Origin of the sequence: Aurantiacibacter rhizosphaerae, assembly GCF_009807005.1 — a bacterium.
Lineage (GTDB): Bacteria > Pseudomonadota > Alphaproteobacteria > Sphingomonadales > Sphingomonadaceae > Alteraurantiacibacter > Alteraurantiacibacter rhizosphaerae.
The window spans coordinates 114421-997227 of the sequence record NZ_WUBR01000002.1; the positions used below are offsets into that span (position 1 = coordinate 114421).

Consider the following 882807-nt stretch of genomic DNA (forward strand, 5'->3'; position numbering starts at 1 on the left):
ATGAGAGCATCCTAAAGTTCACCGGCCCCGCACGCGTTTATGAAAGCCAGGACGATGCCGTCTCCGGCATTCTGGGTGACGAGGTGAAGGCGGGCGATGTCGTGGTCATTCGCTACGAAGGACCGAAGGGCGGGCCGGGCATGCAGGAAATGCTCTACCCCACCAGCTATCTGAAATCGAAGGGGCTCGGCGCGCAATGTGCATTGCTGACCGATGGCCGTTTCTCTGGCGGCACATCGGGCCTGTCCATCGGCCATGCATCACCCGAAGCGGGTGAGGGCGGCGCGATTGCCCTTGTCGAAACCGGCGACGTGATCGAGATCGATATTCCGAACCGCACCATCAACCTGGATGTCAGTGAAGAGCAGCTAGCCCATCGCCGCGCCGCGATGGAAGCCAAGGGCGATGACGCATGGCAGCCTGTTAAGCCGCGCGCGCGCCGCATCACGCCCGCGCTTCAGGCCTATGCGACGATGACAACCAGCGCCGCCAAGGGCGCCGTGCGCGATGTCAGCCAGGTTACCAAGGGTATCAAATAGTGAAGCCAGCGCTGCTTTCCTGCATACTCACGCTGATGGCGACCGCCGCCTGTGATGAGGGCCAGCAGGCAACAGCGCAGGCGAGCACCGGCGGCACGATGATCGACTGCTCGCTGAACGGCGCAGGCGGATTTGGCCGCGATTGCACTATGGAGCTGGTTGAGCAGGATGGTGCTGATTTTGTCATCGTGCGACACCCCGATGGTGCATTTCGCCGGTTTGAACTGGGCGTGCCCGGTCGCGGCCTGATTACCGCCGCGGGGGCGCAGCAGGCCGAGGTTACTCCGCGTGGCGGCTATATCGAAGTGCGAGTGAGTTCTGACAGATACCACTTGCCCGTTGCCGAATGAAAGCCGCCGCGCCCCAGCAGATCCTGACCGCAGATCAGATGCGCGCATCAGAACAGCGGTTGATCGATCAGGGCGAAACGGTTGAAAGCCTGATGGAACGCGCCGGTGCTGGCGCCGCCGACTGGGTCTGGCGCCTGTCCGCCGGAAGGCCGGTCACCGTGCTGTGCGGCTCCGGCAATAACGGCGGCGATGGTTATGTCATCGCGCGGCTTCTGGAACAGCGCGGTGTTGCTGTGTCGGTGGTCGCGCCGATGGGGCCGAAAACCGATGCTGCCGTTACGGCGCGCAAGCGCTGGGCGGGCACGCCGGTGGATTTCGCCAGCGGCGAGGTCTTCGTGGATTGCCTGTTTGGCACCGGCCTTGCTCGGCCCCTGTCGGATGATCTGCTGGCGAAACTGACGCAGCTTTCGGATGCACACGCCTTGTCTGTCGCCATAGATCTGCCGAGCGGCGTGGACAGCGACACCGGCGAATGTCTGAATGACGAACTTCCGCATTACGCCCTTACCGTGGCGCTCGGCGCGTGGAAGCGGGCGCATTGGCTGATGCCTGCCTGCGCGGCCATGGGATCGCGCCACCTCTTCGATATTGGCGTTGGCGCAGTCGAAAACGCGGTGCAACTGACGCAGCGGCCCTGCCTATCCGCACCTGCGCGAGACGCGCACAAATATTCGCGCGGGCTTGTCACCATCATCGGCGGCGAAATGCCCGGCGCGGCGATATTGGCCGCCAAGGCTGCGCAACATGCGGGTGCGGGATATGTGAAGCTGCTGGCGCCACATTCCCATCCCGATCTGCCCGCCGATATCGTGCTGGACGAGAACGAGGATATGAGCCCGGCGCTGGATGACAAAAGACTGGGCGCTCTACTGATCGGCCCCGGCCTTGGCCGCAGCGAAAAGGCGCGGCAAAAGCTGCGGCAGGCGCTGGCGTCCTCCGCGCCGCTTGTGCTGGATGCCGATGCGCTCACCTTGCTCTCGCCCGATATGTTGGGAGACGGCGCGGCAGCGCATCTGGCAACGCCGCACGAAGGAGAGCTGGCGAGCCTGTGTGAGGCATTTGGAATTTCCGCCAACGGCAAGCTGGAAGAGGCGAGGGCGCTTCACGAAGCCACTGGCCTGACGGTGCTGGCAAAGGGGTCGGACAATATCCTTGTGGGCAGCAGCGGTATTCGGTTTTTCCCACCAACGTCCCCATGGCTTTCCACCGCTGGAACGGGCGATGTACTGGCCGGTATCGCGGCAAGCCGCGTGGCCAGCGGATGCACGCCGTTCCTTGCAGCGCAGCAGGCCGTGCAAATTCACGCCGAGGCCGCACGTATTGCGGGGCCGGTATTTTCCGCCAGTGACCTTGTTGATGCGCTGCCAAGGGCCTACGCGGCCTTCCTGTGACGCAAGCCAGCAAAATCATCCGCATCGCTGCCAAGGGCGATGGCGTAACCGCCAATGGGCAACATGCCCCCATGGCCGCACCCGGCGATCTGTTATTGCCGGATGGCTCGCTGGAGCATGGCCCCCATCACGTGAGCCCCCCGTGCCGCCATTTCGGCACCTGCGGCGCATGCCAGTTGCAGCATTGCGACGAGGGCGCGCTGGCGGATTTTGTGCGCAATCGCGTGGTTTACGCAGCGCAGTCACAGGGGATGGAGCCAGAGACCGTTACCGCGCCTGCCATGTCCCCGCCATTCTCCCGCCGCCGGGCCAGCCTGCGGGCTATCAATGGCGGTGGCCGCCCGCTAATCGGCTTTACGCAGGCGGGATCGCACAAGGTCGTCGACATGCAGGAATGTCACGTCCTGCACCCACGCCTGTTTGCCGTCGTCAACAGCCTGCGCGGCTACCTTGGCCGGATCAAGGGCCGCTATGCCATCGGTATCGAGATGACGCTGGTGGATCAGGGCGTGGACCTGAATATCAGCGGCTTCACTCCTGAAGGGCTGGAGCAGACAGAAAACCTGCTGGATTTCTGCCGGGAACATGGACTTGCGCGCGTGACGCTGGATCACGGTTACGGCGCGGAAAGCTTCTGGGAGCCGGAGCCTGTTACCATCACGCTGGGCGGGGTGCCCGTGGCATTTCCGCCGGGAGCCTTCCTTCAGGCGACCGCCGATGGCGAAGCCAGTCTGGTGGCGGCGTGCCAAGAGTGGCTGAAAGGTTCGGCAAAGATCGCGGATCTGTTCGCCGGGCTGGGCACATTCGCGCTGTCATTGTCCGGGGTGTCCCATGTGCTGGCAGCAGAAGCTGACATGGCGGCGATATCCGCGCTGCGCAGCGTCGCCAATCGCATGCAGCAACGCATCGAATGCGCGCACCGAGACCTGTTCAGAAATCCGCTGCGGGCAGAGGAGCTGGCCGAATTTGACGCGGTAATTCTCGATCCGCCGCGCGCCGGTGCACGCTCTCAAGTGGAGCAAATCGCCAAGAGCGGGATCGAGCGGGTGGTGTATATCAGCTGCAACCCGTCAAGCTGGGCGCGTGATGCGGCGCAGCTGAAAGAAGCGGGCTACACTCTGGCAGAGCTACGACCCGTGGGGCAGTTTCGCTGGTCCACCCATGTGGAACTTGCCAGCCTGTTTGTCCGCTAGGCCAGCGATTTCATCATCGAGACAATCTGGTCCTCAAGCCATTCATGGTCGGATGGCTCGCTGAAACCGTGGTCAGCTCCCTCGCGAACCGTGACGACCTCTTTGCCGATGGGATAATTCGTGTGGAAGGCCTGCGCGGTGCGGTCTCGCCCGGCCAGCATGATCTGCACATCGCCATGGAATGCCGAAATGCCGTCTGCCAGCGCCTGCCCGAGTTGTGACGTGGTGCTTTTCCCGGCGATGATTTGCCTCACGCCCCCGGCAACGCCTGCGATCGAGATCTTGCCGGTCAGCAATCGTGCCACCTCGCGCGGATTGCGCAGCTTTTGCAGATAGCGCGCCTTGATCGCATCAGGCGGAGCATCCTGCGATTGCGCGTCATCGAAAGTCCAGGGATTTGCCAGCGCCAGCGCATCAACGCCGAAACCTTCGCCCAGCATGAGGGCGGCTGCACCGTCGCAGTTGCCATAGGCCACGATGCGGCGAACAGCAGGAAATTCCCCGCGAAAGCAGGCGAGGGCGGCCCTTATATCCTGCTGCGACTGTCTGAAGCCAGCGTCTGTCCCGCTGCTGTCACCCACCCCGCGCCTGTCAAACCGGAACACGGGGAAACCACGCGCTGCGATGCGGGAGGCCAGGCTGGCGTGCCCGCCAAACGCGCCACTTCGCGGTTCACTGCCACCGCTGACGATCAGCAGGCCCACCTCGCCATCGGCGGTGTCGAGCGTGCCAACCAGCGTCTCTCCCTCGCATGAAAATGTGACGTGGTGCCGCTTCATCGCAGGCGCTCCATAATGATATCGGCCAGTCTTTGCGCCTGTGCAGGATCGTGGCCGGGTTCTGCACGAAGCCACAGCCCGCCGCCGCCCACATCGCCCTGTGCAATCTGCTCGGCATCCTGAGCGGGCTTGGCCGCTTCCAGCTCGCCGATCATCTGCGGGCCGATATCATATCCGCCCAGGCGCAGCCCTTCCGCCAATCCGCTCGCCAACAGGCCATCGCGCGTTTCCGTACGCCCCTGTTCGCTGGCGATCATCACCTGCGCGCGCAGCATCGCTCGCAGCAGGCCGGAGCCTGCAACGGGCGCGTAATGCATGGCAGACAGATGGGCCGGCGCGACCAAAGCGCCGCCGCGCATGGTGAGCACATGGGTCGCGCCAAAATGGTGGGCCGCAGCATCAATGGCTGCGCGCCAGCTATCAAGCGACTGACGCTCCAGGTCCTCAAGGCTTTCATTCGTGCCTGGCAGATCGGGCAGGAAGCAATCGATGTCGCCTGCATCCAGCCTGCGCATAAGCTCCACCGTGAAATGGCGCAGCTTGTTGCCTTCTTCGAACAGGGCAGGGATCACGAGTACCCGTTTTTCGCGCTGCCTGTCGAAAGACAGCGCATATTCACTGGAACCTGAAGGGGAGGGCCAGAGACCCGTCAGCATGGCTGATCAGCCGTTGCCGCGCTTTTCGTTGAGGAAGGCCCGCAGGGAGCCAAAGGTTTCCAGCATCTCTCCGTCCACATCGTCATCCTCGATAATAATGTCGAGGCGATCTTCCAGCTCTGTAAGAAGGCCTGCCACGGCCATCGAATCGAGTTCGGGAAGATGGCCAAACAGGCCGGATTCGTCGCCAAGCTCTGCAATACGCTCTGCCGATAGGCCCAGCACATCGGCCAGAACCTGTCGCAGGAGGAGATCGGTCTCCTCGTTCTGCTCAGTAGGGGCGGGAAGATTGGACGCCATAACATCTGCGGCACTAGACACCGTTTGATCGAGAAACAAGCTTTCGGATCTCGGCCTTGGCAATATATGGCCAGTTCAATGGCGATCCGGCGCGCAGGCAGGTCAGCCGCCACCGCGTGCGCACCTGCTCCATCCAGTCACGCTTGTATGGATCGTCCCCCGTTCCAAAATCCACCCATTCCACGCCGTCGGTATCGATCACCCGCTGAAACAGGGCGGCCGTCAGCGTAGTGCCGGGGGAAAGCTTTTGCGCATCCGTGCGATGGGCCAGCTTGTGGATGTAGGCCGTGCCGCCATCCACGGTCCAGAACTGGGCAGCCACGGGCGCGCCATCGTGATGGGCAATGGCAAAGCGATATCGCCCCGCCTCACTTTCATTGATGGCGAAATTGCGCAGCAATACCGGATCGCCTTCCTCCGGCTTCCAGCTCTCGGCATAGATTGCCTCATACTCGACCCACTGCCCTGCATCGAACTGCGTGGACAGGGTTACGTCCACCTTCTTTGCCTTGCGTTTCAACGTGTTGCGCAATGCTCCGGGACGATCGGCAAAGAATTCGGCGTAGCTGCGGCCCGCAACGTGCAGCACGTGATTGGTATCGCAAGGCTCCACAATCACGCGCCAACCGGTGTGGTGGAAGGCGTGGCTCAGCCGATCCAGCGTGCCATCCTCTGCTGGCAGCTTGGTAAAGGTTACGCGATGGGTATGCGTGGCAAGATCTTCGGCCAGTTCTTCCAGCAGGGTGTGATTGGCAAGGCCATTGGTTTGCAGCTCTCTCCAGGTGAAAGCGTACCAGTTGGTCAGTGCTTCCAGCCCGTCCTTTCCCTTTCGCAAGGGGAGCGCGATGCCTGCCCTGCCTTCCTGCGCCATCGCCAGCAGCGGCTTCAGCCCGCTGTTTTCCAGCAGCGCAAACCATTCCACACGCGCAAACGGATGTGCGCCAGACCAATCCAGGCCTTGCAGATCGTTAACCGTGTGGTGATAGCTGATGGCCGTCACGAAAAAGCTTGCTCCAGGAATTCAATGCCAATTGCGCCCGACCCCACACCCCGCCCGCTCGATCACCTCGCCATGCGGGGAAATGATGCGGACACAGCGCTGGTCTTGCGCGGGCACACGCTTAACTGGAATGGTTTAAGAACCCGTATCGCCCAGCTTGCAGGCTGGCTGGCAAAGCAGGTCCCCACAAAGGGTGCGAGGGTGGCGACATGGGCGGCCAAGGGCGAACTCACGTGCCTGATGCCGCTTGCCGCAGCGCGCGCAGGCATGGTGCATGTGCCCATCAATCCACTGCTGAAACGCGCGCAGGTTAAGCATATTCTTAACGATTGCGGCGCCAGCCTGCTGATCGGGAATGCCGCGCGTCTTGCCGCTTTGGAAGATGGCGACATCCCGCCTTCCTGCACTTCCCTGGAAGATATGCTGGTGCTGGACGCCAGCAAGGATGCGGCACCGCTGTCAGACCCCTCGGATGCCGATCCCGATGATCTTGCCGCCATTCTCTACACCAGCGGCTCTACCGGGCGGCCCAAGGGCGTGATGCTGAGCCACGCGAACCTGTGGCTGGGCGCGGTTAGCGTGGCGCATTACCTGGAAATGGCGCGCGATGATGTGACGCTGGCGGTCCTGCCGCTCAGCTTCGATTATGGGCAGAACCAGCTGCTTTCCACATGGTATGCAGGCGGCAGCGTGGTGCCGCTGGATTACCTCACCCCGCGTGACGTCATCAAGGCATGCGGCCGCCATGGCATCACCACGCTGGCCGCGGTTCCGCCCTTGTGGATACAGTTGCTGGGGCAGGATTGGCCGGAAGACGCGGTGACGCCAATGCGGCGGCTTACCAACAGCGGCGGAGCCCTCACCACGGATCTGGTGCGCGGCCTGCGTCAGCTTTTCCCGCAAGCGCGGCTGTACCCGATGTACGGATTGACCGAGGCATTTCGATCCACCTATCTCGATCCCGATCTGGTGGACGATCATCCCACATCCATGGGCCGCGCCATTCCCTTTGCGGAAATTCTGGTGGTGGACGATGCGGGCGAAATCGCCAGCGAGGGGGAGCTGGTGCACTGCGGGCCGTTGGTGGCGCAGGGCTATTGGCAGGATGCAGAACGAACGGCACAGCGTTTCAAACCGGTGCCGCGCGGATCGCAATATGGCGGCATGGCCGTGTGGTCTGGCGATAATGTTCGCCGGGCAGACGATGGCTTGCTGTATTTTATCGGGCGTGATGATGCGATGATCAAAAGCGCAGGCAACAGGATCAGCCCGCAGGAAATAGAGGAGGCCGCCATCGCCACGCCATTTGTTGAAGAGGCGGTTGCCTTGGGCATCCCGGATGAAAAGCTGGGCCATGCCATTCACCTGGTTGTGCGCGGTGACGGGGATGATGATGGCTTGCGGGGTGCATTGCGCCGGGAACTGCCCAATTTCATGCAGCCATCGGTGATCCGCTGGCTGGATGCCATGCCGCTAAATCCCAATGGCAAGATAGATCGCGCCCGTTTGGCGAGGGAAGCAGCGTGAAGGCGTTAGGACCAATTCCCGTAGGATATGCAGCAAAAGATGGCGAGCTGGCCATTGGCGGACGCACGGCCAGCGCGCTGGTGAAAGAGGCTGGCGATACACCGCTGTTCGTTTATTCGCGCGATCTGATCCGGCAGCATATGGCTGATCTTCGCGCCGCCATGCCTGACCGGCTGAATATACATTATGCCATGAAAGCAAACCCATACGGGCCCTTGCTGGAATTTATCGCAGATCTGGTGGACGGGCTGGATATCGCCTCCGCTGGCGAATTGCAGCAGGCTCGCGAAGCAGGGTATACCCCCCGCGAAATCAGCTTTGCAGGTCCCGGCAAGCGTGACCGGGAACTGTTCGCCGCGATCAGGGCGGGCGTTACGCTCAACGTTGAATCGGAGAACGAGGCGGATCGCGCTCTGCAGATCGGCAGGGATCTGAAAGTTGCTCCGCGTCTGGCCATCCGCGTCAATCCCAGTTTCGAATTGCGCGGATCGGGCATGAAGATGGGCGGCGGGGCAAAGCCGTTTGGCGTGGATACTGCGCTTGTTCCGGCGCTGGCCCGCAAAATCGTGGATGCAGGGGCGAACTGGCGCGGCTTTCACATCTATTCCGGTAGTCAAGCGCTGGATGCGGATGCCATTATCGAAAGCCAGGGCCACGTGCTGGATGTCGCTGCCGAACTGGCGGGCGAAGCGGGCGTTACCGTGCCGCATTTGAACATGGGTGGCGGCTTTGGCATTCCCTATTTTGACAAGGACACCCCGCTGGATATCGCCGCGGTGGGCGCCGCGCTGGAACAGCGGCTTGGCGACCTGCCGCAAATCCTTTCCGAAACGCAGTTCGCAATCGAGCTTGGCCGGTATCTGGTTGGCGAGGCGGGCGTCTATCTTACCCGCATCGTGGACCGGAAGGTGAGCCATGACACAACCTATCTGATCACCGATGGCGGCCTGCATCACCAGCTTGCCGCCTCCGGCAATTTCGGCACTGTGGTGCGGCGCAACTATCCCGTGGCCATCGCCAATCGCTTTGATGCAGAGGCGCAGGAAGTGGTCAACGTGGTGGGCTGCCTGTGTACGCCGCTGGACCGGTTGGCCGATGCCGCCAGCCTTCCGCGCGCCGAAGTGGGCGATCTGGTCGCCGTCTTCTGCGCCGGAGCATATGGGGCAAGCGCCAGCCCGGCAACCTTCCTTGGGCAAGGGCCGGCGCAGGAAATGCTCGTCTGACGCGAGCTTCCAAACCCGTCCCACTTTAGGACAGGTCTTCTCAAAACCCGCCTCCAGCGCGGTTTTGGGGCTGAAGGCTAACGCAATGTTCACCCTTTTTGGCGAGAACCCCCATCGGATCCCAGGGGTGGATTGTCTGTGCAGCCTGACCGGGCTGTTTCAGCCGCCCACCAAATATTCGCGAAGGACGCATCTATGCGCACGAAAAAGCCCGTCTGTCTCCTCCTTGCTTCGGCAAGCCTCGCTATTGGCCTTTCCGGCTGTAGCACGGGCGCTGCCGGACCGGAGCTGGAGCCTGCGCGCTTTGTGGCCATGCAGGAGGGGCCGGGCGAGGAATACGTCATCGGCCCGCTCGATCAGCTGACCATCCACGTGTGGCGCAACGATGAACTGGGCGCGGAAGTACAGGTGCGCCCCGATGGCCGCATCACCACGCCGCTGGTGGCGGATATGCCCGCCGTGGGCAAGACGCCCACCATGCTGGCAGAGGACATTCGCCTGCAGCTTTCGCAATATATCGAAGAGCCGCTGGTGACCGTTATCGTCAACGAATTTGCGGGCACTTTCAGCCAGCAGGTGCGCATAGTGGGCGCCACGGCGCAGCCCGCATCGCTGCCCTATCGCGCCAATATGACGCTGCTGGATGCGATGATCTCCGTCGGCGGGCTTTCGGAATATGCGGCAGGCAATCGCGCCAAGCTGATCCGGTTTGACCGGCAGAGCGGACAGCAGCGCGAATTTTCGTTGCGCCTGTCCGATCTGCTGCGCCGCGGCGATAGCGAGGCGAACGTGATGCTGCGCCCCGGCGACGTGATCATCATTCCAGAGAGCATGTTCTAGGGAAGGGATGCAGCTTTGAACCAGCTTCTCGAAGAATTGCGTGCAGGCATGTGGGCGATCTGGAATCGCCGCTGGCTGGCGCTTGGCATTGCCTGGGGCGTCTGCCTGCTGGGTTGGCTGGTGGTTGCGCTGATACCCAACAGCTATGAAAGCGAGACGCGCATTTTCGTGCAGCTTGACGATGTGCTGGCCGAACAGATCGGCATCGGCGCAGGCAGCCGCGCGCGGGATATTGATCGCATCCGTCAGACATTGGTGAGTTCGGTAAACCTGGAAAAGGTAGTCCGCTCCACCCGCCTTGGCGACAGTGTGACATCGCCCACCGAAATGGAACGCGCGATCGAGGGGCTCACCAAAGATATCGAAGTGGTGAGCGAAGGCGAGAACATCTTCGAAATCTCCGCCGTCAGCGGCAGGTCCGACCTGTCCGACGCCGAGAACGCAGAGCTGGCGCAAGTGATCGCGCAGCGCATGATCGATATCTTCCGCGAGGAGAACCTGGGCGGTGCGCGCGGCGAAATGCGCGATTCGATCGAATTTCTGAACCAGCAGCTTGCCCAGCGCGAGGCTGAGCTTGAGGCCGCCGAGGAGCGCCGCCTGGCGTTCGAATCCGCCAATCCAGACCTGATCGGCGGCGCGCAGGCCATTGCCAACCAGCTTACAGCCACGCGCGCGGCATTGCGCTCCGTGGAATCGGATCTTGCCGCATCGCAAGGCGCGCTTGCCGCATTGGAAGGCCAGATCGCCAGCACGCCGCAGACTATCATCACTCCCGGATCGGGCGGCCCGCAGGCATCGCTGGCGCAGGCCCAGGCAAACCTTGCCGCGATGGAAGCGCGCGGTTTGACCGATGAGCATCCCGATATCGTCGCGGCGCGCCGCACCGTTGCGTCCTTGCGCGAGCAGGCGAAATCCGCCGGACCTGCCGGTGGCACCACCAATCCTGCCTACAGCACGCTGCAATCCATGCGGGTGGAGCGCATGTCCAATGTGCAATCCCTGCAATCGCGCGCTGCTGCCTTGCGAGCCGAAATCGCCTCCATCACTGCTAGCCAGATGCGTGAACCCGGCGCCGCGGCGGAAGCCCAGCGCATCAGCCGCGATTACGATGTGCTGCGCGAACAATATGACCAGCTTCTGCAAGATCGCGAAGAACTGCGCCTGCGCGGGCAGGTGGAGAACGAGCGTAGCGCCGTGCAGTTCGAAGTCGTCGATCCGCCCACCACGCCGCGCCTTCCGGCTGCGCCGAACCGCCCGCTATTGCTACTGGGCGTGCTGATCGTAGGCTTGGGGGCGGGCGCGGGCACTGCATTTGCATTGAGCAAGCTTGGCTCCACCTTCGCCACGGCCAGCCAGCTGGAGCGTAGCTTCGGCCTGCCTGTCATCGGCACGATCTCACACACTTTCACAGAGGCTGGCCGCGAGTTGCGAGCCAAGCGCCTCAAGTATTTCGCCGCCGGGGTCAGTGGCCTGGGCGTCTTGTTCGTCGTGCTGATGGGCGTTGAATTCGTCCAGCGCGGCATGGTGGCGTGAAGGACAGCGCGATGACAGAACACCGCAAATTGCCCGATCCTCCCAAGACGCTGCTAGAACGTGCGGAAAGCATGTTCGGCCTTGGTGGATATACGCCTGCTGCTGTTCCCAAGGAACTGAAGAAGCCTGTCAATCGGCGCCCGAAGCGCGCCACGCCCAAGGCGCGCGAAGCGGTAATCCCTGCGCAGGACGCAGCGGCACCGCCAACGCAACCTGTCCCTCAGGCCGCGCCTGCGCCGCTTGCCACGCCGCAGCCGGAACCGGTTTATGAGGATGTGGAGTTCTCCACCACCGTGCATCCCATCGATCGCGATTGCCTGATGCGCCACGGCCTGATTCAGCCGGAGGGGCAGGTGACAGAGCTTCTGGAAGAATTCCGCATCGTGAAACGCCAGGTGCTGCAATCTGTGCGCAAGGCGCGCGAAACAGGCTCCGGCGCACTGGCGCAGCGGGTTCTGGTCTGCTCCCCCCATCCTGATGAGGGCAAAAGCTATTGCGCGGCCAATCTCGCCATCGCCCTGGCGGCTGAAAAGGACAGCGAAGTCCTGCTGGTTGATGCGGATTTTGCCAAGCCATCGCTGCTGAAAATGCTTGGCCTGCCCAAGGGGCCGGGCTTCATGGATATCCTGGCGCGCGAGGACATGAAGGTGGAGGACTGCGTTCTTGCCACCGATATCGCCGGGCTGCACGTTTTGCCCGCGGGTAATCACACGACATCGGATAGCGAGTACCTTGCCAGCCACCGCACGGCAGAGGTGCTGGACCGGCTGACCCGTGCCGCGCCCAATCGCATCGTGATCTTTGACAGCCCACCGGCATTGGCCGCATCGCAAGCGGCGGAACTGGCCGATCACGTGGGCCAGGCCATCGTCGTGGCGCGCGCGGATCGCACCGGGCAAAGCGCGCTGGAAGATGCGCTGACGCTGCTTTCGTCCTGTCCCGATCTCAAATTGCTTCTGAATGCCGCGCATTTCAGCCCCAGCGGTCGCCGCTTTGGTGCCTATTACGGCGAGGACGCCTGATATTTCATGGCCAAGAGCACGATCTTTTCAATCAGTCTTGCACTGGCGCTGGCCTGGGTGCCGCACGCGGCACTGGCGCAGGATACGCCGGGCCCAACTGCCGCCATGCCGGATCAGGCCGAATTGGGTGAGCGCGAACAGCGCACCTCGCGGGTGGACATCGTCCCCTATATCGAGGCGTCACAGGTTATCACCGCGCAGTTGCAGCCGGGCAGCGATGTGCTCACCTACACACAGCTTGCCGCTGGCGTGGATGCCGCCGTTGCAGGCCGCAATTCCAATGCCTCCGCTTCCCTCCGGTATGAGCGCGAGATCGGCTATGGCAATGCTGCCGACAGCGACACGATTTCAGGTATTGCCCGCGCATCCGTGGGCCTTGTGCGCCGTGGCATAACACTGGAAGCGGGCGGACTTGCATCTCGTACGCGGCTTGAAAGCAACGGCTTCTCTTCCATCGGTGCCATCGGTGGAAACAATGATGCCACCAGCCAGATCTATTCAGTCTATGCCGGCCCCACCATCCAGACGCGGTCCGGCCCGCTGGAAATCAGCGGTGCCTATCGCCTTGGCTATACCCGCGTGGAAACATCGGATGTGGCGATTGCCGCGCCGGGTGGCCAGCAGGTCGATATCTTCGATGACAGTGTGACCCATAATGCCAACATCCGCTTCGGCGTGGCACCCTATACCGTCGCGCCCGTGGGGCTGGGGATTGGTGGCGGATGGAACCGGCAGGATATCTCCAACCTCGATCAGCGCATTGATGATCGCTATGTGCGCGCCGACGTCATCTATCCCGTGTCGCCCAATGTCGCCTTGGTTGGCGGCGTGGGGTATGAGGATGTGGAGGTTTCCAGCCGCGATGCCCTGCGCGATGCCAACGGCGCGCCGGTGATCGGCAATGACGGACGTTTGGTGACGGATGAGAGCGAACCGCGCCGCATCGCCTATGAGACAGATGGGCTGATCTGGGACGTGGGCGTCATGTGGCGCCCCAGCATCCGTACCTCGCTGGAGGCGCATGTTGGCCGCCGCTATGGCTCCACCACATATTACGGCTCTCTGTCATATGTGCCGAGCGTGAATTCCAGCGTGAATGTGTCTGTCTATGACAACATCACCGGCTTCGGCGGCCAGTTGACCGATGCCCTTGATATGCTGGGTTCCGATTTCCAGGCAGCGCGCAACCCGATCTCTGGCGATCTTGGCGGCTGCGTGATCGGCGCAGAGGGTAACAATTGCGCACTGGCACAGCTCAATTCGCTGCGGTCCTCCGTATTTCGTAACCGAGGTATAGCCGCAAGCTATTCCGTATCGGGCAGGCGCACGTCTTTTGGCGTGGGCGCTGGCTATGATCGCCGCAGCTTCATCGGCGGGCAGGATACGGTGCTGGCCAGCGTCGATGGTGTGATCGACGAAAGCTATTACATCGCTGCCAACGCTTCCCGCCAACTGGATCGCAAGTCCGGTCTTTCCGCCGGAGCTTATATCAGCTGGTTCAATGGCGGCTCCGGCACCCTTGGCGATGGCATGGGTTATTCCGCATCGCTCGCTTACAACCGCGATATCTGGCGCGGCCTCACCGGCGTTGCCGCCATCGGTATCGACGGTGTCAGCCGCGACAATCTTCCCGACTTTACTGCCGCATCCGCCCTGTTGGGCCTGCGCTACACATTTGACTGATCGGTCCAGCAAGGAGACCAGAGCCATGTTCGATAACTTCTACGGCCTCACCGGCAAGCCATTCCAGCTTACGCCCGATCCGGAATTCTATTTCCGCTCCGTCACGCATCGCAAGGCGCTGTCATACCTCGGCTATGGCCTTGCGCAGGGGGAGGGCTTCATCGTCATCACAGGCGAGGTCGGCTCCGGCAAATCGACGCTGGTGGCGCACATGATGGAAAGCCTGGACGAAAGCCAGGTTACCGTGGCGCAGATCGTCACCAGCAAGCTGGACGGCGAGGAAATCGTCCACGTCGTGGCGCGCAGCTTCGGCCTCGATATCGAAGGGCACGACAAGGCAACCGCGCTGACGGAGATCGAAAGCTTCCTGCACGAGGAAGCCCGCGAAGGCCGCCGCTGCCTGCTGGTGCTGGACGAATCGCAGAACCTCACCGTGTCCGCGCTGGAAGAATTGCGGATGCTCTCGAACTTCCAGCTGGGCAACCATCCCCTGCTGCAAACCCTGCTGCTGGGTCAGCCTGAATTCCGCGTCACCATCCAGAGCGATCCGGGACTGGAGCAGCTTCGTCAGCGCGTGATCGCAGCGCACCATCTGGAGCCGATGCAGAAGGGCGAGATAGAGCCGTACATTTTCCACCGCCTGAAAAAGGTGGGCTGGGACGGCAATCCCACCTTCGATCAGCGCGTGTTCTCCGAACTTTATGAGGCGAGCGGCGGCATTCCGCGCCGGGTGAACCAGATTGCCAATCGCCTGCTGCTGCTGGGCGCAGTGGAAGAGCGTGGCCGGATCGATGCGGCCATGCTGCAAAATGTGCTGGGCGAGATGGAGGCAGAGCGCGCCTTCCCGGAAGCAGCACCATCGCCCATGCCAGAGGCGGAAAAGGTGTTCGAGCCGGTCAAGGCCATGCCCACCACGCCGCGCGTCGACAAGGAGATGCTGGAAGAATACCTGGCAGAACGTGACGCGCAGATCGCCGAATTGCAGCAAGCCATCGTGGAGATGGCAGAGCAGCGCGACAGCGCCATCGCCGATGTCGTGAACCCGGAGGTGGAAACACTGCGCGAACAGATCGCGCGCGTCGAAGCCCGGTGCTTCGAACAGGAACGCACCATCCGCCAGACGCTGACCATGCTGATCGACTGGATCGAGAGCGAAATGGATTCGAGCAAGGCCGCTTGAACGCCTGGCCAAGGAGCTGAAACCCCGTGAACGCGCTCAATTTCGATCATGTGCCGGCAAAGCCTGACGCCATTATCAATGGTTTGTCAGTCGATGTGGAGGACTGGTTTCAGGTCGGCGCGTTCGAAGATGTGATCGAGCGGGATCAGTGGGCATCCCTGGATGACAGGGTGGACCGCAATGTTCGCCAGATACTGGACCTGTTCGATACCGTGCAGGCCAAGGGCACGTTTTTCACGCTGGGCTGGGTGGCGCAGCGCCATGGCCAATTGCTGCACGAAATCGCCAATCGCGGGCATGAAATCGCCAGCCACGGGTGGGATCACCAGCGTGTGTTCCGGCTGGACCCGGCAAGCTTCGCAACGGACATTGCGCGCACCCGCAAGGTGCTTGAGGACGCCAGCGGCACTCACGTAGTGGGCTATCGCGCGCCCAGTTTCTCCATCGATGCGCGAACGCCATGGGCCTTCGATGTGCTGGCGGAAGAGGGCTATACCTACTCGTCCAGCGTCGCGCCGATAGAGCATGATCACTATGGCTGGCCGGAGGCACCGCGCTTCGCATTCAAGCCTGTTTCGGGAAGCAATTTCGTGGAGTTGCCCGTCACCACGGCAATGTTTCGCGGCAAGCGACTGGCGGCGGGCGGCGGCGGATTTTTCCGCGTGCTACCCTATTCTTTCAGCCGATGGGCCATCCGGCAGGTGAATCGTACGGAGGGCCGGCCCGCCGTCTTCTATTTCCATCCGTGGGAAATCGATCCCGGTCAGCCCCGCGTCGCGGGCGCTCCGCTGCGCTCTCGCCTGCGGCACTACACCAATCTTGACCGGATGGCCGTGAAGCTGGAACATCTGGTGCAGGAATTCCAGTGGGGCCGGATGGACGCCATCGCCAAGCGCGAAAATCTGCGTCTCCGCCTGGAAAGAGCGGTGCAGCAATGAACGCGCCTTTCGTCCATACCCGCACAACCTTGCGCCCGGCTAACCTGCGCCAGCCAGACGAACTCGCGCTGCTGGAGGGGTTCGTGGCCGAGCTAGGCGGATCGGTATTTCACCGGCCGGCATGGCTTCTTGCTGTGCAAGAGGGGGCGGGCCAGCGAGCGCTCGGCCTGGTGGCGGAATGCGCGGGCAGGCTAACAGGATGGCTGCCATTGACGGAAGTTCACTCGCCTATCTTCGGCAGGGCGCTGACATCCTCCGGCTTCGCTGTCGAAGGCGGCGTGCTTGCCGAAGATGCCGAGACAGCGCGCAAGCTTTGCGATGCGGTGCAGGAATATGCGCTGCGCCTGTCCTGCCCGACGGTGGAACTGCGCGGGCCGGCGTATGGTGACGATTGGCAAATGCGCGAAGACAGTCATTGCGGTTTCATCGCGCCGCTGGCCGATGATGATGATGAGCAATTGAAGGCCATTCCGCGAAAGCAGCGTGCAGAGGTGCGCAAGGGGCTGCGCAATGATCTGCGCGTGACCATGGGCAATGCTGCGCTGGACAGGGCCGCTCATTACGCCGTCTATGCGGAAAGCGTGCGCAATCTGGGAACGCCAGTCTTTCCCAAAAGCCTGTTTGCCGCAGTTCTCGATAATCTCGATGCCGATATCCTCACCGCGTGGGACGGCGGCAAACCTGTGTCCAGCGTGCTTTCGCTTTATCACGATGGCGCGGTCATGCCGTATTGGGGCGGGGGAACACACGCGGCGCGGCACCTGCGCGCGAATGATCGCATGTATTACGAACTGATGCTGCACGCCCGCAGGCGCGGATGCGATCGGTTTGATTTCGGACGCAGCAAGACAGGCAGCGGTGCATACAACTTCAAGAAGAACTGGGGCTTCGATCCGCAACCGCTGTCCTACGCCAGTTGGACGGCCCCCGGCCATGAAACGCGCGATGCCGATCCCACCAGTGCTCAACACCAATCGCGTATCGCGCTGTGGAAGAAGCTGCCGCTTGCGCTGGCCAACAGGCTTGGTCCGCTGATCGCAAGGGGGCTGGGGTGAGCGGTGAAATTCTCTTCCTTGCCCATCGCCTGCCTTTTCCGCCTGATCGCGGCGACAAGATTCGATCCCACCATATACTGAAGGCTCTGGCGCAGATCGCGCCTGTGCATGTGGGCTGCCTGGCGGAAACCGATGCCGATGTGGCGAACGAGGGTATGCTGTCGGAAGTGGCGACAAGCTGGTGCATGCCGCGCCGCACCAAGAGCCTGCCACTGGCCGGGATAGAATCTCTTCTGCGCCGCGAGCCTGTCAGCCTTTCCGCCTTCCGCTCCTCCGCGCTGAGCCACTGGGTCGGAGAGGTGCTGCGGCAACGCGACATTCGGGCCATCTACGTCTTTTCCGGACAAATGGGGCAGTATGTTCCTGCTAGCTGGAAAGGCCGCCTGGTGGTGGACCTGGTGGATGTCGATTCGGCAAAGTTCGAGGCGTATGGCGTAGCGGGCAAAGGACCGCGGAGCTGGATCGATTGGCGCGAGGGCCGCTTGCTCTCGCGGGTAGAGGCGGACCTTGTATCACGGGCGGACACCACATTGCTGGTGAGCGAAGCGGAGGCTGAATTCCTGCGCAGCCGGACGCCGGGCGGTCATGACATCCGGTCGCTTGGCAACGGAATTGATTGCGCGGCCTTTGATCCGGCTGCCGTGGCCCCTGAACCATCGTTAAAAAGTGATGGCCCGCATTTCGTCTTCACCGGCCAGATGGATTACGCCCCCAACATCGCAGCGGTAACTCGCATGGCACAGCAGATCATGTCGCTAGTGCAACAGACGCTTCCCTCGGCACAGTTCCACATCGTGGGCCGCGCCCCTACGAAAGAGGTGCTGGCGCTACACGGCGCCAACGGCACGCATGTGGTGGGGGAGGTGTCCGATACGCGCCCCTGGCTCGCGGGTGCAGATGCCGTGGTCGCTCCGCTCACCATCGCGCGCGGCGTGCAGAACAAGGTGCTGGAAGCGATGGCGATGGCCCGTCCCGTGGTCGTCTCTCCCGATGCGGCGACGGGGATCGACGCGAGGCCCGACCAGCATTTCATCATTACGCAGGACGATGCCGATTTCGCCGCTGCCCTGCTGCGCCTCTGGCAGCAAAAGGACCAAGCCCGATCGATGGGCGAGGAAGCGCGCCGTTTTGTGCTGAATAATATGAGCTGGCCCGCCACTTTGGCAGACCTTTCCAATATGCTTGGCATAGCACCGCGGACGCAGCGCGATGCCGCTTGAGGCAATATCCCCGCGCCGCGCACTGCTGGCAGAGCGTGTCGAGAGTAGCTGGCGTCAGCCATTACTGCGGCTCGCGCTTGCCTGGTCGGTCCTGTTTGCGCTTTTCGCCTCGGACTGGGCGGAAATGGCGCGGCTGTATTGGGATATTTCCACCTATAATCACATCCTGCTGGTGCCGGTGATCATTGCCTGGCTCGTGTGGCAAAGGGCTCCCCAATTGGCGAAGCTGGCGCCACAAGCATGGTGGCCCGGTGTGGCGCTGGTTGCCGGATCGCTGTTCATCTGGCTGCTGGGCGATATCTCCGGCACAGCGACGCTGAGCCATGTAGGCATCGTAACCGCGATGCAATTTTGCGTGGTCACGCTGCTTGGCCCGCGTGTCGCCTGGGCGCTGCTGTTTCCTCTGGCATTCGGCCTGTTCCTGATCCCGATCGGGGAAGAACTGGTGCCCGCCCTGCAGATGATCACCGCGCACATCACCATCGCGCTGACCCATGCGAGCGGCATTCCGGCGGTGATTGACGGCGTATTCATCGATACGCCTGCAGGGCTGTTCGAAGTGGCGGAGGCCTGTTCCGGCGTCAAATTCCTGATCGCGATGATCGCGCTGGGAACGCTCGTCTCGCATGTCTGCTTTCGCTCTTGGCCAAGACGCGCGGTGTTCATGCTGGCCGCAGTGCTGCTGCCAATCCTCGCCAATGGCGTGCGGGCATGGGGCACGATCTATATCGCGCAGTCGGAGGGCATCAGCTTTGCTGCGGGCTTCGATCACATATTCTATGGCTGGATATTCTTCGCCCTCGTCATGGCGGCGTTGATCGCCATGGGCTGGCGCTTTTTCGATCGGCAGGTGGACGATCCGTTCATCGATACAGGGCGGGTGATCAACGCCGGATGGCCAGACAGGCTGGAACGCTTCAACGGAAATGGCTGGAGCATTACTGCGGCCGTGGCCGGCGTGGCGCTGGTGATGCTGATGTGGTCCACACAGGCGCGCAGCGTGGAGGCGGAGCTGCCCGCTCGCATCGAACTTCCCGAAATCGAGGGCTGGACCAGAAGCGCGGTCAGCCACGGATACCCGTGGGAAGCGCGCGCTGGCGGCGCCGATCACAAGCTGGTGGGGACATATCGCGATAGACAGGGGCGGACGGTGGACGTAATCTACGCCCTGTATGCTGCGCAGGAGGACGGGCGCGAGGCCGGTGCGTTTGGCGAAGGGGCTCTGCCGCCCGATGGCGAATGGCGCTGGCTCGCATCGGCAGACGCTCCACGTGGTGCCACGGGGGACAGGCTTCAGGCGCTGGGTCTGCACCAGCGGGTGGCCTACACCTGGTATCGCCATGGCGATTGGACGGGCAGCAGCCGATTACAGCTGAAGCTGTCAAACATGCAGGACCGGCTAATCGCAGCGCCCCAGCCAACGATCATGCTTATCCTGTCCGCAGAGGACACTGCATCGCAGAATGCCGAGGAAACCATGGGCGCATTCATCAAATCCACGTCCCCGCTGCCTGAATGGATGGACGCTGTGGCCGGGCTGGACTAATCCGCCGTCATGTGCGGGATCGCGGGCCTCTTTCATTGCGGAACAATCAAACCGGTAGACCCCGCGCGGGTTGAACGGATGACGGATGTGCTGGCCCATCGCGGGCCGGATGGTTCGGGCATCTGGACGGCGCCCGGCGTGGGGCTGGGCCATCGCCGCCTCTCCATCATCGATGTCGAGGGTTCGCCGCAGCCGATGCATTCCGCCAGCGAGCGCCTGGTGATTAGTTTCAACGGCGAGATCTACAACTTCCGCGAACTGCGCAAAGAACTGATCGCCCGCGATGTAACCTTCCAGACAGATGGTGACACCGAGGTGATCCTCGCCGCGTATGAGCAGTGGGGTGCCGATTGCGTGAAGCATCTGTACGGCATGTTCGCCTTCGCCATCTACGATCGCAAACGTCGGGAATTATTTCTCGCCCGCGATCGCTTTGGCGTAAAGCCGCTGTTCTACACCCAGCTTTCCGATGGATCGGTAGCCTTCGCCTCGGAGCTTAAAGGCCTGCTGGCGCACCCATTGATGCGCCGCGAGATCGATCCGCGCGCAATCGAGGATTACATGGCGTGGGGCTATGTGCCCGATCACCGCTCCATCCTGCATGGCGTGCACAAGCTTCCCGCCGGTCACACCCTGCTGTTGCAGCATGACAGCGCCGTGGCCACGCCTTGCCAATATTGGGACATCAGCTTTGCCCAGCGGCACAGGGGCAAGGCGAAGGACCTGGAAGCGGAATTGCTGCATCACCTGCAACAGGGCGTTACCAGCAGGATGGTGTCCGATGTGCCGCTGGGCGCGTTCCTTTCGGGCGGGGTGGACAGCTCCAGCGTGGTGGCCTTCATGGCTGAGGCAAGCCGGCAGCCGGTGAAGACCTGCTCCATAGGGTTTGACGTCGCCAGCGCTGATGAAACTAGCCACGCCGAAAAGGTGGCCCGCCTGTTCGCCACCGATCATCAGGCGCGCACGGTAAGTGCGGACCAGTTCGACGCGATTGACGCGATTGCCGGCATGTTCGACGAGCCTTTCGCCGATGCCTCTGCCTTGCCTACGTGGCGGGTGTGCCAACTGGCGAAGGAGAATGTCACCGTCGCGCTGTCCGGGGATGGCGCGGACGAGGCGCTGGCGGGTTATCGCAGGCAGGTGTTCCACGCACATGAAGAGCGGCTGCGCAAGCTGTTGCCAGAGGCCGTGCGAACGAAGGTGCTGGGCCCACTGGGCCGCATGTATCCCAAGGCCGACTGGGCACCGCGCCCCCTGCGGGCGAAGACCACTCTGCTGTCATTGGCCGGATCGGGAGAGAGCGGATACGCCCGCGCCCTGAGCGTGCTGCCGCCGGAAAGCCGCTTTGCCCTCTACTCACCCGAACTGCTTACCAAGCTGGGCGATTACCGGGCGGAGCAACCGCTGCTGGACCTGATGGACACAGCCCCGGCGCGCAGCAGGCTGGACGTGGCGCAATATGCCGATCTGAAATTCTGGCTGCCCGGCGATATCCTCACCAAGGTGGACCGCACCAGCATGGCGACCAGCCTTGAAGCGCGAGAGCCACTGCTGGACCATCGCCTTGTCGAATTCGCCGCTGGCCTGCCCGATGGGCTGCGGGTGAAGGGGCGGCAGGGCAAATGGTTGCTGAAAAAGGCGATGGAGCGATACCTGCCTGACGATATTCTGTACCGTCCCAAGCAAGGCTTCGTCACCCCGATTGCAGAATGGCTGCGCGGTCCGCTGGCGGGCAAGGCGCGCGGCATTGCCAAGAGTGCAATGCTGGCGCGAACGGGCTGGTTCGACAACAATCGCCTGTCCCTGATAGCGGAGGAGCATATCGCAGGACGGGCGGACCATTCGCGCGTGTTGTGGCAACTCATCATGCTAGACCGCTCTTTGGCGCGCCTGGGTATTACCTAATCAGCAACACCGTGGCCGAGCGCCATGTATTCCTCGCTCTGCATTTCCTTCAGGCGGCTGACGGTGCGCTGGAACTCAAATGCGCCGTCACCGGCGGGATACAGGTTTTCCGGCTCTGCGGCGGCCGTGGCGAACAGCTTCACGCGGTTTTCGTACAGCGCATCGATCAGGGTAACGAAGCGGCTTGCCTCGTTCCGCATATCCTTGTCCATCTGGGGAATGCCAACGATGATCACCGTGTGATAAGCCTGGGCGATAGCCAGATAATCGGGTGCGCCGCGCGGCTGCTGGCACAGGCGTTTGAAACTGAAGACGGCAACCCCCTTCAGCGCCTTTGGCACGTGCAACATACGGCCGCCGCCAAGGTCCAGATCGGTGCTGGGGACATGCTCTGCATCTTCTGGCGGATAGTCGGTAAGGCGGAAAAATGCCTCTCGCACCTTGGCCGTTGCCGCATCCCCCAGCGGCGTATGCCAGGTGTCCAGCCCGCCGATCCGCTCCATCCGGTAATCGGTCGGCCCGTCCAGAGCAATCACGTCGAGCTCGCTCTGGATAAGGTCGATGAAAGGGAGGAAATGCTCCCTGTTCAGCCCGTCCTTGTAAAGCTCATCAGGATGGCGGTTGCTGGTGGTGACGATGGCGACGTTCTGCTCACATATGAGGTGGGTGAACAGCCGGCTCATGATCATGGCATCGGCGGAGTTGTTCACCACCATTTCGTCAAAGGCCAGAACCTTCAGATCTTGCGCCAGCGCCCGCGCCACGGGAGGAATGGGATCGCCGCTCTCGCTCTTGCGGGCTTCCCTTAGCGCGGCGTGCACTTCCTGCATGAAGGCGTGGAAATGGACGCGGCGCTTCTCGGCGATGTCCAGCGAGGAATGGAACAGGTCCATCAGCATGGATTTACCGCGGCCGACGCCGCCGACCATGTAGACGCCTTGCGGCCGCGCTTTCTTGCGAGAGAACAGCTGGCCCAGCAGGCCGCCCGACTGTTCCGCCTCCAGCTCTTTCTGCAATTGATCAAGCCGCACTGCCGCGCGGCGTTGATCTTCATCGGGACGCAGTTCTTCGGCAGCGATAAGCTGCTCGTAACGAGAAAGCATCCCGCTCATCGTTCGCGCGGTTGCATGGCCTCGAACTGGGGAAGGGCGGGATCGAAGAAATCCCACTTCGGCGCGTCTTTCACATAGATCACGCTTTCAGGAGAGACGATATTGGGATCATCGAGCGAGCCTGCCTGCAGGATCGCCATTTCGTCTCCCGGCAAATCTCCGGTGGTGAACAGACGCCCGCCGCAATTGCCACAGAAATGGCGCGTTACCTTGCCACCGGTGTCGCCATCATTGGTGTAGGTCTTGGGTTCGCCGCGCAGTTCAAGCTGGGCGCGGCGCAGGCCCACGATGGTGGTGTGGCCCGTGCCGGTTGCCTTCTGGCAATCCTTGCAGCAGCATTGAGAGGTGAACAGTTCCGACCCGGTGACGGTATAGCGGATCGCGCCGCACAGGCAGCCACCTTCAGCCGTTTGTCCCTCTGCAATGCCCATCGTCAAATGTGCTTCTCTGCCTGCATCTTCTTGATTTCCGCAATGGCCTTTGCCGGGGAAAGACCCTTCGGGCAGACATTCGCGCAGTTCATGATCGTGTGGCAGCGATAGAGGCGGAAGGGATCTTCCAGCTCTTCCAGTCGCTCTCCGGTCATTTCATCGCGGCTGTCCGCCAGCCAGCGATAGGCCTGCAACAGAATGGCCGGGCCCAGGAACTTGTCACTGTTCCACCAATAGCTGGGGCAGGCGGTGGAGCAGCACGCGCACAGGATGCATTCGTAAAGGCCATCCAGGTCTTCACGCTGTTCCGGTGTCTGCAAACGTTCCTTACCGGAAGGCGTGGTGGAAACGGTTTGAAGCCAGGGACGGATGGATGCGTATTGCGCGTAAAAGTGGGTGAAATCGGGCACCAAATCCTTCACCACTTCCATATGCGGCAGCGGGGTGATGCGGATATCGCCCTTCACATCCTCGATCGCGGTGGTGCAGGCCAGGCCGTTCTTGCCGTTCATGTTCATCGCGCACGAACCGCAGATGCCTTCACGGCAGGAGCGGCGGAAGGTGAGCGTAGGATCGATCTCGTTCTTGATCTTGAACAGGGCATCCAGAACCATCGGGCCGCATTCGTCCAGATCGACCTCGAACGTATCGTAGCTGGGGTTTTTGCCGCTGTCGGGATCGTAGCGATAGATGCGGAATTTCTTGATCTTGCCGCCGCTGGTCGCCGTGTGGACCTCGCCATCCTTGCGGATCTTGCTGTTCTTGGGGAGAGTGAAGGTGGCCATGAAATAATCGTCCCTAAAGCGTTTGACCGCCTATCTAACCAAACAGCGGGCGAGGGCAAGGCGAAGCTTTGCAAATATGCCCGTATCGTGCCGATTTTCCAACTAACGTGGAACACATGGAACAGTGTCCAGAGCGGAAAAACGTTCTCTCTATATGGGCGGTGCTGAACGCGGTGCAAATACGGGCTTGAGCGGGTGTTTCGTTAGCCATGCGGCGGGCTTATGGCGAAGGGCAATTGTAGGAAAGGAAGCGCATGATCTGGCAACGGGCGGCAATCTTCGGAAGCAGCGGCGGAATCGGCCGTGCGCTGGTTGAAACGCTGGCCCGGCGCGGCATCCCCGTGCTGGCTGGTTCGCGCGCGAGGGAGGGGCCGGACATTGACGGCGTTACCCCCTTTTCTTTCGATCTTGATGACGAGGCCAGTATCGCGAGCGCGGTGGCCGCATGGGGAACGCCCGCGCCCGATCTGGTTATCGTGGCCACAGGCTTGCTGACACTGGCGAACGGCACCGGGCCGGAGCGCACATTAAAGCAGTTGGACAGCGCCGCAATGGCGCGCGTGATGCACCTCAACACCATCGGCCCCGCGTTGATCGCAAAGCATGTGCTGCCGCTCTTCCCCCGAACAGAGCCTGCCAGCTTTGCCGCCATTTCGGCGCGCGTTGGCTCCATCGGGGATAACCGCATCGGGGGCTGGCACAGTTACCGCGCCAGCAAGGCTGCGCTGAACATGCTGATACGCAATTTCGCCATAGAGCTGGGCCGCACGCATAAGCAGGCCATCATCGTGGGCCTTCACCCCGGCACCGTAGACACGCAGCTTTCCGAGCCCTTCCAGAACAATCTGCCGGAAGGGCAACTGACCGCGCCAGAGGACAGCGCCGCAAACCTGCTTTCCGTGCTGGAGGGATTAACGCCTGAAGACAGCGGCGACGTGTTCGATTGGAAGGGTGAGCGCATCGAACCATAGGGCGCCGCTACGTCCTGCAACGCATGCGCCTTGCGCAAAGCCGCGCCCGGTGGCAGCGGGCCTCGCGTGCGCATCGCAATCTACGATCTTGACCGGACGCTGACGCAGCGCGCCACTTTCACGCCCTTCCTGATGTTCTGCGCGCGCCGCACTGCGCCATGGCGATTGCTCGCCTTGCCGATTTGGATAGTGGCTATGCTTGGCTATCGTGCAGGGCTGTATTCCCGCACCGCGCTGAAGCGCTTCGGCCTTCGGTTGATGACCGGTTCGGCCAGCCCCGATCGTTTGCGTAGCGTTGGCGAAGCTTTCGCAAGCCGTTTCATCGCCAATCCCGGCCTGATGCCGAAAACCATGGCAGAACTAAAGCAGGATCGCAGGGCTGGCGCCCGACTGGTGATCGCGACCGCGGCATTCGAATTTTACGCAACCGCATTTGCCGCGGCGCTAGGCTTCGATGCAGTGATTGCCACGCAATGGGACGGCGACGCTATTCCCGGCGGCAATTGCTATGGAGCTAGCAAGAAGGCGCGCGTTCTCGCATGGCTGGAAGGCGAGGGCATACCAAGGGATCGGGCCAGTATCCGCTTTGCGTCAGACAGTTTCGCCGATGCCCCGCTGCTGGATTGGGCGGACGAGCCGATCTTCGTGACCAGCTCCGCATCGCAGGCGCGACGGGCGAGGGTGCGCGGATGGCGGGTTATCGATCCGCTCGAGACCTGATCGCCTCTGCAATGGCATTGGCCGCGCGCGTGCTGGGCGGTGTATCGGTGATATCGATGGTGTATCGGAATATCTCTTCCTGCCGCGCCCTGTAATGCGCTCCGATCCGCGCGTGATCGGGCAGCAGTTTCATCAGCTGGGCGCAATCATGCACAACCGGTCCTGCATCCCAGAACAGGTGCCACTCGTCATCCTGCGCCTTTCGCTGTTTGCGGGAATCGATGAAAAACGCAGGGCGCGGGTGGACCAGAAATTCGTAAATCTGGCTTGAGACATCGCCGATATAGGCATCGGCTGACAGCGTGTAGCTCATATCGAACAGGCGCGGGCCATCCAGATCGACAAGGATATTGTCCGCCGCCAGCGCCTCTGCCGGAATATCCGGCCGAAGGTGCGCGATACGGTATTCCGGCGAGACATGCAGCCGTTTGCGAAACAGCATCACATGCGGCGCGAAGATCAGGTTGAAGCGCCGTCCCTCCGGCCCCGCAAACCAGCGCAGCAGATCGGGGCCGCTGGAATACCAGCTGGAAAGGTTGGGATCGAAATGCGGATTATAGACGAAGGTGGGGCGGCCATTGCCGAAGAAATCGGTTGCTCCATCCAGGTCCACCCCCTCGAACTTCGGATAGCCGACGATCACCAGGCGATCCCGCTCCACGCCGTGAGCCACCAGCTGATCCACCACCTTGGGCCCGGCAACGAAGCTGCGATCGAAGCGGCGATAATCCGGGTGATAGGCCACGCTGCGATCACCCGCGCCATGGGGCACCTTGGCGAACAATGGCATGCGCGACTGTGGCAGATCCTTCTTCAGCCGCAGGCAGGTGCGCTCTGTCGAAATGATCATATCTGCCGAGCCGAACAGCTGCCGATGCGCACGCAGCCGCCACAGGCGACTTGCCGGAAATACCCGGTCGAACGGGCGCGCCACTGCGGCCTGTAGCGGGCTTAGCGACAGGTCTTCCCAGCGGATCAAGGCGGCATCTTCGGGCGCGATCAGGCTATCCAGCCTGGCCTTTATCGATGGCGTGGCAAATGCGGCCACCGTCTCGATATCCGGGTGCAGCCGAGCCGTGGCAGCCGCGATCCCCGCCAGATGGGCAACCTGATGACCGGCATCGTGATTGAACAGGAACAGGGCACGCATGGCGGGAGGGGCATAGGAGTGAGTTGGAGGCACGAAAAGCATTGAATTGCGCAGAGGCCCGATTTCGTTCAAAGCACCGCGCGATGACGCCGGATACAGAACAAGCCCCCCGCAGAGACGGGCTGTCCAATATCCTGCGCAATCTGGCCTGGATTTTGGGCGGCAAGGGCTTTGGCGCCATTTGCAGCTTTTTCTACCTGGCAATCCTCGCCCGTTCGCTGGGCATGAAGGATTTCGGCCATTTCTCGCTCATCTTCGGCACGGCGCAGGCACTTGTGGCGGTGGCCGGGTTTCAAACCTGGCAAACCCTTGTGCGCTATGGCGCGCGGCACGTGGTGGATCGCCATGACAGTCGCTTTGGCAGACTCATCTGGTTCTGCGCCTCCGCCGATATTCTGGGCGCCATCACCGGCTGCCTGGTGGCCGCCATCCTCTATTTCGGCTTTTCCAGCGCGCTTGAACTGAACCCGGCCTATGTCGTGCCCGGTTTCCTGTTCGCCTGCGCGCTGATGTGGTCACGGCTGACCACGCCCAGCGGCATCGTGCGCGTCTTGGATCGCTTTGACGTGGGCATGTATATCGAGGCTATCATCCCCACGGGTCGCCTGATCGCCAGCGGCATTATCCTGGCGACCGGCGCCAGCGTGGTGAAATTCCTGTTTGCTTGGGCCTTTTTCGATCTGCTGTCGGGCCTGCTGTACTGGATCGTGGCCGCGCGTCTTGCACCCGATGCATTTCACTGGCGCAATTTCGGGCAATTTCGGCAGATGCTGGACGAGAACACCGGGGTTCGCGGATTTTTTGGCGTGACCTACATGGCCACCACGCTGGATGCTGTCGTCCGCCAAGGGCCGCTGCTGGCCGTGGGCTTCTTCCTCGGCACCAGCGCTGCTGGCCTCTACCGGCTGGCCGATCAGTTGGCGGTGGGGGCGAAGCAGTTCACCGTTTTGGTGGCGCGCGCCGTACTGCCCGAATTTGCCATGTCGCGCATGTCCGATGCTGCCCATGATTTCACCAAGCTTGTTCGCCGGATCTCCGCAATCGCGGCCCTGGCTGGCGTATCGGTGCTGCTGCTGGCCATCTTCGCTGGTGAGCCGCTGCTGGTGCTGATCGGCGGCAGCGATTATGCGCGCGGTGCTGTGGTGCTGGTGCCGCTGGCCGTGGGCGCGGGCTTTGAACTGGCCAGCGTCGCCTATGAACCCATGCTCTATTCCACTGGCCATGCGCGTTATGCGCTGCTGGCGCGGCTCTTGTCCGTGGCGGCACTTGCCATCGCAGTGCCCGCTTTCGTCTTCGCCGGACCGACCGGGGTGGGCTGGGCCGTGGCGGTGGCGATGGGCATTTTCTATCTGGCGATGAGCGTGATCGTGTGGATCATCCTGCGCAAGCTTCGCACGCAAGGAGACACCGCTTGATCTTTTCCGCCGTGGTGCTTGCCGGCACGCGTCCGGGTGGTGATCCGCTGGCCAAGGCACAGGGCACATCGCACAAGGCACTGATAGAGATCGAAGGCCGTCCGTTGCTGGAACGGGTGCTGACCGCTCTGCAAAAAAGCGGGGCGCAGCCCATCGGTGTTTCCTGCGATGACCCTGCGGTGATGGCCCTGGCAACGCAGCTCGGCGCGCAGGTTCTGCCAACAGGGCGCGGGCCAAGCGATAGCACCGCAATAGCATTTGAACGTTTCGGCGGCCCCATGGTGGTGACCACGGCAGACCACGCGCTGCTGGAAAGCGAATGGGTGAGGCAACTTGTGGCCGATACCCCCGATGATGCCGATATTGGCATCATGCTGGCCCGGCGCGAGCAGATTGAGGCTACACTGCCCGGCAGCCGCCGCACCTATATGCGGTTTGCCGACGGGCAATGGTCCGGCTGCAACCTGTTTTTCCTGAAGACGCCGAAGGCGCGCGCGGCCATCGATAGCTGGCAAGCGGTGGAGGCGGACCGGAAGCGGCCATGGCGCATCGCCCGGCGGCTTGGCATTGGCACCCTGCTTACCTACGCGCTGGGTCGGCTGAAGCTGGCGCAGGGCATCATCAAGCTTGGCAGGAGGTTGGGGATAGAGGCGAGGCTGGTGCAGGCCGAAAGCGGGCTGGCCGCGGTGGATGCGGACAAGCCCAGCGATCTGGAGGATATTCGCAGCCTGCTGAGCCCGCGATAAACGATCGGACTGAAGCGTCCGGTCTCAACGCAGAGCCTTTTCGGACCCCGGATCGCTCAAACCCAGGCTTCAATCTCCGGCTTGGGAATTTCCATGCCAAGTCGTTGGCCCAGTACCCATTCGCAAATCGCGTAGGTACGCCAATTATCGACGTCGATGGCCAGCGCGCCGTCATCGAACACCACTGCATCCAGCTTCGCGCCAAAGCGCTTGCCAACCCGTTTCAAGCTGTCGCGCATGGTGACAAGGCCAAATCGCATCATCACGATATTGAGCAATCCGAACGCGCGGACCATGCGGCCCTTGTTCGCCTGAAACTGCCCGCCTTCGCGGAACACGTCAGCCGCTTTCAAGCCCTTGTCATTGGCCAGGCCATAGAGATTGCAATTGGCGTAGCCCGCATCCTTGAAGTCGTAAAATCCGCGCTGGCCGCGTTCGTGAACGGCTTGCACGCGTTCGCGCGTGGTGATGCCGATCACGGCGTCCGCACCGTGCAAGGCACTGCGCACTTTTTCAAAGCCGTCATGCGTTAACAATACATTGTCCGCGGTGGTGACGATGAAAGGTCCATCTTCACCCTTGGCGGCGGCCAGCACGCTTTCCACGATATTGGGATCGCTATCGACAATGGTGATGGGCGTTCCGCGAGGGCGGAAGGTTTCCAGCACCTTGTCTACTTCGGCCTGACCGTCCGGTTCCAGCACCACGCGGATCTCGCGAATGCCCGGAAGCGTGGTTAGCGCTTCCAGGACATGCGAGATCAGCGGGCTTTCGCAGATCGGGGCAAGGCATTTGTGGCTGACGCCAGCGCGCTCGGCAATCGGATTGATGACGCCCGTGCGCTGGGCCGCCAGCATGATGACTGTGACCGGGAGTTTCTCCATGGATAGCTTCCTGTCTTGCCGAGATTAATTACCGAACGTGCGTTGCCACCATCCGCGACGGGGAGACCCGTCTTCGTTCACGCCATCATCGCCATCGGACTGGTCAGCATTATCCGCCTTCGCATCCTTATCGGCGAGCGGCGCTACGTCACCAGTTAAAACCTCTGAGATCACAGGCTTGTCACCACCGTCCAGCTTTGGCTTGGCTTCCGCTTTCTCAGGTTGAGCTTCCTCAGCCTTTGCAGGCGTATCCGCCTTCTTGCGACGGGTGCGCTTGGGCTTCGGCTTTTCCTCGGCCGGTGCGTCTTCCGTTACGGTTTCGGCGATTGCCGCAGCTTCGCTTTCCGCGGCAGGCTCCGCCTTCTTGCGCCGCGTGCGCTTGGGCTTGGGCTTGGCTTCGGCCTCAGTCTCCGCAGCCTCATCAGTCTTGGCTGTGGTTGCTGCCCCTGCCTCTGTTTCTGCGGGAGCTTCTGCATCGGCCTTCTTGCGGCGTGTGCGCCGCGGCTTTGGCTTGGGCTCTTCCTCGGCTGCTTCGACTTTGGCGTCCTCTACCGGGGTATCGGACTGGCCAGCTTCTGCATCGCTCTTTTCTGCAGCAGGTGCTTCGGCCGTATCAGCTTCGGCATCTGATCCCGCCGTGTCATCGTCATTCGATGATGCGTCACCATCCTGGCGCTTGCGATTGCGACCGCGACCACCCCGGCGACCGCGACGGCGACGTGGCTTGTTCTCGCCGTCATTGCCGTCATTGTCTTCAGAGGCATTCTCGCCGTCGTTTCCATCGTCGTCGCCATCATCGGAATCGTCGGAATTGTCCTTTTGATCCTCGTCCTGCGAACGACCCTTGTTACGACCGCGTCCACCACGACGGCGGCGGCGTTTCCTGCCACTGCCATCATTGTCGTCATTGTCGCTGTCTTCGGTGTCGTCGTCACCGTCATCATCGCCATCGCTGCCGATGTCGTCATCATCGTCATCATCAATGATCGGCTCGAACTTCGGTGCTTCGGCGGGGCGGGGGCCGGATGAAACGACACGCATCTTGGCGCCTTCATCCTCGCCTTCCGGCTTCACTTCCACGATCACGCCATAACGCTGTTCGATCTCTGCCAGATCGGCGCGCTTGGCATTCAGCAGGTACACCGCAGCTTCCGTGGAAGCGTGCAGGGTGATCACCGTGCCTTTGCCCTTGGCGGCCTCATCCTCGATCAGGCGCAGCGCGGAAAGTCCGGCGGAGCTGGCGGTGCGGACAAGCCCCGTGCCGTCGCAATGCGGACATTCGCGCGTGGTCGCTTCCAGCACGCCGGTGCGCAGGCGCTGGCGGCTCATTTCCATCAGGCCAAAGCCGGAAATGCGGCCCACCTGGATGCGTGCACGATCGTTCTTCAGTGCATCCTTCATGCACCGCTCAACCTTGCGCACATTTCCGGTGCGTTCCATGTCGATGAAGTCGATCACCACCAGGCCGGCCATGTCGCGCAGGCGCAGCTGGCGCGCGATTTCCTTCGCCGCTTCCAGATTGGTGTGCAGCGCGGTCTGTTCGATGCCGTGTTCCTTGGTGGAACGGCCAGAGTTGATGTCGATGGACACCAGCGCCTCGGTCGGGTTGATGATCAAATAGCCGCCCGATTTCAGCTGCACCATCGGATCATACATCGCCGATAGCTGATCCTCCGCGCCATAGCGCTGGAACAGCGGCACGGGATCATTATAGCTTTTCACCCGCCGGGCGTGGCTGGGCATCAATAGCTTCATGAAAGCCTTGGCAGCCTTGTAACCGCCTTCGCCCTCCACGATCACTTCCTCGATCTCTCGATTGTAGATGTCGCGAATGGCGCGCTTGATCAGGTCTGAATCGGAATGGATCTGGCTGGGCGCGGCGGAGCCGAGCGTGCGCTCACGAATCTCGTCCCACAGGCGGGCGAGGTAATCGAAATCACGCTTGATTTCTGTCTTGGTGCGCGACAGTCCGGCGGTGCGTACGATCAGGCCCATGGTGCGCGGCAGGCTGAGATCGCTGACGATGCTCTTCAGGCGCTTGCGATCTCCGCCGTTGGAAATCTTGCGCGAGATCCCGCCGCCGTGGCTGGAATTGGGCATAAGCACGCAATAGCGGCCCGCCAGCGAGAGATAGGTGGTGAGCGCTGCACCCTTGTTGCCGCGCTCTTCCTTGGCGACCTGCACCAGCAACACCTGGCGGCGCTGGATAACGTCCTGGATCTTGTAACGGCGACGCAGCGCTTGGCGCTTTGCGCGCGCCTCATCAATTTCCTTCGCACGGCTGCCACCGCGACGGTTCTGCTGACGGCGACCCTTCGGCCCACCGCGACCACGGCCACGGCGCTGATTACGGCCATTGCCGCTATCGTCCGAATCATCGTCCTCATCGTCACTGTCGTCAGAGGAATCGTCTTCCCCGTGCTCTACGTGACCGTCCTCGATGGTGGAGACGTCGTCCTTCTCGCTGGTGTCGATTTCCTCGAGACCGCCTTCATCGTCGTCATCTTCATCGTCACCATCATCGGTGGCGACGCCATCTTCTTCATCCTCTTCGGCACGAAGCTGGGCTTCTTCTTCCGCAGCAGCATGCTCCTCCGCCAACAGGGCCTCTCGGTCCTGAGCGGGGATCTGGTAATAATCGGGATGAATTTCGCTGAAGGCGAGAAAGCCGTGGCGATTGCCGCCAAAATCGACGAACGCCGCTTGCAGCGACGGTTCAACCCTGGTGACTTTTGCTAGATATATATTGCCCTTTATCTGCTTGTGTTCGGCAGATTCGAAATCGAATTCCTCAATTCGGTTTCCCTTGAGCACCGCCACCCGTGTTTCTTCCGGGTGGCGCGCATCGATAAGCATGCGCGTTGCCATGTATTATTCTCCGGGCAATCGCCCCTGCGCCTGCCGGAGGGCGTAAAGCCGAACCGGGGGGAGGGGATTGCCGATATGTGTGAACCCCGCCAGAAATGCGGGAAAAGGAAATCATCACCCTGTCGGCCCGGCGATTTGCCGGGTGGCGAACAAGGGTGCGAAACGTGTCTGTCGCGATGATAAGGCGCAGGGTTTGCATCTGCGCTGGAAGCCTTGCAGCCATAATGCGACCGATCGGTAGCATCTTGGCTTGCTGGCTTTTACTTTGCATCGCGGCATCAACCTGTAAGCATTGCCGGCAGGTGTAAATTCAACCTGTCCGGGACTGCCGGCTTGCAATATTGCACCGGCTGTGGATTTGCTAGCATCCGGGGAAAGCCACGGCAACCTTGTTGCGCGTTCACGCATAATTCTCTTGAGGTTGCAGACAGTTTACTGCGCCTTCGCGTGCCGGCTCGGATGAGGCCAGCGCGACGCCAGGCAGAAAGGGCATATCGCCAAACGTATGTCGTATCGCGTGCAGATCGGCCTGCTATTCGCTCTTCCGGTTCTGCTGGTCGGGGCGCTGTATGCCGTTGGCGCATCGATACCCGTGCCGGTGATGGGACGTGACTATGTGGTGCGGGTGGCCCTGCCGGATGGCTCTGCCACAATTGGCCTTCCCGAAATCAGCGGCCCCAGCGATCCAACGCGCCCGTTGATCGTGATCGATGCCGGGCATGGCGGCCCTGATCTGGGTGCGGTCAACGAGAACTACCGGGAAAAGACCATTGTCCTTGGCCTGGCGCAGGCCTTGCGCGATCGCCTGTTGGAAGAGGGCGGCATCCGCGTGGCCATGACGCGCGATGATGACAGTTTCATCGTTTTGGAAGAACGCGCCGAAATTGCGCGGGCCATGGGGGCGGACCTGTTTCTTTCCATCCATGCCGATTCTGCCGGAGATTCAGAAGGCGTGACCGGCGCGACCATCTATACCCTGTCCGAAACCGCATCGTCCGAAGCTGCCGCCCGCTTTGCCGAGCGGGAGAACAATGCCGACGTCCTCAACGGTGTCGATCTTTCGGGCCAGGATATGGCCGTCAACGCGATACTGGTGGAACTTTCCCAGCGCCGCACATCGGATCGATCCGGCCAGTTCGCACGGTTGATAGAGCGTGAAGGGCAGGGCACTTTGCAATTCCGCCCCGAACCGCGCCGCTCCGCATCGCTCGCCGTATTGCGCGCACCCGATGTGCCGGGCGTGCTGTACGAATCGGGATACATCACAAACCTGGAAGACGCGCAGCGGCTTGCCTCCCCCGCCGGGCGTGAACGCTTTGCCGATGTGATGGCCCGCGCCATCCGTATCTATTTCGCCCGCCAGTCCCTGGAAAGCTGATGGCTATTCATTCTGGCGCCATCATCGCTTGGCATGTAAGGCGCTTGGCTGCCCTATGATGAACGAATCCACATCTGCCCCCGGCAACGCTTTCCAGCGTTTGCGTGAATCCACCCACGGCTTAGGCGCGCTCTGGCGTGAAAAGAGCCTGCTGCGTTATGCCGTCTATGCGGTACTGGCCGCAGTACTGGCATGCATCATCGGCTGGTTCTGGCTGTCGCGCGATCTGCCCGATGCCGAAACCTTGCTGGATTACGAACCCAACCTTCCATCCGTGGTGCGCGGCATCGATGGAGAGATCGTGCATCGGTATGAGCGGGAACGGCGCGTGGAACTGCAATTCCGCGATCTGCCGCCGCAGTTGATGAATGCATATATCTCTGCCGAGGATGAAACCTTCTGGAGCCACGGCGGCATCGATGCCGGTGGCTTCGTGGGCGCCGTTATCGATTATGTTTCGAAGATCGGTTCGGGCGAGCGGGCCGTGGGTGGCTCCACCATCACCCAGCAGGTGGCCAAGAACATCCTTGTCGGCAATGAATATTCGGTCACGCGCAAGCTGAAGGAAATGATCCTCGCCACGCGCATCGAAGGCGTGCTTTCAAAACAGCAGATCATCACCCTTTACCTCAACGAAATCCCGCTGGGCCGCCGCAGTTATGGCGTGCAGGCCGCGGCGCGTGCCTATTTTGACAAGGATGTGGACGATCTGGAACTGCAGGAAATGGCCTATCTGGCCATCCTGCCCCGCGCGCCTGAAGTTTACAGCCGCTCCGCCAATTACGATACCGCGCGCGAGCGCCGCAATATGGTGCTGGCGCAGATGGAGGACAATGGCTTCATCACGCAGGCGGAAATGGCGGCCGCGCAGGCAAAGCCGCTTGGCATCGTGCAGGGACAGCGCACGGAACGATCAGCCGATGCCGGCTATTTCCTTGAGGAAGTACGCCGCGAACTGATCGATCGCTTCGGTGAAGAGGCAGAGGACAGCCGCAACAGCGTGTATGCAGGCGGCCTGTGGGTGCGCACATCGCTCGACATGGAATTGCAGGATGCGGCGCGCAACTCGCTGCGCGATGCCATGCTGCGCTTTCACGGCAATCGCGGATGGTCTGGCCCGATTGCCACGATCAATCCTGAAAATGGTGACCTGACCTCTCAACTGCGAAGCTCCTACCTTTCCATCAATTATAAGGATTGGCGCGTCGGCGTGGTGACCGAACGCAGCGGCGGCTCCGCCACCATCGGTTTTGCCGATGGGGAGCAGGCTTCGCTCACCAATCTGGCGAATGACCTTGGGGTGGGGGACGTTGTCGTCGCCTCTCCCAGCGGCAACAGCTGGCGATTGCAGACCATCCCGACCGTTTCCGGCGGGTTCCTGGCCATCGCGCCCGATACGGGCCGCGTGCTGGCGATGCAGGGCGGGTTCGATTCGCGCCTCGGCAGCTTCAACCGCGCCACGCAGGCCAATCGGCAGCCCGGTTCCACCATCAAGCCCTTCGTCTATGCCACTGGCCTGGACAACGGCATGACCCCGGCAACCTTGGTGCCGGACTCGCAATATTGCTACTACCAGGGCTCCAACCTGGGTGAGAAATGCTTCACCAATTTTGGCGGCAGCCGCGGTGGTGGTGAATATCCGATGCGTTACGGGCTGGAGCAATCCAAGAACCTGATGACCGTCCATATCGCCATGGATTCGGGCATGGAAAACGTGATCGACATGTTCGAGAAAGCAGGCATCGCCGAAAAGGACGCTTACGAGCCATTCCCCGCCTTCGCTCTTGGCGCTGGCGATACCACGGTCGAACGCATGGCCGCCGCCTATGCGATGCTGGTGAACCATGGCCGGCTGAATGATCCCACCGTGATCGATTACGTGCAGGATCGCGATGGCAAGGTTATCTACCGCGCCGACAATCGCGAATGCACCAATTGCAATATGTCCGAATGGGATGGCGGGCCCATGCCGCGATTTGGCCGCAGCGGAAAACAGGTGATGGATGCGCGCACCGCGTTCCAGACCGTGAACATGCTGACCGGCGTTGTGCAGCGCGGCACCGCCACGCGCCTGCGCGATCTGGACATTCCGCTGTTCGGCAAGACCGGCACCAGCTCCGGCCCCACGAATGCGTGGTTCGTCGGCGGTTCGCCCGATATCGTGGGCGCCACATACCTCGGCTATGATCAGCCCCGAAACATGGGCGGCTGGATTCAGGGCGGCAACACCGCCGCGCCGATCTTCAAGCAGTTCGTGCAGGAAACGCGCGATCACTGGTCTGGCAGGCCGTTCCTTGCGCCCACGGGTGTAAGGATGGTGCGCGTGGATCGCCGCACGGGCCGCCGCGTGTTCGACGGATGGCCTTCTGACGAGCCGACGTCTGCCATCATCTGGGAGGCCTTCAAGCCGGATACGGAACCGCGCCGCAGCCAGCGGCAGGACGAGGTGAGCGCAATGCGCGAGCTGATCCTAACGCAGCTACGCCGTCAGCAGCAAGGCAGCAGCACCCGCCGCCAGACCCAGCAACGTGAAGACTTTGTGGAAGAGCAGGGCGGGATCTACTGATCCGCCCACTTCCGACGCCCCACTTCCAACGCCCCACTTCCAACGCAGGGCGCCCCCTGCTAGGCGCGCCTTTCATATCTGGAGTTTAAGCCTATGCGTGCCGAAGGGCAGGCCCATATTGATCGGATCGAAGCCGCGCTGGCGCTGGTGCGAAAATCGCTGGATTGGGAGCACGCGCTGCGCCGTCTGGACGAGTTGGAAGCGCGCGTGCAGGATCCCGATCTGTGGAATGATCCCAAGAAAGCACAGGCTATCAGCCGAGAGCACAAGCTGCTGAAAGACGCCATCGGCACGGTAAATGAAATCAGCTCCGAAATGTCTGACGCCACGGAATTCGTCGAAATGGGCGATGCCGAGGGTGATGATGACGTGGTGGCAGAGGGTCTTGCCAGCCTTGCTGCACTGGCCAAACGGGCTGACCGCGACAAGGTGAATGCCCTGCTGTCGGGCGAGGCGGATGGTTACGACACCTATCTGCAGATCAACGCCGGCGCGGGCGGCACGGAAAGCCAGGACTGGGCCGAGATGCTGATGCGCATGTACGCCCGCTGGGCAGAGCGGCGCGGCTTCAAGGTGGAAACGGTGGAATATGCCGCCGGCGATCAGGCCGGGATCAAGTCCGCCACGCTGCTTATCAAGGGCGAGAACGCCTATGGCTATGCCAAGACGGAAAGCGGCGTGCATCGTCTGGTGCGGATCAGCCCGTATGACAGTTCTGCCCGCCGCCACACCAGCTTTTCCAGCGTGTGGGTCTATCCGGTGATCGACGATGATATCGATATCGAAATCAACGAAGGCGACCTGAAGATCGACACCTACCGCGCATCGGGCGCTGGTGGGCAGCATGTGAACACCACCGATTCCGCCGTGCGTATCACGCATAAACCGACCGGCGTGGTGGTGGCGAGCCAGAACGATCGCAGCCAGCACAAGAACCGTGCCACCGCCATGAACATGCTGAAGGCACGGCTATACGAGCGCGAGCTTGCCGAGCGTGAGGCAGTGGCTGCCGGTGAATATGCCGAGAAGACCGAGATCGGCTGGGGCCACCAGATCCGATCCTACGTGCTTCAGCCATATCAGATGGTGAAGGATCTTCGCACAGGCACCACCTCCACCGCTCCGGGTGACGTGCTGGACGGCGATATCGACGATTTCATCGCCGCGGCCTTGGCACAGCGCGTAACGGGTGAAACGGTTGAGGTGGAAGACGTGGAGTAATCCATCTGGTTTGCCACCCATGCGCGATCCGTCTGTGCGATGAGTGCACCGAGGGCCGCGGCATCCGTCCAGCGTGAACCTGCAACAGACGGTGCAATAACCGCCGCCATCATTCGCAATCGGTGATCGGGATTGTTATAGGCTTCAAAGTTGGAAGCGTAACGCATCCAGGTAAAGCGGGCCAGATTAGGCACATGAGACAGGTTCAAGAAACGTCGGATTTGCTGGATGATCTGACCGACAAGCAGCGTGAAGTGCTTGATCTGCTGGTGCAGCACATGACCTCCAAGCAGATTGCGCGCGAGCTGGGAATTTCTCCGCATACCGTAGATCAACGCATTGTTTCTGCTCGTAGAAAGTTCGGTGTGGAAACTCGCAACGAACTTGCCGCTGCGTATATGGCGGCGCTGCCCAGCAACGCTCCGGCGATATACGATAAATCCGTATATCAATCCTCGCAGGTCGAAAACGACGGCCAACCCGCTGATAACAATGGCGGGTTAGACGCGGTTTTAGACGAAAGCGAGGTGCTCGCCCCCCCCGGCGAACCTCCCGTAAGCACCAAGCCGTACATCTATTACCGCGTCGTCCCGGAGTCTTTTGAGGGTCGCAGTGGGTATTTCTGGCGTCTAATCGCTATAGTCGGAATTACCCTTGGCCTGCTGATTGCGACTTTGGTGGGATTGGCGATTTTCGCCGCACTGTCCGAGTTGCTGCGGTAGTCCGCCTCTAGGCTCCTGTTGACGATCACAGGTCGAATGACCGGAACGGAGTTTTCGATATGGGCATGTCTCCCAACGTTGCGCAGATGCGCATTATCCGCGAGTTGCGTGAAGCAGAAGCAGCACTGGATACAGCGCTGCTTCGCCAAAGCAGCCTGCTTTCCACTTTGCTGGAGGCGCGCCGGGATACCGATGCCGGTCCATTCGTCGGCCAGGAAGCGATGATGCGGCTTACAAAATCGCATCAAACTCTGATCAGCGCCGGAAGCGATCTGGCCCGTGTGCATTCCAACCTGCTGAAGGTGCAGGAAGATGTGCTGGGCTATGAAGATTGCCCACCTAACGAGCCGATGGCCGAACAACCGGTCTTGCGCGAAGTATCCTAGGCGAGACTTTCTCGAGCTATGTCTCTCGCACATGCAGTTGTACTTGGGATCACCCTCCTCGTGGCCGCGTATTCCGTGGCACGGGGAGGGCAACCCGAAAAATGGTGCGCTGCGATCATCGGCGGCGAGGTTCTGGTCGATCTGCTGATCCTGCTGGTGGCGGGACCCCGGTCCTTCGGGCAGTTCCAGTTTAGCCGCATCCTGCTTGACGCGGTGGCCTGCGCCCTGCTGATCGCCGTCGCCATGCGGGCCAACCGGATGTACCCGCTGGCCCTTGCCGCGGCGCAGATCGTGGCCCTGATCGGCAGTATTGCCGCTTTGCTTGCCAGCGAAGGGATGGCCCAGGCATTCTGGGCCATGACCCAGGCACCGCTGTTCATCCAGCTTGCCCTGCTGGCACTGGGAACGTTGGCCCATGGTATGCGGGTGGCCCGCATCGGCCCCTACAACTGCTGGTCCCCGCCAGTGGCGCGGCATAGCCAGCCCGGCTGATCGGCAAGCACCGACAGAATTTCGCGCGCCGGCGGCGCTATCATCCTCAGCCTGACCTTGTTTGCAATATCGTGCTTTGCGTTCCGCCGTGGCAATCGCTAGGGCCGGTGCCATGGAGAGCGGGGTTTTCATCCGGATTCTGGCGGGCGCCGCTGCGTGCCTTTGCGTAACCGCCTGCGATGTGGCCGAGCAGGACAGGCCGGATACATCGCGCGATTTTCCAAGACCATACAGGCCGGTGTCTGCGCTGGGTTCCAACGCCTTTTCCACGGAGCAGATCCGTGATGACAGGCAGGAAGCGCAAACGGTGATGGATCAGGCCGATCTGACGCGCGGCATGACGGTGGCCGATATCGGCGCTGGCGAGGGGTATTACACAGTCCGCCTGGCTGCCCGCGTGGGCGAGAACGGGCGTGTGCTGGCGCAGGATATCGATGAAGATGCGCTGCGCCGCCTGGGCAACCGGGTGGAGCGTGAACGGCTGGACAATGTCTCCATCGCATTGGGCGAAACGGATGATCCCAAATTGCCGGACAACAGTTTCGACCGGATCTTCATGGTCCATATGTATCATGAGATCCGGGAGCCATATGCGCTGCTCTGGCGGCTGAGGCCGTCCCTGCGGTCCGGTGGCCAGGTCATCGTGGTGGACACCGATCGGCCGGCCGATCAGCATGGGATCAACCCGCAACTTCTGTTTTGTGAATTCGAACGCGTCGGCTATCGGCTCGTCGAGTATGTGCGTAAACCGCAGATCGCTGGCTATTACGCGCAGTTCGAAGTGGTGGGCGATCGGCCCGAACCGCGCGATATCGAACCCTGCGTTCAGCCAGGCGACACTTCCACCGAGTTCTCTTTAACCGAAGAGGACACTTCTGGGGATAATGATGAGTTTCAAGGGTCTTAAGCCGATTTCCTATGGTGGCCGCGAGGTCTGGCCGCTGATCGAAGGTGGCAAGGGTGTGTCCGCCACCAACGGCGAGAGCAGTGGCGCATGGGCTGCTGCCGGCGGCATCGGCACTGTCAGCGCAGTGAACGCAGACAGTTATGACGAGGATGGCAACCCCATCCCGCAGGTGTATCCGCAGGCGACCCGTGTCGAACGGTTCGAGCAGCTGGTTCGCTATGCCATCGATGGCGCCACCACGCAGGTGAAGCGCGCGCATGAAATCTCCGGCGGCAAGGGCGCGATCAATATCAACGTGCTGTGGGAAATGGGCGGCGCGCAGCAGGTGCTGGAAGGCGTGCTGGAAAACTGCCCCGGCCTGATCACAGGCGTAACCTGTGGCGCGGGCATGCCCTACAAGCTTGCCGAAATCGCGGCCAAGCATAACGTCTATTACCTGCCGATCATCTCCTCCGCCCGCGCGTTTCGCGCATTGTGGAAGCGCAGCTATTCCAAGGTGCCGGATCTGATGGCCGCGGTGGTTTATGAGGACCCATGGTTGGCGGGCGGGCACAATGGCCTGTCCAACGCAGAAGATCCAAAGGTGCCGGAAGATCCCTATCCCCGCGTTGCCGCCCTGCGCGAAACGATGCGCAAGGAAGGCGTTTCGGAGGAGACTGCCATCGTCATGGCCGGCGGTGTGTGGTTCCTGCGCGAATGGGAGAACTGGATCGACAATCCGGAACTGGGCAAGATCGCCTTCCAGTTCGGCACGCGCCCCTTGCTGACGGAGGAAAGCCCGATCCCGCAGGTGTGGAAGGAAATGCTGCGCACGGTGGAGCCGGGCGATGTGCTGCTGCACAAGTTCTCTCCCACGGGCTTTTATTCCAGTGCCGTGAAAACCCCGTTCCTCTACGATCTGATGCACCGCAGCGAGCGGCAGATCCCGATCTTCAAGCGGGACGAGGAAGAAGGCACCATTCCGTTGTTGGATCATGGCAAGGCCAAGTATTTCTTCGTGCATCCCGGCGATCAGCGCAAGGCGCAGTCCTGGATCGGCGAGGGCTTTTCCGAGGTGTTGAAGACGCCCGATAACACCGTCGTCTTCGTGACGCCGGAAAGCGCGGAAAAAATCCGCACCGATCAGCAGGAGTGTATGGGCTGCCTGTCACATTGCGGCTTTTCCAGCTGGAAGGATCATGACACCCACACCACCGGGCGTCTGGCCGATCCGCGCAGCTTCTGCATCCAGAAAACCCTGCAGGATATCGCCCACGGCGGCGATCCGGATAACAATCTGGCCTTCGCTGGCCACGCTGCATATCGCTTCAAGCAGGACCCGTTTTATTCGAACAATTTCACCCCGTCGGTGAAGCAATTGGTCGACCGCATTCTGACCGGCGACTGACGCTGGCGCAGGGTCGGGAAACACCGCCGCCCTTGCGCAACACCTTGCGAGAGGGGCTGGCGATCCCTCGCGTATTGCTGAACCCGTTTCGCCTGCCCAAAAGCGGAAAGGCTTTTGGTCTGGGCAGGGCGGCGCTGGTTATCCCCGGCCTGACCACGGGCGACATTTCCACCACTCTGCTGCGCCGCACGTTGCGCCAGCGCGGCTTTCTGCCCGAAGGATGGCGGCAGGGCATCAACATCGGTGCCGATGCCGCCAAGCTGAAGAAGCTGGAAACCCGCATCGCGCAAATGCGCCGGGAGACGGGAAAGAAGGTGGTGCTGATCGGGTGGAGCCTTGGTGGACTATACGCCCGCGTGCTGGCCCATCGCTGTGCCGAGGATGTGGACATGGTGGTGACGGTTGCCAGCCCGTTCTCGGGTGATCGGCATGCGAACCGCGCGTGGAAGCTTTACGAAGCGATCAACGATCACACGGTGGACAATCCGCCCTTTCCGGAACTGGTATCGGCAAAGCCACCGGTGCCGACAATCGCCGTCTGGTCTGCCACCGACGGCATCGTCTCGCCCCAAAGTTCCCGCGGCAAAGAGGGCGAGGCTGACCATACATTGCGGATCGACGCGCCGCATTTCACCCTTGGCACATCGTCCACCTGTATCGACAAGATCCTGGCGAAGATGGCAGAGGTGGACGCAGCGCGAGAGTAGCAGAGCGCCGCTGGCATAGGGTCAATCGAACTGCCAGCTATGCTCCCCGTGGCTGGTCACGTCGAGGCCCTGGACCTCTTCCTCCTCGCTCACGCGCATTGGGATGAACAGCGATACGCCAAGGGCGATTACCGCCGTCATCACGGCGGAGAATATCGCCACGGCCACGATGCCAAAGGCTTGGATGCCTACCATGCCGCCCATCGAAACGCCCTCGGCATAGCCGGTTCCGCCCAGGTCGGAAGACAGGAACACGCCCAGCAGCAGGCTGCCCAGCATCCCGCCCACGCCGTGAACCGCGAAAACGTCCAGCGAATCGTCGATGCGCATTTTGTTCTTCACCAGCTGTATCGCGTAATAGCAGACGATCGATGCCAGTATGCCGAACAGGATCGCCGCGCCGGGAGAGATGAATCCAGCAGCAGGCGTCACCGTGGCAAGGCCTGCGATTGCGCCCGTGGCAAAGCCGACAGTCGTTGCCTTGCCGAATGCGATTTTCTCCACCAGCACCCATGTCAGCGCAGCTGTGGCGGCGGCAACATGCGTGTTGATGATCGCCATGGATGCATCATCCGTGGCCGAAAGGGCGCTGCCGCCGTTGAAGCCGAACCAGCCAACCCACAGCAACATCGCGCCCAGCATCGTCATCCCCGGTGCATGGGGCAGCAGGGTGGAGCCGGGAAAACCCTGCCGCCTGCCGATCAACAGGGCGACGACCAGCGCCGAGACACCCGCCGTGGTGTGAACCACGATGCCGCCGGCAAAATCCAGCACGCCCAGATCGCCCATCCATCCGCCGCCCCAGATCCAGTGCGCAACGGGCGCATAGACCAGCAGGCCCCAGATCGCGGTGAATGCAACCACCCAGCCAAACCGCGCACGATCAACCCATGCGCCCACCATCAGCGCAGGCGTGATGGCCGCAAAGGTCAGCTGGAACATCGCGAAAGTGCTTTCAGGCAATGTCGTTGCAATGGGGCTGAGGTTGCCGAGATCGATCATCATCCAGCGGCTGCCATCGCCGATCCATCCGCCAGTGGTGTTGCCGAAGGCCAGCGTATAGCCAACGGCCACCCACAGGACCGAGGCGATCCCCGCAACCGCGCCAACCTGCACCAGCACTGACAGGAAGTTCTTCGCCCGCACCAGTCCGCCGTAAAACAGCGCCAGGCCGGGCAGGGTCATCAGCAATACAAGCGCCGAGGCTGTCAGGATCCAGGCGGTATCGCCGGAATCGTTCTGCGCGATATTGGTCAATTCCTGTGCCTGCGCGACATACGGCATGGCCACCAAAGCCAGAACGGCTGCAAGTTTGCGAAACATATACGATTTCCCCCACGCCCGTTCTGATGACGGGATTGCGTCCGGACGGCGTGTTAGGACAGAATGTTCCAGATGGGCAAGTGATGTGTTGTGTGTTGCGGCTTGCCCGTGAGGAGCGCTATTTGCTGACCATGCGCCATTTCATCCGACTCGCCCTCATTTCGATTGGCATCGCGGCCGCCGCGCCCGCTGCCGCGCAGGATGTGGAGCTGCCCTACTGGGCCAGCATCGATGCCGAGGAAGCATATATGCGCGCAGGTGCAGGCATGCAGTTTCCGATTGAATGGGTGTACCGGCGTGAGGGGCTGCCGGTGAGGGTTGTGCGCCTGATCCAGGGTTGGCGCTATGTCGAGGAACCCGATGGCACCATGGGCTGGATCTCCAGTGGCCTGCTCAGCCGTCGCCGCACGGCAATCGTCATCGGGGATGAACTGGCGGCGATGCGCGCCGCGCCATCGGCGGATGCTGATCTGCGCTGGCAGGTGGAAGCGGGCGTCGTTGGCAACCTAGGCGAATGCAGCGATGGCTGGTGCGAGCTGGATGTGGAAAACCACAAGGGCTGGATCCGCGAAAACAGCCTTTGGGGGGCAGGGGAGCCATAGCGGCTCACTAGCGAGGCAGGGCTAATAACACAGGCCCAAAAGAAGGGCGGCCCGTCAGGACCGCCCTTTTTGCTTAACAGCAGAAGCTGTAATCAGCTTTCGTAGCTGTAGCTCATGGTGTCACCATTGGAATCGGTCACATCCATCATACCAGCTTCGGTGCCCGGCTGAATGTTCCAGCAGTCTTCACCGTCGCCGCCCTCTGCGGTGAGGCAGGTGCCGCGAATGTTATCTTCCCAGGTGCCGCTCTCCACCTGCTCACCACCCTGCATGACAGAGTAGGTGCCGTCCTCGGCCAGCGTCAGCGAAACTTCGCTGCCGTCTTCACTGGTGGAGGTGTAGGTGCCGGCGGTGTTGCTGGGGATCACATCCGTAGTGACGGTTTCATCAATCTGCGCTTCGTTCGCATCATCGGCCCCGCCACCGCATGCGGCGAGAGAGACCAAGGCGGCAACTGCGATAAGTTTCTTCATAAACAACTTCCTGTTGGTGGTTTGTGTATTCGGGTGATCAAGGCAGATCTGCCTTATTGATCATCTCCCACGTGATCATCAAGCGTTCCGTTCACGGGCATGACGCTGGAAACATCGCCGGCAGACGATGTTGTCTCCATGCTGCCATCTGCCTGTTTCGGACCGTCGGAGAAACAGTTTTCTTCCTCGTCACCCTCGACGAGGAAACAGGTTTCGCCGTCTTTCATGAAAATGACGCCGCCCGATGCTTCCCCATCGGCATCGACGCGGGAAAAGGTCATGCCCGGATGGATCTCGATATAATCAACTACATCGCCCGGACGTGTGACCTTGTATGTGCCTGGTGCCAGCGCTTCGAACCCTGGCGCATCGCCTGACAGCATGGAGTTATCGTCCGTGGCTGCCGTTTCGTTTTCGGTGACTGTGTCCGTTTCGGCCTGCGTGTCATCAGCGCTGTTACAGGCTGCAAGTGCAAGAATTGCGCCGATTACGACAAGTTTCTTCATGGATTTTTCCTCATTTCCATCCCCATCGTTGACATTGTCCCACGGAAATCGAGGCTTGCCAAGGGCGGACATTGCTGTCCGCCCTCAACAATTCAGGCTCAGGCCAGTTCCACCGCCACGGCGGTCGCTTCGCCGCCGCCGATGCAGAGGCTGGCGATTCCGCGCTTCTTGCCCTGCTGCTTCAGCGCGTTCAGCAGGGTGACGATGATACGGGTGCCACTGGCGCCGATGGGGTGACCCAGCGCCGTGCCGCCACCGTTGACGTTGATCTTGTCGTGATCGATGCCGATGTCGCGCATGGCGAACATGGCGACGCAGGCGAAGGCTTCGTTCACTTCCCACAGGTCCACATCGTCCACGCTCCAGCCCGTGGTTTCCAGCAGCTTTTCGATCGCGCCGACAGGGGCGATGGTGAATTCTTCCGGCGCCTGTGCGTGGGCGGTGAGGCCGGTGATCGTGGCGACGGGGGTAAGGCCCTTGGCGTCGGCCACGCTCTTGCGCGTCAGCACCACGGCAGCTGCACCGTCGGAGATGGAGGAGGAGGTTGCTGCCGTGATCGTGCCATCCTTGGCAAAGGCGGGGCGCAGCGTCGGGATCTTGTCCGGGCGACCCTTGCCGGGTGCCTCATCCTTGTCGACGGTTACCTCTCCCTTGCGGGTCTTTATGGTGACGGACACGACCTCATCGGCAAATGCGCCGCTTTCGATGGCCTTGTTCGCCCGGTCGAGCGAGGCGATGGAATATTCGTCCATCTGCTCGCGGGTCAGCTGGTACTTGTCGGCCATGTCCTGCGCGAAGGTGCCCATGGCGCGGCCTTCTTCATAGGCGTCTTCAAGGCCGTCCAGGAACATGTGGTCATAGGCCATGTCATGCCCGATACGTGCGCCGCTGCGGTGCTTTTTCAGGAGGTAGGGCGCATTGGTCATGCTTTCCATGCCGCCCGCCACGATGTAATCCACACTGCCGGTGGCGAGCGCTTCTGCGCCCATGATCACCGTCTGCATGCCGCTGCCGCAGACCTTGTTCACGGTGGTGGCCTGCGCGCTGAGCGGCAGGCCGGACTTGATCGCAACCTGGCGGGCAGGGGCCTGGCCGAGGCCGGCGGGCAGAACGCAGCCCATATACACGCGGTTGATATCCTCGCCCGCAACGCCGGCACGATCCATCGCTGCCTTCACGGCGGTCGCGCCAAGGTCGGTGGCGCTGACATCGGCCAGTGCTCCTTGCATCGCACCCATCGGGGTGCGCGCGTAGGAGAGAATGACGATGGGATCGGATTCGTTGAAAGTAGCCATTAAGTGGTTGCCTCAATTACACGGGTTGAAAAACGGATTTGGCGGACTGTCTAGAAGGGGATTGTGTCATACGCAAGATTGTGCACTGCAACATGATTTCGGCCATGGTTTCTACGGTGGCAGCTTTCGCCTTGGCTGGGTGCGTAACGCCTGTTTCCGGCGAAGGCTCCCGAAGCGCGCCGTCCTTGGCTTGGCACCCGGTTGATGCGTCGACCGCAGCCATTACCGATATTGCCGAACTGGAGTCTCTGGCGGAGGCCTTTCCCAATTCATCTTCGGTGCGCCTGCGCCTTCTCAATGCCCTTGTCGAAGCGGAGGACGCTTCGCAGGCGTTGATCGTGGCAGAGGCGCTGGATCGGGATGGCTATGCTTTCTCGCCCGGCGCAAGAAGCTTGCTGGAAAGTCTGGCTCCAGCGGGAGAAGCACCCGGCTGGATTTCCGGAAATGTTGGCCGCGCGGCTGCGATTGCAAGCAGCGAACACGTGGCGACAATCCCGAGCGAGGCGCAACTGCCGGAAGGCTTGGCAATGATGGGTGACGGCATTTTTGCGGTGACCGCGCTCATCTCCCGCGAAGTCTGGTTTGGCGCAGATGATGACTGGACATCTGTGCCTGTTCCCGGAGTCGGCAACATCAGCGGGATCGACTCCAGCAGCAACGACATAGTGGTAGCCTCCGCCGATCTTGGAATGACTGATCCCAGTTCCGAACCATTCTCGGGCCTGATAGCCATTCAGGATTCCAATCACCCGATCGCGGCCCCGTCACCGGACGGCGCACAGATTTCAGACATCGCATTTTTCCGCGATCAGGTACTTTACGCGAGCGATCCTATCGGTGGAGGCGTTTACCGGTCGGATAGCGTTGGCGGCCCGATCATGCAGTTGGTTCCGCCCGGCCTCCTGCGTTCGCCGCAGGGCATCGCGCCAAGCGAGGATGGCTCACGCCTTTATGTCAGCGATTATCGCTATGGCCTTGCCATTGTGGATACAGCATCCGGTGCGGTTTCTCGTCTTGCTGCTGACGAGCCTATGCTGCTCGACGGCATCGATGGGCTCTGGCTCCACCAGGGCGAGTTGATCGCCGTGCAGAACGGTTTGTCCCCAAGGCGCATCATCACGCTGGCCCTGTCCGATGATGGCAATCGCATCACGTCCTTGCGCGTGCTGGAGCAGGCCAATCCCGAATGGACGGAGCCGTTGGGCGGCGATATCCATGAAAGTACGCTATATTACATTGGCAATGGCAGCTGGGACCTTTTCGAGGAGGGCGGCACCTTGCGTCAGGGTGCACAATTGCGCGCCACGCACATCCGGCGGCTTGATCTATCCGGGAATCCCACGAATTAGGCGTGATTAGGCCATCGGACTGCCTTGCATCGCGGCATGGCATTGCCTAGACGCGCCCTCGAACCCCGCAGCAATCCACCGAGTCTGTTTTGGTCGATCTCGAACAATATTTTCCGATCCTGCTCTTCCTCGCCATTGCGGCGGGGCTTTCGGCAGCATTCGTTTTCCTGCCGATGGGCGTCTCGCGCCTGACAGGGGCACACAATCCGCAGGCAGAGAAGCTGACGGAATATGAGTGCGGCTTCCCCGCGTTCGAGGATCCGCGCAGCCAGTTTGACGTGCGGTTCTACCTCGTGGCGATCCTGTTTATCGTCTTCGATCTTGAAGCTGCGTTCCTGTTTCCCTGGGCCGTTAGCCTGGATCTCACCGGCTGGCCGGGCTGGATCACCATGATGATCTTCCTCGGGGAACTGGCCATCGGCCTCGCTTATGCATGGAAGAAGGGAGCTCTGGAATGGGAGTGACCGAAAAGCCCGAACCCGCATTGTACCCGCCTTTCCAGGACGGTGCGGCAGATTCGTCCAACCCCGCGCTGGCAACTGCGCCCACTGCCCAGGGCGGTGAGGTGAAGCAGCCCGATGCGGACTATTTCAACGCGATGCAGACAGAGGTGAACGACAAGGGTTTCCTCGTCACCAGCACCGAAGACCTGTTCCAGTGGGCACGCACGGGCTCGCTGTGGTGGATGACCTTTGGTCTCGCCTGCTGCGCGGTGGAGATGATCCACGTCAACATGCCGCGTTATGATATGGAGCGTTTCGGCGTCGCCCCACGCGCCAGCCCGCGCCAGTCGGACGTGATGATCGTGGCCGGCACGCTATGCAACAAGATGGCCCCGGCACTGCGCCGCGTTTACGACCAGATGTCGGAACCGAAATACGTGATTTCGATGGGCAGCTGCGCAAATGGCGGCGGCTACTATCACTACAGCTATTCCGTGGTGCGTGGCTGCGATCGCATCGTTCCGGTGGATATCTACATCCCCGGCTGCCCTCCCACGGCAGAGGCGCTGCTGTACGGCGTGATGCAATTGCAGCGCAAAATCCGCCGCGTCGGCACGATTGAGCGTTGAGGAGCGAATAGCTGATGGCAAAAGTCCTGCATTCCGCTCCGCGTTACGCAACCAATGATGGCGTGCGCGATACGCTTGTCTCCGCCCTGGGCGACATTGCTGTCGACGCGCGCGAGGAATTTGGTGAGATCTCGATCACGGTAAAGCGCGAAGGCATCGAGGATGCCCTGCGCCTGCTGCGTGATGAGCATGATTACCAGCAGCTGATGGAAATCGCCGGTGCCGATTATCCAAGCCGTCCAGAGCGGTTTGAAGTCGTGTACATGCTGCTGAGCCTCACGAAGAACCACCGCATCATGGTGAAGCTTTCGACGGATGAGGCGACGCCCGTTCCCACGGTCACCACATTGTGGCCCGTGGCTGGCTGGCTGGAACGCGAAGTTTTCGACATGTATGGCGTTACCTTCGACGGCAACACCGATCTTCGCCGCATCCTGACCGATTACGGTTTTGAAGGGCATCCCTTCCGCAAGGATTTCCCGCTGACGGGCTATACAGAGCTGCGCTATTCAGAAGAGGAAAAGCGCGTTGTGTATGAGCCGGTGGAACTGGCGCAGGATTTCCGCAGCTTCGATTTTACCTCGCCTTGGGAAGGCGCGGATTACGTGCTGCCGGGTGATGAGAAGGCCGATGCTCCGCCCGTGGACGAGCCCAAGACCACCGGAAGCCCCAAGCAGACCGGCGCAGGCGCGAAGGCCGATGAGAAGGCGGCAAAGACCGTGAGCGCAGGCTCCCCTGCCGAGAAAGAAACCGGCACGAAGGACGCAGGCGCACCCGAAGCCACGGAGAACCAGCCCGACCGCGAGCCGAGCAAGGGCGACGTGCATGACACCAAAGGCGCGACAGAGCCGGAGGACAAGGAATGAGCGGCCTCACATACGAGCAATCCCCCACCACAGACGGTGAGGAGATCTCCAACTACACGATCAACTTCGGCCCGCAGCACCCTGCCGCGCACGGCGTTCTGCGCATGGTGATGGAGCTGGACGGCGAGATCATCGAACGTATCGATCCGCACGTCGGCCTGCTGCATCGCGGCACCGAGAAGCTGATCGAATACAAGACCTATCTGCAGGCGCTGCCGTATTTCGACCGACTCGATTACTGTTCCCCGCTGGCGCAGGAGTATTCCTACGTTCTCGCCATCGAGAAGCTGCTGAATGTGGAAGTGCCGGAGCGCGCGCAATATCTGCGCGTGCTGTTCGCGGAGCTGACCCGCATCTGCAACCACATGCTGAACATTGGTGCGCATGTGATGGACGTGGGCGCGATGACGCCAAACCTCTGGGTGTTCGAGCTGCGCGAAGACTGCATGAACTTCTTCGAGCGTGCCTCCGGCGCGCGCATGCATGCCGCATGGTTCCGCCCCGGCGGTGTGCATCAGGATGTGCCGCTGAAGCTGCTGACCGACATTGGTGACTGGGTGGACGGACGTCTGCCAGAACTGTTCGGCGATGCGATGAGCCTGGTTCTCGACAATCGCATCTTCAAGCAGCGCAATGTGGATATCGCGCATGTCAGCAAGGAAGATGCCATTGCGTGGGGCTTCTCCGGCCCGATGATCCGCGCCGCCGGCGTTCCGTGGGATCTGCGCAAGTCGCAGCCCTATGACGTGTACGACCGGATGAATTTCGAGATTCCCATCGGCACCAATTCCGATTGCTACGATCGCTTCATGGTGCGCGTGAAGGAAGTTTACGAAAGCGCGAAGATCATCAAGCAATGCCTGGCAGAGATGCCCGAAGGCCCGATCGCCTCCGAAGATCGCAAGGTCGCGCCGCCAAAACGTGCCGAGATGAAGCAGTCGATGGAAGCGCTGATCCATCACTTCAAGCTCTACACCGAAGGCTTCCACGTGCCTGCTGGCGAAGTCTATGTCGCGACCGAAAGCCCCAAGGGCGAATTCGGCGTCTACCTGGTCAGCGACGGATCGAACAAACCCTATCGCTGCAAGATCCGCCCCACGGCGTTCTCGCACCTCCAGGCAATGGACTTCATGTGCAAGGGCCACATGCTGCCCGATGCAACCGCCATCCTCGGCGCGATCGACGTGGTGTTCGGGGAGTGTGACCGGTGATCCTGCGCGAAGTGTTTATCCTTGTTGCAGCCTTCGCCGCCTTCGCATCGGCAATCGCAGCATATCTCGCTGCGTTTCATGGCGAGGTGACGGTGAAAGAAGTGCTTTCTACCGCCTTTGCCGCGGTGATCGGCCTGTATGTGGGCCGCTATATCGAACGGAGGCTGGCTGATGGCCGCGCGTAATATCGCCCCCGATACGCCCGAACTGCGCGCGCAGTACGATGGCTGGAGCTTCACGGACGCAAACCGTGAAAAGGCCGACTGGCATATCAAAAAATATCCCGAAGGCCGCCAGAAAAGCGCGGTTATGCCGCTGCTGGATCTGGCGCAGCGCCAGGTGGGTGCGGAAACCAATACGCAGGGCTGGTTGCCGCTGCCGGTGATGGAATACATCGCCGATTATCTCGACATGCCGGTGATCCGCGTGCTGGAGGTGGCCACCTTCTACACCATGTATAACCTAGAACCGGTGGGCAAATTCCACGTTCAGGTATGCGGCACCACGCCCTGCATGCTGCGCGGTTCGGATGATCTGATCGCCGCGTGCAAGCAGCGCGGGATGAAGGCCGGTCACGTTTCCGACGAGGGCCTGTGGTCCTTCACCGAGGTGGAGTGCATGGGCAATTGCGCCACGGCGCCGATGGTGCAGATCAACGATGACAATTTCGAGGATCTGACGGCAGAGCGTCTGGACGCGGTTCTGGATGCGCTTGCCGCGGGCGAGCAGCCCAAGGCCGGCACACAGGAGCCGGGCCGCCATACGTCGGAGCCTTCGGGCGGACCGACGACATTGAAGGAAATGGTCGACGCCAATCACGACTATCGGGGTGAATGGTAGTGGATCAGGTCATCCCCATCCTGATCGCCGTCGTGCTGATCTTCATCGCGTGGAAGGTGCTGAAAGGCATCGTGAAAACCGTTGCGCTGGTGGTGATCCTGGCCGTGGTGGCGTTCTGGGTGTTTGGAGGGATGATGGCATGATCGACAAGCTTGTCCTGCGCCAGATTGCCCGTGTCGGCCTTGCCGTTGCAAGCCTCAGCTTCATCGGCGGCGGCGTGCTGATCTTCCTTGGTGCGGACAGGATTGGCGACGGATTGATGATTTTTGGCGGAGTGGCACTGCTGATCTTCGCCCTATTGCTGGCGAGAACGCCGACAGGAGACAAAGATGCTGGCTGACAAGGATCGCATCTTCACCAATCTTTACGGGTTCCAGGATTGGGGCCTGAAAGCTGCGCAACAGCGCGGTGATTGGGACAATACCAAGGATTTGATCGCGCGCGGCAATGATTCCATCATTGACGAGATGAAGGCATCCGGCCTGCGCGGCCGCGGTGGCGCGGGCTTCCCCACCGGCATGAAATGGTCTTTCATGCCCAAGGAAAGCAAGGATGGCCGTCCGTCCTTCCTAGTGATCAATGCCGACGAATCGGAGCCTGGCAGCTGCAAGGATCGCGAGATCATTCGCCACGATCCGCACAAGCTGATCGAAGGCGCCCTGATCGCCGGTTTCGCCATGCGGGCAAGGGCGGCCTACATATACATCCGCGGTGAATATATCCGCGAAGCCGAGGTTCTGCAGGCCGCCATCGAGGAGGCGTACGACGCTGGCCTGATCGGCAAGAACGCCAGCGGCAGCGGCTATGATTTCGACGTCTTTATGCACCGCGGGGCAGGCGCCTATATTTGCGGTGAAGAAACCGCGATGATCGAGAGCCTTGAAGGCAAGAAGGGCCAGCCCCGCCTGAAGCCGCCGTTCCCCGCAGGTGCCGGTCTCTATGGCTGCCCCACCACGGTGAACAATGTGGAAAGCATCGCCGTGGTGCCCACGATCCTACGCCGCGGCGGCGCATGGTTCGCCAGCTTCGGCCGTGAAGGCAATGCGGGCACCAAGCTGTTCCAGATCAGCGGCCATGTGGAAAAGCCCTGCGTGGTGGAGGAGGCGATGAGCATCCCCTTCCGCGAACTGATCGAAAAGCACGCAGGCGGCATTCGCGGCGGATGGGACAATTTGCTGGCCGTAATCCCCGGCGGTTCCTCCGTTCCGCTGGTGCCGGCAGAGCAGATCATGGACGCCCCGATGGATTTCGACGGGCTGAAGGAAGTGGGTTCTGGCCTCGGCACGGCCGCCGTTATCGTGATGGACAAGTCCACTGATATCGTGCGCGCCATCAGCCGCATCTCCTATTTCTACAAGCACGAAAGTTGCGGCCAGTGCACGCCATGCCGCGAAGGCACGGGCTGGATGTGGCGCGTGATGGAACGGCTGCGCGTGGGCGAAAGCAGCTCCAGAGAAATCGACATGCTGTATGAAGTCACCAAGCAGGTGGAAGGCCACACGATCTGCGCGCTGGGCGATGCCGCCGCATGGCCGATCCAGGGCCTGCTCAAGCATTTCCGGCCTGAACTCGAACGCCGCATTGAAGAGCGTGAGAATGCCATGCCGGAGGCGGCGGAATGATCCGTTCAACTTGTCTTGCAGCGGCTGCTACCCTTGCCCTGTCCAGTGTTCCCGCGCAGGCGCAGGACGCTCGCGAAAACAACAACGGCTTGCAGACCGGCACCCGTTTTGAGCGTGAGCCGGAAACCCCCGATGCTGCCAAGGGGCGCTGGATGCAGAAACGCGTGGCAAATTGCGTGTTTAATCGCGACAAGGATGCGGTGCGCGAAATCCTGGCGAACAGTGATTTCTACTCGATCCAGTTCGACAGCATCGACTCCGATCCTGAAACCCTGTTTGACGATCTGAATGTGGAACACTGCATCGGTCGCCTGATGCGCGGGGCCGACAACAGGGTCTATCATACATACATGCAAATCCAGTATTCGACATTGCGCAATCTGCTTGCCGAAGAAGCCTATCTGCAGGATTTCGATGGGCCGCCGGCTGTCGGTGCCGACACAGCGCAGCACATTGCCGAACGTTTTGACGGCCGCGCCGTCCATCCGCAAATTTCCACGATGGCATCAATGGTCGATTGCATGACCTATCGCGCCGGTGCGCAAACCCATGCACTGCTGCGGGCGCGGCCGGGCTCCGACGATGAAGAAGAGGCGATCAATGCCCTTGGTCCGGTAATCGTGTCTTGCGCCAACACCAACGAGGATCAGTTGCAAATTCCAACCTCGCTCATTCGCCAGATGGCCGCTGACGGTCTCTGGTCGCGTAGCTACTACGGCTCCACCGCCGCAGGAGAGGGCTAATGCCGACAGTCAAAGTAGACGGACAGGAAATCGCGGTTCCGGACGGCGCCACCGTGCTCCAGGCTTGCGAGCTTGCAGGCAAGGAAATCCCGCGTTTCTGCTATCACGAGCGCCTGAGCATCGCTGGCAACTGCCGCATGTGCCTGGTGGAAGTGAAGCCCGGCCCGCCCAAGCCGCAGGCGAGCTGCGCGCTGCCCGCGACAGAGGGGCAGGAAATCCGCACCGACAGCGAGATGGTGAAGACCGCGCGCGAAGGCGTGATGGAATTCCTGCTGATCAACCACCCGCTCGATTGCCCGATCTGCGATCAGGGCGGCGAGTGTGATCTGCAGGACCAGAGCCTGATGTATGGCCGCGGTGCCACGCGCTATCACGAGAACAAGCGCGCCGTGACCGAGAAGTTCATGGGTCCGCTGATCAAGACGGTGATGACCCGCTGCATCCATTGCACCCGCTGCGTCCGCTTCTCCGAGGAGATCGCCGGCGTGGACGAAATCGGCGCGCTATATCGCGGCGAGGACATGCAGATCACAACTTATCTGGAGCAGGCGGCCAAGCACGAGCTTTCCGCCAATGTGATCGACCTTTGCCCGGTCGGCGCGCTCACCAGCGGCCCATATGCGTACGAATCGCGTCCATGGGAGCTGAAGAAGACCATGGGCATCGACGTGTCCGATGCGGTTGGCTCCAACATTCGGATCGACAGCCGCGGACGCGAAGTGCTGCGTGTGTTGCCGCGCATCAATGATGACGTGAACGAGGAATGGATCTCGGACAAGGCGCGCTACCAGGTCGATGGCCTGACGCGCCGCCGTCTCGACAAGGTCTGGATCCGCAAGCGTGGCAAGCTGGAACAGGCCAGCTGGGACGAGGCCTTCAAGGCCATCGCCAAGGCAAAGCCGGGCAAAGGCATTGCTGCCATCGCTGGCGATCTGGTGGATTGCGAAACGATGTTTGCGGCCAAGGCGCTGCTGAAGGCGGCGGGCTCCAAACTGTTCGAAAGCCGTCAGACGGGGATGGACTATGATGTGTCCAACCTGGCGGCCGTCAATTTCAACAGCACCTTTGCCGGTATAGAGGAGGCACAGGCCATCCTTATCGTCGGCAGCCAAATACGCTGGGAAGCGCCGCTGATCAATGTTCGCCTGCGCAAGGCGGTGAAGCGCGGGGCCAAGGTGTTCGTAGTTGGTCCTGAGTGGGATACGACTTATCCTGCTGAATTCCTTGGCGAAGATGTTCGAGTATTGGGCAATCTGCCCGCGCATGTGAGCGACGCGTTCAATGATGCGGAGAATTCCGCCGTCATTCTGGGCGCAGGTGGCTTTGCCGCCGGGGCGCACGGTGCGGCGATGGCTGCGGCCAGCACGCTGGGCGCAACCTTCAACGCCCTGCACACAGCAGCAGCGCGCATGGGCGCTCTGATGCTGGGCTTTGCCAGCAAGGGCGGAATTGCTGATATCGTGGCCGCCAAGCCGAAGGTCGTGCTGGCCCTGGGCGCGGATGAAGTGGACTGGAGCCAGTTTGCAGACAGTCTGAAGGTCTTCATCGGCCATCACGGGGACAAGGGTGCGCATGCCGCAGACATCATTCTGCCGGCCTCCGCCTACACCGAAAAGGCTGGCACTTACGTCAACACCGAGGGCCGCGTGCAGTTTGCCGACAAGGCGATCTTCGCCCCCGGCGATGCTCGCGAAGACTGGACAATCCTGCGCGCGCTGGCCGATGCGCTGGGTGTGAACGTCGGTTTCGACAGTTTTGACCAGCTGCGCGCTGCGATGGTGAAGGACGTGCCCGCATTGGGTGAGGAAGGGCTGGCCGATTATGGCGCCATGCCATCCGCCCCGGCAGGCGCCTCTGCATCGGGCTCGCTCGGCTATCCCATCAAGGATTTCTACCTCACCAATTCCATCGCCCGCGCCAGCGTGGTGATGCAGCGGTGCTCGGATGAATTGATCCATGGCGATACGATGAAGGAGGCCGCGGAATGACCGAGTTCTTCATCTCGCTTGGCATGGATGCGACCTGGGCAATCGTCGTCGCGTCTATCTGTGGCATCCTGCTGATCGCATTGCCGCTGATGCTGGCCGTGGCCATGATCATCTACGTGGATCGCAAGGTGTGGGCGGCGATCAACCTGCGCCGTGGACCCAATGTGGTCGGCCCGTTCGGGCTGCTGCAAAGTTTTGCCGATGGTCTGAAGGTGTTCCTGCAGGAAACCATCATTCCCAGCGCCTCCAACAAGGGTATCTTCCTGCTTGCGCCGATCATCACCTTCACGGTGGCGCTGGTGGCATGGGCGGTGATCCCCTTTGATGCTGGCGTGGTACTGGCGGATATCAATGTCGGCCTGCTCTATATTCTCGCGATCAGTTCGCTGTCGGTTTACGGCGTGACGATGGCGGGCTGGGCGTCCAACTCCAAATACCCGTTCTTCTCGGCCATGCGTGCCGCTGCGCAGATGATTTCCTATGAAGTCTCCATCGGCTTCATCCTCGTCTGCGTGGTGCTGTATGCAGGCACCTTCAACCTCTCGGCTATCGTGGAGATGCAACGCGGCCACGGGTTCGGCTTCGTCAACGGCTATTGGTTCAACCTGTTGCTGTTCCCGATGTGGGTGGTGTTCTTCATCTCCAGCCTGGCCGAAACGCAGCGCGTTCCCTTCGACCTTACCGAGGCGGAGAGCGAGTTGGTGGCTGGCTATCAGACCGAATATTCCTCCATGGCCTTCGCACTCTTCTGGCTGGGTGAATATGCCAACATCCTGCTGATGTGCGCGCTCAACACGCTGCTGTTCTTCGGTGGCTGGCTGCCTCCTGTGGAAATCGAATTCCTCTACTGGGTGCCGGGTATCGTCTGGTTTCTGCTGAAAACCTTCTTCTTCTTCTTCATGTTCAGCTGGGTGATGGCGACCGTACCGCGCTATCGCTATGACCAGTTGATGCGACTTGGCTGGAAGGTGTTCCTGCCGATGAGCCTCATCTTCGTGGTCGTGATCTCCGGCTGGCTGATGCTAACACGTTATGGAGGTGCGGCATGACCGTCGCCCATCTGATAAAATCGTTCACCCTATGGGAATTCCTGAAGGCGCACGCCCTCACGCTGAAGTATTTCTTCAAGCCCAAGGTGACGATCAACTATCCGTTCGAAAAGAACCCGCTTTCCCCACGTTTCCGCGGTGAGCATGCGCTGCGTCGCTATCCCAACGGGGAAGAGCGCTGCATTGCCTGCAAGCTGTGCGAGGCGGTATGCCCGGCGCAGGCGATCACCATCGAGAGTGAGCCGCGCAGCGACGGCAGCCGCCGCACGACGCGCTATGACATCGACATGACCAAGTGCATCTATTGCGGCTTCTGCCAGGAAGCTTGTCCGGTGGATGCCGTGGTGGAAGGGCCGAACTTCGAATACGCGACCGAAACGCGCGAAGAACTGCTTTACGACAAGGCAAAACTGCTGGCGAACGGGGACAAGTGGGAGCGGGCAATCGCCGCGAACCTTGAAGCCGACGCGCCCTACCGCTAACCGCGCCGCAAGACTCGACACGCGATGATATCTAGGGGTTCATTTTGACCGTCTTCGCTTTCTATCTGTTTGCCGCATTGATGCTCGCTTCCGGCGCGCTCACTATCTTTGCGCGCAACCCGGTGCATTCCGTGCTCTGGCTCATCCTCGCCTTCTTCAACGCGGCGGGCCTGATGGTGCTCGTCGGGGCTGAATTCCTGGCGATGCTGCTGGTGGTGGTCTACGTGGGCGCCGTCGCCGTGCTGTTCCTGTTCGTGGTGATGATGCTGAACATCGATTTTGCCGAAATGCGCGCAGGCTTCATGAAGAACGCGCCGCTGGGCGTGGCCATCGCGGTGATCCTGCTGGCAGAGCTGGTGCTGGGCATCGGTGCCTATCGCGCCGGCAAGATTGCCCTTGGCACGCCCGATGGCAGCGCTGCGCCGCTGGTGGGTGAAAGCAATGTCGAAAACCTGGGAGCGCTGCTTTACGGCAATTACCTGTTCCTGTTCGAAACCGCCGGCATCATCCTGCTGGTGGCCATGGTGGGTGCCATCGTGCTGACCCACCGTGAACAGCGCAGCACGCGCGGCCATCAGGACATTGCAAAGCAGAACGCGCGCAACCCCAATGAGGCGACGCGCAATGTCAGTCCCGAAGTGGGCAAGGGGGTCGAGCTATGATCGGCATCGAACATTATCTCGTGGTGAGTTCTATCCTGTTCGTCATCGGCGTGCTGGGTATCTTCCTCAACCGCAAGAACATCATCATCATCCTGATGGCGATTGAACTGATCCTGCTGTCGGTGAATTTGAACCTCGTCGCTTTCAGTGCCTATCTGAACGATCTGACCGGGCAGGTCTTCGCCATGTTCGTACTCACCGTGGCAGCGGCAGAAGCTGCCATCGGCCTCGCCATTCTCGTGACCTATTTCCGTAACCGCGGCACCATCGCGGTGGACGACGTAAACCGGATGAAGGGATAGACCTTGAACTCGATCCTTATCATCGTTTTCGCGCCGCTTCTGGCCGCGATCATCGCCGGGCTGGGTGGCCGCCTGATGGGCCACACCGCCGCCAAGGTGTTGACCACGGGCGCGCTGTTCCTGGCTTGTGGCCTTAGCTGGCCGATCTTCCTGTCGTTTATCGGTGGCGATGCGCAGGCCAGCGTCACGCCCGTGCTGACGTGGGTGCAATCGGGTGACATGTCATTCGACTGGGCGCTGCGTGTCGATACGCTGACGGCTATTATGCTGGTGGTAATCACCACCGTTTCCGCGCTCGTCCACCTCTATAGCTGGGGCTATATGGAGGAAGATCCGGACCAGAGCCGCTTCTTCGCCTATCTCTCGCTGTTCACCTTCGCCATGCTGATGCTGGTGACGGCTAACAATTTGGTACAGATGTTCTTCGGGTGGGAAGGCGTGGGCCTTGCCAGCTATCTGCTGATCGGCTTCTGGTACAAGAAGCCTTCCGCCAATGCCGCCGCAATCAAGGCTTTCGTGGTGAACCGCGTGGGCGACCTTGGCTTCATGCTCGGCATCTTCGGCACATTCCTGGTGTTCCAGACCACCAGCATTCCCGAAATTCTTGCCGCAGCCTCTGCGATGCAGGGCAGCACCATCACCTTCATGGGCGCTCGCTGGGATACGATGACAATCATCTGCCTGCTGCTGTTCGTGGGTGCGATGGGCAAATCCGCGCAGTTGGGCCTGCACACCTGGCTACCGGACGCGATGGAAGGCCCGACGCCTGTTTCCGCCCTGATCCATGCCGCCACCATGGTGACCGCGGGCGTATTCATGGTGTGCCGTCTTTCGCCGATGTTCGAAGCTGCGCCGGATGCGCTGGCCGTCGTCACAGTGGTTGGCGCTGCCACCTGCTTCTTTGCTGCAACGATCGGCACCACGCAGTGGGATATCAAGCGCGTGATCGCCTATTCCACCTGTTCGCAGCTTGGCTACATGTTCTTTGCCGCAGGCGTGGGTGCCTATGGTGCGGCCATGTTCCACCTGTTCACGCACGCCTTCTTCAAGGCCCTGCTGTTCCTTGGTGCAGGCTCGGTCATCCATGCCATGCATCATGAGCAGGACATGCGGTATTACGGCGGCCTGCGGAAGCAGATCCCCGTCACCTTCTGGGCGATGATGTTCGGCACGCTGGCGATTACCGGCGTGGGTGTTTACCACCTCGGCGCAGGCTTTGCTGGGTTCTGGTCGAAGGATGCCATCCTCGAAGTCGCATATGCATCGGCGGGTGAATATTCATCGCTGGCCTTCTGGCTTGGCACGATCGCCGCGCTGCTCACCAGTTTCTACAGCTGGCGCCTGATGTTCCTCACCTTCTGGGGCAAGCCGCGCTGGATCGAGAGCGAGCATATCCAGCACGCCGTCCACCACGGGCATGACGAGCCGGACGAGGCGAACCCCGCTTCTCAGGAAGATGCAGGCCATGACGTGACGCATGCCGTGCCGGATCCAAAGCATGGTGACGGAACCGGCGGATACCATCCGCATGAAAGCCCGATTGCCATGCTCATTCCGCTATTGGTGCTCAGCATCGGTGCAATCTTTGCAGGACAGGTGTTCCACGATGCCTTCCTCGATCAGCCCGGCTTCTGGAACGGCTCCATCGCCTATAATGAGCACCTGATGCACGCCATGCACGAGGTTCCGACGCTGGTGAAATATGCCGCGCTTATCGTGATGGTGCTGGGCTTTGTCGGCGCCTGGTATGCATACATCCGCAACACAAGCGTTCCGCGCCAGACAGCGGAGCAGCTTGGCCCGGTCTATCGCTTCGTTCTGAACAAGTGGTATTTCGACGAGCTTTACAACTTCATCTTCGTGAAGCCTGCCTTCTGGCTCGGCCGCATCTTCTGGAAGAAGGGTGACGAGGGCACGATCGATCGCTTCGGCCCCAACGGCGTCGCCTGGGTCGTGTCGCAGGGCAGCGGTTTTGCGAAGAAAGTCCAGTCCGGTTATCTTACGAGTTACGCCCTGATCATGCTGCTTGGCCTTGTCGCCGCTATCACCTGGGTGCTGTTCTGATGGGCGGCTTTCCTATCCTCTCCGTCATGATGCTGGTGCCCCTGCTGGGGGCCATCGCCTGCCTGTTCATGGACGCAAAGCCCGCGCGCATGGTGGCGCTGCTGGCCACGCTGATCGATCTGGCGCTGGGCATCGTGCTTTGGGCCAATTACGATATCGGCGGCGCGCAGTGGCAGTTTACTGAAAGCGCGGGCCTGTTCGCAGGGTTCGAATATGCGCTCGGCATTGATGGCATTGCCCTGATGCTGATCATGCTCAGCGTTTTCCTGATGCCCATCTGCATCGGCGCAAGCTGGGAAGCCATTACCAAGCGCGTGGGAGAATACATGGCGGCCTTCCTGCTGATGGAAGTGCTGATGATCGGCGTGTTCGCCGCGCAGGATATCTTCCTGTTCTACATCTTCTTCGAAGCTGGCCTGATCCCGATGTATCTGATCATCGGCGTGTGGGGCGGCCAGAACCGTATTTACGCGGCCTACAAGTTCTTCCTCTACACCCTGCTGGGATCGGTACTGATGCTGATCGCCATGCTGTGGATGGTGAACGAGGCCGGCACCAGTTCCGTCCCCGTGCTGATGGAATATGATTTCGCGCCCGAAGCGCAAACCTGGCTGTGGCTCGCATTCTTCGCCAGTTTCGCGGTGAAGATGCCCATGTGGCCGGTGCATACCTGGCTGCCCGATGCCCACGTGCAGGCGCCTACTGCGGGCTCCGTCATCCTGGCAGGCGTGTTGCTGAAACTGGGGGGCTACGGCTTCATCCGTTTCAGTCTGCCGATGTTCCCTGATGCCAGCGCACAGTTCGCCTGGCTGGTGTGGGGCCTTTCCATGATTGCCGTGGTACTCACCAGCCTCATCGCGCTGGTGCAGGCTGACATGAAGAAGCTAATCGCCTACTCGTCGGTTGCCCATATGGCCATCGTGACCGTCGGCCTGTTCGCATTCAACGTGCAGGGCCTGGAAGGCGCGATGATGATCATGCTGGGCCATGGCCTGGTATCCGGCGCATTGTTCCTGTGCGTGGGCGTGATTTACGATCGCCTGCATACGCGTGAGATCGATCGTTACGGCGGCCTTGCCATTAACATGCCGGCCTATGCGGTGTTGTTCATGCTGTTCACCATGGCCAGCGTTGGCCTGCCGGGCACCAGCAACTTCGTGGGTGAGTTCCTTGCACTGGCCGGCATCTATCAGGCCAACAGCTGGGTAGCTTTTGTATGCACCACTGGCATCATCCTTGGTGCGGCATACATGCTGTACCTCTATCGCCGCGTCGTCTTCGGCATTCAGAAGAATGCAGACGCCGCTGCCATGCCCGATCTTTCCGTCCGCGAATATCTGCTGCTTGGCCCGATTGCCGCAGCCGTGTTGTGGATGGGCGTTTATCCTGAAAGCTTCCTTGCTCCCATGCGTGCCGATATCGAACTTCTCGACACCCGTCTTGCTGCGTCCGCCCCTGAGGGCGATGCGCATCTGGCCATCGGGGAAGGCGCACCGCCTGCAGAAGAGCATGCCGAAGGGGGAGCGCACTGATGGACTATTCACAATCACTCGCGCTGGTCCTGCCAGAGATCATTCTCTCGATCTCGGGCCTCATCCTGCTGCTGCTGGCGGCATGGGGCGGTGACAAGGGTGCACGCGTCATTTCCATCGCTTCCGCCGTCGCGCTGGGCGGTGCCTTCGCGCTGGTTGCCGTCGCCGTGTGCAGCGGCGCAGCCGGGCCGGACACCATTGCCTTTGGCGGCCAGTTCCGTGCCGATGCCTTTGCTGGCCTTGCCAAGCTGATGATCTTCGCAGCCAGCGGCGCAGCGCTGGTGGTGGCACCGCGCTATTTTGAGCGGGCAGGGGACATGCGCGCCGAGTTCCCCGTACTGGTGCTGTTTGCCGCACTTGGCATGAGCATTATGGTTTCCGCCGCAGACCTGATGACGCTGTATATCGGTCTGGAGCTGAACTCGCTTTCTGCCTACGTGCTCGCATCCATCCTGCGCGATGATGAGCGTAGCGCTGAGGCGGGCCTGAAATACTTCGTGCTGGGCGGCCTTGCATCCGGCATCCTGCTGTTCGGCATGAGCCTGACCTATGGCTTTGCCGGCACGACAAATTTCAGTGGCATCGCCGTGGCAGTGTCCGATGGGCTTTCCACCGGTCAACTGTTTGGCCTGACCTTCGTAATGGCAGGCCTCGCCTTCAAGATCAGCGCCGCGCCTTTCCATATGTGGACGCCGGACGTTTACGAAGGCGCGCCGACGCCCGTCACCATGTTCTTCGCCAGCGCGCCCAAGGTGGCGGCTGTCGCACTGCTTGCCCGCGTATCGCTGGAAGCCTTTGGCACGCAAGCCGATGCATGGCGCCAGATCGTGATATTCGCTGCGCTGCTTTCCATCGTAATCGGTGCTCTTGGCGCGATCGGACAGCAGAACGTGAAGCGGCTGTTGGCCTATTCCTCGATCAACAACGTGGGCTTCATCCTGATCGGCCTTGCCGCAGGGACGCTGGCGGGTGCCAGTGCGATGATGGTCTACCTCGCCATCTATGTGGTGATGACGATCGGCAGCTTCGTTGCGGTGCTGCTAATGCGCGATGCCAATGGTAACCAGGTGGAGAATATCTCCGACCTGGCAGGACTTTCCACCACCCGTCCGGCGCTGGCGTGGTGCCTGCTGGCGCTGATGTTCAGCCTGGCCGGCATTCCGCCGCTGTTCGGCTTCTGGGGCAAGTTCGTGGTGTTCCAGGCCGTGGTGGAGGCAGACCTTCTCGCCATCGCGGCAATTGGTATTGCCGCCTCGGTTATCGGCGCTTTCTACTACATCAAGATCGTGAAAGTGATGTTCTTCGATGAAGCGGTCGACACGATAAAGGGCGAAAGCGACACCCCGCATTGGGCATTGCTGATCATCTGCGCGGTGCTGATTTCGCCGCTGGGCTATCTGTTGATCGGTCCGCTGGGCAATCTGGCAGACAGGGCCGCAGCCTCGCTGGCCGTCGCGTTCTGATTTGACCCCCTCGATAGAGTACGTATCCGAAACCGGCAGCACCAATGCCGATATGGTCGCGCGCCTGGCACAGGGTGAGCGCATGCCGGATGGGCACTGGCTGGTGGCAAACCGTCAGACAGGCGGGCGAGGGCGGCAGGGCCGCAGCTGGATCGATGCGCCGGGCAATTTCATGGGGTCCACCGCGGTGCAGTTGCACGATCGGGACCCCGCGCCAGCCACGCTCAGCTTCGTCGCCGCGCTGGCCGTGTATGAAACTGTGCTCCCCATGCTGGCCAATCCATCAGCCCTCATGCTGAAATGGCCGAACGATGTGCTGTTCGAAGGGGCAAAGTTCTGTGGCCTGTTGCTGGAACGTGAGGCCGGCCATGCGGTGATCGGCATTGGCGTGAACCTGAAGGCCGCGCCCGCCATTGAAGACCGCAAGGTAAAGGCATTGTCGGACACAGGTCCGGCACCCGAACGCGATGCATTCGCCCAGGCGCTCGCCAATCAGATGGCGCTGGAATTTCAGCGCTGGCGCGAGTTCGGCGCCGAGCCGATCATCAACAGGTGGAAGGCCGCCGCGCACAAGCCGGGCACCGCGCTGTGCGTGCATAACTCTGATGGTTCGCGCATATCGGGCACATTTGATGGCCTCGATCAGCATGGCGCGCTACGCTTGCGCCTGCCCGATGGCACCACACATATGGTGCACGCAGGCGATGTTTTGCTGGAGGAACGCTGATGCTGCTCGCAGTCGATGTCGGCAATACCAATGTTGTTTTCGCCCTGTTCGACGGTACGGAAATCCGCGCCCGCTGGCGCATCGCCACGGACGGGCGGCGTACGGGCGATGAATATGCCACGTGGCTGCTGCAACTTCTCGCCATTGAGGGGATAGAGCGTAGCGCCGTCACCAGCATCATCTTCGGATCGGTGGTGCCACGCGCGGATCACAATCTTTCCGTGCTGGCTAACAAGTATTTCGGCATCGAACCGCTGATCGCGGGCGAGGGCAAGACTGCCTGGGGCTTTGAAATCGATGTGGAGCAGCCCAACACGCTGGGCGCGGATCGCGCGCTGAATTGCATCGCGGCGCATAAATTGGTGGGCGGAGACATGATCGTGGTGGATTTCGGCACCGCGACCAAGTTCGAAGCTGTCGATTATAACGGTGCCTACAAGGGCGGCATCATCGCGCCGGGCATCAATCTTTCGCTGGATGCGCTGGTGGGCAAGACGGCCAAGCTGCCGCGCATTGCCATCGAAGCGCCCGAAACCGGCAATGTTATCGGACGCAACACCGAAGACCAGATGTTGATAGGGGTCTTTTGGGGGTATGTAGCGATGATGGAAGGCTTGATAGAGCGCATGAAGGCGCAGATCGGTCGCCCCGTAACGGTGGTGGCCACAGGCGGGCTAGCCATCCTGTTTGACCAGAAGACCGATATTTTCGACCGAATAGACGCCGACCTTACCATCCGCGGCCTGCAGATCCTGGCCCAGCGCGCAGGAGCGACATGAAAAAAGATTTCACCCCGCAGGACGAATTGCTTTTCCTGGCACTGGGAGGATCCGGAGAGATTGGCATGAACGTCAATCTTTATGGCTGCCAGGGCAAGTGGCTGATGGTGGACCTGGGGATGAGCTTCGGCTCCAACGAATATCCCGGTACCGAGCTGATGTTTGCCGATCCCGAATTTATCGAGGAGCGAGCCCGCGATTTGCTGGGCATCGTGCTGACCCACGCGCACGAGGACCATATCGGCGCGATCCCCTATTTCGCGGCGGATCTGGGCGTGCCGCTCTATGCCACGCCCTTCACGGCAGACCTGATCCGGCGCAAGCTGGACGAGGCGGGCCTGACGCGCGAGATCAAACTCAACGTGATCGAGGAGGATCACGGCCAAATCGACATCGGTCCGTTCACCGTCACCTATATCCCGCTGGCCCACTCCATCGCAGAGGGCAACGCGCTGCTAATCGATACGCCATATGGCCGTATCTTCCACACCGGCGACTGGAAGCTGGATGATGAGCCGCAGATCGGCACGCCCGCTACTGAGGAGGAGCTTTCCGAAATCGGTGACGAAGGCGTGCTGGCGATGGTGTGCGATTCCACCAATGTCTTCAATCCCGTACCTTCAGGAAGCGAAGGGGCCGTATTCCGCGGACTACTGGAGGAAACGCAGAAACATTCCGGCAGGCGGGTGCTGGTGTCCACTTTCGCATCCAACGTCGCCCGGCTGAAGACGCTTGGCGAAGTGGCCCGGCAAACCAATCGCCAGCTTTGCGTTGCCGGGCGATCGCTTGACCGCATGATCGAAGTGGCCAGCGCAAATGGCTATCTGGATGATTTTCCCGATACGATGGATTTCGACACCGCAATGGGCCTGCCGCGCGGCGAGGTGATGATCATCGCCACGGGCGGGCAGGGCGAGCCCCGCGCCGCGCTTTCGCGCATTGCCGATGGCAACCACCCGCTCAGCCTGGATGAAGGCGATGTGATCCTGTTCTCTAGCCGCGTCATCCCCGGCAATGACATTGCGATTGGCCGCGTGCAGAACCAACTGGCTGAACGCGGCATTGTGATGGTGACCGACAGGCAGAGCGAAATCCACGTATCGGGCCATCCCGGTCGGCCGGAGCTTGAAGCGCTTTATGGCTGGCTGCGTCCGGAGATACTCGTGCCGGTTCATGGGGAAATCCGCCATATGCAGGAGCAGGCAAGGGTAGGGCGCGCTGCCGGTATCGCCCATGCCGTGTTCCAGAAGAACGGCGACATCGTGCGTCTTGCGCCCGGCAGCCCCGGCAAGATCGCCGAAGTGCATACCGGCAGGCTGGTGCTGGACGGTGATATCATCGTGCCTTCCGATGGCGACGCCATCACCATGCGCCGTCGGCTTTCGCGCGATGGCTTGCTGATCGTGGTGCTGGATCAGGCGGGCGGTGTGCAGATCGAAGGGATCGGCCTGCCGCTGGATGAGGATTACGATGACTTCGTTGAAGAGGCAGAAAATGATGTTCGCACGTCGCTGGGCAAACTGAAAGGCAAGCGCGGGCAGGATCGTGACGCGGTGATGGAAGCTGCACGCCTCGCCGCGCGCCGGGCTGCTCAGCGCTGGTCTGGAAAGAAGCCGCAGACGCGCGTGATCATGGCAGGCGAGTAAGGACACCGCCCGACATGCAGATTACCTCCATCATCGCCATTTATGCCCTGTTCTGGGTGATGTGCGCATTCCTGCTGTTGCCGTTCGGTGTGAAAACGCATGACGAGGCGGGTATCGCCAAGGTGCCAGGCCAGGCAGACAGTGCCCCAGCCAATTTCCGGCCGGGCAGAGTCGCCTTCCGGGCCACATTGCTTGCGGCCTGCCTGACGGCGCTGTTCGTCGCCAATTATTCGCAGCAGTGGATCACCGTTGAAGACGTAGATCTACTTGGCCAGATGGGCCCCAGCTAAAGCGCAATTCCATGCGGCTAAGCTTGGGTCATACAACCTAGTCGCGCAGCCGGTCTATCGCTTGCGCCATCGCCACGTACAGTTTGCCCATGTCGCTGGATAGCAGGGTCACCGCCATGGCGTGCCCATCGCGCGTCGCCAGTATGTTGCGCAACATGGCCTCGAAGTCGTGAATGTAGCGGTTCACCGTCTCACGGAACTCGGCATCTTCGGAGTAGATCGCGCTGACCTGGCGGGCGTCGTGCTTGTCCAGAAGGCGCACGGCACGGCGGGTGAAAATGCCGCGATCACCGCGCAGGTAATGCGCCCATTGCGTGTCGCCGATGTCGTTATCGAATGCCTTGGCAATATCGATTGAGCTGGAATTCAGCGCCTCTGTAATCAGGGCCATGCGCCGGGCGAAATCACTATCGACGTTCTCTTCGGCCTTCTCGCGGGCGTATTCCACGCGTTGTTCCAGATTGGCCGCAAGATCATTGATGCGGGAAAGTTGCTCCCGCAGCAGCTGCGCAGTTTCGCGTCCAGCCTCATCCGCGCGGTTTGTCGCCTGCTCCAGCTCTGCGATCGTCTCCTTCGCATGGCGGCGCATGGCTTTGGCCAACTGATCGCGGCTAGCCTCGGCAACCTGATCGGCCAATGCGTTGACGGCCTCGGTCTGCTCTTCACGCAGGTTTTCGAGGACAGAGGCAGAGGCCGCGCTCAGCATGTCGATCGCGCTGCGCAGTTCTTGAGAGGTGCGCTCTGCAACACGTTCCGTCTCGGTAGCGACGGCAGAGAGCTGGTCTTCCAGCTCCTTCATTTGATCCAGCGAAGCTGTGCCGGATTCGCGCGATTTATCCAACTGGCCGGCAAGATTGCTGCCGCGCGTCTCTGCATCTTCGATCAGCCTGTGCAGTTCGCGAGCGGTCGTGCCGAAAGAATTGAGGCGCGTTTCAGCGCCCGCCACTGCATCTGACAGCGCCCCTTCGGAATGATCCGCGCTGGAGCGGATGATTTCGAGCAGGCGCACGCTGTCATCCGTCATGCGGCCCAGGAAGGTGGCGCTTTCGTTCAGCACGTTCCGGTTCTGCGCCAGGCGATCAGACAGTGTCCCCGCAGCGTCCGCCACTTTGGTGCCGGTTTCATCGGCCTGCGTGCCAAGCTGCGCGATCTCCGTGTCGATGGCAGAGAGGCGTCCGGCAAGGGCTTCACCTTGCTCTGCCAGACCCGCGACATGTGCCAGATGCTCTTTCTGGCGATCGGCAATACGCTGATCGAATTCCAGAATGCGCTGCTCAAGCGCGGCAAGCGCGTCATGCTGGCTTTCCTCGCTGGCCTGACGCCTGCGGGCGAAATCGTCGTCAAAGGCGGCCATGCTGCTGGCGAGCCGTTGGTCCACCCTGCTGGCCTCGTCATTCAGGGCGACAAGCCGCATCCGGGCATTGGTCATCGCCGATTCGTCCAGCTTCACGACACCGTCGAGAACTTCCTTCATCCGGTCTTCCAGCGCGGTGATCGCCTTAGACCAACGCTCGGCCGCCTCTGCCTGTCCGCCATCCATGGTCTCGACCAGCTCTTCACCCTCGATACGCAGGGCCGAGAGGCGCTCGCGCATAGCCGTTGCCGCCGCGGCTTCCCTTGCATGCAAGGCTTCGGCGTCATCGCGCATCTGGCGGGCCAGCCCCTCCGATCGGGAGGCAATGGCGTCAAAGGCGCGCTCTTCGGCTGCCTCCAGCTCCCGGCGGAATTCATCGCTGTTGACCCGCAGACGTTCAAAGCGTTGCCCGGCAAGATCGCCCAGTGCGACAATCTGTTTTTCGAAGGATGCAAGCGTGGCGTCCACCTTCTCGCCAATCTGTGCGACATGCGCTTCGCCGGTCTCGTTGAAACCGTTCAGCCGTTCGAAGGCAGATGCAAGCTTGTCCACCCGATCCTGTGCGGACTGGCCGGTGCCGCCAAGCTGGTTGTTCATATCGCGCGCGGCGTTGGTCAGCACGGGCAGCTGATCTCGCAGCCGCTCCATATTCCCCACGGCCGTTTCGCTGACATGGCCGATGCTTTCCACCTGGGCGGAATTGTCACGGACAAGATCCTGCAATCGATCCGCATTGGTGGAAATACGCTCCACCGCGACACGGCCAAGAGACTCCAGATCGCGGGATTGGGATTCGATAAAGTCCCGCGCCAGGGCAAGTTCGCGGTTCACGGCGTGGAGTCGGCTTTCCAGCTGCGTAGATTCATGCGCCAGGGCGCGCGCTGCATCGGTGAAGCGATTGGCTTCGCGCCGGCTGTTGCGCATGGCGATCAGGTAGATGCCCATCAGAAGGATCAGCGGCACGGACCACTGCACGATCCAGTCTATCCACTGGCTGGCAGACGCGCCGGCGGCCATCGCCGGAAATTGCGCCCAGACAAAGAATATCGTCCAGGCAACAGCTGCAGCTACAGCCAATGCAGGGGCGATCCAGGTACCGCGCGGCCTCTCCGGCTCGTCCTCCCACACATCCTCTTCATACACCTCGTCAACGGAGGTTTCGTAGACTTCGTCCTCACTCACATCGAAGGCGGAATCCTCGATGGGATCGGCGGCAGTATCGTCCTGCGAAGGGACCAGGTTTTTCCAGCGGCTCATGATTCTTTCTTAACACACGCCAAAGGCCATGGAACCAGCCCAAAGGTTAAAACCCACTGTGTAGCCGATGATACCGACAGTTTATCTGTTTCGCCTTCAGTCCGCCTTGGCAGCGGCTCCGTCCGTCCTTAGCTAGGCATGGATGCACCAGTGGAATTTCTTGCCATGCGCGCCGCGCTGATCTCTCTCCCGCAGCCGGGTGAAGGGGATTTGCCATCGATCGCTGGCAAATCGCTGGCGCAGCGGCAATTGATGTTCGCGCGCGAGGCAGGGTGCGACTGCATAATCGCGCATGGAGGCGGGGCATCGCAGGATGGGATCGCCTTGCGCCATGCGGCAGAAAAGCTGGGGTTGAAATTCCAGGTTATCACCAGTGGCCATGCCTTGCCCGGCATTATCGGGGATGCTGACAGCCTGATGGTGCTGCAACCCGGCCTGCTGCCCGAATCGCCCACCGCACTGGACCTGCTTCGTGCCGAAGGGGACCGTATCCTGATGGTTTCCGCCGGTCCGGGGGCCAGCGCCGGGCTGGAGCGGATTGATCTTGATCGCGCGTGGGCGGGGGCGCTTACGATGCCGGGCCGCTGGCTGGGCAAGCTTGCCGATTTGCCGGAGGATATTGCACCTCACGGTGCCCTGCTGCGCATAGCCTTGCAGCAACGCCTGCCCGAAGCGCGCCTTGCCGATAGCATGCTGGATGATGGCAGGTGGACGCTGATCGCCTCCGACGATGCGGCGAGCGCCGTGGCAAGCGACTGGCAGCGCAGCCATCTGGGCGAAGTGGCGCCTGGCGCAGTTTCGCGCTGGCTGGGCAATGCGCTGGTGCGGGCTGCGGGCACGCGCATGCTCGACACGCCCTATGCGCGGCCCGCCTTGCTGTTGCTTTGCGCAATTCTGCTGGGCGGCGGCGTTGCAGCGGGGCTTTTCGAACGTCCGGTTCTCGGCTTTTTCCTCATTGCGCTTAGCGTGCCCGTGCTGGAAGCTTTTTTGGCCCTGTCACGCCTGTTGGTGGCCCCTTTTGGCCGGATCAGGCGCTTGCCCTGGCTGCGCATGGGGATCGACGCGGCGCTGCTGGCCGTTGGTATCATGGCAATCGACAGCCTGTTTCATCGCAGCATCTTTCCGCCCGTGGTTCTGGTCGCATCGCTGTTCCTGCTGGATCGTCGCACCGTGCCGGAATGGCTGGAACCCTTGCGCGACAGGATGCTGATCGCTGGCGTTATCGGCTTGCTGGCGCTGTTCATCACGCCGGAACTGGCGATAATGCTGGTGGGTCTGCTGGTGCTTGCGGCCAATATCATGCTGCCACGCAGATAACGCGCGTTTAACCAAGTTGCGCTATCGGCTGAAGAATGAACGACACGAACACCACCGGGCAATCTGCCACCAATGTTGAGGACATGTTGCGCGGTGAGCTGGCGCAGGGTGATGTCATCCTGTCGACCGCGCGCCCGATATTGCGTCATCTGCTGGCGAATGATGACCATGCGCTGTTCAATGACGAGGTTATTGCCAAGATACGCGGCATGATGGGCCACCTTGCCCGCCAACTGCTTTTCAAGCTGGCGGAAGTGGTTGCGAAAGAAGCGCAGAGCGAATTCGTGGACGCGCGGCAGGATCAGCTCGCTACCCTGTTGCTGGAAGACACCGCGTTCCTTGGCCACGCCCATGCGCTCTCGATCGAGGCTCAGCTTGCCGATCGCCTGAACTCTCGCAGCGGGATTGACCCGGTGCTGTCCCCGCTGTTGCAGGAACTGGCCGCATCGAAGGATGAGATGCAGGCAGCGGCGGCCATGCGCGTGGTTGCGGCGCAGGCGCGCTTCATGCAGCACCAGCGACGGATGGAACTGCCTCTGGCAGAACTGCCCGCCGAATTGTTTCATGCCGCTACCAAGGCCTTGAAAAACAGCCAGACCGATTATTCGGCAGAAGCGCAATCCGTGTGTGATCGGCTGCGTAGCGAATATAGCGAAAGCGATCGCCGCGTCGGGCAGATTACGCGCCTGGTGATGGCCATGGGCAGCACCGCCACCCGCGCCCTGGCCGTGGACCATGCCGGCCTTTCCGTATTCCTGACGGCGCTCTACATGGCATCGGAGCAGGATCGGGATGTGGTCGTCCTCTCCCTTGGAGAAAACCAGTGTGCACGCCTCGCACTATCCCTGCGCGCAGCGGGGCTGGGGCAGAGCGCCGTGGAGGAGCAATTTCTTTACCTTCATCCCGACATCACTCTGCCAGAAGGTTTCGACATGCTGCGTGCAGACCGTGCCGCTGCCTTGCTGACCTCTGCCGCGCCGGGACTGGCAGGCTGAGATGATGTCAGCCCCTGCATCCATCATCGCGCGCGCGCGTACCGACGCGCAGGATCGCCTTGTCGAGGCCGATGAGCCGCTGGCAGGCTTTCACCTGCGCGCGGGCGGTGAATTGCCCGGCCCGCTGGTAACGCCTGCGCTGATTGAACTGGTGCGCAAGACGCGCGTCTATGGCCTGCGCATGGCGCGGGTCATCCATGCGCAGGACGAGAGCGAACAGATCACGGCCTGGGTGGAGGTGGAGCCGGCCGGTAAGGGCGTGTCCATCGCCATCGCCGATTGGCAGACCGAAGCGATCAGGGCACCCTCCAAGGCTGACGCATCACGCGACAGGCTGGCACTGGTGCGGCAAATCGCCGGATTGAGTGCGCGGCTTGGCCCGTCGCAGGAGTTGCTGGCGGTTGATTGTGATAGCGATGATCTTTCCGAACTTGCCTCAAAGATGCAGGCAGGAATTGGCGAAGCGTGGACCAGCTTCATCACACCCGGCGGCGGCAAGAGCCACAAACCCCTGCACAAACCCATGCACTGGCGCCTGCTGGACGGCGCAACAGTCGATATCCCTGGCTCTGCGCGGAGTTGGACCGTCAGCCTTGTGCCACTGGGCAAGCCGCAGCCGGGCAGCGACGGCTTCGAACTTTACCTTTCACCGCAGCAACCGCTGCCTGGCGCCGCGCCGAGCAAAAGCGGGGAGGGTGACCGGACAAGCGGCATCGGCCGCGATATCGCGCCTGTGTTGCGTCAGCCCGTCAGCCGCATCATTGCCAATGCGGAAACCATCCGCACACAGTTGGCCGGACCGCTGGCCGATGAATACAGCAACTATGCGGCCGATATTGCCACGGCGGGCGAACACCTGCTGGCGCTGATCGACGATCTTACCACGCTGGATCTGGTGGAGGATGATCAGTTTGTCACTGCGCCCGACATGATCGATCTTGGCGATGTCGCCCGCCGTGCCGTGGGCATCCTTGGCGTGCGTGCGGGAGAGCGGGGCATCGTGCTTGACGCTCCCAAATCGGCGGACAGCGTGCCCGCGATTGGAGAATTCCGGCGTGTTCTGCAAATCCTGCTGAATCTTGTCGGAAACGCCATTCGCCACTCTCCGGAAGGCGGCCAGGTGTGGATCAGAACGGAAACTGACGGCGAATCGGCCCAGATCACCGTGGCCGATCAGGGTGAAGGCCTGGACGATTCGCAGCAGGAAAAAGTGTTCAACAAGTTCGAACGACTTGGCCGCAGCGGCGATGGAGGATCAGGCCTTGGCCTGTATATTTCTCGCCGTTTGGCGGAAGCGATGGATGGCACGTTGACGGTGGAGAGCGCCAAAGGGCACGGCGCACGCTTCACGCTGCAACTGCCCAGCTTCGCAGAGCGGCGCAAGCAGCCGCGCTGATCTGCGCCAGATACGAAAACGCCCGGCCGTTCGACCGGGCGTCTCCTGATTAGCGATGGCTCTTAACGCTTGTCGAGCGGCACGTAATCGCGCTGCGTCGGGCCGGTGTACAACTGGCGCGGACGGCCGATGACCTGGCCGGGATCGGAGATCATCTCGTTCCACTGCGCCACCCAGCCAACTGTGCGGGCAAGCGCGAAAAGCGCGGTGAACATCGTGGTCGGGAAACCGATCGCGGAAAGGATCACGCCGGAATAGAAGTCCACGTTGGGGAACAGCTTCTTTTCCTGGAAATACGGATCGTTAAGGGCCATTTCTTCCAGCTGCAGAGCGGTTTCGAACACGGGGTCCTTCACCTTCAGCGCGTCAAACACCTCGCGCACGGTCTTCTGCATCACCGTGGCACGCGGGTCGTAATTCTTGTAAACGCGGTGACCGAAACCCATCAGGCGGAACGGGTCATTCTTGTCCTTCGCACGCTCGATATAGTGCGGGATGCGATCCGGCGTGCCGATTTCACGCAGCATGTTGAGCGCGGCCTCATTAGCGCCGCCATGCGCGGGGCCCCACAGGCAGGCAATGCCGGCAGAGATACAAGCGAAGGGATTGGCACCCGAAGAACCGGCAAGGCGCACGGTGGATGTGGATGCGTTCTGCTCATGATCGGCATGCAGGATGAAGATGCGGTCCATCGCCTTTTCAACAGCGGGGACAACCTCGTATTCCTCTGCCGGAACGCCGAATGTCATACGCAGGAAATTGCCCGTGTAGCTGAGCGAATTGTCCGGCTGCATGAAGGGCTGACCCACGGCATATTTGTATGCCCAGGCAGCGATCGTCGGCATCTTGGCGATCAGGCGATGGCTGGAGATCTTGCGATGCTCCGGGTCAGAGATATCGGTGCTGTCGTGGTAGAAGGACGACAGAGCACCCACCACGCCGCACATGATGGCCATGGGGTGCGCATCGCGGCGGAAACCCTGGTAAAACTGCCGCATCTGATCATGCAGCATGGTGTGATAGGTGATCGTATTGGTGAAATCGGCGTATTCGTCCTGATCAGGCAGTTCGCCGTTCAGCAGCAGATAGGCCACTTCCATGAAGCTGGAATTTTCCGCCAGCTGGCCGATGGGATAGCCGCGGTGCAGCAGTACACCCTCGTCGCCATCAATGAATGTCAGCGCACTTTCGCATGATGCAGTCGACTTGTAGCCAGGGTCGAACGTGAACTTGTCGGTCTTGCCGTAAAGCTTGCGGATATCGATCACGTCAGGACCGCAGCTGCCTTTCAGGGTGGGGAATTCGTAGTTTTCGCCATCTACCGTCAATTCCGCTTGCTTGTCAGCCAAAGCCGTTCTCCTTCAAATGTTTGTTCTCGATGATTGAGAGGTTGTCTCAGCCACCGGTTTGATCATCAATCCGCGCCAGGCTTTCTTCTTTCCCAAGAAGCACCAGCACGTCGAAAATTCCGGGCGATGTGGTTTGCCCTGTAAGCGCCGCACGAAGCGGCTGCGCAAGTTTGCCCAAGCCAAGCTCAAGCTCTTCCGCATAGGCCTTCAAATTGGCCTCCAGCGCATCGATTGTCCAGTCCGTTTCCGCATGCAACCGTTTGGAAATCGCTGCAAGACGCTCACGCGCTTCGTCATCCAGCAGGGCGCTCGCCTTGTCCGTCATGGCGAGGGGGCGCTTGCTGAAAAGGAAGGCCGATCCCTCGGCCAGTTCGTTGAGATCGCGCGCGCGCATCTTCAGCACGGGCATGGCCTCGGTCAACAGGGCGACATCAGCTTCCGGCCCCACCAGCGGAGCCACGAGGCCGGCAAGCCGTGCATCGTCCGCCACGCGGATGTAATTGCCGTTCATGTTCAGCAGCTTTTTCATGTCAAAGCGGCTGGGACCCTTGTTCACCGCACTGATATCGAACAGCGAAATCGCCTCTTCCCGGCTGAATTCTTCCTGGTCGCCATGCCCCCATCCAAGGCGGAGAAGATAGTTGAACAGCGTTTCGGGAAGGATGCCCATGTCGCGATAATCGCGCACTCCCAGCGCGCCGTGACGCTTGGAAAGCTTTGCGCCATCATTGCCGTGGATCAGCGGAACATGGGCGTAGGTCGGTTCTTCCCAGCCATCCTCGATCGGATCGCCACCATTTGCGCCGTTCATCGCGCGAATGACCTGGATCTGGCGGAAGGCGTTATTCAGGTGATCGTCACCGCGAATGATGTGGGTGCAGCCCATATCCATATCGTCCACCACCACGGCCAGCATATAGGTGGGCGAACCATCGGCGCGCAGCAGGATGAAATCGTCGATCTCGCGGTTATCCACCTTCACGCGGCCCTGCACCGCATCTTCGATAATTGTTTCCCCGCCTTCCGGCGTCTTGATACGAACCGTGAAGGGCGCACCCTCGGGCGCCTCTGACGGATCGCGATCGCGCCAGCGGCCATCGTAGCGAAGGGGCTGCTTTGCGGCCCTCTGCTGCTCTCGCATTTCAGTCAGTTCTTCAGGCGTTGCAAAACACTTGTACGCGCGGCCTGCCTCCAGCAATTTCATCGCGACATCGGCATGACGCTGCGCCTGCTGGGTCTGATAAACCGGCTCATTATCGAATTCGAGGCCGAGCCAGTCGAGCCCTTCGAGGATCACGTCGATGGCTTCCTGCGTGGAGCGTTTCTTGTCCGTATCCTCGATCCGCAGCAGCGCCTGTCCGCCGTGATGCCGGGCGTACAGCCAGGAGAACAGACCGGTGCGGGCGTTGCCGATGTGAAGGAAGCCGGTTGGACTGGGCGCAAAGCGCGTCACCACCGGACGCTTGTCTGCACCATTACCACCAGAACTTGCCATATCTGCTTGTTTCCTGTCCTATAATTTGATGGCTACAAAGCATCCGCCACTGGTACCAATGGGTGAGGAACCGGGCGATGCTGCGCCGCAGCACACGCATTGGCGAAAGCTGCGTGATTTGTCCAGCGTGGCGGAGATTGCAGAGCGTTTCCTGGCGCAATCGGGCTTTGACCGGGGGCCGTGGATGGCGGTCGCGCTGGCGGCGGGAATCGGCCTGTGGTTCGTGCTCGATTCGCCAGTATATTGGGTTTTCGCCATCGCCACCGGGCTGATGACCGCCATCGGCGCCGTAGCCCTGTGGAAGGGCCGCGACGATCGCACGCATCTGGTCAGCGCACTGGTCGCCTGCGGGCTGCTGCTGGCATTTGGCACAGGGCTGGCGTGGTCTCGATCGGAGATGGTGGGCGCGCAGCCATTCGATCGGCCGGTTTACGACACCTTCCAGGGGCGCGTGCTGGAACGGATCGAGCAACCTTCAAGAGAGCGCACCCGGCTGGTGCTGGCGACGCGCCACCCTGAGACGGGCGAGCCTGTCAAAATCCGCATCAACGTGCCGCTGGAGGCCGATAGTCCCGGTCTGGATGAAGGCGCGCTGGTGGAGGCGCAGGCGAGACTGATGCCGCCTGCATCCCCCATGTTGCCCGGCGGATATGATTTCGCCCGCACCGCATGGTTCGCAGGATTGGCGGCTACCGGCAGCGCCCAGGGGGAGATGCGCGTGCTGGAACCTGCCGAGGGAGGGGCGGACCCCATCGCATCCTTGCAGCGGCGCCTTTCTGCCCGTGTTCGTGAAAACCTTGGCGGATCGCCGGGCAGCATCGCCGCCGCTTTCGCCAGCGGAGACAGGGGCGCGATCAGCGAGGCGGACGAGGACGCCATGCGCGACGCGGGCCTGACGCACCTTCTGTCCATCAGCGGATTGCACGTGAGCGCGGTGATCGCTGGCACATATCTGGTGGCAATCAGCCTGCTGGCGCTGTGGCCATGGCTGGTTCTGCGTGTACGCCTGCCGGTGGCCGCGGCAGGCGTGGCCGCGCTGGCCGGCATCGGCTACACTTTACTGACAGGAGCGCAGGTGCCGACAGTGCGCAGCTGCATCGCGGCCCTGCTGGTGCTGGGCGCGCTTTCCATCGGGCGCGAACCGCTGTCGCTGCGAATGGTGGCGGTGGCGGCGGTTGCCGTTCTGCTGTTGTGGCCGGAAAGCCTAGTTGGCCCAAGCTTCCAGATGAGTTTCTCCGCTGTCATCGCCATTGTCGCGCTGCATAATTCGGAGCCTGTGAAGCGCTTCCTCGCCCCTAGGGAGGAGGGCCGCCTTGCCGTGATCGGGCGCAGAACGGTGATGCTGCTGATCACCGGCATGGTGATCGAGATTGCCTTGATGCCGATCGTGTTGTTCCACTTCCACCGGGCAGGCGTCTATGGCGCGCTGGCCAATGTCATCGCCATTCCGCTGGTCACTTTCATATCCATGCCGCTGATTGCGCTGGCTCTGGCTCTGGACATCGTGGGCGCCGGCGCGCCAGCCTGGTGGCTGGTGGGCAAATCGCTGGATCTCCTGATCGGGATTGCTCACTTCACATCCAGCCAACCCGGCGCAGTAAAGCTTATTCCGCAGGTGAGCGGACTTGCCTTCGCCATGTTCGTGGCAGGCGGTTTGTGGCTAGCCCTGTGGCGGGGCAGGGGGCGATTACTGGGCTTCATCCCTGCCGCCGTCGCCACCGTGATGGTGATAGCCTCACCAATTCCCGATGTGCTGGTTTCCAGCGACGGAAGACATGTGGGCATCACCGGGGAAGATGCTCGCCTGCTGGTGCTGCGCGATACGCGGAGCGATTATACCCGCGATAACATGCTGGAACTGGCGGGCGTGGAAGGCGAAACGGCGCCGATGGAGAACTGGCCGGGGGCGCAATGCAGCGCCGATTTCTGCGTGGTGACCATTCAACGCGGCGCGAGGGACTGGGATATCCTGATGAGCCGCAGCCGCAACATCGTGGGCGAACGCGCCCTTGCTGCCGCTTGCGAGCGCTCAGACATCGTCATTTCGGATCGCTGGCTGCCCGACAGTTGTTCACCGCGTTGGCTGAAGGCCGACAGGCAGATGCTCTCGCGCACGGGGGGATTGTCGATCACATTGGCCGATGAGCCCGAAATTCGCACCGTTGCAGAATCGCAAGGCGAACATGGCTGGTGGCGCGGGCGCACCGAAGATTGAATTGGTGCATATGGAAAGGGCGGCACCCTCGCGGATGCCGCCCTGACAATTCAAAATTCAAACGCAGCCTAGTGATAGCGCCGGAGAAGACCTGCCAGTTTTCCCTGAACCTGCACCTGGCGATCCTCGTAAATCTGGGGATCATAGGCAGCGTTTGCGGGATCGAGGCGGATCTTGCCGCCATCGTGGTAAAGGTATTTCAGCGTAGCTTCCTCGTCATTGACGAGAGCGACCACGATATCACCATCGCGCGCGGTGTCTGCCTTCTTCACCAGCGCAAAATCGCCGTCAAAGATGCCGGCTTCCACCATTGAATCGCCGGATACTTCCAAGGCATAATGCTCACCCGAACCGAGCAGGGCCGCAGGGACGGGCAAGGTCTGACTGTCTTCCAGCGCCTCTATCGGCACGCCTGCAGCGATGCGGCCATGCAAGGGTATCTGGATCACGTCATTGGCAGGCTCTGGCTGACTGGCAGGCGGGGTGGTCACCTTTGCGACAGCCTCCATCCCTTTGCTGCCAAGGTTCTCCGGCATCTTGACCACTTCCAGAGCGCGCGCACGGTTGGGCAGACGACGGATGAAGCCGCGTTCTTCCAGCGCAGAAATCAGGCGATGAACGCCGGATTTGCTTTTCAGATCGAGCGCGTCCTTCATCTCCTCAAAACTGGGAGAGATACCGCTGTCTTCCAGACGGCGGTTAATGAACAGCAGCAGTTCGTGTTGCTTGGCAGTCAGCATGGGCAAGCCCCTTATCAATGTTCCACTTTAGGAACGAATAAGGAACAATTAAGAAACAGATTTGCGCAAGTCAAGCGATACCGCCATTTTGGATGCGATAGCACGGCACCATGTCATTCGCCTTGGTGGCGGGCGTTTCAATGTCCCGGCGGATCAGCACATCGGCAGCGGCGAGAGCGCGTAGCGCGCTGCTGTCCTGCTCGTCAATCACGGCCACTCCGCCAGCCACGAAATGACCGCGCAGGAACTCCGTCCGCGTACCCCCTGCCGGTAAGGGATCAACGCAGGGCAGCGGCGTTGCGTAGGGCAGGCTCTCACTCGCGCCCGCCATGGTGCGCAGCAAAGGCAGCAGGAAAAGATAGGCGGTCACGAAACTGGAAACGGGATTGCCGGGCAGCCCCAGGATCACCTGCTCACCGCGGCGCGCCACCATCAGCGGCTTTCCCGGCTTCATCGCGACGCGCCAGAAATCGATCTCGGCTCCCCATTTCTCCAGAGCAGGGCGAACGAGATCGTGATCGCCCACCGATGCGCCGCCGCTGGTGACAATGACATCGGCGACAGAGGCCCGTTCAAGCCCCTCCATCATGGCCTCCATCGTGTCGCGGACCGGGCCGATGCGATGCACCTGCGAAACGAAGGGCTGGGCAAGGGCGGCAATCGCCGGTCCGTTGCTGGCCGGGATCTGATGCGGACCGCAATTGGCGGGATCGGCGCCTAGTTCGTCACCACTGTCGAGAACCGCGAGCGAGGGACGTCGGCGCATGGGGAGCGTGCCATGGCCACCGGAAATCGCGAGGGCAAGCTGTGCAGGCCCGATCACAGTGCCCTGATTCAGCAGCACGTCGCCCGTGGCAAAATCGAACCCCGCGCGGCGAATGTGGCGGGGCGTAGGCTCTCCCTCGCCGTTCAGCGAAAGCGCGGTGCCATCGCGCGTCGCGTTCTCCTGAAGCAAAACAGCGCCCGCGCCATCTGGCATGATAGCCCCAGTGGAAATCCGCGCGGCTTCTCCCTTTGACAGGGTGCCAGCGTAGGGATGCCCAGCGGCGCTTTCGCCCGTTACGCGCCATGGCCCACCAAGATCTTCTGACATTACCGCATAGCCATCCATTGCAGACAGATCCGCCATCGGCTGCGTGCGCCGCGCCAGTATATCCTGCGCGAGGTAGCGGCCTATGGCATCGGCAGATTTGACCTGCTCGATAGGAAATGGAGAGGCGAGGGCGCAAATCCGCTCTTGCGCCTGCTCCAGCGGAATCGGTTTGGGCGGTGCCATCGCAGCGTTATTCCGCGCGCCAGTCGCCGCTTTTTCCGCCGGTCTTCTCCAGCAGGCGCACGTGTTCGATCACCATGCCCTTTTCCAGGGCCTTTGCCATATCATACAGGGTGAGAAGCGCGATTGAGGCGGCAGTCAGCGCTTCCATTTCAACGCCGGTCTTGCCCGTAAGGGCGGCGCGCGCGGTGACCTCCACCGCATCATCCTGAAAAGTGAAGTCCACGCTGACGGTATTCAGTGCCAGGGGGTGGCACAGGGGGATAAGATCACCCGTCTTCTTGGCCGCCATGATCCCGGCGATTCGCGCTGCCGAAAGCACATCGCCCTTGGGCCCGCTGCCCTCTTTTACCGCCTTAAGCGTTGCGGGCGCCATGCGGATGCGTCCACCGGCGGTTGCGCTGCGCACGGTTTCAGCCTTGCCGCCCACGTCCACCATGCGCGCGGCGCCCTTGTCATCAAGATGTGTAAGTTCACTCATCCGGGCGACCTATCGCAGATCGCCCGGACCGAGCAATAATTACTGGGCAATGATTACCGGGCAATAATCAGCTGCGCAGGCTTTGCGGAACCTTGCCGCCATTTTCGGCCAGCTTGTCCATGACATGCCGATGCAGCGCGATGTTCTCTTGCGCTGTGCCCGAATAATCATTGTCACCCATCTCGTGCGCCAGTTCCTTGCGGTTCTCATAGCTGGGATCGAGGCCCACCAGCTTCATGAGATCCACGATCGAGGTGCGCCAGTTCAGCTTGTCCGCACCGTCCATGGCATCGAGGCGAGCTTCAACGTCGACTTCGCTGATGGCCTCGCCCTTTTCCTGCGCACGGCCAAAGCCGCCTGCGCCCGGAGTGGATGTGGTTTTCGGCGCTTCCTGAGCCTTTGCTTCCTTGCCGAAAATGGCTTCCTTCATGGAGCTGAAAATTCCCATTGGTATCCCCTTCATTAGGTTTGCACGACGGTCATCGTCGCATACCGGGCCAGCATGCGGCGCATTCGGATTGGGAGCAAGTCTAACCTTGCAACAATTTGCGCGTCGCCAACTCTACATCTGCCTGACGCATAAGGCTTTCCCCCACCAGGAAGCAGCGCACGCCGGACTCTGCGAGGCGCTGGCAGTCATCATGCGTGTTGATCCCGCTTTCGCCCACCAGCAGGGCACCTTCCGGAGCCAGCGGGGCAAGCCGCGCGGTGGTGGCAATATCGGTGCTGAAAGTCTTGAGATCGCGGTTGTTCACGCCAAGCAAGCGGGACGACAGCTTCGTGGCCGCACGTTCCAGCTCACGCTCATCATGCACCTCCACCAGCACATCCATGCCAAGATCGATCGCCGCCGCTTCGATCTCTGCCATCAGAGCATCGTCCAGTGCCGCAACGATCACCAGGATTGCATCGGCGCCCAGCGCGCGGCTTTCTGCCACTTGCCATGGATCGACCATGAAATCCTTGCGCAAGACGGGCAGGGCGCATGATGCGCGCGCATCCGTCAGGTAATCCTCATGCCCCTGAAAATAGGGGGCATCGGTGAGGACGGAGAGGCATGCAGCGCCGCCCTTGGCATAATCCATTGCGTGCTGGTGCGGGCGAAAATCTTCTCTTATCAACCCCTTGGACGGCGAAGCTTTCTTGATTTCGGCGATCAGGCCGAAACCCTCCGCCGCCTTTTCCTCCAGCGCGCGGCGAAACCCGCGCGGGGCGGATGCGGCTGCAGCAAGCGCCTCCAGATCAGCAAGCGTCTTGCCACCCTTGCGCGCGCGCACTTCCTCGCGCTTCGTCGCGCAGATTTCATCGAGCTTGTTCATTTCGCCGCCGCAATCCAGCAATCGAGAAGCGCCTTGGCCAGCCCCTTGTCCAGAGCTTCCGCTGCCTCTTCCACGCCGTCCTCCCAGTTCTCAACCTCGCCAGCCACCATGAGCGATGCTGCCGCGTTGAACAGCACGGCGTCGCGATAGGGGCCGGGCGCGCCCATCAGCAATGCCTCCAGCGCCTTTGCATTATGCACGGCATCGCCGCCACGGATAGCTTCGACAGGGGCATGGGCAAGTCCTGCATCTTCGGCGCGCACGCGCCGCATCAACACTTCGCGGCCCTGCACATCGGCAACCTCGTTGCCTTCGTCCAGGCTCAGTTCGTCCAGCCCCTCATCCCCGGAAACGATGAAGGTGCGTTCCGTGCCCAGCCGCGCCATCGCATCGGCATAAATGGGAACATAGGCCGGCCGCGCGATGCCGATCAGTTGACGGCGCACACGTGCGGGGTTCGCAAGCGGGCCCATGAGGTTGAATATAGTGCGCTTTGCCAGCTTTGTGCGAATGGGCTGGATACGCGCCATGGCGGGATGATGATTCTTGGCAAACAGGAAGCATATGCCGATTTCGCGCAACGTATGCTCGGCAGTCCTGCCCGCGGCATCCATGTCCAGGCCCAGCGCCTCCAGCGTATCTGCCGCACCCGCCTTTGAACTTGCCGCGCGATTGCCGTGCTTTGCCACAGGTACACCGCAGGCAGCCACCACAAGCGATACCGCGGTGGAAACGTTCAGCGTGTGATGCCCGTCACCGCCCGTGCCGCACACGTCGATCGCATTATCAGGCGCGGTGATCGGGATGATCCGTTCGCGCATGGCGCGGGCCGCCCCTGCAATCTCTTCCGCATGTTCGCCGCGATCGGACAGATCGGAAAGGAACCGGGTGATCTCCTCCTCGCCGGGCTTGCCGTCCAGCATGTCGCCAAAGGCGGCTTCCGCTTCCTCTTCGGTGAGAGGGTGTTCGACCGATGGCAGCACGCTCATGCCGGCACCTTCGCGTCGATGCCGCAGATGCTGCAGAAATTGGCCAGCAGATCGTGCCCGTACTGCGTCGCGATGCTTTCTGGATGGAACTGCACGCCGTGAATGGGCAGCTCTGCATGGCGAAAGCCCATGACAGCCGTTCCATCAAGGCCCGGCGTTTCGCTGGTGGCGTTTACGATCAACGTGTTCGGAATGTCCTCCACGATCAGCGAGTGATAACGCGTTGCCGTGAAGGGCGAGGGCAAGCCTTCAAAGACGCCGCTGTTGTCATGCTCCACAGGAGAGGTCTTCCCGTGCATCAGCCCGCCGCGCGTGACAGTGCCGCCGAAATACTGGCCGATCGACTGGTGCCCCAGGCAAACGCCCAGTAGGGGGCGCCGCTCATCGGCGCACGCGGCTACCAGATCGAGACTGATGCCAGCTTCGTTCGGTGTGCAGGGGCCGGGAGAGATCAGAATGCCCGCGGCCCCGGTTTTCAGCGCTTCGCGCGCGGTGATGGCATCGTTGCGCACCACGTCCACCTTTGCACCCAGTTCCATCAGGTAATGAACCAGGTTGAAAGTGAAGCTGTCGTAATTGTCGACGACGAGAATATCCGGCGTTTCGCTCATGCCCCTGCCTTTGCCTTTCGCGACCGCGCGATCAAGCGGATTTGCCCGCAAGTTGATCGGTTGCGCGCACAAGCCCGTCGATAATTCCGGGCTCGGACGCACTATGGCCGGCATCGTGAACGATGCGCAGGTCCGCTTCGGGCCAGGCCTTTCGCAATTCCCAAGCGGAGGTGGGCGGTGTGCAGATGTCATGGCGGCCCTGCACGATAATGCCCGGTATCGTGCGGATCGCGTCGGCGTTGGTCAGCAGCTGGCCTTCCTGCAGAAAAAAATCCTTCAGGAAGAAACGCGCGCAGATCCTTGCGAAAGGAACGGCCTTGGCGGGATCGGCAAAGCTGTCCAGCAGATCATCATTCGGCAATAGCGTGGCGACATTGCCTTCCCACAGGGACCATTCGCGCGCGGCGGCAAGGCGCGTCTCTTCATCCTCGCTGGTCAGGCGATCATGATAGGCTTGCACCAGATTGCCGCGCTCTTCTTCCGGGATGAGGCCAGTGAAGGCGTCCCATTGCTCCGCCATGATTTCGCTGGCGCCATATTCGTACAGCCAGGATTTCTCTTTCTGCCGGCCCAGGAAGACGCCGCGCAGCACCAGTTCGCTGGTGCGATCAGGATGGGTCTGAGCATAGGCGAGGGCGAGTGTTGCGCCCCAGCTACCGCCGAATACCTGCCACTTTTCAAAGCCGCACATTGCGCGCAGCCGTTCCATATCGGCAACGATGCGCCAGGTGTCGTTGTTCTCTATCTCTGCAAAGGGCAGGGATTTGCCGCAACCGCGCTGATCGAACAGCAGCACATCGTAAAGTTCCGGGTCCCACTGGCGGCGATGATCGGGGCTGATCCCGCCACCGGGGCCGCCGTGCAGCATTACGGCGGGCTTCGCACCCTTCGTGCCCACGCGCTCCCAATACAGCGAATGCCCTTCGCCAACATCCAGCATACCGCTGTCGAAGGGCTCAATTTCGGGATAAAGGCCGCGATATTGTGTCATTCTGCGCTTTCCGTGTCGGTTACGAGGATAATTGGCCCGATGGATGGGCCGGTATCAAGACGGCCTTTGGCCGGGTCCCAGATTTGTGAAACGCTGCCATCCAGGAACAAAGCGTTGTTCACCTTCAGCACGTCTCGATACAATCGCGCCAGTTTGCCGAAACTGACGGGTGCCTCCGTGATGATGAAGTGCGCTCTGCCTGCGGCATCCACGCCCACGGCATTACGGATCTTGCGGCTGCTGCCATCTGTATCGAAGGCCGGATGCAGTTCCCCGTCGATGACAAGCATGGGGCCCGATTGCGTGGCGAACTGCGGCCTTTCCTCGATATCGTCTGCGAAGCGCTGGGTATCCCAAACCCTCCACGGGCCGCTGGCAGTTTCCCCGAAGAAAACGCCATTGGGCAAAAGGTGGAAATTGCCCGGACCATCGTTCTGGTTGAGCATGCCGAGGCGCTTACCGTCCTCGACATAATAGCCGATAGGATTTCCATCGGCATCGTACATGCCGCCGTTCATGGCCAGCGCCAGACCGGCAGATTGATCGCCAAGCGCATCGGACAGCGCGCCAAGCGATCGATAGGGCCGATCGCTGTCTTCAGGCGATAGCGCCATGGCAATGTCATGCTTACCCGGCTGCGCGGTGCAATGGGTGAAGGGAGAATCTTCGAAGACGATCGGCTCACAGATAGAAACGCGCTGTTCCTGATCTTCGGCATCGGTGCGAATGGAGCAGGCAGCCGTCGCTATCAGGAGAAGACCAGCGAAGGCACGCCTCACTGGCCGAACCCCGGCTCGCTCGCCACCTCCACCGCCTCACGCGCGGCGGCGATCAGTGCGCCGGCCTTGTGGCGGCATTCCGCCGCTTCGTATTCGGGAACGCTGTCTGCCACGATGCCTGCGCCAGCTTGCACATGCATCGTGCCATCCTTCACCACGGCGGTGCGCAAAACGATGCAGCTGTCTACCGATCCATCGGGCGCGAAATAGCCCACGCCGCCCGCATAGGGGCCGCGCGTTTCCGGCTCAAGCTCGGCGATGATCTCGCAGGCGCGGATCTTGGGCGCCCCGCTGACGGTGCCTGCGGGGAAGCCCGCAAACAACGCATCGAGAGCATCCTTGTCATCCGCCAGCCTACCCACGACATTGCTGACGATGTGCATCACGTGGCTGTAGCGTTCGATGCTGAAACTGTCCGTCACGGTCACACTGTCCGCGCCCGAAACACGGCCCACGTCATTGCGGCCAAGGTCCAGCAGCATCAGGTGCTCTGCACATTCCTTCGGATCGGCGAGAAGGCTGATCTCGTTCGCCTTGTCCTCACTCTCCGTCGCGCCGCGCGGGCGGGTTCCGGCGATGGGGCGCAATGTCACCTCGCCATCGCGCACACGCACCAATATCTCCGGACTGGAACCGACGACGGCAAAACCGGGCAGATCGAGGAAATACAGGAATGGTGACGGGTTCACCCGGCGCAGCGCACGATACAGCGCGATGGGCGGCAGCGGGAACGGGCAGGTGAAACGCTGCGCCAGCACCACCTGGAAAATGTCGCCCGCAGTGATGTAGTCCTTCGCCCGCAGGACGATGTCCTTGTAATCTTCGGGGTCCACCACGGCTTCAAGATCGAGGTTCGGCATTTCTGCCAGTCGATCCGCTTCGGGCACGGCTTCGCCAAGCTTGCGAAGCGTTTCCTCGATACGTTCATTGGCGCGCTCTATCCGTGCTTCGGTATCGATGTCGCCATTGCCCGCATCCGCCCACAATGGCGCGATGACATAAAGACTGTCACTCAGCCGATCGAACACCAGCACCAGCGCGGGCCGGGAAAACAGCATGTCCGGCAGATCAAGCTCGCTTTGCGGGGCGCGCGGCAGGGTTTCTACAAGGCCAATCGTTTCGTATCCGAAATAGCCGACAAGACAGGCGAGGGCAGGCGGCAGGCCTTCGGGCATGTCTATGCGGCAGGCGTTGGCCAAAACGCGCAGTTCGGCCATGCTGTCCCCGTCGAGATCATCGAAAGCTTCGCGATCCCGGCGCCATTGTCGATTGATCTGCGCGGTCGCCCCGGTCGCCCGGAACACCAGGTCAGGATCCAGGCCGAGCAGGCTGTAGCGGCCGCGTATCTCTCCGCCCTCTACCGATTCAAGCAGGAAATCGCCGCGCCCCGGCTCAATCAGTTTCAGCGCAGCGCCGATGGGCGTTTCGGTATCGGCGACAACGCGCCGCCAGACGAGCGTGTTTTGCCCGCCGGACAGTGCGCTTTTTGCAGCTTCGGCATTGAGAGGCGATGCAGACAAGCTGAGTAGCCTCTAGTTGGCCGAGCCGCTGAGCTGCGTGCGCACCGCATCGATCGCAGCATCATTCAGTTCAACATCATAGGATGCTTCGGCCGCTTCGAGGAACTGCTCCAGATATTCCGAACCCGCGGCCTCTCCCAGCTGCTGCTGGATTGAGGCGAAGAGCGGGCCGTCCTCGGCAATGTCCGGCGTTTCGATTTCATCCAGCTCTATCACCAGCCATGCGCTCGTCTCTTCCTGGCGCACGCGCTTCACCGTGCCTTCGGCCATGGAGAAGAACAGCAGGCTTGCCCGTGTAACCTGACCCTGTTGGGCCACCTGCTGACGGTTCAGGCGCAGCGGCTGCGGGGCGGGCAGTGCCACGTCTTCGGCTGCAACTGCCTCTGCCAGGGAAGCGCCACCGGCAACGCGCTTTTGGATACGGGCAGAGGCGGCATTGGCGGCAGCCATGCCTTCTGCGCGGCGCCATGCCAGTGTCACTTCCGGTTTGATCTCCGCCAGCGGGGCCGTGGCGCTGGGAGTAATTTCCGGCACATCGAATACAAGAAACTGCTCGCCCGCCACGATCTCGGTCAGCTCAGGATCGCTGGCTTCCGGCTTTTCGAAGGCGAAGGACAGCACGCGCGCCAGCTCCTGCGGCGCGGTTTCCTGCGTGCCGTAGATGCGACCATCCGCGGTGAGCGGCGGCGTGGTCTGGATTTCCAGCCCCAGTTCCTGCGCCGCTTCGGAAAGACTGCGGCCATCGCGGAATTCATCCTCCAGCCTGGCAGTCAGCTCGTTCAGCGCCAGCCTGCGGCGCTCTTCCTCCAGCTGATCTCGGATAGATGCGCTGGCTTGCTCCACGCTCTGGCCGCTGATCCGGTTCACATTGTCCACCCTCAGGACATACCAGCCAAGATCACCGCGTACGGGGCCGACAAGCGCACCCTGACTGCCATCGAAACCTGCCGCGGCAACCTGCGCGGAAGATTGCGATTGCAGCGTTCCGCGATCCACATCCGTCAGGTCAGTCGTGCTCAATCCCTTGGACTGGGCCGATGCCTCCAGCGAGACGCCGCCAGCAACCTCGTCAATCACCGCCTGTGCGGCAGCCTCTGTAGGGACAACAAGCTGGGTAAAGCTGCGCTGCTCGGTGGGTTGGTAAACCTCGGCGTCGCGCTGGTATCGGCGGGCAATCTGTTCCTGCGTCACCGGCTCAAGATCCCCGACTGCGCCGATATCGAAGGTGGCATAGCGTATTACGCGGCGTTCCGGCCGGACATAGTCCGAACGATTGGCGTCATAATATTCCTGCAGCACCGCGTCGCTGGGCTCTCCTTCGGGTGCGAAGGCAGCGGCGGGGATGTTGGCCGCGCTGCCCACGCGGGTATCGTTACGCAGCTGTGCATAACGGCGCACGAAACTGTCCGGCAACTGGGAGCCGTGGCCAATCGGCAGGACCAGCTGGCGCGCATAAAGGCCCATCGCCAGATCATCACGCACGGTGGATTCGGTCAGGTTAAGGCGGCGCAGTGCAGCGCGGAAGGTATCTGGATCAAACGTGCCATCAAAGCCTTGGAAAGCGGGGATTGCGATGATCTCGCTATCCACCAGCCTGTCGCTCACCCGCAGGCCAAGTTCCTTGCCATATTCCGCGACGGCCGAACGGCTCACCATCTGTTCCAGCACATCATCCAGGCCGCCTTGCGCGATGAATTCAGCCATCGTCAGCGTGGGATTATTGGCCCGCGCCTGTTGCAGGGCGTTGTTCGCATTGGTGTTCAGCTCGGCTGTGGAAATGCGCCGATCGCCCACCACTGCCACGCGATCGCCGCCTGTCACGCTGCCGAACATGCCGCTGTTGGCCACATCGGAACTGGCAAACGCCACGGCGATCAGGCCGAGGAATGCCAGCGTCACGACGACGCCCACTTTGGACTGGAAGAACCTGCGGAAAAAAGTGATCATCGGTGGTGTCGTTTTCTATGCTGCGGCGCGAGCGGAGGGATAACGCGCCATGTTTCGCGCCCGCTTTATCCGCCCTGCGACTCTCCCGCAACAGGCAGAGGCAGCTTTCCCGCAAAGTGGAAAACCGGCTTTGACAAGATCGTGACGCCAGACTAGCGCGCAGCTATACCAATTCGAGATCATGGCGCTTTCGCGTCGCTCGCCTGAATGAAAATCACGGAAAAATAATCAAATGTCCAATCGACCCTACATCGTCGGCAACTGGAAAATGCACGGCACGCGGGCCATGCTGGCCGAAGCGCGCGCGATCGATCGCGCCGCGGAGCGGTTGTTGAAAGTGGAAGTTGCCCTGGCTCCGCCGTTCACGCTGATTCACGCGACGCGCAAGGAAGCCAACCTGATCGGCATCGGTGCGCAAGATGTGCACCCAGCAGATGGCGGCGCGCACACCGGTGATATTTCTGCCGCCATGGTGAAGGATGCCGGCGCCGGGTTCACGATTGTTGGCCATTCGGAACGCCGCGCCAATCACGGCGAAACCAATGCGCTGGTCAAGGAAAAGGCCGACGCAGTAATCGCAGCGGGCATGAGCGTGATCGTATGCGTTGGCGAGACTGAGGCAGAGCGCGATTCGGGCAAGGCCGAAGGTGTCGTGGGCGATCAGCTTATGGCATCGATGCCCACGGGCGAGGGTGTGGCCGAAAAGGTCACCGTCGCATATGAACCAGTCTGGGCCATCGGCACCGGCCGCACGCCCACCGTTGAAGATATCGGCGCCATGCATCGGCATATCCGCAAGATCCTCGGTTCCCTGTACGGAGAAGAAGGCGCGGAAGTGCGCATTCTCTATGGCGGCTCCGTAAAGCCTGAAAACGCATCGGAATTGCTGGCGGCAGACGATGTTGGCGGCGCCTTGGTGGGCGGTGCCAGCCTTACTGCGGAAAGCTTCCTCGGTATTATCATGGCGGCTACTGAAACGCAGGATGACAAGTTCTGATCGTTCCTGCCTGAGAGCCGTGCCTAAAAGCCCTGACTGAGGCCCGCCTCTTGTGACTATCGATAGAGGGGCCTACATGCTGCCCTGACAAGCTGCCTGTTCCCCCAGAAGAATTGCCAGAAAACCGACATGACCCTGTTTATCTTCCTCACCGTAATCCAGGCATTCGTTGCCGCTGGCCTCGTGATCCTCGTGCTCATGCAACGCTCTGAAGGTGGCGGGCTTGGCATTGGCGGTGGCGGCAGCCCCGGCGGCCTCATGTCGGCACGCGGCGCGGCGGATTTCCTGACCCGCGCAACAAAGTGGTTTGCAATTCTTTTCGTGGCCCTCGCCATCGTGCTTGCCGCCGTTGCCGTTGATGCATCGGGTCAGCGCGATTTCGATGACAGCCTCGATCGCACCACGTCGCAGGGTGCGCAGGGTATCGGCACGCAGGGCACCACCAATGACGATCCCGTACCCGGTGATCCCGGCCTTGATGGCGAAGCTCCTGTCAGCAATGTGCCTTCAGCTGATGACGATCCGCTGGCCGATATCGCCCAATAGGATTTTTCTGCGGGCAAATTGCCCATAATCGTCGAAACACTGACCAAACTGCTTGCGCCGAATCCGAGTGTGAGCTTAAGGCCCGACTCCCATGGCGCGGTACATTTTCATAACCGGCGGCGTGGTCTCCTCGCTTGGCAAAGGTCTCATGGCAGCCTCTCTGGCTGCTCTCCTCCAGGCGCGTGGCTACAAGGTCCGGATTCGCAAGTTCGATCCCTATCTGAACGTAGATCCCGGGACGATGAGCCCCTATCAGCACGGTGAGGTTTACGTCACCGATGACGGGGCAGAGACCGATCTCGATCTTGGTCACTACGAACGCTTCACCGGCGTATCGGCGCACCAGAACGACAATATCACCTCTGGCCGCGTCTATCGCGATATCATCGCCAAGGAACGGCGCGGAGACTATCTGGGCGCCACCGTCCAGGTGATCCCCCATGTGACCGACGCGATCAAGGAATTCGCGCTGGCGGACCAGGGCGATCATGATTTCATCCTGTGCGAGATCGGCGGCACGGTGGGCGATATCGAAAGCCTGCCGTTCATGGAGGCGATCCGTCAGCTGCGTAACGAGCTGGAGCCTGACCAGACTGTTTCCGTGCATGTCACCCTGGTGCCCTACATCGCAGCAGCTGGAGAGCTGAAGACGAAGCCCACGCAGCACTCTGTGCGCGAACTTGCGTCCCTTGGCATCAAGCCCGACGTATTGCTGTGCCGCTGCGAACATCCCTTGCCGGAAAGCGAGCGGCGCAAGATCGCGCAATTCTGCAATGTGCGCCCGAATTCCGTCATCCCGGCGCTGGACGCCACCAGCATCTATGCCGTGCCCCAGCAATATCATGGAGAAGGGCTGGATACCGAGGTTCTTCGCCACTTCGCCATGCTGGGCACATCCAATCCGCCCACGATGTCCCGCTGGGAAGACGTGGTTGATCGGTACGAACATCCCGAAGGCGAGGTGACGATTGGCGTGGTTGGCAAATATGTCGGCCTTCCGGATGCCTACAAGTCCTTGAACGAGGCGCTAGTGCATGGCGGCATGGCCAATCGCACCAAGGTCAACATCCGCTGGATCGATGCCGAGGTGTTCGAGCAGGACGATAGCGAAATCGTCAGCGCGCTGGAGCCGTTGCACGGCATCTTGGTGCCAGGCGGGTTCGGAGAGCGCGGGTCCGAAGGCAAGATTGCCTCGGTTCGCTTTGCCAGAGAGCGCAAGGTGCCATTCTTCGGCATTTGCCTGGGAATGCAGATGGCCTGCATTGAAGCGGCGCGTAACACCGCCAGCATCGATGCCGCTTCATCCACAGAGTTTGGCGAGACGAGCGAGCCCGTGGTTGGTATCATCACCGAGTGGATGAGCAAGGAAGGCTTACAGAAACGCTCTGCCGACACAGACCTTGGCGGCACGATGCGGCTGGGCGCATATGAGGCGAAACTGGCCGAAAACAGCCATGTTTCGGAAATCTATGGCGGCGCGACAACGATCAGCGAACGTCATCGCCATCGTTACGAGGTGAACTCGCACTACATGGAACAGCTGGAAGCCGGCGGGCTGATCTTCTCCGGCATGTCACCCGATGGCCTGCTTCCCGAAATCGTGGAGCGGCCGGACCATCCATGGTTTGTTGGCGTGCAGTTCCATCCAGAATTGAAAAGCCGCCCGTTCGATCCGCATCCCTTGTTCAGTGGATTTATTGCAGCGGCATTGGCACAGTCACGATTGGTTTAAATAAGCCACTGATATACTGCGCGGTTATTTCCGGCCTTTGATTATCCTCAAAAAAATCTTGCATGTTATACGATTGAAGGCGTAACGGATTATCAAGGGCGCGAAGGAATACGTGCGCAGACGGGGTTAGCTGCACATTCCTTTAAGAATATGTTAAAGTTTAGATCGACCCAGCGCGGGCAACAGGGGTTACTCGCGCGCTGTCGGTTCGATCTTGCTCTGTGGAAGAAGGCTGTCTCTTGCGACCCGGACAGCTTTTTACCAGGGGCGAGTCGGCGCCTAAAGCGTCGAGGGGGCGGAGCTTTAGCGGGCTCCGCCCCCAACTCATTCTACAAGATGGTTATCCGATGCCTCAGGCTGCGTCAGCCTGACCGTCACCGGTTTCCTTGTTTTCGACCACCTTCAGCGTGCTGCCGCCGATGGAGATCTTCTTGGGCTTCATCGCTTCGGGCACTTCGCGCACAAGGTCGATCACCAGAAGGCCATCGGCAAGATCGGCGTTGTCCACGCGGACGTAGTCAGCCAGTTCGAAGCGGCGTTCAAAACCGCGGTTTGCGATGCCGACATGCAGCATCTCTCCATTGGCCTCTTCATCACGCTTGCGGCCCTGTACCGTCAGCAGGTTCTGCTGAGCGGTGATATCGAGGTCTTCGGACCGGAAGCCGGCCACGGCAATGGTGATGCGATAGGCATCTTCATCGCGCCGCTCGATATTGAAGGGGGGATAGTTGTCGCCGCTGTTGCGGGTGTTGTTCTCCAACAGGTCGAACAGGCGATCGAACCCGACGGTTGAACGGCGATAGGGGGTAAAGTCTGTACGATTCATTTGAAACAAATCCTCTTCTGAGCAATTTGAAGGTTATACGGACCCGCTTTCGGCATCCGTGTGTTTCAGATAGGGAAGCTGTCCAGGCTTTCAAGAACACTGGCTCCACACCTTGCAGGGGAATCTCGTGAGTACGCCCAAAGTCGAAATCTATACGAAAATGTACTGCGGCTACTGCCACCGTGCCAAGCAATTGCTGGATTCCAAGGGCGTGGAGTATGAGGAATACGATATCTCCCTTGGCGGTCCAAAGCGGCAGGAAATGGTTGATCGTAAACCCGATGCGCGCACCGTGCCGCAGATTTTCATCGACGATAAACCCATCGGCGGATCGGATGAGCTCGCCGCGCTGGAACGCGAAGGTCGGCTGGATACGCTACTGGGACTTTGAGGCGCGGCACGATGCCAAAAATCGCGCTGTTGCAGATGACATCGGGCATTGACCCGATCGCGAATGCCAATGCCATAGCCGATGCGGCAAATCGCGCGGCGGGGGAGGGGGCGCAGATGCTCTTCACCCCGGAGATGGCAGGACTGCTGGATCGCAAGCGCAGCCGCGCGGCGGAGAATATCGTCGCGGAATCCGCCAGCCCGATCGTCGAAATCGTGGCGCGCGCTGCCGCAGACGCCTCGATCTGGATCGCCCTCGGCCTACCCGTGGCGCGCGATGACGGGCGCTGGACCAATCGTACGATATTGTTTGATCACAAGGGCGACGTGGCCGCGCGATATGACAAGATCCATATGTTCGATGTGGAACTGGATACGGGCGAAAGCTGGCGCGAATCCGCGGCCTATGCACCTGGAGAACAGGTCGTGACGGTGGATGACACGCCGCTTGGACGCCTTGGCCTGGCAACGTGTTATGACATCCGGTTCCCCGCTCTGTTTGATGAGCTGGGCAGGCGTCGCTGCGATGCCATTGCCATACCCGCGGCATTCACCGTGCCGACGGGCAAGGCGCACTGGCACCTGCTGCAGCGCGCCCGCGCGGTGGAGGCGAGCGCCTTCGTAATCGCGGCGGCGCAAGTGGGCGATCATGAAGACGGGCGATCAACCTATGGCCATTCGCTCGTCGTCGGGCCATGGGGCGTCGTGCAGCTAGATCTGGGCGGAGATGCCGCCGGGATGCAGATCTGCGACGTCGATCTTAACCGGATTGCAGAGGTGCGCAAACAGCTGCCTTGCCTTGCCAACAAGCGCAATATCCCTAAATCACCCAGCAGATGATCGTATTCGACCTCTCGTGTGATCAGGGCCACCGGTTTGAAGGGTGGTTCGGCTCCTCCGATGATTTCGCTTCGCAGTGCGAGCGTGGACTTGTCGCCTGTCCGCAATGCGGATCGGAGGAGATCAGCAAGGCACCCATGGCACCGTCGGTCGGCAAGAAAGGCAACCAGCAGGTCGTGCAGACCTCAACCCGCTCTCGGTCCGAGAAGGAGCTGTCCAACACGCCGATGTCACCCGAAGTGGCGCAGGCGCTTGGCAAGCTGGCAGAAGCGCAGGCAAAGGCGCTGAAGGACAGCACATGGGTGGGCAAGGACTTTGTCGAGCAGACCCGTGCCATGCATTATGGGGAGCGTGATCACGCACCCATTCATGGCGAGGCCAGCATACAGGAAGCCAGAGAATTGCTGGACGAGGGCGTGCCTGTTGCGCCCCTACCACTGCCAGTCGCCCCGCCGGAAGACGTCAACTAAACCAGTTTTACGGGTGGTTGGTGCGCCCGACAGGATTCGAACCTGTGGCCCCCGGATTAGGAATCCGATGCTCTATCCGACTGAGCTACGGGCGCGCCGCCTAGCCGTTTAGTCGCGGCGTTGGTCTGGCACAACCACCAAGAAGACGTAAAAAAAGGGCCACTCCCGAAGGAGCGGCCCTTTCTTTAGGCTGGTTCGAATTTCCGCAATCAGAAGCGGAAGTTCGCACCGAAGTAGAAACGACGCCCGTTGGTGTCGTAATACAGGTTGTTGTAGCTACCACCCGAAAGCTGACCAAGGGCCGGATCGGCTGCGGTGTTAACCTCGCCGAGCGGCGGACGCTCATTCAGGAGGTTATCCACGCCGAAACGGAAGTTGATCGTTTCATTCACAGCATAGGAACCGTTCAGGTTGAACAGGTTGTAGCTCGGATAGCCCGTGGTCGGCGTCGGAGCACCGATCAGAGCTTCCGTCGCATCCTCGATTGAGGGCAGGTGCTGCCACTGGATGCCGAGATAAGCCGGACCCCAGTTGTAGCCGAGCGTCGTGAATACGCGATACTCGTAATTGCCACCGTTCAGGCCATTCTCTCCGGTGCCCAGCGTGCCGACATAATCGACCTGATCGAGGATACCGGTCAGCGCCGTCGATTTGAACTCAATGGCGTAGGTGCCCAGAACATTCAGGTTCACGGTACCCGGACCGGCTTCGAGAGCGAGATCCAAAGCAACGTCGATACCCGAAAGATCGAACGAACCGTTGTTCACATAGGTGCGCTGCACATTGCCAAGAGCACCGGTCGCATTACGCGGCACGAGCTGACAGAACTGCGAATTCGCCACTTCCTGAGGTGAGCCACCGAAAGCGGGGTTCAGCAGCGGATCATAGCAGGACCGCAGGGCAATACCCACAGTCTGCAGACCGATCGCATCGTCCACGCTGATCTTGTAGTAATCCACCGTCAGACGGGCACGAGAGATCGAGCCTCCGAAGTTCGGCTGAACCACTGCACCAACCGTCCAGGTATCGGCCTTTTCCGGAACCAGGTTCGGGTTGCCGACACTGGTCGGGAAGGCAAAGCCACCCGTCGCGCTGCTCTGCACGCCCGAATAGTACTGTTCATCCGCATCGGGATTGCCGCTGGCTTCCATCTGGATACGGCAGATCGCTTCGACCTTCGCACCATTGGCCGTGCCACCGGCAAACTGGTCACCCGGCTGGTTGGCCGAGAAGTCCAGTGGGTTTGCCAGCGAGCAGGGATCGCCCACGGTGTTGCCGCCAAATGTCTGCTGCGCCTGCAGGAACAATTCACCGATGTTCGGCGCACGTTCTGCACGGTTGTAGCCGCCGCGGAAACGCAGCCAGTCGGTTACCTCCCAGTCACCCAGGATCTTGTAGGTGTAGCTGGTGCCCGTCGTCGAATAGTCGGAAATACGACCGCCGAGTTCCAGGTTGAACTGCTGGATGAACGGAACGTCACGAACCAGCGGGATCAGTAGCTCACCATATATCTCGTGCACATCATACTGTGCATCGACATTGCCGCTGGGATAGATGCCCTGCGCCTGATCGAGGAACGAGCGGCCCTGTGTGGTGAGCGTGTCGTTGTCGAACTCGAACTGCACCTCGCGATAGCTGGCACCGATTGCCGCGCCGACTTCACCGGCCCACAGTTCGAACAGTCCGCCCGAGATGTTGGCTTCAGCGATGGTCTGCGTCACTTCAGAACGGTTCTTCAGGTCGGCACGAATGGCTTCAAGGCAATCTTCCGAAAACCCGCCTTCAGGCGGATTGTAGAGATTGAGGCCCGAAGTACAGGTCGCGCTGGAAGCACCGAAACCGAAGTTGGGCGGTCCCTGGTTACCCGTAGCGGAGAAGCCGCGACCGAAGTTGGGCGCGCTGAGCACTGTCTGGAAACGGGTCAGCGAGTTCACGCCGGTCTGCTTGGCATAGGTTGACGAGATGCCATGGCTGACGAAGGTTTCCCAAGCCAGCGAGGTGCCGGGGATGTAGCCTTCAAGGCCTGCCGTCAGATTGTAAGTCGTGACATCGGTGAAGGTTTCACGATCATCGAACAGCAGCGACTGGAACTGGAACGGCGCATCGGGGTCCGGACGGCTGTCGAGCAGCGTCTGCAGGTCGGCCGGAAGTTCACCCGGATCGAGCTGCGTGGGATCGATGTTCACGGTCCAGCCACCCACGGCCGGTGACGGCTCGTTACGGGTGAAGGTTTCGGTGTGGGCGAACAATGCCTGACCGAACACGCCGACCCAATCATTGATCTCATAGTTACCGCGGGCAAACGCATTGTAACGCGTAAGCGGCAGGATCAAATATAGGCTGGTGTTGTTCGAGCTGATCGCTCCGTTGATCGTCTGCTTGAAGGGCAGGCCGTCGAGCGGCAGATCGAAGGCGCCATTGCCGAAGTTGGAGGGCGTTCCGTTTGCACCGGTGGTGAAGGCATTGCCGCTTTCCGGATTCACGAAAACCGTCACACCGGGAAGGCCATTGGGGCCGCCGGGAAACACGGTGCCGTAATCGGGCTGGTTCGGACCGAAGCCGAAGTTGATGCCCGGTGCCGGGATGAAGAACTGCCCACCACCGATGTTCGGATCGGAATAGAGATCGGTATACCAGTCACGATCACGCTGGAAGTTGGCTTCACGCGTGTTAAGCGCCATTGCCAGTGACACGTTGCCGCGGCCATCGGCAAAGTCGGTGCCCATGATGCCGGAGAGCTGGTATTCGAAATTGTCGCCTTCCTGCGTGATTCCCACCTGAGCATCGAGTTCGAGGCCTTCAAAATTGTCCTTCAGGACAAAGTTGGTCACACCAGCCACGGCGTCGGCGCCATAAACTGCCGAGGCACCGCCCGAGATGGTTTCGATGCGCTGTACTGCGGCTGCGGGGATGGTATTAATATCCACCGTCAACGATGCGTTGCCTGGCGTTGCGCGACGACCGTCGATCAGCACGAGGTTACGGTTGGTGCCAATGCCGCGCAGCGAGATCGTGGCAGCGCCAGGCGTGTTGGTCGCCGTTGGCTGAATGTCCTGGCCCTGCGTCGGGGTCTGCGCCGGAACGAACTGCGGCAGCTTGTTGAGGTTGGATTCGATGGCCGCGGTGGCGGACTGTTTCAGCAGTCCTTCGTCCACGGTCACGATCGGGCTGTTCGAGCTGTAATCCTGCGTCGCAATGCGCGAGCCGGTGACCACGATACGTTCTTGCGGAACGCTTTCCTCGCCAACCTGAGAATCATCGCCGACGGTGGCATCCTGCGCCATGGCCGGTGCGGCGAAAAGAATGGTGCTGGCCCCTCCGGCCAGCAGTGCAGCCCTGAAGAACTGCTTGTTGTTAAAGGTTTTCACTTTGTGCTCCCTTCACAGTGATGGCGAGGCAGCGGATTGCGCCCCCCAGTAGTCATCGTCACACGAAATTGCCCGCGTCGATCTGCGGCAAGCGTTTTGATTGCCGGTGTGATCGCGCGGAAATGGCGTGTCTGATGGAATGAAACGGGCGCTGGAGACGCAGGCAAGCGTTCCGGCTTAACCGGTCCGCCAAGCGCGCTAAGTTGCGCTAAATACATGCAAACTCCCTCCCCCGGTCGTCCAGAAATTGATTCAGTCTGGTACTTACCGGCTTCGAGGCATATTCCCGCTTGTTGATTATGTCTAGTATGCCGGAATGCGGTTCGCGCGCCGTTCGGGGAAAAACGGGGAGATATCCCCAAAATTGTTGGGGAATCAACGTTATCCTTCACATTCGTGAAATTTTAATAACTCGCGAATTCAGACGTTTACGACGTATTTTCGCGTCTCACCGCGTTATCGCGCAATAAAGTGTTGCAGTCATGCATCGCATTTCAAGATCATGGTTATTGTCCAATGTTGATCGTGTCCGTGGCGCAGGAAAATGATGATTGAACATGTCTCTCGCGTGTTGTTCGGAGGCATATGGTAAGGCCCGCTGTTCAAATCCGAAAAACTTACCTATGGGACAATTTTACGCGGCAGAATACGAAACAATATGAACAAGGCCCGCGAGGGGAAAATGATGAAAGGCAAGTCGGGCGAAATCCCGCAATGGCGCAGCCTGCTGTCTGAACATGCGAAATCTGTCTATGCAGATGGCGCGGGCGTGAAGACATCCTCCAGCGATTACGAAGATCTCGTCCATCTGATGGGCCCGATGGCTGAAGAGGCGCTGCGGATCATGGAGGCTTTCGCAAGTGGTGCGCGCAGCGCCGACGGCGTGACTGGCACAGGCAATGAAGTCCCCCCAGAGTTCGACACGCGAATAGCCATTATTCTCAACGGTCTGGCCCCCGAAACGGAAACCCATCGCAAGGGCGATGCGGAAGCCACATCCGTTATCCAGCAGGAACTTTGGCAATTGCTATACAAGGTCCGCGAGAGCGCGGAGCTTTCCTACGCCCGCGAAATGGAACTGGTGGAGCTGGACCGCCGCATCCTGTTCCTGCTGCGAAGCCAGGGTGCGCTGGTTCCTGCCGATATCTCTGGCTCTGTCGGAGTGGACAAGGCGCAGGTCAGCCGATCTGTCAAACGCCTGCTGGAGCTGAAGATGGTGGAGCGCGATCAGATCCGCGCGCCAGTAAGCCTGACGCGCAAGGGCACCAATCTGGCGGACAGGTTGCTGCGGCTTGCAGAACTGCGCAATCGAGAGCTCACCTTCGATATCGGCGATGAGGAGCTGGCGGCTTTCTTCGCAGTGATCGAGAAGCTGCTGCGCCGCGCCGTCATGCTGTACGAGCAGGAACGCTCTCTCAATCAGAACGACGTGAAATCCTTGAACCCGTTCAAGATGGATCCGGATTACGATCCCGATGCCGGTTCGCCGATCGTCATAGAGCGCAGCCGTATTCTGGCGCCCCTGATGACGCTTTCGGCCTACATCAGTCGCAGTGGAGCTTTGACCTTCAAGCGACTGACAAACCTATCTAATTTCGAAACATGGGTGTTGAACGAGATCGCTCTTGATACCCCGATCGACTGGAACACGCTGGTGTCACGGCTGGACCGTGATCACAGCCAGGCAGGCCGTACGGTTTCCGCCCTGGTGGAACGTGGCCTGGTGGAACGCAGCGGAAAGCCCGGTCGGCGTCACGGCAGGTTCCGGCCGACGGAGGAGGGGCAGCGCCTGATCGAGATCATTCAGGAAGCGAGCCGCCAACGCGGCGCGTTCCTGACTGCGCCGCTTTCCGTGCCGGAGCGCGATCAATTTGCCGGCACCTTCGAAAAGGTTCGCCGCAATGCTGTTGTGCAGCTGGAACGCGAGCGCACGTTCGACGAACTGGAACAGGGCAGAAGCTGAGGTTGCCGGAGGGAAGGGCGGCGAGCCCATGCTCGCCAGCCCCTCTTGTTACCTGACGCGTTCTACCCTCACGGACCGCTGGCTATCGTAAGTCATCAGGAAACTGCCGAGAGCGGCGCGATCGATTTCCACCTGATCGCCGGGTTTGGGCGGCCGATAGGCAAAGGGCACGCTTTCCGTGAACACCCACTGCGCACCGTCATCCAGCGTGAAAAGATAAACACCGCGCTGCCGCTCTGACACGGCGCGCACGCGGGCGCGCAGTTCGTCAATCTGGCCGGCGGGCGCTTCGAAGCGATCCGCGGTACGGACATTTTCGCTACCGAAACCCGATGGACCAGAATTTGAGAGAGGAGCGCCGCGGCCAGCCTGCGGCGCAGGCATTTCGCCCGGCACCGCGCTGCGCGCTTGTCCGCCTGCTGCACGGATGTTGTTGTCATAACAGGCAAGGCGCGCAGTCGCATCGTCAATCTGGGCGCAGTTGCGCAGGATATTGAGCACGATAGCATCGTCCACCTGCGCCGCAGCCGGGCTGGAAAGCAGCGCCAGGGAAAGGCTGGCGGCCGTGATGGACAAAGTGGTCTTGTGGGCGCGAAACGCGATCATGGTGTGGGGAAACTCCTCTCGTCAGCCGTTGTGATGGCGCGGAAGGCGTCACGGCGCAAGGGGGTTGCGAACCATCGCAAGCACTTGCCGCGCTTATCCCCCGGCGTCCCTAAACGCTTTTGGCGTCGCTGGCCTCCAGCACGCCGCGCCGAATCTGGTCCCGCTCCATGCTTTCGAACAGGGCCTTGAAGTTTCCTTCGCCGAACCCTTCATCACCCTTGCGCTGAATAAATTCGAAGAACACCGGCCCAACCTGCGCCTCTGCAAAAATCTGCAGCAGCAGGCGAGGGGAGCCGCCTTCGGTAGTGCCGTCCAGCAGGATGCCGCGCATTTTCAACTGGTCCACGTCTTCGCCATGATCGGGGAGGCGTTCGTCCAGCATCTCGTAATAGGTTTCCGGCGGCGCTGTCATGAAGGGCACGCCGAACTCTCTCAACCTGTCCCAAGCGGTGAGAAGATCGTCGCAAATCAGTGCGATATGCTGGATACCTTCACCGTTGAATTCGCGCAGGAACTCCTCGATCTGACCTTTCCCGCCTTCGCCTTCCTCGTTCAAAGGGATGCGGATCTTGCCGTCGGGCGCAGTAAGGGCCTTCGATGTCAGCCCCGTATATTCGCCCTTGATGTCGAAGAAACGGATTTCGCGGAAGTTGAACAGCGTTTCGTAGTAATCGGCCCAATAGGCCATCCGTCCGCCGTATACGTTGTGCGTCAGGTGATCGATCACGTCGAAGCCGGCACCGGCAGGGTGGGGGTCGACACCGTCGAGATATTCGAAATCGATGTCGTATATCGAGAGGCCATTACCGTCTTCATCCGCATAGCGATCGATCAGGTAGACAATCGCGCCGCCGATGCCGCGAATGGCGGGGATACGCAGTTCCATCGGGCCCGTCTCGACTTCGACCGGTTCTGCGCCGCGTGACAGCAATTCCTCATACGCCTTTGCGGCATTCTTCACACGGAAGCCCATGCCACAAGCAGATGCGCCGTGTTCGCGGGCGAAGAACCAGGCGGCGCTGCGCGGTTCGTAATTCAGGATTAGGTTGATCTGGCCCTGCCGCCAAAGCTGCACATCCTTGGACCGGTGCGAGGCGACATGCTTAAAGCCCATCGCCCTGAACACAGGTTCTATCTTGCCTTTTTCAGGAGCGCAGAATTCGACAAATTCAAAGCCATCAAGGCCGATTGGATTTTCAAAGAGATCAGTCATAGTTTCATATGTAACCTGATTTACGGCCGTGCGCAATATGCAATCAATTCGTCAAACAATCCGCAAGTTCCGGCACAACACGCTTGAATCCGTGAGGTGTTTGTGATTCAAGCTGACCCATGAACCGGCCCCGCAAGGATATAGTCAGAGAGCGCGTCATGAACGCTGCCGCATTGCTTGTCCTGATGCTGGTGGGCGGGCTTGCGCTGATCGGTCCGTCTGGCCTTCTTACCTGGGGGGAGCAGGCGTCTCGCCTGAGCGATCATGAAAAGCGCATTGCTCAGTTGCAGGAACGCGGCGCTGAGCTGGAAAACCGTGTTGCGCTGCTGGACCCGAACAATGTCGATCCGGATTTTGCATCCGAACTGGTTCGCGGCAATCTGAACGTGGTTCATCCTGACGAATACGTTGTCGAGCTGGAGCCGATTGAGTAGCAAATGCTGCTTTTGGCACGCGGCCAAAACAATTTTCACCAGATAGGTTATTTTCTGAGGTGCGGCGTTGCCAGTGGAACGCAAGCGCGCTTATAGACTTTGGTTATGAACAACCGGCGCCAATAAATGGCGCGAACCAGGGGATTGCAACTTGGCCAAAGCCTCCGCTTCCGGGAACGGAAAAAGCAACAAAGCTCCAGCACCCAGCGCTGCATCAGAAAATCCGGATAGCGAAGAAAACTTCGCGCTGAGGACGTTGCAGGAATCGCTGGACAAGCAGAAACGCTTTGAGGCCAGCCAAGAGCAGTTGATGCATTTTTACGAGCAGATGCTGCTGATCCGCCGGTTCGAGGAAAAGGCCGGACAGCTTTACGGGCTGGGCCTGATCGGTGGTTTCTGTCACCTGTATATCGGCCAGGAAGCCGTCGCCATCGGCTTGCAAAGCGCGCTGGATAATGATCGCGACAGCGTGATCACCGGGTATAGAGATCATGGCCACATGCTGGCCTATGGCATTGATCCCAAAGTAATTATGGCCGAATTGACGGGCCGGGCTGCAGGCATTTCCAAGGGCAAGGGCGGCTCCATGCACATGTTCAGCACGGAGCATAAGTTCTATGGCGGGCACGGCATCGTGGGCGCGCAGGTATCGTTGGGCGGCGGCCTGGCCTTTGCTCACAAATACAATGAAGACGGCGGCCTGTGCCTTGCCTATTTCGGTGATGGCGCGGCCAACCAGGGCCAGGTTTACGAAACCATGAACATGGCCGCCCTGTGGAACCTGCCAATCGTTTTCGTCGTGGAGAACAATCAATACGCCATGGGCACCGCGGTGAAACGCTCCAGCGCAGAAACCGAATTCTATCGCCGCGGCACGGCATTTCGTATTCCCGGAATGGAAGTGAACGGCATGGATGTGCTGGAAGTGCGCCAAGCGGCAGAGATCGCCTTTGCCCATGTGCGCGAAGGCAACGGCCCGGTGCTGATGGAGTGCAACACATACCGCTATCGCGGCCATTCCATGTCGGACCCGGCAAAATATCGCACGCGTGAAGAGGTGCAGGACCAGCGCGAGCATAACGACCCCATCGAACGCATGAAAAAGCTTCTGGCTGAAAACGGTGTTGCAGAGGACAAGTTGAAAGAGATCGACAAGGGCATTCGCGCCACCGTTTCCGAGGCAGCCGATTTTGCAGAAAGCTCTCCCGAGCCGGAGCCAGGCGAACTCTACACCGATGTTCTGGTAGGGGAGTACTGAGGCATGCCAATCGAACTCAAGATGCCCGCCCTTTCGCCCACCATGGAAGAGGGCACGCTGGCCAAATGGATGGTGAAGGAAGGTGACACGGTTTCCGCCGGTGACGTTCTGGCCGAGATCGAGACGGACAAGGCCACGATGGAATTCGAATCCATCGACGAAGGCACCGTTGGCAAGATCCTGGTGGCCGAAGGTACGGAAGAAGTGAAAGTCGGCACCGTCATCGCCATTCTGGCGGCTGAGGGTGAGGACGCTTCCGATATCGAAGCGCCTTCTGGTGATGCCTCTGCGGATGATGCGTCTGCGGCGTCTGATGAGGTTGAAGACGTGCCCGGTGAGGGCAAGGACGTGGGCCGCGAAGGCAACCCGCTGGATATCGACAAGCCCGCTGCCAAACCGCGCGCAGACGATCCGGAAATCCCCGCTGGCACCAATATGGTGAAGCTGACCGTCCGCGAAGCCTTGCGCGATGCCATGGCCGAGGAAATGCGGTTGGACGATCGCATCTTCGTGATGGGCGAAGAAGTCGCCGAGTATCAGGGCGCCTACAAGGTTACGCAGGGCCTGCTGGACGAATTCGGTCCCAAGCGCGTGATCGATACGCCGATCACCGAATATGGTTTTGCCGGCATCGGCACGGGCGCCGCGATGGGCGGCCTGCGCCCTGTGGTTGAGTTCATGACGTTCAACTTCGCCATGCAAGCCATTGATCACATTATCAATTCTGCTGCGAAGACCAATTACATGTCGGGCGGCCAGATGCGTTGCCCGGTCGTGTTCCGTGGCCCGAACGGCGCGGCCAGCCGCGTGGGCGCGCAGCACAGCCAGAACTATGGCCCCTGGTATGCCAGCGTACCGGGCCTCATTGTGATTGCGCCTTATGACGCATCGGATGCCAAGGGTTTGCTGAAAGCCGCCATCCGCAGTGACGATCCGGTGGTCTTCCTGGAAAACGAACTGGTCTATGGCCAGAATTTTGAGGTTGCCCAGTTGGACGATCACGTCCTGCCGATCGGCAAGGCGCGGATCATGCGTGAGGGTAGCGATGTGACGATCGTGTCTTACTCAATCGCCGTGGGCGTTGCGCTGGAGGCGGCAAAGGAATTGGCAGAGCAGGGCATCGATGCCGAGGTGATCGATCTTCGCACGCTGCGTCCGCTGGATACCGAAACCATTCTTGAAAGCCTGGCGAAAACCAATCGCGTGGTGATTGCCGAAGAGGGATGGCCCACCTGTTCCATCGCTTCCGAAGTTGTCGCGGTTTGCATGGAGCAGGGCTTTGACAACCTCGATGCACCGGTGCTGCGCGTGTGTAACGAGGATGTGCCGCTGCCTTATGCCGCGAATCTGGAAAAGCTGGCTCTGATTGACAAGGACCGCGTCGTGGCGGCCTGCAAGAAGGTCACCTACTCCGAATAAGCCAACATGCAGATACGGCTGCCTTGCTGAAGGTGGCCGTATCAGCTGGCCGTGGTGTAGCTGATACCCTGATATGCGTCGCAGGCTGCAACCGGATCGGCAGGGCCCGATGTGGGCTGATATACCTTCGACAGATCCCGGTCAGCGCGCACGGAGAAGCTGGCAACGGCATTCACCGTGCCGGACCCAAAGGCGAAGGGCTCACCAATAATCGCCTGATAATCGTAGCTAATCTCTACGAACATGACGGCATCATCTTCAAAAGCGATAACCTCTTCGCCGGCAGGCCCCATGCCGGGAAAATCATTCGCGCTTTTGCCGTCCCCTGTCAGGCCATAGGAGCTCGTGTGGTTCTTCATGCCCACGCAGCGTTGCCAGTGGATGTACTGCTGATCCGCCGTGCCGGGCACAACTTCCAGGCTGCTGAGGATCACGCGGCCGTGTTCGAACAGATCGATGGCTTCGCCCCCCTGAAGATGGGCGCCGAAAAACAGATCGTTGATGTCCGCCTCATAAATCTTGCGATTTTCCAGCATTGATTGATCGCCTATGCGCGATGCATTGTCCGCAATCAGATTGGCCAGCTGCGTCACCTTCATCTGCACCAGCACGCGGTTGGAAACTTCCAAGCCCATCAGGCCCACCGATAACAGGAAAGGGAATACGAGCGCGAATTCCGTCATCGCGACCCCGGCGGTATCGCGGCGTAAACGTGCGGCAAGGCGGGCGATCATACGCAATTCCTCGTCACCACTTTGTTTTCCTGCAAACGGAAGGGCTGGTTGCGCAGCAGCGTTTTGGCCTTCACCGTGACATCCTGATCCAGATTGATCAGGCGGGCGAGGGGGAAGGCGCGATCATATGTCGCGGACACTTCATACAACACCGCATCGCGCGCACCGCTGCTGTTGTTTTGCGAGCGGTCGGAATCCCAGTGGCCATTGCCGTTCACATCAACGAACACCTCGTTGTTGTTGCACGCGCCGTCGCCATTGGTGTCTGTAAACTCCTCAGCCTGCCCCACATCGGTGTAATTCGTGTAGGCGCTGCGCTTGAAGACCATGGTGGCGCCGGGCACCACATCGTGCACCATTGATTTAACGCGCTTATCCAGCGCGGCGGGATTGTTCACGAAAGCCTCGGTGGTCGAATCGCGAGCGGCACTCAGCACCGCGCCTTCGATGATGTTCTTTGCATACATATTGTACGACAGATCGAAGAGGCCCATCAGCGTCAGCGCGAGGGCAGGGGCGATCAAGGCGAATTCCGTCACGGTAACGCCGCGCTCGTCATGCCAAAGGGAGGTGAGCCAAAGGGAGGGGAGGGTGCAGCGCATCACTGGGTGATCCGCAATTCGCTCATTGCGCGGGCGATGGCTTCGAAGGCATCGTTCAACTCTTCGGCATTCGATGCCTCGAAGGATCGGCCGGGGCCTGCGCATTGTGTCATCAAATCGGTGAGGCCCGTGCCGAATGCCACCACCCACACTGTGATGTTGCGGTTCTTCACCTGCTCGCATGCGACGCCAAAACGGTTTTCCACCACCTGCGCCAATGTATCGCTGGAGGTGTCGGGATCCCAGCGGCGCCGGTCCAGCCCGTCTACGCCGTAAACACCATAGGCAAGGTCATAGGGTTCGGTCTGCCCGTCGGTCAGCCAGATCATGTGGCGCGCACGTTGCTGGCCGTCAGGATCGGCGTTTTCACCGGCAAAGATGCCCGTGGGCGACAGCAGGCGTCCACCCCAGATCATGCCGATATCGTGATAGGTCGCGCCGAAGGGTTCGAGCGTGTCGAGGTAGTTATTCAGCTCATCGCTGCTCATTTCCTGCAACTTCTGCGCGCGCGCCGGACAGTCGGAGAACCACCAGGTGCCAGTATCGACATACTCGTCGATCGTGCGCACTTTTTTCGTTTCGAAAACTCCGCTGTCGTCGTGCTTGATTTTACGCACGTAGATTTCCTCAGGATAGCGCGGGCGCCACTGGGTGGAGGGGTTGCCGGCGCTGGGCACCAGATCGATATCGAGATCCAGCGCACGGCTGAAATCGACATTGTCGTAATCCGCGATCTGGTAGGTATCGCGTTCCTCGATGCATCCTTCGGTTTCAGTGCGCCAATTGCTGACGCTGCGCGTGATCGGTCCGTAGAGCCACTGCGTGTTGTCGAAGGCCGGAACTTCGGTCACTTCCTCGAATGTCTGTATGTAATTCGTATCGCTGGCCGACTGTACTTCGCAGGTCGTGCCGTTCCTGACCGTGCGATAGCGCGTTCCGTTCTGAACCCGCCTTTTGCCTTGAATATACAGAACTGCGGGGGGACTTTCCTGAAGCTGGGTATAGGGAAGGCCGTTATTGGTATCGGTATATGTCCAGGTGTTTTCGGGTTGGCTGCCGTTGCATTCATAGCTGGATCCGTCCAAAAACCCGAAAAAGTTGAAACTCGCTTTGTAGGTACTGACCGTAGTCCAAGGGGTGCGGCTTCCGCCGACAGATGTCCAGTTCCGGTTGTAGGTCACCCCGGCCGATCCATTGGGAATGAGAACCCCGGTTTTTTCGCGCCCCTGATAGGTCCACTCGTTTACTACCCAGTCATCCTTCAGCAGGTGGCCGACGTTCACATTGGTGGCGTAGGGCACGAAACCGTATCGGACCTGGGTGCTGGGCGCCTTGCCGCCTTCTACCTGGGCGTGAAAGTTGCGGATGGTCTGCTTGAGCGAGTCAAGACGTGACAGGCTGTCTCCCGGATTGGTGTGCCGCATGGAGCCTGTGGTATCGACCACCATCATCACATCCAGATTGCTGAAATTGAGGACCGCCTCGCAATCGACGGAAATGTCCATCTTGGAATGGCCGAACACCTTCATCAGCGTGGTGGGAACGTCCACCGATGCCTTGCCCGAAATTGCGTAATCATTCTCCAGCGTCATGGAGAACTTGCGGCTTTTCGTGCCGTAGGTACCGTCGCGAAAATTGATGTTGAAGAAGCGCTGTCCCGTGCTGGCCACATCGCTGGGTACGGAATTGTCCACCACAGCGCTGGCGCCCAGCCTTTGCCGCGCCGCCAGCACGCCGGCATCGCAGGCCTGCTGCAACCGCACCTGCGCCAGATAGCCGCGCCCCATGTCCACGCCGCCCCCGATCAGGGCCAGCAGGGGAAACAGCGCTGCCGCCAGCATCACCGCGACATTGCCGCCGGTATCACGGGCAAGGCGGGAGAGGAACGGCGCACCATGGTGCTGGGGAGGGCGGGAGGATGTCATCACAGACCTCACCACTAGGGCACAACCCTGATGCCAGCGTTGATGACCATGGTTAAGATATTCATGATCTGGCTTGGCAATCGCGCATCGCGCGGGCTGCAGCCCCGGATCAGTTGTCCATCAGGAAGATGGGCCGGGTGTAGGTGACGAAGGGAAATTCAATGCCTGCAAATCCCAGGAAGCTGTCCAGCTGATAGGACATGACAACCTGCAGCTCCGTTGCTCCCGTCACGCGTTGCGTGCTGGCCGTCGTGATGGTGGCATTGATACGGTTCTGATCCAGCAAATAGGGCGCGCCCAGAGACTGATTTTCTGCCCAGGTCTCCAGCTGGGAATTCGATAACTCGTTGCCCGTCTGGTACTGCACCATCGCATAGCGTGCCACATCGGCGGAAACACCGCGCAGGGCATTGTAGTTCTGCATTGCCATGCCAACCTGCAAGACACCCACCAGCAGCAGCAGGAAAATCGGCGCGAGCAGCGCAAACTCCACGATCATTGCGCCGCTCTCGTCACGCCTGATGCGAAGGAACATGGATTTGCTGATCATGGGATTTATCCAACCTGCACGGTGCGATTGACGTCATAAGAAACGGCTGAACCAACGCCCCACTCCGCCCAGATGGGAGAGTAGGTATCGGTGATATCGATCTTGATGAACTTGTACCTGGTTCCGCTGCCGCAACCATCGGCATTGGTGATGTAATCGGTGGCAGTGCCGCAGCGATAAATGGGATCGACGTCGACAGTCACCGTGCCGCATCTCGCCTTGCCGTCCGATACGGTGGGCGTCGTCTTCCCGCACAGCGATGTCGCCACGATATCGCGCACGGTGTTGCGCGCAGCGGCATCCTCTGGCGCAACCGCGCGAACGACGGCGGCGGCTTCGGCCGCGGCGCTCTGCAGTTCGGTCTGGCGGGCAACCATCGCGCTCGCCTCAAAACCGCCCAGCGCCATCACCAGCAGCACCGGCGCGACGAAGGCAGTCTCGATCGCCATGGAGCCGTCTTCGTCCATGCGAATGCGGGCGATGCGGGCAAGGGCGTTCATCATGCTACCAGCCTCACTTTGGATTCCGTGCTGACGACAGTTGTGTCCTCGGTCGAGTCCGACGGGCAGAAAGTCTGCATGTCAGTCGTACCAGTGATGGTGATATTGTTGGCAGCGATCATCAGGCACATGCTGGTGACGCTTGCAGTCCCGGCGAAGAACACCTCGCTCTTCGGAAAATACATCGTCCCGTTCAGCACTGTGGCCGCATTGCCGTTGAAGCTTTGCCCGTTGTTGCCGGCACCCGGCCCCTCACGATCCTCGAACACCAGCATGCCTGCCAGATCGTTGGCATCTTCCGGGGAAACGCCGACGTTCATCAGGTCTGATGCAGTCATGGCAGTAAGGTTGATGTCCGCGCCGCCATTGATCGAGATCGAGGCACCATTGTAAAGCACGAACATCACGCCAGCGCCGTTCACTTCGTGCTGCCCATTGATCCTGAGTGAGCCGCCATTGATGTTGTAGACGCCGGGCGCAAAAGCCGTGTCGCACCCGATATGGATGTTGGTATAGGTACCTGGCCGCACGTTACCGGCCTGACCGCCCTCGACAATTACGACATTGCGATAGGTGGTGGTGCGATCGTAATCGCGACGTTCCCACTTTTTATTCTGGCCATTTCCGCCAAGATCACGCCAGACGACCTCATCTTCTTCAACGGTCCCTTCTTCGGTACCATTGGGCACGATGATGCCTTCATCTTCATTATAGACGTTGGAGCTTTCCCGTCCGCTCTCGTTCTCCCACGGCTCGAGGTTGTTCCTGTTCGGCCCCTGCCAGTACGAGTATTGCGTAATTGTGCGGATCGCCACGTCAGCGAAGGTTGTGTCGTTTGCTGCCGAGCAGCTGTATGTACGAGAAATCCGCGATTCCGTTGGATTGGGTGGGCTAAGCTCCGAAAAGGGATCGTAAAGCCCTTCCATATATTCCATGATAACGTCATCGGTGTTGGTCTTCAGCCATTCATCCACACCGCCGGCGGACAGGATCCAGCCTGCCTCCACTTCGGGATTGCCATCAACCTTGATGGAAAGGGCGTCGGTGGAAAGCGCGGCCATGCCGCAACTGGCGGTGAGAACCGCGCTGCCGCCGATGGTGACGGCGCCTTCGTCTTCCTCGTCCAGCGCGATCAGGCAGCTGGTGAAGGTCACGCCTTCCTCGAAGCTCGCCTGCGCATATGCGGAAATAGTGGCCGCCTTGCCGGTGAGGAAGCCCGTGAACGGCAATTCCTTCGTGGCTGTCGCAGATACGGCAACGGAATTATCCGTGCCCCCGGCATAATCGGCCAATTGGATAACAGGGTCCGCGTGAAAATCGTCGGTCACAGAGAGGTTGGCCAGGAATTCCTGACTTGCACGCTGGGAGTAGGTGCCCTCCGTCTCGGTTTCAGCAGCGGCCCAGGCGCCCGCAACTGCGGCCTGGTCTACCGCGAATTGCAGCTCCCTTTTCCACATGTACCACTGGGTGACATCCACCCCCATACCGGCACCGCCGATCAGCACTGGCATGCCAAGCGCCACCAGCATGGTCGCATTGCCGCTGCGGCAGGAAGAAATATTCTTGACAGTCTCGCGCATGAACTTGAGGATCATGGGGTACACCTTTGGATAAACCAGCTAACCCTGTGCCAATAGAGGCTGTGTGGTTTCACCGATGTAACCGAACAGGGTTAACAAGATCTTCGCCCTGATAGGCTGGGCATGCCGCCTGACATCGTCCTTTGACACACCGCCCGGTTTCGGGTGAAGGGCGTGCAGCATGTCCACCGACCTCATTGAAACACTGCCGCTGCCACAAAGGCTGGCGCTATCATACGCGCCGCGCAGCGCGCATGCGCCGACTTGCGCAGTCCTGGCGCTCGACACGCGGCTGGCCGGCATCATCCGTACAGGGGGAGAGCCGGTGATCGCGCAGATGAAACTGGCGTGGTGGCGGGAACGGCTGGCGCAAGATCCTGCACAGTGGCCATTGGGAGAGCCGTTGCTGGCCCTGCTGCAACAATCCGGGCTAGACTGCGCGCAGCTTTCGCCGCTGGTTGATGGCTGGGAAATCCTGCTGGCGGACAGTCTTAACAAGGATGAAATCGCCACCTTCGCGCAAGGCCGCGCGAAGGCATGGGGCGCGGTGGCGGATGCAGCCAGCGCCGCCGGATCACGCGCAGCGGTTGAGCAGGCGGGCCGCACCTGGGCCCTTGCCGACCTTTCCCTGAACCTTGGCACGCAGGAAGAAACTGCAAGAGTACGCACCGCGGCGCATGACGAGGCCGCGCAACAGGCCAGTCTTCCAGCGCAGCTTCGCCCGCTAGCCGTGCTGCGCGGTCTGGCCGTGCGGGCGATGAAGCGGAACGCCCAGGAATTGCTGGATGGGCCGGGAGCCATGGCATTGGCCTTGCGCCTTGGTATTTTAGGGCGCTAACGTAAATACCCGTATCCTTAGGGGAAATTGCGCATGAATCGAGTTATCCTTGGTGCCTTCGGGGCCTTGCTGCTGGTGGGCCTGGGGCTCTTCTGGATGCAGGGCAGGGCACAGGTGGAGCAGGGCGCGCCTCCGCCGGATATGACATCGCTGGAGGAACCAGCGCAGGATCCAGACGCGCTGCCATTTGCCGATGGTGCCGACATGACGGGGCCAGCGCCGCCAGAGGCCAGCGAGCTGACGAAGGAACAGCGCCGCTTCTTTCGCTATGATCGCAATCGCGACCTGAAGATAACCCGCAACGAAATGCTGTCCACCCGCACCGATGCGTTTCGCAAGCTGGACGTGGACGGCAACAATCTGCTGGATTTCGAGGAGTGGGCCGTCACCACGGCGTCGCGCTTTGCAGAGATGGACGGCAATGGCGACAAGGAGCTGACGCAGGCAGAATTCGCCACCAGCGCGCCAAAGCCCCGCGCCACCTCTCGCCCGCGCTGCAACTGCTGACAAATTGAGTTGGTGACGAGCTAGGCGGGCACGCCTTCCATCTGCGCCAGCCATTCACCGAAATCGGCCTTGGCGCGGTCGGTATAGGCTTCCTTGCGCTCTTTCTTCTTCACCTCGTGCAGCGGTGGAAAGAGACCGAAATTGACGTTCATCGGCTGAAAATGCGCGGCATCGGCATCGCCTGTGATGTGGCTGAGCAGGGCACCCATCGCGCTGGTTGCGGGGGGAGGGGCCCATTCCTCTCCGGCGATCTCGCTCGCCGTCATCATTCCTGCGAGCAGTCCGACCGCGCTGCTTTCCACGTAACCTTCGCAGCCCGTCACTTGCCCGGCAAAACGGATATGCGGGGCAGATTTAAGACGCAGCTGGCGGTCCAGCAGCTCGGGCGAATTGATGAATGTGTTGCGGTGCATCCCGCCAAGCCGCGCGAATTCGGCGTTCTCCAGACCCGGAATTGTGCGGAACAGCTCAACCTGCGCGCCATATTTCATCTTGGTCTGGAAGCCGACCATGTTCCACAGCGTGCCCAGCTTGTTGTCCTGCCGCAACTGCACCACGGCATAGGGCCACTTGCCCTGCGGATGCTCTTCACTGGTGTCGCGCGGGTTATCAAGGCCAACGCCCTTCATTGGGCCATATCGCAGCGTTTCGATGCCGCGCTCTGCCATCACCTCTATGGGCATGCAGCCATCGAAATAGGGGGTGTCGGCCTCCCACTCCTTGAAGTCGCCCTTCTCGGCATCGATCAGGCCTTGCACGAAGGTTTCGTATTGCTCGCGCGTCATGGGGCAATTGATGTAATCGCCATCTTCGTTGGAGGCTGCCGTCGTCTTGTTCCAGCGTGACTGGATCCATGCCTTGTCCATGTCGATACTGTCGCGATACACGATCGGCGCGATGGCATCGAAAAAGGCAAGCCGGTCCGATCCGGTGGCGCTGACGATGCTTTCGGCAAGGCTTGCCGCGGTGAGCGGGCCGGTGGCGACAATGGTGTGGCCCTCGGCAGGTAGCTGGTCGATCTTCTCTCGCACCACTTCGATATTGGGATGCTGCTCCAGCCGTTTCTGCACTTCAGCGCTGAACACGTCGCGGTCCACCGCCATTGCGCTGCCTGCGGGAACACGCGACATTTCGCCTGCTGCCATGATGATGCTGTCCAGCCGCCGCATCTCGTGATGCAGCAGGCCCACGGCATTCTTCGCATCGTCATCGCTGCGGAATGAATTGGAGCATACCAGCTCGGCCAGGCCATCGGTGTGATGCGCAGCGGTTTCTCCGCCGCCGCCGCGCATTTCGGACAGGCGCACCTGCACCCCGCGCTGTGCCAGTTGCCACGCCGCCTCGCTTCCCGCCAGACCGCCTCCGATAATATGGACCTGATGTGTCATGGGGCGCAGATAAGGCTTCGCGGGCGCTGGCGCAAACGAAGAGGCGCGGCTAGGGCGGATCTTATGCCCAAACGTGCCTTGGTCGATAAACGTCCGTTTCTGCTGTTCAGCGTGATTGCCGCGCTGGCGTTCTTCTATTTACAGGCCACAGACCTGCCTGGCCTTTATCTCATCCCGATAAAGGGTTTCGCGGTCGGCTTCCTGGCCGTTTACGCCTATCTGCGCCACAACAGCGCCGATGCCCATCGCCTGGCGCTGGCCCTGCTGGTGGCGGCGCTGGCGGATATGGCGATCGAGATCGATCTGCGCGTGGGCGCGGCGGTGTTCTTCGTGTTTCACATGCTGGCGGTGTCTGTCTTCATGAAGCACTCGCGCGGCAAATTGCACGGCGGCGATCAGGCTGCATTTTTGGCAATCCTTATCCTGCCGCCGCTGCTCGGCTATTTCCTGCCTTATGACCGCATGATTGCATGGGCTGTGGCCATCTATGCCGTGGCTTTAAGCCTGATGGCCGCGAGCGCATGGATGAGCGATTTTCCAAGGATGCGCGTGGCTGCGGGCGCGCTGCTGTTCGTATTGTCCGACCTGTTGATTTTCGCAGAGCTTGGCCCCTTGTCCGGCAGCGCGGTGCCGGAATATCTGGTGTGGCCGATCTATTACCTCGGCCAGTTCCTGATCACGATTGGCGTGATAACAACATTGCGAAAGCGCAATCCGGAATTGCGGATGGTGCATAACCGTCAGGATTAGGAAAACACACGGCTACAATATTTAAGTTGTTCGGCTATAGTCATTACACATATGGGTCCGGGGGGAACCGAGTTCGTCATGACGGTGCTGTCAATAATACTGATCGCGATCACATTTCTTGCGTCTATTCTGGCATTTGCCATCGCATTGGCAGTCTGGCTGGCGGGCGACGCTCCCCATGACGATACCGGTAAGGTCACCCGCGGCCTGATCAGCAGAATGCGTCTCTGGTTCACGATGAAACCGCCCAAGCTGACGTACCGCCGGGATCAGAACGGCCGCTTCCGAAAGACGCGCAGGGGCTGAAGGCGGAAGAAATACCGATCCCCGCACGCCGAAGCCTGTCAGTCCCGCTTGCGCGCCGGTGGATTATTCCGCCTCGTCACCTTCGATATTGTCATCGCGATCCAGTGTGGTGTGCGGCTCTGTCTCGTCCCCGCCACCGCGACGTTCCACCATTTCCTCGACCACGGCTTCTTCGGCCTCGTTCTCCGGGCTTTCATCCTCATCGATGCGCGCTGCGCCGACGATGGTTTCACCCTTGGAGACATTGAAGATGCGAACGCCGGATGAACTGCGGCCGATGATGGAGAAGCCATCGTGGTTCTCGAACCCGCCCTCGGTAAGATGGCGGAACTTGATCGGCAAGCGGATCAGCTTCGCCCGGTCCGTCACCAGCATCAATTGCATGCCGTGGCGCACGGGGAAACTGGCGACGACGGGGCCGTTGCGCTCCGGATCGCTGCCGGGGGTGCCGATATTGGTCAAACCCTGACCGCCGCGGCCAATCGTACGATATTCGTAAGCGCTGGAGATCTTGCCATAGCCATTGGCGGTGATGGTGAGCAGGAACTCTTCCTCCTCCGCCATCTTCTCCACCTGATCTGCAGGCAGGGTCGCTTCCGCATCGTTGTTTTTCCAAGCGGCCGCGCGCAAATATGCCTCGCGCGTTTCCATGTCGGCATCCAGGCGATCCAGCACGGCCAGCGAAACGACCTTGGCATCATCCTTCAGCGTCATGCCGCGCACGCCGATGCCCGTCCGGCTCTTCGTTTCGCGCGCGTCGGTGGCGGGGAAGCGGATGGCCTTGCCGGAATCGGAAGCGAGGAAGATCTCCTGCGCCTCGTTCAGCAGCCGCACGCCGATCAGGCGATCGCCGCTGCCTTCCACAAAGCCCATCGCATATTTGCCTGCGGTGGGCACATTGGTGAAGGCATCCATAGAATTGCGGCGCACCATGCCCTGTTCAGTGGCGAACACGATATTGAGCGCATCCCAATCGTTCTCATCCTCTGGCAGAGGCAACACATTGGTGACGCGTTCATCATTACCCAGCGGCAGCAGGTTCACCATCGGGCGACCCTTCGTCTGCGGGCCACCTTCGGGCAGCTTCCACACCTTCAGGCGATACACGCGGCCAGTGTTGGTGAAGAACAGCACGGGGTTGTGCGTGCTGGTGACGAACATTTCGACAACGGCGTCCTCGTCCTTCGTCGCCATGCCGCTGCGGCCCTTGCCGCCGTGGCGCTGGGCCCGGAAGGCCTCCAGCGGGGTGCGCTTGATATAGCCGCCGTGGGTTACGGTGACGACCATCTCCTCACGCTCAATCAGATCTTCATCGTCGATCCCGTCCCACGCGGGCGCGATTTCGGATACGCGCGGAGTGGCGAACTGATCGCGCACGTCCTGCAATTCCTCTCGCATCACGCCATACAGCTTCACGCGGTCAGCCAGTAGCGACAGGAAGTATTCGATCTTGTCGGCAAGCTCCTGAAGTTCCTCACCGATCTCGTCACGGCCCAGCGCGGTGAGGCGGTGGAGGCGCAGATCGAGGATGGCCTTCACCTGCCGCTCGGAAAGCTGATAGGTGCCCTCGCTCTCATCGGCGGACGGCTCAATCGCTTCCACCAGGCGGATGTATTGCGCGATGTCGCCAATCGGCCATTCCTTGGCCAGCAGCTTTGCCCGGGCGATCTGCGGGTTGGACGATCCACGGATCATCGCCACCACTTCATCAAGGTTGGACACGGCGACCACCAGGCCCAGCAAGATATGCGCACGATCACGCGCCTTGTTCAGCTCATACTTGGTGCGCCGGGTGATGACCTGTTCGCGGAAGCTAATGAAGCTGGAAATGAACTCGCGCAGCTCCAGCGTTTCCGGCCTGCCGCCACGGATTGCCAGCATGTTTGCAGGGAAGCTGGATTGCGCGGGCGTGTGCCGCCAGATCTGGTTCAGCACGACATCCGCCGTGGCATCACGCTTCAATTCGATCACCACGCGCACACCGGCGCGGCTGGATTCGTCGCGAATGTCGGCGATGCCCTCGATCCGCTTTTCCTTGGCGGCGTCAGCGATCTTCTCCACCAGACCGGCCTTGCCGACCTGATAGGGGATCGAGGTGAGCACGATGCTCTCGCGATCATTCTTGCCGACTTCCACCTCGTGCCGGCTGCGCATCAGCACGCTGCCACGACCGGTGGTGTAGGCTGAACGCGCGCCGGATTTGCCCAGGATCAGCGGGGCGGTGGGAAAATCGGGGCCGGGAATGATCTCGTGCAGCTGCTCCGACGTGATGCCGGGATCGTCCATATAGGCGAAACAGCCATCGATCACTTCGCCAAGGTTATGCGGCGGGATGTTGGTGGCCATGCCCACGGCAATGCCGCCTGCGCCATTGACCAGCAGATTGGGATAGCGGGCGGGAAGGACCGAAGGCTCTTTCTCGGAGCCGTCGTAGTTGTCGACGAAATCGACGGTGTCCTTGTCGAGATCGGTCAGCAGCGAATCCGCCGCCTTTGCCAGGCGGCTTTCGGTGTAACGCATTGCCGCCGGGGGATCGGGGTCCATGCTGCCGAAGTTGCCCTGGCCATCGATCAGCGGCAGGCGCATCGACCACGGTTGCACCATGCGGGCCAGCGCATCATAGATCGCACTGTCGCCATGGGGGTGATAGGAACCCATCACCTCACCAACGATCTTTGCCGATTTGCGATAGGGCTTTGTAGAAGTGTAGCCGCCGACCTGCGCGGCATAGAGAATACGGCGGTGGACCGGTTTCAAACCGTCACGAACATCCGGAAGCGCGCGGCTGACGATCACGCTCATCGCGTAATCGAGATAGCTCGTCTTCATCTCATCGACGATGTCGATGCGTTCAAATTCGCCCGGATTATCAGGGGCGCTGAGAGTTTCGGTCTCGTCGCTCACTAAACTGGTATTCCATTATGGTTCTGGTTGACCATCAATGTAGGGGTAGGGGAACCAAGGCACCATAGGAGAGGGGGCGAATCCCCCATGAAAGCCGCCCTTTTCCACATTTCCGGCGGCCCAATCTGAATTTGAACGACTTATCCCGTTAAAACGCCGTTCAGCGCGCGCTTGGTAGGTCTTATTTGCAATCTCGGCAGCCCATGTGCATGAGGCCCGACCGGGAACGACAGCCAGTTCTAGTTAGTTTGATGGCTGAAAGATTTTTCAGGAGAGATAACCAATATGCTTCGCGTTTTCCGTCCCACTCGCTCCAAATCCATTCGTGGAACCGTTGCCGGTTTTGCTCTCGCCGTTGCCCTTGCGGGCGGCGCTGCGATGGGTTCTGCCGCTGTAACCTCCTCCGCCGCTTTTGCGCAGGAAAACTCCCGCGGGTTTGTTGAGGCCTATCAGCCGCTGGCTGAAATGGTGAATGCCGAGACGCCGAACAACGAAGGCGCGAAGGCTGGGTTGACGTCGCTTTACCAGACGATCGAGACCGAAGCGGATCGCCAGCTTGCCGGCAATCTCACGCTGAATATCGGTATCGCCATGTCGGACTCTGCCTTGCAGCGTCGCGGTCTTGAGATGATGCTTGAAAGCGGGCTCGTCGCCCCGGAAAGCATTGGCCAGTTTAACTGGTTCGTGGGCAGCATCGCCTACCAGGCCGAAGACTATGCCGCGGCACGTAACGCGTTCATGGCGGCAAAGGCAGCGGGCTACACCGATGATGAGGCTGACCTGACACTGCTGATCGCGGATACCTATGGCCGTGAAGGCAATTCGCAGGCGTCGCTAGATTACATCATGCAGGCCGTGAGCGAGGCGGAAGCCGCTGGCGCCACTCCGACAGAGCGCTGGTTGCTGCGCGGGCTTCAGTCCACTTACGACAACGAAATGCCTGCCCAGGCTCTGACGGTGTCTGAATCCCTGCTGCGCCACTATCCCACGCAAAAGAACTGGGTGAACACCCTGCAGGTGATCAATGCGCTGAACGAGTATGATCCGGGTGCCCGTGTCGATCTCTATCGCCTGATGCTGGCGGCAGACGCCCTGACGCAGCGCAGCGAGTTTGTCCGTTACATCGAGGATCTCGATCCGCGCGTTATGGCGAATGAAGTGCAGGACGTTCTTGCCAAGGGCTTGAGCATCGGTGAATTTACCGCAGGTGACGAATATTACACCGAGGTGAAGGGCATTGCCGATACGCGTGCGTCGCAGGATCGCAGCGGCATCGAAGGCATCGTGTCCGAAGGCAAATCGGGCGACTCGCTTGACGCGATGAGCGCTGGCGATGTGCTGTACTCGCTGGGCGATTTCACCCGGGCCGAGAGCCTCTATCGTACCGCACTTGAAAAGGGTGCCGATGCCAATGTGGCCAACACCCGCATCGGTATCGCGCAGGCAAAACAGGGCAACTATGCGGCCGCTGTCGAAACTTTCGGCACGGTTCAGGGCGCGCGCAATGCGATTGCCCGCATGTGGTCGGCCTACGCTTCTGCCCAGATGTAAGCTTTAAATATAGCGAACACGAAAACGGCGCGGGAACCTCGGTTCTCGCGCCGTTTCTTTTTTTCGCCGGTTAGGGAAGTTCTTGCTCAGACGTTGAATTTGAACAGCAGGATATCGCCATCCTGCACGACATATTCCTTGCCTTCCTGGCGCAGCTTGCCCGCCTCACGCGCGGGGCTTTCGCCGCCCAGTTCCACGTAATCGTCAAACGCGATGGTTTCGGCGCGGATGAAACCCTTTTCGAAATCGGTGTGGATTTCACCTGCCGCCTGCGGGGCCTTGGCCTCGGCAGGCGTGGTCCAGGCGCGGGCTTCCTTCGGTCCGCAGGTGAAGAAGGTTTTCAGGCTCAACAGCTGGTAACCGGCGCGGATCACGCGGGCGAGGCCGCTTTCTTCAAGCCCGAGTTCCGCCAGATATTCCGTGCGCTCTTCGGCATCCATGCCCACCAGCTCTGATTCGATAGCGGCGGAGACGACGACGGCCTGCGCCCCTTCGGCCTCGGCCTTTTCGAAAACCTTGGCTGACAATGCATTGCCGGTGGCAGCGTCTTCCTCCGCCACGTTGCACACATACAGCACGGGCTTGGCCGTTAGCAGCTGGGCCTGTTCGAATAGGCGCTCCTCCTCGTCGTCCTGCGGCACGGTTAGGCGCGCGGGCTTGCCGTCCCGCAGCAGTTCCAGCGCCTGGCCCAATACGCTGGTCAGCGCCTTGGCTTCCTTGTCACCCCCGGTGGCGCGGCGCCTTGCGTTTTCCACGCGCTTTTCCAGGCTTTCCAGATCGGACAGCATCAGCTCGGTTTCCACCACCTCTGCATCGGCCAGCGGATCAACCTTGTTCGCCACATGCTGGATATCGTCATCCTCGAAACAGCGCAGCACGTGGACGATGGCGTCCACCTCGCGAATATTACCGAGGAACTGGTTGCCCAATCCTTCGCCCGCGCTCGCACCTTTGACGAGGCCCGCGATATCCACGAATGACAATTGCGTGTGGATGATCTTTGCGCTGCCCGCGATGGCGGCGATTTTCTCAAGCCGCGGATCGGGCACGGCAACCTGCCCGACATTCGGCTCAATGGTGCAGAACGGATAGTTCGCGGCCTGTGCGGCCTGCGTCTCTGTCAGAGCGTTGAAAAGGGTCGACTTGCCAACATTGGGCAGGCCCACGATCCCGCAGCGGAATCCCATAATTACGTGCCTTCATGCGATTGGATTGGATGTTGCGCCGCGCCTTATACCCACAGGAAGCGGAAAGCCAGCGCAGAGCCTTTGCCGATTGCAGTTGGTAAGCGAATGTTTGCGCTTTGCCGCTAGATACGCGCGCATGAATCTCGCCCGTATCCTCCTGATCGGCAGCATGGCGTGCAGCCTCGCTTCCTGCGCGCTGTTGAGCGGTGATCCGGTGGAAGAAGCGCAGGCGCATTATGACGCGCAGGATTATGTCTCCGCGCGCGGTGCTGTGCAGGATATTCTCGCCCGCGCCCCGAACAATATCCCGGCGCTGGAACTGCTGGCGCGCATCCAGCTGGCCATGGGGCAGGGCAGCGAAGTGTCCGCCACGCTGGACAGGCTGGAAAAGGCAGGTGGAGAGCCTGACGACGCAAATTTGCTGGCAGCGGAAGGATTGCTGCAATCGGGGGAGGCTCAGGCAGCGCTGGCGCTGATCGGCAATCGAACCGATGCAGAAGCCTGGCGATTGCGCGCATTGTCAGCGGCCATGAAGGGCGACAATGCGCAGGCCACCGAAGCCTTTCGGCAGGGAGGTGATGCCAACGGCGACAAGGCGAAGCTGTTTGCCGCAGAAGCCAGCTATTATCTCAGCAAGGCTGACTGGCCCGCCGCCGCACGCGCGGTGGCCCTGGCGCAAAAGGCGGCACCGAAACGAATAGAAACGCTGTTCGTGGCCGCCCGGCTGGCAGAGGTGCAGGATGATCACGTGCTGGCGCTATCCAATTTCCTGCGCATCATAGAGATCGCGCCGCTGGATCGGCCTGCCCTGATCGGAGCCATAAGCGCTGCGGAACGGGCCGAGAAGCCGGGCGTGGCACGCCATTTGATCGCCTATGGCGCGCAGACCCGCCCGCAGGACCGCGAATTCGTTTACCAGGAAGCGCGCGTGTTGGCATGGGATGGCAAGTGGGAGGGGGTTCGCGCCATGCTGCAACAGCATGAAGCAGAGATCGCCGATCACGATGCGGCCCGCCTGCTTTACGCAGAGTCGCTGTTGCAACTGGGGCAGGTGGAAACCGCGCGGGCAATTGCGGCGCCTGTTCTGGCAAGAAGCCCGCAGAATGCAGAGGCGATGCGGGTCGAAGCTGCCATTGCCGCCGCCAGCCAAGGCTAAGCGCACGTCTGGCCATCAATCCTGCATTTTCAGCGCATATTCGCTCATGAAGCGCGGATCGTCGCCCGCCGCCAGCCATTCGGCACATCCGCCGATTGCGCCCAGCATCTGGATAAGGTCGTCCATCTCAGCCTTGGCATAATTGCCCAGCACATGGCCGTGGACGCGATCCTTGTGGCCGGGATGGCCGATGCCGATGCGCACGCGGCGAAAATCGGGGCCAAGATGCGCGTCGATAGAGCGCAGGCCATTGTGACCCGCATGGCCGCCGCCCTGTTTCACCTTCACCTTGAATGGCGCCAGGTCCAGCTCGTCATGGAAGACGGTGATTGCTTCTGTCGGCAATTTGTAGAAGCGCGCCGCCTCTCCAACGCTGCGACCGCTTTCGTTCATGAAGGTGCCCGGCTTCAGCAGCAGGATCTTCTGTCCGCCGATCCGGCCTTCCTGCAGCCAGCCTTGGAATTTCTTCTGCACCGGCGCGAAGTCATACATATCGGCCAGCACATCACAGGCCATGAAGCCCACGTTGTGGCGATGCATGGCATATCGCGGACCGGGATTGCCCAGACCTACCCAGAGCTGCATGGGGATCCCCCCTTAACGCTGGCCCTGCTGCGGAGCGCCGGTTTGCGGTGCGCGCTGCTGCGGGTTGGTTGCCTGGATGCTGGTATTGCCCAGCAACTCCATGACGGAGAGGTAGAAGTTCGCGCAAGTGTTGGCGAATGCGTCTAGCTGCTGGCGATTGGAATTGCCAATCAAGGTGGCAGCTGCCCTGAACTGGGACCCTGCTTCAGCCGAGGAATAATGGCTGAGGCGACCGGCATAGAACGCCGAAATGATGGTGAGATTGTTCAGGATCTCGACGCGCTGTTCGGCAGTCAGGCTAGGGGCGTTGGCCACCTGCGTGCGCCGCTGCTGCATCAGTGTGAAGCACTGGAAATCCTGCGGTTCGGCCGGCAGGAACGCGGCACTTTGGGCGAGGGCGGGAGCCGGCACATTGGCCAGCCCCGCACCCAGCGCAAGCGCGGCAAGAGTTGCGCGCATACGCATTATTCGCTCTTTTCTTCCTGCTCCTCGGCAGCATCCGCATCGGGACCCTGTTCGGTAGCAGCCACGCCATCTGCGGGGATATCTTCCTCTTCGTCGCCTTCTTCGCCATCGGAGCGCTTGAGAGCGGAGGGAGCCACGACAGTAGCAATGGTGAAGTCACGATCGGTGATCGCGCTTTCCGAACCTTCGGGAAGGGTCAGTGCGCTGATGTGAATCGAATCGCCGACTTCGAGGCCGGTGACGTCGATTTCGATCTCGCCAGGAATCTTGTCGCCTTCGCATACCAGTTCTAGTTCGTGACGAACAACGTTCAGCACGCCGCCCTTCTTCAGGCCGGGGCTTTCTTCTTCGTTCACGAATACCACCGGCACGTTGACCTCGATCTTCGAGCCCTTGGTCAGGCGCAGGAAGTCAGCGTGGATGGGACGGTCGGTGACGGGATCCAGCGCCACATCCTTGGGAAGTGTGCGGGTTTCCTTGCCATCCACCTTTACCATTACGATGGAGTTCATGAAGTGACCGGTCATCAATTGCTTGACCAGTTCCTTCTCTTCCACGTGGATGGGAGTGGGTTCTTCCTTGCCGCCATAGATAACGGCGGGTACGCGGCCTTCGCGACGCAGCGCACGGGAGGCTCCCTTGCCAGCCCGTTCACGCATCTCAGCCGGCAGTTTCAGAGCGTCGCTCATCATTAAAGCCTTTCGATTGCAAATACATATTCCGCCGCGCCTCCAGGGATGACATCAACGGAAGGCGCGCGTCTAGCAGGAACGGGTGCAAAAGCAACTACTGGATGCGCCGCGCAGCAAAGCTGCGCTGTTCCAGCAAAGCCACCAGCCCGTCTTCCCCGATAACATGTCCTGCGCCCACCGCGACGAAGGGTTTGCGCCCACCTTCGATCTTTGCGGCGATGCGCGGGGTCCAGCGCTCATTCCGATCGGTGAGCAAAACCCGCCGCAGTTCGGGCGAAAGTTGCAGGGTGTCGTTCACATGGCCTGCCAGCTCATCCTCCTGCCCCGCGATCCACGCCAGCAGCATACCATCACCCGAATCCGCCTGGTGCGAACGCGCCACGCCAAACAGCAGGTCACTCTGGGCTTCGGATGAAAGGGTATCGAACATTGTCAGCTGTTCGACATAGGTTTCCAGCCCCACGACAGTATCTGCTTCATCGATCAAGGCCCGGTCCACGCCATTGGTGGGGTCTCCGGTGCGTACCTTGCCGGACAGCATCATGGCCGCGGCCCAGCTTTCGATACGGCTGAAGTCATCGTCCTCCATGCCCGCATCGTCCAGCAATTGCCGCAGGGCATCACGCTCGTCCGGGTCAACGCGGCGGGTGAGGGCGGGCTGCCCCGGCGTTTCGGAAAGATCGGCATAGAGGCTGGCACCTGCCGGATCATCAAGATTGGCGACTTCCACCACCAGCACGCCTGCCTGCGCGAATTTCTCGTCCAGCAAAGGGGTGTGCCAGTCCACATCATCGGGCAGGGCATGGACCGTGCCGAATATCCAGCCCACCTCTCCTGAAGGAGCGGTAATCTCCCACATCGCGGGAGACGCATCGGGCCAGTCTCGATCAGGCTCTGAAAGGGCGCCGCAGCCTGCCAGCCAAAGCGCCCCTGCAATCATCAAGGATTTGCAAATCCGTGCGATCAATGCGCCACGCGTTCCACGCTGTAGCCGCGTTCTGCCAGAATATCCTGCACGCTGCCCGTGCCCGCGAGATGGCCTGCCCCCACGGCGATGAAGACGGTGCCGGGCTGTTCAAGCCGTGTCTCGATCCAGTCGACCCAGTTGCGGTTACGGTCCAGCAGCAGGCGCTGATAAAGCTCCGGATTATCAAGTTCGTCATTCATCAGCGCGCCCAGTTCCTCGGCATCGCCTCCAAGCCATTCGGCCTTCATCGTTTCGATAGAAGTCACGACATCGTCGATCCCCTCGACAGTTGCGTCCAGCATCGCCAGCTGGGCATCCATCAGCAGCGTGTCGAACAGCGAAATCTGTTCGTCCATCGTCTCCAGCGCGGTGCGCGTCTTGTCTTCCCCACGCTCGCGCAAGACCATTTCGACACCCTGATCCGGCTGATATCCGGCCTGCAGCAGGGGCACCATGCCAAGCGTTATCGTGGCCACCCATGGTTCCACCGGATCAAGCGCCTCGGCAGGAATGCCGATGCCCTGAAGCGCAGCCTCATACTGCGCTAGGTCTTCCTCATTCATCAGGCTGCGCAGGGTCTGCCCTTCCGGCAGTGCGGCCCTGGCGGCCATTTCCACGCCTGCGCTTTCCATGTCATCCATGTCCACTTCGAACACCAGTTCTTCAGAAGCATCGAAGGCGGAGGAAATGCGATCATCATACCAGGTCTCACCCTCTGGCAGGATGTGGATGGTACCAAACAGGTAGATGGTCGTGTCATCATCGGAAAGCTGCCACAGGGCAGGACCGGTGCCTTCGCTCTTGTGGTCTTCGGCATGGTCTTCGGCAAGGGCAGGAGCGGACAGCACGCCTGCCGAGAGGGCAAGGGCGGAGGCTGTCTTGATTAGCGAGCGTAGCATTGGGAAACTCCTGTAACGGGCCCTGATTTTCAGGCGCCCCGCGCGGTTGAACTTGCGCAAGGCCATAAGATATTAGCGTTAAAGCAAAATTGGCAAGCGCCATCGCAATGCCGGGCGCGCAAAATCCGCCCTAATTGATACGCTCTGCCTTAAGCCCGCGTTGTTTCAGCCACACCAGCAAAGAATCCGGCCCCTCGAAATGACCGGCCCCTACTGCGAGCAGAGCGGTGCCGGGCTGATCCAGCCGTTCTTCCAGCCATCCGGCCCAGCGCCGGTTGCGCCGGTTAAGAAGGATTTCGCGGAATGCCTTTCCGATCCTGCCATCGCCAAAGCCCAGATCGAAATCATCACTCACTTCGCCGCGAGCCCACGCATGCTCCATGGCCCAGTAGTCATCGCCCACCAGGTCATCCTGCGCTGCGCCGTACAACCCGCGGTTGGGTTCCCTGCTCCATTTGCGAAGGTGAAGGTCCAGCTCTTTCACCATCTCTGCGTCATTGGCGTGGTACAGGCTGTAGAGAACGCGGCCGAAATCCTCGATCGATTCAATCGGGCGTTCGCTTTCGATAAATTCCCGCTCCAGCACGGCTTCCACGCCGTAATCGTAACTTGAAAGCTCGCTGCCGGGGCCAGTCGGGCCAAAACCCATCAATGCCACCATCACCGGCATGGCATCGACATATGCAAAAGGCTGGCCGGATTGCGCCACCAGTTCGCGCCATCGCGCCTTGGCCGGGGCTGATAACTGCTGCGAGGTGGGCGTGCGGTTTTGAAGGAGGTGAGCGATTTTCGGGGCGACCACATCCAGCGAGCCGCTGCCGTCAAAATCGTTGCTCTCCACCACCAGCACATCTGCTGCATCTATGATGGCGTCCAGATCGGGATTGCGCCAGCGGAACCCTTTGGGCAGCAGGTGGATCGTGCCCAGCATGTAGATGGTGGTATCCTCGTCGGATAAGCGCCACAGGGCAGGGGCGGGCTCATAATCCTGCGTAAAGGCATAGCGCGCCTCGTCCTCCGCTATCGCAGGTGCTGCACAAAGCGTGGCAATTGCAGCGAAACCGGCGAGCAGGGCCTTGATCTGGCGCGTTATCATGGCTTGCACCTCAGACCTTTGGGCCTGCAACTGTCAAGCCACCTTCGCACCTGCGGCATTGACGCTGTGCAGGGCATAAGCCAAAGCGCGCAGCGAAATGACCAAACCAGTTTGGGACACGATGCAGCGCAATCCGCAAACCTCTTTTCAGGACATGATCCTTGCCCTCCACGATTTTTGGAGCGCGCATGGCTGCCTGATACTGCAACCTTATGACATGCGCATGGGCGCAGGCACATTCCACACCGCCACCACGCTGCGCGCGCTGGGGCCGGAGCCGTGGAACGCTGCCTTCGTGCAGCCGTGCCGCCGCCCAACCGATGGGCGCTATGGCGAAAACCCCAATCGCCTGCAGCATTATTACCAGTACCAGGTCATCCTGAAGCCGAGCCCGGCCGACATTCAGGACCTCTACCTTGAAAGCCTGAAGGTCATCGGCATCGATCCGCTGAAGCACGATATCCGCTTTGTGGAAGATGACTGGGAATCGCCCACGCTGGGCGCGTGGGGCCTTGGCTGGGAAGTGTGGTGTGACGGGATGGAAGTCACCCAGTTCACCTATTTTCAGCAGATGGGCGGGTTCGATTGCAAACCCGTGGCGGGAGAGCTGACCTACGGGCTGGAGCGCCTCGCCATGTATATCCAGGGCGTGGACAATGTGTACGACCTGAATTTCAACGGCCAGGGCGTTTCCTATGGAGAGGTGTTCCTGGAAAACGAAAAGCAGATGTCGAAGTGGAATTTCGAGGTCGCCGAAACAGATGCCCTGTTCGATCTGTTCAACAAGGCAGAGGCAGAGTGCCAGAACGCCCTGAACGCCGATGTGCCCATCGCCGCCTATGAGCAGGCCGTGGAAGCCAGCCACATCTTCAACCTGTTGCAGGCGCGCGGCGTGATCAGCGTGCAGGAACGCGCCAGTTATATGGCCCGCGTGCGCGATCTGGCGCGTGGATCTTGTGAGAAATATGCTCAGACCATGGCGCCCCAATGGCAAGCCAAATATCCGGAGTGGTCGCTATGAGTGATTTCCTCCTCGAACTGCGCTGCGAAGAAATTCCCGCCCGTATGCAGGCGGGCGCACGCGCAGAACTGGAAAAGCTGTTCCGCCGCGAAATGGACGCCGCTGGCGTTGGCGTTGACGACGTTACCGTCTGGTCCACACCGCGCCGCCTTGCACTGATCGCACGCGGCCTGCCCGATGCCACCAAGGCGGTGAGTGAAGAGGCCAAGGGCCCTCCTGTCGGCGCGCCGGATCAGGCCGTGGACGGTTTCTGCCGCAAGAACGGCGTCTCGCGAGACGATCTGGAAGTGCGCGATGTAAAGGGGCGTGAGACTTACTTCGCCGTAAAGAACATTCCCGGCCGCGCCACCAGCGATCTGCTGGCAGAGGCGATCCCTGCGATCATCCGCGACTTCTCCTGGCCCAAGTCCATGCGCTGGGGCGAGGCGTCGCTCTCGACCGAAAGTTTGCGCTGGGTTCGTCCGCTCTCCGGCATCGTAGCCCTGCTGGGTGACGAAGTTGTCGCGTGCGAGGTGCACGGCGTCACCTCCGGCGCGGTGACACTAGGCCACCGTTTTCATCACAGCGGCGATATCACCATCGGTAATGCCGACGATTACGCGATGAAACTGCGCGCAGGCCATGTGATTGTTGATCATGAAGAACGTCAAAACCTGATCCGCGAAGGCGCGGCCAGGGTTGCATCCGAAGCCGGCCTTTCGCTGGTGGAGGATGAGGGGCTGGTGATCGAGAACGCCGGCCTGACCGAATGGCCCGTGCCGCTGCTGGGCCGCTTCGACGAGGATTTCCTCGACGTGCCGCCCGAAGTCATCCAGCTCACCGCGCGGGTGAACCAGAAGTATTTCGTGTGCGAGAGCAAAGACGGCAAACTCGCCAACGCCTTCATTTGCACCGCCAATATCGAGGCGGAAGACGGCGGCGCAGCCATCGTGGACGGCAACCGCAAGGTGCTCGCCGCACGGTTGAGCGATGCGCGCTTCTTCTGGGAACTGGACCAGAAAACACCGCTGCGCGAACATGCGAAGAAGCTGGAGCGCATCACCTTCCACGAGAAGCTGGGTAGCGTTGCCGACAAGGTGGAGCGGGTGGCGAAACTGGCCGCGTGGCTGACATCTGACGCCCGCGCGCCAAATGGTGACCACAATGCAGCCCGGCAGGCAGCCGAACTCAGCAAGTCCGATCTCGTCACTGAAATGGTGGGAGAATTCCCTGAGCTTCAAGGGCTTATGGGCGGATATTACGCTGAAAAGGAAGGTCTGCCGCAGGACGTGGCCAACGCCATTCGCGATCATTACAAGCCCGTGGGCCAGGATGACGAAGTGCCCACGGCTCCGATAACGGTCGCGGTCAGCCTTGCCGATAAGCTCGATAATCTGTTCAGTTTCTTCAACATCGATATCCTGCCCACAGGGTCCAAGGATCCGTTCGCCCTTCGCCGCGCGGCGCTGGGCTATCTGCGGCTTGTACAGGCCAATAAGCTGGAGCTTTCGCTGGAACAGGCAGCGCAGGCCTGGGGCGGACTTGGACAGGCAAAGCTCGGCACGCGTGTTGCAGAGTTCCTTTCCGACAGGCTTGCCGTGCAAATGCGGGAAGAGGGCGTTCGACACGATTACATCGCCGCTTCGCGCGAATGGCATGGACATACGGATGCCCGCACCGACCGCATCGAAGCACGCGCGCGCGCTCTTGCAGAGTTTCTCAAGACCGAAAACGGCATCAACCTCCTCGCCGGATACAAGCGCGCTGCCAACATCCTCAAGAAGGAAGACTGGCACGGCGCAGAAGGCGAAATCGCGCGCACGGGTGAGGAAGACCCGCTGGCGCTGGTGGACGATCCCGACATGAAAGCCGTGATCGACGCCAAGATGGAAGAGCGCCACAACCGCGAAATCGCCTATACACCCGAACCTGCCGAGAAGGCGCTGATCGATGCTCTCGACACAGCAGAGCCGCAGGCGGCAAAGGCTATCGAGGCAGAGGATTTCGAGGGGGCCATGTCCGCCCTTGCATCACTGCGCGCGCCAATTGACGCGTTCTTTGAGGATGTGACGGTAAATGACCCGGATGAGGACAAACGCGCCGCAAGGCTTGACCTGCTTGCACGTTTTCGTGCTGCAGTGCACAACGTAGCCGATTTCTCGAAGATCGAAGGCTAAGGCAGGGCTTGATCCAGCGATGCACCAGCTTCGAGACTCGAGGCTAAACGTATAATATCAGTATGGTGGTGGGATAAGTTGAGAAGGCGGGGCACATGCTTCGCCATCTTGATAATTCAGGAAAACAGGATTGATGATGAAGACAGTCTACACTTTCGGCGGCGATGCACCGCATGATGATCCTCGCCAGCGCGACAAGACTGTTACCGGCGGCAAAGGCGCCAACCTTGCCGAAATGGCAAGCATCGGCCTGCCGGTCCCTCCCGGTTTCACCATCACGACAGAGGAATCGGTCGGCTATCTGAACCGCGGCGAAGCTTTTTCGGACAAGCTGAGGGACGATGTTGCAGAGGCGCTGGCGCATATCGAGAAAAGCGTGGGCAAGAAATTTGGCGACAAGGCCGATCCGCTGCTCGTTTCCGTCCGCTCCGGCGCGCGCGTATCCATGCCCGGCATGATGGACACGGTGCTGAACCTTGGCCTGAATGACGAGACCGTGGAAGGCCTTGCCAGCGCATCGGGCGATGATCGCTTCGCCTGGGACAGCTATCGCCGCTTCATCCAGATGTATTCCGACGTTGTCCTTGGCCTGGACCATGGTGCATTCGAGGAAGCGCTGGAGATCGCCAAGGAAGATCGCGGCTATTTCACCGATACCGAAATGACAGCGGATGATTGGCGCGAACTGGTTGGCCAGTTCAAGCAGATCGTTAAGGCAGAGCAGGGCAAGCCGTTCCCGCTGGATGTGAATGAGCAATTGTGGGGCGCCATCGCTGCCGTGTTTGAAAGCTGGGATGCAGAGCGCGCGAAGGTCTATCGCCGCCTCAACGGCATTCCCGGTGACTGGGGCACGGCGGTAAACGTGCAGGCCATGGTGTTCGGCAACATGGGCGAAACCAGCGCCACCGGCGTTGCCTTCACCCGCGATCCCTCCACTGGTGAACGCAGTTATTACGGCGAATGGCTGGTGAACGCGCAGGGTGAGGACGTGGTGGCCGGCATCCGCACGCCGCAATACCTCACCAAGGCCCGCCGAGAAGCCGCAGGCGCGGAATTGCCCAGCATGGAAGAAGCCATGCCCGCCGCCTACGAGGAACTGGCGCGCGTGTTCGACCTGCTGGAAAACCATTACAAGGACATGCAGGATATCGAGTTCACCGTGCAGGAAGGCGTGCTGTGGATGCTGCAGACCCGCAGCGGCAAGCGCACTGCAAAGGCGGCCCTCAAGATGGCCGTGGAAATGGTGGATGAAGGCCTGATCGACGAGAAAACCGCGATCCTGCGGGTCGATCCCATGGCGCTGGACCAGCTGCTCCACCCCACGCTGGACCCCGATGCCCCGCGCGATGAACTGGCCACCGGCCTTCCCGCATCGCCCGGCGCGGCTTCGGGCAAAATCGTGCTGGATGCCGATACGGCCGAACTCTGGTCAAACCGGGAGGAGGACGTGATCCTCGTCCGCGTGGAAACCAGCCCGGAGGATATCCACGGCATGCACGCAGCGCGCGGCATCCTGACAGCGCGCGGCGGGATGACCAGCCACGCCGCCGTGGTGGCGCGCGGCATGGGCCGCCCCTGCGTTTCGGGCGCGTCCGCCGTGTCCATCAACATGGAAACCCGCACCCTGCGCATCGGCAGCAGAGAGCTTAAGGAAGGCGATGTCCTCACGCTGGACGGCGCAACCGGACAGATCATGGCCGGACGCGTCTCTACCATAGAGCCAGAGCTTGCCGGCGATTTCGGCGTGCTGATGGAATGGGCAGACAAGCACCGCCGCATGGGCGTGCGCACCAATGCGGAGACGCCCGAAGATTGCAAGACCGCGCGCGGTTTCGGCGCGGAAGGCATCGGCCTTTGCCGTACGGAACACATGTTCTTCGACGCGGGCCGGATCAGCGCCGTACGCGCCATGATCCTGGCCGATGACGAGAAGGGCCGCCGGACCGCACTGGAGCGACTGCTGCCCGAACAGCGCAGCGATTTTGCGGAAATCTTCCGCACCATGCATGGGCTTCCCTGCACCATCCGCCTGTTGGATCCGCCGCTGCATGAATTCATGCCGACGCGTGACGAAGAGTTTCAGGAGCTGTCTGACAGTCTGAATGTCAGCATGGATCACCTGAAGCGTCGCGCAGGCGAATTGCATGAATTCAACCCCATGCTGGGCCATCGTGGCTGCCGCCTCGGCATCACTTTCCCGGAAATCTACGAAATGCAGGCCCGCGCCATTTTCGAGGCGGCCTGCGATGTTACCGCAGAAGGCGGCGATCCCGTGGTGCCCGAAGTGATGATCCCGCTGGTCGCTACGCGCAAGGAACTGCAGATCCTGCGCAAGCTGGTGATCGATACGGCAGACCAGGTGTTTGCCGAACGGGGCGCATCGGTGGAATATCTGGTCGGCACCATGATCGAATTGCCACGTGCCGCGCTGATGGCTGGTGAAATTGCCGAGGAAGCGCGCTTCTTCAGCTTCGGCACCAATGATCTGACGCAGACGGCGCTGGGCGTATCTCGCGACGATGCGGGGCGCTTCCTTTCCCCCTATGTGGAGAAGGGCATCTATGCCCGCGATCCCTTCGTCAGCCTGGATGTGGACGGCGTTGGCCAGCTGGTGGAAATTGCCGTGGAGCGCGGCAGGGCCACGCGCGGCGATATCAAGCTGGGCATTTGCGGAGAGCATGGCGGCGATCCGGAAAGCATCGCCTTCTGCGAAAAGGTCGGCCTCGATTACGTCTCCGCCTCTCCGTACCGCGTGCCAATCGCGCGGCTGGCGGCAGCGCAGGCGGCCTTACGTTCCGGCGAGTGATCTGCGCCCGCTGAGGGTGAGGATGGAAAAGGTCTCCGTCACCCGGCCATCTTCATCCGCCTGATCCAGAAATGCAGCCCGCGCCCGGTCGATGCCGGCACAGGTCAGGGGAGGGGCGGCAGAGGACAGGACATTGCCCAGTCCCTGCTCTCGCAAATCGGCAACAAGCCTGTCGAGCGAGCCATAGCGCACGTTGAGATCATGCGAATCGACGACCGGGTCTTTCCACCCGGCGCGCTGCAAAAGATCCGCTGCGGCGCGCGTGTCGACCAGCGGGTGCATCCGGGCTGCCGGCCTGTCCGGTTCTGCCGCATAAATCGCCTTGCGCAATTTTGGCAGCGATCCGGCGCCGGGAAACATCGCGATCACAAGACCGCCGGGCGCGAGAGCCTGTCGCAGATGGATCAGCGCGCCGGGCAAATCATTCACCGTGTCCAGCAGGCCGAGGACGGCGATGAAATCGTGCCCTCCAGCGGGGTGGGGTTGCTGCAAATCGATCACGTGGTTGCCCACGATATCCGCCTCTTGAATATCCTGCGCTTTGCCCAGGCTGTGCCGGGCGAGGTTGCCCGAATAATCACCGATCACCAGCGCCCTTGCCGGATCATGCCGGACAAATGCGAGGCGTTCGGCGATGTCTTCAACCATGTCATCAAGCACGAAGCGCGCGGCATCCTGCTCACGCTCTTGCAAACCAAGCATGCGTAAACGACTGGATTTGCGGCGTTGTTCGGAAAAGATTCTCGGAGGTGTCGTAGCCATGCCGCTTGCCTAGCGACACGCGCGCAGGCAGCATAGCCCGCATGGCCGTGAAAGACGCATTCGCCCCACTGGTGGACCTGATCTACCCGCCGCGATGCCCGCTTTGCGGAGACGCCATCGCCGCGCAGAGCGGGCTTTGCACGCCATGCTGGTCCACGCTGGAAATCCCGGCACAGGATTCGGCACAGGACAGCGACGGTGTTGCCGCCGCCACCATCTACAATGATACGGCTCGCCAGCTGGTGCTGAATTTCAAACATGGGCGAAAGATCGCGCTCGCCCCGATGATGGCGCGCCAGATCGCATCGCGCCTGGGAGAGCTGGAGGGTGAGTGGCTGGCCGTACCGGTGCCGCTTCACCGCATTCGCCTGTGGCAGCGCGGCTTCAACCAGTCCGCATTGATCGCGCGGGAATTGTGCAAGGTGACCAAGGCCAGACTGCTGGTGGATGCGCTGCTGCGGCCGCGACGGACGCCGAGCCTAGGCGGGCTGGGAAGGGCGGAGCGGGCCAGGGTACTGGACGGCGCGATCGTTCCCAATCCTGCGCGAATCAAGCGGCTGGCGGGCGCGCGTATCCTGCTGGTGGATGATGTGCTGACAAGTGGCGCCACGACAGACGCGTGCAAGGTGGCGCTGAGGCAAGCGGGCGCTGCGCAAATCCGCATTGCCTGTTTCTCAAGGGTTGGGGAGGGGCATCAGTAAAGCATGGCCGCAACGCAAAACGCCCGGGCGTTACACCCGGGCGTTCGCGTGACGAAAAATGCTGAAACTTCGCGCGAGCCCCCCAGCCTGCGCGTCCATTTCAAACCCTCATGAACCCGATACTCCTGATGGTTCAGGTAGTATCAAGACCCCCCACACCCTGACCGGTATGGCAGGCGGCCCGCCCAGCCGCGGTTGCATTCATCCCACCGAAAGGTTCAAAGACAAACAGCAAACTCCAACCTTGATAGTTTTCGCTGCGACTATGTGTTTATCTTGCAACAAATGAGTACATAGAGTGAAACCTACTATTCGAATCCTACTGGGAAACGCGAAAGGACCAAGACGATTTCCAACGAGGTAAAAGACCGCGAAACAGGTAACGCTTTCCTCCCCAAATTCGATGCTGCCGGTCTGCTGACGGCCGTTGTGCAGCACGTGGACACGGGCGAAATCCTGATGCTGGCCTTCATGGACCAGGAAGCGCTGGACGCCACGCGCAAGACAGGAATAGCGCATTTCCATTCGCGCAGCCGTGGCAAGCTGTGGATGAAGGGAGAAAGCTCCGGCAATACGCTCAACGTGATCGAAATACGCGTCGATTGCGATCAGGACGCGCTGATCCTGAAGGCGCAGCCCGCCGGGCCTGCCTGCCACACCGGCGCGCGCAGCTGCTTTTATCGCAAGCTTACCGGAAACCGGCTGGAAACCGTAGGAGACAAGGCATGAGCGGATGGACCGCACCCACGCGCGATACGCTTTTCGTGCTCAACGATGTTCTCAACATCACCGATTGTGATCTGCCGGGATACGAATCGCTGGACGAGGAAACGGTGCAGGCCGTGGTGGAAGGCATGGGCAAATTTTGCGCCGATGTGCTCGCCCCGCTCAATCCCGTGGCCGATGCGCAAGGCTGCACGCGGCACGATGATGGCAGCGTCACTACGCCGGACGGGTTCAGGGACGCCTACGACCAGTTGGTGGAGTCGGGATGGAATACGCTCGCCTCTCCCGAAGAATATGGCGGGCAGGGCATGGGCCATGTGCTGGGCACCGTGCTGGAAGAATATATGAACTCCGCATGCGCGGGCTTCATGATGTATCCCGGCATCGTGGGCGGCGCGACGTCCACCATCATCTCGGCCGGCAGCGATGAATTGAAGTCCACCTATGTCGAGAAGATCGTAAGCGGGGAATGGCTGGCCACGATGGCGCTGACGGAAGGGCATGCAGGCACCGACCTTGGCCTGATGCGCACGAAGGCACAGCCGCAGGACGATGGATCCTACAGCATTTCCGGAGAGAAGATCTTCATCTCCGGCGGCGAGCATGACCTTACCGAGAATATCATTCATCTGGTGCTGGCGCGGGTTCCCGATGCGCCCGTCGGTTCACGGGGCATATCGCTGTTTCTGGTGCCCAAGATCCTGCCGGATGGGACACGCAATTCACTGTCCTGCGCATCTATCGAGCACAAGATGGGCCTGAACGGCAGCGCCACCTGCGTGATGAATTTCGATGGTGCGAAGGGTTGGCTGCTGGGCGAGGAAAATGGCGGACTGGCGGCCATGTTCATCATGATGAATGCCGCGCGGCTGGCCGTTGGCGTGCAGGGGCTGGCCCATGCCGAACATTCTTATCAGCGGGCCGCAAACTATGCGCTGGAACGCAAGCAGGGCAGGGGCATGGGCAAGCGAGCCAATCCCGATGATGCAGCAGACAGTCTGCTGGTGCATCCCGATGTGCGCCGCATGCTGATGGATGGGCGCGCCTTTGCCGAAGGGTTTCGTGCGCTGGTGCTGTGGACCGCCCTTCAGATCGACCGCGCGCATGGTGCGGCAACCCAGGAAGAGCGAAAGGAAACCGATGCTCTTGTGTCGTTCCTGACACCCGTCATCAAGGCCTATGGCAGCGACCGTGGATTCGAAACCGCGGTGGAGATGCAGCAGGTGCTGGGCGGGCATGGCTATGTGAAGGAATGGGGCATGGAGCAGATCGTGCGCGATGCCCGCATTGCCATGATCTATGAAGGCGCCAACGGCGTTCAGGCGATGGACCTTGCCGGGCGGAAACTGGCGAAAGATGGCGGAAAGGTCGCGATGCGCTTCGCCGCGATGGTGGAAGACGATCTTGGCGCTGCGCCGGAATGGCTTGCCGGGCCCATGCACGCTGCGCTGAAGGATACCACCGCTGCCGCGCAGTGGATGCTGGAGAATGCGGCGCAGGACCCGGATAATTTGGGCGCAGCGTCCTATGCCTTCATGCAGATGATCGGCGTGGTGGCCGTGGGCTGGATGTGGGTGCGCATGGTGCAGGCCGTGGACGGGCGGGAGGATGAATTTGCCACGGCAAAGCGCATTACCGCGCGCCATTATGCCCAACGCACGCTACCGCAGACAAGCGCCTTGCGCGCCCGCGTGGAAGCCGGTGCGGAAAACCTGATGGCCTTGCCGGAAGACGCGTTCGCGCGCGCCTAGCTTTCCAGCAATTCGGCGAACAGGGACATCATGGCCGCCCAGCTTTGCCGATCCGCGCTGGCGTCGTAGTCGGTCGCCGGATTGTCATTGGGGGCAGGGTTGGTGAAACCGTGCTTCACGCCTGCGTAGGAATGGAAATGCCAGTTCGCCCCGGCATGATCCATCTCCTGCCAGAAATTCATCACCTGCCCGCGCGGCACCATGGGATCGGCATCGCCGTGGCACACCAGGATGCGGGCCGAGACCTTGCCGGGCTCGGCAGGCATCTGCGTGTCGAGCAGGCCGTGAAAGCTGACGGCGGCCGCTACCGGGGCACCTTCCCGCGCCAGTTCCAGCGCGGCTTGCCCGCCCATGCAGAAGCCGATGATGAAGATCGGCAGACCCTGCGAGCCGTCCACGCCGACCAACGCGCGCAGGGAAGCGCGAAGGCGCTGTCGATATAGCTCCGGCGTCTCACGGATTTCGCTGGCGAACAGGCGAGACTGGTCAAAACTTTCCGGCGTCTTGCCGTAGAAATCGCCGATCATGGCAAGATAGCCAGCCTGTGCCAGCTTGAATGCCTTTGCTTCCACCGCAGGGGTGGGGTTCATGATCGTGGGGAACACCAGCACCGCAGCGCGCGGCGGGCCTTGCGGCCGCACCACGTGCCCGGTCAGCTGCGTACCGGCATCGTCATACTCTACCGGTTCGAAAGTGCTCATTTTTCCGGCCAGAAATCCGGCACGGAGAAGTAGCGCTCTCCTGTGTCATAGTTGAAGCCGAGCACGCGCGTGCTTGCGTCCAGCTCTGCCAACTTTTGATCAATCGCCGCCAGCGTGGCGCCCGAACTGATACCTACCAGCAGGCCCTCTTCCTTTGCGCAGCGGCGGGCCATTTCCTTCGCCGCCTCTGCATCCACCTTGATCGCGCCGTCGATGGCGTTGGTGTGCAAATTGCCGGGGATGAATCCTGCGCCAATGCCCTGGATGGGGTGCGGGCCGGGCTGGCCGCCGGAGATTACGGGCGATGCTTCGGGCTCAACCGCATAGGCCTTCATCTCGGGCCACTCCTTCTTCAGCGCCTCTGCGCAGCCGGTCAGATGTCCGCCAGTGCCGACGCCGGTGATCAGATAGGCAGGCGGTGCATACCTAAAATCTTCGAGGATTTCGCGCGAGGTTGTACGTGCGTGGATCTCGACATTGGCAGGGTTTTCAAACTGTTGCGGCATCCAGGCGTTGTCTGTCTGCTCCACCAGTTCGGCGGCGCGTTCCAGCGCGCCCTTCATGCCCTTTTCCTTGGGCGTCAGATCGAAACTGGCGCCATAGGCCAGCATCAGGCGGCGGCGCTCTATGCTCATGCTCTCCGGCATCACGAGGACGAGCTTGTAGCCCTTGACGGCGGCCACCATGGCCAGGCCGATGCCGGTGTTGCCGCTGGTCGGTTCAATGATGGTGCCGCCGGGCTTCAGCGCACCGGATTTCTCCGCGTCTTCCACCATCGCCAGCGCAATGCGATCCTTGATGGAGCCGCCGGGATTGGCGCGCTCGCTCTTCACCCAAACCTCGTGATCGGGGAACAGGCGCGACAGGCGGATATGCGGCGTGTTGCCGATGGTTTGCAGGACATTGTCGAATTTCATGGGTCAGGCTCCCTTTTTAGCCGGGTCGTGCGCAGTATTGCCGACCGGCGTGTCATCTGTCTCTACCAATTCATCAGGCGGGTCGAAGGTCCGGGTTGTTCGCAAAACAGGGAATAACACGGCCCACAGCCCCACGGTAATGATCGCGCCAACTCCGCCCAGCGCCACGGCGGCCACAGGCCCGATCAGGAAGGCGAGGCTGCCGGAGAAGAAATCGCCAAATTCGTTCGATGCGCTGATGGTGAGCTGCGACACCGCCGACACCCGCCCGCGCTTGTCATCCGGCGTGTGCAGCTGGATCAGCGACTGGCGGATGTAGACGCTGAACATGTCGGCTGCGCCAACGATGAAAAGCATCGCCAGGCTCAGCGGCATGGATGTGGAGAAGGCGAAGATCACTGTCGCCCCGCCAAAGGCCGCCACGGCCAGCAGCATCTTTGGCCCGACGCCCGACTTCAGGGGCCGGAAAGAGAAATACAGCGCCGTCAACGCCGCGCCGATGGCAGGCGCCATGGCCAGCTGGCTGAGGCCGGTTGCGCCCACTTGCAGAATGTCGCGCGCATAGACCGGGAACAGCGCCGTCGCGCCCGCCAGGAACACGGCGAACAGGTCCAGCGTGATGGAGCCCAGCACCATTTTGTTGTGCCAGACATAGTCCAGCCCTTCGCGGATCTGCTTTATCGGGCGTGCCGGCCCCTTCGGCTTTCCGCGCGGCACGTGGCCGATGAAGGAAAGCGCGATTGCCGCCACCACGAACAGCACCACCGACGCTGCATAGGGAAGGGCAGGGGTTATATCGTATAACACGCCGCCCACTGCCGGGCCGACTATCATCCCTGTCTGCCACGCAATGGAAGACAGCGCGATGGCGCTTGGCAGGATCTTTGGCGGCACCAGGTTGGGCGCCAGCGCCGAAAGCGCAGGGCCCGCAAAGGCGCGCACGATGCCCAGCACCACGGCAACGCAGTAGAGCACATACAGCGTGATCCCGTCGTGCCAGGTGAAGACGGCCAGCACCACGGCGCACACCAGTTGCAGCATCACCATCCACCGGCCAAGATTGCGGCGGTCAAAACGGTCTGCGGCAAGGCCGGTAAATGGCGTGAGCAGGAACAGCGGCACGAATTGCAGCAGGCCGATCAGGGCCAGTTGGCCCGAAGCCTCTCCTACACTCATCCCGCTGTCACGCGCGAGGTTGTAGGTTTGCCACCCGATGATCAGCATCATAGCGTATTGCGCCAGCGTCATCGTCATCCGCGCAACCCAGAAGGCGCGGAAATTGGCTATGCGAAAGGGGGAGGGTTCGGTACTCACACGCGCGCAATGGCAGCGCGATCTGCGCTTGCCAAGCTAATCGAAATTGGGACGTCTAAAGCAGGAGGCCGCGTCTACAGTTCAGCTACGGCGACGAAGCGCGGGATTGGGCTGCATTTCCGAAATCATGCTTTCGAAGGAATCGAGACGGATGATGCGTTCGAACTGGAAGCCCGCACGGTCTTCCGTCGTCCAGATGCAATAGGCTTCGATGCGGCCGACGGAGGGCAGGCGGATGATCATGCGATCTCCGCGATCGACGCCTTCCACCCGGCTCACCATGAAGCCGTGCGCTGAAATATTCGAAATCTGCAGCTTCATATCGCCGTGCTGCAGATGTTCCGCTATTACCGAAAAGTCGACCGGATGCCGCGTGGAACGCCGCATATCGGTGACGGATAGCTGTGCCCCGCCTGCCATGACCTGTCATTTCCCTTCGATTTGTGTGACCCGAAACCGGTTTGTCAGGAAATGGTGGACTTTTGGTAAAGCTACCCCCTTGTAAGGATCGCGTGCCGCTTCTTGCCAAGGCTCAATTGCAGCTCGGCGCCCTCTTCCAGTTCAATAAGATAACCGGGATCGGAGATGGTCTCGTCCTCCAGCTTCACTGCACCTTCCGCCACCTTGCGCTTCGCTTCTCCATTGGATTTGGTGAAACCCAGCTCGGTCAGCGCGGCACCCACGCGGATGCCCTCTGCTGGCACGGAGAGGGTGGGAAGATCATCCCCCTTGCCGCCGCCGGAGAATGTCTGCTGCGCCGTGGCGCGTGCCGATACGGCGGCATCCTCGCCCCGCACAAGCTTCGTCACCTCGTCTGCCAGCACGATCTTCGCCTCGTTGATATCGCTGCCTTCCAGGGCTTCGAGGCGGGCGATTTCGTCCAGTGGCAGATCGGTAAACAGCTTCAGGAATTTGCCCACGTCGCGATCATCGGTGTTGCGCCAGAATTGCCAGAAATCATAGCTCGGCAATTGCGCTTCATTCAGCCACACGGCGCCCGATGCTGTCTTGCCCATCTTGCCGCCATCGGCAGTGGTCAACAGCGGCGTGGTGAGGCCGAACAGCTCCACCCCGTCCATCCGGCGGCCAAGTTCCAGGCCGTTGACGATATTGCCCCACTGGTCACTGCCGCCCATTTGCAGCCGCGCGCCCATGGTTTGCGCCAGATGGCGGAAATCATAGCCCTGCAGAATCATGTAATTGAATTCGAGGAACGTCATCGGCTGTTCGCGATCAAGCCGCAGCTTTACAGAATCGAACGACAGCATGCGATTGATGGTGAAATGCGTGCCCACCTCGCGCAGCATTTCGATATAGCCGATGCTGCCCAGCCAATCGTAATTGTCCACCATCACGGCATCTGTCGGTCCGTCGCCAAAGGTCAGCACACGCTCAAACACGGTGCGGATGGAGGCGATGTTTTCGGCGATGGTATCTTCCGACAACATCTTGCGGCTTTCATCCCGCCCGGTGGGATCGCCGATGCGCGTGGTGGCCCCGCCCATCAGGACGATCGGCTTGTGCCCGGTCTGCTGCAAACGGCGCAGCATCATGATTTGAACCAACGATCCAACGTGCAGGGAGGGCGCCGTGGCGTCAAAACCGATATAACCGGGAACGGTCTGTCGCACGGCAAGGGCATCCAGTCCCTCTGCATCGGTCAACTGGTGGACATAGCCGCGCTCATTAAGCACTTGCAGGAGATCGGAATCGTAAGTGGTCATCTCGGGGGATTTGGCTGCTTAATTGTTGGAACTTGGGGGCGCCTAGCACGGGGTTACTTGCTTGCAAACGTATGATCTGGTCGCACATGCAACCACACCACCACTCGCCGTTCGACGGGTAGAGGCGAGGGTACTTTCCTTGACAGATAACTGGGTCCGCGTTCGCTGGCGGATCGATGGGCCAAGCAAGCTTGTGCTGCCGCCTTTTGCAGGGCGCGGCAGGGCGGACAATCTGTGGGAAAGCACCTGCTTTGAACTGTTCATGATGGAGAAGGACGGCACCAATTCCTATTCGGAATTCAACCTGTCGCCATCGGAACGCTGGGCCGCATACGACTTCACCGATTATCGGGAAGGCATGACGGAGAGGCATTTCGCACGCGAACCCGATTGCGCCATGCGCATGGGCACGGCCATGGCAATCTTCGATGCCGCACTGCCGCGCGCACAAATGCCGGAGCCGCCTGCATCCATCGGCCTGGCCGCCGTGATCGAGGAAGAGGGCGGCGTGAAAAGCTACTGGGCCATCTCTCACCACAAGGAAAAGCCCGATTTTCACGATCCCGCTTGCTTCGCAGGGAGTATTGCGCGAACCCGCGCTGCATGAAATTCGGAATAGACCGGCTGCTTGCCGAAGCGGACCTTAGAGCACCACTGGATGGCAAGCGCGTGGCGCTGGTTGCCCATCCTGCATCCGTCACTGCGGATCTGACGCACAGCCTGGATGCGCTAATCGGCGCTGGTGTTAACATCACCAGCGCCTTTGGCCCGCAGCACGGGCTGAAAGGCGACAAGCAGGATAACATGGTGGAGACCGAGGACGAGGTGGATGCCACTTACGGCATTCCCGTGTTCTCGCTGTACGGAGAGGTGCGCCGCCCGACGGCACAGATGATGTCCAGCGCGGACGTCTTCCTGTTCGATCTGCAGGATCTTGGCTGCCGCATCTACACCTTCGTCACCACGCTGCTGTATCTGCTGGAAGAGGCGGAGAAGCACGGCAAATCCGTGTGGGTACTGGACAGGCCCAACCCCGCCGGAAGGCCGGTGGAAGGCACGCGGCTGATCCCCGGTCATGAAAGCTTCGTGGGCGCAGGCCCCATGCCGATGCGCCACGGGCTGACGCTGGGTGAGATGGGCCAGTGGTTTATCCGCCACTTTGGCCTCGATGTGGATTACCGCGTCATCGCCATGCATGACTGGTTGCCAGAGGCAGCGCCGGGCTTTGGCTGGCCGGAAAGCCGCATCTGGATCAATCCCAGCCCCAATGCCGCCAGCCTCAACATGGCGCGTGGCTATGCCGGCACGGTAATGATCGAGGGCGCGACATTGAGCGAGGGCAGGGGCACCACGCGCCCGCTGGAGGTGCTGTTCGGCGCGCCCGACATCGATGCCAAGGCCGTGATGGCCGAAATGCATCGTTTCGCGCCCGAATGGATGGCCGGCTGCGCTTTACGCGACTGCTGGTTCGAGCCGACCTTTCACAAGCATTCCGGCCAGTTGTGCAATGCCCTGATGATCCATGCTGAGGGCGAATTCTACGATCACGCCGCCTTCAGGCCATGGCGTTTGCAGGCACTGGCGTTCAAGGCGATCCGTACCCTTTACCCCGATTACCCGATCTGGCGCGGTACGGATTTCAAATATGAATACACCGACGATGTGCTCGCCATCGATGTGATCAACGGCGGGCCCGCGCTGCGCGAATGGGTGGATGATGCAGGCTCAACGCCGGACGATCTGGACGCCATCGCCGCCGCTGATGAGCAAAGCTGGCACGAAGAAGTGGCAGACTTGCTGCTTTACTGAGCAGGCATGAACGAAACGGGCTGTTCCTCATCCTGCTGCGGAGGGCGCATCAGGCTGCCGTCCGTCATCACCAGCAGGCTGCACCCGTCAACTTCGTAGCCAACGGCATGCATTGGCTGCAAGGTATCGGGCCGCGCCGGGTCACGGAACAATTGCGCGTCCCCCTCGGCGCCTTGCACAAGCTGCGGATCATTGTCGCAGGCGGTGTCCACGTCGGGATCGAACACCGGCGTTTCCACATCAACCGCGGGCGGCGTTTCTGATTTTGATGCGTTGTCCTGGCCTGCCGCTTGGGTGGTCGCGGTAAGGATGATCAGGGCGGATGCTATTTTCAGCATGTCTTACCTCCATGTTCGCAATCGAATTTATCATATTTAGCGCCAGTCTTCAAAACCGCCATTTGCGCTCAGCGGCGATCTGCGCAAATGTGCGGCCATGATGGCGCAAGACATAGACCATCGGGGAGAAGGCATTGCTGACACTCTACAGTTTCGGACCGGGCGCAAATTCACTGAAGCCCACGCTGGCGCTTTATGAAAAGGGGCTGGAGTTCAAACACCGGCTGCTGAACCCGGCTCAGTTCGAACATCATCAGGATTGGTACAAGGCTATAAATCCGCGCGGGCAAGTCCCGGCGCTGGACGATGATGGCAAGATCATCACCGAAAGCACGGTGATCTGCGAATATCTGGAGGATGCGCATCCCACCGATGTACGCCTGCGCCCGGAAAGCCATTTCGACACGGCGCAGATGCGGGTGTGGACGAAGTGGGTGGATGAATATTTCTGCTGGTGCGTCTCCACCATCGGCTGGCACCGCCACGTCAGCCAGATGGTGAAGGGCCTCTCGGACGATGAGTTCGAAAAGGTCGTCGCCCGCATTCCGATCCCGGAACAGCAGGTGAAATGGCGCCGCGCCCGCGAAGGCTTCCCGCAGGACATGCTGGACGAGGAAATGCGCAAGATCGCCGTCAGTGTGAAACGGCTGGACGATCACCTGCGCGATAATGAATGGCTGGCGGGCGGCATCTACTCGCTGGCCGACATCTGCAATTTCGCCATCGCCAACGGCATGGAGAAAGGCTTTGCGGAACTGGTGAACCCGGATGATACGCCGGGGCTGGTGCGCTGGATACAGCAGATCAACGATCGCCCTGCGGTAAAGGCCATGTTCGCTGCCGTGCCGAGAGAATTCTAGCCGCGTCTATCCCTGCTTGCGGCTGAGCGCCCGCATCGCGTCATCCAGCCCGTCCAGCGTCAGCGGATACATGCGATCGCCCATGATCTGGCGGATCATCTGTGTCGACTGCGTATATTGCCACGTGCGCTGTGCCTTGGGGTTCAGCCATGCGACGGCGGGGTAGGTATCCACCACGCGCTTCAGCCAGGTCTCGCCCGTCTCCTCGTTCATATGCTCCACGCTGCCGCCTTCCCAAGCGATTTCGTAGGGGCTCATGGCGGCATCGCCGACGAAGATGATCTTGTAGTCGTGGCCGTACTTATGCAGCAGATCCCAGGTCGGGATGCGCTCGCTCCAGCGGCGGGAATTGTCTTTCCACACGCTTTCGTAAAGGCAGTTGTGAAAGTAGTAGAATTCCATGTTCTTGAATTCGCTGGTGGCCGCGCTGAAAAGCTCCTCGGTCACCTTTACATGGTCATCCATCGATCCGCCGACATCCAGGAACAGCAGCAGTTTCACAGCATTGTGCCGCTCCGGCCGCATGCGGATATCGAGCCATCCCTGCTTTGCCGTACCGCGAATGGTTGCATCGAGATCAAGCTCGTCGGCAGCACCCTCGCGGGCGAAACGGCGCAGGCGGCGCAGCGCCACCTTGATGTTGCGGGTGCCCAGATCGCGCGTGCTGTCCAAATTGGCGAATTCGCGCTTCTCCCACACCTTGATCGCGCGGCGGTCACGGCTTTCACCGCCGATGCGCACGCCCGCCGGGTTGTAGCCTGAATGGCCGAAGGGGCTGGTGCCGCCCGTCCCGATCCACTTGTTGCCGCCTTCGTGGCGCCCCTCCTGTTCTTCCAGACGCTTCTTCAGCGTCTCCATGATCTCGTCCCAGTCGCCCAATTCCTCGATCTTGGCGCGCTCTTCCTCGGTCAGGAATTTCTCGGTGACGGCGCGCAGCCATTCTTCCGGAATGCTGGCCTGCTCCTCCCCCAGTTCGGAGAAGACGCCGTTGAAGACCTTGTGAAAAACCTGGTCGAAGCGGTCCAGCAGCCCCTCGTCCTTCACATATGTCGCGCGGGCGAGATAGTAGAAATCCTCGGGCCGCCGTTCGATCACGTCGCTGTCCAGCGCCTCCAGCAGGGTGAGGTGTTCCTTCAGGCTGGCTCGGATGCCCGCACTGCGCAATTCGTCGAGGAAATTGAGAAGCACGCGCCCGCCTTCAGCGGTTTTCGCGCCGGGCCATGAAAGCGAGCCGTTCCAGCAGCATCACGTCAGCCTCGTTCTTCAGCAGCGCGCCGTGCAACGGCGGAATGGCCTTGCTGGGGTCCTTGTTCTGCAACACTTCCAGCGGCATGTCTTCCACCAGCAGCAGCTTTAGCCAGTCCAGCAGTTCGGAAGTGGAAGGCTTCTTCTTCAGGCCCGGCACTTCGCGGATCTTGTAGAACATCTCCAGCGCCTCGCTCACCAGGCGCTTCTGAATATCGGGGAAGTGCACATCGATGATTTCGCGCATCGTGTCGCCATCGGGAAACTTGATGTAGTGGAAAAAACAGCGGCGCAGGAATGCGTCGGGCAATTCCTTCTCGTTGTTGGAGGTGATGACGACGATGGGGCGCTCCTTTGCGGCCACGCGCTCGCCCGTTTCGTAAACGTCGAATTCCATGCGATCGAGTTCCTGCAACAGGTCGTTCGGAAACTCGATATCGGCCTTGTCGATCTCGTCGATCAGCAGCACGGGCAATTGCGGGGAAGTGAAAGCCTCCCACAGCTTGCCCTTGCGGATGTAGTTGGAGATGTCGTGAACGCGCTCGTCACCCAGTTGCCCATCGCGCAGGCGTGCCACGGCATCATATTCGTAAAGCCCCTGCTGCGCCTTGGTGGTGCTTTTCACGCCCCATTCGATCAGCGGCGCATCGATTGCCTTCGCGATTTCATGCGCCAGTACCGTCTTGCCAGTGCCCGGCTCACCCTTCACCAGCAGTGGCCGCCGCAGGGTAACGGCGGCGTTCACCGCCACCTTCAGATCGTCTGTCGCAACGTAGTTTTCGGTGCCGGAGAAGCGCTGGGTCATTATCTCGCCTGAATTGCCTGTGCTTGCCTCTAGCTAGATATTGCGATGCAACATCGCAAGGCGAAGCTAGTTTCCAGCGGCGAGGGCGATGGCGCGCATGGCCAGCAATTCGAACGCGCTTTGATCCACCGGCGCTTCGCTATCGTTCCAGCTCATGCTGACGACCTGCCAGGTGCCCGCCGCATCGCGCAGCAACCAGCTGAGGTTGAGGACGCCGGGCTCCGATCCGCCCTTGTACCCCACGTAATCCCAGCTATCGCGCATGGCGCCGGACATGGATGGATTGACCGCCAGAATGTCCAGCGCGGTCTGGTCCTCCAGCTGCGTGATGCGGGAAAACAGGCTTGCGATATCGCTGACGGACGCAAGCCATTCGACATCAATGGCCACGGGTCCACCGGCAAAGGCGGCCTGTATGTCTTCCGAGCCGCGATCAAGCTGCGCCAGTTCCTGCAACAAAGCGAGCCGCTCCGCAGTCCCAGCGGCGGCGTATTTTCCCAGGTTCTCGATCCCGTCCGACTTCAGCAGGAACAGCTCTCTGGTGGTGAGGAAGGGGAACATGCCCTCCGGCGCGGAATGGCCGGCGGCGATAACTTCCGCCTCCACTGCATCACGCCCAAGCTCGGTGATCAATTGATCCGTGGCGGTATTGTCGCTGTTTGAAATCATCAGCGTGGCCAGCGTGTGCAAGGTGACAGGCGCGCCTTCCGGCCAGTTCTGCAACTGACCACTGGGATAGCTGCGCTGCGAAAGGCGCACCACGTCAGACCAGTTTCGCTCCCCTTGCGCGATGGAGTGGGCAAGCGCGGACAGCACGTAAAGCTTGAAGGTGGAGCCGATAGCAAATTGCTGGTCCGCATTGTGGGACATCATCGGCTCACCGCCGCCAAGCGGTGCAACCAGCACGGCTGTTTCGCCGGGCAGGGCCTGAATCGCGCTGAGCAATTGGCCAGTATTGTCTCCAATCGGGCGGACATCGTTCAGCACGAAGCCGTTGATCTCGTACGGTTCTGCCGTTTCCAGATTGAAGGAACCGTTGGCCAGACCCCGTTCGAACCGGATGGCGATAGTGGCACCATTGGCAGACACGGGGTCCAGCATTTCAATACCCACAAGCGGGCCGAACTGCGTTTCCAGCTGCTGCTTGATTGCCAGAAACCTGTCCTGCGGAACGGCATTCACAAAGGCATCGGCAAACACGCTATCGTAACTGGCGTCGCCGCGCATGGCGGCGATGATGTCGTCTCCGCGCTCTTCCAGCCGCGCGCTCTCCTCCGCATTCTGGGCCTGCGCGGGGGCGGGGGCGTAAAACGACGCAGCAAGTGCCGCAAGCGATGCAAGGAAAGGGCGTTTCATCCCCGCACCTTGGCGCACAATCACGCGTCGATCAAATCGCGATCGATCTCGCCCGCGCGGTTCTGGATGAAGTTAAAGCGATGTTCCGGGTTGCGACCCATCAGTTGGTCCACCAGTTCCTTTACCGCGAAACGCTGTTCGTTCTGTTCGGGCAGGGTGATGCGGATCAGGGAGCGGGTCTCTGGCGCCATTGTGGTTTCGCGCAATTGCTGCGGGTTCATTTCGCCAAGGCCCTTGAACCGGCCCACGTCCACCTTCTTGCCCTTGAACACCGTTGCTTCCAGCTCGGCACGATGCTCGTCGTCGCGGGCGTAGCGGCTCTCCTTGCCCGCGGTCAGCCGATAGAGCGGCGGCTGGGCGAGATAGAGGTGCCCCTTGCGCACCAGATCGGGCATTTCCTGGAAGAAGAACGTCATCAGCAAGGTGGCGATATGCGCGCCGTCCACGTCGGCATCGGTCATGATCACCACGCGGTCGTACCGTAGCGCCTCGGCATCGCAATCCTTGCGCATGCCGCAGCCCAGCGCCAGCGCGAGGTCGGCGATTTCGGAGTTAGCGCGGATCTTGTCTGCCGTGGCGCTGGCGACGTTCAGGATCTTGCCGCGAATGGGCAGGATCGCCTGCGTCTTGCGATTGCGCGCCTGCTTTGCGCTGCCGCCTGCGGAGTCGCCTTCCACGATGAACAGCTCGGTCTCGCCATCAGTTTCGCCGCTGCAATCGGTCAGCTTGCCGGGCAGGCGCAGCTTCTTGGCGTTGGTGGCCGTCTTGCGCTTGATCTCGCGTTCCTGCTTGCGCTTCAGCCGCTCTTCCATCCGCTCCATCACGGAGCCAAGCAGCGCCTTGCCGCGTTCCATATTGTCGGACAGGAAATGGTCGAAATGGTCGCGCACGGCATTTTCCACCAGCCGCGCGGCTTCGGGAGAGGTGAGGCGGTCCTTCGTCTGGCTCTGGAACTGTGGATCGCGGATGAAGACGGACAGCATGATCTCCGCGCCCGTCATCACATCGTCAGCGGTCAGGTCCTTGGCCTTCTTGGTGCCGGTCAGATCACCGAAAGCGCGCAGGCCCTTGGTGAGAGCGGCGCGTACACCCGCTTCGTGCGTGCCGCCATCGGGCGTGGGCACGGTGTTGCAATACCAGCTGGTGGAGCCATCGGACCATAGCGGCCAGGCGACGGCCCATTCCACGCTGCCCATCTGCTGGCCTTCGTCATTCTCGGCAAAATCCTGCTTGCCGGCGAAGAAATCGGTAGTGACGCATTCGCGGTCGCCCACTTCTTCCTTCAGGTGATCGGCAAGCCCACCGGGGAACTGGAATGTCGCTTCCTGCGGCACATCTTCGCTGGCGAGTGAGGGCGCGCATTTCCAGCGGATTTCAACGCCTGCAAAAAGATAAGCCTTGGATCGGGCCAGCTTGAACAACCGCTTCGGGTTGAACTTGCGATCGCCGAAAATCTCCGTGTCGGGCACGAAGGTTACGCTGGTGCCGCGACGGTTGGGTGTATCGCCTACCTTGGCGATCTTGCCCTGCGGCAGGCCTTGCGAAAATTCCTGCGCGTAAACTTCCTTGTTGCGCGCAACCTCCACCCGCGTGTGGCTGGAAAGGGCGTTCACGACAGAAACACCCACGCCGTGCAAGCCGCCGCTGGTGGCATAGGCCTTGCCGGAGAACTTGCCGCCCGAATGCAGCGTGGTCATGATCACTTCCAGCGTGGACTTGCCCGGAAACTTCGGATGCTCGTCCACCGGCATGCCGCGGCCGTTATCGGTAATGGTCAGCCGGTTGCCTTCTTCCAGCACCATCTCGATGCGGTTGGCATGGCCTGCCACCGCTTCGTCCATCGAATTGTCGAGCACTTCGGCGGCGAGGTGGTGCAGCGCGCGGTCATCCGTGCCGCCGATATACATGCCGGGGCGGCGGCGGACGGGCTCCAGCCCTTCCAGCACCTCGATGGAAGAGGAATCGTAATCGCCGCCACCGGCGGGCATTTTTTCAAACAGATCGTCGCTCATGCCATAGATATAGGCACGGGGAATCCCCGCCCACAAGCGGCGGGGTGCAACTTATCCGGCAGTTAGAAGCCCGTGGGCGCAGGATCGACGATGGTGAAGACGCCATTGCCCACCTGCCGTACTTCCATCGCGCGCTGGCCGATGCCGTTGCTGTTGAAGCGGATCGCCCCGTCCAGGCCCAAAAAGCCGCCATCGTCCAGCAGCAGGCCTGCGGGAAGATCGGTGCCGGGCCGCCAGTCCCGCGTCAGCCGCAAGGTCAGCAGCACCGCATCGTAGCCCAGAGTGGCAATGCGATAGGGTGCCTCGCCAAAGCGCGACTGATAGCTGGTGGCGAACTGGCGATAGCGATCATCCGGCACGGCGGAGAACCACGCGCCGCGCATCGTGCCATCGCTCAGCAACGAATCCTGCCTGCTCCACAATTCGGTGCCGATGATGGAGGGCAGGGCATCGCCTGCGTCCTTCAGGCGCGGTGCGGCCATTGCGGCAAGGCGCGCGTTGTCCGCGATCAGGACGGTGTCGAAACTGCTGCCTGCGGCCAACCGCTCTGCCGCGCTGATGATGGAGGTGTTGCCGCGATCATAGCGCTGCACGCCCACAACAGTGCCGCCGCGCGCCATGATCGCCTGCTCTGCCGCGGCAGTGGTGCGATTGCCGTAATCACCACGCGGGGCCAGAATGGCAAAGCGGCTTGCGCCCTGCTTTGCCGCGAATTCCACGGTGCGTTCCACCGATTGTTCCGGAATATGGCCCATCACGAACACATCGGCGCGGGCGACGGTTGTATCGTTGGAGAAGGTGATCAGCGGCACATCGCTGGGCCGGGCCTGTGCCAGCACAGCGCCCACATTGTCACGCTGCAGCGGGCCAAGGATCAGGCGATTTCCATCACTGATGGCGCGGCTTGCCGCAGCACCGGCACCCGCACTGGTATCGTAAGTGGTGATGCGCAGGTTTTCAGCGCCTGTATCCAGCAGGGCCATGGTGGTGGCATTGGCGATGGACTGGCCAACCTCTGCATTGGAACCGCTCATCGGCACCAGCAGAGCCACGCGGTGACGGCCTTCGTCTTCGGGCAGCACGGCGCGATCGGGCGCGGTTGGCTGATCGACAATGGGGCCGCCGCGATCCGGGGTTGGGCTTTCTCCGCCCGGAATAACCTGACAACCGGCCAGCAACAGGCTGCCCATGCCAACTGCCAGAATGCGCTTCAAATTACCCAACATGCTTGCTTGCTCCGCTGAACATGGTTCATGGCCGCTGCTGTGAACGAACCTGTCGAACCCTTATCTCCCGGCCTCTATATCGTGGCGACGCCGATTGGCAATCTTGGCGATATCACCGTGCGAGCGAGCCAGGTGCTGGCCCAGTGCCATGGCATCGCCTGCGAGGATACCCGCGTAACGCAGAAACTTATCAGGCACTTGGGGATATCAAAGCCGCTGTGGCGGTATGACGATCACTCCGCACCCAACGATCGTGCCCGCCTGATCGAATCGATGCGGACCCGCGCCGTGGCTTTGGTGAGCGATGCGGGAATGCCGCTGATATCGGACCCCGGCTTTCGCCTGGTTAAAGATGCGCGAGAGGCCGGCATCCCGATCACCGCCTTGCCGGGCGCCAATGCTCCCCTGACAGCGCTGGCCCTGTCCGGCCTGCCCAATGATCGCTTCCTGTTTGCAGGCTTCCTGCCGTCAAAGGAAAAGGCACGGGCCGAGGTGCTGAAGGAACTGGGCGCGGTGCAATCCACACTGATCTTCTTCGAAACCGCGCCGCGCCTTGGCAAAAGCCTGACGGCCATCGAACAGGTGCTGCCAGGGCGGGAAGTGGCCGTTGGCAGAGAATTGACCAAGTTTTACGAGGAATGCCGCACTGGCTCTGCTCGCGAACTGCTGGACCATTATCAGGCGCACCCGCCCAAGGGAGAGATCGTGCTGCTAGTCGGTCCGCCGCCGGAAGTGGAGCATGATGCGGCAGATGCGGACGACATGCTGCGCGAATTGCTGGAAACAGAAAAGCCATCACAGGCCGCCGCACAGGTTGCCAAGGTGACCGGGCTGGACCGCAAGGCGCTGTACGCCCGCGCGATGGAACTGAAATCGCAGTGAAGCGCCAGCTTGCCGAACAACGCGGCCGCAAGGCGGAGGACGAGGCCGCGCGCTGGCTGGAGGGGCAGGGGTGGACCATCCTCGCCCGCCGCCGCAAGACCAAGGTGGGCGAGATCGACCTTGTGGCGAAGCGCGAGGGGCTGATCGCCTTTGTCGAGGTAAAGTGGCGCCAGCGCATCGCCGATCTGGATTTGGCTATCGACGAACACCGCCTGTCGCGCGTGGCCGCCGCAGCGGAGAGCGTGGCGCACGAATATGCGACCGGCGGCGAGGATATGCGGATCGACGTAATCCTCCTTGCACCGGGCGTGACCCCACGCCACATCGAAAACGCCTGGATGCCCTGATGCGGGTTGCCCTGATGAGGAATGTGAAATGAGCCTGAGAGTCGCTGTCCAGATGGACCCGATCGAATCGATCAAGATCGCGGGCGATTCCAGCTTTGCCCTGATGCTGGAGGCGCAGGCGCGCGGGCATTCGCTGTGGCACTATGACGTCACGACGCTCGCGTGGGAAGAAGGCCGCATCACCGCATGGGCCAAGCCTGTTACCGTGCAGCGCGTGGAGGGCGATCATTTCAGCGCCGGAGCATTGGCAAAGATCGACCTGGCAGACGATATCGATGTCATCCTGATGCGGCAGGATCCGCCCTTCGATCTTGGCTATATCAGCGCTGCCCTGCTGCTGGACCGGCTGAAGGGCAGGACGCTGGTGAGCAACGATCCGCGCGAAGTTATCAATGCGCCGGAAAAGATGTTCGTGCTGAATTACGCGGAGTTCATGCCGCCCACGCTGATCGCGCGCAAGCTGGAGGATGTGCAGGAATTCCAGCGCAAGCACGGCGCCGTGGTGGTAAAACCGCTGCACGGCAATGGCGGCAAGGCGATCTTCAAGATCGATGCCGATGGCACCAACACGTCCGCCCTGTTCGAGGTTTTCAACCAGACCTGGCCCGAACCGCACATGGTGCAGCCCTTCCTGCCCAGCGTGGCAGAGGGCGACAAGCGCATCGTGCTGGTGGATGGAGAGGTGGCGGGCGCCATCAACCGCAAGCCGGGGGAGGGGGAGTTCCGGTCCAACCTGGCGCAGGGCGGCTCTGCCGAGGCCAGCCAGCTGACGGATCGCGAGAAGGAAATCTGCGCCGCCATGGGGCCAGAGCTGAAGCGCCGCGGCCTCACCTTCGTTGGCATAGACGTGATAGGCGGAGAGTGGCTGACCGAGATCAACGTCACCAGTCCTACCGGCATCGTGGCTATCGACAATTACAATGGCACCAACACGGCAGGCATGATCTGGGATGCGCTGGAGCGTCGCCACGCTGAAATGTAGTCCAAAAAGGACCGATTGCGCCGTCTGGTAGTTAGATGCGCATGGACACACTGATCATCGATGTGATCGAGGCGGGCGGATATTTCGGTATCTTCCTGCTGATGGCGCTGGAAAACATCATCCCGCCCGTACCCAGCGAAGTAATCATGGGTATCGGCGGTTTGCTGGTGCAGCGCGGATCGATGGATTTCTGGCCGCTGCTGCTGATCGGCACGCTGGGCACTGTGGCGGGCAATTACTTCTGGTACTGGATTGGCGCCAAGTGGGGCTACAAGCGGCTGGAGCCCTTCGTGAACAATTGGGGCCGCTGGCTGACGGTGGATTGGGAGCATATCGAGAACGCCCAGCGCTTCTTCGTGCGGCACGGGCACTGGGTTGTTTTCTTCCTGCGCTTTTCGCCGTTCCTGCGCACGATCATCTCCTTGCCAGCCGGGCTGGCGCGCATGCCGCTGGCGCGCTTTTTCGGCTATACCTTTGCAGGTTCGCTGGTGTGGAATGCGCTGCTGATCAAGGGCGGCCAATGGCTGGGCCACTGGCTGGAGGATTCGCAGCATATTCTGGGCTACATCATCATCGGCCTGATCGCGTTGACGATTGTCGGCTACATCTGGCGGCTGATCACCTGGACCCCGCGCGCGGAGCGTGAGGAAAGCTAATCATCCTCGCGCGGATGGGCGGATCGATAGGCGTCCAGCATCCGGGCAGCATCCACCTGAGTATAGATCTGCGTTGAGCCAAGGCTGGCGTGGCCCAGCAATTCCTGCAGGCTGCGAAGGTCTGCCCCGGCTCCCAGCAGATGCGTGGCAAAGCTGTGGCGCAGGGCATGCGGCGTTGCGGAGGCAGGCAGGCCCAACGCGGTGCGAGCCCGCGCCATCGCCTTTTGCACCATGCCCGGCGACAGCGGGCGGCCCTGTGCACCTTTGAAAAGGGCGTCAGAGCCGTTCAGCGGGTGGGGGCAGGCCTTGGCATAGGCAGCCACGGCTTCCCTCACCACCGGGATCAGCGGCACGACGCGCTGCTTGTTACCCTTGCCCGTCACCACCAAAGTCTCCCCCAGCGGAAGATCACTCGCGGTCAATGAAAGAGCCTCCGCGATGCGCAGCCCGGCGCCATACATCAGCAACAAGACGGCGGCATCGCGCTGGCCGATCCAGTCTTCGCGGGCAGTGGACTCAACCATGGCGGCAAGGCCCGTCGCTTCATCCGGGGTGACGGGGCGGGGCAGGCCCTTCTTCACACGCGGCCCCCGCATGCGCGGTGCGGTGCCGGGTTCCGCGCCAACCTGTTCGCGCGCAAATCCGATAAAGCTTTTCAGCGCCGAGAGTTCTCGCGCGGCAGAGACATTCACGATGCCTTCCGCCCGGCGCGATGCCAGATGGCCGCGCAGATCGCGCGTGGAGATACCGGCAACGCCCTGCCAATCTGTCAGCCCAAGCGCCAGCAGCAGCCTCTCCGCCGTGCTGACATAGGCGCGCACGGTGTGCGGACTGCGCCGCTGGGCCACGCTCAGATAATCCTGCCACTGGTCCAGAAGGGCAGAGGCGCTCATGCCGATACCAGATCGTCCGCCACCAGTTCAGGCAGCAGGGCGTCCAGCAGCGGCATGCCATCGGGCGATACGCCAATGCGCGGCCCATCGACCCATGTCAGGCCGATATCAGCATATTGGGCCAGCTTGGCAGTATTGATCAGATCGCCGGGTTTCAGATACATGCGAGAGGCGAGGCGATCCAGATCCACGCCCTCTGCCAGCCGCAGGCCCATCAGCAGCGCTTCCGATGCCTGTTCGGCCATGCCTAGCGCGCGCTCTTCCTTCAGGCCGTGACCGTTGCGCGCCACGGCATCCAGCCAGTTCTCCGGCTTCTTGTGCCGCATGGTCGCCATACCGCCGCGCCGCCCGTGTGCGCCGGGGCCGATACCGGCGTAATCCTCATATCGCCAGTAGGTGAGATTGTGGCGGCTTTCCTCCCCGGCGCGCGCGTGATTGCTGATTTCATAGGGAGGCAGGCCGGCCGCCGCAGTCAATTCTCGCGTCACGGCGAAGAGATCGGCCGCATCGTCATCATCCAGCGGGGTGAAACCGCCGCGCCGCACATCGGTGGCAAAGCGCGTGCCCGGCTCTATCGTCAGCTGATACAGCGAGAGATGGCCCGTGCCGAAGCTGAGCGCGCGCGACAGCTGATCGTGCCAATGGCGCTGCGTCTGGCCGGGCAGGGCGTAGATCAGGTCAAACGATACGCGTTCGAACTCGCTTTGCGCCGTCTCCAGCGCGTTCAGACCCTCTGTCGCATTATGCAGGCGGCCAAGGAATTGCAGTGCTGCATCATCCAGCGATTGCAGGCCAAGCGATACGCGGTTCACCCCCGCCGTGGCCAATGCCGCAAAATTGGCAGCTTCTACCGAGGACGGGTTTGCCTCCAGCGTGATTTCGATACCGGGCGCAAAGCCCCACAGTCTCTCAGCCTCCCGCAGCAACGCCTCCACCAGAGATGGCGGCATGAGGGACGGCGTGCCCCCTCCAAAGAAGATCGACGACAGCGTCTCTCCGCCAGCCACCTCAGCCTCGTGCCGCAGGTCAGCCAGCAGCGCGGACTGCCACGCGTCCACATCCACGCTGTCGCGCACATGCGAGTTGAAGTCGCAATAGGGACATTTGGCGAGGCAGAAGGGCCAATGGATATAAAGTGCGCGAGCCATGCCCATGTTTCAGCATGCGTTAACCGGCACAAGTCAAGTTCAGTCTCATGAAAAAGGGACGCGTCATTTGCGCCGCGCTGGCGGCATTGGGATCAATTTGCGCCATCGCCGCGCCTCTTTCCGCACAACATCGCGAAAGGATCAATCCCTTCGCGATGGATCTGCTGGAAGAGCACAACCGCGCCCGCGCACAGGTGGGCGTGCCGCGCCTGCAATGGAGCATTCGCCTTGCCCGCGAGGCGAATGAATGGGCGCAGCATCTGGCGCAGCAAGGCCGCATGATTCACGCAACGCGCGATCAGCGCGCCGGCAGCGGTGAGAACCTGTGGATGGGTCACGCCGGATATTACGGCGCGGATACTATGGTGGGCGGCTTCGTGGCGGAGAGGCAGCATTTCCGCAACGGGGAGTTTCCCAAGGTATCATCCACCGGCAACTGGCGCGATGTGGGCCATTACACGCAAGTCATCTGGCGCGGCACGCGCGAGGTGGGCTGCGCCGTGGCGCGCGGCAGGCAGAATGATTTCCTGGTCTGCCGGTATTTCCCCGCAGGCAATGTGTATAACCAGCGCGTGTTCTAAGCGCCGAACTGGTCTGCCTTCATCTTGGCAAAGGCATCGGCCCGGTGGCTGATGGCGTGCTTTTCCTGCGGGTCCAGCTCAGCAAAGGTCTGCTCGCGGCCAACGGGCACGAACACCGGATCGTAGCCAAAGCCCATCGTGCCGCGCGGCGGCCATGTCAGCGTGCCATCGGCGCGGCCTTCGTAAACGGTGTGTTCTCCATCCGGCCAGGCGAGGGCGAGGACGCAGGAAAACCAGCAATCGCGGGGCGTATCCGGCCCCATGCCCTGCAACAGGCCTTCCACCTTGCCCATGGCCATATACCAGTCGCGGCCCGGCTCCCCTTCGAACCATTGCCGTTCTGCCCAGTCCGCGGTGTAAACGCCGGGGCGGCCGTCCAGCGCGGCGACTGACAGGCCGCTATCGTCGGCGAGGGCGGGGAGGCCCGAAGCCTCCGCCGCCGCACGCGCCTTTATCAAGGCGTTCTCGACAAAGGTCTTGCCGGTTTCGGGCGGTTCGGGAAGGCCAAGCGATCCCGCCGATATGCAATCGAGCCCGTAAGGCTCCATCAGCCTGGCGATTTCTTTCAGCTTGCCCGCATTATGCGTGGCAATCACCAGCTTTCCCGATCCCAGCTTCCGGCTCATTTCACCGCTTCATCCTGTGCCTTGAAGATTTCCGCACAGCCCATCTGTGCAAGACGCAGCAGGCGCAGCAGGCCTTCCTCGTCATAGGTGGCGCCTTCTGCCGTGGCCTGCACCTCGGCAATCTGGCCGCCTTCGATCAGCACGAAATTGGCATCGGCATCGGCATTCGAATCCTCGATATAATCGAGGTCCAGCACCGGCGTGCCCTGATGGATGCCGCAGGAAATTGCAGCGATCTTGGCAGTCAGCGGATCGTTCTTGATCGCGCCTTCCGCCATCAGCTTGTTCACGGCAAGGCGAAGTGCCACCCACGCGCCGGAGATCGACGCGGTACGGGTGCCGCCATCGGCCTGGATCACGTCGCAATCCAGCGTGATCTGACGCTCGCCCAGCTTTTCCATATCGCAGACAGCGCGCAAGGATCGGCCGATAAGGCGCTGAATTTCCTGCGTGCGGCCGCTCTGCTTGCCCTTGGCCGCTTCACGGCTGCCGCGGGTGTGCGTGGCGCGGGGCAGCATCGAATATTCACCGGTGACCCAGCCCTGGCCCTTGCCGCGTAGCCACGGCGGAATGCGTTCTTCCACGCTGGCGGTGCACAGCACGCGGGTATCGCCAAAGCTGATCAGGCAGCTGCCCTCTGCATGCTTCGTAAAGCCGGTTTCGATGGTAATGGCGCGCATTTCGTCAGGCGCACGGCCGGAAGGTCGCATTGTTTTCTCCGATGGGATGTTTGCGCGAATGGCCCTAGCGACTAGATAGAGCCCTGTCATGGCTTCTCCACCGATCAATGAACTGACCAATCGCGCACGCGAGATTTTCCGCCTGGTGGTGGAGGATTACCTCGCCAGCGGGCAGCCCGTTGGTTCCAAGACCATCGCCCGGCGTGGGGAGGTGAACCTGTCGCCAGCCTCGATCCGATCGGTGTTGAGCGAGCTGGAAGGCTTCGGCCTGCTGGCAGCGCCGCACACCAGCGCGGGGCGACTGCCCACCGATCTTGGGCTGCGCCTGTTCGTGGACGGTATCATGCAGGTGGCGGAACCCACGCAGGCCGAACGCGCAGCAATAGAGGCGCAGCTGGGCCAGCCCGGCCCGATAGAGGAGGCGCTGGCCAACACCAGTTCGCTCCTGTCCAACCTCTCGGGCGCGGCGGGCATGGTGATGGTGCCCCAGCGAGAAGCACAGCTTGCGCAGGTCAATCTGGTTCCGCTGGACGATCGCCGCGCGCTGGCCGTCTTGGTGGGGGAAGATGGTCACGTGGAAAATCGCGTGCTGGATCTGGATGGTCCGGTGGCGCCCGGCACCTTGCAGGAAGCGGGCAATTACATCACCGCCCGCCTGCGCGGCCGCACGCTGGCGGATGCTGCAAAAGCGATGCAAGCCGAAATCCGATCCGGCAAAAGCGAGCTGGACGAAGCGAGCCAGCGGCTGGTGGAAGCTGGCATCGCCACGTGGAGCGAGGATGCGACCAAGCGCCCCGTCCTGATCGTGCGCGGCGCATCCAACCTGATTGACGAAAGTGTTGCGACAGACCTTGAACGTGTGCGTCAATTGCTGGACGACCTTGAAAACAAGCAGTCGGTAGCGCAATTGCTCGACAACGCGCGGCAGGCAGAATCGACCCGCATCTTCATCGGTGCAGAAAATCGCCTGTTCGCGTTATCCGGTTCGTCCGTCATTGCCGCGCCCTATCGTGATCGGGAGGGCAAGGTGGTTGGCGTGCTGGGTGTGATCGGGCCGACGCGGTTGAATTACGCGCGCGTCGTTCCCATGGTGGACTTCACCGCCCAATCCCTGGGCAAGAGATTTGGTTAGCGAGACAGATGATCGATAATGAACAGAACCGCGACGAAGCGGTGGAAAACGAACTTGAAGGCGTGCCGGAGGAGTTCCTCCAGGATGACGAAGAGGGCGAAGGCGAGGGCCAGGATTTCGAAACGGAACTGGCGCAGCTGCGAGACGATCTGGAAGCCGCCAAGCAGGAAACGCTGTATGCCAAGGCAGAAGCGCAGAACCAGCGCCGCCGCCTTGAGAAAGAGGTTCAGGACGCGCGCGCCTATGCCTCAACGGGCTTTGCACGCGATATCCTGAGCGTGGCAGACAATCTGGCCCGCGGCATCGATGCCATTCCGGAGGATCTTCGAGAAGACAGCAAGTTCAAGGGCCTCGTCGCCGGCATCCAGGCTACCCAGCGGGAGCTGGACAAGGTGTTCACGCAGCATGGCATCACGCGCATCGCGGCCATGGGCCTGCCGCTGGACCCCAATCAGCACCAGGCGATGATGGAAGTTCCCACCAATGATGCAGAGCCCGGCACGGTCGTGCAGGAAATGCAGGCAGGCTACATGATCAAGGATCGACTGCTGCGCGCCAGCATGGTGGGCGTGGCAAAGAAACCCGACTAAGTCCCTGATTTCCGCAGAACCCGGAACCAGCAGGCCCGTTTGACCGTAACCCCTTGGATACAGGGGTTAAGGAGATCGAACATGAATAAGCTGTTGTTTGCGCCTGCACTGGTCGCGTCCACTCTTGGACTTGGCGCTTGTGCTGAAAATTATGCTGTTGAAGGCGGCCTTGCCGGGGCTGCTGCCGGTGCCGGTGCCGCTGCCCTTCTGGGTGGCGATATCGAGACCTATGCACTGGCAGGCGCTGCGATCGGCGGCGTGGTCGGTTATGCGGTCGACAAGAATGACCAGTGCGATGGCTATTACGGCGATGGTCGCTACGTCGATGACGATTGCCGTTATGACGATGATTACCGCCGCTATTTCTAAGGGCGGATGAAATTGCAGGGCGTCGTCACCGTGGGTGTCGGCGCCCTCATTCTTTTGACAGCAATCCTTCGATTTCATCGACCGTGCGCAGATCGGCAAAGATCAACGCCATCGAATCCAGCGTGCCACCATGCGCCTCCTCGCTTAACGCGGCGCAGGCATCCACGGCCATCACCACACGGTAGTTCAGCTGCATGGCATCGCGCGCGGTGCTCTCGCAGCAGCAATTGGTCAGCGTGCCGGAGATGATAAGGTTCTCCATGCCATGCTGGCGCAGCACATCGTGCAGATCGCTGGTGCCGGGCGTAAATCCGCTGAACCGATGCTTGTCCACCAGCAGGTCCTCTCCTTCGTTCTCAATCTCCGGCCACATCTGCCAGTAATCCGCGCCGGGCGTGAAAGCCTCCCGATGCGCGGCGATTCCGTCCAGCATCCGCTCCGCAAACACCGGCCAGGCGGCGGGGCCGTCAGGGTCGGGCGTAGTGAAGCGCAGGAAGATGTTTTTCCCGCCAGCCGACCTGATTGTGCGGCTGAGGCGGTTGATCTTTTCCACCACATTGCGCGCCATCGGCACTTCGACAGGCGCGCCTTCCGCCACGAAGCCATTTTGCATATCCACCACCAGATGCGCGGTTTTCGCAGGGTCCAGCTTTTGCCAGATATTGCCAACCTCTCCGCGCACCTGGGCATGGGCTGCAAGAATGGCGGCGTGATCGACGTGGTGGGACATGGCGATTTCCTTGGCTCGTATCAGGTGGCACGCGTGTTAGGGCTGGTCGCTCCTGCAAAATTCACCAGTACATCATAGGCTGCAGGATCGGCGACTCCTGCCAGCTTGAACCCGTTTCGCAGCAGGAAAGCATGCTCCACGATCCGGGCCTGCTGTTCGATGCCATATCTGGTCAGCGGCCAGCCGGGTTTCAGCGTGTAGTCATAGCTGGCCCACGGCATGCGATTGAGCACAAGATACCATTCGCCGCGCGTCTGCGTTTGCCAGACATGCGTCATCTCGTGGATGAAGAGTGCCTGGCGACGCACGGGCGCAGTGGCGAAGTCCTCGCAATAGGCCTGGCCCAGCGGGTGGAAATGGATGTGCCCGCGCGGGGCCATGGTGATGCGCCTGGGCTGGAAAAAGGCCCATTTCCTGCGCCTTATGCGAACCTTCGCATAATCGATGGCATCGCCAAACATGCTGCGGGCAAGCGCGATTTCCCCGTCGCTCAACGGCCGTTCGCCGCCGATCGGGCAGGCAGTCGCGCTTGCCTCGCTCACATTGTCCTCATGCCAGCTGGCATTATTCCGCGTGATCCATACCATCGTGCTCGCCTTCGGCATGGTTCATCGGCTCGTCTCCCGCGGCGCGAACTTCCACGGGGAAGCTGCACTTGTCGCCGCCAACAAAGGTCAGCGTGGTTTCTGTCTCTGATCCGACTTCCAGCGGTTCCTGCGGCTCCATCGCCATCACGTGCAAGGAGCCGGGCTCGAATTTCACGGTTTCCCCGGCGGGCACATCCAGCTGCATCAGCTCATCCATGGAAGGCTGCAGGTTCCATTCGCCCATCTGGTGCAATTGTGCGCTGCCAAAGCCCATTACGCTGGCGGAGCGTATCATGCGGCTGGTGGCGCCGGTGTTCTCCAGATCGAAATAGACCGCTGCCGGATTGCCTTCCACCGCGCCAAGCGCCAGCCAGCCGTTCGTTACCGCCACGCCGGGCGCACAGTCCGTATCTGCCGTGGCTTGCGTATCCTGCGGCGCTTCCTGCGTCGCCTCCCCACCGCAGGCCGTAAGAACGAGCGCGAGGCCCAGCGACATCATGCTTGCCGAAATGCTCTTGGTAATCATCATAAACCCTTCCGAAAGAATGCGTCGATTTCTAGAGAGCGCAGTCCCTTGTGCCAAGCGAAAGCGCACCTATATCCGCCCTCGATACACAGCTTTTATCGAGTTGCGGCATGGGTCTTGCCGGTATCGGGAGGCCGAACACGCAACGTCCAACACTGAAAGAGATGGGGAATTATGAGTAAGATTATCGGTATCGACCTTGGCACCACCAACAGCTGCGTCGCCGTGATGGAAGGCGGCAAGGCCAAGGTTATCGAAAATTCCGAAGGCGCGCGCACCACGCCGTCTATCGTGGCATTCACCAAGGATGACGAGCGCCTGATCGGCCAGCCGGCAAAGCGCCAGGCCGTCACCAATCCGGACAACACCCTGTTCGCTATCAAGCGCCTGATCGGTCGTCCGTTCAACGATCCGACCACCAAGAAGGACATGGATCTTGTTCCCTATGACATCGTCAAGGGCAAGAACGGCGATGCATGGGTGGAAGCTGGCGGACAGGAATATTCGCCCAGCCAGATTTCCGCCTTCATCCTGCAGAAGATGAAGGAAACCGCCGAGAGCTATCTTGGCGAGACGGTTACCAAGGCCGTGATCACCGTTCCTGCATACTTCAACGATGCGCAGCGCCAGGCGACCAAGGACGCCGGCCAGATCGCCGGTCTTGAAGTAGAGCGCATCATCAATGAGCCGACTGCGGCTGCGCTGGCCTATGGCATGGACAAGGACGACGGCAAGACCATCGCCGTTTATGACCTTGGCGGCGGTACGTTCGACGTTTCCGTCCTCGAAATCGGTGACGGCGTGTTCGAAGTGAAGTCGACCAATGGCGATACTTTCCTGGGCGGCGAAGATTTCGACAACGTGATCGTCGATTACTTGGCAGAGCAGTTCAAATCGAAGGAAAACATGGACCTGAAGACCGACAAGCTCGCTCTTCAGCGCCTGAAGGAAGCTGCCGAAAAGGCCAAGATCGAGCTTTCCAGCTCGCAGACCACGGAAGTGAACCTGCCCTTCATCACTGCGCGCATGGAAGGTGGCTCGTCCACGCCATTGCACCTGGTGGAAACCATCAGCCGTTCCAAGCTGGAGCAGCTGGTTGGTGATCTGATCAAGCGTACGCTGGAGCCGTGCAAAAAGGCACTGGCCGATGCCGGTGTCGACAAGAGCGGCATCGATGAAGTGATCCTGGTGGGCGGTATGACCCGCATGCCCAAGGTTCGCGAGATCGTGGAAGAGTTCTTCGGGTCCAAGCCGCACACCGGCGTGAACCCCGATGAAGTCGTGGCCATGGGCGCTGCCATTCAGGCCGGCGTTCTGCAGGGCGACGTGAAGGATGTTCTGCTGCTGGACGTTACCCCGCTGTCGCTGGGTATCGAAACGCTGGGCGGCGTGTTCACCCGCATGATCGACCGCAACACCACCATCCCCACCAAGAAGGCGCAGGTCTACTCGACTGCCGAGGATAACCAGGGCGCCGTGACGATCCGCGTGTTCCAGGGTGAGCGTGAGATGGCGGCCGACAACAAGATGCTGGGCCAGTTCGATCTGGTGGGCATCCCGTCCGCTCCGCGCGGCGTTCCGCAGATCGAGGTTACCTTCGATATCGACGCCAACGGCATCGTGAACGTGTCCGCCAAGGACAAGGGCACGGGCAAGGAACAGCAGATCCGCATCCAGGCATCGGGCGGTCTTTCGGACTCCGATATCGACCAGATGGTGCAGGATGCCGAAAAGTTCGCCGAAGAGGACAAGAAGCGCCGCGAGGCTGCCGAAGTCCGCAACAATCTCGATAGCATGGTCCACGCGACCGAGAAGCAGCTGGAAGAGAATGGCGACAAGGTTGACGCAAGCCTGAAGGGCGAAGTCGAGACCGCCGTTTCCGAAGCGAAGGAAGCTCTGGAAGGCGACGATCTGGATGCCATGAAGGCCAAGAGCGATGCCCTGACGCAGGCCGCCATGAAAATGGGCCAGGCCATCTACGAGACGGATCAGGCATCCGGCGCAGATGCCGCTGCCGACGCCGCGGCATCCGAAGACACCGCTTCTCCCGCCGAGGAAGAAGAGGTTGTCGATGCCGAGTTCACCGAAGTGGACGAAGACAACAAGTCCTGAGTGGTGTAATAATGGACAAACCAGCCGCCATCGACGCAACATGCGCCGGTGGCGGTGCGGTTTGGGGGTTCACGAATGTCTGCGACTGAAGTCGATTTCTACGAATTGCTGGGTGTTACCCGGAACGCCGATGGCGCGACGGTAAAATCCGCCTATCGCAAGATGGCGATGAAGTATCACCCGGATCGCAATCCCGGAGATGCTGAGGCGGAGGCCAGGTTCAAGGCCTGCAGCGCCGCCTACGAAGTGCTGAAAGACCCGCAAAAACGCGCAGCCTATGATCGTTATGGCCATGATGCATTCCAGCAGGGCATGGGTGGCGGCGGCGGCCAGGGCGGCGCGGAATTCAGCGATATCGGCGATATCTTCGAAACCATCTTCGGCAGCGCCTTTGGCGGCGGAAATGGCGGCGGACATGCCCGCGCACGGCGCGGCGCGGATCTTCGCTACGATATGCAGATCAGCATGGAGGATGCCTTCCACGGCAAGTCTTCCGAAATCACTGTTGAAGTGGCGCGCACATGCGACACCTGCGAAGGCTCCGGCGCGGAACCGGGCACCGGCAAGCGCCGTTGTGATCTGTGCCACGGCCACGGCAAGGTCCGTGCGCAACAAGGCCTCTTCGTAGTCGAACGCCCATGCCCCAACTGCAGCGGGCGTGGTGAGGTTCTGGAACAGGCTTGTTCAAACTGCCGCGGCGAAGGCCGGGTTGATCGGGAGCAGGTTCTCGAAGTCGAGATTCCGCCGGGCGTCGACAATGGCACGCGCATTCGCCTTTCCGGCAAGGGCGAGGCTGGCCCTATGGGCGCGCCTCCGGGCGATCTCTACATCTTCGTCCATATCAAGGAACATCGCGTGTTCCAGCGTGAAGGCACGGCGCTGTTCACGCGCGTTCCGATCAGCTTCACGGCTGCTGCGCTTGGCGACACGATCGAAATTCCGGGCCTCGATGGCGAATCCCACGCTATTGAAATTCCCGCAGGCATCCAGTCCGGCAAGCAGTTGCGCAAGCGCGGTGCGGGCATGCCTGTGCTGCAAGGGCGCGGGCGCGGCGATCTGGTGGTGGAACTGATGGTGGAAACGCCCACCAAGCTATCTGCGCGCCAAAAGGAAATCCTGCGGGAATTCCGTGAAACGGAAACCGGCGATGAATGCCCGGAAAGCCGCGGCTTCTTCAACAAGCTGAAGGATGTGCTGGGAAGCTAGGCCTCAGCCTTCGCCCAGTTTGCGGATAATTTCTTCGCGCAGGGATGAGACCAGTGCCGGCTTGCAATTGTCGCGCTGGTCTTCCTCGTCGCAGATCGCCAGAAACGCGTCGCGCTTTATGGCGAGGCACTCCGCCTGGTCAAAGCCGCCGGGCACCGTGGAGCAGACAAGATCCACCATCCGCTCCGCCCCGTGCAGGCGGCCCCACAGGTAATCGTTCTCACGATAGGCGCGGCTGAAGAATGCGCCGAAGTTGAAGAACTCCGTTCCCCGCAGTGTCGCCGCCGTGCCGCCATCGCGGATGGCCGTGGCGTCTTCGGGACTGATGCGATCAACCTTTACCGGGTCAAACTCCGTCAAGCCTTCGTTGCGTAGCAGGGGCAGGGTGGAAACGTCGTAAAACGGGAAGCCGAGGTAAGCGAGCAGCACCCTGCGGCGCAGATCCTTCGGCATGGCAGCCAGGGCTTCGCACAAGACTTCTTCCGCCGCCTCGTCCGTTTCACGCAGTGCGCGCCGCTGCGCCAGCGTATCGAGAAACACGCCCGGCTGCGCCACGACATCTGCCGCAATTTCGGCAAAGTCTGCGCCAAGATTGTCCGGGTCTTCCTTTGCAAAATACAGGGTGAGGGCGCGATAAACCGCATCGCGCGCATCCTGCAGCCCTTCATCGGGGATATCGGGGTCAAGCTCCCAATCGCGGGACAAGCGGCGCGCCAAGAGGCGCAGGCGGCGGATGCGAAACGCCAGATCGTGATCACGGAAAAAGGTGATCGCCAGATCGCTTGCGCCACCGCCCTTGGCCGCGCTCAGGCTGGCCATATCGCGCGCGTCGATTTCTTCCCGCAGGCTGGAGGCGATTTCCGGCGCGCTGGGCATGCCGGCACGGCCTGCCGCCTTGCGCGCCAGATCCGCCAGCCTGTCCAATATACCGCTCAGTTTCGCCTGTGCGTAGGAATGGAAGGCATAGCCCGCGCTTTCAGCAGCTGCCTGCTGCGCCCGCCCGCGCCAGGCCGCCAGACGTTTTCTGGTGGGCCGATCCAGAAACAATGTTCGCCCGAACAGCTTGTCTACCGCGCCTTCCACTTCGGGACGCAGGGCCGCCACCATCTTGCGCAGCTTTTCCGCCTCGCGGGTCTGCTGCTCCAGCACTTCCAGATTGTCCCTGATCGGTTGCTCTCGCGGAATCGCGGACAGCGAACCGGCAATCGCGCCAAAGAAGCTGACCGGCTTGGGCGTTTCACTTTCCTCCAGTCGCGGGCGTCGCGGGGATGGGTCGATATAGACGAACCGCCGGTCCACTTCGCGCTGGGCGGGGCGCACTGTCAGCGCCCTGATCGCGCCTTCGAAGGGGGCATTGTTGAGCACTGATCCATCCACCAGCGCCACGTGGTCCATCGTGCCGCGCTCTACATGCGTGGGCATCACGCGGCGCAGGAACTGATCCTTGCCCTGCCAATCGCCACCGCAAACCGCGTCAATCTCTGCAATGCGAAGGGGAGGGAAAGCGCCGGGAAAGCTGGCCGTGGCACGCGCTGCCAAAGTCAATTCGCACAATTGCGCCAAATCATGCCCACCCTCGCGCGGCGTGTTCGCGCGGAAACCGATTGGCATGCGGTGCTCTGTTTCCTCCACCTGCGACGGGCTGTTGAGCCGCAGGGTTTCCAGCCTTCCGCGAAAATCCGTCGCCGTCACCATTAGATCCAGCGGATGCCGGGAGGGAAGCAGCGGTTCCTCGGCCCCACCTTCGGACATCGCCATCAGTGCGCGGTGGATCAGGCGGCTGAAGCCGGAGCCGGAGAAAGGCGGCTCAAACCAGCGTCCGCGCACCAGGCTGGAAATCTTGGCGCGCACTTCGGTGCGGGTTTCGGCGGCGACCGTTTCGGAAACCGTGTTGCCCGGTGCCCGCGTCAGATACCAGACGATGGGCCGCATGTAGACGCGCGCTGCCGGAGACCATGGGCGCGCCTCTGGCTCCACCAGCTTTTCCACATCGGCATTGTTCAGCCACAATTCCGTCAGCGGCTCCAGACTGCGGCCAGAATGCACCGCCTGCGCCAGGAACACGGCGTTGATCCCGCCCGCGCTGGCACCGGTGATGATATCGGGCAGCACGCGCAGGCGGATGCCCCGCTCAGCCTCGATCCGCTCCAGCAGGGAGAGATACACCGCCTCGACCCCGTCCACGCTTTCTTGCCCGGCCGCGTGGAATGCGCGGCTGGCGCGGGCCAGCTTCCATACCTCCTTGGTGACGCCGTGCATGTATACCGCCAGGCTGACACCGCCATAGCAGACCAATGCAATCCTGAGTTCTTTCTGCTGCATCACACATGCTGATGGCAGAACCGCGCGGCTCTGGCCAGATGCGCTGTCAGCAGCGCTTGCGTTCCGCTTTCGTTCCGGTTAGCAGTTGACGCATGGCAAAGCCGAAAAAGCGTTTCATCTGCACCGAATGCGGCAGTGTGTCCTCTCGTTGGCAGGGGCAATGCGGCGATTGTTCCCAGTGGAACACGCTGGAGGAAGATGTTCCCGAAACAGCCTTTGCCGCCAAGCATCACCTGGCAAGCGGGGGCAGGGCCATCGCGTTTGAATCGCTGGACGCGCCGACCAAGCCGCTGGAGCGCCGGACGACCGGCATTGCCGAATTTGATCGCGCGCTGGGCGGCGGACTGGTGCCTGGCGCGGCGATTTTGATGGGCGGCGAACCGGGCATCGGCAAATCCACGCTGCTGTTGCAGGCTGCGGCCAAGATTTCGCAGGCAGGCGGAACAGCCGTGTATGTCAGCGGGGAAGAGGCGACCGGACAGGTGCGCATGCGCGCCGCGCGGCTGGGCCTTTCCAAGGCGCCGCTGAAACTGGCGGCAGCGACTTCGGTTCGCGATATTCTCACGACTTTGGGGCAGGGCGATCCGCCCGATTTGCTGGTGGTGGATTCCATCCAGACCATGCATTCCGACATGATCGAAGGCGCGCCCGGCACCGTCAGCCAGGTGCGCGCATCGGCCTTTGAACTGATCCGCTTTGCCAAGGAACGCGGCACCGCGCTGGTGCTGGTTGGCCATGTGACAAAGGATGGAAACATCGCCGGCCCGCGCGTGCTGGAGCATATGGTGGATACGGTGATGAGCTTCGAGGGGGAACGCAGCCACCAGTATCGCATCCTGCGCTGCCTGAAGAACCGCTTTGGCGCGGTGGACGAAATCGGCGTTTTCGCGATGGAAGGGCATGGGCTGGACGAGGTGGGCAATCCTTCCTCGCTGTTCCTTTCCGGCAGGGATGAACCCATTGCCGGGGCCGCCGTTTTCCCCGCACTGGAGGGCACGCGCCCCGTTCTGGTAGAGATACAAGCGCTGATCGTGCGCCTGCAATCGGGCGCTACCCCGCGCCGTGCGGTGGTGGGATGGGACAGCGGACGTCTGGCGATGTTGCTGGCGGTGATGGAATCGCGCTGCGGCCTCAGCTTTTCGACGGCGGAGGTCTATCTGAACGTTGCAGGGGGATATCGGCTGTCCGATCCGGCGGCGGACCTTGCCGTGGCTGCCGCGCTGATCAGCGCGTTGGCCGACAAGCCGCTGGCCGCCAATGCCGTGTGGTTCGGCGAAGTCGCCCTTTCCGGAGAAATTCGCCCCGTCGCGCATGGCAATCTGCGCCAGAAAGAGGCGGCAAAACTGGGCTTTGGCAAGGCTTTCGGGCCCGCAGACGGAGGGCAAAACGTGCCTGGCTTGCGATACGCAGATGTGGGCGCCGTGACGTCACTCGTTGACCGTGTGATGTCATCGGCATAAATCCATCGGCAGATGACGGGATTTGATCTCATTGTGCTGCTGATCGTGGGGGTCGGCGCAATCGGGGGGTTTCTGCGCGGTTTCGTGCAGGAGGTGCTTTCCGTTGCCGCATGGATACTGGCCATCTTCGCCATCCGGTTCCTGCATACAGACCTTACGGCAGCCATCCTGGATTTCATGGGTTCGCCCATCACGGCATCGATACTGGCCTTCGCCCTGCTGCTGCTGATCCCATATGCCGCCATGAAACTGATCTCCAGCATTGCCGGACGCACCAGCCGCAATTCTGTGCTTGGCCCGGTTGATCGTGTGCTGGGCTTTGCCTTCGGGGCGTTGAAAGGCATGCTGATCGTAGTGGTGGCGTTCTCCCTGCTGGTTCTGGGGTATGACACCGTCTGGGGATCGAAAGGGCGTCCGGTTTGGATCGCCGAGGCGCGGACATACCAACTGGTGGATGCCGGTTCACGCGCCATGGTGCAGATCATAGAGGAGCGCCGCGCGCGCCTTCTTGAAGAAGAGGCGGAATGAGCGCGGAACGGCTTTACACGCCGCAAATGCTTTCCGCTGCCGTGGAACTGGCCAATTTCCCGCCGCTGCAAACCGCACGATTGCACGGGTCCGCACGCGCACCCGCATGCGGTTCCACGCTGGAGATGGGCCTTGATCTGGACGAGGGCGGCGCGATTGCCGCCATCGGCATGAAGGTGCGCGCCTGTGCGGTGGGGCAGGCAGCCGCCGCCATCTTCGCGCGCCACGCCGCCGGGCGAACCGCGCAGGAAATCGGCGAAACTCTCGATGGCCTGACGGCGTGGCTGGAACAGTACGGCGCCATGCCCGCCTGGCCGGACCTAAGCCTGATAGCGCCCGCGCGCGATTATCGCGGGCGGCACGGTGCCATGCTTCTGCCGTGGAATGCCGCGGCGGCGGCTCTTTCCAGCACGGCAAACGCACGCTAACGAACGACTTTGGCCAGTTGGGGGGGGGAGCACATGACGACAGCGGCGGCAAACACCGTTCACGAACCGAGCAAGAAAGAGATCCGCCTCGTCATCGCGGCGAGCTCCGCAGGCACGATTTTCGAATGGTATGACTTCTTCATCTACGGCACCCTTGCCAGCCTGATCGGCGCGGCGTTCTTTCCCAGCGGCAATGAAACCCTGCAAACGCTGCTGGTGTGGGCAGGCTTTGCCGTGGGCTTCGGCTTTCGTCCGCTGGGCGCGATCCTGTTCGGTTTCCTGGGCGATCGGCTGGGGCGCAAATATACCTTTCTTGTCACGGTAACATTGATGGGCATTGCCACAGCCGGCGTCGGACTGATCCCCACGGCGGCCACCATCGGCATCGCGGCCCCCATCATCGTGCTGCTGTTCCGCATCCTGCAGGGCCTTGCACTGGGCGGAGAATATGGCGGCGCTGCGATCTACGTGGCCGAACACGCGCCTCCCGAAAAGCGCGGCTTTTACACCAGTTTCATCCAGGCCAGCGTGGTGGGCGGCTTCGTCTTGTCGATCATCGTCGTGCTGGCCTGCCGCGCGATTATCCCGCCGGAAGAATTTGCCGCCTGGGGCTGGCGCGTGCCGTTCCTGCTGTCACTGATCCTGCTCGCCATCTCTTTATGGATGCGCTTCAAACTGTCGGAAAGCCCGGTGTTCAAGGCGATGAAGGAAGCGGGCGAAACCGCTGGCAATCCTTTCGTCGAAAGCTTCACCTATCCGGGCAACAAGAAGCGCATCTTCGTGGCGCTATTCGGCATCACCGGCGTTTTGACAACGATCTGGTACACGGCCTTCTTCTCTGGCCTGTCCTTCCTGCGCGGCCCCATGCGGGTGGACGAGCAGGTGGTGGAATTCATCATGCTGCTGGCAGGGGCCATCGCCATGGGCTTTTACCTGGTGGTGGGCCGTTGGTCTGACAGGGTCGGCCGCAAGAAGCCGATCATCATCGGCGCGCTGGCCACGCTGCTGCTGATCTTTCCGCTGTTCTGGGCGATGGGCAGCCTCGCCAACCCAGGTTTGCAGCGCAGCGCCGAAGAGGCACCCGTGGTGGTCAGCGGCGCAGATTGCAGCTTCGATCCCTTCGCGGAGGAGCAGGCGACGGCGTGCGGCCGCGTGTTGCAGGATCTTACCGCGCTTGGCGTGCCCTATGATCTGGATGGCGGGGCACAGCAGCAGGCCGTTTCCATCGGCACTGCCAGCGTGGATTACTCTGGTCTCACCGCCAGCAATCGCCGCGCGGAAATCCAAAGCGCGCTGGAAGATCAGGGCTATGACTTCTCCGTCCAGACGCCGCCGCTGATGAACCTTATCGGCATTGTTGCCATGTTGCTGGTGTTTGGCGCGCTATCCGCTCTTACCTATGGGTCCGTGGCGGCGCTGCTGTCGGAAATGTTTCCGCCAAAGATCCGCTATTCCTCTCTTTCGATCCCCTATCATATCGGCGCGGGCTACCTTGGTGGTTTCCTGCCGCTGATCGCGGGATATATCGTTGCGCGCACGGGCGATGTTTATGCAGGCCTCTGGTACACTTGGGTCGTCGTCGCCTTTGGCCTCGTGGTAGCGTGGTGGGGCATCCCCAATGGACCACCACGAGATTTTCAAGATGACCCTGCCTGATCCGCCGCCTGCTACACTGCGTTTGCGGATAGATACTGATGCGCTGGCCGCCAATTGGCGGGCGCTGGATCGTTTGTCGGGCAGCGCGGAAGCGGGCGCGGCGGTGAAGGCGGATGGCTATGGCCTTGGCATCGATCATGTCATGCCAGCTCTGCTGTCTGCCGGGGCGCGTCATTTCTTCGTGGCGCATTGGAGCGAGGTTCCCGATGTGCTGCGCCATACCGACGGCGCCACCATCGCCGTGCTGCACGGGGTAACGAACGAGAGCGAAGCGAATTACGCCAAGGCAACGGGTGCAATTCCGGTGCTGAATTCGCTGCATCAGGCGCAGATCTGGCTGGAGAGCGGCGGCGGACCGTGCCACCTGATGGTGGATAGCGGCATCAATCGCCTGGGGGTGGAGCCGGATCAGCTTGGCAACCCGCTGCTGCAGCGGCTGGAAATCGATACGCTGTTATCGCACCTCGCCTCCGCGGATGAGGACAGCGAACAGAATGCCCGCCAGCAGGGCATATTCCGTCAGGCGATACCCCAATTCAACACCCGCAAACTCAGCCTTGCGAACAGTGCCGGCATTGCTCTTGGCAGCGATTATCACTTCGACATCACGCGGCCCGGCCTTTCGCTATACGGCGGCGTGCCAAGGGCAGAGCTTTCCGAACATATTCAGCAGGTCGCGTATCTGGAAGCAGCGGTGCTGCAACTGCGAGATCTCTCGGCAGGCGATGCGGTTGGCTACAACGCAACCTGGCGCGCGGAACGTTCCACGCGCGTGGCGGTGCTTTCCCTGGGCTATGCCGATGGCTTCCTGCGGAGTTGGGGCGCGGAAGGTGCGCTGCAACATAACGGGCAGCGCTTGCCGATCCTGGGCCGTGTTTCGATGGACATGGTAATCGTCGATTGCAGCGATGTAGAGGTGCAGGAAGGCGATTTCTGTCAAGTTATCTACGGTTTACCGCAAGCTTCTAAAATCGCGGAACTGTCCCAATATGAACTGCTCACCGTGCTTGGCAGCAGATTCGATAGAGTTTCCTGATCGCCCGGATTGCAAACGCCATGCTGCGAGTGCTAAGACACGGGTTAACACAAGTCGGGAAAATCGCAGCATGGCTGATAAGAAATCTTCAGATGGTGAGCCGGTCATCATCAAAAAATACGCAAACCGTCGCCTGTATAACACCCAGTCATCCAGCTATATCACGCTGGACGATCTGGCACGGATGGTTCGCACAGGGGTGGATTTCAAGGTTCTGGACGCCAAGTCCGGCGGGGACATTACCCATGCCATCCTGACGCAGATCATCATGGAAGAAGAAACGCATGGGGAGCAGATGCTGCCCGTCAGCTTCCTGCGCGATCTGATTTCGATGTACGGCAATTCCATGCAATCCATGATGCCGTCCTATCTCGAAGCGACGATGGACAATTTCCGCACCAATCAGGCGAAACTGCGCGAAGCGTTTCAGCCCAGCATTGGGGCAGGCGCGTTCTCGAAGATTGCGGAGCAGAACATGGCCATGTTCGAAGCTGCTGCGGGCGCATTCATTCCGGGCGGCAGTGTGGGCACGGATTCGGCAGCTGAGAAACCGGCATCCAAGCCAGCTTCGAAGCCGGACGATATCGATGCTCTGAAATCGCAGATGGCCGAAATGCAGCGCAAGCTGGATCAGCTGGGTAAATAACCCGCCTCTTTTCTCAAGACATCAAGCAGACACTCGAAGCAGACACTCGACATGGCCACCGTGCGGCGTCATGGGGGCAGTTGTGTCTGTCTGATCCACGGAAAAACTTGCCATGCCTGCCATTCGTCATGCCCTTAACACCAAGCGCGAAGATGATTTTGCCGCCTGGTATCAGGAAGTCATCTCTGCCGCGGACATGGCCGAGGAATCGGGCGTGCGCGGCTGCATGGTGATCAAGCCGTGGGGCTACGGCATCTGGGAACGCATGCAGCGCCTGCTGGATGACCGGATCAAGGCCGCCGGTGTGCAGAACGCCTATTTCCCGCTGTTCATTCCGCTGAAGAATTTTGAACGGGAGGCAGAGCACGTGGATGGCTTTGCCAAGGAAATGGCCGTTGTTACCCACCACCGCCTGATCGCGGATGGGGAGGGCGGACTGATCCCCGATCCCGACGCCAAGCTGGAAGAACCGCTGGTGGTGCGCCCCACGTCGGAAACCATCATCGGCGACGCGATGAGCCGCTGGGTGCAAAGCTGGCGCGATCTGCCGCTGCGCCTCAACCAGTGGGCCAATGTGGTGCGCTGGGAAATGCGCACCCGCATGTTCCTGCGCACCAGTGAGTTTCTCTGGCAGGAAGGGCACTCCGCCCATTCCTCGACCGAGGAAGCGCAGGCCGAAACGATGATGGCGCTGGAAATGTACCGCGCCTTTGCCGAGGAGGATGCCGCACTTCCCGTGATCGCCGGAGAGAAGCCGGAGAATGAGCGTTTTCCGGGCGCAATGGAGACCTGGTCGATCGAGGCGATGATGCAGGATGGCAAGGCGCTGCAGGCCGGCACCAGCCATTATCTGGGCACCAATTTCGCCTTTGCGGCCAACATCCGCTATCAGAACAAGGAAGGCCGGGAAACGCTGTGCCACACGGTCAGCTGGGGCATGTCCACCCGCATGGTGGGCGGGCTGATCATGACCCATGGCGATGATGACGGTCTGCGCGTGCCGCCCGCGCTGGCACCTTTCCAGGTGGTGATCCTGCCCATGCTGCGGGACAAGCCTGAAGACGATGCTCTGCTGGATTATTGCGAGAACCTGCGCGCTGCCATCGCCGGGCAGAACGCATTGGGAGAACCCGTGCGCGTGCTGCTGGACAAGCGGCCTGGCAAAGCTGCGGCAAAGCGTTGGGACTGGGTGCGCAAGGGTGCGCCGCTGATCCTGGAAGTCGGCAGCCGCGATATGGAAAATGGCGTTGTCAGCCTGCTGCGCCGCGATGCCCTGTGGGACATGGAAACCGGCAAGCCCGCTTTCCAGAACCCCACCCGCGATCTGTGTGCGCAAAGCGTGCCCACGATCCTTGGCGATATGCAGAACGGCCTGCTTGTGGAGGCGCGCGAAAGGCGCGATGCCAATATCCGCCGCGACATCACCGATATGGACGCGCTGGCCCACCATTTCAGCCGCGAAGCGAAATATCCCGGTTGGGTGGAAGTCCAGTGGGCCAAGCCGACCGGCGCTGCGCTGGAAAAGGTGGTGGAGACGTTGAAGGAACTGCGCCTGACGCTGCGCAATGTCCCGATGAACGCGACACCTGCTGATGGCACCTGCATCTTTACCGGAGAGCAGGCCGTGGAACGGGTCTTCGTCGCGCGCGCCTATTGAGCAAGTTCAGGCCGCCGCTGCTATCCACCGCGGCGGCCCCATTCAATTTCAATCTTCAGGCAGGCCTTTTTCCAGATCGCGCTGAAACGCGTCGAAAGAAATGTCGCGGCCCACGAAATCTCGCACCAGCTCTGCTGCGGGGCGCGATCCGCCCGGCTCCAGCACCAGGCGGCGGTAGTCCGCTGCCGTTTCCGGATTGGTTAGCCCTTCTTCCACGAAGCGGCTGAACATGTCTGCCGCAATAACGCGAGACCAGCCGTAGGTGTAATAGGCCGCGCCATAACCATCCAGATGGTTGAATGCCGCCTGCATTTCAGATGTCGGGGAGATTGGCACGAGCGAATAGGCTTTTTGCCACTCGCGCGTTGCCTCGCCCAGATTATCTGGCGTGGGCTGGGTGTAGAGATTGTAGGAAGTCGCCGTCAGACCAAGCTGGCGCATCTCGGACATGCCCTGGTTGAAATGGCGAACGGCATTCATTCGCTCAACCAGATCGCGCGGGATCGTCTCCCCTTCCGCATTCACCGCAAAAGTCGAAAGCGTGTCGTAATCGTAGACCCAGTTTTCCAGAATCTGGGATGGTGCCTCGATGAAATCCCATTCCACGTTGATCACGCTGGTACCCGCCATTTCGTGACGGCTGCCGAAGATATAGTGCAGAATGTGGCCGAATTCATGCAGGAAAGTCGTTACCTGCCTGTGCTCCATCAGCCCTTCCGGCATGTTCTGCACCAGTGCGGCGACAGGCACCTGGCCGGGTTCGGGAGAGCCGCTGTACAGCGGCACGACATTGGCGTGGGTGTATTTTCCGGGACGGGGATGGGAATCGAGATAGAAGCGCCCGATCACTTCGCCATCCTCGACAAGTTCATAAGCGCCTACGCTCTCGTGCCAGACAGGCGTGTCCCATGCGCGCACTTCCACGCCAAAAAGGTTCTGCGTCAGCTCGAATATGCCGTCACGCACGTTGTCGTGCTGGAAATACTCGCGCGCTTCCTGCGGATCGTAGGCGTAATTGGCCTGCTGAACCTTGGGCGAAAGCCAACCGAGCTGATAGGATTCGATACGCTCCGCATCTGGGCGCAGCTGCTGCAATACCGCCAGCGCCTGATCGTAATCCGCCTGAGCCACGGGCCGCGCCGCGGCATCGGTTTGCCTAATCAGGTCTTCCACCTTCTGCGGCGTGTTCAACATCCGGTCGGAGAACTGCAGCGCGGCATAATTCTCGAAGCCGGTCAGTTCGGCCAGTTCGGCGCGCAGGGCAAAAATCTGGCGCAGCACCTCGTCATTGGCGGGGTAGGCTCGTTGGCCAAAAACTTGGGCGTACCGCTTTCGCAGCTCGTCGCTATCGGCATAGGTCATCACCGGGACGTAATCGGTCGTCGCGGTGGTGAGCGTGATCATGCCGCTCTCGCCCACCTCTCGCGCGTCGATGTAGTCCTGCGGCACGCCTGCCAGTTCTTCCGGCCTCACCTCGATAGTGCGCACGTCCTCGGCGATGTTGCGCGAAAATTCCGTGCTGAGCGCGGCCAATGCGTCGTTGATTTCCTGCACGCGGGCACGCTTTTCATCGTCCAGCGAAACGCCGGCGCGGCGAAAGCCATCCATCGTTTCGGCGTAATAGTTCTGTATCAACGTGTCCGCACTCGAAACGTCGAGCGCGGAGAGGCGATCATAGATCGGACGAGAAAGGGTCATCTCGCTCGTCAGGCCGGTAAGGCGTGCAGAGCAGGCACCGCCCGCATCGCGCTGTTCGGGCGTCAGCAGAACCTGCTGATACAAGTTCGCTTCGTAAGTTCCGGAGTACAGCAGCGCTGCAAGAGCATCATACCGCTTCAGTGTGTTTTCGACTGTCGGGACCTCGCTGTCGCCCAGCAGTGCGTCGCGGCGCAGATCCACCTGTCCGGCATAGAAATCGCAGCGCGCTTTGATTTCTTCAACGCTGGGATCGGTCATTACCGGGCCGAGAATCCGATATACCTCGCTGGCATGTGAAGGCGCGGTAATTGCGGTGGTGGCAGCGAGTGCCAGCGCGATCGTCTTCATTGTGCATATTCCCTGTTGCGTACCCGAATGTCGGTTCGCATTGGGATACCCTCAACTGGTTACACCTGCAATTGGCCATCTTGCATTGCACCCTCGGATCGGCGATCACCTTGCAAATGCGCACATTTATCCTGCCCGCGACGCTGTTCGCCGCCTTCGCCACCACCGCCAACGCACATGATCCCGCCAGCGATCCGGCAACTCCGGTCTTTGTCGAGCGGTTGCAGACCGATGTGGAAACGATGGTGTCCTTCGGCACGCGGCATACGCTTTCCAGCCTTGACGATCCTGAACGCGGCATCGGCGCGGCGCTGGATTGGGGCAGGGCGGAATTCGAAGAGACCAGCGCGGCCTGTGGCGGATGCCTGGACGTAAGCTTTGTAGAGCGTGAGATGAGCGGACGGCGCATTCCGGAGCCTGTCATGATCCGCAATGCCATCGCCATCCAGCGCGGCAGCGAGCGGCCGAACGAGGTCGTCATAATCCAGGGCCATATCGACAGCCGCGCGTCGGACGTAATGGATGCCTCCAGCGAAGCACCCGGCGCGAATGACAATGCCAGCGGCAGCGCGCTGGTGCTGGAAGCGGCCCGCGCGCTGAGCCAGAAGCAATATCCCACCACCATCGTCTACGCCCTTCTGATGGGGGAGGAGCAGGGCCTCTACGGCGGGAACCTGCTGGCCGACTATGCGATGGAGCAGGGCTGGACCGTGAAGGCCGTGCTCAACAATGATGTGGTGGGCGGCTCCTGCGGCAGTGACGGCGTGTGCGATGCAGAGCATGTGCGCGTATTCTCCGAAGGCGTGCGCGCGGATGCCAGCGATGAATGGCGCGCCCGGATGCGCAGCCTTGGCGGCGCAAACGACAGCCCCAGCCGCAATCTCTCCCGCTTTCTCGACAAGCTGGCCGAGGGTGAACCCACCGGCCTAGACGTGCGGCAGACCTGGCGCAGTGACCGGATGGGCCGGGGCGGGGACCATCTGCCGTTTCTCGACCGTGGCTATCCGGCCATCCGTTTCAGCGTGGCAATCGAGGATTACGAGCATCAGCATCAGGATCTGCGCGTGGAAGACGGCGTGACCTATGGCGACACGATCGACGAGATGGATTTCGATTTCCTCGCCGACGTTACCCGCCTGAATGTGCGCGCCGCCGATGTGCTGGCCCGCACACCCATGCCGCCGGTGGTGCAAAGCGACGGCATCGTTCGCCCCGACGTTTTGCTGGAGTGGGAGCCTGTGGCAGGCGCCGTGCGCTACAACATCTGGCGCCGCCGCACGGATGAGCGGGACTGGAGCCTTCGCAGCACGCTGCGCGCCGATCCTGCGGCAGACCTCAATTCCGTGGTGCTGGCGCCTGATCGCGGCGACGACTGGATCTTCGGCGTCAGCTCCGTGGCGGCGGACGGGGCGGAAAGCCCTGTCTCCAGCGCGGTACCCGGCGGACAGTTTTATCCGCTACCCGTCGACAGCGGGGAGTAGCGCCCCCATATGGCGGGGCACATGAACAAACCGAAAAACACAAAGAAGTTCGAAGGCCTGCCCAACAAGGATCAGGTCATGGAATTCATTCGCGGCTCCGACACGCGTGTCGGCAAGCGCGAAATCGCCAAGCATTTCCGCCTCAAGGGGCAGGAAAAAATCGCGCTGAAGGCGCTGCTGAAGGACATGGCCGAGGAAGGCCTGATCGACGGCAAGTCCAGCGCATACCACCGCATGGGCGGCGTGCCGCGCGTCACCGTGCTGAAGATCGTCGAGATTGACGATGGTGAACCTATCGGCGTGCCCGAAAGCTGGGACCCCGACGAAGGCACCGCTCCGCCGCGCCTGCGCGTGATGGAGAAGAAGAAGCAACTCGCACTGCGCACCGGCGACCGCATCCTTGCCCGCACCGAGGAAAAGGGCAGCGGCTGGCTGGCGCACCCGATGAAGAAGCTGGCCGTGGCCGAAGACCAGATGCTGGGCGTGATCGAGATCGACGGCGGCGGCAAGGCATGGCTGGCGCCGGTCGACAAGCGCATCCGCAATTCCTTCGCCGTGTCCGATCAGGGCGAAGCGGAAGAGGGCCAGTTGGTCGTGGCAGAGCCCACCGGGCGCGGGCGCAATGCCAGCGTGAAGGTGACGGACGTGCTGGGCGATCCGCTCGCCCCGCGCAGCTATAGCCTTATCGCCATTCACAAGTTCGGCATTCCCAACGTGTTCTCGCAAGAGGTGCTGGACGAGGCCGAGAAGGCCGCCAAGCTGCCGCTCAGCGAAGAGGACCGCGAAGACCTGCGCGACCTGCCCATCATCGCCATCGACCCTGCCGACGCGCGCGACCATGACGACGCGATCTGGGCCGAGAGCGACGGGGAGGGCGGCTTCCGCGCTCTCGTCGCCATTGCCGATGTTTCCTATTACGTGCGGCCCGACAGCGCGCTGGACAAGGAAGCGCGCAAGCGCGGCAACTCCGTTTATTTCCCGGACCGCGTCGTGCCGATGCTGCCCGAAGTGCTGTCTGCCGATGTCTGCTCTTTGCGCGAAGGCGAGGACCGCGCGGCCATGGCCTGCCACCTCACCATCGATGCAGACGGCAAGGTTACCAACTGGCGCTTCACCCGCGCCATCGTGCGCATTCACCAGGTGATCGCCTATGAAGATGCGCAGGCGCAGATCGACGAAGGCAATGCCACCGGCCCCATCAATGCATTGTGGGCCTGCTGGAATTCGCTGGCATCGGCGCGCGCTGATCGTGACCCCCTCAACCTGGATCTGCCCGAACGGCGCGTGGAACTGGGCGAGGATGGCAAGGTGAAGGGTATCGCCGTGCGCGAACGGCTGGATGCTCACCGCGTGGTGGAAGACTTCATGATCGCGGCCAATGTGGCGGCGGCAAAGGCTTTGGAGAGCAAGGCCAGCCCGGTCGTCTACCGCGTGCACGAACCGCCGACCCGAGAAAAGCTGATCGCGCTGCGCGAATATTTCGAAAGCATCGGCAAGAACCTGGCGCTGGGCCAGGTCATCACGCCCGGCCTCTTCAACCGCATGATTAAGGATGTGGCCGACGAGGGCGAGAAGGCGCTGGTGATGGAAGCCGTGTTGCGCAGCCAGACGCAGGCCTATTATGGCCCCAAGAACGCTGGCCACTTCGGCCTTGCGCTGGGTTCCTACGCCCATTTCACATCGCCCATTCGCCGCTATGCCGACCTGCTGCTGCACCGCGCATTGGTGGATGCCTTCAAGCTGGAACAGCCCAAGCCGAAGGACCGCGCAATCCCCGCCCATTCGGGCCTGTCAGACCGTGACCGGGACGATCTGGGCAAGATCACAGAGGCCATCAGCATCACCGAGCGCCGCGCGATGGAGGCAGAGCGCGACACCGTGGATCGCTATGTCGCCGCGTGGCTTTCGGGCCGCGTGGACGAGGTGTTCCCCACCCGTATCACCGGCGTGCAGAAGTTCGGTTTCTTCGCCACCATCGTGGGGCTGGGCGGCGACGGGCTGGTGCCTGTCAGCACGCTGGGCCGCGAATATTTCACCTATGACGAAGGCGCGCATTCACTGGTGGGCGAGAGTACCGGCACCAGCTTCACCGTGGGGGACAAGCTGGACCTGCGGCTGGCGGAAGCCAATCCGCTAACAGGCGCGCTGAAGTTCGAGCTGCCCGATAGCGAAGGCGGCCACAAGGTGGAGCCGCGCGGCAAAAGGCCGGAGAAGAAACACCGCAAGGGTGGCCCGCAGAATGGCGGCGCGGGCAAGCGTGCGCCGCGCAAGGATGCCAAGGGCAAGCACACCGTGGGCAAGCGTGGCCGGCCCGGTAACATCCGGCACCAAGGGCGCAAGAAGAAGTAGCGGAACGGGCAGGGAGCCGAGGTCGTTGGTTGGGCAAAGGAGAATTCAATGCTCAAGCCCGAACAGACCGCCCCCGACCTCGATCTACCGCTGACCATCGATGCGCGTTTCGTATTGTCGGACCAGACGCCGGACAATTTCACCATGCTGGTGTTCTATCGCGGCAAGCATTGCCCGATCTGCAAGCGCTATCTGGAGGAACTGGGCGGCCGCCTGTCCGATTTCACGAATCGCGGGATTAACGTGTTCGCGATCAGCATGGATAGCGAAGAGCGCGCCATGGTTTCTGACAAGGAGTGGGCGACCCACGATCTGCCGCTGGCGCATAGCCTGACAGAAGAGCAGGCGCGCGAGTGGGGCCTCTATATCTCGGAAAAGCGTGAAGGCAGCGAGGAGCCGGACGTTTTCAGCGAACCCGGCCTGTTCCTGCTGCGCCCTGATCGATCACTTTATTTTGCTGTCACCCAGAACGCACCCTTCACGCGCCCATCGCTGGACGAGCTGATCAAGGGAATCGATATCGTGCTGGAGAAGGATTATCCCACGCGCGGCACGTTAACTTAACGCGTCGATCTCTTCACTGGTCAAGCTGCCCGGCACAATGAACAGCGGGCAGTGCAGGCTGCCGACATGGGTGGAAAAGTGGGTAACCAGCGGACCCGGCGCACCTTCGGCAGCCGCACTGAGCACAAGAGCCGCGACTTCAGGATGTTCCAGCAGATATTCCGCCACCACGGTTTTCGCGTCCCCAACGCGCACCGCGATCTGCGGCATCTTGCCCGATTCATACATCAGTTCGCCCGCGGCGGAATTGGCCAGAACCTCCGCCCGGTCGCGCGCCTCTTCCTCGATGGTGGCCTGGACGCCGCCAAAGGCGTTGAACGTCTGGCGCGGCACCAGCGCCAGCAGGTGCACCATCCCGCCCGTCTTCGCCGCACGACGCGCCGCGAAACGCAGCGCCGTGCGCGCTTCTTCCGTCTCGTCGACAATGGTGAGATAGACGCGCATATTACATTCTCCCGGCGATGTCGTATCGGGGGAAACAACGAAAACCGCAAGATGCCTTGCCCCGCGCCGCCAAATTGGCCAGAGAGCGAGGCACGCGAAAACACGCTTTCAGGGAGCTAAGCGCCTCTATGCCGATTGCCATCAAGATGCCCGCCCTTTCACCGACCATGGAGGAAGGCACCCTCGCCAAATGGCTGGTCAAGGTGGGTGACACGGTTTCCTCTGGCGACATCATGGCCGAGATCGAAACGGACAAGGCCACGATGGAGTTCGAAGCCGTGGACGAGGGCACGATTGCCCATATCCAGGTGGATGAGGGAACAGAGGGTGTGCAGGTCGGCACGATCATCGCGACCCTCGCAGAAGATGGCGAGGATGTGGGCGATGTAGAGCCGATGGGCGATGGCGCGCCTGCCCCTTCACCAACGCCCGCAGCCAAGGAGAAGGAGGAACCTGCTCCCACACCCGCTCCGGCGGCGAAGGAAAACGCGGCACCCGCGCCTACTCCCAGCCCATCGCCTGCTCCGGCCTCTTCGGGTGATCGCGTCATCGCATCCCCGCTGGCCCGCCGTATTGCGGAGCAAAAGGGTCTCGATCTTTCGCAGGTGAAAGGCAGCGGCCCCAACGGCCGCATCGTCAAGGCTGACGTCGAGAATGCCAAGCCCGGCAAGGCCGCCGATGCCGCTCCGGCTCCAGCCGCCAGCGCGCCTGCGCCCACCCCGGCACCCGCTGCCGCGCCAACGGGCGCACAGGATTTCGGCATTCCGCACGACGTCGAAAAGCTGTCCTCCATGCGCAAGGTGATCGCCAAACGCCTGACCGAGAGCAAGCAGACCGTGCCGCATATCTACCTCACCGTGGATATCCGCCTCGATGCCCTGCTGAAGCTGCGCAGCGAACTGAACGCCGCGCTGGAACCTCAGGGCGTGAAGCTGTCGGTCAACGACATGCTGATCAAGGCGCTGGCCAAATCGCTGGAGCAGGTGCCCGCTTGCAATGTGCAATTCGCCGGTGACACCATGCTGCAATTCAAGCGCGCCGATATCTCCGTCGCCGTGTCCATCCCCAATGGCCTGATCACCCCCATTGTGAAGGATGCAGGGGCCAAGGCGATGAGCAAGATCAGCACCGAGATGAAGGATCTCGGCAGCCGCGCGAAGGAAGGCAAGCTGGCCCCGGAAGAATTCCAGGGCGGAACCGCCAGCCTTTCCAACATGGGCATGTTCGGCATCAAGCAGTTCGAAGCCGTCATCAACCCGCCGCAGGGCATGATCATGGCCATCGGCGCTGGCGAGAAGCGGCCTTACGTCATCGACGATTCGCTTCAGATCGCCACCGTGATGAGCGCAACCGGCAGCTTCGACCACCGCGCCATCGACGGTGCGGACGGCGCGCAGCTGATGAAAGCCTTCAAGGAACTGTGCGAGGCGCCGCTGGGACTGGTAGCCTGAGGCGCCAGTTTTTCACACCGACACCATTTAGCGGGGACAGATTGAGTGTGCTGAGAATAGCAGAGAGGTTTTGTCTTCCGCATGCCTGATCGCGACCCCGCCATCCGCGTCACCGCGATGCCTGCCGATGCCAATGCCTATGGCGATATCTTCGGCGGCTGGTTGATGAGCCTGATGGATTCCGGCGCGGGACTCACCGCCTCGCGCCATGCCAAGGGCAGGGCAGTGACCGTGGCGATTGACGCAGTTGAATTCCTCAGCCCGGTAAAGGTGGGGGACGAGGTCTCCATCTACTCCAAGATCATCAGAACGGGCCGCACCAGCATCGCGATTGATATCGAGGCATGGCGTCGTCACCGCGAATCGGAAGAGGAAGTGATGGTGACGCGGGCAACCTTCACCTTCGTCGCCGTGGATGATGCCGGCAAGCCGCGCCCACTTGAAAGCCGTGCTGCATGATCGGGCGTGTTGCCGCTGTTGCCGTTATCGGCCTGGCATCGGCATGCGCCCCCGGTGGCGAAATCGGAGATCGCATGATGACCAGCCATCCCAGCGCCGATCAACATTATTACCCCTCCGCTACAGATGGTGAAGGGCAGGGGAACCCATGGATCGTCATCCTGCCCGGCGGCGGCGGGATCGAGGTATTCGGCGACACCGAATTCTATTTCGACGTGGCCCGGCATTGGAACAGCCGCGGCCTCGATGCACTCGTGGTCCACTACCAGGAGGCCGCCCCCATCCTCGGTATCGAGAGCGAAGGCATCCCCGGCCCGATGGAAGCGAAGGTGGTGCGCGATGCGCTGGCCTCTGCCGAGCGCGAGGGCTGGCTGGACCTGCAATGCCCCGGCTTCGTGATCGGATTTTCCGCTGGTGGTTCCGGCGTGCTGTCGCTGGTGAATGATCCGGTGCCGAACCTTGTGGGTGCCATTGGCTATTATCCGCTGGTACTCGGTCAGCCCGAAGACTTCACCGCGCAGGTGCCGATGCTGGTGCTGCAGGGCGAGGCCGACGACCTCACTACTCCAGAAGCGCTGGACAGTTTCCTCCAGACGGCCACGCCGCAGGAGAACTTCATCGTGCACCGCTACGAGGGGGCAGAGCATGGGTTCGACATTCCCTCACTTGCCAAACCGGTTGAATACAACGGCGGTGTATTTCTCTATGAGGAGGAAGCCGCAAAAGCCGCAGGACGCGAAGCTAATGCCTTCGTTGCCCACTTGCTGGCTGACCGGGGCACGCCCGATTGTGGAGGCAGCTAGTCCATGCGCCACCCACTTCCCGACTTCACGGCCGCATCGGCCACCATCCGCCACACACACTTGCTTGCAGGATAGATCATGAGCAATTCCTACGACGTCATCGTTCTCGGTTCCGGCCCCGGCGGCTATGTCGCCGCCATTCGCTGTGCGCAGCTTGGCCTGAAAACCGCCATCGTCGAACGCGAGAACCTGGGCGGCATCTGCCTCAACTGGGGCTGTATCCCCACCAAGGCGCTGCTGCGCTCCGCAGAGATCCTGCATTATGCGCAGCACGCCAAGGATTACGGTTTGAAAATCGCGGGCGAGATCGAGGCTGATCTGGACGCAGTGGTGAAGCGCAGCCGCGGCGTGGCCAAGCAGCTGAACCAAGGCGTGACGCACCTGATGAAGAAGAACAAGATCACCGTCCATATGGGGGAGGGCACGCTGACCGGGCCTACCTCGCTGACGGTGAAGGGCGAGAAGGGCGAAGAAAAGCTCACCGCCAAGCATGTGATCGTCGCCACCGGTGCCCGCGCGCGTGACCTGCCTTTCGCCAAGGCCGACGGAAAGCGCATCTGGACCTATCGCCACGCGATGACCCCGTCCGAAATGCCGAAGAAGCTGCTGGTGATCGGCAGCGGTGCAATCGGCATCGAATTTGCCAGCTTCTACAATGACATGGGCGCAGATGTTACCGTGGTCGAAATGCTGGACCGCGTCGTGCCCGTGGAAGATGCGGACGTGTCCGGCTTCCTCCAGAAAGCGCTCACCAAGCAGGGCATGACGATCATGACCGGCGCGGGTGTCGAGGATATCAAGGCCGACGACAAGGGTGTGAAAGCCAAGATCAAGGGCAAGGACGGCAAGGTTGCCGATCACGAATTCAGCCACTGCATCGTCGCCATCGGCATCATGCCCAACACGGAAAACGTAGGGCTGGAAAAGCTGGCAGAGATGGACCGCGGCTTCATCCAGATCGACGATTACGGGCGGACCAAGTCAAAGGGGCTGTGGGCCATCGGTGATTGCACGCCGGGGCCGTGGCTGGCGCACAAGGCCAGCCACGAAGGCGTGACCACCGCAGAAGCGATTGCGCAGGAACTGGGCAACAAGGATGTGCATCCGCACCCGCTTAACCGCGATGCCATTCCGGGCTGCACCTATTGCCACCCGCAGATCGCCAGCGTTGGCATGACGGAGGCAAAGGCCAAGGAAGCCGGTTACGAGGTGAAAGTCGGCATGTTCCCCTTCATCGGCAATGGCAAGGCCATCGCATTGGGAGAGGCAGAGGGTTTCACCAAGACGGTGTTCGATGCCAAGACCGGTGAACTGCTGGGCGCACATATGATCGGCGCGGAAGTGACCGAAATGATCCAGGGCTATGTCGTCGGCAAGACATTGGAGACGACCGAAGCGGAGTTGATGCAGACGGTGTTCCCGCATCCCACCATCTCTGAATCCATGCACGAAAGCGTGCTGGCCGCCTATGGCCGGGCGATCCATATCTGATGGCTTAATTTGCGACGAACCGCTGGTCGCAAATACCGGAAAACATTCACCTCTCGCGCGTTTGTAGTGCGAGAGGTGAACATCATGGAATACGAAATTTCAGATCAGCCGCAGGATCAATACCGCCCGGAACGCAAGGCCATGCAGCCGGAAGTTCTCGATCAGGATGCGGACCTTTTGGAAGAAGATCGGCAATTGTCCTGACACCAGGTCGTGACAGCGCGGAAAAATCGCGCTAGCGGGCATCGCGCTGCGCTGGACAGGTGGCAGAGCGGTTGAATGCACTGGTCTTGAAAACCAGCAAGGGTGCAAGCCCTTCGTGGGTTCGAATCCCACCCTGTCCGCCAGCAAACTTCTCTTACCCACTTTCCTCATTCACCTAGGTGACAGCCAAGAGCGGCCACGCTAGAAATCGGATGAAGTCAATTTGCCGGACCAACCGGCATGATCGTTCGAGAGGATCGCCTGATATGAACCGCAAGCTTTGCGCTGCCCTTGCCGCCACCGCTGCTGCCGCCACAATCGCCACTGCCGCGCCCGCACAGGCCCAGGGCGCCTGCGATCGCGAAATGCTGCAAGGCATCGCCAATGATTGGGTTTCCGCGCTCGAGAAGGGCACGATGATGACCATGAACCTAGGCGAATGGGTCGAATATAACGAGAATTTCCAGCGCGGTTCGCTTGGCGGGTTCCTTACCCCGGCACGGGAAGTGGACTGGCACCTTGCCCTGCTGGACACCACGACATGCCAGGTGTTTGTCGAGGCCGTTATGCTGGACGAGGAAAATCCCATCGTCAGCGCAACGCAGATCAGCAACGGCTTCTTCGGTGTTGGGCCCTTCGATAATATCGTGACCGACAAGGGTGACTGGCTGTTCGATCCGCAAGCCACCTATGAATATGCCCGGCGCGAGGACTGGGGCGATATTCCGGAAGGTGAGCATGCCACGCGCGAGGAACTGATCGCCGCTGCCGATGCTTATCTGGACCTGTTCAACGATCCCGGCGTCGAAGTGCCATGGGGTGAGCCTTGTGCGCGGCTGGAAGGCGGCGTCTACACCGGTCGTGGAGAGCCGACCGACACCTGCAACGTGGGCGTTCCCGAAGGTGTTGAGCTGAAGAACCGCCGCTACGTGGTCGACGAAGTGAAAGGCGCGGTGAACGTCATTCTGGAATTCGGTGACAACGCCTTGCCCGACAGCCACACGTTCCGCATGGAAGATGGCAAACTGCGTTACATTCACACCGTAACTGCCTGTGAAACCGAGAATTGCGGCTTCAAGCCCTTTGCCGAAATGCTGGCCGAGAACCCCGATATGCAGCCGCCGTACGCGCCTCTTGACGAGTAGGCGCAGCACAGCGGCAACTCGTCGCATTGCGAAAATGAGGGATTCCATCGCGGCGATGCGTGCAGTAGTCAGGATAGCATGACATTTCAGACCCTGCGCCGCGCCGGCGCCTTCGCTGCTGCACTGATGCTGAGCTCCTCTCCCGCCACCGCGCAAGGGGAATCCTTCAGCAGCTATCTCGATACCGTGGCCGCCCATGCCCGCGCAGAAGGGGTTAGCCAGCGCACCATCGATCGCGTGTTTTCCGGCCTTACACCCAATGACAGGGTGCTGGCGCTGGACCGGGACAATGTCTCCTCTGGCGGCTCCACCACCAGCACGGGATTTCCCTCCATGGCGGGCTATCTCAACCGTCATAACACGTCGGCCCGCATCAGCGGCGGCGTGCGCAAGCTTGCCGAAACACGCTCTATCGGTGCTGATATTGAGCGCAAATATGGTGTGCCCGCCGAAATAGTTATCGCGATCTGGGGGCATGAAACCGCCTATGGCGCGGTGATGGGCAGCTTCGATCTGCCGCGTTCGCTCGCCACGCTGGCGTGGGATGGCCGCCGCCGCACGCTGTTCGAACGTGAATTAATCGATGTGCTCAAGATGGTGGATCAGGGCGTGTCCCGCTCTCAGCTGGTGGGCAGCTGGGCAGGGGCGTTTGGCAACGGACAGTTCCTGCCAAGCGTCTATCTGCGCCTTGCCGTGGATGGCGATGGCGATGGTGACCGCGATATCTGGAACTCCGATGTCGACACCATGCATTCCATTGCGAATTATTTTCGCGATGCCGGATGGCGCACGGGAGAACCCTGGGCCGTGCGCGCCTACGTGCCCAACTCGGCAGACCGATCCGGCATTGAAAATCGCGTGACTTCGCCGGTTTGCCCGCGTGTTCACGAACGTCACAGCCGCTGGATGACCGTGCGCGAATGGCGAGAACGGGGCATTACGCCGCGCGCGCCCATAGGTGATGACGTGATGGCATCGCTGTTTGAACCCGATGGCCCGGCAGCACCCGGCTATCTCTTAACCCAGAATTATAGGGTTATACTCGAATATAACTGCTCGAATTACTACGCGATGAGTGTGGGATTGCTTGCAGATGAGATTAGTCGATAACCTGAAGACCACTGCCGGTGCACGCGCACTGGTAACCATTTTCGTTGCCTCTGGACTGGCTGCCTGTGGAACCACGGGCAGCGCAGACCTGGCACCCGTTTCCGCCATGCCCGGCAATGGACCGCAGGCGGATTATCCGATCCTGGTGGGCGAACCTTACGAGATCGCGGGCACGCTTCACACGCCCGCCGACGTCTTGAATTATGACGAGGTGGGCTACCTCACGCTAGACCCGGACACCGCCGGCTTTTCCGGCGCGCATCACAGCCTTCCCGTGCCCAGCTATGCGGAGGTGACTTCGCTGGAAACGGGTCGCACCGTGCTGGTGCGGCTGGAACGGCGCGGCCCGATGACGACGAACCATCTCATCGCCCTGTCCCCGGCCGCGATGGCGCAGCTTGGTGGCAGCGTGGAAATGCCGGTCCGCGTTCGCCGGGTGAACCCGCCAGAGGTTCAGCGTGCCATGCTGCGCGCAGGGGAGGCGGCGCCGCTGCGGATGGATACGCCCACGTCATTGCTTACTGTGCTGCAACGTCGCCTGCCGAGCAGCGGCTCTGCATCGCTTGCCACCAAAGCGGAGGCTCCAACCGCGATTGAGACAGTGGAGCTTGCCGCATCGAGCGCCGCTTCTTCGGAGGCGGAAGTGTCGCCAGCGCCTGCGCCTGATGCTGCGACGCCTGAAGAGGTGGAAGTCGTGGCAGTAGCCAGCGCGGTTGAGACCGAAGAGCTGGCCAGCGTGGAGCCAGCAGCGCAGGAGCAAGCCAACCAATTCGCCGCAGCCTTCGAAAGCGCGAGTGCCGAACCGTCCGCCGATCCCGCAGCCGAGCCTGAACAGGCAGCATCGCCAGCCCCAGACGCCGAAGGCAGCTTCCTCGTTCAGGCGGCGGCCTTTGCGAGCCAGGACAACGCCCGCCGTGCCGCAAAGTCGCTTGGCGGTGCAATCAGCCAGTCTGGCCGGTATTACCAGGTGCGCACGGGGCCGTTCATGACCCGTGGAGAAGCCGAGGCCTCGCTCGCCAATGTGCATCGTGCGGGCTATAGCGATGCTCGAATCCTGACCAGCGGCTGAGCCTTGCTTCTCTGCCGCGATTGAGCGGTGGAGATTATGTGCACAAGCTGAAGGCCTCGGTAAAAACTGCGCTGTTGGCGTCGGCCATCGCGCTTGGGGCAAACCCGGCCATGCCTGCCACGGTGCCTGCTCCGGTGCCGGAAGAAATTCCCATCGGCCTGCTGGTGGATATCTCCAACGGGCAGACGCTGTTTTCGCGTGAGGAGCACAGGCGCTTCGTCCCGGCGTCCGTTACAAAGGTGATGACGGCCTACACCGCCTTCAAACTGATCGATGAAGGCAAGCTGCGGCCCGATGCCCGCTTTGCCTATTCGCAGGAATTGGAGGATGCCTGGTACAACGAAGGCTCCAACATGTTCCTGCGCGCGGGAGAGCAGCCGACCATCGGTCAATTGCTGTTGGGCATCACCACCGTCTCCGGCAATGACGCCAGCGTCGCCATTGCCGTGGCGGCGACAGGTTCGCTGGATAGCTGGCTGGAATTGATGAATGCCAATGCCACCCAGCTTGGCATGCGCGATACGCATTTCGGTTCTCCAAACGGATTTCCCGATGGCGGGCAAACCTACACATCGGCGCGCGATCTGGCCCTGTTGGGAGAGGCGATTACACAGCGATACCCATCGCTCTATCACCGGTATTTCGGCCATCGCACCCTGCGCTGGCGTGATATCACGCAGGCAAACCATGATCCGGTAACGGGCCGCGTGGACGGTGCCGATGGGCTGAAAACCGGATATACCAGGGAGGCTGGCTTCACCTTCCTCGGCTCTGCCAAGCGTGATGGCCAGAGGCTCGTCATGGTGCTGGCCGGATCGCCCGATGGCGGATTGCGCGATCGCACGGCGCGCGCGCTGCTGAACTGGGGTTTTGACGAGTTTGAGCGGGAAACGGTCATCCCCGGCGGAGCGAAGGTGGGCGATGCCCTTGTGCAGGATGGCACCAGTGAGAGCGTCACACTGGAAACCGGAAAACCCGTCGTCGTTAACCTTGCGCGCGGGCAGGAGGACAAACGCATAGACATGGAAATCAGATATCGCGGTCCGGTGCAGGCACCGATTGCTGCCGGCGCTGAAATCGCCCGCCTCCGCCTCACCCTGAATGGGGAGCTGGCGATGGAAGTGCCGCTGGTGGCCGGCGCCGATGTGCCCAAGGCAAATGCCTTGCAAAGGGTAGTAAACGCCTGGAAAAAATGGCTGGCATGACAATCGGCAGGTTCATCACTTTCGAAGGCGGCGAAGGCGTGGGCAAATCCACGCAGGCGCAGATGCTGGTCGAAGCCTTGCGATTGCGCGGCCTTGGCGTCGTGCAGACAAGAGAGCCGGGCGGCACACCGGGGGCAGAGGCCATTCGCAGCCTGTTGCTGGACAACAGCCATGACTGGGGCACACGGGCTGAGGCGCTGCTGTTCGCGGCCGCCCGTTCCGATCACGTGGAAGGCCTGATTGGCCCGGCCCTGGATCGCGGTGACTGGGTGGTGTGTGACAGGTTCATCGATTCATCGCGCGCCTATCAGGCCGGGGGAGGGGAGTGGTCCGACGATGCGATCCTGTCCCTACATACGCTGGGCTCGCACGCGTTGATGCCCGATATCACCTTCCTGCTGCAGGCCCCGATCAAGGAGGTGGCCGAACGGTTGCACCGCCGCGATGGCGACAATTCCGATCGCATCGGCGGGAAGCCTGCCGATTATCACGCCCGCGTTGCCGAATATTTCCGGCAGATGGCGTTGAGCGATGCCGAACGCTTCGTACTGATCGACGCCAGCGGCAATCCGGAAGAGGTTCACATGCGCGTGATGCGCGCCATGGCCCCCTTCATCGGGGAGGGCGGGTGAGCAATTACATCGGCCATGATGATGCCTGGGCAGACTGGCGCCGCACCATGGCGGGTGATCGCATGCATCACGGCTGGATCCTGTCGGGCCGCAAGGGGGTTGGCAAATCGGCTTTCGCTATGGCCGCAGCGCGAGAGCTGGTGGCGGAGGATGGCGTGCCGCAGCCAACCGGCCAGCATCCCGATATCCGCTATCTCAGCCACCCGCCGCGAAACGATACCGAAGCGCGCAAGCGAGACGATGGCAAACCGTTCGAACTGGCGCGCAATATCAAGGTGGATCAGATCCGCGAATTGCAGCGCCGCCTGAATACCCGGCCCACTTTGGGCAGCCGCCGCGCGGTGATCATCGATCCTGCGGATGACATGGAAACCAGCGCGGCCAATGCCCTGCTCAAAAGCTTGGAGGAGCCACCCGCAGGCACCTTTTTCCTGCTGATCGCGCATCGCATGGGGCGGCTGCTGCCCACTATCCGGTCCCGCTGCCGGATCCTCACCTTCCCGCGCATTTCGGATCTCGATATGGACGCCATCCTTGCGCGCGAAAGCCCGCAGGCGAGTGCGCAAGAACGCTCTGCCGCGATTGCTGCGGCCAGCGGATCACCCGGCGCGGCGATTGATTTTGTGGAGCTGGATCTCGGCAAGATCCATGCCCTGATGCAGCAGGTGGCAGATCAGGGCGATCCGGACTTTGTCCTGCGCGGACGCCTGGCCGGGGCCATCGGCGCTCGCCCCAGTCGGGAGAAACAGCTTGCCGCGATTGAACTGGCGCGCGCTGTGGTGGCAGACAAGATGCACGGCATTGGCCAACATCAGATCCCGGCGATGGTGGAAACACATGGCGAACTGGTGCGGCTTGCCGGGCAGGCGCCAACCTATAATTTCGATCCGGGACTGCTGGTGATGGAAATCGGCACCTTGCTCGCCAACCTTGCGGCTTCTAGGACGCCCGCCAATGGCTGACACATTCTATCTCACAACCGCGATTCACTATCCCAACGGCAGGCCGCATATCGGCCATGCCTATGAAACAATCGCTGCCGATGTCCTCGCCCGGTTTCACCGGCAAATGGGGCGCGAAGTCCGCTTCCAGACAGGGACGGACGAACACGGTCTGAAAATGGCGCAAAAGGCCCGCGATCTGGGCCAGACACCGCGTGAACTGGCGGACGAAATGTCTGGCTATTTCCGCACCTTGTTCGATTCTCTTGATATTTCCTATGATCGTTTCATCCGCACGACGGACGATGATCACTACCGCGCCAGCAGGGCCATCTGGAAGGCGATGGAGGCGAATGGCGACCTTTATCTGGATCGCTACGAGGGATGGTACTCCGTTCGGGACGAAGCCTATTACGACGAAAGTGAGCTGACAGAGGGCGAGGGGGGCGAGAAGCTTTCCCCGCAAGGCACACCCGTTGAATGGACCGCGGAAGAAACCTGGTTCTTCAAGCTGTCCGCCTATGGCGACAAGCTGTTGCAGCTTTACAAGGACAATCCCGATTTCATCCGCCCGGATAGCCGCCGCAATGAGGTGATGCGCTTTGTCGAGGGTGGTCTGCGCGATCTCTCCGTCAGCCGCACCAGCTTTGACTGGGGCGTGCCGGTGCCGGGTTCCGATGGGCATGTGATGTATGTCTGGGTCGATGCGCTGACCAATTACCTCACCGGCCTCGGCTATCCAGACGATACGGAGGACATGGGCAAGTTCTGGCCCGCCGATCTGCACCTCGTGGGCAAGGACATCACGCGGTTTCACACAGTGTACTGGCCTGCCTTCCTGATGAGCGCCGGGATTGCCGTTCCAAAACAGGTCTATGCCCACGGCTTCTTGCTGAACAAGGGGCTGAAGGAATCCAAGTCCCTTGGCAATGTCACCGATCCATCCGATCTGGCGAATGCCTATGGCGTTGATGTGCTGCGCTACTTCCTGCTGCGCGAATTTTCCTTCGGACAAGACGGCAGCTATTCTCCAGAAGCCATTGTAAGCAGGTCAAATTCTGAACTGGCAAACAGCTTTGGCAATCTGGCGCAGCGCACCCTCTCGCTGATTTTCAAGAATTGCGAAGGCGTGCTGCCGCAGCTGGCTGGCCACACCGATGATGATGAGGCTCTATTCGCCCATGTCTCGCGCGTGATCCACCAGGATATGCCCGCCGCTTACACAGACCTGGCCTTTGCGCAGGCGCTGGAGGCGTGGATGGGCGCGGTTTTCGCCTGCAATGCTTATGTCGATGCGCAGGCGCCATGGGCGCTGAAGAAAACCGATCCGGAACGCATGAAGGTCGTTCTGGCCACGCTTTACATCTGCATCGCGCAACTGGCCGTCGCCGTAATTCCGGTGATGCCGGGATCAATGGGCAAGCTGCTGGATGCCATGGGCATCGCGCCCGAATTGCGCAATTTCGATGCCATCCGATCCGATTGGTATTCGACCCTGGCGCAATCGGATTTCAGGCTGGATAAGCCGGAAGGGCTTTTCCCCCGTCTCGATATGCCGGCGGCGGAGGCGGTGGAATGACCGTGACAACTCTCGCAAATGACGGCGCGACGCTCAATCAACCGCTGATCGACAGTCATTGCCACCTCAATTACAAGGGCCTGATCGAGCGGCAGAACGAGGTGCTGAACAATGCGCGCGAAGCTGGCGTTACCGGCTTCCTCAACATCTCCACCCGCGAAAGCGAATGGCGCGATGTGGTCGCCACCGCAGAGCGCGAGAACGACGTCTGGGCCACCGTCGGCATCCATCCGCATGAGGCTGACAAACACGCCGATCTCGGCCGGCAGGTGCTGCGCGATGCGACGGATCATCCGCGTGTCATCGGCATCGGCGAGAGCGGGCTGGACTATTATTACGACAAGTCCGACCGCGCGGTGCAGCGCGATCTTTTCCGAATGCATATCGATGTGGCGCGCGAAACGGGGCTTCCGATCGTAATCCACACCCGCGATGCGGAAGATGACACGGCCGAAATTCTTGCCGATGAAATGGGGAAGGGCGCCTTTCCGGCGCTGATCCATTGTTTCACCGCCAGCGCCGATTTCGGGCGCAAGGTCCTCGACCTCGGCCTCACGATCTCAATCTCCGGCATCGTGACCTTCAAAAATGCGAAGGACCTGCAGGATTTCGCCAAGGAGATTCCTAAGGACAGGTTGCTGGTGGAAACGGACAGCCCATTTCTGGCGCCGGTGCCGCATCGCGGGAAGACCTGTGAGCCTGCATTCGTGCGCCACACGGCGCAATTCGTGGCGGATCTGCGCGGCGAGGACGTTTCAGAACTGGCCGCAACCACATCGCGCAACTTCTTCAATTTGTTCACGAAAGCAGGAGCGCATTCGTGAGATTGCTGGTTCTTGGCTGCGGCACGTCCACGGGCGTTCCGCGCATCGGCAATGATTGGGGGGAATGCGATCCGGCAGAACCCAAAAATCGCCGCAGCCGCGTGTCGATCATTGTCGAAAGCAATGAGGGAAAGCGCCTGTTGGTCGATACGTCTCCGGATCTGCGCAACCAGTTGCTCAGCAACAATATCGGCAGTGTCGACGGCATTTTCTGGACGCATGACCATGCCGATCACTGCCACGGCATAGACGATCTGCGACCCATGCGATTTGGCCGTGCCGGGCCGATCGCAGGCTTTGCATCTGCTGAGACCTGCCGCCGCCTGCGCAATCGCTTCGGCTATGTCTTTGCAGGCCAGTATGGCTATCACACGATTGTGGAACTCAGCACGCTGGACACGCTGCGTATGCATGCAGGCTTTGGCGTGGACACTGTGGAAATGCCGCACGGCCCGATCCACACGACAGCTTACGTTTTCGAAGCCGACGGAAAATCAATAGGTTACGCCACGGATTTCGCAGAGATAACCGAAGACATGATCGACCTGTTCGATGGCGTGGACATTCTGGTGACTGACTGCCTGCGCCGCAACAAACATCCAACGCACGCCAATCTTGAAATGGCGCTGGAGCTGGCGAAACGCACCGGCGCTGGAACGACAGTGCTATCGCATCTCGATAAAAGCATGGATTATGCAACCTTGAGCGCTGAAGTGCCGGACAATGTACTCGTCGGGTTTGATGGGATGGAGCTTGTTGCATGAATGATGCATCGCTGGTTTCGATTGTCGCGCTGGTTGGCTGGCTTGTGCTGGCACTGGGAGCATATCGCTCGCACCAGGTAAACATGTCTAAGACGATCCGGCTTGCGTTGATATGGGGCTGCATCTTCACCGGATTGGCGTTTTTCTTCAGCATCGTGATGTGACGCTGCGAGTGGCCTGTCACCCTCTCGACCTATCCGCTATTTAACATAATATATATTATCATCCTTTTATCATAGAGAAAGAGGTCTTGTCCATGTCCGACCAATTGACCCGCCTCCTCTCCATAATGGCGCGATTGCGTGATCCCGATTGCGGTTGCGAATGGGATGTTGCGCAGACCTTTGAAACGATCGCGCCATATACGATCGAGGAAGCCTATGAAGTTGCCGACGCGATCGAGCGCGACGATATGGCAGACCTTCGCGGTGAGCTTGGCGATTTGCTGCTGCAGGTCGTATTCCATGCCCGGATGGCTGAAGAAGCCGGCCACTTCGCGTTTGAGGACGTAGCGCGCGCCATATCGGACAAGATGGAAGCACGGCACCCGCACATATTCGGCGATGAAACCGGTGTGATGGATGGCAAACGCTGGGAAGACATCAAGGCTGCAGAGCGCAAGCAAAGTGGATCGACCAGCACGATGGACGGCGTGGCCCGCGCCTTGCCCGCATTGCTGCGCGCTGAAAAGTTGCAAAAACGCGCCGCGCGCGATGGCTTCGATTGGCCGGATCACGATGGGCCTGCCGCAAAGCTGGCGGAAGAGATGCAGGAATTGCGCGAAGCGAACGATGCAGACCGCGCCGAAGAGGCTGGCGATCTCCTGTTTGCGGCGGTCAATCTGGTGCGGTCATACGGCATCGGCGCAGAAGATGCGCTGAAAGCGGCTAACGCAAAGTTCGAACGTCGATATCGCGCAATGGAAGCGCTGGCAGACGGCGATTTCGCAAGCCGCGATCTGGATGCGCAAGAAGCGCTGTGGCAGGATGTGAAACGAGCCGAGCGCGAAGGTTAGGAACGGGGCTAAAGCGCCTCGAAACGTCCCCATTCCTTTTCGGTCAGCCGCACTTCGATATGCCGCATCGGGCCATCGGGCCCCTCGCCGCCATCATTATCGGCCATCACCTCCCCATGTGCATGGAGCCACGCAATGCGGGCGCCATCGGACGCCGGAATCATGAAAGAGTGACGGCGTGCGCCTTCTGTCAGCACCGCGCCCAGTTTTTCGCGTAGTTTCTCAATACCTTGGCCGGTGATTGCAGAAATGGTGATAACGTCGTCATCATGCGCGGCCACCTCTGCCAGTTCATCGCGCAAGTCATCACCCAGCAGATCCCACTTGTTCCAAACTTCCAGGATCGGAGTGGGCTCCCCTTCCCCTTCCTCCTCGATCACGCCGAGATCGGTCAGCACTTGCAACACCTGCTTTTTCTGCGAAGCCGTATCGGGATTGGCGATATCGCGCACATGCAGCACGATGTCAGCTGCGGTCACTTCTTCCAGAGTTGCGCGAAAGGCCGCCACAAGCTGCGTCGGCAGGTCCGAGATGAAGCCCACGGTATCTGACAGGATCGCCTTCTCCACACCGGGCAGCGTTATGGCGCGCATGGTGGGATCGAGCGTGGCGAAGAGCAGGTCTTCCGCCATAACCTCTGCGCCGGTCATGTGATTGAAAAGCGTCGATTTTCCCGCGTTAGTGTAGCCCACCAGAGCAACCACAGGCCAAGGCGCCCTGCCCCGCCGCTTCCGATGCAATTCGCGCGTTTTACGAACCTGTTCCAGCTCGCGGCGCAGCTTTGCCATGCGATCGCGGATCATGCGGCGGTCGGCCTCAATCTGGGTTTCGCCCGGCCCGCCTAGGAACCCGAAGCCACCGCGCTGACGTTCAAGGTGGGTCCAGCTGCGCACCAAGCGGCTCGCCTGATAATCCAGATGCGCGAGCTCAACCTGCAAACGCCCTTCGGCGGTGGCGGCGCGCTCTCCGAAAATCTCAAGGATAAGGCCGGTGCGGTCGATCACCTTGCGGCCGATCTTGTCTTCCAGATTGCGCTGCTGGATCGGCGAGAGTGCGCCATCCACGATCACCAGTTCCGCCTCGTGCAGCTCGCAATCTGTGGCGATGCGTTGCACCTGCCCTTCACCAAACAGCGTGTTTGGCTTTACCTCACGAACGGGCAGGATGAATGCCTCTGCCACCACGATACCGATGGCCAGAGCCAAGCCCTTGGCCTCCTCCAGACGTGCATCGGGATCATCATCGCGGCGCTGGCTGCGGATGTCCGGGCAAACGACGAGAGCACGCGCACCGCGCGTGACCTCGCCTTCGATATCGTCATCAATGATCAGTCGTTGTCGCCCTGGCTGGGTTCATCATTCAGATCGTCATCGGTCAAATCGACCGGACGATCAGGCTGGATCGTTGACACCGCGTGCTTGTAGGCAAGCTGAACGAAGCCGTCGCGTTCCAGCAGCATGCAGAACAGGTCAAAGCTGGCGATCCTGCCCTGCAGCATCACGCCATTCACCAGGAACATGGTGACAGCCACGCCGGCATCACGCACGCGGGTGAGGAAGATATCCTGCAGCTGACGCATCTTGCGAGAGCCATTGGGTCCGGTGCCGAACTGCTCTGCATCAACAGGTTGGCCCGGCATGATGGTGGAAATAGCGTGCTTGTACACAAGCTGCGATTGCCCATCACGGCGCAGCAGGATGGAGAAATTGTCAAACCAGGTCACGATGCCTTGCAGCTTCACGCCCTTCACCAGGAACATGGTGACGGGCGTCTTTTCGCGACGCAGATGATTGAGGAATACGTCCTGCAAATTGGCGTTCTTTGCGCCCGATGCAGGCGCAGGCTTCGCGGCGCGCGTTTCAGCAACTTCTTCTTCGGCTGCCGGTCTTGCGCGTGCGGTGAGTGTGCCCTTGGCCATTGTTTGACTCCATCGTTCTTGGCGGGCGGTAACCCGCAATCTGGTGGCATTCAGTTACAAACCGAAGACTCACCGACTGCAATATTGTGCAATGCAGCGATATATTAGCAAAAAGCCGTAGAACGCAAATTGTTCCTTAAAGAAGCTCAGTCCGCGTCGCCGTCTTCACCGCCGTTGCGATCGTTCATGCCCAGCAGTTTCAGCTTTCTGTGCAGGGCAGAACGTTCCATCCCGATAAAGCCTGCCGTCTTAGAGATATTTCCGGAGAAACGGCGGATCTGGATGCGCAGATACTCCCGCTCGAAACTCTCTCGCGCCTCTCGCAAAGGCACGCCCATCAGCGTGGACATGCCGCTGCCATCCGCGCCGGAGCCTCCGGTCAATTCAGAAGGCAGCATATCGGGCGAAATGGCTTTGAAGTTCTCTCGCGGCGCCAGGATCACCGTGCGCTCCACCACATTGCGCAACTGCCGCACATTGCCGGGCCAGTCATAGGCTTGCATCGCGGCGAGAGCTTCTGGCGCGATGCTGGGCGGCTCGACGCCCTGTTCACGCGCGTAGCGGGTGAAGAAATGGTCTGCCAGCGCAGGAATATCATCGCGGCGATCCGACAATGGCGGAATTTCTATCGGCACCACGTTGAGGCGATAGAACAGGTCTTCGCGGAACCGTTTTTCCTCGATTTCCACCAGCAGATCTTTCGCGGTGGACGATACCACGCGTACATCCACGCCAACTTGCCGATTGCCGCCAACGCGAACAAAGCTTTGATCGGTCAACACCCGCAGGATGCGCGCCTGCGTGCTTGCGGGCATATCCGCCACTTCATCCAGATACAGCGTACCGCCATCTGCCAGCTCCAGCAAACCGGCGCGAACCAGCTTTCCGTCCGCCTCTTCTCCGAACAGCTCATGCTCGAACCGCTCCGGCGTGATGCGCGCGGAATTGACGGTGACGAATGCCTTGTCGGCGCGCGGGCTCCATGCGTGCAGCAGGCGGGCCGCAACCTCCTTGCCCGCACCTGCAGGGCCGCTCACCAGAACGCGGCTGCCGGTGTTGGCGACCCGTTTCAGCGTGGCGCGGACGGTGTTGATGACGCTGGAATTGCCAGTAAACTCGTCGAATGACGCCATGCCTTCGCGAAGCCGCTCGTTCTCCCGGCGCAGACGCTCCGTCTCTGTCGCGCGGGCAACAAGGTGCAGCAGCTTTTCCGCCTCGAACGGCTTTTCGATGAAATCCATCGCGCCGCGGCTGACGGCGGATACGGCGGTGTCGACATTGCCGTGGCCGGAAAAGATAATGACGGGGAGGTTCGGCTCTCGCGCCTTGATCGCGTCCAGCACTTCCAGCCCGTCCATCGGACTGCCATGCAGCCATACATCCAGCAGCACCAGGCTGGGACGGCGTTCGTCGATCATGGCCAGCGCGCTGTCGCTGTCACCAGCGGTGCGGCAGTCATAACCCTCGTCACTCAGGACTCCGGCCACGAGATCGCGGATATCGCGTTCGTCATCGACCACTAGGATATCGAGTGCCATTCAGTGCTCTCCTGTCAAAATCATTCGGCCGCCTCGCTGTTTTCATCCAGATCGCCGGGGTGGATGGCAAAGCGCAATGTCGCGCGTGTGCCGCCTTCGGGTAGCGAGGCAAATTCCAGATCGCCGGCGTGCTCCTCGACGATCTTCTTCACAATCGCCAGGCCAAGACCGGTGCCCTTCTCTCGCGTGGTGACATAGGGCTCGATCACGTTTTCGCCACCCTTGGGCAAGCCAACGCCATTGTCGCTGACGGTAATCTCGATCTGGTCCTGATGTCGCGACATCGCCACGTCGATCCGCCCACGCCAATCAGCCGGAGCATCAGGGAGGCAGGCCTCCACGGCTTCCGCGGCGTTCTTCAGCACATTGGTCATCGCCTGGCCCACCTGATGGCGGTCACACTCTATCGGCGGGATGTCCCTTGCGGCGCTGAAGGCATAGGTGATCTGCGGATGCGCAACTTCCTGAAGGAACAGCGATTGGCGCACCAGATCGACTGCATCTTCCGTTCGAAACACGGGCTTTGGCAGACGGGCGAAGCTGGAGAATTCGTCCACCATCTTGCGCAGATCGCCCACCTGCCGGATGATAGTGCCGGTCAGTTCATCGAACAGTTCGCGATCCTGCAATATCTGCTTGGAATAGCGGCGCTGCAGCCGTTCTGTCGCCAGCTGGATCGGCGTGAGCGGGTTCTTGATTTCATGCGCGATGCGGCGTGCCACGTCAGACCATGCTGCCTGGCGTTGATCCAGCAACTGGCGGGTAATATCCTCGAACGTGATAACGTGCCCCTGCGTTGCCGGGGATAGCTGCACGGCCAGGGTCAGCAATTCTCCGCCCCGGCTGATCTGGATGATCTCGCTGCGCGCATCATCCTTTATCAGCTGCGCCAGCTGCGGCGCGACATCGTCCAGCGGTTGATCCACCGGCATAGGGCCATCGCTATCCAACAGCAATTGCTGGGCCGAATTGTTCATCAGCAGGATGCGGCCATCGGCATCCAGCGAGATGATCCCCGCGCGGATCGATTGCAAAACCGCCTCGATAAAGGCGCGGCGTTCCGCCAGCTGGTGATTTGCGCCCAGCAAGGCGTCGGTCTGGCGACCGATCTGTTCACTCATGCGGTTGAAGGCGCGGTTCAGCAGACCGATCTCATCCTGCCCGGTGCGCCCTGTTACGCGCATGGCGTAATTGCCCGCCCCGATCTCCTGCGCGGCCTCGGCCAGTTCGGCCAGCGGCTTTACCTGACGATCAGCAAAGCGCAGCGCGGCCCAGACCGCCAGCGCCACCAGCGCCAGCGAGACGCCAAACAAGGCGAAGTTGAACTGCAATTGCAATACGCGCGCCTGCTCTGTCAGCTCGGCATAGCTTTGCGCCACATTCTGCGCGCGGCGATATTGCGACAGCGCCCTCGCATCGGCACGGCGCGCGGCGTAAAGATAGATGCCCAGTTCCCGGTCCAGCGGAACCACGGCCTCCGTGCGCTCTTCGGTTACGCGCAGCACCACGGATTCGCCGCTGCGAAAACGCTCCAGCTCTTCCTGGCTGATGCGCTGGCGCTGGGTGTCCTCGTCCGGATCGACGATTGCGATCACGCGAAAACCGCCGTCCTGCGCCTCTTGCAGAATGGCGCTTTCACTCAGTTCGCGGTTGAGAACCTGGAGGGAATATTGCTGCTGGAAATCCAGGCTCGTCATGCTCATGATCGACAGGAAGAAGCGCAGATCGCTGGCCATGGCCTGCGTGTTATCGCCCACCGCGCGCTGGTTCTCATCATAGAAACCGCGCGCCAGTTCATTGGCATTATCCAGGATGCCGCGCGAATCGTCGCTGAACCAGAATTGCACGCCGGACTGGAACAGGATCGATGCAAACACGGCGACGAACAGCGTCGGGATTGCCGCCAGCAGGGAGAAGAAGAACACCAGGTTCACATGCAGGCGTCCGGTGGTGCCCCCTGCCCTACGCTTGGCAATGCGCCGCCCCCACAGGACGACGAGGCCAAGAGCCGGCAGCAAGGTGCCAACCAGCAGCGCAGCTGCCTGCCATGATGGCACGGGCTCCCCGAAATTGGGCCGACCGGACAAGGTTACCCACACCGTCGTCAGCATCACGACCAGCGCGGCGTAACAGGCGATTTCAAGCCAGAGGAACAGATTCAACCGGCGCGAGGCGACCGCTGCCCGGCGCAAGAAGCGCAAGCGTTTCGAGATCGCGGCATCCGGTTCGGGGTGTGGCTCTTGTGTCACGTTGCAGGCATACAACAACGCTGTTGCAGCTTTGCAAGTTAAAAGCGTCGTAACCCTCTATCCGCGCGAGAACTTGTCCAGTTCGATTTCCAGATCGGACAGACGCTTGCGCAAGGTGTTGCGATTGATACCAAGCATTTGCGCGGCCTTCAGCTGGTTTCCGCCGGTCTTGGCCAGGGCATGCCGGAACACGGGCCGTTCCAGTTCGGCAAGCGCTTCCTGATACAGCGTGCCGTCAGAAAAATCAGAACGCTCCAGCCATTCCCCGATTACCGCGCCGATATCGCGATTGCCGCCATCTGCGATATCGCGCGGTGAATCGTCCAGGATGGCCCTGATCGTCTCTGCATCGATGACGTCCTTGCGGGCCAGCAGGACGGCGCGATACACCAGGTTCTGCAACTCGCGAACATTGCCGCGCCATGGCTGCTGCGACAGCAGATGCGCGGCCTCGTCACTCAGCGATTTCTGCGGCAGCCCCTCATTCGCCGCGCGGGTGAGGAAATGCATCGCCAGCGGCGCCACGTCATCCGCCCGGTCACGCAGGGGCGGCAGCTTTATCGGCACCACATTGAGGCGATAATACAGGTCCTCGCGGAAGCTGCCGTTCTCGATCAGCGGCAGCAGGTCGCGATTGGTGGCGGCAACGATGCGCACGTCCACGGCGATTTCCTCGCTGCCGCCCACGCGGCGAATGCGGCCCGATTGCAGCGCGCGCAGCAGGCGGGTCTGCGCTTCGGCAGGCATGTCGCCAATTTCATCCAGGAACAGCGTGCCGCCATGCGCCTGTTCAAACTTGCCGATATTGCGGGCAATTGCACCTGTGAAAGCGCCTTTCTCATGCCCGAACAGCTCGCTTTCGATAAGTTCGCGCGGGATCGCGGCGGTGTTGACCGGTACGAACGGCCCGGCCTTGCGCTCACCAAGGTTGTGAATAGCCTCCGCCACCAGTTCCTTGCCCGTGCCGCTTTCGCCCAGAATAAGCACGGTGAGATCGTTCTTCAGCACGCGGGTAATCAGGCGATAGACATCCTGCATCGCCTGGCTGCGACCGATCAGGGGCAAGCCGTCACCGGGGGCATCCACATTCGCCACAGAGGACTTGCGGCTTTCCACTGCCTGCCGCGTGGCGCGCACCAGCTCGTCCAGATCGAAGGGCTTGGGAAAATATTCAAACGCGCCGCGATCCGTGGCGCGCACCGCCGTATCCAGCGTGTTCTGGGCGGAAAGGATGATCACCGGCATATCCGGATAGGTTTCGCGCACTGCGCCAAGCGTTTCTATCCCGTCACCGTCCAGCAGCATCACGTCCGTCAGCATGACGCCATACTGGTTGCGCGAAAGCGCGGCATCGCGGCCCGCCACGGTGTCGGAGGTATCGACGATAAATCCCTCGTCCTCCAGCGCGGTGCGGATTACCATCGCGATGGCGTTATCGTCTTCTACCAGCAAGGCGCGGTGTGCCATGCATGTTCCCCCTAAAATTTGCCCGTCTCAGCGGGCCATCGGCAGGTGGATGCGGAAATGCGTCCACCCTCCGCTCTCATCGCGTTCATGGCTGACGCGTCCGTCCATGTCGCGCACCAGTTTCTGCACCAATGCGAGGCCCAGGCCCTGCCCATTGGTCTTGCTGGTGACGAATGGTTCGAAAATATCATCCCTGATGGCAGGATCGATGCCCGGCCCGTTGTCACTTATCTGAATTTCGATGGGCAATTTCACCGGCCGCCCCAGCCGTATTACGTTCATTACGATCCCGCTGACGAAGCGCGTTCGCACGATCAGTTGCGGCGCAACCACAGTGCTGCAGGCATCGCGGGCATTCACCATCAGGTTCACCAGCACTTGCACCAGCGCCCCCTCATTGGCGAGGACGGGCGGCAGCGAAGGATCGAATTCCTCGCGCCAAGCGACGCTGGGGTCGCTGGAAATGCGCACCGTTTCAAAAGCGCGGTGAATGGCTGAATGCAGGTTGGTCGGGCCAACCGGCTCTGCCCGTTCACGGCCCAGCCGCTGCATCCGGTCTATCAGTTGGGCAATCCGATCCACCTCGTCAGCGATCAGTCCGGTAAGGGCCTTCTCCCCCTCCCCCACCTTGCGCGCCAGCAATTGCGCCGCGCCGCGAATGGCGGCCAGCGGGTTCTTTATTTCATGCGACAGCACTGCCGGTCCGCGCAGCTGTCCGCGTCGTTCGTGATCCTCAAACCGTTCGCCCTGGCTGGCATCCGACAGCGTGGCCATGCGCCAGCCGGGATGGTTCGCCAGCGTGGAAAGCGTGATGTTGACGCGTAGGTCTCGGTTCCCAACACGCACATCTACGCCGCGCGCAATCAGCTGAGTCTCTGTATCGGCAAGGCGATCCGTCAGGTCCGGCCGGGCAAAATTGACGATATCCAGAAAGGATTTGCCGGAAAGCCTGCTGCTGCTTCTGCCAAGCAGGCTTTCCGCCGCCGGATTGGCCTGCATGATGATATGATCGGGTGATAGCAACAGCATGCCAAAGCTCAGGCCGTTGATCTGTTCACGCGCGGCGGGCGGCGCGGGATCGCTCTCGCTCACGCGGCGCGGCGCCGCAGGAACGGCTCGTAAAAACGCTCCAGCTCACCCAGCACCTGCGCGCTGTCGTCGATGAAGTTCACCTTGTTGCGGAAATCGGCGCTGCCATGCATCCCCTTGGTATACCAGCCAAGATGCTTGCGCGCGATTTTCACACCCACGTCATCGCCGTAATGCGCCAGCATGGCGTTGTAATGTTCGGTGACGTTTTCGTACTGTTCGTCAAACGATGGCGTTTCCAGCAGTTCGCCGGTCTGCCACCAGTGCATCACCTGGCCCAGCAGCCACGGCCTGCCATAGGCGCCGCGCCCAATCATCAGCCCGTCCGCGCCCGATTGTTCCAGCGCGGTGGCAGCATCGTGGACGGAGCATATATCGCCGTTCACGATCACCGGGATGGACACCGCATCCTTCACCGTGCGGATGAAGGACCAGTCCGCGCTGCCCTTGTACATCTGGTTGCGCGTGCGGCCGTGGACGGTGATCATCTTCACGCCCAGGTCTTCTGCAATGCGGCTGAGTTCCGGCGCGTTCAGGCTGGCATGATCCCAGCCCATGCGCATCTTCACGGTCACCGGAACGGACACGGCCTTCACCGTGGCTTCCATCAGTTTCGTCGCCAGGCCCACTTCGCGCATCAGCGCGCTGCCGGCTAGCTGGCCCACCACCTTGCGAACGGGGCAACCGAAATTGATATCGATCACCGCCGCGCCGTTATCTTCCTGCATCCTGGCAGCCTCGGCCATGGAAGCAGGATCGCAGCCGACAAGCTGCATGGACACAGGATCCTCGATCGGGGCCCATGCTGCCTTCTGGATCGACTGGCGCGATTCGCGGATGGCGGCCTCGCTCGCGATCATTTCCGTTACGTTGAGGCCGGAGCCATAGCGGCGCACCAGCGTGCGGAACGGCAGGTCTGTCACCCCCGTCATCGGAGCGAGCACCACGGGGCATTCGATCCGCACAGGGCCGATATCAATGGGCGTAACCGCCGGGGGGGAAGGTAGCTGTGTCTTGGTCATCGTGGCAGTTGCCTAAAATATAGGCAGTCGCATAGTGGATTGCGACCCAAGCCTCAAGCGGCTAGCGCGCCGCTGTGAATATGAGCGCTGCCTCTATGTCCTACCCAGCCCGGCTGGCTGCCATCATCGTGGCCGCTGGCAAGGGGCTGCGCGCTGGTCAGCCGGTGCCAAAGCAGTTTGCGCCCTATCGCGGCTCCAGCGTGCTGCGCCACGCGGCGATGGCTTTGATCGAGGGCGGCATTGCGCAATTGGCGGTGGTCATTCCGGAGGGCGCGGACGAGGTTGCGCGCGATTGCCTTGCCGGATTGGAAGGCGTGACCCTCGTAACGGGCGGACAAACGCGGCAGGAAAGCGTGGCGCGCGGATTGGAAGCGCTGACGGCAGAAGCACCGGACATCGTGCTGATCCACGATGCAGCCCGGCCCGATTGCCCGCCGCACGTCATCGCCAGCCTGTGCGATGCGCTGCAACATCATCCCGGTGCGATCCCGGTTCTGCCCGTCGTCGATTCCATGGTGGTGGCGGCCGATGGCCTGATGGCAGCGGATGCGAAAAGGGAAAGCCTGCGCCGCGTGCAAACGCCGCAGGCCTTTCGCTTTGACGCGATCCTTGCAGCCCATCACGAATGGGCAGGCGCGCGCAATGCAGGTGACGATGCGCAGGTTCTGCGCGCCGCCGGCGGCGATATTGCGCTGGTGGCGGGGGACGAGCGGCTCAAAAAACTCACCTTTTCGGAGGATTTCATGAACGACACTGCAACCGCGCTGCCCATCAGGGTAGGCTCCGGCTACGATGTTCACCGCCTAGTTGCGGGAGAGGAATTGTGGCTGTGCGGCATCAAGGTGGATCACGAGAAGGGCCTGTCCGGACATTCCGATGCCGATGTGGGCCTGCATGCCGTGGTGGATGCGATTCTGGGCGCAGTGGCGCAGGGCGATATCGGCCAGCACTTCCCGCCCAGCGATCCGCAATGGAAGGGCGCAACATCATCGCGGTTCGTGGAACACGCCGTAAAGCTGGCAGCGGCGGAGGGATACGGCGTGGGCAACATCGATCTCACCCTGATATGCGAGGCACCCAAAATCGGCCCCCACCGCGATGCGATGCGGGCGCGGCTGGCGGAACTTCTGGGAGTGACGGAAGGTTGTGTGAGTGTGAAGGCAACAACGACAGAAAAGCTCGGCTTTACCGGGCGCGGTGAAGGCATTGCCGCGCAGGCCATCGCAACGATGGTGGCGCGCGCATGACGGATTCGCTGCTCCCCAAGGAAATCGTCGATCTCGCCCGCCGGGTGGTGGAAGAGAACGCAGCGGCCGGACGCACGGTGGTGCTGGCAGAGAGCTGCACGGGCGGTCTTGTTGCCGCAGCCCTCACCGAAATTGCCGGCAGCTCTGCCGTGCTTGATCGCAGCTTCGTCACCTATTCCAACGCCGCGAAGCAGAGCGAACTGGGCGTTGCCAGCGACATTATAGAGGCGTTTGGCGCGGTGTCCGTCGCCTGCGTCTATGCGATGGCGCGTGGCGCACTGGATCGAAGCGATGCGGATATCGCCGTCGCCGTCAGCGGGATCGCCGGGCCGGGCGGTGGAACCGATGGTAAGCCGGTGGGAACCGTGGTGTTCGCACGGCTTGAAAAAGGGCAGGAGCAGCCCGAAGCGGAAGAGCGATTTTTCGAGGACACCGGACGATCCGGCGTGCGCTCTCAGGCTACGCTTTGTGCGCTGGAATTGCTGCTACCGTAAAGCTCTGCCGCGCGCGCTTCGAACGCGGTCACCATCTTGCGAAAGGCGCGGTCGATATACTGGCCTGCCAGGGTTTCGAACATGATGTTCTTGAAACTGAAATCCACGGCGAAGTCGATCTCGCAGCAGTTCTCTCCGCAGTTGCGGAACGTCCAGTTGTTATCCAGATCGCGCAACGGCCCGTCGACATAATGCACGTTGATGGTGTGCGGGCGATCCTTCACCACTTTGGAGGTGAACTTTTCGCGCAAGGCCTTGAAGCCCACCAGCATATCGGCGGTCATCTCGGTATCGCTATCCTGTCGCACGCGGGTGGCCACCACCCAGGGCAGGAACTCCGGGTATTTGTCGACATCGGCGACAAGGTCGAACATCTGCTCTGCCGTGTAGGGCAGGCGGTGCGTCTCACGTATCGAAGGCATCAGGCTTTACGCCCTTCTTTCGCCGCCTGCCTTCTCGCATTCTGGGCCAGCTTAGCCTCGCGCGCGGCGCGCATCTGGGCGAAATCGTCGCCCGCGTGATAGCTGGACCGTGTCAGCGGCGTTGCGGCCACCTGCAGGAAGCCCTTGGCCCGCGCGATGGAGCCGAAGGCGTCGAACGTCTTGGGCGGCACGAAATCCTCAACCTTGGCATGCTTTGGCGTGGGCTGAAGATACTGGCCTATAGTGATGAAATCGACGTCCGCACTGCGCATGTCGTCCATCACCTGGTGCACTTCCAGCCGCTGCTCTCCCAGGCCCAGCATGATACCGGACTTGGTGAAAATCATCGGATCGTGGCTCTTCACCTCTTCCAGCAATCTGAGCGAGGCATAATAGCGCGCGCCCGGGCGGATGGTGGGGTAAAGACGCGGCACGGTTTCCAGATTATGGTTATACACATCCGGCCCGGCCTCGCAGATCGCCTCCACCGCCGCGCGCATCTTGCCGCGGAAATCGGGCGTCAGAATTTCAATCGTCGTATTCGGCGTCTCGCGGCGCAGCGCCTTGATCACCTTAACGAACTGCCCTGCCCCGCCATCGGGCAGATCATCACGGTCCACGCTGGTGATTACGATATGCTCCAGCCCCATCTTGGCAGCTGCAATCGCCGTGTTGTCCGGCTCCATCGGATCAACCATGCGCGGCATGCCCGTCTTCACATTGCAGAAGGCGCAGGCGCGTGTGCACACATCGCCAAGGATCATCACCGTGGCGTGCTTTTTCTCCCAGCATTCCCCGATGTTGGGGCACGCCGCTTCCTCACACACCGTGTTAAGGTTGAGGTCGCGCATCAGCTTGCGAGTTTCGTGAAAGCCCTTGCTGGTGGGTGCCTTTACGCGAATCCAGTCTGGCTTGCGCTGGCGGGCCGGGCGTTCACCTTCCGGCTCTGGTGCGGTGGAGAGATCGTTCATATCGATGCTCACTTAGGTGACAGCCCCCCTTGGGGCAACCCGGCATTGCGCCCTTCTCGATGCAGCCCTCTTGCCTAAACTGAAAAATCGCGGCAGCGGTGACGGCATGAAAAGCTTTGACGAACTGCTCGACGGCTACAGCCGCTTCCGTGACGGCGATTGGCAAGTGCAACATGATCGCTGGGAACAGCTGAAAGTGGGCCAGGCGCCCAAGGTCATGGTGATCGCATGTTCGGACAGCCGCGTTGACCCCGCACAAATTTTCGACGTGTCACCCGGAGAGATCTTCGTCGTGCGCAACGTCGCGGCGCTGGTGCCACCTTTCGAGACCACGCCCGGCCAGCACGGTGTATCCGCCGCGCTGGAATTTGCGGTGCAGTTCCTGAAAATCAGTTCCGTCGTGGTGATGGGCCACGGCATGTGCGGGGGGTGCCAGGCGGCGCTGACGCAGGATTTGCATGGCAACCAGCTTGGCGAAGGGGGGTTTGTCGCCAACTGGATCAATATGCTGGACGATGTGCGCGAACCCATTGCCGCCGATCTTGGCACCACCGGCCGCGATGCCGAACGCGCGATGGAACTGGCGGCTGTGAAGGTGAGCATCAACAACCTGCGCACATTCCCATGCGTGAAGGAAAAGGAAGCCTCAGGCGAACTGACCGTGCGCGGCGCCTATTTCGCGATTTCGGACGGCATCCTGCATCTGCTGGACGAGGAAAGCGGAGAGTTCCGCGCGGCCTGACGCCCGGCGGGAATTGGGTCGGCAAAGTCGCTTATCGAAGAGAAGCGCGCCGCAGCACTGTAATTGCCAAGAAAGCGATTGGCATGGCGCCAATTGCGGCCAATTTTACTGTTGGCTTGGAGGAAAGAAAACCGCTGCGCGTCTCGCACGCATACCAGTCTTCCAGATCATCGGGTTGTCCGTATGTCATGCAACACTGGTAGCGCTGACAGATTGCCATTTTATTGCAGAAATCAGGTTAATTTTCGACCTTTGTACATCTGTTACACCAGCAGATATCGCCCGCTCTTGCCTTCCACCGCCCTCCCCTTCATGTAGCGCGCCATGCCAGAAGCCGAACTCAAGAATATCGCCCTGCTTATCGATGCCGATAATGCCAGCCATCACGGTATCGATCCGGTCCTCACCGTTCTGGCGGAGCTGGGGCAGGTCAACATTCGCCGCGCCTATGGCAATTGGGCCAAGCCCGCGCTTTCCAACTGGAACAAGATTTCGCACCGCTTCGGCCTGCAGCCGGTGCAGCAATTTGACCTCACCAAGGGCAAAAACGCCACCGATATCGCCATGACGATCGACGCCATCGATCTCCTGAACGCAGGTAAGGTGGATGGTTTTGGCATCATGAGCAGCGACAGCGATTTTACGCCGCTCGTCACCCGGCTGCGGCAGGATGGGCTGGTGGTCTATGGCTTCGGCAGCGAGAAGGCGCCGCAGGCATTCCGCACGGCCTGCACCCGATACATCGATATCGATCAGTTGATCCGCACGAACTCCGCCGATGACAAGAACGGCTCTGCCACAGTGCTGGACAAGGATCTGGTGGACCTGCTGGGCGATGCGTGGAAAGCGGCCAGCCGCGATGATGAAGGATATGCACGCCTTCAGGAAGTGGGTCAGATTGCCGGCAACCGTTCCAGCTTCGATGTGCGCAACCACGGCTTCAAGCGCCTGTCGGACCTGATGCGGGCAGCCAGCGACAACTTCAAGATGGAACGCCGCGACGACAAGCAGCTGTATGTAAAGCGCCTGCGCTAAACCTGCGCCTGCACTTTCCTACGCTGCCGGGCGGGTTGCATCGCGCGGCCCATGCTTATTACCTGCGCCATATCGCTGAACCGGCGGAAAACGGGGATCGCCACCCCTTTTGCAAGGCACGCCTGTCCCGGTAGCTTTTCTCGCTCAGGACCGTGTTCCATGCGTTCCACATTAACCCACGATTACCCATCTTGGCACGATTTCACGCTTCGTCCGTTGCTGGGGAAACATTATAATGGAGACACGAGGGAAATGGTCGACAAATCCGAGAAGTTCAATTGGCTGGTGCGCGTTGGCTATTTCAGCCGCGCGATCCTCTATTCGGTGCTGGGCCTGATCGCCCTCACCAGCGCGCAACAGATTGCACAGGGCACGAATGGCATTTTTCGCGCGATCGAGAACTATCCGGCAGGGACTCTCATCCTGTGGATCATGGTGATCGGCCTCACGGCTTACGCTCTCTTCCGTTTCTGCTCGCTGCTGTTCGATATTGAGAACAACGGGTCAGACAAGAAGGGTTGGGCCAAGCGGATCGGCCACGCCGGTAGCGGCATCGGTCACCTTGCCCTCGCCTATTCTGCGTATAAATTCGCCAGCAATGACGGTTCCGGCTCCTCCTCCGGCGGAGGTTCCGGCGGCGGCGCGCAGGAAGCGGCCTCGGGTCTCCTTTCCATGGAATTCGGCGGCGGCGTGATCGGCATTCTTGGCCTGATCTTCTTCATCGTTGCCATTTTCCAGGCGAAAAAGGGCATCACGGGTGAGTTCATGCATCGCATCAGCGGACAGGCACCGTCAGCCACGCGCTGGCTGGGCGGCGCTGGCTTCCTGGCACGCGGCGTGGTTTATGCAGTGATCGGCTGGTCGCTGTTCAAGGCTGGCTTCATGTCGGCTGGTGCGGAGCAGATCAAGACGCTGGGCGATGCAGTTGCCAGCCTTGCTGGTGAAGGATTCATCTTCACGCTCACCGCAATCGGTCTTCTTCTCTTCGGCCTGTTCAGCCTTATCCTTGCCCGCTACCGGATCATTCCGGAACTGGACAAGAGCGCCGGAGTACCCAGCTTCCGGGCATGATTTCAGGCATGAATTCCGAACACTCTTTCAGAGATACGAAGGCGCGCGGGTCCAAACTCGCGCGCCTTCATCGCATGGTGATGGACAAACACGTTTGCCCCTATGGCCTGAAAGCGAAATGGCTGTTGAAGCGCAATGGTTACGAGGTTGAAGATCACCACCTGACAACGCGCGAGGAAACCGACGCGTTCAAGGCGAAATATGACGTCAAGACGACGCCGCAGGTCTTCATCGGTGAAGAGCGTATCGGCGGCTATGACGCTCTGCGCGCTCATTTCGGGAATGCTCCACGCGACAAGAGTGAGACGAGTTACACACCCGTTCTGGCGGTGTTCGCCGTGGGCCTTGGCCTCGCGCTATCATTGAGCTGGTGGAGCTTTGGAACGCCGCTCACCATCCGCGCAGGTGAGTGGTTCGTCGCGTTCTCAATGGCTATGCTGGCCATGCTGAAATTGCAGGATGTGGAGCAGTTCTCCACCATGTTCCTCGGCTATGATCTGCTGGCAAAGCGCTGGCTGCCCTATGCCTATCTCTATCCGTTCCTGGAAGCGGGCACGGCCATTCTGATGGCAGGCAGATTGCTGCCGTGGCTATCCATACCGATCGCCCTGATCATCGGAACAATCGGCGCCGCAAGCGTGATTTATGCGGTCTATATCCAGAAGCGGGACATCAAATGCGCGTGCGTCGGCGGCAGTGCCAATGTTCCGCTGGGCTTTGTCTCGCTGACGGAAAACCTTGCGATGGTCGGCATGGGTATTTGGATGCTGTTGCGTCCTGCTGTGATGTGAAGGTCAGGCCCCGCAGCTGACGGGGCCGGTGCCCTGATAGATCACCCGGTCCCAGCGATCGCGCAGCCATACCGTGCCTTCGTACATGACGGTTCCACCATCGCCGACCTGTTCGCCCGCTTTCTGATCATCGATCTCCAGCCGCATGGAATATTTGCGCCCGTTATAGAAGGACCGCGTATTGGCCGGTAGCTCCCGCGAACCGGGGTCTGCCGCAAAGCGCAGCAGGTCACCATCGACCTTCATATAGGCATCCACCTCCCGCGCGATCACCCGCGCACCCATGCTGGTTCCCGGAGCATAGGAGCAGGAGAGGCCATAGAGATCATTCGCCTCTATATCGGGATAGAGGATCGGTTCGGGCACGACCTCGATCACCGGCGGCGGAGTGTCGTTTGCACTGCGCACGCTCTCCACCACCGCGCGATCTTTCTCCTCCCGCTCGGCATCGCTAATTTCTTCTCCGCAGGATGCTATCGCAAATCCCGCCAGGATGACGACCATCAGCCTCATCAATGCCTCCCGAACAATTTCTCTACGTCCTCCATGGACAGTTTAATCCAGGTTGGACGGCCATGATTGCACTGCCCTGAACGCGGAGTTGCCTCCATCTCGCGCAGCAAGGCATTCATCTCTGCCACGTTCAACGTGCGCCCAGCGCGAACGGACCCGTGACAGGCCATTGTGGCAAGTACATGTTCAATTTTTTCGCCCAGCAACAATGATGCGCCGTGCTTGGCCAGATCATCGGCCAGATCAACCAGAAGTTTCGCAGGATCGGCGCGCTTCAGCGTGCCCGGCAGGGCGCGTACCAGCATTGCGCCCGGGCCGAACCGTTCAATCACCAGGCCAAGAGTGGCGAAATGATCGATCTGTTCTTCCAGCCTGTCGCAGGCAGGTTCGTCCATTTCCACCACTTCCGGCATCAACAGGGCCTGGCTGGCGGCGACCTTGTCCCCTGCCCCCGCCGCGCGCAGGCGTTCGAGCACGATCCGCTCATGCGCGGCATGCTGGTCCACCAGCACCAGCCCATCGGCTGATTCGGCAACGATATAGGTGTTGGCCACTTGTCCGCGCGCGATGCCAAGCGGGTACTGCTCGGCATTTTCCGGCAGGGCCTCTGCCGCCTCTGCCCGCCCGTACGGCGCTGCCATCGTGTCAGCATCGTGGCCCCATGGCGCGCGCGGCTCTGCCACATGCGATGCGGAAGGCGCAGTCCAGTCGCGCCCTGCGAATATGGAACGCAGCGCCGGGGCCGCTTCCTCTTGCATGGGCTCTGCCTGCCAGCGCCCCATGGCGCCTGTATCCGGTGCCTGCGCACTCCGCCTGTCGCCCGTGGAAAGCGCCTGGCGCAGGCCGGACACGATGAAACCGCGCACCGCTGCTGCATCGCGAAAGCGCACTTCGGTCTTCGCCGGGTGGACGTTCACGTCGACTTCGCCAAAGGGAATGTCGAGGAACAGGGCCAGCACGGCATGGCGATCGCGCGCCAGCATATCCGCATAGGCCCCGCGCACCGCCCCTGTCAGCAGGCGATCCTTCACGGGCCGCCCGTTGACGAACAGATATTGATGATCGGCAATCCCGCGATTGTAGGTTGGCAGGCCGGCCACCCCGGTAAGGCGCATGATGCCTTCACCTGCCGGCCGTTCCAGCTCGATGGAAACCCCGTTATCGGCCAGTTCCCGCGCAACGATCTGCGCCACGCGCGATTCGGTGCTTTCGCCGGCCTGCACAGCGAAAATACGCCGTCCGCCGTGTTCAAACGTGAAGCCGATATCGGGCCGCGCCATGGCGAGGCGTTTCACCACGTCCTGACACGCGGCATATTCACTGCGCGGTGTGCGCAGAAACTTGCGGCGTGCAGGGATCTTCGCGAAAAGGTTTTCCACCCGAACGCGGGTGCCGGGTGGCAAGGCCGCTGGCCCTTCCTCCACTATCACGCCGTGATCAACCACGCGGCGCCATCCCTGCTCTGCATCTTTCGGGCGGCTTTCCACGGTCAGGCGCGATACGCTGCCGATGGATGGCAGCGCCTCCCCCCTGAAACCCAGCGTGCTGACCTGCTCAATCGCTTCGTCCGGCAATTTCGATGTTGCGTGCCGTTCAAGCGCCAGCGTCATTTCATCCGGCGTCATCCCGCAACCATCATCGGTGATCTGGACCGATTCGAGGCCGCCTTCGACAATCGAAACCAGAATCCGTGATGCGCCGGAATCTATGGCGTTCTCCAGCAATTCCTTGAGTGCGGACGCCGGACGTTCTACAACTTCACCAGCAGCGATGCGGTTTACGAGCGTTTCAGGAAGTCGGCGAATTTTAGGCATTTGGGCACCTTATCGGCCACTCGCCGCATTTTCGAGGCGAACCGCTACAAAACTGTGGCTTTGTCGACAAAATTTTTGGCCTTTGTGGTTACAAGGCGCTAAAGACGCGCCTCATTTTCGAACACCAGATTGCCGACGTGCGGAATCCCTCCGTGACGAAGCTCACCTAAAAATACGGATTTCTCGATGAGTTCATTCTTTTCCAATCTCTTCAAGTTCGGCTCTCAGAACATGGCCATCGATCTGGGCACGGCCAATACGCTGGTCTACGTGCAGGATCGCGGCATCGTGCTGAACGAACCGTCCGTCGTCGCCATCGAGACGCTGAATGGCGTCAAGCGCGTGAAGGCGGTTGGCGAAGATGCGAAGATGATGATGGGCAAGACGCCGGACAGCATCGAGGCCATTCGCCCGCTGCGCGACGGTGTGATCGCCGACATCGAGATTGCGGAAGAGATGATCAAGCACTTTATCCGTAAGGTGCACAACAAGCGCACCCTGCTGCGCTATCCCGAAATCGTGATCTGCGTGCCGTCAGGATCCACATCGGTTGAACGCCGCGCCATTCGCGATGCCGCCAGCAATGCCGGCGCATCGGAAGTCTTCCTGATCCTTGAACCGATGGCTGCTGCAATCGGCGCCGATATGCCGGTGACTGAGCCTGTCGGCTCCATGGTCGTCGACATCGGCGGCGGCACCACAGAGGTCGCCGTGCTCTCCTTGCGCGGGCTGGCCTACACCACATCGGTGCGCACCGGCGGTGACAAGATGGACGAGGCGATCGTGTCCTACGTGCGTCGCCATCACAACCTGCTGATCGGTGATGCCACGGCAGAGCGTATCAAGAAGGATTACGGCATTGCCACCGTTCCCGAGGATGGCGTTGGCGAAAGCATCATCATCAAGGGCCGCGATCTTGTGAACGGCGTGCCCAAGGAAATCACCATCAACCAGGCGCATATCGCAGAAGCTTTGTCCGAGCCTATCGGTGCGATCGTTGAGGGTGTTCGCATCGCGCTTGAAAACACCGCGCCTGAACTGGCTGCCGACATCGTTGACCAGGGTATCGTGCTGACCGGCGGCGGCGCCCTGATTCGCGGCCTTGACGATCACATCAAGGAAGAAACCGGCCTGCCCGTCAGCATTGCCGAAGATCCGCTCACCTGCGTGGCCGTGGGTACGGGCAAGGCCATGGAAGACCCGATTTATCGCGGCGTCTTGATGACCGCTTGATCGGTAACGAATTCGGGAGGTAACGGCGGTTATGGCGCCGCCATCGGCAAACAGATCGGGTTCTAACAAGAGAGCGCAGCTAGGGCTGTTCGCTGGCTATCTGGCTGCGGGCCTTGGCATGGCGCTGGGCATCCTGCTGCTGGCTATATCCCTTTGGCGGCCAGAGACGTTCAACGGCCTTCGTTCTATGGCCAGCGACGCTGCTGCACCTGTTGGTGAAGTGGGTGCCGCAGGCCGCGTGGGATCGCGCAATTTCTTCGAAGCTATCGCCGGATATTACGACGCTGGCAGCAAGAATGCGGAGCTGGAAGAAGAGATCAAGATCGCCCGCGTAAAACTGGCTGAGGCTCGCGCCCTCGCCCAGGAAAACGAGCGCCTGAAAGCTGTGCTCTCTCTTTCGGATGGCGATGTGTCGCCGATCACCACGGCCAGGTTGATCGGTTCGACGTCCACCAGCACGCGGCGCTTTGCCTATCTGTCGGCAGGCCGCCGGGAAGGTGTCGAACCCGGCATGCCGGTCACCTCGCCGCTCGGCCTTGTCGGCCGTGTGCTGGAAGCAGGTGCCAACACTTCACGCGTCCTTCTGCTCACAGATACGGACAGCGTCGTTCCCGTGCGCCGCGCCACCGATAACACGGTTGCGTTTGCAGAGGGGCGCGCGGACGGTTCGCTGCGCATCCGCCTGATCAACCTGGGCATCAACCCTCTGAAAGTTGGCGACATATTCGTCACGTCCGGCGCGGGCGGCATGTTCCATCCGGGTACGGCAGTCGCCATGGTCAGTGAAATCACCGATGACGGAGCGATCGGGCAATTGCTCAGCAATCCGGCTGCCACCGATGTCGTGATCGTGAAGCCGGTGTGGCAGGGCGAACTGATCGATACGATGGGAGACCCCCTCGCCAATGATTCCGAAGGCGCGCCCGAACCTGAGGCCGAGCCGGATCAAGCTGAAGAATAATGGAAAGGCTGGCACCCAGCGCACGGCGTGATGCCTATGGCAGCAAGATCAACCGGGCGCATTCCCCGGTGCTGGCCTATGGCGTGCCGTGGGTCACCACGATGCTTGGCTCGCTCACGCCAATGCTGCCGATTATCGCGCCAGCGCCGATCCTTCCGCCCCTCGGCTATCTGATGCTGCTGGCCTGGCGCCTGGCACGGCCCGGCGTCCTGCCGATGTGGGCCGGTTTCCCTCTCGGCCTGTTCAATGATCTGTATTCCGGCCAACCCATCGGCAGCAGTATCTTACTGTTTTCACTCACGATGATCGCGCTGGAACTGATTGAGCTACGCTTCCCATGGCGCAGTTTCTGGCAGGACTGGCTGATCGCGGCGCTGTTTATTCCGCTCTACCTGATGGGTAGCGCGTTGTTTTCAGGGGCGGAAATCAGTCTGGACCGCTTGCCGCTTCTGATCCCGCAGATCTTGCTTTCCGTCATCGCGTTTCCAATTATAGCAAAGATGATCTCCTTGCTCGACAATTTGCGACTGACGCGCGTTAGGCGGATACGCTGAGTATGGACCGCAAGCTCACCTCCAATTCGCTGAAGGAAACGTTCGACCGGCGCAGCTTTGTCGTCGGATCGGTACAGGGCGGGATCGGCCTGCTGCTGGCCGCGCGCATGGGCTATATCGCCGTGGCCGAGAACGAGAAGTACGAGATGGAGGCGGAGAGTAACCGCGTCAATCTCAGCCTGATCCCGCCACGCCGCGGGTGGATCCTTGATCGCAACGGCTCCCCCCTCGCCTCCAACCGCGCGGATTTTCGCGTCGACATCATACCCGAACGCCTGGAAGACCGCGATTTTACGGTAAATGTCCTTGGCGACCTCCTCGAATTTACCGAGGCGGAAAAGGCTGACCTTCACGACAGGCTGGAGGAATCCGCAGGATTTGCAGCGGTGCCCGTGGCCAATGGCCTGGATTTCGAGAAATTCGCCGCGATCAGCGTGCGCATCCCGGAATTGCCCGGCGTCATTCCGCAGCGCGGTTTCTCTCGCTTCTATCCCACCGGGGCCTCCGTCGGCCACCTGATCGGCTACGTCGGCTCCCCCAGCCGCGAGGAATATGAGGAGGAGCCACAGCCGCTGCTGCTTACCCCCGGTTTCAAGCTCGGCAAAGACGGCATCGAAAAGCAGTTCGAGCAACGGCTGAGAGGTGAGCCGGGTGCTCGGCGCGTGGAGGTTACCGCATCGGGCCGGATCGTGCGCGATCTGGAAACACGTGATGACGTTCAGGGTGATGCTGTGCAGCTCACCATCGATGGCCCCTTGCAGGATTACGCCGCGCGTCGGATTGGCCTGGAATCCGGTTCCGTCGTGGTGATGGATTGCCAAAGCGGCGATCTTTTGTGCATGGCATCCATGCCCAGCTTCGATCCTAACAGCTTCTCCGACGGTATTGGCCGGGTGGAATTCGGCATGTTGCAGGAGAACGATCGTGTTCCCTTGCGCAACAAGACGCTGAAAGGCCTTTATCCGCCCGGTTCCACCATCAAACCCATGCATTCCATGGCCTTCATGCATGAAGGCGTCTCGCCTGATGAGGCGATCATCTGCGGTGGCGGACGGCGCATCGGCAACAGGTTCTTCAACTGCTGGAGCAACCATGGCCGCGTGGACATGGCAAAGGCCATCTATCAAAGCTGCGACAGCTATTTCTATCACTTCGCCCAGCAGGTGGGTTTCGACAAGGTGGCCGATTACGCCCGCCAATTCGGGCTTGGGCAGCAGTTCGATCTTCCGGTCGCCAGCCAGTTCTACGGCACCGTCCCCGATCCTGCGTGGAAGCTGGAGAAATATGGCCAGGAGTGGCAGCCATATGACACGGTGAACGCCTCGATCGGGCAGGGCTATTATCTCGCCAGCCCGCTACAGCTGGCGGTAATGTCCGCCCGCATCGCCACTGGCCAGAAAATCACGCCCTCGCTTGCCAAGCTGGACAAGCGCGCACCGTTTCAATCCCTCGACTTCAAGCCTGACGAGATTGCCTACATCCGCCAGGCGATGAGCGATGTGGTCAACGGCCCCGGCACCGCCGGTCGTGCGCGTTTGCCTATCGAAAACGTGCTGATGGCGGGCAAGACGGGAACTGCGCAGGTCGTCAGCCTCAGCGTGTCGAACGGCAAGACCGGTCCTTGGAAATATCGCGACCACGGCCTGTTCGTGTTCTTCGCTCCCTTTGACAATCCACGCTACGCAGGTGCTGTGGTGATCGAGCATGGCGGCGGCTCCGGCGCGGCATATCCGGTGGCGCGCGATGTGATGACCTTCCTGCTGGACCCGCAGACTGCTCTCGATTCCCTGCACAAGCTGGAGGAACAGTGGGGCGGCACGGCGCAGCAGCGTCTTGATGCGCAATACAAAAGCTATGCAACGGCAGCCGGGGTGAACCTTCCGCCCGCGCCGCCGCCCATGAAGCTTGCGGAACAGGTGGATGCCGAAGCGCGCGCCGCCTATTCTGCGCCGGAAGTTGCGGATGACCGGGTGTTCTCCCCCCGCGACGAAGCTAATCCGAGAGCCGATGAGACCAGCACATGAGGGGTGAGATCACCCTTCCCGCCCCTATTGCGGAATTTCCCTGGCGCGTCGTCATTCCCCTTACGCTGCTCGTCGCCTTTGGAGCTGCGGTGCTGCACTCTGCTGCAGGCGGATCGATGGAACCCTATGCCGGTTCGCACCTCATCCGCTTCGGGGTCTTCCTGGTGGTGGCGCTGGTGATGTCCTATTTCCCGGAGGACTGGACGAAGCTTGTGGCGATACCGGCCTATGCGGTCACGCTGCTGCTTCTTGTTGCCGTGGAAACCGTCGGCCAGCTTGGCGGTGGTAGCCAGCGGTGGCTGGAACTTGGCTTTATGCGGCTGCAGCCCTCAGAAATCATGAAGCCGGGCATCGTCCTGATTATTGCTGCGTTTTATTCCACGCTACCTGTGGGCATGATTGGCAGTTGGCGCGCACTGCTGGTTCCCCTCGGCCTGATCCTGCTGCCCGTGGGGCTTGTGCTGCTGCAACCCGATCTTGGCACTTCGCTGGCAATTGCATTTGGCGGCATTGTGGTGATGTTCCTGGCGGCAATCCCGCAGAAATGGTTTATCGGCGGCGGTATTGCCGGCATTATTGCCGCTCCGATCGCCTATTTCTTCGGGCTTCAGCCCTATCAGCAGCAACGGGTGCTGACCTTCCTTGATCCGGCCAGCGATCCGCAGGGCAGCGGCTATCATATCATCCAGTCCAAGATCGCCATCGGTTCCGGCGGACTTTCCGGCAAGGGATTCGGCGATGGTTCGCAAAGCCAGCTCGATTATCTGCCTGAACCGCATACAGACTTCGTTTTCGCTACCATGGCTGAGGAATGGGGCCTGATCGGCGGATTGTTCGTGCTGCTGGTCTTCGGCATCGTGCTGCGCTGGGGCCTGCTTGTCGCGCGCGAGGCGCAAACGCGCTTTGCTCGGTTGCTGGCAGGAGGCATGACCGCCACGATATTCTTCTATGTCGCGGTCAATCTGATGATGGTGATGGGCCTCGCGCCAGTGGTGGGTATTCCCCTGCCATTCATGAGCCACGGCGGGTCTTCGATGATGACCAACATGATCTGCGTTGGCGCGCTGATGATGGTGGAACGGTGGAACCGCCGCACGTCCTGACGAATAAGTTTAGGCGATTGTGACGCAGCCCCTTTTCACAGCTGAAACAACCGCTATATGAGCGCCTCCCAGCGATTCGCAGATGCGAATCAAAGGGCGCCAGCGACACATCGCCGGTATGGACGCATAGCTCAGTTGGTAGAGCAGCTGACTCTTAATCAGCGGGTCCTAGGTTCGAGCCCTAGTGCGTCCACCATCCTCCTTCATTTGTTGACTTCGCCCTCATTCATTCGGCAACAGTCGATTGAAATGGGAGAGAAACGACTATGAGCATTTTGCAGGGCCGCGTCGCGGTGGTTACGGGCGCGAGTTCGGGAATTGGCGAAGCTTGCGCCATAGAATTCGTGAACAAGGGCGCGAAGGTTGTGCTGGCCGCCCGGCGGCAGGAGCGGCTGGACACGCTGGTCAAGAAAATCGAGGGCATGGGCGGCGAAGCGATGGCTGTCGTCACCGATGTGACTGACGAGGCCGATATCGAGAATTTGATGGCCAGCGGGGCAGAGCAATTCGGCTCTATCGACGTGCTGATCAACAATGCCGGGATTGCCGAAAACACGCCTGTCGCCGAAACTTCCCTGGAACATTGGCACAAGGTCATCGACACCAACCTGACCAGCGCATTCCTGTGCGCAAAGCACGCCTGGCCGCACTTCATGAACGGTGGGCACGGGAGGATCGTGAACATCGGATCTATCTCCGCCAAGGTGCCGCGCAGCGAGTGTCCAAGCTACACCGCCAGCAAGTTTGGCCTTCAGGGGCTGACCCATGCGCTGGCCGTGGACGGGCGCGATCACAACATCGCGGTTTCGATCTTCCATCCGGGCATCGTCGCCACCGAAATCATGCCCGGATCGGTGAAACTGCCCGACAATTTCGCCGCGTCCCCCGAAGAGATAGCTGAAGTGATCGTGCACATGTGCGACATGCCCGATTACCTGAATTTCTACGAGGCGCTGGTTGTGCAGAACAAACTCCCGTTTCTTGGTCGCGGATAGTGACCGACACTTTGAATTGCTGGAATATTGCCGACCTAGCTGGACAGGCGCGGGCACGCCTGCCGCGCGGGGTGTGGGAATATCTGGAACGCGGCGTGGAAGATGAAACGGGCATGTCGCGCAATCGGCAGGCTTTTGATCGGATAGCGTTCCGTCCACGCGTGCTGCGCAATGTCGATAAGATCGACCTCAGCACCACGATCCTGGGAAAGCCAAGCGCCCTGCCCTTCGCGATCGGCCCCACCGGCGCGGCAGGCATGATGTGGTATCGCGGTGACCTGGCCCTGGCGAACGCCGCCACCAAGGCTGGCATTCCCTTCTCCATCTCCAGCGCCAGCACGCTGAATGTGGAGGAGTTTGCCGAGATCGACGGGCGGAGGTGGTTCCAGCTTTACATGTGGCAGGACCGCGAACTGTCTTACAACGTGGTGCGCAGCGCCCATGCCACGGGGTGCGATACACTGCTGGTTACGCTGGATCTGCCCGTGCCGCCAAATCGCGAGTATCTGCAACGCAACGGCTTTGGAATGCCGTTTCAGCTCAACCGGCACAACATCCCCGATATCCTCTCCCACCCGCGCTGGCTGACCGGCGTTATCGGGCGATATCTTCTGGACGGCGGCCTGCCCCAGCAGGCTAACCTGCCGAAAGGCCTTAAAAGCTCCATCGTTCGCGGATCGAAGCCGGGCGCGATTTTCAAGCAAAGCGATCTGGATTGGGACGGCGTGAAGAAGCTGCGCGACATCTGGCCCGGCAATTTCGTTCTCAAGGGCGTGCTGCACCCGGACGATGCGCGCTTGGCGATGGAGATGGGGGCCGATGGCGTAATTGTGTCCAACCACGGCGCACGCTCTCTCGATCACTCCATCGCCGCGATTGACGCCCTGCCCGATATCGTGGCCGCCGTGGGTGGCCGGATGTCGGTATTGCTGGACAGCGGCATCAGGCGCGGCAGTGATATCGTAAAGGCGCTGGCCCTGGGCGCGGATGGTACACTGATTGGCCGGGCCACGCTTTATGGCCTGTCCGCTGCGGGAGAACGAGGCGTGGCGCGCGCGATCGAGCTGCTGCAGAATGAGGTTTCAACCACCATGGCCATGCTGGGGCTGTCCTCGATTGACGAGATCGATGGCAGTGCGCTTGCCTGAAATCTGCTAACGCCCAACCATGCGTAAGCTGATCGCCCTTCTCTGCGCCATGATGTGGCTGGCGCTGGCAACGGGCGCCCAAGCGCAGAATGCTGATCTTGCTGCACAAGATTTGCGCCTAGCGCGCATTGCCGATGCGATGTTGGTCTCGAATGTAAAACTCTGCCGGGAAACGATGCCTGTAACCGGCATGATACTGCACAGCGCGGATCAATACGGCAATGCAGCGCCGTCCCTGTTCCGCAACGGCTCGCTGGCGATTGCAGCCGTGGTGCCCGGCTCCACGGCGGAACGAGCCGGGCTGAAAAGTGGAGACGGTATCGCCGCCGTCAACGGCGTGTCAGTCAACAGCATGGTGCCAACGGGCAAGGATCATCTGCGAGAGGTCGCCTTCTTCCAGCTTGCGGGCTTAGCGCCGGAGGCTTCTGTCGAACTCACGATATTGCGCGATGGAGAGACGCGCTCGGTGGGGTTCGATGCTCCGCAGGGTTGTCAGTCTTTGGTCGAGGTTTTGCCATCGGGCGATTTCAGTGCGCGATCAAACGGGCGCGTGATCCAGGTGCAATATGATTTCCTTCTCAGCCTTTCAGACGATCAGCTTGCCGTGATCCTTGCCCATGAACTGTCACACAGCGTGTTGGAGCACCGCCGCCGCAAGGTGGAGGCGGGCATCGATAATGCCAGCATCATGCGCCACCTTGGCCGCAACCAGCAGGTGAACCGCCAGGCCGAGATCGAGGCGGACAGGCTTTCCGTGCACATCCTTGCCAATGCCGGATATGACGCGGCGATTGCCCCGGCCTTCTGGCGATCCGAGCAAGGACTGGTTGCCGGCGGCGGAGCCATTCCCAGCTTCATCTATCCCACGCAATCTGCACGGGCCGCGATGATCGAACAGGAAATCGCCCGCTATCTGCCCCTCGGCCACGGGCCCAGCTGGCCGGGGCATCTGCTGCGCTTGAGAGACGCGAGCTTTGCTGGCGATCAGGCCTTCTGACCGGACCGCCGCGATGCCTCGCTGATGTCGATGTAATTGCGATCGAAATAGGTCAGCGGGGTAGCATCCTGACGATGCTTGGCTGCCAGCAATTCACCGATAAAGATCGTGTGCGTGCCAAATTCATGACGGTGGACCGTGCGGCAAACAAGGCTGGATTGCGCTGTGCTCAGAATTGGCGTGCCCTCCACTTCCAGCCAGTCCCCCACGGCAAAACGATCCGCATCGGGCCGCATGAAATGATTCGCAACATCCCGATTGCCAAGGCCGAGGATATTCACGCAAAACCTCTCCGCCCGTTCCAGCGGATCATGCAGAGATGCCGTGCGATTGACGCACACCAGCAGGGATGGTGGCTCAAAACTCAGCGAACTCACGGCCGTTGCGAGGATGCCGTAACGCTGGCCATTGTCTATCGTGGTGACGGCGTAAACTGTCGCGGCCACGTGACGCATTGAATCGCGGAAAGCTTCAACCAGCGCTTCGTGGCTCTGTCCTACATCGCTCATTTATGCTCCTTGCGATTTCGCTGGTCGCGGCGCAAGTGCGAATATCCGCAGCCAATGTGATGCGTGAGACTTGCCATCACATTGCAATGTGATAAGCGCATGATATGAGCGACATTATCATAAACCGAGTCCGCGAGATTATCGCCGACGGAAAGATGACCCGCGCTGGCCTCGCCCGTGCTGCCGGTCTCCATGCAAACACCCTGCGCGATTGCGGCGAAGACGGCTGGAACCCCACCACCGACACGCTGAACAAGCTCGACAATTTCCTCACCGATAATGACGAAACGCCCGTCCTTGTAGGGATCGAGGAGATTATCGAGGAAGCGCGCAACGGCAGGATGTATATTCTGGTGGATGACGAAGATCGCGAGAATGAGGGTGATCTGATCATTCCGGGCCAGATGGCCACGCCCAATGCCATCAACTTCATGGCCACCCATGGCCGCGGCCTGATCTGCCTTTCGCTTACCTCACGCCGCGGCAAGGAGCTGGGCCTGGAGATGATGAGCAACCGTAACCGCGAAAGCCAGCAGACTGCCTTCACCGTCGCCATCGAGGCGCGCGAGGGTGTCACCACCGGTATCAGCGCGGCAGACAGGGCGCGCACGGTTTCCGTCGCCATCGATTCCTCCAAAGGTCCGGACGATATCGTCACCCCCGGTCATGTTTTCCCGCTGATCGCCCGCGATGGCGGCGTGCTGGTGCGCGCCGGGCATACGGAAGCTGCGGTGGACATCTCGCGCCTTGCCGGCCTCAACCCCAGCGGCGTGATCTGCGAGATCATGAATGAAGATGGCACCATGGCGAGGCTGGAAAACCTCATCGGCTTTGCCCGCAAGCACGGCATGAAGATCGGCACCATCCGCGATCTGATCGAATACCGGATGCGCAACGATCATCTGGTCAAGCGCACCAACGAAAGCACCTTCAGCTCTGATTACGGTGGGGACTGGCGCGTGGCCAGCTATCGCAACACGGTGGATGGCTCTGTCAATCTGGTGCTGCAGAAAGGCCATGTCGTACCCGGCAAGCCGATCCTGACCCGCATGCACGCCATCTCCATCTTCGATGATGTGCTGGGCCGCAGCGGCGAACAAAAGCGCGTCCTGCAACGATCGATGGCCGCCATCGGGGAGGAAGGCGAAGGCGTGATCGTGGTGCTGATGCCATCGAAATCGGCGTCTCTGGAAAGCGAGATCGGCACCGCCCCGCAAGCCAAGAGCGAGCTGCGCGAATATGGCATCGGGGCGCAGATCCTGGCCGATCTTGGCGTCACCGACATGATCCTGCTGTCCAATTCGCACCATAATGTTGTTGGCCTTGAAGGCTATGGCATTACGGTGGCCGAGACCCGCCCTATTCCGGAGTAATCAATGGCCAAGTTCCTTATCGTCGAAGCGCGTTTTTACGCCCATCTCAATGACATGCTGATCGAAGGGGCGAAGGCTGCGCTGGAATCGGCCGGGCACGAGGCGCAGGTGATCACCGTGCCCGGCGCGCTGGAAGTTCCTGGCGCTATCGCGCTGGCGGCTGAAAGCGACCAGTACGATGGTTTTATCGCCATCGGCGTGGTTATCCGCGGGGAGACGTATCACTTCGAAATCGTGGCCGGGGAAAGCGCCCGCGCGATCATGGCGCTGACGATGGACGGCATCCCCATCGGCAATGGCATCCTGACCACGGAGAACGAGGAGCAGGCGCTGGTGCGCGCCGATCCCGCGCAGAAGAACAAGGGCGGTGAAGCGGCACAGGCTGCGATCCGCATGCTGGAACTGGCCGAGAAATTCTCTTGAGCGGGCACCACGCCATCGCCGGCATTCCACTGGTTCTGGGCGGCAATGTGTTCGGCTGGACTGCGACTGGCGAGGAAGGTTTCGCCGTGCTCGATGCCTTTTACGAGGCGGGCGGCAGGATGATCGACACCGCCGATGTCTATTCAGCTTGGGTGCCGGGAAATTCCGGCGGCGATTCAGAGGCGTTTCTGGGGCAGTGGCTCACCCGCAGCGGTGTGCGTGAAGAGATGCGCATCCACACCAAAACCGGCATGTGGAGTGACCGGCAGCAAAACTCTCCCGGCTCGATGGGCGATCCCGGCCTTTACGAGCCTCAGCGAGTGCTTGCCCACCTCGATGCAACACTGGAGCGGCTGCAGATCGACAAGATCGATTTGTACTATGCTCACCGCGATTTTGAGGAGCTGGAGGTTTCGCAAATCGTCGACGCGTTTGAGGGCGCGATGCAGACCGGCAAGATCGGTGAGCTTGGCGCGTCCAACTTCACGGCGGACCGTCTGAAGGCCGCACTGGATTATGCAGAGAGCGCGGGCGCCACGCCTTTCACGGTCTTGCAGAACCAGCACAATCTTGTGGCGCGAGACGATTATGGGCCGGACCTGCAGGCGCTTTGCACGCAGCGCGATATCGCGATGCTGCCGTTTTTCGGCCTTGCCGCGGGTTATCTGACAGGCAAATATCGCAAGCCAGAGGATTTCGAACAGGGCAGCCGCGCCTACCGTGTGAAGGATTACGCGGAGAGCGGCCCGCCCGTTCTTGCGGTAATGGATGACATCGCCGCCGAAACCGGCGCAAGCCTGCCGGCCATTGCGCTGGCGTGGCTGGTGAGCCAGCCCGGCATCCCTGCCCCCATCGCCAGCGCGCGGAATGTGGAGCAGCTGGAAACGCTGCTGGAATTTACCCGGCTTGAGCTGACGGATGAACAATTGGCCCGGCTGACGAACGCTCTGTGAGCATCACACCCGATCACATTGCAGTGTGATGCCGCCGAGAAACGCAGCATCAGGGGCCAAATTCGTCACCAGAAATTGGGTACAGCAAGGGACAGGGAACGGCCACTAACGGCCGCATCTCTCCCTGAGACGCTGGAAAAGCGGGATTTGTGGGAAGGGAGGCAATCGCAGTTGCGACACCGCCCTTTCCCAACACATCGTTACGATGATTTGCCGACCATCACAGCCGCGATCCCATCACCGCGCAAGGCGGCCGAAGCAGCCGCGACCGGCGTAGACTGCGGAATCGCCCAGCTCTTCCTCAATGCGGATAAGCTGGTTGTATTTCGCCAGCCTGTCCGACCGGGCGAGCGAGCCTGTCTTGATCTGGCCGCAATTGGTGGCAACCGCGAGATCGGCGATTGTCGCATCTTCGGTTTCGCCGGAGCGGTGGCTCATCACCGAAGTGAAGCCAGCGCGGGTTGCCATGTCTACCGCGGTCAACGTTTCTGTCAGCGTGCCGATCTGGTTGACCTTCACCAGAAGCGAGTTGGCCAGGCCCTTGTCGATGCCCATCTTCAGGCGTTCCGGATTGGTGACGAACAGATCGTCGCCCACCAGTTGAACGCGATCACCGATCATGTCGGTCAGCGCTTTCCAGCCGTCGAAATCGTCTTCGCCCATGCCATCCTCGATGGAGAGGATCGGGTAATCATCGCACAGCTTGGCGAGATAGGCGGCCATTTCGTCACCCGTCAGCGAGAGCTTCTCGCCGGAAATCTCGTACTTGCCGTCACTATAGAATTCGGTGGAGGCGCAATCCAGCGCCAGCACCACGTCGTCTCCCGGTGTGAAGCCGGCCTTTTCGATGCTGGTCATTATAAAATCCAGCGCATCGCGCGTGCTGGCAAGATTGGGCGCAAAGCCGCCCTCATCACCCACGGATGTTGCCAGGCCCTTTTCCGAAAGGCCCTTCTTCAGCGTGTGGAAAATCTCGCTGCCCCAGCGCACGGCCTCTGCAATGGAATCGGCGCCGACGGGCATCACCATGAATTCCTGCACGTCGATAGGATTGTCGGCATGCTCGCCGCCGTTCACGATGTTCATCATCGGCACCGGCAGGACATGGGCAGACACGCCGCCGACATAGGCCCACAGCGGCAGGCCGCGCGAATTGGCCGCCGCCTTGGCCACGGCCATGCTGACGCCCAGGATCGCATTGGCGCCCAGCTTGCTCTTGTTGGCGCTGCCATCAAGATCGATCAGCGCCATATCGATGTCGCGCTGGTTTTCCGCATCCGGGCCCAGCAGCAGCAGTTCAGAAATCGGGCCATTCACCGCTTCAACGGCCTTCGTCACGCCCTTGCCGAAATAGCGATCCTTGTCGCCATCGCGCAATTCCACCGCTTCATGCGCGCCGGTGGAGGCGCCAGACGGGACTGCGGCCCGGCCAAAGCTGCCATCTTCCAGCAGAATGTCGACCTCGACCGTGGGATTGCCCCTGGAATCGAGAATTTCGCGCCCGTGGATGTCGATGATTGCGGTCATTAAAGTAAGCTCCTGCTGCCGTCCCCTTTGCGGGTGTCCCGCGCCTCCTATCCTCCGGAACTTTGCACTGCAACATGCGTTGATCCTTTGAACCGGGGTGTCTTATCCCCATAATACAATACTGAGGGACACCAGGCGTGTACCAAGGAAGGAAACCAACAATGGCCAAGCAGCCCACCGCAAACACCTCCACAGTCGCCGCAACGCCCACAGCGACCGAGACCGTAGCAGCCCCCACGACCACGACGACCACCACCAACCCCAATACTGCCGAGGCAAAGTCGCGCTTCAATGCAGCGCTTGACGAAGCAAAGGCCGGTGCAGCCGCGCTGGGTGACGAAGCCAAGCTGCGCGCCAGCGGCTATCGTGAAGAAGCCAAGGCCCGCGGCGGCGAATGGTCCACTGATGCGAAATCCAAGGCTGGCGAACTCGCCGTTGAAGGAAAGCACAAGGCCAGCGAAGCACTGACCGGCCTTTCCCGTGTGATTGACGACAACGTCACCACGCTGGACGAAAAGCTCGGCCCGAAATACGGCGATTATGCGCGCTCCGCCTCGCAGACCCTGCAGGACAATGCACGCAAGCTGGACGAAAAGAGCCTGGACGAACTGGCCAACGAATCGCGTGAAGCCATCCGCAAGAGCCCGGCAACCGCTGTCGGCCTTGCCGCAGTCGTCGGCTTCTTCTTCGCCCGCCTGTTCCGCTAAGAGACTGTGCAGGTCAGACACGACAGCGGCATCGAACCACTGCAACCCAGCGACGCCGCGCACGCAGCGAATTTTCCGCAGGACGGATTGGCGCACCCCGTCGATCCGCCTGCGGAAACGCGCTCTCTTGCAGATGATCTAGGGGATCTTTTCGAGGACGCCCGAACCTATTTCGATGCCGAAATGTCTTATCAGAAGTCCCGCGCGGGCTTCGTTGCCAATCGGCTGAAAAAGACAATCGCGTTCGGTGCGGTCGCCGCCTATCTGGCGGTTCTCGCCACGATCGGTCTCACCGTGGGCCTGATCATCGCACTCACCCCGCTCATCACCGCGTGGGGCGCCACTGCATTGGTGGTACTGGTGATACTTCTGGTGGCCTATCTGCTGGTCCGCAAGGCTGCAAGCGCATGGGCAGACATCAGGGCCGCTATGGCAAGTGACGAGGAGCCTGGCGACCATGACTGATCTGCAAACCCAGATGCATGAAGACCGCATGTTGCGAGACGCGGCAAAGCGTATGGTTAAGTCCGACGTTGCCTATGTAAAAGGCGATATGTCATGCAAGGGCCTGGGTGGCCGCTTCGTCGACAGGATCAAGGACGGTGCATCGGAACTTTCCGATAACACGCACGAATATGCCGATACGCACCGCGCACAAGTGGGAACCGGCATCGCAGTCGCCGTGGCCGCCTTCTTTGGCTGGAAATACCGCGAGCAACTGGCGGACGCCGTCTACGATCTTTTTCACGAGAAGACCCCGGTGGAAAAGGTGAGCGAGAAGGCGGAACAACTGGCGCGTGATGCCCGTTCCTATTTTGATTGAAACATAATTTTCCCGGAGAATCCCGATGAACGACCCGAAACGCGCCGAAATCAAGGCCCGCATCGCTGCCGCACAGGCACGCGAAGATGCAAAGGCACAGCAATCCACCACGCAGCGCATGGCTGACAAGGCCTCCGACGCCGGTGATGCGTTCACCAGCTTTGTGAAGGAACACCCCCTCGCCGCCGCAGCCGGCGGCGTTGCATTGGGCATACTGGTTGCCGGCATGTTCAAGGGCCCGCGCCGCGCAGCCGCCACCGGCGGTGCCAAGGCAGTTGGCCTGGCCGCTATCGGTGCCGAAATCGCCTCCGCATTCGCCAGCGAACTGCTGGACGATGCAAAGGATATCGGCCGCGCCGGTGCACGCCGTGCAGGCGATGTGGGCGATGCCATCGGCGATCGCGCCCGTTCCGTGCGCCGCGATGCGAGCTACAATGCCGATCGCGCCGGTGATGCAGCACGCATTTCCGCACGCGAAACCGGCAAGCGTATCGCCCGCGCATTCGGCCAGCGTTGATCACAACGCCGCATCTAATTTTTACAGTTCGAGTCCCCTTGCGCTCCGTGTCCTTTGGATTAGAGCGCGAGGGGATTTTTGTTTTCAGCCGTAACTGAAGGGCCATCGCATGTCAGAAGAGCACGACCACCAGCTTCTCCATCTCGTAATGGGTGGCCGCGTCACAGATCCACGCGGAGCGGAATTCCAGGATCTGAAGGATATTCACGTCGTCGGCTTCTTCGCCGATTTCGAAAGCGCGGAAGAGGCATGGCGCGGCTGGGCACAGCGCACTGTGGACGATGCGGAAATGAAATACGTGATCGTCCACCTGCACAAGCTGCTGGAGCCGGACCTTCCCGGCAAATAACCGCAGATGCAAAAAAGCCCCGCTTCGGCGGGGGGATAAGGTGATTGTTCGGCCTGGTCCATCATTTGACCACACTCGGTGATTTCACGTTTTCATTCGCCATAACCACAAGGCGAGCCGACTGGATGCTTTTGGCAGATTTGCCATGAACTCGGAACGTCCGAAAAGGGTGGGTAGCTGCCGTCAAGCTTCACCCCAATACGACTTAAAATCGGGGTGATCGCGAAACAATTCTTCGAAGCTCGGCTCCTGAATACCGAGAATATGGACCTCTCGCTCATCGAGCCCAGGCCAATCCTGTATAGAGATTGCTTGGCTTATCAGAGCCACCCCGTCCGCCAATTCCATCCGAAGGTTTTCACTGCGGTCCTCGATGTAATCGCCATCAACGACATTCGCGTGAAGATTCGGGCTGTATGTTGGAAAAGGTATGAATTTCGCCATGGCAACACCCATCGGCGGGTCTAGCGCGAATATGTCTGCTTCACCGATTGGCGAAGTCGCATCGTAAATAGTCACCTTCATTGTGGCTATGTGCACGAATTCACCAGTGTCCGCTATCGCGTCGTTAGCGGCTGGTCCGGTTTTCAGCCCGAACAGAGCGGAGCTGCCGGTCCGCTTGTGGAGTGACCACCGCATGGCGTGAGCGTCTGCAATTGGGGTGGAAAGCGGAAATCAATCTTTCGGTATAAGCGAGATGCCCAGTAGGCCGAGAATGAGGAAGACGCCGCCAATCGATAGGAAGAACCGAACGAGCTCCCAGACCTCTTCTTCTGTCAGATTGCGACCTTCATTTGTATAATGGATCGGCTCGCCTCCGAGGAAGTTCATGGCGGCAACAAGAGCGACGAAACTGGCCACTAACAAGCCAAGGACGAGCCATCGCCAAGCGATCCAGCGAAGCAGTGCGGCGCTTGGCTTCGGTGGCTTCTCGAATAACCTGAAATCGGAAATGATGCGCAACCTGATACCTTCCTCTCAACTCCAGGATACCGATAGTTGGCATGTCCGCAATCAGGTCGTTAGCTGTCAGGCGGCTTTCGGCTCCGAACGTGGCAAAGCTGCCAGTCCGCTCCTAGGCGTGTCGTCCCCGTCATCGAACGGCTGTTTGTGGGGTGGGAAGTAGACTGTCCGCTAGCCGCAGATTTCAGCACTAGCTGCCTAACGATTTCGCGGGTCAGCCAAGGCGATTGCCTCACCAGTTAGACACCCGTCCAACGCCTCCACTTCTCGTTGGCTGAAAGGCTCTCCGCGCCTTGAATACGCCCGCATCATGCGGGACGATCCATTATCGTGAACGTCAACCAGATAGTGTCGAACTGGATTGTCGAACCGGACAGCCTGATCCGACGGCGCTTTTCGATGCCGTAAAGTTAATCGCCCGCCCCAGTTTTGGCCGAGGCACATTCCGACCCAGTCGAGTGATTTAGCAGTCTTGCCTTGGAACGCGAGTCGGTCCGGAGATGGCTCATCTGTTTTGAATGGTAGGACAAAAAGGGCCACGAACAGCATAAGTCCAACTACGACTAGCCAAGGCATAGGTTGATTAAGCGAAACGCGTCGCATCCTTCCACTTATGCGATTTGGTTCGCTTTTGCGACCAGTAACATCAACTCGCTCGGTCCGATATCGGGTCGTTAGCGGAAAGCCCGCTTTCGGCTCAAAGCGTGGCAAAGCTGCCAGTCCGCTGTTTGGCGGAAAACCCGCGCTATCGAATGTCTGCTATTGGGGTGGGAAGCGGACGTTGCATTCAGGTCGGAAAGACATCACACCGCAAGCCATGTCCCTCTACAATAAATCATGGCTGTTCATGGCTTGGGTCCTCGTTGTCTTCTTCACGTTCCCAGTCTGGATGCCAGCACTTCATCGAACTTTGGGCGATCTTGGCATGCTGCTGGGACTAGCTTTCTGGCTCGGCCATGGAGTGGTGGCGCTGCTCGTATTCCGGTGTCCCGATTGCGGCCTCTCCCCATTCCAAAGCAACAAGGGCTTTTTCGCGTGGTCCACACCGTGGCCGAGGAAGACATGCGGTCACTGTGGTCGTAGCCATCGTGATGGATCTAATGACGGCTAAGGGGTCGTTAGCCGACAGACTGCTTTTGGCCCAGATTTGCCTATATCAGACCTGCCAGGTTTCGCGCCAATTGCGGCGATAGTCTGCAAACCCCATCTTTCCGCAATATAAAGTCCGCACCAGAGAACGTCTGTTTCCGGGCGAAAGCAAGAACGGCAGCATCGACCTTCGGCCTTTCCGGTTCAATAAGATCATATGCGAAAGCTGGAATTTCGCGGCGGTAATGATGCATTATTCCTCCAAAAGGATCGTAGCCATCACTCACCGCTTGAACCTGCAATTGCGCTAATCGCACGGTATAAGCGTAATTGAGCATGGCGTTGATTGGATGCGACGCTTTCCAATTTCGAGCTTTGCGACCGGTGAGAATTGAGCTGCGCGCCTGGTATTTCCGCCATGTGTCGGGAATTGGATAGCGGCTCTCTGCCTTCCACCTCAATTCAACTGCTTTCCAAGCCGCAAAATAGCGTGCTGCACATTCAGCTTCGACATTGCGAAGCTCATTCATTTCACCGAATTGCCGCTTTGGGAGATTGACCAACGTCTCATTGGCTTTGGCAATTGCCTTTTCCCGATATGAACTATCTGGGACATGCTTTCGCAGAGTTGTAAGGCTGTTACGGACTTTGTCGCAAATCAGCGTTCGGGCGAATTCCAAGCGCAATTGCTCATCGGATTGGGTCTTGTATTGCCATTGCAGATTTTCGGGATTGCCGATGAAGCCTGCGCCAGATGCATAGACTACCGGATCACCACTCCATTGAACTCTGGCGAGTGCAACGCCTTGCTCGCCAAGCCAACCTAGCACATCGAATGAAATTGAGCCGCTTCCATCCAATAGCAGGATCAATCTCGGCAATTGCAAATCGCCTTTGAAATAGCGGAATTGTTCTGCCTTTTGCGGGTAATGGCTAAAGCCTTGCCTGATCAGCAATGATCCTTGTTCAATTCGCAAGGAAGAACCGTGTCCGGTTAGAATTAGAGGCTGGGAAGTGCGCTCTCGCCGTCGCCGTTTTCGTTTCGACTTCGCAATGTTGCGAACCCAGAATTCGGATCTTTCGGCCCATTCGGAATGGTTTTCGATTGCGCGGAATTGCGAAGTTTCGAGCATTTACGGAAACTAGCAGAATTGCTGCTAATTGTCGTACAGATTAACGGTTAATGGCGGCTATTTTGGCATCGAATAGAGCAAGAGAGGCTTGGGAAAAAGGCACCGGGCTTGGCAACGCGTGGCTGCGCTTTGCTCCAGAGAATTTGGCGTCCGAATATGAGCGCGCTCCTGGCTTTTTTGAGAGCCTAGATCTCAATTCAAAGCCAGATAGCGGTTGGGAAATTCTGAAATCACTTTCGGATGGGCTATCTAAATCTCAATATCGGACAGAGCTCGAAAAGGAGATCAAGGAGCATCTCTTGGACGAGCTCTTCAACGACCAGCTCATCGCGACTGGATACCGCGAGCTTCCCTCTCCGGGTCAAAGCCCGGTTGTTATCAATCCAGCGAGATTTGAAACCGACGATCCTGATTGGCGTGAAGGAACTCTAGAGGCGCACGGATTCCGCTACGGACGAATTAGGATTACCGATCCAGCAGTGATGATAAACGGACTAAATTCAAAACCGAAGGGCGGCTCGAATTCAGCAATCGACAATGCAATCGCCCAATTGCTCAAAACCAATCCGGAATTTGCCGATTTACCTCGTAAAACGTCCTGTGATTTGGTTCGAAATTATCTCGGCGCTGCATATAAGCCAGGCAATGGCTTGAGTGATCAAAACATTTCAAAAGCAATTGTGCGCTTATGCAAACGAAAGCGAATTAATCGGAATTCCAATTAATTACCTCGGTACGTGAGCATAAGAGGATTCGCTCGAATCACCGTCTCTAGAGATTCTTTGACCGGTCAGCAGCAATCCAGCTGCGGGCAAGTCAAAGGAAATCCACGTGGCCCGCCAACGCGACTACAAAGCTGAGTATCAGCGCCGGATCGCCAATGCTGCCAAACGCGGTCTAAGCAAGTCTCAGGCACGAGGTCACGCCCGGCCCGGTGAAAAGCCTATTCGTGGATCGAACGTTGCTCGTGGCGACACGAAGCTCGAAGCGGCTCTCACAGCCCTCAGACAGTCTGGAACGCAGGTTGCAGCGGCTAAAGAGGCTGGAGTGTCCGTCGAGCGCTTCCGGCGCTTTCTTCGCGAAAACCAGCTTGCCGAGAGGCAGGGCCGCACTTGGCTAATCGATGATCGCGCCCCTCGTGAAATGCTTGTCCTGTCAAACGGCCAGGCGATGCAAATGCGGCTTGATGGATACGAACAAGCCTCGCTCAACGGGCGATATTTGTCAGCCTTCAAGAGTTTCATAAGCACCAACGACAGTGAGTTTCTGTCTGACTTTGTCGGGCTGTCCGTTCGCGACGCCAAAGGCAAACTCCACCCCTTCGAAACAGACGAGAACGCTCTCTATCGCCTTGCCGCATCGGGCAGCGAGATTTTTGAAGACATTTACCGGCTCATCACAATCTGAAGAAAGGAAATTGAGCAATGAAGCGCAACGATAAGGAGCGCCGCAAGCAGCAGCGGCTCGTAAAGCTTGGTAGCAATAATCCCATTTGCGGAATTTGCGGGGAAACGGATTGGCGGTGCTTGGACGCACATCACGTTGCGGATCATGGGCGCGATGATGTTACCGTCGCAATCTGCGCAAGCTGCCACCGGAAAGTCACCGATGATCAAAAGGATCATCCGGCCTTCGACGCAGGCGCTGATCCTACCTTGGACCGCATTGGCCATTTTCTAATTGGCCTTGCCGATTTGCTTTCAATCATTGTCGAAAAGCTTTTGGAATTTGCTCATATCCTCATTGAACTGGCAAAGCCGAGCGCAATTGCCGGGGACGCGCAATGAGCTCGCCGCCCATCACAGACCGCTTGCCCATTTCCATCCGCGCTTTTGCCGTGCCCGATGCCATTACGACTGGAAAAGCGAGAAAACGAACGCCCCGCTCAATTGCTTTGGCTGCGTCGAATTGGACTCTAATTTTCGACTGCGAGACATTTGCAGATGAGACCCAGTCATTGCGGTTTGGCACTTACCAAACTCGCAATGAGGGCGCATTGATGGAAAGCGGCATCTTCTATTCGCCGGAAAATCTGAGTGATGACGAGTTTGCGGTCTTGCGAAATTACGCTTCATCGCACGGCCTTGAATTGCTGACACATGGCGAGTTTGTCGAACACGTGTTTTTCCCCATCGGCTATGATTATCGCGGCACGATTGTAGGCTTCAATCTCCCATTCGACATTGCCCGCATTGCTCTCAGTGCGGACTCAGCTCGTGGCAAAATGAAGGGTGGTTTTACTTTTGGCCTGACGGAAAACAAAAAGCGTCCACGCATCCAAATCAAACATCTGTCTGCCAGAGCAGCGTTCATACAATTCGCAGCTCCGGGGAAAAACCGGTCGAACCACAGCGTGCTCAAGCGCGGCAAAACCGAACCAATCCAGCGCGGTCACTTTGTCGATTGCAAGACGCTATCAAGCGCATTGTTGGCCAAATCATTTTCTCTTGCGAGCTTGTGCGATACTTTGGGTGTGCAAAGTGCAAAGTTGAAATTCGAAGATTTCAACGCCCCTATCACACCTGAGTTTGTCGAATACGCGGTGCGTGACACACAAGCCACGTGGGAATGCTACTGCGCCCTGATCGATAAGTTCGACAAGCTAGGATTAGACGGCACAAGGCCGGAAAAAATCTATAGCGAGGCGAGCCTGGGCAAAGCCTGCCTGAAAGCCATGGGCGTCAAACCATGGCGGGAATGCCAGCCTGATTTCGATCCAGAGACAATCGGTAAGATTATGTCGACCTACTATGGCGGACGTGCTGAAATCGGCATCCGGCGCGAACAACGCCAAGTCATGCTTTGCGATTTCCTGTCAATGTATCCGACAGTCGGCACACTGATGAACCTTTGGCGTTATGTGATCGCGACAGGCATCAGGACTAACGACGCCACGAAAGATGCGCAGTCGACCTTGGATGCAGTGACATTGGACAACCTTGGCTCAACACGCTTTTGGCGAAAGCTATCGATGCTGGTTCGCATCAAGCCCCATGCCGACATAGTGCCAGTCCGGGCGCATTACGCCGATGCAGTACAAGCTACCATTGGCCTTAATTACTTCACCAACAAAAGTCCGCAATGGTTCACGCTTGCCGATTGCATTGCATCCAAATTGCTTACTGGAAAGGCGCCCGAGATTTTCGAGGCCATTGCGTTTGAACCGATGCGAAAACAGCGAGGATTGCGGGAATTTGAGATCAATGGCGAAGCTGACTTTGCAATCGACCCTGCCAATGATGATTTCTACAAGCGGCTAATCGAACTCAGGCAAGCCACCAAGATTAAGCGCCAAAGTGCGAAGGGCGCAATAAGAGAAGCCTTAGATACGCAGCAGAATGCGATTAAGATCATGGCCAGTGCGACGACCTACGGCATCTTTGTCGAGATGAATGTCGAGGATGTTATCACGGGCGCAATGGCCGAGCTTTTTGCAGGCCATGACGACAGCTTCACCGTGAAGCCTTCGAAGACCGAAAAGCCGGGAAGTTTCTTTCATCCATTGCTCGCCACGCTCATCACAGGCGCTGCGCGATTGATGCTGGCGATAACCGAGAAACTGGCGAGCGACCGTGGGCTTGATTGGTCATTCTGCGATACAGACAGTTTCGCCCTGGCTAAGCCTGAATTGATGGATGGGTCTGAGTTTACCGTTCATGTGCAAAGCGTGATCGATTGGTTTGGTCAACTCAATCCATACGACTTTGAAGGCTCGATCTTGAAAGGCGAGGATGTGAATTTCTCGCAGTCAGGAAATGGAAAGCTGGAGCCGCTCTATTGCTTTGCCATTTCAGCTAAACGCTATGCGCTGTATAATCTGGACAATGGTGGCAGGCCGATAATCCGCAAAGCGTCGGCGCATGGCTTAGGACATTTGCGAGCGCCATATAACGCGAACAATCCAGCCCCTTCAATCCCAAAGCCGCAAATCGATTTGGCAAAAGCGGGTTTGGCACTTTGGCAGCATGATATTTGGCTCAAGATCATTGAGGCCAGTTACACCGACAAACCGCACATGGTTGATTTGAGCTATCCCCCGGCACTCCAATTGCCAGCTATCAGCAGATACACCGCGACTTCGCCTGATTTGCTGCGTTGGTTCAAGCAATACAATGAAGGCAAACCCTACGCTGATCAGGTAAAACCCTTTGGCTTTCTGACCGGGCTAATGACCCACAGTATTGATTGCGAGCCTCGCGTAGTTGGCAGGCCGTCGATGCGTATAGGTTCGAGAAGCAATCTGAAGCCAATTTCTCCCTTTGAAACCGATCCGGCCAAGGCTGCGGAAAAAGCGTTTGATCGCAATACTGGATTGCCGGTGCCAATTGAAAAACTCAAAACATACGCTCAGGCCATCGCGCAGTATCATCTACAGCCAGAAAACAAGTTTCTGAATGGCGAACATAGCGATACCGGGAAGACGCAACGGCGGCACGTCCTGGCCACTTGCATGGCCCACATCGGCAAAGAGGCCAATGAACTGGATAAGCAGAGCACCTTAGGTTTTGATCCAGACGCTCAACCTTCATATGGCTACAGTCCAGCTGACATTGCAGAGCTGCAATCGGAACTGGCTAGACTATGCGAAGTTTTCAGCACTTATCAGATTGCTCGGCATGGCCGGATGAAATCGAAGCGGCTTTCCAATCTCCTCGGCGCGGACAGCAAATCGAACCTAGCCTCTATCGGCGCAGAGAAAATGCGAGCCCTTGTGAGGCACTTCGGTCACCGTGAACTTGCAGAGCGAGTTGAACTTGATGCGCTGGATCAGCTCGTTTCCGAAGGCGGATTGCGGATGACGGCGAGGGAATTAATGGTAGATCCTTCGAACTTGCGTAGAAGCATCAGGAGACAGGAGCGAAGGCTGCGTTCTTAAAAAGGCTCTCAAAATCGCACATGATTTCAATTGAGCGAAATTGGTGAAAAATGACCCATTCAGCTTCAATATCATGTCTTTAAGAAATCCCCGCTATTGACCCAGAAGCTACGTTAGGCTCTGCTATGAGAGCTCAACTGTAGCATGATGAACTCAGTTCTTAATAATGACCTCATTAAAAGGTGGCCGGTCTTTAATAACGGACTAGCGAACAATACATTTGCTGGTAGCGATGGGCTTTTCAGACAGTAAAGGGCATTGATAATTTGAATTATGTTTGATTCCACTTTGCACGCGAAGACACTCGCTAGGCAGATTCGCGCAACCGACTTTCACAGCCATCTTTGGTCTTTCTCGACGGCTGACCGAGAACCAATTGTTGATGCCGCCGTTCAACTCGTTAACAGCGGCTTCGCGCAAGTGGCATTACGACGTGAATTTCTAGGTGGTAAGTCCATCTATCAGCAGACATCGCTTGCTGAGACGTTAATAATTCGACAAATTTCCGAGGGCATTCGGCGTGTGACTAATGTCAAACAATCCGATCGTCAGTCGATCGTTAAATCCATCATCGCCCTTTCGCGTGAAGGAATACCATTTCACATTCTAAAATTCGACGTAAAATCTTTTTACGAAACTATAAACACGAACGCAATAATATCGACCTTGAGAGAGGACGCTGTGTTTTCTCGACAGTCAGTTAACGTGCTTAGCTCATTCTTCGACGCATTGCAGAATCAAGGAATTGATGGGTTGCCACGCGGGTTGGGGGTAAGCGCCACGTTGTCTGAATTTGCTATGCGCAATTATGATCGCCAGATGTCAAGCTTGTCAGGTGTTAGATTTTACAACCGCTTTGTAGACGACATTATTGTCGTCGCATTGGATGGAGCGGATCTAGAAACGATCAGCTTGAAGGCACGGTCCTGGCTTCCCGATGGCCTTGATCTAAACCGTTCGAAATCAGTTGAGTTCAATTTCAAGGCTCACGAGCGTGGCGCAACGCACGCGACCGAGCACCAGCTGTCTTTCCTAGGATACAGGCTGGATATCGGTGTCGCAGTAAGAGCCGAGAACGCGATTGAACGGAAGGTGGTTGTCGATATTGCCGACAGGAAAGTCGCCCGCCTAAAGAGACGTATCGCGAAAGCGATAATACAATTTAACGCCGATGGAAACTTCGCGGATCTTCACGGACGGGTGAAGTTGCTCACAAGTAACTACGGTTTTGCTGACCCTTCTTCAGGTCAACAGCGGTACTCTGGCTTAAGATACAACTACAGCTTGATCAATTCAATCCTGGCAACATCGCTGGACGAGTTAGACAGATTTCTAGTCAACGCAATAACGTCTCGACATCCGCAAAACAGACTGCGCCCAACTTTAACGACCGCTCAGCGGCGCAGTCTGCTCGGCTTTGGATTTCGAAGCGGGTTTGTCTCAAATCGCTTTTTTTCCTTTACGTACTCTGAGGTTCGCCACCTGACGAAATGCTGGTCACATGCGTAAGAAGCTCGTTGCAAAAGGTAATGTTCGGCGCGGTGATTTCATTCGCGTAGTTTTAACTGAAACACTCCCAGAGGAAGTACCACTAATATTCTCCAACGACGGATTTTATAGAAATCAAGCTACGATCACCAACATGACGAGCCAAGCGTTAGAATTCTTTGAGGTGCTTCTAAGCTCAGAAAGGCGTTACACTAAACCATATCGATTTAGTGTTCTCCGAGATAATTTTACAGCCCGCCGCCTGAGCCTTGTCCATCCGTCGGCCCAGTTAGCGGTTGCCAAATTCTATAAGGATTATGACAGTTTAATATGTCATTTTTCTTCAAAATCCCCGGCATCTCTGCGTGCGCCTGTCAAAGTCGGGGCATCGTTTTTCGTCCGTGGGACCCAGAGTGAGGTTAACCGCTTCAAAGCCGCAGGTATTGATACAGTCACGCTAGAGACAACCACTTCCAACCCAGCCTCATATTTTGCATATAATATGATCAACAGAGCGCACGAATTCTTCAATTCAAACGATTACATTCACCTTGAGAAAAAATTCGAGCTCTTTCGCACTCTAGACGTTAGCAAATGTTTCAATAGTATCTACACCCATTCTCTCTTTTGGGCAGTCGCCGACGTGGAAACCGCGAAGGATAATACCCAAGCTGTCGGGTTTGCCAATGATTTTGATCGCTTGATGCAGTCAATGAATTACAACGAGACGAATGGAATTTGCATCGGGCCAGAAGTATCAAGAGTGTTCGCGGAAATAATATTTTCTGAGATAGATAAGCGTATTATAGACTGTCTTTCTGATAAAGGATTAGTTTTTAGGTCTGATTATGAGTTCCGTAGATATGTTGACGATTTCTATATATTCGCGAAGAATTACGTCATCTTGGATAAAGTTTCTTCAATCGTGCAGACTACCCTTGGAGATTTTAATCTACATCTGAACTCGGGGAAAGCAGTGACAGTCGCCCGACCATTTGCGACATCGAAGTCGATAATAATCAAGGAAGTTAACGACGCCCTAAACGCGTTTCTGAAAAAAGTAATTTCCTATAGAGTTCAGGGTACTGATCGGCACGCAGTTTCACTACGTATTTGGCGCTCTGATGCAATAATTCGGTCTTTCATCAGCCAAGTGAAAGCGACGTGCACGATGCACAATACAGGTTACGAGACTGTATCTGACTATATTGTCTCTGCACTCAGCAAGCGGGTCGTGGAGCTTGCAGATGGCTATTCATCGGAAGGGGCCGAGCGCACCGAGGCCGCCCGAGAATGTATGATCGACGTCAATTTGGTTCTAATCGAACTCTGCTATTTCTTTTATACCGTGAACCCTACAGTCCGAGCTTCGCTACACGTTGCAAGAGCTGTGATCACCGCAACGCGGATTTTTAAAAACCATTTTCAGGATCGTTTGCCACATTTGTCGGAAAGCGTAATGCGCTGGACGCTAGACGTAGCTAAATCGGTTGCTCGTGGCGGCCGGCATCGTGAGTTAACTGCGGTACCCTTGGAGGTTTTGAACATACTAATTCCCATGAGTGAGGTCGTAGCAAACGAACCCCTCGTAGAGGACCTTATTGAGGAATCTTGCTGCGACGTAAGTAATTTCGAATACTTCGAAATTGTCACCTTCCTTTTTTTGACTGGCGGGCGACCAAGGCATCGCGATCTCATAGGCCGGTTGTTCACTCACGCTCGCAAGATCATCGACTCCGGTCCTGGTCTCTCTATCGATTCTCAATCGATCCATCTTTGTTCTGACCTATTGACCTGTCCCTTTTTGCCTCTGCCGAAGCGAGCCTCGTGGTTTAACCGGCTCAGAGGTAAAGTCGGCCTGCAGAAACTTTCTGTCGCTGATTCACAAGCGGCCGTTCGATCAATGGAAAACTTCCCTTGGTTTATCAAATGGGATGGCGTCGACTTGCTCAAATTATTGCGGAAAAAAGAGTTGAGTGCCATTTATTAAGTGATTAGATGGCTTTGGGCATCGTTTGCGCACTTGACGGCCCTGCCGTTTATTCTCCCGCTCGAAGGCTACCCCTTAGCACGTGGTAGCTGGGCAGCGACGATGAGCCATTGCGCACACACCAAATGTGCGCCGACGATGCCCACCCCACGAACGTTACCCATTCTAGATTGGTTCCGTGCGCTGTTAGCTAGCGCCATACTGATACCCTGAGAGATAGCCAGGTGTGGTCAATCCATCGCTCCCGCAGACCTATCACCTTATCCCCCCGCTTCGGCGGGGCTTTTCGTATCGGCTGTGGATGCGCGATTATTTGAATTCGATCTTGTCGATCAGGTAGAACTTCTCACCAGAAGGCACGGTCACCTCCACCTCGTCACCCACGCTCTTGCCGATCAGCGCGCGCGCAAGCGGGCTTTCGTAGGATACGCGGCCGACTTTCGCGTCGCTCTCCGCCTGGCCAACGATCTGGTAGGTCAGCGGCTTGTCATCCTCGTCCAACACGGTGACGGTTGCGCCGAACACCACCTTGTCTCCCGATAGCGTGGCGGGATCGATGATCTGGGCGCGGCTGGTCTTGTCCTCCAGATCGGAAATCTGCGCTTCCACCTGGCCCTGCCGTTCCTTGGCAGCGTGGTATTCGGCATTCTCCGACAGATCGCCATGCGCACGCGCTTCCTCGATCGCGTCCACGATCTTCGGGCGTTCCTGGCGCAATGCCTTGAGATCTGCGGTCAGCTTTTCATAGCCCTCCGCGAGCATCGGCACTTTCTGCATTGTAATCCCTGCTTTCTATGACTCTCGTCAATACGGATCTGACCCGCCCTTGTGGGCGGCTCCAGGAGCCGGATTGGAGGGAGAGCTGGTGTCTAGTTCCTATCCATAATAGTCTTGCAGTGATCGCACTTCAAGCTCGTCTGCATTTACGAGCGCAATCGCCAGCGCCGCCGCGGCCGATGCGGCGGCGGTGGTGTAGTAGGGAACTTTCATTTCCAGTGCCGATGCGCGGATGGACTGGCTGTCCTTGTGGCTCTGCCAGCCTTCGGTGGTGTTGAACACCAGCGCCACTTCGCCATCGCTGATCTTGTCGACGATATGGGGGCGCCCTTCGGCCACCTTGTTCACCCGTTCCACCGGCAATCCCTGCTCGGCAAGATAGGTTGCGGTGCCGCCGGTGGCGATCACTTTCATGCCCATCTCCACCAGCTGTTTTACCGGCTCCACGATCTGCGGCTTGTCGCTATCCTTCACAGAGACGAACACCGTGCCGGACTTGGGCAACAGGCTGCCTTCCCCGATCTGTGCCTTGGTGTATGCCTTGGCGAAGGTGCTATCTATGCCCATCACTTCGCCGGTGGATTTCATTTCCGGCGTCAGTACCGGGTCCGATCCGGGGAAGCGGGCGAAGGGGAATACGGCTTCCTTCACTGCCACCCAATCCAGCTCGCGCCGGATCTTGGGCAGATCTGCCAGCATTTCGCCCGCCATCACGCGCGCGGCGATCTTGGCGATCTGCGATCCGCTGGCCTTGGCGACGAATGGCACGGTGCGGCTGGCGCGCGGGTTCACCTCGATCAGGTAGACCTCGCCATCCTTCACCGCGAACTGGATGTTCATCAAGCCGCGCACTTTCAGAGCGCGGGCCAGCGCGTCTGCCTGGCGTTCCATCTCGTCGATGATGTCCTGCGGCAGGCTGTAGGGCGGAAGGGAGCATGCGCTGTCGCCCGAATGGACGCCCGCTTCCTCGATATGCTGCATGACGCCGGCGATCACCACGTCCTCACCATCGCACAGCGCATCGACATCGCATTCCACCGCATCGCGCAGATACTGGTCCACCAGCACGGGGCTGTCGCCCGACACTTCCACGGCGGTGTTGATGTAGTTGATAAGCTGCGCATCGCCATCCACGATTTCCATCGCGCGGCCGCCCAGCACGTAGGACGGGCGCAGCAGCACCGGGTAACCGATGCGGTGCGCCACGGCCAATGCCTCGTCACCCGAATAGGCAATGCCGTTTTCGGGCTGCTTCAGCTTCAGCTTGTTCACCAGCTTGGCAAAGCGTTCGCGGTCTTCGGCAAGGTCGATCGCGTCCGGGCTGGTGCCCAGGATCGGGATGCCTGCCTCTTCCAGCGCGCTGGCGAGTTTCAGCGGGGTTTGCCCGCCAAATTGCACGATCACGCCTTTCAGCGTGCCGCGCGAATGTTCCACGCGCAGGATTTCCAGCACGTCTTCCGCCGTCAGGGGTTCGAAATACAAGCGATCCGAGGTGTCGTAATCGGTGGAGACGGTTTCCGGGTTGCAGTTGACCATGATGGTTTCATAGCCCGCCTCCGCCAGCGCAAAGCAGGCGTGGACGCAGCAATAATCGAACTCGATACCCTGCCCGATGCGGTTGGGCCCGCCGCCAAGGATCACCACCTTCTCACGGTCGGATGGCCATGCCTCGTTCTCCGGCTCGCCAAAGCTTGGCGCTTCGTAGGTGGAGTACATGTAGGGCGTGATCGCCTCGAACTCGGCGGCGCAGCTGTCGATGCGCTTGTACACGGGCAGCACGCCCAGCTTCTGGCGCAGCTTGCGCACCTCTTCCTCGCTGGTAGCGCCGGCCATGGCGCGCAGGGCATCGTGCAGCAGGCCCGAACGCTTGGCCTGCGTCTCGCCCATGCCGCCTGCCACGCCGACAGAGCGCACGGCCAGCGTGGCCAGCCGCTTGTCAGAGAAGCCCATCGCCTTCAGGCGGCGCAGGTCATAGGCGTTGTTGGGAAGGCCTTCCGCGCCGATCATCCGCTCTTCGTAGATGATTTCCTCGATATGGCGCAAGAACCACGGATCGTAGAAGGTGATCGCCTGCACCTCTTCCACGGTGAAGCCTTCGCGGAAGGCCTGCGCGATGTTGAGGATTCGTTCGGGCGTCGCCTGCGACAGTGCAGCGGTGATGATCTCGCGGCTCTTGCCTTCCAGCTCCGGCACGCGGTTGAAACCGTCGAGGCCGGTTTCCAGGCCGCGCAGCGCCTTCTGCATCGATTCCTTGATGTTGCGCCCGATGGCCATCACCTCGCCCACGGATTTCATCGCGGTGGAGAGGTGATTGTCCGCGCCCTTGAACTTTTCAAAGGCGAAGCGCGGGATCTTGGTGACGACGTAGTCGATCGTCGGCTCGAACGAAGCGGGCGTTGCGCCGGTGATCTCGTTGGTGATCTCGTCCAGCGTGTAGCCCACGGCCAGCTTCGCCGCGACGCGCGCGATGGGGAAGCCAGTGGCCTTGGATGCCAGTGCGGATGAGCGCGAGACGCGCGGGTTCATCTCGATCACGATCAGGCGGCCATCCTTGGGATTCACCGCGAACTGCACGTTCGATCCGCCGGTTTCCACGCCAATCTCGCGCAGGCACGCGATGCTGGCGTTGCGCATGATCTGGTATTCCTTGTCCGTCAGCGTGAGAGCTGGCGCGACGGTGATGGAATCGCCGGTGTGCACGCCCATCGGATCGACGTTTTCGATGGAGCAGATGATGATGCAATTGTCCGCCTTGTCGCGGACGACTTCCATCTCGTATTCCTTCCAGCCGAGCAGGCTTTCCTCGATCAGCACCTCTGTCGTGGGGCTGGCGTCGAGGCCGCTTTTCACGATCCGCTCGAACTCGGCCTTGTTATAGGCCACGCCGCCGCCGGTGCCGCCCATGGTGAAGCTGGGACGGATGATGGAGGGAAGGCCCGTACGCTCAAGGATTTCGTAAGCCTCGGCCATGGTATGCGCCACGCCGCTGCGCGCGCTTTCCAGGCCGATGCCATCCATCGCCTCTCGAAAGCGCATGCGGTTCTCGGCCTTGTCGATCACGTCGGCCTTGGCCCCGATCATCTCGACGCCGTATTTCTCCAGCGTGCCATCGGCATCCAGCGCCAGCGCGCAGTTCAGCGCGGTCTGCCCGCCCATGGTGGGCAGCAGCGCGTCGGGCCGTTCCTTGGCGATGATCTTGGCGACAATCGCGGGCGTGATCGGCTCAATGTAAGTCGCGTCGGCAAATTCCGGGTCGGTCATGATGGTGGCCGGGTTGGAATTGACCAGGATGACGCGATAGCCATCCTCCTTCAGCGCCTTGATCGCCTGTGTGCCGGAATAATCGAACTCGCAAGCCTGCCCGATGATGATCGGACCAGCGCCAATGACGAGGATGGAGGAGATGTCAGTTCTTTTGGGCATTACAAATCTATACCAATCTGATCTTTGACGATGCGTTTTATAAGATCTACAATGAGCCCGACGCCCACCGCTTTTCCGATTTCACGAAATGCTTCCTGTGTCTCTTCGAGCGCCTGAATCACGCCAACCTTTACTTGAATGACTTTCAATTCGGCGCTCTTCCAAAGCGCTTGCGCTGCTTCCAGAGAATTTAGTAGCCGCTCTCTTTCTGCGGGAGTTGAACCAAATTCGTTGTCAGAGCGTGCAGTTTGAAATATCTCATCGAGCTTGCTGGAAACCTCCTTGTGCTCAGGCGAATTGTGATTGAGAGTGACTAAGCGATCAGCGGCTGGCACGATTTCTGCGACCACTTCATCGGACAAAATGCCAATAGCCGAGGGCCCTGAGCTCTCTTCTCTCGCGGCGCCTGCAGCATCCGGGTCGTCAACTTCGATACCCCTATGTATCGTCGCGAATACATCGGGATAATACCTGCGCCCAATCTCGCTGGCGATCCTGTGCGTTGGACTTTCATGAAGAAAAATAGGACGGAAATTCGCAAATTTTTTTTGATTGAATTTAAAGTAGTCCCCTGAAAGAGGCGTCTCTTTCTTCGTTATAACTCCCGATTCTTCTAACAAATCAAATATAAAATCCACAATTTCTTCGACATCTACTAAGTTTTCAGCCTTTTCCTTCGCCAAATTGCGAACGACATAATCTTTTATACAAGAGAGCAATTCCTCCTGTCGGAGAAAACTTTCGGCAATCTTGGGTTCACCATCAGCGGCCAACACAAAATTCAATCCGTGCTCCTCTGCAGAGTGAAGCCTCACCCCAACATCCCCACAAACTTCTCGAACAGATAGAAGCTATCCTGCGGGCCTGGCGATGCCTCGGGGTGATACTGCACCCCAAACGCCTTCTTGCCGCTAACCGCGATGCCGCAGTTGGAGCCGTCGAACAGCGACACATGCGTTTGCTCCACGCCGTCCGGCAGGGTGTCGCCATCCACTGCGAAGCCGTGGTTCATCGAGGTAATTTCCACGAGGTCGCGGGTTTCGCCCCAGCTTTCGCCTACGCGCTGAACCGGGTGGTTCGCGCCGCGGTGGCCCTGGTGCATCTTGGTGGTTTTCGCGCCTGCTGCCAGAGCCAGCATCTGGTGACCAAGGCAGATGCCGAACAGCGGCATGTCCTTCTCCAGCAGCGCCTTGATAACCGGCACCGCATATTCCCCCGTCGCCGCCGGATCGCCGGGGCCGTTGGAGAGGAACACGCCATCGGGGGCAAGCGCCATGATATCATCCAGCGAAGTCTTGGCGGGCACCACCGTGACGCGCGCACCGGCCTTCACCAGATTACGGAAGATGTTGTCCTTGCTGCCGAAATCCATCGCCACGACATGCGGTTTGCCCTCACGCTCCGCCGCGTCATAGCCATGGCCCAGCCGCCAATAGCCGCCGTCCCAGTCTTCCTGGTGTTCGCGGCTCACGCTCTGGGCAAGGTCCATGCCTTCCAGCCCCGGCCATTCCTGCGCGCGCCCAAGCAGCGCGTCCAAATCAAACTTGCCGCGCGGATCGTGCGCGATCACGGCGTTGGGCGCGCCTGTCAGGCGGATGCGGCGGGTCAGCGCGCGGGTGTCCACGCCGGAAATGCCGATCTTGCCCTGCTTTGCCATCCACTCGACGAATTCCGCCTGGCTGCGGAAGTTGGATTGCAGCGTCACGTCCTCGCGCACAACGCAGCCCACGGCTCCTTCCACGCGGCTTTCGAAATCCTCGTCATTCGTGCCGACATTGCCGATGTGGGGGAAGGTGAAGGTAACGATCTGCGCAGCGTAGCTGGGATCGGTCATCACCTCCTGATACCCCGTCATCGCGGTGTTGAAGCAGACTTCGCCAACCGCGCTGCCAGTGGCACCAAAGCCCCTGCCCCAGACGATGGTTCCATCGGCCAGGACGAGGACGCCCGTGGCCCCTTGAGGTTGCGCGCGCGAAGAGGCGAGAAAGGCCATGGTGGCTCCCGTTGGATAGTTGGACCGGCAATGTGTGCTAAGTCCCAGCGGCTAGAGACGGGCTTGCCTCCCGTCAAGCACAAGACTTGGCTTTATCGCGCTTCGCATTAGATGAGAGGCCATTGATCCACAGGAAAGAATTGATCCCATGCTGAGAGACGACATCAAGGCCGAAACCATCACCGCCATGAAGGCAAAGGATAAAGAGCGCACCGCCGCCCTGCGCCTGATCTCTGCCAAGATAAAGGATCGTGATATCGAGATGCGCGGCAAGGATGCAGGCGATGATGATGCCATGGTGATCGACGTGCTGCAAAAGATGGCAAAGCAGCGCCGCGAATCGATTACGATGTATGAAGAAGGCGGCCGCACCGAACTGGCAGAGCAGGAAAAGACCGAGCTGGCCGTGATCGAGGAATTCCTGCCGCAGCAGATGGACGAGGCCGAAACGAAGGCCGCCATCGAAAAGATCAAGGCCGAAACAGGCGCCGAGGGCATGAAGGACATGGGCAAGGTGATGGGCGAGCTGAAGGCCCGCCACGGCACCCAGCTGGACATGGGCCGCGCAAGTGGCTGGGTGAAGGAGTCACTGTCGTGAGGCGCATCGCCCTGCCCCTGCCGCTGATCATCGCGCCGTGCCTGGCGCTGGCGGCCTGCGGTTCCGAAACGACGCCCGCGCCCACGCCGACGCCCAGCGAAACCGTCGCTGGCCCTCGCACGCTGGTGGCGGCAGGCTTTGCCGACACTAAGCTGGGTCCCAGAATCGTCGGCCCGGAAGGGGACGAGGTTGCGGGAGAGCTGGTGCGCGAAGGGCAGAAAATCGCTGATATCGTCAGCTACGTCGCCTGTCCTGCCCCCAAGAAGGATGAGGTGGCCGCAGAGGAATGCGTGCCCGCCGATCAGCCAGAGGGCGCCGTCTACACCTATGTCCACCGGGTAACCCCGGTTGACCTGGCGGACGAGCTGGACACGCCGCTGCTGTTCCGCACCACCAAGGCCGCACATGGCTTTGCCAACAACATCGGGTTTGACCGCGATCAGGCGGAGGCCGTGCTGGGCGAAGGCTATTCCATCCGCGTGCAGGAAGATAACGGCGCATTGCTGTGGCGCGTGGAGATCAGCAATGGCTGGCATTCAGGCGAGGAGCTCACCTTCTTCTGGCAATCCACCCTGCCGCCCGAAGGCCCGCAAAAGGCCTATGCCGTTGGCACCGAAAACGGGCGCGCCGAAGGTAATGGCCCCTTCCCAGCCGAAGAAGCGCCGGTGGATGAGGATGCAGCAGGCGCCGACCCCGCCGACTGATCGCGAAACGCAAAATCCTGCCACCGCATTAACTATCAAAATGTGGTGGCAGCGGAACCTCCACCCGAATTTGTAAGTTTTTCGGGCCAAGAGAGGCGCACCCATGTCGCGTCTGCCAAGGAGGCCTTCGATGCTGAAACACCATTTCGCCCTGCCCATCGCGCTTTTCGTCACCACCGCACTGTCCGCCTGCTCGGCAGAGCCGGAGGTCGATAATGACACCGATCTGGCAGCAGAAGACGAAGAAGCCGAGATCGCGCGCGAATCGCTGAACGCTGGCGATTTTGCTGATCTGCAACTTGGCGCGAAGATCGTCGGGCCGCAGGGCGAGGAGGTCAAAGGGCGACTGACGAACGAAACGGGTGCCTTTGCCGATATCACCTCCTTCGTCGCCTGCCCTGCCGGAATGGACGAATGCGACCCCGCCACCGCGCCCGAAGGCACGATCTACACCTATGTTCACACCGTCTATCCGGGGGAGGACAATGATCCCTCCACCGGCAGCGGCGATGGCAATGATGCCTCCAACGTGGAGACGACCGAAGCCTTCCGCATGACCATGCCGAGCCACGGCTTCACCGGATCTGCCGGATTTTCATACGCCGAGGCCGCCAATGCCATCACCGACCGGATGCTGATCGTGGCCACCTGCCATGAACAGGGCATCGCCTGGACCGTGGAAGAAGGTGACGGAGGTGACCAGTGGGGACAGGGCGAACCGATCACCTTTTACTGGCAGAGCACCCTTCCCCCCGCCGGTCCTGCCGATGCATATGAAGTGTTCGCCAATTACACCGCTGCCAGCGGCCCCGGCCCCTACCCTGCGGCAAGCGACACGGCGACCAACGCCTGCGTCAATTCAGCCGTCACCAATGCGCAAGGCGGTTGAATTAAGGGCCATTGAGTCGCATTGGTGAGGCATGGCGCTCTCACCTCAATGGCTGGATGAACTGAAAGGCCGGATCACGCTATCCGCGCTGATCCAGCGCACGGTGAAACTGACACGGGCAGGACGCGAATGGAAAGCGTGCTGCCCGTTCCATTCCGAGAAGACGCCCAGCTTCTACGTCAACGATCAAAAGGGCTTCTACCACTGCTTCGGCTGCCAGCAGCACGGCGGCGCCATCGACTGGATGATGGAGCAGCACGGGCTGGAATTCATGGACGCGGTGAAGGAGCTTGCCTCCGAAGCCGGGATGGACGTGCCCGCACCCGATCCGCGCGCCGCGCGGCAGGCGGAACAACGCGCCACCCTGCATGACGTGATGGCCGCCGCGCAGGAATGGTTCGTGGCGCAGTTACATGCCCCCGCCGGTGAACAGGCGCGCGGCTATCTTGAGCGGCGCGGACTGGATGAACACACCATCCGCCGCTTCGGCTTTGGCTGGGCCCCGGATGACAAACAGTCCCTGAAAACGGCGCTTTCCTCTTTTGACGAGCGGCTGCTGATCGAGGCGGGCCTGCTTATCGAAGTCGAAGAGAAAATCCCCTATTCGCGCTTTAGGGGCCGCGTGATGCTGCCCATCCAGGACTCGCGCGAGCGGGTGATCGCCTTTGGCGGCCGCATCCTCGCCGATCGCGACGGCGTGGCGAAATATCTCAACAGCCCGGACACACCGCTTTTCGACAAGGGCCGCACGCTTTACAACCTGCACCGCGCCGCCGCCGCATCGCGCAAGACGAACCGCGTGATCGTGGCCGAAGGCTATATGGATGTGATCGCGCTGGCGGCGGCTGGCATAGACGATGTCGTCGCCCCCATGGGCACTGCCGTTACCGAACAGCAGATCGAACTGCTGTGGCGCATGGCAGATAAGCCCGTGCTGTGCCTTGACGGAGACAGCGCAGGCAAGCGCGCCGCCATGCGCGCGGCGGAGCGTGCATTGCCATTGCTGCGCCCCGGCCATTCGCTGCAAGTCGTCCAACTGCCCGCCGGGCTGGACCCGGACGACCTGCTGAAACGCGACGGGCGCAAGGCCATGGACGCGCTGCTGGAACAACCAAAATCGCTGCTGGACCTGATCTGGGAGCATGAGCGCGATGCTTCCCCCCTCGCTTCCCCGGAAGACAAGGCAGGATTGAAGGCGCGCGTGCTGGAACAGGTGGACGCGATCCAGCATCCCGATATCCGATCACTCTACCGGCGCGAATTGATGGATCGCTACGGCGCATTCGCCTTCCCGCCGCGGGAATTCCAGAAAGGCGGCAGTTTCCGCAAGGATGGCCCCTACCGCAAGGACGCGCCAGCGCGCACATCGCCGCAGGTCACCCAGCGATTGCAGCGCGCCACCACGGGCGCGTTTCGCGATGCGCTTACCGCAGCGGTTCTCAACGGGTTTGCCCGGCATGCGGGCGAAATTCACCGCCATGCCGATGCCCTGCTCAGCCTGGAAAAAGGCGATGCACAATTGGCGCAGGCCGTAAATTTCCTGCTCGATCACGCAGAAGAGCTTGAAGCTTCGGTCAATTCGCCCATATCGGGTCAAGACATCTTGCCGCCTGCACCGGATAACACCCGATTTTCCTTCCTGATGGAAGGCTCCGATCCGGACGAGGCGAAGGAAGATTTGGCCGAAGCCGTTGCCCTGCTGGTCGAAAGACCTGCACTCGAGGCGGCAATTGTTGCGGCCACCCGTCGCTTCGATACAGATCCGGAAGGTGCGTTTGCTGAGCAACAACGCTTGCGCAAACGAAAACTGGAAATCGACGTGCGACTCGGGCAAATGACCAGAAAGCGCGCCGCTTCGCAGGCGTTCGATAAACAAGCTCCGGAGGCCGCCAAAAGGCAGGTCGCCGAACAGGAAACGGACTGACGCAACACTATGGCATCCGACGCCAAGACAAAGCAGAATGACGACGCTCCTCTGATCGACCTCAACGAGGCGTCGCTCAAGAAGATGATCGCCAAGGCCAAGCGCAAGGGCTACATCACCTATGATGAGCTGAACGAGGCGCTGCCTTCGGGCGAGATGAGTTCTGACCAGATCGAGGATGTCCAGTCGGCATTGTCGGACATGGGCGTGCAGATCGTGGAAAGCGCGGAAGAGGCTGACGAGGACGAAGGTCCGGAAGAGATCGCCCCGACCGGCTCCGAATCGCAGGCAGAGCCCAAGCAGAACGTTCCTGAAAAGAAGAAGTCCGTCGCCGGTGAAGGCCGCACGGATGACCCTGTGCGCATGTATCTGCGCGAGATGGGCGCGGTGGAACTGCTCAGCCGCGAGGGCGAAATCGCCATCGCCAAGCGCATCGAATCAGGCCGCGACACGATGATCATGGGCCTGTGCGAAAGCCCGATCACCTTCCACGCCATCATCATGTGGTCCGAAGCCCTCAACAACGAGGAAATGCAGCTGCGCGAGATCCTCGATCTCGACGCCATGCTTTCCAAGGAACCTCCCGTCGACAAGATGGAAGAGGAAAATGAAGACGACGACGGCGAGATTTCGGAAGAAACCGCCGGCCCCACCATCCGCGACGACGATGAAGACGACGACGATGATGAAGAGGGCGAAGACGGCGAGGACGGCGAAGGCCGCAAGCGTGACGATGAAGAGGAAGAGGACAACACCATGTCCCTCGCCCAGATGGAAGCGGCGCTGAAGCCCGATGCCATCGAACGCTTCGCGCGCATCACCGATCTGTTCAAGAAGTTCGAGAAGCTGCAGGCAGAGCGCGTCGATATCCTGGGCGCGGGCAATGAATTCCCGGCTGCCAAGGAAAACAAGTACGAGAAGCTGCGCGAAGAGCTGACCGCAGAGGTCGAGTCCGTGCAGTTCCACGCGACGAAGATCGAATATCTCGTCGACAATCTTTACGCCTTCAACCGCCGCCTCACCGCGCTGGGCGGCCAGATGCTGCGCCTTGCCGAACGCCACAAGGTGAAGCGTATCGACTTCCTCAATGTCTATGTCGGCAATGAACTGGACGATACCTGGCTGAAGGAAAAGGCGAAGAAGGACAAGAAATGGGCCGCCTTCGCCGAGAAGGAAGGCGACGCTGTTGAGCGCATTCGCGCCGAAATCGCCGATATCGCCAGCGCCACGGGCATGAGCCTGGATGAATTCCGCCGCATCGTGAACATGGTGCAGAAGGGTGAGCGCGAGGCGCGTATCGCCAAGAAGGAAATGGTCGAGGCGAACCTGCGCCTGGTGATTTCCATCGCCAAGAAATACACCAACCGCGGCCTGCAATTCCTTGATCTTATTCAGGAAGGCAACATCGGTCTTATGAAGGCGGTCGACAAGTTCGAATACCGCCGTGGTTACAAGTTCAGCACCTATGCCACCTGGTGGATCAGGCAGGCGATCACGCGTTCCATCGCGGATCAAGCCCGGACGATCCGCATCCCGGTCCACATGATCGAAACGATCAACAAGCTGGTGCGCACCAGCCGCCAGTTCCTTCACGAGCAGGGCCGCGAACCCACGCCGGAGGAAATGGCAGAGCGCCTTTCCATGCCGCTGGAAAAGGTGCGCAAGGTGATGAAGATCGCCAAGGAGCCGATTTCTCTCGAAACGCCGATTGGCGACGAGGAAGATTCGCACCTGGGCGACTTTATCGAGGACAAGAACGCCATCATCCCCGTGGATGCGGCGATTCAGGCAAACCTCAAGGAAACCGTCACCCGCGTGCTGGCATCGCTCACCCCGCGTGAGGAACGCGTGCTGCGCATGCGCTTTGGCATCGGCATGAACACCGATCACACGCTGGAAGAAGTGGGCCAGCAGTTCAGCGTGACGCGCGAACGTATCCGCCAGATCGAGGCAAAGGCGCTGAGGAAGCTCAAGCACCCCAGCCGTTCACGCAAGATGCGCTCTTTCCTCGATCAGTAAGATCTCGTTTCAGTCTGGGGGTTTCATGAAGGTTTTTACCGCTATTGCCGCTGCGGCAATCACCTTTGCCATACCCTCTCAGGCTTTCGCGCAGGACACCGTGCCTCCGGCTGCCGAGATGCAGCTGGCGCGGGAGATCATCGACAACGGATACCCGCCGGAAACCCGCATGGGCATGTTCGACGATGTAATCATCCAGCTTCTGGCGCAGATGAGAGCATCCTTGCCAGATGTCAGTGATAATCCCGAAATGGCGGTCGCGTTCGATCGGCACGTGGAGCGCGTCCGCGCAACCAGCATGGAAGTTCTGGCAGGCCATCTCGATTCGCTGATGGAGAGCATGGTTGTTGCCTATGCTGAACAGTTCACCATCGAAGAATTGCAGGGCCTGCACAGCTTCATCATGACGCCCGAAGGCCACGGCTTTCTTGCACGCATGTCCGAAGTGAACGGCCATCCCGCGTTTGCAAAGGCGAACCAGGCTTACATGCAGGATTATCTCGCGAAGATGCCGGGGCTGGTTGAACAGCTGCGCGCAGACGTGGAGAAGATAAACGGCGAGAAGATCGGCGGCGAATAGCCCGCGATGCCCCGCCTGATCCTCTTCAACAAGCCGATGAACGTGCTGTCGCAGTTTACCGACCGCGGCAGCATTACCGCGCGCGAGACATTGTCCGACTATATCGACGTGCCAAGAGTCTATCCCGCGGGCCGTCTGGACCGGGACAGCGAGGGCCTGTTGCTCTTGACCGATGACGGCAAGCTGCAGGCGCGCATTGCCGATCCCAAGTTCAAGCTGCCCAAGACCTATCTGGTGCAGGTGGAAGGCGAGCCGGACGACGCCGCCATTCAGAAACTGGCGCGCGGTGTGGAATTGAAGGACGGCCTCACCCGCCCTGCCCGCGCCGAAGCTATCGCCGATCCGCAGCTTTGGCCGCGCGATCCGCCCGTCCGTTTCCGCAAGAGCGTGCCCGATCATTGGCTGCGCATAACCATCACCGAAGGCCGCAACCGGCAGGTGCGCCGGATGACGGCGGCTGTCGGCCTTCCCACCCTGCGCCTCGTGCGCTGGAGCGTGGGCGAGTGGAGCCTTGATAGCCTGAAGCCGGGCGAATGGTGCAATGCAGCACACAAGTGATGGACGGCTCGCTCACCGGGTGACATAAGTGCAGCCAGGAGAGGAGAGCAGGATTCTCTTTTTGAAGGAGCGCTCTTTCGTGCCAGATCCCAAACCCACGGTTATCGCAATCGTCAGCCAGAAGGGCGGCTCCGGCAAAACCACGCTCGCGCTGCATCTTGCCACCATCGCTGTGCAGAAGAAGATGACGACCTGCGTGATCGACACCGATCCGCAGGCGACGGCAGCTGCATGGGGAGACTGGCGCGGCGATTTCCTGCCCGCCGTAGTCACCAGCCCGCCGGCCCGGCTTTCCCGCACCATAGAAAACGCGCGCAAGGAAGGCGTGGCGCTGATCGTGATCGACACGCCGCCCCACGCAGAGGCCGCCATGCGCGAAGCCATCAAGGCTGCAGACCTTGTGCTGATACCCACACGCCCGCGCGCCTTCGATCTGCATGCGCTCGAAGGGATTGCCGATCTCATCAGCTACACCGGCACGCCTGCGCATGTGGTGCTGAACGGCGTGCCCGCCCGCGCCACCAAGATGGTGGATGATGCAAAGGCCGTCGTCGCAGAACTCGGGCTGGAAACCTGCCCCGTTACTTTTGGAGAGCGCGCCGATTTCCACCGCTCCTCCTCCAGCGGCGAAGTGGCGAGCGAGGTGGACGCCAATGGCAAGGCCGCAGAGGAAGTAAAGGCGCTGTGGACCTGGGTGAAGAAAGCGCTGCCGAAACCCTCCGCCTGACCGATCCGCCCATGGCCGGGCGCGATAATTTTGATTGATCAACCACTATAGGGCCGATTGCAGCGCAATTGCCGCGCTGCTGGCGCCACGACAGCCACGCTTGTGGTGGAGAAAGGCTTTTTAGCCGCCTTTTCGGGTGGCGAAATCGGCCTCTCGCGCCTATGTGGGCGCCATGAAGATTGCCATAGCCTCCGATCATGCCGCGCTCGACCTGAAAGCCGAATTGCGCGAATGGCTTATCGAACAGGGTCACGAGGTTGCCGACCTTGGCCCGGACACCGGCGAATCGGTGGATTATCCCGATTACGGATACAAGCTTGCCGGCGTCGTCGCCGATGGCACCGTGGATCGCGGCGTTGCGTTATGCGGTTCCGGAATTGGCATTTCCATGTCGGTGAACCGCAACCCCGCCGTGCGCTGTGCACTGGTTTCCGAACCGCTTTCCGCCAGCCTGTGCCGCGAACACAATGATGCCAATGTCATTGCCATGGGCGCCCGCCTGATCGGGTCTGACATGGCCAAGGCCTGTATTACCGCTTTCCTCGAAACGGAGTTTGCAGGCGGGCGGCACCAGCGCCGCGTCGACAAACTGTCCAATCCGTCCTGAACGCCAATCCCTCCCGAAAGTCAGCATGATGACCACCGCAACCCAATCCGCCGCCAACGCCTCCTGGCTTGATCGCTTCTGGAGCGATGACCTGGAGGATGCCGATCCCGAAGTCGCCGCGATCATCCAGCGCGAACTGGGCCGCCAGCGGGACGGTATCGAGCTGATTGCCAGCGAGAACGTCGCCAGCCCGGCCGTGCTGGAAGCCTGCGGCAGCGTGTTCACCAACAAATATGCAGAGGGCTATCCCGGTCGCCGCTATTATGGCGGGTGCGAATATGCCGACCAGGTTGAAACCATCGCGATAGAGCGCGCCAAGCAATTGTTCGGCTGCGACTTCGCCAATGTGCAGCCCAATTCCGGCAGCCAGATGAACCAGGCGGTGTTCCTCGCCCTGCTGAATCCGGGCGATACCTTCATGGGTCTGGACCTTGCCAGCGGCGGGCACCTGACACACGGTTCTCCCGTCAACATGAGTGGCAAGTGGTTCAACGTGGTGCCTTACGGCGTGCGCCGCGAGGACAGCCGCATCGACATGGAAGACGTGCGCCGCCTTGCGCATGAGCATAAGCCGAAGCTGATCATCAGCGGCGGCACCGCCTATCCGCGCACCTGGGATTTCGCGGAATTCCGCAAGATCGCAGACGAGGTTGGCGCTTATTTGCTGGCGGATATCTCGCATTTCTCCGGCCTGGTGGTGGGCGGGCAGCACCCTTCGCCCTTCCCCCACGCCCATGTCGTCACCAGCACCACGCACAAGAGCCTGCGCGGCCCGCGCTCCGGCATCATCCTGTGGAATGATGAGGAACTGACCAAGCCGATCAACATGGCCGTATTCCCCGGCATGCAGGGCGGCCCGCTGATGCACACCATCGCCGGCAAGGCCGTGGCATTCGGAGAGGCGCTGCGCCCCGAATTCCGCGTCTATGCGCAGTCAGTTGCAGAAAATGCGAAGGCGCTGGCTTCCAGCCTCGCCGAAGGGGGCATAGATATCGTATCGGGCGGCACGGATAACCATCTGATGCTGGCCGATCTCACGCCCAAGGATGTGACCGGCAAGGCCGCTGAAAAGGGCCTGGATCGCGCCTTGATGACTTGCAACAAGAACGCCATTCCCTTCGAACCGCGTTCGCCATTCGTCACCAGCGGCGTTCGCCTCGGCACGCCTGCGGGCACGACGCGCGGCTTTGGCCCTGCCGAATTCCGCAAGATCGGCACGCTGATGGCAGAAGTGATCGACGGCATGGCCCGCAATGGCGATGATGGCGATGCACAGGTGGAAGAACGCGTGCGCCGCGAAGTTGGCGAATTGTGCGCGGCCTTCCCCGTCTATCCGGGAAGATAAGACATGACCGATCCGAACAAGCCGAACGACCCCATCGACAATCGCATCCTGGTGGATGCCGTGGAAGAGGTGAAGGCAATGGGCAAGGACGGGCTTGATCACCCGTCGTCCAAGCCCGTGCTGACCGGCGCCGCCATCGGCGCGCTGGCGGGCGGCCTGCTGCCTGTGGTGACGTGGCCCGTTGGCCTGGTCGCCGGAGCAGGATACATGATCTACAAGCGGATCCGGCCCTGATCCATGCGCTGCCCATTCTGCGCGCATGACGACAGCCAGGTAAAGGATTCGCGCCCCACGGAAGACAACACCGCGATCCGCCGCCGTCGCCAGTGCGAAGGATGCGGTGCGCGCTTCACCACCTTTGAACGCGTGCAGTTGCGCGATGTGGCGGTGCTGAAATCCACAGGCGATGAAACCCCGCCCCGCCGCGAGAGTTTTGACCGATCCAAGATCGAGCAATCCGTGGCCCTGGCCTGCCGCAAACGAGGGATAGAGCAGGAGCGGATCGATCAGCTGGTATCCGGCATTCAGCGGCAGGTGGAAACCGCGGGGGACAGCGAAATCCCCTCCGCTCGCATTGGCGAGATGGTGATGGAAGGCCTGCGTCAGCTGGATACCGTGGCCTATATCCGCTTCGCCTCCGTCTACCGCGACTTTTCCGAAGCGCGCGATTTTGAGGAATTTGCCAGCACCGTGCAGCAGGTTGCGCCCGATGGCGACGGCTGAAACTGCCCCATCCGGCAACGCTCCGCCCGTGATCGTGCTGGTGCGCCCGCAACTGGGCGAGAATATCGGCAAGGCGGCGCGTGCCATGCTGAACTTCGGCCTCAGCGAAATGCGTCTGGTGAAACCGCGCGACGGCTGGCCAAATCCGTCTGCCGGACCGGCTGCGGCGGGAGCGGACATCGTGCTGGAAAACGCGCGCGTCTATGAAACCACGGCAGAGGCGGTGGCCGATTGCGCGCATGTCTATGCCACCACGGTGCGCAAGCGCGGCGTCACCAAGCCCGTGCAGACGCCGGAACAGGCCGCGCGCGATATTCCGCGCCAGCAGGGTCGCAGCGCGGTGCTGTTCGGGCCGGAGCGCTCCGGTCTTGCCATGGACGATGTGGATCTGGCCCGCACTATTATAACAGCGCCGATCAATCCGGAATTCGGCTCACTCAATCTGGCTCAGGCCGTGATCCTGGTTGCCTATGAGCTTTCCAAGACAGCCGATCTGGTGATGCCCACGCAGGAAGACATCCTGCCCCCTGCCCCGCAGGAGGAACTGGACGGCCTGATCGCTCATCTGGAAGGCATGCTGGAGCCAAACCGCTATTTCTATCCTGAGGACCGGGCGGAGGCGACCCGCCGCACGCTGCGCGGCGTGCTGACGAAGCCGGGATGGAACCATCTGGAGGTGCGCACCCTGCGCGGCGTCCTGTCCGCTCTCCAGCGAAAGCCACGGCCTGACGATTAACGGGGCCTGCCATCTATGGCCCTGATATGTTATGGTTTCTGGCGAACAGTTCGGGAGAGAGCGTGACGTGCGCCTCATCCCTGCTTCCGTGGAACTTGCAGTGAAAGGGATACCATCCTGAGCCTGCTTCTTGCCTCCGCCATCGTGCTGACACCTGTTGCAATCGATGATCCCCTGCTGCGGCGGGAGGATACCTTCGTCTCGGCTGCCGCGCGTGTCGTCATGGCCGATGCGAAAAGCGCCCCGATCCATTGCCTTGACCTGCCGGAAAATCACCCGGACGGCGCGCGCACCTGCCTTACTCAAGGCGAATGGCAGGCGGTGTTCGATCGCATCGCGCAGCAGGAATCGGCTGACCTTCGGGACCGGCAGATTGCGCGGTCCCAGTGGAATGCCACACCCTATCGCTAGGGACGTTTCATGACTGGCGCAGTTGCGCTTGACTTCCACGCCCGCGCGGCTACATGCGCGCCTTCGCTACAAATTGGCTCCGCACCCCGGTGAAGCGGCGGCCACGGCTGGCAATCTGGTAAGACGGATTAGGCCAGACGGTGCGAAACCGGGTTGAAGCACTGCCGCTGGGGCAGTGATTGCAAATTGAAGGAAGCATGTCATGTCGAAGCGCACACGCGCCAAGCATAAACTCGACCGCCGGATGGGCGAAAACATCTGGGGTCGTCCTAATTCTCCGGTAAACAAGCGTTCCTACGGCCCCGGCCAGCACGGCCAGCGTCGCAAGGGCAAGATGTCCGACTTCGGTCTGCAGCTGCGCGCCAAGCAGAAGCTGAAGGGCTATTACGGCGACGTTACCGAAAAGCAGTTCCACTCCACCTACAAGGATGCCACCCGCATGAAGGGTGACACCGGCCAGAACCTGATCGGCCTGCTGGAACGCCGCCTGGACATGATCGTATACCGCGCCAAGTTTGCGCCCACGATCTTCGCCGCGCGCCAGATCGTCAGCCACGGCCACATCAAGGTGAATGGCGTGAAGTGCAACATTGCATCGCGTCGCTGCGATGTCGGCGATGTGATCTCGCTGGGTGACAAGGCCAAGGAAATGGCCCTGATCATCGAAGCGCAGAGCCTGCCAGAGCGTGAAGTGCCCGAATACGTTGCCCAAGACGGCAATGACGCGGTTACCTTCAGCCGCGTGCCTACGCTGGATGAAGTACCCTACCCGGTACAGATGGAACCGAACCTGGTCGTCGAGTTCTACTCGCGCTAATCGGTTACTACCGAATTTCGAATGCAAAAAAAGGGCGGTTCTTCGGAGCCGCCCTTTTTCATTTCGGTTCAGCGTTTTGCAGGGAACCGGATGTGCGATTGCGCGTCACCATTTCAGGATGCCGCAGTACAGATTCATAACGCCGCACCGTGCCGGCAAATGGTACGATCGCCTGTCGCAAGCGCAGCAATTGGCCTGCCGCATTGGCGCAGGTTTCCTCGATTCGGCAGGCAATTTCGTCCCCTATCGCGGGACGATCCTTGAAATGCGCAGCAAGCCGGAGGCGGAGCCAGTCGCCCCCGCGCCATAGCATTTTGGCATAGGCCTAATCCGCCAGATGCTGCCCCAGGAACGTGTCTATCGCCAACAGCATATTGCCGCGAACCTGGCCGTGATCTAGAGAATGATCGAACCCGTCGTATTCGACATATTGCACGCTGGCGCCCGCATCTTCCAACCGGCTTTTCATCCTCTGCGATTGAAACACGCCGACATTTGTGTCCTGCGTTCCGTGAAACAGCAGGACTGGCGCACGGAACCGATCCGCGTGATTGGCGGGGCTGCCATCCTCCACGTGTGAACCAGTGCCAACAAACTCGCGGACCTGCGCAAAATTGGTGTAATCGCGCGCTTCCTCGCGCAGCAATTCCAGATCGGTGACAGGCGCGATGGCGACCACCGCCTGATACAGATCAGGATCGACGACCTGCGATTGCAGCGCGGCATATCCGCCATAGGACCAGCCAACGATGCCCAGCCGATCGGGATCGGCAATCCCTTCTGACACCAGCCAGCGGCCGGCATCATTCACGTCACCGATCGCCGTTTCCCATTGCTGGAAACCATTGCGCCCGAACCAGGCATCGCCATAGCCACTGGAGCCGCGGAAATTGGGTTGCAACACTGCATAGCCGCGCGCGGCGAAGAATTGCACCAGCCAGTCAAAACCCCACTCATCGCGACTGCCGGGCCCGCCATGCGGCAAAACGATTGCCGACACCGGACCTTCCGAGTTCAGCGGCATGGTGAGATATCCCGGTATCTGCGTGCCATCCGCCGCCGGAAAGGTAACGGGCCGCATCGGCGCCATTTCAAGCTCCGCAAGGTGATCGCGTAGCGGCAGCAGCGGCGATAGCGCGTTGCTCTGCCTGTCCAGCAGGTAGGTCATGCCGGGGTCCACATCGCTGGATGCCACGATCAGCAGCGTCTGCTCATCCGCAGAAGCCCCAACGATATTGATCAGCGGCTTGCCGGGCAGGGCCTGTTGCAAACGAGCGGCCAAATTGGCGAGGTCTTCGTCGAGATATTCGACCTGCCGCTTTTCCGCCGCGTAGCTGACGCCCACAACGCGCTGCTTTCGGCCGATGCGGATCAATCTGTCGACGTCAACATCAGAGCGCGCCAGCACAGGTTCGCGCTTGGCTTCGTCATCCAGGGTAACGCGGTACAGCGCCGTGAAGCCATCCTGATCCTGAAATCCATAGGCCACGTTCTGCGCCGCATCGACAGCCACCGGCCTGAAACCGGAAAGATCATCCTTGAACGCAGTCCAACTGCGAGAGCCCGGCTCGCGATAGGAATAGAGGACATTCCCCGTCAGTCGGCCAAAGGAATCATGCGGCGCACGCACCTTGATGCGCACCTCGCCATTTTCATCCGCGACGTATCGCGTGGCATCCTCATCCGGGTTTTCTACAGTGCGCCGGCTGTTGCGAGTCACGTCCACAAGTTCAACGCCGAGCCCGCCTTCTTCGTTGGCAAGACGCGTGTTCCGGCTGTTTTCTTCCAGGAAACTGCGCGTCATGAGGATGCGGTTTTCCTCGCCCTCCACATCCAGCGCCAGCACCCTGCCGCCATTCTGCACGATCCCATAGGCGCGCGAAGAACGGCGCGGTGTCAGCAAATTCGGTTCAGACCCGTCGGTGGCGACAGACAGCATGCGCGTGTAGGTGATCGGCACCCGGTTATCATATTTGGCACTGCCATAGACCCTGCACACCAGCCAGATATCATTGGCCCAGTCGCAACCCGTCAGCTCTGCATCCGGCTCTGACAGCGCAGTCAGGGCGCGCGGCTCCGCCTCACCATTCAGATCGACGACATAGAGAATTTCCGTCGTGGCATTGTCTGAGGAGATGTAGGCGACCTTGTTGCCCGATGGGGACAGGCTGATATCCATCACCGTGGGCCTGGCGCCGAAACGACCGGCCAGTTCTTCCGCTTCGCTCATCTGCGCAGATGCGGGTGTGGCCGTAGCCAGGGCGATGATGGCAGCGCCTGCTGCCAGTCTATGATAATGCATTGTCCCTCCTGAAGTGGGGACATTGAAGCATCTTATGACTTTGAAAAATAGTCTCTTCTGAAATTTTCGGCAAATGATGCAAATCGGCCATCGCCAATCGCATCGCGCATGGCCTGCATCAATTGCTGGTAGAAGGAGAGGTTGTGCTCCGTCACCAGCATCGCGCCCAGGATCTCTCCGGATTTTTGCAGGTGATGCAGATAGGCACGGCTGTAATTTGCGCATGTCGGGCAGGTGCAGCGATCGTCCAGCGGTGCTGTATCCTCCGCATGGCGGGCGTTGCGCAGGTTCAGCGGACCATTCCAGGTGAAGGCCTGCCCGTTCCGGCCAGAACGCGTGGGCAGCACGCAATCGAACATGTCCACACCGCGCTCTACCGCACCCACCAGATCGTCGGGCTTGCCAACGCCCATCAGATATCGCGGGGCATCTTCGGGCAGCATGCCGGGCGCGTAATCCAGCACGCCGAACATCGCCTCCTGCCCCTCCCCCACGGCGAGGCCGCCGATGGCATATCCATCGAAGCCGATCTGGCGCAGCGCTTCGGCAGAGCGGCCACGCAGCCCCTCGTCCAGCGCGCCCTGCTGAATGCCGAACAGCGCGCTATTGGCCGCATGTTCGCCGCCTGCATCGAATGCATCGCGGCTGCGCTGTGCCCAGCGCATGGACAATTCCATGCTCGCCTCGATCTCTGCCATCGGCCTGTCGGCGCGCGGGCATTCATCGAAGCACATCACGATGTCAGACCCCAGCAGGCGCTGAATTTCCATGCTGCGTTCCGGGCTGAGCATATGCTTCGAGCCATCGATATGGCTGCGAAACTCCACGCCCTTTTCCGTCAGCTTGCGCAGGTCAGACAGGCTCATCACCTGATATCCGCCGCTGTCTGTCAGGATAGGGCGATCCCAGCGCATGAAATTGTGCAGACCGCCCAGCTTCGCCACCCGTTCCGCACCGGGGCGCAGCATCAGGTGATAGGTGTTGCCCAGAATGATGTCCGCGCCCGTTTCGCGCACGGCTTCCGGCTTCATCGCCTTTACCGTGGCGGCCGTTCCCACCGGCATGAACGCGGGCGTGCGAATGGTGCCGCGACGCATGGCGATTTCGCCGGTGCGCGCCTTGCCATCCACCGCGTGCACGGTGAATTCGAAACGGGTACGATCAGAAGCCATAGACGAGCGTGAAGCGGGAGAGCGTATCAGTGCTTACCGCGCCGGCAGGCGGGTTGCTGTCGTATTCGATCGTCCAGGAAAGCCGCGCGCTCAACTTGTCGGTCAGGCCAGCTTCCAGCCCCGTGGTCGCTGCCAGGCTGGTGTTCGCGCTATCGACAATCAGCAGGGCCTCTCCGCCCGTTTCCAGCGTGCTGCTGGCGTCCTGCGTCAGGGTGAGATCGTCGGTGATTTCCCAGTTGAAATCCGCGCCGAACAATGCAGCAAGGCGGCTGGACTTCGTGCCATCGGTGAATTGCGTGATGCGATAGGCCGGGCCTGCCTTTACCGACAATTCGATATCGTCCCTGTCGATCACCTTGTAACCAAGGCCACCGGACACCGCATAACGCGAGGAATATCCCTGCAGGCGGTCGCGCTCGTACCGGCCCAGGCCATAGGCGAAAAGGCGCTCGTTGATCTGGTAGCGCGGTTCATAGCTGGCCTGGAATTGCTCCCGCGAAGTCGTGCCGTTCTGGCGTCGGTAATCGGCGGTGAGGCGAAGGCGGTGTTCCCAGTCGATGCCCTCTCGGTTCAACGCCAGCACGGTGGTTACGCCAAATTCGTCCGTGTTGCCGGAGGACTGGAATGCGCCGATCTGCCCTTCCCCGCTCCAGTTCTGGAACAGACCTGCCTGGCGAATCTCTGCCGTCTTGCGCGCAGCTTCTGCAGCGGCGATTTCCGCCTGATCTGCCTTATACGCAGTCCAGATCGCGTCGATCTCCTCTTGCTCACCGGGGAATGCGGTGCGCGCGGTGGCGATCACCGCTTCCACCTGCTTTGCATCGCCAGAGGCGATGGCGGTATCGATCATCGTGCGCGCGGCATCGGGCAATTGCTGGGCCGCGGCAGGCGCGCAGAGCAGTGCCAGCGGGACGGCGAGGTAGGCAATTCTTGTCATGCCCGCCCCGCTAGCGCGTCATTCGCGCAATCGCCACCCTGTCTTGAAGATCCAGCCGATCACGGCGATGCAGATCAGCAGGAAACCAAGGGTCGCGCCGAAGGACAGCATGATCGGGAAATCCGATTCGCCAAGGAAGGTCCAGCGAAGGCCGCTGACCAGATAGACCACCGGATTCACCATCGCGACATATTGCCACGGCCCTTCCAGCGCGCTGATGGGGTAGAATGTGCCGCCCAGAAACGTCAGCGGCATCAGCACCAGCAGCGGAATGATCTGCAGCTTCTCGAACCCATCGGCCCACAGACCGATGATGAAGCCAAGCAGGGAGAAACTGGCCGCGACGAGCACGATATAGCCCAGCGCCAGGATGGGATGCGCGATCGAATAATCCACAATCAATGCCGCCGTGCCAAGGATGATGGCGGCCAGTATCAAGGACTTCACCGCCGCCGCGCCCACAAAGCCGATCAGTGTTTCCGCCACGCCCACGGGTGCGGACAGCAATTCGTAAATGGCGCCTGTGAACTTGGGCATGTAGATCCCGAAACTGGCGTTGCTGGTGCTTTCGGAAAGCAGCGTCAGCATCAGCAGGCCCGGCACGATGAAGGCGCCGTAATTCACGCCGCCCAGATCCATGCGATCACCCATCGCCGCGCCGAACACCACCAGATATAGCGAGGTGGTGATAACGGGCGAAAGGATGGAGCCGAAGATGGTGCGGAACATGCGCATCAGCTCGTTCTTGAATATCGCGTAGGTGCCGCGCGCGTTGAAGGTCATGCCGCCGTCTCCACCGGTTCATGCAGCAGGTCGACGAAAATATCCTCCAGCGTGCTCTCCTGCGTTTCCAGGCCGGAGAAGGCGATGCCCTCGCGCGTCAGCAGCTGCGCCAGCTCGGCCACCTCCCGCTTGCCCTTGCCGGTGCCATCCCCGCCGCGATAAACGAGGGATGTGCCGCCCTCCTCCAGATGCACGGGATATCCCGTCAGCGGGGCGGGAAGTTCGGCCAGCGGGGAATCGATGGTGAAATGCGCTTCGGTGCGACCCAGCTTCGCCATGATCGCATCCTTGTCATCCACCAGCAGGATGCGGCCCTTGGCGATCACGCCGACACGGTCCGCCATTTCCTCGGCTTCCTCGATATAATGGGTGGTGAGGATGATGGTGACGCCGCGATCGCGCAGCATGTCTATCTGCCGCCACATGTCGCGGCGCAGTTCCACGTCCACGCCCGCCGTGGGCTCATCCAGAAACAGCAGTTGCGGATCATGGGCCAGCGCCTTGGCGATCATCACGCGGCGCTTCATTCCGCCCGATAGCTCCCTGATGGCGGCATTACGCTTGTCCCACAGGCTGAGGCTGCGCAGAACTTCCTCTATCCGCGCTTCATCGGGGGCAGAGCCGAACATGCCGCGCGAATAGCGCACCTGGCGGATCACCTTGTCGAACATGTCGAAGCTTAGTTCCTGCGGCACCAGCCCGATCTGGCGGCGCACGTTCTTCCAGCTGGTCGCCAGATCCTGGCCAAACACTTCTATCTTGCCGCCGGTGGGCCGCACCAGCCCGCAGACAGAACCGATCAGCGTGGTCTTGCCCGCACCATTGGGCCCCAGCAGCGCAAAAATCTCGCCGCGGTTGATCGTCAGATCCACGCCGTCCAGCGCCTTCACCCCGCCCTTGTAGGTTTTTTCGAGACCGCGAATGTTGAGTATTGGTTCAGGCATGCCAATCCTTGTGGGGTTGGCCGCCGCAAATACAAGCTGGCCCTAGGGGATTAGCAGGCTGGAATCGCCATAGCTGTAGAAGCGATATCCCTGCGCAATCGCATGGGCATAGACATCCTGCATCCGCTGCGTTCCCATCAATGACGACACCAGCATCATCAGCGTGGATTTGGGCAGGTGAAAATTGGTCATCAAGCCGTCCACTGCGCGGAACGTGTAGCCCGGCGTGATGAAGATGGAGGTATCGGCGGAAAACGCGCGGATGATGCCGTCCTCTCCTGTCGCGCTTTCCAGCAGGCGCAGACTGGTGGTGCCCACCGCGATCAACCGGCCACCGGCAGCGCGCGCGGCATTCAGCCTGTCTACCGTGGCGGCATCGATGGTGCCGAATTCAGCATGCATTTGGTGATCGTCCGTATCATCCGCCTTCACCGGCAGGAATGTGCCCGCGCCCACATGCAGGGTGAGCGTTTCGCGCCCGATGCCAGCCTCGTCCAGCGCGGTGGCCAGGCGATCGGTGAAATGCAGCGCGGCGGTGGGAGCAGCGACGGCGCCGTCTTCCCTGGCGAACATGGTCTGGTAATCTTCGCGATCCTGCTCATCCGTTTTGCGCTTGCCGGCGATATAGGGAGGCAGCGGCATGCGTCCCGCTCGCTCCAGCAAGACTTCCACCGGCTCATCACCTTCGAATGCAAGGGTGAAGCTGCCATCATCGTGGCGCTCTTCCGCAATCGCGGTAACGCCTGCGCCGAATTCCACGCGGTCTTGCGGTTTCAGGCGCTTGGCATTGCGGATGAAGGCCTGCCAACGGCGCAGGTCCAGCCGCTTATGCAGAGTTGCACCAATGCGCGCCTCCCCGCGTTTTCCTTCCAGCTGGGCGGGAATGACACGCGTATCGTTGAAGACGAGGACATCGCCCTTGCGCAGCAGCTTTGGCAGATCCAGCACGCCGCAATCGGCGAACGGCGCATCGCCCTGCACCACCAGCATGCGCGCGGCATCGCGCGGGCGCGCAGGGCGCAGCGCGATCAGATCCGTCGGCAGGTCAAAATCGAACAGGTCGACTTTCATGTTTCAAAAGCCCGACCAGCTGACGCCTTGCAAAAGGCCATCATCCGTAAGGCCAGATCAGTTGACGCCCGAACCGGTCAACATATCCAGCGTGATCCGTTCCGATGGCGCAACGGTTGCGCTGGGCATCATCTGTTCGACATTGTCGGCAGCGATGCTGGCCTGCAGGATGCGCGTGGGATTTGCGGGCGGTTCGCCGCGTTGAATGGCATCCACGGCAGGCATATTGCTGATAACGCGGCCAAAGTTGGTGTAGCGGCGATCCAGTGCGAAGCGCGGATAGAACACCACGAAGAATTGGCTGTTGGCGCTGTTATCATCACTGGCGCGGGCCATGGAAACGGTGCCGCGAACATGCGGAAGGAAGTTGAACTCCTCCTCCAGGTCAGGAAGGGTGGAGCCGCCCTGGCCGGTGCCGGTTGGGTCACCCGTCTGCGCCATGAAGCCATCGATCACGCGGTGGAACGGCACGCCGTTATAGAACCCGTCACGCGTCAGGACCTTGATCCGCTCCACATGGTTGGGAGCCCATTGCGGCATCAGGCGGATGGCCACGCGCTCTCCGGTCGAAAGGTCCAGCAGCAGGATATTGTCCCGGTCCTGCGTCATGTCGAAATTGACCTTCACGGGGATCTGCGTCGCAGCCTCGTTCGTGGATTCCGTGGCCTCCACCGCGGGCGTAAGCGAAATGTCCTGCGCAGCGGCAGGCGTTGCAGTGAAGGTGAAAGCGGCAGCGATTGCCGTCAGCGCGATATGGCGGATCATGGTCCAGTCCGATATTAAAGGTGAAATCTGATGCGGCCCTATCGGCTGCCTGCTGACAGTTCAATGAACATAATAACAGGCTATAGACTGCCGCGCCGCCCGATCTTGGCAACGCGGGCCTCCACAAGGCCTTTCACCGATGGGCTGACGAAGGGCGCGATATCGCCGCCGTAGAGGGCAATTTCCTTCACCAGCTTGGATGCGATGGGCTGAAGCGAGATATCGGCCATCAGGAACACCGTCTCGATCGAATCGTCGATCTGCTGGTTCATGCCTGCCATCTGATATTCATATTCGAAATCGGCCACGGCGCGCAGCCCGCGGATGATGACGCTGGCACCCACGTGTGCGGCGAATTTCATCAGCAGCGCATCGAAGCCGCGGATCTCCACATTGTCGAGGCCGAGCCGGTCAATTTCGGAGCGCATCATGTCCATCCGCTCATCGGGCGTGAACATGGGGTTCTTGCTGGGATTGGTGGTGACGCCGATCACTAGCCGATCCACCAGCTTGGCCCCGCGCCGGATGATATCGGCATGGCCGCGCGTGCAGGGATCGAAAGTGCCCGGATAAAGGCCGATGCGTTCTGTCATTTAGCGGTCCCTCTCCACCACAAAGCGTGCCAGCGCGCGCAGCAGGTCTGCCTCCTCCCCATGGCCGGAGAGGTGGCCGATGGCCTGCTGCGACAGCGCATGGGCCTGCGCCCGTGCCCCCTCAGCGCCCATCAGGGACACGAAGGTTGCCTTCCCCGCCTGCGCATCCTTGCGCAGCGCCTTGCCGGCCTTTTCCTCGTCACCTTCCTCATCCAGCAGATCATCCGCGATCTGGAAGGCAAGACCGATATCGCGGGCATAATTGCGCAGATGCGTGCGGCCATCCTCCGGCACCTTGGCCAGGATCGCGCCCATCTCCACCGCCGCGCCCAGCAATGCGCCGGTTTTCAGCTGTTGCAGGCGGGTGACGCCGCGCAGATCGAACTGCTCTTTCTCCGCCACCATATCCATCACCTGCCCGCCAGCCATGCCATTATGGCCGCTGGCGCTGGCAAGGGCATGGACCAGCTCTGCCCGGATGAAGGGATCGGAACTTACCTCTGTCCCGGTAAGAATATCGAATGCCAGCGCGTGCAGGCAATCACCCGCCAGCACGGCAATCGCCTCGTCATGCACCTTGTGCAGAGTGGGCTTGCCATGGCGCATGTCATCATCATCCATGCAGGGCAGATCGTCATGGATCAGCGAATAGACATGGATCGATTCGATGGCGGCCCCCGCCCTGACGGCGGCCTGCCGGCTGGCGCCATACATCTCTGCCACCGTCACCAGCAGCATGGGGCGCACACGCTTGCCACCACCGATGGTGGCATAGCGCATCGCCTCTACCAATGGCGCGCGCGCATCATCGGGAACGGGCAGGATCGCATCGAAGGCGTCGTCGATCTCTCGCTGGATTTTCTGGAGGCCAAGCCCAAGAACATCGTCCGCCATCACCAATCCCATCGCCTCAGCCCGCATCGAAAGGCGCGGTGCCCGCAGGCTTGCCATCGGGCCCGGCGACTATTTTCTCGATCCGCTCCTGCGCGGCATCCAGCCGGGTCTGGCAATGGCGCCGCAGCGCCTCCCCCCGTTCATACAGCGCGATACTCTCGTCCAGAGGCACCTCGCCGCCCTCCAGCCTGCGCACCACATCTTCGAGGGCCTTGAGCGCCTCTTCAAAACTCATCGCGGAAATTTGGGAAAGGTCTTCTGCCATGGGTGGGACCATTGACGGTGGGAGAGCGCAGGGTCAAGCTGTGCCACCTGCAGGAGAGGCCCAATAAAGTGGATTATTGCCTATATCGCCGCGGCGGTGGCATTCGGCGCGCTGGATGCCGTGTGGCTGCGCTGGGCGGCGGACAATCTTTATCGCCCCGTCATCGGCAGCATCATGGCGGCAGATTTCCGCATGGGCGCAGCGGCAGCGTTCTACCTTATCTATATAGCGGGGATGGTATGGTTCGCCATCCGTCCGGGGCTGGAGGCGGGCAGCGTGGGCACCGCCATGCTGAACGGCGCGCTGGTGGGCGGGCTGTGTTATGCCACCTTCGATCTTACCAGTCAGGCCGTGCTGAAGGTGTGGGCGACGCATATCAGCCTGGCCGATATGGCATGGGGTGCCTTTGCCACGGCCATGGCTGCAGGCGCTGCCACGTGGGTTACCCTGAAACTGGCGTAAAGCTGAAACTGGCAAGCTAAATTGGGTAAAATCCGGGTCTGGAGGACTAGCGAAGGCGCAAAGCCGGGGCTAAGGCCGCTGCCATGAGTCAGATCACACCCGAAGTCGTCGAACAACACGGTCTCAGCTCCGAGGAATATGAGCGCGTTCTTGCCGGGCTTGGCCGAGAGCCAAACCTTGTGGAACTGGGCATATTCTCCGTGATGTGGAGCGAGCACTGCTCCTACAAGTCCAGCCGTTTCCACCTGAAGAAATTGCCGACGGAGGCGCCGTGGGTCATCTGCGGCCCGGGTGAGAATGCAGGCGTCATCGATATCGGCGATGGCCAGGCGGCCATCTTCAAGATGGAGAGCCACAACCACCCCAGCTATATCGAGCCATATCAGGGCGCAGCCACTGGCGTTGGCGGCATTTTGCGCGACGTGTTCACCATGGGCGCGCGTCCTGTGGCCAATGCCAATGCGCTGCGCTTTGGCCGTCCCGATCATCCCAAGATGAAGCATCTGGTGCAGGGCGTGGTCGCCGGCATCGGCGGCTATGGCAATTGCGTGGGCGTGCCCACCGTCGCTGGCGAAACGAATTTCCACCCCGCCTATGACGGCAATATCCTCGTCAACGCGATGACCGTGGGCGTGGCGGATGCGGACAAGATCTTCTATTCCGCCGCCACGGGCGTTGGTAACCCCATCGTCTATGTCGGCTCCAAGACCGGGCGCGACGGTATTCACGGCGCCACCATGGCCAGCGCAGATTTCGCCGAAGATGCAGAGGCTAAGCGTCCCACGGTGCAGGTGGGTGACCCCTTCACAGAGAAGCTGCTGATCGAGGCTTGCCTGGAGCTGATGGCCACCGATGCCATCGTCGCCATTCAGGATATGGGCGCGGCTGGCCTCACCTCCTCCAGCGTGGAAATGGCCACCAATGGCAAGGCGGGCATCCGCCTCGACATGAACAAGGTGCCCTGCCGTGAAGAAGGCATGACGCCTTATGAAATGATGCTGAGCGAAAGCCAGGAGCGAATGCTCATGGTGCTGAAGCCCGGCAAGGAGGAAATGGCAGCCGCCATCTTCGAGAAATGGGAGCTGGATTTCGCCGTCATCGGCGAAGTTACGGACACTCGCCACATGGTGCTGGAATTCGATGGCGAAGTGGTTTGCGATATTCCGCTCGGCCCGCTTGCCAAGGATGCGCCCGAGTATGAGCGGCCCTACCTCAGCCGCGAGGATTACACGCAGTGGGCGGGCATAAAGCCAATGACGGACCGGCCCGATACCGACGATGTCGGCACGGACCTGATCAGCCTGCTTTCCAGCCCCAATTTGTGCAGCCGCAACTGGATTGCGCAGCAGTATGACAGCCAGGTGGGCGCAGATACACTGCAAACCGGCGGCGATGCCGGCGTGGTGCGTGTGCACGGCACGAAGAAGGCGCTGGCCATCAGCACCGATTGCACGCCCCGCTATGTTCATGCCGACCCTTATGAAGGCGGCAAGCAGGCTATTGCAGAGGCCTATCGCAATCTGTGCGCCGTGGGCGCGCGGCCCCTGGCGGTGACCAATTGCCTCAACTTCGCCAACCCGCAGCGGCCGGAAATCATGGCGCAATTCGTCCATGCGCTGGACGGTATGGGCACCGCGTGCCGCGCGCTGGATTTCCCGATCGTCAGCGGCAATGTCTCGCTTTATAACGAAAGCAAGGCCACCGGCGGCGGCAGCGCGATCCTGCCCACGCCTGCCATCGGCGGCGTCGGCATTATCGACGATTACGCGCACATGATGACGATGCCGTTCAAGAACGAAGGCGACACCATCTACCTGCTGTGGCCGGAAGAATGGGCCACGCCTGATCCGGAACGCTCCCACCTTGGCAAATCGCTCTGGCTCAAGCAGATCCATGGCCGCGACGAAGGTCGCGCGCCGCCGGTGGATCTCACGCTGGAGAAAGCTGCGGGCGAAATCGTGCGTGATCTGATTGCCGATGGCCTGGTGAACGCCGTGCATGACGTGTCCGACGGCGGCATCGCCGTGGCGCTGGCCGAAATGGCCATGGCGGGCAATCTTGGTGCGGAGGTTGCGCGCAACGAGGATTATTCCGCGGCGCAGTGGTGGTTTGGCGAAGATCAGGGCCGCTACATCATCACCGTGCCCGATACCGATGCCCTCAACCGCCAGCTTGCCAAGGGCACGCAGGACGAACACCACGCCCGCGTCGGCTTCCGCCGCCTCGGCACTGTGGGCGGAGACGCGCTGTTCGGAAAGACGCTGGACGAGCTGAAAAAGGCGCATCGCGAGTTCTTCGATAGCTGGATGGAGAGCTGATGGCAGCCGGGCATTCCGAAACTCCACTCGCCAAGAAGCTGAACCTGCGGGATGGGCAGCGCGTGTGGTTCGACGGGATGCCGGATGACGTGCAGGAAGAAATCGCGGAATATGCGCTGGAACTGATCTTCGTCCGCGAGCCCGAAGAAGGCGTGGATGCCGCGCACGTTTTCGTCACCAAGCGGGCGGATATGGCGGCCACGCTGGAGCGGCTGCGCCATTGCCTGTCCCGCGACGGACAAATCTGGGTAAGCTGGCCGGAAAGTGGCGAGCTTTCCGAAACCGCCATCCGCGAGGCTGGTGAACCCCTCGGCCTCGTCGATACGAAATCTTGCGACGTAAGCGATGATTGGTGCGGCCTGAAGCTTGTGATTCGCAAGGATTTGCGTTGAGCGGCAGCCAGCCTTTTCCGCCTCTTCCCGATCTCTCCGAAGCGGAGCGTATCGCCCGTGCCAAGGCCGCTTTCGAACGGCTGAAATCCCGCCACTCCTGCCGCGCCTTTTCAGATGCGCCCGTGCCGCGCGAAGTGATCGAATATGCGATCCGCGCCGCCGGCACCGCGCCAAACGGGGCCAATCACCAGCCGTGGCATTTCGCCGTCATCGGCTCCCCAGATAAGAAGCGCGCCGTTCGCGAAGCTGCGGAGGCGGAGGAGCGGCGATTTTATGGCGATGATGGTGAAAAACCCAAGGCGAGCGAAGAGTGGCTGGATGCCCTCGCTCCCATCGGCACCAATGCCAGCAAGCCCTTCCTTGAAACCGCGCCTTGGCTGATCGCGTGCTTCGCGCAGCGTACTGGCGGTATCGACGAGGACGGCGAAACGCAGAACTATTACGTCAATGAAAGCGTGGGAATCGCTTGCGGCATGCTGATTGCAACGCTGCATGAGGCGGGCCTCGCCACGCTGACGCACACGCCTTCACCCATGGGTTTTCTGCGCGATCTGTGTGGACGGCCGAAGATTGAAAAGCCGCTGATGATCGTGGTGGTCGGCCACCCGGCAGCGGATGCTACTGTGCCCGAACATGCCCTGCAGAAGAAGCCGCTGGAACAGATTGCCAGCTGGCTCTAGCCCACCCACTCTTCCTTGCGGATTTCCAGCAGTTTCAGCACGGCCGTAAGATCGCCGCGATCCACCCAGCCATTGGCCGCCTCGCGCGCCTTTGGCTTGGCGCGATAGGCGATGCCGTAGGTTGCGCTTTCGATCATCGGGATGTCGTTCGCCCCGTCACCTGCCGCCATCGACACGGCGCCCTCGCCCAGTTTGCCCAGTTCTTCCTGCAAGACGGATTTCTTGGTCGCGCTGTCGGTGATGCCGCCCACCAGCCCGCCGGTCAGCTTGCCATCCGAAACTTCCAGCCGATTGCCCACCACGCGTTCGAAGCCGATCTGCTCGGCCACATCATCGGCAAAATGGTGAAAGCCGCCCGTCACCAGAACGGTGCGACAGCCCTTTGATTTCAGCGTTTCCACCAGCACGCGCGCACCATCATTGGGCCGGATCCGTTCGGCCAGGCAGCGGGTGATCGCGCTTTCGTCCAGCCCTTCCAGCAGGGCCACGCGTTCGCGCAGGGCGGATTCGAAATCGAGCTCACCCTGCATGGCGCGTTCGGTGATTTCGGCCACCTTGTCCTTCAGGCCAGCGAAATCGGCGAGTTCATCGATGCATTCCTGCCCGATCATGGTGGAATCCATATCGGACACGAACAGGTGCGGGATGCGAAATTCATCGCGCGCGATAATGGCGTCGCTGGCCTCGAAGTGGGTGTCGATAGCGCTGCGCAGGGCGTTCAGATCGTCGCCAGCGGTTTCCAGTTGCAGCACGTCGCCGCAGAAATCCAGCATGGCCGCGTGGGCGACGGGCACCGAAGTTTCGGCAAGCGCGGCGGTCATCGCGTCCAGCCGCCTTTCCAGTGTGGCGGGGTCTGCTATCAGCCGGGCAATGAGCAAGTCTGAATCTCCAGTTCTAAAACAGGTCGCGCTCATCGCAGGGCCAACCGCCAGCGGCAAGAGCGATCTGGCCGTGACCCTTGCATTGGCGCTGGAAAAGTCCGGTAGACGCGCCGTGGTGATCAATGCCGACAGCGCGCAGGTCTATGCCGATCTGCAAATTCTCAGCGCGCGGCCCAGCAGCGAAGAAATGCGCGGCGTGCCGCATCGCCTGTTCGGCGCGTGGGACGGGGCGCAGGCATGCTCCGCCGCAGATTGGGCCGCTGCCGCCAAGCGAGAGATAGAGGAGGCGCACGCCGCAGGCGCCGTGCCCATCCTGGTCGGCGGGACGGGCCTGTATATCCGCACCCTGCTGGACGGGATTGCCCCTGTGCCGCCAATCGATCCCGCTATTCGGGAAGAGGTGCGCGCGATGGACGCCGAGGACCTCTACGCCGCCGTGCAGCGTGAAGATGCCGAGGCTGCGCAAACGCTCAACGCCAATGATACGCAGCGCCTGTCTCGCGCGCTCGAAGTGGTCCGCTCTTCGGGGAAGCCTTTGCGCGAATGGCAGCGCCAGAAGACGGGCGGCATCGGTGATGCCATCGCTCTGGCCCCGCTGGTGCTGCTGCCTGACAGGGAATGGCTGTACAAGCGGTGCGACCGCCGATTTGCGCTGATGATGGAGAACGGCGCGGTGGAGGAGGTGGAGCGGTTGCTCACCCGCGATCTTTCCGAGGATTTGCCCGTCATGCGCGCCATCGGGGTGCCGCAGATTGCGGAATATCTGCGCGGTTCCCTGTCACAGGAAGAGGCCATTGCACGCGGGCAGCAGGTCACCCGCAATTACGCAAAGCGGCAATATACCTGGCTGCGCCACCAGCCGCCGGAAGATTGGCCACGCCTCGCGCCCGATAATGTCCAATTGAGGACAGTTTTTGAAACAATATTTTCCTAATAGCGGTTGACATGACAGATTATTCCCAATAGTGACGCCGCCGGTGAGTAGGAGAGGTTGGCCCGGCGCAAGCGATTGTGCCGGGTCGTTTCTTAAGGAAACCGAAGGAGAAGAACGTGTCGGACGAACGCAGCGGCGCTGCGATATTAGTTGAGAGCCTGGTGCGTCAGGGTGTCGAATATGTCTTCGGCTATCCGGGCGGCGCAGTGCTGCCCATTTACGACGAACTGTTTTCCGACAATCGCGTGCGCCACATCCTCGTGCGGCACGAAGCTGGCGCGGCGCATGCAGCGGAAGGCTATGCCCGCTCCACCGGCAAGCCCGGCGTCGTGCTCGTCACCTCCGGCCCCGGCGCCACCAATGCCATTACCGGCATTGCCGATGCCTTCATGGATTCCATCCCGCTGGTGGTGATCACCGGCCAGGTGCCCACCAACCTCATCGGCACCGATGCCTTCCAGGAAGCCGACACCGTTGGCCTGACGCGGCATTGTTCAAAGCACAACTACTTGGTGAAAGACCCGGCAGACTTGGCCGCGACGATCGAGGAAGCTTTCGAGATCGCCATGACCGGCCGCCCCGGCCCCGTCGTCATCGATATTCCCAAGAACGTGCAGATCGCAACGGCAGACATGCCCGAAGGCGCGGCAGAACGGCGCAAGCGATACCAGCCGCGCACCGTAGCAGCGCCGGAGGAGATTGCCGAGGCCATCGATCTGATCGCCAATGCTGAAAGGCCCGTCCTTTATACAGGCGGCGGCGTGATCAACGCCGGGCCGCAGGCATCGGCTGCCTTGCGCAAGTTCCAGCAGCTGACGGGCGCGCCGCTCACCTCCACCTTGATGGGCCTGGGCGCGTTTCCGGCAGACCACCCGGACTGGCTGGGAATGCTGGGCATGCACGGCACTTACGAAGCCAACATGACGATGAACCAGTGCGATGTCATGGTGTGCGTCGGCGCGCGCTTTGATGATCGCGTGACCGGCCGACTGGATGCCTTTGCGCCGGGTTCCACGAAGATCCACATCGATATCGACCGCGCCAGCATCAACAAGGTTGTGCCGGTGGATCTGGGCATCGTGGGCGATTGCGGCACCGTTCTGGAACAGATGATCGAGTGCTGGGGCAACCGCAAAGCTGCGGACCTGAGCGAATGGAAAGCCCGCGTTGCCGGGTGGAAGGCGCGTGACAGCCTGGCCTATCCGGCAACCGAGAACACGCTGATGCCGCAAAAGGCGATTGAAACGCTGTTCGCCATGACGAAGGACCGCGATCCCATCATCTCCACCGAAGTGGGGCAGCACCAGATGTGGGCGGCGCAGTATTTCGGCTTCATGGCGCCTAACAAGTGGCTCACCAGCGGTGGCCTTGGCACGATGGGCTATGGCCTGCCTGCCGCAATCGGCGCGCAGCTGGGCAATCCGGATGACCTGGTGATCGATATCGCCGGAGAGGCCAGCATCCAGATGAATATCCAGGAACTGGGCACCGCCAGCCAGTTCCGCCTGCCGGTGAAGGTGTTCATCCTCAATAACGAGTACATGGGCATGGTTCGCCAGTGGCAGGAACTGACCTATGAAAGCCGTTATTCCAACAGCTATTCAGACAGCCTGCCGGATTTCGTGGCGCTGGCCGAAAGCTATGGCTGGAAGGGTATCCGCATCAATTCCGAAAGCGAGCTGGAGGATGGCATCCGTGCCATGCTGGAGCATGATGGGCCAGTGATGGTGGATTGCCTCGTATCGAAGGATGCCAATTGCTACCCGATGATTCCGTCGGGCGCGGCGCACACCGAAATGCTGCTGCATGGTGATCGCACCAGCGGCATCATGGCTGATGAAGCCAAGGCTCTGGTGTAAGGACAATCAGCGACATGAAAATTCAGCATCGCGAAGCCGAACGGCATGTTCTTACTGTCGTGGTTGATAATGAACCGGGCATCTTGGCCAAGATCACCGGCCTGTTCACCGCGCGCGGCTATAATATCGATAGCCTGACCGTGGCGGACATCTCCGAAGATCACGCAATCAGCCGCATCACCGTGGTTACCGGCGGCCCGCCGCAGGTGATAGACCAGATCATGGCACAGCTGGAACGGCTGGTGCCGGTTCACCGCGTGACGGACCTTACCGACGAAGGCCCGCATGTGGAGCGTGAACTGGCGCTGGTGAAAGTGCGCGGCACGGGTGAAAACCGGGTGGAGGCATTGCGCATCGCCGATGTCTTCCGTGCCAGCGTCGTCGACACCACGACCGAAAGCTTCGTTTTCGAATTGACCGGCGCCAAGGACAAGATCGACAATTTCGTCGCCCTGATGCGCAGCCTCGGGCTGGTCGAAGTCGGCCGGTCCGGTGTCGTGGGCATGATGCGCGGCAGCGAGGGGTCTTGATGCACGCCATCAGTCCCACCTTGCTGGCAGGCGATAGCGCGATCACGGGATCGCCTGTTACCCGCCAAGTAACCCGTTTCGCCTGGCACTGGGCGGGTGCGCTGTGCCTTTCGATGGCCGCAGTGCTTGCACTGTCAGCCCATGGCGATATCACGACGCCCGCGATCATCCTTGCCACCGGCATAGCCCTTCTTTCGATGGGAATTGCCGATGACAATCTGACCTGTGGCCGCCTTTTTGGCTGGCCGCTTATCACTCTCACCGGGGCGCTTACGCTCCTCGCTCACTACACGACCTGATTGGACGAAAAATGAAAGTCTATTACGACGCCGATTGCGACCTCAACCTCATCACCGACAAGAAGATTGTCGTGCTTGGCTATGGCAGCCAGGGCCACGCCCACGCGCAGAACCTGCGTGACAGCGGTGTAAAGAACGTCGCCATCGCGCTGCGCGAAGGTTCTGCCACGGCAAAGAAGGCCGAAGCTGCGGGCTTCGAGGTGCTGAGCAACAAGCAGGCTGCCGAGCAGGCCGATATCCTGATGATCCTGGCGCCAGACGAACACCAGGCCGCGATCTGGGAGAACGATCTGAGGGGCAATATGAAGCCCGGCGCCGCGCTGGCATTTGCCCACGGCCTCAACATCCATTTCGGCCTGATCGAAGCGCCCGAAGATATCGACGTGATCATGATCGCGCCCAAGGGCCCCGGCCACACTGTGCGCAGCGAATATCAGCGTGGCGGCGGCGTGCCCTGCCTGATCGCCATCCACCAGGATGCCAGCGGCAATGCGCATGACATCGCCCTCGCCTATGCCAGCGGCGTTGGTGGCGGGCGTTCCGGCATCATCGAAACCAACTTCCGCGAGGAATGCGAAACCGATCTGTTCGGTGAGCAGGCCGTGCTGTGCGGCGGCATCACCCACCTGATCCAGGCCGGTTTCGAAACCCTGACCGAAGCCGGTTACGCGCCGGAAATGGCCTATTTCGAGTGCCTGCACGAAACCAAGCTGATCGTGGACCTGCTGTATGAAGGCGGCATCGCCAACATGCGCTATTCCATCAGCAACACGGCGGAATACGGTGACATCACCACCGGCCCGCGTATCATCACCGATGAAACCAAGGCAGAGATGAAGCGCGTGCTGGACGATATCCAGTCGGGCCGTTTCGTGAAGAACTTCGTGCTGGATAACCGCGCCGGCCAGCCAGAGCTGAAGGCCGCCCGCAAGCGTGCCGAAGCGCATCCGATCGAGCAGACCGGTTCGCAGCTGCGCGCCATGATGCCCTGGATTTCCGCCAACAAGCTGGTGGACAAGGACAAGAACTAACCTCAGCCGATCAAGTTTATCCCGGTGGACAATGTCATGACGCTGCGTACACTTGCAGTGCAGACTTTCCACCGGGAGACTTACCATGCGTAAACCGATTCTGGCCCTTCTGGGCGCAGCCGCAATTTCCACCGCCGCAATTACCGTCGCACAAACCGACGGCGCAGAAGACGGCGCGATGGACACCAGCGCCATCACATCGGGCAGCTATTCCACCGATCCATCGCACACTCTGGTTGTCTGGGGCCTCGATCACCTGGGCTTCAACGATTATTTCGGCATCTTTGGTGACATCACCGGCACGCTGGAACTCGATACAGAAACGCTGTCGAACTCATCCGTCGACGTCACCATTCCTATCGCGGATGTCACCGTCGCCAGCCAGGGCCTGAAGGACCATCTTCTTCGCGCCGGTGAAGATGGCGCCGATCCCGATTTCTTCGGCCCCTCTCCCGAACCTGCGCGGTTCGTGTCCACTGCCGTTCACCAGACGGGCGATCACAGCGCGCACATCATGGGCGATCTCACCTTCAACGGCGTTACCAAGCCTGTCACCATCAATGCAGAGCTTTCGGGCATGGGCGTCAACGGTATGAGCCAGAAGGAAACCGTGGGCTTCCATGGCACCACCACCATCACGCGTTCCGAGTGGAACCTTGGCTGGGGCACGCAGTTCGGCCTGGGTGATGAGGTTGAGCTGGATATCACGGTCGCCTTCGAAAAGGACTGACCTTTAGCGAACACCACGCGGGGTGCGGGGCCTGTCGGCTGCGCACCCCGTTTCGTATTTGGCTGAATTGTGGCTGGACCTGTTAACCAATAGTCCCTAGGTATATCCACATGACGCAGGCCTACAGCCTTCTCCTGCTGCGACTAACACGCCCTTAGGCGTGCCATTTGTCCTGCCCATCTGGCAGGAACCTCGTCTAAGGGCCTTTCCACCTCTCGTTGAAAAATGTGCGCCGGCTCTTGCCGTGCGCGTCGCAAGTCGAAAAAGGCTGTAGCCATCATGCCCATGTTGTCCGATCCCTCGGCCAAGTACCGCCCGTTTCCGCAGGTAAACCTGCCCGACAGGCAGTGGCCCACCCGCACCATCACCGCCCCGCCCCGCTGGCTGAGTACAGACCTGCGCGATGGCAACCAGTCGATCATCGATCCGATGGACCGCGCGAAAAAGACGCGCTTCTTCGATCTACTGGTGGAAGTGGGCGTGAAGGAAGTCGAGGTCGGCTTCCCGGCTGCCGGTCAGACCGAGTTCGATTTCATCAGCTGGCTGGTGCAATCGGGCAAAGTGCCGGAAGACGTGGTGGTGCAGGTGCTCACCCAGTCGCGCGAGGACCTCATCACGCGCAGCTTCGAAAGCCTGGAGGGCGCGCATTCCGCCATCGTACACTTGTACAATGCCGTCAGCCCCGCATGGCGCGACATCGTGTTCCGCATGAGCCGTGACGAAGTTCGCGAGATTGCCGTGCGCGGCGCGCAATTGCTGGTGGACGAGGCCGCGAAACGGCCCGGCACGAAATGGCAGTTCGAATACTCGCCGGAAACCTTCTCCACCGCAGAACTCGATTTCAGCTTGGAGGTTTGCGAGGCGGTGATGAACGTCGTCGGCCCGACGAAGGACTGGCCGATCATCCTCAACCTGCCCGCCACGGTAGAGGCCGCCACCCCCAATATCTACGCCGACCAGATCGAGTATTTCTGCCGCAACCTGCCCAATCGCGAGGCGGCGGTTATCAGCCTGCACACGCACAATGATCGCGGCACCGGCGTTGCCGCGGCAGAACTTGGCCTGATGGCGGGCGCCGATCGCATTGAAGGCTGCCTGTTCGGCAATGGAGAGCGCACGGGCAATTGCTGCCTCGTGACAGTGGCGCTCAACATGTACACGCAAGGCATTGATCCGGAACTCGATTTCTCGGACATCGACAAGGTGATCGAGACGGTGGAATATTGCAACGAACTTCCCGTTCACCAGCGCCACCCATATGGCGGCGAACTGGTGTTCACGGCCTTTTCCGGCAGCCATCAGGATGCCATCAAGAAGGGCTTCGAGGCGCATGATCAGCAGAATGACGAGCAGTGGCGCGTGCCCTATCTGCCCATCGATCCTGCCGATCTTGGCCGCGATTACGAGGCTGTGATCCGCGTGAACTCGCAATCCGGCAAGGGCGGCTTTGCCTGGGTGCTGCAACAGATGCAGGGCCTGAAACTGCCCAAGAAATTGCAGGCCGATTTCTCCAAGCACGTGCAGTTCATGGCCGATGATACGGGCCGCGAGCTCAACGCCCCCGACATCTGGGAATGCTTCAAGAAAACCTATTACTTGCAGGTCGAGAACCGCAAATTCGCGCTGGTCGATTATGACGAGGCGCGCGCTGCCGATGGGGACAAGGTCTTCACCGGCACGATCAAGGTGGATGGCGAGGAACAGCGCGTATCGGGCCGCGGCAAGGGCCTGATCTCGTCTGTCCTGGCGACGATCCGCGAGACTTACGGCCTCGATTTCGAGGTGCGCGATTATTCCGAGCATGCGCTGGGCACCGGCGTCGATTCGCGCGCGGCGGCCTATATCGAATGGGCCCTGCCCGACGGGCGCAGCGGCTGGGGCGTGGGGATTGACGATGACGTGGCCACCGCCAGCGTGCGCGCGATCCTGTCTGCCGCCAATGGCGCGGCACACGGGCCGGGCACCCAGAAGTTCTGATCGACGGTGCTTAATCCGATCCGGTGGCAGACCATAGCTGGTCCACCATCGCATCAAGCTCGGTGAAATCCACGCCGGAGGTGAAGGGGTCCTTCCGGCTGAGGCGCAGGCGGTTGTTTCCGGGATCCAGCAACCGCCTGCGCAGCGCCCGTTGCAGCAATTGCAAACTGAGAACGGCATCGCGCGCGGCATCCATCGGCCTGCGCGTCCTGCCGCGCGACCATTCCGCCTCGATCTGCCCCACCCGTTCCAGCACCATCGCGTTATACAGGCGATGCGGCCCGCGGTGCAGCGGCAGCCCCACGCGCAGCGCAGCCGCCGTGCTGCACGGCAGCAGCAGGCCGTTCCGCCGAAAATCATCGAAACCAACAGGCTCCCGCCCAAGGTAGGACAGCATCGCGCCCAGCGCACCGGTTTTCAGGATCTGGCGGGGCAGCAAATGGTGCCGCTGCATGTCTGCCTGAAAGTCAGGGCGGCCACGCATGTTCACAGACCGAAACGGCAGAGCCGGACGGTCTTTCCAAAGATGTGATCCGCTAACCCTTCGGGCTACGTCGTTTAGTGCGCGCCCCTCCACACCTCGACAATACCCGAGTTATCCACAGGTTCCAGTCTTAATGTCTCCCCGGAAGGACCTGTAAAATCGAAACTTTGTGTGATTCGCCCGTTCTCAACCAGCCAGTTGAGCAGGCGCAGGGCGATCTTCGATGCCTCGGCCCGGTCGGTCACCACTTCGGGCGTCATGTACAATTCCTGCCCGGTGAATAGCGACAGCCCCTCGCTCTGTAGCCCGCCAGTATCGGTGGGGAACAGCGCCGCCAGGCCGAGGCCGGGGAACGCCCCGCCCTCTATCCAGCCCATCACGCTGCGGCGGAAATAATCGGCATTGCTGACGGCGCGTGCGGGATGCCAGGCAACGGCCTGCACATTATCCATCTGCGCCAGCGTGGCCGCCACCATCGCCAGCGTCCGCACCACGGGAAACATGGTGCCGCCTGCAGCAAGGTGGGGGCCGGGCTGGATCATAATCGCCTCATACTGCGCGGGATCAAAGCCCGGCGCCGTGCCGAATGTGTGCACGGTTCCCGGCTGGGAACTGCCGGGTTGCGGGGCCAGCCCGGTGAGATCGAAGGTCATGCCATTGGCCAGCAGTTCCAGCCACCCCTCACCATCCTGCCCGCCAGTGGCGGAAGGATCGAGGCTGACGCAGAACTGCGTGCAGGAATTCGCAAGTGCGACAATTTCTTGCGCGCACGGCCGCTGCCCCGCAGCAAACAGCAGCGAGGCGGAGGATTTTATCGCTTTGTGATCAAGGCGTTCGGCACTGGTGATAGATGCTGTCCCTCTTCCCCTCCAATGCCGGAAAGCCTGCCTTGAAAGCAGCTTTTGGTCGAGTCCTCGTACGCTTAAGTTAGGCAACCAGCTTTGCAATATGCCATTATTGCGCGGTAAACGTGTCTGTAGAGAGAAACGCGTGCCCCGTTGGAACACGCCGCGCAAGTCGCTAGATCAACACCATGGCAACACGTTCCGCAATCCTTGGTGTAACGCAATCCCTCTCTGGCAAGGCGTGGCAATGGCGCGGCGGAAACATGCAGGTGGAAGGCGATCTTCACGATCTTGGCCATGATATCACCACCCAGCTGCTGCTGTCGCGCGGCGTTGCGCCCGAAGATCTTGATCGCCACCGCCAGCCTGCGCTGCGAGATTTCCTGCCGGACCCATCCCAGTTCAATGACATGGACCGCGCGGCTGAACGGATTGCAGAGGCGGTTCTTTCCGGGGAAAGCATTGCCGTCTATGGTGATTATGACGTGGACGGGGCCACCAGTTCTGCCCTGCTGATCCTGCTGCTGCGCATGCTGGGCCATGATGCGCGGCATTACATTCCGGATCGCCTGCTGGAAGGCTACGGCCCCAGCGGAGAGGCCTTGCTGAAGCTGGGCGAGGAAGGCTCCAGCCTGATCGTGACGGTGGACTGCGGTGCCATGGCGCACGAGGCGCTGGGCATGGCGCATGATGCCGGGATCGATGTGATCGTGGTGGATCATCACAAATGCTCTCCCGATCTTCCGCGCACCTATGCGCTGGTCAATCCCAATCGGCTGGACGAGAATGACCTTGCCGCATCGCACGGCCATCTTGCCGCGGTTGGCGTCGCCTTCCTGCTGGCCATCGCCGTGGTGCGCACTTTGCGCGCACGAGATTATTTCGCTGATCGGGCTGAGCCCAACCTCATGTCGCTGCTGGATCTGGTGGCGCTGGGCACCGTGGCCGATGTGGCGGCGATTCGCGGCCTGAACCGCGCCTTCGTGGCGCAGGGCCTGAAAGTGATGGGCAAGCGCGCCAATATCGGCATGGCCGCGCTGATAGATGCCAGCCGCCTGAAGGCCGCACCCAAGTGCAGCGATTGCGGCTTTGCCCTTGGCCCGCGCATCAATGCAGGCGGCCGCGTGGGAGAGGCGACGCTGGGCGTCCGCCTGCTGACCACGCAGGATCCGGAGGAAGCGCGCGCCATTGCAGAGCAGCTTTCCCACCTCAACGAAGATCGCCGCGCTATCGAGGCGGCGGTGCAGGAAGAGGCAGAGGCGCAGCTTGCCGCGCAGCACAACCGATCCGTCATCTGCGTGGCAGCAAAGGGCTGGCATCCCGGCGTGATCGGCATCGTGGCCGGGCGGATCAAGGAAAAAACCGGCAAGCCAAGCCTCGCCATCGCGCTGGATGCCGAAACCGGCCAGGGCAAGGGTTCGGGCCGCTCCATCGCGGGAGTGGACCTTGGCGCCGCCATCATCTCTGCAAGAGAGGCCGGATTGCTGGTGGCGGGCGGCGGCCATGCGATGGCAGCGGGCCTCACCATCGAATCGGATCGCCTGGATGAATTCCGGGATTGGCTGGATGAACGGCTGGCCGCCACCGTTGCCAAGGCAAGCGCAGAACAGACCATGCTTCTGGATCTTTCGGTTGCGCCGGGCGGATTGACGCCGGATCTTGTGGAAACAATGGAAGGGGCCGGTCCCTATGGCATGGGATGGCCCGGCCCGCGCGTGGCCGTGGGACCGGTGCACATCATCAAGGCCGATATCGTCGGCAATGATCACCTGCGCATCATCGCTGCCGGGCAGGACGGGCGCAGCCTGAAAGCCATCGCATTCCGCGCTGCTTCCAGTGAAATGGGCCAGTCGATCCTGCACGGTTCGAAGGGCCGCCGCCTGTGGCTGGCAGGGCGCGCAAAAATCGATGATTGGGGCGCCAGGCCCGCCGCAGAACTGCACCTGGAAGACGCCGCCTGGGCCGACTGACAAAAAGACCGGCAATAATGTTGCAAACGGGGCTTGACCGCGCGAGTGCATCCCCCTAATTGCGCCGCTCCATCGCACGTGGCCCCTTCGTCTAGCGGTTAGGACGCGGCCCTTTCACGGCTGAAACACGGGTTCGATTCCCGTAGGGGTCACCACGATGGATTTGCCTCCTGACAGTAACGGTAGCTAACGGCCCCACCGGGCCCCGCAGCATCCCCTGCATGACAGGCCCCTTCGTCTAGCGGTTAGGACGCGGCCCTCTCACGGCTGAAACACGGGTTCGATTCCCGTAGGGGTCACCAGCACCGGCATTTATTCACACCCTTGCCCCCACCTTTCACCCTTCGAGGTGGAAACTGTCATAATTCTCTTGCATGAGCGCAGCCTATGGAAGGCTCCCGCATACCGGCCGCAGCAATCGCGCTTGCCATCGTCTCTGGCGCAGCGCTGCTGTTTGCAGGCGTTGGCTTTGCGCTGTCCATGGCCCTGGTGGGCGTGTGGATCCTGTCTTTCTGGCTGGTGCCCCTGCCCCCGCCCGAACCGCGCACAAAGCGGGTGGAGGCATTGCAGATCAGCCGATCCGGCATGCGTGACCTGATCGAACATTCCGGCCTGCCGCTGCTGCTGCTGGATAACAATCGCATCATCATGGCCAATGCCAATGCGCGCGAAGCCGTTGGCAAGCATATCCTCGGCCAGGATGCGCGCGTCGCATTGCGCCATCCCGCCGCGGTGGACCTGCTGTCGCGCAAGGGCGGCGGCAGCATTACCGTGCAGGGCCTCACCGGCCCGAAAAGCAATTGGCAGATGACCATTCAGCAAATCGACGAGCGTTATTCGCTGGTGGAGCTGATCAATCGCACGTCGGAAGCTGATGTCAGCCAGGCGCACACCGATTTCGTGGCCAATGCCAGCCATGAATTGCGCACGCCGCTGGCCTCCATCATCGGCTATATGGAAACGCTGGAGGACGAGGCGGAGGATATCCCGCCCAAGCAGGCGCGCAAATTCTACGCCACCGTCCTGCGCGAAGCCCGCCGGTTGCAGACGCTGGTGGATGACCTGATGTCGCTGAGCCGCGTGGAAGCGGAAAAGCATGACCAGCCGCGCGAACCCCTGAAGATAGCGCCGATCATTCGCCAGTCTTCCCGCGATGGCGCGGGGCTGGAGCGATTCGATCGGGTCGCGCTGTCCATTGAGGAGGATGATTTGCGGGTGCGCGGCGATTCGCGGCAGCTGGAGCAGCTGGTGCGCAATTTGGTCGACAATGCGCTGAAATATGGCGGGGCGGAGGAGCAGGTGGACGTCAGCCTGACGCGGGGCGAACGGGATATGGCGATCCTGACCGTGCGCGATCACGGCGAAGGAATTGCGCCGGAACACCTGCCGCACCTGACCCGCCGATTCTATCGCACCGATCCCGGTCGCAGCCGCGCAGCAGGCGGCACCGGCCTTGGCCTGGCGATCTGCAAACACATCGTGGAGCGGCATCGTGGACGGCTGGATATCGACAGCAAGCAGGGAGACGGCACGACCGTTACCGTGCGCCTGCCGCTGATGCAGGACGCTGCCTGAGCGCCTGAACGCCTGAACGCCCCAGCGACTACAATTCACCTGTCATAACCGGACAATTATCAACAGCTTTTCCCCAGCCGGAGAGGCTGCATTCCTGCATTGTAACAAAGGCGTCACAAACGGGTCATAGCGGGCACACATCTTCGCAACAAAAGTGAAACCCGATTGTCATGAAAAAGCTATTTGCAGCAGCTGCCCTTGCCGGAACGGCGCTTACCTCCGTCCCCGTGATGGCTCAGGAAACCCAGTCTGTTGAAGACCAGGTGGCCGCCCTCGCCGCAGAAGTCGCGCGCCTGAATCAGCGCGTTGCCGAACTGGAAGCAGAGCAGGTGCAGGCAGAAGCGCAGCAGGCCGATCTGGCGATGGAGCGCGCAGCAATGGCAGCCGAGGTTGTGCAATTGCGCGAATCGATCCCCGCCGCAGCCGTCGCGGCGCCAGCGCCCGCCACCACCACGAAATGGGCAGGCGCGCCGGAATTCGAGACCGAGGGCGGATGGTCGTTCAAGCCATTCGGTCGGCTCAACATCGATGCCGGCACGATCAATGCGCCCGCCTCCGCCGGTCGGCCCGATGGATTCGGCAGCGAGATCCGCCGCGCGCGCCTTGGCTTCAGCGGCGATATTCCCGGCGGCTTCGGCTACAAGATCGAGGTGGATTTTGCAGGCGACGAGGTTGCCGTAACCGATGCCCTGATCACCTATGACGATGGCCCGCTGACGCTGACCGTTGGCCAGCACAACAATTTCCAGTCGCTGGAGGAGCTGACGAGCAGCCGCTGGTCCTCCTTCATGGAACGCGCCGCCTTCACCGATGCCTTCGGGTTTGAGCGTCGCCTGGGCGTTTCCGCGCAGGTGGATGTGACGGACACCATTCTCCTCCAGGCCGGCGTGTTCACGGATAATATCGCAGACATTCCCGGCGATACATGGAGCGGCGATGCCCGCATCGTGGCCAGCCCCAAGATGGGCGAAACGCAGCTGCACTTCGGCGGCAGCGTGCATTATACCGACGTGGCCGATGGTGACACGGTTCGCTATCGCCAGCGCCCGCTGGTGCATTTTACCTCGGAACGCTTCATCAACACCGGCAATATCGGCGCCGACAGCGAAATCGGGCTGGGGCTGGAAACGGCCATCATCAGCGGCCCCTTCCACGCTGTGGGCGAAGCTTTCTGGCAGAAGGCAAACCGCGCGGATGCACTGATGGGCGATGCCAATTTCTTCGGCGGCTATGCCGAGGTCGGCATGTTCCTGACGCCGGGCGATCGCCGCGGGTACAAGGGCGGCAAGTTCGATCGCACGCGCCCTGCCAACCCGGTGGACGAAGGCGGCATCGGCGCGATCCAGATAAATGCGCGCTATGATTACCTGGACCTGAGCGATTCGGCTGCTGGCATCATCGGTGGCACGCAGAACGGGTATTTCGCATCGCTTGCATGGGTGCCCACCGATTACACCCGCCTCACCTTCAACTATGGCCGCCTGCAATATGACGATGCAGTTTATGCCACCGGCGCGGGCGAGCGCGATTATTCCGTCGATGTGCTGGGGATGCGGGCGCAGATCGACTTTTAGAAAACCCACCGCAATGTGCTAGCGACAATCATGACAAGCGGTCACGCACCGAACTCCTGACTGTCGCATTGGCGTCATACAGCAGACCTAGCGGTCTGCCATCTCAACCGAATGAGGATTACCATGACCGTGAATTTTCGTACCGCAGCTTCGGCTCTTGCCCTTGTCGCACTGGCAGCCTGTAACAACGCCGGTGGCGGCGACACGCGTGACAGCGTGCGTGCCGTAGGCTCCTCCACTGTATATCCCTTCGCCACGCGCGTTTCGGAAAGCTTCACCCGCAACCACGATTTCGCCTCCCCCATCATCGAATCGACCGGCACCGGCGGCGGCATGGCGCTGTTCTGCTCGGGCATCGGCCCGGACACGCCGGACATCGTGAACGCATCGCGCCGGATGAAGGCCAGCGAGTTTGAAACCTGCCAGCAGAACGGCGTTGAAGGCGTCACCGAAATCCAGATCGGCCTCGATGGCATCGCTTTTGCCAGCGCCACCAACGGCATCGATTTCGACCTGACCCCAGAGATCATGTACCAGGCCATCGCCGCCAATCCCTATGGCAAGGAACAGACGTTCGAGAACTGGAGCGACATCGATCCTTCGCTGCCGAACAAGCCCATCCTGGTGTACGGCCCGCCCTCCACTTCCGGCACGCGCGATGCGCTGAACGAGCTGGTGCTGATGGTCGGCTGCGAATCGGGTGAAGGCATGGCCGAGCTGGAAGAGCAGGACGAGGACGCTTTCGAAGCGACCTGCACCGAACTGCGCAATGATGGCGCCTATGTGGAGCAGGGCGAGCAGGACAATCTGATCGTGCAGAAGATCGAAGGCAATGCCGATGCCATCGGCATTTTCGGCTTCTCCTACCTGGAAGCCAACTCCGATCGCGTGCACGGCCTGACCGTGAACGGCGTGGAGCCCACTTACGAAAACATCGCCAACTTCGATTATGTCGGCGCGCGCCCCCTGTTCATCTATGTGAAGAACGCACACCTCGATGCCATCCCCGGCCTGCGTGAATTCGTGGCCGAATGGGCAAACAACTGGGGATCGGGCGGGCCTTTGGCAGAGGTTGGGCTTGTGCCTAATCCTGAAGACGCTATGGCGCGCAACAACACTGCTGCTAGCGAGTTCACTCCGCTTTCAGCTTCCGATTTGAAGTAGGGAAACCTCTTAGCGGATATGTCTGCCAGCACCCTAATCCTTCTCGTCCTTGGACTGGGGCTGGCCGGCTGGCTGGTCGCTCGCTCGCGTGCTGCGATGTTTCGCAACGCGAGCGAGAACCGGCGCATCGCGTCCCTGCCCGTCTACCACGCCTGGTATGCAGCGCTGTGGATCGTTGTTCCAACACTGCTGTTCGCCCTGATCTGGGCGCCCATTTCAGAACAGCTTATCATTCAGCACGTGCTGGCCAGCCCCGCTGCGGCGGATCTGCCCGCTTTCGGCATGCAGCGCGAAACCCTGCTTTCCGAGGCTCGCAACGTGGCTACCGGCGCAACGTCTGGCGTCTTCAATCAGGAGGCCGCCGCGCTGGTGGAGCCTTTTGAGGAGGCACTGTTCCGCTATCGCATCGTGGGCTTCATCGTCACATTGCTGGTGGCGGCTGCGGGCGCTGCCTACGCCTTCCTGCGCCTGAAACCCGATTTCCGCGCCCGCACCCAAGTGGAGCGCGCCGTGCTTTCCACCCTGCTGCTGGCATCGCTGGTGGCGATCCTCACCACGCTGGGCATCCTTGTCAGCCTGGTGTTCGAGACCGTGCGGTTCTTCGGCATGGTCTCTCCCATAGATTTCCTGTTCGGCACCAATTGGTCGCCCGATCCGATGAGCAGCGCCAGCAATCCCGATGGCAGCCGCTATGGCGCGATCCCGCTGTTCTGGGGCACATTGTTCATCGGCGCGATCATCGCCATGATCGTGGCCATTCCGCTGGGCATGATGAGCGCGATCTACCTGAACCAGTACGCCCCGCCCCGCGTGCGCACATGGGTGAAGCCCGCGCTGGAGATTCTGGCTGGCGTGCCCACCGTGGTTTACGGATATTTCGCCGCGCTGACGATTGCGCCTGCCATTCGTGACATGGCGCTGTCGCTGGGCGTGTCCAACCCATCCAGCGAAAGCGCACTGGCCGCTGGCCTGGTGATGGGCGTGATGATCATTCCCTTCGTCTCCTCCATGGCGGACGATTCGATTGCCGCCGTTCCGCAGGCGATGAAGGATGGCTCTCTGGCAATGGGAGCGACGCAGAACGAAACGATCAAGCGCGTTCTGGTGCCCGCCGCCCTGCCCGGCATCGTGGCGGGCATCATGCTGGCCATCAGCCGCGCCATCGGTGAAACCATGATCGTGGTGATGGCCGCCAGCTTTGCCGCCAATCTTTCTGCCAACCCGCTGGAGGCGATGACCACGGTGACCGTGCAGATCGTTGCCCTGCTGACCGGCGAGGGCAGCTTCGATCACCCGGCAACACTGGCGGCCTTTGCGCTGGGCTTCGTGCTGTTCATGGTGACACTGGTTCTCAACATTATCGCATTGCGAGTGGTGAAGAGGTTCCGCGAAGCTTATGAGTGATACCGCACCCAAAATCCGGCCCACGCGCACACCGGCTTTCGAGGCACGGCTGAAAAAGCGTTACCAGGCAGAACGGCGTTTCAAGATCGCCGGTCTTTCGGCAATCGTTTTCTCCGTGGCCGTGCTGGTGTTCCTGCTGGTCACCATGTCGATCAACGGCATCGGCGGTTTCCAGCGCGCAGAGATGCCGGTTGCCATCAACTTCACGCAGGCTGGCCTTTCGGTGAACCCGTCACTGGATGATGAGCGGGCGATTGTCCGCTCGCTCGAATCGCAGGGCCTGCCCGCCGTTGTGGAATTCAGCGCGCAGCAATCGCTGGGAGACGCCGGTGCTGAGCAGCTGAACAGCGAGGCATGGCGTCTGGTGGCGCAGGATCTTGCTGACGATCCCGCACTGCTGCGCGGCGAACACACGTTCTCCCTGCCGACCACGGAAGCGCTGGCCAGCGCCTACGCCGGAGACGGCAATGTAGATCTGCAGCCACTGGCAAAGGAACTGTCTGATCGCGGATTGCTGGCCAAGCGATTCGATGCAGGCTTTCTGGAACGCGCTGATGCCACCGATCCGCAGTTGGTGGGCATCTGGGGCGCACTCAAGGGCTCCATCCTCACGATGGTCGTCACCCTGCTGCTCGCTTTCCCCATCGGCGTTCTGGCCGCCCTCTATCTGGAGGAATATGCGCCTAAGAACCGCTGGACCGACATTATCGAGGTGTCGATCAACAACCTTGCCGCCGTGCCATCCATCATCTTCGGCCTGCTGGGTTTGGCGGTGTTCCTGTGGCTGTTCCCCAATTATCGCTCTGCCCCGCTGATCGGCGGCATGACACTGGCCCTGATGACGATGCCGGTGATCGTGATTGCCGGGCGCAACGCCATCAAGGCGGTGCCGCCCTCCATCCGCGATGGTGCGCTGGCCATCGGTGCGTCGCCGGTGCAGGTGGTGTTCAACCATGTTCTGCCACTAGCGCTGCCCGGCATTTTAACCGGCACGATCATCGGCATGGCCCGCGCACTGGGCGAAACCGCGCCGCTGTTGCTCATTGGCATGCGTGCCTTCGTTGCCAGCCCGCCCGACGGCTTCACCGATAACGCCACCGTGCTGCCGATGCAGATCTTCCTCTGGTCTGACGAGATTGACCGCGGTTTCGTGGAACGCACCAGCGCGGCGATCATCGTGCTATTGATATTCCTCCTGCTGATGAATGGCCTGGCCATTTATCTTCGCAATCGATTCGAGAAGAAATGGTGATGTCCGAAACCGCAGACAGCCCCCTGGCAAACCAGGCGCAAAAGTCGCTGGAGAGCGAGAACATCGAAACGGGCGAGCCCAAGATGCGCGCCCGCGATGTGGACGTATATTATGGCTCGAAACAGGCGATCGATGGCGTCAATATCGACGTTTACACCGAGTTCGTAACTGCCTTCATCGGCCCTTCCGGCTGCGGCAAGTCCACCTTCCTGCGCGCGCTCAACCGCATGAACGACACCATCCCCTCCGCCCGCGTCACCGGCACGATTGAGCTGGATGGAGATGATATTTACGCCAGCGGCATGGACGTGGTGCAATTGCGCGCCCGCGTGGGCATGGTGTTCCAGAAGCCCAACCCCTTCCCCAAGTCGATCTACGACAACATCGCCTATGGCCCGAAGATTCACGGTCTGGCCGAATCCAAGTCCGACCTTGATGAGGTGGTGGAAAAGAGCCTGCGCCGTGCGGGCCTGTGGGAAGAGGTAAAAGATCGCCTCACCGATTCCGGCACCGCGCTCTCCGGCGGGCAGCAGCAGCGCCTGTGCATCGCGCGCGCCATCGCCGTCGATCCCGAAGTGATCCTGATGGATGAGCCATGCTCCGCCCTCGATCCCATCGCCACGGCCAAGATCGAGGAACTGATTGACGAATTGCGCGGCCGCTATGGTATCGTGATCGTGACGCACTCCATGCAGCAGGCGGCCCGCGTGTCGCAGCGCACGGCGTTCTTCCACCTTGGCAATCTGGTGGAGTACGGACACACGTCTGACATATTCACTAATCCCGTCGAAAAGCGCACGCAGGATTACATCACAGGGCGGTACGGATAATGGTCGAACATACAGTCAAGGCTTTTGACGAGGACATCACCCGTCTGCGCGGCCTGATCGCAGAAATGGGCGGACTTGCCGAAGTCGCCATTCATGAGGCGCTGCAGGCGCTCGTCAACGGGGACGAAGAGCTCGCCGCCGAAGTCGTGAAACGCGATAAAAAGCTGGACGCGCTGGAAACAGAAGTGGACGCCATGGCCGTCCGCATCCTCGCCCTGCGCGCGCCGATGGCCGACGACCTTCGCGAGATCGTGGCTGCCCTGAAGATCGGCGGCGTGGTGGAGCGCATTGGCGACTATGCCAAGAACATCGCCAAGCGCGTTGGCCGCATCGAAGGCCGCGCCCGGTTCGAACCCTTGCTGCTGCTGCCCGCCATGGGCGAAGTGGCATCGGAAATGGTGCACGACGTTCTCACCGCCTACGCCGCACGCGATCCGGTGGTTGCGCGCGAAGTGATCGAGCGGGACGACAAGGTCGATGCCTTTTATGACAGCATCTTCCGCAACCTCGTCAGCCACATGGTGGAAAACCCCTCCACCATCAGCAGCGCCGCGCAATTGCTGTTCGTCGCTCGTAATATTGAGCGGATCGGCGATCACGCCACCAATGTCGCGGAGATGGTGCATTATTCGGCCACCGGCTCCTATCCCAGCGATATCGAGCGGTAATTTGCCGAAGCGCGGATTGGTTGGGCGCTTTGCAACAAATCTGACACAAGATTGAAATATCAGGGGCTCCACGGCATTGTTGACGATGCCGCAATCCCGAGGGGCCTCTAATTCAATGTCCACGCCCAAATTGCTGCTTGTCGAAGATGACATCGCACTGGCCGAATTGCTGGAATACCGTTTTGAAAGCGAAGGTTACGACGTTCGCGTAACCGCCGATGGCGACGATGCCCTGATGATGGCATCCGAAGACGCGCCCGATCTCGTCATCCTGGACTGGATGATCGAAGGCACTAGCGGCATCGAGGTATGCCGCCGCCTGCGCCGTGACAAGGCGACTGCCCATGTGCCCATCATCATGCTGACCGCGAGAGAGGCGGAGGATGACCGTGTGCGCGGCCTGGAAACCGGCGCGGACGATTACCTCACCAAGCCGTTCTCCCCTCGCGAACTGCTCGCGCGCGTGGCCGCCGTACTTCGCCGCGTGCGCCCGGCCCTGGCTGGCGAAACGATAGAGGCTGGCGATCTGAAGCTGGACCCCGTCGCCCACCGGGTGGAGCGGCGCGGACGGCAGTTGCATATCGGCCCAACCGAATACCGCCTGATCAAGTTCTTCATGGAACATCCGCGCCGCGTATTCTCGCGCGGGCAATTGCTGGATGCCGTGTGGGGCACAGGCAGCGAGATCGAGGAGCGCACGGTGGATGTGCATATCCGCCGCTTACGCAAGGCTATCGCTGTAGAGAACACGCGCGACCCCATCCGCACCGTGCGTTCCGCCGGATACGCGCTGGAGCCGGTCTAGCGGCAGGCCCCCATCGCGGGATTGCGGCCCTGGTCGAGGTGAAAATGGTCCGCATGGGCAGCGTTGTATTCCGGCGATAATACGGTGCCGAAGTTGCCACAGGCGGCATCGCGTGCAGCCTTCAGGAAGCGGGCCTCTTCATCGTCTTCGCCCCAGTCTCGCAGCACGCTGATGGTGCGGCCATCCTCCAGAATGAAGCCTGCGATATCGATGGCATTGCCGGTGGCGTGTTCGCTCCACGGCGCGTTGGCGTCATTATACATCCGGCGGCAGCTATAGGTTCCATACTGCTGAATTCGTGCGACTTTACCGCCCAAAATCTCCTCCGACAGCGGCTGCAGGTCCTTCTCGAGCCACAGCACCATTCCCGCGGCCACTGGGCAGGTGAACTGCGGGAACCGCGGGGCAAAGGGCATGGTGCCCAGCGTCAGGCGATCGTCCCGGCGGCACTCTCCGTCACCCGTGGCAGGCAGCGGAGTGAAGGCCACTTCGCTGCGATCCAGCACCGCGCGGCAATCCTCGATACTGCCGCGCAGGCCCGACAGCTTTGTAGGTGTCGCCCAGCCACGCTCATCCCGCAGATCCAGCGGCGCCCAGGGATTGTTCTGCGGATTTTCGGCCAGGTAAACGCGTCCTGCCATCAGCAGGGCGAACAACACCATTAATATCGCGAGTTTGCGGTCGTCAGCGGGAGGGGTTGGCCATTTCTTCTTGCGGGTCACATCAATGAAAGTCCCGCGACTTAGGAATGATCCGAGCATTGCGCGGATGGCCTCTGGGATTAGAGCCACGCGTTGGGGATCCATCTGCATTTGGCAACTGGTCGATCAAGTCACGTGGCCGGATGGCGGGATTGGCGTTGTTGGCTGGGTCATCCGAACCGCTGCGCAGATCATCACGCGGGTTCAGCCTGCCCGAAAGCGGGCTGTTCACGTGGTCTGCACGGGCGACTGGCGCGTTCAGCAGATCGTCTGACAGCAGGTGCAATTGCTGCGTCGCATCGGTCATGTGGTGCGCGAAGACGTGGATCACCTCGTCATCATATTCCACCCGGCCGCGCACCTCCATCAGCCGCGCGCCCATCACCACGGTGCGCTGTTTCTCCTTCAGGTCTGGCCAGACGACCAGGTTGATGACGCCGGTCTCATCCTCCAGCGTGATGAAGCACACGCCCTTGGCGCTGCCCGGCCGCTGGCGGATCAGCACCACGCCCGCCACGTGAACCATGCTGCGGAACTTGCGCGCGCGAAGATCGCATGCGCGCACGAAGCCGCGCTCTGCCAAATTGGCGCGCAGGAAAGCCATCGGATGCGCTTTCAGCGAAAGGCGCGTGGTCTGGTAATCTGCCACCACCTCCTCGCTCAGCGGCATTTTCGGCAGGATCGCCCTGCCCCGCTCTGCGCCCTCGTCCCGCTCGTCCGCATGGGCGAACAAGGGCAGGTCCATGCCCCCCACCAGACTGCGCGCATCCCACAAGGCCTGCCTGCGCGACATATCCATCGAGCCGAAAGCGTCGGCACTGGCGAGCCGCTCCACATGCCCAACCGGCACACGCGCCCTGTCGCGCAGTTCGGCAACATCGGCATAGGGCCCGCCATCCTCTCGCGCGGTGACGAGCGCGGCGGCGACATGTTCGGGCAGGCCATCCACCTGCCGCAGGCCAAGGCGCATGGCGATGTGCCTGTCCTGCCGCCCGCTTCTGCCATCCTGCGCTGCCCCCCGCGCAGCACCGATAACCTCCAGCGTGCAATCCCACTGGCTGTGGTTCACATCCACCGGCAGCACCTCCACCCCATGCTCGCGCGCATCCCGCACGATCTGGGCAGGCGCGTAGAAACCCATCGGCTGCGAATTGAGCAAGCCGCAGGCAAAGGCCGCGGGGAAGTGGCATTTCAGCCAGCTTGAAACGTACACGAGATGCGCGAAACTGGCGGCATGGCTTTCGGGAAAGCCGTATTCGCCAAAGCCGCGGATCTGGTTGAAGCACCTTTGCGCAAAATCGCGATCATAGCCGCGCGTCACCATGCGCTCCACCATCATGTCCTGCAGCTCATCCACCATGCCGCGGCTGCGGAAGGTGGCCATCGCCTTGCGCAGCCGGTTCGCCTCCGCACTGGAGAAGCGGGCGGCGTCCAGCGCGATCTTCATCGCCTGTTCCTGGAAGATGGGCACGCCCAGCGTACGCTCCAGGATGCTGGAAAGCTCGTCCGGCGCGCCATGTTCTGGCGATGGCGCGGGGATCTGCACCTGCTCCGCCCCGCGGCGGCGCTTCAGATAGGGGTGCACCATGTCGCCCTGGATCGGGCCGGGACGCACGATGGCGACCTGGATCACCAGGTCATAGAATTCGCGCGGGCGCAGGCGCGGCAGCATGTTCATCTGCGCGCGGCTTTCCACCTGGAACACGCCCAGCGAATCGCCGGTGCGCAGCATTGCGTAGGTTTCCGGGTCCTCACGCGGAACGCTGGCCAGCGTCAGCTTGCGGTCGTGATGGTTCTCCAGCAGGTCCAGGCATTTCCTGATGCAGGTGAGCATGCCCAGCGCCAGCACATCCACCTTGAGGATGCCCAGCGCCTCGATATCGTCCTTGTCCCATTCGATGAAGGTGCGATCCGGCATGGCGCCATTGCCGATTGGCACGGTCTGCGTCAGCGGCCCGTCGGTGAGGATGAAACCGCCCACGTGTTGAGACAAATGGCGCGGCATTCCAATCATTTGCTCCGTCAACCTGAGGACGCGGCGCAGGTGCGGATCGGATACGTCCATGCCCGTTTCCTCGGCATGTTTCTCGCTCACCTCCTTGCCCCAACCACCCCAGACGGTGCGCGCCAGGGCGCTGGTGACATCTTCGGACAGGCCCATCGCCTTGCCCACCTCGCGAATGGCCATGCGTGGGCGATAGTGAATGACGGTGGCGGCAAGGCCGGCGCGATGGCGGCCATATTTGCTATAGATATGCTGGATCACCTCCTCGCGCCGCTCATGCTCGAAATCGACGTCGATATCGGGCGGCTCCTTGCGCTCCTCACTGATGAAGCGATCGAACAGCAGCTGGTGCTTGGCGGGATCGACAGATGTGATTTCCAGGCAATAGCACACGGCAGAATTGGCCGCAGAGCCACGCCCCTGGCACAGGATCGGCGGATCCACGCTGCGCGCGTAATCGACGATATCCTTGATGGTGAGGAAATATCGCGCCAATTCCAGCTTGCCGATCAGCGCCAGTTCGCGCTCAAGCGTTTTCTTTACAGAATCCGGCAAGCCATTGGGATAGCGGCGTTTTGCGCCCTTCCATGTCTCGCTTTCCAGATAGGCCTGCGGGCTCATGCCATCGGGATAGATTTCTTCGGGATATTCGTATTTCAGCTCGTCCAAGCTGAAATTGCAGGCATCGGCCACGGTGCGCGCGGCCGCGATGGCGTGGGGCCAGCGCTCGAACAGGCGCAGCATCTGCTGGGGGCTTTTCAGGTGCCGCTCTGCATTGGCGTGCAGCATGTGGCCTGCGCGTGCCACCGTGGTCTTGTGCCGGATTGCCGTCATCACGTCCTGCAAGGGGCGGCGTTCCGGCGCGTGGTAATGCACATCGTTGGTGGCAAGCAGGCTGAGGCCATTCGCCCTGGCCAAGGCATCGAGCCGGTCTATCCGGGCGATGTCATCCCCGCGATAGAGGTAGCTGGCGGCAAGATGGCCGAGGGTGGGCAGGCCGGAAGCGAGGTGCGGCAGGATATCGGAGAGTGTGCCGGTCACGTGATCTTCGCGCAGCGTGCCATCCAGCGCCACCACATTACTGGCCCAGCCCGGCACCGTCAGCCTTTCTGTCAGATCGCGCGGCGGGATCAGGATAAGCTGAATGCCGCCCTCCCCATCTTTGGCAGCATGTTCGGCCAGCATGGGCAGCGAGATGTCGCACACGCCCTTTTCCTGCCACTCGCCATCCAGCGTGGCCATGCGCCCTGCCGAGATCAGCGTGCACAGGCGGCCATAGGCGGCGCGGTCCGTGGGATAGGCGAGGAAGGCGAGGCCCTCTGCCGTCTCTATCCGGCAGCCGATGACGGGGCGCATCTTCAGCGTCTTCGCCTCGCTATGCACGCGCACCACGCCCGCCATGGAATTGGCATCGGCGATCCCAATGGCATCATAGCCAAGGCTGCGCGCCGTCAACACCAGGTCCACCGCATCGGATGCACCGCGCAGGAAGCTGAAGCAGCTGAGCATGCCGAGCTCGACGAAAGCGCTGCGCGGCGGGGCGTCTATGCTGTCGGGATCAAGCTCGATCGTGCGCTTGGGGAGGACATCGCTATCGGGCACGTCACCCCACCAGCTGCGACAATCGTTCCTTCACGGCGGCAAGGTCTGCCGCGAACAGCCGCTCCTGCTCCGCCTTGGCATCACCATCCAGGCGCAGGAGGTAGGACGGGTGCGCCGTCACCCACAATTCGCTGCCATCGTCGAGCGGCATCGGCTCTCCGCGCACCTTGGAAATGCTCACCGTCTTGCCCAGCATCGCGCGCGCCGCGCTGGCGCCCAGCGCCAGCACCACCTTAGGCTTCACGATGGCGCGCTCCGCCTCGTGCCACCAGCGGCACACGTCGATTTCCTTGGCGGTGGGCGACTGGTGCAGGCGGCGCTTGCCGCGCTGCGTGTATTTGAAATGCTTCACCGCATTGGTGACATAGGTTTGCTCGCGCTCGATCCCGGCCACTGCCAGCGCGGCATCCAGCACCTGGCCCGCCGGGCCGACGAAGGGCTTGCCTGCCAGATCCTCCTGATCGCCGGGCTGTTCACCCACGATCATCAGAGCTGCGTCATCCGGCCCCTCCCCCATCACTGCCTCGTTTTCCAGAGAGCCGATGGGGCATTTGCGACAGGCGTGGATCGCCTTGTCTATCGCCGCCAGTGTTTCCGGCCGGTCCTCGAACTCTTCCCCGAATAACGAGGCGCCTGCATCCACCATTTCGCTTTCCCGCTTCTGCGCGCCCGCCACCAGCTCTGGAATCAGCGCGGCCTCGGGCATGTTCTTCCAGTATTTGCGGGGCATTTCCTTCAGCATCGCCCCTATCTTCAAACGCGCGGGGTTGAAGATGGATGCGTAATATTTGCGCCAGAGATCTTCGGCAGGATCGCCCTGCGGCGCATCGCTCTTCTGCGCCGGGCCGCTTTCGCGCACCACCTCTCCATCCCAATGGATGCAGCCGCGCGGCGTCAGGATGGACCAGTGCATGTTGGCAAAGCGGCGCACGAAGAAGCCTGCCTCGCGCCTCACGATGTGGTGATCGGGTTCGAACCAGGCGACGTAGTGCTCCCCATTACCTTCTGGCCCCTCCTCATCCCCCACCATGCGGAAGCGGACGAAGGCGTGCATCTTATGCGCATCGCGGCGCACGGACTTGTCCATATCCTCCAGCCGGCGGACCTGGCTATCGGCCTTGTCCTCCATCAGCCGCGGATTGGATTGCAGCCGCCACAGCATGGCGTAGAGCAGGGAAAACCGTTCAGGGTCAGAGTGATGCGCCACGTTCTTCGCAATCGAGAGGAACCGTTTGCTGGCGCGGATCATGCGGGTGGCATCGTCCGGCACGGGCAGCCGCTTGTCACCGTGGCTGAACAGCGAGCCATTGCCGCCCGGCTCCACCCAGGCCACGCGGTCCGGCGGCACATCGCATTGCACAAGCTGCCGCGCCCGCTCCCGCCAGAAGGCGAAATCGTCCGGCTCCGGCATGTGGACCACGTAATAGGTGCCCAGCTTCACATGTTGCAGCGCGGTCATGCCGCGAACAGCTCCAGTTGCTCCTGCTTTGGTGCCAGCAGGCTGCGCAGATCGGCGCGATCGGTCAGCAAGGTGGGGCGCCAGTCGACGGTACATATGAACGGGCGCACCTTGGCAACGGACACCGTCAGCTTCGCCACATCGTCCAGCCGCAAGTTGCGATGGCGACGGCTGGCGAGGATTTGCCCCACGGCCCGCGTGCCCAACCCCGGAACGCGCAACAGGTCTTCACGCGGTGCGCGGTTCACATCCACCGGGAAGCGTCCGCGAAACTTCAGCGCCCATGCCAGCTTGGGATCGATATCCAGCGGCAAGTTTCCATCGGCATCTGTCGCCTGCATCACCTCTGCCGGAGCAAAGCCATAAAAGCGCATCAGCCAATCCGACTGGTACAGCCGGTGCTCGCGCATCAGCGGCGGGCGCTTCAGCGGCAGCACTGCGCTGGCATCGGGAATGGGAGAGAAGGCGGAGTAGTACACACGGCGCAGCTTGAAATTGCCGTACAACCGGCTGGCCTTGCCCACGATATCGCTGTCCGTCGCGGCGTCGGCCCCAACAATCATCTGCGTCGACTGGCCGCCCGGCGCGAAACGCGGCGCGTGCTTGAACCGCTTGCGCTCATCCTTCGACTGGCGGATCGCCATCTTCATGCCGCCCATCGCCCCTTCGATCTGGCGCGAGTTCTTGTCCGGCGCGAGGCGGGTAAGCCCGACATCGGTGGGCAGTTCCACATTGATGGACACACGATCTGCATAAAGGCCCGCCTGATGCGCCAGATCAGGGTCTGCCTCCGGAATGGTTTTCAGGTGAATGTAACCACGAAAATCGTGATCTTCCCGCAGGATACGCGCGGTTTCTACCAGCAGTTCCATCGTGTGGTTGGAGCTTTTGATAATGCCGGAGGAGAGGAACAGCCCTTCGATGTAATTGCGGCGATAAAAGGTCAGCGTCAGGTCCGCCACTTCCTGCGGCGTGAACTTTGCGCGGCGCACATTGCTGCTCTTGCGGTTGATGCAATAGTGGCAATCGAAGATGCAGTGATTGGTCAGCAGGATCTTGAGCAAGGAGATGCAGCGGCCATCGGGCGCATAGGCATGGCAGATGCCCATCCCCTCTGTCGAGCCGACGCCCTTGCCGCCCTTGCTGTTACGCTTGGCCGTGCCCGACGAGGCGCAGGACGCATCGTATTTCGCCGCATCGGCGAGAATCTCCAGCTTCTGAATTGTTTCGAGCGCGGCCATATGTTCCATATATGTTCCAACGCTCGATTCGCCAAGGTAAAACGCCAAATTGTTGAAAATAGGCGCTGAAGTCACTTTCCCGCAGCCCGCCTGCCCAGCAGCGAAAAAAGACGAAATTAACGATGAATCTTGGCGCCTTTTTTACCAAGGCACCGCAAGCTGGTGACAACCACGGAGAAGGGGACATGGGCATGAAACTGTTTGCGCGCACCAAGGCTGCACCGGCCGCCGATCGCCGAGCCGCGCCCCGCATCCGTGTGAACCATCCGGCCACGATGGTCATGCCCAGCGGCAACCGCACGGGCCGCATCTTCGACATTTCCATCAATGGTGCGCGCTTCGTGACGGATGATCCCCCAGCCACAGGCGTTGGCGTCATCCTCGACTGGACCATGCATGAGGCATATTGCCAGGTCACATGGACGAAGCCGGGTATGTGCGGCGTACAGTTCGATCGATCCTTGCCCGCACGCGTGGTGGAGGAGTTGTCTCAAGCAGCACCATCCGGGCCAAGGCCGGTAAAAAGCGCAGTAACCCCTCTGCCCGATAAAGCGCCCCGGCATCCCGCGCCGCCCACGCGGTTTGTCGGCTAGGCGCTTCGCCGGGCAAGCGACAAAGTCCGGGAAACTGGACTGAATCAATCCTACGTGACAAACAGGCCGTGCAGCTTCCGAAAAGAGGCGCATCAGGAGAGGCCGATTGAAGCGGATGCCATTCAGCGCGGCGATTGCGGACGCGCCCCTTCGGCCCTTCCAGATCATCGTCGCCATTTTCGGCCTCGCCCTGCTGGTGATCGACGGGATCGACCTGCAATCGCTATCCCTCGTCACGCCGCTGATCCTGGACGAATGGAGCATCGATCGCGCGCTGTTCGGCCCTGCCCTTGCCGCCTCGCTGTTCGGCATGGGCTTCGGCTCCATGCTGGGCGGATTGCTGGGGGACAGGATCGGGCGGCTCAACACACTGTTCATTGCATCCATGATTTTCGGATCGACCACGATTGCCGCCGCCTACACCAACAATGTGTGGGAGATGAGCGCGGTGCGGGCCATCGGCGGACTTGGCTTTGGCGCGGCCTATCCCAATGCGCTGGCGCTGGTGAGCGACTGGGTATCGGCCCGCCACCGCCCCCATGCGATTGCCGTGCTGTCAGTCGGCATTCCCGTGGGCATTACCGTGGCCGCCGAAGTGCTGCCGCTGCTGCTGCCGGACCATGGCTGGCGCGGGGCGTTCGTCATTTTCGGCGTGGGCTCGCTGATATTCGGCGTGCTGATGAGGCTGGTGCTGAGGGAACCGCCGCCGATCTACATGGCCAAGGGCAATACCGCTGCCGCGCAAAAGAGCGCCGCAAGGGTTATCGATGCCGATATCGAACTGACGCCAGAGCCGGAGGACGAGGCCGACCCTGCAACGGGCGAGCGGATCGGTATCTTTCACAAGCGGAATACGCGGCTGAACATCGCCATGTTCATAAGCTTTTCCGCTGCCACCACGCTGGTCTACGGCCTGCTGAACTGGACCACCGAACTGCTCACCTCTGCCGGCTTCACGCTGGAGGAGGCTTTGCGCGCCACGTCGTGGCAAGGCATACTCTCGATGATCGGCGGCATTTCGGCCGGCTTCACCGTGCGCACATTTGGTTCGCGCGGCATGATACTGGCGGGCGCATCCGGCATCACCATCACCATCATCACGCTGGCATTTATGGTGGAGGGGCTGGACGGGCCTCCCTCGCCTTCGCAGATCACCACCATCGTGGCGCTGGAGGGGCTGGCCGTGGGCCTTGTGAGCATGATGATATCGCTGTTCTACGTAGTGATGGCGCATGGCTATCCCTCCGCCTGTCGTTCGGGCGGGATCGGCTTTGTCATCACGTCTGGCCGGGTGTTCTCCATCGCGATGGTGTTTGCGGGCGGCTGGTTGCTGAATTTGGGCGGAGAGAGCTTCGTGTTTTATTTCGCCACGCTGATCTTCGTCGCGCTGCTGGTGTTTCCCGCTGCCTTCATCATCGATTGCCATATCCTCCCCGCCCGCAAACAGGAGCCTTCATCATGACCGTGATCGCCGGACGCCGCATCAGCCCGCAGAACCTTGGCAGTGCTTATGACCGCTTCACCGTCACCCCCTATGCCGGTGCACTGGGCGCAGTGATCGAGGGGGTGGACCTGTCGCAGGATCTGGATGACGCCACCATCGCCGAAATCCGCCGCGCACTGATCGAGAACCAGGTGATCTTCTTCCGCGGGCAGGATTTCACACCCGAACAGCACCTCGCCTTTGCCAAAAGGTTCGGCACGCTGAACCAGCATGACCAGGTGAAGGGGATGGAGGAATATCCCGACATCATCGAGGTGCGGCAGGAACCGACCGACACGCGCAATTTCGGCGGCGCATGGCATGGCGATGTGACGTACCTGCCCGAACCTCCACTCGGCTCCATTCTCTACGCGCGCGAGGTTCCGCCGGTGGGCGGAGATACGCTGTGGTCGAACCTGTACCTTGCCTATGAGGACCTCTCGCCCGGCTACCGCGCCATGATCGACCCGCTTACCGTGGTGCACACGCCTGCGCTGATTTACGGCACCAAGTCGATGGACTGGAGCAAGGACAGCTCTATGAATTCCTCCCCCACCGAGGCCGCGCATTACGAGGTGGAGCATCCGTTGGTGCGCACCCATCCGGAAAGCGGGCGCAAGCTGTTCTACGTCAGCGGCGCATACACTCCGCACTTCAAGGACCAGACCGAGGAGGAAAGCGCGCCCATCATCGACTATCTGATGTACCAGGCTACGCGTGAACCCTTCACCTGCCGCTGGCGCTGGCAAAAGGGCGACGTAGCCTTCTGGGACAATCGCGCCACGCTGCATTACGCGCTGAACGATTATCACGGCCACCTGCGGGTGATGCACCGAGTTACGATCAATGGAGAGCGGCCTGCGAGATAATTCGAGAATTACATCAGATGATGGTCCGCCAGTGCTGGATCAGGTGTTATCAGCCAGATCGGCCGCCATCTGCAACAATCTGGAAGCTTCCATCTCGCCAACCAGAGCGACAACCATCGGGCCTTCTTCCCAATAGGCAATCGCCAGTCCATCGTGCACGTCCATCTCCGGAAAATCGCTGAGGGTCGATTCCTCCTCAGCCGCGAAGAGCGAAACTTCGTCGCCAGATGTCGTGACCAGTGAGACCATCACGGAATTGCCCAGATCGGACGGATAGACCTGCGCATCCGTTACCGTCCAACTTTCCGGCAACTCCGGAACATCGATGCCCGTTGCCGCCAGCAATTCGCCGCGATCGAAGTCGCTGCTTTCGATCTGGGACACCATTTGCTGACGCGCTCGGCTGGCGACGTAAGCCTCCTGCGCTTCGTCCACCACAGAAGCAGCGGCTGCGGGAGATGAGAAATCAGCCGCCAGATCATGTGACATCCAGCCGGATGCAAACAGCACTGCGACAGTTGCGGCCCACTTCCACCGGTTGCCACCACGATTGTCGTTTGCTGCGTTTGCAGGAGCCGAGTTTTCGTTGCTCGCCGCAGGTTTTGCGATTGCGGATGAAGCGGTGGCCTCGCTGGCGGCGGCGAGGACCGACTCCGGCTTCACGTCTGGTGCTTTATTGCTGAAATAGCATGCGAAGTATGGATCCAGATGCTGGTCTATATAATCATCGATGTAGGCGATATCTTCATCGCTGAAATAGTCCACGTATCCGCCAACTTTCCCGCGGCGCACCTTGAAACTTTCGGGATTGGAGGGATCGGCCGGACGCAGGCGCTCATGATTGAAGCTGTCCTTCATCTCGGCATTGCGCATGTTTCGGAACGAAGCGTCTTCCACCACCTTGTTGAGCAGTTCATCGCTGGGGTCCGGCAGGCCGAAGAACTTCGCAGAATCCGCTATGACCTTGCCCGGATCGCGGTGCATGTCCTCATAGGTCACCCACAGGAAATCGCGCGGGACGTGACGAGCGCGCGCCCAGGCGTTGTAGAAGGCGACAACGGCATCGATACTTCCCTTTTCCTGATGCAGATAGGTGGAAATATCACAGTCGATGACCTTCATTCTGTTCTTCGCATCGAAGTAATATGAAACCAGCACATCGCGCGGGTCGCGCGTCAGCAGCAGGACCTTCTTCCTGCGATAGTGTGCCTTGTTCACCTCCACCTCGTGCCCGAATTTCAGGTTGGGGTAATCGTCATGGGTGAAACCGATATTGGGAATATCGGACGACAGCTTCCAGAAATGCTGCAGTTCCATCGGATTGTCGACTTTGAGGCCGAACTGGCTGCAGGCCATGCTTCCGAACATTGTTCTGAACCAGGTTCGGCCGGATTTGGGATATGACAGCACATATCCGTCCCTCGCCCACTCGCTGGCGGCCCGGCGCATGGATAGCAGAACGCCCTTGGTCTTTATCGACTTGGGAAGTAGCATTTCTCCGGTCGAGAATGCAAAATCTCGAATAATGGTCCGCATTTTCATATCAAAATTCCGCAATGTTCTGAGGTGCGATAGCGCACATAGCCAGCTGCCCCTTACCGCTTCATGACAGCCTTGCCAGCATTAACTCTTTCTGTAGCCCTCCGGATAACCTGCTATTCTTGTGGCTTCTTTTGAAAAGGTAATCCGGTTTCCACGAAGCGGTTCCCTGCCGGGGTCTAGGCTCCCCAAAGCGCCAGATTTTCCGGCTTGCCATCCGAGGTCTGGCGTTACATTCGCAATCCTGCTGCATCGGCCAGCACCCACAGGCCAATCACCAGGAACAGCAGCGCAGCCACGATGCGCACGACCTTCAGCGAAACCCGCTCCACGATTGCATTGCCCAGATAAACGGCAGGCACATTTGCCAGTATCATGCCGAAGGTGGTGCCAAGGGTGACGACCACGGCATTCTGGAACTGCGCGCCCAGCGCGATTGTGGCGATCTGCGTCTTGTCGCCGATCTCCACGATGAAGAAGGCAACCGTGGTGGTGAGGAATGCGCCGAAACGCGGGGCTTTCAGCTCTTCATCCTCGTCCAGCTTGTCCGGGATCAGCGTCCAGATTGCCATCGCGATGAAGCTGATGCCCACGGCATAGCGAAAGGCCGGTCCTTCGAGGAGACTGGCCACCGTCTGACCAAGAAGCGCGGCGAGAAAGTGATTGGCCAGCGTGGCAACCAGAATGCCGAGGATAATCGGCAGTGGTTTGCGGAAACGCGTGGCCAGCACGATGGCAAGCAGCATGGTCTTGTCACCGATTTCGGCAATGGCGACAACGGCGGTCGAGGTAAGAAAGGCTTCCAAGAATATCTCCTGCCGCGCGCCGATAGCAAAATGCGCCTGCGTGTCCATGGCAGTGGCCGCCACTTGCATGGCGTCAGGCGAACAGGCCTTGCAGATACCAATCGGGCATGCCGCCGCGCCCGTCCGTGGGCAGGCCGTTGCGATAGATCCAGTAGCGGCGGCCCGCCTCGTCCTCGATACGATAATAGTCGCGTAGGCGGGTGGAGCCTTTTTCGCGCCACCATTCGGGCGCGATGCGTTCCGGGCCTTCCACGCGGGCCACTTCGCACACCTGCCCGCGCCAGCTGAAGCGCCGGGGATAGCCTTCCGGCGCGGCGTAGAGCACGGAAATCCGCTCTGGCCGGTCCAGCAGTTTCAGGGGCCTTGTGTGGAAGGCCAGCTGGTGCTGTTCGGCAGGTTCGGGTTCCAGCGGGGGCTGCCAGCTTTGCGCGCGTTCGGGAATGTGGCTGGCGCGCGGGACGGGGCGCTGCACCGCATCCCGTCCAAGGCGGGTGGTGAGGCGATCCATGCAGGCCGCCAGCGAAGTGCCGTGCTGCTCTGCCGCGGCTTCCAGGTCCGACTGGTCCAGCGCCAGCGGCTGCGACCACGATGCACGCAGGCGCAGCATCTCTATCCCGAAACCTGCGTCGATATCGTCCAGCCTGTCTGCAAACAGGCGGCAGATATGGGAGGGATCGCGGGTGGCGGCGGCCATTTCCAGGTCGCGCGTCAGCACTTCGCCATCCACGCGCCACATCCCCAGTTGCAGGCGGCGCGCACCCTCGCCCCTCGCCTCCAGCGTGCGGGCCATGTCCTCTGCCAGATCGGCCACCACGGTATCCAGCAATTGCCGGTGGCGGATCGGCTCCACCAGTCGGCGCTGCACCATTGGCGCGGTGATGGGGACGACGGGCAGCAAAGGCTCCGGCACGCGGCCCAGCAGCTGATCCATGCGCACCAGCGGATTGGCGGCGGGCGATTTGCGATTGCGGAACCGGCGGTGGATGGCATCGCGCCCCCGAATGTCGTTATGGCCCTTGCGGTCACGCCCCTCCTCGATCCCCGCAAGATCGCCGAGGCGTTTCAGGCCAAGGCGCTTGAGCACCAGCAGCACGTCATTATCCAGCCGCAGGGCCGCGACGGGCAGATCGGCAAGGCGCGCGCTGACATCGTCTTCGGGATCGAGAATGGCGGCCTGTCCGGCGTAATGCGCCAGCGCCCATGCCGCGCCCGCCGTGGGGCCGATGGCGGTGCGGATATGCAGGCCGCGCGCGGCGCAGCGGGCCTCGACATCGGCTAGCATGCGCCGCTCTCCGCCAAACAGGTGGGCGACGGCGGTAACATCCACCAGCAGGCCATCGGACGGGTCTATCGCGCTCCACGGGCCCCAGCGCTGCGCCCAAATGGCAAGCCGTTCAAGGAAGGCGAGATCGCCCGCAGGATCGCTAGGCCGCACCTCTATCGTGGGGCACAGCGTGCGGGCATCGGCCAGCATCATCGCGCGCGCAATGCCATGCGCACGCGCGGCCTGGTTCACGGCATCGATGCGCGGGCCGTGGGCGGTTTCGGTGATCAGCGCCAGCGGGGCGGCATCGGTGCCCTCCCCCCGCTGGCAGCCTTCAGAGTGCCGCCAGCGATCGAGCGCCAGATCCGCGCACCAGATCGCCATGATCCGGCGCGGGGGCCTTTTGCACTCGTTCTGCAGCGAGGCGTTCTGGCTCATCGCGCAAAATCCATTCTCCGGGTGGGTGGGCACGGGCGCGGAACAGCTCTGCATGCCACGAGGCGCGGCCCGGTGCAGCGATGTTCCAGCGCGGCGGGGATGATGGCGCACTCGTCAGCCGCCAGCGCATGCGGGCGGAGCTGAGATCGGCCTGCGCATCCAGCCGCACCAGCAGCAGCGGCACGCCGTGTTTCTCCGCCGTCAGCGTAAGGCGGCGCGAGGCGGTGAAATCCAGCGCGCGCGGATTGCCCGCCACTTCGCCCACCACCACCGCCAGATCGCGGCAGCGCAGCCCTTCCTCCATCGCGAACAGGGCATCCTCCGGCGTCTTGGCGGCAACGTGGATCAGGCGGTGGCGCAGGCCTTCGGGAAGGCCGGCGCGATAGGGGCGCCCGCCCAGCTTGATGGCGCGGGCATCCTGCACCCACAATATGCTCCGCTCCTCCAGCGAGGCGGCATCGCCGGCGGCGCCTTTCAACGCATCCTGCGCGAAGGCAAAGGCGGCCCCTGCCCCCACGGCTTGCGTGGCGGGGGTGAATATCTCGCTATGCAACGGCATTGGCGCGTCCGGCTGCCAGCGCGGGTTGCGGGCAGCACGCACGGCCAGCTCCGCTGCCTTGGGCAGTGTGCTGGTGTCCATGACGAATCGACTCCTGTGTTCCTATTATGTTCCAGTATGGACCTTCGGGCAAGCTTGGAACTTCACCCCCGCTTTTCCGTTAGTGCGCCAAAGGAGAAGACCATGACATCGACCGAAGACCTTAAAGAAAAATTCTGGAAATCGCTGGCCGACAGCCCCTTCATCTTCCTGGAGCTGGATGCCGATCCCAAGACTGCCGTCCCCATGACAGCGCAGCTGGACAAGGACGCCAACAGCACGATCTGGTTCTTCACCACCAAGGATCACACCTTCGCCCATGGTGGCCCCGCCACCGCAACCTTCGCCAGCAAGGGGCATGACATGTTCGCTCGTTTCAGCGGTGTGCTGAGTGAGGAAACCAGTCGTGAACGCTTTGAAAAGCAGTGGAGCAAGCCGGTTGAGGCATGGTTCCCCGGCGGCAAGGACGATCCCAACCTGCTGATGCTGCGCATGGATCTTGGCAATGCCGAAATCTGGAACAGCGATCTTGGCTTCGTGGATACGGCAAAGATGCTGATGGGCTTCGACGTGCGCGAAGATGCCAAGGAAGAACACACCGAAACGGCCCTGTAAAGCAGGACCCACGGTTACGAAAAAAAGGGCCGCCGCTCCGAATAGAGCGGCGGCCCTTTTTCATGGATGATCCTGCAATCCGGCTATTCGATGAAGCTGGGGAATACCCCCACCAGCAGGATTGCCGCCAGCGCAATCGGACAGAGCCAGCACACCAGGAAACGCCAGAACACGTGCAGCGCGCCGCCAAGGCCGTTCTCTGAATCCACCAACCGCTTGTTCGCGATCCACCCGACGAAGATCGATGTCAGCAAGGCGCCGATGGGCATGGTGATCTTGCCGGTCAGCGTGTCCATCGCATCCAGCATTCCCATGCCTTCAAACATGGGGAAGAAGGCGAGCGGATGGAAGCCTGCCAACACCCCGGTCGACAAGGCGCACAGCACGCCAAGGGCACCGGCAAAGACCGTCACCATGCCAGAGGCAACGGCGCGGGTGAAACGGAAGCGGTCGATTATCCAGGCCGTGGGCACCTCCATCAGGGCAACCGAACTGGTAAGCGCGGCAAACCCCACCATGATGAAAAAGGCGAGGCCGATCAGCGATCCGCCGGGAATTTCCTGAAAGGCATGCGGCAGGGTCTGGAACATCAGCCCCAGCCCGCCATTGGGCGAAAGCCCGGCGGCAAATACGATGGGGAAGATGCACAGGCCCGCCAGCAGCGCGACCATGGTATCAGCCGAAGCGATAATGCCCGATGTGACGCCAAGATTGACGTTGCGCCCGACATAGGCGCCATAGGTCACCATCCCTGCAACACCCAGCGACAGGGAGAAAAACGCCTGCCCGACAGCCGCCAGCATCACCGGCCCCGTCAATTTCTCAGGCTCGAAGGTGAACAGGTAATCCACCGTCTGCCCCATAGCCCCGCCGAACATGCCATAAATGGTGATGCCCACCAGCAGCACGAAAAAGGCCGGCATCAGGTAAAGCGCGACCTTCTCGATCCCGCCGGAAACGCCGCGCGCCACGAAGAACAGGGTGATGCCAAGGAAAACAAGATCGAGGATGGAGGTGGTGATCCCGTCCGAAATCATCGCGGGAAACAGTGCCTCCACCTCTGCAACCGTGGAATCGGAGAATGCCCCGCCCACAACACCGGTGCTGAACAAATCGCCCACGAAGGTGCCGATATAATACAGCACCCAGCCGCCAAGCACGCAGTAGAAGCTGAGGACGACAAAGGCGGAGAACACGCCAAGGCTCGCCACATGCTCCCACGCGGTGGACTTGCCGGAATGTTCGGCAACCTTGCGGAAGCTTTCCGGCGCGGCGGCCTGCCCGTGGCGGCCGATCAGCGTTTCGGACAGCAATACCGGCAAACCGATCAGGATGACGCACAGGATATAGAACATCACGAAGGCACCGCCGCCGTTCGCGCCAGCTTCTGCCGGGAACCGCACGAGGTTGCCCAGACCCACTGCCGAACCGATGGCAGCAAGGATGAACGCGGTGCGCGATGACCATCCGTCTCTGGTTGACCCGGATTGCGTAAGTGCCATGGATTATGTCCTCTCGACCCGAAGTTGTTGCGTCATGCAATGAAATTGCGCCCGCGTCGAGGGGGGCAATCCCCGCATCCACCGGCGGATACGTTGCAATCACCCCGCCCAAGACGCTATCGGGCACCATGGCCACGGCCAGTTTGCTTTGCATAATCCGGGAATTGTGATGTCCACTACCTACAAGCTCGACACCTCTACCAGTCGCGCGAACCCCACGCCGCAGCCGATGCGCCGCCTTACCGTGCCCAAGATCCGGGACCGCAAGGTTGATGGCGTGACAGAGGAACCGCTGGTGATGCTGACGGCCTATACCGCGCGGCAGGCACAGTTGCTGGATCCGCATTGCGACCTGCTGCTGGTGGGCGATTCCCTTGGTCAGGTGATTTACGGCCTGCCCTCCACCATCCCTGTGACTATGGAAATGATGGCCAACCACGCCGCAGCCGTGGTGCGCGGCAGCTATCATTCCGTCGTGGTGGTGGACATGCCGTTTGGCGCTTACGAAGCTTCGCCAGAGGACGCCTTCGACAGCGCCGCCCGGCTGCTGAAGGAAAGCGGTGCGGCCGCGGTGAAGCTGGAAGGCGGCGAAGCCATGGCCGAGACGGTGGAATTCCTCGTGAAGCGCGGCATTCCGGTGATGGGTCATGTCGGCCTCACCCCGCAGGCGGTGAACGTCTTGGGCGGATATGGCGCGCGCGGGCGCAGCGATGCAGAGGCGGAAAAGATCGTCGGCGATGCCAAGGCGCTGGAGGAGGCAGGCGCCTTCGCTATCGTTGTGGAAGGCGTGATAGAACCTATCGCCATCGCCGTGACCAAGGCCGTTTCCTGCCCCACCATCGGCATCGGCGCCTCATCCCAGTGCGATGGGCAGGTGCTGGTAACGGATGATATGCTGGGCATGTTCGAACGCGTGCCGCGCTTTGTGAAGCGGTATGAGGATGTGGCCACCACCATCTCCGAAACCGCCGCCAAATATGCCGAGGAGGTGCGCAACCGCAGCTTCCCCGGACCGGATCAGCTTTACCAGCCCAAGTAGAGGGGCGGACCCTTCGCGCACCCTGCGCGTTTCGTGCCAAATCCCATAGCTCCACCCACTCAAGCCACGGATATCCACCCGCATGGAAACCCTGCTGCGTTACTACAAATTCTCGCTTGTCTTCACGGCGGCCTGTTTCGGCCTTGGCCTGTGGTACGGCATTGCCAGTACGGACAGCATCGGCGGCGTTCTGGAGATATTGTGGATCATCCTCATCCTCTCCATCCTCGAGATTTCGCTCAGCTTCGATAATGCGGTGGTGAACGCCTCCATCCTGAAGGAAATGAGCGAGAAATGGCAGGAGCGGTTCCTGATCTGGGGTATCGCCATCGCCGTGTTCGGCACGCGGATCGTCTTCCCGCTGGCCATCGTGGCCATCGCGGCAGGCATAGGCCCGTTAGAGGCGATCGACCTGTCGCTGAACGACCCAGAGCAATACGAGGCCATCGTTTCGGGCGCGCATATCGGCATTGCCGGTTTCGGCGGTGCCTTCCTGGCGATGGTGGGCCTGAGATTCTTCTTCGACGCTGAAAAGGATGTGCACTGGATCGGCGTGATAGAGCGCAACCTTTCCAAGGTGGCCGTACTGCCCGCGCTGGAAATCGGCCTGCTGCTGGTGGTGCTGTGGGTCATCTCCCTGCAATTGCCGGAGGAGGAGGCACTGACCTTCCTGACCGCAGGCGTGCTGGGGCTTGTCACCTATATTCTGGTGGATGCGCTGGGCGAATATCTCAACATGCGGGAGGAGACGCGCAAGAATGCATCCGGTGAGATCATGCGTTCAGGACTTGGCGGCTTTCTCTATCTAGAAGTGCTGGACGCATCCTTCAGTTTTGACGGGGTGATCGGTGCCTTTGCGCTATCGAACAACATGATCATCATCGCGCTGGGCCTTTCCATTGGCGCGATGTTCGTGCGTTCGATGACGATTCATCTGGTGCGCAAGGGCACTTTGTCGGAATACCATTTCCTGGAACACGGCGCATTCTGGGCGATCATCGTGCTGGGCGCGATCATGCTGACATCCGCCGTGATCCATATTCCCGAAACCATAACCGGCCTTATCGGCGGCGCGCTGATCGGCATCTCCTTCTGGTGGTCCCTGCGGCATAACCGGCGCGAGGCGGAGGCCGAAGCTGCGGCTGGGACTACGGGCGTTACGAATACTCACCCGACGGATTGAGCCTTTGGGCGATTGGTGCAGAGATGATCATCTGTAGCAGGTGATAAGCCAGCACCGGCAACAGCACGAGGCCGGCGGTGGCAGGCGGAAACAGCACCGTTGCCAGCGGCGCGCCCAATGCGATGCTTTTTTGCGCGCCTGCAAACAGGAAGGCGATCCGGTCCCCGCGTTCCAGCCGCAGGGCGCCGCCGGCCAGCCATGATCCAGCGAACCCCAGTGACAGGAACACGCCGATCAGCGCCGCCAGCCATCCCCATGCAGGCAGGCTGACCAGCGTCCACAGCCCCTGCTCCACCGCGGCGGAAAAGGCGACGTAGACCGCAATCGAGATCGCCCCCCTGTCCGCCCAGGAAATGAATGCGCGGTTGCTGGCGATAATATCGCCGAGCCGCGTTTGCAAAAGCTGCCCGATTGCGAAGGGCAGCAGCAGGATCAGCGCGATACGCTGCAACCCGGCCAGATCGATCCCCACGTCTCCCCCGGCGGCAAGCGACAGCAGCGGCGCAGTGATGAATACGCCCAGCATGTTGATCACCGCCGCTGCCACCACCGAAGCTGCAACATTGCCGCCCGCGATGGAGGAATAGGCCGTGGCCGATTGCACGGTGGAGGGCAGCAGGCCAAGAAACAGCAGGCCCAGCGCCACTGTGGACGGCAGCACGCCTTCTCCGATGCGGGAAAGGCCCCAACCTGCCAGCCCCATGACGCCGAAGACCCACACGATCAGCGGCAGCAGAAAGCGCGCGTTGCGGATGCCCTTCAGCACCTGCTGCCTTGGAAGGCGCAGGCCGTTGAGCAGGAACAGCAGGAAGATCGCGCAATCGGATATCACGCGGGCGATGGCCCGGTTCTCCCCGGTGACGGGCACGATACTGGCCAGCACGATGGCCAGCAGCAACAGGCGCACCAGCGGATCGAACAAGGTTTTCAGACGCGCCATCATGGCCGCGCGGTGTGCCGATGCGACGTCAGGTCTGCAAGTCGTATTGCTTGATCAGGTCATACAGCGTGGGGCGACTGATCCCCAGCATCTTGGCCGTGCTGGAGATATTGCCCTCGCTGCGGGCCAGCGCATGGCGGATCATCTTGCGGTCCGATTTCTCCCGCGCGCTTTTCAGGTTCAGGGCCTCGGCATCTTCCTCGTCCTCATCGCCAAGATCCAGATCTTCCGCGCTCACCAGCTTGCCTTCTGCCATGATCACCGCGCGCTTCACGCGGTTCTCCAGCTCCCGCACATTGCCCGGCCAGCCCCAGCCATCGATGGCCGCCAGCGCATCTGGCGCAAAGCCGGTGACGGCGGGGTTCATCTCCTGCGAAAAGCGTTTGAGGAACACCTTGGCCAGCAGCGTGGCATCGCCATGCCGTTCTGCCAGGGAGGGGATTTTCACCACCACTTCGGCCAGACGATAGAACAGGTCTTCCCGGAACCGCTGATCGGCGATCATGCCTTCCAGGTCCTGATGCGTGGCGCACACGATGCGCGTGTCGACAGGGATGGACTTGCGCCCGCCGATGCGTTCGATCGTGCGTTCCTGCAGGAACCGCAGCAGCTTCACCTGCAGGGGCAGCGGGATATCGCCCACCTCGTCCAAAAACAACGTGCCGCCGTCGGCCAGTTCGATCTTGCCCTCTGTCGTCTTTACCGCGCCGGTGAATGCGCCCTTTTCATGCCCGAACAGCTCGCTTTCCAGCAGGTTTTCCGGGATCGCCGCGCAATTGATGGCGATGAAGTTCCCGTCCTTGCGATTGCTGGCATCGTGAAGCCCTCGCGCCAGCAATTCCTTGCCCGTGCCACTGGCACCCAGCAGCATGACAGAGACATTGGTGTTGGCCACCCGCTCTATGGTGCGCGCTACCTTCACCATTTCGGGTGCAGAGGTGATCAGGCCGCCCAGCACGGTGTTGCCCTCGCCCGCCTTGGTGGAAAGGCGGCGGTTCTCTTTTTCGATCAGGTGCAGGTTGAATGCCCGGCGCACGATCAGGCCCAGCTGATCGATATCGACCGGCTTCTGATAAAAATCATAGGCACCGCGATCAATAGCCTGCAGCGCCGATTCCCGCGCCTCATGCCCGGATGCGACAATCACCTTCGTATCGGGCTTCAGCGCCATGATAGCATCCAGCACGGCGAAGCCTTCCGTCGTGCCATCGGGATCGGGCGGCAGGCCAAGGTCCAGCGTGACGACGGGCGGCGCTTCAGCGCGCAAGGCGGCAATCGCGCTGTCGCGATCACCTGCGATCAGCACCTCGAAATCCTCATAGGCCCATTTCAGCTGCGCCTGCAGCCCGGCATCGTCTTCGACAATCAACAGCTTCGGCTTGGTTTCAGCCATCATGCAACCTCACTGGCTCTGTCCTGATCTTGCAGGGTTTTGAATAGATCGGCAGCTTCGTTCAGCTGCAGGCGGACGATAAAGCGGGTGCCCAGCCCTTCACGCGATTCCACGTCCATCTGGCCGCCCATGGACCGCACGAGTTCGCGCGCTTCGAACGCGCCGATGCCAAACCCGCCCGATTTGGAGGAGTGGAACGGCTTGAACAGCTTTGTGCGGATGAATTCCGGCGTCATCCCTTCGCCTGAATCGATCACCTCGATAATGGCGTGGCCGGATTCCCGCCGCAGATCCAGGAACACGGGCGAGCTTGTATCGCTGGCCTCGATCGCATTCTGCACAAGGTGCACCAGCGCCTGCTCCAGCCCTTCGGCATCGGCGCGCACGCGGCAATCATCGCGGCGCGTAACCACCAGTTCGTGCTTCCCGCTGTACTGATCGACGATCCGCTGCAGCAATCCGGCCAGCGGCGTAATCTCACGCTCTTTCGCGCCGTGGCTGCCATATCGGCCAAGCCGCGTCAGAAGGGCCTGCAGCTTGTCGGTGGAATTGCGCAGGGTCAGGATCATATCGGCCCTGAATTCCGGCTTTTCCGCGTGTTTTTCCGCATTTCCGGCCAGCAGGGAAAGCTGGCTGGCCAGATTCTTGATATCGTGCATCACAAAGGCGATGCGCCGGTTGAATTCATCGAACCGCTGCGCCTCTCCCAATGCATCCTGGCTGTTGCGCTCTGCCAGATAGCTGGCCAGCTGGCGGCCAACCACGCGCAAGAGATCGAAATCCTCCCAATCCAGCCGCCGCGCCATCGTGGGCCGGGCCAGCACCACCACGCCCACAAGGCGTTCGTAATGCAGCAGCGGCACCAGCGCCCAGGAATCTTCCGCCCCCACCAGCCACGCTGGCGTCGCCACGGCAGGCACCCCCTCCGCATCGCCCGCGCGCAGATCATCCAGATCGACGATGAACTGGTTTTCCGCCAGGAAATTGGCGCCAAGCGTATCGATGGCCTCTGCTGGCACATCGATATCCGGCCATTGCCACCGCGCCTCCAGCGCAAGGCCGCCGTCTTCCTGCGGGGTCAGCAACAGGCCTGCCGGGCTGTCCGTGATGTCGGCCACGGCCTGCACGGCGCGTTCGGGCAATGGCGGCGCGTGCGGCCCTGCCCGGCCAATCGTATCGGTAAACCGCAGCCATTCGGCACGGTAATCATAGCGATGCTGAAACAGGTTTTTCGACAATGTCACGCGCAGCCATCCGCGCAGCTTGCTGGATGGCAGAATGGTGAGGGCAACGACGCTGGCCAGCAGCACGAAGCCTGTCTGCAACATGCGCCCGTAGTCGCTGCCGATATAGGCCAGCCCCTGCGCGATCACCACCATCACGATGAGATAGGCACCGATCAGCAGCAGAGAGAACGACTGGAAGGCAAACCCGCGCGAGGGGCGGAAACGCAATTCCGCGCTGGTTCGCACCGTGCCCATTGCCAGCATCACGACAGATACCGCAAGCGCAATACCGCGCAGATCAAGCAGCAGGGCCGGCGCGCCATTATCGAGATAGGCGATGGTGTAGAGGTTGAGATCGTATAGCCAGAGAACCGCCAGAGCACTTGCCGGCCAGCGCAGTCCGTCGCGCGCCTGGGCAGATGCCCCAGCATACAGATTATGCACCAGCACCAGCGCACCCACACAGAACAGCAGGCGGAAGGTGAAGGCGAATTGCATCACCAGCATCTCTGTCTCTGCATCGCCGCCATATTGCCCGCGCAGGGCGACCAGCGAAAGCTGCATCAGTTCCACGAAGGCCAGCGAGAATACGACGGGCCGGATGGGGCCAAGGCTGATATCGCGATCATCATGGCCGAACAGGCGATACAGCATCCACAGCCACGCCAGATTGCTCAGCACCATCAGCAAGCCCGTGGCGAGGCCGCCATAGCCAAAGCTGATGACGGAAAAGGCCCACAGGGCAGAGCAGAACAGCGCCGCAGCACATGCGCTGATGGCCGGTCCCTGCGCGCGCTGGCTGGTGGCCAGCCACATGGCCAGCGCAACCGCGGCGCAGGCGCTGATCAGATAGGCCAGATTGCTGGCAATATCCCACAGCGACGCCATTACCGCGCACCTTCCGGCCACAACACCACGCGCAGCGTCTGCAACATGATCAGCAGATCGAGGAAGGGCGTGTAGTTCTTGGCGTAATAGAGATCATATTCCAGCTTGTGACGGGAATCCTCTATGCTGGCGCCGTAAGGATAATTAATTTGCGCCCAGCCGGTGATGCCCGGCTTCACCATGTGCCGTTCTGCATAATAGGGCAGCTTGTCATCCAGATCGCGCACGAAGGTGGGCACTTCGGGACGCGGGCCGACAAAGCTCATGTGGCCGCGCAGAACGGTCCAGACCTGCGGCAGCTCATCAATACGCACCTTGCGGATGAACGCGCCCACGCGGGTGATGCGCGGATCGTTCTTCTCCGCCCATTTGGACCCGTCCTTCTCGGCATCGGTGCGCATGGATCGCAGTTTCACCAGTTCGAACGTCTGCCCGTACAGGCCGATGCGCTTCTGGCGGAAAAAGGCCGGCCCCTTGCTGTCCAGCTTCACGATAATGGCAAACAGCGCAATCACCGGGAAGGTGAGCAACAGCAGCAGGCCGCTGGCAAGGATATCGAACGCCCTTTTCGCCACCGATGAAATGGCGCGGCCCGATGAAAATCCGTCGGAGAAGATCAGCCAGCTGGGGTTGAGCGTATCAAGGTCCACACGCCCCGTTTCGCGCTCCAGAAAACTGGAGAATTCATTGACGTGGACACCCGCCGTCTTCACCCGCAACAGGTCTTTCAGCGGCAGAGCGTTGCGGCGCTCCTCCAAAGCCAGCACCACCTCGCTGGCGCGAAGCCCGGCAACATGGGCGGAAAGATCGGGAATTTCTGACCGCTGCACGGCCTCCGGCACCTGCTCGCCTGCCCCGGTCATGCTGACAAAGCCAACGATGGAGAAGCCACTGCCCTCTTTCAGCGAAAGATCCTTCAACCGCTGCGCGCGCATGCCCGCACCCAGCACCAGGATGCGGCGGCGAAAGGCCGATGTTCCCAGAATGCCGCCCACCAGCGCGCGGTTCAGCAGCAGCAAAACAAGGGCCAGCGCCGTGGAATATAGCAGGATGGATCGCCAATAGGTCTGCCCCGGCAGCAGGAAATCCACCACGGCCAGCGCAAGTATCGAAAGGCCCAGCGCCACCAGCAGCCGGGCCGCGGCAAAGCGCATTGATCGCAGCGATTCCGGGCCATATACACCCACCGCCACCATCGCTGCCAGCGTCGTCACCGCATATCCCAGCAGCGGCAGGGCGCGCTGTGACAGGCTGCCCGGATCGGTATCGATCTGGTTGGCGCGCAACGCCCAGGCCAAGTCTGCTGAAAGGATCAGCAGGATCAGGTCCAGGAAACCCAGGAACAGCACCGCATGGGGTATGTAATGCTTGAAAAGGCGGACCATTGTTTAACCGTTCACTGCCGGAGGGATTTCCAGACAGTTCTCGGTTAACGGCGAGGTATGAAATGTCGGTAAACTTTACACTCAAATCCGCATGGATCGATAAACTTTGCGAAAAACCGGCGTGATGGGCCGGGTTTTACGCAATTTGACGACGCGAAAATGCCGTCTCCCATGGCGGTAACTCGGTGTTAACCGCGAGTTCCTGCGGACGGTTAACCCAACGCACCTATTGCGGCGCGCATGGCAAAGATCTCCACGCCCCCGGTTCCGGCCAAGCTGTACAAGCATTTCGCAGCCGTCACCATCACGCTGACGGCGGCGATTGCCATGTTCGCCGATGCTGACCAGCGCGCCGCCGCCAATACGCCTCCGCCAGACACAGTCGTTACGCGGCAGGTAGAGGAGATTCCACGTTACGGCAGGGCCATTCTGGAGCGTGCCGAAGGGGGAATGGAAGGATCCTTCGGCGGAGACAATACCGATGGCGGATATGGCCAGCCGATGATCGGCGCGGGCGGTGATAACCGATCTGCCATCGTGAAGCGCCCTGCCCATACAGGTCGCCAGCCGCTGCCCAACATGACGCCGGAGGAAGTTGCTGCCCTGTCGGTGGAGGAATACGAGCGTTTGCGGGCGCTGTATGTCAGGGCAGGCGTGATCGAAGACGTGGATCGCAGCGCGCAGATGAGCGAGATCGAGGCCGCATCCGCCCGCCGCGCCGGCCATAGCGGCAGCGACCGCTAGACCTCGCTACATGCCGTAGGTCATGGCCAGCAGGTAACTGAGCGTCACCACCATGATCAGCACCAATGGTACGCCGGTGCGCATGTAATCGGGGAAGTTATAACTGCCCTCCGCCATGATCAGCATGTTCGTTTGATATGCGATGGGCGTGGCATAGCAGAGGTTGCAACCGAACAGCACGGCGAGAACCAGCGGCTCCTGCGGCAGGCCAAGCTCGGTCGCGATGCTGAAGGCGATGGGCGTGCCCACCGTTGCAGCCGTGGCGTTGGACGCGAAATTGGTGAGCACGGTGACGAAAATCATCACTGCGGCGATAACGCCCGCAGGCGGCAGATATTGCAGGCCAAGCGACAGGGTTTCACCCAGCCAGCCTGCCGCGCCGCTATCCAGCACGAAACGCCCGATGGCGATACTGGCGGCCACCAGCACGATAACCTGGCCGGACAGCGCCCTTCCCACCCGATCAAACTTCACGCAGCCGGTGAGGAACATCAGGATTGCACCGCCCAGCGAAGCAATGGCGATGGGCAGGATACCGAGGGAGGCCATGCCGACAGACACGCCCATGATGGTGGCTGCCAGCCATGCCTTTGCCCGGCGCGGAACCTCGCGCTCTCCTTCCAGCTGAAGCAGGCTGTCGCTCTGGATAAATTCGGACAGGGCCTCGCTCAGCCCCATCACCAGAAGAACGTCCCCTTCGGCAAAGCGCAGATCTCCGGTGGACTGTTCCTGGTCGAACATCAGGGGGCGATCGGGCCGATGGATGCCCAGCACCGCCACGCCAAAGCGATCCGCAATGCCCGATGTCGCCAGCGTGCGCTCGATCAGGCGGGAATCGCTGGTGATCACCATCTCCACCACCTTCATGTCCTGCCGCTTGCTGGCGGACTGGCGCTGGATCTGGTCCACCACCCAACCCGGCGCAATCTGCCCCTCCAGCACGCGCACGGCATCTTCCAGCGCATCATGCGTGCCGGAAATGCGCAATCGCTGACCCGATGCGAAGGGGCCGTCGGGCCGTTCCTCGAAACGGAAATCGTCGGGCAGCATGTCGACCACCTCGTCGAAATGCTTGCCGATCAGGTTGCTGGAGGGCGGCACGCGCAGGCGGGTGTGGAACCAGCGATTGCCATGGCCGATTTCGGGCGTGTTATCGCGCAACATGCGCGGCATCACCAGCCAGATATAGGGCAGCGCCACCAGCGATGCCATCAGCACGATCGGCGTAAAATGGAACACGCCCATGCGCGGCATGCCAAGGTCAACCGCGATGGCCACCACCAGGATATTGGTGGACGTGCCGATCGTGGTGGCCAGACCGCCCAACAGGGAGGAGGCGTTGAGCGGCATCAGCGTTTTACTGGCCGGCATCGCCCCGCGTGCGGCCAGCGTCACGAAAATGGGGATCAGCAGCACCAGCACAGGCGTGTTGTTCACGCCCATGGAAAGCACGAAGGCCAGCACCAGCGATAGCAGTAGGCCGGTTTGCAGGTTGAATTTGAAAACCCGTTCCAGCATGCGGGCGGCAGGTTCAAGCGCGCCGGTAACCACCAGGCCGCGCCCCATCACCATCAGCGCGCAGATCGTGATCAGCGCGTAATGGCCAAAGCCCGCGAAGGCCAGTTGCAGCCCGTCGGTCGGCTGCGTGTGCGGCATGGGATAGAAATACAGGCCAACGGCAATGATCGCGATCGCCAATAGCGATACGATCTCGATCGACATCTTTCCGCGTACGAATAAATAGAAAACTACGACCGTCAGGGCCATCGCCGCGAAGGCGTGCAAGGTGGGAGCTTCGATCACGGTCGCGTAGACAAATCCCAAAGCGTAGCAGCAATATCAAGCGAATTCCGTCTGACAGCTGCCTGTATTGACGGATCGTATTAACTGATTGCCTGCCTGGTACCTCTGGCCGGACTCGAACCGGCACTTCCGAAGAAACTCGATTTTGAGTCGAGCGCGTCTACCAATTCCGCCACAGAGGCAGGCAGGACAGCGCGCTTAGCGTTGATGGCGCGCTGCTGCAATTGCTTATTCCGCCAGCAGCCCCCTACTTAAGGGCAGCAGCGATCTGCTTGTGCAGGCGAGAATGCATCTGGTCGTTCCCGGCGATCACCTGGCTGTCGCAGATCGGCTGCGAACGGCCGCGATAATCGGAAACGAAGCCGCCGGCCTCTCTTACCAGCAGGCAGCCTGCGGCCGTATCCCAAGGCGCAAGATCGCTTTCCCAAAAGCCGTCGAAACGTCCGGCAGCCACCCACGCAAGATCCAGCGAGGCAGCGCCAAAGCGGCGGATGCCCGCGACATTGGGGCCGACAGAGCCGAAAATGCGGCTCCACTCGGCAAAATTGCCATGGCCCTGAAAAGGCGTGCCCGTGGCGATCAGCGCCTCTGACAGCTGACGCCGGCCCGAAACGCGCAGGCGAGCATCGTGCAGCCATGCGCCGCGCGATTTCTCGGCCCAGAAGGTTTCATCGGTGATCGGCTGATAGACCATGCCGGCCACCACATCGCCCCAGCCACCGCCGCCCAGCTTTGGCTCCTGCACGGCGATGGAAATGGCGAAATGCGGAATACCGTGGAGGAAGTTGGTGGTGCCATCCAGCGGATCAATGATCCAGCGCGGCTGGTCTTCCTCGCCCTCGATCTCTCCGCCTTCTTCCAGCACGAAGCCCCAGCCGGGCCGCGCCGCCTTCAATTCATCCCACAGGATGCGCTCCGCCACCTGGTCCGCCTTGGACACAAAGTCGCTCGGCCCCTTGTGGCTGACCTGCAGATGCTCGACTTCGCCGAAATCACGGCGCAATCGGCCACCCGCCTTGCGGGCAGCCTTTTCCATCACGCGGATAAGACCTGAAATAGCAGCCATTACAGTTTAGCCAGCCTTCCCGACGTAACTTTGTTCATAGACATCCACGATGATGCGGGTGCCGCTTTCGATATGCGGCGGCACCATGATGCGCACGCCATTGTCCAGCACGGCAGGCTTGTAGCTGGAGGATGCCGTCTGCCCCTTGATCACGGCGTCGGCCTCGACGATCTCCGCCTCGATCTGGTTGGGCAGTTGCACGCTGATGGGGCGTTCTTCCCACAGTTCCAGCTGCACCTGCATGCCATCCTGCAGGAACGGGCGCGCATCGCCCAGCAGATCGCTGGGCAGGCTGATCTGTTCGAAAGTGTCGCCGTCCATGAAAACCAGCATGTCGCCATCTTCATACAGGAACTGATATTCCTGCGTTTCGAGACGAACCTTTTCCACCGTATCCGCGCTGCGGAAGCGGACGTTGGTCTTGCGGCCATCGATGAGATTCTTCATCTCGACCTGCATATAGGCACCGCCCTTGCCGGGCTGGGTGTGCTGAATCTTGGCGACTTTCCAGATACCGCCTTCATATTCGATGATGTTGCCGGGACGGATGTCCACGCCGCTGATTTTCATTGCTACGCGCCTCGAGTGTTTTCGGGATTGGCCGCGCCCTACCCCAGCGCCCGCCCTGCGGCAAGATAAGAGGGGCATCGGCGCAACACTTATTCATGACGGGCTAAGCGTGGGCTGCTATGGCGCGGGGCCATGACAAGGCTTTTCCTCACCTGCGCCATTGCCGCTGCCGCGATTGGTACCCCTGCCCATGCCCAGAAGCAGCCGGACACGATCGAACGCGGTACATATGTTTGCGAACTGCCCGGCAATGCCGCCGGTTCGGCAGGCATTGCGCAGCCTGATGAGAGCTTCTCCATCGAAAGCGCATCGCGTTATGTCTCTGCGCAAGGCAGCGGAATTTACCTGCGCCGTGGAGACCGGATGACCATGACAAGCGGACCGCGCAATGGCGATAGCTATGTGATCGTAAGCCGCGGTTTCCTGCGAAAGCTGGTGGACGGCGCGCCCAGCCGGCTGCGCTGCGTCAGGCGGGCGCGTTAAGCCGTCTTACTGCTGTTGCTGTTGCTGTTGCACCAGCAGCGGATAGGGATTTACCGAATTGGCAGGCTCCCACCATTCGGCGGTGGGCGTAGTGCGCATCACCTCGAAATGGAGATGCGGCGCTGAAGGATCGGCATTGCCGCTGGAGCCTACCGTGCCCAGCCTTTGCCCACGCCGCACCTGCTGCCCTTCGTTCAGGCCCTGCGCATAATCCTGCAGATGCGCGTAATAATAGATGGTCTTCCTGTCGTCAGAGCGGACATAGATGGTGTTGCCGCCCGCATCGGAGCGGAACAGCCGTTCAATCGTACCGGGCGCTGCCGCCACGACCGAACTGCCCGCATCCGCCATGATATCGATGCCCTGATGCAATCTTGTGCCGCCGCCACGTTCATCGGCAAAGGAATCGGTCAGATCCGTCGCCGCGGTGTTGAGGACGGGGATCACCAGCTTCGCCGTCTCCGTCTGCGGCGGCATGGTGACGGTTTCGCGGTTCTGCTGGGGAACAGGCATCGCCTCGCCATCATCATCCGCACCTGGTGCCGTCTGCGGATCGGCGTTTTCCCTGGAGGCTTGCCTTGTAGCCTGCTTGGTGGCGATTTCCTGCTCGATCTGCGCGGTTTCCGCACGATCGAGCAGGAATGCGCCTGCAACGATCCACCCCGCTGAAACGAGTGTGGCGGTTACCGCTGCGACTTGCGCCTTTTCTGCAAATGAAGATGCCATCAGGCCTGGAATATAACGACTGTATTCGTGCTGACCATCCCTGCCAGCCGCGCCGCGTCCCAATTCGTCAGGCGGACGCAGCCGTGGCTTTGCACGCGGCCGATGGTTTCGGGCGCGCTGGTGCCGTGGATGCCGTAATGTTCCTTGGTCAGATCGATCCACACCACGCCAACGGGGCCGTTGGGTCCGGGGGGAAGCTGCTGCTCCTCCTCATCATCGGGAACGTCCCAGAAAAGATCGGGCTGGTATGAGAACGGCGGATTGCGGCCAACGCCGGTAATGCCCCACTCGCCCACCGGCAGCGGATCGTTCGTGGAACCCGTGGTGACGGTAAACATCGCCACCAGATTATCATCGGCGTCATAGCCCTTCAGCCAGCCTTCCGATTCATCGACCACGATGCGCGCCACCTTGGGCTGTTCCGTCCCGACGCCCAGCGAGGCGAGCGTCTGCTGCCATCCCTTGTCCTGAATGGAGCCGGGCTTGATCATGTCAGCGCCGATATTGGGAACGCGGATCTGCTGTCCTGCGGTGAAGAAGCTGTCAGAAGCCTTTGAAGCGGAGGCCGACGCGGATGCCGTTCCGGTTGGCGTAGGTGTGGGCGTGGGTGTTGCAGAAGCGGACGCACTGGGCGTTGCGCTGCTGCTGGCCATCGCGCCCGTCGCTCCGGCGGGTTTGCCATTGGGGTTAAGTTCTTTCAGAACCGCTGCCGTGGTGTGGAAGCGTTCAGCGATCTTCTCGTCCAGGCTTTCATAGCCCATCCGTTCCATCTCGGCCTGTTTTGCCGGATCATCGGGAATATCGCGGAAGGCCATTTCCCCCCAGCTTGCCGGGATGGTGACGACGCGCGTTGCAGGAATGTTGGACCATTCGTCTAGGGCCTGCTTGGTTTCCTCGTCCAGCTCTCCGGTCACTTCAAGATCGTTCGCTTCCTGGAAGCCTTCCAGCGCGTTGCGCGTGGATGCGCCCATCTTGCCGTCGATCACGCCGGGGCCAAAGCCCTGCCTGTCCAGCACCACCTGCGCCTGCATGATGGGGCGCTCCTTAGCATCGGCGATCTCAGTGCCGCGGGTGGAGGTGCCATCCATCGCCCCTTCTGAGCCATCGTCCATCGCGGCACCATCGCGGGAGGCGGACATGTATTGCGCATCGTTGGACGCCATGGAATCGGCGAAGTTATCCTCGCCCATCGGCTGATAGCCAAGCTCCGAATTCCAGTCGCGCTCTGCCACTTGCGTGGTTTCGGTCTGCGGCGCATCGGTATCGCGAACATCGCAGGCGACAAGCGGGAGAGCGGCGAGAATTGCCAGATATTTGGGAGACATAGCGGAACCTTCTTCAGGAAAGGGGCATCAAAACGGCGGGCGTGATGCCCTCACCCCCTTTAACCCGCGAACGCCGCTTTATTTCCGCACTATGCCGCTATTTCTGCATTGCCTTGGCAAAGGCCTTCACCGCCTCAACCTCGTCCGCGCCCCAGATGGCGTGCGATACGGCCAGGAAATCCGCGCCCGCCTTTACCAGCGGCAGGCAGTTTTCAGGCGTGATGCCGCCTATTGCCACGCAGGGGATTTCGAACAGCGCGCTCCAGTTTTGCAGGATTTCAGGCTCTGGCCGATGTTCGCTGGATTTGGTGGAGCTGGGAAAAAAGGCGCCAAAGGCCACGTAATCCGCGCCAGCTTCGCCGGCCTCCATCGCCAAATGGCGGCTGGCATGGCAGGTCACGCCGATCTGCACCTCGCGGCCCAGTTCCTCCCGCGCATCGGCAATCGTCCCGTCGGACTGGCCAAGATGCACGCCGTCCGCCTTCAGCCGCTTGGCGAGCGGCACGCTGTCATTCACGATGAAGCCCACATCGCGCGCGGCGCAGATTTCCTGCAAGGGCGCGGCGAGGCGCGCGGCCTCGTGCTGGTCCTTGTCCTTCACGCGGAATTGGAAAGCGGTGGCCAGCCCCTCCCCCGCGGCAAGCGCCCTGTCGAGGCGATCGGGAAAGTCTCCGCCCACGTCGAGCGGGGAGATCAGGTAAAGCTGGCAATCATCGGTGTTCATCGTGGGGCCAATAGCAACCCGCTACTCAAGCTCAAATGATTATCCGCCTCACCCTTGCCGCCAGCCTGGCGCTGGCAATCGCCGCCTGCGTTACCCCGCAGGCCACTGCCACCGATTGCGGCGGCGAAAGCTGCGTGGCCATCGGCGATGCCTTCGACACGGGCAGCGCGACGATCACTCCGCTGGAAGTTCTGGAGGACAGCCGCTGCCCCACAGATGCACAATGCGTCTGGGCCGGACAGCTCCGCATCCGCGCGCTGGTGGAGCGTGACGGACGGGAGCGGGAGATGGAGCTTACCCACGGCACGCCCACCCCTGCCCTGTCCGGCAATGTGGTACTGACGCAGGTCTGGCCGGTGCAAAAGGCCGAAGCGGCCACGATCACGCCGGAGGCCTATCGCTTCGCCTTCAGCTGGACGCCGATAATGCTCGACGTCCAGCGATGATGGCGATCAGGTGGACGATGCCGCGCAGATCGAATTGATGGCATTGCCCAGCGTTGCGTCGAATTCCTCGTCGCTCTGCTGCGCGCGCAGATCCTGCAGCATGGCGCGGCTGAAGCTGGCGATCATGCCGTTGTTCTTTTCCAGTTCGGCGCAAGCCTCATCGGTCAGATAACCGCCGGAGAGTGCGACGACGGAAAGCACCTTGGGGTGATCCACCAGTTCCTTGTAAAGATTGGCCTTCTTGGGGATTGAAAGCTTCAGCATGACTTGGCGATCGTCGGGCAGATTATCGAGGTTCTTGAGGATTTCCGCCTTCAGAATTTCCTCACCCTCTGCACGGTCATCCGCAGTGATATCGTATTCGGGTTCTAGGATCGGCATCAGGCCTGCATCGATCACGCGATTGCCGACTTCGAATTGCTGCGCCACCACGGCGGCGATGCCTTCTGCATTGGCGGACTTGATGACGGAGCGTTCCTTCGTGCCGAACATGCCCTGCGCCACGGATTTTTCCAGCAGCGCATCCAGCTTCGTCAGCGGGTTCATCAGCTGAACGCCGTTTTCCTCGTCCGCCAGGCCCTGGTCGATCTTGATGAAGGGCACCACGCCGCGCTCTTTCAGCGCCTCAGCCGTGGGCTTGCCGTCAACCTGGCCATCCATCGTCCGCTCGAACAGGATTGCACCGATGACCTTGCCGTTCGAAAAGCTGGGCGAGGTGATCACGCGGCTGCGCATCTCGTGAATCTTGCCAAACATCTCGTCATCGCCGGACCATTCGCTGTCTTCCACGCCGTATCCGCGCAGGGCCTTGGGCGTGGAACCGCCCGACTGGTCCAGCGCGGCGATGAAGCCTTTGCCTTTGGCGATTTTTGCGGTCATTTCCTCGGTATTCATGCGGAAGCTCCTCAGTTCCGGATTGATTTGCCTGAGGCTCTTATGGTGCGGATTGCATCAGCGCAACAGGCGGGCGGAGGCGCATTGGTATGGTGGGTGAAATCATGCGGGTAAGCCCCGTTGCGGGACTCCGCGCAGCCCCCTCCCCGCGTGCAGCCCGGCAAAATCGGAACGCTTCATCGCCTGGCGCCGTTGCCCAGTACCACCAATGGAGACTGGCGCATGGCTCTCAGCCACAAACAAGACAGCATCACGACCGGATGCGATATCGACTTTTCGGACCTGAAGGCCGTGTTTTTCAATGCCACGCTGAAGCACCCCTCGCAGGATTCGCATACAGACACCCTGCTGGACGTGGTGGCCGAAATCTTCGCCAGCCAGGGCGTAGGCGTCACCCGGCACCGCCTGTCTGAATATACCCTCGCGCCCGGTGTCTATCCTGACATGACGGAGCATGGATGGGACCGCGACGACTGGCCCAAACTGTCACCCGACGTGTTCGATGCTGATATCATCGTCCTTGGCACACCCATCTGGCTGGGCGAAAAATCATCCATCGCGCAAAGCTTTATCGAAAAGCTCTACGCCCATTCAGCCGAAACCAACGAACAGGGCCAATATGCTTTTTACGGCAAGGTTGGCGGCTGCGTGGTGACGGGGAATGAGGACGGGATAAAGCACGTGGCGGCAGGCGTTCTTTATGCCATGAGCCACGTCGGCCTGACCATACCGCCGCAGGCCGATTGCGGCTGGATCGGGGAAGCCGGCCCCGGCCCATCCTACGGAGACGAACAGGACGACGGCAGCCGCGCCGGGTTCGACAATGAATTCACGCAGCGCAACACCACTTTCATGGCGTTCAACCTGCTGCACGCCGCGCGCATGCTGAAGGATAATGGCGGCTATCCCGCCGTGGGTAACGTCAAAACCGATTGGGGTGACGGCAACAAGCCCGGCTGGCCCAACCCGGAACACCGCTGAACGATAGGCGCAGGTGTTACGCCGGGCGCTTCATCGCTGCTGTCAGATTGATGGCGATGGAGATGCGTGTCCCCTCCCCCTGAAACGGGCGCACGGCGTGTTGCAGCCAGCTGGGAAACAACACCATCATGCCGGTGCGCGGGCGCAGGGTTATTTCGGGCGATAGCGGCTTTCCGGCATCGTCCAGCAGCCGTAAATCCGGCGCGGCCATCTGCGTTAGCGGAGCGCGCGGGTCCAGCAATTGCAGCTCTCCGCCCAGCTGCGGATCATCATTCCCCGCATATCCATCGTCAATATAGGCAACGGCAGACCAATAGCTGCCCGGATGGGTATGGTACTGGTTGGCGTTGCCCTTGCTGCTGACATTGGCCCACATTTCGGGGATCCAGCCAAAGCGGCTTTCCTGCGGACTTTTTGTATCCAGCGTGCGCTGATCCGCCAGCGTCATGGCCTTGAACACCAGCGCCTTCGCCGCTTCGCCGCCCCATTCCATCATCTGGGTGTTGGAATGCCAGCCGCCGATATTGCTGATGGAAACGCCGCCCGCATCGCGCGCCATCTCTGCCTCGATCGCTTCGCGCAGGATCTGCATGCCCGTCGCGCTTTGCAGCTGGTCGATAACGAACGGCGTTGCAAAGAGGTTGCGGGTTTCGGCCATGGCCTCAGCTCGTAAGCGCGGCGACGCCGGGCAGTTCCTTGCCTTCCATCCATTCGAGGAAAGCCCCGCCAGCCGTTGAGATATAAGTAATATCGTCGGCAACGCCCGCATGCACCATGGCGGCCACGGTATCGCCGCCACCAGCGACGGATACCAGCGAACCGTCCTGCGTCAGCGCCGCAGCCGTCTTGGCCAGCGCCACGGTCGCCTCGTCAAAAGGCGGCGTTTCGAACGCGCCCAGAGGGCCGTTCCACACCAGCGTGGCGCAGGTTTTCAGCACATCGCCCAGCGCCTCTGCCGCCTGCGGGCCGACGTCCAGGATCATCTCGTCCGCTGCCACTTCGTGCACGTTGCAGGTGCGCAGGGATGGCGGATTGGCGGCAAATTCCTTTGCCACCACCACGTCATACGGCAGGTGGACGGTGCAGCCAGCCTCGTCCGCGGCGGCGAGGATATCCTTCACCGTGTCTGTCAGATCATGCTCGCACAGGCTCTTGCCCACATCCACGCCATTGGCGGCAAGGAAGGTGTTGGCCATGCCGCCGCCGATGATCAGGTGCTGCACCTTGCGGCTGAGGTTCTCCAGAACCGCCAGCTTGGTGGAAACCTTTGCCCCGCCCACGACGGCGGCAACCGGCGGCGTGGGATTGCCCAGCGCGGCGTCCAGCGCCTTCAGTTCCTTTTCCATGGAGCGGCCGGCATAGGCGGGCAGCAGCTTTGCCAGCCCTACCGTGGTGGCATGCGCGCGGTGGGAGGCGGAGAAGGCATCGTTGACGTAGAAATCGCCATTGGCCGCGATGGCCTTGGCAAATTCGGGATCGTTCGCCTCTTCACCCGGCCAGAAGCGGGTGTTCTCCAGAATGCCGATATCACCGGGGCCGAGGATATCGATGGCCTGCGCGCACACGGGGCCGTGAATTTCGGAGATGAACATGATCTCCTTGTCCAGCACGCCTTCCATCTCGCCCAGCACTTCACTGAGCGAGAGGGTGGAGTGCCGTTCACCCTTGGGACGCCCGAAATGGGCCAGCAGCAGCACTTTCGCGCCGCGCTGGCTCAATTCGAGTATCGTCGGGGCGACGGCACGAGCGCGCGTCAGATCTGTCGCCCTGCCATCCTTCATCGGGAGGTTCAGATCCACGCGGACCAGCGCACGCTGGCCGGTGAGATCCTGGGGCAGGTCGTCGAGTGTCTTGAACGCGCTCATGCCAGTTTCCTTACAGGAATTTCGCCATCACACCGGCGGTATCGATCATCCGGTTGGAGAAGCCCCACTCGTTGTCATACCAGCTGACGACGCGCGCCAGCTTGCCTTCCAGCACGGCGGTTTCCAGCGAATCCACGGTGGAGCTGGCGGGGTGGTGGTTGAAGTCCTGCGAAACGAGGGGCTTCTCGGTATAGTCGAGAACGCCCTTCATCGGACCGGTTGCCGCCGCCATCAGCGCCTTGTTCAGCTCTTCTGCGCTGGTGTCACGGCCCGGCGTGAACACCAGGTCGATCAGCGAGACGTTGGGCGTGGGAACGCGAACGGAGGATCCATCCAGCTTGCCGGAAAGTTCCGGCAGCACCAGGCCCACCGCGCGGGCAGCGCCGGTGGTGGTGGGGATCATGTTTTGCGCACCGCCACGGGCACGGCGCATGTCGCTGTGCATCTGGTCCAGCATGCGCTGATCATTGGTGTAGCTGTGGATCGTGGTCATGAAGCCACGCTCGATACCCACGGCATCGTTCAGCACCTTGGCGACGGGCGCCAGGCAGTTGGTGGTGCAGCTGGCGTTGGAGACGATCAGGTCGTCCGCCGTCAGCACATCGTGGTTCACGCCGTAAACGACAGTGGCGGAAACTTCCTTGGCGGGCGCAGAAATCAGCACGCGCTTTGCGCCTGCATCCAGGTGCGGCTTGGCGGCATCATGGCTCTGGAAGAAGCCCGTGCATTCCAGCACGATGTCCACGCCCATTTCCTTGTGCGGCAGATTGCCGGGATCACGCTCGCTGGTGACGGCGATGCTCTTGCCGTTCACCACCAGATTGTTGCCGTCAACTTCCACCGTGCCGGGGAAGCGGCCGTGGGTGGAATCGAAGCCGAACAGCAGCGCGTTGGCATCGGTGTCGGCCAGATCGTTGATCGCCACCAGTTCCAGGTCGTGGTCGTCGCGCTCCAGAATGGCGCGTGCAACAAGTCGCCCGATACGTCCAAAACCGTTGATCGAAACCTTGGTCGCCATAGTAAAAACTCCTGCTTAGTCGTTCAAATTGTTCTTGATTTTAGGGACGATGGCCTCTGCGGTCAGGCCGAATTTCTCAAACAGCTCGTTCGCCGGGGCGGATGCGCCGAAGCGATCGATGCCGAAGTTCAGGCCATTTGCCATTGTGTAGCGTTCCCAGCCGAACGTCGTGCCGGCCTCGATCGAGACGCGCATAATTTCACCGGGGGGCACGTTGGGAAGGATGTCTTCCTTATAGGCGGCATCCTGCTCGTCAAAAAGTTCCGTGCAGACCATGGAAACAACGTCGCAACCGATGCCGTCCTTCTCCAGCGCCTCGGCACATTCCAGCGCCAGATGCACTTCGGAACCGGTGGCGATGAAGATAACGCGGCGCTTGTTGCCCGCGCGTTTCAGGCGGTACGCACCCTTGGAGCACATGTCTGTTTCATCAGGCGAATTGCGCACCTGCGGCAGGCCCTGACGGCTGAGCGCGATAACAGAAGGACGATCCTTCTGCGCCAGCGCAATCTGCCAGCATTCCGCGGTTTCCACCCGGTCTGCCGGACGCATGACCAGAACATTGGGCATGGCGCGCAGGCTTTGCAGATGCTCGATCGGCTGGTGGGTGGGTCCATCCTCGCCAAGGCCGATGCTGTCATGCGTCATCACGTAAATCACGCGGGTCTGCTGCAATGCGGACAGGCGGATTGCACCGCGGGCATAGTCGGTGAAGATCAGGAAGGTGCCGCCATAGGGGATGATGCCCCCGTGCAGCGCCATGCCGTTCATCGCCGCCGACATGCCGAATTCGCGAATGCCATAATAGACATAGCGGCCCGAGTAATCCTCCGCCGTCAGCGGCCCGATGCCGCCTGCCTTGGTGTTGTTCGATCCCGTAAGGTCGGCGCTGCCGCCGATCATTTCAGGGTAGAGCGGGTTCAGCACTTCCAGCGCGTTTTCGCTGGCCTTGCGGGTGGCAACCTTCTCCGCGCTTTCCAGCCATTTGCCGAACGCGCGCGCTGCCTTGTCTCCAGACGGAAGTTCGCCAGCCATACGGCGGGTGAATTCGGCCTTGTCGCCCGATGCATCTAGGCGCTTTGCCCATTCCGCATGGGCTGCCTTGCCGCGTTCGCCCGTGGCAAGCCAGTTGTCCCGAACATCGTCAGGCACCACGAACGGGCCGTGATCCCAGCCCAGTTCCTTGCGCGCAGCGGCGATTTCATCATCGCCCAGCGGCGCGCCGTGGGTGGCGCTGGTGCCCTGCTTGTTGGGCGAACCCTTGCCGATCACGGTGGTGCATTTCACCAGCGAGGGGCGCGTTTCGTCGGCCAGCGCTTCATCGATAGCGCGGCGGATATCGGCGGGATCGTGCCCATCGCAGGATACCACCTGCCAGCCAGTGGCGGCATAGCGCGCCGGAATATCTTCTGAAGAGGACAGCGAGACCTTGCCATCGATGGTGATGTTGTTGTCATCCCACAGCACGATCAGGCGGCCCAGCTTCAGGTGCCCGGCAATGCCGATGGCCTCGTGGTTGATGCCTTCCATCAGGCAGCCATCGCCAGCGATGGTCCAGGTGCGGTGATCCACCAGATCGTCACCGAAAACGCTGTTCAGATGCCGCTCTGCCATGGCCATGCCCACGGCCATTGCCAGGCCCTGGCCCAGCGGGCCGGTGGTGGCTTCAACGCCGTCCAGCAGGAAGTTCTCCGGGTGTCCGGCGCAGGGGCTGCCCAGCTGGCGGAAATTCTTGATATCTTCCAGAGTGGGCGCTTCATAGCCCGACAGGTGCAACAGCGAATAGATAAGCATGGAGCCGTGGCCCGCGCTTAGCACGAAACGATCGCGGTCAGCCCAGCCGGGCGCCGTGGGATCGAACTTCAGATAATCGGACCACAGAACGGTGGCGACATCGGCCATGCCCATCGGCATGCCGGGGTGGCCGGAATTGGCAGCCTGCACCGCGTCCATCGACAGGGCGCGAATGGCGTTGGCCATATTGGTAAAACGGGCGGTATCGTCGCTCATGAAAGAGCCTCCTCGCGGGTGCTGCGTATAATGCAGCGATTCGGTTGGAGGCTGTGTGATGGGGGGAGGCAGGAAGGTCAAGCAAGACACCCTTTTCTTGCCGAAAGGGCAATTCGTTCATCGAGAGTTATTCACAGCTTGCCGATGCATCCCTTTGCCGCCGCGCGATTAGGGAGTAATTCGCCGCAGATGGAAGATGATCGCCTCGAAAAGGCACTGGCCCGGATCGAAGCGGCTTCGACACGGATCGAGGCCGCCGCAACGCGTGCTCCCGTTGCCGACGAAAGCGCGGACCCTGCCCTGCAAGCCCGTTATGACCGGCTGCGGGAAGAGGCCGCTGGCGCAGTGGCACAGATCGATGCGCTGATAGAAACCCTGTCATCATGAGCAGCAGCAATGTGACACTGGAGATCGCCGGTCGGCGCTACACCATTGCCTGCGCACCGGGCGAGGAAGCGCATGTCGAGGGGCTTGGCACCTCCATCAGCGAAAAGCTGGCGCAGATAGACAGCCTGAAAAGCCAGTCGGCAGAGCGTGTGCTGCTGTATGCCTCCCTGCTGCTGGCCGATGAATTGCACGAGGCGAAGCTCGCCAACGAGACGGCGGCGCCGGATACGGATGCGGGGACAGTTTCGCATACCGCTGCGAATGATGCCCAGGCCGATGCCCACGCCGAAAATCTGGAAAAAATGGCCGATCGGCTCGAAGCATTGGCAAACCAGCTTGAGAGTGGTGGCACGAACTCCTAAATAGGTGTTGGCGGGACTGCCCGGCACGAGCCGTTCGAACATCCCTGAGGCTATAAGCAATCCAAGGGAGCTGTCCCTGCCCGGCCCACCAGTTCGGCTGTGGGGCCGGTGCATACGGCGCCCACCTGACGTTTTCGCGTCAGAGGATTTCCCGGAAAACGACCCATGGTGGTTCCGCCACTTTCCACCTAGAGCGAGCGTGATGTCCGATATTACCCAGCAGAAAGCCGCCCTGCGCAAACAATTGCGCAAGGCCCGCCGCGATCACGCCGCCGCTTTGCCGCCAGAGGTGAGCGCGCTGGTGTTCCGTCAGCCGCCAGCGCCGGTGCGCGAACTGGTGCCGGAAGATGCCGTCATCGGCCTCTACCGTGCCGACACCGGAGAAGCGCCCGCCGGCAGCTATGCCCGCCATTTCATGGAAAGCGGCCACACCATCGCCCTGCCCCGCATCACAACGCTGGACGCTGGGATGACCTTTCACGTCCACACCGATCCCTATGGCGAAAGCGATCTGGAAGAAGGCCCGATGAAGCTGATGCAGCCCGCGGGCGACGCGCAACGCGTGGTGCCGGACGTGCTGTTCATGCCGCTGGTGGGTTTCACAGAGGATGGCGCCCGGATCGGCCAGGGCGGCGGCTTTTATGACAGCTGGCTGGCAGCCCATCCCGATACGCTGGCCATCGGCATGGCGTGGGACGTGCAGAAGTGCGACACGCTGCCGGTAGAGGAGCACGACATGCCGCTTTCCGCGATCATCACCCCGACCCGCATTTACGGGCCGTTCTGATGCGCACCGAACCCACCTGGCGCATCCCTGTCGGCATCCTGGCGCTGGTCGCCGGGCTGATCGTCTATGCCGTGGTGATCGCGCGTTATGCACCCTCCCTGATCGGCGGATGGCCGGTGTGGGCGCAGACGCTGGTGTATATCGTGCTGGGCGTAATTTGGATCAGGCCGCTGCGGCGCTTTTTGATCTGGATGGAAACGGGCCGCTGGGGCTGAGCCGGAACCGCGACGGCGCGGCAGGTGTTTCACCGCCATGCCAGAACTTCCCGAAGCCGAAGCCAATCGCCGCCGTATCGAAGACCAGTGCCTGAACCGCACGATCGAAGAGGCAGTGCCGGGCGACAACGTCACCTACATAGATCTTCCCGGCGATAACGAGGCAAAGCGGCTGGTGGGCCGCCGGTTCACCGAAACGCATCGCCATGGGAAGCTGATCTTCGCAGGATCGAAAACCGGCCCGTGGATCTGCGTGCACCTTGGCATGACGGGAAGCCTTATCCCTTTTGACGAGGGGGAGGACGAACAGCCCGGCGCCACCAAGTTCCTGATCCGATTCGAAGGCAGCCGTGCCCTCGCCTTTCGCTGCCCGCGCAAGCTGGGGTGGCTGCGGGTTGTCGATTCGCCGGAGGAGGAGATCGAACGCATCGGCTTTGGCCCGGATGCCATGGCCATTTCACGGGATGATTTCGTGGAGGTGATCGGCGGCACCAATGGCGCGGTGAAATCGGCGCTGATCGAGCAGAAGAAAATCGCCGGCGTCGGCAATCTGTGGTCTGACGAAATCCTGTTCGCCATGGGCATCATGCCGGGCCGCAAGGCCAGCGAGCTGGACGAAAAGACGCTGCGCAAGATGCACGGCGTGATGCAGGATACGCTTGCCGCTGTGATGGATACCAATGCCGATTATTCGCAGCTTCCCGACAGCTGGCTGATCAGCCATCGCAAGGTGGGCGCCGAATGCCGAAAGTGCGGCGGCACGATTGCGAAAAAGACCGTTGGCGGCCGCAGTGCGTATCACTGCGACAGCCATCAATCATAAGGCAATAAAAAGGTCCCAAGTGGCGCGAGTGACGGGACTTGAACCCGCGACCTTCGGCGTGACAGGCCGACACTCTAACCAACTGAGCTACACCCGCGCATTTAAGCGGCTAGCGCCTCTTGGGAGCCGCGCATCTAGTAGAGGGTCATCACCCTGTCAACACACCAGAAGCGGCTTTTTGAACTATCTTCAAATTAGGCTGATCAACCGGCCAGAATCGTGGCTGGAGCTTCCAGCATTTTCTTCAATTCCTGCACGAATGCGGCGGCATCATATCCATCCACCACGCGGTGATCGCAGCTGATCGAGATATTCATCAGCTTGCGCTTCTCGATACGCTCCTGCCCATCGCTGCCGGTCACGAACATCGGCCTTTCGATGATGCGATTCGGGCCGATGATGGCAACTTCGGGCCGGTTGATGACAGGAGTGGTGGCAACGCCGCCCAGCGGGCCGAGAGAAGTGATCGTGAGGGTGGAGCCTGACAGTTCCCCGGACGTTGCCGTCCCATCCCTGGCCGCCTCTGCCAGCCGCGTGATTTCACGCGCCAGCTGCCACAGGTTCATCCCCTGCGCATCGCGAATTACGGGCACCATCAGGCCGTTGTCGGTCATGGTGGCCATGCCCAGGTGCACGCTGCCATGGCGCGTCACCACGCGTGCCTCGTCATCGAAGCGGGCGTTGATCATGGGGAAATCGGGCAGCGTCCTGCAGATTGCCGCGATCATCAGCGGCAGCATGGTAAGCTTGGGCCGGTCCCCCCGGTTGGCATTCAGCTGCGCGCGGGTTTCCTCCAGCGCGGTAACGTCGGTTTCCTCGACATAGGTGAAATGCGGGATGTTGCGCTTGGCGGCAGCCATGTTCTCGGCAATCCGCTTGCGCAGACCGATGACCTTGATCTCCTCGTCCGCGCGCGCTGCGCCGGAACCGGAATAACCGCCGGAATAGGCAATGAACGAATCGAGATCGGCGTGGCGGACACGCCCGTCCTCGTGCGGTTTCACGTGTGACAGATCGATGCCAAGGTCCTTGGCACGCTTGCGCACGGCGGGACTGGCCAGCACCTTCGCATCATGGCTCGCCGGTTGCGGCGCAGCTGTTGGGGATTGCGCAGGCGCGGCCTTCTCCTCAACCGCCGCCGCGGCATCTTCCTGATCGGAGGCGTCGGGGTTCTCCACCTCGATACGCGTTTCCACCTCTTCGGACTTTGGCGCCGGTGCTGTCTCTGGCGCAGCTTCGGCAGCAGCCTCGTTTTCCTCGGCAACATCGTCGGGCACTTCGCCCTCTACCTCGATCACCGCCAGCATGCCGCCGATGGCCACCACGTCGCCAACTTCGCCGGCGACTTCCACCACCGTGCCGGTGACGGGGCTTTCCATTTCGACGGTCGCCTTGTCGGTCATCATGTCGGCTAGCTGGCCATCTTCCTCGATCCGGTCGCCGACCTGGACGTGCCAGGCGACGATCTCGGCCTCTGCGATGCCTTCACCGATATCGGGCAGATTAAATGTGAACTTTGCCATGGGGCCTTACTCGCTCAAAAGCTTGTCGATGGCCTCGCCGATGCGGACGGGACCGGGGAAATACGCCCATTCGAGGCTGTGGGGATAGGGTGTGTCGAAACCGGTGACGCGCTCGATAGGCGCTTCAAGGTGGTAGAAGCAGCGTTCCTGCACCATCGCGGAAAGCTCTGCGCCAAAGCCGGAGGTGCGCGTTGCCTCATGCACGATCAGGCAGCGGCCGGTCTTTTCCACCGAAGCCTCGATCGCTTCGATATCCAGCGGCACCAACGTGCGCAGATCGAGGATTTCGGCATTCACGCCCTTGGCGCGCGTCACGCTCTCCACCACGTGCACCATGGTGCCATAGGCGAGGATCGTCAGCGCATCGCCTTCTGTCACGGTGCGCGCCTTGCCGAGCGGGATCTTGTAATAATCCTCCGGCACCTGCGCCTCGTCAAAGCCCTTCCAGCTCTTGGCGGGCTTGTCGTAGAAACCGTCGAACGGGCCATTATAAATACGCTTCGGCTCGAAGAAGATGACCGGGTCATTATCCTCGATGCAGGAAATCAGCAGACCCTTCGCATCATAGGGCGTGGAGGGGATGACGGTCTTCAAACCCGAAACGTGGGTGAAGATCGATTCGGGGCTCTGCGAGTGCGTCTGCCCGCCGAAGATGCCGCCGCCAAAGGGGCTGCGAACCGTCATCGGCGCGATGAATTCCGCAGCGGAGCGATAGCGCAGGCGCGCTGCTTCCGAGACGAGCTGATCTAGGCCGGGATAGATGTAATCGGCAAACTGGATTTCGGGCACGGGGCGCAGGCCATAGGCGCCCATCCCCACTGCAACACCGATAATGCCGCATTCCGAAATCGGTGTGTCGAACACGCGGGTCTTGCCGTATTTTTCCTGCAGGCCTGCGGTGCAGCGGAACACGCCGCCGAAATAGCCGATATCCTCGCCCAGCAGGATAACGTCGTCATCGCGTTCCAGCATATTGTCGAGCGCGGAATTGATCGCCTCGATCATGTTCATGTGCTTGACGTTGCCGGTGGCTTTGCCAGCCTCAGGCGTCTTGGCAGCGGTGTCTGTAGTCATGTCGGTCATTCCGCCGGATCCTCGGGAAACTTGATCTGCCTCTCACGGATCGCCTGCGCGGCCTGTTCTTCCAGGTGCCAGGGCAGTTCCTCGAAAACATCTTCGAACATGGTGTGGAAGGGATGGTGCAGGCCATGGCCAAGGATGCCGTTCTTCTCGGCCTCCTTCATCGCCTTGCGAACTTCGGCATCCAGCTCTGCATCCATCGCTTCCTGCTGGTCTTCAGACCATTCGCCAAGCGCGATAAGATGCTTCTTCAAACGGTTCACAGGATCGCCGAGCGGCCATTCGTTTTGCTCCTCGGCAGAACGATAGGCGCTGGGATCGTCGGACGTGGAATGCCCTTCCGCCCGATATGTAAAATGTTCGATCAGCGTCGGCCCGCCATTGGCACGGGCGCGGTCTGCGGCCCAGCGTTCGGCGGCGAACACGGCAAGCGGATCGTTGCCGTCCACCCGCAGGCCCGCAATGCCATAGCCAATGGCGCGCGCTGCGAAGGTGGCCCGCTCTGCCCCGGCGAAACCGGAGAAGGACGAGATCGCCCACTGATTGTTGATGATATTGAAGATGACCGGCGCGTTATAGACCGTGGCGAACGTCATCGCGGAGTGGAAATCACCCTCTGCCGTGCTGCCCTCGCCCACCCATGTGGCGGCGATGCGGGAATCGCCCTTGCTGGCGCTGGCCATGGCAAAACCCGTCGCCTGCGGCAGCTGCGTGGCAAGATTGCCGCTGATTGAGAAGAAGCTCAGACGCTTCGAGCAATACATGATCGGCAGCTGGCGGCCCTTCAGCTTGTCAGCCTTGTTCGAATAGATCTGGTTGATCATCTCGGTCAGCGCGTAACCGCGTGCGATCAGGCAACCCTGCTGGCGATAGCTGGGAAAGATCATGTCATCCCCGGCCAGAGCATGGGTGGCGCAGACGCTTGTCGCCTCTTCGCCCGTGCACTTCATGTAAAAGCTGGTCTTGCCCTGCCTTTGCGCGCGGTACATGCGATTATCGAACGCGCGCACCAGCGCCATTTCACGCAGCATGGCGCGCAAGGTATCGGCATCAAGGCGCGGGTCCCACGGGCCGTGGGCCTTGTCGTCATCGCCCAGAACGCGAATCAGATCATTGCAAAGCGGATAGGTTTCACTGGCCTCGGCCGTTTCGTCCGGGCGCGGCTGATCGCCTGCCTTGCTGATCTGAAGATCGCTGAAATCTACCGTGTCACCGGGGCGATAGCGCGGTTCCGGAACATGCAATGCGAGCTTGGGTCGATTGCTGCCCGCCTGATTATCGGCATTCTCGTCCCTTGGTTTGGACACGACCTGCTCCCATAAGATTATTCCAATTGATTGGAATTATATTAGTCACAAAGGTAACCGTCAATCCGATCTATCACAGGAATAATCAAACAGCTACAGGTGCGCGCAGGGCTCCTTGCGGTTCGTAATCAACCACCTCAAAATCGTCGAAACAGTAGTCGAATATTGTCGGCGGCACCCTTTTCAGAACAAGTTTCGGTGCGCCCGCTGGTTCACGCTGTAGCTGCGCTTCCACCAATTCGGTGTGATTGAGGTACAGATGCGTATCACCGCCGCTCCACACCAGCTCACCCGGCTGCAGGCCCGCCTGCGCTGCAATCATGCGCGCCAGCAGCGCCGCACCGAACAGATTGAAGGGTAGCCCAAGCGCCACATCGCAGCTGCGCTGATACAGCAGGCAGTTGAGGCGCGCGTCCTCCCCTTCCCCCGCCACGTGGAACTGATAAGTCTTGTGGCACGGTGGCAGCGCCATCCGGTCCAGCTCCGCCACGTTCCACCCTTCGATGATGTGGCGGCGGCTGCCAGGATTGGTCTTCAGGCTTTCCACCACCTGCGCCACCTGGTTGATGCCGGGGCCTTTCTGATACCTGCCATCCGGCCCGTAATCATAGGTGGGCCAGTCCACCCATTGCTTGCCATACACCGGGCCCAGATCGCCCCAGTTGGCGGCGAATGCCTCATCCGCCACGATCCGCGCTTCGAAATCCTTCTGGCTGATATCCTCGCCACTCGCCTGCCGGTACTTCGCCAGCGGCCAATCGCTCCAGATCGTAACGCCCTGCTGCAACAGCGGGCGGATATTGGTGTCGCCCGTCAGGAACCACAGCATCTCCTTGGCGGCGGCTTTCCAGTAGACGCGCTTCGTCGTCAGCAGCGGAACATGGCCGCCACCAAGATTGAAGCGCAGCATGGTGCCGAACACTGAACGGGTGCCCACCCTGGTGCGATCCATGCGCTGATCCCCATGCTCCCAGATATGGCGCATGAGATCGAGATATTGCCATTCGGGGTGGCGGTCTTGGGTGGTGCTCATGGCAACCTCGCTACCACCGGCACCGCCCTGTCGCCAAGATCACATGCCGTGATATTCCCGATACCAGTTCACAAAGCTGGGAATGCCTTCCTCGATAGAGGTGGTGGGTGCATAGCCAAGATTGCTGCTGATCGCATCGATATCGGCATAGGTGCGCACCACGTCACCCTTCTGCATGGGCTGCCAGTCGATCTTCACCTCGCGCCCGCATGCCTCGCCCAGCAACTCGATAGCCTTGGTCAGCTTCTCACTGCGATGGTTGCCGATGTTGTAGATCGCATGCGGTTTTACCGATCCGCCGGGCTTCGCCGCGCCATCATCCGCCGGAGGATTGTCCAGCACGGCAGTGACGCCTGCAATGATATCGTCGATGAAAGTGAAATCGCGCCACATCTCACCCTTGTTGAAAACAGGGATAGGCTCGCCCGCCAAGATCTTGCTGGTGAAGATCCACATGGCCATGTCCGGCCTGCCCCACGGACCGTAAACGGTAAAGAAGCGCAGACCCGTTTGCGGAATACGATAGAGGTGGGCGTAGCTTTCGCTCAACATCTCATCCGCGCGCTTCGTGGCGGCATAGAGCGAAACGGGGTGATCGGCGCGGTCGTCCACGCTGAATGGCACCTTGTCATTGCCGCCGTAAACGCTGGACGAACTGGCGTAGACCAAGTGCTCCACCTCTCTGTGCCGGGCGATCTCCAGCATGTTGGCATGGCCCACCAGGTTGGACTGGATATAGGCAGCCGGGTTCTCCAGCGAATAGCGCACGCCAGCCTGCGCACCCAAATGCACGATGCGATCCAGCTTCACGCCGTCCAGCGCCGCCTCAAGTGCGCCCATGTCGGCAAAATCGAGCGGAGCAAAGGTGAAATCGCCGCCCAGCTTTTCCAGCCGGGCAAGGCGTGCCTGTTTCAGCGAAGGATCGTAGTAATCGTTCAGATTATCGATGCCGAATACGGTATCGCCGCGCGCCAGCAAGCGCTCGGCCAAAGCCGCGCCGATGAAACCCGCCACACCTGTGACCAGTACTCGCATTCGTATATTCCCTTCGATCAGATACTATTCGTCGGCTGCCTAGTGGCATCGCATCCACTGCTTCGCAACGTGTTACCCCCTCATTCCAGACTATCCCCCATCTGCGCCAGGGCCGGCTCATTATTGGCGCGCACGGCAGGCTTGCCAGCGCCAGACACTATGCCTATAGGGCCGCCTCTGCCTCGCGGAGGGTTCACCCTTCGCAAGCACCGGTCGGGGAGTAGCTCAGCCTGGTAGAGCACTGTCTTCGGGAGGCAGGGGCCGGAGGTTCGAATCCTCTCTCCCCGACCAACTTTCGTCGTTTCCGACAATAAGCCGCAGAATTCCGCCGTTTTCCTTCAACCGAGGAAATCGGTCTGGAGTCCTGCTCGCCGCTTTTGTCGCACGGCCCTTTCGCTTGTTAACAATCCGAGCGTAGTCCCGGCTGAGCGCGGCGCAGGCGGAGATGATGACTGCGCACCCTCCAAGTGTCTCGATTGCGTGCTGGAGTAGCCTAACCGTGCCCCTACCGCGGTGCGGACACCAGCAGCTCTGCCCGGCGGCTCTGCCAATCGTTCCGGCCAGTTGGTTCCGGCGCTTCGCTGAAAACCTCGAGGTGGATCGATCCTTCCGGTGCGCCCAGCCCTTCAAGGATGCCGACGATCTTCTCCCCTCTCTGACGGGCCATCTCTTCTCGCTCTACAAGAACTTCGCCGTTGTCGAGCAGGTTCGCGCCGCGAAACGCACGGACCGATATCTGCACGCCGGGCGTGGCTTCGGCCAGGCGGGCAAGTTCCAGCATGACCATGGCATCTGGGCCGGAAGCGCGATCTCGCTCGAAGGGGAAGTAGATGGTTTCCGTCTGTCCCAGCGCCACTTCCGGCACGGGCAACGCGCGCAATCGCATGATCTGAAGGGAGGTTGACGGATCGGCGAGGATCATTGCGCGCTGTTCCTCTGTGATGTCGGGCCGACGTCCAAGTTTCAGCGCGATAATTTCCGGTGTGGCAGGCGCGATCTCGTCACATTCGAGGGAGAGTTCGGGCAGGACCGAGGCGCGTCCCTCGATCTTCACCCCGCCGCATTCCTGCCCCTCATCGCTCACGTTGCCTTCCACCAACAGCTTGTGACCAAGCTGCGGCCGGCCCCAATCGGGAGGAATGGACACGCCGTACCGCTCACCATTGTGCCGCACGAAGAAGCAAACGTCGCTGCGCTCCCCGGTGTCCTGCGCCACGGGGCATGCGACAAAATTCAGATACTCCTGAGCCGAGGCCGGAACGGCGACCGTCATGGCGCATAAGGCGAGGATGGGAGCCAGTTTTCCGGGCATTCTCATAGCACGCTCATGAAATTGATCAGATCCTGCTTTTCCTGATCGGTGTAGCGGATGTTGAAGCGGCGATCGTAGAAGTCCACCATCTCGCGCAATGTGTCGGCCTCTCCGCCCATGAAATAGGGTGCGCGGGCAGCAAGGCCACGCATCTGCTGAGTCATGCTGGCACCGATGTCGCTGCACCTGCCCGTCACCAGAGCGCGGCCCGGATCGTGGGTGTAGATAACTCTGCCGAGATAGGACTGCGGCACAGCATCATCGTGACAGGTCGCCTTGAACAGCGGCAGGTCCTCGCGCCGGTTCCACGGCCAGTTGTTCAGCCCCAGGTCCATGAAGCCGGGTGCAAGGTCCATGCCCGCCAGAACGGTGTTGTGACAGCCCGATGCGCAGCTGCGCTTGAAGGGATTGCCCAGACCCTTGTCGTTATAAACGCCCACGTCCTGGATGAAGAAGCGCTTGTCGAAAAAGACATTCGCACCGCGGGCGACGGATGCCTGGAATTCCTCCTGCGGGGTCAATTCCTCGCCTTCGCTGCGCTGGTTTAGCCACATGTTGAAGGTGCCAAACACCCGGTTGACCGGATTGTTGCCAAGTTCGCCGGGAGGGCCATCGCGCATGGCTTCGGGGCCAAGGCCCGGCGGCGTGCCGAAACCGCCCAGTTCGCCTGCCTGGTTGCTGAAGCCTTGCGCGACGTAGATCGCGCGCTCGAACTCCTCGATCTGGCGAAGCTCTTCCTCGCTCAGCTTGGCAATCATTTCCAAGTGGGTGGAGCTTGCATCGCCCGCCTGCCCGCGCAGGGTGGGCAGCCTGCCGTCCGACATCAGCTGCACGGATACGAACTCGCCGGTTTCCGGGTCGGTCGGCAGCAGGCTCTTGTCATTGTACATGAAATATTCGTGCGGGGTCACGCCGTTGGGCAGCGTGAGCATGTACTTCATGTTCGCCACCGGGCGCGGCCTGCGAAAAACGGACACAGCGGGATCGTCGCTGAACATGCCCCATTCGGGATCGAGGTTGCAGCCCGTGGGATCGCTGACGACTTCCAGGTCAAATTCCGGTTCGATCACCGTGCCGTCTGCCGCGCGAGGAGGCCACGGGCGCGGAATGCGGAACAGGCCCTTCGTCAACAGCAGCGAATGGGATGCCTCCTCACCTTGCGGCAGGCTGGGGCAATTGGAACCATCGACCGCCGCGAACAGCGGGTCTTTGCCACCCGTCGCATCCCACTGCGCCTGGATCGTCTTGGCCGAAAGGCTCATCGCGTCGGACGGCTGGTGGCAGGTGACGCAGGCGCGCCCGTTCTCGCCCAGTGGCTCGAAGAAGGGGTGGCCTGCCGTGTTGATGGACTCGCCCGTGTTGATGAGGCGAAGGCGGCCTTCCTCGTTGGGAAATTCCAGCGTTTCGCCGATCACGTGTTCTTCGCCCGGCCCCCACCACTGGCTTCGAGGCTCCTCGGCACCCTGGCTCATGGCGGCAACGCCGAACGTCAGCGATGCGCCCACCAGCAGGGCGGCTGAGATACGGTTGAGAGAAAGCTGGGTCATTACCTGTCTCCGCGCGTCGGTTGATGGCGGTAAACTGTCCCGTCTTTCATCACGAACCGCACGTCTTTCACATTCGTTATGTCGTCAACAAGATTGCCGCCCACCGCCACGATGTCGGCAGCCACGTCCACCGCGATCGTACATCGCTTGCGCAAGGCCAGCCCGAGGGTCGTTGCGAAAACATTCATTCGGGCGCGCGGTCCAGCAACTCGCGTTCCTTCATCCATTCCAGCAAACGTCCGCCCCACAGATCCGGCGTCATGGTGAAGTTGGGAACGTCATAGACGTGCAGCTCCGCATGCTCGCGCTCCGCGATCCACATCTGGAACAGCGCGACGAGGCCGTCCGTCACCGGGCCGTGCCAGGCCTCCGTAATCAGGAACAGGGGCGGCGCGTCCTCGGGCACGGCGATATCCTGCAGGGCAGGACCGAAGTTCGAGATGATGAAATCGGGGGTCGCCCCCTCCTCGCCTGCCATCATGGTGCCGAAAGCAACGCCGCCACCTGCTGAAGTGCCGAACATGCCCACGCGGGCTGGATCGATGTTCCACTCTTCGGCGCGACTGCGCACGAGGCGGAGCGCGGCCTGTCCATCATTCACCGCCAGGCGCAGCACCTCGTTCATCGCCGGGTCGTCTGGCGACGGATTGGCATTGGCGTTGCGGATTTCCATTTTGGGAAATTCGGTTGGTCCCGATGCAGCCGGACGCGGTGCTGTCGCCTGAGCGATTTCTTCCGGCGTGCGCTGCAACGTGCGATATTCCAGCACGATCACGGCCACGCCCCTATCGTTCATCATCTTTGCTGTTTGCTGGATATACGCACCCATGCCCAGCACGCGAAGTCCGCCGCCCGGCAGCATGACGATGGCCGCGCCGTCTGCCTTGTCGGGCTCTGGCAGGAAGACCTGCAAGCGCGGTTCTGTGGTGTTGTAACGCTCCTCTCCTCCATCGGCGGAGTGCACCACCAGCGGCTCCGACCAGTTCTGCGAACCAGGAGCAGGCCCATCATAGAGGTTCAGCATCTGCTGCTGCGCCGTGGCCGCGCAGGAGGGGAGAAAGGCGAGACAGGCCGCGCCAAGGGCAGTAAGTATGGTCTTGCGGCAAATCACCTCAGAAGCCCTTTGTTTCGTAAGTCCATTCCGCATTATCGCACAGGCCGCAGTTCTCGCCGATGAACCAGCGCGAAGCGGCCTCGTCCCCGCGCAGCTGCCACTCCAGCCATTGCACCGCTACAGGAGCGACCGCGCCGCCATTCGGCTGCCGGAAGGTGCCGCCGTGGCCCACATCCAGATTGGCAACGGCCACCGGCACGTTATTGATGCGCTGAAAATCGTCCATGCCATTGGCGAAGGCGATGTCACTCTCGCCGCCTAGGATATAGAGAACCGGCTCATGAAAATTGCGCAGCTCCTCCTTCGCGACGGAGAAGCCGGTGATGGGATTGAAGGCGTCCGGGTCCAGCACGCCGCTGTTGTGAACGATGGCGGTGGCGATGCGCGGATCGGCGGCAAGCCTGATCGCCTGCAGGCCGCCACAGCTATGCCCGGCGACTGCGACCATCTCCGGATCGATCAGGCCGTGAAAAGGGCTCTCGGCACGGTCGTTCTCTGCCAGGATCCAGTCGAGCCCGGCAAGCAAATCTGCGGGCAGCGTCTGCACTGGCGGGAATGATCCATCGCTATGGGGTTCACGCGGCGGAGCGGTAAGCGCGCCCGGACCGCTATACGCCTTGCCCGGTGCAATCGCGATATAGCCGTGGGAGGCGATTTCCAGCAGGTGGAAACGGGCGGATGTGGCATCGGCGGAACAGCCGCCATTGCCCCACAATACTACGCCAAGCTTACCATCGTCCACAGCGCCCAGGTCTTGCGGACGATAGACGATGTGATCGGGCAAGTCTGGCCGCACGTCGCGGATTGCGGGATATGGCCCGGTGCCCGGCATATCTGGCGCCGCGGCAAAGGCTGCATCGGATGCCGCGCGCGCTGCGGTTTCGTCAGAGTGCGTGACTGCCTCATCAACAGTTGCGCAGCCCGCCAGCACGACGGCAATGGCAAGAATGGCCGGGCGCGGTTGGGCAAATTTCATAATTCTCTCCGAACGTCTGATGGAAAAACGGCCGGCAAGCGTAACGCTTGCCGGCCGCCTTGCCTAGAAACCGGCGCGCAGGCCGATTGCGATAGTGCGACCTATCGGGCTGTGGGCATTGGGATCGAACGCCAGATTGCCGTTCTGCACATAAGGCGGATCATTGTCGAAAATGTCCTGCACATCCAGCGTGAAGGTGACGCTTTGCGTGAAGGCAACCGGCTGTTCCAGCGTGTAGCGCAGAGCGAGATCGAACTCGGTATGCGACGGCACATCCTGGATCGGCGTGACGGAATCATTGTCATAGCTGCCATAGTGATTGACGAACACGGTTCCTGACAGGCCGCCGACTTCCGCCCCGGCATAAGCGCGGGCGATGAAGGATGCCGGGTTGTTGATCGTATCCAGCACATCACGCAGCGGCGTGCCGGTGATGATCGAGCGATCGAAGGACAGGATCTTGGTGGCATTCACGCCCACGCGCCATGAACCCCAATCGGCGAAGCTTTCGTAGCTGCCGATGAATTCAAGGCCGTCGGTCTTGTTCGCACCAAGGTTCACCTTGCGACCGTCGACAATCGCCTCGACATCGGCGGGGGATGCCGGCGGCGGGCTGAACAATCCGCCCGCGATGATGGCGTTCACCAGATCGATGGGCGGATTGAAGGTGACAATCGGTGCAAGTTCCGGCTTCTGCAGCGCCAGCAGGTCATTACCCGGCGTGGCGATACGGTTGGTGTAGTCCACGTTATAATAGGTGACGGACAGGCTGAGGCCGTCAATCGCGTCTGGCTGCCAATCTGCACCCAGAGACCAGGTGGTGGCTTCTTCCGGCTGCAGATCAGGATTGCCGCCGCGAATAAACAGCACGTTGCGAAGGTTGTTGTTGCTGTCCACCAGCGGTCGATACTGGTTGAAGGGCAGGCCCGTGTCGGACAGCGTCGGCGCGCGGAAAGACGTGCCATAGCTGCCGCGCAGGGTCAGCGATTCCACCGGGCGGAAGGTGACGCCGAACTTCGGGTTCACCGTATCGCCCACGTCGTTGTAATCATCGTAGCGAACGGCTGCCGACAGGTTGAGTTCGGGGCCGTTGCCGCCGATGACGGGCACGAAGACTTCACCGAAGACAGAGTTGATCTTGCGATCGAAATCGGTCTGGAAGGGCGCGAGATCCTTGAAGTTGATCTCCTGCCTTGCAGCACCCAGAGCCACGCGAACTTCGCCAGCCGGCATTTCAAACAGCGGGCCGTCGACCGAAGCGCCGTATTCATGAATGCCGTAATCGGTATCCACGCGGAAGGAGCCCACGAACGAGTTGATCGTATCGGGGTTGTTGTTGCCGGTGGAGCTGAAGGGATTGAAAGCGGTGGCAGGGTTCGGATCGGCCAGCGCGGCGGCCAGCACTCCGCCCAGCGGACCGGAGCCCAGGTTGCGCGTCAGCGACCGTTCCTTGTCATGGCCATAGGCGTAAAACACATTGGCAGACCAGTCTGCGCCCAGCTGCGCGTTCAGGCCGCCCGTGATGTGATAGGCCTGCTGGGAAGACGGGCTGCGCTCTGTGCCCAGTTCGTTGATGAACGAATATGCCACTGTCACGCGTTCACCCGGTGCGCCGGGATTTACGTAGAAGGGATTGGATGGCGGCACGTCGAACTGCGCGGCCAGTGCGGGGCCGGCCAGCACGCCGTCACGCTCTGCATAAAAGCCCTGCGCATAGAATTCGATGTTGGGCGTAATTTCCTGCTCGAAAGTTGCGGCAACGCTGTAGCGTTCCTGTTCCGGCAGGACGCCGGCACCCAGATAAGCGCTTTGCAGATTGCGCGTGCCAGCGGTAAAATCGCCGGGCGTCAGGTTCTCTCCATCGCCATCGGGGATGGCATAGCTGACACCGCCCACGGTGATATTGCCGGGCGCGGAGTTGGTGGAACGAAGGTCCGGCCCGCCGAAGGGGGTGAGATCGTCGGTGTAGAAATCGCGTTCCGACGCGAAAAGCGTGCCGCGCTTGTTGTATTCACCAGCCACCATGACAGATCCGGTAGCCCAGCTTTTGCCCAGGGCTAGACCAGCCTGATATTCCTCGAACCCGTCAGCAAACTTGACGCGGCCCATTGCTTCGGCACCGTCAAAATTCTTGCGCAGCAGGATGTTCACCACACCGCCCACAGCGTCAGAACCGTAGATGCCGGAGCTGCCATCGGCCAGCACTTCGAGGCGCGCGATTGCCATCGTCGGGATGACAGAGGGATCGAAGAACTGGCTCTGCGTGCCCGCAGCGGGCAGGCGGCGGCCGTCAAGCAGCGTCAGCGTGGATTCCGTGCCTAGGCCGCGCAGGTTGATGCCGGTGCCGAACGTGCGGTTGGCGTTCTGGTTGTTGGCGGAGGTGAACGATGCGTCAGTCGCGCCGAAGTTGAAGACCTGCGGCAGTTCTGAAAGCAGTTCGGTCGTGGTCGACGCGGAACTTGCCTCGATATCCTCGCGGCCAAGGCCGATCACCGGCGAACCAGTCGGCTCAATACCGCGAATGCGGCTGCCGGTCACGACGATTGCGGGCACAACTTCTTCCTCGATCCCGGCACCGGCATCCTGCGCCAGCGCTGCACCGGGAAGGCACAGGGCAATCAGGGAGCCACTGCCAAGCAGGGCCGCGAAGTTCGAATTCAGGGACTTTCTCATGGTAATCCTCTCTCTTGCGTCCGGCATTTCGCCGGTTGGCTTTCTGGCATTATCAACTGGGTTAAAATCGGTGTAGGCTTTGGGTGGGTTGGGTTCTTTGCAGGCCATGGTTCACATCCATTCCGGCTCTCTGTGGCTGGCTTGCGCGCTCAGGCGGATGGCGGCGTTTGCCGCGCCGAAGGCATCGTAATCGCGGCGTTGCACCACTTCGAAGAACACCCGCTTGGCAACCGCGCGGCTGTAGAACTGGAAATATTCGCCCTGCTCGTCGCGGTCGTAGAGGATGTTGCCTGCGCGCAGCCGTTCGAGCAGTTTAGGCTCCAGCCCGAAGCGCGCTTCGATATCGTCGTAGTAGTTCGGGCCGATCTCGAGCAGCGGCAGACCGGCTTCGGTCGCAGATTGTGCCGCCTTGAAGATGTCGTCGGTCGCCAGCGCAATGTGCTGCACGCCAGCGCCGAAGTAGTTGCGGATGAAGCGCGAGCTCAGCGACTGATGGGCCAGCGATCCGTTGAGGGTAAAGCGCACGCTGCGATCGGCGTTCTGCACGGCCTGGCTGTAGATCAGGCCCATCGGATCGGCGATTTCCAGTTGCGCCGTCGTATCCATATCGAACAGCGAGTGGTAGAACAGCAGCCAGCTGAGGAATTCGCCCTGCTGCATGGTTTGGGCCACGTGGTCGATCCGGGTCAGAAGCGGAGCGGTGCCTTCTTCCTCTTGCTGGTGCGGAAATTCCTCCGCCCACATCGCTTCGCTTTTCGCCGCGTCGACAAGGTAGAGAACGCTGCCGCCCATGCCGCGAACACCGGCGATATCCCATTCGTCGGGGGCCACGGCCTGCTCGAACCGCTGGATGCCCAGCGCCTTCGCGCGTTCCATGGCTGCATCTGGGTCGGTTACGCCAAGGCCGATGGCACAAACGGAGCCGCCGTGAACCACCTCATGGCTGTGCGCATGGCCGTCGGGCTCAGAATTGATGACGAAGTTGATCTCGCCCTGCTTCCACCGGGTCACATCCTTGCTGCGATGCTTTGCGACGGGCGTGAAGCCGAGCGCGCGGAAATATTGCGCGAATTCTTCCGCCTCTTCGTCGCTGGCGGCAAATTCGATGAACTCAGTGCTGGTCGCGGCTACGCGGTCGGGCAGCACCGGTTGGCGACCGGAAACACGCACCGCCTCGTCCTCCAGAAAGCGAAGGGAGCGATGGCCGTCTACCGCCAGCTGGCTGGCGGCGCCTGCACGGAACTGATCATTGAAAATCTCCAGACTGAACCACCCGTCGTAACCTGTGCGCTGAATGGCGGCGACATATTCGGCCACGGGCCAGTCGCCCTGCCCCGGCAGTACGCGGAAATGGCGGCTCCAGCTGAGGGCGTCCATGGAGAGGCGCGGCGCATCGGCGAGCTGCACGAAAAACAGCTTGTCACTGCGAATATCGCCGATGCTGCTGCTGGGAATGTCGCGCGCCAGCGAGTGGAAGGAATCCAGCACCAGCCCGACAGAAGGATGATCCACGTCGCGGACCAGCGACCACGCATCGCGATGATCGTTGACGTGCCGACCCCACGCCAGCGCCTCGTACCCGATGCGCTTGCCATGCCGCGCCGCCAGTTCGCCCAATTCACCCAGGTCATCCAGCATGCGCTGGCGGTCCGGCAGGGCGGCGGGAGAGCAGTTGGAGCACAGGAGCACTAGATCGGTGCCGAGCGCGTCCATGATTTCGAACTTGCGCTCCATGCGTGCAAAGGCTGCGCTGCGCTGAGGCTCGGGCATGCCTTCAAGATCGCGGAACGGCTGGAACATGGTGCATTCCAGGCCCAGGTCGCGCATCATCTGCGCAATCGCCTTGGCATCCTGCGGCGCGCCGATCAGGTCGTTCTCGAAAATCTCGACTCCGCCAAAACCGGCGTTCGCTGCAGATTGCAGCTTGTCGGCCAGCGGGCCGCTGAGGCAGACGGAGGCGATGGACGTCTTCATGCCGCGCTCCGCTGCTGGCCAGTCAGCGCGGCCAGCATACGGTCGCGATCGGGCTCTACCCCGGTAAACTGACGGAACGCTTCTGCCGCCTGGCCAACCACCATCGGCGCGCCATCGGCAGTGGCCATGCCGCGTTGCCGTGCAGCCTTCAGCAATTCGGTTTCACGGGGAAAATAGATCACGTCCGCCAGCCATTGGTCTTCGTCAAGCAGAGCAGGGTCAAACGGCATTCCGGGATGCTGAGCCATACCCACCGGTGTGGACTGCACCACGCCGCACGCACCATCAATCGCACCTGCGGCAGATGCACAGGCGATGATCGTGGCTTCCGGGAAGGCCGAGCGAAGGCGCTGTTCAAGCGCCTCGATCCGCGTGGCGGAAGCATCGTGAATGCGCAGTTCGCGCGTGCCCGAAGCGAGCAGCGCAAACGCTGTAGCCGAGCCTGCTCCACCGGAGCCGATCTGCGCAACGATATCGCGCGGCTCATCCGGCAAGGCCACGTCGAGCATGAACTGGAAGCCGATCCAGTCCGTATTGCTGCCGATCATGCGCCCGTCACGGAAGGTTACGGTGTTGACCGCGCCGAGCGAGGCAGCGGTGGGATCAATGTCGTCAAGCAGGGGTATGACGGCCTGCTTGAAGGGATGGGTGATATTGACCCCGCTGAAACCGCCATCCAGCAGTTGGTTCAGCTTGCCGGACAGGGCATCGTCAGCCAGCCCCAGCAGATCGAAATCGAACAGCTGGTAGGTAAGCGCAAGGTCAAGGCAGGCAGCTTCGGTCTCGTGAATTGCCGGGGAGGAGGATGCAGCGATCCCTCGGCCCAAAAGCCCTACCTTCAGCGGAGAATTAGTGCCCGTCATGCTCGCCGCTCCGGAACGGCGACAAGCAGCACCAGCAGGCCGGCAAGGACGGCGGGCACGGCATAAATGGCAAAGATCGTTCCAACCGGAAGATCGGCACCGACGAGATAGCCACCAACCAGCGGCCCCAGTACCGCCCCGATGCGGCCCACGCCCATCGACCAGCCGATGCCGGTGCTGCGGATATCGGTGGGATAGAACCGCGCGGAAAGCGCCCAGAAGCCATTGAAGCCGCCCTGCACACTCACACCAACGAACATTGCCGAAAGCAGCGTCAGCGCCAGTGGCATCGATACATTGCCAAAGATCAGCATGGCCACGGCAGAGGCGAAGAAGAACAGCGATATCACACGCGGCAGCGCGAACCGCACAGCTAACCAGCCCATCGCGCTTGTGCCGAGAAAGGCACCAAGGTTATAGGTCGCCCCGGCGTAGATCGCCTGATCAACCGGCAAACCAGCGCGGGTGGTGAGTTCAGGGATCCAGTTAATCACGAAATAGAGGACGAAATATCCCAGCGCCACGGCGAGCCAAAGGATGATGCCGGACCGCATCCGGCCATCGTCAAACAGGCGCAGCAAGCCGATCTTGTTCGCAGTGTCTGGCTTCGGCGGCAGCGCGTCAAGCGGCTCATGCCCCAGTCGCGCACCAAGCTTGTTAGCGCGTTCCAGCGCATTCTTCGGCTGGCGACGCAGCAGGAAATCGAGCGATTCCGGCATGACGATCAGTGCGATGACCAGCAGGCCGAGGCTGAGGAGCCCGATCATCAGCAGGACCATGCGCCAGCCATATTCGGGCAGCAGCGCCACTGTGAGAAACGCGGTGATGATAGACCCGAAGGGCCAGCCCGCCTGGACGAAGCCGACAGCAAAGTCGCGATAGCGGGCGGGCGCGAATTCAGATGCCATGGCCGTCATCGTGACGCCGATCGTTCCAACACCAAGGCCAATCACGAAGCGAGCGAGCACCATCGCCTGAACCGAGTGCACTTGCGATGAAATCACCATCGCCACGGCGACGACGGCCAGCGCACAAATGATGAGCGGGCGGCGACCGAAACGGTCTGCCAGCGGCGCGATGAGCAGACAGCCACCGGCCATGCCGGCAAGACTGGCGCTGAAGATGATGCCGAGATCTGCGGGCGCGATCGACCATTCATCGGACAGCACCGGCGCCACGAAGGACATCACCAGAAGGTCTGCACCGTCAAGCATGTTGAGCAGGAAGCACAGGCCCACAGCAATAATCTGCACCGGCTTCCACTCGGTAGAATCGGCAGTTTCAGGGATGGCAGCGGCCGCGTTCATCAAACGACTCGCGCCGCGCTGTTGGTGCTGATTGCAATCATGACGTCCTCTCGCTTCGCCCCCGTTATCCGGGAAGGTCGAATGGAGCGCATCTAAACATACCGTCCGGTACGGTCAACAACAAACATACAGGTTGGAATGTTATTGCATCAGGCCATTGCCCTTGGCTATGACACGCCGCAAGAACATATAAGACGAGAGAGTGGAGAGTTTTGGCAGAGGCAGCGGTCAAGGAGCGGCGCAAGCGGAACGCATCGGCAACACGTGCCGAACTTGTGGCCGTGGCGACCGAAGAGTTTGCCGAAAAAGGGTTGGCAGGCGCAAGGGTAGAGGAAATCGCTTCGCGCACTGCCACCAGCAAGCACATGATCTACTACCATTTCGGCAGCAAGGACGGGCTGTATCGCGCCGTGCTGGAACAGGCCTATGACGAATTTCGGATCGCCGAAGGATCGCTCGATTACGACGATCTGCCGGCGCTCGATGCGCTAACCGCGCTTGTCGGTGCGACGTTCGACGTGCACGCCCGGCGTCCGCAGATTGTTCGCATCATCATGGCCGAGAACATAAATTGCGGCGAGCAGATCCATTCGATCGACAGCTTTCAGCAGCGTGAGCTGGCGCTGGATACCATGCGCCGAATTCTGGATCGCGGCGCGGCGGACGGCACCTTGCGAAGCGGGCTGGACCCCTTGCAGGTGCACCTTACCGTCAGCGCGCTCTGCTTCCACTACATCGCCAATGTCCACACCTTCGGCCACGTATTCGAAATCGATGCCCACTCCTCCACCGAGATGGAAACCCGCCGTGAGGAGATCATCGCAACCATAGTCAATCGCTGTGCGAAGTGACGGGAAAGGAATGAAAATGATTAACAGCAAAGCCGTTGCACCCATGTGCCTGGCGGCCCTACTCGCGTCATGCACCGGCATGGGTTCGACACCGCCTGCCAGCGCCGGTGCAGACGCGACCGCATTTTCCGACAGGTGCGCCGCACTGGGCGCACAGCTGATGTCGCAGGCGCCGGTGCGCGATCTCGTTATCCAGACCAGTGCGTGGCAAGAGAACCTGGTCCTCGAAGGCGAAGGCTCCGATGTGCAGGCCCCGCTGCCCGCACATTGCCTTGTCGAGGGTTACTATGGCGAGCACGAGGGCCAAATCGGCGGATCATACCGTACAGCTTTCCGCATGCGCTTGCCGCTGGACTGGAACGGGCGCTTCCTGTTCGAAGGCGGCGGCGGTTCCAACGGCGTGATCCGCGAAGCGACCGGCATAAACGGCCCCGGAAACACCACGGCGCTGGATCGCGGCTATGCAGTGATCGCGCAGGACAGCGGACACGACAATGATCGCAACAATGTGCCCAGCCACGGCGGAGTGATGGCATTCGGCCACGATCCGCAGGCCCGCGCAGACTATGGCCATTCCAGCCTGAAACCGACTTACGATCTTGGCCAGCACATCGTCTCCACGCTTTATGGCCGCGACAGCGAAACCAATCTTTTCTGGGGCTGCTCCAAGGGCGGGCAAGAGGGGATGGCCTTCGCGCAGCGCTATCCCGATGCCTTTGACGGGATCGTGGCCGTGGCCCCCGGCATGGCGCTGCCCCGCGCCGCGGTGGCACAGGCATGGGACACGCAGGCACTGGCGGGCGTCCTTACCGCGCGCGGCGAGAAGCCTTCGGTCGAGGGCCTGCGCACGCTGTTCTCCGATCAGCAATTCGCGCTGGTGAGCGATGCCACACTGGAAGCCTGCGACGCCATCGACGGCGCGCAGGACGGCATCGTCGCGGCAATCGGGCAATGCACCACCGCTCGCGTGGAGCCGGAACTTCGTGCGCGCCAATGCACCGCGCAAGGGGCAAGCGATTGCCTTGAGAGCGCGCAGGTGGATGCAATCCTGAAAATCATGGACGGCCCGCGCGATGCAGATGGCAAAGCGCTTTACTCCGACTGGGCCTGGGACGGGGGTGTTGGCGCAACGGGCTGGCAGGTCTGGAAGACTGGCCTGGTAAACGGTCCGCCGTCGCTGAACGTCGTATTGGGCGGCAATGCGCTGGCTTCCGCCTTTACCACTCCGCCCACGCCAATCGCGCCCGATCCGGAGCAATTGCTCGCCTGGCAGCTGGCGTTCGATTTCGATAAGGATGCTCCGGCCATCTATGCGGTGCAAGCTCCGTACAAAACCAGCGCCTGGCAGGATGTCGGCATGCGCTCCACCGACCTATCCGCCTTTCGCGCGAATGGCGGAAAGCTGATTGTGCCCCACGGCAGCAGCGATCCCGTCTTCTCGGTCCTCGATACGATCAACTGGTGGAACGAGGTCAATACCAAGACCGGCGGAGACGCAGCCAGCTTCGCAAGGGTGTTCCCGGTTCCCGGCATGAACCACTGCCGCGGCGGACCATCGACCGACCAGTTCGATTCCCTGTCTGCGCTGGAAAGCTGGGTCATCGACGGGAAAGCGCCAACCTCCATTTCTGCGACTGCTAGCGACGAAACGCCATGGCCGGGTCGCGAAATGCCGCTTTGCCCATACCCGCAAATCCCGCTGGCAAACGGTGCGGACGGCTATCGCTGCGCTCGGCCCCAGATCTGACAATTGAACGGAGTTTCTACCATGCGGGCAATTTTCATCGCGGCAACATGCCTGGCGTTGTGTTCAGGCCATGCTGCCTCTGCGCAGCAGGAAATCACCATACAGGAGGCGCGCACCATTGCCTCTGAAGCGCGCGATGCCGCGACGGCAATGATACCGGACCTGCCCGGAACAGGCCCCTACCCCGCCACCTATGAAATCCTCCCCGATTTCCCGGATCACGTTATCTTCCGGCCAGCTGATATGGATGGCCTTGGCGACGAGAAGCTGCCGCTCATCGTCTGGGGGAATGGCGGTTGCCAGGACGATGTAGGCAAGTATCGCCTGGCGTTGCTGGAAGTAGCTTCACACGGCTATGTCATCGTCGCGCCCGGCGGGATTTACTCCGGGCCACGGGCCGATATTTCGAACCGGCGCACGCAAGAGGAAGATGGGGTCGCTCCCGGAAAAACCAGTGCAAGCCAAATTGCTGAAGGTATCGACTGGGGCATTGCCGCCTCGCGCGATGAAGGCAGCGCCTATTTCAACCGGCTGGATACAGACGCGATCGGGGTTTCGGGGCGCAGTTGCGGCGGCGGCCAGGCGATCAGGGTGGCGGCAGACCCTCGCGTCAAGGCAGCCGTGTTCCACAACACCGGCATCATCATCGAAGGCGAGTTCGTGATCGACGGAAAGGTGATGCAGAAGTCCGAACTGGACGCACTGCACACGCCGGTGCTGTACATCATGGGCGGCCCCTCCGACGTTGCCTATCCCAACGGCACGGACGATTTCTATCGCATCGATCACGTTCCCGTGATGCTTGTCGACGTGGATACCGGCCACCTGGGCACTTACCGAGATCTGTTCGGCGGTCGTAACACCCAGATGGAGCTTGATTGGCTCGACTGGCAGTTGAAGGGCGATCAGACAGCCGCCAGAACCTTCGTCGGTCCGGCATGCCGGCTCTGCCTGCAACCGGATTTGCGCGTGATGAAGAAGGGTATCGACTAAGGCTTGCTGCATCTCAGGTTGCGGAGTGGTGTGCCGTCCGATAGCCAAGGCTTTGCATAATTCGATCGTCGCAATTGGCCAAAACCGTGCCGCGCCCCTTGTAATCGATCTGCAACATCGCCATTGGGTCTGCGCTGCTGTTACAAACGGAAATCGATGAACTTCACCCATCCCTATTTGAACGGTGACGGTGACGACAAGCTGCGCGAAGAGTGCGGCGTGTTCGGCATCATCGGCGGGACTGACGCCGCTGCCGCTTGCGCATTGGGCCTTCACGCCCTGCAACATCGCGGGCAGGAAGCCGTGGGCATAACCAGCTTCGACGGGGCAGAATTCTATACCCGTCGCGGGCTTGGCCATGTGGCCGACAATTTCTCGTCCGAAGATTCGATTGCGGAACTGCCCGGACATATGGCTGGCGGCCACGTGCGCTATTCCACCACGGGTGGATCGGGCATGCGCAATATTCAGCCGCTCTATGCAGATCTGGCCAGCGGCGGCTTTGCCGTGGCCCATAACGGCAATATCTCCAACGCGATGAAGCTGCGGCAGGAACTGGTCAGCAAGGGCGCGATCTTCCAGTCCACCTCCGATACCGAAGTCATCATCCACCTGGTGGCGACCAGCCGCTATCCCACCATGCGAGAAAAGCTGGTGGACGCGCTGCGCCTCGTGGAAGGCGCCTATGCGCTGATCGTGATGACACCGCGCGGCATGGCCGCCTGCCGCGATCCGATGGGCATTCGCCCGCTGGTGATGGGCAAGCTGGGCGATGCCGTGGTGTTCGCCAGCGAAACCGTGGCGCTGGACGTGGTTGGCGCGGAATTTACCCGGCAGGTCGATCCCGGCGAATTCGTCGAGGTGGATTTTGACGGCAATGTGCAATCGCACCGGCCCTTTGGCGAAACCCGCCCTCGCCCCTGCATTTTCGAACATGTGTATTTCAGCCGGCCCGATTCCATCTTCAACAAGCGCAGCGTTTACGAGAGCCGCAAGAACATCGGCGCGGAACTGGCGCGCGAAATGCCCTGCGATGCCGATCTGGTGGTGCCCGTGCCGGACAGCGGCGTGCCCGCTGCCATCGGCTATGCGCAGGAGAGCGGCATCCCGTTCGAACTGGGCATCATCCGCTCCCACTATGTGGGCCGCACATTCATTCAGCCTTCGGATGGCGCACGCCACGCCGGGGTAAAGCGCAAGCACAACGCCAACCGCCTGCTGGTGGAAGGCAAGCGCATCGTGTTGATCGACGATTCCATCGTGCGCGGCACCACCAGCCTGAAGATCGTGCAGATGATGCGCGATGCGGGCGCGGCGGAGGTGCATTTCCGCGTGGCCAGCCCGCCCACCGGCCATGGCTGCTATTACGGCGTGGATACGCCAGAGCGATCAAAGCTGCTGGCAGGCCGCATGGATCTGGCCGCAATGCAGGAATTCATCCAGGCAGACAGTCTGGCATTCGTCTCTATCGACGGGCTTTACCGCGCGGTGGGCCTGACAGGGCGCGACAATGCCTGTCCGCAATATTGCGATGCCTGCTTTACTGGCGAATATCCCACTCCGCTCACCGATTTGACGGGGAAGCAGGACAAGGACGCGCAGCTTTCACTTCCAGTCAACAAGGTCGCCTGAATGACTGATAATCAAGAGCAAAAGCCACTTGCGGGCAAGATCGCGCTCGTCACCGGGGCAAGCCGCGGCATTGGCGCGGCAACGGCAAAAGCGCTGGCCGCCAAGGGCGCGCATGTCATCCTCACCGCGCGCAAGGTGAAGGGGCTGGAAGGCGTGGAAGACGAAATCCACGCGGCCGGCGGAACCTCCACCATCGCGCCGCTAGACCTGACAGATGGCGAAAGCATCGGCAGGCTGGCGCAGGCGGTGGCAGAGCGCTGGAACAAGCTGGATATCATGGTGATCTGTGCGGCGCAGCTGCCAACCCTGACGCCGGTCACCCAGATTGACGGGCAACAGTTCAACCAGGCTCTTACCCTGAACGTGCTTTCCACGCAGGCGTTGCTCGCGCATTTCGACGCCTTGCTGAAGCGGGCCGACGCTGGCCGGATCATCGGCCTCACCAGCTCCGTTGGTGCTCAGCCACGGCCCTTCTGGGGTGCTTATGGCGCCAGCAAGGCCGCGTTTGAAAACCTGCTGGAATCGCACGCGAAGGAGATCGAACGGATTTCCGAAATTCGCGTCGCCATCCTGGATCCGGGCGCGACTCGCACGGATATGCGCGCGCGTGCCTATCCGGGCGAAGATCCCGATTCGGTGAGGCCGCCAGAGGTGGTGGGCAATCGCATCGCGGAAATGCTGACGGAAGATTTCCCCAATCTCCACCGTATGCGAGTGGAAACGCCGCGTTAACCACTTCGCTTAGCGTCCTGTTAGGCAGCCTCCGACATTCTGTGCAAAGCAAGGCCGCACCTGCGGGCTTGCCGGATGAAACCACAGAAAACGGGAAACGCGCGCGATGAGCATGCAAAACACCATGGGCCGCTATGATATTGCTGCACAGGAAGATCGCAGTGCTCCTCGCACGAAGATCATGATTCCTGCCCAGTTGCGCGGATCGGGCATGCGCGCGTTTCAGACGGTGGTGAACGATCTTTCCCTGTCCGGATTTTCTGCAACGGCACTGAACCGGATGCATCCCGGATCGATTTGCTGGCTGACCCTGCCCGGCCTTGAATCCCTGCAATCCGAAGTGGTGTGGTGGGAAAACGGGCAGTGCGGCTGCGCCTTCACCAACCTGCTGTCACCCATCGTGCATGACAATGTCCTGGCCCGCTTCCGCGGCGATGGCAGCTATCGCGGCTGATCTAGCCCAGCCAGTGCTTCCGATTGGCGGCATGGCGCAATTTCATCAAAACGCTGCCCAGCACCAGTAATCCCGCTGCAATCGTCGCGAATTCCAGGGAAGGCGCAGTCTGTCCCCCCGCCGCATAGATGGCAATGAGGGCCCACAGGAAAACGCCTGCATAAACGGGATTGCCCCGCCCTCGCCATACGGCGACCGCCGCGATCAGGCCGCCAAGCCCGATGACGCCTGACGCCAGCATCACCTTGTCGCTGTTCGCGCCCACGCCGTAATACACCAGCGTGGCCGAGATATTCACGATGCTCGCCGCCGTCAGCCACGCGGCAAGCGCGCTGAGCGTAAGGACGACGATCCAGCGTTCCACTGTCGTAAAATCCCGGTCCAGGTGAACCAGGGTGCGGTACACCATCAGAATGCACACCAGCGAGAACAGGATGATCACGACGGATGCGAACGTCAGCGCGTAAACCTGCGTGTAAAGCGCCCACAGTCCATTAAGGGCAAAGGCACCTGCCGCAGGCCAGGCCACGCGGTTCAGCAATGCGCTGTGCCGTTGCGACGGCAGAGCCTGATAAAGCGCGAAGACTACGGAGCCGAAGAACAGCGGCCCCCAGATGGCAAAGGCCCACCCGGCAGGCGTGATCAGCGTGCGTGTGGCATCTGAACGGCTGCCGATATCTTCCCCGATGCCGAAACTTGGCAGAAAGGTTGCGCCCACCTGCAATATCACGGCGAGAATAACCGCGAAGCGCTGAAGCGGGCTGCGCGGATAGGGTGTGCGTCTTGGAGAAGTACCGATTGCCATGGGTGGATCGTTAGGGAATTGGCCGAGTTACTGCCAGTTATATTCTTGCGCAGCCTGCAACATTTATTCTCTCACCATCGGTTCTGCCGGGCCGCCTACGCGAATGCCGGTTTCGCCGCGCCGCGCATCTATTGCCGCCTGCACGGCAGCGTAAAAACGGTTACGATCTTCGCCCGCGCCATCATTGCCGGTGGACTGGCGCCAATTGGAATTGGTGGCGATCACCAGATCGCGGCTCGGATCGATCAGGATGCCCTGACCGTACAAACCGCTGGCGGCATAAACCCCGCCCGGATAGGTCCACCACTGATAGCCGTAGCCACGCCCGAAGCGGCCTGTCTCAAACGCTGGCTGCGCCGCCTCTGCAAACCAGCCTTCGGGCACCACGCGTTTGCCGCCCGCCATCCCTCCGCCAAGGGCAAACAAGCCAAAGCGCGCCATGTCGCGGGTGCTGGCCTGAATGCAGCAGCCTGAAATCTCGCTGCCACTGCGGGACAGGATCCATGTTGCATCCTGTTCCATGCCAAAGGGCGCCCACACCTTTTCGGAAAGATAATCGGCCAGGTTCTTGCCCGTGGCCTCCCTCACCAGAACGCCGATCAGATTGGTCTCGCCGGTGTTATATTGCCAGCGCGTGCCCGGCTCCGCATCGCGGGGAAGCTGGCGCATATAGTCCACCAGCGCATCGACGTTTTCGTCCTCCGGCTCATGCTCGGCGAACAGCGCCACGTCCGATTGCGGGTCGCTGTAATCCTCGTTCCATTTGACCCCGCTGCTCATGGTCAAAAGCTGGCGGATGGTGACATCGTCATAGGCAGAGCCGCGCATGTCCGGCAGATATTTGCTCACATTGTCGTCAAGACTTTCAATATCGCCATCGGCCAGTGCCGCGCCCACAAGGGTTGATGTCAGACTTTTGGCGACAGAGAAGCTGGTCCATTTACCGTTGGCGCTGAAATCCAGTCCGTAGCGCTCCATCACCACCTTGCCATCATGCACCACCACCACGGCGGCGGCATTCTGGCGCTGCATGAAGGCGCCCATGTCGAATTCGCCAAGGTCCAGAGGCTGCCCCTCTGGCAGTGGATAGGTAGCGTCACCCGCCTCTATCACGCGCGCATCCGCAAGGGCGGGAAAGGCATCCAGCGCGCGGAATGCAGCGGTGCGGGTATCCTCCGGCCAGAACAGCACATCGCGGTCTGTCGGCATGTTGGCGATCAGCCCGCGCTGATCATCATCGAGGGAAAGCCAGAAGCCACCGGCGCCCAGCGCCAGCACGGCGAAGATACCCAGGATCCACTTCATTATGACACGTCTTTCACCAGGGTGACCTGGTGCACATCGATGCCACCGCCGCGAAAACCGCCTTCGCAATACATGAGGTAAAACCGCCAGAGATCGCGGAAGCGCTGGTCAAAATCGCTGGGCAGGCGGCCGTCATGATAGGCCTCGTCAAACCGCGCGCGCCAGCATGCCAGCGTTTCGGCATAATCGATGCCGAAATCTTTCTGATTGGTCCAGCGCAGGCCGCGTTGCTCCGCAAGGCGGCGAAATTCGCTGGTGCGGATCAGCATTCCGCCGGGGAAAACATAGGCCTGGATGAAATCGGCGCTGGCGGCATAATCATCGAAAATGGCATCGGCGATGGAGATATACTGGATCGCCGCACGCCCGCCCGGTTTCAGGTTGCGGGCGACACAATCCATGAATGTGGGCCAGTATTCCCGGCCCAAAGCCTCCACCATTTCAACGCTGACGATGGCATCGAACTGGCCTGCCATGTCGCGGTAATCGCATTTCAGAAATTCCGGACCGGGAAAGCGGGTGCGTGCCCATTCCAGCTGGCGATCCGAGATGCTGATCGCGGTAACGTCACGCCACTGCCCCGCCAGATGACCCGCCAGCGAACCCCATCCGCAACCGATTTCCAGCACGCTGCGGGCATCGCCAATGCGGCCGCTCAATTCGTCCCACTTGCGGTGCTGCGCAGCCAGCAATCCATCGCCCGCATAATCCAGCGCGCTGGAATAGGTCATCGTGGGATCAAGCCAGCTGGCGTAGAAATCATTGCCGAGGTCGTAATGCGCGTGGATGTTCTTTTCCGCGCCTTCGCGCGTATTGCGCTTCAATGCGTGCATGGCCCTGGCCGCCCAGCGCCACGGCCCCTTGGCGCGCGCGGCATCGCCCAAGGATACGGCGTTGGCCATAAACAGGGCAAACAGTTGCACCGGATCGGGGCTGGACCATTCGCCCGCTTCCCAGGCCTGATACCATCCCACGGAACCGCCCGTTGCCAGGCGCAGCAGGGCCCGCCAATCGTGCAGCGCCACCTCGCATTCGAAGCCCGGTGCATTGCCGCCCAGCGTTCTCTTGGTGCCATCGGGCAAGGTGCCGTGGATGGTGCCGCTGGCAAGGCCTCCATCGATGGAATCGAGGATCCGGGAAACGGCCGGCACAAACAGGCGCGCAAGCAAGCCAGGCTTCACTCCAAAGCGCTCGCCGCTGTCCAGCAGCACCCCTCCCCTTGCATGTCCCGCATTCATGGCGCGCGTTATGGCGGCGTTGTGCCGCCATCTCAAGATGTTCTCAGCCCTTGTGCTCACGGTAGTTTGAAAGCGCCCGTTCGCGCGCTTCCTTGTGACCGATCAGCTTGGCGGGATAATCATCGGGCCTGCATCCGTTCGCCTCCGGATCATGGATCCTGTCATCGCCCAAATCGGCCAGCTCAGGCACCCACTCGCGGATATAATCGCCGGCATCGAACTTCTCGCTCTGGCTGAGCGGAGCCATGATGCGCACGAACATATTGCTGTCCACACCGCTGCCGCTGACCCATTGCCAGTTCGTGCCATTGCTGGCGTAATCGGCATCCACCAGCGTATCCCAAAACCAGTTTTCGCCGTGCTTCCAGTCAATCAGCAGGTGTTTGACGAGGAAGCTGGCGGCAATCATTCGCACGCGATTGTGCATCCAGCCGGTGGCCCACAATTGGCGCATCCCGGCATCGACGATCGGGTAACCGGTGCGGCCCATCTGCCAGGCCTCCAGCTCTTCCTCTATCACATGACCGCGATTGGGATTGCGCCAGAAATTGCCAGTGTAGAGATCGCGGTAGGATTCCTCGCCATATTTGGGGAACTGGCAGATGATATTCTGCGCATAGTCGCGCCAGATCAATTCCGCGCGGAACATGCGTGCACCATCGCTGGTGTAACGGCTCATCGCGTCCCACAACATGCGCGGGCTGACTTCGCCGTGATGAAGATGGGGTGACATACAGCTGGTGGCATCCTCGCTCGGCAGATTGCGATCGTCGGTGTAATCCTTGCTGACCTCGAGGAATTTATCGAACCGCTCCATCGCGGCGGCAGTGCCGTGCTGGTCACCCCAGAAATCACGCATGCCGCCTGCCCAGTCCGGCTTTGTCGGCAGCAGGTCCAGATCGTCCAGACTATCGCTGGCTGGCCAGCTATCCGGGTTCGACAGGCTCGGTTCCGGCAGGATGTCGAACCCGTCTATGGCGGAGAACATCGAATCCTTGAACGGCGTGAAGATCTTGTACGGCGTGCCCCCGCCCGTGGTGACGGTGCCGGGGGGCAGCAGGTAATTGCCGTCGTGCAATTCCAGGTCCAGTTCATCCTGCAGCTTGCCCTGCGCGCGCCTCCACCATGGTTCGTAATGCCGGATGGCGTGGACGGTCTTGGCGCCGGTTTCTTCCAGCAGTTTGGGCAGCACATCGCACACACTGCCGCGTCGCAGGATCAGCTTTGTACCATGCCGACCAAGATCCTTCTCCAGCGACGCCAGCGCGTGATGCAGCCACCAGCGGCTGGCCCCGCCCAGCTTGCGATCACCGGGTGTGTCATCATCCAGAATATAGACAGGTATTACCGGCCCTGCCTGGGCGGCGGCGGTGAAGGCGGCGTGGTCGCACAGGCGCAGGTCACGGCGCAGCCAGACAATTTGCGGTTCGGACAATCGTAATCCCCTTTAGCAGGGCAACGCTATCAGCTTCCGCCCGGTTCCGAACACAGACCATCGGGCAGGGTAACGCTGAAGCGCCCTTCTTCCACGCCGTAATAGCGGGCATCGCCCAGCAAGAAGCTGCCGTCCTCCTGCCGCGTGATGACAGGCGCCCTGCTCCAGAACAGGAACGCCGCTACCTGCTTATCACGCGCCTTCGCCGTCTCCAGATCGCAGGCTGAAAGCGGTGTGTTTCCGATCCGCTCTCCATCAACGAAGAAGCTGCCGCTGCCGCTTACGCCAATGCTTTCCCTTTGCCAGAAGGCCAGTGGCGGCGGCGAGGAGATCGTCTCTACGAAGGAGGCATTCGCCATGCGATCGAATTGCGAAATGGCGAAATTGGCGACAAGGTAGATGCCGCAAATCCCCAGTGCGGTACGCGCCGTACCGCGCCAATCCATCCCGCGTTTTTCACGCCGGCGCGAAAGCCACATCCCGCCGATCAGCAAGGCCCACAGCCACACGTCGATGATGAACAGCACATCGCCATAGAACCAGCGGCTGGAAAATGGCTCCAGCAAGCGAATGCCATAGACATTCATCCAGTCGAGCGCAGGGTGGGTGAGGCAGCCGATCAGCGACAGGCCATAAAGCCAGCCGAAATGCACCGGCGGCCGCCCTTCAGGCCGTTTGCCCCGCCGTGTTTGCCAGCGGTCCCACCCATACAGCAGGCCTGCCAGGATCAGCGGCAGCAGCAGCAGCGCGATCGGCCCATGCGTTATCCCGCGCCTGAAGGCGAGAGGCTCCACACCCTCCAGCCAGAAAAAGCATGCCGCATCCACATCGGGCAGGTTTGCGCCGATGATCAGCGCGGGCATGGCAAGGCCGGTTTTCTTCTTCAGCCCCGCCTGTCCGATCAGGGCACCTGTCAGCGAGTGGGTAAGGTTATCCATCGCTGCCGAGGGGGCTAGATCGGGTCCGCAGCCGTTCCGCTGACAGTCCAGGTCTGGCCCTTTGCCAGCAGGTTGGCCAGGCTGGCGGTCTTGCCTTCACTCGCGCGGCGCTTCTCATCATGCACGACGGCCTCGTAAGTGGTGGCCGGATCATCATAGATCACGCCCAGCGGCATGGGGAATTCACCAAACGGCAGTTCCACCAGCATGTGCGCCAGCATCCGGTTGGTGGCATCATGCACCAGCACGCCCGCCGCTTCCGCATCGCCATCGGGCACGTCGACAACTTCGAAGGAAAGGGTCTGCGCGTTAAGCTTCAGCCCCTTTACGCCGCCGGTCTTCTCGCTGCCGAACAGCATCGGCTTGCCATGTTCCAGCCAGAGCTGCTGCTGGTCTGCGCCCTTGGGCTTGGCGAAATCGTCGAACACATCCTTGTTATAGACGATGCAGTTCTGGAAGATCTCGATGAAAGCGGCGCCCTGATGGGCATGCGCGGCCTTCAGCACATCGGGCAGGTTCTTCGAAACATCGATACCGCGCCCGACAAACCGCGCCCCGCTGCCCAGCGCAAAAGCGCAAGGGTTGGCCGGATGATCGACAGAGCCGAGCGGCGTGGAAGGCGAGCGGGTATTCTCCCGACTGGTGGGCGAATATTGCCCCTTCGTCAGGCCGTAAATCTCGTTGTTGAACAGCATGATCTGCATGTTCACATTGCGGCGCAGCACATGCATCAGATGGTTGCCGCCGATGGAAAGCCCGTCACCATCGCCGGTCACCATCCAGATATCCAGATCGGGATTGGCCAGCTTTATGCCCGTGGCAAAGGCCGGTGCACGTCCGTGGATCGTATGGAAGCCGTATGTTTCCATGTAATAGGGGAACCGGCTGGAGCAGCCGATGCCCGATACGAACACGGTGTTCTTGGGATCGCATCCCAGCTGCGGCAGGGTGCGCTGCACGGCCTTGAGAATGGCGTAATCGCCGCAACCTGGGCACCAGCGCACTTCCTGATCGGTTTCCCAATCCTTCAGCGTGGTTTCGATCTTGGTAAGTTCGTTCATTGTCCGGCCTCCGCCGTGTTGGGCAGCTGTTGATCATTGGCCATGACCCTGCCCGCGCATTTCTCTTCCAGGCAGCGTCCAATCGCGTCTTCCAGTTCGGCGATCTGGAAAGGCTGGCCACTGGTCTTCGTCAGGCTTTCTGCATCGATCAGAAGCTGATCGCGCAGCAGGGTCTTGAACTGGCCCGTGTTCATTTCCGGCATCAGCACATGCTTGAAACCGGACAGCAAGGTGCCAAGGTTCTGCGGCAAGGGCCAGATATGGCGCACATGGACGTGAGAAACCTTTGCGCCCTTCTCTATCCAGCGGTTAACGGCCTGCTTGATCGGGCCATATGTGCTGCCCCAACCAACAACCACCAGATCGCCGGTGTCCTCACCCCAGGAAACTTCCTGATCGGGCACATCGATACCCGTCACCTTGTCGCTGCGAAGCTGCGTCATGCGCTGGTGATTGTCCGGCGAATAATCGATATTGCCGGTTGTCTCGTGCTTTTCGATGCCGCCAACGCGGTGCATCAGTCCGGGCGTGCCGGGCTTCACCCAAGGGCGCGCGCCCTTGGCATCGCGCTTGTAAGGAAGGAATTCCTCACCATCGGGCAGGCTGTCCATGAATGTTACCGGGAAGGGTTCATAGCTCGCCGGGTCCGGCACTTTCCACGGTTCTGCCGCATTGGCGATATAGCCATCGGTCAGCAGCATCACGGGCGTCATATATTGCGTGGCGATACGGCACGCCTCGATAGCAACCTCGAACGCATCTGCCGGGCTGCGCGCGGCCACCACGGGCAGCGGCGCATCGCCGTTGCGGCCGTAAACGGCCTGGTAGAGGTCGCTCTGCTCCGTCTTGGTAGGCAGGCCGGTGGACGGGCCGCCGCGCTGGCTGTTCACAATCACCAGCGGCAGTTCCACCATGATGCCAAGGCCCATCGCCTCTGTTTTCAGGGCGATACCGGGACCGGAGGAACTGGTTACGCCAAGCTGACCCGCATAGCTTGCGCCAATGGCAGCACAGATGGCGGCGATCTCGTCTTCCGCCTGGAAGGTGGTGACGTCAAATTCCTTCAAACGGGCAAGGTGATGCAGGATCGCGCTGGCCGGCGTGATCGGATATCCGCCGAAGAACATCGGCAGCTTTGCCAGCTGCGCGCCAGCCACCAGACCCAGCGATACGCTTTCCGCGCCGGTGATGGTGCGATAGAGGCCGGGCTCGGCTGCCACCGGGTCCATCGCCACCTGTTTCAGCGGGCCGGAAAGCTCTGCCGTTTCGCCATAGGCATGGCCGGCATCCAACGCGGCGATATTGGCATCGGCAATATCCGGCTTGGACTTGAACTTGTCCTTCAGCCATTCGTGGATCGGCTCTCGCGGACGGTCGAACATCCACAGCGCCAGGCCCAAGGTCCACATGTTCTTCGACCGCAAGGCATCCTTATTGCCGAGGCCATAGGGCTTCACCGCCTCGATCGTGAGCTCGGAGATGTCGAAGGCCAGCAGGTCGAATTTGGCAAGGCTGCCATCTTCCAGCGGGTTGACCTCGTAATGCGCCTTTTCAAGGTTGCGCTTCGTGAAGGCGCCGCTGTCGGCGATGATCAGGCCGCCGGGGCTGATCGATGACAGGTTCACCTTCAGCGCGGCGGGGTTCATCGCCACCAGCACATCGGGCGCATCGCCCGCAGTGTTGATCTGGCGGCTGCCGAAATTGATCTGGAACGCGGACACGCCAAACAGCGTACCCTGCGGCGCGCGGATCTCTGCAGGGAAATCCGGGAAGGTCGCCAGGTCATTGCCCGCCAGCGCGGTGGACAGGGTGAACTGGCCACCCGTCAACTGCATGCCGTCGCCGCTATCGCCGGCGAAGCGGACCACCATGGAATCCAGTTTCTGTTTCTCGGCCTGCTTGTCAGCCGTCTGTGTCGCCATGTAAAACTCTCTCTGCCGCACGCCTTTGGCATTGGGGAATATCGTCCCAGCGTTAGCTGGCGACCTAGGTTCCTTGTTGGCCAAGGACAATCAAGTTTTTCTGTTTGCCCCGCAATGGCTGGAATTCATATGTCCACCACACTAAGCGATGCGAATGACCAGAACCGATCGCCTGCAATATCGCCCGTGCGTTGGCACGATGATTATCAACTCCGCCGGGGAAGCGTTTGTCGGCAAGCGGATTGACAACAAGGAGGGCGACTGGTGGCAAATGCCGCAAGGCGGGGTGGACGAAGGTGAGGACCTTGACGAAGCCATGCTGCGCGAGGTGGAAGAGGAAACGGGCGTTACGGCCAGCCACCTGCAAATCGTGCATCGGCTGGAGGATGAGCTTTATTATGATCTTCCCGCAGAATTGCAGGGCAAGCTGTGGAAGGGCAAATACAAGGGTCAGCGACAGGTCTGGTACCTGGTGCGCTTTACCGGCGCGGACAGCAATATCGATCTGGAGGCGCACAAGCACCCCGAATTCTGCGAGTGGAAGTGGGTCGATCCAGACCTGCTTCCGGAATTGATCGTGCCCTTCAAACGCGAGATTTACGAAACGGTCGTCGCCGGGTTCAAGGGCAAGATCTGAACCCGCTCAGTTCTGGGCCACATCCTCATCCGCCACGGGACCTTCTGCCGTCAGCACGGGCGGGCCGCGATCGATGGCGGCTGCTAGCTGCACGGTTTCAACGCAGGTTGCACCGCACAGGCTTTCCAGCCGGTCCAGGTTCTCACGTGCAGCGGTCAGCGCGCCTTTTTCCACCAGGGCTTCCCCCTCACCCGTGATGGCGGCGAGGTTATCGGGATCGCGTTCCTGCGCCTCCCTGTAGAAGTGGATCGCCTTGCCTTGCAGCCCCTGAGCGCGGGCGGAGTGGGCAAGGTCGATATAGACGCCGGTGTAACCCGGATCGACGGCCAAAGCCGCCTCGAACGCGTCGATGGCGCTTTGCGTATCGCCCATCTGCAAGGCAGTGCGGCCTTCTTCTACCAATGCCTGCGCACGCGGATTGACCTGGTAATCACTCGCGCTGCCGATGCTCGCCTGCAATGCCAGGGCGAGGGAAAGGGCGGCGGCGGCGGGTCCGAAACGCATGGCGTACTCCTTGAGCTTGGACGAAAAAGATGGGTTGTAAGCGTCCATTACCAAGGTTTGTTATCACGCCTTAGATATACGTGCGATGAAAAACCCGTCCGTTCCGTCGTGGGACGGTGTGAGGCGAACGCCCGGCCCGCGCGCCGTTCCCAGCGGCAGGTCCAGCGCCTCTGCCTGCCAATCGGGGTGATCGGACAGGAACGCGGCGACTTGCCCTGCCCCTTCCTCATCCAGCAGCGAACAGGTGATGTAAGTGACAGAGCCACCCGGCTTCACCAGCTGCGCGGCGATATCCAGCAGCCGCGCCTGCAACTGCGTGAGCCGCGACAGCTCCGCTTCCGATAAGCGCCAGCGCGCCTCCGGATTGCGGCGCCATGTGCCTGTGCCGGAACACGGCGCATCCACCAGCACCCGGTCCGCCGTGCCTGCCCATGCGGCCAGAGCCTCCAGCTCCTTGCCCGGATCAAGCAGCACGGTCTCTGCAACCTGCGCGCCTGCCCGCTCCGCCCGCGGTCCCAGCTGCGACAGACGGCGCTTGTCCGTGTCAGCCGCGATCAGCGTGCCGGCATTACCCATGGCAGCGGCCAGGGACAGGGTCTTGCCCCCTGCCCCGGCGCACAGGTCAATCACGGTGTCGCCGGGCAGCGCGCCAACGGCAGAGCAGGCGATCTGGCTGCCCAGATCCTGCACTTCGATCAACCCGGTTTCATAGGCTTCCCATTGCGAAACCTGCGTGCCGGAAGTGAAGCGGAGCGCATTCGGCAGGGCGAGCTTTTCGCCCTCCTCCGGCAGATCAGCCAGTTCGCCTTCCACTTTCAGCCGGTTGATCCGCACGTCCAGTGGTGCACGCGACAGCAGGGCCTCCGCCTCGCCCTGCCCGATGGCAGAGGCGATCAGGCGATCTTCCAGCCATTCGGGCGCCACGCCGCCTTCTGCCGGTTTCTCGTTCTTGCCGATCTTCGGCGGACCATAGCCTTCGCCGCTGAACAGTTCGCGCAAGGCAGGCTGTTCTTCCACCAGCCCCAGCATCGCGCGCCGCCCCGTCGCCGGGATCGGGCCGCAGGCGCGGATGGCGTCATACACATGCTCGCGAATGGCGCGCTTGTCCTTCGATCCGGCGAAACGGTGGTTCTTGAACCAGTCGGCCACCAGCCGGTCTGCCGGGGCGCCATTGGCCTTGGCGGCTTCGATGATGCCGTCGAGGATCTCGATAGCGGCCTGAATGCGGGCTGCGGGGGTCATAATTGCTCCATCATGGAACGCTGATCGCCCCGTTTGCAAAAATTCGTTTTCGTCAATTCTGCCGATGTTCCAAAGGTTTGCAGTGCAATCCTGTTGGAAAAACTGTGACTTTCGGCAATCGCGAAAAGTCCGGGGTGCGTCTGTATCGGCATGACCGGAAAGCTGCGCGCGTTTCCGTGGGTAGGAAAGACGCGCGCCATTCCCGGCCTATCGCGTCGGGTAATTCGGTGCCTCGCGCGTGATGCTGACATCATGCACATGGCTTTCCGACAGGCCGGCGTTGGTGATGCGGATGAAGTTGGCGTTGGTCTTCAGATCGGCAATCGTCGCGCTGCCGGTGTAGCCCATCGCCGCCTTGATGCCGCCCACCAGCTGGTGAATGATATCGCGCGCCGGGCCCTTGTAGGGCACCTGGCCTTCGATACCTTCGGGCACCAGCTTCATCTGATCCTTGATGTCCTGCTGGAAATAACGGTCTGCACTGCCGCGCGCCATGGCAGACACGCTGCCCATGCCGCGATAGGATTTGTAGGAGCGGCCCTGGTAGAGGAACGTCTCGCCCGGCGCTTCCTCCGTGCCCGCCAGCAAGCTGCCGATCATCACGGTGGAGGCACCGGCGGCCAGCGCCTTTGCCGCATCGCCACTGGTGCGAAGGCCGCCATCGGCAATCACCGGCACATCGCCAGCCGCGCTTGCGGCATCCATGATCGCGGTCAGCTGCGGCACGCCCACGCCCGCCACGATGCGGGTGGTGCAGATGGAGCCGGGGCCGATGCCCACCTTCACTGCATCCGCGCCCGAATCGATCAGTGATCGTGCCGCATCGGCGGTGGCGATGTTGCCCGCGATCACCTGCACGGAATTGGAGAGCTTCTTCACCCGGTCCACCGCTTCGCCAACGGCCTTGTTATGGCCGTGCGCGGTATCGATGATGATCACGTCGCACTCGGCATCCACCAGCGCTTCGGTCCGCTCGAAACCCTTGTCGCCAACTGTGGTGGCGGCGGCAACGCGCAGGCGGCCGCCCTTGTCCTTCGTGGCATCGGGGTTGAGCACGGCCTTTTCGATATCCTTCACCGTGATCAGGCCCACGCAACGATAATCGCTATCCACCACCAGCAGCTTCTCAATGCGGCGCTGGTGCAGAATCTTGCGCGCTTCATGCTGCGTAACCTGCTCGCTGACGGTGGCGAGGTTCTCGCTCGTCATCAATTCCTTCACCGGCTGGCCGGGATTGTCGGCAAAGCGCACGTCGCGATTGGTGAGGATGCCCACCAGCTTGCCATCGGGCGCAACCACGGGAATGCCGCTGATATTGTGGCGATCCATCAGGGCCTGCGCATCGCCCAGCGTGGAATCGGGGGTGATGGTGATGGGGTTCACCACCATGCCGCTTTCAAATCGCTTCACGCGGCGCACGGCGGCGCATTGCTCATCGATGGTGAGGTTGCGGTGGAGAACGCCCAGCCCGCCCAGCTGCGCCAGCACGATGGCCATCTCCGATTCGGTCACCGTGTCCATCGCAGACGAGATGATCGGGATATTGAGGCCGATCTCTTTGGTCAGCAGCGTCTTGGTGCTGGCCTGCGAGGGGAGGATGTTGCTTTCGGCGGGCTGCAGAAGCACGTCATCGAAAGTCAGGCCGGTGCGGATTTCCATTGGGGTTGCCACTTCATGTCTCGGGTGATTCGTGGCGGCCCATGTAAACGCACTGTGTGACAATCGCTAGGGGGCGAGGCGGGAAAGAGGGGAATGGCGCAAAATTGGGAGCAAGGTGTGCGCACAACATCCTGATCAAGCGGTTGTTCTGAGCGGAAGAGTAGTCGCAGCGGGCCTGAAAGGCTGTTCTTCACAGAGGTGTGTACGGATCGCGCCACTCAATTCGCCAGTCGCACAAATAATTCGGCAATACCCTTGCGCAGGCAACCCTCAGACCGCATTATTGTGCGATGCAGCATGAAACCACCCTGGAAAAGACCACGCTTGCGACAATTGCCGAGGCCATTCAGCTAAAGCGCGTGATTATGGTGACCTATAATGGGGAGCGCCTACAGCTCAATCCGCACCAGTTGTTCGCCCGTCACCATTCGGTTTATCTTCGAGCGTTCAACCCAGCCAAGAGCCTGAGGCACGATGAAGACCCCACGTTGGGGAATTTCAACATCGCCGGAATGTCCGATATCGACGTGACGACCGACGCGTTCGAGCCACTTGCCTCCTTCGACGCAGAAGTCGTGAAAGCTGGCGACAACGCCCTGGTGAGTGTGGACGATTAAGTGTCCGCAATCGGGCTGCGGACGGACGTTGAACGCTACTGCGCTGTCCATCCCCCGTCGATTTCGTAATTCGCGCCGGTGATGTTCTGCGCCACGTCGCGGCACAGAAAAGCGGCGAGCGCGCCCACTTCCTCCACCTGCACGAATTTCTTTGTGGGCTGACGGGCCAGCAGCACGTCGTTCATCACTTCCTCACGCGTCATGCCTCGGCTTTTCATCGTGTCGGGGATCTGGCTTTCCACCAGCGGCGTCCAGACATAGGCGGGGCTGATGCAGTTGGCCGTCACGTTATGCTCGGCCAGTTCCAGTGCCAGAGTCTTCGTCAGCCCGGCAATCCCGTGCTTCGCGGCGACATAGGCCGCCTTGTATGGGCTGGCCGTCAGCGAATGGGCGCTGGCGGTGTTGATGATGCGGCCCCAGCCCGCCTGCTTCATATGCGGGACCGCAAGGCGCGCTGTGTGAAATGCGCTGGAGAGATTGAGCGCGATAATCGCGTTCCACTTGTCGACCGGGAATTCCTCGACAGGAGCAACGTGCTGCATGCCGGCGTTGTTCACCAGCACATCCACCCCGCCCGCGCCTGCCATCAATTCCTCGGCACCTTCCACCGTGGTGAGGTCTGTGTTGATGTACTCGGCACCCAGCTCTTCGCGCAGCTTCGCGATCTCGTCCTCGTCGCCAAAACCGTTCAGCACGATCTCCGCACCCTCTGCCTGCAAGGCGCGGGCAATGGCCAGGCCAATGCCGGATGTGGAGCCCGTGATCAGCGCGCGCTTGCCTTTGAGGAACATTCGTGTCTCCATACTGTTGATTTGCCTTGTGGTCGCCGTGTCGTAAACATGATGACCGGATCATTACAACATGCTTCGCCTGGGGAGGGCACGCAATGAGACTTAATCCGTTCGATACCAGCAAGATCGACGTGGGCACCACCGGTGGGCGCGGCGGCGTTGGCAAGGCTGGCGGGCTGGGCTGCGGCACCATCGTGATCGCGGCGATCGGCTATTTCGTGTTCGGGCTTGACCCTATGCAGACCGCCGCCACGGTGGAAGGCATGCAGCAGGGCCAGGGCCAGATGCAATCCGCGCCCGCGAACGAGGACGAGGCCGCCGTCTGCAACTCCAACCAATATGCGCAGGAAAGCTGCAACGCGCTCACTTCTCTTAACGAGACATGGTCCGCGCGCTTTCAGGAAGAGGGGCTGGGAAGCGAGTTCCGTGGCCCTGGCCTGCGCTTTGCGACTGCACAGCAGTTCAACACCGGCTGCGGCACCGGCTCTGTCGGCATGGGACCGTTCTACTGCCCGGCGGATGAGCGGATGTATATCGATGTATCCTTCTTCGACCAGCTCAAGCAGATGTCCGGCGAAGGCGGCGATTTCGCGCGGCTTTACGTGGTGGCGCATGAATATGGCCATCACGTGCAGACCATCACCGGCGTTTCAGACCAGATCCGCAGTGCACAGCAGCAGAATCCGCGCATGAAGAACCAGCTACAGGTGCGCATGGAACTGCATGCCGATTGCTATGCCGGCGTCTGGGCGGGCCGCAATCGCAACCTCGTTGAACCCGGCGATTTCGAGGAAGGCATGAACGCCGCCGCCGCCATCGGCGACGATACGCTGACCAAGGGCCGCGTAAGTGCAGAGAACTTCACCCACGGCACCAGCCGCCAGCGCATGGAAGCGTTGCAACTGGGCATGCGCACAGGGGATGATGAGCAATGCGATTCCACCTATCTGCAGATCTGACATGAACCGCACACGATATCTCCTCGCCCTCCCCATCCTGGCGCTGGCCATGCCCGCCAGCGCGCAGGATGATGTGACGGACCGCAGGCCCAATGTGGCCGATGTCGCCATGACCCCGCTCAGCGATCTGAACCTGAAGCGCGATCCCATCCCCACGATCCTGATCTGGGCGCAGGAAAACCCCTACGCCAACGAAGGGCTGGAGAGTTGCAGCAACATCCTGCGCGGGATCGGCGATCTGGACGCGGTGCTGGGGGACGATGTCGACGCCCAGCCCGATGAGGAAGAGCGCCTGTCGATAACCGGCGTGGCGCAAAGCGCCTTGGGGTCCTTCATCCCGTTTCGCGGCATCATCCGCGAAATTTCGGGCGCAAACGACCACGAACACAAGTTTCGCCAGGCAATTACCGCCGGGCTGATGCGCCGATCCTATCTGAAGGGTTTGGGAGAGGCGCGCGATTGCCCCTACCCCGCACGCCCCATGCCAAGCACAATGCTGGCGGCAATGGAACAGGGCGAATCGATGGTGCCCGAACAGCAGCAAGTGGAAGAAACGGTGAGCGAAGACGGGACGCGTTTCGTATCGCGCCCCGTCGTTCAGCCCATCGATTGATTAGCGCATAATCACCGTTTGGTCAGGCGCGGACGATTTCCACAACAGGCCGCGTCTCCTGCTCGCAATCCTCGTCCTGTACAGGAGAGGGATCAGGCATAGTCATCCGCATGGGCGAAAGCACCTGAACAGGTGACACCATGCGTCCGCGCCAGCTCATGGCAACAGCGGTGCTGTGTGCATTTGGCTTGGCGTGCGACATGCTTGCGTGTTCGCGGCGCAGGCTGCGTGCCTCAGCCTGCAATTCATCCAGAGCCTCCTGCATTTCGCGGACTGCCTCCTCGCGATCCTTGGCCGGGATGCTGGAATTCCCCCTGATCGCCACCATCGCGCTGCGGATGCCGACCATGGCTGCTTCGATACCGGCGCGTGCCCCGCTGCGGGCCATGCTTTCATAGGCTTGCGTATCGCAGATCATCGTCGCCGTGCGGCCATTGCCAAGATCACGCTTTACTACGCCGTCGGGGCCAGCCTTGGCACAATCGGCCTCCCCAAAGCGGACAGCCACGGCGCGGGCATGCTGTGCCCTTTCGCGGGCGTGGACGGCGCGTTCCTGCGCCTGAACAGCCCGGTCTGCCGAACGATGGGCGCGTCGCTGCGCCTCTGCCATCGCCATCTCGATCTCAGCCTCATGAAGCTCCATCTCGGCTTCCGCCTGCTCCATTTCCGCCTGGATCTGCTCTTCGATTTGCTGTTCCATTTCCTCCTGGAACTGATCCCATTGGCGATCCTCCCCACCACGCGTGATCGTCTGGCGGATGACGTGGCGCTCTCCGGTGGCGTCGTCGTAATGCACGATCACATGCTCGCCCTCCCCGTTGATCATCATGGCGGAGGGCGGTGCCGGTGGCTGCGGCGCCATCGGTGGCAAGGGTGCTTGCGGCGCCAGCGGTGCCTCCGGCGCAAGCGGCGCGGCAGGCGCGTCGGGCACCGGCGGCGCTTCGCTTTGCGCATAGGTGATTGATGCGGTCAGCGGCAAAGCCAGCGCGGTGGTGGTGATGGCGGCGATGCCGATACGGCGGCGGCCGGGCGATACTTCGGACATGGTGAGGCTCCTTAAACGGTGAATGATCGATTTCTCGCCAAGCACCGGACAAGCCATGGGTGCTGCCATTGCCAGATGTTCACCAGCGGCAAAGCTGGCAATTACCTCGGCATAGACAGCCCGTTCAGACCGCGCACGGCCAGCGACAACGCGCGCATCGCACGCTGCCTCCTGATCCCTGCGCATCGCTCTCCAGCCCCACCAGGCGAGCGGATTGAACCAGTGCAAGGCCAACAGCGGCTGGGCCGCAATGTTCGCAACGAGATCGTGGCCGCGATGGTGCGCAAGTTCATGCGCAATCGCCAGATCGCGGGCCTTTATATCATAATGCGCCATGAAGGCGGGCGGCAGGGCCACCACCTTATCGGCAATGCCAAAGGCGACAGGGCCGGTGACTGCGGGCGTTTCCACCAGCCGCACCTTGCCCGCATCACCCACGGGAATGCTGCCTTCCAGCAAGTGGCGCCGCATCTGCACATATTCGCGAATGCGCCAGCCGATGAATATCAGCGCGCCGCCGATCCATAGCGGCAGCAGCAGATCGGTGACCGTGATGCCCACCAGCGGCGCGGCACCAATTCCGGCAGCGGCGGAGCCAGCAACTTCAGCAGTGGCAGCGCTGTCCGCCGGATCGGAAATGATCACCATCAGCGGGGCGGAGGGCGACAGTGCGGCCTCCTGCTGCGCCGGGGCCATCCACGCGGGCAGCACGATGGGCGGCATGACGAACCGCATGAAGGGCAGCGCCCACAGCGCATAGGCCACCTGCGGCCCGCACCAGCGAGACACCGGGCGGCGCAAAAGCAGCACCAGCGCAATCAGCAAAGAGGTGTAGATGAAAGTGTCGACCAACCAGTCCCCAAAAGCGGTCATTTCTTCAACTCCCGCAGGATGCTCTCGATCTCGGCGATGTCATCCTCGCTCAATGCCTCTGCCTGCGCCAGATGGGCAAACAGCGGCGCGGCGCGGCCACCGAACAGGCGATCTACCAAGCGGCGCGATTCGCCGCCGACATAGGCGGCACGGGCGATCAGCGGAGAATACAGGAAACGGCGGCCATCCGGCTGGGTTGCCAGCGCGCCTTTCTGCACCAGGCGGGACAGCAAGGTTTTTACGGTGGGCATGGACCAGCCGCGATCCTTGCACACGGTTTCGCACACCTCGGCGGCGGTTTGCGGGCTGCGCGCCCACAGCGATTCCATCACCGCATGTTCGGCATCGCTGATGCGCTCCACCCCGGTGTCCTCTTGATCCTGATCGGTCTTTGCAACCACATCGTCCTCCCTGAACGATTACATCTGTAAGTGTTACGACTACGCTTGTAATCTGAACTGCTGGTGAATGCAAGTTTCCATCGGTACTACCTTGCTCGGCTGGCGCGGGGGATGGGCCTTGCGCAAAATCCGTGTAACCTCACGCCCGAATGGCACGAATGGGCAAACAGACAGATTTTTCGGGCGATACGCTGGACCAGTTGATGGCATCGGCGCGCGCCGGGGATTCTGCGGCCTATCGGCGCTTCCTGTCCGAGGCAGCGCAGCGCATCCGCGCCATGCTGGCGCGGAAAATCGGCGCGGACAGTGAACTGGAGGATGTGGTGCAGGAATGCCTGATAGCGATTCATGCCAAGCGCCACACGCTTGATCCGGGGCGTCCGGTGGCGCCGTGGATGTATGCCATCGCAAACTACAAGCTGATCGATCACTGGCGAAGGCGCGGCCGCAGCCCGATCGAATTCGATGATGCGGCGGATATGGCAGTTGCGGCAGATACGTTGGCGTCCACCGATATAGAAACGCTGCTGGAAAAGCTGCCGCGCGCACAGGCCGACGCCATTCGCATGACGCATATAGAGGGGCTATCCAATCGGGAGGCGGGCGAACGCATCGGGGTGGGCGTTTCCGCCATGAAATTGCGCGTGCATCGCGGCATGGCCCAGCTGAAGAAGATCGCGGAAAAAGACCGGATATGAACTCAACCGATAGCCTGATCGATCAACTGGCGCAGGACGGTGCGGCTCCGCGCCCCGCATCCCTTCCCCGATTCGTTGCGCCGCTGGCCCTTGCCATGGCGATCTGCGCGATTGGCATTGCCCTGGTGCTGGAGGCGCCCTTTATTGGCATGGCCATAAACGGGCCTGGCCCCATGCTGGTGAAGTGGGGCTTTTCCATCGCCCTGCTCCTGCTCAGCGGATTTGCGCTGTGGTTTATCGGCAGGCCCGGCAAGGCCACCGGCGCAACCATGGCAACGCTTGCCGTGCCCTTCATACTGCTGGCGGCCCTGCTGGGGGCGGACCTCGCAATCGGCCAGCGGGCTTTCCCCGGTGAGACATGGCAGCGCTGCCTGGCGGCGATGGCGGTGATGAGCCCGATTGCCTTTGGCGGCGCCATTCTGGCTGCGCGCTGGCTGGCGCCTACGAACCTGCACCGTGCCGGATTGGTGGCAGGAATGTTCGGGGGCGCTGCTGCGATGACGGCCTATTCTCCCCACTGTCCAGAGCATGGCATGGCCTATGTGGCGGTGTTCTATTGCCTGCCCATTCTGACGATGGCCGCGCTTGGCTGGCTTCTCGGCCCGCGTCTTTTGCGCTGGTAATATTGGAACAGCCTTGCCGCGCACTGGTTGGCAGGGCATGAACACGAAAACCGGAAGCCAGACCGTCCTCACCAGCCCGCAACTTCGCCTGATCGGCAGCGTTGACGAGGCGATGTACGCCGAATTTCGCGATCAGCTGAATGCCGCCCCGTCAGAAGGCCCGCTGGTAATCGCGATCACCACGCTGGGCGGCAATCCCGAAGTTGCGCGCACGATGGCGGACGATGTGCGCCTGATGCGTGAACCGGGGCGGGATATCTACTTCCTCGGCAAATCCGCCGTATATTCCGCAGGCGCTACCTTCATGGCGGGCTTTCCCGTCAGCCATCGCTACATGACGAAGAATTCCAGCCTGCTGATCCACGAACGCCAGATCACCCGGACGATCAACCTGTCCGGCCCACTGAAAAGCTGCACAGACCAGCTGCATGCCGCCCTGAACGAGATCGAGCATTCCATCGAGATCGAGGAGGCAGGCTTTCGCGAGATCGTGGAGGGCAGCAATGTCACCTTTGAGGAGGTGCAGGATCGCGCGCCCGAAAACTGGTACATCGGCTGTGAAAAGGCGAAGGAGCTGGGCCTGATCTGCGAAGTGATCTGACCCAGCCCCTTTTACCTGTCGCGGCTATCGCATCATGCGATGGCCTCATCCTCACTGCGACCGACTGAAGACCAGTCCACATTGCGGGTGGCGAACATCACGCCTGCCAGTGCACCGAACAGCAGCAGCGAACCGATTATCAGCGAGTATGTCTCCTCGTTCAGCAGGACAAACAGCACACCGTAAAGCGCTGCCAGCATCACCCCGATGAAGCCTGCCCTGCGCCATGTGCCGAGGACAGCGGCGCTATAGGCCGTCAGCAGCCCGATGATCGCCGCAGCGGCCAGCAGGTAGGCGAGCGAGAAGCCGATCACCTCCGCAAAGGCCAGCAGCATCACGAAGAACAGGATCAGCCCAGCGCCTGTCAGCAGATATTCCGCCGCGGCCACGCGGGCGCCGCCAACAATGTCGAACATCAGCAGCGCGGCAAAGGTGAAGCCGATGAACAGGAAGCCATACTTCACCGCGCGATCCACCTGGCTGTAGAGGTCAACCGGTTCCACCAGACCGATGGTGGCAGGCTGCGCGCCTTCTGCATTGCTGGCGCGCGCGCGTTCCATCCGTGGGTCCATGGTGGTGGCCTCCTGCGGATAGCCGGCGCTGTGATCGGAAATGGACATTATGCCCTGCCCCAGAGCCAGATTGGTGATGCCCGGATAAACCGCCTTGAACCCATCGGCGGAGGTTTGCGTCTGCGATGGTTCCGGCAGATATCCCCCGGTGAAGCTGGGATGCGGCCATGGGGAGGTGACGGTCCATTCCGTTTCACCCCCGCGCGGGATCAGCGATAGTGACTGCGTACCGCGCAGGCCATAGCTCCACCGAACGTCCAGCGCGCCTTCCCCGTCCCATTTGGAAACGGGTGCGGAAAAGCCGGAACCGCCGGTGGCAAGCGGGCCATTGCCGGGGCTCAGTTCCAGCCGCTCTCCACCCGCCACCACGCTGGCGCCATCGGAAAGGCCGCGCGTGTCGGCAATGCCGAAACGCAGCTCCGCCTCATCAAACATTAGCTGGTCACGCGTGATATCCAGCCGGTCCAGCTCACTGGTGAGAGTATAGCTTGCCGTGCCCTCCAATGCGCCGGAATAGACCACGCTTTGATAGATGGCATAGCCCTTGCGATCGGGATCGAGCCTGGTGTCGATTGCCTGCTGCATCGGGGAAACGAACAATTCGCGCCGCACCTGACGCCGTCGTTCCGTCACCACCCCGTCAACCGTTTCAGCCTCCACCGTCTGCGCCGTGAAGGGTATTACCAGCACCGGCCCCGTGATCGTCTGCGGGCCGCCCCAACCGCGCGTGATCTGCGCCTGCGCCTGCTGCGACTGGTTTTCCCGGTCATACACCAGAGCATAAACCATCATCAGCGGCACGATCAGCACCACCGCCACCAACCCTGCCAGCATCAACCTTACGCCTGGGCTTCGCTCTCGTCTCATCTTCTCTACTCCCTGTTGCATTGCGATGAACCGTGCTTTTAGAGCGACGAACTGAATACTTGGTGAATTCGCCCGCGCAGGGCAAGATGGCGAACATGTTGAAACGATTCGCTTTCGCGCTTCCCTGCGCCATGCTCGCCGCCGCCACGCCCCTTTTCGCGCAGGAGACTGCAGAAGCGCCACCTGCCACTGAATATGAGACGACCAGCGTGGTGCTGGAAACCACGATGGGCGACATTGTGATCGCGCTGGAAACACAGCGGGCACCGATCACGGCGGGCAATTTCCTGCGCTATGTGGAGGAGGACAGGTTTGACGGCACGGTGTTCTACCGCGCGATGAATCTTGATTGGGGCGATCAGCCCAACGGGTTGATCCAGGGCGGCACGCAGTGGGATTCGGACCGCGTGCTGCCGGGCATCGAGCATGAGCCGACGACGCTGACCGGCCTTACCCACACGCGCGGCGCATTATCGATGGCGATGGGAGAGCCGGGCACGGCCAATGGCGATTTCTCCATCATGCTGGGCGATCAGACGGGCCTGGACGCACGGCCCGATGAGGAAAACCCCGTCTGGCGCAATGGCTATGCCGTGTTCGGCTATGTCACCGATGGCATGGATGTGGTGGAAGCGATCCACGCCGCGCCCGTTGACCCCGAAAAGGGCGAAGGATGGATGAAGGGGGAGATGCTGGCAGAGCCGGTGGAAATCGTCGAGGCGCGCAAGCTTGAAGACAGCGCCGAGTAAGTTCTATCGCCGATCCGGCGCTTGCGCCGCCAGCCTGCTCATCAAGATCGCCGCGCGCTGTGCTTGCCGGGTGAAACTGCGCAGGTCCACGCTTTCGCCAACTGCGTGGCTGCCCGATCCATCCGGCCCCATCCCCGCCAATCCGTCGGTGTATGGCGCAACGAAACTGATATCCGCAGCCCCGCGACGCGCCGGCGGAAACACGCCCATCTTAGGAAGGCCCATATTTTCGTTGATAGCGTTCAACTGCGCCAGCAAAGCGGCGTTGCCTTCGCTGGGAGACATCGGTGGATAGCGGAAGGCGAAGTCTATCTGCGCATCGGTGCCGGGCAGATTGTCATGCACAATGGCCTGCATCGCGGCCACGGTGCGGTCCGTCTGTTCCTGCGTCAACGTGCGCAGATCGCCGCGCGCAACGGCGCTATCCGGGATAATGTTGGTTTTGCCGATAGCGCTGGCGGAAAGATTATCCTCACCCAGTGTCGCAGGGGTGCCGCCCGCCATGAAGCCGACATTGTAGGTCAGGTTCTCTTCGGGCAGTTCCTCCCGAAAACTATCGAGAATGCGTGCCATTTCATAAATCGCGCCATAGCCCGCGCCTTCTGCAAATATGCCGGAGGAATGGCCCGTGCATCCCGTGGTCGTCAGCGTCCAGCTGTTGGACGATCGGCGCGCGACCACGGCCAGATCCTGCCCATCCACCACCGAAAGCCCTTCAAAGCCCAGCGCAGTATCGGCCCACTGCCCTGCCTCTATCAGGTGCTGCCGCGACTGGGCGATGGGGTCGCCTGCGTCTTCCTCGTCCCCTGTCAGCGCGACGACGATATTCGCGCCGGACAATGTGCCCGCCGCCTGCATGGCGCGCAGGGCGGAAAGGATCACGATGATGCCGCCCTTGTCATCCACCACGCCGGGGCCGGTTGCCCTGTCGCCATCGCGCATGAATCGCTGGAACGGGCTCTCTGGCTCGAAGACAGTGTCGATATGGCCGATCAGCAGGACTTTCGCCGCATCGCTATCACCCATATGCCGCGCGAAAAGGTGGCCAGCGCGGTCTACGTGGTTTTGGTCAATCCACTCGACTTCGAAGCCCAGCGCCTCAAACTCAGGGATCAGCATTTGGCCCACTTCGCGCACGCCATCATGGTTGTGCGTGCCGGAATTGAGGTTGGTAATCGCCTCCAGCAGCGCAACGTCGTCCTCGAAACCGGCCTCCACCGTGGTCATCATCGTCTGCTCGGCAGGCGAAAGCTGCGCGAAGGCGGGGGCTGAGATAGCCAGAACGGCGGCGGCCAGCGGGGCAAAACGCAAGGGTGATGTCATGCAGCGAAGGCTAATGCGCAGCCTTGCATGCGGCAAGCGATCTCAGCACACCTCGGCCGTGTTTTCCGGGATCGGTCCATCGGGTACGCGCGCGGGGTGGAGGTAAAACGGGTCCGACTCCAGCCGGTGCGTATCGGGATAGACCTTCGCCAGCACCGCATACAGCGCCGGATCGTAGGCCTGCAAATCACGATGATCCAGGATCTGGCGCCCGTCCACCACCACCAGCTTGTTGGAATCGAACCAGAACTGCGTTCCTTCTGCCCAGTATTCGTGGATCGTCGTCATCGCATATTCGTCGCGCCACAGGCCCTGCGCCTCGGCATCGGCATAGGCCGCCTCAAGCTGGCGATAGAGCGCGGGGTCGATGGCCTGGATGGCATAGAGGACGGAATGGCCGAACTCATGCACCAGTATCGTCTCGCCGTAATAACGGCTTTCGCGCAGGCCCAGCACGTCCTCCTCCGCCACCACGGTGCGTTCCCCGCCGATGCCGCGCACGCGCGCGTCCCAATATTGCCTGTCGGTCAGGCTGCCGATGCGTTCGGCGTAATGCAGCCGCTCACACCGGGTCAGGCGCGGATCGTCGGTATCGGGTTTGGTCCATGCGGCGAATTCGGGCAGGTCCAGCAAGGCCTCCTGCCGTCCCATAACGGCAACGCGAATATCCTGCCGCTGCATTTCCGCGGCGAGATCGGGACGCTGCGACAGCATGCCGCGCACCATATCGCGCGCGGCCAGCAAGGCTGCGTCATCCACCTGCGCGCTGGATCGGATCGGCAGACCTGCCGCCGTCACCTGCTTGGTATAAAAGCCCGCCTCATCAACGGGTTTGATGCTGGCAACACATCCAGTCAGCGGCAGCGCTGCCAGTGCAAACGCAAACGCTGCCGCCTTCATTGCGTGATCAGTACACCCGCTTCTTGGGTTCGATATAGGCGATATCATCCGTCAGCGTGTATTCGTGGACTGGGCGATAATCGATACGCACCTCGCCGCCGCTGCCGCCCCAGCCGGTGAACCAGGCCGCGGTATGCTTCATCCATTCCGCATCGTTGCGATCGGGGTAATCCTCATGCGCATGGGCGCCGCGCGATTCCTTGCGGTTTTCGGCAGAGGACATGGTGACGACGGCCTGCGACATCAGATTGTCCAGTTCCAGCGTCTCGATCAGGTCCGAATTCCAGATCAGCGAACGGTCAGACACCTTGATATCCTGCATCCGCTTGTTGGTTTCCGCCAGAGAAGCCACACCGGCAGACATCAGTTCGCTATCGCGGAACACGGCGGCGTGCTTCTGCATGGTTTTCTGCATGTCAGAGCGCACTTCCGCGGTGGGAGAACCGCCATTGGCGTGGCGGAAATGATCCAGACGGGTCAGCGCGAAATCGGCGCTGTCGGCAGACAATTCGTCATGACTCTGGCCCGGCTTGATCAGTTCCTTCAGGCGGAAACCGGTTGCCCGGCCAAACACCACGAGATCGATCAATGAGTTGGAGCCGAGACGGTTGGCACCGTGCACGGAAACGCAGGCTGCCTCGCCCACGGCGAACAGGCCCGGCACCACGGCATCGGGATTGCCATCTGCACCGATGGTGACGACTTCGCCGTGATAGTTACACGGAATGCCGCCCATGTTGTAATGCACAGTTGGTGTAACCGGCAGCGGCTGGCGCGTCAGGTCTACACCGGCAAAGATCTTGCCGCTTTCGGTGATGCCCGGCAGGCGCTGGGCCAGCACTTCTGGCGCGATGTGATCGAGGTGCAGATAGATGTGGTCTCCATCGGGCCCCACGCCGCGCCCTTCGCGCATTTCCAGCGCCATGGAACGGGACACGACGTCGCGGCTGGCCAGGTCCTTTGCCGAAGGGGCATAGCGTTCCATGAAACGCTCACCTTCGGAATTGGTGAGATAGCCACCCTCGCCGCGCGCGCCTTCGGTAATCAGAACGCCCGCGCCGTAGATGCCGGTGGGGTGGAACTGCACGAATTCCATGTCCTGCAGGGGCAGGCCAGCGCGCAGCACCATGCCGCCGCCGTCACCAGTGCAGGTGTGGGCGGATGTGGCGGTGTAATAGCAGCGGCCGTATCCACCCGTTGCCAGCACCACGCCGTGGCTGCGGAAGCGGTGGATCGTGCCATCGTCCAGGCACATGGCGATCACGCCAACGCAGACGCCATCTTTCATGATGAGGTCGATGGCGAAATACTCGATGTAGAAATCGGCGCTGTACTTCAGGCTCTGCTGATAGAGCGCGTGCAGCATGGCATGGCCGGTACGGTCTGCCGCGGCGCAGGTGCGCTGCACGGGCGGGCCTTCGCCCATGTTCTGCATGTGGCCGCCGAAGGGGCGCTGATAGATCGTGCCGTCATCATTGCGGCTGAAAGGCACGCCGGCATGCTCCAGCTCATAAACCGCCTGCGGAGCCTCTCGCGCGAGATATTCGATCGCGTCCTGGTCACCCAGCCAGTCTGCGCCCTTCACCGTGTCATACATATGCCATGACCAGTGATCGGGCGTGTTGTTGCCCAGCGATGCAGCGATGCCGCCCTGCGCCGCCACGGTGTGGCTGCGGGTGGGGAACACCTTGGAGATGTTGGCCGTCTTCAGGCCAGCTTCGGCAGCGCCCATCGTGGCGCGCAGGCCAGAGCCGCCTGCACCAACCACCACCACATCATAGGTGTGATCGGTAATGGGATAGGCGCGACCATTGATTTCGAAAGTCTCTTTGCGGGCCATCAGGCGGCTCCTCCGGAGAAGGCAAGGCTGGCAATGCAGAACAGGCCGAACGCGGCGCCTGCAAAGCTGGCGAAGTTGAGAAGGAGAATCGCGGCAAACTTGGTGCCCGGTTCATGCATGTAGTCTTCCACCACCACCTGCAGGCCAAGGCGGGCGTGCCAGAAGGTGCTGATCACCAGCAGCGCCACCATGAAGGCAGGCAGGGGAGAGGACAGCCAGCCCGAAATGCTGGCGTAAGAATAGTCGTCCATCAGCGCCAGGGAGATGCCGAGGAACAGCATCGTCACCAGATTGCCGACAGCGGTGAAGCGCTGCATCAGCCAGTGATGCGCCCCCTCGTGCGCAGCGCCAAGGCCGCGCACGCGGCCGATCGAAGTTCCATTACCCATAGTCTTTTTCCGTCCTAGCGCAGCAGGATGAAGGCCCAGAAGGCCACAGTCAGCACGATGCCGGAGATCATGGAGATCACGGCGAAGGTGCGATTGGTATCCAGTTCGTAACCCGCGCCCAGATCCAGAACGAAGTGGCGCAGGCCAGAGCTCATGTGCGTGAAGAACGCCCAGGTCAGCCCGATCAGCACCACCATGCCATACCAGCTGGAAGCGTGGGTGTAGAAGGTGTCGTAAGCAGCAGGTCCGCTGGCCAGCGCGCCCAGCCACCACAGCAATACGCCCAGCCCGACGATTGCCATGCCGCCGCCGGATACGCGGTGAAGGATAGAAACCGCCATGTGCGGCCCCCATTTCCAGATTTGCAGATGCGGTGAAAGCGGGCGATCAGCCATGTTGTGTTCCGTCGCGTTATTTAAGTGCCAGTGTGTTGGCCCCCGCTCTAACGATTGTGGCGCGCCTGACAAGCGGGCCTTCGGGCTGTCTGGCAAAATTTCCTGTCGGTATTGATCTCAATACTTCTCGGCCTTTCCCCGTGCCTTACCCATCGCTATGACATGTGCGCATGACAAACATCCTAGTGACAGGCAGCAGCAGAGGCATCGGACAGGCGATATCGGATCGTTTGGCCGACCGTGGCTGCAACGTGATGGGCCACGCCACCCGCGCGGTGGATACCCGTACGATTGCAGCAGATTTTGCCGATCCGCCCGCCCCGCAAATGCTGTGGGAGGAAGCGCTGGCCCATCTGGACGGACGGATAGATGTGCTGGTGAACAACGCCGGGCTGTTCGAACAAATCCCCCTGCACGCCAGCGATATAGAATGGCTGGACAGGTGGGAGGATACGCTGCGCATCAATCTCACCGCCGCCGCGCAGCTCAGCCGGTTTGCCGTGCGCCACTGGCAGGAACGCGGCTGCACAGGCCGGATCGTGCACATCGCCAGCCGCGCGGCCTTTCGCGGCGATTCGCCCGCGCATTGGCATTACGCCGCAGCAAAGGGCGGCATGATCGCCATGCACAAGACCATCGCCCGCGGCTATGCTGCCGAAGGCATCCTCTCCTATGCCATCGCGCCCGGCTTTACCGACACCAGCATGGCGGGTGACTATCTGGAGAGCCGGGGCGGCGATGGCCTGCTGGCCGATATCCCGCTGGGCCGCGTGGCAGAGCCGGAGGAGATCGCCGATATCGCCGTGTTCTGCGCGCTGGATGCACCGCCCAGCATGACCGGCGCCGTGATAGACGCCAACGGCGCAAGCTATGTCCGCTAAAGCGCTGGCGGCGCTGGCAGCGCTGGGTTCGGCCCTGCTGACCGGATGCGTTGCGCCGCAGCCGCCCGTGCCAACTGCCAGCGCCGCCACGCTGGCCGCCGCGCGCACCAATGCCCTGCCCGCTGCCGACTGGGCCGCATCTTGCGAGGATTGGGACGAATGGGACAAGCGCGCCCAGCCCTTCCGCATTCACGGCAACACCTATCACGTGGGTACCTGCGGCATATCGGCCATCTTGGTGGCCGGGGAAGATGGCCATGTCCTGATCGACAGCGGCACGCGCGATGGCGCGCGCGTTGTGCTGAGCAATATTCGCACGCTGGGCTTTCAACCGCAGAACCTGCGCGCCGTGCTTACCAGCCATGAACATTTCGATCACGTGGGCGGCCTGTGGTGGATCAATCAGAACAGCGGTGCCCGCGTCCTGACCTCTCCCCCTGCATTGCCGGTGATCGAAACGGGCATAGCGGCCGTGGATGATCCGCAGTTCGGCATGCATCCCGCCATGCGTCCGCTGGCCGGATCGCAGGTTTCCGCCGTTACGCCGGGTGAGCCTGTCACCATTGCAGGGCTTACCTTCACGCCCATCGCCACGCCCGGCCACACACCCGGCGCGCTGACATGGCAATGGGAAAGCTGCGACGCGGCAGATTGCCGCACCGTGGTTTATGCAGACAGCCTTTCTGCCGTGGCGCGCGATGATTACCGCTTCACCGATCACCCGGAATATCTGCAATCCTATCGCGATGGCATCACCCGCCTGGCACAGCTGGATTGCGATATCCTGCTGACGCCGCATCCCTCTGCCAGCAACATGCGTGACAAGTTGGTGGCGGGTGATATTGGCGGCGGAATGGATTGCGCAGCCTACGCCGCAGATCGCCTGATGCGATTGGAGCAAAGGCTGGAACTGGAAGCTGCACAATGAGCTGGAAATTGTCTGCCGTTGCCACAAGGCAGGCAGTGGAAACCGCGCTGGACCGGCGCGATGAAGCCATCGGCTGGGATGAAAGCATCGTCCTGACCGGGTTCGAGGTGGACCCCGATCAGCCCGATACATGGCGCCTGGATGCCTATTTGCAGACCAAGCCGGGAAAGGCCCATCGCGCCGCCATTAATTCCCTGTTTGATGAACCCGCCCCGCCGATCCTGGCGGAGCAACTGCCGGACACCGATTGGGTGGCGGAAAGCCAGAAGGGTGTGGAGCCGATCCGCGCCGGGCGCTTTCGCGTGCGCACGCCCGATCACAAGGAACTTGGCGACGCAGATCTGACCGAATTCGTGATCCCGGCAGCGCAGGCTTTCGGCACCGGGCAGCATGAAACAACGGCAGGCTGCCTGCAAATGCTGGACATCATGCACCAGCAGGGCCTGCGCCCGCGCAGCATCGCCGATATCGGCACCGGCACGGGTCTGCTGGGCTTTGCCGCGCTGGACCTGTGGCGCAACGCATTCGTGACGGCCAGCGATATCGATCCGGTGTGCGGCCCGGCGGTGGTGTATAATTGCGAATTGAACAATCTGCCGCTGGGCACTGGGCATGGCGAATTTGCCATGCTGATCGCCGATGGCATGGATGATCCTGCCTTGCAGGCCCGCGCGCCCTATGACCTGCTGATCGCCAATATCCTTGCCGGTCCGCTGATCGATATGGCGTATGATTTTGCAGAAGCCGTCGCACCGCGCGGCAGCATCCTGCTGGCAGGCCTGCTGGAACGGCAGGAGCGCAATGTGCGCGCCGCCTATCGCCGCGCAGGCTTTAGGCTCCACCGCCGGATGGTGAACGGCGACTGGAGCATCCTCTGGCTGCGCCGCCGTTTCACCGGGTAGGGAGGCTAGGCTACCATGCGACGTCTGCGACGGATCGCCCTGGTTATCGGCGCCCTGCTGGCGCTGGTGATCGCCGGCTATCCGCTGGCAGGCTGGATCGGCAGCTCCATTCCGCATGGCGAACAAACCGCGCAACCGCCGCAGCCCGACGACAGTATCGAGATCCTGGTGGAAACCAACGGCACCCACACAGGCATCGTCGTGCCCGTGGTGTCTCCTGCAAAGGACTGGCGCACCGTTTTTCCCAGCGCCGCCATGCCCGATGCATATGGCCGTGTGCCCACGCACCTTTCCATCGGCTGGGGAGAGCGGGAGGTTTTCCTCCACGTGGCCACCTGGGCTGACCTGAGGCCCGCCACCGCGCTGCGTATTGCCACCGTGGGCGGAGACGCGCTGATGCGTGTGAGCAATTACGTGCGCCCGATGGCCGGGCCAAACCATCGGCCGGTGCGCATCAGCTCCGCGCAATATGCCCGCCTTGTTTCCGCGATAGAGCGCCCCCTGCCCACGCTATCCGCCGGGCAAAGCCGCAAGATCCTGTCGGGCACTTATGCCGATGATGCCTATTATGAGGCCTCCGGCACCTATTCCCTCGCCAACAATTGCAACAGCTGGGTAGGCGAAACACTGGCGGAGGCCGGCCTGCCGATGGGCGCGTGGACGCCCTTTGCAGGCGGTGTGATGAAATGGATACCGGAAAGGCAACTGCCTGAAAGATAACAAGATAATGGTTGATTGGAACCGCAAAACCTTTATCAGTTGTTTTCTCAATCATTGTTGCTGGAGCCTGACAGGAGCAGGTAACCAGCCCCTTAGAGATACGATCCATGGCATATAACAGGATGCAACGCGGCGCTGAGCGGCACGATATCTCCATCGTCGGCACTTTGCGCACTGGGACTGGCAAGCGCGATGTGACAATCGTTGACCTGTCCGAACGCGGGTGCCGTATCCAGGATCGCATGGGCCATCTGTCGCCCGATCTATCCGTCACCATCAGGATCGGTCCTATCGGGCCAATTGCTGCACTGGTCCGCTGGCAGGATCGCAATTATGCCGGCCTGCTGTTCGAAAATCCGCTGTATCCCGCCGTGCTGGATCACATCCGCGCCCATTTCGATCTGCGCGATCTTGGCAAGGGCCATATCGATCCGCCCAGAACGAGCCTGTAACCGCGCGCTGCCCGCCCCGCGCTGACGGAACGCGGGGCCCTGTCTGTTCATTGCCATTGCACACCCCCCCGCAATGCAAGAGAAACATGATGAACAGGACTCTCCTTATTACAGGCGCTTCAACAGGCATCGGCGCTGCCACCGCGCGCGCTGCAGCTAAGGCCGGCTGGAACGTGGCGCTGCTGGCCCGATCGGAAGACAAGCTGCAAAATCTGGCGCAGGAACTGGGAGAGGCCGCATTGGCCGTTCCCTGCGATGTGACAGACCGCGCCGCGCTCAATGATGCAGTTTCACAAACCGTGGATCATTTCGGCGGATTGGATGCCGCCTTTGCCAATGCCGGAATGGGCGTGGCCGATCCCGGCGTAGAGAAAGGCGATCCGGCGCAGTGGCATGACATGGTGCATCTCAACATCATGGCCGTGCTGTACACCGCGCATGCCACCCTGCCGCATCTGCGCAAGACGAAGGGCAGCTTCATCGTCACCGGATCAAAGGCCGGGCGCGATCACATGAAAGGCTCCATCTACAGCGCAACCAAGTGGTTCATCCACGGCTTTGCCGGTAATCTGGCAGAGGAAATGCGCGAGTGGAACGGGCGCTGCACGGTGATTTCGCCGGGCATGGTGGACACGCCCTTCTTTGATGAGGGCAAACCTACGAAGCTGCAGCCTCAGGACATTGCGGATGCCGTGGTGTTTGCGCTGGAGCAGCCCGATACATCCTGCGTGCGGGAAATTCACCTGATGCCGAATGACTAGGCGCAACTTTTGATGAGGCGCTACCCTGCGGCGGCCACCAGAGCCGCCCAGGCCGCCTCGTCCATCACTTCGATACCCAGCTCCTCCGCCTTTTTCAGCTTCGAACCTGCGCCGGGGCCAGCCACCAGCAAATCCGTTTTCGCGCTGACGGAGCCTGATGCCTTTGCACCAAGGCGTTCGGCCTGCGCCTTCGCCTCGTCACGGCTCATGGTTTCCAGCTTGCCGGTGAACACCAAGGTCTTGCCCGCCACCGGGCTATCCAGCGTTTCCACCTCGTAACGGGGCGGCGTGACTTCGCCCAGCAGGTCCTCCCACACGGCGCGGTTATGCTCCTCGTGGAAGAAATCGCCCAGCGCCTCCACCACGGCATTGCCGATGCCATCGATGCTGGTGAGCAGCGCGGTGGCATCCTCGTTTCCGCCGCGCGCCTTTTCGGCGGCGTCGCGCAGCGCGGGCAGTTCGTGGAAATGTTTCATCAGATCGCGCGCCGTCACCGTGCCCACATGGCGTATGCCCAGGCCGAACAGCAGGCGCGCGGCATCGGGTGATCGCTTGTCCTCGATCCCGCCCAGCATGTTGTCGACGGATTTTTCCTTCCAGCCATCCAGCGCCAGGATATCGCCGCGCCGATCCTTCAGGCGGAAAATGTCTGCCGGGCCATTGTCCAGCCAGCCTTTTTCCATGAATTCGGCGATGGTCTTCTCGCCCATGCCATCGATGTCCAGCGCGCCTCGGCTGACGAAGTGCTTCAGCCGCTCAAATTGCTGGGCCTTGCAGATCAGGCCGCCCGTGCAGCGAACGTCCACCTCGCCTTCCTCGCTCACCGCCTCGCTTTTGCAAACCGGGCAGTGATCGGGGAAGTCATAAGCAGGCCGGTCCTTTTCGCGCGTCAGGTTCTCCACCACCTGCGGGATGACGTCTCCCGCACGCTGGATCACCACGCGATCGCCGGGGCGCACGCCCAGCCGCTCTATCTCGTCCCGATTGTGCAGGGTGACATTGGTGACGGTCACCCCGCCCACCAGCACCGGGGCCAGACGTCCAACCGGAGTCAGCTTGCCGGTGCGGCCGACCTGAATGTCGATGCTCTCCAGCGTCGTCTCCGCCTGCTCGGCCGGAAACTTGTGCGCCATCGCCCAGCGCGGTGCCTTGGCCACAAAGCCCAGCCGCTTTTGCCAATCCAGCCGATCGACCTTGTAGACAACGCCGTCAATCTCGTAACCCAGCGCGGCGCGCCCTTCGGCAATGCTGCGATAATGCTGCAGCATTTCCTTCACATCACTGCACAATTTCAGATCGGGAGAGATCGGCAGGCCCCATTTCCGGATCTGCTGCATCACTGCCAGTTGCGTGTCGCCCGGCACATCGCTGGCCGCGCCCCAGCCATGCGCCCAGAACCGCAGCTTGCGCTTTGCCGTAACGCTGTCGTCCTTCTGGCGCAGCGATCCGGCAGCGGCATTGCGCGGGTTGGCAAACAGCTTTCCGCCCGCTTCCTCCTGCGCAGCGTTAAGTGCGGTAAAGTCCTCTTTCGCCATGTAAACTTCGCCGCGCACCTCGAAAACGTCGGGCGCCTCGCCGGTCAGCCTTGGCGGGATGTCGGCAATGTGGCGCACGTTGGCGGTGACGTTTTCCCCCACCTGCCCATCGCCGCGCGTGGCGGCCAGCACCAGTTCGCCCTGCTCATATCTGAGGGAGCAGGATAGACCGTCGATCTTGTCCTCCGCGGTGAAGGCAACAGGTTCATCATCGGGCAGCGACAGGAAGCGCCGCACACGGGCGACGAATTCCTCCACCTCCTCATCCGAAAAGGCATTGTCGAGGCTCATCATGCGAACCTCGTGGCTCACCTTGGACAAGGGCGAAGCTGCGATCTCATGCCCCACGGCCTTGCTGGGCGAATCCGCGCGGATCAGCTGCGGGAATTGCTCCTCCAGTTCCGCATTGCGGCGCACCAGCGCGTCATATTCCGCGTCCGTGATCTCCGGATCGTCTTCGGCGTGATACCGCTTGTTGTGATAGGCAATCTGCTTCGCCAGCCGCATTAGTTCATTGGCGGCCTGGGCTTCGGAAACTGTGTCGCTCACTCGGCAATGATCCTGGGGTCGCGGGTGAACTGCCATTCTGCGCCGTCCCATTCGCCGCGATAGAGGTAGCTCATCGAATTGTCGCCGCTGGACTGATATCCGCCCCACGCGCTGCAACTTTGATCGCTGGAACAGGTGAAATTGTGCAGGGTGAAAACCAGCGCTGCATCTTCCGTTTCGGCATCGCGCCAGCCGTTCGCAGTGCGCGTGCAGCGCGTCATCGGGGCAAGGCTGGGGAAGCGGGATATCAGCGCCACTTCCTCCTCCGGCGGCAGCGCCTCTTCCTCTCGCCCATCATGCCAGCTGGCGCAAACGGTGGGCGGGTTGGGAATGTCGGACGCGAAATACTGATCCAGCACGTGTTCCAGCATGGCGAGGCGCGGCGCGTCTTTCTGCGCGGCGAGCGGTGGCAGCGGATCGGGCGATCCCACATCGCCCTGTGCCGCAACGCAGGCGGAAAGCGTCAGCAAGGCCGCGCCACCAAGGATAACTCGCTTCATCACACGCCCTCCAGCAGACGATCCGCCTGTGCGCGGGCTTCGTCGGTTATTTCCGCGCCGCTCAACATGCGGGCAATTTCTTCCTGTCGACCAGCATCATCCAGCGATGCGACGGAGGTTTTCGTCACCGTGCCCTCGCTGGACTTGGCGATCATGTAATGCGTGGCGCCCCGCGCGGCGACCTGCGGGCTGTGCGTTACGGCCAGCAACTGGCCAGCCTCGCCATTCGTGCCGGAGGCCAGCCGGGCAAGCCGCTCGCCAATAGCGCTGGCAACCGCGCCGCCCACGCCGCGATCGATTTCGTCAAAGATCACGGTGGCGGCCCCGCCCTGCTCCGCCAGCGCCACTTTCAGCGCCAGGATGAAGCGAGACAATTCGCCGCCCGATGCGATCTTGTTGAGCGGGGCAAAGTCCGCGCCGGGATTGGTGGCGATCAGGAATTCCACCGAGTCCATGCCCAGCGGCCCCCACTTCTCCTCCGGCTGATCAGCCACCGCCGTCTTGAAGCGCGCGGCATCCAGCTTCAGCGGGGCCAGCTCGGCAGCCACCGCCTCGTCCAGCGCCATGGCGGCGGAAACGCGAGTGGCATGCAGCGCCTCTGCCCGTCCGCGATAGATTTCATGCGCGTCCCGCTCTGCCTTTTGCAGATTGGCAAGATCGGCATCGCCCTGCTCGATTGCGTCCAGCTTTGCCCGCATGGTACGCATCACCTCTGGCAGATCGTCCACCTGGCACGAATGTTTCCTGGCCAGGGCGCGCAGTTCGAACAGGCGCGTTTCGATCCGGTCCAGCTCCTGCGGATCGTGCAGCATCGCTTCGGCTGCCGATTGCAGCTTCTCCTCCGCTTCGCCCGCTTCGATCACGGCGCGGTCCAGCGCGGCCAGCGCCTCTGCCAGCAAGGGATGCTCCACCGCGATACGATCCAGCTTGCGCGCCGCGACACGCAAGGATGCCAGCGGCGAATCCGATCCGTCCCACACGGTGCGCAGATCTTCGAGGTCGCCCGCCAGCTTCTCCCCCTTCTGCATATCGGCGCGGGAATTGGCGAGCGTTTCCTCCTCACCCTCCTCCGGTTCTATATTCGTGAGTTCCGACAGGTGCGCCAGCAGCAGGTCCTGATCGGCGCGCGCCTGTTCAATCGCACCTTCTGCCTGCTCCAGCGCCTCTCGCGCCTTGCGCCAGCTTTCCCACGCGGCGGTAACGCCCGCCACATCGGCATCGGCATAGCGATCCAGCAGCGCGCGATGGCCGCGCGGGTTCACCAGGCCGCGATCGTCATGCTGGCCGTGCAATTCCACCAGTGAACCCGCCAGCGACCGCAGCAGCGCCACGCCGACGGGCTGATCATTCACGAAAGCCTTGGACCCGCCATCAGCCTTCAGCCGGCGACGGATCAGCAGCGGCTCTCCCGGCTCGATCTCGACCTCGGCATCGTCCAGCGCTTCTTTCAGCGGTGCGGGCAGAGCGGCGAATTCAAAAGTGGCGGTGACGCTGGCCTGATCTTCCCCGCTGCGCACCAGTGCGGAATCGGCGCGATTGCCCAGCACGAGCCCCAGCGCATCCAGCAGGATGGACTTGCCCGCACCCGTTTCACCCGTCAGCACGCCGAGGCCCGGCCCGAAGGCCAGGTCTAGCGCCTCGATCAGCACGATATTCCGGATAGAAAGCGCGGTGAGCATAGCTGACACCGGCTTTACGATGCCGCCCAGCCCAGCGCAACGACTGCCGCAAGGCAAAAGGTGGACGGTTAGGTTTTCTTAACCATTATCTGCGCAATAAGGTGGCTCGCAACAGGAGGGTCTGGCCGCGATGTCGGTGCTTACGATCAGGTCGCACAAACGATATGCCACACGCCTGCCGGTGGCCTTGCGCCGGGACGGCCGCAAAACCGTGTCCGGTCTGCTGATAGAATTGTCGCAGCAAGGCGCGCGCATCAGCAATCTTGGCCGCGGCAAATACGAGATGGGCGACAAGATCGTTATCAACGCGCCCGATGATACCGCGATCGACGGTACGATTCGCTGGGCGCATGATGGGCTGGCCGGAATTCGGCTGGACCGTCCGCTGCATCTGCCGGAAATGCGCAATTTGCTGGAACTTAACCGCCGCGAACAATCCGAAATGGAATGCCAGTACGGCACCTAATCGGATAGGGGATCAGCCCCCGATGCGATCCGGTGCGTGCTTTTCCATCAGGTCGAACGCTTTTTCATACCATTCATTGCCGGGGTAATTGGCCCCCAGCACGGCTGAATACCGCTGCGCCTCTTCAGGAACGCCCAACGCAAGGCTGCTTTCCGTAAGGCGGTAAAGCGCTTCGGGCGTGTGGCTGGTGGTCTGGTAATCTTCAATCACGTTCTGGAAACGCAGTTGCGAAGCCAACCATTGGCCGGTGCGCTGGTAAAAGCGGCCGATTTCCATTTCCTTGCCCGCCAGGTGATCATTCACCAGGTCAATCTTCAGCCGCGCATCATCGGCATAGGGGCTTTCGGGATAGCGGCGCACGATCTCTGTCAGGGCCTGCAGCGCACGCTCCGTAATCGCCTGGTCACGCTCCACATCGCTGATCTGCTCGTAATAGCTGATGGCGATCAGGTAATAGGCATAGGGCGCATCGCGGTTACCCGGATGGATGGAAAGGAAGCGCGTGGCCGACTGGATGGCGCGCGTATAATCGCGCGCGGCGTAATAGGAGAACGCACTCATCAACTGGGCGCGGCGAGCCCAGGGTGAATAGGGGTGCTGGCGCTCCACCTCGTCAAAAAGGCCGGCGGCCATTTTCAGGTCACCACGATCCAGACGCCCCTTCGCCGCAGAATACAGCGATTCGACATCGCGCGCGACATAGGCAAGATCAGTCTCACCGGAACTGCTGCCACCGCCGCCGGCACAACCGGTCAGCAACATGGCGGAGGTGGCGCCCAACAGCGCGCTACGGATGGAAAGCTTCGCAATCATGCCACGCCTATAACTAGCCTCTCGCTGAACGCCAAGTGAAGTCACCACCACTTTACCGCTTTCTGTCGCATTGGACTGGCCACCGCGCGGTGCACACCATTCCTTTCGCCAATCAGGGCACGCACGCAAGATCGTTGCGCGTGAAAGCGTGTCGACATTAGTCGGATGCAGTCTGTCGATCATCGAAGCCGTTCGGATTTGGTCGATTGCAGCCACAACCCGGTCGAGCATGAGATGCCCTGATCACCGCCCTCCCCTAGATCAAACTCATCGCTTCAACCCAGCCCCCAAATCAATTTGCCGGGCAGAAGCTTATCTGAGGAGGAAAAACCATGAGCAAGATTTCTATCAAGACCGGCCTTGTCGCAGCACTGGCAGCAGGCGCAATGTTCAGCGCACCCGCCATGGCAGGCAGCACCGATGCACCGTCTATCGCCGTTCGCTACAGCGATCTCGACCTGTCCACTGCCGAAGGGCAGGACACGCTGGATCGCCGCCTGACCCGCGCCGCAGAGGAAGTTTGCGGCATTGATCGTCGCACGTCCGGCATGGCGCTGCCTTCGGCGGAATCGCGCAGCTGCTATCGCAACACGGTGCAGAAGATGGAGCGGGAAATCGCCACCCGCACGCAGGAACAGCAGCAGGAACAGCGCGGCTGACCTTTGATCTGAATTTACAGACGTTCGATACCATGGCGCCGCCCTTCGCAGGGTAAGATGCGAAGCGGGCCGGTTCCAACAGGCAGGTGCGCCATGGTATCGCAATGACCCGTCGCGCATGGCCCCCTGGGGAGGAGGGGCATCGCGGCGGGTCGCCTTTTTTCCGGGCGATGAATATGCCGGATGAATATGTCGGGGGACTGGCGCGAAACGGCCCGCTTTCCTATAGGCAGGCTCCATGGCCACAGCCCTTTTCGAACTCAATCCCAACCTTGATCGCGCCGCGCTGGCAAAGCGGTTTGCCGCCGACAAGCGAATGCAGGTGGAAAACATCCTGACCGACGCAACCGCGCGCGAACTGCGCGAGATCATGATGCGGGGCACGGAATGGGGCGTGGCGCTGCAGGCTGGTGCCACGGCGCAGCCAAAAGGGTGGCGCGGGCGGGATCTGCAAGACCCGGCGCAGGGCCGCCAGGTGGTTGAACTGGTGAAAGAAACCGACAAGGCCGCCGCCGCGCGCGATTATGCCTATCGCTCCAATCGCTATTCACTGGTGGAGGGACTGCAAAAAGGCTGGGACCCCGGCGGCCCGCATGAACTGCTGCTGGAATATCTGAACGCGCCGGATTTCATGGAAATCATGCGCGATATCACCGGCATTCCCGATCTGGTGAAGGCCGATGGGCACGCCAGCTGCTTTGGCCCCAACCATTTCCTGGGCAAGCATAATGACAGCCACGTGGCCGAAGGCTGGCGCATCGCCTACGTCCTCAATCTCACCATCGATGACTGGTATCCCGACTGGGGCGGCTATCTGGTGTTCTATGATGAGGCAGGCAATATCGAAACCGGCTTCATGCCGCGCTTCAACACGCTGAACCTGTTCCTGGTGCCGCAGGATCACGCTGTCACCTACGTTCCGCCATTCGCTCCACGTGGGCGATATGCCATCAGCGGGTGGCTGCGCGACCGGTGAGCCTATCGCCCGATCAATATCGCGCGCAGGCACAGGCGCTGGCATCGACGGGTAATATCGCTGGCGCGCTGGAATTGCTGGACACCGCGCTGAAAGAACATTCCGGCATTGCCCCGCTGGCCAACAGCGCGGGTAATCTGGCGATGAAGCTGCCCGATGCGGACCGCGCGGCCCGTTATTTCGGCAAAGCTGCCGAACTGGCGCCAGCCTCAACCGAATTTGCAATCAATCTCGCCATCGCGCTTTCCGCCGCAGATCGCCATGCGCAGGCGCTTGATGCGCTCAAGCCGGTTGAAAAGGACGGGATGGCAGACGCGCGCTATTGCTCCGTCCGCGCCAGCTGCTCACGGGCGACGGGAAACCTGGCCGATGCAGAGCTGTGGTATGATCGGAGCATCGCGCTGAACCCGGCAGGCGCGCGGGCAGTGCATGGGCGCGCGCGCGTTGCATTGGAGCGGGGTCAGGCAGGCGCCGTGCAATTGTTTGAACGTGCTCTTTCCCTCAATCAGGGTGATGCCGAAGCATGGCTGGGCCTGGCAGAAGCGCTGGACGCCGCAGGGGAGCAACAGCGCGCGCGGCAACTGGCCGGGCAGCTGGTGGCGCAGGCCCCGCATTGGATCGCCGCGCTGCGATTGCTGGCACAAATCAGGCTGGCCGCAGGGGAGGATGATTTCACCAGCCATCTGGCCGAGGCAGAGGCGAAGATCCCGGACAATCCTGCCATCGCCCACGAACATATTCGCATGCTGGAGATGCACGACAGGTTTGAAGACGCCATGGAAATCGCAGCCCGCGCCGCGCGCCGCTTTCCCGACAATGAAACCTTCGCTCTGCTGCAAGCCAGTTATGCCGGCATCGTCGGCGCGGACGATGTGGCGAAGGGCCTGTTCACGCGGCTAGCCTCGCAAAATCCTAACCGCTGGCTGCTGGAAGCGCGCTATCTGCTGGGGCGCGGTGAGTATGTGCAGTGCGGAGCCTTGCTGGACAAGGTGATCGCCGCCGACCCGCTGCATATCAATGCCTGGGCCGTGCGGGATTTCCTCTGGCGCCTGACGGACGATCCGCGCGGGGAATGGCTGCACGGGCAGGATGGCCTTGTGCAGATGGTGGAATTGCCCGATGGCGAGGCGGTTCTGCGCGATGCCGTGCCGCTGCTGCACCGATTGCACGACAATTCCGCTTTCCCGCTCGGCCAGTCATTGCGCGGCGGCACGCAGACGCGCGGCGTGCTGTTTGATCGGGCTGAGCCGGAGCTGCAACGCCTGCATGATGCGCTTGTAGTCGCGCTGGAGAACTATCGCTCCGCCCTGCCGCCGCTTGATCCGCAGCACCCGCTGCTGCGATTTCGCGACGCCGCGCTTTTCATCACCAGCTCCTGGTCTGTGAGGCTGGCTGGCGGCGGAGACTTTCACGCCGCACACCTGCATCCCGATGGCATTGTTTCCAGCGCGCTTTATTGCCAGCTGCCGGATGGCCTTGGCGAGAACGAGGATGATGAGAAGGCAGGATATATCGAGCTGGGTCGCCCGCCGCCAAAACTGCGCATCGATCTGGAGCCGCGCTACACGCTGCGCCCGCAGGTCGGCCACTTGGCGTTGTTTCCCAGCACGCTGTACCACGGCACCCGCCCTTTCTCGCAAGGCCAACGCATGACCGTGGCTTTCGATGTCCAGCACAAAGGTTCTGCTGAATGACGACGCACAATGTCCATGATGCATGGAACAGCTTCTGGGATCGGCAGGCGCGGCAGCGCAAGGGCGGCAGCGGGCTGATGCCATCCACCTGGCGGGGCATCGATGCGGCACAAGGCGCGGCGTGGATGGAGTTTGCAAAGCGCCTGCCGTCAAAGGCGTGCGTTCTGGATCTTGCCACCGGCGATGGCAGGGTGTTGTCGCATTTGCTGCAAAGGCGACGAGATCTGAAGCTTCTGGGGATTGATCGCGCGGCCACCCTGCCCACGCCTCCGCGTGGCAGCAACATCAGGGGCGGGACAGAGATGGATCGACGGCATGGCAAATTGCCGAGGCCATTGGCCAGGCGCTGCACCTGGGCCGCCGTGACGCTCCGGCCAATGTCGCCCCGCTGCTGAACGATATCGGCGCGCAGGCGGAAAACGAGCTGGGCCGCATTGCCTCGCTTGAGATTGCCGCCCAGGCCGCCAGCCATACAGACGCAGTGCTTGGCATCATGGCCGATGCGGGGTTCGCGCTGAAATCGAAACGCGAACTGGTGAGCGATCTTTCACCCAGCCCCTTTGCCGATTTCAGGATTTCTAAATTGCAATCCTGATCGCGCGCCGCAGATTGCAGCGGATTGCTGAAGACCCAAACGCTCTGTTCAGAAACGAAAAAAGGCGGGAGACCATCTGGTCCCCCGCCCTTTTTACTGGCGAATTTTCGCTCTGGTCTGTCGCTTAGAAGCGGAACAGGACCGATGCGAAGAAGTCGCGACCCAGCACGTCGTAGGTCGACGGGTAGGTGTTGGACTGTTCACCGTTGTTGAAGTCACCAAGCAGCAGGCTGTTGGTGTCGTTCGTCACAACTCCATTGGCGTCGAATTCCGGCGTCGAGGGAAGCGTGTCGAACAGGTTACGAACACCGACGGTCAGGGTCACCAGGTCGTTGAAATCATAAGCCATCGTCAGGTCGATCAGGTCGTAAGCGCCGATGCGCTCCACGAAGTAATCGGACGTTGGATCATCATCGTCAACGGCGCTCAGGTGACGCCAGCGAGTCGAGAAGGTCAGAGGACCATCGACATAGCTGGCACGTGACGTCCACTTGAACGAAGCGGTGGGCTCGCCACACTCCAGGCCGAACTCGCCGGCACAGGTGATGACATCGGTCGGATCAGTCTGGTCAGGTGCCAGGCTGTTCAGTTCCGTCCAGGTGCCCAGGAACGACAGGTTGAGGTCTGCGAAATCGTTGCCGATTACGGAGAACGGCAGGTTGATGCCGTAGCTTACCTCAAGGTCGATACCGCTGGTCTCGAGCGATGCGACGTTTGCACCACCAAGACGCGGAGCATTCGTGCGGCTGAAGCCACCGTCCGGACCACGCGTACCGACGAAGCCGGCGCACTGCGGAGCGTTCAGATCCTGAACCGTGTTGTAGCACAGGTCCAGAGCCGTCTGCAGGCTGATGGTGATGATGGCATCATCCACGGTGATGTCGAAGTAGTCGGCCGTGATGGTCAGGCCCGGAACTGCGGTAGGCTGCAACACCACACCAACGGTCCAGCTGTCCGAAGTTTCTTCGGCCAGGTTCGGGTTACCACCAAAGAACGCGGCGATCTGCGGATCCGGCTGGATGTTCGCAAAGGCCGTGTCGCTGGCGTAGATCGCATCCGAAACGCCATTGGCATTACAGATAGCGTTCAGAGAGCCGCCACCACGTGCTGCGTTGCTGGCGCAGGGATCGTTGGCACCGGGGAAACCGATTGCCGAACCCTGGAACAGTTCGCCCACGTTCGGTGCACGCACCGCACGCTGATACTGACCACGGAACGTGATGTCCGGGATCGGAGCGAATTCAACGCCACCGGCGTAGGTCCACACACCGCCGACATTCGACAGCGAGTAGTCGGAATAACGACCGGCGCCCGACAGTTCGAAGCGCATGCCGCTTTCGGTTTCGAACGGAATGTTGATCTCGGCAAAGACCTCATTCACGTTGTAACCGCCCTGCGTGGGCTGACCGGCGTTGAAGCCCTGCACGTCACCCGAAGCGAGGAATTCGTCAGGAATGAAGCGCGAGTTCACTTCACGATATTCGCCACCAACGGCGAAACCGATCGGCTCTGCTGCACCCAGTGCGAAATCGCCGAAGGTGCCGGAGACCACAGCCGAGGCAACTTGCAGATCGGAGATATCGCCGTTCTGCGCCTGGATGCGGAACACGTCGACCATGTCCGGCGTGAGGGTGTTCTCGCCGAAGATGTTGACCTGCGTGTCGCCCGTACCGTTGATGGCAGCGGTGAAGCGCGAGGTGGATGCGTTACCCTGCTGGATGTTGGAGTTACGCGTACGCGAATACATGTAGTACGTATCGTACTGCAGGTAATCGGTGATGTCGCCACGTGCACCGGCGAGGACGCGGAATGCGTTACGCTCGTCGAGGTTTGCACGGCCGCCAGCTTCCAGAAGGCGACGACGAACCTGAACGGGCACGAAACCGTCGTTCATGTCGGCACCGGTCTCGGTTGCGTCCAGCGAAGCGAACTGATTGCGGGTAGCCTGATCGATGAAGCCGTTGGACAGCAGCTCGTTATAGTCGAGCTGGGTGTTCACGAGGATCGGCGTAGCAGCGAGTACGGAGTCAACGCGGTTGTTGACGTAGGTAACTTCACCATAGAACTCGAGAGCGTCGGTAACTTCGTAGCTGCCGTAACCGCCAAGCAGGTAACGCTCTTGCGGGAGCTGCAGGTAGTTGACGGGTGCGAAGTTATAAAGGTCGCCCGGGGTCGAGTAGGCACGCAGCGAACCCGGCGTACCGAAGATGCCGAGGCCGTTGGTGTCGAATGCGGTACCGGTGGTGTCGCCATCACCCAGATAGGTGAGACGCGTCTGCGGCGGCAGGGACGAACCCAGCTGCTGCAGCGGGCTGCCACCCAGTGCGAATGCGGAGAACTCACGGTCGCCCTGGAAGATGTCCTGACGGTTGTAGTATTCACCGAAAACGGTGACGTTACCGCGGCCGTCGGCGAAGTCGGTGCCGATTGCGCCATGGATCTGATAGCGATCGCCATCGCCGCGATCGGTGATCGAGTACTGGCCGCCGAATTCGGCGCCATCGAGATCGCGAAGACGGAAGTTCACAACACCAGCAAGAGCATCGGAACCGTAAACGGCCGAAGCACCACCGGTCACAACGTCAACGGATTCCAGCAGGAACTGCGGGATCGTGTTGAGGTCGACGGTCTGGTTGGTATCGTAGAACATCCAGCGACGGCCGTTGACCAGCAGCATGGTACGGGTCGAACCGAGGCCACGCAGGTTCAGCGAAGCGGTGCCGTTACCAGGGTTGTTGGAGAAAGAGGTGATGCCAGGCACAACCTGCGGAAGCGCGTTGACCACGTTCTCGATGTTGACGGTGCCCGAAAGTTCGAATTCCGCGCTGTCGACAACTGCAACCGGAGCAGCAGTTTCGGTGTTGCGACGCTGAATGCGCGAACCGGTGACGATAATCATATCGTCTTCAGCCGCTGCAGGCTGAATGGTAGGTTCTTCCTGCGCCATGGCGGGGGAGGCAATCAGCGATCCGAAGATCACGGTGCCGGCCAGCAGCGAGGCCTTCTTCTTATTGATAATCATTAAAATGCTCCTGGTAAGTGGGAGAATCTGTCGGAACGAAAACTGCCGTGGCCCAGTGGATTTAAGTCCATTCTGGGCTTCAGGCGTCCAAACTTTTCCTTCCTGACTTGGCCTCAAACACGAATGTATCGCGCTGCACAATGACGCATTGAACAGGTTTCAAAGGAGATCGTTTCGTGTGACATTTATGAAACAATCGCCGATATCAGCCTGTTACGCCAAACTGCTCCTGCGCGACCGATTATTCCCAGAAAGCTATACTTCGACATTCGATGCTTTCGCGCACGTGGGCAGATGCGGCCGACCCATCGACGAAGGCTGAGTGCGGGCAGCGCCAGGTAACATCGTGATTACTGTCATGAAATTTGAACAACAGAACGTCCTCGCGCTCCATCCCGGCGAAATACCACCAGCGATGTGACGGGTGGTAGGAGAAAATCGTGGCCGCCAGCATCTGATCTTCACCGGGAACGGGGGCGATCAGCGCCTCCCCTTCCGGGAATTCATCCACGATCAGAAGGGTGTTTTCCTTTTCCTCACCACCGAAACTTGTTCGTCCGTCACACAGGGCCAGGGGCACATCCTGTGGCGGGGGAGAGAAACAGCGCCAGTGGCTTGTGATCAGGAAGCGCGTGAAGCCCTTTCCATCGGGGAAACACTGCTCATAGGTCGCCTGCGCCATGCGCTGCGCTGTGGCGGTGCAGACATCGACATGCGCTTCCCCGGCAGGAGGCTGCAATCCGCCGCGATGCTGATAGCCTTCGGTCTTCTGGCTGGCGCGCTCGCTCAAATCCGCGCTGGTTCGCAGCATCCAGCCGCGCGCGGCGCATTTGTCGGCCCCGGTCAGCCGCAGGACATCGGCCTCCACTTCGCGCTCGTAAAGCCTGTCCACCATTGCCTTGTCATGAAAATCGGTCACCGCGGTGGATGATCTGGCGATGGTGAAGCCGTGACGATCCAGCGTGAAATGATCGCGCATCGGCATGCCATCGCGTATGATCACCTCGTGATCGGAATATGTGCCGGTGTTCAGCTCCCTGCCCTGGCTGACATAACGGCGCGTCACGAAGTCGCCCTCGTCCACGTAACGCATCAGCGCGCTTACCTGCCGGGCCTTGTCCTCGATTGCTGCATCTTCCGGTTCTGCCATCACTCGCGTCCACTCCTTCCGCATCGCTCCCCGGCGACTGCGGGCATCATGGCACGACGCGCTGGCGAGCGGCAAGCATCGCGCTATAGGTGGATAAAGCATCTTGGGAGAGAGACATGGGACCGCTACCGCCTGGCACTGACGATCGCCCGATCTGGGATATCTGGCAATCGCAATTCACCCTTCCTGCCGTAACCGTGGCGGACGAGTTGGGCCTGTTCGGCGCCATCGGGAACCGCGCGATGACGACCAGCGAACTGGCACAGTCCCTAGCCGTGAACGAGCGGGCGCTGGGCATCCTGCTGGGCGCGCTGGCATCCATCGGAGTTGCAGAGCGGCGCGATATGCGATGGTCTGCCACGCCGCCGGCGCGGATGTGGCTGCATCCGGAGGCGGAGGGTTATTGGGGCGGTTTCCTGCTGCGCTTTCGGCAGACGATACCCTTGCATGCAGATCTGATCGCGATGGTGCGGACAGGCATTCGCCCGGAGAACAAAGTGGCGGGCGGCCCGGAATGGGAACGCGGCACGATGAGCGCCGAGGTTGCCCGGCGCATTTCCGACTTCATGCATGCCCATTCGATGGGCCCAGCGCGCGGCGCGGCCTTGCAGCCGGTGTTCAAGGACGTGAAAAGCCTGCTGGACGTGGGCTGCGGATCGGGTGTTTACGGCATCGAAATGGCCCGCGCTCACGGCGCCATGCAAGTCACCCTGCTGGATCTGAAGGAAATGGTGGCAGAGGCGCAAACCCATGTCGAGGCCGCCGGTTTGCAGGACAGGATATCGACCTGCGGGCTGAACATGTTCGAACAGGAATGGCCCACCGGGCACGACGCGCATTTCTTCGCCAATATCTATCACGATTGGTCTGAAGAGACGAACGCGCTACTATCGCAAAAGAGCTTTGCCGCACTGAAACCCGGCGGACGGATTTTCCTGCACGAGATCCTTATGGATGATGACGGCACCGGCCCTTGGCAGGCGACCAGCTTCAGCCTGATGATGCTGATGGGCACGCTGGGGAAGCAATATACCTTGCCGGAACTTCGTGCCCTGCTGGAAGATGCGGGCTTTGAGGATGTGCGTGCCTGCCGCAGCGGTGGAGGATATTATTCACTGATATCGGCGCGCAAGCCGGAATGATGCCCGGAATAAGGCCTCACCAGCCGATCGCACCGTCATCCTCAATATCGTCTTAACCGCATCGGGAAACCCCGATCAAAAGGGCCACGCTAACCGACCCGGTTCATACAGGCATGCGCGACAGTGGGGACCGTCGCATGATAATTGGAGACTTGGGTAATGGCATTTGCACGCAAATTCCTGGCTGACGAAATCGGTGCCACGGGCATCGAATACGGCCTGATCGCCTCTTTGATCGCGATGGCTGCCATGTCCGGCTTTGACGAGCTGGGTGACGTGGTGGATTCCAGTTATGGCGATACCGCGGCGAAGTACGAAGATATCGTCAACTGAAGAATATTTGCACGAATACGTGCTGCCAGGTTGTCGAGAGATACTCCAGATTAACCGTTATCTGCCATTGCACCCCGGCGGCAATGGGGATCGTCGTGTTAGTTTTTGGAGATTTTTGATGGCTTTGATCAAAGCTTTTCTTGCGGATGAAACAGGGGCCACGGCCATCGAGTACGGCCTGCTGGCCTCTCTTATCGCGATGGTGCTGCTCGGCAGCTTCCTTGTTCTGGCCACCCAGGTTGACGATTCCTTCACCGAACTTGGCGAGATATACGAAGACGCCCAGTAACCACCCAACAACTCTGGTGACTTGCGGTGCGTGAAACATCGAATTAAGACCGCTCGCCATGCTTACGACCCTCAGCCTTCTTTGCCGATGCAACCGACGCTGAGGGAACGCCTGCGGCGTGAGACGGGCGACATTCACGAACAGGTAGAGGAAGCCTTCGCTCACCTCGATCTTGCCACCAGCCACGGGCTGGCCGCCACCTTGCGCGCGCACATCCGAGTGATGGAACGCGTGCTGCCGAACCTTGCTCGCCATGCCGACTATCAGCAGGAAGTGCAGCGCTTGCATGACCTTGCCGTGCAATCGCTCGCAGCGTCACAAACGGCTGCACAAGGTGAGCCCACACAAGGGGCCGTGGGGCAGCCTGTGGCACCGCCGGTGCAATTGCATCCCCTCTCTGCGATCTATGTGATCTTTGGATCGCGCCTCGGATCGCGGGTGATCGCGTCCAATCTGAAACTACAGGAAATCACGTGGCCGCAGGCCGCAATCGCCTATTTCACGGATGACCAGACCCGACACCTGTGGCGGCAATTCGTGCAAGAACTCAAAGAATATGAAGATCAGGGGGATAGAATCGTCGCTGAGGCCGTTTCCACATTTAATCTTTTTCTTTCAGAAGCCCGGGAAGCACGCGCCTTGCTACAAAGTTCTACATAAATGAAGGTTGATCTTACGAATTGCGACAGGGAGGAGATCCATCTGCTGGGCCATGTCCAGACATTTGGCTGTCTCCTCGCGTTTTCTTCCGATTGGCTGATTGTTCACGCGTCCTGCAACACGGATGAAATTCTTGGCGTAAAGGCCGAGGAGATCATCGGCACGTCCGCGCTCGACGTAATTACCGAAAGCGCGTTGCATGATATTCGCGGCGCCGTGCAGACGTTGAATGCAATGGATGCCACCGCGCATCTGTTCGATGTCAGGGTGCGCGCCAATGATGATCGGCGCTTCAACATTGCCCTGCACCGCACCGGTCGCAACACAATTGTCGAGATAGAGCCTGCCCTCTCCCAGGAGAAGCAGAAAGACAGCATGTCGCAAGTGCGCAACATTATCGATCGCCTCAACGGCGTCGATGATGTCGACAAGCTGTGCAAGATTGCCGCAAGGTTCGTCGGCCTGCTTACCGGGTTCGACCGCGTCATGGTCTATCGCTTCGCGCCCGATCTTTCAGGCCAGGTGATTGCAGAGGCCGCAAACCCCGGCATCGATTCCTTCATGGGGCTGCGCTATCCTGCATCCGATATCCCCAGCCAGGCGCGCGAGCTTTACAGGCGATCCCTGATCCGCATCATCAGCGATGTGAATGACAAGGTTTCGCCTATCATTCCCGAAGCGAATTCCGAGAATGAAAAGGTGGATCTATCGCTCAGCACGCTGCGCGCGGTATCCCCCATTCATCTCGAATATCTGCGGAACATGGGGGTAGAGGCCTCCATGTCGATCAGCATAATGGTCAACGGCAAATTGTGGGGCCTGTTCGCCTGCCACCATTACAAGCCGCTGGTTCTTGATGCCCGCGTGCGATCGGCTTGCGATCTGTTCGGCCAGATGTTCGGCTATGTGCTGGCCGCCCTGGAAAACCGCCGCAAGTCCAACGATATGGAGGCCGTTCGCAACCTGCATGATGATCTGATGCGCCATTTCGCGGAAGGGGCAAAGGTCGAGGACGACGTCGACTTCATCCTCGAAGGCCTGGACGAGATAGTAGATTTCGACGGCGCTGTAAGCTGGATCGACGGGAAGTTCCGCCAGGTTGGCAATACGCCCACCAAGGATGAGATCATGACGCTGGTCAGGTTCCTCAACACCACCGCCACCAGCCAGGTCTATTCCACCAATTGCCTGCACAAGGTGCACCCGCCGGCAGAGGATTATATCGCCCGCGGCGCCGGCCTGCTGGCCCTGCCGGTTTCGCGCAAGCCGCGCGATTACATCATGCTGTTCCGCGGCGAAGTTGCCAAAACCGTCACTTGGGCCGGCAATCCAGAGAAAGCCATCGAATACGGGCCCAATGGCGCCCGCCTTACCCCGCGCAAGAGCTTCGCGAGCTGGAAAGAGACCGTTTACGGCCAGTCGGAGGACTGGACCGCGAAGGAAAAGGAGATCGCCGAACGCATCCGCGTCACCTTGCTGGAGGTGGTGCTGTTAATGAGCGATGCCGCCAATGCGGAACGCACGCGTGCGCAGGAGAAGCAGGAACTGCTGATTGCAGAACTCAACCACCGCGTTCGCAACATCCTTAACCTGATCCGCGGTCTGGTGGAGCAGAGCAAGACGGATGCCGTGAGCGTCGATGAGTTCACCACCAATGTCTCCGATCGCATTCAGGCGCTGGCGCGCGCGCATGACCAGATCACGCGCGGGAACTGGAGCGCGGCTTCCTTGCGCGAGTTGATCCGTACCGAAGTCACCGCATATCTTGGGCCGAAGTGCGATCGCGTGCAGTTCAGTGGCTGCGATGCCATCGTGCTGCCGGAAACCTATTCCACGCTGGCGCTCGTCATCCATGAACTGGCGTCGAATTCCGCAAAATACGGAGCGTTGGCCGATAGCCGCGGCAAGATTGACGTCACGCTGACCCGTGAAGACGATGATGCCCTCACCCTCACCTGGGTGGAATCCGATGGTCCGACCGTAAAGCCGCCCACCCGGCGCGGCTTCGGATCAACCGTGATCGAACGCTCCATCCCGTTCGAACTGGGTGGAGAGGCCGAGATTTCCTTCCCCATGTCGGGTGTACGCGCTCGGCTGATGATCCCCGAAGCCCATATCGAGGATTTCGTCGAGCAGGAGCAGAGCGAGCCCGAGAAGGTCGGCACCCCGGTGCCCGCAAAAACCAGTTCCTCCCAATTGAGTGGCACGGTTCTGCTGGTGGAAGACAACATGATCATCGCCATGGATAGCGAGAAAATGTTGGAGGACTTGGGGGCGCAAAAAGTCTGTACCGCCTCCAGCGTTGCAGAAGCCATGCGGATCATCGAGGAGGAGGACATTTCGATGGCCCTGCTAGACCTCAACCTTGGCGTGGATAACAGCCTGCCTGTGGCCCGGACTTTGAAGGAAAAGGGCATCCCCTTTGCCTTTGCCACCGGCTATGGTGACAGCGCGCAGTTGCTGGAAGATTTTTCGGAATATCCGGTGCTTACCAAGCCCTATGAAAAGGCACTGTTGGGAAGCACGATGGCGGGTTTGCTGTAACGGCCCTTAGCTATGACGGAGGGGAGTAGCGGCGCTACTCCTCCCCCATCCGCAGCGCTGCAATGAAGGCTTCCTGCGGAATGCTCACATTGCCGTACTCGCGCATCCGGGCCTTGCCCTTCTTCTGCTTGTCCAGCAGCTTCTTCTTGCGCGAAATGTCGCCGCCATAACACTTGGCCGTCACGTCCTTACGCAGGGCAGCGATGGTTTCGCGGGCGATGATCTTGCCGCCGATGGCGGCTTGGATCGGGATCTTGAACAGGTGGCGCGGGATCAGGTCCTTCAGGCGTTCGCACATGCCGCGTCCGCGCTCTTCGGCAACGGAGCGGTGGACGATCAGCGACAGCGCGTCCACGGCCTCCGCATTCACCATGATGTTCATCTTCACGAGGTCGCCCTCGCGATTGCCGATCTGTTCGTAATCGAAGCTGGCATAACCGCGGCTGATTGATTTCAGGCGATCGTAGAAATCGAACACCACTTCGTTGAGCGGCAATTCGTATGTCACCTGTGCGCGTCCGCCGACATAGGTGAGATTGGTCTGAATACCGCGGCGATCTTGGCACAGTTTCAGGATGGAGCCGAGATGCTCGTCCGGCGTGTAGATGGTGGCCTTGATCCATGGCTCCTCGATCATCTCGATCCGGTTCACGTCCGGCCAGTCTGCCGGGTTGTGAATGTCGATGACCTGTGCGTCCTCATTCTTGGTGTGGCCAAGGTGGACGCGGTACACCACGGATGGCGCGGTGGTAATCAGGTCAAGGTCGTATTCGCGGCTCAGCCGTTCCTGGATGATTTCCAGATGCAGCAGGCCGAGGAAGCCGGCACGGAAGCCAAAGCCCAGCGCGGCGGAGGATTCCATCTCGTAGCTGAAGCTTGCATCGTTCAGGCGCAGCTTGCCGATGCTCTCACGCAGCTTCTCGAAATCGGCGGCGTCCACGGGGAAAAGGCCGCAGAACACCACCGGCTGCACTTCCTTGTAGCCCGGCAGCGCCTTGGTGGAACCGCCCTTCACCGTGGTGATGGTGTCACCCACGCGGGCCTGCTCAACTTCCTTGATCTGTGCGGTGATGAAGCCGATTTCGCCGGGGCCGATTTCCGGCAGATCGGTGCGCTTGGGGCTGAAGCAGCCCACGCGGTCCACCAGATGCTCAGTGCCGCCCTGCATGAATTTGACGTTGAGGCCCTTTTTCAGCACCCCGTCCATTACCCGCACCAGGATGACGACGCCGAGATACGGATCATACCAGCTATCCACCAGCATGGCCTTCAGCGGCGCATCACGATCGCCAGTTGGGGCGGGAATGCGGGCGACAAGGGCTTCCAGCACCTCCTCGATACCGATGCCGGACTTGGCGCTGGTGAGCACAGCGTCGCTGGCGTCCAGGCCGATAATGTCCTCGATCTCGGCCTTTACCTTTTCCGGTTCTGCGGCGGGCAGATCGATCTTGTTGATGACGCACACGATTTCGTGATCGTGCTCAATCGACTGATAGACATTGGCCAGCGTCTGCGCTTCCACGCCCTGCGCCGCGTCCACCACCAGCAGCGCGCCCTCGCACGCGGCAAGGCTGCGGCTGACTTCGTAGGCGAAGTCGACGTGGCCCGGCGTGTCCATCAGGTTGAGCTCGTAAGTCTCACCATCCTTCGCGGTGTAATTCAGGCGCACGGTCTGCGCCTTGATGGTGATGCCGCGCTCTTTCTCGATATCCATATTGTCGAGCACCTGCTCAGACATCTCGCGTTCGGTCAGGCCGCCGCAATGCTGGATCAGGCGATCCGCCAGCGTGGATTTGCCGTGATCGATGTGGGCGATGATGGAGAAATTGCGGATGCGCGACAATTCGGTCATGGCGGGCCTTTAGCGGGGCGCTGATGAACTGTCAGCCGGAATATGCGCCTAGCCTGCGCGAGAGGCACTACCGCCCAGATCAAGCTGCATGAACCGCGGGCGCGTGCGGGACGCATCCCCGCCGCTGCCAGCCGTCACCGCGGCAAGGTGATGCCCGCTTTGCAGGGCCTGCAACGGCATGCCGACATTGGCGAGCATATAGGGTGAAACGCGGTGCCGGGTACAAAGGCCCCCCGCCCCGTCCGACACCAGCGGCGTTTCGAACTCCAGGCCCTGCGTCGCGTCCTGCGAACGGCGAACCTTACAGACCACGATCTGCCCTTCGCCAAGGTCAATCACGAGATCGGTGCCGATGGGGACATCCACCAGCCCCTCTATACGCGCGCCGGTGCGGGAAAGATCGCGCAGCATGGCGACATAGTGATGATCTTCATGCACGACCCCGATGCGGCGGAACAGCGTGCGGCGCTGCGCACGATGCTTTGCCGGGCCAACGGGTTCATACCGCAATTCGCCCGATTCCAGCTTTTCCAGCACATCCTTTTGCGAAACCGCGCGAGAAAAGATGAAGCCCTGCACCGTGTCCACATCAAGCGATGCTACGGTCTTCAGCTCGTCCATGGCTTCCACGCCCTCGGCAACGGTCGTCATGTCCATGGCCCGCGCCAGGCTGGCGATGGCACGGATGATGGCGCGGCCCGATTTGCCATCCTCCGCGCATCCGCGCACGAAGCTTTGATCGATCTTGATCTTGTCGAACGGCGAATCCCGCAGGTAGGAGAGCGATGAATAGCCGGTGCCGAAGTCATCCAGCGCCAGCTTCACGCCCAACTTTTTGAGCTTGGTAAACATGGCCTGGGCACTGCCGACATCGCCCATGAAGACACTTTCCGTAATCTCCAGCTCCAGCCGCGATGGCTGCAAACCGGAAACTTTCAGGGCCTTGGAAACGATATCGGGCAGATCCTCATTCATGAACTGCCTTGCAGAGACGTTCACCGCGATCGGCAGATCGCCCGGCCAGCTTGCCGCATCACAGCAAGACTGCGTCAGCGCCCAGCCGCCGATCTGATCGATCATGTTGCTGTCTTCAGCGATGGGGATGAAAACCGCTGGCGAGATCGGCCCCTGTTCGGGGTGCTCCCAACGCATCAAGGCCTCAAACCCGCAAACCGAGTGCCCCTGCGCATCCACCTGCGGCTGATACCGCATTTCCAGTTCTTCCCGCGCGATGGCGTCTCGCAGGTCTTCCTCGATCTCCCTTCGATCCTCCGCATTTTCCTTCAGATCGTTGGAATAAAAGCGAAACTGACCGCGCCCACCGCCCTTGGCAGCATATAGGGCAAGGTCGGCAGCCTTCACCAGTTCGGAGGATTCGATCCCGTCGTAGGGAGCAACGGCAATGCCGACAGAGGTGCCGATGGTGGCCCGCCTGCCTTCGATGGAATAGGGCTGCGAAATCATCTGGATGATGCGATTGGCACTGTCACCCAGCTTTCCGCGATCATCCAGATCGGGAACGATCAGCTGAAACTCGTCACCGCCAATCCGGCCGATCTCCGCCCCGGCGGGTGCCACGCGCTGCAAACGCTGGCTGACCTGGCGCAGCAATTCGTCGCCCGCAGGATGGCCCAGCGTATCATTCACGTGCTTGAACCGATCGAGATCGAGCATGATGATCGCGCAGCTGCGCTTTTCGATCTTGTAGGCGGTGAGTGCCGCCGTCAGCCGCTGGGTCATGCGGTGACGGTTGGAAAGGCCTGTCAGCGCATCGAAGGCGGCCATGCGCGATGTCTTGCGCTTTTCCTCGTAAGTGGCGGTGATATCCTTCACCGTCCCGCGATAGCCCTTGAAATTGCGCTTCTTGTCAAACTGCGGGCGGCCCGTCAGCAGCCACCATTTGCAGGAGCTCTTGTTGCCATCCTCGCCATTGATGGACACTACCAGCTCAGAGAAATTCGATCGCGAACTGAGCAGATAGGACATGGGCTTTGTTTCGCCGTGGTGCTCTTCCTCGCTCACAGTCTGCATCAGCTTGGCAACTGGCGTTCCGATGATGACGCGGCCTGCGTCGAACTGCGCCATTGCCTTGGTAGAAAGGTAGGTGAGACGGCAGTCAGCACCGGTAGCCCAGAACCACGCAAGGTCGCTGGCCTCGAAACTGTCGAGCATCTCAAGGCGCTCTTTATCGCTGGCAACGGCGATGTTGGCGGTCGCAGCCTCGGCATCGGGAACGGAAATGGGGTCGGCGCCATTGCCGCCAAAACCCTTCCAGATACCGCGAACACCCATGCCATCACTTCTCCATCATCCATGCAAAATCAGCATGGGAGGCGCGCAAATGCGCCATTTTTTCATCGAAATTGTCGTAAACAGTCTGCGTTACCAAACAGCTAAGACTGCACTGTTCTGTAAGGATAAATCAGCCGACTTTTTGCATTTCTGCCGGGTCCAGCGGTTTTGGCGCCACCCCCTCGATAGCAACGATCCTGCCTGACGCATCGCGTTCAAGCGGCTCGATGAACTCCACGCCGATGCGGTCTGCCTCGCTCCATCTGGTGGTGCAGGTGACGGTGCGACTGTAGGAAATCTGCACGTCGAAAACCGTGCCAACCGGCACATTCCACAACCCCTCGATCATCGCCCCGGTGGTGGAAATATTGCGAATGGTGCCGTTGTAGAGGTGTCCGTTGTGATCCAGCATCACCTTGCGCAGCATCTTCTGGCGCGGCGCGCGGCTGCAACGCGGGCCGCGTGCCACCGCTTCCAGACCCGCGGCAATGCGCGCATCGGCCTGCCGAACATCCATCGGACGCTCGTAAATATAGCCCTGCACATGGCTGCAACCGTGTTTGCGCACCAGGTCCAGCTCATCCATCGTCTCCACGCCCTCTGCCGTGGTTTCCATGCCCAGCGATTGGGCCAGGCTGGTGATAGAGGCGATGATGGCGGCATTGCGGCTCCCAGCCTCGGTAATGCCGCGCACGAAGCTCTTGTCGATCTTGATCTTGTCGAACGGCGCCTTCTTCAGATAGCCCAGCGAGGAATAGCCGGTGCCGAAATCGTCCAGCGCCATGCGCACGCCCAGCTTCTTCAGCGCGGCGAACATGGCTTCCGTACCAGCGCTATCCTGCAGGAAGACCGTTTCCGTGATCTCCAGCTCCAGCTGCGACGGCGCAATACCCGCATGCCCGATGGCATTGGCCACGATGCTGGGCAGGTTCGGATTGGCGAATTGCAGGGGTGACACGTTGACCGCCATCAGAATGTCACCCGGCCATGACGCCAGCTGCTCGCACGCCTGACGCAAGGCCCACTCGCCCAATTGCTGAATCATGCCGGTGTCTTCCGCGGTTTCGATGAAGCGGTGCGGCGAAATCCAGCCCTTGACCGGGTGATGCCAGCGCATCAGCGCCTCGAAACCGGTGATCCGCTGCGTTTCGACTGCCACGATAGGCTGGTAGAACATCTCCAACTCGCCCTTGGCCAAGGCATCGCGCAAATCCTCTTCCATGGCAGACCGCGCTTCTGCGTCGGCATGCAGATCCTGCGAATAGAAATGATAACGCCCGCGCCCGCCATCCTTCGCGGCATATAGCGCGAGGTCGGCATTGCGGATCAGTTCTTCGCTGGTGTCGCCATCATCCGGAGATATGGCGATACCTGAAGACGCCCCGATCACCACGCGCTGCCCATCGATGGAATAGGGCTGCGACAAGGAGTTGATGATGTCACGGCCCAGCCCGGCCAGCGTCTCACGGTCGACCCGGGTCGGGATGATGACCTTGAATTCGTCCCCGCCAAGCCTGCCAACCTGCCCCATTTTGCCAACCGCGCGTTCCAGCCGCTGCGCCACCTGTTTCAACAGCGCGTCACCTGCCGGATGGCCCATGGTATCGTTGACCTGCTTGAACCGGTCGAGATCCAGCAGGAATATCGCGCAGTTGCGGTTCAACAATTGCGGCGCCGCCAGGATTTTCTCCAGCGACTGACTCATCTCGTATCGGTTGGCGAGCCCGGTCAGCGAATCATATCGGGCCAGGCGCGTGGCGTTTTCCTGGCTGCGCTTGCGTTCCGTCAGATCGGTGCCGGACCCGCGGAAACCGATGAAATTATCGAGGTGATCATACAGCGGGCGGCCGGAGACGGACCACCAGCGCTCCTCGTCCGCGATGGCCGCCTTCACCGAAAGCTCGCTGAAGGAAGACCGTGCCGAAAGGTGGAACAGCAGCGTGCGCTCTCCCTCCTCGCCCGTGTCGGAAAGATCGAAAAGACGGGTCAGCGGCTGCCCCAGCAGCCGTCCGGGCTCTACCTGCAAGGCCTGCGCAACAGGCGGCGAGATATAGGTGAGGAGCGACCTTCGATCGATTTCCCAGAACCAGCCCTGCCCTGTTTCCTCATAATCGGTGAGAATATCCTGTGCGCGGGTGGCGACCCGTTCCTGCGCGCGCTTGTACTCGGTTTCCAGCGCTTGCTGTTCCATCTGTTCGCGCGTCACCATCACCGCGATGCCCAGCCCAGCCAGCACTGCCAGCGCGCCAATCAGCGAACCGAAAGCCACCACTGCGGCGGACCAGATGGCAAGCTGCGCGGCGAAAATCATGGCGGCGTTCCGGCGCAGGTAAACCACCACGATGGAACTGACGCCCAGCATGGAAGCAACCGTCACATCCCAGGCGATGCTGCCTTCCATCGTCCAGCGAATCATGCCGAACCCGAACATGAACAAGGGTGCCACCACCACCAGGCCAGCGCCCGCAGCCATGACTTTCAGGCTGCGGCCTGCAACCGCTTTCCAAACATATCGCACGGGCAATACGCCCAGCACCGACAGCACCAAAGCAATGGCCGGCCAGATGCTCGGCAGCGATTCGGCGGCATTGGCGGCTGCCAGCACGCCGCCAATCAGGGCCATCACCAGAAATGGCCAGGATCGGGGAAACAGCTCTTTTTCGATCAGGGCGTTGAGCGAAGGCTTTGCCTGGCGGCTGCGCAAGTTTTCACGCCGCTCGGCCTTGCGACGGTCCACTGCGGACTGCCCCGGATCTGCAGGCGGTTCGGCCTGCTGCTTCGCGGCTTTCGCGACAGGTTCTGGACCCGGACTTTCCGGCACCGGCCTGCGGGGCGCAGGCACAGGGGATTGCTGCTGCGTTGATGCAGTCGCTCTCCTTAACCTTTCAAGGGCCTTGCCTGCAGATTGGTCCATCGAGGCCCCATGCCCCAAATGCCTTTGAAGAACGGTTAACTCGCGCCGTTGAATTGTTTGAATGTTTTTCGTCGGGTATGAAGGGGAAAGGCGCGTTGCCGGATGTGGTTAATCCGCTAAACTCCGGCTCTGGTGCGCCACTCGATCGAAAGATGCTCTGGATGCGACATATTGCCATAATCGGCTCCGGCCCCGCAGGTTATTACACAGCAGAAGCTGCGCAAAAGCACTTTGGCGATGATGTGCGCGTGGATATTTTCGACAAGTTACCAGTACCTTACGGCCTGATCCGTACAGGCGTTGCGCCCGATCACCAATCGATAAAAGGCGTCTCGCGCCGCTATGAAAAAACCGCGCTGACAGAGAATGTCCGCTTCGTGGGCAATGCCGCCGTTGGCCAGGATATTTCCATCGCGCAATTGCAGGACATGTATGACGCCGTCGTCCTGGCAACGGGCGCGCCGAAGGATCGGGATCTGGGCATTGCCGGAGAAGATCTTTCCAATATTTTCGGCAGTGCCGCCTTTGTCGGCTGGTACAATGGCCACCCGCAATTTGCAGATCTCAACCCCGATTTGTCAGGGCAAACGGCGGTGGTGATCGGCATGGGCAATGTGGCGCTGGATGTCGCGCGCATGCTTTCGAAAAAAGGGGCCGAATTCGATGGATCGGACATTGTCGGCCACGCGCTGAATGCGCTGGAAGGCAGCAATATTGACCGGATAATTCTGCTGGGGCGGCGCGGCCCGCATCAGATCATGATGACGCCGAAGGAGCTGGGCGAACTGGGCCGGCTGGATCATGCCGCGCCGCATATCGACAAGAATGATCTGCCCGATGAGGCGGAGGACGCCATTCTGGAGCCGGGCCTGCGCAAATCCGTTGCCATCCTGCGAGAATTTGCCGCCACGCCAGAACATATTCGCGGCGAAAAACGCATCGCGGTGGAATTTGCCTTCTTCGCCCAGCCCAAGGCCATCATCGGGGATGGCAAGGTAGAGGCGATCGAGGTGGAGCAAACCCGACTGGAAAGAGGCCGCGCGGTCGGCACCGGCAAGGTAGAGAGGCTGCCGGCCGACCTTGTCATCAGTTGTATCGGCTATCGCACGGCGCCCATTCCCGGCGTGCCTTTTGACGAGCGCGCAGGCCGTTTCGCCAATGACGAGGGGCGCATCCTGCCGGGGCTATACTGCGTTGGCTGGGCACGCCGTGGGCCATCGGGCACGATTGGCACGAACAAGCCGGATGGCTTTGCAATCGTTGAGAAAATCGTTGCTGACCTGGAAGACGGCACTATCGGCAGCGGGCGCAAGGAAGGCCGCCAGGCGTTCGATGCCTTCGCCGCCGAAAATGGGCTGGACGTGGTGACCTTCCGCGATTGGAAAAAGATCGAGGAAGCCGAAGCCATGGCAGCCCGCGAAGGCTCCCCACGCGAGAAATTCGTCGATATCGAGGCGATGATCAGGGCCGTGAACTGAGGCCCACCTCAAGGCAGACGCCATCCCTGGAGCAATTTCCGGGAATGGCAAAGCCGGCTTACACCCGCATCGGCATCAGCACGTACAGTGCCGGGCTGCCTTCATCCTTGCGGATCAGCGTAGGCGCACCGGCATCGGCAAAGTGCATTTCCACCGTGTCGGAATCAATCTGGTGAAGAATGTCCTTCAGGTAGCCGGCGTTGAAACCGATTTCCAAAGCGTCTGACGCATATTGGGAGGATACTTCTTCCACCGCATTGCCATTGTCCGGGCTGGTAACGGTCAGCGTAACCTTGTCGTTTTCCAGGCCCATCTTCACGGCACGGGTCTTCTCGGTGGCGATGGTGGCCACGCGGTCCACGCCGGAAAACAGCGACTTGGGATCGACCTTCAGCAGCTTGTCATTGCCCGTGGGGATCACGCGGCTGTAATCAGGGAAGGTGCCGTCAATCAGCTTGCTGGTGAGCACCACGCCGCCCGCGCCGCCAAGGGTGAAACGGATCTTGGACGGGCTTAGATCGATGGAGACATTGCCTTCCATCGCTTCTTCCAGAAGCTTGCGCAGTTCTGCCACGGCTTTGCGCGGCACGATCACGTCAGGCATGCCTTCGGCGCCTGCAGGGCGATCCAGCGTATAGCGCGCCAGGCGATGCCCGTCCGTGGCCGCGGCCTTCAGCACGGGCTTGTCCTCTTCCGCGACGTGGAAGAATATGCCGTTGAGGTAATAGCGCGTCTCCTCGGTGGAGATGGCAAAGCGCGTCCGGTCGATCAGCTCTGCCAGCGTGGCGGCGGGCAGTTCGAAACTGGTCGGCAGGTCGCCTTCCACGATCACGGGGAAATCGTCGCGCGGCAAAGTGGGCAGCGAGAAGCGGCTTCGACCGGCCTTGATGGTCATGCGGTTTTCCGCAGTTTCCAGCGAGACCTGGCTGCCATCGGGCAGCTTACGCGCAATGTCGAACAGCAGGTGCGCGGAAACGGTGATCGCCCCGCCGCTATCCACGCTGCTGGCTTCCAGGCTTTCGACGACCTGCAGATCAAGGTCGGTCGCCATGACCTTCACATGGCCGCCCTCGTCCGCTTCGATCAGGACGTTGGAGAGGATGGGAATGGTATTCCGCCGCTCCACCACCGATTGGACGTGAGACAGGCAGCGCAGCAGTTTCGCGCGTTCGATGGTGGCCTTCATCGCAAATCTTTCCTCAAACTCTGACGCTGCGGTGCCGGAAAACCCGGATTCGCATGGCTGCGCCGGTAAATGATGCAAGACTATCCTTAGCGCAGGTGCATTTGCGGGCAAGGATTCGCAGGCCGCAGGACGGATTCCTTGGGGAAAAGTGGGAATTTCGAAACATTCCTCCCCGCCGCACCGCAACGGGGAGGGAACGCATCAGCCCAGCATCGCCATGCCGCCGTTCACATGCAGCACCTGGCCGGTCACGTAGTTCGCTTCTTTCGAGGCGAGATAGGCCACGGCAGCGCCGATATCGTCGCCCTCGCCCATGCGGCCCATGGGGATCCGAGTGTTGATCGCGTCCTTCTGCTTATCCTCCAGCGCATCCGTCATGGCCGAACGGATGAAGCCCGGCGCAACGCAGTTCACCGTGATGCCGCGCGCGGCCAGTTCCTGCGCCATGGAGCGGCTCATGCCGACGACGCCTGCCTTGGCGGCGCAATAGTTCATCTGGCCGGGGTTACCCGTGGCACCCACCACCGAAGTGATATTGATGATGCGGCCAAAGCGCGCCTTCACCATCGGGCGGGCGCTGGCGCGCATCAGGCGGAAGGTGGATTCAAGGTTGATCTTGATCACCTCGTCCCATTCCTCGTCCTTCATGCGCATCGCCAGATTATCGCGCGTGATGCCGGCGTTGTTCACCAGGATATCGACCTTGCCCAGCGTATCGATGGCAGCCGGGATCAGTTCCTCCACCTGCGTGGTGTCAGACAGGTTGCAGGTGATCTCCACATGATCGCCGCCTACCTCTTCAATCAACTGCTCACGAAAAGCGCGCAGCTTGTCGGAATTGGAGCCGGACAGCGCCAGCCGCGCGCCCTGCCGCGCCAGGGCATAAGCGATGGACGATCCGATGCCGCCGCTGGCGCCGGTGACCAGCGCCGTCATTCCTTCGAGTGAAAACATGGTCAAACCTCCTTCGCCAGCGCTTCGATATCGTCCATCGTCATCACGCTGGTGACGGTGGCATCGGGTGCGATCTTGCGGATCATCGGGCCCAGCACCTTGCCGCCCAGTTCGATGAATTGGGTAACGCCTGCTTCCTGCATGGCCAGCATGCTTTCGCGCCAGCGCACGCGGCCGGTGATCTGCTCCACCAGCAGGTCCCTCTCCGTGGCAGGATCGGTAACCTCGGCAGCGGTGACATTGGCATAGAGTGGCAGACGGAAAGCCTGCGGCGGCACATCATTCAGCGCAAAATTCATGCGCTGCGCGGCGGGCTGCATCAGCGAACAGTGGAAAGGTGCCGACACCGGCAGCTTCACCGCGCGCTTGCAGCCGTGGTCCTTCGCCATGGCAACCGCGCGATCAATCGCCTCGGCATGGCCGGACAGCACCACCTGGCCGGGATCATTGTCATTCGCGACCTCGCAAACCTGTCCTTCCGCAGCGGCATCGGCCAGCGCCTGCGCCTTTTCCAGATCCGCACCCAGCAATGCGCACATCGAACCCAGCCCGATGGGCACCGCGTCCTGCATGGCAATGCCGCGCGTGCGCAGCAATTTCGACGTGTCGGTAAGGCTGAAAGCGCCGACAGACGCCAGCGCGGAATATTCACCCAGCGAATGGCCGGCGACAGCGTCCCCCTTCTCCGAAAGCGAGAAGCCGCCATCTTCGAGAATGCGCACCACGGCCATGGAATTGGCCATGATCGCGGGCTGGGCATTTGCCGTCATCGTCAGTTCGGATTCGGGCCCTTCGGCCATCAGCCGGTAAAGGTTCTGGCTCAGCGCCTCGTCCACCTCTCCGAACACTTCGCGCGCGATGCTGCTGGCTTCGGCAAGATCTGTGCCCATGCCGATTTTCTGGCTTCCCTGACCGGGAAAAACGAAAGCAATCATTGTGTCTCCTTCTCTCCCGCGTGGGACTATGCCCCGTGCGCGCCTTTCGCAACACCGAAGGGCACAATCGCATTGGCCGCATCATGGCCAATATCGGCGCGGCCAAGGTAGGCAATGCCGCTGCGCTTGCACCAATAGCGGGCAATCTCTTCCTCGTTCATGCCAAAGGGCCGGTCGTTTTCCGGCACATGGCTGATGCGCCCCAGCCGCAATCCGGCGATATTGCGAAGGTGCTGCGTGATGTGAAAGAACAGGCGGTCCACGGCGTAATGATGCTCCGCCACCTCCTCCACCAGCACGACATGGCCGGAAAGGTCTGGCATCAGATCCGTGCCGCACAGCATGGCCAGTGTCATCAGGTTGAACGCTACGGTGGGACGGTCGTCCAGCCCGCTCTCCAGCGGCACATCCTGACCTGACAGGAAGCGCAGCACGCGGCGCACCGCATCCTCCCCGCCATCGCGGCGGATATCGCCTGCCAGCGGCCCGTGGACGGGCTTGCCGATGCCATTGCGATAGAGCGCGCCCAGCATGGTGCCGGCATCGGAATAGCCGAGATAGGTCTTCTCCCGCGCAGGCTTCTCAAGTGCAGCAATGGCAGGCGCGGCGATCCGGTTGGCGCCGTATCCGCCCATGGCGAACCAGATCGCTTCCACTTCGGGATCATTGGCCGTGGTGACGAAAGCTTCCGCCCGCATATCGTCATCCCCGGCGAAATGGCCATGCTTTTCAAAACATTGCGGGTGGAATTGAAGTTCCACCTCAGGAAACTCTGCCTGGGCTAGGGAAAGGACGGCAGCGGCCCGTTCACGGCGAATGGGCTTTCCGGGGCAAAGGCAGGTTATGCGTGTTGTCATCCAGACTTCTCTAACATCCGCTTCACAAAGTGCCACGTCCCGCATAATCACTTCCCCCATGAATGAATCGAAAAGCGTTTTGGCCCCGTCCTATTTCTTCTGCGGTATCGGAGGATCGGGGATGCTGCCGCTTGCCCAGATCGTGAAGGGATTGGGTGCCGAGGTTGGCGGATCGGATCGCAGCCGGGATCAGGGGCGCACTTCGGAAAAATTCGATTGGCTCGAATCGCACGGGTTCCAGCTTTTCCCACAGGACGGCAGCGGCTTGCACAGCGGGGAGCAGGTGCTGGTCGCCAGTGCCGCAATCGAGGATACCGTGCCGGAAATTGCGCGCGCCAAGGCACTTGGCTGCCCGCGTGTTACCCGTGCGGAGCTGCTCTCTCGCCTGTTCAACGCCGCGCCTGTTTCGCTGGCGATTGGCGGCACCAGCGGCAAATCCACCACCACGGCGATGCTGGGCTGGATCATAGAATGCGCCGGTCGCAAGCCCACGATCATGAACGGCGCGGTGATGAAAAATTTCACCGGCCCCGCAAATCCCTTCGCCAGCGCCGCTGTCGGCAAGGGCGGCGTCTTCGTCAGCGAGGTGGATGAAAGCGACGGCTCCATCGCGCTTTACAACCCCACAGTGGCAGTGCTGCTTAATGTCAGCCTTGATCACAAGAGCATGGAGGAATTGCGCCAGCTTTTCGGCGATTTCCTCCGCCGGGCGCAAACCGCCGTCGTCAATCTGGATGATGACGATGCAGAATTCCTGGCCGAGAAGTGCAAATCGGTCATCTCCTTCGCGATCGACAATCCCAGGGCAACCTTCGGGATCGAGCCGGGCACCATCGTTGAAAGTGAGGACGAGACGGACGCCCTGCTGGTGGATCGCCGCACGGACACCGGCCATTCGCTGCGCCTGCCGATGCCGGGACGTCACAATCTGGAGAACGCGCTGGCCGCCATCGCGGCAGCAGTTGCCGCGGGCGTGAACGTGCACGATGCGGCGATGGCGCTGGCCAGTTTCAAGGGACTTGCCCGCCGTTTCGACGTGATCGGCACCAGCGAAAACGGCGTGACCGTGATCGACGATTTCGGCCACAATCCTGAGAAAGCCCGCGCCACGCTGCGCACGCTGAAATCACAGGAAGGCCGCGTGATCGCTTTCTTCCAGCCGCATGGTTACGGCCCGTTGAAACAGATGGGCCGCGAACTTGCGCAGACTTTCGCGCAGGAACTTGGGCCGGACGACATCACCATCATGTGCGCGCCAGTATATTTCGGCGGCACGGTGGACCGCAGCGTTGGCAGTGAACGGATCGTGGAACTGATCAACGATGCCGGCGGAAATGCGGAATACCACGAAACGCGCGAAGAGTGCGGGGATCGCATCGCAGAACTGGCGAAATCCGGGGACCGCGTGGCCGTGATGGGCGCACGTGACGATACTCTGACGGTGTTTGCGCAAGGTTTGCTGAAGCGGGTGTGAGCACCTACGCCAAGGCCTGGGTATTCAATGGCGTCTGGACGCTGTTTGCACTGTGCGGCCTTGCCGGGCTCTACTTTCGATGGGTTGGCGGCAAAGACGATGATCTCCTGCTGCTTATAGGTATCGCGGGCTATCTAGCCTGCTTCTTCCTTGCTGGCTCTTTTCCAAAATGTCCGAACTGTGATGAGCCGGTGAATGATGCCCACATCGCCGGGGATAGCAGGAATGGTCATGTCGTACGCCCTGACCGCCCGCCCAGAACATGCGGATATTGCGGGCAGGATCTCACCTGAAAGCCTTTGGCAAGGGTTGGCGGCTATGCTTGCCCTCGAAACCGTAATCACTCAGCAATTACTCAGGGACAATGAGTCGCACCATGCAGAAAAGTTATCGCCAGTCAGGCGTCGGCATGCTGGATGCGGCACCCGGCACCTACATGGTTCACGCCTATTTCGATGATAATCAGGTTGAACTGATCAAGAGCAATATCCTGGGCTGGCAGGTGGGGCAGGATCGGCGGCTTACCCCTCTGGTGCTGGACCCGCGCGCCGTGGATGATGAGGGCTGGGTTATCCAGCACCCCGATGGCAGGATCGAATCCGAGGATGGCCGCAATTGGCCGAGTGAGGATGCCTGGCTGACAAGCCAGCGCCGCGAAAGGCGCCGCGACGCGGCCTGAGGCCAGCCTTAACCTATCCCCTGGCGTTCAACTCAGTGGCCGGCCCCGGTTTCGTGACCCAGGCCGAATATCTTGTGCAGCACGAAGAAGATCACGCCGCCCAGCAGCAGGCCGGTGATCGCAGAGAATCCGGCAAAGGTTAGCCAGCCGAACAGGCCGCCCGCAATCGCGGAGACGCCGTGCTCAATGCCTTCCACCCAGTGCTCCGGCCCGGCGATGCCGATTTCGGCAAGGCCATGCAGGATAATGCCGCCGCCAACCCACAGCATGGCGATGGTGCCGATGAAGCTCAGCGCGATCAGCAGCTTGGGCATGGCCGACAGCAGCATCTGGCCAAACTTGCGGCTTGCGTTGCTGCCGCCTTCTTTCTTCAGATGCAGGCCGATGTCGTCCATCTTCACGATCAGGCCGACAGCGCCATAGACGAATACCGTCACGGCAACGCCCACGATGGCCAGCACGCCGGCGCGCGTAATCAGGTCTTCTGCGGCGACCTCATTCAGAGTGATCGCCATGATCTCTGCCGAAAGGATCAGGTCCGTGCGGATGGCCCCCGATGTCCTTTGCTTTTCGAAAGCGGCGGGGTCCTCGATCACGTCATCCACCGTCTTGCCGTGCTTTTCTCCGCCCAGCTTCTCGATGACCTTTTCCGCGCCTTCGTAGGAAAGGTAGGCCCCGCCCAGCATCAGGATGAAGACGATCGCCTGCGGAAGAAACTCACTCAAAAGCAAGGCACCCGGCAGCAGGATCAGCAGCTTGTTCTTCAAACTGCCCTTGGTGATGTTCCAGATAATCGGCAGCTCTCGCGCAGGCGAAAGCCCGGTCACATAGCTGGGCGTGACGGCGGCATCGTCGATCACCACGCCTGCCGTCTTTGACCCGGCGCGGCCTGCGGCGGCGGCGATGTCATCAACGCTGGCAGAAGCGGTGCGGGCGATGATCGAAACGTCGTCTAGCAGGGCTACGAGGCCACCTGGCATGGAATTCTCCGGTCAGATTATTGGTGAATGCTGGTGTGCCAACGCTTGGAAGGCCTGGGAAGTGCCCGGCGCAATCATTCCACGCGATAGATCGCGATTTGCACGGCGGGCACGGGATGGTTTTCGGCCATCTGCAACTGGCCGACGAATACGCCCTGCCCCAGCCACTGATAATCGCCCATCGGCGGCTCGAAACTGGGGCTGGTGAAGACAGGCGGCCTGCTGCCATCTGCGGGCGGGCAGATGGTGGCGCGGTTGATCACGTTGATAAGGGCGCCATCATCGGTTTCGATGAAATAGTCGGCCTCCAGATCCGTGCAGCCATCGGGCCGGTCTATCTGCCAGTCCCACGCCCCGCCCCGCACGGTGCCGTTGATGCCTTCGCCTTCCACCTGTCCGCCGGTGATGGGGATGAAGCGGCGGGCACCGCGCACGGTTTCGCCCACGTCCACGGCCTCGTCAATTTCGGCGGTAATGGTAAAGACATGGGTGAGCTGCGGTGCCTCCTGCGCGGCGGCTGGCGCGGCAAGGGCGATGGTGGCAGCAGTGGCGGCGGCAGCCGCGGCAGTGGCAATGTTGAAACGCATGTGTAAATCTCTCCTCGCGCCACACCTAACGCCGCTTGCATCTGGGCGCAATTGCGCTATGTGCGCGCCTTCCGCAGTATCGGGCGAATGATCGTCGCCTGCGGATTTTAGAAGAAAGCCGGAGGGACGCGCACGGAATTCGCCGTGCCAATGTCAGCGATCGGCATGAATTGAAAGGAAGCGCACATGGCTCTTTACGAGCATGTTTTCCTCGCGCGTCAGGATCTGAGCCAGGCTCAGGTAGACGCGCTTGCTGCCAGCGCCACGGAAATCGTGGAAGCTAACGACGGCAAGGTCATCAAGACCGAGACCTGGGGCCTCAAGTCCCTCGCATACAAGATCGACCGTAACCGCAAGGCGCATTTCGTAATGCTCAACATCGAGGGACCCGGTTCCCTCGTGGCCGAGCTGGAGCGTCAGAACCGCATCAACGAAGACGTGATCCGCTGGCTCACCATCGCCGTTGAAGAGCATGAAGACGGCCCGTCCGCCATGATGCGCAAGAACGATCGCGACAAGAAGCGCCGTTCCGACCGTGAGGAGCGTAACTGATGGCCCGCCCGTTTTACCGTCGTCGCAAGTCCTGCCCGTTCAACGGCAAGGACGCCCCCGTCATCGATTACAAGGACGTGCGCCTGCTGCAGGGCTTCATGTCCGAGCGTGGCAAGATCGTGCCCAGCCGCATCACCGCCGTTTCTGCAAAGAAGCAGCGTGAACTGGCCAAGGCCATCAAGCGCGCCCGTCACCTGGGCCTGCTGCCCTACATCGTTAAGTAAGAGGAGCATACATCATGGATATCATCCTCCTCGAACGCGTTGGTAACCTCGGTGCCATCGGCGATGTCGTCACCGTGAAGGACGGCTACGCCCGTAACTTCCTGCTGCCGCAGAAGAAGGCTCTTCGCGCCAATGAGGCGAACAAGAAGGTCTTCGAAGCCAATCGCGAGAAGCTGGAAGCCGAAAACGCCGAGAAGCGCACCGCAGCCCAGAAGCAGGGCGAGACCGTTGAAGGCACAGAGATCGTCCTGATCCGCGCCGCCTCCAACGCCGGCCAGCTGTATGGCTCTGTCAACGTGCGTGACATTGCTGCCGGTCTGGTGGCCAAGGGCCACGATGTTGACAAGAAGCAGGTCATCATGGGCGCGCCCATCAAGACCATCGGCATGTTCGATGTCACCATCGCGCTGCACGCCGAAGTCGAAATCACGGTGAAGGCCAACGTCGCCCGCTCCGAAGATGAAGCCGAACTGCAGAGCCAGGGCGTCGACATCCTCAAGCAGGCTGCCGAAGAAGAAACCCGCGCCATCGCTGGCGAAGGCTTCCAGGAAGAACTGGACCCCGACCGTGAACTGGGCGAGCTGCCCAGCGCGGACGAAGGCGAAGAAGCCTCGGCTGAAGACGCTGCGGGCGAAGAAGCCGAAGGCGAAGAAAACGCCTGAAGCCTTCAAGGCTGATCAAGAAAACGGGGCGCTGCCAGCAATGGCGGCGCCCCTTTTTCTTTGCGGGATATGATCTTGTTAAAAGTTGTCGCATTAGTCTTTCGACATGCGATCTGAAATCGATCTGGATGCAGCTGCCAGGGCGGGCATTATCGACGAACACGTCGCCATTGCCCTGCGCAATTTCCAGGCACAATCCGATGGCATACCCCATTCCAGTGCGGAGAAATTCCGCTTGTTCGGTGGCTACGCCGACCTTGTCAGCGCGATGGGAATGGGCCTGATTCTTGCCGCACTTTCGCTGTTGGCGATCAAGATTCAGATGGTGCTCTTGTGTTTCATCCTTGCCGCAGTGACATTCGCCATCGCCTGCAAAATCGATATGCGCGCGGGGCCTGCGCTCGCCTCCGTACTGTTGCTGTCCTGGTTGTTCAATGCCGTGGTGGTTGTTCCGGCTGCGCTTGAAGCCGCCGGAGTGTGGGGCAATCACGCGCAGTTCAAGAACGCTGTAATCGTCGTTGGCCTTACCGCACTCGCGACGTGGATATATTGGCGCAGGTTCCGTTTTCCGCCAACTTTTGCAGTCGCCATGACGGGCGCAAGCCTCGTCATTATCAATGTCGTTCAGAACTACAGTCGCGGCATGTATGGCTTTGACGTGATCAATTGGCTTCCAGCCGTCGTGGCGCTGGTTCTTGCAATCCTGACGCTTCTCTGGGCGATCTGGTGGGACCTGAGCGATATCCGCCGCGAAACCGAAAGATCGCAGGTGGCCTTCTGGTTGCATTGCACTGCGGGCTTTCTCGTCACGCGCGCCATATTCAGCCTACTTACGGGCGGAGAAGTGATCAATGGCCATTTCATCCTGACCGGGCTGGCATTCACGGATATACCGTGGCTCGCCATGATGATCTTCGTCGCCGCGATCATTTCGCTGCTGCTGGACCGCAGGTCGCTCCTGACAGGAGTGCTGCTTCCTGTAATCGGTATTTTCGGAGAGGACGAAGGTGCTGTCGTCGTCGGCATGATAATCGCGGGCGCTGGCCTGCTGTTGTTCAATTATGGCTGGATTCGTTTGCGGATCGGACTGCTCGCGCTACTTCCTGCGAAGATCGAGGCGCAATTGCCGCGCACCAATCTGGCTTTGCAAGGTCAGCGCCCTTCACGCCGCCATCTGCCATTATGGCCGCAACGACAGTAGCTTTACCGGCGGCGCGACATGGTCAGCGCGCCGGGCTTAATCCACCACGGCCAGCCCATCGCCGCCCGGCCCGGTCGGCAAGCGGCGCAGCACTTCGCCGCTGGCGAAATCAACTTCCGCAATCGTATCGGTCGCGGTTTCGGCTGCGTAGAGCCTGTCTCCATCTTCGCTGAACACCAGCGTTACCTGCACCGCATCGCTGCTGCCGGATACGGGTATCGTGCGGACCACCTCGCCCGTTTCCGTGTCGATCACCGATAGATCGCCACCGCCAAAATTGCTGCTGACGACAAACTCGCCAGACGGGTGCATCGCCAGCCTGATCGGTACATCGCTTGTTGCCACCCGTCCGCGCGGTTCCAGCGTTACGGGATCGAGGCGATAGGCCTGATTGGCGGAGTTGGAGGATACCCACAGATCAGCGCCATCGGGCGAGAGCGCGATAGCCTCTATATCCTCTCCCACCTTGCGCCGCGCAGCTTCCGCGCCTTCGCCAAGGTCGTATCGCACCACTTCTCCTGTGGGGATGATAGTGCCCCAGGCATAGCGGCCACCCGCATCCACGGCCAGCAGATGCGCGCCCGGTGCGTAAGGAGGCCCGTTCGCGCCGATTTCCGTAACGGAAGGCTCGCCGGTCCCTGCGCCCTCGATCACGAACAGCGATCCGCGCCCCTCTGCGCCCGCAATCACGCGGCCGTCATCAAGCCAGATGGCCGCATGAACCCGCGCCTGTTCGCCCAGCTCAATCTCGCTTACCGGAGTGAGATCGTCCGTGGTAAAGACCTGCACCGAAGTGCCCGAGTAACACGCAACCATCACCTGAGCGCCATCGGGTGACACGGTCAGCTCATGCGGGTTCTCGCAAGTCTGCGCGCGGTGGGTTTCCTCCCCATTGGCGATATCCAAGCGGGAGAGGCTGGCCCCGCGCTTGTTCGCCACAAGCAGCGCGCCTTGGCTGCCATGCTGGAACATGACCGGTCCGGGTATCTCTGCATCGGAGTTACCGCCACAAGCGGCAAGCGCGACCAGGGCTGTAATGGCGAGGCAGATGCGCATGATGTCAGGCTCCGGATTAACGTCCTATCGCCTGCCAGCCTAACATCGCGCCGTCAGGAAAGGAATTCCAGGATCGCCCGGCCCATATCGGGCTTTGCCACGCTGCCCATGTGATTGCCCGGCACCACGGCCATCGTCGCATCGGGCAAGGCATCGCGCAGCTTTTCCGGCGATCCATTGTCGCGATCGTCATCGCCGATCAGCACCAGCGTGGGCATGGTAATGCGCGATAGCTGCGCAATCTCGATATCCTCCACGCCCTTCGTCAACAGCAGACGCGCGGCTACGGGATCGATGCCCTGCCCCTTCATGAAACTTTTCGCCATGAACGCAGGATCGCCGCGCTCGATCTCGTCAAACTGGTCTATCATGTCCACGAAGAACGCAGACCGGACCTGCCAGTTGGACAGCCCCTCTATCCCCATGCCGCCCAGCACCAGCCTGCGCGGCGTCAGCCCGGCAATCACCGCACTGGTGGCCGTCCGCGCGCCAAGGGAGAAGCCAACGAGGTCGTAATCCGTCAGCTTCAGCGTTTCCACGATATGCAGCGCATCGCGCACCAGCACGCCGGGCGTATAGAGCGCCGCATCGGTGGGCGCATCGCTATCCCCGTGCACGCGCCAATCGGGCATGATGCATTCAAAGCCATTGTCCGCCAGCAGCTTTGCATGACCAAACTTCATCCAGTTCATCGCCGCGCTGGAAAACAGGCCGTGCAGCATCAGGACCGGCCGGCCCGCGCCCATGCGATGGATGGCGATGTTCGTACCGTCGGGTGTGGTGATAACGCTCATTGGAAAACCTCGTCGGCCCTGACAAATTCCTTGCGACCGATTATCTGATACCTGCTGAGATGAGGTAGAAGTATCAGGCGCTTACATTTGGGTGTTTCGCAGACGGTGGCGGTGATATTTCCCCAGCCAACCTCGATATCCCTGCTTTCGATTACTCTGAACCAGCTTTCAATTCTGTCTTGTACTACACCCAGTCCAAAGCCGACTACGGTCGTCTCCAACCCGATATTGGCCAGGGTCCAATCCAGAAGATGGGTTCCAAACCGGGCGGCGCGCTGGCGCTGCGCTGCGGGAAACTCATTCCATGTCGGACTGCGGAAGGGAATGTATTGAAACGAGAGAATTTCGTCCTTTGGTACTTGCTGAAAGTGCAGCTTGTGAAGATTCTGGATCTGTGTTTGCAGCGGCGTGAAGCCGGTGTTGTTCCAAGGCTGATCGAAATAGGCGTTGAAATCGGGCTCTTTGCCCTCTGCAGAAAGATCTTCCTGAATAGGACCGTCTCTCGCCACATCCCACTCACCGCCCGGTTTCAGTCCGATCGTGACCAGTTTTGGCTGGTCCCTTCTGGCGAGCGGTGTCGACAGATAGGACCAGCCATGAACATGCGGAACTTCGTTTTTCTCTTGGGGTCGGTGATATTCCGACGAGATGGCTGACCAAACGTCCTGCGGAGGGCTGTCCGGTCCGATGACGCCGCTCATCGCGCGATGCAGTTCTCGCCTGCCCACAGTGCCTGCACGCTGGCATCATCGCCTTCGCCGGTGAACAGGCCGCCGATGTCGGGCACCTCTTCTGCGCCCATCACGAATTCCGGCCCCACGGTGCTGTCTTCGACCATTCTGATATTCTCGTCCGCCAGCATGGCGGCACGGGTGGTTTCGGGCACGTAGGGCGGTTCGGCCCAATAGCCCACGAACTGGCCATCGCGGAAGTTCAGGCTGAGCCCTTCATAGGCGGTGTATGTCAGCCCGCAATCATTGGGCGTATCGGTTTCGTCCACGGCGCGGCCCAGCACATTGCCCAGCGTTGCCTCTGTCGGCGCGCGGGCAGAGCCGAAAGGCACGGCCAGTTCCTCAAAACCCGATTGCGCGGGGATCACGATGCCCGTGCCCTGCAGTTCCAGCGTGGCATCGGCCATCGGATTGTCCTCACCCATTGCGCCATCGTCGGCTGCGGTAATGTCGTCCGCAGAGCCATCAGGTGCGTCCCCGCAGGCAGCAAGCATCAGCGGGAGGGCAATCAGGGCGAGGCGGCGCATGGGCGTTATCCTTTCTGCAAGTGACGACGGCCGAGCAGTTCGGCAATCTGGACTGCATTCAATGCCGCCCCTTTGCGCAGATTGTCCGAGACGCACCACAGGATCAAGCCGTTATCCACGGTGGAATCCTCGCGCACGCGGCTGATGTAGGTGGCGCCGTCTCCGGCAGCTTCCACCGGGGTGACGTATCCGCCGTCCTCGCGCTTATCCACCAGCATGATGCCGGGCGCTTCACGCAGGATATCCTGCGCCTGGGCGGCGGTGATCTCGTTCTCGAATTCGATGGTGATCGCCTCGGAATGGCCGACGAACACGGGCACGCGCACGCAGGTGACCGAGACCTTGACCTTGGGATCGAGGATCTTCTTGGTTTCCACCACCATCTTCCACTCTTCCTTGGTGGAACCGTCATCCATGAACACATCGATATGCGGGATGACGTTGAAGGCGATCTGCTTGGTAAAGGTGCGCGCCTCCACCTGATCGCCCACGAAGATGGCGCGACTCTGTTCGAACAGTTCGTCCATGCCCGATTTGCCTGCGCCGGAAACGGACTGGTAGGTGGAGACGACCACGCGCTTGATCTTGGCGGCATCGTGCAGCGGCTTCAGCGCCACCACCATCTGCGCGGTGGAGCAGTTGGGATTGGCGATGATGTTGCGCTTGGTATAGCCGTCGATGTCATCCGGGTTCACTTCCGGCACGATCAGCGGCACATCGGGGTCCATGCGATAGAGGCTGGAGTTGTCGATCACCACGCAGCCCGCGGCCGCAGCCTTGGGCGCATAGGTTTTCGTCGCCGCGCTGCCGCAGGCGAACAGGGCGATGTCCCAGCCGGAAAAGTCGAAATGCTCCAGATTCTTGCATTTCACCATCTTGCCGCTGTCGCCAATTTCAACCTCGGCACCGGTTGAGCGGGAGGACGCAACTGCGGCCACCTCGTCCATCGGGAATTCGCGCTCCGCAAGGATGGCAAGCATCTCGCGTCCGACATTTCCCGTCGCTCCGACAACTGCAACACGGTAACCCATTTTGAAACTCACTCCATTGATAGTCGCGCGCTAGCTAGCGCGCCTTTTCGCACATGCAATACCAAAGGCGGTTTCAAAAGAGACTGACCTTGGCGATGCACGCCCGAAACGGGGTGGAAAAAGCGCGGTTCTGCACGCGCGCACCCGATCGCGGTAACCACGCCTGGTAACGCTTTCTTAACCCAATTCCTTCAATCCTGCGAAAGGAGATGCGGAAAAACCCTGAGCCCCGCATGCCCATGTAGCGATCCTGGTTAGATCGATAATCGCACAAATGATAAAGGGGCGGCCTCCACATTCGGGAAGCCGCCCCTTTTCATGTGCGGTTCGAGAAAACGCTCGCGCTTACTTGGCGACGTTGTCCCGACGTTCGGCGATACGTGCGCGCTTGCCGGTGCGGCCGCGCAGGTAATACAGCTTTGCACGACGCACCACGCCGCGGCGTACCACGGTGATGTTGTCGATGTTGGGCGAATACAGCGGGAACACACGTTCCACACCTTCGCCGAAGCTGATCTTGCGAACGGTGAAATTCGAGTTGATCGAACGGTTCGAACGCGCGATCACCACGCCTTCGAAGTTCTGGACGCGGGTGCGCTGCCCTTCGACGACGCGGACGCCGACGCGGACCGTGTCACCGGCGCGGAAGTCAGGGATTTCTTTTCCCTCTTTGAGTGCTGCGATGGCTTCCGCCTCGAGCTCTTGAATCAGACCCATTGGTCAATCCTTATCTTTTTGCCGCGCATCAGAGGCAGACTGGCCCGGAGCTCCACCATGGAGTTCCCATAGGTCCGGCCTGCGTAACCGTGTATCTTCCTCGCTGCGCTGCTTTCGCCACGCCGCGATTTTCGCATGATCCCCCGATCGCAGCACTTCAGGGATCGTGCGCCCTTCCCATTCCGGAGGTCGGGTATATTGCGGGTACTCAAGCAGGCCGTCCTCGAACGACTCTTCAGTCCCGCTGGAAGCCGCGCCCATTACGCCGGGAAGCAGCCGAATGCAAGCATCGAGTATGGCCAGCGCCGCGGGTTCTCCGCCTGACAGCACGATGTCGGCCAGCGATACCTGCTCGATCTGCGGACGCGCATCGAAAATGCGTTCGTCAAAGCCTTCGAAACGGCCGCACAGCAGGGTGACGCCCGGCCCCGTGGCAATCTGGCGTATGCGTGCCTGCGTGATGGGTTTGCCGCGCGGCGTCATCGCCAGGATCGACGCATCGGGATGCAGGGCGATGGCGTGATCCACCGCCGCGCCCAGCACATCTGTCTTCAGCACCATGCCCGCGCCGCCGCCAGCGGGCGTATCGTCCACCGTGCGGTGCTTGTCGGTCGCGAAATCGCGGATCTGTATGGTGTCGATGGACCATTTCTGCTCCTCCAGCGCGCGGCCCGCGATGGATTGGCGCAAGGGGCCGGGAAACATCTCCGGATAAAGCGTAAGGACCGTGGCGGCGAAGGTCACAGCTTGCGCTCCTGAGCCCGGCGGCGCGCATAGGCATCGCCCAGCAGACCGACGCCAAAGCCTGTCACCCCGGTCAGCACGCCGATAACACACAGCGCGATCAGCCAGATCTGCGCCATGTTCTCACACGGGCCCTGCGCCGGGCAGGAAAGATCCTGCGTCAGCGCGATCCAGATGGCATAGGCAAAGCACGGCAGCGCAATCGGCAGCGCTGACAGGGCTGCGTTCTTCAGGCTTTTGCTGTGCGGTCGGAAATGCGCCAGCGCGAAGCCGATAGGAAACGGGATCACGATCACGGCGATGAAGATGAGATATTGTTCGATCATGGCCAAGCGTTAGGCAGGAAAGCGGCGGGGCGCAATTCAGGCCGCGGCATTGACGGCAAAACCGCGCGATTGCCTGCTTACATTATCCCCCGCAGCCGCCACAGCCGCCGCCGCAACCCCCGCCGCCATCGCCGCCACTATCGCCGCTATCGGTGCTCGCTCCGCCAGCGCTCTGCCGCATGGCATGCAAGGGCGCATAGGGCGTGCCCACCAGCACCGCCGTGCCAAACAGTCCGACAGCCAGCCCCGCTTCCCCCGAAGTGGTGGCGCGGCGCAGGCGCTGAGCAGTCGCCATCGCCGATGCCAGCGCGGCATCCCCTGCCCGTGTGCGCGGGTTGAACTTTGCCAGCCGGATAACGGCCAGCACGCCTGTGATGATCATCATCGTGGTGAGGAAACCCACCGGCTCCCCCTCGGCAGACCCGGCCTGCCAGCGGAAGGCCCCCAGCAGCAGCAGAAAGACATAAGGCAGCACGGGCATCAGGCGCAGCGTCAGCCGCTCTGCCGGATCGACCAGCAAGCCTCTACGCGTCAGGTCGCGGTCAATCGCATCGGCATGGCCATCAAGATTGGCCTTGGCAGCAGACCAGCTGAGATCGCCCACGTGGCGCATCAGGCTCTTCTCCGCCGGCGTCTCCCCTTGCGCCCCCGTTGTCTTGACGATCGTCTTCTTTTCCACCTGCAACGCCCGGCGCGCGAACAGGGCGGCCACAACGCTTTCCACAAAGCGCGGCGTGCCGCCAGCCAGATAAGCCAGCTCCTCCGCATCGGCGGGCTGCGATGGCCGTCCGTCAGGCCGCATCGCTGCCGGGATCCAGATGCCAGCGGCAATCGCGGCCATGATTAGCGCAGCATAGAACAGCAGGAAATCCGCCCCGGAATAGCTGGCAAAACCGATTTCCATTCCCCTACCCCCCGAAATTCGCGCCCAGCGCGTATCCAATGCTCAGCAAGACTAGCCCTGCGAATATGGCGCCCGCAATACCGACAGCATCTTTCAGAAATATCACCTGCGAGGGGCGAATGCGAAAAGCGTGCGTATGCTCGCCAAAGCGTTCAGCCGCCGGAGACCAGATATCCTCCGGCGGGGTTTCGTCAAAAGCCTCCTGATAGCTTTTCAGCGTTTGCGCATATTGTTCGTAATAGCGCGCGCGTTCATCCCCACCTCCGCCAGTTGGCCCGTGGTGCAATGGCGCGCCCAGCACATTCGGGCAGAAATGCTCCCAGTAATCACGGCTGTAGGTGAGGTGCAGGTGCCAGGCCTGGTCCACCTGGTCCGACGGGGTAACCTCGTGCCCGGCGGTAACCGCAAGGAAGCAGAAGCGGTAATATTCTTGGATCACACGCCTGGCATAGGACGTCGTCCAGCGGTTCTCCCGCGCCAGTCTTTTCGCAAAGGAGAGGGTGGCGGTATCCGGCCCGATCGAATGTGTGAACAGTCGCGCTCTCAGCGCATCGTGATCCGCCTTTGTCGAAAGAACTGTCGCCATGCGCAAACGCTATCACCCTGATGTGAGCCAGTCACTACACGACGAGTTCACCCCTCGATCAGGTCCGGCTCCTGCGTATCCAGCGTGGGCGCCTTGTCCGTGTCCTCGTCCCTGCCCCGCGCCAGCCGCGTGGTTGCGAGATAGGCGGGCGGCAGACAGCAAACGGAGAGGATGAGGAAGCTGAGAAGCACCAGCGCCAGCGTGCTGAGCCAGAAATCATCGCCGCTCACGTCAGCCTCTAGGAAGAAGCCACCGAAGGCGAGGCTCATGGGCAGAAACGCCGCAAGGCCCGATGCCCACAATATGCGTGCACGCTCCGCCATCCTGGGGAACAGCAGATGCATGCCCAGCGCCAGCCCGGCAGACATGGCCGCGATCATTGCAATGGTCAGCGAGACCCACAAAACCCACATGATTATCGATCCTTCGCTTATCGTCCCGCCAAGTGTATTAGCGTTATAGGACGCCTGCCGCAAGGCACGCGATTACTGGTCTGCGAAGTCGTCCGTGATGGTGATGGTTTTACCGTCCCAGCCGGGCACGGCCTCTACCCGCATGGGCACCATGAAGGTCTTGCCGGGCTTGCCGTCCTGCTCCGGCCGCTGGATTTCTATCACGTCGCCTGCGCCGAAATTTTGCACGGCGATCACTGTGCCCAGCGGCTCCTTCGTGGTGGAGACGGCGGCAAGGCCAATGATATCCGCGTGGTAATATTCGCCTTCGGGCAGCGGAGGCAGCGCCTCCCGTGGGACGGTCAACGTGGTGCCGCGCAGCTTTTCCGCGGCAGAGCGGCTGTCCACTTCGGCAAGGCGGGCAATGGCGCCGCCCTTGTTATCGTCCCGCACTTTTTTCAGGGTGAAGGCGCCATCGTTGAAGGTCTTATGGCCCTTCAGCGATTCCACGCCTTCGCCAAACAGCTTCAGACGCACTTCGCCCGCCACGCCGTGCGCGCCGATAATGGCGGCCAGGGTGACGGGCTTGGTGTCGGTCATATCAGCATGCCTGATCCGCTATCCCGCAATGAAGCGGGACAGCGAGAGATCAGCCTTCCGACTTCTCTTCTTCGGCAGCAGCTTCCTCTGCAGGAGCTTCTTCCTTGGCTTCATCGGCGGTTTCCGCAGCTTCGGCAGCAGCGCCTTCTTCCTCGGCGGGTGCTTCTTCAGCAGCCGGAGCCTTGGCAGCTTCTTCAGCTTCGGCCTTGGCAGCCTCTTCAGCTTCCTTGGCTTCGGCAGCCTTGGTGGCCTTTTCCTCGGCGCGCTCGGTAGCCTTTTCGCCGGGCTTGGCCTTGTTCGGGTTGTTGCGGGCTTCACGTTCCATGATGCCGGCAGCGTCCAGGAAGCGCAGCACGCGGTCGCTCGGCTGTGCGCCAACGCCCAGCCAGTAACGAATGCGATCTTCGTTCAGCTTCACGCGCTCTTCAGAATCCTTGGGGAGCATGGGGTTGTAGGTGCCCAGCTGCTCCAGATACTTGCCATCACGGGCACGGCGGCTGTCAGCAGCCACGATGCGATAGTAAGGGCGCTTCTTGGCGCCACCGCGAGAAAGACGAAGTGCAATTGCCATTATAGATTACCTTTCAATTCCAAATTCTTGAATAAACTTATTTCTTTTTGAGAAAATCTTGCATTTCCGGGGGGATCTGCCCGCCGGGAAGTCCGGGCATTCCGCCGCCGGGCAGGCCCGGTGCGCCGCTGGGCGCCCCGCCCATTCCGCCGCCGCCACCGCCGCCGAACAGGGCAGCAAGGCCTTTCATGCCGCCCATCTTCTTAATCTGCTTCATGGCGCGGCCCATTTCCTGGTGCATCTTGAGGATCTTGTTCACCTCCTGCACGCTGCGCCCGCTGCCCGCCGCGATGCGCTTTTTACGCTTGGCGTTCAGCAGCGCGGGATTGGCCCGCTCCTTCTTGGTCATGGAGGAGATGACGGCATCCATGTGCACCAGCACCTTGTCATCCATATCGGCATTGGCCATCGCGGCCTTCGCCTTTTTCATGCCGGGCATCATGCCTGCCAGCATGCCCAGGCCGCCCATGTTCTGCATCTGCTGCAACTGCTTGCGAAGGTCGTTCAGGTCGAACTTGCCCTTCATCATGCGGTTGGCGAGTTCCTCGGCCTCTTCCGCCTTGATGCTTTCGGCGGCCTTTTCCACCAGCGAAACCACGTCGCCCATGCCAAGGATGCGATCGGCAACGCGCGAGGGGTGGAACCGCTCGATCGCGTCCAGCTTCTCACCCGTACCGGCAAACTTGATGGGCTTGCCGGTAACGGCCCGCATCGAAAGCGCCGCACCGCCGCGCGCATCGCCATCCATGCGGGTAAGCACCACGCCTGTCAGCGGCACTTCGCTGGTGAAGCTTTGCGCGACGTTGACGGCGTCCTGACCTGTCAGCGCATCCACCACCAGCAGCACTTCGGCAGGGTCCGATGCGCCGGCAACAGCCTTCATCTCGGCCATCAGCGCTTCGTCAACATGCAGGCGGCCGGCTGTATCCAGCAGCAGCACGTCGAAATTCTGCAGTTTTGCCGATTGCATCGCGCGCTTGGCAATATCGACCGGTTGCTGGCCCTGCACGATCGGCAAGGTAGCAACGCCTGTCTGCTCACCCAGAACGGCCAGCTGCTCCTGCGCCGCAGGACGATTGACGTCGAGCGAGGCCATCAGCGGCTTCTTGCCCTGCTTGTCCTTCAGCAGCTTGGCGATCTTGGCGGTGCTGGTGGTTTTACCCGAACCCTGCAGGCCCACCATCATGATAACGGCGGGCGGGCGCACATCGAGGTTGATGGGCGAGGCATCGCCTGCGCCCTCGTCCTTTCCGCCCAGCATCGCGATCAGCTCGTCATTGACGATCTTGATCACCTGCTGGCCGGGGGTGACGGACTTCAGGACTTCCTGGCCGACGGCGCGTTCTGTCACCTTGGCGATGAATTCGCGCGCGACAGGCAGCGCCACGTCCGCTTCCAGCAGCGCAACGCGCACTTCGCGCATGGCATCGCGCACATCCTGTTCGCCAAGCGCACCACGACCGCGCAGGCGGTCAAAGACACTATTCAGGCGATCGGACAGCGTATCGAACATGCGCTACTTTTGCTCCTGTGCGGCGAATATTCGCCAAATACCAAAAACGCCGGCGGACGAAAACTCGTCAGCCAGCGTGAGCACCCTTTTGCGGGGCCCGTTTCAAAAATGCTTCGATGGTGGAGCCTAGCGGGATCGAACCGCTGACCTCAACACTGCCAGTGTTGCGCTCTCCCAGCTGAGCTAAGGCCCCTTATCCATCGACATTCCGCATCGTACCAGATGCGAATTCCCTCTGCCAGTGGTTGCCCATCGGCGTTGGGAGGTGGCCCTTTATTCGGGGGCCGGATTTTGTGCAACCCCTTATTTGCCTTTGACACCGATGCGTCGGTGCCAAAGTTCCGGGGTTTGCTTGTTTTTCGATTGCGCCTCCGCGCAATCATCCTCGGTGCTATTCCCTCCGCTTCGCTGCGCGGCACCTGCGGGCGGCCAGTCGGCCTTGCGATCCGCTAGGCGCGGACCGTAGCCCGCGCTTTATTCGAAGGCTGGCACAAGTCCCGGGCGCGAAGCGAACGCAAGCGCGACCGCGCGCCCGAGCTTATGCGAGGAAAGCCAAGGACGCCGGACGGCGTCCGCCCGGCGCCTGAGGGCCAAACAACAACCTAACTATCATCTTCCTTTTCGTCATCGGCGGTTTTCACGCCGAGATCGTCATCGCCGCCAAGGTCGACGTCGTTATCCGGCGAATCGTCGTCATCATCGACATCGATATCCAGATCGTCATCGGCGAGATCGGAATCCGCTTCCTTCTTCTCGTCCTTCTTTTCTTCCTCGAACGGAATGGGCTGCTTGGACTTGAGCACGGGCTCCGGCGTCCATTCATTGCCGCATTCGATGCAGGTTACCGGGTCTTCCTTGCCCAGGTCGTAGAAACGTTCACCGCACTTGGGGCAGGTGCGCTTTGTGCCCCATTCTGCTTTGACCATGTGTATGTCCTTAATCTCGTCCGGAGGGTTTCCGGGAAAACTGATATGCTGTCCGCGCCCCGAACTGTTTGGATGAGGTGCGGAATCGCAAGCGGGCGCGCCTTGCCATAGGGGCATGCCGCTGTCAAAGCGCCTGCTTCACCAAGACCAGATAGGCAGAGCCTTGAGCCATTCCAACCCGCCCTCCCCCAAACGCTTTGTAAAACAGGGTGCGCTTACCGGCCGTATCCGCGTGCCGGGTGATAAATCCATCAGCCATCGCTCCATAATGCTGGGCGCATTGGCAGTTGGCGAAACGCGCGTAACCGGGCTGCTGGAAGGGGAGGACGTCCTCGCCACAGCCGCCGCCATGCGCGCGATGGGCGCTTCGGTGGAACGGGGCGCGGATGCCACCTGGCGAATCAACGGCGTGGGTGTCGGCGCGCTGCTGCAACCTGATGCTGCGCTGGAAATGGGCAATAGCGGCACCAGCACGCGGTTGCTGATGGGCCTGATCGCCAGCCATCCGATCACCGCGATGTTTACCGGCGATGCTAGCCTCTCCAAGCGTCCGATGGGCCGTGTGATCGACCCGCTCTCGCAAATAGGCGCTTCGTTCGAGGCATCTTCAGGCGGTACCCTGCCGCTGATGCTGCGTGGTATTTCCCCCGCCGTGCCGATCACCTATCGCCTGCCAGTGGCATCGGCACAGGTGAAAAGCGCGGTGCTGCTGGCGGGCCTGAACACCGCAGGCATCACCACGGTGATCGAGCCTGTGCCCACGCGCGACCATTCTGAACGCATGCTGCGCGGCTTTGGCGCGAAGCTGGACGTGGGCGAGGAAAACGGGGAGCGCGTAATCGCCATTCACGGAGAGGCGGAGTTGCAGCCTCAGGACATCGTTGTGCCGGGCGACCCGTCATCCGCTGCGTTCTTCGTTGTCGCCGCGCTGCTGGTGGAAGGCAGCGACCTTGTGATCGAAAACGTCGGCCTCAATCCCACCCGCGCCGCGCTGTTCGATGTTCTGCGCGATATGGGCGGACAGATCGAGGAACTGGACAGGCGCGAAGTCGGAGGAGAGCCGGTGGCGGATCTGCGCGTGCGCCATTCCGCGCTGATAGGAGTGGAGGTCGATCCCGCCGTGGTGCCGGCGATGGTGGATGAATTTCCCGTGCTGTTCGTCGCCGCCGCGCTGGCGGAGGGGACCACCACCACCACCGGCCTTGAAGAATTGCGCGTAAAGGAATCGGATCGCCTTGCCGCTATGGCCGCCGCGCTGAAACTAGCAGGCGCGCGGGTTGAGGAGCAGGAGGACGGGCTCACCATCCATGGCACGGGCGGCACTCCCCTGCCTGGAACGCCCGAAGGTGCTGAGGTCACCACCCACCTCGACCACCGCATTGCCATGGCCATGGCGGTAGCGGGCATCGTCAGCCGCGATGGCGTGGCGCTGGACGATACCGGCCCCATTGCCACCAGCTTCCCGACCTTTGAGAGACTGCTGGAAAGCGCGAGCGCGTGATGGCCGATTTCGATATCTATTCCGTCATCGGCATGTTCGGCACCGTCTGCATCATCGGCGCATATGGCTATCTGACAGCGGTCGAGAAACCGAACCCCTTCATCCTGCACGGCACCAATCTTGTCGGCGCATCGTTGCTGACCATTTCGCTGGTGGTGCATACCAACTGGCCCAGCCTGATACTGGAAGCTTTCTGGGCGACGATTGCGCTGTGGGGCCTTACCAAGGCCATTCGTGGACGCAGGCGAACCGAAGAAGGAGCGCGCGAATCATGATCATCGCCGTCGATGGCCCCACCGCATCGGGCAAGGGCACTATTGCCAAGGCGCTGGCCCGGCATTTCGGTCTTCCGCATCTTGATACAGGCCTGCTGTATCGCGCGGTGGGCTATCAGGTGGCCCTTTATGGCGGCGATCCCAACGATCCTTCCGAAGCCCTTTCGGCCACCAACTTTCCAAACGAACTGCTTGGCCATCCTGACTTGCGCAGCGAAGCGACTGGCGGTCTGGCGAGCCGGGTTTCCGTGCATCCGGGCGTGCGCAGGGCATTGTTGCAGCGGCAGCAGGCCTTTGCCGGGCAGCCGGGAGGCGCGGTGCTGGACGGGCGCGATATCGGCACCGTGATTGCGCCCAATGCGGATGCGAAACTGTTCGTCACCGCCAGCGTGGAAGCGCGGGCGAAGCGTCGCTGGCAGGAAATGCGCGACCGCGGCGAGAGCCACACCCTGCTGGAGATCGAGGACGATCTGCGCCGCCGTGACGAGCGCGATCAGAATCGCGAAACCGCCCCGCTGACGGTGGCGCCAGACGCCTTCGTGCTGGATACCACCGCGCTGGACAAGGATGCCAGCATTGCGGCTGCGATTGATGCCGTGCTGGAAGCGAAGGGAAAACAGCCGAAATCTTGAAGATTGGGGCTATCTAGCGCCCCTTCTCCAATTCCCGCTTCAATTCATCCAGCATGCCAAGCGCAAACAGCGCCTCTGCGAGGACGAAGATCGGGCCGATCAGCAGACTGCGCAGATCATCGATGAAGGCAGGCTTGCGGCCTTCGAACTTGTGGCCCACCAGCTGGAAGATCCAGCCCACCACGAACAGGCCGATGCCTGATCCCAACCACAGCACTGTGCTGCCCTGCGCGATTTGCAGGCCAAGCCAAGCAAGCACGATCAGGATCAGCGCCATCGCTCCGCCAAGCTGCCGATCCAGCTTCAGGTAATAGAACGCCGCCGCAACCGTCGCCACCACGGCCGGGGTCAGCGTGAAGAACTCGGTAACCCACACGGGCCGCGAAAGCAGTATCTCCACCCCGAATACGATCATCGGGATCCCCACCGCATGCGTAGCCACATTGCGATGGTCGCGATGGTACTCGCGGTAGGAGGAGAGGGATTTTGCCAGAGCGCTCATCACAGCACCCTACCCCGGCCCGCGCCGGGCCGCAATTCGCTTGCCAAACTTCGCGTTTTCGCCTAGGCGCGCGTCCGTTCGATGGGCGGATCACATGTCTTCGAATGCCAAGCCAGCATGGTCGGCTTTCCACCGGGGCGCAACGACGCCTATGCCATGATGATTTGCGTATTCGCAGCCTGCCACCCGGAGAACGCCTGTGCCGGCATGAGGCCGCATGGGCAGTTCGGCCCTTTGGCCCGCTTCTCGCAATCCCGCGAGGCGCGGAGACAAGACCCCCAGCAAAACTGGGTGGCCGGTAAAATGATTGATTAGGAACACCGTTACATGGCTACTTCTGCCAATCCGAGCCGCGACGATTTCGCGGCAATGCTTGACGAACAACTCGGCGGTGCCGAGGGCGGCTTCGAAGGTCGCGTCGTCAAGGGAACCGTCACCGCAATCGAAAACGGCATGGCGGTCGTCGATGTAGGCCTCAAGAGCGAAGGCCGCATCAACCTCAAGGAATTCTCCCGCGTCGATGGCGAGCATGGTCTCAGCGTCGGCAGCGAAGTGGAAGTCTTCGTCGATCGCGTCGAGAACGCCGACGGCGAAGCAATGCTCAGCCGCGACCGCGCCCGCCGCGAAGCTGCCTGGGACAAGCTGGAAAACGAATTTGGCGAAGGCAAGCGCGTCGAAGGCCGCATCTTCGGCCGCGTGAAGGGTGGCTTCACCGTCGATCTCGACGGTGCCGTGGCCTTCCTGCCCGGTTCGCAGGTCGATATCCGCCCCGTGCGTGACGTGACCCCGCTGATGGATGTGCCGCAGCCCTTCCAGATCCTGAAGATGGATCGTCGTCGCGGCAACATCGTCGTCTCGCGCCGTGCCGTGCTGGAAGAAACCCGCGCCGAACAGCGCAGCGAGCTGATCGACAAGCTGGCAGAAGGCCAGATCACCGATGGCGTGGTGAAGAACATCACCGATTACGGTGCCTTCGTGGATCTGGGCGGTATCGACGGCCTGCTGCATGTCACCGACATGAGCTACAAGCGCGTCAACCACCCCAGCGAAGTGATCGAGATCGGCCAGACCGTGACCGTGCAGATCATCCGCATCAATGCCGAAACGCAGCGTATCTCGCTGGGCATGAAGCAGCTGGAAAGCGATCCGTGGGAAGGCGTTGGCGCCAAGTATCCCGTGGGTGCCAAGGTCACCGGCCAGGTTACCAACATCACCGAATATGGTGCCTTCGTGGAACTGGAGCCGGGCATCGAAGGCCTGGTCCACGTTTCCGAAATGAGCTGGACCAAGAAGAACGTGCATCCGGGCAAGATCGTCTCCACCTCGCAGGAAGTGGAAGTGATGGTTCTGGAAGTCGATTCCGAGAAGCGTCGCATCTCGCTCGGCCTCAAGCAGGCCCAGTCCAACCCGTGGGACGATTTCGCAGAGAAATTCCCGGTCGGCTCCACCGTCCAGGGCGAAGTCAAGAACGCTACCGAATTCGGCCTGTTCATCGGCCTGCCCGGCGACGTGGACGGCATGGTTCACATGTCCGACATCGCCTGGGGCATCTCGGGTGAAGACGCGCTGGCCCTGCACCGCAAGGGTGAAGAAGTCGAAGCCGTGGTTCTGGATGTCGACGTCGACAAGGAACGCATCAGCCTCGGCATGAAGCAGCTTGAAAAGGGTGCTCCCTCGGCTGAAGGCGCTGCTGGTGCCGGTTCGCTGCGTCGCGGCGAAGTTGTCACCGTCACCGTTCTGGAAGTCCGCGATGGCGGCCTCGAAGTTCAGGTTGGCGACGATGGCGCAACCGGCTTCATCAAGCGTTCGGACCTGGGCCGCGACCGTGACGAACAGCGTCCCGATCGTTTCCAGACCGGCCAGAAGGTGGATGCCATGGTCACCGGCTTCGACCGTTCGAAGAAGCCCAACTTCTCCATCAAGGCACACCAGATCGCCGAAGAGAAGGAAGCCGTTGCACAGTTCGGTTCCGCCGACTCTGGCGCATCGCTGGGCGACATCCTGGGCGCCGCACTGAAGAAGGAAGGCGACAAGGACTAAGCTCCTACCGCCTCTTTGTAAGAGCATAGGGAAAGGCCCGTCTGCGCAAACCGCAGGCGGGCCTTTTCTACGTCTTGGGCTCGTGTAGAATGGGCGTCATGACCCTAGAAGTTCACCAGTTCCCCTGCCTTTCCGACAATTACGGCTTCCTGCTGCACGATCCCGACAGCGGCGAAACCGCCTGTATCGATACCCCCGATGCCGAGGAGTATCTGAAGCAGGCCAAGGCCAAGGGGTGGACGATCACCCAGATCTGGAACACCCACTGGCACCCCGATCACGCTGGCGGGAACGAAGCGATCAAGGCGGCCACAGGTTGCACAATCACCGCCCCGGCAAACGATGCAGCAAAGATCGCGGCGGTGGACCGCACGGTTGGCCATGGCGATACAGTGACTCTGGGCAACCACAGCGCCCGCGTGATCGATGTTGGCGGCCATACCATGGGCCACATCGCCTACCACCTGGCTGACAGCGGCATGGCCTTCGTGGGAGACAGCGTGTTCGCGCTTGGCTGTGGCCGCATGTTCGAAGGCACCGCCCCGCAATTCTGGGACAGCCTGACCCGGATCAAGGACATGCCGTCAGAGACCACACTCTATTGCGCGCATGAGTACACCAAGGCCAATGCCGCCTTCGCACTGCATGCCGATCCTGAGAACAGCGCCTTGCAATCCTATGCTGAAGAGATCGAGCGGAAGCGTGCGGCGGGTGAGTGGACAGTGCCCTTCCCCCTTGGCCGGGAGTTGAAGACCAACCCCTTCCTGCGCGCTGACGATCCCGCGATGCAGGTGCGCTGGGGCGGCGATGCACCGCACGAAACCTTTGCCGCGCTAAGGGCCGCGAAGGACAATTTCTGAGAGCGAGAAGCGCCGCCTTGCGGTCTGCTGTCAGTAGGCCGCGGTAAATCGCTTGCGGCTGTGCTGGTGCTGTTCCAGCTCATCCACCATGGCGATGGCGTAATCGGCGTAGCTGATCTTGCTGTTGCCATCGGCGTCAGTCACCAGCTCATCCCCACCAAGGCGGAAGCTGCCGGGGCCTTTGCGGTCACCTTCGAAGATCATCATCGCAGGCGAGAAGAACGTCCAGTCGATCTCGGTCTCACCGCGCAATTCCTCGAGGAAATCGATCGCAGGTTTCACCATCGGTTTGATCTCTTCGGGGAAATTGGGCGAATCGAACAGCTTCACCCCGTCGGGCCCCAGCAGGCTGGCTGCGCCGCCCATGATCAGCAGACGATCAGCATCGGCCTGACGCACAGCGGTCAGAAGAGTTTCGCATGACACGTTGAAATGGATCGCGCTGATTACCGCATCTGCACCAGCAAGATGCGCGGCAAGCTCGGCCGGTTTGCTGGCATCGCCCGCCTTTGCGGTGACCCCGTCAAGCTGCGGAATTGCGTCCGGACTGCGCGCAATGCCGGTGACGGTGTGCCCCCGCGCGACAAGCTCCTTGACGATTTCGGAGCCGCCCTTGCCGCTCGCCCCCAGTACCGCAACATGCATCTGTCATTCTCCCATTCGCGCCCGCAACGCTTACCGTGCCGGACATCGCCAGTGAAATGGCCCATGCAAACGGGCGGCGCAAACAAAAAGCCCCCGCCGAAGCGAGGGCTCGTTTGTCGAACCGTGGCCTGACGACCGCAGCTGCGCGATCAGATGTGGGCGATAACCTCGTCCGCCAGCGCCTTGTCGGCAGCGGCGTCGTGGTTCTGGGCAATCAACTGCGCAGCAGCAGCGGTCGACGCATCGGCTGCCCGTGCGCGCAGGTCTGCGAGAGCCTGGCGTTCAGCGGCAGCGATCTTGTCCTGCGCCATGCGTTCGCGGCGGGCGATCATGGATGCAGTGTCTTCCTCTGCCTTGGCAACGATGCCGTCGGCCTCGCGGCGGGCATTGTCCAGCATAGCTTCGGCGTCTTTCTCGGCACCGGCGATCTTGGTGGCATATTCCTCACGCAGCGCTTCGGCTTCGGCGCGCAATTGCTTTGCCTCGTCCAAATTGTCGCGAATGGCCTTGATCTTGTTGTCCAGGCCGCCGGCGATGGTCTTGTGCACCTTGGCGCCCAGGAAGGCGATCAGCAGCAGCACGAACATCGCGATGGAAACCCACTGGAACGGCACCAGGCCGAGCAGTTCGGGTTCCGCATGCCCTACCTCAGTGCCATGGCCCGCTTCGACGAAAGCCTCGGGGCTTTCGGTTTCGAATACTTGCGGCAGCGGAGCGTCAGTCGGATTAGCCATGGGCCATCGCCTTCTTCACGGCCGAGCGGGCCTCGGTCTTGGTAACGGAGATATTGGCGAGCCGTGCAGCAATGTCCTGCGCCGCTTCCGCAGCGACAGTCTCGATTTCGGCAGCAGCCTCTGCACGGCTGGCTTCGATGCGGGCTTCGGCATCTTCCAGCTGCGCATCGATACCCGATTGCACCGTTGCCAGTCTGCTTTCGGTGGACGCCTGGGCCTTCGCCTTGGCTTCGTTTACCAGCGCCTGCGCCGCCTCGCGATTGGCGTTCTCACGCTGGCGCCAGGCTTCTTCCGCCTCATCCGATGCATCGCGCGCAGACTGTGCGGCAGCCAGATCGTCTGCGATCTGCTTGTCACGAAGTCCGACAGTGTCCATCACGCGCGGCACCATGCCACGACCGATGACGAAATAGACGAAGCCGAAGATCAGCAGCAGCCAGAAGATCTGGCTGGCATAGGTTTCGGCCAATTGGGCTATCTGGGGCATGGACGGATTCCGCCTATCTGCGCGAGATTATAAAATTGAACGCCAGCCGGACGCACATCGCCCGGCCAGCATTCGGCAAGTCGATCAGGCGACGAAGATCAGGATCATCGAGACCACGAACGCCAGCAGGCCGAGAAGTTCGGCTGCGGCGAAGCCGATGAACAGGCGGCCCTGCTGGCCGTCTGCAGCACCGGGGTTGCGCAGAGCGCTTTCGAGGAACGAGCCGAACACGTTACCCACACCGATGGCGGCCATGCCGGCACCGATTGCAGCAAGACCGGCACCGATCAGCTTTGCAGCTTCCATATCCATGAGATTATCCTTTCAAGAGAATTCGTTAGGGAGAGTATTTACGAACTTAGTGCAGGTTCTCGGCGTCGTTGATGTACAGCGACGAGAGAAGTGCAAAAACATAGGCCTGAATGGCCGCAACCAGGATTTCCAGCGCGCAGATGCCGATCATCAGCAGGAAGCTGGGAACGCCGACAAGCAGACCGAAACCGGCGCCTGCGTTCCAGCCGTCGATCACGAAGCTGGAGAGAACTTCCAGCAACACGTGGCCGGCCATCATGGCAACGAACAGTCGCAGGCCAAGGCTGAAGGGGCGCACCATGAACGAGATCAGCTCGATCGGGAAGATGATCGGGATCATCGGCAGCGGCGTGCCATGCGGCACGAACAGGCTGAAGAAGTGGAAGCCGTGCTTGTAGAAGCCTACCAGCAGCACGATCGAGAAGGAGATAATCGCCAGCACGCCGGTGACGGTGAAGTGGCTGGTGAAAGTAAAGGGATGCACGCCAACGATGCCCAGCGGCAGCAGGCCCAGCAGGTTGGCAAACAGGATGAACATGAACAGGCTGAAGATATAGGGCACATATTTGCGCCCCGCCTTGCCCACATTGGCTTCCAGCATATCGTCGATGAAGCCGGTGAAGGTTTCCACCGTCATCTGCCAGCGACCAGGCACCAGCTCACGCTTCATTCCGCCAAGCATGAAGATCCACAGCACGACGGCCGTGATCAACATCCACAACGCGGAGTTGGTGAACGCAATATTGAATCCCGCGACGTCCAGGTTCGAACCGAGCAGAGGCTCGATTGTGAACTGGTGCATCGGATCGACCTTGGCTGTTTCGCCTGCCACGTCTTTCTAAACCCTTGCGTTTTGTCCGCTCAGTCGCCCGAAGGCGGCTGTTTGGATGCCCGAATAATATTTCTGAAGGCGACCACGATCCCAAGGAACAGTCCCACCAACAGACCCCACGGATTGACATCGAACAACCAACCAACGGTCCATCCGACAACAACCCCGCCAACAAGCCCACCGATCAGGTCCGTCAGAGCTCGACTGCCAGCCTTGTCGCTGGAGCCAACTCCTCTGACCTGCGGCGCGTTGCGCTTCTCTTCTCGCTCGCGTGCGGTTTTCAGCCGCTCCTCGAGCGCGTCGATACGCGCGTCTTCGCCGATGGGTTGCCGTGCAGGTTTCTCGTCGCTCATGCCGATCTCTCTAGGTGAGGAAAATGACACACGCAACGCGCTACCCGCCGAGGGCGCCGCCCCCTTAGAAGGGGGGTGTTTTAGAGTCAACCGGTGCGGCCATGTTAAAGGGTATTTGCGGCGAACCTAGTAAGGACTGGCCAGGCGCGCACTCGAATGGCAGGAATTGGGTGGAAAGCGGCTGCTATATAGCTTCGATCAGAAAGACCATTTTGATGAAACATGGAGCACTGCGCGCATTTGTTCACAACGTCGCCGCATCGCTGGGCGATGGAGTGAGCTTTCTGACTAACTTTTACGAACTCGATTTCTTCGGCGATGCAGCCCGATCACGCGACAACCGGCTGACCGTAGACTTTCTGACTGGCCGGATTACCGAAGGTCGACCACGCACTTCAACCTTGCTTGCTGCTCGCCGCAGCGCCGATGCATTGCGTCGGCTGGTGCAGCAATAGGGCGGCTTTATAAGCGATCTCACGCAAGCGACCGCCACCTATTGCGGCAATAATGTCATCACTGTGACAGTGGCTGACGGCAAGGGAAAACGAACAAGCGGAGACTACGAGGGTATCGCTGGTCGCCGTGCTATCGAAATGGACCGTTCTGGACGGCTCAGGCGCCGACCACTTCGAAGCGACTGATCAAAAGCCCGCAACCTGGCCAGAAGCTGACGCTCCGAATTAAGACTATGGGCAACGCGGATCGCGCTGCGGGGCACCACTGCCGCGCTTCTGCCAGGATCCGTCGGGTGCCTGGTACATCTCTCCGGCAGAGGTGCGCGATATGGCGAGGCAGCCTGCGGTGAAGGCGTATTCCTCCAGCGTCGCATTGTTCGCTTGTGCCTGCTCTGCATAAACGGCGCGGCGGCGGATATTGATGTCATCCACCAGGCGGCGAAGATCAGGCGTCGCGGCACCAACGATGCCGAGATAGCCGTCCATCTTCTCACCCACCTGCCCACTGCTGCGGGCGGACTGGTACGCGGGATCGCGCTGTGCCTGTGCGGGAGAGGCAAGCATGCCCAGCATCGCAGCGGCTCCGGCGATCTTCAGGAAAATCTTGGCACTCGTCATCATTCTCGCTCCTCGCGATACGCCTGTCAGAAGATCGAGGCGTTTTCGTCAATCGTATTCCCGGCGTCTTCGGCCAGGCGATAAATCACTTCCTGCGTGATGTTGATATTAAGCTCGATCACGATCGGCTCGTCAGGTGCTTCCAGTGTGATGCACCCGGCGAGCGGGATCGCGCCCGCTATCGCCATCACAAAGGCCCGTTCGCGCGATATCCCCCTCATGGAGGACTTATGCGCGCGACAGGCCCATTTCGTCAATTTCGCATGCATCATTGCATCGCCTCGCTTTCCTGGGGCTGAATATCGGCTTCATCGTTTTCGAATTCGTCTTCATAAGCATCGAGCGCTTCGTTGAGTTCGCGCTGCGCCTCTTCCTCTGCCGCGGCATCGCGTTCATCCACAGTTTCCTGATCCACGGCGTCGCGCAGGATCACCCCATCATCGGCCAGCAGGCCCAGATCGCGCGGATCGCGCACCGCGCTGGGATCGTAAAGCGCGCGGATGGAGTTGATAAGCTTGTAGAAGGGCGCGCGGATATTGATGCGCAGTTCTATCGGCAGATCGGCGATGGCGCGGGTTACGATATTGCTTTCCGCCGTTTCGCCCTGCCCCACCCCTTCAAAGCGGACCTGCGTTACCAATTCGCCCGTCAGCGGCCCGTCCATCGCAATGGTCATGGCGTCATAGCTGAGATCGCGCAGGGCCGAGAAGGCGAGGTTGCCGAAGAAACCGATATCCTCATAGGTCAGCTCTCCCACATAGGAGACATGGCCACCGGGGGGCCGGGAATTGAGGATGCCGGCCTCAAGCCTGCCGTTGCCCGCTGCATCAAAGATGATGGGCACAGTGCCATCGAAGATGCCGGATGCGGCAAGATTGCCCAGCTCCATCTGCTCCACGAAGCGGGAGGCTTCCAGTCCTTCGATCACCAGGATGTAGGACCGCTCCTCCTCCACGCCGAAGCGGATGTTTACGGGCCTTAAGCGAAGTGTGCCGCCCATGAAGGGCCAGCTGCCGCCCTGCACGGCCAGCACCTCTGCATTGCGCAGCTGGAACAGCACTTCGCCGTCCAGCACCTCTATCCCCGGATTGACCGATTCGATGGCGATGCGCTGGTCCGGCGCGGTGGTGAGGTTGAGCAGATCGGTAAAAACCACCGTCCCGCTGGCGCCGCGCACGGGGCCAAAGGCTGCGGCAAGATTGAGCGAATCGCTGCTGAACTGGCCGCTGGAGGTGACTTCCACCGCGTTCCAGTCAATCCGGCCCGTGCCGGTGACCGTCCCCTCCACATTGCTGACCACGCCCAGCGCAAGGCAGGTGAGGCCGCGAGGGCGCTGCTGCGCCGAGACCGGGCTATCAAGGCATTGGCCAGCGGTTGGCGCAGGCTGCAGGGCATCGTCGAAGGTGATGCCTTGGACATTCAGATCGGCGTGGCCGGTGCCGCTGCCGAGATTGTGGGCAATCTGTACATCGCTGATCGCACGGCCTGTTACGGGTTCGCGCAATACCGCATCGGCCAATAAGACATTGTCGAACAGAGAGAGCGTGGCATCGCGTGCCACCATCGGCTCGAACCGGTCGTTTTCCTGCCGGTCCTCCAGGCGAAAATCGCCCTGCTCTATTTTCAGGCGATCATCGACATAGCGCCAGTTGCCGGAGGCATCGAAGATATCGAGCGGGACGGATGCGAGGAAAACGTCGGCGCCCGTAAAATCACCGCCAATGGACTCTGCCGAGAGATCGGCGCGCAAATCCGTAATGGTAAATCGCTGGGCGCGCCCCTGTGGCCCCAGTTCGATATCAAGGTCCCGCGCGGCAAACGCGCCGGGATAGGCAACGCCCAAGGGGCCGGACCGCAAGCGAATCGGCGTTTGCGCCAAAGTGCCCGATAGGTTGAGAGCATTCGTGCCCGCCGCGAATTTCAGACCCCCACTGCCGTAGCGCAGGATAGGCTGGCCGGATTGCGGGCACAGGGTAATCGACTGGCGGCCCAGCGAGAGATTGGCCAGCGTCAGCCGGTCAAACCGCAGATCGCGGCAGCCACGCCACATGGCAAGATCACCGCCGGGAGATACGGTGACATCCAGCGGAATGATCAAGCCGGAGACAAAGCCGCCGGGCAAGGCTCCGCTGGCCAGCGCCCGGCCTGACAGCGCAATCCGTCCGCCGCTTCCCTGCAACAATCGCAATTGCGGCAAGGCGATGCTGGCATTCCCGGCTGAATATTCGGCCATCGCCATGCGCATCTCCAGCGCGCCACTGGCGGCCTGTTCCATCCTGCCGGATATGCGGGGCAAGCCGGAACCGCCGGTCTGGAAATTGCCTGAGAAGAACGGAATGGCGGAGCTTCCTCCACCCCTACCCTGGCCCATCGTGATCTGGCCGCGCGAAAGCGCCAGCAGCGTTGCCCCGCTGCCGCCTCTCAGCGATGCCTGCGGGATGGCGATGCTGCTGCGATTTTCATCCCGGCGGGCCGTGAAGCTGGCGGAAACCGTGCTGCCCCGCAGTTCGCGCAGCAAGCTCGATTCGAACCTCGCCAGCAAGGGCTGCAACAAGGTGCCGCCACTTGCCGATTCGGCGTCGGCCAAGCCAGCCAGCAATTGCCGGCCCATCTGCAGATTCTCGCCTGCCAGATCGCCTTCGATTTCTACCTGGCGGAAATTCTCCAGCGCGCGCACCCGTCCTTCCAGCGTCAGTGACCCAACCGCCGCATAGGGCGTGTCCGCATCGCTGGCCGTCACGTCATAACGGATGTTCAGGTCCTCATCGTGCCAGGTAAAGCTGCCATCACCGCGCATGGCCGCAGCCATGTCTGCGACACTTACCGAGCCCGCGACGAAAGCAATGTCGCCCTCGTATTCCGCCAGATTGCGCTCTGCCTGAAGGTCAAGCTCCACGCCTGTATCCGTGATGGCGAGACCGCTTTCCTCGCAATTCAGCGCGGCAAAGCGCACGGGGCCATGAAATTCGGGCCGCTCCGCATCGATAGAGACATTGCCGAACAGCGTTACGTCTTCGCCCCGGCAATCACCGGCAGAAAGATCGGGCGCCACCGCCGCCAGCACGCCTTGAAAGCCGCCGCGCAAATGCCCGCCGCCGCTGAGCTTCACGCCGACGCGGCCGTAATCCGTCTCCATCAGCGCGCGCCCATCATCGATGGCGAGGTTCAATGCGGGAAATTCGAAAGGCCCGTCTCCGCCGGTGAAGATCAGCGGATCAAGCGTGCCAAAGCTCACCACCCCATCGCGCACGGTGCCGAACAGGCGCGGCCTGATCAGGCGGATCTCTGTCACATCGGGCAGGCCGAATCGCGGCGTGATCAGTACATCTATCCGCTCCACCGTCAGGTCCGGCCGGTCCGGATCGCCGATCACGATGTCAGACAGCACCTGCTTGCCCGGCGATATGGTTTCGATGGTGTAGGTGGCCGGGATGTCGCGCTGTGCCAGCGCATCGGCAATCACATTGTCGGCAATCCGCTCCCGCCGCAGCCAGACAATCGCCACCGCCACCAGCAGACAGACGAAAAGGATGCGAAACACCTTGCGCAACAATCGTCGCTTGCGCCCCTTTGGGCGCGCATCAATCGTATCTTGCGAACCCTGCGTCATTGGCATCGACACTTGCGCGAGTGTGATGACAAAGGCAATGAAAGCTTGAAGGGGCATGAAGGGCCGCGTGGCGCAGGACATTCAAAATACGCAAGAATCAGGCGCAGCCAATGCCGGTGCGGCCCGTTCCGGCGCAGCAGGCCATCGCGCCCGGCTGCGCGAACGGCTGCTGGGCGGCGGCGCAGAAGCCCTGGCCGATTACGAAGTTCTGGAATACCTCCTGTTCGGCGCCCTTGCGCGGGGTGACACAAAGCCGATGGCAAAGGCGCTGCTGGCCCGCTTTGGCACGCTGGCCGGGGTTCTGAATGCAGAACCCGCTGCCCTCAAACAGGTAAAAGGCATCAGCGATGCCAGTGTCGGCCAGATCAAGATCGCCGGGCTGGTGGCCCGCCGCATGGCCCGCAGTGAAGTGCAGGACAAGCCCGTGCTGGGCAGCTGGCAGGCGCTGCTGGATTACCTCGCGATCGACATGGCGCATCTGCATACCGAACGCGTTCGCGTGCTATATCTCAACGCCAGAAACCGCCTGCTGCTGGACCACCATTTTGGCGATGGCACGGTGGACGAAGCCGCCATCCACCCGCGCGAGGTTATCAAGCGCGGGCTGGACCTTGGCGCATCGGCCATGATCCTTGTGCACAATCACCCCAGCGGCAATCCCGAACCCAGCCGCGCCGATATCCAGATTACCAAGCAGATTGCAGAGGCCGGCAGGCCGCTTGGCATCACGGTGCATGACCATGTGATCGTGGGGCGAGAGGGGCATGTCTCCATGCGCTCCAAGGGGCTAATCTAGCGCGCCTGTTTACGGCCTATGTTTACGGCCTATGGTCAGGGCGTATTGTCAGGGCGCGACGATGCCGTGGCGGGTATAGAAATCCTCCAAATGCGGCGCCATGCGCAGGGCGACGGTAAGGTCGTCTTCTGCGCCATCAACCCCGGCATGCAATTTCGCCAGTCCGCGCAAATAGTGCGACTCGGCAAGGCCGGGGGAGATGGCCAGTGCACCATCCAGATCGGCAATCGCGCTTGGGTAATCGCCCAAGCGGAAGTTGATCAGCGCGCGGCTGTCCAGTGCTGCAGCGGCATTGCTGGCGCGTTCGATGGACTGGGTGCAAACCTCCAGCCCATCTTCCAGTCCGATGTTCCACAGCCCCCGGAACCAGCAATCGGAATTCAGCGCAGCGGCACTTTGCGGAGCGTCCGCCACGGCATCGGCAATGAATTGGCGTGCTACTTCCAATTGGCCGTCTATAGCGGCAACCGTGGCCAGCATGTCCTTGTGCGCAAGCCTTTCATCATCGCTGACGACCAGCGACCCCAGCAATTCACGCGCTTCCTCTATTCGGCCGAGATAGGCGAGTTCTCGTGCGATGTTGAGCGCGGTGCCGTTGGCATATTCTAGTTCATAGGCTGATTGCAGGTCGTCGAGGACTGCCTCGTAATCGCCTTTAGTCCGGTGCAGCCACGATCGCTGGGTATAGGCCCATGCGCTTGGCTGCTCTGCAATCAAAGCGTCGAAATCTTTCAGCGAAGCATTGAAATCATATATCGAGCCAAGGAAACGCGCGCGTCCGATCAGGGCACCGAAATCGTCGTCCTCCGCAAATTCGATGGCTTTGCCATAGGCTTCAAGAATGGGCGCGGCCCGCTCGGCCCGCTGGCTGTCGCTAAGCTTCCAGCGCCACGTCACATCTTCAGGCGGAACGAGTTCAAGCGAGCGGTTCGCGATTTCGCGGAAGGATCGGCGCGCCTGAGGAAGGTCTTCCGGGGCAATCTCTCCCAAGAGACCGAAAGCTTCGGCAGCGGCGCGCATTTCGCCACCGGCGATGCTGGCCGAGCTTGTGAAACGCATGTTCCCGAAGCCCGCTTCCATCTGCCGATCCCCCTCAAGCGAAAAACCGTCGCCTTGCTGCGGCAGCATCATCGTGAGATCGAATGACTGCCGCATCGGTCCTTGCGTGGCGACGGGGATATCGCGCCACGCAGGGCGAGCGCGATCCGGGTTGAATTCAGCGAACTGGTCGCCGGTATCTACAGAGGATCGCAAGCGGCCGTCGGTCCATTCGAAATATGGTGGCAGAATGCCTTCAACCTCGATTGTGGCAACCGCGGCATCCTCGTCATAAGAGACATTGAGGGCGCTGACCTGCATCTGCGAATTGCCCTGCCCCGCCATCGATCGCGCCATCTGCTGCAACATGGCGGGATTGTCGGCATCGACCATCGCCTGCATTTGTGCGGCGGCAGGTCCGCTCAAGCGAAATTCCAGCGCCATCAATGCGGGCAAATCGACGCCTGCGGAATGATCCACATTCATGACCATTCTCATTTGCGGCACCGCGAGATCGCGCTGCTGCATGGGTACCAGATCGGCCCCGCCCTCTCGCAAAGGCAGCGCGTAATGGAAAGGCGGCACATCGCCAATCGTCGCGAGGCGCGTGGCAGAGCTGGTGCCGTCGAGCCAGTAGTCCGTGCCGTCGATCATGGCATGCACGATGACGTGGTTGAAAGCCGCCGGAAGGGGCAGCAGTTCAGGTATGGCATCTCCCATTTGCGTGCTGACCAGAACCGGCTCTGCATCGATATTCATTTGGCGCAGCAATGACAGCAACAGCACGGACTTTGCTTTGCAATCGCCATAGCGCACGTCCCACGTTTCTTCGGCGGACTGCGGCAGATAGTTTCCGCCATCGAGGCCGTTGAGCAGGTAACTGACCTCGTCTTGCACCAGTCGAACGGCAAGCGCGGCGCGTTCCAGCGGATCGTCTGCCCTGGCCATGATATCGCGGGCCAGACCGGCCACATCGGAACCGGAGCCCGCTTCTGCTGCAGCATCGTAATGTGGTGCCATCACGGCGGAAACTTCCTGCCAATCGCTGAAGCTGCCTGCGCGCAGAATTGCCGGACGAAGGTAGCGGGACGGTGCATCTTGCGGCACGGGATCGGCTTCAGCCAATGGCAGATCGACCGTGAGGAAGCGATATCCGTCACGCAATTCCGGCTGCTCCAGCCCCACGCGGTCCTCCACTCCCCAAAGGATATCCTCATCAGCAGGCCAGCTCATCACGGCGCGGGCGGTGCCCACCTGCCATGGCTCACTGGGAAGATACTGCACGGCCTGCACCTCGTCCCCCAGCGCCTGATCATCGGTGGAAATCGTGTGCGCAATGCGCAGCATGTCGCCTTCACGCAAGCCGGGCACGGAAACGGTGGCCGTCAGGCTGCCATCCAGCAGGCGCTGCTCCAGCCCCTGCTCGCGGCGAAGCACGTCCAGCGTAACGCCCTGATCCAGCAGGTCGATAACTTCACCGTCGCGAATGATATCCATGCGGTGGACGATCAGGTCACCCTTGTCCGGCAGCCATTGCAGCGTCTGTGTGTTGGCCTGCATCAGCGACTGCGGATTATCGATGCGCTGCACCCAGTCATGATAGACCCATGCAACGCCATCCTCCAGGCGGTGCTGCCAGTCGTAAAGCAAGGTCGCCGGGCCATCGTCGGACAACACCGTCTGCACATCCGCTTCCTCCACCCAGGCAGGCGCGGGCTGATACAGCGGTTCTTCGCCAGCATGGGCCGGTGCGCTTATTGCAACGGCTAGAAGCGGTAGTGCGGCGATGGACTTGTGCATGATTTTCCCCTGTTCACCGACGTTTATAGCGCCGGGTGATTACCGTATTCTCACCATGAAGCTGGGCAGAAAGCAAATCATCGGGCCGCGCGCGGCATGCCGCGTCTTGCCAATTGCGGGCACAGGCCCTAGCCGCGCAGCCACATTCACAAGCTATATCATCCCGGAGTTCACGATGGTCCCCCGCTATTCCCGCCCTGCCATGTCAGCGATCTGGGAGCCGGAAACGAAATACGAGATCTGGTTCCTGATCGAAGCGCATGCGACGCAAAAGCTGGCCGATCTGGGCGTGGTGCCCGAAAGCGGTGCCAAGGCGCTGTGGGACTGGTGGGCGACGAACCCGAAGATCGACGTTGCCGCCATCGACGAGAAAGAGCGCGTGCTGAAGCATGACGTGATCGCCTTCCTCGATTGGGTGGCCGATGAAGTGGGGCCTGAAGCGCGCTTCATGCATCAGGGCATGACCAGTTCCGATGTGCTGGATACCACGCTGGCCGTGCAACTGGTGCGCGCCACCGATATCCTGCTGGAAGATCTCGACGGCCTGCTGGACGCGCTGAAACGCCGCGCAGAAGAGCACAAGTACACCGCCACCATCGGCCGCAGCCACGGTATCCATGCAGAGCCGACCACTTTCGGCCTCAAGCTGGCGCAAGCCTATGCCGAGTTCGACCGCTGCCGTGACCGCCTCCAGGCCGCGCGCAAGGAAATCGCCACCTGCGCCATCTCCGGCGCGGTGGGCACCTTTGCCAATATCGATCCCAGTGTTGAGGAATACGTCGCCGAGAAACTGGGTCTGGTGGCAGAGCCTGTGTCCACCCAGGTTATCCCGCGCGATCGCCATGCCATGTATTTCAGCGTGCTGGCCGTTATCGCGTCCTCGATGGAGCGGCTGGCGGTGGAAGTTCGCCATTTGCAGCGGACCGAGGTGCTGGAGGCAGAGGAGTATTTCTCCCCCGGCCAGAAGGGTTCATCGGCCATGCCGCACAAGCGCAACCCGATCCTGACTGAGAATCTGACGGGGCAGGCCCGCATTATCCGCGGCTACGCCCTGCCCGCGCTGGAAAACGTGGCGCTGTGGCACGAGCGCGATATCTCGCACTCCAGCGTCGAACGCTTCATCGGCCCCGATGCCACCATCACCCTGGATTTTGCGCTGGCCCGCCTGACGGGCGTGGTGGACAAGCTGCTGGTCTATCCCGAACGGATGCAGAAGAACCTCGACAAGATGGGCGGCCTTGTCCACTCGCAGCGGGTTCTGCTGGCGCTGACGCAGGCCGGCATCACGCGCGACAATGCTTACAGGCTGGTGCAGCGCAATGCCATGAAGGTGTGGGAATCGGATGGGCAGATGTCGCTTCTGGAACTGCTGAAGGCAGACGAAGAAGTGAAGGCCGCGATGACGGACGAACAGCTCGAAGAGAAGTTTAACCTCGATTACCATTTCAAGCATGTCGACACGATTTTCGATCGCGTGTTTGGCGACTGACGTGCTGCCCGGCTGCAAGGCGCACCCTTCCCAAGCCGGAAGGGAGCGACTAGCATCCGGGATCGAAGCGTAAGGACAGGAAGGTAACGCATGCAAATCGTTCGCACAGTCATCTGGGTGCTGCTGCTGGTAGGCCTGCTGTTGTTCTCCATCGCCAATTGGGATCCCACCGTTACCGTGCGGATCTGGCAGGGCATCGTGGTGGATACCAAGATACCGGCGATCGTGATCGTGTCCTTCGCCATCGGCTTTGTGCCCATGTGGCTGTACCACCGGGCCAGCAAATGGCGCCTGCAACGCAAGATCCAGAGCCTGGAAAATGCCGCTCGCACCGCCGCTGTAACGCCCGTGACGAAAGCCGAGGCTGAAGAACAGCACGTGGATGAACACCACGACCACGAGGCACCGATGCGACCAGGCGATGGCTCCGATCAGAGAGTGGTGACCACCCGGCCCGGCTATACAGACGAGAACGAACCAAAGGTATGAGCAACCCGATCTACCTGGCGCTGGACGTGCCGCAGCTGGATGCGGCCAAGGCTTTGGCCAGCAAGGTGAAGGGCCATATCGGCGGGGTGAAGCTGGGGCTGGAATTCTTCTGCGCCCACGGCACCCACGGCGTGCACGAAATCGCGCAACTGGGCCTGCCCCTTTTCCTGGATCTGAAGCTGCACGATATTCCCAACACCGTGGCAGGTGCCATGCAATCGCTGCATGTGCTGGAACCTGCCATCATGACGGTGCATGCCAGCGGCGGCCGCGCGATGATGGAAGATGCCAAGGCCGCTGCGGGAGAGAATACCAAGGTCGTCGCCGTCACCATGCTCACCAGCCTGGATGAGCGCGATCTGGAGCGAACTGGCGTATCCGGCAGCCCGCACGATCACGTAATGCGTCTGGCGGAACTGGCACAGGCCAGCGGGCTGGATGGCATCGTGTGTTCGGGCCAGGAAGTCGGCTCTGTTCACAAGCAGTGGAAGGACGGCTTCTTCGTCGTTCCCGGCCTGCGCCCCGGCGGCAAGGCCACGGCGGATCAGAAGCGTGTCGTTACCCCGCGCAAGGCGCGCGATGATGGTGCATCGGTGCTGGTCATCGGGCGGCCCATCAGTCGTGCGGATGATCCGCTGACGGCCGCCCGCGATATCGAGGCGACGCTTTAACCCTCAGCCTCCGGCGTAGAAGGCATCCATCTGAGCATCCTGAATTTCTTCGGCAGAGCGCGGCTTGCGCGATTCGGCCTGCATCTCGCGAACTTCGCGGTCCATCTCGATCGCCTTGGAAACAGCCGTGCCATAGCTGCCATCCACCCCGTCAGACGGCCAGCGTGACGCTGTGGAGCCAACGCGCGCCGAATCGAATGCGCGGCCCGTCAGCCTTGCATCCAGACGTTCGATCACATTGTCGCGATGCATATTGTGGGCCATGCCTGCTGCTGCGCCCTCACCCGCGCCGCCGCCTTGGCAGGTTACCGTCACATGCGTTCGCGCCGCATCGCCTTCGAACGGCGCAAGCGCTAGATCGCACGCCCGGCCAACATGGCTGCCGCGCGTGCGCCAGGTGACCTTGTTCGATCCATTGCCCGTGCTGGTGCGCATCACGTCGCCTTTCGATTCCCCGAAATCGACAGAAGTCAGCAAGCCATAGGCCTGATCTACAGGCATATCATAGACATCGGCAGGCTTCTGATCGACGAACACGTAAAGCAATCCAGCAGCAACGGCGGCAAAACCCGCGCCAGCAAGAATATTCATTATTTCCCCCTTCGAACGTTTGAAGTTCGCCCGGGTTAATTGCTGATACCTATCTATTTTTTTAACGCGCGACGGATTTTTTCACGCTGGTGCGGCCAGCTTAACCCTTCCCCAACCATCACGGGGTCACTAGGTGATTGCCATGGCCGATTTGCTCATCAAAATTTGCGGACTTTCCACCGAGGAATCCATCGACGCCGCCATAGAGGCTGGCGTCACACACGTGGGGCTGGTGCACTTTCCCAAGTCACCGCGCCACGTTTCCATCGATGATGCGGCAAAGCTGCGCGTGCGTGTGCCCAAGAGCGTGAAGGTCGTACTGCTGACGGTGGATATGGAGCCAAAGCCTACGGCGGAAGCCTTGCAGGAAATTCAGCCCGATGTGCTGCAACTGCACGGCAAGGAGAAGCCGGAATGGATTTCCCTGATTCGCCAGAACTCCGATCTGGAAATCTGGAAGGCCGTGGCGGTGAAAGACCGTGCATCGCTGGAACGCGCCGCGATCTACAAGGATTGCGCCCATCGCCTGCTGTATGATGCTGCGGGCGGCGCTTTGCCCGGCGGCAACGGCCTGACGCTGGACTGGCGATTGCTGATGAACCACCGCCACGTGCTGCCCTGGGGCCTGGCTGGCGGATTGAACGCGCAGAACGTGGCCGATGCCGTCCGCTACACAGGCGCGCCGCTGGTGGATGCATCCTCCGGCGTGGAGAGCGAGCCGGGGGTGAAGGACATCGCGAAGATCAAGGCATTCTGCGAGGCAGCAAAGGCAGCGCGCGCGCAGGCTGCATAACCGCATAATTGCCCTTTAGACTCGCTGGACTTGCGCGCATCGCTCTGCCAATCGCATTCGCATGACCGAGAGCAAACCAAACTCCTTCCGCAACCAGCCCGACGATCGCGGCCATTTCGGCCAGTTCGGCGGACGCTATGTTGCCGAAACGCTGATGCCGCTGATCCTGGATCTTGAGCGTGAATATACCGCCGCCAAGGCAGACGACAGTTTCAAGGCCGAGTTCGACGATTTGCTGGAGCATTACGTGGGCCGCCCCAGCCCGCTGTACTATGCGCCGCGCATTACAGAGGAACTGCGCAAGGACGCGCCCGAAGGAAAAGGCGCGCAAATCTGGTTCAAGCGGGATGAGCTGAACCACACCGGCGCGCACAAGATCAACAATTGCATCGGGCAGATCCTGCTCGCCCGCCGCATGGGCAAAACGCGCATCATCGCCGAAACCGGCGCTGGCCAGCACGGCGTTGCCACCGCAACTGTCTGCGCGCGGTTTGGTTTGCCCTGCACCATCTTCATGGGCGCAACCGATGTGAAGCGGCAGCAGCCCAACGTGTTCCGCATGAAGCTGCTGGGCGCAGAAGTGGTGCCCGTCACCAGCGGACGCGCCACGCTGAAGGATGCCATGAACGAGGCGCTGCGCGACTGGGTCGCCAATGTGCATGACACGTTCTACATTATCGGCACCGCCGCCGGGCCGCATCCCTATCCGGAGCTTGTCCGCGATTTTCAAAGTGTAATCGGTCGCGAAGCGCGCGCGCAGATGCTGGAGCGTACCGGCCGTTTGCCAGACCTGCTGGTGGCAGCCATCGGCGGCGGCTCCAACGCCATCGGCCTGTTCCACCCCTTCCTCGACGATCCAAGCGTGAAGATGTTGGGCGTCGAAGCGGCGGGCCACGGGCTAGAGGGCGACGAACACGCCGCCAGCCTCGCAGGCGGTTTTCCCGGCATCCTGCACGGCAACAAGACCTATCTGTTGCAGGACGATGACGGCCAGATCACCGAGGGCCACTCGATTTCTGCTGGCCTCGACTACCCCGGCATCGGCCCCGAACACGCCTGGCTGAAGGAATCGGGCCGCGTGGACTACACCTACGCCACCGATACCGAAGCGCTGGACGCCTTCCAGCTCCTCTGCCGCACCGAAGGCATCATCCCCGCGCTGGAACCCTCGCACGCCATCGCGGCCATCGGGAAGGTGGCACGCGAGATGCCTGAGGACGCGATCATCTGCGCGAACCTGTGCGGACGCGGCGACAAGGACATCTTCACCGTGGCGGAGGCGCTTGGGGTGGAGATGTGAAATTCTCGCCCGCACGAGCTGGAATCTTTCTTCTGCTGGGGCTGCCAATTGGCTTCATTCTCACCGCTCTCGCTTTTGCCGTGACGGGACACCCCATCAGCGCACCGCAGATTGCGCCATTCGCAGGTGGAATTGCCATTGTGATTGCTATCGCTGCGGGGCTATGGACGCCGCCATCATGACCCGACTTTCCGACAGTTTTTCTCGCGGCCCTGCCCTCGTCTGCTTTATCACCGCGGGCGACGGGGATACCGCAGCCAATCTCGACGCGCTGGTCGCTGGCGGCGCCGATGTGATCGAGCTGGGGATGCCTTTCACCGATCCGATGGCCGATGGCCCCGCGATCCAGGCGGCGAATATCCGCGCGCTTGGCCGGGGCACGAAAACAGCCGACGTGCTGCAACTCGCTAGTGATTTCCGCGAGCGGCATCCGAACGTGCCGCTGGTCCTCATGGGCTATGCCAACCCGATGGTGCGTCGCGGGCCCGAATGGTTTGCTGATGCACTGGCAAAAGCGGGCGTCGATGGCGTGATCTGCGTGGACCTTGCGCCGGAGGAGGACGACGACCTCGGCCCTGCCCTGCGCGAGAAAGGCATTGCGCCGATCCGTCTGGCCACCCCCACCACCGATGCAGCGCGCCTGCCCATGGTGCTCGATAAATCGCAAGGTTTTCTCTACTATGTCAGCGTGGCTGGCATCACCGGCAAGCAGAGCGCGGCGGTCGCCGATATCGAGGCCAATGTCAGCCGGATAAAGCAGCATACAGACCTGCCCGTGGCCGTGGGCTTCGGCGTGCGCACCCCGGAACAGGCCGATGCAATCGCCAGGGTTGCGGATGGCGTGGTGGTCGGCTCCGCCTTGGTGGAACTGGTGGCGACGCATGGGGATAAGGCGCCCGAACACCTGCGCGCGCTTACCGAAAAACTTGCCAATGCCGTGCATTCTGCCCGATAGGCGACATCCATGAGCTGGCTAGATCGAGTAAGAGAGCGCCTGCCGTTCGGCAACAAGCGCGAATCCCCTGACAATCTGTGGATCAAATGTCCTCGGTGTCAGGAGATGGTGTTCCGCAGCGAATACGAAAAGAACCTCAGCGTATGCCCCAATTGCGACCATCATGGCCGCATTGGCGCAGATACGCGGCTGAACCAGATACTGGACAATAACGGCTACGAATTGCTGCCCCCGCCCCGCGTGACGGAGGATCCGCTGCGCTTCAAGGATAGCAAACGCTATGCGGACAGGCTGAAGGCTGCGCGTGCCAGCAATCCGCATCCCGATGCCTTCACCGCCGCTATCGGCACGATCGAGGGGCACAAGGCCGTGGTGGGCGTGCAGGATTTCACCTTCATGGGTGGCAGCATGGGCATGGCGGTGGGCGATGCCTTCTGCAACGCGGCCCAGCGTGCGCTTGACGAAAAGTGCGGCTTCATCTGCGTTACCGCTGCGGGCGGTGCGCGCATGCAGGAAGGCATTCTCAGCCTGATGCAGATGCCGCGCGCCACGGTGATGACGCGGCGCCTTAAAGAGGCTGGCCTGCCCTATATCGTGGTGCTGGCCGATCCCACCACCGGCGGCGTTACCGCCAGCTATGCCATGCTGGGTGATGTGCAGATCGCAGAGCCGGGCGCGCTTATCGGTTTTGCCGGGCAGCGCGTGATCCAGGAAACCATTCGCGAGCAATTGCCCGAAGGCTTCCAGCGCGCCGAGTACCTGCACAAGCACGGCATGGTGGACATGGTGACGCACCGCAAGGATCTGCGCGCCACGCTGGCGCAGCTGCTGGATTATCTCTCTCCCGCCAAAGCCGCCTGACGGCAGCGCCCGGTCCGCATGAAGGATTTCGCGATCTCGGAAGACCCCGCGGTTCAGAAGCAACTGGACCGGCTGGGCGCCCTCTCCTTGCCGCAGGGGCGCATCGGGCTGGATGTGATCCACGAATTGCTGGCCCGACTTGGCAATCCAGAAAAGCGGATGCCGCCCGTTTTCCACGTGGCAGGCACCAACGGCAAAGGCTCAACCTGCGCTTTCCTGCGCGCAATGCTGGAGGCGGAGGGGCTGACGGTCCATGTCGCCACAAAGCCCCATCTGGTGCGTTATAACGAGCGCATTCGGGTGGGCGGCAAGCTGATTTCCGATGCCATGTTGGCCAGCCTGCTGGAAGAGGTGATGGATACAGCAGGCGATCTGTCGCCCAGCTTTTTTGAAGTCACTACGGCGGCAACCCTCCTCGCCTTTGCGCGCGAACCGGCCGATGCATGCGTAATCGAAGTGGGCCTTGGCGGGCGTTTCGATGCCACCAATGTGATGGAGCGGCCTGCCGCCTGCGGCATCGCCAGCCTCGGCATCGATCATGATCAGTTCCTGCTGAACGAAGATCCGGATGCCCCCTCCCCCACGGACAATCCGATGGTGCGCATCGCGTTCGAGAAATCGGGCATCGCGCGCCCCGGCTCTCCGCTGGTGACACAGAATTACTCGCCCGATGTCGTGGCAGAGGTGGAGCGCCGCGCGGGGCTAGCCGGTGCCCCGCTGCACATGCGCGGGCATGACTGGTGGGCCGAAGCGGGCAGCGATGCCATCGCCTATCGCGACAAGCACGGTCGGCTGGACCTGCCCCTGCCCACAATGCCGGGCGCGCATCAGGCGGATAATGCCGCGCTGGCAGTCGCCATGTTGCGGCTTCAGGATACGGTGACGGTTTCTGCCGCCGCAATGGCGCAGGGCATCCGCGAAACCAGCTGGCCCGCACGGCTGCAAAAGCTGGGCGATGGGCCGCTCACCGAACTATTGCCGGGCAAGCACTTCCTGCTGGATGGCGGGCACAATCCCGATGCGGCAACCGCACTGGAACGCTATCTGCAGGATGAGGGCGATGCGCCCATTGACGCCATTGTAGGCATGATGGCCGCCAAGGATGCGCGCCGGTTCCTGGCCATTATCGCGCCGCGGATTGCTTCGCTGACGGCGGTGCCGATACCCGGCAATGATTGCCTTGCGCCTGAAGTGCTGGCCGATCTGGCGCGGGAAGCCGGCATCGCCAATGTCTCCACCGCCGAAGACGTGCCGTCCGCTCTCGCCCCGCTTGGCAAAGACGGCACGGCACTCATCTGCGGATCGCTCTACCTCGCGGGCAAGGTGCTGACGCTCAACCGCGAATTCCCAGACTGACGCTTATTCCGCCGGAACGCTTTCCGGTGGCGGCTGGATAACGCCTGCCTCGTGCGGGCTGCGCGCTTCGCGTATCCATTCGAGGATGCACAGCACCACCGCGATCACGCCGATCAGGGCGGTGAAGATGAAAACGTAATAATACCCGCGATCCTCGATCATCTCTCCCAGTGCGCCGCGGCCCAACGTGCCCACCAGCAGGGTGAGCGATGCCAGCAACGCATATTGCACAGCCGCGTATTTCTTGTTCACGATGCTGGATAGCCACGCGATATAGGCCGCACCGGCGATGCCGATGGCGAGGTTTTCCCACATGATCGTAAAGGTCAGCCGAGCCAGCCCTTCCGATCCGAAGGGCGCCATGAAATTGATGAGCTTGGTAAAGCCGATGGCATCGCTGCTCGCCTGCATCCATGTGCCGCCAAGCGCCAGGTCGGCGTAAAGCAGGTTGGTGGCTGCCGCCAACGCTGCGCCCAGTGTCAGCGTGAACATGCGGCCAATCACCGTGATCAGCCAGCCGCCCAGTGCCAGCCCCGCGATAATCGCGCCCACGCCGAAGAACTTGGAGGCGAAGGCAACATCGTCGCCGGTGAATTCCAGTTCGCCCAGATAGAACGGATAGGCAAACGTACCCCAGATCGCATCGGTGATGCGATAGGTCAGCACCAGGGACAGGATCAGGACAAGGGACCAGCCCATCCGCCCCACAAACTCTACCAGCGGCAGCACCAGCGCGCGATAGAGGTGATCGGTAAAAGTCACATTGTGGGGGCTGAACGCCGCGGCCGTGTTGCTGATGACCCTGCGGCCTTCCTTCTTCAACTTGGCCAGCCATGCCGCGATGAAGGCGGGCACAACGATGGTGGCGATGATAATCAGCGGGCCATAGGTCGCCGTAAATTCGGTGGGATTGGGCCGCAGGTCGGGCGCATAGGTCATGGATCGGTACATGAACAACACCACGGTGCCGATGGCCCATGCCCACAGCAGGCCCACGCCCAGCAGAGCCCAGTTCCGCGTCTTCGGTTCGATTTCGCCGGCATTGTACAGTTCGGCCACATCTTCGTTATCGGCTGCAACAGTCTCGGCGGTCCGCTTGGCCACGTCGGCGTCGGGCGCAAACAAACCGGCGATACCGATGGCCAGCATGATAACGCCCATCATTACATAGGTCTGCGGCCAGCCGATCCGTTCCGCGATTATCAGACCTAGTGCGCCGCCTACCAATGCTGCGAGACGGAAACCCATTTGCGTAATCGTGGACAGGATATCGATCGTCGCTTCTTCGTCGGCAACGTCGATACGCCATGCGTTGATCGCGATATCCTGCGTCGCGCTGGCAAAGGCGCCGATCGCCGCCAGCAGGCTGAACAGGCCCAGCTGGCTTTTCGGATCGAGAATGCTCATCGTTACCAGGATGATGCCCAGCATCAATTGCATCGGCGCAATCCACTGCTTGCGCTTGCCCAGGCGGCGCAGGCCGGGAATGTTCACCTTGTCCAGCAGGGGTGACCACAGGAACTGGAAGGCATAGGCAAGCCCGATCAGCGAGAACACGCCCATCGTCTCCACGCTGACCTCGGCTTCCGTCAGCCAGGCGTATAGCGTGCCCAGGAACAGTGCGAACGGCAGGCCGCTGGCAAAGCCGAACAGCGCCATATATCCGCTTTTTGGATTTTTCAGGGAGCGGGCCAGCGCGCGCCAGCCGGGCTTGGATTTTTTCGCTTCTGCGGCCACTTCGGCCATAAATATCTCTCCGCGTGGGTGCGAACTACTCGGTCTAAACGTAAACCACGCCAATGGAAGGCTGGATGAACGGCTCATCAACGCCTATGGGCCGACGAATGTCCCAGGAAGAACGGCCCGAGGGCGATCGCATCGCCAAATTGCTTGCCCGCGCAGGTGTCGCCAGCCGCCGAGAGGTGGAACGCATGATCGATGATCGGCGCGTGAAGATCGGTGACGAGGTGGTGACCACGCCCGCCACATTCCTCACATCGCTGAGAGGCGTAACCGTGGATGGCAAGCTGGTGGGCAAGCCGGAACGCACGCGCCTGTTCGCATTTCACAAGCCCACCGGCCTGCTGACGGCAGAGCGCGATTTTTCCGGACGTCCTACGATCTACACCGCTTTGCGCAACGCCCTGCCCAAGGATACGCCGCGGCTGATGCCGGTTGGCCGGCTGGATATGAATACCGAAGGGCTGCTGCTGCTGACCAATGATGGCGCGCTGAAACGCACGATGGAGCTGCCCTCCACCGAGATTCCGCGCACATACAGGGCGCGCACATTCGGCGATGTGACGCAGGAGCAGCTGGAAGGGCTAATGGATGGCATCGAAATAGAAGGCATGCGTTATGCCCCCATCGATGCCAATCTTGAACGCCGCACCGGGCGCAACCAGTGGATCGAGCTTTCGCTGACCGAAGGCAAGAATCGCGAAGTGCGCCGCGTGCTGGAATTTCTGGGCCTGGAAGTCAGCCGCTTGATACGCATCGCTTATGGCCCCTTCGGCCTTGCAGACCTGCCTCGCGGCGGCGCAGTGGAAATTCGCAGGGAAGATATCGAGAGGTTCCGCAGCTCGCTAAAGCCAGGGTCCGATCGATGAGGATCATTGCTGGCGAATGGAAGCGACGGCAATTGCGCGCCCCTGTGGGAGACTCGACGCGCCCCACGGCAGATCGCACGCGCGAAACGCTGTTCTCCATGCTGGCAAGCCGACTCGGATCGTTGGAAGGGTTGAGCGTGGCGGATATGTTCGCCGGATCGGGCGCGCTGGGGCTGGAAGCTCTGTCGCGCGGCGCGGCGCACTGCCTCTTTGTGGAGCAGGACGCCGCCGCCATTCGCGCGCTTCGGCAGAACATCGCCAGCCTGCGCGCACAGCAGCAATGCGATGTCGTTGCCGGATCGGTGATGGCGCTGGGCGCGGCAAAGCAGGCGCATGATCTTGTCCTGCTGGATCCACCCTATGGCACCAACGCGGGCGCCGTGGCGATAGACCGGCTGGTGCGACTCGGCTGGATCGGACCGGAAAGCTGGGTCGCGCTGGAAGTGGGCGCGAAGGACGATGTGCAAATCAAGGCGCTGGAGATCGAGACGGAGCGCCGCACTGGCCCGGCAAAGCTTGTGATCCTGCGCTGGCCGACGGCGGACTGACGCCTTCTCTCGCTCAGTAACCTGGGCACTTTCAGCAAATTAGCCACACGAAAAAAGGCCGCCCCGGTTTGGAGCGACCTCTTCAGAACCGAAATGTCGGCTGAAATGTTGTCCGTTACATGCTGGAAGCAGGCTTACCAGGCCAATAGTCCAGCGGACGGTCTACACCGGGGCCACGGGCGCCTGTTGCCCAGGCGTTGATGCAGTTGTCGTCGGAATCGCTCTTGCACACCGGATATTCACCCTGATGTGCGGCGGGGATGGACTGCGCCATCTCCTTACTGACAAACCTGATATCGCCGGACGTGGTGCTGGCCTGCGCGCTGCTGGTTGCCGCGCCGTTTTCCAGCTTGTTTACCTGCGAGATCACGGACGTCCACGCGGCCTGACGCTGTTCAGGGGCCTGGATCTGATACAGCGTAGTGCGCTGGTTATCGTCCAGATACCACCATGCATCCTGCTGGTCCTGCTCCAGCGACCAATAATAGCCGCGCAGATCGGTGGGCCAGCCGAAATACATCGTCTGCTGATCGGGCGTATATGCATCGAACATCGCCTGCTGATCGGTGTCGAGTTCGTCATACATCATCTGCTGCGCCTCGGTCATGTCGCGCTTGTCATCGACAGTGTTCACCTGGGCGGCGGCGGGAATGGCAACCATAGAAAGGGCGGTTGCAGCGGCGAGAATTGCCTTGTTCATGCGGGGTCTCCAATTTCAATTCGGGTCGGTATGATTGGCCTAATAACGGGCCAGTCCGTGCTGCTGTTCCGAGAAATAGAGGTTCCACCTCTCGTCGCGCGCCTTGCACGATACGCCTTTGTTCCCTAGCTGTTCGCATGTGACCCAAGCCCCGAACTCATCCCTGCCCGCCGAAGCCACTCCCGAATGGCTCGCCCATCTCAACACCCCTCAAAGAGAGGCCGTGGTGACGACGGAGGGGCCGGTGCTGATGCTAGCGGGAGCAGGCACGGGCAAGACCGCCGCCCTCACCCACCGCCTCGCGCATATCGTGCGCGAACGGCTGGCATGGCCCAGCGAGATCCTGTGCGTCACCTTCACCAACAAGGCCGCACGCGAAATGCGCGAGCGGGTGGGAACGCTGACGGGCGGCGCGCTGGAGGGTATGCCGTGGCTGGGCACCTTCCATTCCATCTGCGCCAAGATGCTGCGCCGCCATGCCGAGATCGTGGGCCTGCAAAGCAATTTCACCATCATCGACACGGACGATCAGCTGCGCCTGCTGAAGCAGATGATCCGTGAGCACGAGATTGATGAGAAACGCTGGCCCCCGCGCCAGCTGGCCGGGTTGCTGGACAGCTGGAAGAACCGCGGTCTCAATCCGCCAGACCTTACGGCGGTGGACAATGAAGCCTATGCCAATGGCAAGGGACAGGAGATGTATCGCCTGTATCAGGAGCGGCTGAAAACGCTGAATGCCTGCGATTTTGGCGATCTGCTGCTGCACATTCTCAATATCTTTCGCCAGAACTCAGACGTGCTGAAAAGCTATCAGCAACGCTTCAAATACATCCTGGTGGACGAATATCAGGACACCAACGCCGTGCAGTATCTGTGGCTGCGATTGCTGGCGCAGGAGCGCAAGAATATCTGCGTGGTGGGGGATGACGACCAGTCGATCTATTCATGGCGCGGCGCAGAAGTTGCCAATATCCTGCGGTTTGAAAAGGATTTTCCCGGCGCGAAGGTGGTGAAGCTGGAGCAGAACTATCGCTCCACCCCGCAGATCCTCTCTGCCGCCAGCGGATTGATCGAAGCCAATAGCCAGCGACTGGGCAAGACCTTGTGGACGCAGCTTCCAGAAGGCCAGAAGGTGAAAGTCATCGGCGTGTGGGACGCGCCCGAAGAAGCGCGCCGCGTGGGCGAGGAGATCGAGCGGCTGGAGCGCGAGGGCGCTTCGCTGGAACAGGTTGCCATCCTTGTGCGCGCGCAATACCAGACGCGCGAGTTCGAGGATCGCTTCATCCAGATCGGCCTGTCTTACCGCATCATCGGCGGCTTCCGCTTCTACGAACGCGCCGAGATCCGCGATGCGCTGGCCTATCTGCGCGTAATTGCACAGCCGGCGGACGACCTGGCCTTCGAACGGATCTACAATCAGCCCAAGCGCGGCCTAGGCGCAAAGACGCTGGAGAAAATGCACCAGCATGCCCGCGCGCAAGGCCTGCCTCTTGCCGCCGCAGCGCTGCAACTGGCCGACAGCGATGAATTGCCTGCCCGCGCGCGCAACACAATCGGCGGCCTGATGGCAGATTTCCTGCGCTGGCGCGAAATGAGCGAGGCGGTCAGCCCGTCCGAACTGATGCGCGCCGTGCTGGAGGAAAGCGCTTACGATGCATTGCTGAAGGCCGAACGCTCCGCCGAAAGCGCGGGCCGTGCTGACAACCTGGTAGAACTCGCCCGCGCAATGGAGGAATATGAAACGCTGGGCGATTTCCTCGAGCACGTCAGCCTGGTGATGGAGAACGACGCCGCCAGCGACGAGGAAAAGGTGACCATCATGACGATGCACGCCGCCAAGGGGCTGGAGTTCGACAATGTCTTCCTGCCCGGATGGGAAGAAGGCGTGTTCCCCTCGCAGCGATCGCTGGACGAAGGCGGGCTGGCATCCTTGGAGGAAGAGCGCCGCCTCGCCTATGTCGCCATTACTCGCGCGCGCCGCCGCTGCACGATCATGCACGCCGCCAACCGCCGCATCTATGGCCAGTGGACCAGTTCCATCCCCAGCCGCTTTATCGAGGAACTGCCCGAAGAGCATATCGAGCAGGAAACCACCATGACCGGCGGCAAATCCCTTTGGCAGGCGAATTGGAGCGAAAGCGAAGACCCCTTCGCCCATGTATCCCGCGACAGGCCGGATCGCTCCTCCGCCAGGGGCCCCGGCTGGCAACGCGCGCTGGCCACCGGTTACGACACGAAGCAGACGCGCCTGAAAGAACCAAGCCGTTCCGCTGCCAGCTTCGCGGCAAAACCACGCGGCGATGTGGAACTGGGCGCGCGCGTGTTCCACGAGAAATTCGGCTATGGCGAAGTGATCGGACAGGAAGGCAACAAGCTGGAAATCGACTTCGAGAAGGCCGGGACGAAGCGGGTAATCGATAGCTTCGTTACGCTGGCTTGAAGGGAGACGCGGGAGCGGCGGATAACGACCCCATTGCGGACGTTGACTTGCGGGTGCAGACTGCCTCGATGTGCGAAGAAAATCAGGCGTGCTATGAGGATCAGTGGCAAGACTGCGCCATATTAGTGGTCCAGCAGTTCAGTGATGCCCTCACGAAGCTAAACCAGTGCAATCCATGGCCCGATCAGCCCCTTCTTCCGAGAGCTGTAAATCAGCTGATGACGGAGCTTTGGGATCAGGGCTTTAGCCAGTCCGAAATACGAGAAGCTTTCGAGGATGCCGTTGCTGATATGCCTCGCTATGCCGCTGGCGATGAGCGGAGGTCCTAGGTCAGCTTCCCACCCCAAAGAACAGGCCTTCAGCCACACCTCCCAGCGCGCCGTTAACCCAAAAAAGAGACCACACGCGTAAACCGTGCCTCGCCAGGAGGCACTTCGATGAAATTCGTGAAGTTACACTCGCGCGGTGGCGACTATCTTGTGGTCGCCAGCAATATCGCATGGTTGCGCACCGGCGAAAACGGCCAGACGCTGGTCGGCATGGTGGGCAGCAGCCCGCTATTGGTTACCGGAAAGATCGAAGAGGTGGCGCAGATGGTGCTGGACAGCTGAGCCAAAGCGCCCAGCCCGTCACCATCAGGCCTGCTCTTACTTGAAGCCGAAGCTCAGGAATTCGGGCTTCGGCCCATTCCATTCGCCAGCGGGGACAGGCTCTTCATCCTGATTGCGGTGGCGCGATTGCCCGCCCGATTTGCGTTGCGGCTTGTCGTCGCGCGGCTTGCTTTCGCTCGGCTCGTTATCGCGCTGCTCGTCACTGGATGTGTCGCGCGCTTTGCGCTCCGGCTTGGCCTTGGCGGTTTCGCTCTTGCGGGCGCGGGAGCGCCTGGGCTTTTCCTCACGCTGCTCCTCGGCATCGTCGGACTGTTCCGGCGCATCCTGCTCGCGCTTGTCCTTTTGGGGCTTGTCCTTCTTCGGCTCCGCCTTGGGCAGTTCGACGCGCACGTCCTTCTTGCCGAAGACGGGGATCTTGGCGCCGGTCAGCTTCTCGACATTGTCAATGGCCTCGTCATCACCCTCGCCCACGAAGGTGAACGCGCGGCCCTTGGCACCCGCGCGGCCCGTGCGGCCGATGCGGTGGACATAATCGTCCGGGTGCCACGGCGTGTCGTAATTGAAGACGTGGCTCACGCCCTTGATGTCCAGCCCGCGCGCGGCAACGTCTGACGCGACGAGGATGTTGATTTCGCCATCCTTGAAACGCTGCAATTCCGCATTGCGGCTGGCCTGATCGATATCGCCGTGAATTTCACCGCTGGCAAAGCCGTTGCGTTGAAGCGTCTTGTTGAGTTCGCGCACCGTGGTCTTGCGGTTGGAGAAGACGATGGCGGTGTCCACCAGATCATTGCGCAGCAGCCATTCCAGCGTGCTGCGCTTTTCGCGGTTCTTCACCGGGATCTTGAAGGCAGTGATGTTCTCGTTGGTGGAGGCCGCGCGGCTCACTTCCATGCGCTTGGGATTGTCGAGGAATTTCTTCGCCAGCTTCTCGATCGGGGCGGGCATGGTGGCGCTGAAGAGCAGGGTCTGGCGCTGGTCGGGCAGCTTGTCGCAGATAAACTCGATATCGGGGATGAAGCCCATGTCGAGCATGCGGTCCGCCTCGTCGATCACCACCAGTTCACACGCGTTGAGCATGATCTTGCCGCGTTCGAACAGGTCCATCAGGCGGCCCGGCGTGGCGATCAGCACGTCGACGCCATCATTCAGCGCCTTCACCTGCTCACCCATCTGCACGCCGCCGATCAGCAGCGCCATCTTCAGATCGTGGTTCGCGCCGTATTTCTCGAAATTCTCTGCAACCTGCGCGGCAAGTTCACGTGTCGGCTCAAGAATAAGGCTGCGCGGCATCAGCGCGCGGCGGCGGCCATTGGCCAGAACATCGATCATCGGCAGCACGAAGCTGGCCGTCTTGCCGGTGCCGGTCTGTGCGATACCCAGCACATCCTTCATCATCAGCACTGCCGGAATCGCCTCGGCCTGGATCGGAGTCGGCTCGGTATAACCGGCCTCCTCCACGGCTTTGAGCAATTCAGGTGATAGGCCGAGATCGGCAAAAGTGGTCAATGCGTAAGGTCCGGAAATAAGAGGGGGCGCCTGTTCGCAGCGCCATGCACGTGCCGCGCCCTATGCAGCAGAGGCGGCGAAAGTCAAGATTTTCGAGGGTAGCGGTGTTACTGGCTCACGGCCACAAGGCGGCTGAAACGCGATACCTCGCAGCTGGCCCCGGCCCGCGATTGCAGCAGATCGCGCGCGACACAAAGCTGGCCGTCTTCGCTGCGCTCTACATAAAAGCCGGCATAGAATGCGCGCGCGGCGCAGGTGGAGTCCAGCCGCGCAGCCAGAATCTGACGCTTTTGCGTGAAGATCAGCAGGCGATTATCGCTGGATGGCTGAACGCCCACGATGTCGCTCACGTCAACGCAATCGTCATGCTCCACCTCTTCGTAACTGCGGCGCATCGGGCGGCGCGGCAGCTCTGCCATCATCTGCGAGCGGGCACGTGGCGGAGCGGGCGATACGCGCACAACCACCCGCTGGCGAATGCGCACCTGGTATGCCTCTGGCGGAAGATAGGCATCGTCCAGCAGCGTGCCGGAAGGGGAACTGGAAGGGTTGAATCCAAGCGGGAGCGATGATTGCGGCCCGTTCAGCCCGCCCACATCCTGCGCCGCGACGCGCACGGGCATCTGCACCGCAAACAGCGGCACAAGCAGTGCGACAAGCGCGAAAAGGAATGCGATGCGTTTCATGGCTGCTTTGTTGGCGACGAGCTGGCGTCAATCTCCGTTTGAGGATTTCGCCTGCCTAGCAGCGCGGATTGAATGCTGGCTTAACCCATCGTTCCGCCTTTGCAACACGGCCATAATGCTGGCAACGGTTCCGCGATGAGCAAGACAGACACTTTTTCAAAAGCCGCCGCGGATCTGCTGGGCACGCGAGGATGGACCAGCGACGAAGAAATCGTAACCCCCTGGCTGACTGACTGGCGCGGCCGTTTCACCGGAAAGGCGCTGGGCCTGGCATCCCCCGCCTCGACGCAGGAGGTGGCTGCCCTGGTGAAGCTGTGCGCGCAGCATGGCGTGCCGATCGTGCCCCAGGGAGGCAACAGTGGCATGTCCGGCGGTGCGACACCCGATGACAGCGGCGATGCCATTCTCCTCTCGCTCAGGCGGATGGACGCGGTGCGCAATTTCGATGTCGATGCGCGGCAGATAACTTGTGAGGCGGGCTATATCCTGCAAACCCTGCATGAAACGGCGGAGGCGGAAGGCCTGCGCTTCCCGCTGACGCTGGGCGGCAAGGGATCGGCGACGGTTGGCGGACTGATCTCCACCAATGCGGGCGGCACGCAGGTTTTGCGGCACGGATCCATGCGCGCGCAGGTGCTGGGGTTGGAGGCTGTGATGGCGAGCGGCGAGATCTTCGATACGCTCAGGCCGCTCAAGAAAGATAATCGCGGGTTTGACCTCAAGCAGTTGCTGATCGGGTCGGAAGGTACGCTGGGCATCGTAACCGCGGCCACGCTGCGCCTGCTGCCTGCGCTGGCGGATCGCGCGGTGCTGTGGGCGGGCCTTGCCGATATCCGCGATGCGCGAAAGCTGCTGCTGCATGCCGAGCGGGTGGCAGGCGATGCACTGGAAGGCTTCGAGGTGATGCCGCGCCATTCGCTGGAGGCAGTGCTGGCCCACAGCCCCAATGCACGCGCCCCACTGGAGGATAAGCACGAATGGAACGCGCTGATCGAGCTAACCGCCGATGCCTCTACTGCAGATGCCCTGCCCGCGCTTGCCCGCAACCTGCTGGAAACAGCCTTTGAGAAAGGGTTGGTGGCCGATGCCACCATCGCCCGCAACGAGGCGCAGGCAGAACAGTTCTGGATGATCCGCGACGAAATCGCGCCTGCCGAACGCGCCATCGGCCCGGCGATGCAGCATGATATCTCGGTCCCGGTAACCGATATGGCCGATTTCGTGGCCGAAGCCGTGCCCAGGGTGGAAAAGGCCTTTCCCGGTAGCACGGCGGTTGCCTTTGGCCATCTGGGTGATGGCAATGTGCACTTTCACGTGCTTGCGCCCAAGGGTGCCACGCCGGGAGAGTGGGAGAAGACCGAAGGCAAGGCCATCAGCACCTTCGTGCATGACGAGGTGACGGCCTGGCGCGGCTCCATCAGTGCAGAGCATGGCATAGGCCAGTTGAAGCGGGATGAGCTTGCCCGACTGGGCGACCCTGCGCAGCTGGCGATCCTGCGGCAGGTGAAGCAGGCGCTTGATCCGCACGGCCTGCTCAACCCCGGTAAGCTGGTGCCGCTTGAAACCAGTGCCAGTTCGCTTTAAGGCCCCGGCCCGAGTTTCACTTAAAAATCTTTGACGGTTGCTGACATTCAGTCGGACACCCGAAATCCATTTAGTCGGAGAGTATGATGGCTAGCCAGCCGAAAGCCAGTTTGCCCGTTCTTTACAAGGAACTGATCCCCCTCAACAGCAACGATCATGGCGATTGGCATGCGCGTACGGTGGACAAGGCGCCGTGGGTTGCAGGCCAGCACGCCATTCCGCTGACGGTGGAGGAATTTCCCGCCGCGCAGCGCAGCTTCCCGATCGTTTTCTCGTCTGGCGAACGCTCCGTTCCCTTGGCGCTGATGGGCCTGAACGAAGGCGTGAACGTCTTCTTCGACGATGATGGCACCCCGCGCGACAATTCGCCGCCATATATCCCGGCCTATATCCGCCGCTATCCCTTCCTCCTCGCCAAGCTGGATCAGAATTCCGACAACCTGTCGCTGTGTTTCGACCCCAGCGCCGATCTGGTGGGCAAGTTCGAGGACGGCAATCCGCTGTTCACCGATGCGAAGGAACCCAGCGAGCACACGACGGCGCTGCTGCAGTTCTGCGAAAAGTTTGAAGAGGCGGGCAACCGCACGCAGCTCTTCATGAAAGAGCTGGATGATCACGATCTGCTGATGGACGGCGAGATCGCCATCAACCGCGCCGACGCGCCGGACCAGCCCTTCACCTATCGCGGTTTCCGCATGGTGAACCAGGATAAGCTGCGCGAACTGCGCGGCGATCAGCTGCGCAAGTGGAATGAAAACGGCCTGCTGCCGCTCATCTTCGCACACCTGTTCTCGCTCGATCTGATGCGCAATATCTTTGCCCGTCAGGTAGAGCTGGGCAAGGGTCCGCAGGGCGCGGCTGACGCCGGCGGTGCTGCCAACGCCTGAACTTATTAGGCAGGGCTCCGGCAGGACGCCCGATTGTCAAGACGAAGGCGGTCCTGCGGGGCCGCCTTTTGTCCATGTGACCTTGAAACATCGGCGGACAGGACTATCTTTGATTTGTCCGGCCGGCTCCCCTCATGGCTGTGTCGGATAGGTGCGCCACGGCGCGCCTCCTCCCTGAACCTTGGCCGCCTCGTGCTTCATGCACGGGGCGGTTTTTTCATGGCTATTCGGCCGCCTGGGAGAAGCCTCTTGCGTTGCTTTCAACCGCGCTGGCCAGCCGTAGGACAAGCCCCGTCACCAGCTCTGCCACATCGTCCAGCCCCTCACCCGGCTCCCGCAATTGCGGGTCCAGATAAATGGCGCGGCATATCTCCAGCTGAATCGCAGAAAGACCCCTGGCCGGGGCGCCGTGGCGATCCAGCACATAGCCGCCGGCATAGGGCCGATTATGCGCGGCGCGTGCGCCCTTTATCTCGAAATGGTCCAGCGCGATGCTGGCAAGGTGCCCTTCGCAAGAGGCACCGAATCGATCGCCCACAACAAAATCCACTGCGGCCCCCACGCCCGCCTTCGGGCCAAGCGGCGGCATCGAATGCAGGTCCAGCAGCAGCGCCGCGCCCCAGCGATCCCGCACGTGTTCAAGCGTTTGCGATAGCGCCAGATGATAGGGTGCATGCACCTCCTCTATCCGGCGGGAGAGATCGGCAGCGGGCAGGCGCTGGCGCCACAGTTCTCCCAATCCGGGCAGGCGGCGCGGGACAAGGCCCAGGCCGCTGCGCGAACGGCGGCCCGCAGCGAGGCGCGATCGCACATAGCCGCTGCGCGGACCGGAAATCATTTCCCAGTCTATGTCTTCCGGCGAACGGTTGAGATCGATCATCGCGCGTGGTGCGTTGGCGACAAGCAGCGCCGCGCCCGTTGCATCGGCCACCTTGCGCGCCACCAGATCGACATAGCGATCCTCAAGTCGCGGCGCAGCTTCGCCCGGATGACGCATGCGGTTCACCAGGCTGGCCGGATATTCGCGCCCGGCGTGGGGTACTGCGATCAATATGGGGATGGCGGAGGTTTTCTGACGATGCAGCACATAGGCCGGCTGCCCCTCCCCACCCGGAATGGAACCGCCGGTGATCGCCTGCGAATCAGGCGAAGCTGTTTCGCGCTCGCTCATCGCAGCCTGTGCTGGCCGCGAACCATCCCCATGTCAAAGACATGCTGTCCCAATGCTGGGCAGGTCGGGATCGGAGGCAGATTTTTAACGCAGATGTGCCTAGAGCCTTTCTCACACGCAATCACTGGAAGAGACGAGCGCATGATCCGTATCCTGCTGGCAGAAGACGATAATGCGATGCGCACCTACCTTACAAGGGCGCTCGAAAAGGCAGGCTATTCGGTCATGGCAGTATCCTGTGGCACGGAGGCGATCCCGCTGCTGGAAACGGAGATCTACGACCTCCTGCTTTCCGATATCGTCATGCCGGAGATGGACGGGATCGAACTGGCCCAGCGTTGCAATGATCTGAGCCCGTCGACCAAGGTGATGTTCATCACAGGTTTCGCGGCCGTGGCCCTTCGGGCAAACCGCGATGCGCCCCATGCAAAGATGCTGTCAAAGCCCTTCCACCTGAAGGACCTGGTGATGGAAGTGGAACGCGTTTTCGAAGATAGCGCAGCGGTATCCGTCTAAGGGGTTTTTCACCTCCTTTGAAACGACCTCTTGCGAAACGATTGGGGCGGCGCTAGATGGCCCGCCTGCCGTCACTATGTTGATGGCACATCGGCGAATGGTGCGGGCGTATAGCTCAGTGGTAGAGCACTATGTTGACATCGTAGGGGTCGCAAGTTCAATCCTTGCTACGCCCACCATTCGCGAAAAACCCGGCTCCACCCTCTGATTTGCGTCTAACCGTCCCGCTTCGCCAGATGCTGGCGAGACATCGCCTCGATCGTTTCCAGCTCGGTGATGGTCTGCTCGATCGCCTCGCGCTGATGGCGAAGTTCTGCCAGGCGTTCCTGCGTCGCTTCCAACATCAGCTTTGCCTGCACCACCTGATCGGGATCGTGATCGTACAGGCTGAGGAATTCGCCAATTTCCCTAATGCTAAAGCCAAGCCGCTTTCCACGCAGAATCAGTTGCATCCGGCCCATCTCGCGACGCGAATAGACGCGCATGGATCCCACGCGCTTTGGCTGGATCAGGCCCTTGTCCTCGTAGAACCGCAAAGTCCTTTGCGTCACGCCCAGCGCCTCTGATGCCTGTGCGATACTTTTCAGATCGCCCTGCTTCATATCCTCGAAGCCAGGCATCGCGCCCAGATCGCTGGTTTCCTGCTCGCTCATGTCGTTCCCTCGGCAGGCAAGTTAGCCTTTGCCGCTTCAGCCTTGGCTTTTTCTTCGGCCACCAGCTGCTTTTTCTCAAGCTTGCCGACCAGGGTTTTCGGCAGTTCATCGCGAAATTCGTAGGCATCGGGCATTTCGATGGGGTTGAGCCGCATCTTCAGAAACGCTTCCAACTGGCCAGCGTCCAGCTCTTCCCCTTCGTGCAAGGCAATAAACAGCTTTGGCGCTTCACCGCGATAGTCATCGGGAATGCCGATAGCGACAGCCTCCTTCACGGCGGGATGCTGGTAGGCCGCATCCTCGATTGCGCGCGGATAGACGTTGTAACCGCTGCACAGGATCAGGTCCTTGATCCGGTCCACGATGAACAGATATCCGTCCTCGTCCAGGTAGCCGATGTCGCCCGTGCGCAGCGCGCCGTCGATAAAGGTTTCCTCGGTCGCGCCGGGACGGTTCCAATAGCCCTTCATCAACTGTGGCCCACGCGCGCAAATCTCGCCCCGCTCTCCCTGCGGCATGAACTGGCCAGTCTCCGGATCGCGGATTTCCAGCACCGTATGCGGGAATGCCGGGCCAGCGGAATTTTCCTTCACCGGCTGACGGCCCAGCAGGGGATTGCTGGTGATGATTGGCGATGCCTCCGTCAGGCCATATCCCTCCGAAACAGGAGAACCCGTGCGCTCCTCATACTGCTTGCGCACGTCCAGCGGCAGCGGCGCGCCGCCCGATATGCTGGTGCGCACGGTACGCAGATCCGGCACCTTGTCATCGGGCAAGGACCCCAGCGCGTTATAGATAGTGGGAACACCGAACATCTGGGTGGGCGGCTTGCGTTTGATGGTGGCCAGCACCTCGTCCATTTCGAAGCGCGGCAGCAGCACCAGTTCGGCCGCGATTTCAACGCCGAAATTCAGCACGCATGTCAGCGCGAAGACGTGGAACAGCGGCAGTACGCCCAGCGTGCGCTCTTGCTGATCGCGTTCTTCGCCGATGTGCAGCAGCATTTGGGCAGAGTTCGCGGCGAGGCTGGCGTGCGTTAGCATGGCACCCTTTGGCCTCCCGGTCGTTCCACCAGTATATTGCAGGACTGCAACGTCATGCGGATCCTGCTGAACCGGGCGGAGAGAGGCCTTGTGAGCGGCAATATCGCTATAATCGGAATAGGTAATTCCGGATCGCTTGTTGGCGAGCGAGGACCGCTTGAGCGTGCGCAGCCCCACGCTTTTCCAGAACGGCAGCACATCCGCCATGGAGCAAAGCACCACGCGTTCCATCGCGCTGCCTTCAGCGCCCCACGCCGCCGCAACCTTGCAATGCAGCAGTTCCAGATCCGGCACGGCAACCATCTTGGCGCCGGAATTGGTGATGAGAAATTCAACCTCGCTATCGGAATACAGCGGGTTCAGCTGCACCACCACGCCGCCTGCGCGCAGCACGGCGTAATACAGGATCACCGAATAAGGCGTGTTGGGCAGGCACAGGCCAAACCTGTCATCCTTTTCCAGCCCCAGCGCCTGCAGCCCTGCGGCGACTCGATCAACCTCCCGCCCCAGATCGCCATAGGTCCACTCGCGCCCCAGAAAATCGATCGCGACGTGATCGGGATAAAGGGTTGTCGCACGATCAAAGCTCTCGGTCAGCAGCCGCGGGCGAATGTTCCCCTCGGCGTCCAGTATCCTGGAGGGATCGAGCGGGTGGGATGTAACCTCCGCCTCAATCATCAGACATCCTTTCCATTTATTGCGCAGCTTATCGTGAAACTGCGCCTTGATTTGTTCTCGCTTGACGTATACGTCAGGCTATATACTTTATCGTAATCATTCGACGCAAAAGGTCAACGCGCGAATAAGAAAGGCAAACCAAAACCATGAGTGATGTCGTCATTGCAGGATATGTCCGCTCCCCGTTCCACCCCGCCTATCGCGGCGCGCTGGCCAAGGTTCGCCCCGATGATCTGGCCGCGAACACCATCAAGGGCCTGATCGAACGCACTGGCGTCAACGCCGAGGATATCGAGGACGTGCTGCTCGGCTGCGCCTTCCCCGAAGGTGAGCAAGGCTTCAACATGGCGCGCCTGGTGGTGCTGCTGGCAGACCTGCCGCTGAGCATTGGCGGCATGACCATGAACCGCTTCTGCGGATCTTCCATGAGCGCGGTTCACTATGCCGCCGGCCAGATCGCCATGGGCGCTGGTGAAGTCTTCATCGCAGCGGGCGTCGAATCGATGAGCCGCGTTCCGATGACCGGTTTCAACCCCATGCCCAACCCCGAACTCGCCAAGCGCAGCGCCGCCTATGTCGGCATGGGCGATACGGCAGAGAACGTCGCCAAGAAATACGAGCTGACGCGCGAGGCGCAGGAAGCTTTCGCCGTGAAGAGCCAGCAGAAAGCCGGCGAGGCCCTGAAGAAAGGCGCGTTCAAGGACGAGATCGTGCCCTACACCCTGCCCGATGGGACGGTGATCGATACAGACGGCACGCCGCGCCCTGAAACCACCGCCGAAGGTCTGGCTGGCCTGAAGCTGTCTTTTGACGAGAATGGCACGGTGACCGCCGGAACCGCCTCCCCCCTTACCGATGGCGCCGCCGCCCTGCTGGTGTGCAGCGCGGATTACGCCGCGAAGAACGGCCTGAAAGTCATGGCCAAGGTGAAGAGTATGGCGATTTCCGGCTGCGCGCCGGAGATCATGGGCATCGGCCCGGTCGAATCCTCGAAAAAGGCGATGCAGCGCGCTGGCCTGACCATCGACGATATCGATGTGATCGAACTGAACGAAGCCTTCTCCAGCCAGTCTCTGGCGAGCATCGCGGACCTCGGCATCGACGAGAGCAAGATCAACCTTGATGGCGGCGCGATTGCCATTGGCCATCCGCTGGGCGCCACGGGCGCGCGCATCGTGGGCAAGGCGGCCAGCCTGCTGCAACGCGAAGGCAAGAAATACGCCCTCGTCACCCAGTGCATTGGTGGCGGCCAGGGCATCGCAACTGTGCTGGAGACCGCATAATGGCTGACGGAACCATCAAGAAAGTCTGCGTGATCGGCGCTGGCACGATGGGTGCCGGTATCGCCGCCCAGATCGCCAATGCCGGTGTGCCCGTACTGCTGCTGGATATCGTCCCCAAGGACGGCGACAACCGCAACGCCATTGCCGAAGGCGCGGTGAAGAAAATGCTGAAGACCGACCCTGCGCCCTTTATGGGCAAGCGGGCGGCCAAGCTGGTGGAAACCGGCAATATCGAGGATCATCTCGGCAAGGTTGCAGAGTGTGACTGGGTGGTGGAAGCCATCATCGAACGGCTCGACATCAAACAGAACCTCTATGCCAAGCTGGAAGAAGTGCGCAAAGCCGGCACTGCCGTATCCTCCAACACCTCCACGATCCCGCTGGAAAATCTGACCGATGGCCGGTCCGATGAGTTCAAGCAGGATTTCCTGATCACCCACTTCTTCAATCCGCCGCGCTACATGCGCCTGATCGAACTGGTGGCAGGGCCCAAGACCAATCCTGATACGCTGGAAATGGTTCGCGAATTCGTGGATCGCAAGCTGGGCAAGACCCCGGTGGATGCCGAGGATTCTCCCGGCTTCATCGCCAACCGCATCGGCACCTTCTGGATACAGCAGGCGGTAAATTCTGCCTTCGACATGGGCATGACCGTGGAAGAGGTGGACGAGATCGGCGGCAGGCCGATGGGCGTGCCCAAGACCGGTATCTTCGGCCTGATCGACCTGATCGGCATCGACCTGATGCCGCATCTTATGAAATCCCTCACCAGCACCCTGCCCAAGGATGACTGGTATCAGAAGATCGCCCGCAGCGAATCCCTGATCGAGGAGATGATCGAAAGCGGTTACACCGGTCGCAAGGGCAAGGGCGGCTTCTACACGCTGCAAAAGGGTGAAGACGGTTCGCGCACTAAAATGGCGAAGGACTTGAAGTCCGGCGAATATCGCGCCGCGGCGCGACCCGGCCTGGTGCGTGGCTCCGCTGCCAAGGGTGATCTGGGCAAGCTGATTTCCCTGCCCGGCAAGACCGGCGAATTCGCCTGGGCCGTGCTTGGCCCCACCCTGTCATACGCCGCCAGCATCGTGCCTGAAGCGACTGCCACTATCACGGGCGTCGATGATGCCATGAAGCTGGGCTATAACTGGAAATTCGGCCCGTTCGAAATGATCGACAAGATCGGCGCGGCCAAGCTGGTTGAACGGCTTGAGGCAGACGACCTGCCGGTGCCCGAAATCCTGCGCATGGCGGGAGATCGCAGCTTCTATCGCGTGGAAAACGGCAAGCGTCAGTATCTGGGCACCGATGGCGAATATCACGATATCGTGCGTCCCGATGGCGTATTGATGCTGGCAGATATCAAGCTTTCTTCAGAGCCGCTAATTCGCAATGGCTCCGCTGCATTGTGGGACGTGGGCGATGGCGTTGTCGCGCTGGAATTTACCGGCAAGATGAATGCGCTGGACGAACAGGTGATGAAGCTGATCCAGAAGGCCATTCCGATGGTGAAGAAGGATTACAAGGCGCTGGTCGTTTACAACGAAGGCTCCAACTTCTCTGCCGGGGCCAATCTTGGCCTTGCACTGTTCGCACTCAACATCGCGGCATGGGGCGAGGTGGAGAAGAGCATCAAGGGCGGGCAGGATGCCTACAAGGCCCTGAAATACGCGCCCTTCCCCGTGGTTTCCGCGCCGTTTGGCATGGCACTGGGTGGCGGGTGCGAGATCTGCCTCAACTCCGATGGCATACAGGCGCATGCCGAAACCTATATCGGCCTTGTCGAATGCGGTGTTGGCATCATCCCCGGCTGGGGTGGCTGCGGCGAGATGATTTCTCGCTGGGAAGAAAACCCCCGCCAGCCGAATGGCCCGATGCCGGCCGTGTCCAAGTCGTTCGAAATCATCTCCACCGCCACGGTGGCGAAATCGGCGACGGAGGCGAAGGATTATGGCTTCCTGCGCCGTGACGATGGCATCAGCATGAACCGTGACCGCCTGCTGTACGATGCTAAGCAGCGTGCTCTGGCGTTGGTCGATGGTTATGAAGCTCCGGAGAAGCCGGAATATCGTCTGCCCGGCCCCACCGGCAAGGCGGCGCTGGATCTGGCCGTGGAGAGCTTCCACCGTCAGGGCAAGGCCACCGATCACGACGTTACCGTGGCGGGCGAGTTGGCCTATGTCCTGTCCGGCGGCGATACCGATATCACCGAAACGCTTACCGAAGCCGATATGCTGAAGCTGGAGCGGGAGGCGTTCATGCGCCTTGTCCGCAATCCGAAATCGCAGGCGCGGGTCGAGCATATGCTCGAAACCGGCAAGCCCCTTCGCAATTAATCAGAGAGGATTTGTCCAATGCAAGTCTATGAAGCACCCATCCGCGATATGATTTTCAATATCCGCGAACTGCATGAAAACGATGGCTTCGGCGATCTGGAAGGGTTCGAGGATTTTGACGATGACGTGACGAACGCCATCCTCGAAGAGGCGAACAAGATTTGCCGTGACGTGCTGCTGCCGATCAACTGGTCTGGCGATCAGCAAGGCTGCAAGATCGAGAACGGCGTAGTCCGCACGCCCGATGGTTTTCAGGAGGCCTACAAGCAGTTCTGCGAAGGCGGCTGGGCCGGCCTTGGCGTCTCGGAGGAATGGGGCGGCCAGGGTGCCCCCCACGCTGTCGGCAAGATGGTGGAGGAAATGACCTGTTCCGCCAACCTTTCCTTCGGCCTGTATCCCGGCCTCACCGGCGGCGCGATGGTGGCGCTGGAGGCCTATGGCAGCGACGAACTGAAGAACTTCTACATGCCCAAAATGGCCAATGGCGAATGGACGGGCACCATGTGCCTGACAGAATCGCATTGCGGCACCGATCTAGGCCTGCTGCGCACCAAGGCCGTGCCGCAGGATGACGACAGCTACCTTGTCACTGGCAACAAGATCTTCATCAGCGCCGGCGATCATGATCTGTCCGACAACATCATTCACCTGGTGCTGGCGCGCCTGCCCGATGCCCCTCCGGGCGTGAAGGGTATCTCGCTGTTCCTGGTGCCGAAGTATCTGCCCAACGAGCAGGGCAATCCCGGCAATTTCAACAATGCGCAAGCCACCGCCATCGAACACAAGATGGGCCTGAAGGCTTCTGCCACCTGCCAGATGTCTTTCGAGGATGCCAAGGGCTGGCTGATTGGCAAGCCGCACCGCGGGCTGGAAGCCATGTTCGCGATGATGAATACAGAGCGCGTGGCCGTGGGTATCCAGGGCCTTGGCGTGGGCGAAATCGCCTATCAGTCCGCCGTATATTACGCGAAGGATCGCCTTCAGGGCCGCTCCCTTTCGGGCGTGAAGAACCCGGACGGCCCTGCCGATCCGATCATCGTGCACCCTGATGTTCGCCGCATGCTGATGACCATGCGCGCCTATAATGAGGGCAGCCGTGCCGTTTCCGCATGGGTCAGCCGCGCGCTGGATGCAGAACATGCTTCGAAAGAACCTGAAGCCCGCGCACGCGCCAAGGATTTCGTTGCCCTCATGACGCCTGTCGTGAAGGCGCTGTTCACGGATCTTGGCCATGAAAGCGCGCATCTCGCCGTGCAAGTGCATGGAGGCCACGGCTACATTCAGGAAACCGGCGTGGAGCAGTTCGCCCGCGATGCGCGCATTGCGCAGATTTACGAGGGCACCAACGGCATTCAGGCACTGGACCTGGTGGGCCGCAAGCTGCCCGATCGCATGGGGCGCAATTTGCGCAGCTTCTTCCACCCTGTCTCGCAATTTATCGAGGACCACGGTTCCGACGCCAATATCGGCAAGATGGTTGCCGGATTGCAGCAGGCTTTCGGCGCACTGCAGCTTTCCACCGGGCATATCGCCCAGAAAGGGATGAAGGACCCGGAAGAAGCCGGTGCAGCCGCAACCGATTACCTGCGCCTGCTGGGCTTCGTGGCGATGGGCTACTGCTTTGCCAAGGCGGCTAAGATCGCCCATGCCAAGCTGGAGGAAGGCAGCGATGAGAAGGCTTTCTACGAAGCCAAGATCATCACCGCGCGCTTCTTCTTCGATCGCCTGCTGCCGCCCGTCATGGCGCAGATGATGGCCATCACCAGCGGCAAGGCCAGCATGATGGACATGCCGGAGGACGCATTTTGAGCGCCGCTCTGGATCGCTTCGCTGGCGGGCTGAAAGTGCCCGCCATCGTCGCGCCCATGTTCTTGGTATCCGGGCCCGATCTGGTGGTGGAAAGCTGCAAGGCGGGCCTGTGTGGCACCTTTCCTGCCCTAAACCAGCGCACGACGGATGGTTTCGACGAGTGGCTTTGCGAGATCGAGGAGCGTCTGGGCGATGATGCCGCGCCTTTTGGCGTAAACCTGATCGTCCATCAGTCGAACCCGCGCGTTGAGGCGGATCTTGAGGTCTGCATCAAGCACAAGGTTCCGCTGATCATCACCTCGCTAGGTGCAGTGCCCGATCTGGTGAAGGCCGTGCATTCCTATGGCGGTCTGGTGTTTCACGATGTGATCCAGCGCCGCCACGCGGAGAAAGCGGCGGAGGCCGGTGTCGACGGCATCATCGCCGTGGCTGCTGGCGCTGGCGGCCATGCAGGTACTTACAGCCCCTTCGCCCTCACCAGCGAAATTCGCGAGTTCTGGGACGGCGCGCTGATCCTGTCAGGCTCAATGAGCCACGGCGGCCACATCGCCGCGGCCCAGATGATGGGCGCAGACTATGCCTATTTTGGCAGCCATTTCATCGCCGCGGCGGAAAGCATGGCGCCGCAGGGCCAGAAGGACATGATGATCGGCGCCAGTGCGAAAGACATCTCCTACACCAACAAGGTGACCGGCGTTGGCGCCAATTTTCTCACCCCCAGCCTGGATGCGGCAACCCTGCATGATGCGCCGGGCGAGATGTCACTGAACGAGGAAGCCAAGGCCTGGAAGACGATCTGGTCCGCCGGTCATGGCACAGGCGCGACACGCGAAGTCCGCCCGACACAGCAGATTTGCGAACAGCTGATCGCCGAGTACGAGGGCGCGCGTACGAAATTCTGCGGGTGATGGGCACCAACGGCGCTGGTCGCCGTTGGAATATCCGAATGTCCGGAAAAATCGAAACCTGCGTCCCGCGTGTCACTGCCATTTCCACGGCTGTGCCTGAATGCGATGTCCATGATCGCTATACCGAATGGGCCGCAAGCCAGTTGAATGATGATCGGCGCGAAAAGCTGTTTCGCCGCATGGAATCGCGCGGCGGCATTTCCCATCGCTATTCCGTTCTATCCGGCAGCGACGCTAAGCTGGATTTCGGCAGCTTCTACAAGGCTGGCGAGGAACCCGGCACGGCGGACCGCATGCGGCGATATGCCGAAAGCGCGCCCGATCTCGCGATGAAGGCGATTGCGGGCCTGCCCTCTACCGATGGCATCACCCACATCGTGATCGCCAGCTGCACCGGCTTTATCGCGCCGGGGCTGGACCAATTGATTGCCCGCCGCCTTGGCCTGCCCGCCAGTGTGGAGCGTGTCTCCATCGGCTTCATGGGCTGCTATGCCGGCGTTACCCTGCTCCGCACCGCGGGGCACATCGTCCGATCCGATCCCACAGCTAATGTGCTGGCCGTTTCGGTAGAGCTTTGCTCCCTGCATTTGCAGGAAACCGACGATATAGAGCGGCTTCTGGCCATGGGACAATTCGCTGATGGTGCCGCAGCGGCGCTTGTCAGCGCGAAAGGCGGTGGCCTGGCGCTTGGCGCGGGCGTTTCGCTGGCGCTGGAGGAGAGCGACGAGCTCATCACCTGGACAATCGGCGACAGTGGCTTTGCCATGCATCTTTCGGGCGAAGTGCCAGGACGGCTGGCCGATGCGCTGGATAATGACGTAACGCGCAAGATCATACTTGGCGACCACGCGCCGCAAGCCTGGGCCGTGCATCCCGGCGGGCGATCCGTGCTCGACGCGGTAGAGCGCGGGCTCCCCCTCCCTCCCCATGCCCTAGATGCGTCGCGCGGCGTGCTGGACGAATATGGCAATATGTCGTCTGCCACCGTTCTCTTCGTGCTGGAACGGCTAGCCCGCGAACGACCGGAAAGCGGCATTGCGCTGGCCTTCGGGCCGGGTCTGGCGATGGAGGGTTTGCGGTTTGGCTGGATAGATGGCCATGCTGACTGAGCGCCTCGATACGGAGGAACTCATGGACGATCAGGCGCTGCCCGAAACCGTCTATCGCGCGGTGCTCGTCGATCTTGCCAGGGTAAACCGACTAACGCTGGGCTATCGCCCAACGCTCAATTTTCTCGACCGCGCCATGAATGGCCGCAAAAGCTTCACCCTGCTCGACGTGGGCTTTGGCCAAGGGGACATGCTGCGCGAAATTGCTGGATGGGCAAAATCACGGGGTATCGAGGCCAAGCTTGTCGGCGTGGATCTCAACCCGCGCAGCCAGTCTGCCGCGAGGGAGGCAACTCCGCCTGAAATGCCGATCGTCTATCGCACCGGCGATTATGCGGATCTGATGGATACGAAGTGGGACTTCATCGTTTCCAGCCTCGTCGCCCACCATATGTCGCATGAGGAACTGCAACTTTTCCTGCGAGTGATGGATGCAGAGGCGCGGGTCGGCTGGTTTGTAAACGATCTGCATCGCCATTCGGTCAGCTATTTCGGCTATCCAGTGCTGTCTCAACTGGCAGGTCTGCATCGCATCGTGCGCATGGACGGGCAGACGTCGATCGCCCGATCATTCCGCCCGCACGAGTGGGAAGAGATGCTGGCAGAGGCCAATGTCGCCGGCGCGCAGGTCGAGCGCAACTTTCCCTTCCGCCTGTGCGTTTCGTGCATAAGGGAATGACTTTGCCGCTGATCCTTGGCGCTGGTCCTGCCGGATGCGCGGCGGCGATCCGCCTGGCGCAAGGTGGCAAGGACGTCACGCTGTTGGACAAAGATGAAACGGTGGGCGATCCGCTCTGCGGCGGCTTTCTCAGCTGGCGCACGGCGGAGCAATTGCAACGCCTTGGCGTGGATATCCATGCCGCAGGCGCGCACCGCGTGCGACGTCTCCGCCTATTCGATGGCAAACGCCGCGCCTCTCTCGATTTGCCGCATGTCGCCTACGGCCTCTCCCGCCACGCGCTGGATTCAGCCATGCGAACCGTCGCCATGGGCCACGGCGTAAACATGGTGTTCGATGAAATCCGCGGGCTTTCCGAAGGTGCCGCGCATGGAAAGGCGCGCGACTGGCAATCATCCGCGATCTTTCACGCCACCGGCAAGCACGATATTCGTGGCCAGTCGCGCCCTCGCAATGCCAAGGATACCGCCCTCGGCATCCGGCTGCGCCTGCCCGCCTCGCCAGAACGGACCCGCCTGCTGGAAGGAGCGATTGAACTGCATCTTTTCAAGGGCGGCTATGTCGGTATTGTCCTGCAGGAAGGCGGCTCCGCCAATATCTGCCTCGCCATGCGCAAGAGCGCGCTGGCCGAAGCTGGTGGTTTACCCGAAAAGCTTTTCGCTACTCTGGCGCGCGACAATCCCGCTCTTGCTGCGCGACTGGGGGACGATTGGCGCGAGGCCTGTCCAGACACCATCGGCGCAGTGCCCTATGGCTGGATTTGCGACACGACCTCCCCCGGACTTTACAGGCTTGGCGATCAGGCTGCGGTTATCCCCTCGCTGGCTGGCGAAGGTATTTCCATTGCACTCGCCAGCGGCGTCTGTGCGGCTGAGCATTATTGCCAAGGCCACTCAGCGCATGACTATCAGCGCAATTTCGCGAAGAAGGCGCGCAAGCCGGTGCGTCTGGCCCGCCTCGCCTGGCACCTTGCAGAAACGCAAATGGGTGCCCGCGCGGCAATTGCGCTGGCCGGCATCGCACCTTCCGCAATCGCGGTTTTTGCAGACCTTGCGCGCATTGAGGCCCCGCCCTCTCTTGCGCCACGGTAAGGCTCTGCTAGGACGCGCGCAAACCGCACAGATTCAGACAATAGACAGGTAGGCCCCACATGGCGAAGATTCAGGTCAAAAACCCCATCGTAGAGATCGACGGCGACGAGATGACGAAGATCATCTGGCAATGGATTCGTGAACGTCTGATCCTTCCCTATCTGGATGTGGACCTGAAATATTACGATCTCTCGGTTGAGAAGCGTGACGAAACTGACGACCAGATCACCATCGATTCCGCCGAGGCGATCAAGAAATATGGCGTTGGCGTGAAGTGCGCCACGATCACGCCTGATGAAGCCCGCGTTGAAGAATTCGGCCTCAAGCAGATGTGGCGTTCGCCCAACGGCACCATTCGCAACATACTTGGCGGCACCATTTTCCGCGAACCCATCGTGATCGACAACGTGCCCCGCCTCGTGCCGGGCTGGACGGACCCCATCGTGGTGGGCCGCCACGCCTTTGGTGACCAGTACCGCGCCACCGACACGCTGATCCCCGGCGCCGGCAAGCTGCGCATGGTGTTCGAAGGCGAAGATGGCCAGAACATCGATCTGGAAGTGCACACTTTCGATCAGCCCGGCGTCGCCATGACGATGTACAACCATGACGAGAGCATCCGCGACTTCGCGCGCGCCAGCTTCAACTATGGCCTTGATCGTGGCTGGCCGGTGTATCTGTCCACCAAGAACACCATCATGAAAAAGTACGATGGCCGGTTCAAGGACCTGTTCGAGGAAGTGTTCAACACCGAGGGCTTCAAGGAAAAGTTCGAAGCTGCCGACATCGGTTACGAGCATCGCTTGATCGATGACATGGTTGCCGCCGCTCTGAAGTGGAACGGCAAGTTCGTATGGGCCTGCAAGAACTACGACGGTGACGTGCAGTCCGACATCGTGGCGCAGGGCTTTGGCTCGCTGGGCCTGATGACGTCTGTCCTGATGACGCCGGACGGCAAGACCGTGGAAGCAGAAGCTGCCCATGGCACCGTCACCCGCCACTATCGCCAGCACCAGCAGGGCAAGGCGACCTCCACCAACCCCATCGCATCCATCTTCGCCTGGACGCGCGGCCTGATGTATCGTGGCCGTTTCGACAACACGCCGGACGTGGTCGCCTTTGCCGAAACGCTGGAAAAGGTCTGCATCTCCTGCGTCGAAAGCGGCAAGATGACGAAGGACCTCGCTCTGCTGATCGGCCCCAACCAGAGCTGGATGACGACAGAGCAGTTCTTCGAAGCCATCGTCGAAGGCCTTGAGGCCGAGATGAAGAAGCAGGGGCTGGCATAAGCTTGAAAGGGTCGCGGGGATGACCAAGGCCCGCCTCGAAGTCCGCCAGGCAGAGATCGGCGATATCCGCAAAATCGCCGCTCTCGCCAAGCGGGTGTACGAAGACTTTGCCCCCTATACGCAGAGCGAAATTCGCGGTCAGTTGAACAACTACCGCGAAGGCTGCTTCGTGGCGTTTCTGGACGACAAGCTGATCGGCTATTGCGCGTCGATGCTGATCGGCGGCGACAAGGCGCTGCGGCCGCATAGCTGGGACGAGATTACCGGCAAGGGCTATGGCAGCCGCCACGATCCCAAAGGTGACTGGCTGTACGGCTATGAACTGTGCGTCGATCCCAAGACGCGCGGCACCCGTATCGGGCGGCGGCTGTACGAGGAACGCCGCAAACTGGCCGAACGGCTGGAGCTGAAAGGCATCGTCTTTGGCGGGCGCATGCCCAATCTGTCCAGGAGCTGGCGCCGGGTCGAAGGGCCGGATGATTACCTTGAAAAGGTGATTCAGGGCAAAATTCATGACCCGGTTCTGCGCTTCCAGCTGGCCAACGGGTTTGAGCCGATCGGCATCCTTCCCAACTATCTGCCCGAAGACAAGCGCAGCCGCGCCTTTGCCACGCACATGGTGTGGCGCAATCCGTTCGTGGATCAGGAAGCCAGCCCCAAGGCCCGCGTGCCGCGCGGCGTGGAAAACGTGCGTGTCGCTGCCTGCCAAATGCAGGCCCGCGCCGTTAAAGACTTCGACGAATTCATCGGACACGTCCGATATTTCGTTGACGTTGCAAGCGATTACGAATCGGACTTCATCCTCTTTCCCGAACTTTTCACGCTGATGCTGCTCAGCGCGGAGGAGGAAGAACTCTCGCCCATGGAAAGCATAGAACTGCTTTCCGACTATACGCCGCGCATCCGCGAGGCGTTGAGCGAGATGGCGCTGAAGTACAATATCAACATCATCGGCGGATCTCACCCCACGCGCATGGAGGATGGCGACATCCACAATGTGGCGATGGTGTGCCTGCGCGATGGTTCAACGCACGAACAGGAAAAGATCCACCCCACCCCGAACGAGGCATATTGGTGGAACATCCGCGGCGGGGATTCGGTGGATGTGATCCAGACCGACTGCGGCCCGGTTGGCGTGCTGATCTGTTATGACAGCGAATTTCCCGAACTGGCCCGGCGACTGGCAGATGAAGGCGCGCGCATCATTTTCGTGCCCTTCTGCACCGATAGCCGCCAAGGTTACATGCGCGTGCGATATTGCGCTGCTGCCCGCGCGATCGAGAACCAGTGCTATGTGGTGATGAGCGGAAACGTGGGCAATCTGCCCAATGTCGCCAACATGGATATCCAATATGCGCAAAGCTGCATCCTGACGCCGTGCGACTTCCCCTTCGCGCGTGACGGTATTGCGGCAGAAGCTTCCGAGAACGTCGAGACGCTGACGATCAGCGATGTGAACCTGGCGGACCTTGCCTGGGCGCGCGCAGAAGGCACGGTGCGCAATCTGGCGGACCGTCGCTTCGACCTTTACCGGATCGAGTGGGAGCAGAAGGGAGCAGCCGGCGATGCGGCAGACATCAGCGGCCCGCCTCCCCTGCAGCAACATGGCCCCGGCGGCGGTTAACCGCGCAGTATAGCTTCGCTTTCGATCTGCACCGGATCGAAGCCCAGCCCGATAATGCGGGCAGGGATCCGGCGCAGCGGCGGTATCGCGTTCAGCAGGCGCACCGGCAGAAACGGCCGCGTAATCGGCTTCTTGCGCGCGAGCACCGGCTCTATCACGCGGTCCTGCACGAACTTCTGCATCGCCTGCATGCGCGTTACCGCTTTCCAGCGATGGGCCTGAACCTGTGCCAGCAGGGGATCGGGATCAGCGCCCCTGGCCAGCGGCTCCGCCAGGATATTGGCCATAGCCACCGCATCCTGCACCGCCACGTTGATGCCCACCCCGCCAATGGGGCTCATCGCATGGGCGGCATCGCCGATCGCCAGCAAACCGGGGCTGTGCCACCGCTCCAACCGGTCCAGCGCCACATCCAGCAGCTTTACCTGATCCCAGTCCTGCAATGCAGCAATGGATCGCTCCATATCCGGCAATAGCGATGCCAGATCCTGCCGAAATTGACCGATACCCCTTTGGCGCAAGGCGGCGGCGCCACCCTTGCGGAACAGATAGGCGCATTGGAAATAATCGCTGCGTTCGATCGTCACCAGGAACTTTCCTGCCGCCATCGTGCCGAAACTCGCCTGATCGCCGCCAGAAAGCTTGTCCAGACGAAACCAGAACACATCCATCGGTGCGCCAATTTGCGTGAGTGGCAGATGTGCCGCATCGCGCAGCACTGATCGTCGCCCGTCCGCCGCGATCACCAGTCGGGCCGGGATCACTTCACCAGACGCCAGTTCCACCGCCGAAATGCGGCCAGCCCGATCTGCGGTCACACCGATGGCCTCGGCCTGCATGCGCAGAGCGAACGTGGGATAGTCGCGGCCCTTTTCCGCAAGGAAATCCAGCAAATCCCACTGCGGCATCATCGCGACATAGGGTGCGGCCAGATCTAGATGCCGGAAATCCACGATCCTGCATTCGTCACCCGCAATGCGCACCGAAATCTCGTCAATGCGGCTGTGCGGGATCTCGAGCAGTTCCTGCAGCCAGCCAAGCTGGTGGAATATCTCCAGTGTCGAGGGGTGGACGGTATCTCCGCGAAAATCGCGAAAGAAATCCGCATGCTTTTCCAGCACGGTTACCGGGACACCCGCCCGCGCCAGCAGAACGCCCGCCATCATTCCGGCGGGTCCGCCGCCCACGATCACCACGGGATGCGAGGCGGTGCCCTCTTCGACCATTCGCTGCTCAGACCACTTGCGGTCGATGTGTGTACGTGGCCTTGCTCACCAACCAGATGGCAAGCCAGGCAGCGATAAAGCCGGGAATGATCTCGTAAATACCCTCTCCGCCAAGGAACTGCGAATTCCAGCCGAGCGAAATCCACGCAATAACGACAATCGCGCCAGTGATAAGGCCTGCCACGGCACCAGCGCCCGTCATGCGCTTCCATGTCAGCGACAGGACTATCAGCGGGCCGAACGCCGCACCAAAGCCAGCCCAGGCATTGGCCACAAGTGCCAGCACTCCGCTTTCAGGATCGCTGGCGATGATGATGGCCGCGATGGCCACCAGCGCGGTGCTGATGCGGCCCACGGTCACGGCTTCCTTTTCGCTCGCTTCCTTGCGCAGGAACAGGCGATAGAAATCCTCGGTCAAGGAGCTGGAACTTACCAGCAATTGCGAGGAAATCGTGCTCATGATCGCGGCCAGCAGCGCCGCCAGCAGGAAGCCGGTGACAAAGGGATGAAACAGCGTGTTGGCGAGCAGGATGAAAATCGTTTCCGAATTCTCCAGCACAAGCCCGTTCATTTCCACATGCGCCCGCCCGGCAAGGCCCACGCCCAGCGCGCCGATCAAGGCAACCAGCATCCAGGCAAGGCCAATGTTGCGCGCGGCTCTCACGCCGCCCTCCCGAATAGCCATGAAGCGCACGATGATGTGCGGCTGACCGAAATAACCAAGGCCCCATGCAATCGCGGAGAGGAAGCCGATCGTCGTCAAACCGCCGAACAGGCTGAGGAAACTAGGATCGACTGCGCGCAGCGCATCGCCCGTTGCGGCCCAGCCATCGCCGAACAATACCACCAGCGGCATCACCACCAGCGCCACCACCATGATGCAGCCCTGCACGAAATCGGTCAGGCTGACGGCCAGGAAGCCGCCAACCATGGTGTATGCCAGCACCACCAGCGCCGTTAGCAAGACCCCGGCCATATAGGGGCTGAAGCCCATTACCGGCTGCGCAATAAAGGTGCTTTCAAACAGCAGGCCGCCGCCCACCAGCCCTGCTGCGGAATACACGGCGAAGAATATCACGATGATGATCGCGGAGATCACGCGCAGTGCGATGGCATTATCCGGGAAGCGGTTGGCCAGGAATTCCGGGATCGTCAGGGCATTGCCGTATTCCACCGTCTGCTGGCGCAAGCGTGGGGCGACGATGAACCAGTTGGCCACGGCCCCTGCGAAAAGGCCAATGCCGATCCACGCTTCAACCAGGCCGGCAAGGAACAACGCACCGGGCAATCCCAACAACAGCCAGCCAGACATGTCCGAGGCACCTGCTGACAGGGCAGCCACCGCGGGCGGCAGATTGCGCCCCCCAAGCAAATAACCTTCGCTGTCTTCTGTAGACCGCTTCCAGGCGTAGACTCCGATGCCAAGCATCAGGATGAAATAAAGGGCGAGAGCAATCAGTGTGGGTGTCTGCATGGCGCCATGCATACAGTCCGTGGCGCGCATGTCACCAGTGGCGGGAAACTCGCCATTCCATGTCAAACATTCGCGCTGCAACGCAATATACCGGTTGTGAAAGGTCTTGCGATCTTGGATAATGACCCGCGATGCACGGTGCCGAAGCCATTTCTCCGATTATGAAGGACGCGCTCGTCATTCTGGGCGCGGCTGGAATCGTGATTCCGCTGTTCGCCCGCTTCCGCGTAACGCCGATTATCGGCTTTATCCTGATCGGCCTGCTTGTGGGGCCTTATGGCCTTGGCCGCATGGTGCCCAATTACGACTGGCTCTCTTACGTCACGATCACGGATCAGGAGCGGCTGGAGCCTTTTGCCGAGTTCGGCATCATCCTGCTGTTGTTCGCCATCGGGCTGGAGCTGAGCTTCAACCGATTGTGGCAGCTGCGTAAGCTGGTTTTCGGGCTCGGCGCGCTGGAGCTGCTGGTGATCGGATCGCTACTGGCGGCAATCCTTTCGATGATGGGGCAATACTGGACGGGCGCGATGGCGCTGGGCCTTGCGCTCGCCTTCTCCTCCACCGCGCTGGTGCTGCCGATTTCCGGCACCAACACGCCAGTGGGCCGCGCGGCGCTGTCGATGCTGTTGTTCGAAGACATCATGATCGTGCCGGTCATCTTCCTGCTGGGCGCGCTTGCCCCCTTCGCGGCGGAGGAAGGCGCTGTCAGCCTGTTCGAAACCATCTGGCAGGGCCTGCTGGTGGTGTTCGTGATGATGGTTGCAGGCCGCTTCCTGCTGCCAAAGCTTTTCGCCCAGGCCGCCCGTACCAAAAGCCCGGAGCTTTTCCTTGCTGCCAGCCTGCTGGTGGTGATCGGCGCCAGCCTGGCGACGGCATTCGTCGGCCTCTCCCCCATCGTCGGCGCGCTGATTGCGGGCCTGCTGATCGCGGAGACGGAGTATCACACCGAAGTCGAAGGCATCATGGAGCCGTTCAAGGGCCTTGCCCTCGGCATCTTCCTGATCACCGTTGGCATGGGTATCGATCTGGCCACGATCTGGAACAATCTCTGGATGATCCTGGGCGCGGTGGTGGGCGTGCTGACGTTGAAGGCCGTGGTGACCGGCGTGTTGCTGCGCCTCATGGGCGCCCGGCGCAGCACTGCGACGGAAACCGGCATTCTGATGGCCAGCCCGTCGGAAACGACACTGATCGTGCTCGCCGCTGCCACCAATGCCCTGCTGGTGCAGCCCGGCACGGCGCAATTCTGGCAGATCGTCACCGCGATCGGCCTCACCATCACGCCGCTGCTGGCGCTGCTGGGCCGTTATGTCGCGCGCCGGGTGGAACCCGCCCCCACGCTGGACGAGGTGAACGGCGACAAACACACACCGCGCGTGATCATCGTGGGTTTCGGCCGTGTCGGCAGGCTGATCGCGCAGATGCTGGACATGCACGAAAAGCCTTATGTGGCCGTCGATGCCGATAGCGACCTGATCGAGCAGGCACGCCGTGATGGATATTATGCGGTATTCGGCAATGCGATGCGATCCGATTCGCTCGATCACCTTGGCATCGATCAGGCGCCCGCGGTCATCCTGACCATGGACGAACATATCCTGGCGCAGCGGCTGGTGAAAAAGCTGCGCGCCTCTCACCCCGATCTGCCGATCATCGCCCGCGCACGGGACAGTTTCCACGCGGCAGAGCTTTACCGCAGTGGGGCATCCACCGCCGTGCCGGAAACGCTGGAAAGCTCGCTCCAGCTATCGGAGGCAGTGCTGGTCGATCTGGGCGTGCCGATGGGGCCGGTGATTGCCTCCATTCACGAGAAGCGAGACGAGTTCCGCGAACAGATCCGCGAAAACGGAGCGCTGGAACACAAGCCCAAGCTGCGCACGAGTACGGCGAAAAGCTGATAATTCTCGGACATTCAGCGGGTTTGATGCGTTGATGGGGAAAGGAGAGTACCTATGAGCGGACAAAAAGACCCCACCAAGCCGATTTCCAATGACGAGAAGTTCAAGCCAAAGAACGTCGCCGCAGATGACGAGCATGGCCGCGCCACCCGAAATATGACGGATGTACCGCGCGGCAGCGAAGGCGACCGACGTCGCGCTTCGCAAAACCGCGTCGGCTGATTGTTAACCGCCCTTGGTCGCCAGTGCTTCGCGCACGGCGGCCAACGCATCTTCCGCCTTGTCACCATCGGGCCCGCCACCTTGGGCCATATCCGGGCGACCACCGCCACCCTTGCCGCCCAATGCTGCAACACCGGCCCGCACCAGGTCAACAGCACTTATGGTGCCTGTCAGATCCTCGGTAATCCCCACGGCAAACGCCGCCTTGCCATCATTAACGGCACAGATCGCTGCCACGCCGGAGCTCATGCGGTTCTTCGCTTCATCCAGCAGTCCGCGCAGTTCCTTGGGATCCATGCCATTAAGCACCTCGCCGGAGAATTTCACACCGGCGATGTCTTCGTCTGCCGCCGCAGCAGCACCAGACCCGCCGCCCAGCGCCAGTTGCTTGCGCGCCTCGGCCAGTTCGCGCTCCAGGCTCTTGCGCTCATCGACCAGTGCAGCGACGCGTGCCTCGACTTCGTCCGGGGCGGTTTTCAATGTTGCTGCAACGGATTTCAGAGCTTCCTCACGCCTCACAATCCATTGCCGCGCAGCCTCGCCGGTCAGCGCTTCTATGCGCCGCACGCCGGAGGACACCGCGCTTTCCGATATGATCCGCAGCAGGCCGATATCGCCCGTGGCATTCACATGCGTTCCGCCGCACAATTCAACCGAGTAGCTCCGGCCTGAACCGCCAACATCGCTGCGGCCGATGGAAAGCACGCGAACTTCATCGCCGTATTTCTCTCCAAACAGCGCCATCGCGCCAGCCTCGATAGCATCGTCGGGGCTCATCAGTTGCGTACGCACATCTTCATTGGCGCGGATCTCTCCATTCACCTCAGCCTCTATCGCCGCGATCTCAGCTGCGGTGATCGGCTTTGGATGAGAGAAATCGAAGCGGAAGCGATCCTCTGCCACCAGCGATCCCTTCTGCGTCACATGGTCTCCCAGATGATTGCGCAGGGCCGCATGCAAAAGGTGCGTGGCAGAGTGGTTGGCGCGGATCTTGTCGCGTCGCTCTGCATCGATAGCCATGTGCACGGTGTCACCCACGGAAATAGCACCGGCCTTCACCTTGCCATGGTGGGCATGCAGGCGCCCCAGCGGTTTTGACGTATCGGTGACTTCTATCTCCAGGCCATCCTCATCGGAGATGATGCCTGCATCGCCGCTCTGGCCGCCGCTTTCACCGTAGAACGGCGTCTGGTTGGTCAGCACCAGCACATCCTGCCCGCTTTCCGCGCGCGTCACCTCTTCACCATCGATGATCAGCGCAACCACGCGGCCTTCGCCTTCGGTGGAGGAATAGCCAGTGAATTCCGTGGCACCCTCGCGCTCGGCAATATCGAACCAATGTTCGCTATCCGCCGCCGCGCCGGAGCCTTTCCACGCTGCACGCGCCGCCGCCTTCTGCCGGGCCATCGCTGCATCAAAGCCTTCGCGATCCACGCCCACACCGCGCGCGCGCAATGCGTCCTCGGTCAGATCGTAGGGGAAGCCATAGGTATCGTAGAGCTTGAAGGCAGTTTCGCCCTGCAGGCTATCGCCCTCGCCCAGCGATCTGGTTTCCTCATCAAGCAGCCGAAGCCCTTTCTCCAGGGTCTGGCGAAAGCGGCTTTCTTCCCGCTCCAGCACCTCGGTGATCAGCGCCTGCGCACGGCCCAGATCGGGATAGGCCTGGCCCATTTCGCCTACCAGCGTCGGTACGAGGCGATGCATCAGGGGCTTATCGGAACCTAGCAGATGGGCATGGCGCATGGCGCGGCGCATGATGCGGCGCAGCACATAGCCGCGCCCTTCGTTTGACGGCAGAACACCGTCCGCGATCAAAAAGCTGGTGGACCGCAGATGGTCCGCAATCACGCGATGACTGGCAAGAGCATCGCCCTCTGCCCTGGCGCCGGATTGTTCTTCGCTTGCGGCGATAATGGTCTTGAACGTGTCTGTTTCGAACACGTTGTGCACGCCTTGCAGCACGGTGGAAATCCGCTCCAGCCCCATGCCGGTGTCGATGCTGGGGCGAGGGAGATTGCCGGTGATTTCGTCCGCTTCCTGCAGGTGTTGCATGAACACCAGGTTCCAGATCTCTACGAAACGATCGCCATCCTCGTCGGGCGATCCTGGCGGGCCGCCCGCGACGGCCGGCCCGTGATCCCAGAAAATCTCAGAGCATGGTCCGCATGGGCCGTCAGACCCCATCGCCCAGAAATTGTCCTTCGTGGGGATGCGAATGATCCGGTCATCCGGCAGGCCAGCGATCCGTTTCCACAGGTCAAACGCCTCGTCATCCGTGTGATATACGGTGACCAGCAGGCGATCGGCGTCAAGGCTCAGTTCCTTGGTGACCATGGTCCACGCAAGTTCAATCGCGCGTTCCTTGAAGTAATCGCCAAAGCTGAAATTGCCGAGCATTTCAAAGAAGGTCAGGTGGCGCGCGGTATATCCGACATTGTCGAGATCATTATGCTTGCCGCCTGCGCGCACACATTTCTGGCTGCTGGTGGCGCGCGGAGCCGGCGCTGCCTCGACACCGGTGAACACGTTTTTGAACGGCACCATGCCCGCATTGACGAACATCAGTGAGGGATCGTTATACGGCACAAGCGGCGCGGACGGGACGATCTTGTGGTCCTTGTCCGCGAAGAATTCCAGGAATGTGCGGCGAATTTCGTTGGTCGTTGTCATGTGGGCGAATTAGGGAGCAAATCGCCCTCCGGCAAGCCGCGTTGCGAACTAACCTGCCTTCCTGGCGGAAACAATCCAGGCCGCTGCGGGCAGCGCGACGATACCTTCGTAACAATTGCGCTCACAAACCGCGCGAACGCGGGCGAAGAACCGGTCCCGTGCCGCTGTATCCATTTCCGCTGCCAGGCGCGCTGCGGGCCCGATCAGCGAGAAATATTCAACCGCATCATCAACCGGATTTTCGCCTGCACCGGCGATCATGGGAAAGTCCAGCTTCTCGAACTCCACATTCTCCCAGCCGGCAGAGCGCAGGATGGAAACCACCCAGTCAACCTCGGCAAAGGCAAAGGGCCCTGGTCCGGTGGGGTCTGGCGGTGGCGGGGCCTGTGGCAATTGGCGGATGATCTGCGTGAAGAACGGGTTTTGCGAAACCTCTCGAAAGCAGGAAAACAACAGGTTCGCATGCGGCTGACTCTGCTGTGCGAGGTTGGTGAAGGCGGCTGTGGGATCGGCGAAGAACATCACCCCGTGGCGCGAAATCAGTGCATTGGGCGCGGCATCATCAGGGCTTTGCCATTGCGCGGCATCTGCGTTCACGAACTCAACGTTGGCGAGATGGCTGCCGCGATCCTGTGCGACGGCGATGAGCTGCGGCGAAACATCAACGCCGGTGATGGAGACCGCTGGCCGGCCTCGCGCCATGGCCAGCGAGAGCTCGCCAGCGCCGCAGCCGATATCCAGCACTTGGGAGAAATCGATATCGCGGGTTCGCTGCAAAAGGCGTTCGGTAAGCTGCGTGAAACTGCGATCCGTCCGTCGCCATTGCGCGGCCCAAGTTTCACCGCTGCGCCCCTGCCACTCGTTCGTGTCTACCAAATCCTGTCTCCCCCAAAGTTACGGTGGAGACTAACGCTCTGTCAGGCAAGTCACAATTGGGCCGATGCGAAGAAGCCGGCGGCGGTGGACAAGTCCACCTGGCGCCGGCTCCGCTTTCGCAAGACCTGGGGTGACCGGTGATCCACTGCTAATGTGGAACACATGGAACACTGTCCTGGAGAGAAACTTCTCCAACGGCCTTCTTGAGGATCAGTCTTCGGGCTTCGCGTCCGGGCCCGTCATCATCTCCTCGGCGACTTCATCGGTTTTGCTGCGAATGGCAGCCTCCAACTTATCGCAAACTTCGGGGTTTTCCTTGAGGAAGGTCTTCGCGTTCTCACGACCCTGCCCGATCCGCACGCTGTCATAGCTGAACCAGGAACCGGACTTCTCGACGATACCGGCCTTTACGCCCAGATCGAGAATCTCGCCGATCTTGGAAATGCCTTCGCCATACATGATGTCGAACTCGACCTGCTTGAACGGCGGGGCCACCTTGTTCTTCACCACCTTCACGCGGGTGGAGTTGCCCACCACTTCGTCCCGGTCCTTGATCTGGCCGGTGCGACGGATGTCGAGGCGCACAGAAGCGTAGAACTTGAGCGCGTTGCCGCCCGTGGTGGTTTCCGGGTTGCCGTACATCACGCCGATCTTCATGCGCAGCTGGTTGATGAAGATCACCATGCACTTGGAACGGTTGATGGAGCCGGTCAGCTTGCGCAAGGACTGTGACATCAGGCGGGCCTGAAGGCCGACGTGGCTATCGCCCATCTCGCCTTCGATTTCCGCGCGCGGCACCAGTGCGGCCACCGAATCGACCACCAGCACATCAATCGCGTTGGAGCGCACCAGCGTGTCTACGATTTCGAGAGCCTGCTCGCCCGTATCGGGCTGCGAGACGATCAGTTCATCGATATCGACACCCAGCTTCCTGGCATAGACAGGATCCAGCGCATGCTCCGCATCGACGAAAGCGACGGTGCCGCCGCCCTTCTGCGCTTCTGCCAGCACGTGCAGCGCAAGCGTGGTCTTGCCAGAGCTTTCCGGCCCATAAACCTCGATCACGCGGCCTTTTGGCAGGCCGCCGATACCCAGCGCGATATCAAGGCCCAGCGATCCGGTGGAAATTGATTCCACATTCATCGCTTCCTTGCTGCCCAGCTTCATCGCGGAGCCTTTGCCGAATGCGCGATCAATTTGGGCCAGTGCGGCGTCGAGCGCCTTTTGACGGTCCACTTTCGTTTCCTTTTCAACAAGCTTCAGATTTGCACCTGCCATGACATGGCCTCCGTCAGTTCGCTAGGGTCGTGTTCAACTCTTCAACGGATGTATTTGTACGCACTTTGTTCCATAAGAACAAGAGTGGAACAGAATTTTTTGTTGGAGGCTTGCTGAAGATTTCAGGAAACCGCCGTTTCCTGCCGAAAACAAGAGTTAATCAGTAACTTCGCCGACCTTCCAGCTGACCGTGCGCGTTCCATTCGCAGGAACATCGACTGAAATAATTTGCTGGCCGTTCCGCAGCCGCTTTCGCAAATCGCTGAAACGCCACTGGCCGGGCGAGCCGAGTTGCACCCGCACGGTTACCGGATGCGGATTGGCATTGGTGAGCGTGATGTGCGTGTCCATCCACCGCCTATTGGACCCGCGCGGGTCCTGATCGCCTACGAAGTTGCAACGCGCGAACACCTGGGACGATTCGCCCAGTGCCAGTTCCACATCCTGCCCCTTCGCATAATCACGCAGGTTCTCCTCCGCCACCAGCAGCTCCCCGCGCGGACCGCGTTCGAATATGGAGACCGTGCCGGAAGGCAGGGCAGCGCCAAGGCCGTGATCCTTGTCATTCACCGTTTCCAGTACCATTCGCGCAGGCGATATCCTGTCATCCCAGTTCCACGGAGTGCAGTCGGCCTCGTAAACAAGTTCCCCCTCCACGCCCTGTTCACGCAGGAAGGCGACTTGTTTCAGCCCCTTGGCATTCACATCCACCGGCACCGGCACGCGGTATAGCTTGAGATCGCCGAGATCTTCCTCACCGGCCATCACGGCAACCGGCGCCGACAATTCCTGCCTGCGCATCGCCGTTACCACGATCGCGCCGTCTTCCATCATCGCGGCCGGCGGTGGCGGCGGTGGTGGAGGAGGCGGCGGCGGATAGTTGAGAGGCGTCCCTTTGGCCGTGCTGCCGATGGGATAGCAGGTAAGACGCAGCGGAGCCGCGACTGGCGGATCGGACAGGCCCTGCAAGTCGCTCGTCACGTTCAGCGTGCCAGCCACCGCCATCAATTCTGCATTTTCGAAACTTTGGCCATTGTCGTTCAGGATCGTCAGCCAGCTGGTGAGATCGAAACGCACATCGTCATCATCGCGCCCATCGTGCAGCGTGGCGACATAGCTGGCTTCCCAGTCGAAGCCCCAGGCGAGGTAGGACAGCGTGACGGTGTAGGTGCCGCCGCTGGCATCGCGCGTGTCGATGGAAAAGATGGGCTGGGCGGAAAGGCCATCCGGCACATCGTCAAAGGCCAGCCGCTCTGGCAGGCCGGAACAGCGTACCGCTTCGTATCCATCCTGCGTTTGCAGCACCAGTCCGCCATCGGCGCGGGTGCGGATGATGGCGCTTTCGCTGTTCTCCACCCCACTGCCGGGAAGGGTGCGGGTGATGGTGACGCGGTTGCCGAGCAAGCCGTTCACCAGCGCAGCCGGGCTGAGCAGATCGGCATTGCGGTTCTTCTCTATTGTGCCGCCGGGAAGCCCGGTGACGATGGCAGAGACGGCTACCATCCCTTCTGCCACCCCTTCGAAACGGATCCGCGATTCGCCCGGCGGCAAAGTGACCTTGCGCGTTTCGCTGATCATGGCGAAACCCCGCGGCCAGTTGGCGTTCATCGTATCGCCAATGCCGCGGTTGGGATCGCGATAGACAGTTACGGCAAGCGAATCAGGCTCCGATGCGTCCACAATCGGGCGATCCTGCGCGGCGGCAGGCATGGACAGCGCCAGCAGCGGCAACGCCAACGAAGGCAGACAAAGGTGGGCAAGACGGGACATGCCGCCCGCCCTAGTACCGCGTCTCGTAAGTCACGCGAACCTCTCGTTCGCCGTTGGCCGGCACGGATACGCGATACAGGCGATTGTCGTGATTGAGTTGCTCACCTTCCACATCCTCGCTCACCACGCGGTAATCCCATCCCCACCAGTAACGGCCAAGGCCCGACTGGGTGAGTTCCACCACCACAGGCTCTGGCTTGGCGTTGGTGAAGGTGTAGCGCATGGTGGTGCGGTAGTAATCGACGGCGCGATCCACTTGCACCTCGCGCACGACTTCGCCATCCTCGATCACGCGATAACGTTCGCTGGCCTCGTATTCAGCAGCCGTGATGCGTTTGCGATCCTCGACCTCTGCCTTCATGTAGACATCGAAGGCGTCGCCCGTTCGAAGTGAAAGCGTGCTGCCCATCGGCGTGTGACCGATGCCGTTCTCGCCGATGAATTGTGGGTTGCCCTGCGCATCACGCTGGTAAAAGCGCACCGTTCCGGCGGGCAAGGCGTCGCCAAGGCCGCCCTCTCTGCTGGAATTGAAGCTGATGGCGCTGGAGGCAGGGCGGAAATCGTCATCATTCTGCTGCCAGCCTGCGCCAATCGTGTAGACACGGCGCGCGGGCACACCCTGCACATCAAGGAAGCTCACCTGCTTTGTCTGCGCATTGGCAATCGTGGTGCGGCCATCAATGGGATAGAGGTAGAAATCGCCCAGCCGTTCCCGGTCTGCGGTCTCGGTGCCGGGGCGCACCATGTCTCGGCGCAGTTGGCGATTGGGCGCGCCGCGCGATCGGGCAGGATCACCCGCCACCAGCAGCGTATCGGCCTGGTGGAAGGTGGTGCCGGTGTTGTTGGTGAGCGTGACCCAGCCCTGCATGTCCACAGCGCCGCTCTGCTCGTCAAACAAGGCTACATAGTCCGCCGTCCAGCCAAGCCCGGGCGTGAGATAACGGATGGAGGCATCGCGCATGCCGCTGCGGCTGGAATTAAGCGTGACGGACAGCGTAGGCCGCGCGCGCAGATTGGGCGGAACCTCGTCAAACACCACGCGGGTGGGCAGGCCATCGTCGCGCAGCACCTCGATCCGGTCGCCAATGCGCACCACCACGCCGCCCACGGTGGACAGCACCTCCGCCCGTTCACGGGTTTCGGCGCCCGTGGCGGGATTGGTGCGTACCAGCGTGACCGTGCGGCCGATGGCTTTCTCCATCAGCTTCGCAGGGGTGAGCAGATCAAAGTCGAAATTCTGTTCCACGATCGCCGTGTCATCGGCATTGAAGCTGAGCGTGGCGGGGCGGATCTGCGCGCTGACATCGGGAAATTCGATGCGGGTCGTGCCGCGCGCGATATTAAGCTCGCGGATATCCTGCACCAGCGATTGCCCGTTCTGATAGATGGTGACGGAGACATCACCTTGCGCAGTCTCCTCCCCCTGCTGGGCAGAGGCAGGCAGGGCCAGCATGGTGGCGGCCAGCAGTGCTGCTGCGGTTTTGCGAAACATCATAACGCGGTCCCTCCCTGTCTTATGCTGATGATATAAGGTATCACAGCATGTATCGGCGATGAATGCCCATCATTGCCGGCACCGGGAGGCTAGCTGCTCTTGCGCGGGTTCGCCAGAACCTCTCCTACCTTATCGGCAATCTGCTTCACGCTGAAAGGCTTGGGGATGAAGTGCATGGCGGTGATGTCAATCTCGTCGCGCAGCTGGCTTTCGGCATAGCCGGACATGAACAACACCGGCAGATCGCCATGCAGCTTGCGAATCTCGCGGGCCATCGCCGGGCCATCCATGCTGGGCATCACCACATCGGACACGACCAGGTCGAAATCATACTTGCCGGTCTTGACGATCTCCAGCCCTTCGTCCCCGTCTGTGGCGGTCACGATGTCATAGCCCTGCCGCGCCAGGGCGCGTTCCGCGACGGCGCGCACCATGTCCTCGTCCTCCACCAGCAGGATGCAGCCCCCGCCAGACCATTCGCTGCCCTTTTCCTCTTCCTGCTTGCGGACAAGCTCTTCCTCGGTAGCCTCATACACCGGCAGATAGATGGTGAAGCGTGCGCCCTTGATGCCGCCGTTGGGCGATTTGGCGTTGGAGGCGAAGATGAATCCGCCCGACTGCTTGATGATGCCGTATACGGTGGAGAGGCCAAGGCCCGTGCCCTTGCCCTGTTCCTTCGTGGTGAAGAAAGGTTCGAATATCTTGCCCAGCACATTCACCGGGATGCCGCCGCCGGTGTCTTCCGCCACAAGCACGGTGTAATCGCCTGCGGGAATGATCTCGCTGCCCATGCGGCGGATATCGCGCGCTTCCACCCGGCGCGTGGTGAAGGACAGCGTGCCGCTGGCCCCCTCCCCGCCGCCGTCTGACTGGATGGCATCGCGCGCATTCACCGCGAGGTTGATGATCACCTGCTCCAGCTGGCGCGGATCGGCGCGCACTGCGCCAAGGTTGCGATCGTGCCGCACATTCAGCGTGATCTTTGCGCCCAGCAGGCGTTTGAGAAGCTGCGAAACCTCGCTCAGCACATCGGGCAATTGCAGCACTTCGGGCTGCAGGGTCTGCTGGCGACTGAAGGCGAGCAATTGCCGTGTCAGGCTGGCGGCGCGGTTGGAATTGGCCCTGATCTGCTGGATATCGTCGTAATCGCTGTCTCCCGGCGTGTGCCGCAGCAGCATAAGATCGCAATAGCCGATAATGGCGGTGAGCACGTTGTTGAAATCATGCGCCACGCCGCCCGCCAACTGGCCCACGGCTTGCATCTTGGTGGCCTGCGCCACCTGCCGTTTCAGCCGGGCCTCCTCCGTCGTATCTGCCAGCGATAGCAGCACGGCGGCCTCTCCCAATCCGCGTACACCGGCCAGCCCCAGGCTGATAGGTTCCTCCGGCTCGTTACGCATGCGCACGGCAACATCGCCGCTGGAGGCTGGCCCCTGGCCATAGCGGCGCACGGCATCGGACATCGCCGTTTTGTCGCGCGGCACCACGAGGTCCGATGGATATGGCGGCAGATCCGCACCGATGCCAGAGGCACGCCGGAAGGCGGGGTTGGCGAACAGGAACTTGCCATCGCGATTGGTGGTGGCAAGACCCAGCGGCAGCTGTTCCAGCAGGTTTTCCAGCTGCGCGGCCTGCCCCTTGGCCTCCCCTCCCCAGCCACCAAGGCCGATGCCGCTATCGATCAGCAGCATGATGGAGGGTGCTTCTGCAGCGGCGGTGCCCGGCACGGCCTCGCTGGCCGATATGTTCGGGTCCACCAGCGGCACCTGCACCAACGTTTGCGGCGAACCTTTCTGGCCTTCCCTGGTAAAATAGATGCGTTCACGATCATCGGATCGCAGCAGGCGCACGAATTCCTGGCCAGACATGCTGGCGTTCTCATCCCCCAGCGCGCGGCGGGCCAGCGCCGTGTTGGCGGCGCGCACCATGCCATCGGGCGATACCAGCGCCACGGCAATGCCAGCGGCGCCCAGCACGGATCCAAACAGGCCGGTAAGATGGCTGCCGATGCCCGCCAGCGGATTGCTGCGAACGACAGGCGTAAAGCGCCAGACGAGGTAATCGTCCCCGCCACCAGCGCGCACGGCCTCTGCCTCCCAGGTCTTTTCCTCATCCGCGATGATGACCGTTTCCGCGCCCTGACCATCGCGCCAGGCAGCGCGGGCAAGCCAGGTCAGCTTTTCCGCGCTCGATCCGTCAACCGGCAGGCGCGGCGGAGCATTGCTGGACCCGAACCACAATTCGAAGGTGGCATTGGCGCAGACCAGGCGATTGGCCCGGTCCGTAATCGCCACTGCCATGTCAAACCGCTCTATTGCCGCCACGGTGACGGACCAGTCAGGCAAATCCGGTTCCGGCTTGATTTCCGCGCCCACATGCGCGCGCCCTGCGGCAAAGGCGATCAGGCCCAGCACGGTAAGCCCGCCAGCATAGGCCAGCGTGGCAGTGGGGCTTTCGGTGGTGAACTGCACAAGCGTGATGCTGGCAAGCACGGCAGCAGCCACGGCGATGCCGTCAATCAATCTGCGCGATTCCTGAGCTTTACCGATTTTCATCGGCAGCGCTTTAGCACCGGCTTTGCCAGCGCCCTAGATGGCAAATCCGCATCGCCCATCAAGCAATTCACTCTGCCGGTTGCGGAGACTTGAACTTTGCAGGGCGGCTTCCCCACTTGCGCGCCACCACAAATCGCCAGATGAAACTGGCGAGGACATAGCCGATTGCCGCGCCCACCACGGCCAGTATGACAAAACCGAAGGCCGCCACGCCGGCAATCTCTGCCCACTGCGCAAATTCCTGAAACCACGTGCTCTGGATATGTTCGTTCGCAGTGCCGGACATGCCGGCATCCACCTTCAGCACGAATTGGCCCAGCTTGTGTGCAACGATTGCCCAAAAGGCGACGGTGAAAGGATTGGTGATCAGCGTGGTCACCGCGGCAAGGGGCAGATTGGCGCGCGACGGCAATGCCAGTGCCACGGCCAGCAGGGTCTGGCCCAAGGGGATGATGAATGCAGCAAATACGCCCAGCGCCACGCCGCGCGGAACGCTGCGGCGGGTGAAACGCCATAATTCAGAGCGCGCGATGGTCCCGGCAACGGGAGAGAGCCAGCGATTCTTCGCCATCTCGTCCCGCTTGGGCATTCTCGGCACCCGTGCCGAGAGCCACCTTTTCGCCTTCTCCATCATGGGATGGCCATACTCCTTTGCGCGCACCTGCCAAGGTGGTTCTAGACGATAGAATAACAACCATCGCTTAACGGCAACATGTGGTTACAATTGCAAATTTCTGCGCCGCACCACCACGTCGCAGCGTTACCTCGGCTCAGCCTTTTTCTCGCATCAGGCGGGCCTTGTCGCGCTGCCAGTCGCGATCCTTGGCCGTAGCGCGCTTGTCATGCGCCTGCTTGCCCTTTGCCAGCGCCAGTTCCACCTTCGCGCGGCCCCGCCCGTTGAAATAGATGGACAGCGGCACCAGCGTCATCCCCTTGCGCTCCACCGCGCCAACGAACTTGGCAATCTCGCGGGCATGCAACAGCAATTTGCGCGGACGCTTCGTTTCATGGTTGTGGCGATTACCATGGCTGAATTCCGGGATGGTGGCGTTGATCAGCCACACCTGCCCGTCACGCACCTCAGCATAGCTTTCGGCAATGCTGCCTTCACCGCCGCGCAGCGCCTTTACCTCGGTGCCCTGCAGGGCCAGCCCTGCCTCGAACTTGTCCTCGATAAAATAATTGTGCCGCGCCTTGCGGTTTTCGGCGACGACTTTCTGCTTGTCGAATGTAGCGGGTTTGGGACGGGCCATAAGGTGGCGGGATGTAGGGATGCCCCCGGCAAAAGGCAAAGGTGAAAAGGAAAGGCACCCTCACGCACGCGGCGCGCGAGGGCACTGTTGGGGCAAAACGAGCCTGCCGCTTATGCGGTAATGCCCGCGCCCTCCATAGCCTCGTCCACCGCCTTTTTCGCTGCATCGGAACATGGCACGATCGGCAGCCGCACATCGGGGCTGAACCAGTCGAACAGCTTGCTCAGCGCATATTTCGCCGGCGCAGGGCTGGCATCGGAGAACATGGCCTTGTGGAGCGGATAAAGCCGCTCGTTCAATTCACGCGCGGTGGCGAAATCGCCTCTGGCGGCGGCGGCGTGGAAATCGGCGCATAGTTTCGGCGCGACATTCGCCGTTACCGAGATGCAGCCGGTCTGGCCCAGCGCATAGCCTGCAAGCGCCAGCGGATCGTCGCCCGAAAGCTGGCACAGGTCAGGCCCGGCGCCCATGCGGTGCGTCACCACGCGAGACAGATCTCCGCTGGCATCCTTGATGGCCACGATCTTTCCCGGAAAGCGGCGGTGCAGTTCGATCACCGTTTCAGGGGCGATATCGGTAATCGTGCGGCCGGGCACGTTATACAGCACGATGGGCAGCTCCGCGCGTTCCGCCAGATAACTGAAATGCGCCAGCACGCCTTCCTGGCTGGGCCGATTGTAATAGGGCGCAACCAGCAGCAGGGCATCGGCTCCGGCGGATTGCGCTTCCTGGATATGCCACAGCGCGGTTTTCGTATCGTTGGAACCTGCGCCCGCGATCACCGGCACACGGCCTGCGGCCACTTCGGCGCAGACGGCGATAACCTTGTGATGCTCCTCATTATCCAGCGTGGCGCTTTCGCCGGTGGTACCGCAGGGCACCAGGCCGCTGGTACCATTGTCGATCTGCCAGTTGATGAAGCGGCGGTACGCCTGCTCGTCGAAATCGTCGCCAGCAAAGGGTGTGGCCAGCGCGGGTATCGATCCTGAGAACATTTTACGCCTCTCGTGCGTTGGTGTGAAAAGATGACTCATCGCGAAATTGCGTTGGAATTACGCGGTTTCACAATAGCCTTACCCGTTTGGAGGGATTATGTATTCAGCGCCTGATAAGGATGCCCCTGCCACTATGTCCAGCATGGTTAGATTACCTCTTGTTGCTATCGTCGCGGCCATGGCCGCTCCTGCCACCTCTTTTGCCCAGGATGCGGGCGAGTGGGACCGCAATCGCGCCCAGCTTGTCGCCCAGCAGCCGGGCCCTATGGCGGCCCAGATCACCCGCTGGGAAAGATTGTGGGAAGATCGGCAGGCACAGCGCCCGTTCACCGAATATGCCAACTTCCTGCTCGCCAATCCGGGCTTCCCGGACGAAACGACGCTGCGTGCGCGCGCTGAACGGCGCTTGCGGGAGGAATTTACCGATCCCGCCCTGCTTCTGCGATTCTTCGAGAATGAAGAACCCGTCACCAATTACGCCAAGGCGCATTATGCGCTGGCCCTGATGGGTCAGGATCGCGCCGCGGCCCAGCGTTGGGCGCTGGAAGCTTGGCGTGGCGGAGAGATGAGCCCCACTGCCGAAGCTTCGCTGGCCGCCAATTTCGGGCAGATGTTCGAACAGGGCGATCAGGACAGCCGCATGGACGCCCTGCTATGGCAGCGCGATGGGGATGCCGCCGCGCGGCAGCTTTCGCGCGTATCCCCGGCAAAGCGCGAAGTGTTCCAGGCGCGCCTCGCCATTCTGCAGGGCGGCGATGGAGCGACCAATGCAGCAGGCGCGATTGCCGATCCCGGCTATCTGTACAATCGCAGCCGCGAATTGCGCCAGGAAGGGCGCACGTCGGAAGCAGTCCGCAATATCGTGAATGGCCCCAAGCTTTCGGCACTACCTTTCGACCAGACAGCCTGGGTGACGGAACTCTTGGCCCTCGCCCGCTCTGCCAATACGCGCGATTCGGTGCGCATTGCACAGCGCGCGATTGAGGCTTTCGAGCCGGGCTATGACATCTCCACGGGCGAATACCGCCTGCGGGACGATTACACGTCGCTGATGTGGCTGGGCGGCACCAACGCCCTGTGGCAATTGGGTGATGGCGCTGCCGCCGCCCCGTTGTTCTATCAATATGGCGCAGCCGCGCGCACGCCGCAGACCCGATCCAAGGGCTTCTTCTGGGCGGGCGAAGCCTATCGCCGCGCCGGCAACACGGACGAGGCAGAGCGGTATTACAACATGGCCGCCGATTATGCGGACCGCTTTTACGGCCTTATGGCGCTGGATCGCCTTGGCCGCAGCGTGCCCAGCTTCGATACGCAGCCTGCTGGCCAGCCGACCGCTGGGGAGCGTCAGGCGTTCCTGTCCGCTCCCATCACGCGCGCCGTGGCCGAAGTGGCCCGCGATGCGCCGTGGAGCACGGGCATCCGCTTCTATCGCTCCATCGCCGATCAGGCGGAGACCGCTGGCGAACACGTGCTGGTGGCAGACCTCGCCCGCGAGATCGGAAGGCGCGACCTGGCCGTGAACCTGGCCGATGCCGCCATGTCCGATGGACACGAAGGCTTTACCCGCATCGGCTATCCCACGCTGCCGACCCCGGCGGGCACCAACTGGACGATGATCCACGCGCTTGCCCGGCAGGAGAGCCAGTTTGCGGAAAACGCCATTAGCCACGCCGGTGCGCGCGGCCTGATGCAGTTCATGCCCGCCACCGCGCAGGAAGAAGCGCGACGTGCCCGCGTGCAATATTCCGCCAGCCGGTTGATGACCGATCCGCAATATTCGATGCAGCTTGGTTCCAACCATATCGAGCGGCTCATTTCATATTATGACGGCAGTTATCCCCTTGCCATCGCGGCCTACAACGCGGGGCCCGGCAATGTGAACAAGTGGCTGCGCCAGAATGGAGACCCGCGTCAGACGGGTGACTGGCTGCGCTGGATCGAGGAAATCGGCTTCTTCGAAACGAAGAATTACGTGCAACGCGTGGTGGAGAATGCCGTGGTGTATGAACACCTCTATCCCGAACGCACCGGCCGTGCTGGTGGGCCGCGCCTTGTTAAGGACTTCCTGCGGTAGGCTTAGCCTCGAAATTTTAATCTTTCTGTCGTGCGATGGGGGTTTGTGATTGTCACGAGCCCCCATTTGCATGGCGCATAAGACTTGTGTAACTCGTTGTAATAGTTCGTCGGAAGCTCGGGAAATAACGGAATGCCATTCTCACACCTCGATGGCCAGCCGGTCCCCATTCTTCCCGAAGACGAGGGTCTGCTGTCCTTCATCGTCGATAGCGGCCCCAACCTTATCTTCGTGAAGGATGAGGAAAGCCGAATTCTTTATGCAAATCAGGCATTCCTCGCCATCTATCCACCTGACGAGCGGGATGCCGTGGTTGGATCGACAACGATCGAAAGCTTCACCAAAGAAGAGGCCGATCTTTTCCTGAGCGAAGACAGGCGCGCGTTCAGCGAAGGCGAATCGGAGATTGTCGAAGAGATCTCCGACTGGAAAGCGCAGCGCATAACCCTGCTGTCGCGCAAGAAGGTGTTCCACACCAAAAGCGGTGAACGGCGCCTGGTTTGTATTTCCACCAATATCACCGCCCTTGCCGCTCGAGAGCGGAGGCTGGTTCGCCTCAACGCCAAGCTGAAGGTGTATTCTCACTCCATTGCGCACGATCTGCGCAACCCTATTGCAACCATGATCAGCGGGCTGAGCCTTATCCGACGCGACAAGGGAACGGTTTTGAGCGAACGGTCGGAAAAGATCATGGATGCCATGAAGGAAAGTGCGACCGGCCTTTCAGGCTACATCGGCTCCATGCTGACCGCAGCGGCCGAGGAAACTTCGGCCAGCGATTTTCAGCCATATGATCTCAATATCCTGCTGGAAGAAGTTCGTTTCAACCTTACCGTCGCTATCGAACAGGCCGGGCTCAGGCTGAACGTCACGCGCCTGCCGGTTGCGCGTGTCGAACCGAACCTGCTTCGCCAGCTGTTCCAAAACCTTATCGAGAACTCGATTAAGCACGCAGGCGTCGAAAGCCCCGTCGTCACGATCCATCACAAGGAAGAGGGCGGCGAACACGTCTTCTACGTAGGCGACAATGGGAAGGGCATTCCGGAAGAGAAAAAGGCGCTTGTTTTCAGCCAGTTCTTCAAGGGCGGATCGCAAGATGGCCTCGGCCTGGGCCTTACGATCTGTCAGCGCATCGCAAACCTGCACGACGGGTTCATTGAAATTCACGACCGTGAAGAGAATGGATGCTGCATGGTCGTGCGTATCGCGGCGCGGTAGGGCCTGCCTGCAAGGGCGATTAATACCCATCCATACTGGCCCGAAGCTTCAACAGCGTTATAGAGCCCGTCATGACCTCCCCCGACAACACCAGCCCCATCACACCCGCAGGCCTCGCCGCGCTGAAGGCGCGCTATGATCACCTGCTGGGCACGGAACGGCCGGAGATCGTTGAGATCGTCAGTTGGGCGGCGGGCAATGGCGATCGCAGCGAGAACGGCGATTATTTGTATGGCCGCAAGAAGATGCGCGAGATCGACCGGGAGCTGTCCTACCTCGCCAAAGTGATGAAGCACGCCAAAGTGGTGGACCCGCGCCAGCAGCCGGACAAGAGCCGCGTGTTCTTCGGCGCGACTGTCACCATCGCGGATGAGGATGACGAGGAGCGTACCGTCACCATCGTGGGCGACAAGGAACAGGACGCCAGCGACAATCGCATCGGCTGGTCCAGCCCCATCGCCCGCGCCCTTCGCGGCGCAGAGGTGGGCGATTTGCGCACGGTGCGTCTTCCGCAAGGGGTGAAGGAATGGGAAGTGGTATCTATCAGCTATCCGGGCGATGACGCCGGCTGATAGGCCGGCTATCTACGCCGCGCGGACCAGCGGCGCATCCTTTGGCCAAACAGGCAGGCTGTCCAGTTCCGGTTTTGCCAGCAGGAAACCTTGCATCAGGTGCACACCCATATCGGCAACGGCATCCAACTCACCGCGCGTTTCGATACCTTCGGCAATCACGGTGCGGCCCATTCCTTCCAGCAGGCGGACCATCGCCAGAACGATCTGGCGGCGCGGTTCCGACTGATCGATGCCGCGGATCAGCGCCATGTCCAGCTTCACATAATCGGTCGGCATATCGGCCAGCAGCTGCAACCCTGAATAGCCTGCGCCAAAATCGTCCAGAGCGGTGCCAAACCCCAATGTCTTGTATGCTTTTAGAATGTCACGAACATGGCTTACGTCCAGCCGCTCATTCTCCGTGAATTCGAAGATCAGGCGATCTTCCGGCAGGCCCACCTGCCGTGCGGTTTCCAGCGTTAGGCGGATACAGGCCATTGGCGCATAAACAGCGTTGGGCAGGAAGTTGATCGAAAGACGCGCGTCGCTATCCAGCAGCCCGGCTGAGGCAGCGTTCTTGATGGCGGCAACGCGGCAGGCCTGGTCAAAACTGTAGAGCGTATCGGCGGTAACGCGGGACAGGATTTTCTCCGCCCCTTCGCCATTCACGCCGCGCACCAGCGCTTCGTAAGCGAAGACGGTGCCGCTGCGCACATCGAAGATCGGCTGGAACGCGGTGCGAATACCAAAGTCCAGTCCTTTTCCTGATTTGCAGCCTTCGCACCCCATGATGCAACTCTCCGTAAGATAGGCGGTTATAGCGTTGATCGAGTTAACCAATCGTTGATTCGTCAAACGCTCATCATTCAATGACGGATCGCACAATGAAAAAGCGGGCGCAGCTTTCACCGCGCCCGCCCCAATTTAAGTCGCCAAGTTACTCGGCAGGACTTGCGCTGCCGCCGTTCTTCGCGCCCGCATCCCGCGGCTTTTTCGCATTGTCGGACGCGGCATCATTGTCAGCTTCCGCTTCGCCATCCGTATCGAACAGCGAGGGTGTTTTCGCCTGGTCAGTCAATTCTGACAGGGTGCCGAAAGCCTCCCCGGCATCGCCCTTGGCGGCGCCTTCCACCAGCTTGCCGAGCGACGATCCATCCAGGCCCAGTTCCTTCATCAGGCCATCCAGCACAGGGGCCTGCGCACGATAGGCGAGAGCTGCGGCGACCGCATCGTTGGCCAGATTGCCACTGCCGCCGCCGGAACCGTTCGTCGTGGTGCCCGGTGCGCCGGACTTTTGCGTAAGGCCGTCGACCTGCACGATCTTGATGCTGTCGATCGCTTCCATCGGCTTCGCGCTTTCGCGGATGACTTCGGGAAGCACCTTCAGCAGCGCCAGCTTCGTCTGCAGGCTGATCTGGTCCATCGACAGGATATTGGCAGCCTCGTTCACGGCGCGCTGGCCGGCAGCTTCCACTTCGAAGCGGACACGGTCTGCCTCTGCGCGCAACCTGACTGCATCGGCTTCACCCTCGGCCTCCCGGCGGGTGGCTTCGGCCAGGTTGGTGGCGGCATCCTTGTCAGCCTCTGCATCGACGCGGATCTTGATCGCATCGCGCTCTGCCTGCTTGGCAGCTTCGATCAGTTCGATCTTCTTCTGACGCTCTGCAATCTCGCTCTCGCGGGCTGTGGCGACGCGTTCTTCCGCCTCGACAGCCTTGGCGCGTGCTTCGTCAGCCTCCGCCTTGGCCTGGCTTTCTTCGCGAGACTTGTTCTGCACCGCGATCTGCTGTTCCTGCCGGGCGATTTCCAGCGCGCGCACCTGATCGATGCGGGCCTCTTCCACCATGCGATCAGCTTCGATCTGCTGTGCGTCGACCTGCTTCTTCGCCTCGATCCGCGCGGCATCGGCCTCGCGCTGACGCTCCGCCTGCTGGCTGGCGATTTCGGACATCTGCGCAGCGCGCCGGACTTCGACTTCGCGCTCTTGCCCCAGCCGTGCATATTCGGTGTCGCGGCTGATCTCGAAAGATCGCTGATCCGCCTCGAGGTTCTTCGTCTCCATCTGCACGCGCGTATCCTGCTCGATGTCGTTGCGCAGCTTCTTGCGCGCCTCGATCTGCTCGGTCAGCTTGGTCAGACCTTCGGCGTCAAACGCATTATTGGCATTGAAATGCTCGATGCTGGTCTGGTCGAGACCCGTCAGCGAGACGGATTCCAGCTCCAGCCCGTTCATGGCCAGATCGTTGGAGGAAACCTGCTGCACCTTCTGCACGAAGTCCGCACGCTGTTCGTGCAGCTCGTTCATGGTCATGCCCGCAGCGACGGATCGCAGCGCGTCCACGAACTTGCCTTCGACAAGATCCTTCAGCATTTCGGGCTGCATGGTGCGCTGGCCCAGCGTCTGCGCGGCCATGGCGATGGCTTCGCTATCGGGCTTCACGCGCACGTAGAACTCGGCCTTTACGTCAATCCGCAGACGGTCCAGCGTGATCAACGCCTCCCCGTCGCGGCGCATCACGGACAGCACCAGCGTGTTCATGTTGACGGGCATGGTTTCGTGGAAGATCGGGAACACCAGCGCGCCCCCGTTCATCACCACTTTCTCGCCACCTGCGCCGGTCCGCACGAAGGCGGTTTCCTTGGAAGCGCGGCGATACATCTTCAAAAGGAAGATGAAGACCGTCAGCACAAGGATCACGATCCCGGCGATGCCAATCAGGCCAATGTTCAGAAAACTCTCCATTTCTTCTCCTGTTGTAATGGTTGTCAGGACATCGGCGCCAGCTTGCGCTCTGCCAGGGCCATGCCGTAAAACAGCTGTCCCTCGCGGCGCACGAGCAATACCTCGTCCCCCTCGTGTATTGTGCTCGCATCCTCATGTGGCTCGAGCATGACGTAATGCGCATGGCCATGCCGATCGCGCACTTTCGTTCTGGCCGGTGAGCCTCTGGCGGCTTTACCGGTAGTGATGGTTCCGCGGCGGCCCACAAGGCTGCCCAGCCCAACGGCGCTGGTTTCATCCTGCGGCAGCAGTCGGCCCAGCGGGCGCACCAGCACGGATGTGGCCGGCAGGCTTGCCGCGCCTGCAAACAGCGCGGCCAGCCCGGCGTAAAGCGGCGATCCGGTAAGATCGGTGGCAAACATCTGTATCGCCATCCCGATCACGGTGAACAGCAGCAGGAACACCATCAGCCATACCATCAGCGGCACACGCCCCAGGCCCAGCAGGCTGAGCAAGGCGCCGCCAAATCCGGCAGAGGGCGCCTCCACACTGTCCGCATCGAAATCCGGTGCATCGACATCCAGATCAACGTCACCGCCGAAATCGAAATCGCCAAGGCCGATCAATTGCAACACAAGGGCAAGCACCATCAGCCCGAAGGCAATGGCAAATGGCAGGTTGTAATCGGCAAGCAGGCTCATCGTATCGCGCGCCTCCCGGCGATAAACCGAGGGCGTCCTTTCCTATTGGGGCCAACTTTTCCGGTGTCCCTTCCCGTTCCATTCATATGCCAGAAAGGGGGTAAAAAATCCACAAATATCGGATGCAACCAGTTCGATTTTGACTGTTGGCAAGCTTGCCCTAAGAGAAAATCCATGCGGACAAGCATCTCTTTGATCGCCTGCGGTTTCGCCCTGGCACTGGCAGCGCCGCTGTCTGCGAAAGACAGTCTTGGCGTCTATGGCCAGTGGGGTGCGTTCCGCGATCCCGATGTGCCGCGCTGCTATGCCATTGCCGCGGCCGAAGTGTCCCGCAATCGGCGCGATTTCGATCCCTATGCCACCGTCGGCACATGGCCCCGCCGCAAGGTTCGTGCGCAGGTGCACTTCCGCCTCAGCCGGGAATTGTCTGCCAGCCCGCGCGTGCGACTGGCCATCGGCGGAAAGCGGTTCGATCTGACAGGTGGTGGCAGCGATGCCTGGGCGCCCAGCGCCAGCGATGATGCCGCCGTATTGGCAGCGATGCGTTCCGGCAGCCGCCTATCCATCAGCGCGACCGACAAGAACGGCAATCGCTTCACCGATCGCTATTCACTAAGCGGCGCGGCCACCGCCCTGGATGCCGCGCAGGTGGGCTGCGCCCGCTTGCGCTAGATATGCAAAAGGGCCGGAGAATTGCTTCGCCGGCCCCTTCGATTTTGGTTGATGTTGATTAGAAGCGGTAGCCGAAGCCAACGGCAATCTGGTGACGATCCAGATCGGCATCGAAACGGTCGCTTTCGCCCGTGTCATCATCGAAGAAATCGTCATCGTTGAAGTCGAATTCGCCTTCGGAATAGTTGGAATAGCGATACTCCAGCTTCACGAAGGTGTTTTCGGACATGGCGTATTCCGCACCGGCACCCACGCGCCAGCCATCAAGATCCAGATCGGTTTCGATCTCGTCTACGCCATTGTTCGCCAGCAGGTTGAAACGGGCATTGGTGTAGCCGCCCTTTGCGTACACCAGCAGGTTGTCCCCGGCCAGCACACCGGCGCGCGCGCCGACATAGATGTCACGCCCGGTTTCCAGATTGGCACCAAAGCCAAGGTCTTCCAGGTCGCCATCGACGATTTCGGTTTTCGCGGTGGAGCTGGAAAGCTCTGCCTCTGCGCCCAGCACGAAGCCGCCCAGGGCCACGTCATAACCCACGCCTACGCCGTACAGCAGGCCATCGATGGACTGGTCGTCCTCGTCGTTCAGGTCGTTATCGACGCTGCTGCCTGCCTTGCTGATGTCATATCCGGCGATGCCTTCGATACGCGGGCCGGTGAAGGCCGCGTTCTCCTGGGCGGCTGCCGGAACTGCCAAAGCGGTTGCCGATGCCGTAGCGAGGATGAGGGCGATACTCTTATTCATTGTGTGCTCCATTTGCATTTTTCCACGTGTAAATCGTCACGCTTGGACTGCCACAATGGGCCGGGTGGAGCTTTCGTTTCATGAACCTTGCACAACAAGTTAAGTGTGGTTTTACAGCAACATATTTGATCTATGAAACGAGTTTTATTCCCGACGAACGACAGGAACGCTTTGCCGAAACGTTCATTAGGGGAGCCGCGCAATCCGCCGGTCGCAAATATTGCCCGCATCGCCAGAGGAATTGCAGTTCCCGGCATTTCATCGCGCAATCCGGGCAGGCTGACGGTAATGATGTGTCGCCTGATGATCAGCGGTCAATTTCGTCCCTGTCTGCGCGCGCTTTCCAAAAGCGCCAGACATCACTATATGCGCGTTTCCCATGACCGAAACGACACTGATGAGCATTCCCGGGCAAATTGACCCGGTTCCCGTCGCGCGTGAGATTACGCCGCGCGAAGATGGCCGCGTTGACCTGATGGGCCTGCCCCGCAAGGACATTGCCGCCCTGTTCGAAGGTGCAGGTCTGGACAAGCGACAGGCAAAGCTGCGCGCCAAGCAGGTGTATCACTGGCTCTACCATCGCGGCGTCACCGATTTTGAAGCGATGACAGACATTGCCAAGACGATGCGCCCGTGGCTGGCGGAGCGGTTCGTGATCGGACGCCCGGATGTGGTGGAAGCCCAGCACAGCACGGACGGCACCCGCAAATGGCTGCTGAAAACGCCGGATGGTCACGAGTTCGAGATGGTCTTCATCCCCGATGCCGACCGGGGAACGCTGTGCGTGTCTTCGCAAGTTGGCTGCACGCTCAACTGCACCTTCTGCCACACCGGCACCATGCGCCTGGTGCGCAACCTTACCGTTGGTGAGATCGTGGGCCAAGTGATGCTGGCGCGCGATGCGCTGGGCGAATGGCCCAAAGGAAAGATGGATTTTGCCGAGGTTGAGGACGAAGCGGAATATACCGCCGACGGCCGCCTGCTCACCAACATCGTGATGATGGGCATGGGAGAGCCGCTGTATAATTTCGATAACGTCCGCGATGCATTGCAACTGGTGATGGATGGCGATGGCCTCGCCCTGTCAAAGCGCCGTATCACGCTCTCCACCAGCGGCGTTGTGCCCGCCATGGCGCGCTGCGGGGAAGAGATCGGCGTCAACCTTGCCGTATCGCTCCACGCCGTGACCAAGAACATCCGCGACGAGATCGTGCCGATCAACCGCAAGTATGGCCTTGAAGAACTGCTGCAGGCCTGCGCCGACTATCCCGGCGCCTCCAATGCGCGGCGCATCACTTTTGAATATGTGATGCTGAAGGACAAGAACGACAGTGACGAGCATGCTCGCGAACTTGTGCGGCTGCTGAAACATTACAAACTTCCTGCGAAGGTGAACCTCATCCCCTTCAACCCCTGGCCGGGGGCGAATTACGAATGCTCCACGCCGGAGCGGATCAGGGCCTTCTCCAATATCGTGTTCGAAGGCGGCATTTCCGCGCCTGTACGCACACCGCGCGGGCGCGATATCGATGCGGCCTGCGGACAATTGAAAACGGCGGCAGAAAAGAAGAGCCGCGCCCAGCGCGACCGCGAGGAAGCCGAAGCCGCCTCCGCTGCTGACGCATGACCGACGAGGCGACCCTCGCTTTCTACGATCGCGAGGCGCCCAGCTATACCATGAGCTTTGCGCAAGGTCCGGCGCGGCATCTCGATGCATTTCTGGACAGGCTGGTGCAAGGTGCGCACATCCTTGAACTGGGCTGCGGCGGCGGGCGCGATGCCAGCCGCATGCTGGAACGAGGTTTCACCGTCGATATGACCGATGGATCAAGCGGCATGGCCACCAAGGCGAAGGAGCGCACCGGGCAGGACGTGCGGTTGCTCCGTTTCGACCAGTTGGGGGCTGTTGAGGCCTACGACGCGGTGTGGGCCCACGCATCCCTGCATCACCAGCCGCTGGCCGGACTCGGCGATGTGCTTACGCGCATTTATCGCGCCACCCGGAAGGACGGCTGGTTCTTCGCCAATTACAAGCTGGGCAATGGCGATGCGCGCGATACCTTTGGCAGGCTGTACAATTTCTCCCCTCGCGAACACCTGCTCCAGCTTTACCGCGAGGCCGGTTGGTCCTTCGAAGAAATAGAAGATTATCGCGCCGGCGGCCTCGACAAGGTGGAGCGGGACTGGATCGCGATAACGGCACGCAAACACGGCTGATCGCCAGAAAAAAACGGCTCATCCTTAATTTTGCTATCCAACCATTCGTTCATGTTCAGTATCACCTGCATGAACGAAAAGGACCTCTCCGACACAAGAGCGATGTCGAATCGGAAAGGTAATCGCCATGAAAAAGACACTTCTCGCAATCGCAGCCGCATCCCTGGCCATTCCTGCCGTGCCAGCCATGGCGCATGACGGCCCGCCTTCCTGGGCGCCTGCCCACGGCTATCGCGATAAAGACCGGCACGACCGCTATGATCGCTATGACCGTTACGATGTCCGCTATGATCGTGACGACCGCCGCGAGCGTCGCCGCTATCGTGAGCGCCGCCATCGCGACTATGACGATCGTGGCCGCTATTATGAGCCGCGCCAGGTTCGCCGCGGTGACCGCGTGTGGCAGGGCCGCGATGGCCGCTATTACTGCGAACGTGAGAACGGCACCACGGGCCTGATCATCGGCGCCGCCGGTGGCGCGCTGCTGGGCCGCACGATCGATACCCGCGGTGATCGCACCGTCGGCACCCTGCTGGGTGGCGCACTGGGCGCAGTTCTTGGCCGCGAAATTGACCGTGGCGGAGCACGCTGCCGCTAAGCCCCGATAACACCGGGTAACAACAAACGCCGTCGCTCTTGTCCCCGGAGCGGCGGCGTTTTTTCGTCGGCAATTCCCATGGCCAACAGTTTCAGGCTATGGCGCTTTGCATGAACGCCAATCCCCACCCGTTTTTCGACATGCACACGCACGGTTTCGTGCGCATCGCCACCAGCACGCCCAAGGTCCGCACGGCCGATGTCGCCTTCAATGCAGAGGCCATAATCGAGCAGGCGAGGATGGCGGACGAGCAGCATGTCGACCTGCTGCTCTATCCCGAAATGTGCCTGTCGTCCTATGCGCTGGATGATCTGGTTATCCAGGCCGCACTGCTGGACAGTGTGGAGGAGCATATCGATGCGATCAGGCAAGCCAGCGTGGGCCTTACGCCCGTACTGGTGATCGGCGCGCCGCTGCGCCGCAATGGCCGCATCTACAATTGCGCGCTGGTGATCGCGCAGGGTGAATTGCTGGGCGTGGTGCCCAAAAGCTATCTCCCCAATTACCGCGAATTCTATGAGAAGCGCTGGTTCGCAAGGGGCAACAATTGCCGTGACCTGTGGATCCCCGTTGGCGGGGAGGAAGTGCCGTTTGGCGTGGACCTGATCTTCAGCGCGCAGAACCTGCCCGGCTTCACCTTCGGCATAGAAATCTGCGAAGATTTCTGGAGCCCCACCCAGCCCGGCACCATGGCCGCGCTGGCAGGTGCCACGATCCTGCTGAACCTTTCTGCCAGCAATATCACCATCGGCAAGTCGGACGAGCGACACCTGCTTTGCCGCGCCAGTTCCAGCCGGTCCGTGTGCGCCTATGCCTATTCCGCCAGCGGCTTTGGCGAGAGCACCACGGATCTTTCGTGGGACGGACAGGGCATGGTGTACGAACTGGGCGACTTGATGGTCGAAAGCGTTAGGTTCGAACTGGAGCCGGAGCTGTGCGTGACCGATGTCGATACGCGGCGCGTCCTCAACGAACGCATGCGCATGGGCACGTTCAACGATGCGGTGGAAGACGCCGGTCGGCCTGAGGACAGCTATCGAACTATCGGTTTCGATCACGCACATGTCACAGGCGATATTGGTCTGCGCCGCCCGATCCGCCGCTTCCCCTTCGTCCCCAATCGTCAGGACAAGCTGGATCAGGACGCATACGAGGCCTTCAACATTCAGGTCGATGCACTGATGCGTCGCATGAAGGCGACCTCACCCGAAAGCCTGATCATTGGCATTTCCGGCGGGCTGGATTCCACCCATGCCCTGATCGTGGCCGCCAAGGCGTGCGACATGCTGGGCCTGCCCCGCTCCACCATCCGGGCCTACACCATGCCCGGCTTCGCCACCTCGGATGACACGAAATCCAACGCGTGGAAGCTGATGGAGGCATTCGGCACTACGGCGGAGGAAATCGACATCAAGCCCGCCGCGCGGCAGATGCTGGCCGATATGGGCCATCCCTTTGCCGATGGCGAACCGCAGTATGACGTGACTTTCGAGAATGTGCAGGCAGGCCTGCGCACCGATTACCTGTTCCGCCTTGCGGGCCATCACAAGGGCTTCGTAATCGGCACGGGCGATCTTTCCGAGCTGGCGCTGGGCTGGTGCACCTATGGCGTGGGTGACCAGATGAGCCATTACGCCGTGAACGCGGGCGTGCCGAAGACGCTGATCCAGTATTTGATCCGCTGGGCCACCCGCACGGACCAGTTCGATCCCGGCGTGGATGATGCGCTGGAGGCGGTGCTCGGCACGGAAATCAGCCCGGAGCTGGTGCCTGCCGACGAAAAGGGCAATATTCAGAGCACAGAGAGCATCATCGGCCCGTATGAGCTGAATGATTTCTTCCTGCACCACACCGTGCGCTGGGGCCAGAGTCCCAGTCACATCGCTTTCCTGTGCTGGCACGCATGGCGTGTGGTGGACAAGGGCCAATGGCCGCACCAATTCCCCGAAGCGCTGAAGAACGCCTATGATTTGCCCACAATCAGGCACTGGCTGGAAAGCTTTGCGAAGCGGTTCTTCCAGTTCAGCCAGTACAAGCGCAGCGCCCTGCCCAATGGACCGAAGGTGAGCGCGGGCGGTGCTTTGTCACCACGCGGAGACTGGCGCGCGCCGAGCGATGCCATGGCCGACGTATGGCTGGCCGATTTGCGAGATAATGTGCCGGAATAGAGTGCCCGGTTTAAGCGGGCGCGCGCATTATTCTCCGGCAGTCAGGCGTAGCACGGCGCCGGTGGTCTGGTCCGTCAGCAGATAGATGCTGCCATCGGGAGCCTGCTGCACATCGCGCCAGCGCTGACCCAATTGCTTCAGCAGATGCTCCGGCACGCCGATGGGCATGCCGACCTGATCGGTATCATAGCGCAGCAGCCCTTCGGAGAAGCTGCCCAGCAGCATGTCCCCTTCCCAACCCGGAATGGTATCGCCCTGGAAGAAGGTGAGGTTGCCGGGATTGAGGCTGGGCGGGCCGAACGCCAGCACAGGATCGATCATGCCGTCCACATTGCGGATGCCCTCTGCCTGCTCGCCATTGTAATGCATGCCCTGCGTCACATCGATCCAGCCGTAATTCCCGCCGCGCAGGATGCGGTTCACCTCATCTCCCCCTCGCGGACCGAACTCGCTTTCCCACAGCTCTCCGGTTGCGGGGTTATACGCCAGGCCCAGCGGGTTGCGGTGGCCGGTGGACCAGACCAGCGGCTCATGCCCGTCAAGCCCCACCCAGGGGTTGCCTTCGGGCACTTCGCCCTCGTCCGTCATGCGGAAGATCTTGCCATAATGAGAGGCCGGGTCCTGAACCATCTCCCCGTAATTGCGATCGCCGCTGGTGACGAAAAGATAGCCATCGGGATCGAACAGGATGCGCCCGCCGTAGGAGCCGAAGGCTGGCCCCTGCCCGCAGCACCGCTCTGGCAGAGGCGCCGCGCCATACCAGGTGTCGGCCACGAAAATGTCCTCCACATCGGCCAATTCGTGCGATCCTGCGTCCCAGCGGCCGCGCATGACGGCCAGGGAAGAGACAGTAGCGTCCATCGGATCGATCTTGGAATAGGCCATGTAGACAAGGCGGTTGGTCGCGAAATCGGGATGCAGTGCGATGCCTTTCAGCCCGGCGATGCCGAAGGTGTACATCGCAGGCAGGCCGGCAATCGGTTCGGGATCAAGCGTTCCGTTCGCATCGATATGGCGCAGGCGGCCTACCCGCTCTGTCACCAGCATTCCGCCTTCGGGCAGGAAGACGATACCCCAAGGCCGCTCCAGCCGGGCGACGACCTCAAGATGGATCGGCCCGTATTCACTGTAGAAATCCCACGGCCCTTCGCCCAGATCACTGCCGCTGAAGGTAGGGCGGGCAGGCGGCGCTGGGTCATCCTGAGCAAGTGCAGGTGCAGCTGCAGGGGCGAAGGTCAGCGCCAGCGCGGCCAGTGAAACGGCAAAGCCAGAGCCCAAGCGCCGATCCATAAAAATCTCCCATCCCAAAAGCCCGGTTGTGTCCCCGGCGCTCGTCACTATCGTAGGACGATGCAAGCGTTCCTTCAATTGACTTTGTCCATTTTCTCGTGAGGCGCAAGTCAGTCCTCGTCACCGGCGGCGCAAAACGCGTGGGCGCGGCCATCAGCCGCCGCTTTGGCGAGGCGGGCTGGCATGTCGTCATCCACTGCAACACGTCAGTTGAAAATGCGCAGGAACTGGCCGCCCATTTGCCCAGTGCCGAGGTGGTTCAATGCGATCTGGTGGATCTCGACGCAGCCGTAGACATGGTGCGCAAACTGGCGGAAAAGCTGGAAGATTGGCGCTGCCTCATCAATTCCGCCTCTATTTTTGAGCCCGACGATGTAACCGCTTTGGATATCGAGACGAACCGCAGGGCAATGCGCGTAAACGCCGCCTCCCCCGCCCTGCTGGCGCAGGCCTATTTCGCCCGTGCAACCAGCCGCGCGGATCGCCGGGTGGTGCAGGTGACGGATCAGAAACTGGCCAATTTGAACCCCGATTTCTTCAGCTATACAATGAGTAAGTCCGCCGCAGATATCGCCGCGCGGATGATGGCCATGGTGCATCGGGGAAGCGACAGGGTGTATACGCTGGCCCCCGGCGCAATTTTGCCCAGCCATGATCAAAGCAGCGCAGAGGCAGAGAGATCGCACAGGCTGAACCTGCTGGAGCGCCACACTTCGGCGCGCGAGGTGGCCGATGGCGCACTGTTCCTGGCGGAGGGTCCGCTGGCATCGGGGCAGAGCCTGTTCATCGATTCCGGCCAGCACTTGCTCTGCCAGCCGCGCGATGTGATTTACCTTGAAAGAGATGGAGAGGACTGATGGGCACAATGCCACGCAAGCGCCACGCACTGCCAACCCGCATCTGGCACTGGGTCAATGCGCTGGCGCTGATCATCCTGTTCATGAGCGGGCTGAACATATCCAATGGCCACCGGCGATTGTACTGGGGCGATCAGGGGTTCGCCCCGGCGCAGGCGTGGCTGGAGGTTCCGCGTTTTCCCGGATGGGCCACCATTCCCGATTATTACAGCCTGGCCGCCGCGCGCGACTGGCACGTGTTGTTCAGCCTGGTACTGGGTTTTTCCCTGCTGGCCTTCATGATCTTCGCCTTTGCCAACGGGCACATGAAACGCGATATTTTCGCCCGCGCTCGTGAATGGAAACCGTCGAACATCTGGCGCGATATTCGCGAGCACCTGCGCTTCAATTTCGATCATGGCGCGGGCAAGTACAACATCCTGCAGAAGATCTCTTATGCCAGCGTGATCCTGATCCTGATCCCGCTGATGATCTTCACCGGCATGGTGATGAGCCCCGGCATGGAGGCCGCCTGGCCGTGGATGACGGAGATTTTCGGCGGGCGGCAAAGCGCGCGTTCGCTGCATTTCCTGGCCGCATGGGGGCTGTTCGCCTTCTTCGTGGTGCACATCCTTTTGGTGATAGCCTCCGGGCCGATCAGGCAGATCCGCGACATGATTACAGGCGGCAAGATGGAGGGAAATGACGATGCAGCGGCGTAATTTCCTTGTCGCGGCGGGCGCTGCATTCCTGGCGGGGTGCAGTGACATCGGCAAAACCGAGTGGTTCGGAAAGCTGGTGGACGGCGCGCAGGACTGGCACCGCGGCTTGCACCGCGCGCTGGGCGGCGGGCGCATCACCATGGCGCCGGAATATACAATCGCCGATCTCTCCCCGTTCTTCCGTGGCAATGGCAGCCAGACGGTGGATACCCCGGCCTATCGCGCGGCAGAGGCGCAGGGCTTTGCCGATTGGCGGCTGGCCATAAGCGGCCTGGTAGAAAATCCCGGCGAACTGTCGATGGACGATATTCGCGCCCTGCCCCAACGCACCCAGATCACACGCCATGATTGCGTGGAGGGGTGGAGCGCCATCGGCGAGTGGACCGGCCCGCAGCTATCGCGCATTTTGGATGCCGCCGTGGTGAAGCCGGAAGCGAATTTCATCGTCTTTCACTGCGCGGATAATCTCAACGGCTCCCAATATTACGAGAGCTGCGACATGGACGATGCGTTTCACCCGCAAACCATCATCGCGCATGAATTGAACGGCGAGGCGCTGCCCGTGCGCAACGGCGCGCCGCTGCGTTTGAGGATCGAACGCCAGCTTGGCTACAAACATGCCAAATATCTGACCGGTATCGAAGCTGTCGCCAGCCTGGACGATTTCGGCAAGGGATATGGCGGATATTGGGAAGATCGCGGTTACCAGTGGTACGCCGGCATCTGATCAGCCTGCGGGCGGATAGACCCTGTTCATGGCATCCCAGTTCACCTGCACCAGTTCTTCCAGCACGCCCAGATCAACATCGGCCAGCTTGTTGATGTAAAGGCAGCTTTTGCCGCGCGAATGCTTGCCCAACCGGGCCAGCAATTCCTCGTTCCGTTTCGCGGTCTCCGCCTCGCAATATCCGCCCATCAGGTAGATCGAATGTTTCGCCTTGCGCGGGGAAAAACCGGTGCGCAGGAAATCCCCCTCCCGCCCGCTGTCGTATCTGTAGTGATAGCTGCCATAGCCGATCATGCTGTCTCCCCACATCACCGGGGCATGCCCGGTGACACGCCGGAACATGGCATCCAGCTCATGCGCTTCCTCGCGCTTTCGCGCGTGGTCCACGCTGTCGATAAAACTCTCGACCGTGGTGGCAGTGGGCCGGGTCTTGTTCTCACTCATGGGGAGCGATCCTAACGCAGAATTGACAGGCCGCCAAACGGGCCGCAAACCGGCCAAAATCTGTAACGCGATGCGGGAGACTTCACGCCTATGTGGCTGCTCGACAAGATGCTGACCAAACTGATCCGGGCAGGAAAGCTCGTGATCACCGATTACGATGGCAAGGTTTACGAATACGGCCCCGGCGGGGATGTGAATGGTGAATATGGCGAACCGATCAAGGTGCGCCTTACCAACAAGAAAGCGTCCAGCCATATCGCCCGCTATCCGCAGGTCGGCGCGGGAGAGGCCTATATGTGGGGCTGGCTGACGGTGGAGGAGCCGCATGATATCCGCGACATGGTGCTGTATGTCACCAGCCAGGCAAAGGTGCATGGGGACAAGGCCCTGCAACCCCAGGGCCCGCTGAAGCGCATCGCGCAGAAGACCGCCGCGAAGATCGACAGCGTCAACCTGAAGTCAAAGGCGCGCAAGAATGCAGAGCACACCTACAACCTGACGCGCCGCCTGTACGAGCTGTTCCTGGATGAGGACCGGCAGTACACCATGGGCTATCACCGCACGCCCGATGTCAGCCTGGAAAAGGCGCAGCTGGACAAGAAGGCGCACATCGCGGCCAAGATGTACATGCAGCAGGCGAGCGAGATGGATCGCCCCCTGCGCGTGCTGGATATCGGCTGCGGCTGGGGCGGCCTCGCCATGTATCTTCACAAGCATTACGGCGCAGAAGTGCTGGGCGTGGCGCTGGCGGAAGACCAGATCGCCTTTTGCAAGGAGCGGGCGAAGGCTGCCGGTGTGTCCGACAAGGTGCGCTTTGCCCTGATGGATTACCGCGATGTGGAAGGCACGTTCGACCGGATCAGTTCCGTCGGCCTGCTGGAGCATGTGGGCACGCCGCATTATCCCGAATTCATGCGCAAGACGCACCAGTTGCTGGCGCCAAAGGGCGTGATGTTCAGCCATTGCTGCGGACGGGCGGGCCCTCCCGGTTTTACCGATGCGTGGACGCGCAAATACATCTTCCCCGGCGGCTATATTCCCGCCCTGTCCGAACTGGTGACGGAGAGCGAGAAGGCCGGCTGGCAGGTGATGGATGTGGAGGCCATGCGCTTCCACTACAGCTACACGCTGGAAGAATGGTACAAGCGCACCACCATGCATGAGAAGGAACTGGTCGAGCTTTACGACGAAGAATTCTTCCGCATGTGGCAATTCTATCTGGCGGGCGCGGAACAGAGCTTCCGCCATGGCACGCTGGTGAACTGGCAACTGATCTATGTGAAGGATCGCGAAGCCATCCCGATGACGGGAGACTTCATCTACGAGGAAAGCGAGCGGCTGCGCGGGCTGGAAGAAGCACCGCAATGGCACCTCGATCCGGCATTGAAACAGGCGGCAGAGTAAGGCTGCGGAGACACGATGAGCACTTTGATTGACCGGCTGATCGGCAATGCGATCGATCATGGCACGCTGAAGCTGACGCAAGCCAATGGCCGCAGCGCCACCTATGGCACTCCGCATCCGGACTATCCCGATGTCGAAATCCGCCTGGCGGACAGCAAGGTGATCCGCGACATCGCGCTCGACACGAAGCTGGGCGTGGGTGAGGCCTATATGGATGGCCGCATCATTATCGAACGCGGCGACATCATGGAGCTGATCGAGCTCGTGCGGCGCAACCGCCCGTGGGAGGCGAAGGGCAAGTTCGGCCGCCTTGCCCCCCATCGCCGCGCGCTGAAACGCATGGCCTTTATCAAGGACAGCTTCAACAACCCTTTCAAATCGAAGGACAATGTCGCGCATCACTATGATATCGGTAACGATCTCTACAAGTTGATGCTGGACGAGGAGCACATGCAGTATTCGTGCGGCTACTGGCCGCATGATGACATGACGCTGGGCGAGGCGCAGGAAGCGAAGCTGGCGCATATCGCGGCCAAGCTGATGCTGGAGCCCGGCAATCACGTGCTGGATATCGGCTGCGGCTGGGGCGGTATGGCGATCTTCCTCGCCAGCCGTGCCGATGTGCGGGTGACGGGCATTACGCTGAGCGAAGAACAGCTCGCCCTCGCCCGCGAAAGGGCAGAGGCGGCGGGCGTTGCCGACAAGGTGACCTTCGAATTGATCGACTACCGCGATCTTGCGGCGCGCGGCGATACTTTTGACCGGATCGTTTCGGTCGGCATGTTCGAACATGTGGGCGTGCCGCAATACGAAACCTTCTTCCGCGACTGCGCGCGCATGATGACGGGGGACGGGGTGATGCTGCTGCACACCATCGGCCGCTTTGGCCGTCCCGTGGCGGCAGAGGCATTCACCCGCAAATACATCTTCCCCGGCGGCTATATCCCGGCGCTCAGCCAGATGATGGAGCCCAGCCAGAGGGTGAAGCTGATGGCCACCGATGTGGAGGTGCTGCGCGTCCATTATGCGAAGACGCTGCGCGAATGGTATGCCCGCTGCGTGGAGCATCGCGAAAAGATCATCGCCATGTTCGATGAACGCTTCTACCGCATGTGGATGTTCTATCTGGCGGGCGCTGTTTCCACATTCGAGTGGGGCGGCCTCTGCAATTTCCAAGTGCAGTACTGCCGCAACCGCTACACCCTTCCGCTCACCCGCGCTTATATCGAGGAGGCGGAGCGAAAGCTGCTCGCCCGATAGGTTCTGACCGCAGCCGATCCCCTCACCCGCCGCGCAATCTTTGCGCAGGCCTGGCCCATCATGCTTGGGCAGGCATCCATACCGCTGGTGGGCATCGTTGATACCGCCGTGATCGGGCGCACCGGCGATGCCGTGGCGCTGGCCGGCGTGGCGCTGGGGGCGACGATCATCACGCTGGTGTTCTGGACATTCGGCTTCCTGCGCATGGGCATGACAGGTCTCACCGCGCAGGCGCAGGGCTCTGGTGACAGGGCGGAGGTAGAGGCGCTGCTGCTGCGCGCGCTGGCGATCGGCATTGCCCTTGGCTTTTTCGTGCTGGCCATCAGTTGGCCATTGCGAGAGGCGGCTTTGGCGATCCTCAGCGGCACGCCTCCCGTCGATGCAGAGGCAGGCGGATACATGCAAGGCCGCTTCATCGGCGCGCCCGCGGCCCTGGCCGTTTATGCGATCACCGGCTGGATGCTGGGGCTTGGCCGCACGCGGCAGGCGCTGGCCCTGCAGATCGTGATGAATATGGCCAATATCGGCCTCGACATCTGGTTCGTATGGGGGCTTGGCTTCGGGGCATATGGCGTGGGGCTTGGCACGGCCTGCGCAGAAGGGATCGCGCTGGTGACGGGCCTGTTCATCGTGGGCCGCATCGCCGGTGCCAATGTGCTGGCCATCATTGCCCGCACACCCCGCGCCCTGCTGACAGATCGCGCCCGGCTGGCGAAGCTTTTCGCCGTCAATCGCGACATCATGATCCGCACGATTGCCCTGCTGATCCTGTTTACCTGGTTCGCCAATGCCGGCGCTCGCCTGGGTGCGCAGACACTCGCGGCCAACCATGTGCTGTTGCAATTCGTCAGCTTCGCGGCCTTTATCCTCGATGCCTTTGCTTTCACGGCAGAACAGCGCGTCGGCAGTGCCTTTGGCCAGGGTGACAAGGCCCGCTTCATGCGCGCCATCCGACTGACGGGGGAGTTTTCGCTGGCCAGCGGTGCGGCGCTGGCGCTGGCCTTTCTGCTGCTGGGCGGCCCCCTCATTGGTTTCCTCACCACCGATGCCGCGGTTCGGGAAACGGCGCGTGCCTACCTCCCCTATGCCGCGCTTGTGCCGCTGGTGGGCATGCCTAGCTGGCTGCTGGACGGCGTGTTCATCGGCACCACGCGCGGCGTGGCCTTGCGCAATGCAGGCGTGCTGGCCACGGTGCTATATATCGCGCTGGATTTGGCCCTGCGCCCGTTTGACAATACGGGCGCATGGATCGCGATGACCGCCAGCTATCTCTTGCGCGCGGGTGGGCTGGCGTTGTATTTCCCGCAGTTGATCAAAGATGTGGGCGAGCCCGCGCCATCCGGAGTTTGACAGGCAGCCATGATCCGCAAACTATACGCCCGCATCCTTGCCAGCATGATGGCCTTGTTCGCGATGCTGGCCGTGGTCAGCCCGGCACAGGCGGATGTTCAGGTCCACTTCCATTCGTTCAACGGCTCTGTGCTTTGGGGCCGCTATCCGCACACATTCGTGGTGTTTGAAGGAGAGCTGGATAATGGCACCCGCGTCTCCGAGAATTACGGATTTTCCGCCCGCAGCTCGATGGAGGCCATTTCCTCCGGCCCGGCGGAGCATATGATCCTGACCGAGACGCAAGGCACGATTGCCGAGACCAACCGGCATTTCACCGTCACTGTTTCCGATCAGCAATATCGCCGCCTGCTGGCAACCGTGCTGGCGTGGCGCGACTATCCCGGCAAATATTACGATCTTGACGATAACAATTGCATCCATTTCGTCGCCGCACTGGCGCGCGCTGCGGGATTGCAGGCGGATGTGCCGGAAGAATACGTCCGCCGTCCGAAAGCGTGGCTGAACTATGTGACGCGCAGCAACCCACAATTGGGTGCCAGAGAGATAGACTAGTTTGCGATAAGCGAAGCGCGCTGCTAACCGCCGCCGCGCAATAGTCTCCAACGGGAAACGTCCATGTCTGAAATCAAACGAGTCGTCCTCGCCTATTCCGGCGGGCTGGATACCAGCGTCATCGCCAAGTGGCTGGAAACGGAGCGCGGTCTCGAAGTCGTCACCTTCACCGCCGATCTGGGCCAGGGTGAAGAGATCGAACCTGCGCGAGAGAAAGCCCGCGCCATGGGCATTCCCGACAAGCATATCTATATCGAGGACGTGCGCGAGGAATTCGTGCGCGACTACGTCTTCCCCATGTTCCGCGCCAATGCCCGCTATGAAGGCGATTACCTGCTGGGCACCTCCATCGCCCGCCCGCTAATTTCCAAGCGCCTTGTGGAGATCGCCCACGAAACCGGCGCCGATGCCATCGCCCACGGTGCAACCGGCAAGGGTAATGATCAGGTGCGGTTCGAACTGTCCGCCTATGCCCTCGATCCCGATATCAAGGTGATCGCCCCGTGGCGCGAGTGGGATCTCACCAGCCGCACCGCCCTGATCGCCTGGGCCGAAGCGCACCAGATCGCCGTGCCAAAGGACAAGCGCGGCGAGGCCCCCTTCTCCACCGATGCGAACCTCTTGCACACCTCCTCCGAAGGCAAGGTGCTGGAAGATCCATGGGAAGAGACACCCGAATACGTTTTCTCCCGCACGGTTTCTCCGCTGGAGGCGCCAGACGAGCCCGAATATATCGAGATCGGCTTTGAAAAAGGCGACGGCGTTTCGCTGAATGGCAAGGCGATGAGCCCTGCCACCCTGCTAACCGAACTGAACGAGCTTGGCCGCAAGCACGGCATCGGCCGCCTCGATCTGGTGGAAAACCGCTTCGTCGGCATGAAATCGCGCGGCATGTATGAAACGCCGGGCGGCACCATCTACGCAATCGCCCATCGCGGTATCGAGCAGGTAACGCTGGATCGCGGCGCAGCGCACCTGAAAGACGAGCTGATGCCGCGCTATGCCGAACTGATCTACAACGGCTTCTGGTTCAGCCCGGAGCGCGAGATGCTGCAGGCCGCCATCGATCTCAGCCAGGAGAAGGTGAACGGCACCGTGCGCATCATGCTGTACAAGGGCGCCGCGCATCTGGTTGGCCGAAAGTCTCCCAACTCGCTCTATTCGGAGGCTCACGTCACTTTCGAGGACGATGCAGGCGCCTATGATCAGCAGGATGCGGAAGGCTTCATCAAGCTGAACGCCCTTCGCCTGCGGCTGCTGGCCGCGCGGGATCGCAAGAGGTAGTTTCAACTGAAACGCCAGGGCGTTGACTTGTCCACCCTTGTCCACCGGCATTTCGTCGCAAAGTGGATAAGTCGGTGCCCGCAGTCTTGCCCGCCGCACGCCCCGCGCGCATCCTCAACATATCGAAAGCGAAAACGGATCGCTTACCTGGATCGCCTGCCGTTTCAGGAAAGAGAAAACCGAACCGCAATCGTAGCGATGAAAGGATGATCGCGGCGTAGGAAAGAGAGATCGGCGCCTTCGGGTAATGATTTCTCGGACTGTTGATACCGCACTCTGATTTCACCGCTGGTCGGACCCTCAAGTTCCGGCGTCGATGGTGAGGCGCGCAGCTATATGCAAGCATCACCGCCTGAGGCGCCAGACGAGACCCGACTGCGGGCAGGCTGCCAAGCTTTGCGAGGATCGGTCCTTCGGACCATCTGACAAGTCCAGGCGCCTACCCGGCACCGGCGCGAGCGCCGGGCGACATATCCCGCACCGATCTCCGGATCAGCGGGAGACACGCCAGGCGTAAAGCATCGCCCTTCGGGGTGGTCCACACGTCGGTGAGAGTGGGGTCGGTAGCGATACCGACCCCATTTTTCGTTAACCATTCCCAGTTCCCACAGCTGAAAACGGTTCGTCCCATTTTCGCCTCATTTCGCGCCGGATAGCCCCGTTGGAGCGTCGGCACCCCCTCCCCGGATTCGCTCTCTTGACCCCTCGCAGCTATGTCACAGGGCATGGACGGAACCAGAATCACTCGCGCAGCCTTGCGCATGGCGACCCCGCTGGCGGCGCTCGCGCTGCTGGGGGCGACAGGCGCAAGCTGGGCACAGGACGCGCAATTCGCGGCGGATAGCAGCGCCACGCGGGTCGTGCCGGAAGCGGCCCAGCCCGCCTTTCAGCCCAGCGAAGCCGCGCATTTCGAGAACGCCTTCGTCCGTTTCGCAGAGCCTGTGGAGCCTTCCCTGCCCGATCACGCAGTGGACATCACCACCATCGAACCCGCTGAGCCAACCGCCACGCCCATCGGCCCCGGCATTGCCAGCTATTACGGCCGCAAGTTCCACGGTCGCCCCACCGCCAGTGGGGAGCGGTTCGACATGAACGCGCTCACCGCTGCGCACAAGACCCTGCCCTTCGGCAGCCGCGTGCGCGTGATCAACCCGCGCACCGGCGCATCCGTGGTGGTGCGCATCAACGATCGCGGGCCTTTCGTGCGGGGCCGCGATATCGACGTGTCGCGCGCTGCGGCAGAGCAGATCGGCATCGTGCGTTCAGGCCATGGCCGGGTTGAGCTGGAACTGCTCGACAGCTAGAGCTCAAGCTCGCTCACATCGCGGAAATTGCCGATCGTGCCCCGCACGAAGGTGTTGAACGCGATGGAGTGGCGGTTTTCCTTCCCCGCATTCGTTTCCACGTAATGGTGTACCGCGCTGGAGAACAGCACCAGGTCGCCCTGCTTCGGCACCACGGCGTTGCGCGTGGCATTATAGATGTTCGTGCGCGCACCATCCACGCTCAGTTCCAGCTGCCGATAGCTGTTGTACCTCTCGAACACCATGTTGCCCGGCGGATCGGGCAGAGGCGCGTAATAGAGCGAGCCGGACACCAGCGAGTTGGAGTGCGTGTGCCCATGCATCCCCACGCCGGGCGGGTTCATCAAGGCCCAGCTCTGCGTCACCTCCAGCCGCTGCGCAATGCCCAGCACTTCTGTCGCAAAGGTTTGCAGGCTGGCATCCACCGCCTCTGCCACGCTGCGCAGTTCCTTGTGGCGGAAAATGTAGAGATCGTCGGAGATGTGGTTCGTCTGGTTCTCTTGCATCTTCAGGCCCTTGATGAAGGCCACCTGCTTTTCGCTGATCGCATCGGCGATGTTGGTGACGAAATAGGGCTCTGCGAACAGCGGTTTGACGGTGAAATCACGCTTTTGCGCGGGTGAGACGGTGGCCATGTGCTTTGCGCTTCCCGATCAGGCTCTGGTTTCTCCTGATACAACCTCATCTCGGCGCGCGATGCAAGAGGGCCGTTTTCCTCTTTTTCAACAAGCAACCGCTGATCGACCAACGACGCAAGCTTCCGACGAACGACTTCTGCGCCCGACGAACGACATGCCCCGCCCGCCGCAGGTCACTCTCCCCGCGCGCACCACCATTCCGCCTGCCCGCTTTCGAAAGCCGCCAGCCGCGCCGCCTCTGCCCGGTGCCAGCCGCGATCATCCAGCCCGCTTCGCGCCTGCGCATCGCCGGGCATGGCCTCCTCCATCAGCGATAGCCGCAGGGACAGGTCCAGATCCCGCCAATCACCGTCCTGCACGCCGCCATCCTGCGCGCCGCCTGCGTCCGCGGTTTCGGGCGCTAATGTGGAACACATGGAACACTGTCCTGGGGCAAAAGCGCCAGAGGCCAAATCCACCTGAAGCTTGCCGCCATGATCGGCCGCTGCCGCCAGCGCCTCCACCGCCGCATCGAAATCATGTTCCCCCAGCAGCGCCTCGTCACAAGTGGCGCAGGCCTCGGCAGCCTGAGCCCGCTTGTCCAGCCGCGCGAGGTGGGCGAGCAGCAGGCGCGCATCATAGCGCCTGCGCGTGGCGACCTCCTCCCCGTGATAGAACACCGTCTCCTCCACCCCGTTAAGAGCGCGGTCGGCCAGCACCTGCTCCGCATGATCCCGCGCGATCACCAATGCTGCATCCCAGCACTTGCGAAAGGCCGGAGACGCCCGCCGCGCACGATAGGCCGTCTGCGGAGAAACCTGCACCGCCCGGCACGCGAGCCTGACATTGCCATGATCGGCCAGCGCCTTGCAGAACGCCGCCTGCTTTGGCGGGGTGAGCAAAGGCACAGGGCCGGTGGATGGCGGCGCATTCAGCGGGCGCAGCGTGACGAGATTGGTGGTGTCGGGAGTGGTGTGAACAATCATGCAAGGCTCCTGCGTGGAGAGCACCGGCCGCGAGGGCGACCGCAAGGCCGAACGACTGCCGCGCCGTTAGCGCGAAAGCCAGGCTAAGCAGACGCGAACGCCGGCGCTTGAGGCTCGAACCGCGCAGGGAGGCATGTTTGTGGGGGTGTAGGGAAATTTGAACCGGAATTTCAAAACAGCAATGTGCAGGGTTGGCGACTGAAGTTCGCGATAAGGTTCTTACTCCGTGCCAAAAACACCCAAAACACTAAATCAGTCAAAATCGCGAAAAAGCGAAAATTTCACGGAAGTAGAAAAACGGGTAAGATCTCTTGCCAATCACCAATTCGAGATCGTCGAGAGTAAAAGTGGTGAGATAGTTTATCTTTCTGCACCTTGGGAAGATAAGTCTATTGCGCTGATTGCCAGCAGAGGCGGTCAAATCAACGATAAACTCTTTGAAGCGCTCGAGTCGGTAAGGTTACCGCCCGAATTTTCAGCAATCTACCATATTAATAAAAAGACGATGGAGATTGCTTGGACAACATATAAGCTGGATAAAACTTCGGAAGAAATTAGGGGTCGAAAGTTTGATTTCAAGCTTAATCGAAAAGTCTATAAGTGCGCGTTCAAGAAATCTTCGGATGAATTGTTGGAGCTGGCCCGCAATGCTGCCTACATGCAGGTTTCGGACACTCGATTTCGCAATCTGCAGTCCTTTTCCATATTTACAAATGACGATGCCCATAAGGATGACAATATTGCGCCTAGGCTCGGGGAACCGTTGTCATTCTTCATCGAAAATTTGGCCGATAACCTTGAAGAATGGTTTAAGGTTGCGAAGCATCTCAATTTTTTCCTTAGATACTACGACCATGAGTCACCACACATTGTAATCCATGATGTCGAGGAAAATAGCAGATACCCTACAAAACGATACATTGAGGACAAATTTCCAAAAAAGATTACAAGTAGAGAATTGAATCCCACATTGTTATCATTTTGGGTGGCATCATATGATCATGATATAACCACAAGATTTCTTCTTTATTATCGAATTCTCGAGTATGTGTCGGGATCTTATCTACAAGCCCAGCAACGACAAGATCTACTAAAGATTCTTAGTTCTCCCACCGCTCAAGATGCGCTCGACCAAACTCTTGATCGCGTAGCGGAGGTTGTGCGCCAAGATAAGATGAGCGAGTATGATCGGTTTGAAAGGATGTTCATCGACCTTATCGACAAGCATAAAATTTGGAGCGAGGCTTGCCAAAACTCTGAATTTTTTATGACGCCGACCGAGTTTGATGGCGGCCTGAAAATTGAGCCAATTCTTACTGACACAAAAAATCATGGCTCTTTCGACAACAACCGGATGAAAGCCCTTGCCGCCAGCTTGAGGAAAATAAGGAATGCTCTTGCTCATGGCGGGGAGCAACAAGCAGGAAATCTCATTCTACCGACGAGTCGGAACTTCGACCTTCTGATTCCTTGGAACCATCTCTCTCTCGTTGCGGCTGGAGAGGCCTTGCTGTATGAGCACCTGGCTTGAAAGTCTTGACATGTAGGAACTTGGAAACCATTTCCACGTAAGACACGAATCAAGAGCAAGTCGTTTTGCGCTGGATTCGCAAAGAGGAGAGCCCAATGAGCACTGGAGCTTAAACCACACAAAGTGAGTTGAAGGGGGGCTTTAGCCCCCCTTTTTTGTGAACATCGATTAGAATGCTTTTCAAAGCCTTACCTCGAGCGAAAGGCGTGAAAATCTCGATGAACACACCTTCCACATCTGCAAGGGCCGCAATGCTCAACACAACAAGATCGAGTTATCTAAAATTTAGCATGTGATCTAATATTTCGGTGTTTCTGAGGCTGTGTTTGACCGCCGAGGTTATGGCCCCTTAGCTACCATAGCCAAACCACCCCTCACCCATAAATCCCCGCACAAGAGCGCGTGATGTCCTGCATCCGTGCAAGGTCGTCCCCCAGGGCGTCGGTGAGTTTCAGGCCGTTGTTGGCGAATTCGGTTTCCATGCACTTGCAGATGTCGGGCGCGCGGGTGGTGTCCAGGTCTTGCTCTATGCGCACTACGCAGCGGGCGACGAAATTGGATTGCAGGTCTGCATCCACGGCCGCGCCGATCTCGTCACTCGCGGTGAAGGAGAATGCGGCCAGAAAGCCCACCACTCCGGCAACAGCGCCAACCAGCAATTTCATCATCGTACCATCACCCGCTTACGGGCTCCTCAAGCCCAGATGTGCGGGCGCAGGTTCGCAGGGACTGGTTAAGATGGGCCTAAGAGATTACTCCGCCGCCTCAAGCTGCGGCAGGCCCAGCATCGGGGCGAGGTACTGGCCGGTGTAGCTGCCCTTCACCTTCGCCACCTGTTCAGGCGTGCCTTGTGCCACGATATCGCCGCCGCGCACGCCGCCCCCGGGGCCAAGGTCCAGCACGTGGTCTGCCGTCTTGATAACGTCCAGATTGTGTTCGATCACCACCACGGAATTGCCCTGGTCCACTAGCCGGTGCAGCACTTCCAGCAGCTTTCGCACATCCTCGAAATGCAGCCCGGTGGTGGGTTCATCGAGGATATACAGCGTCTGGCCGGTGCTGCGCTTGCTGAGCTCCTTCGCCAGTTTCACGCGCTGCGCCTCTCCGCCCGATAGCGTGGTGGCCTGCTGGCCCACCTTGACGTAGCCCAGCCCCACTTCGTTCAGCATGTGCATTTTATCGCGGATGGGGGGCACGGCCTTGAAGAAGCCCTCGGCATCCTCGATCGTCATATCCAGCACGTCGGCGATGGAGTGGCCCTTGAACTTCACCTCCAGCGTTTCGCGGTTGTAGCGCTTGCCGCCGCATTCCTCGCAGGTGACGTAGACATCGGGCAGGAAGTGCATCTCGATCTTGATCAGGCCGTCGCCCTGGCACGCCTCGCACCGGCCGCCCTTCACGTTGAAACTGAAGCGGCCCGGCTTGTATCCGCGCGCCTTGGCTTCGGGCAGGCCTGCAAACCAGTCACGGATATTGGTGAAGGCGCCGGTGTAGGTGGCGGGGTTGCTGCGCGGGGTGCGGCCGATGGGCGACTGGTCGATCTCGATCACCTTGTCGCAATATTCCAGCCCCGTCACCTTGTCATGCGCGCCGGCCACCACGCGGGCGTTGTTCAGCGTGCGCGCGGCGGAGGCATAGAGCGTGTCGATGGTGAAGCTGGACTTGCCGCTGCCCGATACGCCGGTGATGCAGGCAAAGGTGCCCAGCGGAATGCTGGCGGTCACGTTGTTGAGGTTGTTGGCGCGCGCGCCGTGCACCGTCAGCTTCTTGCCATTGCCCTTGCGGCGCTTTGCCGGAACCTCGATCTTGCGGCGGCCGGTCAGGTAATCGGCGGTGAGCGACTTCTTGGATTTCAGCACCTGCTTCAGCGTGCCCTGCGCCACCACTTCGCCGCCGTGCACACCGGCGCCGGGGCCAAGGTCCACCACGTGGTCTGCGGTGCGGATGGCGTCCTCGTCATGCTCCACCACGATCACGGTGTTGCCGAGGTCGCGAAGGCGTTTCAGCGTTTCCAGCAGGCGATCATTGTCACGCTGGTGCAAGCCGATGCTGGGCTCATCCAGCACATACAGCACGCCCGAAAGCCCGCTGCCGATCTGGCTGGCGAGGCGGATGCGCTGGCTTTCCCCGCCGCTCAGCGTGCCGCTGGTGCGATCGAGGTTCAGGTAATCGAGGCCGACGTTGTTGAGGAAGCCAAGCCGCTCCACGATTTCCTTGAGGATGGCCTTGGCGATCTGGTTCTGCGTGTCGGTAAGATGGCCGGGCAATTGCTCAAACCATTTCAGCGCATCGGCCACGGAATAGCGAGTGGGCTGCGAGATATCGGTGGTGCCATTGGGACCGGGGATCTTCACCGCCCGCGCCTTTTCATTCAGGCGCGCGCCGCCGCAGGTTTCGCATGGCTGCGCGGTCTGGAACTTGGAAAGCTCCTCCTGCATCCAAGCGCTTTCGGTTTGCACCAGGCGGCGGTTGAGATTGCCCATCACGCCTTCGAACGGCTTGCTGACGGTGTACTGCTTTCGCCCATCCTTGAAGGTGAGCGGCACGCGCTTGCCCTTCGTGCCGTAGAGGATCACGTCGCGCTGTTCGGGCTTCAATTGGTTCCACGGCGTGGTGAGATCGAAGCCGAATTCCTTGGCCAGCGATCCCAGCACCTGCATGTAATAGGGTGATGGCGGGTTGGACTTGGCCCAGGGCACCACGGCGCCCTTCTTCAAGGTCAGTTCCTCGTTCGGCACCACCAGTTGCGGGTCGAACAGCTGCTTTTCCCCCAGCCCGTCACAGGTGGGGCATGCCCCTTGCGGCGCGTTGAAGGAGAACAGGCGCGGCTCCACCTCCTCGATGGTGAAGCCCGATACCGGACAGGCGAATTTCTCTGAAAACACGATGCGGTTGGCGGGCAGGCCAGCGCCCTTCATCGCGCCGCCGCCCTCTGCGTCATCCTCCCGCCCCGGGACCACGCCATCGGCAAGATCCACGTAAGCCAGCCCTTCGGCCAGTTTCAGCGCGGTTTCGAAACTGTCGGCAAGGCGCGTTTCCAGCCCCTCCTTCACCGCCAGCCGGTCCACCACCACTTCAATGTCGTGCTTGAACTTTTTGTCGAGCGCGGGCGCTTCCTCGATGGCGTACATCTCTCCATCCACGCGCACGCGGGTGAAGCCGGCCTTCTGCCACTCGGCCAGTTCCCGGCGATATTCGCCCTTGCGGCTACGTACCACGGGGGCCAGCAGGTAAAGGCGCGTGCCTTCGGGCAATTCCATCACCCGGTCCACCATGTTGGAAACCGTCTGCGCCTCGATCGGCAGGCCGGTGGCGGGCGAATAGGGCACGCCCACCCGCGCCCACAACAGGCGCATGTAATCGTAGATTTCGGTTACGGTCGCCACGGTGGAGCGCGGGTTGCGACTGGTGGTCTTCTGCTCAATGGAGATGGCAGGCGATAGCCCGTCGATATGCTCCACATCGGGCTTCTGCATCATCTCCAGGAACTGGCGCGCATAGGCCGAAAGGCTCTCGACATAGCGCCGCTGCCCTTCTGCATAGATCGTGTCGAACGCCAGCGAGCTTTTGCCGCTGCCGGAAAGACCGGTGATGACGATCAGGCTGTCGCGCGGAAGATCGATGTCGATCCCCTTGAGGTTATGTTCGCGAGCACCTTTTACGGAGATTTTGGTAAGAGCCATGGCGGGTCACTTGGGGTGTGGTGTGGCAATAGTCCAGTAGGACCGAAGACCATGCCGTGGCGCGGTCCGGCGAAAGTCCCATGTTCACCAAATGTTCGATTTGGTCAACACCCCTGCCACCGCGCGTCGTAACCACGGGAATCACTGTTAATGATGAGGCAGTGTTAACGACAGAACCGTCTGGACGTGCCTGGCGATCCACTTGTGTGCGTTTTGCAGAAATGGGCACCTTTCGTCGTTAACCTGAACCTTACCAATTTCTCAGGCTTGCAGCGCGCAAACCTATGCTGGCCGCCAACTTTCGCGCGATGCCAAGCGGTTGGCCGCATCTCGTAAGTCCCTTCCAGATTGCGGCAATTACGCAATCCAGTTCGATTTCGCGTCCGCCTGCCATCAACCTCGCCCCGATAAAATGCAGTCATCACAATGATTTGGACGGATGGGATAGAGAAGGAAGCGACATGCAGAATACTCAGACAAAGATCTTTCGAGCGACAATGCTGGCAAGCGCGGCAGTAGCCGGAACGATGGCTCCCGCCCTTTCCAGGCCAGCCCATGCACAGGCGTTGCAGCCTGTTGTTGACGTCTGCACCGGAATTTCACTGGACGATTCCCTCCTCAGGGATGTGCTGGCGACCACCGTGGTGCCCACCGCCACCGGCGTAGAGAGGCTTTATGACGAGTTGCTCGATCTTGAACTGGTCATCGGCATTGGCACGATTGACCTGCTGGATATTCCCGACGTGGATCTGGGTATTGCGCAGACCACGGCTGCACTCGCTGCCGGTGATCCGGTTTCGCTGCAGGTGCTGGATACGGACGGCAACATTATCTCTCCGGGTGACTGCAATATCACGTCTGACGGCTATACGCTGAATGATGCCGCTGGCCTTGCCATCGGTGGCAACCAGATCACCGGCCTTGGCGACGGGCTGATTGCCTCTGCCGCGGAAGTTGATGCCATCGCGCTGGGTAACAATGCCAGCACCTCTGCCGGCGCGACCGGCGCTGTTGCTCTTGGCACGGATGCCAGCGCCACTGCGGCCAACAGCGTGGCCCTGGGCGCAGGATCGATTGCCAGCCGCGGCGCGCAGACCGGCTATAGCGCGCCGTTGATGACCGGCACCTTCGATTCCGTAGGCTCGGTTTCCGTGGGTGCGCCCGGCGCATTGCGACAGATTACCAATGTCGCCCCCGGCTCCGAAATGACCGATGCGGCCACCGTGGGACAGGTGCAGGCAGCGATAGACGGCGTGAACGGCGCAATTGCCAATGCCGTGCAATATGATGATGCAACGCAGGCAGACATCACGCTGGGCGGCGTTGGCGGCACCACCATCGCCAATCTGGCTGATGGGGAATTGAGCGCCACGTCTGACGAGGCCGTCAACGGCTCGCAACTGTTCGCCACCAATACGCAGGTCGATGCCAACACCGGCGCAATCGGCACGCTGCAAACCGATGTGGCGGACAATGCCGCCGATATCGCCGTGAACGCGGGCGACATTGCGCAATTGCAGGATACGGCCGTCCAGTATGACGATGCCAGCCAGACCAGCGTGACGCTGGGCGGTGCTGGCGGCACCACCGTCACCAATGTGGCGGCAGGTGCGCTGAATGCAGGGTCCAGCGATGCTGTAAACGGGTCGCAACTTTTTGCCACCAATACGCAGGTCGATGCCAATACGATCGCCATCCAGGCCAATTCCGATGCGATCACGGCCATCAGCGTCACCGGCGATCCGCTTGGCGTGGCCTATGACGATGCCACACGCACCAGCGTCACCTTTGACGGCCCGGACGGCACGCTGCTGGCCAATGTTGCCGATGGCGAAGTCAGCGCCACGTCTGATGAAGCGGTGAACGGCAGCCAGCTGTTCGCCACCAATCAGGCGGTTGACGATCTGGATGGCCGGGTCACCACCAATGAAGGCGATATCGCCAATATCGACGCAAGGCTGATCGTGGCAGAAGGCGACATTCTGGATCTGGATGCCCGCGTAACGGTGAACGAGGGCGATATTGCCACCAACACGACTGATATCGCCAATCTCGATAACCGCGTCACCATCAACGAAACCGACATTGCCAATATCGACGATCGCGTGACGGTGAATGAGGGCGATATTGCCGGCAACACCACGGCCATCGCCAACATGGATACGCGCGTCACCGTGAACACCACCGCGATTACCCAGGTGCAGGAGGAGCTGGCCAACGTGCCCGTGGGCTATGTCAGCGATACCGATCCCTCCATGCAGAGCGACACTCCCACCAGCACCGCCGCATTCATGGGCGCGGGCGGTGGCAGCGTGCGGGTCACCAATGTGGCAGCAGGCAATGTCGCCGCCGGGTCCAGCGATGCGGTGAACGGTTCGCAGCTTGCTGCCACCAATTCCGCCGTGGCTGCCAACCGCACCGATATCGATCAGAACACCGCCGATATCACCACCATCAACAACAATCTGGCCGGCAGCACCGTGGTGGCGATCCAGTATTCGGACCCTGCCAACCCGACAGTCAGCAATGGCGGCACGATCACGCAGGACGTGGCCTTCGTGGGTGCGGACGGCGGACTGCCGGTGCGCGTTCACAACGTGGCCAATGGCACGCTGGCAAATGATGCGGTGAACCTTGGCCAGTTGCAGTCCGGCCTGGCGGACGCGATGGCAGGTTCCATGGCCTACACCGATCAGCGTTTTGACACACTGAGCAGCGGTCTGGACCAGCTTGCCTTCAACCTCGATGAACTGCGCGACGATGCGTTCTCCGGCACGGCAAGCGCCATGGCGCTGGCCGGTATCCCGCAGACGATGGGCTCAGGTCGCACGATGTTGGGCGGCGGTGTCGGCCATTATCGTGGGCGCACGGCCTTTGCGATCGGCATCTCCACCACGTTCAGCGATGGTGACGGCGTCATCAAGGCTGGCGGCACGATGGATGAAGACGGTCACGGCGGCTTCAGCGCCGGTGCCGGGTTCAGTTTCTGATCTGAAGACATAGTCAAGCCCCTCTCTCATGGGCAAACTCCAGGGGTTGTGGCGAGGTTTAAAAAGCCTCGCCGCAGCCCCCTTTTTTCGTTGCTGGCAGGACTGGACGCGGCGGATCGCAATTGCCATCTGCACGTGCATGCGCCGGCTTTTCATCGCCCTTCGCCCGCCAGCAGATGTGGCAGAGGCCCTGCTCGATACGATGGAGGGCATCTCCGGCGCGCGCTGGCAGGATGCGGACAATCTTCACATTACCCTGCGCTTCATCGGATCGGTGGATCGCCACATGGAAGCGGACGTGGAAACCGCGCTGGAGAGCATCACCTTCGCACCGTTTGACATCGCAATATCCGGCGTCGGCCATTTCGAGGGGAGCCGGCGTCCCAACGCCATCTGGGCGAAAATCACGCCAACGCCGCAACTGGAAGAGCTGCAGATGCGGGTGGAGATGGCCTGCCGCCGCGCCGGGCTGCCGCCCGAAACGCGCAAATTCGTGCCTCATATCACCCTCGCCCGCCTCAATTCAGGTAGCGGCATGATTACAGACTGGCTGCATCGTCACGGCACGTTGGCGCTCGGCCCATGGCAGGCAAATGGCTTTTCCTTGTACGAAAGTGACCTGACGCCCAACGGTGCATTATATTCCGAAGTTACAAAATTCCCGTAGCTTATCCCAAGCTTTGTGAAAGTTTCGGAACTTCGCGCGCCAAAGACTCGGAATCTCCACCACCCCACCAAGCGAGTGCATGGCGGGACGAAGCGTGGACCGACTATCCCTGCCGCCCGTTGATAGGGTGAAACGATACTTGGCAGACCAGCGCCAGAACACGACCGGCAGCGGGTCTCCACAAAAAGACAGGATTTTTATGTCAACCGGGGCAAAGTTAGAGTCACCCATCGAGACAGAAGCCATACCCGTGCGCTCCGACCCGCGCGATGGCTCCACCCACCCTCCAAGTCCAAACCCGAAAAAGGCTGAGCGCAGCGACGAGTTGCGCCCGGCCTTAAGCTGGATGCGCGGACAGATGGTGCAAGAGCTGGTCAAACGTTTGCGTCGCAAACATCGCAGCAAGATCGGCGCAGAACTGCGTGGCCGGATGCGCAAGCGCAAAACCGCCCTCGCAATGTCCGCCGCCGTCATGGGCCTCAGCACAGGCGCTTCAGACATTTCTGCCTTTGACCCGCGATATTCGATTTCCTTGATGGATCTCGATCCGACAGAGCAACGCGTCCATGCGATGGACCTTCGGGTGAGTGAGACCATGAAGGAAGCACTCGCCGAGGAAGAAGGTGTGCGCCTGGTGGTTTATCGCGATGTCGCCGGTTACCCCACCGTGGGCGTTGGCCACCTGATCACTCCGCAAGACGGGCTGTCGGTTGGTGATCGCATCACCTACGAACAGGCAATCGCGTTTCTGGAAAGCGATCTGGAAAAGGCTGAGAAAGGCGTAAAGCGCTTGGTCGGCGACTTGCCGATCTACCAGCATGAATTCGATGCGCTGGTGGACCTCGTTTACAACGTTGGCGAAGGCAATGTGTCCGAGAGCCAGAGCCCGCGCTTGAACCGCGCCATCGCCAATGCCGATTATGACAGCATTGCCGAACAGTTGGAATACACCACCGCGGCAGGCAAGGTAGCGCGCGGATTGCAATATCGCAGTGAGCGCAGGCAATCGATCTTCATGGAAGCATCCTACGAAGATCCGCGTGCGGTAGAGGTCGATAAGGCTGGCAGGATCAGCGCCTGACGTTAAAGGCCAATTCCGCCTTTCCCGAATTTGTCTGCCCCAAATAAATTTGACGAAGTATGACCCGTCTATCACGCCAATATAGTTCAAGACCCGCTCCGGCCTGTATCGTTGCCGCGCTGGCGGGTCTTGTCATGCTTGGCGCATGCTCTGCCGAGGAGCCCATGCCGCTGGACACCACGGGAGAGCTTGAAATTCCCGCGCAGGCCGGATCGGCTGCGGTGGAGGCGGATCGTGATTGCCTGCTGGTGGTGTGGGACCAGCAAATCACGCCCAACCGCAATTTTGACCGCGCGAACGATCTTGCCGAAGGCGGTCTTATCTCCTGCGCCACCGGCACCAGTGCCAGCCAGTATGAGGAGGCGCTTGCCGCCTTGCGCGCGGCTGCTTCTGGCGATGATCGCAACGCCTTGCTTGGCGAGCTGAACATTCCGTTGCTGTTTATCGACGCCAATGGAGAGCGGCGGGATCTGATGGAGACCGATCTTGCCGATCAGGAATTTGACGAGGTGTTCTCGCCAGAAATGCTGGCGCTGATGCGCAGCCTGGACTTGGCAGAGATGACCGTCGTGCCGGAACAGGGTGGCTTTTTCGAACTCGGAGCAATCTGGCTCAGCCCCGGCGAGCCCGGAGGACGACCGCGCCTCGTCACCGTCAATCGGCAGGCGCTGGCAGAAGCTGCGGCCAACTCCCTGCCCAGCGGCACAGAAAACGCCGCGCAGGCACCGGAAACCTCCTCCTGACAACAACGTTCAGGCTCTTGGCAGACAAATTCGTTACGAGTAAGCACCAAGTTTCACTAGCAACCAAGTAAGGTCCGCGAGTCTGGGCCTTCCATCCTCATTTCAAGGAAGAGACGCCCGAATGCGCAAATCCACCCTTCTCGCCACCACCATGATCGCTGCACTTGCCAGCGCCTGCACCACGATGGAGGATGGCGAGATGACCACCACCGCACAATTGCCCGACACTGCCGAATACAATCCGGAAATCCCCGAAGCGACCAGCGTCTTTGCAGAGCTTTCACCGCTGTATATGCATGCCCCGCAGTTCGATCAGATCCAGGACAGCAAGTGGCAGGGCATCATCGAGGAAGCCATCGCGATCCAGCTGGCCGAGATGGAGGCGATCGCCGGCAATCCCAACCCGCCCACCTTCGCCAATACGGTGGTGGAAATGGAACGCTCCGGCCAGGTCTTCGCCCGCGCCTATGGCGCTTTCAGCCAGGTCGTTTCCGCCAATATCAACGATACCATCGCCGCCACAGACGAGGCACTGGCCCCGCAGGTTGCCGCGATGAACGACAGCATCTACCTCAATCCCAAGCTGTTTGCGCGGGTGAAGGCGGTGTATGACAATCGCGCCGCCATGGCGATGACGCCTGAGGACGCGATGCTGCTGGAAACCTATTATGCCGATTTCGTGCATAGCGGCGCGGAACTGGGCGATGCGCAGCAGGCTGAACTTCGCCAGATCAACGAGCGGTTGTCCTCGCTCTCCGCGCAGATTTCGCAGCGCATCACCACTGGGCAGAACAATGCCGCGATTTTCGTGAATGATCGCGCCATGCTGTCCGGCCTTTCCGATGGCCAGATCGAAGCCGCAGCCGCCGCTGCCGCTGAAAAGGGCCGTGATGGTGAATTCATGCTGTCCGTCAGCAATACTACCGGCGTCCCGCAGCTGGAACAGCTGGACAATCGCGACGTGCGTGAACAGCTTTTCCGCGCCAGCATCAATCGCAACCAGTCGGGTGAAGCTTCCACGCTGCCCCTGATCCAGGAAGTGATCGGCCTGCGCAATCGCCGCGCGCAACTGTTCGGAGAGCCGAGCCACGCCGCATGGCAGATGTATGATCGCATGGTTTCAGATCCCGCGATGGCAATCGAGTTCATGGCTGAAATGGTGCCCGCCCTGCGCGCAACGCAGGAACGCGAAGCTGCCGTGTTGCAGCAGCGGATCGAGCAGGACGGCGAGACCTTCACCCTCGCCCCGTGGGACTGGCAGTATTACGCCAGCAAGGTTCGTCAGGAGCGCTACGCCCTCGATAATGAGGAGATCAAGCAGTACTTCGTGGTCGATAATGTGCTGGAAGACGGCGTGTTCTACATGGCCGGCCAGCTTTACGGCCTGACCTTCGAAGAGCGTGACGACATCCCCACTTATCACCCCGATGTGAAGGTCTACACGGTCTTCCACGATGGGGAGCCGAAGGCGCTGTTCTACTTCGATCCCTTCAGCCGCGATTCCAAGCGTGGCGGCGCATGGATGAGCAACTTCATCGAGCAGAGCCATCTTCTGGGCCTGAAGCCCGTGGTCACCAACACGCAGAACATCGCCCCGCCGGCAGAGGGCCAGCCAGCTCTCGCCACATGGGATGATGTGACGACGATGTTCCACGAATTTGGCCACGCGCTGCACGGCATTTTTGCCGATCAGGAATATCCGTCGCTTTCGGGCACCAACACCGCGCGCGACTGGGTGGAATTCCCCAGCCAGTTCCACGAGAATTTCGCCGCAGTGCCCGAAGTGCTGCAGCGCTATGCCCGCCACCACGAAACCGGCGAGGTCATCCCTGACGAGCTGATCCAGGCCATCGACCGTTCCAGCAAGTTCAACCAGGGCCACAGCTTTGGCGAAGTGCTGGCCGCATCGCTGATGGATATGGAATGGCACTCGATGGACCCTGCATCCGGCGCACCTGCCGACGTGATGGCCTTTGAGGCCGCCGCGCAGGAACGGATCGGCCTGCGCAGCGATCTGGTGCCGCCGCGCTATCGCACGCCGTACTTCCGCCACATCTTCGAGCATGGCTATGATGCAGGCTATTACGCCTACACCTGGACCGAAATGCTGCACCACGATGCCTACAGCTACGTTGTTGAGAACGGCGGCATGACCCGTGAAATGGGCGATCACATCGTGAACACCTTCCTCGGCCAGGGTCACTCCAAGACCTACGAGCAGATGTTCCGCGACTTCACCGGCCGCGATCCGCGTGTCGAGCCGCTGCTGGAAGCACGCGGCCTGATCCCGGCGGATGACGATGTGGAAGGTGTTGACGGCGCAGAGGGTGCCGTCTGACCTTGCAGATGTAAGACAAACAGGGGCCGTCGGAGCGATCCGGCGGCCCCTTTTTTGTCAGAGCTTGCCTCTCAGGCGAAGCGACCGCGTGTTCAGCTGCGCCAAGTCAGACTTGCCCGCAATTGCCTCCTCTCCCAGTGCGATGGCCTTGCGCAGGAGTTCCTCGGGAGCGTTGCGATAGGCGGGCGATGCGATTTCCTCGCGCCAAGGCCGCCCGCAGGTATTGTCCAGCAGGATGCGCTGAAAGCAGTGGTCAAGGTGCACAGGCCAGCCGCGCTGCCTTGCAATCGCGGGCATTTCCTTCCGCGTCAGGGCGAACCAGCACGCTTCCAAGGCCTCCCGCTGGCTCATGATTGTGTCACTAACGCCCGCTCTCCCGCTTGGCCCAGCCAGCGCGCATCGACGGACCACACGCGCGCAATTGTCTCTGCATCCAGTGTGTCCTCAGGCTTTCCGTCGGCAGCCAGCCGCCCCTTGTCCAGCACCAGCACCCGGTCCGCATGGTTCATCGCAACCGCCAGATCATGCACCACCAGCACCACGCCCGCGCCTTGTCGCGCCTGAGCGCGCAGCACTTTCAGGAGGTTCAACTGGTGCGACAGGTCCAGCGCGGCCAGCGGCTCATCGGCGAGAATCCAGCGAGGGGTCCCGGCCAGCACGCGGGCCAGCAGGGCGCGCGCTTTTTCACCGCCAGACAGGGTTGAAACCGGGCGCGCGGCGAAATCGGACATATCGGTAGCCGCTAGGGCGCTGGCGATGGCGAACTTGCCCGCATCGCCATGCGGCAGACGGCCCAGCGCCGCTAGGCTGGCGACGGAGACATCCCACGCCACCTCCCCCGATTGCGGCAGATAGCCGATCGCCTGCGCCCGTTTGCGGGGCGGGAGGGCGGACAGGGGATCGCGGTCCAGCAGCACCTCCCCCGCGTCCACATCCAGCAAACCTGCCAGTGCGGCGAGAAGGGTGGATTTGCCTGCGCCGTTCGGCCCGCATATGGCAATGATCTCACCCTGTTGCAGGGCCGTGGTGATTGCCTCCAGCCGATTGGCGATGGTGATCCCGCGCACTTCCAGCGTCATGCCAGCCCCCTTCGCATACGCAGCAGCAGCATCAGGAAAAACGGCCCACCGATCAGCGACAGCGCAATGCCGAGGCGCAGCTCCGTCACCAGCGGCAGGATGCGGCACACCACATCGGCCACCAGCACAAGCAGCGCGCCCGCAAGCGCGCTGGGCACGATCACGCTGGAGGGCCGCTTGTCCGTCAGCGGGCGCACCAGATGTGGCACAATCAGGCCGACGAAGCCGATGATCCCCGCCACCGCCACGCCGCTGCCCACGGTAAGGCCCGTGCCAAGCACCAGCAGCGCCATCAATCGCCCCGGCCGCACACCCAGGGACCGCGCGGCATCCTCCCCCAGTGTCATCGCATCAAGATCGCGCCCGGCCAGCCACAGCAAGAGCATACCTGCCAGCGTGAGCGGCGCGGCCAGCATTACATCGGCCCAGCTGCGATCCGTCAGCGCGCCCATCAGCCAGGTCACGATGCTGCTCATGGCAAAGGCATTGGGTGCAAGGCTGATCGCCAGCGATGTGAGCGCGCCTGCGAGGCTGGCGATCATCATGCCCGCCAGCGTGAACAGTGCAATGCCGTGCGCCGGGTTTGCCGTGCGCCCCGCGATCAGCGCCAGCAGCGCCATCGCTCCGCCCGCGCCGATCAGGGCGAACAGCGGCAGCAGGATGGCGCTCGCCACTCCCAGGTAAAGCGCAATTACAGCGCCCAGCGCCGCGCCGGGCGCGATGCCGAACAGTCCGGGATCGGCCAGCGGATTGCGCAGGTAACCCTGCATCGCCGCACCCGCTGCACCCAGCCCGCCGCCCACCACCAGCGCCAGCACCGCGCGCGGCAGGCGCAATTCGGCAAGGATAGGAATGGCATTGGGCGTGACAGCGGGATCGACCCAGACGCGCCCCGCCAGCAGCGAGAGCGGCACCACGACCACCAGCAGTGCGATCAAGATGAGGTTGGCCCGCGTCATCCCACGGCCCGCCTGATTTCGCCCAGCCGCTCCAAGGCGCGCGGGATCGTGGGGCCTCCACAATACAGCAGCGTTGGGTCGAGCTCGAACCGCACCGTATCGCTGGCCATATCCATCGCCGGGTGGTCCGCCGCGCGCTCCTTCGCCGTGGCAATCACGACTTGCGGAGGATCGGCCAGCACGCGTTCCAGCGGCAGATAGGCGCCCTGCCCCATGCCGCGCGCGGCGGAATGGCTGGCGAAGCCCGCCTGCGCCAGAAGCTTGTGCGCCAGCGATGTCTCGCCCGGCACGATCCCGCCCTGCTGCCACAGCAATGCGGAAACAGGCCTCCCGTCCCATCGGTGCGCAGCCCAACTTTCCGCAATCTGGCGGGAAAGCGCATCGGCGCGGGGCGCATTGCCGGTCACCGCGCCCAGCGCTTCGATCTGCGCGAGGCTATCCTCCAGCGATCCTGCCATCCCCACGCTTTCCACCACGATGCCAGCCTGTTCCAGCGCCCGGCGGGTAGCGGGCGGAATATAGGCATCGGCCACCACCATATCGGGCGCCAGCGCCAGCACCTCCTCCGCCGTGCCGCCCGTGGTGGCAAAACGCGCCGCTTCGGCAGCGAGCATGGAACTGGCCGCGGGATCGTGGCTGTAGTGCGATATGGCCAGCAATTGCCCCGGCGCGGCGATTTCCGCGAGAATGGCATCGGCGCAGGGGTTTAGGCTGACGATAGTAGGCTGGCCGCTGGCAATGCTTTCGGGCTGGCTGCCGGAACATGCAGTCAACACCATCGCAAGGGCAGCGGCCAGCCTCACAATATCTGCACTACAGCGCCAGCCGCGCGCCGATATGCGCGCCTCTCCCGGCCGTGCCATAGCCGGCAGCGGTCTGGTATTCCTCGTCCCACAGGTTTTCGATCCTGCCGAAAAGCTGCACCCGCTCACTCACATCCCAGCTGCCGCGCAGGGTGAAGGTTTCATAACCATCCAGCCGCACAGAGTTGAAAGCGTCATCGAAACTGCCTGAAACGATCCGCAAATCCGCACCCAGCATCACCGTTTCAACCGGCCGCAGTTCAGCCGTGACGGTGGCCGCATGGCGCGGGCGGCGGGCCAGCATCAGGCCGGTGTCGCGGTTTTCCGCATCGGTGAAAGCATAAAGCGCGCCCAGCGTGACGGTATCGGCAGGCCGCGCCCACAATTCTGCCTCCACCCCGCGGGCGCGGGAGCGGGTGATGTTGTCATACGTGCCGAAGGGGCGATTGGTGCAGATGCCATCCGTCCTGCCGAAACAGCTGGCGAATTCGATCTGATTGTCGGTGTTGCGCTGAAACAGCGTAACCGCGCCATAGACAGGCCGCCGATCCATCGTGCGCTCACCATAGGCAAGGCCCAGGTCAAAGCTGGTGCTCTGCTCCGGGTCCAGCGTCAGATTGCCGTAATCGGAATAAAGCTGAAACAGGGTGGGCGCCTTGAACCCCTCCCCCACGCTGGCGCGCACGCGCCAGCCGGGTGAAACCTCGTAACTGGCGTCCGCTCCAAAGCTGACCGCCGTGCCGAAATCGGCGTGATCGTCCACCCGCAAGCCGATGTGGCCGGAAATGGCGTTCCATTCGATGCCGCCCTGCACATAGGCGCCCGTGCTGCGCGTATCCTCGCCCACGTCGAACAGCGTTTCATAGCTGGTCCATTCGTTCTCCGCCCCGAAATGCAGCAGCAGTGGGCCGATGGGCCGCCATTCACCGCGCAGTTCCAGCCTGTCTGACCGGCCCTTGCTGGTGAAGGTTTGCGCGCCGCTGCCAGCCAGATTGTCCCGATCGGTATCGGCAAAGCTGTAGGCGGCAGAAACGAACAAAGAGCCTGTATCATACACAGCGCCGGTGGAGCCGGTGAGCTGGCGGGTTTCCTGCACATCATCCGTATCGGCCAGGGTGAAGGTGGGCGCGGGGAAGCCATCGATATCAAGCTCCCCTTCTGCATAGCGGCTGCGGGCGAACACTTCGAACCTGTCGCTGAGATAATAGCGCGCGTGGCCGTTCAGCGCCCATTGGTGGAAGCCGTCAGCCTCCGTGCCGGCCTCTGCGGCAGAGAAACCGTCGGTGGAAAACCACGTGCCGGACAGGCCCAGAAACCCTGTTTCGGCGTCGGACAGCCCGCCCGAAACCACCGTGCTGAAGGTGTCGCGCGCGCCATATTCGGCGCTGGCGCGAAGCCCGCTTTGCGCGCGGGTGGATGCCACCACCACGCCGCCAATCGCATCGGAGCCCCAGATGGTGGAGTTTGAGCCGCGCAGGATTTCCAGCTTGTCCAGATCCAGCGACAGCAGATTGCCATAATCGAACCCGCCCGATGGCGCGGCCACATCGGCCACGCGCACCCCGTCTATCACGGTAAGCACCTGTTCTGCCTGGCTGCCGCGAATGCGCACGGCGGTAAAGCTGCCGATGCCGCCGTTGCGGCTGATGGTTACGCCGGGCGCGCGTTCCAGAATGCGCGTCAGGTCCGCGCCCTGCACGGCCTCTATTTCTTCCATGCCGATCACGGTCACGGCTTGGCCGGTATCCTCCACCTCGATCCGGGTGCCGGTGGCGGTAACGGTGATGGCGGCCTCGTCCTGAGCCAGCGCGGGCGTGGCCACAGCAGCAAGAGAAACACCGAGAAACAAATATTTATGCACAAAACCTCCTGTCAAAAGCGAAACGTCGCTTGTGACGGAGGGAGCGCCGGAAACGGCACTCTCCCGCTGGCTATCGGTACACCCCGCCCGGCAGCGTAAGCGACAGTCTCAGGCAGGTCTCCTGGCTCCCGGATCAGTGCTTTGCGCTCACCTTCCCATCCTTTCGGACAGTGGCATATGGGCGCATCGCTCCCCGGTCACAGTTGCGGGGGCAGCGCGGGCATCGAACCCGCTTCCCTCTTAGATCCGGTTTCCCGGATACCCGTGACGTCGCGGTTCCAGTAATCGCGCAAGTGCGCCGGTGCAATCCCCTTTACGCAATCCCATTTACGCTGCGCGCGCTAACGGCAGGCTTGGTTAACGGTCCGGTAAGCGGCGTCCCTGCGCGGGACGGTTGCGGCAATGTTGATGATTGCGAAACCTGTTCGATCTATCGGCGCGGTGTGGATCGCACTGCCCGCCCTACCCCGCAACAATTGCTTGCCCAGCGACGCCGCGCGCGCAAATCGCGCCGCCTTTCGCTGCTGCGCCGCATCGGCGCGCTGGTGGCCGTGCTGGCCGTACCGGCGATTGCCGCGGAAAGCGCTTTCGAGCCGCAGATCGCGCAGGCCCCTGCCACCACGGTAGAGCCAATGGGCTTTGAAACGCCGGGCGAAAGCTTTCCCGGTTCCGCCTTTTATTACCTGGCCGACACGCCGCCTGCGATAGAGGTGCTCGCCGCGCCCGGAGAGGCTGCGGAGGTTGCAGATCTTGCCACCCCTGCGCAATCCATCGCCGGGCCCGCAGCGGCAGCGCTGGTGGCATCGGGCACGGGCGTTGACATCATGCGCGCGCAGGAATGCCTCACCAGCGCCATCTATTACGAAGCCGCCAGCGAATCCGCCGCCGGACAAAGCGCCGTGGCGCAGGTGGTGCTGAACCGCGTCGCCCACAGCGCATGGCCCAGCACCGTGTGCGGCGTGGTGTTCCAGGGTTCGGCGCGCGCCACTGGTTGCCAGTTCAGCTTTACCTGCGACGGGTCCATGGCGCGGCGCCCATCGCGCGGCGGATGGGAACGCGCCAGCCGCATCGCTCGTGCTGCGCTGGCGGGCAAGGTGTACGAACCTGTCGGCCTTTCCACCCATTATCACACGCTGGCTGTCAGCCCCTATTGGGCGCCCAGCCTTGCGCGCACCACGGTGATCGGCGCGCATGTGTTCTATCGCTGGCCGGGCGCTGCGGGTGAGCGGGCAGCCTTTGCTTTCCGTCACTTCGGCGGGGAACCGCAACCGGGCCGCGCTGCTGCCACCACGGCCAGCGGGCCAGACCCCGTTGCGCTGGCACAGGCGACCTCGCTCGACAGCATCGCGCAGGCACCGGCAAGCAGTGCGGCCCTTCCCGCCGCGTCCGGTACAATGCCAGCCGCCCCTTCGCCCATGGCAACGCCGCCTTCCAATGATCGCCTGCCAGCGGCGGGCCAGGTGCGCAGCGAATATGCCAACAGCGGCCGCTGGATCGAACGTCCCTGAACTGAAGCGGCCTGAATTAAGGCCCGCTCAGGCCATCCATCACCTTCACCTCGCAAACCGTTGATTGGATGCGAAAGTCAGTGAAAATCTTTCGTAAACCATCCATTCAAACCTTCGCTTAGCGCCCGCTGCCTATATCCTTGTCCGTCGCCCCAAGTGGCCAGCATCACAACGATGCGGCCGCCAATAAAAATCGGACTTCGCACCGCATGCCAATTCGTTTTGCCGCCTCTCTCAAACGCAGCCATTGCCGCATGCCGCCCCACATGGCGCGGGCGCAGCGGTTTCTTCCGGCCAATGACAATCGCGGCAAACAGGTGCAGAGCGCACATTTGCACGCCGCCTTGCGCCATTTTGCGCAATATGGGCTGGCTGCGGCAGACCATGCGCGCCAGCAGGCGATCATCGCATCTGACGCGGGCGATCGGCAGACATTCGAATGGTGGCTGGAGATTTGCCGCGCGCTGGATCGGCGCATGGCGCGCCAGATTGACGATTCCGCGCAGGCCGGCGGCTAGGCGCCACCTCCGCCGCCAGCATCCATATCGCAGCGTCCACAATTTCTCCGCTGCATTTGCGGGGGAACGAAAGCGCCTTGCATGCGTCATTTGCGCGAGTGGTAAAGCGGGCGTCCAGCGCGATTAATGATATTGCGAACTGTTTGCAACAACAGTCTGAATTGACTGTTGCAATGGCATGGCACGCGGCCTAGGGCGACCGCATCGAATCCAGGTAGTGAGTCATGCGTGGGCGCTGGACCGTTACCGTTGGAAAGTTGACGCGCCCGAGTAAGGATCAAGGCTCACATGGCTCGCAAGAAAATCGCTCTCATCGGCTCTGGCATGATCGGCGGCACCCTCGCCCATCTCGCGGCAAAGGCAGAAATGGGCGACGTCGTCCTGTTCGATATTGCCGAAGGCATGCCCCAGGGCAAGGCGCTCGACCTGAGCCAGTGCGGCCCGATCGAAGGCTTTGACGCGAAGATCACCGGCACCAATGACTATGCCGATATTGCTGGCGCAGACGTGGTGATCGTTACCGCTGGCGTCCCGCGCAAGCCGGGCATGAGCCGTGATGACCTGCTGGGCATCAACCTGAAGGTGATGAAAGCCGTTGGCGAAGGCATCAAGAATAATGCGCCTGACGCTTTTGTGATCTGCATCACCAACCCGCTGGATGCGATGGTGTGGGCGCTGCGCGAATTCTCCGGCCTTCCGCATAACAAGGTCGTCGGCATGGCCGGCGTGCTGGACTCGGCGCGCTTCGCCACCTTCTTGGCATGGGAATTCGACACGAGCGTGAAGGACGTGAATGCCTTCGTGCTGGGCGGCCACGGCGACACCATGGTGCCCGTCCTCTCCTACTCCACCATCAACGGCATCCCCGTGAAGGACATGGCCAAGATCAAGGGCGTGGACGAAGCCCGCCTCGACGAGATCGTGGACCGCACCCGCAAGGGCGGCGGCGAGATCGTGGGCCTGCTCGGCAATGGCTCTGCCTATTACGCTCCGGCCACCAGCGCCATCGCGATGGCCAAGGCATATCTGGGTGACCAGAAGCGCGTGCTGCCCTGCGCCGCTTATCTGGAAGGCAAGTATGACGTGGACGGCCTGTACGTTGGCGTTCCCGCCGTGATCGGTGCCGATGGCATCGAAGGCGTGATCGAGATCGATCTCTCGGACGAAGAGAAGAACAATCTCCAGGTTAGCGTCGACGCGGTTAAGGAACTGCTTGAGGCCTGCAAGGGTCTCGACGAAAGCCTCAAGTAATGAAGGGATTGGGCCTTGTACTGGGTATGCTCGTTGCTCCGGCAGCGGGCGCTTACCTGCTTGGGCTGGCCCACCCCCTGCTGTCACTACTCGTCATCATCCCTCTGGCTATCGTGGCCGCGATTTTTGCCATTGTCGGCTTGAACCGCACTCAGTGGGAAATCGACACCGCTTTGAGCGGATTGCCGATGCTCGCATCATCCATAGTGGGCGGCTACCTGTCGTCTACCCACGTTTAATAGACCGAGAATTTTCGGGAGCCTCCAATGTCCATCCTCGTAAACAAAGACACCAAGGTCATCACGCAAGGGATGACCGGTAACACCGGCACTTTCCACACGCAGCAGGCGCTGGACTATGGTACGCAGATGGTCGCCGGCGTAACGCCGGGCAAAGGCGGCACCGAGCATCTCGGCCTGCCGCAGTTCAACACTGTGCGGGAGGCCAAGGAAGCCACCGGCGCGACGGCTTCGTGCATTTACGTGCCGCCGCCCTTTGCCGCGGATGCCATCCTTGAGGCTATTGAGGCAGAGATCGAGCTGATCATCACGATCACCGAAGGCGTGCCGGTGCTGGACATGGTACGCGTGAAACGCGCGCTTTCGGGCAGCAAGTCCCGCCTGATCGGCCCCAACTGCCCCGGCGTGCTGACGCCTGAGGAATGCAAGATTGGCATCATGCCCGGCTCCATCTTCATGAAGGGCAGCGTCGGCGTGGTCTCACGCTCCGGCACGCTGACCTATGAAGCTGTGCACCAGACAACCGCCGTCGGCCTTGGCCAGACGACGGCTGTGGGCATTGGCGGCGATCCGGTGAACGGCACCAACTTCATCGATGTGCTGGACCTGTTCCTGGATGATGATGCCACCAAGTCGATCATCATGATCGGCGAAATCGGCGGCAGCGCGGAAGAGGAAGCGGCAGAGTTCATCAAGCAGGAAGCTGCCAAGGGTCGCCGCAAGCCGATGGTCGGCTTCATCGCCGGCCTCACCGCCCCTCCGGGACGGCGTATGGGCCATGCTGGCGCCATCGTTTCGGGCGGCAAGGGCGGCGCGGACGACAAGATCGCGGCGATGGAAGATGCGGGCATCCGCGTTTCCCCCTCGCCATCCGAACTGGGCACCACGCTGGATGCCCTGTTGAAGGAACTGGCATAGTCACTCGCCCGTAGTGGGCATGTCCGGTAACACACAATCGCGAGGCCCATGATGGGTAAAGAGCCGCAAAATTTCCTTCCTGAGATGCCTTCACAGGAAGGCGCCCAGCCCGGCCCATCGTGGAGCAATCCGCGCTGGCCGCTGGCTGACGATGGCGGCGAATGGGCGCAGGCCATGGACCCGACCGATATGGTCGCCGTGGTGAAGGAAGCTGCCGCAAAGGCCGGCAAGCCCACCGATTCCTCCAGTATCGAGGAGGCCGCGCGCGATTCCATCCAGGCCATGCTGCTCATCCGCCTCTATCGTGTGCGCGGGCATCTGGGTGCAAAGCTGGATCCGCTGGGCCTTTCGCATCAGGACAATCCGGAAGAGCTGACGCTGAAATGGCACGGCTTTGAAGGGCAGGAAGACAAGGAAGTCTTCGTCGGCGGCGCATTCGGTTTCGAATGGGTGAAGGTGGGCGAGCTCTACAACGCTCTGCGCAACACCTATTGCGGGCATGTGGGCCTGGAATACATGCACATCGCCGATACCGAGGAACGGCGGTTCCTGCAGGATCATTTCGAAAGCCCCGAAGACACCATTCATTTCACGCCGGAAGGCAAGCGCGCCATCCTGCAAGCGGTGATCCGCGGCGAGGAATACGAGAAATATCTCGGCAAGAAATACGTCGGCACGAAGCGCTTCGGCCTCGACGGCGGCGAAGCCATGATCCCCGCGCTGGAAGCTGTGATCAAATATGGCGGCGCCACCGGCGTTCGCGAGATCATCTACGGCATGGCCCACCGCGGCCGTCTGAACGTGCTCGCGAATGTGATGGCAAAGCCATACAAGGTGATCTTCCACGAATTTTCCGGCGGCTCTGCCAATCCCGATGACGTGGGCGGATCGGGCGATGTGAAATATCACCTTGGCACCAGCACGGACCGCGAGTTTGACGGTATCAAGGTGCATATGAGCCTGGTGCCGAACCCATCGCATCTTGAGGCGGTGAACCCCGTGGTGCTGGGCAAGACCCGCGCACAGCAGGCCTTCCGGGACGATCTGGACGATCACCAGCAGGTGCTGCCCGTGCTGATCCACGGCGATGCGGCCTTTGCCGGCCAAGGCGTGGTGTGGGAGTGCTTTGGCCTGTCCGGCGTGCGCGGCTATTCCACCGGCGGTTGCATCCACTTCATCATCAACAACCAGATCGGCTTTACCACCAGCCCCAAGTTCGCGCGGTCCAGCCCCTATCCGTCTGACGTTGCCAAGGGCGTTCAGGCCCCGATCCTGCACGTGAATGGTGACGATCCGGAAGCCGTGACTTTCGCCTGCAAGCTGGCCATCGAATATCGGCAAAAGTTCAAGCGCGACATCGTGATCGACATGTGGTGCTATCGCCGCTTCGGCCATAACGAGGGTGACGAGCCCAAGTTCACTCAGCCGATGATGTATGACGAGATCAAGCAGCATCCCCGCGTATCCGAAATCTATTCGGAGAGACTGAAGAAGGAAGGCGTGCTGGAAGATGGCACGGCGCCGGAAATGCGCGCGGAATTTATCGCGCATCTCGATGAAGAGTTCGAGGCCGGCAAGAGCTACAAGCCCAATGAAGTGGACTGGTTTGCCGGTCGCTGGAGCGGCCTGCACAAGCCTGCCGATCCGGAAAGCGCGCGCCGCAATGTGCACAGCGCGATCGAAGAGAAGCTCTTCAACTCGCTTGGCCGCACGCTGACGACCGTCCCCGAAGATCTGCACGTGCACAAGACGCTGCAACGCGTGCTGGATGCCAAGCGCGAGATGTTCGACAGCGGCACCGGTTTCGACTGGGCCACGGCAGAGGCGCTGGCGTTTGGCAGCCTGGTGACAGAAGGCTTCGGCGTGCGCCTGTCCGGCCAGGATTCGGGTCGCGGCACATTCAGCCAGCGTCACGCCATCTGGGTTGATCAGCGTAACGAGGAAAAATACATCCCCCTCGCCACCCTGCCCCACGGCAAGTTCGAGGTGTATGATTCCACCCTCAGCGAATTTGGCGTGCTGGGCTTTGAATATGGTTTCAGCCTTGCCGATCCCAAGACGCTGGTGCTGTGGGAAGCGCAGTTTGGCGATTTCGCCAATGGCGCGCAGGTGATGATCGATCAGTTCATTGCCGCGGGCGAAGTGAAGTGGCAGCGGGCCAATGGCCTGGTGATGCTGTTGCCGCATGGATATGAAGGCCAGGGGCCGGAGCATTCCTCCGCCCGCCTCGAACGCTTCCTGCAACTGTGCGCGAACGACAATATCCAGGTTTGCAACATCACCAGCCCGGCGAATTACTTCCACGTGCTTCGCCGCCAGATGCTGCGCCCGTTCCGCAAGCCGCTGATCATCATGAGCCCCAAAAGCCTGCTGCGTCATCCCATGGCGAAAAGCGATGCCAAGTGGTTCAAGGGTGACAGCCATTTCATGCGCATCCTATCCGACAAGACAGAGATCGCGGACGAGAAGGTTCGCCGCCTCGTGCTGTGTTCGGGCAAGGTCGCCTATGATTTGATGGAAAAGCGGGACGAGGAAGGCGTGGACGATGTCTCCATCGTGCGCATCGAACAGCTTTACCCCTTCCCCGGCGAACCGCTGGCCGTGCGCATGCAGCGCATGCCCAATCTGGAAGAGGTGGTGTGGTGCCAGGAAGAACCGCACAACAATGGTGCATGGTTCTTCGTGCAGAACCGTATCGAGGATGCACTGACCGCAGCCGGGCACGAGGGCATGCGCCCACGTTATGCCGGACGCGAGGAAGCCGCATCCCCCGCAACCGGTTTTGCCAAGCGCCACCAGGCTCAGCAGGAGGCACTTGTCTCCGTCGCACTGGGCCTCTCCGAACGCGGCACCACGGCTGCAACGCGCAAGACGCGCAACACGAAGTGAAAGAGCCTTTCAACAAGGCACGCAAGGAACGCTGATCATGGCAACCGAAGTTAAAGTCCCCACGCTTGGTGAATCTGTCACCGAGGCTACCGTTGGCGAATGGCTGAAGCAGCCCGGCGATGCCGTTTCTGCCGATGAGCCGATCGTCAGCCTGGAAACGGACAAGGTGGCGGTGGAAGTCCCCTCCCCCGTTGCTGGAGTTTTGTCAGAATTTACCGTGGAGCTGGGCGATACGGTGGATGTTGGCGCCGTCATCGCGATGGTGGAAGAAGGCGCGGAGGGCAAATCATCCTCCCCGGCGCCCACTTCCAAGGCCAAGGCCGACGATGCCGCCACCCAAAGCGCGAAAGAGATGGAAAAGCTGCCCGATGATGGCGGCCAGAGCGCGGCTCCAAGCGGAGATGCGCCCACCATGTCTCCCGCCGTGCGCCGCGCCGTGCTGGAACACGGGGTGGACCCCACCACCATCAAGGGCACCGGCAAGGATGGCCGTCTGACCAAGGAAGACGTATTGGCCGCGGCCAAGTCCAAGGGCGCGAATGCTGCCCCTGCCCCGTCCCCCACGCCGTCCCCTGCACCCACCTCCGCCGCAGTGAAGGGCGAGCGACGCGAAGAGCGTGTGAAGATGACGCGCATGCGCCAGACCATTGCCAAGCGGCTGAAGGGCGCGCAGGAGGAAGCCGCGCTGCTGACCACGTTCAACGATTGCGACATGACCGCCGTGATCGAGGCGCGCGAGGCTTACAAGGATACCTTCGCCAAGAAGCACGGCATCAAGCTGGGCTTCATGTCCTTCTTTGCCAAGGCTGCGGCGCTGGCACTGAAGGACGTGCCTTCCGTCAATGCGCAGATCGACGGCGATGAGATCGTCTATTACGATTACGTCGACCTGTCCGTCGCCGTTTCCGCGCCAAACGGGCTGGTGGTGCCGGTGGTCCGCAGCATCGACCAGATGAGCTTTGCCGAGATCGAACTTGCCATCGCCGACTTCGGCAAGCGCGCCAAGGCCGGTGAGCTGACGATGGAAGACATGAAGGGCGGCACCTTCACCATCTCCAACGGCGGCGTGTTCGGATCGCTGATGAGCACCCCGATCATCAACCCGCCGCAGAGCGCCGTGCTGGGACTCCACCGTATCGAGGACCGCCCCGTCGCCGTGAACGGCGAAGTGGTGATCCGCCCGATGATGTATCTGGCACTGAGCTACGATCACCGCATCATCGATGGCCGCGAAGCCGTGACAGCACTGAAGATCATGAAGGAAGCGATCGAAGATCCGATGCGGATGCTGATCGACCTTTAAGGGACGGCGAGCGCCTCGCGGGCGAGTTTAACGGCCGTATCCAGCGCGTCGTCGGCGGGTACGGCCACGTCCGGCTGCACGCCTACGTCTTGCCAGTTGGTGCCCGTGAGCGGATGCTCGGAACGCCACTCTGGCAGATCCAGCGCGAAGTGATCGCTCACCCGGCGGTATTCGAACGGGTGCGCGCCCCCTCCTGACGTTTCGCCGATGATCGTTGCGCGACCGGCGGCCTGCAAGCTGTAGGCCAGCGCCTCAGCCGCCGAAAAGGTGCGGCGGGAAATGAGCACGTAAAGCGGCTTCTCCTCGCCAAACCGCCTGCCGGGCACCCAATGCGGAACGGACTCGTGGTGCCAGGTGTCGTTGGGCCTGTCGTAAGTCGACAGATAGGCGCTGCCCGGCTCCACCAGATAGCCAAGGACCAGCGCCACGGTATCGGCGCCGCCGCCATTGCGGCGCAGGTCTATGATCAGCGCATCGCCCTGGGCCGCCACGGTCATCGCCGCCGCTATCACGTCGGCGCCCATGCCGGGCGGCGGAAATGCGCGCAGGTCGAGCAGGGTGATGTTGCCATCCAGCCGCTCGATCTTTTCAACCCCATGGTTGACCCCGGCACCATACCATTGCTCGAAATCATCGTTGAGTTGCACGCCTTCCTCACTATCGGGGGTGGGCTCAGGTATAGGCGCGGCACTGAAGGAAAGGCCGAGGTGCCCATCGCCCGAAACTTCGCGCAGGCGTTGGGTGACTTTGGACGCGAAGGCCTCACCCTCGACGAGGCCATCGACGTCGCTCGCCAGTTCGCGCAAGCTTGCAGCGAGGGCGTCCACCTTCTCCACCAGCACATAGCGATCCCTGATCAGCCTTTCGGCCCGTACCAGCGCCTGCCGCTGTTCGGCGGCGCTGATGGCCTTTGTGCTGACGACCTGTGTGCTAGCGGGCTGTGTACCGAGGGGTTGGGCGTTGGCGGGGTGGACCGTAACGACAAGTAGCGTCACCATCATCGAACATATCAGATTACGCATGGGCAGCCTCCTCGATACGTGTGGCAAAATCCTTCAATTCCAGCGCATCAAGAACGTTGCCGAGTACGTCATCCAGCGCAACGCCCGCATCCCGTTCCAGCGATTTTGCCGCTGCGGCGACAGCCATCCACACCGGATACAAATTCGATGCAGCCGCCTCCCCTTGCGCTGAAAGTGCAATCAGGCGGGAGCGCCTGTCCTCCCCCGGCTCACGCGTTATGAAACCCGCTTTCTCCATTTCATCGATCGTCTGCGTCATGGCGGGCTGGGTGACCTCGATCGCGCGGGCAAGGTCACCCACGCCCGCCCTCTCGCGGATCAGCAATTCGCGGAAGACCGGATAATAACGGGACCGCATTTGCGGCACGGCCTTGGAATAGGCCGCTTCCACAGCGGGTTCTAGCTGGACCAGCACCGCGCGCAGCAGCGTGCCAAGCCCGATTGGAGGTATCGAATCATAATGCATAAGCCCTTATATAAATAAGCGGCACGCTCTACAACTGTTGCCTTGAGCGGACTAATCTCTATGTCGCAGGCAACCGACTCATCGCCCGCTTACGCCGGGAAAACAGCGAGAAGAACATGGCTGATTACGAATACGACGTCCTTGTTATCGGTGCCGGTCCCGGCGGCTATGTCGCAGCGATCCGCGCGGCGCAGCTGGGGCTGAAGGTCGCCTGCGCTGAAAGCCGTGAGACATTGGGCGGCACCTGCCTCAACGTGGGCTGCATTCCCTCCAAGGCCATGCTGCACGCGTCCGAATATTTCGATGCGGCCAGCAACGGCACGATGGAGCACATGGGCATCGAGGTCAGCCCCAAGCTCAACATGGAAAAGCTGCACGGCCAGCGTATCGAGGCGGTGGATGGCCTCACCAAGGGCATCGAGTTCCTGTTCAAGAAGAACAAGGTCGACTGGAAGAAGGGCCACGCAAAATTCGTGGACGCGCACACCGTTGAGGTGGGCGGCGAGAAGGTGACGGCCAAGGAAGTGGTGATCGCCACCGGTTCCAGCGTCACGCCGCTTCCCAATGTCGAGGTCGACAATGCCAATCACGTGGTGGTGGATTCCACCGGCGCGCTGGAACTGCCCAAGGTGCCGGATCACATGGTGGTGATCGGCGGCGGCGTGATCGGGCTGGAACTGGGCAGCGTGTGGCGCCGCCTTGGCGCGAAGGTCACCTGCGTGGAGTTCCTGGACGAGATCCTGCCCGGCATGGACGGCGATATCCGCAAGGAATCGCGCAAGATCTTCAAGAAGCAGGGCATTGAGTTCAAGCTTTCCACCAAGGTCACCGGCGTTTCCGTGAAGGGCAATACTGCCACGATCACGCTGGAACCTGCCAAGGGCGGCGATGAAGAGACGATGACGGCCGATTGTGTGCTGGTGTCCATCGGTCGCAAGCCCAACACCGATGGGCTGGGTCTCGATGCCATCGGCCTTGCAACCAATGATCGCGGCCAGATCGAGGTGGACGGCGAATTCCGCACCAGCGTCGACGGTGTGCGCGCCATTGGCGATGTGGTGCCCGGCCCCATGCTGGCGCACAAGGCCGAGGATGAAGGCATTGCCGTGGCCGAATGGATCGCTGGCGATACCGGCATCGTGAACCACGATGTGATCCCCAGCGTCGTCTACACCTGGCCCGAAATCGCCGGCGTGGGCCTGACGGAAGAGCAAGCCATCGAAAAGATGGGCGGCGACAAGAAGGCCATCAAGACGTCCAAGTTCCCGATGATGGCGAACAGCCGCGCGAAGACCAATCACGAGCCAGATGGCCTGGTGAAGGTGATCGCGGAGGCCGAAAGCGACCGTGTGCTGGGCGTGTGGGCGATCGCCTCTGTCGCAGGCACCATGATTGCAGAGGCCGCGCTGGCCATGGAATTTGGCGCAACGTCGGAAGACATCGCCTACACCTGTCATGCCCACCCCACCCATGCCGAAGCCATGAAAGAGGCGGCGATGGGCGTTCAGGGCAAGCCGATCCACATCTAGGTGCAACTGCGGGATCGCCTCCCCGCGATTGCGGCGCTGGCCATCCCGGTGCTGGCCGGCGCATTATACATGGCGCTGGCCGGTGCACCCTCGCACTATGCGCTCACCAATATCGGTGCGCTGGCGCTTGCCAGCCTGTGGATCGTGGCCGGGCGCGGGCCGCATACTGCCACCAGTCGGCATATTCTTGCCATCGCAATGCTGGTGGTAATGCTGGCGCCGCTCGCCGTCAGCCCACAGATGCAATCGATCACTGGGGACCGCGTGATGCGCTGGTTCCCGCTTGGCCCGCTGGCCCTGCACAGCGGCATGCTGGCCACCCCGGCGCTTTGCATGCTGGCCGCACGCAATCGCCTGCTGGCGGCCCCCATCCTGCTGGCCGCACTGGTCGCCAGCTTCTTCCAGCCTGACGCTGCCACCGGGTTCGCCATCACCTTTGCAGCCGTGGGCCTGCATCATGTGACCAAGGACTGGAAAGTGGGAGCGGTGGCGGCCATCGGTTTCTTCGCATCCATCAGAATGGCACTGATCGGGCAATTGCCACCCCAACCCTTTGTCGAGCGCGTTCTGATCGACGCGGCAAGCCAGAACCTGCTGCTGGCCGGCGCGCTGGCGGCGGCGCTGATTGCCACTTTCGTGCTGCTGCTTTCCGCCATTCCGTTCAACCGGGCAAAGCGTTTCACCCTTGCCGGGCTGTTCTTCGGTTTTGGCGTGATGGCTCTTATGTCGAACTACCCAACCCCGCTTATCGGCTATGGCGCGGCGCCCATTCTGGGCTTTGGCCTTGCCCTGGGCTTGCACAGGATACCCCAGCGATGACCGAGCTTTCGCCCTTTCACCTCGCCTTCCCCGTCGACAATCTGCAGACCGCGCGCGAGTTCTGGGGCGATGTGATGGGCTGCAAGGAGGGCCGCAGTTCCAATGACTGGTGCGATTTCGATTTCTACGGCCACCAGATCGTGGCGCACCAGGCCCCGTCCATCGTGGCGAAGGCCGGGCATGGCACAAACCCCGTGGATGGTGACGATGTGCCCGTGCCGCATTTCGGCATCGTGCTGGACATGGACGAATGGAAGGCGCTGGCGCAGCGCCTTATTGAGAAGGGCGTGACGTTCGATATCGCCCCGCGCGTGCGTTTCGAAGGGCAGCCGGGGGAGCAGGCGACCATGTTCTTCCGCGATCCGGCGGGCAATGCCATCGAGATGAAGGCCTTTGCCGACAGGGCCAAACTCTTCGCAACCGACTAGCGGAGCCTCCCCTAAACGCCTATCGGGCGCGGATGGCAGGCCAACAACTTATGCGCAAATTTGCCAGGTGGCACATCTGGCTCGGCTGGCTGGTCGGCCTGCCCGTGCTGATGTGGACGGTGACCGGCCTTGTTATGGTGTGGCACCCCATCGAATATGTGCGGGGCAATCATCTGCGCGCAGAACTGCCGCCACTGGAAACCCGCGCACTAATGATGCCGCGACTGGGCGGTCCGGTGAAGAGCGTAACCCTGCAAAGCCTGTACGATGGCCCCGGCTGGATCGTGGTGGAGGCGAATGGCGCACGCTTTCGCTATTCGCCGCAGGACGGGCGGCTGTACAATCCCGTGCTGGAAAGCGATGCGCGCGCGATAGCCCTGGCAGCCTATGCCGGTGATGCCGCGCTGGATGCCATCACCTATTACCCCGCCGATGCCGCCCCGCTTGACCTGCGCACGCCTGTGAACAGCTGGCAGGCGCGCTTTGCCGATGACACGCTTATCTACATCCATTCGCAAACCGGGGAAGTGCTGGCGGTTCGCAGCGGCTGGTGGCGGGTTTTCGATTTCATGTGGGGGCTCCACATCATGGATCTGGATGCGCGAGAGGATACGAGCCATCCGGTCCTGATCATCTTTGCCGCGCTGGGCGTCGCAGGTTCCCTGCTCGGCTGCGTCCTGATGTTCCGCCGGCGCAAGGCGCGGGTCCAAGCGACATGATCGCGCCCGTCCTTCCGCCCTTTCTGGATCTTGGCGGCACAGCCGTGTTCGCGCTTTCGGGCGCATTGCTGGCAGCGCGGCTTAACCAGACTTTCGTCACCTGCGCCTTCTTCGCGCTGCTGACAGGCGTCGGCGGCGGATCTGTGCGTGATGCCATGCTGGGCGTTCCGGCCTTCTGGCTGCGCGATTTCTGGGTGGTGCCCGTGGTGATGATCTGCGCGTTGATCGCGTGGTTCACGCCGCGCAAATGGTGGGAGGGAAGCTGGCTGGAATGGGCCGATGCGCTGGGGCTTGCCGTGTTCAGCACGCTGGGCGTGGCCAAGGCGCTGGCTTTCGATGTCGCGCCGCTTGCCGCGATCATCCTTGGCGTGGTGACGGGCTGCGTTGGCGGGATCGTGCGCGATGTTATCGCGGGCGTGCCATCCATCCTGATGCGACCGGAGCTTTACGTGACCGCAGCCGCCCTTGCCTCCTCCCTATGCGGGATAATGATCTTGCTGGGCGTGCAGCAGGAATGGGCCATGGGCATAGCCGCGCTGGCAGGGTTCATCCTGCGCGGCGCGGCCATGTTCTGGCGGATCGAATTGCCCGCCTATTCGCGTGAGGTGAAGGACTAGCGCGCAGGCTGCGCGAAATCGGGCGCCTGTGCAGTGGTGTAGCGGCCATCGCCTTCCCACTCGCCATCTTGCGTATCGGCATCGGCATCCGGCTGCCAATCCTCCGCATAGCCTTCTTCTCCCGGCAACGGGCCACCGGGATATGCGGGACGTGCATCGCTGCCACCTGGAACGGTGGCAACCGGCGCAGCATCGTCATAGCTGTAGACTTCGTCAGCCGCAGTGCGGGTTCTGGCGCGGGCATTGCGATAGGCAGCATCGCTGTGCTGTGATCCCGATGCTTCGGAAAGCACTTCGGTATAGGCGCCGGTGCTGTAATCGATGCTGCGGATTTCGCCGCCATTGTCGATGAAGCAGCGCCAGCTTTGGCCTGTACTCAGCGTGCCGGAAACGTTCCAACCGCTGGCCGAACGCTGCGCTTCGTCGACATTTTCGACGCGCTTGTCGGCATATTCTACCTGATCCACGCACATGTCGACGGCGCTTTCCACGCCGCTGCTTTCATAATTGCCGTGATTGCGGTCCCGCCTGTCATCATACCGAACGCGGTCGCGCCGGTCGTAGCGGTAATCCCTGTCACGATCCTTGTTGGACGATCCGATGATGGCGGCCAGCGCGCCCAGCACCACGACACCGGCAACCACGTCGCCAGCATCAACACCACGGTTGCGGTGGCGATAACCACGATAACGGTCACGGCGATAACGGCGGTACTGGTTGGCTTCACCAGGGTCGCCCGTGTTCACCGAAACATGCGCGTTCGCCGGTGAAGCGGAAGCGGGCATCTCAGCCCCAGCAACAGGCGTTGCCGCCATGGAAAGCGCAGCGGCAAGGGCGGCAAAGCTGGCGAAACGGGTGGGCTTGCGAATCATTGAATTCCCCCTGGAATTTCGAACTTTTGCATGGCTAGGCGGTCCAGACTGACATGAGCCTGAACCGCCTTTGCCGGTTTGATGGATGGATCAGCGATCAAAGGCCGCGGATGCCCTTGAAGTCGATATCGACGACCCGGCCATGACGAATGTCGCAGGTGAAGCGTCCCTCGTCCCAGCCATCGTTGCGATAGCCGCGACGATAGTCTCCACGGCGGCCATATCCGCGACGGTCGCGATAGCGATAGTCATCACGCACGGCGATCCGGCCCTTCACTTCGAAGCCGCGGCGCTCGCGGTCCACATCGCGGATTTCGTAAACTTCGGCGCGGCTACCGGTGTAGCGCTGGGCAGTCCGCTCTGCGGCGCGAACGCACTGTTCTACGGCGCGTCGGCCATTGTCGTAACCACCGCGATAGTCGCCACGGTAACCGCGACGATCATAGCGATCATACCGATCATATCGGTCATTATTGCCGGACGACAGAATGGCAGCCAGGCCACCCAGGACAACGGCACCGGCGATCACTTCACCGGCTGAAATCCCATCGCGATCACGATCCCGATAACGGTGATCGTCCGCCATGGCGGGAGAAGCCGAGGCCACTGCCATCGCACCTGCCGCGACGGTTCCTAGCGTGCCCTTGGCAAGAGCTTTGTTAATGGACTTCATGGGGTCTCTCCTACTGGTCCCGGCGACGGGATTGCCACCTGTGAACACAGTTATAGGAGAGCCCCTGTGAGAAGACGCTGAACTCGCGTGTTAGGCGATGTTCAGGAAAACACTACCTATTGTGAACGATTTACTCGCCCGGCTTCAGCCCCGTCCAATAGGCCAGGAATGCAGCAATATCAGATGCTTCTTCTATGGCCTTGTCGGTCGGCTTGCCCGAACCGTGCCCGGCACGCGTCTCGATCCGGATCAATTGCGGGCGATCTCCAAGATCCTCCGCCTGCAGGGCAGCGGTGTATTTAAAGCTGTGGCCAGGCACCACGCGATCATCCGTGTCTGCGGTGGTCACCAGCAGTGCAGGATAATCCGTAGCGGGCTGGATATTGTGCAGCGGGGAATAGGCCCGCAGGATGCGCCAATCCTCCTCCCGATCGGGATAGCCGTAATCATCCACCCAATATCGGCCTGCGGTCCACTGGTCGAAACGCAGCATGTCCATCACGCCAACAGCGGCATTGCCCGCCGCGAACAGGTCCGGCCGCTGGTTGGACACAGCACCCACCAGCAATCCGCCGTTGGAGCCGCCCTGAATGGCCAGCCCATTTTCAGACGTCACGCCCTCGGTAATCAGGAATTCGCCCGCAGCGATGAAATCGTCGAACACGTTCTGCTTGTTGGCGCGGCGTCCGGCATCGTGCCATGCTTTGCCATATTCACCACCACCGCGAATATTGGCGAGTGCGAAGGCGCCGCCGGCCTCCACCCATGCCATTCTGCTGGTGGAGAAACCGGGGGTAAGCGAAACATCGAAACCGCCATAGCCATAGAGCAGCGTCGGCACAGCCTTGCCACTGGCGGCCACATCGGCGCGGCGCATGATGAACATGGGCACGCGGGTGCCGTCCTTGCTTTCGTAAAAGCGCTGTTCAACCACGAAATCATCGGGATTGAAGGTCAGCTCCGGCTCTGCAAACACGGTGCTGTCACCGCTCGACACATCATAGCGATAGATGGCGGCAGGGCGGTTGAAGCTGGAGAAGGCGTAGAACATCTCCGCGCTATCGGGAGAGCCGTAGAAACCGCTGGCGCTGCCGATACCGGCAAAGTCCATTTCGCGCACCAGTTCGCCATCCAGCGTGTAGACATAGGCGGCAGAAGAGGCATCTTCGAGATATTCCACCACCAGATGTCCGCCGACAAGCGACGCACCGGCAATCGGCTGATCACGCTCTGCCAGAACCTCGGTCCACCCCGCCTGCAGGTTGTCCATGTCGATGGAAACCACGCGATACAGCGGCGCATCGGCATTGGTGGAGAAGAACAGGCGAGAGCCCACGCTATCGATCAGGTTCCAGCTGTTTTCGAAGCCCGGCACCAGCGGGCGGGTGTTCCAGCCTTGCGAAAGGTCAATCAGGTTCACCTCATAGCGCGAATCCGTGCCGGTGGAGGATGTGATGATAGCCCAGCGGCCATCGCTGGTGGTCTGCGCGGTGTGATTGCGTTCAGGATGATCGGGCGTGGAAAACACCAGTCTGTCGTCAGCCTGATCCGAACCCAGCGCGTGGTAATAAACCGCCTGGTTCATGTTGATCGCCTGGAAATCCTCGCCCTCCTCAGGCTCCGGGAAACGGGAATAGAGGAAGCCGTCCTCGCCCACCCAGCTGAGCCCGGTGAACTTGGCCCAGCGAATCTCGCCGCCGATCTGATCCCCTGTGGCCACATCCATCACGCGCAGGATGCGCCAGTCCGTGCCGCCATCCTGCACACTATAGAGGAGCCTGGTGCCATCGGGAGACGGCACCCAGCCCGAAAGCGCGGTGGCGCCGTCCTCTGCCCATTCATTGGGATCGATCAGCAGGCGCGGCGCTGCATCCAGGCTATCGCGCACATACAGCGGCGACTGGTTCTGCAGGCCGGAATTGCCGGTGTAGAAATAGCGTCCGCCGCGCTCTACCGGGACGGAAAAACGTTCGAAATCGTAAAGCTCGCCAATGCGCTTGGTAAACCAGTCGCGCGCGGGCAGCTTTGCCAGATAAGCATCGGTGACAGTGTTCTGCCGATCTACCCAATTTGCCACATCCTGGCTGTTGCGGACGTCTTCCTCCAGCCAGCGATAGGGATCGGCCACGGCCTCCCCGAAGATGGTCTCAACAACGTCGCCCCGGCGCGTTTCTGGATAGTCTGGTGCAGTCATGTCCTGCGCACTAGCGGGAATGGAAGCGGTGGCAAGCAGCGTGGCTGCTGCAATCAATGTACGTTTCATGCGACCTCGTATCTTTGACTGAGCGAATTAATCGTTTCAGTCGATACTTGGTGAGAAACTTGGATGATTGCAATCGCTTATCGTCGCTATTTGCCCAATGCCGCCAGAACATCGCGCGTAAACGCGGCAATATCGAAGCCCGATCCGCCCGCCGGATCCTCCCCGCGCCGCACGATGACAACATCCTTTGACGGGATGACGACCACATACTGCCCGCGATTGCCAAGCGCGGCGAAGGCGTCGTCGGGAATGCCGTCCATCCCGCTCATGATCCACCATCCCGCGCCATAGCCCCACTCGCCATCGGGCTGCGGACCGCTGGGGGCGGAGACGTATTGCACCCAGCCTTCAGGGAGCAGGCGCGTACCATCGGGCAAGACGCCGTCATTGAGGTAGAGCTGGCCGAGCCGCGCAAGATCATGCGCAGTGGACCAGACCTGGCTGGAGAGGATGTAATTGCCCTGCCAGTCGGTTTCCGCAACGGTGTGAAGCATGCCAACCTGCCGGAAGAAATCGGCAGGCGGATGTGCCTCGAACCCGTCGCGCATGGCCCGGATCGCCATCAGCGTATCGTTGTTGGCATATCGCCAGCTTGCACCGGGCATATGCACCAGCGGCCAGTCCGTCGCGCGCTCCTCCACCGTGGCACCGCCATAGTAAAGCGGATCGGTCCGACTCCCTATGGTGTCGGAGTAGCGGCCCGAGGCCATGCGCAATGCGTGATCTATCGTGATGGCGGCGCGCGGATCGCCCTCGCCCGCGCCCAACCCTGCCGGATCGCCCACGCTGGCCTCTCCGCGCTGTACGGCGGCGCCGACCAGTGTCGCTGCAATGCTCTTGGCGACAGACCATGTACGCTGCGGCACATCTGGGCCGAAGTCCGGTAGGTATTCCTCATCCAGCACAGTCCCATCGCGCATGACGAGAATCGCGGTGGTGCGACTGTCTTCACCGTAGGTTGCGTCGAATGCGCTCGCTGAAACGATTTCAAGCGCAGAGTCGGCAGGTGCGGAGGGGACAGGCTCTGCAGATGCCTGCGTAACAGCAAACACCTGCTCGCCTATTTCGGGAGCAGTGCTGCCGATCGGTTGCAGGGCGCAGCCCGCGCCCGGCGTATGAATGGCCATGCGGGCAGGCGTGTCGTCTGCCCACTCCACTTCAACGCGATGGACGATGCTCGCGCTCTGGACATATCCGTCGGCGCTGCTGATATCGGCCGCGTCCTCCACCGTCTCGGCCTGCCCGCGCCGCACGATGGCGTAGGGAAGGTCTTCTACGATGTCGTCTAGCGGTGACTGAATGCCGGTGAGTTCCCACTTCATCACGCTCTCCGGCGTGCGGGTGCCCCCGTTACGCTCTGCATTGGCAATCGCGCTGCAGAGGAACAGCGCCTTATAGCCGGCTGCCAGCGCGCGATCATACCGCTGTTGCATCTCCTCTTGGGAAATGGCCTGAGCGAAGACGGGAGAGGTTGCGGGAATGGCGAGTGACAGCGCGGTGGCAGCCAGGAATGCGGTGCGGATCATGGGACACCTTGTGACATGTGCAGCGCAAAAGAAAAGGGCCGCCGGATCGCTCCGTCGGCCCTTTTCTTTGTTCGGTTACGAGCGCTTACGCGTCTTCGTATTCGTCCTCGGTCATCACCGGGCCGCTGTCCTGGCCCTTGGCGTCCATGTCGCGATCCACCAGTTCGATGTAGGCGATGGGCGCGGCGTCGCTTGCGCGGTAGCCAGCCTTGATAACGCGGGTGTAGCCGCCGTCACGATCAGCATAACGCTCTGCCAGGACTTCGAACAGCTTCTTCAGCTGCGCATCGTCCAGCAGGCGGCTGTGCGCCAGGCGACGGTTCGAAAGGCCGCCACGCTTTGCCAGCGTGATCAGCTTTTCAACATAGGGGCGCATTTCCTTGGCCTTGGCCGTGGTGGTGAGGATCTGCTCATGCTTGATCAGAGCCGCCGCCATGTTGCGGAACATGGCGGTGCGATGCTGTGACTTACGGCTAAGCTTGCGGCCTTTAATACCGTGACGCATATTTCATTCTCCAGTTCGAAAAGGGCCCGTTTTACGGAAAGCCCAGTGCAGGCCGGAAAAACGGGGTCCGGCCAAATCCCCTGTAGACAAGTTATTCTGGCAAGTTAGCCGAGCAGTTCCTGCTCGAGCTTCTTGGCCATTTCCTCGATATTCTCGGGCGGCCATCCGGGGATGTCCATGCCGAGGCGCAGACCCATGGAAGACAGCACTTCCTTGATCTCGTTGAGCGACTTGCGACCGAAGTTCGGCGTGCGCAGCATCTCGGCTTCGGTCTTCTGGACCAGGTCGCCGATGTAGATGATGTTGTCGTTCTTGAGGCAATTGGCCGAACGGACGGACAGTTCCAGCTCGTCCACCTTCTTGAGAAGGTAACGGTTGAGCTGGTTGGTGTCGCTTTCCTGCGGTTCTGCAGCAACGCCGATCATGGCGCTGGAAGGCTGCGGGATACCGTCTTCGAAGTGGACGAACAGCGTCAGCTGGTCCTGCAGGATGCGCGCCGCATAGGCGATAGCATCTTCAGGGGTGACGGTGCCGTCGGTCTCGATGGAGAGCGAGAGCTTGTCGAAGTCCAATTCCTGGCCAACGCGGGCGTTCTCGACTTTGTAGCTCACCTGCTTGATCGGCGAGTAGAGCGAGTCGACCGGGATCAGGCCGATCGGCGCATCGGCCGGGCGGTTCTGAACGGCGGGGGAGTAACCCTTGCCGGTGTCGGCGGTCAGTTCCATGTTCAACGTGGCACCTTCATCGAGGTGGCACAGAACCAGATCCTTGTTCAGCACTTCAATATCGCCGGAAACGGCAATGTCGCCGGCTTTCACTTCGCCGGGGCCGGTGGCGGAAAGCTGCAGGCGCTTGGGCCCTTCGCCTTCCATCTTCAACGCGATCTGCTTCACGTTGAGAACGATGTCGGTAACATCTTCGCGCACTCCAGCAAGGCTGGAGAATTCGTGCAGCACGTTCTCGATCTTGATCGAGGTGATGGCCGCACCCTGAAGGCTGGCAAGCAGGACGCGGCGCAGGGCGTTGCCCAGCGTCAGGCCGTAGCCACGCTCAAGCGGCTCAGCGACAAAGGTCGCCTTGCGCTTCTTGTCTGCGCCTTCCTTGATTTCGAGGGTATTGGGCTTCTTCAGTTCCTGCCAGTTCTTCGTGTTGACGGACATGGACTTCCCCTAAAGGTATTTCGTGGCACAAAGGCCGCGGAGCGCTGGAACGCCGCGGCCGATGCGAGTGACTGGTTGCGGAGCGTGAGCCCCGCGGCAGGCTTCGATCAGACGCGGCGACGCTTTGATGGCCGCACACCATTGTGCGGGATCGGCGTCACGTCGCGGATGCTGGTGATGGTGAAACCCACCGCCTGCAGCGCCCGCAGCGCGCTTTCACGGCCCGAACCCGGACCCTTGATCTCTACCTCGAGCGTCCGCACGCCGTGCTCGGCGGCCTTCTTGCCTGCGTCGTCAGCAGCGACCTGCGCGGCATAAGGCGTGGATTTGCGGCTGCCCTTGAACCCCATCATGCCAGCGCTGGACCAGCTGATTGCATTGCCCTGCGCATCGGTGATGGTGATCATGGTGTTATTGAAGCTGGAGTTGACGTGTGCAACACCGCTTGAAATGTTCTTCTTGTCGCGGCGCCTTACTCGGCCTGGTTCGCGTGCCATCTGTCGTATTCCTCGTATCTGTAAAGAAGGAAAAAGCCTGGGAAATTAACCCAGCTTACTTCTTCTTGCCGGCGATCGGCTTGGCCTTGCCCTTGCGGGTACGGGCGTTGGTGTGGGTGCGCTGACCGCGAACGGGCAGGCCCTTGCGGTGACGCAGGCCACGATAGCAGGCGAGGTCCATCAGACGCTTGATGTTCATCGCGGTGTTGCGACGAAGGTCGCCTTCCACGGTGTAATCGGCATCGATGGTTTCACGGATCTGAAGGACTTCTGCGTCCGTCAGGTCCTGCACGCGGCGCGAGTGATCAATGCCGAGCTTGTCGGCAATCTTCACTGCAGTGGTGGGACCGATACCGTGAATGTAGGTGAGCGCTACAATAACGCGCTTGTTGGTGGGGATGTTTACCCCGGCAATACGAGCCACTTAATTCTCCATGCTCCACAGGGAATGCGCCAGTGTGACGCCCCTATCTCATCGCTAAACAAACCCGCCCCGATGTTCCGAAAGCAAAAACAGGAGGCTTGCCAAAAGGCTGCCGCCAGATTGTCACCATAGATACTATTGGACGAGTAGAGGGCGCAGATAGGGTGATTCCCCTCCTGCGTCAACAGCCGAAAGCTCGCATACAGAAACTTCTGCTGCGCGCGGGAGCATATGCGCTCCGATGTCCCTTATATACCGCGCAAGTGCGGCCTAGTCAAAACCCGTATCACTCGCTGTCGACAGTCTGGCGTATATCCCCGCCAAGCCTTGCCACCAGTCCGCCCAGGAATTCCGATTGCACCGCATCGACCGCCGGGGCCAGCTGTGCCGCAGGAATGCGCGACTGGCCGCCGGTAACATAGTCCCAGCTGATGCGCGTGCCCTCCCCCGTATCGGTATCCGCCAGTGTGACGGTGAGCGTTCCCGCCAACCCTTCCGCCTGCAAGGGCCCAAGCGAACCGGACATGCGCAAGGCCTTGCCGGGCATCACCATGATAACCCGCATGTGCTCCACAGAGCCTGCTGGCCAATCACCCTCGCCCGGAAGGTTCTCGCAAAAGCAACCGCCCGCCACGGCGTCGAGTTGCAGGTTATTGGAATCGTCGGACCAGCTGTGGCTCCACCAGCTTTCCGGGTGAACGAGCTCCTGCCAGACCTCATCACGGTCGGCTGAGACCACGGCCTCATCATGAGTGGCGAAACCGCCGGAGGTGGATGTAACCACCTCCGCAGCAGCAGAGCCGGAATAGCCGATGGCCACTAGGGTTGCCGGAATGGCAAGTCTTGCGAAACTCATGATCCCTCCTCCGAATGGAAGAGGGATACGCGAGGCTTAGCCTGACGCCAACACCTTCTCGATTTCGGTGGTCACCGCATCGATGGAGGCCATGCCATCCACCCGCTGCACCAGGTCGCGCTTGTCGTAATACGGCAGGATCGGCGCGGTCTTTGCGCGGTATTCCTTCATGCGGGTGCGCACGGTCTCTTCCGTGTCATCGGGCCGGCGCTTGAACTCGGTAGCGCCGCATTTGTCGCACACGCCTTCCTTCTCAGGCTGTTTGTGCCGATCGTGATAGCCCTCACCGCAATTGGCGCAGGTAAAACGGCCCGTCACGCGGTCCACCAGTGCTTCTTCATCAACCACCAGTTCGATGACGTGATGAAGCTTGCGGTTATGGCTGGAGAGAATCTCGTCCAGTGCCACGGCTTGTGCCTCAGTACGCGGGTAGCCATCAAAAATGGCGCCTACGTCATCGCCCATCGCCGCCAGCTCCGCGTCTATCAGGGCAGACACGATCTCGTCGGAGACAAGCTCTCCGCGATCCATGACTTCCTTGGCCTTGATACCAACAGGGGTCTGCGCCTTTACGGCGGCACGCAGCATGTCGCCCGTCGACAGCTGGCGCATCCCGTGGTGCTGCACCAGATTGGAGGACTGGGTGCCCTTGCCTGCGCCCGGAGGCCCCAAAAGGATGATGTTCATGAAACGCGAATCCCCTCTTTGAAGAACCTCCAGCGCTAGCCTAGCGCATGCGGCCCTTCAACTTGGCCTTCTTGATCAGATCGCCATACTGGTGTGCCAGCAGGTGCGACTGGATCTGGCTGATAGTGTCTACGGTGACGTTGACCACGATGAGCAGGCTGGTGCCGCCAAGGAACAGCGGCAGGCCCGTCTGTGCAATGCCCCATTCGGGGATAATGCAGACCGCGGTCAGATAGATTGCGCCGACCACGGTGATGCGTGTCAGGACGTAATCGAGGTAATCGGCAGTGCGCTTGCCCGGACGGATGCCCGGAATGAAGCCACCGTTCTTCTTCAGATTGTCCGCCGTATCTTCCGGATTGAAGACAACCGCGGTGTAGAAGAAGGCAAAGAACATGATGCCCGCGCCATACAGCAGCATGTAAAGCGGCTGTCCGTGCGCCAGATACTGGTTCAGCGTGACGATCACACTGCCCCAGGCGCTGCTAGTGTCCACGGAATTGCCCGCAAACTGGGTAATCGTCAGAGGCAAGAGCAGCAGCGAACTGGCGAAGATCGGCGGGATAACGCCGGCGGTGTTGAGCTTCAGCGGCAGGTGCGAGCGATCGGCCTGCATGCCGCCGCGCTGAGTGGCGCGCTTGGGATACTGGATCAGCAATCGGCGCTGGGCGCGCTCGAAGAAGCAGATCACCAGGATCAGAATGACGACCATCACGATCAGCCCGCCGATCAGCACGCCGCTGATGGAGCCGGTGCGGCCACCTTCAAACAGGTTTGCCGTAAAGGTAGGGAACTGGGCGACGATGCCCGCCATGATGATCAGCGATACGCCATTGCCGATGCCGCGTGCAGTAATCTGCTCACCCAGCCACAGCAGGAACATGGTGCCGCCAACAAGGTTGATGACCGATACGACGCGGAACATGATGCCGGGGTCGACCACGGCCTGCAGCCCGCTCGACGCGCCATATGCCTCAAGCCCGCTGGCCAGGAACCAGCCCTGGATCGCGCACAAGAACACCGTGCCATAGCGAGTGTACTGGTTCAGCTTCTTGCGACCGGCCTCGCCTTCCTTCTTCAACGCCATCAGGCTGGGGTGCAGCGAAGCGGCGAGCTGGATAACGATGGAGGCGGTAATATAGGGCATGACGCCCAGCGCGATGAGGCTCATGCGTTCCAGCGATCCGCCGGAGAACATGTTGAACATGTCGAGGATGCCGCCACGCGTCTGGTCGTACAGGGTTTCCAGGATCAGCGGGTTGACGCCCGGGAGCGGCACGAAGCTGAGAAAACGGAAAACCATCAGCGCACCGATGGTAAACCAGATGCGCTGCTTGAGCTCTGTGGCCTTGCTGAAGTTCGAGAAGCTCAGCGAGCTGGCGATATTGTCGGCGCGAGATGCCATGAGAAGTATCTTATCCTGGTAATTCCGCCGGTCCCTCCCGGCACAGGAAGGCTAGATAGGGACGCGCGGGCCCAATGTCGAACCCGCGCGTGCCTTTATCCTGTTATTGGGCGCTCTTCGCGGCCTTGTTGGCTTCGCGGCGCTCAGCCTTCTTTTCGTGCTCGGGCTTGCCAAGATCGATGATATCGACCTTGCCGCCGGCCTTTTCGACAGCTGCCACGGCACCCTTGGAGGCACCTGCAATGTTGAAGGTAACCTTGGCGGAAAGCTCGCCCTTGGCCAGCAGGCGGACACCGTCCTTGCCACCGCGAGCAACACCGGCAGCCTTCAGCGCGGCGTGGTCAATCGTGGACTTGGCGTCCAGCTTGCCATTGTCGATCAGCTTCTGGATCGCGCCGATATTCACTTCGGCATAGTCCTTGCCGAACGGGTTGTTGAAGCCACGCTTCGGCAGGCGCATGTGAAGCGGCATCTGGCCGCCTTCAAAGCCCTTTACGGCAACGCCGGAGCGGCTCTTCTGGCCCTTCTGACCACGGCCGGACGTCTTGCCCTTGCCGGAACCAATGCCACGGCCGACGCGGATGCGGGCCTTGCGGGCGCCTTCGTTGTCACGGAGATCGTTAAGTTTCATAGTCTGCACTCGCTTTCGCTTTGTTCGCGCCAAAAATTCAAATCTGTAAAAATGGAAGCGGCCCGCTACGCCAGCGGGCCACTACCGTCAAATTGTTTTGCCAATCGCGGCCCAATCGCGGCGGGGCTTAGCCCTCCACGATCTCCACAAGGTGCGGCACCTTGGCAACCGCTCCGCGAACTTCAGGGGTATCCTGACGCTCGACAACCTTGTGCATCTTGTTGAGGCCAAGACCGATGAGGATCTTGCGCTGGCTCTCGGGACGACGGATCGGCGAACCGATCTGCTTGATCTTGATGGTAGCCATTGATCTTACTCCGTGATCGCTTCAGCTTCGGCCTGGGCCTCGGCTTCGCTCACCTGGCCGCCACGACCCAGCAGGTCTGCAACCTTTTTACCGCGACGCTGCGCAACAGACTTCGGCGAGGACTGGTTGGTCAGGCCGTCGAACGTGGCGCGGATCATGTTGTAGGGGTTGGAGGTGCCAACCGACTTGGTCACAACATCGGCAACGCCCAAAGCTTCGAACACGGCACGCATCGGGCCACCGGCGATGATGCCGGTACCAGCAGGTGCCGAGCGAACGACAACGCGGCCTGCGCCGAAGTGACCCTTGCCATCGTGATGGAGGGTACGACCTTCCTTCAGCGGCACGCGGATCATCTTCTTCTTCGCAGCAGCGGTTGCCTTGTTGATGGCTTCCGGCACTTCGCGAGCCTTGCCATGGCCAAAGCCGACGCGGCCCTTGCCATCGCCAACCACGACCAGCGCGGCGAAACCGAAGCGCTTACCGCCCTTCACCACCTTGGCAACGCGGTTGATGTGGACGAGCTTCTCGATCAGCTCCTCGCCATCATCATCGCCGCCACGACCGCCGCGACGATCATCACGACCACCACGGCCACGGCCGCGGTTGTTGTCACGTCCGCCGCCGGGGCCACCACGACCGCGGCCGCCACCGCCACCGCGATTGTTGTCACGGGTGCGGGCATTGCCATCATCGGCCTGGGCCGGTGACTGGTTTTCGGCAGCTTCAGTGGTTGCCATGGTCGGCGTCGGGGTAGAACCCTCGTTCGTGACCTTGGTCTCTTCGTTGTTGTTGGTTTCGTCAGCCATCATCAGAACTCCAGCCCGCCTTCGCGCGCGGCATCGGCCAGCGCCTTGACGCGGCCATGGAACAGGAACCCGCCGCGGTCGAACACGACGGTCGTCACGCCAGCCTTCTTGGCGGCTGCGGCGATATCGCTGCCCACCTTCTTGGCGGCATCGACATTCGCACCCGAACCATCGGCGCCCAGCGTGCTGGCGGCGGCGACGGTGCGGCCATCGGAATCATCGATGATCTGCGCATAGATATGCTGCCCTGTGCGGTGCACGGACAAACGGGGCTTGTCACCCGAACGCTTGCGAAGCGCAGTGCGCACGCGGCGACGGCGACGTTCAAAGAGGGAAAGCTTTGCCATCTTACTTCTTCTTCCCTTCCTTGCGGAAGATATACTCGCCGCGATACTTCACACCCTTGCCCTTGTAAGGCTCAGGCTTGCGCCATTCGCGGATCTCGGCAGCGAACTGCCCGACCTTCTGCTTGTCGATACCCGAAATCTCGACCGTGGTCTGGTCGGGCGTCTTGACTTCCACGCCTTCGGGAACGTCCAGATCGACATCGTGACTGAAACCGAGCTGAAGCTTCAGCTTCTTGCCCTGTGCCTGCGCACGATAACCAACGCCGGTGATTTCGAGCACCTTGGTGAAACCTTCGGTCACACCGTCAACAAGGTTCTGTACGAGCGTGCGCTGCATGCCCCAGAACTGACGCGCCTTCTGCGTCTTGTTGATCGGGTCGACCTGGATCTCGTCGCCCTCGATCTTGTATTCGATCAGGTCGAACATGCTCATGGAGAGCTCACCCTTGGGGCCCTTCACGCTGAGCGTGCCGTTTTCGGTCTTGGCGGTCACTCCGCTAGGAAGCGCTACCGGCCTTTTGCCAATGCGGCTCATCAGAATACCTCCGCAAGCACTTCGCCGCCGACGTTTTCGTTGCGCGCTTCGTTGTCCGAAAGCACGCCCTTCGGCGTCGAGACGATGGTGATGCCAAGGCCGTTGCGCACTGCCGGAAGCTCTTTCGAGCCCGAGTAGATGCGGCGGCCAGGCTTGGAGACGCGGGCAACATGCTTGATCGCAGGTTCGCCCTCGAAATACTTCAGTTCGATACGCAGCGCAGGGTGCTTGCCACTCGCATCCTCGGAATAGCCACGGATGTAGCCTTCACGCTGGAGAACTTCGAGTACGTTTGCACGCAGCTTGGAAGCGGGCGAAAGGACGGAGTCCTTCTTAGCCTGCTGCCCGTTGCGGATGCGGGTGAGCATATCACCCAGGGGATCGGTCATAGCCATTCGTCAGGTCCTCACCAGCTCGACTTGGTCACGCCCGGAATCAGGCCCTTGTTAGCCAGGTTCCGGAGTTCGATGCGGTTAAGCCCGAACTTGCGGTAGTAGCCGCGCGGGCGGCCGGTGGTGGTGCAGCGGTTGCGCACACGGGTGGGGTTCGCATTACGCGGAAGTTCGGCCATCTTCAGGCGGGCCATGAGACGCTCTGTATCGTCGAGCGACTCATCGTCGGCAATTGCCTTCAGCTTTTCGTACTTCGCTGCGTACTTCTGAACGAGCTTCTTGCGCTTCTCGTTCTTGTTGATGGAACTCAGTTTCGCCATTGGACTTAAGCTCTCTCTTGCTTTCTCAGGTCAGGGAAACGGCTCACGCCGCTTCCTTGTCTTCGGCCTGCTCGGCCGGGAACGGGAAACCGAACAGCTTGAGGAGCTCGCGCGCCTCGTCGTCGGTCTTGGCGGTGGTGGTGACGATGATGTCCATGCCACGCACCTTCTCGATCTTGTCGTAGCTGATCTCTGGGAAGATGATCTGCTCCTTGATGCCCATGGCGTAGTTGCCATTGCCATCAAACGACTTGGGGTTAACCCCGCGGAAGTCGCGAATACGCGGCATCGCGATGGTCACCAGGCGATCAAGGAATTCATACATGCGATCGCGGCGCAGGTTAACCTTGCAACCGATTGGCATGCCGTCGCGCAGCTTGAACTGTGCGATGGATTTCTTGGCTTTCGTGATCACCGGCTTCTGGCCAGCGATACGTTCCATTTCCTCGGCAGCGGTCTGGACCTTCTTCTTGTCCTGGCTCGCTTCGCCAACGCCCATGTTGAGCGTGATCTTGGTAATGCGCGGAACTTCCATGGCGTTCTTGTAACCGAACTTGTCGGTCATCGCCTTGATGATCTCGTCGCTATACTTCTTCTTGAGGCGCGGTGTGTAATCAGCCATCAATCGTCTCCCCGGACTTGACGGCAACGCGCACCTTCTTACCGTCCTTTTCTTCGAAACGGACGCGGGTGGGCTTGCCATCCTTGGGATCGGCAACAGCGACCTTGGAGATCGCCATCGGAGCGGGCATCCGGTCGATGCCGCCCTGCGGATTAGCCTGCGAAGGCTTGCGGTGACGGGTCATCACATTGACACCCTCGACAACGACCTTGCCATCTTTCGGCATGACCTTCTGGACAGTGCCGGTCTGGCCCTTATCCTTGCCCGAGAGCACGACGACCTTGTCGCCCTTCTTGATCTTAGCGGAAGCCATCAGATCACCTCCGGTGCGAGCGAAATAATCTTCATGAAGCCCTTGCCGCGCAGTTCGCGAACAACCGGGCCGAAGATACGCGTACCGATCGGCTCTTCCTGCTTGTTCACCAGAACGGCAGCATTGCTGTCGAAACGGATCACGCTGCCGTCAGGACGACGAACGTCCTTGCGGGTACGCACGATCACCGCACGGTGCACATCACCCTTCTTAACGCGGGCGCGTGGCTGGGCTTCCTTTACGGAAACCACGATCACATCACCGACAGACGCGGTGCGACGCTTCGAGCCACCCAGTACCTTGATGCACTGGACGCGCTTGGCGCCGCTGTTGTCCGCGACGTCGAGATTGGATTGCATCTGGATCATCGATCCGGTTCCTTCTCAATTGGCTTGCCGAAACCAGTCCGGCAGTTCCTAACGTCTGTTACTCTGCGCCACCGGGGGTAGCTTCGGCGACATCGAGGTCGGCCTCCACTTCGGTGCCACGGCTGGCGACGAGACGGTCCTTGACCGCCCAGGTCTTGGTCTTGGAGATCGGTTTGGTCTCCTCGATGCGAACCTTGTCGCCAGTGACGAATTCGTTCTTCTCGTCGTGAGCGTGATACTTCTTCGAACGCTTGATGATCTTCCCGTAAAGCGGGTGTTTCACGCGGCGTTCGACCAGCACGGTCACGGTCTTGTCGGTCTTGTCGGAGGTGACAGTCCCGGTCAGGATACGCTTGGGCATTGTCTACTCCTTACGCTTTCGCTGCTTCGGATTGAGCGCTCTTGGCGCGCTCGCTCTGAAGCGTCTTGATGCGCGCGATCTGGCGACGAACTTCCTTCACCCGAGCCGGACCTTCCAACTGGTTGGTCGCAGCCTGGAAGCGCAGGTTGAACTGCTCTTTCTTGAGCATGGTCAGCGCTTCGGTCAGCTGGTCGTCTGTCTTGGTGCGCAGATCTTCGGTGTTGCTCTTGTCAGCCATTATTCGCCTCCCAGGTGCGAGGTGTCGCCGAAACGAGCGATGACCTTCGTCTTGATCGGCAGCTTCATGGCAGCACGCTCGAATGCGAGTGCAGCCACGGGGCCGGGAACGCCGTCGAGTTCGAACAGGATCCGGCCCGGCTTTACGCGAGCGGCCCAGAATTCAACGGAGCCCTTACCCTTACCCTGACGCACTTCGGCGGGCTTCTTGGACACAGGCACGTCTGGGAAGACGCGGATCCAGAGACGGCCCTGACGACGCATTGCGCGGGTGATGGCACGACGCGCAGCTTCGATCTGGCGTGCGGTGATACGTTCCGGCTCAAGAGCTTTCAGACCGTAGGCGCCGAAGTTCAGCGTGGTGCCGCCCTTCGCCTTGCCATGGATCTTGCCCTTGAAGGCTTTCCGGTACTTGGTTTTTTTCGGTTGCAGCATGGTTCTTTACCTCAACGAGCCGGACGGACGCCGGACGTCTGCGATTCCATCATCAAACGATCCTGCGAGGTCGGGTCGTGACCCAGAATCTCGCCCTTGAAGACCCACACCTTGATGCCGATGATGCCATAGGCAGTCAGCGCCTCGGCTTCGGCATAGTCGATGTTGGCGCGCAGCGTGTGCAGCGGCACCCGGCCTTCACGATACTGTTCAACGCGAGCGATTTCGGCACCGCCAAGACGACCGCCACACATGATCTTGATGCCTTCCGCACCCAGACGCATGGCAGACTGCATCGCGCGCTTCATGGCACGGCGGAATGCAACACGGCGGATCAGCTGATCGGCAATGCCCTGTGCGACGAGCTTGGCGTCGATTTCCGGCTTGCGGATTTCAACGATGTTCAGCTTCACTTCGCTGTCGGTCATCGTGGCCAGCTTGGCGCGCAGCTTCTCGATGTCAGCGCCCTTCTTGCCGATGATGACGCCGGGACGCGCAGCATAGATCGAAACGCGGCAAAGCTTTGCCGGACGCTCGATCACAACCTTCGAGATCGCTGCCTGCGGCAGGTTCGAAATGATGTGCTTGCGGATCTCGATGTCTTCCTTGAGCAGCTTGGCATAATCGCCACCTTCGGCGTACCAGCGGCTGTCCCAAGTGCGGTTGATCTGCAGGCGCAGACCGATCGGATTGCTCTTATGACCCATCTTAAGCCTCTTCTGCTTCGCGAACGACAATCCGCAGCCGGCTGAACGGCTTGAGGATGCGCGTGGACTTGCCACGGCCGCGCGTTGCGAACCGCTTCATGGTGACCGACTTGCCAACCGATGCCTCGGCAACGACGAGTGCGTCGACGTCGAGATCGTGGTTGTTCTCTGCATTGGCGATTGCCGATGCCAGAACCTTCGATGCATCGCGCGCCATAGCACGTTTGGAGAAAGAGAGGATGTTCATCGCCTCTTCCACCTTCTTGCCGCGGATCAGTGCGGCAACGAGGTTGAGCTTCTGCGCGGAACCACGAATGGTGGTGCCCACAGCCAGCGCCTCGTTTTCCGCCACGCGGCGGGGAGCTTTAGCCTTAGCCATTATCGCTTACCCTTCTTGTCGGCAGCGTGACCCGGGAAGCTGCGCGTGGGCGCAAATTCACCAAGCTTGTGACCGACCATTTCCTCGTTGACCGAGACGGGAACAAACTTGTGCCCGTTGTAGACGTTGAACGTCAGGCCGACAAAATCGGGCAGGATCGTCGAACGGCGCGACCAGGTCTTGATCGGCTTGGTGTTGTTCGCTTCCTGCGCTTCCTGCGCCTTCTTGAGAAGGCTCAGCTCGACAAACGGACCTTTCCAGACGGAACGTGCCATAGTGCCTTACCTCTTCTTCTTCGCGTGACGCGAACGGATAATCATCTTGTCCGTCTGCTTGTTCTTACGGGTACGGGCGCCCTTGGTAGGTTTGCCCCACGGAGTAACCGGATGACGGCCACCGCTGGTGCGGCCTTCACCGCCGCCATGCGGGTGATCGACAGGGTTCTTGGCGACACCGCGCGTCAGTGGCTTGATGCCCATGTGACGGCGACGACCGGCCTTGCCCAGGTTCTGGTTCTGGTTGTCGGGGTTCGAAACCGCGCCAACCGTACCCATGCAATCTGCACGCAGATAACGCTGCTCACCGCTGTTCAGGCGAACGATCACCATCCCGCGGTCACGACCAACCAGCTGCACATAGGTGCCTGCCGAACGGGCGATCTGCCCGCCCTTGCCCGGCTTCATCTCCACATTGTGGATGATGGTGCCGACCGGCATCTGACCCAGCAGCATGGCGTTGCCAGGCTTGGTGTCGACCTTCTCACCCGCAACAACCTTGTCACCAGGGGCAACGCGGTTGGGCGCGATGATGTAGGACAGCTCGCCGTCCTCATACTTGATCAGCGCGATGAAAGCGGTGCGGTTGGGATCATATTCGATCCGCTCCACAGTGGCTTCCATGTCCCACTTGCGACGCTTGAAGTCGATGAAGCGGTACTTCTGCTTGTTACCGCCACCCTTGCCGCGCGAGGTCACATGACCCTTGTTGTTACGGCCGCCGGTCTTGGTCAGGCCCTTGGACAGAGACTTGACCGGGCCACCCTTGTGGAGGCCGGTCTTGTCGACCAGGACGAGGCCACGGCGCGCCGGGCTTGTCGGTTTATAATTTTTCAGTGCCATCGGATCAGCCCACGCCTTCGGTGATGTCGATCGGGTCCTGACCCTCGGCGAGGGTCACGATTGCCTTCTTTTCGTCGGAACGCTTGTAGGGCTTACCCTTCCAGCGCTTGCTCTTGCCCTTCGAAACGATCGTGTTCACGTTCGAAACCTTGCGATCGAAGAGAGCCTCGATGGCCTCCTTGATCTGCGGCTTCGTCGCATCGTTCGCCACCTTGAAAACAACAGCGTTGTTCTCGGACAGAAGGGTTGCCTTCTCGGTGATGTGCGGAGCGAGGATCACGTCGTAGTGACGGGCGTCGATATCTTGCTTCTTAGCCATTGAAACGCGCCTCCAGCTTCTCGACAGCATCCTTGGTAAGGACCAGCATGTCGTGGTTGAGAATGTCGTAGACGTTCGCGCCAGCAGCCGGCATCACATCGATACCTGGCAGGTTGCCGGCAGCCTTGCGGAAGCCGTCATTCACGCTTTCGCCGTCAATGATCAGAACCTTGCCGTTCCAGCCATTCTTGTCGAACTGACCCTTCAGCGCCTTGGTCTTGGGATCGCCAAGCTCAAGGCTGTCGACGACGATGAGACCGTCCTTCGCCTTGCTCGAAAGAGCCATCTTCAGGCCAAGTGCACGGACCTTCTTGTTCAGCTGCTGCTCGAAGTCACGCTTGCGAGCACCGTGAGCTTTACCGCCACCAATGAAGATGGGAGCACCGCGGTCACCGTGACGTGCGCCGCCGGATCCCTTCTGTTTGCCCCATTTCTTGCCGGTGCGGTTGACGTCCGAACGCTCACGCGTCGGGCGAGCGGTAGCACGGCGATTTTCCAGCTGCCACGTCACGACGCGGTGCAGGATATCGGCACGCGGCTCAACACCGAAAACGGTATCGTTGAGCTCAACGTCGCCGGCGGCCTTGCCGTCGATTTTCTGGACCTTGACCTTCACGATCAGGACTCCTCGTTCTTGTCATTGGAATCGGCCTCGGGCGTTCCGCTCTCGGTTCCGACACCCGAATCCTGCTGCTGGGCCAGCTTTTCCTGCTGCTCCAGCGAGACTTCGGGATTGGTTTCGACGGCGCCACCGGCTTCGATCATGCCGGGCGTTGCGTCTTCGCTGGCAGTTTCGTCAGCGTTACGGCGCATTGCACCGGGGAACGGCGCCTCTTCGGGAAGCGGCAGCTTTACCGCATCGCGAACCAGCAGCCAGCCATTCTTCGAACCGGGCACGGAGCCACGCACGAAGATCAGGCCGCGATCAGCATCGGTACGAACAACTTCCAGGTTCTGCTGGGTACGCTGGCGATCACCCATGTGACCGGCCATCTTCTTGTTCTTGAAAACCTTGCCTGGATCCTGACGGTTACCCGTCGAACCGTGCGAACGGTGCGAGATGGAAACGCCGTGCGTCGCGCGCAGACCACCGAAGCCCCAACGCTTCATGGCACCGGCAAAACCCTTACCCACGGTGTGACCCGTAACGTCGACCTTCTGGCCAGCGATGAAGTGATCTGCGGTGATGGTTGCACCCACAGGAAGCAGGCCATCCTCGTTCTCGACGCGGAATTCGGCAACTTTCATCTTCAGGCCGACATTGGCCTTGGCGAAAGCTTCACGCTGCGGCTTGGAAACATTCTTCTGCTTCGCATCGCCAGCACCGAGATGAACTGAAAAATAGCCGTCGCGATCGGCTGTGCAATTTCCGGTGACCTGACAACCTTCAAGCGACAGAACGGTCACGGGAACGTGACGTCCATCCTCCTGAAACAGGCGGGTCATCCCGACTTTTTTCGCGATCACGCCACTGCGCATGACCTAAACTCCTTACAGAGGCACAAGAGGACCATTCCCCAGGTGCTTGCAGCCCAATTTTTCGATACGTCGCCCCGTCCGGGCTGAATTGCTCGCACGGCAGTTACCGATTGAGCGAGACGGGGGACGCAGACCCGACCCTGATCTCCGTAAAGGAGAGGCCGGCGGTATCCCTATGTCTTGCCAGGATTGCAGAAACTCTGCTGATCCGGCGGGGCCGTAGGAGCCCCAAATCTCTCTGGTCGCTTAAGGTCCACCAGAAGGACCGGAAGGCAATCCCGCTTAGGCGAGCTTGATTTCCACGTTCACGCCAGCAGCAAGGTCAAGCTTCATCAGCGCGTCGACCGTCTGGGCGTTGGGCTGCACAATGTCCAGCAGCCGCTTGTAGGTGCGCACCTCGAACTGCTCGCGCGACTTCTTGTCGATGTGCGGGCCGCGGTTCACGGTGAACTTCTCGATACGCGTCGGCATCGGAATAGGACCACGAATAAGCGCGCCAGTGCGGCGTGCCGTGTCCGCAATTTCGCCAGTTGCCTGATCGAGCACGCGGTGATCAAAAGCCTTGAGGCGAATACGAATATTCTGAGCGTCCATAATTCCGTCTACCGATGCGAAAGAGCCAAGCGAGCCTTTTCAAACCCGCCAAAAATAAAAAGGCCCGCCCCGCGTTGCCCGGTTTCCCGGTACGGGCGGCCTTGTGAATTTGATCGTTGCGAAGGAGACGAATCTCCTTCTGTTGGGGCGCGTATACGGAGGAGAGCCTTCGCTTGCAACCCCTGAAATACGCCAATTTTGCGGACTGCTATTTATCCCCGCGCAATCAGTGGGAAGCGATAAATGCAGCCTGCATAAAAAGGGCCCGGCACTCGTGATGAGGCCGGGCCCGTTTTTATCCAGCTACGCCTTGCGGCGCGGCAGAATTACTTGGTGATCGACGACACAACGCCGGAGCCAACCGTACGGCCGCCTTCACGGATTGCGAAACGCAGACCTTCGTCCATGGCGATCGGAGCAATCAGCTTCACGCCGATCGTCACGTTGTCACCAGGCATAACCATTTCCGTGCCTTCGGGCAGGATCACTTCGCCGGTCACGTCAGTCGTACGGAAGTAGAACTGCGGACGGTAGTTGGCGAAGAACGGCGTGTGACGGCCACCTTCGTCCTTGGACAGAACGTAAACTTCTGCCGAGAACTCGGTGTGCGGGGTAACGCTGCCGGGCTTGGCCAGAACCTGGCCACGCTCCACATCGTCACGGCCAACGCCGCGGATCAGTGCACCGATGTTGTCACCAGCCTGGCCGCTGTCGAGCAGCTTGCGGAACATTTCAACGCCGGTAACCGTCGTCTTCGAAGTGTCCTTGATGCCGACGATTTCAACTTCGTCGCCAACGTTCACAACACCGGTTTCAACACGGCCGGTCACAACCGTACCACGACCGGAGATCGAGAACACGTCTTCGATCGGCATCAGGAATGCCTGGTCAACCGGACGTTCCGGCTGCGGGATGTGCTCGTCAACAGCCTTCATCAGTTCGATGATGGAGTTCTTGCCGATTTCGTCATCGCGACCTTCGAGAGCGGCCAGAGCCGAACCCTTGACGATCGGAATGTTGTCCCCGTCGAAGTCGTAGTCGCTCAGCAGCTCGCGAACTTCCAGTTCAACCAGCTCGAGCAGCTCTTCGTCGTCAACCTGGTCAACCTTGTTCAGGTAAACGACCAGTGCGGGAACGCCAACCTGACGCGACAGCAGGATGTGCTCGCGGGTCTGCGGCATGGGGCCGTCAGCAGCGTTCACAACCAGGATAGCGCCGTCCATCTGTGCGGCACCGGTGATCATGTTCTTCACATAGTCAGCGTGGCCGGGGCAATCGACGTGTGCGTAGTGACGTGCTTCGGTTTCATACTCAACGTGTGCGGTCGAGATGGTGATGCCGCGCTCACGCTCTTCGGGAGCCTTGTCGATGTTTGCGAAATCAACAGCTGCACCGCCGTAGGTTTCTGCCATCACTTTGGTGATAGCAGCCGTCAGCGTGGTCTTGCCGTGGTCAACGTGACCGATGGTGCCGACGTTGCAATGCGGCTTGTTCCGCTCGAATTTTTCCTTCGCCATTTTTCTAATAACCTCTGTTAGTCAAAAATTGAATTTCACCGGGAGAGGAAGCGGCACCCGATTGAATCAGGCGCCGCCCCTAGACGCTTGCCTGACCTTAGGCAAGCTTCTCCTTGATCTCTTGAGCCACATTCGACGGCACTTCGTCATAGTGGCTGAACTGCATCGTGTACTGGGCACGGCCCTGGGTGAAGGAGCGCAGCTCATTCACATAGCCGAACATGTTTGCCAGCGGAACAAAGGCATCGACAACCTGCGCGTTACCGCGGGTGTCCGTGCCCTGGATCTGGCCACGACGCGAATTCATGTCACCGATAACATCGCCCATGAATTCCTCGGGTGTCACCACCTCGACCTTCATCACAGGCTCGAGCAGCTTGATGCCCGAACGCTCTGCCGCTTCGCGCATTGCGCCGCGACCGGTGATTTCGAATGCCACGGTGCTCGAGTCGACATCATGGTACTTACCGTCGATCAGCTCGATCGTGAAATCGATGATCGGGAAGCCCACGAGGTAGCCGCTTTCCGCCTGCTCGCGCATGCCCTTCTCAACCGAAGGAATGTACTCGCGGGGGATGTTGCCGCCCTTGATGTTGTCTTCGAAGATGATGCCCTGGCCGCGTTCGCCGGGGATCACCTTCACCTTGGCTTCACCGAACTGGCCCGAACCACCCGACTGCTTTTTATGGGTGTAGGTCACTTCGACTTCGCGGGCGAGCGATTCGCGGTAGGCCACCTGCGGCGCACCGACATTGGCTTCCACCTTGAACTCGCGCTTCATGCGATCGACGAGAATGTCGAGGTGAAGCTCGCCCATACCCTTGATGATCGTCTGGCCGGATTCGTGATCGGTCGACACGCGGAACGAGGGATCCTCGGCAGCCAGGCGATTCAGGGCGACGCCCATCTTCTCCTGGTCGGCCTTGGTCTTGGGTTCCACCGAAAGTTCGATAACGGGATCAGGGAATTCCATCCGCTCAAGAATGATCGGGTGGGCAGGATCGCAAAGCGTATCACCGGTGGTGGTCGCCTTCATCCCGGCCAGCGCCACGATGTCGCCTGCGAATGCCTCTTCAATGTCCTTACGGTCATTGGAGTGCATTTCCAGGATACGTCCGATCTTCTCCTTCTTCTCCTTCACGGAGTTGAGAACAGTGCCCTTCTCCAGCTTGCCCGAATAGATACGGGTGAAGGTCAAGGAGCCGACGAACGGATCGTTCATCACCTTGAATGCCAGTGCTGCGAAAGGAGCAGCATCGCTGGATTCGCGCTTCGCTTCTTCTTCCGTGTTGGGCAGAATGCCGCGGATAGCGGGAACGTCCAACGGGCTCGGCATGTAGTCGACGACAGCATCAAGAAGGGGCTGCACACCCTTGTTCTTGAAGGCAGATCCGCAGACAACAGGCACGAAGCTCTGGTTCAGCGTGCCCTTGCGGATCAGCGACTTAAGCGTCTTCGCATCAGGAATTTCGCCTTCAAGATAGGCTTCCATGATGTCATCGTCCTGCTCGACGACGAGCTCGATCAGCTCTTCGCGGTACTGGGCGACTTCGTCAGCCATGTCTGCCGGAACATCGCCATAGGTGTATTCTGCACCCAGATCTTCGTTCTTCCAGGTGATCGAACGCTCGTTCACCAGGTCTACCAGGCCGGTAAGGTTGGATTCGATACCGATCGGGAGATACAGCACGGCAGGCTTCGCACCGAGACGATCGATGATCGACTGGACGCAGTATTTGAAGTCGGCGCCGGTGCGGTCCAATTTATTGATGAAGCACATCCGCGGTACTTTGTACTTGTCGGCCTGGCGCCACACGGTTTCAGACTGCGGCTCAACACCGGCAACGCCGTCGAAGCAGGCGACTGCGCCGTCGAGTACGCGCAAGGAGCGCTCCACTTCGATGGTGAAGTCCACGTGTCCGGGCGTATCGATGATGTTGATGCGGTGTTCCGGCGTCTTGCGCAGTTCGGCGGGATCGCCCTTGGGGTCCTTCTCGGGATCCTCGGGGTTCCAGAAACACGTCGTCGCGGCGGACGTGATGGTGATGCCGCGTTCCTGTTCCTGCTCCATCCAGTCCATGGTCGCAGCGCCATCGTGCACTTCGCCAATCTTGTAGGATTTGCCGGTGTAATACAGAATACGCTCTGTGGTCGTGGTCTTGCCGGCGTCGATATGCGCCATGATACCGATGTTGCGATAGCGTTCTAGCGGATGGCTACGTGCCATGGTGGTTTCCTCAACTTTGCGGGGGGAGCGAGCGGTTCGATCCCCATATAGTGTCATGCGTTACAACTTGAAGACCGGGAGACACTCTCCCGGCCTCAAAGTTGCCTCGGCTTACCAGCGATAGTGGCTGAAGGCGCGGTTCGCGTCCGCCATGCGGTGCGTATCTTCACGCTTCTTCACCGCGTTGCCACGGTTGTTGGCGGCATCCATCAGCTCTGCCGAAAGGCGTGCGCTCATGGTGGTTTCCGCACGGCCGCGCGCGGCACCGATCAGCCAGCGAATGGCCAGCGCCTGGGCACGCTCAGGGCGAACCTCGACCGGCACCTGGTACGTGGCACCGCCAACACGGCGGCTGCGCACTTCGACGGCGGGCGATACGTTCTGCAACGCTTCGTGGAACAGCTGCACGGGATCGGTCTTGGCGCGAGCCTCCACCGTGTCGAGCGCGCTGTAGACGATACCTTCTGCAACGGCCTTCTTACCATCCAGCATCAGGTTGTTCATGAACTTCGAAAGAACCTGATCTCCGAACTTGGGATCAGGCAGGATTTCCCGCTTTTCGGGACGACGACGACGTGACATTTTTCAAAACTCCTTCGGAGTAACGGCGACCACACAGGGCCACCTTGCAGCACCGGCGCTATGCCGGGCCTGGATTACTTCGGACGCTTGGCGCCGTACTTGGAACGGGACTGGCGACGGTCTTTCACGCCCTGCGTGTCGAGCACGCCGCGAAGCACGTGGTAACGCACGCCGGGAAGGTCGCGCACACGGCCGCCGCGGATCAGCACCACGGAGTGTTCCTGGAGGTTGTGCCCCTCGCCCGGAATGTAGGCGATGATTTCGCGCTGGTTGGTAAGACGGATCTTGGCCACCTTGCGCAGAGCCGAGTTCGGCTTCTTCGGGGTCGTCGTGTAAACGCGCGTGCAAACGCCGCGCTTCTGCGGGTTGTTCATCATCGCCGCAGACTTGCTTTTCTTGACGATGGGACTGCGGCCCTTGCGAACCAGCTGGTTAATAGTCGGCATAGTTTCTCTTCACCGTTCGAGGGGTTCGTGGCCCGCCCGCAAACACCGCCTTTGTATGGCGGTTGCGCAGGCACTTGCCCTTCACCCGAATTGTGGTGCCAGTTGCACCGGATGGAATATATCGGGATCGCGCAACACCGCCGGAGCGCCCATGAAGAGCCTGCCGATCCATCGCGCGAGCCTGAAACACTCCACCCGAACCTTCCGGCACCGGGTTACTTTGACGGCTGCCCCGCAAGCCATGCGTCCGCAAAGGGACGCGTAGGCTCCAATAGAAAAAGGCTCCACCGCAAGGGGGAGCCCCGGGACATATCCGGCAATGTTCAGCTCTATCTGACCAGGGACTCGCTACAGGAGCAGGCCTTGGTTAAGGGCGCACTTAGTTGGATTTGGGTGGGGGGTCAAGGGTGTGGACATGCATGCGCAGTCAAACGTCTGCGAGATAACTCCCGACGGCGAGTACACCATCATCTGTAAGTTCCACAAAGGTCACACGCTTGTCGTGCTCGGCCGGTACACGCCGAACCAGGCCAACTGCTTCCAGCTCTGCGATATAGCGCAAGGCCGTGGTGCACGGACTGCCGGATGCAATACACAAACTGGTGGTTGATACCCGCGCGCGCCCGGCGTGCTGTTGAAATAGCTCCAGAAGCATTTCCCAGGCAGGCTCGGCAAAAAGCGATGCCGGTATGAATTTCGCTCGGCGCTTTCTGCTTTCACAAATCTGGCGGGCCTTATCTCCAAGGATATAGAGATCCCGTTCGATGCGGCTCAATTTGCTTGGCCAGCGGAAAGCCGGACCTCCACTGGGTGGCCGCCAATCCTGGTCAATCGCATCGGCAAGCCTCAGCAGCGCCGCGCCGAGCCCCCGCATTTCGCCCGTCGACCATGCGTCACCGACGTGATCCAGAATATCTTGCTGAGTGAGTGTCAGCATGTCTTTGCAATTATCCATTTTGAAAATGCTTTTCATTCAGCTGGTCCAGCTGCGGCACTTTCGGGGTCCAGGCACTATACGTCCCGTATCGGCGGACCCTGCCGCTATGCGCAGCAGTTCCGATGCCTAGTGCGATCAACTGGACGAATATCGGGAGCTGCGTAAGCGCCCAGTATGCGTGCCTGTGCCCAGTGCTGTAGGCAAGCGGTGCCAAGCCACCCATGATCGCCACAAGTTGTGCCGCCGCGATCCATATAGGCCACACACGATTTGCCCTTAGCGCGACGTAAAAGAAGCCGGCGCCCTGCAGACAATCCAGCGCGAGCCGTAATGGCGAAAATCGAAGAAACTGTCCGTAGTCCAGAAAAGCGTGCCCGATCCGATCGATCAGCACGCCTGCCACGATAACCATCGCGACAATCCGTTCAGGCTTGTCGCCGCGCATTTGCGCGTAGAGCGCAAGCGCGGCGACAATGACCAAGACTAGGGCAAGATCGACTGGCATTAAGCTACGGCTTGCACCGGCTCGCCAGCATTCAGTTCCATCGGTCCACCTTCAGGGCACTCTTCATAACCGAGCACGTCCTGCTGAATTTTCAGGAGGCTGCCATGCACACGTGCCAATTCGCCACCTGCGGAAAGAAGGTCCTGCTGGGACTTTACAAGGCGCAGCAGAGCGTCATGCCCCATGGCCGGACCTGAACCGGTTTCACGACGGGTGGTGATGAGGGTTGCCATGAGCGCACCCTGACGCAGCAAGGCCTCGTCAACGGCATACTCGGCCTGCTTGATATCTGTCGAGATCCGCATCTGTGCGATTGGCTTGGACATTGACATGTAGAGTCTCCTTTTTTTGCTGCCAGAACAGCTTCCAAAAAACGGAGAATCCCGAGGTCCTAGGAAAACATCAGATCAGACAACTGACCAAATGCAGCCAGGCCACCCAATACGATTGTCAGCAGCAACACCGCTACGATACCGATCGCGGTCAACCTTATGTAGACACCGTATTGGCCCTCGAAAAACTCCGGCACAACGCGGATATGTCGTTCACTCGGCTGGTGCGCTTTCGACTTGATCGAAATTGGACCTTTAGCCGTGTGGTTCAGCAATCCGCTTGTCCCGATCACTTGATCGCGGTCATCGAGATCTAACTCCACATGCGGAAAGCGGTATGCGGCTTCGCTGGATAAATTTTCGGGTTTTTCCGAGATACGACGGTACGTTACAGCAAGTTCGTTACGCGACGTTACACCAAGCTTTTTGCGTGCGGCAGCAACACGCTGATCGACGGTGTAATGCGATATGCCAAGGAGCCTGGCGATTTCCTTGGATGTCTTATGCTGGATCAAGAGATCCAGCACCGCTCGTTGCTTCGCCGTAAGCTTACGCGACCTTCCATCTGGCAATGACGAATCTCCCAAGTTTCCCCTCACTCGCTCTTTGAGAACTCAACGAGTTTACCCCTCATTGGTTCTTCAATTTTTTCGTAAATAGCGAATTAACTTACGATAATTTTTCGCTCCCAGTCTCTTGGATATTTGGCAGACGTCCGTACCTTTTCGCGCATTCGGTCGTCTACATGTTCTTCACTAAATAGCCTCCAGAATGGTGCAAACAAGCTGGCTGCAGCAGCCCTTCCCCACAACTTCATACACATGCTCCATCTTGGCACATGACCGGTTCACTCCCCCATCGCCCCCGCGCCACGCCTCGCCAGGCAACCAGCTATGTCACCGCCCCGCCCTCACCCGTGGCGCCGGGTGATCCGTTGCTCGATTTCGCGCCCGTTCCGCATGTCGCGCCTCGCCGCAATTCCATCACGCCGGATCGGCAGCGCAAGTTCATTGCCCATCTCGCCGCCACTGGCATCGTCACGCAGGCGGCAAAACATATCGGCGCGAGTATGGAGGCGCTCTACAAGCTGCGGCAGAAACCGGGGGCCGAGGCGTTTTGCGCCGCGTGGGACAAGGCGGTGGATCGCGGTGTCTCCCGGCTGGAGGACTGCGCGCTGGCCCGCGCTATCGAGGGGGAGGAGCGCATGGTCGTCTCTGCCGGAAAGCTGGTGGGCACGGAGCGGCGGCATAACGAGGCGCTGGTGATGTTCTTCCTGCGTCATCGCCGCAGCCACCGCTATGGCCCCGATATCGCGCCCGGCCACCCCCTGTACGAACGCATCCGGGCCGAGGTTCTGGCAGAGGAGCGCGGCAAGCGGCGCAGCAAGGCAGAAGTGCTCGCCAGTCTCAACGCAAAGCTGGATCGCGCAGTGGCGCGGCGCAAGGCGGCGGATCGCCTGCTGGCGGGAGATGGCGAGGAGGATTGAGTGGGATGGCGTTTCGCGGTAGAACCGGACAAAATCAATCTGGGCTACCAGAGTTCTTGGGAGAACACCGCATGATCCGCCGCATCGCCATCGCCCTTTCCACCACTGCCGCGCTGGCCCTTGGCGTGTCCGCCGCCTCTCCGGCAATGGCGCAGGAACGCCCCGCCGATCTGACGCAGCTGCCCGCCGTTCCCACCGATTACACGCCCGATCGCCTGCCCTGGGGCGACTATGATTTCACCGGAACCTTCCCGATAGAGCCGATCAACAACGGCCACATCCTGTTTCAGCGCCCAGCCCATTACGGCAATCGCTTCTGGGTGACGGACGAGGAATTTGACCGCCGCCTGGCCGCCGCGCGCGGGGCGGATGGCAATTTCACGCAGGCGAATGACAGCGGCATCGGCGCCTCGGGCACCACCGGGCTGGAGCAGTGGTTCCTGGACACGGACTGGGCAAAGTCCACCGCCATGCTCGTCTCCCCCGCCGATGGGCAGCTGCCCGCCCTCACCCCGCAGGCGATGGAACTCTTCAAGCAGGGCCGCAGCGGCTGGGTGCCGGGACAGGCCTATGACTGGGTGGACGATTTCGACAGCTGGGACCGCTGCGTATCGCGCGGCTTCCCCGCCTCCATGTACCCCTTCCGCTACAACAACGGCATCCGCGTGTTCCAGTCGCCCGGCACCGTCACCATCATGCTGGAGATGCTGGGCACCCGCGTGGTGAAACTCTACGACAGCAAAGAAGCCGCCCACGCCGCCAGGTGGGATGAGCCGGTGGAGGCCTGGATGGGCAACAGCCGCGGCTGGTGGGAAGGCAAGACGCTGGTGATAGAGACGACCAACATCGTCTCCGGCGATGCGGCGACGGATGATGTCTTCGCCCGCTCCGCCGCGCCGCTAAACATGGCAACGCAGTTCACCGGCACGATGGACGTGCCCGCCTTCAACACCGTGCCGATGAGCTCAGAGGCGATGACGGTGGAACGCCTGACGATGACGGGGCCGGACACCATCATCCACGAACTCACCTATTCCGATCCGCAGGTCTATGTGGAGCCATGGACAACCCGCCTCGCCTGGACGCGGGACGATGATTACCAGTTCTTCGAATATGCCTGCCACGAGGGCAATTACATGCCGCGCGACTATATCAGCGCCAGCCGCGCGCAGCAGGCCCGTATCGCCGCCGGAGAGGAAGAGGCGGTGACTGCCGAGAACGATGATCGCAGCCGCTTTGCCCAGCCATTCGATCACGATCCAGGCATCGGCCCGCGCCCCGGACGCCCTCCCATTGGCGGTGATGACGATGCCGACGACGAGGAAGCGGAAGAGAACGCGGGCGAATAACCCGCCCCTGCGATCAGGCCACGATCGTGGGCCGCCCGCAGCGCAGGCGGTCCACCGTCACATCCGCAACGCCCAGCTTTACGCCCAGCAGTGACGTGAGGCTGTTCAGCAACTCGTCCAGCGCCGGGGTGACATTGCCCAGCGTATCGCCCACCAGGCTGGCCGTGCCGCCCGCGCCGATGCCCAGCCCCAGTGCCCGCACATCCAGCTCCACATCTTCGGCCAGCGACGTGGCCGTGCCATTCAGAATATCCGTGGTGCCAACAGACTTGGCTCGCCGCGCGGCCACGTCTTCAGGTGTGAAGAACATCTCTTGCGGCGCATCGCCGCCAATCGAAATGTCGGCATAGGCCTTCACCTGCAGGACCATGGTGTTGATGATGGTGGCCGGTTCCAGCCACAGCGAAGTGGTGAAATCGGCGAACACATCGCCATTCACATCGGCAATCGCCAGCGTACCCAGCGATGGGCGCGCCTCGACATAGACGCCGCTCCCGCCCTCACCGCCGCTGCAGACGATATCGGTCATCTGCGCCTCTGCCGATGCGAGTTCGGTATAGATCGGCACTTCCAGGGCGCTTGGCAGCCCGGCGATGGAATTGGTCTTCGCCTTTACCAACAGGCGGGTTTCGGCCGTGCGCAGCGTAACCTCGCCCATTGTATCGACCGTCAGCCAAGGAGACCTTTCGTCCGAATAGCCCCCGGCCATGCGAATATTCACGCCCGCCAGCCCGGCAATATCGGTGTCGAGCTCAGCATCATAGCTGTCCCCATGCGCGGCCTGAAGGATGCTGCGCAGCAGCGAATAGGCATCCACCTGCACCCCTGATACACCATCGTTGACATCGCTGTTGGCCAGCGGCCCAAGGTCAATCAACTGGGACAGCAATACGGGATCGCTACCCACGCGGCGCGCGATTTCATTCAGTATCGCGGCAAGCTGCGCATTGCGGGTGGAGTTTGCCAATGCCTGCACCACCACGTGCAGCGGTGCATCGGTGTTGAAAATTTCTCCAAAGGTCTCGCCTTCCATCTCCTGCAAGGGCCCAAGCGCTTCTGCCAGATCGAGCACGTCGATATTGGTATCACCAAGCAGATCGACCTCCGCCGGTGTCAGTTCCAGCGCCGTTCCAGCCAGGGCAGAGAGCAGATTATTGGTCAGCCCGCCCGGCAATTCCGCCACGCGCGTTCCCAGCATAAAGCCTGCCATGTCGGTGCGCGCCGCCGTGGCCTGCGCCGTTACGCGCGAGGTTGGCCCCGCCGATACGAAACTGCCGAAAAACAGCGGCACGTCGCGCACCAGGTGAACGCGCGTGGCATTGGGGTGGAGGGAGGATGTATCCAGCCTCTCCCGCCAGTTGATCGATGCATCGCGCAGATATTCTCCATCGGCAATTTCCACGATGGACACATCTGCAACATCGGCATCGGCGATAACCTGCGCGACTACGGTGGCCTTGGAAAATTCCGGGCCGGCAGAAACGGCCGCAGCGGCAGCCGCATCGGAGATGTTCTGCAATTCCCGCTCGGCAAGGTAGAGGGAGCCGAGATCCACGGCAAAAGCGGTGAAAGCCATCAGCGGGGGCAGTGCCAGGCCGAAAAGCACGGCACTGGCGCCATCTTCATCCCGCAGCAGCGAATTTTGGGTGTTCATGGTGCAATCCTTCACATTGAGCTGAGATGCACGCGCGCCTTGCGCGTGATCGGGCCAGGCGGCAGCGGGATGATCGATGATGAAAGAAGCAGGGTGTCGGTGGTGTCGTAGGATACGGCAACGGTGTAGGAATTGCCTTCCTGCGTGGTGCTGATGCTGACGTGTTCTGCCTCCACCGTGCCGGCAGACAAAACCCCGTCTCTCACAACATCCTGCACGATAGCTGCGCGATCTTCGGCATCGATGCCGGCGAGGACAGCGCGCGCCCCTTCGTTTGCGGCTTGCTGAAGGCTGTGCGCCGCCATGAACCACATGCCGTAGCTGACAGCGCCAAGCAGCAGGATGATTACGATGGGAAGGACGAAGGCCGCCTCTATCAGGACAGCGCCGTTTTCATCCCTTGCCAATTTGTAAAGAACCGGCGGCTGTTTATCGAGGGCCTGGTTATCGAAAGCAGGGCCTCTTGATCTATGTGCTTTTTCCATGCTCCCAAGAATGGCAGCGTGCGGTCAAGCAAACGGCAACACACTGGTGGTGCCGATTTGCGCAAATTACGTAACATTTGTTGCAGCCGATGGTTCGATGGGGCGCATAAACGCGTGCTTGGTTAATTTGGACCACACAGACCAAAGTCCAAGATTACGCACATTTACCGCAATTGGCGTGAAAACCGGTAACTGGCGCGAGCCGGGATCGAATCGGTGTTAACGTCTTGTCATGATTATGGTGACGCCTTCTGTTCCATAGGCGCCGCGCAGCGGAACCATGGCGCAATGAACGCTGACCTGTTCTTCCCTGTTGGCCATCAGCGTAGCATCGCAATTGCACGGCTGGTTCTGTTCGATAACCCTGTCCAGCGCATTGCGAAACGCGTGCCGTTCCTCCCGCAGGATCACGTCGTGCAGCCGGATGCCGATCAGCTTTGCATTGCATATCCCGAGCCAGTCCTCGATCGACTTGTCTGCCATGTCGATCAGGCCGCGCTGGGACAGGCGCACGCAGCTGACCTGTGGATTGCGATCGATGGCCTCCAGCATGGCGGCTTTCATATCGGCCTTCCGGTACCGCTCCACCTCCTCGGTGATATCGCGGAACAGCAGGATCAGCCGATCACCCAGCGGAATGGACTGGAAATTCACCCACCGTCCCTGGCGACGCTGGGTCGGGATATCCGCCGTCAGCGCCTCGTTCTTTTCTAGTGTCCTGCGGAACTGCACCTGCATTACGCTGCCATCAAACTCTGGAAAGGCATCGCTCAGCTGCGTCCCCGGCTTGAGCGATTGAAGACCAAGATACTGGCGCGCGCTCTGGTTTATATAAAGGATTTCCTCGTCCGCAGTGCAGAGAATGAAGCCTTCCTTCAACCAGTCCGCCAGCGCGGTGAGCCGGTCGTCAGTCGACATTTCGCCGTCGTCACCCGCAGGCTGCATCATCTGCTGGAAAAGTCGCACACCGGTTAACACGTGGGATACGCGCCCATGCGTTGTGATGTGAACTGGCCGCGTAAGAGAAATCTCACGCCATTTGGCAAACGATCGGACCAGTTCTGCCGATGTTACGTTATGCGGCGTATCGTATTGGTTTGAACGCAATTCTCCAAAGAGTTGGTTGTCGTCTCTTGGCATAGGTTAACTCGCTTCTCGAATTCACCCCGTAGCCCCCCGGCCATGCATTCGTTGATATAACAACCATAACATACTTTATGGAAGAGTTAATTTAGTGCGTTCAATAAAAATTCCGAACTCGTGAGAGTAATAAAATTACATATAGAAGTTAAATAAAGAGAAATTTTATTGTGTGCACCGATGAAAGTATAATTCCATCTTTGCCGCCAAACAATCTGACTATTGAAAATATTCAATATTCATAGAATTTTCTAATTTTTAGCAGTTTACTTTTCAATCTTAAGTATAAATCCGCCGCCCACTCCGCCAAAACTGCGTGCTCGGATGCGTAGCATATCCAGCAGGTCGGGCTTATCGGATAGCGCGGACAGGTTTATCGCCAGCAATGCGTCACTACCTTCACCGCCATCATCGTCCTCTTGTGCCACGGTGAAGCCCAGCGGCGTTTCGAAGCCCAGCTCGATATAGGAATCGATGGCTCCGCCAAAATCAGGGTCGCCCGACTGGTTGGCGCGCATGTGGATCTCAACCGCGCCATCGCCTGCGCGGATCGCGGCCTTGGCGGCCTCGCTCAACTGATAGTCGATGTGGGTTGGCAGCAGGGTTTCCTCGCCAGTTTCATCGTCCACCCGGGCCAGTTCACCCGTCATCGCGCTGTCGAAATCAATCACCTGCAAAGGCGCTTGCGGCGCAACCTCGCGCATGTCGCGCACGCGCAGGCGATAGTCACCCTTGCCCTCTGACAGCACGTCGGCGACGATGGTGTAGGTGCCATCGTCCGTAAAACGATGTCGCAGCAGCGCGTTCAAGCCCTCGCCGCCGTCATCGTCAAGCGCCATCACCTCGCCAGCGGCATCGCGCAGTTCCAGCGTGGGATCGAGTTCGTCATTCAAGGCCACCAGCGCGATTTCCACCATTTGCCCGGCCTGGCCCTGCATGGTGAACAGGTGTTCCTCGCCCATGAAGGTGCCCGTTTCGCGCGCCCCATATGTCACCGTGCGGATTTGCGGCGCGGCATATTCGCTTGGCGAAAGGCGCAGATCGAAGGCACCGCCATAGCTGGTGTCGCCCTCGCTCCATTCGGCGGCAAATCCATCGACCTCTATGGTGATGCGGCGTTCTTCGCCGGCCGCGGGAATATACACGCGCGGGTTCAGATCCTCGCCGCCGTCGTCATCCTGCGCAATCACTACGCCGTTCTGATTCAGCACGCGCATCATCGGATCGAAATCGTCGCGCGCGATCGCATCGATCTGCAGCGTAGTGTTGGCTGGGACGGTGATCTGGAACACGGCCGCCCGGCCATCCACCTCGCCCTGGAACAGGCGCACATCGCTGCTTTCCTGATCCAGGTCCCGAACCTGTGCCTGGGCGCCGAGAGCAGCCAGATTGACTGCCGCAGCACCTATTCCGGCAAGCAGGACTGCCGCGCGAATTGTCATCGCCATCACTATTCCCCTGTTCGAATTCTTCAACCCAGCGGTAGAGCCTTACCGCCGGTGTTCAAACAGGCTTTGCAGCGTTTTTACCCGGCCATTCATCTGACAATAGGCCCCACAGCCAGGTGTCCGTCCAGCCGATGTGGGTTTTCATCGTGTGGCGAAGGTGCCCTTCCCGCGTGAAACCCAGCCGTTTCAGCAAGGCGTTGGAGCGGGTGTTGCGTGGATCGACATCGGCATAGAGGCGGTGAAAACCCTCCTCATGAAACAGGTGCGATATCAGGCCGCCAACGCACTCTCGCGCAATCCCGCGCCCGCCGTTTCCGGGCACCATGATATAGCCGATTTCGGCCACCTCATCCACATCGCTGCTGGCCACCATGCGAAACACCGGATCGCCGCCGCCGCGCGGTTCGCAAATCCAGGTTCGCCCGTTCCACGTGCCGCGCGTGTCGAACAGATATTCGCGAAATTCCTCCGGATCGTCGAACGGCCCGCGCCCCCAATAGCGCATCTGCACATCGCTGGAGAATGCCGGCCAGAAGGCAATCTCATCCCCTTCCTTCAGTGGACGGCATTGGAAGCGCGCCGTGGTGATGGGAGGCGTGGTGAGAGGCGGCGTGCTGTCGGACATGGGGCGGGTGATAGCAGGAGATGGTGAACCGCAAAGGCTCGCGTGTCGCTATTCCTGCGATGATGCCGGTCGTCCACCAATTGATCGACGATTTCGCAAGGTCTCGAACAGCGATTGCGTCACCAGCGTCTGGATCAGGCGGATGCGCTGGGGGTGCTCCCTGGCAAAGGGCGATTCCGCTCTCTGATAGGATGCCACCTGATCGGCAAAATAGGCATAGGGCGCGGTGTTGAAATGATCGTTGAAGGAACGATCGAGCGTCCAGGCCGAGAAATCGAACGCCACGCAATAGTCCATCCACAGGATGTCATTCATCGGCTTGGCTGTCTGGTGACAATTGACGCTGAACTGCTCTGCACCGTCCAACCCCTCCTCGCCCTGAACACGCGCAAAATCCTCAACCGCGTCCGCGATTTTCGCCTCGAATGCCGCGTGATCAGCAGCCCCGCCGGCGATACTGCCCAAGCCTGCGCCTTCCCCACTGGCGAAAGAGCCATTTGCGCTGGCCAGATCCACCCTCACTTCGGGCACGAAATCCTCGCCATCGAACGCGCTCATCACCGATCGCGAAAACGCAACGCCGCCTCCCTGATTGGCCACTTTCAACGAAATCGATACCAGAGTGGCAGCGATGACCATGCCGATGGCAAAGCGAGCAGCGGATGCCACCCGCAACTTCGACGCCTGTTCGGCCTTTCGCGGCGAAGCCTGACGAGGTCTGGGCGGCGGCGATGGAGCACGTTGCGGCCGCGCTGGTTGCGGAGCACGGCGCGGAACACTTTTGGCCCGCAACGCATCATACGCGGATCGTTGCGCAGGATTTCGCAAACACCGGTATGCCCTGTTCAGCGCCTGCGCCTTGTCGACCGCCGTCCGATCCCGGTTGGCGTCCGGATGATACTTTCGCATCAGGGCCTTGTAGGCAGCCGTCACCACCTCCGGCTCTGCCGAAGGGGATATGCCGAGGATCTTGTAATAGTCTTCCAGCTGCCCGTTCCATTATATCGCCTCGATACAATAATTTACCGAAGCTGTGCGTATTTTCGCCTTTGGAACGAAACGTAAACTTGCCGAAGCGCGTTCAGCAACTGTGCGCGCGCAACAAATCCACAATTTTCTGAAATACCCGTATTTTCACGCAGGTTCGTCGAAGCCCCACGAAGCGCGCACTCACGCTCCGGTCAGGAAATCCACCAGCGCCTTCACCTTTTTTTGGCGCCATTGAGGGCGCGGGGCCAGCAGCCAGTAGGCGCGGCGGCATTCCACAGGCTCGCCCAGCGCTTCCAGTCGGCCGTCCGCCAGCGCTTCTGCCACCAGCGGCAGAGGCAGCGTAACGCGGCCAAGGCCTGCCAGCGCGGAGCTGAGCGCCTGCCCGGCGCTGCCGACGCTGAGGATGGTTTTCTCACCATCGGGGGTTTCGAATGTGGGCCAGCTGATCCAGCCATCCGGCGCGCCGGGTGCGGCCACGACCACGCGGTGCCCCGGCTCCAGCTGTGCGCCTTCCAGTTCTCCCGGCCCTTCCACCAGCCGCACGGCCAGATCGAGGTTGGCCTCTGTAAACTCGGCATCTTCGCTGGCCGCGATCTGGATGCGGATATCGGGGTTTTCCTTGCGGAAACCCGCCAGCCGCGGGGCCAGCCACTGCGCGTAAAATTCGCGCGGGGCGGCGATGGCATAGTTGGAGGAGGACTGGCCCGCCTGCATGGCCTGCACGCTTTCCTCGAAATGCAGGAAACCTTCGCGCAAGGCATCAAGGCCAGCCTCGGCCTCTCCGGTCAGTTCCAGCCCTTTCGAGGTGCGGCGGAACAGCACTACGCCCAGCACATCTTCCAGCGCGCGGATCTGCTGCCCCACGGCGGCGGGCGTCACCGCCAGCTCGTCTGCCGCGCGCGTGAAGGAAAGGTGCCGCGCGGCGGCATCGAATACGCGCAAGGCGTTGAGAGGCAGATGGGTGCGTTTCATGGTATCCGGCCCCAGCCTCTAGGAAACGCAAGGCGCAGGGGCAAGCCGCTTCGTATCGGCCTTCAAGTCTGCGGTGGCAGGCGGTGGATTAGACGGAGCTGTCTGCAGGTGCGGCGAGCGGGAAATGGGGAATTGCCACTTCGAACTGCGTGCCATCGGCATGAAGGAAGGTGTAATGCCCCTCCATCGCGCCCTGATTGGTGGTCAATTCACAGCCGGACACATAATCATGCGTCTGCCCCGGTTGCAGCACGGGGCTTTCCCCCACCACGCCTTCACCATCGACGATGTTCACCATCCCGTTCGAATCGGTGATGCGCCAGTGGCGGCTTTTTAGCTGCACGGTTTCATCCCGGCCATTTTCCAGGCGGATATGATAGACCCAGAACCATCGCCCTGCCCCCACGCGCGACTGTTCGGGCATGAAGTTCACGGCAACGCGCACAGTCACTCCGGCCGTGATGGCGGTGTGCTGGAACAGGGACTGGAGCGCGGTCTTTGTCATCCCCTCTAAAGTAGCGGTTTTGCTGGACGCTACAAGGGGACTTTAGGCTCAATCCGCCGCATTGTGCCTCTTACAGGCCAACCCGGTCCAGCGCCTGGCCAAGATCGTCGATCAGATCCAGCGGGTCTTCCAGGCCGATGTTGATACGTAGCATGCCATCCTCGATCCCCGCAGCCGCGCGGCCTTCTGCGCCCATGTTGTGATGGGTGGTGGTGGCCGGGTGGCAGATAAGCGATTTCGCATCGCCGATATTGTTGGAGATATCGATCAGCTCCAGCGCATTGCAGATGGCCATGGCCTGTTCCTTGCCCGCATCGCCGGCTTTCGGCGCGAAGAAGGCGAAGATCGGCCCGGCGGCCACCATTTGCTTTTGCGTCAGCGCGTGTTGTGGGTGGCTGGGCAGGCCCGGATGCAGGACGCGCAGGCCACGGTCTTCAAGAAATTGCGCCACCTGCAGGGCATTGGCGCTTTGTGCAGGCGCGCGCAGCGGCAGGGTTTCCAGCCCCTTCATCACCACCCACGCATTGAAAGGCGCGCAAATCGGGCCGGTGTTGCGCTGGAAGGGCGATAGTGTTTCCTCGATCCATTCCTGGCTGGAACACACCGCACCCGCCATCACGCGGCCCTGCCCGTCCATCAGCTTTGTAGCGGAATAGGCGACGATATCCGCGCCGAAATCCATCGGGCGTTGCAGCACCGGCGTGGCAAAGGCGTTGTCCACCACGGTCTTGATGCCCTTGCTGCGCGCGAAGCCGCAGACGAATTCCAGGTCCACCAGATCCATCGTCGGGTTCGCGGGCGTTTCGAAGAAGAATGCCTTGGTATTGTCCTGCACCGCGGCTTCCCACGCGGCATTGTCCGTACCGTCAATCGCAGTGTGGGTGATACCGAAGCGGTTCAGCACGTTGTCCAGAATCCAGCGGCAGGAGCCGAAGGCCGCACGGCCCGCCACCACGTGATCGCCCGCGCTCAGCATGGACAATAGCGAACTCGTCATCGCGGCCATGCCGCTGGCCTGCACCAGGCACGCCTCTGCCCCCTCCATCGCGGCGATACGCTGTTGCAGCATCTCTACCGTGGGGTTCTTGAAGCGGGAATATTGCATGCCCTGCGCATCGCCCGCAAAGCGCGCGGCCACTTCCTGCGCGCTGTCGAAGGTGAAGCCGCTGGTGAGGTAAAGCGCCTCGCTCGTCTCGCCATGCTCGCTGCGCATGGTGCCTGCGCGCACGGCCTGCGTTGCGGGGCGCCATTTGGCGGTGACGGAGCGATCTGTGCCGGTGGTTTTCTTCATTGCGCGCACGATCTACGGATACGCACCGCAGCGGGCAAGCCGTGAAAACAAGCGAAAGGTGATGAAAATGCAAAACGCCATACAGACACTGGTGCACGACTATGGCTGGATACACACCGGTATCGGAATGGTGGGCAATCTTACCTTCGTGATCGGCAGCGTGCTTTTCCTGCCGCATTTCTCTTCTCTGGAGACGATCGGCGTATGGCTGTTCATTATCGGCTCTGCCCTGATGCTGGTGGGCGCGGTGGGAGATATGCTGGTGAAATGGTATGATCGCAAACGGCATTAAGTCCCTTGATGCCCAACACCCCTATTGCGACCGGCGGGCAGCCCGCTAAAGCCATTCCGCGATGAACGAAGCGCCAGACCGTGTCCGCGATCCATTCGCCTGGAACTGCCTGTTCGCCGCGGGCTTTTTCCTCGTCTGCCTCATTCGGCTGGGGACGCCGTCCACCCCCTTCTTCGATGAAGTGCATTACCTGCCCGCCGCGCGCGCGGTGCTGGATCTGCAATGGGCGCTGAATGTGGAGCATCCGCCGCTGGCCAAGCAGATCATCGCGCTGGGCATCGCGATCTTCGGTGATGAGCCTTTTGGCTGGCGGATCATGAGCGTGTTGTTCGGCACGCTGGCGCTGTTTGCCGCCATGCGCACCATGTGGTTTGCCAGCCAGACCCGCACGGCAAGCCTGCTGACGGGCCTGTTCGTCTCCACCAATTTCCTGCTGTTCGTGCACGCCCGCATCGCCATGCTGGACGTGTTCATGGTGGGCTTCCTGATGCTGGCGGCCTGGATGTTTGCCGCCGCCTTGCGAGAGAACGAAACCGCGCGCTGGCGGCTGGCCATCGCGGGCGTGGCGCTGGGCTGCGCGATGGCATCGAAGTGGAACGCCATTCCGCTGGCCGTGCTGCCGGGCCTCGCGTTCCTGGCGGCGCGCTGGTGCGCCGGGCGCAGGCGGCTGGTGCTGTCGGCGCGCGGCTGGCCCATCGGCGGGATGACATTGTGGGAAGCCGGTATCTGGCTGGGGCTGGTCCCGCTGCTCACCTATGCCGCCACCTTCTGGCCCTATCTGTTCTGGCAGGTCCAGTCCGGCGAGGTGGGCGGACTGGTGGATATTCATCGCCAGATGCTGTCACTGCAAACGCAGGTGCCGGAGCCGCATCCTTATCAGAGCAACTGGTGGGACTGGATCATAAACCGCCGCGCGATCTGGTATCTTTACGAGCCTGTTGACGGCGCGCAGCGCGGGATCATGCTGATCGGCAATCCGGTAACGATGCTGGCAGGATTGCCAGCGCTGGCGTGGTGCGCCTGGGCCGGCTGGCAAAGCCGCGCGGGCGGCAATGCTCAGGGTCAAGTGCGCTGGGATGCCATTGCGCTGGTGACAGTGTTTATCGCCAGCCTTGCCCTGTGGATCGTCGCGCCCAAGGCCGTGCAGTTCTACTTCCACTATTTCCTGCCCGCCATGGCGCTGAGCGGGGCGCTGGCGCTGGGCGTGGAGCATTTGTGGAAGCGCGGGAACAGGGCGATCGCCGCGCTGGTGTGCCTGGGCGCACTGGCGGCCTTCATCTACTGGTTCCCCATCCTGACAGCCGCCCCGCTGGGCGATCCGCAGGATTTCCTGCAATGGGCATGGACGAAAGGCTGGCGATAGCGGGCAGGTGATAGCGGACTGGCGCGCGCCGCAGCAGATTATCTTACCCCGCACTCCAAGGCGCAGACACCGGCACAAACCCGCTCAACGCTGCTTGCGATGATCTTCCAGATCGAGAACCTCGACAGTGGACGCCTCGCTGCTCTCGATCAGCACCGGCCTGCGCTCATCAAGAGAGTCGAGATCGGCAAAGGCCTGTTCGATGAATTTGCGCCGTTCCAGGATCAGGCGGGCCACGCCTTCGGTAAGGCCGCCCTCCTCTCCAACCCGGCCCAGCGCAGCGGCGATATCGCCGATCACCGCACTGCGCGCACTGGTGTGAAGATGCCCCCTGTTATCGATAAAGGCCTGAACCGATTTCGCCACGTCCGTGTTTCCCCATGCTCTTGCGGAAACGATACTACGAAGGCGCAAACGCGGCAAACTATCGGCCCCGATGTGGTTAATAAAACCTTGAGGCGCGCATTCATTTCATGGACCGGATATTTGTGTACGCGCGCCGGATATTTCAGGTGCTTTTGGACAAAAGCAATCGGGTCGCCTGCCGATCTTGGCCCTGTTGCCGATTCGCTATCGGAAGCGGCCCCACACGAATTTGCTCGACAGGGCATAGTTCCACACAGACGCCAGCACCACGCCCGCAATGGCAGACAGCCACCAGGCCACGCCATTGGCCTGAAGCAGCGCCGCGGCCGCCACATTGGCAAAGGCACCCACCGCGCAGGTGGCGCAGAATTTCAGCCAGCCGAAGAACATGTCATGCGCGCCGGTCAGCTTGCTGTCGCGATAGGTGAGGAGGTTGTTGAGCCAGAAATTGAACGTCATCGCCACCATCGTGGCCACGGCCTGGCCCAGCGCGAAGCTGCTGCCCATCGCCAGATAAACAAGGCTCAGCACGGCCATGTGCACGAATACGCCCAGCCCGCCCACCGTGCCGAACAGGGCAAAGCGGGTGGGGATGATGCGGCCAAGATAGCGATCGTAAAGGCCCGCGATGAAATCCAGCGCAACGCCGTGATCCAGCTTGCTTGTGCCGGAAAGGCGTTCGGCAAATTTCAGGGGGAATTCCTTTACGCGTAACTGCGGGCGGGCGGTGGAAAGAATATCCAGCATGATCTTGAAACCGATGCCGGAAAGGGTCTGCGCCTGTTTGCGCAACTGGTCCGTCCGCAGCAGGAAAAACCCGCTCATCGCGTCGGAAAGCTCCGTCCCGGTCAGCTTGCGGGCCAGCGCATTGGCAATGCGGCTGCCCTTTTCGCGGCTCTTGCTGGAAAGGCCATCGGCATTGCCACCCTCTGCAAAGCGGCTGGCATAGGCCAGATCGTATTCGCCTGATCGCACGGCGGCCAGCATATCGTTGAGCAGGGCAGGATCGTGCTGATGATCGGCATCCATCACGGCCACAAAGGGCGCGGCAGTGGCGCACATGCCCTCTATCGCGGCGCTGGCAAGGCCGCGGCGGCCAATGCGCTGGATCACGCGGATGCGGCGATCGGTCAAGCCGATCCGGCGCGCTTCTTCCGCGGTGCCATCGTGCGAATTGTCATCCACGAAAACGGCTTCCCAGCCGGTGGGGCCAAGCGCCTGCTCCAGCCGGTCCACCATCGGGGCGATATTGCCCTTCTCGTTCAGCGTGGGCAGCACCACGGCCAGCTCCAGCGGGCAGGAGCCTTGCGCACGCGCCAGCGCGCCCGCGCTTTCGATCTGCTGCTGAAACTGTTCGGTCACCATGTCCATGTGCCCGCGTTACGCCGAATTGTTAACCATAAGGTTACCAAGCGGCGAGCAATCAGAGCCGCGCCAGCACCGCGTCACCAATTTCAACCGTCCCGGCATCGCCGCCAAGATCGCCGCCCAGAACACCGTCCTGCAGCGCCTTTGCCACGGCAGCCTCGATCCTGTCGGCATCCGCTTCCCGGCCCAGAGAGTGGCGCAGCATCATCGCCAGGCTAAGGATCATGGCCATCGGGTTGGCCAGCCCCTTGCCAGCAATATCGGGGGCAGAGCCGTGAATGGGCTCATAAAGACCGAAGGTGCCGAATTCGGTCTGCCGTTCACCCAGGGCAGCACTGGCCAGCAGGCCGATGGAACCCACGCACATGCTGGCCTGATCGGACAGGATATCGCCAAACAGATTGCCGGTAACGACCACGTCAAACTGGCCGGGGTCCTTCACCAATTGCATGGCGGCATTGTCCACATACATGTGGCTGAGTTCGACCTCGGGATATTCGGCCGCGGTTTCGATCACCACGTCGCGCCATAGCTGGCTGGTTTCCAGCACATTGGCCTTGTCCACGCTGCACAGCTTGCCGCCGGTGCCCTTCTCGGCGCGGCCCTGTGCGGCGCGGAAGGCGACATGCGCGATGCGGCGCACCTCGTCCTCTGCATAGGACATGAAATCATACCCCTGCCGCCGTCCGTCTTCCAGCTTGCGCATGGCCTTTTCGCCGAAATACACATCGCCGTTCAGCTCTCGCACGATCAGCACATCGATCTGGCGCGCGATTTCCGGGCGCAGGGCAGACATGTCCTCCAGCCCCGGATACATCGTGGCGGGCCGCAGGTTGGCGAACAGGTCAAGATTGGAGCGCAGGCCAAGGATCGCCTGTTCCGGCCTCAGGTGACGTTCCAGATTGTCACATTCAGGATCGCCCACCGCGCCGAACAATATCGCATCGGCAGCGCGCGCCATCTGCAGAGTTTCTTCGGGCAGCGGATGGCCGTGGCGGCGATAGGCGGCGCCGCCCACATCGCCTTCCCACACCACGATACCGGGCAGGTTCAGCGCATCCAGCACGCGCCGCGCCTGCTCCATGATTTCAGGTCCGATTCCATCACCGGCAAAAAGGGCTATTTTCATATCAGGCTATCCGTCCAAGCATTTCCCGCAGTCGATTGCGCGCCGCCATAACGTCTCCGCGCCGGTCGGCAAGAAGGTAGTGATCCAGAACCGGGCCAAGGGCGTCCATGGATTCCAGCACCTGCCCCATATCGCCGGGCGGCCTCGTGCCCGCTCCGCCATAGCCGAGTTCGCGCAGTAGCAGCATTTCATACCCCACCAGCGCACTGGCCCATCCCCGCGCGCTGGGCGCGTGACAAATGGCGGAAAGCGCGCCTTCCAACGCGTTGAAAAGCGGGGGATAGGGCTCCCTTTCGGGAAGAGCGGTGGCGGTCAGCGCCGTTAGCCAGCCGATTGCCGCTGCGGCCAATGGCTCCCCCAGCCAGGGGCCGCGGCTTTCGCTCAGCTCCACCTTGGCAAAGGGCAGCTGGCTTTCGGAACGGGCCGACAATTGCAGGTCCACCAGATTGCCGGGAATGACGACGGGCCGCAGATTGCGCCCGCGCCCACCGGCGACATAGCCCGCCAGCACGCCGTACTCCTCGGTAAGGAAACGCGCGATAACCGCCGTCTCGCCATGTTGGCGGGCGGCAATCAGGATGGCAGGGGCGCGGACATGCATGGTTTGTTAGCTAGCGGGTAGTATGGCAGGCGCAAGCTTGCGAGGGTTTATGGCAACAGACGATTGGTATCGCGGAGCGGACTGGGATGATCAGGCGCAGCAGCTGATCCGGCAGAAGCTGGCGCGCGCGCGAGAGCACAAATGGTTTTACCTGCGCGTAAAAGCGTCCGCCATATCGGACAAGCATCCTGACGAGGCGCTGGCGCTTTATCAGGAATATCTCGACGCCGATGTCGAAGGCGCGAATGAGATTCACTACAGCATCGCGCTGGTCCACTTCACGCAAGGGCGCGAGGACAAGGTCTTCGAGCATCTCGATCTGGCCATGGGAACAGGCGGCATGGGCCTTGGCGCGATGGGGGCGATGGAGAATGCCTTCCTGTCAGCCCTGCTGGGCCGCGAAGACCGATATGAGCGTGCAATTGCCCTGTTCGAACCTTTGGACAAGGCAGCACGCCAGCAATTGGGCCGCGATTTCGTTCGCAGTTTTGCCGGGGCCTATGGCTCGGCACTCATCCTGGATCACCTGGGTCGGCATGACGAGGCGCGGGAAGCGGCGCTGATCGCGCTGGAATGGACGCAGAAGACAGCGGGGCCGCTACCCGGCCATCCGCAAATCGGTTTGCCGCCGCAATTGCCCGATGATTGGCTGGCGCGATTGCATCGCATCGCGCAGCAATGATGGATTGATCGGCAGGAGCCAGACGGCCCCTTACTTGCTCTTCGCTTCGAGAGCGGCCAGCCGGGCTTCCAGCACATCCACCTTCTCGCGGGCGAGCGCGGCCATATCCTTCACCGCGTCAAATTCCTCGCGGCTGACGAAGTCGAGGCCGCCCATGGCTTCCCGCATCTTCTCGCGCGCACCATCACGCGCTTCGCGGCTCATGCCGGCAAAGGTGCCTGCCGCGCTGTTGGCGAGTTTGACGAAGTCGGCGATAATCGGGTTCTGGCTCTGCATGGCATTAATGTGGTGCAGGCAATGCAGCTTGGCAACCTAGAATTCGTAGCGCTGCACCGCGCCTGTTTCCTGCGCCTGCGATGCATCGGGGTTTGCCTGCAGGAACTGGTAGTTCAGCAGAGTCGCAAACAGGATCCACGCAAAATAGGGTACCAACAGCAGCCCTGCCCATTTGCGCACCTTGAAGAACAGGATCACGGTGACGATCACGGCGATATCCAGCGCGATGATCACGCCCAGCGCCAGGCCGATTTCATGGTATGCGAAGAACACCGGGGTCCACGCCAGGTTCAGCACGAACTGCACCACGAACGCGATGATGGCGGCCATGCGAAGGCGCGATCCCCATGCAGCGCACACCAATGCCAGCGCCAGCCCCATCATGAAATACAGCACGCTCCACACGAGGCCAAACGTGGCGGGCGGCGGGAACAGCGCGGGCTTCTGCAAAGCCTGGAACCACGGGCTGTCCGCCGAACTGCCGCCCAATTGCCCTGACAGGAAACCCAGCAACATCACCGTGGGGATGATGAAGAGTGCCCAGCGGATAAGGCTGGCGCGCAATTGCGCAGGCGAAGCGAGGCGGTTCATCTGAAGAGGCGTCTCCGTGATTCGGTTGACCGGCAATCTGGCTGGCGCTCAGCCATCGCGCAAGGCGGCAACAAGGTATTCTATATTGCCTTCCGTTCCCGTTATGGGACTCTGGGTGATACCATCTATGCGCCAGCCGCCTGCCTGCAGCCAGTCGCTCACCTCGGCGCACACCCGCTGGTGCAGCGCCTCGTCACGCACGATGCCGCCCTTGCCCACTTCGTTTCGGGCGACTTCGAATTGCGGCTTTATCAGCGCCACCAGCCGGCATTGCGGGGCGGCCAGCGCCAGCGGCACCTCCAGCACTTTTGCCAGCCCGATGAAGCTGGCATCGCAGACCACCCAGTTGCATGGCCGGTCTATGATATCGGCCGTCAGCGCGCGGGCGTTGGTCTGTTCCAGCACGGTGATGCGATCGTCCTGCCGCAGCTTCCACGCCAGCTGGTTGGTGCCCACGTCCACGGCGAACACATGCTGCGCCCCGTGATGCAGCAGCACCTCGGTAAATCCGCCGGTCGAACTGCCGATGTCCATCGCCACAGCGCCCGTGGGATCGAGGCCGAAGTGCTTGATCGCATGGGCCAGTTTCACGCCGCCGCGCCCCACCCATGGGTGATCGCGCCCGCGCACTTCGATGGCCCAGTCATCGGCCACCTGCTGGCCGGACTTGTCCATCCGGCCAAGCTTTCCGGGTGGCCCGGCAAACACCAGCCCGGCCATGATCAGGGCTTGCGCGCGGGTGCGCGATTCAGCTTCGCCGCGCTCGACAAGCAGTTGGTCGATCCGTTTGCGAGATGGCTTGCGCTCCGTCATCGGCGCAGCGATAGAGCGGCCAATGGTCACCCGTCCAGAAGGAAGTATTCCGATGCCTCTTCGTCGCCTTCTCGTCCTCTCCATCGCCGGCACTCTGATCAGCGGATGCAGCAACAGCGAGGATGCCGATATGGCCGATGATGCGGCCCGGCCGGAACCGGTGCTGACGCAGGCCGCGCAGCCCACCGCCGCGCCCGATGGCACTGCCCTTGTGGCAGGCAGCTGGACCGTGAAGGAAGGCCCGGCAGGCGGCAGCGCCGTGTTTGCTGAGGATGGCCAGCAGCCTGCGCTGACGATGTCTTGCGACAGTGCCAGCGGCACGCTCTCCATGATGGTTGCCAGCGCATCGCAAACGCCGGAAGCATGGCGACTGGATGCAGGCGGAGAGGTCGCCCGTATCGATATGGCGCCTGTGGAAGGCGGCCTTGCCGCGGAAATTCAGCCCGATCTGGCCATATTTCACGCCTTCGCGGCACCCGGCCAGACAGCATCACTCACCTCTGCCACGGGCGAAATAATGCAATTCCCGACACATCCGGGCATTTCACGCGTATTGGATGCATGCAGCTAATGAAAACCGAACTGAAGTTCTCCGCCGCCGCCCTTCTGGGCACCTTCGCCCTCGCCGCCTGCGTGCCGCCCTCGCCAGAGCCGACACCGGTGCCAACGCCCATGGCGACGACCGCGCAGCAGCCGACAAACCCGCAGCCATCCAGCGCGCCGCAACAGGTGGTAACGCCAACTTTCGACAACTGGATGGACAGGCCGCAAACGCCGGGTGACTGGCGCTATACCGCCGATCCCGGTGAAACGCTGGCCGTGTTCGGCACCGATGCCACGCCGCAGGGCGTAAAAATGCTGCTGGCCTGCAACCGCGCCACCGGGCGCGTGGGCATTGCGCGGCAGGGCACGGCAAACGGCCAGGTGGAAATGCTGATCCGCACCGAGACGCAGGATCGCCGCCTTACCGCCAATCCCGTTTCCAGCCGCGCGCCGATGGTGGTGGCAGAGCTTGCCTCCAGCGATCCGCTGCTGGATGCCATCGCCTTTTCCAAGGGACGTTTCATGGTGCAGGTTGCCGGGATGGAGCCGGTTTACGCTCCGGCCTGGCCCGAAATCACCCGCGTGATCGAGGATTGCCGAGGGTAGAAATTCGGGTTTCGGCCCGCCAGCGTTCTCAGGCAATTCCCGCATGTGCGAGGCGGGCTGAACTCCCTTGCGCGCCGTGCGTGCGGGGCAAAAACAGGCAAATGTTCAAAACCGAAAATACGGGCTTGCGTTCGGCCACTCTCTGATTCACAAATACATCCAAGGCCAGCGGTGAACGCGGTCTTGGCCCCCGGTGAAACGGCAGGGTTTTGGCTCAAAAGCGCGAAAGGAGGTGATCCGATGTCTCATGGTTCAGCAGGGAGGTCGGTGATGACCCATGCGGAGCATATTCGGTAGTTTTCTACGCGCCGAGTAAGGCACCGTGGGCGGTCTAACTGACCGCTGACCATGCGAAGGGTGGTTCTGCCGGTGGCAGAGCCGCCCTTCTCATTTTTGGGGCGACGCGAAATCCGCCCCTTGCCTCACTCACCTCGCGCCACTAATCCGCGCGGTGCCCAAGGAGTAGAGCATTTATGGCCAACGCGCCCGCCCTGACATTCGAGCAGATTCCTCACCCCGCCCCGGTGCCCGGTGCCACCCGTGCGCAGGCGATTGCCGATCCCGGCTTCGGCACGGTGTTCACCGATCACATGATCTCCATCGATTGGGACGAAGGCCATAATGGCGGAAAAGGGGGCTGGCACTCCGCGAAGCTCTGCGCGCGAGAGCCCATCATGCTCGATCCCGCCGCATCCGTGCTGCATTATGCGCAGGAAATCTTCGAAGGCATGAAGGCCTATCGGCGTGAAGACGGCACGATGGCGCTGTTCCGCCCGGATCAGAACGCCAGGCGCTTCAACGATTCGGCCCGCCGTCTGGCCATGCCGGAATTGCCGGAAGATGCCTTTATCGAAGCGGTGGAAACCGTGGTGAAGGCAGACCGCGACTGGTTTCCCGATGTCGAAGGCGGTTCGCTGTATATTCGCCCCTTCATGTTCGCGAACGAGCATTTCCTGGGCGTGCGTCCGGCCAAGAAATACAAGTTCCTCACCATCCTTTCGCCCGCCGGAAACTATTTCAAATCGGGTGCGCCCGCTGTTTCCATCTGGGTTTCCAGCGATTATTCACGCGCGGCCCCCGGCGGCACGGGCGCCGCGAAATGCGGTGGCAATTATGCCGCCAGCCTGGTTCCGCAGGCAGAAGCCATTGCCAAGGGGCACGATCAGGTGGTGTTCCTGGACGCGGTGGAGCGCAAGTGGATCGAGGAACTGGGCGGCATGAACCTGTTTTTCGTGTTCGACGATGGCTCCATCGTCACCCCGCCGCTGGGCGGCACGATCCTGCCCGGCATCACCCGCGACAGCCTGCTGACGCTGGCGCGGGAGGAAGGGCTGACCGTGCGCGAAGAACGCTATTCGCTGGACCAGTGGCGCGAGGATGCAACGTCAGGCCGCCTGGTGGAAACCATGGCCTGCGGCACCGCTGCGGTGGTGACGCCCGTGGGCCGCGTGGCCAGCCGCGACGGGGAATTCACTATCGGCACGGGCGGGCCGGGTCAATTGACCAGCAAGCTGCGCGCAAAGCTTGTGGGCATCCAGCGCGGCGAGGTGGAAGACACCCACGGCTGGGTCCGCACGATCGACTAAGCGACTAAGCGACTGATCGATCCTGCAGCAGTGATTTCTGGCTAAAGCGCCATCGCTATCGGCGGATCGCCTGCGGTCCACGGTTTTTCGCGCTGCATGATCGTCTTGAACAGGGGCGATGCCAGGTGGCCTGCCAGCCACGCCTGAAGGTGCGGCAGATCCTGCGAATCGAACCATTCGCGGTCGTGATTGGCGAATTGCCGGATGAAGGGGAAAATCGCCGTATCGGCAATGCCCCGCTTCTCTCCGCACAGCTGCCCCTGCGTGCCGATCCGCTCATCCAGCTTTTGCAGGAAAACCAGCCCGTCCGCGCGATGCGGCAGCGGATCGCAATCGTCATAGCGGTTGGGATATTTGTAATGGTCCAGCGCGTGTTTGAACTGGCCGACGGTGTCCGCGATCAGGGCCGGATCATCGCGCTCCAGCCAGCCCTCGGGATCGTTGCGCGCCAGTGCCCAGCGCATGATGGCGAAGCTTTCATCGATCACCGTGCCATCGTCCAGCATCAGCACCGGCACAGTGCCCTTGGGCGATGCATCCAGCATGGCCTGCGGCTTGTCGGACAGCTTCACTTCCCGCAATTCGCACTGCGTCCTGCTGATGGTAAGGGCCATCCGCGCCCGCATCGCATAGGGGCAGCGGCGAAAGCTGTAGAGGATGTGCGCGCCATCACTCATCGCGGCTGCGCCCCGGCATTTTTGCGCCGATATGCGCGCGCCCTTCGGCGGCGGCGCGCTTTTCCTGGCGGTGGCGTTCGCGGCAGGCCTCCCGCTGCTCTTCCGTCCGCTCGTCAAAACAGGCGGGACAGCTGGCGCCCACTTCATACAGCGGCGATTCGGCGTCTTGCGGGCTGACCGGGCGGCGGCAGGCATAGCACAGCGCATGGGTGCCCGGCGCAAGGCCGTGGCCCACGCTCACCCGCTGATCGAAGACGAAACATTCGCCGCGCCACATGCTCAATTCCTCCGGCACGGTTTCCAGATACTTCAGGATGCCGCCCTTCAGATGATACACCTCTTCCACCCCTTCGGAGGCGAGGAAGGCGGTGCTCTTTTCGCAGCGGATTCCGCCGGTGCAGTACATGGCCACCTTCGGTGCCTTGCCTTGCCCCAGCAAACGCTCCCGCTCTGCCCGAAACCATGCGGGAAAATCACGGAAGCTGGCCGTCTTCGGGTCGATAGCGCCCTCGAACTGGCCAACGGACACCTCGTAATCATTGCGGGTGTCGATCACGATGGTGTCAGGATCGGCGATCAGATCGTTCCAGTCCTGCGGATCGACATAGGTGCCCGCATTATGCGCCGGGTCCAGATCGCCCTGCCCCATGGTGACGATTTCGCGCTTCACCCGCACCTTCATCCGGTGGAAGGGCATTTTTGCTGCCTCGGAAAACTTCACCTCCAGATCGGCGCAATCGGGCAGGCCGCGCAGATGGCGCAGCACCACATTTATCCCGTCAGGAAAGCCCGCGATGGTGCCGTTCACGCCCTCCTTCGCCAGCAGCAGCGTGCCCTTCACGCCATTGTCCTCACACGCCTTCAACAAGGGTTCTTGCAGAGAGGTGGGATCGTCAAAACGCACGAAGCGATAAAGCGCGGCAACGCGGATGGGCAGGTGTTGAGCAGAGGATTGGCTAGGCATGGCGACGCCTTTAGCGCCCCGTGCGCCGCGCTTCCAGTGCTGCAATTCTGGCAGGCCGGTCAGTCATCCATCGTCACCATGATCTTGCCCTTGGCGTGCCCGTCTTCCAGTTCGGCCATGGCATCGGCGATCTTTTCGAAAGGATAGGTGCTGTCGATCACGGCCTGCATTTGCCCGCGCTGGGCAAGCGTCACCAGATAGGTCAGCTCGCTGCCGCTGGGGTGCATGAAGAGGTAGCGATAATCCACGCCCGCATCGCTGGCCTGTTTGCGCAGGTCGCGGCTCATCGCCCAAAATACGGCGGCAAGGCCGAAGCGGCCGCCAAGATCCTGCATGGCGGTGCGCGGTTCGGGCGTGCCAGCGATGGAGACGGTGCGCCCGCCTTCCTTCACCACCTGAAAAGTGCGCTCCAACGTCTCTCCGCCGATCAGATCGAACGCGCCATCCACGGAATCGATCTCGTCTTCGAATTGCGCGTTCTCGTAATCCACCACCTCATCTGCGCCCATCTTCTCCACCAGCTCTCGTCCACGCGATGACGCGGTGGTGATGACATGCGCGCCCAGTGACTTGGCGATCTGGATGGCCAGTGTGCCCACCCCGCCCGCGCCGCCGGTGATCAGCACGCGGTAACCCGGCCCCACGCCAAGCTCATCGCGCAGCGCCTGCAAGGCAGTCAGCCCGGCCAGCGGTATTGCGGCGGCCTGTGTGAAATCCATCGAGGCGGGAATGGCGGCGATATGCGCCTCCTCCACCACGGCGTATTCGGCAAAAGCGCCCATCGCCTCTTTCCCCACGCGCACGCAAACGCGGGTTCCGGGCGGGAAGCGGTTGGCGCCCTTGCCGCAGGATTCCACCACGCCGGACAGTTCATTGCCCATGGTGATCGGCAGGTCCATCCGCAGGATCGGCTTCAGCTTGCCCTGCCGGATCTTGTAATCCACCGGGTTCAGGCCTGCCGCTTTCACCTTTATCAGCACCTGACCCACGCCGGGTTTGGGCATGGCCACATCGCGCAACTGCCCCTTGTCGGCATCGCCATAGGCGGTGAGTTGATAGGCTTTCATCGGAACGTCTCCATCGGCGTTAGTTGGGGCATGGGTTGGTTGGCCTCACGGAAAAAGGTCTCCCTTGATACCAACCGTCACCCCCGATGGGCCGTTCCCGGCTGCCTACACCTCGTCAGGATAGATGGGCCGGATATCGACGGGGATCGTGTCCATCCCGGCAATCGCGGCCTTCGCGTGTTCATCCAGATGGGCGTATTTGTCGAAGAAGGCGATGGTTCCCGCGTAATCGCCGGTGGCCTGCAACATCAGCTCTGTGCGCAGCAGTTGCGTCAGGCCGCTGACGAGCTTGTCCTCATCGATCACGTAATGGCCCTTGTCCGCGTCCCAGGCGTAGGCACCGTAATCCAGCAGATAGCCATATTGCGCCGCTGCACCCTTGCCATGCGCTTCCTCGATACCAAAGCGCATGGAGCGGAACAGACCCGCCACATAAGTGGCCAGCAGTTCGCTCTTCTCGCTGGCGGGCAATTCGCCGCGCTCCATCATGTAGAGCAGGTTGTAGATGCCCATGACATCGGCCTTGCTCTCCTCCAGCGCGGAATACTGTTCGCGCAGTTGCGCGTTTACGGTCGTCTCCTGCCCGTCCACCGTGATGGTGCCCGGCCCAAGCGAATGGCTGAGTTCGTGGAACAGGGTGAAGAGCTGCATATAGCGGCGGCTGACCAGCGCGGCCTGTTCCTGGGCCAGCACCACGTCCGCGATGGGATCGAGGATGCGATCGAACTTCGCGCCCAGCACGTTGGACAGGATCACCTTCTTCGCGCCCTTGGCCTCTCGCACCCGCTCATCATTGGGCAGGTTGAAGGCGATGGTCTGCACGCCTGGCACATTGTCGCCGCCGCCGTGGATCTGGTCTGCCACGGCAATCGGGCTTTCAAAGCCGCGGGCAAAATTATGATATTGCGGATCGATGGGGAGGTTGCCCTCCATATCGCGCAGATAGCCGACATAGCGATCCAGCGCGGCGCTTTCTTCCGGGTTCTTCAGCGTTACGAAGCTCTCGAACGCGGTTTTCGTACCATAGAGGCGATCGGTGTAAACCTCATACGGCCCGATGGCGACTTCGATGGGCGTATCCGTCAGGTCCATCCACGCCATTTCGCTTTCGAAATAATCGTCGGACAGGAAACTGTCGGCGCGCAGGGAGAGGAAGCGCTTCAGGCTGGGATTGGTGGTGATCTGCGACGCCTGACGCAGCAATGCGGCTGCGGGCTGCAGGAACTCGGCATATTCCTGCGAATAGGGCACGGCGACGAAGCCATCGCCCTGGCGCTTCACCACGGTATAGGGGCTCATCAAAGCATCGCGCTGGTCCGGGTGGGCCGCCAGATAGGCGTCGAACTCGGCGCGGGTCAGATCGGCGGGGTAGAAGCCTGCCCCTTCCGGCCAATCGCCTGTTCCATAGAACGGCTGGTTGTCGGCGATGGTATCCCACGGGCCGTAGTGCAGATCGAACATCTCCAGCATGGCGGGGTTGCCGAGGCGGGCGATTTCTTCGCGCAAGGCCGGCAGATCGCCGCCGCGCTGACGCAGGTAGATCTCGTCCATATAGCCGCTGGCCTCGATCAGCAGGTTCACCACCTGCCGCTCTTCGGCTGAAAGATAGGATGTGTCGGGCGACATGGTGACATCAGCTATCGTCGCGCGGCTGGCGGCCATGTCATAACCGGAAATGTCGCCCATTCCTTGAGTGGTTGGTGCGCAGGCAGCAAGCATGGCAACCGGCGCTGCGGCCAGAGAAAGGGCGATCAGAGTGCGACGCATGGGCGGGAATCCTTCAGTTTGGTTTCTGGCGCAAACATCTAGCCCAGCCTCGTGCTGGAGTCACGCAGGAGGCTTCGCTATCGCCGCTACATGGACGGGCACAATGCAAGGCTGATGGCGGAAAGCGCAGGGGAAAGGCTCGCGCTGATCATGCGCAGCTATCACCGGCTGACGGGTCACGTGCTGGCGGATGATGCACACACGCTATGGCGCGCGCCTTTCACGGTGCTGGCACATGACACCAGCGCGCCGCCCGAATTCATCTATGCCAACAGCTACGCACTCACCCTGTTCAAACGCAGCGCGAAGGACATGATCGGCCTTCCCTCCCACCTTTCCGCACAGGCAGACGCGCGGGAGCAGCGTGCCGCCATGTTTGCGCAACTGGAGGCGGCGGATATCGTGACAGGCTATTGCGGGATGCGCATCGCTGCCGATGGCACACGATTTCGCATCCGCGACGCGGTTATCTGGAACCTGCGCGATGATGATCGCAATCTATGCGGGCAGGCCGCGCGGATCGATCGGGTGGAAATGCCGGACTAGCGGCGATCAGCCAGCAAATTCAGGAACGGCGCGCTCTTCGCGGCCCTCTGCCTGCGCTGTCATCCTGCTGGCTTCTTCCCAGGCCTGCGCCATCAGCGCTTCGGCAAGCAGTGCTTCGACAGGGTTGATACCGCTGCGCGCATGATCCAGCGCGGCGCTGGAATAGAGGAAGATGTTGCGCGTGGCCTCTCCCGTTTCGGGCACCTGCGCGCTGGCGTGCTGGCGCACATCGTCGGCCAGTTCCACGGCGATGCGATATTTCCCCGCGTCGAGCCCATGAAAGCGATACACGCCTTCTGCATCGGTGATGGCAGACACGCCCAATTCGGTGATCACAACCTGCGCGCCCGCCACAGGCGCGGCGGCGGCATCGCGGACCTTGCCGGAAAGATCGCCAGCATTGGCCGCAGTGGGTGCGGCAATCATGGTGCTGACAGCAAGGACGGAGGCGATAAGGGCGTGACGGATCATGCTGCGCCCAAACAGCAGTAATGTTACGGGATGAAGACTCCGGACAGATCAGGCGCCGATCAAACCGCGGCGAGCAGTTCCTCTGCACCGGGCGATTCTTCCAGAAATTCCAGCAGCCCGCGTTCCCAGCGGTTCTGATATTGCGTGCGACGTGGCAGGCGCAGATTCTCCCGCCATTCCTCCTGACGCGAGATCAGATCGATCACGGCGGGGTGAACATAGCTTTTGCGAGTCACGGCAGGCGTGTTGCCAAGGTGATCGGCCACGCGTTCCAGCACGGCCTTGATAGTCAGCTTCTCCGTCGCCTCCCCCAGCAATCGGAACGCCATCACGCTGGCGTGCCAGGTGCGAAAATTCTTGGCGGTGAACGGTCCGCCCATCGTTTCGGCCAGATAGCTGTTCACATCGCTGGAACTGACGTCATGCGCCTCGTTTTCGTCATCTAGCCAGCGGAACAGGTGCTGGCCGGGCAAGTCCTGCATCTTCTTCACGCAGGCGATCAGGGCCTTGTCTGACAGCTCTACCTCGCGCTGCTTGCCGCCCTTGCCCTTGTAGCTGAGGCGCAGGACGCGGCCCGTCACCTCGGCATGGCGGCGGCGCAGGGTGGTGGCACCGAAACTGCGGTTTTCCTTGGAATAGCCGGTGTTGCCCACGCGTATCGCGCCCAGATCCAGCAGGCGCACCACGCTGGAAACGGCCCGCGCCTTGTTGACGGTGGGCGCGCGCATATCCTGCTCCACCCGCTTGCGCGCCAGCGGCAATTTCGCGCCAAAGGCCAGGCAGCCATCGAACTTCTCTCCCTCTCGCCAATTGCGAAAATCCGGGTGATAGCGATACTGCTTGCGATCCCTGTCATCATAGCCCGTCGCCAGGATATGGCCGTTGTGCGCAGGGCAGAACCACGCATCGCGATAGGCCGGGGGGAAGGCGATGGCGTTCAGGCGCTTCTTCTCCGCCCGGTTTCGGATCAGCTTGCCATCGGGATCGTAATAGGCCCAACCCTTGCCAGCACCCTTGCGGGTGATGCCCGGCAGGCTGTCATCGACATAGATCAGGTTTGCAGGACGCGTAGCCATAACCCCGCGATAACGGGCTGATATGCCAACGGGTTCCTCAAGGCCTCAGCTAATACTTGGCCTTGGCCCCGGCGCCTCTGCCACCTCCTCCACGATTTCTGGCGGGATGCCTGCCCGGCGCGGAAATTTCACGAACAGCATCAGCACCAGGCCCACCGCGTGGGCGGCGAAAACCAGCAGGAACATGATGCGCAATCCGCCCATTGCGTCTGACAGGCCGAAGACCCATGCGCCGATGGATATGCCGAAATTGGAACAGCCCATGTAAAGCGTGAACTGCGTGGCCGCGACCTTCGGATTGCACAGCCGCATGGATATCGGCAGCGCCGCCACCGTTATCAGCACATCCAGCACACACCAGCCGTAGACGAATACGAAGAACAGGTCCGGATCGCTCCAGCTGTCGCGCAGGGCAAACATCATTGCCGATAATGCCATGTAGAGCGCGAAAAATGCGATCGTCGTCCTCTTTGCGCCAAATTTGTCGCCAGCCCAGCCGCCCAGCGTCAGGCCAAGAATGCCGCCCACCAGCTGCGCCGTTCCCACCATGGATGTGATGGACGCCTCACCCCACCCCAGCTCGCCTGCACCGATGACAGGCGTGATGCCGCCGAACACGCCGTAGTGAAATCCTCTCACCAGCAACACCGGCAGCCACAGCAGGCTGACGGGCAGCAGGATGGAGGAGAAGGTTGTCTTGAGGATGGGCCACCACGCGCCAAGCTGGATGCTTTCGTTGCGCGGATGGGTGTGACCCCCGCTCCAGGGAAGGCGGCGCTCTCCACCGCGTTCGCGCAGCAGGATGATATAGGCGGTGATGATGGCGATGAAGCCGGCTGCCAGCAGATATGCGGCGGACGGGCCGAAGCTGGCAATGGCATAGCCTGTCAGCATCGTTGCCAGCGAGATGCCGATAGCCTGCCCGCCGAACATCATGCCACTGGCGCGGGCGCGCTCATCCTCCTTCATGATGTCGACCGCCAGCCCGTCAACCGCAACGTCCTGAAATGTGGTCGCCATGTTCACCACGAAGCCTGCAATGCCGAGCAGCAGGACATCCTCCACGCCGGGGCGCGCGACGGCGCAGATGGCCAGTAAGGCGATCATCACCAGCTGCGCGCTGATGATCCACACGCGGCGGCGCCCCATCGGCAGGAAGGTGTAGCGATCCATGATGAAGCCGTTCACCAGCTTCAACGTCCACGGCAGCGCGGTCAGCCCCAGCACATATCCGATATCGGCTGCATCGGCGCCGTTCGTGGCCATCCACGCCGGTATCGCAAACCAGAACAGCCCGATGGGCACGCCTTGCGCAACATAAAGGATGAACAGCGTGAACAGCCGCAAACGGCTGGACGTGGCCAGGATGAGATTTCCGTCAGGCTGCATATTCACGATAAGACCCCCCGTCTTTTCGCGACCCGATGCGGACCCTGTGCCCTAGTATGCGCACAGTTGCGGCAATGGCGCAACTGCCAGGCCAAAGCTCAGCTTTAAGCCGTATCTAGCAAGCCTTGCTTGCCCCGCCGCGCCCTGCGACCCATCTGGTGAGCACGCGACGCAATTCAGGAGAACCGCCGATGTCCGACGTCTACACCCCGCCGCCCGTCTGGAAGAATACCGAGAGCGGAGGCAAATTCTCCAGCACCAACCGTCCCACTGCGGGCGCGCGTCACGAGAAGGAACTGCCGGTCGGCGATCATCCCTTCCAGCTGTATTCGCTCGGCACGCCAAACGGTGTGAAGGTCACGATCATGTTCGAGGAATTGCTGGAAGCAGGCTTTACCGGCGCCGAATATGATGCGTGGAAGATCAACATCATGGAAGGCGACCAGTTCGGATCGGGCTTTACCGAACTTAATCCCAATTCCAAGATTCCGGCTTTGCAGGACAGGTCTGGCGATACGCCGTTCCGCGTGTTCGAAGGCGGCGCGATCCTTATCCACCTGGCGGAGAAATTCGACTATCTGCTGCCCAAGACCAACCCGGCCCGCGCCGAAACGCTCAGCTGGCTCAGCTGGCAGATCGGCACCGCGCCATTCATCGGCGGCGGCTTTGGCCATTTCTATGAATATGCGCCGGAGAAATACGAATACCCCATCAATCGCTATGCGATGGAGACAAAGCGCATCTTCGATGTGGCGAACAATCAGCTTGGCAAAACCGGCTATCTGGCAGGTGATGACATGACCATCGCCGACATCGCCTCCTACCCTTGGCTGGGCAATCTGTACCACGGTGCCTACAGCGGATCGGACAAGTTCCTGTCCCTGCATGAATATGAAAACGTGGGTCGCTGGGTGAAGGAGCTGGATGCAAGGCCGGGTGTGATCCGTGGACGCCTCGTCAATTCCAAAGCCATGGCAGAACGCCATTCCGCCGCCGATTTCGATGCCGTGGAAGATCGCAGCCTGTTCGATCCCGTGCGCAAGCGCGCCGACGCCTGATACGGGATCAGCGAAACTACCCAGGAAAGCGCGCCATAAAGCGTACCGGCGCGGGTTGCGTCCATCGCCCGCGCCGCTATATGGGCACCCGGCTGCTGGGGTGTAGCCAAGTGGTAAGGCACCGGTTTTTGGTATCGGCATTCGCAGGTTCGATCCCTGCCACCCCAGCCAGTTTTCCCGAATAGCCTGGCAGTCACACCAGCATGGACGGCGCGTGTCCTTCTTGCGCCGCCGTGTGCGATTAGCGGTTTGCATTCATGGTCAAGGCCCGCCACTCTTCCTGCATAAGGAGAGTTGACGATGAGCATACCCACGGCGCGGCTGGCATTCTTCAAACTCAATGTGGCTGACATCAACAAGGCGCGCGCCTTCTGGGAGGCGGCCTTCGGTTTTTCCGTCATCCAGACCTATGACGAAGACAACTTCGTTGAACACATCATGGCAATGCCCGGTCAGGCCGAATCCGGCCCCAGCCTGATGCTGGTGCAAGGCCGCCCGGCGCACGATGTGGCGGTGGGGCCGGGGCATGGACCAGTGGGCCTGGTATGCGTCGATATCGCGGCAAGCTTTGCCCATGCGTTGGAGCAGGGGGCCACGGCGATGATGCAGCCAACCGATGTTGGCGGTGTTATGGTGGCGATGCTGAAATCACCGCAGGGGCACGAGATTGAACTGGTGCAGCCGCTCGGCTGAGATCACTCGGCAGGCACAGGCTCTGGCTCTGGCGCGCGCGAGTGGGCGCCGATCTTGCCGCCGTTGGCCACGCCCAGCAGGAAGACCAGCACCGCCACCGCCAGCGCGGGCAAGGCGATCAGGCCCATCACCGTCTCCAGGCCCAGCGCCATCTCCAGTGCCTTCGATCCCGCCCATGCCGGAATGATGATGCCCGCAATCCGGCCCCAGCCCCCGGCCCAGCCGATCCCGGAAGACCGGATTTCGGGCGGATAGCCCAGCGTTGCCAGCGTGTTGATCCCGGTCTGCCCGCCGATCTGCGTATATTGCCAGGCAATCATCGCGATCAGGAATGCCCCTGTACCGAATGGCAGAATACCCATCGCATAAAGCGCAGCGGCATCGATCAAGAAGAATGCTGTAATCAGCCAATAGGGGTTCAGCCTGTCCAGCAGGAAGCCCATTGTCAGCGTGCCCGCCGCGCCGCCTGCGAAGGAAATCATGGCGAGAATGGCAAATTCCTGGATCGGGATGCCTCCCATCTCCTGGAAGAAGGTGGGCAGCCAATTGGCCAGCATGGCGATATTGCCCAGCGCCAGAAAACACGCGCACCACAGGATCAGGGTCTGCAACAGATATGGCGGGCGCAGCAGGGTGAGCGGCCCGGCCTTGGCCTCCCCCGCCAATCGCGGCTTGATATCGCCAAGGTAAAAAGCCTCTCCGCCATAGATGGGCTGGCTGGCGTCCAGCTTGCGGATCGTGGTGGCGATCTTCGGATCTTTCGGATTGCGGGAGACGCGAAAGGCCAGGCTTTCGGGCACCAGCCACAACAATGGCACGGCGATAAAGCCCAGCACGCCGCCAACCCAGAAGCCGATCTGCCAGCCATACAGATCCAGCAACCACGCCGCCACCACGCCGCTGGCGGCAGAGCCGGTGGAAAAGAAGATAAGCGCTAGCGCCATGAAGAACGCCCGCTTGCGCTTTGGCGTCATTTCGGAAAGCAGCGACAGGCCGATGGGCAGCATGGCGGAAAAGAAGATGCCGGAAATACCTCGCAGCACGGCCATCTGCGTAACGGTTTGCGCAAACGCGCCCGCGATGGACAGCGCGCCAAAGCCAAAGGCGCACAGCGCCAGCACGGGCCGCCTGCCAATGCGATCGGCCAAGGGCGGCATGGTGAAGGCACCCACGGCCATGCCCACATAGGTCCAGAAAATCACGTCCCGCATCTCTGCAGGTTCGGCATTCAACCCTTCCGCAATCGCGGGCAGGATCTTGCCAAAGAAATACATGTCGAACCCGTCGATGAACAACACCGATGCGCAAACGAACAGCAGCAGTATCTCACGCCGCCCGATGGGGCGCGCGTCAATGAATTCAGCGACATCGAAACGCGTCTGATCCTGCGCTGGCTGGCTCGGCTGGGCCATGGTCTCTCCCTTGCGGCGAAGACTGGCCTACGCGGGCGGGCGCGTCAATTAACGCTTTGGTTCAGCGGTTCTTGCGGGTTGTTCGGCACAAGGATCAATTCGCCCTGCTCTATGCGCACGCTGGCCAGCCGGGACAGCAGGTTCATGCCGATCACATTGGTTTCGCCCAGCCCCGGCGCGATGATCGCATCCAGCCCGCTGGCAGCGACATTGCCAAAGCGCATGCTGTCGATATTGGTCATATGCGCGGCCACCGCGCCATTGGCGGTTTGCAGGCGGATGGGCAGGCCGCCATCGCGCGCTTCCAGTCCGGCGGCATCGGCAGTTTCCTGCGATACGGCAGTCAGCGTTGCCCCGGTATCGACAAGGAAGGGAAAGCGTTTTCCATTCACCTCCGCTTCCAGCCAGTAATGCCCATCGCGCGACATGGGTATGCGCGTTTCCCCGCCCACAACCACCTGTTCCGGCAGGCCGATCTCCGGCACGGCCATGGAAAATCTGGGATCGAGGCGGGAGAGTTGCAGCACCACCAGCAGCAGCACACCCATCAGCACCAGCGTGCTGCAATATCGCAGCAGCTTGCCCAGCACAGGCACGCGCTTCAGCAGGATGGAGCCGACAACGCCCGCTGCCATGGCCGCCACAGCCACCATCAACAGGCCCGACTGGGGTATCTCGCGAATGGTGAGCGCGAGTTGATCGAAGATGGCCGCAAAGTCCATGTGGGCTATATAGGCGAAGTTACATGAATATGCGAAGACGCAACTTACGGCGCAGCGCGCGCGATGGTTGCCTCGGCCAGGATAACGGAGAAGCGCCCCTGCGCATCGGTCCAGCGGGCGCACGGCGTCCAGTGCCCGGCCAGCAGCAGGGTGTTGGAACTGCGCACGTCGAACTTGTGGCTGTTTTCCGTGTGGATCGTTTCACCGGCCTGCATGGCAAAGGGCCTGTCCGCCACGCTGAATTCCATATCCGCATCGGCCACGGCATGCATTTCAATGCGCGCGAAGGTATCGTTCCAGCGCGCCTCGTGATGGAATTGCTCCACCGGGATGGTGCCGTCCAGCTCCCTATTGATGCGGCGCAGAAGATTCAGGTTGAACTGCGCCGTCACACCCGCCGCATCGTCATAGGCAGCTTCCAGCACCTCTGTATCCTTGATCAGGTCCATCCCGATCAGCAGCTTTGCATTATCGCCCAGCGTTTCGCGCATGGAGCGCAGCAGGTCGACAGATGTGCGCGGCACCATGTTGCCGATGGTGGAGCCGGGAAAGAAGCCAAGCTTGGGCTTGGATTTCACCGCATCGGGCAATTCGACGCGCTTCATGAAGTCAGCCTCCACCGGGTAGACCGGCAGGCCGGGAAATTTGGCCGAAAGCTCCGCCGCGGCGGCGCGCAGGAAATCGCCCGCGATATCCAGCGGCACATAGGCACCGGGTTCGATCGCATTCAGCAATAGCGGCGTCTTGACGGAGGAGCCTGAGCCGAACTCCACCACCGCGCGCCCCTTGCCGATCTGCTCGGCAAATTCAGCGCCGCGGCTGCTAAGGATTTCGGTCTCGCAGCGGGTCGGGTAATATTCCTCCACCTGGGTGATATCTTCGAATAATTGCGAGCCGGCATCATCATAAAGCCAGCGTGCGGGAAGCGCCTTTTGCGATTGCGAAAGTCCTGCCAACACATCCTCGCGGAAGGCGATATCCACCCCGCTCTCGTCAAGGTTGACGAGCTGTATCCCCTCGTTTTGTGACATCAAACGTCCTTTGCCAGCCTCAGGCCGGTGAATTGCCAGCGCTGCTGCGGATAGAAAAAGTTGCGATAGCTGGCGCGCGAATGGCCGCGCACCGTGGCGCAGCTGGCGCCTTTCAGCACCCACTGCCCCGCCATGAACTTGCCATTGTATTCGCCCACTGCACCCGGCGCAGGCTGAAACCGCGGGTATGGCAGATAGGCGGATCGGGTGAATTGCCACACGTCGCCAAACAGCTCTGCCGTGCCCACGGGCGCAGGGGGTGCAGCCTGATCCAGCTGGTTACCGGCGCTCGCATCGAAACGCTGCTGGCTTTCGGCCTTGTCCTGACCGCGCGCCACGGCTTCCCACTCGAATTCAGACGGCAGGCGGCATCCGGCCCAGGTGGCGAAGGCATCTGCCTCGTAATAGGAGATGTGAGCAACAGGCGCATCGGGATCACGCTTCTGCCAGCCGGTGTGGGTAAAATGCTCGTCATCGCGCCAGTACAGCGGCGCGGAAATGTTGCGGCGGTCCAGCCAGGCCCATGCGTCTGACAGCCACAGGCGATGGTCCTTATAGCCGCCATCAGCGATGAACTGCGCCCATTCGCCATTGGTCACCAGCCGCCGCGAAAGCGCGAAGGGCTCCATCAGTACGCGGTGCACCGGCCCTTCGTTATCGAAAGAAAAGCCATCCGACTGGTGGCCCACGCGCGCGATGCCGCCGGGATGTTCTATCCAGCCGTCCTGCTGCGCTGCTACGGCTTTCGTCGGCGTCTCCCACATGGCCGGGCCAAGCGGGTTTTTCGACAGGGCATGTTTGATATCGGTCAGCAGCAATTCGATGTGCTGCTGTTCATGCGCAACGCCCAGCGCGATCAGATCGGCAAGATCGCCGTCCTCCAGCAAGGGCTCCATCGCGGCGTTCACATGGGCGCGCCATTCCAGCACCTCTGCCAGCGTGGGCCGCGTGATCAGGCCGCGCTGCCCGCGCGAAATGCGCTCTCCCTCCGTTTCGTAATAGGAATTGAACAGGAAGGGGAATTTCTCGTGAAACAGGCGATAATCGGGCAGGTGATCGCGCAGCAGGAATGTTTCCCAGAACCAGGTAGTGTGCGCCGCGTGCCACTTTGCAGGCGATGCATCCTCCATCGACTGGATGGTCGCGTCAGCCTCGCTCAACGGCTGAAGCAGGGCTTCGGTCAGGTGGCGCGTGGCCTTGAAACGTTCGGCTAGAGATGGCGTGGAATGCGCTTCATCCTGGCGGGTACTTGCTTGGGGCAAAGGCCCTCTCCCGTCGTCAATTGTCCTGCATGCTACGCTTGAATGAACGATAGGGTTTCCGAATTAAAGGCTTAAAGTTTCTGCAAATGTTAAGTTTGCACGCATCAGGCGGCGCGTTTCACCTGATTTCGGCCATTGTCCTTCGCTGCATAAAGCGCGGCATCCGCGCGGGCCATCAGGCTTTGCCCGGTGTCGCCGGAACGGAAATGCGCCAGGCCCACGCTGATCGTAACCTTGGGCAGGGACGAAGCGGACGTGCCTTCCTCCACGCATTCACGAAGGCGTTCTGCCAATTGGCGCGCAACCTTGCTTTGTGCGCCCGGCACCAGCCACACGAACTCCTCCCCGCCGATCCTGCCCACGATATCGCCCTGCCGCACCTGCTTGCGCGCGAGGTCTGCCATTTCCTGCAGCACGGCATCGCCCACCTGGTGACCATATCCATCGTTCACCGCCTTGAAGTGATCCACATCGAACAGGATCACGCTGAGTGGAGTGCCGCCATCTTCTGCCATCACGATCATGGATTCCAGCCGATCGAAGGTGCAGCGGCGATTTGGCAGCTGCGTCAGCGGATCGGTGTTGGCCAGTTTCTGCGCTTCGGAGGCCAATTGCATCGCCCGCCCCCGCGCCAGTTCCAGCGCCTCTTCCCGGCGGACCTGCTCCGTCACGTCCAGCGCCACGCCCAGCACGGCAAAGCGCTGGCCCTCGTCATCGAATTCATTGCGAATGGCGATACGGAGGATACGCTCCAGCTGGTTGATCGGCTTGATCCGATAGGTGAAGCTATAGGGTTCGGTGTTGCGGCGATTGGCGGCGATCTGGCGGAACAGTTCCTCCCCCCCATCAGGCAGGCGGTTGGTCACATCGCCGGGGTCCGGCGCCAGCGAGCGGGAGAGACCGTTCATCTCCAGCATATTGGGGGACCAGTCCTGCTCTCCTGTTCGCAGATTGAGATACCACCGGCCCATGTTGGCGGTATCCTCTGCCAGGGTGAACATGATCAGGCTGTTGTGCATCTCCTCGTTGCGCTTCACCAATTCGCGCTGCAATTCGCGTCGTTTCAGCAACATTGCGGCAATCGGCAGCACTGTGGCCAGCATGGCCAGCAGCCAGCTTTGCAGGATAAGCGTGCCTTCTGCCGCGGAAGCCTGAATGGATGGCGTGGGCGTTTCTTGCAGGATGCTGATGATCGTGGCGATGGCCACATACATCAGCACCACCAGTAGGCTGGCGATCTGGCCGTAGCGCACCGTTGCCAGCACGATCAGCGCGAACATCAGCGGCATCAGCACGATCTCGCTTACCTGCAGGGCGACGATCGTAAATATGGCGGTGCCCAGCATGAACGGGCGGATCTTGCGCGCGAATGCGAGGAATTGCACCAGCCCCCGCTTGCCCAGGTTCATCCTTATAACCAGCATGATCGGAACAAGTGTCTGGATCGCCAGCACATTGGCGAAGAACCACCACATGAATTCATCAAGCGACTGCACCGGGCGAAACGGGATCGCCACCACTGCGCCTGCCAACGATCCAAGCAACGCCGCGGCAAACAATCCTGCCACCTGCCCGAACCTGCGCGGAATTTCGTGCCGTCCGCCAAGCGCCATGTAGCCAAGCTGCGCGGCAATCACGGATTGCAACAGGGTGGCGAAGGAGTAGACCACAGCCTGCTGAACGGAGCCGCTTATCCACCATACCGTGACGGCCTGTATCGGATACATCACCGCCGCCAGCAACGGCCACCGATTGACAGGAACGGAATGAAAGGCCGCAACCGCCACGCCGGACGGCAACCAAATGAGCAGCGCCGCGCCCAGCCCATCGCGCAAGGCAACGCAGGCCAGTGCCAGAGCCGACCACAGCACGCCTGCAAACAGTGGCTCTCTAACGTCGCGCCAGACGCGCACGGTTACTCCCCTTGAATTCCTTTCAAGAGAAGTAACCGTGATTGATTAGGCGTCTGGTGAAGCGAACCTAGGCATTCCGACTTAGGTCGAACCGCCCGAATATTTGCCTATCAGGCGGCGTTCTTTCGCGCTTCGCTGAGTTCCAGGTTCAGCATTTCGGCCAGCAGAAACGCTAGTTCCAGCGATTGCGCCGCGTTGAGGCGTGGGTCGCAATGGGTGTGATAGCGATCTGCAAGGCCGGCATCGGTGATGGCCACCGAACCGCCGGTGCATTCGGTCACGTCCTGCCCAGTCATTTCCACATGGATGCCGCCGGCGTGGGTGCCCTCTGCACGGTGCACCGCGAAGAAGCCGCGCACTTCGGCAAGGATGCGATCGAACGGCCGGGTCTTGTACCCGCTATCGGCCTTGATGACGTTGCCGTGCATGGGGTCACAGCTCCAGACAACAGAGTGCCCTTCGCGCTGAATGGCGCGCACCAGTGGCGGCAGACCTTCTTCCACCTTGCCCGCGCCAAACCGGCTGATCAGCGTGATACGACCGGCTTCACGCGCCGGGTTCAGCACATCCAGCATTTCGATCAGCGCATCCGGCTCCAGCGAGGGGCCGCATTTCACGCCGATGGGATTTTTCACCCCGCGCAGGAATTCCACATGCGCGCTGTCCATGAAGCGGGTGCGATCGCCGATCCACAGCATGTGGGCGGAGGTATCGTACCAGTCGCCGGTCAGCGAATCCTGCCGCGTCATCGCCTGTTCGTACGGCAGCAGCAGGGCTTCGTGGCTGGTGTAGAAATCGGCGGATTTCAGCTGCTGCTGATCTTCGATGTCGACGCCGCATGCCTCGATGAAGTCCAGCGCTTCACCGATCCGGTCGGCAATCAGCTTGAACTCGCTGGCAAACGGGCTGCGGCTCATGAAATCCAGCGTCCACTGGTGCACCTGCCGCAAATTGGCATAGCCGCCGCCAGCGAAGGCGCGCAGCAGGTTCAGCGTGGCCGCGGCCTGCGAATAGGCGCGCAGCATGCGCTGCGGATCATTGGTGCGCGATTCAGGAGAAAATTCGATCCCGTTGACATTGTCACCGAAATAGCTGGGCAGCGTGACGCCATCCTTGGTCTCCGTATCGGAGCTGCGCGGCTTGGCGAACTGCCCGGCCATGCGGCCCACCTTCACCACGGGCATCTTGCTGGCGAAGGTCAGCACCGCCGCCATCTGCAGGATCACGCGGAAGGTATCGCGGATATTGTCCGGGTGGAATTCGGCAAAGCTTTCGGCACAATCGCCGCCCTGCAGCAGGAAGGCCTCACCCGCGGCAACCTGCGCCAGGTCCGCCTTCAGCTTGCGCGCTTCACCGGCAAACACCAATGGCGGGAACCCGGCCAGCGTTTTCTCCGCCTCGCCCAGGGCGGCGGCGTCTTCATACTGCGGCAGGTGCTTCGCGGTGAAACGGTCCTGCTTCCAGCTTTCGGGTGTCCAGTTGTGTGCCACGTCAGATCTCATTCAAGCGCGCCCGATCCCCAGCGGGCCATACATTGACAATGTCGGGGAAGCCCGCCTCATACAGAGGCACCCTCCCCCGCGCAAAGGTTACTTACGCAACGGTCCTGACTCTGATCGATGCCTATCTGCCGCCAGCGGCAGAAGCCTGCTCATCCGGCATCACGGAGATGCGCAGCCCCGGACGCGCAGAGAGATAGCGCTGCGCCACTGCCTGCATCTCTGCCGGTGTGGCATCGGCATAATCGCTGTACAGCGATTGCAGGTAGAACGCCCGATTGCGATCGAGTGACGATCCCTGCAACTGATTCAGCCAGAAGGTATGGCCGGTGGAGGAACGCTCTATCCGCAGACGAACAGGTTCCACCACGCGGGCCAACTCATCCGCCGTGGGGCCATTCTCGGCCAGATCGGCGGCAATCGCTTCCGCCTCATCATAAAAAGCGGGCACAAGCGAGGGATCAAGCTGCACCAATGCGAAGATCATTCCGCCGGTATCGCCATCCAATGGCCAGGTGGAGGTGACGAAAGGCGAATAGGCTGCGCCTGCGCGTTCTCGCAAACCGTCCATCAGGCGGATCGAGAAGATCTGGGCCAGCAGATCCAGCTTGCGACTTTGCACCAATCCGGCAGACCCGCCAGCGGTGGGCCATGCGATGACGGCGGCGGCCTGATCGGCATCGCCTTCATGCGTCAGACGCACAGGCCCACTGCCGATTTCGGGGAATTCCAGCGGGCGATTGGCGACATCGGGCGTCAAAGGCATTCGGGGATCGATCGCGCCGAACGTGCGTGACAATGCCTCCACCGTCTGTTCCCGGTCGATATCGCCGAACACGGCCACTTCCACCTGGCCTTGCGACAGCAGGCGGGACCATGTGCGGCGGAAGCCTTCTGCGGTGGCAGCTTCGATCTGTTCGGGCGAAGGCGTTGCAAAACGCGGATCGCGATTGCGCAGCAGCCAGTCCAGATCGCGGTTCAGCACGCCATTGGGATCACGATTGTAGGAATCGTAACCCAGCAGCACGCTGGCCTTTGCCCGCTCGAACGGAGCCGGATCCCAGCCGGGGTTCTGCAATTTTTCCGCAAACAGATACAATTGCGCGGCAAGGTCTTCCTTGCGCGTGCGGCCTTCGAACACGAAGGCGCCATCGTCGATCGCGAAATCGAAGCCCAGCTTGCTGCCCGCGGCGGCACGGTCCAGATCGTTCTGGTCCAGCGTGCCGACGCCGGAATTGATCAGCGCCATCGGGGCAAGATAGGCATACACGGCCTCATCACCATCAAATCCGCGCCAGCCTGCACCAAAGGTGACGCGCACGGTGACCCGGCCCGGCTCGTTATCGCCGCTGTACAGCAAGGCCTGCACGCCGTTGTCGAAGGTCAGCCGCTCTACATCCAGAATACCCAGCGGTTCACGCAGATTTGGCAGAGCGGGCTCACCCACGGGGGGCAGATCGGCGAAATTGATGGCTTCGCCGCTCTCGCGCGCGGTGGTGCTGGCGACGGCGGGCTGTTGAAGCGCGGCGCGCAGGTCTGCCTCATCATCGCCCATGGGATCGGGCGTCAGCATGATCGCCCGGATCACTTCGCCATCGAACATTTCCTGCGTCGCTTCCAGCACCTGCTCCGGCGTGAAGCGTTCACTGATGGATCGGAACACCTCGAGGAAAGTTTCCGGGCTGGCCACGGCTTCGCGGATATCCACGGCCTGCACGATCTGGTCTGCCAGCTGCGAGCCGGCCTGGATGCGCGATTGCTCCACCTGATCGACGAAGGCGACATCGAATTGCGAGACGGCCTGATCGATCTCCACCTGGCTTGGCGGATGGCTGAGCGCATCGGCAATCACGCCGCGCACATCGGCCAGCGCCGCTTCCCAGTTTTCACCGATGGGTGTGATGGCAACGAAGGTGCCATCCACCGTGCGGTTGATCTTTTGCCTGCCAACATTGGCAGCTAGGAAACTGGCCCCGGCGCGCGCGCTGGTTTCCAGGCGACGGTTCACGATGGCGCCTGCCACCTGCACCAGCAGGTTGCGGCGGTTGTATTCAAGATTGTCCACCACCTGCACCCACGGGCGCATGATAGCAAAGGTCAACGCGCGGGTCTGGCCGGGTTCGACGATAACCTTCACCTCGCCCACGGGATTGGCGGGGTCGGCACCTGCCGGGGCTACCGGATCGCCAAAATCGGGCGCGGGCGCGACAGGCCCCTCGCCTTCCCAATCGGCGAAGTTCGCCTCCACGATGCTGGCCAGCACACGCACATCGGCATCGCCAACCAGTACGACGGTGGCGTTTTCCGGGCGATACCAGCGCTCATGAAAGGCCTGCACCGTTTCGGCCGTCGCGCCTTCCAGCGTTTCCACCGTGCCGATGGGGTTGCGGTTGGCAAGGCGTTGTCCGGCAAAGAAGGTTTGCGTCGTGGCTTCCTGAACGCGGCGCGCGGGGCCGGCCTGTTCGCGCCGTTCGGACAACACGATGGGCACGTCCGTCGCCACGTTCTCATCGGAGATGATGGGCTGCGTCACCATGCCGGTGAACAGCCGCACGCTTTCATTGATGCTGGCGCGAGTGGCGTTGGGCAGGTCCAGCTTGTAGACCGTTTGCGTGGGGCTGGTGCTGGCATTGGTATCATACCCCAGGGCCGCACCCTGGCGCTGAAAATGCGGGATCGCCTCACCGGGGCCGAAATAAACCGATTCGCGAAACACCATGTGTTCCAGCAAATGGGCAAAGCCGCGCTCTGCATCGGTCTCGTAAATGGAGCCTGCATCGATGGCCACGCGCAGGCTCATCTGACAGGGCGGAACACCGTTCTTGCGCACCGCGTATTTCACGCCATTGGGCAACTCACCGAACAGCCACTGCTCGTCCACGGGAATATCGGTGCCGCGATAGATCCACGGATCGTCCGGCTGCGCATATTGCGGCGCGTCCTCCGCCGTGGCGGCAATGGTGCAGGCCAGTGGCGACTGCGCCAGTGCAGGAACCGGCAGGAGGATGAGAAACGGGAGAAGAGCGCGAGTGGCGCGTGCGGCGCGCGAGAGTGATGTCATGTTACCTCTTAGGCCAGCAAGCTATGAAGCAAGCGTGAATGGCAGTGTAGAAAGCCTTGCGGCGACAACAGTTTCGCCACCTTGCCGCGCGGCCTTGGGTCACCTACATTTGATGCATGTTCATTGAAACCGAAACCACGCCCAATCCCTCCACGCTGAAATTCCTGCCCGGAAAGCAGGTGATGCCGTCCGGCACACGCGATTTCGCATCGCCGGAGGAGGCGGAGGCCAGCCCGCTGGCGCAGGCGCTGTTCGATACAGGCGAAGTGACCGGGGTTTTCTTCGGCAGCGATTTCGTGTCCGTCACCGCCGCACCCGGCGTCGCTTGGCCAGACCTGAAGCCGCAGATCGTGGCCGTGCTGCTGGATCATTTCGTGTCAGAAGCGCCGCTGTTCACCGGTGGCGATGCAAGCGCCATCTCCGTTCCGGCAGACGCTGACGATGCCGATCTTGGCGATGACGAGGGGACAGAGGAAATCGTGGAGCAGATCAAGGAATTGATCGAAACCCGCGTGCGCCCCGCCGTGGCCAATGATGGCGGCGATATCCGCTATCGCGGCTTCCGTTCCGGCGTGGTCTATCTGCAGATGCAGGGCGCCTGTTCGGGCTGCCCCAGCTCTTCCGCCACGCTGAAGCACGGGATCGAAGGCTTGCTGAAGCACTACGTGCCCGAAGTGCAGGAAGTGCGCGCGGCCTGATTTTTCCCGTCTTGTGAACGATTGGCCACCTGCCGCGTTGGCAGGTGGAACCCTATCTTTCGGAGACAAATCCTTTCATGACCGACGAACTATCCGACGCCGACCTTGACCTGATCTTCCGCGAAGCGCGCAGCTTCAACGGGTGGCATGACAAGGAGGTTTCCGATCAGCAGATCCATGCAATCTACGAACTTCTGAAAATGGGGCCGACCTCGGCCAACCAGCAGCCGGGCCGCTTCGTCTGGTGCAAATCGGAAGAATCGAAGAAACGGCTGGCCGATTGCGTCAGCGATGACAACCGCGACAAGGTGCTGACTGCGCCTGTATGCGTTATTATCGGCTATGACATCGATTTCCACGAGCATCTGCCTTGGCTGTTCCCCCATACGGACGCGAAAAGCTGGTTCGAAGGGGACGAGGAAGGCCGCAAGGAAAGCGCCATGCGCAATTCGGTGCTGCAAGGTGCCTATCTGATGATCGCCGCCCGCTCGCTGGGCCTGGATTGCGGTCCGATGTCGGGCTTTGATGCAGAGGCAACCACGAAGGAATTCTTCGCCGACCAGCCGCAGTATCGCGCCGACTGGCTGTGCTCGATCGGTTACGGTGACAAGAGCACGATCTTCGATCGCAGCCCGCGCCCCGATTTCGATAAATTCAACCAGCTGATCTAGTTCGTCCGACATTGATCTGATTGCCCAACCCTATTAGGCGAAAATCCGTGAGGGTATTGGCAATAGATTGTGCGACAGAGGCGTGTTCGGCAGCCTTGTTCGAAGGAACGAGGCTGCTGGATGGCCGTAGCGAGACGCTGGGCCGCGGCCATGCCGAACGGCTGGTGCCGATGATTGCCGAATTGCCGGACCATGGCCGCGCGGATCGCATCCTGGTATCGCTTGGCCCCGGCAGCTTCACCGGCGTTCGCATCGGCCTTGCCGCCGCGCGCGCACTGGGCCTTGCCTGGGGTGCAGAGGTGCTGGGCTATCCCACCCTACAATTGCTGGCCGCGCGCAGCTGGCAACCAACTCCGCGCGCGGTGACGGTTTGCATGAACGGCGGCCACGGCGAGTTTTTCATCCAGAATTTTGCCGCAGATGGCAGCGCGCAGGATGATGTGCAGTCCCTGCCACCTGAGGCAGCGGCGAAAGCTGCAAGGCACGGCGTTATCGTGGGCAACAGGGCGCAGGCGCTGGCAGACATGCTGGGCGATGGTCGCCTGGCGCTGGATCTAGTGCCCGACGCCAATTACGCCTATCTTCTGCATGACAGCAAACTCACACCAGACCTGACGCCCATCTACGGGCGCGGCCCGGACGCAAAGATTCCGCAGCCACGGCAGCCCCGCGCATGACGGATGCCCTTGATGCAATCATCGCCGTGATGGAGCAGTCCTTCGATTCCCGTTATTCAGAGGCTTGGAACCGCCGCCAGGTTTCGGACTCGCTCGCCCTGCCCAATGTTCATTTCACCCTGATCGATCCTGATGGAACGCAGGATGTGAATCTTGATCAGGTCACCGGCTTTTCACTTACACGGCAAGTACTGGATGAAGAAGAACTGCTGCTGATCGCCGTATTGCCATCGTCGCGCGGCATGGGCGTTGGCAAACAACTGCTGGCAGAGGTTATAGAGCGGGCGCGCGCAAGATCCGTTTCACGAATGTTTCTGGAAATGCGCGACGGAAATCCCGCAGAACATTTATACCGTCGATTCGGCTTTGAGAAGATCGGGCATCGCAAAGGATATTACCGCGGTGCTGTGGGCGGTCCTTTGGATGCGACTACTTTTGCGAAAGATATTTGAAGAATTTCGTAATTTCCGGCCATTGAGAATAAAGTTAACTATTCCACCCAAAGTTTTTTGCCAGCCTCACTACTGAAACCCTTGTGAATAGCGTTTGATCGCGTAAATGCTACTTAACTGCTCCGAAAAGAGGGCGGTTTATAACGGGTCTACAAAATCAGAGGTACAAATGGATAATATAGAAACCGGCGCGAACGAAATGCTGATCACCCTCACAGCAGATATCGTGACCGCCCATGTCGCCAACAGCAATGTTGACGGCGAAACACTGCCTTCCCTCATACAAAATGTTTATGGCGCTCTGGCCACTCTCGGGACAGAAGAAGCCGTTGAAGATCGACCCGAACCCGCCGTATCGGTTCGTGCTTCTGTGAAGAACGATCATCTCGTCTGCCTGGAAGATGGCAAGAAGATGAAGATGCTGAAGCGTCACCTGATGACCGATCACGGCATGACCCCCGAAGACTATCGCGAACGCTGGAATCTGCCCGCCGATTACCCGATGGTTGCGCCCGATTACGCTGAAAAGCGCCGTGAACTGGCCAAGAAGATCGGCCTTGGCCGCAAGCCCGGCCAGAAGCGCGGTCGCAAGAAGGCCAGCTAACAGACTGTAGACGGCTTTTTTGCCGTGCTTGAGTGATGCGCCCCGGACCTTTAAGGTCGCGGGGCGTTTTCATTTTTATGTCGGGAAAAGCCTTGCACCAGCAGATCGACCTTGAAGCCCTTTGTGCCGAGCGCGGCCTGCGCATTACCGATCAGCGCCGCGTCATCGCAAAGGTGCTGTCGGAAAGCACGGACCACCCCGATGTGGAGAAGGTGCACGAACGCGCCAGCGCGGTAGACCCGAAGATTTCCATCGCCACCGTCTATCGCACCGTGCGCCTGTTCGAGGAGGCCGGCATCCTGGATCGCCACGATTTCGGCGATGGCCGCGCCCGATACGAGGCCGCGCCCGAAGCGCATCACGATCACCTGATCGACGTTGAAACGGGCAAGGTCGTGGAATTCGTCGACCCTGAACTGGAAGCCCTGCAAAAACAGATCGCAGAGAAACTGGGGTATCGCCTGGTCGATCATCGCATGGAGCTTTACGCCGTGCGTATCGACCGCGAAGAAAAGGGATAGCGCAGGTGGCAAAGGCCGTGGCCAGTGAGGACCGGCACCGGCCCATCAATCCCCTGGCATATGTGCTGGTGGCGTTTCGGTTGCTGCTGATGCTGGCACTGTTGCTGGTGTGTGTGCCGCTGCATTACCTTTGGCGATTGCTGGGCCTGAACCGCCTGTGGCCGCGCATTTTCCTTTCCGGCATCGGCGCTGTCGCGGGCCTTTCGCTAAGCCGCCACGGCACCCGCGTTCCGGGTGCTCTCTTGCTGTCGAACCATGTCAGCTGGCTGGATATCACCGCGCTATCTCACGCGGCCAATTCCGCCTTCATCGCGCATGACGGGCTGGCTCAGTTCAAATTCCTGAAGTGGCTGTGCAGCATGAACGACACGGTCTTCATCGCCCGGCACAAGCGATCCGATGTCAGCCGCCAGGCCGACCAGATTCGCGAAGCGATGGATCACGGCGCCACGCTGACCCTGTTTCCCGAAGGCACCACCAGCGATGGCACGGATATCCTGCCCTTCAAATCCAGCCTGCTGGGCGCGCTGGAGCCTTTGCCCGAAGACGCCGTGGTGCAGCCGGTGGCGCTGATCTATCGCGATGCTCCAGACGTGAGCTGGGTGGGCGCGGAGCCGGGGCTCGACAATTTCAAGCGCATCCTTGCCCGCCTGCGTCCGGTGCGGCTGGATGTGCATTTCCTGCCGCCGCTGCAGGGTGATGCGCTGGCGAACCGCAAGACCATGACGGCAGCGGCGCACGACGCCGTGGAATACGCGATCAAGGCTGCACGCACCGGCAGCAATTGAACCGCCCGCCCGTTTCGACTAAAGGCGCAGGCCTCATGAAACCGACTGACAATCCCAAGACCTACAGGGTCAAGAGCTTCGGCTGCCAGATGAACGTCTATGATGGCGAACGCATGGCCGAATTGCTGGAAGCCAAGGGCATCGCCCCCGCCGCCGATGGCGAGGAGGCGGATCTTGTGGTGCTGAACACCTGCCACATCCGCGAAAAGGCGACCGAGAAGGTCTATTCCGATATCGGGCGCCTGCAAAAGGCCGGCAAGAAGGTGGGCAAGGACCCGATAATCGCCGTGGCGGGCTGCGTAGCCCAGGCCGAAGGTGAGGAGATCATGGCCCGCGCACCGGCGGTCGGCATGGTTGTGGGCCCGCAGGCCTATCACCGGCTGGGAGACATGCTGGACCGCGCCGTGAAGGGCGAGCGCTCTACCGATACCGACATGCCCGAGGACGCCAAGTTTTCAGCCCTGCCAAAGCGGCGCAAGGTTGCGCCAACCGCGTTCCTGACGGTGCAGGAAGGGTGCGACAAGTTCTGCACCTATTGCGTGGTGCCCTACACCCGCGGTGCGGAAATCTCTCGCCCGTTCAGCCAGTTGGTGGATGAGGCTGCAAAACTGGTGGAAGCCGGCGCCCGCGAAATCACCCTGCTGGGCCAGAATGTGAATGCATGGACCGGTGAGAATGCGAAGGGCCATGCCGTGGGCCTGGACGGATTGATCCGGGAACTGGCCAAGCTGCCGGACCTGCACCGCATCCGCTACACCACCAGCCATCCCAACGACATGACCGACGGCCTGATCGCCGCGCATGGCGAGATCGACAAGCTGATGCCCTATCTGCACCTGCCCGTGCAGAGTGGATCGGACCGCGTGCTGAAAGCCATGAACCGCAGCCACACGGCAGAAAGCTATCTGAAACTGCTGGAACGCTTTCGCCAGGTTCGCCCCGATATCGCGCTGAGCGGCGATTTCATCGTCGGCTTTCCCGGAGAGACCGAGGACGAATTCCAGGAGACGCTGAATATCGTGGACGCGGTGGGCTATGCCGCTGCCTTCAGCTTCAAATACTCGCCCCGCCCCGGCACGCCCGCCGCCACCATGGATGGGCAGGTCCCGCGCGAGGTGATGGACGAACGGCTGCAACGTTTGCAGGCGCATCTTGGCCGCGATCAATATGCCTTCAACAAGGCCAGCGTTGGCAAGACCTGCGATGTACTGATCGAACGCAAGGGCCGCCGCGCGGGGCAGATGCTGGGCAAATCACCCTGGCTGCAATCTGTCTTCTTCGACAGCGACCTGCAGATCGGCGACATGGTTCGGGCCGAACTGGTTCATGCCGGGCCAAGCTCGCTTGAAGGGCGCGTGCTGGAAACTGCCACGGCCTGAGGTGGCCTGACGCGGCCTGAGGCAATTCGCAGTTGCCGCGCTAATCCATATAGGCGCGCACCACTGCGGCAGGCAGGCTGCGTGCCGATGCATCGGGGCTGAGGCCATATAGCGCGCGCAGATAGGCGCGATCGAAACGTGTCATCTCCTCCTCGCCCTCCCCGGCCATGAACGGTGATGTGACGGATGGTGGAACATCGAACACGAAATCATCCGGCATCATGCCCGGCGCCAGCAGTCGCATGGTGGCAAAATCGCTGACGCGTTCCAGATCCATTCCCACCAGCCAATCGGTTTCCATCACCACTGCCCCGCTCACCACCGCCCTGCTGTGGCTTGGCGAGGTGCGCCCCGGTCGGCCGTGGCTATTCACCCTGACACCGACATAGAGCGGGCTTGCCCCGGCTGCGCCCGGCACGGTGGAACTGTGCGCCATCCTGCCGCCCTGCTGAGAACGATCCTCCAGATTGTGCCAAGCCACCACCGGATCGCCGCGCCGCGCCTCTGCCTTTACGCGGGTGCGATTATCGGGTTGCAGGAGGCCGGGCTGCTGTTCTTCCAGCAGGCCGATCAGGTCCGCCGCATCAGCCACCACGAAGATGACGGCATTCGCGCGGCATTTGCCCTCTTCCACATCAAGGCCCGCCTCGCGCGCATTGGCCAGCACCCTTTCGCGCACGAAGGCATTGGCGCGCGATGCCATGCCGGTAACGTGCAGGCACAGCGGGTCCAGAAAGCGGACCAGCGGCTGTGTGCTGCCCCGTTCGCGCATGATCGCATGCACCGTCTCGCGCACATCGGAATCATCCGGCAGATCGCCGCTAACCACGATGTCTCTGCCTTCGGGCGCATCCTGCGCCCCATCCTGCGCCTGTGCGGGCGTGAATGGCACGGCGGTGCACAGCGCGATTGCGGCAAAGGATCGGCGTAAATCCATGGCGTCAGACTATATCGTGTTGCGCCTAAATGCCAATTTCCACCGTCATCTTGCACCCTGTGGCTTGCCACGCGGCGTTCGAGGCTTATCTTCCCAATACCAGCCGCGAAAGGAAACGCCCAAGCTCGCATGGCCCGCAAACCACACCGTGATGACGGCAATCATGCCGCCACGATCGCCCATCCCGAACAGCGACGCGATGCCTCACGGCGCGCTCGGGTAGAGGTTTCGTTCGACGATCAGGCCGTGCTTGGTGCGTTGTTCGGACAATTCGATGCCAACCTTGTGCAGATAGAAAACCGGCTGGGCGTGTTCATCGCGGCCCGCGGGGATACCATCTCCATCGAAGGCACGCAGGATCAGGTCGCCCGCGCGCGCGATGTGCTGATGAAATTGCATGAAAAACTGCTGACCGGGGAAGATATGGATGCAGGCGCCATCGATGCGCTGATCTCCATGTCGGACGAACCCACGCTGGAAGGGATCATCACAGGCGATGCCAAGGTGCCGCCCATCATGATCCGCACCCGCAAGAAAACCATCAGCCCGCGCAGCGCAACGCAGGCCGATTACATGCACCTGCTGGCCAGCCGGGAACTGATTTTCGCGCTGGGTCCGGCAGGAACGGGCAAGACCTATCTGGCCGTCGCGCAGGCCGTAAGCCAGTTGATCACCGGCAGCGTGCAGCGCCTGATCCTGTCACGCCCCGCGGTGGAGGCAGGCGAACGGCTGGGCTTCCTGCCGGGTGACATGAAGGAGAAGGTCGATCCCTATCTTCGCCCGCTTTACGATGCACTGTATGATTGCATGCCGCCCGAACAGGTGGACCGCCGCATTGCCAGCGGAGAGATAGAAATCGCCCCCATCGCCTTCATGCGCGGGCGCACGCTCGCCGATGCCTTCGTGATCCTGGACGAGGCGCAGAACACCACGAAGGAACAGATGAAGATGTTCCTCACCCGCTTTGGCCAGAACAGCCGCATGGTGGTGTGCGGCGATCCGCGCCAGGTGGATATTCCCGGCGGCGACAAGATGAGCGGGCTGGCCGATGCGGTGGAGCGCGTTGAAGGGCTGGAAGGCATCGGCGTTACCCGCTTCACCACGGCAGACGTTGTGCGTCACCCCATCGTCGGGCGCATCGTGGCCGCTTACGAGGGCGACAACGCCGCCTGATCCCGTGGAACTGGAAATCGATATCGAGGACTGGGCTGGCGAGAACTGGCCGCAAGGCGAGTGGCACGCGTTGGCAGAGCGCGTTGCCAATGCGGCGCAGCAGGTGGCGCCCGAACTGGCGAACCCGCGCCTTGTAGCCAGCCTGCTGTTCACCAGCGATGATCGCATTCACGAACTCAACCGTGAATGGCGCCAGCGCGACAAACCTACCAATGTCCTCAGCTTCCCCATGCTGGAGCGCACCGATCTCGTCCATCTGGACCCGGACGATGGCCCGCCCGAAATGCTGGGCGATATCGCCCTTGCCCATGAAACCTGCGCGCGCGAGGCGGAGGCGAAGGGCGCTGCATTGCAGGATCACGCGGCCCATCTGATCCTCCACGGCTTTCTCCACCTGGCCGGTCATGATCACGAAGTATCAGAAGCCGATGCCGATAAAATGGAGGCACTGGAAATTAAGGCGCTTGCACTATTGGGTATCGACAACCCATATAGTGACACCAATTCCTGAACGGAGAAAGTTACAGGGCGATGCCCGATACTGACAGACCTGACGATTCCCAAACCGGAGAATCGGAAAGTAGCAACGGCCTTGGTCAAAATGGAGGCCAGTCCGGTGGATTGTGGAATGCCATCCGCGGCCTTTTTGAAGACCAGGGCGATACCAGCCTGCGCGCACAGCTGGAAGAAGCCATTGACGAGCATGAGGATGAAGCGGCCAATGGCGGCGACAGGTCATCAAAGGGGGACTTGTCCAGCGTCGAACTGACGATGCTGCGCAATTTGCTGCATTTCAGCGAGCATGACGCCGATGATGTGGCCATCCCGCGAAAGGAGATCATCGCGGTGGAGGCTACTGCACCATGGTCTGAAATGGTGGGCCTGTTCGCCGAACACGGTATCTCCCGCATGCCCGTTTATAGGGATCAGCTGGATGATGTGATCGGCATGATGCACCTGAAGGATGTGTTCGCCTATCTGGCCGGTGGCAAGGAACCGCCTGCCGACTGGACCGTGCTGCTGCGCCAGCCGCTGTATGTGCCGCAGGCGCGCGGCGCGCTGGATGTGCTGGCCGACATGCGCCAGCGGCGTGTGCACCTTGCCATCGTGGTGGATGAATTTTCCGGCACCGACGGCATCATCACGATCGAGGATCTGGTCGAGGAAATCGTCGGCGAGATCGAGGATGAGCATGACGAGGCACCGATCGAACAGGTCGTGGCTATCGACGAGGGCGTGTGGGACGCCGATGCCAGCGTTGAGCTGGAAGACGTGGCCAAGGTGGTTGGCGATCCGGCCTTGGCAGAGGTGGAAGAATCGGTGGATACGCTGGGCGGGCTTGCCTTCGTGCTGGCGCAGGAGGTTCCGCAGCCCGGCACCATCCTTACGCACCCCAGCGGCTGGCGGATCGAGGTGACTGCGGGCGATGAAACCCATGTCACGCGCCTGCGCCTCCACAGCCCCTCGCCAAGCAGCGAACTGGACGATATCTGAGGTCAAATCTCTCGCATCGCAGCAATTTTTTTGCATTGCGGCAGAAACATTCCGAAAACCGCCACTTTGCCCTCGACAGGGGCAGCTTTTGAACAGACATTGCCGCCATGCGCAGACTTCCGCCCCTAAGAGCCCTCGAAGCGTTCATCCGCGTTGTGCGCCTGGGTTCCGCGCGTTCTGCCGCCAGCGAACTGGGCCTCAGCCCATCCGCATTGTCCCGGCGGATCAGCAATCTGGAAAGCTTTACCGGGCGCAAGCTGTTCTCCCGCTCTGGCCAGACGATGAAGCTGACGGACGAGGGGCGCACCTTTTACGATGCCGTTGCCCCGCATCTTGAAGCGCTGGCAGCGGCGGTGGAATCGCAGAGCGAGAACCTGCAATTGCTGCGCCTGCGGCTGGGCGTAATGCCCCTGTTCGGCACGCAGCGGTTGTTCCCCCGGCTGAACGAATTGCGCTCCGTCCACCCGCGCCTGCATCTGGATATTGACACCGGCCCGCACCTGATTGACCGTGTTGGTGATACGCTGGATGCTGCCATCGGGCTGATGCAGGATCCCGATCCCACGCTGTATTCCGTACAGCTGGACCAGAACACGGTTCACGCCATCGCCAGCACCCAACTGGCGCAGGAACTGGGCGACACGCCCGATATCGCTCTGCTGGAAAAGCAGACTTTCCTGCTGCACACCGATATGCCGCGCAGTTTCGATGCATGGAAAGCGGCGCTGGGCATGGAAAGGCTGCAGCCATCGGCGGTGGACCATTACGATTCCGGCCAGCTGATCCTGGAAGCCGCGGCGCAGGGCATCGGCATCGCCATGATGCATGACGATCACCTGGCGCGAAATAACGACCCCCGACTGGCGCGGCTGTATGATGTGGAGGTGGAGAGCCCCTACTCATACTGGTTCATCTGCCGCCCCGCCGATCTTGAGGCGCGTCCCGTGCGGATTTTCCACGACTGGATCGTGCAAGCAGGCCTCTAGCATCGCGGGGCGAAATCGTGCATCTTCGGGCAAAGTCAACAAGACTGGTTCAACCTGGGAGGACCGCCCGATGAAACTACTGACTGCCTTTCTTGCCACTGCCGCTGTATCGCTTACCCCCTTCGTTGCCGCGCCTGCTGCCGCGCAGATGCGGGCGCTGAACGATCCCGTTACCGCGCATCCCGATCCTGAAAGCCTGTTCACCAGCGACGATCCCGAACTGCATCGCAACAAGCAGGCGGCGCTGCACATCATGCGCGAATTGCTGCAATGCAATCAGTGGGATCGCGCGGGCGAATGGCTGACCGATCGCTATATCCAGCACAACCCCATGGCCGCATCCGGCTTGGAGGGTGTGATCTATTATTTCACCGAAGTCGCCAAGCGGCCCCGCACAGACGATTGCGGCACGCTGACCAGCCCCATCGTGGACGTGGTGGCCGAAGATGACCTGGTGACCGTGCTGATCAAGCGCGAGGTGCCCTATGCCGATAATCCGGATGAAACCTACACCACCACATGGTTCGACACATGGCGCTTCGTGGATGGCAAGGCGGACGTGCACTGGGATCCGGCAACCCTGCCGCCTGCCCCGCCCCAATCGGCTGCCCCCGCCTCACCAGAGCAGGAATTGGCAGACCGCGCCGCGATAGAGGATCTGATGTGGCGCTATGTCCGCGCGACGGACACGCTGGACGCCGATGCCTATGCCGCCGTCTTCACGCCGGACGGATCGTTCAACACCGTGCAGGGGCACGATGCCTTGCGCGGGATGATCGGTTCGCTGCAGGAAGGCAACGCCGGACGTTTCGCGCGGGGCGAGCTGCCGGGCGCCGGCATGTATCACATCATGTCGAACCAGCAGATCGAGTTCGTCGATGCCGATCACGCCCGCGTTCATTATTACTGGCAGACGCTGTTCGGCGGCGGTGCCGGTGTCGATCCCGCCCCGCGCGTGGCCGCGGTTGGCCGCGGTGTGGATGATGTGGTGCGCGTGGATGGCGAATGGCTGATCAAGACGCGCAACGTGGCCCCGACGGAGGGCTGAACAGCGCCTCCGCCTTCAACGAAAAAGGGGCGCCTCGACGGGCGCCCCTTTTGTTTGATCAGGCGACGGTTGCCTTGGTGATCTTGCCAGGGTTCGCGGGCGGTTCGCCCTTGGGCAGCGCATCGATGTGCTCCATGCCGCTCTCTACCTCGCCCCATACGGTGTACTGGTTATCCAGGAAGCGGGCATCGTCGAACACCACGAAGAACTGCGAGTTGGCGCTGTTCGGGTCCTGCGTGCGGGCCATCGAGCATACGCCGCGCACATGCGGCACATTGCTGAACTCCTGCTTCAGATCGGGCTTGTCCGATCCGCTCATGCCGGTGCCGGTGGGATCGCCGCCCTGCGCCATGAAACCGGGGATCACGCGGTGGAACACCACGCCATCGTAGAAGCCTTCCTTGGCGAGTTCCGTGATGCGGGCCACGTGATTGGGGGCCACATCGCTGCGCAGCTTGATGACGACATCGCCGCCCTTGCCGTCGCCGCAATCGACGGTGAATGTCAGTTTTTCGTCGGCCATATTGAATCTCCTTGAAAAGTTGGGGGCGATCTAGAGGATCATCGGGGCAAAGTCACGGCCCCAAAAACCATGACCGCCCGCAGCGCGCCTTGCTTTTGCAGCCAAGCTGCATAGAGCCTGCAAATCATGGCCGAGAGCGATCTTCACGAACTGGACGGGCAGACCGCCGCGCCCGAAGAGCCCAAGCAGGGCGAAGGCGAGCAGTTCGATGAGGAGAACCGCCTGAAGCCCGAATTCGTGCGGCAGGTGCGCGAGGCGCTGTATGACGAGATCGAGGACAGCGTCTACGATCTGGTAGAACCGCTGCACCCCGCCGACATCGCCGACCTTTTCGAGCTGCTGGAGCGCAAGGAGCGCAACGACCTGGCCGCCGCCATCACCGATCTGATGAGCAGCGACGTGGTGGCGGAGCTGAACGATTACGTTCGTGAGGACATGGTGGAGGCGCTGCCGCCCGAAGCCGTTGCCGAAATCGTCGGCCAGCTGGATACCGACGACGCCGTCCAGCTGATCGAGGATCTGGACGAGATCGACCAGCGCGCCATCCTGGCCGAGGTGCAGGCGGAAGACCGCGCGGTTATCGAAACCGCCCTCGCCTATCCCGAAGAATCCGCCGGGCGCCTGATGCAGCGCGAACTGATCGCGGTGCCCGATTCGATGAGCGTGGGCGACCTTATCGATTACCTGCGCGCCGAAGATCATTTGACGACCGAATTCTGGGAAGTCTTTGTGGTGGACCATCGTTTCCACCCCGTCGGCACGATCCAGCTTTCGTGGATATTGCGCACCCCGCGCTCTGTCGCGCTTACCGATGTGATGAAGCGCGACCAGACGCTGATCCCCGTGGCGATGGACCAGGAAGAGGTAGCCCTGCGCTTCCAGAAATACGCCCTGATCTCCGCCGCCGTGGTGGATGAAAGCGGGCGGCTGGTGGGCCAGCTGACGGTGGACGATATCGTCCACATCATTTCCGAAGAGGCGGGCGAGGATGCCCTGCTGATGAGCGGCGCTGGCGAAGGTGACATTAACGAGCCTTTGCGAGATGCCTATTCCGCCCGCGTGCGCTGGCTGGTGGCCAATTTGGGCACAGCCGTGGTTGCCAGCGCGATCATCGCCTTTTTCGGTGCCGCGATCGAACAATTGGTGGCGCTGGCCATACTGATGCCGATTGTCGCCAGCATCGGCGGCAACGCCGGTACGCAGACGATGGCCGTAACCGTGCGCGCCATCGCCATGAACCAGCTGACCAAGTCCAACACCAAGCGCATCCTGCTGCGAGAGCTGAAGGTGGCGCTGATGAACGGCGCAACCATCGCGGTGCTGATCGGAATTGCCACAGCGGTGCTGTTCACGCCCGAGCTGGGCGCGGTGATTGCGGCGGCCATGATCATCAACATCATCGTGTCTGGCATGGCAGGCGTGATGGTGCCAGTGGCGTTTGAGCGGCTGGATCAGGACCCTGCCGTTGCCAGCAGCGTGTTCGTGACAATGATCACCGATTCGATGGGCTTCTTCGCCTTCCTCGGCCTTGCCGTGGCGGCCGGGCTGGCCGGATAGATCCGCCTCGCGGCCCTAGAAGAACATCTCGATCGCGAAGCAGGCAGCCCCGCCCACCACGATATTCATCGGCAGCCCGATTTTCAGAAAATCGACAAAGCGATAATTCGCCGCGCCATAAACCAGCGTATTGGTCTGATAGCCGATGGGCGTTGCGAAACTGGCGCTGGCTCCGAACATCACCGCCACCACCAATGCACGCGGATCGATACCCAGCGCGCTGGACAGCGATATCACCAGCGGCGTCATGATCACCGCCACCGCATTGTTGGTGACGATTTCCGTCAGCGTGCTGGTGAGCGCATAGACGCAGATCAGCACCACCACGGGTGATGCGCTGGCCAGCAGCGGCGTGAACCAGCGCACGATCAGTTCCACCGTGCCCGCATTCTGCAAGCCGGTGCCAAAGGCCAGCATTCCGAAAATCAGCACCAGCGTATTGCCGTCGATGGAATTCCACGCCTCCTCCGGCTCTATGCAGCGCGTAATCAGCACCACGCCCACACCGCCGATGGCCAGCGCCGCAATCGGCAGATCGAACAGCGCGGCGGCCAGCACCACGCCTACCAGCGTCAGCAGGGCAAGCGGAGCCTTGCCGCGTTTGAAAGCGCGCGCCGGGGCCTGCGCCACCTGCGCCAGGTTCATATTGCCTTCCAGCGCTTCTGCCGCATCGGGCAGCGCCGCGATCAGCAGCCGGTCACCCGCCCTCACGCGCACCTCGGCCAGTTCGGGGCCGGGCACATGGCGCGGGCGGGCAAGGCCCAGAACGCGCACCCTGAAGCGCGACAGCAACGGTATCTCTGCCAGCCGCCGCCCCACGATGGGGTGGTTGGAGCCGACCACCGCCTCCACCAGCTGGGCATCCGGGTCACGCCCCTTGCCACTGAGGGTTATACCCCCGCCAAGCCCCGTCAGGCCGACGCGGAAATCGATAGCTTCGGCCAGCGATGCCAGTTCCGATGGCGATGCGCTGACGATGAATTCATCACCTTTTTCGATGATCAGTTCGTCCAGGTTGCGCCGAAAAATCTTCGCTCCGCGCTGAATGGCGATCAGATCGATACCGGGCCGGCGAAAAACGGCGCATCGTTCCACCGACTGCCCGATCAGCGATGTGTCGGACCCCAGCGCAAGGTGCGAAAGATAGGTCTCGCTCTCTCCGCTGCGTCCGATATCGCGCTCTGCGCGTGTCGGCAGCAATATCGGCCCCACGATGGTTAGGAAGGCAACACCGGCCAGCGCCACGATCATGCCCACGCCGGTAATCTCGAAAATGCCGAAGGGCTCCAGCCCCTGCTCCCGCGCAACGCCATCCACCAGGATATTGGTGGATGTGCCGATCATGGTGAGCGTTCCGCCCAGGATGGAAAGATAGGACAGGGGGATCAGCAGCCGCGTGGCCGCCGTTCCCAGCACGCGCGCCAGCCGCTTTATGATCGGGATCATCACGATCACCACGGGTGTGTTGTTCATGAAAGCCGATGCCATCAGCGTGCCGCCGCCAATCTCTGCCAGCGCAAGCCTTGGCCTGCGCAGCGTGCGGCGCAGGATCCACCCCGTCACCTCCTCCAGCGCGCCTGTACGCAGCAGTGCGCCCGACAGCACGAACATCGCGCCAATGGTGATCGGCGCGGAATTGGCGAATACCGACAGCGCCTGATCCGCCGGCAGATAGCCCAGTGCCATCATCACTACGCCGCCCGCCACCGCCAGGATGACAGGCGGAAACCGCTCCATCGCAAAGCCGATGAACAGGATGACCAGAAGGGCGATCCCGATAACAGCGCCATGTTCTGTCAACACGGCGTACACAGATTCCATAGATTGCGAATCCCAGCAGCGGCCATCACGCGGTGACAGCGATCAGGCGGCTTCTATCCATCCCGCCGATCCCCTTTCCAGCAAAATGTGCGAGGCGGAAGCCAGATTGGCGGGGTTTTTGGATAGCGGGGGCAAAACGCTTCATCGCATCGAGCGCTCAACCCAACAGTAAGGGCACCACTTTTGTTAACCATGTTCATCTGACCGAAAGGTGGGCGCGAACAACCGGACCGCCGAGGTGGCCTGATCCGATCAACTTCAAGGACCCAGAACGAATCAGGCCAAGAGGAATTAATGTAACCGGACGGGCCATTAAATTGGCTGTCGGATGAAGATGTGTTTCCGTCGAACCGGTCGCTAATGTTGAAGGAGTATTGTGATGACTGTTATTTCGAAAAGGCCGATGGCAATTGCCTTTGCCGCCATGCTGGCAACCACTGCCACCTCCGGCGTTTTTGCGCAGGAGCTGCAGCCCGCAGCGACCTCGGCCCAGGCGAATGCCACCGTTGATGACAATATCAATGTCTATGGCACCCTGCCGTCCGATCTTTCCGGCCTGACTGCCGGTCCGGAGATCGACGGCTTCATTTCCGCCCGTCGTGGCCGCGAAATGCAGGTGACCACCGAAAGCGGCCAGAGCACCACCGTGCTGATCGCCGATTCCACCGACATCAAGGCCAAGGGCGGTTTCCTGGGCCTGGGCCGTGAAGAGCTGGCAGCCAATGCCCTGCTGAACGGCCTGCCCGTCAGCGTGAAGACTGTTGAATGGGAAGGCGGCCTCGTGGCCAGCCAGGTACGTTTCAGCGACAATGACCTCGAAACCGCCACGATGATCCGCCAAGGCACCGGCCAGCAGTTTGCCGAGCATGGCGCGATGATTGAAGAAAACGCCGCCGCTGCTGAAGCGCTGCGTGGCCGCGTTGCCAACATCGATCAGTACAACGTGCTGGACGTTGCCAATGTCTATTTCGACACCGGCAAGTGGAACCTCTCACCAGAAGGCCAGCGCGAACTGTGCGCCACCGCGCAGGAAGCCAATGCAACGCAGAACGCCCTGCTGCTGGTGGTCGGTTACACCGACTCCGTTGGCGATCAGGACTACAACCAGACGCTGAGCGAGCGCCGCGCAGGCCGCGTGGTGAATTTCCTGCAGCAGGAATGCGATTGGGAACCCTGGCGCATGCTTTCGCCCACCGGCATGGCAGAGGCTGATCCCACTGCGGACAACTCCACCGCTGCGGGCCGCGCCCAGAACCGCCGCGTTTCGGTGAATATCCTGGTCAGCAAGGCTGTTGCAGGACTGTAAGTTCGGCAAAACACCGCAAGTCAGACGAGAAGGGGGTGAGCAATGCTCGCCCCCTTTTCATTTCGGGCAAGATCCGTCGGCTATCGAATGGCAACCGGATTAATGATGGCCTGCACGCTGCCCTTCAATCGGGGCGCCCCCAGCACGAACATGAATTCATGCGCGCCATCTGCCGCCAGTTCGCGGGTATCGATGGTTTCGAGGATATAGATACCGTTTTGCGCAATCAGCATGGCGTGAACCGGCAACACGGTGCCATCGGCTGGCGGGGCGTTGGTTTCCAGCCCGGCAGTGTCCGCGCCCACGGCCACCACGCCCTGCTCCACCAGCCAGGCGGCGCCATCGGCATTGATGCCGGGGGCCTGCGCGATGAACTTTTCCGCATCGCCCATCGTGGATAGCCAGCCGGTGTGGAACAACACCACGTCGCCCGCGCGCACCTGCACCCCTTGCGCAGCGGCGGCGGCCTGTATCTCCGCCGCGCCGAATTGCGCCATGGGCTCCAGCACGTCCACCCCGCGATGGGCGGCCATGTCGATCAGCACGCCGCGCGTGGCGATGGCGGGAATATTCTCCGCGCCGTAGCGGATCAGGCCGTCTTCGCGCATGATGTCGGTGTAGGGCACGCCGTTATAGTGCACACCGTCGATGCCGATATGGCCCAGCCCATCGATCTGCGTACCGATGCCCAGATGCGTTTCCACGCGGTCGTCATGCCCTGTTACCTTGTTGGGGCCGTTCACGCCGAGATCGACGATGCTCATGGAATAGGTGCGGTCGCCCCACACCGGCGTATCGGGTCCGCTCACGATGCCCAGCCGGTAGACCTTGCCCTCTGTCACCAGATCGGCCGCATCGCGCACCATGGCGGTGGTGAGCCCGGTCAGCGCGCCTGCATCGGGATCGTCGTAAAGCTGGGGCGCGCTGCCCCCGCTTTCCTGCGCCTGCGCGGCGCATGCCGATAGTGCCAGAGCTGCCGAGGTGATGATGAGTTTGCGCATGTAAAATTCCCTCCCAATTGATTTTCTCAGGAGACTGCGGCGGGCAAGGCCGCTTGGCAAGGCTTGAGCGTAGCGCAGCAGCGCCTATCTATCCCAGATGCCGCTCAACCTCACCAAGATCGCATTCGGCGCACAGAGCTTTGCCGATATCGAGGAATGGTACGCCAACCGCTCCAGCTTCAAGGTGAACACCCGTTATCGCCCCACCCGCTGGGAAGAGACGATCGGCGGCTCCCTGTTCTGGATCCACGAACACAACATCGTCGCCCGGTCGAAGATTACCGCATACGAACAACAGGATGACGGGCGTTGGTGGATTGTGATCGAGCCGCGACTGGTAAAGGTGATGCCAAAGCCGAAGCGCGCGCATCAGGGTTGGCGCTATCTGAAGGGTGAGCCGCCACGCGATCTTGAGGATGGCGAGGATATTGGCGACATCATTCCGGGAAAGCTGGCGGGAAAACTGCAACGACTTGGCTTGATTTGACATTGCCTCACCCGGCTGCGGAGCTCAAATTCCGACCCATTACGGAGCATGCTCGCGAAGAATGTTGCAGTGCAGCATGATCAGGCGTATTGGTTACGGGAACAACTACCGCCGAAACGGGTTATCGCACCATGGAAAATCGCCAGTACATTCAGCTTGATAGCGCCCTGAGGGATCGCCTGCATGCTGCGTGCTGTCCGCATGGCAGCGCGATTGGCATGACCATGAACGATGCTGGCGACCGTCTGGTTGATAAGCGGCAAGCTGGCCGTGGCCGCTCCACGCTTGGCGCATCGCTGGCCCGATATCGGGCGCACGCCTGAAGACTGGTAACATCTCGGAACATCTTCCTCCCCTTTCCCGTTGATTGGGAAAGGAGAGTTTGAATGCCCGAACGTCAGAGCCTACACCCCGACAATGAATTGATCGACAGCATGCAGGATGGCGCCACGCCATCGCAAGGCAGCCGGTCTGGTGGCACCGTAAACACCCGCGTCGGCACGCGCGACGAAATCAAGCGCGCCACCGATCCCGAAAATCGCGAGCCTACCGTGGGAAGTGACAATCCCGCCGAGGATGCGAAAAAGGGTCCCAAGACCCAAGCCGCCATCCAGAGTAATCGTGACAGCTAACAATACGGATTGCCCAGCCTGAGATCAGGCTGCGGCTTCCATACCGGCAATCTGCAAGAGGGCGCGGGCGAAGTTTTCAGGTTCCTGCGCCCCTTGCAACATGTATTTGTGGTTCACCACGAAGGTAGGCACGGCAGAAATACCGCCGGAAACGCCGCGTTCTTCTTCGGCCCGAACCGCCAGTTCCAGCGCCTCATCGTCCAGAGCCTCACGCGCTTTGGCGCCATCCAGTGCGGCTTCCTCACACACAGACACCAGCACATCGCGATTCGCCATGTTGCGGCGCTGTTGAAAATGCGCGCTGAACATCGCCTCTTTCAATGTCGTCTGCTCTGCCGGACCATAGGCCGCCAGCGCCCAGCGCAGCAGCTTGTGGCAATCGAACGTGTTCCACATCATTGCAGGCGGTTCCTCGCCTTCACCCTGCCAGTCGATCGGAAATCCCACCCGCTCGGCCGCGCCGGAAAGTTCGGCGCGCATGGCCTCTATTTCCTCTGCGCTGCGGTTGTAGGTGCTGGCCAAATGTTCAGCCTGCAACTTGCCCTCTGGCGGCATTTTCGGATTGAGTTCGAAGGGCATCCAGCGGATCGTCACCTCGACATCGTCCGATGCCAGCCGCGCGCCTTCCATGAAGCTGCGCCAGCCCACCAGGCACCACGGGCACATCACGTCAGACCATATATCCACCACCATCGGCGTGCTCATGCGGTTTTCTCCAGCCAGTGCTGCAACAGGTAATGCGCGATTGCCGTGCGCGGCGGGGGCACGAAGCTGGCGGCGTCCTGCCCGTTGGCCATCGCGTCTTCCACCTCGGCTCGCGTAAACCAGCGCGCGTCCTCTATCTCAGTTTCGTCAATCGTCAGATCGCGGCCCTCGGCAAAGCTGTGGCACCCGATCATCAATTGCGACGGGAATGGCCAAGGCTGGCTGGCGATATAGGTGACATCGCGCACTTTCACGCCAACCTCCTCAAACACTTCGCGCGCCACGCCTTCCTCGATACTCTCGCCCGGCTCCACAAAGCCTGCAAGCGCGGAATAGCTGCGATCGGGCCAGCCACGTCCGCGCCCCACCAGCAGCGCGCCGTCATGCTCCACCAGCATGATCGCCACAGGATCGACGCGGGGGAAATGCGATGCCTCGCACGAAAGGCAATTGCGCTGCCAGCCGCCCTTGGCGATCTGCGTCGCGCCGCCGCATTGGGCGCAGAAGCGATGCCGCGCATGCCAATCGGCGATACTGCGCGCGCCGCCAAACAGCGCCAGTTCCTTTGCCGGCATTTGCAGCAGCGCCATCATTGTCTCGCGCATGGATACCGCCTGGCGCAGATCGCCCTGTTCCGGCACCGAGACGAATAGCGGCGTACCGTCGCGCAGGCCCAGATACACCAGCTCATCTTCCGGGCCGACGCCGCCCAGATCGCTGACCGCTAGGCCATCTTCTGTAAAGCGCGGCATCAGACCGTCCAGCACCAGCATGCGCGCATCGTCGCGCGCGCGCATGGCGGCAAGGCGAGCGGGATCGGCGCGTGTGTGATCGTCCCGGTCAAGATCATGGCCGGTAAACGCAAGCGGCAAAGACATCACGATAGCATCAGCCCCGCGGCATCCTGCGCCACCATCAGCGGGAATTGCTGCTGCACCTGATAGGTTTCGGCAGGCATATATTGGGTCATCAGATTGTGACGCAGGCCCCATTTCATATTGACCAGGCCAACCGTGCCTGCCGCACCGAACCAGCCGAACAATCCCTCCGTATCGCCCGTGCCCACAAGACCGCCCGCGCCAAAGCCAAAGCTTCTGCCGCCGGTTTCAAACCCGCCGTTCGATGCAAGTGTTTCCGGGAACAGATTGCTGGTGGCAAGGCGCACCGCCGTTTCGCTGGCAACCCGCTTGCCCTCGATCTCGCCATAGCCGGCCAGCATCTGCAGGAACCGGTCATAATCGCGGCCAGTCGATACCAGCCCGGCCCCGCCGAAAGGGAATGCGGGCTTGTGGAGATAGACAGAACTGCGCGGCAGATCGATGGGGATGGGAATGCCGGCCATGACGAAATAATTACCCGTCAGGCGATCGGCATCCCCGCGTTTCACCTGAAAGCCGGTGGATGTCATGCCGCAGGGGCCAAGGATGCGATCCTGCAGAAACGCGTCAAACTGCTGGCCGCTGACAATCTCTATCACGCGGCCCAGCAGATCCAGGCTGACGGAATAGCTCCACCGCTCTCCCGGCTGATACACCAGCGGCAGTTGCGCCAGCCCTTCTGCAAAATCGGCAAGGCTGGCCGCAGGTCTTCCGCCGAAGATCTCCTGCGCGATGGCCATGTTGCTGATCTGCCCCGGCACGATGCCACGCTGGCGATAGGCAGCATTGATCGGGCCTTGCTGGATGATCGAATAGCCCAGGCCCGCCGTATGGGTCAGCAGATGGCGGATGGTGATGGGGCGCCGCGCAGGCTCCAGATTGTCGCGGGTGATCGGCCCGTCATACTGCTTTTGCACCTGCATATTGGCAAAGGCGGGGATGATGTCGGCCAGCGGCTGATCCAGCGACAGCAGGCCATCGTCGATCAGCATGACGGTGGCGAGGCCGGTGATCGGCTTCGTCATGGAATAGATGCGGTAAATCGAATCCGGCCCCGCTGCGCCCGATCCATCGAAGGTACGCGTGCCTGCCGAAAGAATATCCGGCGCATCCTGCCCAAAGCCCATGGTGGCCACCATGCCGGAAACCATCTCCCGATCCACGTAACCGCGCATGAAAGCGGCAACCGAAGGCCAGCGAGCCTGCGCATCTTCCTCTGCGATGCCCTGCGCAAAGGCCGTGCTGGCGAAAGGCAGCGTGGCGGCAGCAGCGCCCGCGCCCATCATGGCAGAGGTGCGCAACACTGCGCGGCGGGACAGATATTCAGCGGAAAACTGGAGCATGGGGGGAAGCATCCTTTGCCATAAAAGCCCTGGCGCAAGCCCTAACCAGCGAAAAAGCGGGCCGCAAGCTTGCAGGCCCCTGCTGTATTGCCTATCTATAACACATGCTGAACATAGTCTCTATTCTCATCGGCCTGTTGTCGCTGATTATCGTTATTCCCTCTCAGATTCCCCTGCTGGGATGGGGCAACTGGTTTGCCCTGCCCATTATCGTTGCGGGTATCGTCATCGGCCAGTTGTCCAGCAGCAATGGCGGGCGCAACTTCTGCCTTATCGTGCTGCTGATCGCGGCGGTTCGCCTGACGCTGGGCGGCGGGATCTTCTAATCCCGCGCTGACAGCACCAGCCGTGCCGCCTTGGCAAACAGGGTTGGAAGGCCGGCATCGTCGATGGTTTCGATGGGCCACCACTGGCCCTCCCCCACAGGCTGGCCAGCGCCGCTGGCATGGACTGCAACGCCCAGTTCTATATCGAAATGGGTGAAGCCATGGCGCACCACGCCTGCCCCCTTCCACGCGCCTGATACGGGAGGATCGCCATCGCCATCCTTGCGGGCGGACCATCCATCATCCGGCAATGCGCGCATGCCGCCCAGCATTCCCGTGCCGGGCCGCTTCACCAGCCAAACCTCGCCCTCACGCTCTATCCAGAAGGCCGTGCCGGTGCGGCTTGGCTTGGGCTTTTTCTTCGCTTTCACCGGCAGTTCCAGCGGATCGCCCTCGGCCCGGATCCGGCATTGCGAAGATAGCGGACACAGCAGGCACCGGGCATCGCGCGCGGTGCAGATCGTGGCGCCCAGATCCATCATCGCCTGCGCAAAATCGCCTGCGCGATCCTCCGGCGTGATCGAATCGGTCGCCTCGCGGATCTGTGGGCGAGAATTCGGCAAAGGCTCACGGATGGCAAACAGGCGGGACACGACCCGCTCCACATTGGCATCCACCACCACGGCGCGCTGGCCAAAGGCAATCGCCGCCACGGCTGCGGCGGTGTAGGCGCCCAGCCCCGGCAATTTCCGCAACTCAGCCTCGGTTTCGGGGAAGCCACCCTGCGCCGCCACCTGTGCCGCGCATTTCACCAGATTGCGGGCGCGCGAATAATATCCCAGTCCCGCCCAGGCGGCCATCACGTCCTCCTCAGACGCGGCGGCCAGCGCCTGCACGGTGGGCCATGTCTGAGTGAACTTTTCGAAATAGGGCGCGACTGCCGCAGTGGTGGTCTGCTGCAACATCACCTCGGACAGCCATACCCTGTATGGGTCCGGCGCGGCAGCACCCGGCGCGCTGCGCCATGGCAAATCGCGCGCATGGGCATCATACCAGTCAAGAAGCAGCGTGGAGACAGTGTTAGAGACAGTGGCGGTCACGCTGCGGCTATGGCATGGGTGCAGGCTTCATGGAACGCGAACCACCACCGAAATCGGGGAAGAGTGCCAAGGGCACGCCCGCCAGACCATCCACCCGCAAGCCACGGGCGAAGGCGGCAAAGCCTTACCAGCGCCCACGCGGCGGCCCGGCGAAGGCCGTGGCAGACCTTGTGCCGCAAATCGGCCGCGCCGCCTTTCGCCGCTATGGCTTTGTACAATCCAGCGTCGTTACCCGCTGGCCGGAGATTGTCGGCCCCACCCACGCGCGTGTCTGCGCGCCTGAAAGCATCCGCTTTCCGCCCGGAGAGAAGAGCGACGGCATATTGGAGCTGGTCGCGCTGCCGGGGCATGCCACGATGATCCAGCACGTGATTCCGGAAATCATGGAGCGGGTGAACCGCTTTTTCGGCTATCGCGCGGTGGCGCGGGTGAAGATTCGGCAAGGCGCGGTTAAGCCGCCTGCTGCTGAAGAGAAACGCAAGGCCCCGCCTTCGCTCAAGCCCATTCCCATGGAGCTGGGCGACAGCCTGCGCGATATCGGCGATCCCGAATTGCGTGCGGTGCTGGAATCGCTGGCGCGATCGGTCGCGCAGAAAGAAGAGGACGAGAAGTGATGAAGCGCATATTGTCGGCCATCGCGCTGGCCTGCATGATCCCTGCCAGCCCTGCCCTGGCGCAAAACTGGAATGCAGAAATCGTGGACACCGGCCAGGGCTACCTCATCGGAAACCCCGAAGCGCCGCTGCAACTGGTGGAATTCATCAGCTACACCTGCCCCCATTGCGCCCATTTCGAGGCTGATTCAGAGGCAGAGCTGCGCTATCATTACGTGCACGAAGGCTTTGCCGCCGTGGAAGTGCGGCACCTGATCCGCAACCCCATCGATCTTGCCGCTGCCCTGCTGACCGAATGCGGCGATCCCTCGCGCTTCTTCGATAATCACAAGGCCGTGCTGTCCACCCAGGAAGACTGGCTGGCGCGGGCGCAGGGGCTGACGGAGGCGCAGATGGCGCGCTGGCAGGCAGGCACAGTGCCCAGCCGTATGCGCGCGATTGCCTCTGATCTGGAGCTGGACGATCTGATGGAAGGCCGCGGCTATTCCGCCAGCGAGATTTCCGCCTGCCTCGGTAATGAGGCCCACGCCCGCGAAATTGCCGACAAGTCCCAGGCCAATGCCGCCGAATACAACGTTCCCGGCACGCCCAGCTTCGTGCTGAACGGAGAACTTTTGGACGGCGTTTACGGGTGGGAACCCTTGCGCGAAGTGCTTGTCAGCGCGCGGCAGGACAGCGAATAGGGGGACAACCCTGTGCAAAAGCTGTGGTTACACGCTATCGCTGCTTTTCAAACACTCACCATCCGGTTCTAAACTCGGCATCATCCGGGTTCAGGCCGCAAAGATCATCACGGAAGACTTACCCATGACTATCTCGCGCCGCATCGTTCTCGCCACTCTTGCCGCTCCGCTGGCGCTGGCCGTTTCCGCCTGCGGTGATAGCGAGGCCGGCGCAACCGCCGGACAGGCAATGGATCCGATTGCCGCCCCCGATGGCCAGCAGTGGACCGACGTGGTGGAAGTGACCGATTCCGACGGATATCTGCTGGGCAATCCCGATGCACCTATCAAGCTGGTGGAATATGCCTCCCTCACCTGCGGTGCCTGTGCCAATTTCGCGCAGACCGGGGCAACCCCGCTGAAGGAGGAATATGTCTCTACCGGCACCGTGTCCTACGAATTGCGCAACCAGGTTCACAATGTCTTCGATCTGACGCTGGCCCGTCTCGCCCGGTGCTCCGCGCCTGAAAGCTTTCACCCGCTGGCCGATCAGGTGTGGGTGAATTTCAACGATGTGATGGGCAAGATGCAAGGCGCGCAGTCGCAACTGGCCAATGTGGGCGATCTGCCGGAAGATCAGCGTTTCGTCGCCATCGCCAATGCCGCTGGCTTCCTGGATTTCTTCGCCGCACGCGGTGTAAGCCGGGATCAGGCGGAGGCCTGCCTTTCCGATAGCGAATCCGTGATGGCTATCGGTGATCGTTCGACAAGGCAGTCTGACGAGCTGGGCATCAATGCCACCCCCACCTTCATCCTGAATGGCCGCGTTCTTGAAGAACGTAGCTGGGACGATTTGGAAACCGTGCTGCAGGAAGCGGGCGCGCGGCCTGCCCAAAGCTGAGGCTGACGGCGGGCGCTTATGGAGTTTCGCAAGCTACGCCTTAGCGGCTTCAAAAGCTTCGTAGAGCCCGCCGAACTGCGCATAGAACCCGGCCTGACCGGCGTCGTTGGCCCCAATGGCTGCGGCAAGTCCAACGTGCTGGAAGCCATCCGCTGGGTCATGGGCGAAAACTCGCCCAAATCCATGCGCGGTGGCGGCATGGAAGATGTGATCTTCGCCGGCACCGCCAACCGCCCACCGCGCGATTTCGCCGAGGTCGTGCTGCATGCGGTGGACGACAAGGGCGAACCGCTGGAGGTCACCCGCCGGATAGAGCGCGGCGCGGGCAGCGCCTATCGCATGAATGGCGACGATGTGCGCGCCAAGGACGTTTCTCTGCTGTTCGCCGATGCCGCTACCGGCGCGCACAGCCCCGCGCTGGTGAGCCAGGGCAAGATCGCGCAGGTCATCGCCGCAAAGCCGACAGAACGGCGCATGATGCTGGAAGAAGCGGCGGGCATCGCGGGCCTGCACGTGCGCCGCCGCGATGCAGAGAGCAAGCTGCGTAGTACCGAGAAGAACCTCGAACGGCTGGAAGACCTGATGGCGGGTCTCGATTCGCAGATCGGATCGCTCCGACGCCAGGCCAGGCAGGCAGAGCGGTACAAGAAACTCTCCGACGAAATCCGCGTGGCAGAGGCGCGCCTGCTGTTCGCCCGCTGGCGCGATGCCGCCGCTGCGGCGGAGGCGGCGCGCGGACAGGCCAAGGGCGCGGATGCCAAGGTCGCAGAAGCGCAGGCCGCCGCGAAGGAGGCGCAAAAGGCGCAGGCCGCATTTGCCGAGAGCTTGCACCAACTGCGCGATGAACTGGCCGATCGCCGCGACGATGCCAGCGCGCATGGCCATCGCATGGCCGCGCTCTCCAGCCAGCTGGAAGCCGCCGAGGATCGGCTGAAGGATCTGGACCGGCAGAAGGTGCGGCTGGAGGAAGACAGGGTCGATGCCGATCGCATGACGCGCGATGCCGCCAATGCCCTGAAGGATCTTGAATCCGCGCTGGATGCTGGCGCAAAGGCGCTGGTGGCGGATGAAGCGAAGCGGCCCGACATCGCCAGGACCGTCGAGAAGGCAGAGAGCGAGGGGCGCAAGGCCGAACTCGCGCTGGCCAAGGCCACGGCGGACCACGCCGGGGTGGAGGCCGAATGGCGCGTTGCCGAGGCGGAGATTTCGCAGGCGCAATCGCGGGTCGACAGGCTGGAAGCGGAGGCGCGTCGCCTTGAAGACCAGCGCGCCGCCCTGCTCGGCGAAACCGACCCTGAGGAGGAGGTTGCCGCCGCAAAGACCCGCGTCGAGGAAACACAGGCCGAAACCGCGCGCCTGCGCGAAGCCCTGGATGCGGCGCGCGCACGCAAGGATGCGCTGGCCACGGCGCGGGACGAGGCTGCATCCACCCTCTCCACCGCAAAGGCCGAACTGGCGGGCGTGGAGCGTGAGTGGCAGGCGCTTAAACGCGACCGCGAGGCGCGGGAACGGCAGAAGAAGGGCGGCCACGGCCTGCCCGCCGCTCTGGACAAGGTTTCCGCCGAACCCGGCTACGAACGCGCGCTGGCCGCTGCGCTGGGCCGCGATGCAAAGGCTCCGCTGGGTGCGCCCGAAGGCAAGGCGGAGGGGCGGTTCTGGACCGGCTCCGAAGCGCCCTCCCCCGTGGCGGACAGCCTCGCCAAGCATGTGCGCGAATGCCCGCAGGAACTCGCCGCCCGCCTTGCGCTGGTGCACGTGGTGGACAGCGACGACGGGCGCGGCCTCGGCCCCGGCGAGTGGCTGGTGACAAGGGACGGTTTCCTGCGCCGCTGGGATGGCTTCGTGGCGCGCGGCGAAGGCGCGGCGGAGGCTGCGCGGCTGGAGGCGGACAATCGCTTTACCGCGTTGGAAGGCCAATTGCCGGACCTGCGCAGCGCCGTTGAAACAGCATCCTCCGCGCAAGAGGCGGCGCAGTCCGAATTGTCAGAACTGCAGCGCGATCTGGTGGCGCAGGAGCGCGGCATCGGTGAGGCTTCAGAGGCGGAGCGGCAGGCGCTGCGCGCGCTCGATCAGGCAGAGGCGCGGCGTGAACGCCTGGCCGCGCGGCGCGAGGAACTGGCCGCCAGCGGCAAGGACCTGCAGGAGCAGCGCGAGGCGGCGCAGACCGATCTCGACAGCGCGAAGGCGAAGAAGGCTGAACTGCCCGATCCCGAAAGCGGCCGCGTGGCCCTGGAAGCATCGCGCGCAAAGAACGAGGCCGCGCGCGAGGCTGCGCAATCCGCCGCCGCCGCGCTGGCGGCGCATGACCAGGCGCTGGCCGTGGCGCGTGAGAGGGTGGCAACCCAGCGCAAGGACATGGCCGCATGGCAGGCGCGCGCAGGCGATGCCGCCAATCGCCTCGCCGGGATGGAAGCCCGGTTCGAGGAGATTGCCGAGGAACGCGCCGTCATCGCCGCCAAGCCTGCGGGCCTGATCAAGGAAATCGAAGGCGGAGAGGCCGTGCGCGCTCGCCTGACCGAAGAACTGGCCAAGGCCGAGGCCGCCGTGCGCGAGACGGAGGAACAGGCCCGCGCTGCCGATGCGAAACTGGCGCAAGTCAACGAAGCGCTCTCCACCGCGCGCGAGGAACGCGCCACCCTGGCCACCCGCGCAGAGAACGAAGAACAGCGCCGCGAGGAAATGGCGCGCGCTTCTGGCGAACGCTTCCAGTCGCCTCCGCCGCTGCTGCCGGGCAAGTTCGAGTTCGACGAGGCGGCGGTGAAAGCCTCCGCTGCCGAAAACGAGGAGATGGACCGCCTCACCGCCAGCCGGGAGCGCATCGGCCCCGTCAACCTCGTCGCCGCCGAGGAACTGGAGCGGATTGAGGCAGAACACGGCGCCAGCGCACAGGAACAGGCCGAACTGGCCGAGGCCGTGGCGCGCCTTCGCGGCAGTATCGGCAATCTCAACCGCGAGGGCCGCGAACGCCTTCGCGCCGCGTTCGAGGAAGTGGACGGCCATTTCCGCAAGCTGTTCAGCCGGTTATTCGAAGGCGGTCAGGCGCATCTCGCCATGGTGGACAGCGACGATCCGCTGGAGGCGGGTCTGGAAATCTACGCCCAGCCGCCGGGCAAGCGTCTCCAGTCCCTCAGCCTGCTGTCAGGCGGCGAACAGGCGCTGACCGCAACAGCACTGATCTTCGCCCTGTTCCTGACGAACCCCGCTCCCATCTGCGTGCTGGACGAGGTGGATGCCCCGCTGGACGACGCCAATATCGAACGCTTCTGCGACCTGCTGGACGCAATGAACCGCGACACCCAGACCCGCTACCTCATCGTAACCCACAACGCCGTCACCATGAGCCGCATGCACCGCCTGTTCGGCGTGACGATGGTGGAACGCGGCATCTCGCGGCTGGTGAGCGTGGACCTGGGCGAAGCGGAGGCGATGGCGGCGGAGTAAGTGCGGAACGGCTGAAGTCGGGCGGGGAGCGGACACTCTACTGGAAAAAGCTAATCATTTCGCCGTCGACCAAAAGTTCTTTCGGCGGTCCCCCCGACGTAAACTCAACTCGCACAGGCTCATTATCGCGAACTTCAAGAAAGAGGTTGCCATGCCTGATTGCAACGTTGGCATTATCTGACCTGTATTGTCTGATGTAGCGACCGTCCTCGATGAAAATGATGCGGTGACCACCGTGAACTGCGCACTCCGGACAAGGCGGAGCGAGATGAAACTGATAAGAGTAGATCGTGAAAGCTCGGCTTTGAGTTCGGATTTGCCCGATCTGCTTGATCGAAAGTTGGTCGTGCTGACAATCAACCGAGCCAGTAAAGCCGCCCGACAACAGCGCGGGCTTGAGACCCAAAAGGCATTCGCCAGATGCAACCTCGCTATCAGACCCACTGAGCGCCAGCACGACTACTGCCAATGATCGACCGATAAGCCAAGGCAAGTTCATATGAACCATATATCACTTGCGGAGCGAAATGTCCGCTGTGGAGCCACCAGCAACCACTTAGATCAATCCAGCACCGCCCGCGGGCCCGGCCCCTTCAGCCCCAGCTTGTCGTCCTTGTTGTAAAGCTGGCACTTCGTCAGCGACAGGCAGCCGCAGCCGATGCACTGGTCCAGCTGATTGCGCGTGCGGTTGAGCAGGGTGATCCGCGCGTCGATCTGTTCGCGCATGGCGCGGCTGATCTTGCGCCAGTCTTCCAGCGTGGGATTGCGGCCTTCGGGCAGGTTGGCGAGATGCGCGACAATCTCCTCCAGCGCCAGCCCCAGTTTCTGCGCGATCAGCACGAAGCTGACGCGGCGGATGTCGCTGCGCAGGAAACGGCGCTGGTTGCCATTGGTGCGCAAGGGGTGGAGCAGCCCCTTGTCCTCGTAAAATCGCAGCGCTGATACGGCGACGCCAGTGCGTTTCGACAATTCTCCGATGGTGATGAATTCTGCCCTTGGCACCGCGATCCCCCGCAAGAAATTTTCCACAAATGCTTGACCTCAACTTAGCTTGAGGTTGCATCACAGTGCAAGCAGTGGTTCGCGGCTTGCCAGTGCGGTGGGCCTGAATCCCTTGCGTAACAATATCTTAGAGGCAGGAGTTTCCACCATGACACAAGCACGCATCGAACACGTCAATCTCACCGTCAGCGATCTTGATCGATCCATCGCCTTGTTCGAAAAGCTATGCGGCTGGGGCGTTCGCATCCGTGATCAGCATGGCGTGCGCGGCGAATTTGCGCATGTCGGGGCGGAGGATACCTACCTCGCCCTGTGGGCTGATGGCGGCGATTATTCAGGACAGGAAAAGGGCAAGCCGATGAACCATGTCGGCATCGAAGTCGGCGATCTCGACACGGCGGAGCGCGTGGTGCTGGATGCGGGCCTCGAAACCTTCAGCCACGGCAAATACGAACCCGGCCCGCGCACATTCTATTTCTTCGACTGGGACGGGATCGAGTTCGAGGTAGTCAGCTATGAATGAGATCGTCCCCACTAAGCCGATGTTTGAAGGTCCAATCTTCCCGCGCCAGGAAAAGCGCGATTGGTCCAGACCACAGCAGCCGCCGTTGCGGCCTCAGAATGCTTCTTCGTAAACCCGGCTGATATCGCCGTTCCATTCACCGTGGTATTTATCCAGCAGCACCTGGGCGGGCACCTTGCCGCTTTCCACGATCTCTTTCAGGGGATTGAGGAAGCCGCTTTCATTGTCACCCATTGAGTTTTGCCGACCACGCGCCACCAGCCCGTCATGCGCGATATCCAGCACGTGGCGGGCAAGGTCGCGCAAGGTGCCGCCGCGCGGCAGCGGCGCGTCCAGACCCTGCGCTGGCACGGCGTTACGCAGATGCTCGCGCTCTTCCATCGTCCAGCCCTTCACCAAATCCCATGCGGCATCCAGTGCGGCATCATCATAGAGCAGGCCAACCCAGAATGCGGGCAAGGCGCAGATGCGGTTCCACGGTCCGCCATCGGCGCCGCGCATTTCCAGGAAGCTTTTCAGCCGCACTTCGGGGAAGGCGGTGGAAAGGTGATCCCACCAGTCGCTGGCCGTGGGCAGTTCGGCGGGCAGCGCGGGCAATTCACCCTTCAGAAAATCACGGAAACTCTGCCCCGCCGCATCGACATAAGTGCCGTCACGATAAACGAAGTACATCGGCACATCGAGCATGTAGTCGACATAGCGTTCGTACCCGAAATCATCGTCGAACACGAAGGGCAGCATGCCCGTGCGGTGGGGATCGGTGTCAGACCAGATGTGGCTGCGATAGGAGAGGAAGCCATTGGGCTTGCCTTCGGTAAAGGGTGAATTGGCGAACAGCGCGGTGGCCAGCGGCTGCAGGGCCAGGCCGGTGCGGAACTTCTTCGCCATGTCGGCTTCCGACGAATAATCCAGGTTCACCTGTATGGTGCAGGTGCGCAGCATCATGTCGAGGCCAAGATTGCCCACGCGCGGCATGTGGTTGCGCATGATCTCGTACCGCTGTTTCGGCATGATCGGCAGGTCTTCGCGCGTCTTGTCCGGCCACATGCCAAGGCCCAGGAAGCCGACGCCGCAGGCCTCGCCCACGGTCTTGCACTGATCAAGATGCCTGCCGGTTTCGGCGCAGGTCTGATGCAGGGTTTCCAATGGCGCGCCGGACAGTTCGAGCTGGCCAGCGGGTTCAAGGCTGATCGTTCCATCAGCGCCGCTCATGGCGATAGTGTCCACCGTTCCATCGGGGCCGCGCTCAAGCACGGGTTCCCAGCCGAACCGCTGCATGGACATCAGGATATCGCGAATGCCACCGTCTTCGCCATAGGTGGGCGCGTGGAAATCATCGGTCTTGAACACCAGTTTCTCGTGCTCTGTGCCGATGCGCCATTGCTCGCGCGGTTTTTCTCCCGCCTGCATCGGCGCAACCAGCTGGTCACGGCTTTCGATGGGCGGTTCAATCTGCTCGGATACCTTGCGCGTGCTCATAATTTTCAGCCTCTAGCGCATCGGAATCGATTGGCCACCTGCAAATTGCCGCTGTTCCACGTCAGTCATGCGTGTCCCAATCGCCGGCCAGCCCCATCCACAGGGCGACAGCGGCGATGGCGGCGGTTTCTCCGCGCAGAATGCGGGGGCCAAGCGATATGGGCCGCGCAAGGCTGTGCGCGCGGATCGCGGCACGCTCTGCATCGTCAAAGCCGCCTTCCGGCCCGGTGAGAATAGCGGCCTTGTGCGCGCCCTCCCCCCGCTCCGGGTATTTGGTGAAGGAGAATGCTTCGGCAGCGGGCCTGCCGCCTTCCTCGTCTGCGAAGAACAACAGGCGATCTTCCGGCCAGCCGCGCAGCAACGCGTCCAGTTTCTGCGGCGCCTCCAGCATCGGCAGCGCGGTGCGGGCGCATTGTTCGGCAGCTTCTGTCACGATGGTGCGGGCGCGATCGGGGTTCAGCTTGTCCGCCACGCAGCGGCGCGTGATGATGGGGTGAATGGCGGCAACGCCCAGCTCCGTCGCCTTTTCCAGCACCAGGTCAAACCGGTCTTTCTTCAGCAGTGCAGGACACAGCCAGAAATCGGGCACGCCCTCGCGCTCACGCAGTTTGCGAGTAATGGAGAGGGTGACGCTGCGCTTTCCCGCCTCCGCCACATTGGCCAGCCATTCGCCCGTCATATCATCGCACAGGATCACCGCATCGCCGGGCGTTACGCGCATCACCTTGGCCAGATAATGCCCCTGCTGTCCGTCGATCGCCAGCGTCTGACCTTCGGAAAGCGGACCATCGACAAACAGGCGCGGTGCCGATTTGGGCGGCCAGGAGGGCGTTGCAGACATGGCTTTCCACTAACGGCATGCGGCGCTAACAGGCAAGCCCAAGGAGCCTTGTATGACTGCCGAAACCGTCACGCCCGACAGCGAGCACAAGAGCCTGGCCGAGCGCCTGCCCCAGCCGCTGCGCGATTTTGCTCTGCTGGCGCGGTTTGACCGGCCGATTGGCTGGTGGCTGCTGTTCTGGCCGTGTGCATGGGGCACGTGGCTGGCGGGCGCGGGGCTGCAATGGCAGCTGATCGCGTGGTTCCTGCTGGGCAGCATCGCCATGCGATCTGCCGGGTGTGTCTATAACGATATCGTGGACCGGGATCTGGACAAGAGCGTGGCGCGCACCGCCAATCGCCCCATCGCCAGCGGCCGTATAAGCCGCAAGGCGGCATGGGCTTGGCTGCTGCTGCTGTGCGGCGTGGGGCTGGTGGTGCTGCTGCAATTGCGCTGGCAAGCGCAGCTGGAGGCGCTGGGCAGCCTCGCGCTGGTGGCGGCCTATCCCTTCATGAAGCGGATCACGTGGTGGCCGCAGGCGTGGCTGGGGCTGGTGTTCACCTGGGGCGCGCTGGTGGGGTGGACGGCCTTGCGCGGAGACAATTTTGCCGTGCCGCTGGCGCTGTATGGCGGCGCGTTCTTCTGGTGCATGGGGTATGACACGATCTACGCCCTGCAAGACCGGGAGGATGATGCGCTGGTGGGCATCAAATCCTCCGCCCTGCGGCTTGGCAATCAGGTGAAGCTGGGTGTGGGCGCGTTTTATGCGGCTGCTATCGCCCTGTGGGCCTTCGCCTTCTGGCAATTGCGCGGTGACTGGATCGCCCTGCTGGCGCTGATCCCGGCAGCGCTGCATCTTGGCTGGCAGGTGGTGACGCTGAATGCGGACGATCCGATGAACCCGCTCACCCGTTTTCGCAGCAATCGCTATGCAGGCGCGCTGGTGGCGGCGGCATGTTTCGTGGTGGGCAATTCGGGCGGGTAGCCGCTATTCCGCAGGCTGCGGCACCGGATCGGCCTTTCGCGGATTGGCGCGACGGATCAGCCGGGAAAGGCGCGCGGTGATCACGCCGTTTTCCTGCATCCAGTCATAATATTCACGGTATTTCGGATCTTCGGCCAGAAGGTGCGCCTCCTCCGTGCGGGCGCGCCAGTAATAGATCGCGCTTACCACGCCCAGGAATACCGTGTTGCGCACCGCGTCCAGCATGGAATCCGAGGTGACCAGAAACGGCATATAGCAAAACCACCAGAAGGCATTCTTCGAAAGATAGGCCGGATGGCGGGTATAGCGATACGGCCCGTTGGTGATCACCCCGCGATAGGTGAGGTTGGAAAAGCGGATGCCGAACGCCATCGTCGCCCATGCGTATATGCCGGTGAGCAGCACCAGCCACGCAGCCCAGAGGTACAGCAGTCCCGTGTGGCCGGACAGCCAATAGGCCCAGTCTGCGGTGTTGTATTCATACTGGATCACCCCGCCATCGCCCATGATGCCGTAAACGAAGGGCGGATAACACAGCAGCGCGGCCACCCAGCCGGCCAGAAACGGATTGCCGCTGCGGATATGCGCATCCAGCGGGCGCATGGTAAGCAGGTAGCCAACCGTGCCGATCTGCACGTCGATCACGAACAGCAGTTCGAACAATGTCACGCCAAGGCGCACCGGATCGTGCAGGATCGCGGTGCTATCGGCCTCCACCACGGCGGCGAAACCGGGTGGCAGGATGCCGATCATGAAGGCGCTGAAAAAGCCCTTGATGATCCAGGCGCGCCAGTGCTTTTTCACCTGCTCGCCGTCCCATGCCTCCCGCCCCACCAGCATGGCGCCAAAGTGCCAGCAGTGATCTTTCGGGTTCACCATCACCCGGTCGATCCAGAGGATATAGGGCACTGAAAGGACGAACAATGGCACGATGGCCCAGCCCATCACGCGCATGGCAAACAGGTAGTTCCCATCCCAGTACCAGCGGCACAGCATGTACAGCGCGCCGATGATGAACCACGTGGCCCAAAGCCCCGCCAGCTTCGTGATCGAGATATCGAGAACGTCGGATGCCGGGCGACGGCGGGACCAGTCGATCCCCGTGGAGGGGTTGCGATGCACCTTTTCCACCAGCACCGACCATGCGGCCATCGCCAGCCCTGTCATCACCATGGCGGCCAGTGCGGCATTGGGGCCGGACAGGCGGCCACGATCGTCCGGCCAGCCCATGACGGCGCAGATATCGGGCCAGTTGCGGGCGAACACGATGCACGACAGCAGGGTAACAAGGCCAACCAGCCCCACCCACGGGGAGACATCGCTGGCCGGTGGCCGCGAGGGGTGCTTGGTCGCGCTCATCACCGGCGTGATAGCGCGCAAGGGTTAAAGTGCGGGTAACGCAAACACCGATCCGCGCCGGATCATTCCACGGCGCGGAGCGGGAGAGCCGGGCTTAACGCCAGGCGTGGATCGTGCCGTCGTCGTCCATGATATACAGCATATTGTTCGCCACCACCGGAGGCAGCGAGACGCCATCGTCCAGGCGGGTGAAGTCGGCAGCTTCGCCGGTCATCACGTCCACGCTTTTCACATATCCGCGGCTACTGGCGATCCACAGGCGGCCGCTGGCCAGCACGGGGCCGGTCCAGAAGATCGGGCCTTCGCGGTCTTCCGCGTCACGCCATTGGTCGAGCTGGGTGAGCCAGCGGATACGGCCCGTGCTGCGCTGGATTGCCAGCAATTTGGCATCGTCCGTCAGGGTGAAGACCCATTCGCCCACCACGGTGGGGGTGGAAATGCCCGCCAGCGTCAGCTCCCAGATGCGTTGACCGGTCAGCAGTTCATAGGCAGCCATGCGGCCACCCTGTCCCAGTGCATAAACGCGGCCCTGATCGATGATCGGATCGGCATCCACATCGGTCAGCGTGCCAACCTGCGTGCTGATGGATGTGCGGGCCAGTGCGTCGGACCAAAGCTCCCGGCCATTTTCATAACGATAGGCCACCAGTTCGCCGGAGGAGAAACCGGCAACCACGGTGCCCTGCCCTGCGGCAGGTGCGGCCACGCCGAACACGCCGGACTGGCCGGATGCCGCGGCGCGTTGCCACACGATACTGCCATCGTCGGTATCCAGCGCGAAGACCTGGTTATCCTGCGTCATCACGAACACTTCGTTGAAGGCCAGCGTGGGCGAACCGCGCAGCGGGCCAGCGGGCTTCACGCGCCAGATTTCCGCGCCGGTTTCCGCATTCAGTGCCACCACATCGCCAACGCCATTGGTGGCGTATACGCGGCCATTTTCGTAGGCAGCGCCGCCGCCGAATGTCGCGTTCCTGAGGTCGCCCGAAACATCGATCTCGTGCCGCCAGCGGCGTGCACCGGTAGCGGCATCAAAGGCATGGATGACAGCGGCCGTATCCACGGCAAACAGCATGCCGCCGCCCACCACGGGCGCTGCGGCCAGTCGGCGGGTCTTGGTGGTGCCCTCGATACTGGCGCTCCACGCACGGGTGGGGTTGTTGGACAAGGTGACATGCCCGGCCACCTTTGCCGCATTGCCGCCCGCCTGCGACCAGGTCTGGTTGGTGGTGGCAGGGGGCACGATAACGGCCACATCGGCCAGTGCCGGATCGGCGGAAATATCCGTGGCGATCCGCGACAGGATCGGAATGCGATTGCCGACGGTGGGCGTATCGTCCTTCTTGTCACCGCCGCCGAAAAGGCCGCCGGAACATCCGGCAAGAGCCAGAGCCAGCATGCTTGCCATCAACGGTGTTGCAAAACGGGTTGCCGTGGGACGCAGCTTCGTCATCGTCATCATACTCGCTATTATTCTACAAGCTCGGCTTGCGGCTCTTCCAGAGGCTCGCCAGTCAATTCGGCAAGTGTGGCATCGACATTCTCGATCGCATCGACGCCCAGCAGGCCTGCCAGCTCTCTGGCACGGGCGCGCAGGGAATTGGGCACATCTTCATCGCCCGCAATATCGGCCAGCAAGGCGCCGGCTTCCGCCGTCTTGCCCTGATCGAGATAGGCGTGGGCAACCAGTTCGCCCGCGCTGCCGTAATAGGCATTGTCCGGCACGGCCAATGTGCCCACACGGTCAATCACTTCCTGCGGGTCCATATCGTCATACCGCGCGGAAACGCTGCGGATCATGGCGATATCGCGCAATTCGGCGGGCGTATCGCCGTTCGCGGCCACCTTGTCGTAAAGGGCGGCTGCTGCTTCGGGGTCGTCCCGCTCCACCGCCATTGCGGCGCGCAGCATGGTGGCCATCATGGCCGCTCCGCCCTCGCCCTGCTCCAGCGTGGCCAGTTCGCCATCGGCGATATCGGTGTTGCCCGCTTCCAGCTCGTCAATTGCCTTCACCAGCTCTTCAGAGGCGAGTTCCAGTTCACCCTCGTTGCTGTCCTGCCAGAACAGGAAACCGCCGAATGCTGCCATGGCCAGCACGAAAGCGATGCCCAGCGGCAAGCCGTATTTCTTCGCAAAGCTGCCGACTTCATCGTGGCGGACGGCCTCGTCCACTTCGCGCATCAGCATTTCCTGCTCCGCATCGGCGCGCTCTTGCGACTTCGGCTTGGACGAAGGCTTTGCAGGAAGGTTCGGGTTACTGGGTGCTTTGGCCACTATGTGTCGATCGTGCTGGAATGGATATCAAGCCGCGCTCTTTAACGGATGGCACAGGCATTTCAATCGAAGAGCGGACAGTGTCCCCGCCCGCGTGAACGCCCCATGAAGGGGGTGACAAGTCCGCCCTGCCCGCAAGCTATTGAGCGCGCGGGTATTTCTGCATCAGCCCCCAGTACAGCGCGCGATAGCGTTCGATCATGCGCCGCTCGTCAAATTCGTCACGCGCTTTCTGGCGGTTGGCCTGCCCCATTCGTTTGCGCGTGGCCGGGTCCTGCGCCAGCCGGGACAGGGACTTGGCCAGCGCCTTTTCGGATTCGGCATCGGTTACTGGGTCCACCAGCGCGGGGCCATTATCGCTGGAAACCATGGAGCCGATATCCCCCACGCGCGGCGCCACCACCGGAAGGCCAGCCGCCATCGCCTCCACCACGGAGATGGGGAATTGCTCCGAATGGCTGGAAAGGGCGAAGATATCGAACAGCCCCACCAGCTTTGCCGGGTTCGCCACAAAGCCGGGCAGGTGAACGCGGTCTTCCACGCCGATGCGTTCCGCCTCTGCCAACAGCGCCTCGCGCTCCGGCCCCTCCCCTGCGATAACCAGCTGCCAATCCTGCGGCAGCCAGTCCATCGCGCGCACCAGCACATCCAGCTGCTTGACCTGTCGCAGACCCGCCAGCGTGCCGATCCAGAATTCGTCCTTGTGCTTGATCAGGCCCGGCAGGATGTCGCGCTTTGGCGGCGCGGCATAGGCGCGGGTATCGATGCCGTTGGGAATGCGCCGCACACGGGTGCGCGGCTGATCCCACACGTTCAGCGCTATATCCTCCAGCCTGGCGCTGGGCACGACCAGCGCCGCGGTGCGACCCAGCGCAATCTTGCGATACCAGTTGCGGCTCCGCTTCAGCTTTTTCACTTCGTCTTCGTTGAAGCCGTCCTCGTGATGCACCAGCGGCGGCAGCTTGAAGGCATCGGCAAAGACGGTGTGCGCCATCACCGCGTCAATCGCGCCCCAGTTATAGGTGCAGACCAGGTCATACCCGGCCATCGCCTTCGCCAGCGCCACCAGCCGCCCCGGCGTGGGCTTTCCCTTCAATGACGGGAATTTCGGCCAGCTTATGCGCGCCTTCTTACCGATCAGTGCCGCTGCGCCGCGCCTTTCCAGATCGCCCGAAACGATGGCATGATCCACCTCCCTGCCCCATTCATTGATCAGGCGGACATTGCGCAATTCCTTGCCGCCGGTATCGAAAGTGGAATGCAGGTGAAGGATCTTGTGCCGCTTGCTCATGCAACCTTCCCCAGCAATCGCGATATGGCATCGAGCGCGATGGGTTCTTCCAGGGTGGGCGCATGGCCAACGCCGGGCACGGTCACGGTGTCCATCCCGTCAATCTCTGCACCCATGCGGCGGAAGGTGGCATCCGACAGAAGATCGGACAATTCCCCGCGCAGGGCCAGCGACGGGCGGCCTTCCAGCTTTTTCAGCGCAGGCCACAGGTCCAGCCCCAGATCCGCGCCCGGCTGGCTGAACGGCTCTGCAATTTTCATATCGTAATCGAAGGTGATGCGGCCATTGCCCGATACGCACATCAGCCGCTTGGTATAGCGCAGCCAATCCTCGATGGCGAAATGCGGATAGACGTGGGATGCGCTGTCCTTCATCGCCCAGGCCGCGTGCATCCAGGTGGGATAGCTGCGGCCCTGACCCACGTAATCGCGGATACGCTCCAGCCCGTCCTTCTCTATCACCGGGCCGATATCGTTAATCACCGCGCCTGCCAGCCTGCCGGCATCCGCCTGCGCCAGCAGCATGGTGATAATCCCGCCCAGCGATGTGCCGATGGCCACCACCTTGCCCAGTTGTGCCTGTTCCAGAAGGGCGGTCACATCCTCCAGATAATTGGCGGGCGTGTAGCTTGCCGGATCCTTCGCATAATCGCTTTCCCCACGTCCGCGCAGGTCTGCACAAATGATGCGCCATTCACCGGCAAAGGCTTCTGCCACAGGTTCAAAATCGCGGGCATTACGGGTCAGGCCGGGGATGCACAGGATCGCCGGACGATCATCGCGCCCTGCATAATCGCGGTAATGCAGGGTAAGCCCTTCACTGCTTTCCCACGTGCCGACGGAATAGGCCGCGTCGCTCAAATTTTAAGCCCCTTTGCTCTCACCGCCTTGCGGCTGGCCCTGCGAAGCGCCACTAATGAATGCATGCGACACGAACCGCAACCGGCCACGTACACTCCTGACCCCAAAATCAGGGAAGTGGCAGACTTTCTTGCCGATCCGGTGGCGGCGGCTGATTTTCCGCAGCACATCTTGCGCTTTCGCAATCGCCGGTGGGACAAGGCGGTGGGCCTCAATGGCCTGAGTGACGAAGAGTGGGGGCGCCACTTCGGCGCGTTCGATCCCTTGCCAGATAATCTGCCCCAGCCGCTGGCCCTGCGGTATCACGGACACCAGTTTCGCACCTATAATCCGCAGATCGGTGACGGGCGCGGTTTCCTGTTTGCGCAGATGCGCGATGCACATGGGCGCCTGCTGGATTGCGGCACAAAGGGCAGCGGCACCACCCCGTACAGCCGCACAGCCGATGGGCGGCTGACGCTGAAAGGCGGGGTACGCGAGATACTGGCTACAGAGATGCTGGAGGCGCTGGGCGCCAACACGTCCAAGACATTCTCCATCATCGAGACGGGAGAGGCGCTGGAACGAGGTGACGAGCCATCGCCCACGCGGTCCGCAGTGATGGTGCGCCTCAGCCACGGCCATATCCGCATCGGCAGCTTTCAGCGGCTGATGGCGATGGGGGAGAATGAACATCTCGCCCGGCTGGTGGATTATTGCCTTGCCACCTATCCCGGCCCGCAACCGCCAGAGGACGCGCCGGACCGCGATAATCCGGCAATCGTGCTGATGCACCAGGTGGCAGAGCGTATGGCCGATCTTGCCGCCAGCTACATGGTGGCAGGCTTCGTCCACGGGGTGCTGAACACCGATAACATGAATATCTCCGGCGAAAGCTTCGATTACGGTCCCTGGCGCTGGCTGCCGGCGTGGGACCCGGGCTTTACCGCCGCCTATTTCGATCAGACGGGTCTCTATTCATTCGGCCGCCAGCCCGAGGCGATCCGCTGGAACCTTGGCCAGTTCGCCATTGCCCTGCGACCGCTGGCGGAATCGGAGCCGCTGGTTGCCGCGCTGGAACGGTTCGGCCCGCTGTATCAGGCGGCTATGGCCCGCCGGTTCTGCTGGCGACTGGGCGTGGCGCAGCGCGGGATGCAGGAGGATGTGGCCGTGATCAACGCGGCAGAGGCTGCCATGCGCCAGAGCGGCACCGGGCCGGATGAGTTCTTCTACCGTCATCGCGGTGGCCGCGCGGCAGAGGGCGCGCTGGCAGAAGCGCTGGAAGGGAGCGATCCGTTGGATACGGATCACGAATACTGGTCTGACGGGCAGGGCGAAAACATGCTGATCGACGAGGTGGAAACGCTGTGGTCCGCCATTGATGAGCGGGACGACTGGGCCCCGCTGGAAGAGAAGGTGGCAAGGGTGCGGCGCATGGGGGAAGCGCATGGCGAACCGCCGGAACCAGCCGGGCACTTGGCCGAAGATCGCGCCTGATCGCCAGCCGCGTCCCTGATTCGCAGAAATCGTGCGGTGGTGATATTCCTCTCGCGTTCGATTCCAGTCGGAGGGGTAAGGATGAACCGCAAACATGTAATCGCCGGCATGGCCGCTGCCGCCATCGCCACATCTGCCTATGCCATAGAGCCGGGCAATTGGGAGGCGACCAGCCGGATGACCGATATCCAGCTTCCCGCCAGCGTGCCGCCACAAGCGGCTGACATGATGCGCCAGATCATGGGCGGCGAAGGCACCACGGTGCAGAATTGCGTAACGCAGGAAGATCTGGAGAATTCGCCGGAACGCGTTTTCGAGGAAACCAATGGCGAGTGCCGTTACACCGAGTTCCAGATGGCAGGCGGCACCATCCACGCCGTTGCCCAGTGTGACAATGATCAGGGCACGATGAACATGACGATGGATGGCACCTACACCGATACCACCTATTCCATGACCACATCGATGCAGGGCGACATGGGCATGGGCCCGATGACGATGACATTCGATGTCACCGGCCAGCGTCTTGGCCCGTGCGGGTAATTTCGCTCTCGCTTGCGCCGGACGGGATCAATCTGGCGCATGCCATCGTATCACATCTGAACGGCTGCAAAGCTGGGGCGCTGACCGCGTTTTAGTTCTGCGCACCAACCCCACTTTGCGCGGGCGCGTTACAATCTGTAAGGCTCGCGACATAAACTTTTTAACGAAGGGCGTGACGCCTTGTCCCAGACTGCAGAATTGATCTCTTACGAGCCCGCAACGGGCGTTGAATTGTGGCGCGGAATGCATGGCGATGTCGACGAAATCGTCGATCGTGCGCGCCGGGCATGGCCGTCTTGGGCGGCGGAACCGCTGTCCAGGCGGATCGAGCTTATCCGCCGTTTCGCCATTCATGTGGAGCAGGACCAGGACGCTTTTGCCGAACTGATCGCGCGCGAAACGGGCAAGCCTCTGTGGGAAGCGCGAACAGAGGTCGCCGCCGTCATCGCCAAGGTGGATATTTCCATTAAGGCCTATGCCGACCGTACCGGACAGCGAAAGCTGGACAGTGCGATGCAGGGCACAGCGGCCCTTCGCCACAAGCCGCACGGCGTGATGGCCGTTCTGGGGCCGTATAACTTCCCTGCACACCTGCCCAACGGCCACATCATTCCCGCCCTGATCGCGGGCAATGCCATCGTCTTCAAACCGTCGGAGAAGACCCCGGCAGTGGGGCAGAAACTGGTAAGCTATTTTGCCAAGGCCGGCATTCCGTCAGCCCTGGTGCAATGCCTGATCGGCGGGCCGGACGAGGGCAAGGCGCTGGTGGCGCATCAGGGCGTGGATGGTGTGCTGTTTACGGGATCCGCCCAGGTTGGCATCGCCATCAATCGCAAGCTCTCCACCGATCCGCGCAAGATCGTGGCGCTGGAAATGGGCGGCAACAATCCCATCGTGCTGTGGGATACGCCCAAGATCTCCGACGCTGCCGCGCTGATTATCCAGTCCGCTTTCACCACCGCCGGGCAACGGTGCACCGCGGCGCGCAGGCTGATCGTGAAGGCATCGATGTATGACGAGGCTATCGATGCCGTCAAAACGCTGGCCAATCGCATCATCGTGGGCGCACCGTTTGACGAGCCGCAGCCTTTCATGGGCACGGTGATCGACAACAACACCGCCGATCAACTGACCGAAAGCTTCCTGTACCTGCTTTCAAACGGCGGCAAGGCGATCAGCCACATGCGCCAATTGGTGGAGGACAGGCCATTCCTGTCGCCTGCGATCATCGACACGACAGCCATGGCAGAACGCCCCGATGTGGAACTGTTCGGCCCGCTGCTTCAGGTGATCAAGGTGGATGATTTTGACGAGGCTATTGCAGAGGCGAACAACACCCGCTTCGGCCTGTCCGCATCGCTGATTGGCGGGGAGCCGCAGCAGTATAATCGTTTCTGGGCCAATATCCGCGCCGGCATCGTGAACTGGAACCGCCCCACCAATGGCGCATCCAGCGCAGCACCCTTTGGCGGCATCGGTTTTTCCGGCAATCACCGCCCGGCCGCCTATTACGCGGCGGATTATTGCGCCTATCCCGTCACCAGCACGGAAATGGAGCAACCGCGCGCCAGCGTGGGCGTGGGTTTCAAGGACGCCTGATCGAAACGTCGCGGCCTGTGCTCATGGCCGAGAAACAAGCATCATAAACGAACAAGGCGCCCGGGCCGCTAGGCCCAGGCGCCTCGGCGCGATCCCTCTCTTTTACACGACCCGAAGGACCGCGCTTCGGCATCGCTTGCAGGGGGCAAGCAACGCCAATCTGGTAACTGAGACATGTCTTTAAATTCACCTGCGCTTATACGCAGCAGCACCTTAACTTGTGGCAACGAACGATTTGTTCGCTGTGCAAGGATCACGCGCAAGAAGTTTGGCGAAACCTTTGGCTCCGGGCCAGATCAGCATTAGGGAATGCCAATGGCAGAGGCACAGACCAGTCGGCAGCGCGCACTGATTCTGGCGCTATGCACACATGCAATCTGGGGATCGATGCCGATCTACCTGATGCTGGTGAAGAACGTACCGCCGCTGGAATACGTGGCGTGGCGCACGCTGTTCACCCTGCCCGTCTGCCTGTTCTTCATCATCCGTTCCGGCATGCTGGGCGAATTGAAGCAGACGTTGACGAACAGGCGCACCGTGCTGACCCTGATGGCCAGCGCAACCATGATTGCGATCAACTGGTTCGGCTATGTCTGGTCTATCCAGAACGAATATGTCTATGCGGCCAGCCTTGGCTATTACATCCTGCCGCTCAACATGATGCTGCTGGGCTTCGTATTCCTGAAGGAACGCATGGATACGGTACAGAAGATTGCCGTTGCGCTGGCGGCCATCGGAGTTGCCGCGCTGGCGGCAGGCGCGCTCACCACCATGTGGATCAGCCTGCTGCTGGGCACCACCTTTGCCATCTATGGCCTGCTGAGAAAGACGGTGGATGCAGGGCCGCTGACGGGGCTGACGACGGAATCGATCATCCTGCTGCCGCTGGTGGTGGGATATCTGGTGTGGCTGGGCGCGGCGGGCGGCGGGCTGACAATCGGGCGCAATACGGTGGAAACACTGGCAATCGTGGCCGGCGGCCCGATGACGGCGGTTCCGCTATTGCTGTTTGCAACGTCGGCCCGCGCCCTGCCCTACACCACCATCGGCTTCCTGCAATTCATCTCCCCCACGATTGTTTTCGTGGTTGGCCTCACCGTGTTCGGGGAAGAATTGAAGCCTGCACAGCTGACTTGCTTTGCCCTGATCTGGACCGCGATCACCCTGTTTACGTGGGACATGCTGCGCAATGCCAACAAGGCGCGCAAGGCCCGGCTGGCGCGCGGGGTAACGCCGCAATAGCGGGCGCCCCTATCCGGCGAAGCGCCAGCGCAGTGTCTCTTCGGCATGGAAGGGCACAAGCTGCGTGCCATCGGCGGCAATCTGCGCTGGCACGGCGCAATCTGCGCGTTCCAGCGTAATACGCGCCTCGTTCTGCGGCAGGTTGTAAAAGCGCGGACCATGTTCGGAAGCGAAACCTTCGAAGGCGTCGATTGCGCCCTCCTCCTCAAACACGGCAAGATAGCTTTCCAGCGCGAAGGGCGCGTTGAAAATGCCCGCGCAGCCGCACGCGCTTTCCTTGGCCTCCTTCGCGTGGGGCGCACTGTCTGTGCCAAGGAAAAATTTAGCGCTGCCAGCGGTGGCCGCGCGGCGCAGGGCCAGCCGATGCTTCTCCCGCTTGGCCACGGGCAGGCAGTAGGCATGCGGCCGCATACCGCCCTCCAGCATGGCATTGCGATTGATATGCAGGTGCTGGGGCGTGATCGTGGCGGCCACGTTCTCGCCCGCGCTTTCCACGAACTGCACGCCTTCCTCGCTGGTGATGTGTTCGAACACCACCTTCAGCTGCGGCAATTCTCTAAGCAGCGGGGCCAGTACGCGTTCGATAAACACGGTTTCCCGATCGAAGATATCGACATCGGCATGAGTCACCTCCCCATGAACGCACAGCACCATCCCGATCTCTGCCATCACTTCCAGCACGCCGCGGATATTGGCCACATCGGTTACGCCGCTGGCGGAATTGGTGGTGGCCCCTGCGGGATACAGCTTGGCGGCGGTAAATACCCCCTCGGCAAAGCCGCGCCGCACTTCTTCGGGGTCCGTGTTGTCGGTGAGATAGCAGGTCATCAGCGGGGTGAAGTCCATCCCATCGGGCACCGCGGCAAGTATGCGTTTCCGATAGGCGCTGGCCAGCGCGATATCGGTGACCGGCGGCGTGAGATTGGGCATCACGATTGCGCGGGCAAACTGGCGTGCGGTGTGTTCCACCACGGCTTCCAACATGGCGCCATCGCGCAGGTGAACGTGCCAGTCGTCGGGGCGGCGGATGGTGAGGGAATCGGTCATGCCAGGCGCTTTAATCCGCGCGGCCGTTCTTCGCCAGCCAAGCCTTGCCATCGCGAACACCCTGATCCCACGTGCGCGTTACCTTGCTGGCATCGGTGAAGTCGATCTTGTCGGCCGCCACTTCCTTGCTGGGCTGCGCATAGGTGCGACCGGGAAGATCGGGGCAATTGCGATAGCGTGATGTCAGCAGCACCAGCGTTTCCCCCTCGCTGTCTGTCGGCAATGGCGCCTTGTCCAGCATGCCGCCATCCAGCACGCGGCAATCCTGCCATTCGGGCACGTCGAACACAGGCGGAATGGTGGCAGCGGCGCAGATCAGGTCCACCAGGTGCCCCTCGCGCGCAGCCTGTCGTGCATCCACGCGCAATTCGCGCAGGCCCGCATGGCGCGGTATCCGCAGATGCGGAGTGGATCGCACCGCCTGGTCCAGCTTGTAAAGGACGCCGTAAAGGATCGCAGAGAGGTGCGGCGCAACCTGTTCCGGCGGAACGGACAGGGCAACTTCATATTCCGGCCCGGCGGCAACCCGTTCTATTGCCTCTCTATCCATCGTCACATCCACCACATCGCGGTAGATCTCCTGATGCGGCGTATAATTGGATTTGCCCGCGGCGAAGTTGGAATCGTTCTGCAGGAATGCCTCATGCATCACGGCCAGCAGGTCATCCTCCCGCCCGCCGATCCATGTCGCCGCGCTCAGCGCCCCGCCCGATACGGTGCTGATCCGCTCTGGCCGCAAATCCTCAAAGCCGCCCACTTCGCTGAGGAAACCGCCGTGCCAGAAGCAGCGGATGCCTCCACCGGAGAATACGACCTGTTGGTATTGGCTTGCCATTGCATTGCCTATGGCTGGCGCCGCCCTATCTGTCACCCATGACTTCAACCTGCCTTGCCAACCGCGCCGTGGTGCGCCTCACCTCCACCGACGCTGCGGACGATCCCGCCGCGTTCCTGCAGGGGCTGCTCACCAATGATGTGAAGGGCACCCTTCCCGCCTACGCCGCCCTGTTGACAGCGCAGGGCAAGACCATGTTCGACATGATCGTGTGGCGCGATGGTGATGGAGAAGGCGGCGATATCCTGCTCGATTGCGAGGGGGATGTGGCCGAGGAACTGGTGAAGCGCCTTTCGCTCTATCGCCTGCGCCGCAAGATAGACATCGGCGTTGACGATAGTCTGGCCGTTCACTGGCAAACCGGCCCGCGCGATGGCGCCTCACGCGATCCGCGCCTGCCCGCGCTTGGCTATCGCTGGCTGGCCGCAGCCGATGATGCGCAAGGCAGCGCGGATGACGCATGGCGTGAGCATCGCCTTTCCCTGGGCGTGCCGGAAGGGCGTGATGAGCTGGGCGATATCCTGTGGCTGGAAACCAACGCGGTGGAACTGAACGGCGTCAGCTTCAACAAGGGCTGCTACATCGGGCAGGAAAACACCGCGCGCATGAACTGGCGGCAGAAGGTGAACCGGCGTCTGGTGGTGCTGCCGCTGGATCGCTCAGAAGAAAAACGGCGCAAGGCCACGCACCAGGATCTGGGGCTTGCCATAGATCACCTGCGAACTGCCGATATTCCGGCAGATCTTGCCCCGCAATGGCTGGATCTTACTGCGCCCCAATAGGCTGCGCTGACGCGTCATTTTCCGCGAAGGCGGCGATCATCATCTCTTCCGCGCAATCACGCGCCTTGGTGCGCTCAACGCCCAGCGAATCCGCCAGCTGTTCACCCAGCAAGGCGTCGCCCAATGCCAGCAGCACCAGCGAAAAGGTCGTCTTGTGCATGGACCTTGCCTCGGCCTCGCCGGTGCATTCTTCCGGGTTCAGGTCGTCCACCAGCGCATGGATCGTCTCCACGATGGGGTTCAGCGCGTCCTCATTGCCCGATGCCAGCATCCAGCTGGCCAAGGCGCCGCCGCCCTCGCGGCCAAAGGCATCGAAAGTCAGGTCCACCACCTCGCGCGGAGAACCAATGCCGGCGCGCGTGGCCCGCACAGCCTCACCGATCGTGTTGCACACCGTTTGCGCCAGATGGCCCGCCAGCGCCTTTTGCAAGCCGGAGGCAGAGCCGAAATGGTGCAGCAGATTGGCATGGGTGCGCCCGATTCGCGCGGCCACGGCTTTCAGGGTGACGCTTTGCGGCCCAGTCTCTATCAGCAGCAGGCGTGCGGCCTCCAGCGCGACGGCGCGGCTCTCTTCCGGACTAAGGCGCTTCCTTATTGACACTGGTGTAAGTTTCCCTAGATTGACGCTGCGGCACGGCTCAGATTGGTACTGATATGACTGCATATTCTCCATGGCAAGCAAGCACGCCGGACGGCCACCGGCTGACGGTACGCAATCGGCGCTTCGCGCGCGGCCAGAAACGGCAGCGCGGCGTTGATCCGGTCGCCTCGGCCTGGTTTGCGGCCCTTTCCTGCAGCTTCCCCCGTGGCGAGGCGATGTTCATCGAGGCGGTAAAGGCACACCGTGACGGCGTGCCGGAAAAGCTGGCCGAGGAAATCCGCGACTTCATCCGTCAGGAAGTGAACCATTCGCGCGAACACATCGCCTTCAATCGCGCGATCGAGGATGCGGGCTATGATATCTCCGCCATCTCCGCCCGTGTGAATTACCTGGTGGATCAGACGCTGGCAGCTAAGCCGATCGTGCAACTGGCCATTACCTGCGCGCTGGAACACTTCACCGCCATGTTCGCGCACCAGTTCCTGAAGAATCCCGGCGCGCTCGCCACGGCGGGCATGGGCGATCCCAAGCTGTGGCTGTGGCATGCGGTAGAGGAGATCGAGCACAAGGCCGTCGCCTACGACACCTGGCTGCATGCCACGCGCAACTGGTCTGCCTTCAAACGCTGGCGGGTGCGCAGCATCATCATGCTGCTGGTCACCTTCCGCTTCCTGAAAAATCGCAGCACGGACGCCGCAGAATTGCTGGCGCAGGACGGGATAACGGGTTGGCGCGCGAAATGGCGCATGTTCAGCTACCTGTTCCGCAAGCCCGGCATCCTGCGCACGATCGCCCCGTCCTGGCTCGGCTATTTCCGGCCCGGCTTCCACCCGTGGGATCATGACGACCGTTATCTGATCGCACGTTTCGACGAAGCCGAAGAAGCTGACGCGGAGAATGACACCAATGCCGCGATGGCCGTGCCCGCCGAATAAGGGCAGGCACGACCTATATTACGCGGCCTTTGCGCCGGCCATTTGCGCTGTCTGATTAAGAGCGCGGACGTAGCGCCGGGCCAGCACCAGTTCCCCGCCGCGCGCTGCGCATGGGGTGGGCGTGATCTCGCCCGTTTCGGTAAAGCCCGCGCTTCGCAGCACCTTGCCGCTGGCGGTGTTTTCCAGGAAATGGCCCGCGTTCACGTGATCCACGCCCAGCGCCGCCGCCATATCCAGCACGCCACGCACCGCCTCGCTGGCATAGCCGCGCCGCTGCCACTTGCGCCCGATCCAATAGCCCAGTTCATGCCCGTTTTCATCGCGTTCGATACCGATCTGGCCGATCACCGGGGCACCGGAAAGCTCCGGCAGGGTGATCGAGAATTTCATGGCTCCGGCAGGCGCGGGCCTGCGGCAATGCATTTTCGCATCGGCCGCGCTGTATGGCCACGGCGCGCGGGCCAGCATGCTGACCACGTTGAAATCAGCGATGCCGCGATAGATATCGCGCCAGTCTTCGGGGAATATGGGCCGCAGGAACAGCCGATCGGTACGCATGAACATTGTTATTCTCCCCAATACCGAATGCCCGCCTCCATTGGGCCGTCGGTGTTTCAGAACGAAGTCTGCCCGGCTGGACAGGCTGCTTTTGGAAGGAGAATCAAAAAAGGAGACGGGGCGGCCCCATCTCCTTCCAATTTTCGAGCAACTTGGGCTCGAAGGGACCATCCCGGTGGATGGCCCCTTTATCGAGTCATCCGGTTATTCGGCGGCTTGCGCCATCGCGTCGACCGATACGTATTTGCGGCCGAGCTTGCCGTCGTGGAAGCGGACCTTGCCAGCTTCCAGCGCGAACAGCGTGTGGTCCTTGCCCATGCCTACATTGACACCGGGATAGAACTTCGTGCCGCGCTGACGCACGATAATGTTGCCAGGAATCACATCCTGGCTGCCGAATTTCTTCACACCAAGGCGGCGACCTGCTGAGTCGCGACCGTTACGTGATGAACCGCCTGCTTTTTTATGTGCCATGGTTCGAAATCCTTACTTCTTGTCGGCCGACGAATCGGCGCTCTTCTTGGTCGCAGCAGCCTTCTTCGGGGCTGCCTTCTTGGCCGCAGGCTTCTTGTCGGCGGCAGCTTCCTTCTTGGGAGCAGCCTTCTTAGCCGGAGCCTTCTTGGCCTCTTCCTGAGGAGCCTCGTCCTTCGGAGCGGCTTCAGCCTTCTTGGCCGGTGCCTTCTTCGCGGCGGCCTTGCCTTCGCCAACGCCCACGATGCGCAGCAACGTCATGTGCTGGCGGTGGCCGTTCTTGCGGCGATAGTTGTGACGGCGACGCTTTTTGAAAACGGTCACCTTCTCACTCTTGGCCTGGGCGATAACCTCAGCCGAAACCGTTACCTTGGACGCATCGGCCATGTCGGCGCCTTCGCCGGCCAGCAATACATCTTCAAGAACGATCGTGTCGCCAGCGTCACCCGCCAGCTTCTCGACTGCGATCTTGTCTCCTTCGGCGACGCGGTACTGCTTGCCGCCCGTGCGCACTACTGCGAACATGGTGATCAAATCCGTTTATCTGGTGTCTTCAGCTGCACACCTGCCCGAGCTTATCCCAGGCCAATCCACAGCAACGACAAAAAAGGCGCCCGCAGGGCACCGGAAAGAGCGCTGCCGTTAGGCGAAGCGCTGATAGCTGTCAACCGTCACATGCCCGAATCGAAACCCGAAATGCGCGCTGGAAAGCTTTCGGGGACGAATGTAGGGAATGGCGCATATGGTGCAAGTCTTTCGCCTCCTCCCGCTCGCCCTTTTCCCGCTGGTTGCCGCCTGTGCCGCAACGGGCGATGAATATCCCTCCCTGTCCACCCGCGATATAGAGCGCACGGGAGGCGTGATGGAGGTTGAGCCTGCCCCGCCCCCGCCGCAGCCAGCGCCGGAAAAACTGGCTACGCTGGATGAACTTGCGGCCACCGCCCGCGCAGCCCATGCGCAATTTCTGGCCGCTGCGCCGCGGGCTCGCTCTCTTGCCGCGTCCGCCAGCGGCGCAGCGCCAGGCAGCGAGCGCTGGGCCGTGGCGCAGGTGGCCATCGCCGATCTGGAGAGCAAGCGGAGCGAGGTGATGATCGCCCTTGCAGATATCGACAGGATTTTCGTGGAAGCCGCCACCTCTGCGCAAGACACCGATTCGGTAACCGCGGTGCGCACCGAGATCGATGCGCTGGTGGCGGAGGAAAACGCCGTGATCAGCGGTTTGCTCGCCACGGTAGGGCGATAGATCGCGCATGAGCCTGGCCTGCGAAACCTGCCCCGTGCGTGACAGTGCCGCCTGTGCTGTGCTGAGCGAGGATGAACGCGCAGAGCTGGCCAAAGCGGGCCGCACGCGCAGGCTGAAAAGGGGGGAGCTGCTGTTCGCCGCAGGGGACGAGGATACAGCCTGCGCCACGCTGATATCGGGCGCGCTGAAGGTGACATCCTTTGCCGAGGACGGCAGCGAACGCATATTGGCGCTGATTCATCCCTCCGGTTTCGTAGGAGAGATGTTTGCGCCTTTCGCGTCTTACGATGTGGTGGCGCTCACCGATTCGCAGCTGTGCGTTTTTGCCAAGGCGGACATGAACCGCGCGCTGGAACGCCATCCCGCCCTCACCCGCGCCCTGCTGCGCCGCTCGCAGGAAGATCTTCACCGTGCGCATATGCTGCTGGCGCTGGGTTCCGGCATGGGGGCAAGCGATAAGGTCGGCAAGCTGCTGATGGCGTTGGCGCAGGCGGCAAGCGAATCGCCATGCCATCCACGCCTGAACTTCCAGCTGCCCCTGACGCGCGGAGAAATGGCCAGCATGCTGGGCCTCACCATCGAAACCGTCAGCCGCGCACTTACCGCGCTGGAACGCGATGGCCTGATCAAACGCGAAGGAGCGCGCGGGATCGAGATCATCGAACCCGCGCGCCTCGAGCTGCTGGACTGAACCATCCCTGTTGCAGGGGCCCCCTGTTTCAGACCAGCGCAGCGATTGTGACGGTAATCAGACCCCATACAAAGATCAGCACCGGCAGGATCAGCACCTGCACCGTGGCATCACGCGCGGTGGCGCGGCCGAAGGGGGTCATGATGCCCTCTTGCTTGAAGCGCGCCCAGGTCTTGGCCTTCGTCGGCGCATCGGGGGCAAGACGCGTCCAGATCGCCGGAACGCCGAAACCGGCCACCACGAACAGGCCGAAGATTACGAAGGGAATTACCATTTCCGGGTTCCCGAAGCCGACCGCCAGCGTGCCGATGAAGCCGAGGAACAGCGCAACCGTGGCAACGTAAAGCCCGGTTGGCAGCTCAAACGTGCGGTCCGTCGGCGCGACGAAGCGCGGTGCCTCCATCCGGATATCGGCGTTTTCGGCAATTTGTGCGCGGGTAAGTTGTTCGACCATGATTGCATTCCTTCCTGTCTGCAGAAGGCAATGCGCCGATTCTCATCGCTGCGCTTTGATCGAGATCAAACGTCCCAGCGTTTCACATCCTCGTGGTCTTTTTCGCGCGGTTCGATCCAGTGCCAGCCGTCCCCGCGCTTCTCGCGCTTCCAGAACCAGCTGCGCGATTTCAGGTGGTCCATTGCGAAATCCACCGCCTCGAACGCGTCGCGGCGATGGCGCGCGGCTGCCGCCACCAGCACGATGGGCGCGCCGGGGCGCATGTGGCCGGTGCGGTGATGAATCAGCAGCCCATCAAGCTGCCAGCGTCCCTCGACCTCGTCCGCCAGCCTTTCCATGCCGGGCAGCGTCAGCCGATCGTAATGAATGAGTTCGAGGACCTTTACGTCGCTGTCCGGTCGCACCTTGCCCACGAAGCTGGCGATGCCGCCGGCTTCGGGATGGGCCTTTGCGAACAGGCCCAGCGCCTTGCCGGGCGAGAAGCCCTTGGTCAGCAATTGCACGTCGCGCGCCATGTCAGCCGCCAGAAACGGGGGGCAGCAGAGCGATCTCGTCACCATCCTTTGCCGCAAGGCTTTCCTTGTCGGCCAGCACTTCGCCATTCACGGCGACCATGGTGCGCTGGCTTTTGGCAGCGATGGCCAGATCGGGATCGAGCGCGGCCATCAATCCCGCCCAGTCCAGCGGCGCGGGAAGCTCTCGCTCCCCCTCGCCCGCCAGATCGGCCAGCTTGCCGATGAAGATGACTGTAACGGCCATCAGCCGCCCGTCATCGACATATGGCGCGGCTGCGCAGGCTCGGCACCCTTTTCGATGCGGAAATGGTGCTTCTCCGGCTTGATCCGCATCGCCTCGTCCAGCGCGGTGGCAAGATTACGATCAGGTGCTTCGGAACGCAGCGCGGCGCGCAAATCCACCTTCTCCGCCCCGCCAAGGCAGGCGTAAAGCTGGCCCGTCGCCGTCACGCGGATGCGGTTGCAGGTGGCGCAGAAATTGTTGGTGAGCGGGGTGATGAAGCCCAGCCTGCCGCCCGTTTCCTCCACCTTTACATATCGCGCAGGGCCGCCGGTATTGTCGGCAATGTCGGTAAGGGTGAAACGCTCTTCCAGTTCGTCTCTCACGGCGGGCAGCGGCAGGTAGTGGTCCACCCGCTCTCCATCCACTTCACCCAGCGGCATCACCTCGATCAGGGTCATGTCGTGGCCATGCGTGCCGGCCCACTCCACCAGGAAGGGGATTTCGGACTGGTTGATGCCCTTCAGCGCCACGGTGTTGATCTTCACCTGCAAGCCTGCGCGTTTCGCACCTGCAATCCCGCGCAGAACCTGCACCAGCCTGTCTCGCCGTGACAATTGCTGAAACAGTTCTCCGTCCATCGTATCGAGAGAGACGTTAACGCGCCGCACGCCCGCATCGAACAGGGGCTGCGCAAACTCTTCCAGCCGGGTGCCGTTGGTGGTGAGCGTAAGCTCGTCCAGCCCGTCTCCCAGCTTGCGGCCCAGCGCCTGCACCAGTTCCATCACGTCGCGCCGCACCAGCGGTTCCCCGCCGGTAAGGCGGATCTTGGTAATGCCGCGATCAATGAAGGCCAGCCCCAGCCTGTGCAATTCTTCCAGGCTCAACACTTCCTTCTTGGGAAGGAATGTCATGCGTTCCGGCATGCAGTAGGAACAGCGCAGATCGCAGCGATCCGTCACTGACAGGCGCAGGTAGGAAATGCGGCGCTGGAAGGCGTCCACCAGGGGTTCGGAACAACTCATGCTGTGCCCAACCTAGTCACCTTTGCCGGAATTGCCATCCACGGCGAAAACCTGTCCGGTAACGCCCGGTGCATTGTGCAGATATTCGCACAGCGATGTGACCCCGTCCGCGCCCCCGCCGACAACGCCGTTCACGCGGCACGGCGCGGCCTCTCTTGCCAGTTCTTCCACCGCGGCGCGGCGCCATGTTTCGTGGGTGTGATCGGCTGGATCGAACAGCAGCACCATGTCATTCCCCGCCGCGCGCCGCGCTTCAGGCAGGATGCGCGCGTGAAAAGCCGCCGCTGCATCCAGCGCGGCATCGGGCAATGCGCGCGCTTCGATGCGCACCAGCGCCATCACTTGCGCTCCCGCAACAGGGTGATGCCGATTTCCTCTTCCTTTTCGGACAATGCCAGCTTCACGATCTTCACGCTCACCTCTTCCACGCGGGCATCCTGCGTGAACAATGTCTCGCACACGTGATCTGCCACGGCCTCGATCAGCTTGTAGTGTCGGTCGCCCAGCGAATCGGAACAGGCGAACTTCAGGTCCATGTAGTTCTTGCTGGCATCAAGCGGGGTGTCGGGATCGTAATGCGGCTCCACCTTCAGCTTCACCCGCACGGTGAAGCGCAGCGGCTGCGGCTGGCCGGTTTCCTCCGAATAGATACCGGTGTGCACCATGTGCACGAAATCGACGAGTTCGAGATAAAGGCTGTCTGCCATGATGCGCCGCTGATTACAGGATGCGGCGCGGTTGGCAAGGAAACAGACACAGTCAACAATGCTTGCGTGCAAAACGATGGCGTGCGGGCGGCACGCGGTTGACCGGATGATGGAATTAGGGTCATCGTGCCGGCAACAGGAAAAGGGACGTAAAGATGGCCGAAACAGGCGAAAAAGTGGCACCCGCAGCGGGCACGAATGCAAAAAGCGTGAAGATCGTAAGATGGCTGGGCAATTTCGTGCTGGGCGGCGCGCTGATCCTGATCGTGATCGTCTTTGCAGCCGCCACCCTCGCCCGGTTTGACATGATCGGCAAGCTGGCGGGCTTCGGACCGTTCTATATGTCATTGAACCCGGCCCGCGTTTTGACGCTGATCGGTGTGCTGGGCCTTGGCTTTGCCTTCTGGCGTAGTACCCGCCACGTGGCGAAGCTGTTCCTGGGCACGTTGCTGGCAGGCGCGCTGACCTTGGCGGTTTATGTCCTGCTGGTGATCCCCGGCGGCAAGGTGCCTCCGATTCACGATATCACCACCGATCTCAATGATCCGCCGCAGTTCACCACGCTGGATGTGGACGATGTGAGCACCGGGCCATTCACGCAGGAAGAATGGCGCGCCTATCACGAAGAATCCTACGCCGACATTGAACCCATCATCATCGACAAGCCGCCTGAAGAAGTGCTGGCCAACGCCCGCGCCCTTGCCGAAGCGCGCGGCTGGGAAATCGTCGATGCCGATCCCGAGGCTGGCATCCTGGAGGCAACGGCAACCGCCGGATACGTGCGCTTTTATGATGACGTTGTGGTCGAGGTAACGCCCGTTGCCGATGGCTCCACCCGCGTGGACATGCGCTCTGTCAGCCGTGTTGGCGTCAGCGATGTGGGCTATAACGCGGCGCGGATCAGGAGCTTCCTGTCAGACCTGCGAAACGCCCCATAGGCGTCGATCCGGCTATGGGTTGGACCAGCGCGCGAAAATCGCGGTGGGCAGCAGGCGGCCATCGGGGCCGTCTTCCTGCACCGCCAGATCGCCATGCTCCACCGTGCCCGGCAGATCGGCAAAAACATCTGCCAGCAGCCCGCCTATGGCGAGCGAGCTCATCCGCACGGCGTAAACCGTCAGGAACAGGAAACGGCTGTCTGCATCCAGCAGTTGGCGGCAATCGGCGATAAGGCCGGGCAGCCCCTCTTCTATGCGCCAGGTTTCACCCTTGGGACCGCGCCCGAATTTCGGCGGATCGAGGATGATTCCGTCATATCTCCGCTCTCGCCGTACCTCGCGCGCCGTGAACTTTACCGCGTCATCTATCAGCCAGCGGATCGGCCTGTCTTCCATGCCCGATAGCGCGGCGTTCTCCCGCGCCTGCGCCACCGATTTCTTGCTGGCGTCCACATGCGCCACAGGGCCGCACTGGCTCAGCGCAAGGGAGCCTACTCCGGTATAGCCGAACAGGTTGAGCGTCTGCGCATCTTCGCGTCCCGCCAGCTGTCCGCGCATCCAGTGCCACACGGGCGCCATGTCGGGGAAGAAGCCCAGGTGGCGAAACGGCGTGCATTGCGCGGTGAAGCTGACGTCTTCCCAGCCAAGCTGCCAGCCATCGGGAGGCACATCGCGGCTGAACTGCCAGCGGCCGCCGCCATCATCGTCACTACCGGGCACGAATTCGCCGTCTGCTTGCCAATCGGCATGCCGCGGTGCCCACATGGCCTGAGGTTCGGGCCGGATGAAGCGGCGTGCGCCATAGCGTTCCAGCTTGCGCCCGTGCCCACTGTCGACCAGCCCATAGCCAGGCCAGCCTTCGCCAACCATGATCGCCGGATCGCGGACAAGCTGCGCCATCAGCTGCTGGGCGTGGCGTGCTTGGAGACGAACTCGGCCACGGCTTCATATTCGCCGGGCAGCTCCGAAAACGACTCCGAGCGTTCGAACAGGTCACCCATGCGATTGGGCAGCGCGGGGCGGCTGCCGGTTGCGCGTTCTACGGCATCGCGGAACTTGGCGGGGTGCGCGGTGGCCAGCGTCACCACCGGCGTCGCAGGATCCAGCCCTGCCGTTCGCGCGGCGTAAAGGCCGATGGCAGTGTGCGGGTCCAGCGTCTGACCGCAGCATTCCGCCGCCCAGCTCATCGCCTGCGCCATCTCCGCCTGATCCACGCGCGCGCTGCTGAACAGGCCGGCGGCACCTTCGCGCTGGCTGTTGGTCAGTTGCATGGCCTTGCTTGATTCGAAGCCGCGCATCTGCTCTGCCATGGCCGCGCCATCGCGACCGCCAAGATCGAAAAGCAGGCGTTCGAAATTGGAACTGACCTGGATATCCATGCTGGGCGCGGCAGTCGGCGTGACAGTGCCGGCCGAATAATCGCCGGTGGTCAGCGCGCGGTGCAAAATGTCATTCACATTGGTGGCAACGATCAGCCGTTCAATCGGCAACCCCATCTGCGCGGCGACATAGCCTGCAAATACGTCTCCAAAATTGCCCGTGGGCACGCTGAAGGCGACCTTGCGCCCCGGTGCGCCCAGTTGCAGTGCGGCGGCGAAGTAATAGACCACCTGCGCCATCAGCCGCGCCCAGTTGATGGAGTTCACCGCGCTGATGCGAAACCGCCCGCCATGCGATGCCGCCATGTCCGCATCGTTGAACATACGCTTCACCATCGCCTGCGCATCATCGAAGCTGCCCTCGATCGCGAGGTTGTGCACATTGGGCGCGCGCACCGTGGTCATCTGTCGGCGCTGCACATCGCTGACGCGGCCCTTGGGGTGGAGCATGAAGATGTCGATCCGCTCCCGCCCGGCCACGGCATCGATGGCCGCGCTGCCGGTGTCGCCACTGGTGGCGCCCACGATGGTGAGATGATCGTCGCTCTTCGCCAGGAAGTGTTCGAACAGGCGGCCCAGCAATTGCAGCGCCACGTCCTTGAATGCCAGCGTAGGGCCGTGGAACAGTTCCAGCAGCCATTGCTGCTGATCCAGCTGCACCAGCGGGGTGACCGCATCGTGCGAGAAACGGCCGTAGGCGCGCGTGCACAGCTCGCGCAGTTCCTCTTGCGTCAGTGATCCTTCGACGAAGGGCGTCATCACCCGCACGGCCAGCTCTACATAGGAAAGCCCCGCCATGCCGGCGATCTCGCTTTCAGAGAAACGGGGCCAGTGTTCCGGCACATACAGCCCGCCATCGCTGGCAAGGCCTGCCAGCGTGACGCCTTCGAAATCGAGCGCGGGTGCGCTGCCACGGGTGGAAATGTATTTCATGGTGAGGCGCGCGTTAGAATGATGCGGCGCGCTGGGCAAGCAAGCAGTGGTTGCACCCGCGTCAGTTGCGCTTTGGTTTGCCGTCGCGCCAGCGCGCCCGCAGCGCCAGCCAGTATATCACCAGCGCCGTCAGCGCGAAAAAGAACCACTGGCCGGCATAGGCCAAGTGATTGTTGGGAAGGTCCGCCGGATCGGGTCGTGCCAGCGGCTCCAGCCCTGCTGCCGGCTCGCTCGCCACGACCTCGTAATCATTGCCCGCGGTGGAGAGGATGCCGGTGACGGTGCCGCCGTTCCAATCGGGCATTTCGGGAGAGCGGGACCAGCCAATCGTCGCGTAGAGCTTCAGCGGCTGGCTGCCTGCCGCAGCTTCCACCGCAGAATCGCAAACGAACATGTGGACATAGCCTGACTGGTCGCTTTCATTGCGGCCCGCCACGCCCTTCCAGTCCGCCGGGTTCGCGCAGGAAATTTGCACTGTGCGGAACAGCGCGTCGTCCAGCGCGGCATATCCGTCTGCGGCACCGGACGCCGGGAAGGCGTTGAAGTTGCGCAGTGGAGCAAGTTGCTGGTTCGCCCGATACTGCGCGATCAGGGCTTCCTTCTCGTCCATCCGGCCAAGCTGCCAGATGCCCAGCGCCACCATCACCGCCGCAGCGGCGAAAACCAGCACTGTCGCGATAATCGGAACCCGCCCGTTTTTCACGACAGGTCGCTACCATCATGGCGATGCTCTTCAGCGCGGCGGCTGTATTCAGCCACCAGCAGCCACGCCTTCACCGCGCGCAGGCCCGCCATCACGCCGATCACGGTCAACGGCACCCACAGGATGACATGCACCCACCATGGCGGCGCAAACGACAATTGCACCCACAGCGCCAGCGCCACGATAATCGTGCCGATCCCCAGTGTAAGAAAGGCCGCAGGGCCATCGCCCACGTTGAAGCGTGTGTAATCAAGGCCGCACTTGCTGCACTTGTCCGAAAACTTGATCCAGCCATCGAACAGCGTGCGCGCGCCGCAGCGTGGGCAGCAACCGAAAAGGGCGGCCTCGCGCATGGCGGGCCGCCCTTTTGAAGTGTCGGTTTCGTCAGTCACTATGGGACTTAGTGAACCTCTGCGCCCCAACCGCCCCAGACGTATACGGCGATGAAGAGGAACAGCCACACCACGTCAACGAAGTGCCAGTACCAGGCAGCCGCTTCGAAACCGAAGTGCTGACGCGGGGTGAAATGGCCAAGATAGGAGCGACGAAGGCAGACGATCAGGAAGATCGTGCCGACTATCACGTGGAAGCCGTGGAAGCCGGTCGCCATGTAGAAGGCGCTGGAGTAGTTGTTGCCGCCAAAGCCGAAGGTGGCGTGGCCATACTCATACACCTGGATGCAGCTGAACAGGATGCCGAGGCCGATCGTCAGCCACAGGCCCTTCTTCAGCCCGTCACGATCGCCATTGATCAGCGAGTGGTGCGCCCAGGTTACCGTGGTGCCCGAACACAGCAGGATCATGGTGTTGAGCAGCGGCAGGTCGAACGCGTCCAGCACGTTCACGCCATCAGGCGGGAAGTTGGCCAGCGCAGCCGCGCCTTCTTCACCCACCAGATTGCGCCAGGAGCCCTCACCCACCATTTCCAGCGGCACGGGGAACAGGGCAAAATCGAACCAGGCCCAGAACCAGCCGACGAAGAACATCACTTCGGAAGCGATGAACAGGATCATGCCGTAACGCATGTGCAGCTGAACCACCGGCGTATGATCGCCGCTCTGCGCTTCGTTCACCACCTTGGAGAACCAGCCGAAGAACGTTGCGATCAGGCCGGCAATGCCGAGGCCCAAAACGATACGCCAGGCGCCATCGGGGAAGGCGCCTTCATCGGCATGCATGAACATGACCATGCCAGTGGTGAAGACAAGCGCGGAAAGCGCCCCGGCCAGCGGCCAGATGTCGGGAGCGAGAATGTGATAGTCGTGGTTCTTGGCACCGGCCATGATTCTAGTCCTGATCCTTAGGTTTTGTGGGCCTGTAAAGCGAGAGAGCGTCCGGGTCCAGAGCCTAGCTCGGGTTCTTCTCTGACTCTGACGCGCGATGGAAAGTGTAGGAGAGGGTGATTTGCTCCACCCCTTCCATGTTCGGATCGTCCAGCGCAGCCGGATCGACGTAATAAAGCACCGGCATCCGGATCTCCTCACCCGGCTGCAGGGTCTGCTCAGTAAAGCAGAAACACTGGATCTTGTTGAAATAGCGCCCGGCCTGCTCCGGCTCCACGTTGAACGTGGCGGTGCCGGTGATCGGTACGCTGGAATCATTGCGCGCGGTGTAGAACGCCATGTCGCGCTGCCCGATGGCGACCGTATCGGTCACCTGCACGGGCTTGAACTCCCACGGCATGTTGCGGGACGTGTTGGCATCGAAACGGATCGAATAGGTCGTGCCGCCAGCGCTGGCGGCCAGCCGTTCCGCCAATGCGGCATCGGCTTCGCTGGCCACCTGCGTGGTACCGCCAAAGCCCGTTACGCTGCAGAAAAGATTGTACAGCGGCACTGCCGCATAGCCCAGGCCCAGCATGGCCAATGCCATGCCGAATGCGATCAGCATCGTGCGCTTGTTGCGATCTTCCAGGCTCAGCGTGCTCATCAGTCACCCATCCTTACGATGGTGATAGCATAGAACAGGATTACGAAACCCGCCAGGATCAGGCCAATCACCACGTTGCGGTTCTTGCGGCGGCGGATGAATTCCTTCTCTTCTTCAGGCGTCATGCAAGCACCATGCGATCTGCGACAAGCGCTGTGAACAGGGCGAAAAGATAAATCACGGAATATCCGAAAAGCCGCTTTTCCTGCATCATCCGATCATCCGGCTGCGATGTGCGCAGGCCCACCGGGATGGAAAGCACCACGAACAGAACGGAGAGCAAGAGTGCGGAAATGCCATAGATCAGGCCAGTGCCACCGATAATCCACGGCAGCATCGCCACCGCCAGCAGCAGCACCGAGTAGCCGAGGATCTGATGGCGCGTGGATTTCTCCCCCGCGACAACCGGCATCATGGGGATCCCCGCCTTGGCGTAATCGGTCTTCACGAACAGGGCGAGCGCCCAGAAATGCGGCGGCGTCCAGATGAAGATGATCGCGAACAGCAGCACCGGCATGGCGGTGATCTCGCCCGTCACGGCGATCCAGCCGATCAGCGGGGGAAAGGCCCCTGCCCCTCCGCCGATCACGATGTTCTGCGGGGTGCGCGGCTTCAGCCACATGGTGTAGATTACGGCGTAGTAGAAGATTGAGAAGGCCAGCACCACGGCGGCCAGCCAGTGGATCGCCACCAGCATGATGAACACCGAAGCGCCGGACATCAGCATGCCGAAATCGCGCGCATCGCTGCGCCGCAGGCGGCCCGACGGCAGGGGGCGCTTTGCAGTGCGCTTCATTTTCGCATCAAGGTCGGCTTCCCACCACTGGTTCAGCGCAGCAGCGCCGCCTGCACCCATCGCGATGGCGAGGATGGCCGTGAAGCCCAGCACCGGATGGATCGCACCCGGCGCCGCCAGCAAGCCGCACAGCGCCGTAAACACGACGAGGCTCATCACCCGCGGCTTAGTCAACGCGAAGAAATCGCGCCACTCGGCGGGCAATTGTGTCGCAGTGCTGGCTACGGTCGTGGTCAAGTGCGGTTTCTCAATATGGAGGGGGCGCCCCGTCTCCGGCGCGCCCCCTCCCGTTGTCATTCAGGCGAGGGTCGCCGATCAGGCGGTCGCCGGTTTCTCGCTAATGTGATCGTCGGCCGAGTGATGGTCCTCGATCACGGGCAGGGTTTCGAACTGGTGGAACGGCGGCGGGCTGGACAGGCTCCATTCCAGAGTCGTCGCACCCTCGCCCCAGTAGTTGCCCGGAGCGCGCTTGCCGGCGAACAGTGCGTAACCGATGTTCACGAAGAACACGATCATCGAACCGGCCATGATCATGTAGCCGTAGGTCGCGATCTCGTTCCAATAGGCATAGGCCGGGGTGAAGTCGGGATAGCGACGTGCCATGCCCTGCAGACCCAGGAAGTGCATCGGGAAGAAGATCACGTTCACGCCGATGAAGAACAGCCAGAAGTGAACATGGCTGAGGAACTCGGAGTGCCAGCGACCCGACATCTTCGGGAACCAGTAGTAGAAGCCTGCGAACAGCGAGAACACCGCACCCATCGACAGCACGTAGTGGAAGTGCGCCACCACGTAATAGGTATCATGCAGGTTATCGTCGATGCCGCCATTGGCGAGCACCACGCCGGTCACACCGCCAACGGTGAACAGGAAGATGAAGCCCATCGCCCAAACCATGGGTGATTTGAACTCGATAGAGCCGCCCCACATCGTGGCGATCCAGCTAAAGATCTTGATGCCGGTTGGCACTGCGATCACCATGGTTGCCGCGGTGAAGTACATCTTCGTGTTCACGTCCAGGCCGACAGTGTACATGTGGTGCGCCCACACAACGAAGCCGACCACGCCGATCGCGACCATGGCATAGGCCATGCCGAGATAGCCGAACACGGGCTTGCGGCTGAAGGTTGCCACGATCTGGCTGATCATGCCGAAGCCCGGCAGGATCATGATGTACACTTCGGGGTGACCGAAGAACCAGAACAGGTGCTGGTAAAGAACGGGGTCACCGCCACCGGCCGGATCGAAGAAGGTCGTGCCGAAGTTACGATCGGTCAGCAGCATGGTGATGGCCGCGGCCAGAACGGGCAGCGCCAGCAGCAACAGGAATGCAGTAACCAGAACCGACCATACGAACAGCGGCATCTTGTGCAGGGTCATGCCCGGTGCACGCATGTTGAAGATGGTGGTGATGAAGTTGGTCGCACCAAGGATCGAACCGGCACCGGCAAGGTGCAGCGAGAAGATCGCGAAGTCCACCGCCGGGCCGACGGAGCCCGTGGTGGAAAGCGGTGCATAAACGGTCCAGCCGGTGCCCGCACCCATGCCCGTACCGCCCGGCACGAACATGGAGAACAGCAGCGACATGAAGCCCACAACCGTCAGCCAGAACGAGATGTTGTTCATCCGCGGGAAGGCCATATCAGGCGCGCCGATCATCAGCGGCACGAACCAGTTGCCGAAGCCGCCGATCATGGCGGGCATCACCATGAAGAACACCATGATCAGGCCGTGCGCCGTGATCAGCACGTTCCACATATGGCCCTGCTGGTCAAAGCTTGCGCCGTCACCGCCCAGGAAGTTCACGACGCCGCCCATCACCTGCAGGCCGGGAGCACCCAGCTCTGCACGCATGAGACCGGAGATGGCACCACCGATGATACCCGCGATGATCGCGAATATCAGGTACAGCGTGCCGATGTCCTTGTGGTTGGTCGACATGAACCAGCGGGCGAAGAAGCTTGGCTTGTGATCGGCGTGATCATGCGCGGCGTGATCTTCGTGGTGGGCGTCGAAACCTTCAGCGGTGGTGGCCATGATTATGGAACCTTGTATGCTATAATCGTCAGTTAATCGGTTAGGCTGCTTCGGCGGCGTTATCGGCCACTTCTGCTTCCTCGACGGCTTCGGTGTCACCGGCTTCGGCGGCATCCTCGGCAGATTCTGCGTCTTCCACGGCGGGCGCGGATTCCAGAGCTTCCACCTGCGCGCGGGTCATGCCGCCGGGCTGGCTTTGCACCCAGGCATTATATTCGTCCAGCGGGCGTGCCTCGATCGCGATAGGCATATAGCCATGACGCGCGCCGCACAATTCCATGCACTGTCCGTAATAGATGCCGGGCTCGTCGATGATGAGCATTTTCTCGTTGATGCGGCCGGGCACCGCGTCAAGCTTGAACCACAGGGAAGGGATGCCGAAGGAGTGGATCACGTCTGCACCAAAGGTCTGCAAACGGATCGGCACGCCGACGGGCACGACCATGCGATTGTCCACGGCAAGCTGCGGCGGCAGACCTTCATCCAGCGCTTCGCTTTCAGGCATCATGTTGGAGATGACTTCGAAGCCGCCATTGTCGAGATATTCGTAACCCCAGTACCACTGGTAGCCATTGGCCTTGATGGTGATCGCATCTTCGGGCGGCGTCTTGTACTGTTCGGCCAGCAACGAGATCGAGGGGACGGCGATCACGACGAGGATCAGGACCGGGATAACCGTCCAGACAACTTCGATCACGGTGTTGTGGCTGGTCTTTGAAGGGACGGTGTTCGCACGCTTGTTATAGCGGAACATCACCCACAGCAGCAGGAACAGCACGAAAATACTGATGATGAACACCATCGGGATCAAAATCGCATCATGCATCCACAGCGCATATTCACCGGTTTCGGTGTGCTGCGCCTGGAAGTTCATGGAGGCCCAGAGGTCTTCGTCAGACGGTGTGGGCTGCCCCTTGATCATCTCCGGACCGTAATAATCGAAACCGGGTGCGGCCGGTTCGGTAACCACGTCACCCTCGGCCACGGACGTGGCGGCCTGAACCGCCTCTTCCTGCGCCATCGCGCCTTGTGGAACGGCTGCCAGGCTAAAGGCTGCCATCACCATCAAGGCGAGGAGATTGAGTTTCTTGCGGGCGAATGCGCCGAAATTCATTGCGTCGATGCTTTCCATATTCAGTCCCGGGCAGAACTGCCCCCAGACCCCAGCAGGGGCCGCCAACGCCGCGCCTATACGCGCGCTTGCCCCATGCCTCAAGCGCAACTAGGGACTTTTTTCCACGATGACCATGCGGGCTTTGGTCCAAGACGCTCCCGCGGCACAAAAACAGGCACGAGAAAGGCACCGTCTGCACCATGACACAGGACGAAGTCCTAGAGGAATTCCGCCAGAGCGGCGCATTGCTGGAAGGACACTTCAAACTGTCTTCCGGGCGGCACAGCGGCCACTATCTTCAATGCGCAAGGGTGCTGATGAACCCGCATCGCGCCGCGCGATTGGCAGAGGCGCTGGGCGAAAAACTGCCTGGCGATATCCTCGATTCGCTTGATGCGGTGGTGTCTCCGGCGATGGGGGGAATCATCATCGGGCATGAAATGGGCCGCGCGCTCAACCTTGATGCCATGTTTCTTGAACGGCCGGATGGCGAATTTCACCTGCGTCGCGGTTTTGCGCTGAAACCGGGTGCCAGGGTGCTGATGGTGGAAGACGTGGTCACCACCGGCCTTTCCAGCCGGGAAGCGATTGCCGCTGTCGCCCGCGAAGGCTGCGAAGTGCTGGCGGAGGTGGCGCTGGTGGATCGGTCCAGCGGCACGGCAGACCTTGGCGTGCCGTTCTTCCCGCTGATCGACATCGATTTTCCCACCTATGCCGAGGATGAGGTGCCCGCCGAACTGGCCGCTGTGCCTATTACAAAGCCGGGTAGCCGCAAATGACCTTGCGGCGCGCCCTGCTGTCGGCAGCCATCCTGGCCCCGATGCTGGCGAGTTGTGCCACGGCGCCGGGCGATGGTTTCGACGATCAGGGCGCAGCCATCCGTGCCTATGCCGATCTGACGGACACAGGCTTCACCGGCGATTTCGCCGTTTCGCAGCCCGGCCAGCCCGACACCATATATTACGGCGCGACGGACCCTGACGAGGCATCCGTGCGAACGCTGGAAGGCTGGCCCTGGGCGTCCGTCACCAAGCAGGTGATCGCCGTGCTGGTGATGCGCGAGGTGGAAGAGGGGCGGTTGGCACTGGATAGCGACGTGGGCGCGCTGATCCCGGCACTGCGTGGAAGAGGCCTTACCGTTGAAGATCTGTTGCGCCACCGCAGCAACCTGCCCAACCCGGACGAAACCCCTCGCGACGACAGCGGCTTCCCCTCTTTCTACACCAGCAAATCTGACCCCCTCGATTTTTGCACTGAAGGGCAAGACGACACGGAGCAGGAGGCCGGGTGGCAGTATAACAATTGCGATTACATCGTGCTGGGCGCCGTGCTGGAGGCTTCTGCCAACTCCAGTCTCGACCTGTTGCTGGCCCAAGGCATCGGCTTGGATGCAGGCTGGTACAACACCAGCTTTATGGAAGCAGACAGTGAACGGCCCTTCGCGTCGCGCGACCAGACTGCCGCTGATCGCATTGCCGGCTATGGCGCATCGGGCGCGCTGGTCGGCCCGCTGGACGATATGCTGCTGTTCGACCGTGCATTGATGGATGGCGTCTTGCTGAGCGACGATGCGTTGGCGCAGCTGTGGAACGGTAACCCTACCACAGGTTCGATGGCGCTGGGCCAATGGGTCTTCGAGGCGCCGCTTGCTGGATGCAACAACCCTGTTCGCATCGTGGAGCGGCGCGGTGCGATCGGCGATTACCAGTTACGCAATGTTATGATGCCCGATCTGGGCATTGCGGTTGCGCTCGCCACCGATCAGCCGGAATTCGACTTTGCAGAAATTTGGACGGGCAACGGCCCCATGCACGATCTGCTGGCGACACTGGCTTGCGGCTAGAATTGCCGCGGCCATTTGACTAGAGGCGCTACCTATCATGACCAGTACTCTCCGCCCCAACACCCTGCGTCTAGGCGTCAATATCGATCACGTCGCCACCATCCGCAATGCGCGCGGGGGCGATCATCCCGATCCCGTGCGCGCGGCGGAAATCGTGGCGCGCTGCGGCGGTGACGGCATCACCGCGCACCTGCGGGAAGACCGTCGCCATATCCGCGACGAGGACCTGCGCCGCATACAGGATGCGACCGATCTGCCGCTGAACCTGGAAATGGCCGCGACGGACGAGATGCTGGCCATCGCCCTTGCCCACAAGCCGCACGCCGCATGCATTGTGCCGGAAAAGCGCGAGGAGCGCACGACCGAGGGTGGGCTGGATGCCGCAGGCCAGCACAATCATCTGCAGCCCATCGTCAGCCGTCTGAAGGATGCCGGCATCCGCGTCAGCCTGTTTATCGAGGCGACGGAGCGCCAGCTTGATGCCGCCCTGCAACTGGGCGCGCCGGTGGTGGAATTCCACACCGGGGCGTATGCCCATGCGGAAGGTGAGGAACGCGCCGCGATCCTGAAGCAGCTGACCGATATGTCTGCGCTCGCCGTAAAGAACGGTATCGAGCCCCATGCCGGCCACGGCCTTACCTACGAAAACGTGCAACCCGTGGCCGCCATTCCGCAACTGGCAGAGCTCAACATCGGCCATTACCTGATCGGAGAGGCGATCTTCTGCGGGCTGGAGCCTGCCGTGCTGAGGATGCGTGAATTGATGGATCACGCACGATGAGGTGCGCACGGTGATTATCGGCCTAGGCTCCGACCTGTGCAATATCGAGCGCATCCAGAATTCGCTCGATCGCTTCGGCGAGCGGTTCACTAACCGCGTGTTCACCGACGTTGAGAACGCCAAGGCCGCGCGGCGTCCGCACACGCAGGCGGGCACCTATGCCAAGAGGTTCGCCGCGAAAGAGGCCTTCAGCAAGGCCGTGGGCACCGGGTTCAAGCGCGGCGTGTTCATGAAGGATATCGGCGTCGTGAACGCGCCCAGCGGTGCGCCCACCCTCGCCCTTACCGGCGGCGCGGCCGCGCGGCTTGAAGAACTGACGCCCGAGGGCCACACTATCACCGTTCATCTCACCCTCACCGACGATCACCCATGGGCGCAGGCCTTCGTGATACTCGAAGCCCGTCCGAAAGCCTGATCCGTTCCGCCATGAGCGACAAAACACCGAAAAAGCCGATCAACTGGTTTGCAGAAGTTCGGGGCCTTGCCTTGATGCTGCTGGCGGTGCTTGCCTTCCACACCTTCGTGGCGAAACCGTTCTACATTCCCAGCATATCCATGGTGCCCAACCTGATGGTGGGAGATCGGCTGGTGGTGAGCAAATATCCCTACGGCTGGAGCTGGGTATCGGCCAGTTTCCACGTCCTGCCGCGCGACGACTGGCGCATTGCACCAGGCACGCCGGAATATGGCGACATCGTGATCGCGGTGCCGCCGGGCAAGGCGGAGGATTATATAAAGCGCGTGATTGCCCTGCCGGGTGATACCATCGCGCTGGTGGACGGGCAGATCATCCTGAACGGAGAGCCCATTCCGCAGAAGATGGAACCGCCGGTCCGCATTCCGGCACAAAACGACAATATCTGCGACTATGGCAATGAATGCCTCTCGGCGTTCGAGCCCTATCGCGTCACGCTGGAGGACGGCACACAGGTTTACGAACCGCCGACCTATCGCGAAACGCTTCCCAATGGCGCCAGTTACCTTATCATCGACCATCAGGATCAAAGGCTTGATGATATGGCGCAAATTACCGTTCCCGATGGTCACGTGTTCCTGATGGGAGACAATCGGGACCATTCGGCAGACAGCCGCGCCGCAGCCTATGACAGGGGCCTTGGCGGGCCTGTGCCGCTGGAAAATATCGGCGGACGGGCGGAATTTATCACCTTCTCGCTGGACGGGCGCGCATCGTGGAACCCACTCAGCTGGTGGAATTCCTTGCGCGGTGATCGCGCATGGACCAGCCTGCGCCCCGAATTGCGAGGGGAGCAGGCAGAATGAGCGATCCGGTAGGACCAACTGGCGAAGGGCACATGGGCGCCAGCCCCACGCGAATATCCTCCCCCGAGCTGCGCTTCGAAGCATGGCGCGCGCTGACCTGGACCGTGGTTGTCGGCCTGGTGGTGCTGGCGGTTTATATCTCGCAGAGCCTGCTGGTGATCTTCGGGGCGATGGTATTCGCCACGATGGTGGATGGCGGCGCACGCCTGCTGGGCCGGGTGATGAATATCGGCCGCGGATTGCGAATCGGCATCGTCCTGTTCGCCGCCATCGCATTCCTGGTGTGGCTGTCCATGTTTGCCGGCACGCAGATTTCGGACCAGGCGGCGGAATTTCCCAAGATCATCAATGAACAGGCCACCGCCCTATTTGACTGGATGCGCAAACAGGGTTTCCAGATCAGCACGCAGACCGTGCAATCCATGGCCACGCAGGCGGCAAGCGGTTTTGGTACCGTCACCCGCGCGCTCACCGGCCTTCTGGGCGGGCTGACCACGTTGCTGCTGATCGTGATCATCGGCGTATATGTGGTGGTGGAACCGCGCCTGTATGAGCGCGGCGTGGCCTGGATGCTGCCAAAGGGGCGCCGGGCCGAGTTTTACGATACGGCCAACAAGATGGGCTACACCATGCGCCGCCTGATGTTCGGGCGACTGGTGGGCATGGTGTTCGAAGGCGTGTTCACCTACATCGCGCTGCTTTGTTATGGCCTGTTCACAGGCGATCCCATTCCCATGGCCGCATTGCTGGCGATCCTTACCGGGCTGCTGGCCTTCGTTCCCAATATCGGCGCGCTGATTTCCGGCACGCTGATGGTGCTGGTGGGATTTTCGGGTGGTGCGCAGATGGGCATCTATACCATCGTCATCTACCTCGCGATCCAGAATATCGATGGCTATTTCGTGATCCCGATGATTGCGAAGAAGACGGTGGATCTGGCGCCCGCGCTGGTGCTGTCGATGCAGCTTGTCATGGGCATATTGTTCGGCATCCTCGGCCTGCTGCTGGCCGATCCGCTGCTGGCGATGATCAAGGTGGCGCTGGCCCAGCGCGCCAAGGCCAAGGACGCCGAAGACGTTTCAGCGATGGACAAGGCCGCGCACAGCCATGGCGATGCGCAAACTCCGGAGAGCGACCCTGCGTAAATTTCTCTATACGATCGTGTTCCTGATCCTGCTGGGGCTGGCCGTGCTGTTCGTGCTGCGCATGTACGCCGAAGAGCTGACGGAGATGGCCCTTGTGCCCGACGTCGAGTTTACAGAGCAGGCGGCGCTGGAAGACAATGCCTATCAGGATCCGGCCATGTGGTTCAGCCGCCCCGGCAAGGGTGTGAACGATCCGGCCCGCTGGCAACCTGCAATCAGCGACGGGGAAGACGATCCCTTCGCCCCCGCCAATCCAAATGCCACTGCCTCTGCCACTGCCACTGCTACTCCCACTACCGCTGCGAGCGCCTCTGCCAGCGCGGACACGGCAAGCGAAACAGGCGTAAATGCCAGAGCGCAGGCCGTTTCTGCTGACGGTGCGGATACCGACACCCCGCAATTCGCGGTGTTCTTCATCCACCCCACCAGCTTTCTGGACAATGATGCCTGGAACGCCCCGCTGGATGATGAGGAGTCGCAAACCCGTGCGCGCCTGATGGTGCGCGGCATGGCCAGTGCCTTCAACCGCGCGAGCGAGATCTGGGTGCCGCGCTATCGCCAGGCGACCTACGGCGCATTCCTGACAGACGCCCCCGAAGCGGGCCGCGCGCTGGATGCCGCCTATGCTGACATTGATGCGGCCTTCGATTTCTTCATCGACAGCATTCCTGCCGATATGCCCATCGTCCTGGCAGGGCACAGCCAGGGCGGATACCATGTTGTGCGGTTGCTGACAGACAAGCTGAAGGGCACCGATCTGATGGACCGGGTGGCCGTGGCCTATCCGGTGGGCATGCCCATCTCTACCAAAACGGATCTGCCCGCCCTTGGTCTGCCCGCCTGCGCCGCGGCGCAGCAGGCCGGATGCGTGGCCAGCTGGGCCAGTTTCGCCGAACCTGCCGATCCCGGCCAGTACCTGCGCTTGTACAACAGGACGCCAGGTATTGACGGGCAATCGCGCGAAGGCAGCCCCATCCTCTGCTTCAATCCGCTGACCGGCACCGTAAATGGCGAAGCCGGTGCGGATCGTAATCTGGGCACACTGGTGCCGGAGGATGATCTTGCCAGCGGCGAACTGGTGCCAGGCTCCGTCCCCGCGCGATGCGATCCCGATACCGGCATCCTGCTGATCGGCAATCCGCCAAAGCTGGGCCAGTATGTCCTGCCGGGTAACAATTATCACGTTTACGACATTCCGCTGTTCTGGCGTAACCTGCAGGACGATGTCGTGAACCGGGTGCGCCAATGGCAACCGAAGACAGCTTCGTAACGGAAGACGCCGCCGCGTTTCGCGACGCGTTGCCCGATGGCGGGGTGCTGCTGGGGCTGGACCTTGGCACCAAGACCATTGGCACCGCGCTGTGTGATGCCGGGTGGAATTTTGCCACAGCCGCCAAGACCCTGCCCAAAGGCAAGTTCTCGCGTGACAAGGCGGCACTGCAGGAAATCTGCGCCGCGCGGCGGGTGGCTGGTTTGGTGATCGGCCTGCCACTCAACATGGATGGCAGCACCGGGCCAAGGGTTCAGGCAAGCCGCGCCTACGCCCGCAATCTGGCGGCATCGCCCGATGGCCTTGGCCTGCCAGTACTGCTGTGGGACGAGCGATGGTCAACCACTGCGGCAGAGCGTGATATGATCGCCACCGATACCAGTCGCCGAAAACGGGCAGAGCGGATAGACAGCCATGCCGCCGCTGTAATCCTGCAGGGCGCTATAGACAGGCTGGCAGGCGGATTGTTTTAGGCCAGTATGGTTTAGGCCAGCGCCAGATCGCGCCGCCGCCTCGCAGCTTCCATCGCGATCAGGCGGCTGCCCGAATTTTCCGCACGCCGCCATAAATCGTCCCGCTCCGCAAGATCCAGCACGCCTGCCTGCGATTCCAGCGCAACCAGACGCATCCTGTCACTTGGGTGGGTGCGCGCGAAATTATGGGCAAGATCCTGCGCCTCCTCGCCGCCAAGTCCCACTGCAACGCGCAGGAAAACCTCGCTACCGCCGGGACTGATGACGCCCGCAATCTCGTCCTTCTCCACATCGAAGCGGTATTGATCCAGCCATCCCTGCGCGCCGCCGGCATGCATGATGTTGATGGAGACAGACAGGCTTTCGGGCGGCAATTGCGAATGCACATCGCGGTGCGCGCGGTAATGCATCAACTTGCCCGGATCGAGCGTGGAGCGCTCCACAAACCGCAGGCCCGCCTTCTCTCCGATGGCGCCCGCCACGGCCTCATAGTCGTACTCATAATAATCGCTGGAGTAGCCGGGGCCGAAATAGCCGACGGTGAGAAAATCGAAATTGTGATCATGCGGCATTTCATAGGAGAAAGCAGAGGCACCGCTGGCCCGGAACATGTGCTCGTCTGCGCTGGGCCAGAAATTGGCGCGCATGTAATACTCACGTCCGAGACCGGACAGCATCACCACCTGCGGGCCATAACTGCTGGCATCGTGGCCCACGTCCACGCCCTGCTTCAACTCCTCCAGCATCATGTCGCCCAGGAAACTGCGGTTATTACCCAATTTGCGCAGCCATCCTGCCGCGTGCAGCAGGCTTTCCTCCTCATAAGCGCGGAAGCCTTCGCTCTCCAGCGCCTCGACACATTCTTCCAGTTCGCACGGCGCGGTATCTTCAATCTCGATTATGCGGGGCATTCTTCGGCCTCCAGTTGTTGAAGCTGCGGATAGGTTTCCAGCAATTGCGCACGCAGCGCGCCCGCCTGTGCGGCAAGCGGATCCTGCGGACGGCGCGCCACGGTGATCAGCGCGCGAAAACCGGTGCACGTATCAAGTGCCAGCGCCTCCCGCATTGCCTGCCAGCGCAGGGAAACATCGCCTTCATCCATGGCAATTTGCGCAATAGCGGGCGCGGCATCTTCGCGGCCCATGCGGCCCAGCAGGGCGACGATGGCCTCCCGGCGGCTGGTGGAGATCTTGCCAGAGCTTTGGTGCAGCAATCGTCCGCTGGCCGCGTCATATTCACGCGCGGGCGCCGGATCATCGGCTGTGCGCAGCAGGCGCAGGAACACGGCGCGCTTTTCCACCCGGTCAATCGCCAGCGCCTCGTGATTGAGATCGAATGCGAGGCGGTTGCCGGGATGCAGGCTCAGCCTCTCTTCGTCGAACACAGCAATGTCTTCCGCCACCTGCCGTTTGCGCACCATGCGCGCCTGCGCCGATCCGGCCAGCAGGGCATCGAATCGCGTCGCATCGCAGAAATTATAGCTCGCCGCCTCGCTGTCGCCCGGTTCGCGCGCCTGCAGCAAAAGCTGCGCGCGTCCGGTTTGCGCCAGCAGCAGAGACGTGGATGTGCCGTTAAAGCCATTGCGAAACTGCGGATGGCCGATCGGGTTTTGCGCAAGGGCGCGGCAATAGTGGGCGGATAGCGAGGCCATAAGCCTTTCAGCCTCACCGACCTGCGTGAAAACAGCTTCCAGCACGGGGCATGCCGCCAGGGGCGCGCCCTTGCCGTAAGCCTTCAATTCCTCCTGCATTTGCGCCGCGCCGGGTTCGGCAGACCAGCCATCGCGGGCGGCCTGCATGCCCGCTTGGGCCTGGCGTTGCGGAGCCCTGTCGCTCCGCAACGCCGCGATGTCGGGGTGTACCAGCATCGTGCCCTCGCCTTATACGATGCCGCCGCAACCGGGAGGGCAGCTGTCGTAAACGACGGTGGCGATCACGATGATCGAATCGTCATGGCCGGGGCGCTGCGTCGTTCCGAAAAGGCCGGTCAGCAATTCCATGTCGGGCAGGCTGGTCAGGTCGATCTTGGGAAGTTTCATTGAAGTAATCTCCATGCATCGGAACGGCACTGCGCCGTTCCTGCAGGAAGATGTGCCGACCTGGCGGCCATCACTTAAGTTAAATGACTGTAATCAAGCGATCTATTTAGGTATTCGCGCGTATCAGCACCACCACGAGGCCCGCTGGCATCGGTCCCGCATGGGGCGAAACGAGGCGCTGCGCATCGGCCCGTGCGCGATCCAGAATGGCTGCGGGAATGGCCGGATCGGCAATCACGGCATCCGCACTGCCCAGCAGGCGAGACTGGCGAATGGTCAGGTCTTCGGGATCGTCGCTATCCAGCGTGAAGGTGTGGCAGGCGTTTGCCTCCTGCCCCTGCGCGCCGTTCAGCCATTCCTCCAGCCGGTCAGCCCCGCCCGCGGCAAGCGGATCGAGCGGACCGCCCTCCCCCAATGCGGCGTCCAGCGCGCGGCGACGTTCCGCCATTTTCGGAAAACGCGCCTTGATCTCGGCACGCATGGCGGAAAGCTTTTCGGCAAGGTCGCCCAGATCGGCAGGCAGCAGCTTTTCCAGCCGCAGCCGCAATTGCTTGGCGAGGCCTGCCGATGCGCCGCTGGTGCCAACGGCGATTAGCACCGGATCACGTTCCAGCAGGCTGGGCGTGGTGAAATCGCACAGGTCCGGCCGATCCACCACATTCACCAGCAGTCCGGCGCAGCGCAGGCGAATGGCATCGCCTTCGCACATCTTGGCATCGTCATGCGCCACGAAGGCCAGCCGCGCGCCTTCATCCACGCCCTGCTGCATGTCGGTAACCACGCGGCCGCCCGCGCGCTCCACCAGGCGGCGCTTGGGTTCGGCCATTTCGCCCTCCCCCAGCACGATCACCGGCTGCCCGGCCACGCGATGGAAGAGCGGGAGCGAGCGCATCAGTCTTTCAAAAAGTCCGGCACTCGTTCTGCATCCATGATGGCATGGGCCGGAATCCGGTCCGCCACGACGGCGAACTGATCGCCGTCCACCATCACTTCAGGCACGAAACCGCGCGAGTTGTAGCTGCTGGCCATGGTCGCGCCATAGGCGCCTGCGGTGCGGAACACAGCAAGGTCCCCCGATTGCACGGCGTCGCATTCCCGATCGCGCGCGAAGGTATCGCCGGTTTCGCAAATGGGGCCAACGATGTTCGATGTCATGCGTTCGCCGGAGGGAACCACAGCGTCAAAATCATGCCACGCGCCATACATGGCAGGGCGCGCCAGATCGTTCATCGCCGCATCCACGATTGTGAACGGGGGGCCATTTCCGCCGCGCTTCACACGCACGACGCGGGTCAGCAAAACGCCGGCATTGCCCGCGATCACGCGGCCAGGTTCGAAAGTGAGGTGAACATCCCACCCCTTCGTTGCCCGGGCCACCATCGCGCCATATTCAGCCGGGGACGGCGGCACTTCGCCAGCCTTGTAAGGCACGCCAAGCCCGCCCCCCAGATCGACATGGGTGATGGTGTGGCCGTCGCTGCGCAGATCACGCACCAGCGCGCCCACCTTGGCAAAGGCGGTTTCCAGCGGCTCCAGATCCAGCAGCTGGCTGCCGATATGCACGGCCACGCCGCGCAGGTTCAGCCCATCCAGTGCGGCCAGTTCGCCAAACACTTCGCGCGCGCGGATCAGCGGAATGCCGAACTTGTTCTCCGCCTTGCCGGTGGAGATTTTCTCATGCGTCTTGGCATCGACATCGGGATTGATGCGCAAGGTGGCCTGCGCCTGCTGGCCGCGCCTGTGGGCCAATTCTGCCAGCTCACGCCCTTCCTCGCTCGATTCGATATTGAACTGGCCGATGCCTTCGTCCAGCCCCTGCGCCAGCTCGGCCTGTGTCTTGCCCACGCCGGAAAACACGATGTCCTTTGCAGGCATGCCCGCCATCAGCGCGCGCGACAATTCGCCGCCTGACACCACGTCAGCGCCGTAGCCTTCCCGGCTTAGCAGGCTGAGCACGGCGATATTGGGGTTCGCTTTCACTGCAAAGGCGATGTGCGGCTTTTGCTCCAGGCCGCTCAGCGCATCGCGGAACACGCGGGCGTGGCGTTCAAACGTGGCGCGCGAATAAACGTAAACGGGTGTGCCCACCTCTTCCGCAATGCGCGAAAGGGGCACGTCTTCAGCGTGCAATTCGCCGTTCTTCAGCTGGAAAAAATCCACTTAATCGGTCCAATCAAATTTCGGGGGGGAGATCGAAGGGATCGTCCTCGCGCTCTTCGCTCTCGCGTCGCAATTCCACGCTGCGTTCGGGCGCGGCCTGCGGATCGAGAGTCAGCAATTCTTCTGCATCGAGCGGCTCCGTCGCCCCATAGGGCGCGGGCGGCAGGGTTTCGCCTGCCGCAGGCTCGAGTTCGGCGGTCTGGGCGCAGGCACCAAGCAGCAGCGGAAGGGCGATCAGGAGGCGCCTCATGCCTCCATCCCCAACGCAGCGCGAGCCTGCGCCACGCGTTTTCGCACCTGATCGGGCGCGGTGCCCCCGTGCGAATTGCGCGCAGCCACCGATGCCTCCACCGAAAGCGCCTCGTACACGCGATCATCGATGCGATTGTCGATAGCCGTCAGCTCGTCCATCGAAAGCTCGTCCAGCGCCACGCCCTTCTTCTCCGCCAGCTTTACCGCAGCGCCGGTGATGTGATGCGCCTCACGGAAGGGAATATCCGCCTCCCGCACCAGCCAGTCGGCAAGATCGGTGGCGGTGGCGTAGCCAAGCTCTGCCGCCTGCAGCATGCGCGCCGTCTTGAAATCGGCACCGTCGATCATGCCGGCTATCGCGGCAAGGCACAGGCGCAGCAGGCTGGCCGCTTCAAACACGGGCGGCTTGTCGTCCTGCATATCCTTGGAATAGGCGAGCGGGAGGCCCTTCATCGTCACCATCAGCGCCGTCTGGCAACCGATGATGCGCCCGGCATGGCCGCGCACCAGTTCTGCCGCATCGGGGTTCTTCTTCTGCGGCATGATTGAGGAGCCGGTGGACAGCGTATCGGGCATCCGCACGAAGCCGAAGGGCTGGCTGGCCCAGATCACGAACTCTTCCGCCAGTCTCGACAGGTGCAGCGCGCACTGGCTGGCCGCCGTCAGGTAATCCAGCGCGAAATCGCGGTCGGAGACGGAATCGAGGCTGTTATCCGTCGGCTGCGCAAAGCCCAAAGCCTGCGCCGTCATCTTGCGATCAATCGGGAAGCCCGTGCCAGCCAATGCGGCGCTGCCCAGCGGGCACTGGTTCAAACGCTCCCGCGCATCCTTGAACCGGCTGACATCGCGCGCGGCCATTTCGTAATAGGCCATCAGATGATGGCCCAGCGTCACCGGCTGCGCGGTTTGCAGGTGGGTAAAACCGGGCATGATCGAATCGGCATGTTCGCCGGCGCGCGTCACCAATGCGCGTTGCAGCGCCTCCAGCCCGGCGATCGCCTCGTCCATCGCTTCGCGCGTCCAGAGGCGAAAATCGGTTGCGACCTGGTCATTACGGCTGCGCGCGGTGTGCAGGCGGCCTGCGACCGGACCAATCAGCTCGGCCAGCCGCGCTTCGGTGGTCATGTGAATGTCTTCAAGGTCCCAGTCCTCGGGCACCCCGTCACGCTCATATTCGCCCGCAACCTGCTCCAGACCGCCGATAATCGTTTCCGCATCGCTGTCTGTCACGATGTCGCAGGCGGCCAGCATGGCGACATGCGCCTTGCTTGCGGCTATATCCTGTCGCCACAAAGCCTTATCAAACGGGATCGACGCGTTGATCTCGCGCATTATGGCAGAGGGGCCTTCGGCAAAACGCCCGCCCCACATTGCATTGGAGGATGTATCCTTGGCCAAGTCGCGCCTGTTCCTATCTGTTTTCGCCGGTCTTGCGGCCTCTACTCTTGCCGCGTGCGATAACGGCGAGGAGGATACTGCGCAAGAAAACGTGGCCCCTCCGGTGGAAAGCGGAACTATCGAACTGACCGGCACGCTGGACGAGGAGTATGCCGGAACCAGCATTCCAGAGGTTACCGTGGTGAATCCGGCGGGCGAGAAATTGCTGCTGTCAGAAGTGGGAGAGCCGGTTCTCCTCAACCTGTGGGCCACCTGGTGTGCACCTTGCGTGGTGGAAATGCCGCTGCTGGACAATCTTGCCGCCGAACTGAAAGGCAAGGTGCGCGTGTTGACAGTGAGCGAGGACATGCGCGGGGCCGAAGTGGTGGAACCCTTCTTTGTCGAACGCGATCTGCCCAATCTGCCGCAATGGCTGGACCCCGATAACGAACTGGCCTTCACCTTCGGCGGCGGACCTGTGCTGCCCCTTACCGTGCTTTACGATGCCGATGGTAACGAGTTGTGGCGCGTGATCGGCGCCTACGACTGGGACACAGAAGAAGCGCGGGCCATGGTGCTGGACGCGCTGGCCGCCAGCGAAACATGATCGGCGGCGTGATGGGCGCAACCTGTGCTGCCTTTATCGCCTTTGCGCATCTTTCCCCTTTCCATTTCCTGTAACCTTGCGCTAAGGGGCGCGCGCTACGAACGACACGCTGTTGTGGTTTGTTGAAGCACTGGGGCGATTAGCTCAGTTGGTAGAGCATCTCGTTTACACCGAGAGGGTCGGCGGTTCGAGCCCGTCATCGCCCACCAGCGCTTCTTTCCTACTTACACGCCGCTGGCATCCTGCAAGCACCGCAGCTAATGCTGCGCGCATGCGCAACGCCTCCATCCTCGTCCTTGCTACCGGCGGCACAATTGCCGGACAGGCAGGCTCTGCCACGCGGCGCGACTATCGCCCCGGGCAGATCGATATCGCCGATTTTCTTGAAGAGTTCGCAGCCCTTGGCTTGCCTGCTCGCATGGAGGGGCGGCAAATCGCCAATATCGATTCGGCCAATATCGGCCCCGCCATCTGGCGTGACCTGCACAGCCATATTTCGGCGGCGATGAACGATCCCGCCTGCGATGCCATCATGATCACGCACGGCACGGATACGGCGGAGGAGACCGCCTTCCTGCTGGATCTCACCCTGCCCAGCACGAAACCCGTTGTCTTGGTGGGCGCGATGCGACCGGCGGATGCGGTGGGCAGCGATGGCCTGCGCAATTTTGCCAATGCCGTGCGGGTGGCGGCCGATGCAGAGGCGCCGGGACGCGGTGTATTGCTGGTGATGGGGGACCAGGTGCTGGCCGCCCGCGATGCGCGCAAGACAAAGACGACTGGCTCCGGCGCGTTCGAGGGATTTCCGCGCGGGGCCGTGGCGCTGGCCAACCCTGCCTCTCTGGATTGGTTGCAACCGCAATGGCGCCTTGGCGAGGCCGCGCGCTGGCAATTCCCGGCAGAATTTCCGCGCGTTCCGATATTGCACGCCTATGCCGGACAAACCGCCGATAGCGTGACGCGACTGGTAGAAGCCGGCGCGAAGGGCATCGTTCTAGCAGGCCTTGGCGATGGCAATGCGCCTGATGCGGTGCGTGATGCGCTGGCGGATGCGGCGACAGAAGGCCTTGTGGTGGTGCGCGCCACGCGGGTGGATGAAGGGCTGGTGGATCGCGAACCGGAGGATGATGCCAATGGCTTCGTGGCGGCGCGTGCGCTTGGCCCGGCCAAGGCCCGCATTCTGTGCCAGGTCCTGATCGCCAATGGCGTAACCGATCCGGCAGCGGTGCAAGAAGCTTTCAGCAAGCGCTAAGCTGCCGAGAAGTCACACCAGCACCTTTGCCTCTCGATCCAGTTCCCTGAAATAGCGCGCCATACCCTCTGCCGCCTTGTCGGAAAGGCACACGAATGCGCGGCGGCGATCGGTCTCGTCCTCGATCCGATCGAACAGCCCAGCCTCCGTCATCTGGCCAATCCAGCGCAGGGCAGTGGTGGGCGGCACGCCGGAGGCGATGCAGAGCGAAGTCACCGATACACGCGCATGCTCAACGCGCGCAGCCGTCAGATCCAGCAGCATGTCCCACGCGGGATCTGCGAAGAACTCGCCATCGAAGAACCGCGTGCGCAGCTGGCGCGCGGCGATGATCTTGCGCACCAGGCTGGCGCTGGGCAGCGGTGCCTTGGCCTTGCGCTGCGGTGCCTCGATCACTTGCGGCTGCCGCTCCATCCCGGGCGCGCAATAGCTATCCACCGGGCTCTTGAAACGAAAGGCGCTGTCATCTTCATCCCGCTCGGCATCCTGCGCCCAGCTTCCGGTATCCATCCGATCCAGCCGTTCGGCAATCTTGCCCACCTGCTCTGTCAGTCGAAGCAGAGCCAGGCGATCCGTTTCGGAAAGTTCACGCAGGCGCAGGTTGGGCACTTCTGCCAGCATCCGGCCCAGAGCAATCACCCGCTCCCCCCGATTGGGATCGACCAGGATCTGCGCCCCGCTTTCCGCGCAGGCGCAGAACACATCGTCCAGCCCCGATACCGAGGTTGAGACGATCAGTTTCGCACCGGCATTGGCAACCCGGCTGTCCAGCCGCGCCAGCGCCGCCATGGAGGCGACATCGGGCCGCGGACAATCCACCAGGGTCAGTTCGCCCAAGGCGCGCACATCGCCGGCCAGCAGTTCATCCAGGCTGCCCACTTCGCGCACGGTCAAACCGGCGGACTGCACATCCTCGTGCATGATAGCCCGCATATCCAGGCAATCTGCAAAGATCGAGACGGCCAGCGGCATCCCTGCCGAATCGGCGGCCATTTCATAGGTAAAATCCACTTGCCCCACCATCCTGCATCCCACGAATCAGATGAGAACATGGGTAGAACAAACAGGGACTATGTCAAGAATTTACGTGGAAGATCAATCCGCGAAGGGGTCTCTCACCAGGATCGTGTCCTCGCGCTCGGGGCTGGTGGAAACACTTGCCACCGGGCAATCGATCAGCTCCTCGATACGGCGGATATACTTGATCGCCTGCGCAGGTAGATCGGCCCAGCTGCGCGCGCCTACGGTGGTGCCTTCCCAGCCCTCGAACTCTTCGTAAATGGGTTCGACAGCGGCCTGTTCGGCTGCATGGGAGGGCAGGTAATCCAGCACCTGATCGCCCAGCTTGTAACCGGTGCAGATGCGGATCGTCTCGAACCCGTCCAGCACGTCTATCTTGGTGAGCGCGATGCCGGTTACGCCGGACAGCGCGCAGGTCTGCCGCACCAGCACGGCATCGAACCAGCCGCAGCGCCGCTTGCGCGATGTGACGGTGCCGAATTCATGGCCGCGCTCTCCCAGCTTCTGGCCGATCTCGTCTTCCAGCTCGGTCGGGAAAGGCCCGCTGCCAACACGGGTGGTGTAGGCCTTCACGATGCCCAGAACGAAGCCCGCAGCACCCGGTCCCATGCCGCTGCCGCTGGCGACTGTTCCGCTCACCGTATTGGAGCTGGTGACGAAGGGATAGGTGCCGTGGTCCACATCCAGCAGAACGCCCTGCGCGCCTTCGAACAGGATCTTTGCGCCGGCCTTCTTCACCGCATCCAGACGCTTCCACACCGGCTGCGCGAATTGCTTCACGAATGGCGCGATTTCGCGCAGTTCCGCCAGCAGCTTTTCGCGATCCACGACGCCCTGCCCGAAACCGGCGCGCAGCGCATCGTGATGGGCGCAAAGACGATCGAGCATCGGTCCGATATCGTCGAGATGTGCAAGGTCGCACACGCGGATTGCGCGGCGGCCCACCTTGTCTTCATAAGCCGGGCCAATACCGCGGCCGGTGGTGCCGATCTTGCCCTTGCCCGCAGCCGTTTCGCGCAGGCCATCCAGATCACGGTGCAGCGGCAGGATCAGCGGGCAATTGTCGGCAATGCCAAAGTTTTCCGGGCTGATGGACACGCCTTGGGATTCCAGCTTGGCGATTTCGTCCTTCAAGGCCCACGGGTCTAACACCACGCCATTGCCGATCAGGCTGAGCGTGCCGGTGACGATGCCGCTGGGCAGCAGGGAGAGCTTGTAGGTCTGATCCCCCACCACCAGCGTGTGGCCGGCATTGTGACCGCCCTGGAACCGCACGACGACATCGGCGCGCGCCGCCAGCCAGTCGACGATCTTGCCCTTGCCCTCATCGCCCCACTGGGCGCCGATCACGGTGACGTTGGCCAATTGCTCAAATCCTTTTCGAGAAAACCCGCCGCGCCGTAGGCAAAGCTGGCACAAAGGGCAACTGGCAGGGTAATGGGGCTGACATCGACACGATCACGCGTACTGCCCACAAATCGCTGATATCCCGCATTTTTGCCTTTCAAAGGCGGTTTGACAGTTTCAATTCGAACCAAGAAAATCAAGCGATATGCACCAGCTTTCGCATTGCGCAGATGGAATGGCGAGAGCGGGTGACGAAAGTCTGTGCCGGCAACATGGAAAGTTTGCGCCGCGCGCCCGTTGGTCAGGCAAAGGAGAATTTCATGACTGACTACCCCACCCTCACCCTGAACGACGATCGCCGCATGCCGCAACTGGGATTCGGCACGTTCAAACTGGCAGACGATGATGCGACGAAGGCCGTTAAGACCGCAGTCGATGTGGGCTACTGGCTGATCGATACCGCAGCGGTTTACGAGAATGAAACAGGCGTTGGCAAAGGTGTTGGCGACTGGAGCGATATCTTCCTGCAGACGAAAATCTGGAACGATAGCCAGGGCTATGACGAGACGCTGAGCGCCTTTGACGAGAGCCTGGAGCGACTGGGCCGCGATTATGTGGACATGCTGCTGATCCACTGGCCCTGCCCCGACAAGGGCAAATTCGTGGACACTTGGAACGCCTTCATCGAACTGCGCGATGCGGGCAAGGCCAAGTCAATCGGCGTATCCAACTTTCGCGAGGAAGACCTGAAGCGCATCGTCGATGAAACAGGCGTGGTGCCCGCGCTGAACCAGATTGAACTGCACCCCGCGTTTCAGCAGCGCGACATGCGCCGCGTGCATGACGAGATGGGCATCGCCACGCAGTGCTGGTCCCCGCTTGGACAGGGCGACGGCCTGGACCACGAAGCCATCCAGAAGATCGCTGACGAAACGGGCAAGCCTGCATCCGCCGTAATACTGTCCTGGCATTTGCAGCATGGCCTTGCCCCGATACCCAAGGCGAGCAGCCGCGATCATATCGAGGCGAATTTCAAGGCACTGGATTTCAAGTTGAGCGACGATCAGATGGCATCGATCGATGCGATGGATAGCGACGACGGGCGCATGGGCCCTGATCCTTCGGACTTCAGCTGATCACAATCTGCTGATCCAAAAGCGGGCGCGCATCGGGACTATCCGATTGCGCGCCCGTTTTGGTTTAAAGCGCCTTCGCTGCGCCACCGTCCAGCACGTGGGTGCAACCCAGCGTGGCAGCGTCGTCACTCTCGTCCAGCGCGGCAACGGTTCGCCAGCCCTCGGCACGCAGCGCATCGGCAGCGGGGCAATCATGGCCCAGCGGCAGGAACAGCTTTGCACCCAGCTTCTCGCTGGCCTTCATCGCTTCCACCAGTTCTTCCGGATAAAGCGAGAAGCCCGTTGCAGGCTCGTCACTACCGCCGATGCAGTAGGTGCCGCCCCGCCCCAGTTCTCCGCGCACGTTCTCTGCATAGAGAGTGAAACCGAACCAGCTCTGGTATTCGAAACCGTGGCGCTCGCTCGGGTCCAGAGTCAGCCGGGCGCGGCCGTTCAGACGCTTGGCGATGCGGCGCAGGCCCTCGATACGGGTTTCCAGAACACCGGATGTATCAAGCGCGGAGAGCTTCTCCGCAGCGGAGGAGAATTCTCCCGTGGCATGGATCAACGCAAGGTAATCCGCGCCGCCCGCTTCCACCAGACCGCCGGCATCCTTGGTATCCAGCTCGCGGCGCACGCGTTTGCGCGCTTCGCCGTCCAGCGGGAATGGACCGTCTGCCAGGGTATCGACAAGGTCGGGCAGCGTGAAATCGACAGAGATACCGGTCGCGCCCGCAGCTTCCACCGCGGCGATGGCCAGTTCCACGATCTCGCCAGCAGCCTCCACCGTGTCTCGCCCAATGAGCTCGGCACCGACTTGCAGATTCTCGCGTCGGGGTTCCAGCGTGTCACCCCGAATGCGCGCGACCTGCCCGGCATAACACAGGCGCAGGGGGCGCGGTGCGTCGCACAGGCCGGTGGCGGCAATACGCCCCACTTGCACCGTCATATCGCTGCGCAAAGCCAGCGTGCGCAGGGATGCAGGGTCGGTGAAGCGGAACATGTGCCGCGTCATCACGCCGTCCATGCGGCGGCTCATCGATTGCTCGAATTCGATCAGCGGCGGACGCACACGGTCATATCCGTGCGCGCCCATCGCTTGCAGCATGGCACGTTCGATACGGGTGGCCGCTGCCGCGCTTTGCGGCAGGCGGTCCTCCAGCCCTTCGGGCAGCAAGTCCTGCGTAGGATCGGTCATGCGGTGTCCCCTAGGGAGCGAATCGTCAGAACGAAAGTGCCCTGACAACCTTCACGCCGTCCAGATTGCAGGCGGCATCGATCACTTCCTGCGGGATCTTCTGGTCGACACTCAGCAGGATGATGGCCTCGCCACCGCTGTCGCGGCGGCCCAGGTGGAAGGTGCCGATGTTGATATCGTGCTGCCCCATCAGCGCGCCGACGCGGCCGATGAAGCCAGGAGCATCCTCGTTCACGATATACAGCATTTCACCCTTCAGATCGGCTTCGATACCAATGCCGAAGATTTCCACCAGGCGCGGATCGGAATTGCCGAACAGCGTGCCCGCGACAGAGCGATTGCCTTGGCTTGTGGCCACGGTAACGCGGACCAGCGTCTGGAACGTGCCTTCCCGCTCATTACGGATCTCGCGCACCTCGATGCCGCGCTCTTTCGCCATGTAGGGCGCGTTGACCATGTTCACGCTCTGCGAATAACGCTTCATCAGGCCTGCCAGCACGGCGCCCACGATAGGCTTCTGGTTCAGTTCTGCCGCATGGCCTTCTGTCTCGATGCTGATCTTGGGCAGTTCGCCATGCGCCAGTTGGCCCACCAGCGAACCCAGGTTCTCTGCCAGCGCCATGTAAGGCTTCAGCTTGGGTGCTTCCTCGGCAGAGAGGCTGGGCATGTTGAGCGCATTCGTGACGCCGCCATTGACGAGGTAATCGGCCATCTGTTCGGCCACCTGCAGTGCCACGTTCACCTGCGCTTCGGTGGTGGAGGCACCAAGGTGCGGGGTGCAGATGAAGTTGGGCGCATCGAACAGGGGGTTTTCCTTGGCCGGTTCCTTCAGGAACACGTCCAGCGCGGCACCAGCAACCTGGCCGCTTTCCAGCATGTCCTTCAGCGCTTCCTCGTCGATCAGGCCGCCACGCGCGCAGTTGATGATGCGCACGCCAGGCTTGGCCCGCTCCAGCCGCTCTCGCGAAAGGATATTGCGCGTCTCGTCCGTCAGCGGAGTGTGCAGCGTGATGAAATCCGCCCGCGCCAGCAGCGTGTCCAGATCCACCTTCTCCACACCCATTTCGATTGCGCGTTCCGGTGTCAGGAACGGATCGTAGGCCACCACCTTCATACGCAGGCCAAGGGCTCGGCTGGCCACGATTGCGCCGATATTGCCGGCACCGATCAGGCCCAGCGTCTTGCCCGTTACTTCAACGCCCATGAAGGCGCTCTTGGGCCATTCGCCCGCCTTGGTGCGGGTGTTGGCATCGGGGATCTGGCGGGCCAGCGCCATCATCATGGCAATGGCGTGTTCGGCGGTGGTGATGGAATTGCCGAACGGCGTGTTCATCACCACGACGCCCTTTGCACTGGCGGCGGGAATATCGACATTGTCGACACCGATACCGGCGCGGCCGATCACCTTCAGATTGGTGGCCGCCTCCAGGATCTCTGCCGTCACCGTGGTGGAGGAGCGGATGGCCAGGCCATCGTATTCGCCGATGCGCGCCTTCAGTTCTTCGGGCGTTTCACCGGTAATCACATCGACATCGCAGCCGCGCTCTTCAAAAATGCGGGCGGCGTTGGGGTCCATCTTGTCGGAAATGAGGACTTTGGGCTTCGTCATGGAAAATTCCTGTCAGGATAGAACGGTGCGCACAGGCAATTCGGGCGTCGACCGGTCTTGATAATCGGGGAGAAATGGCGGCCCCGGATCCAGGTCCGGGGCGTAGCCACTGTAATCAGCCAGCCTTAAAGGTTGCCGGCTTTCAGCTCTTCATAAGCCCATTCGATCCAGGGCAGCAGGCGGCTGATGTCTTCGGGTTCAACAGAACCGCCACACCAGATGCGCAGGCCCGGAGGGGCATCGCGATAGCCGTTGAAGTCGTAACCGATATCCATCTCTTCCAGCTTGGAAGCGATCTTCTTCGGCACGCCGGCGGCATCTTCGGCAGATAGGCCTTCGATGTAATCGCCCTGGAAAACCATGCACACGCCGGTGTTGGTCTGCTTGGCAGGGTCAGAGACCATGTTGCGCAGCCACGGGGTGGCATCAATCCAGTCTTTCACGATCTTGGCATTGGCATCGGCGCGGTCGAACATCGCCTGCTTTCCGCCCAGCGATTTCACCCATTCCAGCGCCGCAATGTAATCTTCGGTTGCCAGCATCGAAGGCGTGTTGATCGTCGCGCCTTCGAAGATGCCCTTGTTGATCTTGTCACCCTTCTTCAGGCGGAACAGCTTGGGCAGCGGCCATTCGGGATCATAGCTTTCGATCCGCTCCACCGCCTTGGGCGACAGGATCAGCATGCCATGCTGCGCTTCGCCGCCCAGCACCTTTTGCCAGCTGTAGGTGGTGGCATCCAGCTTCGCCCACTCCATCTCCATCGCGAAGACGGCGCTGGTGGCATCGTTGATGGTGATGCCGGTGCGATCGGCGGCCAGCCAGTCGGTGTTCGGGATGCGCGCGCCGGATGTCGTGCCGTTCCAGGTGAAGACGACATCGTTTTCCTGCGGGATCTGCGAAAGATCGGGGATTTCGCCATAATCGGCGTCCAGCACCTGCAGGTCCTTCAGCTTCAGCTGCTTTACCGCGTCCTGGATCCACACATTGCCGAAGCTTTCCCACGCAGCCACGGTGGCCGGGCGTGCGCCCAGCATGGTCCACATCGCGCATTCCAGCGCGCCGGTATCGGAACCGGGCATGATGCCAACGAGGTAATCGTCAGGAATGCCGAGAAGTTCGCGCGTCAGGTCGATGGCGTATTTCAGCCGGCCCTTGGCATATTTGCTGCGGTGCGAGCGGCCCAGCGATTTCAGATCGAGCTTGTCGACCGACCAGCCGGGAGGCTTGGCAGTGGGACCGGATGAGAAGAAGGGACGCTCCGGACGGAGGTCAGGTTGCTTGGTCATAATTGTATTCTCTCCTTTCAGAGAGCTCGCGCGGCGTTGGGACCGCGTGGCCCGCTGGGCGCACTAGAGATGAGCGCGATTGAGTCAAATGAATTTGCGGTTTCTTTTGTTACCGATGCGACGGCTGGAGAGGCTGAGGGTTCCCTGAAAGTGGGCGCTCGATTATTCATTCGCGGTGACAGGGGATGTGTCATCCTTATATGGCTTGGTGCTGACATGGCATGGAGCCTGGAGACGTAATGAAATTTGCACTGCTGCCCTGTGTTGCCGCGCTGGCATTGTCGGCCTGTTCCATGCTGCCATCGGGGCCGGATGCGCCCGCCCAATCCGGGCCGGGCACCTCCACCGCAACCACGCCGCCGCCGCTTTCGCAACGCCCGCAGGACAGGCAGTGCCTGGCCGATCTTGGCAAGGCCGGTGTGCGCTTCGATACCCTGCCCGATCGCTATATCGGGGAAGGTTGCAGCAACCTCAACACGGTGCAGATGCACGCGCTGGCGGGTGATAGGGGAGCGCTGGAGGTGCGCAATGTGGGGCCGGTGACCTGCGCCGTTTCCGCCGCCTTTGCCGCGTGGGCCCGCTATGGCGTGGATCGCGCGGCGCAGCAGGTGTTCGGATCGCCGCTGGCCACGATCCAGACGATGGGCAGCTTCAACTGCCGCAATGTGGCGGGCACGGCGCGCCGATCCGCCCATGCCAGCGCCGATGCCATCGACATCGGCGGTTTCGTGCTGGCAGACGGCCGCCGCATCAGCGTGGCAGATGGATGGTCTGGCAGCACACAGGAACGTGAATTCCTGCGCCTGATACAGCGTAGCGCCTGCCGGCGGTTCGATACGGTGTTAAGCCCGGACTACAATTCCGCGCACCGCGATCATTTGCATCTTGAAGGCGTTATCGACGGCAATTCCTTCTGCCGCTGAGGCTGCGGGGCGACCCGGCGTGATTAGCCTGCCCCGCCAGCGACCTTGGCACCGTCAGCGTCACCGTCCGCAGCCGGTGCCGCGTCACGAAAGCTCGCCTCGATCCGCAGCCTGACCGCATCTGCTGGGTGATTTGCGCCCAGCTTGTCCATCATGTTGGCGCGGTGGATTTCCACTGTTCGCGGGCTGATCTCCAGGTTGCGGGCGATGGCCTTGTTCGAACATCCCTCGCTCAGCCAGTCCAGCACTTCGCGCTCCCGGCGGGAAAGTGTCTCGATCCGGCTGCGCGCATCGATCAGGCGTCGGCGCGCTTCTGCATGGCGGCCCGCGTCTGAATCGACATGCGCTATCATTCGCCGAAGTTCCGTGGTGGTGAGGGGCAATTGCAGGTAATCCAGCGCGCCTGCCTGGATCGCTGCCACCACTTCTTCCACACCAGGATCAGCCTTTGCCGCCACCAGCGGTGTCCAGATGCCGGCATTGGCCAGTTCATCCAGCAGCGCATCGACGCCGTTTTCCAGCAGCTCCTCGCTGGCGATGATGACGCCGGAGCGCGGAGGCCTGTCGATCAGTTCCACCAGATCGGAGTAAACTTCCGCATGGTGCCCCATGGACAGAATGAGGCGGGATTGTTCGGCCCGAGACCGGCTGTTGCCGCCGACGATGTGAATTGTGATGCGCTGTTCCATGACGCAGTTTGTGCGCAGAAAACCTTAGTGGAACCAATCCGTAGAACCTCGCAATTGAACCTATAAGGGTTTGTTCTATAGATGAAAGTTAGGTTTTCTGCAGGGCGGCGAACATCCAGAATGGATGTATCTATGGGATTTCACGCAGCTAGGGATTTTGCGCAACCTGCGGTGCCGCCCGTATTCGTAACTATCGCTAGGTGCTAACCCTTATGCCAGCTCGTCCGGCTGGTAAAAGCTGTAATCCGGCAAGGAATGGAAGGCGCTGCGCAAGGCATCGCTCCAGCTATCGCTGATGGCGGTGAAATAAGGGTCGCTACCCTCGATCCGCCGTTCATGCGTGGGCTCGAAAGCGTCGCGTTCGATCACCATCAGATCCAGCGGCAGCCCGACGGAGAGGTTCGCCTTCAGGGTGGAATCGAAACTCACCATCATCAGCTTCACCGCATCCTCGAAACTCATATTCCGGTCATAGCCGCGAATGATGATGGGGCGGCCGTATTTGGTTTCCCCGATCTGGAAGAACGGCGTGTCGAAGCTGGCTTCGATGAAGTTGCCTTCGGGGTAGATCATGAACAGGCGGGGTTCCATGCCCTTGATCTGGCCCGCAAGGATGATGGAGGCGGTAAAGCGCCCCTTGCCCCGCGCGCCGTTATCGGTTTGCGTTTCTGCGATCACCTCTCGCAGCAGCTTGCCCGTTTCCGCGGCAACCTGGAACATGGTAGGCAGTTCCATCAGCGAATTCTGACGGTCGGAGGGGGCCTTCGTGCGCTCCTCCAGGCGGCTGACCACGGCCTGCGTGGTGGCAAGGTTGCCCGCCGTCATCAGGGTGAGGATACGCTCTCCCGGAACGGACCAATGGAACATCTTGCGAAATACGGAGATATTATCGACGCCCGAGTTGGTACGGGTGTCGCTCATCAGGACGAGGCCCTTGTCGAGCACCATTCCTACACAATAAGTCATTGTTGTTGCTGTTCTTCCATTTGCTGTTCCACGGCCAGATTGACCGTCAGGTCCTCCGTCACCGCGCCAAAGCTGATGCCCGTGATTGGCGCCGCATCGCGGTAATCCCGGCCAGTTGCCACGCGCACATAGCGCGGATCGGGGCTAATGCCATTGGAGATATCGAAACCGACCCAGCCAAGGCCCTGCACATAGGCCTCTGCCCAGGCGTGGCTGGCTTCCTGATCGATCCGGTCGTTCATCATCAGATATCCGCTGACGTAGCGTGCAGGAATATCCAGAGAGCGTGCTGCGGCAATGAAGATATGCGCATGATCTTGGCACACGCCCATGCCTTCGGTCGCGGCTTCCTCACCCGTGGTGGCAACGCCGGTGCTGCCGGTGCCGTAGGTCACGTTTTCGCGGATTACGTCGGAAAGATTGTGCAGCGTGCCGACCATGCCATCTTCGCTGCGTTCCACCTTGGCAATCAGCGATTTGATCTTGGGGCCGGGGCGGGTCAGTGGGGTCTGGCTGAGGAAGGACCACAGCGGCAGATGGCCTGCGTGCTGGCCGATCACGCCCGCATGATCCTGCGTATCGACCTTGCCGTGGCATGAAACGACAACCTCGGTCACGCCCTCGTCAACGGAGACAAGGGTGACATGATTGAAGTTCTGGTCCTCATAGGTCAGCTGTTCGTGCGCGCCTTCAAACTCCATGGACCAGTCCACGATTGTTTGGCCCTGCGTTTCCTTGGGAGTCAGTCGCAGGCGCTGGATGCCGTGCGCCACGGGGGTGGCGAAGCGATATCGGGTGGTATGGCGGATAGAGAGGCGCATAGTTATTTCCCGTCAGGAGACGAAGCGATAATCTTCGGCAATGGCGCCGGCCAGCGCCTGGTTCGCGGCAATGAATTCCAGCAGGAACTGGTGCAGCCCCTGATCGAAAATGTCTTCCACGCTGTTGCCGGTAAGGCGCATGTCAGCCTCTCGCATGGCAGAATGGGACGTACCCTCCTGCCCATGGATTTTCGCCAGCTCTGCAAGATTGTTGCGCGTGGCGGAATAGCAGAACACCAGGCTGCGCGGGAAACGGCCATCAAGAATCAGGAAATCCGCGATGGAACGCGCATCCATGCGCCCTGCATTCAACCAGCGATAGGCGCGCTCTGCCGAAAGCGAGCGCAGTACGTTGTCCCACTGTCCGGTATCCAGCGGCGTGCCGACATAGGATAGCGACGGCAGCAGCAGGTAATATTTCACGTCCAGAATACGGGCCGTGTTGTCGGCACGTTCCAGGAAGGTGCCCAACCGGGAAAAGGCGTAAGTCTCGTTCCGCAACATGGAGCCGTGCGAAGCGCCGCGTGCCAGCGTGCTGCCACGCCGGATCGCGCCCAACGCCATGTTGAGATTGGAATTGTGCACCGGGCGGGCCAGCAGGTCCCGCATGGTCATCCAGCCTTCGTTGACGGCTTCCCACACTTCGCCCGTGATGGCGGATCGGCAGGCGCGCGCATTGGTGCGGGCGCCCTCCACCATGGAGAAGACACTCTCCTGATTATGCTTGGAACGCAGCACGAAATCGCACACATGCGCGCCATCGTAATCGTCATAATGCTCCTCGTAAGCCTGCCTGTGGCCAAGCGTGGTAAGGATGGATTTCCATTCCTGGCTCGCCATGTCCTTACCGCGGGTCAGCGCCATGCGCTGTCCGGCGGCAAGCAGGCGAGCGGTGTTCTCGGCCCGCTCAAGATAGCGGTACATCCAGAAAATTCCGTGGGCTACGCGACCTAACATTACAGTATTTCTCCGCCCAGCATCAATCTTCCAGCACCCAGCTATCCTTGGTGCCGCCACCCTGGCTGGAATTCACCACCAGCGATCCCTTCTTCAGCGCCACGCGAGTCAGCCCGCCCGGCGTGATGTCCACGCCATCGGGCGAACACAGCACGAATGGCCGCAGATCGACATGGCGCGGAGCCAAGCCATTCTTGGTGAAGATCGGACAGGTCGACAGCGCCAAAGTTGGCTGTGCGATATAATTTTCGGGGTTTGCCTCCAGCTTGTGGCGAAACTCCTTCAACTCCTTCTTAGAGGAGGTCGGGCCGATCAGCATGCCATAGCCGCCCGAACCATGGACTTCCTTCACCACCAGCTCCGCCAGATTATCCAGCACGTATTTCAGCGAGTCCGGATCGGCGCAGCGGAAGGTATCCACATTGGGCAGCAGCGGCTTTTCGCCGGTGTAGAATTCCACGATTTCGGGCATGAAGGAATAGATCGCCTTGTCGTCAGCCACGCCTGTGCCCGGTGCATTGGCGATGGTGACATTGCCCGCGCGGTACACGTCCATCACGCCGGGAATGCCCAGCACGCTATCGCGGTTGAAGGTGAGCGGATCGAGATATTCGTCGTCCACACGGCGATAGATCACGTCCACCGGGCGGAAACCCACCGTGGTGCGCATGTGCACCTTGCCTTCGATCACGCGCAGATCGCTGCCTTCGACAAGTTCGGCGCCCATCTGGTCTGCCAGAAAGGCGTGTTCGTAATAGGCGGAGTTGTAGATGCCCGGCGTCAGCACGGCGATACTGGGCTTGTCGCCCGCCCCTTCCGGCGCGCAGGCGGCAAGGCTTTTCGCCAGCCGTCGTGGGTAATCGGAAACGTCGCTCACCTTCACCTTGCTGAACAGTTCGGGGAACATGTTCATCATGGTTTCGCGGTTTTCCAGCATATAGGAAACGCCGCTGGGCGTGCGGGCATTGTCTTCCAGCACCATGAAATCATCAGGGCCGGTGCGGACAAGATCGATGCCCACGATATGGGTGTAGACGCCGCCTGGCGGGGTGAAGCCGACCATTTCGGCCAGCCAGGCCGCATTGTCGCGGAACAGGCGTTCGGGCAGGCGGCCGGAACGGATGATTTCCTGGCGATGATAAAGATCGTGCATGAAGGCATTCAACGCCCTCACCCGCTGTTCAATCCCGCGCGACAACCGGCGCCATTCGCCGCCGCTGATGATGCGCGGCACCATGTCGAAGGGGATCAGCCGTTCTTCGGCATCGTCCTCACCATAAACGTTGAAGGTGATGCCGGTTTTGCGGAAGAAGCTTTCTGCCTCAAACGCCTTGCGGCGCATCCAGCCATCGTCCTGCCCGTCCAGCCATTCAGAATAACCGCGATAGGCTTCTCGCACCGTACCATCAGGTTCGTGCATTTCGTCGAATTTGGACGGCTCTGTCGCGGTCACTCAATTCCCCTTATTGTGCCGGATTGTGCTGGCATCAGCTTTCTTCGCACATGCAGCATGCGCGAAGCCCGTATATAAAGCAAAGCCTGATTAGCGTTTCAGTTCCTCGGCAAGGGCCAGGATCGCCTCGCTGGAGTAGCAAAAACCCATATGCGTGCAGCGCAGCGCCACCGCGCGATCGCGCTGTCCGGGAAGGCCGCAGGCACTGCGGCGAGAGATCGCCCCGTCGCGCGGGCTCCAGAATGCCACGGTCTCAACAGGCGGCTTCTCCGCCACATTGGCCTTTACCGGCGGTTCGTCCACATGGTGGCCCACCACCGCCTGATAGATGCGCCACATATTGTTGGAATAGGGCGTGTGGCTAAACGGCGTGCCCATGGTGATGACCTTGGCAACGCAGTCAGGCTCCATCTTGGCGACTTCGCGGGCGAAAACCCCGCCAAGGCTCCAGCCGATCAGCACCACATCCTGCCCATAGCGTGCTTTTACAGAACACACGCGCTGGGCCAGTTGCTCAAAGTTTTCCGGCGTCGGTCCGTAATTGGCGCCCAGCCCCCAGCGTTTTACCTTGTGACCCGCCCGCTCCAGCTCCGTCGCCATGCGCTTCATGCTTTGCGGATTGGCCGCGAAGCCGGGCAGCAGGATGATGACGCGGGGATTTTCCGCCTTCTCTATCGCCAGTGGCGGCTTGAACAGCCGAAACGCCGGGGCGAAAATCTCGGCAAATTCTGCGGCAAACAGGCGCAGCGGCGGGGCGTGGGCATCGGGCGGAGCCTCCCCCCGCAGCAAATCCAGCCGACGACGGATTGCAGCGCCGGTGCCGCGCAGGGCATCAGCAACAGGGCCGGTGACCGGCGATAGGATCGATCCAACAGACGACATGGCTACCAATGTAACAAAAGAGACTTGTTACACGGTGAACGCGCGGCGCAGTCAAGGTTTCCGTTGCCGCCGTCGATCAGGCGGCCGGAAGATCAGGTAAAGATCAGCTACAAATCAGTTACAGGCGCCCGTGCGCTCTGCCTGCACCTGCATCACGATATTGGCATCGCCCACGCCGGGGATCGGCTGGGTGAAATCCATCTGGAGGTCAGAAGTTGTGTTGGTGGTGGTGCCAGCCATCGTGATGCGGCCTTGCGGGCCTTCCTCGGCTTCGCAGGTCATCGAAAGATCGATGTCGCCGCCATTGGCTGTAAGGCGGGAAATCGTGCAGCTATTGTCCGTCATCGCCGAAATCCAGGCTTCGCGGTCCATCGCCTTGGTGATGCAAAAGCTGGTCTGTTCCTGCGCGCCCTCGGCAAAGGCTGCCTCCAGCGCGGCCATATCGCGCACCTGCCCACTTTCCATGTCGACGGAAATCAGATCGTAGCCGACGCGGTATTCGCCTGGTTGCGGCATGATGCCATTGTCCTGACCTTCAGCCAGGACATCATCCATGGAAAGCGCCTCGTCCGTCAGATCCTCGTCCGAGTTACCGCCACAGGCGACAAGGGCGAGGCCGGCGAAAATCGGCAGGCAGTGGATCAGGCGCATGGTAATTCCCTGTTTTCAAGCGACGCGTTCAACTGGCGAAAAATTCCGCCACGTAGCGCCAAGGCTTATTACAGGGATTATCAAGCGGTGCCCGCGCTGCCAATTGCCGGGGCGCAGGCTTGGGGCTGCCGTCCCATTTCAGGTCAGACAGCCCCGAACATGCTTAACCGGCATCGGCGGTGCAATCGCCCACGCGTTCGGACTGGGTGCGCATGACCATGCGCATTGCCCCGTCGGAAGCCGGGTTCTTCATATCCATCGTCACGGTCATGTCCTGCGAGGTTTCGCTGATCGTGCCGCCGAAGGCCATGGTGCCGGTAGAGCCCTTGCCATCATCGCACGCCATCGTGGCGTCCAGCTTGTTGCCCGACACGGCGAAATCGGTGAACTGGCATTCGTCAGAACCCTGCTGCAGATTTTCCAGGAATTCGCGATAGCCATCGTCAGCCTCCTCCTGCGTCATGCAGAAAGTGCGCTGCTGGGTTGCGCCCTGTTCCATGATGCCGCGCATCATCTGCAATTCATCTTCCGATGCGCCGGGAATATCCAGCTCCACCAGTTCGCCCGTGGTGCGATATTCACCGGGCTGCGGTTTTGGCAGGTCCTTCGTCGCTGCCTCTATCTGCGCGGGATCGGAAGGGTCTTCCACCGTTCCGAAATCGCCGCAGCCAGAAAGGGCCAGGGTGGAGGCGGCGAAAAGCATGAGCTTGTATTGCATCGTGTGGAAATCCTTCTTCAATCCGTAGCGGGCCTAGCTGAAGGTTCACAGGCAGTTGAGCAAGCGGCAATTCGATCCCATATGCATTGCCATGGCCGAACTCATCATCAGGCGCGGACTGGAAGAACCCGATACATCGGGCCAGTTCACCCCGCACAAACCCGCCCGTCCCGAAAAGTCAGAGGCGCAGAAACCCTTCAAGCTGGTTTCGGAATATGAACCTGCGGGCGATCAGCCCACCGCCATTGCAGAGCTGGTGGAAGCGGCGAAGGATGATGAGCAGACGCAGGTTCTGCTGGGCGTTACCGGCAGCGGCAAGACCTTCACCATGGCCAAGGTGGTGGAGCAGTTGCAGCGACCCGCCCTGGTGCTGGCCCCCAACAAGATCCTGGCAGCGCAGCTTTACGGCGAGTTCAAGAGCTTCTTTCCCGAAAACGCTGTCGAGTATTTCGTATCCTATTACGATTACTACCAGCCCGAAGCCTACGTGCCCCGGTCCGACACCTATATCGAGAAGGAATCCTCCGTAAACGAGGCGATCGACCGGATGCGCCACTCCGCCACGCGCGCCCTGCTGGAGCGGGACGATGTGCTGATCGTGGCGTCCGTCTCTTGCCTCTACGGTATCGGCTCGGTCGAGACATATTCGGCCATGATCTTCGACATCAAGGCGGGCGACACTGTCGACCAGCGCGAGCTGATCCGCAAGCTGGTGGCGCTGCAATACAAGCGCAACGACACCGCCTTTGCCCGCGGGTGTTTCCGTGTGCGGGGGGACAATCTGGAGATCTTCCCCAGCCATCTGGAAGACACCGCCTGGCGCATCAGCTTTTTCGGAGACGAGATAGAGGATATCGCCGAGTTCGACCCCCTCACCGGCAAGAAGGGGGAGAACCTTGGCAAGGTGCGCGTGTACGCCAACAGCCACTATGTCACCCCCGGCCCGACGATGAAACAGGCGAGCGAGGCCATCAAGTTCGAGCTGACCGAGCGGCTGAAGGAGCTGCACGAGGAAGGCCGCCTGCTGGAAGCGCAAAGGCTGGAACAGCGCACCAATTTCGATCTGGAAATGATTGCCGCCACCGGCAGCTGCAACGGGATTGAGAATTATTCCCGCTTCCTGACTGGTCGCCTGCCGGGTGAGCCGCCGCCAACACTGTTCGAATATCTGCCCGAGAATGCGCTGCTGTTCGTGGATGAAAGCCACCAGACCATTCCGCAGATCGGCGCGATGGCGAAGGGGGACCACCGCCGCAAGATCACGCTGGCGGAATATGGCTTCCGCCTGCCTAGCTGCATCGACAACCGCCCGCTGCGCTTCAACGAATGGGACGCTATGCGTCCGCAGACCGTGGCCGTATCCGCCACGCCTGGATCATGGGAGCTGGAGCAGACCGGCGGCGTGTTTGCCGAACAGGTGATCCGCCCGACCGGCCTGATCGATCCGCCCGTGGAGATCAAACCGGTGGAAGACCAGGTGCAGGATTGCATCGCGGAGGCAAAGGCGGTGGCCGCCAAGGGCTATCGCACCCTCGTCACCACGCTGACAAAGCGGATGGCCGAGGACCTGACCGAGTTCATGCACGAACAGGGCGTGCGCGTGCGGTACATGCACTCCGATGTGGAGACGCTGGAACGTATCGAGCTGATCCGCGACCTGCGCCTTGGCGTGTATGACGTGCTGATCGGCATCAACCTGCTGCGCGAAGGCTTGGATATTCCCGAATGCGGCCTCGTCGCCATTCTCGATGCAGACAAGGAAGGCTTCCTGCGGTCCGAAACCTCGCTGATCCAGACCATCGGCCGCGCCGCGCGTAACGTGGATGGCCGCGTGATCCTTTATGCCGATCGCATCACCGGCAGCATGGAACGCGCCATGGCGGAAACGGGACGCCGCCGCGAGAAACAGCGCGAATATAACGAAGAGCACGGCATCACGCCCACCACCATCAAGCGCGATATCGCCGATATCGTGGCGCATTCTGCCGCTGCTGACGGGGTGACGGTGGATACTGGCGATCCCGAGGTAAACAACCTCGTCGGCCATAATCTGCGCGCCTATATCGAGGATCTGGAAAAGCGCATGCGCAACGCCGCCGCCGATCTGGAGTTCGAGGAAGCAGGCCGCCTGCGCGACGAAATCCGCCGCCTGGAATCGGACGAGCTGGGCATTCCCGATCCCGACAAGAAAGCGCCGATCGTAGGGCGCAGTAACGAGGGCAAGCCCGGCACGCGCAAGCTGCGGTATGGCAAGACGCAGCGCAAGTTCGGCAAGTGAGGTGGCGGCAGTGTCCGGCCCCTGCAATCGCGGATGCAATGCGCGTGATCCCCAGCCTGTAACTCTGCACGGCTTGCGCGTAAGGCACTGGACGGATTAGCGGAGTAGCCCATGCGATATTGCGCCATCCCGCTGCTGATCTGCCTTGCCGCCTGCGAGGCGCAGGCTCCCGTTGCGCAGGAAGAGGTGCAGCGCGTGCCCCTGTCGCAAGGCGCGTCCAGCCTGGCCACGGCGGAACCCTCCCCCGATGTCAGCAATGCAATCTGGACGGTGGCGGATGACGGGAAGGCAATCCGGTTCGGCGATGATGGCGCGCCGCCGCTGCTGACGCTTGGTTGCGATGTTACCACGGCGCCGCCCGAACTGATCATCATCCGCCATGCCAAGGCCTATCCGGGCCAGAGCGCGCTGTTTCCCATCATCGGCAACGGCGTGAACAGCCGGTTCAAGGTGGATGCCGTGCTGGGCGAAACCGGCGACGGGTCAAAATGGCATTGGGAAGCGCGATTGCCCGCCGACGATCCGCAGCTGGAGGTGTTCTCCGGCACGCGCGACATCATCGCCACCCTGCCGGGGCGCGGCACGCTGGAAATCGGCGGCGGGCGAATCGCGGGGGAATTTCTCGACTGGTGCCGCTCCGCCGGTCAGCCTGCTTCGGAGCAGACGCTTATCGAAGAGGACGGTGGAGAGGATACTGGCGAGACTTCTGGCGAGGATTAATCCCCGCTCTGCGCCAGCTCCACCAGGCTGTCCGGCGTCAGGACTTGCGGCAATTGTTCGCCCTGCCCGCCAGCCGGATACCATACGTAAAGCGGCACGCCTGCCACCTGCCACTCTTCCAGATAGCGGGTTATTTCCGGATCTGCCTGCGTCCAGTCCCCGCGCATAGCGATAACGCCAGCCTCGGCAAAGGCATCGCGCGTCGCCTCGCGCTCGATGGCAACCTGTTCATTGACCTTGCACGTCAGGCACCAGTCGGCGGTGAACCATAGAAATACAGGCTGGCCCGACGCGCGCGCCTGCGCCAGCGCTTCCTGCGAATAGGTGACGGGGTCAAGCACGCTTTCGCTGCTGGCCACCTGTTCCTGCGCGCGGAACGGCAGGGACGCGGCGAAATACAGTCCGGCGATGACGGCAATGATCGCCACTGTCCGGTTGCCATTGCGGCGCGCGGTTAGCGCAACCACCGGCAGGATGGACAGCGCCAGCGCGGCAAAGGCGAAGCTCATCCCGCCCAGCCGCCATGCCAGCCATACCAGGCCCAGCGCCGTCAGCCCCATCGGGATGGCCAGGGTCTTGCGGAAGGTTTCCATCCATGCACCGGGCTTTGGCAACATGCGGCGAAGGGCGGGCACGAAGCCCAGCAACAGGAATGGCAGCGCAAGGCCAAGGCCCAGCGCGGCAAACAGCAGCAATGCCTGCGCAGCGGGAAGGAGCAGCGCGGCTCCCAATGCAGCGGCCATGAACGGCCCGGTGCACGGCGTTGCCACCACGGCGGCCAGCAGTCCCGTGGCAAAGGCTCCGCCCTCTCCGCGTGTGCGAATGGGCAGGCTGGGAATTTCGAAAAGCCCGGAGAAATTGGCGGTAATCAATGTTGCCAGAACCAGCAGCGCGGCCACCACCAGCGGCTCCTGCAACTGGAACGCCCAGCCGATCTGCGCGCCGCCCGATCGCAGCGCCAGCATCAGCGCGCCCAGCGCAAGGCAGGCGATGATGACGCCTGCGGTATAGGCCAGCCCCTCGATCCGCGCCTGCCGCTCCTCACCCCCGGCGCGCGCCAGCGTCAGCGCCTTCAGGCTGAGGATGGGGAAGACGCAAGGCATCAGGTTCAGCAGCAAACCGCCCAGCAAGGCGCCGCCCAGCAGGATCGCCAGCGGGGTATCCACCGTGCGCGGACCAATCCGCTCCCCACCTGTGGGCACCGTGCCCGGCGAAGCCTCAAAACGCACCCCGTCGCCGCCATCACCAAAGGCAAGAATGCCACGCAGCGCATCGGGCTCTGCCCGCAATCCGCCGCGCGCAATCTCTGCTACCAGCATGTCACCATCGCGGGTGAAGGTCTGCACCGCGGAGTAATCGATCACGTCTTTCTGCTCGATAAAGACATGCGGATCGGGCAGGCCAAGACTGGCGGGCAGCGGTATCGCCAAACGCAGTTTGTCTGCGGTAATCACAAAGCTTGCGCTCGCATCGATCATCGGCGCGATGGCGGCGCGATGCTCGTCAAACTGCGCGGCCAGATCGGCGGAAGTCTGCGGGAAGCGCAGTGTCAGCGTGGCGCGTTCCGGCACGCAAAGCCGGTCCGAACAGGCGAGCCACTGGGCATCCACCGTGATCGGCGCGATGTTGGCTACGGCGGCCTGCTGCGGCACTTCGATGGGGATCAGGACCGCGTATGGATCCTTGTACACGTGGTTGATCAGGCCCAGCAGTTCCAGTTCCTGCGGCACCGGATATTGCGGCTCGCCTGCTTCCCAACCATTGGGCAGATGCCATTCCAGCCGCATCCCCTCACCCGCATCGCCGGGATTGGCCCAATAACCATGCCAGCCCTCTGTCGGGCGAAACCGCAGGGCGGCGGTCAAAGTCTCTCCCGGAACAGGCGCGCTTTCGGCCACCAGATCGGCGGCGATATAGTTCTCCCGCTGCGCAGATGCGGGGGCCGCCATCATCGCGGCCAGCAGGACGCAGACGCCGAATAGATACCGGAAAAGGTTCAGGGTGCTTGCCTGCATATCGCGGGACAACTAGGAGCGGATGTCATGGCGGACAAGTTGAATCCAAGGCGCGACCTTCTCATTCTCGGCGGCGGGCTCGTCGGCATGACGCTGGCGCTTGCCGCGGCGAAGAAGGGCATTTCCAGCCACGTGGTGGACCGGGCGGACCCGGCAGAGCTGACGGCGGAGGGTTTCGACGCTCGCGCCTCCGCCATTTCCACCGCAAGCTGGAACCTGTTCACCAACATCGGCCTGGCAGACGCGCTGGAGCCGCATGGCTGCGCCATTTCCTCCATCGCAGTGACGGACGGAATGAAGCCAGGCCGCATCGATTTCCAGCCGGAGCCGCATGAAGGCACATTGGGCCGCATGTTCGCCAATCGCCAGCTTCGCCTTTCCTTGTTCAAAGCGGCAAAGGATCAGCCGCTGATCGCATGGCATTCAAATGCTAACGTGGTGGATCGCCAGCGCGGCGTGCACGGCGTCTCCGCAACGCTGGAGGATGGCACCGTGCTGGAGGCCAGCCTGATGTGCGCTGCCGAGGGGCGCGGTTCACCCACGCGGGAGGAAGCGGGCTTCAACATGGCGCAATGGGATTACAGCCACCGCGCCGTGATCGCCGCCCTCACCCATGAAAAACCGCATGACGGGGTGGCGTGGGAAATCTTCTACCCCGATGGCCCCTTTGCCCTGCTGCCGTTGCTGGACGACGATCAGGGTCGCCATCGCTCTGCCCTCGTCTGGACGGTGGAGGAAGAGGATGCCGCAGGCGTGCTGGCGCTGGGGGACCGCGCCTTCCGCCATGAGATTGCAAAGCGCATGCACGGCATCTTCGGCGAGATCACCGTGGAGGGCCAGCGATCCTCATGGCCGCTGGGCTTCCAGCATACGGCAAAGATCATCGACCATCGCCTGGCGCTGGTGGGCGATGCGGCGCACGGCATGCACCCGATTGCGGGCCAGGGCCTGAACCTTGGCATGCGCGATGTCGGCGCGCTGGTGGACGTGCTGGCCGAAGGGCAGCGCGTGGGTCTTGAACCCGGCGACGCGCAGATGCTGGCGAAATACGAGAAATGGCGCGCGATGGATTCGCTGATGGTGATGGGCGCAACAGACACGCTGAACCGCCTGTTCGGCATTCCCGGCAAACTGGCCAGCGCGGTGCGCCGTTTCGGCATGGCTGGTGTTCAACGCACGCCATTGCTGAAAGACTGGTTCATGGACGAGGCCCGTGGCATGAGCGGCGACCTGCCGGAACTGCTGAAGGGCTGAGAAGCGGCCAATTGATAGCAGTTCCGTCAGGCCCACGCGTGAACGTCAGGCGACGATAACGCGCTCCGGGTCCGCCGCTTCCAACGCCTCTGCCCGATCCGCGTTGGGCGGATAAATCCACAGCGTGTTGATTTGCGTTTTCAGCGCCTTCGCTTCGGCGCCTTCCATGGCCACCTGGCGATCCCAACCCTCAGTATAGACTGCGCCCCATGGGCCAAGATCGAGACAGGTCACATATTTGGGTTGGCTGTAGGGGATAGGATCTACCCCCAACAGTGAGGCGGCGACATTGTGGCCCGCCGAACGGCCAAGGCCCATCGCGTGCTGGCACGACATGGCGGCGAAATTCCCGTCGTCGTCAGTCGCGGCATATGCGCAATCTCCCGTCGCGAAGATGGTGTCAGAGCCGATCACCTTCAAATTGCGGTCAACATGCAGCCGCCCGAACTGGTCCTTCTCACCCGGCACCTGCGCCGTCAGCGGATTGGATCGCGCGCCCGCTGTCCAGATGACCGTGCTCGCCGGGATTCGCTCGCCCGTCTGGGTGGTGATCCCGTCGGCATCAACCGATGCAACACCCGCACCGGTCTGCCATTCCACGCCCAGATCGGTCAGCGCCTTTATGATGACCGGGCGCGGGCCGGGGCCAAGGTCAGGGCCGATGTCACCCTCACGCTCGACAATGACCACGCGCACGTTCGCATTTTCGCCCAGTGCATCGCGCAGGCGCGCGGGCATTTCGGCTGCGGTCTCGATCCCGGTGAAGCCGCCACCTGCCACGACCACGGTATTCCGCGCATCGCTTTCGGGCTGATTTGCCAGATCCTTGATATGGGCCTCAAGCTCGCTGGCCTCGTCCACCTGGTCAACACTGAAGGAATGCTCCTGCAAGCCGGGAATGTCGGGACGGTACAAGCGACTACCCGCCGCCAGCACCAGCCTGTCATACCCCACTGTCGTTTCCTCTCCGTCATCGGAAACAACCGTCACTTCCTGCGCATCGGGGCGGATCGTCGCGACCTTTCCCCGGATGAAGCGGACGCCGACGGCATCGAAGAGATCCATCAGCGGAGCCCGCATGCCATCAGCGCCGGTTTCATACAGGCGCGGGCGGACATGGAGTTCAGGCTGCGGCGCGACAAGCGCCACTTCGACATTTTCGGTTTCGCCCTGCTGATCGAGCAGGCGCACGGCGCTGAGCGCGCTCCAGAACCCGGCAAAACCGGATCCGACAATCAGGATTCTCTTCATGACACCTCTGCTCCTTGATGAAATTAATCTTTGCCGGGGCGCGGCGCGGCGCCCGATCGCATGGCCGAGAGCCGCGCATCTTCGCGGGCGGACTGGCGGCCCGAAAACCAGTCGCTTACCTGTTCGGCGAAAGCGGGCGTGGGTGCCTTGTTGGTCACCACTTCCACAATGTCGGCGAGGCTGGTTTTCGCCAGTTCTTCGCGCATGGTCTTCTCTGCGCGGATCATCACCGCGTGGATGCCGCACACGCCGCGGGTGGACCATTCCGGCGGATTGCCATCGAACACGGCGCAGCGGCCCCTGATCTCCTGACAATCGAACAATTTCTTGTTGCCTTCGACGGCATCAACCACGTCAAGCACGCTGATCTGATCGGACGCACGCGCAAGCTGGTAGCCACCGCGAATGCCGCCGGTGGACCGCACGATCCCTGCCTTTTCGAGCTTGGGGAAGATCTTCTTGAGGAAAGCGGGCGACACGCCCTGCATCTCTGCCAGATCACGACTGCTGGGCGGACGCTCAAGCGGTCCGGCGATCCAGGTCAAGCAATGCAGTGCGTATTCAACGCCGGTTCCGATGTAAGCCATAACAGAGACCGTATTGGTATCCGTTACGATTCGCAAGGCTGTTTGGTCATGAGATTTCGTCGAGTCGACGGATTTTCAGCGAGTTCTGTCGCTTGTGGGCCCGATTGGGTTCACGCGAATCTACAGGACGGAATGCTGGCTGCGAGTGCCGAAGAAAAGCACGCGACCTGCAAGGAACCGAAGCGGGTTTTTCGCTTAGGAGGCAGAGTTTTCAAAAGAAACGCTCGGCGAGAAATCGCTACAGCGCCACGCCCAAATCGCCATTCAGCTAGTTAACGCCCTGCCGTGCGGGCAGCGCCGGGCTTAGCTGTTGTACCCGCGCCCCTTCCGCGTCGCGGATGCCGCGTGGGTCCAGTACGGCGGCGGTTTCGAGTGTTTCCAGCGCGCGCTGGGCGGCGGCGAAGCGTTCTGCATCGGCGATCCAGCTTTCCGCTTCCACCGCATTGGGCATGCCACGCACTTCCTGCACGGCAGGCGCGATCCGTCCGCTTTCGAGGAACAAGCGAGCGCGTTCCAGCCGGCGTTCGGCCACGGGAGAGGGGGTGTTGTCGCGCCGCACCACGAACAGGGATGATAGTTCGCGGCCCAGCATCGTGAACACGCCTTCACCGGCCGGTGCATCGTCCAGCACGGGGGCGATCCCTTCCAGACGGGCAACCAGACGATCCAGCGTGACGGGATCCTGCGCGGCGTCGATCACGGTTTGCACCGCGTTGGGCCGCGCCTCTCCAAAGCGCAGGCGCAGCTGGTCTGCCAGATAGCCAAGGGGCGCGCCGCGTTCGATGGCGCGGCGGCTGGCGAAGGCGATCAGCAGCCCTTCGGCGCGCGCGGCGTTTCCGGCGGCTGCCTGAGATTGCATGTCCAGCCGGGTGAGGCGCTGTTCCATCGCTGCAACGCGGCTGTCCAGCCCGCCCTGCTGTTCCTCCACCTGCTCCACACGTTCAACGGCCTTGGCAGCGGCGGCGGCACCCTGGCTGGATGACGCGCTGGGCGTGGGCGCGGGTGTGGCAAGGCCTTCCCCGGCCAGAGATACAGGGTCCTGCCCTTGTGCCTGCGCCAGTCCGGCCTCGTCCTCGCTGCGGATGCTGAAGAAATTGCCGAGGCTGAACCCGTCACCGCGCGCAAAATACAGGGCGATGACGATGCCGAGCAGGAAAGCGACGGCAAACGCGATCAGGGCGGTGCGCAAGTTCAAGCTGCGCATTTGCCACCCGGCGCGTGAGAAATCGTGACTCTGGTCCATAATGTCCTTCGCGCGACCCGTCGCAGGCGTCGCGCGGTCTGCCGTATCGGGTCAGCAACCTTAATGGCACATGTCGCGCGCCAAGGCCAACAGCTGCGCATCATTGGGTTGTGGAGCGCTTTTGACCTCTGCCCACCCCGGCCCGGCGGCCATTGCCACGCGCTGGCCGATGCAGGCCAGGTGGATCACCCCGCGGTCAAGCCCGATGCGATCGATCTCCGCACCGAAATGGCGCGCGGCGGCCGCGCTGTGCAGCATCACGCATGCCGTGCCCGTGCGCAGCCCGATTTGCGAGCTGCCGCTGATCGGCAAGGCGCGCACTTCATACACGTTGCGCTCCGTGATTGTGTGCACCCCGGCGTCCAGCGCCACCTTTTCCACTCCGCCCAGCCGCAGATAGCGGGTTGGCGTGTCATTATCGTCCAGCACGTTCTGCAGGCCGCCCTCCCCCACGCGATCCACCGTCAGATCGGCCTGCGTGGCGGCATCGGCAGTGGCATGGCCCACGGCGTGAACCGGCAGGGATGCATATTGCTCCAGCATCTTGCCAGAGTGGCGAACGGCGTTGGCGCTACCCAGCAGCAGGGCATCAAATTCCGATGCATCCGGCGCATCCCAGCGCAGCGGCATGACTTCGAACAGGGGCAGCCCCACGGCAGCCAGCCCCATGTCGCGCGCGCTTTGCAAGGTGGATTGCAGGCCCGGTTCCGGCCGGATTACGAAAAGCATTGCAGGATGTGTCCCTATGAACCGCTGAAAACGGAAGTGATGCCCGAACTGGCGCGTTGCAGCAGGTCTGCGGCAAGGCGTGCAGGCGCATCCGGATCGCCTGCCGCAAAGCGCGCTTCGCCCTCTACCCGCTCCTGTCCCGCAGGGCTGAACAGGGCGGCACGCATGGAAAGCTCGCCATCGGCAAAATCGCATCGCACGGCGATGGGGGAATGACAATTGCCGCCCAATGCCAGCAGCAATGCCCGTTCTGCCATCACTTCTGCATGGCTGGGCGCGTGATTGAGGACCGACAGCAATTCGCGCGTCCGCACGTCATCCGCGCGGCATTCCACGGCAATCGCGCCCTGTGCAGGCGCAGGCAGCCAATCCTCCGGCTCCAACGCCACGCCGACGTTTTTCTGGCCCAGCCGCAACAGCCCGGCAGCGGCCAGGAAAGTGGCGTCCGCCTCGCCCGCTTCCAGCTTGGCCAGCCGCGTGGCGACATTGCCGCGAAAGGTAACGACCTTGCAATCGGGTCGCTGGTGCAGTGCCTGCGCCGCGCGGCGCGGGGCGCTGGTGCCGATCACCGCGCCTTTCGGCAGGTCCGCCAGGCTGGCAGCGCCGATCAGCCTGTCACGCTTGTCAGCGCGGGGCAGAATGGCGATGAGGGTGAAGGCATCGGGGCGGATCGTCTCCACGTCTTTCAGGGAGTGGACGGACGCGTCAATCTCGCCATTGCCCAGCCAGATGTCCAGTTCCTTGGTCCACAGCGCCTTGCCGCCGATTTCGGCCAGCGGGCGATCCTGTATCTTGTCGCCGCTGGCCTCCACCGGCACCAGTTCGACGGCGTTACTGTCCCAGCCGTGGGCGGCACACAGCCTTGCGCGCGCCTCCTCCGCCTGTGCCAATGCCAGCGGCGAGCGCCGCGTTCCAAGCTTCAAGAGTGGTTGCTTCGTCATGGGTTTGCTTGCCCTAGCGGCGTGAAAGTCTAAGGGGAAGCGGGATGACACTGGTTCTCGGCATTGAAAGCAGCTGCGACGAAACGGCAGCGGCGCTGGTGACGGATGGGCGGGACATTCTCGCGCAGGCCATCGCCAGCCAGGAGGAAGAGCATTCCCCCTATGGCGGCGTGGTGCCGGAAATCGCCGCGCGCGCCCATGCAGAGCGGCTGGCCCCCTTGATAGAGCGCGTGCTGGCAGAGGCGGGAAAGACGCTGCACGATTGCGATGCCATCGCCGCCACCGCCGGCCCCGGCCTGATCGGCGGCGTGATGGTTGGCCTCGTCACGGCAAAGGCGCTGGCGATGGCGAGCGACAAGCCGCTGATGGCGGTGAACCATCTGGAAGGCCATGCCCTCTCCCCCCGGCTTGCCGATGCGAACCTTCAATTTCCCTATGCCTTGCTGCTGGTGAGCGGCGGGCATTGCCAGATCCTGCGGGTGGAAGGCGTGGGCAAATATCAACGCCTCGCCACCACGATAGACGATGCGTTGGGAGAAGCTTTCGACAAAACCGCCAAGATCCTGGGCCTTGGCTATCCCGGTGGCCCTGCGGTGGAAAAGCTGGCCCTCGCTGGCGATCCCCGGACCGTTCCCCTCCCCCGGCCCCTGCTGAAAAGCAAGGAGCCGCATTTCAGCTTTGCCGGATTGAAAAGCGCCGTGCTGCGCGCGCATGATGCAGGCCAGCACGGCGATGCCGATATCGCCGCCAGTTTCCAGCAGGCGGCGCTCGATTGCATCCTCGATCGCACGCGCCGCGCCCTCAGCACGATGGCGCCCGTCTCCGCACTGGTGGTGGCAGGCGGTGTGGCGGCGAACCAGACCATTCGCGGCGGGCTGGAAGGTCTGGCAGGCGAATTCGGCCTGCCGTTCACCGCGCCGCCATTGATGCTGTGTACAGACAATGCCGCCATGATCGCTTGGGCGGGTGTGGAACGTATGGCAGCAGGTTTCGAACCCGATCCGCTGGATCTGAAAGCGCGCCCCCGCTGGCCGCTGGACCCGGACGCAGAACCCGCCAGAGGCGCAGGAGTGAAAGCATGATTGGTGTTGTGGGCGCAGGCGCATGGGGAACCGCTCTGGCGCAAATGCTGGCTTCCGACGGGCGCGATGTGCTGCTTTGGGCACTGGACGATGGGCTGGCCGAGGCGATCAACGAAACCCGTTGCAACGGCCTCTACCTGCCTTCTGCCGACCTTGCCCCCTCCATCCGCGCCACCCATGATCTGTCCGATATGGAAGCATGCGATATCCTGCTGCTGGTGACGCCGGCGCAGCATCTTGGATCGGTGCTGAGCAAGATGGGCAGCTTCCCGCAGGATCTGGTGCTGTGTTCCAAGGGTATCGAGCAGAGCAGCGGCCGCATGATGAATGACGTGGCGCAGGAAGCCGCGCCCGATGCGCAGATTGCCGTGCTGTCCGGCCCCACCTTCGCGCATGAAGTTGCCGAGGGGCTTCCCGCTGCCGTGACGCTGGCCTGCGGCGGTGGTGACACGCAGTGGGAGCGGCTGGCCCCCGCCATCGCCCGGCCCAATTTCCGGCCTTATTATTCCGATGATGTAACAGGCGCAGAAATCGGCGGCGCGGTGAAGAACGTGCTGGCCATCGCCTGCGGCGTGGTGGACGGGCTTGGCCTGGGGCAGAACGCCCGTAACGCACTGATCACGCGCGGTTTTGCAGAGATGTTGCGCTTTGGCGTGGCACTGGGCGGCAAGCCGGAGACGCTGAATGGCCTCTGCGGCCTTGGTGACCTCGTGCTCACCTGCTCCTCCACATCCAGCCGCAATTTCTCGCTCGGCAAGGCGCTGGGCGAAGGGATGAGCGCGGCAGAGGCGCTGTCCGACAAGCGCACCGTGGCCGAAGGCGCGCACACCGCGCCCGTCCTGCGCGAACTGGCGCAGCGCCACGCCATATCCATGCCCATCACCGATGCCGTGAACGCTCTGCTGAACGGAGAGGCCGCGCGCGATGTTGTGCAAGGATTGCTCGCCCGCCCGCTGAAGGCCGAGGGGCACCGTGCCGGAGACCTTGGCGCTTGAGCAAGCTGGACGAACGGGAAGAAGAAGCCAGCAAGCCCGGCGGCGATATTGCCGCGCTGGCCAAGGGCGGGCGCACCAATGTGCTGGGCTTTGGCCTGCGCCTGCTGGCGCGGCTGCCGTTCCTGTTCATCGCCGGACAGCTTTACGGGGCAGAGGCGCTGGGCATCTATGCCTATGCCCTGCTGGTGGTGGAACTGACCGCGCTGATCTGCTCCATTGGTGAAAAGCGCGGACTGGCGCAGCGCCTTCGTGAAGGGGATGGCAGTGCCACCAATCTGATCGCGGATTCGCTGCTGGTGGCGCTGGTGTTTTCTTGCATCGCGGCGGCAGGCTTCTTCCTGGTCCCCGCGCCGCTGTTTCCCAACGGCATGTCCAGCGATCTGGACCGCTGGATCGTGTTGGCCATTCCCGGCTATGCGCTGACGGAGATCGTGCTGGCGGCGCAGGCCTATAAATATGATATCGGCACCACCGTGCGCGCCCGTGCCGTGGTGGAGCCGTGGACAATCTCCATCCTGGCAGGCGCATTCTGGTTCGTGCCCGCCATTGGCGATGCCGGCCTTACGCTGGCCTATTTGTTCTCCATCTTTGCAGGGCTGGTGACGGCGCTGGTGCCGTTCTTCAAAACCTATGGCAGGCCGCATGGCTGGGTGCCGCATCCTGCGCGCATCGTACCCATGGTGGTGCGCGCATTGCCGCTGGCGGTGACCGACGCAATCGAATGGGGCACGCGGCGGGTGGACCTGCTGATATTGGGCTGGTTTGCCGGGCCAGTGGCGCTGGGCATTTACTGGATGGCGCAACAGGTCGCCAGCCTGCCGCAAAAGCTGAAAACCAGTTTCGAGCCGATCCTCGGCCCGGTCATCACGGCCAAGCTGAAAGAGAAAGACTACGCCGCCATTGCCCGGCAGGTGTGCCAGGTGGGTTTCTGGATCGTGGCTGCGCAGGCGGGCATCGCGCTGGCGCTGGGCATACCGGGAGAGGCGCTGATGGGCCTGATGGGCGATGCCGGTGAATTCGTGCCCGGCACGCCTGCCCTCGCCTTCCTGCTGGCGGCAGAAGTGGTGGCGGCCACCGCCGTCGTCTCGGAAGCCGCGCTGATCTACGTCGCGCGGGTGCGCAATCTGTGGGTTTCCATTGCCACCCTCGCCTTGCAGGCGGCGCTGACCGTGGCGGCCATGCTGGTGATCGACACGCTGAACTTCGCCGATCCACAGCGCGCCGATATCTGGCGCGCGGCGGCGGCGGCAGCGGCGCTGATGCTGTCGCTAGGCGTCGCCTCGGTGGTGAAGGCGGTGATGCTGGGCAAGATCCTGGGCCATTCGATCAACAACTGGCGCTGGGCGCTGGTATGGGCAGCGGCTGCGGCCGTGGTGGTGGGGCAACTCGCCATCCTTTTGCCAGAATGGGCGGAGCTGGCGCTGGGCATTCCTGCGATCATCGGTGTGTACGGCTACATCATCTGGACGCGCGGCTTCGGGCCGGAAGACCGCGTATTGTTCAGCAAGAAGCCCAAGCCTGTGGAAGGCGAGAATTACCCCGTTCGCGGCCAGCCACCGATTTAGGCCTTCCCCCTCAAAACTGCCGAAATTGACGATTGTGACATGATAAGGCACATCTGCCTTAATCTCGCCACAATTCAGCCACTGTTAATGTTGTAACATCACATTTGTGAAGTCGGACGCGCTTGTCCGGCTAACAAGGGGAGAGAATTGATGACCGCCATGAACAGGATCAAAGGCCTTACCGGAGCCTGCACCGCCACCGCCATGCTGCTGACGCTGGTCGCCTGCGCACAGGTTGAGGAGCGTACCGCTACCGAAGCCGTGACCACGCTCGATATGGAAGAGTACCCGATGAATGCGCCGATGATGCGGGAGGAAATGGCCGCTGACGCTTCCTATGCCATCGCCCCTCCCCCTGTCGTCATGCCGCAGTATCAGAACAACGAGCGATATGACGGGGAGGAAGTATCGGCGGTTCAACTGGTGGCCGAGGCACCCGTCTCCACCTTCTCCGTGGATGTAGACACCGGCGCCTATGCCAATGTCCGCCGCTTCCTGTCGCAAGGCCGACTGCCGCCGCAGGCCGCCGTTCGCACGGAAGAGCTGATCAATTATTTCCGCTATGATTATCCCGCACCCAAAACCCGTGCGCAGCCCTTCTCCGTCACCACCGATATGGCGGTAACCCCGTGGAACCCGGACACGCGCATCCTGCGCGTTGGCCTTCGCGGATATGATCTGCCGCGCAAAAATCGCCCCGCGGCCAATCTGGTCTTCCTGCTGGATGTGTCGGGCAGCATGAACGATGCCGACAAGCTGCCTCTGGTAAAAACCGCCATGCGCCAGCTTGCGGGAGAATTGCAGCGGCAGGACCGTGTTTCCATCGTCGTTTACGCCGGGGCAACAGGCGTGGTGCTGGAACCTACGAATAATACACGCGCCATCCGCCGCGCGCTGGATCGGCTGGAGGCGGGCGGCTCCACCGCTGGCGCTGCGGGCCTGCGCCTTGCCTATGACAAGGCGCGTGAAAGCTTCATCGATGGCGGCGTGAACCGCGTGATCCTGGCGACCGACGGCGATTTCAACGTGGGCGTTTCCGATCAGGATGCGCTGGTCGAAATGATCGAAAAACAGCGCGACAGCGGCATCACGCTGACCACGCTCGGCTTTGGATCGGGCAATTATAACGAAGCGATGATGGAGCAGATCGCCGACCACGGTAATGGCAATTACGCCTATATCGACAGCGCGATGGAAGCGCGAAAGGTGCTGTCGGACGAGATGACCTCCACTCTTTTCACCATCGCTCATGATGTGAAGATACAGGTGGAATTCAATCCTGAACATGTCTCCCAATATCGCCTGATCGGTTATGAGAACCGCGCCCTGCGGGAAGAGGATTTCGACAATGATGCCGTCGATGCTGGCGATATCGGTGCCGGGCACCAGGTCACGGCATTGTACGAAATCGTTCCTGCCGGGAAGGAAGGCTGGGTGCGTGCGCGCCGCTATGATGGCAACCGTTCGGATGGCGGCTCCGTCATGCGTGAAGGCGGTTCCGGCGATGAAGTGGCGTTCGTTCAGCTCCGCTACAAATTGCCGGGGCAAGATCGCTCTCGCCTGATCCAGCGCCCTGTTTCCACCACCATGCTGGCCAGCGCCCGCCCGGCCCGCGGGGACATGGCCTTCGTTGCAGCAGTCGCGGCCTACGGCCAAGGCCTGCGCGGAGACACTCTGCTGCGCGGCTTCGGGTATGACGATGCCGTGTCGCTGGCCGGACGGCAGGACGGGTACTGGCGGGAGGAGTTCCTGCAGCTTGCCAGTCTTGCACAAACACTCGACGCGCGTTGAGCTGACACGCTAAGGCGGGGGAATGAATTACCTCCGCAAACCACAATTCGCGCTGATTGCCGGGGTGCTGGCCTGCATCGCGCTGGCCTATACGGTCGGCGGGGCCAGTGGCCCCGGCATCGCCCGCGCCCTCTCCGCCTCCGCCCCCGCAGCCATACAGGGGGCTGGCGGCGGCGATGAAGTGGTGGCGCATTTCCAATCCCCCAATGGCTGGCCCAGCCGCCATCCGGTGCTGACCGGCGCTGAACAGCTGGACGAAACCACCCGTTCGCGCATCGCCCGCGCCGTGGCCGCTCTGCCGGGCGTCGGCGGCATCCGCTGGTCAGACGGCGACATGATGGTGGAACAGCATTTCAGCCCGCTGCATTGTCAGGAGGACGTGCAGGCCCTGCTGCGCGCGCGCACGATCCGGTTCGAGGAAAGCTCTGCCCGCATCGATGTTGCCAGCCGTTCCCTGATTGATGAGGTCGCGTCTTCCCTGCGCCCGTGCCTTGGCGCGGTGATCCAGATTGCCGGACATACCGATCGATCCGGTCCTGAGGACATCAACATCGCGCTGTCCACCGAACGTGCGGAGGCCGTGCGCCAGGCGCTGATGCAGCGCGGCATTCCCGGCAATGTCCTGCAGGTGGCCGGTGAAGGCTCTTCCCATCCGGTAGACGGGCTGGAACCGACCGACCCTGCCAATCGTCGTATTGAATTCTCGGTCATTTCAACGCAGCCGCTGGTCCCGACCCCGGTCGATACGCCCGCACCGCGCTGATCCTGTCACCATCGGCGAAGACGATCAGAACGGGGCAAGTTGCCCGAATCGCCCGAGATATAGCAAAGAGGCCGACATGCCGATCTGGATGGAAGTGCTGGTTATGATGCTGTTCGCCTATGCCGTGGGGCTTGGGCTCGGCTGGGCCGTGTGGGGCCGCGATACATGAGTTTTCGGAGAGTTTAACATGGTTGAGTTGTTGCAGGCTAACTGGATCCTGGTGGTCCTGGCGCTGGTGATCGGATTGCTGGTTGCATGGTGGATCTTCGTCGCATCGCGCCGCACCAAGGTGCAGGTAGAAGAGCGGGACGACACCGCCCCCACCACGGCAAAGCGCAACCAGGCGCTGATCGATTCTCCGCCTGCAGCCACCACTGGCGATGGCATTGCCCCGCCCGATTACGCGGACGCGCAGGATGCAGAAGCCGCCCGCACCGCCGCCTCTCCCGGGCCGACCTCTGCCGCCGCCAATGCCGACAACACGGCCGCTGCTGCACTGGGTACCGATGCCGAGGCTGGCGATGGCGTACCGGCGCGCGCCGCCATCAAGGATACGCCGCCGCCTCCGCCAGCGAAGGATGAGGCGCAGCCGGAAGCAACGCCCGCTGCCACCTCGTCGCAGCCTGCATCAACCTCCGATGCCGATGACCTGCGCCGCATCAAGGGTGTCGGCCCCAAGCTGGTGACCATCCTGCACGAGCACGGCGTTACCTCCTTTGCGCAGATCGCCGCATGGACGGAACAGGACATCGATTCCATCGACGCGCAGCTTGGCCGTTTTCAGGGCCGTATCCGGCGCGATAACTGGGTTGAACAGGCGGCTTTGCTGAAAGATGGAGACACGGCCGCGTACGAAGCCCGGTTCGGTCGCATCGCCTGACCGGGAACCTAGCGGCTGCTACATGCGTAATGCGAACTACTGCGTAGTATAGTAAACAATGGCCGAGGACGTTTTATGGCAAGTCAAGCTGCAATGGATCAGCCCACCGTCCTGGTGGTTGAGGACGAGGTCATCATCGCGCTCGACCTGTCGGAAACCGTGCGGGACATGGGTTATCGCGTTGAGGGCCCTTATGCCACGCGCGGCCATGCGATGATTGCCATCGATCAGGAAATGCCCGATTTTGCCATTCTCGATGTGATGACGGCCGATGGCGAGGTTTTCCCGCTGGCCGATGCGCTGACGGAGGCTGGCGTGCCGATCATCTTCCATTCGGGCCATTTCACCAAGGGTGAGATCGCATCGCGCTATCCCTCTGCGCAGGCCGCGGAAAAGCCCTGCCCGCCAGACCAGCTGATGGCGATGATCCAGAAGGCCAAAGCACAGGCACACTAAGACAGGCACATTGGCACAGCCAGATTGATTGCCGGTTTCCTCGGCTCGCCAGAGTTGAACAACGCTTGTTGAGCAACTAGGGCGATTTCACAGGAGACTATATACAATGGCCAGCATGGTGCCCTTCGACTGGGCCGACCCGTTCAATCTTGACGACCAGCTTTCCGAAGACGAACGCATGATCCGCGATGCCGCGCATGCCTTCGCCCAAGGAACCCTGCAACCGCGCGTGATCGAGGATTACGCGAAAGAGAATGACGCCAGCGAGCTGTTCCCCCTGATGGGACAGGCGGGCATGCTGGGTGTCACCATCCCTGAAGAATTCGGCGGTTCCGGCGCGAGTTACGTCGCCTATGGCCTCGTCGCGCGAGAGATCGAGCGGGTGGACAGCGGATATCGCTCCATGGCCAGCGTGCAATCCAGCCTCGTGATGTATCCCATCCACGCCTATGGCACGGATGAACAGCGTGCCAAATACCTGCCCGGCCTCGCCTCTGGCGAATTGATCGGTTGCTTTGGCCTGACGGAGCCCGATGCGGGTTCTGATCCTGCCGGCATGCGCACCTATGCAAAGAAGGATGGCGATGGCTATTCCCTCTCCGGCGCGAAAACCTGGATTTCCAACTCGCCATTCGCCGATGTCTTCGTGGTCTGGGCCAAGTCGGAGGTGCATGGAGACAAGGTGCGCGGCTTCGTGCTGGAAAAGGGCATGGCCGGACTGGAAGCGCCCAAGATCGGCGGCAAGCTGTCCCTGCGCGCCAGCACCACGGGCATGATCCAGATGGACGAGGTGAAACTGCCCGCAAATGCGCTGCTGCCCAATGTTGAAGGTATCAAAGGGCCGTTCGGCTGTCTGAACCGCGCGCGCTACGGCATTTCATGGGGCAGCATGGGCGCGGCTGAATTCTGCTATCACGCTGCGCGCCAATATGGCCTTGATCGGCACCAGTTCGGCGTGCCGCTCGCCTCCAAGCAGCTTTATCAGCTGAAACTCGCGGACATGGTGACGGAAATCACGCTGGGCCTGCAGGGCAGCCTGCGCGTGGGGCGGTTGATGGACGAAGGCCGCTTTGCGCCTGAGATGATTTCCCTGATGAAGCGGAACAATGTGGGCAAGGCGCTTAACATCGCGCGGGCCGCAAGAGACATGCATGGTGGGAACGGTATTTCCGAGGAATATCAGGTGATGCGCCACATGGTGAACCTGGAAACGGTGAACACTTATGAAGGCACGCATGATGTTCATGCCCTGATCCTTGGTCGGGCGATCACCGGTTTGTCGGCATTTTAGCACGTCCTGCCTTTAAACATGCACATTGGGTAGTGAATGTTGTGGTTTTGGCGCAACACTCGGCTTGGTTCTGAAAGTTTTGCAATTCAGACTGGAACAATGGCGCAATAATGCCATTGAGCAAGGGATGCGGGAGGGAGTCCTTCCGTAGGTCGTAATGAGGACGAATATGAAAAAGCTATTGATCAGTGCTTCGCTGGTAGCGCTTGCCTTCCCGGCAGCCGCCCACGCGCAAGCCTACATTGGCGTCAGCGGCGGCGTTGTCTCCAATGAAAACCTTGAGAACGAAGGCGATTTCGCCGGACGCGTTCCTGCCAACGGCGCGCTTCCTGCGATCCCGTCGGGCACGGACTATTCTTTTGAAACCAACACCGAGCTGGGTTGGACTGCCGGTGGCCAGATCGGCTACAAGTTCGACAACGGCTTCCGTCTTGAACTGGACGGCAACTACCAGTCGACGCAGATCGACTTCCACAAGGATCTGGTAGTCGGTGGCACGAACATCGACGGCCTCGATTACGGCCAGGCTTTCCGCCGCACCACCAACCCCACGAACTCCACCGTTGGTGAGTTCCTGGCAGATGGCGACGGCGACGTGGAAACCTACGGCGTATTCCTGAACGCACTTTATGACTTCGACCTCGGCGGCATCCAGCCTTACCTTGGTGTCGGTGGCGGCGTCATGGTTGTCGATCTGGACTACAAGCCCGACGGTCTTCGTCTGGTGAACGATGCCGATCCCGTGTGGGCCTACCAGGGCATCGCCGGTATCTCTGGCGATCTGTCCGACAACATTCAGCTGTTCGCTGAATACAAGTATCGCGGCCTGTTTGATGAGCCTGACTTCATCTTCACCGGCCCGCTGCCCATCAACGGCCTGAACACCGACCTGAACCAGCACTCTGCTGTGCTGGGTCTGCGCTTCATGCTGGGTGGTGCCGAGGAAGTTCTTCCTCCGCCTCCCCCACCGCCGCCGCCGCCCCCGCCGCCTCCCCCGCCGCCTCCTCCCCCGCCGCCGCCTCCGGCTGCAGTGTGTGAGCAGGGCCCGTACATCGTGTTCTTCGATTGGGATCAGTCGGACATCACGCCGGAAGCAGCCACCGTGCTCAACTCTGCAATCACCGCCTATGGCGATTGCGGCACAGCAGCGATCATGCTGGCCGGTCACACCGACCGTTCGGGCAGCGTCCAGTACAACATCGGCCTGGCCGAACGTCGTAACGACTCGGTTGAGAACTACCTGACCGGTCGCGGCATTCCGTCGACCCGCATCACGACCGAAGCCTTTGGTGAAAGCATGCCTCGCGTGCCGACCGCCGACGGTGTTCGTGAACTGCAGAACCGCCGTGTGGAAATCACCTACGGTCCGGGTTCGGGCATGTAAGCGACTACGCTTCGATGATTACGAGAAGGGCCGGGAGCAATCCTGGCCCTTTTTGTTTGTGCGTGATCGCTGTTGAATTGTGGCGGTGTGGATGACAGTGCGGGTTCATTGCCAAGGGCCTAACGCCCCGCCTTCGCTGAATTCGGAAAACCCCTGCCATCAACGCCCGCACCACTTTTCAGGACGATCCCAACCCAGAGGATAGAATCCCCGGTCATCCAGGTGCCTTGGCCCGAATGATGGCGGCTATTGCCGGCGCGTTTCCCGACGATGTGCCGAAACGGACCCTTGGCCTTGCGCTGGCATTGGGGATCGAACTGCTCATCATCCTCCTGCTGTTTTCCCTGAGTTTCGGCGGGGAAGAGCCTTCCCCTGCCGCGCCCAGCATCAGCACATTCGACGTTTCGCAATCGCCAGCCGCCGTGGAACCAGAGCCGGAACAGTCTGCTGAGAATGAGGCGGCTCAGCCAGAGGAGGCGTTCGAACCGCAGCCCAGCCCGCTGGAAACATCCTCCCCGGCGCCATTGCCGCGCGCGATCACGCTGTCGCAGCACCCAGTGCCATTACCGCAAGCTGCGCCCCAGCCCGCACCTCAGCCAGCACCCCAGCCCAGCCCGAAGCCCACAGCGAAAACCACTGGCACCATCGGTGCAGTCGTACGCTCCGATCGCAATGTCGGCCCGGCGGACACCGGTTCCAGCCGCGGCGCGGATAGCGAGCGGGTGGGCACCGCGCCCGACGGATCGCCGCTCTACGCAGCCCGCTGGTATCGCGAACCCAGTCCGGATCAATTGTCCGGCTATCTATCCGCAGCCAACAGCCCCGGATGGGGCCTGATCGCGTGCAAGACAGCGCCGGGATGGCGGGTGGAGGAATGCGCGGTACTCGACGAATATCCGCGAAACTCCGGCATAGCCCGCGCCGTGCAGGCCGCCGCGTGGCAGTTCCAGGTGCGCCCGCCGCGCCTTGGCGGGGCGTATCAGGTGGGCAGCTGGGTCAGGATCAGGATCGATTACACGCGCAATCTGCGCAACCAATCGGGTTACTGATCGCTCAATCCACCAGCATGAGCGCATCCAGCGCGATTACGCCCTGCCCCAGCGGATAGACGATCACCGGGTTCAGATCGACTTCGCGGATGGAGGGGTTGCCCACCATGATCCGGCCCATCGTCACGATCATTTCCGCCAGCGCGTCCACATCCAAAGCCGGGCTTCCGCGCCAGCCGGTGAGAAGGGGCGCCTGCTTCAATTGCAGCAGCCCTTCCCTCACCTGCTCCTCACCCAGATCGGGGGTAAACAGCTTTACATCCTTCAGGATTTCCGCGGTCACGCCGCCGAACCCTGCCAGCACTACGGGCCCCCATTGCGGATCGTGCTTGGCGCCCACGATCATCTCTGTGCCCATCGTGCCCATCTTTTCCACCAGTACGCCGTCCAGGCTGATGCTGGCGTCATAGGCGGACACGTTGCCATACATGCGATCGAACGCCTCGCGCACGTCATCGGCGGATTTCAGGTTCAGGATCACCCCGCCCGCATCGCTCTTGTGGCCAAGCGCGGCGGCCTGCGCCTTCATGACGACGGGATAGCCCAGCGCATCGGCAGCAGCGGCAGCATCGTCTGCCGTGGCGGCAAAGGTGCTTTCGGGGAACGGCACGCCCAGCGGGCGCAGCAGGTCCTTCGCGCGATATTCGGGGATCACGCCGCTTTCGCCATCGATCCCTTCAATCTTTATCGCCTTTACCGAGCAGTCCGACAGGTCGCGCTTGGCAAGGTCTGCCAGCCGCGCGATGGCGCGATATGCACGCTCGGTAGAGGGGAAATAGGGAATGCCGACGCGGGCGAGCCCCTCTATATATTTCTCCGGCACATTCGCGCCTTCATCGACACCGGCGAACACCAGCGGCTTGCCCAGATCGCGGCCGTCCAGCACCTTCTGGATGGCGGGAAACTTGATCTCGCTCGTGATGGGGTCGGACTGGATGATGGAGGCCACCACGCTGCCGATCCGCTCATCCTCAAGCAACGCGGTGAGGAGATTGGTGTAGATCTCCGGCTCCGACAGGCCGATCGCGGTGATGTCCGTGGGGTTGGAGACAGGCACGAAATCGGGCAGCACTTCGCGCAGTTTCGGGCTGTTCTCGTCGTTCAGCTCGATCAGGTCGAGGCCAACGTCCTGCGCCAGGTCAAAGGCAAGGCCGCGCAATGCGCCGCTTTCGCCCAGCACCGCCATATTGGCACCCGGCAATGTTTCGCAGGTGACGGCGATGGTGGCGATGTCGCCCAGCTCTTCCAGCGTATCTGCAAAGATGATGCCTTCGCGGATCAGCTTGGCCTTCATCAGCGCATAGTTGCCTGCCATTGCGCCCGTGTGGGTGGCGGCGGATTCCTGTGCCTTGTCGCTCTTGCCGGGGTGCAGCATCACGATGGGCTTGCCAGCTTCCCGCGCGCGGCGCGCTGCGGCGATGAAAGCCTGCGGACGGCGGAAATTCTCCACATACATGGCGATCACGTGCGTGGCGGGATCATCCACCAGCCATTCCACGTAATCCTCCACGCCCGATGCCGCCTCATTACCGGTGGAGACGGAGGTGGAGACATAACAGCCGCGCGGGTGCAGCGTGGTGGCCAGCACTGCTGCCAATGCGCCGGACTGGCTCGCGATACCCACTGCCCGCGCGCCTTCGGGCGGGGTCTTCATGTTGGTTTCCACGAAGGTAAGCGGAATACGCTCCACATAGTTCGTGCAGCCGAGGCAATTGGGGCCTTCGATGATAATGCCATGCTCTTCGGCGATGCGCGCCAATTCGGCCTGGTCCTTCGCGCCTTCCTCTCCCGCTTCGGAGAAGCCGGCGGCATAGATCACCACGGCGCCGCAGCCGTTTTCGGCCAGGTCTCGCACGGTCTGCACCACGAAGGGGCGCGGGATCGCCAGAACGGCGCAGTCCACGCCTGCGGGCAGTTCCTTTACATCCTTGTAGACCTTCAGGCCTTGCAACTCGTCCCGCTTGGGATTCACCGGGTAAACATCGCCATCGAATTCATACTGCACGAGGTTGTTCAGCAGCGTGCAGCCCAGAGCGCCATGACGGTCTGACGCGCCGATGACGGCCACCGATTTGGGGCGCAGCAGGCGATCGATCTGTTTGTTGGTGAAGCGGCGGGTGGTCATCGGTGTCATCCCCTGAAGGCATGCCAAACCCCGGACATACCGGGGCAGCGTGATGTCGGATTTTCTAGACAGGTGCGGCGGCGCGAACAAGCGCCCGCGCCGCCAGCCTGATTTTGATGCAGCTTAGTCCTTGCTGATCTTGGTCTTGTCGAACGCGCCAAGGCCGGGCTTGAAGGTCTTCTCGTCAAGGAACTGCTTGGTGGCTTCCTTGCGGGTTTCCCAGCCGCCGAAATCATTCAGCGCTTCCTGCGTGCGGATCAGGTAATCCTCGGCATTGTCATAGGTCATTTCCATGACGCGGCGCATCGCCCACTTGGTGGCGCGCAGGGCCTGGCTGTCCTTGGCCTTCAGCTTGTCGGCAACCTCGGTAACGCGGGCCTTCAGCTGGTCGTCAGGCACGCATTCGGTGACGAGGCCCTGTGCTTCGGCCTGCTTTCCGGTGAGGTTTTCACCCATCATCGCGTGATACATGGCCTTGCGATAGGGCATCAGGTCAGCCGCCACCTTGGATGCGCCGCCGCCGGGCAGGATGGCCCAGTTGATTTCGGAAAGGCCGAACTGCGCGCTTTCACCGGCAATCGCGATGTCGCAGGCGAACAGCGGGCCGTAAGCGCCGCCAAAGCACCAGCCGTTGATCATGCCGACGGTGGCCTTTTCATACCAGCGCAGGCGTTCCCACCAGGAATAGGCTTCTCGCTGGTGCTGGCGAACCTTGTGCAGGCCTTCCTGTTCGGCGTGGCGGAAATATTCCAGCAGATCCATGCCGGCAGACCATGCATCGCCCTCGCCCGTCAGGACCAGGACCTGCACGTCGTCACGGAATTCCAGCTCGTCCAGCACTACGCCCATCTGGCGGTTCAGCTTGGGGCTCTGGCAGTTCTTTTTGTCGGGACGGTTGAGCGAAACCCAGGCGACGCCGTCAATCACTTCATACTTGACGGTTTCTTCCTGCGGACGGGGATCTGGTTGCGATGGGCCTTTTGCCATGATGTCTCTCCTCTGGCACCGGTAGATGCGATTCGACTCGCCCGGTGGTGGTTTATGCTGTTGCCGATGTAGTTTCCGATATTGTTATATGCAACAACAATCGCTAAGGCCAGATACAGATGGATGATCCACTCGCCCGATACCCCGGCTATTCCCTGCGCCGCGCCGCCAATGCGACGGGTGCGCAGCTGAGCGTCCGCCTTGCCGATCTCGGCTTGCGGCAGGCCGATGCATCGGTTCTGCTGATCCTGGAGAACAGCCCCGATATCACCGCCAGCGCGCTGGGCCGGCGGCTGGATATCCAGCGCGCCAACATGGTGCCGCTGCTGAAACGCATGGAAGAGGGCGGCCTGATCCAGCGGCGCGCGATAGACGGAAAATCGCAAGGCCTTGCCCTGACGGCGAAGGGTCGCAAGGCGCGCAATGCTGCGCAGGAGTGTATCGAGGGTTTTGAAAACGAACTGCTGGCCCGCGTGCCCGCCCAGCACCGCGCCCACCTGCTGCCTGCCCTGAACGCCCTGTGGCATGACGACGGCGCATCCTAGAATGACGAACCTGCACCCGCATTCGCTTCCTCCCCTGCCCCTCACCTGATAGGCTCACGACATGCCCCGTACCCGACTGTATTCGCTAGACGAGCTGGACGATATTCCCGGCACCAAGGTCTTTCGCGCCCGCGAAAGCCGGCAGGCCTATCACCTGCACAAGTTCTGTATGAGCCTGATGAAGGAAGAGAACCGCAAGGCCTTTAAAGAGGACGAGCGCGGCTATCTGGACCAGTACGCCATGACAGAGGAGCAGAAGGAAGCCGTGCTTGAGCGGAACCTTACAAAGCTGATCGATCTGGGCGGCAACATGTATTTCCTGGTGAAAATCGCCAGCACCGATGGGTGGAGCGCGCAAAAGGCGGTGTCTTCCATGAGCGGGATGAGCGCCGAAGAATATGCGCAGATGATGCTGGCAGGCGGCCGTTCGCCCGAAGGCCTGCGCTCCATAAGGGACAAGAACTGATGGCCCGTATTTCCGGCGGTATCGCCACCAGCCACGTGCCCGCCATCGGCGCGGCATTCGACCTGGGTAAAACCGAAGAACCCTATTGGAAGCCGATCTTCGAAGGCTATGAATACGTCAAGGAATGGATCAAGGACAACACGCCAGACGTGGTGATCCTGATCTACAATGATCACGCATCTTCGCTGATGCTGGACATCGTGCCCACCTTCGCACTGGGCTTTGCCGAGAAATTCGAAAGCGCCGACGAAGGCTGGGGCCGCCGCCCCGTGCCCGTGGTGGAGAACCACCTGGACCTTGCCGCGCATGTGGCAGAGCAATTGGTGATCGACGAGTTCGACATCACCCTGATCAACGAGATGGACGTGGACCACGGCTGCACCGTGCCGCTGTCGCTGGTGTTCGGCGATGTGGAGGAATGGCCCTGCAAGGTGATCCCGCTCGCCGTGAATGTCACCCAGTTCCCCACCCCTTCGGGCGAACGCTGCTGGAAACTGGGTGAGGCGATCCGCAATGCGGTGAAGACCTTCCCCGAAGACCTGAACGTGCAGGTGTGGGGCACCGGCGGCATGAGCCATCAGCTGCAGGGCACCCGCGCTGGCCTGATCAACGAGGAATTCGACAATCGCTTCCTCGACCTGCTGGCGCATGAGCCCGAAGAGCTGAAATACATCACCCGGCTGGAATATCTGCGCGAGGCGGGCACCGAAGGGATCGAGATGATCATGTGGCTGATCATGCGCGCCGCCCTTGGCTATGGCGTGGAGGAAAAGCACCGCTTCTACCGCGTGCCCGCCAGCAACACCGCCGTGGGACACGTGGTGTACGAATCCAAGAGCTAGGTCTGGGCCGAAGCCTATCCTCGGCAGTTGATTGACAATGTCCGGTAGAGGCACGATCTAGCGTGCACACTGCCGCCCATCGTCACTGCCGAGGACCATCAATGACCGATCAGCCCACCGCCGCCGACCTTTCCGCCGATATTGCCCGCGTGTTCGAAGCGCAGCAGGCCAACCAGTGGAACGTGAAGGCCAGCGATGCCGCCGCGCGCAAGGCGAAGCTGCAAAAGCTGAAAGATGCGGTGGAAAGCCACACCGACGAAATCGTCGCCGCCGTGCTGAAGGATACGCGCAAGCCTGAGGGCGAAATCCGCGTGACAGAGGTGATGAATGTGGTGGGCAATATCCAGCTCAACATCGATAATCTGGAAGAGTGGATGAAGCCCGAAGAGGTGACGCCCACCAACAATCCGGACGACAAGGCGATGATCATGCCCGAAGCGCGCGGCGTGTGCCTGATCCTTGGCCCGTGGAACTTCCCCCTCGGCCTCACGCTAGGCCCCGTGGCTGCGGCGATTGCGGCGGGCAACACCTGCGTGGTGAAGCTGACGGATCTGTGCCCCAATGTGGCCAAGGTGGCCAAGCTGATCGTCGAGGAAGCCTTCGACGAGAACGAATGCGCCGTGTTCGAAGGCGATGTCTCCGTGGCGGAGGCTTTGCTGGAACTGCCCTTCAACCACATCTTCTTCACCGGCAGCACGCGCGTGGGCAAGATCGTGATGGCCGCAGCGGCAAAGCACCTTGCCACCGTGACGCTGGAGCTGGGCGGCAAGTCCCCCGTCATCATCGACGAAGGCGCCGATATCGCACCTATTGCCGCCGCGCTGGCAGGGGCGAAGCAGTTCAACGGCGGTCAGGCGTGTATCTGCCCGGACTATGTCTTCGTGCCGGAAGGCAGGCAGGCCGAACTGGTGGAGGGGTTCAGGCAGAATGTGCAGAACAATCTCTATGGCTCTGGCGAACTGGACAAATCCGCCATCGCGCAGATCGTGAACCAGACCAATTTCGTCCGGGTGAAAGGCATGGTGGACGATGCCGTAGGCCAGGGCGCGACGGTGGCCGTGGGCGGGGAGATGGACGCTGATGACCTCACCATCCATCCCACCATGCTGACGGACGTGACCCCGCAGATGAAAATTCTGCAGGACGAAATCTTCGCGCCCGTCCTGCCGGTGATGACTTACGAGACGCTGGATCAGGTGATCGATTATATCGAGGCGCGGGCAAAGCCTCTGGCGCTCTACATGTTCTCCCCGTCGGAGGAGAATATGGACAAGGTGCTGAAACGCACCAGTTCAGGCGGCACCACGCTGAACGGCGTGTTCTCCCACTACCTTGAAAACCGCCTGCCCTTCGGCGGCGTGAACGGCAGCGGCATGGGCAGCTATCACGGATACTGGGGCTTCAAGGAATTCAGCCACCACCGCGCCGTGTACAAGCATATGGCATAGTATGAAGGTGGCGGGGCATCGCGCCCCGCCCCTCGCCTAGCGGATGAAGTAACCCACCGTTTTGAAACTGCCGTCTTCTTTGCGCATAATGACAGTTTCCAGTGATCCCGGCGCACTGGCGAAAGCGGTGGCGAATTGCACCACCGCGTAATCCCCCGGCGGCGTGCCCGGCAGGGTGTCCGTCTGCTGCACGCTCATAATTTCGCGAGAGATGACGCCGCCCAGCGGCGCGCGCACCTGTGTAGCGGCGGTTTCCCACTGTGCAGCGGTAACCTGGCTCTGGAACATCTCCCCTGCCTGCTGCCAGCTTTCGTCCCACTCGCCAGCATCGCCCAATGCGAGCCAATCCAGCGCCGTGTCGCGGATGCGTGCATCCTCGGCACTCAGGGCCGTGCCGGTGGCGGGTGCTTCACCTTCAGCCTGCGCTGTCGCGACAGGCCGGGCATCACCGGCGGGGTTAAGGGCGAACATGGCAACGGCGGTAACAAGGGCGATCATGGCAATTCCTCCTGCAAGCCAGGCCAGCGTTCTGGTGCTGAGCCGGGCCGGTTTCGACTGCCCTGACAATGGTGCGTCTGCATCGCTGTCAGCCATCCCAGAAGATGAGGGTGCAGGAAATTGGGGTGGTCCACCCTCGGCCTCACCCAGAATTCTTGCGGCTTCGCGGCTGCTGGTAACCCCCAGTTTCTGACGGGCAGAGCGCAGGCGATCATTGATGGTGTAAACCGAAAGGCCAAGCGCGGCGGCAGTGGACTTCGTATCGTGCCCCGCCAGCAGGAGGCGCAAGGTCTCCTTCTCCTTCTCGGTAAGATCGCCAATTGCCTGCTGCATGGTCAGAACCTTGCCATCATTCCTCTTTGCCAGGCAATGCCGGAGATGGCCGGCCGATTGACAGCTCGGCTTCGGAGAAGCGGATCGGCGTGCGCAGGCCCTTCAGCCCGTCCTCGTCCAGATCCACCACCATTCCGCGCGCCGCAATCTGCGGATCGGTCAACGCCTGCTTCACCGTGTTGATCGGACCGGCAGGAATGCCCCTGTTCTCCATCTTCAGCAATACGTCCTCCCGCTTCATCTCGGCAATACGCTTCATGATGGAGGCGGACAGCGATACGCGGTTCTTCACGCGGCGGGCGTTGGTCGTCCATTCCTCGCGCAAGGGCAGGTCTATCGCCTCGCAGAACCGTTCGAACTGGCGATCATTGCCCACCGCCACGATCAGCCAACCGTCCCTCGCCTGAAAGGCTTCGTAAGGGGCGATGTTGGGATGGGCATTGCCCATGCGCTTTGGGCTGCGGCCGGAGGCGAGGTAGTTCATCGCCTGATTGCCCAGCGTGCCCACCATCACATCGAACAATGCCATGTCCACCATCTGCCCGCGCCCGGTGCTTTCGCGCTGGCGCAGCGCCGCCTGGATGCCGATCACGGCGTAAAGCCCGGTCATGATATCGGCATAGGCCACGCCGATCTTGTTGGGCGGGCCATCGGGCGTGCCGGTCAGGTCCATGATGCCGCTCATCGCCTGGATGATGATGTCGTAACCCGCGCGGCCCGCGTAAGGGCCATCCTGCCCGAAACCGGTGATGGAGCAATAGACGAGGCGCGGATTGACCTCTTTCAGACTATCGTAATCCAGCCCGAACTTGGCGAGGCCGCCGGTTTTGAAATTCTCGATCAGCACATCGGCATCGGCGATCAGGGCATGGACTTTCTTGAGGTCGGCCGCGCTGTTGAAATCGGCGACCATCGTATCCTTCCCGCGGTTTGCGGCGTGGAAATAGGCCGCATCCTTGGTGCCGTTCTCGCGGTCGATGAAGGGCGGGCCCCATTGGCGCGTGTCGTCCCCGTCCGGGCCTTCAACCTTGTGCACCTCCGCGCCCAGATCGGCCAGGACCTGCCCGGCCCAGGGTCCTGCCAGAATGCGTGCGAGTTCGACGACCTTGATGCCGTGCAGTGGAGAATTGCTCATGGCCGCGCTCTACGCGGCGCGAGCCTTCAGGTAAACGGGCGGGTGTTGGACACCGTAATTACTCGGGCGCGATGTGGAAGACCCGCTCCGCATTGCCGTGGCACAGGGCGTGGCGTTCTGCATCGGTGCATTCGAAGTTCTCGATGAAGTCCACCGCCGGTTTCATCGGCTGGTAGGGGTAATCAATGGCCCAGATCACATTGTCGATGCCCATCCGGTCTATCGCATATCGCAGCGCCAGCGGGTCTTCCACGCCGCTGGTGGTGAAGACGAAATTGTCGCGGAAGTATTCCTCCATGCTGCGCTGTGTTTTCGGTGCACGGCCAACCTTTTGCGCGCGGCTGTTCATGAAATTTATGCGCCAGATGAAGAACGGCACCATCTCGCCCATGTGGCCCACGCAGATGCGCAGCTTGGGGAAATGATCGAACACGCCGCCTGCCATCATGCGCAGCATGTTGGTGCCCACTTCCACGCCGTATGCCCACATGGCCGAATCCATCGCATAGTCCATCAGCGGGCCCTTCAGCGTATCGGATGGCCCGCGCGGGTGGATGTAGATGGTGGCATCATGCGCCTCTGCCGCCTCGAAGATGGGCCAGAATTTGGGATCGTCGAAATAGTCGCCATTGGTGTGACCGTTCACGATCAGGCCGTTCAGCTTCAGATCGGTCATCACCCGGTCGATTTCCTTCGCCGCGCGCTTCGGGCTGTGCGGTGCAAAGCTTGCCAGACCGGCAAAGCGATCAGGGCGCTTGCGGCAGATTTCCGCCAGCCTGTCGTTACTTAGCGCGGCAAGTTCTGTTGCCGTGTCAGCATCGAACATCTGCACGCCGGGCGCCGTCAGGGTGAGCAGGTGCATGTCCACGCCAAACTCGTCCATCTGCGAAAGCCGCTGGCCTTCAACGTCCTTCAACCCTTCCAGGAAGTTCATCTTGCCATAGCCGCTGGCATCGTGATCGGCATCGTAGATCCCGCCTACCAGCAGCTTGTCAGCGCTTTGCGACGGCCCGCGTGCAACCTGGCGCAGTTCTTCGGCAACTTCGGGGATCGTCCATGCTTCCTCGCAGGCGATCAGGCGGCACTTGTTTCCCATGGTTCCTCTCCCAGAATGATCGGGTCAGCTTTTACTGGCCTTTGCGGACAAGCTAGCAGGGACTGGCGATTGCCATAGGATTTTTGCGCGTTAAAATGTCCCATGCGTTCTGCTGCGCCACCAACGCCAGCGTCCAGGGACATCGAAAGCTGGACATCCGCCGGGCTTGCCGGGCCGGAAGCTTTGCGCGAATGGCGCGAGTGGGCGGCCAGCACGATTGCTCCCATCGAAGTGGAGGTTTTCGACCCCCACGCCTTTGCCGCGCGCTGGATCAGCCACGGTATCGGGCAGCTGCGCCTGCTGCATCTTTATGCCCCCGCACAACGGGTGACGCACACGGGGATGGAGGGCAGCGCAGGCCGCGCCGCGCCATCCATCCAGCTGGTATATTCCCGTCACGGTGCGGTGAAGACGCTGATGGGCGGCAAGAGCTTTACCATCGAGCCGGGCCAGTTCGTGCTGCTGGACAACACCCGCTTCTACCAGATGGAAATGCAGACCGAGCATGAGTGTATCGACCTGATGATGCCGCAGGGCTGGCTGGAAAAGCATCTGCCCGATCCCGGCGCCCTGCTGGCAAAGCCGATCAACACGCGGGAGGGATGGGGAAAGCCGCTGGGCGCCCTGCTGGAAACCATGCTGGACAGGCTGGCCGATGCCCCCCTGCCGCGCCCCCTGATCGCCGAACAGGTGGGAACCTTGCTGGCGTTGGCCACCGGCGTGCAGGAACCGCCACACGCCACGCGCCATCGCGGCCAGCTGGCCCGGCGTATCCTGCGCCGGATCGAAAGCGATTATGCCGATCCCGCCCTCTCGCCAGAGCGGGTGGCGCGTGATTGCGGCATATCGAAACGCTATCTGCAAACCTTGCTGGCGGGCAGCGGCACCAGCTTCGTGCAGGAATTGAACGTGATGCGGCTAGACCGGGCCAGCGATATGCTGGCCGATCCGCGCGCGGCGGGACTGGCCGTGGCCGATATCGCCTTTCGCAACGGGTTTCTCGACCCCGGCTATTTCACCCGGCTGTTCCGCAAACGCTTTGGCGTAACCCCCAGCGCGTGGCGCGCGGGCCATGCCCCGCAAAGCTGATCGGCCGTGCTGAAATTCGCCTTCGCGCTGATCGTGGTGATCATGCTGGCCGTGCTGGCGCTGGGCATCGCCTACAAGATATCGCCGCTGCGCACCTTCGATACGCTGGTGCCCAAGGATGATGGCGGGCGCAAGATTGCCGAGGGTCTGGCCTATGGCAATGATGCGCGCCAGGCGCTGGATATCTACGCACCGACGACACCCGGCGATGGTCTGAACACCGATGATCTGCGCCCCGTGGTGGTGTTCTTCTACGGCGGCAGCTGGGACAGCGGCACGCGGGAGGGATATAATTTTGCAGGCCGCGCCCTTGCCGCGCGCGGTTTCGTGGTGGCCGTGCCCGATTATCGTCTGGTGCCGCAGGTTCACTTCCCCGCATTCGTGCAGGATGGCGCGGCAGCGGTGCACTGGGTGCGGCAGAATATCGCGCACTATGGCGGCGATCCCGATCGTATCGTGCTGATGGGCCATTCGGCAGGCGCCTATATCGCCGCGATGCTGGCAACGGATCCGCAATGGCTGGGCGATGATGAACGCACTGCTGTGCGCGGATTTGTTGGGCTGGCCGGGCCCTATGATTTCGCGCCGCTGGATACCGCTGCCTCCATCAATGCATTTGGCGATTGGCCGGGTGTGGAGGAGACGCAGCCCATTACCTTTGCCGATGAGGGCGCGCTGCCCGCCCTGCTGCTTACCGGCACGGAGGATACGGTGGTGAAACCGCGCAATAGCGAAGCTTTGGCCGCCAAGTTGCGCGCTGCGGGCGTGGCGGCGCAGATGGTGCGTTATCCCGGCATCGATCATGTCGGCGTGCTGATCGCCATGTCCCGCCCCTTGCGCGGGCGTGCGCCGGTGCTAGATGATGCCAGCCGCTTTATTGCCAGCGTTACCGGGCCCTTACCTGACCAGTAAGACAAATTTGCCTGCGCTTTTGTCCTGCTGGCCTTGCGCGCAAATCCTTTGTGGCATCCCCTGCTGCGCGTAGTCTTCCAAGTCTGTCGCCGACTGCAAGCAATTCCGGCAAACGGAATGCCGCGGATCGGCCAGCATTTGAGAGGATGCGAACTATGTCGGACAAAGCCAAGAGCTTTCCCCTGCCCAGCTCACTGAAAGTGACGCCGGGCACCGAAGAGGCGCAGGCCGCCTTCCCCTATTACTGCCAGTTCCAGCCGGGCGACGACGAGCGGTTCTGGTTCTACAACTCCATGCATTTTCCAGAGCCGATGCATCATTTCGATATGATCACGGCGGAGGCTGCCTATTGCGCGCTGGGCGCGTTCAACACCCGCGTGCACGTGCTGCCCACCACCAAGGGCATCGATCACCGCATCATCAACGGCCGCGTTTTCATCGGCGGCGTTCCCGTCACCGATCCTGAAGAGGTGCAGGCCCGCGCGGAGGAATTCCAGAAACGCGGCTTCCATTATTACGAGCATTGGGAAGACCTGTACGACCAGTGGAAGGACAAGATGAAGGCGCTGATCGCGGAGGCGAAGGAACTGCCAAAGCCGCACCTTCCCGATCTGGAGCCGATGGAAACCACGCTGACCGGCAAGGGCATCGCCGCCAACCAGGAACTGATCGACACCTACCGCCGCCAGCTGAACGGCTATTACACGATGTGGCACCACCACTTCGAATTCCTGCTGCTGGGCTATGGCGCCTACATGACCTTCTTCGATTTCTGCAAAAAGGCCTTCCCCGAAATCTCCGACCAGGCGATCAGCCGCATGGTTGCGGGCATGGAAGCGGAAATCTTCAAGCCTGACGAGGAAGTAAAACGCCTCGCCCGCCGCGCGGTGGAACTGGGCGTGGACCAGCATTTCACGCCAGACATGGATATCGACACCGTGCTGGCCGATCTCGACAAGGTGGGCGGCCCCGGCAAGGAATGGCTGACCGAGCTCGAGACCAGCCGCAACCCGTGGTTCAACGTGAATGTGGGCGACGGGTTCTACCACTATCACCGCAGCTGGAACGACGACCTGTCGATGCCCTTCGCCGCGCTTCCCGGCTATATCGAGAAGATCAAGGCCGGCACCAATATCGAACGCCCGATGGATCAGCTGATCAAGGAGCGGGACGAGATGGTGCGCGACTATCGCGAGCTTCTCGATACCGAGGAAGACAAGGCAACATATGACCAGCTGATCGAACTGGCGCACCGCGTGTTCCCCTATGTGGAGGGGCACAAGTTCTATTGCGAGCACTGGTACACCAACCTGTTCTTCAACAAGATCCGCGAATTCGGCACGCTGTTGGTGGAGCACGACTTTTTCGAGAAGGAGGAGGATGTCTTCCATCTCACCCATTACGAATTGGAGAGCGCCATCATCGACCTGATGCTTTCCTGGTCCTCCGGGTCGCCCCCGATAGGACCGTCTCGCTGGCCCGCTATCGTAAAACAACGGCAAGAAGCCATCGATAGCTGGGCCGGCGAGACCGTACCGCCGGCATTGGGACAGGTGCCCGAGGCCATAGACGATCCCGCCATCGTCATGCTGTGGGGCATCACTCGCGACAGCCTGGATACGTGGCTTTCCGATGGTGAGGGCGATCCCAACGAGCTGAAGGGCTTTGCCGCCTGTAATGGCGTGGTGGAAGGCACCGCGCGTGTCATCAAGTCGGTGAAGGAGATCTACAAGATCCAGCAGGGCGATATCCTGGTGTGCCAGGTGACGAACCCCACCTGGTCCCCCCTGTTCCAGAAAATCAGCGCGGCGGTTTCCGATATCGGCGGCAGCATGAGCCACATGGCCATCGTGGCCCGCGAATACGGCCTGCCCGCCGTGGTGGGCACCGGCAATGCCAGCCAGAAGATAAAGGACGGCGCGCGCATCCGCGTGGATGGCGGCAAAGGAACGGTCACGATCCTGGAACAGCCTGCCGAAGCGCAGCCGGAACTGGAGGACGCCTGAGCCATGGAAGCCGTTGCGTGGTTTGCCGATGTCGGCATCAAGGATCGCCCCACCGTGGGCGGCAAGGGTGGCTCTCTGGGTGAATTGACGCAGGCCGGGATCGATGTGCCCGCAGGCTTCGTCGTCACCGTGGCCGCGTTCGAGCAGTTTCTGGAGAAGCTGGAGGAGAAGGAACCGATCCGCCCGCTGGTCGAGGCGCTCGACCCCGACGATCTGGGCGCAGCGACGAAATTATCGGAGCAATTGCGCGCCCGTATGATGGGCGATGAAATGCCGGCCGAGGTGAAGGACGCGCTGAAATCCGCCCATGCGCAGCTTTGCGAGGATGGCCAGCCGGTCGCCGTGCGATCCTCCGCCACCACGGAAGATGCGGAGGACGCCAGCTTTGCCGGATTGCAGGACACCTTCCTGTGGGTGCTGGATGCAGACGCCATGATCGCACGCACCCGCGAATGCTGGGCCTCGCTCTATTCGGTGGAGTCCATGACCTACCGCCGCAAGCAAGGCATTCCGGAAAGCCGCGTGGCGATGGCCGTGGTGGTGCAGCGCATGGTCAACTCCCGCTGCGCAGGCGTGATGTTTACCCGCAGCCCCACCACCGGCGACAAGTCCGTGATCACCATCGAGGGTGCATGGGGCCTGGGCTCCAGCGTGGTGTCCGGCGAGGTTACGCCCGACAAATGGGTGCTGGGCAAGATCACCGGAGAGATCAGCCAGCGCGACATTTCCGACAAGCACGCACGGCAGGTGCCCGCGCCGGAGGGCGGCGGGATCGTGGAGGTGGAGAACGAGGACGACAAGCGCTCCGCCCCATGCCTCACCGATGATGAACTGCTGGCTTTGCGCGAAGTGGGCCGCAAGATCGAACGCCATTATGGCAAGGCGCAGGATATCGAATGGGCGCTGGATCAGGATGGCAAGGTGCTGCTGCTCCAGTCCCGCCCGGAAACCGTGTGGGCTATGAAGGACGCGGAAAGCGCGCCCGTGAAGAAGCCGGAGGGCAAGGCATACAACCACGTGATGGCGATTTTCGGAGGCAAGAAATCGTGAGCCTTTCGGGCAAGGACGTCGCTGAAATCGCGCGGCTGCTGGGCGAATCCGAATTTTCCTCGCTCGACCTGAAGATGGGCGGCTTCACGCTGCGCATCCGCCGTGATGGCAGCAGCGGTGGCCGCTGGGTGGCTGATGAAGTCGAGGTTGACGAGCCAGACCAGCAGGACGAGCCGCAAGGCTCCGCCGGTGTCGAACCGTCCCCCTCCCCGCCGCCATCGGGCAGCGCGCAGCCGGCCACTGTGGCAGATGCAGGGGAAGTGGACGTGATCGCCCCGCTGCTGGGCAATTACTACGCCGCCCCGCGCCCCGGCGAAGCCCCCTTCGTACAGGTGGGCGACCGCGTGGAGCCCGATACGATCGTCGCCATCATCGAGGTGATGAAGCTGATGAACTCGGTGCGCGCCGGGGTATCGGGCACCGTCACCGCCGTCCTGGCGGAAAACGGCAGCGCCATTGAAAAGGGCCAGCCGATCATCAGGGTGAAGGAAGGCTGATGGCCAATATCCAGATCGTCGAAACGTCCCTTCGCGATGGCAACCAGTGCCTGTGGGGCGCAACCGGCATCGATACCGCAAAGACACTGGGCATTGCCCCTGCGATGGAGCGGGCGGGCTTCTCCGCGATCGATTTCACCACCTCCACCCACATGGGCGTGGCCGTGCGTTACAAGCAGGAAGACCCGTGGGAACGCATCCGCGCGATGGCGGACATCTGCAAGACCACGCCGCTGCAATTCCTCTCCACCGGTTTCCGCTTCATCGCGTGGGAAACCGCGACGCCTGATTTCATGGAACTGGCCTTTGCCACGCTGGCGCGCAACGGCATTCGCCGCTTTGCACTGGCCGATCCCATGAACGATGCCACGTCCAACGTGGAAGTCGCGAAGATGGTGAAGCGTGCTGGCGGGGAGCAGGTGGTGGGCGCCCTCGTCTTCTCCATCAGCCCCATCCACGACGATGTGCATTATGCCGAGGCCGCGCGGACGATGGCCGCCAGCAAGGATATAGACGCGCTCTATATCAAGGATCCGGGCGGGCTGCTGACATCCAATCGCGCCGCAACGTTGGTGCCCGCCATCATGGCCGAGATTGGGGACATGCCGCTGGAACTCCATTCGCACTCCACCATCGGCCTTGCCGAACAGGCCTATTGCGAAGCCGCCGACATGGGCATCACCGCGCTGCAATGCGCCAGCGGCGGGCTTGCCAGTGGCACCTCCCATCCTTCTGTCATAGGCACGGTCGCCAACCTTCGCGCGCAGGGCCACACCGTCGATATTGATGACGAGGCGGTGGATGAAATCGCCGACTGGTTCACCGCCATCGCCGATGCGGAAGACCTGCCCAAGGGACAGGCGATGCATTTCGATGCCGCCTATTTCCAGCACAATTTGCCCGGCGGCATGGTGGGCACCATGCGCCGCCACCTGGCCGACCAGGGCGTGCCCGAAATGGAAGGCGCGGTGATAGAGGAGATGGGCCGCGTGCGCCGCGAACTTGGCTGGCCCATCGTGATGACGCCCTTTGCCCAGATGCTGCAGACGCAGGCCGTGATGAACGTGACGGCGGACGAGCGATGGAGCGTGATCCCCGACGAGATCATCCGCTTTGCCATCGGCAAGTTCGGGCGGCCCAATGCGCCGGTGGACCAGAACGTGATGGACCGCATCATGGCCAATCCGCGCACCAAGGAACTGGAAGCGGAAAAGGGCATGGCCGACGTTGCCGACCTTCGCAAGAAACTGGGCATGCACCTGTCGGACGAGGAATTCCTGCTGCGCGCCACCATGCCGCAGAACCTTGTCGACGCGATGGAAGAAACCGGCCCCGCCCAGCGCGAATACGATCCGAAAAAGGTGCCGCTGATGAACCTGTTGCGCGAGGTGTTGCAACGCGGTGATATCGACGAATTCAGCATTGAGAAGGACGATTTCTCCGTCCAGCTTGAGCGTTGAAAGCAGCCCGCTTTCCTACCTCCACGGCAATGCGCAGCTTATGGCCATGAAACCGCCAAATCTCTTTGAAATATCACACATTTCTGTCTTCGCGGGAGTGACCGTGATTCCTTCCCCTGGACTGTGTTCCATGTGTTCCACATTAGGTGATCTATAGATGCGCACGCCAAAGGGCTTCATGTTCGATCTGGACGGGACACTGATCCTCTCCAACCGCAAGCTGGGCAGCTATGACGCCATTCCCGGCGCGGCGGAGGCTCTGGCCGATCTGGACGCGCGCGGCATTCCGTGGATCGCACTGACCAACGGCAGCGCCTATGCCTCCCGCGTGCAGGCCCCGCGCCTACGCGATGTGGGCATCCCCGTGCCGGACGATAAGCTGTTCACCCCCAATTCGGTTGCGGCCAAGGTGATTGCCGACGCTGGATATGGACGCGTGCTGGTGCTGGGCACGCAGGGCGTCACCGATGCTCTGGAGGAGCTGGGCATCAACTGCGTCTCTCCAGATAGCGACCACGAGGGCTGTGACGCGGTGTACATCGCCTGGCATCCCGACTGCTCCATGCCCGATATCCACGCCGCCTGTGAGGCCGTGCTGGATGGCGCCGCCTTCCTCACCGCGTCGGATGTCCCCTTCTTCGCCACCAAGGAAGGCCGCAGCTTCGGATATAGCTGCGCCATCAACGGCGCGGTGGCGCGGGTAACCGGGGTGGAACCGCAGCCGACTGGCAAGCCTTCTGCCCATGCGCTGGCCTTCGTTGCCGATCGGCTTGGCATGGCGAAAGAGGATGTGGGCGTGGTGGGCGATGATGCCACCGCGGAAATCCAGATGGCGCGCGAAGGCGGGGCCATCGGCATCGCAGTAACATCAGGCTCCACCAGCGCGGATGAATGGGCGCAGCAGCCCGATAACAAGACGCCCGACCTGGTGATCGAGAATATCGGCGAATTGGCGAGGCGCACCGGATTGGGCTAATGCCGCGCGTCAAAGGAGATTCGACATGCAGCTAGGCCGTTTCAACCACATCGGCGTTGCCGTGCCCGACATCGAGGAAGCCATTGCATTCTATCGCGATGTGCTGGGCGCAAAGCAGATTACAGAGCCTTTCGACCTGCCAGAGCAGGGCGTGAAAGTGTGCTTCGTCAACACGCCGGGCCATGACGGAACCGAGGGGACGCAGGTAGAATTGCTGGCCCCGCTGGACGAGACATCGCCGGTGGCCAATTTCATCGCCAAGAACCCGCTGGGCGGCCAGCACCACGTGTGTTTCGAAGTGCCGGATATCGAAGCCGCGCGTGCCGAGTTCGAGGCTGCTGGCAAGCGCATCCTCGGCCCCACGCGCATTGGCGCGCATGGCACGCCGATCTTCTTCCTCCACCCCAAGGATATGCTGGGCCAGCTGACGGAAATCATGGAAAGCCCTAAGGAAGGCGCCCTGCATTGATCGCAAGGCTCGGCTTCTCGGTCGAGGAATTGCTGCCAAGGGCGCGCGGCGGCGGCGCGCTGAAAATGGGCCTTGTGGCGCTGGGGGAGGATGAGTGGCTCCAGCCAGCGCCCGATCTCGCCGCGCGGCGTGCCGCCTTCGATGCCCATCCCGGCAGCGTGCAGATCACCCCGCGCGCCGTGGCTGCGGGCGATGAACTGGCCGCCATGCTGGGAACGCGCGGCGGGCTGGAAGGCGCGGCGCGCCATGCGCATGAGGACATGTGTCTGCTCGCGCCCGATAGCGACGATGGCCCCTACCGCCTGATCGGAGCGGTGGTGGCGTGGCCCACGGACTGGCACCCGGCAGACAAGCTGGGCCTGCCGCTGGTGGCCATGCACGCGCCGATCCACGGGTATGAGGAACAGCTAGCCACCGGCGTCGATCACTTCATGGCCCGTCTGAAACCGGGCCGCATATTCGGCCGCTGCAACTGGTTCGTCGCCCCGGTGCCGGACATGCGCTGGATCGACACCGCACCGCCCAGCGAGACTTTCGCCCATGTCACGCCCCGGAACGCGGGTGAAACCCTGTTCGTGCGGTGCGAACGCCAGACCTTGCGCCGCCTGCCCGAAAGCGGCGCTATCCTGTTCACCATCGGCGTTTACGTGGCATCGCTGGGATCTCTTTCCATCGACAATGCTGCAAGAATGGCGCAATCTTTGGCCACCATACCGCCTGAGGAGGCAGAACGGCGCGGTGCGCGCTGGTTTGCGCCGCAGTTGGCCGCCCATGTCGCCGCCCGGATGGATGGCGCAAAAGGATAGATCATGAGCATTGCCTACTCCCTGCTGTTCCTGCTGGCCCATCACAGCACCGATTGTTCGGAGCCGCTGACGCAGCAGGCGATGAACCATTGCGCAGGCGTCGAGTTTGAGGAGGCGGACAAGGCGCTGAACGAACAATGGCGCAAAACCGCTGCGGAGATGCGGCGGCTGGATGCAGCGACGGATTACGATGATGGTCGCCCCGGCTATTTCGAAAACCTGCTGGCCGCCCAGCGCGCATGGCTGACATTTCGGGACCGGCACTGCGCCAGTGAAGGGTACTTCGCCCGCGGCGGATCGCTGGAGCCGCTGCTGGTCGCCACGTGCAAGACCGAGCTGACGCGAGATCGCACGGAGCAATTGAAAGAATTAGCGGACCGTCCGAACTAACGGCGGGAGAGCAAGCGCTCCACCGCTTCCAGGGCCTGAGGATCATCCACATCGCGCAAGCTATCGGTCGGCGCATCGAATACCGTGATGCCGGTGACGTCTGACAGCAGCTTGCCAGCGCCGCTGTCACCGTGCAGCGCCGTAAAGCGGGCAACATCATCGGCCGCAATATGCGTGGGAACGCCAAGGCGGCCGTCGGGATACAGCGTGGCAGCGCCGGATTGGCACGCGGCGAGCCTGCGCAAGTGATAGGTCTCAACCAATGGCATATCCGCCAGCAGCAAGAGCACGCCGCGCGATTGCCTCGCAGCCTCGGCGCAGGCCAGCGCGACGGAGGTACCCTGCCCCTCCTCCGGTGACGGGTTGGTGAGAAGGTGCCAGCCCGTTGCCGCCTCAGCGAAAGCCGGTGGCTGCGGCCCCACCACAATCACGCCGGGCGCAAAGCCCGCCCGTAATACCGCACCAAGAGCCCATTGCCCCAATCGCTTTCCCGCGCAGGCGGCATCCAGTTTACCGCCACCAAAACGCTTGGCCGAACCGGCGGCCAGCACCGCCACCAGCGGCGATGGTTCAGCGGGTTGCATCGTGGTGCGGGTGGCGAAGTTCATATTCGCCTGCGATCCCCGCCAGCGCCGAAAGCGCGAGGCCCAAGGGTTCACGGCTGTGCTTTACCGTGCCGATGGGACTGGCGATGCGCGCCACCTGCTGCGGCGCGAAGCCCAGCGACACCAAATCCGCCTCCCTCGCAGCGCGAGCGGGTGCCCCGCCCTGCGCGCCGATCAGGAAAGCCGGCGTGGTGAGCGCCCATTGCAGGATGGCGCGCTCCCACTCGTGATCGTGGAACAGCAAGACGATGGCCGTCCAGCGATCCGCAGTCAGGTGATCAGGCGACTGCCCCAAAGCCAGTGTGCCATCGTTCCGATCATGCGCTTCAACACCGATGCCGCAGGCCTCGGCAACCTGCGCCATCGCGGCCAGTTCAGGCCCCTCGCCAAACAGGACAAGGCGCAGATCCGGAACGTAGCGTCGTCGCGGCAGCGGGCAGGGATGCGGCAAAGCCAAACTATCTTCACGTCGATTATCAAGGCTGGAGACAACGCTCTGACAAGCCTCCCGATCGGGTTCGGGGTCTATCAGAATATCCAGCCCGCCGCCGCATGGCAGGCGAAAATCGATCTTGGCAGAGCCAGCGCCATAGCGAATTACGCGGCGTTCCCCGCCTTGCGCAATCTCTCGCGCCAGTTCCTGCTCCAGGCATCCATCGGCAAGGCTGCCGGTAACGCTACCATCGGCATGCACAGCCAGCTGCGCGCCGAGGCGGCGTGAAAAGCTGCCCTCTATGTGAGTAATGGTGCACAGGCCCACGCCCGGCTGACAGGCCGCGCGCAAGGCGGCCTGATCGCCTGCCAGGGGAGCCGTCATCTCGCTAGTTGGTGCGCGCGGGAATCTCTGCCGGGTCAATGCCCATGCGCAGCTGCGGTTCTTCTCCGCGCAATTCCTCGAACGCCACCATCAGGTTGATATAGGCGCGCCCGCGCGGAGTACCACCATATTCCAGTCCGGGCAGCATCTTGTCGCCCATGAAAATGGCGAAACTTGGCATGGATTCCAGCTGGGCCAGCGCATCCTCTGGCGTTCCGCCGGATTGCGCGGTTTCCTCTGCGATCTGTACGAGGCCACGGTTGAACGTCATGTAACTGCCGAATTCTTCCCAAGTGCTGGTGCCGCCATGGCCCTGGATCACGGTGTCCACATCATCGATGCCGTAGAAAACCGCCGTCAGCGTGGTGGGCATGGCCAGCATGGAGCCGCCCGATGCAGGATCGATCAGCCCGCTCATATGCCAGGCATAGGCGTCGCCTGCCATCATCACGCGGTCTTCCGGAAAGACGATGAAGGCATCGCCATCGGTATGCGCGGCGCCGAACCAGTAGACCTCCACCCGGTCCTCACCCTCGCCGAGCTGGCGGTAAGTGGTGAATTCCGTGTCCACGCGGTTGGGCGGGAACGGTCCGCCGCCTTCGCGCATCCGCGCCGCCGTGTTGGCCTGCGCAACCACCTGCACCCCATCGTTCTCAGCGAAAAACGCATTGGAGCCGACGTGATCGGGATGCGAGTGCGTGTTGATCAGCGTGGTAACGGGCTTGTCCGTGAACTTGCGGATTTCGGCGAGGATGCTTTCACCCGAATTGGGCAGCTTGGTATCCACCAGAACCACATCGTCCGATCGGACAAACACAACGCTGTTGCCGCCTGCCCCTGGTATCCGCCAGACATTCTCGGAAACCTGCTGAGCCTCCTCGATACCGGGCAGGCCTTGTGCCACAGCGCCGGTAACGGCCACGCCGCCAAGAAGAATTGCCGAAAGAACTGCCACGCGCTGCATCGATATCCGCTCCCAAAGACTCAGGCCAAATTCAGGACTCTGTCAACGAACCAATAGGCACCTGCAAGGATCACCGCAAGCGATCCGCCGATGACAAGCCTTTTCATGGCCACCGGCGCGCGTCCGCGCAGCCAGGCCAACGCCAGTGCGACGGGGATCACGATGGCAAGCTGGCCCAACTCCACACCGATGTTGAATGCCAGTAGGGACCACGCAAGATTGCCGTCGGGCAAGCCAAATTCCCGCAGCACGAAGGCAAAGCCAAAGCCGTGGATCAGCCCGAAGAACAGGGCGAAATAGGGCCTGAGGTCACGCTGGCCATCCTTGCGCAGCAGATTATCCGCCCCCACGATCACGATGCTGAGCGCGATCAGCGGCTCGATTAGCCATGCGGGCGGCGCAAAGGTGCCGGTGGCAGCCAGCGCCAGGGTGACGGAATGGCCCAGCGTGAAGGCGGTGACGATGATCGCCAGCCGCCGCAGTGATCCGCCCAGCAGGATCAGCCCGATCAGGAACAGGACGTGATCCGGCCCGATCAAAACGTGGTGCGCGCCCGATGGGACGAAGGTGGCAAACACCGCCGCCACGCCCGCCGCCGTCCCGGCGTAATGCGTTTGTGCGGCGCTATCCGCGTTGAACAGGAATTGCTGACGAAGATCGCCGCCCTCGTAAATATTGACGAAGGTCTGGTGCGCGGGATCATATGGGAACAGATCCGTATCCACCGTCAGCGCCGGTGGTGGCGGGCCCGATGCACGCAACTGCAAATGCAGGGCATCTTCGGAAGGAGAGGCGGAAATCGCGCCGAATTCCATGGGGATATCTTGGCCCCCTTCGCCGTGCAGAGTCACTCGTCGCTGCATCAGCGCCGTAATCTTACTGTATTGGGACGCTAACACACGCTCGTCGAGCAGGGATGACGGTTCCTCGATCCCCAGTTCATGCGCCACATCGTTTGTGTGAACGCTCAGCGTGCCTTCGATGTGCTGATCCTGCAGCCGCACATCGAGATAGCTGTAGGGCGCCGGATGCGCGCTGGCCGGGCTGACAAAAACAGCAAGGGCAGCCAAGGCTGCAAAGTACAGAACAAGACAAATCCGAAAGGGACGCATTTCTAACCATTTGTTGCGCGAACAACACGCCATGAAACGAGTTGCTTTTCGATACAAGCATGCGGTTGGAACAATTGAAACTATAGACTAGGCATATTTCTGTCACAGTGGGGAGTATTCGTGGGGATGGTCGGTAATTCGTGCCGCATCGAGGCATGGCGGGTGACCGTGATCGCAGGTTCGCTGCTGGCCCTTGGTGCCTGCTCCACTCCTGCAGTCGATGTCGCGGAACCCCGGATCGCTGTGCCTGCCGACTGGCAGATTGCCGATCCTGCACCCGTCAGCACCGATCTTACCGAATACTGGACGCTTCTGGGCGATCCGCTGCTTACCGATTTCGTAGAGCAGGCTATCGTTGAGAACCGCGATCTCGCGCAAAGCGCTGCGCGGCTGAAGCAGGCGCGTGCTTCGCTGGTGCAGGCGCGGGCGGGTTATTTCCCGTCCGTTTCGGCCACAGGCGGGGTCAATCGCGATGTTGGCGATCTGGCCCGCGATGACGTGCAATTTTCCCTTGGCGCGGATGCAGCGTGGGAGCTGGACCTGTTTGGCCAGATCTCTGGCAATGTCGCCGCCGCTCGCGGAGAACTTGTCGCGCAAGGATATTCGCTGGCGGATCTGCAGCGCCTGATCGTGGGACAGGTGGCAATTTCCACGATCAACGCCCGCGCCACGGCAGAACAGCTGGCGATTGCGCGGTCCACGCTGGCCTATCAGGACGATAATCTGCAAATCGCCAACTGGCGTAACCAGGCGGGCCTCGTCTCCAGCCTGGATGTGGAGCAGGCCCGCACGCAGCGCGCGCAGACCGCCGCCACGATCCCGCTGCTGGAAAGCAATCTGAACGCGACCGCCAATTCCATCTCCACCCTGATCGGGGAGGCACCGGGCCGTGTGCTGGATGCAATCGAGGCAAGCGAGCCGCAACCGATTCCCGATCCGCCGCTGCTGGCCGGGTTCGAAGCGCCTGCCGAAGTGCTGCGCCGCCGCCCCGATGTGCGTTCGGCAGAGGCCACGCTGGTTGCCAGCACGGCGCGCATCGGCGTGGCCCGCGCCCAATTGCTGCCGCTGGTGCGACTGTCCGGCAATATCGGCACCGGCCCTGTCACGGGCGGAAACCTGTTTGACATCATCACCGGCGGATTGTTCGCCGGCGTCAGCCAGCTGATATTCGATGGCGGCAGAACCGCCGCGCAGGTCGACATTGCGGAAAGCGGGGCCGAGGCTTCACTGGCGGCCTGGGAACAGACGATCCTGAATGCGCTGGAAGACGTTGAAACCGCCGCTGTCGATCAGCGCACGTCTGATGAACGCGTCGCCATCAACGAGGAAGCGCTGGATGCCGCCGACAATTCCGCTCTGCTGGCGCGCAGCCAGTATCAGGCGGGCCTCACCGATTTTCGCACGCTGTTGACGGCAGAGAACCAGCTGCTGTCCGCGCGCAACCAGCTGGTTTCCGCCCAGGCCGACCGTGCCATCGCCTTTGTCCGCCTGACGCAGGCGCTGGGCGGCGGATGGACCATTTCCGATTACGATCTCCCGCCGGTGGCCAGCAGCGCCCCTGCGGATAACGACAGGACCGCCCAATGAGCCAGACCGACCCCGAAACCGAGCAGGACATCGGCGAATATCTGGACACTGGCAAACCGCGCAAATGGTACAAGCGGCGCTGGGTGTGGGTGGTGGCGGCCATTGTGCTGTTGCTGATCCTGCTGTCCACGGTGTTCTCCGAAGACGAGACGGGCCCGGATTACATCACGGCGGAGGTGGAAGAGCGTTCGTTGGACCTCACCGTTACGGCAACGGGCAATCTGCGCCCCACCAATCAGGTGGAAGTCGGCTCCGAAGTGTCCGGCAGGCTGGATGCCGTGCTGGTGGACGTAAACGATATCGTGTCGCGCGGGCAGGTGCTGGCGCGGATCAACACCGATGTCATCCAGGATCAGATCACGCAAAGCCGCGCCAACCTCAACGCATCGCGCGCTGCGGTGTTGCAGGCGCAGGCCACGCTGGATGCCGATCTTGCCCAGCTTGAACGCCTGCGCGAAGTCAGCCGCCTGTCCGGTGGCCGCGTGCCTGCCAAGGCGGAGATGGAGCAAGCGGAAGCCGCCGTGAACCGGGGCCGCGCCGCCGTTGCCAGCGCCCGCGCCAATGTCTCCAGCGCGCAGGCCCAGCTTTCCAGCGCGCAGACCAATAACGATCGGGCCGTGATCCGCTCCCCCGTGGCGGGCGTGGTGCTGGCGCGGCAGGTGGAACCGGGCCAGACTGTGGCTGCCAGCTTCAACACGCCTACACTGTTCGTGCTGGCGGAAAACCTTGCCACCATGCAGCTGCGCGTGGACATTGACGAGGCTGACGTGGGCCAGGTGCAGCCCGGCCAGAAGGCCGCCTTCACCGTGGATGCCTATCCCGGCCGCCGCTTTCCCGCCGTGGTGGAGCGGGTGGATCTTGCCTCCAACAACATCGCCCTGAACAGCCAGCAACAGCAGCAGGGCAACCAGGTGGTGAGCTACGAAGCGCGCCTGATGGTTGCCAATGATGAAGGACTGCTGCGCCCCGGCATGACGGCCACGGCCACCATCGCCACCACTAACACCGGCAATGCCATGCTGGTGCCCAACGGCGCCCTGCGGTTCGATCCGAACGAGGAAAAGGAAGAAGGCGGCATCTTCGGCCCGCAGAGCTTCGGCCTTGAAGGCAATGACGATGCCACCATCGGCGTGGGCAGCCGCCAGACCGTGTATGTGGTGCAGCCGGATGGAACGCTGCAATCCATCGAGGTGGTAACCGGGCAAAGCGATGGCCGCCAAACCGTGGTAACCTCCGATGATCTGGAAGTGGGCATGAAAGTGGTCACCGGCATCAGGGCTGCCCAGCAGTGAGCACTGCCAGCCCGCCCCTGACCGAAGCGGATGCCGCCAGAAACGGGCGCGCGGCTGAGGCCCTGATCGAGATGGAAGGCATCACCAAAACCTTCGGCCAGGGCGCTGCCGCGTTCCAGGCGTTGAAGGGCGTGGACCTGTCTATCGATCGGGGGGATTTCGTGGCGGTGATGGGTCCGTCCGGCTCCGGCAAGTCCACCACGATGAACATCCTCGGTTGCCTGGATGTGCCCACCACCGGGCGCTTTCGTTTTCGCGGGGTTGAGGTGCAGGATCTGGCGCGGGATCAGCGTTCGCTGCTGCGTCGGCGCTATCTCGGCTTCGTGTTCCAGGGCTTCAACCTGCTGGCCCGCACCAGCGCGCTGGAAAACGTGGAACTGCCACTGCTCTATCGCGGTGAAAAGAAGAAGCAGCGCCGCGAAGCTGCCGAACGCTCTCTCGATCTGGTCGGCCTGCTGCCATGGGCGGATCACACCCCGGCAGAGCTTTCCGGCGGACAGCAACAGCGCGTGGCCATCGCCCGCGCGCTGGTGACCGATCCCGATGTGCTACTGGCGGACGAGCCTACCGGCAACCTCGACACGGAACGTTCGCTGGAGATCATGGAGCTGCTCACCGATCTCAACAAGACGGGCATCACCATACTGATGGTGACGCATGAAGAGGAAATGGCGCAATTTGCAAAGACCATCGTGCATTTCCGCGATGGTCTGGTGGAGCGGATCGATCGCGGCCTGAAGTCCCATGTGCATGCGCCCGGCGGGGAGCACGCCTGATGCTGGGCATGATCGGGGCAACATTCCTGCTGGCCTTGCGTGAGATACGCCGCCACCTTTTGCGCAGCTTCCTCACCACGCTGGGCATCATCATCGGCGTGGCCGCGGTTATCACGATGGTGACGCTGGGCCGCGGCTTGACCGCAGACGTGCAGGAAGAGGTTTCGGGCCTCGGCTCCGATGTCTTTATCGTATTCCCCACCCGTACCGATCCCAACACGGCCCCGCCCCCCTTCGATGACGCGGATATTCGCGCTGTCGAGAACCAGATTGCGGGCGTGGTTAATGCAGCGGGTTCTGTCAGCACCAATGCCACGGCTTTTCACAATGGGCAGGACTGGTCCACCAGCGTGGAAGGCGCGGATACGGAGTTTTTCGAGGCTCAGTCGATTGAAATCGCGGAAGGCCGCGGCTTCAATGAAGAGGACGAGGCGCGCGGCGGCAGCGTGTGCGTTATTGGCCCCAAGGTGGTCGAGGAAATCTTCGTTGCCGACGAGGTGATCGGCGAGAACATGCGCGTCGGCAACGTCTCTTGCCAGGTGATCGGCATGATAGAGGAGCGCAGCAACTCGGTTGGCAACGGCGATGCGAATGACGTGGTGTTCATGCCGCTGAAAACCGTGCAGCGCCGCTTCATCGGCAATGCGGACAATGTGCAGTTCTTCGTGGTGAAATATGATCCCACCTATTCGACGGCAACGATCCAGCAGCAATTGATAGACCTGCTGCGCGAACGGCGCGTGATCCAGGAGGGTGAGGACAACAATTTCAACATCGTCGACACGGCAGAAATCAGCGACACGGTGAACAACATTACCGGCACGATGACTGCCGTGGTGACCATGATCGCCGCGATCAGCCTGCTGGTGGGCGGCATCGGCATCATGAACATCATGCTGGTTTCCGTGACGGAGCGGACCCGCGAAATCGGCATTCGGCTGGCGATTGGCGCGCTGGCGCGTGAAGTGCGCCTGCAATTTCTGACAGAGGCCGTGGTGCTGTGCTGTTTCGGCGGCCTGCTGGGCATATTGCTGGCGCTTGGCCTGTCTATCCTGCTGGCGGGCGCTGCCGATCTGCCCTTCATCTTCGATCCGGTGGTGAACGGCCTGAGCTTTGTATTCTCCGCCATCATGGGCATCGTATTCGGCTATTACCCGGCCCACCGTGCCAGCAAGCTGGACCCGATTGACGCGCTGCGACACGAATAGGCGCCAGCGCGTCAATCGGCACGGCGGCGGCGCTACTTGGTATCCACCAGCACCACTTCGCTGTCTTCCAGCGCCTTAACGCGCAAGGTATCCAGATCGGCTATGGCCACCCCATCGCGGGCATCGGCCACTTCGCCATCAATCTCCAGCTTTCCCGTGGCAGGCACCAGATAACCCTTGCGGCCGCCAAGATCATATTCAACGGTTTCGCCCGCTGCGATAGTGGCGCCAAGTACGCGGGCATCGGCCTGGATACGCAGCGCGTCGGCATCGCCTTCTCGCCCGCTGGCCAGCACATCGAACTTGCCGGACCGGGCATCCTTGGGGAAGGTCTTGGTGCCCCAACTGGGTTTGTGCCCCTGCCTGTCCGGCACGATCCATAGCTGGAAGGAATGCGTTTCCTCGTCGTCGACATTGTATTCGGCATGCTGGATGCCGGTGCCTGCGGACATCACCTGCACATCGCCCGCCTCCGTCCGGCCTTCATTGCCCAGACTGTCCTTGTGCGTGATCGCACCTTTGCGGACGTAGGTGATGATCTCCATATTCTCGTGCCCGTGCGGCGGAAAGCCGGAGCGTGCGGCGATGATATCGTCATTCCACACGCGCAGCGCGCCCCAATGCATGCGGCGCTGATCAAAATACTGCGCGAAAGAGAAATGGAAATTGGCCTTGAGCCAGCCGTGATCGGCCTTACCCAGCGTATCGAACTTGCGAACTTCGATCATGAAGTGTCTCCTTTGTACAGGAGATGGTGCGCGCACGGTTCTGCGCAATACCGACGAAACTTCGGCGCGCCCAAGCGTGGCTTTACATCTCCGCCAACCAGCAATCTCCGCGCCGGTCGCGCATAATAACGGCGATCACCCCGTGATCACCGCCCGGCATTCACCGATCCCGATGCGCGCATAACCGGCTTTTTCGGCATAGGCGGTCATGATGATCTCGTCGCCGTTTTCCAAGAAGGTGCGCGTCTCTCCATTGGGAAGGGTGATCGGCTTCTTTCCGCCCTCGGTTAGTTCGATCAGGCTGCCCTCGCCGCCTTCTTCGCCGCTGGTCAGCGTGCCCGTGCCCAGTAGATCTCCCGGCTGCATGTTGCATCCGCCAACGGAGTGATGGGCAACCAACTGCGCCGCCGTCCAGTACATCGATGTCATCGGGCCGGTACTCAACTGGTGAGGTTCATCGCCATCTTCACGCATCTTGGCGGTGCTGATGTAGACATCCATCGTCACGCCGAACGCGCCGTTCTGCTGGTCATTGTCATCCATTAGATATTCCAGCGGAGCGGGATCGCCATCGGGGCGTGCCGGCTGGGCCGTGCGGAAAGGCGCCAGCGCATCCATCGTCACGATCCACGGAGAAATGGTGGAGTGGAAATTCTTGGCCAGAAACGGCCCCAGCGGCTGATATTCCCACGCCTGAATATCGCGGGCGGACCAATCGTTCAAAATCGAGATGCCAGCAATATGCTCCTCGGCCTTGTGAATGGGAATGGGCTGGCCAAGGCCGTTGCCCTGCCCGATCCAGATGCCCATCTCCATTTCATAATCCAGCCGCTCACTCGGCCCGAAATCGGGCTGCGCGCCATCCTGCGCAGGCTTTTTCTGCCCGCTGGGACGATGAACATCCTTGCCCGAAAGGCGGATGGAGGATGATCGCCCGTGATAGCCGATGGGCACGTATTTATAATTCGGCAGCAGCGGATTATCGGGCCGGAACAGGCTGCCGATATTCTCCGCATGATGGATGCCGGTATAGAAATCGGTGTAATCGCCGATGGTGACAGGCACATACAGGTGACAATCATCGGCCTTGTGCAGGGCCGGTTCTATCGTCTTTTTGTCGGTGTCATCGGTCAGCAGTTCGAACACGCCGTGCCGCAGCGCGCGCATCATGTCCGGCCCGCGTTGCAGAAGATCGTTCAGCTTTGGCCCGCTGGCCAATTGCGCGGCAGTTGCGGCATCCAGTTCAAGCATGTCGGCAATGTCGACAAGATCCAGGATCATGTCCCCGATGGCAATGCCGCCGCGCGGCTCGCCGCCGCTTGGGGGAGAGAATACGCACAGCGGCAGGTTCTGAACCGGGAAACTGGGATGGCCATTGGCGCTTTCCACCCAGCTTTTTGCGTCGGGATCATGGGTGAAATCGGTTTCGATGGTCATGGTAGTTTCGCTTTCTCGAAGCCTTCCCAGCAGGCATCGTAATCGGATTGGAGGAAGTTGCCCGTCATGGCAAACTGCGTGGTCTGGATGATCGCGCGGCTTTCGAACATGAAGGCCAGCGTATCATCGATCTTGGTCGGTTTGAGGTCCGCTTCCATCGCCTTGCGCGTGCTTTGTGCATCCGGGCCGTGGCCGTTGAACTGGTTATGCAAGGAAGCGCCGCCCGGCGCGAAGCCGCCGCCTTCCTTGGCATCATACACACCGTGAATCAGGCCCATGAATTCGCTCATCACATTGCGATGAAACCACGGCGGGCGGAAAGTATCCTCCGCCACCATCCAGCGCGGCGGGAAAATCACGAAATCGCAATTGGCGGTGCCCGGCGTGTCTGATGGGCTGGTGAGAACGGTGAAGATGGAAGGATCGGGATGATCAAAGCTGACCGTGCCCATCACGTTGAAACGCGCCAGATCATATCGGCAGGGCGCGGTGTTGCCATGCCAGGCCACCACATCGAATGGAGAATGGTCTATAGTGGTGGTCCACAGCGTGCCGTTGAATTTCTGGACGATCTCGAAATCCTCGTCCCGATCTTCGAACCAGGCGACCGGCGTTTCAAAATCGCGCGGATTGGCAAGGCCGTTTGCGCCGATGGGGCCAAGATCGGGCAGGCGGAAGGGCGCGCCGAAATTCTCGCAGATATAGCCGCGCGACGGACCGGCCAGTTCCACGCGAAAGCGCATGCCCGCCGGGATCAGGGCGATGAAACCGGGCGTCACTTCCATCCGGCCCAGCTCTGTAATCAGATGCAGTTCACCCTGCTGCGGCACGATCAGCATTTCGCCATCGCTGTTCTGGAAGGCGCGCGTATCCATGCTGGCAGTGGCGGCATACAAGTGGATGCCAATGCCGCTCTCTGACGGATCACCATTGCCGCCGTAGGTGACCATGCCATCGATGAAATCCACCGCCCCTTCCGGCATGGGCAGGGGATCCCAGCGCAGGCGATTGGGCGTGGTGTACATGCCATCGGCAGCGCGAAGGTGCGGCGCCCCCTGATAGGGGCGAAAGGCACCGTGCGCGGTTGTGGGGCGAATGCGATAGAGCCAGCTGCGACGGTTCTCGGCGCGTGGCGCAGTAAAAGCGGTGGTACTGAACTGCTCTGCATAAAGGCCAAAAGGCGGGATTTGCGGGCTGTTGCGCCGTTCGGGCAGCGCGCCTTCTATTGCCTCAGTGGCAAAATGGTTGAGAAATCCCGTCTGGTAGTGCATCCGTTTAGTCTCACCTGAAACTTGTTTTCAGGCCTCATGCCCCGCTTGGCCGTTTTTGGCAATGGTCGTAGGGTTGCAACGTGTGAAACCGCAGGAGGTGCCGATGAAGCTTTATGGATACTGGCGGAGCTCTACCAGCTATCGCCTGCGCTGCGCGCTGGAACTGAAGGGTCTGGCTTATGAGCAGGACCCGGTAAACCTGCTGGAAAGCGCGCAAAAGGGAGAGGCCTTCACCTCTCGCAATCCCTTCGCCTCCGTTCCCATGCTGGAATATGATCGCCGCGACCGCGCGCAGAGCATGGCGATAATCGAATGGCTGGACGAACGTTTTTCCGATGCTCCGCTGCTGCCCATGCAGACCGAAGACCGCTTCACCGCGCGCGAACTTGCCTATGCCATCGCCACAGAACTGCATGCGCCCCTAAACCTGCCGGTTCTGAAGTATCTGAAGAACGAGCTGGGCCATTCGCAGGAAGAGATCGACACCTGGTATCGCCACTTTCTTGCCAAGACGCTGGTGCCGGTGGAGCAGCGGCTGGAGCAGCTGGAAACAGGCGATTTCCTGTTCGATACGCCGGGCCTGTTCGAAGTCGTCCTGATCCCGCAACTGTATAACGCGCGCCGGTTCGATTACGATTTAGAAGGCAGCCCGCGCATGGTGCGGATCGAAGAGGCCTGCCTTGCCCTGCCCGCCTTCCAGCGTGCCCATCCGGACAACCAGCCCGACGCGCCGTGATTTGCGAACTTGCCCCCTTGGCCACGCCTATTAGATAGGCAGGTAAAGGAGAGGCAGTTTTCATGAGCACCATCGTCCGCACACCAGCAAATTCGCCGGATACACATTGCACGCCGGAGGAATACAAGGCGCGTTACCAGCGCTCCACTGAAGATGCGGATGCCTTCTGGCTGGAGGAAGCGAAGAAGCGCCTCGACTGGTATCAGGAGCCATCGAAGGCGGGCGAATGGTCTTTCGATCCCGTGGATATCAAGTGGTTTGCCGATGGATCGCTGAACCTTTGCCACAATTGCGTGGATCGCCACCTGCCCGATCATGCGGAGCGTGTGGCCCTGATCTTCGAGCCGGACGATCCCGCCACTCCATCGCGCAGCCTCACCTATGCGCAGCTTCATGGCGAAGTGGTGCAGATGGCCAATGCGCTGAAAGCCATGGGCGTTGCGAAGGGTGACCGCGTCACGCTGTATATGCCGATGGTGATCGAGGGCGTGCTGGCGATGCTCGCCTGCGCACGCATCGGGGCAATCCATTCCGTGGTGTTCGGCGGCTTCTCTCCCGAAGCACTGGCAGGCCGGCTGGAGGCTTGCGAAAGCCGCTTCGTCATCACTGCGGACGAGGGGCTGCGCGGCACCAAGACAATTCCACTGAAAGCCAATGTCGATGCCGCGCTGGACCATGACGGCGTGAAGGTGGACGGCGTGCTGGTGGTGCGTCACACGGGCGGCGAGATCGCCATGACCGAGGGGCGGGACCACTGGTATCACGATGTCGCCAGCGATGCCGACTGCCCGTGTGAGGAAATGGGCGCGGAAGACCCGCTGTTCATCCTCTACACCTCCGGCTCCACCGGAAAGCCCAAGGGCGTGCTGCACACCACGGGCGGCTATGCGCTGTGGGCTGCGGCCACTTTCCACTACACTTTCGACTATCAGCCAGGCGAGGTTTTCTGGTGCAGCGCCGATATTGGCTGGGTCACCGGCCACAGCTATGTCACTTACGGCCCACTGCTGAATGCAGGCACCAGCGTGGTGTTCGAAGGCGTCCCGAACTATCCCGATCACGGCCGCTTCTGGGACGTGATCGCAAAGCACAAGGTCAATATCTTCTACACCGCCCCCACCGCCATCCGCGCACTGATGCGCGAAGGCGATGACTGGGTGACGAAGCATGATCGCTCGTCCTTGCGCATCCTCGGCACCGTCGGCGAGCCTATCAATCCGGAAGCCTGGCGCTGGTATTATGAAGTGGTGGGCGGGAGCCGCTGCCCCATTGTCGACACATGGTGGCAGACCGAGACCGGCGGCCACATGATCACCACCCTGCCCTATGCTCACGACATGAAGCCGGGCAGCGCGGGCAAGCCGTTCTTCGGCGTGCAACCGCTGCTGGTCGATAACGAAGGCCAGCCGCTGGAAGGCGCGACGGATGGCAATCTGTGCATCAGCGCCAGCTGGCCGGGACAGGCACGCACCGTCTACGGCGATCATGACCGCTTTATCGAAGCCTATTTCTCCACCTTCCCGGGACGATACTTCACCGGCGATGGCTGTCGGCGTGACGAAGATGGCTACTACTGGATCACGGGCCGCGTGGACGATGTGATCAATGTGTCGGGCCACCGCATGGGCACGGCCGAAGTCGAGAGCGCGTTGGTGCTGCATCCCAAGGTGGCGGAGGCTGCCGTGGTGGGATACCCGCACGATGTGAAGGGACAGGGCATTTATTGCTACATCACCACGATGGAAGGCGTGGAGGCATCGGACGAACTCTATGCCGAATTGAAACAGCAGGTGCGCAAGGAAATTGGCCCTGTCGCCACGCCCGATCACCTGCATTTCACCGATGGCCTGCCGAAAACCCGCAGCGGCAAGATCATGCGCCGCATCCTGCGCAAGATTGCGGAGAATGATTACGGCGCGCTGGGTGACACCTCCACGCTGGCGGACCCGTCTCTGGTGGATCGCCTGATCGAGGGGCGGCAGAACCGCTGACCGCCCTCCCGCATCGATCCCGCTAGTGCATGTGCGGATTCTCTGCCCCGCGCGGCACGCGGATGTTCTCCACCAGGCCGCGGATATCGGCGGGCGGCGCCTTGGTGAGTGACGCAACCGCGATAGCGACGGTAAAGTTGATCACCATGCCCACCACGCCGATGCCCTCAGGCGAGATGCCGAGCAGCCAGTTCGCCTCCACATTGGCGGCAGGTGCCCACAGCTTGAACCAGGCGATGTAGAGAAAGGTGAAGACCAGCCCGCTCACCATCCCGGCAATCGCGCCTTCGCGGTTCATCCGCATGGAGAAGATGCCCATGAAGATCGCCGGGAACAGGCTGGCGGCGGCAAGACCGAAGGCGAAGGCCACCACCTGCGCCACCCAGCCGGGCGGATAGATGCCGAGATAGCCCGCCACCACGATGGCCGCTGTTGCCGCGACCCGCGCGGCCAGCAGTTCACCCTTCTCCGTAATACGGGGCCGGAACGTCTTCTTCAGCAGATCATGGCTGACGCTGGAGGATATCACCAGCAGCAGCCCCGCCGCCGTGGACAGCGCCGCCGCCAGTCCTCCCGCCGCCACCAGCGCGATGACCCAGCCGGGCAAATTGGCGATTTCGGGATTGGCCAGCACCATGATGTCGCGGTCGACATAGACCTCGTTCGCATTTTCGGTGGCGGCATTCTCAAGCACGCGTTCGCCCGATGCACCCTCCCCGCTCTCGCTGAACACCGGCGCACCCTCGAAGGCGTCGCCCGGCCTGTATTGCATCCGCCCATCGCCGTTCTTGTCGCGCCAGGCGATCAGGTCGTTCGCTTCCCAATTGGTGAACCATTCGGGCGCATCGGCGTAATCCTGCTCGTTCACAGTCTCGATGAAATTGAGGCGGGCGAAAGCGCCTACTGGCCCTGCCGTCACATAAAGCAGCGCGATGAACAGCAGCGCCCAGCCTGCGGATTTGCGCGCGTCGGATGCCTTGGGCACGGTGAAGAAGCGCACGATCACATGCGGAAGCCCCGCCGTGCCCACCATCAGCGCCATCGTGATGCAGAAGATGTCGATCGTGGATTTGGAGCCATCGGTATAGGCGGCAAAGCCAAGATCGGTCAGCACCAGGTCCAGCTTCTGCAGCACGAATAATTCGCTGCCATCGTTCACCTCGCTCCCCAGCCCCAGCGCCGGAACGGGATTGCCAGTGATGAGGAAACTGATGAAAAAGGCAGGCACCATATAGGCGAAGATCAGCACGCAATATTGCGCAACCTGCGTGTAGGTGATGCCCTTCATTCCGCCCAGCACGGCATAGATGAACACGATTCCCATGCCGATAATAACGCCCCACAGGATCGGCACATCAAGGAAACGGCTGAACACGATGCCCACGCCGCGCATCTGCCCGGCGATATAGGTGAAGCTGATGAAGATCAGGCACACCACCGCCACCACACGTGCAGCCTTGGAATAGTACCGCGTGCCGATGAAATCGGGCACGGTGAACTCGCCGAACTTGCGCAGATATGGCGCCAGCAGCAGCGCCAGCAGCACGTAGCCGCCGGTCCAGCCCATCAGGTAAACGCTGCCGTCATAGCCGAGGAAGGCGATAAGGCCCGCCATGGAGATGAAGCTGGCCGCGCTCATCCAGTCTGCTGCCGTGGCCATGCCGTTCACCACCGGGTTCACCCCGCCGCCCGCGACGTAGAACTCGCTGGTGGAGCCAGCACGGCTCCAGATGGCGATGGCGATGTAGAGCGCGAAGCTCAGGCCAACGAAAATGTAGATCAGCGTCTGCGTGTCCATAGCCTGCCCGCCTCAGCTATCGTCATCGTCCAGATCGAACTTGCGCTCGATCCGGTGCATGGCGACCACGTAGATGGCGATCAGGATCAGGAAGACATAGATTGATCCCTGCTGCGCAAACCAGAAGCCCAGCGGATATCCGCCGATGCTGAACTGGTCGAGGAAATCGCGGAAGAGGATGCCGGCACCGAAAGAGACGGAGAACCAGATGCTCATCAACACGGCAAGCAGGCGGATATTCGCCCGCCAATAGGCCTTTCGCACGCCCGCCTGACGCGCATCGGCATCGCTGTTACTGCCGGTTTGCGTATCGTCCATCACGCCCTCTCCCTGTGCGCCGCTTTGCGGGCGCTGAGGGCAGGCTATCGCAATGTGCGGGCATCCGCCAGCACCGCGACGCAGGGGATTATCCGGCGGCTGAAGCGGCGTCCTTCATGCTGTCATCCCGCTTGGCATCGCCGCCAGATCCAAACCATCGTTTGAACCTGTCTGCGGCGCGCATTTGCAGGATAGCCAGGGCCGGCACCAGCAGCTGCTGGATGATCGTGCCGAACAATATGCCAAAGCCAAGGCTGGCGGACATCGGGATCAAGACCTGCGCCTGCAAATCGGTTTCGAAGGTAATCGGCGCCACGCCAAGGAAGGTGGTGATCGCCGTCAGAATAATCGGGCGGAAGCGCGATTTGGCGGCATCGATGATCGCATCCTTGCGCGGCATTCCGGCGGCCAGATTCTCATTCATGAAATCGATCATCACCAGCCCGCCGTTGATCACTACGCCCGACAGAGCGATCACGCCAAACAGGGAAACCAGCCCTACCGGTATGCCCAGCAGCAGATGCGCAATCAGCGCACCGATCATGCCAAACGGGATGGCCGCCATGATGATGAAGGGCTGGACATAGGATCGAAACGGAATCGCCAGCAGCGCATATATTCCGGCGAGCGCCAGCAGGAACGCGCCGCCGATATCGCCGAAGCTTTCCTGCTGCTGCTCCTGCTCTCCGCCGAATTCGAACTGCAGGCCGGGATAATCGGCCTGGATGCGCGGCAGGATTTCGCCCTGCAGCAGATTTGCCGCCTCCTGGCTGGTGATAACTTCAAGATCCAGATCGGCCGTTACCGTGTGAATGCGAAAGCCGTCCTCGCGCTGAATGGATGTGGGGGCATTGGTGATCGCAATATCGGCCAGGCTGGAAAGCGGCACCTGACCTCCGGGCACGCGGACACGGTAGTTGCCGATATCGGGCACGGAATCGCGCTCGCTTTCGGGCAGGCGCACATAGACGCGCACATCCTCGCGCCCGCGCTGCACCCGCACCGCCTCTGCCCCGAAGAAGGCCGCTCGCACCTGCGCGGCCAGATCCTGCAGCGTGATGCCCAGCGTGCGGGCCGACGGCTTCAGCGTCAGGTCCACCTGCCGCACGCCATCGTCCTGATCGCTTTCCACGTCGAAAACGCCCGCAACATGGCCAAGCTCCGCCATCAGCCTGGTGGTGGCTTCTTCCAGCACTTCACGTTCCGGATGCGTAACGCGCACGTTTACAGGCGCGCCTGCGGAAATCAGGCTGGAACTGATGGAGATGGAACGCGCCTCGGGAACCTGCCCGATTTCCTCGCGCCACGCTTTCTCGAAATCCGTGGCGGAGAAATCCCGCTCGGATGCGGCGGTCAGGCTGAACTGCACGCTGGCGACATTGGGTTGCAAGGTGCTGCTGTTGTCGAGCGGGTTGGCCGCAGCGGAGATCAGGCCGATGGTGGTGTACGATGCCTCGAAGATGTCGTCATAACCCTCGGCATCGTCAGAGAAGCGTTCAAGGGCACGCTCTGCCGCTCGTTCCACCCGATCGGCAACATCGGCTGTTCGTTCCACGGATGTGCCAGCGGGCATCTCTATACTCGCGGACACGACGTCCGCCTCCACCTGCGGGAAGAATGCCACCTTGATGATGCCGCCGGGTATCAGCGCGACGATCACGATCAGCAGCGCCACCGATGCGGACAGGACGAGATACGGCATGTCCACGGCGAATTTCAGGCCGCGATCCAGCGGGCCGTCGATGAAATTCTGCAATTTCCTGTCAAACCCGCGCTGCACGCTTTCAAACCGCGCAAGCACGCGGTTTTTCGTCTGCGCTCCCGCTGCGGGCAGGTGGGACAGGTGGCAGGGCAGGATCAGCAGCGCCTCAATCAGAGAAAGCACCAGCACGGCAATCACCACCAGCGGAATATCGGCCAGCACCTTGCCGATGGTGCCGCCGACGGCCAGCAGCGGGGAAAAGGCGACGATGGTGGTGGCAACGGCGAAGATCACCGGCACCTTCACCCGCTGCGCCCCGGCAATGGCCGCCCCCACGCCGGATCGGCCACGTTCCCGCTCCGAATAGATATTCTCGCCCACCACCACGGCATCGTCCACCACCAGCCCCAGGGCGATGATGAAGCCGAACAGGGAGAACATGTTGATGCTCGTGCCCATCAGTTCGATCACATAGATCGCACCGATAAAGGTCGCGCCGATGCCCAGCGCGCTCCACGCCGCCAGCCGCACGTCCAGGAACAGCGTTAGCGCAGCCAGCACCAGCACAAGGCCGATGGCGGCATTTTTCAGCAGCATGGACAATCTGTCGTTGAACAGTTCCGAACCATCATCCCAGATGGCGTATGTGGTGCCCTGCGGCAGCACGCGGGCAGATTCGTTTGCAAGGTAATCCTTGGTGGCATTTGCCACGTCCAGCACGCGCTCGTCCGACGTGCGGTACACATCCACGAAGGCCACCGGCTCTCCGTTGAAGCGGGTGATCAGGTCGGCATCCTCGAACCCGTCGGAAATCGTGGCGATATCCCCCAGCCGCAGGATCGCGCCATCGGGCGTGGTGCGCAGGATGATGTTTTCAAAATCCTGCTGGTCGTAATTCTGGCCCACAGTGCGCACGCGCACCTGTTCCTGGCCGGTTTCGACGGAGCCTGCCGGACTATCGAGGCTGCTTTGCGATACGATGCGGGAGATATCGGTGAGCGACAGGCCCAGCGCCTGCAAACGCTCTTGGGGCACATCGATATACACCTGGTACTGGCGCACCGCCGTGGTATCGACATAGCTGATCTCGGGCAGCGCGGCGAGCGCGTCCTCCAGTTGGTAGGCGGCCTCTTTCAGCGTGCGCTCCGGCACCTGGCCGTACAGCGCGATGCGCAGCACGCTCTGGCGAGTGGTGTTTTCGCGAATGTCGGGTTCTTCGGCATCCAGCGGGAAGGTCTGGATCTGGTCGATCTCTCCCTTCACATCGTCCAGCGCGCGATCGATATCGACGCCGTTTTCCAGCTCCACCCGAACGCGGCCCACGCCTTCCGAAGCGGTGCCCACCACCTTCTTCACATCGTCGATAGCCTGCACGGCCTCTTCCACCTTCTGGACGATCGACTGCTCGACCTCCTCCGGCGTGGCACCGGGATAGGCGACGGTAATGGTGATGGCGTCCTGGCTCGTTTCCGGGAAAACCTCCTGCGTGATGCGGGAATAGGCGGCGTATCCGGCCACCAGCATCAGGATCAACAGCAGGTTTGCGGCCACGCCATTGCGCGCCATGAAGGCGATGATGCCCGTCCTGTCGCGCGCGCGATCAACCGCCGGATTGCCGAATCTGTCCAGCGGAGCGTTATCACCGGAACTGTCGCCCGATCCCTCGGCTGGCTGGTCGGCGGGATCGGTCACTGCGATGCGCCTTCGCTTTCGGTGCGCAGCGGCATACCGTCCACCGGCGTGCGCAGCGGGCTGGTGACGATGAAGCCCTTGTCGCCAAGCTTGTCTCCCGTCACATAGGCAAAATCATCGGTGCGCTGGAGCACTTCGACAGGGATGATGGCCAGCTTCCCACCGCGCAAAACCCAGATCACATTGTCCGGCCGCAAGGCATTCAGCGGAATGCGCGCGAATGCCTGTTCGCTGCCGCCGCTGATGGCGGCGCTGACGAAACTGCCCAGCAACAGCGGCGGGGAGGCGCCGATATCGCCCTGCTCCCCCTCCACCACGGGCACGCCGCCGCGCACCGGGTCCGGCACGCGGAGGAAGACATTGATCGTTCGTGTTTCGGGATCAAGGATGGGGTCAACCCGATCGACATAGGCGTTCCAGCTCCAGGTGGTGTCCCCGAAATCCAGCATAACCTTGGCCGCCACCCGCGTGCCCCCGGCGGCGAACAGGGCGGGCACCAGCTTGGCCTCCGCCTCCGTCAAAGAGATGCGCACCTCATAGGGGCTGCTCGCCACCATGGAGCCGAGCGACTGGCCCGGCTGCACCAGCCTGCCGACAGACGCATCCTCGCTGCGCACGATGCCGGCAAAGGGCGCCCGCACGACGGTGCGAGAAAGGGCCAGCCGGGCATCGGCCAGTTGCGCCTGCGCCCGTTCCCGCGCCGCGCGGGCAGAGCGCAGCTGCGGCTCTCTGGTCGCCAGGATATTGGGTTCTGCCGCGTCCGCACCGCCTTGCCGTGATCGCCCATCGCCCAGCCCTTCTGGCGGGAGGATGCGGGCGGCGTAATCATTGCTGTCGATGGATCGGTTCAGCGCCTCCCGCGTCGACTGGCGCTGGGCAAAGCGTTGCAGTTCCGCCTCGGCTATCGCCATTTCCTCGCGCGCTTGCAGAACGGCAACGTCCTGCGCCGCGATATCCGCCTGCGCACTGCGCACGCGATTGTTGTAATCGGCAGGATCGATGCGGAACAACACTGCCCCGCGCGGTACCCTGCTGCCCTCCTGAAAGGCGGGATTGACGTAGACCAGCCTACCCGCAACCTCTGCTCCCAGCGTCACTTCCTCGCGCGGCTGCACGGTACCGCTGCCGTCGATATCGATCGCGCCGGTGGAGACTTCATATGGCTGGGTTTGCACCAGCGGGACGGGCACAACCTCGTCCTGTTCCTCTGGTTCCGGTCGCAAGACGATCAACAGCGCCGCGATGGCCACGGCACCGATCAGGAGCAGGATCGCCCATCTAGCCTGCTTGCTCATTCACCCATGTCCTCTTCGATATCGGGCTGCGCGGTGCCCGTCCCCTCGGCAAACCAGTCTCCGCCAAGGGCACGGTGGACGCCAAGCCGCGCCAGCGCGACATCGCGTGCGGCGGCGGAAAGGCTGCTTTCCACCTGATAGGAACTGCGCAGCGTATCGAGATAGCCGACGTAATCGCCAATGCCCGACTGGAAGCGCCGCGCCTGCAGATCCAGCGTGGATCGCGCCTCCTCTGCCTGCGCAGTGATAAGCGTGTATCGCTGGCGCTGCTCCTCATAGGCTTCGATGGCGGTCGTCACTTCCTGATAAGCGCCCAGCACGGCCTTGCCATAGGCGGCCGAAGCTTCATCATAAGTGGCACGCGCGGCGGCGACATTGGCGGACACGCGCCCGCCATTGAAAATGGGCGCGACAAGGTTCGATCCCAATTGCAGCAGCCAGTTCTGGCCCACATCGAACACGCCGGCAGGCGAAGCGCCCTGCGTGCCCGTGGATGCCGTCAGCCTCAATGCCGGAAAGCGCTCGGCACGGCGCGCACCGATGCGCAGGCGCGCAGCCTCCAGCCGTTCCCACGCGGCAGCCACATCGGGCCGCTGCGCGAGCAGATCCACAGGCAGGCCTGCGGGCACCGGATCGAACCCCAGCTGCGGCAACAGCGGCTGGTCCAGCGTGGTGGCAAGCGTATCGGGATAATCGGCCAGCAGCACGGCCAGCCGCCCTTCTGCATTAGACAGCGCGATTTCGCGCGATGGCAGGCTGGCTTCCAGGCTGCGCGCCTGTTCACGCACCTGATACAGCTCAAAACTTTGCGATAGCCCGCGCAGATAGCGGTCTTCGGTGCGGTCGGTCCGCTCTGCCAGAACGTCGATATTCTGCAGTGTCGTGGCAATCTGGAAGCGGGCATCGACGATATCGAAATAGGCGGAAATCACCTCCGCCGCCGTCGCCAGCCGCACTGCGCGCAGATCATATTCGCTGGCAATCGCATCAGCGCGCGCGGCACCCAGATCATTGCGCACGCGGCCAAACAGATCCAGCTCATATGCGGCAGCAAGGCCCAGCGTATAGCTTTCATTGGTGATGCGGGATGGCGCGCCGGGGAAGTTGGCGAGAGCGCCGCCAGCCACGGGCGTATCTGAATAGCTGGAGCCGGCAGTTGCATCCAGCGTTGGCAAAAGGGCCGCGCGCGAGAGGCGCGCCTGCGCGCTGGCCCGCTGCGCCCTGGCGGCGGCCTGTGTGATATCGAAATTGTCGCTTAGCGCGGTGTCGACTAGGGAATTCAGCACAGGATCGTTGAACCCGGCCCACCATGCCGCAGGACGGTATTCCCCTGCTGGAGTATCGGGTTGATAGGCCAATGGGATCTGCGCCGCTGCCTCCGGTATCTCCGCCTCCGGCGCCAGAGAGACACAGGCGCCAAGCATCATCAGCGGCGTTGCAACGAAGGCGCGGCGCAGCATTATGCGCCCTTTCCTGCGAGAACGGCCCGTGCGCAGTTTTCCAGCTGATTCAGCAGCATGGCCTTCGTGTTTGCGTCAAAATCCTCGCATTCCAGCAGCAGCCCCAGCGACGCGCGCGAGTGGCGCAGCGTCAGCGCCATGCCGAACAGGAACACGGTGACCGCTTTCGCCTCCGCCTCGGCAAGTTCGGGGCGCAGGATGGCGACCTGCGCCGCAAGCTGCCGGATCAAGGGCATGATCTTCGCCTGCATCAATTCGCGCACATGGGGCGACGGGTCCTGCTGCTCGCGCCCGATGAACAGGGCGAACGGTGCGCTCTGCTCGCTCAGCATGAATTCGCCCACCGCGCATATACGTGCGCACACGGCGGTAATGCGCTGCTGAGGGGTTGCATACGGGCCGGGCAGTTCGACCCTGAGGGCGCCGACCTTCTCGACCATGTAATCGAAAATATGCTCCGCCGCGGCGTGGTACAGCCCTTCCTTGCCGCCGAAGTGATAGGTGATGGAGGACATGGGCGTATCCACCGCAGCGGCGATTTCGCGCGTGCCCACGGCATCGAAGCCGCGCTTCCCGAATCGCTCAATCGCCGCATGGATCAGTTTCTCGCGCATTGCGTTTTGCTATTCGTTCGACTGAACAAATGCAAGAACGTGTGCTGGCAAGGCTGTTTCGGTATGTTCTCTAGATGGTGCTATCACACTCCAGATTGGCAAGCGCCGCAGGACGCGGGCCGCCGGTGGCCCAGTCCAGCAGCTCTACGGTGTGGACCACCGGAATGGCGGTGCCGCTGGCAATCTGCGTGGCGCACCCCACGTTGCCAGCAGCGATCACGTCAGGCTGCAACCGAGCGATATTGGCGACCTTGCGATCGCGCAGCGTTGTGGCGATTTCCGGCTGCAGAATGTTGTACGTTCCCGCCGATCCGCAGCACAAATGCCCTTCCGCCGGAGTCAGCACGGTGAAGCCTGCCTCCTCCAGCAATCGCACTGGTTCCCGCGTCACCTTCTGGCCGTGTTGCAGCGAACAGGCCGCATGATAGGCGACCTTGATTTCAGGCATGGGCACGGCATCAGGCAATTCGATGTCAGCCAGGAATTCCGATACGTCCCGCGCCAAGGCGGAGACCTGCGCAGCTTTCTCGGCATATTCGGCATCATCGCGCAGCAGGAAGCCATAGTCCTTCACCATCGTGCCGCAGCCCGAAGCCGTGATCAGGATTGCCTCCAGACCGCCCTCGGCGATCTCCGCATGCCACGCATCCACATTGCGGCGGGCGGCTTCGCGCGCGGCGTCCTCTCGCCCCATGTGATGCACCAGCGCGCCGCAGCATCCCTCCCCCGACGCCAGCACCGGCTGGTATCCTGCGCGGGCCAGAAAGCGCATCGTCGCGGCGCGGGTTTCGGGCCGCAGAACAGGCTCCGCGCACCCCTGCAAGATGGCGACGCGGCCCTTGCTTTGTGCAACCTCCGGCGTGGTTTCGGGCGCCGCACTGGGCAGGCCACGCGGTGCAAGGCGCAGCATCGCGGCGAAGGGGCGGGACCACCGGGCCTTGTCCAGCAGCGGGGCCAGCGGTCGGAAGAGATTGCCCAGCCCCGCGGCCATGCGAAAGCGGTTCTGATGGGGCAGGACAGACGCCAGCACGCTGCGGGCGAAACGTTCATGCCAAGGCCGCTCGTATCTCTCTTGAATATAGGCGCGGGCGTGATCCACCAGATGCATGTAATCCACGTCGGACGGGCAAGTCGTGACGCAGGCGAGGCACGACAGGCAGCGGTCGATATGCTTCACCACCTGCGGCGTTGGCTGCCGCGCGTTTTCCAGCATATCCTTGATCAGGTAGATGCGGCCACGCGGGCTATCCAGCTCGTCCCCCAGCAGGACATAGGTGGGGCAGGTGGCCGTGCAAAATCCGCAGTGCACGCATTTGCGGATCGCGCCTTGAGACGTTGCCATCGCCGGATCGGCCAGTTGCTCTGCGGTGAATTCAGTCCGCACGGGCACTCTTCCCGCCACCAAACCGTGCCGATGCGAACACCCCCATGGGATCGAAAGCCTCACGCACCTTGCTCTCAAGTTTTGCTACGCCGGACGCGGGCGGATGAAGCGCAGGCACGCGGCTGCGCATCGTTGCATCGGCGCGCACCAGCGTGGCATGTCCGCCTGCCGAAGCGGCGGCATCGCGGATGGTGTCGGCATCCAGAGAGGTGGCAATCCATAACAGTGCCCCTGCCCAATCGAGGTGCCACTGGGCCTCGCCCGCCGGGTCCAGCTTCTCGGCCATGGCAGCGCCTTGCGAGGGCGGCAGGTGAATACGCCACAGCGGCTGGTCTTCCCCCAGCGCCACGAACTGTTGCACGCGTTCCCAGAATTGTGCGCCTTCGTCTTCGCTCAGAGGTCGCAGCATACCAAGCTCGGCATGCATTTCCGCCACCAGCTGGCGGCGCGCGGCGATGGAGGGGTCGATCCCTTCCAGCCTGAACACGGTCTGCGAAGGGTCGCCCGGCAGATAGGCGGCAGCGGCAATCTCTGCCTGGCTTCCCATTGCCACGTTCATCGCGCGCTGTGCCGCAGCGGGGCTCAGCCCATCCAGCGCGAAAGAGGCGACAAGGCGCGGGCGCGGGACCACCTTCAGCGTTACCTGCGTCAGCGCCACCAGCCGTCCCCAGCTTCCCGTCACTAGCTTGGACAGGTCAAAGCCGGTCACGTTCTTCACCACATTGCCGCCCGCGATAAAGCGTTCACCGCGCCCTGACACCGCTTCGAACCCCAACAGATGATCGCGGGCGCTACCCATGGAGACGCGGCGCGATCCGGCGATCCCTGCGGCTATCGTGCCGCCGATGGTGGCGACGCCGCCCCTGTTCCACAGCAGGCCGTAGTCCCACGGCTCGAAAGCCAGCATCTGGTTCTCGCCCGCGACCAGTGACTCAATCTCGGACAGCTGCGTGCCCGCCCCGGCTGTCAGCACCAGTTCTGCCGGATCATATTGCGAAACGCCGGAAAACCCACGCATGTCGATCACATCGTCGCATGCGCGCGGAGCACCGAAATCGGTCTTGCCGCCGCCGCCGCGTATTTCAAGCGTGCGGTTTTCCTGCACTGCCGTTCCGATGATCTCGGCAAGGTCATGCGTGTTGTCAGGGCGCAACATTGCGGCGGTCAGAACCGTTCCAGTTCCGGAAACGAAACCTTGCCGCCATGCACATGCATCCGGCCCAGCTCGGCGCAGCGGTGCAATTGCGGAAATACCTTGCCGGGGTTGAGCAGCATGTCAGGGTCGAATGCGCATTTCAGGCGCTGCTGATGCGCAAGATCCACCTCGCTGAACATGGCGGGCATCAGGTCGCGCTTTTCCACGCCCACGCCGTGTTCGCCGGTCAGCACGCCGCCCACTTCCACACACAGGCGCAGGATTTCCTCACCAAAGGCCTCCGCCTTTTCCAGCTGGCCCGGCTGGTTCGCATCATACAGCACCAGCGGGTGCAGGTTTCCGTCGCCCGCGTGGAAGACATTCGCGATGCCGAGCCCGTATTTCGCGCTCATCGCGCCCATCCGCTCCAGCACTTCGGGCAGGCGGCGGCGCGGGATCGTGCCATCCATGCAGTAATAATCAGGGGCCAGCCGCCCGGTGGCGGGGAACGCCGCCTTGCGCCCCGCCCAGAAGCGCAGCCTCTCCTCCTCGTTTTGCGAGATACGAACGAAGCTTGCGCCATTGGCGCGGGCGATAGCCTCCACCTCCGTTATCAGATAATCGCATTCCGCCGCCGGGCCATCCAGTTCCACGATCAGCAGGGCATCGACATCCAGCGGATAGCCGGCGCCCACGAAAGCCTCCGCACATTCGATGGCGGGCTTGTCCATCATTTCCATGCCCGCAGGGATGATGCCCGCCTCGATCACATCGGCCACGCATTTGCCCGCGCCTGCAACGGCAGGAAAACCCAGCAATACGGCGCGCGCAGTGTCCGGCCGTGGCAGGATGCGCAAGGTGACTTCGGTAACAACGCCCAGCAGCCCTTCGGAACCGACGACCACTCCCAGCAGGTCCAGCCCCGCGGGATCAAGCTGCTTGCCGCCGATGCGCACCACGTCGCCATCGATCAGCACGATCTCCACGCCCAGCACATTGTTGGTGGTGAGCCCGTATTTCAGGCAGTGCACCCCGCCCGCATTCTCCGCGATATTGCCGCCGATGGTGCAGGCGATCTGGCTGGAGGGATCGGGCGCGTAGTGGAACCCGCGATCCTGCACCGCCTCTGTTATGGCAAGATTGGTGACGCCCGGCTGCGACACCACCACGCGGTTATCATAATCGATTTCAAGAATGCTCTTGAACTTGCCAAGGCCCAGAACCACCGCGTCAGACAAGGGCAGCGCCCCGCCGGAAAGTGACGTGCCCGCCCCGCGCGGCACCACGCGCACTTTGTTCGCGTGGCAATAGCGCAGCACCTGGGAAACCTGCTCCACCGTTTCGGGCAGCACCACCAGCATGGGCATCTGGCGATAGGCTGTCAGCCCATCGGATTCGTAGGGTCGCAGTTCGTCCTGATCGCTGATCACCCCCTCTCCCGGCACGATGGCGCAAAGCGCAGCGCGAATGTCCTCGCGGCGGGCGAGCGTTTCGGCGTCGGGCTGGGGCAGGCAAACCATGGTTTCTGGCCTTGTGACAGGTGCGGCTGACAGTCCTACACCAATGCGCCCTTGCCAATCCAGCTATCGCGCCGGTTTGGCAGAGACGCCTCGCACTATCCCAGCTCTTCCTTGCGCGCATCCCAAGCGGCCTGCTCCTTTGCCAAGGCGCGCTGGAGTTGCGGCAGCGCCTCGTTATCGGCGCGGTGGCGGGCGATGTGTTTCCACGGCGACAGGTCGAAACCGCCGAATTCGGAATTGATATAGGCCCACCAGAAATAGGTATCGACGATGGACCATTCATCGCCAAACCACCATCGACGGGTGGCCAGCTCTTCGTCCAGCCGATCCAGAACCCCGCTTATCAATTCGCCGCCACGTTCGCGCACCGGCGCGATGTCGCCCGTGGTCCAGGCCATCGGCATTTTCACGGCGCGCACATAGGGATGCCAGCTGGCCGATATCCAGAACAACACCGAAAGCTGCTGCGCGCGCTGCCAGTTCGAACTCGCTGCAGGAAACAGCCCGCCGTCCGGGTATTCGGCGTGCAGCCAACGCAGAATTGCCCCGTTCTCCGTCAGCGGTTCACCATCCACCAGCAGGCAGGGCACCTTTCCCGCCGGGTTCACTGCGAGATAATCGGGTGATTTGTGCTCCCCCTTCTCAAACAGGACAAGCTGCGCATCATAGGGCGCGCCCACCTGTTCCAGCGCCGTCAGGGTCACGCGGGTGCAGGCGGTGTAGGCGAAGAACAGTTTCAGATCATGCGACATCGGGAAGCCCTCCGATCGCATCGACAGCGGCCTGCTCTCGCGCCAGCGCGCGCTGATAGGCGGGATGCGCCTCCACCCGTTTTTGATGCTGCGCAATGTTGGGATAGGGCGACAGGTCAAACTGGCCCTTCTGCGCCGTGGTGTAGTTCCAGTGCGCATAGCTATCGATGATGGACCATTCGCCGCCATACCACCACGGCTGCGTGGCAAGGCGCGTTTCCAGCTGCTGTAACAGGGGGTGCACCAGCTGCCTGCCCTTCTCTCTCACCTCTTCCGGGTTTCCGGTAGTCCAGCGCACGGGCATCATCATGGCCCTGACGCTGGGATGAAAACTGGCGGACAGGGCGAACAGATCCGCCGTTTGTCGTGCGGCCTCCAGTGCATCGCCGGGCTGCGGAAACAGGGCGGCAGCGGGATATTCCATGTTCAGAAAGCTGAGGATTGCGGCATTTTCTGCCAGCGCCTGCCCATCCACGATCAGGCAGGGGATTTTCCCCTTGGGATTGATGGCGCGATATTGCGGGCTGTGTTGCGCGCCCCGCATCAGCAGCACGATCTCGTCCGTATAATCTGCCCCGCATTGTTCCAGCGCGGTTAGCGTAACGCGCGAACATGCGCCGGGCAGGTGATAGAGTTTCATGTCGGTCATATCATTTCCTTGCGCCATGTTTTCCGGCTGCTCGTGTAAGTTCCGATGGTTTACCTTGCAGCATTCCCGCCTACATCGGGCAGAGCCACCCGACACCGAACCCTGGAGAATGCCCTATCGCACCCCCAAACCGCCCGCCGCCGCGTGAATTTGAAGTTCTTTCCCGGCACAATGTCTCCCCCAACCTGTTGCGGATCACGCTGGGCGGACCGGCAATGGCCCACTTTCCCGATGGTCAGGAAGGCGGCTATCTGAAGCTGCACCTGCCGCTGGCCGATGGCAAGGTGGCAGTGCGCACCTATACCATTCGCGCGCAGCGGAGAGATGGTCTGGATATCGACTTCGCCCTCCACGCCGAAACCGCCACCGGCCATGCCGGCCCGGCAACGGACTGGGCCATGACCGTGGCACCGGGTGCGCGGGTGAAGGTATCGGGGCCGGGCCCGGCAAAGCCGCTGGTGGAAGGCCATGATTTCTACATGGTGGCAGGCGATATGACGGCGCTACCGGCGATATCGGTGAACCTCGCCGCCCTGCCCGCCGATGCGCGCGGACTGGCGGTGATAGAGGTGATGGACGATGCCGATGCGCAGGATCTGGTGAAGCCGGATGGCGTGGAAATCCAGTGGCTGGTGGTGCCCCAGCCCGGTTCGCAGCCAGAGGCACTGGCCCAGCGATTGCAGGCCCGCGAATGGCCGCAGGGCAGCGTCTATGCGTGGAGCGCGAGCGAATTCACCGCGATGAAGGCGCTGCGCAAATATCTGCGAGAGGATCGCGAACTTGGCCCGGATCGGCTCTACATCTCTTCCTACTGGAAGTGCGGCCTGACGGAGGAGGATCACAAGCGCATCAAGCGCGAGGATGCCGACGCGCAGTAAGCTTCGCGCCACCCGGTCAGCCGCGATGCTCTTGCAGAAGGGCTAGCCGGTGCTGGATTTCCGGCGTTTTCAGCAGGTCTTGCAGTGGCGCATCCAGTCGCCTGCGCCAGTTGGGGTGTTCGGTGATGGTGCCGGGAAGATTGGGTTGCTGGATCAGTCCCAGCAGGTCTTCAAGCGTGATGACGGCGAGAGCGCTGGGGGTGCGGGCGATATGCGCGATGCCGGCATCCACTAAGGCCTGAGGATCATCCGCAGCGGGGCGCGGCGCATCGCCTGCGAGAGTGGACCACAGCAGACCCCGATCCCATTCGCGAATGTCCTGCGCCTCTGCGAGCGTCATACCCTGCGGCAATCGACGCAGCCGGTTTGCCCAGACAAGGTCTGCGCCCGTCCACCAGCCTGCCAGCGTTTGCGTGTCATGTGTGCCGCTTAACGCAGTTGCCAGCGGATCGTAATCCTGCGCGCCGATAAAGCCGTTGTCCTGCGCCCGCTCAAACCACAGTACCCGCATGCCCAGCATCCTGCGCCGCGCAATGGCATCGGAGAAATCATGCGGAGCGGTGCCCAGATCCTCCGCAATCACAAAGGCATTGGCAAGATGTGCCTCCAGCGTCAGCAGGCGCATCAGATCCTCAAATGGGTAGGTGAGATAGGCACCATCCGCCGGGCCGCCGCCTTCGGGGATGACCCACAGCCGCGCCAGGCCGAAGGCGTGATCGATCCGCAAGCCCCCGCCATGCGCCAGCGCCGCGCGGATCATCGCGATCCACGGGGCATAGCCACTGCGCCGCAATCCTTGCGGAGAAAAGCTGGTAATCGCCCAGTTCTGCCCATGCGGGCCCAGCGGATCGGGCGGCGCGCCGATGGTGAGCCCGCGCAGCATGGCATCGCCCAGCGCCCAGCCATCGCTGCCACCCGGATCAACCCCCACGGCCAGATCGCCCACCAGCCCTATCGTCATCCCCGCCGCCCTTGCGCGGGCCTGCACTTCGGCAAGGCTGCGGCGCGTTATCGCCTGCACGAAGGCGTGGAATTCCACCTCTGCGGCATGTTTGGCGGCAAAGCTGGCGACAGCCTTGTTCTGCGGGTTCTGGTAACGCGTTGGCCAGTCGCGCCAGCCTTTCGCCCCATTTGGGCGGAAGTGGCAATCCAGCGTATCGAAAATGGCGTGCAGGCGCTGGCGTTCGTCCGGCTCGCCGATGATCTGCGCGCGTTGCGCGCCTGTCAGACCGTCAAAGAACGCGCGCATGGCAGAAAGCCGCGCGGGCAGCGCATTTGGCCAGTCGATCAGCGGATTGTCCTGCACATCGTCCGGCAAAGGCTTGTGGCCCACCAATTCGGGCGCGGCCATCGCGCCGTTTAGGTGGATGCGGCTGGATGGGGAATAGGGGCTGAAATTCTCGCCCGTTCCGGGGAACAGGGCATGCACCGGATTGATCGCCACAGCATCTGCGCCCGCTGCGGCAAGGCTCTCCACCGCTTGTGCCAGATCGCCAAGATCACCAAACCCGCTGGGCTGCGCGCCCCGCAAGGACGGGATTTGCAGCGACACGCCCCAGGGCTTTCGCTCGCCCGCTGGCGGCAACGGGCAGTGCGGGGGAGCCACGGCCAGCCGCGTTGCTTCGCCATCGATGCGGCAATCGTAATATCCCGGCGCATCCGGCGCGATGGGCACGCCGTCTTCCTGCAAAAGCGGAAATGTGGTGCCATCCGCGCTGATGATCTCGGCACTGTTGCACGCTTCTAGGGCATTGATCGGCATGCTTGCATCGGCCACGATCAGCGCCGCCAGAGCCGCCTCTTCGCGCTGCAAGGCCTTGATGCTGTTCGCTATCTGCCGGTCCGAGCCCGATTTGTGGCCGAGGGCCGCCAGTATCGTTTCCAGCGTAGCATCGGGCACGATATGCTCTTGCCCATCCACGTCGTGCCAATGGCGTTGCAGCCCGGCAGCCTCGGCCAGTGCGTGCAGTGGCGCCACAGAATCATTCATCGCTGTTTCCCGGCCAATCCGGCGCGAAGCATTGCGCCAAAGATGTCCGAACCGCAACACTAATGCTGCACCGCACAAATAAATAGGTATGCATGCCCAGTTTGGCGATTGCGCAGTGCACAAAAACCTGCCTACTACCTTGCTGCAAGAGGCATAATCGCGCCGGAGCACACCGCATGATCCGGGGTGCCACGGTCCGAACAAGGATTAGTAATCACGTGACCACTCTTTCCCGGCCCAATGATCGACCTGGCAATGATGAAATCGACGCCCTGATTATCGATGCCCTGCGCCACCGCGTGGGCAAGGATGAGCGCGCGGCCAAGCCGCACGACTGGTACACCGCCACCGTCTACGCCCTGCGCGACAAGGTGATCGACCGCTGGATGGAAAGCACGCGGCGCACCTATGCCGATGGCGCCAAGCGGGTGTATTACCTCAGCCTGGAATTCCTGATCGGGCGGCTGCTGCGCGATGCGGTGAACAATCTGGACCTTACGGGCGCGCTGGAGCGGGCATTGCGCACGCATGGTTTCGAACTCGCCGAACTGGAAGAGCTGGAACCCGACGCGGCGCTTGGCAATGGCGGTCTCGGTCGCCTCGCCGCCTGCTTCATGGAAAGCCTCGCCAGCCTGGATATCCCTGCCTACGGCTATGGCATCCGCTATGTGAACGGCATGTTCCGCCAGCGGATCGACGAGGGCTGGCAGGTCGAATTGCCCGAAACATGGCTGAGCCACGGCAACCCCTGGGAATTTGATCGCCGCGAAAGCGCCTATCGCATCGGCTTTGGCGGTGAAGTCATCAGCGATGGCGACGGCGTGGAATGGCATCCCGCCGAAGAGGTAGAGGCGTCTGCCGTGGATACGCCGGTGGTGGGCTGGCGCGGCGCGCGGGTGAACACCCTGCGCCTGTGGACCGCCAATGCGCTGGACCCGATCAAGCTGGACGCCTTCAACGCGGGCGATCACGTTGGCGCGCTGGAAGGCGAGGCGCGCGCCGCCAGCCTGGTGCGCGTGCTGTACCCTGCGGATTCGCACAAGGCGGGGCAGGAATTGCGGCTGCGGCAGGAGTATTTCTTCTCCGCTGCATCCATACAGGACATCATCCGCCGCCACATGCAGTTCCATGAGGATATCCGCACCCTGCCCGACAAGGCGGCCATCCAGCTGAACGATACGCATCCCGCCGTGGCCGTGGCGGAAATTATCCGTCTGCTGGTGGACGAGCATGGGCTGGAGTTTGACGAGGCGCTGGATATCACCCGCCGCACCGTGGGCTACACCAACCACACTTTGCTGCCCGAAGCGCTGGAAAGCTGGCCCCTGCCGCTGTTCGAGCGCCTTCTGCCGCGCCACATGCAGATCATCTATGCGCTGAACAGCCGCGTGCTGCGCGATGCCCGCAAGGCCGGGATGGACGATCCCGCCGTGGCAGCCATCAGCCTGATTGACGAGGGCGGTGACAGGCGCGTGCGCATGGCCAACCTTGCCTTCACCGGCGCGCACAGCGTGAACGGCGTGGCGGCGCTGCATACAGAGCTGATGAAGCAGACCGTCTTCCACGATCTGCACACGCTCTATCCTGAGAAGATCAATAACAAGACCAATGGCGTAACCCCGCGCCGCTGGCTGATGCAGTGCAATCCCGGCCTGACCGGCGTGATCCGCGATGCCATTGGCGATGGTTTCATGGACGACACCACCCAGCTGGAAAAACTGAACAAGCTGGCCGGCGATGCCGCCCTGCAGGAACGCATTGCCGAGGTGAAGCGCGCCAACAAGGTGGCGCTGGCCGGGCATATCAAGGAATTGACCGGCATCCGCGTCGATCCCGATGCCATGTTCGATGTGCAGATCAAGCGCATCCATGAATACAAGCGCCAGCTGCTGAACCTGATAGAGACAGTGGCCCTGTACGACCAGATCCGCAGCCATCCAGAAAAGGACTGGGTGCCGCGCGTCAAGATCTTCGGCGGCAAGGCCGCGCCCAGCTATCACAACGCGAAGCTGATCATAAAGCTGGCCAATGATATCGCCCGGCGGATCAACAGCGATCCATCGGTATCCGGCCTGCTGAAAGTGGTGTTCGTCCCCAATTACAACGTCACGCTGGCCGAACGGATCATCCCCGCATCCGATCTTTCCGAGCAGATCAGCACCGCCGGCATGGAAGCCAGTGGCACGGGCAACATGAAGTTCGCCCTTAATGGCGCGCTCACCATCGGTACGCTGGATGGCGCCAATATCGAGATCAAGGATCGCGTGGGTGACGAGAATATCGTGATCTTCGGGATGACCGCCGAGGAAGTGGCGGAAAAGCGCGCCAATGGATACAATCCGCGCGCTGTAATCGAAGGCTCTCCCGAACTGCGGCAGGCGGTGGAAGGCATCGCGGGCGGCGTATTCTCTCCCGATGACAAGGATCGCTACAAGGATCTGATGGGCGGCCTTTACGACAGCGACTGGTTCATGGTGGCCGCCGATTTCGATGCCTATGCCGCTGCGCAGCGCGATGTGGACGCCCGTTGGCGCGATCCCGCCGGATGGCGCAAGGCGGCCATCCACAATATCGCCAATGTCGGCTGGTTCTCTTCTGACAGGACGATCAGCGAATATGCCCGCGATATCTGGGGCGTGCTGTAATTCGTCAGAAACCCTGGTGCCAAAACGGCAACGCATACGTTTTCATGTATCGTAACGCTGCCGGGTGCTGCACAATGCCCGCAGCAAGGTCAAAAAGGCCTGCAACAAGGGGATTTGGGTGAAGCCGCCAGCCGCAGCCATCGACGCGCTATTTGCCGGAACGCAAGCTGATCCCTTCGCCCTGCTCGGCCCGCACGAGGGGCCAGACGGCACATTCGCCCGCGCCATGCTGCCGGGCGCCGAGAGCGCAGAAGCATACTCCTTGCGCGGCGTCAAAATCGGCAAGCTGAAGCGGGTCGATGATCGCGGATTGTTCGAAGGCAAGCTGCGCGGCAAGCCCAGGCCGGTGAAGTACAAGTGCCAGGGCGGCGGCGCCGAGTGGTGGGTGACAGATCCCTACAGCTTTGGCCCCGTGCTGGGCCCGCTGGACGATTTGCTGATTGCGCAGGGCACGCATTACCGCCTGTTTGACAAGCTGGGCGCGCATCTGATCGAGCATGAGGGAAGCCACGGCGTGCATTTCGCCGTATGGGCACCCAATGCGCGCAACGTCAGCGTGGTGGGCGATTTCAACGATTGGGATGCCACACGCCACCCCATGCGCAACCGCGTGGATATCGGCGTGTGGGAACTGTTCATTCCCGATATCGCGGAAGGCCGCGCCTACAAATATCGCATCATCGGCCCCGATGGCGTGGAGCAGCCGCTGAAGGCGGACCCCTACGCCTTCGCCAGCGAATTGCGCCCCAAGACCGCCTCCATCACCGCCCGCCCCGCCAAGCCCGACTGGGGGGACGAGGCGCACCGCGCGCACTGGGCAAACGTGGACCCACGGCGAGAGGCGATCTCTATTTACGAGGTGCACGCCGGATCCTGGCAGCGCGACGACAATGACTGGTTTTTAAGCTGGGATGAGATGGCCGAACGGCTGATCCCCTATGTCGCCGAGATGGGCTTTACCCATATCGAATTCCTGCCGATTTCCGAATTTCCCTATGATCCAAGCTGGGGCTACCAGACCACCGGCCTTTACGCGCCCAGCGCCCGTTTCGGCGGGCCGGACGGGTTTGCCCGCTTCGTGGATGGCGCGCACCGGGCGGGTATCTCCATCCTGCTGGATTGGGTGCCCGCGCATTTCCCCACGGATGATCACGGCCTTGCCATGTTCGATGGCACGGCGCTGTATGAGCATGCCGATCCCCGGCTTGGCTTCCACCCGGACTGGAACACCGCGATCTACAATTTCGGGCGGCGAGAGGTGGCAAGCTTCCTCGTCAACAATGCCCTGTTCTGGGCAGAGCAATATCATGTCGATGGCCTGCGCGTGGATGCCGTCGCATCGATGCTGTACCGGGATTATTCGCGCAAGGATGGCGAGTGGATCCCCAATGCCGATGGCGGGCGGGAGAACTGGGAAGCGGTGGATCTGCTGCGAGCCATGAACCGCGCGGTCCACGCCAGCCATCCCGGCATCCTTACCATTGCGGAGGAATCGACCAGCTGGCCCGGCGTATCCCAGCCCGCTTTCGAAGAAGGCCCGCGCACCAGCCTTGGCTTTGGCTTCAAGTGGAACATGGGCTTCATGCACGATACGCTGCAGTACATGGCGCGCGATCCCATCCACCGGAAGCACCACCACAGCGATATCACCTTCGGCCTGGTTTACGCCTTCAGCGAGAATTTCGTCCTGCCGCTGAGCCATGACGAGGTGGTACATGGCAAGGGCAGCCTGCTGACGAAGATGAGCGGCGACGAGTGGCAGCAATTTGCCAATCTGCGCGCCTATTATGGTTTGATGTGGGGCTATCCCGGCAAGAAGCTGCTGTTCATGGGGCAGGAATTTGCCCAGCGCCGCGAATGGAGCGAGGAACGCGCCCTCGACTGGGATTTGCTGGATGCACCGGCCCACAAGGGCATCCAGACGCTCGTGCGCGATCTCAACGCTGTGTACAAATCAACGCCCGCCCTGCACGCCCGCGATTGCGAAGGCGAGGGGTTTGAATGGCTGGTGGCGGACGATGCCGACGCGTCGGTTTTCGCCTGGCTGCGCAAATGCCCCGGTGAGCCGCCGGTGGCGGTGATCTGCAACATGACACCGATGCTGCACGATGCCTATGGGCTGGGACTGCCGATGGACGGTGAATGGTCCGAGGTGCTTAACACCGATGCGCAGGAATATGGCGGCAGCGGCGCGGGCAATATGGGTGCAATAAATGTGCGCGATGGAAGGGCGACGGTGTGCCTGCCGCCGCTTTCCACCATCATGCTGAAGTTCAAGGGTTAGAAGATCCGAAGGAGAGGCCGATGAAGAGAACGTATTCGCAACCGCTGGCACGTGACGCAATGGCCTATGTGCTGGCGGGCGGGCGTGGCAGCCGCCTGCTGGAACTGACGGACCGCCGCGCAAAGCCCGCGGTGTATTTCGGCGGCGTCTCCCGGATCATCGATTTCGCCCTTTCCAACGCCATCAACTCCGGCATCCGCCGCATTGGCGTGGCAACACAATACAAGGCGCACAGCCTGATCCGCCACATGCAGCGTGCATGGAATTTCATGCGGCCCGAACGCAACGAAAGCTTCGACATCCTGCCCGCCAGCCAGCGCGTTTCCGAAAGCCAGTGGTACGAGGGAACCGCGGACGCCGTGTTCCAGAACATCGACATCATCCAGGCCCATGCGCCCAAGTACATGATCATCCTGGCGGGTGACCATGTGTACAAGATGGATTACGAGCTGATGCTGCGCCAGCACGTGGAAAGCGGCGCGGATGTGACCGTGGGCTGCCTTGTCGTGCCGCGCATGGAGGCGACAGGCTTTGGCGTGATGCATGTCGACAAGAGCGATGGCATCACCGACTTCATCGAAAAACCTGCCGATCCTCCGGGCATTCCGGGGCAGGAGGACATGGCCCTTGCCAGCATGGGCATCTATGTTTTCGAAACGGAATTGCTGTTCGATCAGCTTCGCCGCGATGCCGACGATCCCGATTCCAAGCGCGATTTTGGCGGCGACATCATCCCGTGGCTGGTGAAGAACGGCAAGGCGCAGGCGCATCGCTTCACCCATTCCTGCATCCGCGCCGCGGACGAGATCGAGGAATACTGGCGCGATGTCGGCACGCTGGATGCCTATTTCGATGCCAATCTGGATCTCACCGACACGGTGCCAAAGCTGAACCTCTACGATCGCGACTGGCCGATCTGGACCGACCAGGTCGTGGCCGCGCCCGCCAAGTTCGTGCATGACGAGGACGGGCGACGCGGCAGCGCGATCAGCTCTCTCATCAGTCAGGATTGCATCGTATCGGGCGCAATGGCGAAGCAGAGCCTGCTGTTCACGGGCGTGAAGATGGGCAGCTATTCCAATGTGGAACGCGGCGTGATCCTGCCCTACTGCAACATCGGCAGGCATGCGCGGCTGACCAATGTCATCCTCGATTCAGGCGTGCGCATCCCGGAAGGGCTCGTTGTGGGTGAGGATCCTGAACTGGATGCGCGCCGCTTCCGGCGCAGTGAGAAGGGCGTATGCCTGATAACGAAACCGATGATCGAGAAGCTGGAGGGCTGATGCCGCTGAAGGTCCTGTCGGTGGCATCGGAAGCGGTGCCGCTGGTGAAGACAGGTGGGCTGGCGGATGTGGCAGGCGCCCTGCCCGCTGCGCTTGCGCCCCATGATGTTGCAATGACAACGCTGCTGCCCGGCTATCCCGCCGTGGTAAAGGCGATTGGCAAGGCAAAGCTGGTGCACAAGTGGCCATCGCTGCTGGGCAAGCCCGCGCGACTGCTATCCGGCACGATCGGCGAGCACGGGCTGCTAGTGCTGGATTGCCCTTCCTATTTCGCCCGCGATGGCGGCCCGTATGGGGACAGCAAGGGACAGGACTGGGCCGATAACTGGCAACGCTTCGCCGCTTTTGGCAGGGCAGCTGCCGATATCGCATCGGGCGCGACGAAAGCCGGCAAGTTCGATCTCGTCCACGCCCATGACTGGCAGGCGGCCATGACGCTGGCCTATCTGAAACTCGCCAGCGACACGCCGGATTTACCCAGTGTGATGACAATTCACAACATGGCCTTTCAGGGCCATTTCGATGCCAAGATCTTCCCGCGCCTTGGCCTGCCATCCTCTGCCTGGTCCATTGACGGGGTGGAGAATTACGGCGGCGTCGGTTTCCTGAAGGCTGGCATGCAGATGGCCGATATCATCACCACCGTCAGCCCCAGCTATGCCGCGGAAATTCGCCAGCCGGAATTCGGCATGGGGCTGGAAGGTCTGGTGGCGACGCGTGGCAACAGGGTGCGCGGGATTCTGAACGGCATCGATCCGCAAGTCTGGAACCCGGCAGAAGATAGCGAAATCCCCGCCAATTATTCGCACCGCACGCTGGCAAAACGAAAAACCAATAAGCGCGCGCTGGAAAAGGCCTTCGGGCTGGAGGAAAGCGACGGCCCGCTGTTCACCGTGGTCAGCCGCCTTACCTGGCAAAAGGGGATGGACGTGCTGCTGGAAGTGCTGGACCATCTCGTTGGCATCGGCGGGCGGCTGGCGCTGCTTGGTTCGGGTGACAAGGCGATGGAGGCCGGGCTGCATGAGGCTGCCGCGCGCCATCCCGGCAGAATCGGCCTGCACATCGGCTATGACGAGGGGTTATCCCACCGCTTGCAGGCAGGCGCCGATGCCATCCTGGTGCCCAGCCGATTCGAGCCTTGTGGCCTCACCCAGCTATACGGCCTTGCCTATGGCTGCGTGCCGGTGGTGGCGCGCACCGGCGGGTTGGCCGACACGGTGATCGATGCCAATCCCGCCGCGCTTGCCAGCGGCGTGGCCACCGGCATCCAGTTTGACGGGGTGCACTACCATGCCTTGCGCGCCGCGATTGACCGCGCCATGGCGCTTTACAATCAACCCAAGCAATGGCGCCGCCTGCAGCAGAACGGGATGAAAGCCGATTTCTCCTGGGAAGCTAGCGGGCGCGCCTATGCCGATCTTTATAAAGAACTGACCCTGAAATAATCGGGAAACCCGCATGATCCGCACACACGAAACCACGCCCTTCAACGATCAGAAACCCGGCACATCGGGCCTGCGCAAGAAGGTGCGCATCTTCGCCCAGCCCAACTATGCGGAGAATTTCATCCAGTCGGTGTTCGACGTGGTAGAGCGTGATGCAGGCACTACCCTCGTGATCGGCGGAGACGGGCGCTATCACAACCGCACGGTTATCCAGCAGGCGATCCGCATGGCGGCGGCCAATGGCTATGGCCGGGTGCTGGTGGGGCAAGGCGGCATCCTCTCCACCCCGGCGGCGAGCCACGTGATCCGCAAATATGGTGCCAGCGGCGGGCTGGTGCTGTCGGCCAGTCACAATCCCGGCGGGCCGGAAGAGGATTTCGGCATCAAGTACAATATCGCCAACGGCGGCCCCGCGCCGGAAAGCGTGACCGGCAGAATCCACGCCCGCACGCTGGAGATTGACCGCTGGCTGGATGTCGACGCGCCCGACGTCGACCTTGATACGCGCGGCGTGACGCATATCGGCGAAATGGCCGTGCAGGTGATCGATCCTGTCGCCGATTACGCCGCGCTGATGGAGGAACTGTTCGATTTCGACGCCATCCGCGCCGCCGTGAAAGACGGGCTGACCATGGCGTTCGATGCGATGCACGCCGTCACCGGCCCATATGCGCATGAGATTCTGGAAGGCCGCCTGGGCTTTCCCGCAGGCACGGTGCACAATGGCACCCCATTGGAGGATTTCGGCGGCCATCACCCCGATCCCAACCTGGTGCATGCCAAGGTGCTGTACGATCTGATGATGTCGGACAATGCACCCGCGTTTGGTGCAGCGTCCGATGGCGATGGCGACCGCAATCTCATCATCGGCAAGCATCGCTTCATCAATCCCTCGGATTCGCTGGCGATGCTGGCCGCCAATGCCCACCTCGCCCCCGGCTACGCCGATGGGCTGAAGGGTATCGCCCGCTCCATGCCTACCAGCGCTGCAGCGGACCGGGTGGCAGAGGCGCTGGGCATTCCGGCCTACGAAACACCAACGGGCTGGAAGTTCTTCGGCAACCTCCTCGATGCCGGAATGGCCACGATCTGCGGCGAGGAAAGCGCGGGCACCGGCAGCGATCACGTGCGCGAGAAGGACGGTCTGTGGGCGGTGCTGCTGTGGCTCAACATCCTGGCGGTGACGGGCAAGAGCGTGGACCAGCTCGCCCGCGATCACTGGGCGCGCTTTGGGCGTAACTACTACGCCCGCCATGATTACGAGGCGATTGAAAGCGAAAAGGCCGATGCCCTGATGGCAGAACTGAGCGCCAGCCTGCCAGACCTGCCGGGGCGCACCTTTGGCCCGCTCACCGTGGCGGAGGCAGACAGCTTCTCCTACACCGATCCTGTGGATGGCTCGGTCAGCGAGAATCAGGGCATCCGCGTGTTGTTCGAAGGGGGCAACCGGGTGGTCTTCCGCCTTTCCGGCACAGGCACGCAGGGCGCAACCTTGCGGGTCTACCTTGAACGCTACGAACCTGCCGGCGGCGATATGGATGCAGAGACGCCCGCCATGCTGGCCGACATCGTGGCCGCTGCGGAGGAGATCGCCGGCATCGCTCGCCACACGGGTCGCACCGCGCCAGACGTAGTGACGTGAGCCAATACGGCGCCGCTGTTACCGGCGGCAACACCATCTTCCGTGTGCGCTCTCCGCTTGCAACGGCGATGCAGCTTTGCCTGACGGAGAATGGCGAAGAGCAGCGCATCGCCATGCAGCGCGACGGCGATGACTGGGTGGCAAAGGTGCCGCGCGATCTGGCCGGGGCGACCTATGGCTACAGGGCCGATGGCGAATGGCAGCCCGAACAGGGCAAGTGGTTTCACCCGGCAAAGCTGCTGGTGGATCCCTATGCGGTGGAGCTTGACAGGCGATTTACGCAAGACCCGGCGCTGGCCAATTTCGGAGTCGATACAAGCGACATCGTGCCGCGCGCGGTGATCCAGCCGCCGCTTCCAGAAGTCCCGCTAAACGCGCCGTGTTTCCAGCGCGGCGGCCTGATTTATGAACTGAATGTCGACGGCTTCACCCGGCTGCATCCCGATGTGCCAGATGCGCAGCGGGGCACGGTGGCCGCCCTCGCCCATCCATCCGTCATCGCGCATCTGCAAAAACTGCATGTCAGCGCGGTGGAGCTGATGCCGATCACCGCCTGGATTGACGAGCGGCACCTGTCCGCACTCGGCCTTGCCAATCACTGGGGCTACAACCCTGTTGCACCGATGGCGCTGGATCCCGGCCTGTGCCCCGGCGGCGTGGCGGAATTGCGGGACACCGTGGCCGCGCTGCATGATGCGGGGATCGGCGTGATCCTCGATCTTGTGCCCAATCATTCGGGCGAGAGCGATATTTTCGGCGGCGTCTTCTGCCTGCGCGGGCTGGACGATAGCGCCTATGCCCACGCCCCCGATGGCACGCTGATCAATGATAGCGGCTGCGGCAACACGCTGGATTTCGCGCAAGCCCATGTGCGGGATATGACGGTGGCTACTCTGCGCCATTTCGTGCGCCATTGCGGGGTGGATGGCTTCCGTTTCGACCTGGCGCCCATCATGGCACGCGGCCCCGGTTTCGATCCCGCCGCACCGATCTTTGCAGAGATTGCCGCCGATCCCTGGCTGGCCGACAGGGTGATGATCGCAGAGCCGTGGGATATCGGCCCCGGCGGCTATCAACTCGGCAATTTCCCCGCGAACTGGCTGGAATGGAACGACAAGTACCGTGACGATGTGCGCCGCTTCTGGCGCGGCGATGGCACGGCCAGCACGCTGGCCACGCGCATGGCAGGCTCTGCCGATATCTTCGGGCCCGACTGCCGCAGCGTGAACTTCCTCGCCGCGCATGACGGGTTCACCCTGGCGGACAGCGTGGCCTACGAACAGCGCCACAACCTAGCCAATGGCGAGGACAATCGCGACGGGCACAGCGAGAACTACAGCTGGAACAACGGCGTGGAAGGGCCGACCGACAATCCCGATATCCTGGCCCGCCGCGCCGCGGATTTGCGCGCCATGCTGGGCACGCTGTTCGCCTCCACCGGCACGATCATGCTGACCGCGGGCGATGAATTCGGGCGCACCCAGCAGGGTAACAACAACGCCTATTGCCAGCCCATGCCGGTAAACTGGGAAGCGCGCGACGTGGCGCTGGAGGATCACGTGGCTGGCCTCTCCGCAACGCGGGCCGCCAGCCTTGCCGCAATGGCGCAGTTTCCCGAGGGCGGCTGCTGGACCGATTATCACGGGCAACCAATGTCGGACGAGCAATGGAATGATCCCAGCCTCTCCGCCTTCGCCTTCCACCCTCCGCCGCACAGCGACAGGCCCGGCTTCGCCTTAGACAGAATCGCGCGAACGGCGACGCTGCTGGCGCAAGACTAGCTTACAGCGCGGCGACGCCTTCCAGCGCTTCGCCCGCGGCCAGCCATGCCGCTTCTGCCTGCTCCAGCTTGCCGGCAAGCTTCGCTCTCTGGGCCAGCAGGTCATCCATGCGGCTGGTATCCGCCGCCGGTGGCTTGGCGGCGAGATCGGCAATGTTCCTATCCATCTGCTCTGCCTGCGCGGTCAGCTTGGCGAGAGTTTTTTCCGCCTTTGCGAGTTCGGACCGCATGTATTTCTCTTTCGCGCGATCGATGGTGGCGGGCGCTGCCTTCGGCTTGGGCGCGGCAGGTTTCTTCGCGGGCTTGGGCTGATTTCGGCCCAGCACGAAGTCGATATAATCCTCCATACTGCCCGAATATTCGCGCGCCGTGCCGCTATCCACCAGTATCAGCCTGTCAGCCGTCAGCTCCACCATATGGCGATCATGGCTGATCAGGATAACCGCGCCGGAATAGCCGTTCAGCGCCTGGATCAGCGCCTCGCGCGCGTCCACGTCAAGGTGGTTGGTCGGTTCGTCCAGGATCAACAGGTGCGGCGCATCCCGCGTAATCAGCGCCAGCGCCAGCCGCGCGCGCTCCCCGCCCGACAGCCGTTCCACCTGCGTTTCCGCGCGAGAGCCGGAGAAGCCGAAGCGCCCCAATTGCCCCCGCACCGCGCCCGCCGGCTTGCCATCCATCGCCCGCGTCATCAGGTTCAGCGGCGTTTCCTCGGCAGAAAGTTCCTCCACCTGATACTGCGTGAAATAGCCCACCTTCATTTTGCCGGGCGCGTTCATGTCCCCCTCTTCGGGGGCCAGCTGCGCGGCCAGCAGGCGGGCCAGCGTGGTCTTGCCATTGCCGTTGCGGCCTAGCAGGGCAATCCGGTCATCCGCGTCGATCCGCATGTTCAGCCGCTGCAGCACCGGCGGCGCATTGCCATAGCCGACGGCGGCACCATCCAGCGTGATCATGGGAGAGCGCATCTCCGCAGGATCGGGAAAATCGAAGGAGAGTGACGGATCTTCGGAAAGGGCCGCAATGGGCTGCATCCGCGCCAGCATCTTAGCCCGCGATTGCGCCTGTTTCGCGGTGGAGGCTCGGGCACTGTTGCGCGCCACGTAATCCTGCAGTTTCGCCCGCTGCGCATCCTGTGCGGCCTTTGCCGCCGCCAGCTGCGCGGCGCGTTCGGCGCGCTGTTTCTCGAACGAATCGTAACCGCCCGGATACAGCGTCAGCTGCCCGCCCTGCAGGTGCAGGATGTGATCCACCACGTTGTTCAGCAGATCGCGTTCGTGGCTGATCACCACCAGCGTGGCGGGGTATGACTTGAGGAAGTTCTCCAGCCACAGCGTGGCCTCAAGGTCGAGGTGGTTGGAAGGCTCGTCCAGCAGCAGGATATCGGGTTCGGAAAACAACAGCGCACCTAGCGCGATGCGCATTTTCCATCCGCCGGAGAACGTATCCACCGGGCGGGCCTGCATTTCCTCGTCGAAGCCCAGGCCCTTCAGGATCTTTGCCGCGCGGGCAGGCGCACTGTAGGCATCGATGGCCAGCAACCGTTCGTGCACTTCGCCCAGCCTGTCTGGATCGGTGCAGCTTTCGGATTCCTCCAGCAGCTGCTCCCGCTCCACATCGGCGGCCAGCACAATCTCCTCCGGCGTCATCGTGCCGCTGGGGGCCTGCTGCGCGATATAGCCGATGCGGGCGCGCGATGGCTTGGAGATTTCACCGTCGTCGGGCTCGATCTCTCCGATCAGCGTTTTCATCAGCGTGGATTTGCCCGCGCCGTTTCGCCCGATCAGGCCCACGCGCGCGCCAATCGGAACGGTGGCGCTTGCGCGTTCGAGGATGGGCCGGCCGCCAAGCCGGACGGTGAGGCCGTCAATAGTAAGCATGCGCGGCCCCTTAGCAGCGCCTGCCCCACTATCCCAACCGAATCCACGCATCGGGCAAATTGAGATGCAAACTGTGACACCGCGCAAGCGGAGCGCCGCCTGCGTCCTATCGGATGCGGTAGCCAATCGGCTTGAACTGCCCACCGTTGGAGGCATAGGCGGAACACGCTGTGAGACCGATGACGAGGTCCATCTTCGCCCGCAGTGTCAGCATATCGCCAGCCTTCGATATCGGCGGCTCCACCGATAAACGCCCAGTCTGGCCATTCACGGGCACATTCATGAACACGTTGAAGGCGCATGGCAGATCGTCTTCTTCGATCCCAAAAGGTTGCAGGGCCGCGGCAAGATTGCCGAAGCACCCGCGATGAACGGGCTTGTCGGGATAGAAGTGTCGGAAGGTGGCCTTGCTGCACGGCGTGAGCAGGAAATCATGCGTCCCCACATCATCCGCCACGATTTCCAGCATCGCGTTTGATCGGTTGGACCACAAAATGTTGCCGGTGGTGAGGCTGATGGTTTCCTCGTAATCGAATGTCCTGCCGTTTGACAGGGCTTCACGCGTATCGTCGAGGTTGAAGGCCAGCAGATCCGAAACCTGCGTGCCTTCGATATCGATGATCTGGAGCTGTTGCCCGCTGCGCAGTTCGAACGCGGTTCCACTGCGCGGTTCGATCACCGTCATATCATTGTTCAAGACCTGCGATCCTCGAAAGGCGGCGTCCAGCCATCGTCAACCGCGCGGCCGCTGTACTGGCGGGCCTCGCTGGTGTCGCCATGGCGGGACAGCATGGGGTTGAGATCGCCTGCCAGCTTGCGATCGCGATCCAGAATGGTTTCCCGCATGCGTTCATACCGCCCCTGCTCTCGCAAACGCTCAAACTGGTCATGCAGATTGAAGACCAGCGCCGGGCGGGAGAAGCGCCGGGCCGGGCGCGAGGCATTGGGATGCATGCCCACCACGAAAAATGCCTCTCCGCCAAAGCTCAAACTGAAATGCGGACTGCCGGGATCGGCGCTGACGCGCGTGTCATATGTCTGGCCACGCCAGTGATCCTTGTCGGCCAGCGATTGCAGCCTTTCCCAAAGGCTTTTTTCAAATTCGCTTTCGGAAAGATCGGTGGGCCCTTCGAACACCACCACCAGGCTTCTGAGGCCGCCGGGTGCCTTCTTGTAGGCAAAGGCCCATTCCAGCAGCGCGGTATGAATGGCAACATCGTTCCAGGCGCTGGTGAGATCGCGCGCATGGACGATATGCATATTGCCCGTCGCCAGCGCGGATTTCGCGCCCACACAGGGAAAGCCCTGCTCCCTGACATAATCGGAGAACAGCTGACCGGCTTCAGTATTGCTATCAACCAGATCCACGGCAAACCCCCAAAACACGTGCGATCCAAGCGAACCAGCACACTGAAGGTTCCGTATCTGCGCTATGTTAGTGGGCGCGCCTTCACGCAATTATCCGCAGGCGCCGACCTGCCGGTGTGAAGTGCCTATCGGTTGAAGAGCCTATCGGTTGAAGAGTCGGGAGAAGAAGCCCTTCTGCTCCATCGGCTGGATCGGACCGAACCGCGCGAGGCGCGTGCTGGGATCACGATATGGTCTTGGCTCTGCCCAGCTGTCTGCGCGCGAAGAACGAAAGGTATATTTGCTCATCGAATGCCCCCAAACGAATCATGCCAGTAACTAGAAACGTTTTTATAGCTGAAAACGCGTGGTCATTGATTGGCTAGTTTTGCACAGATTTATCCGCTGCATGCAGATGAATTGCCAAATGATACTTATTGCAGGCAAGCTGTTGCAAAGTAACAGGATTGAAGCGCGTTAACCATGGCGCCCCTCCGCCCGGTCCATCGGAGGGCGGCTCGTCGAACAGATTTTTCAACGTTTGATCGGGAAAAACGCATCCACACGTTCCGGCTGCAAAACGCTAGAACCGCTCAAGATCATCCGCGATAACCACCGGGCCGGTGTAGTGCTGCGCAATCGCGCCGACATAGCCCAGCAGGTTTGCCCCGTCGGCATCCGGTCCGGAAAGGTGCGTCACCACCACCGCGCCAACTTCGGCATCGCTGGCCAGTTCGCCCACGTCGCCCGGCGTCAGGTGATGTTCGCGCAAATGCGTCTCCAGATTGGCAAAGGCCTGCGCGGGCACATTGGGCGACAATCGCCTGATATCGGCAATGGTGCGATCCACGTCGATCATCTCCACCACCAGCAGATCCGCCCCGCGCGCCAGATCGGTTACGGCGGCGCTGGGGCCGGTGTCTCCGCTGTAGACGATATCACGGTCAGGCAGATCGAACCGGAAAGAGAGCGATTCATAATTGGCATCATCCGCGCTGCCGGGGGCGAAGCTGTAGTGCGAATTCTTGCGCGCCGTTACGCGGGCATCGCCAATGGACAGCGCGGCGTTGTCCCGCAGTTCGACGACCTTGATCCCCGTTTCGGGCGGCCTGACGGGTGCGCCGGGCACGCCATATCCAGATTGCGTTGTGGGCAGCATGGCCGCCAGCAATCCATCCACCATTGCGCGCGTTCCCGGCGGGCCATAGATGGTCAGATCGCTGCTGACATCGGTCTGCCAACGCAGGCCCAGCAGCCCAACCAGCCCGGCGGTGTGATCGAAATGCAAATGGCTGATGAAAACCGCGTCAATCGCGCCCAGCGGCACGCCCGCCTTTGCCAGCTGCTGCGCCGTGCCATCCCCGATATCGACCAGCCATGTGCCATCCTGCGCAATCAGGACATTGGCCGGTTGGGATCGATTGGCATCGGACAGCGGGCCGCCCTTTGTGCCAAGCGTGATCCACTGGCTGGCGGCGGCAGTATCATCCTGCGCCATGGCAGGAGACGCGAGCGCGATGGACAACGCCGCCACGGCACCTGCAACAGATTTGCCCAAACCTCGCATCGCAATCTCTCCCATCAAGCGCGCAATCCTATGCCTCGTATGTCGCCTCGCGTGCAGCTTCACCGCCAACAGACCGTCGATAGGCCAGGATCAGGAACAGCGCGGCCAGGAGCGGGGTGGCCAACATGGAGGATATCGCCATGCGCAGCCCATCCTGTCCGAATTGCGGCGTGAAATAATCGCTCAGCGCGCCGACAACGAAGGGGCCGAGCGCGCCGCCGATCAGGCCCGATGCGGCAAGCAGGATGGTGGAAACAATGCCACGGTCCCGCGAGGAAACGCTGTTAATCGCGAAATTGATAACCGGGGGCACAGCCGCGCTGAGCAGGAAGTTCATAATGCCTGCACTGGCCATGGCTGCCGCCAGCGAAGGCAGGAACACGAACCCCGCCATGAAAGGCAGCGACAATGGTACGCAGATCATGGCAATCTTCAGCATGTCACTGGGCCTGCCCCTGCGCGCCATCAGGCGATCGGCGAAGAAGCCGGATGCCAATGTGCCGGTAATCCCACCAAGCCCCACCGCAGGGCCGATCACCAGCCCCACCTGCGCCAGCGGCACGTCATGGGATCGCAGCAGGAAGGCAGGGCCCCAGGCAGCCAGCACGAATGTCATCATCATGCCCATGCCAAAGCCGCATAGCAGGAAGGGAAAGCCATCCAGCCGCAGCACGCGCGCGCATCCGGCCCACAGGTCCGCCCAATATGTGGTTGGCGGTGCAAGCGCGGCATCATCGCCGGTCCGCTCCGGCTCTCGCACGCTGAACAGCAGCAAGAAGGTGACGGACAATCCGGCAAGGCCGCACACCACGAACATGTCCCGCCACCCCAGCGCAGCGGCCAAAACGCCGCCGATGATTGTACCGCCCACGATGCCGACAAAGCTGCTGGCCTGGAAAATTCCCACGGCACGGCCACGGGTTTCCTTGTTGAACAGATCGGGGATCAGCGACATCGCGGCAGGAAACGCCGTCGCCTCGCCAATGCCCACGGCGATGCGGGCCAGGGAAAGCGTGGCGAAATCCGTTGCAAGACCCGTGGCGGCTGTCGCCAGGGACCATCCCGCAACGCCGATGGCCAGGATCCGCACGCGATTGCCCCGGTCCACGAAGCGGGCGATGAACAATCCGCCCACGAGGTTGAACAGCACGAACAGGAAGCCGCTGGCGAGCGACATCTGCGTATCGGAAATCGCCAGGTCGCGGCCAATGGGATCGACCACCGTGCCGAACAGGATACGGTCACCCTGGTTGAAGATATTGGCGAGGAACAGCACGCCCAGCGCCCACCAGGAGCTGGCGCGATTGCTTTGCGGCGATTCCGTCACCAGCGCACACCAGCGAAAGTGGAATGTTTGGCCATGCCCGCCATCAGCTTACCTTCAGGCCCAGCAGGGATGCCGCGTTAAGCCCAAGGATCTTGGCGCGCACATCTTCATCCAGCGCATCGTGAAAGCCCACCGGATCGGGCTCTGCCATGTCGAAAGGATAGTCGGAGCCGAGGCACAATCGGTCCGCGCCGTGCGTGCGCACCAGGCTTTCCAGCTGGTCCTTGTCGAACACCAGCGTATCGAACCACAGCTTTCGCAAGTAGCTGGAGGGTTCATGCTGGCAGTGTTCCGAACAATCGGCACGCGCGCGCCAGCCATGGTCCATCCGGCCCCAGTATCCGGGGATATAGCCGCCGCCATGGGCAACGCAGATGCGCAGGCCCGGATAGGCATCCAGCACGCCGCCAAAGATCAGGTGCCCCACTGCCAGCGTGGATTCCAGCGGATTGCCGATCAGATTGTTGAAGTAATATTCGCTCATCCGCTGGGCATGGGTGAAGCCAAGCGGGTGCAGGAACACCAGCACGCCCAGTTCCTCTGCCGCGGCCCAGAAGGGGCGAAACTCCGGCGCGTGAAGATCCACACCGTTCACGTTGGAGCTGATCTCCACCCCGCGCAGATCAAGATCCTTCACGCAGCGATGCAATTCCTCCACCGCCAGGCGCGGGTCCTGCAGGGGCACGGTGCCCATGCCCACGAAACGATCGGGATGCTGGGCCACGGCCTCTGCCATCCCGTCATTCACGGCGCGCGCGGCGGCGCGACCAGTATCGGCATCGGTGAAATAGAAATACTGGCCGGGACTGGGCGACAGCGCCTGAACATCGATGCCCAACCTGTCCATATCGGCCAGCCGCGTATCGATGGTGTTCAGCGTGCGGCCCATCGCGGCAAATTGCGCGCGGTTGACCTCGGATGTCTTCGGGCTGGTGAAATCGTTGATGCCGGGCGGCGGGCCGGGATATTTGGCCTGCACCAGCGCATCGGCAGCGGGAATGCCAAGGTGGCAATGGATGTCCACCACCAGGTGCTTGCCCCGCGCGCTTACGGGGATCGGCTCTTGCTGGCCACAGGTAAAGATCTCGCCGGTCATGTATTTGGTCTCGCTGCCATGATTGTGCCGCTGCATTCGCCAAAGCCGATGGGCACGTAGCCTTCTGCCATCGCGCGTCCGCGGATCGCCAGTGTGTCGCCATCTTCCAGCATCACCCGCGTGGTGCCATCGGCCAGTTCCAGCGGTTTCTTGCCCAGTTCGGTTATCTCGACAAGGCAGGCGCGCGCCTCGTCAGCGGCGCCCGATACGGTGCCCGTGGCGATCAGATCCGCCGTTTCCAGCGGAGCGCCACCGCTGGCCTGGTGGACCACCATCTGTGCCAGCGTCCAGAACAGTTCGGCCACATTGGTGCGCACGATGCGCTGCGGGCCGGAACCGGTGTCGATTTCGGCGGAGAGTTCGATGTTCAGACCACCCGCCTCGCGATCGAATGGATCATTGAGATAGGCCGGCACCTCCGGCTCTTCATCACTGCGCCCGCGCCCGGCAATGCGGAACGGGGCCAGCGCCTCCATCGTGACAATCCATGGAGAGATCGTGGTGAGGAAGCTTTTGCCCAGATGCGGGCCGAGGATCATCTCGTAAAACTGGATAGCCCTGGCAGACCAGTCGTTCACCAAGCAGCAGCCGAACAGCAATTCATCCGCGCGGGCCATGCTTATGCTTTCACCAAGGGCATTGCCGGGACCGCGCAGCCATGCGCCGAACTCCACCTCGAAATCCAGCATTGGTTCGGGAGAGAAGGTCATCTGGCTTTCACCAAAGGGCACAACCTGCCCCATCGGCCTGATTACCGGCGTTCCGCTGACAGCGATGGAGCTGGCCCGCCCGTTATAGGCCACGGGCAAGGTCGCCCATGCGGGCTGCGGCGCCCGTCCGCCGAATTGCGCCATGCGCAGGATATGGTCTGCACTGGTGCAGAAATCCGTGAATGCGGCGGGCTTTGCCGGAAGCTTCATCGTTACAGATGCAGCTGGGATCAGCGCCGTCTGTGCCGCATCCCGCTGAGAGGAACCCTCGGCGTAAAGGTCTGACAGGGCCGCCCGCAGCGCGGATAGATCGGCGGTGGGGACTTCGAACAGGTCTGCAAGGCTGGGCCTGCTGGCAATGGCGGCCACCTGCGCCGCCGTACCGCTCAGCGCGTTCGCTTCCACCAATGCGGCCAGGTCAATGACTTGATCGCCCAGTGCAACGCCGCCGCGGCTTCCCTTCCCATCATCGAACACCCCGAACGGCAGGTTCTGGATGGGAAAATCCGTGGCTTCATCATTCGCAGATGGCAGGAAACTGCGGCGCTGTGGATCGTGCGTGGCGTTCAGTTCAATGGGCATGGCCGCAACCGCCGTGCTGATAATCATGTTCCTTGCGATAGCGGTTCATTTCCGCAAACAGCACGGGCGGCGGCGCGGCTTCCATCTGCGGATCCCATTGCTTATAAAGCGAATAGACGTTCGCCACCACGCGTTCCGGATCGGTCCAGTGCGAATATTCCTTCATCGGAATGTCCCGCGCGGCCTGCCGCCAGTCCAGCCCGGCATCGAAGCGCCCGCGCGCCTCATTGGTGAGATGTTCGAAATACAGGCGCATGTTGCGCACCGCTGATACATCGCAGATCGGGCCATGGCCCGGCACCACGATTTCAGGCTGTAAGGCCTCGATAAATTCGCACGCGGCGATCCAGCGCGTCATCGGCCCGGCCCAGAGGATGGGATGGCCTTCGTTGAACAGCAAATCGCCGGTGAAAACCGTGGAATCCTCCGGCACCCATGCGATGGTATCGGACATGGTGTGCGCAGGGCCAAGATCGTGCAGTTCCACGCTCTTGTCACCCACCTGCAGCGTCAATTGCTGCACGAAGGTGGAGTTGGGCAAGGTCAGTTCATCGACCCCGCTGAAATCGAAGGTGCGGCCCATCGTCTCGAACAGGAATTCACCAGCTTCGCCCATGTTCTGCCAATTGCTGGAAAGGTTCGCCAGCGCCTTGGGATCGAATTCGGACATCTCCTCGCGCGTCTGTTCCGTCGAGATGATCTTGGCGTCCGCCACCAGACCATTGCCGAAAAAGTGATCGGGATTGGCGTGCGTATTCACCACCGTATCCACGTGATCGCCGCCGGGCACCTTGGCAAAATCATCCAGCATGGCGCGCGTCAGCGGCACGCTCATCAACGTATCCACCAGCAGCGTTTGCCCCTGCGATGTTACCAAGCCGGCGTTTGACCAGCCCCAGGTTCCGTCCGGCTGTACGTAACCGTACAACCCATTGCCAAGATCATGCACGCCCTGCCGGAATGGCCAGTTACTCACCCAAATCTCCTCTTCCTTGGGGCGGACCATAAACCTGTTATTCTTTACATCAAGAATATAATGTACAGACCCGCCACTTGTGTCTTTTGGCGCGTTGGGTTTAGCACTGGAATGATGGCAGATAACAAAAAGAGTGCGAAGCGCAGCAAAGGTCGGCCCGATGCTGGCAGCAAGGGCGTGGGCCGCGATGCACTGATCGTGGCGGCGCGCGAACTGCTGCAGGATCTACCTCCGGCGCAGGTTACGGCCAGCGCGATTGCGCGCCACGCAGGCGGCGATCCGGCGCTGGTCCGCTATTACTTCGGCAATCGAGAGGCCCTGTTGCTGGAGGTTGCCAAAACCATCGGCAAGGAAGCCAGCGCCATGCCGCCCGACAATGGCGACCCGCTGGATATGCTGACGCAGTTCATCCACGCCACCTTCCGCTTCACCCGGTCTGCCCGCAACATGCAGCGCCTGATGCTGGATGAACTGGATTCCACCAGCTCTCCCGAAATGCGCGCCAGCCTGCGGGAATGGAACCGCGGGCCGGTGGATTTCTATGCCAATCTGAAATCGATCGACAAGGATGGCGACCTCTCCGATTTCAACCCGCTGTTCCTGCACCTTGCCGTGATCGGCATAAGTGACTTCTTCGTGACCGGCAGCCCGCTGGTGGAAATGCTGGTGCCCGAAGGCACCGATATGGATGCGCTGGCGAAGGATTATGAGGCGTTCGTGGAAGACCTGCTGCTGAACGGCCTAAAGAAGCGCTGATCGCCCCTCAGCCTTCCGCCGCGCACGGATTGCGCTGTGTGCCAAGGCCGGTGATGGTGCCTTCCATCACATCCCCATCCTTCAGGAACACGCCAAAGGCGCTGCCATTTCCATAGGGCGATCCGGTGCAGATCACATCGCCGGGTTCCAGCATCACGCGGTGGGACAGATACTCGATCTGCCGTTCGATGGATGCCATCATGTCGCTGGTGCTTTCGTCCTGATACACTTTGCCGTTGACGGATAGCTTGATGTTCATCGCATAGGGATCGGCAATCTGGTCCTTCGGCACGATCATCGGGCCAAAGGGCAGGAAGGTGGGGAAGCATTTGCCCGATAGCCAGTCCGCCCCGATGGCAGACCCATCCTTGCGGAAGATATGTTCGCGCGCGGTAACATCGTTGACCACTGCGAAACCGGCCACGTGGTCCATCGCGTCCTGCGCGGAGACGCGGTGCGTGCGCTTCCCGATCACCACGCCCAGCTCCAGTTCCCAGTCCGGCTTTTCAACGTTGGACGGCAGCACCACGGTGTCACGCGCGCCGATGGCGCAGGATGGCAGCTTGATGAAGCAGAACGGCAGCGCCTGCGCGCGGGCATCCATCATCGCCTCCACCTTCTGGCGCCGCTCATCCTCCGACATATTCTCGTGCTCGGCCGTGCGCATAGACGGATCGCCCATGATCAGGCCAACGACGTGCTTCTTGTAATTGGCGCCGGTGCAGAACACCTGGCCCGGTCGATAGGGAAGGCGGATATCGGCATCGTCGAAACTTGCCGCGCCTTCGAAGGCGGCATCGCCCGCCCATTCGGCCAGCCGGGGCGCAACCGATTGCCAGTCTGCCAGCAGTTCAGGCAGTCCCCTGCCCTCACCCCAGTGGGACAGCGGCAGATATGTGTCGCCGCTGACTAGCACGGCCTGCCCGCCAACATTTGCAAGACCGTGGGTCATCAATAGGCTTCCTTCAATTTCTGCATTGTTCCGCCCAGCATCTTGTTGGCTTCCATCTGGTCACCACCGGACATTTCGATATCGCCGATCCGCACCGAGTTTTCGACCACCATGCGCGCGCGTTCAAAACGGCGCTTGCCAAAGGCTGGCAGGCTCGCGTCAAGATCGTCGGATTTTTCGAGCTCATCCGCCAGCGCCAGTCCATCTTCCACGGCAAGGCCTGCGCCCGATGCCATGTGCGGCGTGGTGGCGTGCACGGCATCGCCAATCAGGACAACGCGCCCGCTGTGCCACGGCAAGGGCAGCAACATCCATTCCAGCGGCCTGTAATTCACCATGGAATCGGGGCCAAGGTTGGCGCGGATTTCGGGAACGTCTCCGCCAAATCCTTCCAGCAATCTTTCCACCTGCGGGATCAGGTCGTCTTCCTCGTACCAGGGATTGTCCGGCACATGCTCCAGGATAAAGGCGTATAGCTTGTCATTCGAAATGGGGTTGAGGCCCAGCTTGATCGGCCCGCCCAGATACATTTCGGTGCGGTCCACACCTTCTGGCCGATCGGCCACGATGCGCCAGCAGCCCTGCCCGGTGAACTTGGGCTTGGGCACATCGGGGAACAGCATCTTGCGCGTCTTTGACTGCACACCGTCTGACGCGACGACGAGGTCGACATCGCGTTCAGTCCCGTCGGACAAGGATACGCGAACGCCATCGCCCATTTCATCGAAAGCCGTCGCCTCCACGCCCAGTGTGACAGCGATGCCTGCTTCCTTCACCTTTTCCTGCATGATGGAATGCAACACGGGACGCATGATCCCGCCGCTGCAATCCACAGGATCAAGGTTTTCCGGCGCCTCCGGCGTTTCCATCATCACGGCGCCTTGCGTGTTGCGCAGGCGGATGCCGGAGCCAACGAAGCCCCGCTCTTTCACCTGATCGAAGATGCCCAGCTCGTCAAAAGCGCGCAGGGACATGCCCGTCACGCTGATGCCGGCGCCATAGGCGCGCCAGTCCGGATCGATGTCGATCAGTTCCACAGCGACCCCGCGTTGCGCCAGTGCGATTGCCGCACCCATTCCGCCCACGCCGCCACCAACGATTAATGCCGTGCCTATCATGTCAGGTTCTCTTTATTATGCAGGTGTCTGCCACAGGCCCTTGTCGGGCTCCATCTCAGCATGCGGCACATTGCCGGTGATGATGCGCCCGGTGCCCCACTGGTCGATCGTCTGCGGGCCGGGCTCGTAATGGGTCACTTCCCAGGTCTCCTCGTCCACCTCTTCAAGATCGGAGGTGTATTCCACCGCATTGCCATTGGGCGTCACGAAATAGCTGAAGGTGTTGTTGCCCGCGGTGTGACGCCCCGGTCCCCAGCTCAGCTTGATGCCCGCTTCATGCATGCGCGCCAGCCCGCGCATCAGCTCGTCAACGGAACTGACATCGAAGGCGATGTGATTGAGCGCGGGCGGCCCGGGCAGGATCGCCACGCGGTGATGCGCCGTGTTGCAGCGCAGGAACACCATAAACTTGCCGATCCAGTCAGACAGGCGGAAGCCCAGCGCCTTTTCATAGAACTCGGCCAGCCCGGCGTGATTGGGTGAATGGAACACCACGTGGCTGATGCCGATGGGAATGGCTTCGCCCTTGTCCAGCTTGCGGAATTCACGCGGGGTGCTGTCGCAGATCACTTCCATCGCCCGGCCATCGGGATCGAAGAAGCGGAAGGCGAAGCCGCCTGCCGGCCCGTCTGCCGGGGCGGGTTCGCTGATGATCTTGGCGCCGGCGGCCTTCACCTGCTCGAAGATCGCCAGCACATCATCGCGCGAGGCGGCGGAAAAGCCGACGAGATCGGTCTTGCGCTCGGCATCCTCGCGCAGGATCACGACATAGGGATGCGGCATTCCAGCGGCCGCGAAATAGACCCGGCCATCCTCTTCGGCGACCTCTATCAGGCCCCACTTTTCTCCAAAGAACTCCCGCTCCGCAGCCAGGTCGGGCACGGCCAGGGCCACGTATTGCAAGTCCGTCACGCTAGTAGGCATATTTCACTCCAGATTAAATCGTATTGCCGGTTCAGAACTTCCCGCCGACCCTGATACCATAGGTGCGCGGTTGTTCTGCCGAGGCAGAGATAAGCCCTGCCGAATTGGTCGTCCCTGTTATAAGACGCTGGTTGTCTTCGATATTGTTGACGTAGAAAGTCACGAACAGGCTGTCATCCTCCTTCGCCAGCGTCAAAGAGGCGTAGCTGACGAAGGCAGCCTCCGATCGCAGATATGGCAGATAGTCCGCGGTAGAGAAGCTGCTGCTGCGATAGCGCGTGCCGCCCTGCACCACGGCCTTGTGATCGCCCAGCGGGATGGTCTGCTGCCCGTTGAGGTTGAAAGACCACTTGGGCGAATTGAACGCGGTATTGCCCGAACAATCGATGCGGAACACATTGATGGTGGACCCGCCCGGCGTGGTTTGCGTGGTGGGTGCAAAGGGGCAGCTGGTGTTGGGCGGCAGACCCTGGTTGGGCGCGAAATAGACGAAGCTGTCATACTCTGTATCCAGATACTGGATATTGGCGGACAGCAGCGTGTTTTCCGTGGCCAGCAGTTCCACGTCCAGATCCACGCCCTTGATCGTGCTGTTGCCGATGTTGCGGGTGAGGAAGACGGTGGAGGGCGGATCGCCCAGATCATATCCGAACTGGCTGAACTGCTGGTTCTTGTACTTCCACAGGAATGCCTCGACATTCACCTGCAGGATATTGTCGAAAAAGCGGTTCTTCGATCCGATCGTATAGGCCTTGATGGTTTCAGGCTCATAGGTTTCCGCACCGCGCGCGAAGGAGAAGCCGCCGGCGTGATAACCCGTCTCGAAACTGGCGTAGACCATGTTGCGGCGCGAGAGATCATATTGCGCGGCCAGCCGGTAGGTGAACTTGTTGTTGTCCAGCCCGGAATCGATCACGATGGGTGATCGCAGGACGAAGGGCGCGGTTTGCGATCCACCGGCAAAGGGTGGCAGCACGAAAAGGGGAACAGGCGTGATCGGAATGCCGTTGGCGGCATAGAAGGCCTGAAGCTCTTCCTCTGTCGATGCCAGCGGCACGAACGGCAGGTTCGGGCAGAAATCCTGCGGCGGCGCGGGATTGCCGCAGAACAGGATGTAGACGTTGGACGTGCCCGCAAAATCCTTCTTGTCGGAAGTGTAGCGGCCCGCCGCCGTCAGGCTGAGGCCTTCCACCGGGCGCACCGTCACCTTGCCGAAACCGGCCCAGCTTTCCGTTTGGGAGCTGAAATCCTGATAGGGAGACAGGGTTTGCTGGTTGTAGCGCGCATTGGCCGAGATGCTCTCGTCAAAATACATGCCGCCGATCAGGTAATCCACGGAATCGCCAAGATCACCGGCCCAGCGCACTTCCATGCTGGTCTGCCTGTCTTCCTCCTGCGTGTAGCCCTGGCGGAACACGCCGTTGAAGGCATATTCCAGGCTGGCCTCGCGATAGGCGGGCTGCACCGTCAATGTGCCGGCTTCGGTGTTGTAGTTCAGCTCTGCCGTGATGCCCCAGTAATCATTGTTGTTGAACGGCTGCCCGTCGACAACGGCACCGGCGCGGCCAAGCTGCGGAATGAAGCGCTGCGCCAGCAAGGCGTTGGATGCCGGGTCCAGCAGGCCCTGATCCACGGGGAAGCCGGTGGGTACGAAGTCATATCCGGCAAAGCCCGTGGGGCCGAATGTAGGATTGACGGCGCCCAGATAGAAGCCGCTGCTGCCAGCGCCGCCTTGGTGGGCGAAATCAAATGCCACGCGCAGGTCCAGATCGGCGGTGGGTTCGCCATACACCTGCAGGCGGCCGCCATATTCTTTCTGGTTTCCGGTGCCATCGCTCTGGAAGGCGTTGCGCCGCGCCACGCTACCCGCTGCGCGCACGGCAACGTGATCGCCCACGGGGACGTTCAGCGCGGCCTGTCCGGTCAGCCAGTCGTAATTGCCATAACCAAGCGTAAAATTGCCCGAAGTCTCACCCAGCCGGGGGCGATTTGGAATGACGTTGATCGCGCCAGCCGTGGCATTGCGACCGTACAAAGTTCCCTGCGGTCCCTTCAGCACCTCAACCCGTTCAAGATCGTAGAACACGCCGGAGGTGGAGGTTGGCCGACCGAGGTAGACGCCATCGTAATTGAACGAGATCGCCGGATCGGAATAGGCATTCACGGTGGAATTGCCCACGCCGCGCACGAAGAAGACGGTGGTGGGCCCGCCCCCGCTGGCAGCGGAGAGCGACGGGGAAATGCGCGAGAGATCCTCTGCCCGCAGCACGTTTTGCTGAACCAGTTCTTCAGGCTGGATCACATCGATCGGCAGCGGCGTATCCTGGCTGTTTTCAGCCACGCGCTGCGCCGTGACAATGATATCGCCAATGCCGGATTGAGGGGTAGGCTCCTCTGGCGTTTCGCCGGATTGCGCCAAGGCCGGAGAGCACAACAGCGCAGATGCCATCGCCGCGCCAGACACGGAATACCGCACAAGCATTCTCATCAGAATTATCTCCCAGATTTTTATTATTCCTTTGCATAAGAATTTATATTCTACGGCACAAGAATAAAATCGCGCGAGAGATGTTCGCGAGGCTCGCCAGGCAGATGGAAACGTGGCTCCTTCGCGGAAGGAACCGGTACTGGTGGGCGTCAGATTTTGGTAGTTCAGGAGGTGCCGCAGATCAGGCGGCACGAGGCGGCATCATTCTTCCAGGTTCATGCGATCCCTGGAGATGGCGCCCTGCTCTACAGCGCTGCCACGCGTCACGGTCCGCTGCACTGGTGCAGGCGCGGCGGGCGCGGCTGTGGGCGCAGGGTCGGATTCGCCGAACCAGTCCCACATGTCACCGGCGGGCTGTTCAGGAGCAGGCGTGTGCGATTTGGCCAGCCTGACGGGCGCAGGTTTCGCGTCCTCCTCGGCCACGGCCACGGTCGCTTCCCCTGCCGGAGAGGCGGCATTGAATTTGTCCACCGGGCCACCCTCCTCCATCAGGGTGCCCACCAGAAGCAGGATGGCAATTGCCAGCGTGAGTGTCAGGCCTTTCGTCATCTAATCTTTCCTTCAGCCCTTGCCCTTGCCTTTGCCCTTACCGTCGTCGTCGCCGTCGCCGCCGCCGCCACCGCCGCCGCCGGTCTTGGTATCGCAGGAGGATTCCCCGCCTGAACCGGTAATCCCCGGCCCCAGGTTCCTGTCATCGCGAATGGCGAAAATCGCCTCCTCGCGGAAATGGGCTGTCTCCCCGAAGGTCCCCTTCAGGATGCCGTTATGTTCATAATAGATTTCGGCCACCATCACCGCAGAACCCGGCGCCGCGGTGATCAGGCTATCGTCGAGGCCGACGCCCTCGATCGTCTTTGAACCCAGACCGTTGTTGATGCCTTCATCGCCATACATCGAATCCCGATCGAGATCGCCCTGGCAGCGCTGCCAGTGGATGTATTGCAGGCCCGTGGTGTCATCATATTCCAGGCTGGAGAGGATGATGCGGCCATTTTCCATCAGGTCATATGTCTCACCCTGGCGCATGGCGCCGGACATGATGGAATCCACATCCGCCTCCGTCACGGTGGGGGTGACGCTGCTGTTATCAGTCTGCCCAAGGCGAGAGGCGTTGTCGGCCAGCGAAATCGCCGTCTGGCTCACCTGCATGTTGACCGTGGACATGTATGCCAGCTCGATACCGGTCAGGCCCAGGCCGATGAACAGCGGCAGGATCAGCGCGAATTCCAGTGTGGAGACAGCCTGCGTATCGCGGCGTAAGTTGCGCAGCGTTGCGCGCATTTTGAGAAATTTCGTGGTCATCAGCTGCATGTCCCCGCCTGTGAAGAATAGCCGGACTGGTTGGCAAAGGGCTGGTTCTTCTTCAGCGCGCTGGTGGACAATGTGCGCGACTGCCAGGCCTTTTTCAGAAACGGCACCTTGATCATCGGCTCGTAAGTTGCCTCTACAGAATAGATGACCACATCATTGGCGCCGCCATTGCCGGACACGCCGATATCATCGTCCCATTGCCCGTTCCGGTTCTCGTCCACGTAGGCCTCACCATCGTCACAGATGCCGTTGTCATCGGCATCGTTCCATTGTTCTGCCCGCTCGATATCGGCAAAATCATAATAGCTGGTGCGGCTGGTCTTCAGCTCTACGCCCGGCATGATGCCCTTCACCCGTTCCAGCACCAGCGCATCGGCGGCATCGGTGTCTCCGCCTTCCAGAGAGGCATCGCGCGCGGCCACCTGCACCGCGCCGTTCAGCACCGATTGCGCATAGACCATCTGGCCGATGTCCAGCGTACCCATCAGCAGCAGCAGGAAGGTGGGCGCGATCAACGCAAACTCCACCACGGTGACGCCGCTTTCATCGCGGCGCAGATCTGCCGCCAGGGCTTTGAGATTACCTGCACCCGTCATTGCGTGATCCTCAACTCGCCAACTTCCTTGGCGATTTCCTGGAAGGCGGTGTTCAGTTCGTCCGCATCCTCCGCCAGGAAGGAGCTGTCGTCCGATGAACAGGTCTCCAGCTCGTCCGTCAGGCCGGTGGCAAAGGCGATCACCCACAGGCGGATGCCCTTGGCCTTCACCGCCTCGCATATCGCCAGGAAGCGTTCGTTATGACGGCGCGTGTGATGGTTGGACCCGTTGGCCGTGATCCGGCGATCGTGATACTCGATGCCATAGGCGCTCTGGATGGAAATGCTGGGCTGCATGGCGCCATCTGTCATGAAGATCAGGTGCCGCGAGACATTGCCGCCATTGCCGGGCGCCAGGTTCACATTGCTGGCAAAGATACCTTCCGGCGAACTGACGCGTGCGCCCCACAACACGCCCAGATCGTGATAGGTGTTGCCGGTGGCGATCAGCGAGTCTGCATAGGAATCGAACGCGCTTTCGCTCATGGTCTTCAGCAGCTGCGCCTTTTGCGGGCAGCGTGACACCGCCTGCCCGCCAGTGTCGCTTTCATGGGCATGGGTCAGATCCCAATAGCCGCCGCCCCAGGAATTGACCCAGGCAGAGCGATAAAACGCGACTTCCGGCCACATCGGGCGCCACTTGGTATCGTCATCCGAAGTCGGCTCTGAATCGATGTCCAGATCATTCGCGCTGACCGGTGTGATCCCCACCACGGAATTATAGGTGAAGCTTGCCGCAGGGGTCGTATCGCGTTCCTCGATGCAGCCGGGCCAGGTGGAGGTTACATCGGTGCCGCCGCTTCCCGTCTGCGTGGTAACAGGAGAGAATTTCTTGTAGGCGCTGACGTCATATTCCAGCTGCTTGTAGACGAAGTGCGAGAAGACCTCGCTCTCGATCGTCTCCATAACCGGGTCGCGCGTTTCGAACTCGTATTCGTAATTGTCGCGGGCAAATTCAGTGTATTGCGGCGCCCAGTATTTTACCTTCTTACCGTTGTTAAACCGTTCCTCGCGCACGCAAGTATAGGTCTTGCGCGTCTGGCGGGTGGTCTTGGTGGTGGTGGTGACTTCCTGACCGTTTGCATTGATGCTGGTGCCCGTTTCGGTGGACGAACCACCTTCATTCTTCCAGTTCGTGTCGTTTGGCAGGGCGTTGTTGCACTTCCACTTCTTGTTATATTCATCGCCGTTCAACAGGCCTTGTCCGATTTCCTCCACCTGGCTCTGCCCATTGGACGTGGAATAGACGGGATCGCCCCATCCGGCGACTTCGCCGGTTTCAACCACGGTGGTTTCATACTGCGGTTCGCGGGACTGGATTTCCATATCGTCCACCAGCCAGCTTGGCTTCAGCAGGTGGCCCACGTTGATGGACTGGCTGTAGGGCACGAAGGCATAACGGATGCGCGCATTGCCGCCCGCGGTGGATGCTTCCACGGTGTCGTAGAAGTTCTTCATCGCATCCTGCAGCATCGACACTTTCGTCGGGCCGCCTGCATCCAGCGTCCAGCCCATCGAACCTGTGCTGTCCAGCACCATGGTTACATCGCTGTTGCCAACGCCCATGGATGCAGAACACGCCACGCTGATCGATATCGTGTCATAGCCGAAGATCGTCATGATCGCCGTTTGCACATCGGCCTCTGCCGTGCCGGCGATGGTGTTGCCGTCATCATCGGACGTGGGCGTGAATTTCACATTGCTGGAGCTTTGCCGCTCTGCATCGAAATTGTTGGCGAAATAGGCGCCTGCTTCGCTCTTCACCGCATCGTCGAAACCATTGGTGCCCACTGCGCGGCGCCCGGCCAGCACGCCGGCATCGCATGCGGCCTGCAAACGGTTTTCAGCCTTGTGAGCCCGGCTCATGTCCAGGCCGCCGCCAACCACTGCGGCCAGCACCAGGAAACCGACTGCGGCCATGGGAAGCAAGCTTCCCGCCTCGTCGCGGATAAGGCGGAAATTCGCGCCTGTTTTCGTCTCGATCCGTTGCACCGGTTCGCCCCCAATTCCAATGTGAGAGCCCGCCGGCAGATCATCTGCTTCGCGCATAGGCTCTGGTAATTCTGGATTGGGTTTTGTTTTCTAGGGGCGATTCCTTAACATATCACAAGCTCAGCCTTTGAATTATCTTAAGTATACTTGCGTGCAATTCGAACACTTCACCCAAATATATTTATGACTGATTTTAAAGGGGATGACGCAAGACGCAGCAAAACATGCGCGGAGAAAGCGCGTGTTGCGAAGCGTTGAAGAGCTGACAGCGGGGCCTGTGCAGACCCCGCTGTCACTATCGCGCAGGCAGGATCAGACCGGCAGACCGACGTAGTTTTCGGCGATGCTCGTTTGCGCGGCGCGGCTGCTGGCGATGTAATCCAGCTCTGCCACCTGCATGGCGCGTTCGAACGGGCCATCTTCGGGGAAGCGGTGCATCAGCCGGGTTAGCGACCAGCTGAACCGTTCAGACTTCCACACCCGCGCCAGCGCGGTATCGGAATAGGCCGAAATCGCATCATTATCCTGCCGATTGAAGAAGCCGGTCAGCGCGGCCGAAGCGTAATACACATCGCTTGCGGCAAGGTTCAGCCCCTTGGCCCCGGTGGGCGGCACGATATGCGCGCTGTCTCCGCACAGCATCAGCGAACCGTGGCGCATGGGCGCAAAGACGAAGGATCGCAGCGGGGCGATGCTCTTGTCGATGGAGGGGCCGCGCGTGATATGGGCCGCAGCTTCGGGCCCCAGGCGCGTGGCCAGCTCATCCCACAAACGCTCGTCAGGCCAGTTCTCCACCTTCTCCGTCAGCGGCACGTCGATGTAATACCGGCTGCGCGTTTCGCTGCGCATGGATGCAAGCGCAAAGCCGCGCTCGTGATTGGCGTAGATCAGTTCGTGGTTGCAGGGCGGCACATCGGCAAGGATGCCGAGCCAGCCGAACGGATACACCCGCTCGAACTCCTGGCCGACACTTGCAGGAATGCTCTTGCGGCTGGGGCCGTGAAAGCCATCGCAGCCGACGATGAAGCGGCAATCCACGCGGTGCTCTGCGCCATCCTTGGTATAGGTGACATACGGCGTATCGCTTTCCAGATCGTGCAGGGCCACATCGTCGGCCTCATACACCACCTGCAGATCACGCTCTGCCGATGCTTCCATCAGGTCGCGCGTCACCTCCGTCTGGCCGTAAACCATCACGCGGTTGCCCACCAGTTCGCCGATGTCGATGCGGATCAGCCGCTCTCCATCTGCCAGGTTGAAGCCATCGTGCCACAGCCCCTCTGCCTTCATCCGCCCGTCCAGGCCCAGGCGTTCCATCAGGCCGACGGTGACATTTTCCAGCACGCCGGCCCTGATGCGCGACAGCACGTAATCAGGCGATCGCCGTTCCAGCACCACGCAGTCAACGCCCTCGGCGCGCAGCAGGTGACCAAGGAGCAGGCCCGCCGGACCTGCCCCGATAATGCAGACATGAGTCTTCATTCTATGTCGCCTCTCAGATCGGGTAGTGGCCGGGCTCGGTCTCGATGGTGACCCACCGCAGTTCGGTGAACGCGTCGATCCCGGCCTTGCCGCCAAAGCGGCCATAGCCCGATGCCTTCATCCCGCCGAAGGGCATCTGCGGTTCGTCAGACACCGTGCTGGCGTTGACGTGGCAAATACCGGCCTGGATCTGCTTTGCCACTTTCAGCCCGCGCGCGGTGTCGCGGGTGAACACGGCGCTGGACAGGCCATATTGCGTATCATTGGCCAGTTCGATGGCATGGGCCTCGTCCCGCGCGCGGGCGATGCCCACCACGGGGCCGAAGCTTTCATCGCGGAACAACTTCATATCCGGCGTTACCTTGTCCACCAGATGCGCGGGCATCAGCACGTTCTGCGTCGTCTCTCCGCCCACCAGCAGTTCGGCGCCCTTGGACGTTGCATCCTCGATCAGCGAATAGCAGTGATCGACGGTTTTCTTGTCCACCACGGCGCCCAGCGGCGTCTTGCCCTCGGTCGGGTCGCCCACGGGCATGGATTTGGCTTTCTCGGCAAACTTCTTTGCGAACTCGTCGGCCACGGCGTCCACCACGATGATGCGTTCGGTGCTCATGCAGATCTGGCCCTGGTTCATGTAAGCGCCAAAGCCTGCCGCCTTCACGGCCTCGTCAAGATCGGCATCCTCCAGCACAACCATCGGCGCCTTGCCGCCCAGTTCCAGCAGCACGGGTTTCAGATGTTCGGCCGCGCGCTTGGCAATGATCTTGCCCACCTGAGTGGAACCGGTGAAGTTGATACGCTTCACCTGCGGCGCATCGATCAGCGCGCCCACCACTTCGGCCGCATCCTCCGGCGCGTTGGTGACGACGTTTACCGTGCCTTCGGGGAAGCCTGCCTCGGCAAATGCCTCGATGATCAGGGCGTGGGTGCGCGGGCACTGCTCGGATGCCTTCAGGATCACCGCATTGCCGCATGCCAGCGGCACGGCGATGGCGCGCACGCCCAGAATGATCGGCGCATTCCACGGAGCGATGCCCAGCATCACGCCCACAGGTTCGCGCAGCGCCATGGAAATGGTGCCCGCATGGTCTGACGGGATGACCTCTCCAGAAATCTGCGTGGTGATGGCGGCGGCTTCGCGCACCATGCCTGCAGCAAGGCCAAGGTTGAACATGGCCCAGCCAGCAGTCGCGCCGATCTCTCCCATCATCGCGGCGACGAAATCGTCTTTCTTGCTCTCCAGCGCGTCGGCGGCCTTGTTCAGCACCTTGCGGCGCGCATTTGGCCCCATGGTGGACCATTCGGCAAAGCCTGCCTGCGCCTTTTCCGCAATGGCCGGAATGTCGCCTGGCTGCATGGCCTCGGCGCTGGAAGCTACTTCGCCCGTCATCGGGTTCAAGCGGTTGAATTGGCCCATAGTCATCTCTCCATTTCTATAGCCTGGCACGGCCCGAAGCGCGGGTCCGCGGGAATTTCGTTCGTCGCTGCCTGGCATGTCACGTGCGATCGGCAGCAAGCTTTGCCCTATGGTTTTTGATCACATTGTGATCACCGCGCAGTCTTCGGGCCAGCCACGCGCCTTTCGGGCCCATACCCATTTTTGGGCCGGCATCAAGGTTGGCGCTGTAATGTCAGGAAATTGGCAGGCACCGCAGGAGCTGCACGGTATGCGGCAACCACGCATCGGCGCACGTGACCGGAAACGGCCAGCAGCGGCGGAAAATTTTCGATTTAGAGAGGTTTGCGCGGCAAGGCGCGCTTGCATTGTCAGGCAGAAATCTGCCTTGGCAGTCAGCCAAAGGCCGTCTGCAATGTCGCGTGTGGGACTATGCTGACTGCATCATCCGCTGCTGCCATCGGCAGATGCGAATTTAGACGCCACATTGCGAGGGCGCACATTTTGATCACATATGTGAAAAGAAAACGTCCAAAAAGGCCAAGGGACTGGACTTAACCTTTTCGGACGCAGTTGTCGTACTGAGGTTGGATCTCAGCGACGACGGGTATCGTTTTCGAAACGAACCGCAACCGTGACCTTGTCAGCGGTGGCGGATGCGAGGCGCGTCATCGCGTTGTCGCTGGCGCCGTTCACACATGCGCGCAGGCCGAGCGATTCGCTGACGCTGACGCGGTGCGTGTTGTAGCCGCAAACGCTCTTTGCAGCCGCGCGGATGCGGTCCTTCATGCGACGCTGGCCATCGGCACTTTCCAGATTAATATCGGAATAGCCGACTTCAAGCGAGTGGACGCCATCTTCGCTGACAGTCGGCTCCTGCGCGAGTGCGGGCGAGCTGACGGCCAGAGCGGCAACAAAAGTGGCGGCGACAAGGCCCTTGGTGGTAGTAAACATTAATTTTCCCCTGAAACGATCCGGCGGAATTGTCCGCGTGGCGAACTGATGGGGATTTTTTAGGGTAAAATCCTGATTACATCCGAATATTTAACTGTAAAATACCCGATGAAAACATGATGGATTGGACCACGCACCAAAATCATTGGCACACGATCATATCATTAATCCACACATTGCATATTTGTTTCACAAGATCCGATTTTTTCAAGTATTTTCTGTAAAGTTCCGGGAATGTCTCCAGCAAGCCTGCCCAATCGCACGACGTGTATTCCGGGTTCACTTCGCGCCCGCCCAGGATCATGTCGCGCGCTTCGGCCAGACGTCCTTCCAGGATCAGGGCCGTTGCCAGCAGCACGTATGGCAGATGGTAATTGGGATTGCGGTCTATCGCTTCTCGCAAGGCCTGTCGGGCGCTGTCTAGTTCTTGCGCGGCAAGGTGGCAGCAGCCACGATACATCGCCCAGACAGAGGATCGCGGATGGTGAATGGCGCGCTTTTCCGCCGTGCAGATCATCTCGATCCCGGCCTGATGATCGATGGTGATGCCGCGCTGGAAGCCCAGCACCGCCAGGGCATGCGGATTGTTGGGATTGGCTTTCAACGACCGCTCCAGAAACTGGACTGCCGCCTCGTCATCGCGTTTCATGAAGGCGAATATTCCGGCCGATGCCAGCACATCGGGATCGCGCGGCGCAATCTTGAGGGCGCGCTTTATATGGAGCTCGGCCCGCGCAAAATCGGCAGGCGGCGTCTTGCTCCACCCGCTGACGACATTCTGCGTCAATTGCGCCGCAAGCGATGCATGGACCACGCCATTATCAGGATCGCGCGTAATCAGGTCTTCCAGATGCGCGACAATTTCCGCCGCCCGCTGCGATGAATAGGCCTGCCGAAGGATTTCCGTCGAGCGCACGGCCGCGCGGGCGTCCATCTCGTCAGGCTCTCGCATATGGGCAAGAGACGCCTCCGCAATCTGGATTTCGCAAACGATGGGCGTGGACAGATCGAGGATGAAATCGTCGAGATTGGAGAGGAAGTTCGCGGCCGTTTCCTCGAACTTCCACGACATGATGTGGCGGTTTGATATGGTGTCGATCAGTTCGATGCGCAGGGTCTGCTTCTCTGCGAAGCGGCGCACCGATCCCGATACCAGGTAATGCACATTCAGCCGCCGCCCGAGTTCATCGGCTCCCAGCGCGCCCATATTCTCCGCGCACCAGCCTTGGTAGGCAGCAACGCGCAGGTTCGGCGCGCGCGACAGCATTTGCACCAGGTCGCAGCCGATCTCCTCTGCCAGCGCGGCTTCCGCAGTCCCTTCGGACACGCGCAAGGGAACCACGGCGACGGAATAGCCGGGTGGCATCGAAGCATCTTTCGTCCGGTCCGGAGCTTCGGCTGCCACCTCCTCCTCCGGCTCGTCATCAACGGCGCCGCACTGGTCCTCAAAACCCAGCACGACCTGCCGCAGCCGGTATCCGCGCTTGGGTATCGTCTCGATATACGGCTCTTTTGCGCCCGCCGACTTGAACGTCTTGCGCAAACGGGAAATGGCGCGCGTGAGGCTTTCGTCGCCGCTGAACTGGCTGCCCCAGTGCATGTCGATCAGCTGGCGGCGGGTAACAACCTCCCCCTGTCGCTGCGCCAAAGAGCACAGGACATCCATGACACGCGGCTCAATCCTGAAAAACCTGTCCTCATCCCGAATGAGATTTCTGGACGGATCAATCTGAAATGCGCCGAGTTGATAGGTCGAGCACTGCGTGCCCCCGCCTCCCGCCAAAACTCCCCCCTTCGACAGCCCCACTCACCCAATCGGCATCGTTTTCAAAAGCCCTGCTGGCTGGATAGTCAAACAATTGACGCAGGGCGTTTCTCTAATGCCAAGAGAATCCGCAGGCGTTTATTCGAAGATACGGATGATTACAACCTTAGCTATTTAACGCCGGTCGCGTTTTAGTCGCGATGGAAACCAGTTTTTATTATAATTCAATCCATCGTTCAGATGAGTATATTTCACCGAATTGAATGACTTCTCAACATTGACAGATTTCCAGCTCTGTAACCCCTTGTAAAACAGGGAGCCACTTGCGCTCAGTCTGCGGCGGGTGGCTGCGCGACCATCTCCACTTCGCCCGCGCGGGCCACGCGGATCGATGAAATCAGCCCATCCCGCAGGGTGTAATAAACGAAAACGCGCACTTCCACCGCCTCCTCCTTCGCCAGTGGAGCCACCACGAAATCCGGCGCGTCCACCTGCGCGGTGAAGCGGCTGGTGGAATCGACGAAGATCGCCTCATCATCGGCCAGCAGCTTGTGAATGGTGAGATGTTCACGCACCCGCTCAAACATGGGCTGGTAGAAATCGATGATGCCCTGCTTGCCTTCGATCAAGGGCATGGTGTTCAGCTTCAGCGTCACATCGTCAGTGTAGAAGGCGGAAAAGCGGTTGTGATCCGCGCCGCTGAATGCTGCGGTATAAGCGAGATAGGCTGCCTTCTGGCTGGGGTGCGCGCCAAGCCGGGGGATTTGCGTCACGCCGTAACCGGGCGGCCAGGTCATGGAATTCAGCGCGGCAATCTTCTCGTCACGCAGGGTGTAGGTGACGTGGAATTTCACGGTCACGCTGTCACCGGGGTAGAGATGGCCGAAGGGGAAATCGGGCCGTTCCTTGGTGGCGTGAAAATCCATGTCAACATCGGCAAACAGCACATCGCCCTTGCGGGCGTAATGCTGCACCCGCATCACCTCCCGCACGCCATCATGCGCCCATGCGAGAAATTCCCGCAATCCATCCTTGCCATGATGACGGCGCGTGCCGCCGGTGAACACAAGATCATCGTGGTAGAAGCGATCCACCAGCGCGGCATCGTCCCCGCTGTTGAACACCTCGATATATTCCGGATAGTCGAACGACCGGGTCATGCGCGATGCCCCTCAATGCGAAGGGCGCGGCGGGCGCCAGAACCTGCGTCCATGTTTCTCTCCCTGTCATGCGCCGATTGATGTTTTCGCGCGATCATTCGCGCCCGGCTTCAGACAGGCAGCTTCCGCAGACTCGATTGACTTGTCAACTAACCCTCGGCAGCCGGGTCGTCCGCCTCTGCCAGCCGATCATCCAGCAGCATCTTGTCCGCCAGCTTCGCCAGCCGGAACAGGTAATCGTCCAGCTGCTTCAGCTCTGGTGCTTCAAGATCGCTGGTGAGATCCGCGAAAAAGCGATTGCGCGCCTTTTGCGTGGTGCGGAAAACATTCTCTCCCTCTTCCGTCAGGCCTAGCAGGGTGATGCGCTTGTCATCGGGATCGGACAGGCGCCGGATCAGATCCTTCTTCGCCAGTGATCGCACTGCACGGCTGATTTCCGCCCTGTCCACCAGGGCCACCCTGGACAGCCGGCTGGCGCTGGTTTCGCCCATCACCGCCAGATGCGCAACGATGCGCCATTCCGCCAGGCTGAGATCGGCAAGAGTGCGCAGGTGCCGCGTTGTAAGCCGGTCAATCATCTTGCCCAGCAAAAGGAGGCGATACGGCACGTGACTTGGGCCGAACGTACCCCACACCTCGGCCAGGGTGCTGCCCTCACCCTCTTTCCCGTTTTTCGCCATTCTCGCCCCTTGTCTTGAACCTGCTGCAACTAGGCGAAAAAAATTAACTTGTCATGCCCCATAACGTTGACTTATCAACCAATGACAGACCTGCTCAGCAGGCATCGCATTTTGGGGAGGGAGAACTTCTATGAAGTCTACTGGGTATCGCGCACGTCCATTCGATCTGTGGGCGATCATCGCATGAGCGGCGATCATCCCTTCGCTCCTAAGCTTGAGCACGCCTTCACCATCGGTATCGAACTGGCAGGTGTGCGCTGGATAAAGCCATCGTCGCGCGGGGAAACGCGCGCGGCCGTCTATGCTGCAAAGGGCTGGGTTGAAGGTCCGCTGCTGAATGGCACGGTGGTGCCCATGTCGGGCGGCGATTTCCCGCTTGTCCGGCCCAATGGCGTGATCGATTTCGATGCGCGATATCTGCTGGAAGCCGACAATGGCGACATCATCTACCTGGAAAACCGCGGTTATCGCTGGGCGAAAACGCCCGAAATCGCGGAGAAGATGGCGCGCAACGAAGATGTCGATTCCAGCGATTACTACATGCGAGTATCTCCACGGTTCGATGCGCCCGAAGGCCCGCATGAATGGCTGACGCGGCACGTTTTCGTGGGCGTGGCGGAGAAGGTGCCGGACGCCAATCGCATCCATTACTTCGTCGTGCGATGACTGATCTGGCCCCGCAATTTCGCCCGATCATGCGGCCCGGCGTCGATCCGGCCAGCGCCCCTCACAAGCCGCCCCTGCCGCCTGCGGGCTATCGCCAGGAAAAGCGGGCCGGATTGCTGTTCGAACAAAACCTGCCGGTGGTGCTGCGCGACGGCACGGAGATCTACGCCGATATCTACCGCCCCGAAGGCGCTACCGATCTGCCGGTGCTGTTGTCATGGAGCCCCTATGGCAAGCACGCGAAATCCAACCAGGTGTTTTGGCCGCCGTCCGGCGTGAACCCGGAATGGCTTTCCCCTGAAACCCCGTTCGAAGGGCCAGACCCTGTGTTCTGGTGCGCGGCGGGCTATGCGGTTGCCATCGTCGATCCGCGCGGGGCGTGGCTTTCGGGCGGAGACTTTCATCACAACGGAGAGGTCGAGGCGCTCGATTGCTTTGACACCATCGATTTCCTCGCCAGCCGCCCCTGGGCCAGCGGGTCTGTTGGCATGACGGGCGTCTCCTACCTCGCCTGCATTCAATATCTTGTCGCGCCGCTTGATCCCCCTGCCCTGAAGGCGATCAACCCGTGGGAGGGATTTTCGGACTGGTATCGCGAGTTTGCCTTTCACGGCGGCATTCCCGAAACAGGCTTCGCCCCGCGCGCTTCCGACAATATCCAGTACAGCCTGAACCGCACGGAAAACACCTGGGCCAATATCCAGGCGCACCCCCTGCACAATCCCTTCTGGCAATCGAAGGAACTTGCGCTGGATCGGATCACGCAGCCCGCATACGTTGTGGCCAGCTGGGCCGACCAGGCGCTGCACACGCGCGGCACGCTGGAGGCTTTTCGCCAGATGCAAAGCCAGCACAAATGGCTGGAGGTGCACGGCCAGAAAAAGTGGGCGCATTATTATCTTGCTGAAAGCCGCAAGCGGCGACGCGACTTCTTCGACCATTTTTTGAAGGCCAAGGAAACCTCCGTCATGGCATGGCCGAAGGTCAGGCTGGAAGTGCGCGAGAGTTTCGGCAAGGCGCAGGAACGCACCGCGAGCGAATGGCCCCTGCCGCAGACGGAATATCTAGCCCTTAATCTCGACAGTGACGGGACGATGTCACCGGATGCAAAAGGCAGCGGGACTGTTGAATATTCCGCCACCGATGGCGAGGCGGTGTTCGATCACACATTCGCGCACAACACCGAACTCACCGGATATGCCAAGCTGGTGCTGGACGTAGAAGCGCGCGGGTCTGACGATATGGACCTGTTCGTCGCGCTGGAAAAATTGGACCGCAATGGCGAGAAGGTCGGCTTCGGCTTCTACGCCTTTTTCGAAAATGGCCCGGTCGCTTTGGGATGGCTGCGCGCCAGCCATCGCGCGCTCGATCCGCAGCGATCGACCATGTTCCAGCCGTTCCATCCCCATGATCGGGAAGAGCGGCTGAAAGAGGGTGAAAGCGTTCAGGTAGAGATCGAGATCTGGCCCTCCTCCACCCATTTCGGGCCTGGAGAGACCCTGCGCCTGATCGTGAAGGGCCGCGACATTTATGACGAAGGCCTGCCCAACCTGCCGTTTGCCCGGCACGAGGATCTGCGCAACGCCGGAACCCATATCCTGCACTGCGCCAATTCCTATCTGCAGGTGCCCAACATTCCGCTGGAGAAGAGTGAATCGTGAAAAGCTTTGTCGATGTGGAACTGGAGCACGCCTTTGATATCCGTGTGTTCTTCGGATCGGACCGGACGATTTTCGGCCCGCTGCCCGGCACGACCACACAGCAGGGCTACACGCCGCCCATCGGAGGAGAGATCACCGGCCCGCTGTTGCAGGGCGAAGTCGTGCCGCATTCCGGCGCCGATTATGCCACCGTGCGCGCTGACGGCACCATCGAACTGCGCGCGCACTATCTGCTGAAGGCGAGCGACGGGACGCTGATCTACATCAACAATCTTGGTTATCTGAACGTGGCGAAGATGGGCAGCGAACAGAAGAATGACCAGGGTCTGGTGCAGCCGGATTATTTCCGAATGACGCCCTATTTCCGCTGTCCCGAAGGCCCGCACGACTGGCTTACGCGCACCTGCATCGTGGGCGGCGGAGAACGGCGGACGGACCCCGATCACTCGCTGTTCCGCTATTACAAGGTGGGATGACGATCACCGCCTGTCGGGCCGCGAACCTATTCCCGCAGCAGACTTCGCGCGGGCAAAAACCAAAGGAGGAGGCTGCATGACGAGAGAAGATTTCGAGGCGTATATCGCCGCGTTCAACGCCAATGATTTCGATGGATTTTCGAAATATTACGCCGATGATGTCGACTTCAACCTGGGGGACCGCAAGCATATCAAGGGGCGGCAGGGCATCGTCGATTTCTACAGGGGCGTGAAGGAACACATCCACGAAGAATTGACCATCCTCGATCTGCTGGTGGCGCCGGATGGTTTCTGCATGCACAATCGCACGGTCTTCACCACCATCAAGGACTGGCCGGATTTCGAAATGTGGCCCACCAAGAAAGGCGATGTGCGCAAGATCGAGAGCATCATCCTCTACCGCACCGATGGCGACAGGTTCACCTCGATCAAATCGGCCCGGTTCAAGGAACTGTAGATCAGGCGACCCGGTACGCGGCCGCCTGAACGCAGCCTATTCGGCGGCCTCGAAGCTGTCTTCGCGCAGGGTTCGCGATGCCATCCAGTAGAAGAAGCTGGCGACGAAGAAGATGCACACCGCCACCAGCAGCGCATCTTGCATGCCATTGGCGGAGGCTGCCTCGCACGCGGATTGCAATGCCGCGCTGGCATTATCGGGAGCCACGCCGCCGGGGCAATCTGCAAAGAATTCCCCGTCATAGGCGCGGGCTGACATCCGATCGCTGACAAAACCTACGAAGGCTGGCCCCATCCCCGAACCGAACAGCGTGTAAAGCAGCGTAAAGCAGGCGATGCCGGTTGCGCGCATGCGCGGCGGCAGCAAGTTCTGGATCATGCCGCTGGTGGGCGCATAGAACAGCAGCAGCATCGTTCCGGCCACGATCAGCAGCACTGTTGCCAGCATCAGGCTTTCTGCCTGGAAGGCGGCGAAATAGACGAAGGGCGCGATCAATAGACCGATTGCCGCACCCCAGGCTGGCCACCGTGCATCACGCTTGGCCAGGAAATCCGTACCGAACGAACCGACCAGCAGGCCAAGGGTAAGGAAGGTGGCGGAGATCAGGCCATAATATGTCGCCGCCTCGCTGATGCTGAGATCATGCACACGGGCCAGGAACACCGCGAGGAACTGGGAGATAGAGGTCATCCCGAAGCCCGCCGTGGAGCCGCCCAGGATAACGAAAACCAGCGCCCGCTTCTGCTTCAGCGTGGCAAGGAATGCCTTGAAGTCTGGCGGCGGCTTTCGTTCCGGCTTTGCCCCGTCGGCAAGGCCGCGTGACGGTTCACGGATGAAGAACCATACTGCCAGCGCCGTCAGCAGGCCCGGAATGCCCAGCGCAAAGAATCCCTCCCGCCAGCTGGCGATACTGGCGACATATCCGCCCACCAGCGAACCTGTGAGAATGCCAGCCGGCGTGCCCAGCATGATCAGCGCCATAACGGAGGCGCGGCGATTCTTCTGCACCTGATCGCCCACCATGGAATTGACCGCGGGCAGGAAACCCGCCTCCCCCATGCCCACGCCGATACGGCCCAGCGCCAGCGAAACGAAGCCGGTGGCAAAGCCGCACCATGTCGTGGCGGCGGACCAGATGGCGGTGCAGATGGCGATGATGTTCTTGCGAGAGCGGCGCTCTGCAATGCGCGCGATAGGCAGGCCCAGCCCGGAATACAGCAAGGCGAAGGCCAGCCCCTGCAGCAAACCGATCTGGAAATCGGTAATCAGCAATTCTTCCTTGATCGGCTGGGCAAGCACGGCGAATACCGCGCGATCAGCAAAATCGAACAGGCACACCAGGAACATCAGTGCCACGAAGCGCCAACGATACGCCGGTTCAAGGACCGAACGATCCACCTTTGACTGATCCAACGCTATCTCTCCCGGTCATCGCGTCTTATTGTTGATTGCTCAACCAATAGGGTCTGATGCCATGTGCGACAAGCGAATTCCGTTTTGCATCAATCAGCTTTCCCGGCGCGCAAACTCCGGCGAAAGCCGCCGCGAAAGCCGTCCCAAAAGCCGTCTCTGTGGCTACCGGCCACTATCATTGATAGATCAACGTTTATCATTGATAGATCAACGACGGTCTGGTAATACTCTGTCCCGGAGAGGTGGCGTATCCAACAGAACTTCGCCGCCCACACTGGCGGATGTACTTGTTGGAGCGCCAATGGGAGGAGCAATGTCACTGGCAATGTCACTGGCAGACGGCACGGTCGTCTTTCTTGAAGCGGAGCAGCCCGAAGCACGGGCGCCCAATGGGCATTACGCGCCCATTTTTCGAGAGCGGGCGGCCACCCCTGCAATCACACCGAATTATGAAACCTGTCTGCCCGCCATGGGCCGCTGCGGCGGCTTCGTCGGGAGCGATCAGGACCTTTGAAGAAGCCGAATAAAAGCTGGCCTGAAAATTGAGCAAGCCGAAACTTGCCGCTCGGGAAAACCAGGAAGTCGATAAATCCGCATGGGAGAGGATTTTATGAAAACACGTCTATCAAGCCGCCGGCACTCGGTGCTGGGAATGGCCAGTTGCCTCGCGATAACAGGCGCGTTGTGCGCAAGCCCGGCAATGGCGCAGCAGCAGGCGGAAACACAAACCGCCGCCGATGATGTGCCCACGTCCGAACCCATCGTGGTGACGGGTTCACGCATTGCGCGCGACACGTTCAGAACGGCCACGCCGGTTACGGTGGTGTCTGCTGAATCGATCCAGGACCAGGCGGCCATCAATGTTGCCGATGCGCTGAATGATCTGCCCAGCTTCCGCCCGCAGGCAACGCCTGCGACCACGGCGATCTTCATCGGCAATGCCGGTGCCAACCTTGCCGACCTTCGCGGCCTTGGGGCGCAGCGTTCGCTGGTGCTGGTGAACGGCAGGCGTTTCGTGCCCGGAACCGTGGCCGGATCGGGCAATTCGCCCGGCTTCACCGTCGATCTGAACATGATCCCCACCGCCCTTGTGGCACGCAGCGAAGTGGTGACCGGCGGTGCGTCCGCAGCCTACGGCTCGGACGCTGTCGCAGGCGTGATCAACCTGATTCTGGACAATGAATTCGAAGGGGTTCGCGGGTCTGCGCAATATGGCATCAGCGACGAAGGCGATAACGAACAGTTCTTCGTCTCAGGCGCCTATGGCGCCAATTTCGCCGATGGCCGCGGACATTTCATCCTTGGCGGTGAATATGCCGACAGCAATGGCGTAGGAGACTGCTACACCCGCGAATGGTGTGCCGAGGAATATGGACCGGTCGCCAACCCCATTCCACAGGTGAATGGCCTGGCGCGGCAGATTTTCCTGCCCAACGTCCGCCCATCCACGGCCAGCTACAACGGGCTTTTCAACTCGGGGCCGTTTGCCGGTAACGAGATCCTGCCCGACGGGACACTGATCCCGCATGATTACGGCACCTATTACGGGCCGCCGATTTTCCAGTCCGGTGGCAGCATCGATCCGACCCACGGATTCTATGTCGAGTTCCCGCTCGTCTCCGCCGTGGAACGCTATAACCTGCTGGCACGCGCCAGCTTTGAAGTCAGCGATTCCTTCATCCCGTTCGTGGAGGCAAGCTTCGCCCATATCGAGGGCCGCACCACGGGTGCGCAATCGCGCAACCTTGGCCTCAGCCCCACCGACATCGGCATCGCCGCCGATAACGCATTCCTGCCAGACAATCTGCGCCAGCAACTGGTGGATGCAGGCGTTGCCTCCGTCCGTTTCGGCAGGATTGCCAATGATCTGGGCCATTCGAAAGGCTCGGTTGAACGCGACGCATATCGCATTGCAACAGGTGCGGAAGGCAATTTCGGCAACGGCTTCAGCTGGGATCTTTATTACCAATACGGCAAGACCGATTATTCGCAGGTGGGCCTCAACACCCGCAAGAACCGCGAATACTTCTGGGCGATCGATGCGGTTGACGAAGGCGCGTTCCTGAACGGTACGCCCAATGGCAACATCGTCTGCCGCCAGGTTGCCCTTGGTAATCCGGATGCCGCCGGCTGTGCGCCGCTGAACCTGTTTGGAGAGAACAATTTCTCCCCCGCTGCCAAGGCCTACACCTATGGCACTGTGATGCAGGAAACCGAGCTTAGCCGACAGGTCATCGCGGCCAATGTCAGCGGCGACCTGTTCGAACTGCCCGGCGGCCCGCTGGGCTTCGCCCTGGGCGCGGAATATCGCGTGGAGGATGCCGAAGGCACGACCGACCCGGACTCTGCCGCCAACAATTTCTACACAAGCCCGGGCTCCGGCATTACCGGCCCTGCCGTGCGGGTGAAGGAAGCCTATCTTGAGCTGGCAGCCCCGCTGCTGTCCGGCGTTTCAGGCGCGGAATTGCTGGAGATCAACGGTGCTGCGCGCGTCACCGATTATTCCACCAGCGGCACGGAAATCACCTGGAAAGTGGGCGGCACGTGGGAGCCTGTGAACGGCGTTCGCTTCCGCGTCACCCGCTCTCGCGATATTCGCGCGCCCAACTTCTTTGAACTGTACAATCCCAGCGTGGCGAGCTTTCAGTTCCTGGTCGATCCGCAGGACCCGAGCGGCGCCAGTTCGCTCACCTCTGTTCGCCTGAGCGGCAATCCCGGCCTGAACCCGGAGCGCGCCAATACCCTAACGGCGGGCGTCGTCCTCTCGCCGGTTCAGGGGCTGAACCTGGCCGTGGATTATTACAACATCGATCTGGATGACGTGATTTCCACGCTTGGCGGGCAGACCATCCTGAACCGCTGTGCATCAGGGGCGGTGGAGCTTTGCGACCTGGTGACGCGCAGCAACACCGGCGCACTGGTTGCGCTCAACAACACCTTGCTCAACCTCAACCAGCTCAAGACCAAGGGCGTGGATATCGAGGCCAGCTATTCACTCCCGGTGGGCAATGGAGACCTGACGCTGCGCGCGCTGGGCACCTATGTCTTCGATCTCATCACCGTGGATCAGGCAGGCGAGGTAGACCGCGCCGGCCAGAATGGATCACCGGTGTCGCAGGAATCGGGCGTGCCCGATTTCACCGGCCGCATGTTCGCGGAATATGAGACCGAGAAATGGGAAATCGGGCTGGAGGCCGAGTATATTTCGGGCGGCCTCTACAACGCGACGCAGATCGGCCCCGATCAGGACGGTTATGACCCCACCCTGCCCAACAGCGTGAGCGATAACTCGATCGACGATTACTGGTATTTCGATGCCCGCGTGGCCTTCCGCCCGCTGACCGATCGGCCAGAGGTCGAGATTTTCGCCCGTGTCGACAATCTGTTCGACAAGGATCCGCCCAACCAGTTCCCGTCCAGCTACGGCGTTACCAACCCAATCCTCTATGACGTGGTGGGCCGTATGTACCGGATGGGCGTGCGCTTCGAATACTGATCCGCAACAGACCTCCTTGTTGCAGTGATTTGGGCCGGGGTTTCCACCCCGGCCCCTTTTTTTGGCACCAACAGATCAGGCGGTGACAGCCCTTATTTCGCCGCCACGGAGCAGAACGCCCTGTCAAAATAGACCAGCGCGCTCGACTGTGTGCCGATCCGCACCTCCGTCACATGGCCTACGAAGAGGCTGTGCGTGCCGATATTGATGATCTGGTCCAGCACGCAATCCAGGCTTGCCAAGCTTTCCTTCAATATCGGAGCGCCCGTTTCCAGGCTGGTCCACACATCAGATTTGTCGAAAGGGTCATCACCCGATTTGGACATGAAGGCGCCAACCAGTCCCTCCTGCCCTTCATTCAGAACATTTACCGCGAACGCGCCGTTCTGCTTGATCATCGCATTGCTACGCGCCGATTTGTTCACGCAAACAAGGATGTTCGGCGGATCGTCGGTAATGCTGGTGACGGCGGTCGCCACAAGTCCCCGGCGCCCGGCGGGGCCGTCCGTCGTTATCAACGTGACGGCGCTCGCCAGGCGGCACATTGCTGATCTGAAAAGGTCTGTCTCGATCGTTTTCATGCGATTTCGCCTTGTGCCTGATGACCGGCCTGATGCCGGTTCAGCTGATGGGTCTGCTTTCTCGAACTAGCGGCCAAACGGAATGCGCAGGGTTGCGCCATAGGTTGCCGGCGGTGCGTAGATCGAGGTGACGCCCAGGATGCCGAGGTTCAGCGCATAGGCGCGATACTCCTGATCAAAGACGTTGCGGGCCCATGCCGTCAGCGAGATGCCGGTATCGTCATGCTCATAGGTGAGCGAGACGTTCGTGACGTTGTAGGCCTCCTGCAAGGAGCCGAGGCCATTCGTCACTTCCAGGAACTGATCATCATACCAGGCCCCGTCCACCTGTGCGGCGACGTTGCCGCTTGCGACATTCACATTGTAACGCAGCAAATAGTTCAGGCTGAAACGCGGCGCGTTTGGCAATTCTGCATCCGTGATGTTCGCTTGTGGGAAATCACAGCGGAAAACCCCGCCAAGATTGGTGCAGAATTCCGAATCCGGCGCGCCGGGGAACAGTTCCGGGCCGAACTGGACGCCGGTTGCGGGAATACTGTCGACAGAGGAAGTTTCCCACGTGCCGCCAAAGACCGCGTCAAACCGGGGGGACGGGGACCAGAAGGCCTCCAGCTCGGCACCGGTTGCGTGGGCATCGCTGTTGAACACCTGCGGCACACCGCCAGCCAGAGAGAACGCCTGGTAATCATCATAGATGTAATGGAACGCCGTGCCGTTCAATCGCAGATCGCCATCCAGCAGCGTGGTCTTGAAACCCGCTTCAAAGCTGTTGAGCGTTTCTGGATCATGGCGGAAATCGGCTGCATTGATGTTGGATGACAGCGACCAGTTTCCGCCCTTGATGCCGCGGTTCCACGATGCGAACAGCAGGGTATCGGGAGTGGCCTGGAAGTTCAGGGAGACGCGCGCTGCCCAGTCGCCGTATTTCTCCCGGTTCACGCCGGGAACGGTGGCGGCAAGATCCTTGTCAGTGAACAATACAATGGGATCGGGCTGCGGCGCAAAGGTCGGGTCGCTAAGGACATTGGCATAGTCGATCGCCTTGTTGTCCTTGGAATAGCGGCCACCCAGCGTCAGCGTCAGGCGGTCCGTCAATTCCAGGTCACCCTGCGCGAAGATGGACCAGTTTTCGGAATCGATCAGGTACTGCTGGTCCACCTTGGGAACGGAGAACCCGCCATTGCCAGCAATTGCCAGATCATAGATCGGGGCGCCGGTAACCGCGTGCGATCCGTCATAGCGCATATCCAGATAATATGCGCCAACCTGCCAGCTCAGCAGCCCCGTTTCACCGGCCAGACGCAGCTCTTGCGAGAACTGGCGGAAATCGACGGTGGAATCGACATTCACGATCAGGAATGGCAGCGCGTCTCCATCTTCCTGATAGACCTTGTCCATCGTCAGGTAGTTCGTGATGGAGGTAAGCTCCACGCCGCCCAGATCCCAGTCGAGCTGCCCCTGATAGCTGTTCATCACGCGGTCCAGGCTGCCGGGACGCTCCCCAAAATGCTCCCACGGAGATGCGGGTTCGGCGGTGATGGCGTTGATCACGCCGTTGCGCGCGTCGCTCAGGCCGGCGGCATTGGTGTCGCAAAAGCCATTGTCGAGATAAATGCAGTTTTCGAAGACATAGCCGCCTGTGGCAACGCTGTTGTCTTCGGAATGCTTGTACCACAGGTTGAGCGTCGCATCAGGCGACAGGTCGGCCTGGATGTTCAGGCGCGCGGCCCAGCCATCCTTGCCGCCCAGATCCTGCCCGCTGCCGGGAATAACGCCAAAGCCAAGCGCCGTCGCATCCGTATCGCGGGACTTGATGTAGCCATCTGCCTGCTCGACACGGGCGGCCGCGCGGAAGCGGAAACCTTCGCTCAGGCCCCCGCCCACGGCGCCTTCCAGCGACCAATCGTTGAAGCGGCCATACTGGCCCTGCACATAACCGTTCAGGCGATCGGTGCTGGCATCTTCGCTGAGATAATGGATCAGGCCGCCGGTGGCATTGCGCCCGAACAGCGTGCCCTGCGGACCGCGCAGCACCTCAACCCGCTTGATATCGAAAAGCTGTCCCGAAACAGCGTTCATCGAGGCGATGTAGGCATTGTCCTGATAGACGGCGACGGGCGCTTCCAGATTGTCGGTAAAGTTGTTCTGCGAAATGCCGCGAAGGCTGAAGATCGTCAGGTTCGGAGAAAAGGCATTCACGCGAAGCGAAGGGATCTGCTGCGTGATCTGGGTGGTGTCGGTGATGCCCAACCGGTCAATCTGCTCCCCGGAAAAGGCACTGACGGAGATCGGCACCTTCTGCAGGTTTTCGCTGCGCTTGTTGGCAGTGACGACAATAGTATCGGCGATGCCGCCGGTGCCCTCTTCCACCGGCACTTCCTGCGCATGGGCAGAACCTGTGGCAACAAACGGGGCAAACACCGTTGCCGTGGCTGATAACAAAATCGACCGTCGGGCCGCCTTGTGCAATTTCATCATGTTACTCCACCTCCATAGATACGATCATTGTTGAGACCTCAACAGAACCGTTACAGTTACGCATCGACATCAACAGTAACCCCAAAATCAGAGGTATTGTTACAAATATTAAACACGAAATCTAGTGCGATAATTTTCACGTGAAAATAGCCTATTCGCTAACTTATTTTTGGCAGCTAAACCGCCAAATCCTCGCGATTTTTCGGTTTCATGCAGTTCTGCGAATGGTTGCACACTTGCAACAATGGTTGAAAAAGTGCACGTATTGTACATAAATTGGACGCGTTAAGGCGAGGAATTTCGCCCTCATCGCGAGTCGCAATATGTTGGGAAGGCGAGAAATGGTGCAGACGTTACAGGTGCAGGACAATATGCGTGGCGAGGAGAATACTCCCGATCCGCACGAGCTGATCGAGCGCGCAAGGGCATTGGTGCCCGTCCTCAAGGAACGCGAGGCAGAGGCGATCCGCCAGCGGCGCGTGTCCGACGAAACCATCGCCGAGTTCAAGGAAGCCGGCCTGTTCCGGGTTTTGCAGCCAAAGCGGTATGGCGGCTATGAAATGTCTCCGGCGGTTTATTGCGAGATATCCAAGACGCTGGCCGAAGGCTGCATGGGCAGCGCCTGGGTCTATGGCGTGGTTGCGGTTCACAACTGGCAGATGGCGCTGTTCGATCCGCAAGCCGCCGAAGACGTGTGGGGCGAGGATGGCGATGTCCTGATCAGTTCATCCTATATGCCCACTGGCAAGGCCACGAAGGTTGATGGCGGCTACCAGTTCAGCGGACGCTGGGCCTTTTCCAGTGGATCGGAACATTGCGACTGGGTGATCCTGGGCGCGAACATGGTGGCCGAAGATGGCGACGGTAAGCCGGAGCCTTACAACTTCCTTCTGCCGCGCAGCGATTACAAAATCGTGGACACGTGGGACACCATGGGCCTGCGTCCAACGGGCAGCAATGATATCGTGGTGGAAGGTGCATTCGTGCCCGATCACCGCGTGATCCGGGAGCGTGACATGTTCAACCTGGATTGCCCCGGCCACACGCAGAATGACGAGGCTCTCTATCGCATTCCCTTTGCGCAGATCTTCAACCGCACAGTGTCCACCACCTCCATCGGTGCCCTGCGCCGGGCGCTGGAAACCTTCGTGGAAACCACACGCCAGAAGCGCACTACCTACACCGGCCTGAAGCTGGCGAACGATACGACGATCCAGAAGGCCGTGGCCGATGTGATGCTGACCATCAACGACCTGGAACTGCGCCTGGCCGCCGACCTTGCAGAATTGGAGCAGCGCGCCGAAACGGGCGACTGGCCGATCGCGCGCCGAGCCCAGCTTGGCCACCACACCACGGACATGGTCTCCCGCTGTGTCGAGGCGATCGACAAGCTGATGCTGTTTTCAGGCGGCAAGGCGATCTATTCCGGAAACGTGGTGCAGCGCGCATTCCTGGATATCCACTGCGCCCGTGCGCATGTGGCCAACAACCCCTACCCCTACGCGCAAAACCTTGGCGGCATTGCCTTCGGACTGGAGAATGATTGCATGGACCTGTGATCGGCAGCGTACCGATCAAATCCTGACCACCAGCGACACCGGCATCCCTTCACGGGTGCCGGTGTTGTTGCATGATGCTTTGCCAACGCCCCTGAAGCCTCCGCCCTCAGGCCTCGCCCATCCTGAAGGAAACACGCGCCGCTTCTTCGCCATCGAAAGATGCCGTGAAGGTATCCCCGGCAAAAGCCTGGGTGACGCCCGTGCATGTGCCTGACGCGATCAGCTGTTCACGCTGCAAAGCATAGCCTTCATTCTCGCGCAGCCAGTTGGCCAGCCATACGACCGCATCCAGCGGATTGCCCATCACCGCCGCGCTCGATCCTGAAACCGGCGCTTCTCCATTGCGGGACAGCGTTACGCCCATGTCGGCAAAGCGATCTTCCCAGCCCGACGCCAGCTTTTTACCCCACAGCAAACCATGGGCCATGCAATTGTCAGCAATCAGCAGCGGCAGGCTGAGCACGCTGGTGGTGAAGCGCGTGCGCACGATCTCTATCCCGCCGTAGATGGCTTGTAACGCATCGCAGATGTCAGCGCGCGTGTACGGCGTGGATTGCATCTCCAGATCCTGGCCCAGTTCGAAGACGAGCTCCGCCTCCACATAGACTTCCGGTTCATGGAAAGAGACTTCGGTCCGGTTATTGTAGATTGCGCTGGCCGGCAGCCGCCCGATGGCGGGCTCTTGCGTGCCGAAGGCCTCTCTCGCGCCTTCGCCGGTCAGGCCCAGTTTCCACGCCATTACCGGCATCGCGCGGCGATTGTGAACCCGTCGCTGTATGTCATATGCGCCTGCCAGATCTGGCTCCACATCGGGCAAAGGCACCGGACCGAATTGCGACCCTGCCGCGCGGAAGAGGGCAAGCTCAAGTTCGTCGTTGCTTTGCATCATCACCCTCTCCTTGCAATTGAGCGAAGCCTAATGTTTTGTCACTTATATGCAACAACGAAACCATTAAGAGGTATATTGTTGACGTTGACTCAGGATGCCTTTCGCATGCCTCACTCCCGTAGCGAACCTTCAAACAAGCGCTACAAAATCCTTCCGCTTGGCACACTGATGCCAGGACACAGTTCGCGAATCAGCGGCGGTCCGTTCGATTGAATTGCGTTCGCAACACATACGAGATGCGCATGCAGGCGTGCCGCAGACCTGCCGCACTCGCCACCCTGAAAAACAAACTCTATGCATTTGCATTGTCTCATAATTGCAACGCTAGATATATTCCGATGCATATTGTTTACATTTCGTCTTCCAGCGTTAATAAAAGTTCCGGGTTCGGGAATTGGACGCAAGATTCCCCACGCCGATGAATACGCCGTGCCGGGGAGGTTGTGGGACTATCAGGGTCTGCATCTCTCGCAACGGCGGAAATGCTTGAATTTACGCGAGCCTAAGGGCCGCAATCAGACCTCTTGAAGGGAGAATTGAGTTGAGCGGAATGAAAGTTAAAGGCTGTGGAGCCATCACGCGGGGCCTCCTGCTTTGCGGTGCCATGCTTCCCGTATCGTTGATTCCAACAACAGCAAGCGCGCAAGAGGCGGCAGCACCAGCTACCGCCAACACCGGCGCTTCTTCGAACGACATTGTGGTGACCGCGACGCGCAAGGACACCGTCCTCAGCCGCACGCCGCTCAGCATCGTGGCCAAGGGCCAGGAAGAGCTCGACGCGCAGGGCGTTCGCTCCATTGCGGACATCGCCTCCATCACGCCGGGCATCACCTTCGGCCAGAGCGCGACCGTTTACGGCACGGGCCAGACCACCATCGCCATTCGCGGTGTGGATTCCCAGTCCGGCATCCCCACCACGGGCATCTATATCGACGATACGCCGGTGCAGACCCGCGTCGGCGTCAGCCCCTCGCTAGGCAATGCCTATCCCCAAGTGTTCGATCTTGAGCGTGTTGAAGTTCTGCGCGGGCCCCAGGGCACGCTGTTCGGCAGCGGTTCGGTGGGCGGCGCAGTCCGCTTCATCATGCCTGGGCCCAACTACAACGAACCCAGCCTGTACTCCCGTGCAGAGCTTGCCAGCACCAAACATGGCGCGCTGAGCTATGAAGGCGGCGTCGCCTTTGGCGCACCTCTGGTTGATGACAAGGTCGGCATGCGTGTCAGCGCATGGTATCGCCGCGATGGCGGCTACATCGATCGCCTGGATCCCTACACCAAGCAGTTGGTGGAGAAGGACAGCAACGAGCGTGACAGCTTCTCTGCACGCGCCACGCTGGGCTTCCGTCTGGGCGACAATCTGACACTGACGCCTTCGATGTACTATCAGGACGTGAAGATCGACGATGGTGACCGTTTCGAACTGGCGACATCCGATCGCGATTCGGGCGACCTGCGCCTCAGCCTGAACCATCGTCCGGAATCGCATCGCGACGAATTCGCCCTGCCCGCGCTGAAGGCAGAGCTGGATCTTGGCGGCATGCTGCTGATTTCCGATACCTCGTACTTCCACCGCACGACCGAAACGATCAATGACGATACATCGCTCAGCTTCGTTTTCTCTGGCGGTCTGACCGAGGGCCCGTTCCCGGCAGGTTTCGAAGACTACATGCCGTTCACGGAAAACTTCACGAAGCAGACCGCACGGACCCAGGAACTGCGCCTGGTGGACGATAACCAGTCCGATCGCCTGAACTGGATCGTCGGCCTGTTCTATCAGAAGTCCTACGTGCGCGATCAGTATCAGGCCAATGATCCCCGCCTGCTGGACGTGCTCAACCTGTTCCAGGACGCCGTCGGTGAACCGCCGTTCGACAGCCTGACGGAATCGTTCTTCGGCACAGAGCTGTATCAGGGCCAGTTCTCCCTGTTCCAGCGCAACGAACACCGCGACAAGCAGTATGCGGCCTATGGCCAGGTTGATTACGAAGTGATCGACAGGCTCACGCTGACTGCCGGCCTGCGTTACACCATTGCCAAGTACGACTTCGTCGGCTTCGGTGCGGGCCCGGTCTACGCCTCCGACGGCCAGACCGACATTGCCGACACCACCAGCAAGACGCTGACGCCGAAGTTCGGCATCGCTTTCCAGGCTGATCCCGATAACCTGTTCTATGCCAATGCCAGCAAGGGCGTTCGTGGACCGGGCGTGGCTTCACCCGTGGGTGCAAACTGCATCGAGGACGCTGCCGCCATCGGCTTCGATCCCTTCGCTACGCTGGACGTGGAGCCGGATTCGATCTGGAGCTATGAAATCGGCTCCAAGAACCGCCTGTTCGACGGCAAGGTTGCCATCGACGCTTCGGCCTACCGCATCAACTGGGACGACGTGCAGACCCTGTTCGCACTGCCGCAGTGCACCATCCAGACCTCGCTCAACCTCGGCAGTGCCAAGATTGACGGTGTAGACTTCGCCCTCTCGGTGAAGCCGGTAAACGGTCTTACCCTGGGCGGTTCGGTGTCCTACATCGATGCGCGTTACACCACGGCAATTCCGGGTCCGAACAACACCATCATCCGCAAGGCCGGTGAACCCTTCCCGCTGGTTGCCCCTTGGACGGTGCAGCTGAACGGTGAATATGTGGCCCTGGTTGGCGACGGCGAAATCTACAGCCGTGCGGACTTCACCTACGCCAGCAGCATTGACGAGCCGGTGGACTTCGATTCGCCGCTGGTCGATCCGACCTTGCCGCGTCCGCCTTCCACTTCGCAGCTTGACCTGCGTATCGGTGGCCGCTTCAGCCTTACCGACGACGCGGAAGCCGATGTGAGCGTATTCGTGAACAACGTAACGAACAGCCAGCCGCTGCTCAGCCTGTTCCACGAAACGCCGGATTCGCAGTTCTATCGTTCGGGCACCTTCCGTCCGCGCACGATCGGCCTGACGGTCAGCATCCGCAACTGATGCAAAACCACACCGCCGTCGGTTCGACATAATCGAACTGACGGCCATCTCTTCGCTCCGGTGTCGCACCTCTCGCGGCGCCGGAGCGTTTTAGTCTTATTGGCGATCTGTGCCTTGCCTCTTTCGCACAGGCGAAAGGCACGGCCCCATCTGACCTTCAGGCGCATCGATATGTTCGATCACGGCTGCTGTCGGCGGGGCAGCGGCGTGCAGGTTTGCGATCAGCTTCTGCCTGCTGAACCTTCTGCCACTGCGAGCCAATGCATCGCGCAGAACCTCAACCGCCAAAGCGGCATTGCGATCAACAGTCGTGGCAAGATCATAACGGGAAGGCGCCGCCACGCTCAACGCGCAGCTTTGCGCCAATGTGGAAAGATGCGGGCCGATCTGTTCGGCGCTGACATACAGCCTGCCGATCCTGCGTGCTTTCAGTCCTTCCAGCACCTGCCCCATGTCATCCGGCTGGGCGAGCAGCAACATGGCGGGACAATCAGTCGTCGTCTCCACCAGAGCAGACAGCGATTGTACGACCGCAAGCGACACAGCATCATCGGCAAAGGCGAAATCGACACAGCCAAATTGTGTCTGCGCCTGTTCAACCAAGGCAATCGCCTGTTGGCGAAGACCGGGCAGTAAGGGGAAGACCGCAGCATCGTCCGCCGTGCCGGAAAGCGCCGCGACGGGCGCGAAGTTCGCAATACCGCGATGGCGCAGAAGTTCGGCAATCGGCCCGCGATCGTCCAGCCCGACGCTGCCGATCACCAATGCGGGCGGGCGATCCTCCAGCTGCCCTTCCAGCTCAATAATCGGAAGACGCGCATCGAGCGTGACATGCTCCAGCCGCCGCCCGAATAACCGGTCCGTGTTTTCATCCACTGCGCGTGCCACCGCCGCTGCACTTGCCTCACCAAAGCCGCGCAGAGCGGGCGCTGCGGGCAAGATCGTGGCGATGGTAATCCTATCGTCGCCAACCCCGGCAAGCGCGTGATCCTGCTGCAGATAGACCTGCAAAGCATCGATATCCGTTGGTGACAGACGATAGCGCGGCATCAGCGCGTGCAGCGATCTGCCGCCGGGTGCGACCCCGCTATTCAGCGTCTGCGCCAGGGCATTGCGACCATAGCCGCGCGCTGACAGTTCATCCCACGCCAGCGCCGGAGCGATCACCCCGCCCTCGCTCCCGCCATCCAGCGGGCTGCGGTGACAATTGGCGCAGGCCGCATGCTGTCCGGTCAGCTCTATGCCTGCTGTCTCGGCCACGATGGGCTGCCCGTCCGCGCCTGCGCCGTGCTGATAAATCCCCATGCCCGATTGCCCGGTCTGGGCGGACACCGCGATTGAAGCGGCAAGGGCCAGCGATGCCAGGCCAAGGCGCGGCCACTTCATTCGCGCGCGGCAAGCATCGCGTCGGCCTTGGCGATCAACTGCGCTGGCCGCGGCGCGCCCTCCATCCGTGCCACCACATTGCGCTTGCCATCGATCACCAGGAAAGCGGGCGGATGTTCGGAAAGATTAGCCTCCAGCGCATTCAGCCCGGCCAGCACACTGCGCATCTCGCGAAAATCACCGCTCAGCCAGAACCACTCTCCCTCCGCGCCGAAGGTCTGCGCTCTTTTCGCCATCTTGGCGGGCGTATCGGATAGCGGGCTGAGGGTGAGCGTCACCAGTCGATAGCTTTGCTCTCGCCCCTCCATCTCCGCCTGCGTTGCCTGCATGATGCGGTCTGTGATCGGGCACACGGTCTGGCAACCGAGCCATGTGAAGCTGACGATCACCACCCTGTCGCCCAGCACATCGCGGTTGAAAAGGCGGGTCTGGCCCGACTGGTCGACCACCTCTGCATTGGAAAGCCCGTAACGCTGGCCCTGCGCCGTGCCGGTCTGCGGCAGGGCCAAGGCGGATAGCGACAGTGCGAGGCAGGATGCGCGCAGAGTTTGTCCTATCTTAGTCATGGCAGGGGTCCAATCGTTACGGGTTCGGCGGGGTAAGGGAGACCGCTGGGAACAAGCATGATCGTTTGTCCGCGCGGCAATGTCTCTTCCACCCGGTAGCTGGCATCCCCTGTTCGCACCGCATTGATGCGCCGCTGCCAGTTGGTGCCGGGTACGATAGCCAGCATGGCAAGACGCGGCGGCAGCTGAGCGCTATCGGCTCCCGCGACAGAGAAAACCGCGTCACCTCCGCCCGATCCGATCAGTTCGACGGCGGGTCGTTCTTGCCGGGCCATCGCGGGGCCTTCCACCTCGAAATCGAGGCAGCCGATCTGTTCGCTCTGCCTGTCTCGCACGACAAGGCGCCAGTTGCCGCCGTGTGGCGGGCTTATCGATGTGCGGAACTGGCCGGGCCGCACTTCGCGCAGGCTGCGATCATACACGCCGATATCCACTGGATGAGAGCCGCGAATGCGCACCACGTCATACGGGGCCAGCATTTCGGTGGGGGATCGCATGGTTCCGTGCCCATCGGACATGCCGCTTTCCATGTAGAGATAGACCGCGCTTTCCTGCGAGCTGAGAAACGCCATGCCATCGGTGCCGATGGGCGCCATGGGATCATCGCTTGGCAGCAGACCCACAGGGATCGCCACGACGTGCTCTTTATCCTCCGCCAGGGAAGTGAGGCGGATCATGGAAACATAGGCGCGTTCCGCCTCCCGCAGATAGAGGTAATCATCGGTGAAAGCCGTATGCGTGAAGCCTGCGTGGATCAGCAACGCGCGGGTCTGGCGGCCCAGCGCAAGGTCTACGACCTGCACCAGCCCCTCTTCTGGCGACAGGGCGAACAGCCAGCGCCCGTCTGGCGAAACCGCGATGCTTTGCGCCGGGGCGCGCAGATCCACAAATGGCGCAAACACGCTCGCATCGCGCGCGCTGGACAGGATGCGACCGCTTGCAGGCTCCAGCCGGAAATCGCGCTGCGCCAGGGATGACGTGGCGGATAGCGGATCGTCCAGTCCGCTGCGCTCCCCCGCCTTCAGATTGCCCGCATCCACCAGCGATCCGTCTGACAGGTTCAGCACCTCCGCCGTTTGCAGACCAGTGTGCCAGAGGCGGGCGATGCCGCCGTCCCCATCCACCTGCCAGCGTTCAATCGGCCGGCTTGCCGGGGTCAGCCACACGATATTCCCGCTCGCCAGCGCGCGTTCCGGGTCCACCGCAGTGATCGTGTTGTCACTGTTGCGAAGGATAATGAGCCAGCCATCGAGTTCGGATCGCAGGACACTGGCGGATGGCGGGGCGCAGGCGCCTTCGGGTTCCGGCACCAGCCAAGCGCGTGGCAGGGCACCGCCCAGGGCAAAATCCCCCTCCCCCAGCACCGAAACCGCGATGCCGGTGGCGCTGCCGACCTCTACGTCACCCTCCAGCTCGATGCGGATTTCCGCCGCTGCCGGACTGGCGATTAGGCCCAGCAGCAGCGGCAGAAGGAGTTTCGCCTTTCGCCGCACGCCCTACTCCCCGCTATCGGTGACAGAGCACGAGGAGCCCGCGCCGTCTCCGCTGGCTGCTTCGACCACGAAATGGCCCCACACCCCGCCAGAGAAGAAATGCGTCGGTCCATCACGATAGAGGTATGTGCCCGGCTGCACGCAGGTGAGCGTGGCCGTGATCGCCTTGCCCGGCCCCAGCAATGCCGCTGCCGGAGAGCCAAAGCTGGTGGCCGGATCGCCATTTGCGTCCACGGCGAAAGGCATGGTGTCCGGGTAATCATTGCCGACAATTTCGAAAGAGCGCTGCCGTGCCCGGCCACCGGGCTGAATCACCCTGAACTTCACCGTTTCACCCTCCAGCGCGGTGTAAACCGGCGTGGCAATCGCGCCGCCGCTTTGCGCCAGGAAATCTGCGGGGAATTGCTCGGTATTGAGGTTGCTATCCGCGCTCAGCCTGCCCGATCCATCGTCCAGCCGCGCCCACATGGGTTCACTGGAATAGCTCAGGCCCTTCTCGCCCCGGTCATAGCTGTCATCGCACACGGCGCAGTCGACAACCGGGCGCGTGGTGTCGCCATCGGGGCGGTGGAGGTTCATTCCATCCTGGTAGAACACCACGAATTCACGGAAGCCCTCCCCACCCGCGCAATCCGCCACGCGCGTGACAGGGCCGCTTTCACTGCCATCTGTTGCCGTGCAGACAATCGCCGAAGTGCCCTGCCCGCCGGCAAACAATTGCTGATATGGAGGGGGGAAATCTGGGTCTGCTGGCAAGGCAAGCGCATCCATGGAAGCCCCCGTTCGCGGGTCATAGGTGCGGCTGCCCTCAGGCTCGATCACCAGACCTGCGAACAGACCATGCGAAAGCTGCCCGAACACATCGCCCAGCGGCTTTATCGGCAAGGGGCCATAGGCATAGGGCATGGCATCCGCGCGGAAGGCGCAGGCCATTTTGCCGCCCGATTGCTCCACATCGCACAACGCATCATCCGACGGATCGAGCACAGGCGCGATGTTCAGCCGTCCGGCATAATACTCGGCCCTGAAATCCGCCGCGCCCGATGATGGATCGGCATGTCGGGGATAGGGCACGCCGTTGTTATCCCTGGCGTTATGGCCCACGAAATTGCCCACCTGCGCAGCGGGATATTGCGGCAGCACCGGGATGGAGAAGGACACGATATGGTCTGCGCCGATATCGTGATCCGCATTGTCCGGATCATCCGTGTTGACGGAGACGATGCGCGGCAGCAAGGCATCCCCGCGCTGATCGCCCATGCTGGGGCTGAGCGCGTTGACGACATTCAGCTTGATAATCGATCCGGCATTCACCCGCCACACCGGCGGCGCGGACAGGGGCGATGCGCTGAGATCATCGATAATCGCGCCAAGATTGGAACGCTGAGCGTCGATGATTTCAGGAGACGGCAGCAGCACCAGCCCATCGGGATCGGTAAGCGCCGGTGCGGCAGTGCGATAGGCCCTATCGTCCCAGCCCATCTGCGCCACGCTTGCCGCGATGGCCCAGATATGCACCTGCGGGGCAAGGCCCAGTGTCGGCTCAATCTGGCCGGTCACCTCGTTACTGGCAAGGCAATCGGCATAGATGGGCTGGCCATCCGGCCCTGCGCCGCTGGGGCCAATTGTGGGATCCTTCACATTTCCGCACCGCACATAGGCAAGCCCGTCCCCGCCATAGAGCGGAGCGAGATCGCCGCTGACGCCTTCCACACCGTTGTTGACGCGCAGCAGGCCCCAGGCCCCGTTCCAGATCGCATCCTGCGAGCCGAAGTGCATGAGGAAATCGGCATGTTGGCCAGCCGAAAGCCCGGCCTGGCGCGGGATCGCAAATTCCAGATGTTCTGAAATGCCCACTTCCTGCGCGCCGACGATTGCCATCGGATTATCGAAATATGGCTTTATGCTGCCGGTGTAATGTTCCAGCCGCGGCCAGCCCATGCCTTCCACCGTGAAAACATGCTGCACTTCCTGTGCGCCCTGCACCAGCCGGATGCCAACCCGCTCCCCCTCAAACGCGTTGAGGATGGGCGTACACGGATCGCCATGGCCGATCTGGAACGGGCCATCGCTGGCAAAGGCGAAGGCCAACTCTCCGCGATTGCCATCGCGGCGGCGGGAAAGATCGGTGCGGGTGGCGGGCAGTACGGCCAGATCCTCTGCCGCCAGGCCGGGGCCATTAAGGAAGGCGCAGGTCAGCCTGTTGCGCGTAACAGGGGCCGCGCTGGCGAGATCGGTGTAGGACAGATCACCCACGCGCAGCGGCACGGGCTCTCCGCGATAATTCACCAGATACGGGTCATGGTGATCGACGGAAATGCTTTCCGGCAATAGCGGCGGCGCAACCGGCCAGCCGCCATGGGCGCGCACCGTATTCCGGCGCTTTGCGAGCCGCGTAATGTCCTTTGCAAACACCAGTTCGGAATTGCGCGGATCTGATGCGTTCTTCAGCAGCAGGTCCAGCCCGCGGCGGAAACCGTTCTCTGCCAATTCCTCCTCAGCCGGGTCCACGGCGTCCCAGGGATCGGGCGTCTGCGCATCATTGGGGAAATCGCCCGAAATCTGCGCCACGCAGGGCGGCTCCGCACAGGCAGGATCATACAGCAGCGCGAAATCGGCAATGGCCAAAGCGAACTCGCGCGTGTCGGGATGTATCGCACGATCTTCCGCACCCACGATCAGTGCCTTTGCGCCAACCGCGCCGCTATCGGCCAGATCACGCGGCATTTCAGAACGGTCGGGCCGCAGCCATTCGCTGCCCTTCGGCTCCACCAGCAGGGCCGAATAGAACCCGTGCTGCTGGATCGATGATGGCGCGAAGTGATCATGCGTGAACACCGTGCCAAGCGTGCGATCGCTCTTGTCCGAACCATCGACGGCGCGGCCCAGCAGGGGATCGGCGAACCAGCGCTGCGTAGTGGTTTGCACGTGGTGCGGCAGCGCGATTTCAAACCGCTGCGCCGCGGTTTCGGCAGCGTGGAATGCATCGCACAGCGCCTCGTCCGTTGCCAGCGTGCCATCCAGCACGGCACCTTCCCGCGCCGCGCACAGGCGTTCCAGCACGGCGTCGGGGGCAAAGGTGCCGTCTTCGTAATTCCAGCCATTGCCCGATCCATCGGACGACGTGACGTCGAATTTCACCAGGTGAATATGCTGGCCGATCGTATCGGTGGGGGTCGCCACCTGAAAATCATCGAGGTCCAGATCCTTTGGCGTGCGATTGGAATGGTTGAAGGTGATGCACTCTCCCGATTCCGCGCGGAAGAAGAAGGGTTCGGCCCCGCGCGTGCGCAACAGGTAATCGTCCACATCCTGCGTCAGCACATTGATGCGCGCCTGCGGATCGTGCCAGCCATCCCTGTTTGTGACGAGGTCCATCTGCACGGCAGAAACATTGTAAGTGCGCATGGTGCCGTCCGGATTGGCGGGGTCCCACACACCACGGAAACGGCAGGGGTCAGCAAAGGGCGCGCCCGGCGCGGGCGCAGAACCGTTCACCGAAAATGCGGCTTCCAGCCCGCTATCGGGCAGCTTGCTGGGATAGCCAGCCTCATATCCGCCCGTCAGCGTGTGCAGCGTGCCATCGGCAGAGCGGACCCTGGTCGCCAGCCCGGCGTGGAAATCCATCGAACGGCGCTCTTCCGGCGTGCCGCCCGGATCCAGCAGGCGCAGCGTCACCTCTTCCAGTTCGGCCGTCATGTCAGCCAGAACCAGCGCGCGTTCCAGCAGCTTTCCGCCGCGCTCTATCGGGTCCAGCCCGCCGAAGTGATCGTCGATCTCGTCGGATTTCAGATGCGCCATGCCGCGCACGCCGCTTTCGATCACATGGCGCGGCAGGCCGCCATCGGCATCCGTCACATCGGCAAAATCGCCCGGCGGCTGCGGCGCGCGGTGGCCCGCCTCACCCGCGATATAGAAGGGATAGCCGGGCAGCCCCTCCGGCCCATAGGTGGGCAATGGCGGCAGGGGTTGGCCCGGCAGCGGGATCACCGCCGGGATCGGCGTGCCATCGCCCATCTGCCCCGTCAGCGGATCGGTGCCAACGCGTTGGCCCGGCGCAGCGGCGGCCAGATCGTATGACAGGCCAGCCTCTGCCTGCCCATCGGGAAGGCGGCGCGAGCCGTCCTCCACCACATCATGCACGCGCCACAAGGCCCACATGCCTTGCGCGAAATGGGGGTAGAGGTGGCAGTGGAAGATCGAATCCCCCACCGTGTGATTGCGATTGCCGGAGCTGCCGCCTTCCACATTATAGTCACTGCCGTAATGGCGCAGGCCGCCGCGATATATTTCATAGGTGAAGGCCTGGCCCGGCCCGATGGTCTGGCTGTCCAGATAGCTGCCCTGCGCCTGCTCCGGGTCCAGCGCCTCCCACTGGTGCGCGTGCAGGTGGAAGACGTGGGTTTCCTTGCCGACGTGCAGATTGCGGAAGACCACGCGATCATTCAGATAGCTGTGGTGGACGTTGGAGGGATCGTCCTCATACCCTTCCAGCAAGGCCGGATCGCCATTGGCCCAGCTTTGCAGGAAGAATTCCTCGTACATGCACTCCACGCAATCGCGCGCGGGGCCGATGCCTTTCCGGTTGGCCAGCAGGATGCTTCCCATTCCCGATGCACCGTAATTGATGGCGAAACCGTCCCCGATGCCGGCGAGCTGCCCCTCGGTTTCCAGTTCCCGAAAGGGCTCTGCGTAGAAGGTCTTCAGCTCATCGTGGAAGACGACAGTGAATTCGCGGTAGGACGGCAGGCAATCCCCCGGCAATGCATCGCACTCGGCCCGCGTCAGTTCGGGCGCGTCGTATTCCATGTTGCTGCCGGTGACGCGGCATTCATTGCGCAGCGCCTCATCCGTGCATTCCTCCACCACGGCATTGATATCGCCATATCGCAGGCGATAGCGGCGGCCGTCGCCTATCTTGTCCAGCATGCTGAGGAGCGGACTGTCATAGTCCAGCGTGCCGGGTCTTGCTGCGGATGTCATCAGCGGATCGGCGGGATCGCCAGCCTGCGGCCCCCACACCGCATCGAAATCCGCCTGATCCACCTGGCTGCGATACCAGCGGCTGTGGCGCGGCTGAACGTTGACGGCGCCGAACAGGCCGTGGATGGCGCTGCCGCTGTCCGCCTCCCCGCCAGCGGGCGCGGCGGAGCTTTGGAACAGGAAAGAGCCCTGTCGGGTGAGATCGTAGGAGCAGGTGAGCGTTTCGCCCGGCGCGATGGATTCCAGCGCGGTGCAACGCGGGTCCGTGCCCTCTCGCAGGCGCAGCCCCGGTATCGCCAGCGAAGCAAGGCGCGTGTGCGGCCAGTTCGCGTCAGGCCCATCCTCGGCTTCATGACCATCACCAACCTCCTGCGATTGGCGAAAATCGGGATAGGGGCCCTGGCATTCCTCCTTGTCACAGCTGCTGGCGTCAGGCGCTTCGGGCAGCAGCAGATTGGTCATCCGCACAACCAGCACATCACCCACATTGCCCCGCAGCACCAGCGGCCGCGGGCGCTTGTCACAGCGCAGGCGCACATTGCCGGCCAGCTGGAAATTGGCATCGCGCGCTGCCCCCGCGTCCCCAGCCAGATCGCCAATCGGTGTTTCGGTGCCGGGCGTGCACTGCGTCTGCACATCGGAGGGGATCTTCACCACGTCGCTGCGCAGCGCGAAGATCATGCCGTAGGGGTTGATCGATCCAAAGCGGTTGTAGGTGATCGCCTGATCCATGGCGACGATATCCGCCTCGATGATCCGGCCCTCGACATCGGTGGTTTCGGAGCCGGTGCCCTCGCCATCTTCAAGGGCATGGAGCGCGCCCGGCGTCAGCGCCAGAACGCTGGTGGAAACTGCGGCGGTGATCAGGCGGAAATTCCTTGTGCTGTTCATCTGCAGTCCCCTCAGATCAAAACGATATGGTCGAGCGCCAGGCAGCACGGATAGGCGTTGGCCTTGTCCTTGCTGGGGTCGGTTCCGTTCTGAAAATAATGCCCTGACGACACGATCCATTCGGCATAGCCATCAAGGCGGCCTGGGCCGGTGTGCATCAGGTCATGCGCCTGCCAGCCGCTCGTCTGCAAAGGGCCGAACACACCGTTATTGGCAAAGCCGGGCAATTGCAGCGTGGTGCAGAGCAGATCGTAGGATCGCCCGTCATGGCCGATCACCGGCTGATCATCCTCCGTCATGAACCGCGCCAACGCGAAGCCCACGTAATCGGCGCCGGTGCCGGGGAACCGCAAGGTGGTGCCAAATCGCCAGATAAAGCGCACGCCCTGACCGTGATCGATGCTGAGCGGGCAGCGCATGTAGGTGCCGCGCCCGCCCCTGATCGAGAAGCCGTTGCCGCAATCCAGCGTCCATTCCGAGAAACTCACCGAATTGCGCAGGGAACTGCGGTTGCCATCGGCATCGATTGTTTGCCCGGTGCCCAGCATTCCCACACCGTCAAGCACGGCAAAGCGGGGGCCATAGGATGCCTCGTCAATGGCCCAGGGCCTGCGATGCACATCCAGTTCGGAGACGCGGGCATCGAAAGAACTGTGTGCCACTCGCCGCGCACCCGATTCATCATACCCGTCAAAATTGCCCAGCTGGAACGTCTGGTTGAACGAAGGAAACACCATCAAAGCCCCCACTTTGTGCCCTCCTGATTGAAGGTTCACAATGAAATCAGAATTGGAAGCCAGGAAAGATCATCACTGCAAAAGCAGCTATTGAAGCTGTTTCAAAACGCACAGAAATAGACGAGGCCAAAAACGAATTGACCGTAAGATAATACTATCTCAACACGCACAGTATTGATCAATCGACTTCAAATCAGATGGATCAAATACCTTCCTGTCGCGCTCTGGAGTCAAGCGCGTTAAGATTTTATCGAAGATTTTCAACGGTGGATCGACACTATTCTGCGACGAACTGCAACTGACAGTAATGCAAGGTTCAATCCGACTCGCTGTGTCAGGATATTGCGCAATCAAACACGCAATATTGCTATCGGTATAATCGATTTAAAATGTGCAACTTAACGATTGTTACAATTCTATTGCCAGTTCAGCCATTGGTCGTCAGATTTGCTAGCGGCAACCCAAAGCGACGTTCTGGCGACATGGCGCCTTCGTTGCACATTGGCTCTACGCCAGAGGTGTAGCCTCAATCGCCCTTTGCCGCAGGCGCCGCGCAGCGATTGACGACGGTTGCGATGATCTCATCACGGCGAGCGGACAACTGATCGGGCGAATGGGCATCAAATTCGAACACGTGCCCAAAGGTGTGAACATTGGCGATGTAGTGAAAGCACAAGGCGCTGGCGGTGAGGTGAACCTGCAGGGGATCCAGCCCCTTTCGCATCGTGCCTTCCTCCACCCCGCGATCAAGGATCTGGCGCATCGTATCCAGCGCCACTTCGCGTTGCAGAAAGCTGTCGATAGAACGGATCTGCGCCCCGCGATTGATGTTCTCCCCCATGATGATCCGAACGATCTGCGGACGCTGCGCATGCACATCGAATGTGGCGCTGACCAATGCGGCAAGAGCATCAAGCGCTGGCAGGTCAGCATAATCAACCGCGCCCTCGGCAATGCGGAACTCGGCATAGGCCTGCTCCAGAACGGCGCGGTACAGGCCATCCTTGCTGCCGAAATGGTAATAGATCATGTGCTTGCTGGTGGCGGTGCGCGACGCAATCTCCTCCACCCGTGCACCGGCCAGCCCTTTCTCGGCGAACTCCTCCGTTGCCACCGCGATAAGTTCGGCCCGCGTTGCCGAGGCATCGCGCTTTCGCCGTTGGCCGGTAACCGCTTGTCCCATGCCGTTTTACCCTGCCCGACCCATGTTTTGCCCATATTTGACCCAAGTCATAACCAGTAAAGATCACAGGAGGCAACTGCATTCCATCCGTTATGTTTGTAGTTGACCCAACAGTGATGAATATTTAGGGGCCGCGCCAAAGGACCTCCAAATAATGGAGGCGGCGTGAGGAGGACGTCTTGATCGTATTCAGCAACCGCTGCGTTGCCGCTGCTGCCTGCGCGGCATTATCATGACCGCCCTTCGCGCCATTTCCTGCTCATATCCGGATACCGCCAGCCTGCCGCTGCATGCCCTTGCATTGCGCCTGCCTACGGGTGGTGAACCGAGCGGCCGATCCCATCACTTCATTTTCACGAAATCCCCAGGGAGGAGAATAAACCCATGAGAAAAGTCGTATTTATCGCAGGCACTTCGCTTGCAGCAATCATCACCGCAAGCCCGGCGTTCGCGCAGGAAGTTGAACCCTCCGCAGGCGCGGCCGCAGTCAATGACAATGTCATCATCGTCACCGGCCTGAAGCGCGATCAGGATCTGCAGGATGTAAACGTCGCTGCAACCGTGATCGGCGGCGAAAACCTCACCGATCTGGGGGTGGAGCGGTTTGACGATCTGCAGACCGTCGTTCCCAGCCTTTCGGTCAGCGATTCCGGCCTTACGCAATCGGTCAACATCCGCGGCGTGGGCCTTGCCAGCGGCAGCCCCAGTGCCGCCAACGGCGTGGCAACCTATATCGACGGTGTGTTCCAGCCACCGATCGTAAGCACCAACAGCTTCTACGACATCGGCTCTGTCGAAGTACTGCGCGGCCCGCAGGGCACCTTCGTCGGTTCCAACTCCACCGGCGGCGCGATCTTCATCAACTCACGCGCGCCTGAACTGGGCGATTTCAACGGCTATGTTCAGGGCGAATTCGGCAATTATTCTCGTGGCAGCCTGGAAGGCGCGATCAACCTGCCGGTGGGCAACACTCTGGCCGTTCGCGTGGCCGGCATCGCCCGCACGCGGGATAGCTATTATAACAATATCAACGGCCGCGATCCTGCCCAACTGCAGGAATACGGCGCGCGCGTGGGCGTGTATTGGGAGCCTTCTTCCAGCTTCAACGCCCTGATCCGCGGCGAAGTGGCGGACAAGGAAACGGGCGGCTACGCCTATCGCCCCATCGTGGGCACCGCTTTCGAGGCTGGCCGGACGAATGACATTCGCCTGCTGGATTACAACAGCCCCACGCAGAATGACGAGACGAACCAGCAAGTTACCGCACGCCTGGAATATTACACCGACAGCGACATCACCTTCCGCGTGATAGGCGGTTACCAGGACAAGCAGATCCAGAACCTTTACGATTCCGATGGCACATCCCTGGCGATGAACGAGCAGACGCAGTTCGTTCGTGAAGAGGTGTATACAGGCGAAGTGAACATCATTTCCGACGATACCCAGCGTTTCAGCTGGATCGTGGGCGGCTATTTCCAGCGCAATGAAATCCTGGTCGACATCACCAACAATCCCAACGGCTTCCCGGTCGATGTCGATATCGAGAACCGCAAGATCACCACCGGCCTGTTCGGCCAGGTCAGCTACGATATCAGCGATACGCTGTCGGTCGATCTTGGTGGGCGTTACAGCACCTATGACGTGGAAGGCTCGGGCGCTGTGACCCTGCGCCTTCCCGGCATCGTGGTGGGCGATCCCGGCGGATCTTATGATGATGACCAGTTCACCGGCAAGCTGGGCCTGAACTTCGAACCCAATGCCGATCACCTGTTCTACGCCTTCGTGGCCAAGGGCTACAAATCGGGCGGTTTCGCCAGCCCCACCACGTCCTTCGAACCAGAACAGGTGTGGGATTACGAAATCGGCTGGAAGGGAACCTTCGGCCCGGTCACTACCCAGCTTGGCGCGTTCTATTATGACTACAGTGATTTCCAGCTGGACGTGATTGCACAGGATACAGGCCGTGCTTCCCTCACCAACCTTACCGATGCGACCGTGAAGGGCATCGAAGGCCAGGTGCAGGTGCGTAGCGGTGCCCTCGATCTGAGTGCGGGCTTCGCCTATACTGACAGCTCGCTTTCAGGCACCGATTTTGTCGATACACGCAGCTTTGCGATCGCCTTTCCGGGTGTGAGCAACGCACCACAGTGTCCGGCTGGCACGCCTTCCAACCCGCCTTTCTGCATTGACTACTCTCCGTTCATCCTAACGACGGATGGCGGGCCGAACCTGTATTCGCCGGAATTCACGTTCAACGCATCAGCGGCCTACACGATGTTCGTTGGCGATCTGGAAATCACGCCGCGCGTGTCCTACTCGCACCTCGGCGATCGGTTTGCCTATATCGCCTATGATCCCGTGCGCGATCTTCTGCCGGCCTTCGATCTGGTAAATGCTTCGCTCACCTTTGAATACGAAGCGGTCGCGGTCGATTTCTTTGGCACCAATTTGCTGGACGAAGAATATATCACCGGCCAGTCCGGCAATAATGAATATTATGGTGCGCCAACGGAATACGGGGTGCGCGCGCGCTTCACGTTCTGATGCAATAAAGCCCAGGCAGAATGGCGCGCTGATCAAGGCGCGTCATTCTGCACTGGGGTAGGTTCGGCGCTGGGCGCGAACTCGGCCTTTTCTTCCTGCCGAAAGGTTACACGGCTTCCTTCAACAGGGCATCCAGCGTGGTGCCCAGTTCGGATGGAGAGGGGGAAACGCGGATGCCCGCATCTTCCATCGCCGCGATCTTGTCGTCCGCGCCGCCCTTGCCGCCCGATACGATGGCGCCTGCATGGCCCATCCGCCGTCCCGGAGGGGCGGTGAGGCCGGCGATGAAGCCAACCATCGGCTTGCGGCGGCCTTTGGCAGCTTCCTGCTTGATGAACTCGGCCGCTTCTTCCTCTGCGCTGCCGCCGATTTCGCCGATCATGATGATCGACTTGGTGGCATCATCGTCCAGGAACAGGTCCAGCACATCGATGAAGTTGGTGCCGTTAACGGGATCGCCGCCGATGCCGACAGCCGTGGTCTGGCCAAGGCCGACAGCGGTTGTCTGATGCACGGCTTCGTAAGTCAGCGTGCCGGAGCGTGAAACCACGCCAACGCTGCCCTTCATGAAGATGGAGCCGGGCATGATGCCGATCTTGCATTCCTCCGGCGTAAGCACGCCGGGGCAGTTGGGGCCGATCAGGCGGGACTTGCTGCCCGAAAGCGCGCGCTTCACGCGCACCATGTCCATCACGGGCACGCCTTCGGTGATCGTGATGATCAGCTCGATCTCTGCCTCGATAGCCTCAAGGATGGCATCTGCTGCGAAAGGCGGCGGCACGTAAATGCACGATGCGGTGGCGCCGGTGGCTTCCCTGGCTTCGCGCACGGTATTGAACTGCGGCAGGCCGAGATGCTCGGAGCCGCCTTTGCCCGGCGTAACGCCTGCCACCATCTTGGTGCCGTAATCCAGCGCCTGCTGCGTGTGGAACGTGCCGGTGTTACCGGTCATCCCTTGCGTGATGACCTTGGTGTCTTTGTTTACGAGGATGCTCATGCCGCTTCCTTCACCTCTGCGACGATTTTCTTGGCGGCGTCGCCCAGGTCGTCTGCGCTGACGATGGGCAGGCCGGAATTGGCGAGGATATCCTTGCCCTGCTGCACATTCGTGCCTTCCAGGCGCACCACCAGCGGAACGTCCAGTTCCACTTCCTTGGCTGCGATCACGATGCCTTCTGCGATCGTATCGCAGCGCATGATGCCGCCGAAAATGTTGACCAGAATGCCCTTCACCGATGGATCCGACAGGATGATCTTGAAGGCCGCCGTCACCTTCTCCGTCGTCGCGCCGCCGCCCACGTCCAGGAAGTTGGCAGGGAAGGAACCGTTCAGCTTGATGATATCCATCGTCGCCATGGCCAGCCCTGCGCCGTTCACCATGCAGCCGATGTCGCCGTCCAGCTTGATATAGGCAAGATCGTGCTTTGAAGCCTCGACCTCCATCGGGTCTTCCTCGGTCTCGTCACGCATTGCCTCCACATCGGGGTGGCGATAGAGCGCGTTGGAATCGAAGCTCATCTTGGTGTCGAGCACCAGCAGCTCTCCGCCTTTGGTTTCCACCAGCGGATTGATCTCCAGCATGTCGCAATCCAGCGCCGTGAAAGCCTCATAAAGCTTCTTCGACAGCTTCTGCGCTTCCTTCGCCAGCTGACCGTCCAGCTTCAGAGCAAAGGCCACGGCGCGGCCGTGATGCGGCATGAAGCCGGTGGCGGGATCGATGGTGATGGTGGCGATCTTCTCGGGCGTGTTATGGGCCACGTCCTCGATATCCATGCCGCCCTCGGTGGAAACGATCATGGCCACGCGGCTGCTTTCCCGGTCGATCACCATGGAAAGATAGTATTCCTTGGCGATGTCCACGCCATCGGTGACGTACAGGCGATTGACCTGCTTGCCCTCGTCACCCGTCTGCACGGTGACCAGCGTGTTGCCGAGCATGTCCTTCGCATCGGCTTCAACCGCATCGATGCTTTGGGCAAGGCGCACGCCGCCCTTGGCATCTGCGGGAAGCTCGGTGAACTTGCCCTTGCCGCGGCCACCAGCATGGATCTGCGCCTTCACCACATACAGCGGCCCCGGCAGCTTCTTCGCGCCTTCGACAGCCTCCTCCACGCTCATCGCAGGATAGCCGGTGGGCACACCAATGCCGAATTTCGCGAGCAGTTCCTTGGCCTGGTATTCATGGATGTTCATAAGCTTGCTGTCCTGATCTTTCCTCGCGCCTCAGGCGCAGTTCTCGATTACCATGGCGATGCCCTGCCCGCCGCCGATGCACATTGTCATTAGCCCGTAACGCTTGCCGGTGCGCTGCAATTCATAGGTGCATTTGACGGTAAGAATTGCGCCTGTGGCACCCACGGGATGGCCCAGCGATATGCCGGACCCGTTGGGATTGGTCTTTTCCGGATCGAAGCCAAGTTCTTTTGCCACGCCGCATGCCTGCGCGGCAAAGGCCTCGTTGCTTTCGATCACGTCGATCTGGTCCAGCGTCAGGCCAGCGCGTTCCAGCGCGATCGGCACGGCCTTTACCGGGCCAAGGCCCATCACCTCCGGCTGCACACCTGCGTGGCCCCAGCCAAGGATCTTCGCCATCGGCGTTGCGCCTGCCGCTTCCACGGCCTCGCCCGTTGCCAGCACCACGGCTGCCGCACCATCATTGATGCCGGAGGCATTGCCCGCGGTGACGCTGCCTTCCTTCTTGAAGGCAGCCCGCAATCCGGCCAGCGTTTCCATGCTGGTGCCGGGCTTCACATGCTCGTCCGTGTCGAAAACGGTGGTCCCCTTGCGGGACTTGATTTCCACCGGCACGATCTGGTCCTTGAAGTACCCTTGCTCAATCGCTCTGGCGGCGCGGGCATGGCTCTCCACGGCCAGTGCATCCTGCTCCTCCCGGCTGATGGCGCAGCGTTCGGCCACGTTTTCAGCGGTGATGCCCATGTGGACGTCATCGAAAGGATCGGTCAGCGCGCCCAGCATGGCATCCACCATCGCCGCATCGCCCAGCTTTTGCCCACTGCGCAGCTTCAGCACGTGGTGCGGCGCGTTGGACATGCTTTCCGCGCCCGCGCCGATAGCCACCTCGGCCTCCCCCAGCGCCAGCATCTGCGCTGCGGAGACAATCGCCTGCAGGCCCGAACCGCACAGCCGGTTTACCGTCATCGCCGGTGCTTCGATCGGCACACCGGCCTTCACCGCCGCAACGCGCGCGACATAGGCATCGGAGGGCTGGCTGGGGATCACATTGCCCAGCACCACGTGCTGCACCTTGTCGGCGCCAAGGCCTGAGCGGCTGATGGCTTCGCGGATCGCGATCTCGCCCAGCTCCGCCGGACGCAGGCTGGCCAGCGATCCGCCAAAGCTGCCGATCGCGGTGCGCGCTGCACCAATGATGTAGATCTCGGTCATCGCTATCCTACAGCTTTTCGGTCAGTTCCGGGACGGCGTTGAACAGGTCTGCGACCAGGCCGATGTCGGCGACCTGGAAGATGGGGGCGTCCGGGTCCTTGTTGATGGCGACGATGATCTTGCTGTCTTTCATGCCGGCAAGATGCTGGATCGCGCCGGAGATGCCCACGGCGATATAGACTTCGGGCGCCACGATCTTGCCGGTCTGGCCGACCTGGTAATCATTGGGCACATAGCCTGCATCCACCGCCGCGCGCGATGCGCCGATGGCGGCGCCCAGCTTGTCTGCCAGCGGGGTGATATATTGCTCGAACGTCTCGGCATCCTTCAGCGCGCGGCCACCGGATACGACGATGCCTGCGCTGGTGAGTTCGGGACGATCACTCTTCACCGCATCCAGCCCCACGAAGCTGGAAAGCCCCGCATCGCCGGGGCCGCTGGCGGCCTCTGTTCCGGCGCTGCCGCCGCTGGGTTCCGCCTTGTCGAAGGCGGTGGTGCGCACGGTGACCACCAGCTTTGGATCGCTGCTTTCGACAGTGGCGATGGCGTTGCCGGCATAGATCGGGCGGGTAAAGCTCTTAGGGCCTTCCACGCTGATGATGTCGGACACCTGCATCACGTCCAGCTGCGCGGCAACGCGCGGCAGCACGTTCTTGCCGGTGGTGGTGGCAGGGGCGAGCACGGCATCATAACCGTCCATCAGCCCGGCGATCAGCGGGGCGACGTTCTCGGCCAGGCCATCGGCATAGGCGGCATCGTCTGCCACCAGCACCTTCTCCACACCGGCGATGGCGCCGTGC

The 882807-nt window shown here is 61.3% G+C and carries 840 protein-coding genes, 12 tRNA genes, 1 other RNA gene, 2 pseudogenes and 1 riboswitch (1 of these 856 only partly in view); of the genes and pseudogenes, 418 read left to right on the forward strand and 437 right to left on the reverse strand.

Going from position 1 to position 882807, the window contains the following annotated elements:
* The 4 genes in view from ilvD to GRF63_RS08050 are tightly spaced (at most 35 nt apart) and all read left to right on the forward strand, a layout consistent with a single transcriptional unit that may run on beyond the window.
* Window positions 1-539, forward strand: the 3' portion of a protein-coding gene (gene ilvD / locus GRF63_RS08035; protein ID WP_160485521.1) for a dihydroxy-acid dehydratase. Its footprint begins 1324 nt before the window's first position; 539 of the gene's 1863 nt are visible here — the last part of the coding sequence; the start codon falls outside the window, past its left edge; its stop codon occupies window positions 537-539.
* Between the two features lie 35 nt (window positions 540-574).
* Window positions 575-889, forward strand: coding sequence for a hypothetical protein (locus GRF63_RS08040; RefSeq protein ID WP_160485522.1), 315 nt, complete (start codon window positions 575-577; stop codon window positions 887-889).
* Window positions 886-2280 (forward strand): NAD(P)H-hydrate dehydratase, encoded by a 1395-nt coding sequence (locus GRF63_RS08045; protein WP_160485523.1) that lies wholly within the window; start codon window positions 886-888, stop codon window positions 2278-2280. Before GRF63_RS08040 ends, GRF63_RS08045 begins: the two co-directional genes overlap by 4 nt.
* A complete protein-coding gene (locus tag GRF63_RS08050; RefSeq protein ID WP_160485524.1) occupies window positions 2277-3473 on the forward strand; it encodes a class I SAM-dependent RNA methyltransferase in 1197 nt (398 codons plus the stop codon). The genes GRF63_RS08045 and GRF63_RS08050 overlap by 4 nt, the downstream gene beginning before the upstream one ends.
* Here GRF63_RS08050 and GRF63_RS08055 read toward each other — a convergent pair.
* The 4 genes from GRF63_RS08055 to GRF63_RS08070 are packed head-to-tail and all read right to left on the reverse strand — an operon-like array spanning window position 3470 to window position 6208.
* Window positions 3470-4252: a hydrolase 1, exosortase A system-associated gene (locus GRF63_RS08055; protein ID WP_160485525.1), complete on the reverse strand. Its 783-nt coding sequence runs from the start codon at window positions 4250-4252 to the stop codon at window positions 3470-3472. The two genes, GRF63_RS08050 and GRF63_RS08055, sit on opposite strands and share 4 nt — an antisense overlap.
* Entirely contained in the window at window positions 4249-4908 is a 660-nt protein-coding gene (locus tag GRF63_RS08060; RefSeq protein ID WP_160485526.1) for a hypothetical protein, read from the reverse strand. Before GRF63_RS08060 ends, GRF63_RS08055 begins: the two co-directional genes overlap by 4 nt.
* A 6-nt stretch (window positions 4909-4914) precedes the next feature.
* Window positions 4915-5208, reverse strand: coding sequence for a phosphopantetheine-binding protein (locus GRF63_RS08065; RefSeq protein ID WP_160485527.1), 294 nt, complete (start codon window positions 5206-5208; stop codon window positions 4915-4917).
* A 13-nt stretch (window positions 5209-5221) separates the two neighbouring features.
* Entirely contained in the window at window positions 5222-6208 is a 987-nt protein-coding gene (locus GRF63_RS08070) for a GNAT family N-acetyltransferase (RefSeq protein WP_337189639.1), read from the reverse strand.
* Window positions 6209-6232: 24 nt separating this feature from the next.
* On the opposite strand from GRF63_RS08070, the gene GRF63_RS08075 reads away from it, so the two are divergent.
* The 12 genes from GRF63_RS08075 (at window position 6233) to GRF63_RS08130 (ending at window position 21880) form a co-directional block, all read left to right on the forward strand.
* On the forward strand, window positions 6233-7735 hold the full coding sequence (locus GRF63_RS08075) for an acyl-CoA ligase (AMP-forming), exosortase A system-associated (protein WP_160485528.1): 1503 nt from the start codon (window positions 6233-6235) through the stop codon (window positions 7733-7735).
* Complete coding sequence (locus tag GRF63_RS08080; protein ID WP_160485529.1) at window positions 7732-8958, forward strand: pyridoxal-dependent decarboxylase, exosortase A system-associated; 1227 nt, start codon at window positions 7732-7734, stop codon at window positions 8956-8958. The genes GRF63_RS08075 and GRF63_RS08080 overlap by 4 nt, the downstream gene beginning before the upstream one ends.
* A 195-nt stretch (window positions 8959-9153) precedes the next feature.
* Window positions 9154-9798 carry an XrtA/PEP-CTERM system exopolysaccharide export protein gene (locus GRF63_RS08085; protein ID WP_160485530.1) on the forward strand — a complete coding sequence of 215 codons (645 nt, stop codon included), beginning with the start codon at window positions 9154-9156 and terminating at the stop codon, window positions 9796-9798.
* A gap of 15 nt (window positions 9799-9813) precedes the next feature.
* Entirely contained in the window at window positions 9814-11331 is a 1518-nt protein-coding gene (locus GRF63_RS08090) for an XrtA system polysaccharide chain length determinant (protein WP_160485531.1), read from the forward strand.
* An 11-nt stretch (window positions 11332-11342) separates the two neighbouring features.
* Window positions 11343-12353 (forward strand): P-loop NTPase family protein, encoded by a 1011-nt coding sequence (locus tag GRF63_RS08095; protein WP_160485532.1) that lies wholly within the window; start codon window positions 11343-11345, stop codon window positions 12351-12353.
* 6 nt (window positions 12354-12359) lie between these two features.
* A complete protein-coding gene (locus tag GRF63_RS08100) occupies window positions 12360-14036 on the forward strand; it encodes a preprotein translocase subunit YajC (RefSeq protein ID WP_160485533.1) in 1677 nt (558 codons plus the stop codon).
* Between the two features lie 25 nt (window positions 14037-14061).
* A complete protein-coding gene (locus GRF63_RS08105; protein WP_160485534.1) occupies window positions 14062-15216 on the forward strand; it encodes an XrtA/PEP-CTERM system-associated ATPase in 1155 nt (384 codons plus the stop codon).
* A gap of 50 nt (window positions 15217-15266) precedes the next feature.
* Window positions 15267-16154 carry an XrtA system polysaccharide deacetylase gene (locus tag GRF63_RS08110; RefSeq protein WP_160486274.1) on the forward strand — a complete coding sequence of 296 codons (888 nt, stop codon included), beginning with the start codon at window positions 15267-15269 and terminating at the stop codon, window positions 16152-16154.
* Window positions 16151-17209, forward strand: coding sequence for a FemAB family XrtA/PEP-CTERM system-associated protein (locus GRF63_RS08115; RefSeq protein ID WP_160485535.1), 1059 nt, complete (start codon window positions 16151-16153; stop codon window positions 17207-17209). Before GRF63_RS08110 ends, GRF63_RS08115 begins: the two co-directional genes overlap by 4 nt.
* Window positions 17206-18429 (forward strand): TIGR03087 family PEP-CTERM/XrtA system glycosyltransferase, encoded by a 1224-nt coding sequence (locus GRF63_RS08120; RefSeq protein WP_160485536.1) that lies wholly within the window; start codon window positions 17206-17208, stop codon window positions 18427-18429. Before GRF63_RS08115 ends, GRF63_RS08120 begins: the two co-directional genes overlap by 4 nt.
* Window positions 18419-19975: an exosortase A gene (gene xrtA / locus GRF63_RS08125; RefSeq protein ID WP_160485537.1), complete on the forward strand. Its 1557-nt coding sequence runs from the start codon at window positions 18419-18421 to the stop codon at window positions 19973-19975. The genes GRF63_RS08120 and xrtA overlap by 11 nt, the downstream gene beginning before the upstream one ends.
* Before the next feature lie 9 nt (window positions 19976-19984).
* Window positions 19985-21880, forward strand: a complete 1896-nt coding sequence (locus GRF63_RS08130; protein WP_160485538.1) for an XrtA/PEP-CTERM system amidotransferase — start codon at window positions 19985-19987, stop codon at window positions 21878-21880.
* Here GRF63_RS08130 and zapE read toward each other — a convergent pair.
* The 3 genes from zapE to GRF63_RS08145 are packed head-to-tail and all read right to left on the reverse strand — an operon-like array spanning window position 21877 to window position 24208.
* Complete coding sequence (gene zapE, locus GRF63_RS08135) at window positions 21877-22992, reverse strand: cell division protein ZapE (protein ID WP_160485539.1); 1116 nt, start codon at window positions 22990-22992, stop codon at window positions 21877-21879. The two genes, GRF63_RS08130 and zapE, sit on opposite strands and share 4 nt — an antisense overlap.
* Window positions 22989-23423 carry a GFA family protein gene (locus tag GRF63_RS08140; protein ID WP_237392439.1) on the reverse strand — a complete coding sequence of 145 codons (435 nt, stop codon included), beginning with the start codon at window positions 23421-23423 and terminating at the stop codon, window positions 22989-22991. The genes zapE and GRF63_RS08140 overlap by 4 nt, the downstream gene beginning before the upstream one ends.
* Before the next feature lie 2 nt (window positions 23424-23425).
* Window positions 23426-24208 (reverse strand): succinate dehydrogenase iron-sulfur subunit, encoded by a 783-nt coding sequence (locus tag GRF63_RS08145; RefSeq protein WP_160485541.1) that lies wholly within the window; start codon window positions 24206-24208, stop codon window positions 23426-23428.
* Window positions 24209-24462: 254 nt separating this feature from the next.
* On the opposite strand from GRF63_RS08145, the gene GRF63_RS08150 reads away from it, so the two are divergent.
* Both GRF63_RS08150 and GRF63_RS08155 read left to right on the forward strand, forming a co-directional pair.
* Entirely contained in the window at window positions 24463-25179 is a 717-nt protein-coding gene (locus tag GRF63_RS08150) for an SDR family NAD(P)-dependent oxidoreductase (protein ID WP_160485542.1), read from the forward strand.
* 66 nt (window positions 25180-25245) lie between these two features.
* Window positions 25246-25899, forward strand: coding sequence for a haloacid dehalogenase-like hydrolase (locus GRF63_RS08155; protein WP_160485543.1), 654 nt, complete (start codon window positions 25246-25248; stop codon window positions 25897-25899).
* Here GRF63_RS08155 and GRF63_RS08160 read toward each other — a convergent pair.
* On the reverse strand, window positions 25877-27091 hold the full coding sequence (locus tag GRF63_RS08160; RefSeq protein WP_160485544.1) for a hypothetical protein: 1215 nt from the start codon (window positions 27089-27091) through the stop codon (window positions 25877-25879). The genes GRF63_RS08155 and GRF63_RS08160 overlap by 23 nt on opposite strands.
* A gap of 41 nt (window positions 27092-27132) precedes the next feature.
* On the opposite strand from GRF63_RS08160, the gene GRF63_RS08165 reads away from it, so the two are divergent.
* Entirely contained in the window at window positions 27133-28464 is a 1332-nt protein-coding gene (locus tag GRF63_RS08165) for a lipopolysaccharide biosynthesis protein (RefSeq protein WP_160485545.1), read from the forward strand.
* Entirely contained in the window at window positions 28461-29210 is a 750-nt protein-coding gene (locus GRF63_RS08170; RefSeq protein ID WP_160485546.1) for a nucleotidyltransferase family protein, read from the forward strand. Before GRF63_RS08165 ends, GRF63_RS08170 begins: the two co-directional genes overlap by 4 nt.
* A 56-nt stretch (window positions 29211-29266) precedes the next feature.
* On the opposite strand, the gene GRF63_RS08175 is transcribed toward GRF63_RS08170, so the two are convergent.
* Entirely contained in the window at window positions 29267-30094 is an 828-nt protein-coding gene (locus tag GRF63_RS08175; protein WP_160485547.1) for an NTP transferase domain-containing protein, read from the reverse strand.
* A 24-nt stretch (window positions 30095-30118) separates the two neighbouring features.
* Window positions 30119-32962 (reverse strand): Rne/Rng family ribonuclease, encoded by a 2844-nt coding sequence (locus tag GRF63_RS08180; RefSeq protein WP_160485548.1) that lies wholly within the window; start codon window positions 32960-32962, stop codon window positions 30119-30121.
* A 505-nt stretch (window positions 32963-33467) separates the two neighbouring features.
* On the opposite strand from GRF63_RS08180, the gene GRF63_RS08185 reads away from it, so the two are divergent.
* The 9 genes from GRF63_RS08185 to GRF63_RS08225 all read left to right on the forward strand — a co-directional run bounded on the left by GRF63_RS08185 (window position 33468) and on the right by GRF63_RS08225 (window position 42728).
* Window positions 33468-34340: an N-acetylmuramoyl-L-alanine amidase family protein gene (locus tag GRF63_RS08185; protein ID WP_160485549.1), complete on the forward strand. Its 873-nt coding sequence runs from the start codon at window positions 33468-33470 to the stop codon at window positions 34338-34340.
* 55 nt (window positions 34341-34395) lie between these two features.
* Window positions 34396-36906, forward strand: coding sequence for a penicillin-binding protein 1A (locus GRF63_RS08190; protein ID WP_160485550.1), 2511 nt, complete (start codon window positions 34396-34398; stop codon window positions 36904-36906).
* Between the two features lie 93 nt (window positions 36907-36999).
* Window positions 37000-38127, forward strand: a complete 1128-nt coding sequence (gene prfB, locus GRF63_RS08195) for a peptide chain release factor 2 (RefSeq protein ID WP_160485551.1) — start codon at window positions 37000-37002, stop codon at window positions 38125-38127.
* Between the two features lie 122 nt (window positions 38128-38249).
* Window positions 38250-38849: a helix-turn-helix transcriptional regulator gene (locus GRF63_RS08200; RefSeq protein ID WP_337189640.1), complete on the forward strand. Its 600-nt coding sequence runs from the start codon at window positions 38250-38252 to the stop codon at window positions 38847-38849.
* Window positions 38850-38935: 86 nt separating this feature from the next.
* Window positions 38936-39235 (forward strand): hypothetical protein, encoded by a 300-nt coding sequence (locus GRF63_RS08205; RefSeq protein ID WP_160485552.1) that lies wholly within the window; start codon window positions 38936-38938, stop codon window positions 39233-39235.
* A gap of 60 nt (window positions 39236-39295) precedes the next feature.
* Window positions 39296-39727 (forward strand): hypothetical protein, encoded by a 432-nt coding sequence (locus GRF63_RS08210; RefSeq protein ID WP_160485553.1) that lies wholly within the window; start codon window positions 39296-39298, stop codon window positions 39725-39727.
* 112 nt (window positions 39728-39839) lie between these two features.
* Window positions 39840-40634, forward strand: coding sequence for a class I SAM-dependent methyltransferase (locus GRF63_RS08215; RefSeq protein ID WP_160486276.1), 795 nt, complete (start codon window positions 39840-39842; stop codon window positions 40632-40634).
* Window positions 40615-42021: an NAD(P)H-dependent flavin oxidoreductase gene (locus GRF63_RS08220; RefSeq protein WP_160486277.1), complete on the forward strand. Its 1407-nt coding sequence runs from the start codon at window positions 40615-40617 to the stop codon at window positions 42019-42021. The genes GRF63_RS08215 and GRF63_RS08220 overlap by 20 nt, the downstream gene beginning before the upstream one ends.
* A 32-nt stretch (window positions 42022-42053) precedes the next feature.
* Window positions 42054-42728: a PGAP1-like alpha/beta domain-containing protein gene (locus GRF63_RS08225; RefSeq protein ID WP_160485554.1), complete on the forward strand. Its 675-nt coding sequence runs from the start codon at window positions 42054-42056 to the stop codon at window positions 42726-42728.
* A gap of 21 nt (window positions 42729-42749) precedes the next feature.
* On the opposite strand, the gene GRF63_RS08230 is transcribed toward GRF63_RS08225, so the two are convergent.
* Window positions 42750-44051, reverse strand: a complete 1302-nt coding sequence (locus GRF63_RS08230) for an ammonium transporter (protein WP_160485555.1) — start codon at window positions 44049-44051, stop codon at window positions 42750-42752.
* A 131-nt stretch (window positions 44052-44182) separates the two neighbouring features.
* Here GRF63_RS08230 and GRF63_RS08235 point away from each other — a divergent pair, with 131 nt between their 5' ends.
* Window positions 44183-44653, forward strand: a complete 471-nt coding sequence (locus GRF63_RS08235) for an SH3 domain-containing protein (RefSeq protein WP_160486278.1) — start codon at window positions 44183-44185, stop codon at window positions 44651-44653.
* Window positions 44654-44745: 92 nt separating this feature from the next.
* Here GRF63_RS08235 and GRF63_RS08240 read toward each other — a convergent pair whose 3' ends face one another.
* From GRF63_RS08240 to GRF63_RS08250, 3 genes are all read right to left on the reverse strand, one after another.
* The gene (locus GRF63_RS08240) at window positions 44746-45126 is read right to left on the reverse strand and encodes a hypothetical protein (protein WP_160485556.1); all 381 of its coding nucleotides are present in this window, start codon (window positions 45124-45126) and stop codon (window positions 44746-44748) included.
* A 53-nt stretch (window positions 45127-45179) separates the two neighbouring features.
* Window positions 45180-45632, reverse strand: coding sequence for a hypothetical protein (locus tag GRF63_RS08245; protein WP_160485557.1), 453 nt, complete (start codon window positions 45630-45632; stop codon window positions 45180-45182).
* Between the two features lie 98 nt (window positions 45633-45730).
* The gene (locus GRF63_RS08250) at window positions 45731-46927 is read right to left on the reverse strand and encodes a thiolase family protein (protein WP_160485558.1); all 1197 of its coding nucleotides are present in this window, start codon (window positions 46925-46927) and stop codon (window positions 45731-45733) included.
* Window positions 46928-47112: 185 nt separating this feature from the next.
* On the opposite strand from GRF63_RS08250, the gene GRF63_RS08255 reads away from it, so the two are divergent.
* The 23 genes from GRF63_RS08255 (at window position 47113) to GRF63_RS08360 (ending at window position 67614) form a co-directional block, all read left to right on the forward strand.
* A complete protein-coding gene (locus GRF63_RS08255; RefSeq protein WP_160485559.1) occupies window positions 47113-48276 on the forward strand; it encodes an SMP-30/gluconolactonase/LRE family protein in 1164 nt (387 codons plus the stop codon).
* 89 nt (window positions 48277-48365) lie between these two features.
* Window positions 48366-48740 carry an NADH-quinone oxidoreductase subunit A gene (gene ndhC, locus GRF63_RS08260; protein ID WP_160485560.1) on the forward strand — a complete coding sequence of 125 codons (375 nt, stop codon included), beginning with the start codon at window positions 48366-48368 and terminating at the stop codon, window positions 48738-48740.
* A gap of 134 nt (window positions 48741-48874) precedes the next feature.
* Complete coding sequence (locus GRF63_RS08265) at window positions 48875-49348, forward strand: NuoB/complex I 20 kDa subunit family protein (RefSeq protein ID WP_160486279.1); 474 nt, start codon at window positions 48875-48877, stop codon at window positions 49346-49348.
* Between the two features lie 14 nt (window positions 49349-49362).
* A complete protein-coding gene (locus GRF63_RS08270) occupies window positions 49363-50214 on the forward strand; it encodes an NADH-quinone oxidoreductase subunit C (protein ID WP_160485561.1) in 852 nt (283 codons plus the stop codon).
* Window positions 50211-51425, forward strand: coding sequence for an NADH-quinone oxidoreductase subunit D (locus tag GRF63_RS08275; protein ID WP_160485562.1), 1215 nt, complete (start codon window positions 50211-50213; stop codon window positions 51423-51425). The genes GRF63_RS08270 and GRF63_RS08275 overlap by 4 nt, the downstream gene beginning before the upstream one ends.
* Window positions 51422-51610 (forward strand): hypothetical protein, encoded by a 189-nt coding sequence (locus GRF63_RS08280; RefSeq protein ID WP_160485563.1) that lies wholly within the window; start codon window positions 51422-51424, stop codon window positions 51608-51610. Before GRF63_RS08275 ends, GRF63_RS08280 begins: the two co-directional genes overlap by 4 nt.
* On the forward strand, window positions 51597-52265 hold the full coding sequence (nuoE, locus tag GRF63_RS08285; RefSeq protein WP_160485564.1) for an NADH-quinone oxidoreductase subunit NuoE: 669 nt from the start codon (window positions 51597-51599) through the stop codon (window positions 52263-52265). The genes GRF63_RS08280 and nuoE overlap by 14 nt, the downstream gene beginning before the upstream one ends.
* Window positions 52265-52408 (forward strand): hypothetical protein, encoded by a 144-nt coding sequence (locus GRF63_RS16375; protein WP_202131740.1) that lies wholly within the window; start codon window positions 52265-52267, stop codon window positions 52406-52408. The genes nuoE and GRF63_RS16375 overlap by 1 nt, the downstream gene beginning before the upstream one ends.
* On the forward strand, window positions 52405-52605 hold the full coding sequence (locus GRF63_RS08290; RefSeq protein ID WP_160485565.1) for a hypothetical protein: 201 nt from the start codon (window positions 52405-52407) through the stop codon (window positions 52603-52605). Before GRF63_RS16375 ends, GRF63_RS08290 begins: the two co-directional genes overlap by 4 nt.
* On the forward strand, window positions 52595-53887 hold the full coding sequence (gene nuoF / locus GRF63_RS08295; RefSeq protein WP_160485566.1) for an NADH-quinone oxidoreductase subunit NuoF: 1293 nt from the start codon (window positions 52595-52597) through the stop codon (window positions 53885-53887). Before GRF63_RS08290 ends, nuoF begins: the two co-directional genes overlap by 11 nt.
* Complete coding sequence (locus tag GRF63_RS08300) at window positions 53884-54630, forward strand: hypothetical protein (RefSeq protein ID WP_160485567.1); 747 nt, start codon at window positions 53884-53886, stop codon at window positions 54628-54630. Before nuoF ends, GRF63_RS08300 begins: the two co-directional genes overlap by 4 nt.
* Complete coding sequence (gene nuoG / locus GRF63_RS08305) at window positions 54630-56618, forward strand: NADH-quinone oxidoreductase subunit NuoG (protein ID WP_160485568.1); 1989 nt, start codon at window positions 54630-54632, stop codon at window positions 56616-56618. The genes GRF63_RS08300 and nuoG overlap by 1 nt, the downstream gene beginning before the upstream one ends.
* Window positions 56615-57667, forward strand: a complete 1053-nt coding sequence (gene nuoH, locus GRF63_RS08310; protein ID WP_160485569.1) for an NADH-quinone oxidoreductase subunit NuoH — start codon at window positions 56615-56617, stop codon at window positions 57665-57667. The genes nuoG and nuoH overlap by 4 nt, the downstream gene beginning before the upstream one ends.
* On the forward strand, window positions 57664-58149 hold the full coding sequence (gene nuoI / locus GRF63_RS08315) for an NADH-quinone oxidoreductase subunit NuoI (protein ID WP_160485570.1): 486 nt from the start codon (window positions 57664-57666) through the stop codon (window positions 58147-58149). Before nuoH ends, nuoI begins: the two co-directional genes overlap by 4 nt.
* Window positions 58150-58190: 41 nt before the next feature.
* On the forward strand, window positions 58191-58811 hold the full coding sequence (locus tag GRF63_RS08320; protein WP_160486280.1) for an NADH-quinone oxidoreductase subunit J: 621 nt from the start codon (window positions 58191-58193) through the stop codon (window positions 58809-58811).
* Entirely contained in the window at window positions 58808-59113 is a 306-nt protein-coding gene (gene nuoK, locus GRF63_RS08325; RefSeq protein ID WP_160485571.1) for an NADH-quinone oxidoreductase subunit NuoK, read from the forward strand. The genes GRF63_RS08320 and nuoK overlap by 4 nt, the downstream gene beginning before the upstream one ends.
* A gap of 3 nt (window positions 59114-59116) precedes the next feature.
* The gene (gene nuoL / locus GRF63_RS08330; protein WP_160485572.1) at window positions 59117-61177 is read left to right on the forward strand and encodes an NADH-quinone oxidoreductase subunit L; all 2061 of its coding nucleotides are present in this window, start codon (window positions 59117-59119) and stop codon (window positions 61175-61177) included.
* Window positions 61177-62709 (forward strand): NADH-quinone oxidoreductase subunit M, encoded by a 1533-nt coding sequence (locus GRF63_RS08335; RefSeq protein ID WP_160485573.1) that lies wholly within the window; start codon window positions 61177-61179, stop codon window positions 62707-62709. Before nuoL ends, GRF63_RS08335 begins: the two co-directional genes overlap by 1 nt.
* Complete coding sequence (nuoN, locus tag GRF63_RS08340) at window positions 62709-64172, forward strand: NADH-quinone oxidoreductase subunit NuoN (RefSeq protein ID WP_160485574.1); 1464 nt, start codon at window positions 62709-62711, stop codon at window positions 64170-64172. The genes GRF63_RS08335 and nuoN overlap by 1 nt, the downstream gene beginning before the upstream one ends.
* 1 nt (window position 64173) lies before the next feature.
* Entirely contained in the window at window positions 64174-64899 is a 726-nt protein-coding gene (locus GRF63_RS08345) for a biotin--[acetyl-CoA-carboxylase] ligase (RefSeq protein WP_237392391.1), read from the forward strand.
* The gene (locus GRF63_RS08350) at window positions 64899-65678 is read left to right on the forward strand and encodes a type III pantothenate kinase (RefSeq protein WP_160485575.1); all 780 of its coding nucleotides are present in this window, start codon (window positions 64899-64901) and stop codon (window positions 65676-65678) included. Before GRF63_RS08345 ends, GRF63_RS08350 begins: the two co-directional genes overlap by 1 nt.
* Window positions 65675-67324 (forward strand): ribonuclease J, encoded by a 1650-nt coding sequence (locus tag GRF63_RS08355; RefSeq protein WP_160485576.1) that lies wholly within the window; start codon window positions 65675-65677, stop codon window positions 67322-67324. The genes GRF63_RS08350 and GRF63_RS08355 overlap by 4 nt, the downstream gene beginning before the upstream one ends.
* Before the next feature lie 14 nt (window positions 67325-67338).
* Entirely contained in the window at window positions 67339-67614 is a 276-nt protein-coding gene (locus GRF63_RS08360; RefSeq protein WP_160485577.1) for a DUF1467 family protein, read from the forward strand.
* Window positions 67615-67651: 37 nt separating this feature from the next.
* On the opposite strand, the gene GRF63_RS16380 is transcribed toward GRF63_RS08360, so the two are convergent.
* Window positions 67652-70225, reverse strand: coding sequence for a coiled-coil domain-containing protein (locus GRF63_RS16380; protein WP_202131659.1), 2574 nt, complete (start codon window positions 70223-70225; stop codon window positions 67652-67654).
* Window positions 70226-70375: 150 nt separating this feature from the next.
* On the opposite strand from GRF63_RS16380, the gene GRF63_RS08370 reads away from it, so the two are divergent.
* From GRF63_RS08370 to GRF63_RS08380, 3 genes are read left to right on the forward strand one after another with little or no spacing between them, the layout of a single operon-like run.
* The gene (locus GRF63_RS08370; RefSeq protein WP_160485578.1) at window positions 70376-71542 is read left to right on the forward strand and encodes a hypothetical protein; all 1167 of its coding nucleotides are present in this window, start codon (window positions 70376-70378) and stop codon (window positions 71540-71542) included.
* Window positions 71543-71577: 35 nt separating this feature from the next.
* On the forward strand, window positions 71578-72537 hold the full coding sequence (locus GRF63_RS08375) for a hypothetical protein (RefSeq protein ID WP_160485579.1): 960 nt from the start codon (window positions 71578-71580) through the stop codon (window positions 72535-72537).
* Between the two features lie 4 nt (window positions 72538-72541).
* Entirely contained in the window at window positions 72542-73933 is a 1392-nt protein-coding gene (locus tag GRF63_RS08380) for a sensor histidine kinase (protein WP_160485580.1), read from the forward strand.
* Between the two features lie 62 nt (window positions 73934-73995).
* Here GRF63_RS08380 and GRF63_RS08385 read toward each other — a convergent pair whose 3' ends face one another.
* On the reverse strand, window positions 73996-75282 hold the full coding sequence (locus tag GRF63_RS08385) for a citrate synthase (RefSeq protein WP_160485581.1): 1287 nt from the start codon (window positions 75280-75282) through the stop codon (window positions 73996-73998).
* Between the two features lie 46 nt (window positions 75283-75328).
* On the reverse strand, window positions 75329-76777 hold the full coding sequence (gene gltX, locus GRF63_RS08390) for a glutamate--tRNA ligase (RefSeq protein ID WP_160485582.1): 1449 nt from the start codon (window positions 76775-76777) through the stop codon (window positions 75329-75331).
* A 28-nt stretch (window positions 76778-76805) separates the two neighbouring features.
* Here gltX and GRF63_RS08395 point away from each other — a divergent pair, with 28 nt between their 5' ends.
* Window positions 76806-78992 (forward strand): ComEC/Rec2 family competence protein, encoded by a 2187-nt coding sequence (locus GRF63_RS08395; RefSeq protein WP_160485583.1) that lies wholly within the window; start codon window positions 76806-76808, stop codon window positions 78990-78992.
* 68 nt (window positions 78993-79060) lie between these two features.
* Here the strand turns inward: GRF63_RS08395 and lexA are convergent, their stop codons facing one another.
* The 11 genes from lexA to GRF63_RS08450 form a co-directional block, all read right to left on the reverse strand.
* Window positions 79061-79732, reverse strand: a complete 672-nt coding sequence (gene lexA, locus GRF63_RS08400; protein ID WP_160485584.1) for a transcriptional repressor LexA — start codon at window positions 79730-79732, stop codon at window positions 79061-79063.
* A 70-nt stretch (window positions 79733-79802) separates the two neighbouring features.
* Window positions 79803-81008: a molybdopterin molybdotransferase MoeA gene (locus GRF63_RS08405; protein ID WP_160485585.1), complete on the reverse strand. Its 1206-nt coding sequence runs from the start codon at window positions 81006-81008 to the stop codon at window positions 79803-79805.
* 7 nt (window positions 81009-81015) lie between these two features.
* A complete protein-coding gene (moaC, locus tag GRF63_RS08410; RefSeq protein ID WP_160485586.1) occupies window positions 81016-81486 on the reverse strand; it encodes a cyclic pyranopterin monophosphate synthase MoaC in 471 nt (156 codons plus the stop codon).
* Window positions 81487-81553: 67 nt separating this feature from the next.
* Window positions 81554-81934, reverse strand: a complete 381-nt coding sequence (locus GRF63_RS08415) for a DUF3597 domain-containing protein (protein WP_160485587.1) — start codon at window positions 81932-81934, stop codon at window positions 81554-81556.
* A gap of 82 nt (window positions 81935-82016) precedes the next feature.
* The gene (gene trpC / locus GRF63_RS08420; RefSeq protein ID WP_160485588.1) at window positions 82017-82805 is read right to left on the reverse strand and encodes an indole-3-glycerol phosphate synthase TrpC; all 789 of its coding nucleotides are present in this window, start codon (window positions 82803-82805) and stop codon (window positions 82017-82019) included.
* On the reverse strand, window positions 82802-83794 hold the full coding sequence (gene trpD, locus GRF63_RS08425; protein ID WP_160485589.1) for an anthranilate phosphoribosyltransferase: 993 nt from the start codon (window positions 83792-83794) through the stop codon (window positions 82802-82804). Before trpD ends, trpC begins: the two co-directional genes overlap by 4 nt.
* Window positions 83791-84405, reverse strand: coding sequence for an anthranilate synthase component II (locus GRF63_RS08430; RefSeq protein ID WP_160485590.1), 615 nt, complete (start codon window positions 84403-84405; stop codon window positions 83791-83793). The genes trpD and GRF63_RS08430 overlap by 4 nt, the downstream gene beginning before the upstream one ends.
* Before the next feature lie 31 nt (window positions 84406-84436).
* A complete protein-coding gene (gene pip / locus GRF63_RS08435) occupies window positions 84437-85396 on the reverse strand; it encodes a prolyl aminopeptidase (RefSeq protein WP_160485591.1) in 960 nt (319 codons plus the stop codon).
* Window positions 85393-86175 (reverse strand): phosphodiester glycosidase family protein, encoded by a 783-nt coding sequence (locus GRF63_RS08440; protein WP_160485592.1) that lies wholly within the window; start codon window positions 86173-86175, stop codon window positions 85393-85395. The genes pip and GRF63_RS08440 overlap by 4 nt, the downstream gene beginning before the upstream one ends.
* Window positions 86172-87695, reverse strand: a complete 1524-nt coding sequence (gene trpE / locus GRF63_RS08445; protein ID WP_160485593.1) for an anthranilate synthase component I — start codon at window positions 87693-87695, stop codon at window positions 86172-86174. Before trpE ends, GRF63_RS08440 begins: the two co-directional genes overlap by 4 nt.
* A gap of 12 nt (window positions 87696-87707) precedes the next feature.
* Complete coding sequence (locus GRF63_RS08450; RefSeq protein WP_160485594.1) at window positions 87708-89642, reverse strand: peptidylprolyl isomerase; 1935 nt, start codon at window positions 89640-89642, stop codon at window positions 87708-87710.
* A 232-nt stretch (window positions 89643-89874) separates the two neighbouring features.
* Between GRF63_RS08450 and tpiA the strand changes: the two genes are divergently transcribed.
* From tpiA to GRF63_RS08465, 3 genes are all read left to right on the forward strand, one after another.
* Window positions 89875-90639, forward strand: a complete 765-nt coding sequence (gene tpiA, locus GRF63_RS08455) for a triose-phosphate isomerase (RefSeq protein ID WP_160485595.1) — start codon at window positions 89875-89877, stop codon at window positions 90637-90639.
* 129 nt (window positions 90640-90768) lie between these two features.
* Window positions 90769-91185, forward strand: coding sequence for a preprotein translocase subunit SecG (secG, locus tag GRF63_RS08460; protein WP_202131660.1), 417 nt, complete (start codon window positions 90769-90771; stop codon window positions 91183-91185).
* A gap of 91 nt (window positions 91186-91276) precedes the next feature.
* Window positions 91277-92917: a CTP synthase gene (locus tag GRF63_RS08465; protein WP_160485596.1), complete on the forward strand. Its 1641-nt coding sequence runs from the start codon at window positions 91277-91279 to the stop codon at window positions 92915-92917.
* Window positions 92918-93269: 352 nt separating this feature from the next.
* Here the strand turns inward: GRF63_RS08465 and GRF63_RS08470 are convergent, their stop codons facing one another.
* Complete coding sequence (locus GRF63_RS08470; protein ID WP_160485597.1) at window positions 93270-93743, reverse strand: Hsp20 family protein; 474 nt, start codon at window positions 93741-93743, stop codon at window positions 93270-93272.
* 127 nt (window positions 93744-93870) lie between these two features.
* Here GRF63_RS08470 and grxC point away from each other — a divergent pair, with 127 nt between their 5' ends.
* From grxC to GRF63_RS08485, 3 genes are read left to right on the forward strand one after another with little or no spacing between them, the layout of a single operon-like run.
* Window positions 93871-94134 (forward strand): glutaredoxin 3, encoded by a 264-nt coding sequence (gene grxC / locus GRF63_RS08475; RefSeq protein WP_160485598.1) that lies wholly within the window; start codon window positions 93871-93873, stop codon window positions 94132-94134.
* Window positions 94135-94145: 11 nt separating this feature from the next.
* The gene (locus GRF63_RS08480) at window positions 94146-94973 is read left to right on the forward strand and encodes a carbon-nitrogen hydrolase family protein (protein ID WP_160485599.1); all 828 of its coding nucleotides are present in this window, start codon (window positions 94146-94148) and stop codon (window positions 94971-94973) included.
* Window positions 94970-95443: a DUF1178 family protein gene (locus GRF63_RS08485; RefSeq protein WP_160485600.1), complete on the forward strand. Its 474-nt coding sequence runs from the start codon at window positions 94970-94972 to the stop codon at window positions 95441-95443. The genes GRF63_RS08480 and GRF63_RS08485 overlap by 4 nt, the downstream gene beginning before the upstream one ends.
* Before the next feature lie 18 nt (window positions 95444-95461).
* On the opposite strand, the gene GRF63_RS08490 is transcribed toward GRF63_RS08485, so the two are convergent.
* Both GRF63_RS08490 and GRF63_RS08495 read right to left on the reverse strand, forming a co-directional pair.
* A tRNA-Arg gene (locus tag GRF63_RS08490) sits at window positions 95462-95538 on the reverse strand.
* A gap of 114 nt (window positions 95539-95652) precedes the next feature.
* Window positions 95653-98811, reverse strand: coding sequence for a TonB-dependent receptor domain-containing protein (locus tag GRF63_RS08495; protein WP_337189641.1), 3159 nt, complete (start codon window positions 98809-98811; stop codon window positions 95653-95655).
* 682 nt (window positions 98812-99493) lie between these two features.
* On the opposite strand from GRF63_RS08495, the gene GRF63_RS08500 reads away from it, so the two are divergent.
* Window positions 99494-100774 (forward strand): MarR family winged helix-turn-helix transcriptional regulator, encoded by a 1281-nt coding sequence (locus GRF63_RS08500; RefSeq protein WP_160485601.1) that lies wholly within the window; start codon window positions 99494-99496, stop codon window positions 100772-100774.
* Window positions 100775-100822: 48 nt separating this feature from the next.
* Here the strand turns inward: GRF63_RS08500 and GRF63_RS08505 are convergent, their stop codons facing one another.
* Both GRF63_RS08505 and hppD read right to left on the reverse strand, forming a co-directional pair.
* Window positions 100823-101380, reverse strand: a complete 558-nt coding sequence (locus tag GRF63_RS08505; protein WP_160485602.1) for a hypothetical protein — start codon at window positions 101378-101380, stop codon at window positions 100823-100825.
* Between the two features lie 109 nt (window positions 101381-101489).
* Window positions 101490-102593, reverse strand: coding sequence for a 4-hydroxyphenylpyruvate dioxygenase (hppD, locus tag GRF63_RS08510; RefSeq protein ID WP_160485603.1), 1104 nt, complete (start codon window positions 102591-102593; stop codon window positions 101490-101492).
* Window positions 102594-102751: 158 nt separating this feature from the next.
* Here hppD and GRF63_RS08515 point away from each other — a divergent pair, with 158 nt between their 5' ends.
* The 3 genes from GRF63_RS08515 to GRF63_RS08525 all read left to right on the forward strand — a co-directional run bounded on the left by GRF63_RS08515 (window position 102752) and on the right by GRF63_RS08525 (window position 105704).
* Window positions 102752-103027, forward strand: coding sequence for an FtsB family cell division protein (locus GRF63_RS08515; protein ID WP_237392392.1), 276 nt, complete (start codon window positions 102752-102754; stop codon window positions 103025-103027).
* 151 nt (window positions 103028-103178) lie between these two features.
* Window positions 103179-104285, forward strand: a complete 1107-nt coding sequence (gene pdhA, locus GRF63_RS08520) for a pyruvate dehydrogenase (acetyl-transferring) E1 component subunit alpha (protein ID WP_160485605.1) — start codon at window positions 103179-103181, stop codon at window positions 104283-104285.
* A gap of 3 nt (window positions 104286-104288) precedes the next feature.
* Entirely contained in the window at window positions 104289-105704 is a 1416-nt protein-coding gene (locus GRF63_RS08525) for a pyruvate dehydrogenase complex E1 component subunit beta (RefSeq protein ID WP_160485606.1), read from the forward strand.
* 41 nt (window positions 105705-105745) lie between these two features.
* Here the strand turns inward: GRF63_RS08525 and GRF63_RS08530 are convergent, their stop codons facing one another.
* The 6 genes from GRF63_RS08530 to GRF63_RS08555 form a co-directional block, all read right to left on the reverse strand.
* Window positions 105746-106438: a TadE/TadG family type IV pilus assembly protein gene (locus GRF63_RS08530; protein WP_160485607.1), complete on the reverse strand. Its 693-nt coding sequence runs from the start codon at window positions 106436-106438 to the stop codon at window positions 105746-105748.
* Window positions 106435-107040, reverse strand: coding sequence for a TadE/TadG family type IV pilus assembly protein (locus tag GRF63_RS08535; protein WP_160485608.1), 606 nt, complete (start codon window positions 107038-107040; stop codon window positions 106435-106437). The genes GRF63_RS08530 and GRF63_RS08535 overlap by 4 nt, the downstream gene beginning before the upstream one ends.
* A complete protein-coding gene (locus GRF63_RS08540; RefSeq protein WP_160485609.1) occupies window positions 107040-108965 on the reverse strand; it encodes a TadE/TadG family type IV pilus assembly protein in 1926 nt (641 codons plus the stop codon). Before GRF63_RS08540 ends, GRF63_RS08535 begins: the two co-directional genes overlap by 1 nt.
* A 109-nt stretch (window positions 108966-109074) precedes the next feature.
* The gene (locus GRF63_RS08545; protein ID WP_160485610.1) at window positions 109075-109515 is read right to left on the reverse strand and encodes a TadE/TadG family type IV pilus assembly protein; all 441 of its coding nucleotides are present in this window, start codon (window positions 109513-109515) and stop codon (window positions 109075-109077) included.
* A gap of 5 nt (window positions 109516-109520) precedes the next feature.
* Window positions 109521-110018 carry a TadE/TadG family type IV pilus assembly protein gene (locus GRF63_RS08550; protein WP_160485611.1) on the reverse strand — a complete coding sequence of 166 codons (498 nt, stop codon included), beginning with the start codon at window positions 110016-110018 and terminating at the stop codon, window positions 109521-109523.
* Window positions 110015-111610 (reverse strand): pilus assembly protein TadG-related protein, encoded by a 1596-nt coding sequence (locus tag GRF63_RS08555; protein ID WP_160485612.1) that lies wholly within the window; start codon window positions 111608-111610, stop codon window positions 110015-110017. The genes GRF63_RS08550 and GRF63_RS08555 overlap by 4 nt, the downstream gene beginning before the upstream one ends.
* 166 nt (window positions 111611-111776) lie before the next feature.
* Here GRF63_RS08555 and GRF63_RS16385 point away from each other — a divergent pair, with 166 nt between their 5' ends.
* A complete protein-coding gene (locus tag GRF63_RS16385) occupies window positions 111777-112433 on the forward strand; it encodes a hypothetical protein (protein ID WP_202131662.1) in 657 nt (218 codons plus the stop codon).
* A gap of 33 nt (window positions 112434-112466) precedes the next feature.
* A complete protein-coding gene (locus tag GRF63_RS08560; protein WP_160485613.1) occupies window positions 112467-112940 on the forward strand; it encodes an EF-hand domain-containing protein in 474 nt (157 codons plus the stop codon).
* A gap of 20 nt (window positions 112941-112960) precedes the next feature.
* On the opposite strand, the gene trmFO is transcribed toward GRF63_RS08560, so the two are convergent.
* Window positions 112961-114328, reverse strand: a complete 1368-nt coding sequence (trmFO, locus tag GRF63_RS08565) for a methylenetetrahydrofolate--tRNA-(uracil(54)-C(5))-methyltransferase (FADH(2)-oxidizing) TrmFO (RefSeq protein ID WP_160485614.1) — start codon at window positions 114326-114328, stop codon at window positions 112961-112963.
* A gap of 63 nt (window positions 114329-114391) precedes the next feature.
* Here trmFO and GRF63_RS08570 point away from each other — a divergent pair, with 63 nt between their 5' ends.
* Window positions 114392-115078, forward strand: a complete 687-nt coding sequence (locus GRF63_RS08570; RefSeq protein WP_160485615.1) for a lysoplasmalogenase family protein — start codon at window positions 114392-114394, stop codon at window positions 115076-115078.
* 78 nt (window positions 115079-115156) lie between these two features.
* On the forward strand, window positions 115157-115384 hold the full coding sequence (locus tag GRF63_RS08575; RefSeq protein ID WP_160485616.1) for a hypothetical protein: 228 nt from the start codon (window positions 115157-115159) through the stop codon (window positions 115382-115384).
* A gap of 63 nt (window positions 115385-115447) precedes the next feature.
* On the opposite strand, the gene gyrA is transcribed toward GRF63_RS08575, so the two are convergent.
* Entirely contained in the window at window positions 115448-118288 is a 2841-nt protein-coding gene (gyrA, locus tag GRF63_RS08580; RefSeq protein ID WP_160485617.1) for a DNA gyrase subunit A, read from the reverse strand.
* 285 nt (window positions 118289-118573) lie between these two features.
* Between gyrA and GRF63_RS08585 the strand changes: the two genes are divergently transcribed.
* Window positions 118574-119839: a tetratricopeptide repeat protein gene (locus GRF63_RS08585; RefSeq protein WP_160485618.1), complete on the forward strand. Its 1266-nt coding sequence runs from the start codon at window positions 118574-118576 to the stop codon at window positions 119837-119839.
* Window positions 119840-119925: 86 nt separating this feature from the next.
* Here GRF63_RS08585 and ychF read toward each other — a convergent pair whose 3' ends face one another.
* Window positions 119926-121026, reverse strand: coding sequence for a redox-regulated ATPase YchF (gene ychF, locus GRF63_RS08590; RefSeq protein WP_160485619.1), 1101 nt, complete (start codon window positions 121024-121026; stop codon window positions 119926-119928).
* Between the two features lie 136 nt (window positions 121027-121162).
* Here ychF and GRF63_RS08595 point away from each other — a divergent pair, with 136 nt between their 5' ends.
* The gene (locus GRF63_RS08595) at window positions 121163-122182 is read left to right on the forward strand and encodes a tetratricopeptide repeat protein (RefSeq protein WP_160485620.1); all 1020 of its coding nucleotides are present in this window, start codon (window positions 121163-121165) and stop codon (window positions 122180-122182) included.
* A 15-nt stretch (window positions 122183-122197) separates the two neighbouring features.
* On the opposite strand, the gene pth is transcribed toward GRF63_RS08595, so the two are convergent.
* The 6 genes from pth to GRF63_RS08625 form a co-directional block, all read right to left on the reverse strand.
* Window positions 122198-122767, reverse strand: coding sequence for an aminoacyl-tRNA hydrolase (pth, locus tag GRF63_RS08600; protein WP_160485621.1), 570 nt, complete (start codon window positions 122765-122767; stop codon window positions 122198-122200).
* Window positions 122768-122779: 12 nt separating this feature from the next.
* Complete coding sequence (locus tag GRF63_RS08605; RefSeq protein WP_160485622.1) at window positions 122780-123232, reverse strand: hypothetical protein; 453 nt, start codon at window positions 123230-123232, stop codon at window positions 122780-122782.
* On the reverse strand, window positions 123232-123921 hold the full coding sequence (locus tag GRF63_RS08610) for a 50S ribosomal protein L25/general stress protein Ctc (RefSeq protein WP_160486285.1): 690 nt from the start codon (window positions 123919-123921) through the stop codon (window positions 123232-123234). The genes GRF63_RS08605 and GRF63_RS08610 overlap by 1 nt, the downstream gene beginning before the upstream one ends.
* A gap of 97 nt (window positions 123922-124018) precedes the next feature.
* Window positions 124019-124864 carry a TraB/GumN family protein gene (locus tag GRF63_RS08615; protein ID WP_237392446.1) on the reverse strand — a complete coding sequence of 282 codons (846 nt, stop codon included), beginning with the start codon at window positions 124862-124864 and terminating at the stop codon, window positions 124019-124021.
* A 23-nt stretch (window positions 124865-124887) separates the two neighbouring features.
* Window positions 124888-125790: a TraB/GumN family protein gene (locus GRF63_RS08620; protein ID WP_160485624.1), complete on the reverse strand. Its 903-nt coding sequence runs from the start codon at window positions 125788-125790 to the stop codon at window positions 124888-124890.
* A gap of 130 nt (window positions 125791-125920) precedes the next feature.
* The gene (locus GRF63_RS08625; protein WP_160485625.1) at window positions 125921-126886 is read right to left on the reverse strand and encodes a TraB/GumN family protein; all 966 of its coding nucleotides are present in this window, start codon (window positions 126884-126886) and stop codon (window positions 125921-125923) included.
* Window positions 126887-127007: 121 nt separating this feature from the next.
* On the opposite strand from GRF63_RS08625, the gene GRF63_RS08630 reads away from it, so the two are divergent.
* From GRF63_RS08630 to ppdK, 3 genes are all read left to right on the forward strand, one after another.
* A complete protein-coding gene (locus tag GRF63_RS08630; RefSeq protein WP_160486286.1) occupies window positions 127008-127907 on the forward strand; it encodes a glycine--tRNA ligase subunit alpha in 900 nt (299 codons plus the stop codon).
* Complete coding sequence (gene glyS, locus GRF63_RS08635) at window positions 127904-130063, forward strand: glycine--tRNA ligase subunit beta (RefSeq protein WP_160485626.1); 2160 nt, start codon at window positions 127904-127906, stop codon at window positions 130061-130063. Before GRF63_RS08630 ends, glyS begins: the two co-directional genes overlap by 4 nt.
* Before the next feature lie 133 nt (window positions 130064-130196).
* Window positions 130197-132869, forward strand: a complete 2673-nt coding sequence (gene ppdK, locus GRF63_RS08640) for a pyruvate, phosphate dikinase (protein ID WP_160485627.1) — start codon at window positions 130197-130199, stop codon at window positions 132867-132869.
* Here the strand turns inward: ppdK and GRF63_RS08645 are convergent.
* On the reverse strand, window positions 132852-133571 hold the full coding sequence (locus GRF63_RS08645) for a methyltransferase domain-containing protein (RefSeq protein WP_237392393.1): 720 nt from the start codon (window positions 133569-133571) through the stop codon (window positions 132852-132854). The genes ppdK and GRF63_RS08645 overlap by 18 nt on opposite strands.
* Window positions 133572-133672: 101 nt before the next feature.
* On the opposite strand from GRF63_RS08645, the gene GRF63_RS08650 reads away from it, so the two are divergent.
* From GRF63_RS08650 to GRF63_RS08660, 3 genes are all read left to right on the forward strand, one after another.
* Window positions 133673-134332 (forward strand): ComF family protein, encoded by a 660-nt coding sequence (locus tag GRF63_RS08650; protein ID WP_160485629.1) that lies wholly within the window; start codon window positions 133673-133675, stop codon window positions 134330-134332.
* Between the two features lie 348 nt (window positions 134333-134680).
* Window positions 134681-135061 carry a phosphoribosyl-AMP cyclohydrolase gene (gene hisI, locus GRF63_RS08655; RefSeq protein WP_160486287.1) on the forward strand — a complete coding sequence of 127 codons (381 nt, stop codon included), beginning with the start codon at window positions 134681-134683 and terminating at the stop codon, window positions 135059-135061.
* Window positions 135058-136809: an acyl-CoA dehydrogenase C-terminal domain-containing protein gene (locus GRF63_RS08660; protein ID WP_160485630.1), complete on the forward strand. Its 1752-nt coding sequence runs from the start codon at window positions 135058-135060 to the stop codon at window positions 136807-136809. The genes hisI and GRF63_RS08660 overlap by 4 nt, the downstream gene beginning before the upstream one ends.
* On the opposite strand, the gene GRF63_RS08665 is transcribed toward GRF63_RS08660, so the two are convergent.
* The 5 genes from GRF63_RS08665 to tyrS form a co-directional block, all read right to left on the reverse strand.
* Window positions 136806-137510 carry a dienelactone hydrolase family protein gene (locus tag GRF63_RS08665; RefSeq protein WP_160485631.1) on the reverse strand — a complete coding sequence of 235 codons (705 nt, stop codon included), beginning with the start codon at window positions 137508-137510 and terminating at the stop codon, window positions 136806-136808. The two genes, GRF63_RS08660 and GRF63_RS08665, sit on opposite strands and share 4 nt — an antisense overlap.
* Window positions 137507-138427 carry a cysteine synthase A gene (gene cysK / locus GRF63_RS08670; protein ID WP_160485632.1) on the reverse strand — a complete coding sequence of 307 codons (921 nt, stop codon included), beginning with the start codon at window positions 138425-138427 and terminating at the stop codon, window positions 137507-137509. The genes GRF63_RS08665 and cysK overlap by 4 nt, the downstream gene beginning before the upstream one ends.
* Window positions 138428-138430: 3 nt before the next feature.
* Window positions 138431-139741, reverse strand: a complete 1311-nt coding sequence (locus GRF63_RS08675) for an MFS transporter (RefSeq protein WP_160485633.1) — start codon at window positions 139739-139741, stop codon at window positions 138431-138433.
* Window positions 139742-139822: 81 nt separating this feature from the next.
* Window positions 139823-140161, reverse strand: a complete 339-nt coding sequence (locus GRF63_RS08680) for a PilZ domain-containing protein (protein WP_160485634.1) — start codon at window positions 140159-140161, stop codon at window positions 139823-139825.
* Window positions 140162-140232: 71 nt separating this feature from the next.
* Window positions 140233-141465: a tyrosine--tRNA ligase gene (tyrS, locus tag GRF63_RS08685; protein WP_160485635.1), complete on the reverse strand. Its 1233-nt coding sequence runs from the start codon at window positions 141463-141465 to the stop codon at window positions 140233-140235.
* Window positions 141466-141604: 139 nt separating this feature from the next.
* On the opposite strand from tyrS, the gene GRF63_RS08690 reads away from it, so the two are divergent.
* Together GRF63_RS08690 and GRF63_RS08695 are read left to right on the forward strand one after the other, a co-directional pair.
* The gene (locus GRF63_RS08690; protein WP_237392394.1) at window positions 141605-142072 is read left to right on the forward strand and encodes a DOMON-like domain-containing protein; all 468 of its coding nucleotides are present in this window, start codon (window positions 141605-141607) and stop codon (window positions 142070-142072) included.
* Complete coding sequence (locus GRF63_RS08695; RefSeq protein ID WP_160485637.1) at window positions 142069-143274, forward strand: exo-beta-N-acetylmuramidase NamZ family protein; 1206 nt, start codon at window positions 142069-142071, stop codon at window positions 143272-143274. Before GRF63_RS08690 ends, GRF63_RS08695 begins: the two co-directional genes overlap by 4 nt.
* Here the strand turns inward: GRF63_RS08695 and GRF63_RS08700 are convergent.
* On the reverse strand, window positions 143268-143612 hold the full coding sequence (locus GRF63_RS08700; protein ID WP_160485638.1) for a hypothetical protein: 345 nt from the start codon (window positions 143610-143612) through the stop codon (window positions 143268-143270). The two genes, GRF63_RS08695 and GRF63_RS08700, sit on opposite strands and share 7 nt — an antisense overlap.
* 134 nt (window positions 143613-143746) lie before the next feature.
* Here GRF63_RS08700 and GRF63_RS08705 point away from each other — a divergent pair, with 134 nt between their 5' ends.
* Window positions 143747-144472, forward strand: coding sequence for a glutathione S-transferase family protein (locus GRF63_RS08705; RefSeq protein WP_160485639.1), 726 nt, complete (start codon window positions 143747-143749; stop codon window positions 144470-144472).
* Window positions 144473-144478: 6 nt separating this feature from the next.
* Here the strand turns inward: GRF63_RS08705 and GRF63_RS08710 are convergent, their stop codons facing one another.
* The 5 genes from GRF63_RS08710 to GRF63_RS08730 all read right to left on the reverse strand — a co-directional run bounded on the left by GRF63_RS08710 (window position 144479) and on the right by GRF63_RS08730 (window position 151116).
* The gene (locus tag GRF63_RS08710; protein ID WP_160485640.1) at window positions 144479-145660 is read right to left on the reverse strand and encodes a VWA domain-containing protein; all 1182 of its coding nucleotides are present in this window, start codon (window positions 145658-145660) and stop codon (window positions 144479-144481) included.
* Window positions 145661-145670: 10 nt separating this feature from the next.
* Window positions 145671-146522 carry an AAA family ATPase gene (locus tag GRF63_RS08715; protein ID WP_160485641.1) on the reverse strand — a complete coding sequence of 284 codons (852 nt, stop codon included), beginning with the start codon at window positions 146520-146522 and terminating at the stop codon, window positions 145671-145673.
* Between the two features lie 66 nt (window positions 146523-146588).
* Window positions 146589-147878 (reverse strand): serine hydrolase, encoded by a 1290-nt coding sequence (locus tag GRF63_RS08720; protein WP_160485642.1) that lies wholly within the window; start codon window positions 147876-147878, stop codon window positions 146589-146591.
* 20 nt (window positions 147879-147898) lie between these two features.
* The gene (parE, locus tag GRF63_RS08725; protein WP_160485643.1) at window positions 147899-149890 is read right to left on the reverse strand and encodes a DNA topoisomerase IV subunit B; all 1992 of its coding nucleotides are present in this window, start codon (window positions 149888-149890) and stop codon (window positions 147899-147901) included.
* 62 nt (window positions 149891-149952) lie between these two features.
* Complete coding sequence (locus GRF63_RS08730; RefSeq protein ID WP_160485644.1) at window positions 149953-151116, reverse strand: penicillin-binding protein activator; 1164 nt, start codon at window positions 151114-151116, stop codon at window positions 149953-149955.
* A 27-nt stretch (window positions 151117-151143) separates the two neighbouring features.
* On the opposite strand from GRF63_RS08730, the gene rsmI reads away from it, so the two are divergent.
* Genes rsmI through GRF63_RS08750 form a run of 4 tightly spaced genes read left to right on the forward strand, consistent with a single transcriptional unit; the run spans window position 151144 to window position 153983 of the window.
* Window positions 151144-151998 (forward strand): 16S rRNA (cytidine(1402)-2'-O)-methyltransferase, encoded by an 855-nt coding sequence (gene rsmI / locus GRF63_RS08735; protein ID WP_160485645.1) that lies wholly within the window; start codon window positions 151144-151146, stop codon window positions 151996-151998.
* On the forward strand, window positions 151995-152345 hold the full coding sequence (locus GRF63_RS08740; RefSeq protein WP_160485646.1) for a YraN family protein: 351 nt from the start codon (window positions 151995-151997) through the stop codon (window positions 152343-152345). Before rsmI ends, GRF63_RS08740 begins: the two co-directional genes overlap by 4 nt.
* A gap of 28 nt (window positions 152346-152373) precedes the next feature.
* Window positions 152374-153327, forward strand: a complete 954-nt coding sequence (gene gshB, locus GRF63_RS08745) for a glutathione synthase (protein WP_160485647.1) — start codon at window positions 152374-152376, stop codon at window positions 153325-153327.
* Between the two features lie 41 nt (window positions 153328-153368).
* Window positions 153369-153983, forward strand: coding sequence for a DedA family protein (locus tag GRF63_RS08750; protein ID WP_160485648.1), 615 nt, complete (start codon window positions 153369-153371; stop codon window positions 153981-153983).
* Here the strand turns inward: GRF63_RS08750 and GRF63_RS08755 are convergent.
* Window positions 153980-154876 carry a tyrosine recombinase XerC gene (locus GRF63_RS08755; protein ID WP_160485649.1) on the reverse strand — a complete coding sequence of 299 codons (897 nt, stop codon included), beginning with the start codon at window positions 154874-154876 and terminating at the stop codon, window positions 153980-153982. The genes GRF63_RS08750 and GRF63_RS08755 overlap by 4 nt on opposite strands.
* Window positions 154873-156024, reverse strand: a complete 1152-nt coding sequence (hemW, locus tag GRF63_RS08760; protein ID WP_160485650.1) for a radical SAM family heme chaperone HemW — start codon at window positions 156022-156024, stop codon at window positions 154873-154875. The genes GRF63_RS08755 and hemW overlap by 4 nt, the downstream gene beginning before the upstream one ends.
* Window positions 156025-156071: 47 nt before the next feature.
* On the opposite strand from hemW, the gene GRF63_RS08765 reads away from it, so the two are divergent.
* The gene (locus GRF63_RS08765) at window positions 156072-156605 is read left to right on the forward strand and encodes a CAP domain-containing protein (RefSeq protein WP_237392395.1); all 534 of its coding nucleotides are present in this window, start codon (window positions 156072-156074) and stop codon (window positions 156603-156605) included.
* Here GRF63_RS08765 and rdgB read toward each other — a convergent pair.
* Together rdgB and rph are read right to left on the reverse strand one after the other, a co-directional pair.
* A complete protein-coding gene (gene rdgB, locus GRF63_RS08770) occupies window positions 156602-157231 on the reverse strand; it encodes an RdgB/HAM1 family non-canonical purine NTP pyrophosphatase (RefSeq protein WP_160485651.1) in 630 nt (209 codons plus the stop codon). The two genes, GRF63_RS08765 and rdgB, sit on opposite strands and share 4 nt — an antisense overlap.
* Window positions 157228-157941, reverse strand: a complete 714-nt coding sequence (gene rph / locus GRF63_RS08775; RefSeq protein ID WP_160485652.1) for a ribonuclease PH — start codon at window positions 157939-157941, stop codon at window positions 157228-157230. The genes rdgB and rph overlap by 4 nt, the downstream gene beginning before the upstream one ends.
* Window positions 157942-157999: 58 nt before the next feature.
* Between rph and hrcA the strand changes: the two genes are divergently transcribed.
* The 3 genes from hrcA (at window position 158000) to GRF63_RS08790 (ending at window position 160002) form a co-directional block, all read left to right on the forward strand.
* Window positions 158000-159043: a heat-inducible transcriptional repressor HrcA gene (gene hrcA / locus GRF63_RS08780; RefSeq protein ID WP_160485653.1), complete on the forward strand. Its 1044-nt coding sequence runs from the start codon at window positions 158000-158002 to the stop codon at window positions 159041-159043.
* A gap of 8 nt (window positions 159044-159051) precedes the next feature.
* Window positions 159052-159633, forward strand: coding sequence for a nucleotide exchange factor GrpE (locus GRF63_RS08785; RefSeq protein WP_160485654.1), 582 nt, complete (start codon window positions 159052-159054; stop codon window positions 159631-159633).
* Between the two features lie 81 nt (window positions 159634-159714).
* Window positions 159715-160002: a glycine zipper domain-containing protein gene (locus tag GRF63_RS08790; RefSeq protein WP_160485655.1), complete on the forward strand. Its 288-nt coding sequence runs from the start codon at window positions 159715-159717 to the stop codon at window positions 160000-160002.
* 46 nt (window positions 160003-160048) lie between these two features.
* On the opposite strand, the gene GRF63_RS08795 is transcribed toward GRF63_RS08790, so the two are convergent.
* The 3 genes from GRF63_RS08795 to GRF63_RS08805 form a co-directional block, all read right to left on the reverse strand.
* Window positions 160049-160732, reverse strand: coding sequence for a cysteine hydrolase family protein (locus tag GRF63_RS08795; protein ID WP_160485656.1), 684 nt, complete (start codon window positions 160730-160732; stop codon window positions 160049-160051).
* Between the two features lie 20 nt (window positions 160733-160752).
* Complete coding sequence (locus tag GRF63_RS08800; protein ID WP_202131710.1) at window positions 160753-161193, reverse strand: vgr related protein; 441 nt, start codon at window positions 161191-161193, stop codon at window positions 160753-160755.
* Window positions 161194-161296: 103 nt separating this feature from the next.
* Window positions 161297-161848: a copper chaperone PCu(A)C gene (locus tag GRF63_RS08805; protein WP_160485657.1), complete on the reverse strand. Its 552-nt coding sequence runs from the start codon at window positions 161846-161848 to the stop codon at window positions 161297-161299.
* 171 nt (window positions 161849-162019) lie between these two features.
* Between GRF63_RS08805 and dnaK the strand changes: the two genes are divergently transcribed.
* Both dnaK and dnaJ read left to right on the forward strand, forming a co-directional pair.
* Window positions 162020-163957: a molecular chaperone DnaK gene (dnaK, locus tag GRF63_RS08810; RefSeq protein WP_160485658.1), complete on the forward strand. Its 1938-nt coding sequence runs from the start codon at window positions 162020-162022 to the stop codon at window positions 163955-163957.
* A 75-nt stretch (window positions 163958-164032) separates the two neighbouring features.
* Window positions 164033-165163, forward strand: a complete 1131-nt coding sequence (gene dnaJ / locus GRF63_RS08815) for a molecular chaperone DnaJ (RefSeq protein WP_160485659.1) — start codon at window positions 164033-164035, stop codon at window positions 165161-165163.
* 3 nt (window positions 165164-165166) lie between these two features.
* Here the strand turns inward: dnaJ and GRF63_RS08820 are convergent, their stop codons facing one another.
* Complete coding sequence (locus GRF63_RS08820) at window positions 165167-167485, reverse strand: patatin-like protein (RefSeq protein WP_160486290.1); 2319 nt, start codon at window positions 167483-167485, stop codon at window positions 165167-165169.
* A gap of 92 nt (window positions 167486-167577) precedes the next feature.
* On the opposite strand from GRF63_RS08820, the gene radA reads away from it, so the two are divergent.
* The 7 genes from radA (at window position 167578) to GRF63_RS08855 (ending at window position 174896) form a co-directional block, all read left to right on the forward strand.
* Window positions 167578-168945 carry a DNA repair protein RadA gene (gene radA / locus GRF63_RS08825; protein ID WP_160485660.1) on the forward strand — a complete coding sequence of 456 codons (1368 nt, stop codon included), beginning with the start codon at window positions 167578-167580 and terminating at the stop codon, window positions 168943-168945.
* Between the two features lie 12 nt (window positions 168946-168957).
* Window positions 168958-169473: a CvpA family protein gene (locus tag GRF63_RS08830; RefSeq protein ID WP_160485661.1), complete on the forward strand. Its 516-nt coding sequence runs from the start codon at window positions 168958-168960 to the stop codon at window positions 169471-169473.
* Window positions 169470-169901 (forward strand): iron-sulfur cluster assembly scaffold protein, encoded by a 432-nt coding sequence (locus tag GRF63_RS08835; protein WP_202131663.1) that lies wholly within the window; start codon window positions 169470-169472, stop codon window positions 169899-169901. The genes GRF63_RS08830 and GRF63_RS08835 overlap by 4 nt, the downstream gene beginning before the upstream one ends.
* 33 nt (window positions 169902-169934) lie before the next feature.
* The gene (locus GRF63_RS08840; protein WP_160485662.1) at window positions 169935-171557 is read left to right on the forward strand and encodes an MFS transporter; all 1623 of its coding nucleotides are present in this window, start codon (window positions 169935-169937) and stop codon (window positions 171555-171557) included.
* Window positions 171520-172593: an alanine racemase gene (gene alr, locus GRF63_RS08845; protein WP_237392396.1), complete on the forward strand. Its 1074-nt coding sequence runs from the start codon at window positions 171520-171522 to the stop codon at window positions 172591-172593. Before GRF63_RS08840 ends, alr begins: the two co-directional genes overlap by 38 nt.
* Window positions 172594-172663: 70 nt before the next feature.
* Window positions 172664-173239 carry a polyhydroxyalkanoate synthesis repressor PhaR gene (gene phaR / locus GRF63_RS08850; RefSeq protein ID WP_160485663.1) on the forward strand — a complete coding sequence of 192 codons (576 nt, stop codon included), beginning with the start codon at window positions 172664-172666 and terminating at the stop codon, window positions 173237-173239.
* Window positions 173240-173351: 112 nt separating this feature from the next.
* Window positions 173352-174896: an aminoacyl--tRNA ligase-related protein gene (locus GRF63_RS08855; protein ID WP_160485664.1), complete on the forward strand. Its 1545-nt coding sequence runs from the start codon at window positions 173352-173354 to the stop codon at window positions 174894-174896.
* A gap of 48 nt (window positions 174897-174944) precedes the next feature.
* Here GRF63_RS08855 and GRF63_RS08860 read toward each other — a convergent pair whose 3' ends face one another.
* Window positions 174945-176942: a M3 family metallopeptidase gene (locus GRF63_RS08860; protein WP_160485665.1), complete on the reverse strand. Its 1998-nt coding sequence runs from the start codon at window positions 176940-176942 to the stop codon at window positions 174945-174947.
* A 116-nt stretch (window positions 176943-177058) separates the two neighbouring features.
* On the opposite strand from GRF63_RS08860, the gene GRF63_RS08865 reads away from it, so the two are divergent.
* From GRF63_RS08865 to GRF63_RS08875, 3 genes are read left to right on the forward strand one after another with little or no spacing between them, the layout of a single operon-like run.
* Complete coding sequence (locus tag GRF63_RS08865; protein ID WP_160485666.1) at window positions 177059-178423, forward strand: M28 family peptidase; 1365 nt, start codon at window positions 177059-177061, stop codon at window positions 178421-178423.
* A 21-nt stretch (window positions 178424-178444) separates the two neighbouring features.
* The gene (gene rnr, locus GRF63_RS08870) at window positions 178445-180772 is read left to right on the forward strand and encodes a ribonuclease R (RefSeq protein ID WP_237392397.1); all 2328 of its coding nucleotides are present in this window, start codon (window positions 178445-178447) and stop codon (window positions 180770-180772) included.
* A 48-nt stretch (window positions 180773-180820) separates the two neighbouring features.
* Window positions 180821-181336, forward strand: coding sequence for a peroxiredoxin-like family protein (locus tag GRF63_RS08875; protein WP_160485668.1), 516 nt, complete (start codon window positions 180821-180823; stop codon window positions 181334-181336).
* Here GRF63_RS08875 and GRF63_RS08880 read toward each other — a convergent pair.
* Window positions 181328-181780 carry a universal stress protein gene (locus GRF63_RS08880; RefSeq protein WP_160485669.1) on the reverse strand — a complete coding sequence of 151 codons (453 nt, stop codon included), beginning with the start codon at window positions 181778-181780 and terminating at the stop codon, window positions 181328-181330. The two genes, GRF63_RS08875 and GRF63_RS08880, sit on opposite strands and share 9 nt — an antisense overlap.
* 128 nt (window positions 181781-181908) lie before the next feature.
* On the opposite strand from GRF63_RS08880, the gene GRF63_RS08885 reads away from it, so the two are divergent.
* From GRF63_RS08885 to mazG, 16 genes are all read left to right on the forward strand, one after another.
* The gene (locus GRF63_RS08885) at window positions 181909-183231 is read left to right on the forward strand and encodes a pyruvate dehydrogenase complex dihydrolipoamide acetyltransferase (protein WP_160485670.1); all 1323 of its coding nucleotides are present in this window, start codon (window positions 181909-181911) and stop codon (window positions 183229-183231) included.
* 81 nt (window positions 183232-183312) lie between these two features.
* A complete protein-coding gene (locus tag GRF63_RS08890; protein ID WP_160485671.1) occupies window positions 183313-183690 on the forward strand; it encodes an acyl-CoA thioesterase in 378 nt (125 codons plus the stop codon).
* Entirely contained in the window at window positions 183687-184493 is an 807-nt protein-coding gene (locus GRF63_RS08895) for a dienelactone hydrolase family protein (protein WP_160485672.1), read from the forward strand. Before GRF63_RS08890 ends, GRF63_RS08895 begins: the two co-directional genes overlap by 4 nt.
* Before the next feature lie 78 nt (window positions 184494-184571).
* Window positions 184572-185984, forward strand: a complete 1413-nt coding sequence (gene lpdA, locus GRF63_RS08900) for a dihydrolipoyl dehydrogenase (protein WP_160485673.1) — start codon at window positions 184572-184574, stop codon at window positions 185982-185984.
* Between the two features lie 257 nt (window positions 185985-186241).
* Window positions 186242-186331 (forward strand) — tRNA-Ser (locus GRF63_RS08905).
* A 123-nt stretch (window positions 186332-186454) separates the two neighbouring features.
* Complete coding sequence (locus tag GRF63_RS08910) at window positions 186455-187333, forward strand: DUF8021 domain-containing protein (RefSeq protein ID WP_160485674.1); 879 nt, start codon at window positions 186455-186457, stop codon at window positions 187331-187333.
* Window positions 187334-187411: 78 nt separating this feature from the next.
* Window positions 187412-188443 carry a lytic murein transglycosylase gene (locus tag GRF63_RS08915; protein WP_160485675.1) on the forward strand — a complete coding sequence of 344 codons (1032 nt, stop codon included), beginning with the start codon at window positions 187412-187414 and terminating at the stop codon, window positions 188441-188443.
* A complete protein-coding gene (locus GRF63_RS08920; protein ID WP_160485676.1) occupies window positions 188427-189512 on the forward strand; it encodes an SPOR domain-containing protein in 1086 nt (361 codons plus the stop codon). Before GRF63_RS08915 ends, GRF63_RS08920 begins: the two co-directional genes overlap by 17 nt.
* Window positions 189513-189532: 20 nt before the next feature.
* On the forward strand, window positions 189533-190717 hold the full coding sequence (locus GRF63_RS08925) for a D-alanyl-D-alanine carboxypeptidase family protein (RefSeq protein ID WP_237392398.1): 1185 nt from the start codon (window positions 189533-189535) through the stop codon (window positions 190715-190717).
* Window positions 190714-191349, forward strand: coding sequence for a dTMP kinase (gene tmk, locus GRF63_RS08930; RefSeq protein WP_160486294.1), 636 nt, complete (start codon window positions 190714-190716; stop codon window positions 191347-191349). The genes GRF63_RS08925 and tmk overlap by 4 nt, the downstream gene beginning before the upstream one ends.
* Window positions 191346-192311, forward strand: a complete 966-nt coding sequence (locus GRF63_RS08935) for an AAA family ATPase (protein ID WP_160485677.1) — start codon at window positions 191346-191348, stop codon at window positions 192309-192311. The genes tmk and GRF63_RS08935 overlap by 4 nt, the downstream gene beginning before the upstream one ends.
* The gene (gene metG / locus GRF63_RS08940) at window positions 192304-193869 is read left to right on the forward strand and encodes a methionine--tRNA ligase (RefSeq protein WP_160485678.1); all 1566 of its coding nucleotides are present in this window, start codon (window positions 192304-192306) and stop codon (window positions 193867-193869) included. The genes GRF63_RS08935 and metG overlap by 8 nt, the downstream gene beginning before the upstream one ends.
* A gap of 2 nt (window positions 193870-193871) precedes the next feature.
* Entirely contained in the window at window positions 193872-194693 is an 822-nt protein-coding gene (locus tag GRF63_RS08945; RefSeq protein ID WP_337189643.1) for a TatD family hydrolase, read from the forward strand.
* On the forward strand, window positions 194690-195457 hold the full coding sequence (locus GRF63_RS08950) for an MBL fold metallo-hydrolase (protein WP_160485680.1): 768 nt from the start codon (window positions 194690-194692) through the stop codon (window positions 195455-195457). Before GRF63_RS08945 ends, GRF63_RS08950 begins: the two co-directional genes overlap by 4 nt.
* Window positions 195454-195621 carry a hypothetical protein gene (locus tag GRF63_RS16390; RefSeq protein WP_202131664.1) on the forward strand — a complete coding sequence of 56 codons (168 nt, stop codon included), beginning with the start codon at window positions 195454-195456 and terminating at the stop codon, window positions 195619-195621. The genes GRF63_RS08950 and GRF63_RS16390 overlap by 4 nt, the downstream gene beginning before the upstream one ends.
* A 92-nt stretch (window positions 195622-195713) precedes the next feature.
* A complete protein-coding gene (mazG, locus tag GRF63_RS08955) occupies window positions 195714-196472 on the forward strand; it encodes a nucleoside triphosphate pyrophosphohydrolase (protein WP_160485681.1) in 759 nt (252 codons plus the stop codon).
* Between the two features lie 8 nt (window positions 196473-196480).
* Here mazG and hflX read toward each other — a convergent pair whose 3' ends face one another.
* The 7 genes from hflX to dusB all read right to left on the reverse strand — a co-directional run bounded on the left by hflX (window position 196481) and on the right by dusB (window position 205755).
* The gene (gene hflX, locus GRF63_RS08960; RefSeq protein ID WP_160486295.1) at window positions 196481-197797 is read right to left on the reverse strand and encodes a GTPase HflX; all 1317 of its coding nucleotides are present in this window, start codon (window positions 197795-197797) and stop codon (window positions 196481-196483) included.
* 2 nt (window positions 197798-197799) lie between these two features.
* A complete protein-coding gene (hfq, locus tag GRF63_RS08965; protein WP_160485682.1) occupies window positions 197800-198390 on the reverse strand; it encodes an RNA chaperone Hfq in 591 nt (196 codons plus the stop codon).
* Between the two features lie 146 nt (window positions 198391-198536).
* Entirely contained in the window at window positions 198537-199928 is a 1392-nt protein-coding gene (ntrX, locus tag GRF63_RS08970; RefSeq protein ID WP_160485683.1) for a nitrogen assimilation response regulator NtrX, read from the reverse strand.
* Window positions 199929-199948: 20 nt separating this feature from the next.
* Window positions 199949-202090, reverse strand: a complete 2142-nt coding sequence (locus tag GRF63_RS08975; protein ID WP_237392399.1) for a sensor histidine kinase — start codon at window positions 202088-202090, stop codon at window positions 199949-199951.
* Between the two features lie 144 nt (window positions 202091-202234).
* Complete coding sequence (locus tag GRF63_RS08980) at window positions 202235-203644, reverse strand: sigma-54-dependent transcriptional regulator (RefSeq protein WP_160485684.1); 1410 nt, start codon at window positions 203642-203644, stop codon at window positions 202235-202237.
* A 27-nt stretch (window positions 203645-203671) separates the two neighbouring features.
* A complete protein-coding gene (locus tag GRF63_RS08985) occupies window positions 203672-204736 on the reverse strand; it encodes a two-component system sensor histidine kinase NtrB (protein WP_337189644.1) in 1065 nt (354 codons plus the stop codon).
* Window positions 204733-205755: a tRNA dihydrouridine synthase DusB gene (dusB, locus tag GRF63_RS08990; RefSeq protein ID WP_160485685.1), complete on the reverse strand. Its 1023-nt coding sequence runs from the start codon at window positions 205753-205755 to the stop codon at window positions 204733-204735. The genes GRF63_RS08985 and dusB overlap by 4 nt, the downstream gene beginning before the upstream one ends.
* A 95-nt stretch (window positions 205756-205850) precedes the next feature.
* On the opposite strand from dusB, the gene GRF63_RS08995 reads away from it, so the two are divergent.
* The gene (locus tag GRF63_RS08995) at window positions 205851-207002 is read left to right on the forward strand and encodes a bifunctional 2-C-methyl-D-erythritol 4-phosphate cytidylyltransferase/2-C-methyl-D-erythritol 2,4-cyclodiphosphate synthase (RefSeq protein WP_160485686.1); all 1152 of its coding nucleotides are present in this window, start codon (window positions 205851-205853) and stop codon (window positions 207000-207002) included.
* Window positions 206999-207496, forward strand: a complete 498-nt coding sequence (locus GRF63_RS09000; protein WP_160485687.1) for a CinA family protein — start codon at window positions 206999-207001, stop codon at window positions 207494-207496. The genes GRF63_RS08995 and GRF63_RS09000 overlap by 4 nt, the downstream gene beginning before the upstream one ends.
* Here GRF63_RS09000 and GRF63_RS09005 read toward each other — a convergent pair.
* Entirely contained in the window at window positions 207457-207918 is a 462-nt protein-coding gene (locus GRF63_RS09005) for a type II toxin-antitoxin system RatA family toxin (protein WP_160485688.1), read from the reverse strand. The two genes, GRF63_RS09000 and GRF63_RS09005, sit on opposite strands and share 40 nt — an antisense overlap.
* Window positions 207918-208889, reverse strand: a complete 972-nt coding sequence (lipA, locus tag GRF63_RS09010) for a lipoyl synthase (protein WP_160486298.1) — start codon at window positions 208887-208889, stop codon at window positions 207918-207920. The genes GRF63_RS09005 and lipA overlap by 1 nt, the downstream gene beginning before the upstream one ends.
* 106 nt (window positions 208890-208995) lie before the next feature.
* Between lipA and GRF63_RS09015 the strand changes: the two genes are divergently transcribed.
* The 4 genes from GRF63_RS09015 (at window position 208996) to GRF63_RS09030 (ending at window position 212528) form a co-directional block, all read left to right on the forward strand.
* On the forward strand, window positions 208996-209631 hold the full coding sequence (locus GRF63_RS09015) for a carbonic anhydrase (protein WP_160485689.1): 636 nt from the start codon (window positions 208996-208998) through the stop codon (window positions 209629-209631).
* A gap of 324 nt (window positions 209632-209955) precedes the next feature.
* Window positions 209956-210666: an NYN domain-containing protein gene (locus GRF63_RS09020; RefSeq protein WP_160485690.1), complete on the forward strand. Its 711-nt coding sequence runs from the start codon at window positions 209956-209958 to the stop codon at window positions 210664-210666.
* Between the two features lie 252 nt (window positions 210667-210918).
* The gene (locus GRF63_RS09025; RefSeq protein ID WP_160485691.1) at window positions 210919-211737 is read left to right on the forward strand and encodes a DUF1206 domain-containing protein; all 819 of its coding nucleotides are present in this window, start codon (window positions 210919-210921) and stop codon (window positions 211735-211737) included.
* Between the two features lie 80 nt (window positions 211738-211817).
* Window positions 211818-212528, forward strand: coding sequence for a glutaredoxin (locus GRF63_RS09030; protein ID WP_237392400.1), 711 nt, complete (start codon window positions 211818-211820; stop codon window positions 212526-212528).
* A gap of 3 nt (window positions 212529-212531) precedes the next feature.
* Here GRF63_RS09030 and GRF63_RS09035 read toward each other — a convergent pair whose 3' ends face one another.
* Together GRF63_RS09035 and mutL are read right to left on the reverse strand one after the other, a co-directional pair.
* Window positions 212532-213041 (reverse strand): hypothetical protein, encoded by a 510-nt coding sequence (locus GRF63_RS09035; RefSeq protein WP_160485693.1) that lies wholly within the window; start codon window positions 213039-213041, stop codon window positions 212532-212534.
* On the reverse strand, window positions 213041-214855 hold the full coding sequence (gene mutL, locus GRF63_RS09040) for a DNA mismatch repair endonuclease MutL (RefSeq protein ID WP_160485694.1): 1815 nt from the start codon (window positions 214853-214855) through the stop codon (window positions 213041-213043). The genes GRF63_RS09035 and mutL overlap by 1 nt, the downstream gene beginning before the upstream one ends.
* A 186-nt stretch (window positions 214856-215041) precedes the next feature.
* Here mutL and GRF63_RS09045 point away from each other — a divergent pair, with 186 nt between their 5' ends.
* The 9 genes from GRF63_RS09045 to GRF63_RS09085 all read left to right on the forward strand — a co-directional run bounded on the left by GRF63_RS09045 (window position 215042) and on the right by GRF63_RS09085 (window position 223870).
* Complete coding sequence (locus GRF63_RS09045; protein WP_160485695.1) at window positions 215042-216088, forward strand: rod shape-determining protein; 1047 nt, start codon at window positions 215042-215044, stop codon at window positions 216086-216088.
* A 31-nt stretch (window positions 216089-216119) separates the two neighbouring features.
* Window positions 216120-217049 carry a rod shape-determining protein MreC gene (locus tag GRF63_RS09050; RefSeq protein ID WP_160485696.1) on the forward strand — a complete coding sequence of 310 codons (930 nt, stop codon included), beginning with the start codon at window positions 216120-216122 and terminating at the stop codon, window positions 217047-217049.
* Window positions 217049-217603 (forward strand): rod shape-determining protein MreD, encoded by a 555-nt coding sequence (gene mreD, locus GRF63_RS09055; protein ID WP_160485697.1) that lies wholly within the window; start codon window positions 217049-217051, stop codon window positions 217601-217603. Before GRF63_RS09050 ends, mreD begins: the two co-directional genes overlap by 1 nt.
* A 2-nt stretch (window positions 217604-217605) precedes the next feature.
* A complete protein-coding gene (mrdA, locus tag GRF63_RS09060; RefSeq protein ID WP_160485698.1) occupies window positions 217606-219627 on the forward strand; it encodes a penicillin-binding protein 2 in 2022 nt (673 codons plus the stop codon).
* Window positions 219624-220730, forward strand: a complete 1107-nt coding sequence (gene rodA, locus GRF63_RS09065) for a rod shape-determining protein RodA (protein ID WP_160485699.1) — start codon at window positions 219624-219626, stop codon at window positions 220728-220730. The genes mrdA and rodA overlap by 4 nt, the downstream gene beginning before the upstream one ends.
* Window positions 220731-220850: 120 nt before the next feature.
* Window positions 220851-220926, forward strand: a tRNA-Lys gene (locus tag GRF63_RS09070).
* Between the two features lie 70 nt (window positions 220927-220996).
* Window positions 220997-221725 carry an SDR family oxidoreductase gene (locus GRF63_RS09075; protein ID WP_160485700.1) on the forward strand — a complete coding sequence of 243 codons (729 nt, stop codon included), beginning with the start codon at window positions 220997-220999 and terminating at the stop codon, window positions 221723-221725.
* Entirely contained in the window at window positions 221725-222873 is a 1149-nt protein-coding gene (locus GRF63_RS09080) for an alpha-hydroxy-acid oxidizing protein (RefSeq protein WP_160485701.1), read from the forward strand. The genes GRF63_RS09075 and GRF63_RS09080 overlap by 1 nt, the downstream gene beginning before the upstream one ends.
* A 19-nt stretch (window positions 222874-222892) precedes the next feature.
* Window positions 222893-223870 carry a M48 family metalloprotease gene (locus GRF63_RS09085; protein WP_160485702.1) on the forward strand — a complete coding sequence of 326 codons (978 nt, stop codon included), beginning with the start codon at window positions 222893-222895 and terminating at the stop codon, window positions 223868-223870.
* Here GRF63_RS09085 and GRF63_RS09090 read toward each other — a convergent pair.
* Window positions 223858-224379 carry a flavin reductase family protein gene (locus GRF63_RS09090; RefSeq protein ID WP_160485703.1) on the reverse strand — a complete coding sequence of 174 codons (522 nt, stop codon included), beginning with the start codon at window positions 224377-224379 and terminating at the stop codon, window positions 223858-223860. The two genes, GRF63_RS09085 and GRF63_RS09090, sit on opposite strands and share 13 nt — an antisense overlap.
* A 104-nt stretch (window positions 224380-224483) precedes the next feature.
* Between GRF63_RS09090 and ribB the strand changes: the two genes are divergently transcribed.
* From ribB to GRF63_RS09105, 3 genes are read left to right on the forward strand one after another with little or no spacing between them, the layout of a single operon-like run.
* Complete coding sequence (ribB, locus tag GRF63_RS09095) at window positions 224484-225752, forward strand: 3,4-dihydroxy-2-butanone-4-phosphate synthase (protein WP_160485704.1); 1269 nt, start codon at window positions 224484-224486, stop codon at window positions 225750-225752.
* Window positions 225753-225755: 3 nt separating this feature from the next.
* Window positions 225756-226175: a 6,7-dimethyl-8-ribityllumazine synthase gene (gene ribH / locus GRF63_RS09100; protein ID WP_160485705.1), complete on the forward strand. Its 420-nt coding sequence runs from the start codon at window positions 225756-225758 to the stop codon at window positions 226173-226175.
* Window positions 226172-227128 (forward strand): aldo/keto reductase, encoded by a 957-nt coding sequence (locus GRF63_RS09105; protein ID WP_202131665.1) that lies wholly within the window; start codon window positions 226172-226174, stop codon window positions 227126-227128. Before ribH ends, GRF63_RS09105 begins: the two co-directional genes overlap by 4 nt.
* A 237-nt stretch (window positions 227129-227365) precedes the next feature.
* Here GRF63_RS09105 and eno read toward each other — a convergent pair whose 3' ends face one another.
* Entirely contained in the window at window positions 227366-228655 is a 1290-nt protein-coding gene (gene eno, locus GRF63_RS09110; RefSeq protein WP_160485706.1) for a phosphopyruvate hydratase, read from the reverse strand.
* A 161-nt stretch (window positions 228656-228816) separates the two neighbouring features.
* Here eno and GRF63_RS09115 point away from each other — a divergent pair, with 161 nt between their 5' ends.
* The 5 genes from GRF63_RS09115 (at window position 228817) to GRF63_RS09135 (ending at window position 231051) form a co-directional block, all read left to right on the forward strand.
* On the forward strand, window positions 228817-229362 hold the full coding sequence (locus GRF63_RS09115) for a hypothetical protein (RefSeq protein WP_160485707.1): 546 nt from the start codon (window positions 228817-228819) through the stop codon (window positions 229360-229362).
* Window positions 229363-229368: 6 nt separating this feature from the next.
* Window positions 229369-229827, forward strand: coding sequence for a phage holin family protein (locus GRF63_RS09120; protein ID WP_160485708.1), 459 nt, complete (start codon window positions 229369-229371; stop codon window positions 229825-229827).
* Window positions 229820-230185 carry a hypothetical protein gene (locus GRF63_RS09125; protein WP_160485709.1) on the forward strand — a complete coding sequence of 122 codons (366 nt, stop codon included), beginning with the start codon at window positions 229820-229822 and terminating at the stop codon, window positions 230183-230185. Before GRF63_RS09120 ends, GRF63_RS09125 begins: the two co-directional genes overlap by 8 nt.
* A 25-nt stretch (window positions 230186-230210) precedes the next feature.
* On the forward strand, window positions 230211-230702 hold the full coding sequence (locus GRF63_RS09130) for a hypothetical protein (RefSeq protein WP_160485710.1): 492 nt from the start codon (window positions 230211-230213) through the stop codon (window positions 230700-230702).
* 109 nt (window positions 230703-230811) lie between these two features.
* Window positions 230812-231051: a DUF4170 domain-containing protein gene (locus tag GRF63_RS09135; RefSeq protein ID WP_160485711.1), complete on the forward strand. Its 240-nt coding sequence runs from the start codon at window positions 230812-230814 to the stop codon at window positions 231049-231051.
* A gap of 183 nt (window positions 231052-231234) precedes the next feature.
* On the opposite strand, the gene GRF63_RS09140 is transcribed toward GRF63_RS09135, so the two are convergent.
* The 3 genes from GRF63_RS09140 to cas1 form a co-directional block, all read right to left on the reverse strand.
* A complete protein-coding gene (locus GRF63_RS09140) occupies window positions 231235-231576 on the reverse strand; it encodes a hypothetical protein (RefSeq protein WP_160485712.1) in 342 nt (113 codons plus the stop codon).
* 150 nt (window positions 231577-231726) lie between these two features.
* Complete coding sequence (locus GRF63_RS09145) at window positions 231727-232014, reverse strand: hypothetical protein (RefSeq protein WP_160485713.1); 288 nt, start codon at window positions 232012-232014, stop codon at window positions 231727-231729.
* A gap of 1151 nt (window positions 232015-233165) precedes the next feature.
* Window positions 233166-234236 (reverse strand): CRISPR-associated endonuclease Cas1, encoded by a 1071-nt coding sequence (cas1, locus tag GRF63_RS09150; protein ID WP_160485714.1) that lies wholly within the window; start codon window positions 234234-234236, stop codon window positions 233166-233168.
* Between the two features lie 50 nt (window positions 234237-234286).
* Between cas1 and GRF63_RS09155 the strand changes: the two genes are divergently transcribed.
* The 6 genes from GRF63_RS09155 (at window position 234287) to drt3b (ending at window position 242590) form a co-directional block, all read left to right on the forward strand.
* On the forward strand, window positions 234287-234961 hold the full coding sequence (locus GRF63_RS09155; RefSeq protein ID WP_160485715.1) for a hypothetical protein: 675 nt from the start codon (window positions 234287-234289) through the stop codon (window positions 234959-234961).
* 106 nt (window positions 234962-235067) lie between these two features.
* Window positions 235068-235643, forward strand: coding sequence for a hypothetical protein (locus GRF63_RS09160; RefSeq protein ID WP_160485716.1), 576 nt, complete (start codon window positions 235068-235070; stop codon window positions 235641-235643).
* A gap of 17 nt (window positions 235644-235660) precedes the next feature.
* A complete protein-coding gene (locus GRF63_RS09165; protein ID WP_160485717.1) occupies window positions 235661-236023 on the forward strand; it encodes a hypothetical protein in 363 nt (120 codons plus the stop codon).
* Window positions 236020-239112 (forward strand): hypothetical protein, encoded by a 3093-nt coding sequence (locus GRF63_RS09170; protein ID WP_160485718.1) that lies wholly within the window; start codon window positions 236020-236022, stop codon window positions 239110-239112. The genes GRF63_RS09165 and GRF63_RS09170 overlap by 4 nt, the downstream gene beginning before the upstream one ends.
* Window positions 239113-239385: 273 nt before the next feature.
* A complete protein-coding gene (gene drt3a / locus GRF63_RS09175) occupies window positions 239386-240621 on the forward strand; it encodes an antiviral reverse transcriptase Drt3a (protein ID WP_160485719.1) in 1236 nt (411 codons plus the stop codon).
* Window positions 240614-242590 (forward strand): antiviral reverse transcriptase Drt3b, encoded by a 1977-nt coding sequence (drt3b, locus tag GRF63_RS09180; RefSeq protein WP_160485720.1) that lies wholly within the window; start codon window positions 240614-240616, stop codon window positions 242588-242590. Before drt3a ends, drt3b begins: the two co-directional genes overlap by 8 nt.
* 309 nt (window positions 242591-242899) lie before the next feature.
* On the opposite strand, the gene greA is transcribed toward drt3b, so the two are convergent.
* From greA to carA, 4 genes are all read right to left on the reverse strand, one after another.
* The gene (gene greA, locus GRF63_RS09185) at window positions 242900-243367 is read right to left on the reverse strand and encodes a transcription elongation factor GreA (RefSeq protein WP_160485721.1); all 468 of its coding nucleotides are present in this window, start codon (window positions 243365-243367) and stop codon (window positions 242900-242902) included.
* 99 nt (window positions 243368-243466) lie between these two features.
* Window positions 243467-246790: a carbamoyl-phosphate synthase large subunit gene (gene carB, locus GRF63_RS09190; protein WP_160485722.1), complete on the reverse strand. Its 3324-nt coding sequence runs from the start codon at window positions 246788-246790 to the stop codon at window positions 243467-243469.
* Entirely contained in the window at window positions 246790-247575 is a 786-nt protein-coding gene (locus GRF63_RS09195) for a hypothetical protein (protein ID WP_160485723.1), read from the reverse strand. The genes carB and GRF63_RS09195 overlap by 1 nt, the downstream gene beginning before the upstream one ends.
* 26 nt (window positions 247576-247601) lie before the next feature.
* Window positions 247602-248783, reverse strand: a complete 1182-nt coding sequence (carA, locus tag GRF63_RS09200) for a glutamine-hydrolyzing carbamoyl-phosphate synthase small subunit (protein WP_160485724.1) — start codon at window positions 248781-248783, stop codon at window positions 247602-247604.
* Between the two features lie 148 nt (window positions 248784-248931).
* Here carA and GRF63_RS09205 point away from each other — a divergent pair, with 148 nt between their 5' ends.
* The 16 genes from GRF63_RS09205 to GRF63_RS09280 all read left to right on the forward strand — a co-directional run bounded on the left by GRF63_RS09205 (window position 248932) and on the right by GRF63_RS09280 (window position 261731).
* Window positions 248932-249381, forward strand: a complete 450-nt coding sequence (locus tag GRF63_RS09205) for a GatB/YqeY domain-containing protein (RefSeq protein WP_160485725.1) — start codon at window positions 248932-248934, stop codon at window positions 249379-249381.
* Window positions 249378-250085, forward strand: coding sequence for a hypothetical protein (locus GRF63_RS09210; protein WP_337189645.1), 708 nt, complete (start codon window positions 249378-249380; stop codon window positions 250083-250085). The genes GRF63_RS09205 and GRF63_RS09210 overlap by 4 nt, the downstream gene beginning before the upstream one ends.
* A 130-nt stretch (window positions 250086-250215) precedes the next feature.
* Window positions 250216-250974, forward strand: a complete 759-nt coding sequence (locus tag GRF63_RS09215) for a hypothetical protein (RefSeq protein ID WP_160485726.1) — start codon at window positions 250216-250218, stop codon at window positions 250972-250974.
* Between the two features lie 31 nt (window positions 250975-251005).
* Window positions 251006-252898, forward strand: a complete 1893-nt coding sequence (gene dnaG, locus GRF63_RS09220; RefSeq protein WP_160485727.1) for a DNA primase — start codon at window positions 251006-251008, stop codon at window positions 252896-252898.
* Between the two features lie 9 nt (window positions 252899-252907).
* On the forward strand, window positions 252908-254917 hold the full coding sequence (gene rpoD / locus GRF63_RS09225) for an RNA polymerase sigma factor RpoD (RefSeq protein WP_160485728.1): 2010 nt from the start codon (window positions 252908-252910) through the stop codon (window positions 254915-254917).
* Between the two features lie 25 nt (window positions 254918-254942).
* A complete protein-coding gene (locus tag GRF63_RS09230) occupies window positions 254943-255497 on the forward strand; it encodes a DUF2059 domain-containing protein (RefSeq protein WP_160485729.1) in 555 nt (184 codons plus the stop codon).
* A 6-nt stretch (window positions 255498-255503) separates the two neighbouring features.
* Window positions 255504-256055 (forward strand): pseudouridine synthase, encoded by a 552-nt coding sequence (locus GRF63_RS09235; protein WP_160485730.1) that lies wholly within the window; start codon window positions 255504-255506, stop codon window positions 256053-256055.
* Window positions 256056-256134: 79 nt separating this feature from the next.
* Window positions 256135-256782 carry an AAA family ATPase gene (locus tag GRF63_RS09240; protein ID WP_160485731.1) on the forward strand — a complete coding sequence of 216 codons (648 nt, stop codon included), beginning with the start codon at window positions 256135-256137 and terminating at the stop codon, window positions 256780-256782.
* 172 nt (window positions 256783-256954) lie between these two features.
* Entirely contained in the window at window positions 256955-257389 is a 435-nt protein-coding gene (gene rpiB / locus GRF63_RS09245) for a ribose 5-phosphate isomerase B (protein ID WP_160485732.1), read from the forward strand.
* A 28-nt stretch (window positions 257390-257417) separates the two neighbouring features.
* Entirely contained in the window at window positions 257418-258734 is a 1317-nt protein-coding gene (glyA, locus tag GRF63_RS09250; RefSeq protein ID WP_160486301.1) for a serine hydroxymethyltransferase, read from the forward strand.
* 3 nt (window positions 258735-258737) lie between these two features.
* On the forward strand, window positions 258738-258968 hold the full coding sequence (locus GRF63_RS09255) for a hypothetical protein (protein ID WP_160485733.1): 231 nt from the start codon (window positions 258738-258740) through the stop codon (window positions 258966-258968).
* Window positions 258969-258971: 3 nt separating this feature from the next.
* On the forward strand, window positions 258972-259457 hold the full coding sequence (nrdR, locus tag GRF63_RS09260; RefSeq protein WP_160485734.1) for a transcriptional regulator NrdR: 486 nt from the start codon (window positions 258972-258974) through the stop codon (window positions 259455-259457).
* Window positions 259444-260193, forward strand: a complete 750-nt coding sequence (locus GRF63_RS09265) for an RNA methyltransferase (protein WP_160485735.1) — start codon at window positions 259444-259446, stop codon at window positions 260191-260193. Before nrdR ends, GRF63_RS09265 begins: the two co-directional genes overlap by 14 nt.
* Before the next feature lie 144 nt (window positions 260194-260337).
* Window positions 260338-260604 (forward strand): hypothetical protein, encoded by a 267-nt coding sequence (locus GRF63_RS09270; RefSeq protein ID WP_160485736.1) that lies wholly within the window; start codon window positions 260338-260340, stop codon window positions 260602-260604.
* Between the two features lie 202 nt (window positions 260605-260806).
* Complete coding sequence (gene rpsD / locus GRF63_RS09275) at window positions 260807-261421, forward strand: 30S ribosomal protein S4 (protein ID WP_160485737.1); 615 nt, start codon at window positions 260807-260809, stop codon at window positions 261419-261421.
* Between the two features lie 118 nt (window positions 261422-261539).
* Entirely contained in the window at window positions 261540-261731 is a 192-nt protein-coding gene (locus GRF63_RS09280; protein WP_160485738.1) for a hypothetical protein, read from the forward strand.
* 15 nt (window positions 261732-261746) lie between these two features.
* On the opposite strand, the gene GRF63_RS09285 is transcribed toward GRF63_RS09280, so the two are convergent.
* The 10 genes from GRF63_RS09285 to GRF63_RS09330 all read right to left on the reverse strand — a co-directional run bounded on the left by GRF63_RS09285 (window position 261747) and on the right by GRF63_RS09330 (window position 271159).
* Window positions 261747-263723, reverse strand: a complete 1977-nt coding sequence (locus tag GRF63_RS09285) for an alpha/beta hydrolase family protein (protein ID WP_160485739.1) — start codon at window positions 263721-263723, stop codon at window positions 261747-261749.
* A 32-nt stretch (window positions 263724-263755) separates the two neighbouring features.
* Window positions 263756-264895, reverse strand: a complete 1140-nt coding sequence (gene tgt, locus GRF63_RS09290) for a tRNA guanosine(34) transglycosylase Tgt (RefSeq protein WP_160485740.1) — start codon at window positions 264893-264895, stop codon at window positions 263756-263758.
* Window positions 264885-265832, reverse strand: coding sequence for a DUF481 domain-containing protein (locus GRF63_RS09295; RefSeq protein ID WP_160485741.1), 948 nt, complete (start codon window positions 265830-265832; stop codon window positions 264885-264887). The genes tgt and GRF63_RS09295 overlap by 11 nt, the downstream gene beginning before the upstream one ends.
* Before the next feature lie 18 nt (window positions 265833-265850).
* Window positions 265851-266615, reverse strand: a complete 765-nt coding sequence (locus GRF63_RS09300) for an ABC transporter permease (protein ID WP_160485742.1) — start codon at window positions 266613-266615, stop codon at window positions 265851-265853.
* Window positions 266612-267559: an ABC transporter ATP-binding protein gene (locus GRF63_RS09305; RefSeq protein WP_160485743.1), complete on the reverse strand. Its 948-nt coding sequence runs from the start codon at window positions 267557-267559 to the stop codon at window positions 266612-266614. The genes GRF63_RS09300 and GRF63_RS09305 overlap by 4 nt, the downstream gene beginning before the upstream one ends.
* A gap of 42 nt (window positions 267560-267601) precedes the next feature.
* Window positions 267602-268630 carry a tRNA preQ1(34) S-adenosylmethionine ribosyltransferase-isomerase QueA gene (gene queA, locus GRF63_RS09310; RefSeq protein WP_160485744.1) on the reverse strand — a complete coding sequence of 343 codons (1029 nt, stop codon included), beginning with the start codon at window positions 268628-268630 and terminating at the stop codon, window positions 267602-267604.
* Window positions 268631-268687: 57 nt separating this feature from the next.
* Window positions 268688-269395: a peptidylprolyl isomerase gene (locus tag GRF63_RS09315; protein ID WP_160485745.1), complete on the reverse strand. Its 708-nt coding sequence runs from the start codon at window positions 269393-269395 to the stop codon at window positions 268688-268690.
* Between the two features lie 80 nt (window positions 269396-269475).
* Window positions 269476-269988, reverse strand: a complete 513-nt coding sequence (gene coaD / locus GRF63_RS09320) for a pantetheine-phosphate adenylyltransferase (RefSeq protein ID WP_160485746.1) — start codon at window positions 269986-269988, stop codon at window positions 269476-269478.
* Window positions 269989-270909, reverse strand: a complete 921-nt coding sequence (locus tag GRF63_RS09325; RefSeq protein ID WP_419865955.1) for a polyprenyl synthetase family protein — start codon at window positions 270907-270909, stop codon at window positions 269989-269991.
* Window positions 270899-271159: an exodeoxyribonuclease VII small subunit gene (locus tag GRF63_RS09330; RefSeq protein ID WP_237392401.1), complete on the reverse strand. Its 261-nt coding sequence runs from the start codon at window positions 271157-271159 to the stop codon at window positions 270899-270901. The genes GRF63_RS09325 and GRF63_RS09330 overlap by 11 nt, the downstream gene beginning before the upstream one ends.
* Before the next feature lie 63 nt (window positions 271160-271222).
* Here GRF63_RS09330 and GRF63_RS09335 point away from each other — a divergent pair, with 63 nt between their 5' ends.
* The 4 genes from GRF63_RS09335 (at window position 271223) to GRF63_RS09350 (ending at window position 274999) form a co-directional block, all read left to right on the forward strand.
* On the forward strand, window positions 271223-271609 hold the full coding sequence (locus GRF63_RS09335; protein WP_337189663.1) for a DUF2177 family protein: 387 nt from the start codon (window positions 271223-271225) through the stop codon (window positions 271607-271609).
* An 83-nt stretch (window positions 271610-271692) separates the two neighbouring features.
* Window positions 271693-273927 carry a phosphoribosylformylglycinamidine synthase subunit PurL gene (gene purL, locus GRF63_RS09340; RefSeq protein ID WP_160485747.1) on the forward strand — a complete coding sequence of 745 codons (2235 nt, stop codon included), beginning with the start codon at window positions 271693-271695 and terminating at the stop codon, window positions 273925-273927.
* Complete coding sequence (locus GRF63_RS09345) at window positions 273927-274319, forward strand: DUF3052 family protein (RefSeq protein ID WP_160485748.1); 393 nt, start codon at window positions 273927-273929, stop codon at window positions 274317-274319. Before purL ends, GRF63_RS09345 begins: the two co-directional genes overlap by 1 nt.
* Window positions 274316-274999 (forward strand): nitroreductase family protein, encoded by a 684-nt coding sequence (locus tag GRF63_RS09350; RefSeq protein ID WP_160485749.1) that lies wholly within the window; start codon window positions 274316-274318, stop codon window positions 274997-274999. The genes GRF63_RS09345 and GRF63_RS09350 overlap by 4 nt, the downstream gene beginning before the upstream one ends.
* Here the strand turns inward: GRF63_RS09350 and serB are convergent.
* Window positions 274996-275877, reverse strand: a complete 882-nt coding sequence (gene serB / locus GRF63_RS09355) for a phosphoserine phosphatase SerB (protein ID WP_160485750.1) — start codon at window positions 275875-275877, stop codon at window positions 274996-274998. The two genes, GRF63_RS09350 and serB, sit on opposite strands and share 4 nt — an antisense overlap.
* Between serB and miaA the strand changes: the two genes are divergently transcribed.
* From miaA to leuA, 7 genes are all read left to right on the forward strand, one after another.
* Window positions 275870-276814 (forward strand): tRNA (adenosine(37)-N6)-dimethylallyltransferase MiaA, encoded by a 945-nt coding sequence (gene miaA / locus GRF63_RS09360; protein WP_160485751.1) that lies wholly within the window; start codon window positions 275870-275872, stop codon window positions 276812-276814. The genes serB and miaA overlap by 8 nt on opposite strands.
* 116 nt (window positions 276815-276930) lie before the next feature.
* Complete coding sequence (ilvB, locus tag GRF63_RS09365) at window positions 276931-278673, forward strand: biosynthetic-type acetolactate synthase large subunit (protein ID WP_160485752.1); 1743 nt, start codon at window positions 276931-276933, stop codon at window positions 278671-278673.
* A gap of 14 nt (window positions 278674-278687) precedes the next feature.
* The gene (ilvN, locus tag GRF63_RS09370) at window positions 278688-279203 is read left to right on the forward strand and encodes an acetolactate synthase small subunit (RefSeq protein WP_160485753.1); all 516 of its coding nucleotides are present in this window, start codon (window positions 278688-278690) and stop codon (window positions 279201-279203) included.
* Window positions 279203-279502 carry a hypothetical protein gene (locus GRF63_RS09375; RefSeq protein ID WP_160485754.1) on the forward strand — a complete coding sequence of 100 codons (300 nt, stop codon included), beginning with the start codon at window positions 279203-279205 and terminating at the stop codon, window positions 279500-279502. Before ilvN ends, GRF63_RS09375 begins: the two co-directional genes overlap by 1 nt.
* Before the next feature lie 11 nt (window positions 279503-279513).
* Window positions 279514-280533: a ketol-acid reductoisomerase gene (gene ilvC, locus GRF63_RS09380; RefSeq protein WP_160485755.1), complete on the forward strand. Its 1020-nt coding sequence runs from the start codon at window positions 279514-279516 to the stop codon at window positions 280531-280533.
* An 85-nt stretch (window positions 280534-280618) separates the two neighbouring features.
* The gene (locus GRF63_RS09385) at window positions 280619-281263 is read left to right on the forward strand and encodes a YceI family protein (RefSeq protein ID WP_160485756.1); all 645 of its coding nucleotides are present in this window, start codon (window positions 280619-280621) and stop codon (window positions 281261-281263) included.
* Between the two features lie 279 nt (window positions 281264-281542).
* A complete protein-coding gene (gene leuA / locus GRF63_RS09390; protein WP_160485757.1) occupies window positions 281543-283240 on the forward strand; it encodes a 2-isopropylmalate synthase in 1698 nt (565 codons plus the stop codon).
* A gap of 10 nt (window positions 283241-283250) precedes the next feature.
* Here leuA and GRF63_RS09395 read toward each other — a convergent pair whose 3' ends face one another.
* Window positions 283251-283724 carry an AHH domain-containing protein gene (locus tag GRF63_RS09395; RefSeq protein ID WP_160486305.1) on the reverse strand — a complete coding sequence of 158 codons (474 nt, stop codon included), beginning with the start codon at window positions 283722-283724 and terminating at the stop codon, window positions 283251-283253.
* A 74-nt stretch (window positions 283725-283798) separates the two neighbouring features.
* Window positions 283799-284377 carry a hypothetical protein gene (locus GRF63_RS09400; RefSeq protein ID WP_160485758.1) on the reverse strand — a complete coding sequence of 193 codons (579 nt, stop codon included), beginning with the start codon at window positions 284375-284377 and terminating at the stop codon, window positions 283799-283801.
* 380 nt (window positions 284378-284757) lie between these two features.
* On the opposite strand from GRF63_RS09400, the gene recJ reads away from it, so the two are divergent.
* The 11 genes from recJ to phoB all read left to right on the forward strand — a co-directional run bounded on the left by recJ (window position 284758) and on the right by phoB (window position 295811).
* A complete protein-coding gene (gene recJ, locus GRF63_RS09405; RefSeq protein ID WP_160485759.1) occupies window positions 284758-286539 on the forward strand; it encodes a single-stranded-DNA-specific exonuclease RecJ in 1782 nt (593 codons plus the stop codon).
* Between the two features lie 80 nt (window positions 286540-286619).
* Window positions 286620-286694, forward strand: a tRNA-Glu gene (locus GRF63_RS09410).
* 72 nt (window positions 286695-286766) lie between these two features.
* A tRNA-Glu gene (locus tag GRF63_RS09415) sits at window positions 286767-286841 on the forward strand.
* Between the two features lie 85 nt (window positions 286842-286926).
* Window positions 286927-288114, forward strand: a complete 1188-nt coding sequence (locus GRF63_RS09420) for a sensor histidine kinase (RefSeq protein WP_160485760.1) — start codon at window positions 286927-286929, stop codon at window positions 288112-288114.
* A gap of 170 nt (window positions 288115-288284) precedes the next feature.
* Window positions 288285-289688: a porin gene (locus tag GRF63_RS09425; RefSeq protein WP_160485761.1), complete on the forward strand. Its 1404-nt coding sequence runs from the start codon at window positions 288285-288287 to the stop codon at window positions 289686-289688.
* Between the two features lie 123 nt (window positions 289689-289811).
* On the forward strand, window positions 289812-290852 hold the full coding sequence (locus GRF63_RS09430) for a substrate-binding domain-containing protein (RefSeq protein ID WP_160485762.1): 1041 nt from the start codon (window positions 289812-289814) through the stop codon (window positions 290850-290852).
* A gap of 18 nt (window positions 290853-290870) precedes the next feature.
* A complete protein-coding gene (pstC, locus tag GRF63_RS09435) occupies window positions 290871-292256 on the forward strand; it encodes a phosphate ABC transporter permease subunit PstC (protein ID WP_160485763.1) in 1386 nt (461 codons plus the stop codon).
* Window positions 292249-293508, forward strand: a complete 1260-nt coding sequence (pstA, locus tag GRF63_RS09440) for a phosphate ABC transporter permease PstA (RefSeq protein ID WP_160485764.1) — start codon at window positions 292249-292251, stop codon at window positions 293506-293508. The genes pstC and pstA overlap by 8 nt, the downstream gene beginning before the upstream one ends.
* Before the next feature lie 83 nt (window positions 293509-293591).
* Window positions 293592-294338 carry a phosphate ABC transporter ATP-binding protein PstB gene (pstB, locus tag GRF63_RS09445; protein ID WP_237392453.1) on the forward strand — a complete coding sequence of 249 codons (747 nt, stop codon included), beginning with the start codon at window positions 293592-293594 and terminating at the stop codon, window positions 294336-294338.
* Window positions 294338-295006 (forward strand): phosphate signaling complex protein PhoU, encoded by a 669-nt coding sequence (phoU, locus tag GRF63_RS09450; protein WP_202131667.1) that lies wholly within the window; start codon window positions 294338-294340, stop codon window positions 295004-295006. The genes pstB and phoU overlap by 1 nt, the downstream gene beginning before the upstream one ends.
* A gap of 115 nt (window positions 295007-295121) precedes the next feature.
* The gene (gene phoB / locus GRF63_RS09455; protein ID WP_160485766.1) at window positions 295122-295811 is read left to right on the forward strand and encodes a phosphate regulon transcriptional regulator PhoB; all 690 of its coding nucleotides are present in this window, start codon (window positions 295122-295124) and stop codon (window positions 295809-295811) included.
* Here the strand turns inward: phoB and GRF63_RS09460 are convergent.
* From GRF63_RS09460 to GRF63_RS09475, 4 genes are all read right to left on the reverse strand, one after another.
* Entirely contained in the window at window positions 295808-296452 is a 645-nt protein-coding gene (locus GRF63_RS09460; RefSeq protein ID WP_237392402.1) for an extensin-like domain-containing protein, read from the reverse strand. The genes phoB and GRF63_RS09460 overlap by 4 nt on opposite strands.
* A gap of 82 nt (window positions 296453-296534) precedes the next feature.
* The gene (locus tag GRF63_RS09465) at window positions 296535-300119 is read right to left on the reverse strand and encodes an error-prone DNA polymerase (RefSeq protein ID WP_160485768.1); all 3585 of its coding nucleotides are present in this window, start codon (window positions 300117-300119) and stop codon (window positions 296535-296537) included.
* A 1-nt stretch (window position 300120) separates the two neighbouring features.
* Window positions 300121-301578: a UdgX family uracil-DNA binding protein gene (locus GRF63_RS09470; protein ID WP_160485769.1), complete on the reverse strand. Its 1458-nt coding sequence runs from the start codon at window positions 301576-301578 to the stop codon at window positions 300121-300123.
* Window positions 301575-302819: a putative DNA modification/repair radical SAM protein gene (locus tag GRF63_RS09475; RefSeq protein WP_160485770.1), complete on the reverse strand. Its 1245-nt coding sequence runs from the start codon at window positions 302817-302819 to the stop codon at window positions 301575-301577. The genes GRF63_RS09470 and GRF63_RS09475 overlap by 4 nt, the downstream gene beginning before the upstream one ends.
* A 191-nt stretch (window positions 302820-303010) precedes the next feature.
* Here GRF63_RS09475 and GRF63_RS09480 point away from each other — a divergent pair, with 191 nt between their 5' ends.
* The 3 genes from GRF63_RS09480 to GRF63_RS09490 all read left to right on the forward strand — a co-directional run bounded on the left by GRF63_RS09480 (window position 303011) and on the right by GRF63_RS09490 (window position 305764).
* Entirely contained in the window at window positions 303011-303412 is a 402-nt protein-coding gene (locus GRF63_RS09480) for a PilZ domain-containing protein (RefSeq protein WP_160485771.1), read from the forward strand.
* A 115-nt stretch (window positions 303413-303527) separates the two neighbouring features.
* A complete protein-coding gene (locus tag GRF63_RS09485; protein WP_237392454.1) occupies window positions 303528-304874 on the forward strand; it encodes an MFS transporter in 1347 nt (448 codons plus the stop codon).
* Entirely contained in the window at window positions 304871-305764 is an 894-nt protein-coding gene (locus tag GRF63_RS09490) for a TauD/TfdA dioxygenase family protein (protein ID WP_160485773.1), read from the forward strand. Before GRF63_RS09485 ends, GRF63_RS09490 begins: the two co-directional genes overlap by 4 nt.
* 39 nt (window positions 305765-305803) lie before the next feature.
* Here the strand turns inward: GRF63_RS09490 and GRF63_RS09495 are convergent, their stop codons facing one another.
* The 4 genes from GRF63_RS09495 to GRF63_RS16395 all read right to left on the reverse strand — a co-directional run bounded on the left by GRF63_RS09495 (window position 305804) and on the right by GRF63_RS16395 (window position 310451).
* Complete coding sequence (locus GRF63_RS09495; protein WP_160485774.1) at window positions 305804-307258, reverse strand: sulfotransferase domain-containing protein; 1455 nt, start codon at window positions 307256-307258, stop codon at window positions 305804-305806.
* A 275-nt stretch (window positions 307259-307533) separates the two neighbouring features.
* Window positions 307534-308109, reverse strand: a complete 576-nt coding sequence (locus tag GRF63_RS09500) for a TMEM165/GDT1 family protein (RefSeq protein ID WP_160486307.1) — start codon at window positions 308107-308109, stop codon at window positions 307534-307536.
* 73 nt (window positions 308110-308182) lie between these two features.
* Window positions 308183-309757: a DUF6504 family protein gene (locus GRF63_RS09505; RefSeq protein ID WP_160485775.1), complete on the reverse strand. Its 1575-nt coding sequence runs from the start codon at window positions 309755-309757 to the stop codon at window positions 308183-308185.
* Entirely contained in the window at window positions 309708-310451 is a 744-nt protein-coding gene (locus tag GRF63_RS16395) for a recA-like protein (RefSeq protein ID WP_202131668.1), read from the reverse strand. Before GRF63_RS16395 ends, GRF63_RS09505 begins: the two co-directional genes overlap by 50 nt.
* 102 nt (window positions 310452-310553) lie before the next feature.
* On the opposite strand from GRF63_RS16395, the gene GRF63_RS09515 reads away from it, so the two are divergent.
* Entirely contained in the window at window positions 310554-311024 is a 471-nt protein-coding gene (locus tag GRF63_RS09515; RefSeq protein WP_160485776.1) for a pyridoxamine 5'-phosphate oxidase family protein, read from the forward strand.
* Window positions 311025-311107: 83 nt separating this feature from the next.
* Here the strand turns inward: GRF63_RS09515 and GRF63_RS09520 are convergent, their stop codons facing one another.
* Window positions 311108-312526: a sodium-dependent transporter gene (locus GRF63_RS09520; protein ID WP_160485777.1), complete on the reverse strand. Its 1419-nt coding sequence runs from the start codon at window positions 312524-312526 to the stop codon at window positions 311108-311110.
* A gap of 169 nt (window positions 312527-312695) precedes the next feature.
* Here GRF63_RS09520 and panB point away from each other — a divergent pair, with 169 nt between their 5' ends.
* Together panB and GRF63_RS09530 are read left to right on the forward strand one after the other, a co-directional pair.
* Window positions 312696-313565 (forward strand): 3-methyl-2-oxobutanoate hydroxymethyltransferase, encoded by an 870-nt coding sequence (panB, locus tag GRF63_RS09525; RefSeq protein ID WP_160485778.1) that lies wholly within the window; start codon window positions 312696-312698, stop codon window positions 313563-313565.
* Window positions 313566-313647: 82 nt separating this feature from the next.
* Window positions 313648-314748, forward strand: a complete 1101-nt coding sequence (locus GRF63_RS09530) for a DUF475 domain-containing protein (protein ID WP_202131669.1) — start codon at window positions 313648-313650, stop codon at window positions 314746-314748.
* Here the strand turns inward: GRF63_RS09530 and GRF63_RS09535 are convergent.
* From GRF63_RS09535 to GRF63_RS09550, 4 genes are read right to left on the reverse strand one after another with little or no spacing between them, the layout of a single operon-like run.
* Complete coding sequence (locus GRF63_RS09535; RefSeq protein ID WP_160485779.1) at window positions 314723-315691, reverse strand: bile acid:sodium symporter; 969 nt, start codon at window positions 315689-315691, stop codon at window positions 314723-314725. The genes GRF63_RS09530 and GRF63_RS09535 overlap by 26 nt on opposite strands.
* 25 nt (window positions 315692-315716) lie before the next feature.
* Window positions 315717-317081, reverse strand: coding sequence for a PEP-CTERM-box response regulator transcription factor (gene prsR, locus GRF63_RS09540; RefSeq protein ID WP_160486309.1), 1365 nt, complete (start codon window positions 317079-317081; stop codon window positions 315717-315719).
* Window positions 317081-319195 (reverse strand): XrtA/PEP-CTERM system histidine kinase PrsK, encoded by a 2115-nt coding sequence (prsK, locus tag GRF63_RS09545; RefSeq protein ID WP_160485780.1) that lies wholly within the window; start codon window positions 319193-319195, stop codon window positions 317081-317083. Before prsK ends, prsR begins: the two co-directional genes overlap by 1 nt.
* Window positions 319195-320580, reverse strand: a complete 1386-nt coding sequence (locus tag GRF63_RS09550; RefSeq protein ID WP_160485781.1) for a TIGR03013 family XrtA/PEP-CTERM system glycosyltransferase — start codon at window positions 320578-320580, stop codon at window positions 319195-319197. The genes prsK and GRF63_RS09550 overlap by 1 nt, the downstream gene beginning before the upstream one ends.
* Window positions 320581-320820: 240 nt before the next feature.
* Between GRF63_RS09550 and GRF63_RS09555 the strand changes: the two genes are divergently transcribed.
* On the forward strand, window positions 320821-321324 hold the full coding sequence (locus GRF63_RS09555) for a hypothetical protein (RefSeq protein ID WP_160485782.1): 504 nt from the start codon (window positions 320821-320823) through the stop codon (window positions 321322-321324).
* 6 nt (window positions 321325-321330) lie between these two features.
* Here the strand turns inward: GRF63_RS09555 and GRF63_RS09560 are convergent, their stop codons facing one another.
* The 4 genes from GRF63_RS09560 to efp all read right to left on the reverse strand — a co-directional run bounded on the left by GRF63_RS09560 (window position 321331) and on the right by efp (window position 324763).
* Complete coding sequence (locus tag GRF63_RS09560; protein WP_474075392.1) at window positions 321331-323046, reverse strand: SLC13 family permease; 1716 nt, start codon at window positions 323044-323046, stop codon at window positions 321331-321333.
* A gap of 178 nt (window positions 323047-323224) precedes the next feature.
* A tRNA-Leu gene (locus GRF63_RS09565) sits at window positions 323225-323309 on the reverse strand.
* A gap of 65 nt (window positions 323310-323374) precedes the next feature.
* Complete coding sequence (locus GRF63_RS09570; RefSeq protein ID WP_160485783.1) at window positions 323375-324193, reverse strand: inositol monophosphatase family protein; 819 nt, start codon at window positions 324191-324193, stop codon at window positions 323375-323377.
* 6 nt (window positions 324194-324199) lie between these two features.
* Window positions 324200-324763, reverse strand: a complete 564-nt coding sequence (efp, locus tag GRF63_RS09575) for an elongation factor P (RefSeq protein WP_160485784.1) — start codon at window positions 324761-324763, stop codon at window positions 324200-324202.
* Between the two features lie 132 nt (window positions 324764-324895).
* On the opposite strand from efp, the gene GRF63_RS09580 reads away from it, so the two are divergent.
* Window positions 324896-325246 carry an elongation factor P gene (locus GRF63_RS09580; protein WP_160485785.1) on the forward strand — a complete coding sequence of 117 codons (351 nt, stop codon included), beginning with the start codon at window positions 324896-324898 and terminating at the stop codon, window positions 325244-325246.
* Window positions 325247-325252: 6 nt separating this feature from the next.
* On the opposite strand, the gene GRF63_RS16685 is transcribed toward GRF63_RS09580, so the two are convergent.
* The 3 genes from GRF63_RS16685 to thiE form a co-directional block, all read right to left on the reverse strand.
* The gene (locus tag GRF63_RS16685; protein ID WP_160485786.1) at window positions 325253-325972 is read right to left on the reverse strand and encodes a M23 family metallopeptidase; all 720 of its coding nucleotides are present in this window, start codon (window positions 325970-325972) and stop codon (window positions 325253-325255) included.
* Window positions 325972-327297: a L,D-transpeptidase family protein gene (locus GRF63_RS09590; RefSeq protein ID WP_237392403.1), complete on the reverse strand. Its 1326-nt coding sequence runs from the start codon at window positions 327295-327297 to the stop codon at window positions 325972-325974. The genes GRF63_RS16685 and GRF63_RS09590 overlap by 1 nt, the downstream gene beginning before the upstream one ends.
* Window positions 327298-327394: 97 nt before the next feature.
* On the reverse strand, window positions 327395-328021 hold the full coding sequence (gene thiE / locus GRF63_RS09595) for a thiamine phosphate synthase (RefSeq protein ID WP_160485787.1): 627 nt from the start codon (window positions 328019-328021) through the stop codon (window positions 327395-327397).
* Between the two features lie 35 nt (window positions 328022-328056).
* On the opposite strand from thiE, the gene GRF63_RS09600 reads away from it, so the two are divergent.
* Window positions 328057-328467 (forward strand): hypothetical protein, encoded by a 411-nt coding sequence (locus GRF63_RS09600; RefSeq protein ID WP_160485788.1) that lies wholly within the window; start codon window positions 328057-328059, stop codon window positions 328465-328467.
* A 6-nt stretch (window positions 328468-328473) separates the two neighbouring features.
* Here GRF63_RS09600 and GRF63_RS09605 read toward each other — a convergent pair whose 3' ends face one another.
* A complete protein-coding gene (locus tag GRF63_RS09605) occupies window positions 328474-329361 on the reverse strand; it encodes a fructose bisphosphate aldolase (protein ID WP_160485789.1) in 888 nt (295 codons plus the stop codon).
* Between the two features lie 192 nt (window positions 329362-329553).
* Here GRF63_RS09605 and GRF63_RS09610 point away from each other — a divergent pair, with 192 nt between their 5' ends.
* Window positions 329554-330342 (forward strand): flavodoxin family protein, encoded by a 789-nt coding sequence (locus GRF63_RS09610; protein ID WP_237392404.1) that lies wholly within the window; start codon window positions 329554-329556, stop codon window positions 330340-330342.
* A gap of 16 nt (window positions 330343-330358) precedes the next feature.
* Here GRF63_RS09610 and GRF63_RS09615 read toward each other — a convergent pair whose 3' ends face one another.
* The 4 genes from GRF63_RS09615 to tkt are packed head-to-tail and all read right to left on the reverse strand — an operon-like array spanning window position 330359 to window position 335235.
* Window positions 330359-331000 (reverse strand): 2OG-Fe(II) oxygenase family protein, encoded by a 642-nt coding sequence (locus tag GRF63_RS09615; RefSeq protein ID WP_160485790.1) that lies wholly within the window; start codon window positions 330998-331000, stop codon window positions 330359-330361.
* 4 nt (window positions 331001-331004) lie between these two features.
* The gene (locus GRF63_RS09620; protein WP_160485791.1) at window positions 331005-332207 is read right to left on the reverse strand and encodes a phosphoglycerate kinase; all 1203 of its coding nucleotides are present in this window, start codon (window positions 332205-332207) and stop codon (window positions 331005-331007) included.
* A 10-nt stretch (window positions 332208-332217) separates the two neighbouring features.
* On the reverse strand, window positions 332218-333225 hold the full coding sequence (gene gap, locus GRF63_RS09625) for a type I glyceraldehyde-3-phosphate dehydrogenase (RefSeq protein WP_160485792.1): 1008 nt from the start codon (window positions 333223-333225) through the stop codon (window positions 332218-332220).
* 15 nt (window positions 333226-333240) lie between these two features.
* Complete coding sequence (gene tkt, locus GRF63_RS09630) at window positions 333241-335235, reverse strand: transketolase (protein ID WP_160485793.1); 1995 nt, start codon at window positions 335233-335235, stop codon at window positions 333241-333243.
* A gap of 189 nt (window positions 335236-335424) precedes the next feature.
* Between tkt and GRF63_RS09635 the strand changes: the two genes are divergently transcribed.
* The 6 genes from GRF63_RS09635 to GRF63_RS09655 all read left to right on the forward strand — a co-directional run bounded on the left by GRF63_RS09635 (window position 335425) and on the right by GRF63_RS09655 (window position 337809).
* Complete coding sequence (locus GRF63_RS09635) at window positions 335425-335622, forward strand: hypothetical protein (RefSeq protein ID WP_160485794.1); 198 nt, start codon at window positions 335425-335427, stop codon at window positions 335620-335622.
* Window positions 335619-335984, forward strand: a complete 366-nt coding sequence (locus tag GRF63_RS09640) for a cell division protein ZapA (RefSeq protein ID WP_160485795.1) — start codon at window positions 335619-335621, stop codon at window positions 335982-335984. Before GRF63_RS09635 ends, GRF63_RS09640 begins: the two co-directional genes overlap by 4 nt.
* A gap of 10 nt (window positions 335985-335994) precedes the next feature.
* A non-coding RNA gene (gene ssrS, locus GRF63_RS16845) (6S RNA) lies at window positions 335995-336163 on the forward strand.
* A gap of 23 nt (window positions 336164-336186) precedes the next feature.
* Window positions 336187-336771 (forward strand): 5-formyltetrahydrofolate cyclo-ligase, encoded by a 585-nt coding sequence (locus tag GRF63_RS09645; protein ID WP_160485796.1) that lies wholly within the window; start codon window positions 336187-336189, stop codon window positions 336769-336771.
* The gene (locus GRF63_RS09650; protein ID WP_160485797.1) at window positions 336771-336986 is read left to right on the forward strand and encodes a DUF2842 domain-containing protein; all 216 of its coding nucleotides are present in this window, start codon (window positions 336771-336773) and stop codon (window positions 336984-336986) included. The genes GRF63_RS09645 and GRF63_RS09650 overlap by 1 nt, the downstream gene beginning before the upstream one ends.
* A 37-nt stretch (window positions 336987-337023) precedes the next feature.
* Window positions 337024-337809, forward strand: coding sequence for a DNA-formamidopyrimidine glycosylase family protein (locus GRF63_RS09655; RefSeq protein WP_160485798.1), 786 nt, complete (start codon window positions 337024-337026; stop codon window positions 337807-337809).
* 20 nt (window positions 337810-337829) lie between these two features.
* Here GRF63_RS09655 and GRF63_RS09660 read toward each other — a convergent pair.
* The 6 genes from GRF63_RS09660 to GRF63_RS09685 form a co-directional block, all read right to left on the reverse strand.
* A tRNA-Asp gene (locus tag GRF63_RS09660) sits at window positions 337830-337906 on the reverse strand.
* Between the two features lie 106 nt (window positions 337907-338012).
* Window positions 338013-339332: a dihydrolipoamide acetyltransferase family protein gene (locus GRF63_RS09665; protein WP_160485799.1), complete on the reverse strand. Its 1320-nt coding sequence runs from the start codon at window positions 339330-339332 to the stop codon at window positions 338013-338015.
* A gap of 6 nt (window positions 339333-339338) precedes the next feature.
* Entirely contained in the window at window positions 339339-340406 is a 1068-nt protein-coding gene (locus tag GRF63_RS09670) for an alpha-ketoacid dehydrogenase subunit beta (RefSeq protein ID WP_160486313.1), read from the reverse strand.
* A gap of 5 nt (window positions 340407-340411) precedes the next feature.
* Window positions 340412-341719 carry a thiamine pyrophosphate-dependent enzyme gene (locus GRF63_RS09675; RefSeq protein WP_160485800.1) on the reverse strand — a complete coding sequence of 436 codons (1308 nt, stop codon included), beginning with the start codon at window positions 341717-341719 and terminating at the stop codon, window positions 340412-340414.
* A gap of 85 nt (window positions 341720-341804) precedes the next feature.
* Complete coding sequence (thyA, locus tag GRF63_RS09680; RefSeq protein ID WP_160485801.1) at window positions 341805-342752, reverse strand: thymidylate synthase; 948 nt, start codon at window positions 342750-342752, stop codon at window positions 341805-341807.
* Window positions 342753-342791: 39 nt separating this feature from the next.
* On the reverse strand, window positions 342792-343787 hold the full coding sequence (locus GRF63_RS09685) for an SDR family NAD(P)-dependent oxidoreductase (protein ID WP_160485802.1): 996 nt from the start codon (window positions 343785-343787) through the stop codon (window positions 342792-342794).
* Between the two features lie 214 nt (window positions 343788-344001).
* On the opposite strand from GRF63_RS09685, the gene GRF63_RS09690 reads away from it, so the two are divergent.
* Window positions 344002-344078, forward strand: a tRNA-Pro gene (locus GRF63_RS09690).
* A gap of 214 nt (window positions 344079-344292) precedes the next feature.
* On the opposite strand, the gene GRF63_RS09695 is transcribed toward GRF63_RS09690, so the two are convergent.
* The 9 genes from GRF63_RS09695 to GRF63_RS09735 all read right to left on the reverse strand — a co-directional run bounded on the left by GRF63_RS09695 (window position 344293) and on the right by GRF63_RS09735 (window position 355553).
* Window positions 344293-345060, reverse strand: a complete 768-nt coding sequence (locus tag GRF63_RS09695; protein WP_160485803.1) for a hypothetical protein — start codon at window positions 345058-345060, stop codon at window positions 344293-344295.
* A gap of 41 nt (window positions 345061-345101) precedes the next feature.
* Window positions 345102-346646 carry a hypothetical protein gene (locus tag GRF63_RS09700; protein ID WP_237392405.1) on the reverse strand — a complete coding sequence of 515 codons (1545 nt, stop codon included), beginning with the start codon at window positions 346644-346646 and terminating at the stop codon, window positions 345102-345104.
* Window positions 346646-346834: a hypothetical protein gene (locus GRF63_RS09705; protein WP_160485804.1), complete on the reverse strand. Its 189-nt coding sequence runs from the start codon at window positions 346832-346834 to the stop codon at window positions 346646-346648. Before GRF63_RS09705 ends, GRF63_RS09700 begins: the two co-directional genes overlap by 1 nt.
* Complete coding sequence (locus GRF63_RS09710) at window positions 346831-347757, reverse strand: alpha/beta hydrolase fold domain-containing protein (RefSeq protein ID WP_160485805.1); 927 nt, start codon at window positions 347755-347757, stop codon at window positions 346831-346833. Before GRF63_RS09710 ends, GRF63_RS09705 begins: the two co-directional genes overlap by 4 nt.
* Window position 347758: 1 nt before the next feature.
* Complete coding sequence (locus GRF63_RS09715; protein ID WP_237392406.1) at window positions 347759-348736, reverse strand: alpha/beta hydrolase; 978 nt, start codon at window positions 348734-348736, stop codon at window positions 347759-347761.
* 63 nt (window positions 348737-348799) lie between these two features.
* On the reverse strand, window positions 348800-351409 hold the full coding sequence (locus tag GRF63_RS09720) for a TonB-dependent receptor plug domain-containing protein (RefSeq protein ID WP_160485806.1): 2610 nt from the start codon (window positions 351407-351409) through the stop codon (window positions 348800-348802).
* Between the two features lie 111 nt (window positions 351410-351520).
* A complete protein-coding gene (locus tag GRF63_RS09725) occupies window positions 351521-353383 on the reverse strand; it encodes a bifunctional sugar phosphate isomerase/epimerase/4-hydroxyphenylpyruvate dioxygenase family protein (RefSeq protein WP_160485807.1) in 1863 nt (620 codons plus the stop codon).
* Window positions 353380-354246 (reverse strand): shikimate dehydrogenase, encoded by an 867-nt coding sequence (locus tag GRF63_RS09730; RefSeq protein WP_160485808.1) that lies wholly within the window; start codon window positions 354244-354246, stop codon window positions 353380-353382. The genes GRF63_RS09725 and GRF63_RS09730 overlap by 4 nt, the downstream gene beginning before the upstream one ends.
* Window positions 354243-355553 carry an MFS transporter gene (locus GRF63_RS09735; RefSeq protein ID WP_160486316.1) on the reverse strand — a complete coding sequence of 437 codons (1311 nt, stop codon included), beginning with the start codon at window positions 355551-355553 and terminating at the stop codon, window positions 354243-354245. The genes GRF63_RS09730 and GRF63_RS09735 overlap by 4 nt, the downstream gene beginning before the upstream one ends.
* Before the next feature lie 212 nt (window positions 355554-355765).
* Between GRF63_RS09735 and GRF63_RS09740 the strand changes: the two genes are divergently transcribed.
* From GRF63_RS09740 to GRF63_RS09765, 6 genes are all read left to right on the forward strand, one after another.
* On the forward strand, window positions 355766-356404 hold the full coding sequence (locus GRF63_RS09740) for a TetR/AcrR family transcriptional regulator (protein WP_160485809.1): 639 nt from the start codon (window positions 355766-355768) through the stop codon (window positions 356402-356404).
* A 16-nt stretch (window positions 356405-356420) separates the two neighbouring features.
* Entirely contained in the window at window positions 356421-358151 is a 1731-nt protein-coding gene (locus GRF63_RS09745; RefSeq protein ID WP_237392407.1) for a tannase/feruloyl esterase family alpha/beta hydrolase, read from the forward strand.
* Between the two features lie 21 nt (window positions 358152-358172).
* Complete coding sequence (locus GRF63_RS09750; protein ID WP_160485810.1) at window positions 358173-359144, forward strand: alpha/beta hydrolase family protein; 972 nt, start codon at window positions 358173-358175, stop codon at window positions 359142-359144.
* Window positions 359145-359300: 156 nt separating this feature from the next.
* Window positions 359301-360776, forward strand: coding sequence for an amidophosphoribosyltransferase (gene purF, locus GRF63_RS09755; protein ID WP_160485811.1), 1476 nt, complete (start codon window positions 359301-359303; stop codon window positions 360774-360776).
* Window positions 360777-361508 carry an SDR family NAD(P)-dependent oxidoreductase gene (locus GRF63_RS09760; RefSeq protein WP_160485812.1) on the forward strand — a complete coding sequence of 244 codons (732 nt, stop codon included), beginning with the start codon at window positions 360777-360779 and terminating at the stop codon, window positions 361506-361508.
* Between the two features lie 106 nt (window positions 361509-361614).
* The gene (locus GRF63_RS09765) at window positions 361615-361962 is read left to right on the forward strand and encodes a PilZ domain-containing protein (protein WP_160485813.1); all 348 of its coding nucleotides are present in this window, start codon (window positions 361615-361617) and stop codon (window positions 361960-361962) included.
* Window position 361963: 1 nt separating this feature from the next.
* Here GRF63_RS09765 and GRF63_RS09770 read toward each other — a convergent pair whose 3' ends face one another.
* The 7 genes from GRF63_RS09770 to GRF63_RS09800 form a co-directional block, all read right to left on the reverse strand.
* On the reverse strand, window positions 361964-362767 hold the full coding sequence (locus tag GRF63_RS09770) for a hypothetical protein (RefSeq protein WP_160485814.1): 804 nt from the start codon (window positions 362765-362767) through the stop codon (window positions 361964-361966).
* A 63-nt stretch (window positions 362768-362830) separates the two neighbouring features.
* On the reverse strand, window positions 362831-364072 hold the full coding sequence (locus GRF63_RS09775) for a serine hydrolase domain-containing protein (RefSeq protein WP_202131670.1): 1242 nt from the start codon (window positions 364070-364072) through the stop codon (window positions 362831-362833).
* Window positions 364072-365310: an SAM-dependent methyltransferase gene (locus tag GRF63_RS09780; protein WP_160485815.1), complete on the reverse strand. Its 1239-nt coding sequence runs from the start codon at window positions 365308-365310 to the stop codon at window positions 364072-364074. The genes GRF63_RS09775 and GRF63_RS09780 overlap by 1 nt, the downstream gene beginning before the upstream one ends.
* Before the next feature lie 43 nt (window positions 365311-365353).
* Window positions 365354-366745: a cryptochrome/photolyase family protein gene (locus GRF63_RS09785; protein WP_160485816.1), complete on the reverse strand. Its 1392-nt coding sequence runs from the start codon at window positions 366743-366745 to the stop codon at window positions 365354-365356.
* Between the two features lie 29 nt (window positions 366746-366774).
* Entirely contained in the window at window positions 366775-367683 is a 909-nt protein-coding gene (locus tag GRF63_RS09790; RefSeq protein WP_160485817.1) for a metal-dependent hydrolase, read from the reverse strand.
* A 14-nt stretch (window positions 367684-367697) separates the two neighbouring features.
* Entirely contained in the window at window positions 367698-368744 is a 1047-nt protein-coding gene (locus GRF63_RS09795) for a 2-oxoacid:ferredoxin oxidoreductase subunit beta (RefSeq protein ID WP_160485818.1), read from the reverse strand.
* On the reverse strand, window positions 368741-370666 hold the full coding sequence (locus GRF63_RS09800) for a 2-oxoacid:acceptor oxidoreductase subunit alpha (protein WP_160485819.1): 1926 nt from the start codon (window positions 370664-370666) through the stop codon (window positions 368741-368743). Before GRF63_RS09800 ends, GRF63_RS09795 begins: the two co-directional genes overlap by 4 nt.
* Window positions 370667-370820: 154 nt before the next feature.
* Between GRF63_RS09800 and GRF63_RS09805 the strand changes: the two genes are divergently transcribed.
* Window positions 370821-371303: an RNA pyrophosphohydrolase gene (locus GRF63_RS09805; protein ID WP_160485820.1), complete on the forward strand. Its 483-nt coding sequence runs from the start codon at window positions 370821-370823 to the stop codon at window positions 371301-371303.
* Window positions 371304-371309: 6 nt separating this feature from the next.
* On the opposite strand, the gene GRF63_RS09810 is transcribed toward GRF63_RS09805, so the two are convergent.
* The 3 genes from GRF63_RS09810 to guaB all read right to left on the reverse strand — a co-directional run bounded on the left by GRF63_RS09810 (window position 371310) and on the right by guaB (window position 374708).
* Window positions 371310-371807, reverse strand: a complete 498-nt coding sequence (locus tag GRF63_RS09810; protein ID WP_160485821.1) for a tetratricopeptide repeat protein — start codon at window positions 371805-371807, stop codon at window positions 371310-371312.
* Between the two features lie 63 nt (window positions 371808-371870).
* Window positions 371871-373049 carry an RsmB/NOP family class I SAM-dependent RNA methyltransferase gene (locus GRF63_RS09815; protein WP_160485822.1) on the reverse strand — a complete coding sequence of 393 codons (1179 nt, stop codon included), beginning with the start codon at window positions 373047-373049 and terminating at the stop codon, window positions 371871-371873.
* A 207-nt stretch (window positions 373050-373256) separates the two neighbouring features.
* Window positions 373257-374708, reverse strand: coding sequence for an IMP dehydrogenase (guaB, locus tag GRF63_RS09820; protein ID WP_160485823.1), 1452 nt, complete (start codon window positions 374706-374708; stop codon window positions 373257-373259).
* Between the two features lie 290 nt (window positions 374709-374998).
* Here guaB and GRF63_RS09825 point away from each other — a divergent pair, with 290 nt between their 5' ends.
* Window positions 374999-375325 (forward strand): WYL domain-containing protein, encoded by a 327-nt coding sequence (locus tag GRF63_RS09825; RefSeq protein WP_160485824.1) that lies wholly within the window; start codon window positions 374999-375001, stop codon window positions 375323-375325.
* Window positions 375326-375360: 35 nt separating this feature from the next.
* On the opposite strand, the gene GRF63_RS09830 is transcribed toward GRF63_RS09825, so the two are convergent.
* Window positions 375361-376116, reverse strand: a complete 756-nt coding sequence (locus GRF63_RS09830; protein ID WP_160485825.1) for a 3-hydroxybutyrate dehydrogenase — start codon at window positions 376114-376116, stop codon at window positions 375361-375363.
* Window positions 376117-376211: 95 nt separating this feature from the next.
* Here GRF63_RS09830 and ypfJ point away from each other — a divergent pair, with 95 nt between their 5' ends.
* The gene (gene ypfJ / locus GRF63_RS09835; protein ID WP_160485826.1) at window positions 376212-377075 is read left to right on the forward strand and encodes a KPN_02809 family neutral zinc metallopeptidase; all 864 of its coding nucleotides are present in this window, start codon (window positions 376212-376214) and stop codon (window positions 377073-377075) included.
* A 1-nt stretch (window position 377076) separates the two neighbouring features.
* Window positions 377077-377688 carry a hypothetical protein gene (locus tag GRF63_RS09840; protein ID WP_160485827.1) on the forward strand — a complete coding sequence of 204 codons (612 nt, stop codon included), beginning with the start codon at window positions 377077-377079 and terminating at the stop codon, window positions 377686-377688.
* Between the two features lie 22 nt (window positions 377689-377710).
* Here GRF63_RS09840 and GRF63_RS09845 read toward each other — a convergent pair whose 3' ends face one another.
* Window positions 377711-379606, reverse strand: a complete 1896-nt coding sequence (locus GRF63_RS09845; protein WP_160485828.1) for a M56 family metallopeptidase — start codon at window positions 379604-379606, stop codon at window positions 377711-377713.
* Complete coding sequence (locus GRF63_RS09850) at window positions 379603-380007, reverse strand: BlaI/MecI/CopY family transcriptional regulator (RefSeq protein WP_337189646.1); 405 nt, start codon at window positions 380005-380007, stop codon at window positions 379603-379605. Before GRF63_RS09850 ends, GRF63_RS09845 begins: the two co-directional genes overlap by 4 nt.
* A 158-nt stretch (window positions 380008-380165) precedes the next feature.
* On the opposite strand from GRF63_RS09850, the gene GRF63_RS09855 reads away from it, so the two are divergent.
* Genes GRF63_RS09855 through GRF63_RS09865 form a run of 3 tightly spaced genes read left to right on the forward strand, consistent with a single transcriptional unit; the run spans window position 380166 to window position 381929 of the window.
* Window positions 380166-380705: a sigma-70 family RNA polymerase sigma factor gene (locus GRF63_RS09855; RefSeq protein ID WP_160485829.1), complete on the forward strand. Its 540-nt coding sequence runs from the start codon at window positions 380166-380168 to the stop codon at window positions 380703-380705.
* A complete protein-coding gene (locus GRF63_RS09860; RefSeq protein WP_160485830.1) occupies window positions 380702-381328 on the forward strand; it encodes an NrsF family protein in 627 nt (208 codons plus the stop codon). The genes GRF63_RS09855 and GRF63_RS09860 overlap by 4 nt, the downstream gene beginning before the upstream one ends.
* 37 nt (window positions 381329-381365) lie before the next feature.
* Window positions 381366-381929: an ATP-dependent Clp protease proteolytic subunit gene (locus tag GRF63_RS09865; RefSeq protein WP_160485831.1), complete on the forward strand. Its 564-nt coding sequence runs from the start codon at window positions 381366-381368 to the stop codon at window positions 381927-381929.
* A 32-nt stretch (window positions 381930-381961) separates the two neighbouring features.
* Here the strand turns inward: GRF63_RS09865 and creD are convergent, their stop codons facing one another.
* The gene (gene creD, locus GRF63_RS09870) at window positions 381962-383389 is read right to left on the reverse strand and encodes a cell envelope integrity protein CreD (protein WP_337189647.1); all 1428 of its coding nucleotides are present in this window, start codon (window positions 383387-383389) and stop codon (window positions 381962-381964) included.
* A 74-nt stretch (window positions 383390-383463) separates the two neighbouring features.
* Between creD and GRF63_RS09875 the strand changes: the two genes are divergently transcribed.
* Window positions 383464-384117 (forward strand): peptidylprolyl isomerase, encoded by a 654-nt coding sequence (locus GRF63_RS09875; protein WP_160485833.1) that lies wholly within the window; start codon window positions 383464-383466, stop codon window positions 384115-384117.
* A gap of 3 nt (window positions 384118-384120) precedes the next feature.
* Here GRF63_RS09875 and GRF63_RS09880 read toward each other — a convergent pair whose 3' ends face one another.
* The 5 genes from GRF63_RS09880 to sdhC are packed head-to-tail and all read right to left on the reverse strand — an operon-like array spanning window position 384121 to window position 388964.
* Complete coding sequence (locus GRF63_RS09880) at window positions 384121-385440, reverse strand: M20/M25/M40 family metallo-hydrolase (RefSeq protein ID WP_160485834.1); 1320 nt, start codon at window positions 385438-385440, stop codon at window positions 384121-384123.
* Window positions 385441-385482: 42 nt separating this feature from the next.
* On the reverse strand, window positions 385483-386340 hold the full coding sequence (locus GRF63_RS09885) for a glycoside hydrolase (RefSeq protein ID WP_237392409.1): 858 nt from the start codon (window positions 386338-386340) through the stop codon (window positions 385483-385485).
* A gap of 7 nt (window positions 386341-386347) precedes the next feature.
* Window positions 386348-388180, reverse strand: a complete 1833-nt coding sequence (sdhA, locus tag GRF63_RS09890; protein WP_202131671.1) for a succinate dehydrogenase flavoprotein subunit — start codon at window positions 388178-388180, stop codon at window positions 386348-386350.
* Entirely contained in the window at window positions 388180-388569 is a 390-nt protein-coding gene (gene sdhD / locus GRF63_RS09895; RefSeq protein ID WP_160485835.1) for a succinate dehydrogenase, hydrophobic membrane anchor protein, read from the reverse strand. Before sdhD ends, sdhA begins: the two co-directional genes overlap by 1 nt.
* Window positions 388570-388583: 14 nt before the next feature.
* On the reverse strand, window positions 388584-388964 hold the full coding sequence (gene sdhC / locus GRF63_RS09900; RefSeq protein ID WP_160485836.1) for a succinate dehydrogenase, cytochrome b556 subunit: 381 nt from the start codon (window positions 388962-388964) through the stop codon (window positions 388584-388586).
* Window positions 388965-389134: 170 nt separating this feature from the next.
* On the opposite strand from sdhC, the gene GRF63_RS09905 reads away from it, so the two are divergent.
* From GRF63_RS09905 to GRF63_RS09930, 6 genes are all read left to right on the forward strand, one after another.
* Complete coding sequence (locus tag GRF63_RS09905; RefSeq protein WP_160485837.1) at window positions 389135-389845, forward strand: SDR family NAD(P)-dependent oxidoreductase; 711 nt, start codon at window positions 389135-389137, stop codon at window positions 389843-389845.
* Window positions 389835-390773 (forward strand): subclass B3 metallo-beta-lactamase, encoded by a 939-nt coding sequence (bla, locus tag GRF63_RS09910; RefSeq protein ID WP_160485838.1) that lies wholly within the window; start codon window positions 389835-389837, stop codon window positions 390771-390773. Before GRF63_RS09905 ends, bla begins: the two co-directional genes overlap by 11 nt.
* Window positions 390770-391675, forward strand: a complete 906-nt coding sequence (locus GRF63_RS09915) for a 50S ribosomal protein L11 methyltransferase (RefSeq protein ID WP_160485839.1) — start codon at window positions 390770-390772, stop codon at window positions 391673-391675. The genes bla and GRF63_RS09915 overlap by 4 nt, the downstream gene beginning before the upstream one ends.
* A 15-nt stretch (window positions 391676-391690) precedes the next feature.
* Window positions 391691-392395 (forward strand): DUF2459 domain-containing protein, encoded by a 705-nt coding sequence (locus tag GRF63_RS09920; protein WP_160485840.1) that lies wholly within the window; start codon window positions 391691-391693, stop codon window positions 392393-392395.
* Between the two features lie 107 nt (window positions 392396-392502).
* Window positions 392503-392847 carry a PilZ domain-containing protein gene (locus GRF63_RS09925; RefSeq protein ID WP_160485841.1) on the forward strand — a complete coding sequence of 115 codons (345 nt, stop codon included), beginning with the start codon at window positions 392503-392505 and terminating at the stop codon, window positions 392845-392847.
* 86 nt (window positions 392848-392933) lie between these two features.
* Window positions 392934-393608, forward strand: a complete 675-nt coding sequence (locus tag GRF63_RS09930) for an SDR family oxidoreductase (RefSeq protein ID WP_237392410.1) — start codon at window positions 392934-392936, stop codon at window positions 393606-393608.
* Window positions 393609-393628: 20 nt separating this feature from the next.
* Here the strand turns inward: GRF63_RS09930 and ligA (GRF63_RS09935) are convergent, their stop codons facing one another.
* The 3 genes from ligA (GRF63_RS09935) to recN are packed head-to-tail and all read right to left on the reverse strand — an operon-like array spanning window position 393629 to window position 397871.
* On the reverse strand, window positions 393629-395728 hold the full coding sequence (gene ligA, locus GRF63_RS09935; RefSeq protein ID WP_160485842.1) for an NAD-dependent DNA ligase LigA: 2100 nt from the start codon (window positions 395726-395728) through the stop codon (window positions 393629-393631).
* Window positions 395689-396192 carry a hypothetical protein gene (locus GRF63_RS09940; protein WP_160485843.1) on the reverse strand — a complete coding sequence of 168 codons (504 nt, stop codon included), beginning with the start codon at window positions 396190-396192 and terminating at the stop codon, window positions 395689-395691. The genes ligA (GRF63_RS09935) and GRF63_RS09940 overlap by 40 nt, the downstream gene beginning before the upstream one ends.
* On the reverse strand, window positions 396192-397871 hold the full coding sequence (gene recN / locus GRF63_RS09945) for a DNA repair protein RecN (RefSeq protein WP_160485844.1): 1680 nt from the start codon (window positions 397869-397871) through the stop codon (window positions 396192-396194). Before recN ends, GRF63_RS09940 begins: the two co-directional genes overlap by 1 nt.
* A 130-nt stretch (window positions 397872-398001) precedes the next feature.
* Between recN and GRF63_RS09950 the strand changes: the two genes are divergently transcribed.
* Complete coding sequence (locus tag GRF63_RS09950; protein WP_160485845.1) at window positions 398002-398337, forward strand: PilZ domain-containing protein; 336 nt, start codon at window positions 398002-398004, stop codon at window positions 398335-398337.
* Between the two features lie 12 nt (window positions 398338-398349).
* On the opposite strand, the gene GRF63_RS09955 is transcribed toward GRF63_RS09950, so the two are convergent.
* Entirely contained in the window at window positions 398350-399150 is an 801-nt protein-coding gene (locus GRF63_RS09955) for an outer membrane protein assembly factor BamD (protein ID WP_160485846.1), read from the reverse strand.
* Window positions 399151-399482: 332 nt separating this feature from the next.
* Between GRF63_RS09955 and GRF63_RS09960 the strand changes: the two genes are divergently transcribed.
* The 4 genes from GRF63_RS09960 to GRF63_RS09975 all read left to right on the forward strand — a co-directional run bounded on the left by GRF63_RS09960 (window position 399483) and on the right by GRF63_RS09975 (window position 402874).
* Window positions 399483-399809, forward strand: a complete 327-nt coding sequence (locus GRF63_RS09960) for a UrcA family protein (protein WP_160485847.1) — start codon at window positions 399483-399485, stop codon at window positions 399807-399809.
* 238 nt (window positions 399810-400047) lie between these two features.
* Complete coding sequence (locus GRF63_RS09965) at window positions 400048-400785, forward strand: 2OG-Fe(II) oxygenase (RefSeq protein ID WP_160485848.1); 738 nt, start codon at window positions 400048-400050, stop codon at window positions 400783-400785.
* Window positions 400782-402479, forward strand: coding sequence for a tetratricopeptide repeat protein (locus tag GRF63_RS09970; RefSeq protein WP_160485849.1), 1698 nt, complete (start codon window positions 400782-400784; stop codon window positions 402477-402479). The genes GRF63_RS09965 and GRF63_RS09970 overlap by 4 nt, the downstream gene beginning before the upstream one ends.
* On the forward strand, window positions 402476-402874 hold the full coding sequence (locus GRF63_RS09975) for a class I SAM-dependent methyltransferase (RefSeq protein WP_160485850.1): 399 nt from the start codon (window positions 402476-402478) through the stop codon (window positions 402872-402874). Before GRF63_RS09970 ends, GRF63_RS09975 begins: the two co-directional genes overlap by 4 nt.
* A gap of 324 nt (window positions 402875-403198) precedes the next feature.
* On the opposite strand, the gene GRF63_RS09980 is transcribed toward GRF63_RS09975, so the two are convergent.
* Both GRF63_RS09980 and GRF63_RS09985 read right to left on the reverse strand, forming a co-directional pair.
* The gene (locus tag GRF63_RS09980; RefSeq protein ID WP_160485851.1) at window positions 403199-406096 is read right to left on the reverse strand and encodes a TonB-dependent receptor plug domain-containing protein; all 2898 of its coding nucleotides are present in this window, start codon (window positions 406094-406096) and stop codon (window positions 403199-403201) included.
* A gap of 241 nt (window positions 406097-406337) precedes the next feature.
* Window positions 406338-407246: a CmcJ/NvfI family oxidoreductase gene (locus tag GRF63_RS09985; protein ID WP_160486323.1), complete on the reverse strand. Its 909-nt coding sequence runs from the start codon at window positions 407244-407246 to the stop codon at window positions 406338-406340.
* A 116-nt stretch (window positions 407247-407362) separates the two neighbouring features.
* Here GRF63_RS09985 and GRF63_RS09990 point away from each other — a divergent pair, with 116 nt between their 5' ends.
* From GRF63_RS09990 to GRF63_RS10010, 5 genes are all read left to right on the forward strand, one after another.
* On the forward strand, window positions 407363-408388 hold the full coding sequence (locus GRF63_RS09990; protein WP_160485852.1) for a methyltransferase: 1026 nt from the start codon (window positions 407363-407365) through the stop codon (window positions 408386-408388).
* A 159-nt stretch (window positions 408389-408547) separates the two neighbouring features.
* Window positions 408548-408721: a Flp family type IVb pilin gene (locus GRF63_RS09995; protein ID WP_160485853.1), complete on the forward strand. Its 174-nt coding sequence runs from the start codon at window positions 408548-408550 to the stop codon at window positions 408719-408721.
* 118 nt (window positions 408722-408839) lie between these two features.
* The gene (locus GRF63_RS10000; protein ID WP_160485854.1) at window positions 408840-409010 is read left to right on the forward strand and encodes a Flp family type IVb pilin; all 171 of its coding nucleotides are present in this window, start codon (window positions 408840-408842) and stop codon (window positions 409008-409010) included.
* 87 nt (window positions 409011-409097) lie between these two features.
* On the forward strand, window positions 409098-409670 hold the full coding sequence (locus GRF63_RS10005; RefSeq protein WP_160485855.1) for a biliverdin-producing heme oxygenase: 573 nt from the start codon (window positions 409098-409100) through the stop codon (window positions 409668-409670).
* A complete protein-coding gene (locus GRF63_RS10010; protein WP_160485856.1) occupies window positions 409671-412214 on the forward strand; it encodes an HWE histidine kinase domain-containing protein in 2544 nt (847 codons plus the stop codon).
* Window positions 412215-412248: 34 nt separating this feature from the next.
* On the opposite strand, the gene lepA is transcribed toward GRF63_RS10010, so the two are convergent.
* The 3 genes from lepA to GRF63_RS10025 all read right to left on the reverse strand — a co-directional run bounded on the left by lepA (window position 412249) and on the right by GRF63_RS10025 (window position 419095).
* On the reverse strand, window positions 412249-414066 hold the full coding sequence (gene lepA / locus GRF63_RS10015; protein WP_160485857.1) for a translation elongation factor 4: 1818 nt from the start codon (window positions 414064-414066) through the stop codon (window positions 412249-412251).
* A gap of 48 nt (window positions 414067-414114) precedes the next feature.
* Complete coding sequence (locus GRF63_RS10020) at window positions 414115-416358, reverse strand: EAL domain-containing protein (RefSeq protein ID WP_160485858.1); 2244 nt, start codon at window positions 416356-416358, stop codon at window positions 414115-414117.
* Window positions 416359-416488: 130 nt separating this feature from the next.
* Window positions 416489-419095 (reverse strand): EAL domain-containing protein, encoded by a 2607-nt coding sequence (locus GRF63_RS10025; RefSeq protein ID WP_337189649.1) that lies wholly within the window; start codon window positions 419093-419095, stop codon window positions 416489-416491.
* A gap of 338 nt (window positions 419096-419433) precedes the next feature.
* On the opposite strand from GRF63_RS10025, the gene GRF63_RS10030 reads away from it, so the two are divergent.
* Window positions 419434-420750 carry an FAD-dependent oxidoreductase gene (locus GRF63_RS10030; protein ID WP_160485859.1) on the forward strand — a complete coding sequence of 439 codons (1317 nt, stop codon included), beginning with the start codon at window positions 419434-419436 and terminating at the stop codon, window positions 420748-420750.
* A gap of 58 nt (window positions 420751-420808) precedes the next feature.
* On the opposite strand, the gene dnaN is transcribed toward GRF63_RS10030, so the two are convergent.
* The 4 genes from dnaN to GRF63_RS10050 all read right to left on the reverse strand — a co-directional run bounded on the left by dnaN (window position 420809) and on the right by GRF63_RS10050 (window position 424682).
* A complete protein-coding gene (gene dnaN / locus GRF63_RS10035; protein ID WP_160485860.1) occupies window positions 420809-421936 on the reverse strand; it encodes a DNA polymerase III subunit beta in 1128 nt (375 codons plus the stop codon).
* A 201-nt stretch (window positions 421937-422137) separates the two neighbouring features.
* Window positions 422138-422890, reverse strand: coding sequence for a 3-oxoacyl-[acyl-carrier-protein] reductase (gene fabG, locus GRF63_RS10040; protein ID WP_160485861.1), 753 nt, complete (start codon window positions 422888-422890; stop codon window positions 422138-422140).
* Window positions 422891-422892: 2 nt separating this feature from the next.
* Complete coding sequence (gene fabD, locus GRF63_RS10045; RefSeq protein WP_160485862.1) at window positions 422893-423825, reverse strand: ACP S-malonyltransferase; 933 nt, start codon at window positions 423823-423825, stop codon at window positions 422893-422895.
* A gap of 26 nt (window positions 423826-423851) precedes the next feature.
* On the reverse strand, window positions 423852-424682 hold the full coding sequence (locus tag GRF63_RS10050; protein WP_160485863.1) for an LD-carboxypeptidase: 831 nt from the start codon (window positions 424680-424682) through the stop codon (window positions 423852-423854).
* Window positions 424683-424740: 58 nt separating this feature from the next.
* On the opposite strand from GRF63_RS10050, the gene GRF63_RS10055 reads away from it, so the two are divergent.
* From GRF63_RS10055 to GRF63_RS10065, 3 genes are all read left to right on the forward strand, one after another.
* The gene (locus GRF63_RS10055) at window positions 424741-426156 is read left to right on the forward strand and encodes a glutamate ligase domain-containing protein (RefSeq protein WP_160485864.1); all 1416 of its coding nucleotides are present in this window, start codon (window positions 424741-424743) and stop codon (window positions 426154-426156) included.
* The gene (locus tag GRF63_RS10060) at window positions 426153-426449 is read left to right on the forward strand and encodes a hypothetical protein (protein ID WP_160485865.1); all 297 of its coding nucleotides are present in this window, start codon (window positions 426153-426155) and stop codon (window positions 426447-426449) included. The genes GRF63_RS10055 and GRF63_RS10060 overlap by 4 nt, the downstream gene beginning before the upstream one ends.
* An 83-nt stretch (window positions 426450-426532) precedes the next feature.
* Window positions 426533-426835, forward strand: a complete 303-nt coding sequence (locus tag GRF63_RS10065; RefSeq protein ID WP_160485866.1) for a hypothetical protein — start codon at window positions 426533-426535, stop codon at window positions 426833-426835.
* A 32-nt stretch (window positions 426836-426867) separates the two neighbouring features.
* Here the strand turns inward: GRF63_RS10065 and GRF63_RS10070 are convergent, their stop codons facing one another.
* Both GRF63_RS10070 and GRF63_RS10075 read right to left on the reverse strand, forming a co-directional pair.
* Window positions 426868-427815 (reverse strand): DUF808 domain-containing protein, encoded by a 948-nt coding sequence (locus GRF63_RS10070; protein ID WP_160485867.1) that lies wholly within the window; start codon window positions 427813-427815, stop codon window positions 426868-426870.
* A gap of 74 nt (window positions 427816-427889) precedes the next feature.
* Window positions 427890-428402 carry a DUF3237 family protein gene (locus GRF63_RS10075; RefSeq protein WP_160485868.1) on the reverse strand — a complete coding sequence of 171 codons (513 nt, stop codon included), beginning with the start codon at window positions 428400-428402 and terminating at the stop codon, window positions 427890-427892.
* Between the two features lie 186 nt (window positions 428403-428588).
* On the opposite strand from GRF63_RS10075, the gene rpsF reads away from it, so the two are divergent.
* From rpsF to GRF63_RS10095, 4 genes are all read left to right on the forward strand, one after another.
* On the forward strand, window positions 428589-428954 hold the full coding sequence (rpsF, locus tag GRF63_RS10080) for a 30S ribosomal protein S6 (RefSeq protein WP_160485869.1): 366 nt from the start codon (window positions 428589-428591) through the stop codon (window positions 428952-428954).
* Entirely contained in the window at window positions 428954-429178 is a 225-nt protein-coding gene (gene rpsR, locus GRF63_RS10085; RefSeq protein ID WP_160485870.1) for a 30S ribosomal protein S18, read from the forward strand. Before rpsF ends, rpsR begins: the two co-directional genes overlap by 1 nt.
* Before the next feature lie 14 nt (window positions 429179-429192).
* Window positions 429193-429840 carry a 50S ribosomal protein L9 gene (rplI, locus tag GRF63_RS10090; protein ID WP_160485871.1) on the forward strand — a complete coding sequence of 216 codons (648 nt, stop codon included), beginning with the start codon at window positions 429193-429195 and terminating at the stop codon, window positions 429838-429840.
* A gap of 106 nt (window positions 429841-429946) precedes the next feature.
* Window positions 429947-431041, forward strand: a complete 1095-nt coding sequence (locus GRF63_RS10095; RefSeq protein ID WP_160485872.1) for a hypothetical protein — start codon at window positions 429947-429949, stop codon at window positions 431039-431041.
* Window positions 431042-431077: 36 nt separating this feature from the next.
* Here the strand turns inward: GRF63_RS10095 and GRF63_RS10100 are convergent, their stop codons facing one another.
* The 16 genes from GRF63_RS10100 to GRF63_RS10175 all read right to left on the reverse strand — a co-directional run bounded on the left by GRF63_RS10100 (window position 431078) and on the right by GRF63_RS10175 (window position 442459).
* Window positions 431078-432097: a YncE family protein gene (locus GRF63_RS10100; RefSeq protein ID WP_160485873.1), complete on the reverse strand. Its 1020-nt coding sequence runs from the start codon at window positions 432095-432097 to the stop codon at window positions 431078-431080.
* A 53-nt stretch (window positions 432098-432150) separates the two neighbouring features.
* Window positions 432151-432891 carry an alpha/beta fold hydrolase gene (locus GRF63_RS10105; protein WP_160485874.1) on the reverse strand — a complete coding sequence of 247 codons (741 nt, stop codon included), beginning with the start codon at window positions 432889-432891 and terminating at the stop codon, window positions 432151-432153.
* On the reverse strand, window positions 432888-433592 hold the full coding sequence (locus GRF63_RS10110; protein WP_160485875.1) for a hypothetical protein: 705 nt from the start codon (window positions 433590-433592) through the stop codon (window positions 432888-432890). The genes GRF63_RS10105 and GRF63_RS10110 overlap by 4 nt, the downstream gene beginning before the upstream one ends.
* The gene (locus tag GRF63_RS10115; protein WP_160485876.1) at window positions 433589-434149 is read right to left on the reverse strand and encodes a hypothetical protein; all 561 of its coding nucleotides are present in this window, start codon (window positions 434147-434149) and stop codon (window positions 433589-433591) included. Before GRF63_RS10115 ends, GRF63_RS10110 begins: the two co-directional genes overlap by 4 nt.
* Window positions 434150-434154: 5 nt before the next feature.
* On the reverse strand, window positions 434155-435180 hold the full coding sequence (locus tag GRF63_RS10120) for an aspartate-semialdehyde dehydrogenase (RefSeq protein ID WP_160485877.1): 1026 nt from the start codon (window positions 435178-435180) through the stop codon (window positions 434155-434157).
* A 345-nt stretch (window positions 435181-435525) separates the two neighbouring features.
* Entirely contained in the window at window positions 435526-435897 is a 372-nt protein-coding gene (rplS, locus tag GRF63_RS10125; protein WP_160485878.1) for a 50S ribosomal protein L19, read from the reverse strand.
* A 3-nt stretch (window positions 435898-435900) separates the two neighbouring features.
* A complete protein-coding gene (trmD, locus tag GRF63_RS10130; RefSeq protein WP_160485879.1) occupies window positions 435901-436641 on the reverse strand; it encodes a tRNA (guanosine(37)-N1)-methyltransferase TrmD in 741 nt (246 codons plus the stop codon).
* The gene (locus GRF63_RS10135; protein ID WP_160485880.1) at window positions 436638-436967 is read right to left on the reverse strand and encodes a hypothetical protein; all 330 of its coding nucleotides are present in this window, start codon (window positions 436965-436967) and stop codon (window positions 436638-436640) included. The genes trmD and GRF63_RS10135 overlap by 4 nt, the downstream gene beginning before the upstream one ends.
* Before the next feature lie 82 nt (window positions 436968-437049).
* Window positions 437050-437871 carry a TIGR04222 domain-containing membrane protein gene (locus tag GRF63_RS10140; RefSeq protein WP_160485881.1) on the reverse strand — a complete coding sequence of 274 codons (822 nt, stop codon included), beginning with the start codon at window positions 437869-437871 and terminating at the stop codon, window positions 437050-437052.
* Window positions 437872-437875: 4 nt separating this feature from the next.
* Window positions 437876-438457 carry a glycine-rich domain-containing protein gene (locus tag GRF63_RS10145; protein WP_160485882.1) on the reverse strand — a complete coding sequence of 194 codons (582 nt, stop codon included), beginning with the start codon at window positions 438455-438457 and terminating at the stop codon, window positions 437876-437878.
* A gap of 47 nt (window positions 438458-438504) precedes the next feature.
* Entirely contained in the window at window positions 438505-438870 is a 366-nt protein-coding gene (locus GRF63_RS10150) for a hypothetical protein (protein WP_160485883.1), read from the reverse strand.
* A 72-nt stretch (window positions 438871-438942) separates the two neighbouring features.
* Window positions 438943-439449 (reverse strand): ribosome maturation factor RimM, encoded by a 507-nt coding sequence (gene rimM, locus GRF63_RS10155; protein WP_160485884.1) that lies wholly within the window; start codon window positions 439447-439449, stop codon window positions 438943-438945.
* A gap of 49 nt (window positions 439450-439498) precedes the next feature.
* Window positions 439499-440020, reverse strand: a complete 522-nt coding sequence (gene rpsP, locus GRF63_RS10160) for a 30S ribosomal protein S16 (protein WP_160485885.1) — start codon at window positions 440018-440020, stop codon at window positions 439499-439501.
* Between the two features lie 37 nt (window positions 440021-440057).
* Window positions 440058-441533 (reverse strand): signal recognition particle protein, encoded by a 1476-nt coding sequence (gene ffh / locus GRF63_RS10165; protein ID WP_160485886.1) that lies wholly within the window; start codon window positions 441531-441533, stop codon window positions 440058-440060.
* Window positions 441534-441650: 117 nt separating this feature from the next.
* Window positions 441651-441726, reverse strand: a tRNA-Ala gene (locus tag GRF63_RS10170).
* Between the two features lie 409 nt (window positions 441727-442135).
* Window positions 442136-442459, reverse strand: a complete 324-nt coding sequence (locus GRF63_RS10175; RefSeq protein WP_160485887.1) for a TIGR02300 family protein — start codon at window positions 442457-442459, stop codon at window positions 442136-442138.
* A gap of 163 nt (window positions 442460-442622) precedes the next feature.
* Here GRF63_RS10175 and aroA point away from each other — a divergent pair, with 163 nt between their 5' ends.
* Genes aroA through GRF63_RS10190 form a run of 3 tightly spaced genes read left to right on the forward strand, consistent with a single transcriptional unit; the run spans window position 442623 to window position 444867 of the window.
* Window positions 442623-443960, forward strand: a complete 1338-nt coding sequence (gene aroA / locus GRF63_RS10180; RefSeq protein WP_237392411.1) for a 3-phosphoshikimate 1-carboxyvinyltransferase — start codon at window positions 442623-442625, stop codon at window positions 443958-443960.
* Window positions 443960-444235: a CBU_0592 family membrane protein gene (locus GRF63_RS10185; protein ID WP_160485889.1), complete on the forward strand. Its 276-nt coding sequence runs from the start codon at window positions 443960-443962 to the stop codon at window positions 444233-444235. The genes aroA and GRF63_RS10185 overlap by 1 nt, the downstream gene beginning before the upstream one ends.
* A complete protein-coding gene (locus tag GRF63_RS10190; protein WP_160485890.1) occupies window positions 444232-444867 on the forward strand; it encodes a (d)CMP kinase in 636 nt (211 codons plus the stop codon). Before GRF63_RS10185 ends, GRF63_RS10190 begins: the two co-directional genes overlap by 4 nt.
* Before the next feature lie 13 nt (window positions 444868-444880).
* On the opposite strand, the gene GRF63_RS10195 is transcribed toward GRF63_RS10190, so the two are convergent.
* Window positions 444881-445369, reverse strand: a complete 489-nt coding sequence (locus tag GRF63_RS10195; protein ID WP_160485891.1) for an Mpo1 family 2-hydroxy fatty acid dioxygenase — start codon at window positions 445367-445369, stop codon at window positions 444881-444883.
* 327 nt (window positions 445370-445696) lie between these two features.
* Between GRF63_RS10195 and rpsA the strand changes: the two genes are divergently transcribed.
* Both rpsA and gloB read left to right on the forward strand, forming a co-directional pair.
* On the forward strand, window positions 445697-447409 hold the full coding sequence (rpsA, locus tag GRF63_RS10200; protein WP_160485892.1) for a 30S ribosomal protein S1: 1713 nt from the start codon (window positions 445697-445699) through the stop codon (window positions 447407-447409).
* A 98-nt stretch (window positions 447410-447507) separates the two neighbouring features.
* A complete protein-coding gene (gloB, locus tag GRF63_RS10205) occupies window positions 447508-448269 on the forward strand; it encodes a hydroxyacylglutathione hydrolase (RefSeq protein ID WP_160485893.1) in 762 nt (253 codons plus the stop codon).
* 30 nt (window positions 448270-448299) lie between these two features.
* Here gloB and GRF63_RS10210 read toward each other — a convergent pair whose 3' ends face one another.
* The 6 genes from GRF63_RS10210 to GRF63_RS10235 form a co-directional block, all read right to left on the reverse strand.
* On the reverse strand, window positions 448300-448914 hold the full coding sequence (locus tag GRF63_RS10210; RefSeq protein WP_160485894.1) for an NAD(P)-dependent oxidoreductase: 615 nt from the start codon (window positions 448912-448914) through the stop codon (window positions 448300-448302).
* A 149-nt stretch (window positions 448915-449063) separates the two neighbouring features.
* Window positions 449064-449648, reverse strand: coding sequence for a F0F1 ATP synthase subunit B family protein (locus GRF63_RS10215; protein ID WP_160485895.1), 585 nt, complete (start codon window positions 449646-449648; stop codon window positions 449064-449066).
* Window positions 449641-450135, reverse strand: coding sequence for a F0F1 ATP synthase subunit B family protein (locus GRF63_RS10220; RefSeq protein ID WP_160485896.1), 495 nt, complete (start codon window positions 450133-450135; stop codon window positions 449641-449643). Before GRF63_RS10220 ends, GRF63_RS10215 begins: the two co-directional genes overlap by 8 nt.
* A gap of 84 nt (window positions 450136-450219) precedes the next feature.
* Entirely contained in the window at window positions 450220-450447 is a 228-nt protein-coding gene (locus GRF63_RS10225; protein ID WP_160485897.1) for a F0F1 ATP synthase subunit C, read from the reverse strand.
* Between the two features lie 46 nt (window positions 450448-450493).
* Window positions 450494-451279, reverse strand: a complete 786-nt coding sequence (locus GRF63_RS10230; RefSeq protein ID WP_337189650.1) for a F0F1 ATP synthase subunit A — start codon at window positions 451277-451279, stop codon at window positions 450494-450496.
* A gap of 29 nt (window positions 451280-451308) precedes the next feature.
* On the reverse strand, window positions 451309-451632 hold the full coding sequence (locus GRF63_RS10235) for an AtpZ/AtpI family protein (protein WP_160485898.1): 324 nt from the start codon (window positions 451630-451632) through the stop codon (window positions 451309-451311).
* Window positions 451633-451847: 215 nt separating this feature from the next.
* Between GRF63_RS10235 and GRF63_RS10240 the strand changes: the two genes are divergently transcribed.
* The gene (locus tag GRF63_RS10240) at window positions 451848-452087 is read left to right on the forward strand and encodes a hypothetical protein (protein ID WP_160485899.1); all 240 of its coding nucleotides are present in this window, start codon (window positions 451848-451850) and stop codon (window positions 452085-452087) included.
* 231 nt (window positions 452088-452318) lie between these two features.
* On the opposite strand, the gene GRF63_RS10245 is transcribed toward GRF63_RS10240, so the two are convergent.
* The 3 genes from GRF63_RS10245 to GRF63_RS10255 are packed head-to-tail and all read right to left on the reverse strand — an operon-like array spanning window position 452319 to window position 456321.
* Window positions 452319-452708 carry a YdbL family probable chaperone protein gene (locus GRF63_RS10245; protein WP_237392412.1) on the reverse strand — a complete coding sequence of 130 codons (390 nt, stop codon included), beginning with the start codon at window positions 452706-452708 and terminating at the stop codon, window positions 452319-452321.
* A gap of 23 nt (window positions 452709-452731) precedes the next feature.
* A complete protein-coding gene (locus GRF63_RS10250) occupies window positions 452732-452926 on the reverse strand; it encodes a YnbE family lipoprotein (RefSeq protein WP_160485900.1) in 195 nt (64 codons plus the stop codon).
* 47 nt (window positions 452927-452973) lie between these two features.
* On the reverse strand, window positions 452974-456321 hold the full coding sequence (locus tag GRF63_RS10255) for an intermembrane phospholipid transport protein YdbH family protein (protein ID WP_160485901.1): 3348 nt from the start codon (window positions 456319-456321) through the stop codon (window positions 452974-452976).
* Window positions 456322-456370: 49 nt separating this feature from the next.
* Between GRF63_RS10255 and radC the strand changes: the two genes are divergently transcribed.
* Window positions 456371-457111, forward strand: a complete 741-nt coding sequence (gene radC, locus GRF63_RS10260) for a RadC family protein (RefSeq protein WP_160485902.1) — start codon at window positions 456371-456373, stop codon at window positions 457109-457111.
* A gap of 48 nt (window positions 457112-457159) precedes the next feature.
* On the opposite strand, the gene GRF63_RS10265 is transcribed toward radC, so the two are convergent.
* Window positions 457160-459949 carry a DUF3857 domain-containing protein gene (locus GRF63_RS10265; protein ID WP_160485903.1) on the reverse strand — a complete coding sequence of 930 codons (2790 nt, stop codon included), beginning with the start codon at window positions 459947-459949 and terminating at the stop codon, window positions 457160-457162.
* 175 nt (window positions 459950-460124) lie between these two features.
* Between GRF63_RS10265 and purB the strand changes: the two genes are divergently transcribed.
* The 3 genes from purB to pyrF all read left to right on the forward strand — a co-directional run bounded on the left by purB (window position 460125) and on the right by pyrF (window position 462598).
* Window positions 460125-461438: an adenylosuccinate lyase gene (purB, locus tag GRF63_RS10270; protein ID WP_160486327.1), complete on the forward strand. Its 1314-nt coding sequence runs from the start codon at window positions 460125-460127 to the stop codon at window positions 461436-461438.
* Between the two features lie 90 nt (window positions 461439-461528).
* Entirely contained in the window at window positions 461529-461927 is a 399-nt protein-coding gene (locus tag GRF63_RS10275; RefSeq protein WP_160485904.1) for a LapA family protein, read from the forward strand.
* Window positions 461924-462598: an orotidine-5'-phosphate decarboxylase gene (pyrF, locus tag GRF63_RS10280; RefSeq protein WP_160485905.1), complete on the forward strand. Its 675-nt coding sequence runs from the start codon at window positions 461924-461926 to the stop codon at window positions 462596-462598. The genes GRF63_RS10275 and pyrF overlap by 4 nt, the downstream gene beginning before the upstream one ends.
* A gap of 3 nt (window positions 462599-462601) precedes the next feature.
* Here the strand turns inward: pyrF and GRF63_RS10285 are convergent, their stop codons facing one another.
* Window positions 462602-463189: a hypothetical protein gene (locus tag GRF63_RS10285; protein ID WP_160485906.1), complete on the reverse strand. Its 588-nt coding sequence runs from the start codon at window positions 463187-463189 to the stop codon at window positions 462602-462604.
* 142 nt (window positions 463190-463331) lie between these two features.
* Here GRF63_RS10285 and GRF63_RS10290 point away from each other — a divergent pair, with 142 nt between their 5' ends.
* From GRF63_RS10290 to GRF63_RS10310, 5 genes are all read left to right on the forward strand, one after another.
* Complete coding sequence (locus GRF63_RS10290) at window positions 463332-463982, forward strand: phosphoribosylanthranilate isomerase (RefSeq protein WP_160485907.1); 651 nt, start codon at window positions 463332-463334, stop codon at window positions 463980-463982.
* Window positions 463983-464043: 61 nt separating this feature from the next.
* Entirely contained in the window at window positions 464044-465282 is a 1239-nt protein-coding gene (gene trpB / locus GRF63_RS10295; RefSeq protein ID WP_160485908.1) for a tryptophan synthase subunit beta, read from the forward strand.
* A 178-nt stretch (window positions 465283-465460) separates the two neighbouring features.
* Window positions 465461-466237, forward strand: a complete 777-nt coding sequence (gene trpA / locus GRF63_RS10300; RefSeq protein ID WP_160485909.1) for a tryptophan synthase subunit alpha — start codon at window positions 465461-465463, stop codon at window positions 466235-466237.
* A gap of 9 nt (window positions 466238-466246) precedes the next feature.
* Window positions 466247-467098 carry an acetyl-CoA carboxylase, carboxyltransferase subunit beta gene (gene accD / locus GRF63_RS10305; RefSeq protein ID WP_160485910.1) on the forward strand — a complete coding sequence of 284 codons (852 nt, stop codon included), beginning with the start codon at window positions 466247-466249 and terminating at the stop codon, window positions 467096-467098.
* 18 nt (window positions 467099-467116) lie between these two features.
* Entirely contained in the window at window positions 467117-468454 is a 1338-nt protein-coding gene (locus GRF63_RS10310) for a bifunctional folylpolyglutamate synthase/dihydrofolate synthase (RefSeq protein WP_160485911.1), read from the forward strand.
* 3 nt (window positions 468455-468457) lie between these two features.
* Here the strand turns inward: GRF63_RS10310 and GRF63_RS10315 are convergent, their stop codons facing one another.
* Window positions 468458-470200, reverse strand: coding sequence for an AmpG family muropeptide MFS transporter (locus GRF63_RS10315; RefSeq protein ID WP_160485912.1), 1743 nt, complete (start codon window positions 470198-470200; stop codon window positions 468458-468460).
* A gap of 98 nt (window positions 470201-470298) precedes the next feature.
* Between GRF63_RS10315 and GRF63_RS10320 the strand changes: the two genes are divergently transcribed.
* Window positions 470299-471063 carry a pseudouridine synthase gene (locus tag GRF63_RS10320; protein WP_160485913.1) on the forward strand — a complete coding sequence of 255 codons (765 nt, stop codon included), beginning with the start codon at window positions 470299-470301 and terminating at the stop codon, window positions 471061-471063.
* Entirely contained in the window at window positions 471060-471611 is a 552-nt protein-coding gene (gene rsmD, locus GRF63_RS10325; protein ID WP_160485914.1) for a 16S rRNA (guanine(966)-N(2))-methyltransferase RsmD, read from the forward strand. Before GRF63_RS10320 ends, rsmD begins: the two co-directional genes overlap by 4 nt.
* Window positions 471612-471726: 115 nt before the next feature.
* Here the strand turns inward: rsmD and GRF63_RS10330 are convergent, their stop codons facing one another.
* The gene (locus GRF63_RS10330; protein WP_160485915.1) at window positions 471727-472311 is read right to left on the reverse strand and encodes a hypothetical protein; all 585 of its coding nucleotides are present in this window, start codon (window positions 472309-472311) and stop codon (window positions 471727-471729) included.
* A gap of 139 nt (window positions 472312-472450) precedes the next feature.
* On the opposite strand from GRF63_RS10330, the gene GRF63_RS10335 reads away from it, so the two are divergent.
* Together GRF63_RS10335 and GRF63_RS16400 are read left to right on the forward strand one after the other, a co-directional pair.
* Window positions 472451-474751: a UvrD-helicase domain-containing protein gene (locus GRF63_RS10335; protein ID WP_160485916.1), complete on the forward strand. Its 2301-nt coding sequence runs from the start codon at window positions 472451-472453 to the stop codon at window positions 474749-474751.
* Window positions 474752-475188: 437 nt separating this feature from the next.
* Window positions 475189-475362 carry a hypothetical protein gene (locus GRF63_RS16400; protein WP_202131672.1) on the forward strand — a complete coding sequence of 58 codons (174 nt, stop codon included), beginning with the start codon at window positions 475189-475191 and terminating at the stop codon, window positions 475360-475362.
* Window positions 475363-475398: 36 nt separating this feature from the next.
* Here GRF63_RS16400 and GRF63_RS10340 read toward each other — a convergent pair whose 3' ends face one another.
* Together GRF63_RS10340 and GRF63_RS10345 are read right to left on the reverse strand one after the other, a co-directional pair.
* On the reverse strand, window positions 475399-476871 hold the full coding sequence (locus tag GRF63_RS10340) for a DEAD/DEAH box helicase (RefSeq protein ID WP_160485917.1): 1473 nt from the start codon (window positions 476869-476871) through the stop codon (window positions 475399-475401).
* Window positions 476872-476978: 107 nt separating this feature from the next.
* Window positions 476979-477557: a hypothetical protein gene (locus GRF63_RS10345; protein WP_160485918.1), complete on the reverse strand. Its 579-nt coding sequence runs from the start codon at window positions 477555-477557 to the stop codon at window positions 476979-476981.
* Window positions 477558-477692: 135 nt separating this feature from the next.
* Between GRF63_RS10345 and GRF63_RS10350 the strand changes: the two genes are divergently transcribed.
* Together GRF63_RS10350 and GRF63_RS10355 are read left to right on the forward strand one after the other, a co-directional pair.
* Window positions 477693-479141 (forward strand): FAD-binding oxidoreductase, encoded by a 1449-nt coding sequence (locus tag GRF63_RS10350; protein WP_160485919.1) that lies wholly within the window; start codon window positions 477693-477695, stop codon window positions 479139-479141.
* An 86-nt stretch (window positions 479142-479227) separates the two neighbouring features.
* Entirely contained in the window at window positions 479228-480028 is an 801-nt protein-coding gene (locus tag GRF63_RS10355; RefSeq protein ID WP_160486328.1) for a SapC family protein, read from the forward strand.
* Between the two features lie 223 nt (window positions 480029-480251).
* Here the strand turns inward: GRF63_RS10355 and GRF63_RS10360 are convergent, their stop codons facing one another.
* Complete coding sequence (locus GRF63_RS10360; RefSeq protein WP_160485920.1) at window positions 480252-481199, reverse strand: N-formylglutamate amidohydrolase; 948 nt, start codon at window positions 481197-481199, stop codon at window positions 480252-480254.
* Between the two features lie 141 nt (window positions 481200-481340).
* On the opposite strand from GRF63_RS10360, the gene cpdR reads away from it, so the two are divergent.
* Together cpdR and GRF63_RS10370 are read left to right on the forward strand one after the other, a co-directional pair.
* A complete protein-coding gene (gene cpdR, locus GRF63_RS10365; RefSeq protein WP_160485921.1) occupies window positions 481341-481715 on the forward strand; it encodes a cell cycle two-component system response regulator CpdR in 375 nt (124 codons plus the stop codon).
* Window positions 481716-481819: 104 nt separating this feature from the next.
* Window positions 481820-481894 (forward strand) — tRNA-Val (locus tag GRF63_RS10370).
* Window positions 481895-481930: 36 nt separating this feature from the next.
* On the opposite strand, the gene GRF63_RS10375 is transcribed toward GRF63_RS10370, so the two are convergent.
* Together GRF63_RS10375 and GRF63_RS10380 are read right to left on the reverse strand one after the other, a co-directional pair.
* Window positions 481931-482368, reverse strand: coding sequence for a MerR family transcriptional regulator (locus tag GRF63_RS10375; RefSeq protein ID WP_419865956.1), 438 nt, complete (start codon window positions 482366-482368; stop codon window positions 481931-481933).
* Window positions 482365-484089, reverse strand: a complete 1725-nt coding sequence (locus GRF63_RS10380) for a long-chain-fatty-acid--CoA ligase (RefSeq protein WP_160485922.1) — start codon at window positions 484087-484089, stop codon at window positions 482365-482367. The genes GRF63_RS10375 and GRF63_RS10380 overlap by 4 nt, the downstream gene beginning before the upstream one ends.
* Before the next feature lie 146 nt (window positions 484090-484235).
* On the opposite strand from GRF63_RS10380, the gene GRF63_RS10385 reads away from it, so the two are divergent.
* The 9 genes from GRF63_RS10385 to GRF63_RS10425 are packed head-to-tail and all read left to right on the forward strand — an operon-like array spanning window position 484236 to window position 496214.
* A complete protein-coding gene (locus GRF63_RS10385) occupies window positions 484236-485372 on the forward strand; it encodes a thiolase family protein (RefSeq protein WP_160485923.1) in 1137 nt (378 codons plus the stop codon).
* On the forward strand, window positions 485372-487705 hold the full coding sequence (locus GRF63_RS10390) for a 3-hydroxyacyl-CoA dehydrogenase/enoyl-CoA hydratase family protein (protein ID WP_160485924.1): 2334 nt from the start codon (window positions 485372-485374) through the stop codon (window positions 487703-487705). The genes GRF63_RS10385 and GRF63_RS10390 overlap by 1 nt, the downstream gene beginning before the upstream one ends.
* Window positions 487706-487723: 18 nt before the next feature.
* The gene (locus GRF63_RS10395) at window positions 487724-489514 is read left to right on the forward strand and encodes an acyl-CoA dehydrogenase C-terminal domain-containing protein (RefSeq protein ID WP_160485925.1); all 1791 of its coding nucleotides are present in this window, start codon (window positions 487724-487726) and stop codon (window positions 489512-489514) included.
* 56 nt (window positions 489515-489570) lie between these two features.
* Window positions 489571-490422, forward strand: coding sequence for an NAD(P)H-dependent flavin oxidoreductase (locus GRF63_RS10400; RefSeq protein ID WP_160486330.1), 852 nt, complete (start codon window positions 489571-489573; stop codon window positions 490420-490422).
* 38 nt (window positions 490423-490460) lie between these two features.
* Complete coding sequence (locus tag GRF63_RS10405) at window positions 490461-491531, forward strand: type III polyketide synthase (RefSeq protein WP_160485926.1); 1071 nt, start codon at window positions 490461-490463, stop codon at window positions 491529-491531.
* Window positions 491515-492210, forward strand: coding sequence for a methyltransferase domain-containing protein (locus GRF63_RS10410; RefSeq protein ID WP_202131673.1), 696 nt, complete (start codon window positions 491515-491517; stop codon window positions 492208-492210). Before GRF63_RS10405 ends, GRF63_RS10410 begins: the two co-directional genes overlap by 17 nt.
* Window positions 492207-493301: an NAD(P)/FAD-dependent oxidoreductase gene (locus tag GRF63_RS10415; RefSeq protein ID WP_160485928.1), complete on the forward strand. Its 1095-nt coding sequence runs from the start codon at window positions 492207-492209 to the stop codon at window positions 493299-493301. The genes GRF63_RS10410 and GRF63_RS10415 overlap by 4 nt, the downstream gene beginning before the upstream one ends.
* 59 nt (window positions 493302-493360) lie before the next feature.
* Window positions 493361-494590 (forward strand): NADP-dependent isocitrate dehydrogenase, encoded by a 1230-nt coding sequence (locus GRF63_RS10420; RefSeq protein ID WP_160485929.1) that lies wholly within the window; start codon window positions 493361-493363, stop codon window positions 494588-494590.
* Between the two features lie 19 nt (window positions 494591-494609).
* Window positions 494610-496214, forward strand: coding sequence for a bifunctional GNAT family N-acetyltransferase/carbon-nitrogen hydrolase family protein (locus GRF63_RS10425; protein ID WP_160485930.1), 1605 nt, complete (start codon window positions 494610-494612; stop codon window positions 496212-496214).
* On the opposite strand, the gene GRF63_RS10430 is transcribed toward GRF63_RS10425, so the two are convergent.
* Both GRF63_RS10430 and putP read right to left on the reverse strand, forming a co-directional pair.
* Entirely contained in the window at window positions 496211-497440 is a 1230-nt protein-coding gene (locus GRF63_RS10430; protein ID WP_160485931.1) for an FAD-dependent oxidoreductase, read from the reverse strand. The genes GRF63_RS10425 and GRF63_RS10430 overlap by 4 nt on opposite strands.
* 7 nt (window positions 497441-497447) lie before the next feature.
* Window positions 497448-498914 carry a sodium/proline symporter PutP gene (gene putP, locus GRF63_RS10435; protein WP_160485932.1) on the reverse strand — a complete coding sequence of 489 codons (1467 nt, stop codon included), beginning with the start codon at window positions 498912-498914 and terminating at the stop codon, window positions 497448-497450.
* A 131-nt stretch (window positions 498915-499045) separates the two neighbouring features.
* Here putP and GRF63_RS10440 point away from each other — a divergent pair, with 131 nt between their 5' ends.
* Window positions 499046-500812, forward strand: a complete 1767-nt coding sequence (locus GRF63_RS10440) for a cation:proton antiporter domain-containing protein (protein ID WP_160485933.1) — start codon at window positions 499046-499048, stop codon at window positions 500810-500812.
* A gap of 54 nt (window positions 500813-500866) precedes the next feature.
* The gene (locus GRF63_RS10445) at window positions 500867-501034 is read left to right on the forward strand and encodes a hypothetical protein (protein ID WP_160485934.1); all 168 of its coding nucleotides are present in this window, start codon (window positions 500867-500869) and stop codon (window positions 501032-501034) included.
* Between the two features lie 3 nt (window positions 501035-501037).
* Here the strand turns inward: GRF63_RS10445 and alaS are convergent, their stop codons facing one another.
* The 9 genes from alaS to dapA all read right to left on the reverse strand — a co-directional run bounded on the left by alaS (window position 501038) and on the right by dapA (window position 513926).
* Window positions 501038-503704, reverse strand: a complete 2667-nt coding sequence (gene alaS, locus GRF63_RS10450) for an alanine--tRNA ligase (RefSeq protein WP_160485935.1) — start codon at window positions 503702-503704, stop codon at window positions 501038-501040.
* Window positions 503705-503752: 48 nt separating this feature from the next.
* Window positions 503753-504580 carry a class I SAM-dependent methyltransferase gene (locus tag GRF63_RS10455; RefSeq protein ID WP_160485936.1) on the reverse strand — a complete coding sequence of 276 codons (828 nt, stop codon included), beginning with the start codon at window positions 504578-504580 and terminating at the stop codon, window positions 503753-503755.
* Window positions 504581-504790: 210 nt separating this feature from the next.
* Window positions 504791-505858, reverse strand: a complete 1068-nt coding sequence (gene recA, locus GRF63_RS10460) for a recombinase RecA (protein ID WP_160485937.1) — start codon at window positions 505856-505858, stop codon at window positions 504791-504793.
* A gap of 156 nt (window positions 505859-506014) precedes the next feature.
* Window positions 506015-507628, reverse strand: coding sequence for a DUF4139 domain-containing protein (locus GRF63_RS10465; RefSeq protein ID WP_160485938.1), 1614 nt, complete (start codon window positions 507626-507628; stop codon window positions 506015-506017).
* Between the two features lie 10 nt (window positions 507629-507638).
* Entirely contained in the window at window positions 507639-509123 is a 1485-nt protein-coding gene (locus GRF63_RS10470; protein WP_160485939.1) for a DUF4139 domain-containing protein, read from the reverse strand.
* Between the two features lie 89 nt (window positions 509124-509212).
* Window positions 509213-511678 (reverse strand): response regulator, encoded by a 2466-nt coding sequence (locus tag GRF63_RS10475; protein WP_160485940.1) that lies wholly within the window; start codon window positions 511676-511678, stop codon window positions 509213-509215.
* 67 nt (window positions 511679-511745) lie between these two features.
* Entirely contained in the window at window positions 511746-512267 is a 522-nt protein-coding gene (locus GRF63_RS10480) for a DUF2062 domain-containing protein (RefSeq protein WP_160485941.1), read from the reverse strand.
* A gap of 181 nt (window positions 512268-512448) precedes the next feature.
* A complete protein-coding gene (gene smpB, locus GRF63_RS10485) occupies window positions 512449-512931 on the reverse strand; it encodes an SsrA-binding protein SmpB (RefSeq protein WP_160485942.1) in 483 nt (160 codons plus the stop codon).
* A 110-nt stretch (window positions 512932-513041) separates the two neighbouring features.
* Window positions 513042-513926 carry a 4-hydroxy-tetrahydrodipicolinate synthase gene (dapA, locus tag GRF63_RS10490; RefSeq protein ID WP_160485943.1) on the reverse strand — a complete coding sequence of 295 codons (885 nt, stop codon included), beginning with the start codon at window positions 513924-513926 and terminating at the stop codon, window positions 513042-513044.
* Window positions 513927-514104: 178 nt separating this feature from the next.
* Here dapA and GRF63_RS10495 point away from each other — a divergent pair, with 178 nt between their 5' ends.
* The 3 genes from GRF63_RS10495 (at window position 514105) to greB (ending at window position 517790) form a co-directional block, all read left to right on the forward strand.
* Window positions 514105-516000, forward strand: a complete 1896-nt coding sequence (locus GRF63_RS10495; RefSeq protein ID WP_237392413.1) for a lytic transglycosylase domain-containing protein — start codon at window positions 514105-514107, stop codon at window positions 515998-516000.
* A gap of 132 nt (window positions 516001-516132) precedes the next feature.
* Window positions 516133-517218, forward strand: a complete 1086-nt coding sequence (locus tag GRF63_RS10500) for a sensor histidine kinase (protein WP_160485945.1) — start codon at window positions 516133-516135, stop codon at window positions 517216-517218.
* Between the two features lie 71 nt (window positions 517219-517289).
* Entirely contained in the window at window positions 517290-517790 is a 501-nt protein-coding gene (gene greB, locus GRF63_RS10505) for a transcription elongation factor GreB (RefSeq protein WP_160485946.1), read from the forward strand.
* Window positions 517791-517802: 12 nt separating this feature from the next.
* Here greB and GRF63_RS10510 read toward each other — a convergent pair whose 3' ends face one another.
* The 3 genes from GRF63_RS10510 to GRF63_RS10520 all read right to left on the reverse strand — a co-directional run bounded on the left by GRF63_RS10510 (window position 517803) and on the right by GRF63_RS10520 (window position 521195).
* Window positions 517803-518561 (reverse strand): EAL domain-containing protein, encoded by a 759-nt coding sequence (locus GRF63_RS10510; RefSeq protein WP_160485947.1) that lies wholly within the window; start codon window positions 518559-518561, stop codon window positions 517803-517805.
* 148 nt (window positions 518562-518709) lie between these two features.
* Window positions 518710-520515, reverse strand: coding sequence for a flotillin family protein (locus GRF63_RS10515; RefSeq protein WP_160485948.1), 1806 nt, complete (start codon window positions 520513-520515; stop codon window positions 518710-518712).
* A 23-nt stretch (window positions 520516-520538) separates the two neighbouring features.
* Entirely contained in the window at window positions 520539-521195 is a 657-nt protein-coding gene (locus GRF63_RS10520; protein ID WP_160485949.1) for a YqiJ family protein, read from the reverse strand.
* Window positions 521196-521369: 174 nt separating this feature from the next.
* Between GRF63_RS10520 and GRF63_RS10525 the strand changes: the two genes are divergently transcribed.
* Entirely contained in the window at window positions 521370-521867 is a 498-nt protein-coding gene (locus GRF63_RS10525; protein ID WP_160485950.1) for an invasion associated locus B family protein, read from the forward strand.
* Window positions 521868-521925: 58 nt separating this feature from the next.
* Here the strand turns inward: GRF63_RS10525 and GRF63_RS10530 are convergent, their stop codons facing one another.
* Complete coding sequence (locus GRF63_RS10530) at window positions 521926-522612, reverse strand: outer membrane protein (RefSeq protein ID WP_160485951.1); 687 nt, start codon at window positions 522610-522612, stop codon at window positions 521926-521928.
* A gap of 80 nt (window positions 522613-522692) precedes the next feature.
* On the opposite strand from GRF63_RS10530, the gene GRF63_RS10535 reads away from it, so the two are divergent.
* The 5 genes from GRF63_RS10535 to GRF63_RS10555 all read left to right on the forward strand — a co-directional run bounded on the left by GRF63_RS10535 (window position 522693) and on the right by GRF63_RS10555 (window position 527595).
* Window positions 522693-522995 (forward strand): hypothetical protein, encoded by a 303-nt coding sequence (locus tag GRF63_RS10535; RefSeq protein ID WP_160485952.1) that lies wholly within the window; start codon window positions 522693-522695, stop codon window positions 522993-522995.
* Window positions 522992-524239, forward strand: a complete 1248-nt coding sequence (gene rlmN / locus GRF63_RS10540; RefSeq protein ID WP_160485953.1) for a dual-specificity RNA methyltransferase RlmN — start codon at window positions 522992-522994, stop codon at window positions 524237-524239. Before GRF63_RS10535 ends, rlmN begins: the two co-directional genes overlap by 4 nt.
* On the forward strand, window positions 524236-524829 hold the full coding sequence (locus tag GRF63_RS10545) for a class I SAM-dependent DNA methyltransferase (protein WP_160485954.1): 594 nt from the start codon (window positions 524236-524238) through the stop codon (window positions 524827-524829). Before rlmN ends, GRF63_RS10545 begins: the two co-directional genes overlap by 4 nt.
* A gap of 127 nt (window positions 524830-524956) precedes the next feature.
* Window positions 524957-525427, forward strand: coding sequence for a glycine zipper 2TM domain-containing protein (locus GRF63_RS10550; RefSeq protein WP_160485955.1), 471 nt, complete (start codon window positions 524957-524959; stop codon window positions 525425-525427).
* A 110-nt stretch (window positions 525428-525537) separates the two neighbouring features.
* The gene (locus tag GRF63_RS10555; protein WP_160485956.1) at window positions 525538-527595 is read left to right on the forward strand and encodes an NAD(+) synthase; all 2058 of its coding nucleotides are present in this window, start codon (window positions 525538-525540) and stop codon (window positions 527593-527595) included.
* Between the two features lie 27 nt (window positions 527596-527622).
* On the opposite strand, the gene GRF63_RS10560 is transcribed toward GRF63_RS10555, so the two are convergent.
* Window positions 527623-528885, reverse strand: a complete 1263-nt coding sequence (locus GRF63_RS10560) for a PQQ-dependent sugar dehydrogenase (RefSeq protein ID WP_160485957.1) — start codon at window positions 528883-528885, stop codon at window positions 527623-527625.
* A 98-nt stretch (window positions 528886-528983) separates the two neighbouring features.
* Between GRF63_RS10560 and GRF63_RS10565 the strand changes: the two genes are divergently transcribed.
* From GRF63_RS10565 to GRF63_RS10575, 3 genes are read left to right on the forward strand one after another with little or no spacing between them, the layout of a single operon-like run.
* Window positions 528984-529742 carry an SDR family oxidoreductase gene (locus tag GRF63_RS10565; protein ID WP_160485958.1) on the forward strand — a complete coding sequence of 253 codons (759 nt, stop codon included), beginning with the start codon at window positions 528984-528986 and terminating at the stop codon, window positions 529740-529742.
* Entirely contained in the window at window positions 529742-530443 is a 702-nt protein-coding gene (locus tag GRF63_RS10570) for a cytochrome b/b6 domain-containing protein (protein WP_160485959.1), read from the forward strand. Before GRF63_RS10565 ends, GRF63_RS10570 begins: the two co-directional genes overlap by 1 nt.
* Window positions 530430-531170 (forward strand): molybdopterin-binding protein, encoded by a 741-nt coding sequence (locus GRF63_RS10575; RefSeq protein WP_160485960.1) that lies wholly within the window; start codon window positions 530430-530432, stop codon window positions 531168-531170. The genes GRF63_RS10570 and GRF63_RS10575 overlap by 14 nt, the downstream gene beginning before the upstream one ends.
* Here GRF63_RS10575 and GRF63_RS10580 read toward each other — a convergent pair whose 3' ends face one another.
* Complete coding sequence (locus tag GRF63_RS10580) at window positions 531171-531614, reverse strand: DUF1801 domain-containing protein (protein ID WP_160485961.1); 444 nt, start codon at window positions 531612-531614, stop codon at window positions 531171-531173.
* Window positions 531615-531704: 90 nt separating this feature from the next.
* Between GRF63_RS10580 and GRF63_RS10585 the strand changes: the two genes are divergently transcribed.
* The 6 genes from GRF63_RS10585 to GRF63_RS10610 all read left to right on the forward strand — a co-directional run bounded on the left by GRF63_RS10585 (window position 531705) and on the right by GRF63_RS10610 (window position 538771).
* Window positions 531705-533018 (forward strand): SAM-dependent methyltransferase, encoded by a 1314-nt coding sequence (locus GRF63_RS10585; protein ID WP_160485962.1) that lies wholly within the window; start codon window positions 531705-531707, stop codon window positions 533016-533018.
* Between the two features lie 15 nt (window positions 533019-533033).
* Window positions 533034-534278, forward strand: a complete 1245-nt coding sequence (locus tag GRF63_RS10590) for an SAM-dependent methyltransferase (RefSeq protein ID WP_160485963.1) — start codon at window positions 533034-533036, stop codon at window positions 534276-534278.
* 60 nt (window positions 534279-534338) lie between these two features.
* The gene (locus GRF63_RS10595; RefSeq protein ID WP_160485964.1) at window positions 534339-535628 is read left to right on the forward strand and encodes an MATE family efflux transporter; all 1290 of its coding nucleotides are present in this window, start codon (window positions 534339-534341) and stop codon (window positions 535626-535628) included.
* Window positions 535629-535637: 9 nt separating this feature from the next.
* The gene (locus tag GRF63_RS10600; RefSeq protein WP_160485965.1) at window positions 535638-536183 is read left to right on the forward strand and encodes a hypothetical protein; all 546 of its coding nucleotides are present in this window, start codon (window positions 535638-535640) and stop codon (window positions 536181-536183) included.
* A 63-nt stretch (window positions 536184-536246) separates the two neighbouring features.
* Window positions 536247-537467 carry an argininosuccinate synthase gene (locus GRF63_RS10605; protein ID WP_160485966.1) on the forward strand — a complete coding sequence of 407 codons (1221 nt, stop codon included), beginning with the start codon at window positions 536247-536249 and terminating at the stop codon, window positions 537465-537467.
* Between the two features lie 725 nt (window positions 537468-538192).
* On the forward strand, window positions 538193-538771 hold the full coding sequence (locus GRF63_RS10610) for a septal ring lytic transglycosylase RlpA family protein (RefSeq protein WP_160485967.1): 579 nt from the start codon (window positions 538193-538195) through the stop codon (window positions 538769-538771).
* Here the strand turns inward: GRF63_RS10610 and GRF63_RS10615 are convergent.
* Window positions 538768-539406, reverse strand: coding sequence for a putative 2OG-Fe(II) oxygenase (locus GRF63_RS10615; protein WP_160485968.1), 639 nt, complete (start codon window positions 539404-539406; stop codon window positions 538768-538770). The two genes, GRF63_RS10610 and GRF63_RS10615, sit on opposite strands and share 4 nt — an antisense overlap.
* A 176-nt stretch (window positions 539407-539582) precedes the next feature.
* Window positions 539583-540374: a hypothetical protein gene (locus GRF63_RS16405; protein ID WP_202131674.1), complete on the reverse strand. Its 792-nt coding sequence runs from the start codon at window positions 540372-540374 to the stop codon at window positions 539583-539585.
* Between the two features lie 226 nt (window positions 540375-540600).
* On the opposite strand from GRF63_RS16405, the gene GRF63_RS10625 reads away from it, so the two are divergent.
* Entirely contained in the window at window positions 540601-541905 is a 1305-nt protein-coding gene (locus tag GRF63_RS10625; protein WP_160485969.1) for a hypothetical protein, read from the forward strand.
* Window positions 541906-542279: 374 nt separating this feature from the next.
* Here GRF63_RS10625 and GRF63_RS10630 read toward each other — a convergent pair whose 3' ends face one another.
* Both GRF63_RS10630 and uvrA read right to left on the reverse strand, forming a co-directional pair.
* Window positions 542280-542573, reverse strand: a complete 294-nt coding sequence (locus tag GRF63_RS10630; RefSeq protein ID WP_160485970.1) for a hypothetical protein — start codon at window positions 542571-542573, stop codon at window positions 542280-542282.
* 84 nt (window positions 542574-542657) lie between these two features.
* Entirely contained in the window at window positions 542658-545588 is a 2931-nt protein-coding gene (gene uvrA / locus GRF63_RS10635) for an excinuclease ABC subunit UvrA (protein WP_160485971.1), read from the reverse strand.
* A gap of 461 nt (window positions 545589-546049) precedes the next feature.
* Here uvrA and GRF63_RS10640 point away from each other — a divergent pair, with 461 nt between their 5' ends.
* The 5 genes from GRF63_RS10640 (at window position 546050) to GRF63_RS10660 (ending at window position 553407) form a co-directional block, all read left to right on the forward strand.
* Window positions 546050-548578 (forward strand): YadA family autotransporter adhesin, encoded by a 2529-nt coding sequence (locus GRF63_RS10640; RefSeq protein ID WP_160485972.1) that lies wholly within the window; start codon window positions 546050-546052, stop codon window positions 548576-548578.
* Window positions 548579-548717: 139 nt separating this feature from the next.
* On the forward strand, window positions 548718-549245 hold the full coding sequence (gene thpR / locus GRF63_RS10645; RefSeq protein ID WP_160485973.1) for an RNA 2',3'-cyclic phosphodiesterase: 528 nt from the start codon (window positions 548718-548720) through the stop codon (window positions 549243-549245).
* A 199-nt stretch (window positions 549246-549444) separates the two neighbouring features.
* Window positions 549445-550326 (forward strand): lysozyme, encoded by an 882-nt coding sequence (locus GRF63_RS10650; RefSeq protein WP_237392414.1) that lies wholly within the window; start codon window positions 549445-549447, stop codon window positions 550324-550326.
* Between the two features lie 59 nt (window positions 550327-550385).
* Window positions 550386-551069 carry a hypothetical protein gene (locus GRF63_RS10655; RefSeq protein ID WP_202131675.1) on the forward strand — a complete coding sequence of 228 codons (684 nt, stop codon included), beginning with the start codon at window positions 550386-550388 and terminating at the stop codon, window positions 551067-551069.
* Between the two features lie 121 nt (window positions 551070-551190).
* The gene (locus tag GRF63_RS10660) at window positions 551191-553407 is read left to right on the forward strand and encodes a M3 family metallopeptidase (RefSeq protein ID WP_160485974.1); all 2217 of its coding nucleotides are present in this window, start codon (window positions 551191-551193) and stop codon (window positions 553405-553407) included.
* 57 nt (window positions 553408-553464) lie between these two features.
* Here the strand turns inward: GRF63_RS10660 and GRF63_RS10665 are convergent, their stop codons facing one another.
* Genes GRF63_RS10665 through GRF63_RS10685 form a run of 5 tightly spaced genes read right to left on the reverse strand, consistent with a single transcriptional unit; the run spans window position 553465 to window position 558109 of the window.
* Window positions 553465-553758 carry a GCN5-related N-acetyltransferase gene (locus tag GRF63_RS10665; RefSeq protein ID WP_160485975.1) on the reverse strand — a complete coding sequence of 98 codons (294 nt, stop codon included), beginning with the start codon at window positions 553756-553758 and terminating at the stop codon, window positions 553465-553467.
* Complete coding sequence (locus GRF63_RS10670) at window positions 553755-554486, reverse strand: ABC transporter ATP-binding protein (RefSeq protein ID WP_160485976.1); 732 nt, start codon at window positions 554484-554486, stop codon at window positions 553755-553757. Before GRF63_RS10670 ends, GRF63_RS10665 begins: the two co-directional genes overlap by 4 nt.
* Window positions 554483-555445 (reverse strand): FecCD family ABC transporter permease, encoded by a 963-nt coding sequence (locus GRF63_RS10675; RefSeq protein WP_160485977.1) that lies wholly within the window; start codon window positions 555443-555445, stop codon window positions 554483-554485. Before GRF63_RS10675 ends, GRF63_RS10670 begins: the two co-directional genes overlap by 4 nt.
* Window positions 555442-556248: an ABC transporter substrate-binding protein gene (locus tag GRF63_RS10680; protein ID WP_337189651.1), complete on the reverse strand. Its 807-nt coding sequence runs from the start codon at window positions 556246-556248 to the stop codon at window positions 555442-555444. The genes GRF63_RS10675 and GRF63_RS10680 overlap by 4 nt, the downstream gene beginning before the upstream one ends.
* 10 nt (window positions 556249-556258) lie before the next feature.
* A complete protein-coding gene (locus tag GRF63_RS10685) occupies window positions 556259-558109 on the reverse strand; it encodes a TonB-dependent receptor domain-containing protein (protein ID WP_160485978.1) in 1851 nt (616 codons plus the stop codon).
* Window positions 558110-558202: 93 nt separating this feature from the next.
* Window positions 558203-558390, reverse strand: a riboswitch (cobalamin riboswitch).
* Between the two features lie 162 nt (window positions 558391-558552).
* Here GRF63_RS10685 and GRF63_RS10690 point away from each other — a divergent pair.
* The 7 genes from GRF63_RS10690 (at window position 558553) to odhB (ending at window position 566735) form a co-directional block, all read left to right on the forward strand.
* Window positions 558553-559617 (forward strand): cell wall hydrolase, encoded by a 1065-nt coding sequence (locus GRF63_RS10690; protein ID WP_337189652.1) that lies wholly within the window; start codon window positions 558553-558555, stop codon window positions 559615-559617.
* A gap of 209 nt (window positions 559618-559826) precedes the next feature.
* The gene (locus GRF63_RS10695) at window positions 559827-560135 is read left to right on the forward strand and encodes a hypothetical protein (protein ID WP_237392415.1); all 309 of its coding nucleotides are present in this window, start codon (window positions 559827-559829) and stop codon (window positions 560133-560135) included.
* Between the two features lie 288 nt (window positions 560136-560423).
* Complete coding sequence (gene mdh, locus GRF63_RS10700; protein ID WP_160485979.1) at window positions 560424-561386, forward strand: malate dehydrogenase; 963 nt, start codon at window positions 560424-560426, stop codon at window positions 561384-561386.
* Entirely contained in the window at window positions 561386-561625 is a 240-nt protein-coding gene (locus GRF63_RS10705; RefSeq protein ID WP_160485980.1) for a hypothetical protein, read from the forward strand. Before mdh ends, GRF63_RS10705 begins: the two co-directional genes overlap by 1 nt.
* 27 nt (window positions 561626-561652) lie before the next feature.
* The gene (sucD, locus tag GRF63_RS10710; RefSeq protein ID WP_160485981.1) at window positions 561653-562543 is read left to right on the forward strand and encodes a succinate--CoA ligase subunit alpha; all 891 of its coding nucleotides are present in this window, start codon (window positions 561653-561655) and stop codon (window positions 562541-562543) included.
* Between the two features lie 51 nt (window positions 562544-562594).
* Window positions 562595-565432 (forward strand): 2-oxoglutarate dehydrogenase E1 component, encoded by a 2838-nt coding sequence (locus tag GRF63_RS10715; protein WP_160486335.1) that lies wholly within the window; start codon window positions 562595-562597, stop codon window positions 565430-565432.
* Between the two features lie 37 nt (window positions 565433-565469).
* Complete coding sequence (gene odhB, locus GRF63_RS10720; protein ID WP_160485982.1) at window positions 565470-566735, forward strand: 2-oxoglutarate dehydrogenase complex dihydrolipoyllysine-residue succinyltransferase; 1266 nt, start codon at window positions 565470-565472, stop codon at window positions 566733-566735.
* Here the strand turns inward: odhB and GRF63_RS10725 are convergent.
* Window positions 566732-567757, reverse strand: a complete 1026-nt coding sequence (locus tag GRF63_RS10725) for a S41 family peptidase (protein WP_160485983.1) — start codon at window positions 567755-567757, stop codon at window positions 566732-566734. The genes odhB and GRF63_RS10725 overlap by 4 nt on opposite strands.
* The gene (locus GRF63_RS10730) at window positions 567750-568223 is read right to left on the reverse strand and encodes a MarR family winged helix-turn-helix transcriptional regulator (RefSeq protein WP_160485984.1); all 474 of its coding nucleotides are present in this window, start codon (window positions 568221-568223) and stop codon (window positions 567750-567752) included. Before GRF63_RS10730 ends, GRF63_RS10725 begins: the two co-directional genes overlap by 8 nt.
* Window positions 568224-568339: 116 nt before the next feature.
* Here GRF63_RS10730 and lpdA (GRF63_RS10735) point away from each other — a divergent pair, with 116 nt between their 5' ends.
* Genes lpdA (GRF63_RS10735) through GRF63_RS10755 form a run of 5 tightly spaced genes read left to right on the forward strand, consistent with a single transcriptional unit; the run spans window position 568340 to window position 572335 of the window.
* The gene (gene lpdA / locus GRF63_RS10735) at window positions 568340-569752 is read left to right on the forward strand and encodes a dihydrolipoyl dehydrogenase (RefSeq protein ID WP_160485985.1); all 1413 of its coding nucleotides are present in this window, start codon (window positions 568340-568342) and stop codon (window positions 569750-569752) included.
* A complete protein-coding gene (locus tag GRF63_RS10740) occupies window positions 569753-570571 on the forward strand; it encodes a hypothetical protein (RefSeq protein WP_160485986.1) in 819 nt (272 codons plus the stop codon).
* Entirely contained in the window at window positions 570568-570999 is a 432-nt protein-coding gene (locus GRF63_RS10745; RefSeq protein ID WP_160485987.1) for a VOC family protein, read from the forward strand. Before GRF63_RS10740 ends, GRF63_RS10745 begins: the two co-directional genes overlap by 4 nt.
* 50 nt (window positions 571000-571049) lie before the next feature.
* A complete protein-coding gene (locus GRF63_RS10750; protein ID WP_237392416.1) occupies window positions 571050-571718 on the forward strand; it encodes a PepSY domain-containing protein in 669 nt (222 codons plus the stop codon).
* Complete coding sequence (locus GRF63_RS10755) at window positions 571715-572335, forward strand: trimeric intracellular cation channel family protein (protein WP_160485989.1); 621 nt, start codon at window positions 571715-571717, stop codon at window positions 572333-572335. The genes GRF63_RS10750 and GRF63_RS10755 overlap by 4 nt, the downstream gene beginning before the upstream one ends.
* Here GRF63_RS10755 and GRF63_RS10760 read toward each other — a convergent pair.
* The 40 genes from GRF63_RS10760 to GRF63_RS10955 form a co-directional block, all read right to left on the reverse strand.
* Window positions 572332-573207, reverse strand: a complete 876-nt coding sequence (locus tag GRF63_RS10760; protein ID WP_202131677.1) for a hypothetical protein — start codon at window positions 573205-573207, stop codon at window positions 572332-572334. The genes GRF63_RS10755 and GRF63_RS10760 overlap by 4 nt on opposite strands.
* Window positions 573208-573304: 97 nt before the next feature.
* Complete coding sequence (locus GRF63_RS10765) at window positions 573305-573880, reverse strand: hypothetical protein (RefSeq protein ID WP_160485990.1); 576 nt, start codon at window positions 573878-573880, stop codon at window positions 573305-573307.
* 130 nt (window positions 573881-574010) lie between these two features.
* Window positions 574011-576143 (reverse strand): prolyl oligopeptidase family serine peptidase, encoded by a 2133-nt coding sequence (locus GRF63_RS10770; protein ID WP_160485991.1) that lies wholly within the window; start codon window positions 576141-576143, stop codon window positions 574011-574013.
* Window positions 576144-576229: 86 nt separating this feature from the next.
* Window positions 576230-577669 (reverse strand): serine hydrolase domain-containing protein, encoded by a 1440-nt coding sequence (locus GRF63_RS10775; RefSeq protein WP_160485992.1) that lies wholly within the window; start codon window positions 577667-577669, stop codon window positions 576230-576232.
* Between the two features lie 85 nt (window positions 577670-577754).
* Window positions 577755-578174, reverse strand: a complete 420-nt coding sequence (gene rplQ / locus GRF63_RS10780) for a 50S ribosomal protein L17 (RefSeq protein ID WP_160485993.1) — start codon at window positions 578172-578174, stop codon at window positions 577755-577757.
* 104 nt (window positions 578175-578278) lie between these two features.
* Complete coding sequence (locus GRF63_RS10785; RefSeq protein WP_160485994.1) at window positions 578279-579334, reverse strand: DNA-directed RNA polymerase subunit alpha; 1056 nt, start codon at window positions 579332-579334, stop codon at window positions 578279-578281.
* Between the two features lie 107 nt (window positions 579335-579441).
* Complete coding sequence (gene rpsK / locus GRF63_RS10790; protein WP_160485995.1) at window positions 579442-579831, reverse strand: 30S ribosomal protein S11; 390 nt, start codon at window positions 579829-579831, stop codon at window positions 579442-579444.
* Window positions 579832-579886: 55 nt separating this feature from the next.
* Window positions 579887-580255 carry a 30S ribosomal protein S13 gene (gene rpsM, locus GRF63_RS10795; RefSeq protein ID WP_160485996.1) on the reverse strand — a complete coding sequence of 123 codons (369 nt, stop codon included), beginning with the start codon at window positions 580253-580255 and terminating at the stop codon, window positions 579887-579889.
* Between the two features lie 286 nt (window positions 580256-580541).
* Window positions 580542-581111 (reverse strand): hypothetical protein, encoded by a 570-nt coding sequence (locus GRF63_RS10800; RefSeq protein ID WP_160485997.1) that lies wholly within the window; start codon window positions 581109-581111, stop codon window positions 580542-580544.
* A gap of 36 nt (window positions 581112-581147) precedes the next feature.
* On the reverse strand, window positions 581148-581798 hold the full coding sequence (locus GRF63_RS10805) for an adenylate kinase (protein ID WP_160485998.1): 651 nt from the start codon (window positions 581796-581798) through the stop codon (window positions 581148-581150).
* Between the two features lie 40 nt (window positions 581799-581838).
* Entirely contained in the window at window positions 581839-583203 is a 1365-nt protein-coding gene (gene secY, locus GRF63_RS10810) for a preprotein translocase subunit SecY (protein WP_160485999.1), read from the reverse strand.
* Between the two features lie 103 nt (window positions 583204-583306).
* Window positions 583307-583834 (reverse strand): 50S ribosomal protein L15, encoded by a 528-nt coding sequence (gene rplO / locus GRF63_RS10815; RefSeq protein WP_160486000.1) that lies wholly within the window; start codon window positions 583832-583834, stop codon window positions 583307-583309.
* Between the two features lie 127 nt (window positions 583835-583961).
* Window positions 583962-584141 (reverse strand): 50S ribosomal protein L30, encoded by a 180-nt coding sequence (rpmD, locus tag GRF63_RS10820; protein WP_160486001.1) that lies wholly within the window; start codon window positions 584139-584141, stop codon window positions 583962-583964.
* A gap of 5 nt (window positions 584142-584146) precedes the next feature.
* The gene (gene rpsE / locus GRF63_RS10825) at window positions 584147-584953 is read right to left on the reverse strand and encodes a 30S ribosomal protein S5 (RefSeq protein WP_237392417.1); all 807 of its coding nucleotides are present in this window, start codon (window positions 584951-584953) and stop codon (window positions 584147-584149) included.
* On the reverse strand, window positions 584953-585297 hold the full coding sequence (gene rplR / locus GRF63_RS10830; protein ID WP_160486002.1) for a 50S ribosomal protein L18: 345 nt from the start codon (window positions 585295-585297) through the stop codon (window positions 584953-584955). The genes rpsE and rplR overlap by 1 nt, the downstream gene beginning before the upstream one ends.
* Window position 585298: 1 nt before the next feature.
* The gene (rplF, locus tag GRF63_RS10835; protein ID WP_160486003.1) at window positions 585299-585832 is read right to left on the reverse strand and encodes a 50S ribosomal protein L6; all 534 of its coding nucleotides are present in this window, start codon (window positions 585830-585832) and stop codon (window positions 585299-585301) included.
* On the reverse strand, window positions 585832-586227 hold the full coding sequence (gene rpsH, locus GRF63_RS10840) for a 30S ribosomal protein S8 (RefSeq protein ID WP_160486004.1): 396 nt from the start codon (window positions 586225-586227) through the stop codon (window positions 585832-585834). The genes rplF and rpsH overlap by 1 nt, the downstream gene beginning before the upstream one ends.
* Window positions 586228-586238: 11 nt before the next feature.
* Entirely contained in the window at window positions 586239-586544 is a 306-nt protein-coding gene (rpsN, locus tag GRF63_RS10845) for a 30S ribosomal protein S14 (RefSeq protein ID WP_160486005.1), read from the reverse strand.
* 43 nt (window positions 586545-586587) lie between these two features.
* Complete coding sequence (gene rplE, locus GRF63_RS10850) at window positions 586588-587166, reverse strand: 50S ribosomal protein L5 (protein ID WP_202131678.1); 579 nt, start codon at window positions 587164-587166, stop codon at window positions 586588-586590.
* On the reverse strand, window positions 587159-587479 hold the full coding sequence (gene rplX, locus GRF63_RS10855) for a 50S ribosomal protein L24 (RefSeq protein WP_160486007.1): 321 nt from the start codon (window positions 587477-587479) through the stop codon (window positions 587159-587161). The genes rplE and rplX overlap by 8 nt, the downstream gene beginning before the upstream one ends.
* Window positions 587479-587847, reverse strand: coding sequence for a 50S ribosomal protein L14 (rplN, locus tag GRF63_RS10860; protein ID WP_160486008.1), 369 nt, complete (start codon window positions 587845-587847; stop codon window positions 587479-587481). The genes rplX and rplN overlap by 1 nt, the downstream gene beginning before the upstream one ends.
* 58 nt (window positions 587848-587905) lie before the next feature.
* On the reverse strand, window positions 587906-588208 hold the full coding sequence (gene rpsQ, locus GRF63_RS10865; RefSeq protein ID WP_160486009.1) for a 30S ribosomal protein S17: 303 nt from the start codon (window positions 588206-588208) through the stop codon (window positions 587906-587908).
* A 10-nt stretch (window positions 588209-588218) separates the two neighbouring features.
* A complete protein-coding gene (gene rpmC / locus GRF63_RS10870) occupies window positions 588219-588446 on the reverse strand; it encodes a 50S ribosomal protein L29 (protein WP_160486010.1) in 228 nt (75 codons plus the stop codon).
* Complete coding sequence (rplP, locus tag GRF63_RS10875; protein ID WP_160486011.1) at window positions 588446-588880, reverse strand: 50S ribosomal protein L16; 435 nt, start codon at window positions 588878-588880, stop codon at window positions 588446-588448. The genes rpmC and rplP overlap by 1 nt, the downstream gene beginning before the upstream one ends.
* 11 nt (window positions 588881-588891) lie before the next feature.
* The gene (gene rpsC, locus GRF63_RS10880; RefSeq protein ID WP_160486012.1) at window positions 588892-589587 is read right to left on the reverse strand and encodes a 30S ribosomal protein S3; all 696 of its coding nucleotides are present in this window, start codon (window positions 589585-589587) and stop codon (window positions 588892-588894) included.
* A gap of 1 nt (window position 589588) precedes the next feature.
* On the reverse strand, window positions 589589-589966 hold the full coding sequence (gene rplV, locus GRF63_RS10885) for a 50S ribosomal protein L22 (RefSeq protein ID WP_160486013.1): 378 nt from the start codon (window positions 589964-589966) through the stop codon (window positions 589589-589591).
* A complete protein-coding gene (rpsS, locus tag GRF63_RS10890) occupies window positions 589966-590241 on the reverse strand; it encodes a 30S ribosomal protein S19 (RefSeq protein ID WP_120078135.1) in 276 nt (91 codons plus the stop codon). Before rpsS ends, rplV begins: the two co-directional genes overlap by 1 nt.
* Before the next feature lie 6 nt (window positions 590242-590247).
* Window positions 590248-591084: a 50S ribosomal protein L2 gene (gene rplB / locus GRF63_RS10895; protein ID WP_160486014.1), complete on the reverse strand. Its 837-nt coding sequence runs from the start codon at window positions 591082-591084 to the stop codon at window positions 590248-590250.
* Between the two features lie 4 nt (window positions 591085-591088).
* Window positions 591089-591403: a 50S ribosomal protein L23 gene (locus tag GRF63_RS10900; RefSeq protein WP_160486015.1), complete on the reverse strand. Its 315-nt coding sequence runs from the start codon at window positions 591401-591403 to the stop codon at window positions 591089-591091.
* Window positions 591396-592019 carry a 50S ribosomal protein L4 gene (rplD, locus tag GRF63_RS10905; RefSeq protein ID WP_160486016.1) on the reverse strand — a complete coding sequence of 208 codons (624 nt, stop codon included), beginning with the start codon at window positions 592017-592019 and terminating at the stop codon, window positions 591396-591398. The genes GRF63_RS10900 and rplD overlap by 8 nt, the downstream gene beginning before the upstream one ends.
* Window positions 592020-592021: 2 nt before the next feature.
* Window positions 592022-592882: a 50S ribosomal protein L3 gene (gene rplC, locus GRF63_RS10910; RefSeq protein ID WP_160486017.1), complete on the reverse strand. Its 861-nt coding sequence runs from the start codon at window positions 592880-592882 to the stop codon at window positions 592022-592024.
* Between the two features lie 282 nt (window positions 592883-593164).
* Window positions 593165-593476, reverse strand: coding sequence for a 30S ribosomal protein S10 (rpsJ, locus tag GRF63_RS10915; protein ID WP_120078130.1), 312 nt, complete (start codon window positions 593474-593476; stop codon window positions 593165-593167).
* Window positions 593477-593802: 326 nt separating this feature from the next.
* On the reverse strand, window positions 593803-594993 hold the full coding sequence (tuf, locus tag GRF63_RS10920) for an elongation factor Tu (RefSeq protein WP_160486018.1): 1191 nt from the start codon (window positions 594991-594993) through the stop codon (window positions 593803-593805).
* Between the two features lie 97 nt (window positions 594994-595090).
* The gene (gene fusA, locus GRF63_RS10925; protein ID WP_160486019.1) at window positions 595091-597220 is read right to left on the reverse strand and encodes an elongation factor G; all 2130 of its coding nucleotides are present in this window, start codon (window positions 597218-597220) and stop codon (window positions 595091-595093) included.
* A 111-nt stretch (window positions 597221-597331) separates the two neighbouring features.
* Window positions 597332-597802: a 30S ribosomal protein S7 gene (rpsG, locus tag GRF63_RS10930; protein ID WP_160486020.1), complete on the reverse strand. Its 471-nt coding sequence runs from the start codon at window positions 597800-597802 to the stop codon at window positions 597332-597334.
* A gap of 74 nt (window positions 597803-597876) precedes the next feature.
* Window positions 597877-598248 (reverse strand): 30S ribosomal protein S12, encoded by a 372-nt coding sequence (rpsL, locus tag GRF63_RS10935; protein WP_160486021.1) that lies wholly within the window; start codon window positions 598246-598248, stop codon window positions 597877-597879.
* Window positions 598249-598675: 427 nt separating this feature from the next.
* On the reverse strand, window positions 598676-599221 hold the full coding sequence (locus GRF63_RS10940; RefSeq protein WP_160486022.1) for a MarR family transcriptional regulator: 546 nt from the start codon (window positions 599219-599221) through the stop codon (window positions 598676-598678).
* Complete coding sequence (locus GRF63_RS10945; RefSeq protein ID WP_160486023.1) at window positions 599196-599690, reverse strand: hypothetical protein; 495 nt, start codon at window positions 599688-599690, stop codon at window positions 599196-599198. Before GRF63_RS10945 ends, GRF63_RS10940 begins: the two co-directional genes overlap by 26 nt.
* Entirely contained in the window at window positions 599690-600022 is a 333-nt protein-coding gene (locus tag GRF63_RS10950) for a hypothetical protein (RefSeq protein WP_160486024.1), read from the reverse strand. The genes GRF63_RS10945 and GRF63_RS10950 overlap by 1 nt, the downstream gene beginning before the upstream one ends.
* 59 nt (window positions 600023-600081) lie before the next feature.
* Window positions 600082-600549: a response regulator transcription factor gene (locus GRF63_RS10955; RefSeq protein ID WP_419865957.1), complete on the reverse strand. Its 468-nt coding sequence runs from the start codon at window positions 600547-600549 to the stop codon at window positions 600082-600084.
* Between the two features lie 311 nt (window positions 600550-600860).
* Between GRF63_RS10955 and GRF63_RS10960 the strand changes: the two genes are divergently transcribed.
* Both GRF63_RS10960 and GRF63_RS10965 read left to right on the forward strand, forming a co-directional pair.
* A complete protein-coding gene (locus GRF63_RS10960) occupies window positions 600861-601508 on the forward strand; it encodes a hypothetical protein (RefSeq protein ID WP_160486026.1) in 648 nt (215 codons plus the stop codon).
* A gap of 71 nt (window positions 601509-601579) precedes the next feature.
* On the forward strand, window positions 601580-602857 hold the full coding sequence (locus GRF63_RS10965) for a hypothetical protein (protein ID WP_160486027.1): 1278 nt from the start codon (window positions 601580-601582) through the stop codon (window positions 602855-602857).
* Between the two features lie 13 nt (window positions 602858-602870).
* On the opposite strand, the gene GRF63_RS10970 is transcribed toward GRF63_RS10965, so the two are convergent.
* The 10 genes and pseudogenes from GRF63_RS10970 to GRF63_RS11015 all read right to left on the reverse strand — a co-directional run bounded on the left by GRF63_RS10970 (window position 602871) and on the right by GRF63_RS11015 (window position 611967).
* Window positions 602871-604511, reverse strand: coding sequence for a pilus assembly protein TadG-related protein (locus GRF63_RS10970; RefSeq protein ID WP_160486028.1), 1641 nt, complete (start codon window positions 604509-604511; stop codon window positions 602871-602873).
* Between the two features lie 11 nt (window positions 604512-604522).
* The gene (locus tag GRF63_RS10975; RefSeq protein WP_160486029.1) at window positions 604523-604918 is read right to left on the reverse strand and encodes a TadE/TadG family type IV pilus assembly protein; all 396 of its coding nucleotides are present in this window, start codon (window positions 604916-604918) and stop codon (window positions 604523-604525) included.
* A 297-nt stretch (window positions 604919-605215) separates the two neighbouring features.
* Window positions 605216-605962 (reverse strand): PAS domain-containing protein, encoded by a 747-nt coding sequence (locus tag GRF63_RS10980; protein ID WP_160486030.1) that lies wholly within the window; start codon window positions 605960-605962, stop codon window positions 605216-605218.
* A gap of 440 nt (window positions 605963-606402) precedes the next feature.
* Window positions 606403-607584: a hypothetical protein gene (locus GRF63_RS10985; protein ID WP_160486031.1), complete on the reverse strand. Its 1182-nt coding sequence runs from the start codon at window positions 607582-607584 to the stop codon at window positions 606403-606405.
* Window positions 607585-607639: 55 nt separating this feature from the next.
* Window positions 607640-608209: a GNAT family N-acetyltransferase gene (locus GRF63_RS10990; RefSeq protein WP_160486032.1), complete on the reverse strand. Its 570-nt coding sequence runs from the start codon at window positions 608207-608209 to the stop codon at window positions 607640-607642.
* 48 nt (window positions 608210-608257) lie between these two features.
* Window positions 608258-608767, reverse strand: a complete 510-nt coding sequence (locus tag GRF63_RS16540) for a hypothetical protein (protein WP_160486033.1) — start codon at window positions 608765-608767, stop codon at window positions 608258-608260.
* A gap of 249 nt (window positions 608768-609016) precedes the next feature.
* Window positions 609017-609196 (reverse strand): annotated as a pseudogene (locus tag GRF63_RS16835) (DnaJ domain-containing protein); the annotation flags it as partial.
* Between the two features lie 183 nt (window positions 609197-609379).
* On the reverse strand, window positions 609380-610171 hold the full coding sequence (locus GRF63_RS11005) for a LysR family transcriptional regulator (RefSeq protein WP_160486034.1): 792 nt from the start codon (window positions 610169-610171) through the stop codon (window positions 609380-609382).
* Between the two features lie 88 nt (window positions 610172-610259).
* Window positions 610260-610676, reverse strand: coding sequence for a Co2+/Mg2+ efflux protein ApaG (apaG, locus tag GRF63_RS11010; protein ID WP_160486035.1), 417 nt, complete (start codon window positions 610674-610676; stop codon window positions 610260-610262).
* A 70-nt stretch (window positions 610677-610746) separates the two neighbouring features.
* Window positions 610747-611967 (reverse strand): trans-sulfuration enzyme family protein, encoded by a 1221-nt coding sequence (locus tag GRF63_RS11015; protein ID WP_160486036.1) that lies wholly within the window; start codon window positions 611965-611967, stop codon window positions 610747-610749.
* Between the two features lie 67 nt (window positions 611968-612034).
* On the opposite strand from GRF63_RS11015, the gene GRF63_RS11020 reads away from it, so the two are divergent.
* Entirely contained in the window at window positions 612035-612259 is a 225-nt protein-coding gene (locus GRF63_RS11020) for a YrhK family protein (RefSeq protein WP_160486037.1), read from the forward strand.
* A 61-nt stretch (window positions 612260-612320) separates the two neighbouring features.
* The gene (locus GRF63_RS11025) at window positions 612321-613622 is read left to right on the forward strand and encodes a glycosyltransferase family 39 protein (RefSeq protein WP_160486038.1); all 1302 of its coding nucleotides are present in this window, start codon (window positions 612321-612323) and stop codon (window positions 613620-613622) included.
* An 84-nt stretch (window positions 613623-613706) separates the two neighbouring features.
* Here the strand turns inward: GRF63_RS11025 and GRF63_RS11030 are convergent, their stop codons facing one another.
* The 4 genes from GRF63_RS11030 to recO form a co-directional block, all read right to left on the reverse strand.
* Complete coding sequence (locus GRF63_RS11030) at window positions 613707-613988, reverse strand: hypothetical protein (RefSeq protein WP_202131679.1); 282 nt, start codon at window positions 613986-613988, stop codon at window positions 613707-613709.
* 204 nt (window positions 613989-614192) lie between these two features.
* On the reverse strand, window positions 614193-615359 hold the full coding sequence (locus tag GRF63_RS11035; protein WP_160486039.1) for a glycosyltransferase family 2 protein: 1167 nt from the start codon (window positions 615357-615359) through the stop codon (window positions 614193-614195).
* 52 nt (window positions 615360-615411) lie between these two features.
* Window positions 615412-616485, reverse strand: a complete 1074-nt coding sequence (leuB, locus tag GRF63_RS11040; protein WP_160486040.1) for a 3-isopropylmalate dehydrogenase — start codon at window positions 616483-616485, stop codon at window positions 615412-615414.
* Between the two features lies 1 nt (window position 616486).
* Window positions 616487-617086, reverse strand: a complete 600-nt coding sequence (gene recO / locus GRF63_RS11045) for a DNA repair protein RecO (protein ID WP_160486041.1) — start codon at window positions 617084-617086, stop codon at window positions 616487-616489.
* A gap of 49 nt (window positions 617087-617135) precedes the next feature.
* Here recO and GRF63_RS11050 point away from each other — a divergent pair, with 49 nt between their 5' ends.
* On the forward strand, window positions 617136-617768 hold the full coding sequence (locus GRF63_RS11050) for a tetratricopeptide repeat protein (RefSeq protein ID WP_160486042.1): 633 nt from the start codon (window positions 617136-617138) through the stop codon (window positions 617766-617768).
* 30 nt (window positions 617769-617798) lie between these two features.
* On the opposite strand, the gene GRF63_RS11055 is transcribed toward GRF63_RS11050, so the two are convergent.
* Genes GRF63_RS11055 through GRF63_RS11065 form a run of 3 tightly spaced genes read right to left on the reverse strand, consistent with a single transcriptional unit; the run spans window position 617799 to window position 619448 of the window.
* Window positions 617799-618044 carry an accessory factor UbiK family protein gene (locus GRF63_RS11055; protein WP_160486043.1) on the reverse strand — a complete coding sequence of 82 codons (246 nt, stop codon included), beginning with the start codon at window positions 618042-618044 and terminating at the stop codon, window positions 617799-617801.
* Window positions 618045-618080: 36 nt separating this feature from the next.
* On the reverse strand, window positions 618081-618635 hold the full coding sequence (locus GRF63_RS11060; RefSeq protein ID WP_160486044.1) for a TspO/MBR family protein: 555 nt from the start codon (window positions 618633-618635) through the stop codon (window positions 618081-618083).
* A gap of 48 nt (window positions 618636-618683) precedes the next feature.
* Entirely contained in the window at window positions 618684-619448 is a 765-nt protein-coding gene (locus tag GRF63_RS11065; protein ID WP_160486337.1) for a TlyA family RNA methyltransferase, read from the reverse strand.
* 52 nt (window positions 619449-619500) lie between these two features.
* Here GRF63_RS11065 and GRF63_RS11070 point away from each other — a divergent pair, with 52 nt between their 5' ends.
* From GRF63_RS11070 to GRF63_RS11080, 3 genes are all read left to right on the forward strand, one after another.
* Window positions 619501-620019, forward strand: coding sequence for a hypothetical protein (locus GRF63_RS11070; RefSeq protein WP_160486045.1), 519 nt, complete (start codon window positions 619501-619503; stop codon window positions 620017-620019).
* Entirely contained in the window at window positions 620019-620597 is a 579-nt protein-coding gene (locus GRF63_RS11075; RefSeq protein WP_160486046.1) for a hypothetical protein, read from the forward strand. The genes GRF63_RS11070 and GRF63_RS11075 overlap by 1 nt, the downstream gene beginning before the upstream one ends.
* Window positions 620598-621070: 473 nt before the next feature.
* Window positions 621071-622183 carry a branched-chain amino acid aminotransferase gene (locus GRF63_RS11080; protein WP_160486047.1) on the forward strand — a complete coding sequence of 371 codons (1113 nt, stop codon included), beginning with the start codon at window positions 621071-621073 and terminating at the stop codon, window positions 622181-622183.
* Between the two features lie 41 nt (window positions 622184-622224).
* Here GRF63_RS11080 and GRF63_RS11085 read toward each other — a convergent pair whose 3' ends face one another.
* The 4 genes from GRF63_RS11085 to GRF63_RS11100 all read right to left on the reverse strand — a co-directional run bounded on the left by GRF63_RS11085 (window position 622225) and on the right by GRF63_RS11100 (window position 626658).
* Window positions 622225-622860 (reverse strand): glutathione S-transferase, encoded by a 636-nt coding sequence (locus GRF63_RS11085; RefSeq protein WP_160486048.1) that lies wholly within the window; start codon window positions 622858-622860, stop codon window positions 622225-622227.
* Entirely contained in the window at window positions 622853-623824 is a 972-nt protein-coding gene (trhO, locus tag GRF63_RS11090) for an oxygen-dependent tRNA uridine(34) hydroxylase TrhO (RefSeq protein ID WP_160486049.1), read from the reverse strand. Before trhO ends, GRF63_RS11085 begins: the two co-directional genes overlap by 8 nt.
* A gap of 59 nt (window positions 623825-623883) precedes the next feature.
* Window positions 623884-624891 carry an NADP-dependent oxidoreductase gene (locus GRF63_RS11095; RefSeq protein ID WP_160486050.1) on the reverse strand — a complete coding sequence of 336 codons (1008 nt, stop codon included), beginning with the start codon at window positions 624889-624891 and terminating at the stop codon, window positions 623884-623886.
* A gap of 105 nt (window positions 624892-624996) precedes the next feature.
* A complete protein-coding gene (locus GRF63_RS11100) occupies window positions 624997-626658 on the reverse strand; it encodes a dipeptidyl-peptidase 3 family protein (RefSeq protein ID WP_160486051.1) in 1662 nt (553 codons plus the stop codon).
* Window positions 626659-626748: 90 nt separating this feature from the next.
* Between GRF63_RS11100 and GRF63_RS11105 the strand changes: the two genes are divergently transcribed.
* On the forward strand, window positions 626749-627204 hold the full coding sequence (locus tag GRF63_RS11105; RefSeq protein WP_160486052.1) for an MEKHLA domain-containing protein: 456 nt from the start codon (window positions 626749-626751) through the stop codon (window positions 627202-627204).
* A 6-nt stretch (window positions 627205-627210) separates the two neighbouring features.
* On the opposite strand, the gene GRF63_RS11110 is transcribed toward GRF63_RS11105, so the two are convergent.
* Genes GRF63_RS11110 through GRF63_RS11120 form a run of 3 tightly spaced genes read right to left on the reverse strand, consistent with a single transcriptional unit; the run spans window position 627211 to window position 630140 of the window.
* Window positions 627211-627675: a carboxypeptidase-like regulatory domain-containing protein gene (locus tag GRF63_RS11110; protein WP_160486053.1), complete on the reverse strand. Its 465-nt coding sequence runs from the start codon at window positions 627673-627675 to the stop codon at window positions 627211-627213.
* A gap of 59 nt (window positions 627676-627734) precedes the next feature.
* Complete coding sequence (locus GRF63_RS11115; RefSeq protein ID WP_160486054.1) at window positions 627735-628751, reverse strand: DNA topoisomerase IB; 1017 nt, start codon at window positions 628749-628751, stop codon at window positions 627735-627737.
* A 45-nt stretch (window positions 628752-628796) separates the two neighbouring features.
* Window positions 628797-630140 (reverse strand): MFS transporter, encoded by a 1344-nt coding sequence (locus tag GRF63_RS11120; RefSeq protein WP_237392464.1) that lies wholly within the window; start codon window positions 630138-630140, stop codon window positions 628797-628799.
* A 191-nt stretch (window positions 630141-630331) separates the two neighbouring features.
* Between GRF63_RS11120 and yghU the strand changes: the two genes are divergently transcribed.
* From yghU to GRF63_RS11135, 3 genes are all read left to right on the forward strand, one after another.
* The gene (yghU, locus tag GRF63_RS11125; RefSeq protein ID WP_160486056.1) at window positions 630332-631198 is read left to right on the forward strand and encodes a glutathione-dependent disulfide-bond oxidoreductase; all 867 of its coding nucleotides are present in this window, start codon (window positions 630332-630334) and stop codon (window positions 631196-631198) included.
* 96 nt (window positions 631199-631294) lie between these two features.
* Window positions 631295-631369: transfer RNA gene (locus tag GRF63_RS11130), tRNA-Gln, on the forward strand.
* 129 nt (window positions 631370-631498) lie between these two features.
* Window positions 631499-631891, forward strand: coding sequence for a VOC family protein (locus tag GRF63_RS11135; RefSeq protein ID WP_160486057.1), 393 nt, complete (start codon window positions 631499-631501; stop codon window positions 631889-631891).
* 2 nt (window positions 631892-631893) lie between these two features.
* Here GRF63_RS11135 and GRF63_RS11140 read toward each other — a convergent pair whose 3' ends face one another.
* The 7 genes from GRF63_RS11140 to GRF63_RS11170 form a co-directional block, all read right to left on the reverse strand.
* Complete coding sequence (locus tag GRF63_RS11140) at window positions 631894-633303, reverse strand: MFS transporter (RefSeq protein WP_160486058.1); 1410 nt, start codon at window positions 633301-633303, stop codon at window positions 631894-631896.
* 44 nt (window positions 633304-633347) lie between these two features.
* Window positions 633348-634025 (reverse strand): retropepsin-like aspartic protease family protein, encoded by a 678-nt coding sequence (locus GRF63_RS11145; protein WP_160486059.1) that lies wholly within the window; start codon window positions 634023-634025, stop codon window positions 633348-633350.
* Window positions 634026-634069: 44 nt separating this feature from the next.
* Entirely contained in the window at window positions 634070-635056 is a 987-nt protein-coding gene (egtD, locus tag GRF63_RS11150) for an L-histidine N(alpha)-methyltransferase (RefSeq protein WP_160486060.1), read from the reverse strand.
* Window positions 635056-636318: an ergothioneine biosynthesis protein EgtB gene (gene egtB / locus GRF63_RS11155; RefSeq protein WP_160486061.1), complete on the reverse strand. Its 1263-nt coding sequence runs from the start codon at window positions 636316-636318 to the stop codon at window positions 635056-635058. Before egtB ends, egtD begins: the two co-directional genes overlap by 1 nt.
* 104 nt (window positions 636319-636422) lie before the next feature.
* Complete coding sequence (locus tag GRF63_RS16735; protein WP_160486062.1) at window positions 636423-638231, reverse strand: diguanylate cyclase; 1809 nt, start codon at window positions 638229-638231, stop codon at window positions 636423-636425.
* Between the two features lie 110 nt (window positions 638232-638341).
* The gene (locus GRF63_RS11165) at window positions 638342-639721 is read right to left on the reverse strand and encodes a class II 3-deoxy-7-phosphoheptulonate synthase (protein WP_160486338.1); all 1380 of its coding nucleotides are present in this window, start codon (window positions 639719-639721) and stop codon (window positions 638342-638344) included.
* A gap of 133 nt (window positions 639722-639854) precedes the next feature.
* Entirely contained in the window at window positions 639855-642791 is a 2937-nt protein-coding gene (locus GRF63_RS11170; RefSeq protein ID WP_160486063.1) for a M16 family metallopeptidase, read from the reverse strand.
* Window positions 642792-642907: 116 nt separating this feature from the next.
* Between GRF63_RS11170 and GRF63_RS11175 the strand changes: the two genes are divergently transcribed.
* The 8 genes from GRF63_RS11175 (at window position 642908) to miaB (ending at window position 648581) form a co-directional block, all read left to right on the forward strand.
* Window positions 642908-643489, forward strand: a complete 582-nt coding sequence (locus GRF63_RS11175) for a NifU family protein (RefSeq protein ID WP_160486064.1) — start codon at window positions 642908-642910, stop codon at window positions 643487-643489.
* A gap of 77 nt (window positions 643490-643566) precedes the next feature.
* Entirely contained in the window at window positions 643567-644160 is a 594-nt protein-coding gene (locus GRF63_RS11180) for a malonic semialdehyde reductase (protein WP_160486065.1), read from the forward strand.
* 47 nt (window positions 644161-644207) lie between these two features.
* On the forward strand, window positions 644208-644837 hold the full coding sequence (gene tsaB, locus GRF63_RS11185; RefSeq protein ID WP_160486066.1) for a tRNA (adenosine(37)-N6)-threonylcarbamoyltransferase complex dimerization subunit type 1 TsaB: 630 nt from the start codon (window positions 644208-644210) through the stop codon (window positions 644835-644837).
* Complete coding sequence (locus GRF63_RS11190) at window positions 644834-645289, forward strand: GNAT family N-acetyltransferase (protein ID WP_160486067.1); 456 nt, start codon at window positions 644834-644836, stop codon at window positions 645287-645289. Before tsaB ends, GRF63_RS11190 begins: the two co-directional genes overlap by 4 nt.
* A gap of 169 nt (window positions 645290-645458) precedes the next feature.
* The gene (locus tag GRF63_RS11195; RefSeq protein ID WP_160486068.1) at window positions 645459-645893 is read left to right on the forward strand and encodes a Ros/MucR family transcriptional regulator; all 435 of its coding nucleotides are present in this window, start codon (window positions 645459-645461) and stop codon (window positions 645891-645893) included.
* A 92-nt stretch (window positions 645894-645985) separates the two neighbouring features.
* Entirely contained in the window at window positions 645986-646414 is a 429-nt protein-coding gene (locus tag GRF63_RS11200; protein WP_160486339.1) for a Fur family transcriptional regulator, read from the forward strand.
* A gap of 5 nt (window positions 646415-646419) precedes the next feature.
* Window positions 646420-647202, forward strand: coding sequence for a lysophospholipid acyltransferase family protein (locus tag GRF63_RS11205; protein WP_337189654.1), 783 nt, complete (start codon window positions 646420-646422; stop codon window positions 647200-647202).
* 35 nt (window positions 647203-647237) lie between these two features.
* Window positions 647238-648581 carry a tRNA (N6-isopentenyl adenosine(37)-C2)-methylthiotransferase MiaB gene (gene miaB, locus GRF63_RS11210; RefSeq protein WP_160486069.1) on the forward strand — a complete coding sequence of 448 codons (1344 nt, stop codon included), beginning with the start codon at window positions 647238-647240 and terminating at the stop codon, window positions 648579-648581.
* Window positions 648582-648621: 40 nt separating this feature from the next.
* On the opposite strand, the gene GRF63_RS11215 is transcribed toward miaB, so the two are convergent.
* Window positions 648622-649518, reverse strand: a complete 897-nt coding sequence (locus tag GRF63_RS11215; RefSeq protein WP_160486070.1) for a hypothetical protein — start codon at window positions 649516-649518, stop codon at window positions 648622-648624.
* A gap of 129 nt (window positions 649519-649647) precedes the next feature.
* Between GRF63_RS11215 and GRF63_RS11220 the strand changes: the two genes are divergently transcribed.
* The 5 genes from GRF63_RS11220 to GRF63_RS11240 all read left to right on the forward strand — a co-directional run bounded on the left by GRF63_RS11220 (window position 649648) and on the right by GRF63_RS11240 (window position 654219).
* A complete protein-coding gene (locus tag GRF63_RS11220; RefSeq protein ID WP_160486071.1) occupies window positions 649648-650691 on the forward strand; it encodes a PhoH family protein in 1044 nt (347 codons plus the stop codon).
* 4 nt (window positions 650692-650695) lie between these two features.
* Window positions 650696-651202, forward strand: a complete 507-nt coding sequence (ybeY, locus tag GRF63_RS11225; RefSeq protein WP_160486072.1) for an rRNA maturation RNase YbeY — start codon at window positions 650696-650698, stop codon at window positions 651200-651202.
* A gap of 20 nt (window positions 651203-651222) precedes the next feature.
* Window positions 651223-652185, forward strand: coding sequence for a hemolysin family protein (locus GRF63_RS11230; RefSeq protein ID WP_160486073.1), 963 nt, complete (start codon window positions 651223-651225; stop codon window positions 652183-652185).
* A 107-nt stretch (window positions 652186-652292) separates the two neighbouring features.
* On the forward strand, window positions 652293-653171 hold the full coding sequence (locus tag GRF63_RS11235; RefSeq protein ID WP_160486074.1) for a LysR substrate-binding domain-containing protein: 879 nt from the start codon (window positions 652293-652295) through the stop codon (window positions 653169-653171).
* A gap of 70 nt (window positions 653172-653241) precedes the next feature.
* Complete coding sequence (locus tag GRF63_RS11240) at window positions 653242-654219, forward strand: nuclear transport factor 2 family protein (RefSeq protein WP_160486075.1); 978 nt, start codon at window positions 653242-653244, stop codon at window positions 654217-654219.
* 58 nt (window positions 654220-654277) lie between these two features.
* On the opposite strand, the gene GRF63_RS11245 is transcribed toward GRF63_RS11240, so the two are convergent.
* Window positions 654278-654742, reverse strand: coding sequence for a peptidylprolyl isomerase (locus GRF63_RS11245; protein ID WP_160486076.1), 465 nt, complete (start codon window positions 654740-654742; stop codon window positions 654278-654280).
* Window positions 654743-654868: 126 nt separating this feature from the next.
* On the opposite strand from GRF63_RS11245, the gene mgtE reads away from it, so the two are divergent.
* Window positions 654869-656299, forward strand: coding sequence for a magnesium transporter (gene mgtE / locus GRF63_RS11250; protein WP_160486077.1), 1431 nt, complete (start codon window positions 654869-654871; stop codon window positions 656297-656299).
* Window positions 656300-656314: 15 nt separating this feature from the next.
* Here the strand turns inward: mgtE and GRF63_RS11255 are convergent, their stop codons facing one another.
* Complete coding sequence (locus tag GRF63_RS11255) at window positions 656315-658120, reverse strand: SLC13 family permease (RefSeq protein ID WP_160486078.1); 1806 nt, start codon at window positions 658118-658120, stop codon at window positions 656315-656317.
* Between the two features lie 379 nt (window positions 658121-658499).
* On the opposite strand from GRF63_RS11255, the gene GRF63_RS11260 reads away from it, so the two are divergent.
* Window positions 658500-659426 carry an OmpA family protein gene (locus GRF63_RS11260; protein WP_160486079.1) on the forward strand — a complete coding sequence of 309 codons (927 nt, stop codon included), beginning with the start codon at window positions 658500-658502 and terminating at the stop codon, window positions 659424-659426.
* Window positions 659427-659506: 80 nt separating this feature from the next.
* Here GRF63_RS11260 and GRF63_RS11265 read toward each other — a convergent pair whose 3' ends face one another.
* Window positions 659507-660427, reverse strand: coding sequence for a cyclase family protein (locus GRF63_RS11265; protein ID WP_160486080.1), 921 nt, complete (start codon window positions 660425-660427; stop codon window positions 659507-659509).
* A gap of 97 nt (window positions 660428-660524) precedes the next feature.
* On the opposite strand from GRF63_RS11265, the gene GRF63_RS11270 reads away from it, so the two are divergent.
* Entirely contained in the window at window positions 660525-660914 is a 390-nt protein-coding gene (locus tag GRF63_RS11270) for a DUF1489 domain-containing protein (protein WP_160486081.1), read from the forward strand.
* Window positions 660915-661300: 386 nt separating this feature from the next.
* Complete coding sequence (locus tag GRF63_RS11275; protein WP_160486082.1) at window positions 661301-661546, forward strand: hypothetical protein; 246 nt, start codon at window positions 661301-661303, stop codon at window positions 661544-661546.
* Between the two features lie 24 nt (window positions 661547-661570).
* Here the strand turns inward: GRF63_RS11275 and GRF63_RS11280 are convergent, their stop codons facing one another.
* Genes GRF63_RS11280 through GRF63_RS11290 form a run of 3 tightly spaced genes read right to left on the reverse strand, consistent with a single transcriptional unit; the run spans window position 661571 to window position 664472 of the window.
* Complete coding sequence (locus tag GRF63_RS11280; protein ID WP_160486083.1) at window positions 661571-662251, reverse strand: DsbA family oxidoreductase; 681 nt, start codon at window positions 662249-662251, stop codon at window positions 661571-661573.
* On the reverse strand, window positions 662248-663129 hold the full coding sequence (gene nudC, locus GRF63_RS11285) for an NAD(+) diphosphatase (protein WP_160486084.1): 882 nt from the start codon (window positions 663127-663129) through the stop codon (window positions 662248-662250). Before nudC ends, GRF63_RS11280 begins: the two co-directional genes overlap by 4 nt.
* Window positions 663129-664472: a serine hydrolase domain-containing protein gene (locus tag GRF63_RS11290; protein ID WP_160486085.1), complete on the reverse strand. Its 1344-nt coding sequence runs from the start codon at window positions 664470-664472 to the stop codon at window positions 663129-663131. The genes nudC and GRF63_RS11290 overlap by 1 nt, the downstream gene beginning before the upstream one ends.
* 104 nt (window positions 664473-664576) lie before the next feature.
* Between GRF63_RS11290 and GRF63_RS11295 the strand changes: the two genes are divergently transcribed.
* Window positions 664577-664798, forward strand: a complete 222-nt coding sequence (locus GRF63_RS11295) for a hypothetical protein (RefSeq protein WP_160486086.1) — start codon at window positions 664577-664579, stop codon at window positions 664796-664798.
* Here the strand turns inward: GRF63_RS11295 and GRF63_RS11300 are convergent.
* Complete coding sequence (locus tag GRF63_RS11300; protein ID WP_160486087.1) at window positions 664795-665838, reverse strand: NUDIX domain-containing protein; 1044 nt, start codon at window positions 665836-665838, stop codon at window positions 664795-664797. The genes GRF63_RS11295 and GRF63_RS11300 overlap by 4 nt on opposite strands.
* Window positions 665839-665867: 29 nt before the next feature.
* Here GRF63_RS11300 and GRF63_RS11305 point away from each other — a divergent pair, with 29 nt between their 5' ends.
* From GRF63_RS11305 to smc, 4 genes are all read left to right on the forward strand, one after another.
* Entirely contained in the window at window positions 665868-666452 is a 585-nt protein-coding gene (locus tag GRF63_RS11305; RefSeq protein ID WP_160486088.1) for a DUF721 domain-containing protein, read from the forward strand.
* The gene (locus GRF63_RS11310) at window positions 666452-667135 is read left to right on the forward strand and encodes a DsbA family protein (RefSeq protein WP_160486089.1); all 684 of its coding nucleotides are present in this window, start codon (window positions 666452-666454) and stop codon (window positions 667133-667135) included. The genes GRF63_RS11305 and GRF63_RS11310 overlap by 1 nt, the downstream gene beginning before the upstream one ends.
* 124 nt (window positions 667136-667259) lie before the next feature.
* Window positions 667260-668015, forward strand: coding sequence for a thioredoxin domain-containing protein (locus GRF63_RS11315; protein ID WP_160486090.1), 756 nt, complete (start codon window positions 667260-667262; stop codon window positions 668013-668015).
* Window positions 668016-668033: 18 nt separating this feature from the next.
* Entirely contained in the window at window positions 668034-671456 is a 3423-nt protein-coding gene (gene smc / locus GRF63_RS11320; RefSeq protein ID WP_160486091.1) for a chromosome segregation protein SMC, read from the forward strand.
* 37 nt (window positions 671457-671493) lie between these two features.
* On the opposite strand, the gene GRF63_RS11325 is transcribed toward smc, so the two are convergent.
* Both GRF63_RS11325 and soxR read right to left on the reverse strand, forming a co-directional pair.
* Window positions 671494-671913 (reverse strand): hypothetical protein, encoded by a 420-nt coding sequence (locus tag GRF63_RS11325; RefSeq protein ID WP_160486092.1) that lies wholly within the window; start codon window positions 671911-671913, stop codon window positions 671494-671496.
* Between the two features lie 104 nt (window positions 671914-672017).
* Window positions 672018-672485: a redox-sensitive transcriptional activator SoxR gene (gene soxR, locus GRF63_RS11330; RefSeq protein ID WP_337189655.1), complete on the reverse strand. Its 468-nt coding sequence runs from the start codon at window positions 672483-672485 to the stop codon at window positions 672018-672020.
* Between the two features lie 121 nt (window positions 672486-672606).
* On the opposite strand from soxR, the gene GRF63_RS11335 reads away from it, so the two are divergent.
* Window positions 672607-672981, forward strand: a complete 375-nt coding sequence (locus GRF63_RS11335; RefSeq protein WP_160486093.1) for a VOC family protein — start codon at window positions 672607-672609, stop codon at window positions 672979-672981.
* 93 nt (window positions 672982-673074) lie between these two features.
* Here GRF63_RS11335 and GRF63_RS11340 read toward each other — a convergent pair whose 3' ends face one another.
* Together GRF63_RS11340 and GRF63_RS11345 are read right to left on the reverse strand one after the other, a co-directional pair.
* Entirely contained in the window at window positions 673075-674460 is a 1386-nt protein-coding gene (locus GRF63_RS11340) for a glutamate--cysteine ligase (protein WP_160486094.1), read from the reverse strand.
* 61 nt (window positions 674461-674521) lie between these two features.
* Complete coding sequence (locus tag GRF63_RS11345) at window positions 674522-675301, reverse strand: 16S rRNA (uracil(1498)-N(3))-methyltransferase (protein WP_160486095.1); 780 nt, start codon at window positions 675299-675301, stop codon at window positions 674522-674524.
* 52 nt (window positions 675302-675353) lie between these two features.
* Here GRF63_RS11345 and ubiA point away from each other — a divergent pair, with 52 nt between their 5' ends.
* Entirely contained in the window at window positions 675354-676265 is a 912-nt protein-coding gene (ubiA, locus tag GRF63_RS11350; RefSeq protein ID WP_160486096.1) for a 4-hydroxybenzoate octaprenyltransferase, read from the forward strand.
* Between the two features lie 3 nt (window positions 676266-676268).
* Here ubiA and GRF63_RS11355 read toward each other — a convergent pair whose 3' ends face one another.
* The 5 genes from GRF63_RS11355 to GRF63_RS11375 all read right to left on the reverse strand — a co-directional run bounded on the left by GRF63_RS11355 (window position 676269) and on the right by GRF63_RS11375 (window position 682049).
* Entirely contained in the window at window positions 676269-677624 is a 1356-nt protein-coding gene (locus tag GRF63_RS11355; RefSeq protein ID WP_160486097.1) for a methyltransferase family protein, read from the reverse strand.
* Between the two features lie 94 nt (window positions 677625-677718).
* Window positions 677719-679077: a PQQ-binding-like beta-propeller repeat protein gene (locus tag GRF63_RS11360; protein WP_160486098.1), complete on the reverse strand. Its 1359-nt coding sequence runs from the start codon at window positions 679075-679077 to the stop codon at window positions 677719-677721.
* A gap of 17 nt (window positions 679078-679094) precedes the next feature.
* Window positions 679095-679898, reverse strand: coding sequence for a tetratricopeptide repeat protein (locus GRF63_RS11365; protein ID WP_160486099.1), 804 nt, complete (start codon window positions 679896-679898; stop codon window positions 679095-679097).
* 139 nt (window positions 679899-680037) lie between these two features.
* Complete coding sequence (locus tag GRF63_RS11370) at window positions 680038-681189, reverse strand: glycosyltransferase (protein WP_160486100.1); 1152 nt, start codon at window positions 681187-681189, stop codon at window positions 680038-680040.
* Window positions 681186-682049 carry an alpha/beta fold hydrolase gene (locus GRF63_RS11375; protein WP_160486101.1) on the reverse strand — a complete coding sequence of 288 codons (864 nt, stop codon included), beginning with the start codon at window positions 682047-682049 and terminating at the stop codon, window positions 681186-681188. Before GRF63_RS11375 ends, GRF63_RS11370 begins: the two co-directional genes overlap by 4 nt.
* Before the next feature lie 63 nt (window positions 682050-682112).
* On the opposite strand from GRF63_RS11375, the gene GRF63_RS11380 reads away from it, so the two are divergent.
* From GRF63_RS11380 to rarD, 4 genes and pseudogenes are all read left to right on the forward strand, one after another.
* Window positions 682113-683525 (forward strand): protein adenylyltransferase SelO family protein, encoded by a 1413-nt coding sequence (locus GRF63_RS11380; RefSeq protein WP_160486102.1) that lies wholly within the window; start codon window positions 682113-682115, stop codon window positions 683523-683525.
* A gap of 81 nt (window positions 683526-683606) precedes the next feature.
* Window positions 683607-684068 carry a DUF3617 domain-containing protein gene (locus tag GRF63_RS11385; RefSeq protein WP_160486103.1) on the forward strand — a complete coding sequence of 154 codons (462 nt, stop codon included), beginning with the start codon at window positions 683607-683609 and terminating at the stop codon, window positions 684066-684068.
* A gap of 162 nt (window positions 684069-684230) precedes the next feature.
* Window positions 684231-685667, forward strand: a pseudogene (astD, locus tag GRF63_RS11390) (succinylglutamate-semialdehyde dehydrogenase); the annotation flags it as partial.
* A gap of 315 nt (window positions 685668-685982) precedes the next feature.
* The gene (gene rarD, locus GRF63_RS11395; RefSeq protein WP_160486105.1) at window positions 685983-686909 is read left to right on the forward strand and encodes an EamA family transporter RarD; all 927 of its coding nucleotides are present in this window, start codon (window positions 685983-685985) and stop codon (window positions 686907-686909) included.
* Window positions 686910-686918: 9 nt separating this feature from the next.
* On the opposite strand, the gene pyrC is transcribed toward rarD, so the two are convergent.
* A complete protein-coding gene (pyrC, locus tag GRF63_RS11400; RefSeq protein ID WP_160486106.1) occupies window positions 686919-687956 on the reverse strand; it encodes a dihydroorotase in 1038 nt (345 codons plus the stop codon).
* Between the two features lie 10 nt (window positions 687957-687966).
* A complete protein-coding gene (locus GRF63_RS11405; RefSeq protein ID WP_160486107.1) occupies window positions 687967-688791 on the reverse strand; it encodes a patatin-like phospholipase family protein in 825 nt (274 codons plus the stop codon).
* A gap of 38 nt (window positions 688792-688829) precedes the next feature.
* On the opposite strand from GRF63_RS11405, the gene ygfZ reads away from it, so the two are divergent.
* Window positions 688830-689573, forward strand: a complete 744-nt coding sequence (ygfZ, locus tag GRF63_RS11410) for a CAF17-like 4Fe-4S cluster assembly/insertion protein YgfZ (RefSeq protein WP_160486108.1) — start codon at window positions 688830-688832, stop codon at window positions 689571-689573.
* On the opposite strand, the gene GRF63_RS11415 is transcribed toward ygfZ, so the two are convergent.
* Window positions 689557-690174, reverse strand: coding sequence for a TetR family transcriptional regulator (locus tag GRF63_RS11415; RefSeq protein WP_160486109.1), 618 nt, complete (start codon window positions 690172-690174; stop codon window positions 689557-689559). The genes ygfZ and GRF63_RS11415 overlap by 17 nt on opposite strands.
* 53 nt (window positions 690175-690227) lie before the next feature.
* Here GRF63_RS11415 and GRF63_RS11420 point away from each other — a divergent pair, with 53 nt between their 5' ends.
* Window positions 690228-691109, forward strand: coding sequence for a metal-dependent hydrolase (locus GRF63_RS11420; protein WP_160486110.1), 882 nt, complete (start codon window positions 690228-690230; stop codon window positions 691107-691109).
* A gap of 18 nt (window positions 691110-691127) precedes the next feature.
* On the opposite strand, the gene GRF63_RS11425 is transcribed toward GRF63_RS11420, so the two are convergent.
* From GRF63_RS11425 to rplU, 3 genes are all read right to left on the reverse strand, one after another.
* Entirely contained in the window at window positions 691128-691673 is a 546-nt protein-coding gene (locus GRF63_RS11425; protein WP_160486111.1) for a GNAT family N-acetyltransferase, read from the reverse strand.
* A gap of 198 nt (window positions 691674-691871) precedes the next feature.
* Window positions 691872-692141, reverse strand: coding sequence for a 50S ribosomal protein L27 (rpmA, locus tag GRF63_RS11430; protein WP_160486112.1), 270 nt, complete (start codon window positions 692139-692141; stop codon window positions 691872-691874).
* Between the two features lie 12 nt (window positions 692142-692153).
* Window positions 692154-692663, reverse strand: coding sequence for a 50S ribosomal protein L21 (gene rplU, locus GRF63_RS11435; protein ID WP_160486113.1), 510 nt, complete (start codon window positions 692661-692663; stop codon window positions 692154-692156).
* A 217-nt stretch (window positions 692664-692880) separates the two neighbouring features.
* Between rplU and GRF63_RS11440 the strand changes: the two genes are divergently transcribed.
* Together GRF63_RS11440 and GRF63_RS11445 are read left to right on the forward strand one after the other, a co-directional pair.
* Complete coding sequence (locus GRF63_RS11440) at window positions 692881-693381, forward strand: hypothetical protein (protein WP_160486114.1); 501 nt, start codon at window positions 692881-692883, stop codon at window positions 693379-693381.
* Window positions 693382-693388: 7 nt separating this feature from the next.
* The gene (locus tag GRF63_RS11445; protein WP_160486115.1) at window positions 693389-694072 is read left to right on the forward strand and encodes a Crp/Fnr family transcriptional regulator; all 684 of its coding nucleotides are present in this window, start codon (window positions 693389-693391) and stop codon (window positions 694070-694072) included.
* Between the two features lie 28 nt (window positions 694073-694100).
* Here the strand turns inward: GRF63_RS11445 and GRF63_RS11450 are convergent, their stop codons facing one another.
* The 6 genes from GRF63_RS11450 to GRF63_RS11475 all read right to left on the reverse strand — a co-directional run bounded on the left by GRF63_RS11450 (window position 694101) and on the right by GRF63_RS11475 (window position 696993).
* Window positions 694101-694526, reverse strand: a complete 426-nt coding sequence (locus GRF63_RS11450; RefSeq protein WP_160486116.1) for a hypothetical protein — start codon at window positions 694524-694526, stop codon at window positions 694101-694103.
* A 65-nt stretch (window positions 694527-694591) separates the two neighbouring features.
* Window positions 694592-695041 (reverse strand): molybdenum cofactor biosynthesis protein MoaE, encoded by a 450-nt coding sequence (locus GRF63_RS11455; protein ID WP_160486117.1) that lies wholly within the window; start codon window positions 695039-695041, stop codon window positions 694592-694594.
* Between the two features lies 1 nt (window position 695042).
* Window positions 695043-695285 carry a MoaD/ThiS family protein gene (locus tag GRF63_RS11460; protein WP_160486118.1) on the reverse strand — a complete coding sequence of 81 codons (243 nt, stop codon included), beginning with the start codon at window positions 695283-695285 and terminating at the stop codon, window positions 695043-695045.
* Window positions 695285-696286, reverse strand: coding sequence for a GTP 3',8-cyclase MoaA (gene moaA / locus GRF63_RS11465; protein WP_160486119.1), 1002 nt, complete (start codon window positions 696284-696286; stop codon window positions 695285-695287). The genes GRF63_RS11460 and moaA overlap by 1 nt, the downstream gene beginning before the upstream one ends.
* Before the next feature lie 12 nt (window positions 696287-696298).
* Window positions 696299-696625, reverse strand: coding sequence for a Rossmann fold domain-containing protein (locus GRF63_RS11470; RefSeq protein ID WP_160486120.1), 327 nt, complete (start codon window positions 696623-696625; stop codon window positions 696299-696301).
* The gene (locus GRF63_RS11475; RefSeq protein ID WP_160486121.1) at window positions 696625-696993 is read right to left on the reverse strand and encodes a dihydroneopterin aldolase; all 369 of its coding nucleotides are present in this window, start codon (window positions 696991-696993) and stop codon (window positions 696625-696627) included. Before GRF63_RS11475 ends, GRF63_RS11470 begins: the two co-directional genes overlap by 1 nt.
* A 155-nt stretch (window positions 696994-697148) precedes the next feature.
* Here GRF63_RS11475 and GRF63_RS11480 point away from each other — a divergent pair, with 155 nt between their 5' ends.
* A complete protein-coding gene (locus GRF63_RS11480) occupies window positions 697149-697931 on the forward strand; it encodes a DUF1499 domain-containing protein (RefSeq protein ID WP_160486122.1) in 783 nt (260 codons plus the stop codon).
* Window positions 697932-697943: 12 nt separating this feature from the next.
* Here GRF63_RS11480 and GRF63_RS11485 read toward each other — a convergent pair whose 3' ends face one another.
* The 10 genes from GRF63_RS11485 to coxB all read right to left on the reverse strand — a co-directional run bounded on the left by GRF63_RS11485 (window position 697944) and on the right by coxB (window position 706839).
* Window positions 697944-698831 (reverse strand): class I SAM-dependent methyltransferase, encoded by an 888-nt coding sequence (locus tag GRF63_RS11485; RefSeq protein ID WP_160486123.1) that lies wholly within the window; start codon window positions 698829-698831, stop codon window positions 697944-697946.
* A complete protein-coding gene (thrC, locus tag GRF63_RS11490; RefSeq protein WP_160486124.1) occupies window positions 698831-700243 on the reverse strand; it encodes a threonine synthase in 1413 nt (470 codons plus the stop codon). The genes GRF63_RS11485 and thrC overlap by 1 nt, the downstream gene beginning before the upstream one ends.
* Window positions 700244-700304: 61 nt before the next feature.
* Window positions 700305-700913, reverse strand: coding sequence for an SURF1 family protein (locus GRF63_RS11495; RefSeq protein WP_337189656.1), 609 nt, complete (start codon window positions 700911-700913; stop codon window positions 700305-700307).
* Between the two features lie 29 nt (window positions 700914-700942).
* Window positions 700943-701341 carry a DUF983 domain-containing protein gene (locus GRF63_RS11500; protein WP_419865960.1) on the reverse strand — a complete coding sequence of 133 codons (399 nt, stop codon included), beginning with the start codon at window positions 701339-701341 and terminating at the stop codon, window positions 700943-700945.
* Window positions 701342-701346: 5 nt separating this feature from the next.
* Window positions 701347-702228, reverse strand: coding sequence for a cytochrome c oxidase subunit 3 (locus tag GRF63_RS11505; RefSeq protein WP_160486125.1), 882 nt, complete (start codon window positions 702226-702228; stop codon window positions 701347-701349).
* 64 nt (window positions 702229-702292) lie between these two features.
* The gene (locus GRF63_RS11510) at window positions 702293-702874 is read right to left on the reverse strand and encodes a cytochrome c oxidase assembly protein (RefSeq protein ID WP_160486126.1); all 582 of its coding nucleotides are present in this window, start codon (window positions 702872-702874) and stop codon (window positions 702293-702295) included.
* A complete protein-coding gene (locus GRF63_RS16690) occupies window positions 702874-702999 on the reverse strand; it encodes a hypothetical protein (RefSeq protein ID WP_272914665.1) in 126 nt (41 codons plus the stop codon). The genes GRF63_RS11510 and GRF63_RS16690 overlap by 1 nt, the downstream gene beginning before the upstream one ends.
* The gene (locus GRF63_RS11515; protein WP_237392419.1) at window positions 702996-703907 is read right to left on the reverse strand and encodes a heme o synthase; all 912 of its coding nucleotides are present in this window, start codon (window positions 703905-703907) and stop codon (window positions 702996-702998) included. Before GRF63_RS11515 ends, GRF63_RS16690 begins: the two co-directional genes overlap by 4 nt.
* A gap of 78 nt (window positions 703908-703985) precedes the next feature.
* Complete coding sequence (ctaD, locus tag GRF63_RS11520) at window positions 703986-705707, reverse strand: cytochrome c oxidase subunit I (RefSeq protein WP_160486128.1); 1722 nt, start codon at window positions 705705-705707, stop codon at window positions 703986-703988.
* 40 nt (window positions 705708-705747) lie between these two features.
* On the reverse strand, window positions 705748-706839 hold the full coding sequence (coxB, locus tag GRF63_RS11525; RefSeq protein WP_237392420.1) for a cytochrome c oxidase subunit II: 1092 nt from the start codon (window positions 706837-706839) through the stop codon (window positions 705748-705750).
* A 182-nt stretch (window positions 706840-707021) separates the two neighbouring features.
* Here coxB and pyrE point away from each other — a divergent pair, with 182 nt between their 5' ends.
* Genes pyrE through ruvX form a run of 8 tightly spaced genes read left to right on the forward strand, consistent with a single transcriptional unit; the run spans window position 707022 to window position 713614 of the window.
* Window positions 707022-707600 (forward strand): orotate phosphoribosyltransferase, encoded by a 579-nt coding sequence (gene pyrE, locus GRF63_RS11530; protein ID WP_160486129.1) that lies wholly within the window; start codon window positions 707022-707024, stop codon window positions 707598-707600.
* The gene (locus tag GRF63_RS11535; protein WP_160486130.1) at window positions 707597-708664 is read left to right on the forward strand and encodes a serine hydrolase domain-containing protein; all 1068 of its coding nucleotides are present in this window, start codon (window positions 707597-707599) and stop codon (window positions 708662-708664) included. The genes pyrE and GRF63_RS11535 overlap by 4 nt, the downstream gene beginning before the upstream one ends.
* A gap of 37 nt (window positions 708665-708701) precedes the next feature.
* A complete protein-coding gene (locus GRF63_RS11540) occupies window positions 708702-709445 on the forward strand; it encodes a pyridoxine 5'-phosphate synthase (RefSeq protein ID WP_160486131.1) in 744 nt (247 codons plus the stop codon).
* Window positions 709446-709455: 10 nt separating this feature from the next.
* On the forward strand, window positions 709456-709860 hold the full coding sequence (gene acpS, locus GRF63_RS11545; protein ID WP_160486132.1) for a holo-ACP synthase: 405 nt from the start codon (window positions 709456-709458) through the stop codon (window positions 709858-709860).
* An 11-nt stretch (window positions 709861-709871) separates the two neighbouring features.
* Window positions 709872-710726, forward strand: coding sequence for a signal peptidase I (gene lepB, locus GRF63_RS11550; protein WP_202131683.1), 855 nt, complete (start codon window positions 709872-709874; stop codon window positions 710724-710726).
* Window positions 710723-711871 (forward strand): AI-2E family transporter, encoded by a 1149-nt coding sequence (locus GRF63_RS11555; protein WP_160486134.1) that lies wholly within the window; start codon window positions 710723-710725, stop codon window positions 711869-711871. Before lepB ends, GRF63_RS11555 begins: the two co-directional genes overlap by 4 nt.
* Window positions 711840-713141: a DUF3089 domain-containing protein gene (locus tag GRF63_RS11560; protein WP_160486135.1), complete on the forward strand. Its 1302-nt coding sequence runs from the start codon at window positions 711840-711842 to the stop codon at window positions 713139-713141. Before GRF63_RS11555 ends, GRF63_RS11560 begins: the two co-directional genes overlap by 32 nt.
* Entirely contained in the window at window positions 713117-713614 is a 498-nt protein-coding gene (gene ruvX / locus GRF63_RS11565) for a Holliday junction resolvase RuvX (RefSeq protein ID WP_160486136.1), read from the forward strand. The genes GRF63_RS11560 and ruvX overlap by 25 nt, the downstream gene beginning before the upstream one ends.
* Before the next feature lie 11 nt (window positions 713615-713625).
* On the opposite strand, the gene GRF63_RS11570 is transcribed toward ruvX, so the two are convergent.
* The 7 genes from GRF63_RS11570 to argH all read right to left on the reverse strand — a co-directional run bounded on the left by GRF63_RS11570 (window position 713626) and on the right by argH (window position 719435).
* Window positions 713626-714525 (reverse strand): transposase, encoded by a 900-nt coding sequence (locus tag GRF63_RS11570; protein ID WP_160486137.1) that lies wholly within the window; start codon window positions 714523-714525, stop codon window positions 713626-713628.
* Complete coding sequence (locus GRF63_RS11575) at window positions 714513-715481, reverse strand: hypothetical protein (RefSeq protein WP_160486138.1); 969 nt, start codon at window positions 715479-715481, stop codon at window positions 714513-714515. The genes GRF63_RS11570 and GRF63_RS11575 overlap by 13 nt, the downstream gene beginning before the upstream one ends.
* Window positions 715482-715493: 12 nt before the next feature.
* The gene (locus GRF63_RS11580; RefSeq protein ID WP_160486139.1) at window positions 715494-715652 is read right to left on the reverse strand and encodes a hypothetical protein; all 159 of its coding nucleotides are present in this window, start codon (window positions 715650-715652) and stop codon (window positions 715494-715496) included.
* Window positions 715653-715758: 106 nt separating this feature from the next.
* A complete protein-coding gene (locus GRF63_RS11585) occupies window positions 715759-716544 on the reverse strand; it encodes a precorrin-2 dehydrogenase/sirohydrochlorin ferrochelatase family protein (RefSeq protein WP_160486140.1) in 786 nt (261 codons plus the stop codon).
* On the reverse strand, window positions 716544-717812 hold the full coding sequence (gene lysA / locus GRF63_RS11590) for a diaminopimelate decarboxylase (protein ID WP_160486141.1): 1269 nt from the start codon (window positions 717810-717812) through the stop codon (window positions 716544-716546). Before lysA ends, GRF63_RS11585 begins: the two co-directional genes overlap by 1 nt.
* A gap of 13 nt (window positions 717813-717825) precedes the next feature.
* Complete coding sequence (locus GRF63_RS11595) at window positions 717826-718062, reverse strand: hypothetical protein (RefSeq protein WP_160486142.1); 237 nt, start codon at window positions 718060-718062, stop codon at window positions 717826-717828.
* Complete coding sequence (argH, locus tag GRF63_RS11600) at window positions 718059-719435, reverse strand: argininosuccinate lyase (RefSeq protein WP_160486143.1); 1377 nt, start codon at window positions 719433-719435, stop codon at window positions 718059-718061. The genes GRF63_RS11595 and argH overlap by 4 nt, the downstream gene beginning before the upstream one ends.
* 19 nt (window positions 719436-719454) lie before the next feature.
* Between argH and GRF63_RS11605 the strand changes: the two genes are divergently transcribed.
* The 3 genes from GRF63_RS11605 to GRF63_RS11615 all read left to right on the forward strand — a co-directional run bounded on the left by GRF63_RS11605 (window position 719455) and on the right by GRF63_RS11615 (window position 721300).
* Window positions 719455-720048, forward strand: a complete 594-nt coding sequence (locus GRF63_RS11605) for a TlpA family protein disulfide reductase (RefSeq protein ID WP_237392421.1) — start codon at window positions 719455-719457, stop codon at window positions 720046-720048.
* A 133-nt stretch (window positions 720049-720181) separates the two neighbouring features.
* Window positions 720182-720257 (forward strand) — tRNA-Val (locus GRF63_RS11610).
* Between the two features lie 62 nt (window positions 720258-720319).
* Window positions 720320-721300, forward strand: coding sequence for an asparaginase (locus GRF63_RS11615; protein WP_160486145.1), 981 nt, complete (start codon window positions 720320-720322; stop codon window positions 721298-721300).
* A gap of 12 nt (window positions 721301-721312) precedes the next feature.
* Here the strand turns inward: GRF63_RS11615 and GRF63_RS11620 are convergent, their stop codons facing one another.
* A complete protein-coding gene (locus GRF63_RS11620; protein ID WP_337189657.1) occupies window positions 721313-722311 on the reverse strand; it encodes a MarR family transcriptional regulator in 999 nt (332 codons plus the stop codon).
* An 84-nt stretch (window positions 722312-722395) separates the two neighbouring features.
* On the reverse strand, window positions 722396-723685 hold the full coding sequence (locus GRF63_RS11625) for an adenylosuccinate synthase (protein WP_160486147.1): 1290 nt from the start codon (window positions 723683-723685) through the stop codon (window positions 722396-722398).
* Window positions 723686-723987: 302 nt separating this feature from the next.
* On the opposite strand from GRF63_RS11625, the gene GRF63_RS11630 reads away from it, so the two are divergent.
* Window positions 723988-724803, forward strand: a complete 816-nt coding sequence (locus GRF63_RS11630; protein ID WP_160486148.1) for an aldo/keto reductase — start codon at window positions 723988-723990, stop codon at window positions 724801-724803.
* A 64-nt stretch (window positions 724804-724867) separates the two neighbouring features.
* Here the strand turns inward: GRF63_RS11630 and GRF63_RS11635 are convergent, their stop codons facing one another.
* From GRF63_RS11635 to GRF63_RS11645, 3 genes are all read right to left on the reverse strand, one after another.
* Window positions 724868-725980, reverse strand: a complete 1113-nt coding sequence (locus GRF63_RS11635) for an ATP phosphoribosyltransferase regulatory subunit (protein ID WP_160486149.1) — start codon at window positions 725978-725980, stop codon at window positions 724868-724870.
* Between the two features lie 25 nt (window positions 725981-726005).
* Complete coding sequence (gene serA / locus GRF63_RS11640; protein ID WP_160486150.1) at window positions 726006-727589, reverse strand: phosphoglycerate dehydrogenase; 1584 nt, start codon at window positions 727587-727589, stop codon at window positions 726006-726008.
* A 125-nt stretch (window positions 727590-727714) separates the two neighbouring features.
* Entirely contained in the window at window positions 727715-728875 is a 1161-nt protein-coding gene (locus tag GRF63_RS11645) for a phosphoserine transaminase (RefSeq protein WP_202131684.1), read from the reverse strand.
* A 239-nt stretch (window positions 728876-729114) separates the two neighbouring features.
* Here GRF63_RS11645 and GRF63_RS11650 point away from each other — a divergent pair, with 239 nt between their 5' ends.
* Complete coding sequence (locus GRF63_RS11650) at window positions 729115-729798, forward strand: extensin-like domain-containing protein (RefSeq protein ID WP_237392422.1); 684 nt, start codon at window positions 729115-729117, stop codon at window positions 729796-729798.
* A gap of 23 nt (window positions 729799-729821) precedes the next feature.
* Here the strand turns inward: GRF63_RS11650 and GRF63_RS11655 are convergent, their stop codons facing one another.
* The 8 genes from GRF63_RS11655 to GRF63_RS11690 form a co-directional block, all read right to left on the reverse strand.
* A complete protein-coding gene (locus tag GRF63_RS11655; protein ID WP_160486151.1) occupies window positions 729822-730487 on the reverse strand; it encodes a response regulator transcription factor in 666 nt (221 codons plus the stop codon).
* Window positions 730488-730697: 210 nt separating this feature from the next.
* On the reverse strand, window positions 730698-731453 hold the full coding sequence (locus tag GRF63_RS11660) for a proteasome-type protease (RefSeq protein WP_160486152.1): 756 nt from the start codon (window positions 731451-731453) through the stop codon (window positions 730698-730700).
* Window positions 731450-732274 (reverse strand): transglutaminase family protein, encoded by an 825-nt coding sequence (locus tag GRF63_RS11665; RefSeq protein ID WP_160486153.1) that lies wholly within the window; start codon window positions 732272-732274, stop codon window positions 731450-731452. The genes GRF63_RS11660 and GRF63_RS11665 overlap by 4 nt, the downstream gene beginning before the upstream one ends.
* A gap of 12 nt (window positions 732275-732286) precedes the next feature.
* A complete protein-coding gene (locus GRF63_RS11670) occupies window positions 732287-733231 on the reverse strand; it encodes an alpha-E domain-containing protein (protein WP_160486154.1) in 945 nt (314 codons plus the stop codon).
* Window positions 733232-733253: 22 nt separating this feature from the next.
* Entirely contained in the window at window positions 733254-734651 is a 1398-nt protein-coding gene (locus GRF63_RS11675; RefSeq protein WP_160486347.1) for a circularly permuted type 2 ATP-grasp protein, read from the reverse strand.
* Between the two features lie 123 nt (window positions 734652-734774).
* Window positions 734775-735566, reverse strand: coding sequence for an esterase/lipase family protein (locus GRF63_RS11680; protein WP_160486155.1), 792 nt, complete (start codon window positions 735564-735566; stop codon window positions 734775-734777).
* Window positions 735567-735680: 114 nt separating this feature from the next.
* Window positions 735681-736217 carry a DUF3617 domain-containing protein gene (locus tag GRF63_RS11685; RefSeq protein WP_160486156.1) on the reverse strand — a complete coding sequence of 179 codons (537 nt, stop codon included), beginning with the start codon at window positions 736215-736217 and terminating at the stop codon, window positions 735681-735683.
* A 163-nt stretch (window positions 736218-736380) separates the two neighbouring features.
* Entirely contained in the window at window positions 736381-736935 is a 555-nt protein-coding gene (locus GRF63_RS11690) for a DUF3617 domain-containing protein (RefSeq protein ID WP_160486157.1), read from the reverse strand.
* A 91-nt stretch (window positions 736936-737026) separates the two neighbouring features.
* Here GRF63_RS11690 and uvrB point away from each other — a divergent pair, with 91 nt between their 5' ends.
* Window positions 737027-739213, forward strand: coding sequence for an excinuclease ABC subunit UvrB (gene uvrB, locus GRF63_RS11695; protein ID WP_160486158.1), 2187 nt, complete (start codon window positions 737027-737029; stop codon window positions 739211-739213).
* 111 nt (window positions 739214-739324) lie between these two features.
* The gene (locus GRF63_RS11700) at window positions 739325-739933 is read left to right on the forward strand and encodes a hypothetical protein (protein ID WP_160486159.1); all 609 of its coding nucleotides are present in this window, start codon (window positions 739325-739327) and stop codon (window positions 739931-739933) included.
* Here GRF63_RS11700 and GRF63_RS11705 read toward each other — a convergent pair.
* A complete protein-coding gene (locus GRF63_RS11705; protein ID WP_160486160.1) occupies window positions 739930-741948 on the reverse strand; it encodes a protein-disulfide reductase DsbD family protein in 2019 nt (672 codons plus the stop codon). The two genes, GRF63_RS11700 and GRF63_RS11705, sit on opposite strands and share 4 nt — an antisense overlap.
* A 27-nt stretch (window positions 741949-741975) precedes the next feature.
* Between GRF63_RS11705 and GRF63_RS11710 the strand changes: the two genes are divergently transcribed.
* Complete coding sequence (locus GRF63_RS11710) at window positions 741976-743202, forward strand: FAD-dependent monooxygenase (RefSeq protein ID WP_160486161.1); 1227 nt, start codon at window positions 741976-741978, stop codon at window positions 743200-743202.
* 45 nt (window positions 743203-743247) lie between these two features.
* Here the strand turns inward: GRF63_RS11710 and GRF63_RS11715 are convergent, their stop codons facing one another.
* From GRF63_RS11715 to hemC, 5 genes are all read right to left on the reverse strand, one after another.
* Window positions 743248-744453 (reverse strand): NAD(P)/FAD-dependent oxidoreductase, encoded by a 1206-nt coding sequence (locus GRF63_RS11715; protein WP_160486162.1) that lies wholly within the window; start codon window positions 744451-744453, stop codon window positions 743248-743250.
* Window positions 744454-744476: 23 nt separating this feature from the next.
* A complete protein-coding gene (locus GRF63_RS11720; protein WP_160486163.1) occupies window positions 744477-745040 on the reverse strand; it encodes an RrF2 family transcriptional regulator in 564 nt (187 codons plus the stop codon).
* Between the two features lie 268 nt (window positions 745041-745308).
* Entirely contained in the window at window positions 745309-746244 is a 936-nt protein-coding gene (locus GRF63_RS11725; RefSeq protein WP_202131685.1) for an MICOS complex subunit MIC60, read from the reverse strand.
* A gap of 99 nt (window positions 746245-746343) precedes the next feature.
* Window positions 746344-747012: a uroporphyrinogen-III synthase gene (locus GRF63_RS11730; protein ID WP_160486164.1), complete on the reverse strand. Its 669-nt coding sequence runs from the start codon at window positions 747010-747012 to the stop codon at window positions 746344-746346.
* 14 nt (window positions 747013-747026) lie between these two features.
* The gene (gene hemC, locus GRF63_RS11735; RefSeq protein WP_160486165.1) at window positions 747027-747953 is read right to left on the reverse strand and encodes a hydroxymethylbilane synthase; all 927 of its coding nucleotides are present in this window, start codon (window positions 747951-747953) and stop codon (window positions 747027-747029) included.
* A 44-nt stretch (window positions 747954-747997) separates the two neighbouring features.
* Here hemC and tsaD point away from each other — a divergent pair, with 44 nt between their 5' ends.
* The 10 genes from tsaD (at window position 747998) to GRF63_RS11785 (ending at window position 759209) form a co-directional block, all read left to right on the forward strand.
* Window positions 747998-749035: a tRNA (adenosine(37)-N6)-threonylcarbamoyltransferase complex transferase subunit TsaD gene (tsaD, locus tag GRF63_RS11740; protein WP_160486166.1), complete on the forward strand. Its 1038-nt coding sequence runs from the start codon at window positions 747998-748000 to the stop codon at window positions 749033-749035.
* On the forward strand, window positions 749032-750030 hold the full coding sequence (locus GRF63_RS11745; protein WP_160486167.1) for an NAD(P)H-dependent glycerol-3-phosphate dehydrogenase: 999 nt from the start codon (window positions 749032-749034) through the stop codon (window positions 750028-750030). The genes tsaD and GRF63_RS11745 overlap by 4 nt, the downstream gene beginning before the upstream one ends.
* Entirely contained in the window at window positions 750027-751595 is a 1569-nt protein-coding gene (locus tag GRF63_RS11750) for a lipopolysaccharide biosynthesis protein (RefSeq protein ID WP_202131686.1), read from the forward strand. The genes GRF63_RS11745 and GRF63_RS11750 overlap by 4 nt, the downstream gene beginning before the upstream one ends.
* 150 nt (window positions 751596-751745) lie before the next feature.
* The gene (locus GRF63_RS11755; protein WP_160486168.1) at window positions 751746-753386 is read left to right on the forward strand and encodes a vWA domain-containing protein; all 1641 of its coding nucleotides are present in this window, start codon (window positions 751746-751748) and stop codon (window positions 753384-753386) included.
* A 22-nt stretch (window positions 753387-753408) separates the two neighbouring features.
* Window positions 753409-754149, forward strand: coding sequence for an OmpA family protein (locus GRF63_RS11760; RefSeq protein ID WP_160486169.1), 741 nt, complete (start codon window positions 753409-753411; stop codon window positions 754147-754149).
* Window positions 754150-754336: 187 nt separating this feature from the next.
* Window positions 754337-755029 carry a helix-hairpin-helix domain-containing protein gene (locus tag GRF63_RS11765; RefSeq protein ID WP_160486170.1) on the forward strand — a complete coding sequence of 231 codons (693 nt, stop codon included), beginning with the start codon at window positions 754337-754339 and terminating at the stop codon, window positions 755027-755029.
* A 93-nt stretch (window positions 755030-755122) separates the two neighbouring features.
* A complete protein-coding gene (locus tag GRF63_RS11770) occupies window positions 755123-755485 on the forward strand; it encodes a response regulator (RefSeq protein ID WP_160486171.1) in 363 nt (120 codons plus the stop codon).
* A gap of 106 nt (window positions 755486-755591) precedes the next feature.
* Window positions 755592-756776: an acyl-CoA dehydrogenase gene (locus GRF63_RS11775; protein WP_202131687.1), complete on the forward strand. Its 1185-nt coding sequence runs from the start codon at window positions 755592-755594 to the stop codon at window positions 756774-756776.
* A 169-nt stretch (window positions 756777-756945) separates the two neighbouring features.
* Complete coding sequence (locus GRF63_RS11780) at window positions 756946-758160, forward strand: OmpA family protein (protein ID WP_160486172.1); 1215 nt, start codon at window positions 756946-756948, stop codon at window positions 758158-758160.
* Between the two features lie 236 nt (window positions 758161-758396).
* Window positions 758397-759209: a hypothetical protein gene (locus GRF63_RS11785; RefSeq protein ID WP_160486173.1), complete on the forward strand. Its 813-nt coding sequence runs from the start codon at window positions 758397-758399 to the stop codon at window positions 759207-759209.
* Window positions 759210-759213: 4 nt separating this feature from the next.
* On the opposite strand, the gene GRF63_RS11790 is transcribed toward GRF63_RS11785, so the two are convergent.
* Both GRF63_RS11790 and GRF63_RS11795 read right to left on the reverse strand, forming a co-directional pair.
* Window positions 759214-761343 carry an acetate--CoA ligase family protein gene (locus GRF63_RS11790; RefSeq protein WP_160486174.1) on the reverse strand — a complete coding sequence of 710 codons (2130 nt, stop codon included), beginning with the start codon at window positions 761341-761343 and terminating at the stop codon, window positions 759214-759216.
* A 114-nt stretch (window positions 761344-761457) separates the two neighbouring features.
* Entirely contained in the window at window positions 761458-762321 is an 864-nt protein-coding gene (locus GRF63_RS11795; protein WP_160486175.1) for a p-hydroxycinnamoyl CoA hydratase/lyase, read from the reverse strand.
* Between the two features lie 119 nt (window positions 762322-762440).
* Here GRF63_RS11795 and GRF63_RS11800 point away from each other — a divergent pair, with 119 nt between their 5' ends.
* The 4 genes from GRF63_RS11800 to GRF63_RS11815 all read left to right on the forward strand — a co-directional run bounded on the left by GRF63_RS11800 (window position 762441) and on the right by GRF63_RS11815 (window position 765622).
* The gene (locus tag GRF63_RS11800; protein ID WP_160486176.1) at window positions 762441-762866 is read left to right on the forward strand and encodes a MarR family winged helix-turn-helix transcriptional regulator; all 426 of its coding nucleotides are present in this window, start codon (window positions 762441-762443) and stop codon (window positions 762864-762866) included.
* Between the two features lie 61 nt (window positions 762867-762927).
* Window positions 762928-763332, forward strand: coding sequence for a protocatechuate 4,5-dioxygenase subunit alpha (gene ligA, locus GRF63_RS11805; protein ID WP_160486177.1), 405 nt, complete (start codon window positions 762928-762930; stop codon window positions 763330-763332).
* Complete coding sequence (locus GRF63_RS11810; RefSeq protein WP_160486178.1) at window positions 763332-764174, forward strand: class III extradiol dioxygenase subunit beta; 843 nt, start codon at window positions 763332-763334, stop codon at window positions 764172-764174. Before ligA (GRF63_RS11805) ends, GRF63_RS11810 begins: the two co-directional genes overlap by 1 nt.
* A gap of 101 nt (window positions 764175-764275) precedes the next feature.
* On the forward strand, window positions 764276-765622 hold the full coding sequence (locus tag GRF63_RS11815) for an aldehyde dehydrogenase family protein (protein WP_160486179.1): 1347 nt from the start codon (window positions 764276-764278) through the stop codon (window positions 765620-765622).
* 36 nt (window positions 765623-765658) lie between these two features.
* On the opposite strand, the gene GRF63_RS11820 is transcribed toward GRF63_RS11815, so the two are convergent.
* Genes GRF63_RS11820 through GRF63_RS11830 form a run of 3 tightly spaced genes read right to left on the reverse strand, consistent with a single transcriptional unit; the run spans window position 765659 to window position 768684 of the window.
* On the reverse strand, window positions 765659-766453 hold the full coding sequence (locus GRF63_RS11820; protein ID WP_160486180.1) for a helix-turn-helix domain-containing protein: 795 nt from the start codon (window positions 766451-766453) through the stop codon (window positions 765659-765661).
* 16 nt (window positions 766454-766469) lie between these two features.
* Window positions 766470-767588 carry a CaiB/BaiF CoA transferase family protein gene (locus GRF63_RS11825; RefSeq protein ID WP_160486181.1) on the reverse strand — a complete coding sequence of 373 codons (1119 nt, stop codon included), beginning with the start codon at window positions 767586-767588 and terminating at the stop codon, window positions 766470-766472.
* 58 nt (window positions 767589-767646) lie between these two features.
* Window positions 767647-768684, reverse strand: a complete 1038-nt coding sequence (locus GRF63_RS11830; protein ID WP_160486182.1) for an amidohydrolase family protein — start codon at window positions 768682-768684, stop codon at window positions 767647-767649.
* A gap of 102 nt (window positions 768685-768786) precedes the next feature.
* On the opposite strand from GRF63_RS11830, the gene GRF63_RS11835 reads away from it, so the two are divergent.
* The 10 genes from GRF63_RS11835 (at window position 768787) to GRF63_RS11880 (ending at window position 778339) form a co-directional block, all read left to right on the forward strand.
* Window positions 768787-769773, forward strand: coding sequence for a helix-turn-helix domain-containing protein (locus tag GRF63_RS11835; protein ID WP_160486183.1), 987 nt, complete (start codon window positions 768787-768789; stop codon window positions 769771-769773).
* A gap of 6 nt (window positions 769774-769779) precedes the next feature.
* Window positions 769780-770685, forward strand: coding sequence for an alpha/beta hydrolase fold domain-containing protein (locus GRF63_RS11840; RefSeq protein WP_160486184.1), 906 nt, complete (start codon window positions 769780-769782; stop codon window positions 770683-770685).
* Between the two features lie 155 nt (window positions 770686-770840).
* Window positions 770841-772691 carry a PEP-utilizing enzyme gene (locus tag GRF63_RS11845; RefSeq protein ID WP_160486185.1) on the forward strand — a complete coding sequence of 617 codons (1851 nt, stop codon included), beginning with the start codon at window positions 770841-770843 and terminating at the stop codon, window positions 772689-772691.
* 3 nt (window positions 772692-772694) lie between these two features.
* Complete coding sequence (locus tag GRF63_RS11850; protein ID WP_160486186.1) at window positions 772695-773741, forward strand: PEP/pyruvate-binding domain-containing protein; 1047 nt, start codon at window positions 772695-772697, stop codon at window positions 773739-773741.
* The gene (locus GRF63_RS11855; protein ID WP_160486187.1) at window positions 773738-774238 is read left to right on the forward strand and encodes a biotin/lipoyl-containing protein; all 501 of its coding nucleotides are present in this window, start codon (window positions 773738-773740) and stop codon (window positions 774236-774238) included. Before GRF63_RS11850 ends, GRF63_RS11855 begins: the two co-directional genes overlap by 4 nt.
* Window positions 774238-775698: a biotin carboxyl carrier protein gene (locus tag GRF63_RS11860; RefSeq protein ID WP_160486188.1), complete on the forward strand. Its 1461-nt coding sequence runs from the start codon at window positions 774238-774240 to the stop codon at window positions 775696-775698. The genes GRF63_RS11855 and GRF63_RS11860 overlap by 1 nt, the downstream gene beginning before the upstream one ends.
* Before the next feature lie 157 nt (window positions 775699-775855).
* Entirely contained in the window at window positions 775856-776674 is an 819-nt protein-coding gene (locus GRF63_RS11865; RefSeq protein ID WP_160486189.1) for an HAD-IIA family hydrolase, read from the forward strand.
* Window positions 776675-776699: 25 nt separating this feature from the next.
* Complete coding sequence (gene mce / locus GRF63_RS11870; RefSeq protein WP_160486190.1) at window positions 776700-777143, forward strand: methylmalonyl-CoA epimerase; 444 nt, start codon at window positions 776700-776702, stop codon at window positions 777141-777143.
* Complete coding sequence (locus tag GRF63_RS11875) at window positions 777140-777949, forward strand: heme-dependent oxidative N-demethylase family protein (RefSeq protein ID WP_237392423.1); 810 nt, start codon at window positions 777140-777142, stop codon at window positions 777947-777949. The genes mce and GRF63_RS11875 overlap by 4 nt, the downstream gene beginning before the upstream one ends.
* Before the next feature lie 3 nt (window positions 777950-777952).
* Window positions 777953-778339 carry a lysozyme inhibitor LprI family protein gene (locus GRF63_RS11880; RefSeq protein ID WP_160486191.1) on the forward strand — a complete coding sequence of 129 codons (387 nt, stop codon included), beginning with the start codon at window positions 777953-777955 and terminating at the stop codon, window positions 778337-778339.
* Here GRF63_RS11880 and GRF63_RS11885 read toward each other — a convergent pair.
* Genes GRF63_RS11885 through GRF63_RS11900 form a run of 4 tightly spaced genes read right to left on the reverse strand, consistent with a single transcriptional unit; the run spans window position 778336 to window position 781795 of the window.
* Window positions 778336-778947: a nucleotidyltransferase family protein gene (locus GRF63_RS11885; RefSeq protein WP_160486192.1), complete on the reverse strand. Its 612-nt coding sequence runs from the start codon at window positions 778945-778947 to the stop codon at window positions 778336-778338. The genes GRF63_RS11880 and GRF63_RS11885 overlap by 4 nt on opposite strands.
* The gene (locus GRF63_RS11890; RefSeq protein WP_160486193.1) at window positions 778910-779761 is read right to left on the reverse strand and encodes an XdhC family protein; all 852 of its coding nucleotides are present in this window, start codon (window positions 779759-779761) and stop codon (window positions 778910-778912) included. Before GRF63_RS11890 ends, GRF63_RS11885 begins: the two co-directional genes overlap by 38 nt.
* A gap of 4 nt (window positions 779762-779765) precedes the next feature.
* The gene (locus tag GRF63_RS11895) at window positions 779766-780725 is read right to left on the reverse strand and encodes an MBL fold metallo-hydrolase (RefSeq protein ID WP_160486194.1); all 960 of its coding nucleotides are present in this window, start codon (window positions 780723-780725) and stop codon (window positions 779766-779768) included.
* A gap of 20 nt (window positions 780726-780745) precedes the next feature.
* Window positions 780746-781795 carry a HupE/UreJ family protein gene (locus GRF63_RS11900; protein WP_160486195.1) on the reverse strand — a complete coding sequence of 350 codons (1050 nt, stop codon included), beginning with the start codon at window positions 781793-781795 and terminating at the stop codon, window positions 780746-780748.
* Window positions 781796-781963: 168 nt separating this feature from the next.
* Between GRF63_RS11900 and GRF63_RS11905 the strand changes: the two genes are divergently transcribed.
* From GRF63_RS11905 to GRF63_RS11920, 4 genes are all read left to right on the forward strand, one after another.
* Window positions 781964-783424 (forward strand): efflux transporter outer membrane subunit, encoded by a 1461-nt coding sequence (locus tag GRF63_RS11905; RefSeq protein ID WP_160486196.1) that lies wholly within the window; start codon window positions 781964-781966, stop codon window positions 783422-783424.
* The gene (locus GRF63_RS11910; protein WP_160486197.1) at window positions 783421-784716 is read left to right on the forward strand and encodes an efflux RND transporter periplasmic adaptor subunit; all 1296 of its coding nucleotides are present in this window, start codon (window positions 783421-783423) and stop codon (window positions 784714-784716) included. Before GRF63_RS11905 ends, GRF63_RS11910 begins: the two co-directional genes overlap by 4 nt.
* A 71-nt stretch (window positions 784717-784787) precedes the next feature.
* Window positions 784788-785492, forward strand: coding sequence for an ABC transporter ATP-binding protein (locus GRF63_RS11915; RefSeq protein WP_160486352.1), 705 nt, complete (start codon window positions 784788-784790; stop codon window positions 785490-785492).
* 8 nt (window positions 785493-785500) lie between these two features.
* Window positions 785501-786700 carry an ABC transporter permease gene (locus GRF63_RS11920; protein ID WP_160486353.1) on the forward strand — a complete coding sequence of 400 codons (1200 nt, stop codon included), beginning with the start codon at window positions 785501-785503 and terminating at the stop codon, window positions 786698-786700.
* Window positions 786701-786732: 32 nt separating this feature from the next.
* Here GRF63_RS11920 and GRF63_RS11925 read toward each other — a convergent pair whose 3' ends face one another.
* The 3 genes from GRF63_RS11925 to hmgA all read right to left on the reverse strand — a co-directional run bounded on the left by GRF63_RS11925 (window position 786733) and on the right by hmgA (window position 790136).
* A complete protein-coding gene (locus tag GRF63_RS11925) occupies window positions 786733-787428 on the reverse strand; it encodes a pirin family protein (RefSeq protein ID WP_160486198.1) in 696 nt (231 codons plus the stop codon).
* Window positions 787429-787563: 135 nt separating this feature from the next.
* Window positions 787564-788865: a fumarylacetoacetase gene (gene fahA / locus GRF63_RS11930; RefSeq protein WP_160486199.1), complete on the reverse strand. Its 1302-nt coding sequence runs from the start codon at window positions 788863-788865 to the stop codon at window positions 787564-787566.
* On the reverse strand, window positions 788862-790136 hold the full coding sequence (hmgA, locus tag GRF63_RS11935) for a homogentisate 1,2-dioxygenase (RefSeq protein WP_160486200.1): 1275 nt from the start codon (window positions 790134-790136) through the stop codon (window positions 788862-788864). Before hmgA ends, fahA begins: the two co-directional genes overlap by 4 nt.
* Before the next feature lie 103 nt (window positions 790137-790239).
* Between hmgA and maiA the strand changes: the two genes are divergently transcribed.
* Complete coding sequence (gene maiA, locus GRF63_RS11940; protein ID WP_160486201.1) at window positions 790240-790872, forward strand: maleylacetoacetate isomerase; 633 nt, start codon at window positions 790240-790242, stop codon at window positions 790870-790872.
* A gap of 62 nt (window positions 790873-790934) precedes the next feature.
* Window positions 790935-792863 carry an acetate--CoA ligase gene (gene acs / locus GRF63_RS11945; protein ID WP_160486202.1) on the forward strand — a complete coding sequence of 643 codons (1929 nt, stop codon included), beginning with the start codon at window positions 790935-790937 and terminating at the stop codon, window positions 792861-792863.
* Window positions 792864-792885: 22 nt separating this feature from the next.
* On the opposite strand, the gene GRF63_RS11950 is transcribed toward acs, so the two are convergent.
* From GRF63_RS11950 to GRF63_RS12000, 11 genes are all read right to left on the reverse strand, one after another.
* The gene (locus tag GRF63_RS11950) at window positions 792886-794661 is read right to left on the reverse strand and encodes a sodium:solute symporter family protein (RefSeq protein ID WP_160486203.1); all 1776 of its coding nucleotides are present in this window, start codon (window positions 794659-794661) and stop codon (window positions 792886-792888) included.
* Window positions 794662-794673: 12 nt separating this feature from the next.
* Window positions 794674-794979: a DUF4212 domain-containing protein gene (locus tag GRF63_RS11955; protein WP_160486204.1), complete on the reverse strand. Its 306-nt coding sequence runs from the start codon at window positions 794977-794979 to the stop codon at window positions 794674-794676.
* An 88-nt stretch (window positions 794980-795067) separates the two neighbouring features.
* Complete coding sequence (locus tag GRF63_RS11960) at window positions 795068-798373, reverse strand: efflux RND transporter permease subunit (protein WP_337189658.1); 3306 nt, start codon at window positions 798371-798373, stop codon at window positions 795068-795070.
* Complete coding sequence (locus tag GRF63_RS11965; RefSeq protein WP_160486205.1) at window positions 798370-799668, reverse strand: efflux RND transporter periplasmic adaptor subunit; 1299 nt, start codon at window positions 799666-799668, stop codon at window positions 798370-798372. Before GRF63_RS11965 ends, GRF63_RS11960 begins: the two co-directional genes overlap by 4 nt.
* The gene (locus GRF63_RS11970; RefSeq protein WP_160486206.1) at window positions 799665-801128 is read right to left on the reverse strand and encodes an efflux transporter outer membrane subunit; all 1464 of its coding nucleotides are present in this window, start codon (window positions 801126-801128) and stop codon (window positions 799665-799667) included. Before GRF63_RS11970 ends, GRF63_RS11965 begins: the two co-directional genes overlap by 4 nt.
* A complete protein-coding gene (locus tag GRF63_RS11975) occupies window positions 801128-801742 on the reverse strand; it encodes a CerR family C-terminal domain-containing protein (RefSeq protein ID WP_160486207.1) in 615 nt (204 codons plus the stop codon). Before GRF63_RS11975 ends, GRF63_RS11970 begins: the two co-directional genes overlap by 1 nt.
* A gap of 70 nt (window positions 801743-801812) precedes the next feature.
* On the reverse strand, window positions 801813-803126 hold the full coding sequence (glcF, locus tag GRF63_RS11980) for a glycolate oxidase subunit GlcF (protein WP_160486208.1): 1314 nt from the start codon (window positions 803124-803126) through the stop codon (window positions 801813-801815).
* Complete coding sequence (gene glcE, locus GRF63_RS11985) at window positions 803116-804282, reverse strand: glycolate oxidase subunit GlcE (protein WP_160486209.1); 1167 nt, start codon at window positions 804280-804282, stop codon at window positions 803116-803118. Before glcE ends, glcF begins: the two co-directional genes overlap by 11 nt.
* A gap of 8 nt (window positions 804283-804290) precedes the next feature.
* Window positions 804291-805781, reverse strand: coding sequence for an FAD-linked oxidase C-terminal domain-containing protein (locus GRF63_RS11990; protein WP_160486210.1), 1491 nt, complete (start codon window positions 805779-805781; stop codon window positions 804291-804293).
* A 95-nt stretch (window positions 805782-805876) separates the two neighbouring features.
* On the reverse strand, window positions 805877-806533 hold the full coding sequence (locus GRF63_RS11995) for a glutathione S-transferase family protein (protein WP_160486211.1): 657 nt from the start codon (window positions 806531-806533) through the stop codon (window positions 805877-805879).
* Complete coding sequence (locus GRF63_RS12000) at window positions 806523-807182, reverse strand: glutathione S-transferase family protein (RefSeq protein ID WP_160486212.1); 660 nt, start codon at window positions 807180-807182, stop codon at window positions 806523-806525. The genes GRF63_RS11995 and GRF63_RS12000 overlap by 11 nt, the downstream gene beginning before the upstream one ends.
* A 116-nt stretch (window positions 807183-807298) precedes the next feature.
* Between GRF63_RS12000 and GRF63_RS12005 the strand changes: the two genes are divergently transcribed.
* Window positions 807299-808060 carry a siderophore-interacting protein gene (locus tag GRF63_RS12005; protein ID WP_337189664.1) on the forward strand — a complete coding sequence of 254 codons (762 nt, stop codon included), beginning with the start codon at window positions 807299-807301 and terminating at the stop codon, window positions 808058-808060.
* Between the two features lie 16 nt (window positions 808061-808076).
* Here GRF63_RS12005 and malQ read toward each other — a convergent pair whose 3' ends face one another.
* Window positions 808077-810050, reverse strand: coding sequence for a 4-alpha-glucanotransferase (gene malQ, locus GRF63_RS12010; RefSeq protein WP_202131688.1), 1974 nt, complete (start codon window positions 810048-810050; stop codon window positions 808077-808079).
* A gap of 263 nt (window positions 810051-810313) precedes the next feature.
* Between malQ and GRF63_RS12015 the strand changes: the two genes are divergently transcribed.
* The 6 genes from GRF63_RS12015 to GRF63_RS12040 all read left to right on the forward strand — a co-directional run bounded on the left by GRF63_RS12015 (window position 810314) and on the right by GRF63_RS12040 (window position 821130).
* Window positions 810314-812695: a glycogen/starch/alpha-glucan phosphorylase gene (locus tag GRF63_RS12015; RefSeq protein ID WP_419865961.1), complete on the forward strand. Its 2382-nt coding sequence runs from the start codon at window positions 810314-810316 to the stop codon at window positions 812693-812695.
* 118 nt (window positions 812696-812813) lie between these two features.
* Complete coding sequence (gene glgB, locus GRF63_RS12020; RefSeq protein WP_160486215.1) at window positions 812814-814979, forward strand: 1,4-alpha-glucan branching protein GlgB; 2166 nt, start codon at window positions 812814-812816, stop codon at window positions 814977-814979.
* Window positions 814980-814999: 20 nt separating this feature from the next.
* Window positions 815000-816262, forward strand: a complete 1263-nt coding sequence (gene glgC, locus GRF63_RS12025; RefSeq protein ID WP_160486216.1) for a glucose-1-phosphate adenylyltransferase — start codon at window positions 815000-815002, stop codon at window positions 816260-816262.
* Window positions 816262-817707, forward strand: a complete 1446-nt coding sequence (gene glgA, locus GRF63_RS12030) for a glycogen synthase GlgA (protein ID WP_160486356.1) — start codon at window positions 816262-816264, stop codon at window positions 817705-817707. The genes glgC and glgA overlap by 1 nt, the downstream gene beginning before the upstream one ends.
* Window positions 817708-817720: 13 nt before the next feature.
* Window positions 817721-819349, forward strand: coding sequence for an alpha-D-glucose phosphate-specific phosphoglucomutase (locus GRF63_RS12035; RefSeq protein WP_160486217.1), 1629 nt, complete (start codon window positions 817721-817723; stop codon window positions 819347-819349).
* Window positions 819346-821130: a glycogen debranching enzyme gene (locus GRF63_RS12040; RefSeq protein ID WP_160486218.1), complete on the forward strand. Its 1785-nt coding sequence runs from the start codon at window positions 819346-819348 to the stop codon at window positions 821128-821130. Before GRF63_RS12035 ends, GRF63_RS12040 begins: the two co-directional genes overlap by 4 nt.
* 1 nt (window position 821131) lies before the next feature.
* Here GRF63_RS12040 and GRF63_RS12045 read toward each other — a convergent pair whose 3' ends face one another.
* From GRF63_RS12045 to GRF63_RS12080, 9 genes are all read right to left on the reverse strand, one after another.
* Window positions 821132-823003, reverse strand: coding sequence for an ABC-F family ATP-binding cassette domain-containing protein (locus tag GRF63_RS12045; protein ID WP_160486219.1), 1872 nt, complete (start codon window positions 823001-823003; stop codon window positions 821132-821134).
* A gap of 106 nt (window positions 823004-823109) precedes the next feature.
* Window positions 823110-823688 carry a DUF1989 domain-containing protein gene (locus GRF63_RS12050; RefSeq protein WP_160486357.1) on the reverse strand — a complete coding sequence of 193 codons (579 nt, stop codon included), beginning with the start codon at window positions 823686-823688 and terminating at the stop codon, window positions 823110-823112.
* A gap of 8 nt (window positions 823689-823696) precedes the next feature.
* Window positions 823697-824365: a guanitoxin biosynthesis heme-dependent pre-guanitoxin N-hydroxylase GntA gene (gntA, locus tag GRF63_RS12055; protein ID WP_202131739.1), complete on the reverse strand. Its 669-nt coding sequence runs from the start codon at window positions 824363-824365 to the stop codon at window positions 823697-823699.
* Window positions 824366-824512: 147 nt separating this feature from the next.
* On the reverse strand, window positions 824513-824659 hold the full coding sequence (locus tag GRF63_RS16420; RefSeq protein ID WP_202131689.1) for a hypothetical protein: 147 nt from the start codon (window positions 824657-824659) through the stop codon (window positions 824513-824515).
* 274 nt (window positions 824660-824933) lie between these two features.
* Complete coding sequence (locus GRF63_RS12060; RefSeq protein WP_160486221.1) at window positions 824934-825917, reverse strand: MBL fold metallo-hydrolase; 984 nt, start codon at window positions 825915-825917, stop codon at window positions 824934-824936.
* A 28-nt stretch (window positions 825918-825945) separates the two neighbouring features.
* Complete coding sequence (locus GRF63_RS12065; protein WP_337189660.1) at window positions 825946-827244, reverse strand: MFS transporter; 1299 nt, start codon at window positions 827242-827244, stop codon at window positions 825946-825948.
* Between the two features lie 43 nt (window positions 827245-827287).
* Window positions 827288-828376 (reverse strand): amidohydrolase family protein, encoded by a 1089-nt coding sequence (locus GRF63_RS12070; protein WP_237392425.1) that lies wholly within the window; start codon window positions 828374-828376, stop codon window positions 827288-827290.
* Window positions 828337-829659, reverse strand: a complete 1323-nt coding sequence (locus tag GRF63_RS12075; protein ID WP_237392426.1) for a fumarylacetoacetate hydrolase family protein — start codon at window positions 829657-829659, stop codon at window positions 828337-828339. Before GRF63_RS12075 ends, GRF63_RS12070 begins: the two co-directional genes overlap by 40 nt.
* Complete coding sequence (locus GRF63_RS12080; RefSeq protein ID WP_160486222.1) at window positions 829622-830608, reverse strand: MBL fold metallo-hydrolase; 987 nt, start codon at window positions 830606-830608, stop codon at window positions 829622-829624. Before GRF63_RS12080 ends, GRF63_RS12075 begins: the two co-directional genes overlap by 38 nt.
* Before the next feature lie 114 nt (window positions 830609-830722).
* On the opposite strand from GRF63_RS12080, the gene GRF63_RS12085 reads away from it, so the two are divergent.
* The gene (locus GRF63_RS12085; RefSeq protein WP_237392427.1) at window positions 830723-831364 is read left to right on the forward strand and encodes a TetR/AcrR family transcriptional regulator; all 642 of its coding nucleotides are present in this window, start codon (window positions 830723-830725) and stop codon (window positions 831362-831364) included.
* 7 nt (window positions 831365-831371) lie between these two features.
* On the opposite strand, the gene GRF63_RS12090 is transcribed toward GRF63_RS12085, so the two are convergent.
* The 14 genes from GRF63_RS12090 to GRF63_RS12155 form a co-directional block, all read right to left on the reverse strand.
* Entirely contained in the window at window positions 831372-832316 is a 945-nt protein-coding gene (locus GRF63_RS12090) for a fumarylacetoacetate hydrolase family protein (RefSeq protein ID WP_160486224.1), read from the reverse strand.
* Complete coding sequence (locus GRF63_RS12095) at window positions 832316-833434, reverse strand: FAD-dependent oxidoreductase (RefSeq protein WP_160486225.1); 1119 nt, start codon at window positions 833432-833434, stop codon at window positions 832316-832318. Before GRF63_RS12095 ends, GRF63_RS12090 begins: the two co-directional genes overlap by 1 nt.
* A gap of 15 nt (window positions 833435-833449) precedes the next feature.
* Window positions 833450-834358 carry a VOC family protein gene (locus GRF63_RS12100; RefSeq protein ID WP_160486226.1) on the reverse strand — a complete coding sequence of 303 codons (909 nt, stop codon included), beginning with the start codon at window positions 834356-834358 and terminating at the stop codon, window positions 833450-833452.
* Between the two features lie 31 nt (window positions 834359-834389).
* Window positions 834390-836846, reverse strand: a complete 2457-nt coding sequence (locus tag GRF63_RS12105; RefSeq protein WP_160486227.1) for a TonB-dependent receptor — start codon at window positions 836844-836846, stop codon at window positions 834390-834392.
* A gap of 201 nt (window positions 836847-837047) precedes the next feature.
* Entirely contained in the window at window positions 837048-837395 is a 348-nt protein-coding gene (locus tag GRF63_RS12110; RefSeq protein WP_160486228.1) for a hypothetical protein, read from the reverse strand.
* A gap of 12 nt (window positions 837396-837407) precedes the next feature.
* On the reverse strand, window positions 837408-838148 hold the full coding sequence (locus GRF63_RS12115; protein ID WP_237392428.1) for a TadE/TadG family type IV pilus assembly protein: 741 nt from the start codon (window positions 838146-838148) through the stop codon (window positions 837408-837410).
* Window positions 838148-838753, reverse strand: coding sequence for a TadE/TadG family type IV pilus assembly protein (locus GRF63_RS12120; protein ID WP_160486230.1), 606 nt, complete (start codon window positions 838751-838753; stop codon window positions 838148-838150). Before GRF63_RS12120 ends, GRF63_RS12115 begins: the two co-directional genes overlap by 1 nt.
* Window positions 838750-840744 carry a TadE/TadG family type IV pilus assembly protein gene (locus GRF63_RS12125; RefSeq protein WP_337189665.1) on the reverse strand — a complete coding sequence of 665 codons (1995 nt, stop codon included), beginning with the start codon at window positions 840742-840744 and terminating at the stop codon, window positions 838750-838752. Before GRF63_RS12125 ends, GRF63_RS12120 begins: the two co-directional genes overlap by 4 nt.
* Before the next feature lie 312 nt (window positions 840745-841056).
* Window positions 841057-842226: a 4-hydroxybenzoate 3-monooxygenase gene (gene pobA / locus GRF63_RS12130; protein WP_160486232.1), complete on the reverse strand. Its 1170-nt coding sequence runs from the start codon at window positions 842224-842226 to the stop codon at window positions 841057-841059.
* 13 nt (window positions 842227-842239) lie between these two features.
* Window positions 842240-843649, reverse strand: a complete 1410-nt coding sequence (locus tag GRF63_RS12135; protein WP_160486233.1) for an aldehyde dehydrogenase — start codon at window positions 843647-843649, stop codon at window positions 842240-842242.
* 567 nt (window positions 843650-844216) lie between these two features.
* A complete protein-coding gene (locus GRF63_RS12140; RefSeq protein ID WP_160486234.1) occupies window positions 844217-844576 on the reverse strand; it encodes a UrcA family protein in 360 nt (119 codons plus the stop codon).
* A 142-nt stretch (window positions 844577-844718) separates the two neighbouring features.
* Entirely contained in the window at window positions 844719-846383 is a 1665-nt protein-coding gene (locus GRF63_RS12145) for a winged helix-turn-helix domain-containing protein (RefSeq protein WP_337189661.1), read from the reverse strand.
* Between the two features lie 287 nt (window positions 846384-846670).
* Entirely contained in the window at window positions 846671-847501 is an 831-nt protein-coding gene (locus GRF63_RS12150; protein ID WP_160486236.1) for a nuclear transport factor 2 family protein, read from the reverse strand.
* 149 nt (window positions 847502-847650) lie between these two features.
* Window positions 847651-848181 carry a MarR family winged helix-turn-helix transcriptional regulator gene (locus tag GRF63_RS12155; protein WP_160486237.1) on the reverse strand — a complete coding sequence of 177 codons (531 nt, stop codon included), beginning with the start codon at window positions 848179-848181 and terminating at the stop codon, window positions 847651-847653.
* 66 nt (window positions 848182-848247) lie between these two features.
* Between GRF63_RS12155 and GRF63_RS12160 the strand changes: the two genes are divergently transcribed.
* The 4 genes from GRF63_RS12160 to GRF63_RS12175 all read left to right on the forward strand — a co-directional run bounded on the left by GRF63_RS12160 (window position 848248) and on the right by GRF63_RS12175 (window position 851441).
* The gene (locus GRF63_RS12160) at window positions 848248-848847 is read left to right on the forward strand and encodes a DUF3237 family protein (RefSeq protein ID WP_160486238.1); all 600 of its coding nucleotides are present in this window, start codon (window positions 848248-848250) and stop codon (window positions 848845-848847) included.
* Window positions 848844-850508, forward strand: coding sequence for a CocE/NonD family hydrolase (locus GRF63_RS12165; RefSeq protein ID WP_160486239.1), 1665 nt, complete (start codon window positions 848844-848846; stop codon window positions 850506-850508). Before GRF63_RS12160 ends, GRF63_RS12165 begins: the two co-directional genes overlap by 4 nt.
* Window positions 850505-850984: a DUF3237 family protein gene (locus tag GRF63_RS12170; protein ID WP_160486240.1), complete on the forward strand. Its 480-nt coding sequence runs from the start codon at window positions 850505-850507 to the stop codon at window positions 850982-850984. Before GRF63_RS12165 ends, GRF63_RS12170 begins: the two co-directional genes overlap by 4 nt.
* Before the next feature lie 76 nt (window positions 850985-851060).
* A complete protein-coding gene (locus tag GRF63_RS12175; protein WP_160486241.1) occupies window positions 851061-851441 on the forward strand; it encodes a nuclear transport factor 2 family protein in 381 nt (126 codons plus the stop codon).
* 36 nt (window positions 851442-851477) lie between these two features.
* Here the strand turns inward: GRF63_RS12175 and GRF63_RS12180 are convergent, their stop codons facing one another.
* Complete coding sequence (locus tag GRF63_RS12180) at window positions 851478-852788, reverse strand: spinster family MFS transporter (protein WP_237392478.1); 1311 nt, start codon at window positions 852786-852788, stop codon at window positions 851478-851480.
* A 379-nt stretch (window positions 852789-853167) separates the two neighbouring features.
* Between GRF63_RS12180 and GRF63_RS12185 the strand changes: the two genes are divergently transcribed.
* Both GRF63_RS12185 and GRF63_RS12190 read left to right on the forward strand, forming a co-directional pair.
* The gene (locus tag GRF63_RS12185; protein WP_160486243.1) at window positions 853168-853368 is read left to right on the forward strand and encodes a hypothetical protein; all 201 of its coding nucleotides are present in this window, start codon (window positions 853168-853170) and stop codon (window positions 853366-853368) included.
* A gap of 186 nt (window positions 853369-853554) precedes the next feature.
* Window positions 853555-856350, forward strand: coding sequence for a TonB-dependent receptor plug domain-containing protein (locus GRF63_RS12190; protein WP_160486244.1), 2796 nt, complete (start codon window positions 853555-853557; stop codon window positions 856348-856350).
* Between the two features lie 92 nt (window positions 856351-856442).
* Here GRF63_RS12190 and GRF63_RS12195 read toward each other — a convergent pair whose 3' ends face one another.
* Together GRF63_RS12195 and GRF63_RS12200 are read right to left on the reverse strand one after the other, a co-directional pair.
* Window positions 856443-856931 (reverse strand): flavin reductase family protein, encoded by a 489-nt coding sequence (locus GRF63_RS12195; protein ID WP_160486245.1) that lies wholly within the window; start codon window positions 856929-856931, stop codon window positions 856443-856445.
* 66 nt (window positions 856932-856997) lie between these two features.
* Window positions 856998-859409, reverse strand: coding sequence for a TonB-dependent receptor (locus tag GRF63_RS12200; protein ID WP_237392429.1), 2412 nt, complete (start codon window positions 859407-859409; stop codon window positions 856998-857000).
* 341 nt (window positions 859410-859750) lie between these two features.
* On the opposite strand from GRF63_RS12200, the gene GRF63_RS12205 reads away from it, so the two are divergent.
* Window positions 859751-860968, forward strand: coding sequence for an acyl-CoA dehydrogenase family protein (locus GRF63_RS12205; RefSeq protein WP_237392430.1), 1218 nt, complete (start codon window positions 859751-859753; stop codon window positions 860966-860968).
* Between the two features lie 106 nt (window positions 860969-861074).
* Here the strand turns inward: GRF63_RS12205 and GRF63_RS12210 are convergent, their stop codons facing one another.
* Window positions 861075-861857 carry a 2-keto-4-pentenoate hydratase gene (locus GRF63_RS12210; RefSeq protein ID WP_160486246.1) on the reverse strand — a complete coding sequence of 261 codons (783 nt, stop codon included), beginning with the start codon at window positions 861855-861857 and terminating at the stop codon, window positions 861075-861077.
* A gap of 700 nt (window positions 861858-862557) precedes the next feature.
* On the opposite strand from GRF63_RS12210, the gene GRF63_RS12215 reads away from it, so the two are divergent.
* Entirely contained in the window at window positions 862558-864819 is a 2262-nt protein-coding gene (locus GRF63_RS12215) for a TonB-dependent receptor domain-containing protein (RefSeq protein WP_160486247.1), read from the forward strand.
* 96 nt (window positions 864820-864915) lie between these two features.
* On the opposite strand, the gene GRF63_RS12220 is transcribed toward GRF63_RS12215, so the two are convergent.
* The 6 genes from GRF63_RS12220 to GRF63_RS12245 form a co-directional block, all read right to left on the reverse strand.
* On the reverse strand, window positions 864916-866205 hold the full coding sequence (locus GRF63_RS12220; protein WP_160486248.1) for a c-type cytochrome: 1290 nt from the start codon (window positions 866203-866205) through the stop codon (window positions 864916-864918).
* Window positions 866202-866771 (reverse strand): SCO family protein, encoded by a 570-nt coding sequence (locus GRF63_RS12225; RefSeq protein ID WP_160486249.1) that lies wholly within the window; start codon window positions 866769-866771, stop codon window positions 866202-866204. The genes GRF63_RS12220 and GRF63_RS12225 overlap by 4 nt, the downstream gene beginning before the upstream one ends.
* A complete protein-coding gene (locus GRF63_RS12230) occupies window positions 866768-868264 on the reverse strand; it encodes a WD40 repeat domain-containing protein (RefSeq protein ID WP_160486250.1) in 1497 nt (498 codons plus the stop codon). The genes GRF63_RS12225 and GRF63_RS12230 overlap by 4 nt, the downstream gene beginning before the upstream one ends.
* 3 nt (window positions 868265-868267) lie before the next feature.
* Window positions 868268-874138, reverse strand: coding sequence for a cupredoxin domain-containing protein (locus GRF63_RS12235; RefSeq protein ID WP_160486251.1), 5871 nt, complete (start codon window positions 874136-874138; stop codon window positions 868268-868270).
* Window positions 874139-874149: 11 nt separating this feature from the next.
* Window positions 874150-874875 carry a hypothetical protein gene (locus GRF63_RS12240; protein ID WP_160486252.1) on the reverse strand — a complete coding sequence of 242 codons (726 nt, stop codon included), beginning with the start codon at window positions 874873-874875 and terminating at the stop codon, window positions 874150-874152.
* 526 nt (window positions 874876-875401) lie between these two features.
* Window positions 875402-876058, reverse strand: a complete 657-nt coding sequence (locus GRF63_RS12245) for a TetR/AcrR family transcriptional regulator (protein ID WP_160486253.1) — start codon at window positions 876056-876058, stop codon at window positions 875402-875404.
* Between the two features lie 384 nt (window positions 876059-876442).
* Between GRF63_RS12245 and GRF63_RS12250 the strand changes: the two genes are divergently transcribed.
* Window positions 876443-878602, forward strand: a complete 2160-nt coding sequence (locus GRF63_RS12250) for a TonB-dependent receptor (protein WP_160486254.1) — start codon at window positions 876443-876445, stop codon at window positions 878600-878602.
* Between the two features lie 106 nt (window positions 878603-878708).
* Here the strand turns inward: GRF63_RS12250 and sucD (GRF63_RS12255) are convergent, their stop codons facing one another.
* From sucD (GRF63_RS12255) to GRF63_RS12270, 4 genes are all read right to left on the reverse strand, one after another.
* Window positions 878709-879599: a succinate--CoA ligase subunit alpha gene (gene sucD / locus GRF63_RS12255; protein ID WP_160486255.1), complete on the reverse strand. Its 891-nt coding sequence runs from the start codon at window positions 879597-879599 to the stop codon at window positions 878709-878711.
* Complete coding sequence (gene sucC / locus GRF63_RS12260; RefSeq protein ID WP_160486256.1) at window positions 879596-880795, reverse strand: ADP-forming succinate--CoA ligase subunit beta; 1200 nt, start codon at window positions 880793-880795, stop codon at window positions 879596-879598. The genes sucD (GRF63_RS12255) and sucC overlap by 4 nt, the downstream gene beginning before the upstream one ends.
* Window positions 880796-880825: 30 nt before the next feature.
* The gene (locus GRF63_RS12265; RefSeq protein WP_160486257.1) at window positions 880826-882007 is read right to left on the reverse strand and encodes an acetyl-CoA C-acyltransferase family protein; all 1182 of its coding nucleotides are present in this window, start codon (window positions 882005-882007) and stop codon (window positions 880826-880828) included.
* 7 nt (window positions 882008-882014) lie between these two features.
* On the reverse strand, window positions 882015-882807 hold a 793-nt coding region (locus GRF63_RS12270), incomplete at its 5' end, for an electron transfer flavoprotein subunit alpha/FixB family protein (RefSeq protein WP_160486258.1).

Excerpts from the sequence above, each read along its gene's own strand:
- mce (WP_160486190.1), top strand. The coding sequence starts at position 776,700 with ATGCAGCTAGGCCGTTTCAACCACATCGGCGTTGCCGTGCCCGACATC.
- GRF63_RS10605 (WP_160485966.1), top strand. The coding sequence starts at position 536,247 with ATGTCTGAAATCAAACGAGTCGTCCTCGCCTATTCCGGCGGGCTGGAT.
- GRF63_RS10945 (WP_160486023.1), bottom strand. The coding sequence starts at position 599,690 with ATGCCAGTCGATCTTGCCCTAGTCTTGGTCATTGTCGCCGCGCTTGCG.
- ypfJ (WP_160485826.1), top strand. The coding sequence starts at position 376,212 with ATGAGACTTAATCCGTTCGATACCAGCAAGATCGACGTGGGCACCACC.
- GRF63_RS09940 (WP_160485843.1), bottom strand. The coding sequence starts at position 396,192 with ATGAAGCGAGTTATCCTTGGTGGCGCGGCCTTGCTGACGCTTTCCGCC.
- GRF63_RS09075 (WP_160485700.1), top strand. The coding sequence starts at position 220,997 with ATGAGCATTTTGCAGGGCCGCGTCGCGGTGGTTACGGGCGCGAGTTCG.
- GRF63_RS10580 (WP_160485961.1), bottom strand. The coding sequence starts at position 531,614 with ATGAGTGAGAACAAGACCCGGCCCACTGCCACCACGGTCGAGAGTTTT.
- GRF63_RS11730 (WP_160486164.1), bottom strand. The coding sequence starts at position 747,012 with ATGCTTTTCGTAATCCGGCCGGAACCGGGCCTGCAATCCACCTTGCAA.
- fabD (WP_160485862.1), bottom strand. The coding sequence starts at position 423,825 with ATGATTGCTTTCGTTTTTCCCGGTCAGGGAAGCCAGAAAATCGGCATG.
- glgA (WP_160486356.1), top strand. The coding sequence starts at position 816,262 with ATGCCGCTGAAGGTCCTGTCGGTGGCATCGGAAGCGGTGCCGCTGGTG.
- GRF63_RS11720 (WP_160486163.1), bottom strand. The coding sequence starts at position 745,040 with ATGGCTTACATCGGAACCGGCGTTGAATACGCACTGCATTGCTTGACC.
- GRF63_RS08570 (WP_160485615.1), top strand. The coding sequence starts at position 114,392 with ATGCCCAAACGTGCCTTGGTCGATAAACGTCCGTTTCTGCTGTTCAGC.
- GRF63_RS08055 (WP_160485525.1), bottom strand. The coding sequence starts at position 4,252 with ATGAAGCGGCACCACGTCACATTTTCATGCGAGGGAGAGACGCTGGTT.
- rpsK (WP_160485995.1), bottom strand. The coding sequence starts at position 579,831 with ATGGCACGCGAACCAGGCCGAGTAAGGCGCCGCGACAAGAAGAACATT.
- leuB (WP_160486040.1), bottom strand. The coding sequence starts at position 616,485 with ATGAAAATAGCCCTTTTTGCCGGTGATGGAATCGGACCTGAAATCATG.
- GRF63_RS11505 (WP_160486125.1), bottom strand. The coding sequence starts at position 702,228 with ATGGCCGGTGCCAAGAACCACGACTATCACATTCTCGCTCCCGACATC.
- rpsP (WP_160485885.1), bottom strand. The coding sequence starts at position 440,020 with ATGGCAATTGCACTTCGTCTTTCTCGCGGTGGCGCCAAGAAGCGCCCT.
- GRF63_RS08540 (WP_160485609.1), bottom strand. The coding sequence starts at position 108,965 with ATGACATCCTCCCGCCCTCCCCAGCACCATGGTGCGCCGTTCCTCTCC.
- GRF63_RS09745 (WP_237392407.1), top strand. The coding sequence starts at position 356,421 with ATGATTAACAGCAAAGCCGTTGCACCCATGTGCCTGGCGGCCCTACTC.
- GRF63_RS11795 (WP_160486175.1), bottom strand. The coding sequence starts at position 762,321 with ATGGCAAAAGGCCCATCGCAACCAGATCCCCGTCCGCAGGAAGAAACC.
- GRF63_RS08175 (WP_160485547.1), bottom strand. The coding sequence starts at position 30,094 with ATGGAGAAACTCCCGGTCACAGTCATCATGCTGGCGGCCCAGCGCACG.
- GRF63_RS16395 (WP_202131668.1), bottom strand. The coding sequence starts at position 310,451 with ATGGACACCAGCACACTGCCCAAGGCAGCGGAGCTGGCCGTGCGTGCT.
- GRF63_RS11690 (WP_160486157.1), bottom strand. The coding sequence starts at position 736,935 with ATGCAATACAAGCTCATGCTTTTCGCCGCCTCCACCCTGGCCCTTTCT.
- ubiA (WP_160486096.1), top strand. The coding sequence starts at position 675,354 with ATGACTGCCGAAACCGTCACGCCCGACAGCGAGCACAAGAGCCTGGCC.
- GRF63_RS11820 (WP_160486180.1), bottom strand. The coding sequence starts at position 766,453 with ATGCAGCAGGCAATTGGCGATCTTACCGAGAAGGAGAAGGAGACCTTG.
- GRF63_RS12180 (WP_237392478.1), bottom strand. The coding sequence starts at position 852,788 with ATGTTCCTGGTGTGCCTGTTCGATTTTGCTGATCGCGCGGTATTCGCC.
- metG (WP_160485678.1), top strand. The coding sequence starts at position 192,304 with ATGGCTGACACATTCTATCTCACAACCGCGATTCACTATCCCAACGGC.
- GRF63_RS10615 (WP_160485968.1), bottom strand. The coding sequence starts at position 539,406 with ATGGCCACCGTCTCACCCGCGCAAAAGCGTGATTTCACCGTCAAACCG.
- smc (WP_160486091.1), top strand. The coding sequence starts at position 668,034 with ATGGAGTTTCGCAAGCTACGCCTTAGCGGCTTCAAAAGCTTCGTAGAG.
- pstC (WP_160485763.1), top strand. The coding sequence starts at position 290,871 with ATGTCTGCCAGCACCCTAATCCTTCTCGTCCTTGGACTGGGGCTGGCC.
- GRF63_RS10390 (WP_160485924.1), top strand. The coding sequence starts at position 485,372 with ATGGCTGACGGAACCATCAAGAAAGTCTGCGTGATCGGCGCTGGCACG.
- GRF63_RS10100 (WP_160485873.1), bottom strand. The coding sequence starts at position 432,097 with ATGCGCATCTGCCTCGCCATTACAGCCCTGGTCGCGCTTGCCGCTTGT.
- rplI (WP_160485871.1), top strand. The coding sequence starts at position 429,193 with ATGGATATCATCCTCCTCGAACGCGTTGGTAACCTCGGTGCCATCGGC.
- tkt (WP_160485793.1), bottom strand. The coding sequence starts at position 335,235 with ATGAGCGACGATACCGCCCGTTTTACCAATATGGCCAACGCCATTCGC.
- GRF63_RS11105 (WP_160486052.1), top strand. The coding sequence starts at position 626,749 with ATGGACGGGCACAATGCAAGGCTGATGGCGGAAAGCGCAGGGGAAAGG.
- mgtE (WP_160486077.1), top strand. The coding sequence starts at position 654,869 with ATGGCCGAGAGCGATCTTCACGAACTGGACGGGCAGACCGCCGCGCCC.
- GRF63_RS09670 (WP_160486313.1), bottom strand. The coding sequence starts at position 340,406 with ATGACTACAGACACCGCTGCCAAGACGCCTGAGGCTGGCAAAGCCACC.
- eno (WP_160485706.1), bottom strand. The coding sequence starts at position 228,655 with ATGACCGCAATCATCGACATCCACGGGCGCGAAATTCTCGATTCCAGG.
- rodA (WP_160485699.1), top strand. The coding sequence starts at position 219,624 with ATGAGGGGTGAGATCACCCTTCCCGCCCCTATTGCGGAATTTCCCTGG.
- lepA (WP_160485857.1), bottom strand. The coding sequence starts at position 414,066 with ATGACCGAATTGTCGCGCATCCGCAATTTCTCCATCATCGCCCACATC.
- hmgA (WP_160486200.1), bottom strand. The coding sequence starts at position 790,136 with ATGCACTACCAGACGGGATTTCTCAACCATTTTGCCACTGAGGCAATA.
- GRF63_RS11645 (WP_202131684.1), bottom strand. The coding sequence starts at position 728,875 with ATGACCAAGCAACCTGACCTCCGTCCGGAGCGTCCCTTCTTCTCATCC.
- GRF63_RS08715 (WP_160485641.1), bottom strand. The coding sequence starts at position 146,522 with ATGACCCAGCGCTTCTCCGGCACCGAAAACTACGTTGCGACAGACGAT.
- GRF63_RS08695 (WP_160485637.1), top strand. The coding sequence starts at position 142,069 with ATGAAATTCGGAATAGACCGGCTGCTTGCCGAAGCGGACCTTAGAGCA.
- GRF63_RS11785 (WP_160486173.1), top strand. The coding sequence starts at position 758,397 with ATGATGGCGGCTATTGCCGGCGCGTTTCCCGACGATGTGCCGAAACGG.
- GRF63_RS08165 (WP_160485545.1), top strand. The coding sequence starts at position 27,133 with ATGACGCCGGATACAGAACAAGCCCCCCGCAGAGACGGGCTGTCCAAT.
- purL (WP_160485747.1), top strand. The coding sequence starts at position 271,693 with ATGAGTCAGATCACACCCGAAGTCGTCGAACAACACGGTCTCAGCTCC.
- GRF63_RS11485 (WP_160486123.1), bottom strand. The coding sequence starts at position 698,831 with ATGGCGCAGCTTGTCCGCGATCCGGCGATCATGGTTGGCGAAGGCTGG.
- GRF63_RS11405 (WP_160486107.1), bottom strand. The coding sequence starts at position 688,791 with ATGGCAAGCCAATACCAACAGGTCGTATTCTCCGGTGGAGGCATCCGC.
- miaB (WP_160486069.1), top strand. The coding sequence starts at position 647,238 with ATGAAACCGACTGACAATCCCAAGACCTACAGGGTCAAGAGCTTCGGC.
- GRF63_RS11305 (WP_160486088.1), top strand. The coding sequence starts at position 665,868 with ATGGAACGCGAACCACCACCGAAATCGGGGAAGAGTGCCAAGGGCACG.
- GRF63_RS12210 (WP_160486246.1), bottom strand. The coding sequence starts at position 861,857 with ATGATGCAAAGCAACGACGAACTTGAGCTTGCCCTCTTCCGCGCGGCA.
- GRF63_RS10405 (WP_160485926.1), top strand. The coding sequence starts at position 490,461 with ATGTCCGGAAAAATCGAAACCTGCGTCCCGCGTGTCACTGCCATTTCC.
- GRF63_RS08350 (WP_160485575.1), top strand. The coding sequence starts at position 64,899 with ATGCTGCTCGCAGTCGATGTCGGCAATACCAATGTTGTTTTCGCCCTG.
- GRF63_RS10530 (WP_160485951.1), bottom strand. The coding sequence starts at position 522,612 with ATGAATAAGAGTATCGCCCTCATCCTCGCTACGGCATCGGCAACCGCT.
- GRF63_RS10055 (WP_160485864.1), top strand. The coding sequence starts at position 424,741 with ATGAATGAATCGAAAAGCGTTTTGGCCCCGTCCTATTTCTTCTGCGGT.
- GRF63_RS09485 (WP_237392454.1), top strand. The coding sequence starts at position 303,528 with ATGCCATTCAGCGCGGCGATTGCGGACGCGCCCCTTCGGCCCTTCCAG.
- GRF63_RS11915 (WP_160486352.1), top strand. The coding sequence starts at position 784,788 with ATGGAAGGCATCACCAAAACCTTCGGCCAGGGCGCTGCCGCGTTCCAG.
- GRF63_RS09520 (WP_160485777.1), bottom strand. The coding sequence starts at position 312,526 with ATGGCACTTACGCAATCCGGGTCAACCAGAGACGGATGGTCATCGCGC.
- panB (WP_160485778.1), top strand. The coding sequence starts at position 312,696 with ATGTCCACTACCTACAAGCTCGACACCTCTACCAGTCGCGCGAACCCC.
- GRF63_RS10805 (WP_160485998.1), bottom strand. The coding sequence starts at position 581,798 with ATGAACATCATCCTTTTGGGGCCTCCGGGCGCAGGCAAGGGCACCCAG.
- GRF63_RS09115 (WP_160485707.1), top strand. The coding sequence starts at position 228,817 with ATGGCCAAGCAGCCCACCGCAAACACCTCCACAGTCGCCGCAACGCCC.
- GRF63_RS10320 (WP_160485913.1), top strand. The coding sequence starts at position 470,299 with ATGTCCCAGGAAGAACGGCCCGAGGGCGATCGCATCGCCAAATTGCTT.
- GRF63_RS09925 (WP_160485841.1), top strand. The coding sequence starts at position 392,503 with ATGGCATATAACAGGATGCAACGCGGCGCTGAGCGGCACGATATCTCC.
- GRF63_RS10050 (WP_160485863.1), bottom strand. The coding sequence starts at position 424,682 with ATGACAACACGCATAACCTGCCTTTGCCCCGGAAAGCCCATTCGCCGT.
- GRF63_RS16385 (WP_202131662.1), top strand. The coding sequence starts at position 111,777 with ATGTCCACCGACCTCATTGAAACACTGCCGCTGCCACAAAGGCTGGCG.
- GRF63_RS10715 (WP_160486335.1), top strand. The coding sequence starts at position 562,595 with ATGGGTAAAGAGCCGCAAAATTTCCTTCCTGAGATGCCTTCACAGGAA.
- rpsA (WP_160485892.1), top strand. The coding sequence starts at position 445,697 with ATGGCTACTTCTGCCAATCCGAGCCGCGACGATTTCGCGGCAATGCTT.
- zapE (WP_160485539.1), bottom strand. The coding sequence starts at position 22,992 with ATGAGCGGGATGCTTTCTCGTTACGAGCAGCTTATCGCTGCCGAAGAA.
- GRF63_RS08355 (WP_160485576.1), top strand. The coding sequence starts at position 65,675 with ATGAAAAAAGATTTCACCCCGCAGGACGAATTGCTTTTCCTGGCACTG.
- GRF63_RS11835 (WP_160486183.1), top strand. The coding sequence starts at position 768,787 with ATGCGTTCTGCTGCGCCACCAACGCCAGCGTCCAGGGACATCGAAAGC.
- GRF63_RS10550 (WP_160485955.1), top strand. The coding sequence starts at position 524,957 with ATGAAAAAGACACTTCTCGCAATCGCAGCCGCATCCCTGGCCATTCCT.
- acs (WP_160486202.1), top strand. The coding sequence starts at position 790,935 with ATGAGCACCATCGTCCGCACACCAGCAAATTCGCCGGATACACATTGC.
- GRF63_RS08140 (WP_237392439.1), bottom strand. The coding sequence starts at position 23,423 with ATGGGCATTGCAGAGGGACAAACGGCTGAAGGTGGCTGCCTGTGCGGC.
- GRF63_RS11665 (WP_160486153.1), bottom strand. The coding sequence starts at position 732,274 with ATGCGCCTCTCTATCCGCCATACCACCCGATATCGCTTCGCCACCCCC.
- GRF63_RS10020 (WP_160485858.1), bottom strand. The coding sequence starts at position 416,358 with ATGGGTGTTCGCGGTATCTGGAAGGGTTTTGGCGGCAATGGCGCCGAC.
- GRF63_RS11925 (WP_160486198.1), bottom strand. The coding sequence starts at position 787,428 with ATGATCGAAGTTCGCAAGTTCGATACGCTGGGTAAGGCCGATCACGGC.
- GRF63_RS11050 (WP_160486042.1), top strand. The coding sequence starts at position 617,136 with ATGGCAACAGACGATTGGTATCGCGGAGCGGACTGGGATGATCAGGCG.
- rplE (WP_202131678.1), bottom strand. The coding sequence starts at position 587,166 with ATGGCTGATTACACACCGCGCCTCAAGAAGAAGTATAGCGACGAGATC.
- hppD (WP_160485603.1), bottom strand. The coding sequence starts at position 102,593 with ATGACTGATCTCTTTGAAAATCCAATCGGCCTTGATGGCTTTGAATTT.
- GRF63_RS10510 (WP_160485947.1), bottom strand. The coding sequence starts at position 518,561 with ATGGGGTGCGAAGGCTGCAAATCAGGAAAAGGACTGGACTTTGGTATT.
- GRF63_RS16540 (WP_160486033.1), bottom strand. The coding sequence starts at position 608,767 with ATGAGCGCGTTCGATGGCGAGGATTTCGTGCCCGAAGTGAGGGTGGAT.
- GRF63_RS09885 (WP_237392409.1), bottom strand. The coding sequence starts at position 386,340 with ATGAAGGCGGCAGCGTTTGCGTTTGCACTGGCAGCGCTGCCGCTGACT.
- GRF63_RS08405 (WP_160485585.1), bottom strand. The coding sequence starts at position 81,008 with ATGGCACCGCCCAAACCGATTCCGCTGGAGCAGGCGCAAGAGCGGATT.
- GRF63_RS11355 (WP_160486097.1), bottom strand. The coding sequence starts at position 677,624 with ATGAGCGCGACCAAGCACCCCTCGCGGCCACCGGCCAGCGATGTCTCC.
- GRF63_RS09215 (WP_160485726.1), top strand. The coding sequence starts at position 250,216 with ATGCTGAAACACCATTTCGCCCTGCCCATCGCGCTTTTCGTCACCACC.
- sucD (WP_160486255.1), bottom strand. The coding sequence starts at position 879,599 with ATGAGCATCCTCGTAAACAAAGACACCAAGGTCATCACGCAAGGGATG.
- rpmA (WP_160486112.1), bottom strand. The coding sequence starts at position 692,141 with ATGGCACATAAAAAAGCAGGCGGTTCATCACGTAACGGTCGCGACTCA.
- GRF63_RS09090 (WP_160485703.1), bottom strand. The coding sequence starts at position 224,379 with ATGAGCGATGTAGGACAGAGCCACGAAGCGCTGGTTGAAGCTTTCCGC.
- GRF63_RS10375 (WP_419865956.1), bottom strand. The coding sequence starts at position 482,368 with ATGAGCGAGCAGGAAACCAGCGATCTGGGCGCGATGCCTGGCTTCGAG.
- GRF63_RS08415 (WP_160485587.1), bottom strand. The coding sequence starts at position 81,934 with ATGGGAATTTTCAGCTCCATGAAGGAAGCCATTTTCGGCAAGGAAGCA.
- GRF63_RS08145 (WP_160485541.1), bottom strand. The coding sequence starts at position 24,208 with ATGGCCACCTTCACTCTCCCCAAGAACAGCAAGATCCGCAAGGATGGC.
- moaC (WP_160485586.1), bottom strand. The coding sequence starts at position 81,486 with ATGAGTGAACTTACACATCTTGATGACAAGGGCGCCGCGCGCATGGTG.
- GRF63_RS11895 (WP_160486194.1), bottom strand. The coding sequence starts at position 780,725 with ATGCAGCGCGTGGCAGTTCTTTCGGCAATTCTTCTTGGCGGCGTGGCC.
- GRF63_RS08545 (WP_160485610.1), bottom strand. The coding sequence starts at position 109,515 with ATGATCAGCAAATCCATGTTCCTTCGCATCAGGCGTGACGAGAGCGGC.
- GRF63_RS08555 (WP_160485612.1), bottom strand. The coding sequence starts at position 111,610 with ATGATCCTCAAGTTCATGCGCGAGACTGTCAAGAATATTTCTTCCTGC.
- gshB (WP_160485647.1), top strand. The coding sequence starts at position 152,374 with ATGAGCCTGAGAGTCGCTGTCCAGATGGACCCGATCGAATCGATCAAG.
- GRF63_RS08290 (WP_160485565.1), top strand. The coding sequence starts at position 52,405 with ATGATCGACAAGCTTGTCCTGCGCCAGATTGCCCGTGTCGGCCTTGCC.
- GRF63_RS10800 (WP_160485997.1), bottom strand. The coding sequence starts at position 581,111 with ATGAGTTTCGCAAGACTTGCCATTCCGGCAACCCTAGTGGCCATCGGC.
- GRF63_RS11480 (WP_160486122.1), top strand. The coding sequence starts at position 697,149 with ATGGCCGAAACAGGCGAAAAAGTGGCACCCGCAGCGGGCACGAATGCA.
- GRF63_RS11570 (WP_160486137.1), bottom strand. The coding sequence starts at position 714,525 with ATGCCCCGCATAATCGAGATTGAAGATACCGCGCCGTGCGAACTGGAA.
- GRF63_RS09020 (WP_160485690.1), top strand. The coding sequence starts at position 209,956 with ATGCCAGAAGCCGAACTCAAGAATATCGCCCTGCTTATCGATGCCGAT.
- GRF63_RS09830 (WP_160485825.1), bottom strand. The coding sequence starts at position 376,116 with ATGTTCCTCAAAGGCAAGCGCGCGCTGATCACGGGCTCCACATCCGGC.
- GRF63_RS11335 (WP_160486093.1), top strand. The coding sequence starts at position 672,607 with ATGACACAAGCACGCATCGAACACGTCAATCTCACCGTCAGCGATCTT.
- ilvN (WP_160485753.1), top strand. The coding sequence starts at position 278,688 with ATGAAAATTCAGCATCGCGAAGCCGAACGGCATGTTCTTACTGTCGTG.
- GRF63_RS10225 (WP_160485897.1), bottom strand. The coding sequence starts at position 450,447 with ATGGATATGGAAGCTGCAAAGCTGATCGGTGCCGGTCTTGCTGCAATC.
- GRF63_RS10765 (WP_160485990.1), bottom strand. The coding sequence starts at position 573,880 with ATGAAGTCCATTAACAAAGCTCTTGCCAAGGGCACGCTAGGAACCGTC.
- GRF63_RS08335 (WP_160485573.1), top strand. The coding sequence starts at position 61,177 with ATGGGCGGCTTTCCTATCCTCTCCGTCATGATGCTGGTGCCCCTGCTG.
- GRF63_RS11240 (WP_160486075.1), top strand. The coding sequence starts at position 653,242 with ATGAAACTACTGACTGCCTTTCTTGCCACTGCCGCTGTATCGCTTACC.
- drt3a (WP_160485719.1), top strand. The coding sequence starts at position 239,386 with ATGTTTGATTCCACTTTGCACGCGAAGACACTCGCTAGGCAGATTCGC.
- dnaK (WP_160485658.1), top strand. The coding sequence starts at position 162,020 with ATGAGTAAGATTATCGGTATCGACCTTGGCACCACCAACAGCTGCGTC.
- GRF63_RS09555 (WP_160485782.1), top strand. The coding sequence starts at position 320,821 with ATGGCAAAGATCTCCACGCCCCCGGTTCCGGCCAAGCTGTACAAGCAT.
- GRF63_RS09955 (WP_160485846.1), bottom strand. The coding sequence starts at position 399,150 with ATGATTGCGAAGCTTTCCATCCGTAGCGCGCTGTTGGGCGCCACCTCC.
- GRF63_RS09255 (WP_160485733.1), top strand. The coding sequence starts at position 258,738 with ATGACCGATCCGAACAAGCCGAACGACCCCATCGACAATCGCATCCTG.
- nuoI (WP_160485570.1), top strand. The coding sequence starts at position 57,664 with ATGACCGTCGCCCATCTGATAAAATCGTTCACCCTATGGGAATTCCTG.
- GRF63_RS09600 (WP_160485788.1), top strand. The coding sequence starts at position 328,057 with ATGATTATCCGCCTCACCCTTGCCGCCAGCCTGGCGCTGGCAATCGCC.
- GRF63_RS16380 (WP_202131659.1), bottom strand. The coding sequence starts at position 70,225 with ATGAGCCGCTGGAAAAACCTGGTCCCTTCGCAGGACGATACTGCCGCC.
- GRF63_RS11660 (WP_160486152.1), bottom strand. The coding sequence starts at position 731,453 with ATGACTTATTGTGTAGGAATGGTGCTCGACAAGGGCCTCGTCCTGATG.
- GRF63_RS10355 (WP_160486328.1), top strand. The coding sequence starts at position 479,228 with ATGGCTAGCCAGCCGAAAGCCAGTTTGCCCGTTCTTTACAAGGAACTG.
- ilvC (WP_160485755.1), top strand. The coding sequence starts at position 279,514 with ATGAAAGTCTATTACGACGCCGATTGCGACCTCAACCTCATCACCGAC.
- GRF63_RS11085 (WP_160486048.1), bottom strand. The coding sequence starts at position 622,860 with ATGAGTGATGGCGCGCACATCCTCTACAGCTTTCGCCGCTGCCCCTAT.
- GRF63_RS11380 (WP_160486102.1), top strand. The coding sequence starts at position 682,113 with ATGCGACACGAACCGCAACCGGCCACGTACACTCCTGACCCCAAAATC.
- dnaN (WP_160485860.1), bottom strand. The coding sequence starts at position 421,936 with ATGAAGGCCACCATCGAACGCGCGAAACTGCTGCGCTGCCTGTCTCAC.
- GRF63_RS11195 (WP_160486068.1), top strand. The coding sequence starts at position 645,459 with ATGGATAATATAGAAACCGGCGCGAACGAAATGCTGATCACCCTCACA.
- GRF63_RS10220 (WP_160485896.1), bottom strand. The coding sequence starts at position 450,135 with ATGCCCCAGATAGCCCAATTGGCCGAAACCTATGCCAGCCAGATCTTC.
- GRF63_RS11385 (WP_160486103.1), top strand. The coding sequence starts at position 683,607 with ATGAACCGCAAACATGTAATCGCCGGCATGGCCGCTGCCGCCATCGCC.
- prfB (WP_160485551.1), top strand. The coding sequence starts at position 37,000 with ATGCGTGCCGAAGGGCAGGCCCATATTGATCGGATCGAAGCCGCGCTG.
- GRF63_RS08180 (WP_160485548.1), bottom strand. The coding sequence starts at position 32,962 with ATGGCAACGCGCATGCTTATCGATGCGCGCCACCCGGAAGAAACACGG.
- pyrF (WP_160485905.1), top strand. The coding sequence starts at position 461,924 with ATGAGCAACCCGATCTACCTGGCGCTGGACGTGCCGCAGCTGGATGCG.
- rplO (WP_160486000.1), bottom strand. The coding sequence starts at position 583,834 with ATGAAACTTAACGATCTCCGTGACAACGAAGGCGCCCGCAAGGCCCGC.
- GRF63_RS11070 (WP_160486045.1), top strand. The coding sequence starts at position 619,501 with ATGCCTCTTCGTCGCCTTCTCGTCCTCTCCATCGCCGGCACTCTGATC.
- fusA (WP_160486019.1), bottom strand. The coding sequence starts at position 597,220 with ATGGCACGTAGCCATCCGCTAGAACGCTATCGCAACATCGGTATCATG.
- serA (WP_160486150.1), bottom strand. The coding sequence starts at position 727,589 with ATGACGAAGCCCAAAGTCCTCATTTCCGACAAGATGGACCCCAACGCC.
- GRF63_RS09920 (WP_160485840.1), top strand. The coding sequence starts at position 391,691 with ATGCGACGTCTGCGACGGATCGCCCTGGTTATCGGCGCCCTGCTGGCG.
- pip (WP_160485591.1), bottom strand. The coding sequence starts at position 85,396 with ATGACACAATATCGCGGCCTTTATCCCGAAATTGAGCCCTTCGACAGC.
- GRF63_RS09490 (WP_160485773.1), top strand. The coding sequence starts at position 304,871 with ATGACCGTGATCGCCGGACGCCGCATCAGCCCGCAGAACCTTGGCAGT.
- GRF63_RS11775 (WP_202131687.1), top strand. The coding sequence starts at position 755,592 with ATGGCCAGCATGGTGCCCTTCGACTGGGCCGACCCGTTCAATCTTGAC.
- GRF63_RS09655 (WP_160485798.1), top strand. The coding sequence starts at position 337,024 with ATGCCAGAACTTCCCGAAGCCGAAGCCAATCGCCGCCGTATCGAAGAC.
- GRF63_RS11650 (WP_237392422.1), top strand. The coding sequence starts at position 729,115 with ATGAAATTTGCACTGCTGCCCTGTGTTGCCGCGCTGGCATTGTCGGCC.
- rplC (WP_160486017.1), bottom strand. The coding sequence starts at position 592,882 with ATGCGCAGTGGCGTGATCGCGAAAAAAGTCGGGATGACCCGCCTGTTT.
- trpD (WP_160485589.1), bottom strand. The coding sequence starts at position 83,794 with ATGAGCGTGCTGCCATCGGTCGAACACCCTCTCACCGAAGAGGAAGCG.
- GRF63_RS10965 (WP_160486027.1), top strand. The coding sequence starts at position 601,580 with ATGATCCGCCGCATCGCCATCGCCCTTTCCACCACTGCCGCGCTGGCC.
- GRF63_RS09845 (WP_160485828.1), bottom strand. The coding sequence starts at position 379,606 with ATGACCGCTTTTGGGGACTGGTTGGTCGACACTTTCATCTACACCTCT.
- GRF63_RS10590 (WP_160485963.1), top strand. The coding sequence starts at position 533,034 with ATGAGCACTTTGATTGACCGGCTGATCGGCAATGCGATCGATCATGGC.
- GRF63_RS10585 (WP_160485962.1), top strand. The coding sequence starts at position 531,705 with ATGTGGCTGCTCGACAAGATGCTGACCAAACTGATCCGGGCAGGAAAG.
- GRF63_RS09285 (WP_160485739.1), bottom strand. The coding sequence starts at position 263,723 with ATGCATTATCATAGACTGGCAGCAGGCGCTGCCATCATCGCCCTGGCT.
- GRF63_RS10415 (WP_160485928.1), top strand. The coding sequence starts at position 492,207 with ATGACTTTGCCGCTGATCCTTGGCGCTGGTCCTGCCGGATGCGCGGCG.
- GRF63_RS12225 (WP_160486249.1), bottom strand. The coding sequence starts at position 866,771 with ATGACTAAGATAGGACAAACTCTGCGCGCATCCTGCCTCGCACTGTCG.
- lexA (WP_160485584.1), bottom strand. The coding sequence starts at position 79,732 with ATGCTGACTGCCAAGCAACACGAACTGCTGCTGTTCATTAACCGCCGT.
- GRF63_RS11170 (WP_160486063.1), bottom strand. The coding sequence starts at position 642,791 with ATGACATCACTCTCGCGCGCCGCACGCGCCACTCGCGCTCTTCTCCCG.
- GRF63_RS10745 (WP_160485987.1), top strand. The coding sequence starts at position 570,568 with ATGACCGAGCTTTCGCCCTTTCACCTCGCCTTCCCCGTCGACAATCTG.
- smpB (WP_160485942.1), bottom strand. The coding sequence starts at position 512,931 with ATGGCCCGTCCCAAACCCGCTACATTCGACAAGCAGAAAGTCGTCGCC.
- GRF63_RS10640 (WP_160485972.1), top strand. The coding sequence starts at position 546,050 with ATGCAGAATACTCAGACAAAGATCTTTCGAGCGACAATGCTGGCAAGC.
- drt3b (WP_160485720.1), top strand. The coding sequence starts at position 240,614 with ATGCGTAAGAAGCTCGTTGCAAAAGGTAATGTTCGGCGCGGTGATTTC.
- GRF63_RS12220 (WP_160486248.1), bottom strand. The coding sequence starts at position 866,205 with ATGAAGTGGCCGCGCCTTGGCCTGGCATCGCTGGCCCTTGCCGCTTCA.
- GRF63_RS08680 (WP_160485634.1), bottom strand. The coding sequence starts at position 140,161 with ATGGCAGGCGGGGCACAGCTATCCGTCACCGATATGCGGCGTTCCACG.
- malQ (WP_202131688.1), bottom strand. The coding sequence starts at position 810,050 with ATGAATGATTCTGTGGCGCCACTGCACGCACTGGCCGAGGCTGCCGGG.
- GRF63_RS09280 (WP_160485738.1), top strand. The coding sequence starts at position 261,540 with ATGCCGCAGTACAGATTCATAACGCCGCACCGTGCCGGCAAATGGTAC.
- GRF63_RS11845 (WP_160486185.1), top strand. The coding sequence starts at position 770,841 with ATGTCGGACAAAGCCAAGAGCTTTCCCCTGCCCAGCTCACTGAAAGTG.
- GRF63_RS10185 (WP_160485889.1), top strand. The coding sequence starts at position 443,960 with ATGGCCGATTTCGATATCTATTCCGTCATCGGCATGTTCGGCACCGTC.
- GRF63_RS08730 (WP_160485644.1), bottom strand. The coding sequence starts at position 151,116 with ATGTTGGGTAATTTGAAGCGCATTCTGGCAGTTGGCATGGGCAGCCTG.
- odhB (WP_160485982.1), top strand. The coding sequence starts at position 565,470 with ATGGCAACCGAAGTTAAAGTCCCCACGCTTGGTGAATCTGTCACCGAG.
- GRF63_RS08910 (WP_160485674.1), top strand. The coding sequence starts at position 186,455 with ATGAACCGCAAGCTTTGCGCTGCCCTTGCCGCCACCGCTGCTGCCGCC.
- GRF63_RS11635 (WP_160486149.1), bottom strand. The coding sequence starts at position 725,980 with ATGACCGATCCTACGCAGGACTTGCTGCCCGAAGGGCTGGAGGACCGC.
- GRF63_RS11865 (WP_160486189.1), top strand. The coding sequence starts at position 775,856 with ATGCGCACGCCAAAGGGCTTCATGTTCGATCTGGACGGGACACTGATC.
- GRF63_RS10655 (WP_202131675.1), top strand. The coding sequence starts at position 550,386 with ATGACCCGTCTATCACGCCAATATAGTTCAAGACCCGCTCCGGCCTGT.
- accD (WP_160485910.1), top strand. The coding sequence starts at position 466,247 with ATGAGCTGGCTAGATCGAGTAAGAGAGCGCCTGCCGTTCGGCAACAAG.
- GRF63_RS10545 (WP_160485954.1), top strand. The coding sequence starts at position 524,236 with ATGACCGACGAGGCGACCCTCGCTTTCTACGATCGCGAGGCGCCCAGC.
- GRF63_RS09300 (WP_160485742.1), bottom strand. The coding sequence starts at position 266,615 with ATGACCTTCAACGCGCGCGGCACCTACGCGATATTCAAGAACGAGCTG.
- GRF63_RS11850 (WP_160486186.1), top strand. The coding sequence starts at position 772,695 with ATGGAAGCCGTTGCGTGGTTTGCCGATGTCGGCATCAAGGATCGCCCC.
- GRF63_RS09810 (WP_160485821.1), bottom strand. The coding sequence starts at position 371,807 with ATGCGTTTCGGACCCGCCGCCGCCGCCCTTTCCCTCGCCCTGGCATTG.
- GRF63_RS10760 (WP_202131677.1), bottom strand. The coding sequence starts at position 573,207 with ATGATTCGCAAGCCCACCCGTTTCGCCAGCTTTGCCGCCCTTGCCGCT.
- GRF63_RS11535 (WP_160486130.1), top strand. The coding sequence starts at position 707,597 with ATGACCTTGCGGCGCGCCCTGCTGTCGGCAGCCATCCTGGCCCCGATG.
- GRF63_RS08130 (WP_160485538.1), top strand. The coding sequence starts at position 19,985 with ATGTGCGGGATCGCGGGCCTCTTTCATTGCGGAACAATCAAACCGGTA.
- efp (WP_160485784.1), bottom strand. The coding sequence starts at position 324,763 with ATGAAAATCAGCGGCGTGGACATCCGTCCCGGCAACATCATCGAATAT.
- mreD (WP_160485697.1), top strand. The coding sequence starts at position 217,049 with ATGGAAAGGCTGGCACCCAGCGCACGGCGTGATGCCTATGGCAGCAAG.
- ychF (WP_160485619.1), bottom strand. The coding sequence starts at position 121,026 with ATGGGATTCCGCTGCGGGATCGTGGGCCTGCCCAATGTTGGCAAGTCG.
- glgC (WP_160486216.1), top strand. The coding sequence starts at position 815,000 with ATGAAGAGAACGTATTCGCAACCGCTGGCACGTGACGCAATGGCCTAT.
- GRF63_RS11065 (WP_160486337.1), bottom strand. The coding sequence starts at position 619,448 with ATGACGGAGCGCAAGCCATCTCGCAAACGGATCGACCAACTGCTTGTC.
- GRF63_RS11905 (WP_160486196.1), top strand. The coding sequence starts at position 781,964 with ATGGTCGGTAATTCGTGCCGCATCGAGGCATGGCGGGTGACCGTGATC.
- GRF63_RS08395 (WP_160485583.1), top strand. The coding sequence starts at position 76,806 with ATGGCTACAAAGCATCCGCCACTGGTACCAATGGGTGAGGAACCGGGC.
- GRF63_RS08720 (WP_160485642.1), bottom strand. The coding sequence starts at position 147,878 with ATGAAACGCCCTTTCCTTGCATCGCTTGCGGCACTTGCTGCGTCGTTT.
- carA (WP_160485724.1), bottom strand. The coding sequence starts at position 248,783 with ATGGCCTTTCTCGCCTCTTCGCGCGCGCAACCTCAAGGGGCCACGGGC.
- ntrX (WP_160485683.1), bottom strand. The coding sequence starts at position 199,928 with ATGGCACTCGATATCCTAGTGGTCGATGACGAACGCGATATCCGCGAT.
- rplV (WP_160486013.1), bottom strand. The coding sequence starts at position 589,966 with ATGGCTAAGGCTAAAGCTCCCCGCCGCGTGGCGGAAAACGAGGCGCTG.
- GRF63_RS12185 (WP_160486243.1), top strand. The coding sequence starts at position 853,168 with ATGTCACTGGCAATGTCACTGGCAGACGGCACGGTCGTCTTTCTTGAA.
- GRF63_RS10785 (WP_160485994.1), bottom strand. The coding sequence starts at position 579,334 with ATGTCCGTCAACACGAAGAACTGGCAGGAACTGAAGAAGCCCAATACC.
- uvrA (WP_160485971.1), bottom strand. The coding sequence starts at position 545,588 with ATGGCTCTTACCAAAATCTCCGTAAAAGGTGCTCGCGAACATAACCTC.
- GRF63_RS08855 (WP_160485664.1), top strand. The coding sequence starts at position 173,352 with ATGCCTGCCATTCGTCATGCCCTTAACACCAAGCGCGAAGATGATTTT.
- GRF63_RS09985 (WP_160486323.1), bottom strand. The coding sequence starts at position 407,246 with ATGGCAGAACCGGAAGATGCAGCAATCGAGGACAAGGCCCGGCAGGTA.
- GRF63_RS09715 (WP_237392406.1), bottom strand. The coding sequence starts at position 348,736 with ATGAAATTTGCCCAACCGCGCCCGGCCATTCTTGCCATTGCCGTCGTG.
- GRF63_RS10255 (WP_160485901.1), bottom strand. The coding sequence starts at position 456,321 with ATGCCAATGACGCAGGGTTCGCAAGATACGATTGATGCGCGCCCAAAG.
- GRF63_RS11540 (WP_160486131.1), top strand. The coding sequence starts at position 708,702 with ATGACCAGTACTCTCCGCCCCAACACCCTGCGTCTAGGCGTCAATATC.
- GRF63_RS12090 (WP_160486224.1), bottom strand. The coding sequence starts at position 832,316 with ATGACCCACGGTCTTGCAAATGTTGGCGGGCAGGCCGTGCTAGTCAGC.
- GRF63_RS10670 (WP_160485976.1), bottom strand. The coding sequence starts at position 554,486 with ATGACGCTGGAAGTGCGCGGGATCACCATCGCCAATCGGCTGGAGGCA.
- phoU (WP_202131667.1), top strand. The coding sequence starts at position 294,338 with ATGGTCGAACATACAGTCAAGGCTTTTGACGAGGACATCACCCGTCTG.
- lepB (WP_202131683.1), top strand. The coding sequence starts at position 709,872 with ATGAGCGACAAAACACCGAAAAAGCCGATCAACTGGTTTGCAGAAGTT.
- GRF63_RS10420 (WP_160485929.1), top strand. The coding sequence starts at position 493,361 with ATGGCGAAGATTCAGGTCAAAAACCCCATCGTAGAGATCGACGGCGAC.
- GRF63_RS10470 (WP_160485939.1), bottom strand. The coding sequence starts at position 509,123 with ATGATGTTTCGCAAAACCGCAGCAGCACTGCTGGCCGCCACCATGCTG.
- tmk (WP_160486294.1), top strand. The coding sequence starts at position 190,714 with ATGACAATCGGCAGGTTCATCACTTTCGAAGGCGGCGAAGGCGTGGGC.
- GRF63_RS11655 (WP_160486151.1), bottom strand. The coding sequence starts at position 730,487 with ATGGAACAGCGCATCACAATTCACATCGTCGGCGGCAACAGCCGGTCT.
- secG (WP_202131660.1), top strand. The coding sequence starts at position 90,769 with ATGACCCTGTTTATCTTCCTCACCGTAATCCAGGCATTCGTTGCCGCT.
- sdhD (WP_160485835.1), bottom strand. The coding sequence starts at position 388,569 with ATGGGTAATGGAACTTCGATCGGCCGCGTGCGCGGCCTTGGCGCTGCG.
- GRF63_RS12165 (WP_160486239.1), top strand. The coding sequence starts at position 848,844 with ATGACTGATCTGGCCCCGCAATTTCGCCCGATCATGCGGCCCGGCGTC.
- GRF63_RS09425 (WP_160485761.1), top strand. The coding sequence starts at position 288,285 with ATGAAAAAGCTATTTGCAGCAGCTGCCCTTGCCGGAACGGCGCTTACC.
- GRF63_RS12200 (WP_237392429.1), bottom strand. The coding sequence starts at position 859,409 with ATGATGAAATTGCACAAGGCGGCCCGACGGTCGATTTTGTTATCAGCC.
- GRF63_RS11035 (WP_160486039.1), bottom strand. The coding sequence starts at position 615,359 with ATGGACATGGTGACCGAACAGTTTCAGCAGCAGATCGAAAGCGCGGGC.
- leuA (WP_160485757.1), top strand. The coding sequence starts at position 281,543 with ATGCCCATGTTGTCCGATCCCTCGGCCAAGTACCGCCCGTTTCCGCAG.
- GRF63_RS08895 (WP_160485672.1), top strand. The coding sequence starts at position 183,687 with ATGATCGGGCGTGTTGCCGCTGTTGCCGTTATCGGCCTGGCATCGGCA.
- rpsS (WP_120078135.1), bottom strand. The coding sequence starts at position 590,241 with ATGGCACGTTCCGTCTGGAAAGGTCCGTTTGTCGAGCTGAGCCTTCTC.
- GRF63_RS09995 (WP_160485853.1), top strand. The coding sequence starts at position 408,548 with ATGGCATTTGCACGCAAATTCCTGGCTGACGAAATCGGTGCCACGGGC.
- sucC (WP_160486256.1), bottom strand. The coding sequence starts at position 880,795 with ATGAACATCCATGAATACCAGGCCAAGGAACTGCTCGCGAAATTCGGC.
- GRF63_RS10385 (WP_160485923.1), top strand. The coding sequence starts at position 484,236 with ATGAGTGATGTCGTCATTGCAGGATATGTCCGCTCCCCGTTCCACCCC.
- GRF63_RS11215 (WP_160486070.1), bottom strand. The coding sequence starts at position 649,518 with ATGGATTTACGCCGATCCTTTGCCGCAATCGCGCTGTGCACCGCCGTG.
- GRF63_RS08820 (WP_160486290.1), bottom strand. The coding sequence starts at position 167,485 with ATGCAGCAGAAAGAACTCAGGATTGCATTGGTCTGCTATGGCGGTGTC.
- GRF63_RS09515 (WP_160485776.1), top strand. The coding sequence starts at position 310,554 with ATGACATCGACCGAAGACCTTAAAGAAAAATTCTGGAAATCGCTGGCC.
- GRF63_RS11015 (WP_160486036.1), bottom strand. The coding sequence starts at position 611,967 with ATGAAGAAAACCACCGGCACAGATCGCTCCGTCACCGCCAAATGGCGC.
- GRF63_RS09735 (WP_160486316.1), bottom strand. The coding sequence starts at position 355,553 with ATGAACGCGGCCGCTGCCATCCCTGAAACTGCCGATTCTACCGAGTGG.
- hemC (WP_160486165.1), bottom strand. The coding sequence starts at position 747,953 with ATGACGAAGCAACCACTCTTGAAGCTTGGAACGCGGCGCTCGCCGCTG.
- GRF63_RS09030 (WP_237392400.1), top strand. The coding sequence starts at position 211,818 with ATGGACAAACACGTTTGCCCCTATGGCCTGAAAGCGAAATGGCTGTTG.
- GRF63_RS08530 (WP_160485607.1), bottom strand. The coding sequence starts at position 106,438 with ATGATCGCCCGCCTTGCCGCACGTTTACGCCGCGATACCGCCGGGGTC.
- GRF63_RS10290 (WP_160485907.1), top strand. The coding sequence starts at position 463,332 with ATGGCCGATTTGCTCATCAAAATTTGCGGACTTTCCACCGAGGAATCC.
- GRF63_RS10315 (WP_160485912.1), bottom strand. The coding sequence starts at position 470,200 with ATGGCCGAAGTGGCCGCAGAAGCGAAAAAATCCAAGCCCGGCTGGCGC.
- GRF63_RS11275 (WP_160486082.1), top strand. The coding sequence starts at position 661,301 with ATGCCCGAACGTCAGAGCCTACACCCCGACAATGAATTGATCGACAGC.
- rdgB (WP_160485651.1), bottom strand. The coding sequence starts at position 157,231 with ATGAGCCGGAAGCTGGGATCGGGAAAGCTGGTGATTGCCACGCATAAT.
- rarD (WP_160486105.1), top strand. The coding sequence starts at position 685,983 with ATGGCAGAGGCACAGACCAGTCGGCAGCGCGCACTGATTCTGGCGCTA.
- rplU (WP_160486113.1), bottom strand. The coding sequence starts at position 692,663 with ATGTTCGCAGTAGTGCGCACGGGCGGCAAGCAGTACCGCGTCGCCGAA.
- GRF63_RS11470 (WP_160486120.1), bottom strand. The coding sequence starts at position 696,625 with ATGGCGCTGGTGCGCATCGAAGCGCGCGCATTGCCCGATGCCGCGCTG.
- GRF63_RS09700 (WP_237392405.1), bottom strand. The coding sequence starts at position 346,646 with ATGACCCAGCTTTCTCTCAACCGTATCTCAGCCGCCCTGCTGGTGGGC.
- GRF63_RS11340 (WP_160486094.1), bottom strand. The coding sequence starts at position 674,460 with ATGAGCACGCGCAAGGTATCCGAGCAGATTGAACCGCCCATCGAAAGC.
- GRF63_RS11460 (WP_160486118.1), bottom strand. The coding sequence starts at position 695,285 with ATGGCCGTTACAGTCATCTTCATCGGCAAGCTGGCCGATCTGGCGGGC.
- GRF63_RS09140 (WP_160485712.1), bottom strand. The coding sequence starts at position 231,576 with ATGAAGGTGACTATTTACGATGCGACTTCGCCAATCGGTGAAGCAGAC.
- GRF63_RS09960 (WP_160485847.1), top strand. The coding sequence starts at position 399,483 with ATGAGCAAGATTTCTATCAAGACCGGCCTTGTCGCAGCACTGGCAGCA.
- GRF63_RS09230 (WP_160485729.1), top strand. The coding sequence starts at position 254,943 with ATGAAGGTTTTTACCGCTATTGCCGCTGCGGCAATCACCTTTGCCATA.
- greB (WP_160485946.1), top strand. The coding sequence starts at position 517,290 with ATGACCTCCCCCGACAACACCAGCCCCATCACACCCGCAGGCCTCGCC.
- GRF63_RS08625 (WP_160485625.1), bottom strand. The coding sequence starts at position 126,886 with ATGATAACGCGCCAGATCAAGGCCCTGCTCGCCGGTTTCGCTGCAATT.
- GRF63_RS11510 (WP_160486126.1), bottom strand. The coding sequence starts at position 702,874 with ATGAGCACGCTGAGCCTGGAAGATCGCAACAAGCGCACGATGCTGATC.
- GRF63_RS08665 (WP_160485631.1), bottom strand. The coding sequence starts at position 137,510 with ATGAGCACTTTCGAACCGGTAGAGTATGACGATGCCGGTACGCAGCTG.
- GRF63_RS08465 (WP_160485596.1), top strand. The coding sequence starts at position 91,277 with ATGGCGCGGTACATTTTCATAACCGGCGGCGTGGTCTCCTCGCTTGGC.
- GRF63_RS08230 (WP_160485555.1), bottom strand. The coding sequence starts at position 44,051 with ATGTTTCGCAAACTTGCAGCCGTTCTGGCTTTGGTGGCCATGCCGTAT.
- GRF63_RS09430 (WP_160485762.1), top strand. The coding sequence starts at position 289,812 with ATGACCGTGAATTTTCGTACCGCAGCTTCGGCTCTTGCCCTTGTCGCA.
- GRF63_RS11370 (WP_160486100.1), bottom strand. The coding sequence starts at position 681,189 with ATGAGCAAGCGGCACAAGATCCTTCACCTGCATTCCACTTTCGATACC.
- argH (WP_160486143.1), bottom strand. The coding sequence starts at position 719,435 with ATGTGGGGCGGGCGTTTTGCCGAAGGCCCCTCTGCCATAATGCGCGAG.
- GRF63_RS12060 (WP_160486221.1), bottom strand. The coding sequence starts at position 825,917 with ATGCGAGGTTTGGGCAAATCTGTTGCAGGTGCCGTGGCGGCGTTGTCC.
- mrdA (WP_160485698.1), top strand. The coding sequence starts at position 217,606 with ATGGACCGCAAGCTCACCTCCAATTCGCTGAAGGAAACGTTCGACCGG.
- GRF63_RS09605 (WP_160485789.1), bottom strand. The coding sequence starts at position 329,361 with ATGAATACCGAGGAAATGACCGCAAAAATCGCCAAAGGCAAAGGCTTC.
- GRF63_RS09685 (WP_160485802.1), bottom strand. The coding sequence starts at position 343,787 with ATGCGAGTACTGGTCACAGGTGTGGCGGGTTTCATCGGCGCGGCTTTG.
- putP (WP_160485932.1), bottom strand. The coding sequence starts at position 498,914 with ATGCAGACACCCACACTGATTGCTCTCGCCCTTTATTTCATCCTGATG.
- GRF63_RS08805 (WP_160485657.1), bottom strand. The coding sequence starts at position 161,848 with ATGATGATTACCAAGAGCATTTCGGCAAGCATGATGTCGCTGGGCCTC.
- cysK (WP_160485632.1), bottom strand. The coding sequence starts at position 138,427 with ATGAAATTCGACAATGTCCTGCAAACCATCGGCAACACGCCGCATATC.
- GRF63_RS09695 (WP_160485803.1), bottom strand. The coding sequence starts at position 345,060 with ATGACGGTCGCCGTTCCGGCCTCGGCTCAGGAGTATCTGAATTTTGTC.
- ribH (WP_160485705.1), top strand. The coding sequence starts at position 225,756 with ATGGCCAAGTTCCTTATCGTCGAAGCGCGTTTTTACGCCCATCTCAAT.
- GRF63_RS10005 (WP_160485855.1), top strand. The coding sequence starts at position 409,098 with ATGCAACCGACGCTGAGGGAACGCCTGCGGCGTGAGACGGGCGACATT.
- GRF63_RS11825 (WP_160486181.1), bottom strand. The coding sequence starts at position 767,588 with ATGAGCAATTCTCCACTGCACGGCATCAAGGTCGTCGAACTCGCACGC.
- GRF63_RS12110 (WP_160486228.1), bottom strand. The coding sequence starts at position 837,395 with ATGACGAAAGGCCTGACACTCACGCTGGCAATTGCCATCCTGCTTCTG.
- GRF63_RS08700 (WP_160485638.1), bottom strand. The coding sequence starts at position 143,612 with ATGCTGAAAATAGCATCCGCCCTGATCATCCTTACCGCGACCACCCAA.
- GRF63_RS09420 (WP_160485760.1), top strand. The coding sequence starts at position 286,927 with ATGGAAGGCTCCCGCATACCGGCCGCAGCAATCGCGCTTGCCATCGTC.
- GRF63_RS11880 (WP_160486191.1), top strand. The coding sequence starts at position 777,953 with ATGAGCATTGCCTACTCCCTGCTGTTCCTGCTGGCCCATCACAGCACC.
- GRF63_RS11235 (WP_160486074.1), top strand. The coding sequence starts at position 652,293 with ATGCGCAGACTTCCGCCCCTAAGAGCCCTCGAAGCGTTCATCCGCGTT.
- GRF63_RS10990 (WP_160486032.1), bottom strand. The coding sequence starts at position 608,209 with ATGTCCGACAGCACGCCGCCTCTCACCACGCCTCCCATCACCACGGCG.
- rpsE (WP_237392417.1), bottom strand. The coding sequence starts at position 584,953 with ATGATGGCTGACGAAACCAACAACAACGAAGAGACCAAGGTCACGAAC.
- GRF63_RS11765 (WP_160486170.1), top strand. The coding sequence starts at position 754,337 with ATGGTTGAGTTGTTGCAGGCTAACTGGATCCTGGTGGTCCTGGCGCTG.
- GRF63_RS08765 (WP_237392395.1), top strand. The coding sequence starts at position 156,072 with ATGAAAAAGGGACGCGTCATTTGCGCCGCGCTGGCGGCATTGGGATCA.
- GRF63_RS11315 (WP_160486090.1), top strand. The coding sequence starts at position 667,260 with ATGACTATCTCGCGCCGCATCGTTCTCGCCACTCTTGCCGCTCCGCTG.
- GRF63_RS10725 (WP_160485983.1), bottom strand. The coding sequence starts at position 567,757 with ATGCGTAATCTGATATGTTCGATGATGGTGACGCTACTTGTCGTTACG.
- GRF63_RS11260 (WP_160486079.1), top strand. The coding sequence starts at position 658,500 with ATGACTGTTATTTCGAAAAGGCCGATGGCAATTGCCTTTGCCGCCATG.
- GRF63_RS10425 (WP_160485930.1), top strand. The coding sequence starts at position 494,610 with ATGACCAAGGCCCGCCTCGAAGTCCGCCAGGCAGAGATCGGCGATATC.
- GRF63_RS10650 (WP_237392414.1), top strand. The coding sequence starts at position 549,445 with ATGTCAACCGGGGCAAAGTTAGAGTCACCCATCGAGACAGAAGCCATA.
- glcE (WP_160486209.1), bottom strand. The coding sequence starts at position 804,282 with ATGTTGCGCCCTGACAACACGCATGACCTTGCCGAGATCATCGGAACG.
- GRF63_RS08270 (WP_160485561.1), top strand. The coding sequence starts at position 49,363 with ATGGCAAAAGTCCTGCATTCCGCTCCGCGTTACGCAACCAATGATGGC.
- GRF63_RS09165 (WP_160485717.1), top strand. The coding sequence starts at position 235,661 with ATGAAGCGCAACGATAAGGAGCGCCGCAAGCAGCAGCGGCTCGTAAAG.
- sdhC (WP_160485836.1), bottom strand. The coding sequence starts at position 388,964 with ATGGCTGATCGCCCGCTTTCACCGCATCTGCAAATCTGGAAATGGGGG.
- GRF63_RS08880 (WP_160485669.1), bottom strand. The coding sequence starts at position 181,780 with ATGCGCGTCTATCTCACCATTGTCGACGAGACGGAAGAAGCGCGCACG.
- GRF63_RS16420 (WP_202131689.1), bottom strand. The coding sequence starts at position 824,659 with ATGAGCAAATATACCTTTCGTTCTTCGCGCGCAGACAGCTGGGCAGAG.
- GRF63_RS11055 (WP_160486043.1), bottom strand. The coding sequence starts at position 618,044 with ATGCAGAGCCAGAACCCGATTATCGCCGACTTCGTCAAACTCGCCAAC.
- GRF63_RS09725 (WP_160485807.1), bottom strand. The coding sequence starts at position 353,383 with ATGAAGACGTCCATCGCCTCCGTCTGCCTCAGCGGCCCGCTGGCCGAC.
- GRF63_RS11445 (WP_160486115.1), top strand. The coding sequence starts at position 693,389 with ATGAGCCTGGCCTGCGAAACCTGCCCCGTGCGTGACAGTGCCGCCTGT.
- GRF63_RS08245 (WP_160485557.1), bottom strand. The coding sequence starts at position 45,632 with ATGAAGAAACTTGTCGTAATCGGCGCAATTCTTGCACTTGCAGCCTGT.
- GRF63_RS16405 (WP_202131674.1), bottom strand. The coding sequence starts at position 540,374 with ATGATTGTTCACACCACTCCCGACACCACCAATCTCGTCACGCTGCGC.
- GRF63_RS10475 (WP_160485940.1), bottom strand. The coding sequence starts at position 511,678 with ATGAAAATCGGTAAAGCTCAGGAATCGCGCAGATTGATTGACGGCATC.
- GRF63_RS11715 (WP_160486162.1), bottom strand. The coding sequence starts at position 744,453 with ATGAAGAGAATCCTGATTGTCGGATCCGGTTTTGCCGGGTTCTGGAGC.
- GRF63_RS09265 (WP_160485735.1), top strand. The coding sequence starts at position 259,444 with ATGGCGACGGCTGAAACTGCCCCATCCGGCAACGCTCCGCCCGTGATC.
- GRF63_RS10250 (WP_160485900.1), bottom strand. The coding sequence starts at position 452,926 with ATGAGGGGGATATCGCGCGAACGGGCCTTTGTGATGGCGATAGCGGGC.
- GRF63_RS09085 (WP_160485702.1), top strand. The coding sequence starts at position 222,893 with ATGCGTAAGCTGATCGCCCTTCTCTGCGCCATGATGTGGCTGGCGCTG.
- GRF63_RS11425 (WP_160486111.1), bottom strand. The coding sequence starts at position 691,673 with ATGTTCATGCGTACCGATCGGCTGTTCCTGCGGCCCATATTCCCCGAA.
- cas1 (WP_160485714.1), bottom strand. The coding sequence starts at position 234,236 with ATGCTCGAAACTTCGCAATTCCGCGCAATCGAAAACCATTCCGAATGG.
- pstB (WP_237392453.1), top strand. The coding sequence starts at position 293,592 with ATGCGCGCCCGCGATGTGGACGTATATTATGGCTCGAAACAGGCGATC.
- GRF63_RS11725 (WP_202131685.1), bottom strand. The coding sequence starts at position 746,244 with ATGCGCAGCTTGAACTTGCGCACCGCCCTGATCGCGTTTGCCGTCGCT.
- GRF63_RS09915 (WP_160485839.1), top strand. The coding sequence starts at position 390,770 with ATGAGCTGGAAATTGTCTGCCGTTGCCACAAGGCAGGCAGTGGAAACC.
- GRF63_RS09840 (WP_160485827.1), top strand. The coding sequence starts at position 377,077 with ATGAACCGCACACGATATCTCCTCGCCCTCCCCATCCTGGCGCTGGCC.
- rsmI (WP_160485645.1), top strand. The coding sequence starts at position 151,144 with ATGGCCGCTGCTGTGAACGAACCTGTCGAACCCTTATCTCCCGGCCTC.
- GRF63_RS10705 (WP_160485980.1), top strand. The coding sequence starts at position 561,386 with ATGAAGGGATTGGGCCTTGTACTGGGTATGCTCGTTGCTCCGGCAGCG.
- pobA (WP_160486232.1), bottom strand. The coding sequence starts at position 842,226 with ATGAAGACTCATGTCTGCATTATCGGGGCAGGTCCGGCGGGCCTGCTC.
- GRF63_RS08040 (WP_160485522.1), top strand. The coding sequence starts at position 575 with ATGGCGACCGCCGCCTGTGATGAGGGCCAGCAGGCAACAGCGCAGGCG.
- GRF63_RS08795 (WP_160485656.1), bottom strand. The coding sequence starts at position 160,732 with ATGTCCCACCACGTCGATCACGCCGCCATTCTTGCAGCCCATGCCCAG.
- GRF63_RS08835 (WP_202131663.1), top strand. The coding sequence starts at position 169,470 with ATGAGCGCGGAACGGCTTTACACGCCGCAAATGCTTTCCGCTGCCGTG.
- GRF63_RS10465 (WP_160485938.1), bottom strand. The coding sequence starts at position 507,628 with ATGTCCCGTCTTGCCCACCTTTGTCTGCCTTCGTTGGCGTTGCCGCTG.
- GRF63_RS10115 (WP_160485876.1), bottom strand. The coding sequence starts at position 434,149 with ATGCGCCGCCTCGCCCTGATTGCCCTCCCGCTGATGCTTGCTGCCTGC.
- rpoD (WP_160485728.1), top strand. The coding sequence starts at position 252,908 with ATGGCATCCGACGCCAAGACAAAGCAGAATGACGACGCTCCTCTGATC.
- GRF63_RS11910 (WP_160486197.1), top strand. The coding sequence starts at position 783,421 with ATGAGCCAGACCGACCCCGAAACCGAGCAGGACATCGGCGAATATCTG.
- GRF63_RS10120 (WP_160485877.1), bottom strand. The coding sequence starts at position 435,180 with ATGGGTTACCGTGTTGCAGTTGTCGGAGCGACGGGAAATGTCGGACGC.
- GRF63_RS08560 (WP_160485613.1), top strand. The coding sequence starts at position 112,467 with ATGAATCGAGTTATCCTTGGTGCCTTCGGGGCCTTGCTGCTGGTGGGC.
- GRF63_RS11800 (WP_160486176.1), top strand. The coding sequence starts at position 762,441 with ATGGATGATCCACTCGCCCGATACCCCGGCTATTCCCTGCGCCGCGCC.
- GRF63_RS11705 (WP_160486160.1), bottom strand. The coding sequence starts at position 741,948 with ATGCAGGCAAGCACCCTGAACCTTTTCCGGTATCTATTCGGCGTCTGC.
- GRF63_RS12250 (WP_160486254.1), top strand. The coding sequence starts at position 876,443 with ATGAGAAAAGTCGTATTTATCGCAGGCACTTCGCTTGCAGCAATCATC.
- GRF63_RS11585 (WP_160486140.1), bottom strand. The coding sequence starts at position 716,544 with ATGCGCTCGCTCCCGCTCTTCCATCGCGTGGCCGGGCAGCCGGTGATC.
- GRF63_RS11270 (WP_160486081.1), top strand. The coding sequence starts at position 660,525 with ATGCCGCTCAACCTCACCAAGATCGCATTCGGCGCACAGAGCTTTGCC.
- GRF63_RS09620 (WP_160485791.1), bottom strand. The coding sequence starts at position 332,207 with ATGAGCGCGTTCAAGACACTCGACGACCTGCCCCAGGATCTCACCGGC.
- GRF63_RS09460 (WP_237392402.1), bottom strand. The coding sequence starts at position 296,452 with ATGGCAGGACGCGTTTACCTGGCCGAAAATCCGCAGAACAATCCCTGG.
- GRF63_RS10775 (WP_160485992.1), bottom strand. The coding sequence starts at position 577,669 with ATGATCCGCACCGCATTCCTGGCTGCCACCGCGCTGTCACTCGCCATT.
- GRF63_RS11965 (WP_160486205.1), bottom strand. The coding sequence starts at position 799,668 with ATGAGCAAGCAGGCTAGATGGGCGATCCTGCTCCTGATCGGTGCCGTG.
- GRF63_RS10285 (WP_160485906.1), bottom strand. The coding sequence starts at position 463,189 with ATGAATATTCTTGCTGGCGCGGGTTTTGCCGCCGTTGCTGCTGGATTG.
- GRF63_RS08085 (WP_160485530.1), top strand. The coding sequence starts at position 9,154 with ATGCGCACGAAAAAGCCCGTCTGTCTCCTCCTTGCTTCGGCAAGCCTC.
- GRF63_RS09750 (WP_160485810.1), top strand. The coding sequence starts at position 358,173 with ATGCGGGCAATTTTCATCGCGGCAACATGCCTGGCGTTGTGTTCAGGC.
- GRF63_RS10430 (WP_160485931.1), bottom strand. The coding sequence starts at position 497,440 with ATGGTCGAAGAGGGCACCGCCTCGCATCCCGTGGTGATCGTGGGCGGC.
- GRF63_RS11180 (WP_160486065.1), top strand. The coding sequence starts at position 643,567 with ATGACCGACGAACTATCCGACGCCGACCTTGACCTGATCTTCCGCGAA.
- GRF63_RS09720 (WP_160485806.1), bottom strand. The coding sequence starts at position 351,409 with ATGAGAAAGTCCCTGAATTCGAACTTCGCGGCCCTGCTTGGCAGTGGC.
- GRF63_RS09570 (WP_160485783.1), bottom strand. The coding sequence starts at position 324,193 with ATGGCTGCTATTTCAGGTCTTATCCGCGTGATGGAAAAGGCTGCCCGC.
- GRF63_RS11950 (WP_160486203.1), bottom strand. The coding sequence starts at position 794,661 with ATGGACACGCAGACGCTGATCTACATTTTCGTTGGCCTGAGCTTCGCG.
- parE (WP_160485643.1), bottom strand. The coding sequence starts at position 149,890 with ATGAGCGACGATCTGTTTGAAAAAATGCCCGCCGGTGGCGGCGATTAC.
- GRF63_RS08875 (WP_160485668.1), top strand. The coding sequence starts at position 180,821 with ATGCTCAAGCCCGAACAGACCGCCCCCGACCTCGATCTACCGCTGACC.
- GRF63_RS11860 (WP_160486188.1), top strand. The coding sequence starts at position 774,238 with ATGGCCAATATCCAGATCGTCGAAACGTCCCTTCGCGATGGCAACCAG.
- GRF63_RS11080 (WP_160486047.1), top strand. The coding sequence starts at position 621,071 with ATGGCCAACGCGCCCGCCCTGACATTCGAGCAGATTCCTCACCCCGCC.
- GRF63_RS10190 (WP_160485890.1), top strand. The coding sequence starts at position 444,232 with ATGATCATCGCCGTCGATGGCCCCACCGCATCGGGCAAGGGCACTATT.
- GRF63_RS10275 (WP_160485904.1), top strand. The coding sequence starts at position 461,529 with ATGCAAATCGTTCGCACAGTCATCTGGGTGCTGCTGCTGGTAGGCCTG.
- GRF63_RS12135 (WP_160486233.1), bottom strand. The coding sequence starts at position 843,649 with ATGACTATGGGCCAATTCAACCGCTTGAACCCGATGACGGGCGAAGTA.
- rimM (WP_160485884.1), bottom strand. The coding sequence starts at position 439,449 with ATGACCGACACCAAGCCCGTCACCCTGGCCGCCATTATCGGCGCGCAC.
- rpiB (WP_160485732.1), top strand. The coding sequence starts at position 256,955 with ATGAAGATTGCCATAGCCTCCGATCATGCCGCGCTCGACCTGAAAGCC.
- GRF63_RS08790 (WP_160485655.1), top strand. The coding sequence starts at position 159,715 with ATGAATAAGCTGTTGTTTGCGCCTGCACTGGTCGCGTCCACTCTTGGA.
- tyrS (WP_160485635.1), bottom strand. The coding sequence starts at position 141,465 with ATGACCACTTACGATTCCGATCTCCTGCAAGTGCTTAATGAGCGCGGC.
- GRF63_RS09470 (WP_160485769.1), bottom strand. The coding sequence starts at position 301,578 with ATGACCGCGCTGCAACATGTGAAGCTGGGCACCTATTACGTGGTCCAC.
- GRF63_RS08660 (WP_160485630.1), top strand. The coding sequence starts at position 135,058 with ATGAGCGGATGGACCGCACCCACGCGCGATACGCTTTTCGTGCTCAAC.
- GRF63_RS09005 (WP_160485688.1), bottom strand. The coding sequence starts at position 207,918 with ATGCCTTCGATACGTGAGACGCACCGCCTGCCCTACACGGCAGAGCAG.
- rpsR (WP_160485870.1), top strand. The coding sequence starts at position 428,954 with ATGGCCCGCCCGTTTTACCGTCGTCGCAAGTCCTGCCCGTTCAACGGC.
- mdh (WP_160485979.1), top strand. The coding sequence starts at position 560,424 with ATGGCTCGCAAGAAAATCGCTCTCATCGGCTCTGGCATGATCGGCGGC.
- GRF63_RS09640 (WP_160485795.1), top strand. The coding sequence starts at position 335,619 with ATGAGCAGCAGCAATGTGACACTGGAGATCGCCGGTCGGCGCTACACC.
- GRF63_RS09665 (WP_160485799.1), bottom strand. The coding sequence starts at position 339,332 with ATGGCAAAGTTCACATTTAATCTGCCCGATATCGGTGAAGGCATCGCA.
- GRF63_RS09330 (WP_237392401.1), bottom strand. The coding sequence starts at position 271,159 with ATGGTCCCACCCATGGCAGAAGACCTTTCCCAAATTTCCGCGATGAGT.
- rplF (WP_160486003.1), bottom strand. The coding sequence starts at position 585,832 with ATGAGCCGCATTGGCAAAAGGCCGGTAGCGCTTCCTAGCGGAGTGACC.
- phoB (WP_160485766.1), top strand. The coding sequence starts at position 295,122 with ATGTCCACGCCCAAATTGCTGCTTGTCGAAGATGACATCGCACTGGCC.
- hfq (WP_160485682.1), bottom strand. The coding sequence starts at position 198,390 with ATGGCCAAGGGCACACTCACCGCACGCGCAAGACCGGCAGCCGAAGAA.
- GRF63_RS10985 (WP_160486031.1), bottom strand. The coding sequence starts at position 607,584 with ATGGCGATGACAATTCGCGCGGCAGTCCTGCTTGCCGGAATAGGTGCT.
- GRF63_RS09645 (WP_160485796.1), top strand. The coding sequence starts at position 336,187 with ATGTCCGATATTACCCAGCAGAAAGCCGCCCTGCGCAAACAATTGCGC.
- GRF63_RS09965 (WP_160485848.1), top strand. The coding sequence starts at position 400,048 with ATGGCCACAGCCCTTTTCGAACTCAATCCCAACCTTGATCGCGCCGCG.
- GRF63_RS09950 (WP_160485845.1), top strand. The coding sequence starts at position 398,002 with ATGTCGGTGCTTACGATCAGGTCGCACAAACGATATGCCACACGCCTG.
- maiA (WP_160486201.1), top strand. The coding sequence starts at position 790,240 with ATGAAGCTTTATGGATACTGGCGGAGCTCTACCAGCTATCGCCTGCGC.
- glyA (WP_160486301.1), top strand. The coding sequence starts at position 257,418 with ATGACCACCGCAACCCAATCCGCCGCCAACGCCTCCTGGCTTGATCGC.
- GRF63_RS08920 (WP_160485676.1), top strand. The coding sequence starts at position 188,427 with ATGAGATTAGTCGATAACCTGAAGACCACTGCCGGTGCACGCGCACTG.
- GRF63_RS09730 (WP_160485808.1), bottom strand. The coding sequence starts at position 354,246 with ATGACGGGCACTAATTCTCCGCTGAAGGTAGGGCTTTTGGGCCGAGGG.
- GRF63_RS10695 (WP_237392415.1), top strand. The coding sequence starts at position 559,827 with ATGCCAATTCGTTTTGCCGCCTCTCTCAAACGCAGCCATTGCCGCATG.
- trpB (WP_160485908.1), top strand. The coding sequence starts at position 464,044 with ATGACCGAGAGCAAACCAAACTCCTTCCGCAACCAGCCCGACGATCGC.
- GRF63_RS09855 (WP_160485829.1), top strand. The coding sequence starts at position 380,166 with ATGGGCAAACAGACAGATTTTTCGGGCGATACGCTGGACCAGTTGATG.
- GRF63_RS10410 (WP_202131673.1), top strand. The coding sequence starts at position 491,515 with ATGGCCATGCTGACTGAGCGCCTCGATACGGAGGAACTCATGGACGAT.
- GRF63_RS09325 (WP_419865955.1), bottom strand. The coding sequence starts at position 270,909 with ATGCGGGCTGAGGCGATGGGATTGGTGATGGCGGACGATGTTCTTGGG.
- GRF63_RS11345 (WP_160486095.1), bottom strand. The coding sequence starts at position 675,301 with ATGTCTGCAACGCCCTCCTGGCCGCCCAAATCGGCACCGCGCCTGTTT.
- trpC (WP_160485588.1), bottom strand. The coding sequence starts at position 82,805 with ATGAACAAGCTCGATGAAATCTGCGCGACGAAGCGCGAGGAAGTGCGC.
- GRF63_RS12120 (WP_160486230.1), bottom strand. The coding sequence starts at position 838,753 with ATGACGGGTGCAGGTAATCTCAAAGCCCTGGCGGCAGATCTGCGCCGC.
- lpdA (WP_160485673.1), top strand. The coding sequence starts at position 184,572 with ATGAGCAATTCCTACGACGTCATCGTTCTCGGTTCCGGCCCCGGCGGC.
- GRF63_RS08645 (WP_237392393.1), bottom strand. The coding sequence starts at position 133,571 with ATGCTTGGTTTGCAAGAGCGTGAGCAGGATGCCGCGCGCTTCGTGCTT.
- rpmC (WP_160486010.1), bottom strand. The coding sequence starts at position 588,446 with ATGGCTGACAAGAGCAACACCGAAGATCTGCGCACCAAGACAGACGAC.
- rpsJ (WP_120078130.1), bottom strand. The coding sequence starts at position 593,476 with ATGGACGCTCAGAATATTCGTATTCGCCTCAAGGCTTTTGATCACCGC.
- coxB (WP_237392420.1), bottom strand. The coding sequence starts at position 706,839 with ATGGAAAGCATCGACGCAATGAATTTCGGCGCATTCGCCCGCAAGAAA.
- GRF63_RS12085 (WP_237392427.1), top strand. The coding sequence starts at position 830,723 with ATGGCAGATAACAAAAAGAGTGCGAAGCGCAGCAAAGGTCGGCCCGAT.
- thrC (WP_160486124.1), bottom strand. The coding sequence starts at position 700,243 with ATGAAATACATTTCCACCCGTGGCAGCGCACCCGCGCTCGATTTCGAA.
- GRF63_RS11135 (WP_160486057.1), top strand. The coding sequence starts at position 631,499 with ATGAGCATACCCACGGCGCGGCTGGCATTCTTCAAACTCAATGTGGCT.
- GRF63_RS12140 (WP_160486234.1), bottom strand. The coding sequence starts at position 844,576 with ATGTTTACTACCACCAAGGGCCTTGTCGCCGCCACTTTTGTTGCCGCT.
- GRF63_RS10675 (WP_160485977.1), bottom strand. The coding sequence starts at position 555,445 with ATGACGCGGGCCAACCTCATCTTGATCGCACTGCTGGTGGTCGTGGTG.
- GRF63_RS08610 (WP_160486285.1), bottom strand. The coding sequence starts at position 123,921 with ATGAGCGACGCTCTGAAACTGCCGGCTGAGATGCGTGAACGGGCTGGC.
- dapA (WP_160485943.1), bottom strand. The coding sequence starts at position 513,926 with ATGTTCTCAGGATCGATACCCGCGCTGGCCACACCCTTTGCTGGCGAC.
- GRF63_RS09125 (WP_160485709.1), top strand. The coding sequence starts at position 229,820 with ATGACTGATCTGCAAACCCAGATGCATGAAGACCGCATGTTGCGAGAC.
- yghU (WP_160486056.1), top strand. The coding sequence starts at position 630,332 with ATGTCCGACGTCTACACCCCGCCGCCCGTCTGGAAGAATACCGAGAGC.
- secY (WP_160485999.1), bottom strand. The coding sequence starts at position 583,203 with ATGGCATCTCGCGCCGACAATATCGCCAGCTCGCTGAGCTTCTCGAAC.
- nuoF (WP_160485566.1), top strand. The coding sequence starts at position 52,595 with ATGCTGGCTGACAAGGATCGCATCTTCACCAATCTTTACGGGTTCCAG.
- dusB (WP_160485685.1), bottom strand. The coding sequence starts at position 205,755 with ATGACCAAGACACAGCTACCTTCCCCCCCGGCGGTTACGCCCATTGAT.
- ctaD (WP_160486128.1), bottom strand. The coding sequence starts at position 705,707 with ATGGCCACCACCGCTGAAGGTTTCGACGCCCACCACGAAGATCACGCC.
- GRF63_RS12035 (WP_160486217.1), top strand. The coding sequence starts at position 817,721 with ATGATCCGCACACACGAAACCACGCCCTTCAACGATCAGAAACCCGGC.
- GRF63_RS09475 (WP_160485770.1), bottom strand. The coding sequence starts at position 302,819 with ATGGCCGCGCTCGAAACAATTCAGAAGCTGGAGATTCTCGCCGATGCG.
- GRF63_RS08105 (WP_160485534.1), top strand. The coding sequence starts at position 14,062 with ATGTTCGATAACTTCTACGGCCTCACCGGCAAGCCATTCCAGCTTACG.
- GRF63_RS10210 (WP_160485894.1), bottom strand. The coding sequence starts at position 448,914 with ATGCATGTTGCGGTACTGGGGGCGAGCGGCAAGGGCGGCTCCGAAATC.
- GRF63_RS11265 (WP_160486080.1), bottom strand. The coding sequence starts at position 660,427 with ATGCGCAAACTCATCATCACCTCGGCAGCTCTGGCACTATCGGCATGC.
- GRF63_RS08750 (WP_160485648.1), top strand. The coding sequence starts at position 153,369 with ATGGACACACTGATCATCGATGTGATCGAGGCGGGCGGATATTTCGGT.
- GRF63_RS11230 (WP_160486073.1), top strand. The coding sequence starts at position 651,223 with ATGCCCGATACTGACAGACCTGACGATTCCCAAACCGGAGAATCGGAA.
- GRF63_RS11100 (WP_160486051.1), bottom strand. The coding sequence starts at position 626,658 with ATGCGTCGCACTCTGATCGCCCTTTCTCTGGCCGCAGCGCCGGTTGCC.
- GRF63_RS12050 (WP_160486357.1), bottom strand. The coding sequence starts at position 823,688 with ATGACGGTGATCGAACCGCGCAGTGGAACCGCGTTCGAACTGCGCAGC.
- rplN (WP_160486008.1), bottom strand. The coding sequence starts at position 587,847 with ATGATCCAGATGCAATCCAATCTCGACGTCGCGGACAACAGCGGCGCC.
- GRF63_RS09560 (WP_474075392.1), bottom strand. The coding sequence starts at position 323,046 with ATGTCGATCGAGATCGTATCGCTATTGGCGATCGCGATCATTGCCGTT.
- radC (WP_160485902.1), top strand. The coding sequence starts at position 456,371 with ATGAAGGGCCGCGTGGCGCAGGACATTCAAAATACGCAAGAATCAGGC.
- GRF63_RS08915 (WP_160485675.1), top strand. The coding sequence starts at position 187,412 with ATGACATTTCAGACCCTGCGCCGCGCCGGCGCCTTCGCTGCTGCACTG.
- GRF63_RS10630 (WP_160485970.1), bottom strand. The coding sequence starts at position 542,573 with ATGATGAAATTGCTGGTTGGCGCTGTTGCCGGAGTGGTGGGCTTTCTG.
- nuoE (WP_160485564.1), top strand. The coding sequence starts at position 51,597 with ATGGCCGCGCGTAATATCGCCCCCGATACGCCCGAACTGCGCGCGCAG.
- GRF63_RS11770 (WP_160486171.1), top strand. The coding sequence starts at position 755,123 with ATGGATCAGCCCACCGTCCTGGTGGTTGAGGACGAGGTCATCATCGCG.
- radA (WP_160485660.1), top strand. The coding sequence starts at position 167,578 with ATGGCAAAGCCGAAAAAGCGTTTCATCTGCACCGAATGCGGCAGTGTG.
- rpsL (WP_160486021.1), bottom strand. The coding sequence starts at position 598,248 with ATGCCGACTATTAACCAGCTGGTTCGCAAGGGCCGCAGTCCCATCGTC.
- GRF63_RS10070 (WP_160485867.1), bottom strand. The coding sequence starts at position 427,815 with ATGCCAGGTGGCCTCGTAGCCCTGCTAGACGACGTTTCGATCATCGCC.
- GRF63_RS09875 (WP_160485833.1), top strand. The coding sequence starts at position 383,464 with ATGTTGAAACGATTCGCTTTCGCGCTTCCCTGCGCCATGCTCGCCGCC.
- GRF63_RS10960 (WP_160486026.1), top strand. The coding sequence starts at position 600,861 with ATGACCGGTTCACTCCCCCATCGCCCCCGCGCCACGCCTCGCCAGGCA.
- GRF63_RS11075 (WP_160486046.1), top strand. The coding sequence starts at position 620,019 with ATGAAAACCGAACTGAAGTTCTCCGCCGCCGCCCTTCTGGGCACCTTC.
- GRF63_RS08240 (WP_160485556.1), bottom strand. The coding sequence starts at position 45,126 with ATGAAGAAACTTATCGCAGTTGCCGCCTTGGTCTCTCTCGCCGCATGC.
- trmFO (WP_160485614.1), bottom strand. The coding sequence starts at position 114,328 with ATGACACATCAGGTCCATATTATCGGAGGCGGTCTGGCGGGAAGCGAG.
- GRF63_RS09015 (WP_160485689.1), top strand. The coding sequence starts at position 208,996 with ATGAAAAGCTTTGACGAACTGCTCGACGGCTACAGCCGCTTCCGTGAC.
- GRF63_RS08525 (WP_160485606.1), top strand. The coding sequence starts at position 104,289 with ATGCCAATCGAACTCAAGATGCCCGCCCTTTCGCCCACCATGGAAGAG.
- GRF63_RS09930 (WP_237392410.1), top strand. The coding sequence starts at position 392,934 with ATGATGAACAGGACTCTCCTTATTACAGGCGCTTCAACAGGCATCGGC.
- tgt (WP_160485740.1), bottom strand. The coding sequence starts at position 264,895 with ATGGCTTCTGATCGTACCCGTTTCGAATTCACCGTGCACGCGGTGGAT.
- GRF63_RS10610 (WP_160485967.1), top strand. The coding sequence starts at position 538,193 with ATGGACGGAACCAGAATCACTCGCGCAGCCTTGCGCATGGCGACCCCG.
- GRF63_RS10195 (WP_160485891.1), bottom strand. The coding sequence starts at position 445,369 with ATGAGCGCTCTGGCAAAATCCCTCTCCTCCTACCGCGAGTACCATCGC.
- GRF63_RS12100 (WP_160486226.1), bottom strand. The coding sequence starts at position 834,358 with ATGCCTACTAGCGTGACGGACTTGCAATACGTGGCCCTGGCCGTGCCC.
- ygfZ (WP_160486108.1), top strand. The coding sequence starts at position 688,830 with ATGACTTCAACCTGCCTTGCCAACCGCGCCGTGGTGCGCCTCACCTCC.
- GRF63_RS11560 (WP_160486135.1), top strand. The coding sequence starts at position 711,840 with ATGCGCAAACTCCGGAGAGCGACCCTGCGTAAATTTCTCTATACGATC.
- GRF63_RS10750 (WP_237392416.1), top strand. The coding sequence starts at position 571,050 with ATGCGCAAATTTGCCAGGTGGCACATCTGGCTCGGCTGGCTGGTCGGC.
- GRF63_RS08075 (WP_160485528.1), top strand. The coding sequence starts at position 6,233 with ATGCCAATTGCGCCCGACCCCACACCCCGCCCGCTCGATCACCTCGCC.
- GRF63_RS08535 (WP_160485608.1), bottom strand. The coding sequence starts at position 107,040 with ATGCGCTGCACCCTCCCCTCCCTTTGGCTCACCTCCCTTTGGCATGAC.
- GRF63_RS09905 (WP_160485837.1), top strand. The coding sequence starts at position 389,135 with ATGACAAACATCCTAGTGACAGGCAGCAGCAGAGGCATCGGACAGGCG.
- GRF63_RS09635 (WP_160485794.1), top strand. The coding sequence starts at position 335,425 with ATGGAAGATGATCGCCTCGAAAAGGCACTGGCCCGGATCGAAGCGGCT.
- alr (WP_237392396.1), top strand. The coding sequence starts at position 171,520 with ATGGACCACCACGAGATTTTCAAGATGACCCTGCCTGATCCGCCGCCT.
- GRF63_RS10500 (WP_160485945.1), top strand. The coding sequence starts at position 516,133 with ATGCCATTCTCACACCTCGATGGCCAGCCGGTCCCCATTCTTCCCGAA.
- GRF63_RS11420 (WP_160486110.1), top strand. The coding sequence starts at position 690,228 with ATGACTGCATATTCTCCATGGCAAGCAAGCACGCCGGACGGCCACCGG.
- GRF63_RS11255 (WP_160486078.1), bottom strand. The coding sequence starts at position 658,120 with ATGGAATCTGTGTACGCCGTGTTGACAGAACATGGCGCTGTTATCGGG.
- GRF63_RS12175 (WP_160486241.1), top strand. The coding sequence starts at position 851,061 with ATGACGAGAGAAGATTTCGAGGCGTATATCGCCGCGTTCAACGCCAAT.
- rpsD (WP_160485737.1), top strand. The coding sequence starts at position 260,807 with ATGTCGAAGCGCACACGCGCCAAGCATAAACTCGACCGCCGGATGGGC.
- carB (WP_160485722.1), bottom strand. The coding sequence starts at position 246,790 with ATGCCCAAAAGAACTGACATCTCCTCCATCCTCGTCATTGGCGCTGGT.
- GRF63_RS10495 (WP_237392413.1), top strand. The coding sequence starts at position 514,105 with ATGGCCGCTCCTGCCACCTCTTTTGCCCAGGATGCGGGCGAGTGGGAC.
- GRF63_RS11295 (WP_160486086.1), top strand. The coding sequence starts at position 664,577 with ATGCTGAACATAGTCTCTATTCTCATCGGCCTGTTGTCGCTGATTATC.
- GRF63_RS08065 (WP_160485527.1), bottom strand. The coding sequence starts at position 5,208 with ATGGCGTCCAATCTTCCCGCCCCTACTGAGCAGAACGAGGAGACCGAT.
- hemW (WP_160485650.1), bottom strand. The coding sequence starts at position 156,024 with ATGGCTCGCGCACTTTATATCCATTGGCCCTTCTGCCTCGCCAAATGT.
- xrtA (WP_160485537.1), top strand. The coding sequence starts at position 18,419 with ATGCCGCTTGAGGCAATATCCCCGCGCCGCGCACTGCTGGCAGAGCGT.
- GRF63_RS10145 (WP_160485882.1), bottom strand. The coding sequence starts at position 438,457 with ATGGCGACAGTTCTTTCGACAAAGGCGGATCACGATGCGCTGAGAGCG.
- recA (WP_160485937.1), bottom strand. The coding sequence starts at position 505,858 with ATGGCAGGTGCAAATCTGAAGCTTGTTGAAAAGGAAACGAAAGTGGAC.
- GRF63_RS10240 (WP_160485899.1), top strand. The coding sequence starts at position 451,848 with ATGAAACATGGAGCACTGCGCGCATTTGTTCACAACGTCGCCGCATCG.
- rplR (WP_160486002.1), bottom strand. The coding sequence starts at position 585,297 with ATGGCAAAGCTTTCCCTCTTTGAACGTCGCCGTCGCCGCGTGCGCACT.
- GRF63_RS11700 (WP_160486159.1), top strand. The coding sequence starts at position 739,325 with ATGCGATATTGCGCCATCCCGCTGCTGATCTGCCTTGCCGCCTGCGAG.
- tuf (WP_160486018.1), bottom strand. The coding sequence starts at position 594,993 with ATGGCGAAGGAAAAATTCGAGCGGAACAAGCCGCATTGCAACGTCGGC.
- mutL (WP_160485694.1), bottom strand. The coding sequence starts at position 214,855 with ATGCCTAAAATTCGCCGACTTCCTGAAACGCTCGTAAACCGCATCGCT.
- sucD (WP_160485981.1), top strand. The coding sequence starts at position 561,653 with ATGTCCATCCTCGTAAACAAAGACACCAAGGTCATCACGCAAGGGATG.
- GRF63_RS10265 (WP_160485903.1), bottom strand. The coding sequence starts at position 459,949 with ATGCACAAGTCCATCGCCGCACTACCGCTTCTAGCCGTTGCAATAAGC.
- GRF63_RS12105 (WP_160486227.1), bottom strand. The coding sequence starts at position 836,846 with ATGAGAATGCTTGTGCGGTATTCCGTGTCTGGCGCGGCGATGGCATCT.
- GRF63_RS11280 (WP_160486083.1), bottom strand. The coding sequence starts at position 662,251 with ATGAGCACGCCGATGGTGGTGGATATATGGTCTGACGTGATGTGCCCG.
- GRF63_RS11670 (WP_160486154.1), bottom strand. The coding sequence starts at position 733,231 with ATGTTAGGTCGCGTAGCCCACGGAATTTTCTGGATGTACCGCTATCTT.
- GRF63_RS09705 (WP_160485804.1), bottom strand. The coding sequence starts at position 346,834 with ATGAATGTTTTCGCAACGACCCTCGGGCTGGCCTTGCGCAAGCGATGT.
- GRF63_RS09775 (WP_202131670.1), bottom strand. The coding sequence starts at position 364,072 with ATGAAGTGGATCCTGGGTATCTTCGCCGTGCTGGCGCTGGGCGCCGGT.
- gloB (WP_160485893.1), top strand. The coding sequence starts at position 447,508 with ATGACCCTAGAAGTTCACCAGTTCCCCTGCCTTTCCGACAATTACGGC.
- GRF63_RS09035 (WP_160485693.1), bottom strand. The coding sequence starts at position 213,041 with ATGAGGCTGATGGTCGTCATCCTGGCGGGATTTGCGATAGCATCCTGC.
- GRF63_RS09790 (WP_160485817.1), bottom strand. The coding sequence starts at position 367,683 with ATGGATAACCTTACCCACTCGCTGACAGGTGCCCTGATCGGACAGGCG.
- miaA (WP_160485751.1), top strand. The coding sequence starts at position 275,870 with ATGAGCAAGTCTGAATCTCCAGTTCTAAAACAGGTCGCGCTCATCGCA.
- GRF63_RS11455 (WP_160486117.1), bottom strand. The coding sequence starts at position 695,041 with ATGGCGCGCGACGTGCAATTGCTGACCAAGGGCTTCTCGCCCGGCAAG.
- GRF63_RS10570 (WP_160485959.1), top strand. The coding sequence starts at position 529,742 with ATGGGCACAATGCCACGCAAGCGCCACGCACTGCCAACCCGCATCTGG.
- GRF63_RS08755 (WP_160485649.1), bottom strand. The coding sequence starts at position 154,876 with ATGAGCGCCTCTGCCCTTCTGGACCAGTGGCAGGATTATCTGAGCGTG.
- GRF63_RS10440 (WP_160485933.1), top strand. The coding sequence starts at position 499,046 with ATGCACGGTGCCGAAGCCATTTCTCCGATTATGAAGGACGCGCTCGTC.
- GRF63_RS10575 (WP_160485960.1), top strand. The coding sequence starts at position 530,430 with ATGCAGCGGCGTAATTTCCTTGTCGCGGCGGGCGCTGCATTCCTGGCG.
- GRF63_RS10000 (WP_160485854.1), top strand. The coding sequence starts at position 408,840 with ATGGCTTTGATCAAAGCTTTTCTTGCGGATGAAACAGGGGCCACGGCC.
- GRF63_RS11145 (WP_160486059.1), bottom strand. The coding sequence starts at position 634,025 with ATGGACTTTGCGGCCATCTTCGATCAACTCGCGCTCACCATTCGCGAG.
- GRF63_RS08980 (WP_160485684.1), bottom strand. The coding sequence starts at position 203,644 with ATGGCACACCGCGCCTTGCTGGTAGAAGACGATAACGCCATCGCGATG.
- nuoG (WP_160485568.1), top strand. The coding sequence starts at position 54,630 with ATGCCGACAGTCAAAGTAGACGGACAGGAAATCGCGGTTCCGGACGGC.
- GRF63_RS08830 (WP_160485661.1), top strand. The coding sequence starts at position 168,958 with ATGACGGGATTTGATCTCATTGTGCTGCTGATCGTGGGGGTCGGCGCA.
- recO (WP_160486041.1), bottom strand. The coding sequence starts at position 617,086 with ATGCATGTCCGCGCCCCTGCCATCCTGATTGCCGCCCGCCAACATGGC.
- GRF63_RS11020 (WP_160486037.1), top strand. The coding sequence starts at position 612,035 with ATGCAAAACGCCATACAGACACTGGTGCACGACTATGGCTGGATACAC.
- GRF63_RS09505 (WP_160485775.1), bottom strand. The coding sequence starts at position 309,757 with ATGGCGATCTGGTGCGCGGATCTGGCGCTCGATCGCTGGCGGCACTCT.
- thyA (WP_160485801.1), bottom strand. The coding sequence starts at position 342,752 with ATGAGCACCACCCAAGACCGCCACCCCGAATGGCAATATCTCGATCTC.
- lpdA (WP_160485985.1), top strand. The coding sequence starts at position 568,340 with ATGGCTGATTACGAATACGACGTCCTTGTTATCGGTGCCGGTCCCGGC.
- GRF63_RS11310 (WP_160486089.1), top strand. The coding sequence starts at position 666,452 with ATGAAGCGCATATTGTCGGCCATCGCGCTGGCCTGCATGATCCCTGCC.
- GRF63_RS09045 (WP_160485695.1), top strand. The coding sequence starts at position 215,042 with ATGAGTTCATTCTTTTCCAATCTCTTCAAGTTCGGCTCTCAGAACATG.
- GRF63_RS09770 (WP_160485814.1), bottom strand. The coding sequence starts at position 362,767 with ATGGCAATCGGTACTTCTCCAAGACGCACACCCTATCCGCGCAGCCCG.
- GRF63_RS10940 (WP_160486022.1), bottom strand. The coding sequence starts at position 599,221 with ATGAAAAGCATTTTCAAAATGGATAATTGCAAAGACATGCTGACACTC.
- GRF63_RS11885 (WP_160486192.1), bottom strand. The coding sequence starts at position 778,947 with ATGAACTTCGCCACCCGCACCACGATGCAACCCGCTGAACCATCGCCG.
- GRF63_RS10345 (WP_160485918.1), bottom strand. The coding sequence starts at position 477,557 with ATGAAACGCATCGCATTCCTTTTCGCGCTTGTCGCACTGCTTGTGCCG.
- GRF63_RS10140 (WP_160485881.1), bottom strand. The coding sequence starts at position 437,871 with ATGGAAATCGGTTTTGCCAGCTATTCCGGGGCGGATTTCCTGCTGTTC.
- GRF63_RS11990 (WP_160486210.1), bottom strand. The coding sequence starts at position 805,781 with ATGGTTTGCCTGCCCCAGCCCGACGCCGAAACGCTCGCCCGCCGCGAG.
- GRF63_RS08470 (WP_160485597.1), bottom strand. The coding sequence starts at position 93,743 with ATGAATCGTACAGACTTTACCCCCTATCGCCGTTCAACCGTCGGGTTC.
- pstA (WP_160485764.1), top strand. The coding sequence starts at position 292,249 with ATGAGTGATACCGCACCCAAAATCCGGCCCACGCGCACACCGGCTTTC.
- GRF63_RS08215 (WP_160486276.1), top strand. The coding sequence starts at position 39,840 with ATGGAGAGCGGGGTTTTCATCCGGATTCTGGCGGGCGCCGCTGCGTGC.
- GRF63_RS11175 (WP_160486064.1), top strand. The coding sequence starts at position 642,908 with ATGTTCATTGAAACCGAAACCACGCCCAATCCCTCCACGCTGAAATTC.
- GRF63_RS11115 (WP_160486054.1), bottom strand. The coding sequence starts at position 628,751 with ATGGCTACGCGTCCTGCAAACCTGATCTATGTCGATGACAGCCTGCCG.
- GRF63_RS09805 (WP_160485820.1), top strand. The coding sequence starts at position 370,821 with ATGACCAGAACCGATCGCCTGCAATATCGCCCGTGCGTTGGCACGATG.
- GRF63_RS09400 (WP_160485758.1), bottom strand. The coding sequence starts at position 284,377 with ATGACCTTCGATCTCACCGGGCTGGCCCCGCAACCCGGCAGTTCCCAG.
- GRF63_RS08235 (WP_160486278.1), top strand. The coding sequence starts at position 44,183 with ATGCGCCATTTCATCCGACTCGCCCTCATTTCGATTGGCATCGCGGCC.
- GRF63_RS16685 (WP_160485786.1), bottom strand. The coding sequence starts at position 325,972 with ATGGCATCTTCATTTGCAGAAAAGGCGCAAGTCGCAGCGGTAACCGCC.
- rph (WP_160485652.1), bottom strand. The coding sequence starts at position 157,941 with ATGCGACCTTCCGGCCGTGCGCCTGACGAAATGCGCGCCATTACCATC.
- gap (WP_160485792.1), bottom strand. The coding sequence starts at position 333,225 with ATGGCGACCAAGGTTTCGATCAACGGTTTTGGACGTATCGGGCGACTT.
- GRF63_RS11595 (WP_160486142.1), bottom strand. The coding sequence starts at position 718,062 with ATGAGGCGCCTCCTGATCGCCCTTCCGCTGCTGCTTGGTGCCTGCGCC.
- GRF63_RS09825 (WP_160485824.1), top strand. The coding sequence starts at position 374,999 with ATGCAGCATGAAACCACCCTGGAAAAGACCACGCTTGCGACAATTGCC.
- queA (WP_160485744.1), bottom strand. The coding sequence starts at position 268,630 with ATGAAAGTCGACCTGTTCGATTTTGACCTGCCGACGGATCTGATCGCG.
- GRF63_RS12190 (WP_160486244.1), top strand. The coding sequence starts at position 853,555 with ATGGCGCAGCAGCAGGCGGAAACACAAACCGCCGCCGATGATGTGCCC.
- GRF63_RS08480 (WP_160485599.1), top strand. The coding sequence starts at position 94,146 with ATGCCAAAAATCGCGCTGTTGCAGATGACATCGGGCATTGACCCGATC.
- fabG (WP_160485861.1), bottom strand. The coding sequence starts at position 422,890 with ATGTTTTCACTCGAAGGAATGACGGCGCTGGTCACCGGCGCCAGCGGC.
- GRF63_RS10105 (WP_160485874.1), bottom strand. The coding sequence starts at position 432,891 with ATGAGCGTTATCACCACACCCGACGGTACGAACATCGCCATCCATCGC.
- GRF63_RS08185 (WP_160485549.1), top strand. The coding sequence starts at position 33,468 with ATGTCGTATCGCGTGCAGATCGGCCTGCTATTCGCTCTTCCGGTTCTG.
- GRF63_RS10010 (WP_160485856.1), top strand. The coding sequence starts at position 409,671 with ATGAAGGTTGATCTTACGAATTGCGACAGGGAGGAGATCCATCTGCTG.
- GRF63_RS11450 (WP_160486116.1), bottom strand. The coding sequence starts at position 694,526 with ATGGTCGAACAACTTACCCGCGCACAAATTGCCGAAAACGCCGATATC.
- rplS (WP_160485878.1), bottom strand. The coding sequence starts at position 435,897 with ATGGGTCTGATTCAAGAGCTCGAGGCGGAAGCCATCGCAGCACTCAAA.
- GRF63_RS08575 (WP_160485616.1), top strand. The coding sequence starts at position 115,157 with ATGACGGTGCTGTCAATAATACTGATCGCGATCACATTTCTTGCGTCT.
- rpsN (WP_160486005.1), bottom strand. The coding sequence starts at position 586,544 with ATGGCGAAACTGAGTTCCATCAACAAGAACGAGAAGCGCAAGAAGCTC.
- GRF63_RS10095 (WP_160485872.1), top strand. The coding sequence starts at position 429,947 with ATGCGATCTGAAATCGATCTGGATGCAGCTGCCAGGGCGGGCATTATC.
- GRF63_RS11760 (WP_160486169.1), top strand. The coding sequence starts at position 753,409 with ATGAATTACCTCCGCAAACCACAATTCGCGCTGATTGCCGGGGTGCTG.
- GRF63_RS09975 (WP_160485850.1), top strand. The coding sequence starts at position 402,476 with ATGACGACGCACAATGTCCATGATGCATGGAACAGCTTCTGGGATCGG.
- GRF63_RS11755 (WP_160486168.1), top strand. The coding sequence starts at position 751,746 with ATGACCGCCATGAACAGGATCAAAGGCCTTACCGGAGCCTGCACCGCC.
- GRF63_RS10755 (WP_160485989.1), top strand. The coding sequence starts at position 571,715 with ATGATCGCGCCCGTCCTTCCGCCCTTTCTGGATCTTGGCGGCACAGCC.
- GRF63_RS10660 (WP_160485974.1), top strand. The coding sequence starts at position 551,191 with ATGCGCAAATCCACCCTTCTCGCCACCACCATGATCGCTGCACTTGCC.
- GRF63_RS09130 (WP_160485710.1), top strand. The coding sequence starts at position 230,211 with ATGAACGACCCGAAACGCGCCGAAATCAAGGCCCGCATCGCTGCCGCA.
- nuoH (WP_160485569.1), top strand. The coding sequence starts at position 56,615 with ATGACCGAGTTCTTCATCTCGCTTGGCATGGATGCGACCTGGGCAATC.
- GRF63_RS09395 (WP_160486305.1), bottom strand. The coding sequence starts at position 283,724 with ATGCGTGGCCGCCCTGACTTTCAGGCAGACATGCAGCGGCACCATTTG.
- ffh (WP_160485886.1), bottom strand. The coding sequence starts at position 441,533 with ATGTTCGATACGCTGTCCGATCGCCTGAATAGTGTCTTTGACCGCCTG.
- nuoK (WP_160485571.1), top strand. The coding sequence starts at position 58,808 with ATGATCGGCATCGAACATTATCTCGTGGTGAGTTCTATCCTGTTCGTC.
- GRF63_RS12235 (WP_160486251.1), bottom strand. The coding sequence starts at position 874,138 with ATGAACAGCACAAGGAATTTCCGCCTGATCACCGCCGCAGTTTCCACC.
- GRF63_RS08585 (WP_160485618.1), top strand. The coding sequence starts at position 118,574 with ATGCTTCGCGTTTTCCGTCCCACTCGCTCCAAATCCATTCGTGGAACC.
- rsmD (WP_160485914.1), top strand. The coding sequence starts at position 471,060 with ATGAGGATCATTGCTGGCGAATGGAAGCGACGGCAATTGCGCGCCCCT.
- GRF63_RS11630 (WP_160486148.1), top strand. The coding sequence starts at position 723,988 with ATGACTGACTACCCCACCCTCACCCTGAACGACGATCGCCGCATGCCG.
- GRF63_RS16390 (WP_202131664.1), top strand. The coding sequence starts at position 195,454 with ATGAATGATGCATCGCTGGTTTCGATTGTCGCGCTGGTTGGCTGGCTT.
- GRF63_RS09530 (WP_202131669.1), top strand. The coding sequence starts at position 313,648 with ATGGAAACCCTGCTGCGTTACTACAAATTCTCGCTTGTCTTCACGGCG.
- GRF63_RS08300 (WP_160485567.1), top strand. The coding sequence starts at position 53,884 with ATGATCCGTTCAACTTGTCTTGCAGCGGCTGCTACCCTTGCCCTGTCC.
- GRF63_RS10950 (WP_160486024.1), bottom strand. The coding sequence starts at position 600,022 with ATGTCAATGTCCAAGCCAATCGCACAGATGCGGATCTCGACAGATATC.
- GRF63_RS08550 (WP_160485611.1), bottom strand. The coding sequence starts at position 110,018 with ATGATGAACGCCCTTGCCCGCATCGCCCGCATTCGCATGGACGAAGAC.
- GRF63_RS11095 (WP_160486050.1), bottom strand. The coding sequence starts at position 624,891 with ATGAAAGCCTATCAACTCACCGCCTATGGCGATGCCGACAAGGGGCAG.
- GRF63_RS08650 (WP_160485629.1), top strand. The coding sequence starts at position 133,673 with ATGGCCGTGAAAGACGCATTCGCCCCACTGGTGGACCTGATCTACCCG.
- GRF63_RS08275 (WP_160485562.1), top strand. The coding sequence starts at position 50,211 with ATGAGCGGCCTCACATACGAGCAATCCCCCACCACAGACGGTGAGGAG.
- ppdK (WP_160485627.1), top strand. The coding sequence starts at position 130,197 with ATGATGAAGACAGTCTACACTTTCGGCGGCGATGCACCGCATGATGAT.
- GRF63_RS08860 (WP_160485665.1), bottom strand. The coding sequence starts at position 176,942 with ATGAAGACGATCGCGCTGGCACTCGCTGCCACCACCGCAATTACCGCG.
- GRF63_RS09235 (WP_160485730.1), top strand. The coding sequence starts at position 255,504 with ATGCCCCGCCTGATCCTCTTCAACAAGCCGATGAACGTGCTGTCGCAG.
- GRF63_RS10520 (WP_160485949.1), bottom strand. The coding sequence starts at position 521,195 with ATGAGCCTGCTTGCCGATTACAACCTGCCATTTGCCATTGCCTTCGGG.
- GRF63_RS11970 (WP_160486206.1), bottom strand. The coding sequence starts at position 801,128 with ATGCTGCGCCGCGCCTTCGTTGCAACGCCGCTGATGATGCTTGGCGCC.
- GRF63_RS11810 (WP_160486178.1), top strand. The coding sequence starts at position 763,332 with ATGGCCCGTATTTCCGGCGGTATCGCCACCAGCCACGTGCCCGCCATC.
- GRF63_RS11060 (WP_160486044.1), bottom strand. The coding sequence starts at position 618,635 with ATGAACCGCCTCGCTTCGCCTGCGCAATTGCGCGCCAGCCTTATCCGC.
- GRF63_RS08190 (WP_160485550.1), top strand. The coding sequence starts at position 34,396 with ATGATGAACGAATCCACATCTGCCCCCGGCAACGCTTTCCAGCGTTTG.
- recN (WP_160485844.1), bottom strand. The coding sequence starts at position 397,871 with ATGCTCACCGCGCTTTCTATCCGGAATATCGTGCTGATCGAGGCGCTA.
- GRF63_RS08360 (WP_160485577.1), top strand. The coding sequence starts at position 67,339 with ATGCAGATTACCTCCATCATCGCCATTTATGCCCTGTTCTGGGTGATG.
- GRF63_RS08840 (WP_160485662.1), top strand. The coding sequence starts at position 169,935 with ATGACGACAGCGGCGGCAAACACCGTTCACGAACCGAGCAAGAAAGAG.
- hrcA (WP_160485653.1), top strand. The coding sequence starts at position 158,000 with ATGGCTTCTCCACCGATCAATGAACTGACCAATCGCGCACGCGAGATT.
- GRF63_RS11440 (WP_160486114.1), top strand. The coding sequence starts at position 692,881 with ATGGTGCAAGTCTTTCGCCTCCTCCCGCTCGCCCTTTTCCCGCTGGTT.
- GRF63_RS10380 (WP_160485922.1), bottom strand. The coding sequence starts at position 484,089 with ATGATTGAGGCGGAGGTTACATCCCACCCGCTCGATCCCTCCAGGATA.
- thpR (WP_160485973.1), top strand. The coding sequence starts at position 548,718 with ATGCGCCGGCTTTTCATCGCCCTTCGCCCGCCAGCAGATGTGGCAGAG.
- rplB (WP_160486014.1), bottom strand. The coding sequence starts at position 591,084 with ATGGCACTGAAAAATTATAAACCGACAAGCCCGGCGCGCCGTGGCCTC.
- rpsC (WP_160486012.1), bottom strand. The coding sequence starts at position 589,587 with ATGGGTCATAAGAGCAATCCGATCGGTCTGCGCCTGCAGATCAACCGC.
- GRF63_RS10395 (WP_160485925.1), top strand. The coding sequence starts at position 487,724 with ATGCAAGTCTATGAAGCACCCATCCGCGATATGATTTTCAATATCCGC.
- GRF63_RS10560 (WP_160485957.1), bottom strand. The coding sequence starts at position 528,885 with ATGGATCGGCGCTTGGGCTCTGGCTTTGCCGTTTCACTGGCCGCGCTG.
- GRF63_RS08800 (WP_202131710.1), bottom strand. The coding sequence starts at position 161,193 with ATGTTTGGCGATGCCATCGATTATGCGAAGGTTCGCATAAGGCGCAGG.
- GRF63_RS09535 (WP_160485779.1), bottom strand. The coding sequence starts at position 315,691 with ATGATGGCGCGTCTGAAAACCTTGTTCGATCCGCTGGTGCGCCTGTTG.
- GRF63_RS16690 (WP_272914665.1), bottom strand. The coding sequence starts at position 702,999 with ATGACGCCTGAAGAAGAGAAGGAATTCATCCGCCGCCGCAAGAACCGC.
- GRF63_RS11790 (WP_160486174.1), bottom strand. The coding sequence starts at position 761,343 with ATGACACCGATGACCACCCGCCGCTTCACCAACAAACAGATCGATCGC.
- GRF63_RS08450 (WP_160485594.1), bottom strand. The coding sequence starts at position 89,642 with ATGATCACTTTTTTCCGCAGGTTCTTCCAGTCCAAAGTGGGCGTCGTC.
- GRF63_RS10215 (WP_160485895.1), bottom strand. The coding sequence starts at position 449,648 with ATGGCTAATCCGACTGACGCTCCGCTGCCGCAAGTATTCGAAACCGAA.
- GRF63_RS11995 (WP_160486211.1), bottom strand. The coding sequence starts at position 806,533 with ATGTCGCATGATCTGAAACTGTTCTTCGCCTACACCGCCTGCACCCGC.
- GRF63_RS09025 (WP_160485691.1), top strand. The coding sequence starts at position 210,919 with ATGGTCGACAAATCCGAGAAGTTCAATTGGCTGGTGCGCGTTGGCTAT.
- gltX (WP_160485582.1), bottom strand. The coding sequence starts at position 76,777 with ATGGCAAGTTCTGGTGGTAATGGTGCAGACAAGCGTCCGGTGGTGACG.
- GRF63_RS10065 (WP_160485866.1), top strand. The coding sequence starts at position 426,533 with ATGCAGAAAAGTTATCGCCAGTCAGGCGTCGGCATGCTGGATGCGGCA.
- egtD (WP_160486060.1), bottom strand. The coding sequence starts at position 635,056 with ATGTCACAAAACGAGGGGATACAGCTCGTCAACCTTGACGAGAGCGGG.
- GRF63_RS08045 (WP_160485523.1), top strand. The coding sequence starts at position 886 with ATGAAAGCCGCCGCGCCCCAGCAGATCCTGACCGCAGATCAGATGCGC.
- GRF63_RS09860 (WP_160485830.1), top strand. The coding sequence starts at position 380,702 with ATGAACTCAACCGATAGCCTGATCGATCAACTGGCGCAGGACGGTGCG.
- GRF63_RS09800 (WP_160485819.1), bottom strand. The coding sequence starts at position 370,666 with ATGGCGACACAGACGGCTGACAAGCAGGCCGAGAAACAGAAACTGGAT.
- GRF63_RS12070 (WP_237392425.1), bottom strand. The coding sequence starts at position 828,376 with ATGCAGCGGCACAATCATGGCAGCGAGACCAAATACATGACCGGCGAG.
- ribB (WP_160485704.1), top strand. The coding sequence starts at position 224,484 with ATGAGCGACATTATCATAAACCGAGTCCGCGAGATTATCGCCGACGGA.
- GRF63_RS10150 (WP_160485883.1), bottom strand. The coding sequence starts at position 438,870 with ATGTGGGTTTTGTGGGTCTCGCTGACCATTGCAATGATCGCGGCCATG.
- pyrE (WP_160486129.1), top strand. The coding sequence starts at position 707,022 with ATGACACAGGACGAAGTCCTAGAGGAATTCCGCCAGAGCGGCGCATTG.
- GRF63_RS10665 (WP_160485975.1), bottom strand. The coding sequence starts at position 553,758 with ATGAGCCAGCGGGAGGCCTTGGAAGCGTGCTGGTTCGCCCTGACGCGG.
- GRF63_RS08505 (WP_160485602.1), bottom strand. The coding sequence starts at position 101,380 with ATGATCGCGTTTCGCGCCCACAAGACCACTTTGTCCATCACGGCCGCC.
- GRF63_RS08060 (WP_160485526.1), bottom strand. The coding sequence starts at position 4,908 with ATGCTGACGGGTCTCTGGCCCTCCCCTTCAGGTTCCAGTGAATATGCG.
- rnr (WP_237392397.1), top strand. The coding sequence starts at position 178,445 with ATGAACAAACCGAAAAACACAAAGAAGTTCGAAGGCCTGCCCAACAAG.
- GRF63_RS10245 (WP_237392412.1), bottom strand. The coding sequence starts at position 452,708 with ATGATGACGAGTGCCAAGATTTTCCTGAAGATCGCCGGAGCCGCTGCG.
- phaR (WP_160485663.1), top strand. The coding sequence starts at position 172,664 with ATGGCTGATAAGAAATCTTCAGATGGTGAGCCGGTCATCATCAAAAAA.
- GRF63_RS11005 (WP_160486034.1), bottom strand. The coding sequence starts at position 610,171 with ATGAAACGCACCCATCTGCCTCTCAACGCCTTGCGCGTATTCGATGCC.
- GRF63_RS11575 (WP_160486138.1), bottom strand. The coding sequence starts at position 715,481 with ATGCTGGTACACCCCGACATCGCGGCGTTGCGGAGCGACAGGGCTCCG.
- GRF63_RS11685 (WP_160486156.1), bottom strand. The coding sequence starts at position 736,217 with ATGCGCCTGATCCACTGCCTGCCGATTTTCGCCGGCCTCGCCCTTGTC.
- GRF63_RS09795 (WP_160485818.1), bottom strand. The coding sequence starts at position 368,744 with ATGAACGAACTTACCAAGATCGAAACCACGCTGAAGGATTGGGAAACC.
- purF (WP_160485811.1), top strand. The coding sequence starts at position 359,301 with ATGAACTTCACCCATCCCTATTTGAACGGTGACGGTGACGACAAGCTG.
- GRF63_RS16400 (WP_202131672.1), top strand. The coding sequence starts at position 475,189 with ATGAAATTCGTGAAGTTACACTCGCGCGGTGGCGACTATCTTGTGGTC.
- thiE (WP_160485787.1), bottom strand. The coding sequence starts at position 328,021 with ATGAACACCGATGATTGCCAGCTTTACCTGATCTCCCCGCTCGACGTG.
- GRF63_RS10770 (WP_160485991.1), bottom strand. The coding sequence starts at position 576,143 with ATGAAACGTACATTGATTGCAGCAGCCACGCTGCTTGCCACCGCTTCC.
- rplX (WP_160486007.1), bottom strand. The coding sequence starts at position 587,479 with ATGGCTTCCGCTAAGATCAAGAAGGGCGACAAGGTCGTCGTGCTCTCG.
- GRF63_RS10515 (WP_160485948.1), bottom strand. The coding sequence starts at position 520,515 with ATGGAGAGTTTTCTGAACATTGGCCTGATTGGCATCGCCGGGATCGTG.
- GRF63_RS10310 (WP_160485911.1), top strand. The coding sequence starts at position 467,117 with ATGAAGGATTTCGCGATCTCGGAAGACCCCGCGGTTCAGAAGCAACTG.
- GRF63_RS11890 (WP_160486193.1), bottom strand. The coding sequence starts at position 779,761 with ATGACGGCTCCCCTGGCAGGCGATCAGGCCGCCTTGCGCGCGGCCTGT.
- GRF63_RS11120 (WP_237392464.1), bottom strand. The coding sequence starts at position 630,140 with ATGCAGCCTGACGGAAATCTCATCCTGGCCACGTCCAGCCGTTTGCGG.
- GRF63_RS10595 (WP_160485964.1), top strand. The coding sequence starts at position 534,339 with ATGCTTGGGCAGGCATCCATACCGCTGGTGGGCATCGTTGATACCGCC.
- GRF63_RS09990 (WP_160485852.1), top strand. The coding sequence starts at position 407,363 with ATGGGACCGCTACCGCCTGGCACTGACGATCGCCCGATCTGGGATATC.
- GRF63_RS09615 (WP_160485790.1), bottom strand. The coding sequence starts at position 331,000 with ATGGCCGAAACCCGCAACCTCTTTGCAACGCCGTTCGTTATCGACCAG.
- GRF63_RS11675 (WP_160486347.1), bottom strand. The coding sequence starts at position 734,651 with ATGCACGAACCTGATGGTACGGTGCGAGAAGCCTATCGCGGTTATTCT.
- rpsH (WP_160486004.1), bottom strand. The coding sequence starts at position 586,227 with ATGGCTATGACCGATCCCCTGGGTGATATGCTCACCCGCATCCGCAAC.
- moaA (WP_160486119.1), bottom strand. The coding sequence starts at position 696,286 with ATGAGTTGTTCCGAACCCCTGGTGGACGCCTTCCAGCGCCGCATTTCC.
- GRF63_RS11110 (WP_160486053.1), bottom strand. The coding sequence starts at position 627,675 with ATGATCCGTCACGCCCTTATCGCCTCCGTCCTTGCTGTCAGCACCATG.
- GRF63_RS08265 (WP_160486279.1), top strand. The coding sequence starts at position 48,875 with ATGCAGACAGAGGTGAACGACAAGGGTTTCCTCGTCACCAGCACCGAA.
- rpmD (WP_160486001.1), bottom strand. The coding sequence starts at position 584,141 with ATGGCTACCATCAAGATCAAGCAGATCGGTTCGCCGATCCGTCGTCCC.
- GRF63_RS11245 (WP_160486076.1), bottom strand. The coding sequence starts at position 654,742 with ATGGCCGACGAAAAACTGACATTCACCGTCGATTGCGGCGACGGCAAG.
- pyrC (WP_160486106.1), bottom strand. The coding sequence starts at position 687,956 with ATGACCGATTCCCTCACCATCCGCCGCCCCGACGACTGGCACGTTCAC.
- nudC (WP_160486084.1), bottom strand. The coding sequence starts at position 663,129 with ATGTCTTTGCCGCTTGCGTTTACCGGCCATGATCTTGACCGGGACGAT.
- GRF63_RS10970 (WP_160486028.1), bottom strand. The coding sequence starts at position 604,511 with ATGAACACCCAAAATTCGCTGCTGCGGGATGAAGATGGCGCCAGTGCC.
- trpA (WP_160485909.1), top strand. The coding sequence starts at position 465,461 with ATGACCCGACTTTCCGACAGTTTTTCTCGCGGCCCTGCCCTCGTCTGC.
- tsaD (WP_160486166.1), top strand. The coding sequence starts at position 747,998 with ATGACACTGGTTCTCGGCATTGAAAGCAGCTGCGACGAAACGGCAGCG.
- GRF63_RS09480 (WP_160485771.1), top strand. The coding sequence starts at position 303,011 with ATGAAACTGTTTGCGCGCACCAAGGCTGCACCGGCCGCCGATCGCCGA.
- GRF63_RS11555 (WP_160486134.1), top strand. The coding sequence starts at position 710,723 with ATGAGCGATCCGGTAGGACCAACTGGCGAAGGGCACATGGGCGCCAGC.
- GRF63_RS08115 (WP_160485535.1), top strand. The coding sequence starts at position 16,151 with ATGAACGCGCCTTTCGTCCATACCCGCACAACCTTGCGCCCGGCTAAC.
- purB (WP_160486327.1), top strand. The coding sequence starts at position 460,125 with ATGGTCCCCCGCTATTCCCGCCCTGCCATGTCAGCGATCTGGGAGCCG.
- GRF63_RS08250 (WP_160485558.1), bottom strand. The coding sequence starts at position 46,927 with ATGGCTACTTTCAACGAATCCGATCCCATCGTCATTCTCTCCTACGCG.
- GRF63_RS11140 (WP_160486058.1), bottom strand. The coding sequence starts at position 633,303 with ATGGCCCAGCCGAGCCAGCCAGCGCAGGATCAGACGCGTTTCGATGTC.
- GRF63_RS09345 (WP_160485748.1), top strand. The coding sequence starts at position 273,927 with ATGGCAGCCGGGCATTCCGAAACTCCACTCGCCAAGAAGCTGAACCTG.
- GRF63_RS11475 (WP_160486121.1), bottom strand. The coding sequence starts at position 696,993 with ATGGCAGACAGCCTTTATCTCGAACTCGTCGATTTCGTGCACATGGTG.
- GRF63_RS09880 (WP_160485834.1), bottom strand. The coding sequence starts at position 385,440 with ATGACATCACCCTTGCGTTTTGCCCCGCTGGCCGCCGCCGTTCTGGCT.
- recJ (WP_160485759.1), top strand. The coding sequence starts at position 284,758 with ATGGCAACACGTTCCGCAATCCTTGGTGTAACGCAATCCCTCTCTGGC.
- alaS (WP_160485935.1), bottom strand. The coding sequence starts at position 503,704 with ATGACAACGACCAACGAAATTCGCCGCACATTCCTGGAATTCTTCGCG.
- sdhA (WP_202131671.1), bottom strand. The coding sequence starts at position 388,180 with ATGGCCCGCAAAGAGACTTTCGAAATCAATGGTCGCGCCTATCCCATT.
- lipA (WP_160486298.1), bottom strand. The coding sequence starts at position 208,889 with ATGAACGATCTCTCCACCGCACCAGAGCCGGAAGGTGAACGCCCGGCC.
- GRF63_RS10075 (WP_160485868.1), bottom strand. The coding sequence starts at position 428,402 with ATGCGTTTCAACATTGCCACTGCCGCGGCTGCCGCCGCCACTGCTGCC.
- GRF63_RS11745 (WP_160486167.1), top strand. The coding sequence starts at position 749,032 with ATGATTGGTGTTGTGGGCGCAGGCGCATGGGGAACCGCTCTGGCGCAA.
- GRF63_RS08885 (WP_160485670.1), top strand. The coding sequence starts at position 181,909 with ATGCCGATTGCCATCAAGATGCCCGCCCTTTCACCGACCATGGAGGAA.
- GRF63_RS10730 (WP_160485984.1), bottom strand. The coding sequence starts at position 568,223 with ATGCATTATGATTCGATACCTCCAATCGGGCTTGGCACGCTGCTGCGC.
- rplP (WP_160486011.1), bottom strand. The coding sequence starts at position 588,880 with ATGCTGCAACCGAAAAAAACCAAGTACCGGAAAGCCTTCAAGGGCAAG.
- GRF63_RS09780 (WP_160485815.1), bottom strand. The coding sequence starts at position 365,310 with ATGAATGCGGGACATGCAAGGGGAGGGGTGCTGCTGGACAGCGGCGAG.
- GRF63_RS11920 (WP_160486353.1), top strand. The coding sequence starts at position 785,501 with ATGATCGGGGCAACATTCCTGCTGGCCTTGCGTGAGATACGCCGCCAC.
- GRF63_RS11025 (WP_160486038.1), top strand. The coding sequence starts at position 612,321 with ATGAACGAAGCGCCAGACCGTGTCCGCGATCCATTCGCCTGGAACTGC.
- GRF63_RS08100 (WP_160485533.1), top strand. The coding sequence starts at position 12,360 with ATGGCCAAGAGCACGATCTTTTCAATCAGTCTTGCACTGGCGCTGGCC.
- GRF63_RS10330 (WP_160485915.1), bottom strand. The coding sequence starts at position 472,311 with ATGAACAAGGCAATTCTCGCCGCTGCAACCGCCCTTTCTATGGTTGCC.
- GRF63_RS11710 (WP_160486161.1), top strand. The coding sequence starts at position 741,976 with ATGGCGGACAAGTTGAATCCAAGGCGCGACCTTCTCATTCTCGGCGGC.
- GRF63_RS12115 (WP_237392428.1), bottom strand. The coding sequence starts at position 838,148 with ATGACCACGAAATTTCTCAAAATGCGCGCAACGCTGCGCAACTTACGC.
- prsK (WP_160485780.1), bottom strand. The coding sequence starts at position 319,195 with ATGGCGTCGCTGTGGGATATTGCCAGCAATCTGGCCTATCTGATCAGC.
- nuoN (WP_160485574.1), top strand. The coding sequence starts at position 62,709 with ATGGACTATTCACAATCACTCGCGCTGGTCCTGCCAGAGATCATTCTC.
- GRF63_RS12240 (WP_160486252.1), bottom strand. The coding sequence starts at position 874,875 with ATGGTGTTTCCTTCGTTCAACCAGACGTTCCAGCTGGGCAATTTTGAC.
- GRF63_RS08205 (WP_160485552.1), top strand. The coding sequence starts at position 38,936 with ATGCGCATTATCCGCGAGTTGCGTGAAGCAGAAGCAGCACTGGATACA.
- GRF63_RS09050 (WP_160485696.1), top strand. The coding sequence starts at position 216,120 with ATGGCGCCGCCATCGGCAAACAGATCGGGTTCTAACAAGAGAGCGCAG.
- coaD (WP_160485746.1), bottom strand. The coding sequence starts at position 269,988 with ATGACAGAACGCATCGGCCTTTATCCGGGCACTTTCGATCCCTGCACG.
- glyS (WP_160485626.1), top strand. The coding sequence starts at position 127,904 with ATGAGTGATTTCCTCCTCGAACTGCGCTGCGAAGAAATTCCCGCCCGT.
- GRF63_RS11680 (WP_160486155.1), bottom strand. The coding sequence starts at position 735,566 with ATGTCGTCTGTTGGATCGATCCTATCGCCGGTCACCGGCCCTGTTGCT.
- GRF63_RS10360 (WP_160485920.1), bottom strand. The coding sequence starts at position 481,199 with ATGAGCGAGCGCGAAACAGCTTCGCCTGATTCGCAGGCGATCACCGGC.
- GRF63_RS08630 (WP_160486286.1), top strand. The coding sequence starts at position 127,008 with ATGCAGCGCAATCCGCAAACCTCTTTTCAGGACATGATCCTTGCCCTC.
- GRF63_RS12265 (WP_160486257.1), bottom strand. The coding sequence starts at position 882,007 with ATGACCGAGATCTACATCATTGGTGCAGCGCGCACCGCGATCGGCAGC.
- GRF63_RS10535 (WP_160485952.1), top strand. The coding sequence starts at position 522,693 with ATGAACCTTGCACAACAAGTTAAGTGTGGTTTTACAGCAACATATTTG.
- GRF63_RS12075 (WP_237392426.1), bottom strand. The coding sequence starts at position 829,659 with ATGATTATCAGCACGGCGGTTGCGGCCATGCCCATTGAACTGAACGCC.
- GRF63_RS10135 (WP_160485880.1), bottom strand. The coding sequence starts at position 436,967 with ATGATCGAACAATATCTCATCTTCATCGCCGTGATCGTGATCCCGTTT.
- GRF63_RS10900 (WP_160486015.1), bottom strand. The coding sequence starts at position 591,403 with ATGGCTAAGAAGCAAGATATCGACGCCCGTCACTACGACGTGATCCTC.
- GRF63_RS10400 (WP_160486330.1), top strand. The coding sequence starts at position 489,571 with ATGTTCTTGGTATCCGGGCCCGATCTGGTGGTGGAAAGCTGCAAGGCG.
- GRF63_RS10175 (WP_160485887.1), bottom strand. The coding sequence starts at position 442,459 with ATGGTCAAAGCAGAATGGGGCACAAAGCGCACCTGCCCCAAGTGCGGT.
- GRF63_RS12045 (WP_160486219.1), bottom strand. The coding sequence starts at position 823,003 with ATGCTTACTATTGACGGCCTCACCGTCCGGCTTGGCGGCCGGCCCATC.
- creD (WP_337189647.1), bottom strand. The coding sequence starts at position 383,389 with ATGCAACAGGGAGTAGAGAAGATGAGACGAGAGCGAAGCCCAGGCGTA.
- GRF63_RS12000 (WP_160486212.1), bottom strand. The coding sequence starts at position 807,182 with ATGACCGACATGAAACTCTATCACCTGCCCGGCGCATGTTCGCGCGTT.
- GRF63_RS09305 (WP_160485743.1), bottom strand. The coding sequence starts at position 267,559 with ATGCCTGAACCAATACTCAACATTCGCGGTCTCGAAAAAACCTACAAG.
- fahA (WP_160486199.1), bottom strand. The coding sequence starts at position 788,865 with ATGACCATCGAAACCGATTTCACCCATGATCCCGACGCAAAAAGCTGG.
- GRF63_RS09135 (WP_160485711.1), top strand. The coding sequence starts at position 230,812 with ATGTCAGAAGAGCACGACCACCAGCTTCTCCATCTCGTAATGGGTGGC.
- trhO (WP_160486049.1), bottom strand. The coding sequence starts at position 623,824 with ATGCCTAGCCAATCCTCTGCTCAACACCTGCCCATCCGCGTTGCCGCG.
- rpsF (WP_160485869.1), top strand. The coding sequence starts at position 428,589 with ATGGCTCTTTACGAGCATGTTTTCCTCGCGCGTCAGGATCTGAGCCAG.
- GRF63_RS09495 (WP_160485774.1), bottom strand. The coding sequence starts at position 307,258 with ATGCTACTTCCCAAGTCGATAAAGACCAAGGGCGTTCTGCTATCCATG.
- GRF63_RS09865 (WP_160485831.1), top strand. The coding sequence starts at position 381,366 with ATGAACACGAAAACCGGAAGCCAGACCGTCCTCACCAGCCCGCAACTT.
- GRF63_RS11190 (WP_160486067.1), top strand. The coding sequence starts at position 644,834 with ATGACGGATGCCCTTGATGCAATCATCGCCGTGATGGAGCAGTCCTTC.
- GRF63_RS08380 (WP_160485580.1), top strand. The coding sequence starts at position 72,542 with ATGTCAGCCCCTGCATCCATCATCGCGCGCGCGCGTACCGACGCGCAG.
- GRF63_RS08995 (WP_160485686.1), top strand. The coding sequence starts at position 205,851 with ATGTCCTACCCAGCCCGGCTGGCTGCCATCATCGTGGCCGCTGGCAAG.
- GRF63_RS09815 (WP_160485822.1), bottom strand. The coding sequence starts at position 373,049 with ATGACCCCCGCAGCCCGCATTCAGGCCGCTATCGAGATCCTCGACGGC.
- GRF63_RS10030 (WP_160485859.1), top strand. The coding sequence starts at position 419,434 with ATGCGACATATTGCCATAATCGGCTCCGGCCCCGCAGGTTATTACACA.
- GRF63_RS10235 (WP_160485898.1), bottom strand. The coding sequence starts at position 451,632 with ATGAGCGACGAGAAACCTGCACGGCAACCCATCGGCGAAGACGCGCGT.
- GRF63_RS08220 (WP_160486277.1), top strand. The coding sequence starts at position 40,615 with ATGAGTTTCAAGGGTCTTAAGCCGATTTCCTATGGTGGCCGCGAGGTC.
- GRF63_RS09765 (WP_160485813.1), top strand. The coding sequence starts at position 361,615 with ATGAGCATGCAAAACACCATGGGCCGCTATGATATTGCTGCACAGGAA.
- GRF63_RS12195 (WP_160486245.1), bottom strand. The coding sequence starts at position 856,931 with ATGAAAACGATCGAGACAGACCTTTTCAGATCAGCAATGTGCCGCCTG.
- GRF63_RS11615 (WP_160486145.1), top strand. The coding sequence starts at position 720,320 with ATGCGCAACGCCTCCATCCTCGTCCTTGCTACCGGCGGCACAATTGCC.
- GRF63_RS08485 (WP_160485600.1), top strand. The coding sequence starts at position 94,970 with ATGATCGTATTCGACCTCTCGTGTGATCAGGGCCACCGGTTTGAAGGG.
- GRF63_RS09155 (WP_160485715.1), top strand. The coding sequence starts at position 234,287 with ATGGCGGCTATTTTGGCATCGAATAGAGCAAGAGAGGCTTGGGAAAAA.
- GRF63_RS10600 (WP_160485965.1), top strand. The coding sequence starts at position 535,638 with ATGATCCGCAAACTATACGCCCGCATCCTTGCCAGCATGATGGCCTTG.
- ruvX (WP_160486136.1), top strand. The coding sequence starts at position 713,117 with ATGGCAACCGAAGACAGCTTCGTAACGGAAGACGCCGCCGCGTTTCGC.
- dnaJ (WP_160485659.1), top strand. The coding sequence starts at position 164,033 with ATGTCTGCGACTGAAGTCGATTTCTACGAATTGCTGGGTGTTACCCGG.
- GRF63_RS08430 (WP_160485590.1), bottom strand. The coding sequence starts at position 84,405 with ATGAGCGAAACGCCGGATATTCTCGTCGTCGACAATTACGACAGCTTC.
- GRF63_RS11975 (WP_160486207.1), bottom strand. The coding sequence starts at position 801,742 with ATGCGCGAGAAACTGATCCATGCGGCGATTGAGCGATTCGGGAAGCGC.
- GRF63_RS09760 (WP_160485812.1), top strand. The coding sequence starts at position 360,777 with ATGACTGATAATCAAGAGCAAAAGCCACTTGCGGGCAAGATCGCGCTC.
- GRF63_RS10525 (WP_160485950.1), top strand. The coding sequence starts at position 521,370 with ATGCGGACAAGCATCTCTTTGATCGCCTGCGGTTTCGCCCTGGCACTG.
- uvrB (WP_160486158.1), top strand. The coding sequence starts at position 737,027 with ATGGCCGAACTCATCATCAGGCGCGGACTGGAAGAACCCGATACATCG.
- GRF63_RS12150 (WP_160486236.1), bottom strand. The coding sequence starts at position 847,501 with ATGACCCGGTCGTTCGACTATCCGGAATATATCGAGGTGTTCAACAGC.
- GRF63_RS08620 (WP_160485624.1), bottom strand. The coding sequence starts at position 125,790 with ATGCTACGCTCGCTAATCAAGACAGCCTCCGCCCTTGCCCTCTCGGCA.
- mazG (WP_160485681.1), top strand. The coding sequence starts at position 195,714 with ATGTCCGACCAATTGACCCGCCTCCTCTCCATAATGGCGCGATTGCGT.
- pth (WP_160485621.1), bottom strand. The coding sequence starts at position 122,767 with ATGCAGCTCTGGGTAGGTCTGGGCAATCCCGGTCCGCGATATGCCATG.
- GRF63_RS08865 (WP_160485666.1), top strand. The coding sequence starts at position 177,059 with ATGCGCACATTTATCCTGCCCGCGACGCTGTTCGCCGCCTTCGCCACC.
- GRF63_RS09385 (WP_160485756.1), top strand. The coding sequence starts at position 280,619 with ATGCGTAAACCGATTCTGGCCCTTCTGGGCGCAGCCGCAATTTCCACC.
- GRF63_RS11955 (WP_160486204.1), bottom strand. The coding sequence starts at position 794,979 with ATGGACGATACGCAAACCGGCAGTAACAGCGATGCCGATGCGCGTCAG.
- GRF63_RS09170 (WP_160485718.1), top strand. The coding sequence starts at position 236,020 with ATGAGCTCGCCGCCCATCACAGACCGCTTGCCCATTTCCATCCGCGCT.
- GRF63_RS09980 (WP_160485851.1), bottom strand. The coding sequence starts at position 406,096 with ATGATTATCAATAAGAAGAAGGCCTCGCTGCTGGCCGGCACCGTGATC.
- GRF63_RS09375 (WP_160485754.1), top strand. The coding sequence starts at position 279,203 with ATGCACGCCATCAGTCCCACCTTGCTGGCAGGCGATAGCGCGATCACG.
- GRF63_RS08615 (WP_237392446.1), bottom strand. The coding sequence starts at position 124,864 with ATGATTGCAGGGGCGCTTTGGCTGGCAGGCTGCGGCGCCCTTTCAGAG.
- GRF63_RS11580 (WP_160486139.1), bottom strand. The coding sequence starts at position 715,652 with ATGAAACTTCCCAAGATCGACCTGACCAGCCTGCCCGACATGGAATTG.
- prsR (WP_160486309.1), bottom strand. The coding sequence starts at position 317,081 with ATGGCTGAAACCAAGCCGAAGCTGTTGATTGTCGAAGACGATGCCGGG.
- GRF63_RS08500 (WP_160485601.1), top strand. The coding sequence starts at position 99,494 with ATGATGAAAGGCAAGTCGGGCGAAATCCCGCAATGGCGCAGCCTGCTG.
- GRF63_RS08150 (WP_160485542.1), top strand. The coding sequence starts at position 24,463 with ATGATCTGGCAACGGGCGGCAATCTTCGGAAGCAGCGGCGGAATCGGC.
- GRF63_RS12155 (WP_160486237.1), bottom strand. The coding sequence starts at position 848,181 with ATGGCGAAAAACGGGAAAGAGGGTGAGGGCAGCACCCTGGCCGAGGTG.
- ligA (WP_160486177.1), top strand. The coding sequence starts at position 762,928 with ATGCCCCGTACCCGACTGTATTCGCTAGACGAGCTGGACGATATTCCC.
- GRF63_RS08605 (WP_160485622.1), bottom strand. The coding sequence starts at position 123,232 with ATGCGTATGCGCGCAACTCTTGCCGCGCTTGCGCTGGGTGCGGGGCTG.
- nrdR (WP_160485734.1), top strand. The coding sequence starts at position 258,972 with ATGCGCTGCCCATTCTGCGCGCATGACGACAGCCAGGTAAAGGATTCG.
- greA (WP_160485721.1), bottom strand. The coding sequence starts at position 243,367 with ATGCAGAAAGTGCCGATGCTCGCGGAGGGCTATGAAAAGCTGACCGCA.
- GRF63_RS08785 (WP_160485654.1), top strand. The coding sequence starts at position 159,052 with ATGATCGATAATGAACAGAACCGCGACGAAGCGGTGGAAAACGAACTT.
- GRF63_RS10350 (WP_160485919.1), top strand. The coding sequence starts at position 477,693 with ATGAGCAAGACAGACACTTTTTCAAAAGCCGCCGCGGATCTGCTGGGC.
- guaB (WP_160485823.1), bottom strand. The coding sequence starts at position 374,708 with ATGGAAATCCGCACCGGCCTGACTTTCGATGACGTGCTTCTGCAGCCC.
- GRF63_RS10445 (WP_160485934.1), top strand. The coding sequence starts at position 500,867 with ATGAGCGGACAAAAAGACCCCACCAAGCCGATTTCCAATGACGAGAAG.
- GRF63_RS09295 (WP_160485741.1), bottom strand. The coding sequence starts at position 265,832 with ATGACAAGAATTGCCTACCTCGCCGTCCCGCTGGCACTGCTCTGCGCG.
- GRF63_RS11290 (WP_160486085.1), bottom strand. The coding sequence starts at position 664,472 with ATGCTCCAGTTTTCCGCTGAATATCTGTCCCGCCGCGCAGTGTTGCGC.
- dnaG (WP_160485727.1), top strand. The coding sequence starts at position 251,006 with ATGGCGCTCTCACCTCAATGGCTGGATGAACTGAAAGGCCGGATCACG.
- ligA (WP_160485842.1), bottom strand. The coding sequence starts at position 395,728 with ATGGCAGTTCACCCGCGACCCCAGGATCATTGCCGAGTGAGCGACACA.
- tpiA (WP_160485595.1), top strand. The coding sequence starts at position 89,875 with ATGTCCAATCGACCCTACATCGTCGGCAACTGGAAAATGCACGGCACG.
- cpdR (WP_160485921.1), top strand. The coding sequence starts at position 481,341 with ATGATCCGTATCCTGCTGGCAGAAGACGATAATGCGATGCGCACCTAC.
- GRF63_RS09315 (WP_160485745.1), bottom strand. The coding sequence starts at position 269,395 with ATGATCCGCCATATCGCGCTGACGGCAATCGCTGCCGCTTTCACCTTC.
- GRF63_RS12205 (WP_237392430.1), top strand. The coding sequence starts at position 859,751 with ATGGTGCAGACGTTACAGGTGCAGGACAATATGCGTGGCGAGGAGAAT.
- GRF63_RS10480 (WP_160485941.1), bottom strand. The coding sequence starts at position 512,267 with ATGCCCAAGCGGGACGAGATGGCGAAGAATCGCTGGCTCTCTCCCGTT.
- GRF63_RS11815 (WP_160486179.1), top strand. The coding sequence starts at position 764,276 with ATGACCGATCAGCCCACCGCCGCCGACCTTTCCGCCGATATTGCCCGC.
- GRF63_RS12095 (WP_160486225.1), bottom strand. The coding sequence starts at position 833,434 with ATGATAGGCACGGCATTAATCGTTGGTGGCGGCGTGGGCGGAATGGGT.
- rpsQ (WP_160486009.1), bottom strand. The coding sequence starts at position 588,208 with ATGCCCAAGCGTATCCTGACCGGGACTGTCACCTCCGACAAGACCGAC.
- GRF63_RS08160 (WP_160485544.1), bottom strand. The coding sequence starts at position 27,091 with ATGCTTTTCGTGCCTCCAACTCACTCCTATGCCCCTCCCGCCATGCGT.
- GRF63_RS10555 (WP_160485956.1), top strand. The coding sequence starts at position 525,538 with ATGAACGCCAATCCCCACCCGTTTTTCGACATGCACACGCACGGTTTC.
- GRF63_RS08375 (WP_160485579.1), top strand. The coding sequence starts at position 71,578 with ATGAACGACACGAACACCACCGGGCAATCTGCCACCAATGTTGAGGAC.
- GRF63_RS11220 (WP_160486071.1), top strand. The coding sequence starts at position 649,648 with ATGGCCCGCAAACCACACCGTGATGACGGCAATCATGCCGCCACGATC.
- GRF63_RS08890 (WP_160485671.1), top strand. The coding sequence starts at position 183,313 with ATGCCTGATCGCGACCCCGCCATCCGCGTCACCGCGATGCCTGCCGAT.
- rpsG (WP_160486020.1), bottom strand. The coding sequence starts at position 597,802 with ATGTCACGTCGTCGTCGTCCCGAAAAGCGGGAAATCCTGCCTGATCCC.
- bla (WP_160485838.1), top strand. The coding sequence starts at position 389,835 with ATGTCCGCTAAAGCGCTGGCGGCGCTGGCAGCGCTGGGTTCGGCCCTG.
- GRF63_RS10110 (WP_160485875.1), bottom strand. The coding sequence starts at position 433,592 with ATGAGCGGCGTCATCGGACCGGACAGCCCTCCGCAGGACGTTTGGTCA.
- GRF63_RS12245 (WP_160486253.1), bottom strand. The coding sequence starts at position 876,058 with ATGGGACAAGCGGTTACCGGCCAACGGCGAAAGCGCGATGCCTCGGCA.
- GRF63_RS08595 (WP_160485620.1), top strand. The coding sequence starts at position 121,163 with ATGAATCTCGCCCGTATCCTCCTGATCGGCAGCATGGCGTGCAGCCTC.
- GRF63_RS11780 (WP_160486172.1), top strand. The coding sequence starts at position 756,946 with ATGAAAAAGCTATTGATCAGTGCTTCGCTGGTAGCGCTTGCCTTCCCG.
- GRF63_RS09205 (WP_160485725.1), top strand. The coding sequence starts at position 248,932 with ATGCTGAGAGACGACATCAAGGCCGAAACCATCACCGCCATGAAGGCA.
- GRF63_RS09590 (WP_237392403.1), bottom strand. The coding sequence starts at position 327,297 with ATGTCTCCCAAATATCTGGCAATTCTCGCCGCTCTCCCGCTTGTCGCC.
- GRF63_RS09550 (WP_160485781.1), bottom strand. The coding sequence starts at position 320,580 with ATGGTCCGCCTTTTCAAGCATTACATACCCCATGCGGTGCTGTTCCTG.
- GRF63_RS08095 (WP_160485532.1), top strand. The coding sequence starts at position 11,343 with ATGACAGAACACCGCAAATTGCCCGATCCTCCCAAGACGCTGCTAGAA.
- apaG (WP_160486035.1), bottom strand. The coding sequence starts at position 610,676 with ATGACAAAGACCGCGCTCCAGTCCCTGTTCCAGCACACCGCCATCACG.
- rplQ (WP_160485993.1), bottom strand. The coding sequence starts at position 578,174 with ATGCGTCACGGTATTAAAGGCCGCAAGCTTAGCCGTAAGTCACAGCAT.
- GRF63_RS11830 (WP_160486182.1), bottom strand. The coding sequence starts at position 768,684 with ATGGGAAACAAGTGCCGCCTGATCGCCTGCGAGGAAGCATGGACGATC.
- GRF63_RS09580 (WP_160485785.1), top strand. The coding sequence starts at position 324,896 with ATGACAAGGCTTTTCCTCACCTGCGCCATTGCCGCTGCCGCGATTGGT.
- GRF63_RS09650 (WP_160485797.1), top strand. The coding sequence starts at position 336,771 with ATGCGCACCGAACCCACCTGGCGCATCCCTGTCGGCATCCTGGCGCTG.
- GRF63_RS08515 (WP_237392392.1), top strand. The coding sequence starts at position 102,752 with ATGAACGCTGCCGCATTGCTTGTCCTGATGCTGGTGGGCGGGCTTGCG.
- GRF63_RS09000 (WP_160485687.1), top strand. The coding sequence starts at position 206,999 with ATGACGGATTCGCTGCTCCCCAAGGAAATCGTCGATCTCGCCCGCCGG.
- GRF63_RS11360 (WP_160486098.1), bottom strand. The coding sequence starts at position 679,077 with ATGACGAAGCTGCGTCCCACGGCAACCCGTTTTGCAACACCGTTGATG.
- rlmN (WP_160485953.1), top strand. The coding sequence starts at position 522,992 with ATGACCGAAACGACACTGATGAGCATTCCCGGGCAAATTGACCCGGTT.